Below are 890,989 nucleotides of genomic sequence, written 5' to 3'. Positions count from 1 at the left end.
CGCGGGCTGATCGCATAGCGGATGTTCGGCCGATCGAATCCGGCGACGATCAGGCCGTCGTCGGGGATGCCGAGCTGCTTCAATATGTCGGCGCGGGTGTGATGATCGGCGGTCGCGGTGAGCGCAAGCCGCGGCACCTTCGGCCGACTGTCGAGCAGGGGCCGCAGCAGCCGGTAATCGGGCCGGAAATCATGCCCCCATTCGGAGACGCAATGCGCCTCGTCGATCGCGAACAAGGCGATGGGGACGCGCGCAAGCAGGCTCTGGAATCCGTCGCCGGACGCACGCTCGGGCGCCGCGTAGAGCAGATCGAGTTCGCCGGCGCGGAGCCGCGCGATCGTCTCCTCGCGATTGGCGTCGGCGGACGTCAACGCCGCCGCGCGCAGGCCGAAGCCTTCAGCGGCGCGGATCTGGTCGTGCATGAGAGCGATGAGCGGCGAGATGACGATCGCGGTGCCCGTGCGCGCCAGCGCCGGCACCTGGTAGCAAAGCGATTTGCCGGCCCCGGTCGGCATCACGGCGAGCGTGTGCCGCCCCGCCATGACTCGATCGATCACCTTTTCCTGCACGCCGCGAAAGGCGGCGAAGCCGAAGGTGTCGTGGAGGATCGCCAACGGCGCGGTCATCGGCGCCGCGCCGTCGTCACGCCGGACCGGGTTTTGCATGACGGGCATCTATGTCGAACGCAGGCGCAAATCTAGACGACGCGCCATCGCACCGGCCGGATCGTCGCGCAGGCGGGGCTTCCATCCTTGGCGGTGCCGTCGATCGTGCCGACGATCGTCGCGCCCGCACGTGCCTTGTCGAGCAGGGGAGCTGGAATGTCGTGGATGTCGATCTTCATCCGCCGGTTCCAGGGCGACGCCGGATCGCCGGCCAGCTGCCCGATCCGCACATAGACGAAGCGCCGCGCCGGTCCCTCGCGGCGGACCTGGTCGCCGAAGAATTTCGGCCCGGGCGCGATGCGGATCGCAAAATCGAAGGCGATCGGACCGCCGGCGGCCGATGCCTTTGGGTCGAGCGGACCGCCGTCCTTCGCCTGAAGGCTGTGCGCGACGCCGGGAACCGGATTTTCGATGACGATCCGCATCCGGACCTCGGTCTGGCCGGACGCAACCACCTCAGCGTTCGATATAATGCAGGTCGATCAGGAAGTGCCTGAGCGCCTCCGGGTAATCAGGATAGCGGATCTGGTCGGCGTCCGGGCAGGCCTCGTTCTCCGGCATGACCCGGCGGCATCCCGGCGGCAGATCCCAGTCGACGTCGCGCCTGTAGGCCCGCAGCATCTCCGCCCAGGCAGCGTCGAACCGGCCGAGCCGGGCGGCCATCGCGACATAGCCGGCGCAGACGCCATTCGGGTTGATGTCGCCTTCCGGATGGAGGCAGAAATTGCGTGCGTCGCGGATCGCCTCCTCGAACAGCGGGCGGAATCCCGGACGGCTGGAGACGTCGACAAGCCGGCCGTCGACGATATTCCACACCTGCGGCGGCGGGTAGCTCTCGGCATAGCTGGAGAAGGCATAAAGGAAAGCACCGTCACGGAAGACGAAGTCGATCGTCCCGTCGCCGTCGATGTCGCGCGGCAATGCGTCGAGATAGTCGCCGTCATGCTCGCCAAGGTCGAAGACATGGAGCGCCCCGCCTTCGGGGACGATCGCTTTGATCGACGTGCAGCAATGGGCGCCGCCCGAAAAGCTCTGGAACAGGACATAGCGCCTGTGGGCGTCCCAATCGGCGACCGTGACGCGATGTTCGTAGCGCGGCGACGTATCATTGCCGTCCACCGTCACCGGCGCCATTCCGGGCATCGAGACGGTGAGGGAGAGGTGCTGCATGTCCGAGGACTCCCCCTCCCCCGTTTGCGGGCGCATGGCGAGGGTGAAGCCGCCCGCCCGATAGGTGACGGGTCGTGGATCACGTTCGGCCGACCAGTCGATATGCTGGCCCACCGCCGCCGTTCGCGCCCCCCTCTGTGCCGCGGCCGGCGCGGCGAGGATAAGGGCGGCGGCGAACAACGAGCGAATCATCAGCGGGACCTCCCCTGAGCGCTTCGATCTTGGCCCGCGAACGGTCGGCAGGCAAGCCGTGCAGGCAGCGGCCAATCGCGCGTTTTTCCTTGGGTTTCGGGGTGCGATTCCCTATATAATCGACATGGCATCCTCCCCCAATGAAAGCAGCTACGGCGCCGAATCCATCAAGGTGCTGAAAGGCCTCGATGCGGTCCGCAAGCGGCCCGGCATGTATATCGGCGACACCGACGACGGGTCGGGCCTCCACCACATGGTGTTCGAGGTCTCCGACAATGCGATCGACGAGGCGCTGGCTGGGCATTGCGACCTCATCCGCATCACCCTCAACGCCGACGGATCGGTCAGCGTCGAGGACAATGGTCGCGGCATCCCGACCGGCATCCACCCCGAGGAAGGCGTGTCGGCGGCCGAGGTCATCATGACCCAGCTCCATGCCGGCGGTAAGTTCGAGAACACGTCCGACGACAATGCCTACAAGGTCTCCGGCGGCCTGCACGGCGTCGGCGTCTCGGTGGTGAACGCGCTCAGCGAATGGCTCGATCTCACCATCTGGCGGGACGGCGAGGAGCATTATATGCGCTTCCGCCATGGCGATGCCGTCGCGCCGCTGAAGGTCGTCGGCCCGGCGGGCGAGAAAAAGGGGACCAGGGTCACCTTCCTGCCCAGCCCCGCCACCTTCAAGATCACCGAATTCGATTTCGAGAAGCTCGAGCACCGCTATCGCGAGCTCGCCTTCCTCAATTCAGGCGTCCGCCTGATCCTGACCGACGCCCGGCATGAGGAGGAGGTCTCCCACGAGCTTTATTACGAGGGCGGGATCGCGGCCTTCGTGAAATATCTCGATCGCGCCAAGACGCCGCTCATCCCCGAGCCGATCGCCGTCAGCGGGCAGCGCGACGATATCGGCATCGATGTCGCGCTGGAGTGGAACGACAGCTATTACGAGCAGGTCCTCTGCTTCACCAACAACATCCCGCAGCGCGACGGCGGCACGCACCTTGCCGCCTTCCGCGCCGCGCTCACCCGCACCCTCAACAATTATGCCGACAAGTCCGGCATGATGAAGAAGGAGAAGGTGAGCCTGACGGGCGAGGACATGCGCGAGGGCCTGACCGCGATCGTGTCGGTGAAGCTCCCCGATCCCAAGTTCGGGTCCCAGACCAAGGACAAGCTGGTGAGCTCCGAGGTCCGCCAGCCTCTCGAAAGTCTGATGGCGGACAAGCTGTCCGAATGGCTCGAGGAAAATCCCGGCCATGCCCGCACGATCATCCAGAAGATCATCGATGCAGCCGCGGCGCGCGAGGCCGCCCGCAAGGCGCGCGAGGCGAGCCGCAAGAGCGTGATGGGCATCGCCTCGCTCCCCGGCAAGCTCGCCGACTGCCAGGAGAAGGACCCGGCCAAGTCCGAGTTGTTCCTGGTCGAGGGCGACAGCGCCGGCGGCTCGGCCAAGCAGGGCCGCGACCGTCACTACCAGGCGATCCTGCCGCTCAAGGGCAAGATCCTGAACGTCGAGCGCGCCCGCTTCGATCGGATGCTCTCGTCGAAAGAGGTCGGCACGCTCATCCAGGCGATGGGCACCGGCATCGGCCGCGACGATTTCAACATCGACAAGCTGCGCTACCACAAGATCGTCATCATGACCGACGCCGATGTCGATGGCGCGCATATCCGCACGCTGCTGCTCACCTTCTTCTACCGGCAGATGCCGGAGATCATCGCGCGCGGCCATCTCTACATCGCCCAGCCGCCGCTCTACAAAGTCGCCAAGGGCCGGTCCGAGGTCTATCTCAAGGACAATGCGGCGCTCGACGACTATCTGATCGATGCCGGCGTCGGCTTGAGCGCGCTCGAAACCGCGCAGGGCCCCCGGTCCGGCGAGGACCTGCGGGCGCTTGCCGAGCATGCCCGCCGCGTTCGCGCGTTGATGGCCTATGTGCCGCGACGCTACGATCCCGGGCTCATCGAGGCGCTGGCGCTGACCGGCGCGCTCAATCCCGAGCAAGGCGCCGATGCGCTGGCGCTGACCCAGGAATGGCTGAACGCGGTCGACGACGAAGGGCGCTGGACCGCCGAGGAGGGCGAGGGCGGCGATTATATCCTGCGCCGGCTGTGGCGCGGCGTTACCGATCATCACGTGATCGACCACAAGTTCCTGGTCTCGGCCGAGGCGCGCAAGCTCCACGGTCTGGTCGTGCCCGAAGCCGCGACTTATGCCGATATCGCCCGCCTGGTCCCGCTCAAATCCTCGTCGGTCCAGACCGAGGAGGCCGAGGAGGCGGAGGAGAATGAGGGCGGCGCCGTGAAGACCCAGGCTCCCGATCCAAGGGGCGCGCTCGTCACGCGGCCGACCGAGCTCCTGGAGGCGATCCTCGCGGCCGGCCGCAAGGGGCTCAGCGTCCAGCGCTACAAGGGCCTCGGCGAGATGAACGCCGAGCAGCTGTGGGAGACCACGCTCGATCCCGAAAACCGGGCCATGCTCAAGGTGGAAGTCGCCCAGGCCGACGTGGCCGACGAGATTTTCACCCGCCTGATGGGCGACGTGGTGGAGCCGCGCCGTGACTTCATCCAGGAAAATGCGCTGAACGTGGCGAACCTGGACGTCTGACCCGCATGTACGACATCCACGTCCTCCTGCCCGACGAGCCCGGCGCTCTCGCCCGCTTCGGGCGCGCGCTCGGCGGCGCCGGGGTCAGCCTGGAGGGTGGCGGCGTGTTCACGGTGGACGGCGTCGGCCAGGCCCATTTCCTGGTGGAGGACGGCGAAGGCGCGCGCCGTGCCGCCGAAGCGGCAGGGCTTCGCGTGGCCGGCGTTCGCGAGGTCCTGATCCGCCGGCTCGATCAGGAGCGGGCGGGTGAGCTCGGCCGGATCGCCGCCGCGCTGGGCGATGCGGGGATCAACATCGTCACCCAGTATAGCGATCACGCCAACCGCCTCATCCTGGTCGTCGATGAGCCGGCGCCCGCCGCGGCGGTCACGCAGGACTGGTCCTGAAGCCGCCGGCGGCCGGGCTACCGATCCCGGTCGGCTGACCCGTGCCGCTGCGCCAGTTCGGCGAGCTGCAGGAATTCCCGCCGCCAGTAATTGTCGCCGGCATTGCGGGCGGCGAGCGATCGTGCATCGGCGAAGGTGAAGCCGCCCAAATTGGTGTCTCCGCGCAACAGCTGGCCATAGGCCGCGACGGCGGCGGCGAAAGCGCTGTCTCCCGCCGGCGCGCGGGCGGACCGGATCAGGCTCGCGCGCACCGGCTGCTCGATCAGCCGCGATCGTTCCTCGCCCGGCAGCTTGTAGCGGAGCCGCAGGAACGCGGCCTCGTCATTGCCGACGCCCTCGCCCTCGGCACGCCGGTTCGCGGCGTAGCGGCGGTCGGGCAGCCAGCCCTGCGACCCCGCCGGCACGATCTCGTAAAGCGCGGTCACCTGGTGGCCGGCACCGATATCGCCGGCATCGACCGCGTCGTTTGAAAAATCCTCCTCCCGAAGCGCCCGGTTCTCATAGCCGATCAGCCGATATTCGCTCACATAGGCCGGGTTGAACTCGACCTGGATCTTCACGTCCCTGGCGATCGTGAAGAGCGTTGCCGACAGCTCGTCCTGAAGCACCTTCTGCGCCTCGCGGGGGCTGTCGATATAGGCGTAGTTGCCGTTTCCGTGATCGGCGATCTGCTCCATCATCGCCTCGTTGTAATTGCCGGTGCCGAAGCCGAGCGTGGTCAGCGTGATCCCGGACTCGCGCTCGCGCTCGACCATGTTGACCAGCGCATCGCTGTTCGAGACGCCGACATTGAAATCGCCGTCGGTGGCGAGAAGGACGCGGTTGACCCCGCCCTCGATCATGCTCTGGCGGGCGATGCGGTAGGCGAGCTCGATGCCGGCCGCGCCCGCGGTCGATCCGCCGGCCTCCATTCGCTTCAGGGCATTGAGGATCGCACCCCGATCGTTGGTGGGCGCGAGGACGAGGCCGGCCGAGCCGGCATAGGCGACGATCGAAACCCGATCGCGCGGGCCGAGCTGGTGGGCGAGCAGGGCAAGCGCGCACTGGACGAGCGGCAGCTTGTCGCGGCTCCACATCGATCCCGACGTATCGACCAGGAAGACCAGATTGGCCGGGGGGCGTCCCGCGCGCGGCAGATCATAGCCGCGAAGCCCGACGCGCAGCAGCCGCGTATTCGCATTCCACGGGGTGGTCGTCATGTCCGTGGTGATGCTGAACGGCCGCGACCGATCCTCGGGACGCGGATAATCGTAGCGGAAGTAATTGAGCATCTCCTCGGTCCGCACCGCGGCTGCCGGCGGCATCCGCCCGGCGTTCAGCATCCGCCGGACATTGGCGTAGGAGCCGGTGTCGACATCGATCGAGAAGGTCGAAACCGGCGCGTCGGCAACGGCCTGAACGTTGGCCACCGCCTCGCCCCGATAACGCTCGCGATCCTCCAATTGCCGTATCGGGCTGCCCGCAACGAGGCCTGGCTGGGACGGCCGCGTCCCAGTCACCCTGGCTTGGGGGAGAACCATCGATGGCGGTGGTGGTGGCGGCGCCGAAGGCACGAAACCCGTCGCGCGTCCTGACCGCCCGCGGCCAGCCGCATAGCGATCCGGGTCGTCCCCGCCCGCGAGGAAGGGACGGCACAGCATGTCCGGATCGTCGATCGCGGCGGCCCGTTCCGCGCTCTGCGCGGCAAGCGGTGGTGGCGGGGCCGGCGGAAGCCCGCTCAGCAACAGCGCGGTGACGGTCGCGAAAGCCAATGCACGCATGCGTCCCTCCCTCCATGCGACAATGTTACATTGTCACACGAGTGGGGCTGAACGGCGGATGAACTGGGTCCGCGCGCAGTTCAGCCGCGCAGCGCGCGCTGGATCCGCATCCGGTCCGCAAGGCCCGTCCGCTCGGACAGCAGCCGTGTCACCGTCCCGGCATCGAGCCCGTAGAGGCGGTCGAACAGCGCGAGGCGGGTCTCGGGCGGGGCGGCCGCGATCGCCGCATTGATCGCCCGGCGCGGTTCGCGGCGGCGCCAGGCTTGCCGCGCGGAGGCCTCGAACAGGTCGTGAAGCGCGGCGCCGGAAAAGTCCCGCTGCCGCGCGAGCAGGGCGCCGTTGCGAAGGGCGTCGGCTGCGGTCGTCCCGTTCAGGGGATCCAGGAAGCCGCCTCGCAGCCCGAGCCTGGCGACCCGCGCGCCGCCGATGCGCCAGAAGGCGGCGAAGTCGCCGCCGATCGGCAGCGGCCGCGACAGCGTGCGCTCCGCCAGCACCTCGACAACGCGCCAGCCGCGCGCCGCAAGATAGGAATCGATCCGCGCGCCCGCCTCGGCATCGCCCTGCGCCCGCTCTGATGACACGATATCGGCGATGCGGAGCGCTCGATCGCCAACGGGTGTGACCTCGATATGGCCCGGACCGGCCCGCGGCACCGTGGCATCGATCAGCACAGGTCGATCCACGCCGTGCGGCGCGGCCAGCTCAACCTCCCGCTCCGTCCGCGCCTCGTAGAGCAATTCGAGCATCGACAGGTTGGCGGCGCCCCGGGCGTCGATCGCGCCTTCGGCCTTGATCGTCTCGCCGCCATCGAGGACGAGCGCATCGTCGCGCAAGGCGACCACCTTCGTGCCGAGCAGATACTGGTCGGGCCGCAGTGTCTCGACCATGATCGCGTGGAGCCCATCGCCGCCGATGCAGGCGAGCGGCGCCTTGAGCTTCCGGCTTTTGCCGGGGAGGGCGAGATAAAGGCCCGGCCAGGCCGCCGTCGCGGCGGCTTCGCCAAGCGCACGGGCTGCCTCGTCCAGACCATCGAGGCACAGAATCTGTGCGCCGGGGCCGCCGAATCGCGCCTGCTCCTCGACGATCAGCAGCGGCACGTCCGGCCGCAGGCGCGCCATCGCCAGCGCCGCGAGGCATCCTGCGACGCCGCCACCGGCGATCAGGATGCCGTCCCTCGTTCCCCTCGGCATAACCCTCCGCCTTTAGCGCATCGCGCGCGGTTGACGCCATGGCGCCGCACGTGTCGCCGCGTCATTTTGGGACTGTGCCGTGGCGCGGCGTCCGCTATAGGCACAAAGCGTGAACGCCGTGCCCGAAAGCTCGCCTGTCCGCAAGATCATCCATGTCGACATGGATGCCTTCTACGCCTCGGTCGAGCAGCGCGACGATCCTGCGCTCAGGGGAAAGCCGGTTGCGGTGGGCGGCATGCACCGCGGTGTCGTCGCCGCGGCGAGCTACGAGGCGCGCCGTTATGGCGTCCGCTCGGCCATGCCATCGGTCACCGCGCTCCGCCGCTGTCCCGACCTCGTCTTCGTGAAGCCGCGATTCGACGCCTATCGCGCGGTCTCGCAGCAGATCCGGGCGATCTTCCTCGACTATACGCCGCTCGTCGAGCCGCTCAGCCTCGACGAGGCCTATCTCGACGTCACCGAGGATTTGAAGGGCATCGGCGTCGCCACGCGCATCGCGGAGGAGATTCGCGCGCGCATCCGCGCTGAAACGGGCCTCACCGCGAGCGCCGGCGTCTCCTACAACAAATTCCTCGCCAAGCTCGCCAGCGACCAGAACAAGCCCGACGGCCTGTGCGTCATCCCGCCGGGCAAGGGCGAGGCGTTCGTCGCGGGACTCCCGGTTTCGCGATTCCATGGCGTCGGGCCGCGTACGGCGGAGAAGATGGCCCGGCTCGGAATCGAGACCGGGTCCGATCTGCGCGCGCAGAGCCTCGCCTTCCTGCAGCACAATTTCGGAAGCAGCGGCCAATATTTCCACGATCTCGCGCGCGGCATCTGCCACCGGCAGGTGCGGCCGGACCGGCCCTACAAGTCGATCGGCGCGGAGGACACCTTCTTCGACGACCTGAGCGACGAGGCGGACCTCGTCGCCGAGCTCGACCGGATCAGCCAGACCGTCTGGCGCCGGGTGACGGACAAGGGCCTTTCCGGCCGCACCGTCACCCTCAAGGTCAAATATCGCGACTTCCAGATCGTCTCGCGGGCCCGCACGCTTGATCGCCCGGTGCACGGCCGCGCGGAGTTCCTGGAGATCGGCTGCGCGCTGCTGCGCACGCTGCTTCCGGTGGCGAAGGGCGTGCGGCTGATGGGGCTCACTTTGTCGAAGCTCGACACGAAGGTCGGCGCGCCGCCGGTGCAGGAGCTCGAATTGCCGCTCTAGCTTCGGCCGTGGTCCCGGATGTGCGTCCCGAGCGGAATCATTCGTCGAACGCCGCCTTCAGCTCGTCCAGCCAGGGCGCCGCAGTGCCGTCGCTCGGCGCGCGCCAGTCGCCGCGCGGGGAGAGCGCGCCGCCCGAGGAGACCTTCGGGGCATTGGGGCTGGCGCTGCGCTTGAACTGCGAGATCTGGAAGAACCGGAAGAGGAAGACCTCCAGCCATTTGCGGATCGTCGCGAGGTCGTAGTCGCGCTTCAGCGCTTCGGGATAATCGTGCGGCCACAGATGCGCGCCTTTGTCCCGCCAGGCCTGCCAGGCGAGGAAGGCCACCTTGGACGGCGGCTGGCCGCTGCGCAGGATGTGGTAGAGGAAGAAATCGTGCAGCTCATAGGGGCCGATCCGCTCCTCGGTCCCCTCCGCGTCGGCGCCGGGCACCAGCTCCGGCGTGATCTTGGCGTCAAGGATCGACCGGAGCACCTTGTCGGTCTCGGGATCGAACTGGCCGGTGCGGATCGCCCAGCGGATCAGATACTGGATCAATGTCTTGGGCACGCCGGCATTGACGCCGTAATGGCTCATCTGGTCGCCGACGCCGTAGGTGGACCAGCCGAGCGCGATCTCGGACAGGTCGCCGGTGCCGACGACGAAGCCGTCATGCTGGTTGGCGAGCCGGAAGAGATAGTCGGTGCGAAGCCCCGCCTGCACGTTCTCGAACGTCACGTCATAGACCGGCTCCCCACCGGCGAAGGGGTGGCCCATGTCGGCGAGCATCTGGCGGGCGGCGGGGCGGATGTCGATTTCGGCCGCCGTGACGCCCAGCGTCTTCATCAGCGCGTGGGCATTGGCCTTGCTCGCCTCGCCGGTCGCAAAGCCCGGCATGGTGAATCCGAGGATCGCGCTTCGATCCAGCCCGAGCGTGTCGCAGGCCTTGGCGGCGACGATGAGCGCGTGGGTGGAATCGAGGCCGCCCGACACGCCGATGACGAGCCGGCGGCCGTTGGTCGCCTGGAACCGCCGGGCCAGGCCCTGGACCTGGATGTTGAACGCCTCGTAGCAATCCTGGTCGAGCTGCTCGGGGCGGTTGGGAACATAGGGAAAGCGGCGCAGCGTCCGTTCGAGCCCGATATCGCCAGCAGCCGGCGGGTGGGAAAAGCCGATGCGGCGGAACCCTTTTTCCGGAAAGCCGGCGGCGCGGGCGGCGTCGGCGAAGGTGCCGGTGCGCAGCCGCTCGAGCCGCAGGCGCTGGAGGTCGATATCGGCGACGCACAGCTCGGGATCGGCCTCGAACCGCGACGAGGCGGCGAGCAGCTCGCCAAGCTCGTAGATTGATCCCTGCCCGTCCCAGGCGAGATCGGTCGTGCTCTCGCCCGGCCCCGAGGCCGAAAAGACATAGGCGGCGGCACAGCGTGCCGACTGGCTGGCGCACAGCAGGGCGCGCTCGTCCGCCTTGCCGATGGTGATGTTCGATGCCGAGAGATTCGCGAGGATCAGCGCGCCGGCAAGCGCGCCCTGCGTCGATGGCGGGGCCGGCGCCCAGAAATCCTCGCAAATCTCGACATGGAAGACGAAGTCCGCAATCTCGTCGGCGGCGAAGAGCAGGTCGGGGCCGAAGGGCGCGTTCTGTCCGGCCAGCGCGATCTTCTCTCCGTCGAGGCCAAGGCCCGACGCGAACCAGCGCTTCTCGTAATATTCGCGGTAATTGGGGAGGAAGCTCTTCGGCACGACGCCGAGGATCGCGCCTCTCGACATGACCACCGCGCAATTGTGGAGCCGCCCTGTCTTCCTGACCGGCGCCCCGACCAGCAGCACCGGCGCGAGCCTCGCGGTCTCGGCGGCGAGGCGCGCGATCCCCTGCTCCACCGCGTCGAGAAAGGCGTCCTGCAGGAAGAGGTCGTCGACGGCATAGGAGGAGAGGTTGAGCTCGGGAAAGACGACGAGATCGACCTTTCGCTCATGCGCCTCGCGCGCAAGCGCGATCGCCTGGTCGACGTTGAAGGCGACGTCCCCGGCGGAAGCGCGCGGCGTCGCCGCGGCCACGCGAACGAAGCCGTGCCGGTGGATCGCCGCGAAGCCCGCCGGAATGTCGCCCATCAATCGCCTCCGTTGCGCTTTGGCCGCCGCCCGGGAACCGCGCCCTGCGCCGATTGTTCCTGAACCGCAATTGTGAGAACAATAGGGACGGATTCGCCGCGCCCCAAGCCCCGCCGCCGATTCCGCGAGCGCCGGGCCGGTGCGCTGCTTCGAGGGAGCGTGATATGGCCTTGAACAAGACCCAGAAAGTGATCGCCGCCTGCGTCGCGGCCGGAACCGGGCTCGCCGCCGCGCTCGTCGCCCGGCGCTGGGGGCGGCGCGGCGATCCCGACGCGCTGGACGCCGTCGCCCATGCCAGCGGCAAGAGCGAGCCGAGCCCGGGCGCGACGCGATCCGCCGGGCCCGACGCGATGCGCGATCCGCCCAACGAATGGGACCAGGTCGATCAGGCGGTCGACGAAAGCTTCCCGGCCAGCGATCCGCCGCCGGTCAGCCCGCACGTCGACTGACGGCCGGCACGGCGCCAAACCTAAAGCTCGACGTCGTCGGCGATCGCCTCCAGCTTGCGGAGCCGCTCGCGCACGTCGGCGAGCTCGATGCGTACCCCCGTCTCGCCCTCGGCGCCGGGCGAAGAGCGGCCGATCTCCAGCCGTCTCAAATCGAGCCAGGCCGTCCACGCGCGCAATGCGGTCGCGCACACGAGGATGGTCGCGGCGAGCAGGGTGCCGGGAAGGATGAAGTCGCTCATCGTCGGTCCTATTCGTAACGAAGCGCAAGGATGGGGTTGGCGCGCGCGACCTTCAGCGCGTGGCCCGCGATCGTTCCCATCGCGATGGCAAGCGCGACAAGTCCGGCAAGGACGAATGGCGCCGGCCCGAGATCGATGCGCGCATCGAAGCCGTTGAGCCAGCTTCGCATCATCCACCAGGCGACCGGCCAGGCGATCAGGTTGGCGATGATGATCGGCTTGGAAAACTGCCAGGCGAGAAGCCGGACGATGTCGCGGGTGCGCGCACCGAGCACCTTCCTGATGCCGATTTCCTTGGTTCGCCGCTCGGCGGTGAACGCCGCGAGGCCGAAGAGGCCGAGGCAGGCGACGACGATCGCGAGCAAGGCGAAGCCGGCAAAGGCCCGCGCACGCGCGTCCTCGGCCTTGTAGAGCTTGAGCATGATATCGTCGCTGAAGGCGGCGTCGAACGGAACCTCCGTGGTGATGCCGCGCCACACCTGCGCGGCGGCTGCGCGCACCTGGGCCGGATTGCCGTGGAAGCGGACGATCAGATGGGAATGGCCGCTGTTCACGTTGCCGAACATGATCGGATCGACGGGAAGCTTCACCGAACGGAAGCGAGCGTCGGCGACGACTCCGATCACGGTCACCGGCACCAGCCCGATTTCGTTGTCCACCAGGGCGGCACGGTAGGTATGGCCGACGGCATCCGCCGGGTTGCGGAAGCCGAGCCGCCGGGCCGCAAGCTCGTTGATCACGATATTGGCGCCGCGCGCCGCCAGCGCCCGCTCCGCCGCGGGGTTGGACGGGTAAGGCAGGGTCATGTCGTCGAGCGGACGGCCCTCGTCGAACCATCGGCCGGCGACCAGCCGGAGGCCCATCGCGGCGAAAAAGCCTTCGTCGACCTGGTAGGTGCCGATCGTCACCGGCTCGGTCCGGCCGGGGACCATGATGCCGGTATTGTTGTTATTGTCGGTGGCGACGCCGATCGTCGTCCGCCCCACGGCCTCGACGCCGGGAATGCGGCGCATCCGTTCCTCCAGCGCCTGGCCCTTGTCGAGCAGCTGATAGCGCGAAAGCTCGCCGATCTGCATGATGTGGCTGCGATTGAAGCCGGGATCGAGCGTGCGCGCGTATACGGTCTGGCCGTAGATGACCGCGGTGCAGATGATGAGGCCGATCGAAACCGCGAACTGGGCGACGACAAGGATGCTGCGCAGCCGTCCGGTCCCCGCCGTCTCGGACGAGGATTTGTTCGCCTTCAGCACCGCCGCAGGCTCGAAACGCGACAGGAAGAAAGCGGGGTAGAGGCCGCCCATCACCCCGACGATGACCACCAGGATGAGGGCCGGCAGTGCGATGCCATCGCTGCCCAGATAATGGACGCGGATGTCCGCGCCGAGGAAATCGGCGAAGAGGGGCATGGTAAGCTCCACGAGCGCGAGCGCGATCAGCATCGCGACGCCGACCATGACCACCGATTCGCCCACGAACTGGACAATCAGCTGGCGCCGGCTCGCCCCCAACGTCTTCCGGAGCGCCACCTCGCGGGCGCGCTGGCTGGCGCGGGCGGTGGCGAGATTGGTGAAGTTGACAACCGCCATGCCGAGGATCAGCAGCGCGACGATCGCGAAGGTGACGATGGTCGAACGATCGTTGCCCGGCGCCATCGCTGCCGCCTGGGCGCGGCCGAGATGAATGTCCTGCAGGTTGACGAAGTGCCAGTCCTGGTCGTCGCCGGCGTTGAAACGCGCCTCGCCCGCATTTTCGTCGGGAATCACGCGATGCTCCCAGGCCTGGAGGCCGGCGGTGATCGCGCCGACATCGGCACCGGGACGCAGCTTCACATAGACCCAGCCGTTCTGGCAGCCCCAGCAGGTCAGTACGTTGGGCTGATCGGAATTGTAGGCGACGAAATCGATCCGCGCGAGCGCATCGATCCGGAAGTGCGAGTTGCGCGGAAGATCGCGCAGGATGCCTGTGATCCGGAAGTCGCGCCGCTGGCCGCGGGTGATGAGCGTCATCGTCTGGCCGACGACATTGTCGGTGCCGAAGCGGCGCCGCGCTTCGGATTGGGTCATCACCGCGCTGTTGACCTGCGACAGGGCGGTGCGCGCGTCGCCGCGAAGCAGGGGAAGGGGCACGACGTCGAGGAAATTGCCGTCCACCCACAGATAGTTCTCGGTCGCCGTCGCCTGGCCGTCACGATAGAAGACCGGCGTGTTGTTGTTGACGTAGACCTCCTGCTCGATCTGCGGGAAACTGTCCTTCAGCGACTTGCCGGCCGCATAGGGCGTCATCTGGAACTGGTCCTCGCGGCCCGTCTCGGACGATCGGTACCAGCTCTGGACCTGGAAGATTCGATCGCCGTCCGGGATCCAGCGGTCATAGCTGGTCTCGTAGCGGACATAGAGCAGGATCATCAGGCAGGCCGCGAGACCGATGGCGAGCCCGAAGATGTTGATGAACGCATAGGTCTTGTTCTTGATCAGCGAGCGCAGGCCGACCGTCAGATAGTTGCGCCACATCTCCCCACTCCCTCTGCCACAGCCCGGCCTATTCGTATCTCAGCGCGTGGATCGGATTGGCTCGCGCGACCTTGAAGGCGTGTCCCGCAATCGTTCCCATCGCGATGGCGAGGGCGAGCAGGCCGGCGAACAGGAACGGCAGCGGACCAAGGTCGATGCGCGTGTCGAACGTGTTCAGCCAACCGCGCATCAGCCACCAGGCGATCGGCCAGGCGATGAGGTTCGCGATCACCACCGGCTTGGAGAATTGCCAGGCAAGCAGGCGCACGATGTTGGGCGTGCGGGCGCCGAGCACCTTGCGGATTCCGATCTCCTTCGTCCGCCGTTCCGCGGTGAACGCGGCGAGACCGAACAGCCCGAGCGCGGCGACGACCACGGCGAGGACCGCGAAGCCCGCGAACACTTTGGCGCGCGCTTCGTCGGCGGCATAGAGAGCGGCGTTGCGTTCCTCGCTGAATTCGGCCTGGAACGTCATGTCGGACAGCATCTGCTTCCAGACCCGCTCGATCCGCTCGCGTGTGCCGCGAGGATCGGAGCCATCGTGACGGACCAGCAGGGTCGTCGTCGATCGCTCGTCCCACGCGAACATGATCGGCTCGACGGGCAGGCGGATCGTGCGAAAGCGCGAATCCTTGACCACGCCGATGATTCGGGACGGCACCAGGCCATATTGGTCCTCGACGGTGGATGCGCGCACGACGTGACCGACGGCGTCGGCGGGATTGTTGAAGCCGAGCCGCCGCGCGGCGAGCTCGTTCACGACGATATTCTGCCCGCGCGCGACCAGCGCCCGCTGCGCTTCGGGCGTCGCGACATAGGGCTGGTCGAGATTGTCCGCCTCGCGATTGGGATCGAAAAGGCGCCCGGCGACAAGATCGATCCCCATCGTGCGGAAGAAGGCGGGATCGACCTGATAGGTGCCGATCAGAACCGGATCCGGATGCCCCGCCACCTCAACCCCGCTCTGCGAGGTGCTGCCGGTGGAAACGCCGATCGTCGAGCGCGCGACCGAGACGACGCCGGGTACCCGGCGGATCGCATCGATCACCGAATCGGCGCGGTCGACGAACTGGCGGCGCCCGATCCCGGTGATCTGGATGATCCCGTCGCGATGATAGCCGGGATCGACCGAGCGCGCGTAGACGGTCTGCGCATAGACCACGGTGGTGCAGATGATGAGGCCGATCGAAACCGCGAACTGGGCGACGACCAGGATGTTGCGCAGGGCGCCTGACCCGGTCGCGTCGGCCGAGGATTTGTTCGCCTTCAGCACCCGGGCGGGCTGGAAGCGGCTGAGGTAGAAGGCGGGATAGACGCCGCCCGCGGCGCCGACCAGGATGACGAGGAGCAGTATGGGGAGCAGCATCCCGTCCGCGCCGAAATAGCGCATCGCCAGATCGGCATCGAGGAAATGCGCGAGCGCCGGAAGGAGCAGCTCGACCAGCGCGAGCGCGAGCAGCATCGCGATCGCGGCGATCAGGATGGATTCGGCGAGGAACTGGGTCACGAGCTGCCGCCGTGTCGCGCCGAGCACCTTGCGCAGCGCCACCTCGCGGGCCCGCTGCCCGGCGCGCGCGGTGGCAAGGTTGGTGAAATTGACGCAGGCCATGCCGAGAATGAGGAAGGCGATGATCGTGAAGGTTGCGATCGTGCGGTGATCGTTGACCGGAGTCATCGCGCCGACCTTGGCGCCGCCCAGATGGACGTCGCGGATGTTGACGATGCGGTAATCCTGGGTGTCGCCCTGGTTGACGGTGCGGTTGCCGAACTGGTCGTCCGGAATGTTGCGCCGCTTCCATGCCGGAATCTGCGCCTGCATCGCGGCGATGTCGGTGCCGGGGCGCACATTGAAATAGAACCAGCCCGACTGCCAGCCCCACGACGTCAGCATCTGCGGCGTCGTCGTGAAGGCGGTCGCCGGATCGACACGCAACAGCATCGAGAATTCGACATGGCTGTTGTGGGGCAGATCGCGGGCGATGCCGGTGACGCGATAGTCGACCGGTCGCCCGTCCCACATCACGGTCAGCGTCTGGCCCATCGCCCGCGCGCTGCCGAACAGGCGCTGCGCCTCGCGCTGGGTGAGCACCACCGATCCCGCCTGCGCGAGCGCCTGATTCGGATCGCCTTCGACAAGCGGGAATTGCAGGACATCGAAGAAGCGATTGTCGACGAGCAGCGCGTCGTCGACCGACAGCGCCTCGCCATTGCGGATCACCGTGGCCCCGTTCGACCAGACGTAGACGGAATTCCCGACCTGCGGGAAGGACGCGCGGAAATGCTGGCCCGACGTGTAGGACGTCATCTGCAGCTGGGTGACTTCGCCGGTCTGCGGGTTCGTATTGTCGAGCTGCAGCTGATAGCTGTTCTCGGCATTGGGCACCCATTGGTCGTAGCTCGTCTCGTAACGCACGTAGATGAGCAGCATCAGGCACGCGGCGAGGCCGATGGCGAGGCCGAAGACGTTGATGAAGGCATAGGTCTTGTTCTTGACCAGCGCCCTGACCCCAACGGTCACATAGTTACGCCACATGCTTCAGGCTCCTCGTTCGAAAGTCAGGCCGCGCGCCGGTGTTCCTGCAGGATGCGGCCGTCGAGCATGTTGACGACGCGCCCCGCATAATCGGCGTGGGCGGGCGAATGGGTCACCATGACGATGGTCGCCCCTTCGCCGTTCAGCGCCTGGAGCATCTTCATCACCTCCTCGCCATGGGCGGTGTCGAGGTTGCCCGTCGGTTCGTCGGCGAGGATCAGCTTCGGTGCTGCGACAAGGGCCCGGGCCACGGCGACACGCTGCTGCTGGCCGCCCGACAATTGCGACGGGCGGTGCTTGGCGCGGTGGGCGATACCCACCTTGTCCATCACCTCGTCGACCCGGGTGCGCCGCTCGCCCAAGGGGACGTTGTGGTAGAGCAGCGCAAGCTCGATATTCTCGCGGACGGAGAGCTCGTCGACGAGATTGAACGACTGGAAGATGAAGCCGATGTTCCGCTTGCGGAAATCGGCGAGCTTCGATTCGGACAGGCCCGCCACCTCGGTCCCGTTGAAGACATAGGACCCGCTCGACGGCGAATCGAGCATCCCGATGACGTTCAGCAGGGTCGATTTGCCGCAGCCCGACGGGCCCATGATGGCGACGAACTCGCCGTCGGCGACATCGAGCATGATGCCGTCAAGCGCGGTCGTTTCGACCATGTCGGTGCGATAGACTTTCGACAATTCCCGCATGCTCAGCATGTTCGCTTTCCCTTCATTGTCCGCTGAGGCTGAGCCGATCGCGTTCGGCGAAGCCGGTGTAGGGGGAGGTGATGACGCGCTCGCCGGGATCGAGCCCGCTGAGCACCTCGATGAAATCGGCGTTGCGGCGGCCGAGCCGGACGTTGCGACGGACGGCGCTGCGCCCGTCCGGGGCGACGACGAAAATCCAGTTGCCGCCGGTTTCGTCATAGAAAGCCCCATTCGGGATCATCAATGCCGGCGTCGGATCGCCGAGGGTGAGGCGGATCTGCACCGTCTGGCCGCGCTGGAGGTCGGCGGGCTCCTGACCCAGGAACTGGAGGTCGACCTGGAACACGCCGTTGCGGACCTGCGGATAGATTTTCGAGATTCGCAGCCGGTAGGGGTGGCCGGCGACGTCCGCGGTCGCGATCTGGCCGACCGAGACGCGGCCGAGATAGAATTCGTCGACATCGGCCTGGAGCTTGTTGCGCCCGGCGCTGTCGATCTGGCCGAGCCGTTCGCCGCGCTGCAGCGACTGCCCGATCTGGATTTCGAAGGCCGTGAGCTGGCCGCCGACCGGCGCGCGCAGATTGAGCGAATCGAGGCTCGAGCGGGCGATGTCGAGGCTCTGGTTCAACGAGGTCGCCGATTCCCGCAGCTGCGCGAGCTGGCTGGACTGGAGCCGCTCGTCGATCGCCTGCTGGCGCCTCAGGACATCGCTGCGCCGGCGGTTGGATTCATAGGCATCGCGGCTGTCGTCGATCGCGCGCCGCGACACGAAGCCGCGCTCGGCGAGCGGCTGCTGCATCTGGTACTGGCGACGCGCGGTCTGGGTCGCGAGATCGGCCTCGATCACCGCGCGCTCGTTCGCGAGCCGCGTCTGGTTGAGCGACAGCTCCTGGCTGCGCATGTTGTTGATCTGCTCGGCCACCTCGGTCTGGCGGGCGAGGACGTTCAGCTGCAGCTCGGGGTTGGACAGGACGGCGAGGAGCTGTCCCTGCTGCACCACGGCGCCGTCCTCGACCAGCACGCGCTCAACGCGGCCGCCCTCGACGGCATCGAGATAGACGGTAAGCGACGGCACGACCCGGGCGCGCAGCGGGAGGAAATCGTCGAAGCGACCGCGCTGCGCGGCCGAAACGGTCACCCGCGAGGCCTCGATCGTCTGGCTGTTGGCCGATGGCGCGAACAGGTAGAACAGAATCGCAAGCAGGATGACGGCGGCGACGCCGATCGCGATCTTGAGCCGGAGGCCCAGACCCTTGCGCTCGACCACGCGGTCCATCCCGCCGCCACTTTGCGGCCGTGCGGTTCGTTCGCGAAGGTTGAGAACGCTCATTCCATTGCCCCCTGAAACAGGCGGGCGGCGGACTGTCCGATTCCGGACACGCGCTGTCCGCCGCCGTACACTTGCCCGACCTTACGCAAACGGCAGCGCCACGAGCGTGAGGAAACCGGTGAGAACGAATCCGGCGGTAAACGCCAGTGCTTCAAACTTCTGCATGGTCTTGGCTCCTGCGAGGAATGGTCCCCTGTGCCTGTCCACCCAGCATAAGCCGTGCCAAACCGGCCGCTCTCTCTGCAAACGGCGAAATCGGAAGGAATCCGAAGAGCCAGGCCTGCGGCGGCGATGTCCGTTTCCGAACAGGATTGTCCGGTCGCGGACGAATCCGTGGCCGCGCTGGCATGGAAATTGATAGGCGGCTATCCGGACAACCAGCGGAGGCAAGGGTGACGCACACGAAGCGCTTCGGGCGCTGCATCATCATCGACGACGATCCGGACATTCTCCTGTCCGCGCGGCTGCTGTTGCGCGATCTGTTTCGCGACGTCGCCGATTTCCGGTCGCCGGAGGCCGCGATGGCCGCGATCGACGAGGAGCTGCCGGACGTTATCCTGCTCGACGCGAATTTCGGACGCGGCGCGACCGACGCCGCCGAAGGGCTGCACTGGCTGTCGCAGATCCTGAAGCGCGATCCGCAGGCGGTGGTGGTGATGATCACCGCCCATGCCGGGGTCGGCGTCGCGGTCGAGGCGATGAAGCGCGGGGCGACCGATTTCGTCTCGAAGCCCTGGTCGAACGAGCGGCTGCTCGCGACGGTCCGCACCGCCGCGGCGCTGCGCGCCTCGCGCGCGGAGGTCGATACCGAGCGCGGGCGCGCCGCGGTGATCGCCGCGCCGCCGGGCGAAACGCCACTGCTCGGCCGCTCGCCCGGCATGGCGCGGGTCTGGTCGCTGATCGAGCGCGCCGCGCCGACCGATGCCAACGTCCTGATCCTCGGCGAGAACGGCACCGGCAAGGAGCTGGTCGCGCGCGCTCTTCATGCGCGCTCGCGCCGCGCCGACAATGTGCTGGTTTCGGTCGATCTCGGCGCCGTCTCGGAAAGCCTGTTCGAAAGCGAATTGTTCGGCCACGTGAAGGGCGCCTTCACCGACGCCAAAACGGATCGGATCGGCCGGATGCAGGCGGCCGACGGCGGCACGCTCTTCCTCGACGAGATCGGCAACCTGCCGCTTCATCTCCAGCCCAAGCTGCTGACCGCGCTCGAACAGCGCCAGGTCACGCCGGTCGGTGGCAACCGGCCGGGCGCGATCGACGTGCGCGTGATCGCGGCGACCAATGTCGCGGCCGATCGCCTCGCCGACGAAAGCCGTTTTCGGCAGGATCTTCTGTTCCGCCTCAACACCGTCGAGATCGAGCTGCCGCCGCTGCGCGAACGGCGCGAGGACATCATGCTGCTCGTCGACCATTTCGTCGGGCTCTATGCCCGCAAATATGACAAGCCGGTGCTCGCGATTCCGCCGGATGTCGCGCGCGCGCTCGAAGATTATGACTGGCCGGGCAACGTCCGCGCCCTCCGCCATGCCGCGGAACGGGCGGTGATCCTTGCCGAAGGCGACGCCTTCCGCGCCGAGGATTTCTCGCTCTCCCGCGCCGCGCCGATGCCCAGGGCGAGCGCGCCGGCGCCGGCGCGGCACGACGATCTCAACCTCGAGCGCGCCGAAAAACAGATGGTCGAGGAAGCGCTGAGGAAGCACAGCTACAACATCTCGCTCGCCGCGGCCGAGCTCGGGCTCACCCGCGCCTCGCTCTATCGCCGGATGGAAAAGCATGGCCTGTAGCGGTCGGCGCGGATGATCGGCTCCCGCTATCTGGTCGGGCTGGTCTGGCGGCTGGGGCTGCTGATCCTGGCGGCGCTCGCCTTCGCGGAGACGCTGGCCCGACCCGATCTCGGCGCGACGCGGATCGTCGCCGCACTGGTGGTGATCGGCAGCGGCGCGCTGCTGTGGCGCCACGTCACCCGCACCAATCGCGAACTGGCGCGCTTCATCGACGCCGTCCGCTTCGCTGATTTCAGTCAGGGCTTCATCCATCGCTCCGAGGGCAGCGGCTTTTCGGAGCTCGGCCGCGTCCTCGACGGCGCGATGAAGCGGCTGCGCGACGACAAGCACAAGCTGATCGATGCCAACCGCTTTTACGAAGCGGTGCTCGACGACGCGCCGACCGCCCTTCTGACGGTCGATGGCGAGGGACGGGTGGAGCTTGCCAACAAGGCGGCGCGCCGCCTGCTTGTCCGCCACAAGGGCGTCCGCGTCGAGGATTTCCGTGATTATGGCGATGCATTCGCGCGGGCGCTGGAGGGCGGCGCGATCGGGCGGCCGCGGCTGGTGCCGCTGGTCAGCGACGGTGTGCCCCAGACGATGCTGGTGAGCGGCGCCGTCGTCCACCGGCTCGGCGGGCTCGTTCGAGTCGTCGCGGTCCAGCCGATCCAGGGCGAGCTGAACGCCATCGAGATCGCCGCCCAGAGCGATCTCATCCGCGTCCTCACTCATGAGATCATGAATTCGATGACGCCGGTGACGTCGCTCGCGCACAGCGCGGCGGCGTTGATGCGCGCCGCGGACAAGGGCGCGGATCGCGACGTCGCCGATGCCCGGGGCGCCGTCGAGACGCTGGCGCGCCGGGCCGACGGGGTCATGCACTTCGTCGAGAGCTACCGGCAGATCAGCCGCGCGCCGGAGATCAGGCGCCGAGCGATCGACGTGGCCGCCTGGGCGGATGAGCTCGCCGCGCTCTTCCGCGCCAGCGACAGGGCCGAGGGCGTCACGCTCGATCTTGCCGTCGATGCCGGGATGGCGCTGGAGGCCGATCCGGACCTGATGAGCCAGGTGCTGATCAATCTCCTACGCAACGCGGCCGACGCCGCGCGGGATCATGCCGAGGCGCCCCAGGTCCGCCTTGCGTTCCAGCGCGCCCGATCGGGCCGCGCGCAGATCGAGGTCGCCGATAACGGCCCGGGGGTTCCGGAAAACCTGAAGCAGGATGTCTTCCTGCCTTTCTTCACCACCAAGGCAAAGGGAAGCGGGATCGGCCTCAGCCTCGCCCGCCAGGTCGTCCTCGCCCATCGCGGCGTCATCAGCCTGGAGACCGCGCCGGAAGGCGGCGCGCTGTTCCGGATCCTGCTCTAGGCCGCGAGCCGCTTCGCGAGCGCGTCGGTCTGGGCGCGGATGTCGGGCACGGCGATGCTTTCCCAGAACGCGCCCTTCGTCGGCGGGCCGATCACGAACAGGCTGCCCGAGGCCGCACCGTCGCGGCCGATCGCGCCGAGCGTGTCGGGATCGACGTCGATGCCGATGCGGCAGGGATCGGGCTGGATTCGGCCCGATGACAGGAGCGCATCGAACAGCGGCTCGCCCGCGCGGACGATATCGAGCTCCGGCCCGGTGCAGTTGACGATCCGCGCGGCATGGACGGTCTCGATCCGGTCGGTCCCGCGCGCACGCCATGCGACGGCCGCGCCGCCCGCTTCGGGGTTGATCGAGACGATCTTGCCGGCAGCGAAGGTGAGCCGACCGGCACGCTCGAGCCGGTCGACGGTGGCGCCGACGGCCGGCGCGATGCGATGGCGGTGGACGTCCCACCAGGGGCGCAGGTGCCTCAGGAAACGGCGACGCTCGATGTCGCCGGCCTTGCGCCAGAGGTCCTGGGTGATGCTCCGCAACTCATGGACGGCGCTGCGCCAGCCAACCTCCTGCGAGCGCCGCCGGATCCGCCGCAGCAACGCCACGCAGTTCGACGGCAGTTCCCCCTGCGGCGCCACGATCGGCTCGCGCGCCTCATGCGCGCGTGGCGCGAGCCCACGCCGCGACAAAGCGAGGATCCGCCCCTGATAGCCGAGCGCGTCGAGCGTCAGGATCGTGTCCACCGCGGTCAGTCCCGTGCCGATCAGGACCACCATGTCGTCGGCTCCCAGGCCTTCGACGCGAAGATCGGCCCAGGGATCGCCGATCCAGGCATCGCCGAGCGCGGCGACATCGATCCGGCCGGGCAGAGCGGGGCGAAGATTGCCGAGCGCCAGGATTGCCGCATCGGCGACGATCTCGCGGCCGTCCGAAAGCGTCACATGCTCGCCATCCGCCGCCGCGACGACGTCGGTCGCCTCGCCATGCACGATCGTCACCCGATCGCCCGTCTCGGCGAGGAGCCCCGTGATATAGTCGCCATAGGCCATGCGCGGCGCATAGGCCTCGGCATCGCCGCCAGCCGTCTTCTCGAACCAGTCGACGAAATGGTCCGGCCGGTCCGGAAAGGCGGTCATCCGCCGCGCCGGCACGTTGAGCAGATGCTCGCTCCGCCCGGTGCCGTAGGCGACGCCGCGCCCGGGCACCCGGCCGCGCTCGATCAGGGTGACCTGGCTGACGCCCTCCTGGACGAGGTGAATCGCCTGCAATGCGCCGGACAGGCCGCCGCCGATGATCGCCACATGGTTCATTGTCGCATTCGCTCCTTCAGGCGATGTCCTCGACCTCGACATGGTCGGCGAGGGTGAGGCCGTCGAGGATGCGCGCCGTTTCATCGCGCACCCGCAGCATCGCGCGGTGGAGCCGGCATTTGTCCTCGCTGATGCAGTTGCGGCACGGCTCGTGGGCCAGCCGGCTGGCGCAGGGCAGGAGGCCGAGCGAGCCGCGCGTCAGCCGCACGATCTCGCCATAGCTCACTTCCGAGGGGGGCCGAGCGAGCCAGTAGCCGCCTTCGCGGCCGCGCAGCGTCTCGACCAGGCCGTCGCGGCGCATCTGGGAGAGGATCACGGTCAGGAACTTCGCCGGCAGGTTCTGCGCCTCGGCGATCTCGGCGAGCTGGACCGGCCCTTCGCCATAGCGATCGGCGAGGTGGAGCAGCGCCCTGATTGTATACCGCGTCCGTTGAGAAAGCATGTCCCGGCCCATTTGGGCCGCGCGGGCAAGAATGGCAACGCCTTAGCCGCGACGATGTGGCATCGCGTCGCGCCTGAGGCGCACCGCCCGCATGGCGAGCCAAACCTCGCCAAGGAACAGCAGCAGGCCGAGGATGAGCAGCCCCATCGCGATCACGAACAGCCAGGCGATCGGCCGGCCGATTCCCACCGCCGCGAGATCCGCGACGAAGAGCAGCGCGACGAGAACGCAGACGAAGAAGGCCGCCGCGGTGCAGGCGCTGATCGCGAGGTTGGCGAGCGTCGTTCGCTTGTCGAGGATGTAGAGCTCGGCCGTGGCGAGGCGGAGCCGCTCCGCCTCGAACGAGGCGAACTCCCGCTCGATGTCGCGAGCCCGGTCGACGGTGCGGGCAAGACGCCCGGCCATGACATTGAGGAAGGAACCGATGCCGGCCAGCAGGAAAACCGGCGCGACCGCCAGCTGGATCTGGTGCGCGATCGTGCTGACCGCGGCGGCTTCGTGCATCCGTCCCCCTTTCCGCCGCCGCCTCCTCTCCCGACACGAGAGAGGAGGGGTGGCGGTGCGACTAGGCCCTGAGGCTCGCCTTCAAGATCTTGCCGGGCGCGCGCGGCGGCTCGCCCTTTGGAAGCGCGTCGACATGCTCCATGCCCTCGATGACATTGCCCCAGACCGTATATTGGCCGTCGAGGAAGCCGCAATCGTCGAAGCAAATGAAGAACTGGCTGTTGGCGCTGTCGGGATCGCTGGTGCGCGCCATCGATGCGGTGCCGCGCGCATGCGGCTCGCGGCTGAATTCGGCCTTGAGATCGGGCTTGTCCGATCCGCCGGCGCCGGTGCCGGTGGGATCGCCGCCCTGGGCCATGAAGCCGTCGATCACGCGATGGAAGGTCACGCCGTCGTAAAAGCCTTCCTGCGCCAGCTCCTTGATCCGCGCGACATGGCCGGGGGCGAGATCGGGCCGCAGCCGGATGACGACGTCGCCGCCGCTGTCGAGGGAGAGGACGAGGGTATTGAGATCGTCGGCCATCGGAAGTCCTTGGATGAGGGGTGTCGCACCCATTTAGGGATGTCGTCCGTGAAGCGCCACCGCCTTGCAATCCTGGTCGACATGCCTAGGGAGGGCGCTCACACCGGCACCAGGAGAGGGCGATGAGCGAGAGCGATTTCGAAGCGCCCCCGATCGGCCCCGATGCGGCGGGCGAAGGCGCGCCGCCCGGTCCGCCGCCACCGCCCGAAAACCGTCACGACGAGGATGACCGGCTGAAGTCGGAATTCGTGAGCGAGGTCGTCGATCGGCTTCACGGCGGCGACATCGATGGCGTGCGCTCGCTGGTCGAGCCGATGCACGCGGCCGACATCGCCGACCTGTTCGAGCTGGTCGGTCGCGACGATCGGCCGCCGCTTGCCGCGGCGCTCGCCGGCCTGATCGACGGCGACGTGCTGGCCGAGATGAACGACTGGGTGCGCGACGAGCTGATCGACGAGCTGAGCGCCACCCAGGTCGCCGAGATCGCCGGAGAGCTCGAGACCGACGATGCCGTCGCGATCATCGAGGACATGGAGGAGGCGGATCAGCGCGCCGTGCTGCGCGCGCTCGATCCGGACGATCGCGCGGCGATCGAGGAGGCGCTGTCCTATCCCGAGGAATCGGCCGGCCGACTGATGCGCCGCGACGCGGTCGCCGTGCCGGAGCACTGGACGATCGGCCAGGTCATCGATTTCCTGCGCGCGGGCGAGGAGATCACCACCGATTTCTGGGAAGTGTTCGTGGTCGATCCCGCGCATCGCCCGGTCGGCACCTGCCTCCTCTCCTGGATCCTGCGCACGCCGCGGCGGATCGCGATCGCCGACGTGATGAAGCGCGAGCAGACGCTGATCCCGGTCGACATGGACCAGGAGGAGGTGGCGCTGCGCTTCCAGAAATATGCGCTGATTTCCGCCGCCGTCGTGGACCAGGCCGGCCGGCTGGTCGGCATGATCACCGCCGACGACGTCGTGCACATCATCCAGGAGGAAGCGAGCGAGGACATCCTGCGGCTGTCCGGCGCCGGCGAGGACGACATCAACGAGCCGTTGCCACAAACGGTCAGGCGCCGTCTCACCTGGCTGATCGTCAATCTCGGCACCGCGGTGATCGCCGCGGCGGTCGTCGGCCTGTTCCAGGGGACGATCAGCCATCTCGTCGCGCTCGCGGTGCTGATGCCGATCGTGTCGGGCATGGGCGGCAATGCGGGCACGCAGACGATGGCCGTCGCGGTGCGGGCGCTGGCGCTCAACCAGCTCACGAGTTCGAACTCGATCCGCGTGTTCGTCCGCGAATTCCGGATCGCGCTGGTGAACGGCGCGTGCCTCGGCCTCCTGCTCGGCATCGCGGTCAGCCTGATCTTCCGCAGCACCGATCTCGGCATCGTCATCGCGCTGGCGATGGTGATCAACAATCTCGTTGCGGGGATTTTCGGCGTGCTCGTGCCGGTGACGCTTGAGAAGCTGCGGGTCGATCCAGCGGTCTCGTCGGCGGTGTTCGTGACGATGGCGACCGACGTGATGGGGTTCTTCTCGTTCCTCGGCCTCGCGACGCTCTGGGGGCTTGGCGGCTAGCGCGGGAGCGCGCCCGCCGGGCCGCAGCGCACCTGCCCGGCGCCGGGCCCACGCACCGTGCAGGCGGCGCGGCCGGAGATCGTGACGTTGCCGACGCCGAGCGCGGTGACATTGGCGGCGCGCGCGGCGGCGAGGGCGATCGTTCCGGTGGTCGTGGTGGTCAGCGTGGCCTCCTGCGCGATCAGCCGCGCGCCATCGACATCGCCGCTGCCCTGGATATCCGCCCGTAACGTGCCGGCCGTCCCGGCAAGCTCGATTCGGCCCGATCCGGCGAGGCCGATCGACAGATTGTCGGCCGTGACGTTCGCGACGGCGAGCCGGCCGCTGCCTTCGACGGCAATGTCCGCGCGCAGGCCCTGGAGGCGGTCGATCGCGAGCGTGCCGGGGCCGATCAGCCGGGCCGAGCGCAACTCGCGTGTCGTGAGTTCGATCGTGACCACGCCTTCCTGGGCGCCGTCATTCCCGCCCCAATAGTCGCGGTTGCGGCGGATCCGGAGCGTCCCGCCGTTGACGTCGATGACGACCCGGTCGAGCGATTCGGTCGATCCGCTCGCCCGCGCAGCCGAGGGGCGGCCGGTCACGAGGTGGACGACATAGGGCCCTTCAACCGAGACCCGGTCGAAATCGGTGACCGAATAGCTGCGCTCGGCAGCGGCCGCCGGCGTCGCCGCAGCGGCCAGGGCAAGGGCGACAAGCTTCCTCATCGCGCCGACCATGACGCCAAACGGCCAAGCGTCAATGGCGAACCGGGGTCACGACGAGCAGTGCAGGTCCCCCGATCCCATTTTCGAGACCGTGCAGCGGGTCGTTCCGCTGACCACGACGTCGCCGGAGCCCATGATCGAGCCGGTGACGGAGCCGCTCGCGCGCAGGCGCGTGCCGCCGGACCCGACGATCGAGACTTCGGCGTCGCCGGTCTGGAAGCGATCGAGCGTCGCGTCTCCGGATCCCGCGATCGAGACCCGGGACCGCTCGGCCGAGCCCGCGGCGCGGATGTTGCCCGATCCGGCGATCGAGAAGGTGGCCTCCCGGGCTCGAAGCGCGCCGATGTCCATGTCGCCGGATCCGCCGATCGACGCCGCGAACGTGTTCGCTTCGGCGCGGTCGATATGCATGTCGCCCGATCCGGAGATCGACGCCGCGTTCAGCGACGGTGCGGTCACGTGGATCGTGACCCGGCCGAGATCGTAGTCGCGAGAGAAAGGACCGTGGCGGCGCGTGCCGATCTTCAGCGCGCCATCCTCGACGCGGATCTCGAGCCGGTCGAGCGAGTCCTGCGGGCCTTCCGCACGGACGGAGGGCGCGCCGCCGACCGCCACGGTCACGTCGGGCGAGCCGGCAAGTTCGACCGACTGGAACGCCCCGACCTGGAAATCGCGCTGGCCGGGCCGCGTGTCGCCACGCTCGGGACCGCCGGCACTTGCCGAGCAGGCGCCGACAAAAGCCAGGCCGGGAATGAGCCAAAGACCGTGACGCATCGCATCCTCCGTAGCTGTGTTATAAGCATAATACGCACTAGGACGACATCGCGCAACGAAAAAGGGCGGCCGTTTCGGGCCGCCCTCTTCGTTCGTCCGGTCGCTCGCTCAGGCTTCGACGCGCACCTTGTGGTGGACGCTCGCGGCCTTGTTGAGGATGTCGAGGATCTTCTCGAGCGCCTTCTTCTCGTCGACCTGCTCCATCGCGCCGAGCTCGCGGGCGAGGCGGGTGGAGGCGGCCTCGAAAATCTGCCGCTCGGAATAGCTCTGCTCGGGCGCGTCGTCGGGCCGGAACAGGTCGCGCACGACCTCGGCGATCGACGCCAGGTCGCCCGAATTGATCTTCGCCTCATATTCCTGGGCGCGGCGCGACCACATGGTGCGCTTCACCTTGGGCTTGCCCTTGAGCGTGGCGAGCGCCTCCTGCATCGTCTTGTCGGAGGAAAGCTTGCGCATCCCGACGCTTTCCGCCTTGTTGGTCGGCACCCGGAGCGTCATCTTCTCCTTTTCGAAACGCAGCACATAGAGCTCGAGCGCCATGCCGGCGATGTCAGTGCTCTGCAGGTCGATCACACGGCCGACGCCGTGCTTGGGGTAAACGACATAATCGCCAACGTCGAAGCTCAACGCCTTCGTTGCCATCTATTGGAACCTTCCCATGGAAACGGCCGCGTCCGAATCGCACCGGCCGCCTCCGTCCCCAAGGATGCGGCGCAAGCGCGGATTGTGCGGCAACTCGCTCAGATCACCTTATGCGGATGCGCGGGGCACCCGCTTCGAGGCGCCCTATATAGAGGCAAAAGGAGAGAAAATCCAGCCCTATGACGCCTTTGGCGCTTTGTCGCGCAGTCCATCGACGCTGAATGCGCCGGGCCCGGCAAAGACGAAATAGAGAAAGATGAAGCAATAGAGGATCGCCGCGTCGCCGCCATTGTTGAGCGGGAACGGGTCTTGGGGCGCGTGGACCATCCAGTAAGCGAAGGCCATCACGCCCGATGCGACGAAGGCCGCGGCGCGGGTGAACAGGCCGATCGCGACGAGCAGCCCGCAGGCCAGCTCGAAGATGCCGGCATAGGCGCCGGGGCTGCCCAGCCCAGGGCCGATCCCGGCCGCCGGGCCTGGCGGAAAGCTCAGGAACTTCTGCATTCCATGTTCGAGGAAGAGCAGGCCGACGAGGATGCGCAGGACGCCGCGCATGATCGGCTGGTAGCGATCGAGATGGTTCATTTTCGCGCGCCTCCCAATCGGTGTCGGGGCCCGCGGGCCGCCTCGCTCAGTCGCCCTCGCCGGGGTCGGGCGAGAAATATTTGTCGAACTTGCCTTCCTCGCCCTTGTGCTCGTCGGCGTCGGCGGGCGAGTCCTTCTTGCGGGTGATGTTCGGCCACTCGGCCGAATAGGTGCTGTTGAGTTCAAGCCACTTTTCAAGCCCGCTCTCGGTGTCGGGCAGGATCGCCTCGGCCGGGCATTCGGGCTCGCACACGCCGCAATCGATACATTCGTTGGGGTTGATGACGAGCATGTTCTCGCCCTCGTAGAAGCAGTCGACGGGGCAGACCTCGACGCAGTCCATATATTTGCAGCGGATGCAGGCATCGGTGACGACGTAGGTCATGTGCGTTCTTCTCCCCGGCGAATCCCTAATCGTCGCCGGCTGGCCCCGTCAATTCGGAATAAAGCGTGCGTGCCTCGGCGGGCGGGCCGCGCCGGACGGGGAGCGCCTCGATCCGCAGGATGCGAACCTCGCCGCGCTGGGCGAAGGCAAGGACGTTGCCGACGCGGACGGGCAGATGGGCCTTGTCGACGACGCGGCCGTCGAGGCGCAGGCGCCCCTCTTCCGCCATCGCCTGGGCCTGGGCGCGCGTCTTCACGATCCGCGCATGCCACAAGAAGCGATCGAGCCTGATGCTCTCAGCCACGCCCGAGCTCCGCCAGCGCGGCGAAGGCCGATCCGCTTCGGGCGCCGGCCCGCGCGCGGCGGCGACGCTCGCGACCGCGCCAGACCCAGCCTTCGCCGGCGCTGTTCGGGTGAAAGCCGATGTCGCGCATCAGCTTCGCGAGCGCGGCCGGCTGCAGGCCCAGCGAGGTGACGAGCGCGGCATCGACCGCATCCCCGGCTTCGCCCGCCCGCGCCCGGTGCGCCTGCTGCGCCAGGCGCTCGGCGACGTCGACGCGGATCGACTGGGGGCCCGCGGGCCGGAAGCCGAGCCGCATCAGCAGCGCCGGATCGGCGGGCGTCGGCAGGACCACGCTGCCCGGCGCCGGCAGTTCGGGCATCGGCATGTCCGCGGCGGCGGCCCGCAGGGCGGCGCGCCAGCGCATCGCCTCGGGCTTGAGCAGGGCCGGCATGAACAGATCCAGCGCGCCGATCCGGACGCCGAGCGCGGTCACGGTGCGGCGCTCGCCTCGATCCAGCGCGGCGAGCGGCTCGGCCACCGCGTCGCGGGCGACGATCCCGCCTTCATCGACCAGCAGGGCGAGGAGCGCGCGGATCGCCGGCGCCGCGGCGGGATCGCGGGCCGCATGGCCGGCGGCGCGAAGCGGGCCGAGCCGGGCCTCGATCCCGGCGCGAAGCCAGTCGGTCAGCCGCTCGGTCACGAGCGCGCGGCCTTTCAGCGACACCGCCTCGAGCCCGCGTCCCGGCACGACGCGCGGGCTGAGCAGGTTCTTGCCCGCCGCGAGCCGCGCCACCTCATGCCCGCGCCACAGCAGGGCGACCGGCGCGCCCGCATCGGTGCGCAGCGAGAAATGTGCATCCTTGTCGGCCGCCAACGCGGCGGCGCGCCGCTCATATTCGTGGCCGAGCCGGCGCTCGGCGGTGGCGAGCAGCATCTTGCGGTCGGCATGGCGGGCGGCCGGATCGACCTCGAACGCAAACCCCTTCAGCCGCCCGATCGGAAACGGCCCCACGCTCACCTCCCCTTCGGCGTCGATCGCCACCGGGGGCGGCGCGGCCCCCTTGCCGAGATCGCGCATCAGCATCGACGTGCGCCGATCGACGAAGCGCTGGGTGAGCCGCTCGTGCAGCGCGTCGGACAGCTTCTCCTCCACCGCCATGGCGCGTTCGGCCATCGCGGCCGGATCGGCCAGCCAGTCGGGGCGGTGCGCGACATAGGCCCAGGTGCGGATGCCGGCGAGCCGGTCGGCAAGCGTGTCGATATCGCCCTGGATATCGTCCAGCCGCGCGACCTCGCTCGCGAACCAGCCTTGCGGCACATGGCCGTCGCCCTCGCTCAGATGGCCGAACAACCGGCCGACGAGCCGGCTGTGCTGTTCGGGGCCGGTCTTGCGGAAATCGGGGAGGCCGCAAGCGGCCCACAGCCGCCGGACCATCGCCCCGGTTGCGCGCCCGATAACCGATGAATCGCCGGCGAGCAGGCGAAGCACGGCAAGGTCGATCGCTTCCGGCGCCGCGCGCAGCCCGGCAATGACCGGCCGCCGCTCCAGCGACCGGATCAGCGGCGATACGCCGGAAAAATCGAGATCGCTCTCGCGCCAGTAGAGATGGTCCAGCGGGGCGAAGCGATGCTGCTCGATCGCTTCGATCTCCTCCGGACGGAACTCGGCCAGCGGCTCGCCTTCGAAGGCGAGCGTGCCGAAGGTGCCGTCGCGCTGGTGCCGCCCGGCGCGGCCGGCGATCTGCGCCATTTCCGCGATCGTCAGTCGGCGGCGACGCTTGCCATCGAATTTGGAGAGGCCGGCGAAGGCGACATGGCCGACATCGAGATTGAGCCCCATGCCGATCGCGTCGGTCGCGACCAGATAGTCGACCTCGCCCGCCTGGTACATCGCGACCTGGGCGTTGCGGGTGCGCGGGGAGAGCGCGCCCATCACCACCGCCGCGCCGCCGCGCGTCCGCCGGAGCATCTCGGCGACGGCATAGACCTGCTCGGCCGAGAAGGCGACGATCGCCGAGCGGGGCGGCAGGCGCGACAGCTTGGCGGCGCCGGCATAGGTGAGCGTGGAAAAGCGGGGGCGGCCGATGATCTCTGCCCGCGGCAGCAGGGCGCGGACCATCGGCTTCAGGCTTTCGGAGCCGAGAATCATCGTCTCCTCCCGGCCGCGCGCGTGGAGCAGCCGATCGGTGAAGACATGGCCCCGCTCGGGATCGGCGCCGAGCTGCGCCTCATCGAGCGCGACGAAGGCGAAATCGCGATCGGTCGGCATCGATTCGGCGGTGCAGCAATACCAGCGCGCCTTTTCGGGAAGGATCTTCTCCTCGCCGGTGAGCAGCGCGACCTGGTTCGCCCCCTTTATCGCCACGATCCGGTCGTAGATCTCGCGGGCCAGCAGCCTGAGCGGAAAGCCCATCAGGCCGGACGAATGGCCGCACATCCGCTCGACTGCGAGATGGGTCTTGCCCGTATTGGTCGGGCCGAGGACCGCCTTCACGGTCCCGGCGGCTTCGTGACGCATCGTCCCTAGATCGGGCGGGCCGGCGCGAAACGCAACCGGCCGTTCGTCCGGCCAGCGACTCGCTTCGGCGCAGGGACCAGCCGGGCGCGACGTGCGTAATTTGACTTTAACCCCTTTTGTACACACTCATTTGCACGCGCCGGGCGGGGTGGTTTGCACGGCAGGTTGGAGCGGGTCTTCGGGCCCGGGGACGGGGACAAGCCGGTCTTGTATCAATATCGCGAGATGAGCGGCGGATCGGCCGGCGGCGCGGCGGCGCTCCGGTTCGGCGGCGCATCGCGCGACCGGGCCGGATTCGGCGCGCGAGTGGCGACGTCCAGCTTCCGCAGCGCCGGCGATTTCAACCTTGTCGTCGATCTTGGCCAGCGCATCGGATCGGGCGAATGGTTCCGTGGCCTCGCCACCCTCGTCGCGCTGTGCTGGGCCATCTGGTCGCTGACGCCGTCGCTCGCGCCGCTGCCCGGGTCCGTGCCCCTGCCCTTTTCGGAGGCAGAGGCGCAGCAGGCCGGTGCCCTGGCGATCGCGCCGCTTGCTTATGGCGGCGACACGGGGCGGCGGATGGCGCCGTCGGAGGCCGTCGTGCCGCTGCCCGAGGCGCCGGAGCGGCCGATCGTCGATCTCGCCGCCAGCCTTGGCCAGGGCGATGGCCTCGCCGCGACGCTGCAGCGCGCCGGCGTCGGCGCGGCGGAAGCGAACGGCGTGGCGGAAATGGTCACCGCGGTCGTGCCGGCGAGCGATCTTCAGGCCGGAACGACGATCAACCTGACGCTCGGGCGGCGGCCCAACCGGCTGGTCGCACGGCCGCTCGAAAAGCTGGCGATGCGTGCGCGTTTCGATCTCAAGATCGAGATCGCCCGTGCCGGCGACGCGCTGCGGCTCACCCAGATCCCGATCGCGGTCGACAATACGCCGCTGCGGATCCAGGGCCGCGTCGGCGACAGCCTCTATCGCTCCGCCCGTGCCGCCGGCGTGCCGGCGCGGATCGTTGAGACCTATTTGCGGGCGCTGGCGACCCAGATCGGCGTGCCGTCCGGAATCAATGCGGACGACCGGTTCGACATCATCGTCGCGCATCGCCGCGCCGCGACCGGCGAGACGGAGACCGGCGATCTGCTTTTCGCCGGCCTCCGGCGCAATCGCGGTCGCGATCTCCAGCTCATGCAATGGTCAAGCGGCGGGACGACCCAGTGGTTCGAGGCCTCTGGCGTCGGTCGCCAGAGCGGCGGCCTGCTCCGGCCGGTCCCGGGTGCGGTCAATTCGCCTTTTGGCCCTCGTTTCCACCCGGTCCTCCATTATACGCGGATGCATACCGGGGTCGATTTCCACGCCGCTTATGGCCAGCCCATCGTCGCCGTCGCCGATGGCCGGGTGGTGCGGGCCGGGCGTGCCGGCGGCTATGGCAACCAGGTGATGCTCGCCCATGCCGGCGGCCTCGTGACCTCCTATTCCCACATGAGCCGCTTCGCCGTTTCGGTCGGCGATCGGGTGCGGCGTGGGCAGGTGATCGGCTATGTCGGCGCGACCGGCCTCGCGACCGGTCCGCACCTGCATTACGAGATGTTCCGGGGCGGCGCCCGGGTGAATCCGCTGACCACGCAGTTCGCCACGCGGGCCCAGCTCAGCGGCGCCGACCTCGCCGGCTTCCGCAATCGCCTGCACAGCCTGCTCGCGACACCCCTTGCCAGCCAGCGCGCCGATGCGACGGCGGGCGCGCCCGCCCACCGCGCCGCGCCCTGATCATCGCAAAGGTCGCTTTGGGGCAAGGGCCGCGCCGGGCGCGCGGGATCAACGGCCCTGCGCGCGCCAGCGCTTGACGACGCGGCCGACCATCGCCTCCTCGTCGCCGGTCTGTCGCCACAGCTCCGAGAAGAGCGGATCGGACGAGGCGGGCCGGAGGTCGCGCTCGAGATCGTCGAAGGCGACGCGGATCGGGATCGACACACCCTCGCCGCACACGATGCACTCGCGGTTCCGCAGCGCCGGGATGACGTCGAGGAAGCCGCGCGAACCTTCGGGCATCGCCGCCTTGACGAACATCTGGTCGCGATCGTTGTTGAGGCGCATCGAGATGATCGTGCCGCATTGCGAGAGCACGCCTTCGGCAAGATCGGACGGCCGCTGCGTGATGAGGCCGAGCGAGACGCCATATTTACGGCCTTCCTTGGCGATCCGCTCGAGCACCTTGCGCACCGCCTGGCCGCTCTCGCTCTTGTCGGACGGCACGTAGCGGTGGGCCTCCTCGCAGACGAGGAGGACGGGCCGCTGGACCTCGCTTCGCGACCAGATCGCATAATCGAACACCAGCCGCGAGAGCACGGCGACGACGACGGAGACGATGTCTGACGGCACGCCCGACACGTCGATGATCGAGATCGGCTTGCCGCGCGCCGGCAGGCGGAAGATCTTCGAGATGAACGCGCTCATGGAATCGGCGACGAGCATTCCGGAGAACATGAACTGGTAGCGTGGATCGGACTTCAGCTCGTCGATCTTGCTCTTGAGCCGCATGTAGGGCGCCGTGTCGGTCGCCTTGTTGAGCAGCCCCATTTCCTGCGTGATCGCATTGGTGAGATCGGACAAGGCGTAGGGGATCGGCGAATCGACGGTGAGCTTGTTGAGCCCCTCGGCCGCGCGGTTCCTGGCGCGCGACTGGAGCAGGCACTTGGACAGGATGCCCATGTCCTGCTGGCGGTCGGCGCCCTGGCTGGTGATGAAGACCTCGCAATGCTCCTCGAAGTTCATCAGCCAGTAGGGCATGGCGAGATTGTCGACATTGTAGAGCTCGCCATGGCCCTTGAACGCGGCCGAATATTCGCCGTGCGGGTCGATCATCACGATATGGCCTTCCGGCGCGAGCGCGCAGATGCGGTGCATGATGAGCGCCGCCGCGGTCGATTTGCCGGTGCCGGTCGATCCCAGAAGGGCGAAATGCTTGCCGAGCAGCGCGTCGATATAGAGCGCGCCGCGCACGTCCTTCGTCGGATAGACGGTGCCGATCTCGATATTCGCGCGCTCGTCGGCGGCGAACATCTGCTTCAGGTCCTCGCCGGTCACCGGATAGGCGCGGCTGCCGGGGATCGGATAGCCGGTGATGCCGCGCTTGAAGTTGACGAGCTTGCCGCTCGCCGGATCCTCGTCGCCTTCGCCGAGGAAGTCGATCTCGGCGGTCACGGCCCCGGCTTCGGGATCGGTCACCTTGAGGTTGCGGACGTTGGCGAGCAGCCAGCGCCGGCCGCTGTCGATCTTGATCTGGCTGCCGACCTGGCCCGAAAGCGCGACGGAGGGGTCGGGATCGACCGCGAGCTCGGCGAGCCGCCGGCCATTGATCTCCACCCGCGCGCCGCTGCCGGCGATCTCCACGATCTCGCCGATCGCCTCATGCTTTGCGACGAGCGTGCCGCGCGGCGGGCTGAAATGGACCGGCCCGTCGGCATTGTCCCCGCCGGCCGGAAATTCGTGGACGTTCATTGCGTCGCTCATGAAAGACCAATCCTCGCGCCCGTCTTGTCGGGGAGAGGCTTAGACGTTCGAAGTAAACAAGTGGTATTTGTGGGTGTCAGGCGAAACGCCGGCGGAAGAGCGCGCTGGCGCTCCAGCCGAGGAAAAGCGAGATCGCGACCGCGGCGATGCCGTAGCTGAGCGACCATCTTTGCGCCGCCTGGGCGACGAACCGTTCGAACCCCAGCTTTTCGATGCGGATTTCGCGGGTCGCGCCGGCGATCACCCGGCCGTTGCGGATGAGGAAGGTTTCCGCCGTATAGGTGCCGACGGGGACTCGCGCCGGGATCGCGATGCGGGCCCGGTAGAGCACCCCTTCGCTGATCTCCACGCCATGCGGATATTCGGCATAAAGCTGGCTGCGGCGGCGCAGATCGATGAGGCCGTGCTCGAACCGTTGCAGCGTCGCCGCGTCGGCGCCGCTCCCCGGCGACAGCTGGAGATTGTCGAGGCCCAATTCATAGATCGCGGCGGTGCGATCGTCGACGAGCTGCGCAAGCGGTCGCGACGAGGCGACTGCATAGAAGGTCGGGGCCGAGCGGAAGCGCGCGCGCTCGACGTTCATCCAGATGCCGGCGACCTTGCGCTTCTCGCGCACCACGATCGGCTCCACCGGCCCCTTCAGCACGACGGCGACGTCGGTCGCGCCTTCGGGCGGGCGCCCGTCCGGATAGACGATCGCGCCGAACAGCAGCAGCTCCTCGCCGGCAAAGCTGTATCGTATCTCGACATTGCGGTTCGAAACGTCGGGCACCAGATGCGGCTGCGTCTGGCCGAGCAGCAGCGGCGTCGAGAGCGCGAGCAGGAGGGGGAAGAGCCGCTTCACAGCTGCTGCACCGTGTAGATTTCCTCCGGACGCCAGCCGAGCTGGAGCGCGAGGCGCCCGGCGACGCCGAGGATGACGATGGCGAGGATCATGCGCAAAAGCTCGGGCTTCAGCTTCTGCGCGATGCGCGCGCCCACCTGCGCGCCGACGACCGAGCCGAGCAGCAGGAGGACGGCGAGCACGATATCCACCGATCGGGTGGTCGTGGCGTGGACGAGGGTGGTCACCGCGGTGACGAACAGGATCTGGAGGAGCGACGTGCCGACGACGACCTGCGCCGACATGCCGAGCAGGTAGATCATCGCCGGGACCATGATGAAGCCGCCGCCGACGCCGAGCAGCACCGTCATGATGCCTGTGAAGAAGCCGAGGATGAGCGGCGCGAGCGGCGAGATGTAGAGCCCCGAACGGTAGAAGCGCCAGCGCATCGGCAGCGCTGCGATCAGCGGGTTGTGGCGCGGCGCCGGGCGCTCGCGGCGGCGCGGCTTGAGGATGGCGAGCGCGGTCGCTGCCTCGCGCGCCATCAGCAGGCCGATGCCGCCAAGCAGCACGACGTAGAGGATCGAGATCACCGTATCGATCTGGCCGCCCTGCTGAAGCCATCGGAAGATGAGGCCGCCGGCGAAGGATCCGAAGATGCCGCCGGCGATCAGCACCGCGCCCATCTGGGTGTCGACCCCGCGCCGGGCGCGATGCGCGAGCACGCCCGAAATGCTGGTCCCGGTGATCTGCGTGTTGGCGGAGGCGACGGCGACGGCCGGCGGGATGCCGTAGAAGATCAGGATCGGGGTGATCAGGAAGCCGCCGCCGACGCCGACCATGCCGGTGAGCAGGCCGACAAGGCCACCAAGGCCGACGATCACCAGCGCGTTGACCGACAGGCCGGCGATCGGAAGGTAGATGTCCATCGACGGCCGATCCTAGTCGCTAATCGCGGCGCGCGGAAGCGTGACGCCTCGTCAAAAATCGCCGGCAAGCGTCAGCGCCGGACCCGATGCCGGCTTCGCCCTTCCGGCCAGCCTGAATCGCCAGTCGGCCGAGAGGCGCAGCGTCGACCGGCCGGCCGTCAGACGGATGGACGCGGACGGCCCGGCGTCGAGGCGCGCGACGCCTGGCTGGGCCGCGCCCCACAGGCCGCCGCCGACTTCAAACGGCCCGGCCGGTGTTGAAAGCCGGGCCGCGCCATCGACGAACCCTTCGCGGCGATGCGCGCCGACGATGCCCGCCTGGACATAGGAATCGAGGCGGAAATCGCGCGGCAGCGCAAAGCTGCGGCCGCCATAAAGGGTGACTGAGAAGGCTGATCGGCCGGCGCGCCCGATCCTCTCGCGCCGCTCGGCGAGCAGATGGAGGGGCGCTGCGGCTGGCCGCCAATCGATCCCGATTGCCGCCTCGGCGCCGGAGGTGCGGCGCAGCGGCGCGTAGAGCCGGGCGGCGAGCGCGAGCGGTCGTGCGGCATCGCCGTTCAGCCGATAGAGCAGCCGCGCCCCGGCCTGGCTCCCGCCAAGCGTGCCGCCTGGCGCCAACGAACGCCCGTCCCCGGGGCGAGCGAGAAGCCAGGCGCTCGCCGACCAGCGCGATCCGGCTTCGCCGGCAACGGGGGGCGCAATCGCGGGGGCCGCCCGAGGGGCGCCCGCTGCCGCGTTCGCGATCGGCGGGATGCTTGAAGCCTCAAATGAATGTGCTTCGGCGTCCGTCCCGGCGCCTGGCGCCCCGGCCGGGGTCCAGGGCTGGAGGCGCCTGCCGCGCCCCCGCAGCGAGCGTGCGGCCGCAACCCTCTCACCGCGCGAGGCGGGCGGCGCAACGGCCGCTTCGGAGGCGCTTTCGGGCGGGCCGGCCGGCGCCGGCTCGGCGATGCTGGCCACGGTCCCGCCGCGCGTCGGCCCTTGCATGCGCGGCTCGGGCAGCGTCGTCAGCCCGGGGCCGTAGAGAATGAGCAGCCGGACGCCGATCCAGCCGCCGACCACCAGCCCGAGGAAGCGGAGCGGCGGCGCCGGCCCGTTCATTCCGCCGGCAGCTCGTGCGGGAAGACGTGGGCGGTCTTGTCCCACGCCGCGGCCCCCGTCCGCCGGAACCGGACATAGAGGACGAGCGCGCGCCGCGCGGCCAGCATCGCGATCGCATTGCCGATCACGACACGCGGGATCGCGCGCAGCCCCTCGCGCCAGCCATAGCTGCGCGCCACGAACCCGAAGCGCATCGCAAGGCGCCAGGCGAGCAGGCCGCCATTGATCGCCATCAGCAGGCCGAGCATCGGCGGGATCGGGTGGATTGGCGGCCCGCCGGCGAGCGCGACCAGCAGCAGGACGGTCCACAGCACGAGCCCGGCATAAGCGGCGAGCAGGATCAGCGCGGCGAGGACCGACTGCCGGTCGCGCATCCGCATCCAGCGTTCGGCAAGGCCGCCGGTCCAGCCCAGCCGGTCCCATCCAGCCAGCGCGATTCCGACCATCCAGCGCGCCTTCTGGTTCACCGCCGCGGCAAGCCGGGCCGGAAAATAGCCCCTGGTCGCGACGCTCGGGCGGCCGGGGCCCACCGGAAGCCGGACGAAGGCGGCGGGATGGCCCATCGCGCCGAGCCGGAGGCCAAGCTCGTAATCCTCGGTCAGGCTGGCGGGATCGAACGGGGTTCCGTGCGCTTTCGCCATCCGATCGAGCGCCGTACGCGCGATGGCACAGCCGACCCCGGCGGAGGGGACCGCGGCGCCAAGCGCCTCGCGCACCACCAGCTCCTTGCCATGCGCTTCCGCGAACTCGTCGGCATAATGCGCGCCGATCCATCGCGCCTTGGGATCGATCAGCGGCAGGACCGGAAGCTGGACGAGGTCGAATCGCTCGATCAGCGTGTCGAACAGGCGAAGCTCGGCTGAATGGACGATATCCTCCGCGTCGTGGAGAACGACAGCCTTGAACCGCCGGCCTTCCGCCGCCTCGTCGGCGCACATGGCGTCCCAGAGCCGATTGAGGCAATCGGCCTTGCTCGTCGGCCCGGGCATCGGCCCGATCGCGAGCCGCACCGATGGTGCGCGGAGCGCGCGAACTGCGTCGATGGTCGCCGGATCGTTGGGATAGCAGCCGACATAGATCCGATGGTCGAAGCCTGCGAACATGCGCGTCGCATGGTCCAGCATCCGGCCGATCACCGCCGATTCGTCCCAGGCCGGCACGAAGATCGCGATCGCGCCGGGCGCCGCTGGATCGGCGAGGCTTGCCGCGCAGGCCCGCGCCGCGCCGCGCCGCCGCAGCCGCCGGGTGAGGACAGTCGCGATCCAGATGAAATCGACGACGAGATCACCGATTCCCAGAAACAGGAAGCCGACGGCTGCGAACAGCGCGATTTCACGCCATGCGACTTCGGCTGCCGCCGTGATCAGATCGCCGATCGCCATGAATTCCCCCCGGAACCGGACATGAAATGATCCGAAACGGAAGGAAATCGCAAGCCCTGTCGAGCTTGCGAAGTCTTTCGCCGAAACAGGTGCGCGAGTTGATGCGCTTAATCAGGATCGAAAAAGATCGTCCGGATTGCGCATGGCCTTTATCTCGATCGCGTTTCCGGATGGATCGGTGAAGAACATCGTCGCCTGTTCGCCGGTCGATCCGGCAAAGCGGATCGTCGGTTCGATCACGAACCCAGTGCCCGCCTCGCGAAGTCGCGCGGCGAGTTGCTTCCAGTCCTCCATCGTCAGCACCGCGCCGAAATGCGGAACCGGGACATCATGTCCGTCGACCGGATTTTCGTGGCGACGTGCGGCGCCTTCTGGCGCGAGGTGCGCGACGATCTGGTGCCCGAAAAAGTCGAAATCGACCCAGCTTTCGGCGCTGCGGCCTTCGGGGCATCCCAGCAGCCCGCCGTAGAAAGCGCGCGCGGCGCCGAGATCGTGGACTGGAAAGGCGAGGTGGAAGGGTGGAAGGCTCATTCCGGTTTCCTATCGCGTGAACGCGGTCCTGGGGAGTCCGGCCGCACGCCGACGCCGCCGCCCTTGCCGAGACCGCCGTTCCGTGATTCTAGGCGGCGATGGACAGGAACCCCGATCGGCGCGCTCATTTCTGGCTGCTCGGCGCGCTCGCGCTCGGCGCCTGCGTGCCGCAGACACCTCGTCCGGCGCCGGTGCGGCCGACCGCCCCGCCACCCGAGCCGCAGCCTTATCCGCGCGCCGGGCTCGAAACGGTGATCGGCCGCACGGCGCGCGTACTGGTCGATGAATTCGGCCCCGCGCAGCTCGATTCGCGCGAGGGGCCGGCGCGCAAGCTCCAGTTCCTGAGCCCGGTCTGCGTGCTCGACGCCTATCTCTATCCGCCGCGCGGCGGCGGCGAGCCGATCGTCACCCATGTCGACGCGCGCCTGCCCGACGGGCGGGAGATGGACCGCGCGTCCTGCGTCGCGGCGCTCAGCCGCCGGCCGCAGGCGCGCTGAGCCGCGCCAGCGCCCAGGCGGCGGCTTCGGCGACGACCGGGTCGGGATCGCCGACCAGCTTGCGAAGGGCGGGAACGAGGTCCGGGCGGCCGCTATTGCCCGCGGCGATCGCGGCGTTGCGGACTATCCGATTGCGGCCGATCCGCTTGATCGGCGATCCCGCGAAGACCTGGCGGAAACCCGCGTCGTCGAGATCGAGCAGATCGGCGAGCGCCGGCGCGGCAAGCTCGGCCCGGGGCAGGAAGGCGCGGTTGGCGCGCGCGGCATCCGCGAACCGGTTCCAGGGGCACACGGCCAGGCAATCGTCGCAGCCATAGATGCGATTGCCGATCGCGGCCCGGAATTCCTCGGGGATCGGGCCCTTGTGCTCGATCGTGAGGTAGGAAATGCAGCGCCGCGCATCGAGCCGGAACGGGGCCGGAAAGGCGTCGGTCGGGCAGGCGGCGAGGCAGGCCGTGCACGAGCCGCAGCGCGCGGCGTGCGGCGCGTCGGTCGCGAGATCGAGCGAGGTGTAGAGCGCGCCGAGGAAGAGCCAGCTTCCGTCCGCGCGGCTGACGAGATTGGTGTGCTTGCCCTGCCAGCCGATGCCGGCCGCCTCAGCAAGCGGCTTTTCCATGACCGGGGCGGTATCGACAAACACCTTGAGCTCGCCCCCGGCAAGCTCGATCAGCCGGCGGGCGAGCGCCTTCAGCGCCTTCTTGACCAGGTCATGATAGTCCGCGCCCTGGGCGTAGACCGAAATCCGGCCGCGATCGCGCGCGTCGGCGAGCGCCAGCGGATCCGCGGCCGGCGCATAGCTCATCCCGAGCGCGACGACGCTGCGGACGTCCGGCCACAGCGCGCGGGGAGCGGCTCGCCGCACGGCCGTCTCCTCCATCCAGACCATGTCGCCATGGCAGCCCTCGGCCAGCCATTGGCGCAACCGCTCGCCGGCTTTCGGCGCGGCATCGGCGCGCGCGATTCCGAACGCGCAAAAGCCCAGTTCTTCGGCCGATCGGCGGAGGTCTTCGCGAAGCCTGTGCTTGCTTTCCAATCTATTCTCCGCTTAATCGCGCTTTACTTTGTGCGGGGGTTGCAAGAGCGTAAGTGAGCAATTTGGCGATCGAGGCGCGGGGGCTTTTCAAGTCGTTCGAGGGCAAGCCCGCCGTCCGGGGCATCGACATCGCCGTCCCGGAAGGCGCCATTTACGGCATATTGGGACTGAACGGCGCCGGCAAGACGACGACGCTCAGGATGCTGCTCGGAATCATCGAGCCGGACCGGGGCACGCGCAGCCTGCTCGGCCACGAACGCCCGCTCGAGGCGGCGAAGATCGTCGGCTATCTCCCCGAGGAGCGCGGCCTTTACCCGGCCATGACGACTCGCGACGCCATCGCCTTCATGGGCGCGCTGCGCGGCCTGCCGCTGGACGTCGGCCGCAAGCGCGCCGAGATCCTGCTGCGCGAGAACGATCTCGGCGCCTATGTCGACAAGCCGATCAAGAGCCTGTCCAAGGGAATGGCGCAGACGATCCAGCTGTTCGGCACCATCGTCCACAAGCCGCGCCTGATCGTCCTCGACGAGCCTTTCTCCGGGCTCGACGCGATCAACCAGGGCCGGCTCGAACATATGATCCGCGAGGAAGCGGCGGCCGGCACGACGGTGATCTTTTCCACCCATGTCATCCACCATGCCGAGCGTCTGTGCGAGCGGATCGCGATCATCGCCGCCGGTGAGGTGCGGTTCGAAGGGCGCGTCACCGAGGCGCGCGATCGTCTGCGCCCGCATGTTCGGTTGAAGACGCGCGCGAGCGACGGCGCCTGGCGCGCCGCTTTGCCCGCGGGCACGGTCCAGGACGGGGGCCTGTTCGAATTCGAGCTGCCGGCCGGCGGGATCGAGCCGCTGCTGAAGGCGCTGATCGACGGCGGCGCCGGCATCGAGCAATTGTCGATCGAGCGGCCGGGTCTGCACGACGCCTTCGTCGCCATCGCCGGGCCGTCCGCGCCGGCGACCAGGTCCGGCGAGAACGGGCTGGAGATCGCGGCATGATGAGCCTGTGGGAAGCGGCGTGGGTCATCGCACGCAGGGATTTCGTCGCCACCGTCTGGTCGCGCACCTTCGTCCTGTTCCTGCTGGCGCCGCTGATCGTCGTCGCCTTCACCCTTCTCGTCAGCACGATGTCGGCGCGGCGCGAGGCGGCGGCGTTGCAGCCGGTCGTGGCGCTCGTCGCCGACAGCGCCACCACGCAGGCGATCATGGATGCCCGCGACCGGCTCGTCGCCGGCACGTCCGAACAGGCCTTCCCGGCGCTGCGCCCGGTGGAGCCGGCGGAGCATGTCGGCGCCCAGGTGAGCCAGTTGCTCGCGGACGTCGAGGGCAATTATTCGGCGGTGCTGAGCGGAACGCTCGATCATCCGGTGCTCACCGGCCCGCGCCGCGCGGACCAGTTCGTCGCCCGGCGGCTCCAGCTCGTGATCGACGATGCGCGGCAGATGTCCACCATCGCCGCCGGGCATCGGGATTTCCGGTCGGTTCCGGTGCAGCGCGTCGTCACCGCCGCCGCCGCCGGCAACCTCCAGATGCTCCGTCGCCAGTTCGCGCGAGGCGGGCAGACCCTTATCTTCATGGTCACCGTTCTTCTCGCGACCCTGCTCCTGTCGACCCTGGTCGAGGAGAAATCGAACAAGGTGATCGAAGTGCTCGCCGCGGCGGTGCCGCTCGACTCCATCTTCCTCGGCAAGCTGTTCGCGATGCTCGCCATCTCGACCGTCGGCCTCATCGTCTGGGGCTCGATCGGCGGTGTCGCCTATCTGTTTTCGCAAGTCGTGTCGGATTGGGTGAACCTGCCGGATGTGTCGCCCGCGGTCGGCTGGCCGGCCTTCATCGTGCTGATCATCGTCTATTACGCGACCAACTTCATGCTGCTTGGCTCGCTTTTCCTCGGCATCGGCGCGCAGGCGAGCAGCGTGCGCGAGATCCAGACGATCTCGATGCCGGTGACGATGCTCCAGCTTCTCGTCTTCCTGCTCGCGATCAATGCAACGGGAAGCGACGCCGGATGGATGGGATGGGCGGCCTGGCTCGTGCCCTTCAGTTCACCGATGGCGATGGTCGGCTATGCCTCGATGTCGGACAGCCTGTGGCCGCATCTGCTTGCACTGCTCTGGCAATTGGCGTGGATCGTGGTCATCGTCCGCATCTCCTCACGGCTCTTCCAGCGCACGGTGATGAAATCGGGATCGCCCGGCAGCCTGTTCGATCTGAAGGCCTGGCGCGCCGGCGGGGCCGGATAGCGCAGGCCCTCTCAGTCCCGCCCGGTCTCGCCTCGCGCGGCGTCCCGGGTTATGATGGCGCGATGGCCGCCGAATTGCCCGGACGACTTGGGACGAACGACGCGATCGCCCTGCTGCGCGACGAGCGCGATCGCGCGGTCGAGATGCTCCGCCGGATCGAGGAGGAGGGCTGGACCTTCCAGGCCGCCGAAAGCGCCGACGCGCCCTCGCGAGACATCACCGACAAAAGCGCCAACCGCCAACGCCAGATCATCGAGCGGATGGACCGCCTGATCGGCTTCTTCGAAAGCGTCGCGGCTTAGGGGAGGGCCAGGCGGCGAAGGTCGGACCCGTGAACCTCGTCGCGGTAGAGCGCGGTCGTGTGGCCGGCGGGCGAGGCTTCGCCGCGATACATTCCCGGGGTGGTGAAGCTGAAGATTGCCTCGCCCGTCGGCGTCACGACGATCACGCCGCCGGCGCCGCCAAGCGCGCCTACTTCGCCCATCACCGCATCCGCGGCCGCCTGGGGCGCTTCGCCGAGCAGGCGGATGCGCGCGCAGATTTCATGGGCGGCCCCGACGCGCAGGAACTGCTCCCCGCTTCCGGTCGCCGACACCGCCGCGGCCCGATCGTCGGCATAGGTCCCGGCGCCGATCACCGGCGAATCGCCGATCCGGCCCCAACGCTTTCCGGTGAGACCGCCGGTCGAGGTCGCGGCGGCGACATGGCCTGCCTGATCGAGCGCGACCGCCCCGACCGTGCCATATTTGAGATCCGCATCGAACGCGCCAGCGTCGCCCCGCGCGCGCAGCTCGTCGAGCTGCCGGCGGCGTTCGAGGGTGACGAACCAGTCATTCGCCACCTGCTCCAGACCCTGCTCGCACGAAAATTGATCGGCGCCGTCGCCGCGGAGGAACGCGTGGGGGCTCGCCTCCATCACGCGCCGTGCGACGCTGACCGGATGGCGGCTGCGCGATACGCCCGCGATCGCGCCGGCGCGTCGGGACGCGCCTTCCATGATCGCGGCATCCAGCTCGACCCGGCCGTCATAATCGAGCACGGCGCCGCGGCCGGCATTGAAATTGGGATCGTCCTCGAGCACCCGCACCGCGACCTCGACCGCGTCGATCGCAGCGCCGCCTCCGGCCAGCACCGCCCCGCCTTCGGCCAGGGCGCGACTGAGCCCGGCGCGGATTCCCGCCTCCTGCTCGGCCCCGATGGCATCGCGCTCGAACCGGCCGGCGCCTCCATGCACGACCAGTCGCCACGCGCGCGTCGCGCCGTTCTCCGTCGTCATTGCAAGAATTCTCCTTTGCGGCCCGTGCTATAGGCCGCGGGCCGGATCTGGCCAAGCGCCCCGCTACGCGTCGGCGGTGGCGATCATGTCGTCGGCATGCCGGCGCGGCGCATCGCCATTCGCGTAATCGGCGCCATCGGCACTGGTGACGATCTCGAATCCCCGCATCAGCGTGCGATGCACGGGGCATTTCCCGGCGATGTCGAGCACCCTTTCCTTGATTTCGGCGGGTATCGGGCCGTCGAACACGATATGTCGTTCAAACCGGTCATGCGGCGCATCGCCGGCGCCGTCGGCCGGCACGACCTGGTGGGCGGCCTCGACGCGAAAGGTCGGCAGCGTGAGGTTCTTGCGCTGTCCATAGAGGCGGATCGTCATCGCCGTGCAGGCCGCCAGCGCCGCGGAAAGCAGTTCATAGGGCGTCGGGCCGCTGGCGTCGCCGCCCACATTCACCGGCTCGTCGGCCAGGATCGCGCCGCCGCGCACCTCGATCTCGGCCTGGAAGCGGCCCTTTCCTGTGGGACGCGCGATCACGCGGCCGGTCGTATCGGTGGGGTTCGAAACCATGCTGTCACCTCGCTGCGCCGCCAATGGCACGAATTGCACGCGGGTGCGAGCGATGGTGAGCGATCAGTGCCCTTGCGTGAACCGGCGCAGCGCCGCGACATCCTCGTTCGCCACCGGGGCGCCAGTCGCGTCGGCGGTCGCGGCGATCGAGCGGTTGGCCGAAGGATTCGGTGCGGAGCCGGCGACGTCCACCGCGAACCAGATCACCATCGCGGCCCAGATCAGCGCCATCCATCGGCTGCGGAAGATCGAGGTAAGGCTCGGCCCGAACATCGCACCGCTCTAGCGCTGGACGGTTAAGGCTTCGTGCCGCATGGACGGCTCCGACCGGCCGATGCGATGCGTTGCGGCGCACAGGCGAGGCGCCGGGAGGGAACCCGCCAGCGATTCGTTGGCTATGCCTGGACAAGTGGCCGAGGAGGCGAGGGATGGGTGCGTTGCGAGGATTTCCGGGGGCGCTGGCGCTTCTGGTGGCCGGCTGCAGCAATGGCGGATCGGCCGAGCTGGCCAATGGCGCAGCGGGCGGCAATGGCGCGCCGGCCGGCAACCGCGCCGCCGCGGCGGCCGCCAGCCTCGATGGCAGCACCGTCGCGCCGGCGCTCCCGCCCTGCCCGTTCGAGCGGACGCGCGAGTGGATCGGCGCGATCGAGAACGGGCGGCTCAACGTTACCGGCCGGGTCGACCTGCAGATGGCGGGCTTCCGGCCGACGCTGACCGAGCGGCGCGCCTCCGGCCCCGGCACGATCGCCTTCGATCTGACCTTGTCGCCGGCGGCTGGCGCGGCCGTCACCGATGTCGCCCGCTACCAGCGCGCCGGCGTTTCGCCCTATCGCACCGCCGAAGTCTATTGCGGCGGCCGCCGGATCGCGAGCATCAGGCTGATTCAGGTCGGATAGCGGCGAACAGGGCGGGCACCGGCTCGCAAGGCCGCAACGCCGCCCGCCCTTCCCTGGACCAGCAGAGCAGGCCCCGGCGCTCGACTCCGCCGCCGAGCAGCAGGGTCACGCGCAGGCCGGGCCGAAACGCGCCGTCATCGGCAGCGGCTGCGCGATCGCGGGTCGAGAGACTGGTTGCCATCCACGGCCATCCTTTCACGCGCCGGCCAGGGCGCGCAAAATGCCAACCCGCATATTTCGCATCGGTTCCCCGGTCCGGCGCGCCCGGGAAGCACAGTGAGGCCTTCAATTCATCCAGTTTGGACCGACTGGAAGGCCTGGGCGCGCGCCGCGCCGATCGGGGAGAATCCTCTTCCCCGCGTGATGCTTCCAAAAAGCGATGAGATAGTATAACGTCAAGGCGTCAAACATGGAGGATCTTATGCCTCAATCCCGCAAGCCGCGCGCGATCCGGACGCGCTTCCCGTCGATGCGGATCGACGATCAGCCGATCGCCGCGATCAACACCACGCCGCTCATCGATCTGATGCTCGTGCTCATCATCATGTTCATCGTCACCCTGCCGATGCGCGAGAACAAGGTGCCGCTCGACCTTCCGACGAATCCGACGCCGCCCGCCGTGCCGCCGCCGGTGCACCGCCTCGATCTCGATGCCGCCGGCCAGGCGCGGCTTGACGGGGTGGCAATCTCCGACTCGGCATTGCGCGCACGGCTCGCGGCGATCGCCGCCGATCCGGCCCATCCGACGCTTCATTTCAGCCCGGACGGCGCCACTCGGCATGAGCGGGTCGATCAGGTGCTGGCCGACATCCGCATCGCCGGGATCACCTCGCTCGGGCTGGTCGACGCGGCGCGGTTCGAGGCCGCCATCGCCGGCTGAACAGGACGGGGCGCCGGGACCCGGGGATCCCGGCGCCCGTCCTGGCCTAGCGACAGCGCACGCTGCCGCGTTCGACCTCGCGGCCGAGCGCGCCGCCCGCCGCGGCGCCGATCAGCGTGCCGAGCAGGCTGGAGCGGCCATTGTCCACCGCATTGCCGATCAGGCCACCGACCGCGGCGCCGACGATGAGCCCGGTCGTGCCGTCGGGGCGCCGGCAATAATAACGCCCGTCGCGGCCGCGATAGATGCGGTCGTTGCGGGTCAGCCGGCGCTCGCGATAATAGCGGCCGTCGCGATAATATTGATCGGCATAATAATAGCCGCCCGACGGCGGGCGGTTCCAGTCATAGCGGTTGTACGTCCGCCAATCGCGGTTGCGGGCCTGGGCGATGTCCCGCCGGCAGTCGCGAAGCTCGCGATTATATTCTCGGCGATTGTCGGCATTGCGCAGGTCTCGCCGGCAATCCTGCCGCGCTTCCCGCTCGTTCCGCCCCTGGGCATCGGCCGGGGCGGCGAGCGGCAGCGCCGCCGCAACCCCCGTCGTGGCCGCAAGGGCCAGAATCAGACTTCGCATCATTTCCTCCTCTCCTGAGGGCGCCAGTGTGTGGCGCTGCGGGGGACAACGAGGCAGCGCGACGGTGGTTGCGCTGCCCGCGCCGTCACGGCTTGCGGCGGGCGCGGCGGCGGGGCAGGCTGCGGCGGAGCGAAGGAAAGAGCGATCGATGCCGGTAATCCTGCTGCTGTTCATCTCGAACAGCTTCATGACCTTCGCCTGGTACTGGCACATTCGCGGCGGCGCGCTTTCGAAGCCGATCGCGGCGGTGGTGCTGATCAGCTGGGCGGTCGCGCTCGTCGAATATAGTTTCGCGGTGCCCGCCAACCGGATCGGGACGCTCCACGGCTGGACGCCGGGTCAGCTCAAGATCGCGCAGGAGGCGATCGCCCTCACCGTGTTCGGCGTCTTCATGGTCGGCTTCCTTGGCGAGCCGCTGAGCTGGCGCTTCGGCGCGGCCTTCGCCTGCATCCTGGCGGCGGTCGCCTTCATGTTCGTGGGCCGGTGAAGCCGGAAGAGGACGGGGCCGCCGGTTCGACGGCCCCGCAGGGGTTCAGCGATAGGGACGATAATGGTGGCGGCGCGATTCGAAACGCGCGCGCGCGATCTCGCGCCGGCATTCGGCGAGCTCGCGGCGATATTCCCAGCGATTGCGTGCGTGGCGAAGCTCGCGGCGGCATTCGCGCTGTTCGGCGCGGACGCGGTCGTATCGGTTGTAGCCGCCATGATATTGCGCCGAGGCGGCGGTGACGGGAAGCACGGCGGCGGCAAGGCCGGCGGCGGCGATGATGAGTTTACGCATGAAACAACCCTCCTCGTGGACGTTCGCACCGAGCGGCGACTCGGGCATGAACGCACGAAACATGGCCCCGGGCGCCTGAACCGGGCGCGAAGCGGATGTTCATTCGCGGTTTAGGGCGCAAGGCCCGCGGCGCGGACGATCAGCCGCGCGGCGCCATGCGGATCAGGCGGGAGGTTTCGACGGCCGCCTGGCGGTGGATCACGGCGGCGCGATAGGCTGGATCGGCGATCATGGCGAGGAAGGCGTCGGCGGAGGGATAGCGGGCGATGAAGGCGGCATCCCACGCCTCGTCCGCCGGCCCGATCAGCACGATCTCGGGCGCCGCCTGCCAGATGATCGCGCCGCCGACGCCGGCGAAGACCGGGCCGCTCTCCCGCTGGTAGCGCCGATAGGCCTCGGCCCCGCTCAGCCCCTCCGCGGCGGCCGGATGCTCCGCCGGATAGGCGGCCAGGCCACGGAAGCGCAGCAGGTTCAGCATCTCGATCGGCGCATCGCGCGGCAGCGCCTTGAAGGCATCGAAGGCGGCGCGTTCGGGATCGATGTGGTGGTCGGGCATGGGGAGATTATGCGGCGGCGCGGTTGCTGGAAGCAAGCCGCGCGCAGGGGCACGCAAATCGCGCCCAGGTCCGATTCACGTCACGCGAGACGCGAGGATGCGAAGGAGAAGAAATCAACGGGCTTCGGCCTGTTCGGCCGCCGAGGCGGCCGGATCGATGGTGAAGGCGATGCTCATGCCGCGGCCGGCGCGGCAGGCCGAGGTGCAAGAGTCGTCGAGGCGCGCGACGAGGCGGCCGTGGCGGACGACCCGGGCGGTGTCGGGGCGGAACCCGTCTCTTGCCTCCACCGCCGCCATCGTCGCGCCGGGAAGGCAATCGCGGATGATCGCGCCGTAGCGTTCCGGCGTCACCTCCGGCGGCGTCACGTTGCGCCAGCAGCGATAGCCGCCGTCGGCCGGCCGGCAGCCGTAGAGGATCGGCGGCGCGAAGCCCGCGTCGATCAGCGCGCGGAACGACCCGGCCCGATTGGCCGCATCCGACAGGCGCCGCATGTCTTCGCAGCGCGGCGGCTGCTCCCCCGGATCGCTCGCGGTCGCGGCGAGCAGCAAGGCGGCCAGCACGAGGTGCATTCAGTCCTCCCCGATCGGAACGTCGGCGCAGTGATGGCGGGCGGCGGGACAGGCTTCGTGGAGCACGGTGATAACCGGTACCGCGGCGCAATCGCCGCCGCGCTCGGGATACGACACGCGGAATTAGCTTCAGCAGCTGCTAGCGGAAATTAGACAATCCGGCCCGCTCGAGATCCCTCATAAGCCGACGACGAGATTCCTCTATCTTCGACCTCTCGGTTGTCGGCTTACGTTTGTCGGGCGGAGGCAAATTCGTAATCGGCAGAAGGAGATGAAGTTGCTTCCGACTTCCCTCATCCTGTTTCATTGGTAGCACCGTCCCCCTCGGCGTTCAGCTTTCGAATGACCATATTCTCGGTGATTGTATATGAATCCAGCGGTGTTGCGAATATCGGTTTGGCGTCCCGAGGATTCGGTTTGACGAATTTTCCGCCACTTTTCCGCTCACGCCCCGCGCTGGAAAAGAGCCGCAGCGAGGTTCTCGGAGCAAATCCTTCGTACTGAAGAAAGCGAACCTTGTCGTCGCAGTTTTCATCCAGAGAAATTGCGTCGCTGTGAAGGTCAAGCGCCAAGCTCTTCGAGTAGGGTTCCACATAGTAGACCGTGCCAACACCCGCGGCCACAATATGTCGGGCGCAATTGTGACAGGGGAAAGTGGTGGTATAGAGAGTAGAGCCGACCGTCGATCCGGTTCCTAGGCGCGCAACGGAGACGATTGCCTCCATTTCTGCATGAACTGAACGTGAGAACTCGATTAGGTTAGCGACTCCTCCTTCCATGGTGTCAGAAATCACAGAAGCTGCATTTTCACCCGCTGCTCCTACAGCGCCGGCAATTTTAACAGCCAGGCCATGCTTATGCTTGTCGTTATGGCATTCGTTATCTTGCCATCTAAAGCAGCGATGATCGGCCGCACCGCCCTCCCCATATAAGCCGCCGCCAAATTTTGGCACGTCGTTGCAGCCAACGCCGAGAAGGTCTCCGACATTGTCGTATATAGCGGCACCAACTTGACGAGAAAGGCAGGCTGACCGGACCGCCGCCGATGCGGCTTCCCAATCGCACATTCTCGGGTGCAAAGACGCTCACCACCCATAACAGGTCACCATAGACCTGCCTGAGGCGGCGCAGTTCAGCGGGATTCTTGAGTGAATCGACAAAATATGCTCGGCGCTGAGGGAGGACGACCCTGGTTCCGTCCACCTCTGCGTACCCTTTCCTCTGGTCGCGCTCGATAGCTATTTTTTCGATAGCTCGGTCAGCAAGGTACTCGTCGCCAAATTTGGTTCTTAGCGCGTTCCCTACCGTTTGGTATCGATCGATCCGTTCCGAGACACTCAACGTGTCGGGGATGTCCAAATCCACTTCGTTAGCGTGCTCTTTTATGATTCTACTGAGAACAATGTGGACAGGGTCATATCCGAACTCGTCCTGAAGCTCTTTCGACATGGCCTCGTAGGTGGTCGTACATCCCGACCCGACCGGTCCCACGAGCGCTATTACAAGCTCCAAACTGATACGATCGTCTATGTCATTGATCTTTGGACGCTCTGATCCGATAGTCCGATCATTAGCCGCAAGTGGTCTGGTCGCCATTTTGTCAGCTTATATGGCGGCATTTGAAATTAAAAGATCGCTTTATAAGACTGTGCCAGCCGTAGACGTTTGGAGAGCATCAGCCGTATTGGTCGCGAATATGGCTGTTATAATACTGCCCTTTGGACGTAGCCGAGAGTAGTCCGTTATAAACGGAAATCGGCACTCCATAGTAGCTATAAAGGCCACTTTCGCTAAACCAGATATCGAGACGTCGAGCGCTATCGTCATACTCGACACGATACATTGCTGACGAATTGACAAGGGGCATAGCCTACTCCGCAGCCACCCCGGCCCGCGTGAACATGTCGTCCCCTTCGCCGCCAGCCTCCGGCGCGTCATTCGCCGCCTTGGCCTGCTGGCGCCGGTCGAAATTGTCCCACACCTCGTTCCAATTCCCCCTGGTCGCGGCCTTGGAATATTCGGTCGCGCGCTGTTCGAAGAAATTGGCGTGCTCGACGCCGTTCAGCAGAGGCGCGAGCCAGGGGAGGGGATGCTCGTCGATCATGTAGATGGGCTGGAAGCCCAATTGCCCCAGGCGCCAGTCGGCGATGTAGCGGATATACTTCTTGATCTCCTTGGGCGTCATGCCGGGGACGGGGCCCATTTCGAAGGCGAGATCGATGAAGGCGTCCTCAAGCCGGACGGTCTTCTGGCAGACGTCGAGAATGTCCTCCTTGACGCTCTTGGTCAGGCAGTCGCGCTCCTTCACGAAGGCGTGGAACAGGCGGGTGATGCCCTCGCAGTGCAGGCTCTCGTCGCGCACGCTCCAGCTCACGATCTGGCCCATGCCCTTCATCTTGTTGAAGCGCGGGAAGTTCATCAGCATCGCGAAGCTGGCGAAGAGCTGAAGCCCCTCGGTGAAGCCGCCGAACATGGCGAGCGTGCGGGCGATGTCCTCGTCCGTGTCGACGCTGAAGGTCGCGAGATAATCGTGCTTGTCCTTCATCTCCTTGTACTGGAGGAAGGCCGAATATTCGCTCTCCGGCATCCCGATCGTGTCGAGCAGGTGGGAGTAAGCGGCGATGTGGACCGTCTCCATGTTGCTGAACGCGGTCAGCATCATCTTGATCTCGGTCGGCTTGAACACGCGGCCATATTTGTCGTGGTAGCAATCCTGCACCTCGACATCCGCCTGGGTGAAGAAGCGGAAGATCTGCGTCAGAAGGTTGCGCTCGTGATCGGTCAGCTTCTGCGCCCAATCGCGGCAATCCTCGCCGAGCGGCACCTCCTCCGGCATCCAGTGGATCTGCTGCTGGCGCTTCCAGAAATCGAACGCCCAGGGATATTCGAACGGCTTGTACTGCTTGCGGGCTTCGAGAAGGGGCATTGGACTACTCCGTGATCCCCTCTCCCGCCGGGAGAGGGAGGGGCCCAGGCAAAGCCTGGGAGGGTGAGGGTGATTGGCGGGCGGAGGGTTGGTCGCTCCCGCCGCTTCGCGGCTCCCTCCCTCTCCCAATGGGAGAGGGATTGTGTCCTTGCGTCCTCATCGCTCGCGGACCCTGACGATGCGGTCGCGGTAGACGACGTGGCTCTTCCGCGCGCCGACGCCGAAGACGACGATGCCGAGGAAATAGCCGAAATCGTACCAGCCGCCATTGTTGGGCACCGCGTAGATCGCGACGTCGGGCATGAAGAGGCTGAGCACCCAGGCGACCGGGAAGATGAAGCCGTGCCACAGCCCCAGAAGGAAGCCCGGCGCGGCCGGCTGGACCGCGTCGGCGCGCTGCACCGCGCAGGCGGCAAGGCCGGCGAGCGATGCGATCGCAAGGAGCGCGCGGGCCCTAGCCATGGCTGAGATGGATATAGCCGAGGGCGTCGGCGGCGATGACCGCGCCGCCGATCAGGAACAGGACGCCCGCCTGCCGGCGCTGGCCGAAGCCGCGGCTGCCGCGATCGAGGACAAGGATGACGAGACCGACGGCGGCGAAGACGGCGCCGAGGAGGAGCTTCACATTCTGATCCAGGTGCATCCGTCTCTCCTTTCCCCGACATGGCGGGCCGGGCCGCGCTCACCCGGCCGTGTCGCGATCCCCCTCTCCCGCCGCGGGAGAGGCGCCGTTACTGGCACGCAAGGCACTCGTCATAATCGGTGCTCTCGACGTTGATCTCGCGCAGCTCGGGCGTGTTGTCGGCCTCGACGCCGCCAGCGAAACCGGCGCGCTGCACGCTCTTCGAGCGCAGATAATAGAGCGATTTGATGCCGAGCTCCCACGCACGATAATGGAGCATCAGGAGGTCCCACTTGTCGACGTCGGCCGGGATGAACAGGTTCAGCGACTGGGCCTGGTCGATATAAGGCGTGCGATCGGCGGCGAGCTCGAGCAGCCAGCGCTGGTCGATCTCGAAGCTGGTCTTGAACGTGTCCTTCTCGTCCTGGGTCAGGAAATCGAGATGCTGGACGCTGCCCCCGCGCTCCAGGATCGAGTTCCACACGCTGTCGCTGTTCTTGGACTTCTCCTTGAGCAGCGCCTCCAGGTGCGGGTTGCGGATCGACCAGCTGCCCGACAGCGTCTTGTGGGTGTAGATATTGGCCGGGATCGGCTCGATGCAGGCCGAGGTGCCGCCGCAGATGATGCTGATCGACGCGGTCGGCGCGATCGCCATCTTGCAGGAAAAGCGCTCCATCACGCCTTGGTCGGCGGCGTCGGGGCAGGGCCCCCGCTCGTGCGCGAGCATCATCGATGCCTCGTCCACCTGGGCGCGGATGTGGCGGAAGATCTTGAGGTTCCAGCTCTTCGCCATCGCGCCCTCGAACGGAAGGCCGCGCGCCTGGAGGAAGGAGTGGAAGCCCATCACGCCAAGGCCCACGCTGCGCTCGCGCGCGGCGCTATATTTGGCGCGCGCCATCTCGTCGGGCGCACGATCGATATAGTCGGTCAGCACATTGTCGAGGAAGCGCATGACGTCCTCGATGAAGCGCTTGTCGCCGTTCCACTCGTCCCACGTCTCGAGGTTGAGCGAGGACAGGCAGCACACCGCGGTGCGGTCCTTGCCATGCTGATCGCGGCCCGTCGGCAGCGTGATTTCCGAGCACAGGTTCGAGGTCGAGACCTTGAGGCCGACGTCGCGCTGATGCTTGGGCATCGAGCGATTCACCTGGTCGATGAAGATGATATAGGGCTCGCCGGTCGCGAGGCGGGTCTCGACCAGCTTCTGGAAGAGCGCCCGGGCATCGACGGTGCCGCGCGCCGATCCGTCCTTGGGCGACTGCAGCGTCCACTCGGCGCCGTCGCGCACCGCCTCCATGAAGGCGTCGGAGACGAGGACGCCGTGGTGGAGGTTCAGCGCCTTGCGGTTGAAGTCGCCGGACGGCTTCCTGATCTCCAGGAACTCCTCGATCTCCGGATGCGAGATATCGAGATAGCAGGCAGCCGATCCGCGCCGCAGCGAGCCTTGCGAGATTGCCAGCGTCAGCGAATCCATCACCCGCACGAAGGGAATGATGCCGCTCGTCTTGCCGTTGAGGCCGACCGCCTCGCCGATGCCGCGGACATTCCCCCAATAGGTGCCGATGCCGCCGCCGCGCGCGGCGAGCCAGACATTCTCGTTCCAGGTGCCGACAATCCCCTCGAGGCTGTCCGAGACCGAATTGAGGTAGCAGGAAATGGGCAGGCCGCGACCGGTGCCGCCGTTCGACAGGACCGGCGTCGCCGGCATGAACCACAATTTCGAGATATAGTCGTAGAGCCGCTGGGCATGGTCCGCATCATCGGCATAGGCCGAAGCGACGCGGGCGAAGAGATCCTGGAACCGCTCGCCGGGGAGCAGGTAGCGGTCCTGCAGCGTATCCTTGCCGAAATCGGTGAGCAGCGAATCGCGGCCATGGTCGATCTCGATCGCGAACGCGCGCGGCGCGACCGATTTCGAATCGATCGCGGCCTCGCTCTTGCGGGCCTTCTTCACGGGCGTTTCCAGAATCGTCGCCACGTCGCTCGCGCTCACTTCGCTGCTGCCGGACAAGTCCATAGCTTACCTCATGTTCCCCATGCGTTCCAGCGGAACGTCCGCTCATCCTAGGCGCATTTTCGGGGAATACATGGCCTAAATCGGGTTCTTCCCCGATATCCACAAGGGCCGCGCGAGCCCTTCGCCGGCAACAACCGGCGTCGGGCGCTCTCCACAACCCTTAGTGCTCCCCCTATCGAGCGCCACTAGCCATAGTGTTTGAAATGGGAATCTGGCGCAAGAGGGTAAATCGCCGTTAACCCTGATAAAAGCGCGACTTTGGCGGTTTCGCAGAGGTCGTTGCGGGTGCGAAATTATCCTGCGGGCGAGGCGCGCGCATCGCCGGCCAAGGCGGCGGCAGATCAATGCGCGTGGCCCCTCTCAGCCGTCATCCTCATCCGGCCGCGGCAGCAGCCAGCTCGCGATCAGCACGGGCAGCAGGCGGGCGGCGGCGATGAAAGAGAGGCCAAGGAAGACCCACTCGGCCGGTCCGGCCGGGGCCCAGGCGCGACCGAAAACCGGTGCGAGCCCGAGATAGAAGCAGCCGGCCGTCGTCGAAAGGGTCATGATCGTGCCGGCGATGCAGCCGGCTCTGGCGCGGACCGCCATCTCGCGCTCGTCCAGCGCGCCATCGGCGTCCGGGATCAGCCGCGGCCCGAAATACGGGACGACCTGCGCCGCGCCGAATGCGAAGTAGAACAGCGCGGCCCCGACCAGTCCGACGCGCCAGTCCCAATGGCTGCGGCTGCCCGCGACATAGAGCGCGTAACCCGCCGCAAGCGCCGCGAGCGCGACCAGCGGCCACCAGCGAAGGCTGCGCGCGCGCGGGCGGCCATGAATGGTCAGCGAATCGAGGCGCGTCGCGTGGACGAACCGGTCGAGCGAGGCGGGGACGTCCATCATCTTTCTCCGGTGAAGCGAAGCGCGTCGGCGATCGGGGGGAAGGGGCGAAGCGAGAAGATCGATTCGACGGGCACGTCGAAATGCGCCGCGATCTTCAAGGCGAGTTCGAGGCTCGGCTTGTAGTCGCCGCGCTCCAGGTAGCCGATTGTCTGCGGGTTCACGCCGACCGCCTCGGCCAAGGCGCGGCGCGAGAGGCCGCGATCGGCCCGAAGCAGCGCGATTCGGTTATCCATGTGCATGGACTAGATGATTTATTGTGTTTACACAATGGTCCGTTTGGCAGGCGCAAGTGCTTCATAGGCCGCCTGGAGGCGAGCGAGGACCGATGGCTTCCCGCTCGGCGGCTGGCCGAGATGGGCGGTCCGCAGCTCGTCCATGAAATCGGCCCACAGCGCCGGCCCGCCTTCCTCGAGCAGTTGCGCCCGGATCGAGAGTTCCGGCGTCACCGGCAGGTGGCGCCGTCCCCAGGCGCCCATCTGGACGAGCAGCGGCACCAGCTGGATCGCCCTTTCGGTGAGGCTGTAGCGCGCCTTCTGCTTGTGATCGGGATCGTCCGCCCGGGTGAGCAGGCCGAGCGCGACCAGCCGCTTCAGCCGGTCCGCGAGGATGTTCGAGGCGATCTTTTCCTCCGATTCGCGGTGCAGGACCCGGAAATAGCGGCGGTCGCCGAACATGATGTCGCGGATGACGATCAGGCTCCAGCGATCGCCAAGCACTTCGAGCGTCAGGTTGATCGGGCAGCCGGAGCGCAGATCGGTCATGGGCGACACCCCATTCAAAAACCGCTTGCAATTTAATAGCGGTCTGCCTATCCGACAAGCGGTTGCAAATCAAAAGCGGTTGTGGAGGATGAAATGAAGGTGCGTGTTTCGGCGTTCAGCCTGTCCATCGACGGATTCGTGGCCGGCTCCGATCAAAGCCTCGCCGATCCGCTCGGCAAGGGCGGGGAGGCGCTCCACGAATGGATGTTCCACACCCCCACCTTTCGCGCGATGTTCGGCGAGGAGGGCGGCGACGACGGGATCGACGAGCGCTTCGCGGCCCGGAGCATGGCCAATGTCGGCGCCTGGATCCTGGGGCGCAACATGTTCGGGCCGGTGCGCGGTCCCTGGCCCGACGACGCGTGGAAAGGCTGGTGGGGCGAAGAGCCGCCCTATCATGTCCCGGTCTTCGTCCTCACCAACCACCCGCGCGATCCGATCGCGATGAAGGGCGGCACGGTGTTCCATTTCGTCACCGACGGGGCCGAGGCGGCGCTCGATCGCGCGAGGGAGGCCGCGGGCGGCAAGGACGTGCGGATCGGCGGCGGCGCCGCGACGGTGCGCCAATATCTCGAAGCGCGCGCGATCGACGAGCTCCATGTCGCGGTCGCGCCGATCCTGCTCGGCCGCGGCGAGCCGCTCTGGCAGGGGCTCGATCTTGCCGCGCTCGGCTATAAGGTGACCGACTCGGTCGCCGGCGAGAAGGCGACCCACCTCATCATCGAACGCCAGGGGGAGACGGCGCAATGACCCTCACGCTCCATGCCCATCCGCTGTCTTCCTATTGCTGGAAGGTGCTGCTCGCGCTCTACGAGAACGGAACCGAATTCGCGTTCGCCCAGGTCGATCTCGGCGACGAGGCGGGGCGCGCGGCGTTCATGGCGCTGTGGCCGGTCGGCAAGATGCCGGTGCTGATCGATCGCGATCATGTGATCGTCGAATCGAGCATCATCATCGAGCATCTCGACACCCATCACCGCGGACCGGTCCGGCTGCTTGCGCACGATGCCGATCCGGACATGGCGCTGAAGGCGCGGCTGATGGATCGCATCTTCGACAATTATGTCATGGGCCCGACGCAGGCGATCGTCGGGGATCGGATCCGGCCCGACGGATCGCACGATCCGCTCGCGGTGACGCAGGCGCGCGCCATGCTCGACCGGGCCTATGGCTGGATCGAGGGCGAGATGGTTTCGCGAACCTGGGCGGCGGGCGAGAATTTCGGCCTCGCCGACTGCGCGGCCATGCCGGCGCTCCATTATGCCCAAAGGGTGCATCCGTTCCGCGATCGCTTCCCGGCGCTCGCCGCCTATCAGGACCGGCTGGAGGCGAGGCCGTCGGCGAAACGGGTCCTCGCCGAGGCGGCGCCCTACGCGCATTTCTTCCCGGCGGGTTGAGCGGCTCCGCCGCGAACGGCAACGATGTCGATGCGCTGATGCGCGGCGGCGACTGAGGCGATTGGGGCCGACGCCACGCGGACGCCGGCCCCTCCCCCGATACGCGACACGAGGGAACCAGGGTACCGACGCGAAGATACGCGCCGCGCCGGTGCCCCGTTCCAATGGCGATTCGGGATTGAGCGAAGACTGAACATGTCCGTTATCGTTCGTTCATCGAAACGGACCGGCGGCATTTGACTCGCCGGCCCGGCGGGAGGAACATCCGCCGGTTGCGACCGGAGTCGCGGGAGACTCGCCATGATCAGCTACGCTCTTCAGCTCGCCACCCGCTATGACGGGCTGGTCATCGCAAGCTTCCCGGACCTTCCGGGCGTAAGCGCGCTGGGGCGCGACGATGACGAGGCGATCGGCGAGGCGCGCCGGGCGCTGGAGGAGGCGATGGCCGGCTATGCGCGCGACGGCGTGGCGCCGCCGCCGGCCAATGCGCGGGCGGCGGTGAGCGTCAGCGTGCCGCGGCCGCTGCCGATCCCGGCCTGAACGGCGGTCGTTCGCAATGGATGATAAGGGGGACCCGGTCCGCGATGCGGCGGATCAGGCGCGGCAGGCGGCGCAGCTTGCGCGCGTGGCCCTGATCGTCGCGGCGATCGCGTTCGCGCTGTCGATCCTGGGCATCTTCCTGCCGCTCCAGCTGGGCAACTAGGCTCAGTCGCCGAGCCAGGCGGCAAGGATGTAGAGGGCGACGGCGATGGGGCCGAGCGCCAGCAGCGCGCCGAGGGCGGCGAACCGGATGAAGATCGGGTCGCAATCGACGGTGCGGGCGATGCCGGCGCACACGCCGAGCAGCTTGCCGTTGGCTTTGTCCGGTGCGTAGCGGGTGGTCATTTCGTCAATCCCTGTGAACTGGCTGCATCGGGGCGAGGGCCGGAATGGCCCCCTGCCGGAGCAGGGGGGTTAGATCATGGTGGCCGGGCCAACCGCGGCGGAGAGGAACAGGCTGCCGACCAGCAGCGCGCCGAGGGCGGAAACGACCAGCGACTGAACGTTGTAGAGCGAAACCGACATTTTAATTCTCCCTGATCCCGACCGCCGGACCATCCGACGATCATGCCAGGGACTGTGCAGCGCCCGTGCCAAACGCAGAAAACGGCGGAAATCCGCGCTTTTTGCCGATCACGTGATTTCGGGGCCGTTTCGACATCGCCAATAGACGGCAATCTACGCCAACTTTTGGTGTCCGAAATCGAACGCTGGTGATCGCCAGCGGGCGGTCAGTCGCCGATCGCCGGTTCCGTGTGGTCCGGCGTGGCGGGCGGGGCGGCCGAAACCAGCCCTTCGCCGATCGCGCCGCCGACGAGCGGGGCGACGATGCCGAGCGCCTGGAGCCAGCCGGGCATCGGCAGCAGGAGGACGGTCGCCAGTGCGTAGAGCCCGAACAGGATGATGACCGTCCAGGCCGCCCAGCGCTGGCGGGAGATCGCCTTCGCCACCGCCCCGGCCGCGAACCCGCCTGCGAGCCAGGCGACGACGAGCGTGAGGCGCGCGCCGAGCGGCATGTCGCCGAAGGCCGATCGCACGCCATCGGGAGTCATCTCGATGGCCCGCTGCAGTGGTGTCGGGAAGAGCCAGCCGCCAATCACCGCGACGCACGAAGCGGCTGCCAGCGCGACGACGATGCCGACGATGATTCCCAGGAATGCGCGCATTTCGATCTCCCCCTTGTTCGCCCCGCCTATCGCAGCGGCCCCAGCCGTGCGAGCGCTCGGCGGCGTCTAGCGGCGATTGACCGACGACGCATCCGCATAGCGAGGCGAGGGAAGGACGCTAGGCAGCACGCCGCCGCGCGGCAACAGGATCTCGCTCGCGCGGATGGTGGCGGCGGCCGATCCCGCCGGCCGGCACTGCGCGAAGAGCGTCGGATAATCGGCGTCGGACCGGGCGAGCTCCCCCTCGGTCGCCGCGAGGCACGCGGCCTCGCTCCGATAGGGTGTCTCGACCGTGCGCACCTGCTGACAGGCGGCATCGCCTTCGCCGCACCCCAGGATCGCCATGACGAAAAGCACCGGTCCCATTTTCCGCTCCTTTGAGCGCACAATGTTCAGGTCGCGACTGTCGTTCCCTTCGTTGCGCGCCCGTTATTTGGGAAAGGCGGCGCCATCGCCTATCTAGCGACGAACATGGCGAACGAGGCGACAGAGGAGACGGCACCGGCCGAGCCGACATTCGCGGTGCTGCGGCGGTTCCTGCCTTATCTGTGGCCGGCGGGCGAGCCGGGCCTGAAGGCGCGGGTCGTCGTCTCGCTGCTCCTCGTGCTCGCCTCGATCGGCGTCACGACCCTCGTCATGCCGCTCGCCTATGGCGCGGCCGTCAACCGGATGACGGCGGGGCTGGAGCCGGCGGCGGCGGTCGCCATCGCCCTCGTCGCCGCTTATGCGGGCGCGCGCTTCGGCGGGGTGCTCGCCGACAATCTCAGGAACGGCATATTCGAACGGGTCGGCCAGGACGCGACCCGCCGGCTCGCCGAGACGACCTTCCGCCACCTTCACGACCTGTCGCTGCGATTCCATCTCGAGCGGCGGACGGGCGCCGTCACCAAGATCGTCGAGCGAGGGACCAAGAGCATCGACATGATGCTCTATTTCCTGCTGTTCAACATTGCGCCGACGCTGGTGCAGCTCGTCATCGTCATGGGGCTGTTCTGGGTGAAGTTCGGCTGGGGCCTCGTCCTTGCGACCGCGGTCATGGTCGCGCTCTACATCCGCTACACCCGCATGGTGACCGACTGGCGCACGCAGCTGCGCGTCGCGATGAACGATCTCGACACCAAGGCGGTGGCCCGGGCGGTGGACAGCCTGCTCAACTACGAAACGGTCAAATATTTCGGCGCCGAGGAACGCGAGGCGCGGCGCTACGGCCGGGCCGTCCGCAAATATGCCGACGCCGCGGTCAAGAACGAGACCAGCCTCGCCTGGCTCAACGTCGGCCAGTCGTTCATCACCAACGCGATGATGGCCGGCGCGATGGGCTTCGTCGTGTGGGGCTGGAGCGAGGGGCGCTTCACGACGGGCGATCTCGTCATCGTCAACACGTTGCTCGCGCAGCTCTTCCGGCCGCTCGACATGCTCGGCATGGTCTATCGCACGATCCGGCAGGGACTGATCGACATGGACGCGATGTTCACGCTGGTCGATACGCCGGCGGAGATCGTCGACGCGCCGGGTGCGCCGGATCTTCGCGTCGCCGCCGGTCACATCCGTTTCGAGGACGTGCATTTCGGCTACGAGCCGGGACGCGAAATCCTGAAGGGCGTCGATCTGGAGGTGAAGCCCGGAACGATGACCGCGGTCGTCGGCCCCTCGGGCGCCGGCAAATCGACCCTGTCGCGCCTCCTGTTCCGGTTCTACGCGCCGACCGCCGGGCGGATCACGATCGACGGGCAGGATATTTCAAGCGTGAAGCAAGCCAGCCTGCGGGCCGCGCTCGGCATCGTCCCGCAGGATACGGTGCTGTTCAACGACACGATCGGCTACAATATCGGCTACGGCAAGGACGGCGCCACCGACGAGGAGGTCGCGGCGGCGGCGCGGGGCGCGGCGATCGACGGTTTCATCGCCTCGCTGCCCAACGGCTATGACTCGATGGTGGGCGAGCGCGGGCTCAAGCTGTCGGGGGGCGAGAAGCAGCGGGTCGCGATCGCGCGCACCCTGCTCAAGGACCCGCCGATCCTGATCCTCGACGAGGCGACGAGCGCATTGGACAGCCGCACCGAGGCGGCGATCCAGGAGACGCTGAACCATGTCGCCAGGCGGCGCACCACCATCGTCATCGCCCATCGGCTTTCGACCGTCGTCGAGGCCGACCAGATCGTCGTGCTCGATCAGGGCCGCATCGCCGAGCGCGGCACCCATGCCCAGCTGCTGCGCGCGGGCGGCCTCTATGCCGAGATGTGGACGCGTCAGCAGAGCGAGCGCGAGCAGGAAGGCGAGGGCGCGGTCGAGGCCGCCGAATAAGCTCAGCCGCCGAGCGCGATCCGGGTGGCCGCCCCGATGCCCTCGAACAGGGCCGGCTCCGTGCCCGTCATCCACACCTGCCCCTTGCCGGCGAGCCGCTCGAACAGCGCGCCGCGGCGCACTGGATCGAGATGGGCGGCGACCTCGTCGAGCAGCAGGATCGGGCGGCGCGCCGTCGCGTCGGCGACAAGATCGGCATGGGCCAGGATGATGCCGATCAGCAGCGCCTTCTGCTCGCCGGTCGAGCAGAGCGCGGCGGGCTGGCTCTTGCCGACATGGGTGACGGCAAGATCGGTGCGGTGCGGGCCGACGAGGGTGCGCCCGGCGGCGGCGTCGCGCGCGCGATCGGCGGCCAGCGCGGCGGCGAGATCGGGCACCTCGCCGCCTTCGAGCGCGATCGCGGCGCGGGCGAAGGGGCCTTCGGGCGCCTCGGCGAGCCGCGACGAGAGCGCGTCGACCGTCGCCTGCCGCGCCTCGGCGAGCGCCGCGCCATGTTCGGCCATGCGCGCCTCCAGCGCGGTCAGCCAGTCGGGGTCCGCCGCGTTTTCGGCGAGAAGCTTGTTGCGCGCGCGCATCGCCGCCTCGTAGCGCGCGGCATGGGTCGCGTGGCCGGGGCGGAGCGCGAGCACCAGCCGATCGAGGAAACGACGCCGCGCCGATGCGGTGTCGACGAAGAGCCGGTCCATTGCTGGCGTGAGCCACAGCACCGACAGCCATTCGGACAGCGAATTGGCCGACGCCGGCGCGCCGTTGATCCGCACCTGACGGCGTTCGGGCGCGCCGGCGAGCGTGCCGGTGCCGACCCTGATCTCGCCCTCCCCGTCCGTCGAGGCGCGCAGATCGGCCGCCACCGCGAATCCGCCCGTGCCGCCCTTGCGCGCCATCTCGCCAAGGCTGGCGCCGCGCAGGCCTCGACCCGGCGAGAGCAGCGAGACCGCCTCCAGCGCATTGGTCTTGCCCGCCCCGTTCTCCCCGGTCAGGAGGACGAAGCCGTCGCCGAGCGTGAAGGCCGCATCGGCATAGGACCGGAAGTCGGCCAGGCTGAGGCGCGAGACATGCACCGAACCGCCCTAAGCCCAATCGGCAGCCAGCGAAACATCTCCCCTCCCGGCCAGGGAGCCGGAGTTTTCGATCGAGTCCGGCCAGCCAACCGATGCCTTCGGTCGCACGCGCCTTCCCCGCGCCGCCGCGTCCGGCTAGGCCGGGGGCGATGGCAGATGCGGGACAGACCGAATCGTCGCGGCTCGCGCCGGTCGACATCTCGGGCAACCGGCTGACGCTGCTTCCCGAAGGGCCGCAGCGGCTGGAGGCGCTGATCGACCTGATCGACGGTGCGACGGAATCGCTCCGCCTGCTCTATTATATCTGGTGCGACGATCCGGTGGGCCGGCGGGTGCGCGACGCGCTGGTGCGGGCGCAGGAACGCGGGGTTCAGGTCTCGCTCCTGATCGACGATTTCGGCGCATCCGGCGCGCCGGCCGGATTCTTCCAGCCATTGATCGATGCCGGCGCGCGCTTCTGCCGATTCGTGCCGCGCTGGGGGCGGCGCTATCTGCTCCGCAATCACCAGAAGCTGGCGCTCGCCGATGGCGCGCGCACGATCATCGGCGGCTTCAACATTTCGGCCGATTATTTCGGGCGGATCGAGGACGGGGCGTGGCGCGATCTCGGCCTGATGGTGGAGGGGCCGAGCGTCGCCTGCCTCACCGGCTATTTCGAGGCGGTGTTCCGATGGGCGGAGGATGACGACGATTCGATCCGCAAGCTGCGGCGCATGCTCAGCCGCTACAGCACGCGGGACGGCGCGCTCTACTGGCTGTTCGGCGGCCCGACGCGGCGGCTTTCCCCCTGGGCCCGTTCGCTGAAGGGCGACATGATGGTGGCGACACGGCTCGACATCCTGGTCGCCTATTTCGCGCCGAGCCTGTCGATGTTGCGGCGGATCTTCGGCGTGGCGAAGCGCGGCCGCGCCCGGGTCATCACCCCGGCGATCACCGATCATCAATGGACGATCAATTCGAGCCGCTTCTTCTACGGGCGGATGCTGAAGCGCGGGGTCGAGGTCTACGAATATCAGGCGACCAAGCTTCATTCGAAGCTGATCGTGCTCGACAATGTCGTCCATATCGGATCGGCCAATTTCGATCTCAGGAGCCTCTATCTCAACCTGGAGATGATGCTTCGGATCGACGATGCCGACTTCGCCGAGATGATGCGCCGCTTCGTCGACGGCGAGGCGGCGGCGAGCAAGCGCATCACGCGCGAGGCGCATCGCGCCAATTCGACCTGGTGGAACCGGCTGAAATGGAGCGTCGCCTGGTTCCTGGTTGCGACCGCCGACTACAATCTGGCCAAAAGGCTGAACTTCACGCCGCTGCGGCGGCGCTGAGGGCTACGACTTCCAGCCCCAGAAGAGGTGGCAGGGGGGCACGTTGACCCACTCGAAGCCCTTGTCGATCCGGTCGAAATGCGGCGCCATGAAATCGCGCACCTTCGCCTTGAACTGATAGACCAGGAAGGCACCGCCGGGACGGAGCGCCTTGTAGGTTTCCTCGGCGATCTTCGGGCCGACGCCGGCCGGAAGGGTCGAGAAAGGAAGGCCGGACAGGATGTAGTCGGCATGATCGAAGCCGCAATCGGCGATGATCTGCCGAACGTCCGCCGCCGAGCCGTTGATCGCGAGCAGGCGGCTGTCGGTGAACTTGCCGTCGAGATAGCGGATGAAATCGGGATTGGTGTCGATCGCGATCAGCGTCGCATCGGGGGCCATGCGCGCCAGGACATGTTCCGTGAAGGTGCCGACGCCCGGGCCATATTCGACGAACAGCTTGCAGTTCGCCCAATCGACGCGGCCCAGCATCTTGTCGATCACCGCTCTGGTCGACGGGATCACCGAGCCGACCATCACCGGATGTTTGATGAAGCCGATCAGGAATTGCCAGAGCGGGCCGCCCCCCGTCGCCCGCGCGTAACGTCGATCGCGCGGGGCCTGCTCAAGTGATGCTGACATATTCGCTTCCATTCGAAGAAAGGTGACGGGTTCGCAAATCGGCGCGGCCTTGGCAAGCGGCAAGCTGGACCTGACCCGGAACGAACCGGGCGGTGCGCCAGGCGATCAACGCCCGATCCGCACGGCTGTTTCCGGCCGCCCGCGACGGCCGCGCGTCAGGCCTTCGACCCGCGCGGCGTGAGCATCCCCGGGGTGATGAAGCCGATTCCCGACGTGCCGGCGCTCATCGCGTCCTGCTTCAGGCTCGCCTGGATCTGGGCATATTCATTTTCCATTTCCGCCGTCACCGAGGCGCGGGTCTCCGCCAGTGCGCGATTGAATTCGGCCATCGTGACGCTCGTCGCCTCGATATGCTCGCGCAGCGCCATCAGGCCGGCGCGGCGGACCAGGTCCTCAAGGTCCGCTCCGGTGAAGCGCTCCGTCTTGGCCGCGAGCAGGTCGAGATCGACATCGTCGGCCAGCGGCATCCCCTTGGTGTGGATGCCAAGGATGTGGCGCCGGCCCGCCTCGTCGGGGACGGGAACGTAGATCAGCTCGTCGAAGCGGCCCGGCCGAAGCAGCGCCGGATCGATCAGGTTGGGCCGGTTGGTCGCGCCGATGACGACGACCGACTGGAGTTCCTCCAGCCCGTCCATCTCGGCAAGGATCGTGTTGACCACCCGCTCGGTCACCTGCGGCTCGCCGAGCCCGCCGCCCCGCGCCGGGACCAGGCTGTCCAGCTCGTCGATGAAGATCACGGTCGGCGCGACCTGGCGGGCGCGGGCGAACAGGCGCGCGATCTGCTGCTCGCTCTCGCCATACCATTTGGACAGGAGGTCCGAGCTCTTGGTGGCGATGAAATTCGCCTCCGCCTCGCGCGCGGTCGCCTTGGCGAGCAGCGTCTTGCCGGTGCCCGGCGGTCCATAGAGCAGGAAGCCCTTGGCCGGGCGGATGCCGAGCCGGCGGAAGCTCTCGGGATGCTTCAGTGGCAATTCAACGCCCTCGCGCAGCCGCTCGCGGGCCTCGTCGACGCCGCCGATATCGTCCCAGCCGACATCGGGCATCTGCACCATCACCTCGCGCATCGCCGAGGGCTGGACGCGCTTCAGCGCTTCCTCGAAATCCTTGCGGGTGACCGACAGGTTGTCGAGCACCTCGGGCGGGATCGTGCCGTCCTCCAGATTGAGCTTTGGCATGATCCGGCGCACCGCCTCGATCGCCGCCTCACGGGTGAGGGCGGCAAGGTCGGCGCCGACGAAGCCATAGGTCTGGCGGGCCAGCAGCTTGAGATCGACGCCGTCGGCGAGCGGCATGCCGCGGGTGTGGATGGCGAGGATCTCGCGCCGGCCGTTCTCGTCCGGCACGCCGATCACGATCTCGCGGTCGAACCGGCCGGGCCGGCGCAGCGCCTCGTCGATCGCCTCGGGACGGTTGGTCGCCGCGATGACGACGAGGTTCTGGCGCGGCTCCAGTCCGTCGAGCAGGGTGAGCAGCTGGGCGACGAGGCGCTTTTCGGTCTCGCCGGTCACCTGGCCGCGCTTGGGCGCGATCGAATCGATCTCGTCGATAAAGATGATCGAAGGCGCGGCCTTGCCCGCTTCCTCGAACAGCTCGCGCAGCTTCTTCTCGCTCTCGCCATAGGCCGAGCCCATGATTTCGGGGCCGGCGATATGGAAGAAGCTGGCGTCGCTTTCGTTGGCGACCGCGCGGGCGAGCCGGGTCTTGCCGGTGCCGGGCGGGCCATGGAGCAGCACGCCCTTGGGCGGATCGACGCCGAGCCGCTCGAAAATCTCTGGATAGCGCAGCGGCAGCTCGACCATCTCGCGAAGCTGGTCGATCGTCGAGCCGATGCCGCCGAGATCGTCATAGGTGACGTCGGCGCGGCGCTTCTCGTTCGCCTCGGTATATTCGGGGCGCAGCTCGACCTCGGTATTGGCGTCGATGAGGACGATGCCCTTGGGCGCGGTCGACACGACGACAAGGCGGATTTCCTGCAGCGCATAGGCCGGCGCGGTGAGCATCTGGCGAAGCTCGGGCGGGATGTCGCCGCGGGTGATCTGCTGCTGCCCGGTGGTCGAGACGACGTCGCCGGCGGTGAGCGGCTTCATCCCGAAGCTGCGCTTCAGCGCCTGGGCCGAGCCCTGGAGGCGGAGATTCTTCTGCGCCGGCGCGAAGACGACGCGCTGGGCCGGCTTGGCCTCGGCCTTGCGGATCTCGACGAAATCGCCCGATCCGATCTCGGCATTGGCGCGCTGGAGGCCGTCGAGTCGGATGATCTCCAGCCCCTCGTCCTCGGGATAGGGGCCGACGGCGCGGGCCGGCGTGGCGCGCTTGCCGACCAGCTCGATCACGTCGCCCTCGGCCAGGCCCATCTCGGTCATCAGCGCGCGCGGCAGGCGGGCGATGCCCCGGCCGCTGTCGTCGGGCCGCATCGTCGCGACCTGGAGCCGTCTCGCCTTGGATTCGCTATCGGCCATGCTCGTCTCCTTGCCAGCGCACCCACATAGGCAGCGCTTGGGGATCGGCCAACCGGGCGCGGACAAAAAGAAAGGCCGACCCGAAGGCCGGCCTGAAAGTTTTTAGGAGAGGATGCCTGAAAGGCAGGGGCTTTTTGCGGCCGCGAAGGATTTTGTGCAAGTGCGAAGAAAACATTCGCACATGCAACTTTTGCATCTTGAATCCGACTGGATTCCGGGGGAAAACAACGCAGGACCGCAACGCGGCGTCGTCCAAATGCAATGTGCGCCGCACAAAAGTGGAGGCCGGCGATGAAAAGGCTCCCGCCCCTGACGGCCGTCGAGGCCTTCGTCCAGACCGCCCGGCTCGGTTCGGTCAAGGCCGCCGCCGATGCGCTTGCCTTGTCCTCCCCCGCGCTCTCCCGCCGGATCCAGGCGCTTGAACGCCATGTCGGGAGGCCGCTTTTCGAGCGCGGCCACCAGTCGGTGCGCCTGAACGCCGACGGCGCCCGGCTGCTGGCGGACCTCGGTCCGGCGCTCGATGCGCTGGCTCGGGCGATGGTGCTGCCGGCCGATGGCGATGACGCGCTTCGTCTGCGGCTCGGTGTGCCGCCGCTTTTCGCCTCCTTCCGCCTGATCCCGAAGCTCGCGGAGCTGCGCGCGCGCCATGCCGACCTGCATATCGATCTCGACACCGGCCCGGGCGCCCTTGCCCGGCTCGATGACGAGCTCGATGCGGCGATCGTCCTGACCCGGGCGGTCGATCCGGCGCTTTACAGCCGCACCATCCCGACGGGCGGGATCGTCGCGATCGGATCGCCCGAGACGGCGGCGCGCTTCAGGACCCCCGCCGATCTGGCCCGCGCGACCGTGCTCGTCCACCGCGACCTCCCCGACGCCTTCGATTCGTGGCGGCGGGCGGCGGGGGTGCCGGGGCTCGCGCCGGCGGAACTGGACGAATTCGATTCCGGCCAGGTGATGCTCGGCTCGGCCGCGCAGGGCCTCGGCATCGCCTTCATGTTCGAGGCGCATCTGGACGGCGCCAGCGATCCCCGGCTGGTGCGCCTGTTCGACGTGGTCGCCACCAGCGCCCATGCCTATCGCTTCGCCTGCCGCCGCGCGGCGCTCGATCGGCGGCCGGTGCGCCTGTTCCACGACTGGCTCGTCGAAACGCTGGGCTAGTATCACATCGGCGCCTCGCGCTAGTCATCCCTCGGGGCAGCGGAGGCGAATGTGGCCGGGCATCATCATGGACACAGCCACAACGGCCACAGCCATGGCCCGGTCGATTTCGGCCGCGCCTTCGCAATCGGCATCGCCCTCAACACGGGCTTCGTGCTGGTCGAAGCCGGGGCCGGCCTCATCACCGATTCGATGGCGCTCCTCGCCGATGCCGGGCACAATTTCTCCGACGTCGTGAGCCTTGCGATCGCCTGGGTCGGCGCCGGCCTTGCCCGGCGACCGCCGTCGAGCCGCTTCACCTGGGGCTATCACGGGGCCTCGATCCTCGCCTCGCTCGGCAATGCGGTGCTGTTGCTCATCGCGTTGGGGGCGATCGCGGCCGAGGCGGTGCAGCGGCTGCTGGCGCCCGAGCCGGTTTCGGGCGGCCCGATGATCGCCGTGGCGGCCGTTGGCGTCGTCATCAACCTTGCCACCGCGCTGCTTTTCGTCCGCGGGCGCAAGCGCGATCTCAATATCCGCGGCGCCTATCTTCACATGGCGGCGGATGCCGGGGTCTCCGCCGGCGTCGTCGTCGCGGGCGGCATCATCCTCATGACCGGCGCCGCGTGGGTCGATCCGGCGCTCTCGCTGCTGATCGCGGCGGTGATCTTCTGGAACAGCTGGGGCCTGCTGCGCCAGTCGGTCTTCCTGTCGATGGGCGCGGTGCCCGACGGGATCGAGCCGGAGGAGGTGCGCGCGGCGCTCGCCGGCCTGCCCGGCGTCGCGGCGGTGCACGATCTCCACATCTGGCCGATGGGCACGGCGGCCGCGGTGATGACGACGCATCTCGTCGTCGCCGGCGGCCATCCGGGCGATGCCTTCCTCGCCGACGCGCAGCGGCTGATGCACGACCGCTTCGGCATCGGCCACGTCACCATCCAGATCGAGCTCGGCGACGCCGGCTGCGCCCCCTGCGAGGCCGGCTGAGCCGTCGTTCCCGGCATTGGAAGCGGCCGCGCTTTCTGATAGCCGCGTGTCATGCCCACCACCTCCGCCGCCTCCGCGCGCGAGATCCTGACCGGCCTGCACGAGGTCATGGCCTCGAAGGCGAGCGCGCAGGCAAAGCTCAACAAGGTGGTGAAGATCATCGCCGATGCGATGGCGAGCGAGGTCTGCTCGATCTACCTGCTGCGCGACGGCCTGCTCGAACTTTATGCGACCGTCGGCCTCAACCAGAGCGCCGTCCACGTCACCAAGCTCGCGCTCGGCGAAGGCCTGGTCGGATCGATCGCGCGCGATGTCGCGGTGCTCAATCTCGCGGAAGCGGCGGGTCATCCCGAATTCGCCTACCGCCCCGAAACGGACGAGGAACTTTTCCATAGCTTCGCGGGTGTCCCGATCGTGCGCAAGGAGCGGGCGATCGGCGTGCTGGCGGTCCAGCATGCCGATCCGAGGGCCTATGACGAGATCGAGATCGAAGCGTTGCAGACGGTGGCGATGGTCCTGTCCGAACTGATCGCCAATGCCGGGCTGGCCGATCGCGCGGTCCAGGCCTCGGATCCGGCGCGCGACGCCGGGACCGCGCGGCTGATGGGCCTCAGGCTCGTGGTCGGCATGGCGCGCGGCCACGCCGTCTATCATCAGCCGCGAATCCTGATCGAGCATACGGTCGCCGAGGATATCGAGGTCGAGCGTCATCGCGTCCTTTCGGCCTTCTCGCGGATGCGCGAACAGATCGACGCGATGACCGGCCAGGCCGAATTCGGCACGGTCGGCGAACATCAGGAGGTGCTCGAGACCTACAAGATGTTCGCCTATGACGAAGGCTGGGCGCGGCGGATCAACGAGGGCATCGATTCCGGCCTCACCGCCGAGGCGGCGATCGAGCGCGTCCGCCAGCGGATGCAGCAGCGCATGCGCCAGATCGACGATCCGCTGCTCGCCGATCGGATGCACGATCTCGACGATCTGTCGAACCGGCTGCTTCGCATCGTGTCCGGCCAGCTCGGCACCGCGGCGCAGATGAGCCTGCCGCAGGATGCGATCCTGATCGCGCGCAACCTGGGGCCGGCCGAGCTGCTCGAATATGATCGGCGCAAACTGAAGGGCGTGATCCTCGAGGAAGGGTCGCTCACCGCGCATGTCACCATCGTCGCGCGGGCGATGGGGGTGCCGATGCTGGGCCGCATCCGCAGCGTTCGCCAGCAGATCGCCGAGGGCGATCTCGTCCTGCTCGACGGCACCGCAGCGGTCGCCTGGGCGCGGCCGACGCCGGCCGTCGCCGAGGCGTTCGATACGAAGCTCAGCGCGAGCCAGCGGCTTCGCGCCCATTATGCCGCGCAGCGCAACCTGCCGCCGGTGACGAAGGACGGCGAGCGGATCATGGTGATGGTGAATGCCGGCCTGCGCGACGATGTCGCGGCGCTCGCGGCCACCGGGGCGGACGGGATCGGCCTGTTCCGCACGGAATTCCAGTTCCTCGTCTCCGCCACCCTGCCCCGCCGCGAGAGCCAGACGCGGCTCTATCGCTCGGTGCTCGAAGCGGCGGGCGACAAGCCGGTCGTCTTCCGCACCGTCGACGTCGGCGGCGACAAGCAGCTGCCCTATCTCGACGGCGGCGACGAGCGGGAGGAAAATCCGGCGATGGGCTGGCGCGCGCTCCGGCTGGCGCTCGATCGCGGCGCGCTGATGAAGGCGCAGGCGCGCGCGCTGGTGGAGGCGGCCGCGGGGCGCGAGCTCGATATCATGTTCCCGATGGTCTCCGAGCCCTGGGAGTTCGACGAGGCGAAGGCCTTGGTCGAGGCGCAGCGCGCCTGGCTTGCCGAGCGCAAGAAAATGGTCCCCCGCGCGGTGCGTTACGGCTGTATGCTCGAGGTCCCGGCGCTCGCGGAGACGCTCGACCTGCTGCTGCCGAAACTCGATTTCGTCTCGATCGGCACCAACGATCTCACCCAGTTCCTGTTCGCCGCCGATCGCTCCAACCCGCGCCTCGCCGAGCGCTATGACTGGTTGTCGCCGGCGATCCTCCGCTTCCTGCGGCGCGTCGTCGCTCAATGCGACGCGGCCGGCGTCCGGGTCGGGGTGTGCGGGGAGATGGGCGGGCGGACGCTCGAGGCGCTGGCGCTGATCGGCATCGGCCTCAAGCGGCTTTCGATCACGCCCGCCGCGGTTGGCCCGGTGAAGGCGATGATCCGATCGCTGGATCGCGGCGCCGCGATGGCGGAGCTCGATCGGCTGCTCGCCGCCCCGCCGCCGAACCTTCGTGCCGCGCTCGCCGACTTTGCCGAGCGCCAGGGCGTCGCGGTCGGCTGAACGTCTTGGCGGCGCGAACTTTTCAAGGCGTCCCTGTTGACAGGCCGGTCGCTCTGCGACCAAGCAACGGCCATAGCGGAGAGCGGATCGCATGACGGCAGACGACGCCCACGAGGAGTCGCGTGGACCGGTGACCATTGGCGAGCGCCTCGCCCATGCGCGCGAGGCCGCCTCGCTGTCGCTCGCCGAGATCGCCGCCCAGACGCGAATCCCGATCCGTCATCTCCAGCATATCGAGGCCGGGGAGTGGGATGCGCTGCCGGCGGCGACCTATGCCGTCGGCTTCGTTCGCTCCTACGCCGAAGCGGTCGGGCTCGACGGCGCCGAGCTCGGCCGCGAGCTTCGCCATCAGCTCGGTGGCTCGGTCCGACGCGCGCCGGCCCCGGAATATTATGAGCCGGCGGATCCCGCGCGGGTGCCGCCGCGGGCGCTGGCGATCGCCGCCGCCTTGATCGCGATCCTGCTCGTCATCGGCTATGCGCTGTGGCGCAGCTCGCTCGGCGACGGGACAACGAGCACGGCGGAAGCCCCGCAGGCGCAGCTTCCCGTCACGCCCGCGCCCGGAACGCCGCAGCCGGCCGCGCCCGCGCCGGCTGCGCTCGCCGGGCAGCCGGTCACGCTGACCGCGACCGGGGAGGTGTGGCTCAAGATCACCGAGGGCGCGAGCGGCCCGTCGCTGTTCCAGGGAACGCTCCAGCCCGGTCAGACCTTCACCGTGCCCGCGACTGCCCAGCATCCGCTGCTGCGGACCGGCCGGCCCCAGCTGCTTCGCGCCAGCGCGGGCACGCGCGATCTCGGCATGCTCGATACCAGCGAGCACACGGTCGCCAATGTGAGCCTGCTGGCCCAGGACATCGCCACTCGCGCCTCGTCGGCGCCCCCTTCCGCCACCCCGGCGGCGGCGCCGTCGTCGCCCGCGCCCGTGCCCGTGGCGCCGGGCGCCGAACCGTTGAACGCCGCGACCGCTTTCTAGGCCGAGGCGATCGGTCGGGGGTGGCGGGCGGTGCCGTCCTTTCCTAACATGTCGTCGAAGCCGTCACCCACGGGGATCCCACATGCGTAAATTGCTTATCGCCTTCGCCCTTGCCGCCAGCGCCGCCACCGGCGCGATCGCCCAGAGCGGGCCGCAGCCGATCGAGCGGCGCGTCGGGCGGCTGGAGCAGGAGATGCGGGCCGTGCAGCGCCGCGTCTTTCCGGGCGGCCAGCCGGGGGTGGTCGAGCCGGAAATCCGCCCGATCGCGCCGGCCGGGCCGACGAGCGACGTATCGGGCGATGCATTGGCGAGCCTTGCCGAGCGGGTCGATGCGCTCGAGGCGCAGCTGCGGTCGATCACCGGACAGGTGGAGGAACAGGGCCACCGCACCCGCCAGCTCGAGGCGCAGCTGACGCAGTTGCGCGCCGATCTCGGCGGCCGGCTCGATCGGCTGGAGCAGAATGCGCCGGCGGTGAACCCGGCGCCGCCGATCCCGGCGGGGCCTGCACCGGCGGCCCCGGCGGCCGATGATCCGGCCGCGGCACCCTCCGGCGCCACCGATCCGGCCGAGGAAGCCTATAATGCCGGCTATCGCCTGTGGGCCGCGCAGAATTTCGCCGAGGCCCAGCGCGCGCTCAACACCGCGGCCACCCGCTATCCGAACAGCCGCTGGACCAGCTGGATGCGCAATCTCCAGGGGCGCGCCTATCTCGACGACGACAAGCCGGCGACGGCCGCGCGCATCTTCCTCGACAATTACCAGAACAATCCGCGCGGCGAGCGGGCCGCGGACAGCCTTTATTTCCTCGGCCAGGCGCTCACCCGGCTCAATCGCCGCCCCGAGGCGTGCCGGGTCTATGACGAGCTGGCGCAGGTCTATCCCAATATGCGCGACTATATCCGCACCCGGCTTCCCCAGGCGCGCACCGACGCGCGCTGCGGCGCCGGCGGCGGCAACGCCCGCTGACCCGGTTTGCTCGCGCGCGGCGAGCGCCTAAACGGGCGTCATGCCCGATCCCGCCCTCGTTCGGCGCTTCGCCGATGATCTCGACGCGCTGATCGGCGCCGGCGGACGCGTCGGCGTCGCGATCTCGGGCGGGCCGGATAGCCTCGCTTTGCTCCTGCTGACTGCCGCGGCGCGCCCCGGGCGGCTCGAGGCGGCCACGGTCGATCACGGATTGCGCGAGGAAAGCGCGGGGGAAGCGCGGTTTGTCGCGGAAACCTCCGCGCGCCTCGCCATTCCCCACACGATCCTGCGCCCGCCGTCGCCGATCCGGGGCAATCTCCAGTCGGCCGCGCGCGCCGCGCGCTACGCTTTGCTCGAAGAGTGGCGCGCCGCGCGAGGGCTGCATTATGTGCTCACCGCCCATCATGCCGACGATCAGGCCGAGACGCTCCTGATGCGGCTCAACCGTGGCTCGGGCCTTGCCGGCCTGTCTTCCATCCGGGCGACCAACGGCCATGTCGCGCGACCGCTGCTCGGCTGGCGCCGCGCGGAGCTTGCCGCCGTGGTCGCCGCGGCGGGGCTGACCTGGATCGAGGACCCGAGCAACGCCGATCCACGCTTCGATCGGGCCCGGCTTCGTGCCCATCTCGGGGCGGCCGGCTGGCTCGATCCCGCCGCGCTCGCCCGCAGCGCCGGCGCCCTCGCCGCGGCCGGAGAGGCATTGGAATGGTCAGCAGACCGCCTCTGGGCCGAGCGCGCCGCGCCCGACAATGACGGTCTGGTCGTCGATACAAGCGGGCTGCCGGTGGAGATGGTTCGCCGGCTGGTGCTGCGCGCGCTTGGCGAGGTCGCGCCGGGCGCGGCGCCGCGCGGCGCGGAACTCATGCGTCTCATCGCCGACCTGGAGGCCGGCCGGACGGCGACTCTCGCCGGCGTCAAGGCGCAGGGCGGCGATCGGTGGCGCTTCGCACCCGCGCCGCCGCGGCGCAGATAGTTTCGCTATCGGAAGGACTTGGCGCGCGCGGGGGCGCGTGCGGGAGTCGACCCCGAGTAAAATTACCGTATAAAGTCGCCCGATCGCCCATGGTCGGGCGGTGCGGGGGACGGGGATGGATGTCGCGCTGAACGCCCAGCCGGATGGGCCGGCCGCCGATCCGCTGGCGGCCCGGCTCGCGCTTACCTGGCTCGGCGTCGATGCGACGCCGCGCCTGATCTGCACGCAATGCTGTTCGCTGCTCTGGACCAATGGCGCCGGCCAGGACGCCCTCGCCCGCGGCGGCGCGCTCGAGCTTCGCGACGGGCTGCTCCAGGCCGGCGACCGCAACGGCCAGTATCTCTTTGCGCGATTCGTCGCCGAACTCGGCCCGCTGCCCGGATCGGTCGCGCTGCCCTTCCCGGACGGCGATGGTCACCTGCTGCTGCGGGGGCGGCAGATCGGTGGCGACAGCGGGTCGCGCTATCTCGGGATCGCCTTCCATCCGACCGGCAGCGGCTTTCGCGCGCTCTACGCCGATCTCGACAAGGTCTACCAACTGACCCCGGCCGAATATCGCGTGCTCGGCGAGATGATCGACGGCCGCACCGCGGATGCGATCGCCCGTCTGATGAAATTGTCGATCGAGACGGTGCGATCGCACATCCGCCACATCTATTCGAAGCTGCGCGTGTCCTCGCGCGAGGAATTGTTCAGCAGGATCAGCCCGTTCCGGCTGTGATCCAGCGCCTTCCCCCCTCCCCCGAAGGGGGACAATCCGGGCGGCGATCGCGGGAGCAGGTTTGGAGACGGCCCGTCGCGTCCGTCCGCCCGGTACGAAATGGGGAAGAGACCCGTTTCGTACCCTTACACCTAAGCCACTGGATTCGCGGCATCAACCTGCGGATTTTTCGGTATCGGCAATGCGCCGCCGGCGGCGATGATCGCTTCGAACGCGATCGAAGGAATCGCAAGTGAAGGGACGGCGTTGCGCGAAGCGACGGCGCTGCGCCTGCGTGCAAGAAGTCATCCGGATCCGAAAACATCTTCCAAGTAAACATATGGACCGGCTCAATTTGAATTGAGTCGTCGACAATAAGTCGACGAATTGCGCGAAATTGAGATGGCAGGGCACGCGGCCGGCAAGGCGGCATATCCACATGAATTATTTTAATTTCGCGTCGGGTGGCCGAGTTATCCCTTGCGGAGGTTCCTCGAGTGTGATGACTAGGGAGATGGGGGATATCGTCGTGAATCGCGTCTCGGGCGGAAGGCTCGCGGAAATTAAGGTCGTGGCCAGGGCCCAGCCGGCCGTCCGCAAGGCGGCAATGGCGCTGCGCGCGGATTCGCTCGCGGCCGAGCCCGGCGGCTTCCTCGGTTCCGAAGATGAGCTGATCCTTCGTTACCGGGTCAGCCGGCCGACGTTGCGGCAGGCCGCCGCGTTGGTTGGTCAGGAGCAACTCGTGACGGTCCGTCGCGGCGCCGGTGGCGGCTATTTCGCGCTGCGCCCGGACGTGTCCGGCATCGTCCACATGTCCGCGATCCTGCTCGAGCTCCAGGGCGCCCGGATCGAGGACATGCTGCGCGCCATCGAGGGAATCCGCCTCGAGCTGATCGCGCTCGCGGCGACGACCGCCGACGATGAGGTACTCGAGCGGCTCGCCGCCTTCGTCGCGAGCGACGAGGCGATTGCCGAGGCCGATTATGATTTCGCGCATTTCGTGGAGGCTGAGCGCAGTCATAACCAGATGGTTGGCGAGGCTTCGGGCAACGTCGTCCTCCACCTGTTTCTCCAGATCGTGATCGAACTGGTGTGGACGCGTCGTCCGCCGGAAGATGCCCTGCTCGGGCCGAGGGCGCGCTATCTCGAATGGCGGAGCCTGCGTAACCGGATGATCCGCGCCGTCGTGGCGCGCAATGCCGAAGGAGCCCGGAGCGCGGCGCGACGCTGCGGCGCTCGGGTCCGTGAGTGGCTCGACGAGGATGCCAAGCATGCGGCGGCGCGGCGGCGCACCCACAACCGGACCCGTCACGGCTATCGGCGACGCGCCTGATCCCTCGCCCGGCCGGGGCGGACATTCGGCGGCGAAGAGCCAGATGGGCGGCGGCGATTTCACGGCTGGCGCGTTGCAACAGTCGATGGACGATCTCTTTGCGTTCCCGCTCGTGCCCGGCCTTGCCTATGCGGACGCCTTCCTCACTTCCGAAGAGGAGCGGGCGCTGATCGCCGCGATAGACCATGAGGCGCTGGCGCCGTTTCGATTTCACGGCTGGACCGGCAAGCGGCTGACCGCGTCGTTCGGATGGCATTATGATTTCGACACCGCCGCCTTCGCGCCCGCAGACCCCATCCCGGCTGCGCTGCTTCCCGTCCGCGCGCGGGCGGCCGCCTTTGCCGGCCTCGATCCCGATGCGTTCGTCCAGGCGCTGCTGATCCGCTACGATCCCGGTGCCGGCATCGGCTGGCATCGCGACCGGCCCGTCTTCGAACATGTCGTCGGCCTGTCGCTCGGCGCCGAGGCGGTGCTGAGGCTGCGCCGGCGACGGGCCGGGGGCGGGTTCGCCCGGGCATCCCAGCCGCTGGCGCCGCGATCGATCTACCATCTCACCGGCGAGGTGCGCCACGAATGGGAGCACAGCATCGTGCCGATGGAAACGACACGATGGTCGATCACCTTCCGCAGCCTTTCGCAGCGTGGCCGCGCGATAGGCGGCTGAGGTTCGGCCCGGGGGTGCCGGGGACCGACGACCGCGGCGCGGCTTGATTCCCGCTCATTTTCAGGAATCCGGTCAATCTCACGGCGCGCCCGGAACCGCGGCGTGGCGACATGCGCTTCTCCCTTCAACCCTGAAGGAGCAAATCATGTCCATTCTCGACAAGGCGATCGCCGCGGTGACCCCACCCGAAAGTGCGGAGGATCGCGCACAGGCGCGGCGCAAGGCGCGCGAACTCGCGACGCCGGGCGACTGGCTGAGCATCATCATCGACCATCACGAGCGGATCGAGCAGGCCTTTGCGAGCGTGAAATCGGCCAACGAGACGTCGTCGCGCCGCGAGGCCTTCAAGGCGCTCGCCATTCTTCTCAACGGCCATTCCGCCGCGGAGGAAGCGGTCATCTATCCCGAGATGACCGAGGCCGGGCAGAAGGGCCACGCCGCGCTGGCTTATGAAGAGCAGTCGATGGTCAAGGTGCAGATGGCGCTGCTCGAGACGATGGAGCCGATGAGCCAGGACTTCATCGACAAGCTCGAACATATCGAAGGCGCGGTCGCGCACCATGTCTATACCGAGGAAAAGACCTGGTTCCCCGAGCTCAAGGAAAGCGCGCCCGCCGGCGACCAGAGCCGCCTCGCCCTGCGCTATCGCGAGGAATTCGATCGCTATGCCGGCGCCGATCTCCTCGCGACCGCCTGAGGGAGACGATCGTGGCCAATCTTCTTGGAGCCCTGATCGGGGCGGCAATCGATCGTGGCGACGGCGACAGCGGAATCAAGGGCGCGATCGTGGGCACGATCGCCGAAAGCGCGATCCGCGCGGCGCTCCCGATCGCCGCCACCTGGGCGCTCGGCTGGGCCGTCCAATATGGCGCCCGCAAGGCGTGGCAGGCGGCGGTCGGGCATGATCCTGTCGATCCGCAGAGCGGCGCGCTCGCGGCCGGCTGACCTAACGCAGGTAGAATGGAGAAGGACATGGACCTGAAATCGCTCGCCCGGCCGCTTGGCTGGTTCTCGATCGCGCTGGGCGCGGCGGAGCTCATCGCACCGCGACGGCTTGCCGCCGCGCACGGCAAGGCAGAGGCGGCGCCGCTCGTCGGCGCGTTCGGCGCGCGCGAGATCGCCGCGGGCATCGGCATCCTTGCCGCGCCGCAGCGCTCGGCCGGCCTGTGGGCACGGGCGGCCGGAGACGTGCTCGACATCGGCGCTGCCGGGCTCGCGCTGAGCGGCGCGCGGGGCCGGTCGCGCGCGATCGCCGCCGGAACGCTGGCCTTCGTCGTGGGCGCGCTCGCGGTCGACCTGCTCGTCGCGCGGGCGGTGGCGCGCGCATGACGGCCGGGCGGCAAGGCGGGAGCGAGCGCGGCAAGCGCGCCGGCTTCGATCGCCGCACCGGCGCCGCGACCGGCAGCGGCTCGGAAGCCGGCGACGTCCATGACGGCCGCGAGGATTACGACACCGACCTTGAAGCCGGCGGCATCGCCCCGCCCCGATCGGACCCATCGCCCAAGGGGCATTGAGGATATCGCGGCGAAGCTGGCAGGCAGCGGCGGCGCGCCCAAGCGCCGGCGACCCTGAACTGGCTCGCGACCTGTGCGGATCAAGGCCTCGGGGCAGGGGTGGGGTTCCCGTCCAGCATGAATGCGATCCCGCGGGGGCTCGGCGGGGTCACGGCCTCGACTCGTGGATTATCTTATGTTACACCGTCATTATCACCGATTAAAACCGTGGTGGGTCGGTGGCTGAGAGATTTGGTGCTCCCGCCAAAGCAGGGAGACACAATGCCACAAGCCGATACATCCCCCTTCCGGCGATTCGCGAGCCGGCTGGAGAGCCTCGCGGCGATCGGCGCTGAGGAACGGGCGGCGATCCTCGGCCTGGGCGGAATGATCGTCCAGGTCGGCGCCGGCATCGATCTTGTCCCGCCGGGCCGGCAGGGCGCCCATGTCCATTTCGTCGTCGAAGGCGTGATCGGCCGCTTCGCCGCGTTCAGCGACGGTGTCCGCCAGATCACCGCGCTCCACATTCCGGGCGACGTCGCCGATCTTTATGCGGTCGTCCGCCCCGGCACCGCTCCATCGCTGCAGGCCCTTGTGACGACCACCCTGATCAGGGTGCCCATCCAGGATATGGCCGCGCTCGCGCGCACCATGCCTTCGCTGACGGAAGCCTTCTGGGCCTATTGCGCCGTCGATATCGCGGTGCTCGAGCGATGGGCGGCCAATCTGGGCCGGCGCGCGGCGACGCAGCGCATGGCGCACCTGCTGTGCGAGATCGGATTGCGGGTCGAGCAGGCGGGACGCGGCGAAAGGCGAGCCTTCAGCCTGCCGCTCACCCAGCAGCAGCTTGGCGATGCGCTCGGCCTGACGCCTGTCCACATCAATCGCACCCTGAAAGGCCTGCGCGGCGAAGGCCTCATCTCGATGACCGGCCGTGACTTCCAGATCCACGACTGGGACCGGCTCAGCGCGCTCGGCGATTTCGATCCATCCTATCTACAGCTCGAAAATGCCGTGCGAGACGGAATGTGAGCGGGCGGCGCATTAACCTGTGTCGTTTCGCCCTTCACACGATTGAATGCAGAAGAGTCCAGGTCGGGACATGTATCGGTCACGACGATTCGGAGGCCGTTACAAGATGAGCCAAGCTGAATTCAGAGATTCGGACGGCAGCCACCGGTCCCATCATTCGCAACAGCGGGAGATCGATCATATCCTGGCCGATCTTCGCGCGTTGCGGTCCACGATCATCAATGCGTGGCGGGACAGCTCCGTGATCCTGGTCAAGGAGGAACGGACCCTCCTGCGCGACGAAATCCGCGCGACTTGTGAGATGCTGACGACCTTGACCTCGAACTGAGCCGCCGATCGGCGCGATCGCCGCGACGCGGAAGATTCGGTTTGATCCAGGTCAAAGGGAGCGGCCGGCAAGGAACAATCCACCCCGATTTCCTTTGTGCGCTTCGAAGGAGAAGCGTCGCCATGATGATGGTCGAAACCGAATTGCGGCCAAGCGCCATTCACGGCATCGGCGTCTTTCTGATCGAGCCCGTCGCGGCCGGCCGCACGATCTGGCGCTTCGATTCCCGGATCGACCGTGTCTATGGCGACAGCGAGATCGAGACCCTTCCCGCCCATATCCAGCGTTTCCTGCGGACCTATTCGACGCTGCACCGGGACGCCGGGCTCTGGGTCCTATGCGGCGACAATGGCCGGCATTTCAATCATTCGGATCGCCCCAACACCCTCTCGCGGGGAATCGCGTTCGGCGATGATGTCGCCGCCTGCGATTTACCGGCGGGGACCGAGCTCACATCCGATTATCGCACGATCTGCGATGCCATGCGGACGAGCGGGCTCGATTTCGGCGACGCCCGCCAGCCCTTGTCATTGGCCTCCTAGGTCTCGCCCGGCAGGCCGAGCTTCGTCGAGGCCTCGGATCGTCTGCTCCAGGGACGGTTGGCAGCGGAGCGGATCGGCTAGCCGCCGAGCTTGCCGAAGGTCTCCTCGAAGCCATCGGTGTCGCCGCGCGCGAGATAGTCGGCCTGTTCGGCGATGCGGTCGCGCGCGATGCGGCCCTTGAACGGGCCCATCCGCTCGTCGAGATGGGCAAGCTCGGTTTCGTTGAGGCTCGCGAGCTGATCGTAGCGCATGACACCGAGCTCGTTGAGCCTGGCGGCCATCTTCGGGCCGACGCCCTTGAGCTTCTGGAGATCGTCCGCCGGGCCTTCGCCGCCGGCGAGCGCGCGATGCGCGTCGACGCCGAGCACCTCGCCGGTCACGTCGGTCGCGGCCGCCGCAAGTTCGTCGGTCACGCCCTCGCCCTCGGCCGGCGCCGGCGACGCCTTCACATAAGGGCGATCGGTGCTGGCGACATAGGGCTCGGCCGGACGCTTCGATTCGATCCGGCCGCCGCCGCGCGGGCGCATGACGAGGAAGCCGACGACGAGCACGGCGAGGACGGCGACGATGATATAGATGGTCGTGGACGACATGGGCGGCATTGGTCCTTTTTCGAGGCTTCAGTTTCGGTTCGAGCGACGGCGCAGCCACCAGCCGGTGGCGAGGCCGATCAGCAGCGCGGCGACAAGCAGCGGCAGGTTGAACTCGGCAAGGGTCAGCATGATCCCGGCCTCACAGGAAGGTCTCCCGGCGCGGGCGGAACAGGTGCCAGCCGAGCGCGATGCCGATCAACCAGGGAAGCAGAGCGAGCGCCTCGGTCTCGACGAGGAGAGGAAGGACGAAGCCGCCGCTCCCCGCGTCCGCCCAGTGCACCGCGCCGACGCCGGGAACGGCGGCGACCGTGCCGGTGATGCCGGGAAGCAGGCCCATGCCGTTGCGCTGGAAATCGTTGGCGCTCCCCGAAAGCGTTGCCGCGCGACTCAGCGGATCATGGCCGAAGGCGATGCGGGTGGGAGGCGCCATCGAGGCGCGCACCGCGGCGTCGGCCTCAGCCTGGAGACCGGCGACGAAGGCGGCCCCCTGGCCGAGCGGGCCGTGGACGATCCAGCCGCTGGCGAGCAGGGCGGCGAACGAGATCAGGAGCTTGGTCCAGGCCTTCATGCGCCGCCGATCCTAACGCCGCGCGCCACCTCGCGCCAGCCGATGTCGCGCCGGCTAAAGCCGGTCGGAAAGTCGATCGCGTCGACGGCGGCATAGGCCTTTCGCTGCGCCTCGGCGACGTTCGCGCCGGTGGCGGTGACGTTGAGCACGCGCCCGCCAGTGGCGACGAGCGTCCCGTCCTTCAGCGTGGTGCCGGCGTGGAAGATCTTCGCGCCGCCTGCCTCGCCCTCGGCGAGCCCGCCGATCGCGCCGCCCGTTTCGGGCGTGCCCGGATAGCCGCGCGCCGCCATCACGACAGTGAGCGCGGCGTCGGCCGAGAAGACCGGCGGCGCCTGGGCGGCGAGCCGGCCCGTCGCGGTCGCGAGCATCAGATCGACCAGGTCGCTTTCGAGCCGCATCATCAGCACCTGGCACTCCGGGTCGCCGAAGCGGGCATTATATTCGACCAGTTTCGGCCCTTCGGGGGTCAGCATCAGCCCGGCATAGAGGACGCCGGAATAGGGCGTTCCCGCCTCGGCCAGCGCGCGCGCCGTCGGCCGGACGATCTCATCGAGCGCCCGCGCCTCCAGCTCCGGCGTCAGGATCGCGGCTGGGCTGTAGGCGCCCATGCCGCCGGTGTTTGGGCCGGTGTCGCCGTCCCCGACGCGCTTGTGGTCCTGCGCCGAACCGAACGGAACGACGGTTTCCCCGTCGACCAGCGCGAAGAAGCTCACCTCCTCGCCGGTCATGAACTCCTCGATCACCACGCTCGCGCCAGCGCCACCGAAACCCCCGTCGAACATCGCCGCGAGCGCGGCCTTCGCGTCCTCGAGGGTCTCGGCGATGACGACGCCTTTCCCTGCGGCAAGGCCATCCGCCTTGATCACGACCGGAAGCCCGAAATCGGCCAGCGCGGCTTCGGCGGCGGCGATGTCGGATGCGCGGACGTACCGCGCCGTGGGGATGTTCGCGCGCGCGCACAGATCCTTGGTGAAGCCCTTCGATCCTTCGAGCTGCGCCGGGATCCGGTCGGGACCGAAGACGGCAATCCCCATCGCGCGCAGATTGTCGGCGAGGCCGTCGACCAGCGGCGCTTCGGGGCCGATCACGACCAGGCCGATCGAATGGCGGCGGCAGAAATCGATGACGGCGCGATGATCGGCGGCGTCGATCGCGGCCAGCTCGGCGCATTGGGCGATGCCTGGATTTCCGGGCGCGGCATACAATCTATCGAGGCGCGGCGATTGCGCGAGCTTCCATGCCAGCGCATGTTCGCGTCCACCCGAACCGATGAGCAGCAGATTCACGAGCAGAGCCTTGGCATGAGCGACGATTTTCCAGCGGGCGATCCCGGGCTCCTAGCAAGCGAGGGGCCGGGCGACAACGCGCGCGCCATTTCGGTCTCCGAGCTTTCGTCGGCGCTGAAGCGCACGGTCGAAAGCGCGTTCGATCATGTCCGGGTGCGCGGCGAGATTTCCGGCTTCAAGCGGGTCGCTTCCGGCCATTGCTATTTCACGCTCAAGGACGAGAGCGCCTGCGTCGATGCGGTGATCTGGCGCGGGCAGGCGGGCGCGCTTCGGTTCCAGCCCGAGGACGGCGTGGAGGTGATCGCGACCGGGCGGCTCACCACCTATCCGGCGCGCTCGCGCTATCAGATCGTCGTCGACCGGCTCGAGCTTGCCGGACAGGGCGCGCTGATGGCGCTGCTCGACCAGCGTCGGCGCAAGCTCGCGGCAGAGGGGTTGTTCGACGAGGCGCGCAAGCGGCCGCTGCCATTCGCGCCGGCGCGGATCGGCGTGGTCACCTCCCCGACCGGGGCGGTGATCCGCGACATTCTCCACCGGCTCGAGGACAGGTTCCCCACCCATGTCCAGCTCTGGCCGGTCCCCGTCCAGGGCGACGGCGCGGCCGAAAAGGTCGCGGCGGCGGTCGCCGGGTTCAACGCGCTCTCCATGCCCCCCGACCTGATCATCGTCGCGCGCGGCGGCGGTTCGATCGAGGATCTGTGGGCGTTCAACGAGGAAATCGTGGTCCGCGCGGTGGCCGGCTCGGCGATCCCCGTCATCTCGGCGGTCGGGCACGAGACCGATACGACCTTATGCGATTTCGCCGCCGACCGCCGCGCGCCGACGCCGACCGCCGCGGCGGAACTGGCCGTGCCGGTCCGTGCCGAGCTGATGGCGCAGGTGCAGAGTCTGGGCGCCCGCGCGGAGCGGTGCGCGCGGCGCACGCATGAGCGGCTTGGCGAGCGGCTCGAAGCGCTGCTCCGCCACTGGCCGGCCGAGGCCGACCTGCTCGCGCCGCAGCGCCAGCGGCTCGACGAGCTTGGCGATCGCCTGCCGCGCGGCCTTCGCGCCCGCCTCGATCGCGCGCGCGGCGAATTGGGGCACGCCGCCGGGGCGCTTCGGCCGGGGCTGCTCATCCACGCCCAGGCGCGGGCGGCCGAGCGGCTCGCCGCGTTGTGGCGGATCGCCGAGGCGGCGCATCCCGAGCGGCCGCTGGCGCGCGGCTATGCCCTGGTGCGCGACCGCGACGGTCGCGTCCTGACCTCGGCGGCGGCAGCCCGCGCAGCGCGCCGTCTCGATCTCAAGTTCCACGACGGCGATGTCGAGGCGGGCGTGGGCGGCGAGGCACCCGCGCCGCGCCGCAGCCCCTTGCCCGGCCGGCCCGATCAGCCCAAATTGCTGTGACATGAGGATGATCCGATGCTGATGTCGCACAAGGGCCGCCCGGCCCGCATTCACTATCTCCAGGGCACCTATCGCGTGCTCGTCCCCGGCGATCACGTCATCTGCGCCGTAACCCACCAGCCGATCCCGCTCAGCGACCTTCGCTACTGGAGCGCCGAGCGGCAGGAGGCCTATGTCGATGCCGCCAGCTCGCTGAAGGCCGAAGGACGCGGATGAAGGCGCTCCTTGCCGCCGCCGCGTTGATCCTCGGCTCGGCGGCGGCGGATCCCGGCGTCACGCTCGACGGCCCGCCGATGCAGGGCGCGCTGCTCCGCGGCGCCGCGCCGGCGGGGACGCTGTCCCTGACGCTTGATGGCAGGCCGGTTCCGCTTGCGGGCGACGGGCGCTTCCTGATCGGCTTCGATCGCGATGCCGGGCCAGAAGCGCGGCTCGTGATCCGCCGCGCCGGCGGCGAGCAGGTCCAGACCTTGCGCGTCGCGCCGCGCGCGTGGCGGATCGAGCATGTGGGCATGGCGCGCCCGAGCGGCGGGCCGACGCCGGCGTTCCAGCGCCTGCGCGAGGGCGAGCTGGCCCGGATCGGGGCGGCGCGGACGGCCGCGTCCGACAGCATCGGCTGGACCCAGCATTTCATCTGGCCGGCGCGCGGCCGCCTGTCCGGCCAGTTCGGATCGCAGCGAATCTACGCCGGCGGGGTGCCCGCCGCCTATCACAGCGGGACCGATATCGCGGCAGGGGCGGGCGCCGCCGTGGTCGCCCCGGCCGACGCCGTGGTGACCCTCGCGCCGCCGCCGATGTTCAGCCTGGAGGGCAATCTCGTCATCCTCGACCACGGCATGGGGCTGACGAGCGCCTTCCTCCATCTGTCGCGCGTCAGCGTGCGGACGGGCGATCATGTCCGCCAGGGCCAGCCGATCGGCGCCGTCGGCGCCACCGGCCGCGCGACCGGGCCGCATCTCCACTGGAGCCTCATGTGGAACGGCGCCAGGGTGGATGCCGCGGCGTTCGTGGGCGGGACGCCCTAGCCCGTTCGCCGGACCCGGATGGCGGGCTGGCCTGCGACTTCCATCATGTAGTTGCCGACGAGGCCCCGGCGGATCAGCACCGCCGTGCCCCGCCGCGGCCAGATCGCGAGGGGCTGATTGTCGACCTGCGTCCAGGTGCCGCCGTCCTCGAGCGTGACCACCCAGCGGCCGCCCTGCCCGTTGGAGGCGCTCGCGACCGTGCCGCGCAGTTCGCGCACCTCTTCGGCGTCCTCGTCCCGTCCCCCGTGGTCGCGCCCGCCGCCGCCGAACAGTCTGATATCGGGCAACGCGAAGCCGAACAGCCGCCGCCTCGTCTCGCGCACCTGGTTGCGATCGACGACGACGATGTCCCGGCGCTCCGTCGCATCGGCAAGTCGCGCGGCCGCCGCGTCGAAGCATTGCAGCCGCTGGGGCCCGTCGGCGATCGCCCGGCAGGCAATGACCGCATCGACCTGGTCGGCCGATCCCGGCTCCTGCGCGACGCCCTGTGGCGGGCGCGCCTGGCCCAGCGCGGCGGCCGGCAGGACGAGCAGGGCGGCGGCGAGCAGGTGGCGCGAGGTCATGGTCTGGCTCCCATCGGTTGTGCGCGGAAATTGTGCGCAAGCGCGCCGGCCAAGGCAACAAATTCCTCTCCCGCCGCCGCGCCAGGGGCGGGAATCGATTGTGGCAATTTTGTCACGGAGGGCAAAATAGGGCGGCGCGAACCCACAGGAGAATTGCACCCGACGCCGGTTTTCTTAAACAGGCGAGGCTTGCGCGGCCTGTCCGGGCTGCACGCGGGGCGTAATTTTCAAATGCGGCCGTGGCCGTACCAAGGGGATGGAAATGACCAAGACGCAGATTTTGACGAAGCTGCTGGCGACGACCGTATTTTGCGGTGCGGCCGTAGTCGGCGCGCCTGCCTTCGCCCAGGACAGTCAGCCGGCCCAGCCCGCCAATGGCGCGCAGTCCGATGAGGGTCCGGCGATCGTCGTTACCGGCTCGCGCATTCCGCAGCCGAACCTCGAGAGCGCCAGCCCGATCACGGTGGTCAACAGCCAGGATATCCGCCTGACCGGCACGACCCGCGCCGAGGACCTCGTCAACTCGCTGCCGCAGGTCTTCGCCTCGCAGGGCGCGAACATCGCCAACGGCGCGACCGGCACCGCCACGCTCGACCTGCGTAACCTCGGCTCGCAGCGTACCCTGGTCCTCGTCAACGGCCGTCGCCTTGTTCCGGGTGATCCGTCGTCGTCCGCGGCTGACATCAACATGATCCCCGCCGCGCTGATCGACCGTGTCGACGTGCTGACCGGCGGCGCCTCCTCGGTGTACGGCTCCGACGCCGTCGCCGGCGTCGTGAACTTCATCCTCAACACCAATTTCGAAGGCTTCCGCGCCGACGCGCAATATTCCTTCTATCAGCACAACAACGATACCCGTCGTTCGGTGACCGACGCGCTGAACAATTCGGGCTTCGGTTTCCCGACCGGCCATGTCGCCGACGGCGGCACCTATGACGCCAACCTCGCCTTCGGTGCGAGCTTCGACGACGGCCGCGGCCATGTCACCGCTTATGTCGGCTATCGCAAGATCAACGCGGTGCTCCAGGGCCGTCGCGACTACAGCGCCTGCACGCTGAGCGCGCATGCTGCCGATACCGGATTCAACTGCGGCGGCTCCGCGACCTCGGCGAACGGTACCTTCTTCACCACCACCAACACCTACCAGATCGGCAACGGCCGCGTGTTCACGCCGGGTTCGACGCCATACAATTTTGGTCCGCTGAACTATTATCAGCGTCCGGACGAGCGCTACACGGCCGGCCTGTTTGCCGACTATGAAGTGACCGAGGGCGTGCGTCCCTATGTCGAGTTCATGTTCATGGACGACCGGACGGTGGCGCAGATCGCCGGCTCGGGCGATTTCGGCAACACGATCAGCATCAACTGCGACAACCCGCTCCTGTCGGCGCAGCAACTGGCCATCGCCTGCAACCCGGTCAACCTGCTCGTTTCGCCCGACGGGTCGACTGTCGCGAGCGATACCCGCGCCGCAAATGCGCAGATTGCGTTGAACAACGATAACGATCCGACCAACGACGGTCCGGTTCCGGCGATCCGCACGCCGTTTCAGTTCACCGATCCGGTGAGCGGATTGCAATACCAACGCGGCCTGCTCCAGATCCTTCGCCGCAACGTCGAAGGCGGTGGCCGTCAGGACGATCGCCAGCATATCGAATATCGCACGGTGGTCGGCGTCCGCGGCGACATCAGCTCGGCCTGGTCGTATGACGTCTACTATCAGTATGGCCGGACGAACTTCTCCGAGACCTATCGCAACGACTTCTCGGTCAATCGTCTGACCAATGCGCTCGACGTCATCACCGGGCCGGATGGCACCCCGATCTGCCGCTCTGCGCAGACCGGCGGTTCGGATCCGAACTGCGTGCCCTACGACATCTTCGCGCCGGGCGGCGTCACTCCTGCGGCGCTGACCTATCTCCAGACGCCGGGCTTCCAGCGCGCCACGGTCGAAGAGACCGTCGCGTCGGCCAGCATCACGGGCCAGCTTGGCGATTACGGGCTTCGCTTCCCCTGGACCGACGAAGGCATCGGCATCGCGGCCGGCGTCGAGTATCGCAAGGAAGCGCTCGACTTCAATTCGGACCTCGAATTCCAGACTGGCGACCTTGCCGGTCAGGGCGGCGCCACGCTCCCGGTGCAGGGCCAGTTCGATGTCCGCGAGGCGTTCGCCGAAGTCCGCATCCCGATCGTGAGTGACAACTTCCTGCATGAGTTCACGATCAGCGGCGGCTATCGTTATTCGGATTACAAGAATCCGACCGGCGCGAGCTTCAGCACCAACACCTACAAGATCGAGGCGACCCTGGCCCCCGTTCGGGACATCACCTTCCGTGGCGGCTACAACCGCGCGGTTCGCGCCCCGACCGTCCAGGACCTGTTCTCGCCGCAGTCGGTCGCTCTGGACGGCACCACCGATCCGTGCGCGAAGGTCGATAGCGACGGCAATCCGGTCGCGATCACCGCGCAGGATACGGGCTGCCTTGCGCAGGGTCTGACGGTGGGCCAGATCGTTCAAGCCAATCCGGCAGCGCAGTATAACGGCCTCACGGGCGGTAACCCGGACCTCGGGCCGGAAGTCGCCGACACGTGGACCGCGGGCGTGATCTTCCAGCCGCGCTTCATCCCGCGCCTGGCGATCAGCGTCGACTGGTTCAACATCAAGCTGAAGCAGGCGATCCAGGGGATCGGCGCCGACACGATCATCCAGCAGTGCGTCGACACGCAGGACCCGTTCTTCTGCGGCCTCATCCACCGCGACCAGTTCGGTACGCTGTGGCGGAGCACGAATGGCTACATCGTCGACACCATCCAAAATATCGGTGGCCTCAGCACCCGTGGCATCGACGTCAATGCCAGCTACAGCCATTCGATCGGGGCGATGGGCTCGCTCGGCTTCAACTTCGTCGGCACGTGGCTTGACCGTCTTGTCACGGACGCCGGCGTCGGTGCTCCGCAGGAGTGCGCCGGTCTCTACGGCAACATCTGCGGCACGCCGAGCCCCGAGTGGCGCCACCAGGCCCGTGTGACCTGGACTGGCCCGCACGGTATCGGCGCCTCGCTCCGCTGGCGCTATTTCGGCCCGGTGGATATCGATGGCACCGCGTTGCAGCCGAACAACCTGAAGATTCCGGCGCAGAACTATTTCGATCTGTCGCTGACCTTCCGGATGAACAACCACTATTCGTTCCGCCTCGGCGCGAACAACATCTTCGATCGTGAGCCCCCGCTGGTCGGCTCGCAGGCCTGCCCTGCGGTCATCTGCTCGGGCAACACCTATGCGCAGGTGTACGATGCCCTCGGGCGCTACATCTACGCCGGCGTCACGCTCGACTTCTAAGTCGCACAGACGACGACAGCCTTGGATGGCGGGCCTTCGGGCCCGCCATTTTTCTTATCCGGACGATGGGCTAAAAGGTCGCGGTGACCAGTCTCATGGATAGCCAGGATCCGGCGGCACTCGAGGCCGAGGCCGATCGCGCGGCCGCGCGCGGCGACCTCGCCGCCGCGCGCGCGCTGCTCGAACGGACGGTGGCGCTCGACCGGAGCCGCGCCGATTCCTGGTTGAAGCTGAGCGCGATATGCCGCGGGCTCGGCGATCTCCAGGCCGCGCTCGTCGGCGTTTCCGGCGCGTTGGCGGTCGAGCCGCTCGGCTTCGTGCCCTTGCTCCTCAAGGCAAACATCCTTGAAAAGCTCGGCCGCGAAGCGGAGGCGGGCGAGGCTTATGGCCACGCGCTGGCACAGCAGCCGCAATCCGTCGCCTCCCACCTCCGCCAGATGACCGAGCATGCCAAACGCATGCACGCCGCCCATGTCGAGCGGATGGCTGCGCGGCTCGACGGCGCGCTCGATGCCGCGGCCGCGAAGCTGGACGGATGCGAGCGCCGGCGCGCCGAGCGCTTTCGCGACAATATCGTCCGCCGGACCCGGCCATTCCACTCAGAGCCGACCCATTTCCACTATCCCGGGCTTCGCGAGCGCGAGTTTCACGACCGCGAGGATTTCCCCTGGCTCGCAGAGCTCGAGGCGGCGACCGACCCGATCCTCGCCGATTTCAACCGGGTGCTGACGGCCGAGCGCGCGGAGCTTGAGCCCTATATCCAATATCCCGAAAGTGCCCCCCTGCGGCAATGGGCCGCACTCAACCGGAACCGCGACTGGACGGCGATCCATTTGGTTCGCGGCGGCGTCCCGGTCGAGGCCAATGCCCGCCATTGCCCGACGACGATCGCCCTCCTCGAGCACCTTGAGCAGCCGGTCATCCCAGGGCGCGGACCCAATGCGATGTTCTCGTTGCTCGCGCCGGGTGCGCATATTCCGCCCCACAACGGCGTGTCGAATGCGCGGCTCGTCTGCCACCTCCCGCTGATCGTGCCGCCCCGTTGCTGGTTCCGCGTCGGTGCCGAAACCCGCGAGTGGAAGGTCGGCGCGGCGTGGGTGTTCGACGACACGATCGAGCATGAGGCGATGAACGGCAGCGACGCCTTGCGCGTCCTTCTGATCGTCGACACCTGGCATCCGGATCTGTCGCCCGGGGAACGGGGAGCGGTCTCGGCGATGATCGCGGCGAGCGGCTTCGACGACGGGCCGGAGGCATTGTGAAGACGCAGGCGCGCGCGCTTCTTGCCGCACTTGCGCCGGCCGACGCCAATTCCGTGTTTCGCGCCACTGCCACGGCCGTGAAGCATGGCCTGTACGACGAGGCACTCGCTCCGCTCGAGAGTGCGGCGAAGCGCCATTCGCGCGATGCGCGCATCTGGCAGATACTCGGCCTCGCCCATCGCGGCCGCGAGGATTCGGTCGCCGCGCGCGATGCCTTTGCAAAGGCGGCGCAGTTGGCTCCGGGCGACCCGCTGATCGCTCATTCACTCGCCAGGGTGACGATGGAGGCTGGCTTCCCGGCCGCGGATCTCTTCGCCCGCGCCGTCGCCATGGCGCCGGACGATGGCGCGGTGCGCCAGGGCTATGCCGCCGCATTGTTCGCCGAATCGCGGATGGACGAGGCGATTGCGATGCTCGACGCGGCGCTGGCGCGTTCGCCCGCCTGGACCGCCGGACACGAGACGGCGACGCGACTGCGCTGGATGCGCGGCGATGGCAACGGCTCGACCGTCACTTACGAGCGCGCGCTCGCCGCGGAGCCGGGCCGCCAGGACCTGTGGCAATCGCTGATAAGCCTCCTGCTCCAAGGGGAGCGGTTTGACGAGGCGCTTACCGTGATCGCGCGGGCCCGGGCCGCTTTGGGGCCGCAGCCGATCCTCGATGGCCTCGATACGGTATGTGTCGCCGAAAGGGGCGACATCGAGGCGGCCGACCGTGGCTTCGCGCGGCTGGGCCCAATCAGACATGTGTCGATGGCCGTCCGCTATGCGCGGCATCTGTTGCGGGCCGGGCGCGCGCTGGAGGCGGCGGCTTTTGCGGAGCGCTGGATCGACGCCGACCCCGATTTCCTGATGACGCCCTATCTCGCCGTGGCATGGCGGCTGACCGGCGATGCGCGCTGGCAATGGCTCGAAGGCGATCCGCGGCTCATCGGTGTCTACGATATCGGCGCGCGGATCGGCGCGCTGGACGCCCTCGCCGCTCGCCTTCGGACGCTCCACCTCGCGACGCGCCAGCCGCTCGACCAGACCGTGCGCGGGGGGACGCAGACGGACGGACCCCTGTTTGCCCGGGCCGAGCCCGAGATCCGGGCGCTGCGGGAGGCGATCGTCGAAGCGGTCGAAGCCCATGTCGCCCAGCTTCCGGCGCACGATCCGCGCCACCCGCTGCTCGCCGCGCCGCGCGGGCCGGTCCGCTTCGCTGGCTCCTGGTCCGTGCGGTTGAGCGACGCCGGCTTTCACGTGAACCATGTCCACCCCGCTGGCTGGCTGAGCTCGGCTTTCTACGTGGCGCTGCCGGACGGCGCGATCGGCGGCGATCGGCACGACGGCTGGCTGACGCTCGGCGAGGCCACCGAACTCGGGCTCGATTTGCCGCCGATCCGCCTCATCGAGCCGAAACCGGGCCGGCTGGTTCTCTTTCCTTCCACGATGTGGCATGGCACCCGCCCGTTCGCCGCCGGCGAGCGGCTCACCGTCGCCTTCGACGTCGCCCGACCGAATGACTGATCCGATGCTCGAGTCCAATTCCCAGCTCTCCGCCGCCATGACCCTTATCAAGGGTGGCGATCTCGTCGGCGGGCGGGCGCTGCTCGAAGCGGCGCTCGTCGAAGCGCCCACCGACAAGGCGTTGCTCGGCTTCGCAGGCATTGTCACAGGCCAGCTCGGCGACACGGGCGCGGCCATCGGATACTTTCGACGATTGCTCGATCTCGAGCCCCATGATCGCGGCGCTCGCATCAACCTTGCCACCGCGCTGATCGCCAGAGGCGATCTCGATGAAGCCCTTGTCACGGCGCGCGCTGGCGAAAGCGACATCAAGGTCCGCCGCCTCGTCGGCTATATCTGCCAGCAGCTGGGCCGGATGGATGAGGCGGAGGCGGCCTATCGCGACGTCGTCGCCGCGATCCCCAGCGATTATGAAGCGTGGAACAATCTCGGAAATGTCCGGGGGGCCAGAGGCGACATCGACGGCGCGATTCTCGCGTTCGAACGTGCGATCAACCTCCGGCGCGACGCGATTCCCATCTACGTCAATCTCGCGAGGGTTCTGACGAACGTCGATCGCGACGAGGCGCGGTTGCGAACGATGATCGAGGCCGCCAGGATCGCGCCTGACAATGCGGAGGTTCAGCTTGAGCTCGGACTCGCGCTTTCGGTGGTGCGCGATTTCGCGGCGGCGGAGCGGGCCTATCGTGCCGCGATCAGGAACAGCACCGGTTTCACCCCCGCTTATCTCGAACTGGGCCTCCTGCTCGAGCGGCTGAACCGGTTCGACGAGATCGAGGCGTTGATCGAGGAGGCGCGCAGCCGCGGCGCCGCCGGTCCCGAGATCGATTTCGTCCGCGCGCTGGGCCTGCGTCGCCAGGGCCGCAGCGAGGAAGCGCTGGCGCTTGCCGAATCAACGCCCCCGACCATCAACCGCAATCGGCGCGCGCATCTGCTCGCCCAACTCTACGACAGCGTCGGCGATTTCGACAGCGCCTATGCGGCCTATGTGGAGATGAACGAGGCCGCGCTTGTCGAGCGGCGGCTTCCCGACGGGCCGACGTTTGTCGAGAAAGTGGAGGGAAGCGCCGCGCTGCTGACGCCCGAGCGGGTTACCGCCTGGCCGCCCGTCTCGGTCGACCATGATCCCCCGGCGCCGATCTTCCTGATTGGCTTCCCAAGGTCGGGCACGACGCTGCTCGACACGTTGCTGATGAATCTTCCGAATCTCCACGTTCTCGAGGAGGTCGAGATCGTCTCGCGCGTGGAGGAGGCGCTCGGCGGGGACGAGCGGATCGCGTCTTTGACGGATGCCGAGGCGAACGTGTTGCGGCGGCGCTATTTCGAAGTGCTGGATCAAATCGAGCCGGCGGCGCCGGGCCAGACGGTCGTCGACAAATATCCGCTGCACATGGTGCGCATGCCGCTCATTCACCGCATCTTCCCGGATGCCAAGGTGATCTTCGCCGAGCGCCATCCGTGCGACTGCGTGTTGAGCTGCTTCACCTCCAATTTCAATCTCAACCACGCGATGGTCAATTTCGTGACGCTGGAAGGAGCCGCAAGGCTGTACGACACGGTATTCGATGCTTGGACCCGCGCGCGCGATCTCTTGCCGATCGACGTGCATCATGTCCGCTACGAGCGGATGGTGGTCGACGCCGAGAGCGAAATGCGTGGCCTGCTCGATTTTCTCGGCCTGCCTTGGGATCCCAAGGTCCTCGACAATCAGGGCAGCGCGGCGCGCCGCGCGCATATCCGCACGCCCAGCTATTCGCAGGTGACGCAGCCGATCTACAACCGCTCGGCCGGGCGCTGGCATCGCTACCGTAAGTTCATGGAGCCGGTGCTGCCGATCCTCGCCCCCTGGGCCGAGCGCATGGGATACGAGATCTAGGCGACCGCCAGCTTCAGCGCGCCGTCGCCTTCGTCGACCTTGACCGTCTGGCCGTCCTTCACCTCGCCTTTGAGGATCGCATCGGCGAGCGGGTCCTGCAGATATTTCTGCACCGCGCGCTTGAGCGGCCTTGCGCCATAGACCGGATCGTAGCCGACCCGGCCGAGCCAGGCGCGCGCGCCGTCGGTGAGTTCCAGCGCGATCTTGCGATCCTGGAGCAGCTTCTGGACGCGGGCGACCTGGATGTCGACGATCGGCCCCATGTGCGACGGCCCGAGCCGGTGGAAGAGGATGATCTCGTCCAGCCGGTTGAGGAATTCGGGCCGGAAATGGCCGCGCACGATCTCCATCACCTGGGGCTCGACGCTCTCGACGCTCTGATCGTCGGCCAGGCCGGTCAGGAACTGGCTGCCGAGGTTGGAGGTCAGGATGATGATCGTGTTGGTGAAATCGACCGTGCGGCCCTGCCCGTCGGTAAGCCGCCCATCGTCGAGCACCTGGAGCAGGACGTTGAACACGTCGCCATGCGCCTTTTCCACCTCGTCGAACAGGACGACCTGATAGGGCCGGCGGCGGACCGCCTCGGTCAGCACGCCGCCTTCCTCATAGCCGACATAGCCCGGCGGCGCGCCGATCAACCGCGCGACGCTGTGCTTTTCCATGAATTCCGACATGTCGATGCGGACCATCGCCGAATCGTCGTCGAACAGGAATCCGGCGAGCGCGCGGGTGAGCTCGGTCTTGCCGACGCCGGTGGGGCCGAGGAACAGGAAGCTGCCAAGCGGCCGGTTCGGGTCCTGAAGGCCGGCTCGGGCGCGGCGGATGGCCCGGCTGACCGCCTCGACCGCCTCCTTCTGGCCGATCACGCGCTTGCCGAGCGCCTCTTCCATGGCGAGGAGCTTCTCGCGCTCTCCCTCCAGCATCTTGTCGACCGGAATGCCGGTCCAGCGCGAGACGACGGCGGCGATATCCTCGCTCGTCACCTCCTCGCGAAGCATCGCGCTGGAGCTCGCCGCCTGCGCCTCCTCGAGCTGGCGCTCCAGGCCGGGGATGACGCCGTAGGACAGCTCGCCCGCTTTCGCGAGATCGCCGGAGCGCTGGGCCTGCTCGAGCTGGAGCTTCGCCGCGTCGAGCTGCTCCTTGATCTTCGCCTCGGCGTGGATCTTCTCCTTTTCCGCCTGCCAGCGCGCGGTCAGCTCGGCCGACTGCTCCTCGAGCGCGGCGAGATCGCCCTCCAGAGTCTTCAGGCGGTCCTTGGACGCCGCGTCGCTTTCCTTGCGGAGCGCCTCGCGCTCGATCTTGAGCTGGATGATGCGGCGATCGAGCGTCTCGATCTCCTCGGGCTTGGATTCGACCTCCATGCGGATCCGGCTCGCCGCCTCGTCCATCAGGTCGATCGCCTTGTCCGGGAGGAAACGATCGGTGATGTAGCGGTTGGACAGCGTGGCCGCGGAGACGAGCGCGGAATCGGTGATCCGGACGCCGTGGTGGAGCTCGTATTTCTCCTTGAGCCCGCGCAGGATCGAGATCGTGTCCTCGACGGTCGGCTCGCCGATGAAGACCGGTTGGAAGCGCCGCTGCAGCGCCGGGTCCTTTTCGACATATTTGCGATATTCGTCGAGCGTCGTCGCGCCGATGCAGTGGAGCTCGCCGCGGGCGAGGGCCGGCTTCAGCAGATTGCCGGCGTCCATCGCGCCTTCGCTTTTCCCGGCGCCGATCAGCGTGTGCATCTCGTCGATGAACAGGATGATGTCGCCCTCGGCCTGCTTGACCTCGTCGAGCACCCCTTTCAGTCGCTCCTCGAATTCGCCCCGATATTTCGCGCCGGCGATCAGCGCGCCGAGATCGAGCGCCATCAGCCGACGATCCTTGAGGCTGTCGGGGACATCCCCATTCGCGATTCGCAGCGCCAAGCCTTCGGCGATCGCCGTCTTGCCGACGCCGGGATCGCCGATCAGCACCGGATTGTTCTTGGTCCGCCGGGCGAGGATCTGGACGGTGCGGCGGATTTCCTCGTCGCGGCCGATGACCGGATCGAGCTTGCCGTCCCTGGCGGCCTGGGTGAGATCGCGCGCGAATTTCTTGAGCGCGTCATAGCGATCCTCGGCCGAGGCCGTGTCGGCGGTGCGCCCGCCGCGCAATTCGTTGATCGCGGCGTTGAGCGCGTCGGCCTTGAGGCCGGCCGCGGCCAGCGCCTTGCCCGCATCGGTGGTGGAGGCGAGGGTGAGGGCGAGCAGCAGCCGCTCGACCGTCACATAGGAATCGCCCGCCTTCTGGGCGATCTGTTCGGCCTGGTCGAGCAGGCGGATCGTCTCGCCGTCCAGCGCCGGGGCGGCATTGGCGCCGCTGCCCGACACGGCCGGAATTTTCGCCAGCGCCGCATCGGTTTCGCGCCGCGCCGCCGCGGCATCACCGCCGGCCCTTGCGATGAGGCCCGAGGCCATGCCCTGATCGTCCTCAAGCAGCGCCTTCAACAGGTGCGCGGGCGCGATCCGCTGGTGGTTCATCCTCAGCGCGACGGTCTGCGCCGCCTGGAGGAAGCCGCGCGCGCGTTCGGTGAATTTCTCGAGGTTCATGTCGGTCCCTGTTCCGGTTCAGCGCCCGATGTAGTGTTGCATTTTTGCCACGCAAGCGCATCCTAGAACAGTTGGGTGGCGGGGCAAGCGTCATCGTGACACGGGCCGGTCGCGATGTGGCCGCCGGGGCATGCGCATTCGTCGTTGCACTTGCGTTTCCTGGTTTTTTCGGCGGCCGTATTGCATTGACCGCACACCGCGCTAAGGTCCACGGCTTGTGATTTCCCGGGGGTATTCCATGCGCAAGTTGTTGACCTCATTCGCCCTTGCGGCCGGCCTGTCGGTCGCCGGCCTCGTTTCGTCCGGCCCAGCCGCGATCGCGCAGCCGGCGTCGACATCGGGCGGATCGATCCAGCAGCTGGTGTCGGCGGTGAACATCCCGCATGAGGAATTCACCCTGCCCAACGGCCTGCGCGTGATCGTCCATGAGGATCACAAGGCGCCGATCGTCGCCGTTTCCGTCTGGTATTCGATCGGCTCCAAGGACGAGCCCCAGGGGCGCACCGGCTTCGCCCACCTGTTCGAACATCTCATGTTCGGTGGATCGGAGAACAGCAACACGAGCTATTTCGAGCCGATGCAGCAGATCGGCGCGACCGACATGAACGGCACGACCTGGTTCGACCGCACCAATTATTTCGAGACCGTCCCGCGCGGCGCGCTCGATCGCGCCCTGTTCCTCGAATCGGATCGCATGGGCCACCTGCTCGGCGCGGTGACGCAGCAGAAGCTCGATATCCAGCGCGGTGTCGTCCAGAACGAGAAGCGCCAGGGCGACAACCAGCCCTTCGGCCTCGTCGAATATCACGAGCTCAACGCGCTGTTCCCGGAAGGCCACCCCTATCATCACTCGACGATCGGCTCGATGGCCGATCTCGACCAGGCCTCGCTCCAGACGGTGCAACAGTGGTTCCGCGACCATTATGGCCCGAACAATGCCGTGCTCGTGCTCGCCGGCGACATCACGCTCGCCGATGCCCGCCAGCTTGTCGCGCGCTATTTCGGCGATATTCCGCGCGGGCCGCAAAACCATCCGGCCGAGGCCAGCGTGCCGACGCTTGAGGCCCGGATCGACGAGACGATGCACGATCACGTGCCCGCCACCCGCCTTTATCGCGAGTGGGTCGTCCCCGGCATCCTTGATGAATCGCAGGCGCCCCTCGATGTCGCCGCCGGCGTCCTGGGCGGACTTGCCAGTTCGCGCCTCGACAATGCCCTCGTCCGCGGCGATCAGACCGCGGTCAGCGTGAGCGCCGATGTCGAGACCTTCCACCGCGTCAGCTTCTTCAAGGTCCAGGTGGACCTGAAGCCGGGCGCCGACGCCGATGCGGTGTCGCGCCGGCTGGACCAGATCATCGCCGATTACATCGCCCACGGCCCGACCGCGGACGAAGTGCAGCGCTACGTCACCAGCTCGGTGGCCAGCCGCATCCGCGGGCTCGAGCAGGTCGGCGGCTTCGGCGGCAAGGCGGTCGCCCTCGCGGAGGGCGCGCTCTACGCCAATGACGCCAATTTCTACCGCCGTCAGCTCGCGGCCCTCGCCGCCGTCACCCCGGAAAGCGCGCGCGCGGCGATGCAGCATTGGCTGACCCGCCCGGTCTATGCCCTGCGCGTCGACCCGGGCGAGCGCGAACCCTATGAGGAGGCAGCAGGTTCGGGCGGCGCCGCGTCGTCGCACATGCCGCGTTACTATCGCACGCCCCGCGCCGACGAGCATCCGCTCGCGCCGAACCCGTCGGCGACCGCCAACGACGCTGCGCCCGCGACCGGGCGGCGCCCGCTCGCCTATGACGTCGATCGCTCGCATCTGCCGCCTGTCGGGGAGATCGCCGATCTCCAGTTCCCGCGGATCGAGCATGCCCGCCTGTCCAACGGCATCGAGGTGACCTTCGCGCGCCGCACGGCCGTCCCGGTGGTCCGCGTCTCCGTCCAGTTCGATGCCGGTTATGCCGCCGATCGGCCGGAAACGTCCGGCCTCCAGAGCTTCATGGCCGCGCTGCTCGACGAGGGCACCGCGTCGCTGAACTCGATCCAGGTCGCGGAGGCGCGCGAGCGGCTCGGCGCCCAGATCACCGCAGGGGCGGGCCTCGATCGCACCTCGGTCACGCTGGCGGCGCTGAAGCCGATGCTCGGCCAGTCGCTCGATCTCATGGCCGACATCATCAAGAATCCGGCCTTTGCCCAGAATGAGATCGATCGCCTGCGCGGGCAGCGCCTGGCGCAGATCGCGGCGGAAATGTCGCAGCCGCAGGGCATCGCGCTGCGGACCTTGCCGCCGTTGCTCTACGGCACCGGCTATCCCTACGGGACGCCGTTCACCGGATCGGGCTCGCCGGAGGCGGTGCGCGGCTTCACCCGCGACCAGATCGTCGCCGCGCATGACGCATGGATCCGCCCGGATACGGCGCAGATCTTCGTGGTCGGCGACACCACCCTGGCCGAGATCGTGCCGATGCTCGAAGCCCGCTTCGGAAACTGGCGCGCGCCGTCCGTTGCGCGCGGAACGAAGAGCTTCGCCACCGCGATTCCGGACCCGCGTCCGCGGATCATCCTGGTCGATCGTCCGCAATCGCCGCAGTCGCTGATCCTTGGCGGCGCCGTGCTCGGCGTGAACGGGACCGACGACCTGCTCGATCTCACCGCGGCCAACGACGTGCTCGGCGGGAGCTTCCTGTCGCGGCTCAATACCGAGCTGCGGGAGACGCGGCACTGGTCCTACGGTGTCTTCGGCATCGTAAACCAGGTCCAGCACCGGGTGCCCTATATCGTCTTCGCCCCGGTCCAGGCGGACCATACGGGCGATGCGCTCGGGGCGCTGCGCACGCAGATGACGGAGTTCCTGGGGTCGCGCGGCGTCACCGCCGACGAGCTCGAGCGCACCGTCAACGGCGGCATTCGCGAGCTGCCCGGCAGCTTCGAGACGTCGGCCGCCGTGCTCGGCGCGCTGCAGCAGAACGCGCTCTATGGCCGGCCGGACAATTATTATGACACGCTCGCCAGCCGCTATCGCGCGATGACCCCGAGCCAGCTCGACGCCGTGGCGCGCCGCACGATCGATCCGTCCAAGTTCATCTGGGTGGTGGTCGGCGATGCCTCGCGGGTCCGCAGCCAGCTCGAGCCGCTTGGTCTGCCGATCGAAACGGTGGGCGCGCCCGCGGCCGCCGCGGCGCCGGCCGCGCACTGATCCCGGATCGGGCGGGGGCAACGGCTCCCGCCCGTCCGTTTCCGTTCCGGAATCGGCCGAACCGCGCGGGCGCGCCGCCCGGTGCGATCAGCTCAATGTCGTGACATGGCCCATCTTGCGCCCGGGTCGGGCCTCGCCTTTGCCGTAGAGGTGGAGGTGGGCCGCGGGATCGGCGAGGATCGCCGGCCACTCATCCGCCTCGGCGCCGATCAGGTTGCGCATTTCGGCCCCCGCAGCGGTGAGCGCCGTCGCCCCGAGCGGCAGTCCGCAGATCGCGCGGACGTGATTTTCGAACTGCGAGGTCGTCGCACCCTCGATCGTCCAGTGGCCGCTATTGTGGACGCGCGGGGCCATTTCGTTGAACAAGGCCTCGCCGCCAACGGCAAAGAATTCGACGGCCAGAACCCCGACATAGTCGAGCGCCTCGGCAATGGCGCTGGCGAGCCGCGCACCCTTTTCGATCGCCGGCGCGAACGTGGCGGGCGCGGGAACCGTCGAACGACGAAGGATGCCGCCTTCATGCACATTGCGCGGCGCATCCCACAGCACGATCCGGCCATCCCCTCCCCGGCACAGCAGGATCGAAAACTCGCCGTCAAAGGCGACGAAGCCTTCCAGAACCGACGGCGCGCCGTTCACCGCGGCCCAGGCCGCATCGGCATCGCCCGGCGCCATGAGCCGCGCCTGGCCCTTTCCATCATAGCCGAGCCTCCGCGTCTTCAGGATCGCGGGCGTGCCGATCCCGGCCATGGCCGCGTCGAGGCCGGCGCGATCGTCGACCGCAGCGAACGGCGCAGGGCGCCCGCCAAGCTCAAGGACGAAGCGCTTTTCGGCCAGCCGGTCCTGCGCGATCTCCAGCGCGCGCGGCGGGGGGTGAAGCTCGGAATGCTCGCCGAGCGCCTTGAGCGGGCCGGCGGCGATATTCTCGAACTCATAGGTGACGATGTCGACCTGGTCCGCGAAGCGCGCCAGCGCCTCGGCATCGTCGAACGCTCCCCGGGTGAAGCGCGCGGCGACCTCGGCCGCGGGCGGTGCCTCGCCGGGCGCGTAGATATGGCAGCGATAGCCCAGAGGCGCGGCGGCGAGCGCGAGCATCCGCCCGAGCTGTCCGCCCCCGACAATCCCGATGGTCGCGCCCGGCGGGATCATTCCGGGCGTTCGTCGACCGCGTCGGTCTGTGCCGCGCGCCAGGCATCGAGCCGCGCTGCAAGCGCATCGTCGCCAAGCGCGAGGATGGCGGCGGCGGCGAGCCCGGCATTGGCGGCCCCCGCCCGACCGATCGCATAGGTCGCGACCGGCACGCCGGCGGGCATCTGGACGATCGACAGCAGGCTGTCGAGACCGCTCAGGGCTTTGGATTCGACCGGAACGCCGAGCACGGGCAGCCGCGTCATCGACGCCGCCATGCCGGGCAGATGGGCTGCCCCGCCGGCCCCGGCGATGATCGCCTTGAGCCCGCGTCCGACGGCGCTGGTCGCATAATCGTAGAGACGCTGCGGGGTGCGATGGGCGGAGACGACGCGCGTCTCATAGGCGATGCCGAGAGCGTCGAGCATCTCGGCGGCATGGCGCATCGTCTCCCAATCGGAGCGGCTGCCCATGATGATTCCGACGAGCGGCGCGGCTTCGGCCATTTCTCGACCCCCTGAACGGCGAAGCGCAGTCCTTAACGGCGGCGCGCCCGCCCGGCAATGCGCCGGCTGCTTCGCGGCTTGTTAACCAGTCCGCGCTATGCGGCGTGCGAGGGATTTGCGGATGGCTGACGTGGAACGCAACGATGAGCTGGATGGTGCGGCGCGCGCCGCACTCGACCGCCTCGCTGACGAGAATGCGCTGCTTCGCGCGGCGCTCGCCGACGTGCGCGCGCGCGTCGCCGAGCTCGAGGCGAGCGCCGACTGCGATCCACTGACCGGCCTTCCCAACGAGCGCGAGCTCGCCCGCCATCTCGACAGGGTCGTGAGCCAAAGTGGGCGGCACGGCACCCCCGCGGCCTTCCTTGCCATCGACATCCGGTCGCTGCGGGAGATCAACGCCCGACACGGACGGGTCGCCGGCGATGCCGCGCTCCGCCATCTCGGCCGGCTGCTCAAGGGGCTCATTCGGGCGAGCGACGTGGTTGCGCGCATGAACGGCGGCTTCGCCCTGATCCTCGACCATCTCGACAGCGAATCGGCGATCGAGACGGGCGAGCGGATCGCGCGCTTCGTGGCCGGCCAGCCGCTCGACATCGGCGGCGCCGACCTCGTGCTCGACCTCACCGTCGGAGTCGCTGCGATCCTGCCAGGCGACGGCGCCGACGACGTCCTTCACCGCGCCCACCGCAATCTGGCGCGGGTCAAGGAATTCAGCGCCTAGCGGTCCTTGAGATAGTAACGCTCGATCGCGTTCAGATCATCGTCGAGTTCATAGACGATCGGCTGGCCAGTCGGGATTTCGAGGCTGGTAATCTCGTCGTCCGGAATGCGCGACAGATGCTTGACCAGCGCCCGCAGCGAATTGCCATGCGCGGAGATCAGCACGCGCTCCCCCGACTTCAGCGCCGGCGCGATCCGGGTGTCCCAGTAAGGAAGCACCCGCGCGATCGTGTCCTTGAGGCTCTCGGTCGCCGGCACCTCGATCCCGGCATAGCGGCGGTCCCGGGCGAGGTCATATTCGCTGCCCGGCGGGAGCGGCGGCGGCGGGATGTCGAAGCTGCGCCGCCAGATCTTCACCTGCTCGTCGCCATGCCTGGCCGCGGTCTCCGCCTTGTTCAGCCCGGTGAGCCCGCCATAGTGCCGCTCGTTCAGCCGCCAGTCCTTCTCCTCGGGCAGCCACAGCCGGCCCATCGCCCTGAGCGCGATGTGGAGCGTGCGGATCGCGCGGGTCTGGAGGCTGGTGAAGCAAAGATCGAAATCGAGGCCCTTGGCGGCGAGCAGCGCGCCCGCCGCCTGCGCTTCGGCCTCTCCCTGCGGCGTCAGATCGACATCCCACCAGCCGGTGAAGCGGTTTTCGAGGTTCCAGGCCGACTGGCCGTGGCGGACGAGGACGAGGCGCGGCATCAGGCTTTCCGGTAATCGGCGATCCGGCCCGACACCGCGTGGAGCGCGTCGAGGCAGGCGCGGGCGAGCAGGCGGCAGCGATCCGGCGACCAGCCATAGGTCTCGTCCGGAAGCGTCTCATTGTCCTTGAACGGCATTTCCAGCGTCATCGAGACGGCGCCATAGCGCTCGGCGAGCTGGGCGGTGGACATGGAAAGGTTCGCCTGGCCCGGCGCCGGCACTTCATAACCCTTCTCGGTCTGGAAATCGGGGGTCGCGGCGACCAGCGCGGTCGAAAAGGCCTCGAACAGGTCCTGTTGCGACTGCTTGAAAGACGGGATGCCCTCGAAGCCCGCGAGGAAATTGGCGGCGATCGCCTCGTCGCCATGGACGTCCATCGCAAAATCGACGCCGGTCTTGTCCATCTCGTCGCGCACGTAGAGCACTTCCGGGCTCCTCTCGGCGCTTGGCGCGTGCCATTCGCGGTTGAGATTGACGCCGACCGCGTTGGTGCGAAGGTGTCCGCGCTTCGATCCGTCCGGGTTCATGTTCGGAACGACGTGGAAGGTGAAGCGCTCGCGCAGCTTGCGGACGACCGGGTCGGCCTCGTCGAGCAACCGCTCAAGCGCCCCTTCCATCCACCATTCGGCCATCGTCTCGCCGGGATGCTGGCGCGCGTAGAGCCAGGCCTGGAGCGGGCCGCCGGGAAGCCGGAAATAATCAAGCTCCTGCCCGTCGAGCGTCTGGCCGAGCGAGCGATATTCGACGCCGGGCTGGGCCGCGACCGAGGCGACGAGATCGTGGTGCCGCTCCATCGTATAGGGCGCGAAATAGGCGATCCACACGCTGTCCGACGCCGGGGTCAGGCGGACCGTCAGCGCGCCGGCTTCATAGTTGCTGTCGACCCGCGTCCATTCCTCGCGATCATAGGACATGCAGGCGCGGTAATTGTCCCAGCCATGCGGATAGGCGGAGCCGGCGCAATTGGTGATGCGAAGCTGGAGATCGCGGCCGGCGCCCCCGGTCAGGCGGAAATAGAACCACTGGTAGAAATCGGATTGGTGGTCCTTGACGATCTCGAGATCGACACGGTCGCCGTCGATTGCGACCAAACGGATATTGCCGCCGTCGAAGGCGCTGGAAACGGAGAGAGTCATTGCTTCCCTGGATGATGAAATGGGGGGTCAGCGCACTGTGATAGTGCGACCAGACTCTCCAGGGAAGTCTTGAAACAGGGCGGTCGCCAGCCTATCCACCGCCACCCGCTGATCGGCCAGCGGCGATCCGGCCGCGGCCTCGATCTCCGCGCGACCTTCCCAGGCGACGGTTGCATCCGATCGGCGCTGGATGCGGATCGCGAGACTGGTGACGAGGATCCCGCCGCGGCGCGCGCCGCCGATCGGGATCGTCCCGCCGACGCCGACGCCCACGCCGCTGCGATAGCCGCCCGTCGCGCCGCCAAGGCCGATGCTGAGCCCGGACCGGCGCGCCGGCCCCTCGCGCATCGTCTGGACCACGCGCATCGTCGCCACCTGTTCCGATGTCGCGCCGGGCGGGACGATCGTCCAGCCGAGCCGGGTAAGCTCGCGGGCGACCGGGCCCGAAAGCTGCGCGAATTCCAGGCTTCCCGCGTCGCCCGAATTGCCGGGCTCGATCAGGATCGAGCCGCGCGCGATCGGCTCGCCGAGATGGAATCGGGTGACGCTGGCCCCGGCGCGGGCGCCGGAACCCTGATCGGTGGCACATCCGCCAAGGAGCGCCGCGGCGGCGGCGAGCGCCAGGCCCGAACGAAGCAACGACATGCGCATCTCAACCTCCCGGACGGGTTTTCAGGCTCAAGCCATCTTAGCCGCTTTTCGGGCGGAAGCATCTTCCAATCGTGCGGCGCGGATTGGCACGTGGTTGCACAGGAAGGCCAAGCGCGGGCGCAACAATGCGAATTGATGACGACCGCCGATCGCGCATTGCGGCGGGTGGCTCGATCATGTTGTTTTCCGGCCGCCCACGATTCGTAACAGGGGGAATTTTGATTATGAAACTGGTATCCACGGCCCTCCTCGCGGCTGGCCTGATGACGCTCGCCGCGTGCGGTGGCGGCACCGCCAACAATGCGGCCGATGTCAATGCGGCGGACGAGAATCTCGCGATTCCGGCCGACGATCTCGGCAATCTTTCGGACAATGTCGCCGACGCCAATGCGGTGGACGCGAACGCGACCGATGCCGCCGCGGTCGACGCGAACGCGGTCGACGCGAACACTGCCAACACGCAGTAAGCGCTCCTGATCCGCTGAGGTCTCCCTAGGTTGAAGCGGTAAGCCTCGCCCCCGGCAATGCGCCGGGGGCTTTTTCATGCGCGCGTACCATCATCGCCGAGCGGATAGGCGGTGGTGTGCTTGACCCGCTCCATCGCGAATCGCGACGTGACGTTCTTGAGCGGCACGCGGGCGATCAGCCGACGATAGAAATCGTCATAATCGGCCATCGATCCGACCGCGACGCGCAGCAGATAATCGATCTCGCCGGCCATGCGGTAAACCTCCATCACCTCGGGCATGGCGGCGACCGCGTCGGCGAAGGCGCCGAGCCAGTCGGGTGTGTGGTCCGGCGCCTCGATCTCGACGAAGACGGAAATGCCGAGCCCGATCGCCTTGGGATCGACCAGCGCCACGCGCCGCTCGATAATCCCCTGCGCCTCGAGCTTCTGGATCCGCCGCCAGCAGGGCGTCTGCGAGAGGTTCACGCGGCTCGCGATCTCGGCGACGGGAAGCGACGAATCCTGCTGGAGGATGGCGAGGATGCGAAGATCGGTGCGGTCCATATCTGCCCCTGGAATATTTTTGCGATTGGCGCCTCTCTATAGCCTGCCGGGAGCACAAATTTCCATTCAAAAGCGAAGATCGCGGCCGATTTGTTGTCTGCCGTGGCGGTTGACTTCCTCGCCCCGCCCCACTAGGTGAGCGCCTCGCTTTTCAGACAACCCAGAAGCTTGAAGAACAGGCAGGCAGCGCGCGCCATGAAGATCCGCAATTCCCTGAAGTCCCTGAAGTCGCGTCACCGCGATTGTCGCGTGATCCGCCGCCGCGGCCGGACCTACGTCATCAACAAGACGAACCGCCGCTTCAAGGCGCGCCAGGGCTGACGACCGGCCGGCTCGCGCCGGTTCCCAGCGAATGCGATATCACGAAGCGCGCGCGCCGATGTGGCGGGCGCGCTTTCAGCTTGCCCTGTGCCGATCGAGCTCGTCGCCGATCAGGCGGGCGACATGCACCACATTGGTCGATCCGGGCACGCCGAAGGGGACGCCGGCGGTGACGATCAGCCGGTCGCCACCCTTCGCGATCGCGTGGCGCAGCGCCATTCGCTTGGATTTGCCGACCATCTCCTCGAAACTGTGGACGTCGCGGGTGCGCACGGCATGGGCGCCCCACAAAAGGCCGAGCTGACGCGCGGTTCGCATCGACGGGGTGAGCACCAGCAGCGGCACGATCGGCCGCTCGCGCGCCACCCGCCGGGCAGTCGATCCCGAACTGGTGAAGCAGACGATGGCCGATGCGGTGATGGTGCGCGCCATTTCGCTCGCCGCCCGCGCGATCGCGTCGTTCGTGGTGGCGTCGGGCAGGGTCTCGGTGAAATGGACGCGGGCATAGTGGGTTGGATCGGATTCGGCGCTGGTCGCGATCCGGTTCATCATCGCCACCGCCTCGCGCGGGAACCGGCCGGACGCGCTTTCGGCGGACAGCATGATCGCGTCGGCGCCGTCATAGACCGCGGTCGCGACGTCCGACACCTCCGCCCGGGTCGGCGACGGGGCGGTGATCATCGATTCGAGCATCTGGGTGGCGACGACGACCGGGCGGCCCAGCCGCCGCGCCGCCTCGACGATCCGCTTCTGGAGCGGCGGCACCGCCTCGGGCGGCAGCTCGACGCCAAGATCGCCGCGCGCCACCATCACCGCGTCGGCAAGCTCCAATATCCCCTCGAGCCGGTCGATCGCCGACGGCTTCTCGATCTTGGCGAGCAGCGCCGCCTTGCCGCCGATCAGCCGTCGCGCCTCGGCCACGTCCTCGGGCCGCTGGACGAAGGACAGCGCAATCCAATCCACCCCCTCTTCGAGCGCGAACGTGAGATCGGCCCGGTCCTTGTCGGTCAGCGCCGCCAGCGGGAGCACCACATCGGGGAGGTTCAGCCCCTTGTTGTTCGAGATCGTGCCGCCGACCTCGACCTCGGTCTCGATCGTCTCCGCATCATGCGCGGTGACGCGAAGGACCAGCTTGCCGTCGTCGACCAGCAGGCGCGCGCCCGCCCGCACCGCCTCGAAAATCTCCTTGTGCGGCAGTGCGACCCTTGTCGCGTCGCCCGGCTCCTTGCGGCGATCGAAAACGAACCGCTGGCCGTTCCTGAGCTCGGCCTTGTCGTCCTTGAAGCGGCCGACGCGCAGCTTGGGCCCCTGCAGATCGGCCAGGATCGTCGTCGGCCGGCCGGTTTCCGTCTCCAGCCGCCGGATCGCGGCGATCCTTCGCCGGTGATCGTCATGATTGCCGTGGCTCATGTTGATGCGGAAGGCATCGGCCCCCGCCTCGGCGAGCGCGCGGATCATCTCCGGCGTGTCGCTCGCCGGCCCAAGCGTCGCGAGGATGCGCACCTTGCGGGAGCGCGGGGAATAAGGGGCGTGGCTGGGCTCTTTTCGCGGCATGGCGAAGGCATAGCCGCTCATAGTGACAGTGCAAGGCGCTTGAGCCCGGCGGCCCCAAACCGTAGGGGCGTGCGCTCAACCACGAATCCGATGGAGCGTCACTTGGCGGAAGGAAGCATTGCGGCCGACGAATTGCGGCTGCTGATCGAGCGGATCGAGCGGCTCGAGGAAGAGAAGAAGGCGATGCAGGACGACATCAAGGACGTCTATGCCGAAGCCAAGGCGCGCGGCTATGATCCCAAGACGATGCGCACGGTGGTGCGGCTTCGCAAGATGGAAAAGCACGTCCGCGAGGAATCCGAGGCGCTTCTCGATACCTACAAGGCAGCGCTCGGGCTCGCCTGAGCCCCAGGAATGTGAAAGGGTGAGCCGATGGCCGGCCACAGCAAATTCAAGAACATCATGTATCGCAAGGGCGCGCAGGACAAGAAGCGCTCGGCGATGTTCTCCAAGCTCTCGCGTGAGATCACGGTCGCGGCCAAGGCCGGGCTGCCCGATCCCGATGCGAACCCGCGCCTCAGGGCCGCTGTGCTCGCCGCGCGGGCGCAGTCGATGCCCAAGGACAATATCCAGCGCGCGATCGACAAGGCGTCAGGCGGCGAAGCCGAGAATTACGAGGAAATCCGCTACGAAGGCTTTGGGCCGGGCGGTGTCTCGATCGTCGTCGATGCGCTCACCGACAATCGCAACCGAACCGCGACCAATGTCCGCACCGCTTTCTCGAAGAATGGCGGCAATCTGGGCGCCTCGGGATCGGTGACGCACGGCTTCGACCGGCTTGGACTGATCGAATATCCGGCAAGCGTCGGCGATGCCGACAAGGTGCTGGAGGCGGCGATCGACGCGGGGGCCGAGGATGTCGAATCCGACGAGGACGGGCACCGCGTCTGGACGACGATCGACGATCTCCACAGCGTCTCGCGCGCGCTCGAGAGCGCGCTCGGCGAAGCCGAGGCGGTGAAGCTCGCCTGGCGGCCGCAAACCTCGGTCACCGTCGGCGAGGACGACGCGCAGCAGCTCCTGAAGCTCGTCGACGCGCTTGAGGAAGATGACGACGTCCAGACCGTGTGGGGCAATTACGAAGTGCCCGACGAGGTGATGGAGAAGCTGGGTTAGCGAGGATCGGACCCCTCCCCTTTAGGGGGGGGGATCAAGGGGTGGGGACAACGTGCGGGCCGACCCGAAGCTTGGAGAACATGCTCGATCCATGCGTCGGGAACCGACCGAGCCTGAAAAGCGACTTTGGCGGCATCTTTCGGGCTCGCAGCTCGGCGGCTTCAAGTTCCGGCGTCAGGCAGCGATCCCACCCTTTGTCGCCGACTTCTTCTGCCCCGCGAAAGGGCTGATCGTGGAAGTGGATGGCGAGACCCATATCGCAGAGGCGGACGCCAGGCGAGACGCCATGCTTGCGGCCCGTGGGTTCCCAACGATCCGCTGTTCCAATCGCGACGTGATGAGCAATGTCGACGGCGTACTGACTGTCATCCGCCAGACTCTCGAAGATCTTCCCGATCGGTGCTGGGGCGCTTCGACATACCCCACCCCAACCCCTCCCCTGAAGGGGAGGGGCTAATGGATGTCGTCATCGGCCTCGATCCCGGTCTTGCCTGCACAGGCTGGGGGGTGATCGCGGCCGACGGCAACCGGCTTTCGCATGTCGCCAACGGCCAGGTGCGAACCGATGCGAAGCAGCCGCTGCCGGCGCGGCTGGTGCGGCTGGAGGAGGCGCTGGCGGCCGTGATCGCGGCGCACGGGCCGACCGAGGCCGCGGTCGAGGAGGTGTTCCTCAACGACAATCCGCAATCGACGCTGAAGCTCGGCCAGGCGCGGGGCGTGGTCCTGCTGGTCGCCGCGCGGCAGGGGATCGCGGTCGGCGAATATGCACCGCGGCTGGTCAAGAAGGCGGTGGTCGGCACCGGCGGCGCGGACAAGGCGCAGGTCCACGCAATGGTCCAGCGGCTCTTGCCCTCGGCGAAGATCGCCGGCGCCGACGCGGCGGATGCGCTGGCCGTCGCGATCACCCATGCGCACCATCTCGCCAGCGCGCGAAGGGTGAGGTGATGCCCCCGTCATTGCGAGGAGCATAGCGACGAAGCAATCCAGCGGGACTCGGATGCTGCACTGGATTGCTTCGCCGCGCTCGCAATGACGAGCTGGACCGGGTAGGCAGCAAACATGATCGCGAGGCTGCGGGGAACATTGACGGAGTTTGGCGCCGATCATGCGGTGATCGACGTGAACGGCGTCGGCTACCTCGTCTCCGCCTCCACCCGCACCCTTTCCGGCCTCGGCGCGATCGGGGACGAGGTGGTGCTCCACACCGAAATGCTGGTCGGCGAGGATTTCATTCGCCTGGTCGGCTTCGCCTCGGCCGAGGAGCGCGACTGGTTCCGGCTGCTCGTGTCGGTCCAGGGCGTCGGGGCCCGCGTGGCGCTGGCCATCCTCTCCGCCCTGTCCGCCGACGAGGTCCACCGCGCGGTGGCAAGCGGCGACCATGCGATGATCGCCCGCGCCCAGGGCGTCGGCCCCAAGCTCGCGCAGCGCATCGTCAACGAGCTGAAGGACAAGGCCGGCAGCGTCGCCCTCGGCCCCGCCGGCACGGCCGCGCCTGCCCCGGCGGGCGGCAAGGCCCAGGACGCCATTTCCGCCCTCGCCAATCTCGGCTTCCGCCCCGCCGAAGCGGCAGCGGCTGTGGCGAAGGCCGAGGCGGAGCTTGGGCCGGAAGCCACGCTGGATGCGCTGGTGCGGCTGGCGCTAAAAAAGGCCGCGAAATGACTTCCCTCCCCGACCTTCCCGCTTTCGCGGGTGTGACGGCTGGGGCTAGGCTCCGCGCGGCATGACCGACCCTGACCGCCTCACCACCCCGGAGCGCCGCCCCGAGGATCTCGACGCCGCCCTGCGCCCCAAGTCGCTCGACGAATTCGTGGGCCAACAGGCGGCGCGGGAGAATTTGCGGGTGTTCATCGCCGCCGCCAAGGCGCGGGGCGATGCGCTCGATCATGTGCTGTTCTTCGGGCCGCCGGGGCTTGGCAAGACGACGCTGGCGCAGATCGTCGCGCGCGAGCTCGGCGTCGGCTTTCGCGCCACGTCCGGGCCGGTCATCGCCAAGTCGGGCGATCTCGCCGCCCTGCTCACCAATCTCGAGGACGGCGACGTCCTGTTCATCGACGAGATCCACCGGCTCCAGCCGGCGGTGGAGGAGATTCTCTATCCTGCGATGGAGGACCGCGTCCTCGACCTGATGATCGGCGAGGGGCCGTCGGCGCGCTCGGTGCGGATCGATCTGCCAAAATTCACCCTGGTCGGCGCGACGACGCGGCAGGGGCTGATCACCACGCCGCTGCGCGACCGGTTCGGCATCCCGGTGCGGTTGCAATTCTATGCGGTGGAGGAGCTTGAGCAGGTCGTCCGCCGCGCCGCCCGTTTGCTCGGCCTGACGCTCACGCAAGACGGCGCCCGCGAGGTCGCGCGCCGCTCGCGCGGCACGCCGCGTATCGCCGGGCGGCTGCTGCGCCGGGTGCGCGATTTCGCGCAGGCGGCGGGGGATGCGGAGGTCGACGCGAAGATCGCCGATGCGGCGCTCAACCGCATGGAGGTCGATCATCTCGGCCTCGACGCGATGGACCGGCGCTATCTCCACATGATCGCCGACATCTATCGCGGCGGCCCGGTCGGCGTCGAAACGCTCGCCGCAGGCCTTTCCGAGCCGCGCGACACGATCGAGGAAGTGATCGAGCCTTATCTCATCCAATTGGGCCTCATCGCCCGCACCGCGCGCGGCCGCTGCCTCAACGGGCCGGGCTGGACGCATCTCGGCCTGCCGCAACCGAAAGGCCAGGCCGGCCTGTTCGACGGCAAATGAAGGAGCGCCGCATGAAATCTCTCGCCCTCGCCCCCGTGATCGCTGCCGCGTTCGCGCTCGCCGCGGCGCCTGCTCCGGCGCAGGAGGCGGCGGCCGCCGCGGCGCCCGATTATTCCGATCAGGCGGCGTGGCTCTGCCTGCCCGGCCGCGACGGCGATTCCTGCGATCGACCGCTCGCCACCGCCGATCTCAACCCCGACGGCTATGGGCCGGTGCATCAGGACGCGCCGGCGGCCGATCCGCCGATCGACTGCTTCTACATCTATCCCACGGTCTCGCGCGACCCGGGCCTGAACAGCGACATGATCCCGGGCCGGGAGGAAATGGCGGCGGCCATGGTCCAGTTCGCCCGCTTCGCAAGCGTGTGCAAACCCTATGCGCCGCTCTATCGTCAGGCGACGATGGGAAGCATCCCCGCGATGATGCAAGGTCAGGACCCGGCCCCGATCCTCGGAATGGCCTATGCCGACGTCGCCGCCGCCTTTCGCTACTATCTCGATCATTACAATCGGGGCCGGCCGTTCGTGATCGTCGGCCACAGCCAGGGCTCGATCCACGGCATCACGCTGATCCAGCGCGAGATCGAGGGACGCCCGCTCGCGCGGCGCATGGTCTCGGCGGTCCTCCTCGGCTTCAATGTCGAGGTGCCGGAAGGCCGCGACGTCGGCGGCACCTTCCAGCACACGCCGCTGTGCACGCGCGCCGGCCAGACGGGCTGCGTCATCACCTATCAATCCTTCCGCGCCGAAGCGCCGCCGACCGGGCCGGGCCTGTTCTCCTATGCCAGCCGTGACGGCTGGACGGTCGGCTGCACCAATCCCGCCGCGCTCGGCAGCGATGCCGCCGCGCCGCTCGACAGCTACTGGATCGCGACGCCCGCCGGCTCGCCCGGGATCACCTGGTCGACCACCGGGGCGCCGCCCGCGACTTTCCTCCACACCCAGGGGCTCGTCTCCGGCCAGTGCCGGCATGACGGCAGGATCGGCTATTTCGCCATCAGCGTGAACGCCGACCCGAACGACGCGCGGACCGATAATATCCCCGGCGACGTGCCGCTCCCCGGCTGGGGCATCCACCTGGTCGACGTCAGCGAGGCGCAGGGCGATCTCGTCCGGGCGGTCGCGGCGCAGAGCGCAGCGTTCCTCGCGGCCAATCGGTGACGGCGGCGAGGGGAGGCGGAGCGCCCGCTCCCCCCTCAGGTCAAGGCGTGCCGCGCCCGGACGCGAAGGATGTCGACGCGAAATCGCCTCGATTCGTCCCGCGGCCGATGCGGGGGCTTGGCCGGCCTGCCCGCCACGGTTAAGCGCGACGGGCTGTGGGTGACGCGATCGACAAAGCCTATGCGGGCGCTTTCGTGGGCAGGACCCATCATTTCGCGCTGCGCGTCTATTTCGAGGATACGGACGTCGCCGGCATCGTCTATTATGCCAATTACCTCAAGTTCATGGAGCGCGCGCGATCGGACATGCTGCGCGCCGCGGGGATCGATCAGCGGGCCGCGATCAAGGCGGGCGAGGGAGTCTATGCCGTCGCCGAGGTGCAGATCCGCTACCGCACGCCGGCAAGGCTGGACGACGAACTCGTCATCCTCAGCGAACTGAAGGAGGTCCGCGCCGCGAGCGCCCTCATTCATCAGCGAGTCATGCGCGGGCCGGAGATTGTGGCCGAAGCATCGGTCACGGCCGCCTTCCTGTCGCTGGACGGGCGGCCGAAGCGCCAGCCGCGCGATTGGATCGAACGGTTCGAGCGTTTGAAAGGGGAAGCTGATTGACAAGTCTTACTCTCGTCCATGGAGCGATGTCGCCGGTCGCGCTGTTCCTGCAGGCCGACATCGTCGTGAAGGCGGTGATGATCGGGCTGTTGCTCGCCAGCGTCTGGACCTGGACGATCATCATCGGCCAGCTGCTGAAGATGGGCCGGGCGCGGCGCGAAAGCGACCGGTTCGAGCGTGATTTCTGGAAGGCGCAGGATATCGACGCGTTCCACGAGGCGCGTGGCCGCAGCGATCTGCCCTCCGCCAAGGTGCTCGCGGCCGGCATCGCCGAGTGGCGCCGCTCGACCGCCGGGCGCGCGATCGACCGCGAAGGCACGCGCGCGCGGCTCGCCGTGGCGCTGAACGCGGCGGTGGGCGCCGAGATCGACCGGCTTGCGGCGCGGCTCAACATCCTCGCCACCGTCGGCGCGGTGGCGCCCTTCGTCGGCCTGTTCGGCACGGTCTGGGGCATCATGCGCAGCTTCACCGACATTGCGGGGCAGCAGAATACCAGCCTGGCCGTCGTCGCGCCGGGCATCGCCGAGGCGCTCTTCGCCACCGCCCTTGGCCTGTTCGCAGCGATTCCGGCCGTGATCGCCTATAATCGCTTCAGCTTCGGCATCGAGCGGTTCGAGGCGCGGCTGCAGCGGTTCGCCGACGGATTCCACGGCACCCTTTCGCGCGAGCTTGAGGCGGAAGCCTGATGGCGATGGGGCCGATCAAGGGCGCCGGCCGCCGCGGCCGCAGGGCGCCGATGGCGGAGATCAACGTCACGCCGATGGTCGACGTGATGCTCGTGCTGCTCATCATCTTCATGGTGACGGCGCCGCTGCTCACCGCCGGCGTCCAGGTCGATCTGCCCAAGACCAAGGCGGCCGCGCTCGACCAGGACCAGCGGCCGGTGTCGATCTCGATCGACCGCACCGGCGCGATTTTCATCGACAACACTCGGGTGCCGGAAGGGGCGCTCGGTCCACGGCTCCAGGCGATCGCCTCCGGATCGAACGACGAGGGCGGCCCGCGTATCTATCTGCGCGCCGACAGCGGCCTCGATTACGGCCGGGTGATGGAGGTGATGGGCGAGATCAACCATGCCGGCCTTCGCCGCATGGCTCTGGTCGGCAACCCGCAGGGCGAGGCGCGCTGATGGATCGCGCGGAAAAGACGGGCTTCGGCATATCGCTGGCGGCGCATCTTGCGCTTCTCGCGGTGCTGTCGCTCGCGCTCGCCCGCGCCGCGCTGCCGCCGCCCCCCGCTGATTCGATCGAGGTGTCGTTCGTCGATCGCGTCGCGCTCCAATCCGCCGCACCGTCGCCGGCGCCAGCGCCGCCCGAACAGGGGCGCGCGCCCGAAACCGGCCCGACCGAAAGTGCCGCTCCGACGCCCGCGCCGACGCCGGCGCCGGCGCCCCCCGCGCCGCGCCAGGCCGATGTCGCGCCGAGCCCCGAGCGTGCTCGGCCGCAGCCCGCCGAAACCCGGCCGTCCCCGCCGCGCCCCCAGGAAACCCCGCCGCGGACCCGTCCCGGCACCGAGGGCAGCGCGCAACAGACCCGGCGCTCGCTGCTCGGCCCCGATCTGCTGCGCGGAATCGGCCGCGATCCCTCGCCATCGCGCGACAATCGTCAGCAGGCCGCGACGATGAGCGCGCAGGCGGCGGCGAGCATCGCTTCGGCGATCGCGCGCCAGGTCCAGCCCTGCGCCGACCAGCAGGTCAATCCGGGCCCTGGCGCCGAGCGCATCCGCACGACGATCAACCTCCGGCTCAACCGCGACGGATCGCTCGCCGCGCGGCCGCGCGTGACGGGGCAGACCGGGATCGACGACGAGAACCGCCGCTATGCCGCCCGTGTCGCCGATCTCGCCATCGCCACCTTCGTCGGCTGTTCGCCGCTGCGCGGCCTTCCGCAGGAGCTCTATGACGTTCCGCGCGGCTGGGCGAACTTCACCATGAACTACAGCCTTCCGGGATGAGGATGAGAAACGTGCGTATCGCCCTGACCATCGCCGCCGCCGCGACCGCCCTCGTTGGCGTCGTTGCTTCGAGCCAGACACCCCGGCCGCCGGCCCCGGCCGTCCAGGCGCCGCCGCCCGGCCAGCAGCAGCCCGCCCAGGCGGGGGATGATTCCGGCCAGCTCGTCGTCGATGTGACCGGGGGCCGTCGCGCGCCGATGCCGATCGCCATCCCCTACATGCCGACCCCGGCGGCGACCGGCACCGCGGCGGGCAACACCGCCGAACTCGGCCACCAGGTGTCGGACATCATCGCCAACAACCTGCGCAATTCCGGCCTGTTTTCGCCGATCGGGCCGCAGGGGCTGCCGAACGTCGCCTTCGCCCAGGTGACCGCGCCCGATTTCGGCGCTTTCGGTGCAACCGGCGCCCAGGCGCTTGTCCAGGGATTCGTCCAGGCGAATGGCGACGGCACGCTGACCGTCGGCTGCTACCTCTACGACGTCGCCTCGCACAGCGAGCTCGCCCGTCAGGGATTCGTCGTCCAGCCGGCCCAGTGGCGCCGCGCCGCGCACAAATGTTCGGACACGATCTACACGCGGCTGACCGGCGAAGGTCCCTATTTCGATACCCGGGTCATCTACGTGTCGGAAACAGGACCGGCGCGGCACCGGATCAAGCGGCTCGCGATCATGGACCAGGACGGGGCGAACCACCGTTTCCTGACCAACGGCCAGGCGACCGTGCTGACCCCGCGCTTCGCGCCGAACCAGCAGACCGTCGCCTATATGAGCTACGAGAACAACCAGCCGCGCGTCTATGTCTACGACGTCGGGTCGGGCCGCAGCCGGCCGCTCGTGTCGCAGCCCTACATGACGTTCGCGCCGCGTTTCTCGCCGGACGGCCATTCGATCATCTTCTCGATGTCGGTGAACGGCAATACCGACATCTACCGGGTCTCCTCGTCCGGTGGGACTCCGCAGCGGCTGACCAATTCGCCGGGCATCGACGACGGCGGCTCCTTTTCGCCCGACGGAAGAAGGATCGTCTTCGAAAGCGACCGGGGGGGCACCCAGCAACTCTATGTGATGAACGCGGACGGATCGAACCAGCATCGAATCAGCTTCGGCGGCGGCCGCTACGGAACGCCGGTCTGGAGCCCACGCGGCGATCTCATCGCCTTCACCCAGGTCGGCTCGTTCCGGATCGGGGTGATGAACCCCGACGGCAGCGGCGAGCGGATTCTGACCGGCGGGCCGCTCGACGAGGGGCCGACCTGGGCGCCGAACGGCCGCGTCATCATGTTCAGCCGCGCCAACGGCCAGATCTGGTCGGTCGACATTACCGGCATGGCGATGCGGCGCGTGCCGACACCTTTGGGCGCATCGGACCCATCCTGGTCCCCTTTGCGCGACTGAGCGTTTGAATACGGGCTTTCCAAGAGGAGGGAACATTATGACCATGAAGATGACGAGCCTGGCCCTGATCGCTGCCGTGGCGCTGACCGCGGGCTGCGCGCATCAGCGGCGCGACCAGCTGCCGCCGGCGCCGCCGAGCGACATGAATCCGGGCGACCAGGGCAATGGGATGGATCAGGGGAATGTCGGCAATGCCGCGGTCCCCGGCTCGCGCGCCGATTTCCTGCAGAGCGTGACCTCCGACCGTGTCTTCTTCGATACCGACAGCTATTCGGTCGACGATCGTGCCCGCGCGGTTCTCGACGCGCAGGCGCAATGGCTCAATCGCAACCCGAATGTGCGCGTCACCATCGAGGGCCATGCCGACGAGCGCGGCACGCGCGAATACAATCTCGCGCTCGGCGATCGCCGCGCCAATGCGGTGCGCGACTATCTCCAGTCGCGCGGCGTCTCGCCCGCGCGGATGCAGACGATCAGCTGGGGCAAGGAGCGCCCGGCCGTCGACGGCCATGACGAGAGCGCCTGGGCCCAGAACCGCCGCGCCGTGACGGTGGTGCCGGAATAAGTCTGCTTGCCTCCCCGTCGCCTCGGCGACGGGGAGGAATGTTCAGGCCGAAAACGCCCCGTCCAGCATCCGGGCGAGGCGTTCGCCGCCGCGGACGACCTGGAGCCTCAGGACCGGGATCAGCCGCCGCACCAGAGCCTCGTCCATCACCGTGCCGCGCGGGATCGGGGTCGTGCACGGATCGGCGACCAGCGTGCCGTAGACCGATTGGCGGCTGATCTCCCAATTCTCGCGCGCCCAATCCTCGACACTGCCGCCGCGCATCGCCGCACGCTGGTCCGGCGTGAATTCGGACAGGAGACCGCGCGCCTCGCCGGGAGGCGTCGAAATCGCCCGATCGGCGAGCAGGCCGTCCCAGATGCTGTGCAGATTGGTCCGGCCGCCGATCGCGCCATAAGCGACCGTCTCGTCATTGCCGCCGCGATCGTCATGGTCGCTGGCATGGAGCGGCTGGTGCAGGTCGCCGACGAAATGGACGAGGAAGGCGAGCGCCATCAGCCGCTCGCGCACCGGAACGCTGTGATCCCTGATGAGGCGCAGGTTGCGGGCGATCTGGTCGGTCACGCAATCATGGTCGCGGCATGCGGCGCGCAGGTCGAACGGGCGGCAGATGTCGACATCGGCGAAATGCCACGAATAGGCATAGCTGAACCGGTCGCGATATCGCTTGATGCAATCGGGCCAGACGCTGAGATCCGCGACATTGGCGGCGGGACATTCGGGCGTTTCGAGCAGCCGCGATTGCGCCATCAGCCGCGACATTTCGGCCCTGGTGTGGGGCGACACCTCGATCCAGGCGATCCGAGCCACCGTCCGGTGGCCGTAATCCCACCAGGCGAGCGCCGGTGTCGAAGCAAAAGCGAAGGTGAGGAGCGCGGCGAGGCGCAGCAGGACGAATCTCATGTCCCGCCCCTATCTCCCCCGCGACGCGGGCGCAAAGCCCGGAAAAACTTGTAATGTTGGCTGTGGGGCGACGGGTGGCGGATCGAAACCGGCTGGCGGGCGGGCGCGGGCGCCGCTAGAGCGCGCCCGATGACCACGCATATCGGCCAGCCCAAGTCCGATCGCCGCATCGAAAGCCGCGACGATCTCCTCGCCGTCTTTGCCAAGGGCGAGAAGCCGGCCGCCGAATGGCGGATCGGCACCGAGCATGAGAAGTTCGTCTATCGCCACGCCGATCATCGCGCGCCCTCCTATGACGAGCCGGGCGGCATCCGGGACCTGCTGAACGCGCTCACCCGCTTCGGGTGGAGTCCGGTGATGGAAGGCGACAAGATCATCGCGCTCTCCGGTCCGGACGGCGCGATCAGCCTGGAGCCCGCCGGCCAGTTCGAGCTGTCCGGCGCGCCGCGCAGCAACATCCACGAGACCTGTACCGAGGCCGGTCGCCACCTGATGCAGGTGAAGACGATCGGCGACGAGCTCGGCGTCGGCTTCCTCGGCCTCGGCATGTGGCCGGACAAGACTCGCGAAGAGCTGCCTCGCATGCCGAAAGGCCGCTATGCGATCATGCTCAACTATATGCCGAAGGTCGGCACGCTGGGGCTGGACATGATGCTCCGCACGTCGACGATCCAGGTCAATCTCGACTATGCCTCGGAAGCCGACATGGCGCGCAAGTTCCGCGTCGGGCTCGCGCTCCAGCCGCTGGCGACCGCGCTCTTCGCCAATTCGCCATTCACCGAAGGAAAGCCCAACGGTTTCCTTTCCTTCCGCAGCCATATCTGGTCGGACACCGATCCCGACCGCACCGGGATGCTGCCGTTCGTGTTCGAGGATGGGTTCGGCTACGAACGCTATCTCGATTACGCGCTCGATGTGCCGATGTACTTCGTCTACCGCGACGGCAAATATCTCGACGTCGCCGGCCAGTCCTTCCGCGACTTCCTTGACGGCCGGCTGCCCGCGCTCCCCGGCGAGAAGCCGCTGGTGTCGGATTTCACCGATCACCTCTCCACCATCTTCCCGGAGGTGCGGCTCAAGAGCTTCCTTGAGATGCGCGGCGCCGATGGCGGGCCGTGGAGCCGGATCTGCGCGCTGCCGGCGCTCTGGGTCGGCCTGCTCTACGATTCGGGCGCGCTCGATGCCGCGTGGGACGAGGTGAAGCATTGGGGCCTCTCCGGGCGGCAGGAGCTGCGCGATTCGGTGCCGAAGCTGGGCCTCGCCGCGAAAACGCCCGATGGCGAAACCCTGCTCGACCTCGGCCGGCGCGTGCTCGCCATCGCCGAGGCGGGGCTCAACGCGCGCGCCGGGCTCAATGCGTCGGGCGACAATGAATCGGGCTTCCTCGATCCGCTGCGCGAAATCGTCGCCAGCGGCCGCACGCCGGCCGATCGACTGCTGGAGCGCTATCGGGGCGAATGGGGCGGCGACATCAGCCGGATCTACGAGGAAGAGAGTTTCTAGCGGTTTCGGCGATTTGACTTTTCGTCGTCATCCCAGCGACAAGCGCACCGACGACGAAACGAACCGGAGACGCCGATGGCCGAGCGCCGCACCCTCTATCCGCCGATCGAACCTTATGAGACCGGGCGGCTGGAGGTCGGCGACGGTCACAGCCTCTATTGGGAGCGATGCGGCACGAGGGGCGCGAAGCCGGTCGTCTTCCTGCACGGCGGGCCGGGAGCCGGGTGCAGCCCCGATCATCGCCGCCAGTTCGATCCGGCGCGCTACGACATCCTTCTGTTTGACCAGCGCGGCTGCGGGCGATCGACGCCCCATGCAAGCCTCGAGGCAAACACCACCTGGCATCTCGTCGCGGACATGGAGCGGCTGCGCGAGATGGCGGGGCATGAAAGGTGGATGGTCTATGGCGGATCGTGGGGGTCCACCTTGTCGCTCGCCTACGCCCAGACCCATCCGGAGCGCGTCACCGAGCTGGTGCTTCGCGGCATCTTCACCTTCCGCCAGAGCGAGCTCGACTGGCTCTACGTCAAGGGCGCCTCGGAAATCTTTCCGGACAAATGGCCGGCTTTCCTCGCGCCGATCCCGCCGGAGGAACGCGGCGACATCGTCGCGGCCTATCAGCGAAGGCTGACCGGCAGCGATCGAGCCGCCCAGGTCGAGGCCGCGAAGGCGTGGAGCAAGTGGGAGGCGGAGACCGTCACCTTGCTCCCCAACCCCCATGTCATCGAGGAATTCACCGACGACGAATTCGCCGTCGCGATCGCGCGGATCGAAAATCACTACATGATCCACAAGGGGTGGCTGGAAGAAGGCCAGCTCATCGCCGGCGCGACGAAGCTGAAGGGCATTCCGGGCGTGATCGTCCAGGGCCGCTATGATTGCTGCACGCCGCCGGTTACCGCCTGGGATCTCAAACAGGCCTGGCCGGAGGTGGAGCTTCACATGATCGCCGATGGCGGCCACCTGTTCAGCGAGCCGGGCATCACCGACGCGCTGATCCGCGCGACGGACGCGTTCGCGCGCTGAAACGAGGCGCGTTCATGCCCGCGCAAGCTGGCACGGTCTAGCGCTGGTTTTGCACGGTCTGTCGTGCGTATGGGGCGACTCGCCGCCTCGAAGAGGGGAGAATTCAATGCGAACAGCCATTTCCTTTGCGGCGCTTGCCGCGGCCTTGACCTTCGCTGCGCCCGCCGTGGCGCAGACCGGCACCTATCGCGGGACGCTGGCGCAATGCGGCGACGGCCAGCGGCTCCAGCTTCGTGCCGGCCAGCGTTACATCATCTCCGCCTCGGCCGATTTCGACACCGTCCTGCGGATCCTGCGCTCCGGCGCCAGCGACGTGCTCGCCCAGGATGACGATGGCGGCGACGGGACCAATTCGCGGCTCACCTTCGCGCCGACCGAGACCGGCACCTATATCGCCTGCGTGACTGCCTATGCCTCGAGCGGCAGCGGGGCCTATACGTTGACCGTCGAGAACGCGCCGCCGCTGCCGCCGCCGGCGACCCGCCCGACCAGCACCGAGAGCGCGACCTGGCAGGTCTATGACGGCACGCTGACCTCGAACGATCCGACGGACGACGGCGCGCCGTTCGACGACTACCAGATCCAGATTCCCGATGGCCACCGGGCGATCATCAGCCTTGAATCGGCGGCCTTCGACACGGTGCTCAAGGTCTATGCCGCCAATGAGCGCGGGGCCGAGCCGGCCGCGAGCGACGACGATGGCGGCGGCGGGCTCAATTCCTTCCTGACCTTCGCGCCGGAACATGGCGGCACGTTCATCGTCCGCGCGACCTCCTATGGATCGGGCGGCACCGGCGCCTACCGGCTGCGTGTCATGACGAGCCCGGTTCCGGCGCGATCCGAACCGTCGTACGATGACGCAAGCGACGCGGAGTAAGCTTTGAGATCAGGCGTGGAATGGGGCCGTTGCGCTCCATCCACGCCGCATATTCGCGATAGGCGGGATCGGCCATCAGGTGCCGTTCCTCGGTGCGCGCCCGCCAGTAATAGACGCCGCTGACGAGCCCGAGGACGACGGTGTTGCGGATCGCGTCGACGACATTGTCCGTGGTCGCGAGGAAGGGCAGGGTCGCGAACCACCAGAACAGGTTCTTCGACAGATAGGCCGGATGCTTGGAAAATGCATAAGGCCCGTGCGTCAGGATGCCGCGATCGGTAAGGTTCGAAAAGCGGATGCCGAAGGCCACTGTCGCCCAGGCATAGATGCCGGTCAGGAAGGCGAGCCACAGGCCGACCAGCGCCATGATCAGCGGATCATCGCCGAGCCAGTAGATCCAGTCCGCCGTGCCGATATGGTAATCGAGCGGCCCGCCCGGGTTCATCATGATGAATGGCGGATAGCAGATCAGCGCCGCCGCCCATCCCGCCGCATAGGGATTGGCGGTGCGGATATGCGCGTCGAGCGGCCGGAAGGTCAGCACATAGCCGACCGTCGCGAAGCTCACGTCGATCATGAACATGACGCTGATCAGCCAGCGCGCCAGATTGACCGGATTCTCGCTGACCCAGGCCGATTCGGGGTGGATCGCCTCGACCCAGTTGCCCGGCACGATCGAGATCATGAAGGCGAGGAAGAAGGCCTTGACCGCCCAGGCACGCCAGAAATCGTGGAGCGCCTGGCGGTCCGCTCGGTCGCCGCGCCCGATGAGGAGCTGGCCGAAATGCCAGGCGCCGTCCTTCGGCTCCTTCAGCCGTCGGTCGAGCCAGATCACGTAGGGGATCGAGAAGACGAGCATCGCGATCGAGGCGACGCCCAGGACGTACATCGCGAACAGCCAGGCGCCGTCCCAATACCAGCGCGCGATGCAATAGGCCGCGCCGATGATCGCCCAGATGCCCCAGAGGCCGGCGATCTTCGCAATCGAGATGTCGAGCGTTTCCCTGAGCGGGCGCGGCGGCGAATCCCAGTCGATCCCGGTGGACGGGCGCCGATGCACCTTGTCGACGAGCAGCGACCAGAGGATCATGGGTACGCCGCAGGCGAGCAGCGCGGTCAGCGCGGCAAGCGGCCCTTCCATGCCATAGGCGCGCGCGACGCAGGTCCAGGCGATGAGGCCGGCAAGCCCGATGAGGCCAACCCCGGTGCTGACCGCGGAGGCGGGGCGGGGATCGTAGCGCGTGTCCGGCGCGAACTTGGTTTCGGCGTTCATCGCCCCGCGCCCTAGCGCGAAGAAGTAAGCAAGCCGTGAAGGCGCCGATCTGCGGGAAAAGCGGTCCGGGCGATAAGCATTCATCAACTCATTTCCGGAGACAATGAAGGCGAAAGCCAAATCATAAGTGTGGGGAAAGCCGATGCTGGCCCAGGACCGGGTCGAGGAGACCAGCTTCTCCTTCTCAGCCGATGTGCCGTTGCCGCCGGACCGGCGGCACCAGGATCGTCACATCAAGATTCTTCGCGTCGGCGCGATCTTCGTCGACGGCCGTCGCGAGCTTTGCCTGATCCGCAACATCTCCGCGGGCGGCCTGATGGCGCATGTCTACTCCAGCGTCCGGCCTGGCCAGCACGTGACCGTCGAGCTCAAGACCAATCAGCAGGTCGAGGGCCGGGTCGTCTGGGTGCGCGAGGCCAATGCCGGCGTCGCCTTCGATCACGAAGTCGATATTGAGGAGCTGCTCGCCAATCCGGCGCAGCTCGACAATGGCTGGAAGGCGCGGGCGCCACGCGTCGAGGTCGATCGAGCCTGCGTGCTCCGCGTCGGCGCGCGCACCTATCGCGTGCGCACCCGCGACATTTCCCAGAGCGGTATCAAGATCGAGTTCGACCGGCCGATCGGGTCGGATACGCAGGTCATGGTGACGCCAGAGGATTTCCGTCCCGTTGCCGGCACCGTGCGGTGGCAGCAGGGCGGGGCCTGCGGCATCTCGTTCAATCAGCTCGTGCCGCTGGCCGAGCTGATCGCCTGGCTCAAGAGGCGCTAGACCAGCGCCGACTTACGGCTGGCCCGTCTCGCGGACGGGGCATCGCGGCGATGGGCGTGGAAATCGGTGGAGCGGGTGAGGGGAATCGAACCCCCGTCGTAAGCTTGGAAGGCTTCTGCTCTACCATTGAGCTACACCCGCGCCGGCGCGCTCCAGTGCCAGAGCGGACGCCCCCGCGTCAACCGGCTCGGCCGGATGGGGCGATCGCACCGTCAATGCAGCCCAACCTGTCCGGCGAGGCTCGCGTAGATCGCTTGCGAATCGTAGCCGAGGCCGTGCTTGAACACGATGATGGGGCGGGTGATCGCGGTGATGTCGCTCGCAAGGTCGCCGTCGAGCAGGACGAGGTCGGCGCGCTTGCCGGCTTCCAGGCTGCCGGTCTCGTTCGCGATGCCGAGATAGGTCCCGCCGTTGAGCGTCGCGATGCGGATCGCCTCGGCGACGCTGAAGCCGGCTTCGTGCAGCAGCTCGATATTGCGCTGGTCGCCCAGGCCCGCGATGACATGGCCGTCGCCGGTCGGGTCGGCCCCCGCCATCAGCAGGCCGCCGGCGGCGACGAACGCGCGCTCGAACGCCATTTCCTTCCTGAGACGCAGATCGAGGAAGGCGGCCGCCGGCGCCTGGGCGGCGTGACGGGAGACCTCCCATTCCCACACCGCCGGATGGAGCAGCTCGCGAAGATGCGGAGTCGCCTCGAGGTTCGGCCGATCGCCGCCTTCGAACACCGCCAGAGTCGAGGTGATCGCGACACGATGCTCCACCAGCGTGCGGATCATCCGCGTCACTTCGGGTGAATCGGGCGCGACATTCTGGACGATGTTGCGGATCACCGGGCCGGCGCTCTGGCCCGGGCCGTGCGCGCACAGCCCCGGCGCGCGTTCGGCGTCCAGTTCTCCGTCCGGCGCGCCGAACGGACCATGCTCGAGATTGTCGATGCCGAGCCGCGCCGCCTCTTCATAGCCGACCGAGCAGATATGGCCGGTGATCTTCATATTGTGGCGATGCGCCTCGTCGATCGCGGCCGCGAGCTCGGCGGGCGAGATGTTCATATAGGCCTTGGCCGAGGTGAAGCCGAGCGAGGCCCAGTAGCTGACCAGCGCGCGCGCATCCTCCGGGTCGCGCAGCGGATAGAGCTGGGGAATCGCCGGCGGGGCCCCCTCGAGATAGGGCGTCGTGAGATCGACATCGGGCCCGACCATGCGCCCCGCCTCGATTTCCCGCCTGATGCCGAGGTCGCCATAAGGATCGGTCGAGCCACCGGTCCGCGCGGTGGTGACGCCGCTGGCGAGATAGAGCTGCGGGAAGGTCACGAACATCTCGTTGGCGATGAACGGGCCGTCGATCGACGCCGGGCGGAACATATGTTCGTGCATCCCGACGAGCCCCGGGATCACCGTCTTGCCGGTGCCGTCGATCGCGCGGGTGCCCTCGGGCAGGCGGACCGTGCCGTCGGCGCCGATGGCCGCGATCCGGTCATGATCGATCAGCAGGGTCTGGCCCGCGCGCGGCGCGGCGCCGGTGCCGTCGATCACGGTCACATGCTCGATCGCGACCAGCGGCCCGCGCTCGCGCACGAAATCCGGTTGCTGCGGCGGCTGGGCACGGCCCGGAAGGGCGCACAGGAGACAGGCGAAAAGCGGAAGAATCTTGCGGATCATCGGCGGCCCCCTTGGCTGGCATCGACTCGGTCTCGGCGGCGCGGAGACTGACGCCCCGATGCGCGCGGAGGCAAGCCCTAGTCGCCGCGCTCCGGCGGTTCGTCATGGACGATCCAGCTGTGGTTCTCGACGATGTAGGAGACGACCGGGCGACCGGCACGGTCGCGCGCGGGCCGATAGCGGAAACGCCGCTCGATGAGGTCGCAGGTGGTCTCGTCGAGAAGCCGGCTGCCGCTCGATCGGGTGATGACGCAGTCGGTGACGCGGCCGTCCAGCTCGACCCGATATTCGACCGAGACCGTGCCTTCGATCCCGGCTTCGCCAAGCCCGCGCGGATAATCCGAATCCCGTAGCCGTCCGCTGAGGCGACGCGGCGGGGTGCCGCCGCCCGCGCCGTCGCCTTCGCCCGGCCCGGCGCCATTGCCGATCCCGCCGCCCGTGCCGTTGCCGAAGCCGCCAGCGCCGTTGCCTGGCCCGCGGATGGGCGCAAGGCCGGCGGTGGGGTCGGTGCCCTGGGCCGGCGCCGGCGTCGCCACCACTGGCGTCGGTCGGGGGAGGAGTGGTGGCGGCGCCTGGATTTCGGTGGGGGTCGATCGGATGTTCGGCGCCGATCCGCCCCCGGCCTGGCGCTCCGCCGGGCGCGGCGGGGGGACGATGCGGCGGGGCGGCGGCCGGACCTCGGGCGGCGGGGGCGGTGGCGGCAGGACGCCGAAGACGGTCAGCTGCTCGCGCATCCCGCTCCGGATCGGCCCGCCGGCAAGGCCGACGATCAGGCCGTAAGCCAGCAATCCCTGAAGCAGGGCCGCGGCAACGGCGGACCGGACGCGGTCACGATCCCACAAGCGGGACGCCTCCATGCGCCCAATCTAGGCGCAGCGACCATGGGGGCAAGCTCAGCCGGCCGCGGCGGAGGCCGTCCGTGCATTGTTCGCGCGGTCGCGATCGGGGAGCCGGTGGTCCGGATCGATCTCGGCCCGCGTCACGGTCTGGCCGGCGGGGATGAACAGGCTGGTCGAGACGTTGCGGATCCAGCTTTCGGCCGGCAGTCGATAGTCGCGGCGGCTGCCGTCGGCGAAGCTGACCCGAAGCGTCGCCGGCATCACCAGCCGGTCGTGGCTTGCGACCACGATCTCGGTGCCGCCGCCCTCGGCCGGCGCGATCCGGTCCACCGCGAGATCGAGCTGCCAGTTGTTCGCGTACCAGCCGCGCCACCACCAGCTCAGATCCTCGCCCGCGCCGCTTTCCATCGCGCGGAAGAAATCGGCTGGCTTGGGATGCTTGAACGCCCATTCGGCGATGAAGCGGCGGAAGGCGCGATCGAACCGATCCGGTCCGAGGATTTCTTCGCGAAGCAGCACGAGGCCGAGCGCCGACTTGAAATAGGTGACCGGATGGCGCCAGCGCTCGATCACCGTGTCGGCGCGCGAGAGGATCGGGGGCGCTGAGGGATCGGCGAGGATGGGCAGGATCTCGTCCACCGGATTGCCCCCGTGCGGCGCATATTCGCCGTCACGCTTGGGCGCATATTCGCCATGGTTGAAATCGTCGCTCTCATAGACGTCGATGAAGGTGTTGAAGCCTTCGTCCATCCAGGCATGGCGGCGTTCGTCGAAGCCGACGATCATCGGGAACCAGCTGTGCCCGATCTCGTGCGCGCTGATCCAGAACAGGGTCTTGCCGGCATCGTCGATGCCGTCGAAGACGATGCCGGGATATTCCATGCCGGTCGCCGGGCCCGCGATGTTGATCGCCGCCGGCCAGGGATAGGGGAACCAGCGGCGCGAGAATTGTTCGACCGCGTCCTTCATATATTCGGTCGATCGGCCCCAGCGATCATTGCCCTGGCTTTCGGCCGGATAGAAGGACATGGCGAGCGAGCTGCGCCCGCCGGGGAGGTTGATCCGTGCCGCGTCCCAGGCGAAGACGCGGCTCGCGCTGAACGCGACGTCGCGCGTGTTCTGCATCCGGAAATGCCAGGTGAGCTGGCCGCCCTGGCGGGGCCGCGATGCGGGATCGCCGATCTCCTGCGGGGACCGGATCATCACCGTCGCGTCGCTGTGGCGGGCCTGTTCGAGCCGGCGGCGCTGCTCGGCGGTCAGCACCTCCGCCTCGTTCACCAGTTCGCCCGATCCGGCGACGAGCATGTCGGCCGGCACCGTCACGAAATAGTCGAAATCGCCATATTCCAGATAGAATTCCTGGGCGAGGTAGGGGAGCGTGTCCCAGCCGCGAATGTCGTCATAGACGGCCATGCGCGGATACCATTGGGCAAGATCGTAGATCGGCCCGGCCTGTGCATTGCCCCAGGCCATGCGCCCGCCCCATTCGCCGGGGATCGTGAAGTGCCAGGCGATGCGCATCCGCACTTTCTGGCCATGCCCGGCGAGCAAGGCGGGGAGATCGACGCGCATCCGCGTATCGGTGACGACGTGGTTCGCGGCGACGAAATGGCCATCCTGCTCGATCTCCACCGAATCGAGGACATAGCCTTCGCTCGTCCCTTGCTGCGGCCGGCCGTTCGCAAAGGCGCCGCGGCTGTTCTCGCGGTAGAGATTCTGGTCGAGCTGGACCCAGAGCGAATCGAGCGCATCCGGGCTGTTGTTGGTGTAGGTGACGATCTCGCTGCCGGTGAGCACAGGGCCGTGGCCGTTGCCATGCTCGTCGATGCTCGCATGGATCTCGTAATCCGCGCGGTTCTGCCAGTAAGCGGGGCCGGGAAGGCCGTTGGACGAGCGATACTGGTTCACCGCCTGGCCCATGTCGAAGGGCGCGAACAAGGCGGCCGGATCGTAAGCGGGCCGGGGCTGGGCATTGGCCGTGGCCGATGCGGCCAGTCCAGCCAAAGCGAATATCCACGCGGCCAGGGCCTTCATGCGATCCTCCTCGTCATCCGGCATGGCGGCTGTCCTAGCACCGCCGGCCGGGTTTGGAAGAGTCGAATTGGCAGAATGGCTTAGGCGACAGGCTCGCTCGCGATCCGGCGCAGCGCCTGTTCGAACGCCTCGGGCGGTTGCCCGCCGGAGAGGAGGTAGCGCCCATCGATGATCACCGCCGGAACCGCGTTGATCCCGCGCGATCGCCAGAGCTGCTCGGCCGCGCGGACCTCGGCGGCATAGAGGCCCTGGTCGAGCACCTCGCCGGCCGCCTTCGCGTCGAGCCCGGCCTTTTCGGCCGCTTTGACCAGCACCGCGCGGTCGGACGGATTTTCGTCATTGGTGAAATAGGCCTCGAACAAGGCGTGCTTGAGCGCGGCCTGCCTGCCTTGCGTCTCCGCCCAGTGGAGCAGCCGGTGGGCATCGAACGTGTTGTAGATGCGACTCTCCGGCCCGCGCGCCATCACGAAGCCGACGGAGGCGGCGCGCTCGCGGATCACCTCGCGGTTTGCGGCCATCTGCTCGGGGGTGGCGCCGTATTTGCGGGCGATATGCTCGGCGCCGTTCTCGCCTTCCGGCGCCATGTCGGGATTGAGCTCGAACGGCTGGAAATGGATGTCGGCCTCGATCAGGTCCCCGGTCCGCGCCAGGGCTTCTTCCAGGCCTTTCAACCCGATCACGCACCAGGGGCAGGAAACGTCTGAAACGAAATCGATCCGCATCGGGCGCGACATGGCCATCTCCTCATTGGTCGCGCCCGATATGGGCGGCGGCGGCCGCCTAGGGAAGGGCCGGGCTTGCGGCAGCCCACCGCGGCCGGCATGACGCCGAGATGGACGATACAGGACACGCCTCGGCCCTGCGTCACTTCTTCGCCAGCGAGGCGGCGGGGGGATTGCTGCTGATCGGCGCGGCGGCGCTGGCGCTGATCGTCGCCAATGGCGGGTGGGGCGATGCCTATCGCCACCTCCTGCATCTTCCAGCCGGAACGCTTCCCATCCATGGGCCGACCGATCTGCACTTCTGGGTGAATGACGGCCTGATGGCGGTCTTCTTCCTGCTCGTCGGGCTGGAGATCAAGCGCGAGTGGCTGGAGGGCAATCTGCGCGATCCGGCGAGCCGTCGTCTGCCGCTGATCGCTGCCGCCGTCGGCATGGCGCTGCCGGCCATCGTCTATATCGCGGTCGCGGGTTCCGGCGATCTCATTCGCGGCTGGGCGATCCCGGCGGCGACCGATATCGCCTTTGCGATCGGAGTCCTCGCGCTGCTCGGCCGCCGCGCGCCGGCGAGCCTCAAGCTGTTCCTGACGAGCGTGTCGATCGCCGACGATCTCGGCGCCGTCGCGATCATCGCGATCGCCTATACCGCACGGCTCGATTGGGCCGCGCTCGCCGCAGCGGCGGTCATCGCGGCGGCGATGTATGCGATGGGGCGCGCGGGCGTCAGGCGGCTGTGGCCGTTCGCGATCGGCGCGGTCCTCCTGTGGTACGCGATGCTGGTTTCCGGCGTTCATGCGACCGTCGCCGGGGTGATCGCAGCCGCCACCGTGCCGATCGCGACCGACGAGGAAAGCTCGCCGCTCCACCGGCTGGAACATCAGCTGGCCCCCTGGGTCGCGTTCGGGATCGTTCCCCTGTTCGGCTTCGCCAATGCCGGCGTGTCGCTCACGGGGCTCGGCCTTGGCAGCCTGTTCGCGCCACTGCCGCTCGCCATCGCCGCGGGCCTGTTCCTCGGCAAGCAGGTCGGGATTTTCGGCGCGGTGCGCGCGGCGGTCGCCCTTCGCATCGCCCCGCGGCCGTCGGAGGCGTCGTGGCTCCAGGTCTACGGCGTCGCCTTGCTGTGCGGCATCGGCTTCACGATGAGCCTGTTCATCGGCGCCCTCGCCTTTCCGGATCGGCCCGACCTCGCCGAGACCGCCAAGATCGGCATCCTTGCCGGTTCCCTGCTCTCCGCCGTTACCGGCTTTCTGGTGCTTCGCCTGGCGCCGCGGCCCCGCCCGTCCGCCTGATCAGCGCGGCTTCGGGAAAGCCGATGGTGACGATCGTCCCGCGCGGATCCTCGCGCTCGCTCGCAGCGACGGAAAGGCCCATTTCCTCGGCGAAGCCCTTGACGATGGCGAGGCCGAGGCCCCCGCTGCCCTTGCGGCCCGATCCGGCGCGGCCAAGCGGCTCGAACAGCGCCGCCCCGCCGCCCGGCGGCAGTCCGGGGCCCTGATCGATCACCGACAGGTCGAGCCCGTCGCTGTGGCGGCTCGCGACGATCGCGATCGGCGTGTCCGGATCGGCATTTCGGGCGGCATTTTCGATCAGATTGATGAGGCAGCGCTGGAACAATGGCGGATCGACGGCGACGAGCGGCAGCTCGGGCGACAGATCGAGGGTGATCTTGTGGCCCGCGAGCGCTTTCTTCAGCGTGTGCGCGGCGCTCGCCACGGCGTCGGCGAGGTCGACCGGCGCGCGCGCCAGCGTCAGCGCGCCGCTTTCCATTCGAGCCATGTCGCGCAGGTTCGCGACAAAGCGGTCGAGCCGCGCGCTTTGCGCCTGGAGCGCGGCGACCAGCGCCGGATCGGCCTCCTTCTCCTTCAGCGCGCCCGTCACGCTCACGATCTTCGCGAGCGGTGATTTGAGATCGTGGCTGACCGAGGCGAGCAGCGCGGCGCGCAGCCGGTCGCGCTCCTTCAGCCGGGCGACGCTGGCCATCTCTCCCTCGAGCCCGATCCGCTCCAGCGCCAGCGCCGCCTGGTCGAGCAGGCTGAGCAGCAAGGGGAGCTGATCGGAGCGAATCGCCGCGCCGCCCTCCGCGCGCGCCAGGCCGAAGACGCCGAGCGATTTCCCGCCCGCCCGCAGCGGATGGAACAGCCAGTCCGACGCGGTCAGCGTGTCGGAGCCGAGGCCGGCCGGCTGTCCGTGATCGAACGCCCATTGCGAGGCGGCCTCCTCGATCGTGCCGAGCCGGTCTTCCGGCGGCACGGCTGCGGCGAGCTTCAGGCCGTCCGCGCCGGGGAGCAGGAGAACCGTATCGACATCGAGCAGACGCGATACTTCGCCGCACAGAGTCTGGCCAAGCTCCGTCCCCGAGCTGATGCCGGTCAGGGTGCGCGCAAAGCCGGCAAGCGCCGAATTCTGGCGCGCGCTCTTGCGTGAAAGATCGGCCTGCGCGCGAACCCGTTCGGCCAGCTGGCTCGCGACCACCGCGACGCCGATCAGCACGAGCACCGTGATGAGGTTCGCCGGATCCCGGATGGTGAAGGTGTGCAGCGGCGGGATGAAGAAGAAATTGTAGAAGAGCGATGAGAGCAGGCCGGTCGCGATCCCGGTCCGCACGCCATAGCGGGTCGCGGCGAGCATCACCGGAATCAGATAAAGCATCCCGATATTGGTGATGTGGCCGAGCGCGTAGATCGTCGTGCCGAGCAAGGTGATCAGCGCCACGGCGAGCGCGGAGACGAGATAGCCGGCGGGGCGGCCCCAGCCGCTGCCGCGCCTCGGCCCCGCCGGCCGCGGTTCGCGGTCCGCCGGCTCGTCGAGCGGCAGGACGTGGACGGCGACACCCGGGGTCTCGCGGACCAGGCGATCGACCACGGAGCCGTGGCGAAGCTCGAACCAGCGCGAGCGCGCCGATTTGCCGACCACGATCTGGGTCGTGCGATTGTCTTCGGCAAACCTTTTCACGCCTTCGATCACCGAGGGCGCGGACAGCGAGGAGACCCGTCCGCCGAGCTGGCGGGCGAGCTGAAGAACGGCGGCGACTCGCTGGCGCTCCTCGTCGGTGAACGCGCGCGCGCGCGGCGTCTCGATATGGACGGCCGTCCAGGGCGCGCGGAGCGCATCCGCGAGGCGCTTCGTCGCGCGGACCAGCCCGTCTGCGCCGGGCAGCTCGCTGACCGCCACCAGCACCCGCTCCCCCGCGGCCCAGGTGCCCGCCAGCGCATTGGCCTCGACATCGTCCAGCATCTGTTCGTCGGCGGCCTGTGCGGCGCGGCGCAGCGCCAGTTCGCGCAGCGCCGAAAGGGTCGACCTGGAGAAGAAATGGGCGAGCGCGCGGCTGGCCTCGTGCGGCACATAGACCTTGCCGTCCTTCAGCCGCTCGATCAGCTCGTCGGGCGGGATGTCGACGACCTCGATCTCCGCCTGATCGAGCACCGTGTCCGGGACGGTTTCGCCGACACGCACCTTGGTGAAGCTCGTGATGACGTCGTTCAGGCTTTCCAGATGCTGGATGTTGAGCGTCGCGTAGACGTCGATCCCGGCGGCGAGCAACTCGTCGACATCCTGCCAGCGCCTCGGATGGCGGCTGCCGGGGATATTGGTGTGGGCGAGATCGTCGATGAGAACCAGGGCGGGGCGACGCGCGAGCACGGCGTCGAGGTCCATCTCGGTCAGCGCCCGGCCTTCATAGGTGATTTCCCGGCGCGGGACGATCTCCTGATCGCCGATCAGCGCCTCGGTCTCGGCCTGGCCATGGGTCTCGACGATGCCGATGACGGCGTCCACGCCGGCCGCGCGGCGGCTCGCGCCCTCGCGGAGCATCTCATAGGTCTTGCCGACCCCCGGCGCGGCGCCGAGAAACACCTTGAGCCGGCCGCGGCCCTGCTGCGCGGCCGCGCGCGGACGGGCGTCGGGCGAAGGGCGCGAGTCGATATCGTCGGGCCTGTTCACTCGTCCCTCTCTGCGCCGATCCGTCGCCTTTGTCGATTGACCAGAAGGCGCGCGACGTCGTTGCGCGTCCGTGCTAAATCGCCGCGCTCAGGATCCGGGAGACTTTCGCGATGCTTCGTCTGCTCCTTGCCGCCATGCTGATCGCCTTCGCCGCGCCTTGCACCGCCCGCGTCGCCCCGTTTCCAGCCGCCTTCTCGGTCCGCGACGTGGACGTCGGTGGCGCGACCCTGCACGTGCGCGTCGGCGGCCATGGACCCGCCGTCCTGCTTCTTCACGGTTTCGGCGACACCGGCGACATGTGGCAGCCGCTCGCCGTCCGGCTGATGGCGGATCACACGGTGATCGTCCCGGACCTGCGCGGCATGGGCCTCTCCTCCCATCCGGACGATGGCTACGACAAAAAGAGCCAGGCCGAAGGCATGGCGCGCATGCTCCACGCGCTCGGACAGGATGGGCCCCTGGCGGTCGTCACCCACGATATCGGCAACATGGTCGGCTATGCCTTCATCGCGGAAAATCGCGACCGGGTGACGCGCTGGGTGGTGATGGACGCGCCCTTGCCCGGCATCGGCCATTGGGACGACCAGTATCGCAATCCGAAGACCTGGCATTTCAATTTTCGCGGCCCGGATGTCGAGCGCCTGGTCGCCGGGCGCGAGCGGATCCTGCTCGATCGCTTCTACAACGATCTTTCGGCCGATCCGTCCCGCATCGATGATGCGACCCGGCAGCATTATGCCGCGCTCTATGCCCGGCCCCGTGCGATTCACGACGCATTCGAGCAGTTCGCGGCCTTCAACCGGGACGGGGCCGACAACCAGGCGTTCCTTGCCCAGGGACCGCTCGCAATGCCGGTGCTCGCCATCGGGGGCGATCACTCCTACGGAGCCGTCCTCGCGACCGAGATCGGCTTCGTCGCCAGCAACGTGCGCCCGCTCGTCATCGCCAATTCGGGCCACTGGCTGATGGAGGAGCAGCCTGATGCGACGGTGAACGCGATCCTCGCCTTCCTGAACGAGCGCTAGGACGGCCAGGCAAAGGCGAGCGTGGTGTCCCCGGTCGTCGCGCCGTCGGCGTCGAAGCGCCGCTCGATGATCGTTCCGCGTCCGTCCATCGCGATTGCGACGACGGTGCTGCACCGGGTTCCGTAGACCGGGTTGCGGATGAAGATGGGTGAGTTCGCCGGCTCCTGCGGCACCTCCGACGCCGCCGCGGGCGCAAGCCCTGCCGTCGGCAGCCGATCCTCGCCGAGCGCGTCGAGCAGCGCCTCCGGCGCCGATGCGCCGTCGACGATCCAGTCGAGCAGGCGCTGCTTCAGCCGGACGGTCTTGGGCCATGGCTCGTCGAGCCTGCCGTTGGAAAGGCCGTAGAGGCCGGGAGGGAGCGACGCGCGGACCGGCTCCGGCCGGTTGGTGAGGAACAGCGCCTCCTCGCGGGTTGCGGCGATCAGGTTGAACGGATTGAAGGAATCGAGCCGCTCGGGCTCATGGCCGTCCAGCATGTCGGTCACCAGCGCGCCGCGCGATTCCCGATCGGCCATGGGCGGCCCGAAGCCGCGCAAATTGGTGACGACGGCAAAGCGGCCGCTTTCCGAGACGCCGAGCCAGGTGCCGCCGGAGCGCAGGTCGCGGCCGGCAAGGATGTCGGGACGCTCGCTCCATCGCGCGAGCGCGGCGGCGGGACGGGCGTGAAGCTCGTCGCGATTGCCGGCGACCACGAGCCGCCACTCGGGATGGGCCTGCCAGGCGAAGGCGAGGACGCACATATCGGCTCGAAGGATGGTGGACAGGGCTGGATTCGAACCAGCGTACGGGAAACCCGGGCAGATTTACAGTCTGCTGCCTTTAACCACTCGGCCACCTGTCCAGAGGGCTTCCGATATGGGAAGCGCGCTATTGGCGAAAGCAGGGCGGCCTGTCAACGCGGCGCGGCTTGCCAGTCTTGCGCCGGCGCGCCAATGCGGGGCGATGCGACGCAAGGCCCGCCAGGCTTCCAAGCCCGAAAACCGCCCCCGGCTGTGGGGCCGCCACGCCATCGCCGCCGCCCTCGCCAATCCTGAGCGCAGGTTCGTGCGCATCTGGGCGACGCGCGAGGCGGCGGACATGCTGGAAATCCCGAGGGAGATTCCGGTCACCTTCGCCGATGTCGCTGATCTCGGCCGGCTGGTGCCCAGGGACGCGCCGCACCAGGGGCTGGTCGCCGAGGTCGAGCGGCTCGATGATATCCTCCTCGCCGATTTGCTGGATCGGGCCGAGGACGGGCGGCCGCTGCTTGTGCTCGACCAGGTCACCGATCCGCACAATGTCGGCGCCATCCTGCGTTCGGCCGCCGCCTTCGATGCGCTCGGCATCGTGACGCAGGACCGGCACGCGCCGGGCGAATCGGGCGCGCTCGCCAAGGCTGCGAGCGGAGCGCTGGAGACGGTGCCGTGGGCGCGCGTCGTCAATCTCGCCCGCGCGCTCGACGAGATCGCCGAGGCCGGCTTCTGGAGAATTGGGCTTGCCGGAGAGGCGGAGGCAACGATCGCCGAAGCGCTCGGGCCGCCGCGCGTCGCCTTGGTGCTGGGCGCGGAGGGCGAGGGGCTGCGCGCCAATGTCGGCGCCCATTGCGATACGCTCGCGCGACTGCCGATCAGCAGCGCGATCGAGAGCCTCAACGTGTCGAACGCCGCCGCGATCGCGCTCTATGCCGCGAGCGTCGCCCGCGATTGAGCGTCAATCCTCGGGCGCGATCGTCACCTTGAGGCCGTCCAGCTCCGCCGTCATCAGGATCTGGCAGGACAGGCGGCTGGTTTCCGAGCGGTGATCGGAGGTGTCGAGCAGGTCGTCCTCGTCCGCCTTGGGTCCGCCGGTCTTCGCGAACCAGTCCGGATCGACATGGACGTGGCAGGTCGCGCACGAACAGCAGCCGCCGCACAATGCCAGCACCTCATCGATCCCATTGTCCCGGATATTCTCCATGACGCTCCAGCCGGCCTTGGCGTCCAGCGCATGTTCGGCGCCGTCGCGCGTCGTGACGATGAGCTGTGGCATGATGTCCTTTGATGCGAAGAAACGAGAGGCGTTGGCGATCGCCTATGCTAGGCCCGCGCCGATGGATCAAGCGCGGGAGCGAGCGTGGGTATTACGGCGGAGCGGTTGAAGGCATCGCTCGATGCGCTGGCGGCGATCGAGCCGGCCTTCGCGCGGGCGCGGGCCGAAATCGGCGATCCCCCGCCGCGCATCCGCGCGCGCGGCTTCGAAACGCTGCTCCGCGCGATCGTCGGCCAGCAGGTCAGCGTCAAGGCCGCCAACGCGATCTGGGACAAGGTGGAGGTCGCGACCGGCGGCGCCGGCGATCCGGCGAAGGTCGCCGCGGCGAGCGACGAGGCGCTGCGCGCCGCGGGCCTCTCCAGGCAGAAGATCGCCTATGCGAAGAGCCTCGCCGAAGAAGTGCTCTCCGGCCGGCTCGATTTCGCGCATCTGCCGGCGGACGACGAGGAGGCGATTGCCGCGCTCACCCGCGCCCACGGCATCGGCCGCTGGACCGCCGAAGTCTATCTGCTGTTCGCCGAGGGGCGCGGCGACGTCTTTCCGGCCGGCGACCTCGCCGTGCGCCAGGAGATCGGCCGGCTGCTCGGCCACGAAACGCCGCCGAGCGAGAAACAGGTGCGCGCGCTGGCCGAAGCCTGGCGCCCGCATCGCGGCGCCGCGGCGATCTTCGCCTGGCACCACCGGCACATGATCGCGCTCTAGGCCGTTCAGGCCGCGGAGTCGGCCTCCTCGGTGCCATCGGCCGTATCGCGCCACCAGATCTCGACCGGCCCCGACAGCTTCACCGTCACCGGCATGCCGCGACGGTCCACCGCCTTGCCGGCGGCGACGCGGATCCAGCCCTCGGAGGCGCAATATTCCTCGACATCGGTGCGCTCGCGCTCCTTGAAGCGCACGCCGACACCGCGCTGAAGCGCGGCCATGTCGAAAAATTCGCTGCTCGGATCGTTGGAAAGGCGGTCGGGGGGCGTATCGGCCATTGAAAGGTCCTTCGATTGCGGATCAGGCGGCTTCTTACTCCGCCGGCGCGCGCCGTCCAGCCTCCCGCGCCTGGGCCGTCTCCCAGCACGGGTCCCAGGCCGGCTCCGGGCCGAAGCGCCTGACCAGGAAATCGACGAGCGCGCGCAGCCGCGCCGTCGTCGCCCGGCCCGGTGGCATCACGGCGTGGAGCGCGCCCTCCTCCGCCGGGAAATCGCCGAGCACCGGCTCGACCTCGCCGGCGGCCAGCGCGGGCGCCGCGATGAAATTGGGGAGCAGGCACAGGCCGAGCCCCGCCTTCGCCGCGGCAAGCAGCATGTCGCCATTGTTCGATCGCAAGGCCGGCGTCACGCGGATGGTCTGCCAGCGCGGGCCGACGCGAAAGCGCCAGCTTTCGTTGGCGTAAAGCAGGATCGAATGATCGGTAAGTTCGGCGGGGCTGGCGGGCCGCCCGCGCGCGGCCAGATAGGCCGGGCTCGCGACGACCGATTTGCGCACCGGCGCGATCCGTCGGGCGATCAGTGCCGAATCGGCAAGCCGCCCGATCCTCACCGCAAGATCATATCCGCCACCGGCGAGATCGACGTGACGGTCCTCGAATTCGATATCGAGCTCCACCTTGGGATGCGCGAGCGCGAATTCGGCCAGCGCTGGGGCAAGATGGGTGACGCCGAAGGTGAGCGGCGCGGTGAGGCGGATCGGGCCGGCGATCTGGGTGACCGCTTCGGCCACAACCTCCTCCGCGGCGTCGAGCTCGGCGAGGATATTGGCGGCGCGCGCATAATAAGCCTGGCCGATGTCGGTCGGCTGGGCGCCGCGCGCGCTTCGGGTGAGGAGGCGCGCGCCCAATTGCTCCTCGAGGCGGGCGACGCGGCGGGACAGGGCCGGCTTGCTGAGGCCCATCCGCTCCGCGGCGCGGGCGAAGGAGCCGGTTTCGGCCACTCGTACGAACGCGAGAACATCGACGAGATCGGTGGATGATCGTTCCATTTATCGCAACACCAAGATGCTTTCTGCTTGCCTTCCGGCAACGGATCTAGGCGCTTACATCGCTCCCCGCAACACGTTCCAAGGGGAGAAACACCATGTCCACCGCCCTGATCGTCACCAGCAGCGCCAATGGCGAGGCTTCGGTTTCGAACCGCATCGCTTCCGCCTTCACGGACCGGCTGCGTGCGATCGATCCGGCGATCCACATCGTCGAGCGGGATGTCGGCGCCCATCCGCTGCCGCACCTCGCGCCCGAGAATGTCGCGGGCGTGCGTGGCGAGGCGCGGACCGACGCGGAGATTGCCGCGCGCGACCTGTCCGATGCACTGATCGCCGAGCTGGACGCGGCCGATCTGCTGGTCATCGCCTCGCCGATGTACAATTTCGGGATCAGCTCGACGCTGAAGAGCTGGTTCGACCATGTCCTGCGCCCGCGCGTCACCTTCCGCTATTCCGAGAACGGCCCCGAAGGCCTGATGACCGGAAAGAAGGCGGTGGTGATCGAGAGCCGCGGCGGATTCTACAGCGAGGGTCCGGCGGCGGCGATGGATGGCCAGGAAGCGCATCTTCGCAATATGCTCGGCTTCATGGGCATCGCCGACGTGACCTTCGTGCGCGCCGAGAAGCTGGGCTTTGGCCCCGATGCGGTCGAGGCCGCGGTCGCGGCGGCGAGCGAGGCGCTCGACAGCTTCGCCGCGGCCGAGCTCAAGCAGGCGGCCTGAGCGGCCGGCGTCCGGCTCCACCCCTCCCCCGAGCGGGAGGGGGTTGCTATGTCCTCATTCGGAGACTCAAGATGATCGACGTTCGCAAATTCGGTTCGCTCGGCCATGCCGATCATGGCTGGCTGAACGCGCGCCACCATTTCTCCTTCGCCGATTATTACGATCCGGCCCGCATGGGCTGGGGCGCGATCCGGGTGTGGAATGACGACGAGATCGGCGCGCGTTCCGGCTTTCCGCCGCATCCGCATAGGGACATGGAGATCATCACCTATGTCCGCACCGGCGCGATTACCCATCAGGATTCCATGGGAAACAAGGGCCGGACCGCCGCCGGCGATGTCCAGGTGATGAGCGCGGGGACAGGCGTCCAGCACGCGGAATATAATCTCGAGGACGAGACGACCACGCTCTTCCAGATCTGGGTGCTGACCGACAGGCCCGGCGCGACGCCCTCATGGGGCGCGGCGAAGTTTCCGAAGTCGGATCGCTCCGGCCGGTTCGTCACCCTCGCCAGCGGTTTCGCCGAGGATGCCGATGCGCTGAAGATCAACTCCGCCGCGCGCGTCATGGGCGCGACGCTGGCGAAGGGCGAACGGGCCGAGCTCAGCCTCGATCCGTCGCGCCATGCCTATCTCGTCGCCACGCAGGGACCGATCGAGGTCAACGGCGTGCGCGCGGAGGCCCGGGACGGCGTCGCCATCACCGGCGAGGCGAGGGTGACGATCGAAGCGCTGGAGGATGCGGAGATCGTCCTCGTCGACGCGCGATAACGGCGCTCGCCCCCGCCCCTCGCCGGGCGGGGGCTTCCTACTGTTCCTCTTCGCGGATCACGCGGCGAGGATCGTCGCGGTCGACATAGATGGTGCGGGTGCGGCCGCCCTTTCGAAACAGCGGGATCAGGCCGAGCAGGCCGAGGAGGCCGAGCAGCCCCCAGTCGAACCCGCTTTCCTCGCGCGCGGCGGTCGCGGCATCGTTGGCGAACGGGTCCTCCGGATCGGCGAAGCCGTTGGGATATTCCGCGTCGGGAGAGATCGTCACCGGTTCGGAGGGCACTTGCGACTGCGCCGGGGCGGGCGTCGTTTCGGCCGCAGCCGGCGTGGTCGCCTCGTTGCTGGTGACGACCGGGGGCGGCGGCGCGATGACCACGGGTGCGGGGGCTTCCGCCTTCGGCGCCGGTGCGGGCTGGCCGGCGGGCGCTGGCGTCACATTGTTCTGGGCCGATCCAGCGCTCGCGGCAAGGCCGGCGATAGCGATCGCGATCAGGCTGTGGCGCATCCGATTCCCTTTCGTTTTTCCAAAGCAGGCCCAAGACCTTACGTTGTTAATACGGTAATGGCCGTGCGCCATCATCCGCTCGTCGCCACGCGAAAACAACCCGCCGCAGCGCGCCTCGTCCGCCGCGGCGAAACATGCACGGATCGTTGGCGGCGGGCGTCGCGATCTGGCGGCGCGACTGGTGGGGTAAGTTTCCTTGGCGATGTATGTCTACAGCACCGGCGGCGAGCCGGTCGGCTATGTGTTTGAAACGACAATCTACGATCTTGATGGAACGCCGCTCGGCCGCATTGTCGGCTGCCGGGTCCATCGCTTCGATGGCACCTATGTCGGCGAATGGTTCCGCGACATGGTGGTCCGACGGCCGCAGGCGCGGCCGAGGCTGATCCCGGCGGCGGAGCCGCCCCCCCCACGCCCGCCGGTCAGCGCTTCCTACAACCTGCGCGCGGTGGTCGATTACGGCTATCCTGACTGTTTCGGGCTGCTGCGCGAAGGGGCCTACGGCCAGGCCGCGGAATAAGCCGGCGCTGCACCGGCGCTTCGGATTTCCTCCCCGTTCGGCGTGAGACGCTTGCGCGACTCGATCTCCGGGTCCACTAGGGCGACACACAAAAAACGGGAGGGAATCAATACGATGCGGCTCGCTTCTATCATTGTCCTGATGCTCGCCACGACCGCCGGCGCCGCCCTTGCGCAGGCCCGGCCCGGCGCTTCCGACCAGCCCGACCAGCAGGAACGCGCGGCGACCCACGCCCAGGCGCAGCGCACCCATCGCGATGCGATGATCGCCGAGGTCGAGGACGCCTGGGCGCGGCCGGCGGTCGATGAGCATACGTCCGTCAGCCACGGTTCGGTCACGGTCGGCGGTCAGCGCATCGCCTATACGGCGACCGCGGGCACGCTCACCATCCGGGACGGCGACGGCAAGCCGACCGCCTCGATCTTCTACACGGCTTATACGCGCGACGGCGTCCCGGCGCGCGACCGGCCTGTAACCTTCTTCTACAATGGCGGGCCCGGCTCGGCGACGGTCTGGCTGCACATGGGCAGCTTCGCGCCGGTCCGCGTGCAGACGGGCGAGCCCGTCTACATCCATCCAGCGCCCTATGCCTTCGGGCCGAATCCCGATTCGCTGATCGACGCCACGGACATGGTGTTCATCGATGCCGTCGGCGCCGGCTGGTCGCGCCCGCTCGGCGAGAAGACGGGTCGTGATTTCTGGGGCGTCGACCAGGATGCCGACGCCTTCGCCCGCGCGATCGAACGCTACGTCACGATCAACGGCCGCTGGTCGAGCCCCAAATTCCTGTTCGGCGAAAGCTATGGCACGCTGCGCAATGGCGCCGTCGCCGCGAAGCTGGAGGAAGGCGGCCTCAGCCTCAACGGCATCGTGTTCCTGTCCTCGATCCTCAATTACGGGGTCCGCCAGCCGGGCTATGACCAGGACTATCTCGTGCTGCTGCCGAGCTATGCCGCGACGGCCTGGTATCACAACCACCTGCCGAACCGGCCGGCGGATCTCCCGGCCTTCCTGGACCAGGTCCGCGCCTTCGCCAGCGGCCCCTATGCCGCAGCGCTCGCCAAGGGCTCGACCCTTCCCGCGGCGGAGGCGCAGCAGATCGCGCAGCAGATGTCGCAATATATCGGCATCAGCCCGGACTATATCCTGCGCGCGAACCTTCGTGTCGATCTGCGCCATTTCGAAACCGAGCTGCTGCGCGATCGGCGGCAGGTCGTCGGGCGGCTCGATTCGCGCTATCTGCTCAACCCGACCGACGCCAATGCCGACAGCCCGACCGACGATCCGGCCTCGACCGCGACCACCGGTGCGTTCGTCGCGAGCTTCCAGGATTATGCGCGCCACACGCTCGGCTACCGGACCGAGCTTCCCTATAACGTCTCCGCCCGGACGCCCGATTTCCGCTGGGACTGGAACCATCGTCCGCCCGGAACCCGCGGCGGCGCCTTCGGCGGCCAGACCTCGCCCAACACGGCCGTCGATCTGGCCTATACGATGCGCACCAATCCCTATCTAAAGGTGCTGTTTCTCAACGGCTATTTCGATCTCGCGACGCCGTTTTTCGGAACCGAGTTCGACGTCAACCACATGCTGCTCGACGACAATCTGCAGCGCAACGTCGGCTTCCGTTATTATCAATCGGGGCACATGGTCTACATGAACCCGGCGACGCTCCACCAGATGCACGACGATCTCGTCGCCTGGTATCGCCAGACCCTGTCCGCCCAATAGCGACCCAATGGCCGGCGCCTTCGCGCCGGCCGGCAAGCCCGGAGGCCGCCAGCGGGATCATCGTTCGTCGGGAAATGGTGCCAGGAGAGGACTCGAAAACACATCTATCTAGTTGATATTAGATGTAGTTTTTCAAAGCCATCCGCTCGATACCCTGATCGATACCTCGGGAATTTCTGCTAGAGAGGTTCGAGTCCCGATAGCCCGTTGCGCGCTACATGGAGAGGGTGAGTCGGTGGTTTGCCGCAGGCGCACGCGAGCGATTGCGCAGGTTGGAAACTGCGGGCCCAGAACTCGGACGAACGGCCTGAACCCCGCTGCCCGCACGCTGTCACCACTTGTGGCGCTTGAAGTTCCAGAGGTGGCCGTAAACTTCGGACAGATGCTCGGCCTTCTGGTTCGAAAAGCCGCGGGCGACCAACATGGCGCGGAGCTCGTGCCCCGGGAGTTCCTGCCGACCTTCGCGCACCAACGCGTAGAAGCGCCCCCAATCGAGGGGATGAAGAGACGCCGTGTTGGCTAAGACGGCAAACCGCTCGAACAAGATCTTGGTCCGTGGTGAAAGCTTGGTCCCTTTCAGGACCGCCTTCTGAATCCTGAAGCGATGTCGCGTTGAGTAGGTGCGATTGTAGGCCTTCAACAACGGCAGCATCAGCCCGTTTGCGGCGGCGCAATAGATTGCACGCGTAGGCGGATCGGGAGCCCAGCATTCCGCTCGCATCTCGACCAATATCCGGCCAGGGATATCGTCGCGCGCGATCAATTGCCCGCCCACCCCCGTGTGTGGACTGCTGCCATGATATCGGAAATTCACGATGTCGAGCCTGTTGCGCAGCAGCGCGGAATCGTAGTGCCGTTCGACGGAGAACCGTTCGTCCTTCTCGGCAATGTCGGCCATGCGCTCAAGAAATTCCCGAGGTTCGATCCGGACGGCGATGTCGATGCCGGGCAATAGTTCCGCCAATGCTGTTGCTCCGCCAAATGTGGCGAGACTAGCAGAGGCTAGTGCCTTTCAAACAGACACCGAAGGCTGCGATACAAGATGAAGTTGGACCGACCCACCTTGACCGTCTCGATATCATCCGAGGCGATCAATTCGTAGAGGGTGGAGCGGCCGATGCCCGTGAGTTGACCGCTGTGGCAATTCGGATGCTGATCGGTTCTCCGGGGACGGGATGCAAGAACGGGGGCGGCAGTTGGCGACGACGATAGAAGAGCTGGAGAGTTCAGGATCGGCATCTGCGCCCATGCCTGCAAGCCGATCGCCTAGGAAGCGCGGCGTAACTCCCACCGAACCCCGCCCCTTCGATGAACCTGACTACCAGCGGCCCGATTTCAGCGGCAGCCGACGAACCCGGATCGGTTCGAGCGTCATCGAGCAATTCGTCGCCGGACACGATGCAGGCGATGTGCTGCGCGAGCTCATCCAGAACGAATATGACGGCGGCGGCGAGAGGCTGACGCTCACCTTCGGCAGTCGCTCACTGGAGATCTGCGGGACCGGCAAAAATATCGACCGCAGTGGTTGGGAGCGCCTGTCGGTCATTGTCGGCACTGGCAACGTCATGGGCAGCCGCGATGGCGAAGTCGTAGCCGAGAAGGAGAACGGCATCGGATCGAAGAATTTCGGCCTGCGCTCACTCTTTCGCTTCGGGAATGAGATTCATGTGCGCTCCAACGGGCAAGTCGCGCTCCTTGATCTTCAAACCCAGGAAACAGGACGCGAGCGAGATCCGGCATGGCGGGGCGAAAAAGGGGTCCGCATCCACCTGCCCTATCGGCAGGAATCGACCGAGAGGCTTGAAGCCTTCACTGTCGAACGCGAACAGCATGCCCTCGGTTTGATGGCGGCGAGCATGCCGGACACTTTGGTCAAGCTAGCCCACAGCGGCAAGAAGCGAGGCCTCCGCGAGGTGAACGTTCGTTCGATCCGCACGGGTCGAATGCTGCGTTGGAAGCAAGAGGCCAAGATCGGGCGCTGCCGGGCCGCAGGCGTTTCAATGGTGGCGCGAAATGGAAGACTCATCGACGGCGGCGACAAGGGTGCACCTTTTCAAGAAGAGGAATTCTCCCGATCGGTCGCGATTCCCGCTGAGCATGCGGCACGCCGTTTCCCCGCCTATTACAAGATGCCGGGCGGGCGGTTGAAGATTGCAGTCTCGGTCTCGATCGCACGTCGGCGGATCGACCTCGAACAACATGGCCACTTTTATTATCCCTTGAAGGCGCCATCCTCGCGCACCGGCTGCGCGATCAGCGTCAGCGCGCCGTTTGATCTCAACACGGATCGCAGCGAGATCACCGACCATGTTTGGAACGACTGGCTTATCGATCAAGCCGTCGAACTGACCATCGATCTGCTTAGGGCAGATTGGTTCGGCCGCTATGGTGCGGACGCCTTTAAGGCGCTGGTTGGCAACGGCCATGCCAGCCCTGATCGCTTTGCAACCAAGATTGCGGAACGACTGGCTAAGGACGCCTGCTGGCCAACTCTTGGGACGGGGGAGGACCATTTTGCCGCGGCGGGCGAGCTCGTATTGCCGGCGGCGGAGGAACTCACCGGCTTTCTTACCGGCAAGCGCTATCTCGACCGAGCGCTCGCCGCCGACAAGGCAATATGCGATCTGGTCGCCGATTGCGGCGCAAAGCGGTTCACCATTGCCTCGCTGGTCCGGCTACGTTGTGCGGGGAAAGACGAAAAAGGGCTCGCAACCAAGGTCGGCAACGACGCCAACTTCCACTTCACGAATTACCCCGCTGCCATCGCCGGGATTGATATGCAGGTTCGCCAAGCCTCGGCGCTTTCGGCTTATCCACGACGCCTGACCAAGCAGAATAAGCTTGATCTCGCCAATACGCATTCCACGCTGAATGCATCCGGTAAGCTGAGGCCAGCCGTCGAGCTCATGATCGTGGATTCCGATCTCTGGGCCGATTGTCCTGAGCCGCAGGCAAACCGGCTCCATCCAGATCTCATCCCCTTCAAGGCGATTTCAAGCCATTGCAGCAAATTCAATGAGGAGCAGTGGCTGATAGACGCTGCCGAACGTGCGGCCACGGCTGCGGCCGATGACCGGGAGCGGGAAACCCTTTATCGCAAGCTGCTTACCCGCGAGGCGCCGATTAGTCGGCCTGCGCTTACGGCCCTGCGCAACAATCCCGTGGTCAAGAATCAGCGAGGCCAATGGGTCGCCCCGGTCGCGATGGTGCATCTGAAAAAGCCGCTCGCTCGGCTGCTCGATCCGGTGATCGACGCGCCATCGAAGGAATTGCTGAATGCGCCTGGTCTAATCGGGCGTCTCCGCATCCGGGACACGCTGAACGGATCGGATCTCGTAGAGTACGCCCGAGGCTTGGTCGACCGGCCAGAGATGGCAGAACGATTTGAGAAGCTGCTGGTCGATAATCTCCAGTTGCTGAGTGCCGCCATTGTCGAGGAATTGCGCGCAATCCCCTTTCTTAGGGCGCGATCGGGCGAGCTTGTGGCTCCGGCTATCGGTGACCCGCTCCGGGGCGGCATAGAGCCGATAGAGCGACCCTTCCGACCAGGGATAGATCTGTACCGCGCCCACATAGCCGGCACTGGACGGTTCGCGCAGCGCCGCACGGTTCGCAGCGGCCACCCGTCCGCCCGGCCCGATATGCGCGCGCACAGACGGCGCCCGATTGGCATGGGCTGTCGCGGCATCCGGCGGTCCGGAGTGGCGTTCGGGCGCCGGCGAAGAGGCCGCGCCGGCATCCGCCGTGGTCGCGGCGATGAGCGCGAGAGAGGACATGGTGAGGACGAGGCGGATCATTGAGCGTTCCTTTCGGGGGTCAGCGGGACCGCCGGAGCGGCGTTGAGGTTCGGATCGAGCGGCGAGCCCTGGCGCGTCAACGCGACCGTCCGATCGACATTGGCGAATTTCGCCTTCTTGAGCTTGCGGAACTCCTCGCGCGCCTTCTTCAGGCCCTCTTTCTGCGCGGCGAGCGAAAGCTGTCCGGCCGTCGAGACCGCATAGCGGAAGACGCGGCCGAGGACGCTGCGCATCCGGCGCGCGCTTTCATAGCGTCCGGTCGCCTCGACCGACCGGAGAACGGCGAGTACCTCATGGGTGGTGATCTTGCCGATCGGACGATTGCCGATCTTCGGATAAGCCATGTCGAGCAGCCAGCGGATCTTGGCCAGCGTGATCTCGGCCATGCCTTCGCGCTCGTTCTTGGCGATCCACTCCTTAGCGACAGTCTTGAACGTGTCGTTCTCCTCGACGCGCGCCTTAGCCCGCGCGATCTTCTGCTCGTGCGAGGGGTCGAGGCCCGCCGCGATCATCCGCCGCGCCTCGTCGCGCTTGCCACGCGCGTCGGCCAGGCCAACGTCCGGCCAGAGACCAAAAGCCAGCGTCCGGTGCTTGCCGCAATGGACGTAATTGAAGCGCCACAGCTTCGAGCCGTTCGGCCGAACGAGCAGGTATAGCCCCGCGCCGTCGGTCAGCTTATAGTCTTTCTCCGCCGGTTTGGCATTGACGACGGTGGTGGCAAAAAGGGTGCCCATGTGAGGTATCGCCTCCGAAAATGGGGGAGAACGATACCTTCCGAGATACCCGATTTGTTCTCGATTGGCGCCGTATTCGCCCGGATTTCGCCGGACGATTATAGCACAAGAAATGGCGGATTTCAGCCATTTTTCTGATGTCCCCGGACGGTGCCGGAAGAACAAATGGTGCCCAGGAGAGGACTCGAACCTCCACGCCCTTGCGAGCGCCAGCACCTGAAGCTGGTGCGTCTACCAATTCCGCCACCTGGGCACGGGGTAGGCCGGGCGCGTTAAGGGGCGTGAGCGGCCTTGTCAACGCGCGGCTTGCCAAGCCGGCATCCGCGCGGCAAGGACGCGGCGAAATGATCGGCAAGGGCTTGAAGCAATGGCGTTGAAGACGGAGCGTCTGGTCACGCTGTTCGGCGGCGGCGGCTTCATCGGCCGCTATGTCGCGCAGTCGCTGCTCGCCGCCGGCGCGCGCGTCAGGATCGCGCAGCGCGAGCCGCGCCACGCTTATTTCATCCGTCCGCTCGGCGGACTCGGCCAGGTCCAGTTCGTGCGCGGCGACGTCACCGATGCGGACTCCGCCGCCGCCGCCGTCGTGGGCGCCGATGCGGTGGTGAACCTGGTCGGGACGCTCAAGGGCCGGTTCGAGGCGATCCACGTCGATGGAGCGCGCAACGTCGCCGCGGCGGCCGCCGCGGCGGGCGCGGACGCGCTCGTCCAGGTCTCCGCGATCGGCGCCGATGGGGACAGCGACAGCGCCTATGCCCGCACCAAGGGGGGCGGCGAGGCGGCGGTGCGTGCCGCCTTCCCGGGCGCGACGATCATCCGCCCCTCGATCGCCTTCGGGCCGGAGGATGAATTCGTGAACCGCTTCGCCCGGCTTGCACGGCTTGCGCCGGTCCTGCCGGTGGTGCGCGGCGGCTGGAAGATCCAGCCAGTCCATTGCGCCGATCTCGGTCGCGCCATCGCCGCCGCAGCCATGGCCCCGGAAGCCCATTCCGGCCAGGTCTATGAGCTTGGCGGGCCGCAGGTGATGACGATGCGCGAGGTGGAAAGCTGGATCGCCCGCGCCATCGGCCATGGCGGCAAGCCGGTGATCGAGATTCCGGATGCGATCGCGCGGCTCGGCGCACGCCTCACCGGCTGGCTCCCCTTCGCCCCGCTCTCCTGGGAGCAATGGCTGATGATGGCGAAGGACAATGTCGCCGCGGGCCCGGGCTTCGAATCCTTTGGGTTCCGCCCGGCGCCGCTCGCCGCGGTCGCCGACGAATGGCTCACCATCTATCGCCGGCGCGGCCGGTTCGCGCCACCGCAGGCCTATTGAGGCGCCGGTTGCGCGGGAACTGGGGACAAGCAATGAAGCGTCTGAACCCGATCCTGGCCGCGGCCGCCCTCCTTCTCCTCCTTCTTCCCCCGCTCGCCGCGATCGCCCAGCCGAGCCGGCAGGCAGGGGCGCCGCCGCTCGCCGGGGATATTCCGCCCCATTTCGCCTACAACCGGGATGGCTGGGATTACGAGCGCCGCGAGGTGATGATCCCGATGCGCGACGGCGTGAGGCTGCACACCGTCATCATCGTGCCCAAGGGCGCGCACGATCTCCCGATCCTGCTCACGCGCACCCCCTATAACGCATCGGCCCGCGCGAGCCGCGCGAACAGCCCGCACATGCTCGCGGCACTCCCCGAAGGCGACGAGGTGTTCGTCCGCGACGGCTATATCCGCGTCTTCCAGGATATCCGCGGCAAATACGGCTCGGAGGGCGATTATGTCGTCACCCGGCCGGTGCGCGGGCCGCTCAACCCGACCGATGTCGATCATGTCACCGATGCCTGGGACACGATCGACTGGCTCGTGAAGAACGTCCGCGAAAGCAACGGCCGGGTCGGCATGATCGGCTCGTCCTACGAAGGCTTCACGGTCGCGATGGCCCTGCTCGATCCGCATCCCGCGCTGCGGGTTGCGGCGCCCGAAAGCCCGATGATCGATGGCTGGATGGGTGACGACTGGTTCCATTACGGCGCCTTCCGTCAGGCCAATATCGGCTGGATCGGATCGCAGACCGGCTGGCAGGGGCGCGGGGAATCCCCCGTCTCCGGCGCCTATGACGATTACCAGACCTTCCTTCGCGCGGGATCGGCGGGCGCCTGGGCCGCGCAGTCGGGATTCGATCGCCTGCCCTACTGGAACCGGATGACGCAGCACCCGGCCTATGACGCCTTCTGGCAGGGCCAGGCGCTCGACCGGCTGCTCGCGGCGCATCCCTCGAGCGTGCCGACCATGTGGATCCAGGGCCTTTGGGACCAGGAGGACATGTATGGCGCGGTCCACACGTTCGAGGCGCTGAAGACGGCCGGGCACGAGGCGAACAACTGGCTGGTGATGGGCCCGTGGCGGCACAGCCAGGTCAATTACAACGGCTCCTCGCTCGGGCCGTTCAACTGGAACGGCGACACGGCGGCGGAATTCCGCCGCGACGTGCTGCTGCCCTTCTTCAACCGCTATCTCAAGGACAGGCCGGCCGCCGATCCGCCGCGCGCGCTCATCTACAATAGCGGCGAGAATCACTGGGATCGCCTGCCCACCTGGCCGCTCGCCTGCGCCGATGGCTGCGGCCGCCCGCTCACGCCGCTCTATCTCGAGCCGGGCTTCGCCCTCGGCTTCGATCGGCCGTCGGGCGACGGATCCGATTCCTACGTCTCCGATCCCGCCAGGCCCGTGCCCTATCTCGCGCCGCCGATCAGCTTCGCCGACGGCGATCGCTGGCGGACCTGGCTGGTACAGGATCAGCGCTTCGCCGCGGTTCGCCCCGACGTGCTCGTCTACCAGACCGAGCCGCTCACCGAACCGCTCCGAATCTCCGGGGCGCCGATCGTCGATCTGCGCGCGGCGACCACCGGGACCGACGCCGATTGGGTCGTGAAGCTGATCGACGTCTATTCCGACGAGGTGCCGTCCGATCCGACCAAGGGCGGCTACCAGCTCGCGCTCAGCCTCGACATTTTCCGCGGCCGCTATCGCGACAGTTTCGAACATCCCTCCGCGATTCCGGCCGGCCGGCCCCAGGCCTATCGCTTCCGCCTGCCGCCGACCAACCACGTCTTCCTGCCGGGCCACCGGATCATGGTGCAGATCCAGTCCAGCCTGTTCCCGCTCTACGACCGCAATCCGCAGACCTACGTCCCCAACATCTTCTTCGCCCGCCCGCAGGATTATCGCGCCGCGACGCAGACGGTGCTGCGCGGCGGCGCGAATGCGAGCGCGATCATGCTGCCGGTGGTGCGTTAATCTTTGCCGGTCGCCCGGCTGGACCGGCGATGCCCAAGCCCGCTAGGGAACGACGATGGACAGCCTCCTCACCATCATCCTGCTCGGCATCGTCGAGGGGGTTACGGAATTCCTGCCGGTCTCCTCGACCGGTCACCTGATCCTCGCCGGCGCGCTGCTTGGCTATGACGAGCATCACTGGACGGTGTTCAACATCGTCATCCAGCTCGGCGCGATTCTTGCGGTCGTCGTGTTGTACTGGCGCACCTTCATGGCGGTGCTGTCGGGGCTCGCGAAACGCCAGCCCGAATCCTGGCGGTTCGTGCGCAACATCCTCGTCGCCTTCCTGCCCGCCGCGGTGATCGGCCTCGCGCTGCACAAGCAGATCGAGGGGATGCTCGGCAGCCCGACCATCGTCGCGGTCGCCTTGATCGTCGGCGGTGTCGCGATCCTCGGCATCGAGCGCGCGGCGCCGCAGGGAAGCGAAAAGGGCGTCGCCGAAATCGGCCTTGGCAAGGCGATCGCGATCGGCTTCGTCCAGTGTCTCGCGATGATCCCCGGCGTCAGCCGCTCGGGCGCGACGATCATGGGCGCGCTTGCGATGGGCGTGGAGCGGCGCACCGCCGCCGAGTTCAGCTTCTTCCTTGCCATCCCCACCATGCTCGGTGCGACCACGCTCGAGCTGTGGAAGAATCGCAGCGATCTGGGCGAGGTCGGCGCGGGCGGGATCGCGCTCGGCTTCGTCGTCTCCTTTGTCGTCGCGCTGGTCGTGATCCGCTGGTTCATCGGCATCGTCTCGAAGCGCGGCTTCGCGCCCTTCGCCTGGTATCGGATCGTCGCCGGGGCCGCGGCTTTGGTGTGGCTGCTGAGCCTGCGCTGAGCGTTCAGCCTTCGCTCAGCCGTTGGTGTATAAGGGCCGCCGACTCGCTTGTGCCGCGAAGGAGCCTGTGATGCGCACGCTTCCTCTCTTTGCCTTGATCGCTTTTGCCGCCGTTCCAGCTGCGGCCCAGCCGCCCGCGCCCGACGATGAGGCTCTGGGACCGCTGCCGAGCCAGCGCCAGATCGAAGAGATGGCGCCCGCGATCGACCGCATGGTCGGCGCGATGCTCGACACCGATATCGGCCCGCTGCTCGATTCGGCGGACCCGCTCCGCCGCAGTCGTCATTACGGCCAGCCGGGGCGCACCGTTGGCGCGATGGCCGGGCGAGACGACCCTTATTTCGAGCAACGTGTCCACGAATCGATCTACGGTGGCGCCGACAAGCTCGGCCGCATGTCCGCCGCGCTATCGGCGGCAGCCCCCGTTCTCGCCCAGCAGGCGCAACAGCTGCGCCAGTCGCTCCATCAGGTCATGCGCGCCTATCGCGACGCCTATCGGGGGACGTCGCCCCGTGCGCCGGATCACGGCACGCCGGGCGGCATACCCGACGACGATTGATCGGGACGATTTGCCCGGTTTACTGGCGCGACGCGGCCGCTAAAGGTCGCGTCACCGATGTGGCATCTCTATCAATTTCCGCTCTGCCCCTTTTCGCGCAAGGTGAGGCTGATGCTCGCCGAAAAGGGCGTCGCGCATGAGCTGAGGCGGGTCTCGCCCTGGCTGCAGGACGATGATTTCGCTGATCTGAACCCGGCCGGCGAAACCCCGGTGCTGGTCGAGGAATCGAAGGGCGTCGTCCTCATCGATTCGCTCGCCATCTGCGAATATTTCGAAGAGACGCTGGACAAGGCGCCGCTGATCCCCGGCACCGCGAGCAACCGCGCCGAGGTGCGCCGGCTCGTCTCCTGGTTCGACGGGCGGATGCACCACGAGGTCGTGGCGCCGCTGATGGAGGAGCGGATGAAGAAGCGGCTCATCAGCCGCGCGCCGCCCGACACGACCGAGCTCAGGAAGGCGATGACGGCTGCCAACGGCCATCTCGACTATATCGATTACCTGCTCGATCACCGGCGCTGGCTCGCCGGGCCGGCGCTGACGCTCGCCGATCTCGCCGCCGCGGCGCAGCTTTCGGTCGCCGATTATCTGGGCGGCGTCGACTGGCGCGGGCACAAGCAGACCGCCGACTGGTATGCGGTGATGAAATCCCGCCCCGCCTTCCGCCCGCTGCTCGCCGAGCGGATGGAAGTGATCCAGCCGCCGGCGCATTACGACAAGGTCGATTTCTGACCTTGATCGCTGCCCCGCGAAGCGCCACATCGCGGCCATGCTGATCCAGACCGAGACCACGCCCAATCCGGCGACGCTGAAATTCATGCCCGGCCGTCAGGTGATGGACATGGGCACGCGCGATTTCGCGTCGCCCGAAGAAGCCGACGTCTCACCGCTCGCCGCCGCGCTCTTTTCGACGGGCGACGTGACCGGCGTCTTCTTCGGGCGGGATTTCATCTCGGTGACGGCGGGCCCCGGCGTCGACTGGCGCGGGCTCAAGCCGCAGGTGCTCGAAGTGCTGCTCGATCATTTCGCCAGCGGCGCCCCCCTCTTCAACGCGCCGAGCGCGGCCGACATCGTCGTGCCGCTCGACGACGATGTGGCCGACGATCCGGCCGATGCCGAGATCGTCGAGCAGATTCGTGCGCTGATCGACACCCGTGTGCGGCCGGCGGTCGCGAAGGACGGCGGCGACATCGTCTATCGCGGCTTTAGGGAAGGCACCGTCTTCCTCGCCATGCACGGCGCCTGTTCCGGCTGCCCGTCCTCGACGATGACACTCAAGAACGGGATCGAAAGCCTCCTCAAACATTATGTGCCGGAGGTCGTGACGGTCGAGGCCGTCTAGCTTGCCTGCTTCCGTCATTCCCGCGAAAGCGGGACTCCAGCTATGGTTGCGACCGCTTTCGCACAGGAAAGCTGGCCCCCCGCCTTCGCGGGGGTGACGAGGGGAGCTGGTTCTTGCTGCTGGTCATCGAAAGCGCCACCGCCGCCTGCTCGGCCGCGCTGCTCGACGCGGACGGCTCGGTTCTGGACGAGCGGCACGAGATCGTCGGGCGCGGCCATGCCGAGCGGCTGGCGCCGATGGTCGCCGAGTTGGTTGGCACGCGCCGGCCGGACGCGATCCTGGTCGATTGCGGTCCGGGGAGCTTTACGGGGGTTCGCGTCGGCCTTGCCCTCGCGCACGGCCTGGCGATCGGCTGGGGCGCGGAACTGGCCGGCTATTCCTCGCTGGCGCTGCTGGCGGCGGCTGCCGGAGCCGGCTCGGCGAGCGCGGCGCTTCAGGCGGGACATGGCGAGCTTTTCGTGCAAGATTATGGCGGTGACCCGCTCGTCCCGCTCGGTGACCTTCGATCGCTTCCGCCAGACGAGGCCGCACGGGCGGCGCAGACCGACCTTGTCGTCGGATCCGGCGCTGAAGCGCTCGTCGCGGCGCGCGGCTGGGGCGACGCGCGCGATCTGTTGCCGAGGGCGGCGGATGTGCGGCTCCTGCCGCCGGCGCTCCGCGCCCTGGTTCCGCGGCCGATTTATGGCCGCGCGCCCGATGCGAAGCCCGCCTCCGGCGCCGCAGGGCCGATAAGGTGAAGAGCGTCCCCGAACTGGTCGAAGGCGGCGCGGTCGATCTTCCGGCGGTGATGGCGGTGATGAACGAGAGCTTCGATCCGCGCTACGGCGAGCGCTGGACCTTCGCCCAGTGCGCCGGGCTGCTGCCGATGCCGGGAGTCTGGCTGACGCTGGCGCGCGTGGGCGATGCCGTCTGCGGCTTCGCGCTCGCGCGGATCGTCGCCGACGAGGCGGAACTGCTGCTCCTGGCGGTACGCAAGGACGCGCAGCGGCACGGGATCGGGCGGCGCTTGCTGGACGCCTTCCTGTCCGGCGCCCGGTCGCGGGGGGCGGAACATTTCCATCTCGAGGTCCGCGACGGCAATCCCGCGATTCATCTCTACGAGTCGGCCGGATTCACGCTCGCGGGCCGGCGCCGCGACTATTACAGCGGCGATGCTGGCCGGACATTCGATGCGCTGACCCTCGCGAAATTCGAGCCGCCACGGCGCTGATCTCTGTTTTCATGTCGGATTTTGGTGTTGCCGCCGCGAAATTCGCGTGGCGACACAACCCGGAACATTGAGCCATATACAAAATAGATAGCTATTCGCTGCTGTTTCGACTTGTCAAATTGCGCTGAAACAACCTATTCCGGCTTGCGCTCGTCACGGCCAATGGCGGGTGTCCTCTGATCACGATTTACAGGTATCGACACATGGATAATCAGGACGAATTCGGGGAGACTTTGATCACCCTCACGGCCGACATCGTATCGGCCCATGTCAGCAACAACAGCGTCGCCGTTTCCGATCTCCCGTTGCTGATCGGCAATGTCTTCAACGCGCTCAGCGGTCTCGGCGGGCGCCAGGAAGAGCCGGCGGCGAAGCCCGAGCCGGCGGTTTCGATCCGCGCCTCGATCAAGCCGGATTATATCGTCTGTCTTGAAGACGGGAAGAAGCTCAAGATGCTGAAGCGGCATCTGATGACCCATTACAATATGACGCCGGACGAATATCGGCAGAAATGGGGGCTTTCCGCCGACTATCCGATGGTCGCGCCGAATTACGCGGAGCAGCGTCGTTCGCTTGCGAAGAAGATCGGCCTCGGCACCAAGCGGGGTCGCGCGTCGCGCAAATAAGGGCGCCGTGCCGGATTCGCCGTCCCGTGCCTGGCGCGGGGCGGCGTTTTCGACCGTGCTTTGACGCTTCGCCGATCCGGCCTTAGATAAGGTGGATGACCCGCGCGATCGACATTGAGGCCCTGTGCGCCGAAAAGGGGCTGCGGATTACCGAGCAGCGCAAGGTGATCGCCCGCGTCCTTTCCGAGGCGGAGGATCATCCCGATGTCGAGGCGCTTCATGCCCGCGCCTCCGCCGTGGATCCCGGCATTTCGATCGCCACCGTCTATCGCACCGTGCGCCTGTTCGAAGAGGCGGGCATCCTTGAGCGCCACGATTTCGGCGATGGCCGCGCCCGTTACGAGGCTGCGGCGGAAACCCATCACGACCATCTGATCGACGTCGAGACCGGCAACGTGATCGAATTCGTCGATGAGGAGCTCGAGCAGCTCCAGCGGCGGATCGCGGAGAAGCTTGGCTTCCGGCTCGTCGACCACCGCATGGAGCTTTATGGCGTCGCGGTCGGCCGCGCGAAATAAGCGGGCCGCGTGATGCGGTTCTACTGGCGCGCATTGGCGATCGCCGGCGGGCTCCTCGTCTACTTTCCGCTCCATTATGCCTCGAAGGCGCTGCGCGGCCGCTCGCCCTGGGCGCGGCGCTTCCTCGCTTATGCCGGCCGTTGCTGCGGCCTTCGCGTCCGTGTCGAGGGCACGCCGCTCGGCGGCCGCGTGCTCTTCGCCGCCAATCACGTGAGCTGGCTCGATATCCTTGCGATCGGCGGTGCCGCCCCCACCGCCTTCATCGCCAAGAACGAGGTTGAACGCTGGCCCGTCATCGGCTGGCTCGCCGATCTCAACGACACGATCTATGTCGCTCGCACCGCGCGGCGCCAGGCGCGGCATCAGGCCGACCTTCTGCGCGCGGCTCTCGATGCCGGGCGCTCGGTCTCCTTCTTTCCCGAGGGGACGACCGAGGGCGGCCACCAGGTCCTGCCCTTCCGCGCCAGCCTGTTCGGTTCGCTCTACCCGCCGATGGAGGGCGTGCTGGTGCAACCGGTCGCCCTCGATTATGGCGAGCTCACCCATGACATGGCCTGGGTGGGCGAGGAAAGCACCGGGGCCAATGCCAGGCGCGTCATGCGCGATTATCGCCGGATCCCCGTCACCGTCCGCTTCCTCGATCCGATCGATCCGCATGCGGCGGGGGACCGCAAGGCGCTCGCCGCCTGTGCCCGCGATGCCATCGTCGCGGCGCTCGGCGCTTCCGCTGAACCGTGCGATCGCCTATAGGCGCCGGCCCATGACTTCCCCCCGTACCTTCAAGGTCCAGTCCTTCGGCTGCCAGATGAACGTCTATGATGGCGAGCGGATGGGCGAATTGCTCGCCGCCGAAGGCATGCGCGCGGCCGGCGACGGCGAGGCCGCCGATCTCGTCGTCCTCAACACCTGCCATATTCGCGAGAAGGCGACCGAGAAGGTCTATTCGGAAATCGGCCGGTTGAAGCGGCCCGACGGCAGCCGCCCGATGGTCGCCGTCGCCGGCTGCGTCGCCCAGGCCGAGGGCGCGGAGATCGCGCGCCGGGCAAAAGTGGACGTCGTCGTCGGCCCGCAGGCCTATCACAACCTCCCGGCCCTGGTCGCAAAGGCCGCCAGCGGCACGGTCGCGCTCGACACCGACATGCCGGCGGCGTCGAAATTCGGCGCGCTGCCGGCGCGGCGCAAGGTCGCACCCTCGGCCTTCCTCACCGTCCAGGAAGGCTGCGACAAATTCTGCACCTATTGCGTGGTCCCCTATACACGCGGGGCCGAGGTGAGCCGGCCGTTCTCGGCGATTTTCGACGAGGCGAAGGCGCTCGCCGACGCCGGCGCACGCGAACTCACTTTGCTCGGCCAGAACGTCAACGCCTGGGCGGACGAAGGCAGGGGCCTGCACGACCTCATCGAGGCGATTGCGACGATCCCCGCGATCGCCCGCATCCGCTACACCACCAGCCATCCCAACGACATGACCGACGGCCTAATCGCGGTGCATCGCGACGTCGACAAGCTGATGCCCTATCTGCACCTGCCCGTTCAGGCGGGCAGCGACCGCGTGCTGAAGGCGATGAACCGCAGCCACACTGCATCGTCATACCTGCGGATTCTCGAAAAGGTCCGCGCCGCGCGGCCCGATATCGCGCTTTCGGGCGATTTCATCGTCGGCTTTCCCGGCGAGACAGATGCCGAGTTCGAGGAGACGCTGAAGCTGGTCGATGAGGTTCGCTACGCCCAGGCCTTCTCGTTCAAATATTCCCCGCGCCCGGGCACGCCGGCCGCCGACATGGCGGAGCAGATCGCGCCCGCCGTCGCCGACGAACGCCTCCAGCGGCTCCAGGCGCTGCTGAACGCGCACCAGACCGCGTTCAACTGCGCCAGCATCGGCCGGCGCACCGAGGTGCTGGTCGAACGGCAGGGCCGCAAGCCCGGCCAGATGCTCGGCAAGTCTCCGTGGCTGCAATCGGTCCATTTCGAGAGCGCAGCGAAGATCGGCGACATCGTCGAGGTCGAGCTGGTCTCCGCCGGGCCGAACAGTCTCGCCGGGACGGAACTGGTCCGCTCCGCCGCCTGACTGTGGCGCGGCTGTATCGTTCCCTCGCAGCCGCCGCATCCCCCGCAATTGCGCTGGCATCTCGGATCGGCGAGGCCCATTTGGTTCTGTAGAAGACATCATCTGAACATTATGGCTCTACCGCCTTTTTGTTGTTGCCTATTCGGGCATGCATTCATCGACGCACGCCGCAAGCTTGTCGGTATTGTGAAGGTGCCATGAGACAAGAGCAGATCATCGAAATCCGCATCGACAACCAGAAACGGCTTTTGGTGCGACCATCCGAGGCTAAGTTCGACAAAATCTATCGGGCCGCGTTGGGCGTGCAGTGGGACCCGGAAGCGAGAGCTCTCACCAGCCCCGTGCCCCGGGAATGGGGCTATCTGCATTGGTTCCAGCAGATACTTGGAGCTGCTGCCGATGAATATGGTGTCGAGTTGACCTTGGTACCTGACACCTTGTGGACGGAAGTGCCGCTGGGCCTTCGGAGTGAGATCGAGGTTTTTGTAAACAGCGGCTGGTTTTCCAAGTTGATCGATGTTCGGAGGTCGCATGACAAATTGAGTTGGACCGCGCACCGGCTCCAGCACGCAATGTCATTGGCGGCACCGCATTGGGAAAACGGGCGCTATGCGGAGTACGTAAGGTGTTTGGACCAAGTTCGAGATCTTCTCTCTCCAGCCCAGCTAAAGCGTCTCACGATCGCTGAAAAACGATCTCTTTAGGCCACTGTGGCGTGCGCGCATCGCATCTCCGGAACCGCCCGGAGCAGGTGAAAGGCGCTGGCATTTCGGCGCGCGCGGCCCCACCTTGGCGACGTGACTCGCCCACGCGAAAGGACCCAATGAGCCGCAAGCCCGTCGCCCAGCCGGGATCGTCGCGCGCCCGCCTCGAAATCGAGTTCGAGCAGCCGCATCTCCTCGGCCCCCTGTTCGGGGAGTTCGATCGCAACCTTGTCGCCATCGAGGACCGGCTCGGCGTCTATATCGCCGCGCGCGGGGCCAAGGTGCAGATCGAGGGCGAGGCGGAAGATGCGGCGCGCGCCCGCGAGGTGCTGATCGGTCTCTACAACCGGCTCGACGAAGGCCACGACATCGATGCCGAGACGGTCAACGCGATCATCGCCATGTCCGGCCAGCCGACGCTCGACGGGATCGTCGCGCCCGAGGTGATCGAGCCGCCGCGGGTGATGATCCGCACGCGCAAGAAGACGATCGTGCCGCGCTCGCGCACCCAGGCCACCTATATGGAGGCGCTGGCCCGCGACGAGATGATCTTCGCGCTTGGCCCCGCAGGCACCGGCAAGACCTATCTCGCCGTCGCGCAGGCGGTGCAGCAGCTGATCGGCGGCAGCGTCGACCGGCTGATCCTCTCGCGCCCCGCCGTCGAGGCGGGCGAGCGGCTCGGCTTCCTTCCCGGCGACATGAAGGAAAAGGTCGATCCCTATCTGCGGCCGCTCTACGACGCGCTCTACGACATGCTGCCGCTGGAGCAGGTCGAGCGGCGGATCGCATCGGGAGAGATCGAGATCGCGCCGATCGCCTTCATGCGCGGGCGCACGCTTTCCGATGCCTTCATCATCCTCGACGAGGCTCAGAACACGACGCCGCAGCAGATGAAGATGTTCCTGACGCGCTTCGGCATGCGAAGCCGCATGGTGATCTGCGGCGATCCCAACCAGACCGATCTGCCCAATGGCGTGACCTCCGGCCTCGCGGATGCCGTTTCCAAGCTGGAGGGCATCGACAAGATCGCGATGGTTCGCTTCGGCGCCGGCGATGTCGTGCGCCATCCTCTCGTCGGCCGGATCGTCGAGGCCTATGAAGGGCCGGGGTCGTGATCCTCGTCGATGCCGATGTCTCGGACGACTGGGACAGTCGCACCGACTGGTCGGATCTCGCCGATCGCTCGGCCCGCGCAGCACTCGCGGGAAGCCGGTTCGCCGCGACGGTGCCCAGCCACGCCGAGGTCTCCATCAAGTTCACCTCGGACGCCGAGGTGCAGGCACTCAACGCCGAATGGCGCGGCAAGGACAAGCCGACCAACGTCCTTTCCTTCCCGATGGCGGAGCCCGAGGATCTCGCCGCCGCGCCGATGCTCGGCGATATCGTCCTGGCCCGGGGCGTCTGCGAAGCCGAGGCGGCGGACAAGCGGATTGCGGTGGAAAGCCACGCCGCGCATCTGGTGGTGCACGGCATGCTCCATCTGCTAGGATACGACCACGAAACGAGCGAGGCGGACGCGGAGGAGATGGAGGACATCGAACGGCGTGCGCTTGCCACGCTCGGCATCGCCGATCCCTATCAACAGACTGAGGTGCACCCTTAACCCCCATGGAAGAGGACAGTCCCGGCGGCCGGGAAGAAGGACGCACATTCTGGGGAGGGCTGCGCGCCTTCCTGTTCGGTGACGATGGCGAGGCAAGCCTTCGTGACGAGATCGAGGAGGCGCTCGAAAGCCGCGAGGGCGAGGCGCCGCGGGTCGGCGATCTCAGCGCGGCCGAGCGGCAGATGCTCCGCAACATCCTGCATTTCGGGGAAAAGACCGCCGGCGATGTCGCCGTTCCGCGCGGCGACATCATTGCCGTCCCGGCGACGATCGGCTTCGACGACCTTGTCGCGACGCTGAAGGAAGCCGAGCATAGCCGCCTCCCGGTCTATGAGGAGAGCCTCGATCGGGTCGTCGGCATGATCCACATCAAGGACGTGTTCCTCCACCAGGTCTCCGGCAAGCCGGCGCCGGCGGACATACGCAGCCTGATGCGGACGCCGCTCTTCGTGCCCGAATCGATGGGGATGCTCGATCTGCTCGCGCAGATGCGCGCCGGGCGGGTCCACCTCGCCATCGTCGTCGACGAGTTCGGCGGCACCGAAGGACTCATCACCATCGAGGATGTCGTCGAGGAGATCGTCGGCGAGATCGAGGACGAGCATGACGAGGAGCCGCAGGGGCTGCTCATTCCGCTTGAGGACGGCATCTGGGATGCAGATGCGCGCGCCGAGCTTGAGGACGTCGCCGAAGCGGTGGACGAGCGACTGGGCGAGGTCGAGGAGGATGTCGACACGCTTGGCGGCCTGGCCTTCGTGCTGGCCGGCCATATCCCGCAGCCGGGCGAGATGCTCGCGCACCCGAGCGGCTGGCGTCTCGAAGTGACGGAGGGGGACGCCCGCCGGGTGACGCGCCTTCGCCTCCACGCGCCGGCCGAACCGGCGCCGGTCGAATGACGCACCGGCATATCCGCCTGACGAGCGACGAAGCGGGGGTCGCGACCCTCGTGATCGATCGCCCGGAGCGCCTGAACGCGCTCAGCGCCGAGACGCTGGATGAGATGCGCGTCGCGATCGAGGGGCTGCCGCGGACGGGCGCGCGCTGCCTGTTGATGACCGGGGCGGGGCGCGCCTTTTCGAGCGGCGCCGATCTTGTCACCGGCGGCGGCATTCCCGAGGATGCGGGCGAGGCGCTGGAACGTCATTTCAATCCGCTGGTCGAGGCGCTGTTCGCCCTGCCGATGCCGGTGGTCGCGGCGGTCAACGGGCCGTGCGCCGGTGCCGGTTGCTCGATCGCGCTCGCCGCCGACATCGTGATCGCGGCCCGATCGGCCTATTTCCTCCAGGCCTTCGTCAATCTCGGCCTCATTCCCGATGCCGGCGCGACCTGGCTGCTGCCGCGCCTCGTCGGCCGCGCCCGGGCGATAGAGATGATGATGCTCGGCGAGCGGATCCCCGCGGAGCAGGCGGCCGAATGGGGCATGATCGCCCGCGTGGTCGATGATGCCGATCTGATGGCTGAGGCCTCGGCGCTGGCGGCGCGGCTCGCCGCCGGGCCGACCGTGGCCTATGCCATCATTCGCCGGCTCGCGAGGGACGCGGGGCAGGCGTCGCTCAGCGAGGCGCTCGCCGCGGAGCGAATCGGCCAGAGCGAGGCCGGCCGGACAGGCGATTTCAAGGCGGGCGTCGCGGCGTTCATCACCCGGCAGCCGCCGACGTTCGAAGGCCGCTGACCGCCGCTCCCCCGCGATCGCCGCCGGGCTCCAAGATTGCCTCCGCTTAATCTGGCGCATAAGAGCGCGCGCATGGCCACGACGATCGAAGAGCTCGAACAGCGCCGCGAGCAGGCGCGCCTTGGCGGGGGCGCCGCGCGGATCGAGGCGCAGCATGCCAAGGGCCGGCTGACCGCCCGCGAACGCCTCTCCGTGCTGCTCGATGAGGGCAGCTTCGAGGAATATGACATGTTCGTCGAGCATAATTGCTCGGATTTCGGCATGGAGACGCAGAAGGTGCCCGGCGACGGGGTCGTCACCGGATCGGGCACGATCAACGGCCGCCTCGTCTATGTCTTCGCCCAGGATTTCACCGTCTTCGGCGGCTCGCTCTCCGAACGGCACGCGCAGAAGATCTGCAAGATCATGGACATGGCGATGAAGGTCGGCGCGCCCGTGATCGGCCTCAACGATTCGGGCGGCGCGCGCATCCAGGAGGGGGTCGCCAGCCTCGGCGGCTATGCCGAGGTGTTCCAGCGCAACGTGCTCGCCTCCGGCGTGGTGCCGCAGATCAGCCTGATCATGGGCCCCTGCGCCGGCGGCGCGGTCTATTCGCCGGCGATGACCGACTTCATCTTCATGGTGAAGGACTCCTCCTACATGTTCGTCACCGGCCCGGACGTGGTGAAGACCGTCACCAACGAGGTCGTGACTCAGGAGGAACTGGGCGGGGCCATCACCCATACGACCAAGTCCGGCGTCGCCGACGTCGCCTTCGAGAACGACATCGACGCCTTGCTTGCGACCCGCGACTTCTTCGATTTCCTGCCGCTCTCCAACCGCCACGATTTGCCCGAGCGGCCGTCGGAGGATCCGTGGGACCGGCAGGAGGACAGCCTCGACACGCTGATCCCGGACAGCGCCAACAAGCCCTATGACATGCACGAGCTGATCCGGAAGGTCGTCGACGACGGCGACTTCTTCGAGCTCCAGCCCGCCCATGCCGGCAATATCATCACCGGATTCGGCCGGATCGAGGGCCGCACCGTCGGCATCGTCGCAAACCAGCCGATGGTGCTGGCCGGCGTGCTCGACATCAACAGCGCCAAGAAGGCCGGCCGCTTCGTGCGCTTCTGCGACGCCTTCGATATTCCGATCGTCACCTTCGTCGACGTCCACGGCTTCCTCCCCGGCACCGCGCAGGAGCATAACGGCATCATCAAGCACGGCGCGAAGCTGCTCTTCGCTTATGCCGAGGCCACGGTCCCCAAGATCACCGTCATCACCCGCAAGGCCTATGGCGGCGCCTACGACGTGATGGCCTCCAAGCATCTGCGCGGCGACCTCAATTACGCCTGGCCGACCGCCGAGATCGCGGTGATGGGCGCGAAGGGTGCGGTCGAGATCATCTTCCGCAAGGACATCGGCGACCCCGCCAAGATCGCCGAGCGCACCGCCGAATATGAACAGCGCTTCGCCAACCCCTTCGTCGCGGCGAGCAAGGGCTTCATCGACGAAGTGATCATGCCGCACTCCACCCGCCGCCGGATCGCGCTGGGCCTACGCAAGCTCAGGGACAAGCAGCTCGAAAACCCGTGGAAGAAGCATGACAATATCCCGCTATGACCACTCGGGCGCTGCGCTCGCAATGACGGGGTGTTGAGGTGAAGCTGGGAAGGCTAAACCATATCGGTGTCGCCACGCCATCGATCGAGCAATCGATCGCCATCTATCGCGACCTGATGGGCGCGGACGTGATTCGTGCGCCCTTCGACCTGCCCGAGCAGGGGGTGAAGGTCTGCTTCATCGACACGCCGAACAGCCAGATCGAGCTGATCGAGCCGCTCGGGCCGGATTCGCCGATCGTCGGCTTCCTCGCCAAGAACCCGCAGGGCGGGCAGCATCATGTCTGCTTCGAGGTGCCGGACATCGTAGCGGCGCGCGCCTGGTTCGAGGGCAAGGGCGCCCGCATCCTCGGCCCCACCCGGATCGGCGCGCACGGGACGCCGATCTTCTTCCTCCATCCCAAGGATATGGGCGGGGTGCTGACCGAGATCATGGAGACGCCAAAGGATGCGCATTAAAGCTCCCTCTCCCCGGCGGGGAGAGGGGTGGGGTGAGGGGGCTCGGCCTTCCCGGATACGCCCGACCCCCTCACCAACTCCGGCTAGACGGCAAAGCCGCCAAGCCTTCGTATCCTCTCCCCGCCGGGGAGAGGGGGGTGATTGCCATGTCTAACGACAAACCCACCCTTGCCGATTGGGACACCCTTGCCGCCAAGGAGGTGAAGGGCCGCGATCTCACCTGGCACACGCCGGAAGGGATCGACGTGAAGCCGCTCTATACGGCGGAAGATGTGGCCGACATCGATCCCGGCCTCCCCGGCTTCGCGCCGTTCACCCGCGGCGTTCGCGCCTCGATGTATGCCGGGCGGCCGTGGACGATCCGCCAATATGCGGGCTTCTCGACCGCCGAGGAATCCAACGCCTTCTATCGGCGCAACCTCGCCGCCGGGCAGAAGGGGCTTTCGGTCGCCTTCGATCTCGCCACCCATCGCGGCTATGACAGCGATCACCCCCGCGTCGTCGGCGATGTCGGCAAGGCGGGCGTCGCGATCGACACGGTCGAGGACATGAAGATCCTCTTCGACGGCATCCCCCTTGGCGAGATGTCGGTGTCGATGACGATGAACGGCGCGGTCATCCCGATCCTCGCTTTCTTCATCGTCGCCGGCGAGGAGCAGGGCGTTTCTCAGGAGAGGCTGGACGGCACGATCCAGAACGACATCCTGAAGGAGTTCATGGTCCGCAACACCTATATCTATCCGCCCGAGCCGAGCATGCGGATCATCTCGGACATCATCGGCTACACCTCGGCGCACATGCCGAAGTTCAATTCCATCTCCATCTCCGGCTATCACATGCAGGAGGCGGGGGCGACGCAGCTCCAGGAGCTCGCCTTCACCATCGCCGACGGCAGGGAATATGCCCGCGCCGCGATGGCGACCGGCCTCGACATCGACAAGTTCGCCGGCCGGCTCAGCTTCTTCTTCGCGATCGGCATGAACTTCTTCATGGAGGTCGCCAAGCTGCGCGCCGCGCGCAAGCTGTGGCACCGGGTGATGACCGACCTCGGCGCGCGGGATGAGCGCTCGAAGATGCTCCGCACGCATTGCCAGACGTCTGGCGTCTCGCTCACCGAGCAGGATCCGTACAACAACGTCATCCGCACCACGATCGAGGCGATGGCGGCGATGCTCGGCGGCACCCAGTCGCTCCACACCAACAGCCTCGACGAGGCGGTGGCGCTGCCCACCGATTTTTCGGCGCGGATCGCGCGCAACACCCAGATCGTCCTCCAGGAGGAGACCGGGATGACCAGGGTCGTCGATCCCCTCGGCGGCTCCTATTATGTCGAGGCGCTGACCCAGGAGCTCTACGAAAAGGCGTGGGAGATCGTCGAGCGGGTCGAGGCGGATGGCGGCATGGCCAGGGCGGTCGCCCATGGCTGGCCCAAGGCGATGATCGAGGAAGCGAGCGCCGCGCGCGCCGCCCGCGTCGATCGCGGCGAGGACGTGATCGTCGGGGTCAACAAATATCGTCTCGCCGACCAGGCGGAGCTCGACATCCTCGATGTCGACAACCATGCGGTCCGCGACGCCCAGATCGCCCGCATCAACAAGGTGAAGGCGGGCCGCGACGAAGCCGCCTGCCAGGCCGCGCTCGATGCTCTGCGCGAAGGAGCGAGAGGCAAGGCGAACCTGTTGGCGCTCGCCGTCGATGCCGCCCGCAAGCGCGCGACGCTGGGCGAGATCAGCCTCGCGATGGAAGATGTGTTCGGCCGCTTCGGCACCAATCCGACGCCGGTAAAGGGCGTCTATGGAGCCGCTTATGCGGAGGATGCGCGCTGGGACAGATTGGTCGAAGGCGTCGAATCGGTGGCGCGGTCGAAGGGCCGCAAGCCGCGGATGCTCACCGCCAAGATGGGGCAGGACGGGCATGATCGTGGCGCCAACCTGGTCTCCTCCGTCTTCGGCGATCTCGGTTTCGACGTCGTCGCCGGGCCGCTCTTCCAGACGCCGCGAGAAGCGGCCGAGCTGGCGATCAAGTCGGACGTCGACGTGGTCGGGGCCTCCAGCCTTGCCGCCGGGCACAAGACGTTGATCCCCGAGCTGATCGCCCATCTGCGCGACGCGGGGCGCGGGGACATCAAGGTCGTCGCCGGCGGCGTCATCCCCGCGCAGGATTATCAGTTCCTCCGCGATGCCGGCGTCCAGGCGATCTTCGGCCCCGGCACCAACCTGGTCGAGGCGGCGGGCGAGGTGTTGAAATTGCTGGGGCACAACATGCCGCCGGTGGAAGAAGCCGCCGAATAATCCCCCTCCCGCTTGCGGGAGAGGGCAGGGGTGGGCAAGAGGAGCCTCCATGAGCCTTGGACACGTCGACCCCCGGCCCCTCCCGCAGGCGAGAGGGGCGTTGCGCACCGACTGGACCCGCGCCGAGATCGCCGCGCTGTTCGATCGGCCGCTGCTCGACCTGCTCTACGAGGCGCAGCAGGTCCACCGCGCCCATCACGCGCCGAACGAAGTCCAGCTCTCCACCCTGCTCTCGATCAAGACCGGCGGCTGCCCGGAGGATTGCGGCTATTGCGCGCAGTCGGTCCATGCCGAGACCGGGCTCAAGGCGACGAAGCTGATGGACGTGCGCGCCGTTCTCCAGGCCGCCGCACAGGCGCGCGATCACGGCTCGACCCGCTTCTGCATGGGCGCGGCCTGGCGCAATCCCAAGGACCGCGACATGCCGGCCATCGTCGAGATGGTGAAGGGCGTTCGCGCCATGGGCATGGAAACCTGCATGACGCTCGGGATGCTGAGCGAGCGCCAGGCGCAGATGCTCGCCGACGCCGGCCTCGATTATTACAACCACAATATCGATACCTCGCCCGAACGTTATGGCGAGGTGATCTCGACCCGCAGCTTCGAGGACCGGCTGGAGACGCTGGACCATGTCCGCCAGTCGGGCATGAACGTGTGCTGCGGCGGCATCGTCGGCATGGGGGAGACGCGCGAGGACCGAATCGGCTTCATCCATGCTCTGGCGACCTTGCCCGACCATCCTGAAAGCGTCCCGATCAACGCGCTCGTCCCGGTCAAGGGCACGGTGCTCGGCGACATGCTGGCCGATACGCCGCTGGCGAAGATCGACGATATCGAGTTCGTCCGCACCGTCGCGGTCGCGCGCATCGCCATGCCGCAAAGCATGGTCCGCCTCTCGGCGGGCCGCGAGAGCATGAGCGAATCGACCCAGGCGCTGTGCTTCATGGCCGGCGCCAACTCGATCTTCACCGGCGACAAGCTGCTCACCGCGCCCAATGCCGGCGACGATAGCGACGCGGCGATGTTTGCGAAGCTCGGCCTCGCCCCGATGGCCGCGGCCGATCCGGCGCCGCCGGCCGGGCTTCGCCAGGGCGCCGGATGAGGAGGGGCGCGCCTCTCCTGATCCTCGCGGCGATCGCCGCCTCCGGCTGCTCGCGCAGCCATGCGCCGATCGACAACGGCCCGCGCGTCCATCTTTCAACCACCGATCCCGAGCGCAATCTTGCGGCGGTGCTCCGCTTCGTGCGGGCGACCTGCCTTGCCGACGTCGCGACGCCTGCTGAGATCGCCGGCGCGATCGAGGCGCAGCGCTGGCCCGCAGACGAGGTCGCGGCAAGCGCCGGCCAGCCGGTCACGGTGCGCGAGCTTGAACATGGCCGGATCGCTTATTCGGCGCTCCCGATTGAGGTGGCCGGGGGCCGCTTCGGCGATTGCCAGCTCGAGCTCGACGGGACGGTCGCGCCGAGCCTGGATCGGCTCCGCGCGGCGCTTCCGGCCCTCTTGCGCGGGCCGGGATTGCGGACGGTCGAAGGCCGGCCCGGCGAAACCGTGTGGCGCTGGCAGCCGGCGCCGGACCAGGATCGCGAAGTCTCGCTCTCGGCGACGGCGCCCGCCACCGCTGGCGCTCGTCCGGGCATCAAGATCCACGTCAGCAGCAGCGAATATACGCTGCAGTCCCCCCCGCCCACGACGACCGACACGGGGGTGGATCCGGGAGCGAATGTCGTTCGCCCGGCCCCCGTTCCGGCCCCGGATCAGGTGCCGGTGGTCGCGCCGCCGCCGCCACCCGCGCCGGGCAGCAGTCGTTGGGGCAACAGCACCGCGCCGCAATGAGTCGGGCCGCGCGCGCTTGACGTCGCCGGATCGCGCCGCTTGAAGGACCGCGAAGGGAAACCCGTCGCCGATGTTCAAGAAAATCCTGATCGCCAATCGCGGCGAGATCGCCTGCCGCGTCATCCGCACCGCGCGCCGAATGGGGATCGCGACCGTCGCCGTCTATTCGGACGCCGATGCCCGCGCGCCGCACGTGAAGCTGGCGGACGAGGCGGTACGCCTGGGCCCGCCGCCCGCGGGTGAATCCTATCTCAAGGCCGATCTCATCATCGATGCCTGCAAGGCGACGGGCGCCGAGGCGGTCCACCCGGGCTACGGCTTCCTGTCCGAGCGGGAGAGTTTCGCGCGCGCGCTGGCCGAGGCCGGGATCGCCTTCATCGGGCCGCCGCCGAATGCGATCGCCGCGATGGGCGACAAGATCGAATCGAAGAAGCTCGCCAAGGCGGCCGGCGTCAACGTCGTCCCCGGCTATGTCGGCGAGATCGACGACACCGACCATGCCGTCCGGATCGCCGGGGAAATCGGCTATCCGGTGATGATGAAGGCCTCGGCCGGCGGCGGCGGCAAGGGGATGCGCCTCGCCTGGAGCGAGACGGATGTTCGCGAGGGCTTCGAGGCCACCAAGCGCGAGGGCCTCGCCTCCTTCGGCGACGATCGCGTCTTCATCGAGAAGTTCGTCGAGGACCCGCGCCATATCGAGATCCAGGTGCTCGGCGACCAGCACGGCAATATCGTCTATCTGAACGAGCGCGAATGTTCGATCCAGCGCCGCCACCAGAAGGTGATCGAGGAAGCGCCGTCGCCCTTCGTCACGCCCGCGATGCGCAAGAAGATGGGGGAGCAGGCGGTCGCCCTTGCCCGCGCCGTCGGCTATTATAGCGCGGGCACGGTCGAGCTCATCGTCTCCGGCGCCGATCCAACCGGCGAGAGCTTCTATTTCCTCGAGATGAACACCCGTCTCCAGGTCGAGCATCCGGTGACGGAGGAAATTACCGGCCTCGATCTCGTCGAGCAGATGATCCGCGTCGCCTATGGCGAAAAGCTCGGCTTCACGCAGGCCGATATCGGCATCGACGGCTGGTCGGTCGAAACCCGCGTCTATGCCGAGGATCCCTATCGCGGCTTCCTTCCGAGCACCGGCCGGCTCGTACGCTACCAGCCGCCGGCCCGCGCTTCGTCCCGCGGCGAGGGCGGGGTGGTCGTTCGTGTCGACGATGGCGTCGCCGAGGGCGGTGAGGTCTCGATGTTCTACGATCCGATGATCGCCAAGCTCATCACCTGGGCGCCGACCAGGCTCGCCGCGATCGATGCCCAGATCGAGGCGCTCGACGCCTTCCGGATCGAGGGGATCGGCCACAATGTCGATTTCCTCTCCGCGTTGATGCAGCACCCCCGGTTCCGCGAGGGCAACATCACCACAGGCTTCATCGCCGAAGAATATCCTGATGGCTTCCAGGGCGCGCCCGCCGACGATTCGCTGATCGCCGATCTCGCCATCGTCGCGGCGCTCGCGGGCCGTGAGGCCGAGGCGCGGGCCGGGGCGGTCAGCGGCCAGCTTTCGGGCACCGCCGCCGCGACGCCGGCGGGCGAGACGCGCGTCGTCCGGCTCGCCGGCGCCGAGCATCGCGTGCGGATCGCAGCCACCGAAGGCGGCTTGCTCGCCTATCTGGACGACAGCGGCCCGCACGAGCTGATCGGGCGGCTGCCCCCGGGCCAGGGCCTGTTCAAGGGCACGATCGATGGTCGGATGCGCATCGTCCAGGTGGCGCGGCAGGGGCGCCAGTGGCGCCTCACGACGCGCGGGGCGAGCCATGTCGCCGATGTCCTTCCCGTCCATGTCGCCGAACTGTCGCGCTACATGATCGAGAAGGTGCCGCCCGATCTGTCGAAATTCCTGATCTGCCCGATGCCGGGGCTGCTGACCCGGCTCGATGTGAAGGAAGGCGACATGGTCGAGGCCGGGCAGCCGCTCGCGGTGGTCGAGGCGATGAAGATGGAAAACATCCTTCGCGCCGAGAAGGCCGGGACCGTGAAGTCGATCGCCGCCAAGCCCGGCGAAAGCCTTGCCGTCGATGCGGTGATCCTGGAATTCGCGTGAGGGCGGGCGTTGCGTCCAGGCCACGGCGCAGCCACAACTTGACCGCCCCCGCAACGAACCGCGAGGATGGCCGTTGAGCCGACCATGACCAGATATATCCGCCCCAACGGTTTCGCCGCAGCGGCCCTCGCGGCCGCCTTTTTCGGCCTCGCCGCCGCGCCGGTTTCCGCCCAGGACGCCGGCAGCGGCCATATCGTCACCATCGGCGCCGGGCCGCAGGTCTATCCCAAATATCCGGGCGCCGACAGCTACGGCCTCTATCCGATGTTCATCGGCGGCATCCGCCGGCCGGGCCAGCCAATGCCCTTTTCGGCCCCCGATCAGGGGTTCGGCTTCGGCCTGCTCGGCAGCGACAGCCCGATCGACATCGGCCCCGTCGTGAGTTTCCAGTCCAAGCGTGAGGAGCAGGATGTCGGCGCGCCGGTGGGCGATGTCGGCTTCACCGCCGAGGTCGGCGGCTTCGCGCAGGTGTGGATCGGACCCAATGTCCGCATCCGCGGCGATCTGAGGCGTGGGATCGGCGGGCACAAGGGTCTGATCGGCGATATCGGCGCCGATCTCGTGCTTCGCGATCGGGATCGCTACATCTTCTCGATCGGGCCGCGCGTGCGGCTGTCGAACGGGCGCTATCAGGACGCCTATTTCCGGGTCACCCCCGCGGCGGCGCTGGCGAGCGGACTTCCAGCCTATGATCCGCCGGGCGGCGGCGCCCATGCCATCGGCGTCCAGTCGGGCCTCACCTGGCGGACCGGCCGCAATTGGGGCCTTTACGGCTATGCCGGCTATGATCGGTTGATCGGCGATGCGGCGCGCTCGCCCATCGTGCGCGATCTCGGCTCGCGCGATCAGTTCTCCGGCGGCATCGGCCTGTTCTACGAGTTCCACGTCGGGCTTTGACCCGGGCGGGAGTGAGCCTTTAGGGTGGCGGGCATGAAGATGCTCGCCGCCCTCGCCTTTCTCGCCGCGGCCGCGCCGGCGACCGCACAGCTCAGCCCCCAGGAACGGCGCATCGCAGCCGCCGTGACGCAGGACGCGGACCGCAACGTCGCCCTGCTCGAGCGGCTGGTGAACCGCAACAGCGGCACGCTGAACCTCGATGGCGTCCGCGCGGTCGGCGAGATGGTCCGCGCCGAGCTGGAGCCGCTCGGCTTCGAGGTCCGCTGGGTCGATATGAGCGCCACGGGACGCGCCGGTCATCTCGTCGCCACCCACCGGGGCAACGGCCGCGGCAAGCGCATCCTCCTCATCGGCCATCTCGACACGGTGTTCGAGCCCTCCTCGCCGTTCCAGCGATTCACCCGCGACGGCGATCGCGCCACCGGCCCCGGCGTCGGCGATTGCAAGGGCGGCGATGTCGTCGCGATCGCGGCGCTTCGGGCGATGCAGCAGGCCGGCACGCTCGACGATGCGGACATCATGGTCGTGATGACCGGCGACGAGGAACGGCCCGGCGCGCCGATCGCGACCGCGCGCCGCGACCTGATCGAGGCCGGCCGATGGGCCGATGTCGCGCTCGAGTTCGAGAATCTCGCGCGCGAGGACGGCCGCGATTACGGCACCGTCGCGCGGCGCAGCTCGACGAGCTGGACGCTGACCGCCCACGGCCGCACCGGCCACAGCTCGGGCGTGTGCGGCCCCGGCCTTGGCTGCGGCGCGATCTACGAGATCGCCCGGATCCTCGACAGTTTCCGCCGCGAGCTGCCGGAGCCCAATCTTACCTACAATGTCGGCGTCATTGCCGGTGGCACGCCGGCCTCGATCGACGATGCCGGGTTCGCGGTCACCGCGTCGGGCAAGACCAATATCGTCGCCGAGACTGCGATTGCCCGCGGCGACATCCGCACCCTCTCGGCCGGGCAGGAAGCCCGCGTGCGCGCCCATATGCAGGCGATCGTCGCGCGACATCTGCCGCTGACCGATGCCGAGCTGGTCTTCGCCGGGGACGGCTATCCCCCCATGGCGCCGACCGCCGGCAACCGCGCGCTTCTCGCACGGCTGAACGCCGTCAACCGCGATCTCGGTCTTCCCGAGATGCCCGAATATGATCCCGCCAGGCGCGGCGCCGCGGATTCGAGCTTCGTCGCCGCCGACGCCGACACCCTCGCCGGCATGGGCGCGGCCGGCGGCGCAAGCCACGCCGAGGGCGAGTGGATCGCCCTCTCCAGCCTGCCCCGGCAGGCGACGCGCGCGGCGATCCTGATGACGCGGCTGAGCCGCGAGGCGCGCTAGGCCCGCTTCGCCGCGATCAGGTAGTTGAGCGACGTATCGACGCTCAGCTGGAATCCCCGTGTCGGGGACCAGCCGAGGCCGGTCACATCCGTCACGTCCAGGCCCAGGGCGGCAAGCCGGGCGGTCAGCTCATCGGGGGTCAAGAACCTGGTCCAGTCGTGCGTGCCCTTCGGGATCTGCCCGGTGCCTTCGCCGATCGTGATCAGCGCGAGCTTCGACAAGGTCGTGCGGTTCGGGGTGGAAAGGATCAGCAGGCCGCCCGGCGCCAGCGCGCCGGCAAGGCCCGCCAGGAAAGCGTCGACGTCCGCCACATGCTCAACCACCTCAAGGCAGGTGACGAGGTCGTAGGGGCCATCCAGCGCCTCGATCCCGCCGGCGCGATAATCGATCGCGAGGCCCTGTCCCGCCGCATGGGCCTTCGCCGCGGCGACATTCTCCGCGGCCGCGTCGATCCCGGTGACCTCGGCCCCAAGCCGTGCCAGCGGCTCCGCGACCAAGCCGGCGCCGCAGCCGACATCCGCCGCGCGCTTGCCGGCGAGCGGCCTCAGGCCATGCTCGTCGCCGCCCCAATGCTGGTCGATCCGCGCGCGGATATAGGACAGCCGCGCCGGGCCGAGCTTGTGGAGCATCGCCGACGACCCCCTGGGGTCCCACCATTCCGCGGCGAGCGCGCCGAAATGCGCGGCTTCCCGTGGATCGACGGTGACGCTTGCCTCGCTTGCATGAGCCATGGCCGCTCCCTATCAGGGCCGCCACTTCTTTCCCACGTCTTTCGGCAGCGCGCATGGCCCGCATCGTTATGAAATTCGGCGGCACCTCGATGGCCGGCATCGAGCGGATCCGCCATGTCGCCGGCCTTGTGAAGCGCGAGGCGGAGCGCGGGAACCAGGTCGCGGTCGTCGTCTCGGCGATGGCGGGGGAGACCGACCGGCTGATCCAGTTCTGCCGCGAGGCCGCCTCGCTCTACGATCCGCGCGAATATGACGTGGTGGTGGCGAGCGGGGAGCAGGTCACGTCGGGCCTGCTCGCGATCACGCTGCAAGGCATGGGAACCAATGCCCGTTCCTACATGGGCTGGCAGCTCCCGATCCGCGCCTCCGGCCACGCCGCCGCCCTGATCGAGGGAATCGATGCCGCGGTGCTGGAGGGCGTGTTCGCGCAGGGCGGCATCGCGGTCATCCCCGGATTCCAGGGCGTCACCGCCGACGGCGACGTCGCGACCCTGGGGCGTGGCGGCTCGGACACGTCGGCGGTCGCGCTCGCCGCCGCGATGAAGGCCGATCGCTGCGACATCTACACCGATGTCGACGGCGTCTACACCACCGATCCGCGCATCGTGCCGCGCGCGCGCAAGCTTTCCACCGTCACCTATGAGGAGATGCTGGAGCTCGCCAGTGTCGGCGCCAAGGTGCTCCAGACCCGCTCTGTCGGCCTCGCCATGCGCACCAACATGCCTCTCCAGGTCCTCTCTTCCTTCGAGGACCGGCCCGGGACGATGATCGTCGGGGACGAGGCGCTTGAGGACAATGATATGGAACGCAACGTCATCACCGGCATCGCCTATGACAAGAACGAGGCGCGCGTCACCCTGACCGGCATCCCCGATCGCCCCGGCGTCGTCGCCGCGGTCTTCGGGCCGCTCGCCGAGGCGAACATCAATGTCGACATGATCGTCCAGAATATCCCGCGCCCCGGCGAGGCGAGCGACCTCACCTTCACCGTGCCGACCGCCTCGCTCGCCCATGCCGCCGCCGAGCTGGAACAGATTAGGGGAGAGATCGGCTTCACCGAAATCCTCACCGACACCAATGTCGTGAAGGTGAGCGCGGTCGGCGTCGGCATGCGCTCCAATGCCGGCATCGCCGCGACCATGTTCAGGACGCTCGCCGATCGCGGCATCAACATCGTCGCGATCACGACCTCGGAGATCAAGGTGAGCGTGCTGATTCCCGAGGAATATACCGAGCTTGCGGTGCGCGTCCTCCACACCGCCTACGGCCTCGATGCGGAGGACGCCGCGTGAGCGAGCGGATCGGCCACGATCGCCTCGCTCGCCTGATGGCGCGCGGCGCCGGATTTCTCGGTTGCGAGACCGCGATCCTCGGCGGCGCGATGAGCTGGATTTCGGAGCGCCATCTGGTCTCCGCGCTCTCCAATGCAGGGGCGTTCGGGGTGATCGCCTGCGGTGCGATGACGCCGGACCTGCTCGATGCCGAGATCGCGGGGACGAAGGCGCTGACGGACCGTCCCTTCGGCGTCAACCTCATCACCATGCATCCGCAGCTCAGCGAGCTGATCGACGTGTGCGCGAAGCATGGGGTCTCCCACGTCGTGCTCGCCGGCGGCCTGCCGCCGCCGGGCGCGATCGAGCGGATCAAGGGCAATGGCGCCAGGCTGATCTGCTTCGCCCCGGCGCTGGCGCTGGCGAAGAAGCTGATCCGCTCCGGCGTCGATGCGCTGGTGATCGAAGGCATGGAGGCCGGCGGCCATATCGGCCCGGTCTCGACCTCGGTGCTCGCGCAGGAAATCCTGCCGCCGCTCGCCCACGAGGTGCCGATCTTCGTCGCCGGCGGCATCGGCCATGGCGGCGCGATCGCCGGCTATCTCGAAATGGGGGCGGCGGGCGTGCAGCTCGGCACCCGCTTCGTCTGCGCGCACGAATGCATCGCCCATCCGAATTTCAAGAAGGCGTTCATCCGCGCCTCGGCCCGCGATGCCGTGACGAGCGTGCAGATCGACCCGCGCCTGCCGGTGATCCCGGTCCGCGCGCTCAAGAATCGCGAGATGGAGAGCTTTGCCGCCAAGCAGCGCGAGGTCGCGCAGCTTCTCGACGAGGAGAAGGTCGAGATGGCCGAGGCGCAGCTCCAGATCGAGCATTATTGGGCCGGCGCGCTGCGCCGCGCGGTGATCGACGGCGATGTCGAGACCGGATCGGTGATGGCCGGCCAGTCGGTCGGGATGGTGAAGGAAGAAGCGAGCGTCGCTGACATCCTGGGCCAGCTCACCGACGAGGCCGCCCACGCGCTGGAGCGGCGCTCAGCCTAGCCTTCGCCTAGGTGCACATCGACAGCCAGGCGATCTGCATCACCGTCCCGTTCTCCACCGGCAGCGGATTGTCGGGATAGGTCCGCGTCTCGACGACGCGGCCCTGGGCGTCCAGCCGCCGCCGCTCGGTCGCGTTGATCGTGTGCGCCTGGCAATCGATCACGAGGTGGAAGATGTCGGGGCTCGGATCGGCGCCCGGATCCGTCATCCGGAACCAGGCGGTGCCGGTCGTCCCCGATCGCTCGATCGATGCGGCATCGACCGCGATCGATTGGCCCGAATCGGCGCGGCCGAGGTTGAGCCAGGCGGGCTCGGGCTCGGCCGGGGAGGGCGGCGCGAGCGCGACGATCGGCGGCGGCGCGACCGCCGCGGAGACCCCGCAGGCCTGGTTGGCGTCGTCCACAGCGGCGCGGATCGCGGCGGCCGGCATCGTCGCGGCGACCCAGCGGAAATCGCGCGGCGTCAGGCGCGCCGGATCGTAATAGCCCTGCCGCACCGCGCCGGCGGCGGTGGCGAGATCGCGCAGGCGATGGACGCTGAGGCTCGCGCCAAGCCGCGCGGCGACGCATCCCACCTGATTGTCGTCATAGCCGAAGCGTGCCAACTCGGGCGCGACGATGGACGGGCGAGGATGCACGAAATCGACGGCATGGCCGTCGCAGCCGGCGATCAGGCCGAGCGAGAGGGCCAAGGCGGATCGAAGCGCGCGTTTCATCCGCGATGCCGTTATCAGCGGCCGCAATCGATTGCACCCCCGCGGCGGCGAAACGCGGGCGCACGGGGACGCGGCGCAGGACGCGCGCGGGGCTAGGCGGAGCGGCGGGATCGGCCGGCGATCATCGCGACGAGCGAGTCCACCGAATAGGGCTTGCGGAGCAGTTCGAAGCCGTGGCTGCCCTCCTCGGCAAGGACGTGGCTGTAGCCGCTGGTGAGCACGACCCTGAGCGCCGGCCAGCGGCGACGCACCTCCTGGGCAAGGAGGACGCCATTGTCGCCCGGCATCACCACGTCGGAAAAGACCAGGTCGAACGCGCCCTCGTCGGCATCGAGCGCGGCAAGCGCCTCGACCGCGTTGTGCGCCCACACGACGTCCTGGCCAAGCTCGCCAAGCAGGCCGCTGGCGAAGGTGCCCACCTCCTCATTGTCTTCGACGAGCAGGATTCGCTGCCGGGCGATCGGCGTGGCGGCTCGATCGGCCTCCTCGTCGCTCCCGGCGTCCGGGCCTGCTTCCTCCCCGACGAGGGGGAGATAGAGGGTGAACCGCGCGCCCTCGCCGAGGCTGCTCTGGACGGTCACCTCGCCTTCCGATGTCTTGACGAAGCCATAGACCTGGCTGAGCCCCAGCCCGGTGCCCTTGCCGATGGCCTTGGTCGTGAAGAATGGCTCGAACATCCGTGCCTGGGTCTCGTCGTCGATTCCGATTCCATTGTCCTCGACGGCGACCGCCACGAACGGCCCCTCGCGGACCTGGCCGGCGGCGGTCGGCGCCCCTTCGACGCGGCGCGCCGAAATCCTCAGTTGACCCCCGCTCGGCATCGCGTCGCGCGCGTTGATCGCCATGTTGAGGATCGCGGTTTCGAACTGCGTCGGATCGGAAAAGACAGTGCCCGAATCCTCGGCCAGGTCGAGGATCAGCCGGATCGGCGAGCCGAGTGTCGTCGCGAGGATCTGCCGCATCCGCTCGACCCGGGGCGCGATCGCGAACCGCTCATTGTGCAGCGGCTGGCGCCTGGCGAAGACGAGGAGCTGCCCGGTGAGCAGCGACGCCCGGTCGGCGGTGTCCGAAATCGCCGACAGATAGCGCTCGCGCTTCTCGGCGGCGAGGCCGGGCCGTCGCAACATGTCCACCGATGCGCGGATCACGGTCAGCAGATTGTTGAAATCATGGGCGACGCCGCCGGTCAGCCGGCCGACCGCCTCCATCTTCTGCGCCTGCGCGAGCGCCTCGCGCGCCCGCTCCAGCTCCTGCTGCGCGTCGCGGCGTTCGGTGATGTCCCGGGTGATCTTGGCGAACCCGATCACCGTCCCGTCATCGTCGCGGATCGGATCGATGACGACGCTGGCCCAGAAACGGCTGCCATCCTTGCGGCAGCGCCAGACTTCCTTTTCGAACTTGCCTTCGTTGCCCGCGGTCGCGAGCGCCCGCGCGGGCTCGCCGTTCGCGCGATCCTCTTCGGTGTAGAAGCGGGAGAAATGCTGGCCGATGATCTCGCCGGCCTTATAGCCCTTGATCCGCTCGGCCCCCGGGTTCCAGCTGGCGACATAGCCGTCGGCGTCGAGCATGAAGATCGCATAATCGTGGACGCTCTGCACGAGCGCGCGGAATTGTTCGCCTTCGTCGAACGCCCTTGCGTCGCCGATATCGGTTTCCGGCTCTCCATTGGTCATATAGATTTTCAACTGCCGGACGCACCCTCTCCCAGACAATAACATGGGTTGGATGCGTAATGTTCCACCGGACTGGCAGGATTCCACATACGACGCTAGTGCGGGCCTTGTTCCAGGCCATTTCAGCCGAGGAGTCTCCAGATGCGAATGATCCGCTATCTTGCCGTCGTCGCCGCGCTCGCGATGGCGCCCAGCGCCGCCGTCCCGGCGCTCCAGACCGGGGTGCGCGCGCCCGATTTCACCACCACCGGCGCACTTGCGGGTCGCCCGTTCCGACTGCACCTGGCCGAGCAGCTCCGCCATGGGCCGGTCGTCCTCTATTTCTTCCCGCGGGCCTTCACCACGGGATGCACGCTGGAAGCCCATGCCTTTTCGGAAGCCGCCGCGCAGTTCCGCGCCGCCGGCGCGCGGGTGATCGGCATGTCGGCGGATGGGCAGGAGGCGCTGACCCGCTTCTCGGTCGAGGCTTGCCGCAACGCCTTTCCGGTCGCCACCGCCACGGCGGACACGATCCGCGCCTATGACGTGTCTCTCACGCCCGGACGGCAGGACATGACCAGCCGGACCTCCTATGTGATCGCCCCCGATGGGCGGATCATCTATTCCTTCTCCGACATGGACTGGCAGCACCATGTCACCAACACGCTGAACGCGGTGCGCGAGTGGCATGCCGCCCAACGCCGACATCGCGGATAGGGTCGCGGCGCGCTTTCAGGGAACCGAAGCGGCGGCTCAGCGATTGAACCGCCGGACGGCTGACTGTCACGCAGCTTCCGAGGCGCCTGGGCATCGGCTCGGGCGCCTCTTCGCGATGCAATTGCAAAGGGGAATGAAATGAGGATTGTGACCCTGGGGGCGATCGCCGCCGGCCTGATCGGGCTTGCGGCCTGTCACAACAACACGCCGCAGGAGAATGCGGCCGACAATCTCGAGCAGGCGGCGGACAATCAGGCCGACGTGCTCGACGACATGGCGAGCAACAGCAGCAACGACATGGTGGCGGACAATCTCTCCAACACCGCCGACGCCGTCCGCGACGCCGGTGCCAATGCCGCCGATGCGGTCGAGAATCTGCCCGACGCCAACGGCATGTAAATCCGCGTCCGGGGAGGGGCGGGGGTAGCGCCTGCGCCTCCCCGGTCGGTTTTCCGACAATTGTCTTGTCGCGCGCCGCGCCCGGAGCCGGCGCGCCGGCTTCAGCCGCCGATCCAGGCGGCCACCGCCACCGCAACCTGATTGGCTGCTTCGTTGAGCGCGGCGCCGACCGTCGTCGCGTCGTTTCCGGCCACCGGCACGCGGGCGGCGAAACGGTTGGTGACGACGCCGGCGTCCGGCCGGGTCAGCGCACCTTCATATTCCACCACCGCCTCATGCGCGTCCGGATCGAGCCCGAATCGAAGCAGCCGGCCGTTCAACACCGCACTGCGCGCCTGCGTGTAGAGCGCCGGATCGACGACTGCGCGATGCGTGCGCGCGGCGATCGTTTCAGACAGGAGGTTCCGGAACAGATCGGTCGGCGATTCGACCCATTGCGCGCCGCGAAGATACTGGATCGTCGTCGCATCGACATAGACCGGCACCCGGCTCGCGGTGATCGCGCGCGGCGCATCAGGGGTGGCGACGGTGATCGCCTCGCCCTCCGTCACCGTGCGCGGTTCGGCCGCCGCCGGGGCCTGTGCGGCGGTGAGCGTCATCAGCGCCGCCGGCGGGCGGCCGCCGCCGAAACATCCCGCCAAAGCCAGGCTTGCCAGCGCCGCGGCCGCGAACGGCGTCAACTTCTTGCCCATTGCCTTCACCTTTCCTGTCGCCGCGGCGCGCCACGACCGGGTCGATAATCGGGGAGCCGCTGGCCGCCGAGCACTCCGCGCACGCCTTCCTGGTCGAGCCGCTGGGAGATCGAGCGCAGCGATTCGCTCGTCGCGCGCAGGTCGCGCACCAATTGCCCGACCTCCGGCAGCGTCCGGTTCGAGAAGGTCTGGATGCCCGGCCGCGCATCGCTCACCGCCGCATTCAGATTCTGCATGCTCTGGTCGGCCGAATGGATGGTGCGCTGCAGCTCGGCCATAAGCGGGCGTCCGTTTTCGTCGAGCAGGTTGTTCGTCGTTCCAGCGAGCCGCGAAATCTGCTCGGCCGCATCCCCGGCCTGGCGCAGCGTCTCGCGTGCCTGCGCGATGGTTTGCGTGATTTCGGGACCGTTGCGCGCGAGGTTGCGGGTGACCTCGTCGAGATTGTCGAGGATCGAGGAGAAGGACCGCTGGTTGCGGTCGCCCAGCAGCTCGGTGAGCCGCTCCGTCAGCGTGTTCACCCGCTCGAGCAGTTCCGGCGCGCTGTTGAGCAGTTGCCCGAGCGCGCCCGGCCGGACCGGGATGACAGGATAGCCATAGGGGCACTCCGCCTCCGGATTGACGCGCGGGCACTGGATTTCGACCTGCGGCGCCGCCGTCCGGCCCGGCGGCGGGGGCGGCGGCGGGTCAAGCTGGATCTGGGTCGGACCGGTGAAGCCGACGCTGCGGATCGTCGCCGTCGTGCCCTGGAGCACCGGCGTCGTATCGTTGACGGAAATGCGCACGCGGATGAATTGCGGGCTTCTGGGTTCAAGGTGGATCGCCTTGATCTGGCCCACCGGGACGCCGCGGAAGGTCACGCCCGATCCCTTTTCCAGCCCGTCGATCGATTGCTGGAAGAAGATGTCGTAGGTCTTTTCGCCGCCCTCGCCGAACTGGCTCAGCCAGACGATGAACACGACGAGCGCGACGAGCATGCCGAGCACGATGCTGCCGACGAGGATTTGGTTGGATCTGGTTTCCATCAGGTCCCGGCCTTTTCGCGCTCGCTAATGGCCGCGGCGGCGCGTCCGCGCGGTCCCTTGAAATATTCCTGTATCCACGGATGGTCCAATGCCAGCAATTCCGGAATCGTTCCGACCGCGATCACCTTCCTGTCCGCAAGCACCGCGACCCGATCGCAGATCGCATAGAGCGTATCGAGATCGTGGGTGATGAGGAAGACGGTGAGGCCGAGCGAATCCCGAAGCTCGCCGATCAGCTGGTCGAAACCGGCGGCGCCGATCGGGTCGAGCCCCGCCGTCGGTTCGTCGAGGAACAGCAGCTCGGGGTCGAGGGCGAGCGCGCGTGCGATGCCGGCACGCTTCTTCATGCCGCCCGAAAGCTCGGCCGGATATTTGCTGCCTGCGTCCGCGAACAGGCCGCTCATCGCGATCTTGTAGGCTGCGATCTCGTCGAGCAGCGTATCGGAAAGGCCGGGATAATATTCGCGGATCGGCACCTGGATATTCTCGGCCACGGTCAGCGTCGAGAACAGCGCCGCGCCCTGGAACAGCACGCCCCAGCGGCGGCGGATATGCTTGGCATGTTCCTCGTCGCGGCCGATCATCTCCTCGCCGAACACGGTGATGTCGCCCTCGACCGGCGTCTGCAGGCCGATGATCGATCGCATCAGCACCGACTTGCCGGTTCCCGATCCTCCGACGACGCCCAATATCTCGCCGGCGCGCACGTCGAGGTCCAGATCCTCATGGACGATCTGGTCGCCGAACATGTTCTTGAGCCCGCGCACGCGGATGATCGGTTCGGCGGCGTCGCTCACGGCCATCCGATCTGGGTGAAGAAGACGGCGAAGAAGGCGTCGAGCACGATGACGAGGAAGATGCCCTGGACCACGGCGGTGGTCGTCCGGCGGCCCACCTCCTCGGCATTGCCCTCGACGAGAAGACCTTGGAAACAGCCCGCCATCGCGATGATGAAGCCGAAGGTCGGCGCCTTGATGAGCGTCTGCCACAGGTCGGTCATCGGGATGACCTCGCGGATTCGCTGGACATAGGTGATCGGCGGCATGTCGAGCGAGGCCCAGGTGAAGATGCCGCCGCCGACGATGGCCAGGATCGCGGCGTAGAAGCCGAGCAGCGGCATCATCAGCAGGGTCGCGAGCACGCGGGGGAAGACCAGCGATTCCATCGGCGAGATGCCGATGATCCGCATCGCGTCCACCTCCTCGTTGAGCTTCATCGAGCCGAGCTCGGCGGCAAAGGCGGAGCCGGACCGGCCGGCCACCATGATCGCGGTCATCAGCACGCCGAGCTCGCGCATCGCGGCGCGGCCGATCAGGTTCACGGTGTAGATCTCCGCGCCGAACTGGCGCAGCTGCACCGCGCCCTGCTGGGCGATGACGATGCCGACCAGCACGCTCATCAGCCCGATGATGCCGAGCGCGTGGATGCCGACCATGTCGAACTGCTGCACCACCGCGTTGAAGCGGAAGCGGCGCGGGTGGCGGAAGATCTGCGCGACCGAAAGGCAAAGCGACCCGAAAAAGCCGAGCAGCCCGACGAGCGTGGTCACGGCGGTGACCGATGCCGCGCCGACTTGCCCGACGAACTGGTAGATCAGCGGCTCGGGCTGGCGGCGCACCGTGATCGGCTTGTCGGCCTGCGCGACATGCTCGATCAGCGTGCGCTGCTCATCGCTCGCGCCGGTGACGGTCGCGCCCCGGTCACGCTCAAGCTTGTGGATCAGCCAGGCGCCGACCGTGTCCATCCGCTCGACGCCGGAGAGATCGACGACGATGTCGTCCGCCCGCACGGCTGCCAGCTCGTCGCTCAGTCGCCGCGCCCTCAGCATGGTGAGCGCGCCTTCGAAGCGAAGCACGCAGCGCCCGTCCTCGTCGGTCTGGCTGAAGTCGACGCTCATGGCTTGGGTGTCTGCTTCAATTCCCGCTCCCCGGCAAGCACATGGAACATGGACAAGGGCAACGCTTTCATGCTTGCGCGGGTGCCATGACCGAAGGATTGGCGATCTACGACATGGACCGGACGGTCACGCGGCGGCCGACCTATCCGCCGTTCCTGCGCTATGCGGCGCTGCGGCTGTCGCCGTGGCGGCTGCTGCTGGCCCCGCTCGTGGCGCTGACGACGCTCGCCTACGGCCTTCGCCTGATCGATCGCGGGCGCCTCAAGGAGATGAATTTCGAGCTGCTGCTCGGCCGGCCGTCCCCGGATGCGCTCGCACGGGTGGTGGAGCGGTTCGCCGATCGCCAGCTTCGGACCAATATCCTGCCCGGCGCGCGGATGCAGATCGCGGCGGACAAGGCGGCCGGGCGCCGGCTCGTCCTCGCCACCGCCTCCTACCGGCTCTACGCGGCGGCGATCGCGCGGCGGCTCGGGTTCGACGACGTGATCGCGACCGACACCCTCTCCGATCGGCACGGCCGGATCACCGCGACGATCGACGGCGCCAATTGCTACGGCCTTGGCAAGCTCGACATGATCGAGGCCTGGCTCCAGCGCGAGGGGCTCGATCGCGGCGCGCTCCACATCCGCTTCTATTCGGATCACATCTCCGATTCGCCGGTTCATCGCTGGGCGAACGAGGCCTTCGCCACCAACGCCGACGCCCGCCTCATCCGCCTCGCCGAAGCGGAAGGATGGGAAGTGCTCGAATGGCGGGACCGGCGAAAGGCGATCCGGCAACGCCCATAGGCCTCCCCGCCCCGGCGGAGCCGGGATGGGGAGGGCGTGCGTACAAAGAACGATGGAGCGGGCATTCGCCGCCGGCGAATGCCGAAGCGGCGTTACACCGCCTTCAGCGCCTGATCGAAATCGGCGATCAGGTCGTCGGGATCCTCGACCCCGATCGACACGCGCACCAGATTGTCGGTGATGCCGAGCGCCGCCTTGCGATCCTCCGGCACCGACAGGTGGGTCATCGCCGCCGGGTGGCTGGCCAGCGTCTCGGTGCCGCCGAGGCTGACCGCGAGATGGGCGATCTTGAGCGCATCGAGAAAGGCGAAGCTCTCCTTCTCGCCGCCCTTCAGATAGAGCGAGAAGGTCGATCCGGCGCCGGTGCAGTGGCGGCGGTAGATGTCGGCCTGGCGGCCCTCGGTCAGGAAGCCGAGATAGCCGACGCTCTCGACCTTGGGATGATCGCGCAGGAAGGCGCACACCTTGGCGGCATTCTCGCCGGCCCGGCTCATCCTCAGCTCCAGCGTCTCAAGGCTTCGCAGCAGCATCCAGGCGGTGTTGGGATCGGTGATCGTGCCGATCGTGTTGCGGATCATCCGGATCTGGTTGATCAGCTCCCTCGATCCGGTGATGCCGCCGGCGACGAGGTCGCTGTGCCCGCCGGCATATTTGGTCAGGCTGTAGAGCGACAGGTCCGCCCCGTGGCGCAGCGGCTGCTGCCACAGAGGTCCGAGGAAGGTGTTGTCGATCGCGATCGGCGGCCGGACATCGGCATCGAAGGCCGCGTCGCACACGCGCCGCACCGCCTCGACATCGACCAGTGCGTTGGTCGGGTTGGCCGGGCTTTCGAGGTAGACCAGGCCGACCCGGCCCATCCCCTTCGCGCGCTCGACCGTTGCCGCGATCTCGTCCTCGGTCGCGCCGGCCGGGAAATCCACCCATTGGATTCCGAACCGGCCGAGGATGCGGCCGATCAGCGTCTCCGTCGCCGCATAGAGCGGACCGGACTGGACGACGACGTCGCCCGGCTGGAGGAAGGCGAGCAGCAGCGTCGCGATCGCCGACATGCCGCTGGAGAAGCTGAGCGCGTCCTCGGCATCCTCCCACAGGCCGAGCCGGTCCTCCAATATCTCCTGGTTGGGGCCGTTGAAGCGCGAATAGATGAGGCCCTCCGCCCCGCCCGGCCGCTTGCCGGTCACGCCTTCGAAGAAGCGCTTGCCGGCGGCCGCGTTCTCGAAGACGAAGGTCGAGGTGAGGAAGATGGGCGGCTTCAGCGCGCCTTCGGAAAGCGCCGGATCGAAGCCGTGGCCCATCATCAGCGTGGACGGCTTCAATTTGCGCCCGCCGATCTCCAGCACGTCGGGCTTGGGTCGGCGGCGCGCGGTCGCGCCGGTCAGTTCGTTTTCGTCTGCCATGTCTCGTCTCCCTTCGGCGAATCGCGAACGATGCGTGGAGACCGAGCCTGTCGCTTCGGGACAGGCTCAAGGCCGGCTCCGGCGGAGCGGCCCAGGGGTGAGGTCCGTTGCCCGGACGCGCCTTTAACCGAAATCGACGGCGACGATCTAGCCCGGAAGCGCGATCAGCGAAATTTGGCGGCCGTAATCGGCTTCGCCCGAATGGGTGGCGCGGCGATAGGAGAAGAAGCGGTCGGGATCGGCATAGGTGTCGAGCCCCATCGCCTCCACCCGGGTCACGCCGGCGGCGGCGAGCCGGGCGGCGACATAGGCTTCGAGGTCGAACTGGTGACGGCCCGCGCGTCCGGGCGCGAAGAATCGCTCATTGTCCGGGTCGGCCTCGGCGAAGCGGCGGGCAAAGGCCTCGTCCACCTCATAGCTTCGCCGCGCGATGGCCGGGCCGATCGCCGCCGCGATCCGTTCGCGCGCCGCGCCGATCTTTTCCATCGCGACGATCGTCGCCTCGATCACGCCGCCAAGCGCGCCCTTCCAGCCCGCATGGGCGGCGCCGATGACCCCCGCTTCGGCATCGGCGAGCAGGGCCGGCGCGCAATCGGCGGTCAGGATGCCGAGGGCGAGGCCTGGCCGATCCGTCACCATGGCGTCGGCATGGGGCCGCGCATCGTCCGGCCAGGGGGCGGCCGCATGGACCGCGATCGCGGAATGGACCTGATGGACGGTCACCAGCGCGGCGCCCGGCGCCACGGCGGCCACGGCGCGGCGGCGGTTTTCGGCGATGGCGGCGCGCTCGTCGCCGGACCCGAGGCCGACGTTCAGGCCCGCGCACACCCCTTGCGAGACGCCGCCGCGCCGGCCGAGAAAGCCGTGCGGCACGCCGATCAGGCGCGATCGGATGGTCTCGACGCTCACAATGTCCGCCGCATCAGCAAATCCTCGTCGGCATGGGTGCCGACCATGAAGTCGTAACGCCCGACCGTCTCGAATCCATATCGTTCGTAGAACCGGCGGGCGCGGTGATTGTCGATGTAGACGGAGAGGAAGATTTCGCCAGCGCCGCGCGCCTCCGCCTCGCCAAGCGCCCAGGCCATGAGCGCGTCCGCCACGCCCGCGCCGCGCTGGTCCGGATCGAGATAGAGCTGGCGCAGCTCCATCGCCGGGCCCGCGGGCGTCACCGGCAGGGTCGGGTCGCTGACCTTGGCGAAACCGGCGACCGCGCCATCCGCTTCGGCAAGGCGGATGCGGAGGTCCGGCTGGGCGAGCTCGGCCAGCCATGCCTCGCGGGTGAAACCGGCATAGAAGGCGGCGAGGTCTGCCGGATCGTAGAGATGGCCGAAAATCTCGGTGAAGACGCGCCGGAACAGCGCGTCGATCGCCTCGACGTCGGCGGCGGTCGCGTCGCGATAGGTGATCTCGCTCATCTCAGAACCCCGCCGGATCGGGCCAGCCCGGCGCGGTCGCCGCCATGGTCTTGAACAATCGCCCCATCTGCGCCGGCGCGGTGAGGCGCAGCCGCGCGCCCTCGATCTCCTCGGTCCGCTCCGGCGCGGACCGGGCCAGCGCGGCGGCGCGAAGCGCGATCCCCATCGCCTCCAGCCAGTCGCCCTGGGGGCGCGGTCCGTGGACGCTTGCGCCCTCGCCGCGAATCGCTGCGGCGAGCGCCGGGAACTGGACATGGGCGGTGAGGTCGCGGCTCCCCGGCGCCTCCCAGGGATCGGCGAAAGCATGGCCCTTGACCGCCTGGAGCGTGTCGCCCGCGCCGGGCCGCGCCGGGCCATAGTCGATCGCGAGCAGCGCGCCGCCCTGGGTGACGATCCGGCACGCGAGCAAGCGGGCGAGCGCGATCCCGGCCGGCGACGCTTCGGTCGCGACACTGCCCTCGCGGACGAAGCGACCGCCCTCGATCGTCACCATGAGCTCGCGCCCCGCCGCATCGAACTGCGCGACCGGAAGCGCATCGAAAAATTCGTTGGCGACGATCAGCAGCGGGCCTTCGGGCAGCGCGGCCGGATCGTCGTGCCAGCGCGCGTCCGGCACCCGTTCGGCCTGGGCCGCGCGGAGCACCGGGCTGGTCTCGACGAAATGGACCTGCGGCACCAGCCCGGCGCCGCGCATGGCGCGCAGCGCATCGGCGGCGAGCGTGCCGCGCCCGGGCCCGAGCTCGACATAGGCGATGCCGTCGGGCCGGCCCGCGCGCCGCCACAGATCGGCGCACCAGATGCCGATCAGCTCGCCGAACATCTGGCTGATCTCGGGCGCGGTCGTGAAGTCGCCGGCCGCGCCAAGCGGATCGCGGGTGGCGTAATAATAGGCGTTCGCCGCCGCCATATAATCGGCGACGCTCACCGCGCCCTCTGCCTCGATCCGCCGGCGCAGATCGTCTTCAGGTGGCGGCCGGCTCATCGGCGGGGACCGGCCGGACGCGCTCCGTGCGCTTGTTCGCGGTGAAGACGAGATAGAGCCCGCCGAGAATCATCGGCAGCGACAGCCACTGTCCCATGTGCAGCCCGGTCTCCTGCGCGAAATGGACGAGATGCGCGTCCGGCTCGCGGATGAATTCGAGCCCAAAGCGGATCAGCCCATAGCCCAGGATGAAGAGGCCGACGAGGAGCCCCGGCTTGTAGCGCGCCCGAGTCTTCCAGAAGGCGAAGGCGAGGATCGCGAACAGCACGATGCCCTCCAGCGCCGCCTCGTAGAGCTGGCTTGGATGGCGCGGCGGGCCGAGCGCGGTGCAGACGCCCGCCGCATCGAAGGATTCGCAGAAGCGCACCGCCCAGGGCACGGTCGTGATGCTGCCCCACAATTCGCTGTTCACGAAATTGGCGAGCCGGCCGAAGAACAGCCCGAACGGCACGCAGCACGCCACATAATCGTGGATCCGCAGCCAATCGAGCCGGTGCTTTCGCGCCATCCACATGATGCCGAGGCTGACGCCGATGACGCCGCCGTGGAACGACATTCCGCCGTCCCACAGGCGCACGATCTCCACCGGATGCTGGAGATAGTCGAGCGGCTTGTAGAACAGGACATAGCCGAGCCGCCCGCCGAGGATGATGCCGAGCGTCGCATAGAAGACCATGTCGTCGGCATGGCGCTTCGCCATCGGCGCGCCCGGCTGCCCGAGCAGCTTCATCAGATACCACCAGCCGGCGACGATCCCGGCGAGATAGGCGAGGCTGTACCAGCGCAGCGAGAAGGCACCGATCTGGAACACGATCGGGCTCAAATGCAGGTCGGTATATCGGATCGCGGAAACCGCGTTCGCCGCCGCCGCCGATGTCGTCAGTGCGTCAATCAAGGCTTCCCCCTCCGGGTTCGCGCCTTCATAGTGGGGGCATAAGAAAAGGCAAAGACGGAGCAGGACTGGATGCCGAGCGAGCTGGATCGCATTTATGACGCAGCGATCGCCGAGGTCACCGGCGAGGGCGGACGGATCCAGGTCGGCCGCGATCCCGACACCGGCCTCGCCATCGTGACCAATCTCCCGCCGACGCTCCCCACCCTGTTCGACATCTTCTGCGGTCTTCACGCCGACATGGAGGCCGTGGTCGCCGGGGATGAGAGGCTGAGCTTCTCCGATCTCAACCGCCAGGCCACATCACTCGCCCGCGCCCTCGTCGCGCGCGGCGTCGGCAAGGGGGACCGGATCGGCATCGTGATGCGCAACTGCCCGGCGTGGATCGTCACCTGGATGGCGGTGCTCAAGGCCGGCGGGGTCGCGACCCTGCTCAACGGCTGGTGGCGCGGCGAGGAGATGATGCACGCGCTGACGCTGACCCGGCCGAAGCTGATGATCGCCGATGCGCCGCGCGGCGAGCGGCTCCAGGCCGCGGGCTGCCCGATCCCGCTCGTCATTCTCCCCATCGAGGGGCCGATCGAGTCGGCGATCGCGCCGCTGATGGATGCCGGCGAGGCCGATCTGCCGATCGTGCTGCCGACCGACGATGCGACCATCCTCTTCACGTCCGGCTCGACCGGCCTCGCCAAGGGCGCGGTCTCGACCCATCGCGCCGTCACGACCGCCGTCTATACCTATGCGATGGGGCTCGCCGCCCTGCTCGGCATCCGCCAGGCGTCGGGCAACCCGCCGGCGCCGCCGCGCACCCTCATCAACGTGCCGCTTTTCCATGTGACCGGCGAGGTGCCGGTGCTGCTCAACAGCTTCGTCATCGGGCGCACGATGGTGCTGATGCCGAAATGGGACCCGGAAGAGGCGCTGCGGCTGATCGAGAAGGAGAAGATCACCTATTTCGTCGGGGTTCCGACGATGAGCATGGAGCTCGCCCAGTCGCCGTCCCGCACGAAATATGACCTGTCGTCGCTCACCGACATCGCCGCCGGCGGCGCGGCGCGGCCGGTCGCGCATGTCGAGCGGCTTGAAAGGACCTTCACCGGCGCGCAGCCGGCGCTCGGCTACGGCCTCACCGAGACCAATGCGGTCGGCTGCTCGAACTTCTGGTCCAACTACCATGACAAGCCGGCCTCGACCGGACGGGTGATGCAGCCGCTGGTCGAGCTCGCCATCCTCGGCGATGGCGACGCTCACCTGCCCGCCGGAGAGCGCGGGGAGATCGCGATCCGCTCGGCCGCCAATATCCGCGGCTATTGGAACGACGAGGCCGCGACCCGCGCGGCGATCACCGCCGACGGCTATTTCCGCACCGGCGACATCGGCTATCTCGACGAGGACGGCTATCTCTTCATCGTCGATCGCAAGAAGGACATCATCATTCGGGGCGGCGAGAATATCAGCGCCCAGGAGGTCGAGGCCGCCCTCTATGGTGACCCGCTCGTGACCGAGGCGGCCGTGTTCGGAATTCCCGACGAACGGCTCGGCGAGGCGCCGGCCGCCGTCATCTATGGCGAGAAAGGCGGGCTCGATTCCGCGTCCGTGCTCGCCTTTCTTTCGGAGCGGCTGGCTGCGTTCAAGCTGCCGGCGGTCATCTGGATCGCCGATCGGCCGCTGCCCAAGCTCGGCACCGGCAAGATCGACAAAGGTGCGCTTCGCGCGCACTATCGCGACGCCGCCCAGGTCGGCTGAAGCCGCGGTTTCGCCGATCGACCTTGGCCCAACCACGGGGAAGGAGAACCCGCGATGATCCGGACCGTCGCCGCCGCCGCTGCCGCTCTCGTGCTCGCCGCGTGCAATTCAAGCCCGCCGCCCGTCGCGCCGGTCAATGAGGCCGACAGCGCCGCCGCGAGCGGGAACCAGATCGCCGCGCTTCCCGAGGGCAGCCGCAACGGGGTCTTCATCCGGGCGATCCGCGATGCCAACCAGGATTGCCAGCATGTCGATTCATCGGAGCCGGCCGCGCCGCAGCGGGGCAATCCGGCCTGGACCGCGCATTGCGACAACGGCGCGACCTATACGATCGTCCTCACCGGCAATGGCGGCGCGACGGTGGTCAACGGCGCCGTGGCGCCGGCGCCGGGCGCAGCCGCGAACACGCAATGATCCGCGTCGCCCTCCTCACCGCCGGATGTGCCGCCGCCCTGGCGGCGCTGGCGGCGTGCGGCGACGATTCGCCGCCCGCCAACGTCCAGCACATCACCATCGCCAATCCCTATAACGACCAGCTCAAGGCGCTCTCGCCGCCGATGCAGCGGCTCGGGTTGATGCGGGCGATCCGCGACAACGGCAATCGTTGCCACAAGGTGCAGGCGGTCGCGCAGCAGCAGGATCACGGCAATCTCGCCATGTGGGTGGCACTGTGCGACGATGGCCGGCATTGGGCGATCTTCATCGCGCCGACCGGCGATACGCAGGTGCGAAACTGCTCCGACGCGGAGCGGCTCCACCTGCCGGTCTGCCACCCGGTCGCGCCGCCAGCCGAGCCGATCCCGAACGGGCAGCTCTGAGCGTTCAGCAGTTTTCGTATTTCCAGTTCCGGCGCTTGCCCTCGGCGAGCCATTCCACCGCCTGCGCGATCCGCTTCGTGCGCGTCTCCTCGCGCTTCGCCTCGGTGATCCATTCGACATAATCGCGCCTGGCGCTGGGCGGGAAGGCATCGAACGTCGCCTTTGCCGGTGCATTGGCGTCGATCGCGGCGCGCATGTCATTCGGAACCTCGGGCGGCGCCTTGTTCGCCGGCGGGCGCGGCGGCTTCGCGCCCGAATCGATCAGCGCCATCGACTGGCGCGTCAGCTCGATCAGGCGATCGCGCGGGGGCAGATCGTCGATCGATCCGATCCGCCCGAACTGCCCCATCGCCTCGGAATTGCGCTCATCCTGCCGGAGCATCGCATCGTTCCAGTAACCGAAGCTCGCATGGGCCTTGAACGCAGCCATGTTGGCGAGGATCTTCCCCTTGTAGAGGAAGTTCGGCATCCCCCACTTCACCGCTTCCTCCGCGTCGGGGCACGCCTCGTGGATCGTCGCGCGAAGATGGGTCAGGATCGGCCGGGCGAAGTCCGCCTGGCGCTCGATATAGGCGTCGATCCTGGGGTCGGTCTTCATGGACGCGGATCATTCCCCGCCCGCCGGGCCGATGCAAGTGCGGTGACGGATTGTGTTGCCTACATAATACACTTATACCCGCGCCGAGGAGGATCGCCATGACCTTGCTGAAGCTCGCTCCCCTGTTCGCCGGTGCGCTCGTGCTCGGCGCCTGCGATGTCCACATCGGCAACGACGCGGGTGAGGACGCCAATATCGACATCAATGCCGCCGGAAACGGCCAGGACGGCCGCGTGTCGATCCAGGCGCCCGGGTTCAACATGTCGGTGAGCGTGCCTGAAAGCGTCCGCGCCGAAATGCGCGCCGACAGCACCGACGGATTCCTCTATCCGGGCTCGCGGGTCGGTGGCGTCCACGTCAACGCCAATGAAGGCGATGGCGTGGTCGACATCGCCTTTTCGAGTCCCGACGACAGCGCGCGCATCGCCGACTGGTATCGCGATCCGGCGCGCGGACCGGACGTGCATGTCGCCTCGGCCGCGCCCGATGGCGGTGGCTTCGTCATCTCCGGCACTCGGCGCGGCGATCAGCATTTCGAGGTGCGCCTGACGCCCCGCAACGGCGGCGGCGTCGATGGCCGGCTGGTGCTGACCGGCTCGGAACACTAAATCCTCCCGTGGATCCTCCCCACGAGGGTGCGCCGCACGGGGAGGCATGAGGAGACCGAATGATCCCGATCGCCGACCCGCACGAGGTGCGCGCCCATCTGGTCGCGGCAGCGCGGGCCGGCACCGCCCTCTCCTATGGCACGCTGCTCGAGCATCTGGGGTACCGCTTTTCCCGGCCGAAGATGCGGGCGCTGTGCGCGATGCTTGGCGAGATCGACCGCGCCGCCGCCGCCAACGGCGAGCCGGAGCTCGCGGTGCTTGTCGTTCGCGCCAGCGACGGCATTCCCGGCCAGGGCTGGTGGGTCGCCGGCGGCGGCCGCGACCGCGGCTATGATGGACCGTGGGAGGGGCCCGAGGCGGCGCGCTTCATCGCCTCGGTTCAGGCGGAAACCTTCGCCTACTGGCAGTCCCGTTCCGGCACAGATGCCGCCCGGCCCCCGCATTAACCGATTCCGATCACCCATCGCGGCCCGGCTTGCGGCATATAGGGCGTCAGGGAGACGCCTTTCATGATCGCTCGCGCCATGATTCTTCGTTCGATCGGCCTTGCCGGCCTGCTTGCCCTCGCCGCGTGCGGCGGCGGGGAGGCGAACAATCTCGCCGCGCTCGACAACAGCCTCGCCGGCAACGATGCCGATCCGGCGCTGACCAGCGCGCTCGCCGACCAGATCATGGTCGATCCCAATCTCAACCAGCAGGCGCATCCCAATCAGGCGCGCCCGCCCGAAACCCCGGTGCAGGCGCAATATCCCGCCGGATCGTCCGCCGGCGGCCAGCGGGTCGCGGCGGCGGGGGGCGATCACGCGCCCGCCGGCTGCGCCCAGCCCTTCGACAACAACCTCTCCTGGGCGCAGCGTCTGCCGGCCGAGTTTCCGGCCTATCCGGGAGGCCGCATCACCGAGGCGGCGGGGAACAACAATGGCGGCTGCTCGATGCGCGTCGTCAGCTTCACGACCAGCGACAGCTGGCAGCGGGTGATCCAGTTCTACCAGGGCGTCGCGCAACGCGGCGGCTATGATGCGGAGCATCAGGTGCGTGGGCAGGATCATGTGCTCGGCGGGGTCAATCCGCGCACCGATGGCGCCTATTACCTCATCGTCACGCCGCAGGCGAACGGGTCCGAAGTCGCGCTGATCGTCAATAACGGGCGCTGAGGCTGGCGCACCGACGCCCGGCCGGGTACAGGCCGGCCATGCCCAACCTGCTCATCGTCATGCTCGGCGGCGCGTTCGGCGCGGGCCTGCGGCATCTCGTCGGGCTCGTCGCGCTGCGCGGGCTCGGCCCCGGCTTTCCCTGGGGAACCTTGAGCGTGAACCTTGCCGGCGGGCTCCTCATGGGCCTGCTGGCCGGCTGGCTGGTCAGGGCCGGCGGCAGCGAGCAGACACGGCTGCTCCTCGGCGTCGGGCTGCTCGGCGGCTTCACCACCTTCTCGGCCTTCAGCCTCGAGGTCGCGCTGATGATCGAGCGGGGCGAGATCGGCACCGCGCTCGCTTACGTCCTCGCCTCGGTGCTCGGCGCGGTGGCATTGCTCTTCGCGGGCCTGTGGATCGTGCGGGCGGCGGGATGAGCAGCGATCAGGTCCGCCAGTTCACCGTCGATGCCGAGGATGATGGCATCCGGCTCGATCGCTGGTTCAAGCGCCATCTGCCGGAGGCGGGGTTTGGCGAGGTTTCGCGTTGGGCGCGCACGGGTCAGCTGCGAATCGACGGGAAGCGCGCGACTCCGGGCGATCGGATCGAGGCGGGGCAGGTGATCCGCGTGCCGCCCCAGAGCGCGAAGGCCGCGCCAGCAAAGCCGCAGCGCCGCCGCGAAGTGCTGAGCGAGGACGAGATCGAGTTCGTCCGCGCGATGGTGATCGAATCCGATCCCGCCGCCTTCGTGCTGAACAAGCCGCCGGGCCTCGCCACCCAGGGCGGCACGAAGACGAAGGACCATCTCGATCGGCTGCTCGACGGCCTGGTCGATGAAGGCGCGCCGCGGCCCAAGCTCGTCCACCGGCTCGACAAGGACACGTCCGGGGCGCTGCTTGTCGCCCGCACGCCGCGCGCCGCCGCCTTTTTCTCGCGCGCCTTTTCCGGTCGCACCGCGCGCAAGGTCTATTGGGCGGTCGTCGCGGGCGTGCCCTCGGTGGAGGAGGGGCTGATCGATCTGCCGCTCGCCAAGCAGCCCGGCACGGGCGGCGAGAAGATGCATGTCGACGAGGAGGAGGGCCAGCCGTCGCGCACCCGCTACCGCGTGATCGAACGCGCCGGCAATCGCGCCGCCTTCGTCGAGCTGCAGCCGCTGACGGGGCGCACTCACCAGCTGCGCGTCCACATGCTCGCCATCGGTCATCCGATCGTCGGCGATGGCAAATATGGCGGGCAGGACGCCTTCCTCACCGGGGCGATCAGCCGCAAGCTGCACCTCCACGCGCGGCGGCTCCGGATCGATCACCCGGACGGCGGGCGGATCGACGCGACCGCGGCGCTGCCCGAACATTTCGCCGCGACGCTGGCGAGCCTCGGCTTCGATCCGGCGGCGGGCGATGCCCTCCCGCTCGACGAAGTGAGGTTCGGCGACACGCCCGAAGGCAAGCGCAAGGCCGCCTCCGCCGCCGCCAAGGCAAGGCGCAAGGAACGGCGCGGCGAGCGCCGGTCGCGCCGCCGCGGCTAGCCGGCGGAACCCCGGCGCGCGTCTCGACTTTGTGACAGGCCTCGCCTATCCGCCCGGCAAACCAAGAGAGGATGACGAATATCATGGTAAGCGCGAGCCACGTTCTCGATCGGCTGCTGGTGATGGAGATGGTGCGGGTGACCGAGGCGGCGGCGGTCGCCGCGTCGAAACTGGTCGGTCGTGGCGACGAGAAGGCGGCGGATCGCGCGGCGGTCGAGGCGATGCGCGCGGCGCTCAACGAGCTCGAAATGGACGGCACGGTCGTCATCGGCGAGGGCGAGCGCGACGAGGCGCCGATGCTCTATATCGGCGAGAAGGTGGGCGCCGCGCAGGGAAGCGGGCCGAAGATCGACATCGCGCTCGATCCGCTCGAAGGCACGACGATCACCGCCAAGGCGGGCGCCAATGCGCTCGCCGTCCTCGCGATCGCCGAGGAAGGCTGCCTGCTCAACGCGCCGGACGTCTATATGGACAAGCTCGCGATCGGCCCCGGCTATCCCGAGGGCGTGATCGACCTCGCGAAATCGCCCAGCGACAATATCCGCGCGATCGCCGAGGCCAAGGGCGTGCCGCCGGGCGAGATCATCGCCTGCGTGCTCGATCGCCCGCGCCATGCCGCGCTGATCGCCGAGCTGCGGAGCCTCGGCTGCGGCGTCGCCTTGATCCCCGACGGCGATGTCGCGGGCGTGATCGCCGTCACCGATCCCGATACGACGATCGACGTCTATATGGGCCAGGGCGGCGCGCCCGAGGGCGTGCTCGCGGCGGCGGCGCTGCGCTGCGTCGGCGGCCAGTTCCAGGGCCGGCTCGTCTTCCGCAACGATGACGAGCGAAGCCGCGCCGCGCGCTGGGGCGTCACCGATCTCAACCGGATCTATCACCTGGAGGATCTGGCGCAGGGCGACGTCATCTTCGCCGCCACCGGCGTCACCGACGGCACGCTTCTGGAAGGCGTGAAGCGCCGCAAGAGCTGCATCACCACCGAAAGCGTGGTCATGCGCGCGTCGACCGGCACGGTGCGCTGGGTGCGCGGCGAGCACCGGCGCGAGCCGGGCCAGCACGACTGACGAATCGCCCTAGTGGATCAGCACCGCGAACAGGAGCGGCCCGCCATCGCCGGCCGCGATCCTGAGCCGCGCCTGCTCGCCCTCGGCGAGCGTCACGGCGGGTGAGGCGACAGGGCCACCGCTGCCGTCCGACCGGTACAGCGTCGATCGGACGAGATAGGCGGCGCTCGCCGCATCGGCGGCGTGATCGAGCCTGAGGCGCAGCGAATAGACTCCGCCGACGCTGACCGCGGCCGAACGGCCGGGGGCAAGGGTTACGCTTGGCGTGCCGAGCAGGCGGCCGCCCTGGCGAAGCTCGAGCTGGACGGTGCGGGGCTGATCGGGCGAGGCCGCCGGCGGCTGAGCCAGGGCCGCGCCGGACGCCAGCGTGGCGAGGAAGGCGAGGGTGACGATGCGTCGCATGTTACATCTCCTCACGGCCGAATTCCGGCAGCGTCGGTGTAATGCCGAACAGGTGAAGAACCGGCGAAAGGGCATGGTGAACGCGGCTTTCGCCAGTTCGGGATTCACGCGGACGCGCGGCTGCCCTAGGATGTGCGCGTGTTGACGGTTTCTCCCCATGTCTATGGCGTTTCGCGCTCGATCCTCGGCCAGCCGTGGCGCTGGCGCGGCGGCACCGAAGGGCTCGATCCCGGCTTCGCCCCCGACGATCTCGTCGATCAGTTGCTGATGGCCCGCGGCGTCGCGCGCGATGAGCTGGATCGTCACCGCGCGCCCACCCTGCGCGGCTTCATGCCCGATCCCTCGCTCTTCGCCGACATGGACAAGGCGGCCTCGCGGCTTGCCGATGCGGTCGAGCGTGGCGAACGGGTGATCGTGTTCGGCGACTATGACGTGGACGGCGCCACGTCCGCGGCGCTGCTGATCCGGCTGCTCGCCATGCTCGGGCTCGACGCGGGCGCCTATATCCCGGATCGTCTGATGGAGGGCTATGGGCCCTCGGGCGAGGCGCTGGTCCGCCTTGCCGGGGACGGGGCGCAGCTCGTCGTCACGGTCGATTGCGGGGCGCAGGCGTTCGAGGCGCTGGCGATGGCGAAGGAAGCCGGCCTCGACGTGATCGTCGTCGATCACCACAAATGCGCGAGCACGCTCCCCGACGCCTTCGCCATCGTCAATCCGAACCGGCTCGACGAAGCGGCGGAGGCGGCGGCGCACGGCCATCTCGCCGCGGTCGGCGTCGCCTTCCTGCTCGGCGCGGCGCTGCTTCGCGAATTGCGCGCGCGCGGCTTCTTCGCCGGCCGCGAGGAGCCGAAGCTGATCGAGCTGCTCGATCTCGTCGCGCTCGGCACGGTCGCGGACGTGGCGCAGCTGAGGGGCCTCAATCGCGCCTTCGTGACGCAGGGGTTGAAGGTCATGGCGGGCCGGCGCAATATCGGCCTTGCCGCACTCGCCGATGCCGCGAGGCTCACCCGTGCGGTCGAGTGCCGCGATCTCGGCTTCGCGCTCGGCCCCCGGATCAACGCCGGCGGCCGGGTCGGCAAATCCGATCTCGGCGTCCGGCTGCTCACGACCGAGGATCCGGCCGAGGCGCAGGCGATCGCCGCCGAGCTCGATCGGCTGAACGAGGAGCGGCGCGCGATCGAGGCGGCGGTGACCGAGGAGGCGGAGGCGCTCGCCGCCGCGCAGGGCAATCGCGCGGTCGCGCTCGTCGCCGGCCAGGGCTGGCACCCCGGCGTCATCGGCATCGTCGCCGGGCGATTGAAGGAAAAGCTGCACAAGCCGGCAATCGTGGTCGCGCTCGAGCCGGAGGGCCCGGGCAAGGGCTCGGGCCGGTCGATCTCCGGGGTCGATCTCGGCGCCGCGGTGCTCGCCGCCAAGGACAGCGGCCTGCTCGTCGCCGGCGGCGGCCACGCCATGGCGGCCGGCCTCACCGTGGCCGGCGACCGGATCGAGGCGCTCGCCGATTTCCTCGACGACCGGCTTGGCGCAGCGATCGCAGCGAGCCGCGACGGGCGCGCCCTGCTGATCGACGCGGTGGTCGCGCCCGGCGGGGTCACCGCGCATCTGTGCGACGCGCTCGACGCCGGCGGCCCCTATGGCGCCGGCTGGCCCGGCCCGGCGGTGGTCGCCGGCCCGGTGAACCTCGTGAAGGCGGACATTGTCGGCAGCGGCCACCTGCGGGTGATCGCCGCGGGCGCGGACGGGCGGCGGATCAAGGCGATCGCCTTCCGCATGGCGGATGGCCCACTGGGCGAGGCGCTGCTCGCCGCGCCGCCGCACCGCAAGCTATGGCTCGCCGGCCGGGTCAAGCGCGACGACTATCACGGCAACGGCGCCGCCGAGCTCCATCTGGAGGATGCCGCCTGGGCCGATTGAGGAGGGGGTCGATGGGGTTGAAGCGGTCGTTGCTCGCCGTGCTGTTGGCCGTCACCGGGGTGGCAGGATCGGCGCAGGAGGCCGCGTCGCCGCGGGTCGAGGCGCTGCTGTCGCGGATGACGGTCGCCGAGAAGGTGGGCCAGCTCGTCCAGGTCGCCGGCGGGCGCCAGCGCGCGCCGAACAGCCTGATCGACGATGGCGAGCGCGCGCGCATCCGCCAGGGGCGCGTCGGTTCCTATCTCAATGTCGCCGGCGCCGCCGAAACGCGCGAGGTGCAGCGGATCGCGGTGGAAGAATCGCGGCTCGGCGTCCCGCTCCTGCTCGGCGCCGACGTGATCCACGGCTATCGCACGATCTTCCCGGTGCCGCTGGCGATGGCGGCGAGCTGGGATCCGGCGGTCGAAGCAGGCGCCGCCCGCATTGCCGCCATCGAGGCAAGCGCCGCCGGGCTCAACTGGACCTTCGCGCCGATGATCGACATTGCCCGCGATCCGCGCTGGGGCCGCGTCGTCGAGGGCGCGGGCGAGGATCCCTATCTCGGCAGCCGGATGGCCGAGGCGCAGGTGCGCGGCTTCCAGGGCGCCACGCTCGCCGCGCCCGATTCGATCCTCGCCACGGCCAAGCATTTCGCCGCTTATGGCGCGGCCACCGGCGGGCGCGATTATGCCGGTGCGGACCTGTCCGATCGCGCGCTGAACGAAATCTATCTCCCGCCATTCCACGCCGCCGCACGGGCCGGCGCCGGATCATTCATGGCGGCCTTCAACACGATCGGGGGCGTCCCCGCCCATGCCGATCACGACCTCTTGACCGGCACCCTTCGCGATGCCTGGCACTGGCCGGGCCTCGTGGTCAGCGACTGGAACGGCGTTGCCGAGCTGCGCGCCCATGGCGTCGCGGGCAGCGATGCCGACGCGGCGGCGCTCGCGCTCGGCGCCGGGGTCGACATGGACATGAACAGCGGCCTCTACGCCGCCGAGCTCGAGCGGCGCGCGCAGGCCGATCCGGCGGTGATGGAGGCGCTCGACCGCGCCGTCCGCCGCGTGCTCTCGGTCAAGGAGCGGCTCGGCCTGTTCGACAACCCCTATCGCGGCGACGCGGCGCTGGAGGCGGCGGCGATGCTCACCCCGGCCAACCGCGCGGCGGCCCGCAATGCCGCGGCGCGATCGATCGTGCTGCTCAGGAATGACGGCGATCTGCTCCCGATCGCCGCCTCGGCGCGGCGCATCGCGGTGATCGGCGCGCTTGCCGACGATGCCGGCTCGCAGCTCGGCCCCTGGCGCTCCGCCGGACGGGTGGAGGATGTGCGGCCCCTGCTGCCGGCGCTCCGCGCGGCGCTGCCCGGCGTGGCGATCGATTATGTCCCTGGCGCCGCGCCATCGAGCGAGGATGAATCGGGAATTCCCGCCGCCGTCTCCGCCGCGCGCCGCGCCGATCTCGTCCTTCTCGTCGTCGGCGAGACTTTCGACATGAGCGGCGAGGCGCGCAGCCGCGCCGATCTCGGCCTGCCCGGCGCGCAGCAGGCGTTGGCCGATGCGCTGCTCGATACCGGCCGGCCGGTGGTCGTGCTGTTGATGAGCGGGCGGCCGCTCGCGATCGATCGACTCGCCGCGCGGGCGCCGGCGATCCTCGAAACCTGGTTCCTCGGCGTCGAGGCCGGCCCGGCGATCGCCGATGTGCTGACCGGGCGGGTCTCGCCCGCCGGCCGCCTGCCGATCGCCTTCCCGCGATCCGCCGGCGCGCTTCCCGAAAGCTATGCCGCGCTTCCCACCGGTCGTCCGGCGAGCGCCGATCTGGCCTCGGACACGTCGCGCTATCGCGATCTTCCCGTCGGCCCCGTCTTCCCCTTCGGCCACGGCCTTTCCTACACCCGCTTCGCCTATGGCGCCCTGGAGATCGCGCCGGCGGCGGGCGGCAGGGTGACCGCCTCGGTCACGGTCCGCAATGTCGGCGCGCGCGCCGGCGACGAGGTGGTCCAGCTCTACGCCCGCGATCCGGTGGCCAGCGTCTCGCGCGCGGTGATGGAGCTTCGCGGCTTTCGCCGGATCACGCTCGCGCCCGGCGAGATGAAGCGCGTCACCTTCACCCTGGCGCCCGCCCAGTTCGCGATCTGGAGCCCCGGCGGCCATTGGCGGATCGAGCCGGGCGAGATCGAGCTGATGGTCGGCGCCTCGTCCGCCGACATCCGCGCGCGCGGCCGCTTCGCGATCGCCTCGGCGGGCGAAAGCGACGTGCCGGCGGCCGCGATCGAGACGCCCGCCGTCGATGGGCGCCGCGCCGACCGCCTTGACCCGCCCGCCGCCACCCCCTAAGCCGCGCGTCGCCTCGCGGCCCCTTCGTCTAGTGGTTAGGACGCGGCCCTTTCACGGCTGAAACACGGGTTCGAGTCCCGTAGGGGTCACCATCTCCGCCGAAAATGGCGGAATCGCGGAATTCTGCCGCTTTCACGATCGCTTTGCCGCCCTTGCGTTCAAGGGATGCGTGCAAGTGATCCGTATGACAGCTCCGTTCAAAGACCCCGCACCGCATGGGGCCGGATCGGCGCGTTGGCCTGGGGCGCGGAGCCGGGCATAACGCGGCGGCGCGGCGCGTTCGATGCCGGGCTGAGCTCGGCCCGCGGCCGGCGGGAGGAGGAGGGGGCGGATGAGTTTGCCTGCTGCAGCGGACCGGGCGATCCCGACGGTGCCGCGCCGCGCGTCGATCGCCCGGCTCCTCTATGCCCAGGTGCTCGCCGCGATCGTGCTCGGCGTGATCGTCGGCCATTTCTGGCCCGCGCAGGGGGCGGCGCTGAAGCCGCTGGGCGACGGCTTCATCAAGCTGGTGAAGATGGTGATCTCGCCCGTCATCTTCCTCACCATCGTCACCGGGATCGCCGGGATGCGCGAGCTTCGCTCCGTCGGCCGGGTCGCCGCGAAGGCCTTCGCCTATTTCCTGTTCTTCTCGACACTGGCGCTGATCGTCGGCCTGATCGTCGGCAATCTCCTCCAGCCGGGCGCGGGTATGAACGTCGATCCGGCGACGCTCGATGCCGGCAGCGTCGCGACCTACAACCAGGAAGCGCACGCGGCGAGCGTCACGGGATTCCTGCTCGATATCATTCCCGACACGATGGTCTCGGCATTGACCGGTGGCTCGATCCTCCAGGTGCTGCTGGTCGCGATCCTGTTCGGGATCGCCTTGTCGCTGGTCGGCGATCCGGCCGATCCGGTGCTCGACTTTCTCGATCGGCTGTCGCTGGTCGTCTTCCGCCTCGTTGCCCTCCTGATGCGGCTCGCACCGATCGGCGCCTTCGGGGCGATCGCCTTCACGATCGGCCGATACGGCATCGAATCGGTCGTCAATCTCGGAGCGCTCGTCGCGACATTCTACCTGACGTCGCTGCTGTTCGTGCTGGTCGTGCTCGGCGCGATGGCGCGGCTGGCCGGTTTCTCGATCCTCAAGCTGATCCGCTATCTCAAGGCGGAATTGCTCCTCGTGCTCGGCACATCCTCCTCCGAAGCGGCGCTGCCGAGCCTGATCGACAAGATGGAGCGCGCGGGCTGCGCGCGCAGCGTCGTCGGACTGGTCGTGCCGACCGGCTATTCGTTCAACCTGGACGGGACCAATATCTACATGACCCTTGCCGTCCTGTTCATCGCGCAGGCGACGGGGATCCATCTCTCAATCGCCGACCAGATCGGCCTGCTGCTCATCGCGATGATCAGCTCGAAAGGAGCCGCCGGCGTGACCGGCGCGGGCTTCATCACGCTCGCCGCCACGCTCTCGGTCGTGCCGACCGTGCCGGTCGCCGGCCTCGCGCTGATCCTCGGCATCGATCGCTTCATGAGCGAATGCCGCAGCCTCACCAATTTCATCGGCAATGCGGTCGCGACGGTCGTCGTCGCGCGTTGGGATAATGCGCTCGATCGGGCCGCGCTCGGGCGCGCGCTCGATGGCAGGCCCGAACCCGCCGCTACGATCGCCAGCGTTGCCCTGGATCCGCTTCCGGAGGATTGAAGCCCACCCGCCCGCTTCGCGTTGCGTCAGGCCGCCCGACACCGGCCCGGCATGTTTCCAGTCGCGCCGCAACGCGCTATTGAGCGACCATCATCGACATCGGAGGGCGGGATGATCGGCAGGCTGTTTTCGGGGCTCGTCATGTTAGCGCTAACGGCTGCCGCGCAGCCGCAGCCCGCCGCCCGGATCCATCGCGGCGCCGCCGCGCTCGACGCGCTCATCGCGCCGGATGCGGTGGTGGAGCGGGTCGCCGAGGGGCCGGACTGGGCGGAAGGGCCGGTCTGGATCGCCGCACTTGGAAGCCTCCTCTTCAGCGATCCGCCGCGCAACCGCATGTATCGCTGGCGCCCGGCCGATGGCCTTTCGGTCTTCCGCGAGCCTTCGGGCCTCGCGGGCGACACGACCGGTTTTCGCGAGCCCGGATCCAATGGGATGATCGCGGGGGCCGACGGAATGTTGCTGATCGCCGATTCGGGTGATCGGGCCATCGTCCGGCTCGATCTCGCGACGGGGCAGCGCACGATGCTGGCCACGCGCTATGACGGGCGCCGCTTCAATTCGCCCAACGATCTGGTCCGCGCCGCCAATGGCGCAATCTATTTCACCGATCCGCCCTACGGGCTCGACGGGCTCGATGCCTCGCCGCTGAAGGAGCAGCCGGCGAACGGCGTCTATCGCCTCGACCCCGATGGCCGGGTGACGCTGATCGACGGCAGCCTCAGTTTTCCCAACGGCGTCGCCCTCTCGCCCGACGGGCGGACGCTCTACGTCTCGAACAGCGATCCGGCCCGCGCCGTCTGGATCGCCTATGGGCTCGACGCGCAGGGCAATATCGCAAGCCGCCGCGTCTTCGCCGACATGACCGCTTCGGTCGGTCCGGAGCGGCCGGGCCTCCCCGATGGGATGAAGGTGGACGCGCGCGGCAATCTCTTCGCTTCGGGGCCGGGCGGGTTGATGATCTTCTCGCCCGCCGGCGTGCTGCTCGGCCGGATCGACGCGGGGACGGCCATCTCCAACTGCGCGTTCGGCGAGGATGGGCACAGCCTGTTCATGACCGCTGGCCACCTGATCCTTCGGCTGCGGACGCGGACGCGCGGCCTCGCTGATGTGGAGCGCCGCGCAGATCCGACCGGCTAGCGGCGCCGCGCCGTCGCCAGCGGCTCGCTCGTCACCGGATAACCGGCATCGTCCGGGATTCGCAGGAACGGCTCGCCATCGCGGTCCTCGATCCACGGCGTGATCTTGCGGACCGGATGGCACGCGGCGTCGGCGCGGGCCTCCTCGATCGATCCGAAGCGGGCGAGCCGCTCGAGGTTGCGGCGGGTCGGAAAGATCGCATGGGCGCGGCCGGCCGCGATCTCGGCCAGCGTCGCCGCGGCGCTCGCCCAGAAGACGCGGCCCACTTCGTGCGCGGCCGCCACCGGCGCCGGCCAGTCCGACCCGGCCTCGGCGAGATAGAAGAGCGTATCGAACCGCCTTGTCTCGCGGAAATTGGGGCACCAGCGCGCGAAGGGGGTGAGATCGCCGGGTGCAAGCGATCCGCCGAGCCCGGTCTCCTCGATCGTCTCGCGGATCGCCGCGATCCGCGCGGCGGCGTCGGACAGCGCCGGATAGGCGGCCGCGGCCGCGCGATCTTCATCGTCGATTCGCCCGCCCGGAAAGGCGAGCGCGCCGGCGGCGAAGGCCATGCCCGCGCCGCGCTCGATCGTCAGCAGCTCGGGCGGCCCCGATCCGGCGGAGCGCATCAGCACCAGGGTCGCGGCCGGGATCGGCTCGGGCAGGTCGTCGGCCATGGCCCCCTGCTAGGCGTCGCGGGCTGCGCCGAAAAGCCATTTGTCATGCGCGATCAGGATGCTAGGCGCAAAGGCCATGCGGGGCGCACGGATCATTCTGGCTGTTGCGGGCGCGGTGCTGCTGGCGGCCGCGGCTCCGTTCGCGCCGCCCGACGCGGGCACGCGCACGATCTATCGCCATGCGACCCTGATCGACGGAACCGGCGCGCCGCCACGGCCCGACATGGCCGTGGTGACCGACGGCGATCGGATCGAAGCGGTGGCCGCGGATGCCGCACTGGCCCCGGCGCAGCTCCAGGGCGCGCGGATCGTCGATCTCACCGGACGCTGGCTCCTTCCCGGCCTCATCGATTCGCACCAGCATATGGCGACGCCGCCCGATCCGGTCCGCGCCCGCGCCTGGCTTCGCCGCGACATTTACAGCGGCATCACCGCCACCCGGATCATGGCCGATGATCTGCGCTCGATCGCCGAGCTCGATCGCGAGGCGCGCACGGGAGAGATTGCCGGGCCGGATCTCGCCTTTGCGGCGGTGATGGCCGGGCCGAGCTTCTTCGCCGATCCGCGCACCCATGCGATCAGCGCCGGCTGGACGCCGGGCGAGACGCCCTGGGCGCAATCGATCGACGATTCGACCGATCTTCGGCTCGCCGTCGCCCGGGCGAAGGGGACGGGCGCGACGGCGATCAAGATCTACGCCAATCTTCCGGCGCGGCTGGTGCGCGCGATCGCCGCGGAGGCGCATCGTCAGGGGATGCGGGTGTGGACCCACGCGATGGTCTTTCCGGCGACCCCGGCCGAGGTGATCGCGGCCGGGCCGGACACGATGTCCCACAGCTGCTATCTCGCCTACCAGCTCTCCAGCCCGCCGCCGCAAAGCTATCAGGATCGCTTCCCGGTCGATTATCCCGCCTTCGCGCACGGCGACAATCCGGTGATGACCCGGCTGTTCGAAGAGATGCGGCGGCGGCATATCATCCTTGACGCGACGCTCAACGTCTATGCCGAGGCGGATCGGCGGGCGGCCGCGCCCGGCGGGCGCCCCTATCATTGCACCCTCGATCTCGCCGGCCGGCTCACCGATCAGGCGCGGCGGCAGGGCGTCGAAATCTCGGCCGGGACCGACGGCGACACGCCGGCAACCGCCGCCTGGCCGGCCTTGTTCGACGAGCTCGAGCTGCTCGTCCTTCGCGCCGGGATGACGCCGCTCCAGGCGATCCATTCGGCGACGCAGGTGGGTGCGCAGGCGATGGGCGAGGGCGATCGGCGCGGCACGATCCAGCCGGGCCGGATCGCCGATCTCGTCGTGCTCGATCGCGATCCGACGGCGGACATCGCGAACATGCGAAGCGTCGTCCTCACGGTGAAGCACGGCCGGCCGTTCGCGCGCTCCGATTATGTCCCGATCACCGCCGCGGAGGTTCCCGATGACGATTGACCGGCCCGACCGGCGCGCCTTTCTGGGGCTGGCCGCGGGGGCGGCGACGCTGCCGCTCATGCCCTCGGCGCTTCGCGCGGCGCCGCCGGCGCTTTCCTCGATGCTCGTCGTCAATGCGCTCGGCGGGTTCGAGGATCCCAATCCGCCGGCCGCGCCAGCGACGCCGCCGCGCGCGCCCGTCCTGTCGCCCCGGCTGGTCGCCGATGCGCGCGCCTCGGGCATGAATGTCGTCAACCAGACGATCGGCTATGTCGCAGGCGACGGAGATCCGTTCGAGGATACGATGCGCGAGATCGCGACCTGGGAAGCGCGCTTCGCCGCGATGCCGCGCGATCTGCTCAAGGTGCTGACCGCCGCCGACATGCTGCGCGCGAAGCGGGAGGGGCGGATCGGCGTCATCCTCGGCTTCCAGAACGCGGCGATGGTGGGGGACGATGCGACCCGGATCGACATCTTCGCCAACATGGGCGTGCGCGTCATCCAGCTCACCTACAATCCCGCCAACCAGATCGGCGACGGATCGATGGCGCCGGGCAATCGCGGGCTGACCCCCTTCGGCCGCGAAGTGGTCGCGCGTTTGAACGAAATGCGCGTCATGGTCGATCTTTCCCACAGCGGCGAACAGACCTGCCTCGATGCGGCGCGGGCATCGACGCAGCCGATTTCGATCAATCACACCGGCTGCCGCGCCCTGGTCGACGTGCCGCGCAACAAGACCGATGCGGAGCTTCGGCTGGTGGCCGAACGGGGCGGGTTCGTCGGCATCTATTTCATGCCCTTCCTCAATCCGACCAGCGTCGCGACCGCCGCCGACGTCGTCGCCCATATCGACCATGCGATCAACGTGTGCGGCGAGGACCATGTCGGCATCGGCACCGACGGCGGGACCACCGGCATAGACGACATGGAGGCTTATCGCGCGGCGATGCGGGCAGAAGTGGCGGCGCGCCACGCCGCCGGCATCGGCGCAACGGGCGAGAATCCGGATACGGTGCCGTTCGTCGCGGACCTGACCGGCCCGGGACAGTTCCGCCGCCTCGTCGCCCTGCTCGACGCGCGCGGCTATTCGACGGCGCGGATCGAGAAGATCATGGGCCTCAACTTTTTCAACTATGCACGGGAGGTGTGGGGCGAATGAGCGGACCGCGGGTGATTTCGGCGCAGGAGGTCGAGCGGCTCCTCACTTACGAAGCGTGCATTCCGCTGATGCGCGATGCGATGATCGCGCTGTCCCGGGGACGCACGCGCCAACTCCTGCGCGGGATCCTCGACATCGACGGCGGCAACGCCTTCGGCGTGATGCCGGGCGCGATGCTGGGCGGCAGCTTCGGGGCGAAGCTGATCAGCATCTTTCCAGGCAATCTCGCGCGCGGCGGCCTGTCGCACCAGGGCGTCGTCGCGCTGTTCGACGGCGAGACGGGGGCGCCGCGCGCCTTCGTCGACGCGGGCGTGCTGACCGCCATCCGCACCGCCGCCGCGTCTGCCGCGGCGACGGATGCGCTGGCCCGGCCGGATTCGCGCCATCTGGCGATCATCGGCACCGGCGAACAGGCGCTGCGCCATATCGAGGCGATACGGCACGTCCGCCCGATCGATCGGGTGACGATCTGGGGCCGCGATCCGGCCAAGGCGGAGGCGCTCGCGGCAAGGACCGGCGGCACGGCGGCGGCGAGCGTCGCCGAGGCGACGACCGGCGCCGACATCATCTGCACCGTCAGCGGCGCGGCCGACCCGATCCTTTTCAGCCGCGACGTCGCCGACGGCGCCCATGTCAACGCGGTCGGATCGAGCCGCGCCGGCCCGGCGGAGATCGCCAGCGATCTGGTCGTGCGCGCCCGATTTTTCGCCGATCACCGCGAGGGCGTTCTCGCCCAGGGCGCCGAGTTCATGCGCGCGCGCGAAGCCGGGCTCGTCGGCGACGACCATGTCCTCGGCGAGATCGGCGAGGTGATGACGGGAAGCATCCCCGGACGCACCGGGCCGGACGAGGTCACGCTCTACAAATCGTTGGGCAGCATCGTCCAGGATCTGGCGGCGGCCGATTATGTGGTCGGGCAGGCCGCGCAGGGCTGATCGGGCCGGACAAGGCTGGTGGAGCTGAGGGGAGAAAAATATAGGCTCACCCATCCCTTGTTATTTCAGTAACTTAGCCTTGTTTCTGATACGCCGTGTATACCAGTTTTGTATCCCAGTGCCAAGGGTGAAGGCGACACGCTACTATCGCTCTGCGCCCTGCGTGACGGAAGGGTTCGACGGACCCCGTCAGTGCGTTCAATGGATTCCATATCCGCGACGTAGCAGCGTTTGAGCGACCGCTTCGCGCCCATCCCGGTCGTCGAGCGGCGCGGTCGCTGGTCCTGAAGGCTGCCGTGCATTCATGTTGGCGTGCATCGTCAAAAGCCCGGAATCAGCTCGTTCAGCGTCCGGTCGAACCTTCCCTGTACTGTTAGTCGATCGTCGTGCCTGAAATAAACGAATGTCGTGTCCGCATCCTCATCATTCTCGTGGATGAAGACCACGGCATGCGGGTTGATCGCGACCTTGTTTCCATCGGGCCGCGAGAATTGGACGAGCTTCATGAAATCCTCCTTCGTTCCTCGAAAGGAGCGCCGGGTCGCCACGCAACGCCGGCGCATCAGCGATCGCAACGATTCCATCGGCCAATGGTTCGAAACCGCCTTCATCGGAGTTCATATCGGGATAGCGCGCGCGGCCGTGCGGGCCTCCGCGCCCGGGCCCGCGATTCCTCAAGCCGCGGGCGTCTCCCATTTGCCGGAGCGGGAGAATCAGCGTCCGACAGCGCCGTCTGCCATGCGGCCGTTTCCTGATTCCGGCTCGGCGCCAGCCGATCAGGCGGCCCCATCCGGGTGCGTGATCAAGACGATGGTGCCAGGATGTCCGCCCTGAGTTGCGACGGTCGCGTCGAGCTGGTTGGCCAGCGCCTCGACGATGCCGGTGCCGAGGCCCGGCTTGGCCTCGGCCATCTTTTCGGGCGTGCCGACGCCGTCGTCGCTGACCGACAGCTTCCAGCCCGCGCCACGCGCTTGATAGTCGACCAGAATCGTGCCGCCGCGATCGCCCGGAAAGGCGTGCTTGAGAGCATTGATCACCAGTTCGGTGACGATCAGCCCGAGGCTGACGGAGATGTCCGCCTTCACGATGCTGCCGTCGACGGTCACCTCGAGCGACAGGCGATCGTGATCCTGGATCATCGAGGCGCCGAGGCTTCGGCAGAGCTGGACGAAATAGCCGCGCAACTCCACGTCGCCCAGCCTTGAGGCCGCGAGCTGCTGCTGAAGGGTGGCGATCGACATGACCCGGTGGTGTGCATCGCGAAGGTGGCTGCGGGTTTCGTCGGATTGCACCCGCCGTGCGCTTTGCAGCAGCACGCTGGCGATGATCTGCAGGCTGTTGGCGACGCGATGCTGGAGCTCCTGGAGCAGGATCGCCTTCTCGCGCAGCAGGTCGTCCTTGAGCTTCTCGCTGATCCGCGCCTCGGTGACGTCGGATATCGTCAGAAGCAGGCGGATCTGCTCGGCATCGCCATAGTCTAGCTTCCGGGCATTGAGGACAAGGCGGCGCGGCGCGGCGTCGCCCTTGAGGTCCATCTCATAGGCCTCGATCCTGGCGATGTCGGAGAGGGTCGCGCCGAGCAGGGACCGAAGCTGCGGCACGTTCCACTCGCCAGCGCCGAGCTTGAACAGGGGCCGTCCGGTCACATCCTCGGGATCGAGCGCGAACGCGCGATGGAAGGAGGTGCTGGCGGCAACCACGTTCAGGTCTCCGTCGAGCAGCAAGGCTGGCGCGGCGGAAGAAGCGAGGATCGCCAGCGCCAGGTTGTGCGCGACGTCGGGGTGGGTGGCTCGGTTCATGGTCATGGCCCCTTTCGGGGAAACCGGGGACTTGCGGAAATGAAAGCCTGTCCGGGTGGTCGCTGCCCGTAATGGAGCAAGGACGCGCGAGTGCCTTGTAGCATGGATCGGGGAGGGCCGGCCTTTTATTCAGCATCGGCATGAGGATGCGTCCCGGCACGAAGTTCATGACACCGCTGGGCGGCCTGATGACGATGCGCAAAATAGACCGCTGAGCCGATTGATATCTTTCTCCGAACCACCATATCCGATTGATCACCTGCGCCATTCGCAAGCCTCCCCGTGACAGAGAGACGGCCGTGCTCTCGCTTGCACAACCAAGGTGATTTCATATGGACAAGGCATATTGGGCCGCACGCGAACAAGCCGAGTTGGCGGCGGCGCATGCGGCGGCGTCACCGCGGGCGCGCCTCATCCATCTCGAGCTCGCGCGTCGTTATGGCATGACGATGGCGTCCCATTCACCCGTCGATGACGCGACAACGGAGGCCGCCGACGAATTCGAGGATGTGGCGGCCGCCGAGCCGGCATCGCCCCATTCCGGCTCCCTCTTTCGGTCGTTGACGCATATCGCCGCCCCCGAACCGGGCGGCACGGCGCAATGAGCGCCCCCTTCAGGAAGCCCCGGGTTGGCGAGTTGCTCTCGCGCGACGAGCGGGCGCGTCAAAGCGAGGCGGTCAAGGCCGCGACGAACGCACTGGGCGGCAACGGCGCCCGGGCCTTCCTCAACGCCTATCATGTCGGGCTTCGCGCTCGTCCGCTGGACCTCGCCATTGCGAGCGCCGCCGGACTGGTGGCGACGGAAGAGGCGCTCCGCGTGGCACAGCGCGGCTTCGAAGCTTCATTGCCGGTTTCCGGTGACAAGGAGGATGGTGATGACGGATGACCACGGCCAGAAACCTGGAAAGGCGTCCCTTCTGCACGAGCATCCCGACGATGCGGCCGCGAGACGCGATCCCGAGGCGGCCCTGATGATGCGCAACGGCATCACCCGCACGACGTCCAGCCATTATCATGTGGACGGCTATCGCTACACCAGCCTTGCCGATGCGATCGCGCAGGTGAACCGCGGCGCGCGGGATCGGGAGAGACGCAGATGAGCCTCCATGACTGGTTCGGCCGCCACATCGCCGATCTCGACAACAGCCGTTGGGAAGACGGCTATTTCATGAGCCGCTGCACCCATTGCGGCCGCGAGATGGTCAAGCTGCCCGGCCTGACCTGGCGACTGATGGAGAGAGCGTCGACCTGAGGACCGGCAAGCCGCCTCGCCGGTGTGGAGACAGATATCCGTTACCTGATCCGACATCGCACGACCTATCGCTACGTGCGGCCGGTCGAGCTCAGGCCCCATCGCCTGATGCTGTTCCCGAGGAGCAGCCATGTCATCCGCGTCCTGGACAGCAGTCTGGCCTGCACGCCGCCCGCACGCCTCGAAAGAACCCTGGACGTCTTCGGCAATCTGATCGTCACGGCCGAATTCGCCGAGGCGGCCGCCCGGCTCATCATCGCGAGCGACTTGATCGTGGAGCAATCGGCCGCCCAATGGCCCGTATTCCGGATCGCGCCCGAAGCCCATTCCTATCCCTTTGCCTACACGCCGGACGACCTGACCGACCTGGGCGCCCTGCTCGCGCCGGAATACGAGGATTGTGCCGGTAAGCTCGAAGCATGGGCTCGGGGGTTTGTCCATGCGACGCCGACCGATACCCTCTCGCTGCTGCAAGACCTCAATGCCGGCATCCTGGACGTCGTGAGCTATCGCACCCGCGACGAGCAAGGCACCCAGGCTCCGCTCGAGACGATGGCGAAGGCGAGCGGCACATGCCGCGATATCGCGGCGCTGTTCATCGACGCGGCCCGGCGGCTCGGCTTCGGCGCGCGCGCCGTGTCGGGCTATCTTTACGATCCGGACGCGGCGATCGACGACCACGGCTCCACTCACGCCTGGGCCGAGGTCTATCTCCCCGGCGCGGGGTGGATCCCGTTCGATCCGACGCATCGCAGGATGGGATCCGCCGGATTGGTTCCGGTGGCGGTGGCGCGCTGCAACGCGCAAACGACGCCCGTGGACGGCGGATATATCGGCGCCCCGGAGGACTTCATCGGGATGGAGGTCAGCGTCTCCGTGTCGCAGGCCGAGATTCCCCCGCCTGGTCCGCAATGAGCAATGTCCGCTCCCGGTCGTTCGAAGATCGGGACAGCTCCGACGCATGATATCGATCGCGCCTTCTGCGACCCTCAGGCCGGAAAGATGGGATGCCGCACGACACCTCCCTTATCGCGACGATCGTCTTCGGCCTGGTGCTCGCATTCGCAGGCGGGTTGATCGCCAGCAAGCTGAGACTGCCGCCGCTGGTCGGCTATCTCGTTGCTGGCGTCGCGGTCGGGCCGTTCACGCCTGGATTCGTCGGGGATGCGGCGCTGGCCGGCCAGCTCGCCGAGATCGGCGTCATCCTGCTGATGTTCGGCATCGGCCTGCATTTCTCGGTCAAGGACCTGATGGCGGTGCGGCGGATCGCCATTCCCGGCGCGATCGTTCAGATCGCCGTCGCGACCCTGCTCGGGGCTTTGCTGGCACGCTTCTGGGGCTGGTCGCCGGGTGCTGGTTTCGTTTTCGGCCTGGCGCTTTCGGTCGCCTCCACGGTCGTCCTGCTGCGCGCGCTTGAGGAACGAGGCACGCTCGACTCGATCAACGGCCGCATCGCCACCGGCTGGCTGGTCGTCGAGGACTTGGCGATGGTGCTCGCGCTGGTCCTGCTGCCCGCATTGGCCGGTTCGCTCGGTGGCGGACAAGGCGAGGCGGCCGGGAGCAGCCTTGCCTGGACGCTCGCGCTCACTCTCTCGAAAGTCGCGCTGTTCCTGGCGCTCGTTTTTGTCGTCGGCACGCGCGCGGTGCCCTGGCTGCTCGAGCGCGTGGCCCGGACCGGATCGCGCGAACTGTTCACCCTGTCCGTGCTCGCGACCGCGCTCGGCATCGCCTACGGGTCGGCGGCGCTGTTTGGCGTCTCGTTCGCACTGGGCGCGTTCTTTGCCGGCGTCGTGCTCGCCGAAAGCGACTTCAGCTACCAGGCGGCGGCCGATTCCCTGCCGCTGCAGGATGCATTCGCCGTCCTCTTCTTCGTCTCGATCGGCATGTTGTTCGATCCTGGCATCCTTGTTCGCGAACCGCTTGCGATATTGGCAGTCCTGGCCATCATTTTGCTGGGTAAATCCGCTGCGGCGTTCGGGATCGTGCTCTCGTTCGGCTATCCGGTGCGAACCGCGCTTACGGTGTCGGCCAGCCTCGCCCAGATTGGCGAGTTCTCCTTCATCCTGATCGGCCTGGGCGTCGGACTGGGCATCGTCCCGACCGAGGGGCGCGATCTTATCCTGGCCGGCGCCCTGCTCTCCATCGCGTTGAACCCGCTCGTCTTCCGCGGCCTCGATCGGCTCGACCGCTGGCTGCAACGCCGGCCCGCACTGCGTGCCAGGCTCGACCGCGGCAGCGAGAGCCTGTCGCGCCTGCCCGATGAGGCGCGGGAGGGACCAGTCAATCACGCGGTGATCGTCGGTTACGGGCGTGTCGGCCGCGTCGTCGGGAAAGCGCTGACCGCGCAGGGACTGCCGATCGTGATCGTCGACAAGGATCGCCGCCGTGTCGAAGCGCTCCGCGAAGATGGCCTTGCCGCCATTTATGGCGACGCTTCGACACCCGGAATCCTGGAAGCGGCCGGCATCGAACATGCCCGCCTTCTCGTCATCGCGACGCCGGAAGGCTTGCGGACGCGGCGTATCATCGAACTGGCCCGCCTCATCAATCCGAAGATCGACACGGCGGTCCGAACACAGAGCGATGCGGAAGTCGCCTATCTGGAGGACCAGGGCATCGGCCTCGCGATCGTCGGTGCGCGCGAACTCTCGTTCGGGCTGGCCCGCTACGCGCTGCGCAGCTTCGGCATTTCGGAGAAGCGGGCGAACGCGATGATCCAGAAGGAACGCATCTCCGGAGCTGGCGGCGCGTTCGAACGACGGCCGGATATCCCGGAGCGCGAAGCGCCCGAGCTTCGCCGACATTCCGGCAACGACGACTGAATTGCGATCTCCGCTGCTCGCTCTTTGTCAACGGCCAGAAAATATATTTTTATGCAATGACTTATCGGAACGATGCGTGCGCGCGGAAGGTTGGGTGGGCAAGGGGATTTTCGAAAGGATCGATCGATGACGGACCAGAAGAGCAACGACCGCAACCCGCAGACCCAGCAGGGCGACAACCAGGAAAATGGCGGCGACAAGCGTCAGCAGCAGCAGGATCAGGGCGGCGATCAGCGGCAGCAGGGTGGGGGGAGCTCGCCGAAGGAAGACCAGCAGCGCTAAGCCAGCGCCATGCCGGCAATGAAAGAGCCGCCCGATTCACATCGGGCGGCTCTCTTTTTGCGCGTGGGAACGCGGGTGATTGGCGCGCTTCGAACGTTCAGGCGCTTTCGAATCCGCGGTCGGGATTTTCGCTCGTCAGACGATCCTGTTCTTCGCGGGAACGTTGCCTTCGGGCGGCCGCGAGATCGGCGACTGCGCGGACCTGATCGTGCCGCGCTTCGCGCCGTTCGGCGAGAAGCGCTTCTTCGCCCCACGCCGAGGCTGCCTTCGCATTGATGAGGCGCACATTCGCGAGCGACGCACAGGCGGCATGGTCGCGATGATAGGCTTCCTGGGTTCGACAAAGAGCGGAGGAGGGAAACATGCTGTGTCCTTTCAACAACGGGGCGGGGCTTTCCAGGCGCCGGCGAATTCTCAGCTCTTCATCAAATTCGACAGGCTCCCCTTCGTTGACGGCTTCGACACATTCGTCTTCGGGGCGACTTTCTTCGGCTTTCGCGCTTCCTTGTTCCCGCGCTGCTGACCTTTGGCCATGTCTTGCTCCTTAGATGACGTGATAGGTGGGCTGGCCTGTTTCGGACCAGGGACGAATGGGCACAATCTATCGAGGTCGGGCCTTCGCATCGCGAAGGCCTTCTGCTTGCGCCATTTGGCGCAGGATGCGGGACCGATGCTCGAATGTGTTGTAGCGCTGACCCATCAACCCGTCGGCGAAATCCGCCGCGAACTTGGCGCGCATCGCGACAAGCGCATCGCGCGAGGTCGGCGCCTCGTCCGCAGCCAGCGAGACATCGGTCGGGGTGATGGCAACGCCGTGCGGCGCGGGAAATTGGCCCCCTTCATTCTCCCAGCTCTCCACGGCCGGACCTTCATCGGGTGCGGCGATGGGGCTGGCTCGAAATCGACCGGGGAGACTTTCAACCGCGCCTGTCGGGAAGCCACGGGGATGAGGCGCGTTCTTGTCTGGGTGCCGAGAAAGGAAATTCATGTCATCGCTCCATCCGACAGACGGGAGCACGACACACTCTCAGTCGCTCCGGTGCCTGAAGCTGGAAGGAGCAATGAATGGAATATGGGGAGTTGGCGTCGGTTTACCAGAACCAAGGCAGATTATCCGACCGCTGGTCAACTGTCCTTCACGGGCCGTCGTGCCGCGGCTACTTCCGCGGCATCGATGGCCGCCAAAAGATCCTCGAACTTAAAGTCGTCGGTGACTGGAAAGCAGCGGTCGAACCCTTTACCCAGCGTGCGCAGATCGTGCTCGGTGAGCAGGCCTACGGCTACGAACTTTTTCCGCGTCACGGACCTTCCTTTTGAGTCGGATGGTCCAACCCGTTCGAGTCGAATGGTCCAACGCGCCGTCAGCGGGAAAGGGGCCGCACGAGTAATCAGGAATGTTGAAAAACAGCGGCCTTTTTTGCCTGTTCTTCAGCACGAAGCCGTTCACCTCGGCCGGCGCGATCGGCCATGACCTGCCAGGCTATCGCCGAGCGCATGCAGCGGTCGCGGACATTGTCGAGCGAGGCCGCCTCCGCCTCCGCACGTGCCTCCTCGGCGCGAGCGCGATAGAACTCCTCATTCGTGGCCATGGGCGAGGCTCCTTCGGAAAGGGGCTCCCCCGGCCCGCCCGGCAAAAGTCGGACGCGCCGAGGGCCCTCCCCATTGGCCGGGGAGGAAAGCCGTTCGTTCAGGCGCTCTGGAGGTTGACGGCGCTGGTCTTGCCGCGCCGGTCCTGTTCGAGCTCATAGGAGACGCGCTGGTCCTGGACAAGCGTGTCCATCCCGGCCTTCTCGAGTGCACTGATATGGACGAAGGCATCGTTGCCGCCGTCCTCGGGAGCTATGAATCCGAAACCCTTCTGGGTGTTGAAAAATTTGACCTTGCCGATGGGCATGTTTCTTCCTTTCTGGGCGGGTGCCCCGGAATTGGCGCACCCGATTGCCGGGGAAGCGAGAGAGGAAGAAGGGGCCGCAAAGCACCGAAGACCGTCTGTTGCGACCGTAGCATGTTCGAGATGGGCGCACCGGGCCTTGATTACAAGGCCAGCGGCTTGCCCGGATCGCCTCAGATCGACGGCGCGCCGCAGTCTGGATGCGGTTCGCCAGCGACAAGACGCAGACGGCGATGGGCGTCGAATATGGCACGATAGCTGTCCGCCAGATCGCCATGGGCGTCGCGCGTATCTTTGTCTCGTGCTTGGTCGGCGCGCAGCCGTTCGATCTCTTCGCGCTGGAGAAGATAGGTCAGATCCACGAGGGCTTCCCATCAATGATGGCAAGCGGGAGCGTTCATTCTCTCGGCGCCGGCATGCTCGCCAAGGACGTGGCCGACGATGAAGACTTCTACCACGCCGCGGGACGAAGGCCTAATTCGGCGGGCGTGACGAGCAGCGGGAGTTGACGTTCGCTATTGCCCTCCGAACCTGCTAGGGATGAGGGATCACCGCCGCATTTTTCCTGCAAGCGGCCGTGACTGAGAGACTGGCTCGCGCTCTCGCTTGCACAGCCAGGGCAAAACAATGGGCAAGAAGGGTTGGATCGGACGCCGCAATGCGGCGATGGCGATCGCGCGCGGCGCCACCGAGGCGGAAGCCCGGCTTATCCATTACGAGTTGTCGGGCCTGTCTGACGTGCGGGCGCTTCGCTCCGGCCCGTTCCTGCTGTCCGGCAAAAGCCCGGAGGCGACGGCGGCCCGGCGCCATCCAAAATGATCAGCCTTCACGAGCGATTCGGGAAACATGAGCCCGATTTTAGCGAAGGCCATTGGGAGCGCGGCCTGTTCGTCACCCGGTGTATCGTTTGCGGGCGACAGATGGTCAAATTGCCCGGCCTCCCTTGGCGGATTCGCGAGAAGCGCGGCTGAATGGCTATTTGGTCGCGAACTCGCCAGGCATCGCGCCGAGATGCGCTTTCGCATAGGTGCGCGCCGCAGCAGCCGTCGAGAATGGTTCTCCGACGCGGGTCGCGGTGATGATTGGATAGTGCTGGCTGTTGTAGCGGGTCTCGCGGAGGACGAGCCGGAATCCGTCTCCGTCCTGTTCGATCAGGAATGGCTTGGGCGCGACGCGGTCGTTATCCGGAACGCCGCTCATCCGATCACCGCAGCAACGATGCGCTGGAGCTCACCCGCGCCAAGCATCCCGGCCTGATCCGGCTTAGGGCCGAACAGGCCGAGTTTCGGCCGTCGTTTGCTCGGCCGGGAATCATCGGACCTGGGATTCGGCCGCGCCGATCTCGGCGGAGCGATGCCCTTCTCGTCGGTGTTCATTTCCGTCACCTTCTGAAATTCCTGCGGCGCTGGCCGGGCGTCTGACTCGGCAGCTTCTCGCGATAGACGACGCGCCCCTTGCTGAGATCGTAGGCCGACATCTCGACATGGACGCGGTCGCCGACGATCGATCGGATGCGGAAACGGCGCATCCGCCCCGCCGTGTACCCTGTCCATAGATCTCTGCCGAGATCGGCACGGTGAAGCTGAGCTTATCCGGCTGGGGAACAGACACCCATATCGTCCTCCCATCCGGGAGCACCTTTGTCATCGGAAACAGGGTCGATGAGGGCTTGGGATCGGGGTTGTGCGGCTTATTAGAGAAGAGAGCGGTCGTATTGACGAATGTGAATGGCAACGAGGGTTCTCACGGCCGGCGGATTCGGATCACCAAGCCTAGTGATGGAGAAACGACAAGTCTAATCCCTCGTAGGCAATTCCCTCAACCCAGTCGCGATAGAGGTCGGGGTTCGTCGGGTCACCATAGTTGTCGCTCGCGGATTTTCCGCCCGGCGACCAGCCGGCAATTGCGCGTAAAGCCTCGGGAGGAGCCTTGATGCGTCGGAGCGCATCGCGGACATTGTGGCGCAGACTGTAGAGGCTCTGTCGCTCTCCGACCTTGATCGCCGCCGGCAGGTAGGTCTCGTTGAGGCGCTTCGTCGGATACCGCGCAAGGTTCCCATATTGGTCCGGCTTGAGCGTCGGGAAAAGCGATGCTCCGGTTCCGTCTGCCTTGCGGTGGGTATCGACGAATTTCAGAAAGCCGGCGCGGATCAACTCGGAGTGGATCGGGATGGTTGGCTCGCGAGTGTCGCAATGGTGACTGCTGTCACTCCGTCGGTTAGGCTCGAATGACACTTGCCAAGGGCTACGCCACGCTCAGCCAGTTCTTGTACGAAGGCCTGCGAGCACGAGGCGCGTTCCTCTGCAGACGTGTCGACACCGAATTCGAACGACAACATCGCTTGAACCGGCGTTGCGCCCGCGCAAATCACGTCGCCAAACGCATGGTTAAAAGCAATGCGCGCTATGGTGCGCGCATACATTGCGGACATAGGATAGCGTCTTGACCCAACTCGATAGAACCTCTGAGTTCGAAAGGCCGTACTTCCTGCTGATCGCTACACGATCCGAGGGATGCGCCATCTCGATAAGATGGGAAAGAGCGCCAAAATCCCAAGTTTCGACCGCCATCCAGATTGGCATAGGCGGGCTATAGTTTTTTCGGAACTCTTCGACCCAATCTGCTCGTGATCGTTGTTCGGCTTCGTCTGCGCGCGCGAGCCATTTTTGGTGGCGTGTTTGCGGCCCGCGCGGCGCGATCGAGCGCTTCGGATCCAAGAAGTTGGTATCCCGATGAGCGAAAGCGTCGCGCTTTCCCAACGTGTGAGCGACGTCTACGCGCAACGCGACCTCGATTCGTTCGATGGCATCGGCCATCAGCATCCGAAGCTGCTTGTCGAAAACGTAGAGATCGACTGCTTGGGTGAAGCTCGTACCGGGCCGGAAATCCTCAAGAACGTCCGCATAGCGGCTGCCATCGGGCCGGATCGCAGTCCTCGATTGCCTAAGCGGATACCAGTAATCCTTCAGGCGATAATAGCCGATGCGCGCTAGGTGTCGCTCGGCTTGCCATTGATTGGTGACAGCCAACCCACGTTGCTGAAGCAACGCGACCTGTTGAGCAAAACTCAGATGGGGCTTTGCGTAGGGCGGCAGCATGGCCCCAGATATAAAGAAGGCCGCCCCTTGTAGCCAGTTTCCTAGCTTCCAGTGGGGGCGACCGTGGTGTCACTCAGATAGCGACTCACGAGTGAATATCAACTTAAAGTTGAATCGCGATGGCAAAGCGCGGACAATCGCGAAGCGGCCACGAGGCGATATGACCAACGAGATTCCCGACGCATTGTTCAAACGGATGGTGCTGGCAAACCAGTATCGCATCCTCTCGTATCTCGACGTCGACCAGGAGGATTTTTGGCGACGCGCTGCAGAGCGAGCAGTGCAGGGATGGCCGGTCGAAGACCTACCGGATGTCGAAATCATAAAGAGCTATGCTCGCGATGCCCTGACCCGCGAGGATCAGCTGTTCGTGCTCGACGCTCTCAACGTGTTCGAGTTGCTGCAGGATGGCGAGAAGCGCCAGTTTAAGCCCAAGCGTGAACACGCGACGACCAAATTTCCTGGTTTCGACGGGAACAACGAAACCAAGCTCATGACCTATGCTCGGCACGTAGTGGAGCAGGAGGGCCGCTTCGAATCCGTCGAACGCCTGTCGCGAGACTTCAATTCTCACATGCCAACTGTCGAACTCTATCAGCGGATGATCAACGCCTGGGAGCGGCTCGGACGGCCACTGCACATCGATGAAGAGCTGTTCGATGCCCTTATCGACGCACAAATCCATCCATCACATCTTCGTCGATGATTAGACGAACCTAGCCTGAAACGACAAGGAAAGAGCGCTCATTGATCGAACTGAGCGATCAATAGACCCCATAGCAGCCCGAAAAGTCCCGACTTTTTGAGGGCCCAAAAGTGGGCCAAGGATATCCGGTGTTCCGGATTATCCTTTAAAATCAATGCGATGATGGTCGGGAATGGTGGAGCTGAGGGGAATCGAACCCCTGACCTCTGCAGTGCGATTGCAGCGCTCTCCCATCTGAGCTACAGCCCCGCGCCTTTCGGGACGGCCCCCATAGCGAGCGCGCCGGCCCGATGCAATGGCCTCTCCGCACGCTGTTTCCGGCCTGCGTCGCCAACCCGCCCCGGACTGTCCGGATCCGGGGAACGGCGCCGTCGCGCGGCTCGTTCTTTCGCCATCCCACTGAAGGCGAAGGAGCAGGATCATGGCTTATGATGAACGCGACGAAGGCCGCGAGCGGCGCCGGCGCGACCGGCATGAGGACAACGGCCCGCCGACCGCCTGGCGCGGCGACGACCGGTTCGGCGGCGGCTTCGGCAACCAGACCGCCCGGCCGCAGCGACTCGGCGACCGCGGGGCGCGGCCGAGCGACGATCCCTATTACGGGACCGAGCGCTATGGCGGCGGCGGCATGCCGCAGGGTTATGGCGGCGATTACGGCCCACGGCCTTATTGGGGCGATTCGGGGGCCGGCGGGATCGGCTATGATCCCCAGAGCGGCCCGCGCTTCGACCGGATCGACATCGGCAGCACGGGAACGCAGGGCGTTCATCCCGTCTCGTCGGTTCTGAACCCCGCTTATGGCGCGAGCGGCGGCTATATGAGTTCCGCGCGCGATTATGCGATCGTTCGCCACGATCCGCATTATGCCGAATGGCGGCGCCGGCGGATCGCCGAGCTCGACCGCGACTATGAGGACTATCGCCGCGAGCACCAGGACCGGTTCGACCGCGAATTCGGCGCCTGGCGCGAGACTCGGGGCCGCCAGCGCTCGGCGCTCGATCGCGTGACCGAACATATGGAGGTGATCGGATCGGACGGCGCCCATGTCGGCACCGTGGACAAGGTGCGCGGCGAGCATATCGTCCTCACCAAGAGCGATCCCGCGGCCGGCGGCGTGCATCATGCCATTCCCTGCGGATGGATCGACGAGGTCGACGACAAGGTCCGCCTCAACCTTGCTGCCGAGGATGCGTTCGAGCGCTGGCGCGTCGAGGGCCGCAGCCGCGCGCTCTTCGAGCCCGAGCGGACCGGCCATCGGCGTCCCCACATTCTCGGCCGCGCCTTTTCCGGCACGCCGGTCGAGGATGAGGACTGAGCGACCTTTGACTCTTTCCGCCGCCCGCGCGACACCGGGCGGCGGGAGGATTTTGATGAGCAATCGCGCCTGGCACCTGGTGGCACGCCCGACGGGGTTGCCGACGATGGAAAATTTCGCGCTTCGCGAGCTTGCGCGCGAGCCGCTTGCCGATGGCGAGGTGCGCGTGCGCAACCTGTGGCTGTCGGTCGATCCCTACATGCGCGGCCGGATGAACGATGCCAAGAGCTATGCCGCGCCCTTCGCGCTCGGCGAGCCGATGCAGGGCGGCGCGGTCGGCCGGGTCGTCGAAAGCCGCGCCGAAGGCTTTGCCGAGGGCGACCTCGTCCTGCACATGCTCGGCTGGCGCGAGGAGGCGGTCGCGCCGGCCAAGGCGTTCACCAGGCTTCCAGCGATCGATGTCGGCGCCGAGCAATGGCTCGGCAATCTCGGCCTGACCGGTGCGACCGCTTATTTCGGACTGCTCGACGTCGCCGCCGCCAAGCCGGGCGAGACGGTGTTCGTGTCGGCGGCCGCCGGGGCGGTCGGGTCCGCGGTGGTGCAAATCGCCAAGGCGAAGGGCATGACCGTGATCGGCTCGGCCGGCGGCGCGGAAAAATGCGCCTTCGTGCGGGAACTCGGGGCCGACGCGGCGATCGACTACAAAGGGGGGCGGATCGACCGCCTGCTGGCCGAGGCCGCGCCGGACGGGATCGACGTCTATTTCGACAATGTCGGCGGCGATCATCTCGATGCCGCGCTGGCCGCCGCGCGGCTCAACGCCCGCTTCGCGATCTGCGGCATGATCGAGGATTATAACAGCGGGTCCAACCACGTCTTCCGCTACGTCACCCGGATCATCGCCGCGCGCATCCGCATCCAGGGCTTCCTCTATTTCGACTTCATGGACCGGATGGCCGATTTCCATCGCGACATGACCGGCTGGATCGCGAGCGGCGCCGTCCGATCGCGCGAGACCATCCATGACGGGATCGAATCCGCGCCGGCGGCCTTCCTCGACCTGTTCAGCGGGGGCAATATCGGGAAGATGCTGGTCCGCCTTCCGGGATAGCGCCCGTTCAAGGCGCCGGATCGCCGCGCCGGTCTTCCCCCCTCGGCCCCGCCTTGCTAGTGCGGCGTCAATCGGGGCTTCGGGCAGCGCGCCCGATTCATTATGGCACTCAGCGGCAAGGGAGCGGCGCATGACCTCCGTCGGCAAGGACACACTCGGCACGCGCGACACGTTCGATGTCGGCGGCAAGACCTATAGCTATTATTCGCTCGCCAAGGCGGGCGCGAAGCTCGGCGATGTCTCGCGGCTTCCCTTCTCCATGAAGGTGCTGCTGGAGAATCTGCTGCGCTTCGAGGATGGCGACACGGTGACGACCGACGACGTCCAGGCGCTGGTCGACTGGCAGCAGACGCGTACCTCCGAGCGCGAGATCCAGTATCGCCCGGCGCGCGTCCTCATGCAGGATTTCACCGGCGTCCCGGCCGTCGTCGATCTTGCTGCGATGCGCGACGCGATGGCGAAGCTCGGCGGCGATCCGCAGAAGATCAATCCGCTCGTCCCCGTCCACCTCGTCATCGATCACTCGGTGATGGTCGACGCCTTCGGCACGCCGCAGGCGTTCGAGGAGAATGTCGCGCTCGAATATCAGCGCAATTCGGAACGCTATGAATTCCTGAAATGGGGCCAGAGCGCGTTCAACAATTTCGAGGTCGTCCCGCCGGGGACCGGCATCTGCCACCAGGTGAACCTCGAATATATCGCGCGCGGCGTCTGGAGCTCGAAGGGGCCGGACGGCAGCGAGATCGCCTATCCGGACACGCTGGTCGGCACCGACAGCCACACCACGATGGTGAACGGCCTCGGCGTGCTCGGCTGGGGCGTCGGCGGAATCGAGGCCGAAGCGGCGATGCTCGGTCAGCCGGTGTCGATGATCATCCCGGAGGTCGTCGGCTTCCGCCTGACCGGCGAGCTCAAGGAAGGGATCACCGCCACCGATCTGGTGCTCACCGTCACGCAGATGCTGCGCGCCAAGGGCGTGGTCGGCCGCTTCGTCGAATTCTTCGGCCCGGGCGTCGGCACGCTGAGCCTCGCCGACCGCGCGACGATCGGCAACATGGCGCCGGAATATGGCGCGACCTGCGGCTTCTTCCCGATCGATCGCAAGACGATCGACTATATGCGCCTCTCCGGCCGCAGCGACGAGCAGATCGCGCTGGTCGAAGCCTATTGCAAGGCGCAGGGCCTGTGGCTCGATCCGGACGCGGCCGATCCCGTCTTCACCGAGATGCTCGCGCTCGACATGTCCACGGTCGAGCCGAGCCTTGCGGGGCCGAAGCGGCCGCAGGACAAGGTCCTGCTCTCGAACCTCCACAAGGAATTCGCGGAGGCGCTGGAAGGCGAATATGCCTGCAAGACGCCCGACAAGCGCTGCGCGGTCGAGGGGCAGGCTCACGATCTCGGCCATGGCGACGTGGTGATCGCGGCGATCACCAGCTGCACCAACACGTCGAACCCGGCGGTGCTGGTCGCCGCGGGCCTGGTCGCGCGCAAGGCCCGCGAGAAGGGGCTGAAGTCGCAGCCCTGGGTCAAGACCAGCCTCGCGCCGGGATCGCAGGTCGTCACCGACTATCTCGAGAAATCGGGGCTGCAGGACGATCTCAACGCGCTCGGCTTCGAGCTGGTGGGCTATGGCTGCACCACCTGCATCGGCAATTCCGGCCCGCTGCCGGAACCCATTTCAAAGGCGATCAACGCCAATGACCTCGTCGCCGCCAGCGTCCTTTCCGGCAACCGAAATTTCGAGGGGCGCGTCAGCCCCGACGTGCGCGCCAATTATCTCGCCTCGCCGCCGCTCGTCGTCGCCTATGCCGTCAAGGGCACGGTGCGCGGCGACATGGTCAACGACCCGATCGGCAAGGGGAAGGACGGCGAGGACGTCTATCTGAGGGACATCTGGCCATCGAACGGCGAGGTCCGCGCGATGATCGATTCCTATGTCAACGGCGACATGTTCCGCGCCCGTTATGCCGACGTCTACAAGGGCGATTCGCGCTGGCAGGCCATCCGCGTGACCGGCGGCGACACCTATGGCTGGCCGGCCGGCTCCACCTACATCGCCAATCCGCCCTATTTCGAGGGCATGACGATGACTCCGGCGCCGACCTCGGACATCGTCTCGGCCCGCCCGCTCGCGATCCTCGGCGATTCGATCACCACCGATCACATCTCGCCCGCCGGATCGATCAAGCTCGACAGCCCGGCCGGCAAATATCTCACCGAGCATCAGGTGAGCCGCGCCGACTTCAACTCCTATGGCGCGCGCCGCGGCAACCATGAGGTGATGATGCGCGGCACCTTCGCCAACATCCGGATCAAGAACAAAATGGTCCCGGGGATCGAGGGCGGCATCACCAGATATGTGCCGACCGGCGAGGCGATGCCGATCTACGACGCGGCGATGAAGTACAAGGCGGAAGGCACGCCGCTCGTCATCATCGCCGGCAAGGAATATGGCACCGGATCGAGCCGCGACTGGGCGGCCAAGGGCACCAACCTGCTGGGCGTCCGGGCCGTCGTCGCCGAAAGCTTCGAGCGCATCCACCGTTCGAACCTGGTCGGCATGGGCGTGATCCCGCTCCAGTTCGTCGAAGCCCCGCCCGAGCTCGACGGCAGCGAGACCTTCACCATCACGGGGGTCGCGGACCTCCGCCCGCGCCAGGAAATCGCGGTCAAGGTCACGCGCGCCGACGGCACCAGCTTCAGCTTCCCCGCGCGCGTCCGCATCGACACCGCCAAGGAGCTCGAATATTTCACCAATGGCGGCATCCTGCATTACGTGCTGAGGAGCCTCGCCGCCTGAGCGCCGTCCAGATCCTGGTCGAGGTCGCCGGCTGGGCCGGGGCGGCACTGATCCTGGCGGCCTACCTTCTCGTCACGATCGGCCGGGTGACCGGCCAGTCGGCGACGTTCCAGGCGATGAACCTCGCCGGCGCGGCGGGGTTCGTCGTCAACGGGTGGTGGCACGGCGCCCTGCCGTCGGCCTCGCTCAACGTGATCTGGTTCCTGATCGCCGCCTTCGCCCTGTGGCGGATCGGCCGGCGGCGCGAAGCGAGCTAGGACGCCGCATGACCCGTAGGCTCATCGAGCTCAGCCATGTGATCGAGGACGGCATGACCACCTACAAGGGTCTGCCGGGGCCACATATCTGCGACTATTGGTCGCGCGAGGCGAGCGCCGCGCATTATGACGACGGCTCGACCTTCCAGATCGGCCGGATCGACATGGTCGCCAACACCGGCACCTATCTCGACGCGCCGTTCCACCGCTTCGCGGACGGAGACGATCTCGCCGGCCTCGCGCTTGAGCGGATCGCCGTGCTCCCCGGCCTCGTCGTCCGCGCGGAGGCGACCGCGATCGACGCCGATTTGCTCGACCCGCTCGACGTCGCCGGCAAGGCGGTGCTGATCCACACCGGCTGGGACCGCCACTGGCGCACCGAGGCCTATCAGAGCGGCCATCCCTTTCTCACCGAGGCGGCGGCGCGGCTCCTTGTCGAACGCGGCGCCGCGCTCATCGGCATCGACAGCCACAATATCGACGACACGACGCGCCGCGCCCGTCCCGTCCACACGATCCTGCTCGGCGCCGGCGTGCCGATCTGCGAGCATATGACCAATCTCGCCGCGCTTCCCGAGGCCGACTTTTCGTTCACCGCCGCGCCACCGAAAATCATCGGCATGGGCACCTTTCCCGTCCGGGCCTTCGCGCTGGTCGACTGACGCCGTTTCATTCCGGGCATTCCCCCCCTAGTCTGGCGGCAGGAGAGATTCATGCCCGACTCGCCGCACGAGGACACGCCCGCCGCGCCGATCCCGACGCCCAGCCTGGAGGATCTCCAGCACTGGACCTGGGTGATGGGCCGCGCCCAGCAGATGATGCTCGAACATTTCGCGGCCCAGGGCATGGAGCAGGCGACGCGCGCGCCGGACGAGCTCGCCAGAACGCTGTTCGGATGGGCCGCGCCGGTTGCCGATCCCGGCGAGCTGATCCGCCAGCAGACAAGGCTGTGGACCGACGGGCTCGCCGTCTGGCAGCGCGCGCTTGGCGGCGAGGCGGCGCCCGATGTCGCCGCGCTCGCAGAAAAGGCGGACCGCGACCGGCGCTTCGCGGCGAAGGAGTGGCGCGACAATCCGCTGTTCGACACGATCCGGCAGACCTACCTCCTGGTTTCGGACCGCCTGCTCGGCTCGGTCGATGCGATCGAGGGGATCGACGAGGCGACGCGGAGCAAGCTGCGCTTCATGACCCGCGCCTTCGTCGACGCGATGGCGCCCTCCAATTTCGCGCTCACCAACCCGCAGGTGATCGAACGCGCGATCGAGACCCGTGGCGAAAGCCTGCTCGCCGGGCTGGAGCATATGCTCCACGACCTCACCAGGGGACAGCTCACCCACAGCGACCCGGAGGCGTTCGAGGTCGGCCGCAACATCGCCACCACACCGGGCAAGGTCGTCGCGCAGACGAAGCTCTGGCAGCTCATCCAATATGCACCGACGACCGAGACGGTGCTTGAGACCCCGCTCGTCATCTTCCCGCCCTGGATCAACCGCTATTACATCCTCGATCTCAACCCGAAGAAAAGCTTCATCCGCTGGGCGGTGGGGCAGGGGCTGACCGTCTTCGTCGTGTCGTGGAAATCGGCCGACGAAAGCATCGCCGACGCGACCATCGACGATTATGTGCTCGCCCAGATCGAGGCGATCGACGCGATCCGCGAGGGGCTTGGCGTCGAGAGCGTCCATGCGATCGGCTATTGCGTGGCCGGGACGATGCTGGCGGCGACGCTCGCGCTGCTCGCCGCGCGCGGGGAGGCGGACAAGGTGGCGAGCGCGACCTTCTTCACCGCCCAGGTCGATTTCACCGAGGCCGGGGACCTGCGCTTCTTCCTGGGCGACGAGCAGATGGAGGTGATCCGCCAGCTTTCCGCCGACAAGGGCTATCTCGACGGGCGCTACATGGCCGCGACCTTCAACCTGCTGCGCGGCCGCGATCTCATCTGGAACTATGTCACCAGCAACTATCTGCTGGGCGAGGAATATCCGCAGTTCGATCTGCTCCACTGGAATGGCGACACGACCAACCTGCCGGCGGTGTGGCACCGCGCCTATCTGCAGCAATTCTATCGGGAGAACCGGCTTGCCCGGCCCGGCGGGCTGACGATCGACGGGACGCCGATCGATCTCGGCCAGGTCCGCACGCCGGCTTATGTCCAGGCGGGCCGCGAGGATCATATCGCGCCGCCGCAGAGCGTGTGGAAGATCACCCACCATTTCGCCGGGCCGCTGCGCTTCGTTCTCGCCGGCTCCGGCCATATCGCCGGCGTCGTCAACCCGCCCGAGGCCGGCAAATACCAGTATTGGACCAATGAGGCGAAGGTGGGGACGCTCGAAGAGTTCGTCGCCGGCGCGAAGGAGACGAAAGGCAGCTGGTGGCCCGACTGGCGCGCCTGGATCCAGGGCCATGGCGGCCGGCAGGTCCCGGCAAGGGGCGCGCGCGTCCCCGGCAAGGGGAAGCTGAAGGCGATCGAGGACGCGCCCGGCACCTATGTGAAGACGCGCTGACAGGCTTTCCGGCGACGAGCCGTTGCCGCCGCGAGGCGCGCCGATGGCGCTCTTGTTGCACTGCACAAATTCTGCTTGCAATCCGCATCGGTCGCGCCTATTTGCTGCACTGCAACATTGGAGTTTCGCCATGTCGGAGCCAAAAGCCGCCGTTCCAGGTGCCAAGACCGGAGCCGCGAAGCCGGCCCCCGCAGCGGCGGTTGCGCAGCAGATCGAGCCGCCGGCCACGGCCGGCGCGGATCAGGTGATTCAGGAAATTCAAGGAGCAGTTGAAATGGCCACCAAGACCAACACCGCGTCGGCGTTCAACGCCGATCAGATCAAGAATGCCTTTGGCGACGTCAGCGAGCGCGCCAAGGCCGCTTTCGAAAAGGGCAGCAAGCTCGTCGAGGAATTCGCCGACCTGACCCGCGGCAATGTCGAGGCGCTCGTCGCGTCCTCGAAGGTCGCAGCCAAGGGCGCCGAGACGCTGAGCCAGGACGCCGCGGAATATGGCCGCAAGAGCTTCGAGGAAGCCTCGGCCGCGCTTCGCAACTTCTCGGAAGTGAAGTCGCCCGCCGACTTCTTCAAGCTGCAGGGCGACTATGCCCGTAGCGCCTTCGACGCCGCGGTCGCCGAGACGGCCCGCGTCAGCGAGGCGATGCTGAAGATTGCCGGCGAGGTCGCCGAGCCGATCACCAGCCGCTACGCGGTCGCCGCCGAGCGCGTGAAGACGCTCGCGGCCTGATATTTTGCGGACGGGCCGGTCGCCCGTTCGCCTGTCGGACAAGGCGGCTCGTCGGCGACGGCGGGCCGCCTTTGCGTATCTGCGCCGGGCCGGGCGGTCCGCCCTACCCGTCGGCCGCTCGCCTCTTGCGGCGCGCCCGGCCCTTGCCATATTTATCGCGGACATGGACGAAATGGTGAGACCAATTCACGCGGGCGATGCGGATCGTGGCGACGGGGGCGATACCGGCCTCGGCGTCGCCACCAAGACCCGCACGCGAACCCGCACCCCGTCGCCGTACAAGGTGCTGATGCTGAACGACGATTACACGCCGATGGAGTTCGTCGTTCAGGTGCTCCAGTCCTTCTTCAAGATGAACATCGAGGATGCGACGCGGGTGATGCTCCATGTCCACCAGCGTGGCGTCGGCGTGTGCGGCATCTTCCCCTATGAAGTGGCCGAGACCAAGGTCGCGCAGGTGATCGATTTCGCGCGGCAGAATCAGCACCCGCTGCAGTGCACGCTCGAAAAGGCGTGATGCTCTACTTCTGGCCCTTCCTATGAGCGCAGCTCATCGGGAGGGGGACCATGCGAAGCATGGTGGGGGCTCTCCGCGCCGAAACCCCTCCACCGGTCTTCGAGCGGTCCGCCTCCCCATCGCCTTCGGCGACAGGGAGGATTGCCTGGCCCACGGAACCTCCTAAGAACCAACCATGGACAAGATCCTCATTCGCGGCGGCACGCCGCTGAACGGCCGCATCCCCATCTCCGGCGCGAAGAATGCGGCGTTGACGCTGATGCCCTGCGCCTTGCTGACCGACGAGATCCTGGAGCTGCAGAACCTGCCGCGCCTCGCCGACGTCGACAGCTTCATGCACCTTTTGAACCAGCTCGGCGTGTCGACGATGGTGAAGGGGGCGAAGACCGATTCGGTGGCCGGCCGGGTGATGACGATGAAGGCCGCGAACCTCGTCTCCACGGTCGCGCCCTATGACATGGTCCGCAAGATGCGCGCCTCGATCCTGGTGCTCGGCCCGATCCTCGCGCGGGCGGGCGAGGCGACGGTGTCGCTGCCCGGCGGATGCGCGATCGGCAACCGGCCGATCGATCTTCATTTGAAGGCGCTCCAGGCGCTCGGCGCGGAGATCGAGCTCGCTGCGGGCTACGTGAAGGCGACGGCACCGAAGGGCGGCCTTGTCGGCGGCACGATCAGCTTCCCCGTCGTCTCGGTCGGCGCGACCGAAAATGCGTTGATGGCCGCGGTGCTCGCGAAGGGTACGACCGTCATCGAAAATGCGGCGCGCGAGCCGGAGATTACCGATCTCGCCATGTGCCTCAACGCCATGGGCGCCCGGATCACCGGCCTCAGGAGCGACACGCTGACGATCGAGGGGGTCGAGAAGCTGCACGGCGCGACCTATCGGGTCATGCCCGACCGGATCGAGGCGGGGAGCTATGCCTGCGCGGCGATGATCACCGGTGGTTCGCTCGAGCTGGTCGGCGCCGACGGCGATTCGATGCACGCCATCCTGGCCGGCCTGCGCGACGCCGGCGGCACGGTCGAGCAGCTGGGCGACGGAATCAGGGTGACGGCCAATGGCGCAACGAAGCCGTTGTCGCTGTCGACCGCGCCCTTTCCAGCCTTTCCGACCGACATGCAGGCGCAGTTCATGGCGATGCTCGCGCTCGCCGACGGCACCAGCCTGCTCACCGAGACGATCTTCGAAAATCGCTACATGCATGTGCCGGAGCTCAGCCGGATGGGCGCCGATATCGAGGTTCGCGGCCGGTCCGCGGTGGTGCGCGGGGTCGATCATCTGGTCGGCGCGCCGGTGATGGCGACCGATCTTCGCGCCTCGATGAGCCTGGTGCTCGCCGGCCTCGCAGCGCGCGGCGAGACCCAGGTCAACCGCGTCTACCATCTCGATCGCGGCTATGAGCGCCTTGAGGAGAAATTGAGCGCCGTCGGGGCCGATATCGAGCGCGTCGGCGACGGCTAGCGCTTCGGGTGCAGCGTCTCGCCGCGGGCGCACATTGCGACGAACTTCTCGATTCGCGCCGCCCGGGTCTCCGGCTTCTTCGCGTCCTGGATGCGATAGAGGATCGCGTAGCGATTGGCGCCGGTCAGCGTTTCGAAGAAAGCGCGTGCCGCGGGCTCGGCCGCAAGGGCGGCGGCGAGATCGTCGGGGACCTCCGCATTGCCCTGCGATTCATAGGCCCGGTCCCAGCGACCATCGGCCCTGGCCGCGTCGATCGCAGCGCGGCCCGTCGGCGCCATTCGGCCCTGGGCGATCAGCTCGATCGCGCGCCTGCAATTCTTCGCCGACCATTTGCTGCGCCGCGTGCGCGGTGTGAAGCGAATCAGCCACCAATGCTCATCGAAGGGATGAATCTGGCCGTCGATCCAACCGTGGATCAGTGCGCCATCGATCGCCTCAGTCTTGGTGACCGAAGGCCGGCCGGCGGATTTTTTGGCGAGCTTGAGCCAGAGACCGGGCGACGTCGGTGGCTGGCCGGCAAGCCAGGCCTCCCACGATTCCGCGTCCGCGAAGGTGCGGATCGGCAGGCCGTTCCGCTCGGCCGCGTCGGTCAAGCCACCGCCTTTGCGAAGCGGTAGCTCGTGCGCTCATAGCCGAGCCGTTCGTAGAAGGCGTGGGCGCGGCTTCGCTTCACATTGCTCGTGACCTCGACAAGGCCGCAGCCCGCCCGGGCGAACCAGGCCTCGGCCGCGGCGACCAGGTCCGTGCCGATGCCGGCGCCACGCTGCTCTTCACTCACCACCAGCATCGAGATGCGGCCGACGGGGCGGGGGCGGTGAAGGACCTCCATCATGCTGAGCGTGAGGCAGCCGACGACCGCCTCCCCGAGCGTCGCGACGAGCGTCGGCCGCCCTGCGTTGCGCAGCCTGGCGAGCCGGCGACGGACGTCGGCTTCGGTGACCTCATAGCCGAGCGCGGCGATGAGGCCGGCGAGCGCAGCGCTGTCCTTCGGCCTCGCCTCCCGAATCGCGCGCTTTGGCGCGGGCGCCGGCTTGGCCTTGGCCTTGGGCTTGGGTTTGGGCGCGGCTTCCGGCTCCGCCTCGCGCCGCGTTCTGCGGCCGGGCGGAACGGCGCGGATCGAGCCCTTCCAGCTCGCGGCTGCGCCACCGCGAAGGAATGTCTCGATATCCTCGGGCGTCGCCGTCAGGCCGCGCTTGCCGAAACCGAACAGCGCCTTGCCCGTCGCCGCGTCCTTGAGGCCGAAACGCCCATAATCCTTGCGGCCAGGCGTTCGGACTCGCGACTTGACGAGCGTGCAGCCACGGTTGCGCGCCATCTCGCGAAGCGATTCATCGTCCGGGCTCATGCCAGCAGCTCGACGCTGTGGATGGCGAGGCCGACGAGGCCGCCGACCAGCGTGCCGTTGATCCGGATATATTGGAGATCGCGGCCGACGGCATTTTCAAGTCGCGCCGTCACCGTCCCCGTATCCCAGCCGCGGACCGTTTCCGACACGAGCTTGACGATGCCGTCGCCATAGGAAGCGGCGATCCCGGCTGCGGCGCGGCGGGCGAACTGGTTGATGGCCGACTTGAGCCGCGGTTCGGTCTGCAGCGTTTCCCCAAGCTGGCGCAACGCATCGCCGAACTTGCCGGCGAGCGCGGCGTCGGGATCGCGCGCGCTCCTGAGCAGGCTGGCGCGGCTCTTCTCCCACAGGCCACCGAGCCAATCGCCGACGGCCTTGTTCCCGATCATCTCGTTCTTCCACTCCTCGACGCGCGCGCGCGTGTCGGGATCGTCGCGAAGATTGATTGCGAGCCGGGCCAGCCCCTCCTCGGCCTTGGCGCGCAGCGGGTGATCGGGATCGATCGCCATGTCGATGGTGAGCTTGCGAAGCCCCTCCATGATCGCATCGGCAAGCCGTTCGTCGAGCCCCGCCATCCTGAGGATCCAGCCCGCGCGCTGATGGACCATCTTGCGGATCAGGTCTTCGTTCGCGTCGAGCGTGCGCCCCGTCCAGGTGACGATCGCGTCGACCATCGGAACGTGGCGATCCTCGGTCATCGCGGCCTCGAGCGTCTGGCCGAGCAATGGCGCGATTTCGACGCTGAGCATCCGCGCGACCACTGCGCCCTTCACCATCCCGCCGAGCTGTTCCTCGTCCAGCGCCTCGAGAATGTCGGCGAGCAATCGGGATGCGCCCTCGCGAAGCCGCCCTTCGCCGGCCGGGCGGGAGAGGAAGCGGCCGATCGCGCCGGCGACGTCGAGGCCCTGCATCCGTCGCGCGATGACGGCCGGCGTCAGGAAGTTGGTCCGCAGGAATGCGGCGAGCGTGTCGCCGATGCGGTCCTTGTTGCGGGGGATGATCGCCGTGTGCGGGATCGGCAGGCCGAGCGGATGGCGGAACAGCGCCGTCACCGCGAACCAGTCGGCGATGCCGCCGACCAGGCCCGCTTCGGCGAAGGCGCGGACGAAGCCCCAGGCCGGATGGGCGTCGATGAAATAGCTCGCCAAGGCGAACAAGCCGGCACAGGCGACCAGCATCGACGTCGCGAAGGCGCGCATCCCCCGCCCGCCATTGCCGGCGGGACGGGGGGAGGGAACCGTGCGCGCGCTCATGCCGGATCAATAGCCGGCGCGCGCGCAGGTTCAAAATCCGCGGCTATTCCGCCGGCTGGAGCGCGGGAAGCTCGGCGTGAGCGCCCCCGGTGGTGAACCATTTGCGAAGCTTCGGCCCGAGCCTTTGTTCGACCCCGAGCGCCAGGCTGAACGTGCCCGGGACGAGGACGAGGGTGAGGAGCGTCGACAACAGCAGGCCGCCGATCACCGTGAGGCCCATCGGCGCGGTCCACGCCGAGTCCCCCGAAAGCGAGGCGGCGGTCGGGATCATGCCGGCGGTCATGGCGACGGTGGTCATCACGATCGGCTGGGCCCGCTTGTGCCCGGCGTCCATGATCGCGGTGAACTTGTCGACGCCCTTCTCCATCTCCTCGAGCGCGAAATCGATCAGCAGGATCGAGTTCTTCGCGACGATGCCGAGCAGCATCAGCAGGCCGATATAGACCGGCAGCGAGATCGGCCATCCGGCGATCCACAGCGCGAGCAGGCCGCCCAGGGGCGCGAGCAGGAGGGAGCCCATGTTCACGAACGGCGGCAGGAAGCGGCGGTAGAGCAGCACCAGCACCGCGAACACCAGGAAGATGCCAGACAGCACCGCGATGATGAAGCTCTGGATCAGCTCGCCCTGCCACTTGGCTTCGCCCAGGACGAGTTCCTGAACGCCCGGCGGCAGGTGCTGCATGATCGGCAGCTGGCGAATCTTCTCGCGGGCCTGGCTGGTGACCGCGCCCGGCGCCAGATCGGCACCGATCGTGATCTGGCGCATCTGGTTGGTGCGATCGATCTGGCTCGGGCCCGAGCCGAAGCCGATATCCGCCACCACATGGAGCGGCACCGATCCGCCGGTCGCGGTCTGGACCGGGAGGTTGCGGATGGTCGCCATCTGCTGACGCGCATCCTGATCCAGCGCGCTGCGGATCGGGATCTGCCGGTCCGAAAGCGAGAATTTGGCGGTATTCTGGTCGATCTCGCCGAGCGTCGCGATGCGGATCGCGTTGCTGAGCGCGGCCGTGGTGACGCCCATCGTTGCCGCAAGGTCGAGCCGCGGCCGGATCACGATCTCAGGCGTCGGCAGGTTGCCGCTGATCCGCGGCGCGGTGAGCTCGCGGATCGAGCCCATTTGCGCGACGAGCTGGTTCGCGACCTGCTGGAGCTCTGCCGGGTCCTCGCCGCCAAGCGTGACTTCGACGTCGCGACCGCCGAATTGCGAGCGGAACGAGACGCGGGCGTCGGGAATCCGGGCCAGCCGCGGCGCCAGCGCGCGTTCGAACTCGACGCTGGTCCGGGTGCGGTCGGCCTTGAGGCGCGCGGCCACATAGGCGGTCCCGACCCGAACCCGCTGGGTGATCGAATCGACCTCGGGCTGCGTGCGCAGGATCTGCTCGACCTCCTGGGCGACACGGCCGGTCTGGGCCAGCGTCGTGCCGGGCGGCATGGTGATGTTGACGACGCTTCGTTCCGCATTGGTCTGCGGCTGGAAGGTCTGGGGCAGCATCGCCAGAAGGAATACGGTGGCGACCAGGGACAGCGTTCCGGCGACCACCGTGACCCAGCGATAGCGCAACGTCCATTGGAGGAGCGCCATGTAGCGGTCCATGAGCCAGCCTTCGCCATGGGCCTCCTGGCCCTTGGCCTTCAGGAAATAGGCCGCGATCATCGGCGTGATCAGACGCGCGACGGCGAGGCTGAGCAGCACCGAGACGACCACGGTGAAGCCGAAATTCTTGAAGAACTGGCCCGCGATGCCGGGCATCAGGCCGACCGGGAAGAAGACCGCGACGATCGACATGGTGGTCGCCAGCACGGCGAGGCCGATCTCGTCGGCCGCGTCGATCGCGGCCTGATAGGCGGTTTTGCCCATCCGCATGTGGCGCACGATATTCTCGATCTCCACGATCGCATCGTCGACGAGCACGCCGGCGACGAGGCTCAGCGCGAGCAGCGTCATCTGGTTGAGCGTGAAGCCCATCAGGCTCATGAACCAGAAGGTCGGGATCGCGGAGAGCGGGATCGCGAGCGCCGAAATGACCGTCGCCCGCCAATCGCGGAGGAAGATGAAGACGACGATGACGGCGAGCACCGCGCCCTCGACCATCGCTTCCATCGCGGCCTTGTACTGCGCCTTGGCGTAGTGAACCGAATTGTTGAGCTCGACGAAGTGGACGCGGGGATCGTTGTGCTCGATCTGCCGCAGGGCAGCGACCGCGCCGTCATAAACGGTGACGTCCGATTCGTTCTTGGCGCGCGAGAAATTGAAGCTCAGGATCTGCTGGCCATCCTGCGTCGCATAGCTGCGCTGCTCGGCATAAAGATCGCGCACGTCGGCGATGTCGGCGAGCTTGATGGAGCGGCCGCCGCCCGCGGCGATCTGGGTCTGGCTGAGCTGGTAGGCGCTCGCCGCGTTGCCGAGCACGCGCACGGTCTGCTCGCTGCCGGCGATCTCGGCGCGACCGCCGGCCGCGTTGAGGTTGGCGGCGCGCAGCTGCTGGTTCACCTGGCTCGCGGTGAGCCCGTAGGATTGCATGCGAACCGGATCGAGATTGACCCGGATCTCGCGAGTCACGCCGCCGGTCCGCTCGACCGTGGCGAGGCCCGGCACGGAGAGCAGGGCGCGCGACACGGTGTTGTCGACGTACCAGCTGAGCTGCTCCAGCGACATGCCGGTCGAGACGGCCGCAAAATTGGCGAGGTCGTTGTCGCTCGTCGTATCGGCGCGGCCGACCTGGGGCTCCAGGATGCCCTCGGGAAGGTCGCCACGGATCTGCGCGATCTGGCCGCGCATGTCCTCGACCGCGCGATCGATCGGCGTGCCGATGGCGAGCTGCACGACCGTCGTCGAGCTGCCCTCTCTGACGGTGGAGTTGATCTCCTCGACGCCCTGGATCGAGCGCGCGGCGGCCTCGATCTTCTGGGCGACCTGCGTCTCCATCTCGATCGGCGAGGCGCCGGGCTGCGAGACGTTGACCCACACGATCGGGAAATCGATGTCCGGCTGAAGCGAAACCGGCATCCGCATGAACGAGATCAGCCCGGCCAGCGTCAGGAACATGAACAGGACGATCGGGGTCACCGGGTTGCGGATCGCCCAGGAGGAGATGTTGCGAAAGCTCATGGCCTGTCACTCGCAGCGGTGGGGAACGTCATCGAAACCGCTCCCTAGTTCGCGTTGGCGCTGTTCATCACGCTCGATGCGCGCGCCAGCTCGGGCCGGACCTTCTGGCCCGGATTGAGGAAGGCGCCCGCCATCGCGACGACATGCTCGTCACCGTTGAGGCCGGTGAGGATCGCAACGCCCCGGTCGCTCACCTCGCCCAGCGTGACGTTGCGGCGCACGACGGTGCCGCTCGCATCGACGATGAAGACGAAATTGCCGTGATCGTCGCTCTGGATCGCCGATTGCGGAAGCAAGGGCGCAGTGGTCGTGCCCGCGCGAATCTGGACCGAGGCAAAGCCGCCCGGCCGAAGATCGCGATTATAGGGAATGGCGATCCGCGCCATGCCCTGCCGGGTCTGTGGATCGATGGTCGGCGACACCTGCCACACGCGGCCGGCATAGCTCTGCGTGGAGCCGACCGGCGTGACCTGCGCCGGCGTGCCGACGCTGATCCGCGCCAGATCGTCCTGCGAAAGCTGGGCGAGCAGCTCCATCTCGCCCTGGCTGGCGATCCGGAACAGGGCGGGCGAACCGGCCCCGACGACCTGGCCGGCCTCGACATTGCGGGTGAGGACGAGCCCCGCGGTCGGCGCGCGCACGTCGAGCTGGCCGATCTGTGCGCGGGTCTGGGCGAGCTGCGCCTGGGCGACGCGGACGCGCGCCGCGGCGGCGTCGCGGGCCGACCTCTTCTGATCGATCTCGGCGCGGCTGATGAAGCCGCGCGACACCAGGGCCTGGGCGCGATCGAGCTCGTTCTGCGCGAGGCTGAGATCGGCCTGCGCGACCTGGATCGAGGCCGCCTGCTGGGCCGCCTGCTGCGCCTGGACGCTGCGATCGATGACCGCGAGCACCTGGCCGGCCCGGACCCACTGGCCCGGCTCCACCAGCACGCGGACGATCTGGCCGCCGCTGCCTGGAACGCCGACCGGCATGTCGCGGCGCGCGCCGAGCGAACCGGTGGCGGTGATGACCCGATCGATCTCGCGGCGTCCCGGCGCGACGACGGTGACCGCCTGCAGGGTGTCGCCCGCCTGCGCCTGGGGCGCCGCGGCCTTTTCGCCGCGTCCGCCGAGCGCCATGACCGCAACGATGGCGACAAGGACGAGGACGATCGCCGCAATGATGATGTTGCGCCGCCGCTTGCGCCGCGCCTGCGTCTCGTCGTCGACCATGACGTCGTCGAGCGCATCGCGCCGCCACTTGGTCGTTTCGAAGTTCATCGCTTTCATCGTCCCCACTCTGCAACGCGGCAAGCCGCAGCCTGAACCAGTGCTGTATTACATGAATAAATCACTTGCGCCAAGTGAAATTAGCGGGCGTACCTCCCCCGAGGCCGCCCGCCGCGCGCCGGCCTTTACAAGCTTCCGCGTCGCTTTACCAATGCTGAATGGAAGCGGCGCCGCCCCGGGGTCGCCGGGGAGAATGTCGCCGATGACCGCCTATCTCGCGAATCACAGCTGGCTTGGATGGATTTTCGTCGGCTTTTTCGCAGGCCTGATCGCCCGCGCGCTGACCCCCGGCAAGGGGCCAAGCGGCTGCATCGTCACCGTCCTCCTGGGCGTGGGCGGGGCGATCGTCGCCGGCTACCTGGGCGAGCAGATCGGCTGGTACCGCCCCGGTCAGGCCGTCGGCTTCGTGGCCGCGGTGATCGGGGCGGTCATCATCCTTCTGGTATACCGGCTGTTCGCCGGGCGGCGCTGAGGCCGCGCGGCGCCTAGCGCAGCGAGCCGCGCCGGAACAGGTTGACGATCGCGAGGAGCACGATCGCGCCGAGCAGCGAGACCAGGAACGATTCGATGCTGAGACCAGCATTGTTGATCGTGCCGCGGTTCATGATCAGGCCGCCGATGAACGCGCCGACGATTCCCACGATGATGTTGAGAAAGATGCCCTGCTGCGCGTCGGTGCGCATGACGAGGCTTGCCAGCCAGCCAACGACGCCGCCGATGATCAGCCAGATGATGAGTCCCATGATTCCCTCCTTCACCGTTGGGGCGCGCCTGCGCCGCATACTCGGTCAAAGACGCATCAGTGGCGCGCTTTGTTCCGGGGCGGAAAGGAATCGGGGGATCGAGCCTCCTCGGCTCAGTATTTCTGCTGGCGCTCGTAGAGCGTGCGATAATGCTGGATACGCGTGACGCGAAGGCCCGGCATTCCGGAGCGATCCACCGCGCGCTGCCAGCTTGCGAATTCCTCGAGGCTGAGGCCATAGCGTTCGCATGCCTCGTCGACGCTGAGCAGTCCGCCATTGACGGCCGAGACGACCTCCGCCTTGCGGCGCACGACCCAGCGAGTCGTCGATGCCGGCGGCAGCGACTCGATGGTCAGCGGCTCGCCAAGGGGTCCGATGACCTGGGCGGGGCGGATTTTCTGGTTCTCGATCATTACTACTGCTCTCTACGCCTCACTTGCTCGCGCCTTCATGTGCACGTCCGTAGCGGCCGAGCGTTGAAGGAAGGCTGAAACGCCAAGGTAAACAACGCGGTGAAGGGGGTTTACAGGCCATTGACCCGGCGTCCCGCTTCGGCACGGCTGAAACTCCCCCGCTGCGCGGAAACCGCCCGGCGCCACCCGGGGCCGGCGAGGACGATCTCCGCGATCGAGTCTCCTTCCGCCATCGCGCCCTCCGCGGCCGCTTGTGGCAGCGGGCAACCGGCGCGAATGCTCTGCCCCGCCGCCATGGCCGCAAGCAGGATCGAATGATCCAGCGGCGCGGCGCGGCGTTCGTCGAGCATCCGTTCGGCCCGGCGGAGGAAAGCCATGTCCATGCGCGACAGGAGTAGCGAAAGAGGGTGAACGCGGGGTAAAGCCTCGGCCCCGGGGTGGCCGTGGGTCGCATCAGCCCCTATCTGGCAGGACCTATGGACGCGGATTTCCAGCTCGGCCGGCCCGCAAGGGGCGCGCGCATCGTCGTCGCCATGTCGGGCGGCGTCGACAGCTCGGTGGTGGCCGCGCTTGCCGCGAGGACGGGGGCGGAGGTGATCGGCGTCACCCTCCAGCTTTACGACCAGGGCGTCGCGGTGGAGCGGGCCAAGAGCTGCTGCGCCGGTCGCGACATCCATGATGCACGCGCCGTCGCCGAGCGGATCGGCATCGCCCACCATGTCTTCGATTATGAAAGCCGGTTCCGCACCAGCGTGATCGATCGTTTCGCCGACGATTATGCGCGCGGCCGCACCCCCGTGCCCTGCATCTCGTGCAACCAGGGGGTGAAGTTCACCGATCTTTTGCGCTTCGCCCGCGATCTCGGCGCCGATTGCCTGGCGACCGGCCATTATGTGCGGCGCGTCGCGACGACGGACGGCCCGCAGCTCCATCGCGCCGCCGATCCCGCCCGCGACCAGAGCTACTTCCTGTTCGCCACGACCCGCGAACAGCTCGAATTCCTCCGCTTCCCGCTCGGTCATTTGCCGAAGGACAGGGTGCGCGACATCGCCCGCGAAATCCGCCTGCCGGTCGCCGCCAAGCCCGACAGCCAGGATATCTGCTTCGTGCCGGACGGCGATTATGCCCGTGTCGTCGAAAAGGTCCGCCCCGATGCCGTGCGCCCCGGCGAGATCGTCGACCGCGCGGGCAAGGTGCTCGGGCGCCATCGCGGCCTCATCCACTTCACGGTGGGCCAGCGTCGCGGGCTCGAGATCGGCGGCCAGCCGGAGCCGCTCTATGTGCTGAGGCTCGAGCCGGAGAGTCAGCGCGTCGTCGTCGGGCCGAAGCGCGCGCTCGCCGTCCGCGCGGCGCGGCTTTCCGGCGTGAACTGGCTCGGCGAGGACCAGCGCGAAGGGCTCGCGGCGAAAGTCCGCTCGCTCGCCCGGCCGGCACCGGCACGATTCGACGGCGAGCGGCTGCTGTTCGAATCACCGGAATATGGTGTCGCGCCGGGGCAGGCGGCGGTGCTCTACGAGGGCACCCGCGTGCTCGGCGGCGGCTGGATCGAGGAAACCGTCGCCGCGGAGCTGGAAACCGCCTGACGCCTAGGGCTGCGGCGCGTTCGGGTCCGATTCGTGGATCACCCGCGAATTGGGATGCTCATCGCCCTCGTCGTCGCGCGCCGCCGCGTCGATCCGACCTAGCCGCTGCTCCCGGGCCTGCTGGATCAACGCGTCCCAGTTGATCTGGTCGTTGTTCCGGCGTTCGGCGCGGGCGGCGTTGATCATCTGCATCATGCAGCCGGTGAAGCCGCCGCCGCCGACCGTCGAGCAGCTGTCCGTCCCGGTGCGTCCGACATAGGAAAGCTCGATCGCCTCGTTGGCCCAGGCGGTGCGGCGCGCATCGTTGGGATCGTCCCTGAGGTTGGGCGGAATCCGGTAACGGTCGCCCTCGGGCAGGCGCGCGCACACGTTGATCTCGTTATCCGTGCTCGGCGGGCACGGATCGTCGCCATAGATGATGAGCTGGTTGATCCGCGGCTCGACCGGTCCGGCCGCCCCGGGCGCCGGGCGCGACGGCTCCCGCCGGTCCTGCGCCGAGGCGACGGCCGGGACGAGAAGCAGAGCGGCGATGGCAAGGGACGCGAGACGCATGGATCAGATCCTCTTCGAAAGTTCGATCGCGAGTCGGCAGCCCGCACGGATGGCCGAATATAGCACGGGATAGCCGATCGTCTCCTCGGCGCCGGCGGCGATCGCGGCGTCGCGATGGGCGCGCTCGTCCGCCTGGAAATCGGCGATCGCGGCGGCGAGCGGCGGATCGCTGTCGCCGAGCGCTTCGAGCTGCTCGGAATAATGCTGGTCGATCTCGTCCTCGATCGCCGCGGTGCAGGCCATCGCCGCCTTCGGGCCCATCAGCGCCGTCGCCGCGCCGAGCGCATAGCCGGCGATCGACCAGATCGGCTGAAGCGCGGTCGGGCGGACGCCGCGCGCCGCGACCATCTTGTCGAAATGGTCGAGATGGCGCTTTTCCTGCTCGGCCATATGGGCGATCGCGCGCCCCGCCGGGCGACCGGCGAGCACGTTGAGCTGCCCGGCATAGATGCGCGTCGCGCCATATTCGCCGGCCTGGTCGACGCGAAGCATCGCCTCGGCGTCGGCGCGCGCGCCGGCCGGCCGCCAGCCGGGGGCGGTCATGCCGCGATCAGGCGCGCGGATCGTCTGAGGCTCAGCCACAGGATCGCCAACGCCGAAAGGCAGGAAAAGATCGCGTTCCACCCGGCCATCGTCACGCCCCAAAGCGACCACTGGATCTCGTCGCAGCGCACCAGCGGGGCGTTCATGATGTCGTTCAAGAGATCGGCCGGGTTGCTCGCGGTCGAAACCGACGTGCACTGGGTGAAGCCGGTGAAGATCCGCGCCTCGACGCCGGCATGATAGATGGCGATGCCGCCGCTCGTCAGGATCGCGAGTGCGGCCAGCCAGACCAGCGACCGGCCGCGATCGGGCAGCGCTGATCCGCCGAGGATCGCCGCGAGCGCGAAGGCGACCGCCGCGAAATGGGCATAACGCTGCCACCAGCACATCTCGCACGGGTAGAGATGCGCCCAGACATATTGAAAGCCATAGGCCCCGGCGAGAAGACAGGCCGGGACGACGAGGCTCAGGGTCTTGGCGAGCCGAAGTCCGCCGGGGCCGCTGCCGTCGATCATGGCCCGCCCTAGTGCCGGCCGCCGCGCGGCGCGGCCGCTGCCGCGGTCTGGGCGGGGCGGGCCGCCTGCGGCGCGAGCCGGGCGAGCGTTCGCACCGCATAATCGAGCTGGTAATCGTCGACATGACGCTCGCGCAGCTGCTCGGCGGTCGCGGCGAAGCGCGGATCCGGCCGGTCATCAGACTGGAGGACGTCGTCGCGAATCCCGCTCTCGTTGATGAGGTGGCGTCGCAGATCGGATTCGCGGACCGAGGTGCGGCTGCGATAATCGGGGTCGGAGAGCTGCGGCACCGGCACGTCCGGCGCGATCCCGCCTTCCTGCACCGATCGGCCCGAGGGCGTGTAATAGCGCGCTGTGGTGAGGCGAAGCGCGGTCGTGCCGTCGCCGAGCGGAATCAGCGTCTGCACCGATCCCTTGCCGAAGCTGCGTTCGCCCATGACGAGCGCGCGGCGATGGTCCTGGAGCGCGCCGGCGACGATCTCGGCTGCCGACGCGGTTCCGGCATCGACGAGAACGATGATCGGGGCGCCGTTGGTCGCATCGCCCGGATGGGCATAATAACGCTCGATGTCGGTCGGCCTGCGGCCGCGCTGCGACACGATCTCGCCATTGTCGAGGAACAGGTCCGACAGGCTCACCGCCTGATCGAGCAGCCCGCCCGGATTGGAGCGAAGATCGAGGACCCAGCCCGAGGGATCGTGGCCAAGCTGGCGGCGAATGTCGGCGATCGCACGCTGCGTGCCTTCGGTCGTCACCCGGCTGAAGGTGTTGACGGTAAGGATGCCGACGCCGTCGCGCACCGACGAGGTCACCGCCGGGATATCGATGATCGCGCGGGTGATGTTCACGTCGAACGGGCGCTCGCGGCCTGGGCGCACGATGGTAAGCCGGACGCTCGTCCCCGGATTGCCGCGCATCCGATCGACCGCCTCGTCGAGCGTTCCGCCGTAGAAGAGCTGCCCGTCGATATGGGTGATGAAGTCGCCCGGCTTGATCCCGGCGCGATCCGCAGGCGTGCCGCGCGTCGCCGCCATCACCTTCACCGCGCCGTCGTCCATCGTGACCGTGAGGCCGAGGCCGCCATAATTGCCGTCGGTCGTGGTCATCAGGTTCCGATATTCGCGCGCATCCATGTAGGAGGAATGGGGATCGAGGCTGGCCAGCATCCCGTCGATCGCGCCGCGGATCAGCGTCTGATCGTCCACCCGATCGACATAATTGGCCTTCACCTGATCGAGCACGGTCATGAACTGGTCGAGCTCGCGATAGGAATTGACGTCCACAGGCGCGAGCGCCGCGCTCGCCGCCGGCACGAAGGCAAGTGCCGAAACGAGGGCGAGCGACGGAAGGAAATTATTGGCCATTCGGGATCCTGCGCGAAGGTGGATTGCGGCTTCTACAGCCATTTTAGGCGGGCGAAAAGCAACCGACGATGAATGGCTAGGGCGCCAGCAGGCCGGCGATCGGGACCGGCTGGCCCTGATGGCGCAATTCGATCGAGACGCGCGGAGCGCCGGCGCCGGCATTGCCGAGCGGGTCTCCGCGCCGCACCATCTGGCCGGCGGCGACGTCGATCGATGCGAGGTTTGTGACGACGCTCGCCCAGCCGCGGCCGTGATCGAGAATGACGACATTGGCATAGCTCCCGAACCGGGCCGCATAGAGGATGCGGCCGTTGGCGGGCGCGACGACCGGCGCGTTGGGCGCGGTCTCGAAGGTCAGGCCGCGCGCATGGACGCCGCCATCGGAAATCTCGCCGACGCCGGTGACGAGCCGCCCTTCGACCGGAAGCAGATAGGGGACGCGCGGCCGCGCGGGCCGCGCCGCGCCGCTGCCGGGGCGGGGCGACGGGCCGGGGAGCTGGGCGAGGCTTGCGGCGAGCGCCTCCTGGTAGCGACGGGTGCCGATCGTGGCGGCGAGGGCGCGGGCCTCCTCGCCGAAGGCGAGCGCGCGATCGGCCTCGACCGTGGCGAGGCCGCTGAGCGCGGAGGATCGGGCCCGCTGATCGGCCTCGAAGCGCGCCAGCGCGCCCCGGCGCTCGGCCAGGTCGGCGCGGCTCCCGGCGAGCGCGGCGCGGGCCGATTCGAACTGGCGGCGAAGCGCCTCGCTACGCGCGACCTCGGCGCGAAGATCAGCGGTGCGCCGGCGGATTTCCGGCAGCGTCGCGGCGAGCAGCGCGCGGACATGGGCGGCATCGCCGACCGTGCCCGGCTGGATGAGGGCGAGCGCCGCCGGGCGCCGCGCCATCGTCTCCAGAGCGGCGGTGAGCTGGGCGAGCGGCCGCTGACGCTCGGCGAGCCGGGCGCGCTGCGCCGCCTGGAGCTGGGCGACCGCGGCGATCCTGCGTTCGGAGAGAGTGAGGCCCGCCTCGGCGGCCTCGATCCGCGCGGCGAGCGCCTCGCTCTGGGCGCGCGCGCGCTCGGCGGCGTCGGTGGCGCGTCGGGCGCGGGCGTCGAGCGCCCGGTAGCGGGCTTCGGCGGCGGCAGCTTCGCGGCGGGCCTCGGCGAAATTCTCAGGCGCGATCGATGCCGCCGCGCCGGCGCCGGCGAGGATCAGCGCGACCAGGCCGAGGATCACGAACCGCATCGCCTCACCCTTCGCGATGATAGGGATGGTTCGCAAGGATGCTCGTCGCCCGGAACAATTGCTCGGCCAGCATCGCGCGGGCGAGCAGGTGTGGCCAGGTCGCCCGTCCGAAGGCGATCAGCAGGTCGGCCGAGGCGCGCTCGGCGTCGTCGAAGCCGTCGGCCGCGCCGATCAGGAAGCGCGCCTCGCGCCGCCCCTCGTCGCGCCAGCGTTCCAGCCGGCGGGCGAGATCCATGGACGAAAGCTGCTCGCCCTTCTCGTCGAGCAGGATGGTCACGCCATGATCGGGCGGGGGCGGCATCCGGCCGCCGGTGTCGGGCAGTTCGGTGACCTGCACCGGCCAGGAGATGCGCTTCATATAGCGATCGACGAGATCGGCCTCGGGAGAGCGGCCGATCTTGCCGCGCGCGACGATGTGCAGCCGCAACTAGCGCGCGGCCGCGGCGCGATCGCCGGGACCATGCTCCTCGAACGCCCACATCCGCTCGAGATTGTAGAAGCTGCGCACTTCGGGCCGGAAGAGGTGGACGATCACGTCGTCGGCATCGATCAGCACCCAATCGGCGACCGAGAGGCCCTCGACCCGGGCGTTGCGGCCAAGCTCGCGCTTGATCCGCTCGACCAACTTTTGCGCCATCGAGGCGACCTGCCGGGTCGAGTTGCCGCTGGCGATCACCATATGATCGGCGATGTTGGATTTTCCCTTGAGCGGGATCGAGACGACGTCGATCGCCTTGTCGTCGTCGAGGGACCGAAGAACGAGTTCGTGAAGAGCCTCGGCCTGGTCTGCTCCATTGGTTTCAGGAGCGGGTGCGTTCGCGGGCAAACTGCCTCCTTTGCTGCAAAAGCCGCCGCGTCACGCCGTCGCGGACAGCTTCGGGATGGATCGATTCCATGACATTTTCATGCCACTTCGGGTGGACGGCGCGCAGGCCGGTGGCGCTGGTCGGATCAGGCGGCGTTGCAAGCAGCACCAGCGACGGCAAGCTCCAGTCGGTCCAGCTCTGCGCATCGGCTGCGGGCCGGACGAAGCGCCGAAGCCAAGCCATGGCGGGAGCCGCCAGGGCAGCGCCATCATAACCCGGACGGCCGACGACGGCAATCGGGACGAGCCGCGCGATCCTCCGCCAGTCGCGCCAGCGGTGGAACTGGGCGAGATTGTCCGCGCCCATCAGCCAGATGAATCGCCGGCGCGGATAGCGGCGGACGAGGGCGGCGAGCGTGTCGGCGGTGTAGCGCGTCCCCAGTTCCGCCTCGATCGCGGTGACCTTGATCCGGCTGCGGCGGGCCACGCGTCGCGCCGAAGCGAAGCGCGCGGCCAGCGGCGCCATCCCTGCCTCGGCCTTCAGCGGATTGCCTGGGGAGACCAGCCACCAGACCTCGTCCAGGCCGAGCAGGTCGAGCGCGGCGAGGCTTGCGCGGCGATGGCCGGCATGGGCCGGATTGAAGGAGCCGCCAAGAAGGCCGGTGAGGATCATCGCCGCGCCCTAGCATGGCCGGCACGCGCTGCGAACGGCCTCGACGGTCGGTTCAGCTTTCGCCAATATAGGCTCATGAGCGGGATCGAGGGGATTGGCGAGGCGATCAGCGGCGGGCTCGTGGCCCGCGCGGTCGAGCCGGAGGCGGGCGAAGCGCACGAGGCGGGCCATGGCGCCTGCCTGAACTGCGGCGCCGAGCTCGCCGGGAATTATTGCAGCCAGTGCGGCCAATCGGCTCACGTTCATCGCACGCTCGCCGCCTTCTGGCACGATCTTGCTCATGGCGTGCTTCATTTCGAGGGCAAGATCTGGCGCACCCTGCCGATGCTCGCCTGGCGGCCGGGTGAGCTCACCCGTCGCTATGTCGAGGGCGAGCGCGCGCGGTTTGTTTCGCCGATGGCGATCTTCCTGTTCTCCGTCTTCATGATGTTCGCGATCTTCTCATTCGTCGGCGGCCCGTTCAGCTCGCGCGAGGCGACGGTCACCGACGGAGAGACGCACGAGAACCGGATCTACACCTCGCCCGAACAGGCGCTGCGGCAGGCCCGCGCCGAAGGGCAGGCGGAGCTTGCGGGCCTTCAGGCGCAGCGCGAGGCCGCCCGGCGCGCCGGCCGGAACACTGCCGACATCGACCGCCAGATCCGCGCGAAACAGGGCGAGCTGCGCGCGGAGGAGCAGAATCTGAGAAACATCGTCTCCATGACGAGCGGCCATGCCGGAAACCAGTCGGCCGCGGCTCATGGCAGGAGCGGGAACACCAACAACATCCATTCCGACATCCCCTTCCTGGACAATGTCTTCAGGCATGCCACGCAGAATCCGGAGCTGCTCTTCTACAAGGTCGAAACCAACGCCTATAAATTTTCGTGGATGCTGATCCCGATCTCGGTGCCGTTCGTGTGGATCCTGTTCCTCCACCGCCGGCGCTACTGGCGGTACAAGGCCTATGATCACACCGTCTTCGTGACCTATTCGCTGGCCTTCATGAGCCTCGGGCTGGTGGCGCTCAGCCTGCTGAGGAAGGTCGGCCTCCCGGGACTCGCGGTCGGCCTCGCCATTGCGATCGTCCCGCCGGTCCACATCTTCCGCCAGCTTCGCGGCGCCTACCAGCTGTCGGTGTTCAGCGCGCTGTGGCGCACCGTCGCGCTGCTGATCATCGCGACGATCACCCTGTCGATCTTCTTCAGCCTGGTGATGACGCTCGGCGCGCTCCACTAGAACGCGGCCGAAGCGAGGGCGGTCAGGCGCCCTGGGGGCCGGACCGCCGATGCCGCCACGCGGGCGCCGGGTGCTCGGGATCGAGGAGCCGACCGTCGGCAGGGCGGGCCGCCGCGCGGAGGGGTCCTCGCGTCCGATATCCTCGCCGGCGATCGCCTTCTTCGCTTCTTCGCCGGTCAGCGTCTCATATTCCAGCAAGGCCGCGGCGAGCCGGTGAAGCTCGTCGAGATTGTCGGTCAGCACCTTGCGCGCCGTGGCTTCCGCCTCCTCGATCAGCAGGCGCACCTCCTGGTCGATCAGTCGCGCCGTCTCCTCCGAGACGCTCTGCGAACGCGCGACGCTGTGGCCGAGGAAAACCTCCTCCTGATTGTCGCGATAGCGAAGCCAGCCCAGCTTTTCGCTCATGCCATATTCCATGACCATCGATCGGGCCATGTCGGTCGCCTGCTGGATGTCGTTCGACGCGCCGGTGTTGAGGGCATCGGCACCGTAGATGAGCTGCTCCGCGATGCGGCCGCCGAAGCAGAGCGCGAGCCGCGCCTTCATCTGCTTCATGCTCATCGAATAACGGTCGCGCTCCGGCAGGTTCCAGGTGACGCCGAGCGCCCGGCCGCGCGGGATGATCGTGACCTTGTGCAGCGGATCGCAGCCATCGACATGGAGCGACACCAGCGCATGGCCGCTTTCGTGATAGGCGGTCGCCTTCTTCTCGTCCTCCGTCATCACCATGGACTTGCGCTCGGCGCCCATCATCACCTTGTCCTTGGCGAGCTCGAACTCCTTCATCGCGACGAGCCGCTTGCCCATCCGCGCGGCGAGCAGCGCCGCCTCGTTGACGAGATTGGCGAGGTCGGCGCCAGAGAAGCCGGGCGTGCCGCGCGCGATCGTGCGCGCATCGACGTCCGGCGCCAGCGGCACCTTCTTCATATGGACTTCCAGAATCTTCTGGCGGCCCTCGATGTCCGGGCGCGGCACCACGACCTGTCGGTCGAAGCGGCCCGGCCGCAGCAGCGCCGGATCGAGGACGTCGGGCCGGTTGGTGGCGGCGATGATGATGATGCCCTCGTTCGCCTCGAAGCCGTCCATCTCGACGAGCAGCTGGTTCAGCGTCTGCTCGCGCTCGTCATTGCCGTTGCCCAGGCCCGCGCCGCGATGGCGGCCGACCGCGTCGATCTCGTCGATGAAGACGATGCACGGCGCGTTCTTCTTCGCCTGCTCGAACATGTCGCGCACGCGGCTCGCGCCGACGCCGACGAACATCTCGACGAAGTCGGAGCCCGAAATGGTAAAGAACGGAACGTTCGCCTCCCCGGCAATGGCGCGGGCGAGCAGGGTCTTGCCGGTGCCCGGAGAGCCGACGAGCAAAGCGCCCTTCGGGATCTTGCCGCCGAGCCTGGCGAACTTGGTCGGGTCCTTCAGGAACTCGACGATCTCCTGAAGTTCCTCGCGCGCCTCGTCGATGCCGGCTACGTCGTCGAAGGTCACGCGGCCGTGTTTTTCGGTGAGGAGCTTGGCCTTGGAGCGGCCGAAGCCCATCGCGCCGGAGCCGGCGTTCTTCTGCATCTGGCGCATCACGAAGAAGGCGATGCCGAGGATCAGCAGGAAGGGCAGCGCCTGGACGAGGACGTACATCCACAGGCTCGTCTGCTGCTCGGGCTGCGCCTCGAACGAGACGCCGCGGGCGCGCAGCCGCTCGATCAGCTGCGGATCCTGCGCTGGCGCGTTGGTGCGGAAGGTGGAATTGTCGGTCATGCGCCCGGAAATGACGTCCTTGCCGATCACGACCTGGCGGACCGAACCGTCCTCGACCTTGTTCAGGAACTCCGAATAGGGGATGGAATCGCGCACCGGAGCCGATGCGCCGCCGACGACCTGCACGAACAGCACGAGCGCAAGGATGATGCCGGCCCAGATGAAGAGACTCTTCATCCAGTTGTTGCTGCCGGGGTCCTTGTCGCCCTGGGGATTGCGGTTGTCGTCGGCCATCTCAAGCTTCCCTTCGACGCCCAAGATAGGATTTCCGGCGCCGAGCGCAATGTAGGTCGAAGGGGTGAACGGCGGATTAGCGGTGACGTGGCCCGCCGCCGCGCCGATCCACGGCCCGGCGCGGGGCGGCTAGCCGGCCCGGCGGATCGAGATGATGCGCACCGGCGCCTCGATGCGCTGGCCCGCCATCGGCCCGCGTCCCTCCTGCGCCACGGTGGGCCGGGCAAGGATTCGCCGGACCACGTCCATGCCCTCGGTGACCTGGCCGAAGCTCGCATAGCCGCGATTGTCGCCGGGCCGGTCCGGATGGGCGTCGAGGCCGGGATTGGGCCCCACAGAGATGGTGAAATCGCCCATCGCCGTGTCGGGCGTCGATCGCGCCATCGAGATGGTCCCGTCGCGGTGGAGCAGCCCGGTCTCGGTCGTCGGCTCGAGCCGGATCGGCGGCAGCATCAGCCGGTAGCTGTGCTGGATGCCGCCCTGCACGAAGCCGTGATTGGGCGCGCCCGGCGTGCGCGACGCGCGGTAGAAGACGGTGCCATCAAAGCGATGGTCGTCGACATAGCGGATGAAGTTGGTGACCGTGACCGGCGCGTGCTTGTGATCGAGCGCGACGGTGATGCCGCCAAGCTCGGTCTCGATGCGGACCGGGACGATGTCGGGAAGGTTGGTCGGGACCGGCGGGTCGGCACGATGCGTCGGCAGCAAGAGATTCACGGCGGGCGCGTTTCGGGCGACCTCGTCCCCGCCGCATCCGGCGATAGCGAGGACACAGGCAGTGACCACCGGCAGCGCGCGCACCGTCCCTCCTCCCCTAAAACATACCCGGCACCTGGAACTGCGCCGCGCTCGGCCGCCGCGGCATGATCAGTTCGCGCGGCGCCTGGGTCTGGCGGAGGCCCTGAGTGGTCGCGGCGGTTATCGGCGTGCAGGTGCCGCGCCCTTCGACGAAGTCGAGCGCCTGGCGTGTCGACGCCTCGGCGGGATCGCCCATCTGGTGGCCGATATCGTCGCTGGCCCGGCAACTCGCCTCGACCGTGCTCGCCAGGCCGTTGAAATAATTGCCGTTATGCGCGGCGTTCTGAAGCGAGAAGGCAATGATCCTGAACCGATCGTCGCATTCCGTCTGATCGATCGCGATCTGCCCGACCGGCTTGCCATAGGTGTTGGTGCCGATCAGCGCCGCATTGGCGTGGAGGAAGGGCACCATTCCGTTGATCACCAGCTCGCTGGCCGATGCGGTGCCGCCGGTGCCGATGAAGGCGATCCGGGTCGGCGACACCGATTGAGGTTGCGCCCGGAAGAAATGGGTCGTGTTGTAGGAGGATTTTTCGGGGCGGAAGGCCATCGTTTCGAACACGTCCGTCGAGGCGCGGTTTCCGCCGAGCAGATCGCCGAAATGATCCGCCGTATCGATCAGTCCGCCGCCATTGTAGCGCAGGTCGACGATGATCTCGGTGATGCCCTGCGCTCGGAACGAGGCGAAGGCCGCGCTCAACTGTTGGTCCGCGGTGCTGATGAAGGTGCGAAGATTGACGTAGCCGACGCGGTGGCCGTTATCGTTGATGATCTGCGCGCCGAAGCGTGGCGAGACCGGCTGAAGAGAATAATCGGCCTTGGTGATCGTCACCTCGCGGGTGCCGTTCGCGGCGTCGTTGACACGCAGCACGCGGGTCGTCCCCGCGGTGCTCGGGCCGAGCGCATCGATAAATGCCTGCGAGCCCCCGCTGGCAAGGAGCGTGCTCACATTCTGGAGATTGCCGCTGCTCGTGCCCACTGCGAGGATTTCCGTGCCCCGATCGATGCCCGCGGCAAGCGCCGGCGCGCCTTCATAGGCGTCGATCACGAACACCCGATTGGCCGCGGAATCGAAGCCGAGCTGGATGCCGAAGCCGGCGCTCGCCCCCTGATTGTTGAACGCGTCCTCCGCGGACCGCGAGGTCACGTAGGTGAAGAATCGGTCCTTGCCCTGCGAACGGGCGTTGGCGGTCAGCGCATCGACATAGTCTTCCAGCGTCGAATAACCCGCTGGATCGAGGTTCGCGGGCAGGGTTTCGGGGAAAAGATACCATTCCCTGAGCTGGGCCAGGGCCCATTGCTGCCGGCTGCGCAGCGCGCAGGTTCCGGTCGATGGCGGCGTTCCGCCATTGCCGGCGCCCGGGGGCGTGCTTCCCGAAAAGCCGCCGCCGCTCCCGCCGCCGCCGCAGGCGGCCAGGAAGGCGCTGAGTCCAAGCACGAAAGGCGAAGGCTTACGCATCATCACATCCTCCCTCCGCGCGGCCGGACCCGCGCGACGGCGCCTTCATCCCGTTCGCGGCCGAAGCGCCTGTGATGCTGAAATATCGCCGCTTTGGCCGCCGGGCAAACGGGATCGTCGGCGAGAGTCTACCAGTCCCCGGCCGCGGCCATCCACAGGCTGACCGCGGCGAGCGCCGCCGTCTCGGCACGAAGGATGCGCGGGCCGAGCGCGACGGCGCGGGCCTGCGGCAAGGCGCGGATCGCCCCACGCTCGGCATCCGTGAAGCCGCCTTCGGGGCCGATCAGGATTGCGGCGGGGGCCGGCGCGGCGACCCCGGCCAGCGGCGCCCCGCCCGTCTCGTCGGCGAAATGGAGGGTGCGATCGTCCGGCCAGCCCTTCAGCACCGCCGCAAGCTTCGCCGGTGGATCGAGCAGGGGAAGGGCCGTCCGGCCGCACTGCTCGGCGGCCTCGACCGCATGGGCGCGAAGGCGATCGAGGTTGAGCCGATCGACGATCGTCCGTTCCGTCACGACCGGCCTCAGCCGCGCGACACCGAGTTCGGTCGCCTTTTCGACCAGCCAGTCGATCCGGCCGCGCTTCACCGGCGCGAACAGCAGCCACAGATCGGGGACCGTCTCGCGTTCCCGGGTGCGCGGGCCGACGGTCAGTGCGACGCGCCGCTTGCCGGCGTCCGCGATCGTCGCGACGAACTCGCCATTTGAATCGTCGAACAGAAGCACCCGTTCGCCGGCCCGCAGCCGAAGGACCGCGCCGAGATAATTGGCGGCCGCGCCGTCGAGGGTGAGCGTCGCGCCCTCGGCCAGAGAGCTCTCGACGAACAGGCGCGGGAGGCTTCGCGGCGGCCAGGCGGGGGTTGCGGGCATCTTCATTCCTTATGCGTTCGCCCCGAGCGAAGTCGAGTGGCCCACGGCCGCGACGCGCTCGGCCCTCGACTTCGCCCGGCACGATCGGCATTGGACGGGAATGGCGGAGGCGGAGACCGAGATCGTCCCGGACAGCGAGCGGCGCGGCCTGATCGGGGCCCTGCCCGCCGCGGCGCGCCCCTATGCCTCGCTGATCCGGCTCGACCGGCCGATCGGCGCCTGGCTGCTGTTCTGGCCCGGCGCGTGGAGCGTCGCGCTGGCGGGCAATGCGGGCGGCGTTGCGAGCCCGCGTGGCTGGGCGCTGATCGCCTGGCTCGCGCTCGGCGCCTGGGCGATGCGCAGCGCCGGGTGCGTCTATAACGACATCGTCGACCGCGATCTCGATCGCAAGGTCGCGCGCACGCGCCTGAGGCCGCTGGCAAGCGGCCGGGTGTCGCTGAAAGGCGCTTGGGCGCTGCTCGTGGCGATGAGCCTGATCGGCCTTGTCGTTCTGCTCCAGCTCGATCGGTTGGCGCAGGCGATCGGGCTGGCAAGCCTGCTTCCGGTCGCTGCCTATCCCTTCATGAAGCGGATCACCTGGTGGCCGCAGGCCTGGCTCGGCCTGGTCTTCTCCTGGGCCGCGCTGGTCGGCTGGCCGGCGGCCGCCGGGCGGGTGGAGCCGCCAATGCTGTTTCTTTACGCCGGGTCGATCTTCTGGGTGATCGGCTACGACACGATCTACGCCATCCAGGATATCGAGGATGACGCGCTCGTCGGCGTCAGGTCCTCGGCCCGCGCGCTTGGCCGTCATGCTCGGCTCGGCATCGCCGTCTGCTACGGCCTTGCGCTGTTCCTGTGGGCCGTGGCGATCCATGACGTGCGGCGTGAATGGTTCGCGCTTGCCGGTCTCGCGCCGATGGCAATCCACCTCGCCTGGCAGGTCGGCGGCCTCAGAACCGGGGACGGGGCCGATGCGCTGATGCGATTCCGGTCGAACCGGGTGGCCGGGTTGCTGATGTTCCTCGCCTGCCTGGTCGTCGGGACGGCCTGAAAAACTTGCTTTTGCGCGCGTCGGGCTTAAGCGGCCACGATGCTTTCAATCGAGACTGCCGAGGCGCGCGCCGCCGCTCTGGTCGAGGCCGCGCGCAAGGCGGGCGTCGATGCCGCCGACGCGCTCTATTACGGCGACGCTTCGACCGAGGTCCAGGTGCGGCTCGGCGCGCTCGAGGACGTGACCCGGGCCGAGGGCGAGGGAATCGGGCTGCGCGTGTTCATCGGCCAGCGGTCGGCGAGCGTTTCCTCGTCCGATCTCTCGCGCGATGCGCTGGCGGCGCTTGTCGAACGCGCCGTCGCGATGGCCCGCGAGGCGCCGGAAGACCCCTATGCCGGTCTCGCGCCGGAGGATCGGCTGTATCGCGGCGGCGCCGCGCCGCTCGACGCAGACGACGGCGGCAACCCCGCCCCGGCCGAGCTCAAGGCCCGCGCGCTGGAGGCCGAGGCGGCGGCGCGCGCGGTTCGCGGCGTCACCAACAGCGACGGCGCCAGCGTTTCGGCCGGCCGCACCGTCTTCGCGCTCGCCACGAGCCACGGCTTCGCGCGCGGCTATTCGACCAGTGTCTATGGTTCGGGCGTCGGTGTCATCGCCGGCGAAGGCGGGGCGATGCAGCGCGACAGCGCCAGCCACAATGTCCGCCACTTGGCCGACCTCGATGCGCCGGAGACCCTCGGGACGCTTGCCGGCACCCGCGCGGTGCGGCGGCTCGGCCCCGGCAAGCTGTCGTCCGGAACGATGCCGGTCCTGTTCGATCCGCGGGTCGGCGGAAGCCTGATCGGCCACCTGATCGGCGCGATGAGCGGCCCGGCGATCGCGCGGCGCACCAGCTTCCTGCTGGGGCGCGAGGCGGATCGACTGTTTCCCGCCGCGATCCGGATTCATGACAATCCCCATCGCCCGCGCGGTCTTCGATCCAAGCCGTTCGACGGGGAGGGTGTCGCGACCGCGCCGCGTGTTCTGGTCGAGGAGGGGCGGATCACCGGCTGGCTGCTCGATTCGGCCGCCGCCCGGCAGCTCGGCCTCGAAACGACCGGTCATGCCACCCGCTCGGGCATCGCGGCGCCGGGCGTCGGCGCGACCAATGTCCATCTCGCGCCCGGCCCGCTCTCTCCCGCCGAGCTCATGGCCGATATCACGCGCGGGCTCTATGTCACCGAGCTGATCGGGCAGGGGCTGAACCCCGTGACCGGCGATTACAGCCGCGGCGCCTCGGGCTTCCTGATCGAAAATGGCGAAATCGCCGGGCCGGTGGACGAGATCACCGTTGCCGGCAATCTCATCGATATGTTCGCGACGCTGGTCGCCGCGAACGATCTGGAGCATCGGCGCGCGATCGACGTTCCTACGCTCAGAATCGAAGGGATGACGATCGCCGGTGCTTGATGAGGTCGTGAAGATTGCCGAGGCGGCGGGACGGATCGCCGCCGCCCGCTTTGGCGGGGACTTCCGCCGCTGGGAGAAAGCCGCAGGCGAGCGCGGCGCCGGATCGCCCGTGTGCGAGATCGATCTCGAGGTCGATCGCTTCCTGCGCCGCGAGCTCGCGGCGATCGATCCGCAGGCGGGGTGGCTTTCGGAAGAAACCGTGGACCTGTCGGACCGGATCGAGCGCCGGCGGCTCTGGGTCGTCGATCCGATCGATGGCACGCGCGATTATGTGCGCGAACGCACCGGATGGTGCGTGTCGATCGCGCTGGTCGAGGATCGTGTGCCGGTGCTCGGCGTGCTCGCCGCGCCGTTGCGCGGGGAAGTGTGGACCGGCTCTCGCGGTCAGGGGAGCTGGCGCAACGGCGTGCGGCTCCATGTGAGCCCGCGCGCGACGCTCGCCGGCGCCCGCGTCCCGGCGGACCAGCTTCCCGCGGTGGACCGCGATCTCGTCGCGGTGGCGCGGCCCAATTCAATCGCGCTCCGGATCGCGATGGTCGCCGCCGGCGAGGCCGATCTCGTGGCGACGCTTCGCTGGGGCTATGAATGGGACATCGCCGCCGCCGCGCTGATCGCGGAGGAGGCCGGCGCGACCGTGACCGGCGCGCTCGGGCAGCCGCTGGCCTTCAACACCGCATCGGGCGAGGCCTTCGGCGTGCTCGTCGCCACCCCGGGCATCCACGCCGCCGCGGTCGATCGCCTGCGCGACCGGGCGATGGCGGTGGTCTGATCGACCGCACTGGATTTTTCCTGTTTCTGGGCTAGGATCGCCAAACCCGGTGGGCGGGAGGCCAAGATGATGCGCCTGTTCGCGCTGCCCCTACTCGCCTTCGCCGCGTCCGCTGGCGCGCAAGTCCCGGTCGATCTGCCGCCGCCGGTGTCCCTCGCGCCGCCGCCGCCGAGCGAGACGATCAATCTCGCCGTCGACACGTCGACGCGCATGACGGTACCGGTCAGTATCGACGGGCGTGGGCCCTATGCCTTCATCGTCGACACGGGCGCCGAGCGGACGGTGATTTCGCGCGAACTCGCCCAGCGGCTGGCGTTGCGCCCCGGCGAGGCGGCGCGGTTGTCGAGCATGAGCGAGGTCAGCGACATCGACACGGTGATCATCGGCCAGCTCGGCGTCGGGCACCGCAGCGTGAACCACATCCAGGCGCCCGCCTTGTCGCGCAGCGATCTCGGCGGCGACGGGCTGCTCGGCGTCGATTCGCTTCAGCTTCAGCGGGTCGACATGGACTTCGTGCGCGGAGAAATGACGGTGACGCCGTCGAGCCGTCCGGAGGAGCGTTGGCCCGATGGCACTATCGTGGTGACGGCGCGCAAGCGACACGGTCACCTGATGCTCGTCAACGCCTCGTTCGAGGGCGAGCGGGTCTATGTGATCGTGGACACCGGATCGCAGGTGACGGTCGGCAATACCGCGCTGCGCGACCGGCTCGCCCGGCGCGGGAGGCTCGGCCCGATGCGACCGATCCAGCTCATCAGCGTGACCGGCGGGCGGGTCGATGCCGGCTACACGATCGCGCACCGGATCATGGTCGGCGATGCAGGCGTCCGGAACCTTCCCGTCGCCTTCGCGGACGTCGATCCGTTCCGCCAGCTCGACCTCACCGATCGCCCGGCGCTCCTGCTCGGGATGGATGCGCTTCACCTGTTCGAGCGGGTGTCGTTCGATTTCGCCAACCGGCGGGTGCGCTTCCTGATCCGTTCCTCGGCGCTGACGCCCGCGGTGCAGATGGCGGCGGCGAGCCGCTGAACTAAGCGATCTTCGGAATCCCAAGTCGCGAGATTTCGATTTTCGGGCAGTGGTTCATCACGACCTTGAGACCCGCCGCTTCGGCGCGCGCCGCGGCCGCCTCGTTGATGACGCCAAGCTGCATCCACACCGCCTTGGCGCCGGCCGCGATCGCCTGGTCCACGGCCTCGCCGGCCGCTTCCGAATTGCGGAAGATGTCGACCATGTCGATCGGCTCGCCGATCTGGGAGAGCTCGCGCCACACGAACTCGCCGTGCACATGCTCGCCGGTGATCTGCGGGTTGACCGGCAGCACGCGATAGCCGTGGTCCTGGAGGAAGGCCATCACCCCATAGCTCGGCCGGTCGGGCCGATCCGAGGCGCCGATCATCGCGATCGTCCGAACGTTCGTCAGCAGGTCGCGGATTTCATCGTCAGTCGTCAGCGGCATGGTGTCCTCCGGTTTCCGCGCGGGCGAGCTCCTCGACCAGTCGCTCGGCAAGGCGTTTGAACAGCGCTGCCTCCTCGCCCTGTCCGGCCGCGGGCGGCGTGCCGGCATCGGAGGCGGTGCGGATCGAAAGCCTCAGCGGGATCCGGCCGAGGAAGGGGATGCCCATCACGCCGGCCGCAGCCTCGGCGCCGCCGCTGCCGAACGGGTCGCTCGTCTCTCCGCAATGCGGGCAAACATAGCCGGCCATGTTCTCGATGAAGCCGATCACCGGCACGTCCATCTTGCGGAACATGTCGATCGCCCGCGTCGCGTCGATCAGCGCCACGTCCTGCGGCGTCGAGACGATCACGGCGCCGGCCGGCTTCCATTTCTGGGTGAGCGTCATCTGCACGTCGCCGGTGCCTGGCGGCATGTCGACGATCAGGATCTCGCAATCGCCCCAATCGCCCTCCATCAGGTTGGAAAGCGCGCTCGCCGTCATCGGCCCGCGCCAGGCGACCGCCGTCCCCGGCTCGATCAACTGGCCGATCGAGAGCATCCGGACGCCATGGGCGGGGAGCGGGACGATCTGCTCACCCGCCAGCTCGGGCCGGTTCGGCTGCCCCATGATCCTGGGCTGCGAGGGGCCGTAAATGTCGGCATCGACCAGGCCGACGCGCTTGCCGAGCCGCGCCAGCGCGACCGCGAGATTGGCGGAGACCGTGGATTTCCCGACGCCGCCCTTGCCGCTGCCGACCGCGACGATGGTGCGCTCGAGCCGCTCGGCGGTCATCGCGATGCGGGTATCGGCGATGCCGGGCACGGCGACCATCTGGGCGCGCACCTGCCGTTCGAGCATGGCGCGCTGTTCGGCGGACAGGCCGGTCGCGTCGATCACGATCGTCGCCGTGCCGTCGCGAACGCGGGTCATCGCCACGCGGCCGGCGGTGACCAGATTGCCCTTGCCGCCCGGGTCGGCGATCCGGGCGAGCACGTGGTCCAGGCTTTCGATCTCGCTCATGCGATTCTCGCGATAGGCAAAGCCGCGCCGCTTGGCACTGTTTTTCCGCACAGGCGCTTTATATAGGGGAGGCATGAGATGGTTTTTCGGACGCCGCGCTCCGGCCGGCGCAGTCCTCAGCGACAATCGCGGCCCGTGGGGCGCCGGCGGCAGCGACGGCGGCGGGAGCCGTGATGGCGAGGGCGGCGGCGCTGGAGGTTCCGGCGGCGGCGATGGGCCGCGCAATCCCTGGGATCGCCCGTCGAGAAAGCCGGGCCGGGGCCTCGAAGGCGGCGGCTTCGACGAATTCCTGAAGAAGAGCCGCGAACGGTTCGGCAACCGCTTCCCGCAGCCGGGCAGCGGGCGACCCTACTGGCTGTACGGCCTTGCCGTCTTCCTGGTCCTGTGGATCGGTTTCACCTCGATCCACCGCGTCGGGCCGCAGGAACGCGGCGTCATCACCACGCTCGGCTCCTTTTCGGGCACGCTCCAGCCCGGCATCGGCTTCACTTTCCCGGCGCCGATCAGCTCCGTCCAGGTCGTCGACGTCGAACAGATTCGGACCATTTCGATCCCGGGCAACAATACGGAGAATCTGATCCTGACCGGCGACCAGAACGTGATCGACCTTGCCTATTCGGTGCGCTGGAACATCCGCGATCCGCAACGCTACCTGTTCCAGATCCGTGACCCGGAAGGAACGATCAGGGAGGTCGCGGAAAGCGCCATGCGCGCCGCCGTCTCGCGCGTCTCTCTCGACGATGCGATCGGGGCTGGCCGCGCCCAGATCGCCCAGACCGTCGAACAGAACATGCAGCAGCTGCTCGACGATTACGGCGCCGGCGTTCGGATCCAGGGCGTCGCGATCAACCAGTCGGTGCCGCCCGCCGCGGTCAACGAATCCTTCCTTCGCGTCTCGGCCGCCCAGCAGGAGGCGCAGAGCAACATCAACGATGCCCGGGCCTACGCACTCCAGGTGACCGCCCAGGCGCAGGGCGAGGCGGCTTCGTTCGAGAAGATCTACACCCAGTATCGCGCGGCGCCCGAAGTCACCCGGCGGCGCATGTATTACGAGACGATGGAATCGGTCCTCCAGCATGTCGACACCACGATCGTCGAGGCGCCTGGCGTGACGCCCTATCTTGCGCTTCCCGAGCTCCAGCGCCGGGCCCAGCCGGCACCGAGCCAGCCGCAGGAGGGCCAGCGCCAATGAACCGCACGCTCTCCAATCCGATCGTGCTCCTGTTCGTGACGATCGTGCTGCTGATCGTCGTCGGCAGCACCTTCTCGATCATTCCCGAAACGAAGCAGGCGGTGGTCGTCCGTTTCGGCCAGCCGGAACGTATTCTGAACCGCTATCGCCCGAACGAGCAGTTCGGGGCGAGCGGCGCCGGGCTCGCCGCCCGGGTTCCGTTCGTCGACGGCATCGTGTGGATCGACAAGCGCATCCAGTCGATCGACATGGAGAACCAGCAGGTGCTCTCCGCCGATCAGCTGCGGCTCCAGGTCGATGCCTTCGCCCGCTACCGCATCGTCGATCCGTTGCGGATGTATATCTCCGCGCGGACCGAGGACAATGTGACGGCGCAGCTGCAGCCGATCCTCGCCTCGGCGCTCCGGAACGAATTGGGACGCAGCCCGTTCGCCTCGCTGCTCAGTCCTGAACGCAGTCAGATGATGGACAATATCCAGAACGCGCTCAATCGGGTCGCGCGCCAATATGGCGCCGAGATCGTCGACGTCAGGATCAAGCGCGCCGATCTGCCGGACGGCACGCCGCTCGAATCCGCCTATGCGCGGATGCGCTCGGCTCGCGAGCAGGAGGCGCGGGCGATCCAGGCGCAGGGTCTCAAGCAGGCGCAGATCATCCGGGCCGAGGCCGATGCGGAGGCCTCCGCGACCTATGCGAGCGCCTTCAACCGCGATCCGCAATTCTACGATTTCTATCGCGCGATGCAGTCCTACCGGACCAGCTTCCTGACGCCCGGCACGGCCGATAATCCGCGCGGCCGCGCCAGCATCATCCTGTCGCCGAACAACGATTATCTGCGCCAGTTCCGGGGCCAGGGCGCGGCGCCGCGTTAGGAGATCGGGAAATGGTCGAGGTCATTCAATTTCCGTTCAGCCGCCGATTCTAGCGTGCGCCCGCGAGGGGACGAACCAAAGGCGGCCGTCGGCAAGTCAGGAGGAAGAAATCGTGCGTTATGTCTATGGAGTCACCGCTGCCCTGCTGCTCGGCGGCGCGGCGACGACGCTGACCCTCAATCCGCTCGGCGCGCAGACGGCCCAGAACGATCCGGGTACGATGGCCAGCGCGCCGCGCCCCGGCGCCCCGCCGACCTTCGCCGATCTCGTCGAGCGGCTCCAGCCGGCCGTGGTCAACATCTCCACCCGCCAGAGCATCCAGGTGCGCCAGCAGCAGCTGCCGCCGGGCTTCGAGGAGTTCTTCCGGCGCTTCGGCGCGCCGGTGCCGAACGGCGGCGGCGACGGCGGCACCGTGACGCAGCGCGGCGGCTCGCTCGGCTCCGGCTTCATCATCTCGCCGGACGGCTATGTCGTCACCAACAATCACGTCGTCGCCCCGGCCCGGCCGGACGCGGTGGTCGAGCAGATCACGGTGACGCTGTCCGATCGCACCGAATATGACGCGGAGGTCGTGGGGCGCGATCCGACCGCCGACATCGCGGTGCTGAAGATCAACCCGACCCGGCCGCTGCCGTTCGTCCGCTTCGGCGATTCGACGCGGGTGCGCGTCGGCGATTGGGTGCTCGCGATCGGCAATCCCTTCGGTCTCGGCGGCACGGTGACCGCGGGCATCGTCTCCGCGCTCCACCGCAACATCAACGCCGGCCCCTATGATCGCTACATCCAGACCGACGCATCGATCAATTCGGGCAATTCGGGCGGACCGATGTTCGATCTCAACGGCAATGTAATCGGCATCAACACGGCGCTCATCTCGCCGACCGGCGGCAATGTCGGCATCGGCTTCGCGATTCCCGCCGAGCAGATCCAGCCGGTCGTCGAAACGCTGCGCCGCGGCCAGCGCGTCCGGCGCGGCTATATCGGCATCGCGATGCAGGATGTGGACGAAAGCATCGCGGCCGCGCTGGGCATCCAGCGCAATCGCGGTACGCTGATCCAGTCGGTCACGCCCGGCGGGCCGGCCGCCCGCGCCGGCATCCAGCAGGGCGACGTGATCGTCTCGGTCGCCGGCCAGCCGGTGACCCAGGATCAGACGCTCGGCTATCTCATCGCCCAGCAGCAGGTCGGCGCGCGGGTGCCGATCGAGTTCATCCGTCAAGGCCAGCATCGCACCGTCACGATCTCGATTGCGGAACGGCCGAGCGACGAGGAGCTCGCGCGGCTCAACGGCATCGATACCGGCAACGACAATGGCGAGGATGGCAACGTGCCCGGCAAGCCGCGCGCGCCCGAGCCGTCGAGCGGCCAGCGGGCCGTCCGCGACGGGCTGGGAGTCACGGTCGAGCCGCTGACGGCGGACATCGCCCGCCGCATCGGCCTTCGCGACACGACCCTGCGCGGCGTCGTCGTCGACGATGTCGATCCGAACAGCGACGCCGGGCAGAAAGGCCTGCAGACGGGCGACGTGATCCTGTCGCTCAACCAGACGCCGACCACGACGCCCGAGGCGGTCCAGTCGGTGATCGAGGCCGCGCGTCGGGCGGGCCGGACCAGCGTGCTGGCGCTCGTCGCGCGCGGCGCCAATCCGCCCCGCTATGTCGGGCTCGAACTGGCCCGGCCCTCAGCGCGGCCGTCGACACCACAGCGTCGCCAGTAAGAAGCGATCTTGCCGCGCCGTCCCCGCTGGGGGATAGGTGCGGCAGGAAAGCACGGAGGCGAGCGTGGGCGGGACGAGTATCTTCATCGGCGCGAGCACCAACGACACGTCGAAGCGCCAGGAACTCGAGCTCAAGCGCGCCAATCGCCACGGCCTGATCGCGGGCGCCACCGGCACCGGCAAGACGGTGACGCTGCAGGGGCTGATCGAGGGCTTCTCGGCCATCGGCACCCCCTGTTTCGTCGCCGACGTGAAGGGGGACCTTTCCGGCCTCGCCATGGCCGGATCGCCCCAGTCGAAAACGCATGAAAGCTTCGCCGCCCGCGCGCAGCAGATCGGCGATACCGATTGGCATTATGCCGACACGCCGGTCCAGTTCTGGGACCTGTTCGGCGAGCAGGGGCACCCGATCCGCACGACGGTGAGCGAGATGGGCCCGCTGCTGCTCGCGCGGCTGATGGGCCTCAACGACGTTCAGGAAGGCGTGCTGACGATCGCCTTCACCGTCGCCGACAAGGACGGGATGCTGCTCCTGGATCTCGACGATCTCCAGGCGATGCTCGCCGATTGCGCGAACCGCGCGAGCGAGCTCACGACCACCTATGGCAACGTCACCAAGCAATCGATCGGATCGATCCAGCGCAGTTTGCTGCAGCTGCGCAGCCAGGGTGGCGATCATTTCTTCGGCGAGCCGGCGCTCGAGCTTCGCGATTTCCTGAAGACGGACGACAGCGGCCGCGGGGTCGTCAACATCCTCGCCGCCGACAAGCTGATGCAGAGCCCGCAGCTTTATTCCACCTTCCTGCTGTGGCTGATGAGCGAGCTGTTCGAGACGATGCCGGAGGTGGGCGACCCGGACAAGCCGGTCCTCTGCTTCTTCTTCGACGAGGCGCACCTGCTGTTCGACGACATCCCCAAGGCGCTGGAGGACAAGATCGAGCAGGTCGTCCGGCTGATTCGCTCCAAGGGGATCGGCATTTATTTCATCACCCAGAACCCGATCGACATTCCCGAGACGGTCGCCGGGCAGCTCAACAACCGCGTGCAGCACAAGCTCAACGCCTATACGCCGCGCGACCAGCAGGCCGTTCGGGCGGCGGCGACGACCTTCCGGGCCAATCCCGGCGTCGATGTCGCAACGGTCATCACCGAACTCGCGGTCGGCGAGGCCCTGGTCTCGCTGCTCCAGCCGGACGGATCGCCCGAACCCGTCGAGCGCACGCTTATCAGGCCGCCGTCGAGCCGCGTCGGGCCGATCACTCCCGACGAGCGACGGACGATGATCGAAACCGATGCGATCGGCACGAAATACGACACGCCGGTCAACCGCGAGAGCGCGTTCGAGATGCTGAAGGCGCGCGCGGACCAGGCGGCACAGGAGGCCGCGCAGGCGCCGGCGCCGCCGACCGGCCGCACGGCCGCGCAGGGCAGCACCTGGGGCAAGGTCGCGACGTCCGCGGCCACCTCCGCCGCGCGCTCGGCCAGCTCCGCGATCGCGCGTCAGGTCGCCAATGAGATCGGGCGCGAGATATTGGGCCGGCCGGCGCGCCGCTCCTCGTCATCGTCCGGCGGCGGCGGCCTGGTGAGCGGACTGGTCCGCGGCGTCCTCGGCAGCCTGTTCCGGGGTCGCTGAGCATGGCGCGGAACGCCGCGGACGCCTCCGCTCCCGCCCCGTCCGTTCCCGAGCTCACGCTTCGCGCGATCCTGCTCGGCGGCGCGATCACCCTCGTCTTCACCGCCGCCAACGTCTATCTCGGCCTCAAGGTCGGCCTGACCTTCGCCACCTCGATCCCGGCCGCGGTGATCTCGATGGCGGTGCTGCGGATGTTCAGGAACAGCTCGATCCTCGAGAACAATATCGTCCAGACGGTCGCCTCCGCTGCGGGCACGCTGGCGGCGATCATCTTCGTGCTGCCGGGCCTGGTGATGATCGGCTGGTGGCAGGGCTTTCCCTATTGGACGACCGCCCTCATCACCCTGACCGGCGGATTGCTCGGCGTCCTCTTCTCGGTGCCGCTTCGGCGCGCGCTGATCGTCGACACGCCCGATCTTCCCTATCCCGAAGGCAAGGCGGCGGCCGAGGTGCTCCGGGTCGGCTCGGAATCGCGCGAGGGCGCCGAGGAAAGCGCGCTCGGGCTCAAGGTGCTGGTGGTCAACTCCATCGCATCGGCCGCCTTCGCAGCGCTCACCCAGACCAAGCTGGTCGTCGCCGAGGCCGCGACCTGGTTTCGGGTCGGCGGCGGCGCGACGGGCATATCCGGTGGGCTCTCCTATGCGCTGATGGGCGTCGGCCATCTCGTCGGCATCTCGGTCGGCATGGCGATGGCGCTGGGCCTCGTCATCGGCTGGTGGATATTGCTCCCGATCCTCACCGCGCAGCAGCCGATGGCGGCCGACGCGGCGACCTGGGCGCAAAGCGTCTTCACCGCCAATGTCCGCTTCTTCGGCGCCGGCGTGATCGGCGTCGCCGCGGTCTGGACCCTCCTCAAGATCGCCGGCCCGGTGCTCGGCGGCATCCGCTCGGCAATGGCGGCGAGCCGGGCGCGCGATCGCGGCGAGCTTCTGGCGATCGGCGAGCGCGACATGCCGATCGCCGCGGTCGCGCTGGGAACCCTCGCGCTGCTGGTGCCGATCGCGCTCATCCTGTGGAGCACGATCGCGGGCGGGCCGCTCCAGGGCTCGGCGGTGCTGCTGATCGGCGGCGCGCTCGTCTTCGTGCTGGTGATCGGCCTGATGATCGCCGCGGTCTGCGGCTACATGGCGGGGCTGATCGGAGCATCGAACAGCCCGATTTCGGGCGTCGGCATCCTCGCCGTCGTCGCCGCCTCGCTGATGCTCGTCGGCCTGTTCGGTCGGGAGAGCGGCGGGGCGACGACGCAGGCCCTGGTCGCCTATGCGCTCATCGTCACCGGGATCGTGTTCGGCGTCGCGACCATCTCCAACGACAATCTCCAGGACCTCAAGACCGGACAGCTGGTCGGCGCGACGCCCTGGCGGCAGCAGGTGGCGCTGCTGTTCGGCGTTGTCTTCGGCTCGATCGTCGTTCCGCCGGTGCTGAACCTGCTCGGCAGCCAGCTCGGCTTCGCCGGAATGCCGGGCGCCGGCCCGAACGCGCTCGCCGCGCCGCAGGCCGCGCTGATCTCCGCGCTCGCCCGGGGCGTGCTCGGCGGCGATCTCAACTGGACGATGATCGGCTATGGCGCCGCCGCCGGCGTCGCCCTCGTCATCCTCGACGAGGCACTCGGCAAGGCGAAGCTGCTGCGCCTGCCACCACTCGGTGTCGGTATCGGCATCTACCTGCCGATGGCGGTGATCCTGCCGACCGTCACCGGATCGATCATCGGCTGGTTCTACGATCGCTGGGCGGCCAAGCGCTCCAACCCCGAATTCGCGATCCGGCTCGGCACGCTGACCGCGACCGGCCTGATCGTCGGGGAGAGCCTGTGGGGCGTCGCCTTCGCCGGGCTGGTCGCCGGCGCCGGCAGCGATGCGCCGATCGAGGTCACCGGCCTGCTCGGCCTCGGCGACGGCTATGGCCCGGTCGCGCTGGCGGGCGGGACGATCCTGTTCTTCGCCCTCGCCTGGTGGCTCTATCGCCGCACGATGAAGATTGTCGGCTGATCGCGCTGCCCCCTCCCCCTGAGGGGGAGAGGGCGCCGATCGACGCTCAGCCGGCCGCGTGCGCGTCCAGCCAGCGGGTGATGTCCGGAAGCCGCTCCTGCCGCACCCGGATGCGATCCTGGATCGAGGCGATCGCCCGGTCCACCGAGCCGCGCGACTGCGGCGTCATGTGCTGCTCGGCATATTGGCGGAGCTTCTCGATCATCGCCGGATCGTGCGAGCGCCCGCCGAGCCCGGCGAGATAGCGCGAGCGCGAGGAGGCATCGACGAGCCCTTCGACCTGCTCGCGATGCGCAAGAGCGAAATCGAAGGCCATGTCGGGATGCTCGCCCGAAACCGCGGAGATGAGCGCGCTCGAATTGGTCGCGCCCGGCTCATCGGTGAGCGCCAGATCCAGCGCGCGCTGGGCAAGCGCCGGATCGCGCGCCGCGCCGAGCAGGCGATAGAGCTGCTGCTTGACCAGCGGGTTGGTCTCGGCGCGCGCCATCTGGTGCAGCCGATCCCAGGTCGCGGCATCGGCATTGGCGGCGACGATGGCGAGGATCGTCGTGCGCAGCGGGCCTTCGCGGACCGAGGCGTCGTTGGCGGCGAAGCGGCGGTTGGCCTCCTCGACGACCGCGCGGTCGCCAAGGTCGCCGAGCGTGCCGATCAGGTCCGTGCGGAGGATCGCATCGGTCGGCGATTCGTCCGCGCGGACGGACCAGCCGACCCGCTGGAGCAGCGGCGTAAGCTTCCCCGAGGCGAGGCGCGCGACCATCGCCTGGTGCGCCTCGTCCCCGTCATACATGCCGTGGATCGAATCGAGCATGCCGGCAATCCGCTCCCAGACGCGGTTGTTCGCATCGGGAGCCGCGGCATTGGCCATGTCGAGCGCCAGCGAGGCATTCTGGTAGCCGGCAAGGCCGAGCGCCCAATTGTCGGCGAGCAGGCCGATCTGGTCCACCGGCCGCAGCGTCGCGAAATTCCGGGTCAGCTGGGCGAGCGCCGGCGCCGCATAGAGCGTGCGGTAATAGCCGGTCTGGCCGTAATTGACGACGAGCGGGCCGCAGCCGGGGACGGTGAGCGTGCCTTCGCCATTTTCGACGACGGTGCGCGCCTCCGCGCCGCCGGCCGAGGCGATCACCGGCACCCGCCAGCGCAGCGGCTGGCCCTCGCGATTGTCGCGGCTGAACTGGCTCTGGCGCAGGGTCACGCGGGTGCTGCCGGCGGTGCACTGGGTGGCGGTCACCTCGATCATCGGCACGCCGGGCTGGAGCGTGAAATCATGCGCGATCGCGGAAATCTCGCGATGGCTCGCGCCTTCGATCGCGTGCCAAAGATCGTCCGTCACCGTGTTGCCGAGCCGGTGCGCGCGGATATAGGCGCGCACGCCATCGCGCCATCCGGCCTCGCCGACATAATCCTCCAGCATCGTGATGACCGCTTCACCCTTGTTGTAGGTGATCGCGTCGAACGCCTGGCTCATCTGGTCGGGGGTGCGGATGTCCTGCACGATCGGATGGGTGGTGCGAAGCGAATCGAGCCCCATCGCGCCCTCGCGCCCGTCGATGCGGCCGAGCAGCGGCTCCCACTCCGGGTGGATCGCGGCGGTGGACTTGGTCTCCATCCACGAGGCGAAGCCCTCGTTCAGCCAGATGTCGTTCCACCAGGCCATGGTGACCAGATCGCCGAACCACTGGTGCGCCATTTCGTGCGCGGCGACGACGAAGATGTCCTGCCGCCGCCCCTCGCTGGTGATCGCCGGATCGTTGAGCAGCACATTTTCGAACGTGAAGATCGCGCCCCAATTCTCCATCGCGCCGAAAAACTGGCTGGAGCCCGGGCCGGCGACGTTGTCGAGCTTCGGCAGCGGGAAGGGCGTGCCGAAATAGTCGTTGTAATAAGGCAGGATCCGCGCCGCGCTCTCGAGCGCCCAGCGGCCCTGCTCGCCGGCGCCGCGACGGCTGACCACGCCGATTTCGGTGTTGCCGGCGCGCGTCGTGATCCGATCGAACTCGCCGGTGCCCAGGAACAGCAGGTAGGAGGACATGGCCGGCGTGGTCTGGAAGGTGACGAGGTCGGTGCCGTCGGCCTGCGGCGTCCGCGTCGCGGTCGGCATGTTGCCGATCGCCTGCTCGTCGCGCGGCACGACGACGCTGAGATCATAGGGGGTGCGGAACTGCGGCTCGTCCCAGCCGGGGAAGAGGCGGCGCGCGTCGCTCGCCTCGAACTGGGTGAAGAGCGCGCGCTTGTGCGCCCCGTCCGCCTCGTAATCGAGCGCGAAGAAGCCCGCGGCCTGCGTGTAGATCTTGCCGTGATAGTCGATGGTGAGCTGGTAGCGGCCCGGCGCCAGCTGGCGGTCGAAATGGAAGGTGACGGTCTGGTTTTCCTCGTCCTGCGTTGTCGAGGCCGGATGGAGCGCCGCGCCGTCCGCGCCGGTCAGCGTCACCGCGCCGAACTCCATGTCGATCGCGTTCAGCGTCAGGCTGTCGGTCGCCTCCAGCACCGCCAGGTCGACCCGCTCGTTGCCGGCGAAGGTGAGATGCTCGGCGTCCGGCGTGATCCGCAGCGTATAGTGGATCGGGCGCGAGGTGCGCGGCAGCTGGCTCGGCACGTCGGTGCGGATCGGCGGCACCTGCGCGGCGGCCGGCTGGGCGTAGGCCGGCGGTGCGACGGCAAGGCTGGCGGCAAGGGCGAGGGTGGAGGCGAAGGCGGTAAGACGCATCCTGGAAAAGCCTTTCATTTCGGGATCGTGGCCACCGGATGCGCCGCCGCGCAGAGTGTGTCAAATGCTTAAGGCACCCGCGCCTCAGTAACCGAAGCCGCGGGCCGATTTGTGGCGCTGGAGCACATGGTCGGCGAGCTCGCGGGCCGTCCAGCGCCGCTCGACGCCCGCTTCCGCCATCTTGACCAGATCGACGATCGCCTTGTTGACCGGCGCGCTGCGCCCGAGCGTGGCCGCGAGGCGGACGACCTCGCCGTTGAGGTCGTCGATCTCGGTCCGCCGGCCCGCTTCGAAATCGTCGGACATCGATCCCCGCGCCTTGGGATCGATCTTCTGCACCTTGAGGAACATCGAGCGGAAGACGAGATCGGGCGATCCGATGACATGGGGCAGCAGGCGCGGCGGCACGAGACCGATCTTCGCCGGCTCGATCCCGGCGGCGTCGAGCAGGCTTAGCGCCTCGACGATCGCGGCGGCGAAGACGCGGCGATAGTCGCGCTGCCTGAGCTCGGCGAGGATGGTCTCGCGCGACAGTGCGTTGATCGCATTGTTGAGATTGTAGAGCAGCTTGCCCCAGGCGACGCCGCGCATGTCGTCGGCAAGGAGGAGCTTGCCGGGCTGGTCGCCGATCCGTGCCGCCAGCGCGCGCGTCGTTTCGCTCGCCTCGGCGACGAGCTCGCCGAACGTCGCGCGATGCCAGCGGCCGGGGCCCAGGCGGACGACGTTGAAGGGCACCATGCCGTGGAGCACCTGCTGGCGCGGCAGCAGCTTCTTCAGACGCTCCGCCGCGGTGACGCCGTTCTGGAAGCTCAGCACCCGCGTGCCGGGCCGGGCATGTTTCGCGATCTCCTTCGCCGCCGCCTCGATCCCGACGGTCTTCACGGTGAGGAGGACGATGTCGGCCTGGCGCAACGCCTGTGGCTTCGTCTGGTAATCGATGTCGGCCGCCGCGAACACGGCCTTCCATCCGTTCTGGTCGGTCAGCGTCAGGCCATATTCGCCGATCTCGCGCTGCAGCCGCTCGCGCCCGGCGAAGTGGACGTCGAGCCCCGCCGCCTTCCACGCGCCGCCGATGAAGCAGCCGACCGCGCCGGCGCCGAAGACCAGGATTCTCGGATTGTCGGCGCTCGCCAAGGCCTAGCCCCGGCCCCGATAGGAGGCCACGCCCTGATCCGGCACCCACAGGCCCGCCGGGGCGTCGCCGGTCTGCCAGAAAACGTCGATCGGAATCCCGCCGCGGGGATACCAATAGCCGCCGATCCGCAGCCACAGGGGCTTCATCTCCGCGGCGAGCCGCTGGCCGATGCCCACCGTCACGTCCTCGTGAAAGGCGCCGTGGTTGCGGAAGGCGGCGAGGAACAGCTTCAGCGACTTGGATTCGACGATCGTCTCGCCCGGCGCATAATCGATGACGAGATGCGCGAAATCCGGCTGTCCGGTGACCGGGCACAGCGACGTGAACTCGGGCGCGGCGAAGCGCACCAGGTAGAGCGCGCCGGGGCGCGGGTTCGGCACGTAATCGAGCCGCGCTGCTTCGGGCGAGGCCGGCAGCGCGCTTGGCTGGCCAAGGTGGGTGAGCGACATGCCGGTCCTCTTAACGAGCGGCCGGCGTGGGAACAATCCGCGCATGGGGGATGGGCGAAGGCGGTGCGCTTGCGCTAAGCGTCGCGCATGGCCCGATCGCCCGTCCCGCCGGCTCGGCCGAGCCCGATCGCGACCGCGACCGCCGTTATCCTTGTGGGCGGCGTCGCGGTCGCGCTGCTATGGTTCTTCTACCAGGCGATCGCGGCGATCCTGCTCCTGTTCTTCGCGATGGTGGTGGCGATCGCGCTGTCGGCGCCGGTCGGCTGGTTCATGCGCCGTGGCCTGTCCCGGCGCTGGGCCGGAGCGCTGACCCTGCTCCTGTTCTTCGCGACGATCCTGCTGCTCGCCGCGCTGGTGATCCCGCGCCTCATCACGCAGATCATCGCCCTTACCAATTCGGTCCCGCAGTTCGTCGGGCGCATCCAGGAACAGGGACAGGCGCTCGTCACGCGCTATCCCGATCTGGCGCCCTACGTGAACGCGCGCGGGGCCTTTTCCGGCGCGGCGCCGAGCGCGGTGGATCTGTTCCGTGGGCTCGGCGGCGTGTCGCTGTCGCTGCTCGGCTTCCTCGCCTTGCTCATCATCTTCTTCAGCATCGTCGCCTATATCCTGCTCGATCCGCGCCCGATCGTCCGCGCCTATCGGGCCAGCCTTCCCGTCGCCTATCGCGGCGCCGGGATGCGCGCCCTGCGCCGCTCCGCCCATGCCGTGATCGGCTGGAGCAAGGCGAGCCTCGCGGTCGGCGCGATCCAGGCGGTGGCGGTGATGATCTTCCTCACGATCATGGACGTGCCCGGTGCGCTCGTCTGGGCGGCGCTCGCCTTCTTCGCGGATTTCATCCCCCGCATCGGCGGCTACATCATGGCCTTTCCGCCGGTCCTGCTCGCGATCGCGATCAGCCCGATGACGGCCATATGGGTGATCCTGTTCTACATCGTCAGCGGCGAGATACTGGGGAGCGTCGTCGCGCCCAAGATTCGCGGCACGACGATGCAGCTCCATCCGGTGCTCATCATCTTCTTCACGCTCGCCTTCGCGCTCGCCTTCGGGCTGCTCGGCGCGATCGTCGCGACGCCCGCCGCCGCCTTCTTTTCCGCTTATTACAGCGAATTCTACCTGAAGAGGCCTGCCTGATGGATCTCGGACTCGCCGGCAAGAACGCGATCGTCTGCGCCTCGAGCAAGGGGCTTGGCCGCGCCTGCGCCCTCGAGCTCGCCAGGGCCGGCTGCCGGGTCGTCGTCAACGGCCGCGACGCGGATCGCCTGGAGGAGACCCGTGCCGAGATCGCCGCGCAAACCGGGGCAGAGGTGATCGCGGTCGCCGCCGACATTTCGACCGAAGAGGGCCGCGCCGCGCTGATCGGCGCGCTTCCCCGGGTCGACATCCTCGTCAACAACAATGGCGGCCCGCCACCGCGCGACTTCCGCCAGATTGACGAGGCCGCGATGATCGCTGGCGTGGAGGCGAACATGATCGCGCCGATCCGCCTCACCCAGGCGGTGATCGACGGGATGATCGACAGGCGGTTCGGCCGCATCGTCAACATCACGTCGGGTTCGGTGAAGATGCCGCTCGCCGGCCTCGACCTGTCGAGCGGCGCCCGGGCCGGGCTTACCGCCTTCGTCGCCGGTGTCGCTCGATCGGTCGCGCACGCCAATGTCACGATCAACAGCCTGCTGCCGGGCTCGTTCGACACCGACCGGATCGCCTCGATGGTCGCCGGCCAGGCAAGGAAGAGCGGCCGCGATCCCGCCGAGGTTCTGCGTGAGCGCGAGGCCGGCATTCCGGCGAAACGGCTCGGCGATCCGGCCGAGTTCGGCGCCGCCTGCGCCTTCCTCTGTTCTGTGCAGGCTGGCTACATCACCGGGCAGAGCCTGTTGATCGACGGCGGCGCCTTTCCAGGCGTGCTTTGAGCCGGCGGACGTAACGATTCGCGCACGCCGCGCGAACAGGAGGTACGCGGCGGGCCAGCCCGCGACGAAAGGCACCCAAAGATGCTCCTCTTCCTCCTCGCCTATCTCGGCGGCGTCCTCACCATCCTCAGCCCCTGCATCTTGCCGGTGCTGCCCTTCGTGTTCGCGCGCGCCAACCGCTCGTTTCTGCGCTCGGGCCTGCCGCTCCTCGCCGGCATGGCGGCGACCTTCGCACTGGTCGCGACGCTTGCGGCGGTCGGCGGCGGCTGGGCGGTGCAGGCGAACCAGGCGGGGCGTTGGGTCGCGCTCATCCTGCTCGCCTTTTTCGGGCTGACCCTGCTCTTCCCGCACCTTGCCGACCGGGCGATGCAGCCGCTGGTCCGCCTGGGCTCGCGTCTCTCCAATTCGGCGGAGGAGAAGGGGCGCGAACGGATCGGCTCCTCGCTGCTGCTTGGCGTCGCCACCGGGCTGCTCTGGGCGCCCTGCGCCGGCCCGATCCTCGGCCTCATCCTGACCGGCGCCGCGCTCCAGGGCGCAAGCGCGGGCACCACCGTTCTCCTGCTCGCCTATGCGCTTGGCGCGGCGACGTCGCTCGCGCTCGCCCTGCTGATCGGCGGCAAGGTCTTCACGATGATGAAGCGCTCGCTCGGCGCCGGCGAATGGGTCCGCCGCGGCCTCGGGCTGCTCGTCCTCATCGGCGTCGGCGCGATCGCGCTCGGCGTCGACACCAATTATCTCTCGCGCCTCTCCTCGACCCAGACCGACCGGATCGAAAGCGGCCTCGCCGCGCGCCTCGGCATGGACATGCCGCGTGGCGACACCGCGCTTCGGCAGGGGGCGGACGGACGCCTGGTTCTCCCGGTCGAAGGCGAGCTGCCCTCCCTCGACGGCATCGTCCAGTGGTTCAACACGCCGCCGCTCACCCGCGAGGGGCTTCGCGGCAAGGTCGTGGTGATCGATTTCTGGACCTACAGCTGCATCAACTGCCTGCGCTCGCTCCCCTATGTGAAGGCCTGGGCGGAGCGCTACGGGCCGGACGGGCTGGTCGTCATCGGCGTCCATGCCCCCGAATTCGCGTTCGAGCGCGATCCCGCCAACGTGCAGCGCGCGATCCAGCAGCTCGGCATCCCCTATCCGGTCGCGCTCGACAATGATTACGCCGTGTGGCGCGCCTTCGACAATCACTACTGGCCGGCGCATTACTTCGTCGATGCCGAGGGGCGCGTGCGCTACCATCATTTCGGCGAAGGCGATTACGCACAGTCCGAGCGGGTGATCCGCGCTCTCCTGACCGAGGCCGGCCATCCGCCGCGGGGCGACATGGTCCAGGTGGACGGGAGCGGCACCGGCGCGCAGGCGAACGGGGCCGAGCTGCGCTCCCCGGAAACCTATATCGGCTATGCCCGCGCGCAGAATTTCACCTCGCCCGGCGGGCAGAAGCAGGACGTCGCGAGCACCTATGCGACACCGGCGTCGCTGCAGCTCAACCAATGGGCGCTCGCCGGCCAGTGGACGGTGCGCCCGCAACAGGCGGACGGTGCGGCCGGATCGCGGATCGCTTTCCGGTTCCACGCCCGCGATCTCCACCTCGTGCTCGGCAGCGCGAGCGGGCGGCCGGTGCGGTTCCGGATCACGATCGACGGCCATGCCCCGGGCGCGTCCGCCGGTATGGACGTGGATGCGGCCGGCAACGGCACGGTGACCGGCCAGCGGCTCTACCAGCTCGTCCGCCAGTCGGGGGCGATCGAGGACCGCACGTTCGAGATCAGCTTCCTCGATCCCGGCATCCAGGCCTTCTCCTTCACCTTCGGCTGAGGTGCCGCTAACAGGCGGAGATGGACTCGCTCGTTTCCACCGACTGGCTCGCCACTCATCTCGGCGCGGCGGACCTCAGCGTGATCGACGCGAGCTGGTTCCTCCCCGCTTTGGGCCGCGATGCGCGCGCGGAATATGAAGCCGCGCATATCCCCGGCGCCGTGTTTTTCGACCTCGATGACGTTTCGGACCCCGAAGATCCGCTGCCGCACATGATGCCGGATGCGGCGCGCTTCGCCAGCCGGATGCGGGCGATCGGGCTTGGCGATCACGAGCGCCTCGTCGTCTACGACAACAGCCCGCATCACAGCGCGGCGCGCGCCTGGTGGATGCTCCGCGCCTTCGGCGCGCACGATGTCGCGATCCTCGACGGTGGCTTCCAGAAATGGCGCGCCGAGGGGCGCCCGGTTGAAAGCGGCGTGCCTGCGGCCCGGCCCGGACATTTCACGCCGCAGCTCGATGCCGACCGGATCGTCGACAAGGCCGCGCTGCTGGCACTGGTCGGCGCTGGGAGCCACGAAATCGTCGACGCGCGCGGCGCGTCCCGCTTCGCCGGCGCCGAGCCGGAGCCGCGCAAGGGCCTCGCCGCCGGCCACATTCCCGGCGCGCGCAACCTGCCGCAGGATCGGCTGTTCAACGCCGACAACAGCTTCAGGCGGGGCGATGATCTGCGTGCCGCCTTCGCCGACGCCGGGATCGATCTTGAAAGGCCGATGATCACGACCTGCGGATCGGGCGTCACCGCCGCGGTCGTCCTGTTCGCCGCGCACCTGCTCGGCAAGGATGACGTCCGGCTCTACGACGGCAGCTGGAGCGAGTGGGGCGCCGATCCGGCGACGCCCAAGGCAACGGGGGAAGCATGAGCGAACACAGGTCCGAAACGCGGCTCGTCGAGGCCGGCCGCCGCCGCGAATGGACCCATGTGGACGCGGCGAAGGGCGGCATCGTGAGCCCCGGTGTGTGGCGCGCCTCGACCGTCCTGTTCGACGACGTCGCGACGATGCACGCATCCTGGCCGCCCGAGACGGGCAAGTTCCAATATGGCCGCAGCGGGACGCCGACCCATTGGGCGCTGAGCGAGGCGCTGACCAGCCTCGAGCCGGGCGCGCAAACGACCAGGCTGTTCCCGTCGGGCGCAGCGGCCTGCGCGGCGGCGCTGCTCTCGGTCCTTGCGGCCGGCGACGAGGTCCTGATGGTCGATTCGGTCTATGGGCCGACGCGCGCCTTCTGCGACGGGATGCTGCGTCGCCTGGGAGTCGCAACCCGCTATTACGATCCGCTGATCGGCCCCGGCATCGCCGATCTCATCGGCGACAAGACCAAGGCGATCTTCCTCGAAAGCCCCTGCTCGCTGACCTTCGAGGTGCAGGACGTGCCGGCGATCTGCGCGGTCGCGAAGGCGCGCGGGATCGTCACCATGATCGACAATACCTGGGCGACGCCGCTCCTCTTCCCGGCGATTGCGGCCGGATGCGACATGTCGATCCTCGCCTGCACCAAATATATCGGCGGCCATGCCGACGTGATGCTGGGATCGGTGACGGCGACCGCGGCGCTTGCGAAGAAGCTCGATCTGGCGACGCGGGCGCTCGGGCAAACGGCGGGGCCGGACGATTGCTGGCTCGCACTGCGGGGCCTGAGGACGCTCGACGTTCGGCTTCGGCGGCACGAGGAGAATGGACTGAGGGTGGCGCGCTGGCTCAAGGATCAGCCGCAGGTCGCGCGCGTCCTCCACCCCGCTCTGCCCGATTGCCCGGGCCACGAATATTGGTCGCGCGACTTCAAGGGCGCGAGCGGCCTGTTCGCCTTCGTGCTGGACGGTGGCGACGCGGCGGCGGCCGCGCGGCTGATCGATTCGCTGGAGCTGTTCGGCATCGGCTATAGCTGGGGCGGCTTCGAAAGCCTCGCCGTTCCCGCCGAGCCGACCCGCACTGCGACGCACCAGGACTGGGAAGGGCCGATCGTGCGGCTGCACATCGGGCTCGAGCATCCGGAAGATCTCATCGCCGATCTGGCGGCCGGCCTGGCGCGACTTTAGTCGAGGATTTTCGCGAGGCCGTCCAGCGCCCGGGCGACCTGGCCGGCGAGCCGTGCCGCCGCAGCCGGAGGCGGCACCTCTCCGCTCGCGAGCAGCGCCTCGACGCCGGCGGCGGCCCAGATCGCCGCCTCCGCGGCGCGCGTGTCGAACCGCCGCTGGACGATGGGAAGGGCGCGTTCATAAGCGGCGCTGACCCGGGCCGCTTCGTCGAGTGCCGAATCGTGCGCGCCGCCGCCATTGCCGGCAAAGCCGTCGACGAGCCGGAGCAGCTCGCGAAGCTGCGCGACCTGGCGGCCGGGATCGGCCGGCGAAGGCGGAGGCGGTGGCGCCTGGTGCGTCATGGCGCGCGAAGCTAGCGGCCCGGCGCTAAGGAAGGCCTAACGCCGGTTGCGCGCGCCGCCGGGCTGGGGCAGGCCGTGGCGATGCGCCGCTTGCTTCCACCGCTCCTCGTCCTCCTCGCCGCCGCACCGCTGCACGCGCAGCAGGCGAGCGCGCCGCTCCAGGATTTCGACCTGTCGGGCGGCATCGTCGCGATGTCCGATTACCGTTTTCGGGGTGTTTCCCGCTCCGACGAAGACCCCGCGCTCCAGGGCAATCTGACGCTAAGCCATACCAGCGGTCTTTACACCGGCGTCACCGCGACGACGCTGAGGACCGGCGGCGGGCCGGATTTCGGCGACGGCGAGTTCGATCTCTATGCCGGCTGGCGCGGCGCGCTCGGGCGCGGCTTCGATCTTGACGCCGGCCTCACTTATTATGCCTTCGCGGGGGCGGCGGGGCATGCCGATCTCGCGGAGCCCTATGCCTCGATCGGCTATCTGATCGGCCCCGCCCAGTTCGCCGCCGGCGCCCGCTACGCGCCGTCGCAGCGGGGCACGGGCGACGAGGACCGGCTCTATCTCTTCGGTCAGGCGAGCGTCGATCTGCCGGGCCGCCCGATCGCCTTCACGGCCGAGGCGGGACGGCAGGATTGGGGCCGGTTCGGAAGCTATTGGAACTGGTCGCTGGGCGCACGCTATCGGATCGCGATCGCCCGGCGCACCGCGGCCGAAATCGGCCTTCGCTATGTCGACACGGACCTGCCCTCGACACGAGGGCAGGATGCGGGCCTGCTGCTGTCGGCGGCGTTGAGGTTCTGACGCCGGGCGGGGTCGCTATTGCGCCGACGGCTGCGGCGTCGTCACCGATGCCTCGCGGCCGTCGCCCTCGGGCAGCTGCATGATCGTCTGCACAAGCGTGCCGCGGTTGACGACCGTCGTCTGCGAGTCGCCGGCCACCGAACGTGCGCCGAGCACGGCCTGATCGCCGCCAGCGACCTGGAGCATGTTGCGTTCGACCTCGGCGCGCGGCGCGGGGCCGCCGAACAGTGCCTGCAGCGCCTGGGCATGTGGATCGGAGCCGGCGTCAGGCTGGCCCGGGCGCGGCGGGGCCAGCGCGAAATCGGGCGGCACGACCAGGGGCGCGTTGCGCGCGACGGCGAATTCGTCCGGGCGCTGGCGATGGAACGGCCCGCCCCCGGCGCATCCGGCCAGAACCAGTGCGGCCGATCCGGCCAGGACGATATGGGTCAAACGCATCGATCAGGATTCCTTCTTCGCGCCCTTGCCATCGCGCATGAGCAACGCGCGCACAAGCAAAAGCAGCACGCCGATGGTAATCGCGGCATCGCCGACATTGAAGACCAAAAACGGCCGCCACGTGCCGAAATGCAGATCGGCGAAATCGACGACATGGCCGAAGCGCACCCGATCGAGGATGTTGCCGAGCGCGCCGCCGAGCACCAGCGCCAGCGCCGCCGAATCGTCCCGCCGCTTCTCGCGCCACAGCCAGACGGAGACGAAGACCGCGATCGCCGCCGTCATCGCCACCAGCAGCCAGCGGCCCATCGGCCCATCGGCGGAAAGCAGGCCGAGCGACACGCCGTTATTCTCCACCCAGTGCAGGTTGAAGAAACTGGTGATGCGGATGTTCTGCCCCGGCTGGTTCTCGAGCCCGAGCGGATAGGTCACCACCCATTTCGTCGCCTGATCGAGCGCGAAGACGAGCAGGGCGATCACCATGGCGACCGCGCGGTTGCGCTTCAGGCGCCAGTCGGCCGGCGCGGTGGCGCGCGGCGCTTCGGCGTTCGCGACCTCGGCCTCAGCCATTCACCACCTCGTCACAGCGATCGCACAAATCACCGTCCTCCTCGACCTCGGGCAGGTGCCGCCAGCAGCGCCCGCATTTGTGGCGCTCCGTCGGCGTCACCGTCACGCTCTCGGTCTGCCCGTCTTCCGGCGCGACGGAAACCCGGGAAACGATGCAGATTTCCTCGAACGGGACGCTGGCCACCAGCGCGCGATCCGCCTCGCTTGCGAGCCCGAGCGCGATCTCCGCCTCCAGGCTGGAGCCGATCTTCTTCTCGCGCCGCATCGGCTCGACCGCTTCGGTGACGAGCGCGCGAAGCGTCCTGAGACGGGCCCAGCGGGCCGCCAGCGCCTCGTCGCGCCAGCCGGCGTCGATCTCTGGCCATTCGAGCAGGTGGACCGATCCGCCCTCCGGATAGCGCGTGCCCCACACTTCCTCGCAGGTGAAGCACAGCACCGGCGTCAGCCAGCGCACCAGCGCCTCGAACGTGATGTCGAGCACGGTGCGATAGGCGCGCCGCTTCGCGCTCGACGGCGCGTCGCAATAGAGGCTGTCCTTGCGAATATCGAAGAAGAAGGCCGAAAGATCGTCGTTCGCGAAGGCCATGATCGCCCGCGTGTAGCGGTTGAAGTCATAGGCCTCGTTCGCCGCCTTCAGCTCCGCGTCCAGTGCGGCCAGCCGGTGAAGCACCCAGCGTTCCAGCTCGGGCATTTCGGACGGCGCGACCCGCTCGGCCTCGCTGAACCCGTCGAGCGCGCCGAGCAGATAGCGGAAGGTGTTCCTGAGCTTGCGATAGGCGTCGGACGTGCCCGCAAGCACCTCCTTGCCGATCCGCACGTCCTCGAAATAGTCGGTCGAGGCGACCCACAGGCGAAGGATGTCCGCGCCATTGTCGCGGATGATCGCCAGCGGATCGACGACATTGCCGACCGATTTGGACATCTTGCGGCCCTGGCTGTCGAGCGCGAAGCCGTGGGTCAGCACCGCATCATAGGGCGCGCGCCCGCGCGTGCCCGAGCTTTCGAGCAGCGACGACTGGAACCAGCCGCGATGCTGATCCGATCCCTCGACATAGAGATCGGCGCGAACGCCATCGCCGTAACGCTGCTCGATCACGAAGGCATGGGTGGAGCCGCTGTCGAACCACACGTCGAGAATGTCGTTCTGCGGCTCGTAATCGGCGAGCTTGTGGTCGGGCCCGAGCAGCGCCTGATGATCGGCGGTGAACCAGGCATCCGCGCCGCCCGCCCTGAACGCCTCGACGATCCGCGCATTGACCGCCGGATCGTTGAGATACTGGCCGGTCGCCCGGTTCACATAGAGCGCGATCGGCACGCCCCAGGCGCGCTGGCGGCTGATCACCCAGTCGGGGCGGCCTTCCACCATCGATCGGATGCGGTTGATCGACCGCTCCGGCACCCAGCGCGTCCGCTCGATCGCGTCGAGCGCGATCTCGCGCAGGGTGGGAGCGTTGCTTCCATAGCCCTCTCCCCCGGGGGGAGAGGGTTGGGTGAGGGGGCTCTGCGGGTTGAGATTTGCTTCGGAGGCTGGACGCTCGCCTGCGGCTCGCTCCCCCTCACCCCGACCCTCTCCCCGCCGGGGAGAGGGAGTATCCATCGGGATGAACCATTGCGGCGTGCAGCGGAAGATCACCTTGGCCTTGGATCGCCAGCTGTGCGGATAGCTATGCTGGAAATCGTCCGACGCCGCGAGCAATGCCCCCGCCTCGCGCAAATCCGTGCAGATCGGCCCGTCGGGCGCGTTCAGCTTCTTGTTGATGACCGACAGCGGATTGCCGCCGAGCCAGGCCCAGTCGCTCCGATAGCGCCCGTCGCCCTCGACCGCGAAGACCGGATCGATGCCGCGCGCCTTGCAGAGCAGGAAATCGTCCTCGCCATGATCCGGCGCCATATGGACGAGACCCGTGCCCGCATCGGTGGTGACGAAATCGCCGGGCAGGAAGGGGCGGGGCTTCGCGAAGAAGCCGCCGAGTTTATGCATGGGGTGGTGGGCGACGGTGCCCTCCAGCAGCCTACCCTCCCCCGACCAGTCACCGTGGTCCACCAGCACAGCACCTGGCCAAAGGCGCCTCAGGCGGTACTCGAATTCGGATTTCAGGACATTGTTATCGGCGATCAGGATTTTGCGCCCTTGGAGCGCCTTCACCGTTGGATCTTCAAAAACGTCCACGCCGGGGGCGGCGTCGACAGCTACGCCAATCTCGTAGAGGCGATATTCAACGTCCGGCCCATAGGCCAAAGCCTGATTGACCGGGATCGTCCACGGCGTCGTCGTCCAGATCACCGCATGGGCGCCGACCAGCTCCGGGATCGGGCTCTCGACGATCTCGAACGCCACGTCGATCTGGGTCGAGGTGATGTCCTCATATTCCACCTCGGCGTCGGCGAGCGCGGTCTTCTCGACCGGGGACCACATCACCGGCTTGGCGCCGCGATAGAGCTGGCCGGACTCGGCGAACTTCAGCAGCTCCGCGCAGATGATCGCCTCGGACTCATATTTCATGGTGAGATAGGGATCGTCCCACTCGCCCATGACGCCGAGCCGCTGGAACTGTTCGGACTGCACCGCGACCCATTTTTCCGCATAGGCGCGGCATTCGGCGCGGAACTGGTCGACCGGGACCTCGTCCTTGTCCTGCTTCTTCTTGCGATAGGCTTCCTCGACCTTCCATTCGATCGGCAGGCCGTGGCAATCCCAGCCCGGAACGTAGGGCGCGTCGAGGCCCATCAGCGAGCGCGAGCGCACGACGATGTCCTTCAGGATCTTGTTCATCGCGTGGCCCATGTGGATGTCGCCATTGGCGTAGGGCGGGCCATCGTGAAGGATGAAGCGCTTGCGGCCGGCGCGGGCGGCGCGGAGCTGCTGGTACAGCTTCTCCTCCGCCCAGCGCGCGAGCATGACCGGCTCCTTGCTCGCGAGGCCGGCCTTCATCGGGAAATCCGTCTTCGGCAGGAAGACGGTGTCTCTATAATCTGGTTTGTCGGACATGAAGCGCGGGACTTAAGGTTGTGGCGGCGTCGCGGCAAGCGCCGCCTTCGCCGCCTCGGCATCGCGCATGATCTGCGCCTTCAGTGCGTCGAGCCCGTCGAAGGTCGTCTCGTCGCGCAGGAAGGCGATCAGCGCGACCTCGATCGTCTGCCCGTAGAGATCGCCGTCGAAATCGAAGAACCACGGCTCGAGCAGCTCTTTGGGCGGATCAAACATCGGCCGGGTGCCGAGATTGGCGACGCCGTCCACCATGCGTCCGTCGGGCAGGCGGCCGCGCACCGCATAGACGCCGAATCGGGGGCGCAGATAATCGCCCATCGCCAGATTGGCGGTCGGAAAGCCGAGTTCGCGGCCGCGCTTGTCGCCATGCTCCACAACCCCCTCGATCGCGAAGGGCCGGGTAAGGAGACGCGCGGCGAGGGGGCAATCGCCGGCCCGCAGCGCATCGCGGATGCGGCTCGACGAGACGGCCTCGCCATCCTCCACCACCGGCGCCACCGCATCGACCGAGATGCGGTTCGCCTGGCCGAGCAGCTTCAGCACGTCGACATTGCCGCCGCGCCCCTTGCCGAAGGTGAAATCCTCGCCGGTGACGACGCCGGCGGCGCCGATCCGGCTGGCGAGATGATCGGTGACGAAATCGGGAGCGGTGACGCCCGCGAGCTCCGCGTCGAAGCGGAACACCAGCATCGCATCGGCCCCCGCCTCGGCGAAGAGGCGCTGGCGCTGGTCGAGGCTGGTGAGGCGAAAGGGCGGCAGGTCCGGCCTGAAATAATGAACCGGATGCGGATCGAAGGTCGCGACCAGCGCCGGCCGCCCCTCGGCGCGGGCGCGCGAGACGGCGCGACCGACCACCGCCTGGTGGCCCTCGTGAAAACCGTCGAAATTGCCGAGCGCGACGATGCCCCCGCGAAGCCGCTCCGGAACCGCCGAGCCCCCGTCGAGGCGCTCCATGGATCGGGCTATAGGAAAGTGCCGGTGATCAAACAACGGCGTGCGGCGCGAGTGTCACGAAGCTGAACGACGGACGACCCTCGGCCGCCGGATGATCCTCGCGTGAAATCTCGCGCCAGCGCGCGGGATCGAAGGGGGGCAGCGTCACGTCGCCGGCGATGTCGCCATGGACCTCGGTGAGCTCGATCCGGTCGGCGATCGGCAGGAACAGCTGGAAGATGTCGGCGCCCCCGATGACGGAGACGGCTGCGTCGTCCCCGGCCGCCGCGATCGCGCCGCCGACGTCGTGGACCACCTCGGCCCCCTCGGCCCGCCATCCGCGATCGCGGGTCAGGACGATGTGGCGCCGGGCGGGGAGCAATCCGGGGAGGCTTTCGAAGGTCTTGCGGCCCATGATCATCGCCGTGCCCATGGTCAGCCGTTTGAAGCGCCTCAGATCGTCAGGGAGATGCCAGGGAAGCCGGCCGTCGCGCCCGATCACGCCATTGTCCGCGCGCGCCACTACCAGCGCGATCGGCGGACGGGTCACACCGCCACCTCGGCCCTGATGTGCGGGTGCGGGTCGTAGCCGCTGATCTCGAAATCCTCGTAACGATAATCGTCGATCGCGTGCGGGCGGCGAAGGATGGTGAGCTTTGGCAGCGGCCGCGGATCGCGGGTCAGCTGCTCGCGCGCCTGATCGAGATGGTTCGAATAAAGGTGGCAATCGCCGCCGGTCCACACGAACACGCCCGGCTCGAGCCCGCATTGCTGCGCCAGCATATGGGTCAGCAGCGCGTAGCTGGCGATGTTGAACGGCACGCCCAGGAACACGTCGGCGCTGCGCTGGTAAAGCTGGAGATTGAGCCGGCCGTTCGCGACCTGGGTCTGGAACAGGCAGTGGCAGGGGGCGAGCGCCATCCTGTGCAGGTCCGCCGGGTTCCATGCGGTGACGATCTGGCGGCGTGAGGCGGGATCGCGCTTGATGAGATCGACGAGCCCGGCGATCTGGTCGATCTCGCGCCCGTCGGGCGTCTCCCAATGCCGCCATTGCTTGCCGTAGACGGGGCCGAGATCGCCGTTCGCGTCGGCCCATTCATCCCAGATGCTGACTTTTTGCTCCTGCAGCCAGCGCACATTGGTGTCGCCCCTCAGGAACCAGAGCAATTCGATGACGATCGAGCGAAGGTGGAGCTTCTTGGTCGTCACCAGGGGGAAGCCTCTGGCGAGGTCGAATCGCATCTGGTGGCCGAACACCGATCGCGTGCCGACGCCGGTGCGATCCTGTTGCGGCACGCCTTCGTCGAGGATCAGTTTCAGGAGATCGAGATAGGCCTGCATCGCCCGTTTATGACCGCTCGGACGCGGCGTTTCCAATCCAAAATGGCGCCGGAATGGAGTCGATTCGGCGCAACTCCGCTCGCGCGCATGGCATTGAATGCCCATGATCGTCGGAAGCGCGCGTGATGCCGCCACTCTCCTTGCGCACCATTTCCGCCATGTCGCCGGCGAGCGGATCGCGGTGCTCCATCTCGGGCCGGAGCGACGCGTGCTCGGCTGCGACGAGAGCGCGGTGACGCCGGGCGATTCGGCGCCGCTGCCGATCCGCGACATCCTCGCCGCCGCGCTGAAGCGTGACTCCCGAGGCCTCATCCTCGCGCACAATCATCCGGGCGGGGATCCGCGGCCGAGCGCGGCCGACGTCGCCGCCACGCGCAGTCTCGCGCGCGCCGCGGCCAGCCTCGGCATCCGTCTCCACGACCATCTGATCTTCGCCGGCGGCGATTGCCGCAGCTTTCGCGAGCTCGGGCTGCTCTAGGGTCCGCAGACCGGGATGTCCCGCGGCGCGGGCTTGGGGCCGCGCGCCTCGAACCAGGCGAAATAGGATTCGGAATCGGGCAGCCGCTCGAACCTTTTCAGGTCGTAGCCGATGGCGTTGAGCTCGCAGACCAGCAGCCGTGGCGGGGTGCCGTGGCGGTTGGTGGGCCGATCGCCGTCGACGATGACGATGCTGCCATTGGGCTTCAGGGCGTCGCGCAGGTGCCACAGGAATTCGCTCGGCCGTGCGATCTCGTGATACATGTGGATCATGAAGATGCGGTCGAACGAGACGGCGGGGAGCTGCGGATCGTTGGGCTGGCCGAGCTTGATCGCGACATTGTCGAGCCGCTCGCGCTGGACGCGCTGGGCGAGCGCGCGGATCGTCTCGGGCACGATATCCTCGGCGAGCACGCGGCCGCGCGCGCCGACCATCGGCGACAGGCGCACCGTATAATAGCCCTCGCCCGCGCCGATATCGGCGACCGACATGCCGGGCGCGACCTCGGCGAGGCGGACCACCGTCGCGAATTCGCCGACATCGTCGCGGGCGTCTTCGTTGAGGTAGCGCGACGAGACGATCGGCGCGACCGGGCGGCGCGGCTCCGGAAAGGGCGAGGCTTGCGGCTGCGCCTCGTGACAGCCGGCCAGGACGAGCGCGGCGAGAAGGACCGCCCGCTTAGTCCACATCCTCGACGTCCACCTTTTCGCCCGTCACGCGCTGCGACAGCGCGGCGGCCATGAAACGATCAAGATCCCCGTCGAGAACGTCGGACGGCGCGGTCGACGTCACGCCGGTCCGCAGGTCCTTCACCAGCTGATAGGGCTGGAGGACATAGGATCGGATCTGGTGGCCCCAGCCGATATCGGTCTTGGTCGCGTTCTGGGCATTGGCGGCGGCCTCGCGCTCGGCCAGCTCGCGCTCGTAAAGGCGGGCGCGCAGCTGGTTATAGGCCTCCGCGCGGTTCTTGTGCTGCGAACGCTGGTTCTGGCACTGGACGACGATTCCGGTCGGCAAATGGGTGATCCGCACCGCCGAATCGGTGGTGTTGATATGCTGCCCGCCCGCGCCGCTCGCGCGATAGGTGTCGATGCGCAGATCGGATTCGTTGATCTCGATGTCGATATTGTCGTCGATCACCGGATAGACCCAGACCGACGAGAAGCTGGTGTGCCGCCGCGCCGAGCTGTCATAGGGGCTGATCCGCACCAGCCGGTGAACCCCGCTCTCGGTCTTGGCATAGCCATAGGCGTTCTCGCCCTTGATCAGCAGGGTCGCCGATTTGATCCCGGCCTGCTCGCCGGCATGGTGATCGATCAGCTCCACCTTCATGCCATGGCGCTCGGCCCAGCGCGTGTACATGCGCTGGAGCATCTCGGCCCAATCCTGGCTCTCGGTGCCGCCCGCACCGGCATTGATCTCGATATAGGTGTCGTTGGCGTCGGCCTCGCCGGCGAGGAGCGCCTTCACCTTGTCGCTCTCGGCCCGCCGGGCGAGGTCGGCGAGCGCGGTGACGGCGTCGTCGACCAGCGACTCGTCGCCCTCCGCCTCGGCCATTTCCATGAGCTCGGTGGTGTCGGCGAGCTCCTTCTCGATCGCCCGGGTCGCGCCGATCGCCTCGTCGAGCCGGCGACGCTCGCGCATCACGTCCTGCGCGGCCTTGGCGTCGTCCCACAGCTTGGGGTCCTCGACGCGCGCATTGAGCTCGTCGAGCCGCTTCAGCGCGCGGTCCCAGTCGAGGAAGCGGCGCAGCAAAGCGAGGGCGGCATTGATCTGATCGATCGAGGCTTGCGCTTCGGCGCGCATCTCATGTTCCTAAAAAATGTCGGGCTCGCGGGGGCGTTAGTAAATCCCGCCCTGACTTTGCAAGAAATCGCTGTCGCGCCGGTCCGCCGCGTGCTCGGCCGATCGGGTCTGCGGCGGCGGCGCGGCGAGCTCCTCGCGGGTCGCGGTGCGCCTCGGCTCGCTCTCCGGCTTGAACGCCTCCCAGATCACGGCGGCGCGCGGGTCGCTGCCCGGCCAGACGCCGAAGGCGCGGTTGCCGGTGCGCCGGTCGATCGCGACCATGCGGATGCCCGGCGGGGCGCGGAAGGGGATCACCGGCATGCCCTGGAACGCGGTCTGCGCGAACTGGCGGAAGACCGGCGCCGCAATCGTGCCGCCCTGGGCATAGCCGCCCATCGGCCGCGGATTATCGAACCCGAGATAGATGCCGGCGACGACCTGCTGCGATCCGCCGACGAACCAGACGTTGGTCGGCCCGGTGGTGGTGCCGGTCTTGCCGAACAAGGGGCGGCCGAGATCGCGAAGCACGGTCGCTGTGCCGCGCTGGACGACGCCTTCCATGATGTGGACCATCTGATAGGCGGTCATCGGATCGATCACCTGGCGGGTGCGAAGCGGCGGGCGCGGCATCGGGCGGCCGTCCCAGTCGGGCGCGTTGCAGCGGTCGCAGGGCCGTGTGTCGGCGCGCCAGATCACGCGCCCGTGCCGGTCCTGGATATAATCGATCAGGGTCGGCGTCATCGCCCGCCCCTGATTGGCGAGCGTCGCGACCATGTTGGTCATCCGCTGGACAGTCGTCTCGCCGGCGCCGAGCGAAATCGCGAGATAGGGCGGATAATCGCCGACGCCGAGTTCATGGGCGCGGCGAACGACGAGGTTCATGCCGATCTGGTTGGCGGTGCGCACCGTCATCAGGTTGCGCGATTGCTCGACCCCCCAGCGCATGGTCTGTGGCCCGGCACCGGCGGCGCCGCCGAAATTGCGGAAGCATTTCTGGCCGGGGCTGCCCTGGTTCACGCAGAAGGGCCCGTCGACGATCAGCGTCGCCGGGGTCATGCCCGCATCGAGCGCAGCCGAATAGACGACGGGTTTGAAGGTCGATCCCGGCTGGCGCATCGCCTGGGTGGCCCGGTTGAACGCGCCGCCGCGAAGATCGAATCCGCCCTGCATGGCGAGGACGCGGCCGCTCGCCACCTCCTCGACCACCATGCCGCCCTGGACTTCGGGGATGGAGCGCAGGCCCCAGCTTCCGCCATTGTCCTGCGCGACCGCGATGATCGCCCCGGGCCGAAGCGCGCTGAACGCCGATTGCCCCGATCCACGCACCGGCATCGACGCGCCGGACGCAGGGAGCGTGCCGGTCGTCCCGTCGACGAAGCCGATCGTCGCGCTGCCGCCTTCCTTTGAGAGCACCACCGCGGCCCGCCAGGGCCCCGGGCCGAACTGGGCGACGGCGAGCTGGCTGCGCCAGTCGCGCGACAGATCGACGGTGAGGCCCGGATCGCGCCAGCCGCCGCGGCCGCGATCGTAGCGGATCAGGCCGTCGCGAAGCGCGGTCTCAGCCGCCTGCTGCATGACCGGATCGTAGGAGGAGCGGACCCAAAGCCCGCCGGCATAGACGCTGTTCGGGCCCGATTCGGCGCTGGCGCCGTAACGCTGGATCAGGTCGCGGCGAACCTCCTCCATGAAATAGCCGCCGACATTGCGGGTCGCATCGGCGGCCCCGCCGCGCACCGTCGCGAGCGGCTGGGCGACGGCCTCCTGATATTGCGCGGGGGTGATGAAACCGTTGCGCCGCATCTCGCCGAGCACCCAGTTTCGCCGCGAAAGCGCGCGATCATGGTGCGCGACCGGATCATAGTTCGTCGGCGATCGCGGCAGGCTCGCCAGCATCGCCGATTCGGCGATGGTGAGCTGGTTCACGTCCTTGTTGAAATAGGCGCGCGCCGCCGCCGCCACGCCATAGGCGTTCCGGCCGAGGAAGATCTGGTTGAGATAGAGTTCGAGGATCTGCTGCTTGGAAAGCGTCGCCTCGATCCGCCGGGCCAGGAAGGCCTCGCGGATCTTGCGGGTCACCGAATATTCGTTGCCGGTGAAGAAGATCTTGGCGACCTGCTGGGTGATCGTGGAGCCGCCATGCGCGCGCTCGCCGCTCCCGGCCTTGGAGACATAATCCCACACCGCGCCGAGCAGGCCCGGATAGTCGATGCCGCCATGGCTGAAGAAGGTGCGATCCTCGGCGGCGAGGAAGGCGTCGATCAGCTGCGGCGGGAATTCGGCATAGGCAAGCTGCACCCGCCGCTCGCGCGCGAAGCTCTGCACCGGGGTGCCGTTGACGTCGCGGACATAGGTCGGCAGCGCCGGCTCGTAATGAAGCAGCGAATCGGCCGATGGAAGGCCGCGCGCGAACAGCAGCCAGAGGATGAAATAGGCGATGAACGGAAGCGCGACGATCACCGAGAGAATCTTCACCCAGCGCTTGCGCCAGGCATTGGCGAGGGCGGATCTCACGTCCGCAAACCGCCCCGGCGCGCGGCGGAGGGTGATACGCTCGGCAACTTGATCGTTCATCGCGAAGAGCGTCTAGCCCAACCGGATCGAAGCGTGAAGCCGCCGCGGCCTCAGCCGGCCGTGCGCAGGAACCGCCGCGCGAAATGGGCCTCGATCGCGCGGCGCATGCCGGTGGCGATCTGCTGCCGGCCCTCGGCCGAATTGATGTAGGCCGCGTCGGTTGCGTTGGTGATGTAGCCGCTTTCGAACAGGATCGACGGGATGTCCGGCGCCTTCAGCACGACGAAGGCGGCGAACTTGTGCCATTCGGGGCGGAAGGGGAAGACCGGCGCGGCCTCGCGATAAAGCAGCCGCGCGAAATCGGCGGATCGGTCCATGCTCTCGCGCTGGGCGAGGTCGATGAGGACCAGGTTCACCTCGGGATTGCGGCTCATCGGCGCGCCGGCGAGCGTGTCGGAGGCGTTTTCCCGGTTCGCGAGCAGCGCCGCCTGCCGGTCCGAGGCGACCTCGGACAAGGTGTAGATCGTCGCGCCGCGCGCCGCGTCGTTGGCTGGCGCGGAATCGGCGTGGATCGAGATGAACAGGTCCGCGCCGAGCCGCCGCGCAATGGCGTAGCGGTCCTGCAGCACGAGATAGGTGTCATCGTCGCGGGTGAGGGCGGCCCGCACCCGGCCCGAGCGCGCCAGCTCGTCGCGGACCGCGCGGGCGAGTGCGAGCGTGATGTCCTTTTCCGGCACCGGCGAGGCGGGCGAGCTCGATCCAGGGTCGCGCCCGCCATGGCCGGCGTCGATCACCACCAGCGGCGGATCGACGCCGCGCGCGGCGGTGACGGCGGGGAGCCGGCCGTCGGCGGCGATATGGGCGGTCGTGATCGGAATGGTGACGGATCCGCCCGCCGCCGCGGGGCTTTGCTGCGGCCAGGGGCCGAATATTGCGATGAGCAGCGTCAGCACCCATGTCATGGCCGCGTTGTGCCGTCCCCGCCGCGCCGCGGTCCAGCAAAAATGCATGGGTGCGCGCACGATGGTTGCCGCTGCTTCACTGTGGTGCTAGCAGCCGTGTGTCGCGCAAAAACGGCCGGAAATCCGGTCGTTTCGCGCGGGATTTGGATTTTTGCCGGCCGTGCCGGCATGAGGTTTCGCTGCATGAGGCAATTTATCCCCAGGCCTGACCGTTTCCTGTCGGGAAGCGGCACGTCTGGCGGACGGCCGGCCCCGGTGGCCGGCACGCCGCTCGCAGCGGGAATGTCAGCCAAGTTTTCAACCCGGACATTCGAAGCGCGTGCGCCTGTCGCCGCGCCTGCGTCCTTATTCGAGCGCGCGCGCCGCAGCGGCGTAAGCCTTGCGGCCCGCGCGTGGAGACATCTTAATGACAATGCGTATGCTGATCGATGCGCGCCACCAGGAAGAGACCAGGGTGGCGGTGATCAAGGGAAGCCGGATCGAGGAATTTGACTTCGAATCCGCCGAGCACAAGCAGCTCAAGGGGAATATCTATCTCGCCAAGGTGACCCGCGTGGAGCCGTCGCTCCAGGCCGCCTTCGTCGATTATGGCGGGAACCGTCACGGCTTCCTCGCCTTCTCCGAAATCCATCCGGATTATTACCAGATCCCGCGCGAGGACCGCGAGGCGCTGCTGCGCGAGGAAGCGGAGCATGCCGAGGAGGAGGCGCGGCTTCGCGCCGCCGAGATGGAGCGCGAAGAGGGACATGAGGACGAGGTCGTCGAGGCCGACGAGGACTCGCCGGTCGACGCCGAGGGCGACGATGAGGAAGGCGCGCCGCCGCCGGCCGAGGAGGCGGAGAACGGTTCCGAGGAAAGCGCCGCCGAAACCCTTCGCAAGAAGCGTCAGGCGCTGCGCCGCCGCTACAAGATCCAGGACGTCATCAAGCGCCGCCAGGTGCTTCTCGTCCAGGTCGTGAAGGAAGAGCGCGGCAACAAGGGCGCGGCGCTCACCACCTATCTCAGCCTTGCCGGCCGCTATTGCGTGCTGATGCCGAACACCAGCCATGGCGGCGGCATCAGCCGCAAGATCTCCAACGGCTCGGATCGCAAGCGGCTGAAGCAGATCATGGCCGATCTCAGCCTGCCGCGCACGATGGGCCTCATCGTGCGCACGGCGGGGCTCGAGCGGACCCGGACCGAGATCAAGCGCGATTTCGATTATCTCGCCCGCCTGTGGGACGAGATTCGCGACAAGACGCTCCATTCCTCGGCGCCGGCCCTGATCTACCAGGACAGCGATCTGGTGAAGCGGGCGATCCGCGATCTCTACAATCGCGACATCGACGAGGTGATCGTCGAGGGCGAGGACGGCTATCGCGACGCGCGCACCTTCATGAAGCTGCTGATGCCGAGCCATGTGCGGCGGGTGAAGCAATATGCCGACGCGGTGCCGCTGTTCCAGCGCTATGGCGCGGAGGACCAGCTTTCGGCCATGTACCAGCCGGTCGTCCAGCTGAAGTCGGGCGGCTATATCGTCATCAACCCGACCGAGGCCTTGGTCTCGATCGACATCAACTCGGGGCGCTCGACGCGCGAGCACAATATCGAGCAGACCGCCTTTTCGACCAATATCGAGGCGGCGCACGAAATCGCCCGGCAGCTTCGCCTGCGCGACATGGCCGGGCTGGTCGTGATCGACTTCATCGACATGGAGCAGTCCAGCCATGTCCGGAAGGTCGAGAAGGCGATGAAGGAGGCGCTGAAGAACGATCGCGCCCGCATCCAGGTCGGCCGGATCAGCTCGTTCGGCCTGATGGAGATGAGCCGGCAGCGGCTGCGCACCGGCGTGCTCGAAGCCTCGACCAAGCCCTGCCCGCATTGCGAGGGCACCGGCCTGATGCGGACCGCTTCGTCGGCGGGCCTGTCGGCGCTGCGGATGCTTGAGGACGAGGCGGCGCGGGGTCGCGGCAGCCGGATCGTGCTTCGCGCCGGCCGCGAGGCGGCGATCTATCTGCTCAACCGCAAGCGCGACGAGATCATCGACGTCGAGAAGCGTTACCATGTCGCGATCGAGGTGGTGATCGACGAGGGGCTGGAAGGCGCGCGGATGAGCGTCGAGGCCTTTGGTCCGCCGCCGGCCGAGCGGCCCCGGTTCGCGGCGCCGGCGATCGTCGACGATGGCGATGACGTCGCCGAGGCCGAGGAAGAGGCCGAGGACGACGCCGAGGGCGAGGAGGACGAGGCGCAGACCGCCGAGGATCGCCCGGAGCGTGGTGGCGAAGAGCGGGGCGACGGTCGCCGCCGTCGCCGTCGCCGTGGCCGCCGCGGCGGCCGCCGTCGCGATCGCCCCGAAGGCGCGAGCGAGGATGGCGAGCCCGCCGACACGGCGAGCGCGGAGGAGCCTCAGGAGGCCGACGTGCCTGCGCCGGAGCCCGAGGCGGAGGAGGAGGCCGAACCGGCCCGCAAGGGTCGCCGGCGTCCGCGGGCGCGCAAGCGCGAGGAATCCGATGCCGCTCCGGTGAGCGCCGAGGCGTCGGAGCCGTCGCCGGAGGCTGCCCCCGAAGCGCCCGAAGCCGTTGCCGAGGCGACGCCCGAGCCGGCCGCCGCCGAGCCGGCCCCGGCGCCGAAGCGCACGCGTCGGCGCAAGGCTGCCGAGCCGGTTGCCGAAGCCGCCGCCGAACAGGCGCCCGCCGGGCCGCAGGCCGCGCCAGAGCCAGCGACGGAGGCGGCCAACGATGCCGGCCCCGCGCCGCGCCGCCGGCGAACAAGTCGCGCCAAGGCCGCGGCGGAGCCGGCTCCCGAGCCAGCGCCGGCCGCCGAAGGCGAGGCCGATACGGCGCCTGCCGCACAGGCCGAGCCGGAAGGTCCGGCCCGGCGCGGCTGGTGGCAGCGCACGTTCGGCGCCTGAGGCGTAGCCCCGTGGACGCCACGCACCGCCGCCAACGCCGCTCATCGGCCGTTCAGGCGGGCGGGCGGAAACGGGCCGGCATGGCTGGATCGATCGATTCGTCGCGGCGCGCGGGGCGTTTTCTCGCGCGGCTCGGGATGCTGATCGCGCTCAGCTTCGTGGCGATGGCGCGCCCTGCCTTCGCCCAGCAGATACTCCGCGACGCCGAGACGGAGGCGCTGTTCCGGGATATGTCGCGGCCGCTGGTGGAAGCGGCCGGCCTCAGGCCGGACAACGTCCAGGTGGTCCTGCTCCAGGATCCTTCGATCAACGCTTTCGTCGCCGGCGGACAGATCGTCTATCTGCAGACCGGCCTCATCGTCGATGCGCACAATCTCAACGAGGTGCAGGGTGTCGTCGCGCACGAGCTCGGCCATATCACCGGCGGGCACATCATCCGGACCGCCGACGGCGCGCGGCAGGCGACGGGAATCTCGATCCTGTCGCTGCTGATCGGCGCGGCCGCGGTCGCGGCGGGCGCCGGCGACGCGGGGATCGGCGCGGTCCTTGCCGGCCAGCAGGCCGCGATGGGCAGCTTCCTCGCCTTCAGCCGCACGCAGGAGGCGTCGGCGGATCAGGCGGCGGTCGCCTATCTGCGTGGCTCGGGCATCAGCGGCCAGGGCCTGCTCGCCTTCTTCGGACGGCTGCAGAACATGGAATATCGGATGAGCCTGGCGTCCGACGACGGCAGCTTCGCGAGCGATCACCCGTTGACCGGCGATCGTATCGCATTGCTCCAGCAGACGCTGCAGGCCGATCCTGCCTGGAACCACCAGACCGATCCGGCGCTCGAGGCGCGCTTCCAGCGCGTGCGCGCGAAGCTGATCGGCTACGTCCAGGATCCGCAGCGCGTCTTCACGCAATATCCGGAGAGCGATCAATCGATCCCGGCGCGCTATGCCCGCGCCTATGCCTGGCATCGCGCCGCCCATCCCGATCGCGCGCTCGCCGAGGCCGACAGCCTGCTGCGCGACCGGCCGAACGATCCTTTCTTCCTTGAGCTCAAGGGCCAGATCCTGCTTGAATCGGGCCGCCCGCGCGAGGCGGTGGCGGTGCTCCGGCAGGCCGTGACGGCAGCGCCCGATCAGCCGCTGATCGGCGCGCTCTTCGGCCACGCGCTGATCGCGACCGAGGATCCGGCCAATTTCCACGAGGCCGAACAGGTGCTCAAGCTCGCCGTGCAGCGCGACAATTCCAACCCGTTCGCCTGGTATCAGCTCGGCATCATCTACGATCGCGAGGGCGACGAGGCGCGCGCCGCGCTGGCCACGGCGGAGCGCTACAATCTCGAGAACCAGCCGCGCCTGGCGCTCGTCAATGCCGAGCGGGCGATGATGGGCATCCCCGCCAACACGCCTGATTGGCTGCGCGCGCAGGACATCGCGATGGTCTCGCGCACCGCCCAGCAGCGCCGGCGCCGGAACGACTGATGGAGCCTTCGTCCCGCCGGCCCGCCGGCACCTGGCTCACCGGCCTTGCTGCCCTGCTGCTCGGAATCGTGATCGGTGGCGGTGCGATGCTCGCGGCCAATGGCTATTTCGTGCGCTCCTACCTGCTCGCGCATCCCGAGGTCCTGCCGGAGGCGATGGACCGGCTGCGCGATCGCGAGGCGAGCGCCGCCGTCTCGGCCAACCGCGCCGCGATCGAGACCCCGTTCCGCGGCGCCTGGGCCGGTGCCGCCGACGGCGATGTCACGCTGGTCGAATTTTTCGATTACGCCTGCCCCTATTGCCGCGCGTCGAACCCCGACGTCGCCCGGCTGCTCCGCGAGGATCGCCGGCTCAGGGTCGTGTGGCGCGATTATCCGGTCCTCGGTCCGGACAGCGAGCAGGCCGCCGTCGCCAGCCTCGCCGCCGCAGGGGCGGGGCGTTATCGACAGTTCCACGATGCGCTTTATGCCGCCGGCCGGCCGAGCGCTTCGACCATCGCCGCCGCGCGCCAGGCGGCCGGGCTTCCGGAGCCGGCGCTCACCGATGAGATCCGCCGCGAGGTGCAGCGCAATTACGAGCTCGCCCGCGCGATCGGGGCCACCGGCACGCCGACCTTCGTGATCGGCAACCAGGTGCTCCAGGGCGCGGTCGGCTATGACGCGCTCAAGGCCGCCATCGCCGAGGCGCGCAGCGCGCGCTGAGGCGGCATTCGGGCGCGCGGGGGCTCAGCCCCCGCTATTCTCTCCCTTGAACCCCTGTGCGACGACATACCATTCGGACGATCCCTTGCGGCTCGCCGGCGGCTTGGCGTGCTTCACGCTGGAAAAGCGCCGCTTGAGTTCGGCCACCAGGCCTGAATCCGCGCCGCCGGCCAGGACCTTGGCGACGAACGCGCCGCCCGGCCGAAGCACCTCCCCGGCGAATTCGAGGCCTGCCTCGACCAGCGCCATCGTGCGCAGGTGATCGGTCTGGGGGTGGCCGACGGTGTTGGCGGCCATGTCCGACAGGACGAGGTCGGCCGGCCCGCCAAGCGCCTCCCGAAGGCGGTCCGGCGCGGACTCGTCGAGGAAATCGAGCTGCAGCAGCACCGCGCCGTCGATCGGATCGGTCGGCAAGAGATCGATCCCGACCACCGCCGCCTTCGGCGCCTTGAGCCGCACCACCTGCGTCCATCCGCCCGGCGCGACGCCGAGATCGACGACCCGCTCGACCCCCTTCAGGAAGCCGAACCGTTCGTCGAGCTCGATCAGCTTGTAGGCCGCGCGCGATCGATAGCCCTCGGCCTTGGCGCGCTTCACATAAGGATCGTTGAGCTGGCGTTCGAGCCAGCGGGTCGAGCTCACCCGTCGCCCCTTCGCGGTCCTGACGCGGGTGCGCGGCCCGCCGCCGGCGCGGCTCATATTGCGTGGCCGTCACGGGCCATCAGCGAGCGCAATATCCCCTCGCGGATTCCCCGATCGGCGACGCCAAGCGTCTTCGCCGGCCAGATGTCCATGATCGCCTCAAGGATCGCGCAGCCGGCGACGACCAGGTCGGCGCGCTCGTGGCCGATGCAGGGGAAGCGCGCGCGCTCCTCCTGGCTGAGCCGCGACAAAGTGGCGCTGATCTCGCGCATCGATTCGGTCGGCACCCTCAGACCGTCGATCGCCCGCCGATCGTAGCTCGGCAGCGCAAGGTGGACGCTCGCCAGCGTCGTCACCGTGCCGCTGGTGCCCATCAGGCGGATGTCGTCGCGCGCCTTGGGCAGCAGGTCGACGAACCGTGCGAAGGCGTGGCGGACCCGCTCGCGCATCCGCGAATAGGCAGCCAGCCGTTCCGCTTCGGTGGCGAATCCGCGCCCCTCGCTCTCGGTCAGCGAATAGACGCCCCAGGGCGCGCTCCACCAGCATTTGATCCGCGGCTCGCCGGCGTCGGTGTCGATGAGGACGAGTTCGGTCGATCCGCCGCCGATATCGAAGATCAGGGCCGGACCGTCGCCCGGCTCGAGCAGGCGGTGGCAGCCCAGCATCGCCAGCCGTGCCTCTTCCTCCGGCGCGATGATCTCCAGGCGGATGCCGGTCTCGCGGCGTACGCGCTCGATGAACTGGCGGCCGTTGACGGCGCGGCGGCACGCCTCGGTCGCCACCGAACGGACCAGCCCGACGCGGCGGCGCTTCAGCTTCTCGGCGCACACGCCGAGCGCCGCGACCGCGCGGTCCATCGCCCCTTCGGAGAGCTTGCCGCTCGTCGCCATACCCTCGCCGAGGCGAACCACCCTCGAAAAGGCATCGACCACGGTGAAGCCGTTGTCGCTCGGCCGCGCGACGAGCAGCCGGCAATTGTTGGTGCCGAGATCGATCGCGCCATAAGTGTATCGGGGGGGCGGACGTCGCCAGGGTCGCGCGGCGGGCAGGTCCGTTTCGGGTCGGTCGGCCTCCGCCGGGTCCGGGGCCGGCGCCTGGGGCGCCGAGGCGGCTTGCTGCGGCATTTCAGGGCGTCTCTTATCTTATCGTTACGGGCGGCCGGGGCTGCCCTTTGACTTGCCCTCCTTCTACATGAACGGCTTTTCGGGAGCAAGGCGGCGGGCGCCGCGCCGCGTTGACAGCGGGCGCGCCCGCGCCTATCTCGCCCGCCTCGTTGCCCGATCGTCTAATGGTAAGACTACGGACTCTGACTCCGTCAATCGTGGTTCGAATCCACGTCGGGCATCCACCTTTCCCCTTGCGTCAAGGCCAAGCGCCGGTCTCTGGGAGGGCGCGACGTTCGGCGCGCTCGGAGGATGTTCGCCGTTGCCCTCGCCTATCTGTCGGCTTTTTAAGTTGACGTTCGCGAGCCCCGGGCCTCATGCCGCGCTCGGCCTGCGCCGGGCAGGCCGACGCTCCGGGATCGGGGGTCTGCCGTTCGGGCGGACGTTCCGGGGCGCAAGGGCTGCCGGTCTCGTGCCGGCCCGGATCCTGAGGTCGCGGATCGTCGGGTTCGCGATCGCGTTCGATGCACATTGAGTAAGGGACGGAGGCCGGTTTGAACGGTGGCGACAGGACGGATATGGCCGGCCGATCAAGCAGCAGCCCCTCCATCGCGCGTCGGTTCAGCAGAGCGGTCTTCGCCGGTGCCACGATCGCGACGCTTGCGCTCGCCGGCTGTTCGGGCGGCGACGGCAATGGCCGTGGCGGGCGCGGCCGGGGCGACGAGGGAACGCCGCAGGTCGGCTTCGTCGTCGTCCAGCAAAGCCAGGTCCCGATCGTTTCCGAACTGAACGGCCGCACCTCGGCCTATGAGGTGTCGGACGTGCGGCCGCAGGTTTCCGGCGTGATCCGCGCCCGCCTGTTCACCGAAGGCGGAATGGTCCGCGCCGGGCAGACGCTCTACCAGATCGATCCCGCGCCCTTCCAGGCGGCGGTGGCGCAGGCGCGCGCCAATCTTGCCGCCGCGCGCGCCAATCGTGACGCCGCCCGCACCCGCGCCCAGCGCTACGCGCCGTTGGCGCGGATGGAGGCGGTGAGCCAGCAGGACCTGACCGACGCCGAATCGGCGGCGCGACAGGGCGATGCTGCGGTCCAGCAGGCGCGCGCCGCGCTGGAAACGGCGGAAATCAACCTGCGCTACACCCGCGTTCCGGCCCCGATCAGCGGCCGGATCAGCCGCTCGCTGGTCACCGTTGGCGCGCTCGTCACCGCCAACCAGACCGAGGCGATCGCGACGATCCAACGTCTCGATCCGATCTATGTCGACATCCAGCAATCGAGCACCGATCTGCTCGCCTTGCGCCGCGCGCTGGCGAGCGGCGGCGCGGTTCCGGCGAGCGCCGCGGTGCGGCTCAAGCTCCAGGACGGCAGCGACTATGGCTATGCCGGGACCGTCCAGTTTTCCGAGGTGACGGTCGATCCGAGCACCGGCACGGTCACGCTCCGGGCGCAATTTCCCAATCCGCAGGGACTGCTGCTTCCCGGCATGTTCGTTCAGGCCATCTTCGCCCAGGCCATCGATACGCGCGCGATCCTGGTGCCGGAGGCCGGCGTCTCGCGCGATCCAAGGGGCAATGCGACGGTGTTCGTCGTCGGCCGCGACAACCGGATCGTCCAGCGCACCGTGACCGCGGATCGAACGCAGGGGACGAACTGGGTGGTCACGGCGGGGCTGAACCCGGGCGATCGAGTGGTGACGGAAGGCACCGCGCGCGTCCGGCCGGGGCAGCTGGTCCAGCCGGTCCCGGCGGGCTCTTCCCAGCGGGTCGCGCCGCCGACGGGCCGCCGCGGAGGCTGATCCCGAAATGCTCTCGCGGATTTTCATCGACCGGCCGATCTTCGCCTGGGTCATCGCGATCATCATCATGCTCGCCGGCCTCGGCTCGATCTACACGCTGCCGGTCGAGCAATATCCCGATATCGCCCCGCCCAACGTCAACATCCGCGCGAACTTCCCCGGCGCCTCGGCGCAGACGCTGGAAAACAGCGTCACCCAGGTGATCGAGCAGCAGCTGACCGGGATCGACGGTCTGCTCTATTTCACCTCCAATTCGAGCTCGCGCGGGCAGGTCACGATCACCGCGACCTTCGACAAGGGCGTCGATCCCGACACCGCCCAGGTCCAGGTCCAGAACAAGGTCCAGCAGGCGCTGCCCCGTCTTCCCCAGCAGGTGCAGCAGCAGGGGCTGGTCGTCACCAAGTCCAATCCGGATTTCCTGCTGATCGCCGCGGTCTATGATTCGACCGACCGGATGACGAACCAGGACGTCTCCGATTATCTCATCTCCAATTTCCAGGATGCCCTGGGCCGGATTCCCGGCGTCGGCGATACCAACGTGTTCGGCGCGCAATATGCGATGCGCATCTGGCTCGATCCGCAGAAGCTGGCGAGCTACCAGCTGATGCCGAGCGACGTCACCGCGGCGATCCAGTCGCAGAATACCGAGGTCGCGGCCGGCGAGGTCGGCGCGCAGCCGATGCCGCAGGGTCAGATGCTCGACGCGACGGTCACCGCCCAGTCGCGGCTCCAGACCCCGCAGCAATTCCGCGACATCATCCTCAAGACCCAGGCCGACGGGTCGATGGTGCGCCTGTCCGATGTCGCGAGGGTCGAGCTCGGCGCCGAGAATTACCAGGTCATCAGCCGTATCAACGGCCATCCGGGCGCTGGCATCGCCGTCAGCCTGGCGCCGGGCGCCGACGCGCTCACCACCGCGGAGCTGGTCAAGACGGAGATCGAGCGGCGCGCGCACGATTTCCCGCCGGGGCTGGAATATACCTTCCCGTCGGACACCACCGGCTTCATCAAGCTGTCGGTGGAGGAGGTCGCCAAGACGCTGGTCGAGGCGATTGTGCTCGTCGTCCTCGTCATCTTCGTCTTCCTCCAGGGATGGCGGCCGACGCTGGTTCCGGCGATCGCGGTGCCGGTCGTCCTGCTCGGCACCTTCGCGGTGCTCGGCATCGCCGGCTTCTCGATCAACACGCTGACGCTGTTCGGGCTCGTCCTCGTCGTCGGCCTGCTCGTCGACGATGCGATCGTGGTGGTCGAGAATGTCGAGCGTCTGCTCGAGGAAAATCCCGGGATGAGCCCGCGCGAGGCGACGATCAAATCGATGGGCGAGATCCAGATGGCGCTGATCGCGATCGCGATGGTGCTGTCGGCGGTGTTTCTTCCCATGGCCTTTTTCGGCGGATCGACCGGCGTCATCTACCGCCAGTTCTCGATCACGATCGTGTCGGCGATGGTGCTCTCGGTGATCGTCGCCCTCATCCTGAGCCCCGCGATCACCGCCAACCTGCTCAAGAGCAAGCAATATGAAGCGACGCACGAAAGCATGTTGTCGCGTCGCTTCCCGGCGGTCTCGGCGCGGCTCGCCGCCGCCGCGTCCGGCTTCAACCGCGGCTTCGCATCGCTGGTCGAAAAGCATCAGAACGCGACGCGCTACGTCACCGATCGCAAGTGGCTTTTCCTCGCCATCTACGGCGCGATCACGCTGCTGCTCGTCATCATGTTCTTCCGGCTGCCGACCAGCTTCCTTCCGGTCGAGGATCAGGGAAGCGCGCAGATCCAGTACACGCTTCCGCCCGGCGCGACGCAGGGCCGCACGCTTGCCGTGCAGCAGGCGGTCGAGCGCTATTTCCTGAACCAGGAGCAGCGCAACGTCGCGGCGGTGTTCACGGTCAGCGGCTCGGCCGGCGGCGGGCAGGGCGGCGGCCAGAATGTCGGGCGCGGCTTCCTCAATCTCCAGCCTTGGGACCAGCGTCATGGCCGCGAGAACAGCGCCGATGCGATCACCCGGCGGGCGACCCGGGCGTTGTCGGGAATGCGCGATGTCGAATTCTACGCGACCGTGCCGCCGGCGATCCGCGGCCTCGGCCAGTCGAACGGCTTCACGATGGAGCTCCAGAACACCGGCGCGCTGAGCTACCAGGAGTTCAAGGCCGCGCGCGATCGGTTGCTTCAGGCCGCGCGCAACGATCCGAGCCTCGCCAATGTCCGCCTGTCGGGGCTTGAGGACGTGCCGACGCTCCATGTCGCCTGGGACGAGGCGGCGATGCACACGCTCGGGCTCAGCCAGGCCGACGTCAACGACACGCTCTCGACCGCCTGGGGCGGGCGCTACGTCAACGACTTCGTCGATCGCGGCCGCGTCAAGCGCGTCTATGTCATGGGCGATGCGCCCTTCCGCGCCGATCCGTCCGATCTCGGCAAATGGTATGTTCGCACGTCGAGCGGGACGATGGCGCCATTTTCCTCCTTCGCGCGCACCTCCTGGTCGCAGGCGCCGACGACGCTGAGCCGGTTCAACGGCATCTCCAACTATGAATTCCAGGGCCAGGCGGCGCCCGGCTATTCCTCGGGAGATGCGATGAACCGGATGGCGCAGCTCGCCGCGCAGATCCCGGGCACCTCGGTCGCGTGGAGCGGCCTTTCCTACCAGGAGCGGCTGTCCTCGGGCCAGGCGCCCTATCTCTACGGCATCTCGCTGCTGGTCGTCTTCCTGTGCCTCGCGGCGCTTTACGAAAGCTGGTCGATCCCCGTCGCGGTGCTGCTGGTGATCCCGCTCGGGCTGGTCGGCGCGATCTTCGCGGTGACCTTGCGCGGGCTGCAGAACGACGTTTTCCTCCAGATCGGCCTGCTCACCACCATGGGCCTTGCCTCCAAGAACGCGATCCTCATGATCGAATTTGCCGAACAGGCGGAAAAGCGCGGCGCCCGCATCATCGACGCGGCGCTGGAGGCGGCCCGGATCCGTCTGCGGCCGATCCTGATGACCTCGATGTCGTTCATGGCCGGCGTCTTCCCCCTCGCGGTCGCGTCAGGCGCGGGGGCCAATAGCCGCATCGCGATCGGCACGTCGGTGATCGGCGGGATGCTGACCGCGACGATCCTCGCCATCTTCTACATCCCGCTCTTCTTCGTGCTGGTCCGCCGTTCGACCCGCAACGTGTTGAGCCACCTCCACCATCATGACGACGATGCGCCGCCCGCGACGCCGGCGCCGGAGCCCGCCCAATGAGCCGCCGCCTCGCCTCGATCGCGGCGCTCGCGCTCGCTGGCTGCACGATGGAGCCGCATTACCAGCGGCCCGAAGCGCCGGTGCCGCCGAGCTGGCCGGCCGGCGACGCCTATCTCAGGCAGAGCGAAGCGGCGCTGCCCAGCCTGTCCCGGCGCGACATCTTCCGCGATCCGAACCTGCAGGCGCTGATCGATTCCGCGCTCGCCAACAATCGCGATCTTCGCGTCGCCGCCGCCAATGTCGCCGCGGCGCGGGCGCAGTTCCGCGTCCAGCGCGCCGATCTCTTCCCCCATGTCGATGCCGGCGCGGGGGCCTCGATCGGCGACCGCGGCAATGTCGCGGGCAACGGCAATGGCGGCGGGACGCAGGAGTCCTATTCCGCCGATCTCGGCGTCAGCGCGTTCGAGCTCGACCTGTTCGGCCGCGTCCGCAGCCTGAGCCACGCCGCGCTCCAGGATTATTTCGCGACCGAAGCCGCGCAGCGGTCGACCCGCCTCGCGCTGATCGGCGAGATCGCCAACGCCTATCTGGCCTACGCCGCCGACCGGAGCCTGCTCGCGATCGCCGTCGCGACGCGCGACAATGCCCAGCGTTCGGTGCAGCTCACCGATCAGCGGCTGCGCGGCGGGATCGCCTCGCGGATCGACCTCAGGCAGGCGCAGACCATCCTCGAGACCGCGCAGAGCGACGTCGCCAGCCAGACCACCGCGGTCGCGCAGGATCGAAACCTCCTCCAGCTCCTCGTCGGCGCGCCGATCGACGATGCCCTGCTCCCGGCGAGCCTCGACGCGGTGGACGGCCAGCTCGGCGAGCTGCCGGCGGGCCTCAGCTCCGAAATCCTGCTTCGCCGCCCCGACGTGGTGGAGGCCGAATATCGGCTCCGTTCGGCCAATGCCCGGATCGGCGCGGCGCGAGCGGCCTTCTTCCCGAGGATCAGCCTCACCGGCCTGCTCGGCGTCGCCAGCGATGCGCTCTCGTCGCTCTTCACCGGCGGCGCCTTCACCTGGAATGCCGGCGCCAGCGCCTCGCTGCCGATCTTCGATGCCGGGGCCAATCGCGGCAATTTGCGGCTGTCCGAGGCGCAGCGTGACGCTGCGCTCGCCCAATATGAGCAGACGATCCAGACCGCCTTCCGCGAGGTATCGGATGCCCTCGCCCGGCGGGGCACGATCGATGCGCAGCTTGGCGCCCAGCGCCGCCTGGTCGCGGCGGCGGCGGACAATGCGCGGCTCACCGACGCGCGCTATCGCGGCGGCATCGACACCTTCCTCGACAGCCTCGACGCCCAGCGCACGCTCTATGGCGCGCAGCGGACGCTGATCGCGACCCGCCTCGCGCGCGCCGGCAATCTCGTCGATCTCTACACCAGCCTCGGCGGCGATGCGCTGACGGATGTCGCGCCTTATTCCCGGCAGACGCCCGGGCCGGCGGGCGAACAGCCCTAGCGCGTCATTTCCCCGCAAGCGGGAATCCGGCTTTCCTTCCAGCGGCCGGTGGCTGAAAAGGGCGGGCGCAACAGGCGCAGGGGGCGCGAATGGACGAGCTGCTTGCCGAGGTGCTTGCCGAGATCGAGCCGCATCGCGGACGCGGACGCGTCGCCGATTACATCCCCGCGCTCGCCCGGGTCGATCCGAACAGGTTCGGCATCGCCTTCGCCGGCAGGGACGGCATGGTCCACGGCGCCGGCGATTGCGACGAGCCCTTTTCGATCCAGTCGATCTCCAAGGTGTTCATGCTCCAGCTCGCTCTCGACAAGGTCGGCGCGAAGCTGTGGGACAAGGTCGGCCGCGAACCATCGGGCAGCGCGTTCAACTCGATCGTCCAGCTCGAAAGCGAGCGCGGCATCCCGCGCAATCCGCTGATCAACGCCGGGGCGATGGTCGTCACCGATCACCTGATCGGCAACGGCACGATGGGCGAGGCGCTGGAGTCCCTGCTCGGTCTGCTGCGCGCCGAATCGCGCGACGAGCGGGTCCATATCGACGAGGAAGTCGCGCACAGCGAGGCGCGGACGGGATCGCGCAACCGCGCGCTCGCCTGGTTCATGAAGAGCTTCGGCACGCTTTCGAACGATGTCGAGACGGTGCTGGAGGGCTATTTCCATCAATGCGCGGTGGCGATGAGCTGTCGCCAGCTTGCCCGCGCCGCCTTGTTCCTCGCCTTTGACGGGCGCGATCCCGAGACCGGGCGGCAGGTGACCGCATGGCATCGCGCGCGGCGCATTAACAGCGTGATGATGCTGTGCGGCCATTACGACAATTCGGGCGAATTCGCCTTCCGCGTCGGCCTGCCCGGCAAATCGGGCGTCGGCGGCGGGATTCTCGCGATCGTGCCGGGGGAGGGCGCCATCGCCGTCTGGTCGCCGGGCCTCAACGCGGCCGGGACGAGCGAAACCGGCGCGCTCGCGCTCGAAATGCTGGTCGAAAAGACACGCTGGTCGGTGTTCGTCTGACGCATTCGTCGGCCTCTGCGGCGCATTGGTCGCGCCGGCGCGGCCTCGTCGAACGCCACGCCATCGCCATCGCATCGGCCATGCGCTTCGCCCCGGGCCGGCCTAGGGGCAGCGCCGCGGCGCCAATGCCGCTGGAAAGGACGAACGAGATGACGAAATCCGAGAACTTCCGCATGCTGGCCACCGTGGTCGCAGCGTTCTTCGTCAGCGGCATGCTGATGACCGCGAGCACCTCCACCGGCCTGCTGGCCTGAGCCGCATGGGCGGCCAATACCGAACGGGGCGCGCTGTCCGATAGCAACGCGCCCCGTTTCTGATTCACGCCTCAATCGAAGTTGAGCGCTTCCTTCACCGCCGCGACATAGCTCGGCCCGACCTGCACCTCGGCGCCGTCGGCAAGCACCAGGCTCATCGACCGGTGCCCCTTGCGGACCTCCGTCACCCGATCCGGCCGGACGAAGGCCGAACGGTGAACCCGAAGCAACGGCGATCCCCGCAGCCGCTCCTCCAGCGATGTCATCGTGATCCTGAGCAGATGGCTGCGCAGCTGCGTGTGGAGCAGCACATAGTCGCGCGCCGCCTCGATCCAGTCGATCGCCTCGATCGGCACGCGCCGTTGCCCGTTGCGCTCGGGCACCCAGAAACCATCGTCGAGTCCCGCCCCCTCTCCAGTCTTGAGCGCCGCGACCTCGGCGGACAGTTTCTGCGCGAGCGCCGCGTTCGACCGCATGGATTGCCGCCGCCGCGCGCGATCGATCGCCTGTCGCAGCCGATCGAAGCGGACAGGCTTCAGCAGGTAATCGGCGGCGTCCACCTCGAACGCGTCCGGCGCATAATGCTCGTGCGCGGTCACGAAGACGAGCTCCGGCCTCGGCTCGATGTCGATGCTGGCGGCGGCGCGCAGGCCGTTGCGGCCGGGCATCTGCACATCCATGATGACAAGGTCGGGCGTCAGCTCCCGGATCCGGTCGAGCGCCTCGTTGCCGTCGCGCGCCTCGCCGATCACATCGACATCGTCGATATCGCCGAAAAACGTCCGCAGCCGATCCAGCGCCAGTGGTTCGTCGTCGACCAACAGAACCCGCATTCGCCCCTTGCCCTCCCCGGCCATTTCTTTCGGTCACACCGGGCGTTGAGTCAATTCGCGCGGCGGATCGCGGGGGATCAGGATGGTGGCGATGTAGCGGCCGTGCTCCGGCCCGGCATTGAGCGTCGCCGCCCCCCCGTAGATATTCTCCAGCCGCCGCCGCACATTGGCGATGCCGAAGCCGGCGCCGGTGGTGCCACGAAGCATGTCGGCATCCTTCTCGCCAAGCTCGTTGGCGACGGTGATCCGCAGCCCCCCTTCCTCGATCGCAGCGTCGATCTGGATATGCACCGGCTCGCGCGATCGTGCGACGCCGTGCTTCACCGCATTTTCGACGAGCGGCTGGACGAGGAAGCTCGGGATGATGGCGTTGCAGGCGTCGTCCGCGCAATGGACGGTCACGTCGAGCCGGTCGCCGAAGCGGACGCTTTCGATCTGCAGATATTCCTCGGTCAGCGCGAGCTCGTCGTCGAGGCGGGTGAGCCCGGCCGGATCGGCGTTGAGCGAGTTCCTGAGGAAGGTCGACAGCCGCTCGGTCATCGCCTCGGCATCGTCGTTGCGCCGGGTGACGATCAGCGAAGAGATCGAATTGAGCGCGTTGAACAGGAAATGCGGGTTGAGCTGGTAGCGCAGCGCCTGGAGCTGCGCCGCCTGTGCGGCCTTGTCGGCCTGGGCGAGGCGCCGCTCCTGCGCGATCGCGGCGCGCCGGGCGTGATTGACGTGGAACAGCACCATGTTCGCGCCGAACACCAGGATGTAGTTCAGCATCGAGGAATAGGCGCGCACGAAATCGGTTGGAAGCGTCTGCCAGGCGGTCGCGACATGATCGCCGATCCAGCCCTGGAAAAGCAGGTCGAGCACCGTGTTGACGGCGGCGGTCGCGATCACGGCGCCAGCGCGCAGCGGCAATCGCATCCAGGCCGGCATCGTCATCGTCACGCGTGAGGCGAGGTACATCAGCATCGCGAGCGCGATCGAATAGAGAAACGTCGAACAATCGATCGCGACTCCGGTCCAATCCTCGCCCTCGTGCCGGCGGATGATCAGCGGCAGGAACATCAAAAGGACGAAGAACCACAGCGCGATCGTCGAGCGCAGGGCTTCCCACCAGCGCGAATAAGCGAGCGATTCTTCCATGCGCCGCGCGATCCTCTGAAACAGGGAGTGATTCTGCCCTCGAAAGCGCGGTCTGTCACGGGCGATCGTCGTCATCCTTCCCGGCTGCCCGGGGCGCTCGCAAGGGCCAAGCCCGGCGTGACGAATGCGAAAGCCGCTGCGACGAATTTGTAAGCTGGCGTTCAGGGTTCGCGGTAGAGCACGCCGCCCTTCATCACCATCCGCACCTGCCGCACCGCATGGATGTCGGCGGTGGGATCGCCGGCAACCGCGACCAGATCGGCCAGCAGGCCCGGCCGGATCGCGCCGCGATCGGCGAGGTGGAAGATCGCGGCATTGCCCGATGTCGCGGCGACCAGCACGGCGGCGGGGCGCATCCCCCAGGCGGCCATCAACTCCATCTCGCGCGCATTCTCCCCGTGCGGGAAGACGCCGACATCGCCGCCGACGCACATCCGCACCCCGGCCGCGAGCGCCGCGGCGAAGCTCGCCCGCTTGGCGCGGATCGACTCCGGCTCAGGCGCCTCGCCGTTCCAGCCGCGATAGCGGGCGATCGCGTCGGTCGCGGCCAGCGTCGGGCAATAGCCGACATCATGCTCGCGCATCAGGCGGAACACTTCCGGCGTCCCGCCGTCGCCATGTTCGATCGTGTCGATCCCGGCCAGGATCGCGCGGCGCATCCCTTCGGCCGTGCCGGCATGGGCGGCGGTGGTGCGTCCGGCCGAATGGGCTGCCTCGATCGCGGGCCTCAGCTCCTCGGCAAGGAAGGTCGGACGGCTCGGCTCGCCGGGCCGCCAGCGATAGTCGGTGTAGAATTTCACCACGTCGGCGCCGGCGCCGATCTGGTGACGGACGGTGGCGACGAGATGATCGCCGTCCGATTCCTCGGCGCCGAGCGCGGCCAGCTCGGGATCGGCAAGCTTCGGCCCATAGGCGCCGGTAGCGACGATCGCCCGGGTCGCGACGATCATCCGCGGGCCGGGGACGATGCCCCGGTCGATCGCGTCGCGAAGTCCGACGTCGGCATAGCCGGCGCCTTCCGTGCCGAGATCGCGCTCGGTGGTGAAACCGGCCATCAGCGTGTCGCGCGCCGAGACGGTCGCCCGCGCCACCCGCATCGCGAGCGGCTCGCGAAGCACCTGATCGTCCCAGCTCGTCTCGTTATAGGGATGAAGGAAGATGTGCCCGTGGCCCTCGATCATGCCGGGCATCAGCGTCATCCCGGGAAGGTCGATCACGCGGGCGTCGGCGGGCGCGCGCAGGTCCGGGCCAGCGGCAACGATATGGTCTCCCTCGACAAGCACTTGCCAGCCGGCATGGGGCGCCGGATCGACGCCGTCGAACACCCGCGCCGGACGAAGCAGGATCGGCGGATCGGCGACCGCCTGGGTCGCGCCCAGGCAGAGCAGAATCAGCGCCAGCAACACGCGCATTGGTACCTCCCGGGCAAAAATGTTATAGGCCGCTCGTCTCCGTCCCACCTATCATTGCGTAGGCTCCGTCTGCCTCATGCACGCAAATGCGACAGACCTCCGGCCGAAGGCAAGGGGAGCTCGATGACCGTATCCGATGCCGCATTGCTGCTTGCGCGATGGCAGTTCGCCTTCACCGTCAGCTTCCATTTCCTGTTTCCCGCCTTCACCATCGGGCTGGCCTCCTATCTCGCCGTGCTCGAAGGGCTGTGGCTGAAGACGGGGCAGGACCGCTACCTGAACCTGTTCAGATACTGGCTGAAGATCTTTTCGGTCGTCTTCGCGATGGGCGTGGTCTCCGGAATCGTCCTCTCCTACCAGTTCGGCACCAACTGGTCGGTCTTCTCCGACCGCGCCGGCCCGGTGATCGGCCCGCTCATGGCCTATGAGGTGCTGACCGCCTTCTTCCTCGAGGCCGGCTTCCTGGGCGTCATGCTGTTCGGCATGGACAAGGTGGGACGCGGCCTGCATTTCGCCGCGACCTGCCTGGTCGCGGTCGGCACCTGCATTTCCGCCTTCTGGATCCTCTCGGCCAACAGCTGGATGCAGACGCCGGCGGGCTGGGCGATGAACGGTGAGGGCCAGTTCGTCCCGGTCGACTGGCTCGCCGTGATCTTCAATCCCAGCTTCCCCTATCGGCTCGTCCACACGGTGATCGCCGCCTATCTCACCACCGCCCTGGCGGTCGGCGGCGTGGCTGCCTGGCACCTGCTGAGGGGCCGCGCGACGGCTGAGGTGAAGACGATGTTCTCCATGGCCATGTGGATGGCCGCGATCGTCACCCCGATCCAGATTCTCGCCGGCGACCAGCAGGGGCTCAACACGCTCGAGCACCAGCCCGCCAAGATCGCCGCGATGGAGGGGCATTATCAAAGCCACCTGTCGGGCGCGCCGCTGATCCTGTTCGGAATCCCCGACGACCGCGACCAGCAGATGCGCGCCGCGGTCGAGATTCCGCGGCTCGGCTCGCTGATCCTGCGGCACGATGCGAACGCGCCGATCGTCGGCCTCGATGCCTTCCCGCCGCGCGACCGGCCCTCGGTCGGCATTCTTTTCTGGTCCTTCCGGCTGATGGTCGGGCTCGGCGTGCTGATGCTCGCGCTCGGAATCTGGAGCTTCATCGCCCGCTGGCGGCGCCGGCTCTACGAATGGCGCTGGCTGCATCGCTTCGCGCTGCTGATGGGACCCTCGGGCTTCGTCGCGGTCATCGCCGGCTGGGTGACGACCGAGGTCGGCCGCCAGCCCTTCGTCGTCTATCACCTGCTGAGGACGGAAGACGCCGTCTCGCCGATCGCGGCGCCCGGCGTCACCGGATCGCTGATCGCCTTCGTGCTCGTCTATTGCGCCGTGTTCTCCATGGGTATTTTCTACCTCCTGCGGCTGATGGCGCATCCGCCGGCGGCGCTGGAGCCCGGGGTCGCGGAGATCCCGGTCCGCACGGCCGGCATCACCCCCGCGCCGGCGCTCGAGCGGCCAGACGAGGAGGCACGCTGATGGACCTCACTGTGATCTGGGCGATCATCATCGCCGTCGCGGTCGCGATGTACGTCTTCATGGACGGCTTCGATCTCGGCATCGGCATCCTCTTCCCTCAATTCCCGGTCGGACGCGAACGCGACCAGGCGATGAACGCGATCGCCCCGGTGTGGGACGGCAACGAGACCTGGCTGGTGATGGGCGGCGGCGGGCTGCTGGCGGCCTTTCCGCTGGCTTATGCGATCGTGCTGCCGGCGCTTTACGCGCCGCTGATCGCGATGCTGCTCGGCCTCGTCTTCCGCGGCGTCGCCTTCGAGTTCCGCTGGCGCGACGAGGGCCATCGCAAATTTTGGGACGCCGGCTTCTTTTTCGGCTCGCTCGTCGCGACGCTGGCGCAGGGGATCACGCTCGGCGCGCTCCTGCAGGGCATCCATATCGAGGGCCGGGCTTATGCCGGCGGCTGGTGGGACTGGCTGACTCCGTTCAGCCTGCTGACCGGACTCAGCCTCACCGTCGCCTACGCGCTGCTCGGTGCGACCTGGCTGATCTGGAAAACGGAAGGGGCGTTGCACGATCGGGTGCGCCGGATGGCCTCGTGGCTTTTCCCGGCCTTCCTGATCCTGGTCGGCGCGGTCAGCCTCGCGACCCCCTATCTCGAGCAGCAATATTATGCGCGCTGGTTCCAGATGCCGGGGTTGATGGTGACGGCGCTCATGCCGTTCCTGTTCGGCGGCGTCGCACTGGTCGGCTGGGAGGGCGTGCGGCGCGGACGGGACTTCCTCGCTTTCGTCTGCACGCTGGTCCTGTTCGCGCTGACCCTGGTCGGGCTCGGCATCTCGATCTGGCCGGACGTGATCCCGGGCCGCGTCACCATCTGGGAAGCCGCCGCGCCGCCAACCAGCCAGATATTCATGCTGATCGGCGCGGTGGTGCTGATCCCGCTCATCCTCGCCTACACCGCCTGGTCCTACTGGGTGTTTCGCGGCAAGGTCGGCGAGGATGGGTATCACTAGGGGCCGGGCGGCGCGTCGTCCCGCACATCAGCCGCGCGGTTCCGGCTCCCACAATTCGATCAAATTGCCCTCCGGATCGTGGATGTGGGCAAAACGGCCGACGCCGTCCATGTTTTCCTCGCGGGTGATCTCGATGCCGGCGGCGCGAAGATCGGCGACGAGGGCCTCAAGGCCATCGACGCGCAGATTGATCATCGCCGTGCGGTCGGCGGGGAAATAGTCGGTGTCGTGCTTGAACGGTTCGAACACCATCGGGCCGCCGGCGGTGAACCACACCCATTCGTTCGACCGGCCGGACTCGTCCGTCCCGCAGCCGCCGCCGACGCCGAGATGCGCCTTGTACCAGGCCTTGAGCGCGGGCGGGTCCTTCGCGCGGAAGAAATATCCGCCCATTCCGATGACTGGCATGTCGCCCCCCTTTCGAACCGCGCCAGTCTATCCTGAATCGTCCGCCTGGCCTATCGCCTTCGCGGCCTGCGGCCCGGTGGACGGCCTTGCCGCCACCCGCCGCCTTCGATAGGCGCGACCAGAGAGGACCCGGCCGATGAGCGATGGCGATGCGCCTTTCCACGCCCATGTCTATTTTTCCGCCGGGGAGCGCGCGGCGGCGGCCAGTCTGCGCGAGTCGTTCCAGCGCCTTGCCGGGAACGACGGGGAGCGCCGCATCCTCTTCGTCGGGCGCATGGTCGATCGCCCCGTCGGACCCCATCCGTTCCCGCAGTTCGAGATTCACTTCCCGCAGCGCACGCTCGTGCCGGTGATCGACGCGATCGAGGCGAGCGGGCTTCGCGCGCTGATCCACCCGCTCACCGACGACGATGTCGCCGATCACACGACATTGGCGCGCTGGATCGGCGCGCCGCTGGAACTCGACATCTCGGTCCTCGATCCGCCCGGCTTCAACAAGGGCGTCGGCCGGTTCGGCAGCAGCGATTTCTAGTCCCGGGGTGACGGCTCCGCAGCGACGCCCTATCTGGCCGCCATGGCAGCACCTGTTCTCGCTTATGAAAATCTCGGCCTCGTCCAGGGGGCCGGCTGGCTCTTCCGCCATCTCGACCTGTTCGTCGGCGCGCGCGACCGGCTCGCGCTGATCGGGCGCAACGGCGCGGGCAAGACGACCTTGCTCAAATGCCTCGCCGACCTCATCGAAACCGATGAGGGGCGGCGCACGATCCAGCCCGGCACCAAGGTCGTGCTCCTGGAACAGGATCCGGACGTGACGCGCTTTGCGACGCTTCGCGATTTCGCCCTGTCGGGGCCGGCGGCGGCGCACGAAGTCGAGGCGATCGCCGATCAGATCGGGCTCGATCTCTCGCGTGAGGCGAAGACCGCATCGGGCGGCGAACGCCGCCGCGCGGCGATCGCGCGCGCGCTGGCGGCAGAGCCGGACGTGCTTCTGCTCGACGAGCCGACCAACCATCTCGATCTCGCCGGCATCGAATGGCTGGAGGACTGGCTCGGCCGCTATACCGGCGCGTTCATCGTCATCAGCCACGATCGCACCTTTCTCACCCGCCTCACCCGCTCGACCTTCTGGCTCGATCGCGGGCAGCTGCGGCGCGCCGAGGTCGGCTATGGCGGGTTCGAGGCATGGACCGAGCGGGTCTATGAAGAAGAGGCGCGCGCCGCCGAAAAGCTCGACGCGAAGCTGAAGCTGGAACTGCACTGGCTCCAGCGCGGCGTGACCGCGCGGCGCCGGCGCAACCAGGGGCGGCTCGCGAAACTGCACGAAATGCGCGCGGCCCGCGCCGCGATGCTCGGCCCTGCCGGGACGGCCAAGCTCGCGGTCGAGAATGACGACGTGCGCACCAAGATGGTGATCGAGGCGGATCAGGTGACCAAGAGATTTGGTGACCGCACGATCATCCGGGATTTCACGCTGCGGATCCAGCGCGGCGACCGGATCGGCGTCGTCGGCGCCAACGGCACGGGAAAGACGACCCTGCTCAAGCTGCTGACCGGCGAGATCGCGCCGGACGAAGGCACGGTGACGCGCGCCAGGACCCTGTCCGGCGTGATGATCGACCAGCAAAGGAAGCTGCTCGATCCCGACAAGCGCGTTCGCGACATTCTCGCCGACGGCGGCGACTGGATCGAGGTGCGCGGCCACAAGAAGCATGTGCAGGGCTATCTCAAGGAGTTCCTGTTCGATCCGAACCTGGTGGATGCAAAGGTCGGCAGCCTGTCGGGCGGCGAGCGATCGCGCCTGCTGCTCGCGCGCGAGTTCGCGCGGCGATCGAACCTGCTGGTGCTGGACGAGCCGACCAACGATCTCGACATGGAGACGCTCGATCTGCTTCAGGAGGTGATCGCCGATTATGAAGGCACCGTCCTCATCGTCAGCCACGATCGCGACTTTCTCGACCGGACGGTGACGATCACGCTCGGCCTCGATGGATCGGGCAAGGTCGACATCGTCGCCGGCGGCTATGAGGATTGGGAACGGAAAAGGAAGCGGCCCGGCCAGTCTCGCTCGCCCCGAGCACAGTCGAGGGGCGTTCGCGATGAACCCGTGCCGGCGTCCCCTGACGTCGCTCGGGACCAGCGACCGCCGGCGCGAAAAAAGCTGTCCTACAAGGATCAGCGCGATCTCGATCTCCTGCCCGGACGGATCGAGGAACTGGAGGCGGCGATCGCCCGCGATGAGGCGGCGCTGTCCGATCCGACGCTTTACGCGCGTGATCCCAAGCTGTTCGAAGCGCTGACCAATTCGATCGCCGCCGCCCGCGCCGAACGCGACGAGGCCGAGACGCGCTGGCTGGAGCTGGCGGAGCAGGCCGAGGCCCTGGCGGGTTGACGCGCGCGGACCGGCGGCGCAGCTAGCGTGCCGGTTCCTGGGAGGGTTTCATCGATGATTGGATTGCTTACGCGTGCGGCGCCGGCCGCACTGGCCATCGCCTTTCTCGGCGGCGTCGCCTCGGCGCAGACGCCGGCCCCCGCCGCGCCGGCCGCGTCCGCATCGCAGGTCGCCCCGATCGTCTATCGCACGCGCACGCTCGCCAACGGCCTTCGGGTCTATTCGATTCGCGACGCGAACACGTCGAACGTGTCGGTGCAGGTCTGGTACGATGTCGGATCGAAGGACGATCCGCGCGGACGTTCCGGCTTCGCCCACCTCTTCGAGCATCTGATGTTCAAGGCGACCCGCAACCTGCCGGCGGAGAGCTTCGATCGGATGACCGAGGATGTCGGCGGCTACAACAACGCGTCGACCAATGACGATTACACCAATTATTACGAGGTCGTCCCCGCCAACCATCTCCAGACCCTGCTGTGGGCGGAGGCCGAGCGCATGAGCGGGCTCGTCATCGATCCGGCGAGCTTCGCGTCCGAGCGGGACGTGGTGAAGGAGGAATTGCGCAGCCGCGTCCTCGCCCAGCCCTACGGCCGGCTCTTCTATCTCTATCTGCCGATGGTCTCCTATGACGTGCATCCCTATGCCCGTTCGGGCATCGGCAGCATCGAGGATCTCGATTCGGCGACGATCGACGATGTGCGCGCCTTCCACCAGGTCTATTACCGGCCCGACAATGCGGTGCTGTTCGTCGCCGGCAATTTCGACGATGCCCAGCTCGACCGCTGGATCGACCAATATTTCGGCCCGATCGCGCGCCCGACCACGCAAATCCCCCGCGTGACCGTGCAGGAACCTCCGCGAACCACGCCGCGCCACTACACCGTCTACGAACCCAACACGCCGTTGCCGGCGGTCGCCATCACCTATCCGGCGCCCGCCGCGAACGATCCCGATTCCGCGGCGATGGAGGTGCTCGACGGGATCGTCTCGACCGGCGACAGCTCGCGCCTGCACGACACGCTCGTCTATCGCGACCGGATCGCGGCGCAGGCGAGCTCGTCGCTCGATACCAAGCAGGGACGCGGCGTCTTCGCGGTCTATGCGATCCTGGCCCAGGGCCAGTCGCCCGATGCGGGGGAGGCCGGGCTTCGGCGCGAGATCGCTCGGATGCGCGACGAGCCGGTGACGGCGGCAGAACTGAGCGAAGCCAAGAACGAGCTCATCAATGCCGCGCTTCGCGAGCGCGAGACCGCCGAGGGCCAGGCCTCGACCCTTGCCGAAGCGGTTGTCGTCGCCGGCGATGCGGGCGCGGCCGACCGGCGGCTCGCCCGGATCGCCGCGGTGACGCCTGCGGACATCCAGCGGGTTGCGCGGCGCTGGCTGAACGACAACGCATCGGCCGCGATCCACTATCTGGCGGCCGAAGCGCGCCCTGAGGGCGCCGCCACCGACCAGATCGCCGTCCCTGCAACGGTGCAGACCGCAGTGCTGACGCCGCCGGCGCATCTCGACGTCGTCGAGCCTGCGCCCGAGGCGGAGCGCGTCCAGCCGCCCGCGCCGGCCCCCGCAGTCGTGCAGGCGATGCCGGTGCCGGTCACCAGCCGGCTCGCCAATGGCTTGCAGGTGGTGACGGTGCCGCGCCATGAGGTGCCGCTGGTTACGGCTGCGCTGATTGCGCGGGGAGGCGGCTCGTCTGCTGACGCCGCCGATCGCGCCGGAACCGCCGGGCTCACCGCCTCGCTGCTGACCGAAGGAACCGTGACTCGTTCGGCGACCGAAGTCCATCGCGCCGCGGAATCGCTCGGCTCCTCGCTTTCGAGCGCTGCCGGGTGGGATGGCGCCACGCTGTCGGTCACGGTGCAGACCGGCGAGCTTGATCCGGCGCTCGGCCTCATGGCCGACGTTGCCCAGCATCCGGCGCTCGCGGCGGACGAGCTGGACCGTCAGCGCGCGCTCGCCATCGACAGCGTCAATGTCGCCATGCACAGCCCGGCGGCGGTGGCGCGCATGGCGTCGGCCCGTCTCGTCTATGGCGCGGCGCCCTACGGCCACCCCGCCGGCGGCACGGCGCGCTCGCTGGCGGCGATCACCCGGGAAGACATCCAGAACGCCTATCGCAACGCCTGGACTCCCGCCGGCACGACCCTGATTCTCAGCGGCGACATCGAGCCGGCGCAGGCCCGCGCGCTTGCCGAACGCTATTTCGGAAGCTGGACCGGGGCAGCGCCTTCGCCCGCCCCGGCCGCGCCCGCGCCGGCCGCGAGCGACGCGACGAACATCGTCGTCATCGACATGCCGGGATCGGGCCAGGCGGCGGTCGCGGTGACCCGCAACACCATCGCCCGCAACGATCCAGGTTTCTATCGCGCCCTCGTCGCCAATGCGGTGCTCGGCGGCGGTTACAGCGCGCGGTTGAACCAGGAGATCCGCATCCGCAGGGGCCTCTCCTACGGCTCCGGAAGCTCGATCGATGCGCGCCGCGCGCCGGGGCCATTCTCGGCCCTGACGCAGACTCGCAACGATGCGGCCGCCGAGGTGCTCGGGCTGACGCTCGCCGAAATGCAGCGGCTCGGCGCCCAGCCGGTCCCGGCCGCCGAGCTCGACGCGCGCCGGGCCTCGCTGCTGGGCGATTTCGGCCGCGACGCCGAAACGACCTCGGGCATCGCCAGCACCATCGCCTCCTATGTCCTGCGCGATGTCAGCCCCGAGGAAATCGGTCGCTACCAGCAGGCCGTGCTCGCGATCACGCCGGCGGACGCGCAGGCGGCGGCGAGGGACCTGCTCTCGCCCGCCGGCGCGACGATCGTCATCGTCGGCGAGGCGTCGCAGTTCCTGCCCGCCCTGCAGCGCGATCATCCCAACGTGACGGTGATTCCGCTTGGCGAGCTGAACCTGGATTCAGCGACGCTGCGCTGAGGCAGATCGGGGTCGGATCGAATCGCGAGGATCGATCCGGCCTCCTCTCGTCCGGACGCTAGCCCCGGCGGGCCTGTTCCAGCCGGCTGCGGATCGCGGCGTCCGAAGGGGCGCCGCGCGCCGCCTGCTGCAACAGGACGAGGCCACGGGCGCGGTCCACGCCGCTCTTGAACAGGATCCAGCCGAGCGTGTCCGCCGTCGCGGGATTGTCGCGATCGAGCGACCACGCCCGCCGAGCGAGCGGGATTGCGCGCCCATAATCGCCCTGCTCGGAATAGGCCCAGGCGAGATTGTTGAGGATGGTCGCGTCGTTGTTGCCGATCCGGACACGCAGCGTCTCATAAACGCGCGCCGCGTTGGCCCAGTCCCCGGCCTGCATCAACCGGCCGGCGCGCAGCGTCAGTGCGGGAATGTTCTGCGGATTTTCGCGCAGGAACAGCGCAAGCACCTGATCGGCGGCGGCAGCCTGGCCGGACCGCTGCAGCGCCTCGATCAGGCGCAGCGCGACCGGCTCGGTGAATTCGAGATTGGCTGCGCGGCGATATTGCTCGGCGGCGCCCGCGAAGTCGCCCTGCGTTCCAAGCGCGTCGCCGAGCAGGATGGCAGGTTCCGGCGCGCCCGGATTGGCGGCGGCGAGCCGCCGCGCGCGCGCCAGTGCCTCCCCGCCAAGCCCTCGGGCGAGCAGCGCCGACACCAGCCGGACCTGCGTGGGGCCATTGTCGGGATCGCGTTCTGCCGCCGCGCGGACGGCCGCGAACTCCTCGTCGCTCAGCGGCTGCAGCGCGGCGAGGGAACCCTGCTGCGGCATCGCCGCCCGGGCGAGGTAACGCGCCGCGCCCGCCGCGTCGCCGGATCGCGCGAGCGCCTGGCCGATCAGGGTCAGGCTATAGCTGTCCGCGTCGGCGAGGTCGGCGATCGGCCGCAGGGCGGCGATGGTCCCCGCCGCATCGCCGGAGCGCCACCGTGCCAGCGCGAGCAGGCGCCGGGCCTTGCGGTTGCCGGGCTGATTGCTGATGAGCTGGCCGAGCCGGTCGGCGGCCTGGCTGTCATTGCCGAGGCCGAGATCGATCACGCTGGCGAGCAGCTGGCCCGCCGGCGCGCCTTCGAACGCACCGTTGGTGCGCGCGTAAAGATCGCGCGCCAATGTCCAATCGCGGGCGCGCGCGGCGAGCACGGCCTGGAGATAATAAGCGGTGGCGTTGCCGCCGGTCAGCTGGTGCGCCTGGCGTGCGTCGGCCAGCATGTCGCGCATCCGCCCCATGTCGCCATAGGTCGCCGCGCGATCCAGCAGGGCGGCGAGATTGTTGCGATCGATCTCGAGCGTACGGTCGAACCAGGGCAAGGCGGCGGCGAGCCCGTACTGGCTTCGGGTCAGCTCGCCGCGAAGCACCAGGGCATCGGTGTTGCGCGGTTTCAGCGCGACGGCGCGGTCCGCCGCCTGGAGCGCGCCGCCAAGGTCTCCGTTGGCGCGGCGAAAACGCGCGAGATCGGTCCAAACGGCGCTGTCCTCGGGAGCGAGGGCAAGCGCGCGGTTGAACTGGATGAGGGCGTTCGCACCGTCGCCGAGCGCCTGATAGGCGCGGCCCATGATCCGCGCCGCCGCCGCGCCGAAGGCCGGGGCCGCGCCGGCGGCCTCGCCGATCGCAGCGCGGGGATCGCCCTGAAGCAGCTTCGCCTCCGCGAGCAGATGCGCGGTGTCGGCCGCCGGCGCGCCGTTCTGCCGGGCTCGGGCGATCTCGGCCTCCGCGCCGACACCGTCGCCGGCGGCAAGATCGATCCGGGCGAGCACGATCCGGGCCGCGCGATCGCCCGGATCGAGCTGGAGCGCGTTCATGATCTCCACCTTCGCGGTCGACATGTCGCCGGATTCGAACGCCGCCAGCCCGCGCTGATACGGCGTCCCCGCCCGCCCGGAGCAGGCGGCCAGCAGGATCAGCAGCGCAAGGAGGGCGCGCTGCCTCAAGGCTGGAGTCCGTATTGCTTGAGCAGGTCGTAGAGGGTCGGCCGGCTGATCCCGAGCAGCTTCGCTGCGCCGGAGATATTGCCCTCGGTCTGGGCGAGCGCCTTGCGGATCGCGCGGCGATCCGCCTCCTCGCGAGCCGTCTTCAGGTTGACCGGCAGGGCGTCCATCGCCTCGGCCGGCAGATCGAGATCCTCGGCGGTGACGAGCTTGCCGTCGGCCATGATCACCGCGCGCTTGAGGCGGTTTTCGAGTTCGCGGATGTTGCCGGGCCAGCCCCACGCCTCGATCGCCGCCAGCGCGCCCGGCGCGAATCCCTTCACCGCCGGGTTCATCTCGCGCGCGAAGCGGCCGAGGAAATGCTTGGCGAGCAAGGCGGCGTCGCCGTGGCGCTCGGCAAGGCTCGGAATCCTGACGACGATCTCCGCGAGGCGATAATAGAGATCGTCGCGGAACGTGCCCGCCGCGATCATCGCGTCGAGATCCTGATGGGTCGCGCATACGATGCGGGTGTCGACCGCGATCGGCTTGCGACCGCCGATCCGCTCGATCACCCGTTCCTGCAGGAATCGCAGCAGCTTGACCTGAAGCGGCAGCGGAATGTCGCCGACCTCGTCGAGGAACAATGTCCCGCCATGGGCGAGCTCGATCTTGCCCTCGGTCGTCTTGATCGCGCCGGTGAAAGCGCCCTTTTCATAGCCGAACAACTCGGCCTCGAGCAGGTTTTCGGGGATCGCCGCGCAATTGATCGCGACGAAGCCGCCGCCGCGCCGCCGGCTCGCCTCGTGGAGGCCGCGGGCGAGCAGTTCCTTGCCGGTCCCGCTCGCGCCGAGCAGCATGACCGAAACGTCGGTATTGGCGACGCGCTCGATCGTGCGGGCGACCTTCAGCATCTCCGGCGCCGCCGTCACCATCGTGCCGAGCACGGTGCGGTCCTCGCCGACCCGGCTTTCCAGACGCCGGTTCTCGCTCTCGATGCCGTGAAGCTGGAATGCGCGGCGGACGATGAGGCCGAGCTGATCGATGTCGACCGGCTTCTGGTAGAAATCATAGGCGCCCGACGCGATCGCCCGAAGCGCGCTTTCCCGCGCGCCGTGGCCGGAGGCGACGATCACCTTGGTCTCGGGCTTCAGCGACAGGATCGTCTCGAGCGCGGCGAAGCCTTCACTCACGCCGTCGGGATCGGGCGGCAGGCCAAGATCGAGCGTGACGACGGCAGGTTCGGCCGCGCGGACGATATCGAGCGCGCCGGCGCGGTCGGCCGCGACCAGCACCTCATAATCGTCATAGGCCCAGCGCAGCTGGCGCTGGAGGCCTTCATCGTCCTCGACGATCAGGAGCTTTGGCTTGACGGGCATGTTCATGCGCGCATCCGTTCATAATAAAGCGGGGATTGGCTGGCGGCGCCGGGCAGGATCAGGGTGAACCTCGTTCCTTCGCCGACGACGCTGTCGACCTCGATCCGGCCGCCCATGGCGTGGATGAGCTCGCGGGCCTCATAGGCGCCGATTCCGAAGCCGGTCTCCTTGGTCGAGGCGAAGGGCTGGAACAGCCGATGGGCGACGAAATCCGGCGCCATCCCGCAGCCGTGATCGGCCACCTCGATCGCGACGTCGCCGCCGCTTTCATAGGCGCGAAGCTCGATCGGCTGGTCCGGCCCGCTCGCGTCGATCGCGTTCTGGACGAGGTGGGACAACGCCTGCTCCAGCCCCGCCGGCCCCGCCATCGCCGCGAGATGGACATCGCCCTCGATTCGGAACGCGCGGGTCCGGCGGCGCGGGCCAGCCACCGTCTCGATCACGTCCATCACCCGGATCGCCCGCGCCGGATCGGCCTCGCGCGCGGCGCCTGGGGAGAGGCGGGCGAGCAGATCGTTCATCTTGCGGACCGAAGCCTGGAGCGTCGCGATCATGTCGGCGCGGAAGTCCGGATTGTCGGCATGTCGCTCGGCATTGCGGGCGACGAGGGAGAGCTGGCTGACCAGATTCTTGATGTCGTGCATGATGAAGGCGAAGCGCCGGTTGAATTCGTCGAATCGCCGCGCGTCGGCCAGCGCCTGCTGCCCGCGCGCTTCGGCGATATAGCTCGCCGCCTGGATACCGGCGGTGCGAAAGAGATCGAAATCCTCCCAGTCGAGCGGGCGCCGGTGCGGCGGATGTTCGAGGAGGACGAGGCCGAGGAGCCGCCCGGAATGGATCAGCGGAACGCCCGCCCAGGCACCGGCTTCGGCGAGCCACGCGGGCACCGGCGGATCGTTCTCGCGTCCGCGCGGCGCGCTGAAATCGATCACATAGGCGTCGGCTTCGACATGACGGATGAGGTCGGCGCCGTCGTCGCCCACCGGCGCAAGGCGAAGGGCGGAGTTCCAGCGCGGCCCCGGGGTCAGCCGCCGGCCGTCGGTGAGCAGCATGACGCCGCCGGGCGCGCCGCCGATGTCGGCAATCGCCTTCACCACCCGCTCCTCGAGCGTCGCATCGCCGTCCCCCTGCCGGCCGACCGTGTCGGTGAAACGAAGCCATTCCTCACGATAGTCGTAGCGATGTTCGAAGACGTGCTTGGCCAGCATCACGCCGAGCCATCCGCGGGCCCGCGCCGATGGGAGAAGGATCAGCGCTGCAAGCGTCATCGCCGCGACCAGCCCGATCTGGGCGGCCCGCGCCCAATCGCCGCCGACGATCTCCAGCGCGCGCGCCGCCGACATCATCACGATGAGGTAGGAGAGGATCGCCACCACCGAGACCGACTGGAACGTCGCGGCGCGCGACAGCTGCACCTTCCAGCGCGGATTGTCGCGCAGCCCCAGCGCGAACAGCGGGGCGAGCAGCGCCGCGATCAGCCCTCGCAGGGCGAACAGGCCGGCGGTCTCGCCATGCATGAAATAGGCGACGGTGTAGAGATGAAGGTCGAAGGCCCACATCGCGGCAAGCGCCAGCATCGGATAGCGAAGCTGCCCGCGCGAGGCCGGGGCCGCCTGGCCGTAGAGGTTGTGGACCAGGATCAGCGCGCCCGACGCGATGGTGAGGCCGAGCACCTGGGCTGTCGCGGTCAGCGCCGCAAAAGCCGTCGGGAGATTGCGGAATCCGGGAATGATGCCGCCGACGACGATCTGGAGCCCGATGACGGCCGCCACGGCCGCATAGACGGCCTTGACCCCTCCGCGGCTCTCCTCGCCCTCCTCGGCCGGCATCAGGCCGTACATGAAGGCGAGGAAGGCGAGATTGCGGCCGCTTTCCGCGAGCCGGGACAGGAGATCGTAGGGACCGAGCAGGCCGGCGAAGATCGCCCAGACCGCGAGCACCGCGAATGCCGTGATCAGCGGCCGGCTCGCCGCATCGCCGGTCCAGCGGCGCAGCTGGACGATCGCGAGCGCGCCGTAGAGCAGCGCGGCGAGCATGTGGCTCCACAGGCCGAGCAGCGCCGTCATCAGCGCGCGCCCTCCGGCCACAGGATCACGCGCGCGGTCTGCAGCAGGATCAGCAGATCGAGGAAAGGCGTGTAGTTCTTGGCGTAATAGAGATCATATTCCAGCTTCTCGCGCGCATCCTCGATCGACGCGCCATAGGGATAGTTGATCTGCGCCCAGCCGGTGATCCCGGGCTTCACGACATGGCGCTCGGCATAATAAGGCAGGCGCGCCTCGAGATCGGCGACGAACTGGGGGCGCTCGGGCCGCGGGCCGACGAAGCTCATCTCGCCCTTGAGCACGCTCCACGCCTGGGGCAGCTCGTCGATGCGGACCTTGCGGATGAAGCGGCCGACGCGGGTCACCCGGGGATCGTCCTTCTGCGCCCACACCGCCTTGCCGCCCACTTCGGCATCGGTCCGCATGGAGCGCAGCTTGATGACCTCGAACGTCTCGCCATAGAGGCCGACCCGGCGCTGCCGGTAAAAGGCCGGGCCCCTGCTCTCCAGCTTCACCGCGATCGCCGTCGCGGCGATGACCGGCCAGGTGAGCGCGAGGATCATCACGCTCACCGTGATGTCGAACAATCGCTTCGCCATCCCGGAGAGGCGCCGCCCGGCCGAAAATCCGTCGGAGAAGATCAGCCAGGAGGGATTGAGGCTGTCGAGATCGACGCGGCCGGTCTCGCGTTCGAGGAAGGTCGAGAAATCGTTGACTTCGACGCCCGTCGTCTTGACCCTCAGCAGATCGGCGAGCGGGAGGGCATTGCGCCGCTCCTCGAGCGCCAGCACCACTTCGCTCGCGCCGACCCGCTCGAGATGGCGCGGAAGGCTCTCGATCGCGGCGCGGTTGACGGCCCCCTCCACCGCGCTTGGGCCGTCGTTCATGCCGACGAAGCCGACGACGGTGAAGCCGGCGCCAGGCCGGCGCGCAAGCTCCTGGATCCGCGCCGCGCGCGGCCCGGCGCCGAGCACCAGCACCCCGCGCCGGAAGCGGGGCCCACCCAGCCAGTCGCGAAGCGCGGCGCGCGCCCCGATCATCGCCGTGAGCGCAAGGCCGGTGGCGTAGAGCAGGCTGGATCGCCAGAAGGCGACCGGCGGGAAGGCGAAGAAGACGAGGCTGAGCAGCAGGATCCCGAACGCCGTCGCGACGATGATCCGCGCGGTGGCGAAGCGGACCGAATGGAGCGCCTGCGCGCCATAGACGCCGACCGCCACCATCGCGCCCTGCAGGGCCGCCGCGAAAGCGATCATGTTCGGAATGCGATCGACCACCGAGCCGCGCGCGAGGCCGACCTGCCAGAGGCGCAGCGTCCAGCCCGCCTCGGCGCCGGCGAGCAGCAGCACAAGGTCCATCGTCCCCAGCAGCAGCACCGCATAGGGCACATAATGTTTGAACAGCCGGATCACGCTTCAGCGCCTCCGGCCGTTCCCAGGAATGTCAAAGCCTCCGACACATCGGGGAGTGTCGGAGAAATTGACAAAGAAAGCGTGAAGGCGGGGTTCGGCGCCCGCCGGGCGGCCGCCTATTGCGCTTCGGCGATCGAATCCGGGGTCACCCGCCAGGTCCGCCCGCCGGAGGTCACCAGCAGCGGATGCCCCGTCCAGGCGGCGAGGAAGACGTGAATCTCGTTCGGCAGCTGATCGTCCGGGCCGCTGGCCGGAAGCGGCGAAGGCGCCGTGCCCGCAGGGGTCGCCGGCGGAACCAGGGCGACGCAGGCGCCGTAGCTTTGCACCTCCGCGATGTGGCCGTCGCGGTCGACGCGCGACCGGAAGTGGCCGCCGAGCGGGAAATGGCCGCGCGGCACAGCCGGGCTCATCTGATAGACGTCGATCGGCGCGTCGGGCGCTTCGGGCGGGATCACGAGGACGTTGAAGTCCTGGCCGGTGCAGGGATGGTTGCTCAATCCGTCGGTTGCGGCCCGCGCGGCGGCCATGCGGGCCTGGAGCGCCGTTAGCGCAGGGCGCTCGGCTGGATCGAGGAACGTCTCGCGCGAGACGGCGCGCGCGCCGAGAACGCTGACGCGATAGACCGCCTTCGGGCCGGCTTCAGCGGCGGCATAGAAGGTGACGAGCATTGCGTTGCCCTGCGGCTCCGCGATCCAGCCGGCGATGCCGGCCCCGTCCGGATCGGGCAAATGGGCCAGCATGTCCTGGCTGCCGACCAGGCCGGCGCGGGCGATCGCGATCATCGCCTGTCCGCGCGCAACGGTGCGCGCGATCTGCTGATTCTGTTCAGGATCGAGCTCGGCGCCGGGATGGCGCAGATAGGTCGGAAGGATCGGCGGATGCGCCTCGGGCGGCGTCGCCGCGGCGGGCTCGGCCGGTTCCGGTGCGGGCGCGGACTCCCCCGCAACCGGCGCCGCCTCGTCCGCTGCGGAAGGATCGGGCGCGGGCGGCTGGTCGCCGGCCGCGGGGGCCGCCGGCGGCGCCGGCGCGGCCTCGTCGCCGGCAGGCGGATCCTGCGCGTCCCGGAGGTCGTTCACCGTCTGGTTGAGATCGGTCAAACCGGACGTCGTGCCGGACTGGCCGGCGGTCGCAGGCGCCGGATCGGGCGGCGCATCCTGGGCGCTGGCGGAAGCCGCGGCAGCGGCGGCAAGAAGCAGGATCGTGAGACGCATGGCACGGACCTCGTCAATCGGTCCGTGCGGCATGGACCGGCGGGCGGCCGCGATCAAGCCGCCGCCCGCCGAGCCGCATTCAAAGCGCGATGGCGACCGTCTTGAGCTCGGTATAGGCTTCGATGCCGTAGCGCCCGCTCTCGCGGCCGAAGCCGGATTGCTTGAAGCCGCCGAAGGGCAGGGACGTGTCGGCTGCCGAGGAGGTGTTGCCCCACACCATGCCCGCCTTGAGCTTGGCGGCGAGCTTGTGCATCGCGGAGACGTCGCGGGTCCAGATCGACGCGGCGAGGCCATAGGGCGTGTCGTTGGCCGCCTTCGCGACCTCGTCGAGATCGTCGTAGCGCTGCGCCGCGAGGACCGGGCCGAAAATCTCCTCGCGCACCACCTTCATGTTCGGGTTCACGTCGACGAGCACGGTCGGGTTGACGAAATAGCCGTCACCCCCCGGCGTATCGCCGCCGGTCAGGACGCTCGCACCCTCCTTGCGGCCCGCCTCGATATAGGAAAGCACGCGATCGTGCTGCTCGGTGGAAACGAGCGGGCCCATCGTCGTGTCCGCGGCAAGGCTGGGGCCGACCTTCAGCTTGCGGGCATTCTCCGCGACCGCCTCGAGCAGATCGTCGAAAATGTCGCGATGCGCGAACAGGCGCGACCCCGCGATGCAGACCTGGCCGGCATTGGAGAAGATCGATCGCGCTGCGCCCGCCGCGGTCTTCGCGATGTCGATGTCGGGGAGCACGATGACCGGCGATTTGCCGCCAAGCTCAAGCGTCACGCGCTTCAGCGTCTCGGTCGCGTTGCGATTGATGATCTTGCCGACCTCGGTCGATCCGGTGAAGGCGACCTTGTCGACCTCGGGATGACGGACCATTCGATCGCCCGCCGTCTCGCCATTGCCGGTGATGATGTTGAGCACGCCGGCGGGGATGCCCGCTTCGGCGACCAGATCGGCGAGCCGCAGCGCGGTGAGCGGCGTCTGCTCGGCCGGCTTCAGCACGATCGTGCAGCCGGCGGCGAGCGCGGGCGCGATCTTCTGCACCGCCATCATCAGCGGGAAATTCCACGGGACGATCTGCGCGCACACCCCGATCGGCTCGCGGCGGACATAGGCGTGGACCGATCCGGTCGGCAGGCCCGACGGCTCGATATGCTCGCCGCTGAGCTTGGTCGCCCAGCCGGCCATGTAGCGGAGCGTCTGGACCGAGCGCGGCAGATCATAGCCCTGGCTGGCGCTGCGCGGCTTGCCGTTGTCGATCGATTCAAGCTCGGCGAGCTCGGGGATGTTCGCCTCGATCAGGTCGGCGAGCTTCTCGATGATGCGCTGGCGGGCATAAGGGGCGAGGCCGGACCAGCGCCCGTCGTCGAAGGCGCGGCGCGCGGCGGCGACGGCGCGGTCGACATCGGCATCGGACGCATCGGCGACCCGCGCGATTTCCCGACCGGTCGACGGATCGAAGACGGCGATCGTCCGATCATGGCTGGAATCCACCCATTCGCCGTCGATGAACAGCTTGGGCGCGCGCTGCAGAAAGGCCTGCACAGCCTCGCTATAGTCGGGCTGGGCGGAAATCCGGGTCATCTCGTTCATGTCTCTTCCTTGCGTCAGGCCAGCATCTTGCGGGCCGATTCGATCCTGCTTTCGTCGCTCGCCTCCGGCCGCGGCGGGACGGCGAGCCCGCGCTGCACGGCGGGGCGGGCGGCGATCGCGTCCATCCACCGCTTGAGATGGTCGAGCCCGTCGATCGCGACGCCCGGCCATTCATGCACCCGCGCCCAGCAGAAATTGGCGATGTCGGCAATCGAATAGTCGCCCGCGAGATACTCATTGTCGGCGAGCCGGCCGTCGAGCACCTCCAGCAGCCGCCGGCTCTCGCGCCGGTAGCGGTCGATCGCGGATGGAAGATGTTCGGGGAAGTAGCGGGTGAAGACGTTGGCCTGGCCCATCATCGGCCCGAGCCCGCCCATCTGGAACATCAGCCACTGGACGACGCGGCTGCGTCCCTCGCGATCCGGGGGGATGAGGGCGCCCGCCTGCTCGGCCAGATAGAGCATGATCGCGCCGCTTTCGAACACCGCGAAGCCGCCATTGTCGCGATCGACGATCGCCGGGATGCGGCCATTGGGATTGATCGCGGTGAACCACGGCTCCTTCTGGGCGCCCGAGGACAGGTCGATCGGATGGACCTCGTAAGGGAGGCCGAGCTCTTCGAGCGTGACCGAGACCTTGTAACCGTTGGGGGTTGGCGACGTGTAGAGATCGATCACGGGATGCCTCCTTCGCGAATGGTTGCGAAGTAAGACTTATCGCCGCCGTTTCAACAGGCGGTCGGCCGGTCGCGCATCGGGCGGCTGGTCCTGCGGATCAGCCGATGGTCAGTTGAACCTTCCCGATGCGCCCCGCGCATCGGGCCGGCTGATCCGGGGGATCAGCCGATGGTCAGTTGAACCTTCCCGATGCGCCCCGCGCATCGGGCCGGCTGATCCGGGGGATCAGCCGATGGTCAACTCGCATCCGAAATTGAGGCCGAGCCGGCCGTCGCGGATCCAGCGCACGAAGGCATGGATCGGGCTGCATCCGTTGAAGCGGACGATCACATTCTCGCCGAGCCGGGGTTCGAGCTCGCTCTCGACCATCGCGCCCCGCGCCGAGATGTTCACGACCTGGACCATATGCACGCCGCCGCGGAAGAAGAGCGTCGCGCAGTCCACGAGCCCCTCGTGCCGCGATTCAAGACGCTGGTCGATCGTCCGCGCCTCGCGCCGCGTGATCATGTTGCCGGACAGCCGCCCCATTCGTTTCGCCTCTCTCACGAACATGGTGCGTATGACAGAGAAGGCTTACCGAAAGGTTGGCGTGGCCCGCGGCCCGTCCCATCGCAAGGTCGCGACGGTCAGCGCACCGTCAGTTCGATCGCGCCCGGCGGGGTCCGATAAGCGACAAGGCGGGCGCGGTAGAGATCGGCCAGGCGGCGATGGGCCTGCTCCGCCTCGATGGTCGATGCGGTCGATGCCCGCATCCGTTCCACCTGCTCCCGGTGGAGATAATAGTTCACGTCCATGGCTCTCCCTTTCCCGGTCGGGAGTGCTGCTCGCGAGTCGAGTCCCGGTGCGTCATCCATAGCACGGATCGGTGGCGCCGCCGAATCCGGACGCGATGGCGCAGCGGGCATCCGGTGGCACGCGGCGTTGTCACCGATCGTCCTATCACCCCGGGAAAGGGCTCGGCACGCCGGCGCGGCCCGCGCGAGCGAGCGACAGGAAGAGGCCGCGCATCGCGCCGCGACGGGCCTCTAACGGCGTCGCCGGCGTGGCGGCAGCGCGAAGGCGGGGCTGTGGAAGCGCTGGAGCGGTGGCGGCGGATTGGGGGGCCTTGCAGGCCCCGGGAAGGCCGCCGGTCGGGCCCAAAAAGTAATGGGGCCGGCATCGCTGCCGGCCCCACTTTCCGTCGGTCGGAACATAGGTCCGAAGACCCGATGCCCTTCCTCCGGCGGATCGGAAATCGATCGATCGCCTTGCGGCGTTCGGTCGCCTTCCTCTCGGGTACCCCGTCTCGCGGCATTGCTGCCGGTTTCGGGTCCCCATCGGATGCCACGCTCGCCTTTCGGTCCGCCTGACTTCCTTTCGCAAGATCGTCATCCGAAGATGTCGAACGTGCCGGACTCCTGTCTTGGAAAGTGGGTTCGGCCCGAAAGCCTCGCGCTTCTTCCTCGAAGGTCGCCCTTCCATCGCATCGGACCAGATTTCCCTTGCGGTTCCTCTTGTCTTCTGCTTTGGCCGCTGCCTCGGTGGACGCCATCCGTTTCCGGAGGAGGTCCGCCTACTGGCGGCGGACCTTTCTTGTGACTCCATCCGCCGAGTCGCCCCAAGCGGAATCTTGACCGCCCGGCCTGTGGATAACGGGGATATCGGGGATAAGCCGGCTCGGCCGCGCGGCCTTCTTCATTTTCCGCCGGGGGCAGCGGGGGCGCCGCCGCCGGGGACAATGCCCATCTGCGTCGCGCACTGCCGCACCGCCTCCATCTGCTCGGGCGAGTCGCCCTGCAGCCGGCGCAGCTCAGCGGCCGACTTCCCCTCCATCATCCGGTCGACGGAGCAGGAGCAAAGCCGTTGCCAGTCGACGCCCTGGGGCGCGGCCGGCGTCGCCCGGCTGGCGGCGACGCAGCTCGACACCGCGCTCTCGCGGAATGAGTTGCGGAACGCCTCGTCAAAGGCGCTGCCCTGGCCGCAGCCGGCCAGCGCGACGGGCAGGACGGCGATCAGGGCCGTGGCGATGCGCATGATGGAACCCCCTCTTGTGAGCGTGCCGTCATAGCAGAGCCGCGAAGCCCGCCAAAGCGGATCGGCGTCGGCGCGCGCGGCACGGGGCGGTTCAGCCCGGATTGGCCCAGCTCCCGTCGGTGACGTCGGTCGCGAAGGCATGGATGCGGTGGCCGTATCGTTCGCGATAATAGCCATGCCACATGCTCGCATCGACGACGAAGGCCACGATGAACAGCGCGAAGGCGGCCTTGAAGAAATTGCCCATGGTCCGGCCCTCCCTTCAGGGGCGCGAGGCCGATCATCCTGACGGAGCCTGGTTGATATTCCGCTAAGGGCGGGCGGAATGGCGCCCCTCGGCGGATCGAAACGCCTGTGAAACCAATGATTTGCGGAACCGGCCGAGCGCGAGGGGCGTTCGATTCGGCAGTGCCGTTCAGGGCATGAATCGATGGAGAGATCCGATGAACGAACAGAATAACGACCGCGAGCGCCAGCAACAGCAAGGTGGCCAGGGCGGCCAGGGCCAGCAAGGTCAGCAGCAGCAGGGTGGCCAGCAGGGCGGCCAGTATCAGGACTCGAACCGGCAGCAGCAGCAGGGCGGCCAGCAGGACCAGAACCGCGACCGCCAGCAGCAACAGCAGCAGGACGGCGATCGCAACCGTCAGCAGGGCCAGGGCCAGGACGATCTCGAGCGCGATCGCGGCGGCCAGATGGGCCAGGGCGACAGCGGCCAGCAGCAGCGCTGACGATCACGCCTTGCCGTGCGAGGAGAGAGGGCCGTCCGGGCGACCGGGCGGTCCTTTTTGCGTGTGTCGGAGCGCCGGAACCGCCCTTCGGCGGCGGCGCCGGATCAGTGATCGGCCAGCGCGGCCTTTCTCAGCTCCTGATCGGCGCGCAGGCGATCGGTGCGGTGGGCGCGATCGGCCATCACGTCCCAGGCCGCGGCGGCGCGCAGGCAGCGATCGCGCACATTGGCGAGCGCCGCCGCATCGGCATCGGCCCGGGCCTCGGCGGCGCGGGTGCGGCAGAAATCCTCATGCGTCGACATCTTGTCTCCTTGGCTCCGGCCCGGTCGGCCGGGCGGCGGGCTCTCCCCCGATGCGGGGGAGAGCCCGCTTCCGGTCAGGCGTTCTGCAGGTTGACGGCGCTGGTCTTGCCGCGCCGGTCCTCCTCGAGCTCATAGGAGACGCGCTGGTCCTGGACGAGCGTGTCCATCCCCGCGCGCTCGACCGCGCTGATATGGACGAAGGCGTCGTTGCCGCCTTCTTCGTTGGTGATGAAGCCGTAGCCTTTCTGGGTGTTGAAGAATTTCACTTTGCCGATGGGCATGATCACACGTTCCTTTCTGGTCGGGCACGCCTGGATTGGCGGGCCGCTTTTCGTGTTCGTTGAAATGACGAGGCGGTCAGCCAGCCGCCCGCGCGCGGCCGGCGGAGGCGGCGACGGGGGCGAAGGCTTGGATCCGTTCGCGATAGTGATCGGCGAGCAATTCGTGCGCGCGGCGTGATTGTTCGCACTCGGCCTGGGCGGCGCGCTGCCGCTCCTCGCGCTCGCGGCGGCTCAGATAATCGAGGTCCATGTCGGGCTCCCTTCTTGTGCAAGCGGGAGCGCGGGAAGAGCGGACGAACCGCCGATCGGAGCGGGGCGAACCCCGCAGGTCTCTCAGCCGCCGGCAGGCTCACGACTTAGTGAAGCCGGCGGTGCAAGCCTTGTAGCATGGATCAGCCGGGGCGCCTAATCCGGCGGAAAACCGGGCGGCGCGAGGCGCGGTGGCGTGGCGGCGCGTGGTTTTGCGAGGATTGCGCGTGCTTTCGCGAGGATCCGGCGAGGGCCCCGCGGTGCGCGCGGAGGCGCGGCGGGGGAAAGCGAGGCGCGGCGGGGGAAGGGGCAAGCCTTCGGCCACGCGAAGGCCCGGCGGCGATGGCGCGGTGGCGTGGCGATGCGTGGTTTTGCGAGGATCGCGCGTGCTTTCGCGGGGATCCGGCGAGGGCCCCGCGGTGCGCGCGGAGGCGCGGCGGGGGAAAGCGAGGCGCGGCGGGGAAAGGGGCAGACCCCCGGCCCGGCCGCGAAGGCCCGGCCGCGATGGTGCGACGGCGGGGCGCGGGGTACGGCCCAAGCGCGCCCGGATCGAGGCAGGCGGGCGAAGGCCCGTCGCCGCGATCCGGGCGGCGGCGTCAATCGCCCCTGTCGCCCTGGTTGCGTGGCTTGCTGGTCGCGGCGTGCCGGCGGCGATCGGCGGCGAGCGAGCGGCCGACATCGTCCGATTCGCCGAACCGCCCCTCATCGTCGCGCCGCACATAGCGCTTGTCGCCATTGGGAGAGATAAGCTTGCGTTCGGCCATGAGGATGCTCCTTTCGCCCGGCCCAACGAGCAGGCGTTGCGAACGATCCATGCAGGAATCCGCGCAAGTCCAGATGCTTAGGGAGGAAGAACCTGGACCGCCGCTACCCGAGTCCGTGCCCGTCCCGAATTTGGTGAGTGTCCCCGGAATTCCGATACTTCGTGAGCGAACAGAAAGCGCGTCTGCGTCAGAAGCCGCCGGTCGGAGCGGGGCATGCCCCGCTGTCTCTCAGGCGCCGCCGGGCTCACAAAAGGTGGAGGCCGGCGATGGGGAGTATGTAGCACGGAATGGGGTTGGGGCCTAATTTATTCTGAGAGTTAGGTTTTTCGCGCAGGCCGATGCAGGCAGATAAGTGCATTTAGTAAACTGGCACCGTAACCCTCGTCCCAGGCGGCGCGGAAATAGCCGGCATCCTCCCGGCCGTAGAGATCATAAGCGGTCTTGCGGGTGGTGCCGGCGGCGCGGGCCGCGTCGGTAACCGAACCGGTGGCGCGCAGGGTGCGGATGAAGATCGCAATCTTCTCCGGGGAATCCGCTGTCACCGTAATCCGCTGTCACCGTAATCCTAAACTCAAAGACCTGTCCCATCTTTGTACCAGTCGCGGGCATGAAGCTATGCCAAGCTAGAAGTTTAGTGATATTATCGGTGCTCGATCGTTTGGGGGGAAACGATGATCTCTGGAATCCTATTGAGCGCGACTATGCTGCTGTCCGCTCTGCCAGCCTCGGCGCAGCAACAGAACGCATGCATTGCCATCGAGGGTGCCCGGGTCGTTACCGAGGACGGCGACTATCTTGGCACCGTGGCAAGCCCATATGCCATGGACAGCATCTTCAATCGCTACGGCCGCTATGGGAGCAAGTATCAGTCCAACTCGATCTGGAATGACTACGGGCGCTTCGGGAGCGCATATTCGACAACTTCCGCTCGCAGCGAATATGCCAGCAGGCCACCTTTGCTCATCAAGAACCGCCAGGTGATCGGACGCCTGAGCACGAACCGCGGCCTCCAAGACGCGATCAACCCGGTGCTGCTCGGAGCCGTCTGCTATGACTACACTCCAGACGGCTGAGCGGGGCGCTGCTGGGTGTGATTTTGGATGGTTGGGATGTCGGTGGGCCATTGACGAAACTTGCCGTCGTTGCTATTTTGTTCTGGGAAGGGTGCGCGATTGAAGGGCGTTTTTAAATTTCTCGCTCTCGCATTTATAGCGGGCCTGTCGGGCGCGATCGCGACATTTATCTATCATATTGCTTTGGCTCGGGGAGCTACGCCCTCCTTAGATTTGAGCTATGTGGACTTCATCTCGATTACGCTTACCGCCTTGTCGCTGATGATAACAGTGCTCGGGTTCTTCGTGGCCGCAGCCAGCGTAATAGGGTGGACGACAATCGAAAATAAACTTCGTGATCATTCTGTTAGCTATTTCAAGGATCAATTGAAAAAGGATGGCCAATTAAGAACAGAGTTTGAGGGATTGATCGCGTCCATTGCTTACGAAGGAATAGAGAACTTCAAGCCGCACGAGCAGGAAAAAGAGGACGGAAAAGAGGAACCGGAGCAGAACGGAGAGACGGAATATAAAGATGAAGGTTAGCTACTATTCTCGCCTTTCCCCGGAACATATCTCCATCTTGGAGGAGTTCACGAAAGACGTTCCTGTGAAGGTGGGAGCGCTCGCGAAAGCGCTGGGGCTAAAGGTGGTCGTGGCGGCCCTGCCGCTCAAAATTTCGGGCCTTATCAAGCCGGATCCGGATGGGGGTTTTGTAATCAAGGTCAATCGGTTCGAGCCGAAAGAGCGACAGAGATTCACTATCGCCCATGAGATAGCTCACTTTTTGCTTCACAGAGATAAGATTCAGGCCGGAGTTGTTGACTCCGTTCTGTATCGTTCAAAACTGTCATCAAGGGTTGAGGCTGAAGCTAATCGCCTAGCTGCCGACATAATAATGCCTCTTGATAAGGTCAGTGAATTGTCAGCGGTCTATCGAACCCAGGGGGATCACCAAATTATTGCAACTCTAGCAGAAACGTTTCAAGTTTCCCGGCAGGCGATGGAAATACGCACGGGTGACTGATGCTCGCTGGGAAAACGTACGTACCGATCTTGCGTGCGAGAATTGCTGAGGTCGAGGCCTTCCGGCAACTGTCCGCCGAGGCCAAGGAACTCGTTTTCCCGATCTTTCTTTTGCGCCCATGGCCGAACGCCAATCACCTATCCTTAGCGGTTGATCGCATTGTGGAGGCTGCCGCAGGTCATCCTTTTGGGTTGGGGCTGGATCGGGAAAAGTACCTCGCGGGGAGCCCTAAGCCCGCCCAAGCTGAATTCGATGAGCTATTTTCTGATCACCAAGGCTATAGGGCGTACTTTGACTTCATTGAGGAAATTCCTGGTGCGGTGCCCGTGCTCCAGGCAACCACCAACGCCGACCAGTTGCTTCTTCAACTGGGGCGGGCGGAGGAGCTGGATCGCGGCCTGATTGTGCACCAGCAACGCGGGACAATGATCCCAATCACTCAGTCCGTAATAAGCCTACCCCCATTGCCACATGACACTATCTTTGTGGTGGATGCGGCTTGGTCCCGGGACGCGCTGCAAATGCAGGCTTGGGCGCTACCGGTAGCTCAAAACGTAGTGGCGCAGTTGCCTGATGCCGAGATCGTGGTGGCTTCAAGTTCATTCCCCGACAGCTTCGGACACATAATCGGGGATATGGAGGAACAGGCATTTGAGGGCCAGATATACGGGTCGGTCCGGCTGAATTTGCAAAGTGCAAATCTCACGCTCGGGGATTGGGGCAGCACCCGACCGTCGCAATCTGGAGGGGGCGGAAAAATCCCGTCTCGGATCGACATCCCGAGGCCGAACTCGTGGCAAATTTTCCGTGCCGATCCGGACGGCGACTATGGCTTTCTTGAGGTGGCTCAAGAGGCTACGACTCACCCCTGCTTCGCGGCCGTACCCGATTGTTGGGGTAAATTGCAGGTGGGTGCGACAGATGGAAATGGCGCCGGCATCACAGGCGTCAAGATGAACACCTCTTGCCGTATAAACATGCACATGACCATCAAATCAGGGGCATCCCACGGGATTGAGCAGGACGAACAGCCCTACCAAGACTAGAGCCTCCAACACCCTCGACCCGGCCTCAATCTACTCCGCCCCCTCCCGCTCCCGCTTAGGAGCCTTCGCCCGTGCCTTCCCGAGCTTGATCGCCGGCCCTGATTCCACCCGCTCCGACCGCGCCAGAATGTCCTTCAGATACTGCCCCGTATAAGAGCGCGTCTCCGCCGCCACATCCTCGGGCGTCCCTTCCGCCACGATCTCCCCGCCTTTGTCTCCGCCTTCAGGCCCAAGATCGATGATCCAGTCGGCGGTCTTGATGACTTCCAGGTTGTGCTCGATCACCACCACGGTGTTGCCCTGCTCCACCAGCGCGTGGAGGACCTCCAGGAGTTTCCGCACATCCTCGAAATGCAGGCCGGTGGTGGGCTCGTCGAGGATGTAGAGGGTCTGGCCGGTGGCGCGGCGGGAGAGTTCCTTGGCGAGCTTGACGCGCTGGGCCTCGCCGCCGCTCAGGGTGGTCGCCTGCTGGCCGACCTTGATATAGCCGAGGCCCACTTCCGCCAGCATCGCCATCTTGTCGCGGATCGGCGGGACGGCCTTGAAGAACTCGACCGCGTCCTCGACCGTCATGTCGAGCACGTCGGCGATGCTCCTGCCCTTGAACTTCACCTCCAGCGTCTCGCGGTTGTAGCGCTGGCCGTGGCAGACGTCGCAGGTGACATAGACGTCGGGCAGGAAGTGCATCTCGATCTTGATCAGGCCGTCGCCGCTGCACGCCTCGCAGCGGCCGCCCTTGACGTTGAACGAGAAGCGGCCGGGCTTGTAGCCGCGCGCCTGCGCCTCCGGCAGGCCGGCGAACCAGTCGCGGATATTGGTGAAGGCGCCGGTATAGGTGGCCGGGTTGGACCGCGGGGTGCGGCCGATCGGCGACTGATCGATGTCGATCACCTTGTCGAGATATTGCAGGCCGTCGATCTTCTCATATCGGCCGGCGGTGAGGCGGGCGCCGTTGAGGTGGCGCGCGGCCGCGGCATAGAGCGTGTCGATCGTGAAGCTCGACTTGCCGGAGCCCGACACGCCGGTGATGCAGGTGAAGGTGCCGAGCGGGATCGAGGCGGTCACGCTCTTGAGGTTGTTCGCGGTGGCGCCGGCGAGGGTGAGCTTCTTTCCCGTCCCCTTGCGGCGCCTTTCGGGGAGCGGCACGGCGCGGCGGCCGGTGAGATAATCGGCGGTCAGACTGTCCTTGCTGGCGAGCACGTCCGCCAGCGTTCCGGCCGCGACGACGCTGCCGCCATGGACGCCGGCGCCGGGGCCCATGTCGATGACATAATCGGCCTGGCGGATCGCATCCTCGTCATGCTCGACGACGAGCACGGTGTTGCCGAGATCGCGCAGGCGCTTGAGGGTGACGAGCAGGCGATCATTGTCGCGCTGGTGGAGGCCGATCGAGGGCTCGTCGAGGACGTAGAGCACGCCGGAAAGGCCCGAGCCGATCTGGCTCGCGAGGCGGATGCGCTGCGATTCGCCGCCCGAGAGCGTGCCCGAGGTGCGATCGAGGTTGAGATAATCGAGCCCGACATTGTTGAGGAAGCCCAGGCGCTCGTTGATCTCCTTCAGGATCGCGCGAGCGATCTCGTTCTGGGTATCGGTCAGCTTCTCGTGCAGCGTCTCGAACCATTCGAGCGCATGGCGGACCGAGCGGGCGGTCGCCTGGCTGATATGCTCGCCGGCGATCTTCACGGCCAGCGGCTCGGGCCTGAGGCGCGCGCCGTGGCAGACCTCGCAGGGCTGCGGCGTCTGATATTTGGCGAGCTCCTCGCGCATCCACGCGCTCTCGGTCTGGAGCAGGCGGCGGTTGAGGTTGGCGATGACCCCGTCGAACGGCTTCACCACCTCATAGGATTTGCGCCCGTCGATGAAGCGCAGCGTGACGGGGCGGCCGTGCGTGCCGTTGAGGATGATGTCGTGGATCTCCGCCGGGAGATCCTTCCACGGCGTCTCCATGCTGAAATCGAATTCGCGCGCGAGGCTGCCCAGCACCTGCATGTAATAAGGGCTGGGCGGGTTGGAGCGCGCCCAGGGCACGATCGCGCCCTTCTTGATGCTGAGATGCTCGTTGGGGACGATGAGTTCGGGATCGAAGAGCTGCTTTTCGCCAAGCCCGTCGCAGCCGGGGCAGGCGCCCTGCGGCGCGTTGAAGCTGAACAGCCTGGGCTCGATCTCCGCTATGGTGAAGCCGGAGACGGGGCAGGCGAATTTCTCGGAAAAGGTGATGCGGCCCGGCGGCGCGTGGGTCGCGAGCACATTGCGTTCGGAGGCTTCCTCCAGCGCTTCTGCGACCCCGGTGCGCTCGGCGCCGGGCGGGTCCTTCGGCGCCGGATCGGCCGGGTCGAGATAGACGAGGCCGTCGGCGAGCTTCAGCGCGGTTTCGAGCGAGTCCGCGAGGCGGGTCTCGATGCCTTCGCGCACGACGAGGCGATCGACCACCACCTCGATGTCATGCTTGTATTTCTTGTCGAGCGCGGGAGCCTCGTCGATGTCATGGAAGACGCCGTCGATGCGTACGCGGGTGAAGCCCGCCTTCTGCCATTCGGCGAGCTCCTTGCGATACTCGCCCTTGCGCCCCCGGACGACCGGGGCGAGCAGGTAGAGGCGCGTGCCTTCGGGGAGCGCCATGGTGCGATCGACCATCTGGCTGACGGTCTGCGCGGCGATCGGCTCGCCGGTGGCGGGCGAATAGGGGATGCCGACGCGCGCCCAGAGCAGGCGCATGTAATCGTAGATTTCGGTGACGGTCGCGACGGTCGAGCGCGGGTTGCGGCTCGTCGTCTTCTGCTCGATCGAGATGGCGGGGGAGAGGCCCTCGATATGATCGACGTCGGGCTTCTGCATCATCTCGAGGAACTGGCGCGCATAAGCGGAGAGCGACTCGACATAGCGCCGCTGCCCCTCGGCATAGATGGTGTCGAAGGCGAGGCTGGATTTGCCCGAGCCCGAAAGGCCCGTGATGACGGTCAGCGTCTCGCGCGGGATATCGACATCGACGTCCTTGAGATTGTGTTCGCGCGCGCCGCGGACGGAGAGATGAGTCAGCATAAGGGGCTGTCGTTCCAGATTTGTTCTAGCGATAATGGAGCGGGTCCGGGGCGTCAACGCGGACCCGCTGGAGATGGGGCCGCGGGCGCGATAAGGCAAGGCGGACGGCTGGGAGACGGGCGATGTGGTGGCTTGCGGCGATGCTGGTTCCGGCGGCGCCCGCCGTCGAGGCGGACCGGGCGGGAAACCATCTCGTCTCCTTCGCGGCGGTGGGGGAAGCTGGCGCCGATGCGCGCCATTGCACGCCCGACCGGCGTTGGTGCGCGCGGCTGCGCGCCGGCGGCGACAATGGCGGCTGGACGCTGGAGGTGACCGGCCCCGGCGCCGCTCCCACCCGCACGCTCGACCAGCCGGCGGACGAGGACGCGAGCGATTTCGCGATCCGCGACCATGCGGTGGAGCAGGCGGATGGCGCGCTGCTGATCGGAATCGAGTGGCGGCGCAGCGCGGGCTATTCGGGCGGCGGCGCGTCGGCGACGACGATGCAGCTCGTCCGCGTCGAACCCTCGGGCGATCCGGCACCGATGCTGGAGGTGCCGATCGCCGCGAGCAAGGACATCCGGGCCTGCTTCGGCGATCGCGACCGGCGCGCACGCCGCGACGCCTGCGCGGATCAGTATGAATTCTCGGCGACGCTGGCGCTCGATCCCGACACGACGAGCGGCCCGCCCCGCTTCATCCTGACGACGAACGCGCGGACCTATCCCGGGCGCCGGACCCTCGATTCCGATTCCACGACTGCGCCGCCGCTGAGGGCGCGCGATCTCGCCTGGTGGCGCGATCCCGCCTGTTCCTTTCGCCGCGTCTTCAGGTTCGACGCGGCGGCCGAGGGCTATATCGCCGACGCGCCACTGCCGGAATGCGCCGACTATCTCGAACCCTGAGGGTCAGCGCGTGCGGTGCAGGCTCGCCGACTGGATGTGCCAGCGCAGCTCCTCCGGCGTCGCGCCGGGGACATCGTTGACGCGCCGCATCAGATAGGCGCCCGCGAAATGCTGCACCGTCCCGTCGTCGAGCTCGGCCTCGACGGTGACCGGGACCGAAACGTAGGAGGACCCGGCGGCGCCCTCCGGATCGACGGGGGCGCCGGGCGTCACGCGCGTCGACCGGGTGTGGGCGAAGCCGGCGGCGAAAGCGGCCTGGCTCTTGCCGCTCGCCCGGCCTTCGTCCCTCCATTGCGCATAAGCGGTCGCATAGTCACGCGCGGCAAGGGCGCGATAATAGAGGCGCACGACCTCGACGGCAGCGGCCGCGCTTGCCTTGCCCTCGCCGGGATCGGAGGCCGCGGGCGGCCGCGGCGGCGCATCGACGGGAGGCGCCGCCGGCCGGGGAACGCTGTCGGTCGCCGGCGCCGCAGCCAGGTTGCCGTGCGTGGCGGCGGGCCCGCAGGCGGCGATCGCAAGCGGCAGGAGCGGCGGCAGCAGGTTCGGCCATCGGGTCATCACAATCCTTCCAGTCGCATCGAACCTGCCGCAAGACGAGCCGCGCGCGAAAGCGTTCCGCCGTGCGGATCGTCGTGGGTTCGAACCCGTTCAGCTTTTTATTCCCCAAGATGAACGATGCGCGCAGGGCCTGTTCATTCCATTTGCAACACTCTTGGTCCGATGGCGTTGATCGCTCGAAGGAATTTGCTCATGCGCATGATATTCACCCTGAAGCTCACCACGGCGCTCGGCCTGCTGGCGCTCACGGCCTGCCAGCAGCCGCAGGACAATGGCGCCGGGCTGGACAACCAGGCCCTGGCCGAGGGCGCGGCCCTGCCGCCTCTGGAGAACGAAACCGCGGACGCGGTCGCGCCCGGCGCGGATGCGCTGCCGGCGGCGGCGCCGATCGCCTATCAGGCGGCGCCGGCGACGGCCGCCGGCTATGCCCCGATCGCCCGCGCGGACACGCTCCTTGAGACGATCGGCGATGCGCCGCCCGATTATGTCTTCGATTATGACGGCGTCGCGCCCTATGGCTGGCAGACGGCGGACGATTATCGCGTCTATGCCGAGCCGATCGACGACGGTTATCGCTATTATTATTACGCGCCCGATGCCGACGCGCCATTCCTGGTCCGCGATCCCGGCTACAGCTACGGCTATGAAGGCGGGCGGCTGATCGCCGTCTACGATTCAGGCGGCCGCTATATCTCCGGCGATGCGGCACGGCGCCGGGCCGCGGTGGCCTCGCGTTATTATGCGCGGGCCCGCGCCCTGCGCGCGGCCTCGGCCCGCGACAATCGCCACGCGATCGAGGCGTCACGCTGGGCGCGCCAGCAGCGTCGGGTGGCCGACGCGCGGCGGGATTGGGATCGTGCCCGCGCGAGGCAGGTCGAATGGCAGGCGGCGCAGGCGCGGCAGCGCGCGGATGCGGCCGAACAGGCCCGCCGGAACGAGGAGCGCCGCGCCCGCGCGGAGGCGGCGCAGCGGTTCCAGCAATGGCGCCAGAACAGCTTCCGCGGGGCGCCGCCGCGCCTTTACGAGCCGAACAGCTCGCGGGCGGCCCGCGCGCTCGCCGAGCGCGAGGATGCGGCGCGTCGGGCCTCGGCCCAGCGCCGCGCGGAGGCGCAGCGCCGTCAGGCCGACGAGCGCGCGCGCCGCGGCCAGCAGGCGCGGGACCATGATGCCCGGCAGCAGGCCGAGCGTCAGCGCGATGCCCGTCAGCGCGATGCTCAGCAACAGCGCCAGGCGCAGCAGCGGGACGCGCAGCGTGAGGCGCAGCAACGCCAGGCTCAGCAGCGTGAGGCTCAGCAACGCCAGGCTGAACAAAGACAAGCGCAGCAGCGCGAGGCCCAACAGCGGCAGGCACACCAGCGCGAGGCCCAGCGTCAGGCCCAGCAGCGCGAGGCCCAGCAGCGGCAGGCGCACCAGCGCGAGGCCCAACAGCGTCAGGCGCACCAGCGCGAGGCCCAGCAGCGGCAGGCGCAGCAGCGCGAGGCCCAGCGTCAGGCCCAGCAGCGCGAGGCCCAGCAGCGGCAGGCACGCCAGCGCGCCGAGCAGGCCCAGGCGCGCCAGCGTGCCGCCCAGGCTCAGGCCCGCCAGCATGCGGAGCAGGCTCAGGCCCAGGCGCGGCAGCGCGCGGCCCAGGCCCGCCAGCAGGCGGCGCGGCCGCAACGGCAGCAGCCGCAGCCTCAGGGCCACGCCCGCCATGCCGCGCCGGCCAACAGCCAGGAGGCGCAGGAGCGTCGGCGGCCGAATTGAGCCGGGCCCGCTCTCGACAGCGGGCGCTCTCCTCCTCTAGTCGGGGGCATCTTCCACCAAAGGATGCCCCCACATGCGCCCGACTGCCGCTCTCGCTCTCGCTCTCGCCCTTGCCGCCTCGTACGCAATGACGATCCCGGCGGCGGCGCGGGCGGATGAGGTGGCGCCGATCCTGACCGGCGCGGACGCGCTCGACAATTCCACCTTCGCCCGGCCGCAGGTGGCGCGCGTCACCCATGTCGCGCTCGATCTCGCGCTCGATTTCGATGCGAAGCGCGTGTCCGGCACGGCGACGCTCGACATCCAGGCGGCGCCCGGCGCGCACGAGATCGTGCTCGATTCGAACGGCTATGAGGTCGAATCGATCACCGATCCGCAGGGCCACGCCCTTGCCTTCGCATTCGGCGAGGACGATGCGCGGCGCGGCCGGCCGCTCACCGTGCAGATCGGCGACGCGCGCCGGATCGTGATTCATTATCATACCGGCGCCGACGCGGTGTCGCTGCAATGGCTTCGGCCCGATCAGACCGCCGGCGGCCATTATCCCTATCTGTTCAGCCAGGGCGAGGCGATCCTCAACCGGTCATGGATCCCGACCCAGGACAGCCCGGGCATCCGCCAGACCTGGGAAGCGCGGATCACCGCGCCGGAGCCGCTGAAGGTCGTGATGTCGGGCGAGCGGCTGACGCCGGAGGGCGAGCCGGCGGGGGCCGGGCGGCGCGCCTATCGCTTCCGCATGACCCATCCGGTCGCGCCCTATCTGATCGCGATCGCGGCCGGGAATCTCGCCTTTCGCGAGCTTGGCCCGCGTACGGGCGTGTGGAGCGAGCCGGAAACGGTCGATGCCGATGCGCGCGAGCTCGACGCCGCCGAGCGGATGGTCGACGCGGCGGAGCGGCTTTACGGGCCCTATCGCTGGGGCCGTTACGACATGATCGTGCTGCCGCCGAGCTTCCCGTTCGGCGGCATGGAAAATCCGACGCTCACATTCCTCACGCCGACGATCATCGCCGGCGACAAGAGCCTGGTCGGCGTGATGGCGCACGAACTCGCGCACAGCTGGTCGGGCAATCTCGTCACCAATGCCGTGTGGCCGGACGGCTGGCTGAACGAAGGCGTCACCTCCTATATCGAAAACCGGATCATGGAGGCGCTCTACGGCCACAAGCGCGCGGCCGAGGAAGAGGCGCTGTCGTGGGACGAGATGCAGGCGGGGCTTGCCGAGGCCGGGATGGACGCGCCGGGCACCGCGCTCCACGCGCCCGAAGAAGGCGGCGCGGGCAGCGGCATCACCTACGACAAGGGCGCGACCTTCCTGCGGACGATCGAGCGCACCGTCGGCCGGCCGGCCTTCGATGCCTATCTGCGCGGCTATTTCGATCGCCATGCCTTCCGGCCGATGACCTCGCAGCGTTTCCTGTCGGATCTGCGCGCGAACCTGATCCGTGGCGATACCGAGCTCGACCGGCGGCTGCAGCTCGATCGCTGGGTGTTCGCGCCCGGGCTTCCCGACAATGCGGCGCATCCCGATCCGCAGGCCTTCGCGGCGGTCGACGCGGCGACCCGCGCGATCGCGGCCGGCGGGCCGGTTTCGGCGGTGCCCTACGCGGACTGGAACTGGGCCGAACGCGTGCGCTTCCTCCAGAACCTGCCGCGCCAGATGGATGCGGCGCGGCTCGCGGCGATGGACGAGGCCTTTCACCTGTCCGACAGCACGAACAGCGAGACGCTCTTCGCCTGGCTGAAGCTCGCGCTCGCCAATCGCTACGATCCGGCCGTCCCGGCTGCCGAGCGGTTCCTCGCCGGGCAGGGGCGGGCGAAGTTCGTCGTGCCGCTGTTCCGCGCGCTGATGGGCCAGGGCGAATGGGGCCAGCCGATCGCCCGGCGCATCTACGCCCGCACCCGCGAATCCTATCACAGCGTGACCAGCGGGGCCGTCGACCGGATCGTGAACGGCGCCGCTCGCTAAGGCCGCCGCCGGACGGCGCGGGGCCTGCGGGCGGGGCCTGCGATCAGAGCAGCTCGCCCTGCCTGGCGCTCTCCTCCCGGCGGGCGCGGCGGATGGCGGCGAGCGGATCGACGAACGGGATTTCGGGCCTCTTGCCGCGAAACAGCTCGGCGAGCGTCAGGATCTGGAGGCGCGCGAATCCGCGCCCGAATTCGTCGGTGAAGCGACCGACCGCCGCCGCCTCGCGAAGCATCGGGCCGGTCGGGAGGGCGGCGGTGACGAAGATTCCGATCGGCGCCTTCTCGCGCTCCATCGCGCTGTGGAGATCGCGGATCATCTGGACCCCGACATGGGCGCCGCCCTTGACCGAGATCAGCGCCTTTTCGGTCCGCTTGCCGTCGGGCTTGAAATAGATGACCCCGTCGATGCCGCCGTCGGCGCCCTTCTTCTTGCCGTCGACCGGGACACCTTCGACCATCGAAACGGCCCACCACTGGAATTGATATTTGTCGCGGGCGGCGAGATCGAGCGCGGAGGCGAGATCCTTGGGCGTGCCCTCGACGCTGAAGTGGGTCCCGGGGAAGGCATCCTTCATCCGCCGCTCGATCAGCGAAATGGCGAGATGGGTGACGTCGATGCCGATCCAGCGTCGGCCGAGCTTTTCGGCGGCAAGGATCGCGGTGCCGCAGCCGCAGAAGGGATCGAGCACGACATCTCCGTCGTTCGAAGAAGCGGCGATGATCCGCTCGAGCAAGGCGAGCGGTTTCTGGGTCGGGTAGCCGAGCCGCTCGGCGTGGCGCTGCGTGAGTGGGGGAATGTCGTCGATGATGTCCTGAAGCGGCTGGCCCGGCATTCGGTCGAGAAATCTGCGGACGTGCGGCCAGCCGCCGTCCCCCGCCATTTCGATAAGCCCACCGTCCGCGAACAGCGTGAGCCAATCGTGCGTCCGCAATCCTTCGTGTGTTGGGAATTCCTGCTTTACGACCGACGGGATCGCCCAGTGCCGTCCGTGTGCGCTCGGATCGAAGCCGCCCCATGGAAGGCCGCTCTCGCCGCCGCGCAGGCCGCTCGCGGTGAGATCGCTCAGGCGATAAAGGCGACCGGCCGCATCTGCGTGACGGTAGAAACGCCGGACATAATCGGCATCGTAGGGTGTGAAGAGCCGGTTCCAGCAGAAGTTCGGCCCGCGCGTGTAGGCAAGGATCGTGTCGTGGATCGGCCCCCAGCGCCGGGCGCTGTTGTGCGAACTCGTGCGCTTCCAGACGATCTCGCTGAGGAAGCGATCGGCGCCGAATACCCCATCCAGTAGCATCTTGAGATAGTGCGAGGCGGTGGGATCGCAGTGGAGGTAGAGGCTCCCTGTCGGCTTGAGAACGCGATGGAGCTCGATCAGGCGGATCGCCATCATCGAGAGATAGGCCATCATGTCGTTCTCGCCGAGGAAGGTCCGCATCGCGCGCAGCAGATCGAAGGCGCGGGTCTGGCCCGAGCGCATCACCTGCTCGAAAGCATCCTCCGCCGCGTCGTTCCAATGCCACGTATCCTCGAACGCCTCGATCTGGCTCTGCGCCGCGTGGCCGGCGGGGGAACGGAAGAGGATGTTGTAATTGGCGTTCGAATTGAACGGCGGATCGAGATAGACGAGGTCGACGCTCGCATCGGCGACATGCTCGCGCAGCGCGACCAGATTGTCGGCATAATAGAGTCGATTGGTCATCCCGGCCCCCGCGCGATCGGGCCCAATTGCGACCGGCGACGCAAGCTGGAGTCCGGTCCGATGCGGTCGCCGTTCGTTCCGAAACGGAGGGGCCGCGATCGTTGGTCGATGCGCCGGGCGGTTTGATCGAAAGGCGGGGCGGGCGCGGCGGGGACGTGGTAGGGCTCGCGTCGCTCGTTCACCTCACGAACCGGGGGATGCCATGCTGAAGCGCGCGCTCTTTGCCCTTGCCCTGTCCGTCGCCGTCGCGCCCCAGGCGTCGGCGCAGGCCCTGTCCGAAGCCGATGTCGCCGCCGCCGTCGCCGCGCCTGGCCGGCCCGCCGATGCGGTCGCGCTCGATGCCGGGCGGATGCCGGCCGAGGTGCTGGCCTTCGAAGGGCTGAAGCGCGGCGATCATGCGCTCGATCTGTTCACCGGCGGCGGCTATTATGGTGAGATCATGGCGCGCGCGGTCGGGCCGCAGGGCGCGGTCACGGCGTGGAATCCGACGCCATTCGTCGGCGACGAGGATCGCCAGACGCTCGCCGCCGTCCACCAGCGCAGCCCGAATTTCACCGCGATCGACAGCGCGCCGGACGCAATCTCGCTGCCCGCCGACAGCTTCGATTTCGCGATGATCCACCTCAATTATCACGACACCTATTACACGTCGGAGCGCGCGCATTTCCGGATGGAGCCGGCCCCGTTCCTCGCCGCGGTGTTCCAGGCGCTGAAGCCGGGCGGGACGTTCGCGGTGGTCGATCACGTGGCCAACCCGGGCGGCGACACGCGCGCGGTGGTGCAGGCGCTGCACCGGATCGATCCGGCGACGATCCGCGCCGATTTCGAGCGGGCGGGCTTCGTGTTCGAGGGCGAATCGAACATCCTCAGGAACCCGCAGGACGATCACACGAAAGGCGTGTTCGACCCCGCCATCCGCGGCCATACCGACCGCGTCGTCTATCGCTTCCGCAAGCCGGCGCGCTGACCACCGCCGCTCCTCGCGGGAGGAGCGGAGGTCAGCGGCTCAACATGAACCCGGCGATGGCATCGACCACGCCGGGGGCGAGCGGCAGATCGGGATTGGCATAGGTGCCGAAATTCTCCTGCCGGTCGCTGGTCGCGACCTTGAGGACATGGTTCATCCCGTCGATCAGGCGGAGCGTGATGCCGGGCCGCGCCGACTGGATCGCCTGGGCGTCGGCGACGCTGGTCTGGAGATCGGTGGTGCCCTGGACGATCTCGATCGGGCCGGCGAAGCTTCGCGCCAGCGCCGGCGGATCGACCGCGAGCATCGAGATCACATAAGGCTGCACGCTGGCGCGGAAGAGCGGCAGGAGCTCCGGGTTCATCCCAGCCTCCGGGACGGTGCGGCCGGCCTCGAGCTCCGCGAGGATCCGGAAGGCCTCCGGCCTGATGCCGGCCGCGTTGGGATTGGCGGTGAGCTGGGCGCGGATGATGTCGCCGAAGCGGCGCCCGGCGGGCGAGACGAGGACGAGCCCGCATATGTCCGGATTGTCCTGCGCCGCCATCAGCGCGTGGAGTGCGCCCTCGCTATGGCCGAGCATCCACACGCAGCGCGCGCCGGTCCGCGCCTTGAGCTCGCGCGCCCAGGCGCGGGCATCGTCGGCATAAGTCCGGATTCGCAGATCCTCCTCGCGCGGGGCGGCGGCCGCGCTGGCGGCGATGCCGCGCTTGTCGACGCGAAGGCTGGTGATGCCGCGCTGGGCAAGCGCTTCCGCGACCAGGCGATAGGGGGCCGCGCGGATGCCCATCGGACTGTTGCCGTCGCGATCGGTCGGGCCGGACCCGGCAAGGATGAGCACCGGCCGGGCGTTCGCCGCCGGCGCGGGAGCGGTCAGCAGCGTGCCGCGCAGCTGATGCCCCTCGGGCCCGATCGCGATCTCGCTCGCCTGGGGCGCTGGCGGCTGCGCCGGAGCGGCGGCGGCCAGGGCGGCGACGAGCAGCGGTACGGCGATGCGGATCATGTCGGCTCCCTGGTGAAATCGGCCCATTGAAGCGCCTCCCGGCCCCGGCGCAAGGGCCAATCGGACGCCGGGGTTCATCGGCGCTTCAGCTTGGGACGCCGAAATGAGACAGGCCGGCGACGAAACGAGCTTGCATCCTGCTACAGATGTGGCATGCTACAAATGTAGCAAGGAAAAGCCATGATCGATTCTCTGCCGCGCCGAGAGCGCGAAATCTTCGAAATCCTCTGCGCCGGCGAGGCGTCGGCCGCCGAAGTGCGCGCCGCGATGGCCGATCCGCCGAGCTATTCGGCGGTCCGCACCCTGCTCGCGCGGCTCGAGGCGCGCGGGCTGGTGAGCCACCGCAGCGTCGACCAGACCTATATCTACAAGAGCGTGCCACAGGTCTCGAAGGTGCGCGATTCCGCATTGAAGCAGATGGTGCGGACCTTTTTCGATGGTTCGGCGGCAAGCGCGGCGACCGCTTTGCTGGGCCTGACGCGAAGCCTGTCGCCGGATGAAGCCGCCGCATTGAAGCGCGCGATCGACGAAGCAAGGGAGCGGGCGTGATGGACATGGGTTTCTTTGTCGCCATGGCGTGGAAATCGGCGCTGATCGCCGGCGCCGCCCTGGCCTTCGCCTTCGCGCTGCGTTCGCGGGCGGCCGCGGATCGCGCGCTGGTGCTCCGCATCGGCGTCGCGATGCTGCTCGCCTTGCCGCTCATCGCGCTGTTCCTGCCGGCGCTGCAGGTCGTCGCGTTCAGCGCGCCCGCCCCGGTGCCCGGCCCGACGCTTCCGCACCTCAGCGACGCGCAGATCGCGGCGTTGCTCGCGAGCGCGCCCGCCTCTTCCCCGGCGCCCGCGCCGACCATCTGGGATGATCCAACCCCGCTTGTGATCCTCGCCTATCTGGGCGGATTGGCGATGGTCGGTGCGCGGCTGCTGGCGGGGCTGGTCACGCTTCGCCGCTGGACGCGCGCGGCAAGGCCGGTTACCGATGCCGCCTGGGTCGCGGCGCTGGATCGGGTGCGCTGGACCGCGCCGAATCCGGACTCGATCCGGCTGCTCGCCGCCGACGGCATCCGCTCGCCATTGAGCTGGGGCTGGCGGCGCCCGGTGATCCTGATCGATCCCGATACCCTGGCCGATGCCGAGGATGCCGAGGCGATCCTGGCGCATGAGGTCGCGCATATCGCACGGTGCGACTGGCCGGCGCTGATGCTCTCGCGGGTCGCGGCCACGCTCTTCTGGTTCAATCCGCTGGTGTGGATGCTGGAACGTGAAGTCGTCCAGCAGGCCGAGGAGGCCGCCGATCGCGAAGCCGCCGAGCGGGTCGAGCCGACGCGCTATGCAGAGACGCTGCTCGGCCTCGCGCAGATCAATGCGCTGGTGCCGGCGAACAACATCGCGCCGTCCGCCCGCGCCCTCGCGCGCCGGATCCGCGCCATCCTCGATCGTTCGGATCGGCCGCAGGATTCGGTCTGGACGGCGGTCGCGGTGCTCGCCTGCATCGGCCTTGCGACGCCCGTCGCCGCGATGCAGCTCGTCGCCGCGGCGCCGCCAGCGCCGGAAGCGCCGGCCGCGCCCGAGGCCGATGTCGCGCCGGAGGCGCCGGATGCACCCGCGGCGCCCCAGGCTGCCGCTGCGCCGCGCGCGCCCCATGCGCCGCACGCGCCCCATGCGTCGAGGGTCGTCGTCGCCGGCCAGGCTATCGAGATCCCCGATGTCGATGCGATCGTCCGCAGCGCCCTTGCATCGGTCGATCCTCATGAGATCGATCGCGCGGTCCGCGCGGCGCGGGTCCAGACCCGTCTTTCCGCCGCGGACCGGGCCCGGATCCACGCCTCGATCGCGCAGGCGCGCAATAACCGGGTCCCGCGCGCGCAGATCGAGGCCGCGGCGCGTCAGGCCGCGGCCGTGGAGGCCCAGCTGCCCGCGATCCAGGCGCAGGCGATGCAGTCCGTCCGGCTGGCCATGGCCAGCAGCGGGACGGGGATGATGCGCGGCGCCGACAGCATGGAAGCCGGCGCTCGCCGCATGGAACAGCAGGCGGCGCAGATGCGCGATCCGGCGTGGCGCGCCCAGGCGATCGAGCGGGCCCGCCAGCGTGGCGATTCCGTCACCGACCAGGATCTGCTCGAGGCCGCGGACGGGCTCGAGGAGGGCGCCCGCGGCATGCGTGACGGCGCCCGCGAAATGCGCGAAGCGGCGCGGCGGATGCGTGACGGCCGCGATCTCGACGACTGAGACAAGAGAGCCCGGAGAGGGCCGAAGGGGGAATGGCGGGCGTGACGGCGCCCGCCATTTTCGGTTCGTCGTCGCCACCGAAGATTCCGCTTGCCTGATCGTGCGCGTCGACGCATGGGGCGCGGCCGGCGGGTGGCGCACTGCTTCGCGCCCGGTTTAGGAGACGATCCGATGAAGGCTTATCTCATTGCCGGCGCGGCGCTTGCCGCCCTCGCCGCCGCGCCCGCTTTCGCGCAGGCCGGCGGCGATGCGCCGATGACTCGTGCCGCGATCCAGCAGCGCATTCAGGAACAATTCGCGGCGCATGACGCCAATCATGACAATTTCATCGACCGCCAGGAACTTGGCGACGACGCCGACGAGGCGCTGGAGCGGCTCGACACCGATCATGACGGCAAGCTTTCGCTCGAAGAGGTCTCGACGGTCGCCTTGTCGCATTTCGATGCCGCCGACACCGATCATGACGGCACGCTGACCGAGGCCGAGCGCGAGGCGGCGATGGCCCGCATGGATCAGCCGCCGGCCCAGCCGCAGCCCGAGCAGCCGCAGGGCAACTAGCTCTACCCCCCTATCATTTGGCGGAGGTCATCGCGCGTTGCCGCTCCATCGCGGTCGTGCACGATCTGATTTCGCTTGAATCCGTAGCGGCATCGTCGCATCCTCCAATCTCGACTGGGTGCCGAATGGGCAACAGGACGATTGTACTAAATCGCGCCCGCGGACGAGAATATTCAAGAAGGCGCATGCCCTCGGGAGCGAACTTCAGGAGAGTTTGCATGAATACCATGTTGATTGCGGCCGTAGCGAGCTTTATTGCTTCTACACAGTCTTATCCTCAGGGTGGGTATGCCAGTCATCCTGAAATTACGCAGGGACCAAATCACTCGAATCCCACGGGCCTGACCCGATCAGCGGCAGAGGCGCAGGCGCGTGCGCAATTCCGTTCGCATGATACAAACCACGATGGCTTCCTAACGGCGGACGAATTCGGCCCCTCCAATTCCGCTGTGCTGACCCAGCTTGACACCGATCATGACGGCAAAGCGTCGCGCGACGAGGTCGTGACGAGTTTGATGGCGCAATTCGATGCGGCCGACACCAATCACGATCATGTCCTTTCGGACACCGAACGCCAGGCATCAATGCACGGAGGCCAGTAGGCATCGCCGCCGCCACACCCCTGGCTTAAGCGGCGGCGCTTTCGCGCGGAATGACAACAAGGGGGTTGAGCCATCGGTTCTGGGGTTCCATCCTGCCAGAATAGCGGCAGGGAGGAAGACATGGCGTTCCGGGCGCTGACGATCGTATTTGCGGCGTTGTCCATCGGCGCGGCGGCGCCGGCGCCCGAAGCCGCCGATTACGACGTCCTCATCCGCGGCGGCACGATCTACGACGGCAGCGGCGGCGCGCCCTTCGCGGGCGATGTCGCGATCAGCGGCGATCGCATCGCCTATGTCGGCCCGCACGCGCCCGGCCGCGCCCGCCGCGAGATCGACGCCCGCGGTCTCGCGGTCGCGCCCGGCTTCATCAACATGCTGAGCTGGTCGAACGAATCGCTGATCCACGACCCGCACGGCCAGAGCGAGACGCGCCAGGGAATCACGCTGGAGGTGATGGGCGAGGGCAGCTCCATGGGCCCGCTCAACCCCGAGATGAAGCGGCTGATGGTCCAGCGGCAGGGGGACATCCATTATCCGGTGAGCTGGACGAGCCTCGGCGACTATCTGGAATTCATGCAGCGGCGCGGCGTCACGCCCAACCTCGCGAGCTTCGTCGGCGCGGGCACCGTGCGGGTGCACGAGCTTGGCGAGCGGGACGTCGATCCGACGCCCGAGCAGCTCGATCGGATGCGCGCGCTGGTGCGCCAGGCGATGAACGAGGGCGCGCTCGGCGTCGGCAGCTCGCTCATCTACGCGCCGGACAATTTCGCCGGCACCGACGAGCTGGTCGCGCTGGCGAGCGAGGCGGCGCGGTGCGGCGGCATGTATATCAGCCATATGCGGTCCGAGGGCGACCGCCTGATCGAGGCGGTCGACGAGCTGATCGACATTTCCCGCCGATCCGGCGCGCCGGCGGAAATCTATCACCTCAAGGCGTCCGGCCGCGACAATTGGGGCAAGCTCGGCGACGTGATCGCCCGGGTCGAACGCGCGCGGGCGCAGGGCCTTCGCATCACCGCCGACATGTACACCTATACCGCCGGGGCGACCGGGCTTGATGCCGCGATGCCGCTCTGGGTGCAGGACGGCGGGCTGGAGCAATGGGTCGCGCGTCTGCGCGATCCCGCGATCCGCGCCCGCGTCGCGCGGGAGATGCTGGCGCCGGGCCAGGGCTGGGAAAACCTCTATCATGGTGCAGGGGCCGACGGGATCATCCTCAGCGACTTCCGCAATCCCGCGCTCCGCCGCTATGCCGGCAAGACGCTGGCGGAGGTGGCGCGGGAGCGTGGCAAGAGTCCGGAGGAAACCGCGATGGACCTCGTGGTCGAGGACGAGAGCCGGGTCGGCGCGACCTATTTCCTGATGAGCGAGGACAATGTCCGGCGGGAAGTGGCGCTGCCATGGATGAGCTTCGGATCGGATGCGGCGAGCATCGCCAATGAGGGCCTGTTCCTGAACAGCCATCCGCATCCGCGCACCTACGGCAATTTCGCGCGGCTGCTCGGCCATTATGTGCGCGACGAGCATGTGATCCCGCTGCGCGAGGCGATCCGCCGGCTGACGCTGTTCCCGGCGACCAATCTCGGCATTTCCGAACGCGGGGCCTTGCGGCCGGGCTGGTTCGCCGACGTGGTGATGTTCGATCCCGCGCGGATCGATGCGCCGGCGACCTATGCGAGCCCGCACCAATATGCCGTGGGGATGCGAAACGTCTTCATCAACGGGGTCCAGGTGCTTCGCGACGGCGCGCATACCGGCGCGACGCCGGGGCGGTTCGTTCATGGGCCCGGCTGGAATCGCTGCCCGGCACCCGCCGCCCGGTCCGCGCGTTTGCAGCCTCACGAAGCCGTGGCCGCCTGACGCCGCTGGTGCCGCCCGGTCAGCTCCGGTAAAGCTGGGCGTGTTCAACAAGGGCGTTGCGCGGCCGAGGCCGTTTCCAACGGAACCGGGAAGGAGACCCAAGTGGTCGAGCGGCGCGCCTACATCAATGCCCTCGCCGGCAGGACCCCGGGGCATGACGTCCATCGCCTCTTCATCGACTGGGCCGAGAGCCAGGTCGAGGACCCGCGGATGCGAAAGCTCTTCATTCGCATGGCGGACCGCTCGGGGATCGATCATCGCTGGTCGGTGCTGGCGCCTCCGGAGGGACAGCCACATGATCGGCCGGGCGGCTTCTATCACGCGTGGCCAAGCACTGCGACGCGGATGCGCTGCTATGCCGAGGAAGCGCCGAAGCTCGCGCTCGGGGCGATCGAGGGGCTCCGCGAGAAGATCGCGCTCGACGGGGTGACCCATCTTGTGGTGGCGAGCTGCACCGGCTTCGTCGCCCCGGGAATCGACCAGATCATCGCCCGCGCGCTCGGGCTCGACAATGTCGAGCGGACGGCGGTCGGCTTCATGGGGTGCTACGCCGCCGTCTGCGCGCTGAGGACCGCCTTCCACATCGTCCGATCCGATCCGGACGCGCGGGTGCTGACCGTCGCGATCGAATTGTGCACGCTTCATCTCCAGAAGACGCAGGCGCTCGAACAGCTCCTTGCCATGCTCCAGTTCAGCGATGGCGCGGCCGCGGCACTCGTCACCGCCGAGCCGCGCGGGTTCGAGATGAGCCACCTCTTCTCGCGCGCCCTGGAGGAATCGGCCGAGCTCATCCAGTGGAAGATCGGCGACACCGGGTTCGAGATGACATTGTCGGGCGAGGTGCCGCACCGAATCCAGCACGCGCTCGAGCGGCCCGAAGTGCGCGCTTTGCTCCACAATGGCTGGGCGCCCGAGGAGATCGACAGCTGGGCCGTCCATGCCGGCGGCCGCTCGATCCTCGATGCAGTCGAGAAGGGGCTGGAGCTGCCGCAGGGCGCGCTGTCCGCATCGCGCGATATCCTGGCGCGCTGCGGCAACATGTCGTCGGCGACGCTGATGTTCGTGCTCGACGAGCTGATGGCGCGGCCCGGCGTCGACAAGGGCGTCGCCATCGCCTTCGGACCGGGCCTGGCCGCGGAGGGCTTCCACTTCCAGAGGGCGCAATGATCGACCTTTCCCGGCGAATCCGCCGGGACGAGCAGATGGACGATCCGGACCTCGATCCGGCGATCTACGCGGCGGTGCTCAGCGACCTCGCCCGGGTCAACGCCTGGACCTTCACCCATCATGCGACGATCGCCTGGCTCGACGAGGTCGCCGGGACGCTGCCGGCCTTGCGCTTGCTGGATGTCGGCTTCGGCCAGGGCGACATGCTGCGCGCGATCGCGAAATGGGCGCGGCGTCGCAATATCGCGGTCGATCTCGTCGGCGTCGATCTCAATCCCAACAGCGCGGCGGTGGCGCGATCGGCGACGCCTCCGGGAATGCCGATCGACTATCGCACCGGCGACTATCGCGACGTGCCGGGGCCGTTCGATTTCGTCATTTCCAGCCTCGTCGCCCATCATATGAGCGACGGCGAGCTCGACGCCTTCCTTCGCTTCATGGAGGCGGAGGCGGAACAGGGGTGGCAGGTCAACGACCTGCACCGGCTGCGCTTTTCCTATTACGGCTTCGGCCTGCTCGCGCGGGTGATCGGCGCGCATCGGATCGTCCGCGAAGACGGGCAGACGTCGATCGCACGCTCCTTCCGCCCGGACGACTGGCGCGCGATCCTGGACGCCGCGGGGCTTTCCGAGGGCACGGCGAAAATCGTGCGCCGATTCCCCTTTCGACTGTGCATCGAACGTCGGCGCTGATCGTCGGCGGCGGGCCGGCGGGCGCGGCCACCGCGACCGTGCTCGCCCGCGCCGGCGCCATGCCGGTGGTGATCGAACGCAGCCGCGGCCCGCACGATCCGGTCTGCGGCGGCTTCCTCGGCTGGGACGCGATCGCGGCGCTCGGCAAGCTGGGCCTCGATCCGCACAGCCTCGGCGCCCGGCCGATCCACCGGCTGCGGCTGGTGGCGGGCAGGCGGATCGTCGAGGCGCGGCTGCCCCATGAAGCGGCCGGCCTGTCGCGCCGCACGCTCGATGCCGCCTTGCTCGGCCTCGCCGAGGCCGCCGGCGCATCGGTGCTGCGCGGGCGCACCGCGCGGGCGGTCTCCGGCAATCGGGTCCGGCTCGACGGCAACGAGGAGCTGGCCGGCGATGCCCTGTTCCTCGCGACCGGAAAGCACGAGTTGCGCGGCGCCGAACGCGATATCGGCGATCGGCCCGTCTCGGTCGGCCTGCGCGCCGCCCTTCCGGGCCGCGCCGGGCTGGCGATGGCGCTCGATGGCACGATCGAGCTGCATTTGTTCGATGGTGGCTATTGCGGGCTGCTGCTGCAGGAGGACGGGACGGCGAATCTCTGCCTCAGCGTCGCGCGCGGGCGGATGAGCGCGTCCGGCGGCCCGGCGGCGCTGGTCCGCTCGCTGGCGCGCGAAGCGCCGCTGCTGATCGACCGCATCGGCGATACGCTTCCCGGGAGATGGGACGCGATCGCCGGCGTGCCCTATGGCTGGCGCGCGAAGACCGGCGAAGCGGACCGTTATCGCGTCGGCGACCAGGCCGCCGTGATCGCCAGCCTTGCCGGCGACGGGATCGCGATCGCGCTGACCAGCGGGATGGCCGCCGCCGACTCGTTCCTTCGGGGCGAGGCCGATTTTCAGGCCGGCTTCGCACGCCGTGCCGCACGGCCGGTTCGCGTTGCCGAGCTGCTTCGGCACCTGGCCGAGCACAGGTTCGGGCGAGGGCCGATGATGACGCTTGCGGCGGTGCCGGGGGTTGCCGCGACAGCCGCGCGGTTGACCCGGATCGGCTAGCGCGCCCCGGTGATCGCGGGCGGCGCGTCGGCGCGCCACTGGCCGCTGTTCTGATATTCGGGCCGGATCGTGGAGACCGGCGCCGGCGCGGCGTCGGCGACCGCGGCAGGGATCGATCGGACGGGGGCGGGCGCGGCGGCGGGCGCGAAGAGCGGCGCCAGTCCGTCCGAGGCGGCGCTCTGCCTCGGCGTGAAGGCGGCGGGGCGCGGCATCGGCTCGTGGCCGACATAGGCGACGGTGAAGGCGCGCGCGTCCCCCGTCGGGCCGGGCAGCCGATAGAAATCGTGCAAGCCGATCGCGGCGAGCGGGATCATGCGCGGCGCCCAGGCGGGATAGACGTAATTGGCGTGATAATGGGTGGCGAGGCCGACCGGAGCGAAGACGCGGCCGGCGAGCGCCTCGTCGGCGATGCGGCGCGCCCGGATCCACGCCTCTCCCGCCGGCGCCGTCGCCAGCGATCCGTCGCAGGTGAAGGTGAACTGGCAGCCGCCCCCGACGCGCATCGGCCCCTGATAGACGACGCCGCAGACGCTGTTCGGAAAGGCCGGATGGCGGACGCGGTTCAGCACCACCTGCGCGACCGCGCGCTGCCCGTCCTCGCTCTCCGAGCGCGCTTCATAATAGACCGCCTGGGCAAGGCAGTCGCGGGCGCGCAGCGCATCGATCGGGCTGTCGGCCTCGAAGGTGTAGGCGGCGGCGGGGTGCAGCGCCGCGGCGACGGGCGTGAAGGGCACTGGCCGCGGCAGATCCGCCCGTGGAGCCGACCCGGCCGGCGCCGGCGGCGCGGCCGTCACCGAGAGAGGGGACTGCGCCGCCATCGGCACGCACGACACGCTGGAGAGGGCGAGCGCGAGCAACGCGCCCGGGCGCGCCAGCCTGCCTCCCAATGCCTCGCCGATGCGGCCCTTGGCCATGCGTCCTGTCCCCGCCCGAAAGGCTCCGAACCCGCCCGATAGGCCGATCCGCGGGCGCGTGCGCGCCCGGATTTCGGCGCGTCCCGATCAGGGACAGCCATCGCCGCGATCCTTGCCGCCGCGCGTCCCTTGTCGAGGCGTGGCCGCGCTTCGTCGAACGGCGCACCCATGGAGGCGAATGTTGCGGCAGTTTCGCTCACGCAGTTCGAGCCCGGCCGCCAACAAGCCCACCGCGTGGCCGGCTCGTCCGTCGGGAGGCGATGGTGCCCCGCCGTCGCCTCCCATTTCGCGGGATGGCCTAGCGCCCCGCGAAGCGCTTGATCTCCTCGACATAGGAGCGGCCGATACGCTGTTCGGCGCCGTCGGTGAGGCGCGCGCACCAATGGCCTGCCTCATCGCGGCTCAGGCCGGCAATCGTGTCGCGACGCAGGATCACCGAGCGATGGACGCGGATGAAGCGCTTCGGATCGAGCTCCTGCTCGAGCTTGGCGATGGTTCGATGGATAAGCCAGGAGCGCCGCCCGACGTGGAGCCGCATATAGTCCCGCTCGGCCGTCACCCGTTCGATATCGGCGGCGCTGATCCGCACCAGCCCGGTGAGATCGGGCACCCAGAATTCCTCGACATGCGCGCTCGGCGGGCGGGGCACGGCGGCGCGGCGCTCGCCGGCGAGGTGGAGCCGCGCCCGGGCGAGCGCCCGCTCCAGCCGATCGCCCTGGACGGGCTTCATCAGATAATCGACCGCCGCGACGTCGAAGGCCGCCACCGCGAAATTGTCGAACGCGGTGACGAAGACGATCGCCGTATCGGCGCCCGATTCGGCGAGCGCTCGGGCGACGTCGATCCCGTCCATCCCCGGCATTGCGATATCGAGCAGGACGAGATCGGGCGACAGCCGTCCGGCGAGATCCAGCGCGGTCTCGCCGTCGCCCGCCTCCCCGGAAATGGCGACGCCCGCCATCGGCTCCAGCAGGAGTCGCAGGCGATCGATCGCGAGCGGCTCGTCGTCGACGATCAGGATATTGAGCGGATCAGTCATCGCGCACCGCCGGCATCGAGAGGTGAACGGTATAACCGCCTTCCGGATCGGGGCCGTGCATCACGCCGGCGCGCGTCCCGAAGCGGGTCTTCAGGCGTTCGGTCACGTTGCGCAGGCCGACCCCGGTGCCGCCTGCCTCCGCGCCTCCTTCGCCGTCATCCTCCTCATCTCCGGCCGCTCGGGCAGCCTCGCCATCATCCTTGACCTTGATGTGCAGCCGGCCGGCATCTTCGTAAGCCGAGATCCGAACCGTCACCGGCTTGCGGGACCTGGCGACGCCATATTTGACCGCATTCTCGACGACGGGCTGGAGGATCAGGATCGGAACATGAGCGCCCATCAGCGGCTCCGGCACGTCGACTTCGACGTGGAGCCGCTTGGGAAAGCGGATCTGCTCGATATCGAGATAGAGGCGCTGGAGCTTGATCTCCTCTTCCAGGGGCACGTCGGCGGTCGGATCGGCCGACAAGGTGGCACGGAAGAAGGTGGAAAGGTTCATGAGCATCCGCTCGGCGACGTCGGTCTTCTGCGCGAGGATCAGCGAGGACAGCGAGTTCAGGGTGTTGAAGAGGAAATGCGGGTTGATCTGGTATCGAAGCGCCCGCAGCTGCGCCTCCTGCGTCTCGCGGGCAAGTGCGCCCGCCCGGCGATCGGCCTCGCGCAGCTGCCGGGCATAGCTGTTGGCGACATAGAAAGCGGCCCAGGCGGCGTAGAGAAAATACCAGCTGAGCGACGTATCGAGGATGGTTCGCACCGCCATCTCGACCGGGCCCCAGCCCATGCCGTCCATGGACGTGTCGTGGCGCGCGGCGCCAAGCGGCGCATAGAGATAGAAGACGGCATAGTTGCACGCCGCGAACAGGATCGACGCGGGCAGGCACAACAGGCCCGCGGCGATCGACTTCACGTTGAGGGTGGAGTTCCGGAACGGCGCGAGCGCGAGATAGACGAGCAGGGTGATCGCGGCGCCGATGACGATCAGGAACAGCCGCCGCCCGAACATGGCCCAGAAATCGGGAAATTGGAGGATGAACGCGCGCGTGGTGATGAGGACCAGGTAGACAAGCCAGAAGGCGATGCTGGATTTGATCGCGATGCCGAGATCCGGCAGCCGCCGGCCGGCGCCGCCGGGATGCGCGCTTTCGTCCATGCCCCCTGTTAGCCCGGTCGCTTCGAAAAAAACCCGCACGGGCGGATCATTCGCCGAAGACTTGTCCGCCTTGGTCGAAAATCCGGACAGGGCGCGGCGATAGCCGAGCGAATCGGCGGCCCCCAGTGCCGGCATCCTGCCCCCCGCGTGGCGGCCCTTGTCCCCGGATTCGCTCACCCGCACAGGTCTAGCACGGGTCCGCGCCATCGCCGCCAGCGCTTTTTCCACAACTCTTTTGGAAGGCGCCGGCTCGTTTCGCGGCCGCAAGCGCCGGCCTTTTCCGCCGAAAGCGGCGCGGCGCGCTGTGGCCGCGCGGCGACACCCCCGCCTTGCTGCGACGAACGACCCGGTTTTGCCGTTGCAGGCGGATTCGAACCGTGATTCATTTCTGAACGGGAGGCGGGGATTTGGTTAACGGCTTTTTCAGCCGTTGGGGCGTAATCCCACGCTTGGGCAAAAGGAGTGTGGGACCATGAGTACGAGGACTCGGCCCGCCAGCGGAGCGGCGGCTCTGGCCGAGATGAAGGAATTTGCGGGCTTTTCCAAAGGCACGCAGCGCTACATCCGTCGGGCGCTCGATATCGGGCTCGGCCGGCGCGATCCGGTGAAGCGCTGGTCGCGCGATCCGGGCGAGGCGGCGGGGATCCGTGCCCAGCAGCGCGTCTATGGCCGGCTCGACCAGATCCGCGCCTTCATCCCCGACGACAGCGGTCTCGACGCGATGGAGCCGCTGATGACGCCGCTCATCACGATGACGGCGTTCGATCTGGGCCAGGATCGGCTTCCCTGCTTCGCCTCCTATCGGTTCCTCTATGAACGGCTGATCGGCGCCAGCGTGCGCCCGTGGCTTCCGGGCGCCTTCTGCGCCGCGGCGGCGCTTCCGCACCTCCATCCCGATCGCCGCCGCATCCTGCTGCAATCGATCAGCGAGGCCGCGGCGACCGCCCCCGGCTGGTCGAACCGCGAGCCGGCCTTCTTCCCCGAATGGGTGGAGAAGGTGGATATGACGGTCGCCGGCTGATCTGGCCGCCAGGCCAGGTGGCGCCGCGCTCTAGCCGAGCGCGGCCACCATCTCCTCCGCGAGCTGGGTCAGCGTATCGTCGCGCGCGCCCATGACGACGATGCGGTCGCCGGGGCGGGCGAGGGCGGTCAGGCGGCGTGCGGCCTCAGCGCGATCGGGAATATGCTCGGCATCGCGGCCGCGTTCGCTGACGCCGGCGACGATGTCGGCGCTCCCCACGCTTCGATCGGTCGTGCCCCCATAATAGACCGGAGCGGTGAGGACGAGCAGGTCGCCCGGCGCGAGTCCGGCCGCGAAGGTCGCGATCAGCTCGTCCTTCATCGTCTTCAGCGGCCCGTAGCCGTGCGGCTGGAAGAGGACGAGCAGCCGCCCGGGAAAGGCGTGGAGCGTCCGCAACGTGGCGGCGATCTTGTCTGGATTGTGCCCGAAATCGTCGATCACGGTGACGCCATCCGCCTCGCCGACCTTCTCGAAGCGGCGCCTGAGACCGGTGAAGCCGGCCAGCGCCGCCGCGGCCTCCTCCAGAGTGATACCGGCGGCGCGGGCGGCGGCGAGCGCGGCGAGCGCATTTTCGGCATTGTGGCGGCCGGGTATCCGAAGGCGGACGGGGACTCCATTGGCCTTGAACGAAATGGCCCAGGGCTCCTCGGCGACGTCCGATCCGACCAGGCCCGCGCTCTCGTCCTCGAACGAATAGGTGGCGAGCTTCTGCGCCGGCAACGCCGCCGCGAGCAGCCGGGTCTCGTCATCGTCGAGATTGAGCACGACCGTTTCCGCCTTCATCGCGAAGTCGCCGAACAGGCGGCGAAGCTCGTCCAGGCTCTTGTGATCGAGCGTGATGTTGTTGAGGACCGCGATCTTCGGGCGATAGAGCGCGATCGATCCGTCGCTTTCGTCCACTTCGCTGACGAAGGCATCGCCGTTGCCGACCAGCGCGCTTGCGAACGGAGCCTGCGCGGAAACGAAATTCTTCATCACCGCGCCGTTCATCACGGTGGGATCGCGCCCACAGCTGTGGAGGATCCAGCCGATCATCCCGGTGACGGTCGATTTGCCGCTGGTGCCGCCGACCGCGATTGGAAGCGCCGCGCCGTTGAACAGGTCCGCGAGCAATTGGGGACGCGACAGGCGCTGCGCGCCGATCGCCTTCGCCCGGACGATGTCGGGCACGGTCTCCTCGACCGCGGCGGAGGCGACGACGATCTGGTCGGCGCCGGTGAGGCCGCTGCCGTCTTGGGGGAAGAGATCGATTCCGCGTTGTCGCAGGAACTCGAACTTCGGCGCGAGCCGGCCCTGGTCGAGCGTCCGGTCCGATCCGGCGACGGCAGCGCCGCGCCCCTGCACGATCAGCGCGAGCGGCAGCATCCCGCTGCCGCCGATGCCGACGAAGAAATAGGATTTGGCTGCGTCCATCGCGCCGCTTTATTGGAAGCGCGGGGCATTTCAACGCCGGCGAGGTGAAGCCTATGAAGATCGCGGTGGTCGCGCCGAGCTCCCGCTTCAGCGAGGAGGCCGCCGCACGCGTCGAGGCGATCGCGGCCGAGCGCTTTGCGGGCGTTGAGATCGTCTTCCATCCGCAATGCTTCTTCCGCCACAATCATTTCGCGGGGACCGACGAGGCGCGCGCCCACGCGCTGGTCACGGTCGCGAACGATCCGGGCTTCGACGCGGTCTGGTTCGCGCGGGGCGGCTATGGCGCGGGGCGGATCGCCGAGGCGGCGATCGCCGCGCTCGGCCCGGCGGCGCGGGACAAGGCCTATCTCGGCTATAGCGACGCCGGCTTCCTGCTCGCCGGCCTTTATCGCGCCGGCTTTCCCGATGTCGCCCACGGGCCAATGCCGCAGGATGCGCTTCGCGACGGCGGCGAGGCGGCGGTGGAGCGCGCCCTTGCCTGGCTGACGCGGCGCGATCCCGCCTCCCTCGAAGGCGGGCTTGAGCCGGGCGAGCGTCACGCGGCCTTCAATATCGCCGTTCTTGGCGCGATCGTCGGAACCCCGCTCGAGCCCGACCTCGCCGGCCATGTCCTCTTGCTCGAGGACGTCTCCGAATATGCCTATCGCACCGATCGCGCGCTTGGCCACCTGACCGCGCAGCGAGGCATCCGCGCCGTTGCCGGCCTGCGCCTCGGCCGGGTCAGCGACGTGCCGCCGAACGATCCGGACTTCGGTGAGAGCGAGGAGGAGATCGCGCGCTTCTGGTGCGCCCGGGCCGGCATCGAATGGCTCGGCCGCGCCGACATCGGCCACGATGCGGCGAACAAGGTGGTGCCGTTCGGCTCGCTCTAAGAGCGCTCTATCCACAGAAAAGCGCCTGGATCGGCTTTGGGAAACCGGATTTGCCGGGCTCGGCCATTGCCAAGGCGGGGGAATTGCGCTCTATCCACTCGGCAGTGCTTCAAAGGGAGGAAAGTATGGCACAAGGCAGGCAGAGCGGATTGCAGCGGCCGGTCACGCCCTCGAAAGAACTCGCCGAGATCACCGGTTCGGCGGCGCTGCCGCGCAGCCAGGTGGTCAGCAAGGTCTGGGACCATATCAAGAAGAACAATCTGCAAAATCCGCAGAACAAGCGCGAGATCGTCGCCGACGACAAGCTGAAGAAGATCTTCGGCAAGGATCGCGTCACCATGTTCGAGATGAACAAGCATCTGTCGAAGCATCTCAGCTAGACCCATCCGGCCGGAGGCGACCTCCGGCCTCACCCGCGGGACGCTGCTGGAGCAGCTTGGCGCGCTGGGGGTCTGCTCCGGCGACATGCTGATGATCCATGCGTCGCTGCGTCGGCTCGGCCTCGCCCGCTCCTGTCATGGGGCGGGCGGGGCCGAACTGCTTCTGGACGTGCTCGACGCCGCGGTCGGGCCGGGCGGCACGCTGATGGCGACGCTCGGCGCCTTCTATCCGATGGACTGGGTGAACCTTCGCCCGGAGGCGGAGCGCGGGGCGCTGCTTGCCGGCAGCGCGGCCTTCGACTGGCGCAAGGCGCCGGCGCAGCCCGATGTCGGCTGGCTTGGCGAAGCGTTCCGGCGGCGCGCGGGCACGGTCGAAAGCGATAATCCGAGCGGCCGGTTCGGGGCCCGCGGCGCGCGAGCCCGGTGGCTCATGGCCGACCAGCCCTGGCACGATTATTACGGGCCGGGATCGCCGCTTCAGAAGCTGTGCGAATCCGGCGGCCGGCTGCTTCGGCTCGGCGCGTCGCCCGATACCGCGACGGCCCTCCATTATGCCGAATATCTGGCCGAGATTCCGGCCAAGCGGCGGACGCGGTGGGATTATCTCATCGCCGGGCCGGAGGGGCCGGAACATGTCTGGATCGAATGCCTCGACGATGCCGAGGGGATCGTGCGGCTGCCGGGCGAGGATTATTTCGCGCGAATCCTGAAGGCCTATCTCGCGCTCGGACGGCATCGCGAGGGCCCGGTTGGCGCGGCGCGGGCCGAACTGATCGATGCGGCCGACCTGGTCGCGTTCGGCACCAAGTGGATGGAGCGCTGCCTGCGCTGATCGCGGCGGGCGGCGGGCAAGAAAAAACCCGCGGGCGACATCGCCGCCCGCGGGTCCCTTCCCCCCCGTGGGTTAGAAGTTGACGGTGAAGTCGGCCACCGCACGGTCGTCCCGATAATCGGACCGGCCGAGGCTGCTTTCGACACCGGCGCCGAAGTTCATCCGGCCGTTGCCGATATGCAGGCCACCGCGGACTTCGCCCCACGCCCGGTCGCCGCCGGCGATCGGGAGCATGAAGGCCGCATCCGGCGCCGCCGCGAAGCGGACGCTGAGGCCGTTATTGGCGCCCGACAGCGCACTGACGAAATCGGCCCGCAGCTGCGGCTGGAACCGCCAGCCGCTGCGGCCGATCCGCATTTCGCCACCGACGCTCGCGCCGATCCGGCTTTCGAGACGCTGGATGTTCAGGCTGTCGAACTTCAGCGCGTCTTCGCCGCCCTGCTCCTGGAACCCGCTCAGATGGTAGTTCGAATAAGTGAGCGAGGCCCGCGGCGTGACGGTCAGGCCGTGGAACGGCAGGTTCATGCCGGTCTCGGCCATCGCGGTATAGCGGCTGGCCGAGGTCGCCCCGCCGAAATACTGGGCGAAGTTGCCGGCGCTGAACGCGCGGTTGACGTCGAACCGGCTGATTTCCGCCGAGGCGACGCCGGCCACATAGGCGCCGTGGCCGAGGCGATAGCTGCCATAGGCCGCGACCTGGCTGATCGTCGACTGGTTCTGCGACAGCGCCGCGCCCGGCTGGGTAATGCCGTGCGAGTAGCCGAACGCGGTACCGAAGGTGACGTGATCCGCGACCTGGGTTTCAAGGCCCATGCTCGCATACCAGTTGCGCTGGCCGCCATAGACGCCGGCCTGGCTGCTGCCGATCGTCGACGCCGAGTTGGTGAAGCCGCTCGCCGCGAAGCCGGTGACGCCGCGCGGAAGGGCGTGCATCGCCGTGCTTGCGGGGACGACGCTTGCGACGCCGAGCGTCGACGGCGCGCTGTTGCCCGCCATCACCGAGAACAGGCCGCTGTCGGCGCTGAAGCTCATCGTGCCGTCAGCGATCGTGCCGAGCATGCCGAGACGGTCGGTGATGTTGTTCATCATCATCCGGCTCTGGCGATCCTGCATCACGACCCCGTCCGCCGCGAGATCGGGCGCGAGCCCGCGCAGCGTCGCCGCCAGCATCTGCGGATTCATGACGTCGATCGCGCCGTAGAGGCCGTACAGGGCGTCATAGGATCCGTTGCGGATCTGGTCGAGCAGGTTGGCGATCGTGTCGGCGATCCCGCCGCCGCCGCCACCGGCCGCCGCCGTCGCAGCGAGGCTGCCGGCCGCGAGCGACACGGTGACGCTGTTCGGACCGTAGGTGACGGTGGGCTGGAGCGTGCCGAGGTTCGACTGCACCGAATCGAAGGTGAGGTCGACGCCGCCGGCCGCGGTCAGGAACGTGTAGCTCTGGCCGGCGCGCGGCGCGGTGCCGAGGCCGGTCTGGAACTGCACGATGCCCCCGAGCGAGGCCTGGCCGGGGCTGCCGGCGCCGGCGACGACGCGCAGGACGTCCGAACCCGTGCGGGTCAGGTCGATCTGGAGCCGGGATCCGGAGGCCAGGATGACATTGCCTTCGACGGTCAGCGTGCCGATCGGGCCGACCTGCGCCGGCGCGATCCGGCCCGCGGCCGAGGTCAGGAACGGCGTGCGGATCGTGCCGAGGCCGGTGAGCAGGCCGGCGGCAAGCAGATAATCGCCGCCGACGTTGATCCGACCGTCGACATTGGTCTGGCCGCCGAGCTGCGTGTAATCGACCAGCGACGTCAGTGTGCCGTTCGGACGGACGTTGAGCAGCGTCAGCACCGTTCCCTGGATCGAGAAGCGGTCGACCGTCACGGCCGAGCTCAGCGTCGTCGTGCCGACCTTCGACAGGGTCACGTCATAATAATGCGCGCGAACCCCGTGGGCCGGATCCGGATCGACATTGTTCGGCACGAAGTTGGTCGAGCCGGGGCCGCCGGGAATGACGATCGTCTGGTTCGCACCGAGCGAGGTGCCGAACTGGGTGAGATCGATGCAGTCGCCGAGGAAGCAGACCGAACCGAACTTCGGGCCGCCGCCGGCGGTTCCGTTCGCCGGCGTCGTCGGCAGCGCGTTGACCAGGCTGCCGCCGATATCGACGAAATAGTTCGGATCCATCAGCTGGACCCAGTGATTGGGATCCTCCCAGGCGCCGTCGCCGGCCTTCGCGGCGGTGTAGGCGTAGGGATTGTTGGCGACGATGACGTCCCAGAACAGATAGAGCGGCTGATAGAAGCTGGTCGCCCCGTAATTGTTGTTCAGCTGCGCCGAGAAATAGCGCGAGCCGCCCGACAGGACGCCGACGACGACGCTGCGGTTATAGGCCTGGTCGGCGATCAGCGGGCCGCCCGAATCGCCCGGCGCGGTGATCCCCTCGTTCGGCAGCGCCGAATCGTTGAAGATGCCGAAATCGAAGTTCCGGGTGCCGTTGAAACCGCCGGTGCCGGCCGGATCGTTGAAGTCCAGCTGGTACAGGTTTTGCGGATTGTCGGTGAACGGGCCGCCCGAGAACAGCCAGTTGTCGACATCATCGAGCGAGCCGAGCAGCGAAATGATGTTCTCGGCCGCGCGGCGGCGCCAGTCGTTGGCGAGCGAGCGCGACGCGGAGGTTCCGCTGTTGCCGTAGCCGGTGATGACCCCGTGGGTCGGCCCGCTGAGCGGCGAGAAGAGCAGCGCCCAGGTCGGGATGCCGGTGGCCGGCGTGTCGAGCGTGCCGAGCGCAACGTCGGCCTGCAGGAAGCAGGAACCGGGCGCGGTGCACGAATTATCCGCCAGCGAGCGCGGATCGTACCAGACCTGGTTGATGTTGAAGTAATGGGCGTTCGGATTGCTCGCATAGAGCGTTCCGCCATCCAGGCCGAGCCACTGGCGAAGCGTCGCCAGCGTGTTGTCGTTGAAATCGACCATGATCGCGGTGCCGCCGCTGGCGGCGCCATAGGCCGAGGCCGCTTCCTCGTTCACGCAGTGCGCCGCGAAGATCACGGTGCGCGGGTTGATGAGGGTGCCGGTGCACAGGCCGACGAAGCCGCCGCCCTGGTCGGTGACGATCTGGCCGATTCCGTTGATGCCCGTGCTGAGCGGGCCAGTGGGGGGCGGCTGGTTGGCATTATGATCGCTGCGGACGACGATCTGCGGATCGTTCACCATCTGCTCGGGGCCGTTCGGCGTCGAAATGACCGCCGATTGGGCGCTCACCAGGCTGCGGGTCGCAAGCGCCTGGCTGGACGTGTTGGGCGAGATGCTGAAATCGTCGAGTGATTCCGCCGCCGCCACCGACGGCGCCGCCAGGGCAATGACTGCCGCGGCCGACATAAATAACGACTTATGATTCATGGCTACACCCCCTCAAAGCTGAGCTTGAAGAAGGGGGATGATCCCGCGCCAAATCGAGTCGCCCCCCAACTCCTACCGCAAGGCTAAGCCAAGATTAACCAAGAACAAAGGGTTTTTACTGTATTCCGTCCCTTTCCGGGACGTTCGACTATCCCGGCTCACAATCTATTGTGATCAAACACAAAAGACCGCGCCGGACACGGGGTCCGGCGCGGTCTCTTCAAGGTCCGGCGATCCGGATCAGGACGGATTGGACGGATTCGCCTGCGGGCTCGCCGCGGCTTCGAGCTGCGCCTTGGTCAACGAGATGACGAGGCCCGAATCGTTGCGTGCGAAGCTCGTCAGGGGAAGGCGCGCGCGCGCCGTCCCGGTGTTCACCACCGCGCCGCTGGCGTCGGCCGATTCGATCGTCCCGACCGTGCCGCCCTGGGTGTCATGGACGGTCGCGCCGGTCTGGAGATCGGCCGCCGTGGCCGGGGTCGTCGCGCCCGCCTGGGCATTGGCCTGTGCCCCCGGCGTGGTCGCCTGGGTGCCCGGCGTCATCTGGTCGGCGGCCTGGCCGGTGTCCGGCGTCGGCGTCGGCGTCGGCAGCGAGGTATCGGGCGTCTGGGTCGGCGGGGTATCCGGCGTCTGGGTCGGCGGCGGCGTCAGCGTTCCGGTGGGCGGCTGCATCTCGCTTCCGGGCGTCCCCGTGGCCTGGGCGGCGAGCGAGGCCGGGAGCAGCGCGGCGCCGGCGACAAGTGCGATCTTGAGGGTCTTCATCTGGTCCTCCGATAAATGGACAGGGGGGTTTGAAGGACCAATGCGGCGCCACCCCTTCGGGGTGCATCCCGCGCGATGAATCGTTCGCCGTTGACGACGGGAGGCGTAACGATCTGCGCGAACCAACGGAAAACCGCAGGTTTTCCGCCGGTTCGTCAGAGCACGTATTTGCTGAGATCGGCGTTGCGGGCGATGCTCTGGAGCTGCGCCTCGACATAGGCGGCATCGACGGTAATCGTCTCGCCGCGCCGATCCTCGGCCTCGAAGCTCACGCCATCGAGCAGCTTTTCCATGACCGTCTGGAGCCGGCGCGCGCCGATATTCTCCAGGCTCTCATTGACCTCGGCGGCGATGCGGGCGAGCGCGGCGATCCCGTCTTCGGCGAATTCGACGCTGACCCCCTCGGTCCCGAGCAGGGCGCGATATTGCTCGGTCAGGCTCGCGCGCGTGTCGGAGAGGATGCGGATGAAATCGGCCTCGGTCAGCGCCTTGAGCTCCACCCGGATCGGCAGGCGGCCCTGGAGCTCGGGAAGCAGGTCGCTCGGCTTGGCGACGTGGAACGCGCCCGAGGCGATGAAGAGGATGTGATCGGTCTTCATCGGCCCGTATTTGGTGGCGACCGTGGTGCCCTCGATCAGCGGCAGCAGGTCGCGCTGCACGCCTTCGCGGCTCACCGATCCGCCGCGCACGTCGGAGACGGCGATCTTGTCGATCTCGTCGATGAAGACGATCCCGTTCGCCTCGGCATCGCGAAGCGCGGTGCGGTTGAGGTCATCGGGATCGAGCCTCTTGTCCTGTTCCTCCTCGACCAGCTTGGCGAGCGCCTCGCGCACCGGCATCTTGCGCTTCTTCCTGGGCTGCTGGCCCATCGCCTTGCTCATCATGTCGCTCAGGTTGATCATGCCGACCTGGCCGCCGAGGCCCGGGATCTCGAACGGCGTCTGCGGCTGATCGGAGACGTCGATCTCGACCTCGCGATCGTTGAGGTGGCCTTCGCCGAGCATCCGGCGGAAGCTCTCGCGGGTGGCGGCCGACGCGTCCTTGCCCGTCAGCGCGTCGAGCAGCCGCTCGATCGCCGCCGCCTCGGCCGCGCCCTTCACCGCCTCGCGCCGGCGCTCGCGCTCGAGCCGCACCGCTTCCTCGACGAGATCGCGGGCGATCTGCTCGACGTCGCGGCCGACATAGCCGACTTCGGTGAACTTGGTCGCCTCGACCTTCACGAACGGCGCATCGGCGAGCTTGGCCAGCCGCCGGCTGATCTCGGTCTTGCCGCAGCCGGTGGGGCCGATCATCAGGATGTTCTTGGGCGTCACCTCGTCGCGCAGCCCGTCGGGGAGCTGCTGGCGGCGCCAGCGGTTGCGAAGCGCCACCGCGACGGCGCGCTTGGCCTCGTCCTGACCGATGATGTGCTGATCCAGCGCGGCGACCACGGCCTTGGGGGTGAGGGCGTCGTTCATCCGGCCGGCTTTCCTCGGGGTTGGGGTGTCGCTCTGGGGTTCGGTGACGCCGGACGCGTCCGGCACGCGGGGTTCGTAATCCATCTTGGGCGACAAGATTGGGCGCGCGGCAATCGAGTTCAAGCGGTGCAGCGGAAGCCGGCGAACAGGCGTTGATGCGAGGCGACGATACGGGCGATGGCGTCGGGCTGCGGCGTCGCGTCCCAGACATTCCGCTCGAACGTGCCGCCAAGCAGGATGCCGTCGGGCCGGGGGAACATATAGCCCGCATCGCCGGTGAAGGCGTAGGCGATCTCCGGCTGCGGCTCCAGGATGGCGAGCTGGCCCCGGATCGGGATCAGGGTCTCGTCGCCGAAGAGCGCCCGCGCGCCGAGCCCGGTGCAATTGAAGATCAGCCGCTCAGGGAGCGCCGCGACATCGGCCGGGGACGCGAAATCGCGGACATGGACCGCGCCGCCGGCAACCTGCACGTCGCGGATCATCTGGCGGAGATAGCGGCCGACCTCGACATAGATGGTGTCGAAGCGCGAGACGCGATCGAGCGGGAAGGGGTGCTCCTCCGGGCGGAGCGCGCGGCTGTTCGGCGGGAAAGAGGGGAAGAGCTGCTCCTCGGCGCCGCCCTGGCTGTAGGTCGGCAGCCAGCGGACGCCATAATCGTCGCCGACCATGATCTGGAACCGCCGCCAGCTATAGGCGGCCGCCGCGAGGTAGCGGGCGCGCCACTCGTCCGTCACGGCGCTGCGGTCGAAATGGCCGAAGGGATGCCACTGGCCGCCAGCGATGTTCGAGGTCGTCTCGGGCGGCAGCGCCTTCGTGTAGATCGTGACGTCGAAACCCGCTTCCTGCGCGAGCCGCGCGGTCGAGAGGCCCATCACGCCGGCGCCGATCACCGCGACGGGGCCCTCATGCCCCTGCAGGCCGATGTCGCAGGCGAGCTTCGACGTGCCCCAGGACAGCGTGATCCCAGCGCCGCCATGGCCGTAATTGTGGACGATGCGCTTGTCGCCGAGCGTCGCCGCCTCGACCCGGAAGCCAGCCGGCCGGAAGGGACGCAGCCCGGCGAGCGTTCGGATCACGCGATCGGGCGAGACGTCCACCGCCGGCAGGCAGCCGCGCGCCGCCATCCGTGGCTGCACGGTCGCGCAGGCGGGAAGCGCAAGCGTGGCGGCGGCGGACCCGAGAAAGGCGCGGCGGTGCATGGGGACACCGTAACCGCCTTCGTCGCGCGGGCGAAAGGCCGTTTTCGTCCGCGCCGCCGCGCGATCCGCCCTCACTTCGCTTCGATCGTCTCCACGGTGAGATTTTCGTTGGTGTAGACGCAGATGTCGGCGGCGATCTTCATCGCCTTGCGCGCGATGACCTCCGCATCCTCCTCATAATCGTAGAGCGCATTGGCGGCGGCGAGGGCGAAATTGCCGCCGGACCCGATCGCCGCGACGCCGTTCGCCGGCTCCAGCACATCGCCATTGCCGGTGAGGATCAACGTCACGTCCCTGTCGGCGACGATCATCATCGCCTCGAGGTTGCGAAGATATTTGTCGGTGCGCCAATCCTTGGCGAGCTCGACCGCGGCGCGCAGCAACTGGCCGTTATGCTGCTCCAGCTTGCGCTCCAGCCGTTCGAAGAGGGTGAAGGCGTCGGCGGTCGCGCCGGCGAAGCCGCCGATCACGCCGGACTGTCCGGACCCGGTGCCGCCGCCTAGCCGCCGCACCTTCTTCGCATTGGGCTTGATGACGGTGGACTGGAGCGAGACCTGCCCGTCTCCGGCGACCACGACCTTGCCGTTCTTGCGCACGCCGATGATCGTCGTGCCGTGCCAGACTTCCATTGGTGAGAAACTCCCGCTTGCATTCGCTTGGCCGCGAATGTGGGGAGCGCGCGTCGCCGGCGCAACGATTCAGGGCTGCGGCGAACCTTCGTTGCGAACGCCCGCGGCGGCGGCCTTGCGTCCGGCCGGCGAGGAGCCGAATTCGAAGCCGATCACCGTCGATCCCCAGCCGAGCACGAGGCCCAGCGCAAGCAGCAGCGGCTCGCGATTTCCTTCGGGGATCGGGATGAAATAGAGGCCGGCAAGCCCGGCGAGGCCGCCGATCAGGGCAACGAGGCCGAGCGCGACGCGATAGGGGCCGCCGTCGCGCCGGTCCGGCGGGAGGGGAGGGGGCGAATCCGTCATCCGCGCGGACTAACCGATCTGGCACATTGTAGGACAGCAAAAAGTGCCAGCCGAATTGGCCGCCCTAGGGACGCGGCCCTCCGCCCCGCCTTGTACCATCTTTGCCGTGAAAAATCAGCCCCTTGCCGCTGCGACGATGGCGAGCCAGGCGGCCTCGTTGATCACCTCGATGCCGAGATCGGCGGCTTTCTTGAGCTTCGATCCGGCGCCCGGGCCGGCGACGACCAGGTCGGTCTTCTTCGAAACGTCGCCCGCCGCCTTCGCGCCCAGCGCCTCGGCCTGCGCCTTCGCCTCGTCGCGCGACAGGCTTTCAAGGCTCCCGGTGAACACCACGGTCTTGCCGGTCACCGGAGATTGCCTGACCTCGTGGATCACGTCGGCGATGGTGACGCCGGCTGCGAAGATCGCGGCGAGCACCTCGCGATTATGGGGCTCCTCGAAGAAATCGAGCAGCGCGTTGGCGACCTCGGGGCCGATATTGGGCGTCGCCACCGCCTCGACCACCGCCTTGTCGCGCCGGGCAAGGAACTTTCGCTCCTCCTCGCCGATCACCGGCGCCATCCCGCGCCGGAGCGCCAGCGTGGCGTCGATCATCGCCTCGAAGGCCGCCCAGCTCCGGTAGCGCCGGGCGAGATCGCGCGCCGTCACCTCACCGACATGGCGGATGCCGAGCGCGAAGAGGAAGCGATCGAGCGGCGGATTGCGCTTCGCGTCGATCGCGTCGATCAGGTTCCGCGCCGAAAGCTCCGCCCAGCGCTCGCGGGCGAGCAGATCCTCCTTCTTCAGCGTGAAGATGTCGGCCGGCGAGCGGATCAGGCCGTCGGCGAAGAAATTATCGATATGGGTGATGCCCAGCCCCTCGATATCGAGCGCATGGCGGCTGACGAAATGCCTGAGCCGCTCGACGCGCTGCGCCGGGCAGATGAGGCCGCCCGTGCAGCGCACGTCGACCTCGCCCTCCTCGCGCACCGCATCGGAATTGCAGATCGGGCATTTGTCCGGGAAGACATAGGGCGGCGCCGCGCGATCCGGCGTCAGATTCTCCAGCACCTGCGGGATGACGTCGCCGGCGCGCTGGATCAGCACGCGATCGCCGACGCGCACGCCCAATCGCGCGATCTCGTCCGCATTGTGGAGCGTCGCATTGGTGACGGTGACGCCGCCGACGCCGACCGGCTTCAGCCGCGCGACCGGCGTGAGCTTGCCGGTGCGGCCGACCTGAATGTCGATCGCCAGCAGCTCCGTCTCGGCCTTCTCCGCCGGGAATTTGTGCGCCAGCGCCCAGCGCGGCGCGCGCGCGACCTGGCCGAGCCGCGCCTGCCAGTCGAGCCGGTTCACCTTGTAGACGACGCCGTCGATGTCGAACGGCAGGTCCGCCCGCTCGGCGCCGATCCTGCGATAATGGGCGAGCATGTCCTCAAGGCTCGCGCACAAGGCGATGTCGCGCGCGATCGGGATTCCCCAGCTCTCGATGATCCGCATCATCTCGAGCTGCGTTTCGGCCGGCACCGACGAGGCCTCGCCCCAGCCATGGGCGTAGAAGCGAAGCGGGCGCGCCGCGGTGACCGCCGCATCCTTCTGGCGCAGCGAGCCCGCGGCGGCGTTGCGCGGATTGGCGAACTGGCGGGCCTTTTCGGGATCCTCCGCGTCGGCGAGCAGCCGCGCGTTCAGGGCCGCGAAGTCCGCCTTCGACATATAGACTTCGCCCCGCACCTCGAAGATGTCGGGCACGCCCTTCGGAAGCTGACGCGGGATGTCGGCGATTGTGCGCGCATTGGGCGTCACATCCTCGCCGGTCGTCCCGTCGCCGCGCGTCGCCGCGAGGACCAGCGCCCCTTTCTCGTACCGCAGCGAGCAGGACAGGCCGTCGATCTTCGGCTCGGCGACGATCGCAAGCTCGGCCTCCTCGCCGAGCGCCAGATAGCGCCGCACCCGGCCGAGGAACTCCGCCACCTCCTCATCCGAAAAGGCGTTGTCGAGGCTGAGCATCGGCACCGCATGGCGGACCTTGGCAAGATAGGCCGCCGGCGCCGCGCCGACCTGGCGCGAGGGGCTGTCGGCGCGGATCAGGTGCGGGAATTCCGCCTCGATCGCCGCATTTTCGCGCACCAGCGCGTCATAGGCGGCGTCCGAAATCTCCGGCGCGTCGTCGGTATGGTAGAGGCGCGAATGGTGGGCGATCTCGCGGGCGAGGCGCTCCAGCGCGGCGGCGGCTTCGGCTTCGGTCATCGCGGGCCAATTGCCATCGTCGTGGTCCGGGAGACAATCGACATCATGCCGCCTCCAGCAGCCTTGCCGCCTGCGCGCGCGCCTCGTCGGTGACTTCGGCGCCGGAGAGCATCCGCGCGATCTCCTCGCGCCGCTTCGCGGCATCCAGCGCGTGGACGCTGGTGCGGGTGACGAGGCCGTCATGGCTCTTTTCGATGAGCAAATGGCGCGCGCCGCGCGCGGCGACCTGGGGGCTGTGGGTGACGACGAGCACCTGGCCGCCCGCCGCCAGCCGGTGCAGACGATCGCCGATCGCGCTTGCCACCGCGCCGCCGACGCCGCGGTCGATCTCGTCAAAGATCATCGTCGTCGCCCCGCTTTCCTGTGCGAGCGCGACCTTGAGCGCCAGGATGAAGCGCGACAGCTCGCCGCCCGACGCGATCTTCGTCAGCGACCCGAACGGCGCGCCGGGATTGGTCGAGACTTCGAACTCGACGCGATCGCGGCCCGAGGCAGATGGTTCGGCCTCGCCGATCGCGGTTCGCAGGCGGGCGGCGTCGAGCTTCAGCGGCGCGAGCTCGGCGGCGACCGCCGCGTCGAGCCGGGCCGCCGCTTCGCGCCGCGCGTCGCTGAGCCGGCTCGCGGCCGCGTCATAATCGGCCTGGGCCGCTTCCACCTGTGCCTTCAGTTCGGCAAGCCGCTCGCCGCCCGCCTCGATCGCGCCGAGCTTCGCCGCCAGCTCCTCGCGCAGCCCGGGCAGGCCTTCGGGCTCGATCCGGTGCTTGCGGGCGAGCGCGCGGATATCGAAGAGCCGCGCCTCGGCCGCCTCCAGCCGCGCCGGATCGAAAGCAAGCGCCGCGCTCGCCCGCTCCAGCGCGTCCTCGCCCTCCGACGCCTCGATCACGGCCCGGTCGAGCGCGGCGAGGGCATCGGTGAGCAGCGGATGCTCGGCGGCGATCCTGTCGAGCCGCCGCGCCGCCTGGCGCAGCGCCGCGAGGCCGCCCTCCGAGCCGCCGAGCAACGCGGAAACGCCCGCCAGTTCCTCGCCGAGCCGCGCTCCGGCCTGCATCGTCGCGCGCAGGTTGGCGAGGCTCTCCTCCTCGCCCGGCTGGGGATCGAGCGCGTCGAGCTCGGCCACGGAATGGGCAAGCCAGTCGCGGTCGCGCTGCGCCTCCTCGAAGGTCCGCCGCGCCTCGTCGAGCGCCTCGCGCGCCGCGCCGAGTCGCAGCCAGGCGGCTGCGATGCCCGCGGTGTCGATCCGGCCATAGGCGTCGAGCAGCGCGCGGTGGCCGCGCGGATTGAGGAGGCCGCGATCGTCATGCTGGCCGTGGATTTCCACGAGCAGGCCGCCAAGCTCGCGCAGCAGGCCGGCGGAAACGGACTGATCGTTGACGAAGGCGCGGCTGCCCCCGTCGGCGCGGACGACGCGGCGGATCACGAGCGGCTCGCCCGGTTCGCTCGCCAGGCCGTTCTCCTCGAGCAAGGCGAAGGCGGGGTGGCCGCCCGCAAGATCGAAGCTGGTCGAGACCGCGGCCTGCGCCTGGCCGGCGCGCACCAGCCCCGAATCGGCCCGCGCCCCCAGCGCGAGGCCCAGCGCGTCCAGCAGGATCGATTTGCCCGCCCCGGTCTCGCCGGTGAGCACGCCAAGCCCGGGCGCGAAATCGAGGTCGAGCGTCTCGATCAGGACGACATCGCGGATCGAGAGGCGGGTTAGCATGGCCCTGTCTGCCACCCCGGGGGGCGGAGGATCAATATCAGTTGCCGCCGTCGTCGTCGGGTTGCTGCTGCGGCTGCTGCGGTTGCGGCACATGGATATGCTCGGGCGGGGTCGCCTCGGGCGGGCCCGGATCGGCGGTGCCGGCTTCAACATTGGGGGCATCGCGCTCGATCAGGTCGTGCGCGCGGCGATACCAGCGCGTCTCGGGATAATTGGCGCCGAGCACGGCGGCGGCGCGGCGCGCCTCGACCGGGATGCCGAGCGCCAGATAGGATTCGGTGAGCCGCATCAGCGCCTCGGGCGCGTGCGCGGTCGTCTGATACTGGTCGATCACGGTGCGGAAACGGACCACCGAGGCCAGCCACTGGTGCCGGCGCTGGTAGAAGCGGCCGATCTCCATCTCCTTGCCGGCAAGATGGTCGCGGACCAGATCGATCTTGAGCTGGGCATCGTCCGCATAGGGCGTCCCCGGATAACGCCGAATCAGCTCGCCGAACGCCGTCAGCGCCTGCCGCGAGCTCGCCTGATCCCGGGTGATGTCGGTGATCTGCTCGTAATAGTTGATGCCGATCAGGTAGAGCGCATAGGGCGCGTCGCGATTGCCCGGATGGATCGACAGGAAGCGACGCGCCGCATCGATCGATTTCTGGTGATCGCCCGCCGCATAATAGGAAAAGGCGCTCATCAGCTGCGCCCGGCGCGCCCACACCGAATAGGGATGCTGCCGCTCGGTCTCGTCGAACAGCGCGCCGGCGAGCGCGTAATTGCGCTGCTGCAGCCGGGCGAGGCCCGCATTGTAGAGCGAGTTGACATCGCGTGCGACGTAACGCGTGTCAGCGCGCAGGCTGTTGCGGTTGCGGCCGAGCGTGTTGCACGCGCCCAGCGGCAGCAGTGCGAGGGCGATTGCGGCCAGGGCAAGCGGGCGGGAAAGACGATGCATGGAGGACTTCTTAGCGAAGGGTTCGGACAAGGCCAAGCGGCCTTGCCGCGCCAGAAGGACCGGGCGCGATGAACCGGGCTTTAATGCTGTCCTTAACGTCCCGCTAGGCGGGAATTGCTAGGGCCCCGCCATGCTTCGCGTGCTGACCCTCGCCACCTTGTTCCCGAACGCGCACCGGCCGGTGCTCGGCGTGTTCGTCGAGCGCCAGACGCTCGGGCTCGCCGCGCGGCCGGGCGTCGAAGTGGAAGTCGTCGCCCCGATCGGGCTTCCGGTGTGGCCGCTGTCGCGCCATCCGCATTATGCGCCGCTCGCCGCCCTGCCGCGCGAGGAGAGGTGGAAAGGCCTCGCAGTCCATCGCCCGCATTACCGTGTGTGGCCGCGCATCGGCCATGCGCGCACGGCACGGGACATGGCCGATACGCTGCTCCCCCTGCTTCGGGAGATTCGCGAACGCTTCCCCTTCGACGTGATCGATGCCGAATTCTTCTGGCCGGACGGGCCGGCGGCGATGCGGCTCTCAGGGCAGCTCGGCGTCCCGTTCTCGGTCAAGGCGCGGGGCAGCGACATTCATCTGTGGGGCAAGCGGCCGGGCATAAGCGCGCAGATCGTCGAGGCCGGGCGGCGCGCCGGCGGCCTGCTCGCAGTCAGCGCCGCGCTTAAGCGGGACATGGTCGCGATGGGAATGCCGGAGCGCTCGATCCGCGTTCATCATACCGGCGTCGACCTCGATCGCTTCCGGCCGATCGAGCGGGGCCCCGGCGTGACTTTGGTCTGCGTCGGCGCGTTGATCGAGCGCAAGGGGCAGGGGATCGCGATCGAGGCATTGGCGAGGCTGGCGGCCGCGGACGCCGAACTGGTGCTGGTCGGCGATGGCCCGGATCGCGCCGCGCTCGAAGCGCAGGCCCGCGCGCTGGGGGTCGCGGACCGGGTCCGCTTCCTCGGCAGCCGTCCGCATGAAGAGCTGCCCGCGCTGCTCGCCTCGGCCCGCGTCATGGTCCTGCCGACCGCGTCGGAAGGCCTCGCCAACGCCTGGGTCGAATCGCTTGCCTGCGGCACGCCGGTGGTGACCTGCGACGTCGGCGGCGCCCGCGAGATCGTCGACCGCCCGGCGGCTGGCCGGCTGGTCGAGCGCACGAGCGCCGCGGTGGCGGCGGGCATTGCGGAGGTGCTCGCCAGCCCTCCCTCCCAGGCCGAGACGCGCGCCGCGGCGGAGGGCTTCAGCTGGGATGCGAACGCCGCGGCGCTCGAAGCCCATCTCGCCGGCCTGGCCGGACGCTAGAGCGGCATCAGCGCGGCGGCGATCCAGCGTCCCTCGGCGCGGAGCAGGCTCCAGGCACGGGCGGCGGCGCGGCTGTCCATCGCCTCGACCCCGATCCCTCGCGCATCGAGCGCGGCGATGAGCGCGGGAGGCGCGAAGGCGTGGCGCGGCCCGGCGCCGATCAGCACGAATTCAGGTGCCGGATCGAGCGCGAGCAGCGGCGCGAGATCCTCCTCACTCAGCTCAGCGAGCGGCGGCGGCGACCATGAAAGAACGCGATCGGGCGTCAGCAGCGCGGCGCGATGGACCGCGCCGTCGATCGCGAAGCCGCTGGCCGTCAGCCGCTGGACGACAGGCCCCGCGGCTGGCGGCGTCCGCTTCACACCTGCGCCCCGTCATAGCCCTCGTTGCGCGTGCCGCCCTTCTCGCGGGGCGTCGGACCGCTCTTGCCCGGCGCATTCGCGTTGAGCCCGAGCGTGATCAGCATCGAGGCGGAGACGTAGATCGACGAATAGGTGCCGATGATGATGCCGAGCATCATCGCAGCGGTGAACCCGCGCAGCACATGGCCGCCGAAGATCAGCAGCGCGCCGAGCGCGAGCAGCACGGTGATCGAGGTCATCACGGTGCGTGGCAGCACCTCGTTGACCGAAAGATCGATCAGCGGCCCCATCTCCATCTTGCGATATTTGCGCATATTCTCGCGGATGCGGTCGTCGACGACGATCTTGTCGTTGATCGAATAGCCGATGATGGTGAGCACCGCCGCCACGGTCGAAAGATCGAATTCGAACCGGCTGATCGCGAAGAAGCCCAATGTCATCAGCACGTCGTGGAGGACGGCGACGAAGGTCGACACGCCGAACTGCCATTCGTAGCGGATCCACGAGAAGACGGCGATGCCGAGGATGGCGAGGAAGACGGCGAGGATGCCGTTCCGGATGAGTTCGCCCGAAACCTTGCCCGACACGGTGTCGTAACGCGCGATGGTGACGCCCGGATAATCCGCGCGCAGCGCGTTGTTCACCCGATCCACCACCTGGCTCGCGGCGCCCGGGCCGCCTTCGGGCGGGGGCAGGCGGATCGCGACCACGCGCGGATCGCCATAGGCCTGGAGCGCGCCCTGGCCGGCGCCGATCCGGTCGACATTGGCGCGCAGCTCGTCGAGGTGCGGCGGCTCCTGGAAATGGGCCTCGATCATCAGGCCGCCGACGAAGTCGACGCCGAGATTGAGCCCTTTCCAGGCCACGGCGCCGACCGCGAGCACGGTCAGCAGGGCGGTGATGCCGAACGCCCAGTGGCGCAGGCGCACGAAGCCGATATTGGTATCTTCGGGAATGAGCTTCAGCAGACGCATTTCAATTCATCCCGTCAGATGTTGATCTCGGTCGGGCGGTTCCTGCGGATCCAGCCGGCGACGAGCATGCGGGTGAAGACGACCGCGGTGAACACCGAGGTGGCGATGCCGATCAGCAGCACGATCGCGAAGCCCTTGATCGGCCCGGTGCCGAGCACGAGCATGATGAGCCCGGCGATCGTGTGCACGACGTTCGCCTCGAAGATCGTCCGGCTCGCTTCCTTATAGCCGTTTTCCACGGCCATCAGAACGGATCGGCCGCGCCTTCGCTCCTCGCGGATGCGCTCGTCGATCAGAACGTTGGCGTCGACCGCGGTGCCGACGGTCAAGACGAAGCCCGCGATGCCGGGCAGCGTCAGCGTCGCATTGAGCAGCGCCATGATGCCGACGATCACGAACAGGTTGATGATGACGGCGAGGTCCGCATAGAGACCGAACCGGCCGTAGCTCAGGAACATGAAGATGAGCACGGCGACCGTCGCGACGATGCAGGCGATGATGCCGGCGCGGATCGAATCGGCGCCGAGGTCGGGCCCGACCGTCCGCTCCTCGATGACGTTCAGCTCGACCGGAAGGCGACCCGAGCGAAGCGAGATCGCAAGCTGGTTCGCGGTTTCGACGGTGAAACCGCCGCCGCTGATCGACGCGGTGCCGCCAAGGATCGGCTCGCGGATCACGGGGTAGGAGAGGACCACATTGTCGAGGATGATGGCGAAGGGCTTGCCGACATTCTCCTGCGTGGTGTGCGCGAATCGCCGCGCGCCGTTGCTGTCGAAGGTCAGGACCACATTGGGGCTGCCATCCTGCTGATCGAAAGCCTGGCGGGCATCGGAGATCATGTCGCCGGTGATGATCGCCCGGCGTTGCACGGCGATCCGGCCGCCCTGGGCGAGCGGCAGGATCTGGCTGCCGATCGGGGCGCGGCCCGACTGGATCTGCTGCGGCGTCGCATTCTCGTCGACCATGCGGAATTCGAGACGGGCGGTGCGGCCGATCAGCTGCTTCAGCGCCTCCGGGTTCTGGAGGCCCGGCACCTGGACGAGGATCCGGTTCGATCCCTGGCGGATGATCGTCGGCTCGAGCGTGCCGAGCGCGTTGATGCGCCGATCGATGACGTCCCGCGCGCTTTCCATCGCGGAGCTCACGGCCGAATCGAGCCCGGCCTGGGTCGGCCGCATCACGATGGTGGCGCCGTTCGCGCTCACATCCCATTCGCGGGTGCCGCCGAAGCTGGAGGGCTGCGCCTGCTGGCGGGCGAGGCCGAGGGCGTCGTTGACGCGCGCCGGATCGCGCACGGCGAAGGCGAGCTGGCCATTCTGGGTGGAGACGTCGCCGATCTCGATCTGCGGAGAGGCCGTCCGCATCGCGCGGCGGATATTGTCCTCCATCATCTCGACCCGCTGGCGGGCGACATCGCCGGTCTGCGCCTCGAGCAGCAGGTGGCTCCCGCCGGCGAGGTCGAGGCCCAGGTTGACGTGGATCTTCTGGACCCAGGCCGGCATCCGGTGCGCGATGTCGCGCGGCAGCAGGCTGGGGACGGACAGCAGGACGCCGAGCGCGAGCAGCGCCCAGATGCCGATCACCTTCCAGCGGGGAAAATCGAGCATGGCGGCCTCAGTCGTTCGCGGGCTTGGAGCCGTAAGGCTTCACGTCGCTCAGCATCGACTTGACGACGCGCACGCGCACATTCTGCGCGATCTCGAGCTCGATCTCGTTCTCGTCGACCTTGGTGACCTTGCCGATCAGGCCGCCGGTTGTCACCGCAACGTCGCGCGGCTTCACGCCGGCGATCATCTCGCGATGCGTCTTCATCTGGCGCTGCTGCGGCCGGATCATCAGCACGTAGAAGATCACCAGGATGGCGATGAAGGGAAGGACGTTGACGATGAGACCCGCCGCGCCTGTGGCGGCGGTGCCGGCGCTCGCGGCGTAGGCTGGAGATTCGAACATGGATCCTACCTGGAAAGTCGGCCGGCGCACGGATGCGGGCCCTGAAACCGCAGGCGCCTAACATGCGGATGCGGGCTTGCCAAGGCGCGGGCATGAGGGCGGCTGTTGCCGTTCGGCAACGCTGTGGCCGCGCGCATGGGGTCCGCCGAAGAAGCCGCTGGCCTGGCACGGCTTGCCTTGCCGCGACAGCCCGCCTAAAGGCCCGATCCCTGGTCGGGGCGTAGCGCAGCCTGGTAGCGCATCACACTGGGGGTGTGGGGGTCGCTGGTTCGAATCCAGTCGCCCCGACCATCGATCGCCCGCCGCGGCGGGGTCGCCGCCCGGGCCGAGGATCAATCTTCGACCGCGCCTTTCTCCGCCCGCAGCAGCGGCCCGTAGAGCCTGCCGATCCCGATCAGCGCGATGCCGAGCCCGAGGAAGGAGAGAATCCGCCACACGCCCTCCAGCCGCGCCGCATCGATCAGGAAGACCTTGAACGCGGTCACGGTCAGCAGCGCGAGGCCGGCCAGGCGGAAGGCGCGGTCGCGAAGAATGATGCCGGCCGACAGCAGCGCGGCCGCGAGCAGCAGCCAGGCGATCGAGACGGCGCGGGCCGGGGCGAGATCGGCGGCGGCGACGGCGAGCAGAAGCGCGGCGACGGCCCCGGCGAAAAAGGCGGGGCCGCGCGCGTCGGGGGCTGCGCCACGCTGGCCGAGCCAGGTCAGCGCGAGTGCGGCGATCGCGAGCGGCATGGCAACGAGCCCCCAATCGGGTCGTGCCAGCAGCGCCGGCTGGATCAGCCGCAGGATCAGGAACGGCCCGGCGAGCGCCGCGGCGCCGATCGCGAGGCCGGCGGCGCGCATCCGGATCGCCAATGCCGCGCCGCCGAGCCCGAAGAGCAATGTCGCGCCGATCGCGGCCTGAGGGGTGAAGGGCTGGGTCGCCATCGCGGCGCGCGCGACCAGCACGACCAGCGCGAAGGCCAGCGCGGCCCCCGGCGCGATCCGCATCGCCGGCCGGATCGCGGCGAGCGCAAGCAGCGCCGCCGACAGCAGGCCATAGAGCGCGAGCCCGGTCGCGCCGACATCCGATCGGACGGCGAGCATCGCAAGCTCGGCCGCACCGATCACCGCCGCCGCCGGCGCCGCCTCACGCACCGCCTCGGCGGGAGCGGCGGAGCCGGCGAGGGCGAGGATGAGGACGAACAGCCCCGCCGCCGCTGCGTCCGCAGGCGCGCCGAGCAGGAACCAGCCTGACCAGGCGAAGCTCAGCAGCACTGCGAGGCCCGCGATCCGGCTCCAGCCGCGCCGCCAGGCCAGCGCGAGGGCCGCGAGATCGAGCAAGGCGAAGCAACCGAGGAGGATCAGCGCGCCCGGCGCGCGGTCTCCGACGAGCAATGGCGTCGCGAAGCCGCCGATCAGGCCGAGCGCCGCCGTCGGCTCGCCATTGCGAAGCGACAGGGCGAGCGCGGCGAGCGTGATCGCGACCATCGCCGCAGCCGCCTGGCCGGGGCCGATCAGCGCATAGAGGATGTAGCTGCCATAAGCGGTGGCGAAGAGGATCGCGAGGCCGGCGCCGGCCAGCGCCTGCGAGACGCGCGGGTCTTCGGCCAGGCCGCGTCCCGCGCGCGCGAATTCGCTGGCTGCCATCAATGCCAGACCAAAGAGCGCGGCGGCGATCATCCGCGCCGCCGGCGTGATCAGCCCGATTTCGATCGAATAGCGGATCAGGAAGCCGGCCGCCGCGACGAGCGCGACGCCGCCGGCCCAGATCAGGAGACGGCCGGCGACGAATCGCTCGAAGAGCGTGCCGAGCGTCTCGCGCGGTTGCGGCGGCGGCGAGGTGGGCCGGAGGGCCGGCGGCGCGCCGGGCGTGGGATCGGCCGACGCCGCCCGCCCGGGCGCGTCCAGGCGCCGCTCAAGCGTCTCCAGCCGCTGCGCGAGGCTGCGATTGGACACCCACAGGGCCACCATGCCCGCGAGCAACAGGGCGACCAGAACCGCCATCCTTTCTAGCTAGCGGGCCGCGGCGTTGCTGTCAGCGCAAAAACCGTTTTCCTACCGCGATCCTATATGGTTCATTTAGTCGTCACAAACTGAACCAATGGTGCGAAACATGGATGTGGAAGAGCTGATCGACGATCTGATCGCGCGCGAAGGCGGCTATGTGAACCATCCCGTGGATCGGGGCGGACCGACATGCTGGGGGATCACCGAACAGGTGGCCCGCGCCCAGGGTTATGGCGGCGCGATGAAGGCAATGCCGAGGGAGACGGCGGCGGCGATCTATCGCCGGCTCTACTGGTTGCGGCCGGGCTATGACCGGGTTGCGGCGCTTGCGCCCGACGTCGCGGCCGAGCTGTTCGACACGGCGGTCAACATGGGGCCGGAGACCGCGACCGGCTTTTTCCAGCGCGCGCTCAACGCGCTCAACCGTAACGGCAGCGATTATGCCGATGTCGCAGTCGATCGGCGGATCGGCCCGAAGACGCTGGCGGCACTCGCGGCCTTCGTGCAGGTGCGCGGCCGATCGGGCGAGGCGGTGCTGCTGAAAGCGCTGAACGCGCTCCAGGGCGAACGCTATATCGCGCTCGCCGAATCGCGCCCGGCCAATGAGGCGTTCCTCTACGGCTGGCTTGCGGGCCGGGTCGGCTGAACCGGCGCGCCGGCTTCGTCAGCGGCGCGCCCGGCGGCGGAGCACCAGGGTCGGCCAGTCGCCGCGCATTATCTCGAAGGACGGATCGAAGCCGCGGCGCCGGCAGGCGGCGAGCACGCGCGCCTTCTGGCTCTCGAGCAGCCCGGCGAGGATCAGCCGTCCGCCCGGCGCGAGCGCGGCCGCGAAAGCGGGGGCGAGATCGATCAGCGGGCCGGCGAGGATGTTGGCGACGATCAGGTCGTAAGGGGCGCGCGCAGCCAGCGCGCGATGATCGAGCCCCGCGGCGACCGCGAGCGCCAGCCGGCCGGGTCCGCGACCGATCGGCACGCGGTTGATCGCCGCATTCTCAGCCGCCACCTCGATCGCGACCGGATCGATGTCCGATGCGATGGCGCGGGCGGCCGGCCACAGCCGCATCGCCGCGAAGGCGAGCAGGCCCGTCCCGGTGCCGATATCGGCGACGTTCGCGAATACCGCGCCCTCGCGCTTCAGCCGGTCCAGCGCGACGAGGCAGCCGGTGGTGGTTTCATGCTGTCCGGTGCCGAAGGCGCGGCCGGCGTCGATCTCGAACGCGATCGCGCCGGCCGGCACCTCGTCGCGGTGCGCCGGCGTGTGGACGAAGAAGCGGCCGGCCCGGATCGGCTCGAGCCCGGCCTGGGACAGCGTCAGCCAGTCCTCGTCGGGGAGCCGTTCGACCGCCGCCTTCGCCCGACCGGCGCTCGGCACCAGGGCGCGAAGCGTCGCGATGTCGGCCGGGGACGGCTCGGCCTCGAAATAGGCATCGAGCCGCCAGGCGTCGGGCTGCGCCGGATCGGGCTCGCTCGTCATCAACGCGGGCGGAAAATCGAGCGCTGCGAAGGCGACGATGTCGCCCTTCAGCGCCTCGGCCTCCGTGCGCGTGCAGGGCAGGGTGACCTTCCAGCTCATTCCGGCCCGCCTTCCCTGCGGAACGTCTCAGCGAACATAGCTCGCCCCATTGGCGTCGATCACCGCGCCGGTCGCCGAAGCGGGCGCCGACGTCGCGAGCCAGCGGACGATCTCGCCGATCTCCTCCGTCTCCGCCGGGCGGCCGAGCGGGATGTCGGCCAGCAGCTTCGGACCGCCCCGGCTTTCCAGATAGTCCTCGACCATGCCGGTGACGGTGAAGCCGGGGCAGACGGCGAAGGCGAGGATGTTCTCGCCCGCATAGCCGCGCGCGATCGATTTGGTCATGCCGATCATGCCCGCCTTCGACGCGGCATAATGCCAGTGATCGGGGCTGTCGCCGCGATAGGCGGCGCGGCTGGCGACGTTGACGATCCGCCCGCCCCCGCCGCGGTCCTGGAAATGGCGGACGGCAAGGCGGCACAGCTCCGCGCTGGCGGTGAGGTTCACGCGCTGCGTGCGCTCCCACTCGGCGACCCATTCGTCATGGGGAAGAGAGATCGGCGCCGCCTCGAAGATGCCGGCATTGTTGACGAGGACGTCGATCCGCCCGTCGAGACGGCCCAGCGCTTCGGCCCAGAGCGCCTCGGCGGCACCGGGCAGAGCGAGGTCGGCCGCAATGCGGCCGTCGCCGCCGGCGCTGGAATGGCCGGCGACCCGGTGGCCGGCGAAGGCTTCGACGATGGCAGCGCCGATGCCGCGGCTGGCGCCGGTGACAAGGATGTTGCGTGGCTCGGTCATGGCGCGTCGTTACGCGCCACGGCCCGGCGTGGAAAGGTGGATCAGGCGGCGAGCGTCTGGACGAACTTGCCGGCCGTCGCCTTGAACCGCGTCATCTGCTCGTCGACCTCGGCGAAGCTCTGCTCGACCTCGTCGATCTCCGCGGCAACGCTTTCGGTGTCGGCCCGGATCGCGGCGATGGTCGAGGACATGGAATCCGCGGCGAGCGCGGTTTCGTCGACCGCGGCGGTGATCATCGTCACCGTCTGCGCCTGCATTTCCATCGCCTTGCGGATGCGATCGGCGCTGACCTGGACTTCCTCGACCGTGTGCTGGATCGAATCATTGGCCTCGACCGTCTGGCGCGTGGCCGACTGGATCGCGGCGATCTTGGCGGCGATATCGTCGGTGGCGCGCGCCGTCTGGTTGGCGAGGCTCTTCACCTCGTTGGCGACCACCGCGAAGCCGCGGCCGGCATCGCCAGCGCGGGCCGCCTCGATCGTCGCGTTGAGCGCGAGCAAATTGGTCTGGCCGGCAATGTCGCGGATGAGGCCAAGGATCGATTCGATCGCCTCGACATGATCGGACAGCATCTTGCTGACCTCGACCGCCTTGGCGGACTGATCGCCGGCGCGGGTCGCGACGCCGGCGGCGACCTCCACCTCGTTGCGTGCCTCGTCGATCGCCATGATGAGCCCGGCGGCGGTCTGCGCTGCCTCGCGCATCGCGACTGCGGATTGCTCGGCGGCCGCGGCGACCTCGCTGGTCTTGCCGAGCATCCCGCGCGCCGCCTGGCTCGCCTCGGCCGCCTGATCGCGGACCTTGCGGCTGCCGCCCGCGGCATTGTCGACGACGGAGAGGATCTCCTTGCTGAAATCGGCGCCGAGCGCGCCGCGCCGCGCGCGCTCGCCCTCGGCCCGGAGCCGTTCGAAATGGTCGCCGTGAATGTCGACCTCGAGCAGCGCCGCCCGGGTGGCGATTCGGGCGAGGCGAAGCTGGCGCGCCGGATCGTCGGGCAGCTTGCGCGCGAGGATGTCGATCGCAAGATCGGCCGCCGCCGCGATGCCGGCATAAAGGACGGTGAGCGGCACCTTCGCCGCCGCCGCCGCGCCGACATGCTGGCCGACCATCGAAACCCAGGCGGGATTGCCGATGTCGCTGTAGCGCGCCTCGACATAGCCGAGCAGCCGGTCCGTCAGCTCTTCGATCCGGCCCGGATCGAAGTCCACGGGAAGATCGGGCGCGCGGCCATATTCGATCCAGAACTGGCGGGCGATGTCGCGCTTTTCCGGCTCGATCAGCGCCCAGATCTCGCGCACGCCGGCGCGCATGGTGCCGTCCGGGTCATAGGTCGCGATCCGGCTTTCCAGTGCAGCCGCGTCCAAATCCTTCGTCGTGCGCGCCATTTCGCCTTCCTTGTTCACGTCGCCCCGGCTCTAGGCGCCAATGGTTAAGATGGTCTTAGTCATCCCCCGCCCTACGCCACTTTTCCGCCACGCCGGCGGGCGCCCTTGCAACGGACCGCGCCCAGGGCTTGCGTCCGGGACTGGCAACCGCAGTGACGGCGCGCATTTCCGAATTGCGGGACGACGCCATATTTGGCTCTACGGGGCAGAGGTAAATCAGACATGCGCCCCATGGAATTGCGTCCCGGAACGGCTGTTTCAAATTATTGTACCGTCACCGTAATTCCCGTGATTTCGGTGTAATCTAAACTGGCACCGTAGTCTTAAATTCTGCTTTTCACCTAACTCATCATATGGTAAATTCCACTTCTCAGAAATTGATTCTGAACCGAATGGGGGGATAATAACATGATCAGAAAACTCATTGGACTGATGCTGTTCGGATCCTTGACCGCCTCCGGTCAGGCAGCCACGTCGCGCCTTGCCACCTCAGCTCAGCTGGATGGTCCGAAATTTTGTCTGCCGGGCTGCTCTTTTGATGAAATCACTCAACGATGCTATTGTGAGCCTTAAACGCGATAAACTCACGGTGATCGAGCGCTTTAAGGAGTCGGCGCCGATCATTCAGTGAAGTGCATTCGAAGAGTGAGTTGAGATAGTCTAGGCACCCGCAGCGGTGGTAAGCTGGAAGCCGCAAGCGGGTAAGTTGCGAGGCAATGCGACAACTCAGGAAGATCGGTGGATCAAGGGCGCCGATGGGGACGGTGGCATTGCGTCTTGCTGCCGCCCCCATGTTCCTGTCCGGGCTCGGCTGCGCGGCCTCGTCCACCAATGCGCAACAGCCGGTGGGCACGATCATGGAGCTCGACGGGAGCAGGCTCGCGGTCTCGCCGCAGGAAATGAGAGCCCTCTCTGAACTCGGCAACTTGGTTCGCAGCGGGCAGAGGGGCGCTCAGGATCGCGCGTTGGCGGAGGCGCGGCGCGTCTCGAACGGGAGCGATGCTCGCTATGCGCTGGCGCTCTATGAGGTAGAGATCGGTACGCAGCGCGATGACGATACGATGCGTGCGCGGGCGCTGGACGTATTGATCGCCAACCCTCTCACCAGGCGTGACAGATTGCCGGGTTATCTGGGGATTCGCGGGCAGATCGCCTATCGGATGGGAGATTTTGCGGCGGCGGGAGAATTCTGGGGGCGATTGGCCGAACTGACGCCGTCCGATCCCGACGTGTTCGCCAACCTGGCGCAAGCCCGATTGGCGCAGGGCGACGCGCCTGGTGCAATGGATTTGCTGATGCGCGCCATCGCCGCCCGTGGGGCGGCTCATCAGCCGGTGCCGGAAGGATGGTATCGGCAACGGCTTGGCATTGCCCAGCAAGGTCATCTCGTCGCACCGGGCATCGACGCCGCACGGGCGCTTGTCAGCGCCTATCCAAGCCCGGCAAATTGGCGCGCGGCATTGAGCGTCTACCGACAGCTGGCCTTGCCCGAAGGGGCGATGGAGATCGATTTTTTCCGCCTGATGCGCCATGTCGGCGCGCTCGCTCAGGCGGCTGAATATCAGCGCATGGCTCAACTTCTCGGGCGGTTGGGCGAGCCGATCGAAGCAAAGGCGGTGCTCGACGAAGGGATAGCGCGCGGCCTGCTCGACGCCGGAACGTCGCCGACGCGCGAGATCATCGCCGAAATGGACCGGGCGGTCGCCAACCCGCGGAGTGGGTCGACGCAGAGATCGGCGCCGACGAACAGGGCGGGCGCACAGGTCCGTTTGGGCCTGTCGCGGCTTCTTGCCGGACGGCGAGCCGAGGCCGAGGCGGCGTTCCGCGCCGCGGAAGAAGACCCGGCGGGCGGAGGCTATGCCGATATCGCCTACTTTTGGCTGACCTCGCTGGCGCAGGACAGCGCGCTGCGGTGACACTTCGGGCTAGGGTTGACACTTTACTTAACCCCGTTTGCGCGCGCGGTTTGGGCAGGGCGCGTCTTCTCGCCGGCGGGCGGGCGCGCGCGATCACGCCCATTGCCGATGCTCGGTGCAGGCCCTAAAGCGGGGCGCGCAGCGAAGGGGAGCGTCGCTTTCATGACTCGAAATCCGTCCAGGCCTCTGTCGCCTCATCTCACCATCTGGAAATGGGGGCCGCACATGGCGGTCTCGATCCTGCACCGGATCACCGGCGTGGGCCTGTCGGTGGTGGGCGGCGTCCTGTTCGTCTGGTGGCTGCTCGCGGCGGCCTCGGGACCCGAAGCCTATGCGAGCTTCGTCGGCTGGGCGACGTGGAAATGGACGCTGATCGTGCCGATCGGCCTCACCTGGGCCTTCTTCCAGCACCTCTTTTCGGGGCTGCGCCACTTCGTCATGGACATCGGCGCCGGCTTCGAGCTCAGGACCAACAGGACCTGGGCGATCGCGACAATGGTCGGATCGGTGCTGCTCACGGCGCTGCTTTGGGCATGGATCATCCTTGTGAGGAGCGCCTGACATGGAAACGCCGCTCGGACAGGTCCGCGGGCTCGGCTCCGCCAAGCAAGGCGGGCATCATTGGTGGATCGAGCGTCTCGTCTCGGTCGCGACTTTGGTCCTTTTCGTCTGGCTCGCCGTCTCGCTGTGGCGGCTGCCGGACCTCGGCTATGCCACGATCAACGAATGGCTCCACGGCACGCTCGCCGCGGTGCCGATGCTGCTGCTGATCGTCGCGACCTTCTGGCACCTGAAAATGGGCCTTCAGGTGGTGATCGAGGATTATGTCCACGAGGAGGGCGATAGGTTCTTCTGGCTGCTGGTGATCAACTTCGCGTCGATCTTCGGCGGCGCGCTGGCCGCCTTCGCGGTGCTCAAGATCGCGTTCAGCGTGGCGGCCGCCTGAGCGTCAGGGGCGCTGCCAGACCCGTATGTAGTCGATCTCCATCCGCTGGGGCAGGGCGGCATCGTCCATGCCCTGCGCGGCCGCCCATGATCCACCAATCGCGAGATTGAGGATGAGGTGGAATGGCGCGTCGAAGGGCCAGGCGGCGCGGCCGCCGGGCCGGTCGTTCGTCACCCGCATATAAGCGCGGCCGTCGACTCCGATGGCGATCGAATCGGGTCGCCAGTCGAGCTGATAATCGTGGAACGCGCCGCAGGCGCCGGGAAGCGGCCGCTCGGCGCCGCGCTGGGTGCCGCGCGTGTGGACGAAGAGCGCGCTGTGCACGGTGGCGTGGACGACCTCGGGCTGCGATCCGACATGTTCCATGATGTCGATCTCGCCGCCGTCCGGCCATGTGCCGGTGTCGGGCAGCATCCAGATCGCCGGCCAGGTGCCGCGCGCGCAGGGCAGCTTCGCGCGGATTTCGTAGAAGCCATAGGTCCAACTCGCATGGCCGCGCGTGTCGATGCGGCCCGACGTGTAATGCTGGCCGCCCCAATCGGGATGGCGGGCGCGATCGAGCGCCTCGCGCCGCGCCTCGATGATCAGCCGACCATTTTCGACGCGGACGTTCTCGGGCCGATCGGCGGCATAATATTGCTGCTCGCCATTATACCAGCCGTCGCGGTTGCGGCTGGTGTCGTAGCGCCACTTCGCCGGATCGAGCCGGTCGCCGTCGAACTCGTCGGACCAGACGAGGCGCGCGTCGGCGGGGCGCGCCATCGGCGCGTCGACCCGGTAATTGTCCGCGACCGGCGCGGCGGCGGCGAGCAGGGGGAGTGCGGCGAGGAGCAGCCGCGGGCGCATCAGATGTGGATCGGCTTGCCCTGCACCGCCATCGCCGCTTCCTTCACCGCCTCGCTGTGCGTCGGATGGGCGTGGCAGGTATAGGCGATATCCTCGCTCGTCGCGCCGAATTCCATCGCCAGCGCGGCCTCGGCGATCATCGTGCCGGCGACGGAGGCGATCATCCACACGCCGAGCACCCGATCCGACTTCGCATCGGCGATCACCTTGACGAAGCCGTCCGGTTCCTTGTTGGTCTTGGCGCGCGAATTGGCGAGCATCGGGAACTTGCCGATCTTCACCTCATGGCCCCGCGCCTTGGCATCCTCCTCGGTCAGGCCGACGCCGGCGATCTCCGGCATCGTATAGACCACGCTCGGGATCACGTCGTGATTCACGATGCCGACCTGGCCGGCGATGATCTCGGCCGCGGCGATGCCCTCGTCCTCGGCCTTGTGGGCGAGCATCGGGCCGGGGACGACATCGCCGATCGCGTAGATGTGCGGCACGCCGGTGCGGAAATCGTGATCGACCTCGATCTGGCCGCGCTTGTTCGTGGCGAGGCCGGCCTTGTCGAGATCGAGCCCGTCGGTATTGGGCCGCCGCCCGATGCAGACCATCACGGCATCCGCCTCGATCGTCTCGGCGGCCCCGCCCGCGGCCGGCTCGACGGCAAGGACCGCCTTCTCGCCCTTGCGCTCGATCCTGGCGACCTTGGTCGAGGTGCGGATTTCGAAACCCTGCTTCTTGAGGATCTTCGCCGCCTCCTTGCGGACCTCACCGTCCATGCCGGGCAGGATCTGGTCGAGGAATTCGACGACCGTGACCTTCGCGCCGAGCCGCCGCCAGACCGAGCCGAGCTCCAGCCCGATCACGCCGCCGCCGACCACCACCATGGTCTCGGGCACCTTGGCGAGCTCGAGCGCGCTGGTCGAATCGAGGACGACCTCATTGTCGATCGTGACGCCCGGCAGCGGCATCACGCTGGAGCCGGTCGCGATGATGACGTTCTTCGCCTTGTAGGCGGTGCCGCCCACGTCGATCGTGTTCGCGTCGATGAAGCGGCCATGGCCCTTCAGCCATTCGACCTTGTTCTTCTTGAACAGGAAGGCGATGCCGCTGGTGAGGCTCTTGATCGCCTCCAGCCGCGACGCGTGCATCGCGTCGAGATCGAGCTCCAGCCCGGACGTCTTCACCCCCCATTTGGCGAGCGCGCCCGAATGCGCCTCCTCATAAAGCTCGGAGGCGTGGAGCAGCGCCTTGGACGGGATGCAGCCGACGTTGAGGCAGGTGCCGCCGAGCGTGTCGCGGCTTTCGACGCACGCCGTCTTGAGGCCGAGCTGCGCGGCCCGGATCGCAGCCACATAGCCGCCCGGCCCGGAGCCGATCACGATGACGTCGAATTCGGTGTCTGCCATTTTCGTTCCTCAGTCGTGCTCCCCGAAAGCAGGGAGCCAGCGCCTCGCCTTACAGATCGATCAAGAGTCGCGTCGGATCCTCCAGCGCTTCCTTCATGCGCACGAGGAAGGTGACCGCTTCGCGGCCGTCGATCAGGCGGTGATCGTAGCTGAGCGCCAGATACATCATCGGCCGCGCGACGATCTGGCCGCCCTTCACCACCGGGCGCTCCTCGATCCGGTGCATGCCGAGCACGGCCGATTGCGGCGGGTTGATGATCGGGGTCGAGAGCAGCGAGCCGAACACGCCGCCATTGGAGATGGTGAAGGTGCCGCCCTGCATCTCCTCGATGGTGAGCGTGCCCGCCTTCGCGCGATTTCCGAAATCGGCGATCGTCGTCTCGATCTCGGCGAAGGAGAGCGCCTGCGCGTCGCGGATGACTGGAACCACCAGGCCCTGCGGCGCCGACACGGCGACCGAGACGTCGAGATAGTCGTGATAGACGATCTCGTCGCCGTCGATCGAGGCGTTCACCGACGGGACGTCGCGCGCGGCGAGGGCCGCGGCCTTCACGAAGAAAGCCATGAAGCCGAGCCGGATGCCGTGCTTCTTTTCGAACAGGTCCTTGTAGCGGGCGCGCGCCTCCATCACCGCCGTCATGTCGACGTCGTTGAAGGTGGTCAGCATCGCCGCGGTATTCTGCGCCTCCTTGAGGCGGCGGGCGACGGTCTGGCGCAGGCGCGTCATCCGCACCCGCTCCTCGCGCCGTTCGCCGGCCGCGGCGCTGCGCGGCGGCGCGGCGGGGGCGGATGACGGCGCTGACGGCGGGGCCGGCGCGGCGACGCTCGGCGCCGGGGCCTCGGCCTTCTGGGCCTTGGCGGCGGTCAGCACGTCATCCTTGGTGACCCGGCCGTCCTTGCCGGTGCCCTTGATCTTCGACGGATCGACATGGTTTTCGAGCACCGCACGGCGGACCGCCGGCGACAAGGTGAGATTCGATTCCCCGCTCTCTTCCCCACCTGCGTCCGCGGCGACCGGGGCCGTCTCGTCGCCCTTGAGGGTCGGCGTTTCGCCCGGGCCCGGCGGGTTGGCGTCGGCGACCGGAGGGGTCGCCGCTGCGCTGCCCCCCGCCTCGATCGTCGCGATGACCGCGCCGACGGAGACATTGTCGCCCTCCTTGACGCGCTGCTCGCCCATCACGCCGGCGACCGGAGAGGGCACGTCGAGCGCGACCTTGTCCGTCTCCAGGCTCGCGATCGGCTCGTCCGCGGCGACCGGATCGCCGGGCTGCTTCAGCCATGCGCCAAGCGTCGCCTCCGTGATCGACTCCCCAAGCGTCGGAACCTTGACCTCGGTCGCCATCCTGTTTTCCTTCTAACTGGCTTTTTTGCGTTGCGGTTGCGCGGCGGCGGCGGCGAGGCCGAGCGCGTCATGGACCAGCGCCTGCTGCTCCGCGGCATGGCGCCTGGCAAGGCCGGTGGCGGGAGAGGCCGCCTCGGCGCGGCCGGCATAGCGCGCGCGCGCCGGCTTCGCGCCCGCCTTGGCCAGGCAGGCCTCCAGCCGATCCTCGATGAAATACCAATAGCCCTGATTCTTGGGCTCCTCCTGGCACCACACCACATCCTCGACATTGGTCATGCGTTTGAGACGCGCGACCAGCGGATCGCCGGGGAACGGATAGAGCTGCTCGATGCGCACGATCGCCGTGTCGGCAAGCCCGGCTTCGTCGCGGGCCTCGATCAGATCGTAGGCGACCTTGCCGGTGCACAGGATCAGCCGCTTCACATCCTTGTCGGCGGGCGCCGCGGGATCGGAGAGCAGGCGGCGGAAGTGGCTGTCGCCGGTGAAGTCGGCGCGCGACGAGACGGCATGCTTGCTCCGCAGCAGCGACTTGGGCGTCAGCACCACCAGCGGCTTCCTGAAATCGCGGTGCATCTGCCGGCGAAGCAGGTGGAAATAATTGGCCGGCGTCGTGCAGTTGGCGACCTGGATATTGTCCTCGGCGCACAATTGCAGGAAGCGCTCCGGGCGGGCGGAACTGTGCTCCGGCCCCTGGCCCTCATAGCCGTGCGGCAACAGCATCACCAGGCCGTTGGCGCGCAGCCATTTGGCCTCGCCGGCGGCGATGAACTGGTCGATCATGATCTGCGCGCCGTTGGCGAAATCGCCGAACTGCGCCTCCCAGAGCACCAGGGTCTTCGGGTCGGCGAGCGCATAGCCATATTCGAAGCCGAGGACGCCATATTCGGACAGCGGGCTGTCGCGCACCTCGAACCGGGCGGGGCCGACCTCGGTCAGCGGGATATATTTGGACCCGTTATTCTGATCGACCCACACGGCGTGGCGCTGGCTGAACGTGCCGCGCCCGGAATCCTGGCCGGACAGGCGCACCGGATAGCCCTCGCGCAGCAGCGTGCCGAAGGCGAGCGCCTCGCCGGTTGCCCAATCGAACCCTTCGCCGGTCTCGAACATCTGGCGGCGGGCATCGACGACGCGGACCAGGGTCCGGTGGATCGCACAGCTGTCCGGGACCTTGGTGAGGATCGCGCCAATCTCGTCGAAGAGCGCGTCATCGACCGCGGTGACGACGTTGCGGCGCTCGCTTTCCGGCGTCGATGGCCGGCCAAGGCCGCTCCACCGCCCTTCGAACCAGTCGGCCTTGTTGGGCAGATACGAATTGGCCGCCTCGAACTCGGCTTCGAGCAGGGAGGTGAACGCCGCCTCCTCCCCGGCGGTCCAGCCGGTCGGGATCACGCCCTCCGCCTCGAGGCGCGCCGCATAGAGCTTGGACACCGCCGGGTGCTTGCGGATCTCGCGATACATGAGCGGCTGGGTGAAGCTCGGCTCGTCGCCCTCGTTATGGCCGAAGCGGCGATAGCACCACATGTCGATCACGATGTCGCGCTTGAAGGCGTGGCGGAAATCCATCGCGAGCTTGCAGGCGAAGGTCACCGCCTCGGGATCGTCGCCGTTGACGTGGAGGATCGGCGCCTGGACCATCTTCGCCACGTCCGAAGGATAGGGCGATGAGCGGGCGAATTGCGGGCTCGTCGTGAAGCCGATCTGGTTGTTGACGATGAAATGGAGGCAGCCGCCGGTCGCATAGCCCGGAATGCCGGAGAAGCCGAGGCATTCGGCGACGATCCCCTGGCCAGCAAAGGCCGCGTCGCCGTGCAGCAGGACGGGGAGCACCTCCTTGCCCTCACGATCGCCGCGCAGGACCTGGGTCGCGTGCGTCTTGCCGAGGACGACGGGATCAACCGCCTCCAGATGGCTCGGATTGGCGACCAGCGAGAGATGGACGCTGATCCCGTCGAAGCTGCGGTCCGAAGAGGTGCCGAGGTGATATTTGACGTCGCCCGATCCACCGACATCGTCGGGATTGGCCGAACCGCCGGCGAATTCGGAGAAGATCGCGCGATAGGGCTTGCCCATCACGTTGGAGAGCATGTTGAGCCGGCCGCGGTGCGGCATGCCGAACACGATCTCCTTCACGCCATATTGGCCGCCATATTTGATCACGGCCTCCATCGCCGGGATCATCGATTCGCCGCCGTCGAGCCCGAAGCGCTTCGTGCCGACATATTTCCTGGCGAGGAACTGCTCCCACTGCTCGGCCTGCACGACCTTGGTCAGGATCGCCTTCTTGCCTTCGGGCGTGAAGCTGATGGCGGCATCCTTGCCTTCCATCCGATCCTGGAGGAAGCGGCGCTCCTCGAGATCGTTGATGTGCATATATTCGAGGCCGACCTTGCCGCAGTAATTGCGCCGAAGGATCGCCACGATCTCGCGGACCGTCGCTTTTTCGAGGCCGAGCGTCCCGCCGAGCCAGACCGGCCGGTCCAGCGCGGCGCCCGAAAAGCCGTGAAATTCCGGCGTCAGATCGGATGGCAGCTCGCGCTTGGAGAGGCCAAGCGGATCGAGATCGGCGGCAAGATGCCCGCGCACCCGATAGGTGCGGATCAGCATCATCGCATTGATCGAATCCTTGGCCGCCTGCTCGACCTCGGCAGCCGAGGCGCCGGCGGCCTGCGCCGCCGCCTTCGCGCCCGCGGCGAGCTTCTCGATGGTCTGGCGGGTCGGGTCCAGCCCGGCATTGACGTCGTCCAGCGTATCGAGCGGCCAGCCGGTCCGCGCCCAGCTCGGCCCCGGTTCGCGCGGTTCGGAAAAGATGCCTTGGTCGGTCATTGTGTCCTGGCCCGTTGCGGGAGCTAAGCCTTCAAAAGCGCGGCGAGGGTGTTGCCCAGTTCAGATGGGCTCGGCGAGACCGTAATTCCAGCCGCCTCCATCGCCGCGATCTTGTCCTCGGCGCCGCCCTTGCCGCCGGAGACGATCGCGCCGGCATGGCCCATGCGCCGGCCCGGCGGCGCGGTGCGGCCGGCGATGAAGCCGACGACCGGCTTGGACCGCCCCTTCTTCGCCTCGTCCGCCAGGAACTGCGCGGCCTCTTCCTCGGCCGATCCGCCGATCTCGCCGATCATGATGATCGACGTGGTCGCCTCGTCGGCGAGGAACAGCTCGAGCACGTCGATGAAGTTGGTGCCGTTCACCGGATCGCCGCCGATCCCGACCGCGGTCGTCTGGCCGAGCCCCGCATTGGTCGTCTGGAACACCGCCTCATAGGTCAGCGTGCCCGAACGGCTGACGATGCCGACCGAACCCTTCTTGAAGATATTGCCCGGCATGATGCCGATCTTGCATTCGCCCGGCGTCAGCACGCCCGGGCAGTTCGGCCCGATCAGCCGCGACTTCGATCCCGAAAGCGCGCGCTTCACCTTCACCATGTCGAGCACCGGAATGCCCTCGGTGATCGCGACGATCAAAGGCACCTCGGCGTCGATCGCCTCCAGGATCGAATCCGCGGCGAAGGGCGGCGGCACGTAGATCACGCTCGCGGTGGCGCCGGTCTCGGCCACCGCCTCGGCGACCGTATCATAGACCGGCAGCCCGATATGCGTCGTCCCGCCTTTGCCCGGCGTCACGCCGGCAACCATCTTCGTCCCGTAGGCGAGCGCCTGCTCGGTGTGGAAGGTGCCGGTTTCGCCGGTCATCCCCTGGGTGATGACCTTGGTGTTCGAATTGACGAGGATGCTCATTCTTGTCCTTCACGTTCCCCGCGGAGGCCGGGGTCCTGCTCTACAAAGAACGGCGCGGGCGCGCCGCCTGGGCCCCGGCCTTCGCCGGGGAACAGGTCAAATCAGGCGAGCGAGCCGTCGATCGCCTTGCACGCCTCGAGCAGCTCCTTCACCGCATCGACGCTGACCTGGAAATTGGCCTTCGCCTCCTCGTCCAGGTCGATCTCGACGACCTGCTCGACGCCGCCGGCGCCGATGATCACCGGAACGCCGACATAGAGGCCGTCCAGCCCGTATTTGCCCTCGACAAAGGCGGCGCAGGGGAGGAGCCGCTTCTGGTCGCCCAGATAGGCTTCGGCCATCGCGATGCCGCTGGTCGCCGGGGCGTAATAGGCGGAGCCGGTCTTCAGGAGCGCGACGATCTCGCCGCCGCCGCCGCGGGTGCGCTTCACGATCGCGTCGATCCGCTCCTTGGTCGAACGGCCCTGCTTGATGAGATCGGGGACCGGGATGCCGGCGACGGTCGAATATTGAACGACCGGCACCATCGTGTCGCCATGGCCGCCGAGCACGAAGGTGTTCACGTCGCGCACCGACACGTCGAATTCCTCGGCGAGGAAGGTGCTGAACCGCGCGCTGTCGAGCACGCCGGCCATGCCGACCACCTTGTTGTGCGGCAGGCCCGAAAATTCGCGCAGCGCCCAGACCATCGCGTCGAGCGGATTGGTGATGCAGATGACGAACGCGTCGGGCGCGTTGGCCTTGATGCCCTCGCCGACCGCCTTCATCACCTTGAGGTTGATGCCGAGCAGGTCGTCGCGGCTCATGCCCGGCTTGCGGGCGACGCCGGCGGTGACGATGATCACGTCGGCGCCCTGGATGTCCTTGTAGTCGTTGGAGCCGATGATCTTGGCGTCGAAGCCCTCGATCGGGCCGCATTGCGAGAGATCGAGCGCCTTGCCCTGCGGCACGCCCTCGATCACGTCGAACAGGACGATGTCGCCCAGCTCCTTCGACGCCGCGAGGTGGGCAAGCGTGCCGCCGATATTGCCGGCGCCGATAAGCGCGATCTTCTTCCGAGCCATGAAGCCCTCCCGATCCTGACCAAGGTGACAAAGCGAAGGCGCTGCGATGCAGCAAGACGCGGCTTCGCTTAGTCCCCTCGGACGCGGGGAGCAACCGTTTCAGAGGCGATTGTGCGAATGACGCGCCGGCCGCGCGCGGCCGCGCGCAACATTACAAATTTCCGGCGCGCGGATATCGCTTCGCTCGCGCCGCGCGGAGGCGTAATGACGATCCGGGAGGAGAGGCCCATGCGAAGGATTTTGTTGGCCGGCGCAGCCGTCGCCGCCGCGATTTCGTCCCGGGCCGCCGCCAGCGATCAGGGCTGGAGCGACGCCAGCCGGGTCGGCGAGGTCGTCCTGGTCGGCACCGCGCTCGGCCTGCCCTCGGTCCAGGGCGACTGGAACGGGACGCTCCAGGCCGGCGGCAGCGTCGGCGCCGCCTGGCTGGTGACCGAGGGGCTGAAGCGAACCTTTCCCGAAACCCGCCCGGACGGCAGCGACCGGCGCAGCTTCCCGTCGGGCCACACCTCGCTCTCCTTCGCCGCGGCGGCGACGATGCAGAACCGCTATGGCTGGCGGGTCGGCCTGCCCGCGACGGTGCTGGCCGCCTTTGTCGGCTATGCGCGGGTGCGGGCGGATCGGCACCATTGGTACGATGTGGTCGCCGGCGCCGCGATCGGAGAGGCGTCCGGCTTCCTCATCACCCGCCGCCACGACCGCGACGTGCGCGTCCTGCCCTGGGGCGACACGCACGGCGGCGGCATCGCGATGGGCTTCGCCTTTTGATCTTCCGCCCGGCTCGCGACGGCTGGCCGGGCACGGCGACGAGCGCCTAGAAGGTGGCGATGTCCACGCCCGCCCCCGCGCCGCTCTGGAAGTGCCTCGCCTGGTTCGCCGCGCTGTGGGTCGCGAGCGTCGCGGCCTTCGGCGCGGTCGCCTGGGTGATCCGGCTCTGGTTGAAGCCCTGAAGGCTCAGCCGTTGCCCTTGCGGCGCCGCGTCTCCCAGCCCTTTTTCGCCGCGGCGCTGCGGCTGGCGTGGCTTTGCGAGGAGCCGCCGATCCGGCCGCCCTTGCGCGACGAGGCGTGATTTTCCTTCTTGCCGCGGCCGGATCCCGATTTCTTGCCGCCGCCGCTTTCCGCATTCACCGTCGCCCAGGCGCGCCGTTCGGCCTCCTTGTGGCTGACGCCGCGATCCTCATAGCCTTCCTCGATATGTTCGGCCTTGCGCTTCTGCTTGTCGGTATAGCTGCTCTTGTCGCCGCGTGGCATGATCCTCTCCTTCGCGCCCCACGGCTGCCCAACGCGCATTCGCGCGCCGGGTTGCTAGGCGGAGGACCAGGCGCGGACATGCTGCTGAAGCACGGTGAGCGGCAGGGCGCCGTTCAGCAGCACGATGTCGTGAAACGCCTTGAGGTCGAAGCGCTGGCCCATGCGCTGTTGCGCTTCGTTGCGCAGGTCCATGATCACCGTCTGGCCGACCTTGTAGCTGCACGCCTGGCCCGGCCACACGCAGTAGCGCTCGATCTCGCGCACCGCGAAGCCTTCCGGCTCGGCGGCATTGTCGATCATGTAGCGGATCGCCTGTTCGCGGCTCCAGCCCTTGTGGTGGAGCCCTGAATCGACGACCAGCCGGGTCGCTCGGAAGAGGTAGGACTGGAGATAGCCGATCCGGCCCAGCGGATCGTCGTCATAGACGCCGAGCTCGCCGGCGAGGTGCTCGGCATAAAGGCCCCAGCCCTCGGCATAGGCGGAAAAGCCGCCGGCGCGGCGATAGAGCGGCAGCGCCCCCTGCTCGCGCGAGAGGCTGATCTGGAAATGGTGGCCGGGAATGCCTTCGTGATAGGTCAGCGTCTTGAGGCCCATCTTGGGCCATTCGTGCGTGTCCTTGAGGTTGATATAGTAGATGCCGGGCCGCGAGCCATCGAGCGGGCCGCCCTGGTAATAGCCGCCCGGCGCGCCGTCCTGGATGGCGGGGGGAACGCGGTGGATTTCGAGGTTCGCGCGTGGAATGTGGTTGAAGGCGCGCGGCAAACGCGGGCGAATGTCGGCAAGGATGTCGTTGAGCGAGGCGAGGAGCGCGGCGCGGCCTTCGTCCGTGTTCGGGTAGAGATTGTCCGCTTCCTGCGCGAGCGCGTTCATCCGCGCGCCGACCGTCCCCTGCGTCATTCCCCGCGCGCGCAGCAGGGGATCGAGCTCGCCCTGGATTTCGGCGACCTGCTGGAGGCCCATCTGGTGGATTTCCTCGCCGGTCATCTCCGTCGTCGTGTTGGCGCGGATGCCCCAGGCATAGTAGGCCTCCGGGTCCGGAAGGCGTCCGCAGCCCGCCTCGTGGGTCGCATTCGGCCTCAGCGCCTGGAGCGCGGCGATCTGCCGGTCGAGCGCCTGCGCGATCGGGCCGGAGACGAGCGCGGCGGCGCGCGCTTCATAATCGCCCTGGACATTGGCCGCGGCGGCACGGCGCGCGATCGAGCGCACCAATGTCGTCTCGCCGGCCGGCTGGCCGCGCAGCTGGCGAAGATTGCCGATCGTCTTGTCGAGGATGAAATCGGGCGGCGTGACGCCGAGCCCCGCATCGTGGCGGACCCGCTCGGTCTCCTGATCGAGGTTGCGCGCGAAATCCTCGAGCCGCGAGAGATAATGGTCGCAATCCTGCGCGTCGTGGATCGGATGCTGCGTGTCGAGGAAGTCGGGCACCTGATAATAGGCGCCGCCGAGCTGGCTCACCACATAAGGCGAGGGCCGCCCGCCGCCGCCGAAGTGGAAGGCCGCGCCCATCTCGGCGGCCGCGCCGCGGAACTCGGCGATGTCATAGTTGATCTGGCCCGCGCCGCTGAGGCCCTCGCGGCCGAACTGCCGGAGCTCCCGGTGCCGCCGCACCGCCTTCGCCCGATCGCTGTCGGCCCTCGCCTGCGAGGAATCGCCGAGCTGTCCGCGCAGCGGCGCAAGCGCGCCCGTGTCGAGCCCGAGCGCGGTCGCATAGGTCGGGTTTTCGCGGATATCCTCGTTGAACCAGCCGGTGAGCAGCCGATCGAGCGCGGCATCGCGCGTCTCGGCGCCGTCGTGGGCGACGAGCGGTGCGAATCCGCCGACCGCGGCAACCGCGATTGCGGCGGATGAGCTGGCGAGAAACGCGCGGCGATCGAGCATGTCCTTGTCCTCCCTGTCTTTTGTCAGGATTTGGCCTAATCAGCCGCTTGCGACAGTTCAACCGATTCCCCGTGCAGGCGCGCACTTGTTGCGATGCACCATCGCGGCTATATGCGCGCCGACATTCCCCGCTATTCGAGAGCCAATAAGATGAGCCTTCGCAACGTGGCGATCATCGCCCACGTCGATCACGGCAAGACGACCCTTGTCGACCAGCTGTTCCGCCAATCCGGCACCTTCCGCGACAATCAGCGCGTGGAGGAGCGGGCGATGGATTCGAACGACCTCGAAAAGGAGCGCGGGATCACCATCCTCGCCAAGTGCACGTCGGTCGAATGGACGCCGCCCGCAGGGGGCGAGGCCGTACGCATCAACATCGTCGACACGCCCGGCCACGCCGATTTCGGCGCCGAGGTGGAACGCATCCTGTCGATGGTCGATGGCGTGATCCTGCTCGTCGATGCGGCGGAAGGGCCGATGCCGCAGACCAAGTTCGTCACCGGCAAGGCGCTCGCGCTCGGCCTCAAGCCGATCGTCGTGGTCAACAAGATCGACCGGCCCGATGCGCGCCCGGCCGAGGTGCTCGACGAATGTTTCGAGCTGTTCCTCAGCCTCGACGCCAATGACGAGCAGCTCGATTTCCCGACGCTCTACGCGTCGGGCCGCGCCGGCTATGCCGGCCGCACCGACGATGTCCGCTCCGGCGATCTCACGCCCTTGTTCGAGACGATCGTCAGCCACATCCCGGAGCCCGGCCTCGACACCGAAGGCGAGTTCAAGATGCTCGCGACCCTGCTCGATCGCGATCCCTTCCTCGGCCGCATCCTGACCGGCCGGATCGAGAGCGGCCGGCTCGAGGTCAACGCGCCGATCCAGGCGATCGACGTCGAGGGCAATCCGGTCGAGGCCGGCCGCGCGACCAAGATGTTCGCCTTTCGCGGGCTCGATCGCGTGCCCGTCGAGACCGCGCAGGCGGGCGACATCATCGCCATTGCCGGCCTGACCAAGGCGACCGTTTCCAACACCATCGCCGCGCCGGGCGTCACCACGCCGGTCGCCGCGCGCCCGATCGATCCGCCGACGCTCGCGATGAGCTTCGCGGTCAACGACAGCCCCTATGCCGGCAAGGACGGCGACAAGGTGCAGAGCCGCGTCATCCGCGACCGGCTGGAGCGCGAGGCGGAGACCAATGTCGCGATCCGCGTCACCGCCGCGCACGACAATGACGCGTTCGAGGTCGCGGGCCGCGGCGAGCTTCAGCTCGGCGTGCTCATCGAGACGATGCGGCGCGAGGGCTTCGAGCTTTCGATCTCCCGCCCCCGAGTCCTCTTCCGCGACGGCCCCAATGGCCGCGAGGAGCCCTATGAGACGGTCGTCATCGACGTCGACGACGAGCATTCGGGCACGGTCGTCGAGAAGATGGCGCAGCGCAAGGCCGAGATGACCGACATGCGCCCCTCAGGCGGCGGCAAGACCCGCCTCACCTTCAGCGCCCCGTCGCGCGGCCTGATCGGCTATCATGGCGAGTTCCTGTCCGACACGCGCGGCACCGGCATCATGAACCGGCTGTTCGAGAAATACGGGCCGTACAAGGGCCCGATTTCCGGCCGGCAGAACGGCGTCCTCATCTCGATGGAGCAGGGCGAGGCCGTCGCCTATGCGCTCAACGCGCTCGAGGAGCGCGGCGTCCTGTTCATCTCGCCGGGCGACAAGCTCTACGAAGGCATGGTGATCGGCGAGAACGCCAAGCCCCAGGACCTCGAGGTGAACCCGCTCAAGAGCAAGCAGCTCACCAACTTCCGCGCCAGCGGCAAGGACGAAGGCATCCGCCTCACCCCGCCCCGCCGCATGACGCTGGAACAGGCGATCGCCTATATCCAGGACGACGAGCTGGTCGAAGTGACGCCCAAGGTGGTGCGGATCCGCAAGCGCTATCTCGATCCGCATGAGCGCAAGCGGCAGTCGCGGAAGGCGGAGGCGGCCTGAGCCGCCACTCGCGCCCTCTGCGCGCCGCGCGGGCGGGTGCGAGGGCCGGTCGCTACGCCCCGGCGCTCATCTCCAGAATCAACGCCCATTCCTCCTCCCGGACCGGGCTCACCGACAGCCGCGACTGGCGGACGAGCTCCATCGCCGCCAGCTTCGGCTCGGCCTTGATCTCGGCGAGGGTGACGGGGCGGGGGAGCTTGCGGACCGGCTGGACCGGCACCTTCACCCACGCGCCATCGGGGCCGTCCGGCTTCTGCGCGCCGGCGATCCGCATGATGCCGACCACCGCCTTGTCCGCATTGCTGTGGTAGAAAAAGGCCTCGTCCCCTTCGCGCATCGCGCGCAGGTGCAGGCGCGCGGCGTTGTTGCGGACGCCGTCCCAGTCGGTCTCCCCGTCGCGCACCAGATCGTCCCAGCTGTAGACGTGGGGTTCGGACTTCATCAGCCACTTGGCCATGCACGCTTTCTCCCGGCGGCGGGCGCGCCGGATGGCGGGCGCCCTCAGTACAGGCCCGGTAAACTAGCCGCGCCGCGGCGCTCGCGGAAGGGCGGCATTCGCCCCGCCGCGCGACTGGAGTCGAAGAACTGGTGCTTCAGCGCCGCCCCGACATGGAGGACGAGGAGGGCGAGGGTGGTGAAGACCAGCACCACATGCACGTCGCCCGAAAGCTCGCCGGTCGCCTCGCTCACGCCCGGGACCGCGGGCACCTTGAGGCCGCCGACCAGCGCGACGAAGCCGCTTCGCGCCCCATCGGACACCGCGACGAGGCCGGTCAGCGGGAGGAGGATGAGCAGGGCATAGAAGGCGCGGTGGTTCCAGGTGGCGGCGATCCGCTCCCACCGGCCGAGGGTTTCGGGGAAGGGCGGCGGCTTGTGCGCGAGGCGCCAGGCGAGGCGGACGAGCGCGAGCAGCAGGATGGTTGCGCCAAGCGTCTTGTGCCAGGCGAACCATTCGCCGTGCGCCGGCCCGCGCGGCAGCAGCTTGAAGGTGAAGCCGACGATGACCTGCGCGATCACCAGCGCCGCCGTCACCCAGTGGAGGACCACGGCGCCATTGCCATAGCGCAGGATCTCGTCGCGCTGCGGCCTCACGTCGGGAACGGTGAGCATAACCCCTCCTGCAGTTCGGTGAGCAACGGCCGCGGCCGCGTGGTGTTCCTTGGCAGCTCCCTCTTGGATGCAGCGCCGCCGCCGAAGTTCCCGGCGTTCGTCCCGAACATGGCCCGATTCGTCGCTGCAGTGCAGCATAAGCCTTGTCCGGCGCCATTTCTCCCGTAAGTCGCCTGTCACCTGAACAAGAGCGGGCGTCGCGCATTCCTTGCGCGACCGAGCAAGTCGGGGAGGCTGGCGGATCGCGGGGGCGGTCCCAGGGGCCGCCTCACCGCAGTGGATAACGGTCATTCATGTATCGATGGGTTCGCGCGGCGGGCTTGCCTGCGCTTGCGCTCATGATCGCGACGCTCGGCTGGGGCGGGCCGCTGCGCGCCTGGCAGGGCGCCGCGGCGCCGCAGCCGACGGCCTGGTCGGATCACGAAACCGCCCGGTTCGATCCGGGCACGCTTGGGCTCAACGTCGATGCGGCGCCGGACGCTGCCCCCGCCGCGCCCGATCCGGTGCCGGTCGTCGCGCCGCCGCCGCCGCTCGGCGAGCTGGTCGAAACCTATGCGGGCGCACAACCGGACGATGCCGAGCAGGGCTGCCTCGCGAGCGCCGTCTATTTCGAGGCGCAGGGCGAGCCGCTCGAGGGCCAGCTCGCGGTGGCGGAGGTGGTGCTGAACCGCGCGCGATCCGGCCGCTATCCGGCAACGATCTGCGGGGTCGTTCGCCAGCCGGCGCAATTTTCGTTCGTGGTGCGGGGCCGGATCCCGCAGGCGGATCGGCGATCGGAGCCCTGGCGCAAGGCGGTCGGCATCGCCCGGATCGCCGAAAAGGGCGCGGCGCCCCGCGCCCTGCCGCCCAGCGTCTTGTGGTATCACGCCGATTATGTCCGCCCGTCCTGGGGCCGGCGGCTGGCCCGGACCACGCAGATCGGGCTCCATATCTTCTACAGCTGATCGCCGTCACGCCGGTTGCGTGGGCCCGTCATGCCACGCCGGCAGGCCGCCTCCCGGCGCGGGCCGGAAGGCGGCGATGCGATTCTAGCGCCAGACCCAGCGGCACACCTGCCGCTGATGATGGTGGCGCCACACCGTGCGGCAGACGCGAACGCGCCGGTGGCGGCGATTATGCCAGCCATGATGGCGGTTCTGCCATTCGCGATTGTGCTGCGCCGCGGCTGGGGCGGCCGGCATGCCGATGCTGCCGACGGCGATCGCGGCGGCAAGAGCCAGTTTGAGCATCTTCATCGCATCTTCTCCCTTCGATAAGGCCCCCTGGCGCCAACATGCGGACGGGGTCGTCGGGTCCACGCGACGGCGCGCTCCGGCCCTGGCCGCGAGCCGCCGTTCCTCCCTTTCGCGGACCCTTCGGGACTCGGATGCTCATCCCCGCCGCGCGCGCCGGAATACGCCTTTCCGCCGTGCCCGGACAAGCCGTCGGGTGCGCCGAACTTAACCTTCCGTCAAAGGTCTGGCGCGTAGGAGCCGGCCACTGTTCTCCAGCCAGCGGAACGCGATGCCGAACGCCGTACTTTCACCCGACGTCGATCAATTCGGGGAGACGGCGGAGGCCCCGGCGGGAGCGCTCCCGTACGACGCGGGCGATCGCCTGCGCGCGGCGCACCTCCACAGGCGGCAGATCGAGGGCCGCGCCCTGTTCGCGGGGCCGCTCGCCGTCACCGCGAGCCTCGCCGCCCTGATCACCGCCTGGGCCATGATCGGATCGGTGCCCCACAATGTCGTGTTCGGCTGGGCGGCGCTCGTCACGATCGCCAATTTCGTGTCCTGCCAGCGGGCGATGGCCGCGCCGGCGCACGGCGCCGGGCGATCGGCGGGCGCCCGCGCGACCTGGCTTGCGGTGGTCGAGGCGATGGGCCTCGCCGCGCTCTGGTCCGCGCTGCCCTGCTATGCCTTCGCGACCGAGCCGGCCGAGGTCCAGGTCGTGATCGGCGGGGCGATGGCGGCGATGACCGGCGCGGCGATCGCGCTTGCCGCGACGCCGGCTGCGGCGATCGCCTGGATCGGGACGCTGACCGCTTTCTTCTGCGTCGCCTTCTATTTCGGGAGCGCCCATCTCGATCCCAAGATCGCCGCCACCTTCGTCCTCATCTCGGGCGCCAGCGCCTTCAGCGTCGCGCGCCTCACGCGCTGGACCTATGCCCAGCTGAAGGCGGTCGCGACGGCGGCGACCGAGGCCGAATCGGTCCGCAGCCTGCTCGACGAATATGAGCAACGCGGGGTCGGCTGGCTGTGGCAGCTCGATTCCGAAAATCGCGTCGTCTACATCTCGTCGCGGATGCCGGCGCTGCTCGGCCGCTCGGCCAGCCAGCTCGTCGGCCATTCGCTTCCGGCGGCGCTTGGCGGCAGCAGCGCGCTCGGCCGGGCGCTGCTCTCCCGCCAGCCCTTCGCCAATCTCGAAATGGAGCTCAAGACGCGCAGCGGCACACGCTGGATCAGCCTTGCCGGCGATCCGATCGTCGACGCGGCCGGCCGCTTCCAGGGCTATCGCGGCGTCGGCCAGGACGTGACCGAGGTGAAGAAGAACCAGGAGAGGCTCACCAACCTCGCCAATCACGATCTTCTGTCGGGCCTGCCCAATCGCGGCCGGGTGCGCCAGCTCCTCGCCGAGGCTCTGTCGGGCGCGGCCGGGGTGGAAACGGCCTGCGCGATCATGTTCCTCGATCTCGACGGCTTCAAGCCGGTCAACGACACGTTCGGCCATCCCAAGGGCGACGCCGTGCTGAAATCGGTGGCGAAGCGACTGCGCAAGGTGGTCGGCGGCGGCGGCCATGTCGGCCGCATGGGCGGCGACGAATTCGCCATCGTCATCAAGGATGCGTCGAGCCGCCAGATGGTGGAGGCGCTTGCCGGGCGGGTGATCGAGGCGGTCGCCGAACCCTATAATCTCGACAAGGCGGAAATCCGGATCGGCGTGTCGATCGGCTGCGCGTTCGGCCCCGCCGACGGGCGCAGCGTCGACGATCTCATCCAGAAGGCCGATCTCGCGCTCTATCAGGCGAAGGCGCAGGGACGCGGGACATGCTGCTTCTTCAGCGCGGCGCTGCAGAACGAGATGGAGGATCGGCTGCGGCTCGAACAGGATCTGAAGGCCGGCATCGGCGCCGGGCAGCTGCGCCTGCTCTATCAGCCGCTGATCAATGCCGCCGACCAGAGCCTGATGGGGTTCGAGGCGCTGGTCCGCTGGCATCATCCGGTGCGCGGGATGATCCCGCCCAACGCCTTCATCCCGCTTGCCGAGGAATCGGGCCTGATCGTCGAGCTCGGCGAATGGGTGATCGAGGAGGCGTGCCGCGCCGCAGCCTGCTGGCCCGACACCATCACCGTCGCGGTCAACATCTCCGCCAAGCAGCTGACGTCGGCGGCGCTGCCCAACATGATCGCCGACGCGCTGGGCCGCCACCGGATGCCGCCGAACCGGCTCGAGCTGGAGGTGACCGAATCGATCTTCATGTCCGATTCGCCGCATGCGCTCGATGTGCTGAAGCGGCTGCGTGCGCTCGGCGTCGGCATCGCGCTCGACGATTTCGGCACCGGCTATTCCTCGCTCGGCTATCTGAACAAGGCGGTCTTCCACAAGCTCAAGATCGACGGGAGCTTCGTCCGCGAGGCGGGGGCCAATCGGGAGACGGTGGCGATCATCCAGTCGATCGTCCAGCTCGCGCGCAGCTTCCGCATGACGATCACCGCCGAGGGCGTCGAGACCGCCGACGATTTCACGCGGATGCGTGATCTCGGCTGCCACCAGATCCAGGGCTATCTGTTCGGGCGGCCGATGGACTTCGAACGCGCGACGGCGCTCGTTCAGGGGACGATGCAGCGGCGGCTGCGCGCCTGATCCCGACGCTCAGCCAGGCTCAGCGCCGGCGGGCGGCGCGGTCCGCAAACCATTGGTTGATCATCTGCTGCGCGCAGCCGCTCTGGCCGAAGCTGCCCACGGGTGAGCAGCTGTTCGGCCGGGTATAGGCCTGTTCCTGCTCGAGCTGGGCGTTGGCGGTGCCCCAGGCAACCTCGGTGCGGCGATCGTCGCTATGGCGAAGCGCTGGCGGAATTCGATAGCGCTCTTCCTCGGGACGGCGGGCACAGACCACCACCTCATCCTCGTCACGGGGCGGGGGACAGGCATCATTGCCGTAGACGACAAGGCTGATCTCGCGGTCGGGGGGCGGATCGCCGGCGAAGGCCGGGCCTTGCACGAATGCGCCGGCCGCGACGAACAATCCCAACCAGAGGAGCGACTTGCGGCCGGCCATCGATGCGGCGTGCGCCATTTTTCCTGAACCCTGCCTGTCTGTCATGCCCCCATATGGGGCGCGGGCGGCGAGCAAAAAGGGGCGACGCCGCTGCGCCGCCCCATGGCCTCCGCCGCTGCGGAGGAAGTCGATCGCCCCCTGAAGAACCGGAGGATTATTCGTCGGTCGGAAGACCGCCCTCGGCTTCCCATTCCGCGGCGGTCTTGCAGATGCGCTTCACCATGCGCGAGCCGGTGATCGTGGTGCGCACGCAGATCTCACGCTGGTCCCGATCGTTGCGTTGGGCGGACTGGTGCTGTGCCCGTCCCTGGGCGGGAGCGGCTTCGTTGGCGGACGCCGGAACGGCGAGGCCGGCAAGCATGAGGCCGGCGGCTGCGACGGCGGCGTGGCGGCTCAGGTGGCGGATCGTGCTCATTGGGAGTCCCTCTTGTTCAACGTTTCGGTCATGCGGGCGGACGTCGCCCGCACCTGTGTTGCTGCATTAGTCATGCCAAACAGTGGCGCACTTGGATTTCAGTGACTTAGCTTTACGAACGCGCGAAAATCCCTTGAAAAATCGCCGAATTGCGGTGGTCTGCGCCAAGCATTGGGCGGTCGCGGAACCGGGCGGCGGCAACGTGCCGTCCGGATACGGACGCCCGCGCGTTCGAAAGCGGACGCGTGTCAGGCGCGCGAGGAGGCGCGCTTGGTCCGCAAGGTCGGATCGGCGGCCGCGGGATCGTCGGGCCAGGGGTGCTTTGGATAGCGCCCGCGCATCTCCTTCGCGACGGCGGCCCAGCTGCCGCGCCAGAAGCCGGGCAGGTCTCGCGTCGTCTGGATCGGCCGCCCGGCGGGCGAGGTCAGTGCGAGGACGAGCGGCGTCCCGCCGGCCCGGGGATGCTCGGCAAGGCCGAAAAAGGCCTGGACGCGCGCGGTGACGGTCGGGCCCGCCTCGGCATCATAATCGATCGCATGGGTGCTGCCCGCCGGGGTCGTGAAATGGCTCGGGGCGAGGCGGTCGATCGCCTGGCGGGCGTCCCAGCCGAGCAGGCCGTCCAGCGCACCGGACAAGGCGGCGGGATCGATCTCGGCGAGCCGTCGGCGGCCGGCGAGCGCGGGGGGAAGCCAGTCGTCGAGCGTGGCGAGCAACGCCTCGTCCGACAGATCGGGAATCGACGCATCGGCCTGGCGCGCAAAGGCGGCGCGGCGGCGCAGCGCGCGTGCCCCCTCGCTCCACGGCAGCCGATCGAGGCCATGGACGCGCACCCCCTCCAACAGAGCCGCCTCGATCATGGCCGGATCGGCGCGGCTGTCCTGGCCGCCGGACAGGAGGATCGCGCCGAGCCGCCGCCCGTGGCTGGCGCGCACGCCGCCGGTGGCGGGATCGAAGCCGACATCCGTGCCTTCGCGGATCCGGTCCGCGAACAGTGCCTCGACGCCCGCCTGATCGATCGGCGCGGCGGCGAGGATGCGCGCGCCCGACGCGGCGCCGCCGACCTCCGCCACCGCCAGCCAGTCTTCGCGGGCCAGCGGCGAGGCGGGATCGAGCCGGAAGCCGCGCCCGCCGACGCTGATCCAGTCGGCGCCGGAGGAGTCGCGTCGCTTCGACACACGGTCGGGAAAGGCGAGCGCGACGCATCCGCCAATCTCGCCTTGCCCGAGAGCCCTCGAAGGGCCTTCCCCGGCCCCGGCGCCGGCGTCCCGCGACGTCGCCCGGGACGAGCGGGCCAGCGTAAGCCAGTTGCGCGCAAGCCCCCGGGCGGCTTGCGCGCGCTTGCCCTTCTCGCCGCGCCAGCGCCTCAGGCGGAGCTCGAGGTCGGCGTCATTGCCGCCAAGCCCGCGCTCGGAGAGCAGCACGGCGACGTCGGCCGCCGTCTCGCCCCATCCCCGCGCGTCCGCCTCGATCAGCATATGGGCGAGGCGCGGCGGCAGCGGCAGATCGGCGATCGCCTGGCCGTGCGGAGTCGGACGGGCGCCTTGGTCGAGCGCGCCGAGCGCCGTCAGCCGCGTCCGCGCCTCGTCGATCGCGGCGCGCGGGGGTGGATCGAGCCAGCGCAGCGTGCGCGGATCGGCGACGCCCCACAGCGCGCAATCGAGCAGCAGCGCGGACAGATCGGCCTCCAATATCTCCGGCGGATCGAAGCGCGGCAGCGCCGCCGTCGCCGCCTCTTCCCACAGGCGGTAGACCTGGCCCGGCCCCTGCCGCCCGGCGCGGCCCGCGCGCTGCGCGACGGCGGCCTGGCTCGCCCGCTCGGTGACGAGCCGGGTGAGGCCCGCCGCGCGATCGTAGCGGGGGCGACGCGCGAGGCCGGAATCGACGACGATCCGCACGCCATCGAGCGTCAGGCTGGTCTCGGCGATCGAGGTGGCGAGGACGAGCTTGCGGACGCCCGGCGGCGACGGCGCGATCGCGGCGCGCTGGGCGGCCGGATCGAGGCTGCCGTGGAGGCGATGGAGCACGACGCCGGCGGGCAGCGGGTCCAGCCGCTCGGCTGTGCGCTCGATCTCCGCGACGCCGGGGAGGAAGGCCAGCAGGCCGCCTTCGGCCTCGGCCAGCGCGCGGCGGATCGCGCTCGCCATTTCATCCTCGATCCGCGCCTCGGCCCGCCGGCCGAGATGGGTGATGCTGAGCGGGAAGCCGCGGCCCTCGCTCTCGACCACCGGGGCGTCGCCCATCAGCGCGGAGACGCGCGCCCCGTCGAGCGTCGCCGACATGGCGACGAGCCTGAGGTCGGGCCGCAGCGCGCCCTGCGCGTCGAGCGCGAGGGCGAGGCCGAAATCGCTGTCGAGGCTGCGCTCGTGAATCTCGTCGAACAGCACCGCCGAGACGCCCGTCAGCTCGGGATCGGCCTGGATCCGCTTCAGGAAAATGCCCTCGGTGAGGACGGTGACCCGGGTCGCCGCCGATCGCTTGCTGTCGAGGCGCGTCGCATAGCCGATGGTCTTGCCCGCCGGCTCCCCCGCAAGCTCGGCCATCCGCTCGGCGGCGGCGCGGGCGGCGAGGCGGCGCGGGGAAAGGAGCAGGATTTCGCCCTCGCACCAGGGCTCGGCGAGCAGGGCCGGGGCGACGGCGGTGGTCTTGCCGGCGCCGGGCGGGGCGACGAGCACCGCATTGGGGCGATCCCGCAGCGTGGCGAGAAGATCGGGCAGGACCGCGTGGATCGGAAGGCCCGTCATCCCGCCGCGCCGAGCCTCAGCCGGTCGCGCAGCGCCCAGCGGCCGAGCATCAGCGCGGCGACGGCCGCGAGCCCGCTGGCAAGCCCGATCCAGATGCCGACGCCGCGCAAATGGGTGTGGAAGCCGAGCCAGACCGCGACGATGATCCCGACCACCCAATAGCCGAAGGCGGCATAGGCCATCGGCCAGCGCGTGTCCTGGATGCCGCGAAGCATCCCCGCGCCGATCGTCTGCGCGCCGTCGAAAAGCTGGAACCAGGCGGCGACCCACAGGAAGCTGATCGTGAGATCGAAGACCTGGCGATCGGCTTGCGTCTCGCGGCCGAGGAAGAGGCCGGTCAGCCCCTCGCTGCCGAGCGCGATGCCGAGCGAAAGCAGGATCGCCGCGCCGAGCCCGAGCGACAGCGCGGCATGGCCGGCGCGGGCGATGCCGGCGCGGTCGCCGCGGCCGTGGAACAGGCCGACGCGGACCGTCGCCGCCTGGGCGATGCCGAACGGCAGCTGGAAGGCGAGCGCGGCGATCTGGATCGCGATCGCATGGGCGGCGAGCGAGGCGCGGTCGATCAGGCCCATGAGGAACACCGCCGCGTTGAAGATCGTGATTTCCAGCGCCAGCGTGACGCCGATCGGCAGACCGAGCCGCAGCAACTCGCGAAAGCGCGGCCAATCGGATCGCCAGAAGCGCCCGAACAGGCGGTAGCGCCGGAAGCGGCGGACGCTCGAGACGACCGTCGCCATGCCAAGGAAGAGAAACAGGTTGGCGAGGAAATTGGCGATCGCCGCGCCGGTGAGGCCGAGCTCGGGAAAGCCGAAATGGCCGAAGACGAGCGTCCAGCAGGAGAGTGCGTTGAAGGCGACTCCCCCGGCGGTGACCACCAGGCCCCAGACCGGCCGTTCGAGCGACGTCACGTAGAGCCGCAGCACGACATAGAGGAGGAAGGGCAGCGTGCCCCACATCGCGATCCTGAGGAAGCCGGCGGCGGCCCGGGACAGGGCGGGCTCCTGGCCGAGCAGGGCGAACACCGCCTCGGCATGCCAGGCGACCAGCCAGATCGGCACGCACAGCAGGGCCGATGCCCACCAGGCCTGGCGGACGGTGCGGCGCACCTCGCGCACCGAATAAGGCCGCCGCCCGCGTTCGGCGGCGATCAGCGGCGAGGCGGCGGTGACCACGCCGATCCCGAAGATCGCCATCGCCCACAGAAGGTTGAGCGCCAGCGCCGAGGCGGCGAGCGCGGCGACGTCGTAGCGGCCGAGGATCAGCACATCGACCGTGTTGATCGCCATCTGCGCGAAGCCGCCGAGGATCAGCGGCAGCGCGAGCCGGGCGGTTGCGCCGAGCTCGCTTCGGAATCCGGTCTCGGGCGTCGACGGCTCTAGAAGGGCAGCCATTCCGTGCCGCCCGGGGAGATCACGTCCTCGGTCTTGTCGCACGCCCACAGGATGCCGGTCAGGATCGCGAGCGCCGCGGCGAGATCGAGCAGCAGGACGGCGGCGAAGACGAGATAGGGATGGAAGGGGCCGATCCGGTCGAGCCCGCTCCTCAACGGCCGGCGGAGCATGTCAGTAGGCGCGCGCGATCGCGAATTCGACCGCTTCGACCAGCGCCGATCGGGCGCGCCCGGCGGGGAAGGGACCGAGCGCGTCGATCGCGCGGCGGCCATAATGGCGCGCCCGCTCAAGCGTGTCGGAAATGGCGTCGTGCCGCTCGATCAGGCGGATGGCGTGGGCCAGATCCTCGTCGCCCGCGCGGCGGCCGGCGATCGCCTCGCGCCAGAACTCGCGCTCCTCCCCGGTGCCGCGCGCGTAAGCGAGGATGACGGGGAGCGTGACCTTGCCGTCGCGGAAATCGTCGCCCACGCCCTTGCCCATCGTCTTCGCGTCGGAGGCATAGTCGATCGCGTCGTCGACGAGCTGGAAGGCGACGCCGAGATTGCGGCCATAGGCGTCCAGCGCCTCCTCCACCGCTTCCTCGCGCTCGGCGACCACCGCCGCGATCCGGCAGGCGGCGGCGAAGAGCGCGGCGGTCTTTGCGGCGATGATCTCGAGATAATGGTCTTCGCCCGTCTCGATCCGGCGCTGGGCGGTCAGCTGATCGACCTCGCCCTCCGCGATCACGCTGGAGGCGCGGGAGAGAATCTTCAGCACCTTGAGGCTGCCGTCCTCCACCATCAGCTCGAAGCTGCGCGAAAAGAGGAAATCGCCGACGAGGACGCTCGCGGGATTGCCCCAGATGATGTTGGCCGTCCGCCGCCCGCGCCGCAGGCCCGATCCATCGACCACGTCGTCGTGGAGCAAGGTGGCGGTGTGGATGAACTCGACCGCCGCGGCGAGCTTGTGGTGGCGCGACCCCTGATAGTCGAGCAACCGCGCGCAGGCGAGCGTCAGCATCGGCCGCATCCTCTTGCCGCCGCCGGCGATCAGGTGCCCCGCAAGCTCGGGGATCAGCGCGACCTCGCTCTGCATGCGATCGAGGATCACCGCGTTTACATGGTTGAGATCGGCCGCCACGAGCTGCACGATCGGGTCGAGCGAGGCCGCGCGCACGGCGCCGATGGGATGGACGGTGGCAGTCATCGGCTGCGCTCTGCGCCCCGGCCGTGGCAAAGGCAAGAGGCGGCCGGCTCAGCTTCTCGGCGGCTTGCGGCGGCCGACCGGAAGCGAGAGTCCGGTGCGCTGTGCCGGGAGGACCAGCCCGGTCCGCCCGGACGGCAGCATCAGCGCGGTCATCTCCGCCGGCGGCAGCTTCAGCCGGACGAGCAGGCCGCCCAGATCCTCGCTCTCCTCGAGCCGGACCTCGCCGCCATAGATTTCGGCGACGTCGCGAACGATGCCGAGGCCGAGCCCGGTGCCCGGCTTGCCGGTATCCAGCCGCTTGCCGCGCCCGAAGATCGCCTCGCGCTCGGCCTCCGGAATGCCCGGTCCGTCATCCTCGACCTCGATCTCGACCCACGCGCCGCCGCCCTTCACCGTCACGAAGACGCGGCCATTGCCATATTTGGCGGCGTTTTCGATGAGATTGCCAAGCATTTCGTCGAGATCCTGTCGCTCGGCCCGGACGACGGCGCTCCGATCCCCCGTGAGATCGACGGTCACGTTCTCGTACATGCGCGACACGGCGCGCTCCACCGCCTCCAGCGATTCCCACACGACCGCGCGCGCCTGGGCGGAGGAGCGCCGGCCGATGGCGCGGGCGCGGGCGAGGTGGTGATCGACCTGCCGGCGCATCGTGCGCGCCTCGCGGATCACGGTGTCGGGCAGATCGGGGCTGCGCGCCATCGCCTCGTTGTTGATGACGGTGAGCGGGGTCTTCAGCGCATGGGCAAGGTTGCCGGCATGGCGCCGCGCCTCCTCCGCCTGGGTCTCGTTATGTTCGAGCAGCGCATTGAGCTCCTCGACAAGCGGGGCGATCTCGCGCGGGAGCCGCTCGTCGATCCGGGCCTTCTCGCCCGATCGGATCGCGACGATCGAGCGGCGGACGCGGCGCAGCGGCCACAGGCCGTAGATCGCCTGGATCGCGGCGAGCGCGATCAGGCCGAGGCCGAGCAGGCCGAAGGAGCGGACCAGGATCCGCCGCAGCACCCCGATCTGCGCGTCGAGCGCGTCGCGGCTCTGCGCGATCTGGAAGCGCCAGCGCACCGGCGATCCGGGCAGACGCACGTCGCGCTCGACGATCCTGAGCTTCTCGTCGGCGAACTCGCCGCTGTCATAAGCGTGCGCGTCGGCATCGACATGGCCGGGCTCGACCGTGAGCTGCCGATCCCACAGCGAGCGCGACTTGAACGGATCGAAGCCGGCGCCGCTGATCTGGTAGTAAAGGCCCGAATAGGGCTCCAGAAAGCGCTGGTCGGCGGGCTGGCGGGTGAACAGCACCTCGCCATCCGGGCCGATGTCCGACGATCCGATCATCTGGGTCAGCACATAATCGAGCTGGGCGTCGAAATTGGCGGTCACCGCCGAGGTCAGCACGCGATCGAGCGTATAGCCGCCGAGCCCGAGCAGGAGGACGATCCACAACGCGGAAATGCCGATCATCCGCCTCGTGAGCGAGCCGGTGCGCGAGGGTGCGCCGTCCGTCGCCGCGCGCCGCCCCAGGGCCGCCACGCCGAGCCCGCCGGCGAACAGGAGAAGGCCGAGGATGAAGAGGCCGCGGCCGATCCACGGCGAGGCCGTGTCGCGCAACATTATTCCGGCGATGCACAGGCCGATCGAGACGAGAAGCGTCGCGACGATCGCGACCACGCGGGCGCGGCGCGGCGGGGCGGCCCCCGGGAGGGGCGCGGGATCGCTCAGGCGCGCGGCTCTTCGAGGCTGTAGCCGAGGCCGCGGATCGTGGTGATCACGTCAGGGCCGAGCTTCTTGCGGATGCGAGTCACGAACACCTCGATCGTGTTCGAATCGCGGTCGAAATCCTGGTCGTAAATATGTTCGATCAGCTCGGTGCGGCTCACCACCTTGCCCTTGTGGTGCATGAGATAGGAGAGCAGCTTATATTCCTGCGCGGTGAGCTTCACCGGCTCGCCGTCGAGCGTCACCTTTCCCGATCGGGTGTCGAGCCTCACGTCGCCGGCGGTCAGCTCGCTCGACGCATTGCCGGAGGCGCGGCGGATGAGCGCGCGCAGCCGCGCGATCAGCTCCTCCGTCTGGAATGGCTTGGCGAGATAATCGTCGGCGCCCGCATCGAGCCCGGCCACCTTGTCCGACCAGCTGTCGCGCGCGGTGAGGACCAGGACGGGAACCTTGATCCCCTCCTTGCGCCAGCGATCGAGCACGGTCAGCCCGTCCACCTCGGGCAGGCCGAGATCGAGGATGATCGCGTCATAGGTCTCGGTGGAGCCGAGATAATGGCCGTCCTCGCCATCGGTGGCGAGATCGATCGCATAGCCCGCGCCCTCGAGAGTGGCCCTGAGCTGCCGGCCGAGATTCGGCTCGTCCTCGACGATCAGCACCCGCATGGTCTTGTCCCTTCGTTTCGCGGCGGCCGCGCGGCGGCATCCGTCTCGTCAAATGTCACGCGGATATGGGAATAGCAACGGCGGCGCGCCAAGGCCACGTCGCCTATTGGCGCCCGAGCACCTGGCCGGTGCGCGCGTCGACGTCGATCCAGATGACCTCCGAGCCGCGCATGAATTTCAGTCGATAGACCCGCCCGTCGAAATCGGCCCCGATGAACTCCGCGCCGGGGAGCCTGACGCGCGCCCTGATCTCGGGCAGCGGCAGGATTTCGCCCTGCTGGGTCTGGCGATAGGCCTCCGCCTGCTCGCCGCGAGTCACCGGCAGGCGGGCGCGGCGCTGCCCCTCTGCGGGAAGCGCGGACACGAGCAGGGCCATCGCGGCCAGCGGCAAAATGAAACGCATCACTTTATGAACTCTGCAAAATCTCTCACGTTCGCAAGCGAAATAGCAGAAAGCATTGAATAGGCCATGAATAGCACGGTAGTGGCGGCATGAAGCTTCGAGGGGGAAGCCTGATGGATCGCGCCGTGGCGCGGGCGGCCTGGCAAGGGCGGGCCGTCGCGTGGATCTGAACGCCCATACGCTCGGCTGGGCGTTCGGCGCGCTGCTCGCCGCGTTCGCAGCCGTCACGCTGGCGGTGGCGCGGGGCTGGTCCGATCGCCTCGATCGGGCGGTGATCGCCCGGATGCCGTTGACCAACGGGCATGAGGGCCGTCCGCCGCGGATCGACTCGGCGATGCGCGATCTTTCGGCGATGGGCGGCGATACGGTGCACGGCGCGTTCGTCATCGTCGTCGCCTCCGGCCTGTTCGTCGAGGACGATCCGGCGACCGCGGTGCGGTTCCTCGGCATGGTGCTCGGCGCGCGGCTGCTCGTCGTCCTCCTCAAGAAGATGATCCAGCGCCAGCGGCCGCCCGCTCGCGACCGGGGCGTCGCGACCTACACGACCAGCTTTCCAAGCGGCCACACGTTGATGTCCACCGTGATGCTCGTCGCCGCCGCGGTGCTGCTGACGCCCGACGACACGCTGGCGATGCAGAATTTCATGCTGATCGTCGCTGTGCTGGTCAGCATCGCGATCGGATCGGCGCGGGTCTATCTGAGGGTCCACTGGCCGAGCGACATCCTTGCCGGCTGGCTCGCGGGCGGCGCCTGGTCGGCGGGCGTCCTGCTCGTCTTCGATCATTTTTTCGATTGAGGCGGTTGCGATGGGCGCGCGCCTGGCCGACATCGTCCGGCAATGCTGATCGATCTTTCCACCGCGGCGGACGATCTTTCGCGCGATGCCCAGGTCTGCGTGATCGGCGCAGGCGCCGCTGGGCAGATCGTCGCGCGCCGGCTGCTCGCCAGCGGCCATTCGGTGATCCTGCTGGAAAGCGGCGGGCTCGATTACGAAGCCGATGTCGCCGATCTCAATGCCGGCGAGAATGTCGGCGAGGATTATTATCCGCTCGATCATGCGCGCCTTCGGTTCTTCGGCGGGACCACGGCGATCTGGGGCGGCCGCTGCGCGATGCTCGATCCGATCGATCTGGAGCGGCGGCCGTGGGTGCCGCATTCGGGCTGGCCGATCGGCTATGAGGAGCTCGCTCGCTATTATCGCGAGGCGCGGCCGCTGTTCGGGCTCGGGGCCGAGACGGAGAACGCCGATACGTTGCGCCGCGCCGGCGTTCCGATTCCCGCCTTCGACGCGGACAGGCTGGCGACGCCGGTCTGGACGTTCGACATGCGCTTCGACCGCTTCTCGCGCGGCAATTGCGAGGATCTGGTCCGCCATCCGCGTTGCGAGATCGTCCTTCATGCGAGCGTGACCCGGATCGTCGCGGCGCCGTCGGGCCGCGGCGTCGTCGGGGTCGAGGCGAAGGCGCTCAACGGGCGGCGGCTCGCCGTCGCCGCGACAATCTTCGTCCTCGCCGCCGGGGGAATCGAAAATCCGCGGCTGCTGCTCGCCTCCGGGCTGGGCAATGAGCATGACCTGGTCGGCCGCTTCTTCATGGAGCATCCCCATGCCCGTGGCGGCCGGATCATCGGCGGGGCGCCATGGACGCTGCTGAAGGCGTTCGCGCGCCGTCACCGGGTGAAGGGGCAGGATCTCGCCGCGCTGATCGCACCGGCGCCCGCGCTCCAGGCCGAGCGCGGCATCCTCAACACCTCGCTCACCATCGTCGCGCGGCAACCGGCGCGATCGAGCCAGTTCTGGGGCATGAGGGCCTATTCGAAGCTGAAGCATGACATGGCGCCGACGAAGAGCGGCCGGCGTCTGTGGATCACGACCAAGCGCCTCGCCGGCTGGGCGCAGCGCCGGATCGATCCGCTCCGGCCCTGGCTGCTGACCAAGGCGGGGCAGCTGGAGGTCGCGCTGCTCGTTCGCGCCGAACAGGCGCCCTCGCCGGACAGCCGCCTCACCCTCTCGGACGATCGCGACGCGCTCGGCGTGCCCCGGGTCAGGCTCGACTGGCGGTTGAACGCGCTCGATGTGCACAGCGTCGACGTGCTCGCGCGGACGCTCGGCGAGGAGCTTCAGCGGCTCGGGCTCGGCAGGGTCGAACCGGCCGAATGGCTGGCCGATCCGTCCGGCGGCTGGCGGACCGATCCGCTGATCTCCGCCCATCCCATCGGCGGCTATCATCATATGGGGACGACGCGCATGGCGGACAGCGCGCGCGAGGGCGTGACCGACGGCCGCGGCCGGGTCCACGGCCTGCCCAATCTCTATGTCGCTGGATCGTCGCTGTTCCCGACCAGCGGCTGGGCCAATCCCACCCTCACCATCGCCGCGCTCGCGCTGAGGACCGGGGACGATATCGCGGGAGCGCTGGCATGAGCCTCGTCGTGACCCCGATCGGCGACAATCCAACGCGCATGTGGGGCCTGACCGCGCGCCGCCGGCTGGAGCGGATCGCCGCAAGGATGGGCGCGCGCCTCGGCGAAGGGGGCGAGATCCAGGTCAATCTCGCCTACGCCTTCGATCCCGCGTGGCTCCGGCTGATCGCGGCGCGGCCGGGGGCGGTGGTGACGAAGGACGGGGTGAGCGTGCTTGCCAACGGCGTCGATGCGCGCGCGGCGATGGAGGGGAAAGGCGCGCTCCCCGCCGATGCCGAGATCATCGCGCAGGAGACGTTCGGCGACATCGTCAACGACGAGCTTCGCAAGCGCGAGCAGCCGTTCATGGAACGGCTGACGCCGGACAGCGTCGCCGGGCTCGAGGAGATCAGCTATCGCGCCTCGTACAAGGGCGTTACCGATCTCCTGACCAAATATCTGTGGCCGCGATGGGCCTTTCACCTGACCCGGCTGGCGGCGCGGATCGGCCTGTCGCCGAACATGGTGACGAGCATCGGCGCGGTCCTGTGCGCGGTCGCGACCGCCTGCTTCTGGTTCGGCCATTATTGGGCCGGGATGGCGAGCGGGCTCGTCTTCATGGTGCTCGACACGGTGGACGGAAAGCTCGCCCGCTGCACGATCACCTCGTCGAAATGGGGCGAGGCGTTCGATCACGGCATCGATCTCGTCCACCCGCTGGTCTGGTGGTACGCCTGGGGCGTCGGGCTGGAGTCCTACGGCCGCCCGCTCGATCCGCCGACCTTCTGGACGGTGATGATCGCGCTCGCGGCGGGCTATATCGTCCAGCGGCTGATCGAGGGCGCGTTCATCGCCTCGTTCGGGATGCACATTCACGTCTGGCGCAAGGTGGATTCGGATTTCCGGCTGATCACCGCGCGGCGCAATCCGAACATGGTGATCCTGTTCGTGGCGACGCTCGCCATGCGCCCCGATATCGGCCTTGTCGCGGTCGCCGTCTGGACGGTCCTGTCCTGCCTTTTTCATCTCGTCCGACTCGCCCAGGCCTATGCGCTGCGCTGGCGTGGCGGCGCCGTCAGGAGCTGGCTCGAATGAACGCGACGATCCGCCGCTTCGGCTATCCGGACACGCTGATCGCGGCCTATGACCATTGGGTCGTGCTGCTGCGGCCCGATCAGCCGACGCTCGGCTCGCTCGTCCTCGCAGCGACCGGGGAAGCGACCGCTTTGGCCGCCCTCGCCCCCGAGGCGTTCGCCGAACTGAAGCGGGTCGTCGGCGATATCGAGACGGCGCTGAAGGACGCCGTCGACTATGCGAAGATCAACTATCTGATGCTGATGATGGTCGATCCCCACGTCCACTGGCACGTCCTGCCGCGCTACGAGGGGGGAAGGACCGTCGGCGCGCTGACCATCGCCGACGCCGGGTGGCCGAAGGCGCCGCAGCTCGGTGCGGCGGCGACGCTGTCGCCCGGCCAGATCGCGCAGCTAGGCGCGTGGCTGCGCGCGAAATGGCCCGCCGCCGGGCGCTAGATCCCTCGCCCAGCCCGCGGTGAGCGCGCGCGCCGCCTCGACATCGGGCGGAAAATCCACCTCCTGCCACGCAATTCCACGGATCGACGTCGTGTGGACGATCCCCGTATCCGCCAGCAGGTCGATCACGCGCAGGTAGAAATCCGCGGTTCCGGCCGGGGTCCGCATGATCGCCTCCACCGCATCGATGAAGGCGCGGCGCCCCTCGCCCTGGAAGCGAAGCACGCCGATCGATTCGGCGTTGTAGCCGCCCGTGGGGAGCTTCTTGCCGATCCGGACCAGCCGGTCGCCGTCGCGCAGGACCTTCATGTCGTCGTCGTCATAATCCTCCTTCTCGTCGATCGTGACGCGGATCGGCGCGGCCGGCGCGGCGATGACGCGCGCGACGAGATCGGGCGGCACCAGCGTGTCGCCGTTGAGCAGCAGAAGGTCCTCGTCGAAGCTCCGGCGCGCCATCCAGACCGAACCCAGATTGTCGGCGACGTGATAGAAGGGGTTGAAGATCGTGGAGACCCCGGATCGCCCCGCGATCACCTCATCGACCATGTCCGGCTTGAAGCCGGTGACGATATCGACCCGGGCCACGCCCGCCGCTTCGAGCGCGTCGAGCTGCCATTCCAGAAGGGTGCGCCCCGAAAAGTCGATGAGGCATTTCGGCCGGTCCTCGGTGAGCGGCAAGAGGCGGGAGCCCTTGCCGGCGCTCAGGATCACGGCGCGACGGATGGCCCGCCCCTCGATCATGCTCGTCTCCTCGATCCGCGCGGCTTGCCCGCGCGGCTGCGCCGGTGCAAGGGCGGCGTGGCGAAATGATGACCCGGGCGGATCGCGGCGTGTGACGGACACTCAATCATGGACGGCGATCGTCATGGCCGGCGAGCGGCCGGGCGGCGATCCGCTGGCGGCGCATTTCGGCGTGCCGGCCAAGGCGCTGCTGCCGGTCCTTGGCGTCCCGATGATCGGGCGGGTCGTTCGCACCCTCCTCGATTGCCCGTCCGCCGATCGCGTGCTGATCCTGGCGCAGCAGCCGGACCGGCTGATGGCCGGCGAGCTCGCCTGGATGGCCGCCGATCCGCGCGTTTCGGCCCATGCGAGCGCGGGCGGGCTCGCCGACGCGATCGATGCCGTCGCAGGCAGTGACGCCGCGCCCTTCCCGATCCTTGTGACGACCGCGGATCATCCGCTGCTCACCGTCCCGATGGTCGAAGCCTTCCTGCGCGGCAGCGCCGGCGCCGACGTCGCCTTCGGCGCGGTCGAGCGGAGGGTGATGCTGGCCGCCTATCCCGAGAACCGGCGGACGTGGCAGGAGTTCAAGGGCGCGGCCTATACCGGCGCCAACCTGTTCGCGCTCACCGGGGAGCGGTCGCTGGCGGCGCTCGATCTCTACCGGCGGATCGAGGCGGACCGGAAGCATCCGCTGAAGCTCCTGCGCCATTTCGGGCTGGGTCTCGCGCTGCGCGTCGCGACCCGCACCATCCCTCTCCAGCAGGCGCTCGACCGGGTCGGCCGCCGGATCGGCGTGACGGTGCGGCTCGTCGAGCTTCCCGATGCAGAGGCCGGGATCGACGTCGACAAGGTCAGCGACCATGCCGAGGTCGAGGCGATCCTTCGCGCCCGCCGGGGCTGATCAGGCCTCCGCGCCGTGGCCGGCGGCGAGATAGGCCTCGCTCTGCATCTCCATCAGGCGCGAGGCGGTGCGTTCGAACTCGAAGGCGCCGTCGCCGGCCGTGTAGAGCTGCTCCGGCGCGGCATCGGCGGCGGCGAGCAGCTTCACCTTATGCTCGTAAAGCGCGTCGATCAGGCTCACGAAGCGCGCCGCCTCGTTGCGGTTTTCCGGCCCGAGCTTCGGGATGCCGACGATGATGACCGTGTGGAAATGGCGCGCGACCGCCAGATAATCCGCCGATCCGCGCGCCTCGCCGCATAGCCGCCTGAACGAGAAGACGGCGACGCCCTTCAGGCTCTTGGGGACGTGGAGCGTGCGCCCGCCGGGCACCGCCAGCTCCTCGCTCGGCACCCTTGCGCGATCCTCGACCGGATAGTCGGTGAGGCGAAAGAAGGCGTCGGAAAGCGCCTTCGTCGCCACCGGCCCGTTCGGCACGTACCAGGTGGGGATGCCGCCGAGCCGGTCGAGCCGATAGTCGGTCGGGCCATTCAACGGCACCACGTCCAGCGCGCGCTCGATCAGCGCGATGAAGGGGAGGAAGAGCTCGCGATTGAGCCCGTCCTTGTAGAGATCGGTCGGCGGCCGGTTCGATGTCGTGACGACGGTGACGCTCGCATCGAGGAGGTGCGTGAACAGGCGCGAGAGGATCATCGCGTCGGCGCTGTTGTTGACGATCATCTCGTCGAAGCAGAGCAGTTTCGCCTCGGCCGCGATGTCCCTGGCGAGCGGCGGGATCGGATCGCCCTCATGCCGGCCGCGGATCGCGCGAAGCCGGTCGTGGACCTCCAGCATGAACTCGCTGAAATGGACGCGGCGCTTGGGCGCGTAATGGATCGTCTCGTAGGCGAGGTCCATCAGCATGGATTTGCCGCGCCCGACCCCACCCCACATGTAGACGCCGCCCGGCGGCCGCTCGAACCGCCCCGCCAGCCGCCAGATCAGGCTGCCGCGACGCGGCTGCTGCTCAAGCTTCTCCGCCAGCGTCGCCAGCACCGCGACGGCGCGGGCCTGATCGGGATCGGGCCGAAGCTCGCCGGCGTCGACGAGGGCCTGGTAGCGCTGCTCGAGTTCCGTGCTGCCGCCCCTCTCCGCCATCCGGCATCCCTAACGCAAAGGCCCGTTCAAGGGAGCGGGCAGGTCAGACGGCGCGTTCGGCGAGCATCTTCTTGGTTTCGGCGATCGCCTTGGCGGGGTTCAGGCCCTTCGGGCAGACGTTCGCGCAGTTCATGATCGTGTGGCAGCGATAGAGCCGGAACGGGTCCTCAAGATCGTCGAGCCGCTCGCCGGTCTTCTCGTCGCGGCTGTCGGCGAGCCAGCGATAGGCCTGAAGCAGGATCGCGGGCCCGAGGAACTTGTCCGCATTCCACCAATAGCTTGGGCAGGAGGTGGAGCAGCAGGCGCACAGGATGCACTCATAGAGGCCATCGAGCTTCGCCCGGTCCTCGGGGCTCTGCAGTCTTTCCTTGCCCGCCGGCGCCGGCGTCACCGTCTGGAGCCAGGGCTGGATCGAGGCATATTGCGCGTAGAAATGGGTGAAATCGGGGACGAGATCCTTGATGACGTCCATATGCGGCAGCGGCGTGATACGGATTTCGCCGCCCTTGATGTCCTCGATCGCGGTGGTGCAGGCGAGGCCGTTCTTGCCGTCGAGATTCATCGCGCAGGATCCGCAGATCCCCTCGCGGCAGGAGCGGCGGAAGGTCAGCGTCGAATCCTGCTCGCTCTTGATCTTGATCAGCGCGTCGAGGACCATCGGCCCGCAGCTGTCGAGATCGACCTCATAGCGGTCGTAGCGCGGATTTTCACCGCTGTCCGGATCGTAGCGGTAGACCTTGAAGGTACGCGTGCGCTTCGCGCCCTCCGGCGCCCTGTGGACGCGGCCCTTGCCGTTGATCTTGCTGTTCTTCGGAAGCGTGAACTCTGCCATGCCGGTCTCCCCGGGCGGGGGATAGCGGGTCAGGCGCGCCGGCTCAATGCCTGCCTGCGTGCTTTGCGTAATTCGCCGGAAGGCCCGGCCGGCGGGCGGGGCGCCGTCCCGCACGGACATCGAAATGCCCTGTGGCGCGGCCGGTCGCGATCGGCTAGGTGCGCGCTTTCAACCGAACAGGGACCGGCCGCATCTCCATGTACCAGCACGAAATGGCGCTCAGCGGAAAGCGCCTGTTCTTCATTCGCGGCCTCTACATCTACACCGTCATCGCGATCGGCACGCTGATCGTCTGGCGCACGGGCATCCGGGGGCCGTTCGCCGATCCTGCGGCGAATTGCGGCTGGTTCTGGCTGTCGCTCGGCGTCGCCTCCGCCGGGGCACTGGTGCGCGTCATCACCTCGGGCTTCGCCGCCCTGGGGACGTCGGGCCGCGCGAAGGTTGCCGCGGAAGCGGCCGAGCTCAACACGACCGGCCCCTATTCGCTCGTCCGCAACCCGCTCTATGTCGGGCGAATCCTCAACTTCACCGGCCTCGCGATGCTGACCGGATCGTGGGTCTATGGCGCGCTCGTCTTCCTGCTGGCGATCCTCGTCTACGAGCGGATCTCGGTCTATGAGGAAGACTATCTTCGCTCGAAGTTCGGCGAAGCCCACGCCGCCTGGGCGAAGGACGTGCCGGCGCTGCTGCCCCGCCTCCACGGCTGGGTGAAGCCCAAATATCCCTTCTGGTGGAAACGGATGATCTGGCGCGAGCAGAACAAATTGTTCCTGCTCGCCACCGCGGTCGCGCTTTATGCCTTTGCCCGGGCCGGTTTCGATCCCGCCGCGGTGCCGGCGTGGCAGGTGCCGTGGTATTATGCCTATGGCGCACTGGTCGTGATCCGCTTCGCCATCGGCGGGCTGAAAATGGGTGGGTTCTTCAAGGAACTGTCCTGATGGCCAATGCCGGGCTGGCGCCGCTCATCGCAATCGTCGGCGCGGACGGATCGGGCAAATCGACCCTCGCCGCGGACCTGTTGGAGACGCTGCGCGCGGACGGCCGGCGGGTCGAGCTGTGCTATCTCGGCCTTGGCACCGGCGATCTCGGCAACCGGATCAAGGCCTGGCCGCTGATCGGCCCGCTGCTCGAGCGCACCCTGACCCGCAAGGCGGACCAGGCGCGGGATCGGGAGGCGAAGATTCCCGGCCTCGCCACCGCGCTCGTCATCGCCCGGCTCTCGCGCATCCGCGCCCGGCGCTTTCGCCGCGTCCTGGCGTTGCGCCGCGCGGGGGTGACCGTGCTCACCGACCGCTATCCGCAGACCGAGGTGCCGGCGCTGTTCGAAGGCCCCGGCTTGTCGGCGGCGCGGGCCGAAGGGCGCGCGATCCGCCGGCTCGCGGCGCGCGAGCGGGCGCTTTACGAATGGATGGCCTCCTACGTCCCCGATCTCGTCATCCGCCTCAACGTCGATGTCGATACGGCGCTCCGGCGCAAGCCCGATCACGCCCGTGCGCTGATCGAGCGCAAGATCGCGGTCGTGCCGAAGCTCGCCTTCAACGGCGCGCCGATCGTCGATCTGGACGCGACGCGCCCCTACGCGCAGGTGAAGGCCGCCGCGCTCGCCGCGGCGCGCGGGGCGCTGCCCGACCTCGACTAGTGCCGACGGTCCTCGTTTTCGAGGACGAATGTCGAGACGTCCAGGTCGGCAAGCGCCGCGAGATACTCATCCAGCGTGATGAGATCGAGGCAGGGCCGAGCGCCGGGGGTGAAGGCGCGGCCCGCCGCAAACCGGCTGGCGAGCAGGATCGCGGGAACGCAGGGAATATAGGGCCCGTGCCCCTGCCGCGCGATCAGATAGAAACGGATCGTCTTCGGCGCTCCCGCTTCATCCGTGCCGCCGAGGATCATGTGAAGGCCGCTTCGCCCGGTACCGATCGGATCGAGGAGGCGTGCGGCGGCGAGGAGAAAGCGGGCGATGCGGTCGAGCCCGGGAAAGAGATGCGCCCGCACCGGCCAGCTCAAGGCCCAGGTGCCGAGGTGGATCAAGGCCAGTTCGTGGCCGGCGCCGAAACGAACCGTCTGCAGCCCTTCGTAGCGCGCCGGAAACAGGTCGAGATCAGGAATGTCGCAATCGCCGAACAGCCGCCGACCGAGCTCGGGATAGGTTTCCCCGTGCAGGCCCTGCCAGCCATGGGTCACCCTCCAGGCGCCCGCGCGCCACTGGCGGATGGGACGGCCGACATAGGACAGGATCGCCGTCGCCGTCGCGAGCCCGCTAATCCCCTGCGCCGCGGTGCTGATGCCGTAATCGACCGAGCTCAACGCCCCGAACCGGGGACGGAAGGCATCGATGATCGCGGCGGAGAGGCACGGCACCGAGCTCGCGCCCGAAATCACCGCCACGCCGGCCGCCCTCGCGCGTTCGTCGAGCGCGTCGATGCCGGTCACGAAGGCGCGCGCATCGGCAAGGTCGAGATAGTGGGCGCCCGCCGCGATCGCGGCTTCGGCGACGCGATAGGGCTGTCCTTGGAACGGCCCGACTGTGTGGATGACGAGATCCGGCCGGGCGGCAGCGAAGGCGGCGGCGAGGTCGCCGGCCATGTCCATCTCGTGCCCTTCCGCTGGATTCACCGCCTTGAGCCGCGCCGCCGCGGACTCTGCCTTGGCACGCGAGCGGCCGGCGATGAGCAGCTGGATGTTCGGATCGCCCGCCAGGCGCCGCGCGATATGCGTGCCGAAATTGCCGGTGCCGCCGAGGAGGAGGATGCGCCTCATCCGGCGGGTTTGGCCACCATCAGGGCGAAGATCGCGATCATTGCCGCAAAAGCCGGCCAGCCGAGCGCGAACCAGATCCGCCGAAGCCGTTCGTAGCGCGCGGCGTCGAACGCGCCGCCGGCCACCTTCTCACCCAGCATCTGCGCCATGCGCGCCTGAATCCACACGACGGGAATCCAGCAGGCGCCGACCAGGAGGTAGAGAAGGACGGTCGCGCTCAGCCACAGGGCGCCCGGATCGTAGCCGGCGCGTGCGATCATCCACGCCCCGCTCGCCGGCTGGATGATGACCGCGGGCAGCGTGAACAGGAAATCCGCCCGGACCGTCGTTCGCGCGGCATAGAGCCGTGCCGCATCGTCGCCATGGCGCGCCGACCAGAAGAAGAAGGCGGTGCCGATCCCGGTCCCGAACAGGATCGTCGCGGAGAGGATGTGGATGGTCTTGACGAGGGTGTAGGTGTCCATCGGCCTGGGCTAACGGCGCCGGCCGGGCACGCCAGGCGGCGCCCCGTCGTCGCGCGGCCCCGCGATAAAATGGCAACGACCGGCGCGGAGCGCGGCGATATGGCGCTTTGCCCGTGAGCCTCGACTTTCGTCGGGATGGCGCTGCAAGATCAAGACCTTGGGTGCGGCCGCTAGTAAACCCGCTTCTTCGGCTTGATATATTCCGCCTCGTCGGTGAGCGTATATTCGTGGACCGGGCGGTAATCGATCTTCACGCCACCGCCATTGCCGCCCCAGCCATCGAACCAGGCGATGGTGTGCTTCATCCAGTTCTTGTCGTCGCGCTCGGGATAGTCCTCGTGCGCGTGGGCGCCGCGGCTTTCCTTGCGGTTGACCGCGCCGGCGATGGTGACGCTGGCCTGGGAGATGAGATTGTCGAGCTCCAGCGTCTCGACCAGATCGCTGTTCCAGATCAGCGAGCGATCGGTGACGTGGATGTCCTTCATCCGCTCATAGGTCTTGGCGAGCTCGGCGACGCCCTGGGTCATCAGCTCGTCGGTGCGGAAGACGGCGCAATGCGTCTGCATGTTGCGCTGCATCTCGACGCGGACCTCGGCGGTGGGAGAGCCGCCCGCGGCGTGACGGAAATGATCGAGCCGCTCGATGGCGAGATCGGAGCCGCCCTTGGGAAGCGGCGCGTGCTTGCTGTTCGGCTTCACCGTCTCGGCGACGCGCATCCCGGTGGCGCGGCCGAAGACGACGAGGTCGATCAGGCTGTTGGAGCCAAGCCGGTTCGCGCCGTGGACGGAAACGCAGGCGGCCTCGCCGACCGCGAAGAGGCCGGGCACGACCGCGTCCGGATCGCCGTCCTTCAGCGTCACCACCTCGCCGTGGAAGTTGGTGGGGATGCCGCCCATATTGTAGTGCACCGTCGGCGCGACCGGCAGCGGCTCGCGGGTCAGATCGACGCCGGCGAAAATCTTGCCCGATTCGGTGATGCCGGGCAGCCGTTCGGCCAGGATCTTCGGATCGATATGATCGAGGTGCAGCCAGATATGGTCCTTGTGCGGGCCGACGCCGCGGCCCTCGCGGATCTCCATCGCCATCGAGCGTGAGACGACATCGCGCGATGCGAGATCCTTGGCGCTCGGCGCGTAGCGCTCCATGAAGCGCTCGCCCTCGGAGTTGGTGAGATAGCCGCCCTCGCCGCGCGCGCCTTCGGTGATGAGCACGCCGGCGCCGTAGATGCCGGTCGGGTGGAACTGGACGAACTCCATGTCCTGCAAGGGCAGGCCGGCGCGCAGCACCATGCCGCCGCCGTCACCGGTGCAGGTGTGGGCGCTGGTCGCGGTATAGTAGGCGCGGCCGTAGCCGCCGGTCGCCAGCACGACGGCATGGGCGGAAAAGCGGTGCAGCGACCCATCTTCGAGGCACAAGGCGACGACGCCGCGGCACGCCCCGTTCTCCATGATCAGGTCGAGCGCGAAATATTCGATGAAGAAGTCGGCATCGTAGCGAAGCGACTGCTGATAGAGCGCGTGCAGCATCGCATGGCCGGTGCGGTCGGCGGCGGCGCAGGTGCGCTGGGCGGGCGGGCCTTCGCCCATATTCTGCATCATGCCGCCGAACGGCCGCTGGTAGATCAGCCCCTTGTCGGTGCGGCTGAACGGCACGCCCGCATGTTCGAGCTCATAGACCGCCGCCGGGGCCTCGCGGACCATATATTCGATCGCGTCCTGATCGCCGAGCCAGTCGGACCCTTTCACCGTGTCGTACATGTGCCAGGTCCAGTGATCCGGGCCCATGTTGCCGAGGCTCGCGGCGATGCCGCCCTGCGCTGCGACCGTGTGGCTGCGGGTCGGGAAGACCTTGGTGATGCAGGCGGTCTTCAGCCCCCCCTGCGCCGCGCCCATCGTCGCGCGCAGGCCCGACCCGCCGGCGCCGACGACGACGACGTCATATTGGTGATCGATAATCTGGTAGGCGGTGTCGGCCATTGCGGAGCTCCCCTTCGCCGGCCCGCTTTTAGGCCGAAAGCGACGCGTTGCAAGGGCGCGCAAGGCCCGATTTCGCGTCGCGCGCGGCCGCATGATATGGCCCGCGCATGTCCGCCACTCCGCTTCCGACGCTGATCGGCCCCGCGCTCGGCTTTCTCGACCTCGCCGGCATCGCGGTCTTCGCGATCTCCGGCGCGCTGCTCGCGGCCGAACGGCGGCAGACGCTCGTCACCTTCGCCTTCTTCGCCGTGGTGACCGGCATCGGCGGCGGCACGGTGCGCGACCTCTTGATCGGCGCGCCGGTCTTCTGGGTGCATGAGAATGCGACCCTGCTGATCTGCCTTGCCGCGGCGATCGCGGCCTGGATGCTTCCGGCCGGCCTGTGGAAGGGGCGGGCGCTGCTGTGGTGCGACGCCGTCGGCCTCGCCGCTTATGCGACCTATGGGGCCGCCAAGGGACTCGCCTATGGCCTTGCGCCGCTGCCCGCTTTCTCGATGGGCGTGCTGACCGGATGCCTCGGCGGCATCATCCGCGATGTGCTGGCCGGCGAGCCGTCGATCCTCATGCGGCCGGAGCTTTATGTGACGGCGGCGGCATTGTCGGCCGCGCTGCTCGTCGGGCTCGTCCATTTCGGCGTGGCCGGCGATGTCGCCGCGGTGGCGGCGGCGACCGCGGGCTTCGTGCTGCGCGGCTATGCGATCGCGCGCGGGCTCTCGCTGCCGGCCTACCGGCGCTGATCGCGCCAGATCCCGGTCACTGGCAGCGTCTCCGCCGGCGCGTCGCGCATCGGGGCCAGCGCGCGCTGCCACAAGCCGACGCTGCGCCAGGCGCCGAGCTTGTAGCCGACGTCGCGATAGACGCCTGCGTCGACGAAGCCGCGCGCCTCGTGCAGCCGCCGGCTCGCCTCGTTCGGCAGGGTGATCGCGGCGATCGCCTGGGTGAAGCCTTGGGCGGCGAGGGTCTCGATCAGCGCATCGTAAAGCCAGCCGCCGACGCCCCGGCCATGATGGCCCTCGGCGACATAGACGGTGGTCTCGACCGTGAAGCGATAGGCGCGGCGCGCGCGAAACTGGCTGGCATAGGCATAGCCTGCGATGGCGCCGGCATTCTCTTCGGCGACCAGCCAGGGGTAGGTGTCCTGGCAGGCGTGGATCCGCGCGCGGATCTCGTCCGCATCGGGCGCCTCCATCTCGAACGAGACGGCGCTGTCGGCCACATAGGGCGCGTAGATCGCCGCGATGGCGGGGGCGTCTGCCGGGCGCGCCCGCCGGAGGATCATCGGCCCAGCAGGAGGCCGGCGAGCCGGGTCAGCAGCGTGCCGGGCGGGGCGAGGCGCGGCGGCGGCGCGGCCGAGGGGCATTCGAGGCAGCGGGCCTGGATCGCGGGGCCGTTCAGCACCGAACGGGCATCGCCGATCGCGCGGGCGAGCATCAGCTGCGGCCGCGCGGCGAGACGCGAGAAGGCGTCGCGGGCCTGGGCGTCGTCGTCATTGCTGGCGAGCGCGGCGAGCGACCGATCGAGCCAGCCCGGCTGGCGCTCCAGATAGACGGTCCGCGCCGACGCTGGATCGAGACGGGCGCGGCGTGCGGCATCGGCCACCGCGTCCTGGAGCGTGCCGAACCGGTCGACGAGGCCGAGCTGATGCGCCGCGCCGCCGGCCCACACGCGCCCCTGGGCGATCTCGTTCACCCGCGCGACCGGCATCCGGCGCGCGCCGGAGACGAGGGTCAGGAACTGGCGATAGGTGCTGTCGATCCCGGCCTGGATCATCCGGCTGGCTTCGGGCGACGGGCCGCGCAGGATGTCCGGCTGGCCGGAAAGCGGCGTCGTCGAAACCCCGTCGGCGCCGACGCCCAGCTTCTGGAGCGCGCCCTGGAAGCTGGGGATGATTCCGAACACGCCGATCGAGCCGGTGATCGTCGATGGCTCGGCATAGATGGCGTCGCTGGCCGTCGACACCCAATAGCCGCCGCTCGCCGCGACCGAACCCATCGAGACGACGATCGGGATGCCGCGCGCGCGGACGGCGGCGAGCGCGCTGCGGATCCGTTCGGAGGCGAAGGTTGAACCGCCCGGCGAATCGACGCGCACGACGAGCGCCTTCAGGTCGTTGTCGCGAAGCCCGCGCTGGAGATTGGCGACGATCGTCTCCGCGCCGGCGGTGCCCGGCCCGGCCCGGCCGTCGACGATGTCGCCGGCGATGGTGAGGATGCCGATGCGACCGCCCGAATCGCTGACCGGATGATCGTCCACCCAGGCGGCGTAGCGTACGGCCCTGAAGTCGCCCGGAACCTGCGGACGGTCCGAGCCGGCGATCTGCGCGACGCGCTGGCCGAAGGCGATGCGATCGCCGATCCGGTCGATGAGGCCGGCACGGCGCGCGGCCTCGGCCGAATTGCCGCCGGCCGCGGCGACGAACTGCTCCGGATTCCGCGTCCAGGCGGCGATCTGCGCGCGCGGCCGGGCCTGGCGCACGTCCTGCTGCCACGTTTCCCACAGCGCATCGGCGAGCGCCTGGCTCGCGGCGCGCGCCTCGGGCGACATGTCGCTGCGCGTGAACGGCTCGACCGCCGATTTATAGGCGCCGACCCGATAGACGTTGGCGGTCACGCCAAGCCGCTGCATCAGGCCGGCATAATAAAGGCCGGTGCCGCCCGGCCCGGTCACGACCACCGCGCCCATCGGATCGAGCCACACCTCGCTCGCATGGGCGGCGAGCTGGTAGCCGTCGTCGGAATAGCCGGTGGAATAAGCGATCACCGGCTTGCCGGCGCGGCGTACGCGATCGAGCGCGGCGCCGACGTCGGTGATCGCGGCCTGGCCGCCGCCGGCGAAGATGTCGAGATCGAGCGCGACGACCTTGATCCGATCGTCGTGCGCCGCTGCGTCGAGGGCGTGGACGAGCTCGGCGAGGCGATATTGCCGCCCCGGCCCGCCGCCGCCCAGGGCGCCGAGCGGGCTCGCCTGCGCCGGCTGCTCGACGATCGGGCCGTCGAGATCGAGCAGCAGCGCGCCGCGCGCCGCGCTGTTGCGATAAGGGCTGGCGGACAGCAGCCCGTAGAGGCCGGCGAAGAAGGCGAGCAGCAGGATGAGGACGAGCGCGTCCTTGATGCCGACCAGCAGCCGCCAGACCCTGCCTGCGAAGCTCATGCCCGAAATGCTCCTTCGCCGATCGGCTAGACCAGAGCGGAGGGGCTGTAAATCCGCCGGCGCGACTCGGCGGGCGCGCGGGCCGGAATCCCAGTCCTTAACAGAAAAAGTTAATGGCCGTTAAGGAATGGCCGAGAACTGTATCCATTTCGGAACAGTATCCGGAACAAATGCAGAAGGAAGCTGATAGGAACGACGCGGGGGCAGCAGAAGAGGATGTAGCGATGACCAACAGCGTTCAGCGGTCCGCACTCGCACTGTTTGCGTCCACGGCATTTATTCTCACCCTCGGCGGCTGCGAATCGAGCGGCACGACCAGGTTCGGAAGCATCGGCGCGCCAGGCCAGGCGGGTAACCCCGGCAATACTGGCGGCACAGGCCCGGCAGGACCGCCCGGCCCCACCGGCGCGACCGGACCCGCGGGCCCCGCAGGCCCGGCCGGTCCCGCCGGTCCCGCCGGCCCGGCAGGTCCCGCAGGTCCGGCAGGTCCGGGGGGCGCGATAGGGGCGACCGGGGCGACCGGGGCGCTCGCGATCGGCGGGTTGATCGGCCCGGGCGGCATCGCCGGCACCGGCCTGCTCGCCAATACGGGCGATCCGGCCCAGCCGCTGCCGGTCGTTTCCGGCGTGCTGGTGGCATCCGGCAACAGCGTCCAGGGCGTCGCCGATCGCGGCGCCATCCTCGCCGACATCGTCGATCCGCGGCTTCCCGAAGGCACGAGGCTCGTCGGCCGCGTCATCGAGGCCGCCAATGCCGCCGGCCAGGCGCTGGTGCGCGCCGGCAACGGACAGGATTATCTGATCGACGGCTTGACCGCGGCGCCCGGGGCGCTCGTCAACCTCACGGTCGGCGGCGCCAATGTCCTGGGCGGCGGGAACCAGTCGCCTCTGCTCGGCGTCAGCCTGGCTTCGGCCGGCCAGGCGCATGGCGATGCGGTCACCCTCGGCGCGCTCTCCGGCGGCCGGCCGGTGACGCTCGAACAGGGTCTGGCCACCGGCGGCGTCGTCCAGGGCGTGGTCCAGACCGCGACCGGCCTTGTCTCCGGCGTGACCGGCGGCCTCGGTAGCGGGCAGACCCCGGTTCAGGGAGTCGTGCAGACCGCGACCGGGCTGGTCTCGGGCGTGACCGGCGGTGGCGGGTCCTCCAATCCGGTCGGCGCGGCGCTCGGCCTCGTCACCGGAGCGCTGCCGGGCGGCAACAATGGCGGCCAGGGCGCGCTCGGCGCGGTGCTGGGCCCGGTGACAGGGGCGGCTGGCGGCCAGGGAAGCGGCGACGGAGCGCTCGCCGGCGTGCTCGGCACGGTAACGGGAGCGCTCGGCGCGCAGGGCGGCCAAAGCGGGCAGGGCGCCGATGGCGGCGTGGTCGCCGGAGTCCTCGGCACGGTCACTGGCCTGCTCTCCGGGCAGGGCGCGGCCCCGGCCTCGACCCCGGCCAGTCCGGTGGGCGGCGTCGTCCAGAGCGTGACCAACGGTCTTGGCGGGCTGCTCGGCGGCCGGAGGGGCGGTTGATCCGGTGAGAGGCGCGACCCGCGTCACGACGGGAATGCGCCCGTGGGCGCGGCGGTGGCGGGAGGCGACGGCCCTCGCCACCGCTGCCCTGCTCTGCGCCTTGCCGGCGGCGGCCAATGGCCAGGCGGTGAGCCCGATCGACCGTGACCGGATCGATCGGCAGCAGCCCGCGACGCCGCCGCCCGCGCAGGCCCCGGAAATCCCGTCCGGCGCGACCAGCGTCGATGCCGCCGAGGATTCCGCGACGCCGATCCGCGGCATCGCCTTCGAAGGGACCGAGGTGCCCGCCGTGGTGGCCGCGGCGGCGCGTCCCTTCATCGGCCGCCCGGCGAGCCGCGCTAATCTCCAGGCGCTCGTCGCCGCGATGACCGCAGCTTACGGCCGCTCCCCGATCGCGCTCTTCACCATCGTGATTCCGCAGCAGGACCTCACCACCGGCACCGTCACCGTCCGCGTCGGCGAGGGCCATGTCGAGGCGGTGCTGATCACCGGCGAGGTCGAAAACCGGCATCTCGGGCTGGTGCGCGCCTATGCCGACCGGTTGACCCACGAGCGGCCGACGCGGCGCGCGACGCTCGAACGCTATCTCTCGCTGATCCAGGACATTCCGGGGCTCACCGTGCGCGCCAGCCTGGCGATGGGCGAGGGGCCGGGCGGCGTACGCCTCATCCTCGCGCTCGACTACAAGCGGCCGACCTTGGCGGTGAGCTTCGACAACCGGACGACCCGGCTGGTCCGCGACGGCCAGTTCCAGGCCGTGGCGCGCGGCTACGGCCTGATCCGCGAGGGCGACACGACCGAGCTGACCGGCGCCGCCTCGGTCGATTTTCACGATCAGATCTATCTCGGCATCAGCCATTCGACGCCGATGGGCACCGAAGGCACCCGGCTCGGCGTCAACGGCGGCTATCTCTCCACCCATGCCGAGGGCACCGGGATCAGCGGCGAGGCGCGCACGCTCGGCCTCACGCTCACCCACCCGTTGATCCGCGGCTATCGGCGCAACCTGACGCTCAGCCTCGCGCTCGACGGAATCGACAGCGACAACGCCGCCTTCGGATCGATCATCGCGAGCGAGTACAGCCGCGCGATCCGGGCCGCCGAATCCTTCACCGATGTGGGGCAGCACCGGATCATCACCGCGATCGCAAGCGCGAGCCGGGGCCTCGGCCTGTTCGGCGCCGAGGTGCCCGACGCTGTCGGCGCCGAGGACTTCACCAAGCTGAACGGCCGTATCTCGTTCGATCAGGCGATCGGGCGGCGCGCGGCGCTGCGGCTCCGCGCCGCCGGTCAGTGGACCGACGATCCACTGCCGGCGGTGGAGCGCTTTTCGGTCGGCGGCGCGGATTTCGGGCGGGCGTTCGAAACCGGCCTCATCAATGCCGATCGCGGCTATGCGACGCTTGGCGAGCTCGCCTGGCGTCCGCTCGCCTCCGGCCGCTTCGCCGCCAGCGAGCTCTATGGATTCGGCGATTGGTCGCAGGCCTGGCTGTTGCCGCGCGGCGGCTCCGAAAGGCAGGATTTCGATCTTGCCTCCGCCGGCGCCGGCATCCGGTTCGCCTGGACCAACCGGGCGATGATCGAGCTCGAATATGCGCGGACTGTCGATCGGCCCTATCCTGGCTATCCGTCCGATTGGCGGGTTTCGATCGGCTGGCGGGTGTCGATCCGGCCCTGAGCGGCGAAAAAGCCCGGCCCAGCCCCTTGACGCTCGCGCCACCTCGCTTAAATCGCGGCCATTAGCACTCGCCTCGGTTGAGTGCTAACAGCTTTTCGTCGCGGCCGCCGCGTTGGGGGGGTCGCACATCCGCGTGAAACAGGAAAGGTGAACGCATGAAATTTCGTCCGTTGCACGATCGCGTGCTGGTCCGCCGCGTCGAGGCCGAAGAAAAGACGGCCGGCGGCATCATCATCCCCGACACCGCCAAGGAAAAGCCGCAGGAGGGCGAGGTCGTCGCCGCCGGCGCCGGCGCCAAGGCCGAGGACGGCAAGGTGACCCCGCTCGACGTCAAGGCCGGCGATCGCATCCTGTTCGGCAAGTGGTCGGGCACCGAGGTCAAGATCGACGGCGAGGATCTGCTGATCATGAAGGAAAGCGACATCCTCGGGATCGTCGGCTGATCGAACGCCAGTGCGGGGGCCGATCGCTCCCGTGAACATCCGGAACATTCAAACTGAAAGGTAAGCCACATGGCAGCCAAAGACGTACGCTTCTCGCGTGACGCCCGTGAGCGCATCCTGCGCGGCGTCGACACCCTCGCCGATGCGGTGAAGGTGACCCTGGGCCCCAAGGGCCGCAATGTCGTCATCGACAAGAGCTTCGGGGCGCCGCGCATCACCAAGGACGGCGTCACCGTCGCCAAGGAAATCGAGCTCAAGGACAAGTTCGAGAATATGGGCGCGCAGATGCTGCGCGAGGTCGCGTCGAAGACCAACGATCTCGCCGGTGACGGCACCACCACCGCGACCGTGCTCGCCCAGGCGATCGTTCGCGAGGGCATGAAGTCGGTCGCCGCCGGCATGAACCCGATGGACCTGAAGCGCGGCATCGATCTCGCCGTCGGCAAGGTCGTCGAGGATCTCAAGGCGCGTTCGAAGCCGGTCGCCGGCTCCAACGAGATCGCCCAGGTCGGCGTCATTTCGGCCAATGGCGACACCGTCGTCGGCGAGAAGATCGCCGAGGCGATGGAGAAGGTAGGCAAGGAAGGCGTGATCACCGTCGAGGAGGCCAAGGGCCTCGAGTTCGAGCTCGACGTGGTCGAGGGCATGCAGTTCGACCGCGGCTATCTCAGCCCCTATTTCATCACCAACCCGGAGAAGATGACGGTCGAGCTTTCCGACCCCTACATCCTGATCCATGAGAAGAAGCTCTCCAACCTCCAGGCGATGCTTCCGATCCTGGAGGCCGTGGTGCAGACCAGCCGTCCGCTGCTCATCATCGCCGAGGATATCGAGGGCGAGGCGCTCGCCACGCTCGTCGTCAACAAGCTGCGTGGCGGCCTCAAGGTCGCCGCCGTCAAGGCGCCCGGCTTCGGCGATCGCCGCAAGGCGATGCTGCAGGACATCGCGATCCTGACCGGCGGCGAGATGATCAGCGAGGATCTCGGCATCAAGCTCGAGAACGTCACGCTGACCATGCTCGGCCAGGCCAAGCGCGTCACCATCGACAAGGACAACACGACCATCGTCGATGGCGCCGGCGCGAGCGATCAGATCAAGGGCCGGATCGAATCGATCCGCCAGCAGATCGAGATCACCACGTCCGACTATGACCGCGAGAAGCTGCAGGAGCGGCTGGCGAAGCTGGCCGGCGGCGTCGCGGTGATCAAGGTTGGCGGTTCGTCCGAGGTCGAGGTGAAGGAGCGCAAGGACCGCGTCGACGACGCCCTCCACGCGACCCGCGCCGCGGTCGAGGAAGGCATCGTTCCGGGCGGCGGCACCGCCCTGCTCTACGCGACGAAGGCGCTCAACGGCCTCACCGGCCAGAATGACGATCAGACGCGCGGCGTCGACATCGTTCGCCGCGCGCTGCAGGCGCCGGTCCGCCAGATCGCCGAGAATGCGGGCGTCGACGGCGCCGTCGTCGCCGGCAAGCTGATCGACGGCCAGGACGAGAGCCTGGGCTTCAACGCTCAGACCGAGACCTACGAGAACCTGACCGCCGCGGGCGTCATCGATCCGACCAAGGTCGTTCGCACCGCGCTCCAGGATGCGGCCTCGGTCGCCGGCCTGCTCATCACGACGGAAGCCGCCGTGTCCGAGCTGCCGGAGGACAAGCCGGCTCCCGCGATGCCGGGCGGCGGCATGGGCGGCATGGACTTCTAAGTCCAGGCCAATCGAGCCTCACGGAAAAGGGTCGGGGAAACCCGGCCCTTTTTTGTCGCCGCGCCGTGCGGTTTCAATCGACGTCGAGCGCGTTCGCGTCCTGATTGCCTTCGAGATCGGAGGCGTTGACGGTGAGATCGTCCGGCGAGGTATCGATCACATTGGCGTCGAGCATGGCCGCGGCATTGTCGAGCCGCTGGTCATCGTCGGCGCTGAGGCCGCCGCGCCCTTCCTGGCGATGACAGGCAGCGGCGGAGAGGGCGAGGGCGGCAAGGCCGGCGAACAGGGCGGATTTCCGCATCGCTTTGCGTCCTTAAGGCGGGGTCGATCGCCGCAGCCTAGCGCGAAATCCAGGCGAAGAAAAAGGGGCCGCGCAGCCTTGGCTGCACGGCCCCTCGATCACGCAAGAAGCGAAAGCTTACTTGTTCGCGTCGGCCGCGGCGTTGTTCGCGTCGGCAGCGGCGTCCGTGAGGTTCGCGGTCGCGGCCTGGGCGCTGTCGGTCATGTTCGCGGCAGCGGCCGTGGTCGCGTCCATGGCGTTCTGCGAAGCTTCCATCGCGCTGTTGGCAGCGTTCTGGATGTCCGCGCTCGCCTGGTTGGCGGCGTCGGCGGCGTTCTGCGCGGCCGAGTCGGCATTGTTGTGGCAAGCGGCGAGGCCGAGCGCGGCAACCGCCACGAGCGAGAGAGCGATCTTCTTCACTGGTTGATTCCTTCGATCAGTTGCGAGGAAAGCAGTTCATTCTTCGCCCTCCGCCGAAGGGCAAAATTGCCCCTCCCCCGGCATCCGGCGAAGCAATCCTTTTAAGGGATGCCATCAACCAAGTCCATAGTTTCTCTACCGATGCAGTTGGCAATGCCCTGCTTGACGGATATAAAGATATCTTTATATCCGAATATATGCTTGCCGAGCCCCGTATTTTCGCCGCGCTCGCCGATCCGACCCGGCTTCGGATCCTGACGCTGCTGCGCGCGATGGAGCTGTCGGTCGGCGAGATCGCGCAGGTGCTGGGGCAAAGCCAGCCGCGCGTGTCGCGACATGTGCGGATCATGGTCGAGGCGGGGCTTGCCGAACGGCGCAAGGAAGGAAGCTGGGTTTTCGTCGGGCTCGGCCGCCGCGAGCGGATCGAGCCGCTTTTCCACCTGCTGGAGCGCTGGGCCGAGATCGACGGCGAAAATCCCTGGATCGCGGCGGATGCGGCGCGACTCGCGGCGGTGCGCGCCGATCGCGCCGCGGCGGCCGAGCGCTATTTTGCCGGCCAGGCCGAACATTGGGACGCGCTTCGCTCGCTCCACGTCGCCGAAAGCGAGGTCGAGGCGGCGATCGCGCGGGCGCTCGGCGACGCGCCCGTCGGCCGGCTCGTCGATGTCGGCACGGGCACCGGGCGGATGCTTGAGCTGTTCGCGCCGGCGGCCGATCACGCCCTCGGCGTCGATCGCTCGCCGGAGATGCTCCGCCTTGCGCGGGTCAAGCTTGCCGAGGCGGGGCTTGATTCGGCCGAGCTTCGGCAAGGCGACATGTATTCGCTGCCGCTCCCATCCGCGGCCGCCGACACGGTCATCATCCACCAGGTGCTGCATTATGCGCAGAATCCCGCCGCCGCGGTGGCCGAGGCGGCACGACTGCTCGCGCCCGGCGGACGCCTGCTCATCGTCGATTTCGCGCCGCACGAGCGCGAGGAGCTGCGCAGCCGCGACGCCCATGTGCGGCTCGGTTTCGCGGACGATTCGGTCCTTCGCTATCTTGCCGATGCCGGGCTTGCGGGCGAAGTCGCAGCGCATCTCGAAGGGGGCGAACTGACCGTCACCATCTGGCTGGGCATCCAGCCCGAATCACGCCTGAAGGTGGTTGCATGAGCAGGTTTTCCCCCGGACCCCCGCTTTTCGCCGACGCCGCCGGCGACATCGCGCTCAGCTTCGAATTCTTCCCGCCGAAGACGGAGAAGATGGAGGCCCAGCTTTGGGAGTCGATCAAGACGCTCGAACCGCTCGCGCCTCGTTTCGTGTCGGTCACCTACGGCGCCGGCGGATCGACCCGCGAGCGCACCCACGCAACGGTGGCGCGGATCGTGCGCGAGACCGCCCTGACCCCCGCCGCGCACCTCACCTGCGTCGCCGCGACGAAGGGGGAGATTGACGACATCGCCCGCGAATATTGGGCGGCCGGGGTGCGTCACATCGTCGCGCTGCGCGGCGACCCGCCCGAGGCGGGCCAGGCCTATGCGACCCATCCGGGCGGCTATGCCGATGCCGCCGCGCTGGTCGAGGGGCTGAAGAAGGTCGCGCCGTTCGACATTTCGGTCGCCGCTTATCCCGAATGCCATCCCGATTCGGCGAGCCGCGCGGCGGACCTCGACAATCTGAAGCGCAAGATCGATGCCGGCGCCGACCGGGCGATCACGCAATTCTTCTTCTCCGCCGAATGTTTCCTGCGCTTCCGCGACGAGGCGGCGGCGGCCGGCATCGATGCGGAGATCGTGCCCGGAATCCTGCCCGTTTCCAACGTCGCCCAGACGCGCAAGTTTGCCGCTCTTTGCGGCGCGACCATCCCGCAGTGGATGGACCGGCTGTTCGAAGGGCTCGACGATCTTCCCGACGCCCGCAAGCTGGTCGCCGCGACCGTGGCGGCCGAGCTGTGCGCCCAGCTTTATGCCGGCGGCGTCCGGCATTTCCACTTCTACACCCTCAACCGCGCCGAGCTCGCTTATGCGATCTGCCACCTGCTCGGCGTGCGACCCGGTGGCAAAAGCCAGGAGCAGGCGGCATGAGCGCGCGCGAGACTTTGAAGGCCGAAGCGGCGAAGCGAATCCTGCTGACCGACGGCGCGTTCGGGACCGAGATCCAGAATCGCCGGCTGACCGAGGCGGATTATCGCGGCGCGCTCGATCTCGCCCGCGACCAGAAGGGCAATAACGACATTCTCGCGCTGACCCGGCCGGACGTGGTCGACTCGATCACGCGCGCCTATCTCGCCGCCGGTTCGGACATCGTCTCGACCAACACGTTCAGCGCCAACGCGATCAGCCAGGCCGATTATGGCGCCGAGGCTTTGGTCGCCGAGATCAACCGCGCCTCCGCCCGCATCGCCCGCAAGGCCGCCGACGATTTCGCGGCCAAGGATGGCCGCCCCCGCTTCGTCGCCGGGGCGATCGGGCCGACCAACAAGACGCTGTCGCTGTCCCCCGACGTCAACGATCCGGGCTATCGCGAGATCGATTTCGATGGACTCAAGGCCGTCTACCGCGAACAGGCCGACGCGCTGATCGAGGGCGGCGCGGATTTCATCCTGATCGAGACGATCTTCGATACGCTTAACGCAAAGGCAGGGATCATGGCGGTCAAGGAGGCCGCCGCGGCGCTCGATCGCGACATCCCGCTGATGATCTCGATGACGCTCACCGATCTGTCCGGGCGCAATCTCTCCGGCCACACGGTCGAGGCCTTCTGGCACGCGGTGCGCCATGCCGCGCCGGTGACGATCGGCCTCAATTGCTCGTTCGGCGCGAAGCAGCTGCGCCCCCACGTCCAGGCGCTCGCTGCCATCGCCGACACGCTGATCATGACCTATCCCAATGCGGGCCTGCCCAACGAGCTGGGCGAATATGACGAGCTTCCGGCCGAAACCGCGGCCTTGCTCGAGGAGTGGGCGAAGGCCGGCTGGGTCAACATCATCGGCGGCTGCTGCGGATCGACGCCCGCCCATATCGCGGCGATGGCGAAGGCGGTCGCCGGCCTTGCGCCGCGACAGCTTCCAAGCCCGCCGGTACGCACCCGCCTCGCCGGGCTCGAACCGATGATCCTCGCCGCCTGAACGACATGACAGACATTGCCAGCTCCAGCTTCGTCAATATCGGCGAGCGCACCAACGTCACCGGCTCCGCCAGGTTCAAGAAGCTGATCATGGCGGGCGATTATGCCGCCGCGGTCGAGGTCGCTCGCCAGCAGGTCGAAAATGGCGCGCAGGTGATCGACGTCAACATGGACGAAGGCCTGCTCGACGCCGAGGCGGCGATGACCACCTATCTGAAGCTCCTTGCCGCCGAGCCGGACATCGCGCGCGTGCCGGTGATGGTCGACAGCTCGAAATGGGCGGTGATCGAAGCCGGGCTCAAATGCGTTTCCGGCAAGCCGATCGTCAATTCGATCAGCATGAAGGAGGGCGAGGAGGAGTTCCTGCGGCTCGCGCGCAAGGTCCGCGATTATGGCGCGGCGGTCGTCGTCATGGCGTTCGACGAAACCGGCCAGGCGGACACGAAGGCGCGCAAGGTGGAGATCTGCGCGCGCGCCTACGACCTGCTCGTCGGCGACGGCTTCCCGCCGGAGGACATCATCTTCGATCCCAACATCTTCGCGGTGGCGACGGGGATCGAGGAGCATCGCCGCTACGCGCTCGATTTCATCGAGGCGTGCCGCGAAATCCGCCAGCGCTGCCCCCACGCCCATATTTCGGGCGGCCTTTCCAACCTCAGCTTCTCGTTCCGCGGCAACGAGCCGGTGCGCCGGGCGATGCACTCGGTCTTCCTCTATCACGCGATCCCGGCCGGGCTCGACATGGCGATCGTCAACGCCGGCCAGCTCGACGTCTACGACACGATCGATCCGGTGCTCCGCGAGGCGTGCGAGGATGTGATCCTCGATCGCCGCGACGACGCGACGGAACGGCTGGTGACGCTCGCGGAAAACTATCTCGGCACCGATCCGGCGCGCGAGAAGGAGGCCGCCGAATGGCGCGGCTGGCCGGTCGCACGGCGGCTCGAACATGCGCTGGTCAAGGGCATCGACGCCCATGTCGTCGAGGACACAGAGGAGGCGCGGCAGGCCGCCGCCCGGCCGATCGAGGTGATCGAAGGCCCGCTGATGGACGGCATGAACGTCGTCGGCGACCTGTTCGGATCGGGCAAGATGTTCCTGCCGCAGGTGGTGAAGTCCGCCCGGGTGATGAAGAAGGCGGTGGCGCATCTTCTCCCCTTCATCGAGGCCGAGAAGGACGAGAGCGCCAAGGGCAAGGGCCGGATCGTGATGGCGACCGTGAAGGGCGACGTCCACGATATCGGCAAGAACATCGTCGGCGTCGTGCTTCAGTGCAACGGGTTCGAGGTGATCGATCTCGGCGTCATGGTGCCGTGGCAGGACATCCTGAAGGCCGCGAACGACAACCAGGCCGACATGATCGGTCTTTCGGGGCTCATCACCCCGTCGCTCGACGAGATGGTGACGGTGGCGAGCGAGATGCAGCGCGAGGCGATGACGCTGCCGCTGCTGATCGGCGGCGCGACCACCAGCCGCGTCCACACCGCGCTCAAGATCGACCCGGCCTATGAAGGCCCGGTGATCCACGTGCTCGACGCGAGCCGCGCGGTCGGGGTCGCCTCGAACCTCGTCTCGCAGACGTTGAAGGCGCCGTTCGTCGAAAAGACCGCGCAGGAATATCAAGCGGTGCGCGAGGCGCGGGCGAACAAGGGCCAGAACGAGCTCGCGACGCTCGCCGAGGCGCGCGCCAACCACTTCCCCTGGGATCCCGCCGGCAAGGCGCCGGCGCCGGCCCGCCCCGGCCTCCACCATTTCAACGACTGGCCGCTTCGCGAGCTTCGCGATTCGATCGACTGGACGCCCTTCTTCCGCGCCTGGGAGCTGGCCGGCACCTACCCCACGATCCTCGACGACCCGGTGGTCGGCGAGAGCGCGCGCAGCCTGTTCAAGGATGCCCAGGCGATGCTCGACCGGATCATCGCCGAAAAATGGCTCACGCCGCGCGCGACGGTCGGCCTGTGGCGCTGCCGCCGCGAGGGCGACGACGTCCACGTCCTCGCCAGCAACGAGGAGACCAGGCTCCCCTTCCTTCGCCAGCAGATGAAGAAGCGCGAGGGGCGCGCGAACATGTGCCTTGCCGACTTCATCGATCCCGACGGCGAGGACTGGATCGGCGGCTTCGCCGTCGGCATCCACGGCATCGAGCCGCATCTCGAGCGGTTCCGGGCCGAGACCGACGATTATTCGGACATCCTGTTGAAGGCGCTCGCCGATCGCCTCGCGGAGAGCTTCGCCGAGACGCTCCACGCCCATGTCCGCAACTCGATCTGGGGCTATGCGCCGGACGAGCATTTCACCAATGCCGAGCTGATCCGCGAAACCTATGTCGGCATCCGCCCCGCGCCCGGTTATCCGGCCTGCCCGGATCACAGCCTGAAGCCGTTGCTCTTCGCGATGCTCGGCGGGGCGCCGGCCGAGGTCCGGCTCACCGACAATTTCGCGATGCTGCCGGCCTCCGCGGTCTCCGGCTTCTATTTCGGCCATCGCGACAGCCAGTATTTCGGGGTCGCGCGGATCGGCGAGGACCAGCTTGCCGATTATGCGGCCCGTCGCGGCGTCGATCTCGATCAGGCGACCCGCTGGCTCCGGCCGAATCTCGACTGATTTCGTCCCGTTCCGGGGCAGGAAAATGTTAACCCTGTTCCGGCGTCGACAGCGGCGGGCCGATAACCGATTTGCGCCGCATGGGACGGCTCGTGCTCCTGACGATTCTCGGTTGCCTGGTGGTGGCGGCGGCGCCCGGGCCGGCGCACCCGCTCGTCGCCGCGCGCGATTGCCAGCCGGCTGTCCGCTGAGCCTTTCCGGGGGCGAAAGCTACCGGCTATAGCCGCGTCATGACTCGGCTCGCGGCGCTCCTCGCCACCCTTTTCGCACTGATCGCGTCCGCGCCGGCCGAGGCCGCCAACCATATGAGCGTCTCGCTCGTCCCCGAAACGCAGGGCGTGGCGCCGGGCGGCACGGTGACGCTCGCCTTCGTGATGCGGCCGCAGGCGGGCTGGCACGGCTATTGGCGCAATCCCGGCGACGCCGGAACCGAGCCGCGGGTCGAATGGCGGCTCGGCGAGCAGTGGCGCGCCGATCCGCTGCAATATCCGGTGCCGCAGCGGCTCAGCGTGGCGGGGCTGATGAATTATGTGTTCGAGCGCGATTATGCGTTGCTCGCGGCGATCCACGTGCCGGCCGACGCGGAGCCGGGCGTGGTCGTGCCGGTCGATGCGCGGCTCGATTATCTGGTCTGCACCGAGCAGTTGTGCGTCCCGGAAACCGCCAGCGTCTCGACCGAGCTCAATGTCGGCGCACCCGGCCGGCGCGATCCTTCGTTCGATCGCTACCGCCAGGCGCTGCCGCGACCGCTCGCCAGTCCGGCGCATTTCGCGGTGGCGAACGGCAAGCTGCGGTTCGCGATCCCTTTCCCGGCAAGCGCGGCGCTCGCCGATCCCTATGTCTATCCGGCCACCGACGACGCGTTGCGTTATTCTGCGGCGCAGGCGGTGTCGCGAAACGGCGACACGCTGGTGATCGAGACCGAGGCAGGGACCGGCGCCGCGCGGCTGACGTCCTTCGACGGCGTGCTCGCGACCGGCGGGGGCGCGGGCCTTTCCTTTACCGCGACGCCGGGGCCAGTGCCGGCGGCGGGGGCGCCGGTCGCCGGGCCGGCGGCGGCCGAGGGCGGATCGATCCTCCTGGCGCTGCTCGGCGCGCTGGTCGGCGGGCTGATCCTCAACGTCATGCCCTGCGTCTTCCCGATCCTCAGCCTCAAGGCGTTGAGCCTCGCGCGCGCCGGCGACGGCGTCCATGCCCGTCGCGAGGCGCTGGCCTACGCCGCCGGGGTGGTCGCGACCTGCCTCGCGCTCGGCCTCGTCCTGCTCGCGCTTCGGGCCGGCGGATCGGCCGCCGGCTGGGCCTTCCAGCTTCAGGACCCGCGGGTGATCCTGTTCCTTCTCCTGCTGGTGACGGCGATCGCACTCAACCTCGCCGGCCTGTTCGAGCTACCCGTCCTCGGCGGCGGCGACTCGCTCACCCGCGCCGGCGGGGCGCGCGGCGCCTTCTTCACCGGCGCGCTCGCGGCCTTCGTCGCGACCCCCTGCGCCGGGCCCTTCCTCGGCGTCGCGCTCGGCGCGGCGCTGGTGCTGCCGATCTGGGCCGCGCTCGCGGTGTTCGTCGGCCTCGGCCTCGGCCTCGCGCTGCCCTTCCTGCTGCTCGGCTTCATCCCCGCCCTGCGCCGCTGGCTGCCCAAGCCGGGGACGTGGATGCGGACCTTCCAGCGCATCCTTTCCGTGCCGATGTTCCTGACCGCGCTCGGCCTCGCCTGGGTGCTCGGCAAGGAAAGCGGCGTGGACGGCATGGCGCTCGGCCTTGGCGCGGCGATCGCGCTCGGCCTCGCTCTGTGGTGGTTCGGCGCGCGGCAGGGCCGGGGCCGGACCTGGCTCCCGCTCGCTTTCGTCGCGGTCGCGGTGGCCGCGCCGCTGCCCTTCGTCCAGCTCGCCCCGCCGGCGGCCGCGCATGAAGCCGACGCGCTCGGATCCGAGCCGTTCAGCGAATCGCGACTCGCCGAGCTGCGCGCCGCGAACAGGCCCGTCTTCGTCTATTTCACCGCCGACTGGTGCCTCAGCTGCAAGGTCAACGAGCGGGCGGCGATCGACCGCGCCGAGGTCGCGCAGGCCTTCCGCGCGCGCGGGGTGAAGGTGCTGGTCGGCGATTGGACGCGCGGCGATCCGGCGATCGGCCGCTTCCTCGCGGCGCACGGACGCTCGGGCGTGCCTTATTACCTCTTCTACGCGCCCGGCCGCGAGGCGCGGGAGCTGCCGCAGCTGCTCACCCCGTCGATGCTGACCGCGCTCGTCACGTAATCGCCCTGTCGCCGCAGGCGATGGGGAGCGGGACCAGCCGGAGGCTGGCGGAGGGGCTCTCCGGCGCCGCAATCCCCTCCAGCGTGCTGCGGACGGCCCCGCTCCCCATGAAGCTTCGCTTCACAGGAAGGATCAGTTCGCGCTCCGCCGTTCCCACACCTTCCGGCCGCCGACCCAGGTTTCCATGACCTGCGTCGCGCGGATGCTGGCGGGATCGCGATCGGCGAAGATGTCGCGATCGATGAAGATGAAATCGGCCATATGGCCCGGCGTCAGCGATCCGAGCCGGTCCTCGGCAAAGCCGGCATAGGCGCCGCCGGTCGTGAAGGCCGCGAAGGCCTGCTCCAGCGTCAGCCGCTGATCGGGGAACCAGCCCCCCGGCGGCTGCCCGCCGGCATCCTCCCGGCTGATCGCGGCGGCCATGCCCGGGAAGGGGTTCGGGCTTTCGACCGGATAATCGGAGCCGAAGGCGAGCGGCACATGCTCGTCCAGCATGGTGTGCCAGGCATAGGAACCGCGCAGGCGATCGACGCTCATGCGCGCCTCGGCCATGCGCCAGTCGGAGGTCTCGTGGGTCGGCTGCATCGATGCGACGATGCCGTGCGCCGCGAAGCGCGGCAGGTCCGCGGGATCGACGATCTGCGCATGTTCGATCCGCCAGCGCCGATCGCCCGTATAGGTGCCGGAAAGCTCATCGATCGCATCGAGAAGCTCGGCATTGGCGGCATCGCCGATGGCGTGGACCGCGATCTGGAAATGATCCATCGCGGCGCGGCTCATCAGGTTCTTCAGCACCGTGTCGGTCATCAGGGGGTAGCCGCGCTGGCCGGGCGCGTCGGCATAATCCTGCTTCAGCCAGGCGCCGCGCGATCCGAGCGCGCCATCCATGTAGAGCTTCACGCCGCCCATCCTGAGGTGGCCGTCATAGAGCCACGGAGTCGGCCCGGTGCCGGCGATGGCGAGCAGATTGTCGACGCCGAGCGCATAGGAAAAGATGCGTACGTTCAGATGCCCGGCATCGCCGGCGCGGCGCATCGTGTTCCAGGCTTCCTGATCGGTGCCCATGTCCGCGGTCGCGGTGACGCCGAAGCCGAGCAGGATGTCCTGCGCGCGCTGAAAGGCGCGATCGCGCACGATCGGCAATGGCGGCGGCACCGCATGTTCGATGAGCTGGCGGGCGGCATCGACGAAGACGCCCGAAGGGTTGCGGCCCGTCCGCTCGATCCGGCCGCCCGTCGGCGCCTGGGTGGCCGCCGTGACCCCCGCCTCGCGCATCGCCAGGCTGTTCGCCCAGCCGGCATGGCCGTCCACGCGAACCAGCCAGACCGGGCGATCGGCGACCGCGGCGTCGAGATCGGCGGCGGTCGGGAAGCGGCCGAGATGCCAGCGTTCCTGGTTCCAGCCGAAGCCGACGATCCAGCGCGGGCTTGGATTGGCGGCGGCATATTGGCGGATGCGCTGCTGCGCCTCCTCGAGCGAATTGGTGTCGGACAGGTCGACCGCGAGCGCGCCGAGGCCGAGCTCCATGACATGGCCGTGCGCGTCGATCAGGCCGGGCAGCATCGTGCGGCCATGGCCGTCGAGCAGGTAGCGCGGGCGCTCCGGCCTTCGCTCCCCCTCGTGGAGAAGGCGCTCGACCCGGCCGTCGTCGCCGACAAGGAGGCCGGTGAAGCGCGTCAGCCGCCCGTCCTCCATCGTGTAGCCGTTGACATGGTCGACCAGAAGATCGGCGAGGGCGGGGCTGGCGCCGAGCAATGCGGCGAGGGCGATCAGGAAGCGCAGCATGGGTCAGCCGATAAGGCCTGTTTGCCCTGTGCGCCAGATGGTCTAGACGGCTGGCGCATGGCGACCCCTGCATCCTCGACCAACCTTCCCTTCGGACTTGCGGAGATCGAGGCGGCGGCCCGGCGGATCGACGGAGCGGTCGTGCGCACGCCGACGCTCTACAGCCGCGTGCTCTCGGAGCGGTTCGGCGCCGACATCTGGGTGAAGTTCGAAAATCTCCAGCATACCGGCGCCTACAAGGAGCGCGGCGCGCTCAACAAATTGCTGCTGATGGACGAGGCGATGCGCGCGCGCGGCGTGATCGCGGCGTCGGCCGGCAATCACGCCCAGGCGCTCGCTTATCATGCCCGCCGGCTCGGCGTCCCGGCGGTGATCGTGATGCCCACGCCGACCCCGATCGTGAAGGTGAGCCAGACGGAGGGACATGGCGCGGAGGTGGTGCTGCACGGGGCGGTGTTCGAGGAAGCCTATGCCGAGGCGCGGCGGCTGGCCGACGAGCGCGGGCTGACCTTCGTCCATCCTTTCGACGATCCCGACGTGATGGCGGGGCAGGGGACGGTCGCGCTGGAACTGCTCGCCGATGCGCCGGATGTCGATGTGCTGATCGTGCCGATCGGCGGCGGCGGGCTCATTTCGGGCATCGCGGTCGCCGCCCATGCCCTGAAGCCGGAGATCGGGATCGTCGGCGTCGAAGCGGAGCTCTACCCGAGCATGTACGGGCGCTTCGCCGGCAAGCCGGGCCTCGCCTGCGCCGGCGACACGATCGCCGAGGGGATCGCGGTCAAGGCGCCGGGCGAGCAGACTGCGCCGATCATCGAGGCGCTGGTCGACGATATCGTCCTCGCCCCAGAGCGCGACATCGAGGCGGCGGTGGCGATGCTGGTCGCCGCCGAAAAGACGGTGGCGGAAGGGGCCGGCGCCGCGGCGCTGGCGGCGATGCTCGGCGCTCCGGAACGCTATCGCGGGCGCCGGATCGGCCTCGTCGTCTCCGGCGGCAATATCGACACGCACCTGCTGGCCAACGTGCTGCTTCGCGATCTCGCGCGGTCCGGCCGGATGACACGGCTGCGCATCGAGCTTCAGGACCGCCCCGGCGCGCTGGTCGCGGTGATGAAGCTCTTCTCCGCTCACCAGGTCAATGTGGTCGAAGTGCTCCATCAGCGCATCTTCACCAGCCTCCCCGCCAAGGATGCGGCGATCGAGGTGGAGTGCGAGGCGCGCGACGCGCACCAGATCCAGCGGCTCGTCGAAACGCTGGGGAACGAGGGCTATCGGGTCCATCCGGTGACGATCGAGTGAGCCGTCGTCCCAAGCCGGCACGCCCTGTCGAAGATGGCGGTCATTCACCGCACGGCTGCTTTTCAAGGGGGTCGGCAGGGATCATAAACGGGCTCCCAACCTGCTTGCCGGTGGAGTCGAATTGAGCGCCCCGTTCCGCTTTCCACGTTTTTTCGTGACGACGCCCGCGCCGTGTCCCTATCTCGCCGGCAGGATCGAGCGGAAGGTGTTCACCGAGCTGAGCGGGCCCCATGCGGGCGAGCTCAATGACGCGCTCGGCCGGATCGGCTTCCGCCGCAGCCAGAACGTGGCCTATCGGCCCTCCTGCGTGGACTGCACGGCATGCGTTTCGGTGCGGGTCGTCACCGGGGAGTTCCAGCCGAGCGCGACCCAGCGCAAGACGCTTCGCCGCAACGCCGATCTCGAGGTCAGCGCGTGCAAGGCCTGGGCGACCGAGGAGCAATATGAGCTGCTCCGCCGCTACCTGAAGCGGCGCCATCCCGAGGGCGGGATGGTCGAGATGGACGAGCATGATTTCGCCGACATGGTCGAGCAGAGCCCGGTGAAGACCTACATCGTCGAATATCGCGAGCCATCCCAGGACGGGCGGCCCGGCCGGCTGGTCGGCGCATGCCTGACCGATCAGCAGGCGGACGGGCTGTCGATGATCTACAGCTTCTTCGAGCCCGATGACGAGCGGCGCGCGGGGCTCGGCACCTATATCATCCTCGATCATATCGTGCGCGCGGGGAATGCCGGCCTGCCCTATGTCTATCTGGGCTACTGGGTCGAGGATTCGAAGCGCATGGCCTACAAGTCGCGCTTCCGCCCGCTCGAAAAGCTCGGTCCCGGCGGCTGGCGGCGCTTCGATCCCGAGCAGCGCGAGCTGGCGCTGGGATAGCCGCGCCGGCGCGTCCGGTCCGCGGCGGTCCGGCGTTCAGATCAGATCGGGCATGAACGGCGGGTCGGGAATGGCCTGCGCCGCATCGTTCAGAAGATCGCCCCAGCGCATCGACAGATCGTTGTAATAGGGATCGTTGACCTCGATCCGCCGCTGGAACGGCCGCGATCCGACATGGCTGGGCAGCACCACCATGTCGAGCGGCAGGCCGACCGCGAGGTTCGACCGGATCGAGGCGTCGAAGGAGAGGAAGGCGATCTTCACCGCCTCCGCGAGCGGCGTGTGCCCGCTCACCACCCGGTCGAGGATCGGCCGGCCATATTTGGTCTCGCCGATCTGGAAGAAGGGAACGTCCGGCTTGCATTCGATGAAGTTGCCGGCGGAATAGATGAGGTAGAGCGACGGCGGCTGATTGCCGATCCGGCCGCCGAGGATGATCGACGAGGACGCGCTGATCTTCAGCGGCGCGAGCGCCCGGCCGACCGTGTCGTTGGCGAACTTGACGGCGTCGCCGACCAGCTGGGCCGCGCGGAACATCGTCGTCGGCTCGGCGATGGTCGGCAGCAGCTCGTCCGGGCCGATGGCTTCGCCGTCCGTCGGCGGAACGCCCTCGCGCAGCAGGCTGATCGCCATCTGCGTGGTCGAAAGATTGCCGGCGGACGCGGCGAAGATGCTGCGTTCGGGCGTGTCGGCGAGGACGTGGAGCTTGCGATAGGAAGAGATGTCGTCGACGCCGGCATTGGTGCGGGTGTCGGCGATCATGATGAGGCCCGAATCCAGCAGCATGCCGAGGCAATAGGTCATAGGCTTCCCGTTTCGATCAGGATTGATGTTGCGTCTGCGCCTGCACGCCAGTGACCGCGACTTCTACCGAGAGATGTTCGGTCCCGCCACCGGATCGTGCGCCGGCGACCGGCGCCGCGTCGCGATAATCGAGGCCGCTCGCGACGCGGATATAGGCATCGTCGGGGCAGATGCCGTTGACAGGATCGAAGCCGACCCAGCCGAGCTCCTCGATCCAGGCTTCGGTCCAGGCATGGGCGGCGCTCTGGTCGTGCGCGCCGTCCCGGCGGAAGAGGTGACCGGAGACGTAGCGCGCCGGAATGCCGTTGAGGCGCGCCGCGCTGGCGAGGACCTGCGCGAAATCCTGGCAGACGCCGTGGCCTTCGGCGCAGGCATGTTCGGCGCTGGTATCGGCCTCCGTCGCTCCGGCATCGAACCGCATCGTCGCGTGGAGGCGGGCCGAAAGGGCGTGGACCCGATCGAGCGGCGCGCCGCCGCCGGCCGACTGCGCGAGCGCCCGGATCGCCGGGCCCGGCGCGGTCAGCGGCGTATCGCGCAGGAAGATCGGCGGCGGCAGATCGTGGGGAACGCCCTGGACGATGCCCGCGCGGTCCTCGGTCACGACACGACCGCACACGGTGATCCGCAGCTCCTTCGCCGGCCGGTCGAGGTAAAGCATGTGGACGATATTGCCGTAGCCGTCGCGCGCCTCGCGGAGACGCGCGTCGCAATCCATGTCGATCCGCCAGTCGATCACGCTCTGCCCCGAAAAGCTGGGCGGGGTGACGCGCAGGAGCTGGATGACGCGCTGCGGCGCCTCGTCGTAGCGATAGGCGGTGCGATAGTGGACATCGAGCCGCATCAGCCGAACCTGAACTGCCGGGCGATCGCAGCATCGAGCGCGGCATTCTCGCCGATATAGGCGTGGAGCCATTCGTGCAGGCCGCCCTGGAAGATGGTGACGATATCGAGGTCCTCGATCCGGTCGAGCCGCTGCCGCGCCAACCGGTCGGCCGCGCCCTGGCGCCCCGACAAGGCGGCGAAATGGCCGAGCAGCTCCACCGCCTCCCCGGCCGAAGCGGCGAGCGAGCGCGGCATCTCCGATCGGAAGATCAGGAAATCGGCGACCAGCCACGGCTGGAGCGGGCCACGATAGATGTGGCGGTAGGCGGTCCTGGCCGAGACGATCTGCAGGATCGTCGTCCACTGGTCCCGATCGAGCGCGCCGCCCACCTCCTGCCCGGGGGGCAGCAGCAGATAATATTTGACGTCGAGCAGCCGCGCCGTGTTGTCGCCGCGCTCCACGACCGCGCCGAGCTCGATGAACCAGCAGCCCTCGGATCGCAGCATCCGCCCGATCGCGCCCTCGAAGCCGCGTATCTCCGCCTTCAGCTCCTCGATCATGTTCAGCGTCGCCTGCGGGCCGCCGGGGCGGCTGCGGTCGCGGATGATGAGCCAGGCGCGGTTGATCGCCTGCCAGGCTTCCACGGTGAGCGCGGTGCGCGCCGCCCGCGCATTGTCGCGCGCGGCGGCGAGGCAGGCGCGGATCGAGCTCGGCGTGTCTTCCGACAGCGTCAGATAGCGGCGGACCGCGGCGGCGCTGAACGGCTCGCCGCCGGCGTCGAACTCGCTCTGCACGCCGACGACGCTGAGCGCGCTGCGCCACGCGCGATCGCCGCTCGCATGATCGCCGAGCGCGGTCAGGCGGATCGTCGCCTCGATGAGCCGGCAGGTGAACTCCGCGCGCTCCATGTAGCGGCCGATCCAGTAGAGGTGGGCGGCGGTGCGCGCGAGCATCAGTCCGCCCCCTCATCGCCGCCGCCGCGATCGGCGAGGACGAAACTGTCCTTGGTCCCGCCCCCCTGGCTCGAATTGACCACCAGCGAGCCCTCGCGGAGCGCGACCCGGGTGAGGCCGCCCGGAACGAGCCGGACCCCGTCCGATCCGGTCAGGACATAGGGACGGAAATCGACATGGCGAGGCGCGATCCCCTGATCGACCAGGGTCGGCACGGTCGAAAGGGCGAGCGTCGGCTGGGCGATATAGCGGTGCGGCTGCGCTTCCAGCGCGGCGCGGAACGCGTCGATCTCCCGCCTCGAAGCGGTCGGGCCGATCAGCATGCCATAGCCGCCCGATCCGTCGACCAGCTTCACGACCAGCTCGTCAAGATGGTCGAGCGTATATTGCAGCGCCTCCGGCTCCCGGCACCGCCAGGTCTCGACATTGGGAAGGATCGGCTCCTCGCCCGAATAATAGCGCACGATTTCAGGCATGTAGGAATAGATCGCCTTGTCGTCCGCAATGCCGGTGCCGGGCGCGTTCACCAGCGTGACGTTGCCCGCGAGATAGGCGGCCATCAGGCCCGGCACGCCGAGCGCGCTGTCCGGGCGGAAGACGAGCGGGTCGAGATAGGCGTCGTCGATCCGTCGGTAGATGACGTCGACGCGCACCCGCCCGTCTATCGTGCGCATCCACACGATGTCGTCATCGACCTCGAGGTCGCGGCCCTCGACCAGCTCGATCCCCATATTGTCGGCGAGGAAGCTGTGTTCGTAATAGGCCGAATTGAAATGGCCCGGCGTCAGCAGCACGCAGGTCGGCTCGCGTGTCCCGCGCGGCGCGACCGAATAGAGCATGTCGCGAAGCAGCTCCGGATAGGAATCGACCGGACGGACCGGGAAGGCCTCGAACAGCTCCGGGCACAGCCGCAGCATCGCCTCGCGATTTTCGAGCATGTAGGAGACGCCGGAGGGCGTGCGCGCATTGTCCTCCAGGACGAAGAAGTCGGTCGGCCCGGTGCGGATGAGGTCGATGCCGCAGATATGGGCATAGACGCCGTGCGGTGGCTTCGCGCCGGCGCAGTGGATGCAGAACTGGTCGTTGCCGAGCACGATGTCCTGCGGGACGATGCCGTCGGCGAGGATCTGACGGCGGCCGTAGACGTCGTCGATGAAGGCGTTGATCGCGTTGACCCGCTGTTCCAGCCCGGCGGAAAGCCTCGCCCATTCGGCGGCCGAGAAGATGCGCGGGATGATGTCGAACGGGATGATGCGCTCCGCCGCCTCCTGCTCGCCATAGACCGCGAAGGTGATGCCGAGATTGCGGAACAGGGCCTCCGCGGCCTGCTGCCGCCGTTCGAGATCGCCGGCGGGCGCGTTCTCGATCCATTCGGCAAGCGGCTCGAAGCCCGGCCGCGCTGTCCTGCCCCGGCTCGTTCCCCACAGCTCGTCGAAGGTCGAACGTCCCGCCATCCACCTCGCAGTCCCGCCGCGGCCGGCGCCGCACTCCGGAACATGACCCAAAGATGGCCGGGCGCAACCATTTTTTGCGATGCAGCATGTCGTGCGCGTGACGACGGTGCCCTGCTGGGCTATCGTCACGGCCATGACGACCGAACTCGCCGTGCTCGCTTGGGGCTGCGTCCTCGCCTTCGTCCATATCTTCGCGGCGGCGCAGGTGAAAACCCGCCAATATGGCGTGACCTGGAACATGGGCGCGCGCGACGAGACGCTGCCGCCGCCCCAGCCGATCGTCGGGCGGATGATCCGAGCCCAGGCGAATTTCTTCGAAACCTTCCCGATCGTGGTCGGTGCGATCCTGGTCGATGCCGCGGCGAACCTGTTCGATCGATGGACGCAGATCGGCGCGATCGTGTGGATCGTGGCGCGGGTGATCTACCTGCCGCTCTACGCGCTGGGCGTGCCGGTGGTGCGCACGCTCGTCTGGGGCGCGAGCGTGGTCGGGATCGTCATGCTGCTCAAGCCGGCGATCGCCGCGGCCTTATAGAAAAGGGGCCGGCACCCTTTCGGACGCCGGCCCCCGCGGGATTGACCGGAATCGGGTTCAGGCGACCTGGGCGGCTTCGCCTTCCTCGGGCTCGCGCAGCACATAGCCGCGGCCCCAGACGGTCTCGATATAATTGTCCCCGCCGCAGGCCAGGCTGAGCTTCTTCCTGAGCTTGCAGATGAAGACGTCGATGATCTTGAGCTCGGGCTCGTCCATCCCGCCGTAGAGGTGGTTCAGGAACATTTCCTTGGTGAGCGTGGTGCCCTTGCGGAGCGAGAGCAGCTCCAGCATCGCATATTCCTTGCCGGTCAGATGCACCCTGGCGCCGTCGACCTCGACCGTCTTGGCATCGAGATTGACCGACAGCTTGCCGGTGCGGATGACCGACTGGCTGTGCCCCTTGGAGCGGCGCACGATGGCGTGGATTCGAGCGATGAGCTCGTCGCGATGGAACGGCTTGGTGACATAATCGTCGGCCCCGAAGCCGAGCGCCCGCACCTTGGAATCGAGCTCGGCGACGCCGGTCAGGATCAGCACCGGGGTCCCCACCTTGGCGGTCCGGAGCTTCTTCAGCACGTCATAGCCGTGCATGTCGGGCAGGTTGAGATCCAGGCAAATGATGTCGTAATCATAGAGCTTGCCCAGATCGAGGCCTTCCTCGCCAAGATCGGTCGTGTAGACGTTGAAGCCCTCGGTCGTGAGCATCAGCTCGATGGCCTTGGCCGTCGTCGGCTCGTCTTCGATCAGCAGCACGCGCATATTGTTCCGCCCTCCTGTCGCAGCCGGCCTCCTCGGATCGCGCGGCCTGCCACGTACATGAATGTTTACCGATCTGAACGCAAAAGGTTAATTTCGTATTAATACCGTAGAATCCGTGAGTAAGCTAAGATCGTTGCACGCTTAACGCGGCGGTGGCAGGGCAGGGCATGTTTCCGCCCGAACGCATCCTCTTCATCGACGGCGAGGCGCTGGTGATCGACAAGCCGGCGGGGCTCGCCGTCCATCCCGGCACCCGCACGCGCGAGAGCCTCGAAGACTATCTCGTCGACCTTCGCTTCGGCTTCCAGCGCCGGCCGCTGCCGGTCCACCGGCTCGACCGCGACACGTCGGGCTGCCTGCTGCTGGCGCGCAATCCGAAGGCGCACAAGCGTTTCCAGCGCGCCTTCGAGGACAAGAAGGTGGGCAAGACCTATCTCGCGGTGCTCGATGCGGTGCCCGAGGCGGGGGAGGGTGTCGTCGACATGCCGCTCGGCAAGGTTTCGAGCGCCGAGGCGGGCTGGCGGATGATCGAGGACGCGCGCGGCAAGCCGTCGCGCACCGAATGGCGCGTCGTCGCGCAGCGGGATGGGCGGGCCGTGGTCCTGTTCACGCCGCAGACCGGCCGCACCCACCAGATCCGCGTCCACGCGGCGAGCGGCATCGGCATCCCGATCGCCGGCGACCCGGTCTATGGGAACGGCCGGGGGCCGATGCTGCTCCACGCCCTCTCGCTGCGCGTCGATCGCGGCGACAAGCCGCCGGTCGAGGCGACGGCGCCGCTGCCGCCGACCTTCGTCAACGCGGGCTTCGGCGATGTCCTTTGAGCTTCCCGAGGACGCGCTGTCCTTCACTTTCCTCGCCGCGTCCGGGCCGGGCGGGCAGAACGTCAACAAGGTCGCGACCGCGTGCCAGCTGCGCTGCGATGTCTTCCGGCTCGGCCTCGCGCCCGACGTCTATCAGCGGCTGAAGCAGCTGGCCGGCAGCCGGATGACCGCTGGCGGCGAGATCGTCATCACCGCGCGCCAGCATCGTACGCAGGAGGCGAACCGCGAGGCGGCGCGCGAAAGACTGGCGGATTTGATCGCGCGTGCCCATGTCCGGCCCGTGAAGCGCGTCAGGACGAAGCCGAGCCGCGCCGCAAAGGCGAAGCGGGTCGATGCGAAGAAGCAGCGCGGATCGGTGAAGGAAGGACGCGGGAAGGTGAGGCTGGACTGATGTACGATTTCAGGATCGATGCGGCGGACAAGCCTTCTCTCTATCGCGAGCTCGCGCAGGCGGCCGACGCGCTGACCGCCGGCGAGCCGGATGCGATCGCCAACATGGCCAATGTCGCGGCCCTGCTGTGGGAGGCGCTGCCGGACCTCAACTGGGCCGGGTTCTACCGCAATATCGGCGGCGAGCTGGTGCTGGGGCCGTTCCAGGGCCGCCCGGCCTGCATCCGCATCCCCTTCGGCAAGGGGGTTTGCGGGACCGCGGCCGCGACGGGCGAGGTGCAGCGGGTCGACGACGTCGATGCCTTTCCCGGCCATATCGCCTGCGATTCCGCCTCGCGCTCGGAGCTCGTCGTGCCGATCCTCGTCGATGGCGCGCTGATCGGCGTGCTCGATCTCGACAGCCCGAGCCCGCGGCGCTTCGATGAGGAAGATGCGGCGGGTTGTGTCAGTCTGATACAGCGCATCGGCGCGCGGCTTGGCGGCATGGCAATGGCCTCCCTGGACGGTTAAAAATCCCTTGAACCGCGTTTTCGCGTCAGGGGATCAGGCATGACCAAATTCGCCGCATTCGCGCTTGTCGCCGGCGCCGCGCTCGCCGCAACCGGGGCGATCGCCCAGCCGCCGGCGCCGCCGCCCGCGCCGCCGCTGCCGCCGCGACCGGGCGTGACCTGGCATCATCCGCCGATGCCGGGCCCGATGGCGCATGGGCCGATGGCGATGCACGGGCCCGGCCACGGCCACGGAGCCTTCCCGCACCGGTTGCAGCGCGGTGTGTTCGTGCCGCCCTTCTTCTTCTCGCCGCAATTCACGATCGGCAATTGGCAGCTCTACGGCTTCGCCGCGCCGGGGGCGGGGCAGCGCTGGATCCGCTATTATGACGATGCCTATCTGCTCGACGGCGATGGCCGCATCGTCGACGTTCGCGAGGGGCTCGACTGGGATCGCTATGGCGAGCACTGGGCGATGGACGGGGACGTCCCTTATTATGGCGATGGCCATGGCGAGGACGCCCGCGTGCGGACCTATGTCTATGGCGCGCCGGGCTATCCCGCACCGCCGCCGCCGCCTCCCGGCTATTATGCCGGTTACGGCTCCTATGGCGCCTATGGTTACGGCTATGGCTACGCCTATCCGATCATCGTCGAGACGACGGTGAGCGGCGGTGGCGCCGGCTATACCGAAGAGGTGACCGAAGAGCTGGTCCGCGTCCGCACGCCGCATCGCGCACGCCGCGCTCCGCGCTGCATCTGCCGGACGCCGGCGCCGCGCGTCGCGCCTCGTCCGCGCCCTGCGCCTCGCCGCGCGGCCCCGCGTCCGCCGGCCGGCGAGCGGGGCTGATCCGGAACGGCCTATCCGACCCGGCCGAGCGCCTCGTCGTCCAGCCCGGCCGGAACGATGATCAGCGGGCAGGGCAGGCTCCCGGCCGCCGCACCCGCGAAGTGCGAGACGAGCGGCCCGGGCGCCCCTTCGGCCGCGGCCAGCACGAGCGCGGCGATATCGTCCCGTTCCTTCAGGAAATCGGCGATCGCCTTCACGGGATCGCCGGTACGCACCGTGATCGAGGGGGTGATGCCGGCATCCTCCGCGACGGCGCCGGCGGCCTGGACGAGCATCGCCTCGGCCCGCAGCCGCGCCTCCTCCTCCATCGCCTCCTGGACCGCGCCCCACTGCACGAACTCCTGCGGCGCGATGAAACCGAGCATCTCGACGCCGCCGCCTGAAAGCGCCGCCCGCCGCGCCGCATAGCGAAGCGCGGTCTGCGCCTCTTCCGTCTCGTCCATCACGACCAGATAGGATCGCATCAGCCGTCTCCTTGCGAGCGAGGTGCGCCAGAAACGCCGAACGCACAAGCCTCCGGCCGGCGCCCCGGCCGATGCACGGCTCAGGACAGGCCTTGACCCGGCCGGTGCTCTGCTGTTTGGACGGGGCGGCTCGGCCGCAAGCGAACAGGACGCCCCATGTCGATCGAACTGAAAATGCCCGCTCTCTCTCCAACCATGGAGGAAGGGACGCTCGCCAAATGGCTGGTGAAGGAGGGCGACAAGATTTCGTCGGGTGACATCCTGGCCGAGATCGAGACCGACAAGGCGACGATGGAGTTCGAGGCCGTCGACGAGGGCGTGATCGCGAAGATCCTCGTCCCCGAAGGCACCGACGAAGTGAAGGTCGGCGCGGTGATCGCGATCATGGCCGAGGAGGGCGAGGATGTCGGCAGCGTGGCCGCGTCGGGCGGCGGCGCGCCCGCGAAGGCCGCTGCGCCCGGGCCCGCACCCGCTCCGGCAGCGCCGCCGCCGCCCGCTCCGGAAGCCAAGGCCGCGCGGGCGCCCGTCCCGGCCCCGGCCGCCGCTCCGACGGCGTCCGACGGGGATCGCGTGAAGGCGAGCCCGCTTGCCCGCCGCCTCGCCGCCGCGCAGGGCATCGACCTGTCCGGCGTCGCCGGCAGCGGTCCCGGCGGCCGCATCGTCAAGGCGGATATCGAAGGCGCCGCCGGCAAGGCGCCGGCGAAGCCGGCGGCCCCCGCCGCGGCGCCGGCGCCGGCGGCCGCGCCCGTGGCCCATGCCGGCGATTTCGCGATCCCCGACGTGCCGCACGAGGCGATCAAGCTTTCGAATGTCCGCAAGACGATCGCACGCCGGCTCACCGAATCGAAGCAGCAGATCCCGCATATCTATCTCACGGTCGATATCCGGCTCGACGCGCTGCTGAAGCTGCGCGGCGAGATCAACGCCAGCCTGGAGGCGCGCGGCATCAAGGTGTCGGTCAACGACATGATGGTGAAGGCGCTCGGCGTCGCATTGCTCGAAGTGCCGGAGTGCAATGTCCAGTATACGCCGGACCAGCTCATCAAGTTCAGCCGCGCCGATGTCTCGGTCGCGGTGTCGATCCCCGCGGGCCTCATCACGCCGATCGTGAAGGACGCGGCGTCCAAGGGCGTCGCCGCGATCGCGACCGAGATGAAGGACCTCGCCGGCCGCGCCCGCGACGGCAAGCTCCAGCCCGAGGAATATGTGGGCGGCACCGCCAGCCTCTCCAACATGGGCATGTACGGGATCAAGCAGTTCGAGGCCGTCATCAATCCGCCCCAGGCCATGATCATGGCGATCGGCGCCGGCGAGAAGCGACCCTATGTGATCGACGATTCCCTGCAGATCGCGACGATCATGACCGCCACCGGCAGCTTCGATCACCGCGCCATCGACGGCGCCGACGGCGCGCGGCTGATGAAGGCGTTCAAGGATCTCGTCGAAAACCCGCTGGGGATGCTGGCCTGAGGTCGTGACGGCGACGCAACATCCCGCTTGCGAATGCGACCGGCGAGGATAGGATAGGCCTCTCGCTTCGAACGGCGCATGGATCCAAGGGGGGAGATCGTGCATGGCGCAGCGCTTCGGCCGCGAACGTCCCGGCTGTCGTTCCTCGCGCGCGATTGCGCTGGGGGGAGGTGACCGGTGAGGATCGGCACCCTGCTCGTCGCCGCCCTGATTGTCTCGCCGATCTCCAGCTGCGGTACGTCACTCGCCACGTCCGGGATTCTGTCGGCCCAGGCCGCGGTAGACGGCGGCGGCCTCGCCGCGATGGTGACCGCCGGGCTTGTCATTGCGTTCATGGCGACGCTCGTGTCGGTGCTGTTCGTGCTCGCCGCGCTGGTCGTGCTCGCGCTCCCGCTCACCGTGGCGCTCGACAAGATCGGCGCGTCGCCGCTTGTGCGCGATCTTGCGCTGCTCGCGATCGTCGCGGGCGCGAGCGCGTTGCTCTATCCGGTTTCGCTGGACTGGTACCAGGGCGAGGGCTGGATCTTTCCGATCTACGCCGCTGTCGCCGGACTGGTCTGGATCGCGGCGCTGCGATGGATCGATCGGCGCAAACAGGCGGTCGACCAGGCCGCTTCGGCGCCGACCGGGACCGAGCCGGCCTGAACGCGTGGCCGGGGATCGGCCGGGCGCCTTGGCGGGCGCGCGGCGCTTGATTACTTAGCCTCCATCCTTCATCGCGCCCGAACCGGGCGCTGGCTCGTCAGGGCCCATCGATATCGCCGCACGGCAGGAGACAGACATGGCTGACCAGTTCGACCTCATCGTCCTCGGGTCCGGTCCGGGTGGCTATGTGGGCGCCATCCGGGCCGCGCAACTGGGGCTCAAGGTCGCGATCGTGGAGCGGGAGCGGCTGGGCGGCATCTGCCTCAACTGGGGGTGCATCCCGACCAAGGCGCTGCTGCGCACGTCGGAAATCTATCACTACATGACTCATGCCGCCGCCTATGGCCTGACTGTCGAGAAGCCGGGGTTCGATCTCCCCGCCGTCGTCCAGCGCAGCCGCAAGGTCGCCGATCAGCTCAATGCCGGCGTCAAGGGGCTGATGAAGAAGAACAAGATCACCGTCTACGAGGGCGATGGCGCGCTCGCCGGCAAGGGAAGGCTGACGGTGACCAAGGACGGCAAGACGACCGAGCTCGCCGCCCGCAATATCATCGTCGCAACCGGCGCGCGGGCGCGCGACCTGCCGTTCGCCAAGGCGGATGGAGAACGAATCTGGACCTACCGCCATGCGCTGACGCCCAAGGAAATGCCGACCAAGTTGCTGGTCATCGGCTCCGGGGCGATCGGGGTCGAGTTCGCCAGCTTCTATTCGGACCTCGGCGCCGATGTCACCATCGTCGAGATGCTGCCGCGCATCCTGCCGGTCGAGGACGAGGAGGTTTCCGCCTTTGTCCACAAGGCGTTTGAAAAGCAGGGGATGAAGATCGAGGTCGGCGCCAGCGTCGAAAAGCTCGCGGCCACCGGTGCCGGCGTGAAGGCGGCGATCAAGGACAAGGACGGCAAGGTTACGCAGGCCGAGTTCAGCCACGCCATCGTCGCCATCGGCATCGTGCCGAACACCGAGAATATCGGCCTCGAGGCGCTCGGCGTGAAGACCGATCGGGGGCATATCGTCGTCGACGGCTACGGACGCACCAATGTCGAGGGCATCCTGGCGTTCGGCGACGTCACCGGCCCGCCCTGGCTCGCCCACAAGGCGATGCACGAGGCGGTCGTTTGCGTCGAGAAACTGGCCGGCGTGAAGGACGTCCACGCCTTCACCAACGCCAACATTCCCGGCTGCACCTATTCACGCCCGCAGGTCGCGAGCGTCGGCCTGACCGAGGCGAAGGCAAAGGAAGCGGGCTACAAGGTCCGCGCCGGTAAATTCCCCTTCATCGGCAACGGCAAGGCGATCGCGCTCGGCGAGGCCGAGGGTTTCATCAAGACCGTGTTCGACGATACGACCGGCGAGCTGCTCGGCGCCCATATGGTCGGCGCGGAAGTCACCGAGCTGATCCAGGGCTATACGGTGGCGCGCGAGTTGGAGACGACGGAGGTCGAGCTGATCGGCACGACCTTCCCGCACCCGACGCTCAGCGAGATGATGCACGAAAGCGTGCTGGCCGCATACGGGCGCACGCTCCACATCTGAGCCGTGGCCCAGGCGCGCGGACGGGCCGCCGCGCCGCGGCGACCCGTCACCTGGCTTCAATCGACGCGGCAGCGTCCGGTCTGGGTGCGCTGGCGGTCGCCGTCCTCGTAGAGCACGTCGATTTCCAGGCCGCCGGGATCCATCGCGGTGATCGTCGCGCGATACCAGTTGCCGTCCGTCCACAGGCAGGAGACATGGGTGCCCACCCCCCAGTCATAGGGCCGCACCTGATTGGCCGGACGGGTTTCGCGGGTGCCGTCGTCATAGCGGATGGTGACCTGGTTGCCGGACACCCGCTCGACAACGCCGGGATACCAGGCGCTGCCCCCGCGCCATTGGCCGAGGACCCAGTCACCGGGCTGCTGCGCCAGCGCCCCGGAGGATGCGAACGCGGAAAGAATCAAAGCCATTGCAAACCTAGGCATTCCCCCCCCTTTTTGGATCGAATCAGACCATAAAACCGTATACGTAACGATTTTGCGGGACAAGCGGGCGCCGTCCGCCAGCGGCAAGCCGCTCGACAGCGGGGCGGCGGCCCGGCTAAGCCGGCGCCGATGAGCGCGCCCGCCGAAAGCAATCGGACCCTGATCATCGCGCTCGCCGCCAATCTCGGCATCGCGGCGGCCAAGTTCGTCGCCGCCGCCATCACCGGTTCCTCCGCCATGCTGACCGAAGGCGTGCACAGCGTCGTCGATTCGGCGAACCAGCTCTTGTTGATGTGGGGCCGCCATGCGGCGCGCAGGCCGGCGGACCATCGTCACCCGTTCGGCCATGGGCGCGAGCTCTATTTCTGGAGCTTCGTCGTCGCCGTCCTGGTGTTCGCGCTTGGCGCCGGCGTCTCTGTCTATGAGGGCGTGATCCACATCCTCGAGCCCGAGCCGGCGGTCTCGCCGCTCGTCGCCTATGGCGTGCTGCTGATCTCCTTCCTGCTGGAGGGCGGATCGACGGTGGCCGCCTTCCGGGAATTCCGGGCCGCGAAGGGGGCGCTCGGCTGGTTCGAGGCGGTGCGCGAATCCAAGGATCCGCCGACCTTCATCGTGCTGCTCGAAAACGGCGCGGCGATGGCGGGGATCGGGGCGGCGGGGATCGGCCTCGCGCTGTCGCAGCTCACCGGCAATCCGTTCTTCGACGGCGCCGCCTCGATCGTGATCGGCCTGATCCTCGGCGCGACGGCCTGGCTGCTCGCGGTCGAATCGAAAGCGCTGCTGATCGGCGAGGCGGCGGACCCCGCTCTGGTCGAGGGCATCCGCGCAGCCGCCGGCGCGCAGCCGGGAATCGTCGGCGTCGGCGAGGTGCGCACCGTCCATTCCGCTCCGGACCAGATCACGGTGGCGATGAGCGCGGACTTCGACGACGGGATCTCCGCCGGCGATGTCGAGCGGATCGTGGCGGCGATCGAACGGGAGGTCGCGGTTCGCTGGCCCGCCGTGAAGCGGCTCTACATCCGGCCGCAACAGGGCGCGCGGCCGCCGGCGGCCTGACACACCCGTCCAATCGGCCCGATCCGCGCCTGCCCGCCGTCGCGCCGATCGCCGCCGCCCTTCCTGCGAGCGACTGGCGGTTCACCGCATCATCGGCTGCGTGCGCGTCATTAAACCAATCGGTTGACAATCTCGCCTATGTGCGATTATTAAACCACATGGTTGAACGACTCGACGCCACGTTTCAGGCCCTCGCCGATCCCACGCGCCGCGCCATGCTCGCCAGCCTCGCGCTCGGCGAGCGCACGGTGGGCGAGCTTGCCGCGCCGCACGCAATGACCTTCGCCGGCGCCTCCAAGCATGTCCGCGCGCTGGAACGCGCGGGCCTCGTCCGGCGCCGCCGCGAGGGGCGGCGGCAGATGTGCGCGCTGAACGCGGCGCCGCTCGCCGAGGCGCAGGGCTGGCTGGCGCAATGGGAGAAATTCTGGACCGAACGGCTGGACGCGCTGGAGGCGGTCATCGCAGCCGACTCGGCCGCCGCGAACGCCCCCATGAACAAGGAGAAGGACAGTGGCTGACCAGGACATCATCACCGCGCAGGAGCTGCGCTTCGAACGGCTGCTCGACGCGCCGGTCGAGACCGTGTGGCGCTATCTGGTCGAGTCCGAGCTGCGCGCGCGCTGGTTCATGGGAGGCGAAACCGACGCGCGGCCGGGCGGCAAGATGGAGCTCGTCTTCGATCATGCCCGACTCTCCGACGGCGACGTGCCGACGCCCGAGCGCTATCGCGGCAATGTCGGATCGCGCTGGCACGAGACGATCGTGCGGGCTGAGCCGCCGCACCTCATTGCCTTCACCTGGGACGAAGGCAAGGCGGGCGAGGTGACGATCGAGCTGACCGCCATAGGGAATCGGACCCTCCTCGTCCTCACCCATCGCGGCCTGCGCGGGCCGGAGGACGCGCGCAATTTCGGCGGCGGGTGGCATGCGCATCTGGCGGTTCTGGAGACGCGGCTGGCCGGGCGCGCGGTACCCGACTTTTGGGCGCTGCACCGCGCGGCCGAAGCGAAGGCCGCCGGCTGTCTCGCCCCGGAACTCGGATAAGGCGCTCGCGTCCCTTCCAAAATCGCCCCTGTTGACCCACATAGGGGCGGCCGCTATAGGCCGCTCCGCTTCGGGACCGTCTGGCCCAAGGGCCGGACGATGTCTGACGGGGCAATTTGAGCTGAACACTGCTGCCATGTGAAGCAAAGGCCTGGAGGCCGGATAGGCCCCCAAGGCTCTTTGCTTATTTGGCGTGGCGGTAGAGTAACTTGAAGGAAGTGAAGGGCTTCATGCCGACGATCAACCAGTTGATCCGCAAGGGTCGCGAGCCGCAGAAGGCCAAATCCAAGGTCCCTGCGATGGAGCAGAATCCGCAGAAGCGCGGCGTTTGCACCCGTGTCTACACCACCACGCCCAAGAAGCCGAACTCGGCGCTGCGCAAGGTCGCCAAGGTGCGCCTCACCAACCAGCGCGAGGTCATCAGCTACATTCCGGGCGAGGGCCACAACCTTCAGGAGCACAGCGTCGTCCTGATTCGCGGCGGCCGTGTGCGCGACCTTCCGGGCGTGCGCTACCACGTGCTGCGCGGCGTGCTCGACACGCAGGGCGTCAAGGACCGCAAGCAGAGCCGTTCGAAGTACGGCGCCAAGCGGCCGAAGTAAGGGGAGACCGGAAGCATGTCACGTCGTCGTCGCCCCGAGAAGCGCGAAATCCTCCCCGATCCGAAGTTCGGGGATGTCGTCCTGTCGAAGTTCATGAACAACATCATGCTCGACGGCAAGAAATCCACCGCCGAAGGCATCGTCTATGGCGCGCTCGACACGATCGAGGCTCGCGCCAAGAAGGACCCGCTCGGCGTGTTCCATGATGCGCTGAACAATGTGAAGCCGGGCATCGAGGTCCGCAGCCGCCGCGTCGGCGGTGCGACCTACCAGGTTCCGGTGGAGGTGCGTCCCGAGCGCGCCCAGGCGCTCGCCATCCGCTGGCTGATCTCCGCCGCGCGCGCGCGCAGCGAGAAGACCATGGCCGCCCGTCTGTCGGGCGAGTTGCTGGATGCGTCGACCAACCGCGGCAACGCGGTGAAGAAGCGCGAGGACACGCACCGCATGGCCGAGGCCAATCGCGCCTTCAGCCACTACCGCTGGTAAAAAGCACACCTATATTGTGGGGAGCCGGACGCTCCGGCTCCCCACATCGCCAAGGAAACCCAGAAAATGGCCCGCAGCCATCCGCTCGAGAAATATCGCAACATCGGCATCATGGCGCATATCGACGCCGGCAAGACGACGACGACCGAGCGAATCCTCTATTACACCGGCAAGTCCTACAAGATCGGCGAGGTCCATGAGGGCACCGCCACGATGGACTGGATGGAGCAGGAGCAGGAGCGCGGCATCACCATCACGTCGGCCGCGACGACCTGTTTCTGGAACGATCACCGGATCAACATCATCGACACGCCCGGCCACGTCGACTTCACGATCGAGGTCGAGCGCAGCCTGCGCGTGCTCGACGGCGCGGTCGCGGTGTTCGACGGCGTCGCCGGCGTCGAGCCGCAGTCCGAGACGGTGTGGCGCCAGGCCGACAAGTACAAAGTGCCGCGCATGTGCTTCGTCAACAAGCTCGACCGCATGGGCGCGAGCTTCGATCGCTGCGTGCAGATGATCAAGGACCGGCTCGGTGCCCGCCCGGCCGTCCTCCAGCTGCCGATCGGCCTCGAGAGCGACTTCACCGGCGTCGTCGACCTGGTCAACAACAACGCGATCGTCTGGCTCGAGGAGAGCCTCGGCGCGAAGTTCGAGATCCGCGAGATCCCGGACGACATGAAGGACGCCGCCGCCGCGGCGCGCACCGAGCTGATCGAGATGGCCGTCGAGCAGGACGACTCCGCCATGGAGGCCTATCTCGAAGGCAATGAGCCGGACGTCGCGACGCTGAAGAAGCTGATCCGCAAGGGCACGCTCGAATTCGCGTTCGTGCCGGTGCTGACCGGCTCGGCCTTCAAGAACAAGGGCGTGCAGCCGATGCTGGACGCGGTGATCGACTATCTGCCCGGGCCGCTCGACGTCCCGGCGATCAAGGGCGTGAAGCTCGACGGCGAGACCGAGGATTCGCGTCCCGCCGACGACAATGCGCCGTTCGCCGCGCTCGCGTTCAAGATCATGACCGACCCGTTCGTCGGCACGCTGACCTTCGCCCGCATCTATTCGGGCAAGCTCGAGAGCGCCTCGACCGTGATGAACTCGGTCAAGGACAAGCGCGAGAAGGTCGGCCGCATGCTGCTCATGCACGCCAACGACCGCGAGGACATCAAGGAAGCCTATGCGGGCGACATCGTCGCGCTCGTCGGCCTCAAGGACACGACCACCGGCGACACGCTCTGTGCGCCGAACGCGCCGATCATCCTGGAGCGCATGGAGTTCCCGGATCCGGTCATCGAGGTCGCCGTCGAGCCGAAGACCAAGGCCGACCAGGAGAAGATGGGCATCGCCCTGTCGCGCCTGGCCGCCGAGGACCCGAGCTTCCGCGTCTCCTCCGACGCCGAATCGGGCCAGACCATCATCAAGGGGATGGGCGAGCTCCACCTCGAGATCCTGGTCGACCGCATGAAGCGCGAGTTCAAGGTCGAGGCCAATGTCGGTGCGCCGCAGGTCGCCTATCGCGAGTCGCTCGCGAAGCCGGTCGAGCTCACCTACACCCACAAGAAGCAGTCGGGCGGCTCCGGCCAGTTCGGCGAGGTGCGGGTGTCGCTTTCGCCGGGCGAGCGCGGTTCGGGCATCACCTTCATCGACGAGGTCAAGGGCGGCAACATCCCGCGCGAATATATCCCGTCGGTCGAGAAGGGCATGCGCGAGACGGCCGAGACCGGATCGCTGATCGGCTTTCCGATCATCGATTTCGAGATCCGCCTGACGGACGGCAAGTATCACGACGTCGACTCTTCGGCGCTCGCGTTCGAGATCACCGGCCGCGGCGCGATGCGCGAAGCCGCGCAGAAGGCCGGCATCAAGCTGCTCGAGCCGATCATGAAGGTTGAGGTCGTGACCCCGGAAGACTATCTGGGCGACGTGATCGGCGACCTGAACAGCCGCCGTGGCCAGATCCAGGGTACGGACAGCCGCGGCAACGCACAGGTCGTCGAGGCGATGGTGCCGCTTGCGAATATGTTCGGCTACGTTAATGAGCTTCGCTCCTTCACGCAGGGACGCGCTCAGTACACGATGCAGTTCTCGCATTACGACGAGGTCCCGGCGAACGTCGCCGAAGAGGTCAAGGCGAAGCTCGCCTGAGCGGCTGCCGGAACAGAAGTGAACAGAAAGACGAGGGTTAGAGAAAATGGCGAAAGCTAAGTTCGAGCGGACGAAGCCGCACTGCAACATCGGCACCATCGGTCACGTCGACCATGGCAAGACGTCGCTGACCGCGGCGATCACGAAGGTCCTCGCCGAGACCGGCGGCGCGACGTTCGTCGACTATGCGAACATCGACAAGGCGCCCGAGGAGCGCGAGCGCGGCATCACCATCTCGACGGCGCACGTCGAGTATGAGACCGACAAGCGCCACTATGCGCACGTCGATTGCCCGGGCCACGCCGACTATGTGAAGAACATGATCACCGGCGCCGCCCAGATGGACGGCGCGATCCTGGTCGTGTCCGCCGCCGACGGCCCGATGCCGCAGACCAAGGAGCACATCCTGCTCGCCAAGCAGGTCGGCGTGCCGACCATGGTGGTCTTCCTCAACAAGGTCGACCAGGTCGACGATCCGGAGCTGCTGGAGCTCGTCGAGCTCGAAATCCGCGAGGAGCTTTCCAAGCGTGACTTCGACGGCGACAACATTCCGATCATCGCCGGCTCGGCGCTCGCCGCGCTCGAGGACAGCAATGACGAGATCGGCAAGCAGGCGATCCTGAAGCTGATGGCCGCCGTCGACGAGTGGATTCCCCAGCCGGAGCGTCCGCTCGACAAGCCGTTCCTGATGCCGATCGAGGACGTGTTCTCGATCTCCGGCCGCGGCACCGTCGTGACCGGCCGCGTCGAGACCGGCGTCGTCAAGGTGGGCGAGGAAGTCGAGATCGTCGGCATCTCCGACACCAAGAAGACCGTCGTCACCGGCGTCGAGATGTTCCGCAAGCTGCTCGACCAGGGCCAGGCGGGCGACAATATCGGCGCGCTGCTTCGCGGCGTCGGCCGTGAGGAAGTCGAGCGCGGCCAGGTTCTGGCCAAGCCCGGCTCGATCACGCCGCACACCGAGTTCACCTCGGAGGTCTACGTCCTGTCGAAGGACGAGGGCGGCCGTCACACGCCGTTCTTCGCCAACTATCGTCCGCAGTTCTACTTCCGGACGACGGACGTGACCGGCGAGGTCGTCCTCCCCGAGGGCACCGAGATGGTCATGCCGGGCGACAACGTTCAGCTCGCCGTGAAGCTGATCGCGCCGATCGCCATGGACCAGGGCCTGCGCTTCGCGATCCGCGAAGGCGGCCGGACCGTCGGCGCGGGGGTTGTCGCGACGATCACGAAGTAATATAGGCCGCGAGCCGCCCGATTCTCTTCGGAGTCGGGCGGCTCAGGCTTTCAAGGTTCTTGTAGCGGCCGATCCGGGCTTTCGGGTTCCGGAAAGGCCGATTTGATTTGCCCTTCGGGGCGGCTCTTTCGCATCGGTAGTGGACATGGAAACGCAGAATATCCGCATTCGCCTGAAGGCGTTCGATCATCGTGTGCTCGATCAGGCCACGGGCGATATTGCAGACACGGCGCGCCGCACGGGCGCCCTCATTCGCGGTCCGATTCCGCTGCCGACGCGCATCGAGAAGTTCACCGTCAACCGTTCGCCGCACATCGACAAGAAGTCGCGCGAGCAGTTCGAGGTGAGGACGTACAAGCGGCTGCTCGACATCGTGCAGCCCACGCCGCAGACGGTCGACGCGCTGATGAAGCTCGATCTGGCCGCCGGCGTCGACGTCGAGATCAAGCTGGCGTAACGCCGGCCCGAGACAGGGATACCGCCGGGGCTCGCCCCGGGTCTGCGTCCCCGCCGTTTCGCCTTCGGGCGAAGCATTGGCCCAGGCGGGGCACGCATCGTTTCAATGGGTCGCACGCCCCCGGCGCGTCAGGCATCGGGGGCCTCTGTTAGGGAGTGTGGATCATGCGCACTGGCGTGATCGCGAAGAAAGTCGGGATGACCCGCCTGTTCCAGGACGATGGTCGGCACGTGCCGGTCACGGTCCTGGCGCTGGACAATGTGCAGGTCGTCTCGCGCCGCGAGGCGGACCGTGACGGCTATACCGCCGTCCAGCTTGGCGCGGGCAGCGCCAAGGCGAAGAATCTGACCAAGCCGGAGCGCGGCCATTTCGGCAAGGCCGAGGTGGCGCCCAAGGCGAAGCTGGTCGAGTTCCGGGTCGCCGAGGACGCGCTCCTCGACGTCGGCGCGGAGCTTTCCGCCGATCATTTCGTCGCCGGCCAGCTGGTCGACGTCTCCGGCGTCACCCAGGGCAAGGGCTTTGCCGGCGCGATGAAGCGCTGGGGCTTCGGCGGCCTTCGCGCCACCCACGGCGTCTCCGTCTCCCACCGCTCGCACGGTTCGACCGGCAACCGCCAGGATCCGGGCAAGGTCTTCAAGAACAAGAAGATGGCCGGCCATATGGGCGCGCGCAACCGCACCCAGCAGAACCTCGAAGTGGTCCGCACCGACGTCGAGCGCGGGCTGATCTTCGTCAAGGGCTCGGTGCCCGGCCACAAGGGCAGCTGGCTGCTCGTGCGCGACGCCGTGAAGGTCGCCCGTCCGGCGGACCTGCCCTATCCGGCCGGCCTCCGGGCCGCCGCCAACAGCAACAATGCGCCTGCCGAGACGCCCGCCGAAGACGCGGCCGCGCCCGAGGCCACCGAAGGCCAGGAGGGCTAAACAGTGAAGGTCAAGGTTCAGACCCTCGACGGCAAGGGCAAGGGCTCCGACCTGGAGCTCAACGATGCCGTGTTCGGCATCGAGCCGCGCGCCGACATCCTCCACCGCGTCGTCACCTGGCAGCTCGAGAAGCGCCGCGCCCCCGCGGCCGCGACCCGCGAGCGCGCCGACGTCGCCCGCACCGGCAAGAAGTTCGGCCGCCAGAAGGGCGGCGGCACCGCCCGTCACGGCGATCGCCGCGCCCCGATCTTCATCGGCGGCGGCAAGGCGCACGGCCAGCGGGCGCGCGAGTTCAATCCGTCGCTCAACAAGAAGGTCCGCGCGCTCGGCCTCAAGATGGCGCTCTCCGCCAAGGCGAAGGGCGGCAGCCTGATCGTGGTCGACAATCTCGACCTCGGCGAGGCGAAGACCGCGGCGCTGAAGGCGCAGCTTGCCGGCCTCGGCCTCGGCAAGAGCGCGCTGGTCATCGACGGCGAGGCGCTGAACGTCGGCTTCGCCAAGGCGTCGGCCAATCTCCGCGAGATCAATCTGCTCCCGGCGATTGGCGCGAACGTCTACGACATTCTGAAACACGACACCCTGGTGCTGACCCGCGCCGCGGTCGAGAAGCTGGAGGCCCGGTTCAATGGCTAAGGCGAAGCAGAAGGCGACGCCGAGCGTGGAAGTCGGTCATTTCGACGTCATCCTCGCCCCGCACATCACCGAGAAGACGACCCTGCTCTCCGAGCATAATGCGGTCGTGTTCAAGGTCGCGAACGACGCCACCAAGCCGCAGATCAAGGCGGCGGTCGAGGCGCTGTTCAATGTCAGCGTGACCGGCGTCAACACGATCACGTCCAAGGGCAAGACGAAGCGCTGGAAGGGCCGTCCCTACACGCGCTCGGACGTCAAGAAGGCGATCGTGACGCTGGCCGAGGGTCAGTCGATCGACGTCACCACCGGTATCTGAGGCTAGGACAAGATGGCACTCAAGAGCTACAATCCGACGACCTCGTCGCAGCGCGGCCTGATCCTCGTCGACAAATCGGCGCTGTGGAAGGGCAAGCCAGTCAAGGCTTTGACCGAGGGCAAGCGCAAGACCGGCGGGCGCAACAACAAGGGCCATGTGACCTCGCGCGGCATCGCCGGCGGCCACAAGCAGAAGTACCGCATCGTCGATTTCAAGCGGCGCAAGTGGGACATGCCGGCCACCGTCGAGCGGCTGGAATATGATCCCAACCGCACCGCCTTCCTGGCGCTGGTCAAGTATCAGGACGGCGAGCTCGCCTATATCCTGGCCCCGCAGCGGCTCGCGGCTGGCGACACCGTCGTCGCCGGCAAGAAGACCGACGTGAAGCCGGGCAATGCGATGGAGCTCGGCCAGATGCCGGTCGGCACCATCGTCCACAATGTCGAGATGAAGCCGGGCAAGGGCGGCCAGATCGCCCGCGCCGCCGGCACCTATGTCCAGGTCGTCGGCCGCGACAAGGGAATGGTGATCGTCCGGTTGAATTCGGGCGAGCAGCGTTACATCCGGTCGGATTGCATGGGGACGGTCGGCGCGGTTTCGAACCCCGACAACCAGAACCAGAATTTCGCCAAGGCGGGCCGTTCGCGCTGGATGGGCCGTCGCCCGCTCACCCGCGGCGTCGCCAAGAACCCGGTCGATCACCCGCACGGCGGTGGTGAAGGCCGGACCTCGGGCGGCCGTCATCCGGTCACCCCGTGGGGCAAGTCGACCAAGGGCGCGCGCACGCGCAACAACAAGCAGACCGACAAGATGATCATCCGGTCGCGTCACGCGAAGAAGAAGAGGTAAAAATGGCCCGCTCCATCTGGAAAGGTCCGTTCGTCGAGCTGTCGCTGCTGAAGAAGGCAGAGGCGGCGCAGGAGGCCGGTGGCCGCGCGCCGATCAAGACCTGGTCGCGCCGCTCCACGATCCTCCCGCAGTTCGTGGGCCTCACGTTCAACGTCTACAATGGCCGCAAGTTCGTGCCGGTCAGCGTCAATGAGGACATGGTCGGCATGAAGCTCGGCGAGTTCGCGCCGACCCGCTTCTTCCCGGGCCACGCCGCCGACAAGAAGGGCAAGAGGTAAGTCATGGGCAAGCCCAAAGCTCCCCGCCGCGTCGCCGAGAACGAGGCGCTGTCGGTCGGAACGCAGATCCGCGGTTCCGCGCAGAAGCTCAATCTCGTCGCGGGCCTGATCCGCGGCAAGAAGGCGGGCGAGGCGATGAACATCCTCGCTTTCTCGCCCAAGGCGATGGCGCGCGACGTCCGCAAGGTGCTCGCCAGCGCGATCGCCAATGCGGAGAACAACCACAATCTCGACGTCGACAGCCTGGTCGTCGCCGAGGCGAGCGTCGGCAAGAGCCTGTCGATGAAGCGCTTCGCGACCCGCGCCCGCGGCCGTTCGACGCGCATCGTCAAACCGTTCAGCCGCATCCGCGTCGTCGTGCGCGAGCAGGAAGAAGCATAATGGGTCAGAAATCCTCCCCGATCGGCCTTCGCCTCCAGATCAACCGGACCTGGGACAGCCGCTGGTATGCGGACGGTGGCGATTACGGCCGCCTGCTCCTCGAGGACCTCAAGATCCGCAAGTACATCCTGAAGACGCTGCCCCAGGCGGCGATCTCGAAGGTGGTGATCGAGCGTCCGGCCAAGCTGTGCCGCGTCTCCATCTATGCCGCGCGCCCCGGCGTGATCATCGGCAAGAAGGGTGCGGACATCGAGAAGCTGCGCAAGAAGCTGGGCGAGATGACCGGCTCGGACGTGAGCCTCAACATCGTCGAGATCCGCAAGCCGGAGATCGACTCCAAGCTCGTCGCGCAGGGCGTCGCCGATCAGCTGGAGCGCCGTGTCGCGTTCCGCCGGGCGATGAAGCGGGCCGTCCAGTCCGCGCTCCGGCTCGGCGCCGAGGGCATCCGCATCACCTGCTCGGGCCGTCTCGGCGGCGCCGAGATCGCGCGCACCGAATGGTATCGCGAGGGCCGCGTGCCGCTGCACACGCTGCGCGCCAATGTCGATTATGCCGAAGCCACGGCGCACACCGCTTATGGCGTCTGCGGCGTCAAGGTGTGGATCTTCAAGGGCGAGATCCTCGGCCATGACCCGCTTTCGCAGGACCGGCTGATGATGGAGGCCCAGACCTCCGGCGTCCGCCCGGCCCGCGACGATCGCCGCTAACGCCTTGCTGGGATAAAGAAAAATGCTGCAACCCAAACGCACGAAGTTCCGCAAGGCGCACAAGGGCCGGATTCACGGCGACGCCAAGGGCGGCACCGCGCTCAATTTCGGCGCCTTCGGCCTCAAGGCCCTGGAGCCGGAGCGGATCACCGCGCGCCAGATCGAGGCGGCCCGCCGCGCGATCACGCGTCACATCAAGCGCCAGGGGCGCTTGTGGATCCGCATCTTCCCGGACGTGCCGGTCTCGTCAAAGCCGGCCGAAGTCCGCATGGGCTCGGGCAAGGGCGCGCCCGAATATTGGGTCGCGCGGGTGAAGCCCGGCCGCATCCTGTTCGAGCTGGACGGCGTGCCCGGCCCGCTCGCCAAGACCGCGTTCGAGCGCGCGGCCGAGAAGCTGCCGATCAAGACCAAGGTGGTCGCCCGCCTTGGCGAATCCCTGTTTGAGGACGCCTGAGATGGCCACTATCGACGATTTCCGGAACAACACCGACGACCAGCTGACCGATCGGCTGAGCGAGCTGAAGCGCGAGCAGTTCAACCTGCGCTTCCAGGCCGCGACCAACCAGATCGAGAAGCCGTCGCGCGTTCGTGAAGTGCGTCGCGACATCGCCCGCATCAAAACGCTGCAGACCGAGCGCGCCCGCGCCGCTCAGGCCGCCAAGGCGTAAGGAGTCAAGAACATGCCAAAGCGCGTCCTGACCGGCACCGTGGTGTCCGACAAGACCGACAAGACCGTGGTGGTCCGCGTCGAGCGGCGGGTGAAGCACCCGCTCTACGGCAAGATCATCAAGCTCTCGAAGAAGTATCACGCTCACGACGAGGGCAATGAGTACAAGCAGGGCGAGACCGTTCGCATCGAAGAGACGCGGCCGATTTCGAAGCTGAAGACCTGGGCCGTGCTCGGCCGGATCGACACCCATGCGACGCCGACCAAGGCCGCGCCCAAGAAGGGCAAGGCGAAGGCCGCCGAGGCCGGTGCCGAGGCTCCGGCCGAAGGCGCCGAGGCTTAAGAATTTCAACTGATCGCCGGGCGTGTCCCGGTTGAAGTGAAGAGAAGGAATTGGATCGATGATCCAGATGCAGTCGAACCTGGACGTCGCCGACAATAGCGGCGCGAAGCGCGTCCAGTGCATCAAGGTGCTGGGCGGCTCCAAGCGGCGCTTTGCCGGCGTCGGCGACATCATCGTCGTCTCCGTCAAGGAAGCCAGCCCGCGCGGCCGCGTGAAGAAGGGCGACGTCCACAAGGCCGTCATCGTCCGCACCGCCAAGGACATCCACCGCGCCGACGGATCGACGATCCGCTTCGATTCCAACGCGGCCGTCCTCGTCAACAACAACCAGGAGCCGATCGGCACCCGTATCTTTGGGCCGGTCGTCCGCGAATTGCGCGCGAAGAAGCATATGAAGATCATCAGCCTCGCGCCGGAGGTGCTGTAATGGCCGCCGCGAAGATCAAGAAGGGCGACAAGGTCGTCGTCCTGAGTGGCAAGGACAAGGGCCGCCACGGCACCGTCACCAAGGCGCTGCCGAAGGAAGGCAAGGTCGTGGTCGAGGGCATCAACGTCCACGCCCGCCACACCAAGCCGAGCCAGGCGCGGCCGCAGGGCGGCATCGTTCGCGCCGAGGCGCCGCTGCACATTTCGAACGTCGCGCTCGAGGATCCCAAGACGGGCAAGCCGACGCGGGTGCGCTTCGAGGAGCGCGATGGGAAGAAGGTCCGGGTCGCGGTCCGGTCCGGGGAGCTGATCGATGGCTGACGCCAAATATACTGCGCGCCTGAAGCGCGACTATGACGAGCGCATCGTCCCGGCGATGATCGAGCGGTTCGGCTACAAGAACCGCATGGAGGTTCCGCGCCTCGACAAGATCGTGCTCAACATGGGCGTCGGCGAGGCGACCCAGGACAAGAAGCGAGTCGAGACCGCGGCCGCCGAGATGGAGCTGATCGCCGGTCAGAAGCCGGTCGTCACCAGGGCGAAGAAGTCGATCGCGCAGTTCAAGCTGCGCGAGGGCATGCCGATCGGCGTCAAGGTCACGCTGCGCCGCGAGCGCATGTACGAATTCCTGGACCGGCTGATCACGATCGCGCTGCCGCGCGTCCGCGACTTCCGCGGCGTCAGCGCCAAGTCGTTCGACGGGCGCGGCAATTACGCGATGGGTCTCAAGGAGCAGATCGTGTTCCCGGAGATCAACTATGACCGGATCGACAAGGTCCGCGGCATGGACATCATCGTCACCACCACCGCGAAGACGGACGAGGAGGCGCGCGAGCTGCTGCGCCTGTTCAACTTCCCGTTCCCGCAGGACCAGGATCAGAAGCAGGCCGCGTAAGCGCCTGCTCCCGCAAGAAGGAAGAGAACTTAAGTCATGGCGAAACTGAGTTCGATCAACAAGAACGAGCGTCGCAAGAAGCTGGCGAAGAAATATGCCGGCCAATATGCGAAGCTGAAGGCGATCGCGAACGACGAGTCCAAGGACGAGACGGAGCGCCTGATCGCGCGGCTGAAGATGGCCGAGATCCCGCGCAACGGCAATCCGACGCGCGTTCGCAACCGCTGCGAGCTGACCGGGCGTTCGCGCGCTTATTATCGCAAGTTCCGGCTGTCGCGCGTGATGCTGCGCGAACTGGGCAACAAGGGCCTGATCCCGGGCCTCACCAAGTCGAGCTGGTAAGGTATAGATATGCCATTGACCGATCCCTTGGGTGATATGCTCACCCGCATCCGCAACGGCCAGCAGGCGAAGAAGGACAGCGTCCTTTCGCCGGCATCGAAGCTGCGCGCCCGCGTGCTCGACGTGCTCCAGCGCGAAGGCTATATCCGCGGTTATTCCGAAGAGCAGATCGGCGGCCATAACGGCCTTCGCATCGAGCTCAAATATTTCGAGGGCCAGCCGGCGATCCAGCACCTGGCCCGCGTGTCGAAGCCGGGCCGCCGCGTCTATTCGGGCTCGCAGGACCTGCCGCGCGTGCGCAACGGCCTCGGCATCACCATCGTCTCGACGCCGCGCGGCGTGCTTTCGGATGCGGAAGCCCGGTCGCAGAATGTCGGCGGCGAAGTGCTCGCGGAGGTGTTCTGATGTCCCGCATCGGTAAACGGCCGGTTCCGCTCCCGTCGGGCGTCACCGCGACGATCGAAGGCGGCGTGCTCGCGGTGAAGGGGCCCAAGGGCACGCTTTCGCTGCAGACCGCCGACGAGATCGCCTATGGCCTCGAGGATGGCGCCATTTCGGTGAAGCCGGCCAATGACAGCAAGCGCGCCCGCGCTTTCTGGGGCATGCAGCGCACGCTGGTGCAGAACCTGGTCACCGGCGTGTCGGAGGGCTTCACCAAGACGCTCGAGATCACCGGTGTCGGCTATCGCGCCGCCGCGCAGGGCAAGAACCTGCGGCTCCAGCTCGGCTACAGCCACGACGTCAACATCGCGGTCCCCGACGGGCTGGAGGTGAAGACGCCGGATCCCACCACGGTCGAGATCAGCGGCATCGATCGCCAGAAGGTCGGTCAGCTCGCCGCCGAAATCCGCCGCTGGCGCAAGCCGGAGCCCTACAAGGGCAAGGGCATCAAGTATCGCGGCGAGTATATCTTCCGCAAAGAAGGCAAGAAGAAGTAAGCCATGGCGAGATTCAACCCCTTCGAGAAGCGCCGGCAGCGTGTCCGCGCCAGCCTGCGCGCCCGCGCCGGCGATCGCGCGCGCCTTTCGGTGCATCGCTCCGGCCGGCACATCTATGCCCAGGTCATCCTCGACAGCGAGGGCAAGACCGTCGCCGCCGCATCCACGCTGGAGAAGGAAGCCCGGGCCAAGACCGGGGCGACCGTCGCCTCCGCGCAGGATGTGGGCCGCAAGATCGCCGAGCGCGCCAAGGCCGCCGGCATCACCCGCGTGGTCTTCGATCGCGGCGGCTTCCTTTTCCACGGGCGCGTGAAGGCGCTCGCCGATGCCGCCCGCGAAGGCGGACTGGAGTTCTAAATGGCTGACGAAACCGAAATCCAGGGCGCCGAGGCCCAGGCCGCTCCCGAAGCAGCCGCAGCCGCCCCCGAGGGTCGGCGCGAGCGCGGCCCGCGCGGCGGGCGCGGCCGTGGCGGCGGCGATCGCGGCGGCCGCGGCCGTCGTGACGACCGGCGTGGCGGCCCGGGCCGCGACGAGGACGGCGGCGAGGAGCTGATCGAGAAGCTCGTCCACATCAACCGCGTCTCCAAGACGGTGAAGGGCGGCAAGCGCTTCGGCTTCGCGGCGCTCGTCGTCGTCGGCGACGGCAAGGGCCGGGCCGGCTTCGGCCACGGCAAGGCCCGCGAGGTGCCCGAGGCGATCTCCAAGGCGACCGCGGCGGCCAAGAAGGCGATGGTCCGCGTGCCGCTGCGCGAGGGTCGCACGCTTCACCATGACGGGCTCGGCCATTTCGGCGCGGGACGCGTCCATGTCCGTTCGGCCCCGGCCGGCACCGGCATCATCGCCGGCGGCCCGATGCGCGCCGTGTTCGAGAGCCTGGGCGTTGCGGACGTGGTGACCAAGTCGGTCGGCACCTCCAATCCCTACAACATGATCCGCGCGACCTTCGAGGCGCTCGGCGAGCAGACCTCGCCGAAGAGCGTCGCCCAGCGCCGCGGCAAGAAGATCGCCGACCTGATGGCGCGTCGCGAGGGCCTTTCCGCCGCCGAAGCCGACGCGCAGGCCGAAGCGGTGACGGAGTAAGCGCAATGGCGAAGCTGAAGATCACCCAGACGGGTTCGCCCATCCGCCGCACGCCGGATCAGCGCCGGACGCTGATCGGCCTGGGCCTCAACAAGATGCACAAGACGGTCGAGCTGGAGGATACCCCCGAGGTGCGCGGCATGATCCGGGCGGTGCAGCATATGGTGCGGGTCGAGGGCTAGCCCTCACCCCACCGACAGCGCGACAAAAGCGAAAGCGAGTGCAAACAAGATGAAACTCAACGACATCCGCGACAACAAGGGCGCCCGCAAGAGCCGGGTGCGCGTCGGCCGGGGCATCGGCTCCGGGCTCGGCAAGACCGCCGGGCGCGGCCAGAAGGGCCAGAAGAGCCGCGAGGGCGTCTCGATCAACGGCTTCGAGGGCGGCCAGATGCCGCTCCACATGCGGCTGCCGAAGCGCGGCTTCAACAACATCTTCGCCAAGGATTATGCCGAAGTGAATATCGGCGCGATCCAGAAGGCGATCGACGCCAAGACGCTCGATGCCAAGGGCACGCTCGATCATGCCGCGCTCAAGGCGGCGAACCTCGCCCGCGGCGGCAAGGACGGCGTTCGCGTGCTCGGCAAGGGCGAGCTCAAGGCGAAGCTCAACCTGAAGGTCGCCGGCGTTTCGGCCGGCGCCCGCGCCGCGATCGAGAAGGCCGGCGGTTCGATCGAGCTGATCGAAATCGTCCCGGCCGCCGAGAAGGCCGCCGCCAAGAAGGGCAAGGGCCAGCGCAAGGCCAAGGCGAGCGCCTGACCCCTGCCTTTTCCCGGAGAGAGGCTGACAAGCCTGAACCGGTCACTATATGAAGGCGGCGGGGGGCTTTCGGGTCCGCCCGCCGCTTCGTTATTCGCAAGGTCTAGAGACACATGGCAACCGCAGCCGACCAGATGGCCGCTTCGCTCAATCTGGCGAACTTCGCCAAGGCGACCGATCTCAAGAAAAGGCTGTGGTTCACGGTCGGCGCGCTCGTCGTGTTCCGGCTGCTGTCCTTCGTGCCGCTGCCCGGCATCGATCCGCGCGCCCTTGGCGCCCTGTTCGATACGACGCGCGGCGGCGTGCTCGATTTCTTCAACATGTTCTCGGGCGGCAGCCTGAAGCGGATGAGCCTGATCGCGCTCGGCGTGATGCCCTATATCACCGCCTCCATCGTGATGCAGCTCGCCACGACGATGTCGCCGCAGCTCGCCGCGCTGAAGAAGGAAGGCGAGAGCGGGCGCAAGAAGATCAACCAATATACCCGCTACGGCACGGTCATCCTGTGCGTCATCCAGGGTTATTTCCTCGCCGTCGGCCTGGAAAGCTGGGGCGCCGGCGAGGGCCAGTCGGCCGTGCTCGATCCCGGCATGATGTTCCGCATCACCACCGTCATCTCGATGGTCGGCGGCACCATGTTCCTGATGTGGCTGGGCGAGCAGATCACCAGCCGGGGCATCGGCAACGGCGTCTCGCTCATCATCATGGCCGGCATCGTCGCCAACATGCCGCAGGTGCTGAGCCAGCTGTTCGAAGGTGGCCGCACCGGCAGCATGGATCCGTTCGTGATCGTGTCGATCATCGTCGTCGCGGTCGTGCTGGTCCTGTTCATCTGCTTCATGGAGCTGGCCCAGCGCCGCGTGCTGATCCAGTATCCGAAGCGCCAGACGGCGCGCGGCCAGATCCAGCAGGAGCGTTCGCACCTGCCGCTGAAGGTCAACACGTCGGGCGTGATCCCGCCGATCTTCGCCTCGTCGCTGCTGCTGATGCCGCTCACCGTCGCCCAGTTCGCCGGGCAGAACCAGACGGGCGGCAGCTGGTGGAGCGAGCTCATCATCACGGTGAGCACCTGGCTCCAGCACGGCTCGCCGCTCTACATGCTGCTCTATGGCGCGGGCATCATCTTCTTCTGCTTCTTCTACACCTCGGTCGTGTTCAATCCCGAGGAGACGGCGGAAAATCTCAAGAAATATGGCGGCTTCATCCCCGGCATCCGGCCCGGCAAGCGCACCGAGGAATATCTGGATTACGTGCTGACGCGCGTGACCGTGGTCGGCGCGGCCTATCTCACCGCGATCTGCCTCATCCCGGAATTCCTGATCTCGAAGCTCGGCATCCCCTTCTATCTGGGCGGCACCAGCCTGCTCATCGTCGTCAACGTGACGATGGACACGGTGACCCAGATCCAGAGCCATCTCATGGCCCATCAATATGGCGACCTCATCAAGAAGGCGAAGTTGAAGGGCGGGGGGCTGCGGCGCTAGGCCGTTCAGGCCGACGAAGAGGGGAACGCCGACATGAACATCATCCTGCTCGGCCCGCCGGGGGCCGGCAAGGGCACGCAGGCCAGCCGGCTGGTCGAAGAACGCAACATGGTCCAGCTGTCGACTGGCGACATGCTGCGCGCCGCGGTTTCGGCCGGGACCGAAATCGGCCTCAAGGCGAAGGCGGTCATGGACGCCGGCGAGCTCGTGTCCGACGAGATCGTCGACGCGCTGATCGACGAGAAGCTGTCGGGGCTGACCCACGATCAGGGCGTGATCTTCGACGGCTATCCGCGCACGAGCAACCAGGCGGAATCGCTCGACAGGCTGCTCGCGGCGCACGATCGCAAGCTCGATGTCGTGATCGAACTGGAGGTCGACGAGGAGGCCCTGGTCGACCGCATCTCCGGCCGCTTCACCTGCGCGCGCTGCGGCGAGGGGTATCACGATCGCCACAAGCGCCCGGCGATCGACGGCGTCTGCGATGTCTGCGGCTCGACCGAGTTCAAGCGGCGGCCCGACGATAACGAGGCGACGGTTCGCACCCGGCTCGTCGAATATCGCGCCAAGACCGCGCCGATCCTGCCGCTTTACGAGGCGCGCGGGCTGGTCCGCCGGGTCGACGGCATGGCCGGCATCGCCGAGGTCGGCGCCGCGATCGACGCGATCCTCGATTCCGCCGGCTGACCCCGCGTCGGGGCCGGCGCGGCTCTCTCCCGAACCCAGCGACCAAAGCGTCGATCGGCGCGACCGAGCTGCACATGTGGCGCTCCGCCGCCGCGAAAACATGCTATGCCACGCCGTTCGCGACTCCGCCGGGCGGGCGGTCAGAGATGGGAGACGGGATATGAACGGGGGCGACAGCCTGATTATCGAGCCGATTCACACGGATTCGCGCGAATCCGAGCATGTCGATCTGGCCGGCTTCATGGAGGGCGTGAAGCGCCGCAATCCGGGCCAGACGGAGTTCATCCAGGCCGTCCAGGAAGTGGCCGAGGACATTTTCGAGTTCATCGAGGGCAAGGAGGATTATCACCGCTGGCAGATCCTGCGCCGCATCGCCGAGCCGGACCGGATCGTCTCCTTCCGCGTGTGCTGGGAGGACGACAATCATAATATCCGCGTCCAGCGCGGCTATCGCGTCCAGAACAACAATGCGATCGGGCCCTATAAGGGCGGCCTGCGGTTCCACCCGAGCGTCAACGAATCGATCCTGAAGTTCCTCGCCTTCGAACAGACGTTCAAGAACGCGCTGACCGGCCTGCCCATGGGCGGCGGCAAGGGCGGCTCCAACTTCAACCCGAAGGGCAAGAGCGACGGGGAGATCATGCGCTTCTGCCAGAGCTTCATGACCGAGCTCTATCGGCACATCGGCGCCGACGTGGACGTTCCGGCCGGCGACATCGGCGTCGGCGGGCGCGAGATCGGCTATATGTACGGCCAGTACAAGCGCATCACCGGCCAGTTCACCGGCGTCCTCACCGGCAAGGGCATGGAATATGGCGGCTCGCTGATCCGCCCCGAGGCGACCGGCTATGGCGCGGTCTATTTCCTCGAGAACATGCTCAAGACCAAGGGGCAGGATCTCGCCGGCAAGCGCGCCGTGATCTCCGGCTCCGGCAATGTCGCGACCCATGCGGCGGAAAAGATCAACCAGCTCGGCGGCAAGGTGCTGACGCTGTCGGACAGCGAGGGCTTCGTCCACGATCCCGACGGCATCGATCAGGAGAAGATCAACTGGGTGAAGGCGCACAAGACGCGCCGGCGCGGTCGCATTTCCGAATATGCCGACGAGTTCAAGAACGCGACCTTCCACGCCGGCCAGCGGCCCTGGGGCGTCGAATGCGACGTGGCGCTGCCCTGCGCCACCCAGAACGAGCTGCTCGGCGAGGATGCGCGGACGCTGGTGCGCAATGGCTGCATCGCGGTGTCGGAAGGCGCGAACATGCCGACCGATCTCGACGGCGTCCATGTCTTCAAGGAAGCGCACCTTCTCTACGCGCCGGGCAAGGCCTCCAATGCCGGCGGCGTGGCCGTCTCGGGCCTCGAGATGAGCCAGAACAGCGAGCGCCGCTCGTGGCGCGAGAGCGAGCTTCAGCAGATGCTCCGCGACATCATGGACGGCATCCATGAGCGCTGCCTTGAATATGGCGACCGCGGCGGCGGCTATACCGATTATGTGAAGGGCGCGAACATCGCCGGCTTCAAGAAGGTCGCCGATGCGATGCTGGCGTTCGGCGTCGTCTGATTCCGACGGGCCGGGCGGGGAGGCGTTCGCCGCCCTCTCGCCCGGCCCGGCGCTCCTTTCCTCCCGCTTGACAGCCCGCGCCAAAAGCGCAGCCTGACGCGCATGTCGCGGAGATCCGCTTGAACAAGAGCCCGCCTTCCCGCCGGCGCGGCGCGCCGACGATCCACGATGTCGCGACCTATGCCGGCGTATCGCGCATGACGGTGTCGCGCGTGATCAATGGCGAGGACCGGGTGAAGCCCGAAACCCGCCGCCTGGTCGACGCCGCGATCCGGGCGCTCAATTATGCGCCCAATCCGGCCGCCCGCTCGCTCGCCGGTGCATCGGTGCTGAGGATCGGGCTGCTCTCGCGAATTCCGAGCGCCGCCTATCTGGGCGAGTTCCTGATCGGCGCGCTCGACCGGTGCAGCCAGATCAACAGCCAGCTTATCGTCCGCCGCAACGAGCCGGGGGCGGACGAGGAGGAGGCGGCCGAGATGCTGATCGGCGCGCGGCTCGATGGCGTCATCCTGCCGCCGCCGCTCGCCGACGCCCCCCGGCTGATCGAGCGCCTCATCGACGCCGGCATCGCGCTGGTCGCCACCGGCTCCGTCCGATCCGCATCGGACATGGCCTCGATCGGCATCGACGATCGCGGCGCAGCGCGCGAGATGACGCGCCACCTGATCAAGCTCGGCCACCGCCGGATCGCCTTCATCTCGGGCCTCCCCAACCATGCCTCGACCGGACTTCGCCTCGCCGGTTATCGCGATGCGCTGGAGGAGGCGGGGCTGCCGGTCGATGAATCGATGATCGCACACGGCACCTACGGCTATCAGTCGGGGCTCACCGCGGCGGAGCATCTGCTGCTGCTCGACAAGCGACCGACCGCCATCTTCGCCTCCAATGACGACATGGCGGCCGCGGCGGTGGCGACCGCGCACCGCCATCGGCTCGACGTGCCGGCGGACCTGTCGGTCTGCGGCTTCGATGACACGCCGGTCGCGACGACGATCTGGCCGGAATTGACGACGATCCGCCAGCCGGTGGCCGCCATGGCCGACGGCGCCGTCACCATCCTCGCCGATCTGATCGCCGCAAAGCGCGCCGGCACCGCGGCGTCGGTCCCGCACCGGCTGCTCGATTTCGAACTGATCCGCCGCCAGTCGGACGGCCCGCCGCGATATCTGGATCGGTAGCGGCTCACTCGAAATCCTCCCGGCGGGACGAAGCCCCGAGGGGAGGAGCATCAGGCTCAGGCGCCCGGCCGCACGGTGACCGCCTCGCCGCTATAAGTAAGGCTGGAGTCCACGGTCCCGTCGAGATCGAGCGCACGCCCCGGGATCATCCAGCGCACCCGGATCTCCCGCCTCGGCGCCATGCCGGGATAGCCGCCCTGGCGCGGGCCGATGGTGAGCGTGCCGCTGCGATCGTCCCAGCGGATCGGAATCCGGGCATAGACATTGCGGCGATAGGCAAAGCTCGCGCCGTCATCCTCGTAGAGCGAGAAGCTGCCGTCGGCGCCCGGATAGACGAGCAGGGTGATCGGCGAGGCCGACGCATCGCCGGTCTGCTGCATGGCGGGCCCGGTGGGGACGATCGCTCCCGCCCGGACGAAGAGCGGCATCCGCTCATAGGGCGCGGCCGCGCGGATCGTTCGGCCGCCCTCATGCGCCTCGCCCGAATAGAAATCGATCCAGCGCGCCCCGGCGGGCAGATAGACGTCGCGGGCGCGGGCGCGAAACTCGCTGACCGGCGCGACCAGGAAGGCCGGCCCGAACATATATTCGTCGTCGACCCCCAGCCGCGCCGATCCTGCGGGAAATCCATCACGAGCCCGCGCATGATCGTGCCGTCGCGCCAGTAGGTGTCGGCGGCGAGGGTGTAGATATAGGGGAACAGGCGGTAACGAAGCCGGTCGTACCAGGCCATCGTCTCGTAGGTCGGGCTGCCCTCGGGTGCCATTTCGTAGATTTCGCGGTGCGGGAACTGGCCGTGGCTGCGGAACAATGGCGAGAAGGCGCCGAACTGGAACCAGCGCGTGTTGAGCTCGCGCCATTCTTCCTGCGCGGCCGGATCCTGGCTGGCATAGCGGGCCTCGACCGCGAAGCCGCCGATATCGTGGGTCCAGTTGGGCGCGCCCGACATCGAATAGTTGATCCCGGCCGAAATCTGATCGCGCAGCGCCTCCCAGCGCGAGGGCACGTCGCCGGACCAGACCGCCGCAGAGGCGCGCTGGATGCCGCCGAAGGCCGAGCGGGTGAGGATGAAGGGCCGCACGGCCGGGTTCCAGCGCACCAGATTGCCGGCAAGGCCGCCGACATGGGCGATCGGATAGGAGTTGAAGAAGGCCGCGCCGGGCCCGAGCGCCGTCGGGCCCATCCTCAGCGCGCGCTCCTCGATCGAAAGATTGGAATGGATGTCCGGCTCGCTCGCGTCGAGCCACCAGCCATCCACGCTGAGCCGCGCGAGCCGATCGCGGATCTGCGTCCAGTAAAGCCGCCGGCCGCGTGCGTTGTAGGGATCGTAGAAGCTGTTGAGATAGCCTTGGCCGACCCAGTCCCGGGTGCCGAGCGCGACGTTGCGGCGATAGATGGCGCCGACCGCGTCGAGCGCGCGGTAATTGTCGGTCGTCGGATAGAATTTGGGCCAGACCGAGATCATGAAATGGGCATCGAGCGCGTGGATGCGATCGATCATCGCCTGCGGATCTGGGTAGCGCGCGGGATCGAAACGGTGGCTGCCCCACGCATCCTCCGGCCAGTAGAACCAGTCCTGCACGATATTGTCGAGCGGCAGGCCGCGACGCCGATATTCCTCGACGACCCCGACGAGCTGGTCCTGCGTCTCATAGCGTTCGCGGCTCTGCCAGAAGCCGTAGGCCCAGCGCGGCAGCAGCTCGGCCTTGCCGGTCAGCGCGCGGTAGCCCGCGATGACGCCGTCCATGTCGTCGCCGGCGATGAAATAATAATCCTCTGCGCGGCCCACCTCGGAAGCGAAGGAGAGGCTGTGCCGATCGGCCTCGTCCTGCGGATCGTTGTGGAGCAAGGCGAGATAGCCGCCCTCCGGCCGCCATTCGATGCGGATATCGGCATGGCCGCCCGCCGCGATCGGCAGATCGGCATTGTGATACCAGGGGTTCCAGTTCTGCCGCCACGCATCGATCGCCTCGCGGCCGTCGATCGACATGCTGAAATAGCTCGACGCGTAGAGACGGAAACGGTGCAGCCCGCCGCTGCGCGCCGTCGCGCGGCCGGTCCACACGACGCGCAGGCCGGGCACCGTGCCCGCGCCGTCGGGGGTGCGCGTGCCGGTCGGCCAGTCATTGCCGCGATCGAGATATTGATAGTCGATCGTCGCTTCCTGCCGGGTCGCGACCAGGCGGTCGCCGACATAATAATGCGCGGTCCAGCCGTTCGCCCCGTTGTCCCCGGTGACGGCGAGGCCGTCGTCCGCCGCGCCGGCAAGGCCATAGGGCCTGGGATTGCCGAAGCGGGTGATCGAATCATTGTCCCACAGCAGGCCGTAATTGCGGGTCGAGACGATGAAGGGGATGGCGATGTCGATATTGTGCTGGGCGAGTTCGACGTCCTCGCCATTATAGTTCATCTGCCGGTTCTGGTGCTGGCCGAGACCGAAGAGGCCCTCATCGGTGCCGCGGTTGAACTGCTGGCGGATCGAGACATAGGGCTCGCCCTGAACCGTCACCGGCGTGAAGCTGGGCGGCGCGGTTTCGGCAAGCACGGTCTCGCCGGCCGCGTTTCGGAAGCGCACCCTCCCGTCGGCAAGATCGACCTCGGCGTGGATCTCGCCCGTCGAAATCACCGCGCGTCCGCTCTCCTCAGAGACGGTGAAGCGGCCATTGGGGCGCGCGGTCACCATCAGGCTCGGCATGACGCGCGCATCGGGCGCCGGCAGCGCGGTAACCCGCACGATCCGGGGGCCATAGACTTCGAGAGACACGCGCGGCCCATGCGCCGGAACGACGGCGATTCCATGCGCCGTGCGGACGAAATGCCCGTCTCCGTCCGCGGCCTCGGCGGACGAAGCCGTCGCCAGGATCAGCGCCGCCGCAAGGGCGCCCGCCAGTCGTCGCATATCCCCCTCCGCGCGGTTCGGGGCCGCATCCGCCTGTTGTCGCTTTCGACGGCGCGGTTGGCAAGACGGAGCGCCTGCCCATTGCCACGGGAGCGGCGGCCTCTCTGAAGCAAAATGAATTGGCCACGACGAAACTAAGTCGCAAATACGAGGTTCAGTCGTAGCCAGTCCATTCTCGACAAAACGGAACCGACAAAATGAATCTACAGGTTAGGTCACGAATAGCAGACGTAATTATTTCAACATCTATTGTGATACCGTAATTATACTAACAGGGAAAGCCGCAGTTAACCAAGGCGCTTCGGCGTTTCGTCGCGTGATGCGCTCGAATGATCGTCGGAATTGCCGGTGATGCTGGGTTCGTTCATCTGGGAGAAAGGTTGCCCCGAACACGGAACGCCACGTCATCGGCGTCCGGGCGCAGCGGCGAGCCGCAGATCAGCGTGGGCATCGATGGGAGGAAGTTACGTTTCGCCGGCCCGACGGCCGAGTTCGAAGGAATAATCCATGCGCGTCATGTCCAGAAATCCAGGCCTTCTCATCCTTCTCGCCGGCGTCGCCGCGGCGGCCCCGGTCGCGCTCGCGGCGCAGCCCCAGGACCCGCCGGAGGCCGATATTTCAACGAGCGTCAGCGGCCCGCCTCCCGCGGAAACGGGCGAGATGACCGAAGGGCCCGACATCGACGGGATCATCACCGCGCGCAGTGGCGATCAGCTGCAAGTCTCGACCGCCGACGGCGCCACGACGTCCGTCGCGGTCAGTGGCGACACAAGGATCACGGCGCGCGGCGGCTTCCTTGGCCTGGGGCGCACCCGGCTTGCCGAGGATTCGCTGCTCAACGGCCTGCCGGTCAGCGTCCAGACCTGGCAATCGGGCGGTGGCCTCGTCGCGCGGCGGATCGATCTCAAGAACCGGGACCTCAGGACCGCCTCGATGATCCACGGCGGCACCGCTCAGCAATTCGCGGAGCAGGGTTCCGCGATCCAGCACAATGCCGAGGCGACGGAGGCGCTTCGCGGCCGCCTCGGCAGCATCGATCAATATAATGTCCGCAGCACGACCACGGTGAACTTCGCCTTCGGCCGGGCCAACCTGTCCGAACAGGCGAAGGCCGATCTGTGCGCCACGGCCCAGTCGGCCGGGCAGACGGAGAACGCGCTTCTGCTCGTCGTCGGCTACACCGATTCGGTCGGCAGCCCGGAGGTCAACCAGGCGCTCAGCGAACGCCGCGCGGGCAACGTCGTCAACTATCTCCAGCAGGCCTGCGGCTGGCAGCCCTATCGGATGCTGACACCGACCGGCATGTCCGAATCGAATCCGGTGGCGAGCAACGACACCCCCGACGGCCGGACGCAGAACCGCCGGGTCCAGGTCAGCGTGCTGGTCAGCAAGGCCGTCGACGGACTGTAAGAGGCGAGGGGGCGGGCCGTACCCGTCCCCTTCCGGTCGGAACGTGCCCGCCGACGCCGATGTGACCGAGTATCGGCGGGCCCGCTACCCCGAATTCCTCAGCGCGGTCGCGATGGCGTTGATCGAAAGCTGGATGCCCTCGGCGATCCTTGGGTCGTCCTCGCCGGCGCGGTGGCGTTTCATCAGCTCGATCTGCAGCAGGTTCAGCGGCTCGATATAGGGGAGGCGCAGGCGGATCGAGGCGTCGAGCGCCGGCTGGCTTTCGAGCAATCGGGACTCGCCGGTGATCGCCAGCAGGCATTCGCGCGTCTTCATCCAATCGTCGCGGATGCGGCCGAACAGGGTGTCGCGCAGCGCCTCGTCCTCGACCAGCCCGGCATAATGGGCGGCGATCCCCATGTCCGATTTGGCGAGCACCATCTCCAGATTGTCGAGCGTGGTCCGGAAGAAGGGCCAGGCCTCCCGCATCTCCCGGAGCTCTTCGATGTCGCCGAACGCGGCGAGCCCGTGGCCGACGCCGTACCAGCCCGGCAGCATCACCCGCGCCTGGCTCCACGAGAAGACCCAGGGAATGGCGCGCAGATCCTCGATCCGGCCGGACTGGTTCCGGCTGGCCGGCCGCGATCCGATCTTGAGCCCCGATATCTCGGCGATCGGCGTCATCTGGCGGAAGAAGGTGCGGAAGCCTTCGGTGCCGTAGACGAGATCGCGATAGGCCGCGAAGGCGGTCTCGGAAATGCGCGCCATCGCGGCGTAGAAGCGCTCGCGCCGGCGCCCCGATCGCGGCTCGAGGCTGGCGAGCAAGGTGGCGGAGGCCATCGCGTCGAGATTGGCCGCGGCGCTTTCCGGCGTCCCATATTTGGCGGCGATCACCTCGCCCTGCTCGGTAATGCGGATGCGGCCCTGGACGGTGCCGGACGGCTGGGCGAGGATCGCGGCGAAGCTCGATCCGCCGCCGCGGCCGACGGCGCCGCCCCGGCCGTGGAAAAGCTGGAGCCGGGTCCCCGCCTCGGCGAAGACTTCGGCAAGCGCGCGGCTCGCCTTCTGGAGGCTCCAGACCGAGGTGAGATAGCCGCCATCCTTGTTGCTGTCGGAATAGCCGAGCATCACCTCCTGGTGCCCGCGCGCCTTCGTGATGGCCGCCATTTCCGGAAGCGCGAAGAAGGCGCGCATGATCGCCGGCGCCGCCTCGAGATCCTCGATCGTCTCGAACAGCGGCACGACCATGATCGCCGCGTGCGGCGGATCGCCGGGGCGCCACAGGCCCGCTTCCTTCAGCATCACATGGACTTCCAGCAGATCGGAGACGCTGGCGGCCTTGGAGATGATGTAGGTCGTGATCGCGGCCGGGCCGTAGGCGGCATGGGCTTCGGCGGCGGCGTGGAGGATCGCGAGCTCGGATTTCGTCTCGTCCGAATAGTCCGCGAAAGGGCTGGCGAGCGGACGGACGGTCGCGAGCTCGGCGCGAAGCAAAGCAACGCGCGCCGCCTCGTCGAGCGCCGCATAATCCGGCCCGACCTCGGCAACCCTGAGCAGCTCGGCGACGACGCGCTCATGGACATCGGAATTCTGCCTGAGATCGAGCGTCGCGAGATGGAAGCCGAAGGTCTCGACCGCGCGGACCAGCCGGCCGAGCGGGCCGGTGCGCCCGATCTCGCCGAGCCCGTCCGCGATCGCCTCGAGCTCCGCCCTGAAGTCCCCCGGCGCGTCATAAGGCTCGCCAGCGACGGAGGCGCGGCGCTCCGGCGGCCGGCCGACGACCCTTTCGAAGGTCGCGGCGAGCCGGCCGTAAATGGCGGTGAGCGCGCGCCGATAGGGCTCGTCGCGCCGCGCGAGGCCGAGATCGCCCGAACGCTCGGCGATGGCCAGCACCGCTTCGGGCACATGGGCATGTTCGGATGAAATCGACAGCTCGGCCCCCAGCGCGTGGACCTGGTCCAGATAATGGCCGATCGCCGTCTCCGCCGCCCGGGAGAGGGCAAGGCGGAGCGACTCCGCGCCGACGAAGGGATTGCCGTCGCGGTCGCCGCCGATCCAGCTGCCCGGCCTCAGGAAGCTCGCCGGCCTTCGGCCGAGCGCACGCTCCCAGCGCGCATACATGGCGGGAAGGACGGGAAGGAACGTGTCGCGCAGGTAGGAAATGGCGGTCTCCACCTCATCGGCGACGAACAATCGCTCGCGCCGCAGCGCCCGCGTCTGCCACAGCAGGGCGATCTGGCGCTTGAGCGCGACCTCCACCTCGTCGCCCTCCGCCGTCTCGAGGGCGCCGCGATCGCGCAGCTTCATCAGCTCGGCGATCCGGTTGCGGTGATCGATGATGCTCTTGCGGCGCACCTCGGTCGGGTGCGCGGTCAGCACCGGAGCGATGAGCGCGCCGTCGAGCAGCTCCGCGGCCGCATCGGCGCCGATTCCCTCGCGCGCGAGCCGCGCCAGCGCCTCCGCCATCGTGCCGCCCGGTTCGGACGTGAAGCCCTGCCGGTCCTCGGCGAGATTGGCGAGCAGGGTGAACAGCATGAAGCCGTGGACGAAGGCGAGCGTGTCGTCGAGGCTCAGCGCGTCGAGGCCCGGGTCCACCGCGTCGCCCCGGGTGACGCCGCGATAGCGATCGACCGAGCTTGCGCGGATATATTCGATCCGGCGGAAAAGCGCCTCGCCGTCCGCCTCGCGGATCACGTCGCCGAGCAGCCGGCCCAGATAGCGTATGTCGGGATTCTGCCCGATCGCCGGCGCCGCCTGTGCATCCCCCGTTCCGCTCATCGATCAGCCTCCATCGGATCGGTCGTGGCTAGCAGAAGTGGCGGCGCTTTTCCTCTCTCTTTGCTGCGCTGCAACCCAGAGAGTCGCGGCGCTTGACTCGCCCCGACTCAAATCCTACATCGCGCTCATCCCGTTAACCGGTCCTCCGGCGGCGCTTTCGTGCGCGCGTCGGCTATGCCTGTTTCGGGCCACGACGCTTTGAGATGGGCAGGTCGCCAGCCCGCCCGTGGAGCAGGAGAAAAGCAAGCATATGGCACGTATCGCTGGGGTCAACATCCCGACCAACAAGCGCGTCGAAATCGCGCTGACCTACATTCACGGCATCGGCCGCACCAAGGCCAAGGAAATCACCGCCAAGCTGGGCATCCCCGCCGAGCGCCGCGTCCAGGACCTGACCGACCAGGAAGTCCTGCACCTGCGCGAGACGATCGACGCCGATCATACCGTCGAGGGCGATCTCAGGCGCGAGACGGCGATGAACATCAAGCGGCTGATGGACCTCGCCTGCTATCGCGGGCTTCGCCATCGCAAGGGCCTGCCGGTCCGCGGCCAGCGCACGCACACCAATGCGCGCACCCGCAAGGGCAAGGCCAAGCCGATCGCCGGCAAGAAGAAGTAATCCGCCACGCACGGATTACTCCGCCGGAGGCTCGCCTCCGCCAAGCACAGATTTCAAGGTTAGGTCAGACAAGACATGGCACGTGAACCGCAGCGCCTCCGCCGTCGCGAGCGCAAGAACATCACCGCCGGCGTCGCCCATGTGAACGCCAGCTTCAACAACACGATGATCACCATCACCGACGCCCAGGGCAATGCCATTGCGTGGAGCTCGGCCGGCATGATGGGCTTCAAGGGCAGCCGCAAGTCGACGCCCTATGCCGCCCAGGTCGCCGCCGAGGACGCGGGCAAGAAGGCCGCCGAACATGGCGTGCGCACCCTCGAGGTCGAGGTGAAGGGCCCGGGCTCGGGTCGCGAATCGGCGCTTCGCGCGCTTCAGGCGGTCGGCTTCACGATCACCTCGATCCGTGACGTGACCCCGATCCCGCACAACGGCGTGCGCCCGTCCAAGCGTCGCCGCGTTTAACCGCCGGAGCCCGGCGCGCGGCCGCTGGCCGGAAACGTCGGGCGCAGGAGGTTCGAAAGATACTCGGGAAGCCGCCCCCCGCTTCCCCAACCGCCAGAGGGAAAACATGGCCGTCAACGCAAAGAACTGGCAGGAAATGAAGAAGCCCAACGCCCTCGAAAAGCGCGCCGCGGGCGACGCCAAGCGTAAGGCGACGTTCGTCGCCGAGCCGCTGGAGCGCGGCTTCGGCCTGACGCTCGGCAACTCGCTTCGGCGGGTGCTCATTTCCTCGCTTCAGGGCGCCGCGATCACCTCGATCAAGATCGAGGGCGTCCTCCACGAATTCTCCAGCCTCGCGGGCGTCCGCGAGGACGTGACCGATATCGTCCTCAACGTGAAGCAGATCGCGCTGAAGATGGAAGGCGAGGGCCCGAAGCGGCTGTCGCTCTCGGCGACCGGCCCCGGTGAGGTCACCGCCGGCCAGATCGCGGTCTCGGGCGATATCGAGGTGATGAACCCCGATCTCGTCATCTGCCATCTCGACGACGGCGCGACGCTCAACATGGAGCTCACCGCCGAGACCGGGAAGGGCTATGTCGCCGCCGCGTCCAACCGGCCGGCCGACGCGCCGATCGGCCTCATCCCGATCGACGCGCTTTATTCGCCGGTCCGCCAGGTCAGCTACAAGGTCGATCCGACCCGCGTCGGTCAGGATCTCGACTATGACAAGCTGACGCTGACGGTCGAGACCGACGGCACGGTGACTCCGGATGACGCGCTGGCTTATGCGGCGCGCATCCTTCAGGACCAGCTGCAGCTCTTCGTCCATTTCGACGAGGGCCTGACGATGATGTCGACCCCCGCCGGCATGGTCGGCGCGGCCGCCGGCCCGGCCGATGCCGAGGCCGACGCCAACCAGCTCAACCGCTACCTGCTCAAGAAGGTGGACGAGCTGGAACTGTCGGTCCGCAGCGCCAACTGCCTGAAGAACGACAACATCATCTATATCGGCGATCTCGTTCAGAAGACCGAGGCGGAGATGCTTCGCACCCCGAACTTCGGCCGCAAGTCGCTGAACGAAATCAAGGAAGTCCTCGCCAGCATGGGCCTGCGTCTCGGCATGGACATCCCCGGCTGGCCGCCCGAGAATATCGAGGAAATGGCCAAGAAGCTCGAGCAGGAACTGCTCGGCTGATCCGCGGCCAGATTTGAACAGGAAGGGCCGTCCCGATGGGGCGGCCCTTTTCCGTCTGTATCGCCTGCGATTCCCCGGCCGGGAACGGCCGGGCCGGCCTTTCGTCCGCTCAGCCCGTCAACCGTGCGGTCAGGGCCAGCAGCGGTGGGCTGGACGCGATGGGGCGGATGAGGGCGACGCCGAGGGTGATCGCGCCAAGGCCCCAGAAATAGGCCGGATGGATGCTGCGGCGGGTCGCGATGTCCCAGGCCATGGCGATCGCGAAATAGACCGCGAGGCCCGCCCAGACGCCCCAGTAGATCCAGCCGCCAAGCAATGGCAGCGGAAGCAATCTTGCGAGGCCAGGGGCCATCACCACGATTGCGCCAGACAGCATCAGTCGCCGGTGCCAGTCGCTCTTCGCCCTCAATCGCACCGCTGACCAGGTGAGGCCGGCGAAGACGAGGACGTAGGTCCAATCCATCACCATGAAGGCGCTGGGTTCGAAAAAGGGAGGGATCCGGTGGTTCGCCGCGGCCAGCATGGTGGCGCTGATTCCGATCGCGATCATCCAGGCGACATAGACGGCGGCGATCGGCCCGACGCGACGGTGGAGGTTCACCCGGCCGCTCCAGACGAGATAATTCTGGAACACCCAGATCGCCATCCATCCCATGAAGGTGACGCCGTGGAGGTGGACCCACCAGGGCGAGGCGAGGCTGGATCGGCCCATCGCGAACTGGAACGAAAATCCGGCGACGGTCGTCGCCGCGATCGCGAGGGCGATCCAGAAGAAGAAATTGCGCTCGCGCGCGACCGGGTGGGGCCGGCCGCTTTCCGCCACAGTCGCCATCTGCCAGGCTCCCCCCGTTTCCGAGGCGGAACGATACCAGATCCGGGCTCTCCTTGCCAGATCGGGCGCCCGGCTTTGACGGCGCCGCGAGCTTTGCTAGACCCGCCGCCTATCCATATGCAGCCGGGGGCTTTTTCATGCGCAGGTCCGCTCTCCTTTTCGTCTTGCCCGCCCTTTTCCTCGCGCCGCTCGCGGCCGCGCAGGGGCCGGCGGTCCATTATCCGGACACGAAGCGGGGCGATGTGGTGGAGCAGCATTTCGGGGAGAGCATCGCCGATCCCTATCGCTGGCTCGAAAATGACGTGCGCACCGATCCCGAAGTGCGCGAGTGGGTGACAGCGCAGAATGCGGTCACCAACGCCTTCCTCCAGACGCTGCCGGGCCGCGAGGCGATCCGGGCGCGAATGACGCAATTCTACAATTACGAGCGGTTCGGCATCCCGGAGCGGGCCGGCAGCCGCTATTTCTACACGCGCAACGACGGCCTTCAGAACCAGTCGGTGCTCTATGTGCGCGACGGCCTCGGCGGGACGCCGCGCGTGCTGATCGATCCGAACGGCTGGTCGCAGGACGGCGCGACGGCGCTCGCCGAATGGCGCCCCTCGCAGGACGGGCGCCATCTCATCTATTCGATCCAGGACGGCGGCACCGACTGGCGCACGGTGCGCGTGCTCGACGTGGCGACCGGGCAGCCGACGGGCGACGAGGTCCGCTGGGTCAAATTCTCCAATCTCGACTGGGCGAAGGACGGATCGGGCTTCTTCTATTCGCGCTTTCCGGAGCCCGGCGCGCATGCCTTTCAGCAGCTGAACGAGAACCAGTCGGTCTATTTCCATCGGCTCGGCACGGCCCAGGCCGAGGACCGGCTGGTCTTTGCGACCCCCGACCATCCGCGCTGGAACAACAGCGCCGAGGTGTCGGACGACGGGCGCTGGCTGATCGTCACCTCCTCCGAAGGGACGGACGCGCGCTATACGGTGACCCTGGTCGATCTCGCTCATCCCGATGCGCCGCCCCGCCCGCTGGTGACGGGCATGGAAAATGACTGGAACTATCTCGGCAATCGCGGCTCGCTCTTCTACTGGCGGACCAACAAGGATGCGCCGCGCCAGCGGATCGTCGTCACCGACATCGCAAGCCCGACGCCCGCGCCTCGCGAGCTGGTGGCGCAGGATGAAGCGACGCTTGAGGGGGCGTCGATCGTCGGCGATCGGCTGGTGCTCGAATATCTCGTCGACGCAAAGAGCGAGGTTCGCACGTTCGGCCTCGATGGCCGCCCGGCAGGCAATATCGCGCTGCCCGGGATCGGCAGCACCGGCGGCTTTCGCGGGCATCCGGGATCGAACGAGACCTTCTACAGCTTCTCCAGCTACAACCGGCCCGGGACGATCTATCGCTATGACAGCGCGACCGGGCAGAGCACCGTGTTCGCCCAGCCGACGCTTCCTTACGATCCGGACAATTACGAAGTCTCGCAGGTCTTCTACAATTCGAAGGACGGGACGCGGATCCCGATGTTCCTCGTGCGCCGCCGCGATCTCGATCGCAGCCGGCCGCACCCGACCTTGCTCTACGCTTATGGCGGGTTCGACATTTCCTCGACGCCCGCGTTCCAGCCGCGCTGGCTGACCTGGGTCGACATGGGCGGCGTCTTCGCGGTTGCGAACATCCGCGGCGGCGGCGAATATGGCGAGGCCTGGCACGATGCCGGCCGGCGGGCGAACAAGCAGAACGTGTTCGACGATTTCATCGCGGCCGGCGAATATCTGATCGCCCAGCATATCACGCCGGAGCATGGCCTGGCGATCGAGGGGCGCTCGAACGGCGGCCTGCTGATCGGCGCGGTGGTGGATCAGCGGCCCGACCTGTTCGCCGCGGCGCTGCCTGGAGTCGGCGTGATGGACATGCTGCGCTTCGACCGGTTCACCGCCGGGCGCTACTGGGTCGACGATTACGGCTATCCGGACCGGGAGGCGGATTTCCGCGTGCTGAGGGCCTATTCGCCCTATCACAACATCCGGGACGGCGTTCGCTATCCGCCGATCCTGGCCACCACGGCCGATACGGACGACCGCGTCGTGCCGGGGCACAGCTTCAAATATATATCGGCGATGCAGCATGCCGACGCCAACGGCGCGCCGCACCTCATCCGCATCGAAACGCGCGCCGGCCACGGATCCGGCAAGCCGACGGACAAGCAGATCGAGGAGTTCACCGACATGTGGGCCTTCATCGCCCACTTCACCGGGCTTGAAATCCCGACGGCGGGGGCGGCGCACTAGCGACGCGCCGGGCCGAGTCGTTCCCGACCCTGTCCGGCCCGGCAGGCGCGATCGTTACGGATGCGACGAACGTCACCTGTTCGCGATCAACGGCGTCCGGAGTGCGGTAGAGAGCGCAAATCGCGGGCGCTTCGGTGCTAGACAGGTCCCAATCGGCTGCGGCCGAATCGAACGATCATGGGTCTATGAACGCGCATTCGCCGGTCGTGGCCGACCGGGAACGGATTATCGAGGAACGGCGCCGATCGACGCTGAAGCTGATCGGCCTGTTCTGGCTGTTCGCCTTCGCCGTGCTGACGGTGCGCGGCACGCTGGTCGATACGCAGCCTTTCTACCTGCTGGCGCCCCGGCGCCTGCTCACCGCCGGCTTCGGCGCGTTGCTGTGCCTCGGCATGGTCTATCTGCTCGAGCGGTTGAAGGAGCGCTCGTTCCCGGAACGGATCGCCTATGCGATGGCGGGCGCGCTCGCCATGTCGGCGCTGCTGACCATCTTCAGCCTCGGCCTCAACCGGATCATGTTCCCGATCGAGGGCGCGCGGCCGACGAAGATCGTCGAATCGGTGCAGTGGGTGATGGTCTGGATGGGCTATTTCCTCGCCTGGACCGGCACCCAGCTCGCGCTCACCTATCATTGGGAGGCGCAGGACGAGGTCCAGCGCAATGCGGCGATGCGCGATCTGGCGCAGGAAGCGCGGATTGCGGCGCTGCGCTACCAGATCAACCCCCATTTCCTGTTCAACGCGCTCAACGCGATTTCCGGCCTGGTGCTCGAACAGCGCAATTACGAGGCGGAGACGATGCTGCTCAACCTCGCCGAGTTCCTTCGCTCGGCGCTTGCCTCCGGGCAGGGCGGAACGATCGAACTGGACGAGGAGATCGGGCTGCAGCGACTCTATCTGGGGCTCGAGGAAGCCCGCTTCGCCGATCGGATGAAGGTGACCATCGAGGTGCCGAACGCGCTTGCCGAGGCGCGTGTCCCGACCCTGATCCTCCAGCCGCTGATCGAAAATGCGGTGCGGCATGGCGTCGACAGGTCGGAAAAGACGACGACGATCCGGATCGCGGCCCTGCGGCGCGGCGAGAAACTGAGCCTCATCGTCGAGGATGACGGCGATGGCGGTGGTCGCCCGCCGAAGGGCGGCACCGGACTCGGCCTCGCCAATGTGCGCGAGCGGCTCCACGCCCATTTCGGCGAGGGGGCGCGCCTCGTGACCCGGCCGCGCGTCCATGGCGGCTTTCATGTGGAGATCGAAATGCCGCTGTCGGTGGGATCGTGACCGGGGAGGCTGCACCGCTTCGCGCATTGCTCGTCGACGACGAGCCGCTCGCGTTGCGGCGACTGAGCGTCGCCATCGCCGCGATCGGCGGGGTCGACGTCGTCGGAACGACGACCAGCGCGCGCCAGGCGGTCGGCATGATCGGGGAACTGAAGCCCGATGTCGTCTTCCTCGACATCGCCATGCCGGGGCTCGACGGGTTCGAGATCGCCGAGCAGCTCCGCGCCGACGATGCACCGGCGATCGTCTTCGTCACCGCTTATGATCAGCACGCCGTCCGCGCCTTTGACGCCGATGCGGTCGATTATCTGCTGAAGCCCGTCGCGCCGGAGCGGCTTCGTGCCGCCATCGGCCGGGTTCGAAACTGGATCGCCGGCCGGCCCGCGCCCGAAGAGGCCGTTTCCGACGGCGAGCGGCTCGGCGCCGACGACAGCCTGTGGGTCCACCGCCACCAGGAGTTCGTGCGGGTGCGCGTGGACGACATCGAATGGATCGAGGCGGAGGGCGATTATGTCCGCCTTCACGCCGGCGAGGGCGGCGGCCTCGTGCGCGCGACCCTGTCGGGGCTTGAGGCCCGGCTCGATCCGGCCGTCTTCGTCAGGGTCCACCGCTCGGCGATCTGCCGCCTGTCCGCGATCACCGGCCTTCACCGCAAGCCGACGGGGGCGCTCGCGGTGCGGCTCGCCAATGGCGACGAGGCGCCGGTCGGCCGCAGCTACAATAGCGGCCTAAGGGCGCTGCTGCGCCGGATGCAGGCCGCGACGGCCTGAACGGCCGGGGACCTGCGGGTCCTACGGGCAAATCCAGCCTGTCTTGGACGTTCGTCGCGTGTTGGCGACGGCTATCGTTGTGGATTGGCGTGGCGCGGCCGAGGCCCATAGCCCAGCGATGTCCGGCGCGATGACGCGGCCCCCCCGCTCATCGTGCCGGCGCCCCAAGCCATTCCGAGGAGGGATTTCCCATGCGTTTCACCCATGTTCTCGCGATCGCGATGCTGACGGCCGGCGCCGCGGCCGTCGCGCAGACGACGCCGCCCGAGACGGACAATTCGTCCAACACCGCGACCTCCCAGCCGGCGACCACCGACCAAGGCAGCGCCGATCAGGGCGCGCAGTCGAGCAGCGCGTCCTCGTCGTCGGGCAGCGACAATCAGTCGACCACGCCGGAGAGCAATTCGTCCAGCCAGTCGACCGACAACCCCCAGTTCTGAGCGCGTCCCCACGCTCTCGATCGGCAGGCCGTGCCCCCGCACGGCCTGCCTTATTTTTGCCGTGGTTCATCCGCGGCTCAGCCGAAAGAGTGAAAACAGGGCGCGCCGGGCCGCGTTGAAGGCCCGAATCGTGTATCGAGGAGCCCGTATCATGCTCAGCAAGCTTGCCCTTGGCGCCGCCGCGGCCGCGACCGCGCTCGTCGCCATCCCCACCGCCGCCAGCGCGCAACCGCGCCATCGCGGCTATTACGGCCACCATGACGGCCGCTATTATGCGCGCGGCGCGCGCGGCTATCGCTATTATCCGCGCTACCGCGGTTACCGCTATCCGCGCACGACCGTCGTCGTCGCGCCGGGCTATTATGGCGGCTACGACCCCTATTATTACGGCGGATACGCCTATCCGGCCTACCCGGCTTATTATCGCGGCCGGGGATATTATCGCGACGATTATTGCGGTGACGGCGTCACCGGCGCGGTCATCGGCGGCGGCGCAGGCGCGCTGATCGGCCGCGAGATCGGTCGCGACGGCAATCGCTATCGCCGCTACGGCAACCGCCACAGCGGCACGACCGGCGCCCTGATCGGCGGCGCGATCGGCGCGCTTGTCGGCAGCTCGATCGAACGGTCGGACTGCTACTGATCCGCAAATGTCCCCTCCCTGTGCGCAGGGAGGGGACATTGCTCAGCTTTCAGCGGCGAAGCGCGCGCGCCGCTCCCTCTCATATTCATTCAGCTCCGGGAGCTCGCCGAACGAGCCGGTCTCGACCGGCCCGGCGGGGCGATAGCGGCTGATCGTGACCCCGCTGGGCGAGGTCGTGCTTTCGACGAGCGCGAGCGTGACCGGCCGCGTGCCCTCGGCGAACAGGCGTTTGCCGGCGCCGAGCAGGACCGGATAGGTCAGCAGCGTAAGCTCGTCGATCAGGCCGTTCGCGAGCAATGTCTGGTTGAGGTTCGCGCTTCCCTGCACGATCAGGTCGGGACCGTCCTGGCGCTTCAGGCGCGCGATCGCCTCCGCCGCCTCGCCCTCGATCCGCACGCTGTTCTCCCAGGGGATGGCCAGGCTGTCGGCGCGGGTCGCGACATATTTGGTGACATTCTGGAAGAGCGCGCCAAACGGCGTGTGCGTCATGAACGGCCAGTAGGACGCGAAAATCTCGTAGGTCCTGCGCCCGAGCAGGAGATCGAACGGCCGGTCGAACAGCGCCCCGATCGCCGCGCCGACCGCTTCGTCGGACAGCGGAAAGGTCCAGCCGCCATGGGCGAATCCTCCGGACCGGTCCTCCTCGGGCGCGCCGGGCGCCTGCATGACGCCGTCCAGGCTAATGAAGGCGGAAACGAGGAGGCGCCTCATCTGCCGGCTCCCAGGCTCTTCGCGACCTCGCCGAGTTGGTCGGCGCAGGTGCCCCAGCCCTCGGAGAAGCCCATTTTCGCGTGGGTCTCGCGGTCGGCGCCGTTGCGGTGCATCGCGAGCGCCCGGTAAAGGGTCTTGTCCCCAGGCGCATCCTCGAATGTGACGATCGCGGTGAAGGGGAATCCGCCGCAATCCGCCTCGAACCCGTCATTCGGCCGCCAGCCCGGCCCAAGCGCGCTCGTCCACACGATCCGCCGGCCCTCGTCGACGGCGAGGATGCAGCCGGTCCCGGTCGAATCGAATCCGTCCGGGCCGGTCATGCGGGTGCGGAAAATCCCGCCCGGGACCAGCTCGATCTCGACCTCCGGCGTCTGATAGGGGCGGGGCGCCCACCATTTGCTGATATGTTCGGGGCTGGTCCATGCTTTCCAGACAAGATCGCGTGGCGCATCGAGCGTGCGCTCGACGACAAGGTCAAGTTCGTCAGCCATCATTCGTCTCCGGGTTTGTGAGCGTTGCGAGATAGTCTTCGAAGCGATCGAGCCGCGCCTCCCAGATTGCCCGCTGCTCGGCGATCCAGGTGTAGGCGGCGGCGAAGGCGGCCGGCTCGATGCGGCACGTTCGTATGCGGCCCTGCTTGGTCGAGCGGACGAGGCCGCTCTCCTCAAGCACCTTGAGATGCTGGAGGACGGCAGGAAGGCTCATCGGGAGTGGCCGGCCAAGCTCACTGACGGTGGCGGGGCCCTGGGCCAGCCTCTCCAGCATGTCGCGCCGTGCCGGATCGGCGAGCGCCTGGAAGGCGCGATCGAGCAGAAGCGAATCGTTAAGCATTCGCTTAACTAATCGCCCAATGACATCTGTCGCAAGGAAAAGTTCAGCAGTTACTTAACTATTGTGGGCAGGTCGTTCCCGGGCCGGCGTCGAGGTCGAGGCAGCGCCCGTCGACCGAACCGGGGGCGAGAGGCAGGCCGATGAGTCCGGCGAGCGTCGGCATGATGTCCACCGTCTCGACGCTCATCGGCTGCTCGAACGGCGTCATGCCGCGTCGCCAGAACAGGATCGGCACCCGACGGTCATAATCCCAGATGCTGCCATGGGTCGCGACGGCGCTGCTCCGGCTGTTTTCGGAAATCGGGGTCACGCGGGGCTTCAGGACCACATAGAGATCGCCCGACCGCTCCGGATCGTAGGATGCGCGCAGCCGCTGCAGGAGGCTCCAACTCTCGGGCGGGCCGGCCGGCGCTGGCGCGGCCGCGATCTCGTCGCGCGACAAAGCGAGCGCGACCTGCGGGTGGGCGCGATAGGCGGCGAGCGCGGCGGCGATCGCCCGGGCGCGATCGGCGGGCGGGAGGGCACGATCGACCCACACATCCCCGAACGTGTCGCCGAACAGGACGGGGCCGGGCAGGCCGAGCTGCTGCGCGATCGCGCGGCCCATCGCGGTCGCGTTGAGCGCCGGATCGGCGCGCTGCGCCTCCGGGATCGCCTCGTCGCGCGCGCGCTCGGGCAGGTCGAGCCCGCCATGGTCGGCGGTCAGCGCCACGGCATAATCGATATGGGCGGCGTCGAGTCGATCGAAGAACTCGCCGAGCGTGCGATCCAGCGCCATCAGCTGCATGCACATCTCGCTGCCCTGGGTGCCGAAGCCGTGGCCGACATAGTCGGTCGCGGAGACGCCGATGGCGAGCAGATCGGTCGCCGGTCCTTCGCCAAGGTGCATCTCGTCGCGGACGCCGGCGGCCAGCGCCACGATCGCGCGGTCGAAATCGGGCGAAGCGCGGAAGGCCGAACGATCCCCCGGGGCACGGGCGAAGGCCCCGTCGCCGACCGTGCGGCCATTGGCCTGGATGGCGCGCCGGCGCGATTCGCAGATGCCGGTGATCGGGGTCGCGGTACGGCCGCTGGCGATCTCCTCGGCCACCATCCGGTTGACGCTGTCCATCGCCGGCGTCGCGGCCACCCCGGCGCGGGCGACGAAGGTCCGGCCGTCCCACCACCAGCGGGTGTTCGGATCGTGGCCGCCCATCATGATCGCGGCGCGATCCTTGCCGGCGACGGCAACGGAGCGGGAGCGGGGATCGGCGCGCCGCATGAGATCGCCCAGCGTCGGAACGCGCAGGTGCCGGTCGGAGACGGTATAATGATCGGATGTGCTGCCCGGTGCCGTCTCGTCCTCGGCGCAATAGATTTTCTTGTCGTCGCGCGCCGCGCCCTGATCGATCCATTCGTTGGCGACGATCCCGGTGCGCGCCGGCCGGTCGCCGGTCAGGATGGTGGAATGGCCGGGGCAGGTTTCCGTCGCCGCATGGCTCTGGAACCCCATCGGAAAGACCATGCCGTGGCTGAGCCGGCCGAGCCCGCCGGTGAAATATTGCCGATATTCATTGTAGAGATCGGCCGAAAACTGATCGACGGAGATCACGATCAGCAGCTTCGGCGGGCCGGACGGGGCGGGCGCCGATGCCGGCGCGGGGCCGGGCTGCACGGCGCCGCCAGGCGCGGCGACAAGGGAGGCAAGGAGGGCGGCGGCAAGGATCGGCGGCTTCATCACATTCCTTCCGGATCGGGATGAATCCGCCAATGCCACGACCGTGTGACGATTCAAACATCGTCGCACGGCCGTGGCCCGCCGGCAGCGGACGGACCGACTCAGTCGCCGCCTGCGGATGCGCTTTCCCCAGAGCGCAACGGGTTGTGGATCTTGCCGATGCCCGCGACGATCAGCGCGATGCCGGCGATTCCGAGCAGCCAGACGCCGAAGCCGACGCCGATCATGTCGCCGGGGCTCGGAACCCCGAAGCTCGAAAGGCCGCTCGTCACCCGATCGAAGGTCGAAACGATCGCGCTCTTGTAGGCGAAGACGATCAGGCCGACGAGGATCGCGACCGCGCCGGTGACGATCATCGGAAGGTTGAGCGGCTTTCCGAGCCAGTCCAGCACGATCAGCGCGACCGCCGCGAGCGGCGCGAGAAAACGAAGCACGAGGAGCCCCGACACGCCCGACACGGAGCCGTTGCCCATGAAGGCGGCGGCGGCGCCGACGGAGCGGCCGATCGTCGAATCGAGCCCGAACAGCGAAACGCTGTGAATCGGCGTGGTCAGCGCCGGGAGGAAGCAGGCGACGATGATGACGAGCGCCAGCGGCGTCGCCAGGCTCTCGGTGAACAATGCCTTGATCTTCGCGGCGGCATCCGGGGGCAGGGTCACGGCCGGCGCCGCCCCCGCGGCGCGTGCGGCGACGGCCGGATAGATGTCCGCCGCGGCATCGCCGTTCGCGTCGAAATCCACTGCGGCGCCGGCGCGCGGTGCACCGCCGCCGCGCCAGTCGGCCTTGGCGAAACGATAGCGGCGGCCGTCCTCGCCCGAAATCATGCCCGTGCCCGCGGCTTCGTCGAAGCCCAAGATCCTGCCCTGCATCGGTCCTTCCTTTCAGCGGTTGATCTGCGGGGAGGATGGCCGATGGGCGCGCCGCGCGTCTTCGCGAAACCCTCACGTTTTTCTGAAGACGACGCTGCTTTACAGGGAAAGGCGCGCTCCCTATCGACCGGCCATGACGGGCCACAGCGATTCCATCCTCATCGTCGATTTCGGCAGCCAGGTGACCCAGCTCATCGCGCGCAGGGTCCGCGAGGCCGGGGTCTATTGCGAGATCGCGCCATTCCAGTCCGCGGACGCGGCCTTCGACCGGCTGTCGCCCAGGGGCCTGATCCTTTCCGGCGGCCCAGCCTCGGTGACCGAGGCGGACGCGCCCTCCGCGCCGACGCGTTTCTACACGGCCGGCATCCCGATCCTCGGCATCTGCTACGGCCAGCAGACGATGTGCAAGCAACTCGGCGGCGAGGTCGTCGTCTCGGGTGAGGGCGGGGAGTTCGGCCGTGCCTTCGTCGAGGTCAAGGATCGCTCGGCGCTGTTCGACGGCCTGTGGAAGGAGGGCGAGCGCCACCAGGTGTGGATGAGCCACGGCGACAAGGTGACGCGCCTGCCCGACGGCTTCCATCCGATCGCGGTTTCGGAAGGCGCGCCCTTCGCGATCACCGCCGACGAGAACCGCCGCTTCTACGGCGTCCAGTTCCATCCGGAGGTCGTCCACACGCCCGACGGCGGCCGTCTCATCGCCAATTTCGTCCGCCATGTCTGCGGGCTCGCCGGCGACTGGACGATGGCCGGCTTCCGCGCCGCCAAGATCGAGGAGATCCGCGAGCAGGTCGGCAAGGGCAGGGTGATCTGCGGCCTGTCGGGCGGCGTCGATTCATCGGTTGCCGCGGTGCTGATCCATGAGGCGATCGGCGATCAGCTCACCTGCGTCTATGTCGATCACGGGCTGATGCGCGCCGGCGAGAGCGAGCAGGTCGTCTCGCTGTTCCGCAACCATTATAATATCCCGCTCGTCCACGTGAATGCGGAGGCGCTGTTCCTGGACGGGCTGGCGGGGGTCACCGATCCCGAGGCCAAGCGCAAGTTCATCGGCAAGACGTTCATCGAGGTGTTCGAGGAGGAAGCGCGCAAGATCGGCAATGTCGAGTTCCTCGCCCAGGGGACGCTCTATCCCGACGTGATCGAGAGCGTCAGCTTCACCGGCGGCCCGTCGGTCACGATCAAGAGCCACCACAATGTCGGCGGCCTGCCCGAGCGGATGAACATGAAGCTGGTCGAGCCGCTTCGCGAGCTGTTCAAGGACGAGGTCCGCCTGCTCGGCCGGGAACTCGGCCTCACCGACGCGTTCGTCGGCCGTCATCCCTTCCCGGGGCCGGGCCTCGCCATCCGCATCCCGGGCGAGGTGACGAAGGAGCGATGCGACATCCTCCGCAAGGCCGACGCCATCTATCTCGAGGAAATCCGCAACGCCGGGCTTTACGACGCGATCTGGCAGGCTTTCGCCGTGCTGCTCCCCGTCCGCACCGTCGGGGTCATGGGCGATCACCGCACTTACGATTCAGTGTGCGGCCTGCGCGCCGTCACCTCGGTCGACGGCATGACCGCCGACGTCTATCCCTTCGATCCCGCCTTCCTCAGCCGCGTCGCGACCCGGATCGTCAACGAAGTCCAGGGGATCAACCGGGTCGTCTACGACTATACCTCGAAGCCGCCCGGGACGATCGAGTGGGAATGATTTTGGCCTGTCCGGCCATATTCAGAATCACGCCAAAGACGACTTAACCACAGATAAAAAATAAATATTCCGGCGACATCTGTCGGGGGGCAGAGATCGGAGCCGTCGATCCCATCGTCCTATAATGCAGACTTCCCGATCGAGGCTCCCCAGCAGCGCCCTGCGTTCTGCGTTTATCGTTTCTTGTATCGCCCCGATCTTCGCGGGGACGGCGTCGAACGAAGGCGGCCTCTCGTCGAACATCATCGGCGCGGTGACCAATGCCGGCACCGTGGCGCCGGGCCGGAAGGCGGTCGCGCCTGTCAAATCAGAGGAACGCACGCGACTATTTGGCTAGAAGCATATCCTTGGCATGGCATTGCTCATGGCATTGCCCAGCCGCATAGCCATAATCGATTGATTCATATAGAAAAATGATGCCCGTTGGAGTGGGCGTGAGGGCCACGAACGGCGGTAATGGCGTCGTTTCGGTCGTGGATTTCGCCCCGTCCGGCGGGCCCGGCATCACCTGTCGTTGCTGAGGGCCTGCCCCCCGAACCGCGGCGGATCACCAGTTGAGCCGAATGCCGAAAGAGCCGGCGGTCGCGCTCTGGCGGCTGCGGCCGCCGTCGATCGATCGACGATAGCCGGCCTGGGCGTAGAAGCTCACATTCCGGTTTGCCCGCGCGGTGAATCCGCCCTCGGCCTCCAGAGATGTGTCGCCAAAACGGGTCTCGATGGCCGATGAGGGCGATCCGAAGAATGCGGCGTCGATGCCGGAGAAGGCGTGCCACAGATTGATCCGGGCATAGGGCTGCCAGAGCGTCCCGCGGGCGTCGCGCGCACTATATTGGAGCCGCGCTCCAAGCCGGCCGGTCCAGGCGTTGCCCGGATCCCAGTCCACGGTTGAATAGCGGTCCTGCGTCCCGTCCACCGACACGCCGCCCTGGTAGACGATCTGCGCCTGAGGCTCGATCAGCCAGGCATGATCCGCTCCCCAGCGGATCGGGTAGCCGGCCTCGAGTGACGCTGCATATCCCGTCGCATCGGTCGAGATCTCCTCGCCATAGAGGGAGATCGCCTTCGCGTCGTACCAGCTCTTCTGGATCACCGCGTCGAGATACCAGCCGCTCGGGCCGAAATGCGTCCAATAGGCGCCGACCGACGGGCCGTTCATCCTGAGCCGCCCGACCGGCAGGTCCTGCTCGCCCATCGCGAAGCCACGGATCGAGGAGGAGCGATAGTCCGCGTAAGCGACATAGACACCGACATGGTCGCGGTGACCGCCGCGCGTCGTCCGCCGCAGGATATCGATGCCCGCCTGAAGCCCGAACAGGCTTCCGTCCGCCCTTGAATCCGCCGTCCCGCTCCAGCGGCTGTTCATGCGCTCCCCGAGCACCCGACCCCAGGCGCCGTTGGCATAAGCGCGCGGTTCCGGGACGCCGCGCAGATTCTCCTCCTCGCCGACGCGCTCGTGCAGCGTGCCAAGCGTCGCAAGCCCCAGCTGCCTCGATAGTGCCGGGATCGGCGCATAGAGCGGGACTTCCGGCCGGAAGAGCGGAATATCGGGGCCTCCCGGCGTCGTCGGGCCCGCCGAGGTGTCGATGAGATGGGAGCGCAGGAACCAGTCGTTGGGATCCGTGCTGCCGCCGCGGAAGAGCTCATATTCGTAAGCGCCGGCGGCGACGCGCTGGCCAAGGACGAAGGCGTCGGTCGTGGTGGTGCCGCCGTTGGTCACCTCCACCAGCCGAATGCCGTCTCCGAGTGTCTGCGCGCCAGGGCCGCCGCTGTTGTTGATCAGCACCGATGAGGTGCCGCTGGCCTGGCCCCCGTTGATCACCAGCAGGTTGGTCGGTGAATCGTCGGCACCGAGATAGGTGTTGAATGCGATGCGGCTCCCCGCGCTCCCGGTGTAGTTGCCGACCGTCAACGTGGTGTAGGCGTCGGGCCGCGCCAGGAATTGGACCAGGCCGGCATTGCCGACGATTCCGGCCGCGTTGGAATCCCCGGTGATGTTCCAGGCGCTGCCGGCGTCGATCGTGACATTGGTCGCGTTGCGCGCGAACCCGGTCCAGGAACTGTCCTGCGCCAGCGTCACGTCGGCGCTGTTGCCGCCATCCGCCAGCAGGTCGCCGGTCCATTGCGACCCGTTCAGGTTGATGCTGGCGATATTGTCGGGGCCGATCAGTACCAGATCGCCGGTCCAATCACTGTCGCCGAGGTTGAAGGCGAGGGTCGATGGATCGACGACAATGTCGCCGGTGAGGGCGGCAAGGCCGGTGATGTTCAGGGTCAGGTTGCTTGGCGCCCCGATCTCGTCCTCGGTCACATAGGCCAGAAGCGGCCGGTCGTTCACCGTGGCCGGGACGATTTCGGTGCCGCCGCTGATCGAGACGGTGCCGGTGCCGCCCTCGGCGAGGACGATCGCGCCATTGGCGGCGCCGAGGCTGCCGCCGGTGATCGAGATCGTGCCCGGCGCGCTGCCGGCGAGATAGATCGGCGACGATCCGGCGCCGGTCACCGTCACCGCGGTTTGAGAGGCGGTGAGCGCGCCGCCGTCGATGGCCGCAAGACCATGCGCGCCGTTGCCTGTGGTGGCGATCGAGCCATCGGCGATCTCCACGCCGCCCGCGTTGCTGGCGAGGAGTCCGGCGGCGGCGTCGCCGTCGGTCGTGATCGTGGCGCGCGCCAGGATGATGGTGCTGCCGGCATCCTCAGCCTCGGCGCCGTGGCCATTCCGGCCTTGCGTGGCGATCGTCACATCCGCCGCCGCGATCGCGCCGCCCGCCATCGCATGGACCCCGACGGCGTTGATGTTCGTGGTCGTGATCAAGCTGTCGGAGAGGGCGACGCTGCTGCCGTCATCGGTCGCGCGTACGCCGTCGGCGCCGCCGACGGCGGCCGTATCGGCACCGTTGGTGAAGATGGCGCTGCCGGTGATCGACGCGGTGGCGCCTTGGCTGACCCTGACGCCGATCGCGCCGTCGCCATTCGTGGTGATCGTGTCATTCTCGGCCTCCAGCCGGCTGCCGGTTCCGATCACGTCCACGCCCGCGGATTCCAGCCCTGTCTCGGAGTCCGGGAACTGGAGAACCGGCGGGTTGCTGCCGCCGACAATGTATCCGCTGGTGATCTCGCTGCCGGTCACGCTGACCGTTCCCGCGCCGTTGACGAGCACGCCGGCGCTGGCGGGGCCGGAGGTTCGCACGATCGTATTGGTCAGCGTGACCCGGCTTCCCGATCCGCTTGCGATGGCGCCGGCGGAATCGGGCTGGTAGGTGAAGACGCCGTAGCCAGCGAAGTCGATTGTCGCTCCGGCATCGGCCCACAGGCCAGGGCTGTTCGCGCCATAAGTCGCGGCGGTCGCCCCGCTGCCGACCTGGATGCTGCTGCCGACGCCCCGAGCCACGATCGCCGGTGAGTTGGCGACAACGATGTCCCCGAAATAGTCGCCGGTCGTTACCGCGCCGCCGTTGAGCGTGGCCGTGCCCCCGTCCGTGACGAGCAACCCGGTGCTGTCATTGCCGAACGTGTTGAGGTAGCCGTAATTGAGAATGAGGCTGCTGCCGGCGCCCGAGACCATCGCGCCCAGCGCGCCATCGCCGCTGCTGAAGGTGCTCATCGTGTCGAGGCTGACCGAGCCCCCGGCTTCCGCCACGACCGCGGACGCGCCCACGCCGTAGGTCTGGATATCCGAGCGGGTCAGGGAGATGGTCGCGCCGCTGGCGGCGTGGGCGCCATATGCGCCATCGCCATAGGTGTTGATCCCGCTGTCGGTCAGCGTGATCCCGCTTCCCTCGCCAGTCGCCTCCAGGCCATAGGCGTCGGCATCGTTCGTGTAGACGGACGTGTTGTCGCCGGTGATCTGTCCCCCGTCCTGTGCAACGAGCCCGTGGCTGCCCGCGCCATAGGTCGTGATCTCGGTGAGGCTGTCGCCGCTGCCGGTCAGGACTATCGTCCCGTTATCGGCCGCGCGCGCGCCATAGCCGCTGTCGGTCACGAGAAGGTTGGTGGCTGTGGCGCTGTAGCGTCCATTGCCGGTGACATCGACGACGGTTCCCGGGCTCTCCCGCGTCGTGAACGCCGGATCGTCACAGGAACCCGAGGCAAGGTTCACCGCCGCGGGCGGCGCAGCGCATTGCGCGAGCGCCGGGGCGGGGACCAGCAGTGCCGTCGCCGCGATGGCCAGGAGGCAGCGATGGCTGGCGGCGGAACCGAGGAGGGCCCGCCGCAAATCGGCGTTGAAGCCCGGAACGGCAGCAAGCGTCCTCACCGTGTTGGCGCGCATTCGGCTCACTCCTCTTTTCGTGGATCGTTCAGATCGAGAAGCCTGAGCTATCTTTATGAATAGTTAGCAAAATTCTAATTGTACGACCGCGTGAACCCGCATCGCCGACCCGCTCGTGGTGGCAAGACAAGGAGCATGTGCCGAGGGGTTGGGTCGTCCGGAAACAGCCAGGCCCATTGGCCTCAGCCTGCCGGAGATATCACCGGAATGGACCAGATCGGGCGAGCGAGCGGGGGATCGTCCCTGCGCCCCTCAAGCCTGTCACCCGTCGAAGGGATCTGTCGCTTCGCGATCGCGTTCGTAGGAGCGTTCGAGCGGAAATGGCGGGAGCCAGGATTCGCGGCGGATCGTCCAACACTCGTAGGTGGGCGTCAGCTGGTCGGGCGCGTCGAGCGATCCGAGGTGGACCTCGATCTCGTCGCCGGAGCGCGCAAAGACGGACGAGCCGCAGCGCGGGCAGAAATTCCGGCCGCGATAGGCGCGCGTCTCTCCGCTGATCTCGACCGCTGCTTCGGGGAAGCTGGCGGCCGCGTAGAAGAGCGCGCCATGATGCTTGCGGCAATCGAGACAGTGGCACAGGCCGACGCGGTAAGGTCGCCCCGCCGCCGCGATCCTCACATCGCCGCACAGGCACCCGCCACGATATTGCTCCACCTCGCTTCTCCTCCAAACAACAACCACCTATCACGACGCCCAACGATCCTGCATCGCTGGAGGAGCCATGCCATTGGACAAGCGCCCAGCTCCGGATGCCGCGGAGGTGCGTGCCGCCTCGCGCGGCGGCCGGGGCGCGTCCATGCGGCCCGGCCCGTTGCTGCTTCGCCGTCTGCTGCGCGCGCGCGACCGGATCGACGCCGCCCCGCACGAGGATTGGACGGTGCCCAGGCTGGCGCGGGTCAGCGGGGTGTCCGAGGCCCATTTCGCCCGCTCGTTCCGCGACGCCTTCGGAGTCCCGCCGCATCGCTACCATCTGACGCGGCGGATCGAACGCGCCATGGCCCTGCTTCGCGAGACGGACCTTTCGATCACCGAAATCGCCTTCCAGTCGGGCTGGAACAGCCTCGGCACGTTCGGGCGCACCTTTCGCGACGTCACCGCGGAGAGCCCGCGCGCCTTCCGCGTCCGGGCGAGGGCGGAGGCGCGCCGGCTCGACGCGGTGCCGGCCTGCGTGCTCAGCGCCGCGCATCGGCCCGACCTCAGAATAGCAGTTTCGGAGAAGCGCCGCGCGCGCGCCCCGGCTAGGCCGGCCGCATCCCGACCGAAGGAGGTTCGATGACCCAGGGTGTGCAGGTGGCCGGCATCTATGTCCGCGATCAGGACGAGGCCGTCGATTTCTATGTGAACAAGCTCGGCTTTTCGATCGATGCCGACGTGAGGAACGGCGATTTCCGATGGCTCACCGTCCGCCATCCCGATCAGCCCTTCTTCCAGCTGGGCCTGTTCACGCCGCAGGCGCCGATGCTCGATCCGGCGACCGTGGAACAGGTGCGCGAGCTTGTTGCGAAGGGGGCGATGCCGCCGCTCGTCCTGATCGTCGACGATTGCCGCGCCGCCTATGAGAGGATGAAGGCGGCCGGGGTCGAATTTACACAGCCGCCGGTCGATCGCTATGGCACGGTGGACGCGGGTTTCCGCGATCCGTCAGGCAATGGGTGGAAGATGATCCAGGCCCGGCCGGAGAAAGGATGAACATGGCCGAAGAAAGCGCCTCCGCGCTGATCGATGCGAAGATCGCATCGCTCGGGGACTGGCGTGGCGAGATGCTGGCGCGGCTGCGGCGGATCATCCGCGCGGCCGATCCGGCGATCGTCGAGACGGTGAAGTGGCGCAAGCCCTCCAACCCGGCGGGCGTGCCGATCTGGGAGCATCACGGCATCCTGTGCACGGGCGAAACCTATCGCGACAAGGTGAAGCTCACCTTCATGCGCGGCGCGTCGCTCGACGATCCTGCGGGCCTGTTCAATGCGAGCCTCGACGGCGGCACGCGGCGCGCGATCGACTTTTTCGAAGGCGACGAGGTGGACGAGACGGCGCTCGCGGCGCTGGTGCGCGCGGCCGTCGCCGCGAACCGGTGACGCCGGACGATCGTCATGCCGGCGCGCGCTGCGCCTGGGCCGCCGGCGATCCGCTGATGCGCGCTTATCATGACGCCGAATGGGGCGTGCCCGAGCGCGATTCGCGGGCGCTGTGGGAAAAGCTGATGCTCGACGGGTTCCAGGCGGGGCTCGCCTGGATCACGGTGCTGCGCAAGCGCGAGGCGTTCCGCGCCGCCTTTGACGGCTTCGTCCCGCGGAACGTGGCGCGCTATGACGAAGCCGATGTCGCGCGCCTCCTTGCCGATCCGGGCATCATCCGTTCGCGCGCGAAGATCGAATCGACGATCCACGCGGCGCGGATCTATTGCGAGATGGAGGCGGCGGGCGAGGATTTCGCCGCCTTCTGCTGGGGGTTCACCGATGGCCGCGTGGTGACGGGCGACGGCCGGAGCTTTCCGGCGAAGACGCCCCTGTCAGAGACGATCTCGCGCGAGCTGAAACGGCGCGGGTTCAAGTTCGTGGGGCCGGTGATCGTCTACGCCTGGATGCAGGCGGTCGGCATCGTCAACGACCATGCCGAAACCTGCTTCCGGCGCGATGCCGTGATGGACGGTCGCCCGCTTTAATCCGGGCGCGGCGCGTTCGGCGCGCCCGCTTCGCCCCATGCGAACACCTCGTCGAGCGTCACGCCGAACACGTCGGCGATGCGGAAGGCGGTTTCCAGCGTCGGCGAATATTTGCCCTGCTCGATCGCCGCGACGGTCTGGCGGGTGACGCCGATCCGTTCGCCGAGCTCCGCCTGCGTCATCTCGCCGGCGAGGAAGCGAAGCGTGCGGATCCGGTTGGTGAGGACGCGCCTAGCCATGCCAGCCGCGCCGATAGCTCAAAAGGACGGAGCCGTGATGCACCGCCTCGGCGATCACGATCGCGGCGAGCGCGGCGTTGATGATCTTCCACGGCGCCTCGCTGAACGGCATCACGATCCCGACCAGGATCATGCCGCAGATCAGCACATAATAAGCGAGGGACGCGCCGCGCCGCTCGATCGCCCGGTCGCGCTCGTCCGGGCGCGCATTGGCCTCGCGCCGCGCCAAGATCGCAAGCAGGATGCTGCCAAGGATCATCGCGACCGCCTGCGCCGCGGCGACCAGCCCGAACGAGACGATGATGTCCACGAGTTTGTCCCGGCCAAAGCCGAAGGCGGGCCCGACGAGACCGAAATAGGCGCCGTAGGCGATGAGCATGGTGACCAGCGTGAGCCACGCAATCTTTTCCCGGAAGGCCATTCGTTACATCCCTCAATGTCCATGAGTCATAACTTTGGGTAGTCCGAACCGGACATGATGTCAAATATAACGAACATCATGTCGGAGAAATTTTCCTTTCGGATGGGGGAGACCCTGTGCCAGATGGAGGAATGGTCACCATGTACGGCATCCGCAATTGCGACAGGGTCAAGAAGGCGCGCGCCTGGCTCGACGCGCGCGGCGTCGCTTATGATTTCCATGATTACAAGACGGCGGGGATCGACCGGGACCGGCTTGCCGGCTGGGCACGTGAACTCGGGTGGGAGAAGCTGCTGAACCGCGCCGGCACCACATTCCGCAAGCTCCCGGACTCCGAGAAGGCTGGGCTGGACGAGGGCAAGGCGATCGCGCTGATGCTGGCGCAGCCCTCGATGATCAAACGGCCGCTGCTCGATCTCGGGGATCGCCGGCTGCTCGGCTTCAGCCCCGCGGCCTATGCGGAGGCGTTCGCCGGGTGACAGGACCGGCGGCGCCGCGGGCGTCGCCGCGATCGGGGAAGAAGGAGGTCTGGATGCGCTGGCTGGTTCTGCTGTTTCTCGCCTGTCTCGCAGCGCCCGCCGTGGCGCAGACGGATTATGCCGGCCAGCTCCAGGGTGGCGACGTGGTGCTGCGCGGGTTCCGCTTCGGATCGGGTGCGGTGCTGCCGCAGCTTCGCATCCACTATTGGACGCTCGGCGCGCCGCACCGCGACGGGCAGGGGCGGATCGACAACGCGGTGATGATCCTGCACGGCACGGGCGGCACCGGGCGGCAGTTCCTCGCGCCCCAGTTCGCCGACGAATTGTTCGGGCCGGGCCAACCGCTCGACATCCGCCATTATTACATCATCCTTCCCGACAATATCGGCCACGGCCTCTCGTCCAAGCCGAGCGACGGGATGCGGATGCGTTTCCCGGCCTATGATTATGACGACATGGTCGAGGCGCAGCGGCAGATGCTCGCGGCGCTTCATGTCGGGCAGTTGCGGCTCGCCATGGGCACGTCGATGGGCTGCATGCACATTTTCGTGTGGGCCGAGGCGCATCCCGATTTCGCGCGGGCGGCGATGCCGATGGCGTGCCTTCCGGTGCAGCTTGCCGGGCACAACCGGATGTGGCGCGAGGCGGCAATTCAGGGGATCCGGCACGATCCGGCCTGGCAGGGCGGCGATTACCGCACCGAGCCGCTCGCCGGCCTGCGCACCGCCGCGACCGTCCTTCAGATCGCCGGCATGGCGCCGCTTTGGCTGCAGCGCGAATATCCGACGCGGGACGCCGCCAACGCCTATATCGACCAGCGCATCGACCAGGCCGTGACCCAGCTCGACGCCAACGATCTCATCTATCAGCTCGATGCCTCGCGGAATTACGATCCCTCGCCGCGGCTGGAGGCGATCCGGGTGCCGATGACCTGGGTCAACAGCGCCGACGATTTCATCAACCCGCCCGGCTACGGCATCGCCGAGCGCGCGGCGGGGCGGATGCCGACCGCGCGCTACGTCCTCGTGCCGGCCAGCGCAGACACGCACGGCCACGGCACCCATACCTGGGCGCGATTCTGGAAGGACCAGCTCGTCGATCTGCTGCGCCGGACGGAGCGACCGGGTGATGGCTCGTAGCCGGGATCAGTGGGCCGGCTCGATCGAGCTCACATGATTGAGGGCGATCACCCAGCGCCCGTCCACCTTGCGCATCAGCCGGGTGTTGATGCCCTCCTGGGGGTGATCGCCGCCGTCGAGCCGGTATCGGCTGACGAGCTGGGCGGCATCGTCGCTCAGCATCTCGATGCGGATATCCCAGAAATGAAGCCGGCCGCGCCGGGCGGGATCGCCGCCATAATCGCGGACGTAATGATCGAGCGTGCCCTGCCACCCGTCCTGGATCCGGCCGCGCGAGACGAAGATCACGCCGGGATTTTCGAAGCCTTCCATGTAGCCGCGGAAATCGCCGCGGTTCCACGCCGCCTCCATGTCGGCGATCACATGGCGGATCGCGGCCTCGTCGGCCGAGCGATCGGGCGCGGGCTGGGCAGCCGCGGCCGCCAGGAAGAGCAGCGGCAGGAGGAGGGCGCGCCTCATCGGGTGAGCTTCTCCCCGGCCTCCGCTTTCGAGACGAGCAGGCTGGACAGCCTGAAGTCCGGCCCGAGCCGGGGCTGCTGGCGCTTCAGGCCCTCGACGATCTTCGCCAGGCCCTCGGTATCCGCCCAGAACATCGGGCCGCCGCGATAGACCGGCCAGCCATAGCCGTAGACCCACACCACATCGATGTCCGACGCGCGCTGGGCGAAGCCGCCTTCCAGGATCAGCGCGCCTTCGTTCACCATCGTGTAGAGCGTGCGCTCGATGATCTCCTGGTCGGTGATCTCGCGCTGCTCCGTGCCCGTCTTCTTGCGCCATTCGTCGATCACCTCTGCGACGACGGGGGAGGGGGTCGGCCGGCGCTTCTCGTCATAATCATAATAGCCGGCGCCCTTCTTCTGGCCCCAGCGGCCCAGGGCGGCGAGCTTGTCGCGGATATTCTCGATCCGGTTGGGATCGCGGTGCCAGCCGATATCGACGCCGGCGAGATCGGCCATCTGGAACGGGCCCATCGGCATCCCGAATTCGACATGGACGCGGTCGATCTGCTCCGGGCTCGCGCCTTCCAGAAGGAGCTGGTTGGCCTGGAGCTGCCGCGGCATCAGCATCCGGTTGCCGATGAAGCCATAGGTGACGCCGGCGACGACGGCGACCTTCCTGATCCGCTTGGCGAGCTGCATCGCGGTGACCAGCACGTCCGGCGCGGTCTTCGCGCCGCGCACGACCTCCAGCAGCTTCATCACATTGGCCGGCGAGAAGAAATGGAGGCCGAGCACGTCCTGGGGCCGCTTCGTCGTCGCGGCGATCTCGTCGATCGAGAGATAGGAGGTGTTGGAGGCGAGGATCGCGCCGGCCCTGGCGATGGCGTCGAGCTTCGTGAAGATCTCCTTCTTCACGTCCATATTCTCGAACACCGCCTCGATGATGAGGTCGCAATCGGCGAGCGCATTCAGATCGAGCGTCGGCGTCAGCAGCGCCATCGCCTGGCCCACCTGCTCGGCGGTCATCCGGCCCTTGGCGGCGGTCGCCTCGTAATTCTTCAGCATGATGCCGGTGCCGCGATCGAGCGCCTCCTGCGTCGTCTCGACGATCGTGACCGGGATCCCGGCGGACAGGAAGTTCATGCTGATCCCGCCGCCCATCGTGCCGGCACCGATCACGCCGACCTTGCGAATGTCGCGCGGGCGGGTGTCCTCCGGCAGCCCCTCGATCTTCGCGGCCTTGCGCTCGGCGAAGAAGAAATATTGCTGCGCCTTCGCTTGGGTGCCGCTCATCAGCTCCATGAACAGCTTGCGCTCGTCGAGCACGCCTTCGGCATAGGGTTTGGCCACTGCCGCCTCGATCGACTTTATGACCGCCTCGGGTGCGTCGAAGCCGCGGAACTTCTTCGCGTTCGCCTTGCGGAAATCGTCGAACAGGGCCGGATTTGCGCGCGCCTCGGCGAGCTTGTCGTCGCGCTCGCTCGATTTGGGGAGCGGGCGGATGGCGCGCACCTCCTCGGCGAACGCGACGGCATGTTGTTCCAGATCGCCCTCGATCAGCCGATCGACGAGGCCGATGTCATGCGCCTCCTTCGCCCCGATCGGATTGCCGCTCGTCGCCATTTCCAGCGCCTTCGCGACGCCGGCGACGCGCGGCAGGCGCTGCGTCCCGCCGGCGCCGGGCAGGATGCCGAGCTTCACCTCCGGGACGCCGAACTTCGCGGAAGGGACGGCGACTCGATAATGACAGGCGAGCGCGACCTCGAGCCCGCCGCCGAGCGCCGTGCCGTGGACCGCGGCGACCACCGGCTTGGTGCAATTTTCGATGATGTCGACGACCTGCGGCAGCACCGGCTGCGCGAAGGCCTTGGGGGTGCCGAATTCGCTGATGTCCGCGCCGGCGAAGAAGGTCTGGCCGAGGCCGATGATGACGACCGCTTTCACCGCCTCCTTGGCATCGGCCGCCTCGATCGCCTTGACCAGCCCCTCGCGCACCGCGTGGCCGAGCGCGTTGACCGGCGGATTGTTCGCCTCGACGATCAGGATGTCGCCATGGATCTTGGTGGAAATCGGGCTCATCGGAGTCTCCCTTCGCCTCCGCGATGCCGCCTCTTTACGTAAACGTCAACCGGGCTCCTTGCCCGGGATCGGGTCAGGCGAGGCTCGCCGCCTCCCGCACCGCGTCGCAGAACGCGCGCGGAGCCTCCTGCGGCAGGTTGTGGCCGATCCCGCCTTCGATCAGGCGATGGCGATATGGACCGCGGAACCTGGCGGCATAGGCGGCCGGATCGGGGTGAGGAGCGCCGTTCGCGTCGCCTTCGAGCGTGATCGTCGGAACATGGATGTCGGGCGTGAGCGCGAGCCTGCGCTCATCTTCGTCATAACGCGCCTCACCCTCGGCCAGGCCGAGCCGCCAGCGATAATTGTGAATGACGATCGCGACATGGTCCGGATTGTCGAACGACTGTGCGGTGCGGGCGAAGGTCGCATCATCGAACGACCAGCGTGGCGAGGCGGTCTGCCAGATGAGCCGGTTGAAATCGTTGCGGTTGCGCTCATAGCCGCGCCGGCCGCGCTCGGTCGCGAAATAATATTGATACCACCAGGCGAGTTCGGCGCGGGGAGGCAGGGGCGTCTCGTTCGCCGCCTGGCTGCCGATCAGGTAGCCGCTGACCGACACCATCGCGCGGCAGCGCTCCGGCCGGAGCGCGGCGATGACATTGGCGGTCCTGGCGCCCCAATCGAAGCCCGCAATGATCGCCCCGGAGATACCGAGCGCATCGAGCAGCGCGATCGCGTCCGCCGCGAGCGCTGCGGGCTGGCCGTTGCGCGGCGAGGCCGGATCACGAAACCTCGTGTCGCCATAGCCGCGCAGATAGGGCACGATCACGCGGTAGCCCGCGGCGGCGAGCATTGGCGCGGCCTCGGCGAAGCTGTGGATGTCGTAAGGCCAGCCGTGCAGGAGGAGCACCGGCGGGCCGCGGGCCGGACCGGTCTCCACATAGGCGACATCCAGCGCGCCCGCCGCGATCCGCCTCGGCGAGCCGAAGGCGGCCGGCTCCGAAGCGGCCTCCGCGGCCAGGCCCGGCGCGGCCTCCGCGGCCAGGCCCGGCGCGGCGACCAGCCCGCCAAGCGCCGCGCCGGCCGCCGCCCGGATCAGGCGGCGGCGGTCCGGATCGATCCGCTCGGCCATCTCAGCGCAGCGACCGGAAGCCGTCGCGAAGCTCTGCGGTGAGCAGGGCCGGCTGTTCCCACGCCGCGAAATGGCCACCCCTCGGCAGGCGGTTGTAGTGGATGAGGTGCGGATAGGCGCGCTCGGTCCAGCTTCTCGGGGCCGTGTAGATTTCGTCGGGAAAGGCGCTGACGGCGGTCGGCAACGGAACGCCCTTGGGTGCGAAAAAGGCGAGCTTGCTTTCCCAGTAGAGGCGCGCGGACGAGACGGCGGTGCCGGTCAGCCAGTAGAGCGTCGCATTGTCGAGGATGTCGTCGCGGGTCAGCCCCTCGGTCTCCCCGGCGAAGACCCGCTCGATCATCCGATAGCTGCGGATATCGTGATCGATCATCCACGCGGCGAGGCCGACCGGCGAATCCTGGAGCGCGTAGAGCGTCTGGGGCCGGTTCCCCATTTCCTGTGCGTAAGCGAGGCCGTGCTTCCAGAAATCGTCGAGCTGATTCCAGGCATATTGTTCGTCGGCGGACAGGCCCGCGGGCGCGGGGCCGCCGGCTGCGAGCGCCTGCGAGACGCTGTCCGGCAGCGTCGCCGGCATGTTGGTGTGGATGCCGACCAGGCCGGCCGGGCGGAGGAGCGCCATCTGCTCGGTGACCGCATTTCCCCAGTCGCCGCCCTGCGCGACATAGCGGGTGTAGCCGAGCCGCTCCATCAGCACCGCCCAGGCACGGGCGATCCGGATCGGATCCCAGCCGAGCTCGGTCGGCGTCCCCGAAAAGCCATGTCCGGGGAGCGAGGGGATGACGACGTGGAACGCGTCGGCCGCAGTGCCGCCATGAGCGGTCGGATCGGTGAGCGGGCCGATGATCTTCATCTGCTCGATGATCGATCCGGGCCAGCCATGGGTGATGATGATCGGGAGCGCATCGTCGTGGCGCGAACGGGCGTGCAGGAAATGGATGTCGACGCCGTCGATTTCGGTCACGAAATTCGGCACGGCGTTCAATCGCGCCTCACAACGGCGCCAATCATAGTCGCTGCCCCAATGCCGGGCGAGTGCCTGGATCGTCGCGAGCCGCACCCCCTGACTGTCGTCGGACACGACTTCGCGCGAAGGCCAGCGGGTCGCCCGCACGCGCCGACGTAGATCGTCGAGCGCTTCATCGGGGAAATGAACCTGGAACGGCCGGATATGATCTAGGTTGACGGTTGCCGGCGCCTGGGCGTCGGCGATCGCGGCTGGAAACAGACTGGCGGCCCCGGCGGCGGCCGAGGTGGCGAGGACGGTACGGCGGCTGATCGTTTCGTTGGACATGACCGGTCTCCTTCGCAAAGGGACTTCGGCCCCGGTCGCGCGCCCACTGGCGCCTACGCCGATCGGAGAATCGCCGCCCCTCTGCGGCGATCCCCGCCTTTGTATCACATCGTGAGCGACAAGCGCATTGCGGATCGATGCCTAGAAGGCCGTGCGGCCATAGTCCTGGCGGTAGAAGGGGTGGGAGCAGGAGAGGCCGCCGTCGACGACGAGGGCGTGGCCGTTGACGTAGGACGAGTCGTCCGAGGCGAGGAAGAGCGCGGCCCTGGCGATCTCGTCCGGCTCCCCGCCGCGCTTCAGCGGGTTGAGATGGCCGATCATGTCTTCCTTCCCCGCCGCGCGGGCATTGTCGTAAATGCCCTTGGTCATGCCGGTCTCGATCAGACCCGGGCAGATGGCGTTGACCCGGATGTTCGCGCCGGCAAGCTGCGTCGCGGCGATCTCTACGAGGCTGATGACGCCGGCCTTGGACGCCGAATAAGCCGGCCCGCCGGCACCGGCGCGAAGGCCGGCGACGCTGGCGGTGCAGACGATGGAACCCTTGCCCCGCGCCTTCATCACCGGCGCGGCATGCTTGATCGCGAGGAACGGGCCGATGAGATTGACGCGCAGGATCTCCTGCCAATCCTGCGGCGTCTGCTCGAAGATCGAGGCGAGCCCGCCCGAGATGCCGGCATTGGCGAAGAAGATGTCGAGCCCGCCATGCGTCGTCGCCGCGCTGTTGACGAGCCGCATCACATCTTCCTCGCGCCCGGCATCAGCGATGACGATATCCTCGCCAGGCGTGACGTCCGCCGCGACCACGGTCGCGCCCTCGGCGCGGAAGAGCGTGGCGGCGGCCTTGCCGATGCCCGAGGCCGCGCCGGTGACGATGGCGATCCTGCCCTGAAGCCGTCCGGTCATCCCTGATCTCCTTTTCCCTTGCCCTCGAGGGAGAGGGCAGGGTGAGGGTGTTCGGCGGTGGAGAACGATCTCGACCGCCCGACACCCTCACCAACTTCGCCTAGGTGGCAAAGCCGCCAAGGCTCCGTATCCTCTCCCCTCAAGGGAGAGGGAAAGAATTACAAGCCAACTCCGATCGTCGAGCCGCCGTCGACGATGATCGACTGGCCGGTCATGAACGCGGAGGCGGGGGCGGCGAGGAAGACGGCGGCGCCGGCGATTTCGTGGGGCTCGCCGATGCGGCGCAGCGGGGTGCCGCGCGTCACCGCCTTGAGGGTGTCGGGATTCTCCCAGAGAGCGCGGGCGAAATCGGTGCGGACGAGCCCCGGCGCGATGCAGTTCACGCGGACGCCCGAGGGGCCGAACTCGGCGGCGAGATTGCGGGCGAGCTGGAAATCGGCGGCCTTGGAGATGTTGTAGGCGCCGATCACGGTCGAGCTGGAAAGGCCGCCGATCGAGCTCACGATGATGACGGAGCCGTCCTTGCGCTCCACCATTTCGGGCGCAACCATCTGGATCAGCCAATGGTTGGCCAGCACATTGTTGTCGAGGATCTTGCGGAACTGATCGTCCGAAATCCCGCTCATCGGCCCGTAATAGGGATTGGAGGCGGCGTTGCAGACGAGGATGTCGATGCGGCCCCATTGCCGGCGGGTCTCGTCGACGAGGGCCTGGAGCGAGTCCTTCGACGAGATGTTCGCGGCAACGACGATGGCGTGGCCGGGATGCTTCGCGTTGATCGCGTCGGCGACGTCCTGGCAGGCGTCCGCCTTGCGGCTCGAGATCACGACCCGCGCGCCATGATCGGCCAGCGCCTCGGCGATCGCCCGGCCGATCCCGCGCGATGAGCCGGTCACGATGGCGACCTTGCCGGTGAGATCGAAGAGATTGGTCACCTGGTCCTCCCTGTTCGCGCAGCCCCTCCACCGCTCTTCGAGCGGTCCCCCTCCCGATGAGCTTCGCTCACAGGCAGGAGTCTTGCATCGTCACACTGCATGTTTCGCATATTCGATCCGGGCGATCGCGCGGGCGTGGACCTCGTCGGGGCCGTCGGCGAGCCTCAAGGTGCGGATCGCGGCATAGGCGTAAGCGAGGCCGAAATCCTGGCTGACGCCGGCGCCGCCATGCGCCTGGATCGCATCGTCGATGATCCGCAGCGCCATGCGCGGCGCCTGGACCTTGATCATCGCGATCTCCGCCTGCGCGGCCTTGTTGCCCGCCTTGTCCATCATGTCGGCGGCCTTGAGGCACAGCAGGCGCGAGGAATCGATGTCGATCCGCGCCTGGGCGATCCGCTGCTCCCAGACGCTATGCTCGGAGATGCGCTTGCCGAAGGCGACGCGGCTCTGGAGCCGGCGGGCCATGGCGGCGAGCGCCTCTTCGGCCGCGCCGATCGTTCGCATGCAATGGTGGATTCGGCCGGGGCCGAGCCGGCCCTGCGCGATCTCGAACCCGCGGCCCTCGCCGAGCAGCATGGCGGAGGCGGGGATGCGGACATCCTTGAGTTCCACCTCCATGTGGCCATGCGGGGCATCGTCATAGCCGAAGACGGTGAGCGCGCGCTCCACGGTGACGCCGGGAGAGTCGAGCGGCATCAGCACCATCGATTGCTGCCGGTGGCGCGGGCCGTGCGGATCGGTCTTGCCCATGACGATGGCGACCTTGCAACGCGGATCGCCGGCACCGGAGGACCACCATTTGCGGCCGTTGATGACGTAATCGTCCCCGTCGCGCTCGATCCGGCATTCGATGTTGGTCGCATCGGAAGAGGCGACCGCGGGCTCGGTCATCAGGAAGGCCGAGCGGATCTCGCCGTTCATCAGCGGGCGGAGCCACTGCTCCTTCTGCTCGCGCGTGCCGTACCGGTGGAGCACCTCCATATTGCCGGTGTCCGGCGCGGAGCAGTTGAACACCTCGCTCGCCCAGAAGATGCGACCCATCTCCTCGGCGCACAGCGCATATTCGAGATTGGTGAGCTGCGTGCCTTCGAACGCGAAACTCTCGTCGACATGGGCGAGGGCATGGCCCGGCGGCATGAAGAGGTTCCACAGGCCGGCCGCCCTGGCCTCGCCCTTCAGCTCCTCGATGACCGCAATCGGCTGCCAGCGATCGCCGGCGTCGCGCCCGGCGTAATAATCCTTGATGCGCGGGCGAATCCGGGATTCGATAAAGTCGCGAACCCGATCCCGGAAGAAAGCCTCGCGTTCCGTAAGGGAAAAATCCATCGCGCCTTTCCCGCCGCTGTCGGTGTCGTTCCTGGCTGCCAGAATTGGCGGATTTGCGCCAGTCCCGCCGATCCGGATTGACGCTGCCCCGGCGCCGGGGCAGCCCATCGCCGGGGGGAAGATTTCTGATCGTCCATACGGATCCGCACCTGCATCTGCTGTTCGATCTTCTCGCCTGGGGATCGGCGGCGGCGCTCGGGCGGCTGCTCTACGGCTGGCGGCTGAAGGCGATGGCGGCGCCGATCGCGGCGCGGATCGGGCCAGCCTATGCCTTCGCGCTCGCCTTCGGGGCGATCGCCGGCGCCTGGGCGGCCGGATCGTTCAACACCGGCCTGATGGCGGTGCCCCATCCGTCGCACAGCATCGCCGGCGCGCTTGCCGGAGCGATCCTGGCGGTCGAGCTCTACAAGTGGCGGCGCGGCATTCGCATCTCGACCGGCGGCATCTGGGTCGGGCCGATCGCGCTCGGCATCGCCGTCGGCCGGATCGGCTGCTTCTTCGCGGGCGTGGCCGACGAGACCTATGGCACGCCGACGACGCGACCCTGGGGTGTCGATCTCGGCGACGGCATCGCCCGCCATCCGGTGCAGCTTTACGAGAGCGCCGCGATGTTCGGCTTCCTTGCCATCTACCTCGTCGCACTCGGCCGCCGCGCCCGGTGGACGCGGACGCGCGCATTCTACCTGTTCGTCATGGTCTACGCGCTCCAGCGCTTCGCCTGGGAGTTCCTGAAGCCTTATCCGCGCATCGCCGGGCCGCTCGATCTGTTTCAGCTTCTCTGCATCGCGATGATCTTTTATGCTCTCGCCTTCGATGCACGCGCCCGCCGCCACGCCTGATCTCGTGCGCAAGAGCGTGCCATGGATTTTCTATGGCCAGACGACGAGCCTGTGCGAGACGTGCTGGGAACTCGTGCCGGCCAAGATCATCGGCGAGGAGGGCCGGGTCTTCCTCCAGAAGCGCTGCCCCGATCATGGCGTGACGAAGACGCTGATCGAGGAAGATGCCGATTACTGGCTCGACATCCGCCGCTGGCTGAAACCCGGCGACCGGCCCCTATTCAACGCCAGCCGGACGGAGCGGGGCTGTCCCTGGGATTGCGGCCTCTGCCCGGATCATGAGCAGCATAGCTGCCTCGCCATCGTCGAGATCAACGATGCCTGCAACCTCACCTGTCCCGTCTGCTTCGCCGACAGCGCGGTCGGGAAGGGCGGGCATCGCAGCCTCGCCGAGGTCGAGGCGATGCTCGACGCGGTGGTGCGGGCCGAGGGCGAGCCGGACCTCGTCCAGCTTTCGGGGGGCGAGCCGACCATCCACCCCCAATTCTGGGAGATCGTCGCGGCGGCGAGGGCGCGGCCGATCCGCCATATCATGGTCAATACCAATGGCGTGCGGATCGCGCAGGAAGACGGGTTCGCCGAGCGCCTGAAGAGCATCGGCCCGGGCTTCGAGGTCTATCTCCAGTTCGATTCGCTCAGCGACGATGCGCTGATGGAGCTGCGCGGCGCGCATCTCGGCCGCATCCGGCGGCACGCGCTGGAGCGGCTGGAGGCGGCCGGCGTCTCGACCACGCTGGTCTGCGCGGTGCGCCACGGCGTCAACGACGGCGAGGTCGCCGCGATCGTCGATCATGCGCTGCAATGGTCGTGCGTGCGCGGCGTCGTCTTCCAGCCGGTGCAGGACGCCGGGCGCAATCTCGGCTTCGATCCGGCGCAGCACCGCGCGACTCTCTCCGGCCTTCGGCGTGGCATCGCCGCCGGGGGCAGGTTCGACCTTGCCGATCTCGTGCCGCTGCCGTGCAACCCGGACCAGATCTGCATCGGCTATGGCCTGCGCGCGGGCACCGAGATCGTGCCCGTCACCCGGCTGATGCCGCGCGACACCTTGCTCGCGGCGGCGCCCAACACGATCAGCTTCGAGCGCGATCCGGCGCTGAAAGCCCGCATCTTCGACCTGCTCTCCTTGTCGACGGTCGAGGACAATGGGGAGGATCGGCTGGCCAGCCTGTTCTGCTGCCTCCCGGACATCGAGACGCCGGCGAGCCTCGGCTACAAGGACACGTTCAAGGTCGTCATCATCCAGTTCATGGATCGCTACAATTTCGATCTGGGCACGGTGAAGCGAAGCTGCATCCATTTCGCGACGCCGGACGGGCGGATGATCCCGTTCGATACCTTCAACAATTTCTACCGCCCCGGCGCGCCCGGTGCGGCGAAGCTGGCGGAAAAGGGAGGGGTGGGCGCATGAGCGGCGAGAGCAATGCGGGAGCGGTCATCATCGGATGCTTTCTGTTGGTCTGCGGCGCCGGGCTCGGCCTGCTCGGCGGCTGCTGCTCGCTGCTGCTGGTGTGGGACGCGGCTTCCAGGACGTCCGGGAATTTCGGCGAGACCTTGCCCTTCTTCATCATTTCGCTGGCGATGCTGCTCGGCGGCGGCGGGCTGGCCTGGCTCGGGGTGAAGATCATGACCGGCGGCGGGGCCGCCCCGCCGCCGCCGGAGGTATAGCCTCAGGCGATCCGTTCCGGCACCTCCGCCGCGGCCGCGACCAAAGTCTCGCGCGGGGCGACGGCTTCCCAGGGGAAGACGAACCAGCTCTTGTCGGTCGCCCGGTCGATCTCCGATCCGCGATATTCGACGGTGGCGCGCGAGCGGATGTTGTGGACGAGGACGGCGACGCGAAGCCCGTCCGTGTCGCCCGTCTTCGCCTCGATCGCGGCGCGCAGATAGGCGATCGTCCCGCCGCTGTCGTTGATGTCGTCGACGATCAGGATGCGCTGCCCGGCATTGATCCGCGCGGCGAGCCGATCGAGCAGCGCCTCGGCGAAATCGGGCTCGCCCGAGCTGTGATCGACCGACAGCATCGCAAAGCCGGTGCGGTGCGAGAGATAGGCGGCCGGGACGAGCCCGCCGCGGCCCACGCCGACGAGGAAATCGGGCTTCCACCTGTCTGCGAGGAGGGCGCGGGCGACCGTCTCCATCTCCTCCAGAAACCGTTCGTAGGAGATGGGGCAGAATTGGGGCTCGTCCGGCATCGTCGCTCCTCGGCTCACGCCCTGCATAACCGTTTTCGCGCGCCGGGCGATAGAGGCGGCGGTTGACTCGGCCGCTGCGGCGCGGCACCTGACGTTTACGTAAAGGAGAGGGAGTCGATGGCCGATCTGGAGGCTTTCCGCGCCGAAACCCGCGACTGGCTTGAGGCGAACTGCCCGGCCGAGATGCGCCAGCCGATGCGCGACGAGAGCGACGCCTGCTGGGGCGGGCGCAATCCGGTCTTCAAGAGCGACGCGCAGAAGGCGTGGATGGAGGCGATGGCGGCGCGCGGCTGGACCGTGCCGGATTGGCCGCGCGACTATGGCGGCGGCGGCCTCTCGCCGGAGGAGACCAAGATCCTGCGGCAGGAAATGGCGCGGATCGGGGCGCGCAACCCGCTCTACAGCTTCGGCATCTCGATGCTCGGCCCGGCGCTGCTGAAATATGGGACGGAGGCGCAGAAGCGGCACTATCTGCCGCAGATCGCGCGCGGCGAAATCCGCTGGTGCCAGGGCTATAGCGAGCCCAATGCCGGCTCCGACCTCGCCTCGCTCCAGACCAGGGCCGAGGACAAGGGCGATCACTGGCTGGTCAACGGCCAGAAGGTGTGGACCAGCTACGCCGACAAGGCGGACTGGATCTTCTGCCTGGTGCGGACCGATCCCAAGGCGCCGAAGCATCAGGGGATCAGCTTCCTCTTGTTCGACATGGCCTCGCCCGGCGTATCGACGAAGCCGATCCTGCTGATCTCCGGCTATTCGCCCTTCTGCGAGACCTTCTTCGACGACGTGCGCGTGCCCAAGGACCAGGTGGTCGGCGAGGTCAACAAGGGGTGGGACGTCGCCAAATATCTGCTCGGCCACGAGCGCGAGATGATCTCGGGCATGGGCCTCGGCTCGCAGCCCGGAAGCCTCGGCGAGTCGCTCGGCGAGGTTCTGGCGGACGATCCGCTGCTTCGCGCCGAGGTCGCCCGCTTCGATGTCGACGCGCTCGCCTTCCGCGCGATGAGCGAGCGGTTCATCGACGAACTGAAGGCCGGCCGCGCCCATCCCGCGCAGCCGTCGATGATGAAATATGCGGGGACCGAGCTCAACAAGGCCCGGCACGAATTGATGATGGCGGCGGGCGGATCGAACGCGCTCGAATGGGAGAGCGAGCGCAGCCGCGCCGGCAAGGCCGCCCGCGAATGGCTGCGAACCAAGGCCAACTCGATCGAGGGCGGAACCAGCGAGATCCAGCTCGGCATCATCGCCAAGCGGATCCTGGAATTGCCGGGCGGGTAGGGGCGAGACGCGGAGTCGGCCGGGACGAACAATCTCCTTTTCGGGAATATGAAATGCCACTCTATCTCACCGACGATCAGGTCATGCTGCGCGATACGGCGCGTGGGTTCATGGCCGATGAGGGCGCGATCGCGACGCAGTTGCGGCACTGGCGCGCGATCAACTGCAAGGACGGGTTCGGGCACGGCCTGTGGCGCAAGTTCGCCGAAATGGGCTTCACCGGCATCCTGATCGACGAGGCCGATGGCGGGCTCGGGCTCGGCCATGTCGAGGCCGGGATCGTGCTCGAGGAGATCGGGCGCAACCTGACGCCGTCGCCCTTCCTGATGACCGCCGTCGCCTTCGTCGAGGCGGTGAAGGGGACGGCCCATGCCGCGCGCTGGTTTCCGGGCATCCTTGCCGGCGAGACGGTGGCGGCGCTTGCGGTGGACGAGGGCGCAAAGCATCGCCCGGACGATATCGCGATGCGCGCCGATCGATCGGGCAACGGCTTCGTCCTGTCGGGCGCCAAGCAGTTCGTGGTCCAGGGCGCCTCCGCCGACGTGATCCTGGTCGCGGCGCAGGCGGAGGAAGGGCTCACCCTGTTCGCAGTCGAAAGGGAGGCGAAGGGGCTAGAGATCGAGGGCGTGCGGATGGTCGATTCGTCGATCGGCGCGCGGCTCGCCTTCGATCGCGTCGAGGTCGATGCCGATGCGGTGGTCGGCGAGGTCGGCGGCGGCGCGATCATGCTGGATCGCGCGCTTGCCGCCGGGCGGACCGGCGCGGCGGCGGAGCTGGTCGGGCTCGGCTCGGCGGCGATGGAGATGACGGTCGACTATCTGAAGCAGCGCCGCCAGTTCGGCCGGGCGATCGGCGAGTTCCAGGCGCTCCAGTTCCGCGCCGCCCATCTCTATTCGGAGCTGGAGATCGCGCGCTCGGCGGTGCTGAAGGCGCAGCAATTGCTCGACGAAGGCGCCGAGGCGGCCCCCGCCATGATCGCCGCCGCGAAGGCCAAGGCGGGCCGCGCCTCCGCCCTTGCGGTTCGGGAGGGCATCCAGATGCACGGCGGCATCGGCATGACCGACGAACATGACATCGGCCTCTACATGAAGCGCGACCGGCTGCTGAACGAGCTGTTCGGCGATCCGAACTTCCACGCCGATCAACTCGCAAGGATGCGCGGCTATTAGGCGGGGCGGCGCGGCTCTCCGCCTCGCCTGATCAGCAGGTTCATCTGCGCCGCGGCGATCGGGCGCGCGCGGTCCTTCTGCCAGGCGTGCGCCTCGACATTGGCGACCCGCGCGCCGAGGCGGGTGACGGTCGCGCTCGCGAAGGTCTCGTGCGGGACGCCGCCGCGCATGAAGCTGGTGGTGACGTTGATCGGCTTGATCGTGATCCCGCTCTCCTCGCCGAGCGCGTCGCGCAGCGTGCCGAAGGCGGCGATTTCGAGCAGGCCGGCAATCGCGCCGCCGTGGAGATAGCCTGGGCGGCCGACCACGGCGTCGCCGAACGGCATGGCGAAGACCAGTGCGCCGTCCGCGCCGCGCGTGACGGTGAGGCCGAGAAATTGCGCATAGGGCGGTAACTTTTCCATCCGCTGCTTCGTAGAAGTGGATGACGCAAGCGTCTATCTTGCGTGGATGAAAGCGTCCGATCCGCGGCCGCGGCCGCGATCGGGCGGAAAGGGATCGCCCGATGACGATGATCAGCAAACGTGCGTTTCTCGGCGGCGTCGGCCTTGCGGGGCTCGGCGCTTTCCTGGGCCTGGGCGGCGGCGGGACGGAAAGCCCGGCCGCGGCCTATCCGGTGAGCTTCACGCCGCAGCAATGGCGCGCACGGCTCGGCGCCGCACGCTACCATATCCTTCGCGAGCAGGGGACCGAGCCGCCCTTTTCCAGCCCGCTGCTGAACGAGCATCGCGCCGGCATCTTCTCCTGCGCCGGCTGCGGCGCGCCCGTCTTCCGCTCGGCGGACAAGTTCGACAGCGGCACCGGCTGGCCCAGCTTCACCCGCGCGCTCGCGGACAATGTCGCGCTCAGCCGCGACACCTCCCTCTTCATGGTCCGCACGGAGGTCCATTGCCGGCGCTGCGGCGGCCATCTCGGCCATGTCTTCGACGACGGGCCGGCCCCCACCCACAAGAGATGGTGCATCGACGGCCTCGCGCTCCGCTTCACGCCGCAAAGGGGTTGAACGATGCGTAATGGATTTCTGCTGCTGCCGCTCGCCGCGCTCGCCCTCGTCGGCGCGGCGCCGCGCACTGCGGTCGCCTATTTCGCCGGTGGCTGCTTCTGGTCGAACGAGACCGACATGGATCGCGTGCCGGGCGTGATCTCGACGACGTCCGGCTATGCCGGCGGCCATGTCCGCAACCCGACCTACGAGCAGGTGTCGGCGGGCAATACCGGCCATCTGGAAACGGTGCGCGTGGTCTATGATCCGGCGCGGATCAGCTATGCCCGGCTCGTCGACCGCTTCTTCCACACGATGGACCCGACCGATGCGGGCGGCCAGTTCTGCGACCGTGGACCCGAATATCATACCGCCGTGTTCGTCCGCACTCCCGAGGAGCGGCGGATCGCGCTCGCGGTCCGCGCGCGCGCCGGGCAGGTGCTTCACGCACCGATTGCCACCGAGGTACGGCCGATCAACGGCTTCTACCCGGCGGAGGCGTATCACCAGGATTATGCGCGCAGGAACCCGGTGCGCTACCACCTCTACCGCACCGGCTGCGGCCGCGACGCCCGGGTCGCCCAGCTTTGGGGTCGCCACGCCTGACAGGTCCCCTTGGGACGCGTCTGCTGCGCGCGGCCAGCCTAGGTGAATAAGGCCCGATAGGTCTCGCGCAGCGCGGCCTTCTGGACCTTGCCCATCGCGTTGCGCGGCAGCGTCTCGGCGAAGATGATCCGGCGCGGCTGCTTGAAGCGGGCAAGGCTCGCAATGCCGGCGAGCACCGCCGCCTCGTCGAGCGTCGGATCGCCGCGCACCACCACCGCGACGACGGCTTCGCCAAGATCCGCATGGGGCACGCCGATCACCGCGCTCTCGCCGACGCCCGGCACCGCGTCGATCGCGAGCTCGATCTCCTTGGGATAGATGTTGAGCCCGCCGGCGATGATGAGGTCCTTGGCGCGCCCGACGATGGCGACGCGGCCGTCTTCGGCCATGGTCGCGATGTCGCCGGTGATGAAATGGCCGTCGCCGCGCATCTCCTCGGCGGTCTTGTCCGGGTTGCGCCAATAGCCTTTGAACAGGTTCGGCCCCTTGATTTCGAGCACGCCCGGCTCGCCCCGCGGCAGCTCGCGCCCCGTCTCGTCGCAGACCCGCGCCGAAACGCCGGGCAGGGGGAAGCCCACCGTCCCCGGGACGCGATCGCCGTCATAGGGGTTGGAACAGATCATCCCCGCCTCCGTCATCCCATAGCGTTCGAGGATGCGGTGGCCGGTCTTCGCCTCGAAATCGACGAAGGTCGATTCAAGGAGCGGCGCCGATCCGGAGACGAACAGCCGCATGGTCGCCGCCGCCTCGCGGGTGAGGCGCGGGTGGGCGGCAAGGCGGACGTAGAAGGTCGGCACGCCCATCAGGATGGTGGCGCTCGGCAGGTCGTCGATCACCGCGTCGGCGTCGAAGACCTTGTGCCAGATCATGGTCGAACCGTTGAGCAGCGCACCGTGCAGCGCAACGAACAGGCCGTGGACATGATAGATGGGCAAAGCGTGGATCAGCACGTCGCCCGCCTGCCAGCGCCAATAGTCCTTGAGCACCAGGGCATTGGACGAGAGATTGTCGTGCGAGAGCATCGCGCCCTTGGAGCGGCCGGTCGTCCCCGACGTGTAGAGTATCGCGGCAAGATCGTCCGGGCCGCGCGCGACCGTCGCGAATGCGCCCGGCGCGGCTTCGGCGGCGAGCTCCGCGAGGCTCGCATGGCCCGGCGCGACGACCAGAGCCGGTTCGGCGTCGCCGATGAAATAGCCGAGCTCCGCGGCCGTATAGGCCGTGTTGAGTGGCACGTAGATCAGGCCGGCGCGCAGGCTCGCCAGATAGAGCAGCGCATTATCGATCGATTTTTCCGTCTGGACGACGATCCGGTCGCCGGGCCTCGCCCCCCGTTCCGTCAGCGCCCGCGCCCAGCCGCCGACGGCGGCGTCGAGCTGGTCGTAGCGCAGCCGGACTTCGCCGCTTTCGACGAAGGCCGGCCGATCGCCCGCCATTGCCGCGGCCGCTTCGATCAAGGCCCACAGATTCGCGTTGTCCATGGCGGCCCTATAGGGCGCGGCCCGGATCGCGGCCACCCGTCGGCGCGGCGGCGCGCGATGCGCCGCCGGCTCGGCGGATCAGCTCAGACCGCCTGCTTCAGCGCATCGACCAGATCGGTGCGCTCCCAGCTGAACAGGTCGCCCTCGGGCTTGCGGCCGAAATGGCCATAGGCCGCGGTCGGCTGGTAGATGGGCTTGTTGAGGCCGAGATGGGTGCGGATGCCCTTCGGCGTCAGCCGGACCAGAGTGGGCAGCACCTCCTCCAGCTTCGCGGCGGTGACGCCGTTCGCCTCGGTCCCGTGCAGGTCGACATAGAGCGACAGCGGCTCGGCAACGCCGATCGCGTAGCTCAGCTGGATCGTGCAGCGCCGGGCGAAGCCGGCGGCGACGATGTTCTTGGCGAGATAGCGGCTGACATAGGCGGCCGATCGATCGACCTTGGTCGGATCCTTGCCGCTGAACGCGCCGCCGCCATGCGGGGCCGCGCCGCCATAGGTGTCGACGATGATCTTGCGGCCGGTGAGGCCCGCATCGCCGTCGGGGCCGCCGATCTCGAAGCTGCCGGTCGGGTTGATGTGATAGATGGTCGCGTCGGACAGAAGCTCGGCGGGCAGGACCTCGGCGACGACCTTCTTCACATAGGCGTGAAGCTCCGCCTCCTTGTCTCCCTCGTCATAGCCCTTGGCGTGCTGCGTCGAGACGACGACGGTGGTGGCGGCGACCGGCTTGCCGTTCTCGAACTTCAGCGTCACCTGGCTCTTGGCGTCCGGCTCCAGGAAGGGCGCGGCGCCCGAGTGGCGATCGGCCGCCATCTTCTCGAGGATCTTGTGGCTGTAATAGAGCGTCGCCGGCATGAGGTCGGGCGTCTCGTCGCAGGCGAAGCCGAACATGATGCCCTGATCGCCAGCGCCTTCGTCCTTGTTGCCGCTTTCATCCACGCCCTGGGCGATATGGGCCGATTGGCCGTGCAGGTGATTGGCGAAATCGAACGTGTTCCAGTGGAAGCCGGACTGCTCGTAGCCGATCTTCTTCACGGTCGCGCGGACGGTCGCCTCGATCTCCTCGCGCGCGCCGGGCGCCCAGCCGCCGCTCTCGGGCCAGCGGTCCTCGTCATAGATCGGCTTGCAGCGGATCTCGCCGGCAAGGACAACGCGATTGGTGGTGGTCAGCGTCTCGCAGGCGATCCGGGCCTCGGGGTCCTTCGACAGGAGCAGATCGACGATCGAATCCGAAATCTGGTCGGCGACCTTGTCGGGATGGCCTTCGGAGACCGATTCGGACGTGAAGAAATAGGAGCTGCGCATCGGGCGGGTTCGTTCCTGGTTTCCAAGGATTTGGGGATATAAAGATATGTTTATGTGCGGTGCCGCTCCCTAGCGCGCCTTGCGCCGGACCGCAATCGCCCCCAGCGCGAGGCAAAAGGCGAAGGCAAGCGGGAGGATGTTGCCGAGCCGCGCGAACAAGGTCGCGGCATGCGCCGCGGGCAGCCGCGCATCGATCACTCCGGCAGCGCCGAGCGGCAGGCTCTTCACGATCCGCCCATCCGCGTCGATGACGGCCGAGATGCCGGTCGGCGTCGCGCGGACGATCGGCAGGCCTTCCTCGAGCGCCCTGAGGCGCGCCTGGGCGAGATGCTGCGGCGGTCCCCAGCCGCCGAACCAGGCGTCGTTCGAGGGATTGAAGATCCAGTCCGGCCGGTTCGCGCGATCGACGACATTGCCGGAAAAGATGATCTCGTAGCACAGCTGGAAGCCGACCCTCCCCGCAAGCGGCAGCGTCGCCGTGCGAGGGCCCGGTCCCGGCGTGAAATCGAGATCGCCGGGCGCGAGCCGCGACAGGCCGATCGCCGAAAGGATCGGCCGCATCGGGAGATATTCGCCATAGGGGACGAGGTGCGCCTTGTCGTACCGGGCGAGGATCCGCATGTCCGGCGTCAGGGCGAAGATCGAGTTGGTCGCGCCGGTGGCCCGCAGCCGGTCCGACGACTCGAAGGTGATGCCGCCGGTGAGGAGCAGGTCGCGCGACGTCATCATCCGCCCGACGACCGCCCGGGTCATCGCGAGCTGGCCCTGCGCGGCCGGGCTCAGCAGCCGCTCGTCCTGCAACGGTTCGGTCACGGCCGCTTCCGGCCAGATCAGCAGGCGCGGGGCGTCGCCGCCCGGCGCGGCGCGGGACAGGGCCCCCAGCCGCGCGAGCCCCCGCGCCTCGAACCCCGGGCTCCATTTGTCCTGCTGGCCGATATTCGGCTGGACGATCCGAAGCTGCGGCCCTTCGCGCGCCGGCGTCGGCGAACGGCACGCCCAGCCGAGCGTCCCGGCGCCGATCAGGACAAGGACGAGGATCGCCGCGTGACGCCGGCCCTCCGCCCGCAGCGCCAGCGCCAACGCGCCGGCGAGCAGGGCGGCGATGCCCGACAGGCCGTAGGTCCCGATCCACGGCGCCAGCCAGGACAGGCCGGTCGGCACCAGCACGACGCCGAGCGGGTTCCACGCGAATCCGGTGAACATCGTCGCGCGCAGCCATTCGGTCGCGATCCAGGCGGCGGCGAAGGCGAGGACGAACGAAAGCGGCCGCTTCCGGCCGGTCCGCCACGCCAGGCCGGCCGCCAGCGCCGGATAGATGGCGAGGTAGAGCGAGAGCAGGACCACGGCGACCCAGCCGAGCCAGGCCGGCATCGCCGCCTGATAGGTGAAGGCGGTCGCGATCCAGTTGAGGCCGAGCGTGAAATGGCCCATGCCGAACCCCCAGCCGCGCGCCAGGGCGGCCCGCTGGCTCGGCGCGCGCCGCACCAGCTCGATCAGCGCCGCGACGGCAAGGACGCTCAGCGGCCACCAGCCCACCGGCTGGAAGCCGAGCGCGCTCACCAGGCCGGCGAGGAAGGCGAATCCGAGGAATTTCATCCGCCGCCGATATGCGAAGCCTCGCCGGCGGGCGTCAATGCCGCCGTTGACCCGTCCGCCCGCGCCCGGCTAGGGCCGCCGCACTTTTCCCTCAAGGAGCGCCTTCATGCCCGAGACCCGCCTCGACGTGCTTTGCATCGGCAATGCGATCGTCGACATCATCGCCGATTGCGACGACGCCTTCCTGGCGCGCGAGGGGCTGACCAAGGGGATGATGCGCCTGATCGATGCCGAGGAGGCGACGCGGCTCTACGATCATATGGGGCCGGCGCGCGAGGTTTCCGGTGGTTCGGCGGGGAATACGGCGGCGGGTGTCGCGGCGCTGGGGGCGCGCGCGGGCTTCATCGGGCAGGTGGCGCCGGATCAGCTGGGGGAGTTCTACCGCCACGATCTCACCGCGACGGGCGTCGAGTTCGTCACCCCGGCCGCCGATCTCGGCCAGCCGACCGCCCGATCGATGGTGCTGGTGACGCCCGACGCGCACCGCACGATGAACACTTTCCTCGGCGCCGCCCAGCTGCTTCCGCCCGAAGCGCTCGATGCCGCGCAGATCGAAAGCGCGGCGACGCTCTATCTCGAAGGCTATCTGTGGGATCCGGAGGTGCCGCGCGCGGCGATGTCCCGCGCGATCGACATCGCCCGCGCCGCCGGCCGCAAGGTCGCCTTCACGCTGTCCGACACCTTCTGCATCGATCGCCACCGTGACGGCTTCAACGCGCTGATCGACGCCGGCAGGATCGACACGCTCTTCGCCAACGAGGCGGAGATCAGGATGCTCGCCGGGCGCGACGATTGCGACGCGGCGATCGCGGCGGTGCAGGACAAGGTCGAAACCCTGGTCGTCACCCGTTCGGAGCAGGGCGCGATCGCCGTGCAGCGCGGCGAGCGCGCAACGGTCGCGGCCGAGCCGGTGGAGAGAGTGGTCGACACGACCGGCGCGGGCGACCTGTTCGCCGCCGGCTTCCTCGCCGGTCAGGCGCAGGGCCGCAGCCTCGAGGAGAGCCTGCGCGTCGGCGCGATCGCGGCCGCGGAGGTGATCTCCCATTACGGCGCCCGCCCGGAGGCGGACCTCAAGGCGCTGGTCGCGGCCCGGCTTGGGTAGGGCAGCCGCTCAGCCCGTATTGGGCGGCGGATAGGTCTGCGGATCCGGCTTGTCGACGTCGGGCACCGGCGGGCTCACCTCCGGCGGCGGCGCGGCGGGTTCGGCCGGCCGGCTCGGTTGGGCCGGGGGATCGGGTGCGATCGGCGGTTCGCTGGCCATGAGAGCGTCTCCTCGGGATGGAAACGCCCGTTTCAACTCTGCGGTTGCGCGGGGGGTGGGGGCCGGCGACACTCGCCGCCGGCCCGCCCTGTTATTCGGTGCCCGGGATCGGCGGCTCGATGTCGGCGATCTCGGTCTCCGGCACGTCGACGATGCCGCGGCCGACATGGCTGCGGCTGCGGCTGTAACCGAAATAGATCAGCAGCCCGACGATCCCCCAGACCGGAAGGACGAGGATCGCGATCAACGGCAGCGAGACGTAGAGGTACAGGCAGCCGGCGATCGCCAGCGGCGCGATGATCATCACCGCCGGGGTGCGGAAGGGCCGCGCCCGGCCCGGGTCCGCCCGCCGCAGCACGAGGACCGCAAGAGCGACCATGGCGAAGGCGAAGAGCGTGCCGGAGTTCGAGTAATCGGCGAGCCGCCCGACCGGAAGGAACGCCGCGGCGAGGGTCACGACGATCCCGGTGAAGGCCGTCACGATGTGCGGCGTCTTGAACTTCGGATGCACGGAGGCAAGCTTTTCCGGGAGCAGGCCGTCGCGCGCCATGACGAAGAAGATGCGGGTCTGGCCGAACATCATCATCAGCACGACGGACGGCAGCGCCAGGAAGGCGGCGAGGCCGATCAGGTTGCCGAGCTTGGTCCACCCGATCGAGCGGAGCACATGGGCCAGCGCCTCGCGCGAGCAGGCGAGCGGCTCATGGCCCATGCCGGCCAGCTCCTGGCAGCGCGCCGTGAGCTCCGACGTGCCGGGTTGGAGGAACGCGCCGGCGGCGTCGCGCACCGGCTGGGCAAAGCTCGAATCGCCGGTCGCACCGATCGCGCCGGCGGCGACGATGAGGTAGAAGATGGTGCAGAACAGCAGCGACCCGATCAGGCCGATCGGCACGTTGCGCTGCGGATTGCGGGTTTCCTCCGCGGCGGTCGACACCGCGTCGAAGCCGACATAGGCGAAGAAGATCGACGCCGCCGCGCCGGCGACGCCGGTGATGCCCGTCGGCATGAACGGCTCGAAATGCTCGCTGTTCATGACCGGGATCGCGACCGCGACGAAGACGGTCAGCGCCGTGACCTTGATGAGGACGAGGATCGCGTTGAATCGCGCGCTTTCCGTGGTGCCGATAATCAAGAGCCCGGTGACGAGCAGGGAGATCACCACCGCTGGAAGGTTGATGACGCCGCCGGCGCTCGGCCCCGCGGCGAGCGCCGCCGGGATGTGGATGCCGAGCGAATTGTCGAGCAGGCCGACGAAATAGCCCGACCAGCCGACGGCGACCGCGCTTGCGCCGACCGCATATTCGAGGATCAGCGCCCAGCCGACCATCCAGGCGAGCAGCTCGCCCATCACGGCATAGGTATAGGTGTAGGCGCTTCCCGCCACCGGCACCATCGAGGCCAGTTCGGAGTAGCACAGCGCCGCGACCGCGCAGACCAGGCCGGCGATCACGAAGGACAGCATCATGCCCGGCCCGGCCTTTTGCGCGGCTTCGGACGTCAGGACGAAGATGCCGGTGCCGATGACCGCGCCGATGCCGAGCAGGGTCAGCTGAAACGCGCCGAGGGAGCGGTGAAGGCCCTTTTTCTCGGCGGTCGCCAGAATGGCGTCCAGTGGTTTGACGCGGTCCAGAAGCATTGGTCTTCCCCCAAAAATCAGGTCGCGGCCGTTTGCGGCCTTCTCATGGGCGCCGGAACGTAAGCCCTAAATCGCGGGCCGCAAGCGCTATTCGGTGGAGCGAAAGACGCTCATCGGGACGCCAGCATCGGCCCCAGCGGCCTCCCGCCGAAGATGTGGACGTGGAGATGCGCCACTTCCTGCCCGGCCGCGGGGCCGACATTGGCGAGCAGGCGATAGCCATCGCCCACCAGCCCCTGATCGCGCGCCACCTTGCCGACGGCGCGCACGAACCCGGCGATCTCCGCCGGCTCCGCCCGGGCCGAAAAATCGTCCCACGAGACATAGGCGCCCCTGGGAATGACGAGGATATGGACGGGGGCCTGCGGGGCGATGTCGTGGAAGGCGAGGGCATATTCGTCCTCATAGACCTTCCGGCACGGAATCTCTCCCTTGAGGATGCGGGCGAAGATGTTGGTGTCGTCATAGGGCAACGTGGCGTCGATCGGCATGGCGGCTCCTCCTCGATCGCGCGATAGGCCGGCCAGCCGGCACGACGCAACGCGCTTGACCCCTCCCCGCGCCGCGTTACGAGTCCCCCAATGAGCGACGAGACGCCCGACAGCCTGATTCCCTATGACGAGATCGTGCAGGAGGCCCTGCGCGCGGTCGTTGGCCGGGTGCTCGGCGAGGTCGAGGCGACCGGGCACCTGCCCGGCGAGCATCATTTCTACATCACCTTCAAGACCCATGCGACCGGCGTCGACATCCCCCGCCACCTCGTCGAGCGGTTTCCGGACGAGATGACGATCGTCATCCAGAACCGCTTCTGGGACCTGAAGGTGCGCGAGGACGGGTTCGAGGTCGGCCTCTCGTTCAACCAGGCGCCGGCCCGGCTCTTCATCCCCTTTTCGGCGATTACCGGCTTTCATGATCCGGCGGTCAATTTCGCGCTTCAGTTCCAGGCGCAGGGCGAGGAAGCGGGCGTCGATGCCCACGATCCGGCCGAAAACGACGCGCCGCTCGCGGAGCCGGCGGAGGAGGGGTCCAATGTCGTCTCCGTGGATTTCAAGCGGAAGAAATAGCCGCGCCCTGCGCGCCGGGCTGGCCGGCGCGCTGTTCCTCTCCGCAGCCGTCGTCACCGCCCAGCCCCGCCCGACATCTCCCGACGATCGCTTCCTTCAGGGCGCCCCCGCGGAGGCGAGCCGCTATCCCTATGTCGCCGCCCTGTCGCGCGGGCCGGCGGGGCGGCGCGTCTATTTCTGCGCGGGAACGCTGATCGCCCCGCAGTGGATCGCAACCGCGGCGCATTGCTTCCACACGCCGGAGGGGCGGCGGATCGACGCGCGCGACATGTGGGTCGAGGTCGGACGCGACGCGCTGTCCGATGTTCCAGAGGAGGCGCAGGTCCGCGTCGACAGGATCGTCGTGCATCCCGGTTACGATCCGGGCGGCCAGGGCAATGATATCGCGCTGGTCCATCTGGCGGAGATCGCCGGCCCGCTGGTGGCCGAGATCGCGCGACGCAGCGACGGGGCGGGGCGGGCGACGGCGCTCGGCTTCGGCAGCCTCTACGAAGGCTCGCTGTCTTCGAGCGCGACGACCCGCGCCGGCGATCCGGCCGCGCAGACCTCCGATCGCCTGCGGCAGGCCGCCCAGGAGCTGCGCGATCCTTCCTATTGCGCGATCCTGCCCGGCGACAATCCGATGGCTCCGACGATTGTTTGCGCCGGCGCGGACCCGCACGACGCCTGCGTCGGCGATTCCGGCGGGCCACTCGTCGAACCGGACGACGAGGGGACCGACCGGCTGATCGGAATCCTCAGCCGCGGCTCCGGCTGCGCGGTGCCGGCGCCCGTCGCGGCCTATACCCGGGTCTCGGCTTATGCAGGCTGGATCGCGGCGACGGTGGCCGCGCCTTAAGACTTCACCTCGCGCGGCGTTCGGTCTACCAGCACCGCGCCACGGACCATTGGGGGAAGATCAGATGACCGCCGCCACCCGCACCGAAACCGACAGCTTCGGGCCGATCGAGGTTCCGGCCGATTGCTATTGGGGCGCGCAGACGCAGCGTTCGATCGAGAATTTCCCCTTCGGCTCCAACGAACGGATGCCGGTCGAGATCGTCCACGCGCTCGGCTTCGTGAAGCAGGCCGCGGCGCGGGTGAACGCGCGCGAGGCCGGGCTCGACGCTCAGCTCGCCGAAGCGATCCAGCAGGCGGCCGGCGAGGTCGCGTCGGGCGGCCATGACGATCAGTTCCCGCTCGTCATCTGGCAGACCGGATCGGGCACCCAATCGAACATGAACGCCAACGAGGTGATCGCCGGGCGCGCGAACGAGATCCTCACCGGCAAGCGCGGCGGCAAGGCCCCGGTCCACCCCAACGATCATGTGAACAAGGGCCAGTCGTCCAACGACAGCTTCCCGACCGCGATGCACATCGCCGCGGCGCGGGCGGTCAACGATCGGCTGCTGCCGGCGCTGGGCACGATTCACCACCGTCTCGCCGCCCAGGCCGATGCGTGGGACCGGATCGTCAAGATCGGCCGCACCCATCTGCAGGACGCGACGCCGCTGACGCTCGGCCAGGAATTTTCGGGCTACGCCGCGCAGATTGCCGCCGGGATCGATCGGGTGAAGGGGGTGCTGCCGCGGCTGCACCAGCTCGCCCAGGGCGGCACCGCGGTCGGCACCGGCCTCAATGCGCCCAAGGGATTCGGGGAGAAGTTCGCGGCGGAGGTCGCGAACCTCACCCGCCTGCCGTTCACCACCGCGCCGAACAAGTTCGAGGCGCTGGCGACGCACGACACGATGGTCGAGCTTTCCGGCGTGCTCAACGTGATCGCGGTGAGCCTCAGCAAGATCGCCAACGACATCCGCCTGCTCGGCTCCGGCCCGCGCTGCGGCCTTGGCGAGCTGAAGCTGCCGGAGAACGAGCCGGGCAGCTCGATCATGCCCGGCAAGGTCAATCCGACCCAGTGCGAGAGCCTGACGATGGTCGCCGCCCAGGTGATGGGCAATCACATGGCGGTCACCGTCGGCGGGCTCCAGGGCCATATGGAGCTGAACGTCTTCAAGCCGCTGATCGGCGCGGCCGTGATCCGCTCGATCAACCTGCTGTCGGACGGGATGGAAAGCTTCACCGCGCGTTGCCTCGATGGGATGGAGCCGGACGAGCGCCGCATCGCGGACCTCATGAACAAGTCGCTGATGCTGGTCACCGCGCTCGCGCCCGAAATCGGCTACGACAATGCCGCCGCCATCGCCAAGCACGCCCACAAGCACGGCCAGACGCTGAAGGAAGCGGGGCTGGAACTGGGCCTGGTCGACGAAGCCACCTTCGACCGCGTCGTGATCCCGGAACATATGCTGGGGCGCTGATCCCCGGCCATTGCCGAAGCCCCCCGCGCCCGCTACGGCCCGCGTCCGATGACTGAGATTGGCACAATTCGCAATTTTTCGATCATTGCGCATATCGACCACGGGAAATCCACGCTTGCCGACCGGCTGATCCAGGCGACGGGCGGGCTGACCGAGCGCGAGATGGAAGCGCAGGTGCTCGACAATATGGAGATCGAGCGCGAGCGCGGGATCACCATCAAGGCGCAGACGGTGCGGCTCGACTACACCGCCAGCGACGGCAAGCCCTATGTTCTCAACCTCATGGACACGCCCGGCCACGTGGACTTCGCCTATGAGGTGAGCCGCAGCCTCGCCGCCTGCGAAGGCGCGCTGCTGGTGGTCGACGCCGCGCAGGGCGTGGAGGCGCAGACGCTCGCCAACGTCTACCAGTCGATCGAGCACGACCATGAGATCGTCCCCGTCATCAACAAGATCGACCTCCCCGCCGCGGACGTCGACAAGGTCCGCCAGGAGATCGAGGACATTGTCGGCCTGCCCGCAGACGACGCGATCCTGACCAGCGCCAAGACCGGCCTCGGCATCAACGAGGTGCTGGAGGCGATCGTCACGCGCATCCCGCCGCCCAAGGGCGACCGCGACGCGCCCCTGAAGGCGATGCTGGTCGACTCATGGTACGACCCCTATCTCGGCGTCGTCATCCTGATCCGCGTCATCGACGGCGCGGTGAGGAAGGGCCAGCAGGTCAAGTTCATGCAGGCCGGCACGACCCACCTCATCGACCGCGTCGGCGTCTTCCGCCCGAAGATCGAGCAGCTCGCCGAGCTTGGCCCCGGCGAGATCGGCTTCATCACCGCCCAGATCAAGGATATCGGCGAGACCCGCGTCGGCGACACGATCACCGATGCGAAGCGGCCCGCCGCGCAGGCGCTCCCCGGGTTCAAGGAGGTCCAGCCGGTCGTCTTCTGCGGCCTCTTCCCGACCGACGCCAACGATTTCGAGAAGCTGCGCGACAGCCTCGCCAAGCTCAGGCTCAACGATGCGAGCTTCAGCTTCGAGATGGAGACGAGCGCGGCATTGGGCTTCGGCTTCCGCTGCGGCTTCCTCGGCCTCCTCCATCTCGAGATCATCCAGGAGCGACTGACCCGCGAATATGATCTCGATCTCATCACCACCGCGCCGAGCGTCGTCTATGAGGTCCACCTCTCGAAGGGCCGCGACGCGAGCTCGATCGGATCGGCCCGGACGATCGGCACCGACGCCGCCGGCCTCAGCATCGTCGAGATCCACAACCCCGCCGACTGGCCGGACCCGAACCAGATCGTCGAGGTGGAGGAGCCGTGGATCGAGGCGACCATCTATGTCCCCGACGAGCATCTCGGCCCGATCCTGAAGCTGTGCCAGGACCGGCGCGGCATCCAGAAGAACCTGACCTATGTCGCCGGGCGCGCGCAGGTCGTCTACGAACTGCCATTGAACGAGGTGGTGTTCGATTTCTACGATCGCCTCAAATCGATCAGCCGCGGCTATGCGAGCTTCGATTACCACCAGATCGGCCACCGCCCCGGCGATCTCGTGAAGATGAACATCCTGGTCAATGGCGAGGCCGTCGACGCGCTCTCCATGATCGTCCACCGCGGCGCCGCCGAAGCGCGCGGCCGCCAGCTGTGCGAGCGCCTCAAGGACCTCATCCCGCGCCACCTCTTCAAGATCCCGATCCAGGCCGCGATCGGCGGCAAGGTGATCGCCCGCGAAACCATCGCCGCGCTGCGGAAGGACGTGACGGCGAAGTGCTATGGCGGCGATATCACGCGGAAAAAGAAGCTGCTGGAGAAGCAGAAAGAGGGCAAGAAGCGGATGCGGGAATATGGGAGCGTGTCCATCCCGCAGGAGGCGTTCATCGCGGCGCTTCGGATGGGGGAAGAATAACCGCAGGCGCCTAGTCGAAGCTTGCGCAGCAACTGGAGACTAGAAGCCGGTGGCCGCAGGCCAGCGGTTATTCCGGCCGACGGCCTGACGTAGGCAGAGCCGATCGACGTCACGGGCCATCGGAGCATGTCCGCAGGACATGCGGAGCCGGGCCGTGGCGGAGGAGCGCGGCAGGCGCGCCGAGGTACCGCAGAACTCAGCTGCCCTAGCCCGCGCCCAGGACGCCAAGGCATTAACGGTTGAGGAGAACGACAAACCCATCCTTTCTGAGTGGCGATTCAGGAGTATACTGCGGAAAAAATGGCGTCGGGCAGGGGCAGAGAGCGATGCGATTCAAGAGCTTCACAATTGAGAACTTCAAGGGAATTCAGAGCTGCACGATCGATGTAGATGCCCCCGATCCAAGAGTGTTCTCACTTATCGGCCTTAACGAAAGCGGCAAGACGACGATCCTTGAAGCTATAAACTATTTCGTAGCTGCCGATATAGAGCTTCAAAAGATTTATAACATCGAACACGCGTCCATCAACAAAAGCGGATTCGTCCCAAAATCAAAGAAATCCAATTTCAACGGAGACGTAATTGTATCAGCGCGACTCGTATTGGATGGGGACGATTATGAGGCTCTAGAAAAGGCTCTAAAAAACATCGGATTCTCCCTAGAAAGGGCAACTCTCCCGAAAGAGATAAATATCACCCATAATTTCAGATTCAAGAACTCCGATTTTCAAAAGGCGATCAGGACGTTCCCCACATCCTTCAAGGTTTTTAAGGGAAAGGCAAAAACCGCAAAGACGATCAACGATGAGCATGAGGCTTGGGGCGTTCTTACCGAGGCCTTGGAAGACAGAATTCCACAAATATTATACTTCCCAACCTTCCTGTTCGAGATGCCCGAGAAAATTTATCTCGAAGAAGCGTCCAATGAAAAACCTGTTAATAAATACTACCGGCGATTACTTCAGGACATCCTCGATAGCCTCCATGAAGGACTGAACATTCAAGAGCACATCATAGATCGCATTCGCAGCAGTGAAGGATCGTGGTCCTGGTTTTCCTTTCTTCAAACTGATCGTCGAGAGCAGGTCAATCATGTCTTGCTGAAAGCTTCGTCAAAAGTCACGTCGGTTATAATGGACTCCTGGCGAAAGGTGTTTAGCCGCGGATTCGACAGCAAGAGAATAGAATTCGAATACGGTCATGACGAAGAGAAGGATTGTATCTATATCAAGATATTCTTGGTCGATATCCGGAATGCGGAAAAGTACGAAATAGGCGACCGATCTCTGGGGTTTAGGTGGTTTTTCTGTTTTTGGATATTTACGTATTTTCGTGCGCTTAGAACGGATGAAAACGGGGTTGTGTTCCTGTTTGACGAGCCGGCCTCTAATCTACACGCGCGGGCTCAAGAAGAGCTTTTAGCGAGCATGCAGGGCCTTGCGGAGGGTAGTAATATTGTTATCTATTCAACCCATAGCCATTACCTGATTAATCCTGCCTGGCTTGACAGGGCTTACATCGTAAAAAATGAGGCGCTCAACTACGAAGGAATCGAAGATGAATTCATGTCAAGCGGTGAAACAAACATAAGTGCCCTAAAATATCGTTCCTTTGTCGGCAAACATCCCAACCAAAGAACCTACTTTCTTCCGGTACTTGATGCGCTCGAATATCGACCGTCGCAACTGACGCTTGAGAGGCCATCTCTCATCGTCGAAGGAAAGAGCGACTATGCTTTTTTTGAACTTGCATTCCAGAACAAGTCGCGTGGGTTCGCTGTTGTGCCGGGCGGGGGAGCTCAGTCGTTGGGACCAATCATCAGTCTTTTGACGGGTTGGGGTTTTCGCAATGTAGTCTTGCTTGATGATGACAAGGAAGGCCGCGACGCGCAGAAGAAATATCTGAGCGAGTGGGCGATGAAGCAGGGTGAAGTCGAGCGAATAGCCACTTTCGGGTCTACCTTCTCGGGCAAATCCTTGGAAGCAGTGTTGCTTTCAAGGCTCGCAGATCCGGTGAAGGCCCATTTTGGCTGCGATGTGGTCGGCAAGAGTGAGCTTCAGATGTTTTTGACCGAGAAGTTGGCGGCAGCGGATGCGTCCTTCATCGAGGGAGAGATTCTCGGATTCGCAGAGCGCGTCTTCCTTTGGGCTGATCAGACCCTCGCAGCACCGTGATTGAGCCTAGATGACTCATTGCGTCTTCATGCACAAAGCCGGTTCAATCTACGACGATATCCCGGCTGAGCGCTATCAATTCCCCGCGCAATACCTCGGCCGGGCCGAGCCGTGCGTCGCCGACTGGATCGTCTATCTCGAACCGAGCAAGGTCAGGAACTCGCGCGGCTACTTCGCCGTCGCCAAGGTCGAGCGGATCATTCCTGATGACAACGCGCCGGGAATGTTCGTGGCCCTGATCGAGCCGGGGACCTATCTCGACTTCATCCGCGCCGTTCCCTTCAGCGGCCCCGAGGGGCCGATCGAGCGCGGGGTGCTCAATGAGGCGGGCGCGATCTCGGGCCGGGCGCAGGCGGCGGTCCGGCCGCTGTCGTCGGCGGACTTCGCGCGGATCGTCCGCGCGGGCTTGCCGGAGAACGACATCGTGCTGCCTCGGGTCGACGATGCCGAAGCGCTCGACCGGGTGCACGATCTGCAGGCGCCGTTCCACGTCGAGCGGCCGATCATCGAGCGGCTGATCGCCAAGCCCGAGCGCAAGGCGTTCTTCCGCCGCGCGGTGTTGCAGGCCTATGACGAAACCTGCGCCGTCACCGGGTGGAAGCTGATCAACGGCGGCGGGCGCGCCGAGGCGGAGGCGGCGCATATCAAGCCGGTCGAGCATGGCGGGCCCGACAGCATCCAGAACGGCATTGCGTTATCGGGCACCGCGCACTGGATGTTCGATCGCGGGCTGATCGGCTTCGACGACGATCTCGGCATCCTGGTCTCGCGGCAAGTGAACGACCGTTCGAGCGTCGAGGCGATGATCAACAAGACGGGCAGGGCGCTCGCGCCCGGGCGCCCGTCGCTGAGGCCGCATCCGGCGTTCCTCGCGTGGCATCGGGAGCATTGCTTCAAGCATTGACGGGGCAGAGCCAGCCGCCACGGGACCATTGTCCCGTGACGTCAGTCCTGCCCCCCGGATCGAGCCCGGGGCAGGCTTGCCGGCCTGGCGCGGCTCTTCGATTAGGATGCGGCGCCGCTATCGCGCCGGCGCTCGTAATCTCGGCGCGCCTGCGCTTCCCACTCAAGCTGGGCTCTGGCGTCCGCGCGGTAGCGTTCGTCGCGGGCGGCCTCCTTCTCCCTGAACGTGCCGGGGGCCCGGCCGTCGATCGATTCGCGCGGCTCGATCATCACCTCGCCGTGCGGGACCAGATAGCGGCGCGGCGGATGTTCGGGACGGGGCGGCTCGCCAAGCTCCGCCCACTTCTCGCGACGCGCGATGCCGAGAATGCGCGAGAAGGGCGTCTCGGCGTTCGATCCATCGACTTCGCCCGGCGGGAAGGGATGGAAAGCGAAACGAGAGGCTTGACGAGCGGCGGGGGAATCAGCACTTTCCGCCGCGATGACGCCGCACGCTTCCTCATCCGGCCTGTCCGCCGCCCGTCCGGGCGACGCGGCCGCGCGTGCCTCCGTCTCGCAGGCCTGGCAGTGGCGCTGGTCCCGTCCAGATGCGGCGGCCCGCGCGTGGCGATGGTGACGGTCTCCTAGGACCGATCTTCCCGACGATACGCAACGAGCCCGCCGCCACCGGCGGGCTTTTTCGTACGCGCGGCCCGCGCCGCTTCGCCCCGATGCACTTCCAGGACCTTGCCATGACCATGACCGCCGCCGCCCTCGCCATCACACCGCCCGACGCCAGGGGCGGGCCACCCGACCATGAGGCCGCGCTCGAACGATTGTTCGCCGGCGAATCGCTCACCCGGGCGGAGGCCGAGTGCGTCTTCGCCGAGCTGGTGGCGGGGCGGCTCGCCGAGCCGGCGATCGCGGCGCTGCTGATCGCGCTTCGGATCAAGGGCGAGAGCGTCGACGAGCTGATCGGCGCGGCGCGGGCGCTGCGCGCGGCGGACCTCGATTTCGAGCGGCCGGACTATCCCTTCGCCGATTCCTGCGGCACCGGCGGCGACGGATCGGGGACGATCAACCTGTCCACCGCCGTCGCCTTCGTCGCCGCGGCGGCGGGGCTGCCGATGGCGAAGCACGGCAACCGATCGGTCACCTCGCGCTGCGGATCCGCCGACGTGCTGGAGCGGCTGGGCGTCAAGCTGGAGGTGAGCCCGGCGACGGCGCGGCGGGCGCTGGACGAGGCGCGGATCTGCTTCCTCTACGCGCCGCAATATCATCCGGGGCTGAAACATGCCGGGCCGGTGCGCCGCGCGCTCAAGGTCCGCACGGTGATGAACATCCTGGGGCCGTGCGTGAACCCGGCCGAGCCGCCGGTCCAGCTCGTCGGCGTCGCCGATCCGGGGCTGGTCGCGCCGGTCGCGCAGACGCTGGCGGCGCTCGGCGTCGAGCGGGCGATGGTGGTGCATGGCGGCGGGCTCGACGAGGTCGCGCTCCACGCCGAGACGATCGCGGTGCGGCTGATGGACGGCGAGACCGAGCGGATGACGCTGTCGCCGGAGCTGGCCGGCCTCGCGCGCGCGCCGCTTTCGGCGCTCGCCGGCGGCGGGCCGGAGGAGAATGCGGCGCGGCTGCGGGCGCTGCTCGCCGGGCGCGGCGCGGAGGCCGAGAACCATGCGGTCGCGCTCAACGCCGGCGCGCTGCTGCTCGCCGCCGGGCGCGCCGGGACGTTGGAGGAGGGCGCCGACATCGCGCTCCAGATCCTCGCATCGGGCGCGGGCGGCCGCGTCCTCGATCATCTGGTGGAGATCAGCCATGCGTGACCCGGGCGGCACCTTGGGCGCGATCGTCGCGCGCAAGAAGATCGACGTCGCGCAGCGGCTCGGCAGCGCGACCTTCTGCGACATCGGCAGCCAGGCGAAGCGGGCCGAGCGAAGCCTCGCCGCCGCGCTCGCCTCCCCCGGCGCGCGTTTCATCATGGAGGTCAAGAAGGCCTCGCCGTCGGCGGGCGAGATCGCGCAGGTCGATCCGGCCGTCCAGGCCGAAGCCTATGCCGGCGCCGCCTCCGCGGTCAGCGTGCTGACCGACGGGCCGTTCTTCGGCGGCGCGCTCGAGGACCTGGCGGCGGTACGGCGCGTGTTCGACGGGCCGATCCTCGCCAAGGATTTCGTCGTCGATCCCCGGCAGGTGGCGGAAGCGCGGCTGCACGGCGCCGACGCGGTGCTCGTCCTCCTGTCGGTCCTCGACGACGAGGAGGCGGCCGAGGTGATGCGCGCCGCCGAGCGGCTGGGCATGGACGCGCTGGTCGAGACCCACGACGCGGCCGAGGTCGCGCGCGCGGTCGCGCTCGGCGCGAAACTGATCGGCGTCAACAATCGCGATCTCAAGACCCTCACCGTCGACCTCGCCACGACCGAGCAGCTCGCCCCGCTGGTGCCGGCCGACCGGATCGTGGTGTCGGAATCGGGGATCGCGCGGCGGCAGGACGTCGAGCGGCTGGCGCCCCATGCCGGCGCCTTCCTGGTCGGCACGTCGCTGATGCGCGCGAAGCGGCCGGCGCAGGCGGCGCGGACGCTCGCCTTCGGCCGGGTGAAGGTGTGCGGCGTCCGCAGCGCCGCCGATGCCGAACGCGCCGCGCGGTCCGGCGCCTGCTTCGTCGGCCTCATCATGGTCCCCGAATCCCAGCGCTACGTGATGCCGGCCGAGGCGGAGCCGATCGCCGGCGCGGCGCGCGACCTTGGCGCCGGAATCGTCGGCGTGTTCCGCGACGCGCCGATCGAGCGGATCGCCGAAGCCGCGCACTGGCTCGGCCTGCGCGCCGTGCAACTCCACGGTTCGGAGGACGGCGATTATGTGAAGGGCCTGCGCGCCGCGCTTCCGGTCGGCGTCGAGATCTGGGGCGCGCTTCCGGTCGCAAGGAGCGTGCCCCGGCCGCGCCCGGGCGTCGATCGGCTGCTGTTCGACACGGCGGTCGGCCGCGCATCGGGCGGCGCCGGCCGCACGTTCGACTGGACGCTGATCGACGGGCGGCGCGAGCTCAGGACGGCGCTGCTCGCCGGCGGGCTCGATCCCGGCAATGCCGCCGCCGCGGCGAAGGTCGGCGCCTGGGCGCTCGACGTCTCCTCGGGCGTCGAACGGGCGCCGGGGCGCAAGGACCCGGAGAAGCTCCAGGCCTTTTTCGAGGCGCTGCGCGTGCCGGCGCGGGGCGATTCGCCATGCTGAGCGACGGACGGTTCGGCGACTATGGCGGCGTCTATGTCCCGGAAATCCTGGTGCCGGCGCTCGAACAGCTCGAAGCGGCATTTCTCGAGGCGCAGGCCGACGCGGAGTTCCAGGCGGAGCTGACCGGCCTGCTGCGAACCTATGCCGGGCGGCCGACGCCGCTCACCCGGTGCCGCAACCTCGGATCGGACAAGGCGCGGCTCTACCTCAAGCGCGAGGATCTGCTCCACGGCGGCGCGCACAAGACCAACCAGGTGCTCGGCCAGGCGCTGCTCGCCCGGCGGATGGGCAAAAGCCGGATCATCGCCGAGACCGGCGCCGGCCAGCACGGCGTCGCGACCGCGCTCGCCGGCGCGCTGTTCGGCCTGGAAACGCGCATCTACATGGGCGCGCACGATGTCGCGCGGCAGGAGCTCAACGTCTTCCGGATGCGGCTGATGGGCGCCGAGGTGGTGCCGGTGACGAGCGGGCAGCAGGGCCTCAAGGACGCGATCAACGAGGCGCTGCGCGACTGGGCGGCGAGCTTCGCCGACACCCATTATCTGCTCGGCACCGTCGCCGGCCCGCACCCCTTCCCGACGATCGTTCGCGATTACCAGCGGGTGATCGGCGAGGAGGCGCGCGCGCAGATCCTCGCGGTCGAGGGACGGCTGCCCGACGCGGTGATCGCCTGCGTCGGCGGCGGATCGAACGCGATGGGCATTTTCGCCGACTTCATCGACGATGCCGGCGTCCGGCTGATCGGCGTCGAGCCGGCGGGCAAGGGGCTGGACGGGCGCGAGCATGGCGCGACCCTGCTGCGCGGCCGCCCCGGCGTGCTGCACGGCGCGGCGACCTATGTGCTGCAGGACGCGGACGGGCAGATCGAGGAAAGCTGGTCGGTCTCGGCGGGCCTCGATTATCCGGCGGTCGGGCCGCAACATGCCTTTCTGAAGGACAGCGGCCGGGCCGATTATGTCGGCGCGACCGACGAGGAGGCGCTGGCCGCCTTCGCGACGCTGGCGCGGCGCGAGGGGATCGTGTGCGCGTTCGAATCGGCGCACGCGCTCGCCCACGCGCTGAAGCTGGCCGAAGAAGCGGACGAAGAGACGGTGCTGGTCGTCAACATTTCGGGGCGGGGCGACAAGGACATGGAGCAGGCGCGCCGCCTGATGGAGCTGGGATGAGCCGTTATGCCGCCATCTTCCGCCGCAACGAAGGCGCGTTCGGCGCCTTCGTGATGCTCGGCGACCCCGATCTCGAGACGAGCGCGCGGATCCTCGACACGCTGGTCGAGGGCGGGGCCGACATGATCGAGGTCGGCATCCCCTTTTCCGATCCGGTCGCCGACGGGCCGGTGATCCAGGCCGCGGCGGTGCGGGCGCTGGAAAAGGGGGTGACGCCGGCCGACTGCTTCGCCTTGCTCGGTGCGTTCCGCGCGCGCCACGCCGACGTGCCGGTCGGCATCCTCACTTATGCCAATCTCGTCGTCGCGCGCGGGCGCGACGCCTTCTATCGCGCGGCGGCCGAGGCTGGCGTCGACAGCGTGCTCGTCGCCGACGTGCCGGAGATCGAGGCGGCACCCTTCGCCCAGGCGGCGCGGGCGGCCGGGATCGATCCGGTGCTGATCGCCGCCGCGAACACGCCCGACGATCGGATCGCGCGGATCGCCGCGCTCGGCGGCGGCTACACCTATTGCGTGACGCGCGCGGGGATCACGGGCGCGGACCAGGCGGTGCGGTTCGATCATGCGGCGCTGATCGACGCGCTCGCCCGCAACGGCGCGCCGCCGCCCGTCTTCGGCTTCGGAATCTCGAAGCCCGATCATGTCGCGGCGGCGCTCGCAGCCGGGGCGGCGGGGGCGATCTCGGGCTCGGCGATCGTGCAGCGGATCGCCGACCATCCCGACGATCCCGCCGGCGCGGTCCGCAGCTTCGTCGCGGCGATGAAGGGGGCGACGCGGATTCGCGAGGCGGTGCAGGGCTAGCCCGGCGCTCAGCCAATTGCCTCCCCTCCCTGCGTGCAGGGAGGGGATTGAGGGGTGGGTGCGCGCGTCGGCGCGCCCAGAAGATTCTCTCTGAGTCAGCAACAGCATCGGCCGACGCATCGAGCCTCGCCCGCTGCCAAACCCACCCCTGCCCCTCCCTGTCAGGGAGGGGGAGAAGGTTTCATGTGAATCGGCCTGATCCTTTGCCGCAGCGCGGCAATCGTCTAGAAGCCAAGCATGTCCACCTATACGATCGACACCGCGACCAGCCGCGCGACGCCGAGCCCGGCGCCGATGAAGCGGCTCACCGCGCCGGCGCTGCAGGCGCGCAAGGGCAAGGAGCCGATCGTTGCCCTGACCGCCTATACGATGCGGATGGCGCAGCTGCTCGATCCGCATTGCGACCTGCTGCTCGTCGGCGATTCGCTGGGGCAGGTGATCTACGGCCTGCCATCGACCATCCCGGTCAGCCTCGACATGATGTGCGCCCATGGCGCCGCCGTGGTGCGCGGATCGTGGCACGCCATGGTCGCGGTCGACATGCCGTTCGGATCCTATGAGGAAAGCCCCGAACAGGCCTTCCGCAGCGCGGCGCGGGTGATGAAGGAAACCGGCGCCGCCGCGGTCAAGCTCGAAGGCGGGGTGGCGATGGCCGAGACGGTCGCCTTCCTCAGCGCGCGCGGGATTCCGGTGATCGGCCATGTCGGGCTCACGCCGCAGGCGGTCAACGCGCTCGGCGGCTATGGCGCGCGCGGGCGAAGCAATGCCGAACATTCGAAGATCCTCGACGATGCCCGCGCCATCGAACAGGCCGGCGCCTTCTCGATCGTCGTCGAAGGCGTGGTCGAGACGATCGCGCGCGAGGTGACGGCGGCGGTGTCCTGCCCCGTCATCGGCATCGGCGCATCGGCCGAGTGCGACGGCCAGATCCTGGTCGTCGACGACATGCTCGGCATGTTCGAGCGGGTGCCGCGCTTCGTGAAGCGCTACGGCGCGCTGGCGCAGGAGATTGCGGGCGCCGTCGAAACCTATGCCGCCGAGGTGCGATCGCGCGCCTTTCCCACCCAGGACCAGACCTACGCGCCGAAAGCGTGAGGGCTTCCGTTTGCCGATTTGCCCCGGTAAGGAGCCGCTTGGGGGCGCGCCCGCCGGCGCGCCTGGCGGGCGCCAGACAGACGGCTAATGACTTGGGGCGCGCGGCCGGGGGCCGCTCGTTCATGCGGAGAACAGACCTTGGCGATCAAGCCGACCGAAAGCGAGACCTTCCTGCGGGAAGTCGATGAAGAGCTCCGCAAGGAACAACTGAACAATTTCGTCGCCCGCTACGGCTGGGCGCTGATCGCCGCGGCGGTGCTGGTCCTCGCCGGGATCGCCGGGCTGATCTGGTACCAGGGCCACCGCGCCGAGCAGCGCGACCAGCAGGCCGAGGCGCTGACCGACGCGCTCGACAAGATGGAAGCCGGCAACCGCAACGCCGCCTTGCCGAAGCTCGCCGAGCTCGCCGACAGCCGCTCGCCCGGCTATCGCGTCGCCGCTCTCTTCGCGCGGGCCAATGCCCAGATCGAGCAGAACCAGCTTCCGGCCGCGATCGCGACGCTGCGCTCGATCGCCGACAATGACGATTTCGCCGAGCCCTACCGGCAGGCGGCGCTGGTGCGGCAGACCGCGCTCGAATTCGATCGGCTGCCGCCGCAGGTGGTCGTCCAGCGCCTGACCCCGCTGGCGCAGCCGGGCCAGCCCTGGTTCGGTACCGCCGGCGAGATGGTGGCCATCGCCCAGCTCAAGCTGCACCGGCCCGAACTTGCCGGACCGATGTTCGGCCGCATCGCGCGCGACGAGAACGTGCCCGGATCGATCCGCGCCCGCGCCGTCCAGATGGCCGGATCGCTCGGCGTCAACGCGGTCGAATCGCTCGGGTCGCCCGCGGCGGCGGCGCAGGCCGCTCCCGAGGCCCCGGCCCAGGCGGCCGCGGCTCCACCGCCCGCAACCGAGAGGAACAGTCAATGAAGCGTCTGATCGCCGCGCTGGTCGTGGCGGGCCTGCTCACCGGCTGCAGCACCATGCGCGGTCACCGCCGCCCCTCGACGCCGACGGTCGGCGAGCGGATCCCGGTGCTGAGCAACGAGAACCAGATCGAGGTCGATGCGGCGCTTGCCGGCGTGCCGGTCACCGTGCCGAGCGCCTATGTCAACGCCGATTGGCCGACATCGGGCGGCAATGCCGCCAAGTCGATGATCCACGTCGCGCTCGGCGACACGCCGCAGCAGCTGTGGACCGCGAATATCGGCGAAGGATCGAACGTCCGCGCCCGCCTCGCCTCCGAGCCGGTGGTCGGCGACGGGCGGGTCTATACGATCGACATCACCGCGACGGTGCGCGCGTTCGACGCCAATACCGGCCAGCAGCTTTGGTCGCACCAGGTGCGCGGCGAGAATTCCCCGCGCGAGACCCTGTTCGGCGGCGGCGTCACCTACGATTCGGGCCATGTCTATGCGGTCAACGGCGCCGGCGATGCCGCCGCGCTCGACGCCGCGACCGGCAACCAGATCTGGCTGGTGAAGCCGGGCAGCCCGCTGCGCGGCGCGCCGACCGTCGGCGTCGACAATGTCTATGTGCTGAGCCAGGACAACCAGCTCTATGCGCTCGACCGCGACACCGGCGAGACCCACTGGACCGCGACCGGATCGTTCGAGCTTGCCGGCGTGTTCGGTGTCGCCTCGCCCGCCTTCGCGCAGAGCACGGTCGTCGCCGGCTATTCCTCCGGCGAACTCACCGCCTATCGCTACGAGAATGGCGAGACGGTCTGGCAGGACGCGCTCGCCCGCACCGGCATCTCGACCGTCGTCGGCACGCTCTCCGACGTCGATGCCGATCCGGTCGTAGACAATGGCCGCGTCTTCGCGGTCGGCCGCGGCGGCCGCATGGTCGCGATCGAGCTGATCACCGGGCAGCGCGCCTGGGAGGTCAACCTCGCCGGCCTTTCGACCCCCTGGGTCGCGGGCGACTGGGTGTTCGTCGTCACCGATCGCGCCCAGCTCGTCGCGCTCGCCCGCGCGTCCGGCCGGGTGCGCTGGATCTCGCAGCTTCCCGCCTTCGTCCATCCGCCGCGCACCCGCGAGCGCGGCGCGAACGGCGAGAATCGCGACAAGCCGGGCGAAGGCCCGATCTTCTGGCGTGGGCCGGTGCTTGCCGGCGGCCGGCTGATCCTGACCAGCTCGCAGGGGCAGATCGTCTACGTGAACCCGGCCGACGGAAGCGTCCAGGCGACGGTGGAGACCCGCTCCGCCTTCTCGCTGCCGCCGATCGTTGCGAACAACACGCTCTACACGCTCGACGACAGCGGCCGCCTGACCGCCTATCGTTGAGCCTGTCCCCCTCCCGCCACGGGAGGGGGATGAGGTCATTCATGTCGCGACTGCCTGTCCTTGCCATCGTCGGCCGTCCCAATGTCGGCAAGTCCACCCTGTTCAACCGGCTGGTGGGCAAGAAGCTCGCGCTCGTCGACGATCGCCCCGGCGTGACCCGCGACCGGCGCGAGGGCGATGCCAGCCTGCTCGGCCTCGAATTCCGGGTCATCGACACGGCCGGTTATGAGGACGAGGATCCCGACACGCTGCCCGGGCGGATGCGCGCACAGACCGAGGCGGCGGTGCGCGGCGCCGATGCGGCGCTGTTCCTGATCGACGCGCGCGCCGGCCTGACCCCGCTCGACGAGGAGATCGCCCGCTGGCTTCGCACCCAGACCGTGCCGGTGGTCCTGGCCGCCAACAAGGCGGAGGGGCGATCGGGGGAGGCCGGGCTGATCGAAGCGTTTTCGCTCGGGCTGGGCGAGCCGATCGCGATCAGCGCCGAACATGGCGAGGGGATCGCCGACCTGTTCGAGCAATTGCTGCCGCATCTGGAGCGCGAGACAGACGAGGAGGAGGGCGAAGCGGATCGCGCCGCGCCGCTGAAGCTCGCCATCGTCGGGCGGCCCAATGCCGGCAAATCGACGCTGGTCAACGCGATGCTGGGCCAGGACCGGCTCATCACCGGGCCGGAAGCGGGGATCACCCGCGATTCGATCGCGATCGACTGGAGCTGGCGCGATCGCGAAGGCGTCGACCATGCGGTGCGGCTGATCGACACGGCCGGGATGCGCAAGCGCGCCAAGGTGGAGGACAAGCTCGAAAAGCTGTCGGTCGCCGATGCGCGCCGCGCGGTGGACTTCGCCGAGGTCGTCGTGCTGCTGCTCGATGGCACGCGCGGGCTCGAGGCGCAGGACCTCAGGATCGCCGATGCCGTCCTGCAGGAAGGCCGGGCGCTGATCGTCGCGATCAACAAATGGGACGTCGCGGAAAATCCGGGCGGGCTGTTCCAGGGGATACGCGCCGCGCTGGACGAGGGATTGAGCCAGGCCCGCGGCCTGCCGTTGCTCACCGTTTCCGGCAAGACCGGGAAGGGCATCGACGCGCTTGTCGAGGCGGCGCTGGCGCTGCGCGCGACCTGGTCGGCCCGTGTCTCGACCGGCCAGCTCAACCGCTGGTTCGAGGGCGCGATCGAGAAGAATCCGCCGCCCGCGCCGGGCGGCAAGAGGATCAAGCTGCGCTACATCACCCAGGTCGGCACGCGGCCGCCCAGCTTCGTCCTGTTCGGGACCCGGGTCGACCAGCTGCCGGACTCCTACCTTCGCTACCTGGTGAACGGGATCAAGCGCGAGCTCGGCTTCGCGACCGTGCCGGTGCGCCTCGCCGCGCGCGCCCCGCGCAACCCCTATCGGCCGAAATAGAGGCGATTTTCGGCGGCCTCATTTCGTCCCATCGTCAACCCGCTGTTTACTTGGCTCCGCTAGAGGCCGGGCAAAGATACAGGGACATTGGACAGGTGGATACCAGCGCGCTGATCGACTGGACCAAGTTCGCGCAGATGCGCGCCGAGCTCGGCGCCAATTTCGTGCGGATCCTCGGCTATTTCCGCGAGGACGGCGCCAAGGCCGTCGCCCAGATCGAAGAGGCGATGCACAACAAGGACACCGCCGCGCTCGTCATCCCTTCGCACACGATCAAATCCGAAGCGCGCCAGTTCGGCGCCGAGCTGCTCGGCCAGCTTGCCGAGGAGATCGAGTTTGCGGCGCGCAGCGCGCTCGAATCCCAGCTCTTCCCCGATCACATGCTGCCCCACGTCGCGCGGCTCCGCCCGACCTATGACGAGACGATCGCGCGGCTGGAGAAGGAAACCAACCCGCTCGCCACCCGCCGCCCGAGCTTCGGCCGCGCGGCGAGCAACCAGGATTTCGGGCGGCTCTAGGGCAGGCGGTCAGGCGGGCGCGCGCCGCCGCATCGGCTGCGGCTCGCCGCGCGCGAGGCTGCGCCACAGCCATTCGAACGGGCCGTAGGCGAAGCGATCGAGCCACGGCTTCGACCAGAGCAGCATCAGCGCCCAGGCGCCGATCACGAACCACCACAGATCGACGCGGCGGACATGGCCGAACAGGCCAAGCCCGTAGCCGTAGAAGATCGCGGTCATCAGCAGGCTGGTGCCGAGATAGTTGGTGAAGGCGGCGCGGCCGGCGGCGGCGATGCGGCGGGTGAGCCGGCCGTGGCCCCGGGTCGCGAGGATGATGAGCGCCGCCGTCCCGACGATCATCGCCGGGCGGAACGGGACCGAGGCGGCAAGGCTGCCCGCCACCAGCACCGGCACCGCGAAATCGGCCTCGATGCACCAGCGGGCGAGCAGGGCATAAGCGGGCACCCCGATGCCGAAGCCGATCGCCGCGGCGATGGCATAAGCGCGGTTCGACCAGCGGCCGGAGAGGAAACCCGTCTTCAGCGCGGCCATGCCGAGCAGCATGTAGGCGAGCGTTTCGGCGCCGATGAAGAGGACGCTCCGCACCGGCGCCAGGCCGTTCTCGTCGAAATTGTGCCGGACGATCCCCCACCAGGAACCGCGATAGACGGCCAGGGTCTCGCGAAGCTCGGCGGGCGAGTAGAGGCCGGAGCCGGCCTGCATCTCCCGCCAGCGGAGCAAGGCGTCGACGTCCGCATGGGGCGCGGCGGCGGCCCGCGCCGCATCGAACACCGTCGCGGCCAAGCTCGCGAACAAGGCGAACTGGAAGAGGAGGAGGCCGATGGCGATGGCAATGAGCAGCCGCGGGCGGGAGGCCCAGAAGGCGTAGGCGATCATGCCGATCGGCGCGTAGAGCGACAGGATGTCGCCCGACCAGACAAGGTAGAAATGGGCGAGGCCGAAGACGAGCAGCCAGGCCATGCGGCGATAATGGACGGCGGCGCCGCTGCGCCCCGCCGCCTCCGCCCGCTCGACGACCAGCAGCATCGAGGCGCCGAACAGGAAGGAGAAGAGGCCGCGCATCTTGCCGTCGACGAACACGAAGGCGACGGCCCAGGAGGCGATGTCCGCCGGGCCCTCATAACCGGCGGCGCGCGGGTTCATATAGGCGTTTTCAGGCAATGCGAAGGCGACGATGTTCATCGCCAATATGCCCATCACCGCGACGCCGCGAACGATATCGAGCGTGGCGATGCGCGCGCCAGCGGGCGCGGCCGTCGGCGCCTCGGTCACGCCCGCCGGCTTAGCGGAAGCCGCGGCGCAGGCGCTCCGCCCGGAACAGCCGGTCGGCGGTCCTCAGCTGGCTGCGGGTGCAGGCGGTGCGGCCGGGGATGCGCGCGCCGGACGCCTGGTAGCGCACGGTGCAGCGGCTGCGCGGATAGACGACCTGCCCCGCGCCGTTCGAGGCGACGAAGGCGCGCGGCGCATTGCCGACCGCGCCGCCCGGCGCCGGCGCGTAATTGGGGCGCACGCGCGCCGCGACCGCGGCGTTGGCGCGCTGGATCTGGCCGGAATTGCAGCCCGGCCGGGCCGACTGGAAGCGCCCGCCGCGATCATAATAAACGGAGCAGTTGCCGCCCGGAAAGCCGACCTGGATGCCGTTCGGCTGGATATCGACATTCTGCGCCCCGGCGGGGACCGCGATCATGGCGCCGGCGACGGCCAGAGCGATGCGAAGGGACGAGGGCGTGAGCATGAAGCGTCTCCTTGTCAGACCTGCGGCCAGCCTAGCCGATCCGCGGCGGGGCCGCCATCGGCGCGCGCTCAATCCTCGGCGGGCTTGCTCTGCAGCTGGATATAATTTTCGAGGCCCATCCGCCTGATCATCTCGAACTGGGTTTCGAGGAAGTCGATATGCTCCTCCTCGCTTTCGAGGATGCGCTCGAAGACCTCGCGGCTCACATAGTCGCGCACCTCCTCGCAATGGGCGATCGCGCCGCGAAGCTGCTCGCGCGCTTCATGTTCGAGATCGAGATCGGCCTTCAGCACCTCCTCGACCGTCTCGCCGATGCGGAGGCGCCCGAGCATCTGGAAATTGGGCAGGCCGTCGAGGAAGAGGATGCGCTCGGCGAGCGTATCGGCATGCTTCATCTCGTCGATCGACTCGTGCCGCTCATATTCGGCGAGCCGCTTCACGCCCCAATTGTCGAGCATGCGATAGTGCAGCCAATATTGGTTGATCGCGGTGAGCTCGTTCCTCAGCGTCTCGTTCAACAGTTCGATGACGCGCGCGTCGCCCTTCATGCCGGCCTCCTCGATAGCTCCGGCCGATCATAAGCCGACGCGGTTCAAAAGGCACCCGGAAATGGCGGAAAACCGCGAAAAATTCGCGCGAAACTGCTAATCAGTTTCAATAGGGGTTAGCGGCGCGGCAGCCTCGGACCCGTCAGGCGGCGCGCTCGGCCGCGATGATCTCACGCGCGAAGGAGAAGCACTGGCCGCAGCGCGGCTTGCGCCCGAAGCAGCGATAGGCGCTGGTCGGGCAGGAGGCCCCGTTGCGCGCGGCCTCGCGCACCTCGGATTCGCGAATCGCGTTACAGACGCAAACGATCATGGGGCTCGGGTTAGCGATAATGCGAACTATTCGCAATACGGATTCGTGCAGGTTGGGTGACGCATGAGGGCCAGGCGGGGGCCTCGCGGCGCGGGCGGGCTTTCATCGCCGGGCGGGAGAGGGTAGGCCCGCGCGGCATGACCTGGGTTCGTTTGCTCCTCGCCTTGGCGGCGCTCGTCGCGGCCATGCCGGCCGCAGCGCGCGACGTGGCGGTGGTCGGGGCGCGCCTCTATGCGGCGCCCGACGCCGCGGCGATCGACGACAGCATCGTGCTGATCCACGACGGGCGGATCGCCGCGGTCGGGCGGCACGGCGGCGTCGCGGTGCCGGACGATGCGGACAGGATCGACGCGCGCGGCAAGGTGCTGACCGCCGGCTTCTGGAACAGCCATGTCCACCTGACCACGGACCTGCTGATCGCGCCCGACCGGGCTTCGGACGCGGCGCTCGGCGACGCGCTCGCCGCGATGTTCACGCGCTGGGGCTTCACGACGATTTTCGATCTCGCCTCGACGATGGCGGGCGCGAACGAGATTCGATCGCGCATCACCGACGGCCGCGTGGCCGGGCCGCAGATCCTGACCGCCGGCGAGCCCTTCTACCCGACGGGCGGGACGCCGGTCTACGCGCGGCCGATCTATGCCCAGCATCGTCTTCCCTCGGCCGAAATCCGTTCGACGGACGAGGCGGTCGCCCGCGTCGACCGGCAGGTGGGCGAAGGGGCCGACGGGATCAAGCTGTTCACCGGCGCGATCGTCGGCGGCGAGACAGGGGTGCTGGTGATGCCGGCGGCGCAGGTCCGGGCGATCGCGGCGGAAGCGCACCGGCACGGCAGGCCCGTCTTCGCCCATCCGACCAACGGAGCCGGCGTCCAGGTCGCGGTGGAGAACGGCGTCGACATCCTTGCCCACAGCGCGCCATTGATGGGGGCCTGGCCGGCGGACTTCGCCCATGATCTCGCGCAGCGGCACGTGGCGCTGATCCCGACGCTGAGCCTGTTCGAACATTATCCGGCCGAAGCGACGCCGGTGGCGATTGCGGTGCAGCAGGTGCGTGCGCTCGCCGAAGCGGGCGGCGACATCCTGTTCGGCACCGACGCTGGGTTCATGGACGTTTACGACACCAGCGCCGAATATCGCCTGCTCGCCGGCGCGATCGACTGGCGGGCTATCCTCGCGGCGCTGACGACGACCCCGGCCCGCCGCTTCGGCCAGAGCGGATCGCGGGGCCGGATCGCGCCGGGCATGGTGGCGGACCTCGTCCTGCTGGACGGCGATCCCGCCCGCGACACGACCGCCTTCGCCCATGTGTGGATGACGTTGAAGGACGGCCGGGCGATCTTTCGCGCCGGCGACTGACCTCATCGCGCGGCCGGCGCGTCGGGCTCGCGCAATTCCTTGCGGATGACGAGCTTCAGGGCGGACCAGGTCGCGTCGATCGCGCAGACCTTGGTATCGACCAGCCCGAGCGGGATCGCCGCGTCGCGGATCGTCGCCTCGTCGACCTCGCCGGCGACGCCCGATCCGCACTTGGGCCAGCTCACCCAGACAAAGCCGTCCGGCGCGAGCGCGGCGCGCAGGCGCCGGAGGACGTCGAGCTCGGCGCGCGCGGTGACGAAGATGTGCGCGGCGTCGACCGGCGGCTCGGGCCAGATCAGGTGCTGGAGGAAGAGGCCGCTCTTCTCGATCTCGGCGCGCACGGTGGACGGCATCTCATCCCACCAGACGCGCAGGCCGTTCTTCAACGACAGCTTGCGCGCGAGCGGCGTCGCGCTGTGGCCGGCTCTGGGCAGCATGACCTGTCTTTCGTTCCCCCCAGGCGCGAGCGCGCCCGGCGGGTAAGGTTAACCCCATTTCGGACCAACGAGAAGACGAGCTTTTCGTTTCAGGCGAAGGCGGAGCGGCGGGCCATGAAATGGCGCGCGGCGATCAGCGCGATCGGGATGCCGACCAGCACGCAATGCGAGAAGAGCGCGTTGGAGATGCCCCACAGCGTGTGCGGCAGCGGCATTTCCGGCCAGCGCAGCGGGCGGACGATCCAGTACATGATCCCCCACAGGACGATGCCATAGGCGATGCCGGCACGGATCGGCATGTCAAGGAGATGCGGCCGGCGCGGCGCGAGCAGGAAATAGGCGATCACCATGCAGACCATGATCGCATAATGGACGGCCAGCCCGATCGCGGCCCAGCCGGGCGTGGGGGCGGCGGCGGGGAAGGGGCCGCTCGCGACGAAGGTCAGCACCTGGACGGGCGTCATCCCCGCCATGCCGGCGAAGACGAAGGCCGAGAGGATGTCGAGCGTGCCCGCGACGAGGGTGGCGAGAAGAATGGGCCTGAGCATGAGCGTCTCCAGCAGATGTGCGCGCATCGGCCCAAGCCCCGGCCTTTGCAGGGCCAGACTAGCAGCGGCGCGCGCGAAGGCAATGGAGACCGGCTTCGCCGCGACGGCGGGGTGGATCAGCTGCCCATCAGCGCCGGGAAGAAGCCTTCATGCGCGCGGCGAAGATCGGCGAGCGGGATCGCCGCGCCGTCGGGCAGGGTGATCGCATCGCCGCCGACCGAGCCGAGGAAGCGGTGGGCAAGGCCGGCCGCGGCGAGGGCGCGGAGCACCGGATCCGAGTTGGCGGTCGCAACGATGTAGCGGCCTTGATCCTCGCCGAAGAGGAAGGCGGCGGTGGCGGGGCAATCCGGGGGAAGCTTCGCGCCAATGCCGCCGGCCAGCGCCATTTCGGCGAGCGCGACGAGCAGCCCGCCATCGGACAGGTCGTGGACGGCGGTGACGAGTTCGCGGCGGATGAGATCGCGGACCGTCTCGCCCGCCTTGCGCTCGGCGGCGAGATCGACCGGCGGCGGCGGCCCCGCCTCGCGCCCGCCAATTTCGCGAAGCCACAGCGACTGGCCGAGATGGGCGGGATCGTTGCCGATCAGCCAGAGGTCGTCGCCGTCATTGGCGAAGGCGATCCGGGCCGACTTCTTCCAGTCGGCGATCAGGCCGACGCCGCCGATCGCTGGCGTGGGAAGGATCGCGGTGCCGGTGCCGTCCTCCGCCTTGGTCTCGTTGTAGAGGCTGACATTGCCGGAGACGATCGGGAAATCGAGTGCCTCGCAGGCCTCGGCCATCCCTTCGATGCAGCCGACGAACTGGCCCATGATCTCGGGCCGCTGCGGGTTGCCGAAATTCATGCAGTCGGTGGCGGCGAGCGGGGTCGCGCCGACCGCGCACAGGTTGCGCCACGCCTCGGCGATCGCCTGCTTTCCGCCCTCGACCGGATCGGCGAGGCAGTAGCGCGGCGTGCAATCGGTGGTGATGGCAAGCGCCTTGTCGGTGCCGTGGACCCGGACGACGGCCGCGTCCCCGCCCGGCGCCTGGACGGTGTCGGCGCCGACCTTCTGGTCATATTGTTCCCACACCCAGCGCCGGCTGGCGAGATCGGGCGAGCCCATGAGCTTCATGAGATCGGCGGCGGCGTCCGCGGTCTCCGGCGCGTCGGCGAGCGGCGCCGGCGGCACCGTCCTGGTCCAGGGGCGATCGTAGCAGGGCGCATCGTCGGCGAGCGGGCCGAGCGGAATGTCGGCGACCACGGCGCCATTCCATTCGAGCACCATCCGGCCGCTATCGGTGACCTCGCCGATCACCGCGAAATCGAGCTCCCACTTGCGGAAGATCGCCTCCGCCTCGGCCTCGCGGCCGGGCTTCAGCACCATCAGCATCCGCTCCTGGCTTTCGGACAGCATCATCTCATAAGGCGTCATGCCGCTCTCGCGCTGCGGCACCTTGTTCATGTCGAGCCGGATGCCGACGCCGCCCTTCGATGCCATCTCGACGCTGGAGGAGGTGAGTCCGGCCGCGCCCATGTCCTGGATCGCGACGATCGCGTCGGAGGCCATCAGCTCCAGACAGGCCTCGATCAGCAGCTTTTCGGTGAAGGGATCGCCGACCTGGACGGTGGGGCGCTTTTCCTCGCTGTCCTCGGAGAAATCAGCGCTCGCCATGGTCGCCCCGTGGATCCCGTCGCGGCCGGTCTTGGAGCCGACATAGACGATCGGATTGCCGACGCCGGAGGCGGCCGAATAGAAGATCTTCGCGGTCTCGGCGACGCCGACCGTCATCGCGTTGACGAGGATGTTGCCGTCATAGGCGGGGTGGAAGTTCACCTCGCCGCCGACGGTCGGCACGCCGACGCAATTGCCGTAGCCGCCGATCCCTTCGACCACCCCGGCGATGAGGTGGCGCATCTTCGGATGATCCGGCCGGCCGAAGCGCAGCGCGTTGAGATTGGCCACCGGACGCGCGCCCATGGTGAACACGTCGCGAAGGATGCCGCCGACGCCGGTCGCCGCGCCCTGATAGGGCTCGATATAGGAGGGGTGGTTGTGGCTCTCCATCTTGAAGATCGCGGCCTGGCCGTCGCCGATGTCGACGACGCCGGCATTCTCCCCCGGACCCTGGATCACCTGCGGGCCCGTCGTCGGCAGCTTCTTCAGGTGGAGGCGCGAGGATTTGTAGGAGCAATGCTCCGACCACATGACCGAGAAGATGCCGAGCTCGGTGAGATTGGGCTCGCGGCCGAGCGCGTGGAGGACGCGCTGATATTCTTCGGGCGAGAAGCCGTGCTCGGCGACGATGGCGGGCGTGATCGCGGATTCGCTCATGGCGCGGCGCATAGCCGCGCGAGACGCGCGCGCCTAGTGTGCGAGCCCACGAAAAAGGCCGGCCCCGCGAGGGACCGGCCCGTTTCCTTCGGCGCCTGGCGCCGGACTAGGTGTGGCAGGACTTGCCGTTGATGGTGACGCGATCGCCGGTGCCGCTGACGCTGTGATTGTCGCCGGTGAAGGGCGGCTGGCCGTCGGTCGAGTTGAGCTGGGTGGGCGTGCCGTTCTGGCTGGTGCGGATCGTCGCCGTGTTGTTCGTGTAGAAATCCACGAAATAAAGGCTGTTGTCCGCGCAGCGATAGGTCTTGCTGGCCTGGATCATCGGCGGCGGCGCGACCGGCGGGGCGTTCTTGAGCGCCTCGGCCTGGGGATCGTACTGATTGACGGTGATCACCTGCGGCTGCGTGTTGCAGGCCGCGAGAGTGGCGAGCGCGGCAATCGCCGCGGCGGCGAGGATCCGTGTCTTGTGCATGACCAGCCCCTTCGCGAGTGCAGCATGGCGCGTCAAGAAAAACTTTGTTACGAAATGTCGCGGCGCGGCCGCATTCGACGAGAGTAAGGCTCTGGTCGACGAACGTCGCATCGCGTTTGTGGCGTCTTGTGGAGTCGGAGGCCTTGGGAGAGGCGCGGGTGATGCAGCGGGTGCGGATCGGGTTGACCGGCCTTGCGTTCGTGTTCCTTGTCGTGCTGCTCGCGGCGGTCTTCACCCGCAATCCGGCCGGCGAGGCGCCGCTGACCCCCAATCTGATCGAGCAGCAGCGCAACGGCGTGAACCCCGCCGCCCAGCCGGCCCAGCCGGCGGGACGCACCGATCCGCTCGCCGAGCTTGGCGTCGCCCCCGGCAATGCCGATTCCAACGGCGCCGCCGCCGCGGCGGCCGCCGCGAGCCGCCCGTCCCAGCCCGCGCCGAGTCGCTGAGCCGCGAGACTTTTCACGGACTTATCCACAGCCGCCGTGCCCGAACATCGCGTGAACTGCATGAAGAACAAAGAGGGAAAATCTTGCCTGTTCCCGCTCTTGAGGCATGAAATCCCTGAAAATGGCATGAAAAACCCTTCCAATCCCATGCCCGTTGGTTTATCCACGGCTGGTTAGTAAGGGGCATTCCTGTTCAAGCCGAAGGCGGCGTGGAGGCGCGATGGCGCGTCCGCGAACGGGGCGCCCGTGTCTCAGGGACGGGCTTAAGGGTGGCGGTCGAGCATCTCTTTCGTGGGAATGCGCTCAACGCGGTGGACGCCAAGGGGCGTCTGTCCGTGCCTGCCTTCATCCGCGCCAAGATCGAGCGACGGTCCGATGAACGGCTGATCGTGCTTGCCCCGCACGAAGCCTATCCGTGCCTCGTCGGCTATGATTCCAATTTCGACGCGGAGATCTACGCCGAGAACGAGCGCCGTCGCCTGGCCGAGGAAGGCACCGACCCGACCGCCCATTTCGAGCGCGCGCACCGTGCCTTCGGCGCCGCCGAGGAAGCGCCCTACGACAGCTCCGGCCGCATCATCCTGCCCCAGCGGATGCGGTCCAAGGGCAAGATCGAGGACCTGGCGCTGTTCGTCGGCGTCGGCGCAACCTTCGAAGTCTGGAACCCCCGCGTCGCCGCGCACGAGGGCGGCGCGAACCTGCGCGAGATCGCGCTCTACTGGCTCGAAGAGCGGGGGATCGCGCCATGACCGCCGCCGCCGCGAGGAGCCCCCATGTCCCCGTCCTGCTCGACGAGGTCGTCGCCGCGCTCGCCCCCGCCCCGGGCGAGACCCATGTCGACGGCACGTTCGGCGCGGGCGGCTATACCGACGCCATCCTGAAGAAGGGAGTGGCGCGCGTCTTCGCCTTCGATCGCGATCCCGAGGCGATCGAGGCGGGCCAGGCGCGCGCCGCTTCGAGCGGGGGGCGCCTGACGCTTGTGCCGGAGCGTTTCTCCCGGATGCGTCAGGCGCTGTCCGACCGCGGCGTCGGCGAGGTCGACGGCGTGACGCTCGATATCGGCGTTTCCTCGATGCAGCTCGACCAGGCGGAGCGCGGCTTTTCGTTCCAGGCGGACGGGCCGCTCGACATGCGGATGGGCCGCGAGGGCCAGAGCGCCGCCGAATTCGTGAACACGGCCGACGAGGGCGAGATCGCCGACGTGCTCTTCCATTATGGCGAGGAGCCGAAGGCGCGGCGGATCGCGCGGGCGATCGTCGCGGCGCGGCCGATCGAGCGGACCGGCGCGCTCGCCGAGATCGTCCGCAAGGCGGCTGGCCATCATCCCGGCATGAAGAAGGACCCGGCGACGCGGACGTTCCAGGCGATCCGCATCCATGTGAACGAGGAGCTCAAGGAGCTCGAGGGCGGGCTGGCGGCCGCAGAACAGGTATTGAAGCCGGGCGGCCGCCTAGCCGTCGTCACCTTCCACAGCCTGGAGGACCGGATCGTCAAGCGCTTCCTGAAGGCGCGCAGCGGCGCCCGGCCCGCCGGATCGCGTCACCTTCCGGCCGCCGACACGGCCGGCCCGGCGCCGACGTTCGAGGCCGTCGCCAAGCCGGTCACTCCCGGCGAAGCGGAACGCGCGGCCAATCCGCGCGCCCGCTCCGCCACCTTGCGCGCGGCGCGCCGCACCGCCGCGCCTGCTCTTCCAGTCGAAGGATCGATGCGATGATCGCCAGAGGATTCCGCTCCGTCGTATGGGTCGCCGCCATCGGCATCGCCGCGCTCGGCTGCTACATGCTGTCGCTGCGCGTCGCCGCCGAGCGCGCCGAGCTTGCCCAGCTCGATCGGCGGATCGCAGCGACCCACCAGCAGATCAGGTCGCTCCAGACCGAGCTCGGCACGCGCGGGCGGCTTCAGCAGCTCGAACAGTGGAACGCGGACGTGCTCGCGCTGTCGGCGCCCGCCGCCAACCAGTTCATCGACAGCCAGGTGACGCTGGCCCGCTTCGACACGCGCACGCCGCAGATCGGCGATGCGATGCCGGTGCGGATGGCTTCGGCCGAGACCGCGCCAGCGCGAGTCCAGCCGCAGGCCCCGGTCCGCCTCGCCTCGGCGGATGTCGCGCCAGCCGGGGCATTGCTCCACCGCGCGAGCCTGACCACCGGCCTTTCCGCGCGGCCCGCCGTCGCCCTCGCCGTCGCCAAGCCGGCCGTGGCCGACGCACCTGTGGGCCAGACGGGCACCCGGCGTCCCGCGAGTACCGCGACGGGCACGACGCCCGCGCGGGCCGCCGCCGATGCCCCGGTCCGCCGCGCGAGCGCGCCGGTCCGCACCGCCGCGGCGACCGCGCCGCGCCAGCAGCCGCCGGCCGCCGCCGCGCGGCGCGCGTCCACCGCCCTCCTCGACGAAGGCACGCTGAGCGCGATTGGCCGCCAGGCCCGCGCCGAGCGCCGCGGAGGCGCCCGCGACTGATGGCGACGATCGCCGCCCGTATCGTTCACGACACCGCACCGGCCAACCAGAGGCAGGGGCTGAGCCTGACCCACCAGCGGCTGATGCTGGTGCTGCTGCTGTTCGTCGGGGTGACGGCGCTGATCGGGCTGAGGCTGGTCTGGCTCGGCGCGTTCAGCGACCGGAACGCCGCGACCACGGTCGCCGACGCCTCGATCCCGCCGCGCGCCGACATCGTCGATCGCAACGGCCTGCCGCTCGCGCAGACGATCGAGGCGTGGTCGATCGGCGTCCATCCGCGCAACGTGATCGCCAACAAGGCGCAGCTTGCCGAGCGGCTCCATGCGCTGATGCCTGGGCGGAGCGCCGCCGATTATCTCGCGATCCTCAATTCGGGCGCGAACTATCACTACCTCGCCCGGCGCGCGGTGCCGGAGCTGGTCCAGCGTGTGAACGCGCTCGGGGAACCCGGCATCGTCTTCAACCGCGAGCCCGAGCGCCTCTACCCGCAGACCGCGCTCGCCGGCCATGTCCTCGGCTGGGTCGACGCGGACGGCCATGGCGTCGCCGGGATCGAGCGGGCGATGGAGCCGAGGCTCACCGATCCGCGGCTGCGCGGCGCCCCGCTGGCGCTGTCGATCGACAGCCGCGTCCAGGCGGCGCTGGAGAGCGAGCTCGACCAGGCGGTGACCGGGATGAGCGCCGAGGGCGGCACCGGCATCATCATGGATGTGCATACCGGCGAGGTCGTGGCGATGGCCTCCGCCCCGACCTTCAACCCCAATGCCGCCGGTCAGTCCGATCCGAGCGCGCTCTACAACCGCGCGACGATGGGCGTTTACGAGCTCGGCTCGACGTTCAAGCCGATCACCGTCGCCTCGGCGCTGGAGGCCGGGGTCGTCACCTCGATGAGCCAGCGCTGGGACGCGTCGGCGCCGCTGCCGATCGGCCGGTTCCGGATCCACGACGACGAGCCGATGGGGCGTTCGCTCACCATTCCGGAAATCCTCGTCCATTCCTCCAACATCGCCTCCGCGCGGATCGCCGACGCGATGGGCGCCGAGCGGATGGAACATGCCTTCCGCGCGCTCGGCTTCGACCGGCCGGCCGACATCGAGATCCGCGAGCGCAGCCGGACCTTGTGGCCGCGCGACTGGGGCCGGGCGACGGTGCTGACCAGCGGCTTCGGCCACGGCATCGCGATCACGCCGCTCCACCTCGCCACCGCTTATTGCGCGCTGGTCAACGGCGGCATCTGGCGGCCGGCGACGCTGCTTCGAGTCGATCCCGGCCATGAGGCGGAGGGCCGGCGCGTCTTTTCCGAGGCGACGAGCGCACGGATGCGCCAGCTGCTGCGCATGATCGTGCTTCGCGGCACCGGCCGCAACGCCAACGTCCCGGGATTCCGCATCGGCGGCAAGACCGGCACGGCCGAGAAGGTCGCGGCGGGCGGCGGATATAATCGTCACGTCAACGTATCTACCTTCGCGGCGGCTTTCCCTATGGATCAGCCACGCTATGTGGTGCTCGTCATGATGGACGCACCCAGAGGCACCGCGGCGAATCACGGCGTGACGACGGCCGCATGGACGTCGGCGCCGGTGGTCGCCCGCGTGGTCCAGCGGATCGGGCCGTTGCTCGGCGTGATCCCGGATGAACGCCGCGATATCGATGTTTCGGAGCTGATGCCGCTGGTCGCCGGCGCCGAGCCTTCGCCGACGGTCCAGTAAATGAAGCTCGGCGCGCTGACCGGCGGTGACGAGGGCGATCTCGTCACCGGCTTTGCCATCGATCATCGCAAGGTCGCCCCCGGCACCGTGTTCGGCGCCTTTCGCGGCGCGCGATTCAATGGCGAGGATTTCATCGCCGACGCCGTCGCCGCCGGCGCGATCGCGGTGGTCGCGCGGCCTGACGTTGCGGTCGAGGGCGCCGCGCGGATCGCGGCCGAGGAGCCGCGGCGGACCTTCGCGCGGCTCGCCGCGACATTCTTCCGGCCGTTCCCCGGGACGGTCGTCGCGGTCACGGGCACGAACGGCAAGACCTCCAATGTCGAGCTCGTCCGCCAGCTGTGGCGGATGGCCGGCCATCCGTCGGCCAGCATCGGCACGCTTGGCGTCACCACGTCGGACGAGCAGGTGACGACCGGGCTCACCACGCCCGACATCGTGACCTTCCTGTCCAACATGGCGGGGCTCGAGCGGATGGGGATCACCCATGCCGCGTTCGAGGCATCGAGCCACGGCCTGTCGCAATATCGCACCGAGGGCCTGCCAGTGAAGGCGGCGGCCTTCACCAATTTCAGCCGCGACCATCTCGACTATCACGAGACGATGGAGGCCTATTTCGAGGCCAAGATGCGGCTCTTCGACGAGGTGGTGGACGCCGACGGCACCGCCGTCATCTGGATGGACGACCCGAAATCGGCCGAGGTGCTGGCGCGCGCGAGGGCGCGGGGGCTGAGGACGATCACGGTCGGCCGCAACGGCGAGACGCTGAAGCTGGTCTCGCGCGAGACGACGCCGCTCGGCCAGAAGCTCGGGATCGAGGCGGAGGGCAGGAGCTACACCGTCAACCTCGCCTTGATCGGCGCCTATCAGGCCGCCAACGCGCTGACCGCCGCCGGTCTCGTCATCGCCACCGGCGGGGCGATCGGCCAGACGCTCGCCAATCTCGCGCGCGTCCATCCGGTGCGCGGGCGGCTGGAGCGGGCGGTGATCACCCGGGCCGGCGCGCCGGTCTATGTCGATTATGCCCACACGCCCGACGCGATCGAGAGCGCAATCGAGGCGCTGCGGCCGCATGTGAACGGCCGGCTCATCATCGTCTTCGGCGCCGGCGGCGACCGCGATGTCGGCAAAAGGCCGGAAATGGGCGCGATGGCCGCGCGGCTCGCCGACATCGTCATCGTCACCGACGACAATCCGAGGAGCGAAGACCCGGCCGCGATCCGCGCCGCGATCCTGGCGGCCGCGCCGGGCGCGCGCGAAGTGGCCGGCCGCCGCGAGGCGATCCGCGCCGCCATCGCCGAGGCGGGGCCGGACGACCTGGTCCTGCTCGCCGGCAAGGGCCATGAGCAGGGGCAGATCGTGGCCGACAAGGTGCTGCCCTTCGACGACGTCGCCGTGGCGCGGGAGGAAGCGGCGTGAGGGGCGCGGGGACCTTTTTCCTCCCCTCCCGCAAGCGGGAGCGGATTGAGGGGCGGGCGTGTGGTGCGTGGGCTCTGGCCCACCCCCTGGCCCCCTCCCGCAAGCGGGAGGGGGGATTATGAACCTGTGGACCTCCGCCGAGATTGCGGGCGCGACCGGCGGCGTCGCTTCCGCCGATTTCACCGTGTCCGGCGTCGCCTTCGATTCGCGCGAGATCGGACCGGGGGACCTGTTCATCGCGATGAAGGGCGAGGCGACGGACGGGCATCTGTTCCTCGACAGGGCGTTCGCGGCGGGGGCGGCCGGCGCGCTGGTCAGCGAGGCGACCGAGCGGCCGAGCATCCGCGTGGACGACACGTTCGCGGCGCTCAACGCGCTTGGCGCGGCCTCGCGGGCGCGGACCCGGGCCAGGGTGATCGGGGTCACCGGATCGGTCGGCAAGACGAGCACCAAGGAGCTGCTCTACGCCGCGCTCGATCGCTGCGCGCCGGGCTTCGCGCACCGTTCGGTCAAGAGCTACAACAATCATACCGGCGTGCCCCTGAGCCTCGCCAGGATGCCGCGCGAGGCGCGCTTCGGCGTGTTCGAGATGGGCATGAACCATGAAGGCGAGCTCGCCGCGCTGACCCGGCTGGTGCGCCCCCATGTCGCCATCGTCACCGCGATCGCGCCGGCGCACCGCGAATATTTCCCGAGCGAGGAAGCGATCGCCGACGCCAAGGGCGAGATCTTCCAGGGGCTCGAGCCGGGCGGGATTGCCGTCATCCCCTTCGACAGCCCGCACCGCGACCGGCTGATCGCCGCGGCGCGGCCTTATGCGGCGCGGATCGTCACCTTCGGCATGAGCGAGGGCGCGGATGTGCGCGCGAGCTATGTCGTTCCGGCCGCGCGCGGCGGATCCCTGGTCTCGGCCGCGCTGCCGGATGCGAATCTGAGCTTCACGATCAGCCAGCCGGGCGCGCACTGGGTCTCCAACGCGCTTGCGGTGCTGGCGGCGGTCGATGCGGTCGGCGGCGATCTCGCGGCGGCCGGGCTTGCCTTTGCCGACATGGACGGGCTCAAGGGCCGCGGCGCGCGCCGGACCGTGCGCGTGGGCGACGGCGAGGCGCTGCTGATCGACGAAAGCTACAACGCCAACCCCGCCTCGATGGCGGCGACGCTCGCGGTGCTCGGCGCCGAGCCGGTCGAGGGGCGGCGGATCGCGATCCTCGGGACGATGCGCGAGCTCGGGCCCGACAGCGCGGATTTCCATGCCGCGCTCGCCGCGCCGATCGAGGCGGCGAAGGTCGACTATGCGATCCTGGTCGGCGAAGAGATGGATGCGCTGGCCGATGCGCTCGGCGACAGGGTGCCGCATGTGCGCGCGCCCGATGCGGCGAGCGCGATCGGCCTCGCGCGCGATGCGATCGCGCCGGGCGATGCGATCCTGGTCAAGGGATCGAATGCGGTGGGCCTCGCCACCTTGGTCGAAACGCTCGCGACAGGGGAGAGCTGATGTTCCTTTGGATTGCCGAGCAGCTTGGGTTCCCGGGCATCTTCAACCTTTTCCGCTATTCGACGGTGCGCGCCGGCGCGGCGGTGGCGACCGCGCTCTTCCTCGGCCTCCTGATCGGGCCGAAGTTCATCGGCTGGCTGCGCGTCCGGCAGGGCAAGGGCCAGCCGATCCGCGAGGATGGCCCGCAAAGCCACCTCGCCAAGCGCGGCACGCCGACGATGGGCGGGCTGATGATCCTGACCTCGGTCTCGGTCTCGATGCTTTTGTGGATGGACCTGTTCAACAAATATGTCTGGGCGTGCCTGTTCATCACGGTCGGCTTCGGCCTGATCGGCTTCCTCGACGATTACGACAAGGTGAAGAAGCGCAGCACCAAGGGCGTGTCGGGCAAGGTCAGGCTGCTGTTCGAATTCATCATCGCGGGCGCCGGCTGCGCGGTGATCACCTGGGGGGCGGGGACGCATCTCTACATCCCCTTCTACAACGGGCCATTGGGCGATCTCGGCGTCTTCTACGTCGCCTTCGCCGCCTTCGTCGTGGTGGCGTTCGGCAATGCGGTGAACCTGACGGACGGGCTCGACGGGCTCGCGACCATGCCGGTGATCATCGCCAGCCTCGCCTTCCTCGTCATCGCCTATCTGGTCGGCAATGCGAAGTTCGCCGCCTATCTCGGCATCCCGCACGTGCCCGGGGCGGGCGAGCTCGCCGTGCTCTGCTCGGCGATGATCGGGGCGGGGCTCGCCTTCCTGTGGTTCAACGCGCCGCCGGCGGCGGTCTTCATGGGCGACACCGGCAGCCTCGCGCTCGGCGGCGCGCTTGGCGCGATCGCCGTCTCGACCCGGCACGAAATCGTTCTCGGCATCATCGGCGGTCTGTTCGTGGTCGAGGCGATGAGCGTCATCATCCAGGTCCTGGTCTACAAGCGCACCGGCAAGCGCGTCTTCCGAATGGCGCCGATCCACCACCATTTCGAGCAGCTCGGCTGGAGCGAGCCGACGGTCGTGATCCGATTCTGGATCGTGGCGTTCGTGCTCGCGCTGGCCGGGCTGGCGACGCTGAAATTGAGATGATCACCAGCCCCGCCTTTGCCGGAAAGAAATATGCCGTGCTCGGGCTGGCCCGCTCCGGGCTGGCGACGGTGCGGGCGCTGCTCGCGAGCGGGGCGAAGGTGGTGGCGTGGGATGAGCGCGAAACCGCACTTGAAAACCTCCGTTCGTCCCGAGCGAAGTCGAGGGGCGCTGGCACAGAGTCCGAGGTGCGCCCCTCGACTTCGCTCGGGACGAACGAGGTTGTTATTGCCGACCCCTTGGAGATCGACCTCAGCGGCTATGCGGGCGTGGTGGTCTCCCCCGGCGTGCCATTGAACAGGCACCCGATCGCGGGCCATGCCGCGAAGTTCGGCGTGCCGCTGATCGGCGACATCGAATTGTTCGCGCAGGCGCGGGCGAGCCTGCCGCCGCACAAGGTGGTCGGGATCACCGGGACCAACGGCAAGTCGACGACCACGGCCCTGGTCCACCACATCCTGAAGGCCGCTGGGGTGCCGACCGAGATGGGCGGCAATATCGGCCTCCCCATCCTGGGGCAGGACCCGCTGCCGGAAGGCGGGGTCTATGTGCTGGAGCTGTCGAGCTACCAGATCGACCTCACCTACAGCCTCGACTGCGACGTCGCGGTGCTGCTCAACGTGACGCCGGACCATCTGGATCGCTACGAGGGCTTTGGTGACTATGCTGCTGCAAAGGCGTGGCTCTTCACCATGCAGTCAAAAGGGTCGGTGGCCATCGTAGCGATCGATGATGAGGTCTCGGCGGGCGTGGCCCATGCGCTTAGATGCCCGGGCGAAGCCTTCGAAGCCTTTCCTGCCGGACGCGACTGGGACTCGATCGAACTCGAAGAAACGCTCTTTATAAGCGCTGTCGACAAGATCGTTGAAGTGTCCGGACGGGATATTGCCGATCAATCGCGCTGGCCTACGCTCCAAGGTCCGCACAACGCGCAAAATGTGGCCGCAGCCGTCACGGTCGCACGATCGCTTTGCATCGCAGAAACGACAATCGAACTTGCTCTGCAAACCTACCCCGGCCTCCCGCACCGCATGGAGCGCGTCCGCGAGAAGGACGGGGTGCTCTTCGTCAACGACAGCAAGGCGACCAACCCGGACTCGACCGCGCCGGCGCTCGCCGCTTTCCCGCATGTCCACTGGATCGTCGGCGGGCTGGCGAAGACGGAGAGCCTGGGGCCGTGCGAGGCGCAGCTCGGCCATGTCCGCGCCGCCTATACGATCGGCGAGGCGGGGCCGATGTTCGCGCGGCTGCTGGAAGGCAGGGTGCCGGTTCGGAAGTGCGAGGTGCTGGAGCGGGCGGTGCGCGAGGCCGCCGGTGCGGCGGTGGCGGGGGAGGTGGTTTTGCTCTCCCCGGCCTCAGCCTCGTTCGACCAGTTCACGGACTATGAGGCGCGCGGCCAAGCCTTCCGCGCGGCTGTGGAGGCGTTATGAGTGGAGCGATGGCGCAGGCGAACGGCAAGGCGGCGCGGCTCGGGCGATCGGACAGGAGCGCGATCGGGCGCTGGTTCTGGGAAATCGACAAGGTGCTGCTGCTGCTCGTCGCGGTCCTGATCTCGATCGGGCTGATCGCGGTCGCCGCCGCCTCGCCGGCCGCGGGCGTGCGCTATTCGGGCGCGGGCGTCAGCTTCCCGCCGCTTTATTATTTCTACCGCCAGCTGGTGTGGATCCTGGTCTCGCTTCCCGTCCTCATCGGCGTTTCGATGCTGCCCAAGCCGACGGCGCGGCGGTTGTCGCTGATCGGCGCCCTGATCTTCACCTTCTGCCTCTTCCTCGTGCCGATCCTCGGCCATGAGGTGAACGGCGCGCGCCGGTGGATCTGGCTCGGCTTCACCCAGTTCCAGCCCTCGGAATTCCTGAAGCCGTTGTTCATCGTCTCGATCGCCTGGCTGCTGTCGCTCAAGGAGAAGGATCAGTCGCTGCCGATCGTGCCGCTGACCGCCGCCTGCACCGGCATCGTCGCGGTGCTTTTGATGATGCAGCCCAATTTCGGCGAGACGATCATCTTCGTCTCCGCCTGGGTGCTGCTGCTCCTCCTTTCGGGCGCGCCGATGCGGTTCCTGCTGATTCTCGGCGCGACGGGGCTGGTCGCGGTCGTCGCCGCCTATTTCCTCTATCCGGTCGCGACCCAGCGGATCGACGGCTTCCTCTTTTCGGAAGGCGACAATTACCAGGTCGTCTCGGCGCTCCGCACGCTGACCGCCGGCGGGCTGTTCGGCGTCGGGCCGGGGGCGGGGACGCGCAAATTCTCGCTGCCCGAGCCGCACACCGACTACATCTTCTCGGTGATCGGCGAGGAATTCGGGATCATCGCCTGCCTCGCCATCGCGATCCTCTACATGACGATCGTCGCCAGGGTGCTGATCCGCCTGCTCAACGAGGAGGACAAGTTCATCGTGCTGGCGACCGCCGGCCTCGTCTGCCAGTTCGGGATGCAGGCGCTGATCAACATGGCGGTCAACGTCCATATCGCCCCGTCCAAGGGAATGACGCTGCCCTTCATCTCCTATGGCGGATCGTCGATGATCGCGCTCGCGATCGGCTTCGGACTATTGCTCGCGTTCAGCCGGCGAAACCCCTATCTCGATCGCTCGCCCTATGTCGTGAAATGGAGCGGGCTCAAGTGAACGGATTTTCGCGGCACTACGTGCTGGCCGCCGGCGGGACCGGCGGGCACATGGTGCCGGCGCATGCGCTGGCCGAAGAGCTGTTGGCGCGCGGCCACCGGGTCGCGCTGATCACCGACGATCGCGGCGCGCGAATCCCGGGCCTGTTCGACAAGGTCCAGGTCCACGTCCTGCCCGCCGGGCGGCTCGCCGGCGGGCCGCTTGGCTGGCTTCGCGCCGCGCGGTCGATCATGACCGGCCGGGCGATGGCGCTCCGGCTCTATGAGACGTTCCGGCCGGCGGCGGTGATCGGCTTCGGCGGCTATCCGGCGCTCCCGGCGCTGCTTGCCGCGCGCAAGGACAAGGTGCCGACGCTCGTCCATGAGCAGAATGCGGTGCTCGGCCGGGTCAACCGCCTCGTCGCCTCGCGCGTCGACGCGATCGCGACCTCCTATCCGGAGGTCCAGCGGCTTCCCGCCAAGGCGCGGCACAAGACCGATTTCGTCGGCAATCCGGTGCGCGACGAGGTGGCGGCGATCCGCGAGCAACCCTTCCCGGCGCTCGACGGCGACGGCGTGTTCCGCCTGCTCGTCACCGGCGGCAGCCAGGGCGCGACGATCCTCGGCAGCGTCGTGCCCGAGGGCCTGGCGCTGCTCCCGGAGCATTTCCGCCGCCGGCTCCAGGTGACGCAGCAATGCCGCGCCGAGGATATCGAGCGGGTGCGCGAACGCTATGCCGCGCTGGGCATCCCCGCCGAGCTTGCGACCTATATGGAGGATCTGCCGGCGAGGCTCGCCTGGGCGCATCTCGTGATCGCGCGCGCCGGCGCATCGACCATCGCCGAGCTGACCGCCGCGGGCCGGCCGGCGATCCTGATCCCGCTCCCGAGCGCGACCGACGATCACCAGACCGCCAATGCCCGCGAGATGGCGAAGGCGGGCGGCGCGCGGATGATCGCGCAGTCGAAGTTCACGCCGATCGAGCTCGCCAAGCAGATGCAGAAGCTTGCGCTCGATCCCGAGGCGCTCGCCAATGCGGCGGCGCGGGCACGCGCGCTCGGCAAGCCCGACGCTGCCCGCGCGCTCGCCGATCTCGTCGAGCGGGTCGGCAGCGACGGCGGCGTCGAATATCAGCCGGTTCGCGAGGCCGTGCTCCAGCCGATTCCGAACGGGGCGCTGGCATGAAAGGCGTCGGCACCGACATCGGCACCATCCATTTCGTCGGCATCGGCGGCATCGGCATGTCGGGGATCGCCGAGGTGATGAAGATCCTGGGCTATGAGGTGCAGGGATCGGATGTCGCCGAGGGATATGTGGTCGAAGGGCTGCGGGCGAAGGGGATCCCGGTCGCGATCGGTCATGACGCCGGCAATCTCGGCGACGCCGCGGTGGTCGTGATCTCGACCGCGATCGCCAAGGACAATCCGGAGGTCGTCGCGGCCTATGAGCGGCGCATCCCGGTGGTGCGGCGCGCCGAGATGCTGGCCGAACTGATGCGCTTGAAGTCCACCGTCGCGGTGGCCGGAACGCACGGCAAGACGACGACGACCTCGATGATCGCGGCGATGCTCGATGCCGGCGGGATCGATCCGACCGTGATCAACGGCGGGATCATCAATGCCTACGGCTCCAACGCGCGGCTCGGATCGAGCGACTGGATGGTCGTCGAGGCGGACGAGAGCGACGGCTCGTTCCTGCGGCTCGACGGCACGATCGCGGTCGTGACCAATATCGATCCCGAGCATCTCGATCATTATGGCGGCTTCGACAAGGTGAAGGACGCCTTCGTCGAGTTCGTCGAGAATGTGCCTTTCTATGGCGCCGCTTTGCTGTGCGTCGATCATCCCGAGGTGCAGGCGATCATCCCGCGCCTTCGGGACCGGCGGATCGTGACCTACGGCTTCGCGGCGCAGGCCGACGTGCGCGGCGAGAATGTCCGGCCCTTCCCCGGCGGCAACCGCTTCGACGTCACCTTGCGCGACCGCGCCGGCGAGACGCGCACCATCACCGGGATCGAGCTGCCGATGCCGGGCCGGCACAATGTCTCCAACGCGCTCGCCGCGATCGGCGTGGCGGCGGAGATGGGGATCGCCGACGACGTGATCGCGCGCGGCTTTGCCGGTTTCGGCGGGGTCAAGCGCCGCTTCACCAGGGTCGGCGAGGTCGACGGAATCACGATCATCGACGATTACGGCCACCATCCGGTCGAGATCAGGGCGGTGCTCTCGGCCGCGCGCGAGGGGGCCGAGGGGCGCGTGATCGCGGTCGTCCAGCCGCATCGCTACACCCGCCTTCGCGACCTGATGGACGAGTTCCAGAGCGCCTTCAACGATGCCGATATCGTCATCGCGGTGCCGGTCTATCCCGCCGGCGAGGCGCCGATCGAGGGCGTCAGCCACGAGACCCTGGTCGCCGGGCTGAAGGAGCGCGGGCATCTCGGGGCGCTCGCCGCGTCCGACCCCCACGACGTCGCCCGCCAGCTCGCCGCGCTCGCCGCGCCGGGCGACATGATCATCTTCCTCGGCGCCGGCGACATCACCAAATGGGCCGCCGGCTTCGCGCAGGGCCTCAAGGAAAGGCGCGGCGGATGAGCGCCGTCATCGACATGCCGGCCGTTCGCGGGAAGCTGACCGCCGATGCGCCGCTGGCGCCGCTCGTCTGGTTCAAGTCGGGCGGGGCGGCCGAATGGCTGTTCGAGCCGAAGGATTCCGACGATCTCGCGGACTTCCTTCGCGATCTCGATCCGGCGGCGCCGGTGATGGCGCTCGGGCTCGGGTCCAACATGATCGTGCGCGACGGGGGCGTGCCGGGCGTGGTTGTGCGCCTGGGCAAGGCGTTCGCGCAGGTCGAGCAGCTCGATGCCACGACATTGCGCTGCGGCGGCGGCGCCTCGGGCATCCTCGTTTCCTCGAAGGCGCGCGACGCCGGCATTGCCGGCCTCGAATTCCTGCGCGGAATCCCCGGGACGGTCGGCGGCTTCGTCAGGATGAACGGCGGCGCCTATGGCCGCGAGGTGAAGGACATCCTCGTCCAGTGCGAGGTCGTGCTGCGCTCCGGCGAGCGGCGCACGCTGGCGCCGGCGGACCTCGGCTATCGCTATCGCCATTCCGACTTGCCCGAGGGCGCGGTCGTGGTCTCGGCGACCTTGCGCGGCGTTTCCGGCGACAAAGCGGCGATCGCCGCCGAGATGGACCGCATCGCCGCCGAGCGCGAAGCCTCGCAGCCCCTTCGGAGCCGCACCGGCGGCTCGACATTCAAGAACCCGCCGGGGGACAAGGCCTGGCGGCTCGTCGACGCGGCCGGGCTGCGCGGATTCCGCATCGGCGACGCGCAGGTTTCGGAGAAGCATTGCAATTTCCTGCTCAATCTCGGCAACGCGACGAGCGGGCAGATCGAGGAGCTTGGCGAGGAGGTGCGGCGGCGCGTGAAGGCGGATTCCGGCGTGGAGCTTGAATGGGAAATCCAGCGGGTGGGAACCCCCTCCCCCCTCCAGGGGAGAGGACCGGAGAGAGGGGGTGTGATGTGAGCAGCCGCTCAACTTCCCCTCTCCCTTCGCCGCTGCGCGGCTCTTCCCTCTCGCCTGAAGGGGAGAGGGAGAAACTCCACATCGCGGTCCTCATGGGCGGATGGTCCGCCGAGCGCGAGGTTTCGCTCGTCACCGGCAACGGCGTCGCCGACGCGCTGGAAAGCCGCGGCCACCGCGTGACCCGGATCGACATGGGCCGCGACGTCGCCCAGCGGCTTGCCGAGGCGGCGCCCGACGTGGTGTTCAACGCGCTGCACGGGACCCCGGGCGAGGACGGATCGGTCCAGGGCCTGATGGACCTGATGGGCCTCAAATATACCCATAGCGGGCTGGAGACCTCGGTGATCGCGATCGACAAGGAGCTCACCAAGATGGTGCTGGTGCCGCACGGCATCCGCATGCCGGCCGGCACGATCGTCGACAGCGAGAGCCTGTTCGCCGCCGATCCGATGGCGCGGCCCTATGTGCTGAAGCCGGTGAACGAAGGCTCGTCGGTCGGCGTCGCGATCGTCACCAGGGACGGCAATTACGGCGATCCGATCGGGCGCGACGTGAAGGGCCCGTGGCAGGAGTTCGACCGGCTGCTGGCCGAGCCCTTCATCCGGGGGCGCGAGCTGACGACGGCGGTGCTCGGCGACGAGGCGCTCGAGGTGACGGAGCTTCGGCCCAAGTCCGGCTTCTACGATTATGACGCCAAATATACGGACGGGCTGACCGAGCATGTCTGCCCCGCCGACATCCCCGCCGAGATCCGCGCCGCCTGTCTCGACATGGCGCTCAAGGCGCACCGGCTGCTCGGCTGCAGGGGCTGCTCGCGCTCCGATTTCCGCTGGGACGACGAGAAGGGTGTCGAGGGGCTCTACCTCCTCGAGGTCAACACCCAGCCCGGGATGACGCCGCTCAGCCTCGTCCCCGAACAGGCGCGGGCGCGCGGCATCGATTATGCCACTTTGGTCGAGCGGATCGTGGAGGCGGCGCTGTGAGCGCGCGAGTCGCGAGGGGCAATGCGGCGCGGCCGCGTGCGCGCAGCAATTCGCGCGCGCCGCGCTCGGTCAACACGCGCCGCAAGAAGCAGCCGGAGATGCTGGAATCGCTCGGCTTCGCGCCGGGCACGGGCCGCCGCGTGATCGGCTGGATGCTCGGCATCGGCACGATCGTGGTGGCGCTGGCGCTGATCCTCAGCCTGCGGCTGCCGCAGCTCGCCGGCACCGCGATCGGCGAGGGGATCGGCGCGGCCGGCTTCACGATGCGCCGGGTCGAGATCAACGGGGCCAGCCGCGTGCCCCGGCTCGCGGTCTACAATATCGCCTTCGATCAGCCGTCGATGGCGATGCCGCTGGTCGATCTTTCGGCGACGCGTGAGCGGCTGCTCCATTTCGGCTGGATCAAGGAGGCGCGGGTCTCGCGCCGCCTTCCCGACACGCTCGTCGTCGACATCGTCGAGCGCGTGCCGGCGGCGATCTGGCAGCATGGCGGACAGCTGAGCCTGGTCGATGCCGAGGGCGTGATCCTGGAGCCGGTCCATGTCGATTCGATGCCGGACCTGCTGCTCGTCGTTGGCCCCGCCGCCAACCGCCACCTCGGGACGCTTCAGGCGCTGCTCGGCGCGGCGCCCCATCTTCGGCCGCAGGTGACCGGCGCGTCGTGGATCGGCGACCGGCGATGGGACATCCGTTTCCAGACCGGCGAGACGCTCAGCCTTCCGGAGGGTGACGATGCGGCGCGGCGCGCGATCCAGCGTTTCGCGGCGATGGATCAGCAGACCCAGCTGCTCGGGCGCGGCCTGGTGCGCTTCGACATGCGCATTCCCGGCCGGGTGATCGTCCGCGTCTCGCGCGAGCCCGGGTCGACCGTGCCGGTGCTGACCGATCCCGATCCCGGGCAGATGCCCGAAGACCTTGCGAGGACGATCTGATGCGGCGCCCGACCCCCGCTCCGGCCCGAAGCCTCGTCGCCGCGCTCGACGTCGGCTCGTCCAAGGTCTCGGCGCTGATCGCCGAGCCAGCGGGCGAGGGGCGGCTCAAAATCCTCGGCACCGGCCAGCGCGAGAGCAAGGGCGTGAGGCGCGGCTTCATCGCCGACATGGAGAAAAGCGAGCTCGCGATCCGCGAGGCGGTCGAGCAGGCGGAGCGCATCGCCGGCACCAATATCGACCAGGTCTTCGTCGGCTTTTCGGCGGGCGGCCTCGTCAGCGACGTCGCCAGCGTCGAGCTCGCCATCGGCGGTCGTCGCATCGCCGACGCCGACATCGATTCCCTGCTGGACGCCGGCAAGAATTCGATCGACCCGGCCGGGCGGATGCTGCTCCACGCCATGCCGGCGCTCTACACGATCGACGGCATGAACGGGGTGAGGAAGCCCAACGGCCTTCATGCCGACAAGCTCGCGGTCGACATCCATGTCGTCGCGGCCGATCCGTCGCCGGTCAAGAATCTCGATCTGTGCGTCCGATCCGCGCATCTCGGCGTTGAAGCCATCGTCGCCTCGCCGGTCGCCGCCGGCAAGGCGTGCCTGAGCGAGGAGGAGCGGGAGCTTGGCGTGGCGCTTGTCGAGCTTGGCGCGGGCGTGACCAACGTCTCGGTGTTCGCCGGCGGGATGCTGGCGGGACTGAAATCGCTCGCCACCGGCGCCAGCGACATCACGGACGATATCGCCGCCGCCTTCGGCACCCGGCGCAACGAGGCCGAACGGATCAAATGCTTCTACGGATCGGCGATGATGAGCCCGCGCGACAATCACGACATGATCGAGCTCGCGCCGATCGCCGGCCATCAGGAGGGCATCGAGACCCAGCGCATCACCCGCGCCCAGCTCGTCACCGTGATCCGCCAGCGGCTCGAACATCTGGCGTCGGAGATCGAAGCGGCGCTCAAGGACCTCGGTTTCGCCGGGCCGTTCGGGCGGCAGGTGGTGCTGACCGGCGGCGGCGCGGAGCTCAAGGGCATCGCGGATTATGCCCAGGGCGTGCTCGGCCGCGCCGTCAGGGTCGGCCGCCCGGCCATGCCCGGCCTTCCGGACGCGCATAGCGGCCCGGCCTTTTCGACCCTCGCCGGGCTCGCCCAGTTCGCGGCTTCGGACGAGCTCGATCTTCGCACCGGCTTCGCCGCGCCGCAGGTCGAGAAAGCGGGCGGCAACGTCGTGCAGCGCCTGATCGCGGCCTTTCGGACCCAATATTGATGAAAGTTGGGGAAAACGTGACCGTCCGATTAACTTTTCGCTCGCACCGGCGAATCGCATCGTGCAAGACATTTAGTGGATATCCGGCGCGCGAGGCGCAAGGGATAGGGGAGACGTTGGTATGAGCATCGATTTCATCCGCCCGGAAGTGGACGAGCTTCGGCCCCGGATCAGCGTGATCGGAGTCGGCGGCGCCGGCGGCAACGCCGTCGCCAACATGATTCAGTCGGACGTGCAGGGGGTCGACTTCATCGTCGCCAATACCGACGCCCAGGCGCTCAACCACAGCCAGGCGGACCGCAAGATCCAGCTCGGCCTGAAGATCACCCAGGGGCTCGGCGCCGGATCGCGGCCGGAGATCGGCAAGGCGGCGGCCGAAGAGGCGCTCGCCGAGATCGAGCAGAGCCTTGACGGCGCGCACATGTGCTTCATCGCGGCCGGCATGGGCGGCGGCACCGGCACCGGCGCGGCCCCCGTCATCGCCAAGGCCGCGCGCGACCGCGGCATCCTGACCGTCGGCGTCGTCACCAAGCCGTTCAGCTTCGAAGGCGCGCGGCGCGGCCGCTCCGCCGACGCGGGCATCGCCGAGCTTCAGCAGCATGTCGATACGCTGATCGTCATCCCCAACCAGAACCTGTTCCGCATCGCCAACCCGAACACGACCTTCAGGGAAGCGTTCCAGATGGCCGACGAGGTGCTGCAACAGGGCGTGCGCGGCATCACCGACCTGATGGTCATGCCCGGCCTCATCAATCTCGATTTCGCCGACGTCCGCTCGGTGATGAGCGAGATGGGCAAGGCGATGATGGGCACCGGCGAAAGCTCGGGCGACAACCGCGCGATCGAGGCGGCGGAGAAGGCGATCGCCAACCCTCTTCTCGACGGCGTGTCGATGCGCGGCGCGAAGGGCGTCATCATCTCGATCACCGGCGGCGAGGACATGCGCCTGATGGAGGTCGACGAGGCCGCCAACCATATCAAGGAGCTGGTCGATCCCGACGCCAACATCATCTGGGGATCGGCGTTCAACAACGAGCTCGAGGGCAAGATCCGCGTGTCGGTCGTGGCGACCGGCATCGACGTCGAGGAGGCGACCCAGGCGACGCCGCTGCAGGCGAAGGTCTTCACCTTCCCCGGCGCGCGCGGCGATGCGGCCAGGACCGACGCGGCCGCCCCCGCGGCCCCCGCCCCGGCCCCGGAACAGGCGGCCGAGCCGGTCCCCGAGCCGGCGATCAAGCTGACCCCGCCCGAAGTCGCCGAAGAAGCGGACGAAACGGTGAGCTTCATCGACGAGCAGGTCGCGTCGTCCGAACTGACGCTCGACCAGCCGGCCGGCGAGGATGAGGGCGACGAGCTTCTGCTCGGCGACGAGGCCACGCCGATGGAGCATCCGATCGCGGCCGAGGACCTGCCCGACGATGTCGGCCGGCGCAGCTGGCTCACCGCCGGGGAGCCGGCGGCGGCCCCCGAACCGAAGCCGGCGCGCGAGAGCGGCGGCACCTTGTTCGAGCGCATGTCCAACATCGCGCGCGGCGCCGCCAAGGCGCAGGTCGAGGACGAGGACGGGCCGCGCATGCGCTCCGGCCGCGACCCGCTCGACATTCCGCGCTTCCTCAACCGTCAGAACAACCAGTAAGCGGCGTTGAAGCTTTCCTTCGGGGGGGGGGCGTCGGGGCCTTTGCCGCCCCGGCCCCTCCTCCGAAGGGAGGGGCTTGAGCCCGTTCGCGCTTCATCGCCTCCGCGCACCGCCTGACCGCAGCGAGCCGATGCAGTCATTGCCGCGACAGCTTCGCCCCTGTCTATCGACCGCATGACTTCATCGTGGAGGCGGGGGGCACGCCTTGCGTGGCGCGGGGGCGCGTTCGCAGTTCTGGCGTGCATGACGATCGCGGCGGCCGCTCCGGCCAACGCCCAGGATAGTGACGGCGACGATCCCGCGCCGCGCGGCCGCGCGCTCTATCCGCCCGGCGCGGTCGTCCAGCCGCTGACCGAAAATGCCGGCGCGGACCTGCGCCGCTACATGACCCAGATCGCCCGCGATCCGCGCGATCTCGATGCGTTGCTCGGCGCCGGGCGCGAAGCGTTGCGGATGGGCGATCCGCAGGCGGCGCTCGGCTTCTACACGCGCGCCGGCGAGGTCGCCCCGCGCGATGGGCGGGTCAAGGCCGGCATGGGATCGGTGATGGTGCTCGCCGAACAGCCGCGCGAGGCGCTCGATTTCTTCGGCCAGGCCGTGTCGCTCGGCGCGGACCAGGGGGAGATCGCGGCCGATCGCGGGCTTGCTTATGACATGATCGGCGATCCGGCGCGCGCGCAGCAGGATTATCGGACGGCGCTCGCCGCGCATGATTCGCCCGAGGTGCGCCGGCGGCTCGCGCTCTCGCTGGCGATCAGCGGGCAGCGCGCTGCGGCGCTCCAGGCGATCGACGCCCAGCTTCGCCAGAACGACCGCGCCGCGTGGCGCACCCAGGCGTTCGTTCTCGCGCTGACCGGCGATGCCGCCGGCGCCGAGGATACCGCGCGGCGCGTGATGCCGCCCGGAACGGCGGGCCAGATGGCGCCATTCCTCGCGCGGCTGGCCGGGTTGACGCCGTCGCAGAAGGCGATGGCGGTCCATTTCGGCGAATTCCCGAGCAACGGATCGGCGATGGCAAGCGCGGCGCCGGCGCGGCCGCCGGCCGGCCCGCCGACGCAGGTCGCTTCGGCTTCGCCCGGCACCGCGCGGCGCGGCCCGGCCGCCCAGCCGGCGACCCCCTACACCCTGTATGAACAGCCGGCCGGGCGGACGCTGACCGATGTGCTGCGCGGCCGTGCCGCCGCCGCCGGACCGGCCGCGCCGGCCCCCAGCGCGACAGGTCCGGGCGCCGCGACCGCCGAGCGACCTTTGCGCCGCTTCGAGCCGGCCCCGTCGGCGGCGTCGCCCGGTTTCTCGCTGACGCCAGGCGCGACGCCGGCGGCTCGCCCGGCGCCGGGCGATTTCGCCGAGGTCGCCGCCGCGGTCGATGCGCTGCCGCCCGAAGTCGAGTTGAATCCGGCGCCGCCGGTCGGGGCGGCCCGTGCGTCCTCGCCACCGCCGGCGCCGGCGCGAAGCGCGCCGCCGACGCAGAGCCGGACCGCCGAGCGCGCCGCGCCGCGCCGGCCCGCGGCCCCGGCCAATCCGAGCCGCCACTGGGTCCAGATCGCGACCGCCGACCGCGCCGGTCTCGCCGCCGAGTTCACCCGCCTGCGCGGCCGCGTGCCGCAGCTCGCGGGCCAGGACGCCTATGCCGCGCCGATGCGCTCGAGCAGCCGCCTCCTCGTCGGCCCGTTCGACAGCGCCGCGGAGGCGCAGGCCTTCGTTCGGCGGCTCGACGGCCGAATCTCCGCTTTCGCCTGGACCAGCCCGGCCGGGCAGGCCGTCGAGCCGATCGGCGGCGGATCGGCCCGTTCGACGCGCGGCGCCGCCGATGCGCGGGCCCGGGACGACCGGCCGGCGGCGCGGACCGGCCGCGCCACCGGCACGTCCACGAGCTCTCCCGCCACGCGCGGGACGCGGGGCCGCGCGAGCGGCGAGGAGGCGCGTTCGACCTCGACCTCGACCACACGGCGCGGCGCGGCGTCCTCGTCGCGCACGACGCGTGCGGGCGGCAGTCGCGCGACCGAGGAGCGCCCCGCCGCCCGGTCGAGCCGATCGACCGCCGATCGGGGATCGACCGCGCGCAGCCGCCGCTCTACACGCGCTGGAGATGATGACGACGACCGGACGACCGCTCGCCGCTCTGGCGGCCGATCCTCAGCGAACGCGCGGACGTCGTCATCCCGAGGGCGAACGCGGCACTAGGGGCCCGCGCGACGCCTTCCAGCGCGACCGCGACCGGATCATCCATTCGGTCCCGTTCCGGCGCCTGAGGCACAAGACCCAGGTCTTCGTCGTTCCGGACGGCGATCATTTCCGGGTGCGGCTGACCCACAGCCTGGAGGTCGCGCAGATCGGCCGCACCATCGCGCGCGTGCTCGGGCTCAACGAGGACCTGACCGAGGCGCTCTGCCTCGCCCACGATATCGGCCATTCGCCCTTCGGCCATGCCGGCGAGGACGTGCTGAGCGCGGCGATGGCGCAGGCCGGGGGCTTCGACCACAACGCCCATACGCTGCGGACGCTGACGCGGCTCGAAAGCCCCTATCCGCGCTTTCGCGGGCTCAATCTCAGCTGGGAGATGCTGGAGGGGCTGGCCAAGCATAATGGTCCGGTCACCGGCCCGCTTCCCTGGGCGCTGGCCGAGGCGGAGGCGGATTTCGGCATGGACCTTGACGCGTGGCCGAGCCTGGAGGCGCAGGTCGCGGCGATTTCCGACGACATCGCCTATGACAATCACGACGTCGACGACGGCCTGCGCTCCGGCCTGTTCACGCTCGACGAACTGATGGAGGTGCCGCTCGTCGCGCGGAGCTGGGCGCGGGTGCGCGCGGCCTATCCCGATGTCGCGCCCCGCCAGCTTGTGCCGGAGCTCGTGCGCGAGATGATCGGCGTGATGGTGAACGACGTGATCGAGGAGACACGCCGTCGCACCGCCGGCCTTGGCGTGATCGAGGACGTGCGCCGCGCCGGGCGGCAGCTCGTCGGCTTTTCCGCGCCGCTCCAGGCCGAGGAGCGGCAGCTCAAGGCCTTTCTCTATCGCCGCATGTACGAGGCGGAGCCGGTGATGGCGGTGCGCGCGGCGGCGCAGGACATGCTCGCCGGCCTCTTCGCCGCCTATCGGGACGATCCGCGCCGGCTTCCCGAGGAGTGGCGACCCGAGGGCGACGATCCGGTCACCGTCCTTCGCGCGATCGGCGATTTCATCGCGGGCATGACCGATCGCTATGCGATCCGGCGTTATGAGGCGCTGGTCGGGCCGGCCGATCTGCCCGAAGGCTTCTGAGCCGCGCGGCGGCTGCTTCAAATCGCCGCATTCATCGTCTAGAGCCGCGCCTCACTCTCTTGTTTTGGAAATCGTCGTGACGCTCTACGCCCGTTTCGCCGCGCATGTGGATGATGCGCTGAATGCCCTTGAAGCCGAAGGCGTGCTGGCGCGCGGGATCGAGCGCGGCGCCGTCGCGGTCGAGCCGCCGCGCGATCCCTCGCATGGCGATCTCGCGACCAATGCTGCGATGGTGCTGGCGAAACGCGCCGGCATGAACCCGCGCGCGCTGGCCGAGGCGATCGCGGCGAAGCTCGGCGCGGTGGGCGAGGTGGCCAGCGTCGAGATCGCCGGGCCCGGCTTCATCAATTTGAGGCTCGCGCGCGGCGTCTGGGAAGAAGAGCTCAGCGCGATCCTGGCGGCCGGGGGCGATTATGGTCGCTCCAACCTCGGCGGCGGGCAGATGGTCAATGTCGAATATGTCTCGGCCAATCCGACCGGGCCGATGCACATGGGCCATTGCCGCGGCGCGGTGGTCGGCGATGCTCTGGCGAGCCTGCTCGAATATGCCGGCTACAAGGTGCGGCGCGAATATTATGTCAACGATGCCGGCGGCCAGGTCGACGTGCTCGCCCGCTCCGCGCACCTGCGCTATCGCGAGGCGCTCGGCGAGGATATCGGCGAGATTCCCGAAGGGCTCTATCCCGGCGACTATCTGAAGCCGGTCGGCGAGCGGCTGGCGCGCGAACATGGCGATGCCTTCGTCGGCAAGCCGGAAAGCGAGTGGCTGGCCTTGTTCCGCCGCGAAGCGGTCGCGGACATGCTGGCGATGATCAAGGCGGACCTCGCCTTGCTCGGCATCCGCCACGAGATTTTCGCATCGGAGGCCGAGCTCCAGGCGGAAGGCAAGCCGGCCGAGGCCGAGGCGTGGCTGCGCGCGCGCGACCTCGTCTATGACGGGGTGCTGGAGGCGCCGAAGGGCGAGACGCCCGAGGATTGGGAGCCGGTCGAGCTGCCGCTGTTCCGCGCCACCCGGTTCGGCGACGACCAGGACCGGCCGATCAGGAAATCCGACGGCAGCTGGACCTATTTCGGCGCCGACCTCGCCTATCATTTCCAGAAAGCGCGGGAGGCGGACCAGCTGATCGACATCTGGGGCGCCGACCATGCCGGGACGGTGAAGCGGATCAAGGCGGCGGTCGCGGCGCTGACGGAGGGGCGCACGCCGTTCGACGTGAAGCTCGTCCAGATGGTGCGGCTGCTGCGCGCCGGCGAGCCGGTGAAGATGTCGAAGCGCGCGGGCAATTTCGTGACGCTGGCGGATGTGGTGCGCGAGGTCGGCAAGGACGTGGTGCGCTTCACCATGCTGACCCGCAAGGCCGACGCGCAGATGGACTTCGATTTCGCCAAGGTGGTCGAAGCCTCGAAGGACAATCCGGTCTTCTACGTCCAATATGCCCATGCCCGGATCCGCTCGCTTCAGCGGCGCGCCAAGGAGGAGGGGCTGGCGCTGCCGGCCGCGGCGGATCTGTCGCTGCTCGATGCGGACGAGCTCGATCTGGTCAAGCTCGCCGCGCAGTTTCCGCGCGTCGTCGAGGGCGCGGCGGCGGCGCATGAGCCGCACCGCATCGCCTTCTATCTCGGCGATCTCGCGGCGGCCTTCCACGCCCAGTGGAACAAGGGCAATGACGATCCCGAAAAGCGTTTCCTGGTGGGACAGCGTCCCGATCTGACACGATCGCGGCTGGAATTGGCCGAAGCGATCGGGCAGGTTGTTCGAAATGGCCTCGCCATCATGGGGGTGGAGGCGGCCGAGGAGATGCAGTGATGGTGGGCGACGAGCGGGGGTCGGACGCGGGGTTCGATATCGATGCCGACGACACGTTCGAGGTCGAGGGGCCGGACGAGGATCGCCTGCCCTGGCTGGAAGCGGTCGAGGAAGAGGATGAGCGGGAGGGGCCTTCGGCCCTGAAGCTGATCGCCTCGGTGGTGATCGGGCTCGTCGCCATCGCGCTGATCGTCGGCGGGCTGTTCTGGCTCGGCAATCGCAATCGCGAGGACGGCAATGGCGAGGTGATCGCCGCACCCGAAGGCGATTACAAGGTCCGGCCGGACAATCCCGGCGGGATGAACGTCCAGGGGACCGGCGACACCGCTTATGCGGCGAGCGAGGGCGCACAGCCGCAGGCACAGCTCAATCCGGGCGCGGTGCCGGAAGCGCCAGTGACGCGGACCGCAAGCGACGCGGCTGCCGCGAACGGCGCCGCGACCGCCGCGCAACCGCAGCGCCCGGTACCTGCCCCGGCTCCCGCGCCGGCCCCCGCTCCCGCGCAGGCCCAGGCGCCGACAGCCGGCGGCGGCTCGATCCAGCTCGGCGCCTTTTCGAGCCAGGCGAGCGCCAACCGCGCCTGGACCGGCCTTTCCGGCCGCTTCCGCTATCTCGCGCCACTCAGCCACAGCGTGATCCCCGTCCAGTCCGGCGGACGCACGCTCTATCGGCTGCGCGCCAGCGGGCCGGGCGCCGCGGACGTGTGCCGCCGCCTCCAGATCGCCGGCGAGGCCTGCTCGGTCGTCGGCTGACGCGCACGCCTCTCCCGCGATCGGGAGGGGATTGCTATGGCGCCCGGATGCTTCCCGCGATCCTCGGGCTTTCTGGCCCGTCCCTCACTGCCGACGAGCGCGCCTTCTTCCGCGCCGCCGATCCTGCCGGCTTCATCCTGTTCGCGCGCAATGTCGCCGACAAGGCGCAGCTTCGCGCGCTGACCGACAGCCTGCGCGATCTCGCCGGGCGGGACGATCTGCCGATCCTGATCGATCAGGAAGGCGGCCGGATCGCACGGCTCGGGCCGCCGCACTGGCCGGCCTTCCCGGCCGCCGCGCGCTTCGCGGCGCTCTACGAAAGGGCGCCGATGAGCGCGATCGAGGCAGCGCGGGCCAACGCGCATGCGATAGCCATCATGCTCGCCGAGGTCGGGATCAACGTCGATTGCCTGCCGGTGCTCGACATGCCGGCGCCGGGCGCGGACGCGGTGATCGGCGATCGGGCGCTCGGGCGCGAAGCCATGCAGGTGGCCGCGCTCGGGCGCGCCATGCTGGATGGGCTGGAGGCCGGCGGCTGCATCGGCGTCATCAAGCATGTCCCCGGCCACGGCCGCGCGCCGGCGGACAGCCACAAGGAATTGCCGGTCGTCGCCGCGGGCGCCGAGGCGCTGGGGGCGGACCTCGCGCCGTTCCGCGCCTGCCGGGGGGCGCCAATGGCGATGACGGCGCATGTCCTCTACCCGGCCTGGGACGCCGATCGGCCGGCGACGCTTTCGCCGACGATCATCGAAGAGGTGATCCGCGGCCGGATCGGCTTCGAGGGGCTGCTGATGAGCGACGACATCGCGATGGCGGCCCTGGCGGGGCCGCCTGGCCGGCGCGCGCGCGATGCGATCGCGGCCGGATGCGATGTCGTGCTCGCCTGTTCGGGCGACCTTGCCGACAATGAAGCCGTCGCCGAGGCGCTCGGCGAGATGAGCCCGGCCGCCGTCGACCGGCTGGCGCGCGCCATGACGCGGGCCGGGAAGGGGGCTGGCGAATTCGACATGCTCGCGGCCAAGCGCGACGCGCTGCTCGCGCTCGTCTAGCCGGGCAGCCGCCAGATCATCACGTAGTCGCCCAGGCTGGACGTCGGCAGGTTGAGCTCGTCGCGGCCCGGGACGAAACGGAACCGTTCGCGGGCGAGCGCGCAGGTCGCCGCGTCCAGCGTGGCGTGGCCGCTGCTCCCCGTCACGGTGCAGTCGCTGACGCGCCCGTCGGTCCCGATGACGATGCGGAAGCGCACCAGACCCTGTTCGCGATTGCGCCGGGCATCGGCCGGATAGTCCGCGTTGCTGAGCAGCTCGGTGAGCCCGGACGCGCTCGACTGGAACGCCGCCTGCACCTCGATCTCGCGCATCGGCGTCGCATCGGCCTCGGCCGAAGCGAGGAGGGCGGCCACGAGCGAAGCGGCGAGGATCATGCCTCCGGCTTCGGGCAGCCGCCCCCCTTTGTCAAATGACCTCGGCGTCAGATTCGGCCGAGCAGGACCAGGATGATCAGGATGATGACGATGAGGCCGATCCCGCCCGACGGACCGTATCCCCAGGACCGGCTGTAGCCCCAGGACGGCAGCGCGCCGATCAGGAGCAGGATCAGGACGATGATGAGGATGGTTCCGAGCACGGCAATCTCTCCCTGTTATCCGTTCTGGCCGCCTAACGACTTCAGGGCGATCGGGTTGCAGCGCGCACGCAGATTTCGCGGACGGATGGCGTGCGCCCCCGGATTCCGGCTGTGGAAAAGTCGTTCAATCCTTTCGACATCGGCCGGGCGAGCCCCTAATCTTCGGGCGTGGACGAGGAAGAACCATTCGAGGTTGCCCCGCCGGTCGCCGAGTCGGACCGCCTGACGCTCGACCTGGACGGGTGGGAGGGGCCGCTGGACCTGCTGCTGACGCTCGCGCGGGCGCAGAAGGTCGATTTGGCGAAAATCTCGATCCTGGCGCTGGTCGAGCAATATCTCGCGTTCATCGCCGATGCGAAGCGGCTGAAGCTGGAGATCGCCGCCGACTATCTCGTGATGGCGGCCTGGCTCGCCTATCTCAAATCCTGCCTGCTCCTGCCCAAGGATCCGACGGTCGATCCGAGCCCGGAGGAGCTGGCGACGCGGCTGCAGCTCAGGCTCCAGCGGCTGCAGGCGATGCGGGAGGCCGGGGCGCGGCTCGTGGCGCGCGACCGGATCGGCCGCGACGTTTTCCTGCGCGGCGCGCCGGAGGGGCTGACGGTGGTGCGCCGCTCCGCCTGGCAGGCCGATCTCTACGACCTCATCTCGGCTTATGGCATCGTCCGCGCCCGCGGCGAACCGGCGATCCACGTCGTCGCGCGGCGCCCGGTGATGACGCTCGACGAGGCGATCACGCGGCTCGAACGGCTGATCGGCGCGAAGCTCGACTGGACCGAGCTCGGCGCCTTCCTGCCGGAGACGCAGGATGCGGACTATCGCAAGTCGGCGCTCGCCTCGAGCTTCGTCGCGACGCTCGAACTGGCGCGGCTCGGCCGGGTCGCGATCGCGCAGGAGGCCAATTTCGCGCCGCTCTACGTGAGGGCCGCATGAAGGAGATGGCCGATGGCGTGCGCGCGGTCGAGGCGGCCTTGTTCGCCGCGAAGGAGCCGCTCGGCCTGACCGACATCGCCGCTTATGTCGGCGAGGGCGTCGACGTGAGGGCGGCGCTGGCGGAGCTCTCCGATCATTATGCCGGGCGCGGCATCGAGCTGGTCGAGCGCGGCGCGCGCTGGCATTTCCAGACCGCAGCCGATCTCGCCTCGGTCCTTCGGCGCGAGCGGGAGGAGAGCCGCAAGCTGTCTCGCGCCGCGGTCGAGACCCTGGCGATCATCGCCTATCACGAACCGGTGAGCCGCGCGGAGATCGAGGCGATAAGGGGCGTGCAGATTTCCAAGGGGACGATCGACGTGCTGATGGAGGCGGGCTGGGTCCGCCCCGCCGGTCGGCGCGAGGCGCCGGGGCGACCGCTCACCTATGCGACGACGCAGGAATTCCTCACCCATTTCGGGCTGGCGAGCCGCCGCGACCTGCCCGGCATCGACGATCTCAAGGCCGCGGGGCTGCTCGATCCGGTCGATCTGGCCTTCGATCGGCTCGTCGGCGAGGGCGATGAAGAGGCCGAACTGGAAACCGGCGACGAAGACGCCTAGCTTGGGTTTTCCCTCAAGGAGATTCTTTCATGGGATTCGGATCCCCAATTCACTGGATCATCGTTGTCGCGTTGATCGTGCTGCTGTTCGGATCGGGCCGCGTGTCGAACCTGATGGGCGACGTCGCCAAAGGCATCAAGAGCTTCAAGAAGGGGCTGGCCGAGGACGACGAGACGCCGGCGCCGCCGCGGCGCCTGTCGGACGAGCGGGTGATCGACGCCGCGCCGCGGGCCGATGAAGCGCCGGCGGCCGAGCGCGGCTCCGCCAGCGAAGCCGACCGGCACTAGGCGGCGCCCCGGCGCCGGAGGGGCGGATGTTCGGAATCGATTCCGGCGAGCTGATGGTCATCGCCCTGGTCGCGCTCGTCGTGATCGGGCCAAAGGATCTGCCGCGCGTCATGCGCACGGTCGGCCACTGGGTCGGCCAGGCGCGCGGCATGGCGCGCCACTTCCGCTCCGGCTTCGACGCGATGATCCGCGAGTCCGAGCTCGAGGAGATGGAAAAGAAGTGGCGCGAGGACAATGAGCGGATCATGCGGATGCACCCGCCCAAAGCGCCTTCGTCGCCGGAAAGCGACTGGGGAAAGGGAACGCCGGCCGAGCCGGCCCCCGGCAAGGGCGAGGGCGCGGAAGGCGGGGTCGCCGGATCGCCTGCGGAGTCCGGTTCGGCCGGGAAGTCGCCGGCGCCCGCTGACGACGCCCCGGTGACGACGCCGCGATCGCCCGCATCCTCGCCGCGCCGCCGCACCGTGCGCCGCGCCGCGCCGCCGGTGCCTCGTCGCGCGGCCCCGGGCGCGCCGGATCGCAAGCCATGAGCGACATCGATCGCGCCGCCGAGGAGGCCGAGCTCGAAAAGAGCAAGGCGCCGCTGCTCGATCATCTGATCGAGCTTCGCCGGCGATTGCTCTGGGCCGCGGCCGCGCTCGCCGTCGCGTTCGGCGTGTGCCTTTATTTCGCGCGGCCGATCTTCGGCTTCCTGGTGCGGCCGCTCGTCGAGGCGGGGCAGCGCCAGCTCATCTACACCGCGGTGTTCGAAGCCTTCTTCGTCGAGATCAAGGTCGCCTTCTTCGCGGCGTTGATGATCGCCTTTCCGATCATCGCGATCCAGATCTGGCTGTTCGTCGCCCCGGGCCTTTATTCGCGCGAGAAAAGGGCCTTCCTGCCCTTCCTGGTGATGACGCCCTTCCTGTTCCTGATGGGCGCATCGCTCGCCTATTTCGTGGCGATGCCGATCGCGCTGCATTTCCTGCTGAGCTACCAGGGCGAGATCGGCGGCGTGCAGCAGACGGCGCTGCCGGCGATCGGCAATTATCTCGATTTCTCGATGCACTTCATCTTCGGTTTCGGCGTCGCCTTCCTGCTGCCGGTGCTGCTGATGCTGCTCGAGCGCGCCGGGCTGGTGACGCGCAGCGCGCTGGCTCGCGGCCGCCGCTATGCCTGGGTGATCGCGACCATCGTCGCGGCGGTGCTCACGCCGCCCGACGTCTTCTCGATGCTGCTGCTCGCCGGGCCGCTGATCGCGCTCTACGAACTCTCGCTGGTCGCGATCTGGTTCACCGAGAAGCGCCGCGCGCGCAACCCGGCGCCGGGCGCCTGACGGGAACGCCGCCGCCGGCGACGTCCCCTGTGCCAGGCCTTAGCGGCCGTGGATCGCGTTGTCGGTGGCGTCCGCCGCCGACTGCACGTCCTGGCCGACGCCGCGCACCGTGTTGCACGCCCCCAGCGTCAGCCCGAAGGTGAGCGCCGCGGCCATCAACAAGGTCCTCATAACTTCCCTCCCTGAAACCAGCCGCGCGACGGATAAGCCCCGTCTCCGGCATCGGCCTGTCTAGCAGGAAGGGCGTCGTCGTCGAACGCTTTTGCTCAGTCGCCGTGCATCGCGTTGTCGGTCGCATTGGCGGCCGACTGGACGTCCTGGCCGGCGCCGCGCACCGTGTTGCACGCAGCGAGCGCGAGACCGCCCGTCAGCGCCACGATCATCACCAATGCCTTCATCGTTCCTCTCCTCGATCGGATCGCACGGGCGGCAGGCGCCGATCCGCGCACGAGGCTATAAAGCACCGGACGTGATTCCGGTTCCGAAACCGTGACTTAGGCGCGGGAAGGAGAGAGGCCCCAAACGAAATCGGACCCGGATGCGCTACCGGGGGGGAGGTTCGCGCATCCGGGCCCATGTTCTGGATAGCGAGAGCGGGGGGGGCAAAAGGTCACTATCCGAGGCTGACAACGAGCCTCCCCGGCATCGGTTCCCCCCGTTTCCGAAAAAATTTTGGAACCCCGGATCAGCGCGCGAGACGGCGGATCATGTCGGTCCAGTGATCGAGATCCTCGTCGAACGCGCGGACCGGAAGACGCTCGTCGCGGCCATGGGCGCGCTCGTCGATCGGGGTGACGATCCACGATCCCTCGACGCCGTAGACCGGCACCCCGCGCACCCGGAAATAGAGGCCGTCGGTCGCGCCGGCGCTCATGTCGGGGACGATCGCGGCGCCGGGATGGCGGGCGTGAACCGCCGCCGTAAAGGCGCCGACCACGTCGGGCCGGAGCGGCGAGGGACCGGAGGGGTGCGCGACCTCGACCGGCTCGACGCTCACATGATCGGGAGCGCCGATCTCACGCAGCGTCGCGAGCACGGTGGCCGGATCGACGCCCGGGAAGATACGGCAATTGACGTTGGCGGTCGCAAGCTGCGGGAGCGCATTGTTGGCATGGCCGCCGGCGAGGCGGGTCGCGACGCAGCGGGTGCGGGTGAGCCCCGTCTCGGTCGGCGACGCCTCGATCGCGTCGGCCGCCGCGCCATCGTCGGGATTGGCGAGCCAGCGGCGGATCAGCGCGGCGAGCGCCGGATCGGCGGTGGTGGCGCGATGGGCGAAATAGGCCCGCGTGGTTTCATTCTGCATCGGCGCGAAGCGATATTGTTCGAGACGGTCGAGCGTGTGGGCAAGCGCATAGATCGCATTGTCCGGGCGCGGCCGCGAACTGTGGCCCCCGGGATTGGTCGCGGTGAGGGTGTAATCCTGGTAGATCTTTTCGGAGGTCTGGATGCCGAAGCCGAGCAGGTGACCCGATTCGTCGAACGCCCCGCCGCCGGCGTCGCCGTTCAGCGCGAAATCGATCTGCGACGTATCGAGCCATTGGTTGGCGGCGAGCTCGGCCCCGCGGCCGCCGGTTTCCTCGTCGCCGGTGAACAGGACGATGATGTCGCGATCGGGCTGGAAGCCTTCGGCCTTGAGCCGCAGGAGGGCGGTGGTGATCGCGATCACGCCCATCTTGTCGTCGCCCGTGCCGCGCCCGTAGAAATAGCCGTCGGCCTCGCCGAGCTCGAACGGATCGCGCGACCAATCCTCGCGCCGCGCCTCGACCACGTCCATATGCGCCATCAGCAGCATCGCCTTGCGCCCCGAAGGATGCGCGGCCGGCCAGCGCACGATCAGCGCGGCGGTATGATCGTCGGGCCGCACCACGTCATAGGGATGGATGGTGACATCGGTGAAGCCGGCGGCGCGGAAGCGGCGGGCCAGCGCCTCGGCGAGCGCCGGCACCTGTCCGCGGCCCTGCACCGTCGGCGTGTTCACCGCCTCGCGGTAGATCTCGCGCGCCTCCTGGTGCCAGCGATCGGGTGCCTGCGCCGGTGGTTGCGCGGTCGCGGCGGTGGCGAGCAGGCTCGAGATGATCGCGGCAAAGCGCATGGCAGATTTCCCCCTTGTCGATGGATGAAGGGGAAGAGTGTGCGGGTTGCCCGGCGGGGTCAACCCGGCCGGTCAGATTGTCGGGATGATGACGGCGTAGAGGCCGCGCGCCTCGTCCTGTTCGAGCTGGGACCTCAGCTGACGCGAGAGGCCGATGACGATCCGCTCGAACCGCTCGACGATCGCGCCAGCGCAGGTGAGGCCGCCTGCCGGCGTTCCGAGCGTGATCGCAAGGCGTGCCTTTCCGGCCTCGACCGGTTCGAGCACGATCGAGGTTTCGGCGGCGCCGCAGAGCATCCCGAACTCGGCGATCTCGGTGACGAGGAAGGCGACCGGAACGGCGACATCCTGGGTCGCGTGGACCGGCGCGATATCGAGCCGGATCTGCATGGCCGCGGCGCTGGCCGGGGCGGTGGCGCGCAGATTGGCGGCCAGCTCGGACAGGAGCGGCTTCAACGCGACGCCGCGATTGGCCTCGAACTCCGCATAATGGTTGCGGTGGACGACGGCGAGCGCGTCGACGCGGCGCTGGATCGAAGCATAAGCGGCGGCGACCGCCTCGTCCGACGACCCGCGCGAATGGAGGTTGAGCAGCGACGAGACGACCTGAAGGTTGTTCTTCACCCGATGGTGGACCTCGCGGACCAGCCGCGTCTGGCGTTCGACGGCCGCTTCGAGATCGGCCTCGTGTCGCGCGACCGTGCGGGTGACTTCGGCGAAGGCGGCGCCAAGCGCGCCGATCTCGCGCGCCGGGCTGCGCACGGCGGGAAGCGCGACGGGGCCTTCGCCGGGTCGATAGGTGGAGACCACGCGCTGAAGCCGACGCAGCGGCCGGAGCAGCAGACGCTGGACGAGCAGCCAGACCACGATCGAGGCCCACAGCCAGATCAGCACCGGCGCGATCACCACCAGCACATCGAGCCAGGACAGTGGCGCGACCGCGGTGTGGAGGCGCAGCACGAACTCGCCATTGGTCATCGGTTCGTCGACGATGATCTCGTGGCTGAGAGAGCCGCTGGCGGGGATTTCGCGAAGCGGCATGACGAGGCCGCCCTGGACCAGCTCCAGGCCGAAATCGCCATCGAGCGGCGGGTTGTCGACCGCGCGGGCGATCGCGGCGCGCTGATATTCGGCGACTCCCTCGATCTCGCCGGTGCCGCTGTAGAGGAAGATCCGCAGGCCTGCGCCGCCCGGCAGGATCCGGGCGTGGGCCGGGGCGCCGTCCGCGTCCGGCACGGGCGGCGGCGCGAAGCCTTCGGACGCGCAGCGGGGCCGGTTGCCGGCGCCGTAGAGGACGAATCGCCCGTGCGGCTCGGGCAGGCGAGCCAGGCGATCGAGCGACCGTTTGCACAGGCCGCTTCCCTCGCTCGATTCGGCGATCGCATCGCGGGCCGCGCGGATCGTATAGGCGGTTCGCGACAGGCCGAGCGACAGGCGCTGCGAATGGACCGCGAGAAGCGCGCGCGCCTGGACGATCCCCTGGGCGCGGTTCTCGCGCGCGTTGCCGATCGAGGCGAAGATGGCGGCGACGCCGAGCGGGAGCAGGCCGAGCGACAGGATGACGAGCATCTTGACCGCCGTCGGCAGTCGCGCCCATCCGGAGCCTCGGATTTCGCCTTCCTCGGGAGTCAGCACGGGCGTCCGCTCACGGCGACGCCTAACCGAGCTTTCCGAGCAGGTCGATCATTTCGGGCGGAATATCCTCTTCGACGACCTCGCGATAAGCGGATCGAAGGGCGCGGCCGACGTCGCCGGACGGCGGCTTGCGACGGGCGCGCGCGGATGGCTTCCCCTCCGGACTCGTAGCGGGCTTGCGACGGCGCGTGGAATCCTTGTCGTCCTGCAGGCTCAATTCTTTCCTACCCCACGGCCGTGCCGCAATTGCGCAAACATCGCACCCAACCGACCGCAAGAGCAACTTTTTCCAGCCGTCCCCGCCGAACAGGCACCGCACCAGCGGCGGTCGAATTAATCGCCGGGTGCGGCCTTGGAAACAAAAAACTCCGCCGATGGTTCCACCCTTGCACCGAAGCGGGGTCGGGCCTTCGCCCGATTGAACATTGACGATGGGCCGGGGGCGAGGCTTACCTTGCACTGCGCGGTCGTTAATCCCGCCGGGATAGAGAGAAGGAAGCACACACATGTCGCTCGGTGACGACCTCAGGCCTCATCTGCCGTTCCTGCGCCGTTATGCCCGCGCCCTTACCGGCAGCCAGCAACATGGCGACGCCTTCGTTCGCGCGACGCTGGAGGCGATCGTCGCCGCGCCGGACCAGTTTCCAAGGAGCGTCGATCCGCGCCTCGGCCTCTACAAGACGTTCCACGCGATCTGGTCCTCGGCCAATGTCGAGGAGGAGCCGGGCCATGCGGCGGCCGGCGACGCGGAAGGGATCGCGCAGGCGCGGCTGTCGCGGATCACCCCGCTGCCCCGCCAGGCGCTGCTCCTGACCGCGATGGAAGGATTCACGCCCGAGGACGCCGGCTATCTGATCGACGCCTCTCCCGAAGAGGTCGAGTCACTGGTCGCCGAGGCGCTCGCCGAGATCGAGCGGCAGACCCGCGCCGACGTCCTCATCATCGAGGACGAGCCGATCATCGCCATGGACATCGAAACGATCGTTCGCGATCTCGGCCACAACGTCACCGGCGTCGCCGTGACCCGTGACGAGGCGGTTCAGCAGGCAATGGCCCGCCGGCCCGGGCTGGTCCTCGCCGACATCCAGCTTGCCGACGACAGCTCCGGCATCGACGCGGTGAAGGACATTCTCGCGCAGTTCAGCGTGCCGGTGATCTTCATCACCGCCTTCCCCGAACGGCTTCTCACCGGGGAGCGGCCGGAGCCGACCTTCCTCATCACCAAGCCGTTCCAGCGCTCGACCGTGAAGGCGCAGATCGCCCAGGCGCTTTTCTTCGACTCTGCGACGGTTCCGGCCTGATCGGCGGAACCGGCCGTCGGCGGAGGCGTTGCCCCTGTAACGAATGGAACTCGCGGAAAGGTGGCAATGCCGGACGAACCGAAACATATCGGCACCAGCGATGCCCGCGCCGGATCGACCCCCCATGTGACGCGTCACGTGCTCACCTGGGGGACGGCTCTTGTGGTGGTGCTCTTCATCATCATCTATTTTGTGTTTCGCTGACCATCGCGATCGGGCGCCAAGGCCCGGCAGAGCGACACGACCGGCGCACAGCGTAACAGCGTAATCGAGGCATTGCATGACGGGCACGATTCCCGCCGACGACAACAAACGCGAGGGCGGCGAGGAACTCGTCCCGCTCTCCGATCGGGAGTTCAAGGAGCAGCTTGCGCTCGTGATCCCGCATCTGCGCGCCTTCGGCCGCTCGCTGTCCGGCAGCCGCGATCTCGCGGACGATCTGGTGCAGGAAACGCTGCTCAAGGCGTGGGCGGCGCGCAAGCGATTCCAGGCCGGCACCAACATGCGCGCCTGGACCTTCATCATCCTCAGGAACCTGTTCCTCAGCCAGATGCGCCGCGCGCGCTTCAAGGGCGAATGGGACGAGCTGACCGCCTCGCGCCTGCTTGCCGCGCCCGCCAGCCAGGACCGGCATATCGAGCTTGGCGACATGCAGCGCGCGCTGATGCACCTTCCCCAGCCGCAGCGCGAGGCGCTGATCCTGGTCGGCGCCGGCGGCTTCGCCTATGAGGAAGCGGCCGAGATCTGCGGCTGCGCGGTCGGCACGATCAAGAGCCGGGTGGCGCGCGGGCGCGTGGCGCTCGAGGGCCTGCTCGCCGACGGCAAGCTGCCGTCGCGCCGCGACATGCCGTCAAGCGACCGTTCGGCGCTGCAGACGATCATGGGTGAAGTGGACGAATTGTCCCGCGATCGAAGCAGCGACGCCGCCTAATCGATCCGCGACAGCAAATCTTCCAGAGCTTCGAGCGCCGGATCCCGATCGACGGGAAAGGCGCGGCGCAATGCCCGGCCGAGCCCGGCATGGACAGGCGGCGGCGCGGCGCGCACGAAATGCCGGGTCTGGCGATAGGTCATCGTTTCAACACTGGATGCACATTTTTCCACGCTCGCTCAACGTGCGAAGCGGCGCCGGGGTTGCAAATCGGCGGCGAACATGGCGGGTTTCACGCCGGACCTGTTGCATGATCGAGACACGAACAGAGCGCGATTTCGCGGCGGCACTTGCCCGCGCACGGGCCTGTTCGCCCTTCCTGGCCCTTGAGAGCGAGCGCTTTCCGGAGGTGACGGCGCGGCTCGAGGCGGGCGATCTCGCCGGCGCGCTCGCGGCCGCGGAGGATTCGAGCGACGATCCGGCCCGGGCGGTTCGCCGGACGCGATCCGCCCATGCGCTCGCGCTCGGCATCGCCGATCTCGCCGGCGCGATGTCGCTGGAAGAGGTGACGGCTGCGCTCTCCAGCCTCGCCGATCGAACGCTGGAGACGGCGATTGCCGCCGCGGTCGCCGAACGGACGCCCGGCGAAGCGGCGCGGGGTTTCGCCATCATCGCGCTCGGCAAGCTCGGCGGCGGCGAGCTCAATTATTCCTCGGACGTCGATCTCATCTTCCTCTTCGATCCCGAGACGCTGCCGCGCAAGCCGCGCGAGGAACCGATCCAGGCGGCGGTGCGCCTGTCGAACCGGATCGTCGAACTCGTCCAGGCGCGGACCGAGGACGGCTACGCCTTCCGCGTCGATCTGCGCCTGCGCCCCTCGCCGGAGGTGACGCCGGTGGCGCTGCCGGTGAACGCGGCGATCAGCCATTACGAATCCTCGGCGCTGCCCTGGGAGCGCGCGGCCTTCATCCGCGCCCGCGCCTGCGCGGGGGATGCGGCGCTGGGGCGCTACTTCCTTGAGGCGATCCACCCCTTCGTGTGGCGCCGGAGCCTGGATTTCGGCGCGATCGGCGAAATCCAGGCGATGAGCCACCTGATCCGCGATCATTATGCGGGGGGGCAGGCCTTCGGCCCCGGCTTCGACCTGAAGCGCGGCCGTGGCGGGATCCGGGAGATCGAGTTCTTCGTCCAGATCCACCAGCTCATCCATGGCGGGCGGGAGCCGGAGCTGCGCTCGCCATCGACGCTGGCGGCGCTGGCGGCGCTGCAGCGCGCGGACCGGATCGCGCCCCATGTCGCCGACAGCCTCGCCGCGGCCTACCGGATCGAGCGGACGATCGAGCACCGGCTTCAGATGGTCGATGATCGGCAGACCCACGCGCTGCCCCGCGCGGGCGACGCGCTCGACAATGTCGCGCGCCTGCACGGCCTGCCGGATGGCGCGGCCCTGCTCGCCCTGCTCCGCCCGCAGGTCGAAGCGGTATCGGCTTTCTACGACCGGCTCGGCGGCGGCGAGGAGGCCCGGCTGCCGCTGGACGGGGAGGCGCTGACGGCGGCGCTGGTGAAGGCGGGCTTCGCCGATCCGGCGGCGGCGCGCACGCGGATCGAGGACTGGCGATCGGGCAAGGCGCGTTCGCTCCGTTCCCCCGCCGCGCGCGATGCGTTCGAGGCGATGCTGCCCGTTCTGGTCGAGGCCTTCGCCGGGGCGAGCGATCCGAACCAGGCGATGAACCGGTTCGGCGACCTCATCGAGCGGCTGCCGAGCGGGATCAACCTGTTCCGTCTGCTCGTCGCGCGGCCGGCGCTGACGCAGCAGCTCGGCGCGATCCTGAGCCACGCGCCGCCATTGGCCGACCAGATCGGGCTGCGGCCCGCGCTTCTCGACGGGCTGATCGACGCCAGCGCCTTCGACCCGCCACCGGACGTGCCCGCGCTCGCGGAGGAATTCGCGCGGCCCGATCGCGACGACGAGGATTACCAGTTGCTGCTCGATCGCGTGCGCCGGCGGGTCAATGAGCGGCGGTTCGCGCTGGGCGCGCAGCTCGTGACCGGGGCCGGCGATCCGATCGAGGTGGCGCGCGGCTATGCCCGGGTGGCCGAGGCGGCGATCCAGGCACTGGCCGACGCCGCGATCGCCGATTTCGAGGCGCGTCATGGCCGCGTCCCGGGATCGGAGCTGCTGATCCTCGGGCTCGGGCGGCTCGGCGGGTCGGCGCTGACCCATGCCTCCGATCTCGACCTCATCTACCTGTTCAGCGGCACGCATGAGGCTGAATCGGACGGGCCGAAGCCGTTGCGCGCGACCGATTATTTCAACCGGCTCGCGCCGCGCGTCACCGCCGCGCTCAGCGTCGCGACCGCGGCCGGCCCCCTGTACGAGGTCGATACCAGGCTGCGGCCGTCCGGCGCCGACGGGATGCTCGCGGTCAGCCTCGACAGCTTCGCCGCCTATCAGGCCGACAGGGCCTGGACGTTCGAACATATGGCCCTGACGCGGGGGCGGCCTGTCTACGGATCGCCGGAGGGGCGCGCCGCGCTCGCGGCGACGGTGGCCGGAGTGCTTCGCGCGCCGCACGATCCTGCGCGGGTCGTCGCCGACGCGGTGGCGATGCGCGCCGAGATGAATGCGCACAAGCCGCCCGCCGGGCCGTTCGACATCAAGCTCGGGCCGGGCGGGCTGGTCGACCTCGAATTCGCGATCCAGGTCCTTCAGTTGACCAGCGGCATCGGCCTGACGCCGCGACTGGGGGAGGCGATCACCGATCTCGCCGCCACCGGGCTGGCCGGGCCACAGATCGCACCGGCCATGCGGCTGCTGACCCGGATCCTCGTCATGCTGCGGCTGGTGGCGCCGGGCGCAGACATTCCCGCGCCGCCGAGCCGTGCGCTGGTCGCACGCGCCTGCGGGCTTGACGACTGGGACGCGCTCGTCGCCGCGCACGATCGTGCGCGGGCCGACATCGCGGCGCTCTGGGCGGGGATAGCCCGGCGCTGATTCGCGCTTGCCCGCGGCAGCCATGCGCGCCACAGCGGGACCGAAGAGGGAGGACGTTCATGGTGAGCCTGGGCGATCGCGTGCCGGATGTGGCGCTGACCGCGGCGGATGGCGACTCGGTCAGCCCCGCCGATTTCAAGGGCAACAAGCTCGTCCTCTATTTCTACCCGAAGGACGATACGAGCGGCTGCACCCGCGAGGCGAAGGACTTCACCGCCCTCGCCGACGCCTTCGAAAAGGCCGGGACCTGGGTGCTCGGCGTGTCGAAGGACAGCCCCCGAAGCCACGCCAAGTTCGCCGCGAAGCACGATCTTCGCGTCAAGCTCGCCTCGGACGAGGAGGGCGGCGCGTGCGAGGCGTTCGGAACATGGGTGGAAAAATCCATGTACGGGCGCAAATATATGGGAATCGAACGCGCCACCTTCCTGATCGATCGGGACGGGACGATCAGCCGGATCTGGCGCAAGGTGAAGGTGCCCGGCCATGCCGAAGAGGTCCTCGCGGCGGCGCAAGAGCTTCCCTGAACGGCTCTGGCGCGCGCTCAGGCGCGCGATTCGGCGGCGGCTCGAGACGCCCTGGTATTTTCCCGCGGTCGGCGCGCTCGCGATCGGCGGAATCCTGATCGGCGTCACGCTCGGCAACAATACGGTGGCGGCGATCGATCCGCTCGCCTTCCACGAAACCGTGGTCCGGCCGCCCCGGCCGCCGGCCGAGGCGCTGCCGATGCCGCCGCGAAGCGTCAGCGCCGATTATGGCTGGCCGGGCGGCGTCGATTGCGGCGCGGACTGCGGCGCCTATGCCGCGGAAGGCACGGCCGGCACGCCGCGCGGCTATGACGATCGGGTTCCCTATTTCGGCAGTCAGGGCGACATGCGCGCCGCCATCGCCCGCGCGCGCGACGAGCTGGGCAGCGCCTTCCCGGAAACCCGCCCGGACGCCGGGATCGCGGGCGGCCCGGCCGAGCGCTACAGCCACTTTCCGATCACGCAGGACGAGGAAGCGGCGCGCGAGGCGGAGCGCGACGCCGAGATTCAGGAATAGACGATCCGCACCCGGCGGGCGGCTTCGCTGGCCAGCGCCCGGGCGGCCTCAACGCTTTCGGCACGGGCGAGCGCGACGCCCATTCGGCGGTTCGGGCGGGTCGCCGGCTTGCCGAAAATCCGCACGTCGACCTGCGGCCCCGTCGCCAGCGCATCCGCCAGCCCTTCGAACCGGAAGGCGGTCGCGTCCCGGTCCGCGAGGATGACCGCCGATGCGGAGGGGCCGCGAAGCGCGATTTCAGGGATCGGCAGCCCAAGGATCGCGCGGGCGTGGAGATCGAATTCCGACAGATCCTGCGAGATCGACGTGACCATGCCGGTATCGTGCGGCCGTGGGCTGAGCTCGGAAAAGATCGCCTCGTCGCCCTTGATGAAGAATTCGACGCCGAAGATGCCGTAACCGCCGAGATCGTCGACGACGGCGCGCGCCATCGCCTGCGCCTCGGCGAGCGCAGCCGGCGACATCGCCATCGGCTGCCAGCTTTCGCGATAATCGCCATGTTCCTGCCGGTGGCCGATCGGCGGGCAGAAGCTGACGCCGCCCCGCGAGCGGACGGTGAGCAGGGTGATCTCATAGTCGAAATCGACGAATTGCTCGACGATCACGCGCGGCCGGTCGCCGCGCATGTTGGCGACCGCGTAGGTCCAGGCCGCCGCCAGCTCGTCCTCACCGCGCACCGTCGATTGGCCCTTGCCGGACGAAGACATGACCGGCTTGACCACACAGGGAAGGCCGGTGTGCCCTGCCGCCGCGATCACCTCGTCGAGGCTCTCGGCGAACCGATAGCGCGAGGTGCGAAGGCCGAGCTGCTCGGCGGCGAGGCTTCGGATCGCATCGCGGTTCATGGTCATTGCCGCGGCGCGCGCGGTCGGCACGACGTGCCAGCCCTCGCCCTCAAGCTCGACCAGCGCCTCGGTGCGGATCGCCTCGATCTCGGGGACGACGAAATCGGGCCGGTGCTTTTCGACCGCGGCGCGCAGGCGTTCGCCGTCAAGCATCGGGAAGACCTCCGCCGCATCGGCCACCTGCATCGCCGGCGCGCCTTCGTAGGAATCGCAGGCGATCACGCACGCGCCGAGCCGCTTGGCCGAGATCGTGAATTCGCGCCCGAGCTCGCCCGAGCCGAGGAGGAGGATTTTGGCGGTGAAAGTCATGGCCGTCGCCGGTACAGCGCGACGCATGGAGAGGGAAGGGACCATCGCCCGGGCCTGTCGCGCCGTACTGCTGGCGGCCGATCCGCGCGCCAAGGTGAAGGCCGCTAGGGCGGCAGCGCGCGCATGGCGGCGCGGCGAGACGGCCTGGGACTTCGATGTCGCGATGCCCGATGCCCCGGCGCGGCCCGAGCGGCCGGCGCTGCTGCCGCCGAACCGGATGCCCAAGCGCGGCAAGGCGGGATCGGAACGCAGCCGCATCGCGCTGCTCCACGCGCTCGCGCATATCGAATTCGCCGCGATCGACCTCGCCTTCGACATGGCCGGGCGGTTCGGGGCGCAATTCCCACGCGCCTTCATCGACGACTGGATCGGCGTCGGCGCCGACGAGGCGATGCATTTCGCGCTGCTCGACCGGCGGCTCGCGGCGCTCGGGTCCGGCTATGGCGCGCTGCCGGCCCATGCCGGCCTGTGGGAAGCCGCCGAGGCGACGGCGGACGATCCATGCGCCCGGCTGGCGATCGTGCCGATGGTGCTGGAGGCGCGGGGGCTCGACGTCACGCCGGCGACGGTGGACGCGCTGGAAAAGGCGGGCGACCATCGATCGGCTGCGATCCTCGGCCGCATCTATCGCGACGAAATCCGCCATGTCGCGGCCGGCACCCGCTGGTTCGCAATCGCCTGTGAAAGAGAGAGAATCGCCCCTGTCCCGCATTGGCACACACTGGTCCGGCGCCATTTTCGCGGGAGCCTGAAGCCGCCGTTCAACGACTCGGCGCGCGGTGCTGCCGGTTTGTCCCGCGATTATTATGCAGGGCTTGCCGGGGAAGAGGTTGCTTAACATTCTCCGCCGCAACGTTCGGGGCGGGCACTTCCGATCGTCATTTGAGCGGGCGACAGCCCGGATTTCAATCTGGCCGTGTGCGTGGCCGAGCCGGCTGTCGAATGCCGAGCGGGGATGGTGATGACGAATTCGGTTGCGGTTGCGAACGTCGGATGGACGCGTGCGTTCCGCGATATCTTCAAGCCGCGCGATATTTTCCTTCACGACGGCACCAATCTTCGCCGGTTCCGGATCGGCGCCCGGGTCCAGATGGTCGCCGCCGCCCTGGCCTTGCTGCTGGTGCTCTGGTCCGCCTTCGCGACGGTGAGCGCGGTGATGGCGATGAACGGCGATGTCGCCCAGATGCAGCGCCGGGTCGCCCAGATGGAAAACGATCTCCAGGCCGCCCGCGATGCCGCCCAGCGCCGCGCCGCCCTGCTCGAGCGCCGCCAGCTCTTCCTCGCCGCGGTGATGTCCGGCGAGGCCGACGCCCGCCAGCTCGCCGCGCTGCTGCCGCCCCAGGCCGAGGAAGCCGATGATGCGCGGACGCAGGCCGCCGCCGCGCCCTTCGCCCAGGTCGAGGACATGCAGGCCGCGATGGCCGCGCGGGCCCGGGATGCGGCTCGCCGCCGCTATGCCGAAACGGCGCAGGCGATCCGCCAGGTCGGGCTGAACCCCGCCCGCTTTCATCGCGCCGTCGCCGGCGGTGTCGGCGGCCCGTTCGAGCCGATGCCGGCCTCGGGCAATGCCGACCCCGATTATCGTGCGCTGTTCATGAGCTGGCGCCGGCTCGACCAGCTCGAGCAAGGGGTCGCCTCGATCCCGTCGGGCCAGCCGGTCGCGGCCTTCAACTTCACCTCGGGCTTCGGCGGGCGCTCCGATCCGTTCCGTCGCGGCGCGGCCTTCCATCCGGGCGTCGATCTCGCCGGGCCGATCGGAACGCCAATCTATGCCACCGCCGACGGCGTCGTCTCGCGCTCCGAATATAATAATGGCGGCTATGGCAACATGGTCGAGATCAATCACGGCCAGGGCATCACCACCCGTTACGGCCATATGTCGCGCCGCATCGCCCAGGTGGGCCAGCGCGTCCACCGCGGCGAGCTGATCGGGCTGATGGGCTCCACCGGCCGCTCGACCGGCAGCCACGTCCATTATGAAGTGCGGATCGACGGCCAGGCGGTCAATCCGGTGCCGTTCCTCGAAACCGGCACCACGCTCGTCGCGCTGCAGCGCCGGCTGGAACACCAGCAGGTGGCGGTCGGCGGCCCGGCCGGGGCCTCGCGCTAAGTTCAGGAGAGGCCGCAAAGGCCATCGGCCCCGCCGCGAGGCGGGGCTTTTTTTATTTCCCGCGCTTCGCCCGGTGCTCTTCGAGGTCGAGCACGGCATTGGCCTCGCCCTCGGGCATCAGGCCGAGCCGGCGCGCGACCTCCTGATAGGCCTCCGCCTCGCCGCCGAGATCGCGGCGGAAGCGATCCTTGTCGAGCTTCTCGTTCGATTTCATGTCCCACAGCCGGCAGCCGTCGGGGCTGATCTCGTCGGCCAGGATGATGCGGGCATAGTCATTTTCCCACAGCCGCCCGAACTCGAGCTTGAAGTCGACGAGACGGATGCCGATGCCGGCGAAGAGGCCGCACAGGAAATCGTTGATGCGGATCGCCATGTCGGCGATGTCGTTCATCTCTTCCTGGCTCGCCCAGCCGAAGCAGGCGATATGCTCGTCGGCGATCAGCGGATCGCCCAGCGCATCGTCCTTGTAATAATATTCGATGATCGTGCGCGGAAGCTGCGTCCCTTCCTCGATCCCGAGCCGCTGCGACAGCGAGCCGGCGGCGACGTTGCGGACGACCACCTCGATCGGGACGATCTCGACCTGCCGGATCAGCTGCTCGCGCATGTTCAGCCGGCGGATGAAGTGGGTCTGGATGCCGATCGTGCCGAGCAGCGAGAAGATATGCTCGGAAATGCGGTTGTTGAGCACGCCCTTGCCGGAGATCGTGCCCTTCTTCTGCGCGTTGAACGCGGTCGCATCGTCCTTGAAATACTGGATCAGCGTGCCGGGCTCGGGCCCTTCGTAGAGAATCTTGGCCTTGCCTTCATAGACAAGTCGGCGGCGGGACATGTGGCTTCGGGCCTCCGGCTGGCGAAAGGGCGTCAAGGAAGGTGCGCCCTATATAGGAGGCATCCCGCGAGGGCAAACAGGCCTCAGGTGACTTTGCCGCGAACCGCGAATTTCGGATCGCGCCAGCGTTCTTCCCCGAGGATGGCGGCAAGGATGTCGATCGCGCGCCACACATCCTCGAACCCGAGATAGAGCGGCGTCAGGCCGAAGCGGATCACGTCGGGCGCGCGGAAATCGCCGATGACGCCTTCGGCGATCAGCGCCTGGCAGATTTCGAAGGCATTGGGGTGGGCGAAGGAGATGTGGCTGCCCCGGACTTCGGGCGCGCGCGGCGTGATGCAGACGAGATCCGGGCAGCGCTGCTCCATCAGCGCGTGGAAGATATCGAACAGCGCGTTGGACTTCGACCAGAGCCGCTCCACCGTCACGTCGTTGAAGGCGGAAAGGCCGCTTTCCAGCGCGATCAGGCTGAGGATCGGCGGGGTTCCGGCGAGGAAACGCGCGATGCCGGGGGCCGGTGCGTAATCGTCGGTGAAGGCGAAGGGCGCGGCGTGGCCCATCCAGCCGCGCAGGGGTGACAGGAGTTCCTCCTGCAGGCGCTCGGCGACATAGAGGAAGGCCGGCGCGCCGGGCCCTCCGTTCAGATATTTGTAGCCGCAGCCGACCGCCAGCTCCGCGCCCGTCGCGTTGAGCTGGACCGGCACCGCGCCGGCGCTGTGGCTCAGATCCCAGACGATCCGCGTGCCGGCGGTGCGGGCGCGGATGTTGAGCGCGGCCATGTCGTAGCGCTCGGCGGTCTTGTAGTGGACGTGGGTGAGCAGCGCGAGATTGGTCTCGGCGCCGATCCGGCTTTCGATCTTCTCGCGCGGCGCGATGTCGAGGCGAAGGCCGAGCAGGTCCGCGACGCCCGAGGCGATGTGGAGATCGGTGTGGAAATTGCCGCTTTCGGAGAGGAGCGTCGGGCGATCGGAGAGCCGCGCCGCGGCGACGAGCAGCTTGAAGAGATTGACCGAGGTGGAATCGGTGACGATCACCTCATTGGGCTTCGCACCGATCAGCGGCGCGATCTTCGCGCCGATCCGCAGCGGCGCATCGATCCAGCCGTGCCAGTTCCAGCTGCGGATCAGCGCCTCGCCCCATTCATGCTCCACCACCTCGCGCTGGCGCGGCGCGGTCGCCCTGGGCAGCGGGCCGAGCGAATTGCCGTCGAGATAGATCACGCCCTCGGGCAGATGGAAGCGATCGCGCATCGGCCGCAGCGGATCGGCGGCATCGGCGGCGCGCGCCTCGGCGAGGGTGAAGCTCATCGGCCGAGCGCCCTTTCGATTTCCCGGACCGCGGCCGACCAGGCGGCGGTATCCGGCGTGACCAGCTCGACATGGCCGGTTTCGGGGATCATCCGCACCGCCACGCTGTCGCCGGCCGCGCGCATCGGCCGCGCATAGCCTTCGGCATAGGCGGTCGGAATGATGCGGTCCACGGCGCCGTTGACCAGCACCTGCGGGACGCCGAGCGGAGCGAGCCGGGGCACCGACGTGTCGTCGAAATGGCCGGCGGTGAGCCGCGCGATCACCGCGTTGCCGCAGCCATTCTCGCTGCGCGCCGCCTCCTCGAGATCGGGCAGGCCGCCGAGGCTGACGACGGCGTGGATCGGCAGCGGATCGGCGGTGCGAAGCGGCGAGCCTTGCGGCAGGCGCGGCCGCGCCGCCAGCCAGAGCGCGAGATGGCCGCCCGCGCTGTGGCCGACCGCGACGAGGCGCGAGAGATCGAGATGGTGGCGCGCGGCCTGGTCGCGAAGCGCGTCCGCGGCCGCCGCGACATCGTGGAACGTCCCGGGATAGCCGCCGCCGGGCCGGTCGACGCCGCGATATTCGATATTCCATACGGCGATGCCGCGCGCCCTCAGATCGGCGGCGATCCAGTTCATGATCGTGCGCTCGGCGATATCGGTCTGCCAGCAGCCGCCATGAACCATCAGCACGGTCGGGTGCGGCCCGTCACCGGCGGGAAGCCAGAGATCGGCGATCTGGAGCGGATCAGGACCGTATGAAATGGTCGCATCGCTTGCCGGGCGTGGGCGCGCGAAGAGATCGGCCCAGACCATCATCCGGCCGGTATCCCCCCTTTGCGCGTCGCTGACCGTCTCGCCCACGAGCGGAGCGGCTAACGCGAGGGCGACGGCGGGGGCAAGCAGAAAGGTGAACGGGCGCATCCGGCCGTGACGTTACCGGATGCGCCCGATGACGCACAGACCCTTGAGGCCCTAATCCCGGCAGGCGGGGGCGCGATCCTGCCAGGGTGCGTCGAACTGGATGTGGCGAAGGGTGCGGAAGGCCCGTTCCGCCTCTGCGAGCAGGCGGCCAAGCGCGCCGGTCCGCTGCGTGACGTGCGAATTGGTGGACATGGCTTCGTCTCCATTCGATCGGTGATCAGGCGACCGAGCCGCCGATCAGGGTGAGCGACACGGTGAGCGCGGCAATCACGGACAGCAGCGTCGCCATGCGAGGGCGATCCGGCCTGGCGCCAGCGCGGCCCAGCGCGCCATCGGCCCAATCCGTGAAGGCCAGGTGATTGTCCGCCCAGATGCGGCCCGCGGTCTCGTCCAGTGTCATCGTCCATCTCCCATAAGCTGAATCGCGTTTTCGACGCCGCCGATATGCGTCATCCGATCTTCGACGGCCAACGAAAGGCTGGACGCAGTTGATAAGGAGTGCTTATGATCGCGGGATGCGTCGCCTGCCGCCCCTTGCCGCCGTCCGTGCCTTCGAGGCGGCGGCGCGGCACGAGAATTTCACGCAGGCCGCGGCCGAGCTCGGCATGACCCAGGCGGCGATCAGCTATCAGATCCGCCTGCTCGAGGAGCGGCTCGGCGTCCCCCTGTTCCGCCGCGAGCGAAGGCGGGTCGTCCTGACCGATGCGGGCCGGCGGCTGGCTGCGGTCGCCGGCCGCGCCTTCGACGCGCTCGACGGCGCCTTCGCGGCGATCCGCGCCGAGGACGAGGGGATGCTGACGATCACGACGTCCTATACCTTCGCCAACACCTGGTTCGCCTGGCGGCTCGGGGCGTTCCAGCTCGCCAACCCGGAAATGGCGGTTCGCCTTCTCACCGATGACAGCCTGGCCGATTTCGCCGGCGAGGAAGTGGATGTCGGGGTCCGCACGGGGCTTGGCGAATGGCCGGGCCTTGCCGCCGATCTCCTGTTCCGCGTCAATTTCACGCCCATGTGCAGCCCGGCCTTCCTCGCGGAGCATGGCGGCACGCTGCGGCCGGAACAGCTGCTTGAGCTCCCCCGCATCGGGCCGGACGATCCCTGGTGGGAGACCTGGCTCAAGGATGCCGGGGTCGCCGTCCCCGAACAGCAGGCGCCGCGCGGCATCCGGCTTGGATACCAGGCGCATGAGGGCGCGGCGGCGATGGCGGGGCAGGGGATCGCCATGCTGACCCCCTTCTTCTGGCGCAACGACCTTGCCGAAGGACGCCTCGTGCGCCCGTTCGCGCAGCTTTCGACGCGCGGCTGGGGCTATTGGCTCGTCTATGCCGAGCATCGCCGGCTGGTGCCGAAGATCAGGCGCTTCCGCGACTGGCTGCTCGCCGAAGTCGCGCGCGATCTTGCGGCGCTCGAGGCGTCCTAGGGTTAGCTTCCAGGGCGAGACATCCCCCTCGACAGCTGGAACCGGCTCTGCGTAATGGCAGTATGCGAAGCCCGGTTCTCGTCGCGGTCGCGGCCGCGCTGACGATGGCGATCCCCGCCGTCGCGAGAGCGGACGAAGCCCCCGTCCTGTTCGAACATGTCAACGTCGTCCCGATGGATCGGGACCGGATTCTCGAGGATCGATCGGTGCTCGTCGCCGGCGGCAGGATCGTCGCGATCGGCGGCACCGTGGCGGCGCCGCCCGGCGCGCGGATCGTCGATGGGCAGGGTGGCTACCTGATGCCCGGCCTCGCCGACATGCACGTCCATTCGGCAAACAGTCGTGACATGCAGGTCTTCCTCGCCAACGGCGTCACCACCGTCCTCAACATGGGCGGCGCATCGAGCGACTTCGTCGACCAGGTCGTGCCGGCGATCAACGCCGGGCGCCGGCCCGGGCCGCACATCTACCTCGCGCTACGGGTCGACAGCACGCCGGACTATGGCCAGCTGGTCGTGACGAGCCCCGCGCAGGCGCGGGCCGTTGTCGGGCTCGCACGGACGAACGGCTACGATTTCATCAAGGTCTACAACAATCTCGCCCCCGACGTGTTCGAGGCTTTCGTCGAGGAAGGCCGTCGCGAGGGCGTGCCGGTCGTCGGGCACGGGGTTACCCGCGTCGGGATCGAACGCCAGCTCGCGGCCGGCCAGCTGATGGTCGCGCATCTCGAGGAGTATCTCTACACCGTCTTCTTCCCGCCGGACGCGGACGTCGGCACCCGGGCGCCGGACGATTCGCAGATTGCCGCAGCCGTCGCCTTCACCCGCCGATCCGGCGCTTTCGTCACCGCGGACCTGGGGACGTATGCGACGATCGCTGGTCTTTGGGGCCATCCTGAAGCCACGGCCGGCTATCGTGGCGATCCGGACCTCGCCTATCTCGATCCCGCCATGCGGATCGCCTGGCGCCGAAGCGGTTACGAGGAAAGATCGGGCGATCTCGGCGCGCGCCTGCGTTTTCTCGGACGGTTCGCGCGGGCGCTCCTCGACGCCGGCGTGCCGCTGATCGCCGGGACCGACGCGCCGACGATCACCGGTGATTATCCCGGGTCCTCGCTCCGCACCGATCTTTATGCGCTCCATGATGCCGGCTTCAGCGCCTTCCAGGCGCTTTCGACCGCGACGCGGACGCCCGGGGTGTTCATCGCCCGTGCGAAGCCGGGTGCTGTCTGCTTCGGCGTCGTGGCCATCGGCTGCCGCGCCGATCTGCTCCTCCTGCGCGGCAATCCGCTCGCGGATCTTCACGCGCTGGAGGCGCGCGCCGGCGTGATGGTCGGCGGCGCCTGGCACAGCGAAGCGCAACTGGACGCGATGCTCGCGGCGGTGGCGCGGACCTATCGGGAGGCTTTCGAGGGCCCTCCGGCGGCTGCGCACGGCAATTGATCCGATCAGGAGAGGAGCCGCGCCAGCATCGTCGCGCCGATGGCGATGAACAGCGCGGCGGCGACGGCGTGGACCAGGCGGATCGGCACGCGCTTCAGGATCGCGTCGCCAAGCAGGACCGCCGGGACGTTGGCGATCATCATGCCGATCGTGGTGCCGGCGGCGACGGTCGCTACATCGTGGAACCGCGCGCCGAGCGCGATCGTCGCGACCTGCGTCTTGTCGCCCATTTCGACCAGGAAGAAGCAGACGAGGGTCGTGAGGAAGGCGCCGTGGCGCGCCGGCTTCGCCTGTTCATCGTCGATCTTGTCCGGAACGAGCGTCCAAAGGCCCATCGCGACGAAGCCGAGCGCGACGGCATATTGGAACCAGCGCCCGTTCAGAAGATTGGCCGCCTCCACCCCGACGAAGGCCGCGAGCGCGTGATTGGCGAGCGTCGCGGCAAGGATGCCGAGGATGATCGGCACCGGACGGCGGAAGCGCGCGGCAAGCAGGATGGCAAGCAGCTGCGTCTTGTCGCCCATCTCGGCGAGGGCGACGATCGCGGTGGAGGTAAGGAAGGCGTCCATCGGGCGAATGTCCAGGCCGGGCGGCGTGATCCAACGACGACGCACCCCCGCCCGGCAAGGCGGAGTGCGGCGTCATTGGTCTCGCCTCGACCGGTGTCCCGGTCGCTCCGCGCCACGGCCTCTCGACCGAGCATGTTGACGCGAAGCTCCGCGCATCGGCGCGGCGGCTACTCCCCAAGTGACCGCGATCCTCTAGGCACGGCGGCCGCCTGGAGCAAGCGGTGATCGCGCGCGGACGCGAAAGCTGTGGACGAGGGCGGCGTCAGGCTCGCATCGCCGAGTCCGCGCTGCTATCGGCGCATCCATGAGTGATGAATTCGATGCCGTGGTCGAACACCCGTTCGACGACGCCCTTTCCCAGCGCTACCTCGTCTATGCCCTGTCGACGATCACCGCGCGGTCGCTGCCGGACCTGCGCGACGGGCTGAAGCCGGTGCAGCGGCGGCTGCTGTGGGCGATGCGCCAGCTGAAGCTGGAGCCGGGATCGGGCTACAAGAAGAGCGCGAGCGTGGTCGGCGAGGTGATCGGCAAATATCACCCGCACGGCGATGCCTCGATCTACGATGCGATGGTGCGGCTCGCGCAGGATTTCTCGCTTCGCTATCCGCTCGTCGACGGGCAGGGCAATTTCGGCAATATCGACGGCGATAATGCCGCCGCCTTCCGCTACACCGAGGCGCGGCTGACGCCGGCGGCGGCCGATCTCATCGCCGGGCTCGACGAAGGCACGGTCGCCTTCCGCAAGACGTTCAGCGGCGAATATGAAGAGCCCGAGCTGATGCCGGGCCTGTTTCCCAACCTGCTCGCCAACGGCGCGAGCGGGATCGCCGTCGGCATGGCGACCGCGATCCCGCCGCACAATGCGGCCGAGCTGATCGACGCGGCGACGCATCTGATCGACGATCCACGGGCCGAGGATTCGGCGCTGCTCGCCTTCGTGAAGGGACCGGATTTCCCGACCGGCGGGATCGTCGTCGACAGCCCGGAGATCATCGCCCAGGCCTATGCGACCGGGCGCGGCGCGTTCCGGGTGCGGGCGAAATGGGCGATCGAGGACCAGGGGCGCGGCACCTGGAACATCGTCGTTTCCGAAATCCCCTATCAGGTGCCGAAATCGAAGCTGATCGAGCAGATCGCGGCGCTCATTTCCGAAAAGAAGCTGCCGATCCTCGCCGACGTGCGTGACGAATCCGACGCCGAGATCCGCATCGTGATCGAGCCGAGGAGCCGGACGGTCGAGCCGGCGCTGCTGATGGACAGCCTGTTCCGGCTGACCGATCTCGAGGTGCGCGCGTCGCTCAACCTCAACGTGCTCGACTCCAGCCGCACGCCGCGCGTGATGAGCCTCAAGGAAGTGCTGACCGACTGGGTGGCCTTCCAGATCGAGGTGCTGGTCAACCGCGCCCGCCACCGGATCGGCAAGATCGACGACCGGCTCGAGCTGGTGGAAGGCTATATCGTCGCCTTCCTCAATCTCGATCGGGTGATCGAGATCATCCGCACCGAGGACGAGCCGAAGCCGGTGATGATCGCCGAGTTCGCGCTGACCGACCGGCAGGCCGAGGCGATCCTCAACATGCGCCTGCGGTCCCTGCGCAGGCTGGAGGAGATGGAGCTTCGGCGCGAGCGCGACGCGCTGATAGCCGAGCGCGAGGAGCTCCAGACGCTGGTCGATTCCCCGGCGCGGCAGCGCACGCGGCTGAAGAAGGACCTCGCCGACCTTCGCAAGCGCTACGGACCCGACACCGCGCTCGGGCGGCGCCGCACCCTGATCGAGGAAGCCGCGCCGGCGCGCGAAATCCCGCTCGAGGCGATGATCGAGCGCGAGCCGATCACGGTGATCCTCTCGAAGCGCGGGTGGATCCGCGCGATGAAGGGCCATGTCGAGCTCACCAACGCGGAGGCGCTGAAGTTCAAGGAAGGGGACGGCCCCGCCTTCCTGTTCCACGCCCAGACGACCGACAAGCTGCTGCTCGCCGCCTCCGACGGGCGCTTCTACACGCTGGCCGGCGACAAGCTGCCGGGCGGGCGCGGCTTCGGCGAGCCGGTGAAGCTGATGGTCGATATCGAGGGGGAGGGGAATATCGTCGCGCTCTTCCCGGCGACACGGGCGGAAAAGCTGCTCCTCGCCTCGACCGACGGGCGCGGCTTCGTCACCGCCGCCGCGGGCGCGATCGCCGAGACCCGCAAGGGCAAGCAGGTGGTCAACCTGAAGCCAGGCCAGAGGCTCGCCGTCGTGCATCCGATCGGGCCGGGCGACGATTATGTCGCCGTGGTGGGCGAGAACCGCAAACTGGTCGTCTATCCGCTCGCCGACCTGCCGGAGATGGGGCGCGGCCAGGGCGTCCAGCTCCAGCGCTATCGCGACGGCGGCCTTTCCGACGCCACCACCTTCACGCTGGCCGACGGCCTGTCATGGGCGATGGGCGGTGAGAGCGGTCGCACCCGCACCGAGACCGAGATCGCGAACTGGCGCACAGCCCGCGGCGCCGCCGGCCGCGCCGCGCCGACCGGCTTTCCACGCGACAACCGCTTCTGAAGAAGACGAATCGACGCCGACCGCGCTTAAGCGGCCAAATCGGCCGCCGTTAATGGGAGCGTGCAACAACACGCTTCTCTCAATCCATCGTTAACCTTATTTGTCTAGCGCGGTCGAACATGCAGGCGGCGGTGAAAAAACAGTTGAAACCGGTTGCGATCAATGCGGCCGGGCAGGTCGCGACCCCGCCCGATCTGGTGCAGCGGGTAACCGCGGTCATCGAAGCCGTGCGCCAGGGATATCTCGACGCGCTGCCGATCGCAGCGGCGATCGTGACGCTCGACTCCGAGCCCTATATCGAATGCGCCAACGACCTGTTCCGCCTGATCGCGGAGTGGGACGAGCGCCTGGGCGAGCGTGCGATCAGCCGCGTGCCGATCCTCAATTCCGGACCGATCGGGGCGCGCCTCGTCACCTTCATGAATGGCGAGGAAGCGGCGCACCAGTTCGAGACGGCCGATGGCCGCAACGTCGCCGGCCGGCATTTCACGGTCCGCTTCGCCCGCCTGAAGACCGTTGAGGGCCAACCTTCGCGCTTCCTGCTTTCCCTCATCGACAAGACCGCGCAGGTCGAAACCGAGAAGAGCCTGCGCTCCGAGATGCTGCGCGACACGCTGACCGGCCTGCCCAATCGCTTCGCGTTCAACGAGCGGGTCGATGCGGTGCTCGCCGATCCCAATTTCCGTGAGGGCGCCTATGCGGTGCTCGCGGTCGACATGACGCGGTTCAGCCGGGTCAACGAATGTATGGGCGCGCTCGCCGGCGACGAATTGCTGATCACCTTCGCCCGCCGCCTCGTTTCGGCGCTGCGGCCCACCGACATGCTTGCGCGCACATCGGGCGACGAATTCGGCATCCTCCTGCGGCTCGATCGCGGCCTTTCGGACGCGATGCGCGCGGCCGAGCGGATCAAGGCGGTGCTCACCCTGCCGTTCCGCCTTTCCGATCTCGAGATCCGCGTCGATTGCGCGATCGGTTGCGCGATCCTGAACCAGGGCGTCTCCAGCGCCGACGAAGTGCTCCGCAACGCCCAGTTCGCGTTGAAGCGGGCCAAGCGCCAGGGCGTGACCGAAGTCTATGAGCCGATCGAGGCGCAGGCGGTACGGCGGCGCTTCAGCCTGGAGACGGAGCTCAGGGTCGCGATCGAATCGGAGGCGCTGAAGCTCGCCTTCCAGCCGCTCGTCGCGCTCGACACCGGCAAGGTCGCCGGATTCGAGGCGCTCGCCCGCTGGGAGCATGACGGCCACCAGATCCCACCGTCCGATTTCATCCCGGTCGCCGAAGAATCGGGCCTGATCGTCCAGCTCGGCCGCTGGGCGCTGTCCACTGCGATGCAGACGCTGGCGGATTGGGACGCGCGTGCCGGCCGCGCGTTGCCGCTCGGCGTCAGCGTGAACCTCTCGCCGATCCAGATCAGCCGCGACGATGTCACCGCGCTCGTTTCCGGCGCGCTCGGCGCGACCGGCGTTTCCGGCAACCGGCTGACGCTCGAAGTCACCGAAAGCGCGATCATCCACGATCCCGATCGGGTCGCCGCCGTGCTCAACGCGATGAAGCGGTTCAACGTCCGCATCGCGATGGACGATTTCGGCACCGGCTTCACGTCGCTCGCCTCGCTTCAGAAGCTGCCGATCGACGTGCTCAAGATCGACCAGGCGTTCGTCTCCGACATGCTTGCCAATGGCGATTCGACCGCGATCGTGCGCGCGGTGCTCAGCCTCGCCCGCGCGCTCGGCATGGAAACGACCGCGGAAGGCATCGATTCGGACGATCTTGCCGAGATGCTGACCGAGCTCGGGTGCACCTACGGCCAAGGCTATCATTATGCCGAGCCGCTCGCCGCCGATCAGGCCTTCGCCTATTTCATGGCGCGCAACGCCTGATCCACCTCGGTTTGCGCGAGCGCGCGGGCGGCTTCCTCTCCGGGAAAGCCGGCGCGGGCCCAGGCACGCTCGATCGACTTGAGCGTCCGGGCAACGATCGGGCCCTGCGGCAGCCCCATGGCGATGAGATCGCCGCCGCCGACCGGCAGCTGCGGCCGCGACCAGCCCTCCAGCGCGGCGACGAACGGATCGGTCCGGCCCTGAAGGAGCAGGCGGTCGATCGCCTCCGCGCTGCCGATTTCATAGGCCAGCAGCTCCGGCGAATCGAGATCGGCCGACGCCGCCGATACCAGTCGCCGCGTCTGGACCTTCGACAGCCGGAGGCGGGCGGCGACCGATGCGGCGACCTGCGGATCGGGGGGGAGCAGGGCGGCGAGGCGGCGGATCGCGGCCGGCGCGATTCGCGCCGCGCGCTCGCTCTCGATCAGGGCGACGAGGCGATCGGCCTCCGCAATCTCCGGAAGGACCGGCTTCAGGATGCCGTGCGCGATCATCAGCGCGACCGTCGGTGCCGGATCGGCGAGGCCGAGGAGCTTCAGCAGCTCGTCCGCGATCCGCTCTCGCGACAGGGCCATGAGATCGTTGGCGCGGGCGGTGCAGGCGGCAAGCCCGGCCGCATCGGGATCGCCGCGGCCGAATCGGGCATGGAAACGGAAGAAGCGAAGGATGCGCAGGTGATCCTCGGCGATGCGGGTGAGGGGGTCGCCGATGAAGCGCACGCGGCGCGCTTCGAGATCGTCGAGCCCGCCGAAATAGTCGAATATCTCGCCGCTCGTCGGATCGGCGGACAGCGCGTTGATCGTGAAGTCGCGCCGGGCGGCGTCCTCGCGCCAGTCCCCGGTATAGGCGATGGTGGCGCGGCGGCCGTCGGTCGCGACGTCCCGGCGCAGCGTCGTGACCTCGACCGGGCGGCCGGCAAGGACGGCGGTGACGGTGCCATGGGCAAGGCCGGTCGGGATCGCCCTGATGGCGCCCGCCTCCAGCCGGCGCATCACCTCCTCGGGCGCGAGCCGGGTGGCGAGATCGATGTCGCTGACGTCCACCGCCAGCAGCGTGTCGCGGACGCTGCCGCCGACGAAACGGGTCTCCCCCGATCCGGCACCGAGAAGGTCGAGCAGCCGATCGAGACCGGGCCGGTGGCGCCAGGGGGCGTCGGGAAGGATCATGCGAAGACCAGCCGGCGGCTGAGGTTGACGATCATCGCCGCGGTCGCGCCCCAGATACGCTGCCCCTCCCAGTCGATCTCGTAATAGGTGCGCTCGCGGCCGCGGAACATCGCCGTGCGGATCTGCTGGCGCTTGGGATCGAGCAGATAGTGAAGCGGCGCCTCGAACATCGCGGCGACCTCGCCCGGATGGGCGGCAAGCGGCAGATCCGGCGGCAGCACGCCGACCACGGGAGTCACCTCGAAGCCGGTGATGGTGACGTAGCGATCGGCGATGCCGACGACGTTCACCTCATAAGGGGGCAGGCCGATTTCCTCTTCGGCCTCGCGCAGCGCCGCCGCCACCGGGCCGCCATCCTCCGGCTCGATCCGGCCGCCGGGGAAGCTGATCTGGCCGGCATGTTTGCGAAGGGTCTCGGGCCGGAGCGTCAGGATCACGGTCGGCTCCGGGCGCTCGACGATCGGCACCAGCACGGCGGCGGGCGTGCCCTCGCTGGTCTCGACAGCATCGCCGGCGAGCAGCTCGGGCGTCCGGGCATGGCCGCGTTCCAACGCGTCGCGCAAGGTGACGGCGAGGCTCATGCGTCGCCTTCGAGCGCGAAGAAGGCGCCGTCGCTCCAGACGCCGGGCGGGGCCGAATCGCCGGCCAGCGCGATCTCGGCCAGCTCGTAATAGACCGGTCGCGCGATCAGCGCCTCCAGCCCCGCACGGACCGCGAGATAGGGGCGCGAGCCGAGCCGCAGCGGATGGTCGCGCCCGGCGACCACCATGTCGCCCGTGTTGAGCCGGAAGGCGAGGGTGCGATCGCGCCCTTCGCCATCGCTCTTCATCTCGACGGCGAGAAAGGCGGCGTCCTCGACATCGATGGTGAGCTTCTCCACTGGAGTGACGAGCACGTGGCTGCCGTCCGGCTCGCGCCGCAGGATGGTGGAGAACAAACGGACCATGGCGGGGCGACGGATCGGTCGGCCCTCGTGAAACCAGGTGCCGTCGCGCGCGATCCGCATCCCGCTATGCCCGCAATGCGCCGGATTCCACTGCGCGACCGGCGGCAGCCTGCGCGCCTCGGCGAGCCGCGCGATCTCGGCAAGGTCGAGTCCGGCAAGGTCGTCGGGAGGCGGCGCGGTCTCGGGCATGGACGGGCATCTAGACCGGCCACTGGCCTTGTGCAAAGCGCCGGGCTAAGCGCGCCCCATGACAGCGGAGTTCGAAGGCCCGCGCACGGCGATCGTGACCGGCGGCGCGAAGAGGATCGGCGCCGAGATCGCGCGCGCGCTCGCCGCCGACGGGTGGCACGTCCTGATCCACCATAATCGCTCGACGGACGCGGCGGCGGCCCTCGCGGACGAGATCGGCGGATCGACGGTGCGGGCCGAGCTTGCCGATCCCGGCGCGGCGGAGGCGATCATCGCGGCGCTCGACGGGCTGCCGCCGGCGCGGCTGCTGGTCAACAACGCCTCGCGCTTCGTGCTCGATTCGGCATCGGACTTCACGGTGGCCGGCTGGGACGCGCATCTCGATATCAACCTGCGCGCGCCGGCCCTGCTGTCGCAGGCCTTCGCGGCGCGGGCGGGGCAGGGGCTGATCGTCAACCTGCTCGACGCCAAGCTCGCTTCGCCCAACCCGGATTTCTTCACCTACACGGTTTCGAAAATGGGGCTCGCCGGGCTCACCGAGCTCACCGCCCGCGCGTTCGCGCCGGCGATCCGCGTGTGCGGGATCGCGCCCTCGGTGACGATGGTGTCGGGGCCGCAGAGCCGTGACAATTTCGAGGCCGTCCACGCGCTCAACGCGCTCGGCCGCGGCGTCGACGTCAGCGAGATCGTCGCCGCGCTCCGATTCCTCATCGCGACCCCCACCATCACCGGCCAGACGATCGTGCTGGACGGCGGCCAGCGCTTCCTCGCGCTGCCCCGCGACGTGCAATTCCTGGAGGCCAAATGACCGACCTTGCCATAGACGGCCTCATCCCGGCGGCGCTTCGCCCCAGAACGCGCAAGATCGTGCTCGAGGATTATGAGCTGATGCTCGACATCGGCTTCCACGATTTCGAGGTGGGGCGGCCGCAGCGGCTGGTCGTGACCGTCGAGGTCTGGCTCGACGAGCGCGCCGTTTCCGACAGCGACGATGCCGCCGAGGCCTGGGACTATGATTTCCTGCGGACCGGGATCGCGGAGCTGGTCGCCGGACGGCGCTTCAACCTGCAGGAGACGCTGGCGCGCGAAATCTACGACCTGGTCGCCGCGCGGCAGGGCGTCACCGCGCTTCGAGTCGCCACGCGCAAGCCCGACATCTATCCCGATTGCGCCGGAGTCGGCGTCGAGATCGCGTCCTTCTAGCCTAGCGCCGCGCGCGCATCCGCGCGCAGGGGCCGAGGCCCTGGATGATGACGCGATAATCGGCCCGAATCGCATCGGCCTCGTCGGGTTGCGCCTCGCTCAGGCTCTGCGGCGGCAGCTGGGCGGGAAGCGTGCAAGCGAGGCGGTACCAAAGCAGGGTCCGTGGCGCCGGCGGCGCGGCCGCATCGTCGACGATCTCGGAAAGCGCGACCGCCCAGCGCGGCTGCTCGCCGGGCCGCCGCAGAATGTTGAGCGAGATCGGCCGATCGTCCGCGGTCTGGAGGAAAATCTGGGTCTCGCCCTCGCCGGGAAGCGATCCGGCGACGTGGAAGGCGCGGCCGATGCCGGTGATTCGGGGCGGTGCATCCGGCGCGCTCGCCTCGCGCAGGATCGCGCGCAGCTGTTCGGCGGTGGCCGGATCGTAGGGGAGCAGGGAATCGGGAGCGACCAGGCGAAGCTCGCCGGGGCGGCCCGGAGTCGGCGCCGCGAGCAGCAGATATTCCGCGCGCCGGGCGATTCGTGGCGGTCGGCCCCGCGCATCGTTGGGAAGATCGGCGAGCCAGGTGACCTCGACCGGCATCTCCCCGGGGCCCCGAATCAGCGTCATGACGTCAGCGGTGAACAGGAATCTCCGCTTGTCGGGCGGCACGTCGGGCGCTTCGCGACGGGACAGCGCGCTTGCCCGGGAGACCCTGACATGGGCCGCGATCGGCGCGGCGAGCGCAAGATCGGCGAGGTCCGCATAGCCCATCGTCGCTTCGGCTGGCGCTGAAGAGCCTTGGGGAAGCTGTTGAGAATCAAGTGGTTGCGCAAGCGCGAAGGCGAGCGCGGCGGCGACGGCGAGGCGATGCGTGCGCATGGAAGAAAGCTCTACCTGCCCGAATCTGAACGGTCCATAGCTGCATGGAATCCTTGACTCAAAAACGAATCAGGGGAGGATTGCGTCAGCGGAATCGTCACGATAGAGACACCGACCGCAGCCATGGACTGTTGCATGGATGCATCGAAATTCGGCCTCGTCGCGCCTTCGTCGGCGGGTTCCGTGACAAAATGAGAGGGAGCGCGGCTGATTAATGTCGTACGTTGACAATCAGGGCATGTCCCGCGGCCGTCTGTCCGCGATCGTGGGCGTTGCGATCCTGCATGCATTGCTCGGCTACGCGCTGGTCACCGGCCTTGCCTACAGCGTTGCTAAGAAGGCGATGGAGGACCTGAAGACCTTCGACGTCACCGAGCCGCCGCCGCCGCCGGAAGAGCAGCCGCCGCCCCCGCCGCAGCAGCCGCAGCAGGTGCAGCCGCCGCCCGTCGTGGCGCCGCCGCCGCTGGTCCGGGTCAACACGCCGGCCCCGCCGATCCAGACCGTCCAGGTCGCGCCGCCACCGGTGATCACGCCGACCGCGCCGCCGGCTCCGCCAGCGCCGCCGGCTCCGCCGCCTCCGCGGGTCGTCCAGCCGGCCCGGGCCCGGGCCAATCTGACCTCCTATTTCTCGGATGACGATTATCCGCCGAGCGCGATCCGCAACGAGGAGCAGGGCACGACGCGGTTCAGGCTGACGGTCGGCCCCGACGGCCGCGTCGCGAATTGCGAGGTCACGGGATCGAGCGGCTCGACCACTCTCGACTCGGCGACCTGCCGGATCCTCCGCAGTCGCGCCCGGTTCACGCCGGCGCACGACAGCAACGACAATCCCACGAGCGACACGGTCAGCAGCAGTGTCCGGTGGGTGCTTCCGGCTCAGTGATACAAAGACAACCCGTTATTTTTGTCAGAAGGAATTGAAAATGGCAGCACCAGCAGCTCCGGGCGGCGCGACTCCCCACCCGAATGCCGATTTCGGATTTGTTCAGGCCCTCCAGCAGGGCGGCATCATCGCGTGGGCGACCGTCATCATCCTCGCCGTCATGTCGTTCGGATCTTGGTACATCTTCTTCACCAAGCTGATCGACCAGAACAAGATCATCAAGGAAGGCCGCCGCGCGCGCACGTCCTTCTGGCAGTCGGCCAACCTGCGGGAAGGCGCGAACAAGCTCGACAAGAACGGCGCCTATCGCCAGATCGTCGACGACGGCCTTCTCGCCCAGGAACAGCATTCCAAGCTGACCGACCCGGTCGATCAGCATGACTGGATGCTCGGCAGCCTGAGCCGCACCCAGGGCGCGATCACCGCGAAGCTCGGCACCGGCCTCGCCTTCCTCGCCACCGTCGGTTCGACCGCGCCGTTCGTCGGTCTGTTCGGCACCGTCATCGGCATCTACCGCGCGCTCATCAAGATCGGCGCGGCCGGCCAGGCCTCGATCGACGCCGTCGCCGGCCCGGTCGGTGAGGCGCTGGTGATGACCGCGCTCGGTCTCGCCGTCGCCGTTCCGGCCGTCATGCAGTACAACTGGCTGATGCGCCGCAACAAGGCGATCGTCGAGGAGCTCGGCCGCTTCTCCAACGATCTCCACGGCTACATGATGTCGGGTGGCGCGGTTCGTCCGGCAGTTCCCGCGGCCCGTACCGCGGCCGCCCCGGCGTCCCGCCCGGCCGCTGCCGGCACGGCCGCCGGCGCGACCACCGCACCGAAGAAGGCCTAAGGCCAATCCGGCGGCGGGGCCTCACCGCAGGTCCCGCCGTCCGTTGCCGCCGCTCAAGACGGCGGAAAGTTCAGGATAGGAACGCGAATCATGGCAATGCAGGTCGGCGAATCCGGGGACGGTGAAGAAACACCGATGTCCGACATCAACACGACGCCGCTCGTGGACGTCATGCTGGTGCTGCTGATCATCTTCCTCATCACCGTTCCCGTGGTGCTGCAGACGGTTCCCTTGACGCTGCCCAAGGTCGAGTTCGTGGCGAACCAGAACAAGCCCGAGGACGTGAACCTCTCGGTGCGCGCGGTGGACGGGCGATGCGAAGTTTATTGGGGCCTCCACCCGGAGACCGCTGACAGCCTCCTCCAGCGCGCGACCGACACGCTGGCGGCCTATGTCCGCTCGGTCGGCGGGGCAGGGAACATCAACGAGGAAAATATCCCCGAGGTCCATATTCGCGGCGACATCAATACGCCGTACCGCTGCGTCGGCGGCGCGATCTCCGTCATGCAGCGCGCGGGCTATCCGCGGATCGGGTTCATCTCCGAGCCGCCGCCGCACGGCTCGCTGTAACGGTCCGAATCAGGAGCAATCAGAATGAGTGCAGCTACCCTCAATCCTGAATCGGCCGATCCGATGATGGACATCAACACGACGCCGCTCATCGACGTCATGCTGGTGCTCCTCATCATGTTCATCATCACCATCCCGGTGCAGACGCACGCGGTGAAGCTCGATCTGCCGCAGAACACGCCGAGCAATCCGCCGCCGATCGAGCCGGTCCGCAACAAGATCGTGATCATGCCGAACGACGCCGTCCTGTGGAACGGCAACCCGGTGAACCTGGTGCAGCTGCGCCAGTATCTCGACATCACGACGACGATGACCCCGGTGCCGGAGCTTCACCTCCAGCCCGATCCGCAGGCCCGCTACGAGACGGTGGACGAGGTGCTCGCCGTCGCCAAGCGCGCCAACGTGACGGCGATGGGCTTCGTCGGCAACGAGGCCTACGCCCACGAATTCTGAGGCGCCGTTTTATCATGCAAACAAAAGGGCGGTGCCTCGGCGCCGCCCTTTTTCTTTGGAGATTTCCTTGAAGGAGGCGTTTCGATCCACCATCGCCGTCTCACTCAGGTTTTCGAAACGATTTTCATGAGAGAAGAAGGCATGCGGTGGATCGCCCTTCTTCTTGCGGCGGCTCTGGCCGAAACGGCGTCGTCGGCTACGCCTCCGCCGCCAATTCCTCCGCAGCCGGAGAATCTAGCCTTCGCGGTCGCGATGCTGGAGGAGCATCCGTTCGTGAATCTCGAGCTTGCAACCTATGCAGACTGGCATGCGCGGGAGCTAACCAACAACATGCTGCACAACGTAGGAATCCGGCCCGGCAGCCGCCGGTGGTCCAGGCATCACGATATTCTGCAAGGATATTTGCGCGCCGACCTGATGCAGCGCAGCGTTACGAACCAGCGGCGATTCATCGAATGCGTGGCAATGCCCTATGCCTATTTGAGCATGGAGCAGTTGACGCGGATTCGCGATTTCCTCCGGACCGACGCCGGCCTTCGATTGTGGAACATAATGCGGGTGCAGCAGAGCGACGCGCTGCGGTTAGATTGTGCCAGGCGCGCTCTAGGGAATATCGACGCACTTATGGAAGCCGGTTGGCGAGCGATCGGGGTCACACCGCCGGTCGTCCCACAAGCTCCTTTAGTGCCCTAGAGCGTGGCGCTTCCCGGGTGATCGCAGGAGGCTCAAGCCGCCAGCCCCTCGAACTGGAGCCGCGCCAATCTCGCATAGAGCCCCCCCTTCTTCGCGTTGAGCTGGTCGTGCGTGCCTTCCTCGACGATCCGGCCGTGATCCATGACGACGATCCGGTCGGCGGCGCGGACGGTGGCGAGGCGGTGGGCGATGACCATCGTCGTGCGGCTTTCGAACAGGCGCTCAAGCGAGGCCTGGATCAGCCGCTCGCTCTCGGTATCGAGCGCCGAGGTCGCCTCGTCGAGCAGCAGTAAAGGCGCATCGCGGAGCAGCGCGCGGGCGATGGCGATGCGCTGGCGCTGGCCACCGGACAGGCGGGCGCCGCCCTCTCCCAGATAGGTGTCGAGCCCCTGCGGCAGCTTGTGCAGGAACTCGGCGGCGTTGGCGGCCTCGGCGGCGGCCCACAGCGCCTCGTCGCTCGCGTCCCAGCGGCCGTAGCGCAGATTGTCGCGCGCAGAGGCGGCGAAGATCACCGTCTCCTGCGGCACATAGGCGATGCGCGCGCGCACCACCGCCGGATCGGCCTCGCGAAGATCGACGCCGTCCATGCGGACCGCGCCGCCGCTCGGATCGTAGAAGCGCTGGGCGAGGTTGAAGAGGGTGGACTTGCCCGCCCCCGACGGCCCGACCACGGCGAGCAGCTCGCCCGGCTTCACCGCGAGGCTGAAATCGTCGAGCGCGCTGACCTCGGGCCGGGTCGGGTAGCGGAAGGTGACCGACTCGAACGCAAGCGCGCCATGCGCCGGCTCCGGCAGCGCGACCGGCGCCGCGGGAGCGCGGATCTGCGGCTCTTCGGCGAGCAGCTCGCCGAGCCGGCCGGCGGCGCCGGCGGCACGCAGCAGATCGCCATAGACTTCGGTCAAGGCGCCGAGGGCGCCGGCGACGAGCGCGCCCGTGGTGATGAAGGCGGCGACCGTGCCGCCGCTGATCGTCCCGTCCGACACGCCGAAGGCGGCCTGGCGCATCAGCAGGGTGATGCCGCCGAACAGCATCGCGATCACGATGCAGGTGAGCAGGGCGCGAACGAGGATGCGGCGCCGCGCGGTCTCATAAGCCGTCTCGACGGCGTCGCGGAATCGCCGGCTCTCGCGCGATTCCTGGCCGAACGCCTGGACGATCTTCATTGCGCCCAGCGTCTCGGCGACGATCGAGCCGAGATCGGCGATCCGATCCTGGCTCGCCCGAGACAGGTTGCGCACCCGGCGCCCGAGAAGGACGATCGGGACGACGACAACCGGCAGGCCGACGAGCAAGGCGAGCGTCATCTCCGGAGCGAGAGTCAGCAGGTAGATCGTGCCGCCGACGCCGACCACGATGTTGCGAAGCGCGATCGAGACCGTCGATCCGACCACGGTCTCGATCACCGACGTATCGGCGGTGATGCGCGAGGCGATTTCCGATGGCCGGTTTTCCTCGAAGAAGCGCGGCTCCAGCCGGAGCATATTGTCCTGCACGTCGCTGCGCACGTCGGAGACGACGCGCTGGCCCAGGATGGAGACGAAATAGAAACGGCACGCGGTCGCGACCGCGAGCACCGCGACGATCATGAAGAGATAGTTGAAAGTGTGGGCGAGATCGAGCCCGCCGCCCTGGGCGCCGAAGCCGCGATCGATCACGCGCCGCAGGCCGTCCGGTATGGCGAGGGTCGCGAGCGCGGCGACCAGCAGCGACAGCCCGGCGGCAACCAGGATGCCCGGATAATCGAGCATCCTGCGCCAGACCATGCGGAGGTTGCCGATCTTGCGGAGCGGCGCGGGTTCGGGACGCGGTGCAGCCATCGAAATCGCCTAGCAGCGCGGCCCCTTGCCCTCAATGGCGGCACGGAGCCGATTGTGCGCATGCAGCATTTTTAATGGACCTGCAGGGGATCGACGCCCATAGAACGTTCACCGGGGAGAGAATGTGCATGCTTTACGACGCCTATGAGGTCCAGCGCTCGCTGCTCGCCAGCGCGAGCACGCTCGCCAATATCGGCGCCGGCTGGATGCAGAACCCGGTCAATCCGTTCGCTTATTCGCCGATGGGGCCGATCGCAGCCTCCGCGCTCGACGTCTTCGCCCATGCGGCGGCACCGCGCGGCAAGCCCGATTTCGGGATCGCGACCACGATCGTCGAGGGCCGCGAGGTCGCGGTCCGCGAGGAGATCGCGCTGCGCAAGCCATTCGGCCAGCTCAAGCATTTCCGCCGCGAGGGCGTGGACGGCGGGCCGAAGCTGCTGATCGTCGCGCCGATGTCGGGCCATTATGCGACCTTGCTTCGCGGCACGGTCGAGCGGATGCTGCCGCGCCACGACGTCTACATCACCGACTGGCGCGACGCGAAGCTGGTGCCGATCGACGAAGGCAGCTTCGATCTCGACGATTATGTCGATTATCTGGTCGCCTTCCTTGAGCATATCGGGCCGGGCGCGCATGTGCTCGCGGTCTGCCAGCCGGCGGTGCCGGCCTTTGCCGCGGCCTGCCTGATGAACGCGGACGCCCATCCGTGCCGGCCGAAGACGCTGACCATGATGGGCGGGCCGATCGACACCCGCAAGGCGCCGACCGAGGTCAACACCGTCGCGACCCAGCGCCCCTTCGCCTGGTTCGAGCGCAACGTGATCATGCGCGTGCCCTATTTCTATCCGGGCGCCGGGCGGAAGGTCTATCCGGGCTTCCTGCAGCTCACCGGCTTCATGGCGATGAATTTCGGCAATCACCTGGTCAGCCACTGGGAGATGTTCCGCCACCTCGTCGATGGTGACGAGGAGAGCGCCGATGCGACCAAGGATTTCTACGACGAATATCGATCGGTCTGCGACATGACGGCCGAATTCTATCTCCAGACGATCGATGTCGTGTTCCAGCGCCACCTGCTGCCCAGGGGCAAGATGACCCATCGCGGTCGCCGGGTGGATCCCGCCGCGCTCAAGGACACGGCGCTCCTCGCGATCGAGGGCGAGCGCGACGACATTTCCGGCATCGGCCAGACGAAGGCCGCGCTCACGCTCGCACGGTCGTTGCCGGCGGGGATGAAGCAATATCACCTCGCCGAGCGGGTGGGCCATTACGGCATCTTCAACGGCGGCCGCTGGCGCACCGCGATCGCGCCCGTGGTCGAGCAGTGGATCGCAAGATTCGACTGACCCTGCTCAGTCCATCACCGCATGTCCGCCGCCGCCCTGGCGGCCCTTGCGGAGCAGCAGCAGCAGCGGCATCGCGAACAGGCTGATGATCATCATCAGCTTGAAATCGTCGATATAGGCGATCATCAGCGCCTGCCTGTTGACTTCGGCATCGACCATCGCGACCGCCGTGTCCGTGACGCCGGGCGCGGCGTTGACGACATTCTGCAGGAATTGCGGGATCGAATAAGGCGTGATGTGGGCCGCGAGGTCCGAATGGCTGATCTGGACATTCTGCGCGAGCAGCACCGTCACCACCGAAATCCCGATCGAGCCGCCGACATTGCGCGAAAGATTGAGCAGCGCCGACCCGGTCGTGCGGTAACGCGGATCGAGCGTGCCGAACGCGATCGTGTTCAGGGGCACGAAGATGAAGCCGAGCGCGAAGCCCTGGATGACACCGCTGACGATGATCGGCCGTGAATCCATCTCCAGGCTGAAGCCCGACATCTGCCAAAGCGAAAGCGCCATCAGGCCGATGCCGCCGAGAATGATGAGCCGCGGATCGATCTTACCCACGACACGGCCGACGATCATCATGGACACCAAGGTGCCGACGCCGCGGGGCGCGGTGAGGAACCCCGATTGCAGCACCGAATAGCCGAACAGGCTCTGCAGCAGGGGCGGCAGCAGCGCGAGGCCGGCGAGCAGCATCACGCCCGTCACGCCCATGAAGACCAGGCTGGCCGCGAAATTGCGATCCTTGAACATGATCGGATCGAAGATCGGGGTTCGGCTCGTCGCCATGTGGACGATGAACATCCAGGTGCAGCCGATCGCGACTCCGAGCTCGATCATCGTCTCCCAGCTCGCGAACCAGTCATTCTGCTCGCCGCGGTCGAGCATGAGCTGGAGGCCGGCGAGCGCGAAGGCGATGAGGAGGAATCCGAAAATGTCGAACGGCCGCTTCACCCGCTGCGTATCGGGCAGGCCGCGGAGCATCAGCAGCGCCGCGACGATGCCGACCGGCAGGTTGATGAGGAACACCCAGCGCCAGTTGTAGCTGTCGGTCAGCCAGCCGCCGATCACCGGGCCGAGGATCGGGCCGATCATCACCCCCATGCCGAAGATCGCCATCGCGCGGCCATGCTTTTCGGGCGGGTTGATGTCGAACATCGTGGATTGGGCGAGCGGCACCAGGAAGGCGCCGGCGACCCCCTGGAAGGCGCGGAAGACGACGATTTCAGTGAGCGAGGTGGCGATCGCGCACAGCAGCGACGCCACGGTGAAGGCGAGGACCGACCAGATGAAGAGCGGCTTGCGCCCGACCCGGTCCGACAGCCAGCCGGTGATCGGGATCGCGATCGCGGAGGCGACGATATAGGAGGTCAGCACCCAGCTGATCGTGTCGCGGGTAGCCCCCAGGCTCGCCTGCATGTGGGGCAGGGCGACATTGGCGATCGTCGTGTCGAGGACCTGCATCAGCATGCCCGCGATCACGCCGACCGTGACGAGCAGCTTCTGGGTCGGATCCAGATCGTAACTGTGGTGGGCGGGCCCCGCCATGGGTCAGCGGCCGGCCGGCTGCGGCTGGGATCTCGGCGTGGGCGGTGGCGGGGCCTGGCCGACGACCGTCCCCGGCGGCGGCGCCGCGGGCTGCGGACCGCCGCGATAGGGCTGGCCGATCTGCTGCTGCTGCACCGGCATGATCGGGTGCGCGGGCGGCCGCTCCCTGGTGTCGACGGAAACATCGGCGGAGAGGCCAGCGATCAGCGGCCGCTGGGGATTGCCGTCGATATAGATGCGGACCGGCACGCGCTGCGTGACTTTCACCCAGTTGCCGGTCGCGTTCTGCGGCGGAAGGATCGAGAATTGCGATCCGGTGCCGGCGCCGATGCTCCAGACATGGCCGCGGAACCGCTCGCCCGGATAGGCGTCCAGCGTCACCTCGGCGGGCTGGCCGACATACATGTTGGTGAGATCGGTTTCCTTGAAATTGGCCTCGACATAGGTCGTGCCGCCGCGGACGATCGTGACCATCGGCACGCCGGAAACGGCGGTCGCGCCGACCTGGAGCCGATCGACCTGGGTCGCGACGCCATCGGACGGCGCGCGGACTTCGGTGCGTGCGAGGTTGAGCAGCGCCTGATCGCGCGCCGCGCGCGCCTGCAGGACCGCCGGCTGCTTGTCGGTGCCGCCATTGGCGAGGGCCGACTGGGCGTTCGCCTGCGCGGCGCGCGCATTGGCCAGGCGCTCGCGCGCTTCCTCGACGTCATGGAGCTTGTCGCTATAGGCGGCGCGCGTCGTGAAGCCGCGGCGCAGCAGCTCCGCATAACGCTCGAACTCGCGCTGGGCATAAGCGAGATTGTTCTCGGCGCCCGCAATGTCGGCGACGGTGCCGGCGGTCTGGGTACGCAGCTGGGCCACCTGGACCTGCGCGCTCGCCATCTGCGCCTCCGCCTGCTCGAGCGCGATCCGGAACGGGCGCTGGTCGAGCCGGAAGAGGAGATCGCCGCGATGAACCGGCTGGTTTTCGTGGACGAACACCTCAGCGACGATGCCGGTCACTTCCGGCGCGACCGAGACCATGTCCTGCTGGACATAGGCATTGTCGGTCGAAACGTAGCGCCCCGAGGTCAGCCAGAAATAACCGCCCACCGCGAGCAGCAGGATCGGCACAGACAGCATGATGACGAGCCGCCAGGGGCTGCGACGGCGCCGGGGCTCCGCCGCGACCTCCTCGGTCAGGATGGTCTCGGTCGGCAGTTTCGGATCGGCTTCACTCATGATGCTTGCTCAAGTCCCTGTTCGAATCTGCCGAGCTTCTCGCGGATCGCGGCTAGAACGCGCCTGGCGACGTCCCGGTCCGCTGCCGGGATCCCGGTCAGAATGTCGGCATTGAAGGCAGTGCTAACGGCGTCGAGCTCGGCAACGATCGGCGTCGCCTTGTCGGTCAGATGGATGCGCCAGGCCCGTCGGTCCGCTTCATCGCGCCGCCGCTCCACCAGCCCCGCTTCCTCGAGGCGATCGATCATCCGGCACAGGGAGATCGGCTCGACGTCGAGCGCGTCGGCCAGCTCGATCTGGCGCAAATTCCCGCCCGTATGGGCAAGCCATTTCAGCACGCGCCACTGCGCGCGCGTCGCGCCGAGGAAGGCGACGCGCCGGTTGGCCTCGCGCCGGATCAGGCGCGCGGTATCGGAGATTTCGAACGCGAAGTTTTCCATGCCGCGCTGCAACATAGTAAGCATGCTTATTATATGCAAGGGCGCAAACTTCACCGCCCCGGCATTTTTGCGTGCGCGATGGTCAGGCCGGGTGGGTGATCCCTTCGAGCAGGCCTTCGAACAGACGGCGGCCGGCCTCGCTGCCATGCGCCGGTTCCACCGCCCGTTCGGGGTGAGGCATCATGCCTAGGACATTGCCCGCCTCGTTGAGGATGCCGGCAATGCCGCGCGCCGATCCGTTGACGTCGGCCGCATAGCGAAAGGCGACGCGGCCCTCGCCTTCGAGCCGGTCGAGCGTCGCCGTGTCCGCCTGGAAATTGCCGTCATGGTGGGCGACCGGGACGGAGATCGTCTCCCCGGCGGCGTAGCGCGACGTGAAGGCGGACTGGCTGTTTTCGACGCTGATCGCGACATCGCGGCCGACGAAGGCGATGCCGGCATTGCGCATCAGGGCGCCGGGAAGAAGGCGCGCTTCCGTGAGCACCTGAAACCCGTTGCACACGCCGAGCACGAAGACGCCGCGATCGGCCGCCTCCTTCACCGCGCGCATCACCGGCGATTGCGCGGCCATCGCGCCCGAGCGCAGATAATCGCCGTAGGAAAAGCCGCCGGGGATCGCGATGAGATCGAGCCCGGCGGGGAGGTCGCTCTCGCGGTGCCAGACCATCGTCGGCGCCTCGCCGGTCACGAGCCGCAGCGCCTCGGCCATGTCGCGGTCGCAATTGGAGCCGGGAAAGACGACGACCGCGCTTTTCACGCCGCCGTCTCCGGCCGCACGATGCGGAAATTCTCGATCACCGTATTGGCGAGGAGCTTGCGGCACATGTCCTCGACCGTCTCGTCGGCCACGTCGTCGGCGAGGTCGAGCTCGATCAGCTTGCCGGCGCGCACATCATTGACGCCGGCGAAGCCCAGCCCTTCGAGGGCATGGTGAATCGCCTTGCCCTGGGGATCGAGCACTCCGTTCTTCAGCGTGACGAAGACCTGGATTTTCATGTGGGCTGGCTCCGGCGGCGTCGGTTGGCGGTCCTATGACGCGAGCGGGCGCGGCGCACAAGCACTGGTCAGCGCGCGGTGGCCATCCTATCTTCGTTCGATGAGCGAAGCGGCCGATATCTCACTTTCCCCCAATGCGGCGGCGCGGGTCGCGGCGATCGCGGCGCGCCAGGGCAAGCCGGCGATTCTCCGCCTCTCGGTCGACGGCGGCGGTTGCGCCGGTTTCCAGTATCGATTCGGCCTTGCCGACGCGGTCGACGCGGACGATGTCACCGCCGAACGGGACGGGGTGGTGCTGGCGGTCGATCCGGTCTCGCTCGATCTGGTGCGCGGCTCGACCGTCGATTTCGTCGAAAGCCTCGGCGGGGCGGCCTTCCAGGTCGCCAATCCCAACGCCCAGTCGGGCTGCGGCTGCGGAACGAGCTTCTCCGTCTAGCCGCGCGCCGCGCGCAGGATCGACTCGCGCTCTTCGGGCGTGAGATCGAGCCGCGACAGCCCTTCGTCGAGCAGCAACGGCCAGTCCTTCTCCGCCAGCAGCGCAAGGGCCCATTGCCGTCCCTCCGCGTCCCCCGCCGGCGGCGTGACGAGCAGGGGCCCGCCGCTTGCGAAGGTCGCGGCGCCGTCGGGCCCGCCGCCCGGGCGCGGGAAGAAGAGCTGGAGCCGGTTGGTGCGCGGGTCGCGGGTCGCGCGCAGGATCGGGACGATGCCGGGCCTCGGCGCCGCGGCGGCCTTCCTGAGCTTCCCGTCCCCCGTCGCGAACCAGACGAGCAAGGCGACGAGCGGCAGGACGGTGAAGAGGACGAGCGGAACGGCGAGGTTCATGAAGGGATCGCCGCGATCGACGTCGGCCTTGGTCATCACCCGCGCCGGATCCTGCGGATCGTAGAGCACCGGCGGCGCGAAGACGAGCGGCGCCGCGCCGGGCAGGTAGACCTTGGCCGAGCGTTCGGTGTCATCCTCCCGGGTGCGGTAGCGGATGTCGAGATTGCAGCCGCGCGGGGTGTTGCCGCTGATGCTGCGGCGAGAATAGCAATTGCCCTGGGCATCGATCACCTCTGCGGGGACGCCGCGCGCCCTCAGGTCGGCGCGCAGCGCGCGGCTATGGAGGGTCGAGGCGGCGAACCAGATCAGAGGCACTAAGAGCAGGAGGGCGCCGATCAGCAGCACGAGGCGCCGTCGCGCTCTCGCCGGATCGCGGACGAGCGCGATCGGCCGCCTGGGAAATGCGTGCAATACGGGATGATCGTTCATGGCCCGGGCCCCCTCGGCGTGAACGTGGGGAGCTTATCGCTTGCCGCTGCATTGGGCAATGTTTCGGCCCTTTGGCGCAACGCCGGGCAATGCTAGGCAGCTGAGCATGAAGATCGTCTCCTACAATCTCAACGGAATCCGCGCGCGGCTGCCGCGGCTGATCGAATATCTGGACGAGCAGAAGCCGGCGGCGGTCTGCCTGCAGGAGCTCAAATGCCAGGACGATGCCTTCCCGATCGAGGACATCCGCGCCGCCGGCTATGAGGCGGTCTGGCATGGGCAAAAGGGGTTCAACGGGGTCGCGATCCTGACTCCGAAGGCGCCGGCGACGCTTCGGCGCATGGGCCTTCCCGGCGATCCCGACGACACGCACAGCCGCTATATCGAGGCCGAGGTCGGCGATCTCGTCATCGCGTCCATCTACCTGCCGAACGGCAATCCGGTGGGCACCGAGAAATTCGCCTACAAGCTCGCCTGGATGGACCGGCTTCGCGCCCATGCGCTGGAGTTGCTCGCCGAGGAAAAGCCGGTCGTCCTGGCCGGCGACTGGAACGTGATCCCGACCGACGATCCGGATGATGTCTATTCCGCGCGGGCGATGGCGACGGACGCGCTCGCCCAGCCCGAAAGCCGCGCGGCGCTGCGCCGGATCGTCAATCTCGGCTTCACCGATGCGCTTCGCGCCCGCTATCCCAAGGGCGCGCTCTACACCTTCTGGGATTATACGGCCGGCGCCTGGCAGCGCGACGCCGGGTTCCGCATCGATCATTTCCTGCTGTCGCCACAGGCGGCGGACCGGCTGGCCGATGCCGGCGTCGACAAGGAGTATCGCGGTCGGGAGAAGGCCAGCGATCACGCGCCGACATGGATCGATCTGACGGATTGAGGCGGCTTCCGCGTTTCCCGCCCCGGAGGGCAGGAAACGCGGCCGACGATCCAACGGATCGCTGGCCCGCGGTGGGACTTGCATTCCCCACTTAAGCGTTCGGTCGGCCTGGGGGCCGAACCCGTGCTCCGGCAGCAAGATTCACCGTGTCGCGCGTGCCGATCATATCCTTAGCATGGATCGGGCGAGTCGCGAAGGTGGCCGGACGCCCGCAGGCCCCGGTCCGGCGCGGCGACTCAGTTCTGGGCCTGCGCCTCGCCGGTCGCCGGAACGCCGCCGTCGCAGCGCTGCGAATGGCCGATGGAGCCGTCATCATTCTCGACCGTCATTCGGTCGCGCTCCAGCTCCACCACGCGCAAGCGGACCTCGCCGCCGGCCCCGGCCATCGTCAGCACGTCGGACTCGACGCTCCAGCGACCCTCGCCGCCGGTATAGGATTGGAAGGTTCCGTCCTCGCGCAGCAGCACGTCCTGCTTGCAGTCGCCATTGTCGCCCCAGCGCCCGGCGAGCAGCGGCGGCGTGCCGTCGGGCAGGAGCCTGCTGGCCGACGGCGCGACCTTGCCGCCCTGCGCCTGCGCGAAGGCGGGCGAGGCGGAGAGCAGGACGAGCGCGGCAACCAGGCCGCGCGCCTTTATCGGCCAAGCGTTCAGCACCGCTGCGACCTCCCAACCGAACCATCAGGATTGACCAGGATGATCTGCGACGGCGTGACCGATTGCAGCCTGAGGTCGATATTGCCGCCCGGGCCGTTCAACCTCAGCGAGTCGCCGTTCAGGGTCCAGTTCCCTCGTCCGCCATCGGCGGTCGTGAAACTGCCGTCGGCCCGCATGTCGATCGGCTGGGCGCAGCTGCCGAAATCGCCCCAGCGCCCAACCAGCGCCCGCGGGTCGATGGGATCGGACGAGGATGTCGGGACGATCGCCGCATCGGGGCCCGTCGGCTTGCCCCCTCCGTCGGCCATCGCATCGCCATTGGCGCCGCCGAGCCCGCCCAGCGCGCGGCTGTCGGTGATGCCCGCGTCGCTGACCGGGCCGCCGCCGGCGGTGCCGCCAGCCATGCCCAGCTTGTTCCCGCCGCTCTGGTTGCTTGCGGCGGCGCTGTTGTTTCCCGAGGCGCCGGGCATGATTTTGTCGCAGGCGCCGAGCGCGGGCAGCAGAGCGAGCAACAGGAGCACGGATCCAGACTTCATCGGCCATCCCCAACTGGCGCAGGTCTGACGATCATAGCGGCGAGAAGCGAGGCGCGCCAAGTGCCCTGTGCGGCGAAGCGCGCCTGTGCCCGCTCAAAGCGCCTTTTCGTAGATGCGATAGGTGCGGTTGCGCCTGGAATCGATGGCCTCTGCGATCGAGATCATCGGCCCGTTATCCTCAAGCACCCAGCCGACCTCGCCGCGCGTCGTGCCGTAATGCGCGACGGTGCCCGCACGGATCGTCTCGATCAGCATGAAGGCAAGCTGGCTGGCGAGGCGGCTCGCCTGAAGGCGCTTCACGACGCCCATGAGCGGCACGCGGGCCTGCGCGAACCGCTTGCGATGGAGGCGCCACAGCAATTTGGCCCAGCCGAACGGAAACAGCTCGCCGCCAAGATCCTTCATCAGCAGGTTGAGATCGGGTAGCGTCATCATGAAGGCGACCGGCTCCCAGACGCCGTCGCTTTCAAGCTCGGCGATGCGGATCATGTCGCCGAACACGATCGGCTTCAGCTTCTTGCCGGCGAAGGCGATCTCCGCGTCGGTCAGCGGGATGAAGCCCCAGTTGGTCGACCAGGCATCGTTGAGGATCGACAGGATCAGCGCAGCTTCCTCGTCGAAGCGGCTCTTGTCGACATCGCGCAGGCGGATTCGCGGGTTCTTCTCGCCAGCGGCGACGATCCGCTGGACGAGCGGTGGGAACTGCTTCGTGACGTCGAGCTCGAACGTGTAGAGATCCTTGGCCTTGGCATAGCCGGCGGCCTCGACCCACGGTTCATAGGCCGCCTTGTTGTGACCCATCATCACCATCGGCGGATGATCGTGGCCTTCGATCAGGAGCCCCGGCTCGTCCCAGATGCCAAGGCTGAACGGCCCCATCGACCGGGTCATGCCCTTCTCGCGAAGCCAGCCCTCGGCGGCGGCGATCAGCGCCCTGAACGTCTCCTCGTCCTCGCCCTCGAACATGCCCCATTGGCCGAGGCCGGCGCCCATATGTTCGAGCACGAGCCTGTCCACCTGGGCGGAGATGCGGCCGACGATCCTGCCCGCGCGCTCGGCCAGGAAGAATTGCGCTTCGCCATGTTCGAACCAGGGATTCTTGTCGGGCGTGATGAGGCCGTTCACCTCGTCCTTCAGCGGGGGCACCCAATTGGGATCGTCCGCATTCAGCCGATAGGCGAGGTCGATGAAGGCCTTCTTGTCCGCCTTGCTGCGGACGGGGCGGACGGCGACGGGGGATTGGCTCATGGCCGGCGTTGGTAGCGGCTCGCCGCGGCGCTGTCACCGCCCACCGCGCGGCGCCGGCCGCAGATGGTGAACACCATTTTTACCACATCGAAAGAAGTTCCGGCGACAAACGGCGCGCGCGATCTTGGGGGGCCGGAATGGCACGCATCCTGTTCTATCTGCCGAACGTCACCTGCTGGTGGTTCAACAACATCGTCGGGCCGATCGCCCGCAAGCTCGCAACCGAGCATGAAGTGCATATCATGGTGCCGCCCGAATGGCAGGGAACCGGCCTGTCGGGCGAACAGCTCATGGCCTTTGCCGACGGGCCGGAGATCGGCTGGCACATCCTGGATGGCGAGAATAATCGCGCGCTGCGCAATCACGGCACCGATCATGCCGACGTCCGCGCGCTCGCCGCCGCGATCGATCCCGATTATGTCCTGTGCCGCTGCGCCGATCCGGAGGTGATCCACGCCTTTCCGGGCACCGTCCGCTTCATCATGGAAGGGGCGGCGGCGCCGTTCGCCAACAGCGGCAATCCGGTCATCTTCACGACCCGGGTCTTCGAGTTCGGCAACCTGCCGCCGCTCGGCGACGAACTCGGCGCGATGCTCGACGCGGCGTTCGCCGATATCTGGGCGGATTATGAGGAGGAGTTGAACGGCCCGGCACCCTCGTGGCGCGAGCGGTTCGGCGTCGATCCGGATCGCACGGTGATCGCGGTGCCGCTCGAATATGAACTGGCGGAGAGCTTCACCGTCCCGCATCGCCTGTTCGCCGACAATCAGGTGCTCGTCGACCGCGTCGTCGAGGCGTTCGACGAGAACGTCTTCCTCGCCTTCACCAATCATCCGGTGAACGAACGCCATGCCGACAACAGCGCGATCGAGGCGCGGATCGCGTCGCTCGGCAGCCGCGCCGCGTTGATCCGCTTCGACATTCCCGATGTGAACGCCACCGATATCCTTGCCCGCGATTGCGACGGCGCGGTGCTCGATCTCAGCAAGAGCCACCTCGTCTTCGGCTATTATGGCGTGCCGATGATCCGCCCGCCCGGCCATGCGACCGCGCCCTGGCTCAACATGGAAAGCGATCTCCACGCCTTTGCGGCGGCGGTGCGCGAGCGGCGGGCGACGCCGCCCTGCGCCGCGACGCTGAAGCGCTGGTTCGCCTTTCACATCGCCAACAGCGCCGTCGATCTCACCAACCGCAAGCTCAGCGCGGCGGAGATCATGGATTTCATCCGCCGGCCGCTCAACCCGGATCGCTGGGCGGACAATCTCGATACATTCCGTCGCCGCCGGGCGCGGCAACTGCGGCTGCGCAACGTCCGCTACCAGCGCATGGCCGCATGAGCGACGCCGCCGCCCTGCTTGACGGCGTTCGAGGGCTCGTCGCCGACAGCCTGCCGGAGGTGCTCGCGCGCCGCCGCGCGGTGCGCTGGAAGGCGGACGGAAGCCCGGTGACCGAGGCGGATATCCTGCTTGAATCGCGCATCGCGGATTGGCTCGCGGCGCGGCTCCCCGGCCTTACCCTGATCGGCGAGGAAGGCTATGCCGGCGGCCCGGCGCCCGCCGAGGGCTGGGTCGCGATCCTCGATCCGATCGACGGCACCGAGAATTTCTGCTCCGGCCTCAAATTGTGGGGCACATCGCTGAGCCTGTGGGAAGGGCGCGCCCATCGCGGAAGCCTGCTGATGCTGCCCGAGCTTGGCGACCATCTCGCCAGCGGCGACCGGTTCGAGCCCTTCCAGTCGCGGATCGCCGGTTTTTCGTCCTCCTGGTCGGCGGCGATCGGCACCGGACTCGCGGAGACGCCGGAGGGGCGGATCTTCGGCTGCGCGGTCTTCAATCTCTACAATGTCGTGCGCGGCACGCTCGCGCGGTTCACCAACCCGAAAGGCGCCCGTTCATGGGATCTCGCCGCCGGCCTGATGCTGGCGCTCGAGCATGGCTGCGCCGTCACCGTCGATGGGGAAGAATATGACGGATCATTTCTCGAGCCGGATCGCCGATATCGCATCGATATACAGCACCGACACGATCTTCATCCTCGGCAAAGGGCCGTCGGCTGACGCGATCGCGCCGGAGGTGCTGGCCGGCGCGCTGGTCATCGCCGTCAACGATGCCGAGCGGATCGCCCCGGCCGACATCACCCTGTTCCACGACAAGTGGGTCGAGGATTCGCTCGTCCGCAACGGCCTGCGCTCGCGCCTCTATGTGACCTCGACCGGCTTCCGCCCTGCGCGCGGCGAGGTGCTCGACGCGCCGTTCGCGCCGATGGGCAATGACGGCGGCGACCTGATGATGCAGCGGCTGCTTGGCGAGGATTTCGCGATCGAGGAGGTGCTCTTCCTCTCGGCGCTGCGGATGGCGCGGATGGTCGCGGCGGCGCGCGGGCGGCGGCAGACCGTCTACATGGTCGGCTTCGATTTCCAGGCCGAAGCCGGCCTCGCCCGCGCCGTCGGCCGCGATTATGCGCCGGGCAACAGCGCCGATCGCTATTTCCGCGTCGGATTCCAGGAATTCTTCTTCCTCAACGCACTCTACATGCTGAAGGATTCGGAGATCGACATCGTCCATGTCGGCAACCGTTCCTTCTCGCAGATCGACGGCGAGGCGCTGAACCGGCGCTTCGGCGCGCGCACCGGCGAGGCCGCCGCGCAGCCGAAGGTCGCGGTCACGGCCGAGCTCACCACCAATCATTTCGGCGATCGCGACCGGCTGGAGCGGATGATCCGCGCCGCCCGCGCCGCCGGCGCCGATTATGTGAAGCTCCAGAAACGCGACGTCGCGACCTTCTATTCGGCCGAGCAGCTGGCATCGCCTTATGTCTCGCCGTTCGGCCGGACCTTCGCCGATTACCGCTACCAGCTCGAATTGAACGCTGACGATTTCGCGTTCGTCGATTCGCTCTGCCGCGATCTCGGCATCGGCTGGTTCGCCTCGATCCTCGACCGGCCATCGTTCGATTTCATCCGCCAGTTCGATCCGGACCTTATCAAGCTGCCCAGCACGATTTCGGAGCATCGCGATTATCTGACCGCGGTGGCGGAGGGCTGGCGCGGCGGCGTCGTGCTGTCCACGGGGATGACCGACCAGGCCTATGAGGATTGGGTGCTCTCGCGCTTCACCAGGTGCGAAGCGCTTTATCTGCTCCAGTGCAATTCGGCCTATCCGACGCCGGCGGCGGACTGCAATATCGGCGTCGTTCGCCATTATCATGCGCTGTCCCAGGCCCATCCGCGGCTCATCCCCGGCTATTCGAGCCATGATTTCGGCTGGCTCGCCTCGGCGCTCGCGGTCGCGGCCGGCGCGCGGATGGTGGAAAAGCACGTCAAGCTCGGCAACACCGATTGGGCGCATTTCGATGCCGTCGCGGTCGATCTCTCGACGCCCGATTTCCGCGACTATGTCGCCAGGATCCGCGAGGCGGAGGAGCTGGTCGGCTCCGAGGTGAAGGCGGTCAATCCGAGCGAGCACCACAAATATCTGCGAGCCGCCGCATGAGCGGGGCGGAGAGGCGGCCCAGCGTCGCGGCGCTGATGATCGGTCGCGGCGGCAGCTCGTTCAGGGACAAGAACATCCTGCCGGTGCTCGGCGTCCCGCTGCTGCTCTGGTCGGCGTCGGCGGCGCGGCGCAGCCGCCATGTCACCCGCTTCTATTGCAGCAGCGATTGCCCGCGAATCCTCGAGACCGCCGCGATCGCCGGCTATGCGCCCATCGCCCGACCGGCCGAGCTCGCCACCGCGACCGCGCAGAGCACCGACGCCGTCCGCCACGCCTTCGCCCGCATGGAGCAGGACGGCCCGATCGACATCCTCGTCGTCCAGCACGCCAATGTCGGCACGATCAGCGAGGCGCAGATCGACGCGTGCATCGACCTCCTGATCGCCAATCCGCAGGCGACCGCAGTCGTCCCCGCCCACCAGCGGCCGGATTATCATCCGATGCGCGCCAAGCGGTTGACGGCGGACGGATCGCTTTCGCCCTTCGTCGAGGAGGCGGGCACGGTCTCGGCCAACCGGCAGGACCTGCCGACCGCCTATTTCTTCGACCACAGTTTCTGGGTGCTGCGCGGCCGCCGCGCGGTGTTCGATCCGCAAGGGCAGGCGCCCTGGCCGTGCATGGGATCGCGCATCCTGCCTTATGAGACCCAGGGGTGCCACGACGTGCACGACGCCGCCGACCTCGAGACGACGGCGAAGTGGCTGATCGACAACCGGATCGAACGGCCGGACTTTTCCGGCCGGAAAGCCGCCTAGTTCCGCGCGCGGCGGCGCGGGTGGCCGGTGGCGACGCCGCCCGACAGCTCCGACACCCAGGGATATTTCGCCGCTTCCTCGCTCGTATAGCCGAGGTTGAAGACGGTCGGGCTCTTCTGCGGCCGCTGGGCGCGCTGGTAATAGGTGCCGAACAGCTTGTCCCAGAAGAAGGTCGTGATCCCGTAATTGCCGTCCTCGTCATGGAAATGATGTTCCATGTGCCGCTGCTTCATCTCGACGAGGAAGCGGTTGCGCGGCTTGTAGGCGAGGTGCTGGATGCAGTGGACGAACTCGTACACGCAGGTCGTGATCAGGCCCGCCGCGAAGGCGATCGCCGCGCCGCCGAGCGGGGCATCCCAGAAGGCGCCGATCGCCGCGCCCAATGGGATGACGCCGATCGCGATCGTCGGCAGCGTGGTGTGCAGCGCGCCGAAGAGCACTTCGAGATGATTGGGGTCCTGGTGATGATCGTAATGGATGCGCTTCCAGGTCGAGGCGAGGAGCGGCATCTTGTACATCCAGCGGCTGTGCAGCACCCAGCGGTGCAGCACATACCAGATGAGCGGATAGGCGAAGCTCGCCGCCGCGACCGCGATCAGGCTCGGCGCGAGCGGCGCCGGACGCCACGCGAACACGCCGATCGCGACGACCGCGCAGGCGAGATAGGCGACGATCGCCGGATATTGAAAATAGGCGATGACGAGCTCGCGAAAGCTCATCTTGTCGAGATGATGCTCGCGGTTCCAGAAGCCGGAACGAAGGGGCTGGACGGTCTTCACGTGTCTATTCCTCTGGCGCCCGGCGCAAGGCAGGCGGGCCTCAACATGTCGATATGGGATGGCGCAATGGCTTGGCAATAAGGCGGTTTTGCGGCGCCGGCCGGCCGGTGCGCGGGCAGGACGGGCCGGCAGCGGGTCAGACGAGCCGGAGCACGCGCGACAAGCCGCCCAGCGCGAAGCGATCGTCGCGGGTCAGTCCGTAGCGCAGCGCGAAACGGCTGGTGAGCGCCCACAAGGCCACCACCAGCGCGAAGCGGATCGGCCCGTGGGTCAGCTGGACCACGCCCCACATCGCGGCGACCCCCGCGAGCGCGACGGCGAGGCCGCCGAGGAGGCGGGAGCCGAACGGGTTCAGCCCGTCGGAAATCTGGAGCTCCACCGTCGCGGCATAAGTGGAGGCGACGGTCGCGACCGCGACCGCGATCGCCATGCCGATGCCGCCATGAACGGGCACCAGCAGCCAGGCGAGGACGCCCCAGAGGATGAAGGCGATCAGGCTGTTGACCAGCGGCAGGAGGCGGTGCCCCGTCATCTCCACGATCACCGAGGCCGGGCCGACCATCGCCTCGATCGCGCGGCCGGCGACGAGGATGTAGAGCAAAGGCAGCGCGGCCATCGCCTCGGGCCGATAGACGCTCAATATGTCGACGCCGCCGAAGGCGAGGAGGCCGCCGAGCGGGACGACCAAAGCGGTCGAGACGCGGCTCGAGAAATGGTAGATCGGGCCGAGCCGGGCGCGGTCGGCATGGGCCTGGGCGCTGGCGAGCGGGCCAAGGACATATTGGAAGGCCTGGCGAACCAGGAAGGTGACGGTCGATAGCTTGCGGGCGATGTCGAACAGGCCGGCGGCGTCGGCCCCGCGCGCGCCGGGGAGCATGAGGTTAAGCGCCACCGTCGGCGCATCGATGAGCACGCGGCGCGCGAAGGCGCTGGGCAGCAGGCCGAGCGCGGTCAGCACCGTCTCGCGGAACAGCGCGGCGCTGATCGGCGCGCGGACGACCAGCTTCAGATCATAATAGCGTCGCAGCAGCGGGATGCACAAAGCCGCGGTGAAGGCGAGCGAGCACAGATGGCCGATCATCAGCCCGATCGAGTGGAAGCCAAGGAAGAAGAAGCCGGTCGCGAAGACGATCCGGGCGATCTGCTCCCAGAAGATGCGGATGCGGATTTCGGGGCCGAAGGCGCGGCGGGCGCGGGCCGCCGAGGTCGCCACCTCGATGAAGGTCCACAAGGGGAGTGTCCAGGCGAAGATCGCGACCGCGATCGGCAGCTGGGCGCGATCCTTCGGCGCGGCAGACATGAAGCCGGCGACCCAATCGGCGTTCATCGAGACGAGAAGGGCGATCAGCAGCGCCGGCGCCAGCGCGACGAGAATGGCGATCTTGACCGCGCCATGCGCCTGAGTCTCGTCGCCGCGCGTCGGCACGATCCGTTGCAGCGCCGTCGTCAGCGACAGATCGATGAAATTCTCGGCGAGGTTCACCGCGCTCCACATCGCGGCGTAGAGGCCGTAGGTCGCGAGCCCGAACAGCCAGACGTAGAGCGGCTGCGACAGCGCCTCGATCAGCGCGCCGGCGCGGCTGAGGCCGGCGAGCCCGGCGCCGCGGGCGACATCGCCGCGTGTGACGGCGTCCCTGTTCGGCGGCGCGTCCGCCGGTGCCTCGCTCATTCCTCGGTCCGGATCAGCACCGTCTCGCCGACCAGGAGGAAGAGGAGGAAGGGGCCCCAGGCGGCGAGGAAAGGCGGGTAGGCGCCGAAATTGCCCATCGCCAGCGCGAAATTGTCGGCGACGAAATAGGCGAAGCCGAGCGCCATGCCGATCACCGCGCGGACGAACAGCTGTCCCGAGCGGGCGAGGCCGAAGGCGGCGACCGCGGCGAGCAGCGGCATCAATACGGTCGAGAGCGGTCCCGACAGCTTGTGCCACAGGCCGGCCCGCAGCGAAGCGGTCGGCCGGCCCGCATTTTCGAGCGCGACGATCGACTGGCGAAGCTGGGGGAAATCCTGTTCGTCGGGATCCGCGCTGGCGAGGGTGAATTCGTTGGGACGGATCGCGCGACCGAGGCTGATCCGGTCGGCGTGTCTCTGCTGGCCGGTATCGACGAGGAATTCGGTGGCGTCGCCGAGCACGAGCTCGCCACCTCTCCACAGGCCGCTGCGGCCGTCGACGATGCGGTGGAGGGTGCCGCCGGTGCGGTCGTAAAGGGTCACGCCGTCCAGACGGACCTGCCCGCCGCCGCCGCTGACCCGCCGCGCGAGGATGAGATCGTCGCCGTTCTGGACCCAGACATTGGAATGGACCCGCGTCGCCGGGGGGATCGCGCCATAATCGACCGCCTCCCATGCGGAGAGCGCGGCGCTGGCGCGCGTCGTCACGCGCTCGTTGAAGCCGAAATTGACGATCGCGACCAGCAGGCCGGCGATGATGAGCGGGGCGATGATCTGGTGCGCGGAAATCCCGGCCGCCTTCATCGTGATGATCTCGCTATGCTGGTTGAGCCCGACCAGGGTGATGAGCGTGCCGAGCAGCACCGCGAACGGAAGGAAGCGGGTGATGAGCTGTGGCACCCGAAGGCCGACGTAGCGCCAGAGTTCGGCATCGCCATTGCCGGGATGGGCGAGGATCTGGCTGCTGGTGCCCAGCAGGTCGAGGGTCATCAGGATGACGACGAGCCCGCCGAGCACCGCGAAGCTGCGCGTGAAGAACAGGCGCGCCACATAAAGCGCGATCTGGCGCGACGGAAAGAACTTGAGGTTGATCATGCGGCCGCGAGCCTGGCGTGGCGATCGCGGCGGCGGACCAGGCGCCCCGCCTGGCGCGCGATCCACGAGAAGCCCCGTTCGAGCGCGGCGATCGGTTGGCCGCCCGGCTTGTAGGCGATGGTCCAGTACATCCAGCCGACGATGGCGACATAGAAGATGAATGGCGTCCAGGCAGCGATCAGCGGGTTGAAGCGGCCGATCGCGCCCATCCGTTCGGCATATTGGTTCACCTTGTGGAGCGTCACCACGAAGACGATGGCCAGGAAGATGCCGAGGCCCGACGTCGACCTCTTGGGCGGAACGGCGAGCGCGACCGCGAGCAGCGGCAGCAGCATCATCATCACGATCTCCACCACCCGGAAATGGAAATTGGCGCGGGTCGCATTGATCCGTTCACGCGGCGCCGGGCTGTGCCCGACGCGGACCAGCTCGGGCAGAGTCAGCTCCTCCGTGCCGTTGCCGCGTCCACGGAAGGTTTCGATCGCCGGCAGGTTGATCGGGAAATCATATTGCGTGAAGCGGAGGACTCGCGGCGCCCGGAAGCCGGGCTGGTCCTGGACGAGCCGGCCGGTGTTGAGGCGGAAAAGGATCACGTCGGGATCGTCGGTGGCGAGAAACTGACCGCGATCGGCGGTGACCGCGAAGGTCTTCCCGTCATTGGTCTGGGTCCGCAGGAACACGCCGTAAAGCTCCGTCCCGTCGCGTTCCGACCGATCGACGCGAAGCGTCGCGCGGCGGCCGATATTGGTGAAATCGCCGACCTTGATCGACGCGCCGAGCGCGCCCGATCGCAACTCGTAGCGGAGGCCCTGATAGGAATATTGTGCGTAGGGCTGGACGAAGCCGATGATGAAAAAATTCAGGATCATCAGGGCGATGGCAAAGACGTAGGGCACCACCAGCAGCCGGGTGTAGCCAAGGCCGACGGCGCGCAGCGCGTCCAGCTCCGACGACAAGGCGAGCCTTCGAAAGGCGAGCAGCACGCCGAGCATCAGCCCGATCGGAATGCCGAGCCCGAGATATTCGGGGAGCAGATCGGCGAGCATCCGCCACACGACATTGACCGGCCCGCCGGCGGTAACGACGAAATCGAACAGCCGCAGCATCTTCTCGAGCAGCAGCAGCATCGCGGCCAGCACCAGGGTCGCGAACAGCGGCACGAGGATCAGCCTCGCGAGATAGCGGTCGATCTGGGTGCCAAGCCTCAACTTTTAGACGCTCCATGACCACATTTTGGCCGCAACCTTTTCCGATCTCGCACGAGAGGGGCTGTGAAACAACGGCGGTGCCCCGCGCGCCGCGCCGCCTATAGCCTTCAGGAGTGATGTGGTCATGTTGAAAAAGATGGCAAAAGGGGCGTTCTTCCTCGCCATCGCGTTCGCCGCCGCGCCGGGCTTCGCCCAGGTGCTCGGCCCCGATGCCGCGGCCTGCCGGCCGGGCGCCGGCCAGTCGGCCGTGCTGGTCAGCGTGAACGGGTTCAAGGAGCGCACCGGGCGCATCCGCGTCCAGCTCTATCGCGCCAATGACGAATTCCTGGCCCGCGGTCGCTATCTCCAGCGGATCGATCTGCCGGTGAGCGGCGGCGCCGGGCCGATGCGGTTCTGCGTCAATGCGCCGGCGCCGGGCCGCTATGCGATCGCGGTCCGCCACGATGTCGACGGCAACGGCAGCTCGGGCTGGAACGACGGAGCCGGCTTCTCGCGCAACCCGTCCTTGTCGCTGACCCGGCTTCGCCCGAATGTGAACGCGGTCGCGATCGACGTCGGTCGCGGGGTCACGCCGGTCAACGTGGTGCTGAACTATCGCTTCGGCCTCTCGATCCACCCGGTGCGCGGATAGACGATGACGCTGGTCGCGCTCCTCTCCAACCCTCGCTCGACCGGCAACCAGTCGCTGTTGCCGCGGGTGCGGAGCTATTGCGCCGCCAATCCGGACGTTTTCCACTATGAGGTCGAGCATGTCGACCAGATCGGTGCGGCGCTGAGGGCGATCGCGCGGGTCAAGCCGCGGGTGCTCGTCATCAACGGCGGCGACGGCACCGTTCAGGCCGCGCTGACCGAGCTCTATCATGGCGGCCATTTCGGCGAGGCGCCGCCGGTCGCGGTGCTGCCCAACGGCAAGACCAACCTCATCGCCCACGATCTCGGCGCGGCGGGCGATCCGATCGCGGCGCTGGAGCGCGTGCTGGCGCTGGCGCGCACCGACATGGCGCCGCACATCGTCTCGCGCGAGTTGATCGCCTTGTCGAGCGGCGCGGAGGATGGGCGCCCGGTGCTCGGCATGTTCCTCGGCGGCGCCGGGCTTGCCGATGCGATGCTCTATTGCCGCAACAAGATCTACCCGCTGGGCCTGCCCAACGGCCTCGCCCATGCGATCGCGCTGGTCGTCGGCCTGTTCTCGGTGCTCGTCGGCCGGTGGCTGCGCTTCCTGCCGCTGGCGCCGCGCCCGATCGAGGTGTCGGTGCATCGCCAGGGCACGCTCGAGGGCAGCTTCGCCTTCCTGATGGTGACGACGCTCCAGCGCCTGCTGCTGAGCGGCTCGATGCCGGGCGCGGACAAGAATATCGGATCGATGCAGCTCCTCGTGATCGAGCGCAGCCTGCCGGCGCTGCTCGGCGCCCTCGTCGCGGCGATCCGCGGCCGGCTGGGTCGCGGCGTGGTGCGCGGCGTCCACCTGGAACGCGGCGACGAGATCAGGATCGCTGGCTCGCGGTCCAACGTGATCCTGGACGGTGAGCTGTTCGAAGCGAACAACGAGCGCCCGATCGTCCTGCGGCCGACGCCGCCGGTGCCCTTCCTGAGGCTTGCCGCCTAGGCGTTGCGACTTCGCCGCGGCGCCTTATGATGATGGCGCCGAAGGGGGAGGGAACATGGGCTATCTTCCGGGCGATCGCATTCTGGCGCAATGGGAGGGCGGGCCGCTCTGGTTCCCCGGCACCGTCCACAGCCTCAACGGAAACAGCATCGCGATCCAGTATGACGACGGCACCAGCGAGATCCGGCCGGACAACCAGGTCAAGCCGTTCGATTGGCGGCCGGGCAGTGCGATCGACGCGGTCTGGTCAGGCAACGGCCAATGGTTCGCCGCCCACATCCTGGAGATCAGCCGCGACGGGCGGACGATCCTCGTCTGCTATGACGACGACAATAGCGAGGAGGAGCGGCCGAGCGCGCTCTGCCGATCGCACTGAGCGCGGCGCCGTGATGGGAGGCGCGGGCCGTGGCTGAGCCGCTGCGCGATCTCGTCGCCGTCGAGCTGGAGAAGCCCATCGATCCGCGCGCCGCAGCGATGGCGGCGGCGATCGCCGCCCTCTATCCGGGCGCGGCCCGCGCCGTCCTGTTCTACGGGTCGTGCCTGCGTGAGAAGAATCTCGACGGGCTGATGCTCGATTTCTACCTGATCGTGTCGGATTATCGGGGCGCCTATGGACGCGGCTGGCTGGGTTTCGCCAACCGGGTGCTGCCACCCAATGTCTTCCCGTTCGCGCATGACGGGCTCACCGCCAAATATGCCGTGCTGAGCGAGGCCGATTTCGCGCGCGAATGCGGGCTGGAGGCGTCGAGCACCTCGGTCTGGGCCCGCTTCGCCCAGCCGTCGCGGCTGGCCTGGGCGGCGGACGAAGCGGCGCGCGCCACCGTGGTCGAGGCGGTGGCCCTGGCCGCGCCGACCCTGTTCGCGCTGACCCGCCCGACGATGGCGGCCGGCCGGGACGATCCGCTCGCCATTTTCCGCGCCGGCTTCGCGCTGACCTATGGCGCGGAGTTGCGCGCCGAACGCGCGGCGCGGCCGGATTCGATCGTCGATGCCGACGAGGATTATTATCTGCGGATCGGGACGGCGGCGCTGGCGACGCTGCCGGTGTCGCGCGAACGGCCGGGTGCGGCGCGGCGGCGCTGGCGCCGACGGCAGCGCAAGGGAAAGGCGCTCACCGCGCTGCGCCTCGCCAAGGCGACCACCACCTTCGCCGGGGGGATCGACTATCTCGCGTGGAAGATCAACCGCCACGCGGGCACGAAGATCGAAGTGACGCCGTGGCAGCGGCGGCACCCGATCCTGGCCGGCATCATTCTGCTGCCGCGTCTCTTGCGGGGAGGCGCGGTCCGTTGACGTCGAGCGCGTTCGCGACCGCGGCGGCGAGGCTCGCGACGCTGAAGGGCTTGCGAAGCACCTCGCCACCGGTGAGGCCGTCGCCCGCCTCGCCGACATAGCCGGTGACGAACAGGATCGGCAGGGCCGGATAGAGCGGCCGGACCGCGGCGGCGAGCTCGGTCCCCGTCATCTCCGGCATCATCACGTCGGTGATGAGCAGCGAGATGTCCGCTTCGCTGCCGAGCAGGTCGAGCGCCTCGGCACCGCCGGACGCCGACAGCGTGCGATAGCCCAGCTCCTCGAGCGCGCCGATGGTGGAGCGCGCGACGCGGGGATCGTCCTCCACCACCAGGATACGCGCGCCGCGATGCGCGCCGGCCGCGACCGCCTGCTCATCGCCTTCAACGCGGGCGGGCTTGGGCGCGGCCCTGGCGGCGGCGCCCGCGTCCGAGGCGTCGCGCGGAAGGAAGAGGGTGACGCTGGTTCCCTGACCGAGCTCCGACTGGACCGCCGCATGGCCCCCCGACTGACGCGCGAAACCGAACATCTGGCTGAGCCCGAGCCCGGTGCCCTTGCCGACCGGCTTGGTGGTGAAGAAGGGTTCGAACACCCGCTCGAGATGTTCGGGCGAGATGCCGGTGCCGGTGTCGGTCACTTCGATGCGGACATAGTCGCCGGCGGGCAAATCGTCGATCTCGTGATCGGCGGCATGGATATTGTCGACGGCGATGGTGAGCCTGCCCCCGTCCGGCATCGCGTCGCGCGCATTGACGGCGAGGTTGAGGATCGCGTTTTCGAGCCGCGTCGGATCGGCGAACACCGTCCAGGGCTCTTCGGCGAAGCGCGTCACGACCTGGATCCGCTCACCGATCGCCCGATCGAGCAGGTCCAGCATTCCCTCGATCAGCTCGGACGGCGAGATGGACTCGGGCAGGAGCGGCTCGGCCCGGGCGAAGGCCAGCAGGCGGCGGGTGAGCGCGGCGGCGCGGGTCGCGCCCTCCATCGCATTGTCGAGGTGGAATTCGACCTCCCGACGCGGCCCATGCAGCTTGCGCCGGGCGAGATCGAGGCCGCCGACGACGACCGCGAGCATGTTGTTGAAATCGTGCGCGATGCCGCCTGTGAGCTGCCCGACCGCCTCCATCTTCTGCACCTGCCGAAGCTGCGCCTCGGCGGCGGCGCGCTCGATCATTTCGGCCTGGAGGCGGTTATTGGCCTCGCGCAGCTCGCTGGTGCGCGCCTCGACCGCCTGTTCGAGCCCGAGCGCGCGCCACGCCTCGCTGTCCGCCTCGCGACGGGCGCGGACACTGTCGAGGAAGGCGCGCCAGGCGAGGATGGCGAGCCCGACCGCGCCGAGCCCGATCAGGATGGCGAGCCAGCCGAGCCATTCGGTATATTTGTCGGCGCGCTCGACGAAGACCTGGGTCTGCTCCATCCGGTCGGAGAGGTTGGACCGCTCGGCGCTGGCGATCGCATCGAGCGTCGCGCGGAGCCGCGGCAGGGTCTGCGACGAGGCGGCCTGGTAGAGCAGGCTGATCCCGCCCGATCCGGTCCTGCGCTCGGCCGCCGAGGCTGCGGGCGAAAGCTCGCGGTTGCGCTGCTCGAACAGGCGCCGCAAGTCGGAGACCCGCCGCGCCTGATCGGGATCGCGCGAGAGCAGCCGCTGGATCTGGTTGATCTGGAAATCGGCGTTGCGCCACTCGTTATAATAATCGGTGCCGGTATGCTGGTTTTCGTCCAGCACATAGCGACCGAGCGCCGCCTCCGCACGGGCGATCGACGTGTCGATCAGCCGCGTCCGCATCATGATGTCATAGGTTCGCCGTTCCCAGCCCAGCGCATCGTCGCGGGCGCGGTTCGACCAGGCGATCATGAAGATGAGCGCGATCAGCGCGAGCGTTGCGAGCAGCGCCCCCGCGCTCACCCACAAGGCGTTCCGGGACGGCCTTGCTCCGTCCTCGGCACGGTCGATCGCTTCCTCCGCCATTGCGTGCGAGCCTAGAGGATGGTGAACCGCTTGGAAAGGTTCGGGCCGACGGAAACGGGCGGATCTCACCCCGGTTCCCGGCGTATATTGACATGAATGTCAATAGATGGCTATACAAACCGCATGCCCACGCGAACACCCGAAAATCTCAGCATCACGCCGCGCGACCGCCGCTTCGGCCGGGGCGCGGGGACGGCGCATTGGTGGATGAATGGCGATCCGGTCGCGACCGCCTTCTACAACGCGCTGTCGGCCACCTTCCCGAAAGGCGAGGCCTATTTCGTGGAGAGCGTGCGTGCGTTCCGCGAGGGTACGCCGCCCCGGCTCGCGGCCGAGATCAAGGCGTTCACCACCCAGGAGGTGATGCACAGCCGCGAGCATGTGCAGTTCAACCGGCGCGCGCTCGATGCCGGATATGATCTCTCGCCGCTGGAGCAGCGGGTCGAGCTGCGGCTCGCCGTGACCCGCGCCCGGCCGCCGATCGTCAATCTCGCGGCCACCATGTGCCTCGAACATTTCACCGCGATTCTCGCGCACCAGCTGCTTAAGGATCCGCGCCACCTTGCCGGTGCCGACCCCGAATGTGCAGCCCTGTGGCGCTGGCACTCGATCGAGGAGATCGAGCACAAGGGCGTGGCTTACGACACGTGGCTCCACGCGACACGTGACTGGTCGCGCGGCAAGCGCTGGAAGGTGAAGGCGAAGGTGATGCTGTTCGTCACCCGCAACTTCATCGTCGATCGTACCGGTGGCGTGATCGAGCTGCTTCGCCAGGACGGGATCACCGGGCCGAAGGCCTGGGCGCGCGTGCTCTGGCATGCCTGGGTGCGGCCGGGGATGCTGCGGAAGATCTTCAGCGCCTGGGCCGCTTTCTTCCTTCCGGGCTTCCACCCCTGGAACCATGACGATCGCGCGCTGATCGCGCGGGCAGAGGCCGCGGCCGAGCCGGCGCCCGCCATCTAACGCGAACCCTCCCCGGACGTGGCCGGGGAGGATCGGATCATGCCGCCATCGGACAAGGTTCCCGCGGCACCTGCGCGTCGGCGAGGTCCAGCGCGAATTCGCGGGATGGCGCCTCGGCCTGCCGGCCGGCGCTGTAGCGCGGCCGGGCCACCCCGGTCGGCCGGAAGCCGAGCTTGGCCAGAACCCTTCCCGAGGCGGGATTGTCGAGGAAATGGCTCGCCGTCAGGCGATCGATCCGCAGCGTCTCGCGCGCATTGGCGATGAGCGCGCGGCCGGCCTCGGTCGCGATTCCCTGCCCCCACCACGGACGGGCGATCCAGTAGCCGAACTCGCGGCCCCCTTCCTTCGGGCCGAAGCCGATCCCGCCGACCAGCTGCGGCGCGCCGCCGGTGCGAAGGAAGATGAGACAGTGGGGCGCATCCGGCGCCGGATCGCGGGCCAGGAAGGCCTCCGCGTCCGCCATCGCATAGGGCCAGGGCGCACGGACGAGATTGCGCACGATGCGCTCGTCGGCGATCGCCTTGTGGAGCGCCGGCGCGTCCTCGCGCCAGCCGGGCCTCAGCAACAGTCTTTCGGTCCTCGCGAACATCGCTCGTTCCTCTCGGCTTTGCCGGCCCTTGGTCCCGAAGGATGTCAGGCCGGCGACAATTGCGTGAGGGAAACGAAAAAGGAGAGGTGTCACCCCTGGCGACCCTCTCCCTCACTTCGGTCCGCTATTTCGAGAACCTTGGGGCCGCCCCTTGCGGGCAGCCCGTCCTCGGCTGCCCTTATTCCGCCGCTTGCGCGATCATGTCCACACACACGAACTTGCGGCCAAGTTTGCCGTCGCGGAACGCGACACGGCCGCCGGCAAGCGCGAAGAGGGTGTGATCCTTGCCCATGCCGACATTGGTGCCCGGATAGTAGCGGGTGCCGCGCTGGCGCACGATGATGTTGCCCGGGACGACCGTCTCGCCGCCGAACTTCTTCACGCCGAGGCGCTTGGACTGCGAATCGCGGCCGTTACGCGACGAGCCGCCTGCTTTCTTATGTGCCATGGGTCTTCTCTATGCCTTGAAAGTCTTTACTCGGCCTTATCAGCCGCCGGCTTCTTTGTCGAAGCCTTCTTCGCCGGGGCCTTCTCGGCCGCCTCCGCCTTCGGCGCGGCAGCCTTCTTCGGCGCCGCCGCCTTGGCGGGCTTCGCCTCCGACGCCTCGGGGGCCGGCGCGGCCTCCGCCTTGGGCGCGGCGGCCTTCTTGGCCTTCTCGCCGCCGATCGCGACGATCTTCAGGATCGTGTGCTGCTGGCGATGGCCCTTCTTGCGGCGATAATTGTGCCGACGGCGCTTCTTGAAGACGATGACCTTCTCGCCCTTCGCCTGGGCGACGATCTCGGCCGAAACGGTCAGCCCGCTCGTCGCCTTCAGCTCGCCGCCGTCGCCGGCCAGCAGGACGTCGTCCAGCGTCACCGTGTCGCCCGCCTCACCAGCGAGCTTCTCGACGACGATCTTGTCTCCGGCGGCGACGCGATACTGCTTGCCGCCCGTGCGCACGATTGCGAACATGGGCCTATCCAGTTTCTTCAAGTTGCTTGGCGCGCGGAATCACGCCGCACGCGGAAAGCCGGGCTGCTACAGAGCGCCGGCGCGACTGTCAACCGGACTTGCCGCTTAGTGGCGGCGTTCGGGCCTCAGCCGATAGCGCCCCGGCTCGAACCGGTCGAACAGGCCCGAAATGGCCGGGTGGTCGATCGGGTCGGCATCGTCGTCGGCGACCAGGTTCTGCTGGCTCACATAGGCGACGTAGGACGAATCCGAATTTTCGGCGAGCAGGTGGTAGAAAGGCTGGTCCTTGGCCGGCCTCACGTCCTCCGGAATGGATTCATACCATTCCTCGCTGTTCGCGAAGACCGGATCGACATCGAAGATCACGCCGCGGAAATCGAACAGGCGGTGGCGGACCACATCGCCGATCGAAAAGCGCGCATGCGCGATCGGCGGCGCCTCCACCGCGGGCACGCCAGGCGAAAAATGATCCGGGACACTCATGGCCCCAATGTAGGACGGGCCGCGGACCGCCGCAAGCGAGGCGCGCGCTGCGGCCGGGCAGGGGACGGCGCGCATGGGCGCGCGGCGGGCCCGGCCGAGGAGAGGCTTGGCAATCGGCTTCGCCTGGGCTAATCGCGCCGCTCGCTCGACCGGGCGTCGCCGCGCACAGCGGCCCAGGCCTCATTTGCGGAGAGGTGCCGGAGTGGTCGATCGGGGCGGTCTCGAAAACCGTTGTGCGGGTAACCGTACCGAGGGTTCGAATCCCTCCCTCTCCGCCACATATATTTAAGTTATTGATATAAAAGGAAAATACTCCGGAAAGTGGCGCAGTTTCGCGCCGTTTGCGGAGGTCGTCCGGTCTGCGGAGAGCGTATCTGGAGCAACATTTGGTCGCTCTGGCGGCTTTTTCTCCGTCGCCCATTTCGGCAGTACGGAGTGAGTCAGCATCGGCTGTCTTTGCCGATCCGGAAACGCAAAGCGGCGCCGAAGCGCCGTAGGTGTCGTGACAGGCTGAGATCCATCACATTCCGAACATGGAGAGCTGCTCGTCCCAGTTGATCGGCAGACTGGCGGTTCGCAATGATGTCGCGCTGACCGAGGCCGGCTGGGTTCCGGCGAGGATGGCTTCGACGATCGCGGGCGCGAGAAAGTTAAGTCGGACGAGGCGCGATACCCATGAGTCATTGACCTTCTCATTGCGTGCGATGGTGGCGATGTCGACCGTACCGGTCTCAAGCTGTTGCCACCAGCTGCGCGCCTTGCGCAGCAACTCGACGAGCCCGGGATCGGGCTTGCCCTGTGACATCGGTCGGCCATCGCGCTGAACCAGCCGGATGGCCCGCCCGGTGCGGGTGAGGCGAACCGGCGCGGTGAGGGAGATGCTGCCCGGACTATTGGCGGGATCTATGGTGCAAGTCCTGCACAAGGCCGCGACCGATAGCCGGATTTCTATCTCATGGGGATGGACGACCACCTTGTTCACCAGATCAGTGATCACATCACGCTGCCTGCTACGGACAGAGGCCGCGAGCTGTTCGGCCTTCTTGAAGATCATGCGCAGACGATCACTGTCGAGCGTTATGCCGGCCTGAGTCAGCAGAGCCAGAGGATCATCGAGCGCCCCAGCAACACTGGTGATCACTGCCGCTTCGATTTCCCGTGCCGGGATACGCAGACCATCAGTGGCGTGCCGGTTTGCATCATGCTGGAGTGATCGGCTCACATAATAACGATAGCGGACTTTCCCTTTGCAGGCATGGACGGCGACCAGCGGCTCGCCGTGCTGATCAACGATGCGACCCGCAAGGAGGCTAGGCGAACTGACTCTGCTGCCGGTTCTTTCGCCCTGCCTGTTGGTGGCCAGCATCTGCTGAACAGCGTCCCATATGGCCCGATCAATGATCGCCGAGTGTTTTCCGGCATGGACCTGACCCTTATGATGGATCTCGCCAATGTAAAGGGGATTGGAGAGCAGCTTGTAAATCTGCCCTCGGGTGAATGGACGGCCACCTGTCGCCCTCCCGGTCTTGGCAATGCGCTCGGGCGCAATGATACCTTCGCAGGCCAGCTCGCCGACAACCAATCGAACATTCCCCAGATCAAGGTAGCGCGCGAAGATGTGTCGCACGATCTCGGCATGCTCATCGACGATCGCCAGCGTCCTGCCATCGGGCTTGTAGCCAAGCGGCGGGTTCCCGCCCATCCACATGCCGCGAGCCTTGGATGCGGCGATCTTGTCGCGGATACGCTCGGCGGTGACCTCGCGTTCGAACTGGGCGAAGGAGAGCAGCATGTTCAGCGTGAGCCGGCCCATGCTGTTGGTGGTGTTGAACGACTGGGTCACAGACACGAACGATACGTTCGTCTTATCGAACGCCTCGACCAGCTTCGCGAAGTCGAGCAGCGAGCGGCTCAGCCGGTCGACCTTGTAGACGACCACGATGTCGATCCTGCCGGCTTCAATGTCCTTCATCAGCCGCTGGAGCGCCGGTCGCTCCAGCGTCCCGCCCGACAGCCCACCGTCATCATATTCGTCTGGCAGCAGCGTCCAGCCTTCGGATGCCTGGCTGAGGATATACGCGGCGCAGGCCTCGCGCTGGGCATGAAGCGAGTTGAAGTCCTGCTCGAGCCCTTCCTCACTCGATTTGCGGGTATAGATCGCGCAACGGACCTTCTTCATGCCGCTGCCTTTCGCTGTTTGAGGCCGAAGAAGGCGGGGCCTGACCAGCGCGTACCGGTGATGGCGCGTGCGACCTCGCTGAGGCTTTTCCAGCGCTGCCCGTTCCAGTGGATCGCGCCGGCATCATCGACAGTGACGACATGCACTTTGCCCTGCCATTCGCGGACCAGCCGCAGGCCGGGCGTGAGGGGCATCGCCTGGGGGCGCGCATCCCCCGATCCGTCAAGCTGCTGCCGGGCAGTGCGCGACAGGCCGCCCTTTGCTCTGGCCTGCAACTCGTAGCCTAGCGCGAGGCGCAACATAGCTATACTGAGTTTGGGCACCGGGCGACCGGTGAGCTTTGCCCACCGGTCCTGTAGCTCGGTGCGGGACATGCTCGCGATTTCCTGCAATGCATGATCGACACCGGCCATGATCATGCCTCCACGGTGATGCGGTAGCAGGTCGTATCCCCGCGTTTGTCCTTCGCGATGACATGGCCCTTCTTCCGCAGGCCGGTCAGCGCGGCGCGGGTGGTGTGGGGCAGCCAGCCCGTGGCTGCGACCATCTCATCGAGCGTGGCGCCCTCATCGCGCCGAAGGAGCGACAGCACCGTGCCGATCTTGCTGACCGGGCGGGATGAAGATTCTGCCTCGGGATGAGTCTTCTCCTCAGGCTTCTCGGATGACCGATCTTCTTCTCCTTCGTCCTGACCTGCGCCAATGGCGGCCCGGCCAGCGGCGGTGATCCGCACACCGATCATCCGGTCCCTGTCTGCCGGCGACGGATCGCCAATATCCGATGTATCGGGTTCCGCCGCCAGGCCGCGCCGGAGGAGGGATTTGATAGCCTTATCTACTGCGGGCGTACGGTCGCCGATGCTGTCCGGCGGCGGCAGAAGGCGGCCGTCATCGCGCTGCGAGGCCGTCGAGAGAAGGACGAGCTGAAGATCATTGAGGAGTAGGGTTCTGGTCATGGATGGTGCTCCTGCTTCGGAGCGGCACCGCGCCGCTCCCACCACCCGAAGCCCCGCCGGTTACGCCGGTCGGGGTAGCGACCGATCAGGTCGGCCGCCATTCAGTGACGACAGCAATGCTTGCGTCGCCAGCGAAGTCGAATGGAATATGCGAATACGCTGGAAAAGCTGGGTCTGGACTTTGTCTATCCATTGCTACTTCGGGATTTTTTCCAGGGCGGGTACCACGAGGGAACGATCGAGATGGCGATTTCCCCCGCTCGGATGAGAAATCCGGCTTGATCTCTGCATTCGCGACGTCTGCATATATACATTTACCAATACTCGCGGCGTTGTAGCCGCGCTCCAGGGCCAGTTCCCGGATCAGCATGTGCGCGAGAGTGTGTACTCATTACCTTCCTGGGATTCAGCCGGCGGAGCATGCGCCGGGCGACATTCGGCGGAACGCGCTGGTGGATGGCCATCGCTTCGTCGCGGTGACAATGGCGCAGGCGCTTGCCACTTCCGCATGGGCACGACCAGTGACCTTTCGGCCAATCCTGGGATAGCAGCCGCAGATGGTAGAGAAGGCTTCTCCGCCTGTTCGGGATTCCCAGCGCATCCGCATAGGCTTCTTCGAGACCGGGCGTTCCGTGCGCCCTTTCGCCGAAGGGCCATTTCCCGGTTTTCTCGAACCAGAACTGGCCGAGAAAATATTCGTTGAGCGGGCCGCTGAGGAAACTGCCGAGGGAGTGGTCATCGGCTGTGACCAACCAGTTTTCCCACACCGTAATACAGCAATCGCCGTCGGGATTGATGTGACGTTCGGGCGTGCGCGGGATTTTCCCACCGACCTCGAAAACCTTGGGTTCGTGGCGTGGATAGAGATCGGGTAACTCGATCCTGATGTTGAATTCGGCGATCGGTCCGCCGGGAGCCGAGACAACATCCGGCGATTAGGTACTTGTTTGGACCAAAATCCTGTGCTACATAATCGGCATGGAACTGAACAGCATCGCCGATATCGCCAGCTTCCTCACCGACGAAGCCGCCGCGCAGCAAGCTTTCGCCGACCTTCGTTGGCCGAACGGCAACGTGACGTGCCCGCTCTGCGAAGGCGGCAAGAAGGTCTACGAGGTTGCGTACGTCCGCCGCGATGCGCGCACCGGAGAGGTTAAGCCGACCGTCCGCAAGCAGTGGAAATGCGGCGCCTGCCGGAAGAAATTCAGCGTCACCAGCGGCTCGATCTTTGAGGGCGCGCACATCCCGGTCGGGAAATGGATCTACGCCATTTACATGATGTGCAGCAGCAAGAAGGGCGTGAGCGCAAACCAGCTCAGCCGCCAGCTCAAACTGTCGTACAAGTCGGCGTGGTTCATGTGCCACCGGGTCCGCGAAGCGATGTTACAGGAGCCTCTGGCCGGTATGCTTGGTTCCGGCCCGGACGCCATCGTCGAATTGGACGAGACCTTCGTAGGGGGCAAAAAGAAGAATAACCGCCACCGCAATCGTACCGCGCAGGCCGGCAAGAAAGCCGCCGTGATGACGCTGATCGACCGTGAGGGCGACGTTAAGACGGTGCATGTTCCGAACGTCCGCAAGGGCACGCTACAGGAACTGGCCCGTCCTATCGTCGACCAGTCGGCCAACATCGTGACGGACGCCCATCTGTCTTACACCGGGCTAGATCAGTACTTTCACAGCCACCATACGGTCGATCACAGCCAGACGTTCGTGCGCGGGATCATCTTCCACACGAACTTTGCGGAGAGCTATCACAGCCTCCTGAAGCGCGGCATCATCGGCGCGTTCCACCACGTAAGCGACAAGCATCTTTCCCGCTATCTGGCGGAGTTTGATCGTCGCTGGAACAGCCGGAAAATGACCGACGGCGACCGCGCCGTGAGCGTGCTTCGCACCGCTCCTAGCAAGCGCCTTCGCTACGCCGCGCTGGTGGGCTAAAATGACGAAGCCCCACCTTTCGGCGGGGCTCCGGACTTGACAGTTTCTAAGGTTGCCAGTGGGCTTGTCATCGCCCGTTTAGGCAACCTGCCTAGCAAGCTAGGTCTTAGAGCCCGATGACCGGGGTACCACGGATATGTAGTGCATCACGCTACAGGTTGCAACAACGTACCCATGCCGAGGCCCCATAGCACGCCTGCTTTAACAGCCTCTAAATCCGCCTCACTGAGGAGGGGATAAGCGTACTTTCGCCGCCCGATCTTGATGGCGTTCAGGCGGTCTTTGGCCACGTTCAGCAGCATATCGCATTTGGCCCAAACCGGGATGGCCTCATCCTGGCCCGGCATATAGTTCTTAGAGAGACGCACGCAGAAAGGCAGGTTGTGAACCGGCTCCGTAGTGCTGAACGGCACGATGGTGACGATCTCGCCTCGGTAGGGGAGGCGCGGCGAGATAACCACGACAGGGCGCTTCTTATTCATCTCCGGCGGCACGAAGCCGCTGAAGTCAGCGATGTAGACCTGTCCCGCGCGCGGGTAGAAGTTGAGTGCCATCGTTATCTCGCATATATGCTGAGTGCCCCCGGCGGGCTTCGAACCCGCACGGGCCGGAGTGGCCCACCACAGTCCTACTGTGGCCCGTCTACCGATTTCGGCACGGGGGCAAAGGGTGGAGCCGGGGATTGCTCCCCGGCCCCTGACGCCCTAGCGGCGTCTGCCGATTGCAACTGGTTGCAACGCCAGCGGCAACCGGGAAAGCTAAGGTGGCTCGTTCATCGCGTGTCTCCTTGGATCGAATGGCGGCGGAGCGTTCGTTGGTAGCGGCCTCCGCCGTCATTATTTTTCCTTCGGTTCGGACGCCTCCAGCCCCTTGAGGTAGAGGACAAGCGTCCAAACGGCATTCTTCTCCTCATCGCTCATTTTGCTGGAAAGGATGTCCACCAGTTCGTGATGCAATGCCCTGCGAGGCTGCTCCTGTTCGTCCTTTGGCTTCGTGAGATCGATGGGCGTCACCGCCTCCTCCTTCAACTTGGCCTTCTTTGCCGAGCGCGGTTTCCGCGGCCCGCTGTTGGGGCGTTTGTTCGCCAAGATGCGCGAGCCCACATCGATCCCGGCGATCTTGGCGGCGTTGAAGAAGAAGGCAGCACCCTTTCTCTGGACCTCTTCCCCGCCGGTGAACGAAGCGCGGAACTTCTCGGCGAACTGCGACGGCGTCGCAGTCATCAGGTCCATCTCCGTTACGGGCTCGAATACCCGGCAGGTGAGGTCGGAAATCTCATCCTTCCACATCTCGGTCGCGTGGGCTTCAACAAGCCGGCGAAGCGCCGGCGTCGGCACGTTGTTCTCTTCCATCAAGCCCATCGCCTTCAGGCTCGTCAAAAGCTGCGAGGCGGTGCCGCCTGCGAAGCGCTTCAGAACGCTGCGGTCGATGCGAGACGGAATGCCGTTCTCGCGGAGGTCCGACACGAAGGTCTCGAACGTCGCAAAGGACACGTACGGGATTGCTCGCTTCCCGCCGTCCGTTCCGATTGTCTCGCTCATACCACGTCCCTCGCCAAGCTGTTGCCGGTGATACCAATCGTCTTTTTGCCTCCGCCCGTCAAGGATGAATGCCAACAAAGCAATTGAGTAACCCCGCAGACCTGCGAAAATGGCTGAAATCCAAGGAGAATGGCCGTGAGTTATCCACAGGTTTTGGCAAGAGCGTCCGGCGGCCAGCCCCTCGTCCGGCTGGCGATTGAGGTCGAAAATAGGCTCGCATACCTGCTTAACCCGGACAGGGTTGAAGCTATGCGTGACGGTAAAGTCGATCCTGTCGGCTTTCCCTGCAATGACGTTTTTGAGCTGGACGACACGTTGGCCGCAGAGCTTGCGGGCGCGTGGGAGCGCGGAGACGGCCAGATGTTGCGGGGGCTCTGGTCGAAGGCCCGCCCATACCGGGATTGTGTCGGTGCCTGAGGAAAAGCCTGTCAGCCTTGCCCCGCTGAAAACGGGCGAAGCGATTACCGGCTTGTTCGCCGTGAGGCCGCCGGCCAAGCCAGTGAAGCCCGCACGCAAAAAGAAGGCCTCGTCACCCCCAAAGGAGTGAGCGGGGCCTTTTGGCAAGCCTTGCTAACCTATGAGGCTAGGTGGCTGTGCAGTGGTCCAAACAAGTATCTAATCGCCCAACATCCTTTTCAAATACGAGATAGCTGCCCCCGATATGTATTTTCTCACCGTCCGCCGATGCGCGCAGCTTCGGCTGGTCAAAGGCGATTGCGGCCTTGACCTCCTCGAGCGTCAGCAGGTTGGGCGGTTTGCCTACGACCTTGCCCAAGGCTTCGACTGCGGCCCGGAGCGATTGATCTGTTCGACGGCGCGCCCGGCACGCGCCATGTCCTCGGTGTCGGAGACGCTGGCCGCGATCGCCGGGGCCGCGAGGCCGGCGATCGCGGCCGGCATCACCGCCGCCATCGTGCTGTCGACCAGCTTGGCGCCAAGATGCTCCCGGAGCAGATCGGGCACCTTGTCGAACGTGCTTGCCCGCAGATAAAGCGCGAAATCCTGCCGAGCCTGATCGAGCCAGCGGTAGAAGTTCTCGCGTTTCCTGGGTTCCTCGGCCCATTTATCGGCAAAGTTCTCGCCCGGGTTTACCGGGTTCGCCACCCAGGCGATGCCACCGCGGTCTTCGATGAAGCGATCCATGCCGGTCAGGATGCTTTGCAGCGCCGCCGAGATGGTGGGCTCCTCGTTGTAGGCGTGCGCGGCCAGCGTTGTGATAACGATCGAGATCGGCTTGTGTTCGCCATCCTCCGCAAACATGCAGTCGCGATGGCGCTTCAGGAGCTGGATCGCGCGCTGGAGCGGGGTCTTCACCTTGTAGTCGGGAATTTCCTCGACGGCGGTAATCCGCTCACGCTGGGAAAGCGCGCGTTTTGCCTCGGTGAGGCGCACGCGCATCCGGCCACGAAACCAGGCCGCATAGCCGGTCGGATTGCTCTGCGGCCAATCCTCCGTCGGCTGGTCGTAATGCGGCAGGGTCTTGTCGGTGATGGCGATGGCATGGCCGCTCAACGCAGCATCCTGCGCGAGCGCGCGGTGGCCCTCCATAAGGAGCTTGACCTGATAGCGCTGCGAGTCGGGCAAAGCCGGCAGAATGTCCATGTGAAATTGAGCGCCGGCTGCATAGTTCAGGGTCCAGCAGCGCCGCCGCTCCTCAGGGACCACCATGCCATGCGCCCTGGCGTAGAGGGCGACTTCGCGGCCGACCGCCTCCTTCAGGCTCTTTTGCGTGAAGTCGGCTTTGGTCGCTTCGAGACGGCACACCAGATCGACATCATATTCCTCGGTGTCGGTCAGCGGCCGCGTCACCGTACCGAGCAGGAAAGACCCCTGCGGCGAGATCGACGGGTCGTACTGGGCAATGGAGGATTCGGGCCGATCGAGCCAGTTGCCGATCGCCTCATAGCGGTTCTTCGCCTCTTCGAACTTGGACGGTGGGATGTCGAGCGCATCCGCCATCGCTTCCAGAATATCGTCGTGCGACTTTGCAAGCCGCTTGTCATGCACGGTCATGGCGTCACCTGTAGTGAGGGATGAATTCCTCAGCGGGCGCGCCGAAGAATTGCGGTTGAAGGATGGGTTTCTGAATGCGCGCCTCGGCGAAGGCACGGTCCTTGAGGCTGCGAATGCGGCTGGTGTCGTCGAGGGAATAAAAGCCGTCGGGCACCGGCTGGGACACGCGGTAGATGGCGCGCCGGTCGTGCGGATCGCCCGTAAGGATATGGGCGATGCCGAGGGAGCCGTGAGACTGCCCGGCCATGAAGAGGCTGGCAAGCTGCGGCGCGAGCCTGGCGGCGCCATAGGCCTCGCGGACAACCTTGATGTCTTCAAGGCACCCGATACTGAGAACCCGGATGTCGTCGACGGACCAGCCGAGCGTCGCTATGGCCTCGACCACGGCGATGCCGGTCGGGTTGTTCGCCCAGAGCCCGCCATCGACCAGGCCGACATCGTTGGCGGTGACATGCTGCGCGAAATAGGTCGGTGCGGCTGCCGTGGCCATCGCCGCGTCGATCGCCAGCTCCTTGTAGTCGGTCCGGAGGCGGGGGTCATGGGCGGTCTTGAAGATATAGACGCCTTGCGTCTGGGGATGCCACGCAGGGATCACCAGGCGCGTCTGAGCCTCGCCGAGCTTGCGGTCGCCCAGGACGCTGCGAAGGGCATCGCGAAGGGGCTGCGCGCTGTATTTCGGTCCCCAGAATAGCCACCGGCCCTTGCGCAGGTGCCTGCCGAGCCAGCCGGCCAACCCGCCGCGCGTCTGCGCGAAGATCGCCGGTCCCTGGTCTTCATAGAGCTTGAGGATGTCGGCCGCGCGCATGCCGAGCGCCAGTCCGATGGCGATGATACCGCCGGTCGAGGTGCCGGAGATGAGATCGAAGTAGCGGCCGATCGGCTGACCCAGATCCTGCTCCAGATTGGCAAGGAACGCCGCCGGGAACGTGCCCCGGATGCCGCCACCGTCGATTGTCAGGATCCGTTTCAACGCGCGCTCCCTATCTTCGCCGCCTAGTGCTTCTTGTCTCGGGGCGGATTGGGGTCGTTGCCAGGCGGGACGGTATCGGAATCGCGCCAGCGGCCGTCGCGGCCCTGAATGCGGACCTCGCCGCCGCCGAGTTTGCGGACCGTCTGCTTGGCGGCCTGCTCGGCTTCGCGCTGCGTGGGGTGAACGCTGCTCGCGCGCTCGCCGCCGGGCGCCTTCACGGCCCAGCCCTTGGGGTGTTTGGTGACATATCTATCAGCCATCGCGGTTCCCTCGCCATTGACTCAGTGACGATAATGCGTATATCAACTACACGTATTTCTGTCAAGATCAGGATAGTTTATATCCGTATGGGAGGTCGCTGGTGCGCTGGGGTGTCGAGCAAAGGCTTGAGTTTATTGAGTTCCGCCTGTTCTGGGAGGGATCGATCAACCGCGCCGATATCGTCGATTTTTTCGGCGTATCGATTCCCCAGGCATCAAAGGACCTCACGCTCTACCAAGAGCGGGCGCCCGGCAACATGGAGTACGACACGCGCGGCAAGCGCTACGTCGCCGCCGAAAAGTTCGTCCTGCGCTTTCTCGATCCCGATCCATATGTCTATCTCGGACAGCTCCGCTCGGTGGCCGAAGGCGCCGCTCCCTCTCATGATTCCTGGATCGCGGCGCTTCCCAGCGCCGATGTGGCCCTGACGCCCAAGCGGGACATCGACATCGAGGTCCTGCGCAAGATTCTCGATGCGGTGCGTGAGGGCGTGTCCGTCGAGGTTTTCTACCAGTCGATGAACAAGGCGCGCCCGGACCCGATCTGGCGCAGGATCACGCCACACGCCTTCGGCTATGACGGTTTCCGCTGGCATGTCCGGGCCTATTGCCACCTCGAGCACAAGTTCAAGGACTTCCTTCTGCCGCGCATATTGGGGGTTGGTGCCACCGGCGTTCCCGGCGCGACGGGAGAGCAGGACTGGCTCTGGAACAATTATTTCGATGTGGTCATCGGCCCGCACCCTGCTCTGACCGAGAGTCAGAAGAAGGTCGTCGCCAAGGACTATGGCCTGGATCAGGGCAATGGCGTCCTGTCGGTTCGCTACGCGATGCTGTTTTATGTCTTGAAAAGACTTGGCCTGCTCGGCGATGCGGCCAAGCAAAGCGCTCGCACACAGCATATCGTTACAATAAACCGTAAGGAAACCGAGGCCGCTCTAGAGAAGGCGGAGCTTCAGCTATGAAGACACAGGGGGGAAGCGCGGGGTAATGGGGGCGAGGCTCGAAGACATAAAGAACGGTGCGTCGGTTCGCGGCGTCGCTTCCGCGCAGCCGGTGCAGGTCGTTTCGGTCGATTGGATCGGCGATCAGGCGATCAGCATCGTCTACCGCGATCATAACGGCACGGTCGCGGAGACCGTGCTTTACCGCGACGACGAGCATCGGCTCGAAGTCGAGCAGAGTGGCCGGCCCTGGTCGTTCGACGCCGATGGCGAACTGTTGCGCCTCGTCACCGAGGCCAACCGGATCAAGCTGGCGCATTATTTCGACCCCTATCTTGCGATCCACACCAGTCTGGTCGATCCGCTTCCGCATCAGATCTCGGCCGTCTATGGCGAGATGCTGCCGCGCCAGCCGCTGCGCTTCCTGCTTGCGGACGATCCCGGCGCCGGCAAGACAATCATGGCCGGCCTCTTCATCAAGGAGTTGATCGCGCGCAGCGACCTGGAGCGTTGCCTCGTCGTCGCACCGGGCAGCCTCGTCGAGCAGTGGCAGGACGAACTCGGCCAGAAGTTCAATCTGGAATTCGACATCCTTACCCGCGACATGATCGAGACCTCACGCTCGGGCAATCCGTTCAGCGACAAGGACCGGCTGATCGTCCGGCTCGACGTGCTGGCGCGAAACGAGGAGCTTCAGGAGAAGCTCATGAGCGCGCGCGAATGGGACCTGATCATCTGCGACGAAGCGCATCGCATGTCGGCCACCTATTTCGGGGGCGAGGTGAAATACACGCGCCGCTACCAAGTCGGTCAGAAGCTCGGTCAGATCTGCCGCCATCTGCTGCTGATGTCCGCCACACCGCACAACGGCAAGGAAGAGGATTTCCAGCTCTTCATGGCGCTGCTCGACGGCGACCGCTTCGAGGGCCGGTTCCGCGACGGTGTCCACTACGCCGACACCGAGGACATGATGCGGCGGCTGACCAAGGAGGAGCTGCTCAAGTTCGACGGCCGGCCGCTATTCCCGCCCCGCCGCGCGCGCACCGTGAAGTATCAGCTCTCGGAAGGGGAGGCCGCGCTCTACACCGCCGTTACCGACTATGTCCGTAACGAGATGAATCGGGTGGAGCGGTTCGCCGACGGCGACAACAAGAAGCGCAACAATGTCGGATTCGCGCTGCAAATCCTCCAGCGACGCCTCGCCTCGTCACCGGCCGCCATTTATCAGTCGCTGAAGCGTCGCCGCGAGCGGCTGGAAGCCGAACTCGGCGAGGCGCGGCTCGCGGCCAAGGGGCGCCGCGCCGGGGTCGCGGAACCCGCGGTCAATCCCGACATGCTGGGCAACATCGATGAATATGGCCAGGAAGAGGTCGACGAACTCGAAGACCTGATCTCCACGGGCGCGACGACGGCGGAGACGGTCGAGCAGCTCGCGCTGGAGGTCGAGACACTGAAAGGGCTCGAATCCATGGCGCTGGGCGTGCTGCGCTCGGGCGTGGATACCAAATGGACCCAGCTCAACCGTATTCTCGATGACGAGCTGATGATCGACGCAGCGCGCAACCGCCGCAAGCTGATCATCTTCACCGAGCCCAAGGACACGCTCCACTATCTGCTGGAGAAGGTGCGCGCGCGCCTGGGCAATCCCGAAGCGGTGGATGTGATCCATGGCGGGGTGACGCGCGAGGAGCGGCGCAAGGTCATCGAGCGCTTCATGCAGGACAAGGACCTGCTGGTGCTGATCGCCAATGATGCCGCTGGCGAGGGCGTCAACCTCCAGCGCGGGCATCTGATGGTCAATTACGACCTGCCGTGGAATCCCAACAAGATCGAGCAGCGCTTCGGCCGCATCCACCGCATCGGCCAGACCGAGGTTTGCCACCTCTGGAATCTGGTTGCGGCGGAGACGCGCGAGGGCGAGGTCTATGCCCGCTTGCTCGAGAAGCTGGAAGCCGCGCGTGAAGCGTTGGGCGGCCGCGTCTACGATGTGCTCGGCGAGTTGTTCGAAGGCACCTCGCTCAAGGACCTCCTCTTCCAGGCGATCCAATATGGCGAGCGGGAGGACGTGAAGGCCTACCTGTTCCGCCAGGTCGACGGGGCGGTCGACCAGTCGCATCTCTTGGAACTGTTACGCCGGCGGGCACTGACCAACGACACCATGCCCGCAGCCAAGGTCGAGGAACTGCGGCTGGAGATGGAGAAGGCCGAGGCACAGCGTCTCCAGCCGCATCACATCCAGAGCTTCTTCATCGAAGCGTTCCAGCATCTCGGCGGCCGGTTAAAGCGCCGGGAGGAAGGCCGTTGGGAAGTCACCCACGTCCCGGTACGTGTTCGCGAGCGTGATCGTCAGATCGGCACTGGCGCGCCGATCCAGAAACAATATGAGCGGATCTGTTTCGACAAGAGCCAGATCAATCAGCAGCCGGTCGCAGCCTTCATCTGCCCAGGGCACCCGCTGCTCGAAGCGGTGATCAGCCTCATCCGGGAGCAGTATGAGTCGATCATGCGCCAGGGCGCGATCCTAGTGGATGAAACCGATCCGAGCGAGGCGCTCTCGGCGATCTTCCTGCTCGAACACACGGTGCAGGACGGCCGCACGACCAGTGCGGGCAAGCCGCATGTGATCTCGCAGCGGCTGCAGTTCGCAGCCATCAACAAGGCCGGCCAGGCAGCGAATGCCGGGATCGCTCCGCATCTCAACCTCCGCCCGGCCACGGCCGAGGAGGTCGAGGCCGTGCGCGACCTGCTCGATGAAGATTGGCTGACGAGTGAGTTGGAGAAAACGGCCGTGCGCTTCGCCACGGTGGAGCTGGCCCAGGAGCACGTCGCCGAGGTCAAGGCGCGTCGCATACCCGAGATCGACAAGGTCGAGCAGGAGGTCCGGTCGCGCCTCAAGAAGGAGATCAACTATTGGGACTCGCGAGCCTTCGAACTCAAGGAGGAGGAGAAGGCCGGCAAGAAGACGCGGCTCAACTGGCAGAACGCGCAGCGCCGGGCCGAGGAGTTGGCGGAGCGTCAGAAACGCCGGATGGACCAGCTCCAGCAGGAACGGTTCATCTCTTCGCAGCCGCCGCGCGTGCGGGGCGGCATGGTGGTCATCCCGCGCGGCCTTCTGGATGCACGCAAGGCGCCCAGCGTTCCGAACCACTTTGCTGAAGACCCTGCCGCTCGCAAGGAGATCGAACTCGCGGCGATGCAGGCGGTGATGGCGGCGGAACGCGCGCTGGGGCACGCTCCGGTCGACGTCTCCGCTCAGAAGATCGGCTACGACATCGCCTCGCACGATCCGAAGTCAGGGCATCTGCGCTTCATCGAAGTGAAGGGCCGGATCGACGGCGCGGACTCCGTGATGATCACCCGCCAGGAAGTCATCACCTCCCTGCATGAGCCGGAGAAGTTCATCCTCGCGATCGTTTCAGTCACCGGCGGCTTCGCCCATGCGCCGCGCTATGTGCGCGGCCCGTTGGTCGAACGGGAACCGTCATTCCTCGAAACGGCGATCCAGTTCGACCTTCCGCGCCTGCTTGAGCGCGCGGAGGAGCCGAGATGAAGGAGGGATCACGTGAGGCAGGCTGCTGAGAATATCTCTGTTCATGATGCCGAGCGGCGCATCTTCGTGCAGATCGCGTCGCAGGTTGGGCTTGTTGTTCGTGGCCCCGATATTTTCCGTGAGCTGCAAAAACGAGTTTTGAAGTGGGGATTTGATCCCGGCAGAAACCTGAGAAATATCCCTGCCGGCGCTTTGGACGGCGATTCCTTTGAAATCGACCAGGACAATTCCGAACAGGCCGAGGCGATCAAGCTGGACGAGCCTCGGTATTGGGCGTTCAGATTACGCGAGCGTCTTAAAGATACGTCGCGCATCTGGACTACCGAGGTGGGGATCGCGGAGCGAAGCGCGACGGAAGCGGTCTTCGGAGTCCGTCTCATCTGCGCGCAGCGAGGAAGTGCCGAGCCGATTCCGCGATCGATACCTAATTTCGTCCGTGGCATCGCGTTTACGCAGGAGGCCTATCTTGATGGCCGCCCGACATCGGCAGACCCGTGGCTCGTGAAGTCGGAGCAGGATGTCGATGACCTTGTAGCCTTTCTGGAAGCGCCGCATCGCCATCATCCCGTTGTCGTCTTCTCCACACCAGAGGGAAGCGAAAACGCCGACGAGACGGCAATTCCTGTCCCCCCCTTCATCCGAAGGACGGTCGGATTTGTGCATGCCGTTGTCATTACATCCAAAGCGGCGTTCTCTTTGTCGGATCGTGTGGGCCGAGAGTTCTCGGTCTATCGCCAGGCAGTTCGGACCTATAATCCCGGCTTTGACCCAAGCGCACATCTCCCGACCGACCATCCAGTCGCGACGGCCGCACGTATCGCCCACTGGGGAGATAGTGTCGGCTCAACCTTTGCAGATTTCCTCGTTGAGCAGGCCCTTCGGATCACTCGCCCGCGCGATGTTCTCGAACGGGAGCAGCCGTCGTTTCAGCACGTCAAGCGCATAGCGGCGCAACGGGCTCGTGAAAGCGCTTCAGGCGAAGGGCAAGGAGACGCCGAACTTTTGCGGCTTGCAGACGAGGAGTTGCGCGCGGCGAAGCAAGAGGCCGAGGCCAGTCTCGAGTTGGCGCTGAACGCCGACGCCGAGAGGCAACAGGCTCTGTCGGAGCTGCGTCAGATCAAGGCGAGCTATATGGCGCTACAGGCGCGTCTCGATGCGGTGCTTTCGGAGAGCCCCAAGAGCGCAGCGCCAATTTTGCCGGAAAGCTTGGAGGAGATCGAGACCTGGGCTCAGGCTCATCTCAGTGGCCAAGTGGAACTGCATCCGAAGGCGATCAAGGCTGCCCGAAGCTCGGACTTCAAGGATGTCGCTCTTGTCTACAATGCACTTCTGATGATGCGGGATCTATACGTCCCCATGCGCCGCATTGGCGGAATCGAGCACAAGAATGCTTTTGAGCAAAGGCTCGGGGAACTCGGTCTGGAAAATACTCCATGCTTTGCCCAAGAGAACAAGGCAAAGAACTTTGGGGGAGCATATTTCGTTCGCTATCAGGACTCTACGCGCGAGCTTGATTGGCATCTGAAAGGTAGCAACAGCCGTGATGAGAGACTAGGTTTTCGACTCTATTATTTCTGGGATGCCGAGACCGGACGTGTTGTCGTCGGATATTTGCCAGGACACCTCAAGAACGACATCACGTAGGGCCACAATGACATATAAGAAGAAACTCATCGAAGTCGCAATTCCGCTTGAAGCGATCAACGCAGCCTCGGCGCGTGAGAAGTCGATCCGACACGGGCATCCTTCCACGCTGCATCTGTGGTGGGCGCGCCGCCCGCTGGCGGCGTGCCGCGCGGTGCTGTTCGCCCAGCTTGTAGATGATCCGTCGAGCGACCCTGAGAAATTCCCCACGCACGAAGCGCAGGAGGTCGAGCGCAAGCGGCTGTTTGGCATCATTGAGGAACTGGTGAAGTGGGAGAACTCGACCAACGAGGAGGTGCTGGAGCGCGCCCGCGCCGAAATCCGCAAGAGCTGCGGCGGCGAACTGCCGCCGGTCTATGACCCGTTTTCGGGCGGCGGATCGATCCCGCTGGAAGCACAGCGCCTCGGTCTGCCCGCCTATGGATCAGACCTGAACCCGGTCGCGGTGATGATCGGCAAGGCGATGATCGAGATTCCGCCGAAGTTCAAAGACAAGGAGCCGATCCATCCCGGCGTGAAGGACCGGCAGTTCTACCGCAATGCCGAGGGACTCGCAGAGGACGTTAGATACTATGGCGAATGGATGCGCGAGAAGGCGTGGGAGCGCATCGGGCACCTTTATCCGCAGGTGGACCTGCCGAAGGAGCATGGCGGTGGCAAAGGGACGGTGATCGCGTGGATCTGGGCGCGAACGGTGCCCAGTCCCGATCCGGCTTTCTCCGATGTGCAGGTGCCGATCGCGTCGAGCTTCCTGCTTAGCACTAAGGCCGGCAAGGAGGCTTGGGTCGAGCCTATTGTCGATAAGCAGGCGAAGACCATTTCCTATCGGATCAGGCATGGCGGCACCAAGGCCGAGATCGCGGCTGCCAAGGAAGGGACGAAGGCGGGTCGCGGTGCGAATTTCCGCTGCCTTATGTCGGATACAGCGATCACCCCCGACTATGTGAAAAGCAGTGGGCGTGCTGGCAAAATGGGGCAGACGCTGATCGCCATCGTCGCCGAGGGCAATCGCAGCCGGGCCTATGTCGCGCCCACTGAAACTCACGAAACGCTGGCTCTGACGGCAAAGCCCGAATGGAAACCGGAAACCAGCTTGCCGAACGATCCCCGCAACTTCTGGACCGTGGATTATGGCCTGACGACCTTCGGTGATTTGTTCACAGACCGACAGCTGGTGGCTCTGAATACTTTTAGCGATCTGATGTGTGAGCTCCGATCGCAGATCGAGGCGGATGCGATCGCCGATGGCCTCTCATCGGACCCCACACCGTTGCGCGACGGAGGCAATGGCGCCAAAGCTTATGCTGAAGCGGTCAGCGTGTATTTGTCGTTTGCGATTGATCGGCTTGCCGATGCTGGCAGCTCTATAGCCACATGGTCGTCATCGGAGTTTATCCGCTTCACATTTGCTCGACAGGCGATCCCGATGACTTGGGACTTCGCTGAATGCAATATCTTCAGCGATAGCACAGGAAATTATCTCGGCGCCGTCGATTGGGTCTGGAAAGCCCTTTCTGGTCTAGGGCCAAACGCCGCCGGCACTGAGCTTCAGCACGATGCACAGAATGTGCGTTTGCCGGATGGGGCAGTAGTCTCAACTGATCCGCCATACTACGACAATATCGGTTATGCCGACCTGTCCGACTATTTCTATGTCTGGCTCAGGCGAAACGTCAAAGACGTATATCCTGACCTCGGAAGCACCATCTCTGTTCCCAAAGAAGATGAGTTGGTGGCGACACCTTATCGTCACGGCGGGAAAGCAAAAGCTGAAGAACACTTCCTCACAGGTATGACGGCGGCGATTTCGAGTCTTGCACGTCAATCATCATCGTCGTTTCCTGCGACGATCTACTATGCCTTTAAGCAAAGTGAGGTTGAGCAAGACGGCTTGAGTTCGACCGGATGGGCGACCTTCCTTCAGGCCGTGATTGAAGCGGGTTATGCAATTGTCGGCACTTGGCCAGTCCGTACGGAGCGCTCAGCCCGGACAATCGCCACTGGGACCAATGCGCTCGCAAATTCTGTCGTTCTTGTTTGCCGGAAGAAGGAAACCACCGCCGAGAGTATTACCCGCGCCGAGTTCATCCGCGCCTTGAAACGCGAACTGCCTCCCGCCATCTCCGAGCTTCAGGCAGCTAACATCGCGCCAGCGGATATGCCGCAATCGGCCATCGGCCCCGGCATGGGCGTGTTCTCGCGCTACAAGGCCGTTCTTGAATCCGACGACAGCCCGATGAGCGTGAAGACCGCACTTCAGCTCATTAATCGGGAACTCGACGAATTTCTCGGCGGCATCCAGGGTGAGTTCGACGCGGACACGCGGTTCGCCATCACCTGGTTCGAGCAGCACGGGACCGGCAAGGGAGACTACGGTGTCGCCGACAACCTTGCCCGCGCGCGCGGTATTTCCGTCGATAGCGCCAAGCACGCGGGCATCGTCGAAAGCGCGGCCGGCAAGGTCCGCATTCTCTCGCGTGATGAACTCGACGACGATTGGGACCCGGAAGACGACCGCCACCTGACGGTGTGGGAATGTCTTCAGCACCTGGTCCGGCAGCATGAGAAGGACGGCATTTCCCACGACACCGCCGTCCTGCTGAAGAAGATCAACATTCAGGCCGAGGCGGTGAAGGATCTCGCCTACTGCCTCTACGACATCAGCGCCAACAAGCGAAAGGATGCGAAGGAGGCCACAGCCTACAACGCCCTGATCGCCGATTGGACCGAACTGACGAAGGCAGCGGCGGCCATCCACGACACGAGCGGCGATCGTCAGATCCGGCTGGATATTTAAGGGGGAACGGAACGTGGCAAAAAGCACCCGCCAGTATGTGTTTGAAGGGATGGAGCTGCTGCCTTCGGCGCTGATTCCGTTCGTCGAAAAGCGGCTCGAAACCTCGCTCAAGGGGCACTGGCAGGTCCAGGTTCTGGAGAAGCTGCCGAGCCTGCGTCCCAACAGCAACGGCGAAGTCGGCTGGGATCAGGCTGCGCTGTTCAACGCGATGGATCGCTTCTGGAGCGAGGCGTTCAAGGCGGTTCTCGGCCGCGCCGAACGCTCGCTGGTCAATGAACTGGGCGACGTTCGTAACAAGCTCTCGCACAACGAGACCTTCACCTACGACGACGCCGAGCGCGCGCTCGATTCCATGCGCCGGCTAATGGAGGCGATCAGCGCCGGCGAGACGGCCGAGCAGCTCGGCAAGATGCGTGACACCATCCTGCGCACGAAGTTCACCGAGCTTCAGCGCAATGAGGAGCGGCGGAAAACCCAGCGCCTCGAAATCTCGGTCGAGACGGTGGCGGGGCTTCTGCCGTGGCGCGAGGTGGTCGAGCCGCACCAGGATGTCGCCACCGGCGAGTTCCAGCAGGCCGAGTTCGCGGCTGACCTCGCCAAGGTGCATTCGGGCAGCGCGCCACCGGAATACCGCGACCCGCGCCAGTTCTTCAGCCGCACCTATCTGACCGAAGGCTTGAGCGCGCTGCTGGTTGGGGCAGCGAAGCGGCTATCCGGTAGCGGCGGCGATCCTGTCGTCGAACTGCAAACCAACTTCGGCGGCGGCAAGACGCACTCGATGCTGGCCCTCTATCACATGGCGGGGCCGACGCCGGTGCAGGACCTCTCCGGCCTGGACCAGTTGCTCGAAAAGCAGGGGCTCAGCGTGCCGCAGGGCATCAACCGCGCCGTGCTCGTCGGCACGTCGCGGGGGCCGCAGGACGTGCTTCATGCCGAGGGCGAGCGGAAAATCCGCACGACTTGGGGTGAACTCGCCTGGCAGCTCGGCGGCGCCGACGCCTATGCGATGGTGGCGGAGAATGACGCCAGCGGCATCGCGCCCGGCTCGAACCTGCTTGAGGCGCTTTTCAAGAGGTATGCGCCGTGCTTGATCCTGATCGACGAATGGGTCGCCTATCTGCGGCAGATCTACAAGGTCGAAGGGCTGCCGTCCGGATCGTTCGACGCGAACCTGTCCTTCGTTCAATCGCTGACCGAAGCGGTCAAGGCGAGCCCCGGCACGCTGCTGGTCGCCTCCTTACCGGCCTCACAAATTGAGGTGGGTGGTGAAGGCGGACAGGAAGCGCTGGCTCGCCTCAAGCAGACCTTCAGCCGGGTAGAATCGTCGTGGCGGCCGGCGAGCCAGGAAGAGAGCTATGAGATCGTCCGGCGACGACTCTTCAAGGACATCCCCGGCGACAAGTTCCATCACCGCGACAACGCGATTAAGCAGTTCGCCAAGCTCTATCGGGACAACGCCAACGACTTCCCGCAGGGCTGCGCGGACGAAGACTATCGGCGCAAGCTCGAGAAGGCCTATCCGATCCACCCCGAATTGTTCGACCAGCTCTACACGAGTTGGGGCTCGCTTGAGAAATTCCAGCGCACGCGCGGCGTGCTGCGCCTGATGGCGCAGGCCATCCACGAGCTCTGGATGAACGGCGATCCCTCGGTGATGATCATGCCGGGTAGCGTCGCGGTCAGCTCGCCGCGCGTCGAGCCGGAATTGCTCCACTATCTCGACGTGAGCTGGCAATCGATCATCGCCGGCGATGTCGATGGTACGGCGTCCACCCCCTACAAGATTGATCAGTCGGCGCCCAACTTGAACCGCTATTCGGCGACCCGGCGTGTCGCGCGCGCGATCTTCATGGGGACCGCGCCAACGCATCAGCAGCAGAACACCGGCCTCGACGACAAGCAGATCAATCTCGGCGTCGTGCAGCCCGGAGAGCGACCGGCGATCTTCGGGGACGCGCTGCGGCGGCTCACCAACCAGGCCAAGTTCATGCACGCTGAACTTGGCCGTTACTGGTATTCGATGTCCGCGAGCCTCAACCGCATCGCGGCGGACAAGGCGACGCAAATCGAGGCGGCGCTGGTCGATATGACGATCGACGCGGAACTCGGCAAATATGTGAACGGCCTCGCCGATCGCGGGCATTTCGACGCCGTGCAGGTTGCGCCAGCCTCTTCGGCCGAAGTCCCTGACGAAGCGGGTGGTGTGCGCGTCGTCGTGCTGGGCGTCAAATATCCGCACAACGGGCGCGACGGCTCTCAAGCGCTCGTCGAGGCTAAGGACATCCTCATGCAGCGCGGCAGCACGCCGCGCGTCTATCGCAACATGCTGGTGTTTATCGCTGCGGAAAGCCGCCAGCTCGATCATCTGAAAGACGCGGTGCGCGCCACCCTCGCCTGGGAGGAGATTGTCCGCGACACGGAGCGGCTGAACCTCACCCAGAGCGACAGCGCGCTCGCCAAGACGAAACTGGCCGAAGCCAACGATACGATGAGGACGCGCCTGAAAGAGGCGTGGTGCTATCTGCATTATCCGGCTCAGGAGAGCGCCCAGGCGGATTGGGAGTGGGTGTCCGGCAAGATTCCGGCGCAGGACGGCTTGCTGGCTCGCGCAAGCAAGAAGCTGGTGGCTGAAGAAGGCTTGCTCATCGAGCTGGGGCCGTCGCGTCTCGATCGCGATCTCCAGAAATACATCTGGAACGGGAAGCCGCACCTGTCGCTGAAGGATCTGCGGGAATACCTCAACCGCTATATCTATCTGCCGCGGCTGAAGAACCAAGAGGTCCTGACCAAGGCCGTGCAGGCGTCCATCAGCGGCATGTTGCCCGGCCCGTTCGCCTATGCCGAGCGGTGGGACGAGAAGACGGATACGTATCTGGGTCTGGCGATCGAGCGCGCCGGCAATGCGGTTGTGGTCATCGATGGCGATAGCGTCATCGTGAAGCCCGACGTCGCCGAAACACATAGGCTGGTTCCTGCTCAGCCGGGGTCCACTGGCGGCCCGGAAGCGCCCGGAGGGAACCCACCGGAAGCAGGAGGCGAGTCGGATGGAGGAACGCCAGGCTCGCCTGCGCCGGAGAAAAAGCCGACCCGGTTTACCGGGGCAGTCATGATCTCGCCGGAGCGACCGGCAAGGGACATCCATCAGGTCGTTGAGGCGATTGTCGAGCAGCTCACGACTCTTCCGGGCAGTCAGGTGAAGCTCAGACTTGAGATCGAAGCCGACGTCCCGGGCGGGCTTGAGCGCGCCAAGGTGAGGACGCTGGTCGAGAACGCCAATACGCTCGGTTTCGTCGAGAAATCGATCGAATGATGGCGAGGTCGTTCCATCACCCGTCGATCCGAAGATGTTCGCCGCTCGGCCAGAGCGAGCGGATGCCTAATCGTGCTCGTCCGTTTGGATGGGAGCCCGAGGGATGAATGCGATCGCGCCGATTGAACGGGACCTGATCTTCATTTCCAAGGCGACGCCCGGCGACGACCAGTTCGTGCTGTGGCTCGCTCCACGTCTCGAAGCCGCGGGCTACAAGGTCTTCGCCGACATCTTCGATCTCGATGCCGGCGACGAATGGCGTGGCAAGCTCACGGCAGCCCTTCAGACAAGGGCGATCAAGATGTTGCTGTGCTGTAGCGACGAAACCCTCGCCAGAAGGGGTGTCCGGGAGGAAATCTCAATCGCGGAGGACCTGACAAAGCAGCTCCAGGATCCCAATTTCATCATCCCTCTCAAAATTCGCACTTTTCAGAAGCTCTTCGGTATCGGCGGTCTCCAGTATGTCGATTTCGAAGGCGGCTGGGCCAAGGGGCTTGCGAGTCTTCTCAAGTCGCTTGAAAGGCAGCAGGTGCCGAAGGCTGGCGGCGGAATTATCCAGCCCGAGTGGTATGCGTATCTCCGCCGGCATGCCGTGGAGATCGAGGCGGCTCCCGAAGTTCTGACGTCCAACTGGCTCCGAATCGTGGGGATGCCGGAGAAGCTGAATCATCTGGTTCCGCGCAACCGGGCCGAGAGCGCGTTGCTACGCAAGCTGGGGGCTTCCTTTGAATTCCCGACGGCCGAATTTGGCGATGGCTTTCTGACCTTCGCAAACCCGCTCGATCTGACGGAGCATTTCGAGCGGGTCGGGCCGTTTCGCATCGAGCGAGACTTCGACATGCTCGATTTCATGGAGAACGGGTCTGCGGATGCCGGGATCGAGAGCCGGGATGCCAAGTCCATTATGGTGAACCTCCTGCGTCAAGCGTGGGAGAAGCATTGTGCCCGGGAAGGGTTCCTTGCCCATACCTTCTCGAGCGGCCTGTCCTTCCATGTTGGAGAGGACAAGCTGGCCCTTAAGAAGCGCGTCTCCTGGGGACGCCAGGGCGAGCGGCGGAACTCGATGCTGCGCGGCGTCTCTCGTAAGAAGATCTGGGAATATGGCGTCAGCGTCATCCCGAGCCTTTTTCCGTACCCCCACATGCGCCTGAAAGGCCGCGTGCTGTTCTCCGACATAGGCGAGCGCAACAAGGCGATTGTCATTCCCGACACGAAGGCTCAGTTTCGCTTGCGGCGCTCCGTCTGCTCCGTTTGGCGCAACAAGGCCTGGCATGGGCGCGTGATGGCCTTCATGGAACTGTTGGCCGGCGAGAGCCCCTACGTCGGCCTCGCCGTTGGTTCCGGCGGCACCATCACACTTGATGCGATGCCTATTCAGTTCACGGCTCCCGTCACGGCGCGGCAGACCAACCGCCTCGGCGAGGATGCCGAAGAGCCTGATGAAACGACCCTCGGCGGTCACTATGAGGATGAGGACGTTTGATCGAGTTTCCCGAAAAATCCGTCCCCGTCCTCTATGTGCCGGAGCCATCGCTCGGATTTGCGCATGGGCAGACTTCCGACCATCCGAAGGATGGCCTAACGCTCTATGGACCAGCATCGACGCCTGATCGGGCGCAGATCACAATCGGCGCGATCGGCACAAAGCATGGCCTGGATTTCTTGCGTCGCTGGCTCGAAGCGATCAGCAATCCAGTTGCGATCCCGCCTCGAGGCAAGCGCGACAAGGAATTCCGGCTGCACCTATCCGACTTTCCCGGCCTCGAAGAGGCTTTCGGGATACGTGCCGATCCGGGAGGCCTGATCGCATACGAGCTTGATTCGGCGGAAATTCAGGCTGCAATAGCGATCGAGAACCATCACGAGGCGGTGGCTGCAACGACCAAGCTGTTCATCGACCCACTTGAACGACACGCGAAAAACGAGGAGCGGACGGTCGATGTCTGGATCTTTGTCGTGCCGGAGGCCGTATTCGAGACCTGCCGTCCGGTCGCGGGACAGCGCAGGAAGCTCGAACTCGTCAAAGGGGAACTCTCCAGGCGCCAGAAGGGGCGCGCCGACCTTCCACTGCTGGCGGGTGTCATTGATGACACGCTTGAGGCAGTGTTCGACGACATCCCCGACTTCCACCGTCAGATCAAAGCGAAGCTGCTGAAGCTGGGAATGACATCCCAGCTCATTCGCGAGACGACACTCGCTCCCAGCGAATTCCTGAACAGGGCGGGGTATCCGAAGCGAGGCACCCAGGATTCCGCCACCGTCGCATGGAACCTGGCGACAGGCCTGTTCTACAAGACGCAAGCCGAACCTCCTTGGAAGATCGCGGGGATGCGGCCGGGCGTCTGCTACGTCGGGCTGGTCTTCAAACTCCTTCCGAATCATCCCGACAATCACGCCTGCTGCGCGGCGCAGATGTTCCTAAGCGAGGGAGACGGCGTTGTCTTTCGTGGGGCGAACGGACCCTGGCAGACCGAGGATAAGGAATTTCATCTTAGTGATTCAGCCGCCGAGAAGTTGATCAAGACCGTCTTGGACACATACAAGCAGCGGTTCGGGACTTATCCGAGCGAATTGTTCATCCATGGCCGGACAAAGTTCAACGATGCCGAGTGGGAGGCTTTCAGCAAGGCTGCTCCTGAAGGCACCAATGTCGTGGGTGTACGTATCCGATCGACCCATGGCGAGACGAAGCTCTTCCGCGATGGCGATTATCCATGCCTTCGTGGAACGGCGATCCGGCTTGGCGACAAAGATGCGTTTCTGTGGACCACGGGATATGCGCCCCGCATCGACACCTATATCGGTCCGGAGACACCAAACCCGTTGTTCGTGACCGTGCTGCGCGCGAGCGGTGAATTTCCGACCATCGAAGTCGTGCTGGCCGACATCCTGGGTCTCACGAAGATCAACTACAACGCCTGCAATTTCAGCGACGGATTGCCCGTCACCATTCGTTTCGCGGACAAGGTGGGTGAGGTGTTGACGATGGGAAGCGCCGCCGGCGCAGAGCGACAGCCTTTCAAGTTCTATGTGTAGGCGTGCCGAGCGCGTTCCAAGCCATCCTCTAGATTGCAGCCGACGCACTACCAAATAGCGGGCCATTGACTCTGAATCAGCCGACACAAAATGCCTCGATTGGTTGGGCAAGGCACCGGTGCCTGTGTGAGATGGTGGCGCTCGAAAGCCTTGCATGTTGATTCTCCCCTAGCGGGGTCCCCCGCAGGCAGTTATTAGATGGCTTCCCGCCCCAGCAGCGTTCGAAACGGTACCGTTCTGTCTGGCACGGTGCAGTGGATGTTCGATCGCGGTCTGCTCTCAATCGATGATGATTATGCCATGTTGGTCGCCCGTGATCGCTTAGCGGATACGGGAACGCGGTTGCTCAATCCGGACGGCAAGCTCCGGTTACCCGGTCGTGCCGATCTGCTCCCACATCCCAAATTTCTCGAATATCATCGTCGAGAGATCCAAGGGTTGAATTGACGTCGCGAGAAAAGCCAGTCCCGACCTTCAATCCAGCAATTCACCCAGCTTTACGTCCAGTGCCATCGCTAGCCTGTCCACGACGGTGATGGTGGGATTGCGCGCGCCACGTTCCAGGTCGCTGACATAGGTGCGGTGAATATCCGCGCGGAACGCAAACTCTTCCTGCGACCAGCCTTTCCGCTGGCGCAAGCGACGAAGATTATGGGCAAGGCGCTGCGTGACATCCACAGCGAAACGGTGCCGTTCATGTCGACGATCAATCTACAGACGATCAGTGACATTCGTGCTTGACTTCGCCAGGGTGAACAAGCGTCAGTCGCTGTCACTGTTCGTCGACACGAGGTAAATATGGCAGCACATGATGATAGCGCGACCGTCGCATCCCCGGTCGGAGTTCCCCGGACCATTCGCACTGACACAATCGGTAAGCACACCCTCCGACTGGTCACCATCGGCAAGACGTTCGCTGGCCTGCTGATAACGGCGAGCAAGCAGAAGGCGCGTATCGATGGCGAGGATCCCGAGGCGGTATGGCGAGAGCTGAAAGTACTCGTCGGCAAGAGCAGTGACGCCTATTTCGGGTTTGAGGGGGCGCTGACCCGTTTCCGGAGCTTCTTCCCGGATGGTTTCCAGTCCGCGCATTTCGAAAACAGCGAACGCGATTACAAGCTCGAGGCGAAGCGCAGGCTCGACGAGCAGGCGCCGCTGGACGAGGCGTTGACCGGAACCGGCTATGGTGAGGCGGCGCTGGCCGCCTTCCGAGCAACAAACCTCCTGTCTCCCTATGAGAAGACCAGGCTGCAAGCACTGTTGCGTGGGCCCGACGCTGATACGTTCGTGCAGGCCGCGGCACGGTTCGCGACAGATGACATCGCGCAGGCGCTGGCAATGATGAGCGCTGTTTTGGCACGGTATAATTGCGCCAAATGGACGGTGGTGACCTATCTACCGTTCCTTTGGCGCCCGGAAAATCATATGTTTCTGAAGCCGGTTGTCACCGGTGATTTCGCGGAGCGCGTCGGGCATCCGTTCGCCCATGATTATCAGCCGGCGCTCGATCCCGATGTTTATTCGAGCCTGCTCGATCTCACGGAGACAACACGCAAGAGCACTCGGGCGCTGAATCCCCGGGACAATATCGATCTGCAGAGCTTCGTCTGGGTTGTCGGCGAATATCGCGAGGAATGGAGGCATGCCGAATGATGCCCGGGTCGCTCTATATGGTCGGTGCCGATGGCGAGCTCCAGCGCATGCGGCCCTCCGCGCCGGATAACGAAGATCATATGCAGATGCTGGTCGCGCGATATCCTGAGCTGATCAGCGATGGCGATGGGGAGCTGCTGCTGATCCGCCGCGAACAGGCTATCACGGACAGTGATACGGGATCTGGCCGATGGTCGCTGGACCACCTCTTCGTCACCCGTGATGCGGTGCCGGTTCTGGTTGAGCTCAAGCGCGCGGTCGACACGCGGCTGCGGCGCGAGGTCATAGGCCAGATGCTGGACTACGCCGCCAACGCCACAGCTTACTGGCAAACCGGCAGGATCGCCGACAGCTTTGCGCAAACCGCCCTGCAGGCGGAGCAGGAGCCGGAGGAACTGTTGAGGGCCTTTCTGGGTGACGAGGATCCCGATCGGTTCTGGCAGCAGGTCGATGCCAATTTCAAGGCGGGACGCATCAAGCTTGTGTTCGTCGCCGATCAGATACCTCGCGAGCTTGCCCGGATCGTCGAGTTCATGAATGATCAGATGCGCGCCGATGTCCGGGCTGTGGAGCTGCGATGGTTCGCGGGAGGCAACGGCGCCATCACACTCAGCCCGAGGGTGATTGGCGAAACGGAACGCGCGGCCGCCGCCAAACGCCCTTCGGCGACATTGGAACTGGTTTCGCCGCCGGAATGGCTGGAGAGGAATCTGGCAGCGATGGGCGCCGACGTGATCCCGGGCGCGCACGTCTACATGTCCATGATCGAGCGCCTTGGAGGTGCAGTGGGCACCCACTCCTCGCAGGGCTCGATTTATGCAAGCTTCGTGGGTGATGACGGCAAGCTTCTCTATCCGTTCCACCTCTGGAAAGACGCCCACTTGTCATTCACCCTGCGCTTCATCCACGCGCGTGAAGGGCTGCAGGACGAGAATGTCCGCATAGGCCTGCTGGACGAACTCGTCGAAATCGTCGGTCCCCTGAAGACGATGAACACGAAAGGCTATCCGGCATTTCCCGTCGCCCTTTTGGCCCAGCCATCCATTGCCGCAGCGGTGGAGCAATGGATGGCGAGGGTGCTGGATCATATCCGATAATGATCCGTCCATGTGTCAGCGCCGCCGGGCGTGATTGGCCAGCCGGAGCAATTGGCCCGTATCGAGAGCAGCCAGGAACTGGACTACACTATCGACCTGATCGTCGTGTTTGCCGTGCGGGAAGCTGGCCAATTCGTCCTCGAAGGTCTGGAGCCAGGGAGCTTCGCGGGGAACCCAGATCTCCCCGCGTTCGAACTTGGGCGATTGCTGGGATGCCCTGTCTTCCTTGGATCCTTCCGGCTTCTTCGCATCGATCCATTGATGCCCCGCCCGACGGATGTTCTGATAAAGGCTGATACCCGATCCCGCTTTTTCAACGATCACGAGGTCAGCTTTCCATTTCTTCCGCTGGGTAAGGACAGCCTGCTCGAGAGCGTAGAATTCCAAGCGTTTCCGATAGACGTCCAGCAGATAGCAGTCCTTCCCGGACAGCGCCCATGTCGTGCATACGCTGTAATCATTGCCGTCCTGAATATCATAGGCGGTATCCCAGGATTGGAATATGCCCTGAACTTTGCGCGCCGGTGGCCGCTCATCATAACGTGAGAGCCACTGCAGTTTGAACAGGGCGCCGCCCGGTGGCATCGGGCGCTGATTATACTGAGCCTCAAAATCCCGCTCACCCATGAGCGCCCGAAGCTGGACGATTTCTTCCTCGTCAAACCGTGATTCATGGAGGATCTGCCCGGCGTAGAAATCGATGTAGGCGCTCTTCGACACCGGGATTTCGAGATCCCTGTCGGCGATGAGCGGTAAGCGGAGTTCATGCCAGCCACCGTGAGCAATCAGCTGGCCGGGTAAGTCTTCCATGTGGAGACGTTGAGCTATGACCGCGATCTTGCCCTTCTTCGGGTTGTTGAGGCGGCTCAGGACCGTGCTCTTGAACCACCTGACGGCGTTTTCACGCATGGTTTCAGAGTGGGCATCGGCGGCCTTTATGGGATCGTCGATAATGATGAATGCACCGCCTCGCCCTGTCAGCGTTCCGCCGGTGGAGGTGGCATAACGGTAGCCCCCCGTGTCGTGGTCAGTTTATCCACGCTGGCCCGTTTGCGATCGATATGGGTATCTCGAAAGATACGCCGATACCAATCGGATTCCATCAACTTGCGGGTCTGGCCCCCAAATTCTTTGGACAGATCATGCGCATAGGACACGCAGATGATCTTTTCGCCGGGATTGCGGCCCAGAAGCCACGCGGGAAAGCACACACTGCTAATGAAGCTCTTCATTGTCCGTGGGGGCATCGTAATGAGGAGGCGCCGGTTGTCGCCTTCAGCCAGCCGCATCAGTTCATGGCATATGGCGTCGATGTGCCAGTTGCGAAGAAGTTCTTCGTTGTGCAGGATAGGGAACGCTTCCTGCACGAACACGCTCAAATCTTCGCGGGCCAGCGCACGAACAGTGGCCGCGATCCGGCGGGGATCGAGTGCCACGAGCGTCTGATCATTCATCGCCAAAATCCCCCTGCATCAACAAATAGTGTTTTATCGTTTCAAGAGCGTAGGCGGCCTCCTCCTCAGGGATGGGGGCGTCATCATCAGGTGGACTGTAGCGTTCACCGAGCGTCAGGACCTGAGAGATGGCCTTAAGGTCACCCGCATTGGCCTTCCTGACCAATTGCCGCAGGCCGAGCTCGACGGGTGAGACCTTGCGGGTTTTACCGTTGATTTTCACCGGAATCTTGTCTTCGAGCACATCGCGCACGATGGACTTCATGTTCCGGGATCCGCGCGGCCGTCCTTTCCCCTGTTTGTTGCCCTTCTTGAATCGGCTGTGTTTGGGGGGTCTTTTATAACCGACGTCGTAGGATACCTCCTGGTCTTCGGCGTCAGACGGAAATTCGTCGTCAGTCATGGCCCGCCTCCGACTGCTGATCGGCGGCTTCCTGTTCCCGGATTTCGTTCATCTGCGCGAATGTCTCACCGGTCTCGGCGAGAACGGCCTCCTGGCCGGTCAGCCGCTCCCAGCGGCGGATAGCGACGTCCACGAAGCGCGGCTCGATCTCTATGCCGCGGCAGGCACGGCCTGTCTTTTCCGCTGCGATCAGGGTCGTGCCGCTGCCGAGGAAGATATCAAGGACAGTGTCCCCGCGCTGGCTGACGTCGAGAATGGCATCGACGCACAATTCCACGGGTTTGGGCGTGGCATGGAACTCCAGCATCTGGTTGGCGGAGGAACCACGCCTGTTGGCGCCTGGCGCAATCCACACATTGTTGCGGTTGCGTCCATGCCGGCCGAGTTCGACATTGTTGGTCCGGGGGATCTTGCCCTTGCAGAAGAGCGCAATCAGTTCGTGCGCCGAACGATAGAGGCCGCCCATGGCGCCGGCTTCCTTGTACCAGACGACCAGATTGACGAGGTTGAGCCCGGCCGCGAAACCAGCCGTGTAGAGGCGGTGGATCGATCGCCAATCCATGAAAGCGAAAATAATGCCGCCCTCGATGAGCGGTGCCGCAAGCAGCATCAGGACCCTGTCAAGGAAGGCCTGCCATTCCGCATCGTTCATCTCGCCCGAAGCCATGGCGAAATCGGCATGCTTCTGCTTACCCAGGCCACTGACATTGCCGGGGATCGAGACGTTATAAGGCGGATCGGTGAGCACCAGGTGGACGGTTCGTCCATCAAGTAACGTGGCGTGAACATCGGAATCCAGCGCGTTGCCGCAGATGATTCGATGATCGCCCAGCAGCCACAGATCACCCGTCCGTGTCACTGGCGGCCCGGCGGCATCAGGAAGCTGATCGTCGGCTTCGCTGTGCTCATCGTTCTCGTCGAGCAGGATGATATCCAGCTCCTGGATACTGAAACCGGTCGAGGACAGGTCTACATCGAGGTCGATCAGATCCGCGATCTCGATGCGCAACTGGTCCAGATCCCATTCGCCCATTTCCGCCGTACGATTGAGGGTGAGCCTCAGCTGACGGATTTCCGCGGACGAAAGATGGCTGACTTCGATGGCGGGGACGCGGTCCAGGCCTAAGCGCGTGGCCGCCTCGACCCGGATGCGACCATCGACAATCTCGGTTTCGCGAACGAGGATCGGTACCGTGAATCCGAGATCGGAGATGGACGCCGTCAGCCGTCCGACGTGCTCCACCGTCGATCGCCGCGAACGATGCGGAGAGGGGCGCAGCTCCGCGAGGGCAATGTACTGCAATCGCAATTCTGGCAGGAGGTCATTCCGGCGATTGCTGCCAACCCGTTCCGAAATCTCGCGCTCGGCCTCGAGCTTGTGCCGCCGCTGCGCCGTCTTCGCAAGCTTTTGACTTTTGAAAGCCTGATCTCGTTCCAGTCGTCTCTTCGTTCCCATATCGACCCATCCAAACAAAAAACCGCCAACGCTTTCGCGAGGCGGCTTCGCTTGAAGGAACGAAAGCTCGACCACGCCAAAGCGCAATCCAAGCCGACCGTTCCCTCCATGGATGAGTCGTGTGCCTGTCTCCAAGCACGAGAGCCTTATATGCTTTCTGGTGCCCCCATTGCAATCCCGGTCCGATTTACGCTTTGCCGTGCGTGAATAGCGCATGTCATGCGCCATAAGAATGCAGAGCACGAAATGGGCGGGTCAAAGCACGCTAGGCTGAAAGGGCTTGCCCAAGTCTTAGTATAAACGTTGATGGCTGTTTTGCGTTGGGAACGAACTGGCCCAGTTGCACCGTTCCCATTGACAATGCCACATCTGTCTCGTGGCAATGGAAAATTATTAACAGGTATTGCTGATACCTTAGTCTGGTTGTCGGTGCTGACTGCTTAGGGTCTGAATGATGCAGGGCAAGAGGGGGCGAATGGGACGTAAGCGTTACTATATGATATTTTTGGGTGAGGTAGGTTCTCGAGCTTTGAAGTTGGCAGCCTGACCTACTTTATGGCGATTACCCGACAGTCCATACAAACTGCTTTGGAAGCAGAACGCCGTATCACTCAGAAGGGCGGCGGCTTAGAGGTCGCCTCGGTGTTCTGGGAGGAGCACTATCTGATCTTGAGCGTTAAGCCGCTCAAAGGCCGTAACCGTGTCGCCATTGACGAGGCCTTGGAAGGCGTTCGTGTCAAATGGGGTGCGGAACTTGAATATGCGGGCTTGATCAAGGTCGTCGATGCGGACCTCGAGCGCATCATTGTGTTGCCTGCGACCGGCGGGCAGCCCAACATTGGCGACACACTTTGGTTGTTCCCCGGAGATTTTCTTGGCCCGCTTATCGATATGTGGGGCGGGGAAATGGGCAAGCTGGCGGCGAAGCGATTGCGCCAGTCCAAAGAAGAAACCGAACCGCTACAGCAAATACGTCCGCTTGGTCCTGAATTCGACGAGCTGCGCGAGCGCCAGAAAACTGCAGTTCAAAATGCCGCATACCGGTGCTCGGTGGTGATTGGTCCGCCCGGAACGGGCAAGACGTTTACGGTTGGCGCGCTGGGCACCTATCTTCTGCGGCGGTTCAGTAAAGCGCGCATATTGGTCATCGGCCCGACCAACGTGGCGGTGGACACGGCTCTTTTGTCTATCGATGACTGGTTGACCAAAACCGGGCGCCCCGACATCGCCGAGCAGATGAAGCGAGTCGGCGCGCATTTCGATCCGCGCAAGTATGTTGACCGTCCCCATCTTCTGGTCGCCGGATTGGACCAGAAAGTTACGGAATTTCTGCTTTTGGAGGCATCCGAACCATCAAAAAGCAAGATTGCCGAATATGTCAGATGGAAGGATCGCCTCGCGGCTGCACGCAAGGAGCTTGGCGCGGATATTGAAAGCGTCGCCCATAGCGCCCGTGTTGTAGGGGTCACTGTCGCCACGGCGGTCAAGTGGCATCATGTCTTGAAGGCCGCAGGGCCATGGCCGTTCGTCATCTGCGACGAAGCCAGTCAGATAATCGGGCCGGCGGCCCTCATGGTTCCGGCACTTGGGCAGCAAACGATTTTTGCCGGTGATCCCAAGCAGCTTTCGCCGATCGTCCAGTCTGACGGTCAGGTCCATCGGAATCTGCTCGCAAAGACTGCCTTTGATCTATTTGCCCACGCGCCGACTACATTTCTGAACGAACAGTCCCGTATGGCCATGGGGATTTGCCATGCAGTGAGCAGAACCTTCTACAATGGCGAGCTGACGGTTTGCCGCAAAGCCCAACGGGACAAGGCCTGGAAGGTGTATCGCAGTCCGTATTACGTGAACGGGCGTGAAGTTCCGCGCGTGTGTTTCGAGCAAGTGTCGGAGCCCTACCAGTACTCGCATAATTACGGTGGCTTCATCCGTTTTCAGTCGGCCAAAATGGTTGAGGCGATTATTGATCATCTCGCTGGCTCTTACATCGATGCGGATGACGTTCTGATCCTTACGCCTTTCCGTGCGCAACGGACCCTGATCAGGAGTTTCCTGAAACGCCGGCACCCGACGATCTCCGTCAGTACAGTCCATCGCGCGCAGGGTAGTGAGCGCAAGGTGATCATCTTTGATCCGGTCGACGCAACGTCCAGTTTTCTCCGTGGGAAGGAAGGTGATCGGCTGATCAATGTGGCGATCTCACGCGCCCAAGCCCACGTGATCATCCCCTATCATGCGTCCGAACTTACCAATCCGACGATCTCTCGCCTCCAGCATATTTCCTCAGGCATCTTCCAGACCAGTGACCGATATATGCGGCCGTTTTCCTTTGCGACGGCTGGATAAGGCTGCGAACGATCTGCCCCACCGATGCCTTGCTGGCTATCAAGGAACGACTGGATAGAAGGGCTTGCCCCAGTCCTTGTCTGGATTGTCCATCATCAGATCGGTGAAGACGGGCATCAGGAAGCCGAGGATCGCCGCACCATCGCGGACCTGGGTGCGGTTGATACCGCTGTTCCAGGTCGAGCCGCCATGGACGAGCTGGTTGCGCAGTACATATAGCCGGTCGAAGACGAAGCTGAGCACGCGCTTGGTGTCGCCGCTCTGGATGGCCTGCGCGAAGGCACGCGTGGAGGCCCTGAAACGATCTTCCCAATCCTCGAAGCCGACAATCCCGTTATGGTGCTGCCAAAACGGATTGAAGACGTAGCGGTTCTCCATCAGGAGCCGCACCGGCCCCGAAAAGCGCTGCCAGATCGCCCCATAGATGCGGCGCTGCTCGTCGAGCGTGATCAACTTTCCAAAGAAGTCGGCAAAGGCGGCGCGCTCGCCCGGCTGGATGGTCTGGAATTCGCCCTCATCGGCATAAGCGGCGTTGAACGCGATCCATAGGAAGATGAATTTGGCGTCGTCGTCGGTCCCGCAGGCCTCGGCGCGGCCGATCCAGCTGATGGCGCGATGGACACGCAGGCCCATCGTCTCCGGAAAGTCCTCACGAATCGCGCGCTGCTTGGTTTTCAGTTCTGCATGGGTGAGGCTCGTCTTTGTGGTCATTCCGCTTCGTTCCTGTTGCCTTATGGCAGGGCGCCAAAATCGCTCCTGCGGTAATTTTCGACCAGGGTGCGCAGCCCCTCGGGCGCGATAACCTCGACCGCATCGCCCCATTGATAGAGATGCCACGCCATCTCGAGCCAGCCCGCCGCGTGAAAGCGCACGATAAGCCCGCCATCCTCTTGCACCTCAACCGTTTGCTTTGGGTGAAAACAGAATTCGGCCGCCCTTGCTGCGGCATGCGGCGCAAAACGCCAGATGACCTCATCATATTGTGCCGGGTCCTGGTAGACGCCGAAGGATTGCGCCGCATAGTTCTCCAGCGAAAAGCCGGGCATCAGGCTGAAGCTCTCATCGAGGGTCTGGGCGCTCAGGATCTGGTCCATCCGGAAGTTCAGCATGTCTTCGCCGCGCGCCGGCTGGCGCGCCACCAGATAACTGCGATGCCCCAGCAGGAGCCCGTACGGCTCGATGATCCGTTCAGGCGCATCCTCGTCCCGGTAGCGCAGCCGCAGACGAAACGGGCCGCGCAGTCCCTCGATCACGGCATCGAGCACCGCCGGCGCCAGATTGACGCGCGGGCCGGGCCGCGTGACCGAGCCCATTGCCAGCAGCACCGCCTCGACATCGGCTTCGGTGCGCAGCGCATCCTTCGGGGTCAGCCGGGCTAACAGTCCGTCACGCAGGTCTTCGAGTGCCGCCGCGTGGCGTAGCCGGCCATCGCCGCGCGCCGTTCGGCTGGCGATCTCCAGCGCTTCGACTGCTGTTTCCTGGCGGGTCTGAAGCCGGTCGAGCATGGGGTCGGCGACACGCCAGCGCCGCCTGCGATCGTCGCCATCGACCGCTTCGACATTGGTGAATACGGTCTCCAGCGCATCGGTCATGCGCTGCGCCGTGCGATGCGAAACGCCGAATTCCTCGCAGATCTCATCGAGGCCAATCCCCGTCCGCCGGGTGGCGGCCAGACGCGCCAGCCTGATCAGGTCCTGAGCCTTGGCGAACGACATGATGCAAATCCTGGTCACAGACTATGTCAGATATTGACACCCACACACGCTATGGCTGAACGTGCAATCTGTCGAGATGCAAGTCTTGTTGCGGGTTGCATTCGACGAGGGGGCAACAATGCGAACTATTGAGGGAGATCGGATACTCTTGTCCGCATCGGATCTGATGCGGTTCATGGGCTGCGCTCACGCGACCGCGCTCGATCTCGCCTATATGCACGGCAAGGGGCCAGTGCCGCGCGAAGATACCGAAGATGCCGCGCTGCTCCAGAAGCAGGGCGACGCCCACGAGGCTGCTCATCTAGCCAAGCTCAAGGCATCGGATGTGTCGGTGATCGAGATCGATCGGTCCGACCTTGCCGAGAATGCGCAGACGACCCGGGCGGCTTTGGCAAGCGGACCACAGATCGTCTTTCAGGGGGCGTTGCTGGGCGACAATTGGGGCGGTTGGTCGGACTTTCTCGAACGCGTAGAGCGTCCGTCGGATCTCGGCCCCTTCAGCTACGAAGTCACCGACACAAAGCTCAAGCGGCGGCCCCATCCCAAACATGTGCTGCAACTGGTGCTCTACTCGGATTTGCTGACCGAGATTCAGGGTGTCGCCCCGGAATTTGCCCATGTTGAACTGGGTGATGGCAGCCGGGCGCAGCTACGGCTCGCAGACTATCAGGCCTATGCGCGCATGGCGCGTCAGCGGCTCGAGGCTTTCCTGGAGAACCCGGCGCCGACCCGGCCGATCCCTTGTGCCGATTGTGGGCTTTGCCGCTGGGGCGATCATTGCGAAAGCCAGTGGCAGGCCGAGGACAGCCTGTTCAACGTCGCCAATATTACCCGGACACAGGTCAAGAAGCTCGAAGCGGCTGGCATCACCACCATGGAGCGGTTGGCCGGGCTCGATCAGCCCATCCGCGGCATGGCCGAGACCACCCGGGCGCGGCTGGTGACGCAGGCGCGCCTGCAGCACGCCCGCAAGACCGGGGCGCCGGCCTTTGAGCTGCGTGAGGCTGAACCCGGCAAGGGCTTCGATCTTTTGCCCGCGCCGCAGCCGGGCGATCTTTTCTACGATATCGAGGGCGATCCGCATTACGATGGTGGCCTCGAATATCTCCACGGTGTCTGGTTCGATGGCCAGCTCAAGGCTTTCTGGGCGCACGACCACGGTGCCGAAGCGCGGGCTTTGGCGGACCTTCTGGAGTTTTTTCGGCAAAGGCTCGCGGCCTATCCCGAAGCGCGCATCTATCACTATGCGCCCTATGAGATCACCGCCTTGCGGCGGCTGACCGCACGATATGGAATTGGCGAAGCCTTTCTCGATCGCCTGCTGCGCGAGCGGCGCTTTGTCGATCTTTTCGCGGTGGTGCGCGGCGCGCTGATCGGCTCGGAAGCCAATTACTCGATCAAGTCGATGGAAGCCTTCTATGGCCGGGTGCGCGAAGGTGAGGTCAAAACCGCCGGCGGTTCGGTCGTTGCCTATGAGCGCTGGCGCGAAACCGGCGAACAAACGATCCTCGACGAGATCGAAGACTATAACCGCATCGACTGTATCTCGACCGAGGAGCTGCGCGACTGGTTGGTGAGCATCCGTCCCGCCGCGCCCTGGCCGGTACTTGCGGTGGATGCCGGCGACAAGGAAGTCGAGGAGGACGCCGATACGCAGGCGTTGCGCGCGAGGCTTGCCGCATCCGGTCTGCCGCAGGAGCGGCAAGACATGTTGTTCAACCTCGGCCTGTTCCACAAGCGCGAGGCCAAGCCGGCGCAATGGGCGGTTTTCGACAGCGCTGGCAAGGACGAGGATGAGCTGATCGACGATCTCGATGCACTGGCCGGTCTGGAAGCCATAGGTCCGGCAGAACCCGTCAAACGCTCGGTGCTGCGCCGCTATCGTTTTCCGCTTCAGGAGACCAAGCTGCGCGCCGGGCGCAAAGCGACGGTTCCGGTCATCGACGGACCGCCGGTGACTGTCAGCATCGAAGAGCTCGACCGCTCCGAGCGGATCATCGCGATCAAGGCCGGGGCGGCCAAGGCGCATCTTTTGACCGATCGCCTGACGCTCCACCCCGACTGGCCGCTCAATACGGACGTCATTGCCGCGGCCCTGCGTGATGTAATCGAGGATCAATGTGGCGTGCGCCGCCTGACCGCGCTCGATGATCTGCTGGCGCGCACGGCCCCACGTCTGGTGACGGGACCGCACGCCGATCTGCTCAATGGCGCCGATCCCCTGACCGGCACGATCGCGGCGATCGCCGCCATGGATGGCACTGTGCTGCCGATCCAGGGGCCGCCGGGAACCGGCAAGACCTATGTCACCGCGCGGGCTATTCTAGCGCTGGTGCGCCAGGGGCACCGCGTTGGCGTGGCCTCGAACAGCCACGAGGCGATCCGCAATGTGCTGATGGGATGCCTTGCCGCGCAAGAAGATGGAGATCCTGTTCCGGGGCTGCGCATCGGGCACAAGGTCAGCAGCGGCGAAGACGGTTATCCGGATGACTGTTTCGGCGTCATCCGCGCGACGGCCAATGACGATTCCCTCTGGAGCCGCGCCCATGTGGTCGGCGGCACCGCCTTCTTTTTTGCCCGGTCGGAGCACGAGCAGGCGCTCGACTGGCTCTTCGTCGACGAAGCCGGGCAAGTGGGGCTGGCCAATATGGTCGCAATGGGACGCTGCGCGCGCAACATCGTCTTAGTCGGCGATCCGCGTCAATTGCCGCAGGTCATCCAGGGCGCTCACCCCGATCCGGCCAACCTTTCTTGTCTCGAGTGGATGCTGGGCGAACACGCCACCATCCCGCCCGATCGCGGCATCTTCCTGCCGGTCTCACGCCGCATGCATCCCGATGTGTGCGGGTTTATTTCGCAGCAGGTCTATGAGGGCCGGCTGGTCAGCGATCCCGACACCACCTTTCAGGCCGTGCGCGGGACGGGCTTTCCTGAAGCTGGCGCTTTCTGGGTGCCGGTCGTTCATGAGGGCAATGCCCAGATCGCAGCCGAGGAAGTCGCGGCCATTCAGGCGGCGATCGACGATCTGCTCTCGGGAAGCTGGACCGACAAGGATGGGACAATGCGCGCCCTTGAGCCCGCCGATATCATCGTCGTTGCGCCCTACAATGCGCAGGTCAATGCCCTGCAGGACGCCTTGCCCGCTGGCATTCGTGTCGGCACGGTCGACAAATTCCAGGGGCAGGAAGCACCCGTCTGCCTGGTGTCCATGACCGCCTCCTCGGTCGAGGAAACACCGCGCGGCATGGATTTCCTGTTCTCGCTCAACCGCATCAACGTCGCTGTCTCGCGCACCAAAGGCCTCGCGCTCGTCTTCGGCGCACCGCGGCTGCGCGAAGCAAAATGCGACACCGTCGAACAGATGCGTCTCGTCAACACGCTGTGCGCATTGCCTGAATTTGGAGAGTTGTGAATGTGGACGGATATTGAGGCAAGCCTCGATAAGAACGAACAGAGTAAACCCTCACCGCTGCGGCGAGCGATTTTCCAGCTCATCCGCAGCTCGGACCTCCGCCCGGGCCATGGCACCCAATACATGGTGTCGTTTGAGTTCGGCGAGGGCGAACGGCTGCTATGGGAAATCCGGCAGCCAGAGAACTTTTACCTCCACACCAAGTTTAAGTCCCGTGTTGAAGCGAAGGGATTTACCGGAACCCCGAAGCCCTATCAGGAAGGCGGAGGCGGCCGGATTTCGGCTTTGGATAACAGATGGGCATTCGATAGAACGGATTGCATTCTCATACAGATCGAGAGCGCCGAGACCCTGCGCCGGCTGATCGCGGTGCTGTTGCAGTCCGGCGATGCGCTGATGCTCAATCCGGCTGCGATCACGCGCTGGATCGAGCGGCTGCGCCATTTCTTTCCCGCCTTCGACCGTTTCGATCCGCCCGATTCGCATTTCGATGAGGCGGAGCGGACCTACAAATTGGCGATTGCCGCCGAGCTCAGGACGGCGATCGAACAGGCCGGTTCCGACCAGGAACTGGCCGATGCCGTCAACACCGCGCTGGCCAAAAGCAATCTGCTGCAATGGCGCGCTTATTGGCCGATGTCGCCCAAAGGCGACGCCGATCGCGAGCAGCTCTGGCCGGCCTTGCGCGCGCTTGTCGACGCCGCGCTTGGCGCAGCCGACGGTCACGCCTCGGCACTGGAGACCTTTGTTGACGCGTGGATTGCGGCTGTTCCGGACGGCAAGCCTGATCCGGCGCGGCAGATCGCCGAATTCCTGTTCCTCCATCTCGCTCCGCACGAAGGCATCTATATCCGCCATTCGGTGCGCCAGGATCTGTGGCTCGAAGCCGTCGGCAGCCGCTTTCCCGATCATGCGTCGATGGCCGACACCTACCGCGACGAATGGCGCTTCATGCAGGCCGTGCGCGCTGCTTTTGCGGACCGGGGTCTGGCGCCGCGCGACATGATCGACGTGCAAAGCGCGCTGTGGATCGTCCACAATTACAAGGAAGAAGATGTGGCGACCTTTTCGCGCGATGCGATCGAGGCGGCGATGGACGCCTATGACAGCTACCGCCAGTCGGGCGAGCACGCCGCCATCTTCGAAGCCTTTGGTGAGCCGCGCGACTATTGGGTGCGCTCGACACGCGCGCGACCGGGTCGGGTCTATCCCTCCAAGCCGATCGTCGGCTTCCTGCGCGGCAAGACGCAGCTCAATGGCGGGTGGGGACAGAAGGCCGATGCCGCCGCCCAGCTCCACAATGCAGGTTACATCATCGTCGATGCCGATGACGCCCCGGTCACCCCGCCCGAGCGCTACGAGCATCTGATCCGCGACGCAGATCGCATCCGGCTCTGTGCGCGAAACTATTATGTCGAACCGGCGCGTGAGAACGGCGCGGCAGACATTGCAATCCGCGCCGGTGACCTTGGCCGCGACATGGGACTGCGCGACGCGTTCCCGGCGATCTGCAGCGCGCTTGGCGGGGAGAAATTTCAGAAGCTCGCCAATGTCCCCGCGCCCTCGCACACGTTGCCAAATCCTAGCAGTTCCACCGTCTTCACCTACCAGCTCGCCTCAGCGGAAGGGCACCAAACCATGACCTTTGAACCGATGACCGCGATGCCGGCGACCACTAATCTCATCCTTTACGGCCCGCCCGGGACCGGCAAGACTTATGCCACGGCCTGGGAGGCCGTGCGGCTTTGCCTGGGCGATGCCGCAGCCGAACCACTGCGCGGTGACCGCGACACCCTGATGGCCGAGTATCGCCGTCTTGCCGGCGAAGGACGGATCGAGTTCGTCACCTTTCACCAGTCCTTCGCCTACGAGGATTTCGTCGAGGGGCTGCGGCCGACGACAGGAGTCGAACAGGAAGGCGACGATGAGGCTGCCAGCACTTCGGGTGGCTTTAGTCTCAAGCCCCATGCCGGCGTGTTCAAGATCATCAGCGAGAGAGCGCGGCTCGACACCGGAGATGCGCCGGCCAAGCGGCTCGATCGCTCGCGCCCGATCTACAAGATCGCGCTCGGTCAGCGCGGCAGCCAGGAAGACCGGATCCGCGAAGGGCTCGATGGCGGGCTGATCCATCTCGGCTGGGGCGGCGATATCGACTGGTCCGACGAGCGCTTTGATGATTTCGAAGAAATCCGGAAAACGTGGAACGAGGAGAAGGATCCCGACGCATCCGGCAAGGACCCCAATATCGAGATGCTTTACGCCTTTCGCTCCGGCCTGCAGGTCGGCGACTATGTCGTCATCTCCGATGGCCGTGACAGCTACCGTGCCTTTGGCCGGGTGAGCGGCGAGTATTATTTCGATGCCGACGCCGATTTCCATCCGCATCGACGCAGCGTCGAATGGATCTGGCGCGATGATAATGGCGCCGAGCGCGCACCGTTCTACGCCCGCAATTTCCGTCGTCAGTCAGCCTACCGGCTTGATCCGGACCGGATCGACTGGGATGCGCTCGAAGCGGTGGTGATCGATCCCAATGCCGAGCGGCCAGTAGCCGGCGCGCGGCCGCATGTCCTGATCATCGACGAGATCAACCGGGCCAACATCTCCAAGGTGTTCGGCGAGCTGATCACGCTGCTCGAAACCGACAAGCGGCTCGGCTGCGAAAACGAGGTCCGGGTGCGGCTTCCCTATTCGGGGACGAGTTTTGGCGTGCCGGCCAACCTGCACATCATCGGCACGATGAATACCGCGGACCGCTCGATCGCGCTGCTCGACACCGCTCTGCGCCGCCGCTTCACCTTCCGCGAGCTGATGCCCGATGTCGAGGACCTGCGGCGGGCGCTGGCGGCCAGGGGGCTCGATGCAGCAAATCTTGAGGGGATCGATCTGTGCAAGCTGCTGCACACGATCAACGAGCGGATCGAATATGTCTTCGATCGCGAACACCAGATTGGCCACGCCTATTTCACTGGCTGCCGTAGCCGCGCCGACGTCGAAGACGTCATGCGCCATAAGGTCATCCCGCTCTTGACCGAGTATTTCTATGAGGATTGGTCAAAGGTCGCTGCGGTGCTCGGCGATGGCGACGGCACCAATGGCTCCCATTTCCTCGAAGCGCGGCGGCTGACGGCGCCGGCCGGTTTTGCCGACGATGAGCTGGGCGGCGACAAGCGGCGCTGGAGCGTCAAGGCGCGCTTCGACTTTTCCGAGTTTGCCGCCTGATGCCCGCCTATACGGTTCGGGAATGGGACAAGCTCGCCTATGGCGAAGGCGCGGGGCAGATTCTCGATGGCCATGCCGAGAGGCTGGCGGCCCTGGCGGCACGCTCGGCCTTTGCCGGACGCGGCGGCAGCGGCGTACTCGAACATGGCCGGCATGCCTTGCGCGCGCGCGGCGTGGTCGGAATTCTGGCAGCGGGCGATGCGAGCCTGGAGATCCTGCCCAAGATCGATGTGGCGCCCGGTGAAACAACCGATCACCAGAACGCGGCGATCCGCAAGCGCCTGGTGCATATGCTGGCCGTCGCGCTGGATTTGAAAATTGACCTCGGCGTCATCACCGATCTCGCCTGGCAGCGCGAGACCCTGCTCGAAATCCTGATCCGCATCTTTTGCGACAAGCTGACCAAAGCGCTGCGCAAGGGCATGCCGCGCCGCTATATCACTTGCGAGGACGATCTGCCGACCTTGCGCGGCCAACTCGATATCACCCGCCAGTTCACCCGCCATGCGGTCACCCCATCGTGCCTTGCCTGCCGCTTCGATCTTCTGTCCGAAGACACGCCGCTCAACCGGATCATGAAAGCGGCCGTGCTGCGCCTGGCGCGTCTCTCGCGGCGGCCCGCCAACCAGCAACGCCTGCGTGAGTTGGCCTTTGTCTATGCCGATATTACCGACGTGCCGGTGTCCGCGCTGCGCTGGGACCAGGTGGTGATCGACCGCACCAACCGGTCTTGGCAGGAGCTCTTCGCTATGGCCCGGCTCTTTTTGCAGGACCACTATCAGACGACCACCGGCGGCGCCGGCCAGGGCACCGCCATGCTGTTTGAGATGAATGCGCTGTTCGAGGAATATGTCGGGCACTTGATCGCCCGCGCCTTGGCAGGAACCGGGTTTACCGTTTCGTTGCAGGGCGGACGGCTGTTCTGTCTGAGCGCGCAGGACAGCGGGCGCGCCCTGTTCCAGACCCGGCCCGATATCCTGATCCGCCAGGGCGGCAGGGTCGTCCATGTCATCGACACCAAGTGGAAGCGGATATCCGCGCGGATCGATGATCCCAAGCAGGGCGTCTCGCAGGCCGATGTCTACCAGATGATGGCCTATGCCCAGCTCTATGACGCGCCGCGCCTGACGCTGCTCTATCCCCACCATCCGGGCCTCGGCGGTGATGACACGGTTCATGGGCGTTATGCGATTACCGGACACGCCACGATCCTGGAAACCGCAAGCATCGACGTCGCCAACAGCACCGATATTCTGGGGCGGCTTCGCCGCCTGATCCTGGGCGAAGAGCCGGTTGCGCGCCAACTGGCGGGATGACCCGCAGGCGCCAGTGATAAAAGGTTGAGCCTCGGACAGTGGCGTTTGTGACCGGTGTGCCGGTTGGCCAAGCCGGCACACCGGCCCAAGACGCGGGAGCGGTAATGCTTCCGCATGCAGCTGGACCTGATAGCGGCCAGCCTAGTGGGCTCCGTGCGGGTTCGCCGCCATCCCCACCGCCATGCTCGATCCGCCCCACTGTGCGGCGTCTCCCATGGTCCCCGCGCTTATCGGGTCCGGGTCCCCATCAACTCGTCAGGCCGGTTCGGATGCTCCAGCGAGGGTGTCGATCTCGGCGACCCGCTGAAACTCAGCGAGATATTCCTGTCGATGATGTGACAGCCAGCGAACGATCGCGGCGTTGCCGAGCAACTTCGCAAGATATCCGCGGGCAAGCGTCAGATGCAGATTGTCGATACCATAGCTGTCCTCGACCGACTTTATGCGTGTTTGCAGAACCGCCAATTCCCGTTCCATGCGGGCTATCTGCTGCCGGTTTGGATTTGGCACTGCGCCGTTCTTTCTCGGAGGTGGCTTGGCTAACTGGTCTTCCGGTGTTGCGGCGAGCAGAGCCCGGGCGAACATGACCGTGAAATTATTCTGTCCGATCATCAGATCGGCGGCCTCGATCTGCCGCAGTGTGGACATGCGCCGCAGAACGTCGAACACCTTCATGGAGCAATTGGTGTCCTTCAGGGTTTCCACGACTTCGCCGCAAATGCCGTCGAGCAGCCGGAACTTTTTGCGAACCGACTGGACCTCGATTCCCAGCGCTTCGGCTATCCTTTCCTGAGGCACGCCGCGCTCCATCGCGCGGGCGATCATCCGATGCTCCTGGACGGGAGGCAGGCGGTTGATCCGCTTGTTGTAGGTATAGGTTTCCTCGTCTCGGCCGATCAGGCATTCGACCGTGGGAACGCCGAGTTCCTTGAGCACCTCGATACGCAAATGGCCGTCGAGAAGAAAATAGCTTCCGGAGTTGTGCGGATCGGGGATGACCACCGGAGCTTCCACCAGGCCGACCGCTTTTATGGAACTGACGATCTGCGCATATTTCCTGCTTTGATGAACCCCTTCGCGGAGCTTTTTGAGCGGCACGATGGCTTCAACAGGAACCGTCACGCATTCCCGGTCGAATGCAAGCGCCACTCGCCCGTTGGCAACGGCGGCACCGTCTCCTTCGGTGCGCGTGGGCCAGTCACTCATCGACATGACCGGCCATCCGTGATTGCAGGGCTCGCGGCATCTTCTCGAGTCTTTCCGCCCGCAACAATGTGCTGAACCCATCATCGGCAAGAAGGTCCTTCATCGCTTCAACGATGAAAAGCAGCTGCGTTTGAGCATAATCCGACTTCTTGACGAGCAGACGCTGCTTCTCTGCCTCGCGCTGATAAATTTCCATCAGGTCGTTGGCGGTCAGGCGCCGATTGCCGCCCTTCTGCCCAAGCCGACCTCGGGGTAGTCCTTTGTTGCGGTTACGGGCTCTCAGGTCGAGAAGCCTGCGCATCGCCGCGAGCTTCTTTCCGCGAAGATTCCCTTTGTCATATGCGTCCAGGAGCACATCCTGCGCATCATCGGCTTCGGAGCGGGCGATCTCCATGGCGAGCGTGATCGGGATCAGGCCTGTCTCCACGGCTGCGAGCAGGCGTTCCTCACCGCGCTCCAGCAACGACAGCACCAGGCTGACCCAGGAGGAACTGACGCCGATCTTTTGGGCGATTTCTGTTTCATTATGCCCTCGTGAACGTAGGGCGCCCACTTCCTTCATGACGTCGATGGGGCGCTGCACCGGGCGAGCAATGTTCTCCACCAGGCTCATGACCAGACAATCGCTCTCCGGCGCTTCGATAACCACAGCCGGGATTGCCGTCTGCCCGAGCATCTGGAAGGCATCGAGGCGACCTTCGCCGCAAACCAGATCATAGCGCGGGCCTCCCGGACCGGTTCGACGGCTGACCGTTATGGGACGTTTGAGTCCGATGGCCTCGATGTTGTTCACGATTTCCCGGTGCTGCCGCTTGTTTCGTGCTCGAGGGTTCAGCACCGTAATTTTGGAAATCGGAATCATTTCGATGTTCTGGGGAAGCGATGTGATCATCAGGCGGCCTCCGCAATGCTGACTGGGGCTGCGATCTCGTAGAGATAGTCGAGGCTTTCGAACCGGTAAGCATCGAGGGACAGGCCGTTCTCTTCGGCAAGCCTCACGCGGTCGGAAGCGATATCGATCCTGGGAAACAGATAATAATCCAGGGGTGCGCGGTTCGCGGAATCCATCCGCACCACGATGGTGATGTCGGTGCCGAGGGACGTGTCAAAACGCAGTTTCCACCGGAGCAAGCCCGTGGGTGTCGAGGCGCAGCGGACGATGACCACGCTGACGCTGAATTCGTCATTGACGATGATGCGATCGGTTTCTTCCTCTTGCTGGATTTCGCTGCCCATGCCCCGAAAGCCGTCCAGGACCTCATCGAGAACGTCGGGATGGAGATCGCGCAGGAAACGGTTGATCTCGACATAGCGGTAATCGCGATCCGGCCTGAATCCCACCAGGCTGTATGCGCGCAGGAGACTGCCGAACCGGGAACTGAAGGCACTGCTCGACGGCATTCCGTCACACTCGTCGATGATGATTCCGGAGAGCAGCCCCTCGCGTTCGTAAAGCCCGCGAAGGGCCGAGAGCATCTCATCATCGGAAAGGCGGAAGGAGCGCGCATTGATGATCGCCCGGGCTGCCTCGAAAATGTCCCTTTCGACGATCGCCTCGAATGCCCCTTGAGCCCGGATCCACATGTCGGTATCGTTGCGGACGCGCTTCTTCTTCAGCTTGAAGGAGCGCCGGTTCCAGACATTGTCGCCGACATATTTCTCATTGATCAGCAGCTGGTGGACCGTTCCTCGCGTCCAGGCACGGCCAAGGTCAGTTGAAATGCCGCGACGGTTGAGGTGATCGGCTATGTCCTGCTCGCCTCGCCTATCGTGAACGAAAGCGCGATATACCTCGCGAACGATTGCGACTTCCTCATCCGGGCCGGGTGTGAGGATCACCCGATCCGTCTGGATGCTTTTGTGTTCGCCGCGAGAAAGAGCGGCTTTGACGTTCCCATGTTCATCGATCAGAGTTCGACGAAGCCCAAAGCCCGCGGGACCTCCCTGCCGATAGCCTTTCTCGATCAGGCGCCCCTGGCCTGCGAACACCTTGGTGGATAGTTCTCGGCTATATTCTCCCGCCATGGCGCGTTTGACGCCTTTGACGATCGTGGAGACGGGGCTTCCGTCATTCTCGAACTGCTCGGCGCAATACTCGACAGCGATCCCGGCCCGTTTGCAGATATATTCGTAATAGGCACTCTCATCGGCATCCTGGAACCGGCCCCACCGGCTGACATCATAGACCAGCACCATGGTGAAATCCGTGGTGCCGGCCTGGACGTCGTCGATCAGCTGCTTGAGTGCATCCCGGCCATCGATCCTGAGGCCGCTCTTCCCCGCGTCGGCATAGGTGCGGATAATCTCTATCCCGCGGGTTGCGGCATAGTGACGGATTGCATCGGCCTGGTTCTCGGTCGAATACTTCTGATGGTCGGTCGACATGCGGACATATTCCGCGGCGCGAATGGGCGGACCTCCTCCTCCTTTCAGGTCAGGCTCAAGATCTCTCCATTTCGGCAACTTTGCCGCCTCCGATCCTTACAGTTCAAACACCTCGAAGTGGTCGCGGATTTCTGGGTGCTGCCGCGATTCGGCGCGCTCGTCCCGCTGGGACTATAGCTATCGAGGAGAGGAAAGATGTTGCCGAAAAAGGGCAAGAAGTTGCACCTCGACGAAGAGGATGTGGCTTTTGCCATGATGATAGCGGAAGCTCTGGATACGGATCTGGGCCGAACTCACCAAGGCGTGAAAACCGCTATGCGCTGGACTGGTGCGAGCGAGCGGAGCGTCAAGCATTGGTTCGCTGGATCGCATGCGCCGCGCGGACGACACCTGGTAGCGCTGATGCGCAATTCCAACCCGGTGCTGACCCGGATCCTGGTCGCGGCGGGGCGGCGCGATGTGTTGCTCGCCCTTGAGGTAGCGACGCTTCGGTCCAGGCTTGAGGCCATGCTCGCGCTCCTCGATCAGTTCTCGATCGACGGCGCGCATGATCCGGCCCGCCGGGAAGCATAATTCCCGGCAGGCTGGAGCAAGCATCCCGGCCAACGCATGAAGAGTGGACATAAATTCCCGTTATTGGATTACGGGAATTCCGTTGGCATATCGGCGCAGATCAGGGCTTTGCGGCCTTCCGTGTCGTGCATCTGTGGCTGAAAACAGCGGATTTCCCGTTAAATTCCCGTCAAAACGGGAAAGGCCCACCAGAGAGCAGTTCGCAGGTGACTGGCTCCACCGCCAGCCGTGTCGATCCCACCGTCCAGCCTCGGATGTCTGGAGGCGGCGCAACGCCCCTGCCTTGATCCGCTGCGGGCCGTATCGGCTCGAGCCTCGAAAATCCCGGCGGGCAGAACTGGCGCCCGCCCGATCCGGGCCTCGGTCACTCCGTCATGTCGAGGTCCCGCGCGAGCGAGCGTGATGCAAGCGCGAAGCATGCGGCCGTCAGCAGATAAAGGGGGCTGATCGCGATGAGCGCGAGGCGCAGGCCCTCGCCGGTATCGCCCGCGATGCTCGCGAATATGTCGCTGACCAGGCCGAGCAGCACCGGGCCCAGGCCCAGTCCGACGAGATTGACCACCAGAGTGCTGAACGCGGCAGAGGTCGCGCGCAGGGAAGTCGGCGCAAGGCTCTGATTCAACGACATGGTGGGGGCGATGTACATCGCGTTCAGTGCCGTCGGCACCAGAAGGAAGAGAAGCGCCAACAGCCAGGACCCAGCCAGCACAGCGACGATCTGAAACGGGATAGAGAGCAGCATGGCGACCGCCGGCACCAGGAGGACGAATTTCGGATCCCGTGCGCCGAACCGATCCGCGAGCCAGCCTCCGCCATAGGCGCCCAGCAATCCCGCGACGCCCGCGGCAATCCCCCACGTCACACCCACCGCGCCGAGGCTCATCCCGAAGCTTCGCACGAAAAATGACGGGTACCAGCTTTGCAGACCCAGATTGGCGAACGCACCGGTGCTCGCACCGCAGAGCAGAAGCACATAGGATCGCTTCGCGGCCATCACCTTTGCCGCTTCGCGCAGCGAGCTGGCGGCCGGTCGGGCGGCGGGCGCCTTGGCGGCTTTCGAATTCCGTGGGTCCTTCACCGTCAGTTTGAGGATCAGCGCCAGCAACACGCCCGGCAGCCCGACAAGGAGCAGCGCCACCCGCCATCCGAAGGCCTGGCTGACCGCTCCGCCGAGCCCGAGGCCAAGAATGATGCCGGCAGGCGCCGCCAGCGCGAATATGCCCATGGCGCGGCCGCGCTCGGTCGGCACGTAATGATCGGCGATCAGCGATTGCGCCGGAGGGCCGAAGCCGGCTTCGCCGATTCCCACGGCGATGCGGCTGGCCACGAGCTGGGCATAATTCTGCACGAACCCGCAGGCCGCAGTCGCCGCGCTCCAGATTATCAGGGAATAAGCGATGATCGAGACCCGGTTGACGCCCCTGTCGGCGGCGCGTGCGACCGGAATGCCCAGGACAATGTACAAGCTGACGAACGCGAAGCCCGACATGAGGCCCAACTGCCAATCGCTGAGGACAAACTCGCGTTTGATCGGCTCCTGCAGGATCGTGATGATCTTCCGGTCCATCACGCTGATCGCGTAGATGAGCGTCAGCATGCACAGCGTGTAGGTGCGCCCCCGTGATCTAGGCTCGCTCAGCATCCGCATCCTTTCCGAGAGAGGCGGCTGATCGTCGTGTCGGCACCTCTGACATCCTGCCCGAGGCTAGGGGAAACCGCACGGGACCGACCATTGCGCAAAGCGCGGCGCTGCGGCGACGAAAGGTTGGCCGCGGATGCTCGACGAAATATCGGACCGACACCGAAGGATGGGGGGGTCGCAACCGCGGACCGCGAGCCTATCACTCTCCACTAGGACGGAAAGCTCGCGAACCTTGCGGGGAGCATGAGATGGCGGACGTTCAAATAGCCGAGCGCGGCCCGCTTATCGAAGTTGTTTTCGATCGGCCGCAAAAGCTCAACGCGCTGACCACCGAGATGACGGGCGCGGTCTCGCGCGCAGTCGACGAACTGGCTCGACGCCCCGATCTGCGCGTGATGCTCATCCGGGCGAAAGGCCGCTATTTTTCAGCGGGGTCGGATTTCGTCGGGGGCGGCATCCCCGACTTCGGCGGCAGCACGATGGAAGCGCGCCGCTGGTATCGCGGCGGGGTCGATCGGGAATCGCTCCAATCCATCTGTGACAAGATCGAAGTCGTCGAAAAGCCGGTGGTGATCGCGCATCATGCCCCCTGTCTCGGGGGCGCTCTCGAACTCTCGCTTTCCTGTGACTTCAGACTGGCGGCGGCGAGCGCGCGGTATAGCCTGCCCGAAGTCGCGCTCGGCTATCTGCCGGGTTCGGGCGGGGTCAGCCGGGCGACGCGGCTGTGCGGACCGCATTGGACCAGATGGCTCGTCATGGCCGGCGAAAGCGTCGACTCAAGCGAGGCGCTGGCGATCGGGCTTGTCCACCGGGTCTTCCCGGACGACCTGTTCGAGGCGGGCGTGTCGGCCTTCTGCGAAAAGCTCGCCAGCTACCCGGCCGAGACGCTCGCGCTCGCCAAGCTGTCGATAGATCTGATTTCCGAGCTGGATCGCACGAACGGCCGAAGCATCGAGCGGGTCGCCAACAGTGTCCTGTTCCATGCGGAAGAGGGCCGCGAACGAATGCAGGCCTTTCGCGACCGTCGCAAGGCCACCCAGCCGGACCTGAAGCCATGACCCCCTATCTCAGCGTGGACGATCGGCAGTTTGCCGAGATGATATCGGCGTGGGTCGCCGAAGCGCTGCCCGACGAGATAAGGCGCAAGGTCTTCGCGCGGGAGGTGCTGAGCCGCGAGGAATATTTCGTGTGGCCGCATATCCTTCGGGAGAAGGGCTGGTCGATGCCGTCCTGGCCGAAGGAATATGGCGGCCCCGGCTGGACACTCATGCAGCAGCATCTCTTCTCGGTCATCACGACAGTCGCAGGCGCTCCCTACATCGAATCGATGCCGGAAAAGCTCGTCGGGCCCCTGCTGATCGGGGCCGGCAGCGAGGCTCAGAAGCGGTTTTACCTGCCACGCATCCTGAATTTCGAAGACAGCTGGTGTCAGGGATGTTCCGAGCCCAATGCCGGTTCGGACCTCACTTCGCTCACCACCCGGGCCGATCTGGTCGGGGACGAATGGGTCATCAACGGCACCAAGATATGGACAAGCAACGCGCATCATTCGCGGTGGATGCTCTGCCTGTTGCGGACCGATCAGTCGCAGAAGGGCAGTCGCGGTCTTTCGCAAATCATCATCCCCATGGATTCGCCGGGGATCAGCGTCCGCCCGATCAGGTCGGTCGTGGGCGAGCATCACTTCAACCAGGTGTTTCTCGACGACGTGCGTGTCCCTTATGAAAATGTGGTCGGAAAGCCCGGCGACGCATGGCAGGATACCCGCAGGCTGCTCGCCAATGAACGATTCAACTTCGCCCGGCTCGGCCAGTCCAAATGGCACCTCACCCGGCTCAAAGGCCTCGCTGCCAGCGAAATGGATGGCCGGCAGCCGATCATCCAGGACCCTGTGTTTCGGGCCCGGATCGCCGAAGCCGAGATCGCGATCGATGCGCTTGAGATGACCACGTTGCGCTTGCTGGAATCCGAAAGCCGGAACCGCGAGGTGGGAAGCGCCCCGAACATCGTGAAGCTGCAAGGTGCGGAGGTCGAGCAGCAGATCCTCGAACTGATTGTCGACGTCGTCGGTCCCTACGGCACGCCTTTCGACGGCGTCGCTCGCGTCCAGGGCGAAGACCCGGGCGAGGCGGCCCGACGCGCCGGAATGCTGGTCGCCGACTATATCGAGGATCGAAAATTCTCGATCGCGGGCGGATCGAGCGAAATGCAGAAGAACATGATGGCGCGGCATCAGTTGGAACTCAAATGAACTTCGAGATCACCGACGAGCAACGCATGTTGCGTGAAAGCACGGAGCGCCTGGTTCGGGATCATTACACCTTCCAGAAGCGGTCTTCCTTTTTCGCGACGCCGGTGCCGGTCCTGAAGGACGAATGGGCGCCGATCGGGTCATTGGGATTGCCTGGCCTGCTCATTCCCGAAGCCTATGGGGGCATGGGCCTCGGCTTCGATGCGGCGCTTCCTGTCCTTGAGGCGTTCGGGAACGGTGTCGTCATCGAATCCTTCCTTGCGACGGCCGTGCTCGGCGCCGGGCTGCTGGCGGCGGCCGGAAGCGAAGCGCAATGCCGGGCCGTCCTGCCGGCCGTGGCCGCGGGACAGGCCCGGGTCGCGGCCGCCCATTCGGAAGCGCACGGACGGTACTGGCTGAATTCCGTCGCTGCGTCCGCCAAGCCCGCTAAGGACGGCTTCGTGCTTGCGGGGAAAAAGGTGCTCGTCCTGGGCGGAAACGAGGCCGAGCATTTTCTGGTGGCGGCCCGGACGTCGGGCAAGGACGATGACGAAGCGGGAATCTCGCTGTTTCTTCTGGAGCGCGGGATGCCGGGCCTCACCGTCATTCCCTACCGCCACCTCGACCTTTCGGGTGGCGCAGATCTTGTGATGAACGATGTTCACGTCTGCGGTGACGCGCTGGTCGGACCCGTCGGCAGCGGGTTGCCGTTGCTTCAATGGGCGGTCGATCGGGCGACGGCGGCGATTTGCGCCGAAGCCCTCGGATCGCTGGAGATGCTGATCGGATTGACGATCGAGCATCTGCGGACCCGCAGGGCCTTCGGCCAACATCTCGGCGGTTTCCAGGTCTTGCAGCACCGAGCGGTCGATATGGTCGTCGCTGTCGAGCAGGCCAGGTCGATGGTCTTGCTGGCTTCCCGTTATGCCGACGACCCCGCCGACGCCGCACGGACGCAGGCCATCTCGGGCGCCAAGGTTCAGATGAGCAAGGCGGCGCGGCTGGTCGGGAAGCACGCGATGCAGATATTCGGCGCCATGGCGATCACCGAAGAATGTCCGGTCGGCTATTTTCACAAGCGGCTGACGGTGGCGGATCATCTGTTCGGCGACCGCGAATATCATGTCCGCCGATATGCCGAGGCGTCCGGGTACTGATACCGGGCCTTGTCCCAACACGCTCAGAGTTTTTCGGTGAGCTCGGGGACGATCTTGAAGAGGTCGCCGACCAGGCCGATGTCGGCGACCTGGAAGATGGGGGCGTCTTCGTCCTTGTTGATGGCGATGATGGTCTTGGAGTCCTTCATGCCGGCGAGATGCTGGATCGCGCCGGAGATGCCGATCGCGATATAGACTTCGGGGGCGACGATCTTGCCGGTCTGGCCGACCTGATAGTCGTTGGGCGCATAGCCGGCATCGACCGCGGCGCGGCTGGCGCCGACGCCGGCCTTCAATTTGTCGGCGAGCGGATCGATGAGGGCGTGGAATTGCTCCGACGAGCCGAGCGCGCGGCCGCCCGAGACGATCACCTTGGCGCTGGTCAGCTCCGGCCGCTCGGACTTCGAGAGCTCCGCGCCGACGAAGCTGGAGAGCCCGGCATCGCCGCCGCCGGAGACCGGCTCGACGCTGCCCGATCCGCCGCTTGCCGCCGCCTTCTCGAACGCGGTGGTGCGAACGGTGATCACCTTCCTGGCATCGGACGATTTCACCGTCGCGATCGCGTTGCCGGCATAGATCGGCCGGGTGAAGGTGTCGGGCCCTTCGACCGACAGGATGTCGCTGACCTGCATGACATCGAGCAAGGCGGCGACGCGCGGCGCGACATTCTTGCCGGTGGTCGTCGCCGGCGCGACGAAATAATCGCCATGGTCCTTCATCAGCGCGGCCGCGACCGGCGCGACATTCTCGGCCAGCTGGTGCGCATAGGCCGCATCGTCGGCGACATGGACCTTGGCAACGCCGGCGATCTTCGCGGCGGCCTCGGCAACCGGCCCGACGCCCTGGCCGGCGACCAGCGCATGGACCTCGCCGAGCTTCGCCGCGGCGGTGACGGCGGCAAGCGTCGCGTCCTTGATCGCGCCGCCTTCATGTTCGACGAGGACGATCGCGACGCTCATGCCACCACTCCCAGATTCTTCAGCTTGCCGATCAGTTCATCCACGTCCGCGACCTTGACGCCGGCCTGGCGCCGGGGCGGCTCGCTCACCTTGAGCGTGGTGAGCCGCGGGCTCGTGTCGACGCCATAATCCGCCGGCGCCTTGGTCGCGAGCGGCTTGGACTTGGCCTTCATGATGTTGGGCAGGCTCGCATAGCGCGGCTCGTTCAGGCGAAGATCGGTGGTGACGACCGCCGGCGTGTTCAGCCGCACCGTCTCCAGCCCGCCATCGACCTCGCGGGTCACGTCCACCTTGTCGCCGGCGAGCTCGACCTTCGAGGCGAAGGTGCCCTGCGGCCAGCCGAGCAGGGCCGCCAGCATCTGCCCGGTCTGGTTCGAATCATCGTCGATCGCCTGCTTGCCGAGAATGACAAGGCCCGGCTGCTCCTCGTCGGCGACGCCCTTCAGCAGCTTGGCAACCGCCAGCGGCTCGACCTCGTCGTCGGTCTGGATCAGGATCGCGCGGTCCGCGCCCATCGCAAGCGCGGTGCGAAGCGTCTCCTGCGCCTTGGCCGGGCCGATCGAAACCGCAACAATCTCCTCGGCCGCGCCCTTCTCCTTCAGACGGATCGCCTCCTCGACCGCAATCTCGTCAAACGGGTTCATGCTCATCTTGACGTTGGCAAGATCGACCCCCGTGCCATCCGCCTTCACACGCGGCTTCACATTATAGTCGATCACCCGCTTCACGGCGACCAGGACCTTCATCTCCAAATCCTTCCAACAGCGCCACCGGCGGCGCGAAACTCGGTTTCCAGTCGATCGACCAGCGTGGCGACGGGCATGACCTCTCCCGTTGCCCCAACCCCGTGCCCTGCGCTCCAGATGTCGCGCCAGGCCTTCTTTACGCCCTCGTCGGTCACCTGCATCGCGCCGCCGCTTGCGCGCCGAACCACGTCGGGATCGAGTCCGGCCGCCACGATGCTGGCCTTCAGATAATTGCCCGGCGTGCCCGAGAAGTGGGGCGTGTAGACGATGTCTTCGGCCGTGGCCGCGAGCAGCATTTGCGCATAGCCATCCGAAATGTTCGCTTCCTCCGTCGCAATGAAGCGCGTGCCCATATAGGCGAAGTCGGCCCCCATCGCTCTGGCCGCGGCGATATCGCTGCCGGTGGAAATCGCCCCGGCAAGCGCGATTGGCCCGCTGTGGATCGCGCGGATTTCCCGGCAAAGGGCGAACGGGCTGATCGTTCCGCCATGTCCCCCCGCGCCGGCCGCGACCGCGACGATGCCATCGACGCCGGCCTTCACCGCCTTGCGCGCGTGGCGCGTGTTCGTCACATCGTGGAAGACCAGGCCTCCATAGGAGTGGATGCGCCTTACAATGTCTTCGGACGTTCCGAGCGACGTGACGATCAGCGGGACGCGCTGATCGACGCAAACCTCAAGGTCGTGCGCGAGGCGCTGGTTGCTTGCGTGGGCGATCAGGTTGACGCCAAACGGAGCGGCCGGTTCGCCCGACAGGGCTTCGCGTATCTCTGCGAGCGTGCTTCCCAGTCGATCCGGGTCGCGGACATTGAGTGCGGGCATGACACCCAGGATGCCTGCTCGGCATTGCGCGATCACGAGGCCTGGGCCCGAGACCAGGAACATCGGCGCGCCGAATACGGGCAGCCGCAGCTTCTCGCCCAGTTGGGATCGGGTCAGGCTCACAAGATTGCGCTTCAGGAGGCTGGCTTCACGGCGACGGCAGTATCTTCGAGGTCTCGGGGGATGAAGAAGGAGCCCGCGAAAAAGCAGAGGCCGCTGAGCAGGTAGACGGGGCTGATTGCGATCAGCGCGATGCGCAGGCCTGCTTCGGTGCTGCCATAGGAGGAGGTGAACACGTCGCTCAGATAGCCGAGGCCCATAGGCCCGAGTCCGAGGCCGACCAGGTTAACGAGGAAGGTGCTGAGCGCAACGATTGTGGCGCGCATCGCGAGCGGCGCGAGGCCTTGGTTCAGGGTCATGTTCGGCGCAACCCAGAGCGTCGTCAGCGTGGTCGGGACCAGCAGAAGCGCGAGGGCGACGTGCCATTCGGCGGCCGTGACCGCGGCGATGTGGAAGGGCAGGGCGAGGACCATGCCGCAGGCGGGGACGAGGAGGATGGCCCGCGGATTGTTCTTGCCGAATTTGTCGGCCAACCAGCCGCCGCCGAATGTGCCGACCACGCCGGCCGTGCCCGACGCCACGCCCCAGGCAAGTCCGACTTCTCCGAGCGTCAGCCCGAAGGAGCGCATGAAGAAGGTCGGGTACCAGTATTGGATACCGAGGTTCGTGAAGGCCGCGAGGCAGCCGCCGGTGACCAGCAGCTGGAAGGTGCGCTTTCGCCCGATGGTCCGCAACGTCTCGAGAAAACCCGGGCGATCGGCCGGCCGCGCTTGCCCCACGGCTTGGCTGCGACGCGGCTCGATCACGGTCGCCCGGAAGACGAGGGCGAGCAGCAGACCTGGCAGACCGACGAGAAGCAGGGCCACCCGCCAGCTGAAATGATCGGCCACATAGCCGCCGATCGAAAGGCCCGCCGCGATGCCGATCGGTGAAGCGAGTGCGAACAGTCCCATCGCGCGGCCCCGCTCGCTCAACCTGAAGAGATCGGCGATGATGGAATGCGAGGGCGGTCCGGAGCCAGCTTCCCCGATGCCGACCGCGAACCGCGCGAGCAGCAATTGTATATAGTTCTGCGCGATGCCGCCAAGCGCCGTCGCCGCGCTCCACGCGACCAGCGCCCCCGAAATGATGTTGACGCGGTTGCTCGTCGGCCGGTCCGCATAGCGCGCGATCGGAAAGCCCGCCACGGCATAGAGGGTGGCGAAGGCGAAGCCGCTCATCAGTCCAAGCTGCCAGTCCATCAGGCCGAACTCGTGCTTGATCGGCTCCTGAAGGATGGTCACGATCTTACGATCGATCATGTTCATGATGTAGACGAGCGTGAGCATCACGAGGACGTAGGCGCGCGGCGTGGCAGCGATCGGCGGCGCAACAGTTCTGGTTTCGGCCCCATCGATCGGCAGTAGCGACATAAGCGGGATTCCTCTTGCTGCGAGCCTTCCAGAGACTAGCATCCGGTACCACGACCTATGCAGCGGCGGCGAAGCAACCAAAAGTTGGCCCGCATCGGGCGTGCGCCCTCCAGACGATTTCTCGGCCTTGTGCCAATTTCTGAGGGGTGGCGGGGCGCCTCGGCCCGGGCCAAATCTGAAACATAGCAGAGGAGTGGGCAGATTATGGCGGACCAGCCGCTGACGGGCATTCGCGTGGTGGATATGAGTCGAGTGCTCGCCGGTCCCTGGGCGGGTCAGATGCTGGCGGATCTGGGCGCGGAGGTCATCAAGATCGAAAAGCCCGTGACCGGCGACGAGAGCCGGGTCTACGGGGCTGCATTCCTGCAAGGGACGGACGGCAGCACGGTCAATCAGACCCCCACCTTCCTCGCCGCCAACCGTGGGAAAAAATCGATCACCGCGAATCTCGCGTCGGAGGGCGGGCAACAGCTTATCCGCGACCTCGTCGCCAAAGCCGACGTGGTGATCGAGAATTACAAGGTTGGCGATCTCGCGCGTCGCGGGCTCGATTATGAGCAGCTGAAGAAGGTCAACCCGCGCCTCATATATTGCTCGGTCACGGGATTCGGGCAGACCGGCCCCTACCGCTTTCGACCCGGCTACGATCCCATCGCCCAGGCGATGAGCGGCTTCATGAGCACCACCGGCATCCCCGACGGAGAGCCCGGCGCCGGACCGATGAAGGCCGGCCCGAGCATCATCGATCTTGCAACCGGGCTTTATGCGGACATCGCCATCCTGGCGGCGCTTTACCGGCGCGACGCGGCTGGTGGCACCGGCGAGTATATCGACATGTCCCTGCTGGACTGCGGGCTCGCCTTCACCTCGCATTTTGCGATGCACTACGCGATCACGGGCGAACAGCCTGCGCGCGTCGGCACTCAGGGCGTGAGCGGTATGCCGGGGGGCGTGTTCCCGTGCAAGGACGGCCACATCATGATCGCCGCCGGCACGGACGCGCTGTTCCCGCGTTTCTGTCGCGTCATCGGGCGGGAAGACATGCTTGCGGACCCGCGGTTCGCCTCTAACGGCCTTCGGGTCACCAACCGTCGCGACATGGTGCCGATCCTCAACGAGGCGATGTCGACATGGACAGTGCGGGACCTGTACCTTGCGCTCGTCGAGGCCAAGGTTCCGTGCAGCCCAGTCAACGGCATCGGCGACGCGTTCGAGGATCCACAGATCCAGGCGCGGGGAATGGTGCGCACGGTGGAACATCCGCGCGCCGGCAGCGTGCGCCTGCTCGCGAACCCGATCCGCTTCACCAAGATGGCGACCGCCGATCCGGTCGCGCCTCCCGAGGTCGGGCAGCACGAGGATGAAATCCTTGGCGGGTTGCTCGGCTACGACAGGGACAAGATCGACACGCTACGCAAGGCGGGAGCAATCTGATGGATGAGACAGTCGTGCACGTGGCCGAACGTGGCCCGATCATCGAGGTGACGTTCGATCGCCCCGCCAAGCTGAACGCCATGACGCCTGAAATGACGGGCGCGGTATCCAAGGCGGTCGATGAACTCGGGCGGCGCCGCGACCTGCGCCTGATGCTCATTCGCGCCAAGGGGCGCTATTTCTCGGCGGGTTCGGACTTCGTCGGCGCCGGCATTCCCGATTTCAAGGGCAGCACGATGGAGGCGCGCCGCTGGTATCGTGGCGGCGTCGACCGTGAATCCCTGCAGTCGATCAATGACAAGATCGAGGCCGTGGAAAAGCCCGTGGTGGTGGCGCATCATGCGCCGTGCCTCGGCGGGGCGCTGGAAATGTCGCTTTCCTGCGATTTCCGGCTCGCCGCGAAGAGCGCAAAATACGGCCTGCCCGAAATCGATCTCGGGCACCTTCCAGGTTCCGGCGGGATGAGCCGCATGACGCGGATCTGCGGGCCGCACTGGGCGCGCTGGCTGGTGATGGCTGGCAAGTGGGTCGCTGCCGAACGGGCGCTGATCATGGGCCTCGTCCACGAGGTGTTCGACGACGAGGATTTCGATGCCGGCGTCGATGCCTTTTGCGAGCATCTGCTCCAGCGCTCGACGGAGGCTATGGCGCTCGCCAAGACGATGATCGAGATCATCGCCGATACCGACCGCGCCAATGGCCGTCAGCTCGACCGCGTCGCCAATTCGATCCTGTTCCAGACGCCCGAGACCCATGCGTTGATGCAGGCTTTTCGCGACCGGAAGAAGGCGCGCAAATGAACCTCGGCTACACCACGGAGGAGCTTGAATTCGCCCGCATGGTTTCCGAATGGGTTGCGGCGAATCTTCCGGCCGAAATTGCCCGTAAGACCTATGCCGGCGAGCGCTTCAGTCGCGAGGAATATCTGATCTGGCCGCATATCCTCCGTAGCCGCGGCTGGTCGATGCCGAGCTGGCCAAAAGAACATGGCGGGCCCGGCTGGACGCTAACCCAACGGCATCTGTTCACCGAAATCACGACCGTTGCCGGAGCGCCCTACATTCGGTCGGCGCCCGAAAAGCTGGTCGGGCCACTGCTGATGGCGGTCGGCACGCCGGAGCAGAAGGCCTATTATCTGCCGCGTATCCTCAATTTCGAGGATCATTGGAGCCAGGGTCTCTCCGAGCCGGGTGGAGGATCTGATCTCACCGCGCTCAAGACCCGCGCAGATCGCGACGGCAATCATTTCGTCATCAATGGATCGAAGATCTGGACCAGCGACGCACACAATTCGACCCTGATCCTGGCGCTGGTGCGTACCGACCAGAGCCAGAAAGGCGCGCGGGGCCTTACCCAGCTCATCATCCCGACCGACGCGCCGGGCGTCACCATCCGCCCCATTCTTCACATGAGCGGCGAGCATCATTTCAACCAGGTGTTCTTCGACGATGTCCGCGTACCCGTGGAGAACGTCGTCGGGACGGAGAATGGCGCCTGGCAGGAGACGCGCACGCTGTTGGCCCACGAGCGGTTCAACTTCGCGCGACTGGGTGAATCAAAACGACACCTGACCCGGCTCAAGGCCCTGGCGCGCAGCGAGATGGATGGCCCGGTTCCGATGATAGCCCGCCCCGATTTCCGGCGCCGGATCGCCCAGGCCGAAATCGCGCTCGACACGCTTGAGGTCACGACGCTCCGCCTGCTCGACGCCGAGCAGAACGGACGACCCCTCGGCGGGGCGCCCAACATCGTCAAGCTGAAGGGCGCCGAGGTGGAACAGGAGATGCTTCGCCTGATCGCGGATGTGATCGGCCCCTACGGCACCGCGTTCGACGTGCGCACGCGGATCACCGGCTCGGACGCTCCGGCTCAGGCGGCGCGGCGCGCGGGGAAGGCGCTCGCGGCCTGGCTCGAATCGCGCACCTTCTCAATCGCCGGCGGATCCAGCGAAGTGCAGCACAACATGTTTGCCCGCCATGAGCTTGGACTTGGTAACGCATGAATTTTGAACCCACCGAAATCCAGACGCTGCTGCGCGAAAGCGCGGAGCGATTGGCGCGCGACCGCTTCTCCTATCTCGATCGGCTGCCGGCCTTCACGGCCGATGTCGAGGCGATTGACGAGGATTGGGCCGCGATCGCTGAGCTCGGCGTGCCGGGCATCCTCGTACCGGAAGCCTATGGCGGGATCGGTGGGACGCTACACGACATCATGCCCGTTCTCGAGGTATTTGGCGCCGCATGCGTTTTCGAGCCGGTGACGGCGACCGCAGTCGTCGGCGCCGGCCTGATCGACGCGCTCGGCAGCGCCGAGCAGAAGGCGCGCCTTCTGCCCCAGATCGCAGCAGGCTCGCTCCGTGTGGCGCTCGCGTCGGCGGAGCGACACTCGCGTTACCGCCTCGATCATGTCGAAACGGCCGCGTCTCAGGGGGCGCTCACGGGGGTGAAGACGCTGGTTTTCGGGGGCGCCACGGCGGACCTGTTCATCGTTTCGGCGCGCGACAGTGATGCACTGCTGTCGCTTTTCCTGGTGCCCCGAAATGCGGCAGGGCTCGACATCGAGACATGGCGCAACATCGACCTAAGCGGATCATGCGATCTCACACTCACCAATGTTGCGGCGGAGCGCCTGGGCGAGCCCGCAGACGGGCTTGCCGAGTTGGAGCGCGCCACGGATCGCGCGATCGCCGCCCTGTGCAGCGAGGCGGTGGGCGCGATGAGCGCGTTGAACGAGATAACGCTCGAACATCTCCGCACCCGACATGCCTTCGGCAAGCCGCTCGGCAGCTTTCAGGTCCTCCAGCACCGCATGGTCGATATGGTGGTGATGACCGAGCAGGCCCGTTCGATCGCGATGCTTGCCGCCGACAGGGCCGAAGCCGACGATCCAGTCGCGAGCGCGCGCGCCGCGTCCGCCGCGAAGGTGCAGGTCGGCGAGTCAGGCCGCTATGTCGGCGAACAGGCGGTTCAGCTGCACGGCGCGATCGGCATCACCCTTGAGCACCCCGTGAGCTATTTCCACAAGAAGCTCGCGGTGATCGATCGGCTCTTCGGCGATGTCGATCACCATCTCGAACGCTACGCGGTCGCCTCCGGATATTGAGGCTTCGGCTGCGGACGCCCCGGGGCCTCTGTGGACGCGCCGGAACCGCGCTTCGTATCATTGGATAATCATCGAGGGCCGCCGGATCGCTCCGGCGGCCCTCGCGCCGTGTCCCCTCAAGCCCCCGGGAACAGCAGCTTCGCATTCTCGACGAAGAACTTGCGGTCATAGTCCTTGCCGACCGTGTTCATCGTCTTCTTGAACCTGCCGATCGGATTGCGCGTGCCTTCGACATGCGGATAATCGGTCGAGAACACATAGACTTCGTCCATGCCGTGGCGTTCGACCATCGTATCGATACTCTCATGCCAGAACGGCGTGATGCGAACGTTGCGACGGATATATTCCTTGGGCCGTAGCGGATAGGTGACGCCGACCTTGGCGAGTAGCTCGACATGCTGCTCCATCCTCTCCGCCATCGGGCCGAGCCAGCCGGCGCCGCACTCGATCACGCCGAAGCGCAGGCGGGGGAATCGCTCGAACACGCCGCCCATCACCAGAGAGATGAGGTAGGTTTCGACCGGCAGGTGCGCCACCAGCATGAAGAACGGGCCGATCGCCTCCTCGGCGCCCGGACGCATCGCAAAGCTCGCCTTGAGCGCGCGCGCCTCGGAAAATTCGCGCGGCGGGATCACGGGGTCGTCCGCATCGCTGGTCAGCAGTCCGCCCGAGGAGAGATGGAGGAGGGCGGGCACGTCGGCCTCCTCCAGTCGTGCCCAGAACGGATCCCATGCTTCATTGGCGGGGGAGACACCCCCCGGCGGTGAGGCGCAGGAGAGGAGAATGCCGGTGGCGCCGGAGGCCAGAACGCGATCCAGCTCGGCGATCGCCGGGTCGAGCTGGCTCATGTTGATCTGGCAGACCGCGCGGGCACGGCCTCCCGTCGACCTGGTCCAGGGAATCACGAAGTCATTGTAGCGGCGCATCGCCGCGCGCGCCGCGTCCGAATCGATCCGCAATTCGCGCAGCGCGGTGTTCGGGAAGACGAGCTGCTGCGCGACGCCCATTGCATCCATGGCCGCGACGCGCTCCTCGGCATCATAGGCGCCGAGCGCGCCCAATCCCTTGATGTTCCAGACGTCGGTCTTTCCCGCTTCCTTGTCCTTGTGGAACTGCTCGGTCGCATATTGATTGCGAACATGTTCGAGAACGAACCCGCCACCGATCTCGCCGACGATCTCGGCCATCGTGTCGGGCTCCATATAAAGATGGGCATCGCAGTCGAGAATCTCGCCTTTGAAGCCGATTTCGGCTGCGGGCGCTTGCATCAGCTCCAAATTCATATACCCTCTCCTTGGTCGACTATTCGACCGATTATACGTTAATTAGAACTACGCACAAGGGGAGAGGAGATGGGATTTCCACGGGATGTGGGCGTGGTCGACACGATGCTCGATCTCCCGCGAGGAGCGAACAATTGGAGCGAGCGTTACGCCGGGCTGCTCCGCGACAAGGAGAGCCGCGAAAATGCCTTCGCTCATCCCGCCGGCTACATGTTCAAGGATCCGGTCGATCCCACCCGCATCGTCGACCCGATCGGCGACACGTTGCGCGACATGGACGCGCACAATATCGAGAAAGCGCTGATCAGCGTCGGCGATGATCTTTCGCTGACCGCGCTCGCGCATCATCCCGATCGCTTCCTCGGTCAGGTGCTCATCGATCCAAAGGACGGGATGGATGCCGTAAGTCTGATAAAGCGCGCGGTCGAGGAGTTCGGGGCCGTCGCCGCCAGCTTCTTTCCCTGCGGAGCGGATGTCGCGATCGACGACAAGCGCGCCTATCCGATCTACGCCAAGTGCGCCGAACTGGACATTCCGATCTTCATCAACGTCGGTGTGCCGGGGCCGCGGATGCCCTACAAGCCGCAATATGTGGGGCTGCTCGATGAGGTCTGCTGGTTCTTTCCTGATCTCAGGATCGTGATGCGGCACGGCGGTGAGCCGTGGACCGATCTCGCGGTCAAGCTGCTCCTCAAATGGCCCAACCTCTATTATTCGACCAGCGCGTTCGCGCCCAAATATTTTCCCAGGGACGTCATCGAGTTCGCGAACAAGCGCGGCGCCGACAAGGTCATGTACGCAGGCTATTATCCCTCGGGACTGAGCCTTGAGCGCAGCTTCGCGGAGCTACCCGACGTGCCGCTCAGGGATGAGGTCTGGCCCAAATTCCTGCGAGAAAACGCGCTCAGGGTGCTGAAGGTGGAGGGGAAGTGATGGTGGAAGGACTGACACTCACGCGCGAGGGGAAAATCGCGATCCTGACCCTCGATCGGCCAGATCGGCGCAACGCCTTCACCCGCGACATGCGAATGGCGATGATTTCCGAGATTCAGACGCTCAATCTCGACGAGGACTGCCGCGCAGTCGTGCTGACCGGCGCCGGCGGCCACTTTTCGGCGGGCGCCGACATTTCGAATGTCGGCAAGGAGGAAGCGCCCTGGACCCTGATCAAGACCCGCGAAAACATGGCAGAAGTCCATCAGCTGGTGCGCGCGATCGTCGCCTCGCCAAAGCTGTTCGTGGCGGCGGTGGAAGGACTGGCTTTCGGCGGGGGCTTCGCGCTGGCCGCGGCGTGCGACCAGGTGATCGCGGCGAAAACCGCGCGCTTCGGCGCTGCGTTCTGCAAACTTGGGCTGATCGGCGACATGGGGCTGATGTGGTCGTTGAAGGAGCGCGTCGGGCTCGCCCGGGCCAAACGCATCATTCTTCTCGGCAATGAAGTGAGCGGGGAGGAGGCTGGCGCGGTCGGGCTGGCCGACGAGGCGGTCGAAACCGGCGAGGCGCTGGCCGCTGCGGTGGCGCTGGCCAACCGGTTCGTCGCGGTGGCCCCGTTGTCGGTGGCTTATACAAAGGCCTCCTACGCGCGCGGGATCGACGACATCGAGGACGCCTTCGCGTGTGAGCTCGATTACGTCCCCATTCTCAACCGCACCGAAGACTTCAAAACGGCGATCGCGGCGTTCCAGACAAAGACCAGGCCAGTCTTCACGGGCCGCTGAGGCGCCACCAATGGACGCCGCCTTCGTCGCCGTCCCGCATCGCGCGCCCCTGCGCCTCGAGCCACTGGAGACATGCCGCGACCTCGCCGATCGCGCCGCCGATGCGATGTGGCCCGATCTTCTTGCCGAAGGCGGCGTCGAGCAGGTCCACGATCCGTCGCGGGCGATCCAGCGCCGTGGCGATCCGGGCAAGCATCGCGTGATGGCCGGCGCGCATCTCGGCGATCCGCGCGTGCAGGCCGCGAAAGGGATCGCCATGCGAAGGCAGGATGAGCACGTCGTCCGGCACGGTGGATTCCAGTGCGCCGAGTCCGTCGAGCCAGTGGGCCAAAGGATTGTAGTCCGGCGGACCGGGCCAGGCGCTGATGTTCGCTGTGAAACGCGGGAGCACCTGATCGCCGGCAACCAAAATGCGATCATCCGGGGACCAGAAGCCGATATGTTCGGGCGAATGGCCGCTACACCCGATCATTCGCCATTCCCTCCCGCCGATCCTGATCGTCTCGTCCGCCTGGAGCGGCGCACCGGCGTCGGGAAGCGGGCGATAATAATCGAGCTGGTCGCGGATCCGGGTGACCCAGGCGTCGATGGCGTTCGCGTCGAGGCCGGCGGCGGTGTAGAATGTGCGTGCTGGGAGGTCGTCCCCGGCCAGCGCATTCTGAAGCGCGGCAAATTCGCCGCGGGCGATAAACAACGGCGCGCCCGTCTCTCGCGCCAGCCAGCCAGCGGCGCCAAGATGATCGGCATGACCATGCGTGACGAGAATGCGGCCGACCGGCTTATCCGCCAGCGGATTGGCGAGCGCCGCCTGCCAGGCGGACCGCGTATCCCGGTCGCTGAGGCCGCAATCGATCAGCGTCCAGGCATCGCCATCATCAATCACCCAAAGGTTGATGAACGAGAGCGGACCACTCAGCGGCATGCGCAACCAACTCAGCGACGCGCTTATGGGCGCGACCGAGCCGTCTCCCACACCCGGTGCCACGAGCCTTTCCATGTCGCGAGACTGCCGCAAGCCACTGGGCGGCGGGACCGACGATGTGGCTGTGGGTGCCCGCGTAAAGCGCAGGCGGTTTGACACTTTCATTCCGCTCTGTGATCACCCGGCGGCCCCGCGTCTGTACGCTTCATACTAAAGAACAGGTCGTAATGCCCAAGCCCTTGTCAAATCCCACGATGCGCGTGCTTCAGGTGATGGAATATCTCGCCACTCGCCCGTCGGGGACTTACGGACTGTCCGAGCTGTCGCGCAGCATCGGGATGAGTAAGTCGACCTGCCTTTCGATCCTCAATACGCTCGTCGATGCGGGATATGTGATCCAGCATCCCGTCCAGCGTTATTATTCGCTGGGGCCGGCGGCCATCGCGGTCGGCCAGGCAGCCTTGACCCGGTTTCCCGACGTCACGGACGTATTCCCGGTGCTCAAGAAGCTGGCGCGCGAGACCAACATGACCGCGACGTGCGAGGCGCTGGCCGGCGATCAGCTGGTCGTCGTCGCGTCCGCCGGGCGGGGCGATCCGCTGAGCGGAATCGGGCGCACGGGCGTTCGCCTGCCATTCTCGCCGCCTTATGGCGCGCCGTTCGGCGCCACGGCCGAACTGGAGGCGTTCAGGGACTATCTCGATCGCGCCGATCCGCCGTTGAGCGATGACGAGGTCAAGCGGCTCGTTCGTTCGTTCGAGATCGGGCGCCAGCGCGGTTTCTTTGTCGGGCTCGATCTGCCCGCGGATCATCCGTTGCATGAAAAGCTTGCCGAGGCGTGGACCGCGCGCTCGCCCGATCGCAAGCTCCAGTCGATCGTCGCCGCGCGGCGGATGGCCGGCTACCTGCTCGACGATATCGATCTGGCCGCAATCTATGCCGTTTCCTCGATCCAGGCGCCGGTGGTCTCGCGGGGCGGCACGGTGGAGATCGCGCTGGCGCTGCTTGCTTTCGGCTGGAAGGCGACAGGGGCTCAGCTGATCGCGACCGCGCACAAACTGGTCGCCGCGGCCGAGGCAGTGGCCGAGGGCCGGCCCCACCGACGCTAAAGTTGGGGTGCGCCGCACTTTCCTTCGCTTGAAGGGTGGCAGCCAAGACCCGATCGTTGCTCGCGAAATCGACTTCGGGAGCGAATGGTGGGCACTCTGCTGGAAGGGAAAGTTGTCGCGGTAACCGGTGCTGGACGCGGCATCGGTCGTGCGATTGCGCTGCAATGCGCGGAGCAGGGCGCCGCGGTGGTCCTCAACGATTATGGCGGCTCGGCGACCGGCGACGGCGCCGACGAGGGGCCGGCGCAGGACGTCGTCCGCGAGATCGAGGGGGCCGGCGGGCGCGCGATCGCCAACGCCGCGAACATCGCCGACCCGCAGGGCGCCGAAAGCATCGTCGACGACGCGGTCTCGAAGTTCGGGCGCCTCGATGCGGTCGTCAACAATGCAGGAATCCTGCGAGACGTGATCTTCCACAAGATGTCGGTCGCCGACTGGAAGAACGTGATCGACGTCCACCTCAACGGCTATTTCTACGTCTCACATGCCGCGGCGTTGCAGTTCCGTGCCCAAGGCTCGGGCGCTTTCGTCCATTTCACGTCCACGTCGGGGCTGATCGGCAACTTCGGTCAGGCGAATTATTCGGCGGCGAAGATGGGGGTCGTTGGCCTGTCCAACTCGATCGCTCTTGACATGCAGCGCTTCGGAGTCCGTTCGAACTGCATCGCGCCATTTGCGTGGACCAGGATGACCGAATCGATCCCCGCCAGCACGCCTGCGGAGATCGAGCGGGTCGAGCGATTCAAGACGATGACCCCCGAGAAGAACGCCCCCCTTGCCGTGTTCCTGTGCTCGGATGCGGCTGCGGACGTGAACGGCCAGATCTTCTGCACGCGCAAGAACGAGATTTTCCTGTTCAACCGCCCCATGCCGATCCGGTCCGCGCATCGGGCGGAGGGTTGGACTCCCGAGACGATCGCCTCCGACCTCGTCCCGGCGCTCAAGCCGTCCTTCGAGCCGCTGCGACTTTCGTCCGAGATCTTCGCCTGGGATCCGATCTGAGGCGATGCCGCTCGATTACGACATGCTGATGCGTCTGCCGGCATGGGAAATTCGGCAGGATTACACGCGGCGGGACACGATCCTCTATGCGCTCGGCGCCGGCGCGGGGATCGAGCCGCGCGAGCTCGATTTCGTCTATGAGCCGCGCCTTCAGGCGCTTCCGTCGATCGCCGCGGTGCTGACCCATCCGGGCTTCTGGCAGAAGGATCCCAAATACGGCCTCACCTGGCAGAAGCTGCTCCACGGCGAGCAGTGGCTGCGCGTCCACCGTCCGATCCCGGTGGAGGGATCGCTCAAGGGCGAAATGCGGATCGAGGAAATTTACGACAAAGGCGCGGACAAGGGCGCAGTGCTGCTCTGGAAGCGAGAGATTTCGGATGCGGGAACCGGCGAAGCGATCGCGACGGTGCGCGGATCGTCCTTCCTGCGCGCCGACGGAGGGTTCGGCGGGCAGTCCACGGGTGCGCCGGCTCCGCATCCGATCCCCCAGCGGCCGGCTGACCGCATCGTCGAGCTCGGGACTCGGCCTGAACAGGCGCTGATCTATCGGCTCTCCGGCGACTATAACCCGCTCCATGCCGACCCGGAGGTTGCGAAGGCTGCCGGCTTCGATCGCCCGATCCTGCATGGCCTGTGCTCCTACGCGATCGCGTGCCGTGCGATCGTGATGGGGCCCTGCGGCGGTGATGCCGCGCGGCTGCGCTCGCTCGATGCGCGTTTCTCCGCGCCGGTCTTTCCGGGTGAGACGCTCAGCGTGGAAATCTGGAATGACGGCGCTTTTCGCGTCACCGTCGTCGAGCGCGGGCTCGTCGCCATCAACAATGGGTATTTCGAGCATGACTGAGGTCGGCATTGTCGCGTTTGGCGCCTATGTCCCGCGCCTTCGCCTTAAGCGCGCGGCCGTGGTCGCTGCGAACAGCTGGTATGCGCCAGGCCTGCGCGCCCATGGCAAGGGCGAGCGCGCGATGGCCAATTGGGACGAGGACGCCGTCACGATGGCGGTCGAGGCCGCGCGCGATTGCCTCACGGGGATCGACCGTGGCACGGTTTCATCCCTGCTCTTGGCATCGAGCACCGCGCCCTTTGCCGATCGCCAGAACGCCGGCATCGTCAAGGAGGCGCTGGCCATGTCGGACGATATCGCCACGGCCGACCTGTCCGGCAGCCAGCGCGCCGGGCTTTCGGCGATGGTGCAGGGGCTGGCCGTCGCCGCCGCGAACGGTGTCACCGTGCTCGCCATCGGATCCGACAAGCGCAAGGCGCGGCCCGCATCGGAGGCCGAACTGGTCCAGGGGGACGCGGCTGCGGCGGTGCTGCTCGGTCCGGGCGGCGGGGTCGCAAAGCTTCTGGCCAGTCACAGCGTTTCGGCCGATTTCGTCGATCATTTTCGCGCCGCGGGCGAGGCCGCCGATTATGAATGGGAAGCCCGCTGGGTGCGCGACGAAGGCTATGCGGGCCTTGCCCCGCGCGCGATCCATGGCGTGCTCGCCAAGGCGGGGATCGAAGCGGATGCGGTGGACGCCTTCATCCTGCCAGCGCCACGGGGTGTCGCGCAGGCAATGTCCAGGCGCTGCGGCATCCGTCCCGAGGCGGTTCGCGACGATCTCGGCCAGAGCGTCGGCCATAGCGGGGTCGCGCATCCGCTGCTGATGCTCGTCCACGCGCTGGAGCGCGCCACGCCGGGGCAGCGCATTCTGGTCGCCGGGTTCGGCAACGGCTGCGAGGCCGTGCTGTTCGAAGTGACTGATGCGATTGCCTCGCTCCCCAGGCGTCGGGCTGTGACTGGGTGGCTCGCGCGCCGGCGCGAAGAGGTCAATTATCTGAAGTTACTCGCTTTCTCCGGCCATCTCGAACTCGAAACCGGAATGCGCGCGGAATTCGACCAGAAGCAGCCGCTCACCGCGCTGTGGCGTCAGCGTCGCGCGGTGCTGGGGCTGGTCGGCGGCCGCGACCCAAGGACGGGCGAGGTCCAGTTCCCCAAGAGCGACATCCCGCTCGGCGGCAATCTGGATGCGGTCGGCACGCTCGAAGACCATCCGATGGCGGAGCTGCCAGCGCGCATCCTCAGTTTCACCGCCGACAACCTCACCTATTCCCCCGATCCGCCCTGTTGGTATGGGTTGATCGATTTCGAGGGTGGCGGGCGAATGAACGTCGAATTCTGCGACGCGGAACCGGAAGACGTCGCCGTTGGACGCGAGATGCGGATGATGTTCCGCGTGAAGGCGTTCGACAGGCAGCGCCAGTTCATCCGGTATTTCTGGAAAGCGGCCCCGGCCGAGCGGGAGGCCTAAAGCATGGCGAGCGGAATCAAGGACAAGGTCGCAATTCTCGGCATGGGCTGCGCGCGCTTCGGCGAGCGATGGGATGCCGATGCCGACAGCCTGATGGTCGAGGCCTATCTGGAGGCGCTGGCGGACGCCGGGATCGGGGCGGGCGAAATCGAGGCGGCGTGGCTTTCGGTTGCGTTCGACGCGCTCAATATCGGCCCGTCCGGCGTGCCGGCGTCGATCGCGCTGCGGCTGGGCAACGTTCCGGTCACCAAGGTCGAGAACTACTGTGCGAGCGGGACCGAAGCGTTTCGCGGAGCAGTTTATGCGGTCGCCTCGGGCGCGGCGGACATCGCGTTGGCGATCGGCGTCGAGAAGCTGAAGGACACCGGTTATGGCGGGCTGCCGGTCCGCACCCGCGGGACGATGTTCGACATGGTCGGCGTGGTCGGATCGGCGCCGGGCAACTTCGCCCAACTGGCCTCGGCCTATGCCGCTCGTCACGGGATAGATCGCGACGATCTCAAGCGGGCGATGGCGCATGTCTCGGTCAAGAGCCACGCAAATGGTGCAAGGAACCCGAAGGCCCATCTTCGCAAGGTCGTCGACGAAGAGACTGTGCTCAATGCGCCGATGATCGCCGAGCCTCTCGGCCTGTTCGATTGTTGCGGCGTCTCGGACGGCGCCGCGTGCGCGATCGTCACCACGCCGGAGATCGCCCGTGCGCTGGGCAAGAAGGACCTCGTCACGGTCAAGGCGCTCCAGCTCGCCGTCTCGAACGGCTGGGAGCTTCAGGGGCGAGGTTGGGATGGCTCCTATGTCCACACCACCCGCATCGCCGCAGGCCGTGCCTATGCCGAGGCGGAGGTCACCGATCCCGGACGGCAGATCAGCCTGATGGAAGTCCACGATTGCTTTTCGATCACCGAACTGGTGACGATGGAGGATCTGGGCATGTGCCCGGAAGGTGGCGCTGTGAAGGACGTGCTCGATGGCCGCTTCGATGCCGACGGCGCCAATCCCTGCCAGATCGACGGCGGCCTCAAGTGTTTCGGCCATCCGGTCGGCGCTTCGGGCCTCAGGATGATCTACGAGAACTATCTCCAGCTGCTGGGTCGCGCAGGCGAACGGCAGCGGATGGATCCTCCTTCGCTCGGCCTGTCGCACAACCTGGGAGGGATGCCGAACCAGAGCGTCGCGGCGATCGCCATTGTCGGGCTCGAGGGCGCATAATGGACAGGGAGACGTTCGAAGCGCTGCGACAGACCATTCGCCGCTTCGTGCGTGAGCGCCTGGTGCCGCTCGAAGCGGAAGTGGCCGAAAACGACAAGGTTCCTGACGCCATCATCGAGGAGATGCGCCAGCTCGGCCTGTTCGGATTGACCGTCCCCGAGGAATTCGGCGGGCTCGGCCTCTCCATCACCGACGAGATCGAGCTGGTGATCGAGCTGACCTGGGCCTCCGCCGCCTTCCGCTCGATCCTGGGCATGAATCTCGGCGTCGGATCGCAGGGGTTGGTGATGGACGGCACCCCCGCGCAAAAGGCCGAGTGGTTGCCGCGTATCGCCTCGGGCGAAATAATCTGCAGTTTCGCGCTGACCGAGCCGGACTCGGGTTCCGATGCCGCGGCTTTGCGTACGAGCGCGCGGCGCGATGGCGACGACTATGTTCTGAACGGCGCCAAGCGATACATCACGAATGCACCGGTCGCGGGCCTTATCACCGTGATGGCGCGCACGGCGCCCGACCGGTTGCCAGGCAATGCGCACGTAACCGCTTTCCTTGTGCCAGCAGACGCGCCGGGGGTCCGCATCGGGCCAAAGGACCGCAAGATGGGGCAGGCGGGTGCGCTGTCCGCGGACCTGTTTCTCGACGACGTTCGCGTCCCGGTGGAGGCGATCCTCGGTGGCGTGGAGGGGAGGGGCTTCCGGACCGCGATGAAGGTTCTCGATCGCGGCCGCATCCATGTGGCGGCGGTTTGTGTGGGACAGGCGCGGCGCATCCTGCATGAGGCGCTCGGCTACGCCATGCAGCGCAAGCAGTTCGGTCAGCCGATCGGCGAGTTCCAGCTGATCCAGGCGATGCTCGCCGACAGCCGTGCCGAACTCTATGCGGCGGAGTCCATGGTGCGCGACGCCGCCCGACGGCACGCCGCTGGCGAGCAGGTCTCGCTGGAAGCAAGTTGCGCCAAGATGTTCGCCTCGGAAATGGTGGGCCGGGTCGCCGATCGCGCCGTGCAGATCCACGGCGGCGCCGGTTACATGCGTGAGACCCCTGCCGAGCGCTTCTATCGCGATGTCCGGCTTTTTCGAATCTACGAGGGCACGACGCAGATCCAGCAGCTGATCATCGGCCGCGAGTTGATCAAGCGGCGGACGATCTAACGTCCTTCGAACCGGGGTTCCCGCCCTTCGACGATTGCCTTCGCCGCTTCTCCATGGTCGCGGCTCTGCATCGACAGCATCTCCCACGCCAGGCCAGCCTCCAGTACGGCTTCGAGCTGCGCCCGAATGCCGCGATTGACCGTCATCTTGGTCCATTGCACCGCGAGCGGCGGCTTGGCAGCCAGCTCGGCGGCGATCGCCTGCGCCATCGGGAGCACCTGCTCGGCCGGGGCGACATGATTGATCAGGCCCAATGCATGCGCCTCGCCCCCGCGCAGCAAGGTCGCGCGCATCAAGAGCTCCTTGGCGCGGTTGGGACCGATTAACAGCGGCCAGAAGATCGCGCCGCCATCGCCGGCGACAAGCCCGACATTGACGTGGGTGTCGCCGAATTTGGCCGCGTCCGAAATCACCGACACGTCCGCGGCAAGCGCCAGCGTTGCGCCAAGGCCGGTGGCATGGCCGTTGACTGCGGCGACGATCGGCTGCGGCACCTCCAGCATGCCGACCATCAGCCGCTTCGCCGCGTGGCCAATGCCGAGAAGATGGTTCCAGCCGTCGTCGCTGCCCGCGCGCGCCGCCATCGTCTTGATGTCGCCGCCGGTCGAGAAGGTCCGTCCCGCGCCGGTCAGCACGATCGCCCGCACATCTTTTTGTCGGGCCAGGTCCGGCCAGACCCGTTCCAGCGACTCATGTGTCTCCGTGTCGATCGCATTGCCCGCGTCCGGGCGATTTATGGTCAGGGTGGCGACGCCCGCATCGAACGCCAGATCCAGTCCGCGATAGCGGGTCTTGGTCATTTCAGTCCCCTTTTCCCACTCCTGTCCCATTCCGTCCGGCTTGCATATCGCTAATGTTGGTCTAGAATTCGACCGACAAGAATGAAGGCGGAGAGGTTTATGAAGAGAATGTTGCCCCCGTTAAACCCCTTGCGTGCGTTCGAGGCGGCGGGTCGTCATGTCAGCTTCACCCGCGCGGCCGAGGAGCTCGGCGTCACGCAGACCGCGGTGAGCCGGCAGGTCGCGGTGCTCGAGGCCTATATGCGCTGCCGCCTGTTCGAGCGGCACAATTCGGCGCTGGTGCTCACCGACGCTGGCCAGGCCTATCTCAACTCGATCCAACCCGCGATGGAAACGATCGGCGAGGCCACCGCCATGACCCGCGGCCAATCGAGCAACGTCGTGAAGGCGCGGGTCTATCTCACCTTCGCGCTTCGATGGCTGCTGCCGCGGCTCCCGCGATTCCGCGCCGCGCATCCGAAGATCGAGATCAATCTCTCGACCTCGTTGCTGCCCGCCGACTTCGAGCGCGATGATCTCGACGTCAACATCTGCCACGGCGGACCGGAGTGGCCGGGCGTCTCCAGCCTCCTGATTTTCAAGGACCGCCTGACTCCGACCTGCAGCCCGGCGCTGATCGAGTCCCTGGGGCGGAACCTCACGCCGGCCGACCTTGTCCACCAGCCGCTACTTCATTCGCGCAATCGCATTGCCGATTGGGGCGACTGGTTCCGCTTTGCCGGCGTCGATGTCCAGCTCGAGCCGGGGATCACGTTCGAAACGTCGAGCCTGGTCTATGAAGGGGCGCGCCAGGGCCTCGGCTTCGCGCTGAGCCAGGTCGCGTTGGTGAAGGGCGAGATCGAGCGCGGCGAGCTGTGCGCGCCCTTCCCGGCAATGGCCCGTGAGAGCGGCTATTTCTTCCTTCACAAGACCGGCCGGATCGAGGCGAAGACACGGATCTTCCGCGACTGGCTGATGCAGGAGGTCGCGGCGGACATGGCTAAGGAGGCAAGGCAGGCGCCCGATCCAGGGCCTGCGTTGCAGGCGGCCTGAGGCCGCCATCCGGCGCCGGGCCCCAAGGGAAATCAGCTCAGTCCTGCGCCGGATCAGTGGCGTCCAGCGTGTCATAGTCGGTCGGGATACACGCTTCCACCACGGTATAGTCGCGCGTGAATTCCGTCACATTGTGGCGGATGCCGGCCGGGATGAACATCGCATCGCCGCGCTTCATCCGGACTTTTCCCAAGCCCTCGACCCAGATATCGAGCCACCCGGTGATCGGCATGAAAAACTGGTCCATGCTATGCGTGTGCCATCCGGTGCCGCCCGGCGGCTGATCGGCGATGCCCACCACGTGGATGTGCATCCGCCGGTTCGAAGCGGCGGTGGCCCCGAGATCGCGATAGGTGAAGAAGGAACGCGGTCCGTCGCCGGTGATATAGGTCTCCGGCGTATCGTGGGTGATGACCGCCTCCTTGGGTGCTTCGCTCGTCCGGGTAAGACCATGTTTCTCGCGAAAGCGGTCGATATGCTCGAAACTGCCCTTGCTCGCGAATTCCAGCGCTTCGTAATCGTCGGAATATTCGTACACGTCCGGGTTCAACGTGAAGGGCGGCTGCACCACCGCGTCGCCCACGGTCAACGTCAGGCGTTCACCGTCCCACGTTCGCAGCGTGAGCGATCCCGCCAGCACCTGAAGATAGTGGAATTCATCCGACGGATCATACCACCCCTGGCGCACCCCGGCCTTCGCCGCGCGGACGAGTTGGGCGTCAAGCAGGCCCTGCGAGGCGTCGGCCAGCCCCAGAGAGCGATATTCGAGACCCGATCCATCCCCCTTGCGCCACACCGCCTGATCGGCCGGGGAATAGCCGAAGCGCAGCGGCAGTGAGCCGATTTGCGGCCTTTGGGGTACGCTCATCTCCATCTCCTCACATGCTCTGTTTCACGTTCACATTGTCGCGGTCCGGGCGGATCGCCAAATGCGCGAGCCGACACTAGATCGCGCCTCGAGCGCGCAGTCTCGAAATTTCGCCATCGCTTTTCCCGATCGCGCGAAGCACGGATTCGGTATGCGCGCCTAGCGCCGGAGTCGGCCCATCGATCGCGGGAGTCCTGGAAAAATTGAGCGGACTGCGCACCGTCGGCAGGGTGCGGCCGTCGGCCTGCGCCACATCACGACGCAGCTTGCGATGACGCACCTGCGGATGTTCGAAGACCTGATCGATCGTATTGATCACGGCGTTGGGAATGCCGGCTTCGTCCAGTATCGCGGCCCAATGAGCGACGCTGCGAGCGCCGAGCACCTCGTTCATCTGCAGGCTCAGGTCCGCATGATGCTGGCGGCGCGCCCGATTGGTCGCGAAGCGGGCATCATCCGCGAGCTCGGGGCGCCCGAGCGCCGAGGCCAGCGACCGGAACTGGCGGTCGTTCCCGCACACGATCACCATGTCGCCATCCTCGGCATGAAAGACTCCCGAGGGGAAGGTGTTGGGCGCCCGATTGCCGGCGCGAGACACCACCTCCCCGGTGGTCAGGTAGCCGCTGGCGAACTGGGCCGTCAGGGCGACGGAGGTGTCAAGCATCGCCGCGTCGATGAACTGGCCCTCTCCCGTTCGGATGCGATGGATCAGCGCTCCAAGAATGGCCACGGCAGCGCAATAGCCGGTGGTCAAATCCGTGACGTTGATCGCGGTACGCATCGGTTCACCATCGGGATCGCCGCAGAGGCTCATATGGCCGGCGATCGCCTGCAGGATGGAATCATAGGCCGGCTGACGGGCGGACGGGCCGGTCTGCCCGAAGCCTGTGATGGAGCAATAGATGATCTCGGGGCTCGCCGCGCGCATGGTTTCGTAGTCAAGGCCGTGTTTGACCAGCGAGCCGGCCTTGTAATTTTCGACCATGACATCGCACCCGCGCGCCAGTTCGCGCACCAGTTCGGCGCCCTCGGGCGTCGAAATGTCGATGGTTATCGATTGCTTGCCGCGATTGAGCGCAAGGAAGAATGCGGAGAGTTGCTCGTAGCCATCAACGGACGGACGGAAGCTGCGGGAGTCGTCCCCGGAGCCGGGGCGCTCCACCTTGATGACGGTCGCGCCCATGTCGGCAAGGAGTTGGGTGCACCACGGTCCGGACGCGACGCGTGTCAGATCCAGAACTTTAATGCCCGACAGAATCTCAGCCACGCTTCGTCTCGCCTCCAGCAGTCCGGATATGAACCCGCGCGGCCAACTGGCGACCACCAGCTATTGCTCGGGAGGGAGGCGAGAAATTGTGGGCGAACAGCCGGACAAAATATCGGGGTATACCCAAGCGATAACCGCTGGCGGCCAACCCTCTCCTGACCAAAGCTTGTCCGCAAGCCGGACCTGAGGCCCGGCGGGAAGCCATCGGGGAAACATGGGCGCTTTAGCTTTCGAATATCCGGAAGAAATCACGGCGACCCTTGGCGCTCTTGATGGCTTCATCCGCGCCGAAATCTTGACGCGCCACGAAAAGCACGCCGATCTGCTGGCCGATTCACGACGGAAATACACGCCCGACGGCCGTTTTTCGCCCGAGGTCTGGGAGATTATCGGCGAAGTGCGAAAGGCCTCCGCCGAAGCCGGCTTCTACGCCATGAGCGTGCCCGAGCACCTCGGCGGCGGAGGGATGGGGCTGCTCGCCTATTTTGCCGCTTGGGAATATATTTCGCGCCTGTGCGGCCCCCGCCACTGGCTTTCCTATTATATCATCAGCCACTGGGCCAAGGGCCCGAGCCCGGTCCTCGCCGAGGCGTCGCCCAGGCTGCGCGACGAGATCCTGCCCGGCATCATGAACGGCGACAAGACGATGTGCTTCGCGCTGTCGGAGCCGGAGGCTGGGTCCGACGCGGCCGGCATCCGCACCCGCGCGGTTCAGGAGGGGGAGGGGTGGCGCCTCACCGGCGGAAAGATCTGGATCTCCAACAGTGTTCACGCCGACTATGCGATCGTGTTCGCCGTCACCGACCCGGACAAGGCGGCGGCCCGCAAGGGAGGCATCAGCGCATTCCTGATCCCCACCGACGCGGAAGGATACACGCTGGAAAGCACGATCAAGATGTGGGGCCAATCGGGCACCGTCGAGGGTCAGCTGAAGTTCGAGAACATCCGCGTCGAACCGCACCAGCTGATCGGCGAACTGGACAATGGGTTCAAGCTGGCGATGCTGGGAGTCGGCCTGGGCCGCATGTACAATTCGGCCCGGGCGGTCGGCTATTCGCGCTGGGCGCTGAACGAGGCCTTCGAGCATATCAAGCTGCGCAAGACCTTTGGAAAGCCGATCTCCACCAATCAGGGTGTCACCTTCCCGCTCGCCGAGAGTGCGATGCAGATCCACGCTGCGCACCTGATGGCGATCAACGTCGCTCAACTGCTCGACCGTGGCCAGGCCGCCTCGAAGGAACTGGCGATGACCAAGTGCTTCGCCGCCGACGCCGCCAAGCAATGCGTCGATCGCTGCATCCAGGCGTTCGGCGCGATGGGCTTCACCAATGAGATGTTTCTCACCGACGCCTATATCGCGATGCGCAAGATCACCATCGCCGATGGGAGCGCCGAAATCTTGCGGCGCCTGATCTCCAAGCGCATGCTCGATGGCGACATGGCGCTGTAGGACGGGCGATGGCTGAGGCGGTGATCCAGACGGTGGCGAATGGCGTCGCCGTCCTGAAATTGGCAGAGCCGGAGACCCGAAACGCCCTCAGTCCCGCCATCCGGTCCGCGCTTGAGGCGGCGGTACCCGCGCTGCTGGCGGACGAGGCCGTTCGCTGCCTGCTGCTGACTGGAACGGGCAGGAGCTTCTGCGCCGGCGGTGACCTGCGCACCATGGAGGCGATCCCGAGCCCCCAGGAATCGCGCGCGCGGCTTGCGCGCAGCCATGCGTGGCTGCGGGCGCTGATCGAAGCCGAAAAGCCAATCGTCACCGCGGTCAACGGTATCGCGGTCGGCGCCGGCTTCGGTCTGGCGATGGTCGGCGACATCATCATTGCCGCAGACGACGCGCTGTTCGTGCCCGGGTTCCCGCTGGTGGGTGTCGTCGCCGATTACGGGCTCGGCCGCACGTTGCCGCGCGCAATCGGTGTGGTTCGCGCGAAGGACATCCTGCTGACCGGGCGGAAGGTCGATGCTGCGGAGGCGCTGGCGATCGGCATGGTCAGTCGGATCGTCCCGGCCGACAGGCTGGAGAGCGAAGCGGAGGCGATCGCGCGCCAGCTGGCCGAAGGTCCCGCCGTTTCGCTCGGTCTGACGAAGCGGCTGGTCGACCGGGGCTTTGACGGCGATGCGGCAGCCTATCTCGCGCTAGAGGGATTTGCCCAGGCGGCCGCTTTCGGCTCCGCCGACCATCGCGAGGGCGTCGCCGCCTTTCGTGAGAAGCGTACACCCCGGTTCGAAGGGCGCTGAGCAATGGAATATAGTTTCTCGGCCGAGGACCGCGCTTTTCGCGACGAGGTTCGCACCTGGCTGAGGGCGAACATCCCGATCGAGGAGCGCCCGAAAGAAGGCGCGGCGATGCGCGCGTTCGACACCGCCTGGCAACGACGGCAGTTCGAAGCCGGCTGGGGCGGTATCGCCTGGCCCACCGAATATGGCGGGCGCGGGCTCAGCTTGATGCACCAGCTGATCTGGCACGAGGAATATGCCCATGCCGGCGCGCCCCCACCCGGGTGCATGTTCGTCGGCCTGAACCATGGCGGGCCGACATTGATGGCGCGCGGATCGGAGGCCCAGCAGGCCGACCACGTCCCCCGCATCCTGTCGGGCGAGGCCGTGTGGTGCCAGGGATTCTCCGAACCGGGAGCGGGATCGGATCTGGCCGGCATACGTATGCGCGGGACGGTCGATGGGGACGATGTCGTCGTCAACGGAAGCAAGATCTGGTCGAGCTATGCCGACGTCGCGGACTGGCAGGAACTGCTGGTCCGCACCGATCCTGATCTGCCCCGCCATCGCGGGCTCGCCTGGGTCATCTGCGACATGAAGCTGCCGGGCATCACGGTGAGACCGATCCGGACGATGGCCGGCGCCACCACCTTTTCCGAAGTGTTTTACGACAATGTGAGAATCCCGCTGTCCAACGTCGTCGGCGGGCTGACAGAGGGCTGGAGCGTCGCGATGTCGACCCTCTCCTTCGAGCGCGGCACCGCGATGATTCCGCATCAGGTGGAGCTGCAGCGCACGATCGAGGAGCTGATCGTGCTGGCGGGCGAGGTGCCGGGGCCGATCGCCGGGAAGCGCGCGATCCAGGACGACGAAATCGCCGCGCGGCTGGCCACGGTCCGCGCCGAGGTCGCCGCGATGCGGGCGATGACCTATGCGGCGATCTCACGCGCACTCCGTTCGCCGGTGCCGGGGCCTGAAGGCGCGATGATCTCGCTCTATTTCGCCGAACTCTTCCAGCGGGTCCACGGGCTTGCACTCGACATATTGGGCGCCGGATCGGTCGAGCGGGAAGGCGCGGCAAGCCAATGGGTTTACCGCTATCTCGACGGGTTCAAACATTCGATCGCGGGCGGCACCACCGAGATTCGCCGCAACATCGTCGGCGAGCGCGTCCTTGGCCTGCCGCGGGGCACGAAATGATCGATCTGCTTCCCAACGGCGAAGAACAGGCGCTGGCGGAAAATTTCGCGCAGGTGCTTGCGGCGGAGGCCCCGCTCGCCCGGCTTCATCAAGGGACAGATGCGGACCACGCGTTGATCCGTCAGCTGGCAGGGCTCGGCTGGGCGGGCCTGGGCGTGCCGGTGGACAGGGGCGGCCTCGGCTGCGGCGCTGTCGAGGAAATCCTGCTGATGCGCGAAGCCGGGCGGCAACTCGTCGGCCCGCGGCTGGCGGCAACGATGCTCGCCGCGCATCTCGCCCAAGAACCGACCCCCTTTATCGATGGCAGCCGTGGAGCGTCGCTCGCGATCCCGGCCGGAGACGGTTCGTGGTACCGGTTCGATCATCGGCCGGGCGATGCCTGCATCGCCGCGGGCGAGGGGCTGGCCCTGGTCGAGGAGGGCGCGTTCGCCAACCCCGTCGCCAGCCGCGCGATCGACGACAGCGTGATCCTCGAACGTGGGACGCTCAACGCGCCGGCCGGCGATGACTTCGCCTCCCGCCGCTTCGCCTTGTGGGTTGCGGCGATCCTCGTGGGCACCGCGGAAGCAGCGCGCGACATGGCGGTAGCCTATGCCAAGGTGCGCGAGCAGTTCGGTCAACCGATCGGAGCGTTCCAGGCGATCAAGCATCGCTGTGCCGACATGGCGCTGCGCTGTGAAGCGGCGTGGGCCCAGACAAGCTTCGCAGCCCTGGCGCTCGGCGGGCAGAGGAGCGATGCTGCCTTTCAGGTTTCGGCCGCGCGTCTCATCGCGGGCGACGCGGCGCTGCAGAACAGCCGGGGCAACGTGCAGGTGCATGGAGGCATCGGCTTTACCGAGGAATGCGACGCGCAGCTCTTCGTCCGCCGCACCCAGCTCTGGCTTCACATTGCCGGGTCCAGCCGCGCCCACCAGCGGATTTTGCTCGCCTGCCAGCCGCCGGGGATCGAGGCATGACGCTGGCGCTCGATTCGGCCCTGCGCGACGTCCTCGCGGGCGATGCCGAGCGCCCCTATCTGGAGGTGCGCGGCGAATGGGTTTCGCTCGGCCAGGTTCGCGCCATCTCACAGGCCGTGCTCGAATTGCTCGAAAAGGCCGGCGTTGCCTCCGATGCGCCTCTGGGCCTGATCGCGCGCAATCGCGCGCCGCATGTCGCCGCTTTGTTCGGGCTGCTCTCGCAGCGACGCCACGTGGTGATGCTTCACGCTTATCAGGCACGCGAGAACCTTGCCGCGGAACTCACCGCGCTCGCGATGGGCGCGGTTATCGCCGATGCCGGGGACTGGGAGGACGTACTGCGCGGCGCGGCGGTGAATGCGGGCATGCTCGGAATCGCGCTGGGCGGCGAACGGGGCATCGCCGCCGTTACGCACGTCCCCGGGACCGCTGCTGCCGGACGCAAGTTCGCCCCGAGCGACACGGCGATCGAGATGCTGACCAGCGGCACCACCGGTCCGCCCAAGCGGGTACCGATCAGCTATGCGACGCTGGCGGCGGCGGTCCAGGACGCTATCGTCGCCACTGCGCAGGCCAATACGACCGACGCCAGTGCGCCGTTCATCCAATTCTATCCGCTCGGCAATATCAGCGGCCTGTTCGGGCTGATCACCTGCGCCGTCCGCGGCCAGCCGGCAGTGCTGCTCGAACGGTTCAGCGTTGACGAATGGGTGCGCGCCGTGAAGGCATATCGTCCATCGGCCTTCATGTCGCTTCCCCCGGCCGCGATGCGGATGGTGCTGGATTCGGATGTGCCGCGTGAGGTGATGTCGTCGATCCCGGCGATGCGCTGCGGCTCGGCGCCGCTCGATCCATCGGTTCAGCGCGAATTCGAGGAGCGCTACGGGATTCCGGTTTTGATCAACTATGGCGCCACGGAGTTTTGCGGCGTGATCGCCAACTGGACGATCGCCGATCATCGCAGGTATCGCGACGTCAAGCTGGGCAGCGTGGGGCGCGCCCGGCCGGGCATAAAATTGCGTGTCACCGATCCCGACACGGGCCAGGTGCAGGCCGCGGGAGAGATCGGCCGACTCGAGGTGTTGGCCCCGCGTGTCTCGGCTGACTGGGTGCCGACGACAGATCTCGCCCGGATTGACGCGGACGGCTTCGTCTTTCTCAAGGGTCGAACCGACAGCGTCATTATCCGCGGCGGCTTCAAGGTTTCGCCGGAGGCGATCGCCGAAGTGCTGCGCAGGGATCCGGCGGTGGAGGATGCGGGCGTCGTCGGCCTGCCGGATCCGCGCCTTGGCGAAGTTCCGGTGGCGGCGATACAGCTGCGCGAAGGCGCGGCGCCGCCAGACGTCCAGGCGCTGATCGACGCCGTGCGCAGCGCGATTTCGCCGCAGGCCGCGCCGGTGCGCATCGCCATCGTCGAACATCTGCCGCGCAACGGTTCGCTCAAGCTCGACCGCGCAGCGCTCCGCCGCATTCTGGAGGCCGCGTGATGGGACCCGACCAGCAGTTTCGCGCCTTTCTTGAGGAGGGCCGCTTCATGCTCCAGCGCTCACGCGCAACCGGCCGCTTCATCTTCTATCCCCGGGTCGCCGAGCCGGTGACGGGTTGTCTCGATCTCGAATGGGTGGCCGCCAGCGGCAGCGGCGTCGTCCATTCGACAACGGTGGTACGAAACGAACCCCGTGCCCGCGACTATAATGTTGCGCTGGTCGATCTGGCCGAAGGCGTGCGCATGATGACCCGTGTCGAAGGGATCGATCCCGGCGATGTGCGTATCGGAATGGCGGTGCGCGCGCGTATCGCGGCGGGCGAGGACGGCCCGATTGTGGTGTTCGATCCGGCATGAGCACCGATCGGTTCCCGCGCGGCGAGACCGCGATCGTCGGGCACGCGACCTTTGGCGAAGGGCTGTCGCCGGGCTTCAGTTCGATCGATCTGGCCGCGGCCGCGAGCACGCGCGCGCTGGCGTCGGCAGGATTGACACCGGCCGATGTCGATGCGTTGTTCATCGGCCTGCCTGACGACTTCCTCTCGGGCATGACGCTGGCGGAATATCTCGGCGTGCGGCCCCGGCTGACCGACAATAACCGCACTGGGGGCTCTGCCTTTCAGACGCATGTCGCGCATGCCGCGCTCGCTCTCGCGTCCGGCCAGTGCGATGTCGCGCTGATCGCCTATGGCAGCAACCAGAAGAGCGGCGCCGGCAAGTTGGTCCGATCGAGCCTGCCCCCAACCTACGAGGGGCCGTTCAAGCCGCGCATGCCGGTGTCCGCCTATGCGCTGGCGGCGGCGCGGCACATGCATGAATATGGAACGACGCGTGCGCAGCTGGCCGAAGTGGCTGTGGCCGCGCGGCAATGGGCCGCGCTCAATCCTGCCGCATTCATGCGCGATCCGCTGAGCGTTGCCGACGTGCTGGCGGCACGCATGGTGTCGGACCCGCTCACCACCCGCGATTGCTGTGTGGTCACCGATGGCGCAGCAGCGATCGTGATGGTGCGTGCCGATCGCGCCCGCGATCATGCCAAGCGTCCGGCTTATGTCCTGGGCGCGGGGCAGGCGGCCACCCACCGGGATATCTCGTCAATGCCCGATCTGACCGTCACGGGCGCGGCCGAAAGCGGCCCGCGCGCCTTCGCTCAGGCCGGCGTGACGCCCGCCGATGTCGATGTCGTGCAGGTCTATGACGCCTTCACCATCAATACGATCCTGTTCCTCGAGGATCTGGGGTTCTGCCCGAAGGGCGAAGGCGGGCGCTTCGTCGAGGACGGCGCGATCGCCCCGGGCGGGCGGCTTGCGGTCAATACCAGCGGAGGCGGCCTTTCCTATTGTCATCCGGGCATGTTCGGCCTGTTCACCATCGTCGAAGCGGCGGCACAGATCGCGGGCACGGCCGGCGATCGGCAACAGCCTGGCGTCGAGGTCGCCCTGGCCCACGGCAATGGGGGCGTGCTCGCGAGCCAGGCGACGATCATCCTGGGGTCCGGGGAGACGCTGTGACTTTTGATCAGGCAGGGTGCGAGCGCAGCTTGCTGGCGCGCTGCCCCGGCTGGCGGGCAGGGTCGGCGCAAGGACAATTCTGTAACGGGGGAGCCAGGTGAACAGCGGAACGCGCGGCGTCTATCGCCATCGGGATCTCGACCCGATCCTCAATCCTGCGCGGGTCGCGATCGTCGGGATCAGCCCGTCCACAAGGGGCGCCGGCGCCCGCGCGCTCGGGCAACTCCGGTTGCTCGGCTTCGAAGGCGCGATCGACCTCGTCAATGCGAAATATACCGAAATTGACGGTGCGCCCTGTCATCCGTCGATCGCCTCGGTCGGCCATGCGCCCGACTGCGTGATCATCACCGTCCCGCAGGTCGCTGTGGAAAACGTCTTGCTGGACGCGGCGTCTGCCGGGGCGAAATCGGCGATCATTTTCGCCGCGGGCTATGCCGATACCGGTCGTGAGGACCGCCGTGGCCAGCAGGAGCGACTGGCTGCGATCGCACTCGATACCGGCATAAGGATTATCGGCCCCAACTGCCTGGGCGCGGTCAATTATGCCGATGGCGCGGCGCTCACCTATACCAATACGCCCGTCCTGCGGATCGATGACCGAATCGTCGCGCCCCAGGCGCGCGCTGTCGGGCTGGTCAGCCAATCAGGCGGGCTCGGCTTCGCCTGCGCGCAGGCGGTCCAGCGCGGCGTTTCGCTCAGTCACATCCTCACCTCCGGCAACAGCTGCGACGTTGATGTCGCGGACTATATCGCCTATCTGGCCGAGGCTCCGGCCTGCACCGCGATCGCCTGTGTGTTCGAGGCGGTCCCCAGTGGCGCACGATTGCTCGAGGCGGCCGACATCGCATTTCGCGCGGGCAAGCCGCTGGTCGTCCACAAGCTTGGCACCGGCGAGGGAGGAGCCGCCGCGGCAATGACCCATTCGGGGATGCTGGCGGGCACGCACGACGCCTTCGTCGCCTCCTTGGAGCAGGTGGGGGCGATCATGGTCGATGGGTTCGAGAACCTGATCGAGACCGCCGCTTATTGCGCCAAGGCCGATCCGGATGCGGCCGGGGGCGTCATCGTGCTGACCAGTTCGGGCGGCGCATCGGTGATGGCGGCGGACAAAGCCGAGCTGCATGGCGTCGAGCTGCCGCAGCCCGATGAGAATATCCGGGCCGCAGTGCAGAAGAAGCTTCCAGATTTCGGCACGGCCCGCAATCCGTGCGACGTGACCGGGGGCCTCGCCAACGACCATGACGGCTACTTCGCCTGCGTCGATTTGCTGCTGTCCGATCCGGCTTATGGTACGCTGGTTACGGCCCATCCCTATTCGGTGCATACCGCCAATCGGGTGAGGGCCTTCGGCGAGCTTGCGGCCAAATATGACAAGCGCGTCTGCAATGTGTGGATCACCGAATATCTCGCCGGGCCGGGATTGATCGAGGCGGAACGCGATCCGAACCAGATGGTCTTCCGGTCGATGGATCGCTGCTTCGCCTCGATGGCCGCGCTGCGCGACTGGGCCGCGTCGCGGGTTGACCGACTGGGCGTGTCGACGGGTGGCCGGATCGTGGACAGGGAGGCGGCCACGCGCGCAGGCACGTTGCTGCGCGCCTGCACCGATATGATCCTCACGGAAAGGCAGGCCAAGGCGGTCCTCGCCGAATATGGCGTCACCGTGGTGACCGATCGCCTGGCGGCGTCGCCGGAGGAGGCTGCCGACGCGGCTGATGCGCTCGGTTATCCGGTGGTCGTGAAGATCGATTCGCCGGACATCGCCCACAAGACCGAAGCCGGTGTGGTTGCGATCGACCTGGCGGACCGGGCTACCGTGCTGGCCGCCGCCCGGCAGGTGCTGGCCAATGCCGCGACCCATGCGCCCGGAGCGCGGGTGGACGGACTGCTCGTCCAGCCGATGATCCCGGCCGGCGTCGAGATGATGATCGGCGCGAAACGCGATCCCGTGTTCGGCCAGATGCTGGTGGTGGGCCTTGGCGGAGTCTTCGTCGAGCTGCTCAAGGACCGGGCCCTGACGAGCGTGCCCGTCAGCCCCGCGGCCGGAGAGCTTCTGTTGGAGCGTTTGAAAGGCGGCGTCCTGCTCGACGGCTATCGTGGTGGGGCTCGGGTCGATCGCAAGGCGCTCGGCGAATTGATCGCGCGCGTCTCCGAATTGCTCGCCGATCATGGAGACCTTCTCGACGGCGCGGATATCAACCCGATCATCTGCAACGGCGACACGATCGTCGCGGTCGACGCCCTACTCGTCCGTCGGAGCTGACCGGGCCAGCCGGCGCGCGATCACCGCGCAGGCGACGAGCTGAATCTGGTGGAAGATCATCAGCGGTACCAGCACCAGGCCAACCTGGGCGGGCGGGAACAGCACGCCGGCCATCGGCACGCCCGAGGCCAGGCTCTTCTTCGATCCGCAGAACAGCAGGACAATGCGGTCCGCCCGGCTGAAGCCCAGCGCGCCGCCCAGCCACCAGGTCAGCATCAGCACGATCCCAAGGATGATTGCGCACCCGAGCAGGATCAGCGCCAGGCCGGACAGTGGCAGCCGCTGCCATAGTCCCTCCGCGACGGCTGCCCCGAAAGCCGTGTAGACGACCAGCAGGATCGATCCACGGTCCACCAGGGACACGAACCGTTTGTGGCGCGCCACGAACGCGCCGACCAGCGGGCGGGAAAGATGCCCGACGACGAAGGGCAGGAGCAGTTGCAGCGCGATGGATTTGGCCGATTCGATCGAGATCCCCGCTCCATTGCCGCCCATCAGCCACATGACGAGCAGGGGAGTCGCGGCGATGCCCAGCAGGTTGGAGAATGAGGCGCTGCACACCGCTCCGGCCACATTTCCCCGCGCGATCGAGGTGAAGGCGATCGATGACTGCACCGTGGAGGGCAGGAGCGTGAGGAACAGCAGACCCATCCCGGTCGTGCGATCGAACAAGGGCAGGGACGTCAGTGCCATGCCCAGCAACGGGAACAGCACGAAGGTCGTCGCAAGGGTCGCCAGATGCAATTGCCAGTTGCGCGCCCCGTCGAGGATCGCCTGCCGCGAAAGCTTCGCGCCGTGGAGGAAGAACAGCAGCACGATGCCGACGTTCGCGGCGTCGCTCGCTATTGCCGCCCAGGCTCCCTGCGGCGGCGCGATGGTGGCGAGGAGCAGGATGCCGATCAGTCCGGCGACGAACGGATCGAAGAGGGCGAGAAGACGACCGGGCATCACTGGTTCGTGAAGAAGGCCATCGGCGCTGTCGACCTAAAGCTGTGCAGCGCTCGCGGCATATTTGTTGGGGCAATGCCGAACTTTGCAAGGTGGCGCCAATGCCCCCTCGGGTGTCTCCTGCGTCGCGGAGAAACAGCAATGTCCCGTCGCGCCAAATTCATCGTCGGTCTGGGAGGCGCCCTCACGGCGAACTCGACGACCGAGCGGGCGATTGCCCGCGTCCTTGCTCATGCCGAAGGGCGCGGCGCACGAACGGCGTTGTTTGCTGGCCGCGACATCGACCTGCCGATGTATGCGCCGGGTGAGGCAAATCGGACGCAGGCGGCCGAGCGGATGGTCGCCGCACTGCGCCGCGCCGACGGCGTCGTCATCGGATCGCCTGGATATCATGGTAGCGTCTCCGGACTCGTGAAGAACGCGCTCGACTATGTGGAGGATCTGGCGCGGGACTCTCGTCCCTATTTTACCGGACGGCCAATCGCATGTGTGGCGACCGGCGCCGGCTGGCAGGGCGCCAACATGACCTTGCAAGCCCTGCGGAGCATCGCCCATGCCCTGCGCGGCTGGCCGACCTCGCTCGGCCTTGCCCTCAATACGCGCGATCCGCTCTTCGACAAGGAAGGCACCTGCCTTGCCGCCGAAGCCGACGCGCAATTCGGCCTGGTCGCGGACCAGTTGATGGGCTTTTCAAGCCCGCACTAAGCGGCGGCTGCCGATCCGGCGATCGGGCACCGATCGGGGATCGCAGGGGCTTCGGCGCTTGGGGGGTGACGACAACATTTTGGCGGCCGGACCGCTAAGGATCGTCACTTGGCGGGAGGGGGGTGTTGGAAGGACGATGAGACAACCGGCGGTGAACAAGCCGGGGGCAGCAGACTTGGCTTCAGGCCGAGGGGCAGACGGCGGACGATCTCGGTTCCGAAGCCGTCGATGGAGGGAGGAGAGCACAATGCCGATTGGCATCAAGGTCAGTCATCTGGCGATCGCTACGATGATCGCTACCGCCGCGGCGAGCGGGACGCCGGCCATGGCGTACGCCTTCGATCCCGCCGAGGAGGCGGGCAATCCAACAGCTGAGCAAGAGACGGCCGCCACGCGGCCGGCCGATGCGCCGGCGCCCGCTGCGCAAGCCGCAGGCGGGATGGAAGACATCGTCGTCACGGCCCGCAGAGTCCAGGAGCGCCTTCAGGATGTTCCGGTCTCGGTAACCGCCTTCTCGGCGACGCGCCTGGCGGAGCTGCGGCCGGAAAATATCGGAACCCTGACGTCGCTTGCACCGAATCTCATCGTCACCCCGGCGACTGGCGCGGGGGCCGGCGGCAACATCTTCATCCGCGGCATCGGGCAGAACGATCCGAGCCCTTATCTGGATGCACCCACCTCCGTCTATGTGAACGGGGTCATCCGCCCTCGCACGTCGCTCAACTTCGCCCAGCTGGGAATTATCGACCGGATCGAAGTGCTGCGCGGTCCGCAGGGCACGCTCTTCGGGCGCAACACGACGGGCGGCGCGATCAACATCTTCACTCCCGCGCCCACCCGCGACAGCGGTGGAACGCTGTCGATCGGCGTGGGCTCGGATCACGAATTCACCACCCGAGCGGTACTGAACAGCGGTGAGATCGGCGAATCGGGGTTGCGATTCCGGGGAAGCTATTATCATCGGCAGATCGGCGGCGTGGTCGAGAATCCAGGATTACCGTCGAGCCGCTGGGCGGGCGCGCTCAACGCCGACGGCGTGGACCTGCGCCTCGCTGGCAACTGGGGACGATTCTCGGCCGAGTACGAATTCGATTACAACAACAATCGAAGCGTATCGTACAACCAGCAGATTATCTTCTTCGTAAATCAGGATCTGCTCAATTACTTCAATCAGTCGGCCGCGCTTGGTGGCGGCTCGATCATCATCTCGCCGACAAAACTGGACGTTCAGGAAAGTCGGACCTTTCCGCGTCAGGTCGCGACGGACCGCGGCCACGCGTTGACGCTCAACTACGAACTCAGCGACTCACTCTCGCTGAAGTCGATCACCGCTTATCGGGAAGCCGATGAATCGCGGCCGGCGAACGCGTCTTCCCAGCCGTTCCTGTTGGGCAGGGTCCAAGACGCGTCGTCCCCGGACGGCTACATCATCACCGAGGTCACCCCCCTTCAAACGCCCATCCGCGATCTCAACCAGCATCAATTCTCTGAAGAGGTGCAGTTGCTCGGGAGGTTTGGCGATTTCAACGTCGTTGGCGGCTTCTTCTATTTCCGGGAACGGCTGAGCGAGAACAACGTCAACTTCAACACGAGGCTCCTTCCCAACGGGCTGGGGACCAACACATTCTCGCGCAGGGACTATGATTATGAGACCGACAGCTGGGCCGGCTTCGGACAGGTCACCTGGCGGCCGAGCGCGTTGGGCGGCCGGCTCGATCTGACCGGCGGCATCCGTTACACCGAAGATCGCAAGGCGATCGACGATCGCGGATATGTCAACGATGTCCAGAACCGGAGCTTCACCGGTTCCGACACCTTCAACAATACCAGCGTGCTGGCGAGTGTCGGTTATCGGTGGACGCCGGGTGTGATGACGTATGCGCGCTTCAGCACCGGTTACAAGGCGGGCGGGTTCGTCCCTGGATCGGCGTTCGAGTCGTTCAAGCCCGAGCTGGTGACCAGCTACGAAATCGGCTTGAAATCCGAACTCTGGTCCCGAGTGCGGTTCAATCTTGCGGCCTTTTACTCGCGCTATCGGGATTTGCAGGTGTCGGGTCGCATCGCCGATCCTGTCACCGGTATTCGCGTCTCCACGCTGACCAATGCCGGCCGTGCGCATTATACCGGCATCGAAGCGGAGCTCTCCGCGAGGCTCGGGGGAGGATTCTCCTTCGACGGGAATATCGGTTATGTCGATCCGGTTTACGATCAATTCCCGTATTTCACGGGGACCGAGGACATCAACGTCGCGGACGAGGCTAAATTCCCTTATGTCGCGAAGCTGACCTTCGACGCGGGCCTGCGCTATACCGTGCCAACGCCGATCGGCCAGCTCAATGCCCGTGTGAACTATCAATATCAGAGCGCGCGCTACTTTTTCGCGCTCACCCGGATCAACGTGAACAATGATCGCATCAGAGCACCGGGCCAGGGCTTCCTCAATGCGCGCCTGTCGCTGAGTGATGTCGATATCGGCGTCGGGCACAACGCCAGGATTGAGCTCTATGTCGATAACATCCTGAACACGGACCGCATTCTGGGGTCGATCGATTCGACCAACTATGCCTCGACCTTCTTCGGTCGCGGGCGTCAGGGAGGAATGCAGGTGACGTTCGACTTCTGACGTCCCCCGGTCACGTTGGGATGTCCTTCGGTACTCGCGGGTACCGAAGGACATTCTTTTTGAGGAGGTGCGCCGACCAAGCGAGCGCCGGCGACATCAACGCCCTGGGGCCGGCTTACAGCTCCGCCAGACGCATCACTCGAGCGGCGAACTTCCAGCCATTGGCCGTGCGACGATAGCGATCCTCGTAACGGCCGGCTTTCTGGATGACGGGGCGATCGGGATCGCCGGTCCCGATGAGAGCGATGAAATCGCAGCTTCCCACCGCGTTGTCGCTATCGATGACATCGAGGAGGAGATTCCCGCACAGGTGTCGCGAGACGGTCGCCGGCTTGCTGGCGAGGTATCTGGCGATCTCGCCATGTCCGGTCATCGGTCCGGCGATCGACGTCCACACCGCGTCCTCTGTCCACAGATCGATCAGCGCGGCATGATCGCCGTCGTCGACATAGCGGCAATAAAGCGCCACGAGCCGGGCGCAGGCCTGATTGATTTCCAGGACGTCGGCGCCGTTCACGTCAATGCTCGTCGCGCCGTCGCTCGATCACGATCTTCCCCGGCATCGCACGCTTCAACAGGTCGTCCGCCGCGGAATCGATCTCCAGCCAGGGCCGTCGGCCACCGATATGGGGCCGGAGCTTCCCCCGCGCCATCAGCGAGAGCAGGCGCGAAAGGCCGGTGGCGGCGCTTTCGATCGTCTGGAGATCGTGGAACAGAACCATGCCGGTGAGCGAGGCTCTCGCGCGAAAAAATGCTTCGGCATCCAGGCTGAAGCGGCGACCCCCCGATACGCCCAAGGCGACGCACAATCCGTGGGGGCTCAACGCCGGCAGGCAGGCCTCCAGCATCGCGCCGCCGACCGATTCGACGATCAGATCATAAGGCCCATATCGGGAGACCGCGCTCGCTTCGTCGCCGATCAAAGCGACTGCATCGGCGCCGAAGCGGCGAACGAATGGTTCGTGCGCCGGATCGCGAATGGCGGCAATCACGGTGGCGCCAGATGCCTGGCCGATCTGGCAGGCAAGATGGCCGACCCCGCCGGTCGCGCCGGTCACAAGCACTCGCCGACCGACAAGGCTTGCGCCGCGATGGAGGGCGTAAAGCGCGGTCAGCCCGGCAACCGGAAGGCAGGAGGCCTCGGCAAAGCTGATGCCGGGTGGCAGTTCAGCGAGCGCGGTGACGGGAATGGCGGTGAATTCCGACCAGGCGCCTCCGGTGAGCAGGCCGACGACCCGCGCGCCGACTGGAGGCCCGCAGCCGTTTTCGGCGGCCTGGCGCACGACCCCGGCGACGTCCCAGCCCGGCCGGAACCCCGGCTTGGCAACCTGCTTTGCACGCCGCGCTTCGCCGCGGTTGATCGAGGTGGCATGGAGCTCGACAATCGCCTCGTCATGCTTCGCCTGGGGGAGGGGCACGGGCTGGATCTCCAGCTGTCCCGCTTCCCCGACAACGACAGCTTCCATCAGCTTCCGGGTCTCCATGGACATACTCGCTATGTCGGGGCGCCTGATGCCGGACCGAGCCTCACCCGTCCGATGATGGGCGTCATGAGGAAGGGCCTGAACAGAATATGAGTTGTGGGGCCCATGATGTTTGGTCGGTGCTTTTGCGGTTCGGCCTTTGGCCGGGCCCCGGCAAGGCGAACGATGAATCATGCCGGCGCTCATGGTGGCCATTTTTACGATCTGGAAAAGCGGTGCGGTTCCTGATCCGCCCGCCCGGCCGAACGCGAGTGCCTCGGGGAAACGCTGCTAACACGCTGTGAAATCGCTATTCTTCGGCGTCTCTCCGCCCGCGCATGGGTCGGTGTGGGAGGTATCGGGGAATAGGTCAATTTGCCGATATAGAATTTAGTTGCAAAAAGCGTAAAAGCGTTTCAGTTTCGTCATAACTGGTGAGAAGGGTGTCGCTCACCGTGCAGGGGAGGCCACGATGAAGCCGTTTGGTCCAGCCGCCATCGATCTCATTCGCGGGCGTCACATGCATGTCAGCCGGGTCGCGCTGCTTGCGGCCATGGTCGCGGCGCACGGACAGGCGTTCGCGCAGAGCGCGCCGGCGCAGCCCCCCGTCGAAGAGCCCCAGGTTGCGGCCGCAGATGCCCAGCCGCCCGCGGCGTCCCCCGCGCAGGAGGAGGCTGCCACCGAAGTCGTCGTCACCGGCACGCGCGTCGCGCGCGACGGCTATCAGGCGCCGACGCCGCTGACCGTGGTCGGCGCCGAACAGCTGCGCGCCGCCGCGCGCGAGAACATCGCCGATGCGGTCAACACGCTTCCGTCGGTCTCGAGCAGCGTCACGCCGAAAAACAGCCAGGGCAGCATCGGCACCGGCACCGCCGGCATCAACGCGATCAACCTGCGCGGCCTCGGCGCGAACCGCACCCTGATCCTGTTCGACGGCCAGCGTTCGGTCGCCTCGTCCGCCTCCGGCCTCGTCGACGTCAACGATTTCCCGCAGGCACTGATCTCCCGCGTGGAGGTGGTGACCGGGGGCGCTTCGGCGGCCTACGGCTCCGACGCGCTTTCGGGCGTGGTCAACTTCATTCTCGACCGCCGCTTCACGGGCATCCGCGCCTCGGCGTCCAGCGGCATCACCACTTATGGAGACGACAGGACCTGGGATGCATCGATCGCCGGCGGCCTGAGCTTCGCCGACAATCGCGGCCATCTCATCATCAGCGGCGAGATGAGCGGGGTGCAAGGCACCGACGGCGACGGAGGGCGACGCTGGGACCGCGAAGGCTGGGAGATCATCAACAACCCGGCCTATACGCTCACCAACGGCCAGCCCGAGCGGCTGCTGCTGCCGCAGGTCGCGCTCGCCAATGCGACGGCGGGCGGCATCATCACCAACACGGCGCTGCGCGGCACCGCCTTCGGCGCCGGCGGCGTGCCCTACCAGTTCAACTATGGTCCGATCCTGAGCGGCGGCGTGATGCAGGGCGGCGACTGGGCGAGCAACCTGTTCGCCAATGTCCAGACGCTCGATCCGCAGCAAAATCGCAAGAGCCTGTTCCTGCGCGCGGGCTACGACATCCTTCCCGATGTCGAGCTGTTCGGGCAATTCTCGATCAGCCACTCGACGGTGCGGTCGCTGTGTTGCCAGGTCTTCAATGTCGGAAACCTCGTGGTCAGCGCGACCAACGCCTTCCTGCCGCAATCGATCGCGGATCAGGCGGCGCAGCTCGGCATCAGCCAGTTCACGCTCGGCACGATGAACGGCGATCTGCCCGCGCTCGGCACCGACAACAAGCGCACGGTCGAGCGTTACGTGATCGGCGCCAACGGCAGCCTTCATGCCCTTGGCGGCACCTGGCACTGGAACGCCTATTACCAGCGCGGCGTCGCGCGGCTGCTTGAAACCTCGCCGGACAATCTCAACAAGTCGCGGTTCGCGCTCGCGATCGATGCCGTGCGCGATCCGGTGAGCGGAAACATCGTCTGCCGCTCGACGCTGACCAATCCGACCAATGGCTGCGTCCCCTACAATCTCTTCGGAGTCGGGGTGAACGGACCGGATGTCATCAACTATCTGACCGGCACGTCCTTCCGTCGCAACCGGATCACGCAGGACGTGGTCGCGGCCTCGATCAACGGCGAGCCCTTCTCGATCTGGGCCGGTCCGGTCTCGATCGCGCTCGGCGTCGAACATCGCCGCGAGGCGATCAGCGGCGAAGTCGATCCGATCGGCGGGGCCAACGGCTATTTCGTCGGCAATTACCTGCCGACCTTCGGCGGCTACAACGTGACGGAGGGCTTCCTCGAAACGGTGGTCCCGCTGCTTCGCGACCTCCCGTTTGCCCGCGAGCTGGAGTTCAACGGCGCCGTCCGGCTCACCGACTACAGCACGTCGGGCCGGGTCACGACCTGGAAGCTTGGCGGCACCTGGACGCCGATCGACGGCGTTCGCTTCCGCGCCACCCGATCGCGCGACATCCGTGCGCCCAACCTGCTCGAACTGTTCAACGCGGGCGGCCTCAACCAGAACACGGTCATCGATCCGTTCAACGGCAACGCGCTCACCGCCTATCAGGGGCTCGTCACCGGCAATCCGGATCTGCGTCCGGAAGTGGCCGACACGCTGGGCCTCGGCGTGGTGCTTCAGCCGCGTTTCATTCCGGGCTTCAGCGTCTCGGCCGACTATTACAACATCAAGATTTCGGGAGCGATCGCATCGGTCTCGGCGCAGACGATCGTCGATCGCTGCTTCGCGGGCGATTCGACCTATTGCGCGGCGATCACGCGGGGCACGGTCAACGGCGCCGACGTCATCACCCAGATCCGGCTCCAGCCGTTCAACTTTGTGTCGCAGATTGCGCGCGGCATCGATTTCCAGGCGGATTACCGGATGAATCTCGCCGACATTTCCGGCGGGCTTTCGGGCAACCTCACCTTCAGCCTGCTCGCCACCCATTATCTCAAGAGCTTTACCGACAACGGCATCGATGCGCCCACCGACCAGGCGGGGAGCAATGCCGCCGCCTTCGGCGTGCCCAACTGGATCTATCGCGGCTCGATCACCTATTCGAACCGCAACACGACGGCGACGATCACCGGCCGCGGCGTCAGCGCCGGCGTCTACGACACCAGCTTCATCGAATGCACGTCGGGCTGCCCGACGTCGACGATCGCGAACCGCACGATCAACGACAATCACATTCCTGGCGCCTTCTATCTCGACGCCTATCTGGCGCGCCGGCTGCACACGCCGGGCGGCGGAGAGGCGGAGCTCTTCTTCAACGTCATCAACGTCTTCAACAAGGATCCGGCGGTGGTCGCGCCCGGGCCGAGCGGCACGCCGTTCGTGTTCGAGGCCGCCAACCCCAATTTCTATGACGTCCTCGGACGCGTGTTCCGCGTAGGCATCCGCTTCAACATGTGAGCATCGGCGGCGCGCCGGTGGAAGGAGACGAGAATGAAGACGTTCCGCACGTTTTTGCTGGCGGGGGCCAGCCTCGCGCTCGCCGTCGCCGGCTCGGTCGCGCAGGCCGATCAGCCATCGGCGCAGGCCAGCCCGCCGCAGGTCGGCTTTCGCTACCCGAACACGATCGCGCAATATGATGTCGGCATCACCATGCCCGACGGCGTGCGCCTGTCGGCGACCGTGCTGCGTCCGGCGGACGATCAGAAGCACCCGACCGTCTTCCTCCAGACCCCCTATGGGAAGGACGCGAGCGCGGCCCAGGTGATCGACTTCGTCAATCGCGGCTATGCCTATGTTTCGGTCGACGTGCGCGGCCGCTTCGATTCAGGCGGGGACTTCGCGCCGTTCCGCGATGCCGCCGACGGCGCCCATGTGCTGGACTGGATCGCGCAGCAAGACTGGTCGAACGGCCAGGTGGCGACGATCGGCGCGTCCTATAGCGGCAATTCGCAGTGGAACTTGTGGCGCGAGCGCAATCCGCACCAGAGCGCGATCGTTTCCTACGTCGCCCCGGCCGACGGCTTCGGCGATTTCGTCCGCTTCAACGGCGTTCCGAAGCTCGATCTCATCTTCACGTGGATGATGCAGGAATATGGCCGGGTGAACCATCCGCACGAGGTCGAGGATTTCGACTGGGGCGAGGTGATGGCCGCGCTCCCGCTCTCCACCATCGACCAGCGCAACGGCCGCCGCGTCCAGGCGTGGGAGGATGCGATGCGCGAGGATCGCTTCGGCCCCTACTGGCAGCCGCTGCAGGCGACCGGGAACACGCCCGGGCGCGATATTCCAACCTTCAACGTCACCGGCTGGTATGAAGGCCAGCTGCTCGGCGCGGTGCGCAATTACGAGAATGCGCGCGGCCATTCGGCAACGCCCGGGAATCATGTCCTCGTGATCGGGCCATGGCTCCACGGCGTGAACCGCAACCGTGTCATCGGCGCGCTCGATGCCGGGCCGCAGGCGATCATCGATCTCGATTCGCTTCGCGACCGCTGGATGGATCATGTCCTGCTCGGTCGCGAAGCGCCGACCCACAAGAACTTCATCTATTTCCTCCCCGCGCTGAACCAATGGCGGCAGGCGGATGCCTTCCCAATCCCGGGAACGCAGTATCGGTCGATGCGGCTGTCGAGCGGCGGCCACGCCAACACCGCCGCCGGCGACGGCATGCTTGTCGAAGGCAACGGCCGGGGCGCGCCCGACACCTTCACCTATGATCCCAACCACCCGGTGCCGTCGCTGAGCAGCCGCACCGCCGGCGCGCGCGGGGGCCTGCCGCAAGGCAGCGTCGACCACGCATCGGTCGAGCAGCGTGACGACGTGCTCGTCTATACGGGGCAGCCGCTGGCCGAGGACGTCGAGGTGACGGGGCCGGTGCGCGCCAACATCTATATCTCCTCCGACGTGGTCGATACCGACGTCGTCGTGCGGCTGATGGACGTCTATCCCGATGGCCGGTCGCTCAACATCGCCGAGGGGATCGCCCGCGCGAAATATCGCAACTCGATGTCCGATCCGGAGCTGATGCAGCCGGGCCAGGTCTATCGGATCCCGGTCGATCTCTTCCCGACCAGCAACTATTTCCGTGCCGGCCACCGCTTCAGGGTCGAGGTGACGAGCAGCGATTTCCCGGTGTTCGGCCGCAACCTCAATACGGCCAATTCCGATTCCGGCACCGAAACCGCGATCGCCCACACCCGGGTGCATCATGACCGCCGCTACACGTCGGAGATCATCCTTCCGATCGTGCCGCGCGGCGCCTCGGAGCCGTTCGATCCGCCGATGCAGACCGCTGCGGCACAGCCGGCGGAATAAGGCTTCCCCTCGCCGCCCCACTCTCAATCCCCCAGGGGCCGGCGGCCGGCTGACCGACACGTCCCCGGTCAGCCGGCCATTTTCTTGCCGCCCGGTGGGGTGGGGCGTCCGGTGGGGTGGGGCGTCCTCTTTCAGCCGATGGAGGCGGGGGCTTCGTCCGTCGCGGCGGCGCCGGGCCTGCGCGCGGCGAGGAGCCGCCAGGTGCCGATCGTCAGAAGCGGCACCACATAGACCGCCAGGACCAGCCACGCGAAGGCGCCGTAGCCGCGCGCCACGAGCTCGACGAGGCCGAAGCGCGCGGCGACGAAGACCGCGCCGACAAGGACGGTCGTCGCCACGCCGAAGCGCGCCCAATGGGACATCGTGCGGCCGCGCAGGCGGTAGACGCTGGCGACCCGTTCGTTGACCGCGTGGACGAAGCCGACGCCGCTCTCGAGCAGCGCCGAAAGGATCATCAGCTGGAAGACGACGTGGAGGATCGGCATGCCAAGCGCCGCGAGCAGGCTGTCGGACGGGATCACGGCGTCGCCGATGCCAGGGTAGAGCGCGGTCATGCACAGGAAGAAGAGCAGGCCGGGAAGCGCCGCCAGCGGCCCGCTGAGCAGGCCGGCGATCACGGCGTCGCGCCGGCTGGTGAGGTGGCGCGCCACGGGCAGGATCACCACTGCGCCGATGAGATTGTAGCCGGCATAGGTGAGGCCGCCCATCGCCCAGCCGGAGGTCGGCACGTCCATCGCGAAGGCGGCGGAGATCCGGTCGCCGAGCTTGTAGAAGGACAGCGCGACGACGAGCATGTAGACGAGATAGAGGAAGATCGAGACATATTTGAACACGCTCTCGACCGCGTGCTGCCCGGCCATCACGACGACGATGATCGCGCTCATCAGGGCAAGCGTCCCGACGAGCGGCGGCAGGCCGAAGGCGAGCCTGAAAATCTCTCCCGCCGCTGCCCCGAACACCGAGAGGACGAGCAGGATCAGCAGGATGTAGATGATCTCGAAGGCTGGCCAGGCCGGGCCGAGCAGGCGCTTGAAAAAGGTGCGGTAGTCATAGCTGTCGGTCGCCAGCGCGAAGAGGAAGGTGAGCGTCGCGACGACGCTCCAGATCGCCGCGGCGAAGAGAAGGCCCATGACGCCGCCGAGCGGCCCGCTCGGGAAGAAGAACTGGACGAGCTCGCGCCCCGTCGCATAGCCCCCGCCGATGATCACGGCCTTGAAGGCGAAGCCCGGCAGGATCAGACGCTGGAACAGGCTGGGGGCTTTGCTCATGTCGCAGTTCCTGTCGGGAGAGGAAGGCTAGGCGGTATTGCGGCGCGCCGGGCGGTTCGTCGCCGGCCGGCGCGCCGCTGTCGGCTGCGAACGCACCGCCTGGCCCGGAAACACGTTCGCGACGAGCTCGCCGTTGCGGATCACCGGCGTGCCGCCGACGATCAGCGTCGAGATGCCGCCCGAAAACTGCATCGGATGCTCGTAGGTGGCATTGTCGATGATCCGGTTGGGATCGAAGATGACGATGTCGGCATCGGCGCCGACGCGGATCCGGCCCTTGTTGTGCATCGCGGGCGCGATCTGTTCGAGCCGTTGCGCGGGCAGCAGGGTCATCTTGCGCAGCGCCGCCATCAGGGTGAGCGTGTGGCGTTCGCGCACATAGCGACCGAGCACGCGCGAGAAGGTGCCGGCGCCGCGCGGATGCTCGCCCTGCGTCATCCAGGGCTGTCCGTCGGACGAGATCAGGAGATTGGAAGCGGCGATTGCCTGGTCGACGATCGCGTCGGGGATCATGTGGACGATCACCATCCCGTTCGGCGTTTCGCGCCGGTAGCGGTTGAAGCTCTCCTCGGTCAGCCGCTCGCCGGTCGCGGTCCACTGGAGATCGCTGTAGGTGATCGACGAACGCTGCTGCCAGCCCGGCGCGAAGAATTCGGAGCCGATCATCGTGCTGCCCGCCGTATAGGGATAGGCTTCGCTGGTGACGTCGATCCCGCGCGCCTCGGCCCGGTCGATCATGTCGATCAGAACCGGCGTGTCGCCAAGGCCGGTGCTGTGGACGTGGCAGATGTGGAGCGAGGCGCCGGTGACCGCCGCGTCCGCGATCAGCTCCTGCACCACCGCGATCGGCACGCCCGGCGCGGCATCGGGCGTGCGCCGGCGGACATGGACGAAGACCGGCGCATTGATGTCGGCGGCCATCTTGAAAATGTCATAGATTTCCGAGCGTCCGGCGCCGGGCGTATATTCGAGACCGAGGCCGACGCCGATGGCGCCCTCGTCCACCGCCTGGCGCAGGAGGGCGACGATGCGGGCCTGCTGCTCCGGTGTCGCCGGCTGGGTGAAGGGACGATCGCCCGCCGCCCCGGCATGGGTCCACACGCGATAGGTGGCCTCGTTGGTCGCGAAATGGCCGCCGCACGGCACGCCGCCGATCACCTCGATCCGGGCGCAACGATGCGAGGCTGAGACGCCGTAATTGATGATCGAGCGGCCGGCCATCGCCTGATAATAGGGCGCCAGCGGCAGTGCGCCGGCCTCCGCATCGATGGCGGTGGTGACGCCGTCATGCGCCTGATAGCGCTGCGCGAGTTGCATCTGGCCATGCGCGTGCAGATCGATGAAGCCGGGCGCGACCACATTGCCGCGCGCATCGATCTCGACCTGGCCGTGGAGCGGCGTCGTCGAGATCGCGACGATCGAATGGCCGCGTATTCCGACATTGGCGATTCGATCGAAGCCCGTTTCCGGATCCATGACGCGGCCGCCGGAAATGACGATGTCGAAGGCGGGCTGCCGGCTCGGCGCCGCGGCCCCCAGCGAGAGCAGAAGGGCCAGCGCCCCAACGACCCGACCGGTTGTGGCGCGCATCCGCATGAATTCCGCCTCCCTGATGGTGTTTGCGAACCATCGTAGGCGCTTGGCCGACGCAGGCAACAAAAATTTATCGATCTGGAAAAAGACTTGCCGAAATGGCGAAGGCATTGGTCCGGCTAGGGACTCGCCATGTCGACGAGCCCGGGGTGATCCGAGGGCGTGCAGATGCAGAGCATCCGGCAACGCCCTTCGCCGACGGCAATATAGGCATGGTCCATGCCGCTGTCGAAATAGACCGAATCGCCGACGCCGAGCCGCAGCGGTGCATAATATTTGGTGTGGAGCTCGATCTCGCCTTCGAGCACCAGCGAATATTCCTCGCCGGGATGGTTCACCATCTCGCCGAAATCCTCGATGCTGCGCGCCATGACGTCGGCGATGATCGGAACGAACTGCTTTTTCAGCAGATCGGTCGCGGCGTAACGGTGAAGATAATTCTGGCTTTCGATGAGTTCGCCTTCGCCGGCGCGCGTGACGCTCCGCCGCCCGCGCGGGCCTTCGGTCCCCCCGGGCTCGGGCGCGCCGTTCTTGAAAAGCTCCGAAATGTCGATGTTGAGGCCGTTGCTGATGCGCTGGAGCTTGTCGAAGGTCAGCGACATCTTGTTGTTTTCGATTTTCGAAAGGGTGGACGCCGCCAGCCCCGTCTTCCCGCTGACCTCATCCAGGGTCAGCCCCCGCGCCGCCCGCAGCTTTCTCAGCGTTTCTCCTGGCTTCAGCATCCTTGTCCCCATCCCGCCTCAGCGGCGCGCAATATAGCGGCAGAGTCGGCCGCACCGCGAGAAAAACTTTCAGGTGCCGACAGCGTGCCACCGTGAAATTGTGGCGCCGCGCAGGGAATGCAAGCGATTTCACGCCGTCTTGCTGGAAGTGAAAATATCTTGTCAAATCCGAAAGTGGCTGGCACAGCGGGCTCCAATCCGGTCGCCGCGAACGACCGGCGGTGGCGGAAGGATGCGCGAACGGGCCGATGTCGATCGTGGATTTTCTTGTTGTCGGTGGTGGGATCGCGGGCGCCTCGATGGCGGCGGAGCTGTCCGGATCGGCCTCGGTCCTCCTGCTGGAGGCCGAAGCGCAGCCCAATTACCATTCGACCGGCCGATCGGCGGCGATCTTCTTCGAGATGTACGGCAAGCCGCCGGTGCGCGCGCTCTCCCGCGCGAGCAAGCCGTTGTTCTTCCACCCGCCCGGAGACTTCGCCGACGCGCCTCTCGTCGGCGCGCGCGGCGCGCTCTACATCGCGAACAAGGAGCAGCTTGAGCGGCTCGAGGCGTTCGCCGGCCAGCCGGACATTCGCCGTTTCGCACGGCGGCTCTCGGCCGAGGATGCGCGCGCTTTGTGCCCGGTGCTCCGCCCCGATTATGTCGCTGGCGGACTTGAGGAGCCGGGGGCCGCGGACATCGATGTCCACGGCCTTCACCAGGCCTATCTGCGGCGGCTGAAACTCAACGGCGGCACGTTGCTGACCTCGAAGCGGGTCGAGGCGATCCGTCGCGACGGCGATGCCTGGGTCGTATCGGCCGGGGCGGAATCGTTCGAGGGCCGGATTCTGGTCAACGCCGCCGGCGCCTGGGGCGACGAGATCGCCCGCCTGGCCGGCGTCGCGCCCCTCGGCCTGGAGCCGCGGCGACGGACCGCCGCGCTGGTCGATCCGCCGGCGGACGCAGGGCCGATCGCGGGCTGGCCGCTGGTGATCGACATCGACGAGCAATTCTATTTCAAGCCCGATGCCGGGCTCGTCCTGTTGTCCCCGGCCGATGAGACGCTCGTCGAGCCGTGCGACATCCAGCCCGAGGAATGGGACATCGCGCTTGCCGTCGATCGCGTCGGCAAGGCCGCGGACATTCCCGTCCGCCATATCCGGCACAGCTGGGCCGGCCTCAGGACCTTCTCGCCGGACCGGGTTCCGGTCTGCGGCTTCGATGGCGTGGTGCCGGGCTTCTTCTGGCTCGTCGGCCAGGGGGGCTATGGCGTCCAGACGGCGCCGGGCATGGCTCGGCTCGGCGCGGCGCTGGCGCAAGGCGCGCCGCTATGCGATTCGCTTCTCGCCAACGAAGTGGATCCGGCCGATTTCTCGCCCCGCCGCTTTGAGGGGCGCCGCCAAGGCTGACTAAAGGCGTCCGGCGACAGGGATCGCCGCGCCATCGATCGCGCTTGCCTCGTCGGAAAGCAGAAAGGCGATCACGTTGGCGAGTTCGTCCGGCCTCACCCATTTCGTGAAATCCGCGTCAGGCATCGCCGCGCGGTTGGGAGCCGTATCGATGATCGTCGGCAGGACGGCATTGGCGCGGACGCCCCTGGGCCGGAGCTCCGCGGCGAGGCTTTCGGTGAGCCGCAGCACGCCCGCTTTCGAGGCCGCATAAGCGGCGTTGCCAAGGCCGGCCTCCTGCGCTGCCGCCGCCGCGACGTTGACGATCGCGCCACCGGCCGCGAGGTGTGGGATCGCCGCGGTGCAGGCGTTGAAGGCGGTCTTGAGATTGATCGCGAACAGCCGGTCCCACGTGTCCTCGCCGCCGTCACCGACCGTCTCCCACGCGAAGCCGCCGGCGACGTTGACGAGGCCGCCGATCGGGCCGTGCCGCGCGGCGATCGCATCGAATGCGCCGCGCGCGCTCCCGGCATCGGTCAGATCGATGCCGTCGATCGCGACGACGTCAGACGACGGCATCTCGGCGGTGTCCTTGCGAAAGATCGCCGCGACCGGCACGCCGCTCCTCGCAAGCTTCGCGATCACGGCGCGGCCAAGGCTTCCGGCCGCGCCCGTCACGACGATCCTGTTCGCCATATCCTCGCTCCCCGCGCCACGCGCCGGGGGCGAGGATAAGCGGGCGGCGGCTAGAATCCAAACGCGACGGAGACGCGGAAGCCGACCGAGGCGCGCCCGTTCTGCTCCTCGGCATGGCCTTCCGCCGCGATCGTGGTGACGCCGCTGCCGCCGATGACCCTCAGCGCGCCTTCCCAGCCGCTGGTGCGCTGCGCCGGTTCCAGCGTGAACGGGTCGCCGTCGGCGAACTGGGCGGTGGTCGCGCCGAGCCTGCCCGAGAGGATCTCGCGGCGGCCACCCTCGATCTCGGTCCTGACCCAGATCGAATCGGGGCTGCGGCTGCCGAATTCGTAGCCGAGCGAAAGGTTCGCGGTGCCGGCCAGCTCGTCGCTGGTGCGCCGCCCGACGGTGAGGTCGAAGCTGTCGCCGCCGCCGGTCTCCGCATAGCCGCCCTCGGTCAGTCGATAATAATCGATGCCGGCGCCGGGGCGCAGCAAGACGCGGCCGAAGCGGAGCTCGTAGGACAGGCCGGCGGCGGCGGAATAGAGCCAACCGTGCCAATCCGCCTCGCTCGTGCGATCGACCTCCGCGCCGGCGAGGCTGATGCCGGCGAAGGAGCGGGTGCTGTCGAAATTGATCCGCGCCGCCGATGCGCGGGCATAAGCGTGCAGCGCGCCCGCCTGCACCCGCCAATAGCCGGCGAGTTCGAACTGGTCGGTGCGAACCTCGTTGTCGTTGTCGCCGTTCGCATCCTGTCCGGCGAGATAGGCGAGCGAGAGGCCGAAGCTGCCGATTCCGGTACGCCGCTCGACCGCGCCGTTCGCGCCCCAGCCGTTGACGTCATAGGCGGCGGTGTCGCCGAGATTCTTCGACGTGCCCCAGGCGACCTGCTGGAGCCAGAAGCCCCAGCCGCCGCCGAGATCGGCGACCGGCGCGTTGGGATCGGCAAGGAAGCGCGCCGTGGTACGCGACGCGGTCGTCACGGTCTCGAACGCGCCGCCGGCATGATCGGGCAGCATCTGGCCGATCTGGGCGCGGAGCGTCGCGCTGTCGGCGATTCCCAGGAAGACGCTGCCGACCGCGCTATCCTTGTCGAGCGCCGCGAAGATCGCGTCATAGGCGCGCGTGGCCGATCCGTTGAGGCCGAGCTCCGACGCAGTCTTGCGCGAAATGGTGATCGCCAGATCGTTGCCGTCGGCTTCGAGCGCGCCCTTGAACAGGAAGGGCAGGCCGGTCGCATCGAAGGTCAGATTGTCGGCGCCGGTCAGCGCCCCGGCGCTCAGGAACTCGTAGCGCCCGGCGGATTGCGAGATGTTGGCGAGCCGGACCTGGACGTGCGAGCCGGCGGCGAAGCTCGCGGTGCCGGCGACGTCATAATGGGTGTTCGTGCCCGCCGCGCCGTCGATGCTGACGCCAAGCGTCCCGCCGCCGGTGATCGCGATCGAATTGAGCGCGACGGAGCCTTGGTTGGTCGCCTGGAAGCGGCCGCCGCCGACGCGCACGTCGAGCCCGCCGCCGTTGGCGAGCCCGCCGAGGAAGGAGGCGGTGCCGTTCACCTCCAGCAGATCCGCGCCGCCGCCGAAATCAGCGTTGCCTGAATAGGTGGACTGGCCCGCCAGGACCATGTGATCGGCGCCGGCCCCGAAGCTGACATTGCCCTTGTAGGCGGCATCGCCGCCAAGCGAGAGCGTGTCGTCCCCGGCGCCGAAGCTGGTCGCGCCGGTGACGGCGCCGTCCGCGATTTCGAGCCGGTCGTTGCCGGTGCCGAACAGGATGCCGCCGTTGATTGCGGGGGGTGTGGCACCCTGTTCGACTTCGGTCTGGCGCACGATGGCGCCGGAAGTGTTTGCGCTGAGATCGATCGCGATGGCGCTCGCCCCGCTCGCGCTGATCGAGCCTTTGTTCTCGACCAGGCCGACCCCGCCGGAGCGGTCGACGATCGCGGCGGCGCTGCCGTTCGCGCCGGCATTGGCCGAGATCGCGCCGCTGTTGCGGATCGTGGCGACATTCGCGCCCTGATCGATCAGGATCGCCTGGCTGAGATCGCCGGCGTCGGTGCCCCCGGCCGCGGTCACCCTGCCGGCCACCTGGATCGTCGGCACGCTAGCGCCAGAGCCGATATGGATCGCGGTCGCGTTGGCCCCGTTCGAGCTTGCGCTGACGGATCCGTTGACGGCCATCCCGCCGGCGATCGTCACGTTGCCGCCGAGCCCGCCGATCACCAGGCCGTTGCCATTGACCCCCGCATAGGTGCCGATCCCGGCGATCGCGCCGTCGACGACAAGGCCGTAGCCGCTGGCATTGCCGGCGATCGCCCCGACCGTGATCGCCTCGCTCGCCGATCCGATCTGGACGGCGGGCGCGGCACCGCGCGAGGCGACGTTGGCGCTGCCTTCGGTCGCGTCGGGGATGCCGTCATTATCCTCGTCGGCATTGTTGGCATCCTTGTCGGGGGGCGGAACCGCGAAGACGATTCCGCCGGCGACGTTGCCGGAAATTCGCAGCGCCGGACCGCCCTGGAGCAGATCGTCGGAGTCGAGCTTCGACGTATCAGACGGCGGCGTGATCGATCGGTAGCCGGTCGATGCGATCGCGCCCTGGATCACCAGCGCGCCGCCGATATCGCCGTCGAGCGCGACGCCGACCGCGCCTTCGCCGGTCGCGGAGATGCTGCCGGCGATCCGCACGTTGCCGCTGATGTCGCCGGCGCGAAGGCCGTACGAACGGTCGCCGGTGACTGCGATGGTGCCGTTGTTGGCGAGCGTCCCGGAAAGCGCGCTGTCGATCGCGATGCCGGCCGAATCATTGCCTTCGATCGTGATCGTGCCGCTATTGGCGATGGCGCCCGTGAAGGTGCCGCCGGGGCCGACGCGGATGCCGAAGCGGTTCGATCCCTGGGCGAACGGCCCGTCGAGATCGCCGTCATTGTCGTTGTCCTTCGGGGTGTAATCTTCAAGGACGGAGATCGTCCCCGAATTGGTGATGTCCCCGGTGCGGCCGGGCAATGCGAGGATGCCGGTGGCGTTGTTCGCATTGTTGATGTTGATCTTGCCCGCGTTCGCAACGTCGTTGTCGCTGTCGATCGTGACCGCGGCGCCGCTCGTCACCGTGACCGATCCGTTGGCGGTGACGCTGACGTCCGCCGCCGCGCCGTTATTGGCGGTCGATGTCGCGACCGGCGTGGTGACGGCATTGTCGATGCTGCGCTGTGCGTGGGCGGGAAAGGCGGCGGCGACGAGCGCCAGGGGGGTAAGGCTGGAATAGGCCAGCAGGCGACGCATCTGGACGGGCTCCCTTTGCTTGAGACCCTGCGTATCCGGTCGGATCGCGGGTCGTTGCCGGGGAGACGGCGCGGCGCGGCCAAACCCGCACCGCGAAGGCGAAACTTTTTTCCTGGGCCGGCTAGAAGCGCAGCTGCCAGCCGAGCCGGATCGTGCGCGGCCGCATCGGGGTCACCTGCCTGCCGTCGACCAGGGTGAAGGGGGAGCCGAGCGCGAAGCGGTTGCCGGCGGTGTCGAGCAGGTTGGTGATGTCGAGGAACCAGGCGTGGCGCCCGCGGTCGATCTCGGCGCCGAGCGTGACGTCGAGCCAGTCGCCCTGACGCTCGCCGAGCACCGGCCCGATGCCGAGCCGCGACTTGCCGACATAGCGCGCCGCGGCAGACAGGCGCAGATCCAGCGACGGCGCGATCCTGGTCTCGTAATCCGCCCCGATCCGGCCGCTGAAATCGGCGACGTTGGGCAGCGAGGAATCGCTGGTCATGTCGATATTGGGCTGCGGGTTGGTCACCCGGCTGTCATTGGCGATGCCGGCGACCGCGAGCGACAGGCCGCGCAGAGGGCGCCAGCCGAGGGCCATTTCGAACGTGTAGATGCGGCCGTTGCCGATATTGGCGGTGGTCGGAAAGCCGTTCATCGTGACCGTGTCCGCCTGGATGTCGTGCCAGAGCGTATAGGCCGCCGTCGCGGTGAGATCGAACGCGCGCAGGCCCGGCAGTCCGTAGCGAAGCCCGGCCTCGATCGTCGAGACATGGTCGTTGCGGAACCGGCGGATCGCGAATTCCGAAACGGCGAGCCCGCCCGGACGGAAGCTTTCCTGGTAGCGGGCGAACAGATGGAGTCGCGGGGCCGCCTCGACCGAGAGGGCGGCGGAGGGCAGGAAGGCGGTCTCGTTGCGGCTCGCCTGGGTGCCGGTGAGCGGCTGGAGCACCGGCACGAAGACGTCGAGCGCCGAGCCCGACAGGTGCGATCGGGTGAGCCGTCCGCCGGCCGTGGCGATGACGCCGGGCAGGAGGGCGAGGCTGCCCTCCCCGAACAGGGTCGCTTCCTCGATCCGGTTGTCGACGCCGGTCTGCGCCGGCAGCGCGGCGCGGATGTAATCGTCGTCCACCCGACTGAAGTCGGCGAGGAACGCGCCGTCGCCGGACTGGCGGCGCTGCTCCGCGCGGTTGGAGATGAGGCTGGTGCCGATGATCCAGCCCGACCCATTGTCGTCCTGCCAGGAAAGGCGGCTTTCGGCCGACAGCAGGGTGGTGCGCGTCTGCTGCGCGAAGGCGGAGGGCGGGCCGCCGGCCTGGGTCGCGTCATAGCGCTCCGAAAGCCGCTGATGGCTGGCGCCGAGGGAGGTGACGAACCGAAGCCGGCCCCATTCATTGCTGACGGTGAAGTCGCCGAGCAGGAAATCGCTGCCGAAGGGCTGGGCGACGGCGCTGGCGCGCGTCAGCGGGGGCGCATCGCGATCGGCATATTGGCTGTCGCGCGAGCGGATGCGCTGCCCGGTCGCGCCGAGGTCGATCGTCCAGCCGTCGCCGGCTGTGACGCGCAGCGCCCCGCGGCCGCCGATCGTGCGCACGCGGTTCACATTGTCGAGATCGCGGGTGCTGTCGTCGATATAGCCGCCGTCCTGGATGCCATAGGCCGTCAGCCTGAGCCCGACGCGCCCGGGCACCAGCGGCAGGTTCGCCATGCCCGCCGCGTCGGCTCCGGGCGCGCCGTGCCAGGTTGCCGAGGCGCCGCCGGCCAGCCAGCCCTCGGCGCGGTCGAGATCGGGCCGGTTGGGGAGGATGCGGATGATGCCGCCGAGCGAGCCGGACCCGTAGAGCGTGCCCTGCGGGCCCTGCAAGATCTCGACCCGGTCGATGTCGTAGAGCCGAAGATCGGGATCGGGCGCGTTATAGTTGAGCCGCGTGTCGCCCAGATACTGGCCCGCGGTCGCCTGCGTCGGGCCGATGAAGCTCGAATCGGCGATACCCCGGATGAACAGCTTGTCGCGCCCGGAGCCGCGATAGGTGGCGGCAAGCTCGGGCAGCAGCGATACGAGAGCGCCGGTCCCCCGCGCCCCGTCCGCCGGGCCGAGCCGGTCGCCGGAAACGATGTCCGCGCCGCCGGCATAGGAGGCGAGGCGGATCGGCCGGCGCGTCGCGGTGACGACAATCGCTTCCTCGTCTGCCGCCTGCGGTGGCGGCGACATGGGGCGCGGTGCGGGGAGGGCGCGTCGGGGCGCGGCGCGGCGGACGATGCGGAAGGTGCGTCCGTCCAGCGCCACGTAGCTGGCCGGCGTGCCGCTCAGCAGGCGGCCAAGCGCCTGTTCCGGGCTCATCTGGCCGCGGACCGCCGGGACGCGCGTCCCGGCGAGCAGCGGGTCCGAGACTCCGACGCTGACGCCGGCCTGGCGCCCGAGCGCGACCACGGCGTCGCCGAGCCGACCGCCCGGCAGATCGAGGCTGCGCGCCGCCGTGGCGCCAGCCGCGGGCGCGCTCGCCATCAGAAGGATCGCAAAGATCGCCTCAGGGAGTCGCACCAGCTCCCACCGTCAACGTCCATCCCTCGCCCGATCGCCGCGCGTCCCCCCCAAGGAGGCCCGCGGCGCGATTCACCACTGCTTGCGGCGATCCATCGAGGACAATCACGCCGGTGAACCTGCGATTTACGGCCGTCCGGTCCGCGGTGACCGGAACCCCGAGATTGCGCGCCAGATCGGCGGCGACACGGGCCACCGGCGCCGAGACATAGGTCAGCTGGCCCTCGCGCCAGCCGGCGATCGCAGCAGGATCGCCGCCCCGCGTCAGTTCGGGCGCTTCGCCCGGCGACTGGCGGAGGATCATGCCGGGGGCGAGCCGCACCGCCTGGCGATCCGGATTGAACATCACCGCCCCCTCGGCGACCGCGACCTCGAGCCCGCCGGCATCGCGCACGACGTTGAACACCGTCCCGAGATCGGCGATTCGCGCGTCGCCCGCCTCGACCTCGAACGGTCGCGATGCGTCATGCGCGACGGTGAACAGCGCCTCTCCGCGGTCGAGCCGCGCGAAGCGGGGATTGCGGCGATCGAGCGTCACCCGCGTGCCGCCGTTGAGCTCGATCCGCCCGCCGTCCGCCAGCGCGATCGTGCGACGGCTCCCGGTCGCGGTTTCGATTGCATAGGTCGTGTCACGGGGCGCCATCGCCTCATAGCCGATCACCAGCGCGAGAGAGGCGGCGATCGCGGCTCCGAAGATGGTCCGTCTCGATGGTCCGCGCCGGACCGGGACGGGCGGGTCCTGCCGGGCAGGGGGAGCGAGCGCGCCCCAATCGCGATCCGCAGCGGCCAGCGCCTCGTAGCGCGCGGCATGGGCCGGATCGGCCTCCAGCCAGAGCGTGAACGCCTCCCATTCGCCGGCGTCCGCCTCGCCGAGCCGCACCAGCCAGTCGATCGCTTCCTGTTCGATTCTCTCGTCACGCTCGGTCATCGGCACCACCTCGAAGCCAAGACGTTGCGGCGTGGCTCATTCCGCATCGAACCGCCTCCTCAGATCGGCGAGGGCTCGATAGGCTCGCTGCAGATGCTTCTCCACGGCGCTGAGGCTGATCCCCAGCTCCTCGGCGATGCGCCGCTGGCTTGCCCCCTCGATCCGGAAGCGACGGAAGACGAAATCGGTTCGTTCGCCAAGCCCGGCGAGTGTCGCTTCCGCTGCGGCCAGCTCCTCGCGGGCGATCAGGGCGCGCTCGCCGGATGGGGCACCCGGCGGGTCGGGGTCGATCCCCTGGGCATCGATCCAGCGGCGATCGCGCTCCGCCGCACGGAGCACCGCGCGGCTGCGGTCGATCATCAGGTTGTTGGCGGTGCGATAGAGATAGGCGACGGGATCGGCGATCGGCCCCTTCGCCTCGGCCGCCGCGCGGACCCACGCTTCCTGGAGCAGATCGTCCGCAGCCTCGCCCGCGCCGCGCGCGCGCAGGAAGCGCAGCAGCGATGCGCGGTTCGCCAGAAACGCGGCTTCGAGACCGCTGCCCGTCATTCTTCTTTCGCCGTGACATTCCGTGTCGGCCGATCCTGGCCGGCCGCATGGGTGGGACCGTCATCTAGTGAGCGGTCCGCGCCCTGTCCATCGACGCAGCGGGCAGGGCGACTCCCCGCGAACGGACTTGGCGTCAGTCGGCGGCGAGGAAGCGGTCCACCGCTTCGGCGCATTCGCGGCCCTCGCGGATCGCCCACACGACCAGGCTCTGGCCGCGCCGCATGTCGCCGCAGGCGAAGATTCCGGGCCGCGAGGTCTGATATCCGGCGCGGGGCAATTGGGCGTCGGTCTTGCCGACGATCCCGTCCTCGCGCGGGCCGGTGAAGCCCATCGCCAGCAGCACCAGATCGGCCTGGAGGCTGAGCGGCGTGCCGTCCTGCTCGCAGATGAGCGCGCGCGCCTGGCCATTCTCGCCCTCGACGCGCAGCGTCTTCACCGAAAATTCGCGCGCCGCGCCTTCCTCCTGCGACGAGGAGGTACGCAGCTTCACCGGCCAATAGGGCCACACCAGCCCCTTGGCCTCGCGCTCAGGCGGCCGGGGCATGATTTCGATCTGGGTCACGCTGGCCGCGCCCTGGCGGTTCGCGGTGCCGATGCAGTCCGATCCGGTGTCGCCGCCGCCGATGACGACGACATGCCTGCCGGTCGCGAGGATCGGCGCGCCGGCGAACGGGAGGCCGGCGACGCGGCGATTCTGCTGGACGAGATAGTCCATCGCGAAATGGATTCCGCCAAGATCGCGCCCTTCCACGGGGAGGTCGCGCGGCTGCTCCGCGCCGCCGGCGAGGACGAGGACATGATAATCGTCCATCAGCCGGTCGACCGAAATGGCCGTCCCGACCTCGACGCCGGGGCGGAAGATCACCCCTTCCGCCTCCATCTGGATCATGCGCCGGTCGATCAGCGCCTTTTCCATCTTGAAGTCGGGAATGCCGTAGCGAAGCAGGCCGCCGATGCGGTCGTTCTTCTCGAACACGGTCGGCGCATGGCCCATCCGCGCGAGCTGCTGGGCGCAGGCGAGGCCGGCGGGGCCGGAGCCGACGATGGCGACCCGCTTGCCGCTGCCGCGCGGGCTGAACACCGGGCCGATCCAGCCTTCGCGGAAGCCGCGATCGACGATCTCGCATTCGATCGTCTTGATCGTCACCGGATTGTCGTCGATGTTCAGCGTGCACGCCGCCTCGCATGGCGCCGGGCACACGCGGCCGGTGAATTCCGGGAAATTGTTGGTCCTGTGCAGCCGCTCCAGCGCAGCGCGCCATTCGCCCCGCGAGACCAGATCGTTCCAGTCCGGGATGTAATTGTTCACCGGGCAGCCCGAATGGCAGAAGGGCACGCCGCAATCCATGCAGCGCTCCGCCTGAAGGCGGACCTCGGTCTCGGGCAGCGGCTCGACGAACTCGGCCCAGTGCTTCAGCCGCTCCTCGACCGGCCGATAGGCGCGATCGTGGCGGGCGATGTCGAGGAATCCGGTGGGATTGGTCATGCCGCGGCCTCCAGCGCCGAGAGCGCCCGGCGATACTCGATCGGCATCACCATCACGAACTGGTTCAGTGCACGCGGCCAGCTTTCCAGGATCGCGGCGGCGCGCGCGCTTCCGGTCAGCTGGCGGTGGCGTTCGATCATGCCGCGAAGCCACTCGCCATCATCGACCGGCTCGAGCGCGATTCCGGCCGGGTTGCAACGCGCCTCGAACGTGCCCGCTGGATCCCAGACATAGGCGATGCCGCCCGACATGCCGGCGGCGAAATTGCGCCCCGTCTCGCCGAGCACGACGACGCGGCCGCCCGTCATATATTCGCAGCCATGATCGCCGGTCCCCTCGACCACGGCGACGGCGCCCGAATTGCGGACGGCGAAGCGCTCGCCGGCGACGCCCGCGAAGAAGGCCTCGCCCGATGTCGCGCCATAAAGACAGGTGTTGCCGACGATGATGTTCGCCGCTGCCTCGCGCGTCACGCCCTCCGGCTGGCGCACGATCAGGCGGCCGCCGGACAGGCCCTTGCCGGCATAATCATTGGCATCGCCGACGAGATCGAGCGTGACGCCGGGCGCCAGGAATGCGCCGAAGCTCTGGCCGATCGATCCGGTGAGCCTGGCCGTCAACGATCCGTCGGCCAGGCCTTCGGCTCCGAACCGGCGGGCGATCTCGCCGGAGACGACCGCGCCGACCGATCTGTCGACATTGCTCGCGGCCATCTCGATCCGCGTCGGCAGAGGCCCATCCAGCGCCTCGATCAGCCGCGCGTCGATCCGCGCCCGGATCTCCCGCCGGATCGGCCCGTCGCCGCGCCGCGCGTCGCCCTCGACGGTGGCGAGCAGGCGCGACAGATCGACGCCATGCGCCTTCCAGTGCGCGGCGTCCGGCGTCTCGATCAGGTCGCTCCGCCCGATCATCTCGTCGAGACTGCGCAGGCCGAGGCCGGCCATGATCTCGCGCAGTTCCTCGGCGACGAAGAAGAAATAGTTGATCACATGCTCGGGCTGCCCGGTGAAGCGCGCGCGCAGCCGCGGGTCCTGCGTCGCGATGCCGACCGGGCAGGTGTTGAGGTGGCACTTGCGCATCATCACGCAGCCCGCCGCGATGAGCGGCGCGGTCGCGAAGCCGAATTCGTCGGCGCCGAGCAAGGCGGCGATCGCCACGTCGCGCCCGGTGCGAAGGCCGCCGTCCGCCTGGACACAGATGCGGCCGCGAAGGCCGTTGCGGACCAGGGTCTGCTGGGTCTCGGCGAGGCCGATCTCCCAGGGCAGTCCGGCATGGGTGAGCGAGGTCAGCGGCGAGGCACCGGTGCCGCCTTCATAGCCGGCGATGACGACATGGTCGGCAAGGCATTTGGCGACGCCCGCCGCGACGGTGCCGACGCCGCTTTCCGACACCAGCTTCACCGAAATGCGCGCACCCGGATTCACCGAACGCAGGTCGTGGATGAGCTGGGCCAGATCCTCGATCGAATAGATGTCGTGATGCGGCGGCGGCGAGATCAGGCCGACGCCCGGCGTCGAATGGCGGACGGCGGCGATCTGGGCATCGACCTTGTGGCCGGGGAGCTGGCCGCCTTCACCCGGCTTGGCACCTTGCGAAACCTTGATCTGCAGCTCGTCGGCATTCACCAGATAATGCGCGGTGACGCCGAAGCGGCCCGACGCGACCTGCTTGATCGCCGATCGCATCGAATCGCCGTTGGCGAGCCGCACGAAGCGATCCGCCTCCTCGCCGCCTTCGCCGGTATTGGATTTGGCCCCGATCCGGTTCATCGCCAGCGCCAGCGTCGTATGCGCCTCGCGGCTGATCGATCCGAAGCTCATCGCGCCGGTGGCGAAGCGCCGGACGATGTTCGCCGCCGGCTCCACCTCGTCGATCGGCACGGCGGGCCCGGCGGGCTTCAGCCGCATGAGGCCGCGCAGCGTCAGCCGTCGCTGCTCCTGCTCGTTGATCTCCGCGGCGAAGGCCCGATATTCGTCGGGCAGGTTGCCCCGCGCCGCATGCTGGAGCCGGGCGATGCTGTCATAGGTCCAGGCATGGGCCTCGCCGCCCAGCCGCTGTCCATAAAGCCCGCCCGGATCGAGCTGCTGCGCGCCGCCATAAGCGAAGCGATGCCGCCGCGCCGCCTCCTCGGCCAGCTCGGCGAGGCCGATGCCGTCGATCGGCGAGGTCGTCCCGGTGAAATATTTGTCGACGACGCAGCGGCCGAGCCCCACGCAATCGAAGATCTGCGCGCCGCAATAGGACTGGTAGGTGGAGATGCCCATCTTGGACATCACCTTCAAAATCCCCTTGCCCAGCGCCTTGATGTAATTGGCCTGCGCGTCCTTCGAGTTGCTGAGCGAGGCGATCGAATCGAAGGCGAGCCAGGGATTGATCGCCTCCGCGCCATAGCCGGCGAGGACGCACATATGATGCACCTCGCGCGCCTCGCCGGTTTCGACGACGAGGCCGGTCTGCATCCGAAGGCCCTGGCGGATCAGGTGGTGGTGGACGGCGCCGGTGGCGAGCGCGGCCGGGATCGGCACCCGATCCTTCGACGTGCCGCGATCCGACAGGATCAGCACGTTGATGTCGGCGAGCACCGCCTCGGTCGCCTCCCAGCACAGCCGCTGCAGCGCCGCCTCCAGCGCCTGGCCGTCGCCGCCCTTGGGCCAGGTCGCGTCGAGCGTGATCGTTCGATAGGCGCCGTCCAGCGTGTCGTGGATCGCGCGGATCTTCTCCAGGTCCTCGTTGGTGAGGATCGGCTGCGAGACCTCCAGCCGCTTGTGCGTGCCGGCCTGCCGGCCGAGGAGGTTGGGGCGCGGGCCGATCATCGACACCAGCGACATCACCAGCGCCTCGCGGATCGGATCGATTGCCGGATTGGTGACCTGCGCGAAGTTCTGCTTGAAATAATCGTAGATGAGCCGCGGTTTGTCGGACAGGACGGCAAGCGGCGTGTCGGTGCCCATCGAACCGACCGGATCGTCGCCGTTCGCCGCCATCGGCGCCAGGAAGAATTTCAGGTCCTCGTCGGTATAGCCGAAGGCGCGCTGAAGATCGGCGAGCGCGGCCGGATCGGTCCGCTTCGGCTCGGCTGCGGGCGGCAGGTCCTTGAGATTGAACTGCGTATCCTTCAGCCATTCGCCATAGGGCGCGGCATCGGCGAGGCGCGCCTTCACCTCCGCATCCTCGACGATGCGGCCTTCTTCGAGGTCGATCAGCAGCATCTTGCCGGGCTGGAGCCGCCACTTGCGGACGATCTTGTCCTCGGCGATCGGCAGGACCCCGCTTTCCGAGGCCATCACCACGACGTCGTCGTCCGTGACCACGAAGCGCGCGGGCCGCAGGCCGTTGCGGTCCAGCGTCGCGCCGATCTGGCGCCCGTCGGTGAAGGCGATCGCGGCCGGGCCGTCCCACGGCTCCATCAGCGCCGCATGATATTCGTAAAAGGCGCGGCGGCTCGGCTCCATCGCCTCGTTGCCCGCCCACGCCTCGGGGATCAGCAGCATCATCGCATGCGGCAGCGAATAGCCGCCGGCGATCAGCAGCTCGAGCGCATTGTCGAGGCAGGCGGTGTCCGATTGGCCGTGCGGGATGATCGGCCACATCTTGTCGAGATCGGCGCCGAGCAAAGGCGATTCGAGCGTGCGGCGGCGCGCGTTCATCCAGTTCACGTTGCCGCGCACCGTGTTGATCTCGCCATTATGGGCGATGAACCGATAGGGATGGGCGAGCCGCCAGGAGGGGAAGGTGTTGGTCGAAAAGCGCTGGTGGACCATCGCGATCGCCGAACGGGTCAGCGGATCGGCGAGATCGCGATAGAATTCGCCGAGCTTCGTCGCCAGCAACATGCCCTTGTAGACAAGCGTCCGGCTCGACAGCGAGGCGATGTAGAAATCGGAAAGGCCCGGAAGATCGCGCTTGCGTGCCACGTCCTCGAGCGGATTCTGGGTCTGCTTGCGGATCGCGAGCAGCTTGCGCTCGAACGCGTCCTGATCGCGGATCGCCGGGCCGCGGGCAATCACCGCCTGGCGGATGACCGGCATGGTCGCGCGCACCGATTCGCTCGCCGCATCGAGGTTCACCGGCACGTCGCGCCAGCCGACGAGAAGCTGGCCTTCGATCCGGATATAATGTTCGAAACGCTCGATCGCCGCCTGGCGCCCGGCCTCATCGACCGGCAGGAAGCACATCGCCACCGCATAATCGCCGGGGGCGGGCAGGGTGAGCCGCTCGCCCTCGGCCCAGGCGCGCAGCAGCGCATCGGGAATCTGGATCAGGCAGCCGGCGCCGTCGCCGATCGTCGGATCCGCGCCGACCCCGCCGCGATGGTCGAGATTGGCGAGCACCTGGAGGCCCTGGGCGATGATCGCGTGCGACGGCTCGCCCTTCACATGCGCGACGAAGCCCATGCCGCAGCTGTCGCGCTCGTGGCGCGGGTCGTAGAGCCCTTGCTGTCGCGGCGCTCGGGCCACCTTGCTCCCTCCGTTCATCGTCGACCGGAAATGCCGAGCGTTCCGTCGCTGCGGCGCAGCAAGACTGTCGGCTCGCACGCCGGAGCGCAACACCTTTCTCGCGCGCCCGCGCACAAGCCCGGGCCAAACGCAAGATTTTGCTCCCGGCAGGGGCTTTTCGCGCACGCCTCGTTCACCCATATCGCGGCGGCACCGGCGTCCGCCGGCGCGTCAGCGACAGGGAGAGGCGGATGCGCTACGTCAAGCTCGGCAATACGGGGCTCGATATTTCGCGCCTGTGCATCGGCTGCATGTCGTTCGGCGTCCCCGCTCGCGGCCCGCATCCCTGGTCGCTCGGGGAGACGGAGAGCCGGCCGATCGTCAGGAAGGCGATCGAGGCGGGGATCAATTTCTTCGATACCGCCAACGTCTATTCGGACGGCACGTCGGAAGAGATCGTCGGCCGGCTGCTCAAGGAAATGATCCCGCGCCACGAGGTGGTGATCGCGACCAAGGTCCACGGCCGGATGCACAAGGGGCCGAACGGCGCCGGCCTGTCCCGCAAGGCGATCCTGCAGGAAATCGACGCGAGCCTCGCCCGGCTCGGCACCGATTATGTCGATCTCTATCAGATTCACCGCTTCGATCCCGAGACGCCGATCGAGGAGACGCTGGAGGCGCTCCACGATGTCGTGAAGGCCGGCAAGGCGCGCTATATCGGCGCTTCCTCCATGTATGCCTGGCAGTTCGCGACCATGCTCCACGTTGCCGAGGCGAACGGGTGGACGCGGTTCGTGTCGATGCAGAATTATCTGAACCTCCTGTATCGCGAGGAGGAGCGCGAGATGCTGCCCCTGTGCCACGCGGAAGGGATCGGGCTGATCCCGTGGAGCCCGCTCGCGCGCGGGCGGCTGACGCGCCCCTGGGACGCGTCGACGGCGCGGTCGCAGACCGATGCGTTCGGGAAGACGCTCTTCGAAGAGGGCGATCGCGCGGTGGTGGACCGGCTCGCCGAAGTCGCCGGCGCGCGCGGCCTGCCGATGGCGCAGGTCGCGCTCGCCTGGGTGCTCGCGAAGGAGGAGGTCTCCGCGCCGATCGTCGGCGCGACCCGCCCCGAACATCTCGACGACGCGATCGCCGCGCTCGACGTCGAACTGGACGAGGCGGAGATCGCCTCGCTTGAGGAGCCTTATCGACCGCATTCGGTCGTCGGATTCAGTTGAAGATTAAAACAAGAAAGGGATTATCCATGCAGACCAAAGCCTTCGCCGCGCAATCTGCGACCACGCCTCTGGCTGAGACCGTCATCGACCGGCGCGAGCCGGGGCCAAAGGATGTCCTCATCGACATCCTCTACTGCGGCGTCTGTCACTCCGATCTCCACACCGCCCGCGGCGAATGGGGCGGGGTCAAGTTTCCGAGCGTGCCTGGCCACGAGATCGTCGGCCGGGTGAGCGCGGTCGGCGGCGAGGTGACGAAGGTCGCGCCCGGCGACATCGTTGGGGTCGGCTGCATGGTCGATTCGTGCCGCACGTGCCATTCGTGCGAAGAGGGGCTGGAGCAGTTCTGCGAAGGGCCGCACGGCTTCCTCGGCACCTATAATGGCTGGATGGACGGCAGCGGCGACAATACGTTCGGCGGCTATTCGGCGGCGATCACGGTCGACGAGCATTTCGTGCTTCGGATCAACCATGACGAGGCCGATCTCGCCGCGGTCGCGCCTTTGCTGTGCGCCGGGATCACGACCTGGTCGCCGCTGCGTCACTGGAATGTCGGGCCGGGCAAGAAGGTCGGCGTCGTCGGCATCGGCGGGCTCGGTCATATGGGCGTGAAGCTCGCCCATGCGCTCGGCGCCCATGTCGTCGCCTTCACCACCTCGGAATCGAAGCGCCAGGCGGCGCTCGATCTCGGCGCGGACGAGGTCGTCGTTTCGACCGATCCCGGCCAGATGAAGGCGCATGCGCGAAGCTTCGATTTCATCCTCAACACCGTCGCCGCGCCGCACAATCTCGATGCCTATACGACGCTGCTCAAGCGCGACGGCGCGCTCACCCTCGTCGGCGTGCCCTCGAGCCCGCATCCCTCGCCGAACATCTTCCCGCTCATTGCCGGCCGGCGCTCGATCGCAGGCTCGTTGATCGGCGGTATCGCGGAGACGCAGGAGATGCTCGATTTCTGCGCCGAGCACGGCATCACCTCGGACATCGAGATGATCGCGATGCAGGATATCGACGCGGCCTATGACCGGATGCTGAAAAGCGATGTGAAGTACCGCTTCGTCATCGACATGGCGACGCTCAAGGCGGCGTAGCGATGGGGGGGGCGCCGCGGCCGACGCCGCCGCGCCCCCTCATCGCCAAGGTTCAGCCGCATTTCCTTGGCAGCGATGGCGCGGCCGACTAAGGACCCCGCCATGACCGATACTGCCCGATCCGCCGCGCCGGCGGCCGATCTTCTTGCCAAGTTCGATCCGCTGATCGCCCAGCGCGAGGCCCTGCTCGCGACCGGGGTGAAGGATCCGTTCAGCCTCGTCATGGAAAAGGTCCTCTCGCCGACCCGCGCGATCTGCAACGGGCGCGAGACGATCCTCCTCGGCACCTACAATTATATGGGCATGACGTTCGACGACGACGTCATTGCCGCCGGCAAGCGGGCGCTCGACGAATTCGGCTCGGGCACAACCGGCAGCCGGGTCCTCAACGGGACCTATCAGGGCCACAAGGAATGCGAGGACGCGCTGAAGGACTTTTACGCCATGGATCATGCCATGGTGTTCTCGACCGGCTACCAGGCCAATCTCGGCATCATCTCCACCATCGCCGGCAAGGGCGACTATATCGTCCTCGACATCGACAGCCATGCGTCGATCTATGACGGCTGCAAGATGGGCGATGCGGAGATCGTGCCGTTCCGCCACAACGATATCGGCGCGATGGAAAAGCGGCTCGCCCGCATCCCCGCGGGGGCCGGCAAGCTCGTCGTCCTCGAAGGCGTCTATTCGATGCTCGGCGACATCGCGCCGCTGAAGGAGATGATCGGCATCGCCAAGGCGCACGGCGCGATGGTGCTGGTCGACGAGGCGCATTCGATGGGCTTCATCGGCCCCAACGGCCGCGGCGTCGCCGAGGACCAGGGCGTCATCGACCAGGTCGATTTCATCATCGGCACCTTCTCCAAGAGCGTCGGGACGGTCGGCGGCTTCTGCGTCTCCAACCATCCGAAGTTCGAGATCCTGCGGCTCGTCTGCCGGCCCTATGTCTTCACCGCCTCGCTGCCGCCAAGCGTGGTCGCGACCGCGGCGACCTCGATCCGCAAGCTGATGCACGGCTCCAACAAGCGCGCGCATCTGTGGGAGAATTCGAAGCGCCTCCATGCCGGGCTCAAGGCATTGGGCTTCACGCTCGGATCGGAGACGCCGCAATCGGCGATCGTCGCGGTCATCATGCCGGACCTGGAGAAGGGCGCGGCAATGTGGGAGGCCTTGCTCGCCGAGGGGCTCTACGTGAACCTCGCCCGCCCGCCAGCGACGCCCGCGGGGATGACGCTGCTGCGCTGCTCGCTCTGCGCCGAACATTCGAGCGAGGAGGTCGGCCAGATCCTCACGATGTTCGAAAATGCCGGCAAGGCGACCGGCGTCATCGGCTAGGGTCTTGGCCGGGGCCGAAGCGAGATGACGCGCGAGCGCCTCAGCGCCGAGCAGAGCCGCGCGATCGCCCTCGATGCCGCGCAGCGTCTCTTGATCGAAGAGGGGCCGCAGGCGGTGACGCTGAAGGCCGTCGGCGCCGCGATCGGCAAGAGCCACGCCAACCTGCTCCACCATTTCGGCTCGGCGGCGGGGCTGCAGGCGGCGCTCGCGACGCGGATCGGGGAGCGGGTGAGCGCCGGCATCGCGGAGGCGGTCCGTCGCTCACGCCAGGGCGAGGCCGATCCGATCGAGATCGTCGACCGGGTGTTCGACACGTTCGGGCGCGAAGGGGCCGGCGCGCTTGCAAGCTGGATGATCCTGACCGGCGATCGCGAGGCGCTCGATCCGATCCTCGAATCGATCCACTCCATGGTCGAGCGGCTGCGCGAGGGCCATGAGGACCGGCCGATCGAGGAGACGACGCTCTGGGTCGTCCTCGCCGCGATCGGCGATGCCCTGCTCGGCGAGCCGCTTGCCAAGGCGCTCGGCCTTCCACGCGATCGCGCGCGCGAAGTGGTGCGGCGATTGCTGATCGGCAGCACCGGACTCAGCGAAGGCGTTGCGGCCGGGGAGCGCGCGCCCTAAGTCGCGGGCCATGCATTTCCTCGATCAGGCCAAGATTTTCGTCCGCTCCGGCGCCGGCGGCCCCGGCGCGGTGAGCTTCCGGCGCGAGAAGTTCATCGAATATGGCGGGCCCGACGGCGGCGACGGCGGCAAGGGCGGGGACATCGTCTTCGAAGCGGTGCCCGGCCTCAATACGCTGATCGACTTTCGCTATACCCAGCATTTCCGGGCCCAGCGCGGCACCGGCGGCGCCGGATCGAACCGCACCGGCGCCGGCGGCAAGGATCTCGTGATCAAGGTCCCGATCGGCACCCAGATCCTCGCCGACGACGACGAGCGCACGTTGCTCGCCGATCTCACCAAAGCGGGCGAGCGGATCGTCTTCCTTCGCGGCGGCGACGGCGGCCGCGGCAATGCGAGCTACAAGACCTCCACCAACCGCGCCCCGCGCCAGCACGGCACCGGCTGGCCGGCGGAGGAGGCGTGGGTGTGGCTGCGGCTGAAGCTGCTCGCCGATGCCGGGCTGGTCGGCCTTCCCAATGCCGGCAAGTCGACCTTCCTCAACGCCGTCACCAACGCGCAGGCCAAGGTCGGCGCCTATGCCTTCACGACGACGCGGCCGCAGCTCGGCGTCGTCCGCCACAAGGGCCGCGAGTTCGTCATTGCCGACATTCCCGGCCTGATCGAAGGCGCGGCGGAGGGGGCGGGGATCGGCGATCGCTTCCTCGGCCATGTCGAGCGCTGCCGGGTGCTGCTCCACCTCGTCGATGCCAATGACGAGGATGTCGCGACCAGCTACCGGATCGTCCGCGACGAGCTTGCCGCTTATGGCGCGGGGCTCGACGACAAACCGGTCGTGGTCGCGCTCAACAAGATCGACACGCTGGACGACGAGCTGATCGCAGCCCTGTCGGCGGAGCTTGAGGAAGCGAGCGGCAGCCCGGTGATCCCGCTGTCGGGCGCGAGCGGCACCGGGGTCGATTGGGTGCTCGACAAGCTGCTGGAGGCGATCGGCCACGATCACGCCGCGGTCGATCCCGGCGACGAGGGCGAGGACGCGGTGGAATGGTCGCCGCTGTGAAGCGGGCGCGGCCGGTGCTCGCCGTGACCGGGGCGACCGGGTTCGTCGGCCGGCACCTGCTGCGCCTGGCGCGCGAGGCCGGGCATCCGTTGCGCGCGCTGACCCGCGGCTGGCGTCCGCCGGAGCAGGGGATCGACTGGATCGACGGCGCGCTCGACCGGCCCGATGCGCTGGCGAAGCTCGTCGACGGCGCCGATGCGGTGATCCACATCGCCGGGCTTATCAACGCGCCCACCCGCGCCGCCTTCGAAGCGGTCAATGTCGGCGGCACCGCCAACATGATCGATGCCGCGCGTGCGATCGGGGTGCGGCGGTTCATCCACATTTCCTCGCTCGCCGCGCGCGAGCCCGACCTGTCCGACTATGGCTGGTCGAAGGCCAAGTCGGAGCGGGTCGTCGCCGCCTCCGGCCTCGACTGGACGATCGTTCGCCCGCCGGCGATCTACGGCCCGGGCGACCGCGAGACGTTCGAGCTGTTCAAAATGGCGCGACGCGGCTTCGTCGCGCTGCCGCCGGGGGGACGGTTCTCACTGATCCATGTCGAGGATCTGTGCCGCCTCATCCTCGCCTTGCCCGGCGAGCAGGAGACGGTGTGCGAGACGTACGAGCCCGACGACGGCACCGACCAGGGCTGGGAGCATCGTCATTTCGCCCGCACGCTCGCCCGCGCGTTCGGGCGGCGGACGGCGACCGTGGCGGTCCCGAAGCTGGTGATGAAGGGCGCCTCGCGGCTCGACACTCTGGTGCGCGGCGAGGGCGCCAAGCTGACGCCGGACCGGGTCCGCTATTTCTGCCATCCCGACTGGGTCGTGACGGCGGAGAGCCGGCCGCCCGATCAGCTCTGGAAGGCCAGCATCCGCACACCCGCCGGGCTCAAGGCGACCGCCGACTGGTATCTCGATCAGGGCTGGCTGCGCTGACGAGGCTGCCGGTGCGCGCGGCAAGCCTGACCCGGCTCAGAAATAATCCAGCACGAACGCCGCTGCCGCCGCGACCAGCCCGGCGAGGAAGATCCAGTAGGCATAAGCGAGGAGGCGGTATTTCTTCCGCTCGAGCACGATGCCGTTCTGGTAGAGATCGCGCGCCATCATCCGGAAAGCCTGTTCCTCGTCCTCCATCTCGGTCAGCAGCCGCTCCAGGAAGTCCTCCTCTTCGAGCCGGCAGAAGGAGCCGAAGAAGAGCAGGTTGAGCTTGCCGCCGGTCTTGAAATGCGCGGCGGGCATCACCGCCAGCACCGCGAAGATCGCCGAAAAGAAGGCGCCGCCGCCGAGCAGAAGCAGCGGCAGCGGGTAATCGACCTGCCGGACCTGGCCGATCGTGATGGTGAAGACGACGAAGGTCGCGGCGAGCAGCATGTTCGCCTTCTGGTCGGCCATCTGGCTCAGCGTCAGGTGCATCTGCTGCGACGTGCGCAGCAGGTTCACCATATTGGGCGGAAATTCCCGCTTTCGCCCGGCTTCCATCACGCTTGCCTTCCCCCCTGCCACGCGCCCTTCTCATCGCATGACGACGGCCGCCTTGCCAAGCGCGCCCCATTGCCGCCCGATTTGCCTGCGATGGCAAAGGCACCTAAAGGGCCGCCATGACCGATCGTTCGCAAACCTTCGCGCGCGTCGCTGCGCTGATCGAGCCGTTCAACAAGAAGGGCGTGGCGCTGACCGACGCGACCACGTTCGCCGGCGATCTCGAATGGGACAGCCTGGTCGTGATGGATTTCGTCGCCTCGGTCGAGGACGAGTTCGAAATCCTGATCACGATGAACATGCAGGCCGAGATCGAGACCGTGGGCCAGCTGGTCGACGCGGTCGATCGGCTGACGGAAGAAGGCGTCGCGCTCTAGGCGCTAGCGCGCCCGCGTCCAGGTCTGCGAACGGCAGAAGAAGGCGACGCAGCCGGTGACCTTCAGCGTCCCGTCGTCGTTGAGGCTGAGATAGGAGCGATAGGATCGCCCGCTCTCGGGATCGTAGGCGCGCCCGCCGGTCGCCCCGGCGCCCTGGGCGGTGAATCCGCTGAGCACCGCGATGCCGACCAGCGGCCGGCGGCGCTGGGCCGGATCGGGATTGTGGATGTCGCCGGTCGGCGCGCCGCGGCGCAGGATCTGCACGATCCGTCCGCAGATCGTCCCGCCGCAATCGCCGACGCGAACGATCGCGCTTCGATCCTGCGTCACCCAATTGCCGGCGATCCCTGGCGGGGTGGCGGCGATGAGCAGGGCGAAGAGCGGCGCGATCATGAAGGCCGCTTAGGCCCGCGCGACAAAAGGGGCCAGCCCCTTGCGGGTGGCCGGCCCGGCACTAAGTGGCGCAGGCGGGCAACGAGGAGTCTGATGATGGTCGCGACCACAATCCTTGGCGAAAGCGGGCTGTCGACGCCGCGCCTCGTGCTCGGCGGCAATGTCTTCGGCTGGACGGTGAAATCGCGCGAGGACAGTTTCCGCATCCTCGATCGCTTCGCCGAAGCGGGCGGGGTGATGATCGACACGGCCGATGTCTATTCGGCCTGGGCCCCCGGCAATCGCGGCGGCGAATCGGAAACGATCATCGGCGAGTGGCTGAAGCGTCGCGGCGGCCACGACGGCGTGCTGATCGCCACCAAGGTCGGCTTTAGCACCGGCCTGTCGAAGCGATCGATCGCCGAGGCCGTCGATGCCTCGCTCGCGCGGCTCGGGGTCGAGACGATCGATCTCTATTATGCGCACAAGGACGATCCCGCGACGCCGCAGGAGGAGAGCGCGGCCGCCTTCGATGCGCTCGTGAAGGCCGGCAAGGTCCGCATGCTCGGCGCCTCGAATTTCAGCGCCGATCGATTCGCCGCGGCGCTCGATCTGTCCGCTCGCGAAGGCCTTGCGCGCTACGAAGTGCTGCAGCCCCGCTACAACCTCGTCCAGCGCGAGGAATTCGAAGGCGCGCTCCAGGATTTGTGCGTCGCCCGCGGTGTCGCGGTGCTGCCCTATTACGGCCTCGCCTCCGGCTTTCTCACCGGCAAATACCGGTCGAAGGCGGATATCGGCAAAAGCGTTCGCGGCGATCGGATGAGCGCCTTTCTCGACGGCAACGGGCTCGCGGTGCTCGCGGCGCTTGACGCGATCGCCGCCGAGATCGGGGCGACACCGGCCCAGGTCGCGCTCGCCTGGCTGGCCGCGCAGCCGGCAATCGCCGCGCCGATCGCCAGCGCGACCTCGGTGGCGCAGCTGGAAGAGCTGCTTGGCGTGCTGACGCTTGAGCTCGACCCGGATCAGCTTGCCCGGCTGAGCGTCGCCGCGGGTTGATCGCCCGCGACAATTTGCGACACGAATTCATTCGCCGGACATGATCGGGTGACATGTGGCGGCGCATATCGGGATCGTCCTTCAGGGAGGATCCGATGCGCCTTGCCATCCTTGCACTTGTCGCCGCGACCGCGCTTTGCGCCTGCGCGACCGAACAACCGCGCTTTCGCCACCATCGGCCCGGCATGCAGGGCGGCCACCGGCCCGGCGCAGGCGGCGCCGCAGGGTTTGGCGCGCGCCTCTTCGTCAGCCCCGCGGGCGAGCCGTTTCGCGCCCAGCCCGGCGGGCCGCCGCCGATGCAGGCCTGGTTCCGCGGCGTCGATGCGAACCATGACGGCGCGATCGACTGGGCCGAATTCCACGCGGATTTCGTCCGCTATTTCGCGGTGCTCGACACCGACCATGACGGCGAGATCGGGCCGGACGAGGTCGCGCATTACGAGCAGTCGATCCTCCCCGAAATGTCGAGCCGTGGCGTCGGTGGCGTGGGTTTTGGAGGAAATGGCGGGTTTCGGCGCGGCGGCGGCGGGATGGGCCGGCGCGGTGGCGGGATGGGTCGTGGCGGAATGGGCCGCGGCGGGGCGGCGCGTGGCGGCCTTGGCGGCGGGGCGCCGGGCGGCGGCATGGGCATGATGACCGGCGCGGCGCGCTTCGGGCTGCTGCCGATCCCGCACCCGATCATGGACGCGGACCGCGACCTCAACCGGGGCATCAGCCACGCCGAATGGGATCATGCGGCCGGCGAGCGCTTCAACCGGCTCGACACCGATCATGGCGGCCGGATCACGCTCGCCCAGCTCCAGCATATGCGCGCGCAGCGAATGGAGCAGTTCATGCAGGGGCGCGGGCGCGGCCGGCATGGCCCGGCGCAGGGCGGGGAGGCCGGCGGCCGATCGCTCCCGCCCGACGACCCGGACGGCGGCGCTAACCCGCCCGGCTGACGGCCACGCGCTGCGAATTCAGCGTCGCCTGGCCGAAGATCGTCATGAAGGCGATGTCGGTGGCGTCGCGGCCGACGCAGATGCGCGCGACCTGATCGGTCCGGGCGAGGCCGGTCGGATCGACCAGATGCCAGGCGCCGTCGAGCCAGACCTCCACCAGCGCATGGAAATCGCAGGGCTCGAGATCGAGCGCATAGGCCGAGACGAGCCGCGCCGGCACGCCCGCCGCGCGCGCGAAGGCGGCGAGCAGGTGGGCGAAATCGCGGCACACACCCTGGCGTGCCACGAAGGCGTCGACGGCGGTGGTCGCGGTGTCGCTGGTGCCGGGGCGATAGGCGAGCTCGTGATTGATCCACTCCGCCATCGCGGCGATCCGCGCGCCGCCTTCGATCGCGCCGAAGCGGGTCTGCACGAAATTCTCGAACCGGTCGGATTCGCAATAGCGGCTCGGCCACAGATAGGGGATCGCCTCGGCCGGCAGATCGTGGAGCGGCGTGATCGCGAGCGAGTCGAGCGCGGTGACGATCCGGTCGAGCGCCACCTCGGCACGATAGCGGGCGTAGAGACGACCGGCGGCCCTCGTCCAGGTTCGCCGGCCGATGCCGTCGCCGCTGGCGATCGGGCGCAGCGGACCGGCCCCGGTCACGGTGAGCCGATCCTCGACCAGGCTCTGGTCGGCGAGCGGCGCGACCTCGACGGCGAGCAGCACATCGGCCGGGGCTGGGAAATCATAGTCGAGCTCGACATCGATCGCGATGTGCATGGCGTCTCCTTTGCGCGCAGCGTTACGCGCGAGAGGGGGGAGCGTTCCGGGGCTCCGAAGTGTCTCATTTTCGTGACGCTTGCGGGGTGAACCGCCAAGCACCTGCGAATTCATGGTGAATCCATGCAACCGCGCCCGTCGGCGCCGCGTTGGGCAGGCACATTCGAGTCGAAAAGGAGCCGAACATGGCGACCAGCATACTCGACGCGCGCGGTGGCAGCCTTGTCCCCCGGCGGCGGCGCGCGGTTATCACATCGTCTATCGCGACCAGGAAACCAACCACTGCCCCGGCTGCGGCCGATCCCACTGGTATATCGGCCGGCTGTCGGCCGAATGCGCGTTCTGCGGCACGGCGCTGCCGCTGGAAAACGCGGCGCTCGTCGCCGGCGGACAGACCATCCGCACCGTCCGGCGCTATCGGTTCGCCGAGGCGGCCTGAGCGCGCGGCGGCGTTAACCCGGCCTTCGACATGGCCGCCTTAGAATGCGGCCATGTCGAACGGCGGCACCCTGGTCGCGGCGGGGATCGTGCTGATCGGCGCGGCCCTGATCGCGCCGAACCTCGGCCGCGCGCCCCCGCCAGCGCCTGCGGCGCCGTCACGCCAGCAATCGCCGGCGGTCGCGCCGGCGCCTGACGCCGATCCCGGTGTCGCCGCACGATCGATCCGCCGCGCGCCGGACGGCCATTTCTACGCCGATGCCATCGTCAACGGCGCGACCATCCGCTTCGTCGTCGATACGGGCGCGAGCGTGGTTGCGTTGACCCGCGAGGACGCGCAGCGCGCGGGCCTCACCTTTCCGACGCAGCGGCTCCGCGCGATCGGCGCCGGCGGCGAGATGGACGTGATGCCGGTGACGCTCGATCGCGTCACCCTGGGCCCGGTCGAGGCGCGGGACGTGCCGGCTGTGGTCGGCGAGCGTCTGCCGATGTCGCTACTCGGCCAGAGCTTCCTCGGCCGCGTGGGCGCCGTCGAGATCCGCGGCGACGCGATGACGATCCGCTAGGGCGCGGCTCGTCGCCGCACGGGCACGTTGACGTTGCACAGATCGACGCCGCCAGCGGGAACGTTGAAGAAGGTGCCGCCGCGATTGGCGCGGCCGGTGACATAGCGCGCGAAGGCCTCGCTGTCGGTCCGCATCACCTCGTAGGACGGACGCTCGGCGGCGGGCATGTCGGCGGCGAGGCGGATCGACCGGATCGGCACCGGAGTCTCGCCCCGATCGACCTGGTAGAAGCCGAGATCACCGGTGCCGCGCGGCCGGGCCGACAGTGCCGGCATCCCCTCGATCACCCGGCCGACGACGGCGATGTTGCGGTCGAGATGGCGCGGCGCCTGGCCGATCACCGCATAGAGCTCGCCGCCCATGCCGGTGTCGGGCGCGAGATCGCGGCCGACCCCGACAGCGCCATAACAATGGGCGAGCCAGGCGCTTCCCCGGGCCGGATCGGTGCCCACCGGCCAGCCGTCGACGAAGCCGGCTTGCGCCGCATAGCTGTCGGGATAGCCGAGCGGGTGGATCGACAGGCCGGCCGTCGGGCGCTCATATTCCGCCGGCGGATGCTCGACGACGCCTTCGGGACGCGTGCCGCCGCCGTCATTCTGGCCCCATTGGGCGACATAATTGTCCTGCACGCGATAGACGCTCGCGCCCTGCCACCAGCCGGCATGGGCGAGCCGGCGGATATTGGCGACATGGACCGGCGCGAATTCGGGCGCGAGCTCGATCGCGATCCGTCCGCCGTCGGCGAGGTCCATGACGAGCAGGTTTTCGGGCGCGATCGGCCGCCAGTCGGACGCGGCGGAATGGGCGACCACTTCGGAGGGCTCGGTTGCGCCGGCGATCGGCTGCGGCTGCCAGTGGCCCGTCTGCGCGGTTCCGGCCGCGGCGGCGAGGAGCAGAAATCCGGCGAAGGCGATGTGGCGCATGGGTCCCCCGTTCGTTTGCGCGAGCCTGCCGCAGCCGCGCGGCCTGAGCAAGGTGCCGCTGGACTCCAAGCCGACTTGGGCAGACAAGAACGCATTGCGGGGGAGGCGGAGATGCGCACACAGCGGGTTCTCGTCACGGTTGCCCTGGTCGCCCTGGCGGCCGTTGCCGGACCGGCGGCCTCGGCGGATCGGACCGCCCGGCACGGCGCGGCCGCGCAGATGCGGGGGGTCGATGATCCGCGCGCCTTCGTGGCGCAGATGTACGACGCCTATGTCCATGGCGGCGAGGATCGGCCGCCGCCCGATCCCGCTTATGCCTATTCGCCGCGGCTCGCCGCCTTGTTCGCGGCCTACCAGCGTTGGGAGGACGCGCATCCGGACACGGTCGGCGCGATCGATTTCGATTGGTGGACGAACGCGCAGGACTGGCAGATTTCGCAGGTCTCGCTGGTCGTCCGCCCCGAGGACGGGCCGGGCCGGCGGACGGTGACGGCCCGCTTCCATAACGGCGACCGGCAGGATTCGACGCGCTTCGAATTCGTCCTGATCGACGGGCGCTGGTTCCTCGACGATGCGATCAACGGCACCGGGCACGGCGAGTCCGGCTGGACGCTTTCGGCGCTGCTTCGCGAGCGCGAATGAATCGCGCGGCCCTGTCATGGCCGCGCCACCGAATCCATGATAGGTTTCCACCGTCGCGAGCCGAGTCCGGCGCGCCGCTTCCTGTGATCCGCCGGGCCCGTGATCGCGGCACCCCCCGCACGCGCACCCGCGCAGCCAGGAGACATGGCATGAACATGATCACCACCCGCGACGGAACCGAAATCTTCTACAAGGACTGGGGCACCGGCCAGCCGATCGTCTTCCACCACGGATGGCCATTGAGCGCGGACGATTGGGACGCGCAGATGCTGTTCTTCCTCCACCAGGGCTATCGCGTGATCGCGCACGACAGGCGCGGCCACGGCCGCTCCAGCCAGACATCCGGCGGCCACGACATGGATCATTATGCCGCCGACGTGATGGATCTGGTCAGCGCGCTCGATCTGAGGGGCGCGATCCATGTCGGCCATTCGACCGGCGGCGGCGAGGTCGTTCACTATGTCGCGCGCGCCGAGCCGGGCCGCGTCTCCAAGGCGGCGATCATCAGCGCCGTGCCGCCCGTGATGGTGAAGAAGGAGAGCAACCCCGGCGGCACCCCGATCGAGGCGTTCGACGGCTATCGCGCCGCGCTCGCCGCCAATCGCTCCCAGCTCTACATCGATATTGCCTCGGGCCCGTTCTACAATTTCAACCGGCCCGGCGTCGCGACGATCCAGGGCTGCGTCGACAATTGGTGGCGCCAGGGCATGATGGGCGCCGCCAACGCCCATTACGACTGCATCAAGGCCTTCTCCGAAACCGACTTCACCGAGGATCTGAAGGCGATCGACGTGCCGGTGCTGGTGATGCACAGCGAGGACGACCAGATCGTGCCCTATGCCGATTCCGGTCCGCTTGCGGCCAAGCTGCTGAAGCGCAGCACGTTCAAGAGCTACAAGGAGCTGCCGCACGGCATGATGACCACCCATCCGGACCTGGTGAATGCCGAGCTGCTCGCCTTCATCCGGGAGGGCGAATCGTCGACCGAATCGCTGATCGTCGCGACGCCCACAACGGCCTGACCATCGAGGCCGGGCGGGCCCTTGCGTCCCCGCCCGGCCCGCGCTTCCCGAGGGAACAGATGACCGACACGATCCCCCGCGGCCCGGCCGGAATCCCGCCCGCCGCCCAGACCATCATCGAAACGCGCGGCGCCCAGATGTTCCCGACGCTGACCGACGCGGACATCGCCCGGCTGCGGCGGTTCGGCACGGTGCGCCGTTACGCGCAGGGCGAGGCGCTCGCGCGGGTCGGGGAGCCGGGGCACGGGCTCACCGTCATCCTCGACGGCGCGGTCGAGGTCAGCCAGCAAGGTGAATCCGGCCCGGTGCCGATCGTGACCCATCTTGCCAACGGCTTCATGGGCGAGCTCGCCCAGCTGTCCGGCCGGCCGTCCCTGGTCGATGCCGAAGCGGTCCGCCCGGTCGAGGCGCTGCTGATCCCGCCCGAACGGCTGCGCGCGCTGCTGATCGCGGAGGCCGATCTTGGCGAGCGGATCATGCGCGCGCTGATCCTTCGGCGCATGGGCCTGCTCGAAAGCGGCGGCGGCGGGCCGATCATCGTGGGCCGGGCGGGCGACGGCAATGTCGGGCGGCTCGCCAATTTCCTTCGGCGCAACGGCCATCCGCACCGCCTGCTCGATGCCGAGACCGATCCGTGCGGGCGCACCTTCGTCGAGCGATTCCAGGTCACGCGCGAGGAGCTGCCGATCGTGCTCTGCCCCGGCGGCCAGATCCTGCGCAATCCGAGCGACGGCGAGCTGGCGCGCTGCATCGGCCTGGTCGGCCCGATCGATCCGGAGCGGGTGTTCGATGTCGTCGTGGTCGGCGCCGGGCCGGCCGGTCTCGCGACCGCGGTCTATGCGGGATCGGAGGGGCTTTCGGTGCTCGCGCTCGATTGCCGCGCGTTCGGCGGCCAGGCGGGCGCATCGAGCCGGATCGAGAATTACCTTGGCTTCCCGACCGGAATTTCCGGAATGGCGCTGATGGGCCGTGCCCACAGCCAGGCCCAGAAATTCGGGGTCGAAATGGCGATCCCGGACGAAGCGCTGCGGCTGGAATGCGGCGGCGACACCCTGTGCCTCGCGCTGTCGACCGGCGAGCGGGTGCGCGCCCGCACCGCCGTGATCGCGACCGGCGCGCGCTATCGCCGGCTCGACGTCGACCGGCTCGACGAATTCGAAGGCAGTTCGGTCCACTATTGGGCCTCGCCGCTGGAGGCGAAGCTGTCGGCAGGGCAGGAGGTGGCGCTGGTCGGCGGCGGCAATTCGGCCGGCCAGGCGGTGGTGTTCCTTGCCGGCGCGGCGGCGCGGGTGACGCTGATCGTGCGCCGCCCGCTCGCCGACACGATGTCGCACTATCTCGTCGAGCGGATCGAAGGCCTGCCCAATGTCGAGATCGTCGTCGGCTGCGAGATCAGCGCCCTCGAAGGCGCGGACGGCGCGCTTGAGGCGATCCGCTGGTGCGACCGGGTCTCGGGCCTCGAGACCAGGCGCCAGGTGCGCCACCTCTTCTCCTTCATCGGCGCCGATCCGAATACGGACTGGCTCCGCGCCTCGGGCCTCGAGGTCGATGCCGGCGGCTTCCTGTGCGCCGGCCCGGGCGGGGGCGAGGATCGACTGCCGCTGGAGACCAGCCGGCGCGGCGTGTTCGCGGTCGGCGACGTCCGCTCGGGCTCGGTCAAGCGGGTCGCGGCGGCGGTCGGCGACGGCGCGCAGGTCGTGGCCGCGATCCACGCCTATCTCGCCCAGCATTCAGCGGCGGCGTCGCAGGCCCTTGAGCCGGCGCCGGTTCCGGTCGCATCGTGACGGGGACCCGAATCGCTTTGATGCGTTTTGTCGATCGATCAGGTCCACGCCAGAAGGAGACAGAAAATGGCAGGTGAAATTCGCGAGCATATGGAGGTCATCGGCGCGGACGGCGTCCATGTCGGCACGGTGGACAAGATCGAGGGCGACCGGATCAAGCTGACCAAGAAGGACAGCGGCGAGGGCAGCCACAAGGGGCACCATCACTATATCTCGAAGGGACTGGTCGCCGAGGTCGAGGGCGACAAGGTGCGGCTTTCCGCCAATGCCGATGTCGCGGTCGAGATTTTCGAGGAGGAAGAAGGCGACGCCTGACGCCTGACGTGAAAAGGCGGGCCGCTCCGCGAGGTGGAGCGGCCCGCCCGTTCGGCCAGGCCGGTCAGGGCCGGGCCGCGACGCTGATCGTGCCGCGCATCGCATAGCCGCTGCCGGCCTGCGCGATCGCCGCCGCCATCTGCGGCCGCGCGCCTTCCCAGGCCGCAACAATGCACCGGTCGCCGAACGCGGCGATGGAGAGATCGCGCGATCTGACGGGGCAGACCCGGCGCACCGCGCCGCGCACCCGCTGCTCCAGCACCGCCTGGCCTTCACTGCGAGCGAGGTTCAGATCGGCGTAGGAGACGGTGGCGACGATCAAGTCTTCCGGCGTTGCCGGCGCGAAGACGGTCAGGTCGTTGCGCGGCTGGGCGTCCGCCTGGGCGACGGCCAGCGTTCCGGCGAGGGTCGCAACGACGGCGATGGAGCCGCGCCGCAGGATCGTGTTGATATTCATATGGACCTCCCTGGTTCATGGGGTCCGCAATCCATGAACCCGGCCATCGGGAGGTGCATCGCGTCTTCGGCAAAGCCGCGGATCGTTTAGGCAAAGCGCGGCCGGCTGCGACGAAGGCGTCCCATCCTTCGACATGCGGCGCGGCCGGCGATGGCGCGCAAGAAGAAGGGGCCGGTTTCCCGGCCCCTTCGCGACTCGTCACCAGATGTGGACGCGCTGCTCCGGCGGCAGATAGAGCCTGTCGCCGGGCTGGATGTTGAAGGCGCGATACCATTCGTCGACATTCCGGACGACGCCATTGACCCGGTACATGGACGGCGCGTGCGGATTGGTCAGCACCACTTCGCGAAGCAGCCCCTCGCGCCAGTAATCGCGCCAGGATTGGGCGTAGGCGAGGAAGAAGCGCTGATCGCCGGTCAGGCCGTCGATCACCGGCAACTCGCCATGCTGGGCGACGTAGCGGCGATAGGCCGACCAGGCCATTTCGATGCCGCCGAGATCGCCGATATTCTCGCCCATGGTCAGCTGGCCGTTGACGTGCAGGCCGGGCAGCGGCTCGAACTGGTTATATTGCGCGCCGAGCGCCTGGGTGCGCTCCGCGAAGCGCTGCGAGGATTGCGGCGTCCACCAGTCGCGGATGCGGCCCTGCGCGTCGAAATGGCTGCCCTGATCGTCGAAGCCGTGGCCGATCTCGTGGCCGATCACCGCGCCGATCGCACCGTAATTCACCGCCGGATCGGCATTGGGATCGAAATAAGGCGGCTGCAGGATCGCGGCCGGGAAGGTGATCTGGTTCATCAGCGGATCGTAATAGGCGTTGATCGTCTGCGGGGTCATTTCCCACAGGCTGCGATCGACCGGCCCGCCGAACCGGCGCACCTGGCGTTCCCAGGCGAACTGGCCGGCGCGCACCGCATTGCCGAGCAGGTCGGCGCGATCGACGCGGATCGGCGAATAATCGACGAACTGGGCTGGGCTGCCGAGCCGCGGATCGAAGGCGTCGAGCTTGGCGATCGCCTGTTCCCGGGTCGTGTCGTCCATCCACTGGTTCGCGCGAAGCCGCTCGTTCAGCGCGGCGCGCAGGTTGCCGACCAGCTCGGTGATCTGGCGGCGGCTTTCGGGCGGGAAATGGCGCTCGACATAGATGCGGCCCACCGCCTCGCCAAGCGACCGGTTGAGCACCGAAAGCCCGCGCTTCCAGCGGTCGCGCTGCTGCTCCACGCCGCGCAGCGTGTGGCTGCGAAACTCGAAATTCGCCTGATCGAAGGCGCGCGGCAGATATTGGGCGAAATTGTCGATGAAGTGGACGGTGAGATAGGCTTTCCACGTCTCCAGCGGCACGCTTTCGAGCAGCGCGCCGGTATCGTGGATCGCGCTGGTCTCGCCCACCACGACGGTCTGCGCGCTGCCAAGGCCGGCGGCGGCGAGCATGTTGGGCCAATCGAATTGCGGGGCGAGCGTGGCGAGCTGGGCGCGATCCATCGGATTGTAGGTCTGCTGGATGTCGCGGCTGCGCTCCGGCGCCCACTGGACCTCGGCCATGCGATGTTCGAGCGCGATCACCGCGTCGGCCTTGGCCGCGGCGTCCGGAATGCCGGCAAGCGTCTGGATCTGGATCAGATAGGCGCGATAGGCGGCGCGATAGCGATCATAATCCGCGCCCTGGTTCAGATAATAATCGTGGCCGGGAAGGCCGAGCCCGCTTTGGCTCGCGGTGACGACGTAGCGGGTCGTGTCCGCCGGATCGGGGATGATGCCGATATCGACCGGCGAGGCGAAGCCCGGAGTCGCGAACAGGGCGATGAGGCCGGCGCGATCGTGGACCGCGTTGATCCGGTCGAGATAGGGCTGGAGCACCGCGGCCCCGCGCCGCTCGACCCCCGCCTCGTCCATCCAGCTTGCATAGAAATCGGCGACCTGGCGGGCGGCGGCATCGTCGCCCGGATGCTCGACGATGTCCTTGAGCTGCTGCTCGATCTGGTCTTGCAGGACATCGCTGACGCCATAGCTGACCCGGTCGGCCGGGATCGGATGGGCGCGGACGAAGCCGGCATTGGCATAGCTCCAGAAATCGTCGCCCGGCCGCACCGAAAGATCGCGGGCGGAAAGGTCGATCCCGAAATCGCCATATTCGGGGCGGCCGGCGGTGGCCGCGGTGGCGGCGGCCGTGCCGGTGGCGGTCGCGGCGGCTGCGGCGCCGGTGGCGGTCGCGGCGGTTGCGGCGCCGGTGGCGGCCTGGGCGGAAAGCGGCGCGAGGGCGATCGTCGCCGCGCCAGCGAGGAACAGGACATGCTTCATTGCGATTGGATCCTTCGACATAGAAAGCGCCCCTCCCTGATGCAGGGAGGGGCGATAAGGCTCACCAGATATGAACGCGCTGGTCGGGCGGCAGGTAAAGCCTGTTGCCCGGCTGGATGTTGAAGGCGCGATACCAGGCATCGACGTTTCGCACGACGCCGTTCACGCGGAATTCGGCCGGGCTGTGCGGATCGGTCAGCACCTGCTGGCGAAGCGCGTCGGGCCGCTGCTGCGACCGCCAGACCTGGGCGAAGGCGAGGAAGAAGCGCTGGTCGCCGGTCAGGCCGTTCAGCACCGGCGGCTCGCCATGCTGCGCGACATAGCGGCGATAGGCCCCATAGGCGACCTCGATGCCGCCGAGATCGCCGATATTCTCGCCCATCGTCTGGCGGCCGCGGATATGCAGGCCCGGCACGGGTTCGTAGGTGTCATATTGCGCGCCGAGGCGGGTGACGAGCGCCTGGAAGCGCGAATTGGCCTCTTCGGACCACCAGTTGCGCAGCCGGCCCGATCCGTCGAAGCGGCTGCCCTGATCGTCGAAGCCGTGGCCCATTTCGTGGCCGATCACGGCGCCGATCGCGCCATAATTGACCGCCGGATCGGCATTCGGATCGAAGAAGGGCGGCTGCAGGATCGCCGCCGGGAAGGTGATCTGGTTGGTGAGCGGGCTGTAATAGGCGTTCACCGTCTGCGGCGTCATGCCCCACAAGGTGCGATCGACCGGATTGGGCAGGCGCGACAATTGCAGGTTATGCTGGAATTGCTGGGCGCGCATCATGTTGCCGAGCAGATCGTGCGGATCGACCTGCATCGACGAATAGTCGATCCAGTGGACCGGGAAGCCGACGCGCGGATCGAAGGCGTCGAGCTTTGCGATCGCCGCCTGGCGGGTGGCGTCGTCCATCCACTGGTTGGCGCGCAGCCGCTCGCCGAGCGAGGCGCGCAGATTGCCGACCATCTCGGTCATCTGGCGCTGCGACTCCTCGGGGAAGTAACGCGCCACGTAGAGCTGGCCGACATCCTCGCCCAGCGTCCGGTTGACCACGGCGAGCCCGCGCTTCCAGCGCTCGCGCTGCTGCTCGGTGCCGCGCAGCGTGTGCGAGAAGAACTGGAAATTGGCCTGATCGAAGGCGCGCGGCAGGAATTCCGCATTGTTGCTGACGAACTGGAAGGCGAGCCAGTCCTTCCAGGTCTGGACCGGGGTCGAGGCGAACAGCCGACCCTCCGCCTGGATGGCGGTCGTCTGGCGGACGATGATCGTGTTGACGCCCGACAGGCCCTCGCCCTGGAGCCAGAGCGGCCAGTTGAACTCGGGCGCGAGCGCCGCGAGCTGCGCCGGCGTCATCGGATTGATCGAGCGCGCGACGTCGCGGCTCTGCTCGGGCGTCCAGTGCGCCTCGGCGATCGCATGTTCGAGCGCGATCACCCGGTCCGCGCGCGCCTCCGGCTCGCTATAGCCGGCGAGGCGGAAGATGGTCGCGACATAGGTGCGATAGGCGGCCCGATAGGCGTCGAACTGCGCGCCCGGATTGAGGTAGTAATCCCGGTTCGGCATGCCGAGCCCGCCCTGGCTTGCGCCGGCGGCATAGTGGGTCGGATCGCCGGGATTGGGCGTGATGCCGACGCCGAGCGGCGAGGGGAAGCCGGGAGTCGCGAACAGCCGGACGAGATCGTCCCGGCTCTGCGCGGCGTTGATCCGGTCGAGATAGGGACGCAGCGGCGCGGTGCCGCGCGCCTCGATCCCCGCCTCGTCCATCCAGCTCGCATACATGGCCGCGACGCGCTGGCTCACCGGATCGCTCGCCTGCGCGGCGGTGTCGACGATCGCCTTCACCTGCCGCTCGACATCGTTGCGAAGCGAGGTGAAGCCGCCCCAGGAGGTCTCGTCGGGCGGGATCGGATTGTTCCGGAACCAGCTGTTGTTGGCGTAGCGCCAGAAATCGTCGCCGGGCTGGATCGAAAGATCGCGCGCCGAAAGATCGACGCCCCAATCGCCGAACGCGGCATGGCCGCTTCCCGATGCGGCGGTTGCGGCGCTGTGGGGCGGCTGCGCCTGGGCAAAAAGCGGCGCCGTTCCGGCAAGCAGGATCGCCGCCAGCGCGGCGATACGGGATTTTTGCATGTAAATGGCCTCCCAACGGCCAGGCGGTCGCCGGCCGTCCTAAGATAAGTCCCCGCGCGCACTAGCTCGCAAGCCGGGCGGCGATGCAAGTTTTTTTAGACGAACGACATGTGCCCTGTCCGAGAGGAGGGGACGTGCGGGGAAACAGGGGGTTAGGTCGTGCGACGAACGTCGCGCCTTGATGCCCATGCCGGAGACGATTGACGCGCGAGGCGCGGTGTCTGTAAGCATGCGGCGATGACTCGCGACCACGCCTCCGCATTCGCCGCGCCGGTTTCCGGCCACGGCGCATTTGCGTTCGGCTGGTGGCGGTGGACGTCCTCGCGATGGCGCGGCTGATCGAAGCGCATCCTGACCTTTAAGGTCTCGACCGATCAGACCCGCCCGACCGGCGGGTTTTTTTATTGCCCAGTCGCCAGGAAGTTTGCCAACATGATCATCGTCCTCAAGCCCGAAGCCCCCGCCGACGCCGCCCAGCGGCTGCTCGACCGGATCGCCGGCGCCGGATTGAAACCACTCCACATGCCGGGGGCCGAGCGCGTGGTGCTCGGCGCGCTCGGCGACGAACGGGTGCTCGCCGAGCTCGCGCTCGACAGCGACCCGCACGTCGAATCGGTGAAGCCGATCCTTGCCCCCTACAAGCTTGTCGCGCGCGACCTGCACCCGCACGACACGATCGTCTCGATCGGCGGCGTCGCCTTCGGCGGCCGCGCGGTGCCGGTGATCGCCGGCCCCTGCGCGGTCGAGACCCGCGAGCAGCTGTTCAACAGCGCCAGCGCCGTCCAGGCCGCGGGGGCGAAGGTGCTTCGCGCCGGGGCCTACAAGCCGCGCACCAGCCCCTATGGCTTCAGCGGCCACGGGCCAGAGGGGCTGCGGCTGCTGCGCGAGGTGGCGGACGAGCTCTCCATGCCGGTCGTCACCGAGGTGATGGACACCGCCGATGTCGACATCGTCGCGGCCCATGCCGACGCGTTGCAGATCGGCGCGCGCAACATGCAGAATTTCCCACTGCTGCGCGCCGTCGGGCGGACCGACAAGCCGGTCCTGCTGAAGCGCGGTCTCTCCGCGAAGATCGAGGAGCTGCTGCTCGCGGCGGAATATATCCTCGCCGCCGGCAACGATCAGGTGATCCTGTGCGAGCGCGGCATCCGCACCTTCGAGACCGCGACCCGCAACACGCTCGATCTCAACGCCGTGCCCTACATGAAGCAGCGCACGCACCTGCCGGTCGTCGTCGATCCATCGCACGGCACCGGCATCCGCGATCTCGTCGGGCCGATGGCGCTGGCGGCGGCGGCCTGCGGCGCGGACGGCCTCCTGATCGAGGTCCACGAAAATCCGTCGGTCGCGCTGTCGGACGGCGCCCAGTCGCTCTATCCGGACCAGTTCGCGGCGCTGATGCCACGCGTGTCGGCGGTGCTCGCCGCCGTCGGCAGGATCGCGGCATGAGCCAGGTGCGCGCCTTCACCCGCGCGCTCGGCCGGGCTGTCGACCCGCTGGCGCTCTATCGCGCGCTGTGCGCCGGACGGGCCGACACCCTGCTGATCGAGAAAGCGGACGGCCCCGCCTTGCTGATGGAGCGCGCTGCGCTTCGGCTCGAATGCCGGGGCAACGAGGTCGTCGCGAGCGCGCTGTCGGCCAATGGCGCGGCGGCGCTCTCGGCGCTTGCCGAACGGCTCGCCGATCGCGTGGCAGACAGGGATGCGGAGGGGGTGCGGTTCGCCTTTCCGCCGATCGCCGGCGACGATGCCGAGGAACGATTGCGCGCGCCGACCCCGCTCGATGCGGTGCGCGCGCTGATCGGCTTCGACAATCTTTCGCCGCAGGAGCCGTGCGCGCTCTTCGTGCCCTTCGTCCTGGCCTTCGATTATGCCGCCAACCTTGAAGGGCTGCCGGCGAGCGGCGAGGATCCGACCGGCTTTCCCGATTATGTCGCCTGGCTCGCCGAAAGCCTGGTGGTCTTCGATCCGGGCGCGGCGCCACGCATCGTCTGCGCCGCGTTCGGGGAGGACGAAAAGGCCGCCTTCGCCGCCCAGGAGCGTTTGTCCTCGATCATCGCGCGCGCGGCCGCCGACGCCGCGCCGCCGGCCCCCATCCCCCCGGGGGCGGCGCCGATCTCGGTCGATCTCGACGATGCCGCCTATTGCGCGCTGGTCGAGACGATGCGCGGCCATGTCGCCGCCGGGGATGTCTACCAGATCGTGCCGTCGCGCACCTTCAGCGCCCGCTGCGCCGATCCGCTTGCCGCCTATGCGGCGCTGCGGGCGCGCGAGCCGAGCCCCTATCGTTACCATGTCGACGGCGGCGATTTCGTCCTGATCGGCGCGTCGCCCGAAACCTCGGTGCGCGTCTTTCGCGAGGAGGGGGCGAGGCAGGTCGAGATCAAGCCGATCGCCGGCACCCGAAAGCGGGGCCGCTGCGCCGACGAGGACGGGCGGTTCGAGGCCGACATGCGCCTCGACGGCAAGGAGCTGGCCGAGCATATGATGCTCGTCGATCTCGCCCGCAACGATGTGGCGCGGATCAGCGTCGCGGGAACCCGCCGGGTCCGCGCGCTGATGACGGTCGAGCGCTACCAGCATGTGATGCACCTCGTCTCCTCGGTCGTCGGGACGCTCCGCCCCGATCTCGATGCGATCGACGCGCTCCATGCCGGCCTCAATCCAGGCACGCTTTCGGGCGCCCCGAAGATCCGGGCGACGGAATTGCTTCGCCGCCACGAGCGGACCCGGCGCGGGGCCTATGGCGGCGCGATCGGCTGGATCGACGGCGACGGCCTGCTCGACAGCGCCATCGTGATCCGATCGGCGGTCGTGACCGGCGGGACGGCCTATGTCCGCGCCGGCGCCGGCATCGTCCACGATTCCGTCCCCGCGCGCGAAGCGGCGGAGACGCGCCAGAAGGCCGCGGCCCTCCTTTCCGTGCTCAGCGGAGTCGCCGCATGACCCGATCCATCCTGATGATCGACAATCTCGACAGCTTCACTTTCAACCTGGTGGAGACGCTGGCGCGGCTTGGCTGCACGGTCAAAGTCCTGCGCAACACGATCGCGGCGGGCGATGCGCTGGCGCTGGCGAAGGAAGCCGGCGCCGCGATCCTGCTCTCGCCCGGCCCGGGGCGGCCGGAACAGGCGGGCTGCTGCCTCGATCTGATCCGGATCGCGAAGGGCAATGTGCCGGTGCTCGGCATCTGCCTTGGCCACCAGGCGATCGTGTTCGAGGCCGGCGGCCGGGTCGATCGGGCCGGCGAGCCGGTGCACGGGAAGGGCACGTTGATCGACCATGACGGCGCCGGGCCCTTCGCCGGGCTGGAGGGGCCGGTGCGCGTCGGGCGCTACCATTCGCTGTGCACGCGCGACATTCCCGCGCGCTTCACCGTCCATGCCGAGATCGACGGCATGGCGATGGCGATCAGCGATCTCGCGGCGCTCCAGATCGGGCTGCAGTTCCATCCCGAATCGATCCTCACCGCGGACGGCGACCGCATCCTCGAAAACGTCCTCGCCCTCTTTCCCGCCCGCCAAGGCTTGCCCGACGCGCCGGCGCCAGCCATGCACGCCGCCTGATGAGCTGGAACAGCTTTGGACGGTGCTTCCGCTTTTCGACCTGGGGCGAAAGCCACGGGCCGGCGATCGGCGCGCTTGTCGAAGGCTGCCCGGCGGGGATCGCGCTCGCCGAGGGCGACATCCAGCCCTTCCTCGATCGGCGCCGGCCCGGCCAGTCGCGCTTCACGACGATGCGGCGGGAGCCGGACGAGGTGCGAATCCTTTCGGGAGTCCGATCCGGCCGCACCACCGGCGATCCGATCAGCCTGAAGATCGAGAATATCGACCAGCGATCGAAGGATTATTCGGAGGTCAGCCAGGCCTATCGGCCCGGCCATGCCGACTATGTCTATGACGCCAAATATGGATTTCGCGACTGGCGCGGCGGCGGCCGGTCCTCGGCGCGCGAGACGGCGTCGCGGGTCGCGGCCGGGGCGGTCGCGCGCAAGCTGATCCCCGGCGTGACGATCGCGGCCTATGTGGTGGAGATCGGCGGCGATCCGATCGCCGGTTTCGATGCCGACCAGATCGACGCCAATCCCTTCTTCTGCCCGGACGCCGCCGCTGCGGAGCGCTGGGCCGCGCGGCTCGATGCGGCGCGAAAGGCGGGCGATTCGCTCGGCGCGGTCGTCGAATGCGCGGTCGAGGGCGCCGAACCGCCGCCGTCGGAAACCTTCGCGGCGATGATGTCGATCAATGCGGTGAAGGGCGTCGAGCTGGCGGCCCCGGGGCGGGTGCGGATCGCGTTCAAGCCGACCAGCTCGATCCTGACGCCGGTGCCGACGATCGACCGCGAGGGCAACGAGACCGAGATCGTGACGAAGGGCCGCCACGACCCCTGCGTCGGCATCCGCGGCGCGCCGGTGGCGGCGGCGATGATGGCGCTGGTCCTGGCCGACCAGGCGCTCCAATCCCCTCATCCTGCCCTCTCCCCGGAGAGGAGGGGGACATGAGCATCGTGCGGGTCGAGCTTGGGCCGCGCGCTTATGACGTCCGCATCGAAGCGGGCCTGATCGGCCGCGCCGCCCAACATCTCGCGCCGCTCGCGCCCAATGGTCGCGCATTCGTCGTGACCGACCAAAATGTCGCTGCGGCGCAGGGTGCGCGGCTCACCCAGGGCCTGTCGGGCCTCGCCACCGAAACCGTCACCATCCCGGCCGGGGAGGCGAGCAAGAGCTGGGAGATGCTCGCTTTCGTGACCGACCGGCTGCTCGCGCTCGGCATCGAGCGGGGGGAGCCGATCATCGCCTTCGGCGGCGGGGTGGTCGGCGATCTTGCCGGCTTCGCCGCGGCGATCCTCCAGCGCGGCACGCCTTATGTGCAGGTGCCGACCAGCCTGCTCGCGATGGTCGACAGCTCGGTCGGCGGCAAGACGGCGATCGACGTGTCCGCCGGCAAGAACCTGATCGGCGCCTTTCATCAGCCGCGCCTCGTCCTCATCGACCCGGAGGCGCTGGCGACCCTGGCCGCGCGGCAGATGCGCGCCGGCTATGCCGAGATCGTGAAGGCCGCGCTGATCGGCGATCCGGCTTTCTTCGACTGGCTCGAGGCGAATGGCGCATCGGTGCTCGCCGGCGCGCCCGACGCGCTCGCCCATGCGATCGCCGCCAGCGTCGCCTTCAAGGCCGCGATCGTTGCCGAGGACGAGCGCGAGACCTCCGGCCGTCGCGCCCTGCTCAATCTCGGCCATACCTTCGCCCATGCGATCGAGGCGGAGGCCGGCTTTTCCGACGATGTGCTGCACGGCGAGGCGGTGGCGGCGGGCCTCGCGCTGGCCTTCGATCTGTCGGTCCGGCGCGGCCTGTGCGCGCCGGAGGACGCCGCGCGCGTGGGGCGTCACCTTCGGGCGACGGGCCTCCCCGCGAGCCTCGCCGATCTCGGCATCGCCGCCACGGGCGCGAGCCTCGCCGGGCGGATGGCGAGCGACAAGAAGAAGGCCGGCGGCCGCGTCGCCTTCATCCTGGCGCGGGGCATCGGCCGGGCCTTCGTCGATCGCGACGTGGAGCTGGAGGCGGTCGCGAAATTTCTCGATTCCGCCGCGGCCGGGGCCTTGCACCCGGCGCGCGGCTGCGACAGGCAGGACCAATGACCGACTTCTACCGCATCCGCCGGCTGCCGCCCTATGTCTTCGCCGAAGTCAACGCGATGAAGGCGGCGGCGCGGGCGCGCGGCGAGGATGTCATCGACCTCGGGATGGGCAATCCCGACGGCGCGCCGCCGGCCCATGTGATCGAGAAGCTGGCCGAGGTCGCCCGCGATCCGCGCGCGCATCGCTACTCCGCGTCGAAGGGGATCACCGGGCTCCGCAAGGCGCAGGCCGGCTATTACGCCCGCCGCTTCGGCGTCGATCTCGATCCGGAGAGCGAGGTGATCGTCACGTTGGGATCGAAGGAGGGGTTGGCCAACCTCGCCCAGGCGATCACCGCGCCGGGCGATGTCGTGCTCGCGCCCAATCCCTCCTATCCGATCCACCAGTTCGGTTTCATCATCGCCGGCGCGGCGATCCGATCGATCCCCGCCGCGCCCGGCCCCGATTTCTTCGACAGCCTCGATCGGGCGGTGCGTTACACCGTGCCGAAGCCGACCGTGCTGGTCATCGGCTATCCGAGCAACCCGACCGCCTATGTCGCCGATCTCGCCTTTTACGAGCAGGTCGTGGCCTATGCGCGCGAGCACAAGCTGTGGGTCATTTCCGATCTCGCTTATGCCGAAATCTATTATGGCGACACGCCGACGCCATCGATCCTCCAGGTGCCGGGCGCGAAGGACGTGGCGGTCGAGTTCACCTCGATGTCGAAGACCTATTCGATGGCCGGCTGGCGGATGGGCTTCGCGGTCGGCAATCGCGAGTTGATCGGCGCGCTGACGCGGGTGAAATCCTATCTCGATTATGGCGCCTTCACGCCGATCCAGGCGGCCGCGGTCGCCGCGCTCAACGGGCCGCAGGACATTATCGAGGCGAACCGCAAGCTCTATCGCGGCCGGCGGGACGCGTTGGTCGAAAGCTTCGGCCGCGCCGGATGGGAGATTCCTTCGCCCGAGGCGAGCATGTTCGCCTGGGCGCCGATCCCCGAGGCCTGGCGCGCGGCGGGATCGATGGAATTTTCCAAGCAGCTGCTTGCCGAGGCCGGGGTCGCGGTGGCACCCGGCGTCGGCTTCGGCGAGGAGGGCGAGGGCTATGTGCGGATCGCCCTGGTCGAGAACGAGCAGCGAATCCGCCAGGCGGCGCGCGGCGTGAAGAAGTTCCTGGAGCGCTAGGAAGAGAATCCGCGCGGGGGTCAGCCCTCGACGAACAGCGGTGCGAATTCGGCGTCGTGCGAGACGAGGCTGTTGAGCTCCGGCGAGCCGATGCCGACCGCCATCGGGCAGGCGACGCCGGGCAGGATGGCGACGTCGAACAATTCGCGGATCGCGCCGTCGATGCGAAGCCATTCGACGATGTCGCCGCTGCGCAGATCGACGATGCACAGGCCGCACCAGGGCGCACCGTCGCGCTTCGCGAGCTGGTCCTGAAGCTCGAGGCCCTCGAAAATGCCCTCGCGCGGCATCGAGACGGTGACGATCGCATGGCCGCCGATCACGGCGAGGCCGCGCAGGAAGCCGGGGCAGAAGGCGATGTCGGTCCGGCCGCCCGTCGCCGGATCGACGCGGACGATCATGCCGCGCCCTGAATCGAGCAGCAGCACCCCGTCCGGCGTCACGCGCGGGCTGTGCGGCATCGACAGGCCATCGGCGACGACGCGGTTGTCGGCAAGGTCGATCAGCACGCCGCCGTCGCGCCGCCGATCGCGCCAGCCTTCGACCATGTCGGAGCGGCTGATCGCGGTCACGTAAGCCGGGCGGCCGCCGTCCATCGCAAGGCCGTTGAGGTGGCATCTGTCCTCGGCGGCGAGCTTCGAGACGAAGGGCGGCATCCACAATGGCTTGAAGCCATGGGTGGCGCTGGTCGTCGCGAGGCAGTTGAACCGGGTCGCGACGAAGATCGCCCGGCCGCGCGAATCGAGCGCGATTTCGTGGACGTCGAGGTCGCCGGTCACCTGCGCTGCGCGCGGCACGTAGAGCCGGTCGAAATTGGCATTCGCCCGCTCGTGCGGCGCGAGCATGTTCTCGAGCCGCCAGATCTGGTGCTGCGAGGCGATCACGAGGCGCTGCGGGCTCGCATGGAGGCCCATGGCGCGCGCATAATTCTGCTGGTGGACGGAAATCCGCCCCTCGGGCAGCCGGCCGATCAGGAAGAGCTGGCCGGTCTGATAGGTGGTGAAGGCGAGGCTGAGGTCCATCCGCTCCAGCCAGGGCCGGAAGCCGCGCGACAGCTTGATGTCCGTGTGGCCGAGCGGCCGCTCTGCGGCCGGGGCCGCTTCGGGGCCCTCCTCGGCCCTCGTTTCGATCCCGCCAGCATCGCCCATCGCCACTGCCTAGGCAAAAAGGCCGCGGCGTTCCAGCCACTCGATCACCGCATCCGCCGCCGCCTCGGCGCTCGTCGCCAGCGTGTCGATGGTGATTTCCGGCGCATCGGGCCGCTCATAAGGCGAATCGATGCCGGTGAAGTTGGCGAGCCGGCCGGCGCGCGCCTTGCGGTAGAGTCCCTTGGTGTCGCGCTGCTCGGCCTCGGCGAGCGGCGTATCGACGAAGATTTCGACGAAGTCGCCCTCCGGCATCATCGCCCGGACCATCTCCCGTTCGGCGCGGAAGGGGCTGATGAAGGCGGCGAGCACGATGAGCCCCGCATCGAGCATCAGCCGCGCCGTCTCGCCGACGCGGCGGATATTCTCGACCCGATCGGCCTCGGTGAAGCCGAGATCGCGATTGAGCCCACGCCGCACATTGTCGCCGTCGAGCAGGAAACTGTGGCGGCCCATCGCATGGAGCTTCGCCTCGACGAGATTGGCGATGGTCGACTTGCCGGCGCCGGACAGGCCGGTGAACCAGAGCAGCTTCGGCCGCTGGCCCATCAGCGCCGCGCGCCGCGCCGGCGTCACCGCGATCGCCTGCGCGTGGATGTTCTCGGAGCGCCGCAGCGCGAAGTGGATGAGGCCGGCCGCGACGGTCGCATTGGTGATCCGGTCGATCAGGATGAAGCCGCCGAGGTCGCGGCTCTTCTCATAGGGCTCGAACAGGATCGGCCGCGCCGTCCACAGATTGGCGACGCCGATATCGTTGAGCGCGAGCGTCTTTGCGGCGAGATGCGCCAGCGTTTCGACGTCGAGACGATATTTCGGCGCGTGGAGGGTCGCCGGTACGGTCTGGGTGCCGATCTTCATCAGATATTGCCGGCCTGGCACCAACGGCGCCTCGTCCATCCAGATCAATGTCGCTTCGAACTGGTCGCCGGCGCCGGGCGGATCGGCGGGATCGGCGATCATGTCGCCGCGCGAGCAATCCACGTCGCCGGCGAGCGTCAGCGCGATCGAACGACCGATGCCGGCCTGGGCGAGGTCGCCGTCCCGCGTGACGATGCGCCCGACGGCGAGGCGACGGCCGGAGGGGGCAACGACCACCTCGTCGCCCGGGCGGATCGTGCCAGCGGCGATCGTCCCGGCATAGAAACGCTGGCCGTCCGCGCGCACGACATGCTGGACCGGCATCCTGAACGCGGCGAGGGAAGGGCCGTCCGCCGGCGCGACCCGTTCGAGATGGGCGAGCAATGCGGGGCCGTCATACCAGGGGGTGGCGGGCGACTGGGTGGCGACATTGTCGCCGTTGAGCGCACTGACCGGAATTGCGGCGCACGCCCCGCCGCCGACCCGGTCCAGCGCCTCGCGGAAGCTTGTCGCGATCGCGTCGAACCGCGCCCGATCGAAGGCCACGAGGTCCATCTTGTTCACCGCCAGCACGAACGACCGGATGCCGAGCAGCCGGGCGATGGCGAGGTGGCGGCGGGTCTGCGGCAGGACGCCCCTGGTCGCGTCGACCAGCACGATGGCGAGGTCGGCGCGCGAAGCGGCGGTCGCCATGTTGCGCGTATATTGCTCGTGCCCCGGCGCGTCGGCGAGGATGAAGCGACGACCGCCATGCTCGAAATAGAGGTGGGCGACGTCGATCGTGATTCCCTGCTCGCGCTCGGCTTCCAGCCCGTCCGCGAGCAGGGCGAGATCGGTGACGCCGACCAGCCGATCCGAAGGGATCGCGCCGCAATCGGCGAGCAGGCGACCGATCAGGGTCGACTTGCCGTCGTCCACCGATCCGCAGGTGATGAGGCGCAGGAGCGAGCGCATTCAGAAATAGCCCTGCCGTTTCTTGCGCTCCATCGATGCCGGCTGGTCGCGGTCGATGAGGCGTCCGGCGCGCTCCGAGGTCCGGTCCGCGGCCATCTCGGCAAGGATCGCATCGATGTCCGCGGCGTCGCTCTCGATCGCGCCGGTCAGCGGGTAGCAGCCGAGCGTGCGGACCCGGACCCGCCGGGGCGCGGGGCTCTCGCCCGGCGCCAGCCGGAAACGGTCGTCGTCGACGATGATGAGGGCGTCGCCGCGCCGCACGGTCGGGCGCTCGGCGGCGAAATAGAGGGAGGCGACCGCGATCCGCTCGGCAGCGATATAGGTCCAGATGTCGCGCTCCGTCCAATCGGAAAGCGGGAAGACGCGGATGCTTTCGCCCGGCGCGGTGCGCGCATTGTAGAGCCGCCACGGCTCGGGCCGCTGCCGTTTCGGATCCCAGCCATGCGACGCGCTGCGGACGGAGAAGATTCGCTCCTTGGCGCGGCTCGCCTCCTCGTCGCGCCGGGCGCCGCCGAACACCATGTCGTAGCGCCCGGCATCGAGCGCCTGCTTCAGCCCCTCCGTCTTCCACAGCTCGGTGTGGAGCGCGGAGCCGTGATCGAACGGATTGATGCCGCGCGCCTCGGCTTCGGGATTGCGATGGACGATGAGCGGAATGCCGGCCTCGGCGGCGGCGGCATCGCGAAGCGCGTACATCTCCTTGAACTTCCAGCCGGTATCGACGTGAAGGAGCGGGAAGGGCGGCGGCGCCGGAAAGAAGGCCTTGCGCGCGAGATGGAGCATCACCGCGCTGTCCTTGCCGGCCGAAAACAGCATGACGGGCCGTGCCGCCTCCGCGACGGCTTCGCGCAGGATGTGGATGGAGTCGGCCTCCAGGGCCTGGAGCAGCTCGTCGGTCACGCATGCGTGACTATGTCCAGCGGGCGGGGAAGCCAAGCTTATGCTTGCGCCCGAACCCGGCCGCGACTAAATCACCAGGCGACAGTCGGCCGCTCCGCGAGGGGCGGCCCTTATCGTTTCTGGAGGTTCTCAAGTGTCTCAGCCGCTCATGCCCCATGCCACGGCCAGCTGGCTTGTCGACAATACGTCGCTGACCTTTCAGCAGATCGCCGAATTTTGCGGCCTCCACATTCTCGAGGTCCAGGCGATCGCCGACGATACCGCGGCGACCAAGCTGACCGGCCGCGATCCGCTGCGATCGGGCGAGCTGACGATGGAGGAGATCGAGAAGGGGCAGGCCGACCCGGCCTATCGCCTCCGGATGCAGAAGGAGCCGGACCAGGCGCTGCGGACCAAGGGCCCGCGCTACACGCCGGTGTCCAAGCGGCAGGACAAGCCGGACGGCGTCGCCTGGCTGATCCGCAACCATCCCGAGCTTTCGGACGGCCAGATCGGCAAGCTGATCGGCACCACCCGCTCGACGATCCAGGCGCTTCGTGAGCGCACCCACTGGAACATAGCCAATATCCAGCCCAAGGATCCGGTGACCCTTGGCCTGACCACGCAGCGCGAACTCGACGCGGCGGTCGCCAAGGCGGCGAAGGCCGCCGGCACGCAGGCGCAGAACGATGTCGGCATGGAGCGCGACCGCGAGGCCCTGATCGAGGAGCTGCGCGCCGAGCGCGAGGCGGCCGCGCGCGATGCGGAGGCGGCGCTCGCGGCCGAGCAGGCCGAGGTGGAGGATACGGCGGCGGCCGGCCAGGGCTTTGACGATCCCTTCCGGACCTGAGGCGCCGGCGCCGGACGAATCGCTCGTCGCGGCCCCGACGACGCATCGCGGCCTGACCTACCCGTTCGGCCGCTTCGCTCCTGAACATGGCGCGTTCGCCAGGGTCGCCGAGGGCGTCGGCTGGTCGCGATTGCCCGTGCCGGGGTCGCTCGGCCATATCAACATATGGATGCTTGACGACGGCGACGGAGTCGCGCTGGTCGATACCGGGCTTGCGATCGATGAGGCCCGGGCGGCCTGGGCGGCGCTGCTCGACGGGCCGCTCGCCGGCCGGCCGATGACGCGGATCATCGTCACCCATTTCCACCCCGACCATGTCGGCCTTGCCGGCTGGCTTTGCGAACGGACCGGTGCCCGCCTGTGGATGACCCGTGGCGAATGGACGTACGCCCGGATGCTCGCCGCCGACGTTCGCGATGCGCCGCCCGACGAGGCGGTCGCCCTCTGGCGTGCCGCCGGCTGGGACGAGACGCGGATCGCGGCCGAGGCGGCGCGCGGCTGGGGCCGGTTCGCGTCGATCGTCAGCCCGATCCCGGTCAGCTACGGACGGCTGGCCGACGGCGACGAGGTCCGCATCGGCACGCGTGACTGGCGGGTGGTGATCGGCTCGGGGCATTCGCCCGAACATGCCTGCCTGGTCGACATGGAAGGGCGGCTGATGATCGCGGGCGATCAGGTGCTGCCGCGGATCACGTCCAACGTCTCGCTGAACCTCAGCGAGCCCGAGGCCGATCCGCTCGGCGAATGGCTGGCCTCGATCGCGAAGCTGAGAGAGTTGCCGGCCGATCTTCTGGTCCTGCCGGCGCACGGCCAGCCATTCACCGGGCTCCACGCCCGGCTCGACGCGCTGGACGCCGGGCATCGCGACCGTCTCGACGCGCTTTACGGCGCGATCGCCGAGCCAAAGCGCGCCGTCGACTGTTTCGGCACCCTGTTCGCCCGGCGCATCGACGACGGATCGTTCGGTCTCGCGAGTGGCGAGGCGCTGGCCCATTTGCGGCGGCTCGAGGTCGAGGGGCGTGCGATCCGCGAGGTGCGCGACGGCGTGTGGTGGTTCCGCGCGGCTTGACCGCGCGCACCGCCGCGCCCAATGCTTGATCCATGGCGGAGGGACAGGACGACGTTGCCGATCTCAGCTTCGAGGCTGCGCTGAAGCGGCTCGAGGAGATCGTGCGCAAGCTCGAAAGCGGCGAGGCGCCGCTCGACGAAGCGATCGACCTTTATACCGAGGGCGACCGGCTGAAACGCCAGTGCGAGGCGCGGCTCGCCGCGGCCCAGGCACGGATCGAGCAGATTCAGTTCGGCCCCGGCGGGGCGCCCTCCGGCACGGCGCCTTTCGGTGGCGACTGAGGGCGCGGTGGCGCTGCGGCCTCTCCCGCTGGAGACGGCGCTCAGGGAGGTCGGCGCCGAGATCGACCGGCTGTTCGAGACATTGCTGCCGGTCCCGCTCGACAGCCGCGCGCGGCTTTACGAGGCGATGCGCTATGCGGCGATCGGTGGGGGCAAGCGGATGCGGCCGTTCCTGGTCGTCGCCGGCTGCGACCTTTTCGCCGTCGATCGCGCCCGCGCGCTTCGGGTGGGCGCCGCGATCGAGGCGATCCATGTCTATTCGCTGATCCACGACGATCTTCCGTCGATGGACGATGACGATTTGCGGCGCGGCAAGCCGACTCTCCACCGCGCCTATGACGAGGCGACCGCGATCCTTGCCGGCGATTCGCTCCATGCGCTGGCGTTCGAGATCCTCGCCGACGAGGCGACGCACGAGGATCCGTTCGTCCGCGGCGAGCTGGTCGCGGCGCTCGCCCGCGCCTCGGGCCCCGACGGCATGGCGGGCGGCCAGATGATGGACCTGATGGCCGAGGAGGCGGAGCTCGACCTTGCGTCCGTGACGCGGCTCCAGCAGCTCAAGACCGGCGCGCTGATCGGCTGCTGCCTCGAATCGGCGGCGATCATGGGCCGCGTGCCGCCGGAAGGGCGGGCCGGCCTGCGCGGCTATGCGCGCGACATCGGCCTCGCCTTCCAGATCGCCGACGACCTGCTCGACCATGAAGGTTGCGAGGAAAAGGCCGGCAAGCGGGTCGGCAAGGATGCGGGCGCGGGCAAGGAGACGTTCGTCTCGCTGCTCGGCGCCGATCGCGCGCGCCGCCAGGCGGAGGCGCTGGTCGACCAGGCGATCGAGCATCTCTTGCCGTTCGGCGCGGCTGCGGACCCGCTTCGCGCCGTCGCCCGCTTCGCGATCGAGCGGGATCATTGAGCCGGTCCGCGCGATGAACGGGGAGGGAAGATGAGAACCGCCGTCTATCCGGGCACGTTCGATCCGATCACGCTCGGCCACATGGACATCATCCGCCGCGCCGCGCACCTCGCCGACAGGCTGGTGATCGGCGTCACGACCAATCCGTCCAAATCGCCGATGTTCACGCTGGACGAACGCCTCGCGATGGTCGAGCGCGAGGTGGCGGGGATCGCGAACGGCAAGATCGGGGTCGTCGCGTTCGATTCGCTGCTGATGGACTTCGCGACGCGCGAAGGGGCCTCGATGATCGTGCGCGGGCTGCGCGCCGTCGCCGATTTCGAATATGAGTTCCAGATGGCCGGCATGAACCAGCAGCTCAATGCCGAGGTCGAGACCGTCTTCCTGATGGCGGACGTGTCGCTTCAGCCGATCGCGTCCAAGCTGGTCAAGGAGATCGCCCTGTTCGGCGGCGACATCCGCAAGTTCGTGCCGCCGGCGGTCGCGGCCGACGTGACGGCGCGGGTGGAGCGGATCGGGCGGCGGGGCGCCTGATCGGCGCTTGAGGCCGGGCGGGCGGCGCTCTAGACACATTCATTCATGCGAGAATCGAGGATTTGATGCGCTTGTCGTCGCTGTTCGCCGGATTGACCGGCCTCCTGTTCGCCGGCGCGTTGGCCGCGCAGGTTCCGGACCAGGCCGCCGGCGATCCGCCCGCGCCCGCCGCGAGCGAGGCTGCCCCGAGCGAGGCGCAGGCCCAGCCGCCCGCCGCAGCGACGCCGGCCCCCGCGGCCGAGGCTCCGACGCCGGGGGACAGCCAGGCCCGGCCGCCCGCCGCAGAGACGCCAGCACCGGCGGCCGAAACCCCGGCGCCCGCGGCCGAAACTCCGGCGCCGGCCGCGGACGCTCCGGCGAGCGCCGCGCAGCCGGCCGCGCCCACCCGGCCGAGCGGGCCGCTGCCCGTCCCGCCGCCGCCGCCGCCGCTCACGCCCGAAAATACCTGGGTGCTCGACCTGTCCGACGGTGGCCGGGTCCAGATCCAGCTTCGCCCCGATGTCGCGCCCAACACGGTGCAGCGGATCAAGACGCTGACCGAGCAGGGTTTTTACAACAACCTCATCTTCCACCGGGTGATCGAGGGCTTCATGGCGCAAGGCGGCGATCCGCGCGGCAACGGCACCGGCGGTTCGACGCTTCCCGACCTTCCGGCGGAGATCAACGGGCTCCCGCACCTCAGGGGCGCCGTCGCGATGGCGCGCGCGCAGGACCTCAACAGCGCGAACAGCCAGTTCTACATCATGTTCACCCCGCATCTTGCGATGGACCGCGACTATACGGTGTTCGGGCGGGTCGTTTCCGGCATGAACTTCGTCGATGCGATCCAGCGCGGCGAGCCGCCGGCCAATCCGACCCGGATCGTGCGCGCCTCGCTGGGCTCCGACAATGTGCCGGAGATGAGCGCGGAGGCGCTTCGCGCGGCGGGGGCGCCGGCAGCGCCCGCCTCCACGGAGGGAAGCATTCTCGGCATCCCGTCCGCCCCGCCGCGGGCGCAGCCGGGCACGAATGTCGGTCCGGTCATGCCGCAGCCCGGCGTGCCGCGCCAACCCGAGCAGCCGCAGCAGCAGCGGCGGCGCCCGAGCTAGCCGCGGCGCCAGCGTGCGGGTCGACCTTTTCGACTTCGACCTGCCGCCCGACCGGATCGCGCTGAGGCCCGCACGGCCGCGCGATTCGGCGCGGCTGCTGCAGGTCACGCCCGGCGGGCTCGCGGACCATCTGGTCACCGATCTCCCGCGCCTGCTTCGGCGCGGGGACGTGCTCGTGTTCAACGACACGCGGGTGATCCCGGCGCAGCTCGAAGGGATGCGCGGATCGGCGCGGATCGGGGCGACGCTCCACAAGCGCGAGGGCGTGCGCGAATGGCGCGCCTTCATCCGCAACGCCAAGCGGCTGAAGCCCGGCGACCGGATCGATTTCGGCGCTGGCGTGCAGGCGATCGCTTCGGATCGGGGCGACGACGGATCGTTCCTGCTGGCCTTCGAAGGCGACGAGCCGGTCGAGCTGATGCTGACACGCGCCGGGCGGATGCCGCTGCCGCCCTATATCGCCGGCAAGCGCGCCGTCGACGCGCGCGATGCCGAGGATTATCAGACCATGTTCGCGCGCGAGGACGGAGCGGTCGCCGCCCCGACCGCCGCGCTTCACTTCACGCCCCGGCTGATGGCGGCGCTGGCCGAGGCCGGGATCGGCCACGAGACGCTGACCCTCCATGTCGGCGCCGGCACGTTCCTGCCGGTCAAGGCCGAGGATACCGACGCCCATGCGATGCACGCCGAATGGGGCCGGATCGATGCCGCGACGGCCGCGCGGCTCAATGCGGCGCGCGCTGCCGGCGGGCGGATCGTCGCCGTCGGCACAACGTCGTTGCGGCTGATCGAAAGCGCCGCCGGCGACGATGGCGCGATCCAGCCGTTCCAGGGGGACACCGCGATCTTCATCACCCCCGGCTACCGCTTTCGGGGCATCGACGGACTTGTCACCAATTTCCACCTGCCGAAATCGACCCTGTTCATGCTGGTGTCGGCACTGATGGGGCTGGAGAGGATGCAGGCAGCCTACGCCCATGCGATCGCCGCCGGCTATCGCTTCTACTCCTACGGCGACGCGAGCCTGTTGCTGCCCTAGCCGAACCAGCCGCGGCGACGCTCGAACTTGGAATAATCGGAATGTCCGCGCCGGTAATCGCGCTCCCGTCGCCGTCTCGCGCGGACGACGAGGATCAAGGCGGCGCAAAGCACCGCGATCAACGCGATCAGCGAATGAGCCAGCATGACACGCAACGCAACCTCCATCCTGCGCCGCAACCATATCGGATTTCAGGACCTCGTTCTTCTGCGGAGACTACCGGGTCAGGGTCGTTGCCGACGCGAAAAAGTAACGATTCCCCGTAGCACCCCGATGCGCGTTCCCCGGTTCACACGGGCGAGCGCGGCGGCCGGACCGGCGCCCCCACCGGCTTGCGCCCCTTCTTCCCGTCGTCTAGGCGACGTCGCGAAAGGGGTGGGGATGGACGGCTTTATCGGACTTCTTGGTACGCTTGGCATTCTGCTCGTCGTCGGCACGGCGATCGGGCTGACGCGGCGTGCGAACTTTTCCTTCCGCTGGTTGATCGTCGCGGCGGCGCTGGTCGCGCTCGAGGACGCGCTGCTGACCCGCGGCTACGGCCTGCTCCCCGATCTCCTTCCGGCCAGCGATTGGAACTGGCAGGGCAAAATCCTGGCGCTCGCCGCGACTTTGGCGGTCGCCTCGCTCCCCGGCTTCGGCTGGAGGCGGAGCGGCCTGACCCTCGCGCAGACGCCGGGAAGCCTGAAGAGCTGCATCCCGGTCGCGCTCGTCTACTGCCTGTTCTTCGTCGCCATCGCGGTCGCCTTTCCGTCCGATCCGGCCTCGCGCGAGACAGTCGCTTTCCAGCTCACCATGCCGGGGCTGGAGGAAGAGCCCTTCTATCGCGGCACCCTGCTGCTCGCGCTCGACCGCGCCTTCACCGGCCGGGTGCGCTGGCTCGGCGTGGACTGGGGCTGGGGCGCGGTGCTGAGCTGCGCCCTGTTCGGCATGACGCACGCCTTCGGATATGAAGACGGCCATTTCTCGCTCGATCCGATGATCATGGCGCTGACCGCCGTGCCCTCCTTCCTCGCGGTGTGGCTGCGGCTGCGGACCGGGAGCCTGGTGCTGCCGGTGCTGCTTCACAATTTCGGCAATTCGATCGGCCTGGTGATCTAGCCCGTCTGCGTCGCCCGCGCCTTGCAAAAGGTGTATTATACTGATATGACACGAGAAAGAGGATGGCCGGCCCGCTGAGCCCGGCGTCCGCGCCGGCGCGTTGGTAGCTTCCCTTCATAAGGGATTGACTATTCACCCTGAATTTCAGCTATATGCTACATATGTAGCATGTGCGGCAGGGAGCGGATCGATGGGAAAGCGGGCAAGGGCGGTTTCGATCCTGGGTTTGGCGGGGCTCGGCCTCGCCATTGGCGGCGGCATGGCCCAGGCGATCGACGGGGCTGAGCCCGGCGCGGCATCCATGCCGGCCGCGCGCTATCGCAACGGGATCGATCTCGCCGCCATCGATCCGCGGGTGAATGCCTGCGACAATTTCTACCGCCACGCCTGTGGCGGCTTCATCGCGGCGGCGCATCCCGATGCGAACCGGCCCGAACTCAATATGGGGGAGATCCGGTTCAACCAAAATCTCGAACGCGCCCTCGACGCACTGTTCCGGACGCCCGGCGACGACCCCGAACTGCGGCGGCTGGAGACCTTCTACCGATCGTGCAACGCCTCCGTCGCCGGCGCCAATGCGGCGGATGTCGCCGCCGTCCAGACATGGCTTTCCCGGATCGACGGCGTGAACAGCCGCGCGGATGTGCAGCGGATGATGCGCGATCTCTCCCAGATCGGCGTCGACGTCTTCTTCAATTATGGCGGCTGGGCCGATCGCACCGATTGGACCCGTTATCGCGGCGAATTGCTGAACGCGGGCACCTGGGCCGATCCCGACCTCGTCGAACGCGCCTTCGCCTTGTCGGGCCGCGACGCCGCCACCGCGCACCGCGATGCCCAGGCGGTGGTTTCCATCGCCGCCGCGCTTCGGCCCCACGCGGTCCAGCGGTGGGACGACAATAGCGAGCATCCGATGAGCCAGGCCGAGATCGCCAGGCTTGCGCCGGCGATCGATTGGCCGGCCTATTTCGCGATGGTCGGCGCGCCGGCCGAACGGCCGATCAACGTCACCTCGCCCGATTATCTCCGCGACCTTCAGGGGCAGCTCACCACCCGCCCGATCGCGGAGCTGCGCGCCTATATTCGCTGGAAATTCCTGGTCTCGCTGCGCGGCGAGCTGCCGCGCCCCTATGTCCGCGCCTTCGCCAATATCGAGCCGTGGGCCAGGGTCGCGGTCGGCGATCCGGCGACCCAATGCCGGGAGGCGACGGTGCGGGCGATGGGAGTCGAATTCTCGCGCCAGTTCGCGACGCGCATCCTTGGCCGCGACGCCCGCGAAACCGGCCTGTCGATCACCACCTCGATCCGCGACGCGATCGTCCGGTCGGCGGAAAGCCGCTCCTGGCTTTCGCCGCAGGCGCGAACGGCCACCGCGGACAAGCTGCGCCAGACCGACCTCAAGATCGGCTTTCCCGACCAGTGGCCGGAGACGGGCAGCTACGAGCTGCGGCCGGACCGCTTCTTCGACAATGTGCTTGCCGCGCGCCGCTACGAGCAGCAGCGGACGTGGGCGCGCGCCCAGACGCGGCGCGATCGCCGTGCCTGGGACATGATCGTCTCGCCCTGGGTGGGAGACGGCATGGCGGCCGCGCGTCTCGTCGTTCCCAATGGCTATCCCGACGCGCTGACCAATTCGATGATCATGACCGCCGGCTACCTGATGCCGCCGCGCTTCGACGCCCGGGTGCCGATCGAGGTCAATTACGGCACGTTCGCCGCGACCGTCGGCCATGAATTCGTCCATGTCGCCCAGCTCCACATGTATGGCGCCGACGGCCGCGAGACCGAATTGTGGAGCCCGGCCGATCAGGCGGCGGCCACGCGCCAGGGCCAGTGCGTCATCGATCAGGCCAATGCCCATGAGCCGCTGCCGGGGCTGCACATGGACGGCGCGGGGCAATATGAGGAAAATGTCGCCGATTATGGCGGCATCCGGCTCGCCTACGAAGCGCTGCGCGCGCGGCTCGGCGCCGCGATCGACCGTCCGGATTCGAGCGGCATGACCCCCGGCCAGCGCTTCTTCTACGCCTTCGCTCAGAACTGGTGCACCGCGCAGACCGACGACAGCCTGCGCGGCCATGTGAGCTCGGACGGGCACGGGCCGCCCGAATTCCGGGTGAACGCGCCGCTATCGAACCTCCCGGCCTTCGCCCACATTTTCGGCTGCGGCGGATCGGCGCGGATGGTTCGTCCCGCGGCGAACCAGTGCACGGTGTGGTAAGGGCGCGCTTTCCAATCGGGAGCGATCCGCTCTAGGGGGCGGGGCATGACTTCGCCCCGCTTCGAATTCTCCATCTCCGCCACCGACGGCAAGGCCCGCACGGGCACGATCCGGATGCGCCGCGGCGAGATCCGCACGCCGGCCTTCATGCCGGTGGGGACGGCGGCGACGGTGAAGGCGGTGAAGCCCGCTGACGTGCGCGCGTCCGGCGCGGACATCCTGCTCGGCAACACCTATCACCTGATGCTCCGTCCGGGCGCCGAGCGGGTGGCGCGGCTTGGCGGGCTCCACGCCCTCATGGGCTGGGATCGGCCGATCCTCACCGACAGCGGCGGCTATCAGGTGATGAGCCTGTCCGAGCTCACCAAGGTGAGCGAGGAGGGCGTCGCCTTCGCGAGCCACCTCGACGGCAGCCGCCACATGCTCTCGCCCGAACGATCGATGGAGGTGCAGACCCTGCTCGGCTCCGACATCGTGATGGCGTTCGACCAGCTCGTGAAGACGACCGACACGGCGGCGGCGCAGCGCGCGGCGATGGAACGATCGATGCGCTGGGCGAAGCGCTCGCGCGCGGCGTTCGATGCGCTCGGCAACGAGGGCGCCTTGTTCGGCATCCAGCAGGGCGGGCTCGACGAAGGAATGCGCGCCGCATCGGCCGCGGCGCTGCGGGAGATCGGCTTCGACGGCTATGCGGTCGGCGGGCTTGCGGTCGGGGAGGGGCAGGCGGCGATGTTCGCCTGCCTCGATTTCGCGCCCGGCCAGCTGCCGGAAGACGCGCCGCGCTACCTGATGGGCGTCGGCAAGCCGGACGACATCGTCGGCGCGGTCGAGCGCGGCATCGACATGTTCGATTGCGTGCTGCCGACCCGCAGCGGGCGGACCGGCCAGGCCTTCACCTGGGACGGGCCGATCAACATCCGCAATGCGAAGTTCGCCGAGGACCCGGCGCCGATCGACCCGGAGTCGCCGGCGGGCGGATGGTCGAAAGCCTATCTCCACCACCTCGTCCGATCGGGCGAGATCCTCGGCGCGATGCTGATGACCGAGCATAATCTGTGGTTCTATCAGCAGCTGATGGAGCGCCTCCGCGCGGCGATCGCGGAAGGGCGGCTGGCCGATTTCGCGGAGGCGTTCAGGGCGCGCTATCGGGGCCGGTGAACCGCCTCAGTTCGACGCCGCCGGCGTCAGCCTGATCTCGTAGAGGTGCGGCCACAGCTTGCCGGTGACGAACAGGCGCCGGCGCTGGGCATCCCAGGCGATGCCGTTCAGCACGGCGTCCTGATTGCTTCCGGCATTCTGGCCGACCAGATCGGTGAGGTCGATCCAGGCGCGCACATGGCCGGTCGCGGGATCGATGCGGGCGATGAGCGCCGTCATCCAGACGTTGGCGTAGATTTCGCCATCGACCCATTCGAGCTCGTTCAGCTGATCGACCGCGACTCCGTCGGCGGTCACCTGGATGCGGCGGCGCTCCTGCATGGTGGCGGGATCGAGGACGTGGATGACGGACGTTCCGTCGCTTTCGAAAATCTCCCGATCGTTGCGCGTCATCCCCCAGCCTTCGCCGATGGTGAAGGGGAAGGTGCCGGTCTGCTGGAGCGTGTGGCGGTTCCAGCGGAAACCGACGCGGTCGCGCCAGGTGAGGCTGATGATCTCGTCGCCCCAATCGACGATGCCCTCGCCGAACATCGTGCGCGGGATATCGACCGACTGGACGACCCGCCCGTCGGCAAGGTTCACCCGCCGGATGTTGGATTGGCCGACCAGCCCGGTGCTCTCCCACAGGAAGCCGTCCTTCCAGAACAGCCCCTCGGTGAAGGCGCGCGGATCGTGCGGGTAGGTGGCGACCACCTCATAGCCCTGGACGGGCGTGCCGGAATTGGCGGGGGCGGGGGCCTGCGAACGGCTCGTGCCGCAGCCGATCAGGGCGAGGGCGATTGCGAACAGCAAGTGGAGGCGCGGCATCGCGCGATCCTAGCTTGAAAAGCCCTGCTCAAGGAAGCTCGGGATCGGGCCGTTCCACCCGTCATCCGGCTCCTCCCGCTCGTCCTGGCGCGGCCGACGCGTCGCCGGCGCCGGCGCGGCTTCGGCCTTCGGTGCGGACCTGGGTTTCGGCGCCTCGTCCTTCGCGGTGCGCGAGCGGCCGCCGCGCGAACGCTTGCGCGGCGCTGGAGCAGCCGTCCCTTCCGGCTCTGCCTCGCCGGCCGGCTCGGCGGCGGGAGCCCCGTCCAGCGGCGCGATCGTCGTGCCGATCAGCTTTTCGATATTGTCGATCGCCTCGGCATCGGCGCTCGTCACCATCGTGATCGCGACGCCGGTCCGGCCCGCGCGGCCGGTGCGGCCGATCCGGTGGACATAATCGTCCGGATGCCAGGGCACGTCATAGTTGAAGACGTGGCTGACGCCCTTCACGTCCAGTCCCCGAGCGGCGACGTCGGAGGCGACGAGGATGTTGATTTCCTCGGTCTTGAACCGATCGAGCTCGCGGATTCGCTCGGCCTGCTCCATGTCACCCTGGATCTGCCCTGCGGAAAAGCCGGCGCGCTTCAGGCTCTGGGAAAGCTCGCGCACCGTCGTCTTGCGGTTGCAGAAGATGATCGCGGTCTTCACCGCCTCGTCGCGCAGGAGATCGATCAGCGCATCCTTCTTGCGGCGCGAATCGACCTTGAGCTTGCGCTGGTCGATCGAGGTGTTCGCCGTCGCCGGCCGCGCGACTTCGATCGACTTCGGATTGGACAGGAAACGGTCCGCGAGCTTCTTGATCGGCGGCGGCATCGTCGCCGAGAAAAGCAGGGTCTGCCGGTTCGCGGGCAGCTTGGTGCAGATATTCTCGATGTCCGGGATGAAGCCCATGTCGAGCATCCGGTCCGCCTCGTCGATGACGAGCAGGTGGCAGCCGGTGAGCAGGATCTTGCCGCGTTCGAACAGGTCCATCAGCCGGCCGGGCGTCGCGATCAGCACGTCGACGCCCTTTTCGAGCGCCTTCACCTGATCGCCCATCTGCACGCCGCCGATCAGCAGCGCCATCGAAAGCTTGTGGTGCTTGCCGTATTTCTCGAAATTCTCGGCGACCTGGGCGGCAAGCTCACGCGTCGGTTCGAGGATCAGGCTGCGCGGCATCCGGGCGCGGGCGCGGCCCTGGCTCAATATGTCGATCATCGGCAGGACGAAGCTCGCCGTCTTGCCGGTGCCGGTCTGGGCGATGCCGATGATGTCGCGCATCATCAGGACGGACGGAATGGTGGCGGCCTGGATCGGCGTCGGCTCGGTATAGCCGGCGTCGGTCACCGCGCGGAGAAGTTCGTCGGAAAGGCCGAGATCGGCGAAGCTCATCGAAAATCCGGGAATGGGCGTCCTCGTCGGGAGAGACGCTTCAGCGCGCCGCTTGTGCCATCGATCGCCGACTTGTCAAGGAATCGGTCAGTGCCCGGCGGGGCGGAGCGTGCGGAACGCCTCGATCTGGCACGCCGCACCGGCGCGCGATCGCACGACATCGCGGTCCGCGCAGATCCGGCCGTCGCCGGCGGAGCTGACGTAGAAGCCGCGATAATAATCGAGGGCCGGGCAGCCTCGTTCCAGCCGGGCGCGGATGCGGGTGCGATCCCGCAGCACGAGATCGACGCTGTCGGGGCCGAGCAGCGCGGCGCCGGCGATCCGGCTGGTTTCGATGCAGTGCGGGCCGCGATGCTCGATCCATCCGTTCCGCGGGTCGGTGAGCGGGGCAACGCCCGGCGCCCGGCGCGGCAGGCGCACGATCACCTCCTCGTGGATCGAAAGCGTGCCCTGGAAGCCGGGCGGCGGGGGAGGGGGCGCGGCGCGGCCGCCACGCTGGGCGACCGCGCTGCCCGTGAGGGCGAGCAAGGTCATCGCGGCCACCGCCGTCCGGATCATCCGCGTTGCTCCATGACAGGCCGGGATTCCGCGCGCTTGTTGAACATGAGATTAATTGGCACCTATCGCCGGTCATGGCCGCGCCTTCCCCCGCCCTTCTCGACTCGCTTGCCGCCCTCCTCGGGCCGAAGGGATTCACCCGCGATTGCGATGCGATGACGCCCTGGCTCACCGATTGGCGCGGGCGGTTCCACGGGCGGGCCGCGGCACTGATCGCCCCGGCGACTCGCGAAGAGGTGGCGCAGGCGGTGCGGCTCTGCGCGTCCGGCGGGGTCCCGCTGGTCCCCCAGGGGGGCAATACGTCGATGGTCGGTGGCGCGACACCCGATGCCTCCGGGCACGCGCTCATCCTGTCGCTCAGGCGGATGAACCGCATCCGAAGCCTCGATCCGGAGGCGAACCTCGCCGTGTGCGAGGCGGGGGTGGTCCTCGCGAACCTCCACGAGGCCGCCCAGGCGGCCGGCCGGCGCTTCCCGCTGTCGCTCGCCGCGAAGGGATCGGCGACGGTCGGCGGCCTCGTTTCGACCAATGCCGGCGGCACTCAGGTGCTTCGCTTCGGCAATATGCGCCGGCTCGTCCAGGGAATCGAGGCGGTCCTGCCCGACGGCAGCCTGTTCGATGGGCTGACCGCGCTCAGGAAGGACAATCGCGGCTACGATCTCACGCAGCTGATGATCGGCGCGGAAGGGACGCTCGGCATCGTCACCGCGGCGAGCCTGAAGCTGGTTCCGGCGATCGGATCGCGCGTGGTCGCGTGGGTCGGGCTCGCGACGCCGGTCGCCGCGCTGGCGCTGCTGCGGCAGCTGGAGGATCGCATGGGCGGTGCGGTGGAAAGCTTCGAACTGGTGCCGCAGGGCGCGCTCGATCTGGTGCTCGCGCATATTCCCGGGACGCGCCCGCCGCTTGCCCGGCGCCATGAGTGGCACGCGCTCGTCGAAGCGGCGGCCCCGGTCGGCGCGCCCTCGCCGGAGCCGGCGCTCGTCGAGGCGCTCGGCGCGGGCGAGCTGGTCGAGGATGCGGTGATCGCGGCGAGCGAGGCGCAGGCGGACGCCTTCTGGCGGCTGCGCGAGAGCATCGCCGAGGCCGAGAAGCAGGACGGGCCCGCGGTCAAGCACGACATTTCGGTCGCGGTCCCCGACATGCCGGGCTTCCTCGTCGAGGCGGCGGCGGCGGTGGAGCGCGACTTTCCGGGCGTGCGGGTCAACGCCTTCGGCCATCTCGGCGACGGCAACATCCATTTCAATGTCCGCGCGCCGGCGGGGACGGATGCCGGCTGGATCGAAGGGGCCGGCGCCGAGGTCAGCCACCGGGTCTATGATCTGGTCACCGCCGCCGGCGGCTCGATCTCGGCGGAGCATGGAATCGGCCAGATGAAGCTCGGCGAGTTCGCACGGCTTGGCGGCGCCGCGCGGCTCGCGGCGCTGCGCGCGATCAAGGGCGCGCTCGATCCGGCGGGGATCATGAATCCCGGCAAGCTGGTCCCGCCGCCCCCTCTTGCGGAAAACCGCCGCCTTTCATAAGGCAGGAGATCAGATTCCGGCCTGCGTGATGCGGCCATTCCAAGTCGAACGGAGAATGTTTCAATGGCGACGCAGCCGCCGGCCAGCATGCCGGTCCTTTACACCCGCCTCGAGCCGCTTTCGAGCACGATGCACGCCAATTTCAAGCATCGCGCGCTCGAAACGGCGCCGCATCTCGTCAAGATCAATGCGGTTCCACTGACCATCGACGAGTTCGCGGTCACCCAGCGTTTCATGCCGATCGTCTTCGCGGCCAGCCAGGTGCCGGTGCCGATCGCGCTGATGGGCCTCAACGAGGGCGTCAACGTCTTCGTCGATGATGATGGCAAGCCCTATGCCCCGTTCTACGTGCCGGCCTATGTCCGCCGCTTCCCCTATCTGCTCGCCCGGATGAATCCGGACAATCAGGAGCTGACGCTCTGCTTCGATGCGGAGAGCGGCCTCGTCGCTCCGAGCGAGGAGGGCGATCCGCTGTTCGAGGACGGCAAGCCGACCGAGGGGCTGAACAATATCCTCAAGTTCTGCGAGGAGTTCGAGGTCGCGGCGAACCGGACCGAGCAGTTCGCGCGCGAGTTGCTCGATCTCGACCTGCTGATCGACGGCGAGGTCGCGATCGACCCGCCGGGCGCGCGCCAGCCCTTCATCTATCGCGGCTTCCGCATGGTCGACGAACAGAAGTTCCGGGACCTGCCGGGTGACAAGTTGCGCAAGATGTCGGAAAGCGGAATGCTCCCGCTGATCGTGGCGCACCTGTTCTCGCTCGGGCTGATGCGAGAGATTTTCACGCGGCAGGTCGATCAGGGCAAGGTGCCGAACTTCGCCGAGAATATGGCGCCCGCCGCCGCCTGATTTTTTCCCGTTGCATCTTGAAACCTGGCGCGGCGGCCCCATCTCAAGGCTGCCGCGTCGTCGTATGCCCCCCTTTGCGGCGGCGCGCGGCGCCTTCTTCGCCCCCCGAAGAGGGCGCCCCTCCCTGAACCTGGCCGCTCCACGCTCCTGCGTGGAGCGGTCTTTTCATATCCACCTCATTCCGCGGCGATCGCGCCCGGCTCGCCGATCAGCGCCGCTTCCAGCGCCGCCGCGACCGACGCGATAAGTCGGCAGATCGCGCCGAAGCCGGGCCCCGGCGCCGACAGGGCGGAATCGAGATAGAGCGACCGATCGATCTCGATCTGGATCGCGTGGATGCCGCGCCGCGGCTCGCCGTGACGGCCGACGACATGGCCGCCCGCATAGGGCCTGTTGCGGCCGACCGGGTAGCCAAGCGTGCTGGCCGCGGCGACCGCTGCGGCGATCAGATCCTGGCGCGCGCTGGTGCCGTGAAGATCGCCGAAGACGATCTTCGGCTCGCCGCCCGCCGGGCTTCGCGGCGGCATCGAATGGCAATCGAGCAGCACCGCCGCGCCGAACCGCTCGCGCGCCTTCGCGAGCGCCTCGGCGATCGCCGCGTGATAGGGTCGGTGGATCGTCTCGATGCGCCGTGCGAGCTCCCGCGCCGAAATCGGGCCGCGCCATAGCGCGCCGGCGCCGGCGATGCGCGAAGGCAGGAGGCCGATCCCGGCGCGCGCCCGCGCCGACGGCAGGACCTGCGCCGGCGACAGCGGCGGATCGACGAGCGACGGATCGATCTCCCGCTCGTCGCGGTTGAGGTCGATCTGCGCCCGCGGCGCGGTCGCGACAAAGGCGGTGGCGCCCGACTGGACGGCGCGCCAGATCAGCTTGTCGACCAGCCGATCCTCAAGCAGCTCCAGCGCCGCGCGCGGCACCCGCGCCGCGGCGAGCAGGGCAGGGCCATAGTCGCGGCCGGCATGGGGCACCGAGAGCACGACCGGCGAAACCGGCCGCGCGGGGCCGATGCGATCGAACGGTCGGGCTGGCGCCTGGGTCATTCCGTCGCGATCAGTAGAGCCGGGATGGGACAGGTGCAACGGCGGGCCCGCCGGGCGCTGGTCAAAGCGATTCCGAGAGCGCATAAGCCGATCAAGCGCCGATCGGGGCGCCCGATGGGGATCGAATGCTGAGAATCCTGCTCGCCGAAGACGACGATTCGCTGCGAACCTACCTGGCCCGGGCGCTGGAGCGGGTGGGTTATCGAGTGACGGCGGTGGATCGCGGAACCGCGGCGCTGCCGCTGCTCGAGGCCGAGGCTTTCGATCTCCTCCTCACCGACATCGTGATGCCGGAGATGGACGGCATCGAACTGGCACAGAAGGCGGCGCAGCTGGCGCCCGACATCCGCGTCATGTTCATCACCGGATTCGCCGCGGTGGCGCTGAAGGCCGGGCGCAAGACGCCGGACGCCAAGGTGCTCTCCAAGCCCTTCCACCTCAAGGATCTGGTCGCCGAGGTCGAGCGCATGTTCCAGACCGAAGACCAGCACGGCAGATTGTAATCGGGGCGGGCTTGCGCGCGGCCCACGCCACCGCTACATGCGCGCCTCTGTCACCGACAGGGCCCGATTCACCGATCGCGACGCGACCGGTTGGGCTGGTGGGCGTGTAGCTCAGTGGTAGAGCACTGTGTTGACATCGCAGGGGTCGCAAGTTCAATCCTTGCCACGCCCACCATTTTCTCCTTTTCCCCCAGCTAGTTGAACAGCCGCGCGGCGTGCCAGCGCAGGTGATCGGCCATGAAGGTCGAGATGAAATAATAGCTGTGGTCGTAGCCCGGCTGCATCCTGAGGGTGAGCGGGATGCCGGCATCGGCGCAGGCGGCGCGAAGCAGATCGGGACGAAGCTGCTCCTCAAGGAACGCGTCGGCCTCGCCCTGGTCGACGAGAAGCTCGGGCAGGCGCGCGCCGTCCTCGATCAGGGCGACGGCGTCATGTCGGCGCCAGGCGGCGCGATCGGGGCCGAGATAGCGGCCGAGCGCCTTCGTGCCCCACGGCACCTGTGACGGCGCGGCGATCGGGGCGAAGGCGGAGACGCTGCGGTAACGGCCGGGATTGGCGAGGGCGAGGGTGAGCGCGCCGTGGCCGCCCATCGAATGGCCCATGATCCCCTGCCGCTCCCGATCGATCGGAAAGGCGGAGGCGACGATGTCGGGCAATTCGTCACGGATGTACGACCCCATGCGATAATTGGCCGCATAAGGCGCCTGCATCGCATCGACATAGAAGCCCGCGCCCTGGCCGAAATCGTAAGCGTCGTCATCGGGGACATCGGGCCCGCGCGGGCTGGTGTCGGGTGCGACGAAGATCAGCCCCAATTCGGCGCAGGCGGCGCGATATTCGCCCTTTTCGGTGACGTTGGCGTGGGTGCAGGTGAGGCCGGAGAGATACCAGATCACCGGGCATTTCGCGCCGCCATCGGCCTGCGGGGGCAGGAAGACCGAAAAGGTCATGTCCGTGCCGGTCTCGCGGCTTGCATGGCGCACGACGTGGAGCGTGCCGCCATGGCTCTTGTTGACCGACAGCGTGTCCATCTCCCGGCTATTCGGCCGGAAGGCGGTGGACGGCGCACAGCTTGTTGCCGTCGGGATCGCGCAGATAAGCGAGGTAAAGCTTTCCGAAGCTGCCCTGGCGCAAGCCCGGCGGATCCTCGATCGAGGTGCCGCCATTGGCGATCCCGGCCTGATGCCAGGCATCGGCCTCTTCGGGGCTCTCCATGGCGAAGCCGATCGTGCCGCCATTTGCGTGGCACGCCGGCTGGCCGTCGATCGGATGCGTCACCATGAAGAGGCCGCCACGGTGGACGTAGCGAAGCCGGCCCTTGTCATCCGCCTGGCCCGGCTTGCCGCCGAGCGAGGCGAACAGGGCGTCATAGAATTTGCGGGAGCGATCGATGTCGTTGCTGCCGACGACCACATGGCTGAACATGATTTGCCTCCTTCTCGGCTCGCCGGACTAGGAGAAGGCGCGGTCGCGGGCAAGCGGGCGCCGCTGATCGGGCGCCCGCCGCGCGCTGCTCAAAAGACGTGGAAGATGTAGAGCAGGATGATGATCGGGATCGGAATGCCGATCAGCCAGGCGAGAATACCTTTACCCATGTCATGTCTCCCTGCGGCCAGCGACGGCCATTGCGGCGAGGGAAACGTGACGGGGACGGTTGCGGTTCCGGAACGTCAATAGACGACGACGCTGCGGATGCTCTCCCCGGCGTGCATCAGATCGAACCCCTTGTTGATGTCCTCGAGGCTGAGGACATGGGTGATCATCGGATCGATCGCGATCTTGCCCTGCATGTACCAGTCGACGATCTTGGGCACGTCGGTGCGGCCCTTCGCGCCGCCGAAGGCGGTGCCGCGCCAGTTGCGACCGGTGACGAGCTGGAACGGCCGCGTCGCGATCTCCTTGCCCGCCTCGGCCACGCCGATGATGATGCTGGTGCCCCAGCCGCGATGGCACGCCTCCAGCGCGGTCCGCATGACCTCGGTGTTGCCGGTCGCATCGAAGGTGAAGTCGGCCCCGCCGTCGGTCAGCGCGGCGATCTCGGCGATCAGCGCCGCGCGATCCTTGCCGCGGCCGTCGATGAAGTCGGTCATGCCGAACTTGCGGCCCCATTCCTCGCGGTCCGGGTTGATGTCGACGCCGATGATCCTGCCGGCCCCGACCAGCTTCGCGCCCTGGATGACGTTGAGTCCGATCCCGCCAAGCCCGAACACGACGACATTGTCGCCGGCCTGGACCTTGGCGGTGTTGACGACCGCGCCGACGCCGGTCGTGACGCCGCAGCCGATATAGCAGCTGGTCTTGAACGGCGCGTCCTCGCGGATCTTCGCCACCGCGATCTCGGGGAGCACGGTGAAGTTCGAGAAGGTGGAGCAGCCCATATAATGATAGATCGGCTGGCCCTTGTAGCTGAAGCGCGTGGTGCCGTCGGGCATCAGCCCCTTGCCCTGCGTCGCGCGGATCGCGGTGCACAGGTTGGTCTTGCCGCTGAGGCACGATTTACACTGGCGGCATTCGGGCGTGTAGAGCGGGATGACATGATCGCCGGGCTTCACGCTGGTCACGCCCGCGCCGATCTCGCGGACGATGCCCGCGCCCTCATGGCCCAGGATCGAGGGGAAGATCCCTTCGGAATCGAACCCGTCCAGCGTATAGGCATCGGTGTGGCAGATGCCGGTCGCCATGATCTCGACCAGCACTTCGCCGGCCTTGGGACCTTCAAGGTCGAGCTCGACGATCTCGAGCGGCTTCCTGGCTTCGAACGCGACGGCGGCGCGGGTTTTCATTGGGGTCTCCTTCGGGTGCGCCGGCGCCTTAGCCCAACAGGAAGCGCCTGATCCAGCCGCCGACTCGCGCATTGTCATTGGGCGCGTCGAGCGAGGCGATCGCGCTGTCGGGATCGGGGATCCGGTCGAAGCGCTGCTCGATCAGGGCTCTTGCATAGGCCGGATCGAATTCCGGGTGGAACTGGAAGGAAATGGCCGGGCGGTCTGTCCAGGCGAGCCCGGCATAGGGCGTGAACAGCGACGAGGCCGTGACTTCGGTATTGGGCGGCTGGAGGACCACCTGGTCCTGGTGCGAGGCGGGGATCGAAACGCTCGCCGCGTCGTCCATCCACGGCTCGCGGGTCACGATGGGATAGGTGTGGAGGCCCGCGCCCCAGCCTTTTTCCGATTTCTCGACATGACCGCCCAGCGCTTCGGCCATGATCTGGTGGCCGAAGCAGATGCCGACGAGCTTCTGCGGCTTGGCGAGGCGGATGAAATCGGCGAGCTCCGCGATCCAGGGCAGGGGATCGTAAACGCCGGCGGGGGAGCCGGTGAGGATATAGGCGTCATGCGTCGCCGGATCGATGGGGAGATTGCCGGCCTCGACATCGAAGGTGGCGATGTCGAAGCCGTCGCCGAGCAGGCGGGCGAACATCGCCGGATAGTCGCCGAAGCGGACCGCAAGGTCGCCGGGCGGCTTGCCGGTTTCGAGGATGGCGAGCTTCATGGCTCCTGCTTAAGGTGGCGACCGCGCGATGAACAGCGGCCTTGATTTGGACCAATCTATGGTCCATATTGTGGCGATGGATATTCCGATCTCCGAGGCGAAAGGTAAGCTGACCGATCTCGTGCGGCGCGCGGAGGCCGGCGACGACATCGTGCTCACCCGGCACGGCCGGCCGGCGGCAAAGCTGGTGGCTGTGCGGCCGGCTCCAGCCGATCACCGTGAGCGTGCCGCGATCATCGAGCGGATCGTCCGGGGCGCGCGGGCGAAGATCGCGCCCGGCCCCGACGCCGCTCGAAGCCAAGACCTCCTCTACGATCCGGAGACAGGGCGGCCTGCGTGATCGTTGCGGACACGTCGGCGCTTCTGACCATTCTCTTCGACGAGCCCGGTGCGGCGCGCTGCAGGCGCGCGCTGGAAATCGAGCCGGACATTCACATGTCCGCCGGCACGCTGGCCGAGGCACTCATCATCCTGGCGCATCGCGGTGGGTCCGAACTGTTGCTCGCCCTCGTGGAAGAACTGGGGTTCACTGTCGATCCGGTCAACGCGGCCTTCGCCGAACGGGTCGGCCAGGCGCATGGACGCTGGGGCAAGGGCGCGCACGCGGCCCAGCTCAATTTCGGGGACTGCTTTGCCTATGTGCTGGCGAAGGAGCTCGATTGTCCGCTTCTGTTCGTCGGCGAGGATTTCGCGCGCACCGACGTCGAGTCCGCCCTCAGCTGACCCGCCGCTCCCGCTTCGCGGCGATGCGGAGCCTGAGGGCGTTGAGGCGGATGAAGCCGGCCGCGTCGCGATGGTCGTAGCCGGACTGGCCTTCCTCGAAGGTCACCAGGTCCTGATCGTAGAGCGAGAGCGGGCTTTCGCGCCCGATCACCGTGGCATTGCCCTTGTAGAGCTTCATCCGCACCTTGCCGGACACATGCTCCTGGCTCCTGTCGATCAGCGCCTGCAGCATCTCGCGCTCCGGCGCGAACCAGAAGCCGTTGTAGATGAGCTCGGCATAGCGCGGCATGATCGAATCCTTGAGGTGCATCGCCCCGCCGTCCAGCGTGATGCTTTCGATGCCGCGATGGGCGGCGAGCAGGATGGTGCCGCCCGGCGTCTCGTACACCCCGCGCGACTTCATGCCGACGAAGCGGTTTTCGACCAGGTCGAGACGGCCGATGCCGTTGTCGTGGCCGAGCTGGTTGAGCCTGGCGAGCAGGCTCGCGGGCGACAGTCGCTCGCCGTCGATCGCGACCGGATCGCCGCGCTCGAATTCGATCTCGATCACCGTCGCCTTGTCGGGCGCCGCCTCGGGCGAGATGGTGCGCTGGTGGACATATTCGGGCGCCTCCACGGCGGGATCCTCCAGCACCTTCCCCTCCGACGAGGAGTGGAGCAGGTTGGCGTCGACCGAGAAGGGGGCCTCGCCGCGCTTGTCCTTGTTGATCGGGATCTGGTGCTTCTCGGCAAAGTCGATCAGCGCCTCGCGGCTCGCGAAGCTCCACTCGCGCCAGGGGGCGATCACCTTGATGTCCGGCTCGAGCGCATAATAGCCGAGCTCGAAGCGGACCTGATCGTTCCCCTTGCCGGTCGCGCCGTGGCAGACCGCGTCGGCGCCGACCTGACGCGCGATTTCGATCTGGCGCTTGGCGATCAGCGGACGGGCGATCGAGGTGCCGAGCAGATACTGGCCCTCATAGACGGTGTTCGCGCGGAACATCGGGAAGACGTAATCGCGCACGAATTCCTCGCGCAGATCGTCGATGAAGATGTTCTCCGGCTTGATCCCGAGCAGCTCGGCCTTCTTTCGCGCCGGCTCCACTTCCTCGCCCTGGCCGAGATCGGCGGTGAAGGTGACGACCTCCGCGCCATATTCGGTCTGCAGCCACTTGAGGATGATCGAGGTGTCGAGCCCGCCCGAATAAGCGAGGACGACCTTCTTCGGCTTGTCAGTCATTGGGTTCCATTTCCAGGGAGCGAGTTGGGTTATGCGTAATTGATCTTCTCCTGCCCCATCATCCGCTCGAAGCGGCGGACGAGGGGCGGGATGGCGTGGCCGTCGCGAACGACGAGGAACAGGGTGTCGTCGCCCGAAACCGTGCCCGCAATCTCCGGCAATGCGCTCTGGTCGATCGCCGAGGCGACGAGGTGGGCCGAGCCGGGCGGGGTCTTCATCACGATCAGCTGTCCGGCCGCCTCGACCGACAGCGCCCATTCGGAAAGGATGCGCGCGAGCCGACCGGTGCTCCAGTCGGCGGCGCCGATCTGGTCGGGCAGGGCGTAGGACAGGACGCCGCCGCGTTTCACCTTCACCGCGCCGAGCTGTTCGAGATCGCGCGAGACCGTCGCCTGGGTGACGGCGAAGCCCTGATCGGCCAGACGCTCGGTCGCCTCCTCCTGGCTGGTCAGCATCTCGGCACGCACCAGATCGGCAAGTGCGCGCAGACGGCGGGTGCGGGAATCGGAGTGGCTTCGCTCCATCAACGCACCCCGAGCAGCCATGCCAGCGCGGCGCGGGCGGTGTGCATCCGGTTTTCGGCCTGGCGCCACACCGCGCTCTTCGGGCTTTCGATCACCTCGTGCGTCACCTCCTCGCCGCGGCGTGCGGGCAGGCAGTGGAGGAACCAGGCGTCGTTCGTGGCCGCCATCATCGCGGCATCGACCTGATAGGGGGCGAAGGCCGCCATGCGCTCGGCGGTCTCGGCGTCCTGGCCCATCGAGACCCAGACGTCGGTATAGACGATGTCCGCGCCCTTCACGCCCTCCAGCGGATCGACGACCTGGCGCACGAAATCGGGAGCGTCCTTCAACCGATAGGCCTCGGGCCCGGCCAGGGTCAGCTCGGCCCCGATCTCACCGCAGGCATGAGCGAGCGAACGCGCGACATTGTTGTCGGCATCGCCGACGAAGGCGATCCTGACCCCTTCGAGCCGCCCGACCAATTGTTTTATAGTTAAAAGATCGGCGAGCGCCTGAAGCGGATGTTCCTTGTCCGACAACAGGTTGAGCACCGGGATTGAGACCGCGTTGGACATGCGGACGAGATGGTCGTGATCCATGACCCGCGCGGCGATGACCGAATGATAACAGGCGAGCGTGCGCGCCACGTCCTCGGCGGTCTCGCGCGTGTCGATGCCGACCTCGTCCTTCTGGATATAGACGGGATGGCCGCCGAGCTGGACGACCGCCATTTCGGTCGAGTTGCGGGTGCGCGCCGACGGCTTCTGGAAGACCAGGGCCGCGCCCTTGCCGGCGAGCGGCGCGCCCAGATCGGCGCGTTCGGCGAGTTCGAGCACCTCGGCAAGCGCGCCGCCCGCGAGATCGGCGATGGTCAGCAGCTTGGTCATCACTCCCCCTCCATCCTGATCATCGTGCCGATGCCGGCGTCCGTCAGGATCTCGATCAGCAGCGCGTGGGGCACGCGGCCGTCGATGATGTGCGCCGATCCGACGCCGCCCTCGACCGCGTCGGCGCAGGCCCGCAGCTTCGGGATCATGCCCTTGGACACGCTTTCGTGCGTGATCCGCTCGCGAAGCTCCGAGACGGTCAAGCGCTGGATCAGGCTGGTCTCGTCCCTGGGATCCTCGAGCAGGCCGGGGGCGGCGGTCAGATAGACGATCTTCTCCGCCTGCATCGCAACCGCGATCGCCATCGCCGCCTCGTCGGCATTGATGTTGTAGGGCTGGCCCGACGCGTCCGCGCCGATCGTCGAGACGACCGGGGCGAGGCCCTGATCGAGCAGGCCGTGCAGCCGCCCGGCGCGCACCAGCGCCACGTCGCCGACGAAGCCCAGAGCGGGATCGCGCTGGGTGGTGACGAGAAGGCCGCCATCCTCGCCGGCGACGCCGACCGCGACCGGCTCGTCGCCCGCCTCGCGGTTGATCGTCGCGACGAGATCGCGATTGACCTTGCCGACCAGGACGGTGCGCACGATGTCCAGCGTCTCGGCGTCGGTGACGCGCAGGCCGTCCCTGAACTCCGGTTCCTTGCCGAGCTTCTTCATCATCGCATCGACCTGCGGCCCGCCGCCATGGACGAGCACGCAGCGCACGCCGACCGAGCGCAGCAGCAGCACGTCCTGCGCCAGCGCGCGGTCGAGCTCCGCATCGATCGCCGCGCCGCCCAATTTCACGACCACCGACTTGCCGGCGAAACGCTGGATATAGGGCAGGGCTTCGACGAGCACCTGCGCGGTGAGGGCCGGGTTGGTGCTCATGACGTGACCGAATTTTCCTTGATGTAGCCGGGGCCGAGATCGATGCCGATCATCCGCGCGGTGCCGTCGCCGCCGGCGCCGACATCGACGAGGATGTCGATCCGTTCATTCTTCATGTGGGCGGCGACGGCGGCGCGGTCGTGCTCGATCTCGATCCCGCCGCGCGAGACGAAGATGCCGCCATAAGCGACCGCGGACGCCTCGGTCTCGAATGCGACCCCGGCCGATCCCGCCGCGCCGAGCAGGCGGCCCCAATAGGGATCGGAGCCGTACCAGGAGCATTTGACGAGATTGTTCTCGGCGATCGACTTGGCCGCCGCGCGCGCCTCGGCGTCGCTCGCCGCGCCGGTGACGGTGAGGAGCACCATCTTGGTCATCCCCTCCGCATCCTTCGCCATCTGCCAGGCGAGATCCTCGCAGACCTTGTGGACGGCATCGGCGAACTCGGCGAGATCGGGCGGCCCGGCCCGGCCATTGGCGAGCAGGAAGGCGCTGTCGTTGGTCGAGGTCGCGCCGTCGACGTTCAGCGTGTTGAACGTGCGATCGGCCGCGTCCTTGAGGATGCGCTGGAGATCGCTGCGGGCGACCTGCGCGTCCGTGGTGAGATAGGCGAGCATCGTTGCCATGTTCGGCGCGATCATGCCGCAGCCCTTGGCCATGCCGCCGAGCGTGAAGGTGGAGCCCTTCACCACCGCCTCCTTGGGCACATGATCGGTGGTGAGGATTCCCCTGGCCGCCTCGGTCCCGCCCTCGCGTGACAGCTGCTTCGCCAGCTTCGGCACGGCGGCGACGATCTTGTCCATCGGCAGCCGCCCGCCGATGATTCCGGTCGAGGAGACGAGGACATCGTCCTTGGCGATGCCGAGCGCCTCGGCCGTCGCCTCAGTCATCGCATCCGCATCGGCGAGGCCAGCTTTGCCGGTGCCCGCATTGGCATTGCCCGAATTGACCACGATCGCCGCCGCGCGGCCGCCATTGGCGGCGAGCCGCTCGCGATCGAGTGTCACCGGCGGGGCGACGAACTTGTTCTGCGTGAAGACCGCGGCGCAGGTCACGGCCTGGCCGTCCTCGGTCGCGATCAGCGCCATGTCGTGCTTGCGACGCTTGATCCCGGCATGGAGGCCGGAGGCGACGAAACCGGGGGCGGCGGTGACGCTCACGGCCATACTCCTACGTTGGACAGGCCCGCATCCTCATCGATGCCGAGCATGAGATTGGCGCATTGGACCATCTGCCCCGCCGCGCCCTTCACGAGATTGTCGAGCGCGGCGATGGCAAGGATGCGGCCGGTCCGCTCGTCATAACGCGCGGTGATGTGGATCGCGTTGGAGCCGAGCGTCCATTTGACCGAGGGCGAGCGTTCCGAGACATGGACGAACGGCTCGCCGGCATAAGCCTCTGCGAGCGCGGCCAGCGGATCGCACGGCCCCTTCGCCTGCGCCGTGCAGGTCGCGAGGATGCCGCGGTTCATCGGCGCGAGGTGCGGCGTGAACAGGACCTTCCCGCCAAGCTCCATCTCCATTTCCGCGGTGTGGCGGTGCGACAGAAGGCCGTAAGCGGTGAAATTCTCGTCCACCGTGTTGAAATGGGTGTCCTCCTTGAGCGCCTTGCCGGCCCCGCTGACGCCGGAGGCGGCGCTGACGGCGATCGTGTCGGGATCGATGAGCGGCAGGAGCGGCTTCAGCGCGAGGATGGTGGTCGTCGGATAGCAGCCGGCGGCGGCGACCGCCTTCGCGGCGCGGATCGCGTCGCGGTGCAGCTCGGGAATGCCATAGACGAAGCGGCCGAGCAGATCCGGCGCCTTGTGCTCCTCCTTGTACCAGCGCGCATAAGCGGCGGCATCGTCGAGCCGGAAATCCGCGCCCAGATCGACGAAGGCGACGCCGCGCCCCAGAATGTCGGCGGCGATCGCCTGCGACTGGCCGTGGGGGAGGGCGGCGAAGACGAGGTCGATGCCGTCGAGCGCGTCGGGCGCGAACCGTTCGACCCGCGCCGCGGGATAGGCGAGGGCAAGATGCGGGTGAACGTCGGCCAACGCCATCCCGGCCTGGCTGTCGCCGAACAGCCGGACGGCGTCGAACAGGGGGTGCGCCGCGCAGAGCCGCAACAGCTCCGCGCCGACGAACCCCGAGGCTCCCAGGATGGCGACCTTGATCATGGCGTGTGCATATGCAGATCAGTGCATAAATATGCAATAGCCGGGAGAAAAGAAAAAGCGCCCCGGTCGCCCGGAGCGCTTTCTCATCCTTCGATCGGTTCGACTACGGGCTCGACGGCTCGTCGTTGTCGTTATCGACCAGCTCGATGATTCCCCAGATCGCCAGCCCGACCACGATGGCGCCGATGATCCAGATCGTGGTCCCTTCGAGCTGATTGGCTTTCTGGGTGGGCGCACCGGCGCGCACGGCCGGGCTCTGCGAAAGGCTCAGCGGTTGCGCCGATTGAGCGACGGCAGCGCTGCTGCCGAAGATCATCGAAGCAGCCAGCACAGCCGTCAACTTCCTGGAAATCATTACGTCCTCCCTCGAAACGGGTAACATTCCCGCAGGTCATCTATAATGAACTTCACCGATACGCAACCTGACCGGGACAGAAACACCGTAGTAATTCGGTAAAGGCGGCTACAAGTCACGGCAAAATGGTCGCGGATCGGGAGATGTTGCGGGATGCTGGTCGCTCCTGCGTGACGTTCACCGGCGCGTTGATGCTGTCTCGGATCGAACTGATCGGAACTCGGACTGGGAGCGCCAGTCCGGCCAGGCGCGCGAGTTCGCAAGCGCGCCGCCGATTCGATAGGCGAGGGCGACGTCCTGCGCCGCGCCGCGCAGATCCCAATCGGCGCTCCAGGCGTCGCAGGCCTGGTGATAGCAGTGGGCCGTATAGTCGCTCACCCAGCGGTCGCCCGCCTCGCGCCCGCCTTCGACAAGGTCGGGGCCTCCGCCAAGCGCCATCAGCAGCAGCACCGGGACGCCGCGCCGCGCGAGAGGGAAATGATCGGCGCGGTAGAAGAGGCCGCGCTCGGGATGCGAATCGGGCGTGATCGTGCGGCCCTGTCCCGCGGCGGTCCGCGTCAGCAGGTCTTCAAGATCGCTCTGCCCCGCGCCGATCAGGACGACATCGCGCGAGGGGCCGGCGGTCTGGAGCGTGTCGAGCGTGATGTTCGCCGCGGTCGTCTCGACCGGATAGAGCGGGTGATCGGCATAATAGGCCGATCCGAGCAGGCCGCGCTCCTCACCGGTCCAGAAGGCGAAGACGAGGCTGCGCGCCGGGCGTGGTCCGGCGAGGAATGCGCGGGCGATTTCGAGGAGACCGGCGACGCCGGTGCCGTCGTCGGCGGCGCCGCGGCGGATGCGGTTGCCCTGCGCGTCCGCCGGGCCGATGCCATAGGCGTCCCAATGGGCGCCGAACATCACCGTCTCGTCGGGATGGCTCGCGCCGGGCAGGCGCGCGAGGACATTGTGGCTTTGGAGATGATCGACCGACACGGCCGCGTCGGCGGTGAAGGTCGCGCCGAGATCGATCGGCCGGAAGGCGGCGGTGCGCGCCTGGCGCTTCACCGCCTCGAAATCGAGCCCGGCGCGGCGGAAGAGATCGGCGGCGACGTCGCGCTGCATCCAGCCCTGGAGCAATGGCGGCGGCGCGCCGGCGGCCTGGGCGAGCGCATAGCTTTCGCCCGCCGGCGCCTGGACGGTGTTCCAGCCATAGCCGGCGCCGGCCGTCTCATGGATCACGACGGCGGCGATCGCGCCGCGCCGTGCCGCTTCCTCGAACTTGTAGGTCCAGCGGCCATAATAGGTCATCGCCTGCCCGCCGAAGCGGCCGGCGACGGGATCGCCCTCCGCCGCCTCGAAATCGGGATCGTTGACGAGGAACAGGGCGACCTTGCCGCGGAGATCGACACCCTTGAAATCGTCCCACTGGCGCTCCGGCGCGGTGACGCCATAGCCGACGAAGACGATCGGTGCGGCGGCGATGCGGGCGCGATCGGCGTCGCGGGTCGTGCCGAGATAGAGATCGCGCGGCGCCTGGAGCGGGATGGTCGCGCCGTGGCTGGCGATGGCATAGGTGGCGCCGGGCTGGATCTGGGTGCGGATCATCGGCACGGTCTGCGTCCATCCGCCGTTTTCGCCACCCGGCTCAAGGCCGAGCGACTGGAGCTGCTGCGTCAGCCAGGCGATGGTCTGCGTCTCGCCCTCGGTGCCGGGCGCGCGACCCTGAAGCTCGTCGGAGGCGAGCGCGCGAACTTCCTGCGACATGCGCGCGGGATCGATCGGCGCCCAGCTCGCCGGGCTCGCCGGATCAGCGGGGGCTTGCGCCGGTGCGGCGCTCCAGGCGCCAGCCAGCAACAGCGCGGCAACGAGATTCTTCGCTTTTTCCAAGGCGTTCATCCTGGTTCCTCCCTGTCCGGTGCTTCATCGGTCTTCGCGGGACCGGGGGCAAGGGGGCGACTCGGTTGACTTTTCGGGCGCGTTCGATCAAAGCGCCGCCGTCCCGAAGGCGGAGCCGCGCGCTCCGTCTTTGCGTTTCGGGGTTTGGGCGGCGCCCCGTCTTGCCGCCTGGTCCGGGATACCTTGCACGGTCCCGGGACGAACGAAGGAAGAAGACATGCGTCATCGCGTCGGCGGCCGCAAGCTCGGCCGCACCTCCAGCCACCGCATCGCCATGTTCCGCAACATGGCCGCCGCGCTGATCAAGCACGAGCAGATCACGACCACGCTTCCCAAGGCGAAGGAGCTTCGGCCCTATGTCGAGAAGCTGATCACGCTCGCCAAGAAGGGCGGCCTTTCCAACCGTCGCCTTGCCCATTCCCGGCTGATGGACGACACGCAGCTCGCCAAGCTGTTCGACGTCCTCGCCGCGCGCTACGCCGATCGCAACGGCGGCTATACCCGCGTGCTCAAGGCCGGCATCCGCGCCTCGGACGCGGCGCCGATGGCGATCATCGAGCTGGTCGATCGCGATCCCGCCGCCAAGGGCCAGGATTCGGGCCCGGTCGCCGAGGATCTCGACGAAGCGGCCTGAGCCGGGTGGCAGGATTGAACGCGAAGGGCCTCCGTTCCGGGGGCCCTTTTCGTATCACGCGCCCTGTTCGGGCTCGTAGGTGAGCAGGTCGCCCGGCTGGCAATCGAGAAACTCGCAGATCTTCTCGAGCGTCTCGAACCGGACGCCCTTCACGCGCCCCGACTTCATCAGCGACAGGTTGGTTTCGGTGATACCGACATAGTGCGCGAGGTCCTTCGACTTCGCCTTGCGCAGCGCGAGCATCACATCGAGGCGGACGACGATCGGCATCAGACGATCTGTGCCGCATCGTCGGCGACCTCCTGGGCCGCCTCGAGCAGCCGCGCGATCAGCGCGAGCAGGCCGATGATGAGCAGCATCAGGGCATCGTCGCTGTCGGCGGTGAGCGTCGCGCGGTGGGCGCCCGTGCCGCCGAGCGCGCCGTCGGCGAGCTGAAACAGCGGCGGCGCGAGGATCGAGAAGAGCACCGCGACGAACAGCCAGAGCGCGAAGCCGCGAAGCTCGCGCGCGGTTGCGAAAAGCGCGCCCTGCTCGATCTTGCCGAGCATCCGGACGAGATGGGCGAGGGCGACGCCGACCAGCAGCCCGAAGATGAGCAGGCATGCCGCGCCTGCCCAGGGCGGCAGGTGCGCGGTGTCGGTAGAGATCGCGCCGCCCGCCGCGCCGCCGCCGGCGACCAGCGCCGCGGCAAACAGGAACGCCACCTCGACCAGCACGATCATCGCGATGGCGAGCCGCCGCAGCCAGCGTGCCGAACGGCGCGTTCTCATCAAGGCATCATTCATCGCTTTACATCCAGAAATTATCGTTCTACGATAAGAAATATTCGCTAGCCAATGGTAAGCGAGCATGGACCGCATGGCAAGAAATTCCGGGAGGACAGGAATGCGTGGGAAACTGACAATGATCGCCGGGTGGGCGCTGATGTTGGCGACGCCGCTCGCCGCGCAGGCGGCGCCGGCCGATTTCGATTCGCTGTTCGACGCGGCCGGGCGCGGCGATATCGCACCGATCACGCACGCGCTGGCCGAGGCGCACGATCCGGACATGGCGGCGCTGCTGCGCGCCGCGCTCGCTGCCGCACGCTTCGATCCGGCCGCGGCGCACGATCCGGCGCTGATGCGGCTTGCGCAGGCCGACGCCGAGCCGGCCCGGCGCCGCGCGGCGCTCGGGATCATGACCGGCGCCGCCTTCGGAAGCGGGGATTATGCGACCGCCGCGCGCGTCGGCGAGGCCTATGCCGACGCCCTGCGCGCCAACGGCAAGGCCGAAGAAGCGGCCGGGGCGGACCGCACCTGGCGGCTTGCGGCCTTGCTCGCTGGCCGGCCCGCGCAGCGGGTCGACGGCGCCGTCGCGGCCGGGTCCATCCCGCTGACCCGCGACCAGGCGGGGCTTCCGCGCATCTCGATCGGCGTCAACGGAGGCGCGCAGGAAGCGGTGTTCGACACCGGCGCGAACCTCTCCGTCCTGTCGGCCTCGACCGCCGAGCGGCTGGGCGTCGCGACGATCGAGGGCAATCTGGAGGTCGGCAACGGCGTCGCAACCACGGTGCCGGTCCGCGTCGGCATCGCCGATCGCGTCGAAATCGCCGGCACGATCCTGCGCAACGTCGCCTTCCTCATCATCGACGACGATCAGCTGACCTTCCCGGGCGGCTATTCGATCCAGGCGATCGTCGGCCTGCCGGTGATGCGCCCGCTCGGGCGGATCACCGCGGAGGCGGCCGGGCGGCTGGTCGTCTCGCCTTCGGCCGGGCCGGGCGGCGCGCCCAATCTCCATGCCAACGTCAACGATATCTATGTCGACGCCCTGATCGACGGCGATCCGGTTGCGATGCATGTCGATACGGGCGCGACCCAGACCAAGCTCAGCGCGCTCTATGCCGCCGCCCACCCGGAGCGGATCGCGGGGCTTCGGCGGGGGAACGCGCGCACGGCGAGCGCCGGCGGGCGGCGCGAATCGCAGATCGCGGCGTGGGAAGGGGCGCCGCTGACGCTTGCCGGGCGGAACGCGACGATGCCGGTCCTGCCGGTGTCCCTGCCCGCCGAGGGGCCGACGCCGACGTCCTATGGAACGATCGGGTCCGATCTGCTCGGCCGCTTCGAAAGCTACACGATCGATTTCGGCGCGATGCGGCTGGAACTCGGCGAACCGCGCGCCGATCCGCCGCGCGGCTAGGCGACCTCGTGCGAAATCCACCCCGCCAGCGCGTCCTGCTGGGCCTGGGTGAGCCGCAGCCCCAGCTTGCTTCGGCGCCAGAGCACGTCGTCGGCGGTGCGCGCGAATTCCTCGTCGATCATGTGGCGGACCTCGCGTTCGTAGAGGTCGGCGCCGAAATGGCGGCCCATGTCGGCGAGGCTTTCGACGCCGTCGAGGATGCGATCGAGGCGGGTGCCGTAGGCGCGGCTCAGCCTCGTCAGCATCGGCGCCGGCATCCAGCGGCCGATCTCCTCCAGCCAGGCGTTGAAGCCGGGGGTGACGTTGCCGCCGGGCAAGGGCGAGGTGGCGGTGAACTTGATGCCGCGCACGCCGAGCCGATCGAGCACGTCGGTGGCAAGCGCCCGGGCGGTGGTGATCTTGCCGCCGAAGACGGAGAGCAAGCGGGGGCCTTCCGCCCCATCAAGTTCGAGGTGGAAATCGCGGCTGATGTCCTTCGCCGATGTCGCGCCGTCATCGTAAAGCGACCGGACCCCGGCATAGGACCAGATCAGATCCTCGGGATTGGTGCGGCGGATGAAATAGGCGTTCGCCGCGTCGCACAGATAGGCGATCTCGTCGGCCGTGATCCGCGCGTCCTCGGGCGCATCGACCGGGATGTCGGTGGTGCCGATGAGGTTGAAATCGCCATAGGGGAGGGCGAACACGACGCGGCCGTCGTCCTGCTGCAGGATATAGGCATGATCGCCCTCATAGAGGCGGGGGACGACGATATGGCTGCCCTTGACCAGTCGGACGCGGCTTCGACCCTGTTCGCCGAGCCTCTGCCCGAGCACCTCGGCGACCCAGGGGCCGGCGGCGTTGACGATCATCCCGGCCGAAATCGTGCGGCCGCCCGACAGGTCGGTGATCCAGCGGTCTCCCTCGCGCCGCGCGGACAGGAATTCGGTGCGGGTCGCGATCTCGGCGCCGCGCTCGCGCGCGTCGACGGCGTTCAGGGCGACGAGGCGGGAATCGTCGACTGCGGCGTCCCAATAGGTGGCGAGCTTCAGCCCCGGCTTCAGCGGCGCGCGGAGCCCCTCGTCGCCCTTCGCCACGCCGCGTGACCGGGGGAGGCTGCCGCGCCCGGCAAGCAGATCGTAGAGGATGAGGCCGGCGCGGATCATCCACCATGGCCGCCCGCCCGGCGGATCGGGCAGCACGAACTTCAGCGGATGGACGAGGTGCGGCGCGGTCCTGAGCATGATCTCGCGCTCGTGCAGCGCCTCGCGCACCAGCCGGAAATCATATTGCTCCAGATAGCGAAGCCCGCCGTGGATCAGCTTCGACGAGGCCGAGCTGGTGTGGCTGGCAAGGTCGTCCTTCTCGACGAGGAGCACCTTGAGGCCCCGCCCCGCCGCGTCCCGCGCCACCGCGGCCCCGTTGATGCCGCCGCCGATGACGAGGAGATCGAAGGAGTCCATGACGGGTGCATAACGTCAATCGGACGAGGGCGGGAGCCCGCTTCCCTCCGCCAGATCCATGAAATTCCGCGCCGCATCGCGGTCCGCCTCGTCCTTGAACGCGATGTCGAGATCGGGTGCGGCGCCGAGGGTGTGGAGCAGGGCCCAGAGCGCGAAGCGGCGGGCGCGGTCGCGTTCGAGGCCGAGATCGACCTGCATCTTTTCGATCCCCGCGGCCAGGGCCTGCGGCGGCACGGCGGAAAGGTCGGCGGTGCCGAAATAGCGGCGGAGCTGATCGTCGAGGTCCATTTCGCCTCTCTACCGTCATTCCCGCGAAAGCGGGAATCCAGCTTTCCTGGCTGAAGAAGGAGGAAGAAGCGGGATTCCCCCTTTCGCGGGAATGACGATAAGGTCGGGTTCGGAGGCGCGGATGGGCGGTAAGACGATCCTTGTCATCGATGCGGGGACGACGAGCGTGCGCGCGATGCTGTTCGCGCGCGACGGGACGTGCCTCGGCGTCGAGGCGCGCGAGCTCGCCCAATCCTATCCGCGGCCCGGCTGGGTCGAGCAGGACGCGGCCGAAATCTGGACCTCGAGCCTCGCCTGCGCCCGCGCGATGGTCGAGCGGGCCGGAGGCGCGGAACGCATCGCCGGCCTCGGCATCGCCAACCAGCGCGAGACAGTCATATTCTGGTCGAAACGGACCGGCGCGCCGCTCGCGCCCGCGATCGTCTGGCAGGACCGCCGAACCGCCGAAATGTGCGCCCAGCTCGAGGAGGCGGGGTACGAGGCGGCGGTGCAGGCGAAGACGGGCCTGCTGCTCGACCCCTATTTCAGCGCCTCGAAAATCGCCTGGGCGCTGGCCAACTGGCCGGACGTCGCGGGGGCGGGGGACGATCTCGCGGTCGGGACCGTCGAAAGCTGGCTGATCTTCAAGCTGACCGGCGGGCTCCATGTCTCCGACGCCAGCAATGCGGCGCGCACCGCCCTCATGGACATCAATGCCGGCCGGTGGGACGCGGGCCTGTGCGACCTGTTCGGCGTGGCGCCGCGCACCCTTCCGGAGATCGTCGATTGCGCCGGACGGATCGGCGAGACGGAGGCGTTCGGCGCGCCGATCCCGATCTGCGGCGTGGCGGGCGATCAGCAGGCGGCGGCGATCGGCCAGTCCTGCCTGTCGCCGGGCGCGACCAAGGCCACCTATGGCACGGGTGCGTTCGTGCTCACCAATACCGGGGCGGAGGCGCGCGCCTCGACGAACCGGCTGCTGACGACGATCGCCTGGCAGATCGGCGGCACGCGCGCTTATGCACTGGAAGGATCGGTGTTCGTGGCGGGGAGCCTGGTCAAATGGCTCCGCGACGCGCTCGGCCTTCTCGCCACGGCCGAGGAGACGGAGGCGCTGGCCCGATCGGTTCCCGACAATGCGGGCCTCTACCTGGTCCCCGCGCTCGTCGGGCTTGGCGCGCCCTGGTGGCGGCCGGAGGCACGGGGCGCGCTCGCCGGGCTCAATTTCGGGGCGACACGGGCCCATGTCGCGCGGGCGGCGCTGGAGGCGCAAAGCTACCAGACGCACGATCTGATGACCGCCTTCGCGGCCGATGGCGCCGAGTGGCGCGAGCTCAGGATCGACGGCGGAATGGCCGCCAATGCCTGGCTGGCCCAGGATCTCTCGGACATGCTCGGCGTCGAGGTCGAGCGGCCGCACTTCATCGAGACGACCGCGCTCGGCGCGGCCATGCTGGCCGGGGTCGGAAGCGGGCTGTTCGCCACGCTCGACGAGGCGGCGGCGATGCGCGGACGCGTCGATCGCTTTGCGCCGGCCATGGCCGGCGAGACGCGCGCCGCCCGCCTGGACGGATGGCGGCGCGCGGTGGAGTCGGTGCTTAACTAGACCTTCGCGCCGATCGGCGGGGCCGGCGTGTTCGTGCCCTCGGGCGGCGTCCAGCTGTCGTCGATCATCTTGATGATCGCGGAGAAATCGCGGCCGGCGCCGCCAAGCGCTTCGGCGAAGCGGGTGTAGAGCACCTCGGCCTCGCTCCCCATCGGCGTATAGGCATCGACGCTGCGCGCCGCCTCCATGGCGAGGCGGAGATCCTTCAGCATCAGGCCGGCCGCGAAGCCGCCCTCGTAATCGCGATCGGCCGGCGTCTCCGGACCGACCCCGGGGACGGGGCAGTAGCTGGTCATCGACCAGGATTGGCCCGAGGCCTTGGACGAGATGTCGTAGAAGGTCTGGAGATCGAGCCCCAGCTTCTTCGCCATGGCGAAGGTCTCGCAGGTCGCGGCCATCGTCGCGCCGAGCAGCATGTTGTTGCAGATCTTGGCCGCCTGGCCGGCGCCGGCCTCGCCCGCATGGATCACCGCCTTGCCCATGATTTCCAGATAGGGCCGGGCGCGCTCGAACGCGCCGTCGGTGCCGCCGACCATGAAGGTGAGCGTGCCGCCCTCGGCGGCGGCGATGCCGCCCGAGACCGGCGCATCGACCATCCCGTAGCCCGCAGCGGCGGCCTTCGCGATCACCTCGCGCGCGGTGGCGACGTCGATGGTCGAGCAATCCATCAGGATCGCGCCGGTCGGCGCCTTGCCGATGATGCTGGCCTCGTAGACGTCGCGGACATGCTTGCCGGCCGGCAGCATGGTGACGACCGCCTCGGCCCCCTCCATCGCCGCCTCGGCGGACGCGGCGCGCGTGGCGCCACGCTCCTCCGCCCTGGCGAGCGCGGGTTCGGACAGGTCGAAGGCAACGACCTCATGCCCCGCCTTGGCAAGGTTCGCGGCCATCCCGCCGCCCATATTGCCGAGCCCGATGAATGCGATCCGTGCCATTGTCCAAATCCTCCGGTGCAATGCAAAAAAACTCGTTCGTCCCGAGCGAAGCCGAGGGGCGGGAGTGATGGGTCCGTGCCGGCGCCCGTCGACTACGCTCGGGGCGAACGGATCCAGGAGCCCTTCACCACGCTCTCTCCTGGGCCGCTTACTTCCCTTTCCACTCCGCCTGACGCTTGCCGACGAAGGCGTTCATCCCTTCCTTCTGGTCTTCGGTGCCGAACAGGCCGTGGAACAGCCGGCGCTCGAAGAGGATGCCCTGGGCGAGGCCGGTCTCGAAGGCGGCGTTCACCATCTCCTTGTTGGCGATGGCGGCGAGGGGGGCCATGCCGGCGATCTGCTCGGCGGTCTTCAGCGCCTCGGCGACCAGATCGGCGGCGGGGACGATTCGGGCGACCAGGCCAGCGCGTTCCGCCTCCTCGGCGCCCATCATCCGGCCGGTGAGGCACATTTCCATCGCCTTGGCCTTGCCGATCGCGCGGGTCAGGCGCTGCGATCCGCCCATGCCGGGGGCGACGCCGAGCTTGATTTCCGGCTGGCCGAACTTCGCGGTGTCGGCGGCGATGATGAAATCGGCCATCATCGCGACCTCGCAGCCGCCGCCCAATGCGAAGCCGGCGACCGCGGCGATCCACGGCTTGCGGGTCGCGGTCACCTTTTCCCAGCCGGCGAAGAAGTTGCTGCCGTACATTTCGGCAAAGCCCTGCGCCTCCATCTCCTTGATGTCGGCGCCCGCGGCGAAGGCCTTTTCGGAGCCGGTAAGGACGAGGCAGCGCTGATCCGGGTCCGCGTCATAGGCGGCGAAGGCATGGATCAGATCGGCGAGCACCTGGCTGTTGAGCGCGTTCAGCGCCTGCGGGCGGTTCAGCGTGACCAGGGTCACCGCGCCGCGTTGCTCGACCACAATCGTTTCGTAGCTCATCAGTCCTCCTTCAGCGCATCCGCACATAGCTTCCGGGCGCCGGTTCGATCTCGTTCTTCGGCTTGCGGGCCTTGACCTTCGCGGCCCCGTCGCGGACCAGCCAGGCCTGCCATTCGGGCCACCAGCTGCCCTCGTGCCGCGTGGCGCCTTCGAGCCATTGCTCGGCGGCGGCGGGCATCGCGTCGTTGGTCCAGTAGCCGTGCCTGTTCGCGCTCGGCGGATTGATGACGCCGGCATTGTGGCCCGAGCCGCCGAGGAGGAACCGCGTCTGGCCTCCGAGCAGCTTCGCGCCGTCATAGGTCGCCTGCCAGGCGGAGACGTGGTCGTCCTTCAGCGAGATGACCATGGCCGGCGTATCGAAGGCCAGCGCGCCGGGCCTCGTCAGCTCGTTGGCGACGAGGATCCGCTTCGCCCAATCGAGCAGGAAGGCCCGGGGGATGTTGGCCCCGTCGGCGAACCAGTGGAGGATGTCCGACGGCGGCGCCTCCTGGTCGAGCAGATAGTGGCTGACGACGGACGACCAGATGAGATCGTTCGCGCGAACCACCGAAAAGAGCGTCTGCAGCTCGTGCGCGGCCATGATCCCCCTGGCCTCGAGATGGCGCTCCATCGCCTCCAGCTGGGCCGGCTCGCGGAAGGTCGCCCACTGGCCCATGTTCGCGAAATCGAACATCGATCCGATCGTGGTGAGCGAGGCGACGCGGCCGGGCGCGGCGCGGGCCGTCGCCATCGCGGCGAGCGTGCCGCCCATGCAGAAGCCGAACAGGTCGACGGCCTTTTCCCCGGTCGCCTTCGCGATCGCGTCGAGCGCCGCCAGCGGGCCTTCGGCGAGATAGTCGTCGAGCCCCTTGTCGGCGAGCTCCGGCCCGGGATTGATCCAGGAGATGACGAACAGCGTGTGGCCCTGCTCGACCAGCCAGCGGATCAGCGAGGATTTGGGCTGGAGATCGAGCAGGTAATATTTGTTCACCAGCGGCGGGACGTAGAGCAGGGGGCGCCTGAACACGGTTTCGGTCGCCGGGGCATATTGGATGAGCTGCATCAGCTCGTTCTGGAAGACGACGCTGCCCGGCGTCGCCGCGAGATCCTTGCCGAGCGCGAACCCGGCGGAGGCGCGGCGGACCGGCAGCTTCGCCTCGGTCGCGGCATCGGCCAAGAGATTGGCGAGGCCGGAGAGCAGGCTGATCGACCCGGTCTCGATCGCGCGGCGGATCGCCTCGGGATTGGTGAAGGCGAAATTGGCGGGCGAGAGCGCGGCGAGCCACGCCTGCGTGTAGAATTCGGCGCGGGTGCGCGTGGCCTCGTCGATGCCATCGGCCTTGGCGACGAGATCGGTCGCCTGGCGCGCGGCGAGCAGATAGGCCTGCTTCAGATAATCGAAGACGGGCTCCTCGCTCCACGCCGGATCGTTGAAACGGCGGTCGCCACGTTCGGGGGCGATCACCGGCTCGACCGCCTGGCCGGCGCCGCGGCGGGCGGCGGCGCCCCACAGCTCCATCCATTCCGAAGCCGCGGCCTGGCTCGCCTGGAGCAGGGCGAGCGGGTTCGACCAGAGCTGCGCGGTGAAATCGGCCATCGCCCGCGCCGGCGCGGCCGGATCGAAGGCAAGGCTGGTCGCGGGCGTCGCGCCGGCCTGGAGCGCCGCGAGGCCGTTCTCGATGACGCGGCCCCACGCGGCAGCCAGCGCGGCCGGATCGGGCGCGGTTTCGGGAAGCTTCCAGACGCGGCTGTCGGTCATGGCCGAACCACCGCCGCCACGCGCCGCAAGGCTCGCGCGGGGTTTCCGGGGATCATCGGTTCCTCACCAGCGGAAGCGGCGACCAGGCCTCGTCGGGCGGCAAGGGCGCGAACATCGCGTCGACCATTTCGGCCGTCACCTCTTCGGGGGTCGGCGGCGTCCATTTCGGCGCATTGTCCTTGTCGATGAGCAGCGCCCGGACGCCCTCGGCAAGATCGGGCCAGGCGGCGACATGGGCGACGAGCGCATATTCCATCCCCATCTCGCCCGCGAAGTCGCGCATCTTCGCGCCTTCCTCGAGCAACCGGAGCGACACCTTGCACGACATCGGCGATTTCGTCCGCAGGTTCGCCGCCGTCTTCGCCGCCCATTCCGATCCGTCCGCGTCGAGCGTCGCCAGCACGCCCTCCAGCGTGTCGGCGGCGAACAGGCGGCAGATCTTGTCGCGATCCTCCTTGATCCGCGCCGGCGGCGGCGCGGCCTGGGCATGGGCGAGATGCGCGTCGATCCGGTCGGGATCGCGGGCGATATCGGCCTTCAGCTGATCGACGTCCTCATGGGCCACATAATGGGTCGCGAGGCCGAGCGCGAAGCAATCGGCACCGTCGAGCCGCGCGCCGGTCAGCGCCAGATATTGCGGCAGCCGGCCGAGCAGGCGAGACAGGTGCCAGCCGCCGCCCACGTCGGGGAAGAGGCCGATCGAGGTCTCCGGCATCGCGAACATCGTCCGGTCCGTGGCGACGCGATAGCGGCAGGGGCGAGAAATACCGACGCCGCCGCCCATCGTGATGCCGTCCATGAACACGACGGTGGGCTTGGGATAGGTGAAGAGCAGGTGGTTCAGCCGATATTCGTTGAAGAAGAAGTCGCGCGCCGCCTTGCCGGTGCCCTTGGCGCTCTGCGCGATGGAAACCACGTCCCCGCCGGCGCAGAAACCGCGACCCTCATGGTGATCGATGAGCACCGCCTCGATGTCGTCGCGGTGCAGCCATTCGATCAGCGACGCGGTCATCTTGAGGACCATGTCGAGATCGAGCGCATGGATCGCCTTGGGCCGGTTGAGGCTCAGCCGGCCGACATTGCCCTCGACCCGGTCGATCACTTTTGGCGTCATCGTGTGAATGCGGTGCGTCCTTCGATATGCCGGTTCGACAAGCTCACCGGCTACTCAGGATGAGCGGGTTGTTGCAAGTCTCCCACTCCGCTCATCCAGAGTAGGGACTGAGCCTGGCGAAGGCGGGTATCGAAGGATCATTGCCGGGTGAGCTCGCGGCCGACGATCATTCGCATCACCTGGTTCGTCCCCTCGAGGATCGAATGGACGCGAAGGTCGCGCCAGAAGCGCTCGATCGGATAATCCTGCAGATAGCCGTAGCCGCCGTGGAGCTGGAGCGCCCGATCGACGATCGCCGAGCCTGAATCGGTGGCGAGGCGCTTGGCCATGGCGGCGAACTTGGTCTTGTCGGGCGCGTTCTCGGTCACCTTCACCGCCGCCGCATAGAGCAGCATCCGCGCCGCCTGCAGCTCGGTCTCCATGTCGGCGAGCGTGAACTGGGTGTTCTGGAAATCGGCGATCGGCTGGCCGAACTGCTTGCGCTCCTTGGTATATTTCACAGCTTCGTCGAGGCAGCGCTGGGCGCCGCCGAGGCTGCACGCGCCGATATTGAGCCGGCCGCCGTCGAGCCCCATCATCGCGATGCGGAAGCCCTCGCCCTCGCCGCCGACGAGATTCTCGGCGGGCACGCGCACGCCGTCGAAATTCACCTGCGCGGTCGGCTGCGAATGCCAGCCGAGCTTCTTCTCCTGCGCGCCGAAGCTGACGCCGGGCATGTCCTTTTCGATGACCAGGCAGGAAATGCCTTTCGGCCCCTCCTGGCCGGTGCGGACCATGCAGGCATAGACCTCATTCTCGCCGCCGCCGGAGATGAAGGCCTTGGAACCGGTGACGACATAATGATCGCCGTCCTTCACCGCCTTCGTCTTCAGCGCGGCCGCGTCCGAGCCCGATCCGGGCTCGGTCAGGCAATAGGAGGCCATCTTTTCCATCGTCACCAGCGACGGGAGATATTTGTCCTTGACCGCCTGAGAGCCGAAGCGGTCGATCATCCAGCTCGCCATGTTGTGGATCGAGACGAAGGCGCTGGTCGACGGGCAGCCATAGGCCATCGCCTCCATGATCAAGGCCGCCTCCAGCCGGCCGAGCCCGATGCCGCCCGACTCCTCGGAAACGTAGATCGAGCCGAAACCGAGCTCGGCCGCGGCGCGGATCGTCTCGCGCGGGAAGATGTGCTTCTCGTCCCATTCCGCCGCGTGCGGCGTGATGGCATCGGCAGTGAATTGCTGCGCCATCTCCTGGATCTGGCGCTGCTCGTCGGTGAGGTCGAACTGGTTGGTCATCTCGCCTCTTTGTCGTTCGTCCCGAGCGAAGTCGAGGGGCGTTTCGCGGGCTCTTTGCCAGCGCCCCTCGACTTCGCTCGGGACGAACGGATGATTGTCGGGGCTACCCCATCGTTGGAATGACGAACGCATTCTCGCCGGTCGCGCTGCCGTCGGGCCAGCGCTGCGTGACCTTCTTGTTCTTGGTCCAGAAGCGGACGCCCTCGGGGCCGTGCTGGTCGATGTCGCCGAAGCCGGAGCGCTTCCAGCCGCCGAAAGTGTGGTAGGCGACGGGGACCGGGATCGGCACGTTGATCCCGACCATGCCGACATTGACCCGGGCCGCGAATTCGCGGGCGGCGTGGCCGTTGCGGGTGAAGATCGCGACGCCATTGCCATATTCGTGCTCGCTCGGCAGGCGCACCGCCTCCTCGAAGCTCTCCGCGCGGACCATCTGGAGCACGGGGCCGAAAATCTCCTCCTTGTAGGAGCGGAAGCTCGGCTTGACATGATCGAAGAAGGTCGGGCCGACGAAGAAGCCGTTCTCATGCCCCTGGAGCGTGAAGTTGCGGCCGTCGATCACCAGCTCGCCCCCCTCGTCGGCGCACATCTGGATGTAGTTCTCGATCCGCGCCTTGTGCGCGGCGCTCACCACCGGGCCGTAATGGGCCTCCGCATCGGTCGAGACGCCGACGCGCAGCGCCCGGATCGCCGGGATCAGCTTTTCGCGCAGGGCATTAGCGGTCCTGTCGCCAACCGGCACGACGACCGGGAGCGCCATGCAGCGCTCGCCGGCGCTGCCGAAGGCCGCGCCCGCAAGATCGTTCACCACCATGTCGAGATCGGCGTCCGGCATGACGATGCCGTGATTCTTGGCGCCGCCGAACGCCTGCACGCGCTTCCCGCGGGCGGTGCCGCCGGCATAGATATATTGGGCGATATCGGACGAGCCGACGAAGCTGATCGCGTGGATCTCGGGATGCTCGATGATCGCGTCGACCATCTCCTTGTCGCCGTGGACGACCTGGAGGATGCCATCGGGAAGGCCCGCTTCCTTCATCAGCTCGGCGAGGCGGACGGGGACGGACGGATCGCGCTCGGAAGGCTTCAGGATGAAGGCGTTGCCGCAGGCGATGGCCGGGCCGAACATCCACATCGGGATCATCGCCGGGAAGTTGAACGGCGTGATGCCGGCGACGATGCCGAGCGGCTGGCGCATCGAATAGACGTCGATGCCGGGGCCGGCGCCGACCGTATATTCGCCCTTCAGCGAATGGGGGATGCCGCAGGAAAATTCGATGACCTCAAGCCCGCGCTGCACATCGCCGCGCGCATCGGCGACGACCTTGCCGTGCTCGCTTGCGAGGAGGAGGGCGAGATCCTCCATGTTCGCCTCGACCAGCTCCTTGAAGCGGAACATGACGCGCGCGCGGCGCTGCGGGTTGGTCGCCGCCCAGGCCGGCTGCGCCTCGCGCGCGGCGGCGACCGCCCTTTCGAGATCGGCGGCGGTGCCGAAGCGGACCTGCGCCTGGACGCTGCCCTCGCTCGGGTTGAACACGTCACCCTGCCGCTCGCCGGAGGCGAAGGGCAGGCCGGCGATATAATGGTCGATATTGCGCATGGGAAAGAGCCTCTCGTGACGGGGGTCGGCGCCGCTATGCGCCCGCGCAAGAGTGCAGGCAAGAAGGTAGACTTGCAGGTGTTGCCTGCATTATTGCAGGCATGTGCGGTGGGACGATCTCAAGCATTTCCTCGCGGTCGCGCGGGCCGGGCAACTCGCCCGGGCGGCGGCGCAGCTGGGCGTGGACGCGACCACGGTGGGGCGGCGCCTCAGGCGGCTGGAGCGGGCGATCGGCCAGACCCTGTTCGAGCAGGGCAAGGACGGACAGGCGCTGACCGAGGCGGGTGAACGCCTCCGGGAACGCGCCGAGGCGATGGAGCGCCAGGTGCGCGAGATCGAGACTGGGGCGGAAGGCGGGGCGGAACTGTCTGGCTCCGTGCGGATCAGCGCGTCGGAGGGCTTCGGCACCTGGTTCGTCGCGCCGCGCCTGCCCGCGCTCGCCGAGGCCCATCCGCGCCTCATCGTCGATCTCGTCGCCTCGTCCGGCTTCCTCAATCCGTCGCGGCGCGAGGCGGACGTGGCGATCCTGCTCGACCGGCCGCGCAAGGGGCCGCTGTTCGTGCGCAAGCTGACCGACTACCGGCTGCGGCTCTACGGCGCGCGGGATTGGCTGGCGGCGCACGGACCCGTAGCGAGCCGGGCCGATCTCAGGCGGCTGCCGCTGATCGGCTATGTGCCGGACCTGCTCTATTCGCAGGAGCTGAGCTACCTGACCGAGATCGATCCGGCGCTGCAGCCGCGCCTCAGGAGCACCAGCATCACCGCCCAGCACCGGCTGGTCGCGGCCGGGGCCGGCGTGGCGGTGCTGCCCTGCTTCATGGGCGACGCCGACCCAATGCTCGTCCGGCTGCTCGACGAGGTGGCGGTGACGCGCTCCTTCTGGCTGGTCACCCATGCCGACACGCGGCGATCGGCGCGGGTCGGGGCGTTCGTCGAGTGGCTGGGGGCGGCGGTCTCGGCGGGGCAGGCTGAATTGATGGGTTGAGCTAGCCATCGGCATGACGGTGGGCGGGGTTGATCTCCTGCGCGCCAGCGCGGATGAGGGGGCCATGAAGCTTGCATCGATGAAGCAGGGCCGCGACGGGCGGCTGGTGGTGGTCTCGGACGATCTCGCCTGGTGCGCGGACGCGACCCATATCGCGCCGACCCTCCAGGCGGCGCTCGACAATTGGGGCTGGGCGGAAGGGCAGCTGCGGCTGCTCGCCACCGATGTCGCGCACGAGACGGTCCCGCTCGAGCGGTTCCACGAGCGCGAGGCCGCCGCGCCGCTGCCCCGCGCCTATCAGTGGGCGGACGGATCGGCCTATGTGAACCATGTCGCCCTCGTCCGGCAGGCGCGCGGGGCAGAGTTGCCCAAAAGCTTCTGGACCGATCCGCTGATGTACCAGGGCGGCTCCGACGAGATGCTGGCGCCGCGCGATCCGATCCCGCTCGCCGACGAGGCCTGGGGCTGCGACCTGGAGGGCGAAATCGTGGTCGTGACCGACGATGTGCCGCGCGGGGTCGACCGCGAGGCCGCGCTCGGCCACGTCAAGCTCGTCGGGCTGGTCAACGACGTGAGCCTGCGAAACCTCATTCCCGCCGAGCTTGCCAAGGGGTTCGGCTTCCTTCAGTCGAAGCCCGCCTCGGCGCTGTCGCCGGTGTTCGTGACCCCGGACGCGCTTGGCGAGGCGTGGCGCGAGGGCAAGCTGCACGGCGTGCTCAAGGTCGATCTCAACGGCCAGCCCTTCGGCCGCGCCGACGCGGGGGAGGACATGACCTTCGATTTCGCCACGCTCGTCGCGCATCTGGCGAAGACGCGGAAGATCGGCGCAGGATCGATCATCGGCTCCGGCACCGTCTCCAACCGCGACGCCGATGGCGGCCCGGGCCGGCCGGTCGATCGCGGCGGCCGCGGCTATTCCTGCCTCGCCGAGGTCCGCACCGTCGAGACGATCCTCGACGGCAAGCCCGCGACGCCGTTCCTCAAGGCCGGCGACACCGTGCGTATCTGGATGGAGGACGCCCACGGCCATTCGATCTTCGGCGCGATCGAACAGGTGGTGGCCGCCGTCTGACCGGGTTCGGATCAAGAATGTTGAGGATCCGCAGCTCCGTCCGGTAACGCAGGCCGCATAGCCGGGCGGCGCCGGGCACGTCACCCCAGCGTCACCCTGACGAGCGCAGCGGCCGTGAACACCGCTCGCGCGGCTCTGCGCCGACATTGCGGCGGCGGTCCCGCGTCACGTCGGGGATGCGGGACCGAGCCCTCGGAGGCGATCTCACCCGACTGTCGTGACGTTGTCGTCCGAATTGCGGTCGATGTAGAAATTATAGGGATCGATGCCGGCGTGGGTCGGCCGCGTCCGGGTCACGAAGTGGAAGGTCTGGCGGCCGGCGTGGATCGGCCGGCGCTCCATCATCACGACGTTGCGGCGGTCGAAGGCGCCGTGGCCGGGAAGGGCGGTGAACAGACCCAGCTCGATGCTGTCGTTCAGCGGCGCCTCGCGCTCGTTGCCGTGGCCGCCGGCATAATATTTGCGAGCATCGACCGTCATGGTCACGTCCCATTGGCCATCGGCGCGGCGGGTCGCTGTCGAGCTTACCGTCTTGAGATCATAGATGGTGATCCGCTCGAACAGGTCGGTGATGAGATCCTGCTGCTCGCGCGTGGTCGCCTGCGCCCGGAGGAGGTTCACGAGGTCGATCGAGCGCGGATAGGGCGCGCCGTGGAAGCGATAGCGCTCGATGAGCTGGTGGAGCGCGCGGTTGACCGCGGCCTCGCCCATCCGCTCCTGCAACAGATACATGACGAGCGAGCCCTTGCGGTAATGGATGTAGGGCTGGTTCTCGACCCGCTCGAGCGGCAGCTCCTCGATGGTCTCGCCGCCGCGACTGCGGAGATAATTGTCGAGTTCGTACTGGAGGAACCGGCGCATCTTGTCCGGCCCGTAAAGCCGCTTCATCACCATCAGCGCGGAATATTGGGCGAGTGTTTCGCTGAGCATGGTGCCGCCCTGCGTGTCGGCGCCGATCACCTGGTGCGCCCACCATTGATGGGCAAGCTCGTGCGCGGTGACATAGGTCACGTAATCGATCTTGTCCGGATCGCGCACGTCCGCCGCGAAGCCGATGGCTTCCGAATAGGCGATCGTGTTGGCGAAGGACTGGGCGAAGGTCGCATAGCCCGGAAATTCGATGATCCGCGCCTGATCGAACTGATAGGGACCGAAGGCGCTCTGGAAGTAATCGAGCGAATGCTCCATTCCGTTCAGCATCCGATCGACGTTCCACGGATGGGCCGCATCGTAATAAACGGCGAGGTTGATGCCGTCGTGGACCCGGCGGGCGACCTGGTAGCGCGCCGACTGGATCGAGAAGAAGGTGAGGATCGGCGCCTCAGACACGAAGCGGACGATGTGGCGGCCGCCCCGGGTCACGTCGGAAACAGTGCGGCCAGGCGCGATCGGGACCTGATCGGCGTCGGTCGCGACGGTGATGTCCGCAGTCGTCCAGCCGCCGCCGAAATAATTGCGCCGCGTCGCCGCCACGTCCTCGAGCCGCGGCGGGCGAAGCTCGCCGGTGAGGCCATATTTGCGACGCGTGATCCGGTCGGTGAGCAGTTCGTTGCGATCCATGCCGATCGCCGGGGTCAGCTCGTTATTGTTGAGGAAGGTGCCGTTCGGAACGAGCCGCTCGTCGGGCTGATCGTTGCGGAAGCCGATCTGCTGGCGGCGCGTGTGGAAGGACAAGGTGCGGCTCTCGCCCGGCGCCATCGGCTGGTCGAGCCGGTAGATGCGATAGCCGAAGCGTGTGTCGTCCGAGGCGATCCGCGCGCCCGGAAAATCGATGGAAAGGATTTCCAGATTGCGGTCTGGATTGCGGACGTGGACGTCGCGGATCGGCTGGCCGGTCAGGTTGGTGAGCCGATAGCTGCCGGTCACGTCCGCGCGGATCTCGCGGGGGTGGAGATCGACGTTCATCACGACGTGGCTGATCGTCGGCTGTGGCAGGTTCTCGTAGCGCAGATATTTGCGCTCGTAATCCGCGGCGAAGCGCTCGTTGTCGCCCTTCGTCCGGTAATCGTTGAGGATGTTGGTGTTGTAGAAGATCCAGACGCCGGTGACGATCGCGATCAGCGCACCGGCGCCCATGATGAGGCCCGGCGATCCGGCGAGCCGCGCCCTGGCAAGCCTGACGCGCGGCTTCAGCCGGGTTTCAGTGCCGCGCCGCCACAGGAGATGCGCCGCGGCAAGCAGGATGACGGCCACCGCGCCCCAGTAGAGCCGGAACCACCAGGCGGCGATCCAGAACGTGCCGGCGCCGTTGATGTCCGAATAGCGCTCACGCGGGCTGTTGCCGTAGAGATAGAGATCGTGCTCCAGCCCGATGCTGTGGAAGACGAGCGTCGCGATGATGTAGAGCACCATGATGCCCCAGCCGAGATATTTGTTCGGGCAGAGCGCCTGAACGAACACGGCGAGGATCGCGAGCTGGATCGCGTCCCAGCTTTCCGGCAGGATGTACCAGAGAAGATATTTGCCGAGCTCCAGATCGGTCCAGCCCTTGAGAAGCTGGACCAGAATCGCGGCAACGACGCTGATCGCATAGGTGGCCATGAGCACGAGCGCGACCGCGATCACCTTGGGCACCGCGAAGGCCCAGTTGGGGAGCGGCGTCGCATCGATGATCTCGTGCATCCGCCGGTCCCGCTCGCGCCACACCAGCTCGCCGGAATAATAGATGGCGATGATGATCGGGATCAGGCCGAAGCCGCTCTGAAGCGTCGGGATGAGCGAGAAGGTGATCGGATAGGGCTGGGTGCCGTAGATGTCGTCGCCGAACCACAGGCCGGCAATGGTGTTGAACAGGCCGAAGGCCATCAGCACCACGAAGGCGGGGCTGCGGAAGACCTGCTGCACTTCGATCCGCGTCCGCGCGACCAGCTGGGCGCGGCCGGCGCGGGCGGCATCGGGCGTCGGCAGCGGGCCGGTCGAGACCGGCGGCGGCGTCTCGGCCTCGGCGATCCGGGCAAGCCGCTCCGCCTTGCGCTTGCGCCGCGACATGCCCTTGTCGGCGAAGCGGTAGGCGGCATAAGCGGCGCCAAGGAAGGCGACGCCGATCGCGGCCCACAGCAGCCGGTTCCACACGAGCAGGCCCTCGAACGGCACCAGCGCGCCATTGCGTTCGGCCGCCGTCCAGTAGCGTGTCGCCCGGCCCATCGCGCCGCCGCCGAACGGATCGACCATCGCGGCGATCTCGCGATATTCGGGATTTCGCGACAGCACCGCATTCACGATGAGCCACAGGATGAGGAAGCCAACGACGCCGAGATAGGTCGTCATCATCGATCGCGTCGCGGTCGCCAGCGCGAAGAAGATCGCCGAGGTGACGAAGATGTTGGGCAGTGCCAGCGTGAGATAGGGCCACAGGTAGAAGGCGGCCTGGTTCGGTCCCAGCGTCTCGCTGTCGATCCACGGCATCACCGATCCGAACCAGATCCCCAGCGGCACGGCGAGGAAGGCGAGGGCGGCGATCAGGAAGGCGCCGGCGAAGCGGCCGAACAGATAGTCGAACTTGGTGATGCGGGTCGATCGCACGATCGGGCCGAAGCCGCTGTCATCGTCGCGCACGATCACGTTGGCGACGAACGCCGTCGTCACGAACATGTAGAAGATCGAGAAGATATAGAGCGCGATCGTGATCAGGAACGGGCTGTTGCGATGGGTGTTGCCGTTGCCCCCGCCAAGCGAGACAGCGTCGCTGGCGACGAAGCCGAAGCTGAGCAGGAACAGCAATGTCGCGGCCACCCAGAAAACCGGGTTCCTGAGCTGGTAGCGAAATTCGAAGCTGGCGATCTTCGCGAACATCCGGCCGGCTCCTTCAGGCCGCGCGGCGCGATTGGGCGAGGGTCGAGAAATAGACATCCTCGAGCCCGCCCTGGACCGGCGCGAAGCCGTCGCCGGGGTCGCTTTCGGACAGGACGTGGATCACGGTGCGTCCGGCGAACAGGCGGGTCGAGATCACCTCATGCTTCTCGCGCGCGGCATCGAGCGCGTCGCGGTCGATCGTCTTGGTCCAGATATGGCCGCGCGTCCTGGCGATCAGCTCGGCCGGCGCGCCTTCCAGGCGGATGCGCCCGTCGGCGATTACCGCCATGCGGGGGCAGAGGTCCGACACGTCCTCGACGATGTGGGTCGACAGGATGACGACGACATTCTCGCCGATCTCGGCGAGCAGGTTGAGGAAGCGGTTGCGCTCCTCCGGATCGAGGCCGGCGGTCGGCTCGTCGACGATGATGAGCTCGGGATTGCCGATCAGGGCCTGGGCGATGCCGAAGCGCTGGCGCATCCCGCCCGAAAAGCCGGCCAGCGCCTTCTTGCGGACGGACCACAAATTGGTCTGGCCGAGCAGGCTTTCCACAATCGCCTTGCGATCCGATTTCGACGCGACGCCCTTCAGCACCGCCATATGGTCGAGCATGTCATAGGCGGAGACGCGCGGATAGACGCCGAAATCCTGGGGGAGGTAGCCGAGCGTCCGGCGCAGCTTTTCGGGCTCGGCGATGACGTCGATCTCCCCGAAGCGGATCGCGCCTTCGCTCGGCGTCTGGAGCGTCGCGATCGTCCGCATCAGCGTCGACTTGCCGGCGCCGTTGGGCCCGAGCAGCCCATACATGCCGCGCGGGATCGACAGGGTCACATGATCGAGCGCCCGCGTGCCATTGGCATAGACATGGCTGACATCATTGAGCTCGAGCATCGAATTCCCTCCCCGGATGACGGGCGGAACTGTACACGCTGTGTTGGGGCTGTAAAGCAGCCGGACCCTCAGATAGCCGACATCGCCGTCGATCAGCTGTCCGGCATCGGAAAGCCGCACTGGTCGCGCGGAATCCGGGGGCACGCAAGGCGGGGCTTGCGGCGGGCGGGCTCGAGGCGCACAGGCTAGCCGCCATGAGAAAGCAGCTCGCCCCGATCGCCGCCCTTTTTCTCGCCATCCCCGCCGCCGCGCAGAACGCGCCGCCGCCCGCGCCGAGCCTGCGCGAGATCGTCGACCAGGTGTCGCAGGAGCGGCTGCACGCAACCGTCGAGCGGCTCGTCGCCTTCGGCACGCGCCACACCTTGTCGGTGCGCGACAATCCGACGCGCGGCATCGGCGCGGCGCTCAACTGGGCGGAAAGCGAGTTCCGCCGTCATAGCCAGGCCTGCGGCGGCTGCCTCGAGATCGTCCGACCCTCGGATACCGTCACCAATGCGCGCATCCCGACGCCGAGCCTGGTGGAGGACGTGGTCGCCATCCAGCGCGGCACCACCGATCCAACCCGCGTCATCGTCATCACCGGCCATATCGACAGCCGCGTCACCGACGTGATGAACACCACCGCCGACGCGCCGGGGGCCAATGACGACGGCTCGGGCACCGCCGCGGTGCTGGAGGCGGCGCGGGTGCTCTCGCGCTATCGCTTCCCGGCGACGATCGTCTACGCGGCGGTCACCGGCGAGGAGCAGGGCCTCAACGGCAGCACGATCCTGGCGCAATATGCGAAGGATCATCACTGGCGGGTCGAGGCCGATTTCAACAACGACATTATCGGCAACAGCTGCGGCGCCGACGGCGTCTGCGACGATTCCCACGTCCGCGTCCTCTCCGAAGGGGTGCGCGCCGACGCGACGCCGGAGTTGATCGCCGCCCAGCGCAGCCGCGGCGGCTTCAACGATTCGCCCTCGCGCAACCTCTCGCGCTTCGTCGCCGATATCGCCGACGAGATCGCGGTCGGCCTCGACGTGCGCCAGATCTGGCGCACCGACCGCTTCGGGCGCGGCGGCGATCATATCCCGTTCCAGCGCCTCGGCTATCCCGCGATCCGCTTCTCGGTCGCGGTCGAGAATTACAACTGGCAGCACCAGGATTTGAGGACCGAGAACGGTATCGCCTACGGCGACACGATCGATCACATGGACTTCGCCTATCTGCGCAAGGTGACGCAGCTCAACATCGCCGCCATCGCGGCGCTCGCCCGCGCGCCGATGCCGCCGGAACCCGTGGTGGAGGGAGCGGTTTCGACGGATACGACCCTGACATGGCCCATCGTTCCGGGCGCGGTCGACTATATCGTTCGATGGCGCCGAACGGATGCGAGCAATTGGGAACAGAGCACCCGTCATTCGCAGACCCCCGGGCAGATCATGGCGACCTCATGGATCGGCAATACGCCATCCGGGCAACTTATCGGAGGAACATCGGACATGGGAGTGATCCTCCACCACATCCGCGTCGACGACTGGGTGTTCGGCGTCTCGGCGGTCGCGGCGGACGGGTCGGAGAGCCCGGTCGCCTCCGCGGTGCCGGGCGGGGCCTTCGAGCCGTGGGTGAATCCGCCGGCGCGGCAGCCGCGATGAACCTTTCCCGCTCATCCTGAGTAGAGGCTGAGCGAAGTCGAAGCCTCGTATCGAAGGACCGTCCTTCGATACGGCAGTTCGCCAGGCTCAATGCCTACTCAGGATGAGCGGGTTCGGGAGAATAGATTGGTCAAGCATCCCAGAAGAACCGGCCTTCCCACCCGCGAGGAGATCCTCGACTTCATCCAGTCTTCGGATGCGCCCGCAGGCAAACGCGAGATCGCCAAGGCGTTCGGCGTGAAGGGGCAGGAGAAGATCGCGCTCAAGCAATTGCTTCGCGACATGGGCGACGAGGGGCTGATCGACGCCGGGCCGGGCCGCGCCTTCCATCGCATGGGCGGGATTCCCAAGGTCACGGTGCTGCGTGTCGTCGATGTGGACGAGGCGGGCCGCGCTTATGCGGTGCCGGAGCGCTGGGAGGCGGAAGGGGCGCCGCCGCGCCTCAGGGTGATGGAGCGCAAGGGCAGGGGTCCCGCTTTGGCGGCGGGCGACCGCATTCTTTCGCGCACCGAGGAAGGGCGCGACGGCTGGCTCGCCCATCCGATGAAGAAGCTGCTCAAGGGCAGCGAGCTGGTCCTTGGCGTCGTCCACCGCGAGGGCGACCGGCATTGGCTGCGCCCGGTCGAGAAGAAGGAACGGCGCGAGCTGCCGATCGCCGACCTGAACGGCGCCGCGCCGGGCGATCTCGTTCTCGCCGAGAAGACCGGCCGCCCGCCGCGCCTCGCCGCGCGGGTGGAAACGATCCTCGGCGATCCCTTCGCGCCGCGCAGCTTCAGCCTGATCGCGATCCACAAGCACGAAATCCCGCATGTGTTTCCGGCCGCGGTGCTCGCAGAGGCGGAGCGGGTTGCGCGGCTTCCGCTCGAAGAAGGTCGCTCGCCCCGAGCGAAGTCGAGGGGCGCGGGCACGGACTCGTCACGAGCGCCCCTCGACTACGCTCGGGACGAGCGGATTTTGGGCGAACGCGAGGACCTCGCCCACATCCCGATCGTCGCGATCGACCCGGCCGATGCGCGCGACCATGACGATGCCGTGTGGGCCGCTCCCGACGACGATCCGGCCAATGAGGGCGGGTGGAAGGCGATCGTCGCGATCGCGGACGTCAGCTTCTACGTCCGCCCCGGCTCCGCGCTCGACAAGGAGGCGCGGCGGCGCGGCAACAGCGTCTATTTCCCGGACCGGGTGGTGCCGATGCTTCCCGAGACGCTGTCGGCCGACATCTGCTCGCTGAAGGAAGGCGAGGATCGCGCCGCGCTCGTCTGCCATCTTCAGGTGACGAAGGCGGGCGCGCTCAAATCCTGGCGGTTCGCGCGCGCCCTGGTCCGCATCGCCGCCAATATCGCCTATGAAGACGCGCAGGCGGCGATCGATGGCGAGGCGGGGCAGGAGCGGATCGAGGTCGCCTCTCCGGTCTGCTACATGCCAGAGATCGGGAGCGAGGGGCCGGTGCCGCGCGCGCTCGTCCAATCGACGCTGAAGCCGCTCTGGGACTGCTGGCGCGCGCTGGCGAAGGCGCGCGACAAGCGCGGGCCGCTGGAGCTCGACCTGCCCGAGCGCCGCGTCATGCTCGACGAGAAAGGCCGGATCACCTCGGTCGTGCCGCGCGAGCGGCTCGACGCGCATCGGCTGATCGAGGATTACATGATCGCCGCCAATGTCGCGGCGGCCAAGGCGCTGGAGGCGAAGAAGGCGCCGGTCATGTACCGCGTCCACGAGCCGCCGAGCCGCGAGAAGCTGGTCGCGCTCAAGGACTATCTCGCCACCTTCGGCATCGAGTTCGCGCTTGGCCAGGTGGTCCGGCCGGCGACGTTCAACCATGTGATCGAACGGGTTCGCAACATCCTCCCCGGAACCGGGAGGGGGACCGGCGAAGCCGGCGGAGGGGGGCCAAGACCGCCGCGCGGGTGGAGAGCCCCGTCCGCCACGACGCTTCGCATCGCGGTCCCCCTCCCGGTTCCGAGGAGGATAGGGAGAATGCCATTCTCCCCCAGATCATGGAGCAGATTCTCCGGACCCAGACCCAGGCTTATTATGCGCCGCGCAATGCCGGGCATTTCGGGCTTGCGCTCGGTTCCTACGCGCATTTCACCTCGCCGATCCGGCGCTACGCCGATCTCGTCGTCCACCGGTCGCTCGTGCGCGCCTACGCCCTCGGCGAGGGCGGGCTGACCGACGAGGAGGCGGCGGCGATGGAGGTGACGGGCGAGCTCATCTCCAACCTCGAACGGCGCGCGATGGTGGCGGAGCGCGAGACGATGGATCGCTATGTCGCGGCCTATCTGTCGGACCGGGTCGGCACGATCGTCCAGTGCCGGATCACCGGGGTGCAGCCCTTCGGCTTTTTCGCGACCGTCGAGGAGCTTGGCGGCGACGGCCTCGTGCCCGCGGCGACGTTGGGCGATGAGTATTTCCGATATGACGAGGCGGGACAGCGGCTCGTCGGCGAGGATTCGGGCGAGGTCTACGAGATCGGCCAGCGCCTTGCGCTGCGCCTCGCCGAGGCCGATCCGGCGAGCGGAAGCCTTCGATTCGAGCTGCCGGATCGCCCCGCCGGGAGGGCGCGGCCGGCGCGTCCGCAGCGGCGCGACAGGGCCGGCCATATGGTCGGCCGCCGCGGCCGCCCCGCCAATATCCGCCACCGGGGTCGTAAATAGGAACGATCGCAATCACCGTCCGCAGGAGTCGATCATGCCACAGGACCGCCAGATCGCCGTCATCGTCGGAAGCCTCCGGCGCGAATCCTTCTCGCGCAAGGTCGCGCTCAATCTCGCCCGGCTGGCGCCCGCGCATCTCAAGCTCGGCATCGTCGAGATCGGCGATCTTCCGCATTATAACGAGGATGCCGAGAAGGACGGGCCGCCGGCCGAATGGACCCGGTTCCGGTCGCAGGTCGCCCCTGCCGACGGCGTCCTTTTCGTCACGCCCGAATATAATCGATCGATCCCGGGGGCGCTCAAGAATGCGATCGACGTCGGCTCGCGGCCTTATGGAAAATCGGTGTGGGCGAAGAAGCCGGCGGCGATCGTCAGCGTGACGCCCGGCGCGCTCGGCGCGTTCGGGGCGAACCATCATCTGCGCCAGTCCGCGGTCTTCCTCGATCTGCCGATGATGCCGCAGCCCGAAGCCTATCTCTCCGGGGTCGGCAAATGGTTCGGCGAGGACGGGCGGATCACCAGCGAGGATACGAACAGGTTCCTCGCCGGCTTCATGTCCGCTTATGCCGACTGGGTGGAAAAGCTGCTCCGCGGCCCCGGCGAGCTCGCCGACGATGCACGCGGCACCATCTAGAGCTTCGGCAGGGTGACACCGCGCTGGCCCATATATTTGCCGGCGCGGTCGGCATAGCTCGTCTCGCAGGGCTCGTTGCCCTGGAGGAAGAGGAACTGGCAGGCGCCCTCGTTCGCATAGACCTTGGCGGGAAGCGGCGTCGTGTTGCTGAACTCCAGCGTCACATGGCCCTCCCAGCCGGGCTCGAGCGGGGTCACGTTCACGATGATGCCGCAGCGCGCATAGGTGGACTTGCCGAGGCAGATCACCAGCACGTCGCGCGGGATCCGGAAATATTCCACCGTTCGCGCCAGCGCGAAGCTGTTGGGCGGGATGATGCAGCAATCGGTCTTGCGGTCGACGAAGCTGTTGGCGGCGAAATCCTTCGGGTCGACCACCGCATTGTCGACATTGGTGAAGATCTTGAACTCGTCGGCGACGCGCGCGTCATAGCCGTAGGAGGAGAGGCCGTAGCTGATGCAGCCCTCGCGCCGCTGCGCCTCCACGAAGGGCTCGATCATGCCCTCCGAACGCGCCTTCTCGCGGATCCAGCGGTCGGACAGGATCGACATCAGTCGCGCGCCCGCGGCACGAGCAGGCCGCCGCAGCCGGTGAGTTCGCGCCCCGCAAGGCGCACCGTCACGCTGTCCCGCCAGGTCGGCCCCTGGTCGCTGCCGCAGGGGCCGGGACGCGCCTCAATCTCGATCGATGCGGTGCCGCTGTCCGATTGCCACGTCGTGACGCCATCCTGGATGCGCGGCAGGGTGCGCGGCCAGATCGCATCCGGCGGCGCCTGCCCGGTCGCCGGATCGGCGGCGACGCGAAGGACGATGCGATCGTCGCCGATCGTCAGCTGCCAGAAGGGATCGGCGCCGATCGCGCTGTAGCGAACGTCGCGGACCGGATTGTAGGGCCGCGATTCGGTCGCGCAGGCGCCGAGGGCGAGGACGGGCAGCAGCAGGAGAAACTTCATCCCGCGATGGATGCGGGGCCGGCGGCGCCCGAGTCAACCACCGACGTCGATGCCCGGATGTGGAGGACGCAGATCAGGGTGAAAAGCCGCCGCGCGGTATCGAAATCGACATCCACCTTGCCGGCAAGGCAGTCCTTCAGCGTCTCGGCGGCGTCGTTGTGGAGGCCGCGCCGCGCCATGTCGATCGCCTCGATCCCCTTGGCGCCGTTCGTCCTCACCGCGCGGAAATAGGATTCGCAGATCTGGAAATAATCGCGAATCGGCCGGCGCAGGCGCGCGAGACCGACGCGGATCGTCTCGAGCGGCGCGCCTTCCCGGTCGGCGACTCGAATCGCGAGCCGCGCCTCCTCGACCGCAAGCGCGATGCGGAAGGGGCCATCGCGGCCCGGAACGTCGAAATGATTGGCCTCGAGCAGATCGAAGATCGCGATCCGCCGCTCCTGCTCGATGTCCGGATTGCGCTTCAGGATCGACCGCTCGTCGAGCTGGATGTCGATGATGCGCGGATCGGCCATTGCGCCTTGTTAGCGGGTGCAGCATGATTCATCCACCTGTTCCACAGGCCCGCCGGCTTGAGCGGCCGCGCGGAAAGGTTCACAGGTCGGACCATGGCTTCCCAACCCTTCGCGATCGTCGAACCCGCCGCGCCCGACGCGCAGTCGCTGCCCTGCAACGTGGAGGCGGAGGCGGCGCTGCTCGGCGCGCTGATGATCGACAACCGGCTTGCAGAGGACGTCCAGACGAAGCTGCGGCCCGACCATTTCTTCGAGCCGCTGCACGGGCGGATCTACGAGCAGATCCTGCGCCTCATCGATCGCAACATGATCGCCAACCCGGTGACGCTGAAGCCGCTGTTCGAGTCGGACGAGCAGATGAAGGAGCTTGGCGGCCCGGCCTATCTGGCGCAGCTCACCGGATCGGGCGCCGCGATCATCGGGGCGCGCGACTTCGCCGAGCAGGTCTATGATCTCGCCCTGCTGCGCGCGCTCGTCGGCGTCGGCCGCGAGATGGTCGAGCGGGCGATGGACACCAGCGAGGAGGTCGAGCCCAAGGGCCAGATCGAGGCGGCCGAATCGGCGCTCTACAAGGTCGCGGAGGAAGGGGGCGGCGAAGGATCGGTGAAGAGCTTCGGCCTCGCCACCCGAATGGCCGTGCAGATGGCGGAAAAGGCGCTGAACAGCGGCGGCGGCCTGTCCGGCCTCACCACCGGGCTGGAGACGGTCAACGCGAAGACCGGCGGTCTCCACAATTCCGATCTCGTCATCCTTGCCGGTCGTCCGGGCATGGGGAAGACCGCGCTCGCCACGAACATCGCCTTCAACACCGCCCGCCGCTGGCTTCAGGAGGAAGAGGACGGGATCGATCCGACGAAGCGGGCCGGTGCCGGCGTCGCCTTCTTCAGCCTCGAAATGTCGGCCGACCAGCTCGCCACCCGTATCCTCGCGGAAAATAGCGGGATCAGCTCCGAAGCCTTGCGCATGGGCAAGATCAGCCAGCACGATTTCCGCAACCTCGCCCGCGCCGCCGCCGAACTGGAAAGCCTGCCGCTCTATATCGACGACACGCCCGGCCTCACCATCGCGGCGCTCAGGACCCGCGCGCGGCGGCTGAAGCGGCAACGCAATATCGGCTTCATCGTCGTCGACTATCTCCAGCTCCTCCAGGGCACGGGCCGCGGCGGCAACGACAATCGAGTCCAGGAGATTTCGGAAATCTCGCGCGGGCTCAAGACGCTCGCCAAGGAATTGAGCGTCCCGGTGCTGGCGCTCTCGCAGCTCTCCCGCGCGGTCGAGCAGCGCGAGGACAAGAGGCCGCAGCTTTCGGATCTTCGCGAATCCGGATCGATCGAGCAGGACGCCGACATGGTGTGGTTCGTCTACCGCGAGGAATATTATCTCGCCGCCCGCCAGCCGGCCGAGGATCATCCCGATTTCCCGAAATGGCAGGAAGAGATGGCGCGCGCCTATGGCCTTGCGGAGCTTCTCGTCGCCAAGCAGCGCCACGGCTCCACCGGCAAGGTCCGGCTGAAGTTCGAGGCCAAGATCACCCGCTTCAGCGACCATGTCGACGAGAGCCATCTACCCGAGATTCGGGGGTGAATCCGTCCCATCCGCTTCGCGGGCAGGAGGATTCCGGATTGCGACTCCTGCGGCGCTGCCCTAGCCATGTCGGACAGTGACGGGAGGGCATTCATGCAATTGGCAGCGCGGCTTCTGGCCGGATTCGTCGTCTTGACCGGGGCGGCATCCATGGGGGCGGCGCAGCCGCAAGGCGCGGTGTCCGCCGCGGGACAGCCGGCCGCGGACGATCCCTATACCTGGCTCGAAACCGATTCGGATCGGGCCATGGCCTGGGTCAGGAACGAGAACCAGCGCACCTTGGGCGCGCTCCAGGCCGATCCGCGCTACCAGACGATGGTCGATCATGCGCTCACCATCCTTCAGGCGCGCGATCGCATTCCGGGCGTCCAGTTCAGGCCCGACGGGCTCTACAATTTCTGGCAGGACGCCGATCATGTGCAGGGCCTGCTGCGCCGCACGACGCTGGCGAGCTACCGCACCGAGGATCCGCAATGGGAAACGGTGCTCGACGTCGATGCGCTCTCCCGCGCGGAGCATGTGAACTGGGTCTATCACGGGATGCAGTGCCTGCCGCCCGAGATGCGGCGCTGCCTCGTGTCGCTGTCCAACGGCGGCCGCGATGCCGATGTGGTGCGCGAGTTCGACACGGTCGAGAAGCGCTTCGTCGACGGTGGCTTCAACCTGCCCGAAAGCAAGCAGGACGTGACCTGGGTCGATGCCGACACGATCCTCGTCGCGCGCGACTGGGGCCCCGGCACGATGACCGATTCGAGCTACCCGTTCGTCATCAAGCGGCTGCGGCGCGGGCAGAGCATCGACCAAGCGGAGGAGGTCTTCCGCGGCACCCGCGAGGACGTGAGCGCGGCGCCGTTCGTGCTGTGGGACAATGACGGCCGCTCGCACGGCGTTCTGGTCCGCCGCGGGCTCGATTTCTTCCACAGCCAGATCACGCTGCTTCGCGACGGCGGCAATGTGGTCCTCAACATTCCGCAGAAGTCGAACTTCGTCGGCATCGTCAGCGGCCGGCTGCTGCTCCAGTTGTCCGAACCCTGGGATGCCGCGCCGGGCCTGCATTTCGCGACCGATTCGCTGGTTTCCTACGACCTCGCCGAATGGGAACGCGATCCCAATGCGGCGCGGCCGAGCCTGGTGTGGGCGCCGGGACCGCGCCAGACGCTCGACGGCGCATCGACGACGCACGGCAAGCTCATCATCTCGATCCTCGACAATGTCCGCGGACGCGCCTTTGCGATGGATTATGCGAACGGGGCCTGGCGGACGACGCCGATCGCGCTGCCGGCCAATGCGACGATCCAGATCGCGACCACGGCCGACCGGACCGATCAGGCGATGTTCAGCGTCACGGATTATCTGACGCCGACGACCTTGTGGTATTATGACGGCGCCGGGCAGCTCGAGCAGATCAAGTCCACCCCGCCGCGCTTCGATGCCTCCAACGAGGTGGTCGAGCAGTTCGAGGCGACCTCGCGCGACGGCACGCGCATTCCCTATTTCATCATCCATCGCCGCGACATGCCGCTCGACGGTTCGACGCCGACCCTGCTCAACGGCTATGGCGGTTATCAGGTCAGCATGGTGCCAAGCTACAGCGCGACGATGGGCCGGCTGTGGCTCGAACAGGGCAACAGCTTCGTCGTCGCGAACCTGCGCGGCGGCGGCGAGTTCGGGCCCGACTGGCACGAAGCGGCGCAGGGACGGACCAAGCAGCGCACCTGGGACGATTATCAGGCGGTCGCCGAGGATCTGATCCGCCGCCGCTTCACCTCGCCGCGCCGGCTCGGCGTGATCGGCGGGAGCCAGGGCGGTCTCCTGGTCGGCACCGCGATCACCCAGCGGCCGGACCTGTTCCACGCCGCGATCATCCAGGTGCCTTTGTTCGACATGCTTCGCTTCCACCTGCTCGGCGCCGGGGCATCGTGGATCGGCGAATATGGCGATCCGCGCATTCCCGAGCAGCGCGCCTGGATCGAAGCCTATTCGCCCTACCAGCATCTGCGGGCCGGCGTGACCTATCCGATGCCGTTCATCGAGACCTCGACCGCGGACGACCGGGTGACCCCGTTCCACGGCCGCAAGGCGGCGGCTCGCCTCGCCGAGCTGCACCAGCCTTATTATTATTACGAGAATGTCGAAGGCGGCCACGCCGCGGCGGCGAATCTCCAGGAGACGGCGCGGCGGCTGGCGCTCGAATATACCTACGCAAGCCAGCGTCTGGTGGATTGATCGCCGGGTGGGCTTGTGAAAGACCGGTCTCGCCCACCCCTCGATCCCCTCCCGCAAGCGGGAGGGGCGGTTAGCCTTCCAGATTGTTCGCCGCCGCTGACGCCGGATCGGCCAGCCCCACGCCGATCGTCGCGCGTGCCGCCTCCGCCTCCGAACTGGTCACCGGATAGGCGCAATAATCGGCGGCATAATAAGCGCTTGGGCGGTGGTTGCCGGAGAGGCCGATGCCGCCGAACGGGGCGGACGAGGGCGCGCCGTTGGTCGGCTTGTTCCAGTTGATGACGCCGGCCCGCACCGTCGACCAGAAGCGGTCGTAAAGCTCGGGCGCGCCGCCGATCAGGCTGGCGGCGAGGCCGTAGCGGGTCGCATTGGCTTCGGCGAGCGCGGCGTCGAAATCCGGGACGCGGATCATCTGGAGGACGGGGCCGAACAGCTCCGCATCGGGCCGCTTTTCGACATCCGTCACGTCGATGAGCGCCGGGGTGAGGAACGGCTTGTCCGAGACCTTTCGGTCCAGCCGTCGTAATGCGCGCCCGCCCTTGCCCATGAGATCGAGGACATCGGCCTGGAGTCGATCCGCGGCGTCATTGTCGATCACCGGGCCCATATAGGGGGCGGGCGTGGCATGGGGATGATCGACGATCAGGCGATCAAGGATCTTCACGATCGTCTCCGCCAAAGCCTCATGCTCGCCCTCGCGAACGATCAGGCGGCGCGCCGCGGTGCAGCGCTGCCCGGCGGTCATGTAGGCGGACTGGACGACGATCGCGGCGGCGGCGTGGAGGTCCTTGGCGTCCCACACGACGATCGGGTTGTTGCCGCCCATTTCGAGGGCGAGGATCTTGTGCGGCACATCGGCGAACTGGCGGTTGAGGGCGAGCCCCGCGCGCGCCGATCCGGTGAAGAGCAGCCCGTCGAGCCCGGAATGCCCGGCAAGCGCCTTGCCGGTGTCCGCGCCGCCCTGGACGCAGCCGACCACGCCTTCGGGCACGCCAGCCTCGCGGTAGAGGCCGATCAGATATTCGCCGACCGCCGGCGTCTTCTCGCTCGGCTTGAACACGACCGCATTGCCGGCGATCAGCGCCGGGACCATGTGGCCGTTGGGCAGGTGCGCCGGGAAATTATAGGGGCCGAGCACGCCGAGTACGCCATGCGGCTTGTGGCGAACCGCGACGCGCGTTCCCATCGCGCCTTCAAGACGGCGCTGGGCAGTACGATCGGCATAGGCCGCGACCGAGATGTCGACCTTGTTGATGACCGCCTCGGCCTCGGTGCGGGCCTCCCACAGCGGCTTGCCGGTCTCGCGCGCGATGAGGTCCGCAAAGGCGTCGAGCTTGCCTCGCGCCACATTGGCGAAGCGCCGCATCGTCTCCACCCGCACCGAAAAGGGCTTGGAGGCCCAGCCGGACCAGGCGGCGCGCGCGGCCGCGACCGCGGCGTCCACATCGCCGGTCTCCCCGGTCCAGAGCGTCTGGCCGGTGGCGGGTTCGATCGAGATCAGGGTCATGTGTCTTTCTTGGCCCCCCGCCGGGATTTTTCAAGCGCTTCGCCCATCCGGCGCACCGCCGCGACCTTGGCGTGGAGCGCCGACCAGTCATCCGCTTCGTCGATCCGCGACCAGATCGCCTCGACCTCCTCGATATGCATCGAACAGGGCCCGGCGTCGGACCAATAAGGATGATCGAGCGCGCCCGGCGCGGCGATCCGGCGACCGATCAGGTCCCGCACCGCGTCGAAATCGCCATAAAGATCGCTCGGCCCGCGCAGCGATCCGCCGCGCCAATCGAAGAAGAAGCGGTCGATGGTGACGGTCTGGCGGCCCAGCGTCTCCTCGATCGCGGCGACCAGCGCCATGTCCTCCTCCAGATCGCCCGGGACGATGGCGAGGCGGGCGAAGACCGCATCGCGCAGGGCTTCGCGGAAGAGCTGCGGGAATCGTTCGAGCACCGGGGTCAGCACCTCCGCCTCGGCGACCTTGCGAAGCGCGATGGCGAGCTGGACGAGATCCCAGTGGACCGCCTCGGGCTGGCGCGCGAAGGCATAGAGGCCGGCATGGTCGAAATAGGCCGCGGTGAAGCCGCCGTCCCAATAAGGCGTCCAGCGCCACGGACCGTAATCGAAGCTCTCCGCGGTGATGTTGATATTGTCGGAATTGAGCACGCCGTGGACGAAACCGGCCGCGATGTAGGAGGCCGCGAGCCGCGCCGTGCCGGCCGTGGCATGCGCGAGCAAGCGCTGCGGCGCGTCTTCTCCCGCCGCCGTGTCGCCGAAGAAGTTGGCGAGGCAGTAGGCGGCGAGCTTCGCGATATTGTCGCCCTGGTCGAGCGCGGCGAGGCGCTGGAAGGTGCCGATGCGGATATGGCCGTGGCTGAGGCGGACGAGCACGGCGGAGCGGGTGGGGGAGGGCTCGTCGCCGCGCTCGAGCGCCTCCCCGGTCTCGATCAGCGAGAAGGTGCGGCTGGTCTCCACCCCCAGCGCTTCGAGCATCTCGGTCGCGAGCAGCTCGCGCACGGCGCCCTTCAGCGTCAGTCGTCCATCGCCGAAGCGGCTGTAGGGCGTCTGTCCCGATCCCTTGGTGCCGAGATCGAGCAGGCGGCCGCGATCGTCACGCAGCTGCGCGAATAGGAAGCCGCGGCCGTCCCCGATGTCCGGATTGTACACGCGGAACTGGTGGCCATGATAGCGCAGGGCGAGCGGCGCCCCGAGATTGTCGGGAAGCGGCTCGAACCGGGCGAAGTGACGGACCCAGGCCTGATCGTCCAATTCGGCGAGCCCGACCTGGGCGGCGGCGCGATCGTTGCGGAAGCGCAGGATCGCCTGCGGGAAATCGGCCGGCGCGACGGAATCGTAGAAATCCGGTCCCAGCGACAGGATCGCCGGATCCGCCCGATAGCCTGGCTCGGCTTGCGCGCGGCGTGTCATCCGTCGATAGGGAGGGCTGAACGATAGGGGCTTGGCATGGCGGATTGGTCCAATGGCTATTGGGAATCAGGCGACGGCCTCAGGCTCCACTACCGCGATTATGCCGGCCCGGCGAGCCGTCCGCCGATCATCTGCATTCCGGGCCTGACCAGGAACGCGCGCGACTTCGAAGGCGTTGCGGGGCGGCTCGCGGGGCAATGGCGGGTGATCTGCATCGATCTGCGCGGGCGCGGCGAGAGCGCCTATGCCAAGGACCCGATGACCTATGTGCCGGCCGCCTATATCCAGGATATCGACGCGCTGGTGCGCGAGCTGGCGCTGGACCGGTTCGTCCTCATCGGCACGTCGCTGGGCGGCCTGATCACGATGCTGATGGCGATGGCCGACGGCAGCCGGATCGCCGGCGCCCTGCTCAACGATATCGGCCCCGTGATCGAGCCGCGCGGGCTCGATCATATCCGATCCTATGTCGGCCGGCCGCAGAACTGGCCGACCTGGCTTCATGCCGCGCGCGCGCTGCGCGAAAGCCAGGGCGATCGCTACCCCGACTGGGACATCGACCAGTGGCTCGTCTATGCGAAGCGCGTGTGCAAGCTGACGCCGGCGGGGCGGATCGTGCTCGATTACGACATGCGGATCGCCGAACCGTTCAAGCTGGCCAACGACAATGCCTACGACCTGTGGCCCGCCTTCCGGAGCCTCTCCGGCATCCCGACCACATTGGTGCGCGGCGAATTGTCCGACCTGTTGAGCGTCGAGACGGCGAAGCGGATGAAGAAGGAAGTGCCGAAGCTCGCGCTCACCACGGTGCCCCGCGTCGGCCATGCGCCGACGCTCGACGAGCCGGAGTCGGTGGCGGCGATCGACGCGCTGCTCGCGCGGGTTCAGGCGGGTTGACCGGATCGTCCCGCAAAGGGACGCCTGGGGGTTAACCCTGTTTCTCCATCCCCCGTGCGTCGCTTGGCGCGTACAGGCGCGCGGCGATGCACGAAGCCATTGGCGCCCAGGCGAGACGAACGGACCGGATCGAGCGCCATTACGGGCTCGATTGGCTGCGGATCGGCGCGTTCGCGCTGCTCATCCCCTATCATGTCGGCATGTATTTCGCCCCCGGCGGCTGGGTGGTCCACGCCGGCGAGCGGGTGGAATGGATCGATTTCCCGCTCGCGATGATCCGGCCGTGGCGGCTTTGCCTGCTGTTCCTCGTGTCAGGCTATGCCTCACGCGCGTTGCTCGGCAAGCTTGCGAGCCCGGCCGCTTTCGCCCGCGCGCGCAGCGAACGGCTGCTGCTGCCGCTCATCTTCGGCACAGCGATCATCGTCGCGCCGCAGACCTGGGTGCGCGCGGCCCAGGCCGGCTATCCGGGCTCGCTCTGGCAGTTCCTCCTGCACGATCGTTGGACCGCCATGCTGTCGGGGCGATGGAGCCTGGTCGAGCATCTGTGGTTCGTCGATTATCTGTGGGTCTATACGATGGCGCTGGTCGCCGCGATGCTGTGGCTGCCGGCGCGGACCAAGGCCTGGCTCGCGGCGCAGGCCGCGCGGCTCGCGAGCGGGTGGCGCGTCCTGATGGTGCCGCTCGCGCTGGTGGTCCTTGGCCGCCTTTCGATCCTGTTCCTGATCCCGCAGGGCGGCAATGTGCTGACCGACTGGCACGGCCATCTTTCCTACATCCCGCCCTTCCTGTTCGGCTTCGCGCTCGCCGGGACGCCCGCACTGTGGCCTGCGCTGGCGCGCATCGTCCGGCCGGCGATCGCGATCACCATCGCCTGCGCGGTGGTGCTCTGGTGGGCCGAGGCGGCCTGGCCCGAAGGCACGATGCCCGGGCATCTCACCGCAATGCTCATCCTCGCGGCGTCCGCGGCGATGGGGTGGACGATGCCGCTGATCCTCGTCGCGGTCGCGGAGCGCTGGCTGAAGCGCGATCATCCGCTGCGCGCGCCGGCGGCCGAAGCGGTCTTCCCCTTCTATCTCCTGCACCAGACGATCATCGTGTGGGTCGGTTGGGAAATCCGGCCGCTCGGCCTTCCGTTCGCCATTGCCTATCCGCTGCTGCTCGCCGTGACGCTCGCCGCCTGCTTCGCCTTCTATCTGGCGGGCCGCGAAATCGCCTGGCTGCGGCCCTGGATCGGGCTGAGCCCGGCAAGCGCGTCGGCGAGCGAAAGGGTGAAGCGCGCCCAGTTCCTCACGCGCGGATCGTGATCGGTGATCAGCGTCTCGAGCGCGGGCCGGTCCCATGCCCGCGGATCGCGCAGTTGAAGGAGGAGCAGCTTCTGATCGGCCGAGAGCGGTGCGCCGGACTCGCCACTTCTTTCGCATTCTTGCGCGAAGTTGCTGTCACAATTCATGAAATCGGCCATGCGCGCCACCTAGGCCGGGAGACGGACGGGGCAATGGCGGATCGATGGATGACGCCGGCGGGCGACGAACTTCCCTGGATTTTCGAAGACGCCAGCGCGCGGATCGCTGGTTGCCGCGTCGCCGGGCGCGCATAAGAGCTGCATGGCGCCGGTCCGCATCCTTCACTGCCATTCGACCTTCTCGCTCGGCGGCAAGGAAGCGCGCGCGGTGCGGTTGATGAACGCATTCGGCGACGCCGCCGAACATTCGATCCTGTCCGCGATGCCCGATCGGCTCGGCGCGCGCGACGCGATCTCGCCGGACATCCGGGTCTCGTTCCCGACCGGCGCGCCGCCGCTCACGGGGCCGCCGACGCCCCGGCGGCTCTGGCGGCTCGCCAGCTATCTTCGCGGCTTCGATCTCGTGCTCAGCTATAATTGGGGCGCGTTCGATGCGGTGATGGCGCGCCGCCTGTTCGCCGGCCTGGTCCGGCTTCCGCCGCTCATCCACCACGAAGACGGGTTCAACGAGGACGAAGCGGTGCGGCTCGATCCGCGACGCAACCGCTATCGACGCTTCGGCCTTCCGGCAGCGAGGGCGCTGGTCGTGCCTTCGAAGCGGCTCGAAACGGTCGCACGGAGCCATTGGAGCCGTGCGGCGCTTCGCATTCCCAACGGCGTCCCCGTCGCCCGGTTCGCGAGGCCGCCGGAGGCCGGCGCGATCCCGGGCTTCGAGCGCCGGCCGGGGGAAATCGTGATCGGCACCGTCGCGGGGCTTCGCGCGGTCAAGAATCTGCCGCGGCTGGTGCGGGCGGTGGCGGCGATGCGCTCGAAGGACGTGCGGCTCGTCATTGTCGGCGAAGGACCGGAAAGCGACCGGATCGCCGCGGAAGCGGGCGCGCACGGCCTCGGGGCCCGTCTGGTGATGCCCGGGTTCCTGACGGATCCGGCGCGCTGGATCGCGCATTTCGACATTTTCGCGCTGTCCTCCGACAGCGAGCAATTTCCGATCTCTCTGGTCGAGGCGATGGCGGCGGGCCTTCCAGTCGTGGCGACCGCCGTCGGCGATGTGATCGAAATGGTATCGGCGGACAATCGCCCGCTCATCGTCGAGCCGGCCGACGAGGCGGGGTTCACGGCGGCCCTCGACAGCCTCGCCGAGCAAACCGCGCTGCGCCACGCCATCGGCGCCGCCAATCGCGCCACCGCCCGGACCGAGTATGACGAGGCGAAGATGATCGCCGCTTATGCCCGCCTCTATGGCGAAGCGATCGGCCGGCCGGACGCGTTTGCGCCATGCGCATGATCTTTTGCGTGGGCGCGGCTTTGCGCCTATATCCGGCCAATTCGGGTTTTCGGAGGTTTGATGTTCAAGGGTATCAAGCCGATCCTCTATGCGGGGCGCGAAGTGCTGCCGCTGATCGAGGGCGGCAAAGGCGTGGCGGCGACGAACCACATGAGTTCCGGCGCCTGGGCGGCCGCTGGCGGCATCGGGACGGTGTCCGCGGTCAACGCCGACAGCTACGATCCCGAAGGGCGGATCATCCCCCAGATCTATCACGCGCTGACGCGACGCGAGCGGCACGAGGAGCTGATCCGCTATGCCATCGACGGCGCGGTCCAGCAGGTGCAGCGCGCCTACGACATCGCCTCCGGCAGGGGCGCGATCAACATCAACGTCCTGTGGGAAATGGGCGGCGCGCAGCGCGTGCTCCACGGCGTCCTTGAAAAGACCAAGGGGCTGGTCGCCGGCGTCACCTGCGGCGCGGGCATGCCCTACAAATTGTCGGAGATCGCCGCATCCTACGGCGTCAATTATCTGCCGATCATCAGCTCCGCGCGCGCCTTCTCGGCGCTGTGGAAGCGCGCCTATCACAAGGCGGCGGAATGGCTCGGCGCGGTGGTCTATGAGGATCCGTGGCTCGCCGGCGGTCATAACGGCCTGTCCAATGCCGAAGACCCGCTCGCGCCGCAGGACCCCTATCCGCGCGTGAAGGCCCTGCGCGAGACGATGCGCAGCGGCGGCATCGACGACAGCGTGCCGATCGTGATGGCCGGCGGCGTCTGGAACCTCAAGGAATGGAACCACTGGATCGACAATGACGAGCTGGGGCAGATCGCCTTCCAGTTCGGCACGCGGCCCTTGCTCACCAAGGAAAGCCCGATCCCGGACGAATGGAAGGCGCGGCTGATGACGCTGGAGGAAGGCGATGTCCTGCTCCACCGCTTCTCGCCGACGGGCTTCTACTCCTCCGCGGTCCGCAATCCGTTCCTGCGCAATCTGGAGGCGCGCTCGCACCGGCAGATCGCCTTCACCAAGGAGCCGCTGGGCGATCATGCCTTCCAGCTCGACGTCGGCGTCATGGGCAAGAAGAATTACTGGGTGACCAAGGGCGATCTGCTCCATGCGCGCACCTGGTATGCCGAAGGCTATACCGAGGCGCTGAAGACGCCGGACGAGACGCTCGTCTTCGTGACGCCCGAGGAAAAGCACGTCATCCGCAAGGACCAGGCGGACTGCATGGGCTGCCTGTCCCAATGCGGCTTTTCGTCCTGGGCGGACAATGAGAAGAACACGACCGGCCGCCTGGCCGATCCGCGCAGCTTCTGCATCCAGAAGACGTTGCAGGACATCGCCCATGGCGGATCGACCGAGAACAACCTCATGTTCGCCGGTCACGCGGCCTTCCGCTTCAAGAAGGACCCGTTCTATTCAAACGGCTTCGTGCCGACCGTGAAGCAGCTCATGGAGCGGATCCAGACGGGGGATTGATGAGGCCAGTCCGCCTGATCGCGTCCGCACGGCTCGTCGCCGCTCGATGAGGGGGCATCCATGCGCGCAATCCTAACGCCGATCCTGTTGCTCGTGTCGCTGCTGGCCCTGAACGGGGCGAGCGCGCAGCCGCAGCGTCACCCGCCCTATTTCGCGTCGATCTCGGCGGGGCGGGCGATGATGCGGACCGGGCCGGGACAGAATTATCCGGGCACCTGGCTCTACGTGCGGCCGGACCTGCCGATCCGGGTCATCGAAATCTATCAGAACTGGCGGAAGGTCCAGGATCCGGAGGGGACGACCGGCTGGATGCTCGTCAATCTGCTGAGCGACCGGCGCACCGCGATCGTGCGGGGCAGCGCCGCCGCGCCGATGCACGAATCGCCGGATCCGGGCGCGCGGGTGCGTTATCGCGCAGCGCCGGGCGTGGTCGGCCGCGTGTCGCGCTGCGGCGGCGGCTGGTGCCGCTTCGACGTCCATGGCCGCGACGGCTATGTCCGGATCGACTCGCTGTGGGGCGTCGGCCCGGACGAAACGGTCGGCTGAGCCTCCCGCGCGGACCCGCGCGAGCTCAACTTTTGCCGTGATCGCCCTGATTGGCTATCGGCATCCGCATGGCCGATCTCCCTCCGCCGCCGCCCGGGCTGCTCGACGGCGCGGCGCTGTTCCTCGACTTCGACGGCACTTTGGTCGAACTCGCCGAGACCCCGGACGCCATCCACGTCCCGGCTGAGCTTGGCGCGACGCTGGCCCGGCTCAAGGCGCGGCTCGGCGGCCGCATCGCCATCGTCAGCGGCCGCTCGATCGAGGATCTCGAAACGCATCTCCCGCGGCCCGCCATCGCCTTTTCCGGATCGCACGGACTCGAAATCCGGCTTGCCGGCGGCGATGCGCTGCCGCTCAGCCTCCCGGTCGGGCTCGACCCGCGCATCGCGGTCGAAGTCGCCGCGTTCGCCGACGCCCGGCCCGGCCTGCTGGCGGAGGCGAAGCCGCTCGGCGTGGCGCTTCATTATCGGCTGGCGCCGGGCGAGGCGGACGCCGTCGCGCGCTTCATGGAGGGCGTGGCCCGCCGGCACGATCTGCGGGTTCAGCACGGCAACATGGTGGTGGAGCTGAGGCCCGAGGGCGCGACCAAGGGCGATGCGGTGCGCGCGTTCATGTCGGAACCGATCTTCGCCGATGCGCGTCCTGTGTTCGTGGGCGACGACCTGACCGACGAGCATGGCTTCGAGGCCGCCGCCGGCCTCGGCGGAGCGGGCGTGCTGGTGGGACCGGCGCGGCCGACCGCGGCTGCCTATCGCCTGGGCTCGGTCGCGGCGGTGGCGCGGTGGCTGAACCAGTGACCAATCTCGATCTGTGGCCCATCGGCAATTGCCAGGTCAGCGCGCTGATCGATCGCGAGGGCGGCTTCGTTTGGGCCTGCCAGCCGCGCGTCGATGGCGATCCGATGTTCTGCTCGCTCCTCGAACCGCAGGGGACGGACAGGCGCGGCACTTGGCGGATCGTGCTCGAAGGACAGGTCTCCGCCGAGCAACGCTATTTCAAGAACACGCCGATCCTCGCCACCCGCCTCACCGACAGGGATGGCGGTGTCGCGGAAATCTACGATTTCTGCCCGCGCTTCGAACGGTCCGGGCGCATGTACCGCCCCGTCGCCTTCGTCCGCATCGTTCGGCCGATCGCCGGCGCGCCGCGCCTTCGGGTGCTGCTCAATCCCGCGACCGACTGGGGTGCGGCGGATGCGGAGCGGACCAACGGCACCAATCATGTTCGCTACCTGCTGAAGCCACAGCCGCTCAGGCTCACCACCGACGCGCCCGTGATGCACGTCCTCGACGGCCGCCCCTTCCGCCTGGAACAGGCTCTCCATTTCTTCCTGGGTCCGGACGAGCCATTCGTCGGCAACCTCACTCAGGTGCTGTCGGGCATGCTGCACCAGACCGCGGATCACTGGCGCGAATGGGTGCGCGGGCTCGCGGTGCCGCTGGAATGGCAACGCGTCGTCATCCGCGCCGCGATCGCGCTGAAACTGTGCCAGCATGAGGAAACCGGCGCGATCGTCGCGGCGCTGACCACCTCGATCCCGGAGGCCCCTCACTCCGGGCGCAACTGGGATTATCGCTACTGCTGGATCCGCGACGCTTATTATACTGTGCAGGCGCTCAACCGGCTCGGCGCGCTCGACGTGCTGGAGGGCTATCTGTCCTACCTGCGCAACATCGTCGACGAGGCGAAGGACGGGCATATCCAGCCGCTTTACGCCGTTTCGGGCGAGCCCCGCCTGGAAGAGCGCCAGGCCGATGCGCTGAGCGGTTATCGCGGCATGGGCCCGGTGCGGATCGGCAATGCCGCCTACACCCAGATCCAGCACGACGCTTATGGCCAGATCGTGCTGTCGAACACACACGCCTTCTTCGACGAGCGCCTGTTCCGGGCGCCGACGGAGGACGATTTCACCTCGCTCGAACGGGTCGGGACGCTCGCCTGGGAGCGGCATGACCAGCCCGATGCGGGGCTGTGGGAGCTGCGTACCCGCACCGCCGTCCACACCTACAGCGCGGTGATGAGCTGGGCGGCGTGCGACCGGCTGGGCAATATCGCGGAGCGGCTCGGGCTGGGCGAGCGCGCGCGCGTGTGGCGTCGCCGCGCGACGTCGATCCGAAAGCGCATCGAAAGTCGGGCCTGGGTGGAGAGCGATCAACGCTTCGGCGCGACCTTCGATGGCGAGGAACTGGACGCGAGCCTGCTTCAGCTGCTCGACATGCGCTTCCTCGACGCGTCCGACCCGCGATTCATCAACACCTTCAACGCTGTCGAAAAGGGGCTTCGGCGCGGCGATTCGATGCTTCGCTACGCCTCCGAAGATGATTTCGGCCTGCCCGAGACGGCGTTCAATTTCTGCACGTTCTGGTTCATCGAGGCGCTCCATCTCGTCGGTCGCCACGAAGAAGCGCGTGCGCTGTACATGAAGACGCTGGCACGGCTGACCCCGGCGGGCCTGCTTTCCGAAGACAGCGATTTCGACAGCGGCGAACTGTGGGGCAACTATCCGCAGACTTATTCGCTTGTCGGACTCATCAATTGTGCGAGCCTGCTCTCGCGACCCTGGAGTTCGATCCGTTGAGCCGCCTCATCGTCATTTCCAATCGCGTTTCCACCCCCAAGCCGCGAAGCAGCGGCGGCGCGCAGGGCGGGCTTGCCGTCGCCCTCGCCGCGGCCTTGAGGGAATCGCGCGGGCTGTGGTTCGGCTGGTCCGGCGAAACCGCCGAGGAGTTCACCGGCCAGATCAACATGCAGCGGGTCGATGGGGTCACCACCGCGACGGTCGACCTCGAGGAGCAGGACGTCGACGAATATTATAACGGCTATGCCAACCGGACGCTGTGGCCGCTCTTTCACTACCGCATCGACCTTGCCGAATATGATCGGAGCTTCGGCTCGGGCTACGAGCGGGTGAACCAGCGCTTCGCCGAGACCGTCGCGCCGCTGATCGAGCCCGACGATCTCGTCTGGGTGCACGATTACCATCTCGTCCCGCTCGGCCAGCAGCTGCGCCGACGAGGGCTCAAGAACCGGATCGGCTTCTTCCTTCACATCCCCTGGCCGCCCCAGCGGCTGATGGTTTCGCTGCCGTTCCACGAGCGGCTCGTCCGATCGATGCTCGATTACGACCTGATCGGCTTGCAGACCGAAGAGTGGCTGGAGAGCTTCCACCATTATGTCACGCGCGAGCTCGGCGGCACGGTCGAGCCCGACGGCACGATCGAGATCGACGGCCGGCGGGTGAAGACGGGGGCCTTTCCGATCGGCATCGACCCGGAGGAGTTTCGCGCCGCACTCGCCACCGACGAGGCGCGCCAGGCCTATGACACGCTGAAGCGCAGCGCCGAGCATCGCAAGATGATCATCGGCGTCGATCGGCTCGATTATTCCAAGGGTCTTGCCGAGCGGTTCCACGGCTACCGCCGCTTCCTCGAGGAGCATCCGGACTGGAGCGGCCGGGTGTCGTTCCTGCAGATCGCGCCGCCATCACGCGGCGAGGTCCACACCTACGCCCATATCCGCGAGGATCTCGACCAGCTTTCGGGGCGGATCAATGGCGCCTTCGCCCATGTCGATTGGGTTCCGATCCGCTACGTGAACCAAGGCTATCCGCGTGCCGGGCTCGCCGGCTTCTACCGCGCGTCCGACATCGGGCTCGTCACCCCGTTGCGCGACGGCATGAACCTGGTCGCCAAGGAATATGTCGCGGCCCAGGATCCGGATGATCCGGGCGTTCTCATCCTCTCGCGCTTCGCCGGGGCGGCGCATCAGCTCGGGGAGGCCTTGCTCGTCAATCCGTACAGCAAGGATGAGCTCAGCGATGCGATCCACGCGGCACTCAGCATGGAGCGCACGGAGCGGATCCGTCGGTGGGAAAAGCTGATCGAAGCCGTGAACCGGGACGACGTCGGCAGCTGGCTTCGCGGCTTCGTGGAGGTCCTGCGCGGCGAGCGCACACACGCCCCGGCCGAGCCAGCGATACCTGAGACCGCCTGAAACCGGCCCGGTTCCGATCGAACCGGGCCGATCCGGGCCGCCACCGCGCTAGCGGCAGCGCATCTCCTGGCTGTTCTGTTCGACGGAGCGGCCGAGCAGGGCGCCGAGGGCGCCGCCGATCAGCGTGCCGCCGGTGCGATGGCGCCCGCCGTCGATGACGTTGCCGAGAATGCCGCCGGCAGCCGCGCCGACGATCAGGCCGGTGGTGCCGTCGCTGCGCCGGCAATAATAGCGCCCGTCCGATCCGCGATAGACATAGTCGTCGCGGGTGAGCGTCCGCTCCTGATAGCGCGGGTCGTCCCGATAATAGCGAGCCGCATCATAATCGGTCGCATAGGGATCACGTCCGCGATCGTCGTAGCGGCCGCGCGCGACGGCCGCGTCGTAGAGCTCGCGCTCGTGCTGATAGATGGCGCGCTCATTCTCGAAGCGGCGCTGCGCCTGCTCCCACCGTGCCTGCTCGGCCCGGCTCTGCGCCATTGCCGGCGCGGCAAGCACGGGCGCCGCCGCAGCCATTGCGATGGCCAGAAACTTGATGGTCCTCATTCCCCAATCTCCTCCGTTACGCTTCAACAATCTGACACGCCCCCGGAACGAAGTGAAGGCGCGCCGCCGTGCCGTTCAGCGCACCGGCGCACCAACGGTTCCGCTCGGCCCGTTTCCTCAGCGCGGCCGCACGACCACCCACCCGATTCCACGACGCTCAATGACCGCGGTATTCCACGTATGGGCGATCCCGCCGCGCTCGTACCGGATCGTCAGCGTGCAGCCATCAAGGCGCGCGGCGGCGAACCGGGCGCCGGGCAATCGTTCGCCCGGCATGATGACGTCGGTCGCCTGAAAGGGTTGGCCCCGTTCGGCCATCCGCACGCCGAGCGCGGCCATCGCTCCGCGCGGCACATCGGCCATGCGCTGATAGACGTGCGTCCCGCGAAGCGTGCAGGAAGGGCGATCGGTGCCGGCAGCGGCGGCCGGCGCGGCGGCAAGGGCGAGGCCCGCGAAAATGATGAGGCGCATGTCCATTCCGCTCCTGGAAAAAGGGACTGCGCGCGGGTGCGTGAACCGAGCGTGAATCTTTCGTCGACGGTTCGGCCGGCTTCGTCGCGCGACCGCGCCTCCATCGAATCCTCGACTGTATTAGTCGCGCAACACTCCATCTGTGGCCACGGGCCGGTAGGAGCCCGCCCAATGACTGGAGGAGACGTAGGAATGTTGTTTCATCTGTCGATCGACGCCGACGAGCCCCGGCACGTCGCCGAGGTGCTGGCCGAGATCATGGGCGGCGAGGCGCTGCCCTTTCCGTCGGTGATCGAAGGGTCGTGGGTGGCGCTGTCGGGCGACGCGCGCGGCACCATGATTGAAGTCTATCCGCGCGGGACCGAGCTGATGATCGCCAAGGGCGACGCCGATGCGTTCGGCCAGATCAACCCGGCCGCCAGCCGCCGCAGCCCCGTCCACTTCGCGCTCGCGACCAGCCTGTCGTTCGAGGACGTGTTTGCGATCGGCGCGCGCGAGGGCTGGACGGTCAAGTACCGCAAGCGGGGCGGCGCCTTCGGCGTGATCGAGCTGTGGGCCGAGGATTGCCGGATGATCGAGGTCCTGACCGAGGAAATGCAGACCGAATATCTCGACACGATCACGATCGACAACTGGCGCCGGATGCTCGCGGCGGGCGGCGCGGAGATGCCGGCCGCCGCCTAGACGGGGACGCTCGCCGGCGCCTTTTCGACCAACGAGATGAAGGCGCCGGTGAAGGCCGGAATGTCGTCAGGATTGCGGCTGGTGACGAGGTTGCCGTCCACCACCGCCTCGCGGTCCACCACTTGGGCGCCGGCGTTCCTGAGGTCCGTCCTGACCGACGGCCAGCCCGTCACGGTGCGCCCGCGAACCGCGTCCGCCTCGACGAGCAGCCAGGGGCCGTGGCAGATCGCGCCGACCGGCTTTTCCGCGGCCATGAAGGCGCGGACCAGCCCGACCGCCTCGGGGATCGTCCGCAGCTTGTCCGGATTCTTGGTGCCGCCGGGGAGCATCAGCGCGTCGAAATCGTCGGCGCGGACCGCGTCGATGCGCGCGTCGGCCGCGATCCTCGCTCCCTTGTCCCCCGCAATCTCGCGCGCTTCGGGCGCGGCGAGGACGACATGCGCGCCGGCGTCGATCAGGCGGCGGCGCGGCTCGAGCAGCTCGCTGTCCTCGAACCCGTCGGTGGCGAGGATCAGGACTCGCGATTGCGAAATTGGCGGCATCTCATGTCTCCGTAAGCAAAGGGAAAATGGGTCGGGCCCGCCGGTTGAACCGACGCGCGACGGGCCCGTTCCGGAACGAAGCGCCAGGCCGGGGCATTGTGCCGCCATTCCGACGAGGGACGCGCCGCGCCACCATGATCCGCCTCAGTGACGACACCAAGCCCGGCATCACCCGACGTCGGCGCGGGCGCTATTGGCAATATTTCGACGCGAAGGGGGAGCGGATCGCCGACCGGGCGGAGATCGATCGGCTGAACGCCATCGGCATGCCGCCCGGCTATCGCGATTGCTGGTTCTGCCCGGATCCCGACGGGCATATCCAGGCGGTCGGCTATGACGACAAGGGCCGAAAGCAATATCGCTACCATCTCGGCTACCGGGAGCGGCGCGAGCGCAGGAAGTATCGACGGCTCGCCGATTTCGGCGCGGCCTTGCCGAAGCTGCGCCGCAAGGTCGCCGCCGATCTTCAGGGCAAGACGACCGATTGCGCGACCGTCGTGGCGGCCGTCGTCCGGCTGATCGACGAAACCTGCATTCGCGTGGGCAACGAGGATTATGCGCGCGCCAACAAGAGCTTCGGCGCGACGACCCTGCGCAACCGCCACGCCACCGTCGCCGGCGCGACGCTGCATATCCGCTTTCCCGGCAAGCACGGGATCACGCATGAGATCGAGGTCACCGATCGCCGGCTGGCCAGGATCGCGGCGAAGACCCGCGCCCTGCCGGGCCAGCATCTGTTCGAGTATCTTGACGAGGCAGGCCAGCCCTGTCCGGTGCGATCCGATGATGTGAATTCCTATATCCGCGAGGCGACGGGCGGCGATTTCACCGCCAAGGATTTCCGCACATGGGGCGCGAGCGTGACCGCCTTCGCCGCGCTCGCGACGACCGCGAAGGGGATCAAGGGAATGGTCGCGCCGGTCGCCGAACGGCTCGGCAACACCCCGGCGATCGCGCGCAAATCCTATGTTCACCCGGCCCTGATCGAGGCGGCGAAGGCGGGCGAGGCGGATGCGCTTCCCCCGCTGCCGCGCGCGACCCGCTACCTGAGCCGGGCCGAGCGCGGTCTCATCGATTTTCTGAACGCCGCCGCCTGAGGTGGCCGGGCGCTTCCTGCCGCGCTAGAGGATCACGAATGAGCCAGCCGACCCGCAATGCGATCAAGCTTCCCGGCCACCTTGACCAGCAGGCCGGCAACCTGCTGCACGACACGCTCGACTGGATGGTGAGCAACAGCATCAACATCGCGATCGCGGTGGCCGTCGCGATCGGCATCGCCGCGCTCCTGTTCGCGCTTCGCACGCTCGGCTGCCGGCTGATCGAGCGGAGCAAGGGCGGCGATCTTTCCTGGCGGGTCACGTTCGCCCGGACGCTGGCGCGCACCGGCACGTTCTTCATCGTCATGGCGTCGGCCGAGCTCGTGGCCGAACATGCCGCGACCCCGCCGTCCTTGCTGAGCGTCATCCACGTCCTGTTCGTGATCGCCTTTGCGATGCAGGCCGCATTGTGGGCGCGCGAGCTGGTTCTCGGCTATGTCGAACACCGCGTCGGCGACCGCGACGAGGGCAGCGGCCTCGGCTCCGCCATCGGCATCATCCGGCTGCTCGTGTCTGTCGCGCTGTTCGCGATCGCGATCGTGGTGATCCTCGACAATCTCGGCATCAATGTCACCGGCCTTATCGCGGGCCTCGGCATCGGCGGCATCGCCATCGGCCTCGCCGCGCAGGGCATCTTTTCCGATCTCTTCGCCGCGCTTTCGATCCTGTTCGACAAGCCGTTCCGGCGCGGCGAGACGATCACGTTCGGCAGCACCACCGGCACCGTCATGGCGATCGGCCTCAAGACGACGCGCATCCGTTCGGTCGGCGGCGAGGAAGTCGTGATGTCCAACGCCAAGCTGCTCGATCAGCAGATCCAGAACTGGGCGGTGATGGAGCGGCGGCGGGTGCTGATGAATTTCGGGGTCATCTACCAGACCCCGCCCGAAATGCTCGCCAGGATCGGGATGGAGCTGAAGGAGATTATCGAGGCGCAGCCATTGGCGACGTTCGATCACTGCCAGCCCTATCAGTTTGCGGCCTCGTCGATCGATTATGAGCTGGTCTTCTTTATCGAGACGCCGGCGGGGAGCGATCTCGTCGCCGTCCGGGCGGCGGTGATGCTGGCCATGGTGCGGAAATTCGCCGAGCTGGGGATCGAGTTCGCCTATCCGGCCCAGACGACCTTTACCGCCGCGCCGGACGGCCGGCTCATCATGCCCTATCCGGCCGCGGGCGGGCCCGACGCGAACGGCGGCTAGGCCGCGCCCGCGGAGGCACCCGGCAGAGGCGGAGCAGGGGCGAAGCCCTGGCGTGCGCGTCCCGCTTTCTCCCGCTTCGCGAGCCAGTTGTCGAAGCCCATCTGAACGCCGATCACGAGCCATCCGAATGGCTGGAACGCCGTCTGCACGAAGGCGCCGCCCAGCAGATAGATGAGATGGAAATGCTGGAGCGCGGTGGCGAGCGGGGCGGCCCAGGGAAGGTCGTCCCGCCGGCGATAGCGACGGCGGATGGTCTCCATTCGCACCAGACCGATCAGGTGGATGGCGAGGAAGATCGCGAGCCCCGGCCAGCCCTGTTCGCCAAGCATCTCGAAATAGGAGCTGTGCCAGGCCCGGCCCGCATCCTCGACCGTGCGCGAATCGATGCTCTCGACCGCGCCGCTCGCCTGCGCATCGGTGAGGTTCACCTGCACCCGGTTCTGGCGATAGGCGCCAAAGCCGCCGCCGAAGGGATGATCCTTCACATAATCGAGCGTCCAGCCCCACACGGCGAGTCGGGTGCCGGCGGATTGATCGCCCTGATAGCCCTCGATCGTCTGCATCCGGCTGGTGAAGCTCGATGGCAGAAGCGGGATGGCGCAAAGGCCGAGCGTGCCGAGGAGGGCGATATAGAGGAACCGTCGCTTGACCTCCCGGAGCATCAGCACCGCGAGCAAGGCAATGCAGACGAGGCCCGTGCGCGCCTCCGTTCCGACGGGGATCAGCAGGCAGGCGAAGATGAGGCCGGCGCCGAACGCCTTCACCCGCCAATCCGGCGGGAAGATCGTGCCGTGGCTCATCAGCCACCAGATGATCGGGATGAGCGCGACCGAGACGGTCGAGATGATCGAGCTTTCGTAAAGGCCGCTATTGTTGTCGACCATGAGATTGAGCACGCCATAGCCGCCGCCCGACAGCACCGTCTTGATCCCGCCGGTGATGATGATCGAGGCGGCCGAAAGGGTGAGGAAGAGGAGGGTCGCCTCGATCCGAAGCCGCGTTCGCAAGGTGAAGGGAAGGAACACCGCGAAGGCGACCGCCTTCCACGCCCAATCCCACTTCACCGCCGCCTCGACCGGGAAATCGGCATGGAGCGTGGTCACCCCGGCATAAGCGAGCATCAGCAGCATCAGCCCCTGCCGCATCGTGAAGCGAAGGCCGTCCTTCCTGTCCGCGATCAGCCAGGCGCCCATCGCCAGCGCCGCAAGGATCAGCGAGAGCGGGATGCGGTTGAGCAGGAACCAGGAGAGGCGCTGCGGCGAAACCGTGTCGACATAGATATAGGCGAGCGTGAACAGGAACGGCCGCCGCAGGGCGACCGCAAGCAACGCGACCAGATAGCCGAGCAGGAAAAGATCACGCATCGCGGCCCGACCAGGTCGGCTTCGTGCCGGCCCCCGCATCGTCGTCGTCGAGATCGGGGCGCGAAAGCAGGCGCCAGGCGGCAAGCAGCATCAGCCCATGGCTCAGGAAGAGCGCAAAGCTGTCGATCATGCCCTTCTTCCTCGCCGCGTCTCTGGAAACCGGGCTGATAGGCCCGCGCGGTTGACGCGGCGTTAAGCCTGGCCGGTTAGGGCGCGGGCATGGCCGGGTTGTTCCTCGTCTCGACGCGCGATCGCGAGTTCGCCGAGTCCGCGCTGGCGGGGGCGCGGCGGCAGTTCGCGCTGCACGGCTTTTCGGGGCTGAGCGAACATGCGTGGCCCGGCTGGCGGCTGATCCATGCGCCCTTCATCCTCGGCGGGCCGGAGAGCCTGCTGGCAAGGGGCGACGATCTGGTCGCGGTGGCGGGGACGCTGAGCTGCGACGGGCAATTCGGGCAGCCGGCGCTGGAGGCGTTGCTCGCCATGGCGGATGCCCCGGATTGGAGCCGGATCGGCGGGCAGTTCGTGGCTTTGGTCCGCGCGCAGGGGCGAACGCGCCTGTTCACCGACTTTTTCGGCGCCTTCCAGCTGTTCCACGATGCGGAGCGACGGGTTTTTTCGACCTCTTTGCTGTCGGCAATCGAGGCGCTGCCCAACGTCTCCTTCGATCCGCAGGGCGTCTATGAATTCGCGTTCAACGTCGTGCCGGTCGGGGACGATACGGTGTTCGCCGAGTTGAAGACGCTCGGGCCGGATCGGGTGGCCGAGCCCTCCCCGGACGGGGTGCGGCTGCACGACGCGGCCAAGCCGCTTCCCGAGGCGACGTGCGAGATGCCGCTGCTCGATCGGCTCGCCATCCATCGCGACCGGCTCCTGTCGGTGGTGGGGCCTTACGCGCAGGCGTTCGAGGGGCGGATCTTCTGCCCCATCTCCGGGGGGCTCGATTCGCGGCTTGCGCTAGCGGCGCTCAAGGCCTGCGGCGTGATGCCGAGCCTCTATGTCTATGGCGGAGCCGAGAGCGCCGACGTTCGCATCGGGCGCGAGATCGCGGCGGGCGAGGGCGCGGCGATCGAGTGGCTCGACAAGGAAGGGTGGCGCGAGGTCGCGCCCGACGCCTTCCCGGATCAGGTCGAGGCCAATTTCCACGCCTATGACGGTTTGCCCAATTATGGCGAATTGTTCGAAAATGGCGCCAACGCCTTCGCCCGCGAGGCGCGGCACCAGGACGGCGCGCTTTCGGTTTCGGGCGGCTGCGGCGAGGTCTATCGCAATTTCTTCTTCCTGCCGGATCGGCCCTTGAGCGCCGCTGCGGTCGCGCGGACCTTCTTCGCGCGCTATGCCAGAAGCGACGTGACGGCTGCGTTCGACGAACGCGCCTTCCTGCGCGGCATCGAGGACAAGATGCTGGCGGCGCTCGGCCGGCCCGGCTTTCGGGGAAAGCTTCCCCGCGCGCTGATCGAGCAGGTCTATCCGCGGGTGCGCTGCCGGGCGCTGTTCGGACGCGAGATCAGCCTGGAGGCACGCTACGGCCCCTATCTGATGCCGTTCCTCGATCATCGCGTCGCGGCCGAGGCGGCTCGGCTGCCGCTGGCGCTCAAGAATGCCGGGCGGTTCGAGGCGGCGCTGCTGAATGCGATCAGCCCGCGGCTCGCCAGCTACCCTTCCGCCTATGGCCACGATTTCACCGGCCCGCCCGGCGCCGCGCACCGCCGCGCCGAATTCCTCACCCGGATCCGGCCGACCATGCTCCGCCGCTACAGCTACGCGCTGCGGCGGCGGATGGGGCCGGTGGCGGACGAACATGGCGGGCTTCTCTCGCCCGATTATATGGGCCGGGTCGTCGATCTCGATTTTCCCGCCATGCGCCGCTTCTTCCGGACCGGGCGGATCGGCGACAGCGGCATGATGCGGCGGATCGCCAATCTCGAATATCTTGCGGCGAAGCTTGGATCGAAGCTGGCGCCTTAGTGGTGCGTCAGCTCGCTGATCCCGCTGGCGAGCCGGTTGCCACGGAGGACGAGGGGGTCGTTCACCCATTCGCCGACGAAGCTGGTGCGCCATTCGAAGCCGGGCGCCAGCGTCGCGACATTGTTTTCGATGACCAGGCCGGCGGACGGGCGTTCCGCGCCTTCGGCGGCGACGGCGATCAGCGTGCCGTAATTTTCCTTGCCGGTGCCCTGGACGAAGGCGTTGCCGGCGATCCGGCCGGTCGCGCCGTTGGGCAGATCGATCATGTAGTTGGTGTCGCGGCCCTGGCTGTCGTCGAAACTCGAATCGGTCACCTCGATCCGCGCCGCACGGCTCTTGACGTAATGGCCGCCGGTGCCGCGCTCGAAGCGTGAATTGGTGACGATGAGCGCGCCATAGCCGCCGACATAGAGCGAATGCGCGCCGTTGCCGTCGGGATGGCGGCCGAGGCCGGCGAAGGTCGAATGATCGATCCGGATCGTGCCGCGCGGATCGTTGGCGGAGAGGATGCCGCACTGGCCGTTCATGAACATCGTCTCGGAAACGTCGAGATCGCCCTGCTCGATGCGGATGCCGGCGCCATTGCCGTCGGGCACGCGCAGATTGCGGAAGACGAGCCCTTCCACCCGCGCGCCGCGCCCGCGCAGCACAAGCGCCGCCTTGCCCTCGCAGGTCGTGCCCTCGAAGATCGCGCTTCCCGGCTCGGCGGCGACGAAGGCGATCTGGCCGGCCTCCTGCACCGCGCACTGGGCGTAGCGGCCCGGTGCGATGCGGATCGTGCCGGAGCCGTCGCCGATCGCCGCCACCGCAGCCTGGAGCTCGGAAAAGCTGCGGCCCGTTTCGACGACGGTGAACGGGCCCGTGCCCTGCGCCCCGGCAGGAGCGGAGAGGGCAAGAAGGAGGATGGCGAGGCGGCGCTTCATGGCCTGCGGAATACAGGATCGCGGTTGACGCCGCAGCCCGGTTGACACCCTCTTAAGCTTAACGTGCCAAAGCGGCACGCCATGCGCATCCTCCATATTCTCGATCACGGCCTGCCGATGCACAGCGGCTATACCTTCCGCACCCGCGCGATCGTGAAGGCGCAGCAGTCGCTGGGATGTGACGTGCGCTGCCTCACCGGACCGCGCCACAGCGCGCCGGGGCCGGCCGTGGAAGTGGTGGACGGGATCGTCTTTCATCGAACGCCCGCGCCGCCGCCGGCGCGCGCGCCGATCGGCGAATGGCGTGAGGTGGGGGCGATGCGCGCCAGGATCGAGGCGCTGGTGCGCGAATGGCGGCCCGACATCCTTCACGCCCACTCGCCGGTGCTGACCGCGCTCGCGGCGCAGCCGGTCGCGCGGCGGCACGGCCTGCCCCTGGTCTACGAGATTCGCGCCTTCTGGGAGGATGCCGCGGTCGGCAACGGAACGGGGCGCGAAGGCTCGCTCCGTTATCGGGCGACGCGCTGGCTGGAGACGCGGGCGGCGCGGCGGGCAGATGCGGTCGCGGTGATCTGCGAGGGTCTGCGCGGCGACCTGATCGCGCGCGGGATCCCCGGCGACAAGCTGTTCGTCTCGCCCAACGGCGTCGACATGGCGCTGTTCGGCGATCCCATCGCCACCGATCCGGCCTTTGCGCGCCAGATCGGGCTGGAGGGTGCGGAGGTGATCGGCTTCATCGGCTCCTTCTACGATTATGAGGGGCTGGACGATCTGATCGAAGCGATGCCGCGGCTGATCGCGCGGCGGCCGGCGGCGCACCTGCTGCTGGTCGGCGGCGGGCCGATGGAGGCGGCGCTGAAGGCCCAGGCGGCGGCATCGTCGGCGGCGGGGCGCATTCATTTCACGGGGCGTGTGCCGCATCAGGAGGTCGAGCGCTATTATGCGCTCGTCGACGTGCTCGCTTATCCGCGCAAGGCGATGCGGCTGACCGAATTGGTCACGCCGCTGAAGCCGCTGGAGGCGATGGCACAGCTCAAGCTGGTCGCGGCTTCGAACGTCGGCGGCCACCGCGAGCTGATCGAGGATGGAGTCACCGGCACCCTGTTCGCACCGGACGATCCCGACGCGCTCGCCGACGCGCTTGCCGGCCTGCTGGAGGATCGCGCGATCTGGCCGCAGCGCCGGGCCGCCGCCCGGGCGTTCGTCGAGCGCGAACGTAACTGGTCGTCAAACATTTCCCGCTATCGCGCGGTCTACCAAAGACTTACCGGCAAGGCTTCATGATGGCGTCGCGGCCCTTCGCAGCTTCTTCCGTGCAGCGGCTGATCGACGTCGCGGTGCCCGCGCTTGCCGGCCTCGCAATCCTCTTCGTCGCCTTCGCGGCCCCGGACGATCTGGTCGACCGGCTGGTCGCGGCGACCGGGCTGCCATCATTCATCCATGCGGCCGCGCCGCCGCTGGGCCTCAAGGCGCGTCTCGCGATCGGCGTCACCGGAGGCGCGGCGACCTTCGCGCTCGCTTTCCTGTTGCTGCGCGCGATCGACAGACTGACGGCGCGGCCCGTTCGCGCGGCACCGGTCCTCGCGCCCGAGCCGGAGGCGCCCCGCCTGCGCCGCCGCGATCTCCACCCCGACGCACCACCGCGCCCGCCGATCTCGGCGATCCGCGATCTCGGCGAGCCTGCCCCGCCGGAAGCGCCTCTTGCGCCGCCGGCCTGCGAGCCGGTCGTCGAGGAGGCCCAATCGGCCTCTGCGGAGGAGCCGGCAGCGGCATCGCCGGCCGCGTTCGCGCCTGAGCCGGTCAGCCGCCAGGACTCGCTCGCCGATCTGATGGCGCGGCTGGAGCGGGGACTCGCCGTTCGGGCCGCGCGGACTGCGCCTCAAGCCTCGGCGGCCGCGCCGGAGCCCCAGGTCTTTCCGGGCCTGTCGGACGACCGGCTTGCCGGTGCCATCGAAAATCTGCAGCGGCTTGCCGCCATGCGCCGCGAGCAGGCCGCGCATTGATCTCCGGCGGGCGGTCAGCTCGAATCGGGAAGCCCCGGGGCCGCCACTAGTCAGCTTCGATCGTCAGCGCCTCCAGCTCCACGCCGATGGCGCTGTCCGTCTGCGCGCGCCCGGCGGCGGCGATGCTGATGACGATATGGCCCGGAAGCGCGAACTCCCGCTCCTCGATGCCGTCGAGCAGGGCGTCCGCCGCCGCGCCGGCGTCGGGGCCCGACAGGCGAATCGCGAGGCTGTGCTGCTCGCCCGTGAAGGTGACGCTCGCCCAGCGGCGGCTATCGGTCTCGACGGACGCGATGCAGTCGAAGGCGGCGATCGGGGCGACGAGCGCGCGGGCAAGGCGTTCCCCCGCGGTGCGGCTCATCGGCCCGCCTCGCGGGCATCGAGCCAGGCGGCAATCCGCGCTTCGGTCTCCGGGCGCGGCGTGCGGCCGTTGCGGAGATCGAACACGAAACGCGGGTCGTGCGCCGCATCCCGTCCGAATCGGGCCGGCGGGGTCGCGGTCGCATTGAGATAGCGCTCGATGCGCCAGAGCAGGTTCATGGAATGGCCTCCGACTCGAATGTTCGTGATATGTTCCATTTTCAAAGGTGATTTCCTACTTGTCTAGGAAAAATCCTATCACTAATGGAGGAACATGACCGACGATGAGGCGCGGGCCGCGCTCGCACGACTGATCGAGGAGAAAGGCGAGGATTATGCCGGCCTGTCGCGGCTGATCGGGCGCAACCCGGCCTATGTGCAGCAATATATCAAGCGGGGAACGCCGCGTCGGCTCGATGAGCGCGACCGCCGTCTGCTTGCCCGTTATTTCGGAGTCGAAGAGGCAGTGCTCGGCGGGCCGGAGGGGGCCGCCCCGGGTCCCCGGCTGGTCCCGGTGCCGCGCCTCGATGTGGGCGCGGCGGCCGGGGCGGGCGCCTTCGCCGTGGACGAGCGGGCGGCCGCCCATGTCGCCTTCGACGGCGCGTGGCTGCGGCGGCTGGCGCTGGGAGCGCCGGACCAGCTTTCGATCATCCGCGTCGCCGGCGATTCGATGGCGCCGACGCTGGCGGACGGCGATGACATCCTCGTCGATCGAGCCGACGGGATCGAGCGGCTGCGCGACGGCATCTATGTGTTGCGGATCGACGATGCGCTGGTGGTGAAACGCTGCGCCGTTGGCCCGGCCGCCGGAATGGTATCGGTTCACAGCGACAACCCGGCCTATCCCTCCTGGGGCAGGGTCGATCCGCAAGCGATCGACATCGTCGGGCGCGTCGTCTGGAAGGGGGGCCGGGTCCGCTGAATTTTCGACCCGCCGATGTCTTGAATGCGCCGGTTTTCGCACAAGATAGGCCGGCACAGGGGGCGAGAAGCGGAGGTACATCTGTGGCCAGCAAACCTGCCCTTGGCGTTCCTGAGCCGATCTACCGGCTCGGCAAGAAGCTTCGGCATCGCGTCAGCGCGATTGTCGCCCGTTCCTCGCTTGTCGGCGATCAGCCCGTGTTCGAGCCGGAGCGGTTCGACTGGATCGCCGGGCTCGAAGCCCAGGCCGACGAGATCCGGCGCGAGCTTCAGGCCGTGCTCGCGCATCGCGACGCGATCCCGTCGCTGGCCAGCATCTCGCCCGATCATCGCAAGATCGCCCCGCCTGGCAAATGGAAGTCGTTCTTCCTCCATGGTTATGGGTACAAGGTCGAGGAGAATTGCGCCCGCTGCCCGGTGACGGCGGCGGCGGTGGAGCGCATTCCCGGGCTCAACAGCGCCTTCTTCTCGATCCTGGAGCCCGGCGCCCACATTCCGCGCCATCGCGGGGTCACCAAGGCGATCCTCACCGCCCATCTGGGCCTCGTCGTGCCGAAACGGCGCGAGGCGTGCCGGATGGAGGTGGTCGACAACAACCTCGTCTGGGAAGAGGGGCGCACGCTCGTCTTCGACGACACGTTCGAGCATGAGGTGTGGAACGACACGGACGAGCTGCGCGCGGTGCTCTTGATCCAGTTCCGCCGCCCGGTGGGAATGCTCGGCCGCCTGGCCGGCGAGACCTTCCTGTTCGGCGTGCGCCATTCGCACTTCGTCCAGGACGCCCGCTCCCGGATCGGGCATTGGGAAACGGCGATGCAGGAGTTCGAGCGCGCCGCCTGATCTTGCGGCCGCGCGGCTCAGCGGCGGCGATCGAGCAGCCAGACGAGGCCGAGCAGGAGGAGGCCGATCGCGAAGCCGGCGAACATGCCGGTGCTGAGCGCGCCGACAGAGGCGCCGGCGATCGTGCCGATCATGATCGCGCCGAAGAGCAGGGCGCCGCCAGCGCGGGGGACGGAAGGTCGGTCGTTCATCGCCCGCCCTTGGCACGGCCTGGCCGGTCGGGCCAGCCTTGGTTTACGGGCAATTCACGATCAACGTCGGTCATTTGGAAAGCCACCGCCCCTAAACGATTTGCCCAACAAGAAAAAATGGGGAAAGCGGTGCAGGAGCACGTCCATCTTCCGGACCGCGGGGCGGCAGCCGACGCGGCCGATCTGATCGCGCGGTTCGGGATTCACGCCGCTGACGAGGCGGCGGCGCGCGCCGATCGTAGCCGGGATGTCGGCAATGTCGTCCATTTCTGTCGGTGGCGGCAGATCGAGCGGATGATCCTCCTCCTCACCGCCGGCCCGCACGGCCACTCGCTTCACTGAGGCGCCCGCGGCGGCAAAGGAGGGGCTAACAACGCGCAACGGGCGTTTGGGCTCCAACCACCCGGAAAATTGAGACTCTGGCGCGGTTCACGCGGCGCGGCTACTTTCGCTCGCCATGATGAACGCCGTCGCGGGGCGCCGTGCGGCGGCCCTGTCGGCCGCTATCGCCCTCATCCTGCTCGCATCCGAAGCCCGGGCCCAGGCGGGCGCGGCCGGTGACACGAAAGCTGCGGGAGAGGCGCCGCCCCCTGTGCCGTCGCAGCAGGCCCAGCCCCAGACGTCGCTGCCACCCCTGGAGCCGGGCGAGCTCGATCCTTCGGCGCCGCTCGATTCATGGCCGGGCATGGACGTCGAATGGCCCGACATGAACCAGCCGGACCAGAACGTCCCGGCCACCCCGCCCGGCGTGCCGGAATCGGAAACGACCGCCCCCGGCGAATCGGCCGCGCCCGCCGGAGAGGCTGAGGCTGGGGCCCAGGCTGGGGCGCCGGGCGCCGCGCCGGCGCCGGCGCCCGCCGGGGCGCAGGTGTCGGATGCCGCCGAGGCGCATCGCTATGTCTGGCGGATCGCCGGTCTCGACGATGCGGAGAGCGACGGCATCGAAGACCAGTTCAAGGCGCTGTCCACGCTGGAGGAATATAAGGGCGATCCGGCCAATGCCGCGCAGATCGATCGCCGCGCGCGGTCCGATGCCGAGCTGCTGAGCCAGATCCTGCGATCGCGCGGCTATTATGATGCAAGCGTGTTCACGCGCGTGTCGTCGGGCGAGGACAATCAGGTGACGGTGACGTTGCGTGCGAGGCGGGGGCCCATCTATCGCTACGCCGAGGTCCGGCTGCCGGGCCTGGAAGAGGCCAGGGACACCGACGAGCCGCCGCTTCGCGCTGCGTTCAACATCAACGCGCAGGAGCCGGTCGACGCGGGCAAGGTCGAAGCCGCGCTGGCTGCGCTGCGCGGGGAGCTTGGCCGGCGGGGCTATGCCTTCGCCGAAGTTGGCGAGCCGGACGTGCTGGTCGATCACGAGACGCGCACCGCGGTGCTGACGCTTTCGGTCCATCCGGCAGGCGTGCGTCGGTTCGGGCGGGTGGTGATCGAAGGCACGCCGGTGTTCAGCGCCGGCCATGTCGAGGATATCGCCCGCTTCGAACAGGGCGAGCAATATCAGGCCTCGCGCGTCGACGATCTCCGCCAGGCCCTGGTCCAGACCGGCCTCGTCTCCTCCGTCAACATCCGCACGGTCGCGGAGCCGAACAGCGATCTCGTGGATCTGCACGTCCGGATGCAGCCCGCACCTGTCCACACGATCGCGGGGGAGGCCGGCTACGGCACCGGCGAAGGCTTCCGGCTCGAGGCGAGCTGGCAGCATCGCAACCTGATCTCGCCCGAGGGCGCGGTGACGCTTCGCGGCGTGCTCGGCACGCGCGAGCAGACGCTCTCGGCGATCCTGAGACAGAACAACTGGCACGTTCGCGATCAGGTGCTGAACGCGCAGATCGCCGCCTCGCACCTCGATCGCCCCGGCTTCAACGCGCGGACCTTCACGCTGACCGGCGGGATCGAGCGGCAGTCCAACATCATCTGGCAAAAGACCTGGACCTGGTCCGTGGGCGCCGAGCTGCTGGCGTCCGACGAGCGCGACGTCGATATCGACACCGGCACGATCCGCGACCGCACCTTCTTCATCGCCGCGCTGCCGCTCTCGCTTGGCTATGACGGCACCGACGACCTTCTCGATCCGACCCGCGGCTTCAGGCTGTCGACACACATTTCGCCCGAAGTGTCGCTCCAGTCCGGCGCCTTCACCTACGTTCGCGCCCAATTCGACGCCAGCGTCTATCAGCCGCTGAGCGAGCGGATCGTCCTGGCGGCGCGGACCCGTCTCGGCACGATCGTCGGCGCGAACCGCGACCAGATCGCGCCGTCGCGGCGCTTCTATGCGGGTGGCGGCGGATCGGTGCGCGGCTATGGCTATCAGGCGATCGGGCCGCGCGACCCAGTGTTCGACGATCCGATCGGCGGGCGCAGCCTTGCCGAATTCTCGATCGAAGCGCGCATCCGCTTCGGCAATTTCGGGATCGTGCCGTTCCTCGATGCCGGCAACATTTCCACCTCCGGCCTGCCCAGATTCAACGATCTTCAGCTCGGCGCGGGCCTCGGCGCACGTTATTATTCCAGCTTCGGGCCGATCCGCATCGACGTCGGCACGCCGCTCAATCGCCAGCCCGGCGATCCGCGCATCGCCGTCTACGTGTCGCTGGGGCAGGCGTTCTAGATGGCGCAAGACGAATCGCTCGCACCCCAAGAGGAGGCCGTTCCGCCACGGCGGCGCGGCGCGCTCGGCGCCTGGGCCTCTCGCATCGCCAAGGGCGTGGTGGTCGTCGCGCTCGTCCTCGCCGCGCTGGTCGCCGCGGGCATGGCCTTTCTCGATACCGATCCCGGGCACCGCCTGATCGTCGATCGGATCGCTGCGATCGCGCCGAAATCGGGCCTGCGAATCCGCATCGGCCGGATCGATGGATCGATCTGGCGACGCGTGCAGCTGAAAGATGTGCGGGTCTACGATCCGCAGGGCCTGTTCGCCGAATCCCCGGCGATAGACATGGACTGGCGGCCGATCGACTATCTGTGGAACCGGCTCCAGGTCCATTCGCTCGATGCCGATATCGTCACGCTCCATCGCCTGCCGAGGCTGGTTCCCTCCGAGCAGCCCGGCCCGATCCTGCCCGGCTTCGACATTCATGTCGGCCGCCTTGCCGTCCGGCAGCTGCGCCTCGATGCGCCGGTAACGGGCACGGCGCGGGTCGCCTCGGTCAGGGGCGAGGCGGAGATCCGGCGGGGCCGCGCGCTGATCGGCCTCGACGCGCGGGTCCAGGGCGGCGGCGACCGGCTGTCGCTGCGGCTCGACGCCGAGCCCGATCGCGACCGGTTCGACATCGACGCGCATGTGCGCGCGCCGGCCGACGGCGCGATCGGCGGGCTGCTTGGCACGAAGCGGCCGATCCGGCTCGACATCGGCGGACAGGGAAGCTGGTCGCGCTGGGCCGGCACCGCCGAGCTCGACGTTTCGGGCCGCCGGGCCGCCGATCTCAGGCTCGGCATGGATCATGGCCATTTCGGCCTCACCGGCTGGGCCGAACCCGGGCCGTTCGTCCAGGGCAAGGTCCAGCGGCTGGCGGCGCCCCGGGTCCAGATCGCCGCCAATGGCACGCTGGCGGATCGCCGGCTGGATTCACGGATTTCGCTTCGCTCGCCCGCGCTGCGGATCGAGACGCGCGGTGTGGTCGATCTGGGCACGAGCCGGTTCGACGGCTTCGAAATCGCGGCCCAGCTCGTCCAGCCCAAGGCGCTCTTCCCGAACATGAGCGGACGCGACATCCGCGCCACCGCGATCCTCAACGGGCCGCTCGGGACCGCGGACTTCATCTATCGGATCACCTCGCCCCACATTGCCTTTGATTCCACGGGGCTCGACGATGTCCGCGCCAGCGGCCGCGGCACGCTTTCCGCCTGGCCGGTAACGGTGCCGATCGAGGTGACCGCGCGTCGCGTGACGGGGGTTGGCGAGGTCGCCGGCGGAATCCTCGGCAACCTGCGTGTCGCCGGGCGCCTTCTCGTCAGTCCCGACCGGGTGACCGGCGACGGACTTGCGTTCACCTCGGACAGGCTGCGCGGCACGATCGGGCTCGTCCTCGATCTGCGGACCGGCCTTTATGCCGTCGCGATCAACGGCGGCTTGCAGCGCTATCTGATTCCCGGGCTCGGCATTGTCGATCTGCTCGCCGATCTTCGGGTGACGCCGGGGCAGGGCGGCGCGATGCTTTCCGGCCAGGCCAGGGCCTGGGTTCGCCGGCTCGACAACGGCTTCATCGCATCGCTTACGGGCGGCCTGCCGCGGCTTGAGGCCGATATCGCGCGCGGGCCGGACGGGATCATCCGCTTTTCCAATCTCCGGCTCGCCTCGCCGAAGCTCGCCTTGGCCGGACGCGGCCTGTACCGCGCGAACGGCAGCCTGCTGTTCGAAGGAGCCGGCCATCACGCGGATTATGGCGCGTTCCGTGCGACGATCGACGGACCGCTTTCCAGGCCGCGCGTCTCGCTGCGGCTCGACAATCCGCTGCCCTCGGCGGGGCTGCGGGACGTCACGCTGAACCTCGAGCCGAACACGGCCGGCTTCACCTGGACCGCGGAGGGGGCATCGATGCTTGGGCCGTTCAGCGGCGCCGGCGCGATCCTGCTTCCCGCCGGCGGCAACGCGACGATCCAGATCGCGGCGCTCAACGTCTCGGGAACGCGGGTCACGGGTTCGTTGCAGATCGTGACCGGCGGGGTGGCCGGGACGCTGGAGCTGACCGGCGGCGGCCTCACCGGACGGCTGGTGCTCCAGCCCGTCGCCTCCGGGCAGAGCATCGCCTTCAATCTCACCGCCCGTGACGCGAGCTTCGCCGGGCCGCCGCCGATCCTGATCCGCCGCGGCCAGGCGCAGGGCGTCGTCATCCTCGGCGGCGCCGGCACGTCGATCGAGGCACAGGTGCAGCTGCGCGGGATGAGCCGCGGCACCTTGTCGCTCGGCCGGCTCGACGCCACCGCCTCGCTTCGCGCCGGGCGCGGGCGGATCACCGCCCGTGTCGCCGGCTCGCGCGGACAGGATTTCGCGCTCAACCTGGCCGCGGACGTGACCCCGGGGCGCTATTCGATCACCGGATCGGGAACGCTCGACGGCCGCCCGCTGCGGCTGACCAGCCCGGCGGTGCTGAGCAGCACCCCGGCCGGATGGCGGCTGGAGCGCAGCAGCTTCACCTTCGCCGGCGGCGGCGCGAGCCTCTCCGGGATGATCGGATCGCGGGTCGAGCTCGACGCCGATCTCAACGCGATGCCGCTGTCGGTGCTCGACATCGCAGTGCCCGATCTCGGCCTCGGCGGCGTCGCTTCCGGCCATGTCAGCTACCGCTCGGCCGGCGGCGGCGCGCTGCCTTCGGCAGAAGTGATGCTTCGCGTGCGCGGCCTCACCCGCTCCGGCCTCGTCCTCACCTCGCGCCCGGTCGACATCGGCCTCAACGCGCGGATCGCCGGCGGCAATGCGGCGGTTCGCGCGATCGCGGTGAGCGAGGGGCAGACGATCGGTCGCGCCCAGGCGCGGATCACCGGGATGGGCGGCGGTGGCAATTTCGTCGACCAACTCACCCGCGCGCCCATGCAGGCGCAGATCCGCTATGCCGGGCCGGCGGACACATTGTGGCGGCTGACCGGAATCGAGCTGCTCGACCTCACCGGCCCGGTCGCGCTCGGCGCCGACATGTCGGGATCGATCAATCGCCCGACGATCAACGGCACGGTGCGCGCCCAGGGCGCCCGTCTCGAAAGCGCCGTGACCGGCATGGTCATCACCAATCTGAACGCGGCCGGCCGGTTCAACGGCTCCCGCCTTCAGCTCGAGCAATTCCAGGGCGCGACCGCCGACAATGGCGTGATCAGCGGCAGCGGCGGCTTCGATTTCGGCGCCGCCAACGGCGTCGGCATCGATCTCAACCTCCACGCACAGAACGCACAGCTGCTCAACCGCGACGATATCCGCACATCCGTCACCGGCGACATCGCGATCCGATCGGACGGCGACGGCGGCAGCATTTCGGGCCGGGTCCAGGTCACGCAAGGCCGGTTCAGGCTGGGCGCGATGAATGCGGCGGCGCAGATCCCGCAACTCAACGTGCGCGAGCGCGGGCCGCGCGACGACGAGCCGGTGGTGGTGAAGCGGCTGTCGCCTTGGACGCTCGATCTCGACGTGGTCAGGCCGAGCCGGCTTACCGTCACCGGGCTCGGCATGAACAGCCTGTGGTCGGTCGAGCTGCATGTCGGCGGCACCGTCACCGATCCGGCGATGCGCGGCGAGGCGCGCCTCGTGCGCGGCTCCTATGATTTCGCCGGCCGCCGCTTCGATCTCACCCGCGGCACGATCGTGTTCGACGGATCGAGCCCGATCAATCCGCAGCTCGACATCGCCGCCGAGGCGCGGATTCCGGGCATCAACGCGACGATCCACGTCACCGGCAGCAGCGAGCATCCGGAAATCTCATTCACCTCGACCCCGGCCATGCCGCAGGACGAGCTGCTCTCGCGGATCCTTTTCGGGACGTCGATCACCAACCTGTCGGCACCGGAGGCGCTCCAGCTCGCTTCCGCGGTGGCGGCGCTCAACGATCCGCGCGGCGGCCTCGATCCGATCAATGCGCTGCGGCGCGGCATCGGGCTGGATCGCCTGCGCATCCTTCCCGCCGATGTGACCCAGGGCATCGGCACCCAGATCGCCGCCGGCAAATATCTCGGCCGCCGCGTCTATGTGGAGCTGGTGACCGACGGCCGCGGCTATTCGGCGACGAGCGTAGAATATCAGATAACCCGCTGGCTCTCGCTGCTCGGCACCGTCTCGACGATCGGGCGGCAGAGCGTGAACGTGCGCGTGTCGCGGGATTATTGATGGGGAGCGAGGCGCCCGCAAATCCGGCCCGCCACCGCCTCCGCAACATCCTCGGCGGGTCGGCGGGGAATCTGGTCGAATGGTACGACTGGTACGTCTATTCGGCCTTCGCGCTCTATTTCGCGCCGGTCTTCTTTCCGCATGGCGATCGGACCTCGCAGCTGCTCGACGCGGCGGCGGTGTTCGCGGTCGGCTTCCTCATGCGGCCGATCGGGGCGTGGGCGATGGGCGTCTATGCCGATCGCCGGGGGCGCAAGGCGGGCCTGACGCTGTCGGTCAGCCTGATGTGCCTCGGCGCGCTGATGGTCGCGCTGGCGCCAACCTATGCGGAGGCGGGGCTGGCGGCGCCGGCGATCCTGGTCGCCGCGCGGGTGCTCCAGGGGTTCAGCGTCGGCGGCGAATATGGCGCGAGCGCGGTCTATCTCAGCGAGATGGCGGCGCGGCGCAATCGCGGCTTCTGGTCCAGCTTCCAATATGTGACGTTGATCGCCGGGCAGCTCATCGCGCTCGCCGTGCTGCTTGCGCTTCAGGGGTTGCTGGATGCGGCCGAGCTCCAGGCCTGGGGCTGGCGCATCGCCTTCGTGATCGGCGCGGCGCTTGCGCTCATCGTCCTGTGGATCCGCCGCCGCCTCGCCGAAACCGAGAGTTTCGAGAATGCGAAGGCGAAAGGCGGCCCGCGCGCCAGCGGCTGGCGGCTGTTCGCGGAGCATCCGAAGGCGGCCCTCTTGGTCATCGCGCTTACCGCCGGCGGCACCTTGGCCTTCTACGCCTACACCACCTACATGCAGAAATTCCTGGTCAACACGTCCGGCTTCGATCGGGTGACGGCCAGCCGGATCATGACCGGGGCCCTGTTCTGCTACATGTGCCTTCAGCCGGCGGTCGGTGCGCTTTCGGACCGGATCGGGCGCAAGCCCGTGATGGCGGGGTTCGGCGTGCTCGGCCTGCTGTTCACCGTGCCGATCTTCACGGCGCTGGAGCATGTCCGCAGCGCATGGGCGGCTTTCGGACTGGTCATGGCGGCGCTCGCCATCGTCAGCGGTTATACCGCGATCAATGCGGTGGTGAAGGCCGAGCTGTTCCCCGCCCATATCCGCGCGCTCGGCGTCGCGCTGCCTTATGCCATCGCCAATGCCCTGTTCGGCGGGACGGCGGAATATGCCGCGCTCTGGTTCAAGGATGCGGGGATCGAGCGCGCCTTCTACTGGTATGTCGCGGCGATGATCGGGCTGTCGCTGATCGTCTACCTCCGGATGCGCGACACCCGCGATCACAGCCTCATCCACGAGGATTAGTTCAGGTGCCGCGCGGAAGGGCATAGGCGACGAGGGCGTCGCCGATCGGCGTTTCCATGAAATGGTGGCCGCCGGCCATGATGACCAGATATTCGCGGCCGTTCGCTTCATAGACCATCGGCGTCGCCTGGCCGCCGGCGGGAAGCGCATCGCTCCACAGCACCCGCCCGGTACGCAGATCGATGGCGCGGATGAGGTTGTCGGTCGCCGCCGCGACGAAGATCAGGCCGCCGGCGGTGACGACCGAGCCGCCATTGTTCGGCGTGCCGATGGTGAGCGGCAGGCCGCTCGGGATGCCGAACGGGCCGTTCTCGCGCGCGGTGCCGAGCGGCCGATCCCACATCGTCCGGCCGGTGCGCATGTCGATCGCGCGGATGCCGCCATAAGGCGGTTCCTTGCACAACAGGCCGGTGAGCGGCATTCGCCA

The 890,989-nt window shown here is 67.7% G+C and carries 862 protein-coding genes, 10 tRNA genes, 6 pseudogenes and 1 riboswitch (2 of these 879 only partly in view); of the genes and pseudogenes, 477 read left to right on the top strand and 401 right to left on the bottom strand.

Annotation, left to right across the window (positions count from 1 at the left end; all coding sequences use genetic code 11):
* The 3 genes in view from recQ to FRZ32_RS05755 are tightly spaced (at most 32 nt apart) and all read right to left on the bottom strand, a layout consistent with a single transcriptional unit that may run on beyond the window.
* Positions 1-665: the start of a DNA helicase RecQ gene (gene recQ / locus FRZ32_RS05765; protein WP_424141283.1), read on the bottom strand. Its footprint begins 1,135 nt before the window's first position; only the first 665 of its 1,800 coding nucleotides appear in the window; it begins with the start codon at positions 663-665; its stop codon lies beyond the left edge, outside the window.
* 32 nt (positions 666-697) lie between these two features.
* Positions 698-1,120, bottom strand: coding sequence for a DUF5990 family protein (locus FRZ32_RS05760; protein ID WP_147042622.1), 423 nt, complete (start codon positions 1,118-1,120; stop codon positions 698-700).
* A gap of 1 nt (position 1,121) precedes the next feature.
* Positions 1,122-2,027, bottom strand: coding sequence for a hypothetical protein (locus FRZ32_RS05755; protein WP_147042621.1), 906 nt, complete (start codon positions 2,025-2,027; stop codon positions 1,122-1,124).
* Between the two features lie 124 nt (positions 2,028-2,151).
* On the opposite strand from FRZ32_RS05755, the gene gyrB reads away from it, so the two are divergent.
* Positions 2,152-4,635, top strand: a complete 2,484-nt coding sequence (gyrB, locus tag FRZ32_RS05750) for a DNA topoisomerase (ATP-hydrolyzing) subunit B (RefSeq protein ID WP_147042620.1) — start codon at positions 2,152-2,154, stop codon at positions 4,633-4,635.
* A gap of 5 nt (positions 4,636-4,640) precedes the next feature.
* Complete coding sequence (locus tag FRZ32_RS05745) at positions 4,641-5,021, top strand: amino acid-binding protein (protein WP_147042619.1); 381 nt, start codon at positions 4,641-4,643, stop codon at positions 5,019-5,021.
* Positions 5,022-5,038: 17 nt separating this feature from the next.
* On the opposite strand, the gene FRZ32_RS05740 is transcribed toward FRZ32_RS05745, so the two are convergent.
* Together FRZ32_RS05740 and FRZ32_RS05735 are read right to left on the bottom strand one after the other, a co-directional pair.
* Positions 5,039-6,781, bottom strand: a complete 1,743-nt coding sequence (locus FRZ32_RS05740; protein ID WP_243445204.1) for a vWA domain-containing protein — start codon at positions 6,779-6,781, stop codon at positions 5,039-5,041.
* An 80-nt stretch (positions 6,782-6,861) separates the two neighbouring features.
* Positions 6,862-7,971 carry a lycopene cyclase family protein gene (locus FRZ32_RS05735; protein ID WP_147042618.1) on the bottom strand — a complete coding sequence of 370 codons (1,110 nt, stop codon included), beginning with the start codon at positions 7,969-7,971 and terminating at the stop codon, positions 6,862-6,864.
* 109 nt (positions 7,972-8,080) lie between these two features.
* Here FRZ32_RS05735 and dinB point away from each other — a divergent pair, with 109 nt between their 5' ends.
* Entirely contained in the window at positions 8,081-9,172 is a 1,092-nt protein-coding gene (gene dinB, locus FRZ32_RS05730; RefSeq protein WP_205008244.1) for a DNA polymerase IV, read from the top strand.
* A 37-nt stretch (positions 9,173-9,209) separates the two neighbouring features.
* Here dinB and FRZ32_RS05725 read toward each other — a convergent pair whose 3' ends face one another.
* The gene (locus FRZ32_RS05725) at positions 9,210-11,258 is read right to left on the bottom strand and encodes an NAD(+) synthase (RefSeq protein ID WP_147042617.1); all 2,049 of its coding nucleotides are present in this window, start codon (positions 11,256-11,258) and stop codon (positions 9,210-9,212) included.
* Between the two features lie 164 nt (positions 11,259-11,422).
* Here FRZ32_RS05725 and FRZ32_RS05720 point away from each other — a divergent pair, with 164 nt between their 5' ends.
* Positions 11,423-11,707: a hypothetical protein gene (locus tag FRZ32_RS05720; RefSeq protein ID WP_147042616.1), complete on the top strand. Its 285-nt coding sequence runs from the start codon at positions 11,423-11,425 to the stop codon at positions 11,705-11,707.
* A 20-nt stretch (positions 11,708-11,727) separates the two neighbouring features.
* On the opposite strand, the gene FRZ32_RS05715 is transcribed toward FRZ32_RS05720, so the two are convergent.
* Genes FRZ32_RS05715 through FRZ32_RS05695 form a run of 5 tightly spaced genes read right to left on the bottom strand, consistent with a single transcriptional unit; the run spans position 11,728 to position 19,014 of the window.
* Positions 11,728-11,946 carry a hypothetical protein gene (locus tag FRZ32_RS05715; RefSeq protein ID WP_147042615.1) on the bottom strand — a complete coding sequence of 73 codons (219 nt, stop codon included), beginning with the start codon at positions 11,944-11,946 and terminating at the stop codon, positions 11,728-11,730.
* A gap of 8 nt (positions 11,947-11,954) precedes the next feature.
* Entirely contained in the window at positions 11,955-14,456 is a 2,502-nt protein-coding gene (locus FRZ32_RS05710) for an ABC transporter permease (protein ID WP_147042614.1), read from the bottom strand.
* A 28-nt stretch (positions 14,457-14,484) separates the two neighbouring features.
* Positions 14,485-16,989, bottom strand: coding sequence for an ABC transporter permease (locus FRZ32_RS05705; protein ID WP_147042613.1), 2,505 nt, complete (start codon positions 16,987-16,989; stop codon positions 14,485-14,487).
* 23 nt (positions 16,990-17,012) lie between these two features.
* Complete coding sequence (locus FRZ32_RS05700; RefSeq protein ID WP_147042612.1) at positions 17,013-17,693, bottom strand: ABC transporter ATP-binding protein; 681 nt, start codon at positions 17,691-17,693, stop codon at positions 17,013-17,015.
* Positions 17,694-17,706: 13 nt separating this feature from the next.
* Entirely contained in the window at positions 17,707-19,014 is a 1,308-nt protein-coding gene (locus FRZ32_RS05695) for an efflux RND transporter periplasmic adaptor subunit (RefSeq protein ID WP_147042611.1), read from the bottom strand.
* A 392-nt stretch (positions 19,015-19,406) separates the two neighbouring features.
* Between FRZ32_RS05695 and FRZ32_RS05690 the strand changes: the two genes are divergently transcribed.
* Both FRZ32_RS05690 and FRZ32_RS05685 read left to right on the top strand, forming a co-directional pair.
* Complete coding sequence (locus FRZ32_RS05690) at positions 19,407-20,798, top strand: sigma-54-dependent transcriptional regulator (RefSeq protein ID WP_424141282.1); 1,392 nt, start codon at positions 19,407-19,409, stop codon at positions 20,796-20,798.
* A 12-nt stretch (positions 20,799-20,810) separates the two neighbouring features.
* On the top strand, positions 20,811-22,145 hold the full coding sequence (locus FRZ32_RS05685; protein WP_147042609.1) for a sensor histidine kinase: 1,335 nt from the start codon (positions 20,811-20,813) through the stop codon (positions 22,143-22,145).
* Here FRZ32_RS05685 and FRZ32_RS05680 read toward each other — a convergent pair.
* From FRZ32_RS05680 to FRZ32_RS05665, 4 genes are all read right to left on the bottom strand, one after another.
* Positions 22,142-23,449 (bottom strand): FAD/NAD(P)-binding protein, encoded by a 1,308-nt coding sequence (locus FRZ32_RS05680; RefSeq protein WP_147042608.1) that lies wholly within the window; start codon positions 23,447-23,449, stop codon positions 22,142-22,144. The genes FRZ32_RS05685 and FRZ32_RS05680 overlap by 4 nt on opposite strands.
* A gap of 16 nt (positions 23,450-23,465) precedes the next feature.
* Positions 23,466-23,891: an RrF2 family transcriptional regulator gene (locus tag FRZ32_RS05675; RefSeq protein ID WP_147042607.1), complete on the bottom strand. Its 426-nt coding sequence runs from the start codon at positions 23,889-23,891 to the stop codon at positions 23,466-23,468.
* A 42-nt stretch (positions 23,892-23,933) separates the two neighbouring features.
* A complete protein-coding gene (locus tag FRZ32_RS05670) occupies positions 23,934-24,395 on the bottom strand; it encodes a DUF2721 domain-containing protein (protein WP_147042606.1) in 462 nt (153 codons plus the stop codon).
* 61 nt (positions 24,396-24,456) lie between these two features.
* Positions 24,457-24,918: a peptidylprolyl isomerase gene (locus FRZ32_RS05665; RefSeq protein WP_147042605.1), complete on the bottom strand. Its 462-nt coding sequence runs from the start codon at positions 24,916-24,918 to the stop codon at positions 24,457-24,459.
* Between the two features lie 122 nt (positions 24,919-25,040).
* On the opposite strand from FRZ32_RS05665, the gene mgtE reads away from it, so the two are divergent.
* The gene (mgtE, locus tag FRZ32_RS05660) at positions 25,041-26,489 is read left to right on the top strand and encodes a magnesium transporter (protein WP_147042604.1); all 1,449 of its coding nucleotides are present in this window, start codon (positions 25,041-25,043) and stop codon (positions 26,487-26,489) included.
* On the opposite strand, the gene FRZ32_RS05655 is transcribed toward mgtE, so the two are convergent.
* From FRZ32_RS05655 to FRZ32_RS05625, 7 genes are all read right to left on the bottom strand, one after another.
* Positions 26,486-27,193, bottom strand: a complete 708-nt coding sequence (locus FRZ32_RS05655) for a GIN domain-containing protein (RefSeq protein ID WP_158635845.1) — start codon at positions 27,191-27,193, stop codon at positions 26,486-26,488. The genes mgtE and FRZ32_RS05655 overlap by 4 nt on opposite strands.
* 48 nt (positions 27,194-27,241) lie before the next feature.
* Positions 27,242-27,967: a head GIN domain-containing protein gene (locus FRZ32_RS05650; protein WP_147042602.1), complete on the bottom strand. Its 726-nt coding sequence runs from the start codon at positions 27,965-27,967 to the stop codon at positions 27,242-27,244.
* A 108-nt stretch (positions 27,968-28,075) separates the two neighbouring features.
* Positions 28,076-28,609 (bottom strand): CarD family transcriptional regulator, encoded by a 534-nt coding sequence (locus FRZ32_RS05645; protein WP_147042601.1) that lies wholly within the window; start codon positions 28,607-28,609, stop codon positions 28,076-28,078.
* A gap of 177 nt (positions 28,610-28,786) precedes the next feature.
* A complete protein-coding gene (locus FRZ32_RS05640) occupies positions 28,787-29,194 on the bottom strand; it encodes a DoxX family protein (RefSeq protein ID WP_147042600.1) in 408 nt (135 codons plus the stop codon).
* 46 nt (positions 29,195-29,240) lie between these two features.
* Complete coding sequence (gene fdxA, locus FRZ32_RS05635) at positions 29,241-29,579, bottom strand: ferredoxin FdxA (RefSeq protein WP_147042599.1); 339 nt, start codon at positions 29,577-29,579, stop codon at positions 29,241-29,243.
* A 25-nt stretch (positions 29,580-29,604) separates the two neighbouring features.
* A complete protein-coding gene (locus tag FRZ32_RS05630) occupies positions 29,605-29,883 on the bottom strand; it encodes an RNA-binding S4 domain-containing protein (protein ID WP_147042598.1) in 279 nt (92 codons plus the stop codon).
* Positions 29,876-32,380, bottom strand: a complete 2,505-nt coding sequence (locus tag FRZ32_RS05625) for a helicase-related protein (RefSeq protein WP_147042597.1) — start codon at positions 32,378-32,380, stop codon at positions 29,876-29,878. Before FRZ32_RS05625 ends, FRZ32_RS05630 begins: the two co-directional genes overlap by 8 nt.
* Before the next feature lie 225 nt (positions 32,381-32,605).
* On the opposite strand from FRZ32_RS05625, the gene FRZ32_RS05620 reads away from it, so the two are divergent.
* Entirely contained in the window at positions 32,606-34,117 is a 1,512-nt protein-coding gene (locus FRZ32_RS05620) for a M23 family metallopeptidase (protein ID WP_147042596.1), read from the top strand.
* 48 nt (positions 34,118-34,165) lie between these two features.
* On the opposite strand, the gene FRZ32_RS05615 is transcribed toward FRZ32_RS05620, so the two are convergent.
* From FRZ32_RS05615 to FRZ32_RS05590, 6 genes are all read right to left on the bottom strand, one after another.
* Positions 34,166-35,860: an ATP-binding protein gene (locus FRZ32_RS05615; protein WP_243445203.1), complete on the bottom strand. Its 1,695-nt coding sequence runs from the start codon at positions 35,858-35,860 to the stop codon at positions 34,166-34,168.
* A gap of 76 nt (positions 35,861-35,936) precedes the next feature.
* Positions 35,937-36,704, bottom strand: a complete 768-nt coding sequence (locus tag FRZ32_RS05610) for a TIGR02186 family protein (protein ID WP_147042595.1) — start codon at positions 36,702-36,704, stop codon at positions 35,937-35,939.
* Complete coding sequence (locus tag FRZ32_RS05605) at positions 36,701-37,612, bottom strand: sulfite exporter TauE/SafE family protein (RefSeq protein ID WP_147042594.1); 912 nt, start codon at positions 37,610-37,612, stop codon at positions 36,701-36,703. The genes FRZ32_RS05610 and FRZ32_RS05605 overlap by 4 nt, the downstream gene beginning before the upstream one ends.
* 51 nt (positions 37,613-37,663) lie before the next feature.
* Complete coding sequence (locus FRZ32_RS05600; protein WP_147042593.1) at positions 37,664-38,710, bottom strand: hypothetical protein; 1,047 nt, start codon at positions 38,708-38,710, stop codon at positions 37,664-37,666.
* Positions 38,707-40,092 (bottom strand): glycosyl transferase family protein, encoded by a 1,386-nt coding sequence (locus FRZ32_RS05595; RefSeq protein ID WP_147042592.1) that lies wholly within the window; start codon positions 40,090-40,092, stop codon positions 38,707-38,709. Before FRZ32_RS05595 ends, FRZ32_RS05600 begins: the two co-directional genes overlap by 4 nt.
* 111 nt (positions 40,093-40,203) lie before the next feature.
* Positions 40,204-40,623: a VOC family protein gene (locus FRZ32_RS05590; RefSeq protein WP_147042591.1), complete on the bottom strand. Its 420-nt coding sequence runs from the start codon at positions 40,621-40,623 to the stop codon at positions 40,204-40,206.
* 98 nt (positions 40,624-40,721) lie between these two features.
* Here FRZ32_RS05590 and FRZ32_RS05585 point away from each other — a divergent pair, with 98 nt between their 5' ends.
* Positions 40,722-41,120: a hypothetical protein gene (locus tag FRZ32_RS05585; protein WP_147042590.1), complete on the top strand. Its 399-nt coding sequence runs from the start codon at positions 40,722-40,724 to the stop codon at positions 41,118-41,120.
* Here FRZ32_RS05585 and queG read toward each other — a convergent pair.
* Positions 41,095-42,153: a tRNA epoxyqueuosine(34) reductase QueG gene (gene queG / locus FRZ32_RS05580; RefSeq protein ID WP_147042589.1), complete on the bottom strand. Its 1,059-nt coding sequence runs from the start codon at positions 42,151-42,153 to the stop codon at positions 41,095-41,097. The two genes, FRZ32_RS05585 and queG, sit on opposite strands and share 26 nt — an antisense overlap.
* Positions 42,154-42,206: 53 nt before the next feature.
* Here queG and FRZ32_RS05575 point away from each other — a divergent pair, with 53 nt between their 5' ends.
* From FRZ32_RS05575 to FRZ32_RS05565, 3 genes are all read left to right on the top strand, one after another.
* The gene (locus FRZ32_RS05575; RefSeq protein ID WP_147042588.1) at positions 42,207-43,148 is read left to right on the top strand and encodes an ABC transporter ATP-binding protein; all 942 of its coding nucleotides are present in this window, start codon (positions 42,207-42,209) and stop codon (positions 43,146-43,148) included.
* The gene (locus FRZ32_RS05570) at positions 43,148-44,392 is read left to right on the top strand and encodes an ABC transporter permease (RefSeq protein WP_158635844.1); all 1,245 of its coding nucleotides are present in this window, start codon (positions 43,148-43,150) and stop codon (positions 44,390-44,392) included. The genes FRZ32_RS05575 and FRZ32_RS05570 overlap by 1 nt, the downstream gene beginning before the upstream one ends.
* Positions 44,393-44,454: 62 nt before the next feature.
* Positions 44,455-44,694, top strand: coding sequence for a hypothetical protein (locus tag FRZ32_RS05565; protein WP_147042586.1), 240 nt, complete (start codon positions 44,455-44,457; stop codon positions 44,692-44,694).
* Here FRZ32_RS05565 and FRZ32_RS05560 read toward each other — a convergent pair.
* The 3 genes from FRZ32_RS05560 to FRZ32_RS05550 form a co-directional block, all read right to left on the bottom strand.
* Positions 44,691-45,668, bottom strand: coding sequence for an isoaspartyl peptidase/L-asparaginase family protein (locus tag FRZ32_RS05560; RefSeq protein WP_147042585.1), 978 nt, complete (start codon positions 45,666-45,668; stop codon positions 44,691-44,693). The genes FRZ32_RS05565 and FRZ32_RS05560 overlap by 4 nt on opposite strands.
* 63 nt (positions 45,669-45,731) lie before the next feature.
* The gene (locus FRZ32_RS05555; protein WP_147042584.1) at positions 45,732-46,235 is read right to left on the bottom strand and encodes an OsmC family protein; all 504 of its coding nucleotides are present in this window, start codon (positions 46,233-46,235) and stop codon (positions 45,732-45,734) included.
* Between the two features lie 63 nt (positions 46,236-46,298).
* Positions 46,299-46,508 (bottom strand): hypothetical protein, encoded by a 210-nt coding sequence (locus FRZ32_RS05550; protein ID WP_147042583.1) that lies wholly within the window; start codon positions 46,506-46,508, stop codon positions 46,299-46,301.
* 155 nt (positions 46,509-46,663) lie between these two features.
* On the opposite strand from FRZ32_RS05550, the gene FRZ32_RS05545 reads away from it, so the two are divergent.
* Complete coding sequence (locus FRZ32_RS05545; protein WP_147042582.1) at positions 46,664-47,131, top strand: hypothetical protein; 468 nt, start codon at positions 46,664-46,666, stop codon at positions 47,129-47,131.
* Here FRZ32_RS05545 and FRZ32_RS05540 read toward each other — a convergent pair.
* Positions 47,109-47,312: a hypothetical protein gene (locus FRZ32_RS05540; protein ID WP_147042581.1), complete on the bottom strand. Its 204-nt coding sequence runs from the start codon at positions 47,310-47,312 to the stop codon at positions 47,109-47,111. The genes FRZ32_RS05545 and FRZ32_RS05540 overlap by 23 nt on opposite strands.
* Before the next feature lie 240 nt (positions 47,313-47,552).
* On the opposite strand from FRZ32_RS05540, the gene FRZ32_RS05535 reads away from it, so the two are divergent.
* Positions 47,553-48,011: an ExbD/TolR family protein gene (locus FRZ32_RS05535; protein ID WP_158635843.1), complete on the top strand. Its 459-nt coding sequence runs from the start codon at positions 47,553-47,555 to the stop codon at positions 48,009-48,011.
* A 46-nt stretch (positions 48,012-48,057) separates the two neighbouring features.
* On the opposite strand, the gene FRZ32_RS05530 is transcribed toward FRZ32_RS05535, so the two are convergent.
* Positions 48,058-48,585 (bottom strand): glycine zipper 2TM domain-containing protein, encoded by a 528-nt coding sequence (locus FRZ32_RS05530; protein WP_147042579.1) that lies wholly within the window; start codon positions 48,583-48,585, stop codon positions 48,058-48,060.
* A gap of 148 nt (positions 48,586-48,733) precedes the next feature.
* Between FRZ32_RS05530 and FRZ32_RS05525 the strand changes: the two genes are divergently transcribed.
* A complete protein-coding gene (locus FRZ32_RS05525; RefSeq protein ID WP_147042578.1) occupies positions 48,734-49,072 on the top strand; it encodes a DMT family protein in 339 nt (112 codons plus the stop codon).
* A 45-nt stretch (positions 49,073-49,117) separates the two neighbouring features.
* Here the strand turns inward: FRZ32_RS05525 and FRZ32_RS05520 are convergent, their stop codons facing one another.
* The 12 genes from FRZ32_RS05520 to FRZ32_RS05465 all read right to left on the bottom strand — a co-directional run bounded on the left by FRZ32_RS05520 (position 49,118) and on the right by FRZ32_RS05465 (position 57,700).
* Positions 49,118-49,366 (bottom strand): hypothetical protein, encoded by a 249-nt coding sequence (locus tag FRZ32_RS05520; RefSeq protein WP_147042577.1) that lies wholly within the window; start codon positions 49,364-49,366, stop codon positions 49,118-49,120.
* A 139-nt stretch (positions 49,367-49,505) separates the two neighbouring features.
* Positions 49,506-49,922: a DUF1330 domain-containing protein gene (locus FRZ32_RS05515; protein WP_147042576.1), complete on the bottom strand. Its 417-nt coding sequence runs from the start codon at positions 49,920-49,922 to the stop codon at positions 49,506-49,508.
* A gap of 114 nt (positions 49,923-50,036) precedes the next feature.
* On the bottom strand, positions 50,037-50,492 hold the full coding sequence (locus tag FRZ32_RS05510; protein WP_147042575.1) for a hypothetical protein: 456 nt from the start codon (positions 50,490-50,492) through the stop codon (positions 50,037-50,039).
* A 293-nt stretch (positions 50,493-50,785) separates the two neighbouring features.
* Positions 50,786-51,559, bottom strand: coding sequence for a deaminase (locus FRZ32_RS05505; protein WP_147042574.1), 774 nt, complete (start codon positions 51,557-51,559; stop codon positions 50,786-50,788).
* A 608-nt stretch (positions 51,560-52,167) separates the two neighbouring features.
* Positions 52,168-52,335, bottom strand: a complete 168-nt coding sequence (locus FRZ32_RS15740) for a KTSC domain-containing protein (RefSeq protein WP_205008243.1) — start codon at positions 52,333-52,335, stop codon at positions 52,168-52,170.
* Positions 52,336-52,362: 27 nt separating this feature from the next.
* A complete protein-coding gene (locus FRZ32_RS05495) occupies positions 52,363-53,418 on the bottom strand; it encodes a ribonucleotide-diphosphate reductase subunit beta (protein WP_147042572.1) in 1,056 nt (351 codons plus the stop codon).
* Positions 53,419-53,574: 156 nt separating this feature from the next.
* On the bottom strand, positions 53,575-53,880 hold the full coding sequence (locus FRZ32_RS05490; protein WP_147042571.1) for a hypothetical protein: 306 nt from the start codon (positions 53,878-53,880) through the stop codon (positions 53,575-53,577).
* Entirely contained in the window at positions 53,873-54,061 is a 189-nt protein-coding gene (locus FRZ32_RS05485) for a hypothetical protein (RefSeq protein WP_147042570.1), read from the bottom strand. The genes FRZ32_RS05490 and FRZ32_RS05485 overlap by 8 nt, the downstream gene beginning before the upstream one ends.
* A gap of 88 nt (positions 54,062-54,149) precedes the next feature.
* Positions 54,150-56,057 carry a ribonucleoside-diphosphate reductase subunit alpha gene (locus FRZ32_RS05480; protein WP_147042569.1) on the bottom strand — a complete coding sequence of 636 codons (1,908 nt, stop codon included), beginning with the start codon at positions 56,055-56,057 and terminating at the stop codon, positions 54,150-54,152.
* A 360-nt stretch (positions 56,058-56,417) separates the two neighbouring features.
* Entirely contained in the window at positions 56,418-56,936 is a 519-nt protein-coding gene (locus FRZ32_RS05475) for a hypothetical protein (RefSeq protein WP_147042568.1), read from the bottom strand.
* On the bottom strand, positions 56,936-57,172 hold the full coding sequence (locus FRZ32_RS05470) for a helix-turn-helix transcriptional regulator (protein WP_147042567.1): 237 nt from the start codon (positions 57,170-57,172) through the stop codon (positions 56,936-56,938). Before FRZ32_RS05470 ends, FRZ32_RS05475 begins: the two co-directional genes overlap by 1 nt.
* A 27-nt stretch (positions 57,173-57,199) precedes the next feature.
* Entirely contained in the window at positions 57,200-57,700 is a 501-nt protein-coding gene (locus tag FRZ32_RS05465; protein ID WP_147042566.1) for a winged helix-turn-helix transcriptional regulator, read from the bottom strand.
* A gap of 93 nt (positions 57,701-57,793) precedes the next feature.
* On the opposite strand from FRZ32_RS05465, the gene FRZ32_RS05460 reads away from it, so the two are divergent.
* The 4 genes from FRZ32_RS05460 (at position 57,794) to FRZ32_RS15210 (ending at position 59,800) form a co-directional block, all read left to right on the top strand.
* Complete coding sequence (locus tag FRZ32_RS05460) at positions 57,794-58,450, top strand: dihydrofolate reductase family protein (RefSeq protein WP_147042565.1); 657 nt, start codon at positions 57,794-57,796, stop codon at positions 58,448-58,450.
* Positions 58,447-59,097 carry a glutathione S-transferase family protein gene (locus FRZ32_RS05455; protein WP_147042564.1) on the top strand — a complete coding sequence of 217 codons (651 nt, stop codon included), beginning with the start codon at positions 58,447-58,449 and terminating at the stop codon, positions 59,095-59,097. Before FRZ32_RS05460 ends, FRZ32_RS05455 begins: the two co-directional genes overlap by 4 nt.
* A 300-nt stretch (positions 59,098-59,397) precedes the next feature.
* The gene (locus tag FRZ32_RS05450; protein ID WP_147042563.1) at positions 59,398-59,637 is read left to right on the top strand and encodes a type II toxin-antitoxin system HicB family antitoxin; all 240 of its coding nucleotides are present in this window, start codon (positions 59,398-59,400) and stop codon (positions 59,635-59,637) included.
* Positions 59,638-59,653: 16 nt separating this feature from the next.
* Positions 59,654-59,800 carry a hypothetical protein gene (locus FRZ32_RS15210; protein ID WP_158635842.1) on the top strand — a complete coding sequence of 49 codons (147 nt, stop codon included), beginning with the start codon at positions 59,654-59,656 and terminating at the stop codon, positions 59,798-59,800.
* A 2-nt stretch (positions 59,801-59,802) separates the two neighbouring features.
* On the opposite strand, the gene FRZ32_RS05445 is transcribed toward FRZ32_RS15210, so the two are convergent.
* From FRZ32_RS05445 to FRZ32_RS05435, 3 genes are all read right to left on the bottom strand, one after another.
* On the bottom strand, positions 59,803-59,982 hold the full coding sequence (locus FRZ32_RS05445; RefSeq protein ID WP_147042562.1) for a PspC domain-containing protein: 180 nt from the start codon (positions 59,980-59,982) through the stop codon (positions 59,803-59,805).
* A gap of 386 nt (positions 59,983-60,368) precedes the next feature.
* Entirely contained in the window at positions 60,369-60,803 is a 435-nt protein-coding gene (locus FRZ32_RS05440; RefSeq protein ID WP_147042561.1) for a hypothetical protein, read from the bottom strand.
* Positions 60,804-60,869: 66 nt separating this feature from the next.
* Positions 60,870-61,169 (bottom strand): hypothetical protein, encoded by a 300-nt coding sequence (locus tag FRZ32_RS05435; protein WP_147042560.1) that lies wholly within the window; start codon positions 61,167-61,169, stop codon positions 60,870-60,872.
* A gap of 105 nt (positions 61,170-61,274) precedes the next feature.
* On the opposite strand from FRZ32_RS05435, the gene FRZ32_RS05430 reads away from it, so the two are divergent.
* Positions 61,275-63,107, top strand: coding sequence for an ABCB family ABC transporter ATP-binding protein/permease (locus FRZ32_RS05430; RefSeq protein WP_147042559.1), 1,833 nt, complete (start codon positions 61,275-61,277; stop codon positions 63,105-63,107).
* A gap of 2 nt (positions 63,108-63,109) precedes the next feature.
* Here FRZ32_RS05430 and recF read toward each other — a convergent pair whose 3' ends face one another.
* On the bottom strand, positions 63,110-64,168 hold the full coding sequence (recF, locus tag FRZ32_RS05425; protein WP_147042558.1) for a DNA replication/repair protein RecF: 1,059 nt from the start codon (positions 64,166-64,168) through the stop codon (positions 63,110-63,112).
* A 149-nt stretch (positions 64,169-64,317) separates the two neighbouring features.
* On the opposite strand from recF, the gene FRZ32_RS05420 reads away from it, so the two are divergent.
* Positions 64,318-65,496, top strand: a complete 1,179-nt coding sequence (locus FRZ32_RS05420; protein ID WP_147042557.1) for a phospholipase D-like domain-containing protein — start codon at positions 64,318-64,320, stop codon at positions 65,494-65,496.
* A 3-nt stretch (positions 65,497-65,499) separates the two neighbouring features.
* On the opposite strand, the gene FRZ32_RS05415 is transcribed toward FRZ32_RS05420, so the two are convergent.
* Together FRZ32_RS05415 and FRZ32_RS05410 are read right to left on the bottom strand one after the other, a co-directional pair.
* Positions 65,500-66,117, bottom strand: coding sequence for a class I SAM-dependent methyltransferase (locus tag FRZ32_RS05415; protein ID WP_147042556.1), 618 nt, complete (start codon positions 66,115-66,117; stop codon positions 65,500-65,502).
* A 155-nt stretch (positions 66,118-66,272) separates the two neighbouring features.
* On the bottom strand, positions 66,273-68,573 hold the full coding sequence (locus tag FRZ32_RS05410) for a CDC48 family AAA ATPase (protein ID WP_147042555.1): 2,301 nt from the start codon (positions 68,571-68,573) through the stop codon (positions 66,273-66,275).
* A gap of 291 nt (positions 68,574-68,864) precedes the next feature.
* Here FRZ32_RS05410 and FRZ32_RS05405 point away from each other — a divergent pair, with 291 nt between their 5' ends.
* The 16 genes from FRZ32_RS05405 (at position 68,865) to FRZ32_RS05330 (ending at position 82,030) form a co-directional block, all read left to right on the top strand.
* Positions 68,865-69,734 (top strand): LysR substrate-binding domain-containing protein, encoded by an 870-nt coding sequence (locus tag FRZ32_RS05405; RefSeq protein WP_147042554.1) that lies wholly within the window; start codon positions 68,865-68,867, stop codon positions 69,732-69,734.
* Positions 69,735-69,785: 51 nt separating this feature from the next.
* Positions 69,786-70,700: a cation diffusion facilitator family transporter gene (locus FRZ32_RS05400; RefSeq protein WP_147042553.1), complete on the top strand. Its 915-nt coding sequence runs from the start codon at positions 69,786-69,788 to the stop codon at positions 70,698-70,700.
* A 51-nt stretch (positions 70,701-70,751) separates the two neighbouring features.
* Positions 70,752-73,025, top strand: coding sequence for a phosphoenolpyruvate--protein phosphotransferase (gene ptsP / locus FRZ32_RS05395; protein ID WP_147042552.1), 2,274 nt, complete (start codon positions 70,752-70,754; stop codon positions 73,023-73,025).
* A 91-nt stretch (positions 73,026-73,116) separates the two neighbouring features.
* The gene (locus FRZ32_RS05390) at positions 73,117-73,998 is read left to right on the top strand and encodes a helix-turn-helix domain-containing protein (protein ID WP_147042551.1); all 882 of its coding nucleotides are present in this window, start codon (positions 73,117-73,119) and stop codon (positions 73,996-73,998) included.
* An 82-nt stretch (positions 73,999-74,080) separates the two neighbouring features.
* Positions 74,081-74,965, top strand: a complete 885-nt coding sequence (locus tag FRZ32_RS05385; RefSeq protein ID WP_147042550.1) for a YbgF trimerization domain-containing protein — start codon at positions 74,081-74,083, stop codon at positions 74,963-74,965.
* 40 nt (positions 74,966-75,005) lie between these two features.
* Positions 75,006-75,938: a tRNA lysidine(34) synthetase TilS gene (tilS, locus tag FRZ32_RS05380; protein ID WP_147042549.1), complete on the top strand. Its 933-nt coding sequence runs from the start codon at positions 75,006-75,008 to the stop codon at positions 75,936-75,938.
* Between the two features lie 115 nt (positions 75,939-76,053).
* Positions 76,054-76,659 carry a helix-turn-helix transcriptional regulator gene (locus FRZ32_RS05375; protein ID WP_147042548.1) on the top strand — a complete coding sequence of 202 codons (606 nt, stop codon included), beginning with the start codon at positions 76,054-76,056 and terminating at the stop codon, positions 76,657-76,659.
* Between the two features lie 550 nt (positions 76,660-77,209).
* Positions 77,210-77,971 (top strand): FadR/GntR family transcriptional regulator, encoded by a 762-nt coding sequence (locus FRZ32_RS05370; RefSeq protein WP_158635841.1) that lies wholly within the window; start codon positions 77,210-77,212, stop codon positions 77,969-77,971.
* 43 nt (positions 77,972-78,014) lie between these two features.
* Complete coding sequence (locus FRZ32_RS05365) at positions 78,015-78,635, top strand: alpha-ketoglutarate-dependent dioxygenase AlkB (protein ID WP_243445202.1); 621 nt, start codon at positions 78,015-78,017, stop codon at positions 78,633-78,635.
* A gap of 145 nt (positions 78,636-78,780) precedes the next feature.
* Positions 78,781-79,332, top strand: a complete 552-nt coding sequence (locus FRZ32_RS05360) for a hemerythrin domain-containing protein (protein WP_147042546.1) — start codon at positions 78,781-78,783, stop codon at positions 79,330-79,332.
* Between the two features lie 11 nt (positions 79,333-79,343).
* Positions 79,344-79,580 (top strand): hypothetical protein, encoded by a 237-nt coding sequence (locus FRZ32_RS05355; protein WP_147042545.1) that lies wholly within the window; start codon positions 79,344-79,346, stop codon positions 79,578-79,580.
* Between the two features lie 27 nt (positions 79,581-79,607).
* The gene (locus FRZ32_RS05350; RefSeq protein WP_147042544.1) at positions 79,608-79,964 is read left to right on the top strand and encodes a hypothetical protein; all 357 of its coding nucleotides are present in this window, start codon (positions 79,608-79,610) and stop codon (positions 79,962-79,964) included.
* The gene (locus FRZ32_RS05345; RefSeq protein ID WP_147042543.1) at positions 79,961-80,149 is read left to right on the top strand and encodes a hypothetical protein; all 189 of its coding nucleotides are present in this window, start codon (positions 79,961-79,963) and stop codon (positions 80,147-80,149) included. Before FRZ32_RS05350 ends, FRZ32_RS05345 begins: the two co-directional genes overlap by 4 nt.
* Positions 80,150-80,410: 261 nt before the next feature.
* Complete coding sequence (locus FRZ32_RS05340; RefSeq protein ID WP_158635840.1) at positions 80,411-81,160, top strand: Crp/Fnr family transcriptional regulator; 750 nt, start codon at positions 80,411-80,413, stop codon at positions 81,158-81,160.
* Positions 81,161-81,266: 106 nt separating this feature from the next.
* Positions 81,267-81,488, top strand: a complete 222-nt coding sequence (locus FRZ32_RS05335) for a hypothetical protein (RefSeq protein WP_147042541.1) — start codon at positions 81,267-81,269, stop codon at positions 81,486-81,488.
* Between the two features lie 122 nt (positions 81,489-81,610).
* A complete protein-coding gene (locus FRZ32_RS05330) occupies positions 81,611-82,030 on the top strand; it encodes an SET domain-containing protein (protein ID WP_147042540.1) in 420 nt (139 codons plus the stop codon).
* A gap of 77 nt (positions 82,031-82,107) precedes the next feature.
* Here FRZ32_RS05330 and FRZ32_RS05325 read toward each other — a convergent pair whose 3' ends face one another.
* From FRZ32_RS05325 to purD, 4 genes are read right to left on the bottom strand one after another with little or no spacing between them, the layout of a single operon-like run.
* Positions 82,108-82,623: a hypothetical protein gene (locus tag FRZ32_RS05325; protein ID WP_147042539.1), complete on the bottom strand. Its 516-nt coding sequence runs from the start codon at positions 82,621-82,623 to the stop codon at positions 82,108-82,110.
* Positions 82,624-82,650: 27 nt separating this feature from the next.
* A complete protein-coding gene (locus FRZ32_RS05320; RefSeq protein WP_147042538.1) occupies positions 82,651-82,752 on the bottom strand; it encodes an LPXTG cell wall anchor domain-containing protein in 102 nt (33 codons plus the stop codon).
* A gap of 10 nt (positions 82,753-82,762) precedes the next feature.
* Positions 82,763-83,191: a hypothetical protein gene (locus tag FRZ32_RS05315; RefSeq protein ID WP_147042537.1), complete on the bottom strand. Its 429-nt coding sequence runs from the start codon at positions 83,189-83,191 to the stop codon at positions 82,763-82,765.
* Positions 83,188-84,477, bottom strand: coding sequence for a phosphoribosylamine--glycine ligase (purD, locus tag FRZ32_RS05310; protein ID WP_147042536.1), 1,290 nt, complete (start codon positions 84,475-84,477; stop codon positions 83,188-83,190). Before purD ends, FRZ32_RS05315 begins: the two co-directional genes overlap by 4 nt.
* 15 nt (positions 84,478-84,492) lie before the next feature.
* Here purD and xseA point away from each other — a divergent pair, with 15 nt between their 5' ends.
* From xseA to FRZ32_RS05295, 3 genes are read left to right on the top strand one after another with little or no spacing between them, the layout of a single operon-like run.
* The gene (xseA, locus tag FRZ32_RS05305; RefSeq protein WP_147042535.1) at positions 84,493-85,860 is read left to right on the top strand and encodes an exodeoxyribonuclease VII large subunit; all 1,368 of its coding nucleotides are present in this window, start codon (positions 84,493-84,495) and stop codon (positions 85,858-85,860) included.
* Positions 85,861-85,875: 15 nt separating this feature from the next.
* A complete protein-coding gene (locus FRZ32_RS05300) occupies positions 85,876-86,076 on the top strand; it encodes a DUF2093 domain-containing protein (protein ID WP_147042534.1) in 201 nt (66 codons plus the stop codon).
* Positions 86,073-86,882 carry a M23 family metallopeptidase gene (locus FRZ32_RS05295; protein WP_147042533.1) on the top strand — a complete coding sequence of 270 codons (810 nt, stop codon included), beginning with the start codon at positions 86,073-86,075 and terminating at the stop codon, positions 86,880-86,882. The genes FRZ32_RS05300 and FRZ32_RS05295 overlap by 4 nt, the downstream gene beginning before the upstream one ends.
* Here the strand turns inward: FRZ32_RS05295 and FRZ32_RS05290 are convergent.
* Positions 86,879-87,445 carry a hypothetical protein gene (locus tag FRZ32_RS05290; RefSeq protein ID WP_147042532.1) on the bottom strand — a complete coding sequence of 189 codons (567 nt, stop codon included), beginning with the start codon at positions 87,443-87,445 and terminating at the stop codon, positions 86,879-86,881. The genes FRZ32_RS05295 and FRZ32_RS05290 overlap by 4 nt on opposite strands.
* A 262-nt stretch (positions 87,446-87,707) precedes the next feature.
* Between FRZ32_RS05290 and FRZ32_RS05285 the strand changes: the two genes are divergently transcribed.
* From FRZ32_RS05285 to FRZ32_RS05270, 4 genes are all read left to right on the top strand, one after another.
* On the top strand, positions 87,708-90,785 hold the full coding sequence (locus FRZ32_RS05285) for a TonB-dependent receptor domain-containing protein (protein WP_147042531.1): 3,078 nt from the start codon (positions 87,708-87,710) through the stop codon (positions 90,783-90,785).
* An 83-nt stretch (positions 90,786-90,868) separates the two neighbouring features.
* Positions 90,869-92,047, top strand: coding sequence for an aspartyl/asparaginyl beta-hydroxylase domain-containing protein (locus FRZ32_RS05280; RefSeq protein WP_243445201.1), 1,179 nt, complete (start codon positions 90,869-90,871; stop codon positions 92,045-92,047).
* Positions 92,044-93,555 (top strand): 2OG-Fe(II) oxygenase family protein, encoded by a 1,512-nt coding sequence (locus tag FRZ32_RS05275; protein WP_147042530.1) that lies wholly within the window; start codon positions 92,044-92,046, stop codon positions 93,553-93,555. The genes FRZ32_RS05280 and FRZ32_RS05275 overlap by 4 nt, the downstream gene beginning before the upstream one ends.
* Positions 93,548-95,431: a tetratricopeptide repeat-containing sulfotransferase family protein gene (locus FRZ32_RS05270; protein ID WP_243445200.1), complete on the top strand. Its 1,884-nt coding sequence runs from the start codon at positions 93,548-93,550 to the stop codon at positions 95,429-95,431. The genes FRZ32_RS05275 and FRZ32_RS05270 overlap by 8 nt, the downstream gene beginning before the upstream one ends.
* On the opposite strand, the gene clpB is transcribed toward FRZ32_RS05270, so the two are convergent.
* The gene (clpB, locus tag FRZ32_RS05265) at positions 95,428-98,007 is read right to left on the bottom strand and encodes an ATP-dependent chaperone ClpB (RefSeq protein WP_147042529.1); all 2,580 of its coding nucleotides are present in this window, start codon (positions 98,005-98,007) and stop codon (positions 95,428-95,430) included. The genes FRZ32_RS05270 and clpB overlap by 4 nt on opposite strands.
* A gap of 238 nt (positions 98,008-98,245) precedes the next feature.
* Between clpB and FRZ32_RS05260 the strand changes: the two genes are divergently transcribed.
* The gene (locus tag FRZ32_RS05260; RefSeq protein ID WP_147042528.1) at positions 98,246-101,191 is read left to right on the top strand and encodes a M16 family metallopeptidase; all 2,946 of its coding nucleotides are present in this window, start codon (positions 98,246-98,248) and stop codon (positions 101,189-101,191) included.
* 87 nt (positions 101,192-101,278) lie between these two features.
* Here FRZ32_RS05260 and FRZ32_RS05255 read toward each other — a convergent pair whose 3' ends face one another.
* Both FRZ32_RS05255 and purE read right to left on the bottom strand, forming a co-directional pair.
* Positions 101,279-102,340, bottom strand: a complete 1,062-nt coding sequence (locus FRZ32_RS05255; protein ID WP_147042527.1) for a 5-(carboxyamino)imidazole ribonucleotide synthase — start codon at positions 102,338-102,340, stop codon at positions 101,279-101,281.
* Positions 102,337-102,825, bottom strand: a complete 489-nt coding sequence (gene purE, locus FRZ32_RS05250; RefSeq protein ID WP_147042526.1) for a 5-(carboxyamino)imidazole ribonucleotide mutase — start codon at positions 102,823-102,825, stop codon at positions 102,337-102,339. The genes FRZ32_RS05255 and purE overlap by 4 nt, the downstream gene beginning before the upstream one ends.
* Positions 102,826-102,946: 121 nt before the next feature.
* On the opposite strand from purE, the gene FRZ32_RS05245 reads away from it, so the two are divergent.
* A complete protein-coding gene (locus FRZ32_RS05245; RefSeq protein ID WP_158635839.1) occupies positions 102,947-103,546 on the top strand; it encodes a GGDEF domain-containing protein in 600 nt (199 codons plus the stop codon).
* Here the strand turns inward: FRZ32_RS05245 and gpmA are convergent.
* Genes gpmA through FRZ32_RS05230 form a run of 3 tightly spaced genes read right to left on the bottom strand, consistent with a single transcriptional unit; the run spans position 103,543 to position 106,016 of the window.
* Positions 103,543-104,229 carry a 2,3-diphosphoglycerate-dependent phosphoglycerate mutase gene (gene gpmA / locus FRZ32_RS05240; protein WP_147042524.1) on the bottom strand — a complete coding sequence of 229 codons (687 nt, stop codon included), beginning with the start codon at positions 104,227-104,229 and terminating at the stop codon, positions 103,543-103,545. The two genes, FRZ32_RS05245 and gpmA, sit on opposite strands and share 4 nt — an antisense overlap.
* Positions 104,229-105,365 carry a M14 family metallopeptidase gene (locus FRZ32_RS05235; RefSeq protein ID WP_147042523.1) on the bottom strand — a complete coding sequence of 379 codons (1,137 nt, stop codon included), beginning with the start codon at positions 105,363-105,365 and terminating at the stop codon, positions 104,229-104,231. Before FRZ32_RS05235 ends, gpmA begins: the two co-directional genes overlap by 1 nt.
* Before the next feature lie 27 nt (positions 105,366-105,392).
* Positions 105,393-106,016 (bottom strand): DUF4136 domain-containing protein, encoded by a 624-nt coding sequence (locus FRZ32_RS05230; protein WP_243445199.1) that lies wholly within the window; start codon positions 106,014-106,016, stop codon positions 105,393-105,395.
* 224 nt (positions 106,017-106,240) lie between these two features.
* Here FRZ32_RS05230 and FRZ32_RS05225 point away from each other — a divergent pair, with 224 nt between their 5' ends.
* Entirely contained in the window at positions 106,241-106,483 is a 243-nt protein-coding gene (locus FRZ32_RS05225) for a hypothetical protein (protein ID WP_147042522.1), read from the top strand.
* Positions 106,484-106,557: 74 nt separating this feature from the next.
* Here FRZ32_RS05225 and FRZ32_RS05220 read toward each other — a convergent pair whose 3' ends face one another.
* Positions 106,558-107,028 (bottom strand): Lrp/AsnC family transcriptional regulator, encoded by a 471-nt coding sequence (locus FRZ32_RS05220; protein ID WP_147042520.1) that lies wholly within the window; start codon positions 107,026-107,028, stop codon positions 106,558-106,560.
* 195 nt (positions 107,029-107,223) lie between these two features.
* On the opposite strand from FRZ32_RS05220, the gene ykgO reads away from it, so the two are divergent.
* The gene (gene ykgO, locus FRZ32_RS05215) at positions 107,224-107,349 is read left to right on the top strand and encodes a type B 50S ribosomal protein L36 (protein ID WP_006833921.1); all 126 of its coding nucleotides are present in this window, start codon (positions 107,224-107,226) and stop codon (positions 107,347-107,349) included.
* Positions 107,350-107,424: 75 nt separating this feature from the next.
* On the opposite strand, the gene pyk is transcribed toward ykgO, so the two are convergent.
* Positions 107,425-108,924: a pyruvate kinase gene (pyk, locus tag FRZ32_RS05210; protein WP_243445198.1), complete on the bottom strand. Its 1,500-nt coding sequence runs from the start codon at positions 108,922-108,924 to the stop codon at positions 107,425-107,427.
* Between the two features lie 81 nt (positions 108,925-109,005).
* Between pyk and FRZ32_RS05205 the strand changes: the two genes are divergently transcribed.
* The 13 genes from FRZ32_RS05205 to pal all read left to right on the top strand — a co-directional run bounded on the left by FRZ32_RS05205 (position 109,006) and on the right by pal (position 118,451).
* Positions 109,006-109,248: a DUF2312 domain-containing protein gene (locus FRZ32_RS05205; protein ID WP_205008242.1), complete on the top strand. Its 243-nt coding sequence runs from the start codon at positions 109,006-109,008 to the stop codon at positions 109,246-109,248.
* A 27-nt stretch (positions 109,249-109,275) separates the two neighbouring features.
* Positions 109,276-110,019, top strand: a complete 744-nt coding sequence (locus tag FRZ32_RS05200) for a YebC/PmpR family DNA-binding transcriptional regulator (RefSeq protein ID WP_147042517.1) — start codon at positions 109,276-109,278, stop codon at positions 110,017-110,019.
* 91 nt (positions 110,020-110,110) lie between these two features.
* Positions 110,111-110,476, top strand: coding sequence for an endonuclease domain-containing protein (locus FRZ32_RS05195; protein ID WP_147042516.1), 366 nt, complete (start codon positions 110,111-110,113; stop codon positions 110,474-110,476).
* Positions 110,476-110,964: a crossover junction endodeoxyribonuclease RuvC gene (gene ruvC, locus FRZ32_RS05190; RefSeq protein WP_147042514.1), complete on the top strand. Its 489-nt coding sequence runs from the start codon at positions 110,476-110,478 to the stop codon at positions 110,962-110,964. Before FRZ32_RS05195 ends, ruvC begins: the two co-directional genes overlap by 1 nt.
* Positions 110,965-111,078: 114 nt before the next feature.
* Complete coding sequence (gene ruvA, locus FRZ32_RS05185; RefSeq protein ID WP_147042513.1) at positions 111,079-111,678, top strand: Holliday junction branch migration protein RuvA; 600 nt, start codon at positions 111,079-111,081, stop codon at positions 111,676-111,678.
* A 61-nt stretch (positions 111,679-111,739) separates the two neighbouring features.
* Positions 111,740-112,765, top strand: coding sequence for a Holliday junction branch migration DNA helicase RuvB (gene ruvB, locus FRZ32_RS05180; RefSeq protein WP_147042512.1), 1,026 nt, complete (start codon positions 111,740-111,742; stop codon positions 112,763-112,765).
* Positions 112,766-112,776: 11 nt separating this feature from the next.
* Complete coding sequence (locus tag FRZ32_RS05175; protein WP_158635838.1) at positions 112,777-113,925, top strand: DUF3089 domain-containing protein; 1,149 nt, start codon at positions 112,777-112,779, stop codon at positions 113,923-113,925.
* A 194-nt stretch (positions 113,926-114,119) separates the two neighbouring features.
* A complete protein-coding gene (locus FRZ32_RS05170) occupies positions 114,120-114,536 on the top strand; it encodes a YbgC/FadM family acyl-CoA thioesterase (protein WP_341536575.1) in 417 nt (138 codons plus the stop codon).
* Positions 114,537-114,562: 26 nt separating this feature from the next.
* Positions 114,563-115,222 carry a protein TolQ gene (gene tolQ, locus FRZ32_RS05165; RefSeq protein ID WP_147044339.1) on the top strand — a complete coding sequence of 220 codons (660 nt, stop codon included), beginning with the start codon at positions 114,563-114,565 and terminating at the stop codon, positions 115,220-115,222.
* Positions 115,222-115,665, top strand: a complete 444-nt coding sequence (locus tag FRZ32_RS05160; RefSeq protein ID WP_147042509.1) for an ExbD/TolR family protein — start codon at positions 115,222-115,224, stop codon at positions 115,663-115,665. The genes tolQ and FRZ32_RS05160 overlap by 1 nt, the downstream gene beginning before the upstream one ends.
* Positions 115,665-116,489, top strand: a complete 825-nt coding sequence (locus tag FRZ32_RS05155) for a cell envelope biogenesis protein TolA (RefSeq protein WP_147042508.1) — start codon at positions 115,665-115,667, stop codon at positions 116,487-116,489. Before FRZ32_RS05160 ends, FRZ32_RS05155 begins: the two co-directional genes overlap by 1 nt.
* A 2-nt stretch (positions 116,490-116,491) precedes the next feature.
* Positions 116,492-117,886, top strand: coding sequence for a Tol-Pal system beta propeller repeat protein TolB (tolB, locus tag FRZ32_RS05150; protein ID WP_147044338.1), 1,395 nt, complete (start codon positions 116,492-116,494; stop codon positions 117,884-117,886).
* A 37-nt stretch (positions 117,887-117,923) separates the two neighbouring features.
* A complete protein-coding gene (pal, locus tag FRZ32_RS05145; protein ID WP_147042507.1) occupies positions 117,924-118,451 on the top strand; it encodes a peptidoglycan-associated lipoprotein Pal in 528 nt (175 codons plus the stop codon).
* A 42-nt stretch (positions 118,452-118,493) separates the two neighbouring features.
* Here the strand turns inward: pal and FRZ32_RS05140 are convergent, their stop codons facing one another.
* The gene (locus FRZ32_RS05140; RefSeq protein WP_147042506.1) at positions 118,494-119,354 is read right to left on the bottom strand and encodes a S1/P1 nuclease; all 861 of its coding nucleotides are present in this window, start codon (positions 119,352-119,354) and stop codon (positions 118,494-118,496) included.
* A 129-nt stretch (positions 119,355-119,483) separates the two neighbouring features.
* On the opposite strand from FRZ32_RS05140, the gene FRZ32_RS05135 reads away from it, so the two are divergent.
* From FRZ32_RS05135 to FRZ32_RS05125, 3 genes are all read left to right on the top strand, one after another.
* Entirely contained in the window at positions 119,484-120,857 is a 1,374-nt protein-coding gene (locus tag FRZ32_RS05135; RefSeq protein WP_147042505.1) for a glutamate--cysteine ligase, read from the top strand.
* 75 nt (positions 120,858-120,932) lie between these two features.
* Positions 120,933-121,883 carry a prolyl aminopeptidase gene (gene pip / locus FRZ32_RS05130; RefSeq protein ID WP_147042503.1) on the top strand — a complete coding sequence of 317 codons (951 nt, stop codon included), beginning with the start codon at positions 120,933-120,935 and terminating at the stop codon, positions 121,881-121,883.
* A gap of 106 nt (positions 121,884-121,989) precedes the next feature.
* The gene (locus FRZ32_RS05125) at positions 121,990-122,760 is read left to right on the top strand and encodes a pre-peptidase C-terminal domain-containing protein (RefSeq protein ID WP_147042502.1); all 771 of its coding nucleotides are present in this window, start codon (positions 121,990-121,992) and stop codon (positions 122,758-122,760) included.
* Here the strand turns inward: FRZ32_RS05125 and FRZ32_RS05120 are convergent.
* Positions 122,696-124,033, bottom strand: a complete 1,338-nt coding sequence (locus tag FRZ32_RS05120) for a methyltransferase family protein (protein WP_147042500.1) — start codon at positions 124,031-124,033, stop codon at positions 122,696-122,698. The two genes, FRZ32_RS05125 and FRZ32_RS05120, sit on opposite strands and share 65 nt — an antisense overlap.
* Positions 124,034-124,175: 142 nt before the next feature.
* Between FRZ32_RS05120 and FRZ32_RS05115 the strand changes: the two genes are divergently transcribed.
* Positions 124,176-124,802 carry a PilZ domain-containing protein gene (locus FRZ32_RS05115; protein ID WP_147042499.1) on the top strand — a complete coding sequence of 209 codons (627 nt, stop codon included), beginning with the start codon at positions 124,176-124,178 and terminating at the stop codon, positions 124,800-124,802.
* A gap of 67 nt (positions 124,803-124,869) precedes the next feature.
* Here FRZ32_RS05115 and FRZ32_RS05110 read toward each other — a convergent pair.
* The 5 genes from FRZ32_RS05110 to FRZ32_RS05090 form a co-directional block, all read right to left on the bottom strand.
* A tRNA-Gly gene (locus FRZ32_RS05110) sits at positions 124,870-124,943 on the bottom strand.
* Positions 124,944-125,014: 71 nt separating this feature from the next.
* Positions 125,015-126,460, bottom strand: coding sequence for an amidohydrolase family protein (locus FRZ32_RS05105; protein WP_147042497.1), 1,446 nt, complete (start codon positions 126,458-126,460; stop codon positions 125,015-125,017).
* A gap of 77 nt (positions 126,461-126,537) precedes the next feature.
* A complete protein-coding gene (locus FRZ32_RS05100; protein ID WP_243445197.1) occupies positions 126,538-127,317 on the bottom strand; it encodes an energy transducer TonB in 780 nt (259 codons plus the stop codon).
* Positions 127,318-127,353: 36 nt separating this feature from the next.
* Positions 127,354-129,333 (bottom strand): M1 family metallopeptidase, encoded by a 1,980-nt coding sequence (locus FRZ32_RS05095; protein ID WP_158635837.1) that lies wholly within the window; start codon positions 129,331-129,333, stop codon positions 127,354-127,356.
* A gap of 80 nt (positions 129,334-129,413) precedes the next feature.
* The gene (locus FRZ32_RS05090) at positions 129,414-130,067 is read right to left on the bottom strand and encodes a DsbA family oxidoreductase (protein ID WP_147042496.1); all 654 of its coding nucleotides are present in this window, start codon (positions 130,065-130,067) and stop codon (positions 129,414-129,416) included.
* A 98-nt stretch (positions 130,068-130,165) separates the two neighbouring features.
* On the opposite strand from FRZ32_RS05090, the gene nhaA reads away from it, so the two are divergent.
* Entirely contained in the window at positions 130,166-131,341 is a 1,176-nt protein-coding gene (gene nhaA / locus FRZ32_RS05085) for a Na+/H+ antiporter NhaA (protein ID WP_147042495.1), read from the top strand.
* On the opposite strand, the gene FRZ32_RS05080 is transcribed toward nhaA, so the two are convergent.
* On the bottom strand, positions 131,289-133,991 hold the full coding sequence (locus FRZ32_RS05080; protein ID WP_243445196.1) for a sensor histidine kinase: 2,703 nt from the start codon (positions 133,989-133,991) through the stop codon (positions 131,289-131,291). The genes nhaA and FRZ32_RS05080 overlap by 53 nt on opposite strands.
* Positions 133,992-134,101: 110 nt before the next feature.
* Between FRZ32_RS05080 and FRZ32_RS05075 the strand changes: the two genes are divergently transcribed.
* A complete protein-coding gene (locus FRZ32_RS05075; protein WP_147042494.1) occupies positions 134,102-135,016 on the top strand; it encodes an alpha/beta fold hydrolase in 915 nt (304 codons plus the stop codon).
* Here FRZ32_RS05075 and FRZ32_RS05070 read toward each other — a convergent pair.
* Complete coding sequence (locus tag FRZ32_RS05070) at positions 135,013-135,756, bottom strand: NRDE family protein (RefSeq protein WP_147042492.1); 744 nt, start codon at positions 135,754-135,756, stop codon at positions 135,013-135,015. The two genes, FRZ32_RS05075 and FRZ32_RS05070, sit on opposite strands and share 4 nt — an antisense overlap.
* Before the next feature lie 14 nt (positions 135,757-135,770).
* A tRNA-Tyr gene (locus FRZ32_RS05065) sits at positions 135,771-135,857 on the bottom strand.
* A 101-nt stretch (positions 135,858-135,958) separates the two neighbouring features.
* Between FRZ32_RS05065 and rlmB the strand changes: the two genes are divergently transcribed.
* A complete protein-coding gene (gene rlmB, locus FRZ32_RS05060) occupies positions 135,959-136,702 on the top strand; it encodes a 23S rRNA (guanosine(2251)-2'-O)-methyltransferase RlmB (protein WP_147042491.1) in 744 nt (247 codons plus the stop codon).
* 3 nt (positions 136,703-136,705) lie between these two features.
* Here the strand turns inward: rlmB and FRZ32_RS05055 are convergent, their stop codons facing one another.
* Positions 136,706-137,023 carry a 2Fe-2S iron-sulfur cluster-binding protein gene (locus tag FRZ32_RS05055; RefSeq protein ID WP_147042489.1) on the bottom strand — a complete coding sequence of 106 codons (318 nt, stop codon included), beginning with the start codon at positions 137,021-137,023 and terminating at the stop codon, positions 136,706-136,708.
* Between the two features lie 84 nt (positions 137,024-137,107).
* Between FRZ32_RS05055 and FRZ32_RS05050 the strand changes: the two genes are divergently transcribed.
* Entirely contained in the window at positions 137,108-137,725 is a 618-nt protein-coding gene (locus FRZ32_RS05050; protein WP_147042488.1) for a DNA-3-methyladenine glycosylase family protein, read from the top strand.
* Between the two features lie 5 nt (positions 137,726-137,730).
* Here the strand turns inward: FRZ32_RS05050 and FRZ32_RS05045 are convergent, their stop codons facing one another.
* Both FRZ32_RS05045 and FRZ32_RS05040 read right to left on the bottom strand, forming a co-directional pair.
* On the bottom strand, positions 137,731-138,003 hold the full coding sequence (locus tag FRZ32_RS05045) for a DUF3297 family protein (protein WP_147042486.1): 273 nt from the start codon (positions 138,001-138,003) through the stop codon (positions 137,731-137,733).
* 34 nt (positions 138,004-138,037) lie between these two features.
* Positions 138,038-138,991: a LysR family transcriptional regulator gene (locus tag FRZ32_RS05040; RefSeq protein WP_147042485.1), complete on the bottom strand. Its 954-nt coding sequence runs from the start codon at positions 138,989-138,991 to the stop codon at positions 138,038-138,040.
* A 95-nt stretch (positions 138,992-139,086) separates the two neighbouring features.
* On the opposite strand from FRZ32_RS05040, the gene FRZ32_RS05035 reads away from it, so the two are divergent.
* Both FRZ32_RS05035 and FRZ32_RS05030 read left to right on the top strand, forming a co-directional pair.
* Positions 139,087-139,713: an FMN-dependent NADH-azoreductase gene (locus FRZ32_RS05035; protein ID WP_147042483.1), complete on the top strand. Its 627-nt coding sequence runs from the start codon at positions 139,087-139,089 to the stop codon at positions 139,711-139,713.
* A 71-nt stretch (positions 139,714-139,784) separates the two neighbouring features.
* Complete coding sequence (locus FRZ32_RS05030; protein ID WP_147042482.1) at positions 139,785-140,483, top strand: pirin family protein; 699 nt, start codon at positions 139,785-139,787, stop codon at positions 140,481-140,483.
* Positions 140,484-140,520: 37 nt separating this feature from the next.
* Here the strand turns inward: FRZ32_RS05030 and FRZ32_RS05025 are convergent, their stop codons facing one another.
* Positions 140,521-140,988 (bottom strand): WGxxGxxG family protein, encoded by a 468-nt coding sequence (locus tag FRZ32_RS05025; RefSeq protein ID WP_147042481.1) that lies wholly within the window; start codon positions 140,986-140,988, stop codon positions 140,521-140,523.
* Between the two features lie 202 nt (positions 140,989-141,190).
* Between FRZ32_RS05025 and FRZ32_RS05020 the strand changes: the two genes are divergently transcribed.
* Positions 141,191-141,508 carry a 4-fold beta flower protein gene (locus FRZ32_RS05020; protein WP_147042480.1) on the top strand — a complete coding sequence of 106 codons (318 nt, stop codon included), beginning with the start codon at positions 141,191-141,193 and terminating at the stop codon, positions 141,506-141,508.
* A gap of 114 nt (positions 141,509-141,622) precedes the next feature.
* Positions 141,623-143,239, top strand: coding sequence for a S10 family peptidase (locus FRZ32_RS05015; RefSeq protein ID WP_147042479.1), 1,617 nt, complete (start codon positions 141,623-141,625; stop codon positions 143,237-143,239).
* Positions 143,240-143,570: 331 nt separating this feature from the next.
* On the opposite strand, the gene FRZ32_RS05010 is transcribed toward FRZ32_RS05015, so the two are convergent.
* A complete protein-coding gene (locus tag FRZ32_RS05010; protein ID WP_147042478.1) occupies positions 143,571-144,191 on the bottom strand; it encodes a hypothetical protein in 621 nt (206 codons plus the stop codon).
* A gap of 244 nt (positions 144,192-144,435) precedes the next feature.
* Between FRZ32_RS05010 and FRZ32_RS15425 the strand changes: the two genes are divergently transcribed.
* A complete protein-coding gene (locus tag FRZ32_RS15425) occupies positions 144,436-147,039 on the top strand; it encodes a hypothetical protein (RefSeq protein WP_192901876.1) in 2,604 nt (867 codons plus the stop codon).
* Here FRZ32_RS15425 and FRZ32_RS15525 read toward each other — a convergent pair.
* Both FRZ32_RS15525 and FRZ32_RS04990 read right to left on the bottom strand, forming a co-directional pair.
* Positions 147,033-147,935 (bottom strand): tyrosine-type recombinase/integrase, encoded by a 903-nt coding sequence (locus FRZ32_RS15525; RefSeq protein ID WP_243445194.1) that lies wholly within the window; start codon positions 147,933-147,935, stop codon positions 147,033-147,035. The two genes, FRZ32_RS15425 and FRZ32_RS15525, sit on opposite strands and share 7 nt — an antisense overlap.
* A gap of 1 nt (position 147,936) precedes the next feature.
* Positions 147,937-148,023: transfer RNA gene (locus FRZ32_RS04990), tRNA-Leu, on the bottom strand.
* Positions 148,024-148,137: 114 nt separating this feature from the next.
* Between FRZ32_RS04990 and FRZ32_RS04985 the strand changes: the two genes are divergently transcribed.
* The 25 genes from FRZ32_RS04985 to FRZ32_RS04865 all read left to right on the top strand — a co-directional run bounded on the left by FRZ32_RS04985 (position 148,138) and on the right by FRZ32_RS04865 (position 172,715).
* A complete protein-coding gene (locus tag FRZ32_RS04985; protein ID WP_147042477.1) occupies positions 148,138-149,082 on the top strand; it encodes a complex I NDUFA9 subunit family protein in 945 nt (314 codons plus the stop codon).
* A gap of 32 nt (positions 149,083-149,114) precedes the next feature.
* Entirely contained in the window at positions 149,115-151,043 is a 1,929-nt protein-coding gene (locus FRZ32_RS04980) for a CocE/NonD family hydrolase (protein WP_147042476.1), read from the top strand.
* A 55-nt stretch (positions 151,044-151,098) separates the two neighbouring features.
* Positions 151,099-151,902 (top strand): undecaprenyl-diphosphate phosphatase, encoded by an 804-nt coding sequence (locus FRZ32_RS04975; protein ID WP_147042475.1) that lies wholly within the window; start codon positions 151,099-151,101, stop codon positions 151,900-151,902.
* A gap of 70 nt (positions 151,903-151,972) precedes the next feature.
* A complete protein-coding gene (locus FRZ32_RS04970) occupies positions 151,973-152,461 on the top strand; it encodes a hypothetical protein (RefSeq protein ID WP_147042474.1) in 489 nt (162 codons plus the stop codon).
* A gap of 57 nt (positions 152,462-152,518) precedes the next feature.
* Entirely contained in the window at positions 152,519-153,190 is a 672-nt protein-coding gene (locus FRZ32_RS04965) for a glutathione S-transferase family protein (protein WP_147042473.1), read from the top strand.
* Between the two features lie 37 nt (positions 153,191-153,227).
* Entirely contained in the window at positions 153,228-153,800 is a 573-nt protein-coding gene (locus FRZ32_RS04960; RefSeq protein ID WP_147042472.1) for a NifU family protein, read from the top strand.
* Positions 153,801-153,913: 113 nt separating this feature from the next.
* Positions 153,914-154,537: a tRNA (adenosine(37)-N6)-threonylcarbamoyltransferase complex dimerization subunit type 1 TsaB gene (gene tsaB / locus FRZ32_RS04955; protein ID WP_147042471.1), complete on the top strand. Its 624-nt coding sequence runs from the start codon at positions 153,914-153,916 to the stop codon at positions 154,535-154,537.
* Positions 154,534-155,010 carry a ribosomal protein S18-alanine N-acetyltransferase gene (gene rimI, locus FRZ32_RS04950; protein ID WP_147042470.1) on the top strand — a complete coding sequence of 159 codons (477 nt, stop codon included), beginning with the start codon at positions 154,534-154,536 and terminating at the stop codon, positions 155,008-155,010. Before tsaB ends, rimI begins: the two co-directional genes overlap by 4 nt.
* A gap of 203 nt (positions 155,011-155,213) precedes the next feature.
* The gene (locus FRZ32_RS04945; protein WP_147042469.1) at positions 155,214-155,636 is read left to right on the top strand and encodes a Ros/MucR family transcriptional regulator; all 423 of its coding nucleotides are present in this window, start codon (positions 155,214-155,216) and stop codon (positions 155,634-155,636) included.
* Between the two features lie 95 nt (positions 155,637-155,731).
* The gene (locus FRZ32_RS04940; protein ID WP_147042468.1) at positions 155,732-156,154 is read left to right on the top strand and encodes a Fur family transcriptional regulator; all 423 of its coding nucleotides are present in this window, start codon (positions 155,732-155,734) and stop codon (positions 156,152-156,154) included.
* 12 nt (positions 156,155-156,166) lie between these two features.
* Positions 156,167-156,904 carry a lysophospholipid acyltransferase family protein gene (locus FRZ32_RS04935; protein ID WP_147042467.1) on the top strand — a complete coding sequence of 246 codons (738 nt, stop codon included), beginning with the start codon at positions 156,167-156,169 and terminating at the stop codon, positions 156,902-156,904.
* A gap of 10 nt (positions 156,905-156,914) precedes the next feature.
* Positions 156,915-158,222 carry a tRNA (N6-isopentenyl adenosine(37)-C2)-methylthiotransferase MiaB gene (gene miaB / locus FRZ32_RS04930; protein WP_147042466.1) on the top strand — a complete coding sequence of 436 codons (1,308 nt, stop codon included), beginning with the start codon at positions 156,915-156,917 and terminating at the stop codon, positions 158,220-158,222.
* 197 nt (positions 158,223-158,419) lie between these two features.
* Positions 158,420-158,926 (top strand): hypothetical protein, encoded by a 507-nt coding sequence (locus tag FRZ32_RS04925; protein WP_147042465.1) that lies wholly within the window; start codon positions 158,420-158,422, stop codon positions 158,924-158,926.
* A gap of 119 nt (positions 158,927-159,045) precedes the next feature.
* Complete coding sequence (locus FRZ32_RS04920) at positions 159,046-160,041, top strand: PhoH family protein (protein WP_147042464.1); 996 nt, start codon at positions 159,046-159,048, stop codon at positions 160,039-160,041.
* Positions 160,038-160,529, top strand: coding sequence for an rRNA maturation RNase YbeY (gene ybeY, locus FRZ32_RS04915; RefSeq protein ID WP_424141281.1), 492 nt, complete (start codon positions 160,038-160,040; stop codon positions 160,527-160,529). Before FRZ32_RS04920 ends, ybeY begins: the two co-directional genes overlap by 4 nt.
* A gap of 5 nt (positions 160,530-160,534) precedes the next feature.
* Positions 160,535-161,425 (top strand): hemolysin family protein, encoded by an 891-nt coding sequence (locus FRZ32_RS04910; protein WP_147042463.1) that lies wholly within the window; start codon positions 160,535-160,537, stop codon positions 161,423-161,425.
* Positions 161,422-162,201 (top strand): enoyl-CoA hydratase-related protein, encoded by a 780-nt coding sequence (locus FRZ32_RS04905; protein ID WP_147042462.1) that lies wholly within the window; start codon positions 161,422-161,424, stop codon positions 162,199-162,201. The genes FRZ32_RS04910 and FRZ32_RS04905 overlap by 4 nt, the downstream gene beginning before the upstream one ends.
* Positions 162,202-162,273: 72 nt before the next feature.
* Complete coding sequence (locus tag FRZ32_RS04900) at positions 162,274-163,806, top strand: acyl-CoA carboxylase subunit beta (protein ID WP_147042461.1); 1,533 nt, start codon at positions 162,274-162,276, stop codon at positions 163,804-163,806.
* A 38-nt stretch (positions 163,807-163,844) separates the two neighbouring features.
* Positions 163,845-164,264, top strand: coding sequence for a methylmalonyl-CoA epimerase (mce, locus tag FRZ32_RS04895; protein WP_147042460.1), 420 nt, complete (start codon positions 163,845-163,847; stop codon positions 164,262-164,264).
* 146 nt (positions 164,265-164,410) lie between these two features.
* The gene (gene scpA / locus FRZ32_RS04890; protein WP_147042459.1) at positions 164,411-166,555 is read left to right on the top strand and encodes a methylmalonyl-CoA mutase; all 2,145 of its coding nucleotides are present in this window, start codon (positions 164,411-164,413) and stop codon (positions 166,553-166,555) included.
* 49 nt (positions 166,556-166,604) lie between these two features.
* On the top strand, positions 166,605-167,657 hold the full coding sequence (gene bioB, locus FRZ32_RS04885; protein WP_147042458.1) for a biotin synthase BioB: 1,053 nt from the start codon (positions 166,605-166,607) through the stop codon (positions 167,655-167,657).
* Positions 167,654-168,388, top strand: a complete 735-nt coding sequence (locus FRZ32_RS04880; RefSeq protein WP_147042457.1) for a hypothetical protein — start codon at positions 167,654-167,656, stop codon at positions 168,386-168,388. The genes bioB and FRZ32_RS04880 overlap by 4 nt, the downstream gene beginning before the upstream one ends.
* A 70-nt stretch (positions 168,389-168,458) precedes the next feature.
* Positions 168,459-170,486, top strand: a complete 2,028-nt coding sequence (locus FRZ32_RS04875) for an acetyl-CoA carboxylase biotin carboxylase subunit (protein WP_147042456.1) — start codon at positions 168,459-168,461, stop codon at positions 170,484-170,486.
* An 84-nt stretch (positions 170,487-170,570) separates the two neighbouring features.
* Entirely contained in the window at positions 170,571-171,383 is an 813-nt protein-coding gene (locus FRZ32_RS04870) for a MipA/OmpV family protein (RefSeq protein WP_158635836.1), read from the top strand.
* 33 nt (positions 171,384-171,416) lie between these two features.
* A complete protein-coding gene (locus tag FRZ32_RS04865; protein ID WP_147042454.1) occupies positions 171,417-172,715 on the top strand; it encodes a M20/M25/M40 family metallo-hydrolase in 1,299 nt (432 codons plus the stop codon).
* On the opposite strand, the gene ubiG is transcribed toward FRZ32_RS04865, so the two are convergent.
* A complete protein-coding gene (gene ubiG, locus FRZ32_RS04860) occupies positions 172,712-173,446 on the bottom strand; it encodes a bifunctional 2-polyprenyl-6-hydroxyphenol methylase/3-demethylubiquinol 3-O-methyltransferase UbiG (RefSeq protein WP_147042453.1) in 735 nt (244 codons plus the stop codon). The two genes, FRZ32_RS04865 and ubiG, sit on opposite strands and share 4 nt — an antisense overlap.
* Before the next feature lie 53 nt (positions 173,447-173,499).
* Here ubiG and FRZ32_RS04855 point away from each other — a divergent pair, with 53 nt between their 5' ends.
* Together FRZ32_RS04855 and FRZ32_RS04850 are read left to right on the top strand one after the other, a co-directional pair.
* A complete protein-coding gene (locus FRZ32_RS04855; RefSeq protein WP_147042452.1) occupies positions 173,500-174,738 on the top strand; it encodes an aspartate kinase in 1,239 nt (412 codons plus the stop codon).
* A 35-nt stretch (positions 174,739-174,773) separates the two neighbouring features.
* Positions 174,774-175,760, top strand: a complete 987-nt coding sequence (locus FRZ32_RS04850; protein ID WP_192901908.1) for an NAD(P)H-dependent flavin oxidoreductase — start codon at positions 174,774-174,776, stop codon at positions 175,758-175,760.
* Positions 175,761-175,767: 7 nt separating this feature from the next.
* Here FRZ32_RS04850 and FRZ32_RS04845 read toward each other — a convergent pair whose 3' ends face one another.
* Positions 175,768-176,475: a surface-adhesin E family protein gene (locus FRZ32_RS04845; protein WP_147042451.1), complete on the bottom strand. Its 708-nt coding sequence runs from the start codon at positions 176,473-176,475 to the stop codon at positions 175,768-175,770.
* A 92-nt stretch (positions 176,476-176,567) separates the two neighbouring features.
* Positions 176,568-178,148 carry a PAS domain-containing sensor histidine kinase gene (locus FRZ32_RS04840; RefSeq protein WP_147042450.1) on the bottom strand — a complete coding sequence of 527 codons (1,581 nt, stop codon included), beginning with the start codon at positions 178,146-178,148 and terminating at the stop codon, positions 176,568-176,570.
* Between the two features lie 141 nt (positions 178,149-178,289).
* On the opposite strand from FRZ32_RS04840, the gene FRZ32_RS04835 reads away from it, so the two are divergent.
* A complete protein-coding gene (locus FRZ32_RS04835) occupies positions 178,290-178,844 on the top strand; it encodes a peroxiredoxin (protein ID WP_147042449.1) in 555 nt (184 codons plus the stop codon).
* 138 nt (positions 178,845-178,982) lie between these two features.
* Positions 178,983-179,243, top strand: a complete 261-nt coding sequence (locus FRZ32_RS04830; protein ID WP_147042448.1) for a hypothetical protein — start codon at positions 178,983-178,985, stop codon at positions 179,241-179,243.
* A gap of 101 nt (positions 179,244-179,344) precedes the next feature.
* On the opposite strand, the gene FRZ32_RS04825 is transcribed toward FRZ32_RS04830, so the two are convergent.
* From FRZ32_RS04825 to FRZ32_RS04810, 4 genes are read right to left on the bottom strand one after another with little or no spacing between them, the layout of a single operon-like run.
* Positions 179,345-179,935, bottom strand: a complete 591-nt coding sequence (locus FRZ32_RS04825; RefSeq protein WP_147042447.1) for an ABC-type transport auxiliary lipoprotein family protein — start codon at positions 179,933-179,935, stop codon at positions 179,345-179,347.
* A gap of 5 nt (positions 179,936-179,940) precedes the next feature.
* Complete coding sequence (locus tag FRZ32_RS04820; protein WP_147042446.1) at positions 179,941-180,957, bottom strand: MlaD family protein; 1,017 nt, start codon at positions 180,955-180,957, stop codon at positions 179,941-179,943.
* Positions 180,957-181,706: an ABC transporter ATP-binding protein gene (locus FRZ32_RS04815; RefSeq protein WP_424141299.1), complete on the bottom strand. Its 750-nt coding sequence runs from the start codon at positions 181,704-181,706 to the stop codon at positions 180,957-180,959. The genes FRZ32_RS04820 and FRZ32_RS04815 overlap by 1 nt, the downstream gene beginning before the upstream one ends.
* A 44-nt stretch (positions 181,707-181,750) precedes the next feature.
* Positions 181,751-182,854, bottom strand: a complete 1,104-nt coding sequence (locus tag FRZ32_RS04810; protein ID WP_147042444.1) for an ABC transporter permease — start codon at positions 182,852-182,854, stop codon at positions 181,751-181,753.
* An 86-nt stretch (positions 182,855-182,940) separates the two neighbouring features.
* On the opposite strand from FRZ32_RS04810, the gene FRZ32_RS04805 reads away from it, so the two are divergent.
* Positions 182,941-183,642: an HAD family hydrolase gene (locus FRZ32_RS04805; RefSeq protein ID WP_147042443.1), complete on the top strand. Its 702-nt coding sequence runs from the start codon at positions 182,941-182,943 to the stop codon at positions 183,640-183,642.
* Between the two features lie 92 nt (positions 183,643-183,734).
* Here FRZ32_RS04805 and FRZ32_RS04800 read toward each other — a convergent pair whose 3' ends face one another.
* The 5 genes from FRZ32_RS04800 to lgt form a co-directional block, all read right to left on the bottom strand.
* On the bottom strand, positions 183,735-185,039 hold the full coding sequence (locus FRZ32_RS04800; RefSeq protein WP_147042442.1) for a cystathionine gamma-synthase family protein: 1,305 nt from the start codon (positions 185,037-185,039) through the stop codon (positions 183,735-183,737).
* 147 nt (positions 185,040-185,186) lie between these two features.
* Positions 185,187-185,951 (bottom strand): peptidoglycan editing factor PgeF, encoded by a 765-nt coding sequence (pgeF, locus tag FRZ32_RS04795; protein ID WP_147044332.1) that lies wholly within the window; start codon positions 185,949-185,951, stop codon positions 185,187-185,189.
* Positions 185,945-186,457: a GNAT family N-acetyltransferase gene (locus tag FRZ32_RS04790; RefSeq protein WP_147042441.1), complete on the bottom strand. Its 513-nt coding sequence runs from the start codon at positions 186,455-186,457 to the stop codon at positions 185,945-185,947. The genes pgeF and FRZ32_RS04790 overlap by 7 nt, the downstream gene beginning before the upstream one ends.
* A 1-nt stretch (position 186,458) precedes the next feature.
* A complete protein-coding gene (locus FRZ32_RS04785; protein WP_243445193.1) occupies positions 186,459-187,439 on the bottom strand; it encodes a class I SAM-dependent methyltransferase in 981 nt (326 codons plus the stop codon).
* On the bottom strand, positions 187,420-188,334 hold the full coding sequence (lgt, locus tag FRZ32_RS04780) for a prolipoprotein diacylglyceryl transferase (protein WP_243445192.1): 915 nt from the start codon (positions 188,332-188,334) through the stop codon (positions 187,420-187,422). Before lgt ends, FRZ32_RS04785 begins: the two co-directional genes overlap by 20 nt.
* A 69-nt stretch (positions 188,335-188,403) precedes the next feature.
* Between lgt and FRZ32_RS04775 the strand changes: the two genes are divergently transcribed.
* Genes FRZ32_RS04775 through FRZ32_RS04765 form a run of 3 tightly spaced genes read left to right on the top strand, consistent with a single transcriptional unit; the run spans position 188,404 to position 190,895 of the window.
* Positions 188,404-190,077 carry a class I adenylate-forming enzyme family protein gene (locus FRZ32_RS04775; RefSeq protein ID WP_147042440.1) on the top strand — a complete coding sequence of 558 codons (1,674 nt, stop codon included), beginning with the start codon at positions 188,404-188,406 and terminating at the stop codon, positions 190,075-190,077.
* Positions 190,078-190,131: 54 nt separating this feature from the next.
* Entirely contained in the window at positions 190,132-190,491 is a 360-nt protein-coding gene (locus tag FRZ32_RS04770; RefSeq protein WP_147042439.1) for a hypothetical protein, read from the top strand.
* Positions 190,488-190,895 (top strand): hypothetical protein, encoded by a 408-nt coding sequence (locus FRZ32_RS04765; protein WP_147042438.1) that lies wholly within the window; start codon positions 190,488-190,490, stop codon positions 190,893-190,895. Before FRZ32_RS04770 ends, FRZ32_RS04765 begins: the two co-directional genes overlap by 4 nt.
* A 4-nt stretch (positions 190,896-190,899) precedes the next feature.
* Here FRZ32_RS04765 and FRZ32_RS04760 read toward each other — a convergent pair whose 3' ends face one another.
* Positions 190,900-191,493 carry a YdeI/OmpD-associated family protein gene (locus FRZ32_RS04760; RefSeq protein ID WP_147042437.1) on the bottom strand — a complete coding sequence of 198 codons (594 nt, stop codon included), beginning with the start codon at positions 191,491-191,493 and terminating at the stop codon, positions 190,900-190,902.
* A 98-nt stretch (positions 191,494-191,591) separates the two neighbouring features.
* Between FRZ32_RS04760 and FRZ32_RS04755 the strand changes: the two genes are divergently transcribed.
* The 6 genes from FRZ32_RS04755 (at position 191,592) to glpX (ending at position 195,823) form a co-directional block, all read left to right on the top strand.
* Positions 191,592-192,101 (top strand): DUF4097 family beta strand repeat-containing protein, encoded by a 510-nt coding sequence (locus tag FRZ32_RS04755; RefSeq protein ID WP_147042436.1) that lies wholly within the window; start codon positions 191,592-191,594, stop codon positions 192,099-192,101.
* A 59-nt stretch (positions 192,102-192,160) separates the two neighbouring features.
* Positions 192,161-192,547 carry a ribose-phosphate pyrophosphokinase gene (locus FRZ32_RS04750; RefSeq protein ID WP_147042435.1) on the top strand — a complete coding sequence of 129 codons (387 nt, stop codon included), beginning with the start codon at positions 192,161-192,163 and terminating at the stop codon, positions 192,545-192,547.
* A 63-nt stretch (positions 192,548-192,610) separates the two neighbouring features.
* Positions 192,611-193,255 (top strand): hypothetical protein, encoded by a 645-nt coding sequence (locus FRZ32_RS04745; RefSeq protein WP_147042434.1) that lies wholly within the window; start codon positions 192,611-192,613, stop codon positions 193,253-193,255.
* Between the two features lie 38 nt (positions 193,256-193,293).
* The gene (crcB, locus tag FRZ32_RS04740) at positions 193,294-193,668 is read left to right on the top strand and encodes a fluoride efflux transporter CrcB (protein WP_147042433.1); all 375 of its coding nucleotides are present in this window, start codon (positions 193,294-193,296) and stop codon (positions 193,666-193,668) included.
* Entirely contained in the window at positions 193,665-194,756 is a 1,092-nt protein-coding gene (locus FRZ32_RS04735; RefSeq protein WP_147042432.1) for an RluA family pseudouridine synthase, read from the top strand. The genes crcB and FRZ32_RS04735 overlap by 4 nt, the downstream gene beginning before the upstream one ends.
* Before the next feature lie 83 nt (positions 194,757-194,839).
* On the top strand, positions 194,840-195,823 hold the full coding sequence (gene glpX, locus FRZ32_RS04730; protein WP_147044329.1) for a class II fructose-bisphosphatase: 984 nt from the start codon (positions 194,840-194,842) through the stop codon (positions 195,821-195,823).
* 9 nt (positions 195,824-195,832) lie between these two features.
* On the opposite strand, the gene FRZ32_RS04725 is transcribed toward glpX, so the two are convergent.
* Positions 195,833-196,225: a hypothetical protein gene (locus FRZ32_RS04725; RefSeq protein WP_147042431.1), complete on the bottom strand. Its 393-nt coding sequence runs from the start codon at positions 196,223-196,225 to the stop codon at positions 195,833-195,835.
* Between the two features lie 138 nt (positions 196,226-196,363).
* On the opposite strand from FRZ32_RS04725, the gene recJ reads away from it, so the two are divergent.
* The 5 genes from recJ to FRZ32_RS04700 all read left to right on the top strand — a co-directional run bounded on the left by recJ (position 196,364) and on the right by FRZ32_RS04700 (position 203,272).
* Positions 196,364-198,139, top strand: a complete 1,776-nt coding sequence (gene recJ / locus FRZ32_RS04720) for a single-stranded-DNA-specific exonuclease RecJ (RefSeq protein WP_243445190.1) — start codon at positions 196,364-196,366, stop codon at positions 198,137-198,139.
* 11 nt (positions 198,140-198,150) lie between these two features.
* The gene (locus FRZ32_RS04715) at positions 198,151-200,451 is read left to right on the top strand and encodes a glycoside hydrolase family 3 N-terminal domain-containing protein (RefSeq protein ID WP_147042430.1); all 2,301 of its coding nucleotides are present in this window, start codon (positions 198,151-198,153) and stop codon (positions 200,449-200,451) included.
* 17 nt (positions 200,452-200,468) lie between these two features.
* A tRNA-Glu gene (locus tag FRZ32_RS04710) sits at positions 200,469-200,543 on the top strand.
* Between the two features lie 239 nt (positions 200,544-200,782).
* Positions 200,783-202,135: a dicarboxylate/amino acid:cation symporter gene (locus FRZ32_RS04705; RefSeq protein WP_147042429.1), complete on the top strand. Its 1,353-nt coding sequence runs from the start codon at positions 200,783-200,785 to the stop codon at positions 202,133-202,135.
* A 111-nt stretch (positions 202,136-202,246) separates the two neighbouring features.
* Complete coding sequence (locus FRZ32_RS04700; protein WP_147042428.1) at positions 202,247-203,272, top strand: SMP-30/gluconolactonase/LRE family protein; 1,026 nt, start codon at positions 202,247-202,249, stop codon at positions 203,270-203,272.
* Here FRZ32_RS04700 and FRZ32_RS04695 read toward each other — a convergent pair.
* Complete coding sequence (locus tag FRZ32_RS04695) at positions 203,269-203,928, bottom strand: NUDIX domain-containing protein (protein WP_147042427.1); 660 nt, start codon at positions 203,926-203,928, stop codon at positions 203,269-203,271. The genes FRZ32_RS04700 and FRZ32_RS04695 overlap by 4 nt on opposite strands.
* A 76-nt stretch (positions 203,929-204,004) precedes the next feature.
* On the opposite strand from FRZ32_RS04695, the gene FRZ32_RS04690 reads away from it, so the two are divergent.
* The 3 genes from FRZ32_RS04690 to FRZ32_RS04680 are packed head-to-tail and all read left to right on the top strand — an operon-like array spanning position 204,005 to position 207,439.
* A complete protein-coding gene (locus FRZ32_RS04690) occupies positions 204,005-205,366 on the top strand; it encodes an amidohydrolase family protein (RefSeq protein WP_243445189.1) in 1,362 nt (453 codons plus the stop codon).
* Positions 205,356-206,504: a dipeptidase gene (locus tag FRZ32_RS04685; RefSeq protein WP_147042425.1), complete on the top strand. Its 1,149-nt coding sequence runs from the start codon at positions 205,356-205,358 to the stop codon at positions 206,502-206,504. Before FRZ32_RS04690 ends, FRZ32_RS04685 begins: the two co-directional genes overlap by 11 nt.
* Positions 206,501-207,439, top strand: coding sequence for an ornithine cyclodeaminase family protein (locus FRZ32_RS04680; RefSeq protein ID WP_147042424.1), 939 nt, complete (start codon positions 206,501-206,503; stop codon positions 207,437-207,439). The genes FRZ32_RS04685 and FRZ32_RS04680 overlap by 4 nt, the downstream gene beginning before the upstream one ends.
* A gap of 320 nt (positions 207,440-207,759) precedes the next feature.
* On the opposite strand, the gene FRZ32_RS04675 is transcribed toward FRZ32_RS04680, so the two are convergent.
* The gene (locus FRZ32_RS04675) at positions 207,760-207,945 is read right to left on the bottom strand and encodes a hypothetical protein (RefSeq protein ID WP_147042423.1); all 186 of its coding nucleotides are present in this window, start codon (positions 207,943-207,945) and stop codon (positions 207,760-207,762) included.
* Positions 207,946-208,215: 270 nt separating this feature from the next.
* Positions 208,216-209,244, bottom strand: coding sequence for a sensor histidine kinase (locus FRZ32_RS04670; protein WP_147042422.1), 1,029 nt, complete (start codon positions 209,242-209,244; stop codon positions 208,216-208,218).
* Positions 209,245-209,570: 326 nt separating this feature from the next.
* On the opposite strand from FRZ32_RS04670, the gene FRZ32_RS04665 reads away from it, so the two are divergent.
* The 8 genes from FRZ32_RS04665 (at position 209,571) to FRZ32_RS15195 (ending at position 214,117) form a co-directional block, all read left to right on the top strand.
* Complete coding sequence (locus tag FRZ32_RS04665) at positions 209,571-209,843, top strand: hypothetical protein (protein WP_147042421.1); 273 nt, start codon at positions 209,571-209,573, stop codon at positions 209,841-209,843.
* Between the two features lie 32 nt (positions 209,844-209,875).
* Positions 209,876-210,124: a hypothetical protein gene (locus tag FRZ32_RS04660; RefSeq protein ID WP_147042420.1), complete on the top strand. Its 249-nt coding sequence runs from the start codon at positions 209,876-209,878 to the stop codon at positions 210,122-210,124.
* Positions 210,114-210,338: a hypothetical protein gene (locus FRZ32_RS04655; RefSeq protein ID WP_147042419.1), complete on the top strand. Its 225-nt coding sequence runs from the start codon at positions 210,114-210,116 to the stop codon at positions 210,336-210,338. Before FRZ32_RS04660 ends, FRZ32_RS04655 begins: the two co-directional genes overlap by 11 nt.
* Positions 210,335-210,490: a hypothetical protein gene (locus FRZ32_RS15205; RefSeq protein ID WP_158635835.1), complete on the top strand. Its 156-nt coding sequence runs from the start codon at positions 210,335-210,337 to the stop codon at positions 210,488-210,490. The genes FRZ32_RS04655 and FRZ32_RS15205 overlap by 4 nt, the downstream gene beginning before the upstream one ends.
* Positions 210,491-210,514: 24 nt before the next feature.
* The gene (locus FRZ32_RS04650; protein ID WP_243445188.1) at positions 210,515-211,405 is read left to right on the top strand and encodes a transglutaminase family protein; all 891 of its coding nucleotides are present in this window, start codon (positions 210,515-210,517) and stop codon (positions 211,403-211,405) included.
* A gap of 92 nt (positions 211,406-211,497) precedes the next feature.
* Entirely contained in the window at positions 211,498-213,312 is a 1,815-nt protein-coding gene (locus tag FRZ32_RS04645) for a cation:proton antiporter domain-containing protein (protein ID WP_147042418.1), read from the top strand.
* Between the two features lie 126 nt (positions 213,313-213,438).
* A complete protein-coding gene (locus FRZ32_RS15200) occupies positions 213,439-213,594 on the top strand; it encodes a hypothetical protein (protein WP_158635834.1) in 156 nt (51 codons plus the stop codon).
* A 79-nt stretch (positions 213,595-213,673) separates the two neighbouring features.
* The gene (locus tag FRZ32_RS15195; protein WP_158635833.1) at positions 213,674-214,117 is read left to right on the top strand and encodes a hypothetical protein; all 444 of its coding nucleotides are present in this window, start codon (positions 213,674-213,676) and stop codon (positions 214,115-214,117) included.
* Between the two features lie 78 nt (positions 214,118-214,195).
* Here FRZ32_RS15195 and FRZ32_RS04640 read toward each other — a convergent pair whose 3' ends face one another.
* A complete protein-coding gene (locus FRZ32_RS04640; protein ID WP_147042417.1) occupies positions 214,196-214,582 on the bottom strand; it encodes a hypothetical protein in 387 nt (128 codons plus the stop codon).
* A gap of 77 nt (positions 214,583-214,659) precedes the next feature.
* Here FRZ32_RS04640 and FRZ32_RS15190 point away from each other — a divergent pair, with 77 nt between their 5' ends.
* Entirely contained in the window at positions 214,660-214,911 is a 252-nt protein-coding gene (locus FRZ32_RS15190; protein WP_158635832.1) for a hypothetical protein, read from the top strand.
* Positions 214,912-214,982: 71 nt separating this feature from the next.
* Here the strand turns inward: FRZ32_RS15190 and FRZ32_RS04635 are convergent, their stop codons facing one another.
* Positions 214,983-215,183: a hypothetical protein gene (locus FRZ32_RS04635; RefSeq protein WP_147042416.1), complete on the bottom strand. Its 201-nt coding sequence runs from the start codon at positions 215,181-215,183 to the stop codon at positions 214,983-214,985.
* A 98-nt stretch (positions 215,184-215,281) separates the two neighbouring features.
* Positions 215,282-215,488: a cold-shock protein gene (locus FRZ32_RS04630; protein ID WP_147042415.1), complete on the bottom strand. Its 207-nt coding sequence runs from the start codon at positions 215,486-215,488 to the stop codon at positions 215,282-215,284.
* A gap of 197 nt (positions 215,489-215,685) precedes the next feature.
* Here FRZ32_RS04630 and FRZ32_RS04625 point away from each other — a divergent pair, with 197 nt between their 5' ends.
* Together FRZ32_RS04625 and FRZ32_RS04620 are read left to right on the top strand one after the other, a co-directional pair.
* Complete coding sequence (locus FRZ32_RS04625; protein ID WP_147042414.1) at positions 215,686-215,994, top strand: hypothetical protein; 309 nt, start codon at positions 215,686-215,688, stop codon at positions 215,992-215,994.
* A gap of 97 nt (positions 215,995-216,091) precedes the next feature.
* The gene (locus FRZ32_RS04620) at positions 216,092-216,304 is read left to right on the top strand and encodes a hypothetical protein (RefSeq protein ID WP_147042413.1); all 213 of its coding nucleotides are present in this window, start codon (positions 216,092-216,094) and stop codon (positions 216,302-216,304) included.
* Positions 216,305-216,460: 156 nt separating this feature from the next.
* Here the strand turns inward: FRZ32_RS04620 and FRZ32_RS04615 are convergent, their stop codons facing one another.
* The 6 genes and pseudogenes from FRZ32_RS04615 to FRZ32_RS04595 form a co-directional block, all read right to left on the bottom strand.
* The gene (locus tag FRZ32_RS04615; protein WP_147042412.1) at positions 216,461-216,685 is read right to left on the bottom strand and encodes a hypothetical protein; all 225 of its coding nucleotides are present in this window, start codon (positions 216,683-216,685) and stop codon (positions 216,461-216,463) included.
* Positions 216,682-216,861 (bottom strand): hypothetical protein, encoded by a 180-nt coding sequence (locus tag FRZ32_RS04610; RefSeq protein WP_147042411.1) that lies wholly within the window; start codon positions 216,859-216,861, stop codon positions 216,682-216,684. The genes FRZ32_RS04615 and FRZ32_RS04610 overlap by 4 nt, the downstream gene beginning before the upstream one ends.
* A 5-nt stretch (positions 216,862-216,866) precedes the next feature.
* Positions 216,867-217,028: pseudogene (locus FRZ32_RS04605) on the bottom strand (S1 domain-containing protein); the annotation flags it as partial.
* 229 nt (positions 217,029-217,257) lie between these two features.
* Positions 217,258-217,638, bottom strand: coding sequence for a site-specific integrase (locus tag FRZ32_RS04600; RefSeq protein WP_147042409.1), 381 nt, complete (start codon positions 217,636-217,638; stop codon positions 217,258-217,260).
* The gene (locus tag FRZ32_RS15735) at positions 217,635-217,907 is read right to left on the bottom strand and encodes an AIR synthase related protein (RefSeq protein WP_424141280.1); all 273 of its coding nucleotides are present in this window, start codon (positions 217,905-217,907) and stop codon (positions 217,635-217,637) included. Before FRZ32_RS15735 ends, FRZ32_RS04600 begins: the two co-directional genes overlap by 4 nt.
* A complete protein-coding gene (locus FRZ32_RS04595; protein WP_147042408.1) occupies positions 217,873-218,583 on the bottom strand; it encodes an Abi family protein in 711 nt (236 codons plus the stop codon). The genes FRZ32_RS15735 and FRZ32_RS04595 overlap by 35 nt, the downstream gene beginning before the upstream one ends.
* A gap of 160 nt (positions 218,584-218,743) precedes the next feature.
* Here FRZ32_RS04595 and FRZ32_RS04590 point away from each other — a divergent pair, with 160 nt between their 5' ends.
* Positions 218,744-219,289, top strand: a complete 546-nt coding sequence (locus tag FRZ32_RS04590) for a YfbU family protein (protein ID WP_158635831.1) — start codon at positions 218,744-218,746, stop codon at positions 219,287-219,289.
* Positions 219,290-219,462: 173 nt separating this feature from the next.
* Here the strand turns inward: FRZ32_RS04590 and FRZ32_RS04585 are convergent.
* Positions 219,463-219,538: transfer RNA gene (locus FRZ32_RS04585), tRNA-Ala, on the bottom strand.
* 172 nt (positions 219,539-219,710) lie between these two features.
* Between FRZ32_RS04585 and FRZ32_RS04580 the strand changes: the two genes are divergently transcribed.
* The 9 genes from FRZ32_RS04580 (at position 219,711) to murA (ending at position 229,922) form a co-directional block, all read left to right on the top strand.
* Complete coding sequence (locus FRZ32_RS04580; RefSeq protein ID WP_205008241.1) at positions 219,711-220,604, top strand: DUF2171 domain-containing protein; 894 nt, start codon at positions 219,711-219,713, stop codon at positions 220,602-220,604.
* Between the two features lie 55 nt (positions 220,605-220,659).
* Positions 220,660-221,655 (top strand): NADP-dependent oxidoreductase, encoded by a 996-nt coding sequence (locus tag FRZ32_RS04575; RefSeq protein WP_147042406.1) that lies wholly within the window; start codon positions 220,660-220,662, stop codon positions 221,653-221,655.
* A gap of 130 nt (positions 221,656-221,785) precedes the next feature.
* Positions 221,786-224,455: an aconitate hydratase AcnA gene (gene acnA / locus FRZ32_RS04570; RefSeq protein ID WP_147042405.1), complete on the top strand. Its 2,670-nt coding sequence runs from the start codon at positions 221,786-221,788 to the stop codon at positions 224,453-224,455.
* Positions 224,401-224,712, top strand: a complete 312-nt coding sequence (locus FRZ32_RS15730) for a CBU_0592 family membrane protein (protein ID WP_424141298.1) — start codon at positions 224,401-224,403, stop codon at positions 224,710-224,712. The genes acnA and FRZ32_RS15730 overlap by 55 nt, the downstream gene beginning before the upstream one ends.
* Before the next feature lie 8 nt (positions 224,713-224,720).
* Positions 224,721-225,374 (top strand): cyclase family protein, encoded by a 654-nt coding sequence (locus FRZ32_RS04560; RefSeq protein ID WP_147042403.1) that lies wholly within the window; start codon positions 224,721-224,723, stop codon positions 225,372-225,374.
* 51 nt (positions 225,375-225,425) lie between these two features.
* Positions 225,426-227,216, top strand: a complete 1,791-nt coding sequence (locus FRZ32_RS04555) for a PHA/PHB synthase family protein (RefSeq protein WP_147042402.1) — start codon at positions 225,426-225,428, stop codon at positions 227,214-227,216.
* A 43-nt stretch (positions 227,217-227,259) separates the two neighbouring features.
* Entirely contained in the window at positions 227,260-227,943 is a 684-nt protein-coding gene (locus FRZ32_RS04550) for a phasin family protein (protein ID WP_147042401.1), read from the top strand.
* A gap of 172 nt (positions 227,944-228,115) precedes the next feature.
* Positions 228,116-228,460: an ATP-dependent Clp protease adapter ClpS gene (clpS, locus tag FRZ32_RS04545; RefSeq protein ID WP_147042400.1), complete on the top strand. Its 345-nt coding sequence runs from the start codon at positions 228,116-228,118 to the stop codon at positions 228,458-228,460.
* A 175-nt stretch (positions 228,461-228,635) separates the two neighbouring features.
* A complete protein-coding gene (gene murA, locus FRZ32_RS04540; RefSeq protein ID WP_147042399.1) occupies positions 228,636-229,922 on the top strand; it encodes a UDP-N-acetylglucosamine 1-carboxyvinyltransferase in 1,287 nt (428 codons plus the stop codon).
* Here the strand turns inward: murA and FRZ32_RS15520 are convergent.
* From FRZ32_RS15520 to FRZ32_RS04515, 5 genes are read right to left on the bottom strand one after another with little or no spacing between them, the layout of a single operon-like run.
* Positions 229,919-230,515, bottom strand: coding sequence for a YdeI/OmpD-associated family protein (locus FRZ32_RS15520; protein WP_147042398.1), 597 nt, complete (start codon positions 230,513-230,515; stop codon positions 229,919-229,921). The two genes, murA and FRZ32_RS15520, sit on opposite strands and share 4 nt — an antisense overlap.
* Positions 230,512-231,267 (bottom strand): GNAT family N-acetyltransferase, encoded by a 756-nt coding sequence (locus FRZ32_RS04530; protein ID WP_147042397.1) that lies wholly within the window; start codon positions 231,265-231,267, stop codon positions 230,512-230,514. The genes FRZ32_RS15520 and FRZ32_RS04530 overlap by 4 nt, the downstream gene beginning before the upstream one ends.
* A complete protein-coding gene (locus tag FRZ32_RS04525; protein ID WP_243445187.1) occupies positions 231,264-232,520 on the bottom strand; it encodes a DUF445 domain-containing protein in 1,257 nt (418 codons plus the stop codon). The genes FRZ32_RS04530 and FRZ32_RS04525 overlap by 4 nt, the downstream gene beginning before the upstream one ends.
* Before the next feature lie 43 nt (positions 232,521-232,563).
* Positions 232,564-235,632: an efflux RND transporter permease subunit gene (locus FRZ32_RS04520; protein WP_147042396.1), complete on the bottom strand. Its 3,069-nt coding sequence runs from the start codon at positions 235,630-235,632 to the stop codon at positions 232,564-232,566.
* 44 nt (positions 235,633-235,676) lie between these two features.
* On the bottom strand, positions 235,677-236,894 hold the full coding sequence (locus tag FRZ32_RS04515) for an efflux RND transporter periplasmic adaptor subunit (protein ID WP_147044324.1): 1,218 nt from the start codon (positions 236,892-236,894) through the stop codon (positions 235,677-235,679).
* Between the two features lie 211 nt (positions 236,895-237,105).
* Here FRZ32_RS04515 and FRZ32_RS04510 point away from each other — a divergent pair, with 211 nt between their 5' ends.
* On the top strand, positions 237,106-237,375 hold the full coding sequence (locus FRZ32_RS04510; protein WP_147042395.1) for a GlsB/YeaQ/YmgE family stress response membrane protein: 270 nt from the start codon (positions 237,106-237,108) through the stop codon (positions 237,373-237,375).
* A 13-nt stretch (positions 237,376-237,388) separates the two neighbouring features.
* Here the strand turns inward: FRZ32_RS04510 and FRZ32_RS04505 are convergent, their stop codons facing one another.
* From FRZ32_RS04505 to FRZ32_RS04495, 3 genes are all read right to left on the bottom strand, one after another.
* Entirely contained in the window at positions 237,389-237,646 is a 258-nt protein-coding gene (locus tag FRZ32_RS04505) for a GlsB/YeaQ/YmgE family stress response membrane protein (RefSeq protein ID WP_147042394.1), read from the bottom strand.
* A gap of 113 nt (positions 237,647-237,759) precedes the next feature.
* The gene (gene sciP, locus FRZ32_RS04500; protein ID WP_147042393.1) at positions 237,760-238,059 is read right to left on the bottom strand and encodes a CtrA inhibitor SciP; all 300 of its coding nucleotides are present in this window, start codon (positions 238,057-238,059) and stop codon (positions 237,760-237,762) included.
* Between the two features lie 110 nt (positions 238,060-238,169).
* Entirely contained in the window at positions 238,170-238,442 is a 273-nt protein-coding gene (locus tag FRZ32_RS04495; RefSeq protein ID WP_158635830.1) for a hypothetical protein, read from the bottom strand.
* Between the two features lie 93 nt (positions 238,443-238,535).
* Here FRZ32_RS04495 and mnmA point away from each other — a divergent pair, with 93 nt between their 5' ends.
* A complete protein-coding gene (gene mnmA / locus FRZ32_RS04490) occupies positions 238,536-239,642 on the top strand; it encodes a tRNA 2-thiouridine(34) synthase MnmA (protein ID WP_147042391.1) in 1,107 nt (368 codons plus the stop codon).
* 3 nt (positions 239,643-239,645) lie between these two features.
* Here the strand turns inward: mnmA and FRZ32_RS04485 are convergent, their stop codons facing one another.
* From FRZ32_RS04485 to FRZ32_RS15515, 9 genes are all read right to left on the bottom strand, one after another.
* Entirely contained in the window at positions 239,646-240,194 is a 549-nt protein-coding gene (locus tag FRZ32_RS04485) for a hypothetical protein (RefSeq protein WP_147042390.1), read from the bottom strand.
* Positions 240,195-240,197: 3 nt separating this feature from the next.
* Positions 240,198-240,737 carry a demethoxyubiquinone hydroxylase family protein gene (locus tag FRZ32_RS04480; RefSeq protein WP_243445332.1) on the bottom strand — a complete coding sequence of 180 codons (540 nt, stop codon included), beginning with the start codon at positions 240,735-240,737 and terminating at the stop codon, positions 240,198-240,200.
* Positions 240,734-241,252 carry a disulfide bond formation protein B gene (locus tag FRZ32_RS04475; RefSeq protein WP_147042389.1) on the bottom strand — a complete coding sequence of 173 codons (519 nt, stop codon included), beginning with the start codon at positions 241,250-241,252 and terminating at the stop codon, positions 240,734-240,736. Before FRZ32_RS04475 ends, FRZ32_RS04480 begins: the two co-directional genes overlap by 4 nt.
* An 8-nt stretch (positions 241,253-241,260) precedes the next feature.
* Positions 241,261-242,616, bottom strand: coding sequence for a S41 family peptidase (locus FRZ32_RS04470; RefSeq protein WP_147042388.1), 1,356 nt, complete (start codon positions 242,614-242,616; stop codon positions 241,261-241,263).
* Positions 242,617-242,692: 76 nt separating this feature from the next.
* On the bottom strand, positions 242,693-243,838 hold the full coding sequence (locus tag FRZ32_RS04465; protein WP_147042387.1) for a murein hydrolase activator EnvC family protein: 1,146 nt from the start codon (positions 243,836-243,838) through the stop codon (positions 242,693-242,695).
* A 4-nt stretch (positions 243,839-243,842) separates the two neighbouring features.
* Positions 243,843-244,265: a 23S rRNA (pseudouridine(1915)-N(3))-methyltransferase RlmH gene (locus FRZ32_RS04460; protein WP_147042386.1), complete on the bottom strand. Its 423-nt coding sequence runs from the start codon at positions 244,263-244,265 to the stop codon at positions 243,843-243,845.
* A complete protein-coding gene (gene rsfS / locus FRZ32_RS04455) occupies positions 244,266-244,664 on the bottom strand; it encodes a ribosome silencing factor (RefSeq protein WP_147042385.1) in 399 nt (132 codons plus the stop codon).
* Complete coding sequence (locus FRZ32_RS04450; RefSeq protein ID WP_147042384.1) at positions 244,639-245,316, bottom strand: nicotinate-nucleotide adenylyltransferase; 678 nt, start codon at positions 245,314-245,316, stop codon at positions 244,639-244,641. Before FRZ32_RS04450 ends, rsfS begins: the two co-directional genes overlap by 26 nt.
* A 9-nt stretch (positions 245,317-245,325) precedes the next feature.
* Positions 245,326-245,598, bottom strand: a complete 273-nt coding sequence (locus FRZ32_RS15515) for a hypothetical protein (protein ID WP_243445186.1) — start codon at positions 245,596-245,598, stop codon at positions 245,326-245,328.
* Positions 245,599-245,640: 42 nt separating this feature from the next.
* Between FRZ32_RS15515 and FRZ32_RS04445 the strand changes: the two genes are divergently transcribed.
* A complete protein-coding gene (locus FRZ32_RS04445) occupies positions 245,641-246,534 on the top strand; it encodes a DUF3667 domain-containing protein (protein WP_243445331.1) in 894 nt (297 codons plus the stop codon).
* 30 nt (positions 246,535-246,564) lie between these two features.
* Here the strand turns inward: FRZ32_RS04445 and ftsH are convergent.
* The 4 genes and pseudogenes from ftsH to FRZ32_RS04425 form a co-directional block, all read right to left on the bottom strand.
* A pseudogene (ftsH, locus tag FRZ32_RS04440) lies at positions 246,565-248,520 on the bottom strand (ATP-dependent zinc metalloprotease FtsH); the annotation flags it as partial.
* Between the two features lie 129 nt (positions 248,521-248,649).
* Complete coding sequence (locus FRZ32_RS04435) at positions 248,650-249,237, bottom strand: peptidylprolyl isomerase (RefSeq protein WP_158635829.1); 588 nt, start codon at positions 249,235-249,237, stop codon at positions 248,650-248,652.
* Between the two features lie 97 nt (positions 249,238-249,334).
* Entirely contained in the window at positions 249,335-250,777 is a 1,443-nt protein-coding gene (locus FRZ32_RS04430; RefSeq protein ID WP_147042382.1) for a S41 family peptidase, read from the bottom strand.
* Between the two features lie 128 nt (positions 250,778-250,905).
* Positions 250,906-251,643 carry a 16S rRNA (uracil(1498)-N(3))-methyltransferase gene (locus tag FRZ32_RS04425; RefSeq protein ID WP_147042381.1) on the bottom strand — a complete coding sequence of 246 codons (738 nt, stop codon included), beginning with the start codon at positions 251,641-251,643 and terminating at the stop codon, positions 250,906-250,908.
* 100 nt (positions 251,644-251,743) lie between these two features.
* On the opposite strand from FRZ32_RS04425, the gene ubiA reads away from it, so the two are divergent.
* From ubiA to FRZ32_RS04405, 4 genes are all read left to right on the top strand, one after another.
* Positions 251,744-252,673 carry a 4-hydroxybenzoate octaprenyltransferase gene (gene ubiA, locus FRZ32_RS04420; RefSeq protein WP_147042380.1) on the top strand — a complete coding sequence of 310 codons (930 nt, stop codon included), beginning with the start codon at positions 251,744-251,746 and terminating at the stop codon, positions 252,671-252,673.
* Between the two features lie 39 nt (positions 252,674-252,712).
* Positions 252,713-254,059: a TldD/PmbA family protein gene (locus FRZ32_RS04415; RefSeq protein ID WP_147042379.1), complete on the top strand. Its 1,347-nt coding sequence runs from the start codon at positions 252,713-252,715 to the stop codon at positions 254,057-254,059.
* Entirely contained in the window at positions 254,052-254,828 is a 777-nt protein-coding gene (locus FRZ32_RS04410; RefSeq protein WP_147042378.1) for an inositol monophosphatase family protein, read from the top strand. The genes FRZ32_RS04415 and FRZ32_RS04410 overlap by 8 nt, the downstream gene beginning before the upstream one ends.
* 66 nt (positions 254,829-254,894) lie before the next feature.
* A complete protein-coding gene (locus FRZ32_RS04405) occupies positions 254,895-255,857 on the top strand; it encodes an aspartyl protease family protein (protein ID WP_147042376.1) in 963 nt (320 codons plus the stop codon).
* Position 255,858: 1 nt separating this feature from the next.
* On the opposite strand, the gene FRZ32_RS04400 is transcribed toward FRZ32_RS04405, so the two are convergent.
* Both FRZ32_RS04400 and FRZ32_RS04395 read right to left on the bottom strand, forming a co-directional pair.
* Positions 255,859-256,287, bottom strand: a complete 429-nt coding sequence (locus FRZ32_RS04400; RefSeq protein ID WP_147042375.1) for a CoA-binding protein — start codon at positions 256,285-256,287, stop codon at positions 255,859-255,861.
* Positions 256,271-257,287, bottom strand: a complete 1,017-nt coding sequence (locus FRZ32_RS04395; protein ID WP_147044321.1) for an Mrp/NBP35 family ATP-binding protein — start codon at positions 257,285-257,287, stop codon at positions 256,271-256,273. Before FRZ32_RS04395 ends, FRZ32_RS04400 begins: the two co-directional genes overlap by 17 nt.
* Positions 257,288-257,360: 73 nt before the next feature.
* Here FRZ32_RS04395 and hflK point away from each other — a divergent pair, with 73 nt between their 5' ends.
* The 5 genes from hflK to FRZ32_RS04370 all read left to right on the top strand — a co-directional run bounded on the left by hflK (position 257,361) and on the right by FRZ32_RS04370 (position 264,689).
* The gene (hflK, locus tag FRZ32_RS04390) at positions 257,361-258,479 is read left to right on the top strand and encodes a protease modulator HflK (RefSeq protein ID WP_147042373.1); all 1,119 of its coding nucleotides are present in this window, start codon (positions 257,361-257,363) and stop codon (positions 258,477-258,479) included.
* Complete coding sequence (hflC, locus tag FRZ32_RS04385; protein ID WP_147042372.1) at positions 258,476-259,351, top strand: protease modulator HflC; 876 nt, start codon at positions 258,476-258,478, stop codon at positions 259,349-259,351. Before hflK ends, hflC begins: the two co-directional genes overlap by 4 nt.
* A gap of 112 nt (positions 259,352-259,463) precedes the next feature.
* On the top strand, positions 259,464-261,068 hold the full coding sequence (locus FRZ32_RS04380) for a Do family serine endopeptidase (protein ID WP_147042371.1): 1,605 nt from the start codon (positions 259,464-259,466) through the stop codon (positions 261,066-261,068).
* Between the two features lie 64 nt (positions 261,069-261,132).
* Positions 261,133-262,701: a helicase HerA-like domain-containing protein gene (locus FRZ32_RS04375; protein WP_192901875.1), complete on the top strand. Its 1,569-nt coding sequence runs from the start codon at positions 261,133-261,135 to the stop codon at positions 262,699-262,701.
* Between the two features lie 2 nt (positions 262,702-262,703).
* On the top strand, positions 262,704-264,689 hold the full coding sequence (locus tag FRZ32_RS04370; protein WP_147042369.1) for an OPT family oligopeptide transporter: 1,986 nt from the start codon (positions 262,704-262,706) through the stop codon (positions 264,687-264,689).
* A gap of 46 nt (positions 264,690-264,735) precedes the next feature.
* Here FRZ32_RS04370 and FRZ32_RS04365 read toward each other — a convergent pair whose 3' ends face one another.
* From FRZ32_RS04365 to queF, 3 genes are all read right to left on the bottom strand, one after another.
* Positions 264,736-267,393 (bottom strand): M1 family metallopeptidase, encoded by a 2,658-nt coding sequence (locus tag FRZ32_RS04365; RefSeq protein WP_147042367.1) that lies wholly within the window; start codon positions 267,391-267,393, stop codon positions 264,736-264,738.
* Positions 267,394-267,477: 84 nt separating this feature from the next.
* Positions 267,478-268,527 (bottom strand): 2-dehydropantoate 2-reductase, encoded by a 1,050-nt coding sequence (locus FRZ32_RS04360; protein ID WP_147042365.1) that lies wholly within the window; start codon positions 268,525-268,527, stop codon positions 267,478-267,480.
* A 3-nt stretch (positions 268,528-268,530) separates the two neighbouring features.
* A complete protein-coding gene (gene queF, locus FRZ32_RS04355; RefSeq protein ID WP_147042363.1) occupies positions 268,531-268,977 on the bottom strand; it encodes a preQ(1) synthase in 447 nt (148 codons plus the stop codon).
* 87 nt (positions 268,978-269,064) lie between these two features.
* Between queF and FRZ32_RS04350 the strand changes: the two genes are divergently transcribed.
* The 5 genes from FRZ32_RS04350 to metC all read left to right on the top strand — a co-directional run bounded on the left by FRZ32_RS04350 (position 269,065) and on the right by metC (position 274,743).
* Complete coding sequence (locus FRZ32_RS04350; protein WP_147042362.1) at positions 269,065-270,111, top strand: AI-2E family transporter; 1,047 nt, start codon at positions 269,065-269,067, stop codon at positions 270,109-270,111.
* Positions 270,111-270,890: an SDR family oxidoreductase gene (locus tag FRZ32_RS04345; protein ID WP_147042361.1), complete on the top strand. Its 780-nt coding sequence runs from the start codon at positions 270,111-270,113 to the stop codon at positions 270,888-270,890. Before FRZ32_RS04350 ends, FRZ32_RS04345 begins: the two co-directional genes overlap by 1 nt.
* Before the next feature lie 81 nt (positions 270,891-270,971).
* Complete coding sequence (locus tag FRZ32_RS04340; RefSeq protein ID WP_147042360.1) at positions 270,972-272,705, top strand: cytochrome c biogenesis protein DipZ; 1,734 nt, start codon at positions 270,972-270,974, stop codon at positions 272,703-272,705.
* Between the two features lie 20 nt (positions 272,706-272,725).
* Positions 272,726-273,568, top strand: coding sequence for a 3-mercaptopyruvate sulfurtransferase (sseA, locus tag FRZ32_RS04335; RefSeq protein ID WP_147042359.1), 843 nt, complete (start codon positions 272,726-272,728; stop codon positions 273,566-273,568).
* The gene (metC, locus tag FRZ32_RS04330; protein WP_147042358.1) at positions 273,565-274,743 is read left to right on the top strand and encodes a cystathionine beta-lyase; all 1,179 of its coding nucleotides are present in this window, start codon (positions 273,565-273,567) and stop codon (positions 274,741-274,743) included. The genes sseA and metC overlap by 4 nt, the downstream gene beginning before the upstream one ends.
* Here metC and FRZ32_RS04325 read toward each other — a convergent pair.
* The gene (locus FRZ32_RS04325; RefSeq protein WP_147042357.1) at positions 274,740-275,084 is read right to left on the bottom strand and encodes a hypothetical protein; all 345 of its coding nucleotides are present in this window, start codon (positions 275,082-275,084) and stop codon (positions 274,740-274,742) included. The genes metC and FRZ32_RS04325 overlap by 4 nt on opposite strands.
* Before the next feature lie 81 nt (positions 275,085-275,165).
* Between FRZ32_RS04325 and FRZ32_RS04320 the strand changes: the two genes are divergently transcribed.
* Entirely contained in the window at positions 275,166-275,882 is a 717-nt protein-coding gene (locus FRZ32_RS04320) for a TorF family putative porin (RefSeq protein WP_147042356.1), read from the top strand.
* Positions 275,883-275,897: 15 nt separating this feature from the next.
* Here FRZ32_RS04320 and FRZ32_RS04315 read toward each other — a convergent pair whose 3' ends face one another.
* Genes FRZ32_RS04315 through FRZ32_RS04290 form a run of 6 tightly spaced genes read right to left on the bottom strand, consistent with a single transcriptional unit; the run spans position 275,898 to position 282,153 of the window.
* A complete protein-coding gene (locus tag FRZ32_RS04315; protein WP_147042355.1) occupies positions 275,898-276,320 on the bottom strand; it encodes a DUF3035 domain-containing protein in 423 nt (140 codons plus the stop codon).
* A 3-nt stretch (positions 276,321-276,323) separates the two neighbouring features.
* A complete protein-coding gene (gene lspA / locus FRZ32_RS04310) occupies positions 276,324-276,890 on the bottom strand; it encodes a signal peptidase II (RefSeq protein WP_147042354.1) in 567 nt (188 codons plus the stop codon).
* A complete protein-coding gene (ileS, locus tag FRZ32_RS04305) occupies positions 276,883-279,879 on the bottom strand; it encodes an isoleucine--tRNA ligase (protein WP_147042353.1) in 2,997 nt (998 codons plus the stop codon). The genes lspA and ileS overlap by 8 nt, the downstream gene beginning before the upstream one ends.
* Positions 279,880-279,891: 12 nt before the next feature.
* On the bottom strand, positions 279,892-280,833 hold the full coding sequence (locus FRZ32_RS04300; protein ID WP_147042351.1) for a bifunctional riboflavin kinase/FAD synthetase: 942 nt from the start codon (positions 280,831-280,833) through the stop codon (positions 279,892-279,894).
* A gap of 28 nt (positions 280,834-280,861) precedes the next feature.
* Complete coding sequence (locus FRZ32_RS04295; RefSeq protein WP_147042349.1) at positions 280,862-281,362, bottom strand: dihydrofolate reductase; 501 nt, start codon at positions 281,360-281,362, stop codon at positions 280,862-280,864.
* Complete coding sequence (locus FRZ32_RS04290; RefSeq protein ID WP_147042348.1) at positions 281,359-282,153, bottom strand: thymidylate synthase; 795 nt, start codon at positions 282,151-282,153, stop codon at positions 281,359-281,361. Before FRZ32_RS04290 ends, FRZ32_RS04295 begins: the two co-directional genes overlap by 4 nt.
* Positions 282,154-282,256: 103 nt before the next feature.
* Here FRZ32_RS04290 and FRZ32_RS04285 point away from each other — a divergent pair, with 103 nt between their 5' ends.
* Complete coding sequence (locus FRZ32_RS04285) at positions 282,257-282,631, top strand: JAB domain-containing protein (protein ID WP_158635828.1); 375 nt, start codon at positions 282,257-282,259, stop codon at positions 282,629-282,631.
* Here the strand turns inward: FRZ32_RS04285 and FRZ32_RS04280 are convergent.
* From FRZ32_RS04280 to FRZ32_RS04265, 4 genes are read right to left on the bottom strand one after another with little or no spacing between them, the layout of a single operon-like run.
* Positions 282,628-283,320, bottom strand: coding sequence for a class I SAM-dependent methyltransferase (locus FRZ32_RS04280; RefSeq protein ID WP_147042345.1), 693 nt, complete (start codon positions 283,318-283,320; stop codon positions 282,628-282,630). The genes FRZ32_RS04285 and FRZ32_RS04280 overlap by 4 nt on opposite strands.
* Entirely contained in the window at positions 283,310-284,437 is a 1,128-nt protein-coding gene (prfB, locus tag FRZ32_RS04275) for a peptide chain release factor 2 (protein ID WP_147042343.1), read from the bottom strand. The genes FRZ32_RS04280 and prfB overlap by 11 nt, the downstream gene beginning before the upstream one ends.
* Before the next feature lie 36 nt (positions 284,438-284,473).
* Positions 284,474-286,987 carry a penicillin-binding protein 1A gene (locus FRZ32_RS04270; RefSeq protein ID WP_147042342.1) on the bottom strand — a complete coding sequence of 838 codons (2,514 nt, stop codon included), beginning with the start codon at positions 286,985-286,987 and terminating at the stop codon, positions 284,474-284,476.
* A 50-nt stretch (positions 286,988-287,037) separates the two neighbouring features.
* Positions 287,038-287,889, bottom strand: coding sequence for an N-acetylmuramoyl-L-alanine amidase family protein (locus FRZ32_RS04265; protein WP_243445185.1), 852 nt, complete (start codon positions 287,887-287,889; stop codon positions 287,038-287,040).
* A gap of 406 nt (positions 287,890-288,295) precedes the next feature.
* On the opposite strand from FRZ32_RS04265, the gene FRZ32_RS04260 reads away from it, so the two are divergent.
* From FRZ32_RS04260 to FRZ32_RS04250, 3 genes are all read left to right on the top strand, one after another.
* On the top strand, positions 288,296-290,779 hold the full coding sequence (locus FRZ32_RS04260) for an Rne/Rng family ribonuclease (protein WP_192901873.1): 2,484 nt from the start codon (positions 288,296-288,298) through the stop codon (positions 290,777-290,779).
* A gap of 80 nt (positions 290,780-290,859) precedes the next feature.
* Positions 290,860-292,248: a M48 family metalloprotease gene (locus FRZ32_RS04255; RefSeq protein WP_147042340.1), complete on the top strand. Its 1,389-nt coding sequence runs from the start codon at positions 290,860-290,862 to the stop codon at positions 292,246-292,248.
* Entirely contained in the window at positions 292,248-292,949 is a 702-nt protein-coding gene (locus tag FRZ32_RS04250; protein ID WP_147042338.1) for a DsbA family protein, read from the top strand. The genes FRZ32_RS04255 and FRZ32_RS04250 overlap by 1 nt, the downstream gene beginning before the upstream one ends.
* Before the next feature lie 24 nt (positions 292,950-292,973).
* Here FRZ32_RS04250 and FRZ32_RS04245 read toward each other — a convergent pair whose 3' ends face one another.
* Positions 292,974-293,648: an RlmE family RNA methyltransferase gene (locus FRZ32_RS04245; RefSeq protein ID WP_147042336.1), complete on the bottom strand. Its 675-nt coding sequence runs from the start codon at positions 293,646-293,648 to the stop codon at positions 292,974-292,976.
* A complete protein-coding gene (locus FRZ32_RS04240) occupies positions 293,645-294,715 on the bottom strand; it encodes a Ppx/GppA phosphatase family protein (RefSeq protein ID WP_147042335.1) in 1,071 nt (356 codons plus the stop codon). The genes FRZ32_RS04245 and FRZ32_RS04240 overlap by 4 nt, the downstream gene beginning before the upstream one ends.
* 150 nt (positions 294,716-294,865) lie before the next feature.
* On the opposite strand from FRZ32_RS04240, the gene FRZ32_RS04235 reads away from it, so the two are divergent.
* The 5 genes from FRZ32_RS04235 (at position 294,866) to FRZ32_RS04215 (ending at position 302,165) form a co-directional block, all read left to right on the top strand.
* Positions 294,866-294,939 (top strand) — tRNA-Gln (locus FRZ32_RS04235).
* A gap of 333 nt (positions 294,940-295,272) precedes the next feature.
* The gene (locus FRZ32_RS04230; protein ID WP_147042333.1) at positions 295,273-296,490 is read left to right on the top strand and encodes an efflux RND transporter periplasmic adaptor subunit; all 1,218 of its coding nucleotides are present in this window, start codon (positions 295,273-295,275) and stop codon (positions 296,488-296,490) included.
* A gap of 7 nt (positions 296,491-296,497) precedes the next feature.
* On the top strand, positions 296,498-299,713 hold the full coding sequence (locus tag FRZ32_RS04225) for an efflux RND transporter permease subunit (RefSeq protein WP_147042331.1): 3,216 nt from the start codon (positions 296,498-296,500) through the stop codon (positions 299,711-299,713).
* Positions 299,710-301,158, top strand: coding sequence for an efflux transporter outer membrane subunit (locus tag FRZ32_RS04220; RefSeq protein ID WP_147042330.1), 1,449 nt, complete (start codon positions 299,710-299,712; stop codon positions 301,156-301,158). Before FRZ32_RS04225 ends, FRZ32_RS04220 begins: the two co-directional genes overlap by 4 nt.
* Before the next feature lie 89 nt (positions 301,159-301,247).
* On the top strand, positions 301,248-302,165 hold the full coding sequence (locus FRZ32_RS04215) for a glutaminase (RefSeq protein WP_147042329.1): 918 nt from the start codon (positions 301,248-301,250) through the stop codon (positions 302,163-302,165).
* A 325-nt stretch (positions 302,166-302,490) separates the two neighbouring features.
* On the opposite strand, the gene FRZ32_RS04210 is transcribed toward FRZ32_RS04215, so the two are convergent.
* The 3 genes from FRZ32_RS04210 to FRZ32_RS04200 all read right to left on the bottom strand — a co-directional run bounded on the left by FRZ32_RS04210 (position 302,491) and on the right by FRZ32_RS04200 (position 305,801).
* Positions 302,491-303,252 carry a LytR/AlgR family response regulator transcription factor gene (locus FRZ32_RS04210; protein WP_147042328.1) on the bottom strand — a complete coding sequence of 254 codons (762 nt, stop codon included), beginning with the start codon at positions 303,250-303,252 and terminating at the stop codon, positions 302,491-302,493.
* Between the two features lie 33 nt (positions 303,253-303,285).
* Positions 303,286-304,389 carry a sensor histidine kinase gene (locus FRZ32_RS04205; RefSeq protein ID WP_158635827.1) on the bottom strand — a complete coding sequence of 368 codons (1,104 nt, stop codon included), beginning with the start codon at positions 304,387-304,389 and terminating at the stop codon, positions 303,286-303,288.
* A gap of 161 nt (positions 304,390-304,550) precedes the next feature.
* Positions 304,551-305,801, bottom strand: a complete 1,251-nt coding sequence (locus FRZ32_RS04200) for a metal-dependent hydrolase family protein (protein ID WP_147042326.1) — start codon at positions 305,799-305,801, stop codon at positions 304,551-304,553.
* Positions 305,802-305,924: 123 nt separating this feature from the next.
* On the opposite strand from FRZ32_RS04200, the gene FRZ32_RS04195 reads away from it, so the two are divergent.
* Together FRZ32_RS04195 and cydB are read left to right on the top strand one after the other, a co-directional pair.
* Positions 305,925-307,334, top strand: a complete 1,410-nt coding sequence (locus FRZ32_RS04195) for a cytochrome ubiquinol oxidase subunit I (RefSeq protein WP_147042325.1) — start codon at positions 305,925-305,927, stop codon at positions 307,332-307,334.
* Positions 307,334-308,329, top strand: coding sequence for a cytochrome d ubiquinol oxidase subunit II (gene cydB, locus FRZ32_RS04190; protein WP_147042324.1), 996 nt, complete (start codon positions 307,334-307,336; stop codon positions 308,327-308,329). Before FRZ32_RS04195 ends, cydB begins: the two co-directional genes overlap by 1 nt.
* A 27-nt stretch (positions 308,330-308,356) precedes the next feature.
* Here the strand turns inward: cydB and FRZ32_RS04185 are convergent, their stop codons facing one another.
* Complete coding sequence (locus tag FRZ32_RS04185; protein ID WP_147042323.1) at positions 308,357-308,737, bottom strand: VOC family protein; 381 nt, start codon at positions 308,735-308,737, stop codon at positions 308,357-308,359.
* Positions 308,738-308,873: 136 nt separating this feature from the next.
* Here FRZ32_RS04185 and FRZ32_RS04180 point away from each other — a divergent pair, with 136 nt between their 5' ends.
* Genes FRZ32_RS04180 through FRZ32_RS04170 form a run of 3 tightly spaced genes read left to right on the top strand, consistent with a single transcriptional unit; the run spans position 308,874 to position 314,042 of the window.
* A complete protein-coding gene (locus FRZ32_RS04180; protein WP_147042322.1) occupies positions 308,874-309,269 on the top strand; it encodes a DOPA 4,5-dioxygenase family protein in 396 nt (131 codons plus the stop codon).
* Positions 309,270-309,311: 42 nt separating this feature from the next.
* Positions 309,312-311,126 carry an ABC-F family ATP-binding cassette domain-containing protein gene (locus FRZ32_RS04175; protein ID WP_147042321.1) on the top strand — a complete coding sequence of 605 codons (1,815 nt, stop codon included), beginning with the start codon at positions 309,312-309,314 and terminating at the stop codon, positions 311,124-311,126.
* 54 nt (positions 311,127-311,180) lie between these two features.
* Positions 311,181-314,042: a M16 family metallopeptidase gene (locus tag FRZ32_RS04170; RefSeq protein ID WP_147042320.1), complete on the top strand. Its 2,862-nt coding sequence runs from the start codon at positions 311,181-311,183 to the stop codon at positions 314,040-314,042.
* Positions 314,043-314,100: 58 nt separating this feature from the next.
* Here FRZ32_RS04170 and FRZ32_RS04165 read toward each other — a convergent pair whose 3' ends face one another.
* The 11 genes from FRZ32_RS04165 to FRZ32_RS15185 form a co-directional block, all read right to left on the bottom strand.
* Positions 314,101-316,005: a tetratricopeptide repeat protein gene (locus tag FRZ32_RS04165; protein ID WP_147042319.1), complete on the bottom strand. Its 1,905-nt coding sequence runs from the start codon at positions 316,003-316,005 to the stop codon at positions 314,101-314,103.
* Entirely contained in the window at positions 316,002-317,366 is a 1,365-nt protein-coding gene (gene prsR / locus FRZ32_RS04160) for a PEP-CTERM-box response regulator transcription factor (protein ID WP_192901872.1), read from the bottom strand. Before prsR ends, FRZ32_RS04165 begins: the two co-directional genes overlap by 4 nt.
* Positions 317,363-319,426: an XrtA/PEP-CTERM system histidine kinase PrsK gene (gene prsK / locus FRZ32_RS04155; protein ID WP_147042318.1), complete on the bottom strand. Its 2,064-nt coding sequence runs from the start codon at positions 319,424-319,426 to the stop codon at positions 317,363-317,365. Before prsK ends, prsR begins: the two co-directional genes overlap by 4 nt.
* Entirely contained in the window at positions 319,426-320,814 is a 1,389-nt protein-coding gene (locus FRZ32_RS04150) for a TIGR03013 family XrtA/PEP-CTERM system glycosyltransferase (protein WP_147042317.1), read from the bottom strand. The genes prsK and FRZ32_RS04150 overlap by 1 nt, the downstream gene beginning before the upstream one ends.
* Positions 320,815-320,930: 116 nt before the next feature.
* Entirely contained in the window at positions 320,931-322,025 is a 1,095-nt protein-coding gene (locus FRZ32_RS04145; protein WP_147042316.1) for a hypothetical protein, read from the bottom strand.
* A gap of 79 nt (positions 322,026-322,104) precedes the next feature.
* Positions 322,105-323,613 (bottom strand): aldehyde dehydrogenase family protein, encoded by a 1,509-nt coding sequence (locus FRZ32_RS04140; RefSeq protein ID WP_279379214.1) that lies wholly within the window; start codon positions 323,611-323,613, stop codon positions 322,105-322,107.
* 14 nt (positions 323,614-323,627) lie between these two features.
* Positions 323,628-324,290 carry a glutathione S-transferase family protein gene (locus FRZ32_RS04135; protein WP_147042315.1) on the bottom strand — a complete coding sequence of 221 codons (663 nt, stop codon included), beginning with the start codon at positions 324,288-324,290 and terminating at the stop codon, positions 323,628-323,630.
* Positions 324,291-324,515: 225 nt separating this feature from the next.
* The gene (locus FRZ32_RS04130) at positions 324,516-324,818 is read right to left on the bottom strand and encodes a PilZ domain-containing protein (RefSeq protein WP_158635826.1); all 303 of its coding nucleotides are present in this window, start codon (positions 324,816-324,818) and stop codon (positions 324,516-324,518) included.
* Positions 324,819-324,916: 98 nt separating this feature from the next.
* Positions 324,917-325,084 (bottom strand): hypothetical protein, encoded by a 168-nt coding sequence (locus FRZ32_RS15420; protein ID WP_192901871.1) that lies wholly within the window; start codon positions 325,082-325,084, stop codon positions 324,917-324,919.
* An 880-nt stretch (positions 325,085-325,964) separates the two neighbouring features.
* The gene (locus FRZ32_RS04125; RefSeq protein ID WP_147042313.1) at positions 325,965-326,303 is read right to left on the bottom strand and encodes an SKP1 family protein; all 339 of its coding nucleotides are present in this window, start codon (positions 326,301-326,303) and stop codon (positions 325,965-325,967) included.
* A 91-nt stretch (positions 326,304-326,394) separates the two neighbouring features.
* Positions 326,395-326,550 carry a hypothetical protein gene (locus FRZ32_RS15185; RefSeq protein ID WP_158635825.1) on the bottom strand — a complete coding sequence of 52 codons (156 nt, stop codon included), beginning with the start codon at positions 326,548-326,550 and terminating at the stop codon, positions 326,395-326,397.
* Between the two features lie 196 nt (positions 326,551-326,746).
* On the opposite strand from FRZ32_RS15185, the gene FRZ32_RS04120 reads away from it, so the two are divergent.
* Complete coding sequence (locus tag FRZ32_RS04120; RefSeq protein WP_147042312.1) at positions 326,747-327,031, top strand: hypothetical protein; 285 nt, start codon at positions 326,747-326,749, stop codon at positions 327,029-327,031.
* Between the two features lie 104 nt (positions 327,032-327,135).
* Here the strand turns inward: FRZ32_RS04120 and FRZ32_RS04115 are convergent, their stop codons facing one another.
* From FRZ32_RS04115 to FRZ32_RS04105, 5 genes are all read right to left on the bottom strand, one after another.
* Complete coding sequence (locus FRZ32_RS04115; RefSeq protein ID WP_147042311.1) at positions 327,136-327,333, bottom strand: hypothetical protein; 198 nt, start codon at positions 327,331-327,333, stop codon at positions 327,136-327,138.
* A 74-nt stretch (positions 327,334-327,407) separates the two neighbouring features.
* Entirely contained in the window at positions 327,408-327,614 is a 207-nt protein-coding gene (locus tag FRZ32_RS04110; RefSeq protein WP_147042310.1) for a cold-shock protein, read from the bottom strand.
* 76 nt (positions 327,615-327,690) lie between these two features.
* Positions 327,691-327,864: a hypothetical protein gene (locus tag FRZ32_RS15180; protein ID WP_158635824.1), complete on the bottom strand. Its 174-nt coding sequence runs from the start codon at positions 327,862-327,864 to the stop codon at positions 327,691-327,693.
* A 595-nt stretch (positions 327,865-328,459) separates the two neighbouring features.
* Positions 328,460-328,627 (bottom strand): hypothetical protein, encoded by a 168-nt coding sequence (locus FRZ32_RS15415; RefSeq protein ID WP_192901870.1) that lies wholly within the window; start codon positions 328,625-328,627, stop codon positions 328,460-328,462.
* A 317-nt stretch (positions 328,628-328,944) separates the two neighbouring features.
* A complete protein-coding gene (locus FRZ32_RS04105; protein WP_147042309.1) occupies positions 328,945-329,169 on the bottom strand; it encodes a hypothetical protein in 225 nt (74 codons plus the stop codon).
* 159 nt (positions 329,170-329,328) lie between these two features.
* Here FRZ32_RS04105 and FRZ32_RS04100 point away from each other — a divergent pair, with 159 nt between their 5' ends.
* From FRZ32_RS04100 to FRZ32_RS04085, 4 genes are all read left to right on the top strand, one after another.
* Positions 329,329-329,700, top strand: a complete 372-nt coding sequence (locus FRZ32_RS04100) for a hypothetical protein (protein ID WP_147042308.1) — start codon at positions 329,329-329,331, stop codon at positions 329,698-329,700.
* Positions 329,701-329,799: 99 nt separating this feature from the next.
* Entirely contained in the window at positions 329,800-330,225 is a 426-nt protein-coding gene (locus FRZ32_RS04095; RefSeq protein ID WP_147042307.1) for a hypothetical protein, read from the top strand.
* Positions 330,215-330,706 (top strand): ImmA/IrrE family metallo-endopeptidase, encoded by a 492-nt coding sequence (locus FRZ32_RS04090; protein WP_147042306.1) that lies wholly within the window; start codon positions 330,215-330,217, stop codon positions 330,704-330,706. The genes FRZ32_RS04095 and FRZ32_RS04090 overlap by 11 nt, the downstream gene beginning before the upstream one ends.
* Positions 330,706-331,752, top strand: a complete 1,047-nt coding sequence (locus FRZ32_RS04085; protein ID WP_147042305.1) for a beta family protein — start codon at positions 330,706-330,708, stop codon at positions 331,750-331,752. The genes FRZ32_RS04090 and FRZ32_RS04085 overlap by 1 nt, the downstream gene beginning before the upstream one ends.
* Before the next feature lie 30 nt (positions 331,753-331,782).
* Here FRZ32_RS04085 and uvrA read toward each other — a convergent pair whose 3' ends face one another.
* Positions 331,783-334,791, bottom strand: coding sequence for an excinuclease ABC subunit UvrA (gene uvrA / locus FRZ32_RS04080; protein ID WP_147042304.1), 3,009 nt, complete (start codon positions 334,789-334,791; stop codon positions 331,783-331,785).
* Between the two features lie 122 nt (positions 334,792-334,913).
* Here uvrA and FRZ32_RS04075 point away from each other — a divergent pair, with 122 nt between their 5' ends.
* Positions 334,914-335,675 carry a hypothetical protein gene (locus FRZ32_RS04075; protein WP_147042303.1) on the top strand — a complete coding sequence of 254 codons (762 nt, stop codon included), beginning with the start codon at positions 334,914-334,916 and terminating at the stop codon, positions 335,673-335,675.
* A 3-nt stretch (positions 335,676-335,678) separates the two neighbouring features.
* Here the strand turns inward: FRZ32_RS04075 and FRZ32_RS04070 are convergent, their stop codons facing one another.
* Positions 335,679-336,233 carry a hypothetical protein gene (locus FRZ32_RS04070; RefSeq protein ID WP_147042302.1) on the bottom strand — a complete coding sequence of 185 codons (555 nt, stop codon included), beginning with the start codon at positions 336,231-336,233 and terminating at the stop codon, positions 335,679-335,681.
* A gap of 192 nt (positions 336,234-336,425) precedes the next feature.
* Here FRZ32_RS04070 and FRZ32_RS04065 point away from each other — a divergent pair, with 192 nt between their 5' ends.
* Together FRZ32_RS04065 and FRZ32_RS04060 are read left to right on the top strand one after the other, a co-directional pair.
* Entirely contained in the window at positions 336,426-337,976 is a 1,551-nt protein-coding gene (locus tag FRZ32_RS04065; protein ID WP_147042301.1) for a hypothetical protein, read from the top strand.
* Between the two features lie 73 nt (positions 337,977-338,049).
* A complete protein-coding gene (locus tag FRZ32_RS04060) occupies positions 338,050-339,945 on the top strand; it encodes a M1 family metallopeptidase (protein WP_147042300.1) in 1,896 nt (631 codons plus the stop codon).
* 43 nt (positions 339,946-339,988) lie between these two features.
* Here the strand turns inward: FRZ32_RS04060 and FRZ32_RS04055 are convergent, their stop codons facing one another.
* Positions 339,989-341,641 carry a DNA methyltransferase gene (locus FRZ32_RS04055; protein ID WP_147042299.1) on the bottom strand — a complete coding sequence of 551 codons (1,653 nt, stop codon included), beginning with the start codon at positions 341,639-341,641 and terminating at the stop codon, positions 339,989-339,991.
* 202 nt (positions 341,642-341,843) lie between these two features.
* On the opposite strand from FRZ32_RS04055, the gene FRZ32_RS04050 reads away from it, so the two are divergent.
* Entirely contained in the window at positions 341,844-342,608 is a 765-nt protein-coding gene (locus FRZ32_RS04050) for a class I SAM-dependent methyltransferase (protein ID WP_243445184.1), read from the top strand.
* 31 nt (positions 342,609-342,639) lie between these two features.
* Here the strand turns inward: FRZ32_RS04050 and FRZ32_RS04045 are convergent, their stop codons facing one another.
* Positions 342,640-343,608 carry an alpha/beta hydrolase gene (locus FRZ32_RS04045; protein WP_147042298.1) on the bottom strand — a complete coding sequence of 323 codons (969 nt, stop codon included), beginning with the start codon at positions 343,606-343,608 and terminating at the stop codon, positions 342,640-342,642.
* Positions 343,609-343,788: 180 nt separating this feature from the next.
* Here FRZ32_RS04045 and FRZ32_RS04040 point away from each other — a divergent pair, with 180 nt between their 5' ends.
* From FRZ32_RS04040 to FRZ32_RS04005, 8 genes are all read left to right on the top strand, one after another.
* Complete coding sequence (locus tag FRZ32_RS04040; protein ID WP_147042297.1) at positions 343,789-344,157, top strand: BlaI/MecI/CopY family transcriptional regulator; 369 nt, start codon at positions 343,789-343,791, stop codon at positions 344,155-344,157.
* Entirely contained in the window at positions 344,157-345,833 is a 1,677-nt protein-coding gene (locus FRZ32_RS04035) for a M56 family metallopeptidase (protein WP_147042296.1), read from the top strand. The genes FRZ32_RS04040 and FRZ32_RS04035 overlap by 1 nt, the downstream gene beginning before the upstream one ends.
* Before the next feature lie 171 nt (positions 345,834-346,004).
* Positions 346,005-346,391, top strand: coding sequence for an EF-hand domain-containing protein (locus FRZ32_RS04030; protein WP_147042295.1), 387 nt, complete (start codon positions 346,005-346,007; stop codon positions 346,389-346,391).
* 218 nt (positions 346,392-346,609) lie between these two features.
* Positions 346,610-346,993, top strand: a complete 384-nt coding sequence (locus FRZ32_RS04025; protein WP_158635823.1) for an EF-hand domain-containing protein — start codon at positions 346,610-346,612, stop codon at positions 346,991-346,993.
* Positions 346,994-347,113: 120 nt separating this feature from the next.
* The gene (locus tag FRZ32_RS04020) at positions 347,114-348,853 is read left to right on the top strand and encodes an N-acyl-D-amino-acid deacylase family protein (RefSeq protein ID WP_147042293.1); all 1,740 of its coding nucleotides are present in this window, start codon (positions 347,114-347,116) and stop codon (positions 348,851-348,853) included.
* Positions 348,854-348,955: 102 nt separating this feature from the next.
* Positions 348,956-350,020 (top strand): type III polyketide synthase, encoded by a 1,065-nt coding sequence (locus FRZ32_RS04015; protein ID WP_147042292.1) that lies wholly within the window; start codon positions 348,956-348,958, stop codon positions 350,018-350,020.
* Positions 350,017-350,712 (top strand): methyltransferase domain-containing protein, encoded by a 696-nt coding sequence (locus FRZ32_RS04010; protein WP_147042291.1) that lies wholly within the window; start codon positions 350,017-350,019, stop codon positions 350,710-350,712. The genes FRZ32_RS04015 and FRZ32_RS04010 overlap by 4 nt, the downstream gene beginning before the upstream one ends.
* The gene (locus FRZ32_RS04005; protein WP_147042290.1) at positions 350,691-351,758 is read left to right on the top strand and encodes an NAD(P)/FAD-dependent oxidoreductase; all 1,068 of its coding nucleotides are present in this window, start codon (positions 350,691-350,693) and stop codon (positions 351,756-351,758) included. Before FRZ32_RS04010 ends, FRZ32_RS04005 begins: the two co-directional genes overlap by 22 nt.
* Here FRZ32_RS04005 and FRZ32_RS04000 read toward each other — a convergent pair.
* The 3 genes from FRZ32_RS04000 to FRZ32_RS03990 all read right to left on the bottom strand — a co-directional run bounded on the left by FRZ32_RS04000 (position 351,755) and on the right by FRZ32_RS03990 (position 355,038).
* The gene (locus FRZ32_RS04000) at positions 351,755-352,672 is read right to left on the bottom strand and encodes a cell wall hydrolase (protein ID WP_147042289.1); all 918 of its coding nucleotides are present in this window, start codon (positions 352,670-352,672) and stop codon (positions 351,755-351,757) included. The two genes, FRZ32_RS04005 and FRZ32_RS04000, sit on opposite strands and share 4 nt — an antisense overlap.
* 298 nt (positions 352,673-352,970) lie before the next feature.
* Positions 352,971-353,711 carry a LytR/AlgR family response regulator transcription factor gene (locus FRZ32_RS03995; protein WP_147042288.1) on the bottom strand — a complete coding sequence of 247 codons (741 nt, stop codon included), beginning with the start codon at positions 353,709-353,711 and terminating at the stop codon, positions 352,971-352,973.
* The gene (locus tag FRZ32_RS03990) at positions 353,704-355,038 is read right to left on the bottom strand and encodes a sensor histidine kinase (RefSeq protein WP_158635822.1); all 1,335 of its coding nucleotides are present in this window, start codon (positions 355,036-355,038) and stop codon (positions 353,704-353,706) included. The genes FRZ32_RS03995 and FRZ32_RS03990 overlap by 8 nt, the downstream gene beginning before the upstream one ends.
* Before the next feature lie 295 nt (positions 355,039-355,333).
* Between FRZ32_RS03990 and FRZ32_RS03985 the strand changes: the two genes are divergently transcribed.
* The gene (locus FRZ32_RS03985; protein WP_147042286.1) at positions 355,334-355,882 is read left to right on the top strand and encodes a hypothetical protein; all 549 of its coding nucleotides are present in this window, start codon (positions 355,334-355,336) and stop codon (positions 355,880-355,882) included.
* Positions 355,883-355,912: 30 nt separating this feature from the next.
* Here the strand turns inward: FRZ32_RS03985 and FRZ32_RS03980 are convergent, their stop codons facing one another.
* Complete coding sequence (locus FRZ32_RS03980) at positions 355,913-357,295, bottom strand: glutamate ligase domain-containing protein (RefSeq protein ID WP_147042285.1); 1,383 nt, start codon at positions 357,293-357,295, stop codon at positions 355,913-355,915.
* A 53-nt stretch (positions 357,296-357,348) separates the two neighbouring features.
* Here FRZ32_RS03980 and FRZ32_RS03975 point away from each other — a divergent pair, with 53 nt between their 5' ends.
* From FRZ32_RS03975 to FRZ32_RS03965, 3 genes are all read left to right on the top strand, one after another.
* Positions 357,349-358,167, top strand: coding sequence for an LD-carboxypeptidase (locus FRZ32_RS03975; protein ID WP_147042284.1), 819 nt, complete (start codon positions 357,349-357,351; stop codon positions 358,165-358,167).
* A gap of 125 nt (positions 358,168-358,292) precedes the next feature.
* On the top strand, positions 358,293-358,547 hold the full coding sequence (locus FRZ32_RS03970) for an SWIB/MDM2 domain-containing protein (RefSeq protein WP_147042283.1): 255 nt from the start codon (positions 358,293-358,295) through the stop codon (positions 358,545-358,547).
* Between the two features lie 85 nt (positions 358,548-358,632).
* Positions 358,633-359,379 carry an AAC(3) family N-acetyltransferase gene (locus FRZ32_RS03965; protein ID WP_147042282.1) on the top strand — a complete coding sequence of 249 codons (747 nt, stop codon included), beginning with the start codon at positions 358,633-358,635 and terminating at the stop codon, positions 359,377-359,379.
* A gap of 72 nt (positions 359,380-359,451) precedes the next feature.
* Here FRZ32_RS03965 and FRZ32_RS03960 read toward each other — a convergent pair whose 3' ends face one another.
* The 9 genes from FRZ32_RS03960 to FRZ32_RS03920 all read right to left on the bottom strand — a co-directional run bounded on the left by FRZ32_RS03960 (position 359,452) and on the right by FRZ32_RS03920 (position 372,023).
* Positions 359,452-362,745, bottom strand: a complete 3,294-nt coding sequence (locus FRZ32_RS03960) for an autotransporter family protein (protein ID WP_158635821.1) — start codon at positions 362,743-362,745, stop codon at positions 359,452-359,454.
* 261 nt (positions 362,746-363,006) lie between these two features.
* Positions 363,007-363,528 (bottom strand): hypothetical protein, encoded by a 522-nt coding sequence (locus FRZ32_RS03955; protein WP_147042280.1) that lies wholly within the window; start codon positions 363,526-363,528, stop codon positions 363,007-363,009.
* Positions 363,529-363,683: 155 nt separating this feature from the next.
* Positions 363,684-364,985 carry an ATP-dependent protease ATPase subunit HslU gene (hslU, locus tag FRZ32_RS03950; protein WP_147042279.1) on the bottom strand — a complete coding sequence of 434 codons (1,302 nt, stop codon included), beginning with the start codon at positions 364,983-364,985 and terminating at the stop codon, positions 363,684-363,686.
* Positions 364,986-365,104: 119 nt separating this feature from the next.
* Positions 365,105-366,259 carry an FAD-dependent oxidoreductase gene (locus tag FRZ32_RS03945; RefSeq protein WP_279379213.1) on the bottom strand — a complete coding sequence of 385 codons (1,155 nt, stop codon included), beginning with the start codon at positions 366,257-366,259 and terminating at the stop codon, positions 365,105-365,107.
* A complete protein-coding gene (gene hslV / locus FRZ32_RS03940; protein ID WP_147042277.1) occupies positions 366,256-366,813 on the bottom strand; it encodes an ATP-dependent protease subunit HslV in 558 nt (185 codons plus the stop codon). Before hslV ends, FRZ32_RS03945 begins: the two co-directional genes overlap by 4 nt.
* A 69-nt stretch (positions 366,814-366,882) precedes the next feature.
* Entirely contained in the window at positions 366,883-367,158 is a 276-nt protein-coding gene (locus tag FRZ32_RS03935; RefSeq protein ID WP_147042276.1) for a hypothetical protein, read from the bottom strand.
* Positions 367,159-367,272: 114 nt separating this feature from the next.
* Entirely contained in the window at positions 367,273-369,387 is a 2,115-nt protein-coding gene (gene ligA / locus FRZ32_RS03930) for an NAD-dependent DNA ligase LigA (RefSeq protein WP_147042275.1), read from the bottom strand.
* A gap of 43 nt (positions 369,388-369,430) precedes the next feature.
* The gene (gene recN, locus FRZ32_RS03925; RefSeq protein WP_147042274.1) at positions 369,431-371,083 is read right to left on the bottom strand and encodes a DNA repair protein RecN; all 1,653 of its coding nucleotides are present in this window, start codon (positions 371,081-371,083) and stop codon (positions 369,431-369,433) included.
* A gap of 37 nt (positions 371,084-371,120) precedes the next feature.
* Positions 371,121-372,023 (bottom strand): outer membrane protein assembly factor BamD, encoded by a 903-nt coding sequence (locus FRZ32_RS03920; RefSeq protein WP_147042273.1) that lies wholly within the window; start codon positions 372,021-372,023, stop codon positions 371,121-371,123.
* 130 nt (positions 372,024-372,153) lie between these two features.
* Here FRZ32_RS03920 and FRZ32_RS03915 point away from each other — a divergent pair, with 130 nt between their 5' ends.
* A complete protein-coding gene (locus FRZ32_RS03915; protein ID WP_147042272.1) occupies positions 372,154-373,302 on the top strand; it encodes a glycosyltransferase in 1,149 nt (382 codons plus the stop codon).
* Here FRZ32_RS03915 and FRZ32_RS03910 read toward each other — a convergent pair.
* The 4 genes from FRZ32_RS03910 to yajC are packed head-to-tail and all read right to left on the bottom strand — an operon-like array spanning position 373,299 to position 376,588.
* Positions 373,299-373,664 (bottom strand): Mth938-like domain-containing protein, encoded by a 366-nt coding sequence (locus FRZ32_RS03910; RefSeq protein WP_147042271.1) that lies wholly within the window; start codon positions 373,662-373,664, stop codon positions 373,299-373,301. The genes FRZ32_RS03915 and FRZ32_RS03910 overlap by 4 nt on opposite strands.
* Positions 373,661-374,638 (bottom strand): protein translocase subunit SecF, encoded by a 978-nt coding sequence (secF, locus tag FRZ32_RS03905; RefSeq protein ID WP_147042270.1) that lies wholly within the window; start codon positions 374,636-374,638, stop codon positions 373,661-373,663. Before secF ends, FRZ32_RS03910 begins: the two co-directional genes overlap by 4 nt.
* Before the next feature lie 14 nt (positions 374,639-374,652).
* Positions 374,653-376,245, bottom strand: a complete 1,593-nt coding sequence (secD, locus tag FRZ32_RS03900; RefSeq protein ID WP_147042269.1) for a protein translocase subunit SecD — start codon at positions 376,243-376,245, stop codon at positions 374,653-374,655.
* A gap of 7 nt (positions 376,246-376,252) precedes the next feature.
* The gene (yajC, locus tag FRZ32_RS03895) at positions 376,253-376,588 is read right to left on the bottom strand and encodes a preprotein translocase subunit YajC (RefSeq protein WP_147042268.1); all 336 of its coding nucleotides are present in this window, start codon (positions 376,586-376,588) and stop codon (positions 376,253-376,255) included.
* A gap of 214 nt (positions 376,589-376,802) precedes the next feature.
* Here yajC and FRZ32_RS03890 point away from each other — a divergent pair.
* Positions 376,803-376,879 (top strand) — tRNA-Pro (locus tag FRZ32_RS03890).
* 41 nt (positions 376,880-376,920) lie between these two features.
* Here FRZ32_RS03890 and FRZ32_RS03885 read toward each other — a convergent pair.
* Entirely contained in the window at positions 376,921-378,573 is a 1,653-nt protein-coding gene (locus FRZ32_RS03885) for a DUF2339 domain-containing protein (protein ID WP_147042267.1), read from the bottom strand.
* Between the two features lie 109 nt (positions 378,574-378,682).
* Between FRZ32_RS03885 and FRZ32_RS03880 the strand changes: the two genes are divergently transcribed.
* Entirely contained in the window at positions 378,683-379,222 is a 540-nt protein-coding gene (locus FRZ32_RS03880) for a glycoside hydrolase family 108 protein (protein ID WP_147044314.1), read from the top strand.
* An 18-nt stretch (positions 379,223-379,240) separates the two neighbouring features.
* On the opposite strand, the gene FRZ32_RS03875 is transcribed toward FRZ32_RS03880, so the two are convergent.
* From FRZ32_RS03875 to FRZ32_RS03865, 3 genes are read right to left on the bottom strand one after another with little or no spacing between them, the layout of a single operon-like run.
* A complete protein-coding gene (locus FRZ32_RS03875) occupies positions 379,241-380,149 on the bottom strand; it encodes a 50S ribosomal protein L11 methyltransferase (RefSeq protein ID WP_147042266.1) in 909 nt (302 codons plus the stop codon).
* A gap of 27 nt (positions 380,150-380,176) precedes the next feature.
* On the bottom strand, positions 380,177-380,887 hold the full coding sequence (locus FRZ32_RS03870; RefSeq protein ID WP_147042265.1) for an SDR family NAD(P)-dependent oxidoreductase: 711 nt from the start codon (positions 380,885-380,887) through the stop codon (positions 380,177-380,179).
* A 41-nt stretch (positions 380,888-380,928) separates the two neighbouring features.
* Positions 380,929-382,272: a methyl-accepting chemotaxis protein gene (locus tag FRZ32_RS03865; protein ID WP_158635820.1), complete on the bottom strand. Its 1,344-nt coding sequence runs from the start codon at positions 382,270-382,272 to the stop codon at positions 380,929-380,931.
* 755 nt (positions 382,273-383,027) lie between these two features.
* Between FRZ32_RS03865 and FRZ32_RS03860 the strand changes: the two genes are divergently transcribed.
* The 3 genes from FRZ32_RS03860 (at position 383,028) to sdhD (ending at position 385,134) form a co-directional block, all read left to right on the top strand.
* Positions 383,028-384,188 carry a tetratricopeptide repeat protein gene (locus tag FRZ32_RS03860; protein WP_147042264.1) on the top strand — a complete coding sequence of 387 codons (1,161 nt, stop codon included), beginning with the start codon at positions 383,028-383,030 and terminating at the stop codon, positions 384,186-384,188.
* 162 nt (positions 384,189-384,350) lie between these two features.
* The gene (gene sdhC, locus FRZ32_RS03855) at positions 384,351-384,749 is read left to right on the top strand and encodes a succinate dehydrogenase, cytochrome b556 subunit (protein WP_147042263.1); all 399 of its coding nucleotides are present in this window, start codon (positions 384,351-384,353) and stop codon (positions 384,747-384,749) included.
* A 1-nt stretch (position 384,750) separates the two neighbouring features.
* Positions 384,751-385,134: a succinate dehydrogenase, hydrophobic membrane anchor protein gene (gene sdhD / locus FRZ32_RS03850; RefSeq protein ID WP_147042262.1), complete on the top strand. Its 384-nt coding sequence runs from the start codon at positions 384,751-384,753 to the stop codon at positions 385,132-385,134.
* Positions 385,135-385,137: 3 nt separating this feature from the next.
* Here sdhD and FRZ32_RS03845 read toward each other — a convergent pair whose 3' ends face one another.
* From FRZ32_RS03845 to mdh, 6 genes are all read right to left on the bottom strand, one after another.
* On the bottom strand, positions 385,138-385,980 hold the full coding sequence (locus tag FRZ32_RS03845) for a glycoside hydrolase family 16 protein (protein WP_147042261.1): 843 nt from the start codon (positions 385,978-385,980) through the stop codon (positions 385,138-385,140).
* Positions 385,980-387,377 (bottom strand): dihydrolipoyl dehydrogenase, encoded by a 1,398-nt coding sequence (gene lpdA / locus FRZ32_RS03840; RefSeq protein ID WP_147042260.1) that lies wholly within the window; start codon positions 387,375-387,377, stop codon positions 385,980-385,982. Before lpdA (FRZ32_RS03840) ends, FRZ32_RS03845 begins: the two co-directional genes overlap by 1 nt.
* A 49-nt stretch (positions 387,378-387,426) precedes the next feature.
* The gene (odhB, locus tag FRZ32_RS03835) at positions 387,427-388,719 is read right to left on the bottom strand and encodes a 2-oxoglutarate dehydrogenase complex dihydrolipoyllysine-residue succinyltransferase (protein ID WP_147042259.1); all 1,293 of its coding nucleotides are present in this window, start codon (positions 388,717-388,719) and stop codon (positions 387,427-387,429) included.
* Positions 388,720-388,731: 12 nt separating this feature from the next.
* Positions 388,732-391,545, bottom strand: a complete 2,814-nt coding sequence (locus FRZ32_RS03830) for a 2-oxoglutarate dehydrogenase E1 component (RefSeq protein WP_147042258.1) — start codon at positions 391,543-391,545, stop codon at positions 388,732-388,734.
* Positions 391,546-391,568: 23 nt separating this feature from the next.
* Positions 391,569-392,453, bottom strand: coding sequence for a succinate--CoA ligase subunit alpha (gene sucD, locus FRZ32_RS03825; RefSeq protein WP_147042257.1), 885 nt, complete (start codon positions 392,451-392,453; stop codon positions 391,569-391,571).
* 101 nt (positions 392,454-392,554) lie between these two features.
* A complete protein-coding gene (mdh, locus tag FRZ32_RS03820; RefSeq protein ID WP_147042256.1) occupies positions 392,555-393,517 on the bottom strand; it encodes a malate dehydrogenase in 963 nt (320 codons plus the stop codon).
* 228 nt (positions 393,518-393,745) lie between these two features.
* On the opposite strand from mdh, the gene FRZ32_RS03815 reads away from it, so the two are divergent.
* Positions 393,746-394,282 carry a phosphatase PAP2 family protein gene (locus tag FRZ32_RS03815; RefSeq protein WP_147042255.1) on the top strand — a complete coding sequence of 179 codons (537 nt, stop codon included), beginning with the start codon at positions 393,746-393,748 and terminating at the stop codon, positions 394,280-394,282.
* A gap of 59 nt (positions 394,283-394,341) precedes the next feature.
* A complete protein-coding gene (locus FRZ32_RS03810) occupies positions 394,342-394,464 on the top strand; it encodes a DUF2474 family protein (protein ID WP_147042254.1) in 123 nt (40 codons plus the stop codon).
* 4 nt (positions 394,465-394,468) lie between these two features.
* Here FRZ32_RS03810 and FRZ32_RS03805 read toward each other — a convergent pair whose 3' ends face one another.
* Both FRZ32_RS03805 and FRZ32_RS03800 read right to left on the bottom strand, forming a co-directional pair.
* Positions 394,469-394,765 (bottom strand): plasmid stabilization protein, encoded by a 297-nt coding sequence (locus tag FRZ32_RS03805; protein ID WP_147042253.1) that lies wholly within the window; start codon positions 394,763-394,765, stop codon positions 394,469-394,471.
* Between the two features lie 54 nt (positions 394,766-394,819).
* Positions 394,820-396,643: a DUF885 domain-containing protein gene (locus FRZ32_RS03800; RefSeq protein ID WP_147042252.1), complete on the bottom strand. Its 1,824-nt coding sequence runs from the start codon at positions 396,641-396,643 to the stop codon at positions 394,820-394,822.
* 150 nt (positions 396,644-396,793) lie between these two features.
* On the opposite strand from FRZ32_RS03800, the gene typA reads away from it, so the two are divergent.
* On the top strand, positions 396,794-398,629 hold the full coding sequence (typA, locus tag FRZ32_RS03795; RefSeq protein ID WP_147042251.1) for a translational GTPase TypA: 1,836 nt from the start codon (positions 396,794-396,796) through the stop codon (positions 398,627-398,629).
* Positions 398,630-398,681: 52 nt separating this feature from the next.
* Here typA and FRZ32_RS03790 read toward each other — a convergent pair whose 3' ends face one another.
* Both FRZ32_RS03790 and FRZ32_RS03785 read right to left on the bottom strand, forming a co-directional pair.
* Positions 398,682-399,086 carry an EVE domain-containing protein gene (locus FRZ32_RS03790; RefSeq protein ID WP_147042250.1) on the bottom strand — a complete coding sequence of 135 codons (405 nt, stop codon included), beginning with the start codon at positions 399,084-399,086 and terminating at the stop codon, positions 398,682-398,684.
* Positions 399,087-399,130: 44 nt separating this feature from the next.
* Entirely contained in the window at positions 399,131-399,739 is a 609-nt protein-coding gene (locus tag FRZ32_RS03785; protein ID WP_158635819.1) for a cytochrome b, read from the bottom strand.
* A 293-nt stretch (positions 399,740-400,032) separates the two neighbouring features.
* Between FRZ32_RS03785 and FRZ32_RS03780 the strand changes: the two genes are divergently transcribed.
* On the top strand, positions 400,033-400,683 hold the full coding sequence (locus tag FRZ32_RS03780; protein WP_147042248.1) for a cell wall hydrolase: 651 nt from the start codon (positions 400,033-400,035) through the stop codon (positions 400,681-400,683).
* A gap of 84 nt (positions 400,684-400,767) precedes the next feature.
* On the opposite strand, the gene FRZ32_RS03775 is transcribed toward FRZ32_RS03780, so the two are convergent.
* Positions 400,768-400,974 (bottom strand): hypothetical protein, encoded by a 207-nt coding sequence (locus FRZ32_RS03775; protein WP_243445183.1) that lies wholly within the window; start codon positions 400,972-400,974, stop codon positions 400,768-400,770.
* Positions 400,975-401,242: 268 nt separating this feature from the next.
* Here FRZ32_RS03775 and FRZ32_RS03770 point away from each other — a divergent pair, with 268 nt between their 5' ends.
* Positions 401,243-403,582, top strand: coding sequence for a putative bifunctional diguanylate cyclase/phosphodiesterase (locus FRZ32_RS03770; protein WP_147042247.1), 2,340 nt, complete (start codon positions 401,243-401,245; stop codon positions 403,580-403,582).
* A 19-nt stretch (positions 403,583-403,601) separates the two neighbouring features.
* Here FRZ32_RS03770 and FRZ32_RS03765 read toward each other — a convergent pair whose 3' ends face one another.
* From FRZ32_RS03765 to FRZ32_RS03725, 9 genes are all read right to left on the bottom strand, one after another.
* A complete protein-coding gene (locus FRZ32_RS03765) occupies positions 403,602-404,015 on the bottom strand; it encodes a hypothetical protein (protein WP_147042246.1) in 414 nt (137 codons plus the stop codon).
* A 136-nt stretch (positions 404,016-404,151) separates the two neighbouring features.
* The gene (locus tag FRZ32_RS03760) at positions 404,152-404,412 is read right to left on the bottom strand and encodes a hypothetical protein (RefSeq protein WP_147042245.1); all 261 of its coding nucleotides are present in this window, start codon (positions 404,410-404,412) and stop codon (positions 404,152-404,154) included.
* A gap of 248 nt (positions 404,413-404,660) precedes the next feature.
* Positions 404,661-407,153 carry an ATP-dependent helicase HrpB gene (hrpB, locus tag FRZ32_RS03755; RefSeq protein ID WP_147042244.1) on the bottom strand — a complete coding sequence of 831 codons (2,493 nt, stop codon included), beginning with the start codon at positions 407,151-407,153 and terminating at the stop codon, positions 404,661-404,663.
* Positions 407,150-408,544 (bottom strand): MATE family efflux transporter, encoded by a 1,395-nt coding sequence (locus FRZ32_RS03750; RefSeq protein WP_147042243.1) that lies wholly within the window; start codon positions 408,542-408,544, stop codon positions 407,150-407,152. Before FRZ32_RS03750 ends, hrpB begins: the two co-directional genes overlap by 4 nt.
* On the bottom strand, positions 408,529-408,714 hold the full coding sequence (locus tag FRZ32_RS03745; RefSeq protein ID WP_147042242.1) for a hypothetical protein: 186 nt from the start codon (positions 408,712-408,714) through the stop codon (positions 408,529-408,531). The genes FRZ32_RS03750 and FRZ32_RS03745 overlap by 16 nt, the downstream gene beginning before the upstream one ends.
* Position 408,715: 1 nt before the next feature.
* Positions 408,716-409,729, bottom strand: coding sequence for a polyprenyl synthetase family protein (locus FRZ32_RS03740; protein WP_147042241.1), 1,014 nt, complete (start codon positions 409,727-409,729; stop codon positions 408,716-408,718).
* A 48-nt stretch (positions 409,730-409,777) separates the two neighbouring features.
* A complete protein-coding gene (locus tag FRZ32_RS03735) occupies positions 409,778-411,187 on the bottom strand; it encodes a sensor histidine kinase (protein WP_147044311.1) in 1,410 nt (469 codons plus the stop codon).
* A gap of 254 nt (positions 411,188-411,441) precedes the next feature.
* Entirely contained in the window at positions 411,442-412,107 is a 666-nt protein-coding gene (locus tag FRZ32_RS03730; RefSeq protein WP_147042240.1) for a response regulator transcription factor, read from the bottom strand.
* Positions 412,108-412,210: 103 nt separating this feature from the next.
* A complete protein-coding gene (locus FRZ32_RS03725) occupies positions 412,211-412,510 on the bottom strand; it encodes a PepSY domain-containing protein (protein WP_147042239.1) in 300 nt (99 codons plus the stop codon).
* 160 nt (positions 412,511-412,670) lie between these two features.
* Here FRZ32_RS03725 and FRZ32_RS03720 point away from each other — a divergent pair, with 160 nt between their 5' ends.
* The 4 genes from FRZ32_RS03720 to FRZ32_RS03705 are packed head-to-tail and all read left to right on the top strand — an operon-like array spanning position 412,671 to position 416,442.
* On the top strand, positions 412,671-413,306 hold the full coding sequence (locus FRZ32_RS03720; protein ID WP_147042238.1) for a phosphatase PAP2 family protein: 636 nt from the start codon (positions 412,671-412,673) through the stop codon (positions 413,304-413,306).
* A 42-nt stretch (positions 413,307-413,348) separates the two neighbouring features.
* On the top strand, positions 413,349-414,932 hold the full coding sequence (locus FRZ32_RS03715) for an FAD-dependent oxidoreductase (protein WP_147042237.1): 1,584 nt from the start codon (positions 413,349-413,351) through the stop codon (positions 414,930-414,932).
* Positions 414,929-416,005 (top strand): CDP-alcohol phosphatidyltransferase family protein, encoded by a 1,077-nt coding sequence (locus tag FRZ32_RS03710; protein WP_147042236.1) that lies wholly within the window; start codon positions 414,929-414,931, stop codon positions 416,003-416,005. Before FRZ32_RS03715 ends, FRZ32_RS03710 begins: the two co-directional genes overlap by 4 nt.
* A complete protein-coding gene (locus FRZ32_RS03705) occupies positions 416,002-416,442 on the top strand; it encodes an HIT family protein (protein WP_147042235.1) in 441 nt (146 codons plus the stop codon). Before FRZ32_RS03710 ends, FRZ32_RS03705 begins: the two co-directional genes overlap by 4 nt.
* Here FRZ32_RS03705 and FRZ32_RS03700 read toward each other — a convergent pair.
* Positions 416,398-417,183, bottom strand: coding sequence for a phosphocholine cytidylyltransferase family protein (locus FRZ32_RS03700; RefSeq protein ID WP_147042234.1), 786 nt, complete (start codon positions 417,181-417,183; stop codon positions 416,398-416,400). The genes FRZ32_RS03705 and FRZ32_RS03700 overlap by 45 nt on opposite strands.
* Positions 417,184-417,274: 91 nt before the next feature.
* On the opposite strand from FRZ32_RS03700, the gene FRZ32_RS03695 reads away from it, so the two are divergent.
* Positions 417,275-418,066, top strand: a complete 792-nt coding sequence (locus FRZ32_RS03695; protein WP_243445182.1) for an NTP transferase domain-containing protein — start codon at positions 417,275-417,277, stop codon at positions 418,064-418,066.
* Here FRZ32_RS03695 and zapE read toward each other — a convergent pair whose 3' ends face one another.
* Entirely contained in the window at positions 418,067-419,200 is a 1,134-nt protein-coding gene (gene zapE, locus FRZ32_RS03690; protein WP_147042233.1) for a cell division protein ZapE, read from the bottom strand.
* A 43-nt stretch (positions 419,201-419,243) separates the two neighbouring features.
* Entirely contained in the window at positions 419,244-420,032 is a 789-nt protein-coding gene (locus tag FRZ32_RS03685; protein WP_147042232.1) for a succinate dehydrogenase iron-sulfur subunit, read from the bottom strand.
* A gap of 158 nt (positions 420,033-420,190) precedes the next feature.
* On the opposite strand from FRZ32_RS03685, the gene FRZ32_RS03680 reads away from it, so the two are divergent.
* Both FRZ32_RS03680 and FRZ32_RS03675 read left to right on the top strand, forming a co-directional pair.
* Positions 420,191-420,970 (top strand): methyltransferase family protein, encoded by a 780-nt coding sequence (locus FRZ32_RS03680; RefSeq protein ID WP_147042231.1) that lies wholly within the window; start codon positions 420,191-420,193, stop codon positions 420,968-420,970.
* Complete coding sequence (locus FRZ32_RS03675; RefSeq protein ID WP_147042230.1) at positions 420,970-421,671, top strand: nucleoside/nucleotide kinase family protein; 702 nt, start codon at positions 420,970-420,972, stop codon at positions 421,669-421,671. The genes FRZ32_RS03680 and FRZ32_RS03675 overlap by 1 nt, the downstream gene beginning before the upstream one ends.
* On the opposite strand, the gene FRZ32_RS03670 is transcribed toward FRZ32_RS03675, so the two are convergent.
* From FRZ32_RS03670 to sdhA, 3 genes are all read right to left on the bottom strand, one after another.
* Complete coding sequence (locus FRZ32_RS03670; RefSeq protein ID WP_147042229.1) at positions 421,668-422,789, bottom strand: saccharopine dehydrogenase family protein; 1,122 nt, start codon at positions 422,787-422,789, stop codon at positions 421,668-421,670. The genes FRZ32_RS03675 and FRZ32_RS03670 overlap by 4 nt on opposite strands.
* On the bottom strand, positions 422,786-423,253 hold the full coding sequence (locus FRZ32_RS03665) for a DUF2269 family protein (protein ID WP_147042228.1): 468 nt from the start codon (positions 423,251-423,253) through the stop codon (positions 422,786-422,788). Before FRZ32_RS03665 ends, FRZ32_RS03670 begins: the two co-directional genes overlap by 4 nt.
* 170 nt (positions 423,254-423,423) lie before the next feature.
* Complete coding sequence (sdhA, locus tag FRZ32_RS03660) at positions 423,424-425,229, bottom strand: succinate dehydrogenase flavoprotein subunit (RefSeq protein ID WP_147042227.1); 1,806 nt, start codon at positions 425,227-425,229, stop codon at positions 423,424-423,426.
* A 107-nt stretch (positions 425,230-425,336) separates the two neighbouring features.
* On the opposite strand from sdhA, the gene FRZ32_RS03655 reads away from it, so the two are divergent.
* Positions 425,337-425,966: a trimeric intracellular cation channel family protein gene (locus FRZ32_RS03655; RefSeq protein ID WP_147042226.1), complete on the top strand. Its 630-nt coding sequence runs from the start codon at positions 425,337-425,339 to the stop codon at positions 425,964-425,966.
* Here FRZ32_RS03655 and FRZ32_RS03650 read toward each other — a convergent pair.
* Together FRZ32_RS03650 and sppA are read right to left on the bottom strand one after the other, a co-directional pair.
* A complete protein-coding gene (locus FRZ32_RS03650; protein WP_243445181.1) occupies positions 425,954-426,508 on the bottom strand; it encodes an arsinothricin resistance N-acetyltransferase ArsN1 family B in 555 nt (184 codons plus the stop codon). The two genes, FRZ32_RS03655 and FRZ32_RS03650, sit on opposite strands and share 13 nt — an antisense overlap.
* Positions 426,505-428,379 (bottom strand): signal peptide peptidase SppA, encoded by a 1,875-nt coding sequence (gene sppA, locus FRZ32_RS03645; protein ID WP_147042224.1) that lies wholly within the window; start codon positions 428,377-428,379, stop codon positions 426,505-426,507. Before sppA ends, FRZ32_RS03650 begins: the two co-directional genes overlap by 4 nt.
* Before the next feature lie 542 nt (positions 428,380-428,921).
* Between sppA and FRZ32_RS03635 the strand changes: the two genes are divergently transcribed.
* The 4 genes from FRZ32_RS03635 to groL all read left to right on the top strand — a co-directional run bounded on the left by FRZ32_RS03635 (position 428,922) and on the right by groL (position 433,712).
* Positions 428,922-429,887 (top strand): hypothetical protein, encoded by a 966-nt coding sequence (locus FRZ32_RS03635; RefSeq protein ID WP_147042223.1) that lies wholly within the window; start codon positions 428,922-428,924, stop codon positions 429,885-429,887.
* Positions 429,888-429,891: 4 nt separating this feature from the next.
* Positions 429,892-431,565 carry a ShlB/FhaC/HecB family hemolysin secretion/activation protein gene (locus FRZ32_RS03630; RefSeq protein ID WP_158635818.1) on the top strand — a complete coding sequence of 558 codons (1,674 nt, stop codon included), beginning with the start codon at positions 429,892-429,894 and terminating at the stop codon, positions 431,563-431,565.
* Between the two features lie 155 nt (positions 431,566-431,720).
* The gene (gene groES / locus FRZ32_RS03625; protein WP_147042221.1) at positions 431,721-432,008 is read left to right on the top strand and encodes a co-chaperone GroES; all 288 of its coding nucleotides are present in this window, start codon (positions 431,721-431,723) and stop codon (positions 432,006-432,008) included.
* Between the two features lie 69 nt (positions 432,009-432,077).
* Complete coding sequence (groL, locus tag FRZ32_RS03620; protein WP_147042220.1) at positions 432,078-433,712, top strand: chaperonin GroEL; 1,635 nt, start codon at positions 432,078-432,080, stop codon at positions 433,710-433,712.
* 73 nt (positions 433,713-433,785) lie between these two features.
* Here the strand turns inward: groL and FRZ32_RS03615 are convergent, their stop codons facing one another.
* Both FRZ32_RS03615 and FRZ32_RS03610 read right to left on the bottom strand, forming a co-directional pair.
* The gene (locus FRZ32_RS03615) at positions 433,786-434,013 is read right to left on the bottom strand and encodes a hypothetical protein (RefSeq protein ID WP_147042219.1); all 228 of its coding nucleotides are present in this window, start codon (positions 434,011-434,013) and stop codon (positions 433,786-433,788) included.
* A gap of 117 nt (positions 434,014-434,130) precedes the next feature.
* Complete coding sequence (locus FRZ32_RS03610) at positions 434,131-434,412, bottom strand: circumsporozoite protein (RefSeq protein WP_147042218.1); 282 nt, start codon at positions 434,410-434,412, stop codon at positions 434,131-434,133.
* 197 nt (positions 434,413-434,609) lie between these two features.
* Between FRZ32_RS03610 and FRZ32_RS03605 the strand changes: the two genes are divergently transcribed.
* The 5 genes from FRZ32_RS03605 (at position 434,610) to FRZ32_RS03585 (ending at position 442,369) form a co-directional block, all read left to right on the top strand.
* On the top strand, positions 434,610-435,566 hold the full coding sequence (locus FRZ32_RS03605; RefSeq protein ID WP_147042217.1) for an ArsR/SmtB family transcription factor: 957 nt from the start codon (positions 434,610-434,612) through the stop codon (positions 435,564-435,566).
* Positions 435,563-436,477 carry a methylenetetrahydrofolate reductase gene (gene metF, locus FRZ32_RS03600; RefSeq protein WP_147042216.1) on the top strand — a complete coding sequence of 305 codons (915 nt, stop codon included), beginning with the start codon at positions 435,563-435,565 and terminating at the stop codon, positions 436,475-436,477. The genes FRZ32_RS03605 and metF overlap by 4 nt, the downstream gene beginning before the upstream one ends.
* A complete protein-coding gene (locus tag FRZ32_RS03595; RefSeq protein WP_147042215.1) occupies positions 436,474-437,520 on the top strand; it encodes a homocysteine S-methyltransferase family protein in 1,047 nt (348 codons plus the stop codon). Before metF ends, FRZ32_RS03595 begins: the two co-directional genes overlap by 4 nt.
* 5 nt (positions 437,521-437,525) lie before the next feature.
* Positions 437,526-440,123 (top strand): methionine synthase, encoded by a 2,598-nt coding sequence (metH, locus tag FRZ32_RS03590; RefSeq protein WP_147042214.1) that lies wholly within the window; start codon positions 437,526-437,528, stop codon positions 440,121-440,123.
* 230 nt (positions 440,124-440,353) lie between these two features.
* On the top strand, positions 440,354-442,369 hold the full coding sequence (locus FRZ32_RS03585) for a protein-disulfide reductase DsbD family protein (RefSeq protein WP_147042213.1): 2,016 nt from the start codon (positions 440,354-440,356) through the stop codon (positions 442,367-442,369).
* A gap of 132 nt (positions 442,370-442,501) precedes the next feature.
* Here the strand turns inward: FRZ32_RS03585 and FRZ32_RS03580 are convergent, their stop codons facing one another.
* Positions 442,502-444,154 carry an amidohydrolase gene (locus tag FRZ32_RS03580; protein ID WP_147042212.1) on the bottom strand — a complete coding sequence of 551 codons (1,653 nt, stop codon included), beginning with the start codon at positions 444,152-444,154 and terminating at the stop codon, positions 442,502-442,504.
* A gap of 57 nt (positions 444,155-444,211) precedes the next feature.
* Here FRZ32_RS03580 and FRZ32_RS03575 point away from each other — a divergent pair, with 57 nt between their 5' ends.
* Both FRZ32_RS03575 and FRZ32_RS03570 read left to right on the top strand, forming a co-directional pair.
* Positions 444,212-445,453 (top strand): threonine ammonia-lyase, encoded by a 1,242-nt coding sequence (locus FRZ32_RS03575; protein ID WP_147042211.1) that lies wholly within the window; start codon positions 444,212-444,214, stop codon positions 445,451-445,453.
* Between the two features lie 121 nt (positions 445,454-445,574).
* Entirely contained in the window at positions 445,575-446,333 is a 759-nt protein-coding gene (locus tag FRZ32_RS03570) for an arginyltransferase (RefSeq protein ID WP_147042210.1), read from the top strand.
* A 36-nt stretch (positions 446,334-446,369) separates the two neighbouring features.
* Here the strand turns inward: FRZ32_RS03570 and FRZ32_RS03565 are convergent, their stop codons facing one another.
* The 4 genes from FRZ32_RS03565 to FRZ32_RS03550 are packed head-to-tail and all read right to left on the bottom strand — an operon-like array spanning position 446,370 to position 450,367.
* Positions 446,370-447,119: a proteasome-type protease gene (locus FRZ32_RS03565; RefSeq protein ID WP_243445180.1), complete on the bottom strand. Its 750-nt coding sequence runs from the start codon at positions 447,117-447,119 to the stop codon at positions 446,370-446,372.
* A gap of 34 nt (positions 447,120-447,153) precedes the next feature.
* Entirely contained in the window at positions 447,154-447,978 is an 825-nt protein-coding gene (locus tag FRZ32_RS03560; RefSeq protein ID WP_147042208.1) for a transglutaminase family protein, read from the bottom strand.
* A complete protein-coding gene (locus FRZ32_RS03555; protein WP_147042207.1) occupies positions 447,978-448,913 on the bottom strand; it encodes an alpha-E domain-containing protein in 936 nt (311 codons plus the stop codon). The genes FRZ32_RS03560 and FRZ32_RS03555 overlap by 1 nt, the downstream gene beginning before the upstream one ends.
* Complete coding sequence (locus FRZ32_RS03550) at positions 448,913-450,367, bottom strand: circularly permuted type 2 ATP-grasp protein (protein ID WP_147042206.1); 1,455 nt, start codon at positions 450,365-450,367, stop codon at positions 448,913-448,915. The genes FRZ32_RS03555 and FRZ32_RS03550 overlap by 1 nt, the downstream gene beginning before the upstream one ends.
* Positions 450,368-450,500: 133 nt before the next feature.
* On the opposite strand from FRZ32_RS03550, the gene FRZ32_RS03545 reads away from it, so the two are divergent.
* Positions 450,501-450,902, top strand: coding sequence for an MAPEG family protein (locus FRZ32_RS03545; RefSeq protein ID WP_147042205.1), 402 nt, complete (start codon positions 450,501-450,503; stop codon positions 450,900-450,902).
* A 57-nt stretch (positions 450,903-450,959) separates the two neighbouring features.
* Here the strand turns inward: FRZ32_RS03545 and ctrA are convergent, their stop codons facing one another.
* Positions 450,960-451,661, bottom strand: a complete 702-nt coding sequence (gene ctrA, locus FRZ32_RS03540) for a response regulator transcription factor CtrA (RefSeq protein ID WP_147042204.1) — start codon at positions 451,659-451,661, stop codon at positions 450,960-450,962.
* A gap of 167 nt (positions 451,662-451,828) precedes the next feature.
* Here ctrA and FRZ32_RS03535 point away from each other — a divergent pair, with 167 nt between their 5' ends.
* Genes FRZ32_RS03535 through FRZ32_RS03520 form a run of 4 tightly spaced genes read left to right on the top strand, consistent with a single transcriptional unit; the run spans position 451,829 to position 454,213 of the window.
* Complete coding sequence (locus FRZ32_RS03535) at positions 451,829-452,485, top strand: RluA family pseudouridine synthase (RefSeq protein ID WP_147042203.1); 657 nt, start codon at positions 451,829-451,831, stop codon at positions 452,483-452,485.
* Positions 452,475-452,876, top strand: coding sequence for an alternative ribosome rescue aminoacyl-tRNA hydrolase ArfB (gene arfB / locus FRZ32_RS03530; protein ID WP_147042202.1), 402 nt, complete (start codon positions 452,475-452,477; stop codon positions 452,874-452,876). Before FRZ32_RS03535 ends, arfB begins: the two co-directional genes overlap by 11 nt.
* Complete coding sequence (locus FRZ32_RS03525; protein ID WP_147042201.1) at positions 452,876-453,385, top strand: GAF domain-containing protein; 510 nt, start codon at positions 452,876-452,878, stop codon at positions 453,383-453,385. The genes arfB and FRZ32_RS03525 overlap by 1 nt, the downstream gene beginning before the upstream one ends.
* A gap of 39 nt (positions 453,386-453,424) precedes the next feature.
* Positions 453,425-454,213, top strand: coding sequence for an RcnB family protein (locus FRZ32_RS03520; RefSeq protein WP_147042200.1), 789 nt, complete (start codon positions 453,425-453,427; stop codon positions 454,211-454,213).
* Positions 454,214-454,224: 11 nt separating this feature from the next.
* Here FRZ32_RS03520 and FRZ32_RS03515 read toward each other — a convergent pair whose 3' ends face one another.
* Entirely contained in the window at positions 454,225-454,677 is a 453-nt protein-coding gene (locus FRZ32_RS03515; protein WP_147042199.1) for a universal stress protein, read from the bottom strand.
* 156 nt (positions 454,678-454,833) lie between these two features.
* Here FRZ32_RS03515 and FRZ32_RS03510 point away from each other — a divergent pair, with 156 nt between their 5' ends.
* From FRZ32_RS03510 to lpdA (FRZ32_RS03500), 3 genes are all read left to right on the top strand, one after another.
* Positions 454,834-456,147, top strand: a complete 1,314-nt coding sequence (locus tag FRZ32_RS03510; protein ID WP_147042198.1) for a pyruvate dehydrogenase complex dihydrolipoamide acetyltransferase — start codon at positions 454,834-454,836, stop codon at positions 456,145-456,147.
* A gap of 177 nt (positions 456,148-456,324) precedes the next feature.
* On the top strand, positions 456,325-456,792 hold the full coding sequence (locus FRZ32_RS03505; protein WP_147042197.1) for a hypothetical protein: 468 nt from the start codon (positions 456,325-456,327) through the stop codon (positions 456,790-456,792).
* 136 nt (positions 456,793-456,928) lie between these two features.
* Positions 456,929-458,326, top strand: coding sequence for a dihydrolipoyl dehydrogenase (gene lpdA / locus FRZ32_RS03500; protein ID WP_147042196.1), 1,398 nt, complete (start codon positions 456,929-456,931; stop codon positions 458,324-458,326).
* Between the two features lie 56 nt (positions 458,327-458,382).
* Here the strand turns inward: lpdA (FRZ32_RS03500) and FRZ32_RS03495 are convergent, their stop codons facing one another.
* Entirely contained in the window at positions 458,383-458,736 is a 354-nt protein-coding gene (locus FRZ32_RS03495; RefSeq protein ID WP_158635817.1) for a tudor domain-containing protein, read from the bottom strand.
* A 144-nt stretch (positions 458,737-458,880) separates the two neighbouring features.
* On the opposite strand from FRZ32_RS03495, the gene FRZ32_RS03490 reads away from it, so the two are divergent.
* The 32 genes from FRZ32_RS03490 to FRZ32_RS03335 all read left to right on the top strand — a co-directional run bounded on the left by FRZ32_RS03490 (position 458,881) and on the right by FRZ32_RS03335 (position 480,219).
* Positions 458,881-459,807, top strand: a complete 927-nt coding sequence (locus FRZ32_RS03490) for a cation diffusion facilitator family transporter (RefSeq protein WP_147042194.1) — start codon at positions 458,881-458,883, stop codon at positions 459,805-459,807.
* Positions 459,808-459,965: 158 nt separating this feature from the next.
* Entirely contained in the window at positions 459,966-460,325 is a 360-nt protein-coding gene (locus tag FRZ32_RS03485; protein WP_147042193.1) for an ArsR/SmtB family transcription factor, read from the top strand.
* Entirely contained in the window at positions 460,318-460,851 is a 534-nt protein-coding gene (locus FRZ32_RS03480; RefSeq protein ID WP_205008240.1) for an SRPBCC family protein, read from the top strand. Before FRZ32_RS03485 ends, FRZ32_RS03480 begins: the two co-directional genes overlap by 8 nt.
* Positions 460,852-461,081: 230 nt before the next feature.
* On the top strand, positions 461,082-461,453 hold the full coding sequence (gene rpsL, locus FRZ32_RS03475) for a 30S ribosomal protein S12 (protein WP_147044308.1): 372 nt from the start codon (positions 461,082-461,084) through the stop codon (positions 461,451-461,453).
* Positions 461,454-461,468: 15 nt separating this feature from the next.
* Positions 461,469-461,939: a 30S ribosomal protein S7 gene (gene rpsG / locus FRZ32_RS03470; RefSeq protein ID WP_147042192.1), complete on the top strand. Its 471-nt coding sequence runs from the start codon at positions 461,469-461,471 to the stop codon at positions 461,937-461,939.
* Positions 461,940-462,005: 66 nt separating this feature from the next.
* The gene (gene fusA, locus FRZ32_RS03465; RefSeq protein ID WP_147042191.1) at positions 462,006-464,081 is read left to right on the top strand and encodes an elongation factor G; all 2,076 of its coding nucleotides are present in this window, start codon (positions 462,006-462,008) and stop codon (positions 464,079-464,081) included.
* Between the two features lie 46 nt (positions 464,082-464,127).
* Positions 464,128-465,318: an elongation factor Tu gene (gene tuf / locus FRZ32_RS03460; protein ID WP_147042190.1), complete on the top strand. Its 1,191-nt coding sequence runs from the start codon at positions 464,128-464,130 to the stop codon at positions 465,316-465,318.
* A gap of 145 nt (positions 465,319-465,463) precedes the next feature.
* A complete protein-coding gene (gene rpsJ / locus FRZ32_RS03455; RefSeq protein WP_044450118.1) occupies positions 465,464-465,775 on the top strand; it encodes a 30S ribosomal protein S10 in 312 nt (103 codons plus the stop codon).
* A 164-nt stretch (positions 465,776-465,939) separates the two neighbouring features.
* Positions 465,940-466,695, top strand: a complete 756-nt coding sequence (gene rplC, locus FRZ32_RS03450) for a 50S ribosomal protein L3 (protein ID WP_147042189.1) — start codon at positions 465,940-465,942, stop codon at positions 466,693-466,695.
* Positions 466,696-466,698: 3 nt separating this feature from the next.
* Positions 466,699-467,328, top strand: coding sequence for a 50S ribosomal protein L4 (rplD, locus tag FRZ32_RS03445; protein WP_147042188.1), 630 nt, complete (start codon positions 466,699-466,701; stop codon positions 467,326-467,328).
* Positions 467,321-467,644: a 50S ribosomal protein L23 gene (locus FRZ32_RS03440; RefSeq protein ID WP_147042187.1), complete on the top strand. Its 324-nt coding sequence runs from the start codon at positions 467,321-467,323 to the stop codon at positions 467,642-467,644. The genes rplD and FRZ32_RS03440 overlap by 8 nt, the downstream gene beginning before the upstream one ends.
* Before the next feature lie 12 nt (positions 467,645-467,656).
* On the top strand, positions 467,657-468,493 hold the full coding sequence (gene rplB / locus FRZ32_RS03435) for a 50S ribosomal protein L2 (protein WP_147042186.1): 837 nt from the start codon (positions 467,657-467,659) through the stop codon (positions 468,491-468,493).
* A 2-nt stretch (positions 468,494-468,495) separates the two neighbouring features.
* Positions 468,496-468,771 (top strand): 30S ribosomal protein S19, encoded by a 276-nt coding sequence (gene rpsS / locus FRZ32_RS03430; protein WP_147042185.1) that lies wholly within the window; start codon positions 468,496-468,498, stop codon positions 468,769-468,771.
* Between the two features lie 3 nt (positions 468,772-468,774).
* Complete coding sequence (gene rplV, locus FRZ32_RS03425; RefSeq protein WP_147042184.1) at positions 468,775-469,152, top strand: 50S ribosomal protein L22; 378 nt, start codon at positions 468,775-468,777, stop codon at positions 469,150-469,152.
* Positions 469,152-469,859 (top strand): 30S ribosomal protein S3, encoded by a 708-nt coding sequence (gene rpsC, locus FRZ32_RS03420; RefSeq protein ID WP_147042183.1) that lies wholly within the window; start codon positions 469,152-469,154, stop codon positions 469,857-469,859. Before rplV ends, rpsC begins: the two co-directional genes overlap by 1 nt.
* Before the next feature lie 22 nt (positions 469,860-469,881).
* Positions 469,882-470,313, top strand: coding sequence for a 50S ribosomal protein L16 (rplP, locus tag FRZ32_RS03415; RefSeq protein WP_147042182.1), 432 nt, complete (start codon positions 469,882-469,884; stop codon positions 470,311-470,313).
* 1 nt (position 470,314) lies between these two features.
* On the top strand, positions 470,315-470,527 hold the full coding sequence (gene rpmC, locus FRZ32_RS03410; RefSeq protein ID WP_147042181.1) for a 50S ribosomal protein L29: 213 nt from the start codon (positions 470,315-470,317) through the stop codon (positions 470,525-470,527).
* A gap of 12 nt (positions 470,528-470,539) precedes the next feature.
* Positions 470,540-470,869 carry a 30S ribosomal protein S17 gene (gene rpsQ / locus FRZ32_RS03405; RefSeq protein ID WP_147042180.1) on the top strand — a complete coding sequence of 110 codons (330 nt, stop codon included), beginning with the start codon at positions 470,540-470,542 and terminating at the stop codon, positions 470,867-470,869.
* A gap of 58 nt (positions 470,870-470,927) precedes the next feature.
* Positions 470,928-471,296, top strand: coding sequence for a 50S ribosomal protein L14 (gene rplN, locus FRZ32_RS03400; RefSeq protein WP_147042179.1), 369 nt, complete (start codon positions 470,928-470,930; stop codon positions 471,294-471,296).
* Positions 471,296-471,616: a 50S ribosomal protein L24 gene (gene rplX, locus FRZ32_RS03395; protein ID WP_147042178.1), complete on the top strand. Its 321-nt coding sequence runs from the start codon at positions 471,296-471,298 to the stop codon at positions 471,614-471,616. Before rplN ends, rplX begins: the two co-directional genes overlap by 1 nt.
* Entirely contained in the window at positions 471,609-472,190 is a 582-nt protein-coding gene (gene rplE / locus FRZ32_RS03390) for a 50S ribosomal protein L5 (RefSeq protein ID WP_147042177.1), read from the top strand. The genes rplX and rplE overlap by 8 nt, the downstream gene beginning before the upstream one ends.
* Before the next feature lie 36 nt (positions 472,191-472,226).
* Entirely contained in the window at positions 472,227-472,532 is a 306-nt protein-coding gene (gene rpsN, locus FRZ32_RS03385; protein ID WP_147042176.1) for a 30S ribosomal protein S14, read from the top strand.
* Positions 472,533-472,541: 9 nt separating this feature from the next.
* Positions 472,542-472,937 carry a 30S ribosomal protein S8 gene (rpsH, locus tag FRZ32_RS03380; protein ID WP_147042175.1) on the top strand — a complete coding sequence of 132 codons (396 nt, stop codon included), beginning with the start codon at positions 472,542-472,544 and terminating at the stop codon, positions 472,935-472,937.
* Positions 472,937-473,470 carry a 50S ribosomal protein L6 gene (gene rplF / locus FRZ32_RS03375; RefSeq protein WP_147042174.1) on the top strand — a complete coding sequence of 178 codons (534 nt, stop codon included), beginning with the start codon at positions 472,937-472,939 and terminating at the stop codon, positions 473,468-473,470. Before rpsH ends, rplF begins: the two co-directional genes overlap by 1 nt.
* 3 nt (positions 473,471-473,473) lie before the next feature.
* The gene (rplR, locus tag FRZ32_RS03370) at positions 473,474-473,827 is read left to right on the top strand and encodes a 50S ribosomal protein L18 (RefSeq protein ID WP_147042173.1); all 354 of its coding nucleotides are present in this window, start codon (positions 473,474-473,476) and stop codon (positions 473,825-473,827) included.
* Positions 473,828-474,550 carry a 30S ribosomal protein S5 gene (gene rpsE / locus FRZ32_RS03365; protein WP_147042172.1) on the top strand — a complete coding sequence of 241 codons (723 nt, stop codon included), beginning with the start codon at positions 473,828-473,830 and terminating at the stop codon, positions 474,548-474,550.
* Between the two features lie 5 nt (positions 474,551-474,555).
* On the top strand, positions 474,556-474,732 hold the full coding sequence (rpmD, locus tag FRZ32_RS03360) for a 50S ribosomal protein L30 (RefSeq protein WP_147042171.1): 177 nt from the start codon (positions 474,556-474,558) through the stop codon (positions 474,730-474,732).
* Positions 474,733-474,781: 49 nt separating this feature from the next.
* Positions 474,782-475,309, top strand: a complete 528-nt coding sequence (gene rplO / locus FRZ32_RS03355) for a 50S ribosomal protein L15 (RefSeq protein ID WP_147042170.1) — start codon at positions 474,782-474,784, stop codon at positions 475,307-475,309.
* 113 nt (positions 475,310-475,422) lie between these two features.
* Positions 475,423-476,793, top strand: coding sequence for a preprotein translocase subunit SecY (gene secY / locus FRZ32_RS03350; protein ID WP_147042169.1), 1,371 nt, complete (start codon positions 475,423-475,425; stop codon positions 476,791-476,793).
* Positions 476,794-476,826: 33 nt separating this feature from the next.
* Positions 476,827-477,480 carry an adenylate kinase gene (locus tag FRZ32_RS03345; RefSeq protein WP_147042168.1) on the top strand — a complete coding sequence of 218 codons (654 nt, stop codon included), beginning with the start codon at positions 476,827-476,829 and terminating at the stop codon, positions 477,478-477,480.
* Between the two features lie 160 nt (positions 477,481-477,640).
* Positions 477,641-479,041 carry an NADP-specific glutamate dehydrogenase gene (gene gdhA / locus FRZ32_RS03340; protein WP_147042167.1) on the top strand — a complete coding sequence of 467 codons (1,401 nt, stop codon included), beginning with the start codon at positions 477,641-477,643 and terminating at the stop codon, positions 479,039-479,041.
* A 119-nt stretch (positions 479,042-479,160) separates the two neighbouring features.
* The gene (locus FRZ32_RS03335) at positions 479,161-480,219 is read left to right on the top strand and encodes a LacI family DNA-binding transcriptional regulator (protein WP_147042166.1); all 1,059 of its coding nucleotides are present in this window, start codon (positions 479,161-479,163) and stop codon (positions 480,217-480,219) included.
* A 206-nt stretch (positions 480,220-480,425) separates the two neighbouring features.
* On the opposite strand, the pseudogene FRZ32_RS15700 reads toward FRZ32_RS03335, so the two are convergent.
* Positions 480,426-480,803, bottom strand: a pseudogene (locus FRZ32_RS15700) (DUF5110 domain-containing protein); the annotation flags it as partial.
* 155 nt (positions 480,804-480,958) lie between these two features.
* A pseudogene (locus FRZ32_RS03330) lies at positions 480,959-483,118 on the bottom strand (TIM-barrel domain-containing protein); the annotation flags it as partial.
* A gap of 507 nt (positions 483,119-483,625) precedes the next feature.
* Between FRZ32_RS03330 and FRZ32_RS03325 the strand changes: the two are divergent.
* Positions 483,626-484,528, top strand: coding sequence for an OmpA family protein (locus tag FRZ32_RS03325; protein ID WP_147042165.1), 903 nt, complete (start codon positions 483,626-483,628; stop codon positions 484,526-484,528).
* 84 nt (positions 484,529-484,612) lie between these two features.
* On the opposite strand, the gene ppc is transcribed toward FRZ32_RS03325, so the two are convergent.
* Positions 484,613-487,285 (bottom strand): phosphoenolpyruvate carboxylase, encoded by a 2,673-nt coding sequence (gene ppc, locus FRZ32_RS03320; protein WP_147042164.1) that lies wholly within the window; start codon positions 487,283-487,285, stop codon positions 484,613-484,615.
* A 250-nt stretch (positions 487,286-487,535) separates the two neighbouring features.
* Between ppc and rpsM the strand changes: the two genes are divergently transcribed.
* The 3 genes from rpsM to FRZ32_RS03305 all read left to right on the top strand — a co-directional run bounded on the left by rpsM (position 487,536) and on the right by FRZ32_RS03305 (position 489,543).
* Positions 487,536-487,904 (top strand): 30S ribosomal protein S13, encoded by a 369-nt coding sequence (rpsM, locus tag FRZ32_RS03315; RefSeq protein ID WP_147042163.1) that lies wholly within the window; start codon positions 487,536-487,538, stop codon positions 487,902-487,904.
* Positions 487,905-487,979: 75 nt separating this feature from the next.
* Complete coding sequence (gene rpsK / locus FRZ32_RS03310) at positions 487,980-488,369, top strand: 30S ribosomal protein S11 (RefSeq protein WP_135086426.1); 390 nt, start codon at positions 487,980-487,982, stop codon at positions 488,367-488,369.
* A 106-nt stretch (positions 488,370-488,475) separates the two neighbouring features.
* Complete coding sequence (locus FRZ32_RS03305) at positions 488,476-489,543, top strand: DNA-directed RNA polymerase subunit alpha (RefSeq protein ID WP_147042162.1); 1,068 nt, start codon at positions 488,476-488,478, stop codon at positions 489,541-489,543.
* Positions 489,544-489,652: 109 nt separating this feature from the next.
* On the opposite strand, the gene FRZ32_RS03300 is transcribed toward FRZ32_RS03305, so the two are convergent.
* The gene (locus tag FRZ32_RS03300; protein WP_147042161.1) at positions 489,653-490,375 is read right to left on the bottom strand and encodes a hypothetical protein; all 723 of its coding nucleotides are present in this window, start codon (positions 490,373-490,375) and stop codon (positions 489,653-489,655) included.
* A 137-nt stretch (positions 490,376-490,512) separates the two neighbouring features.
* On the opposite strand from FRZ32_RS03300, the gene FRZ32_RS03295 reads away from it, so the two are divergent.
* The 5 genes from FRZ32_RS03295 (at position 490,513) to FRZ32_RS03275 (ending at position 495,787) form a co-directional block, all read left to right on the top strand.
* Complete coding sequence (locus tag FRZ32_RS03295; protein WP_147042160.1) at positions 490,513-492,657, top strand: prolyl oligopeptidase family serine peptidase; 2,145 nt, start codon at positions 490,513-490,515, stop codon at positions 492,655-492,657.
* 185 nt (positions 492,658-492,842) lie between these two features.
* On the top strand, positions 492,843-493,934 hold the full coding sequence (locus FRZ32_RS03290) for a sensor histidine kinase (protein ID WP_147042159.1): 1,092 nt from the start codon (positions 492,843-492,845) through the stop codon (positions 493,932-493,934).
* Entirely contained in the window at positions 493,931-494,704 is a 774-nt protein-coding gene (locus tag FRZ32_RS03285; protein ID WP_147042158.1) for a LytR/AlgR family response regulator transcription factor, read from the top strand. The genes FRZ32_RS03290 and FRZ32_RS03285 overlap by 4 nt, the downstream gene beginning before the upstream one ends.
* A 191-nt stretch (positions 494,705-494,895) precedes the next feature.
* Positions 494,896-495,144, top strand: a complete 249-nt coding sequence (locus FRZ32_RS03280) for a hypothetical protein (protein ID WP_147042157.1) — start codon at positions 494,896-494,898, stop codon at positions 495,142-495,144.
* A 151-nt stretch (positions 495,145-495,295) separates the two neighbouring features.
* Positions 495,296-495,787 (top strand): YMGG-like glycine zipper-containing protein, encoded by a 492-nt coding sequence (locus tag FRZ32_RS03275; RefSeq protein ID WP_147042156.1) that lies wholly within the window; start codon positions 495,296-495,298, stop codon positions 495,785-495,787.
* A gap of 42 nt (positions 495,788-495,829) precedes the next feature.
* On the opposite strand, the gene FRZ32_RS03270 is transcribed toward FRZ32_RS03275, so the two are convergent.
* The 5 genes from FRZ32_RS03270 to FRZ32_RS03250 all read right to left on the bottom strand — a co-directional run bounded on the left by FRZ32_RS03270 (position 495,830) and on the right by FRZ32_RS03250 (position 499,915).
* Positions 495,830-496,498 carry a dihydrofolate reductase family protein gene (locus tag FRZ32_RS03270; RefSeq protein WP_147042155.1) on the bottom strand — a complete coding sequence of 223 codons (669 nt, stop codon included), beginning with the start codon at positions 496,496-496,498 and terminating at the stop codon, positions 495,830-495,832.
* Positions 496,495-496,989 (bottom strand): SRPBCC family protein, encoded by a 495-nt coding sequence (locus FRZ32_RS03265; protein ID WP_205008239.1) that lies wholly within the window; start codon positions 496,987-496,989, stop codon positions 496,495-496,497. The genes FRZ32_RS03270 and FRZ32_RS03265 overlap by 4 nt, the downstream gene beginning before the upstream one ends.
* Positions 496,982-497,329 (bottom strand): ArsR/SmtB family transcription factor, encoded by a 348-nt coding sequence (locus FRZ32_RS03260; protein ID WP_147042153.1) that lies wholly within the window; start codon positions 497,327-497,329, stop codon positions 496,982-496,984. Before FRZ32_RS03260 ends, FRZ32_RS03265 begins: the two co-directional genes overlap by 8 nt.
* A gap of 58 nt (positions 497,330-497,387) precedes the next feature.
* Complete coding sequence (locus tag FRZ32_RS03255) at positions 497,388-499,046, bottom strand: alkaline phosphatase family protein (protein ID WP_147042152.1); 1,659 nt, start codon at positions 499,044-499,046, stop codon at positions 497,388-497,390.
* Between the two features lie 101 nt (positions 499,047-499,147).
* Entirely contained in the window at positions 499,148-499,915 is a 768-nt protein-coding gene (locus FRZ32_RS03250; protein ID WP_158635816.1) for a hypothetical protein, read from the bottom strand.
* 133 nt (positions 499,916-500,048) lie between these two features.
* Between FRZ32_RS03250 and guaA the strand changes: the two genes are divergently transcribed.
* Positions 500,049-501,608, top strand: a complete 1,560-nt coding sequence (guaA, locus tag FRZ32_RS03240; protein WP_147042149.1) for a glutamine-hydrolyzing GMP synthase — start codon at positions 500,049-500,051, stop codon at positions 501,606-501,608.
* A 547-nt stretch (positions 501,609-502,155) separates the two neighbouring features.
* On the opposite strand, the gene FRZ32_RS03230 is transcribed toward guaA, so the two are convergent.
* Together FRZ32_RS03230 and FRZ32_RS03225 are read right to left on the bottom strand one after the other, a co-directional pair.
* Entirely contained in the window at positions 502,156-505,875 is a 3,720-nt protein-coding gene (locus FRZ32_RS03230) for an autotransporter outer membrane beta-barrel domain-containing protein (RefSeq protein WP_147042147.1), read from the bottom strand.
* Positions 505,876-506,136: 261 nt separating this feature from the next.
* Entirely contained in the window at positions 506,137-506,529 is a 393-nt protein-coding gene (locus FRZ32_RS03225) for a GFA family protein (RefSeq protein WP_147042146.1), read from the bottom strand.
* Positions 506,530-506,602: 73 nt separating this feature from the next.
* Here FRZ32_RS03225 and FRZ32_RS03220 point away from each other — a divergent pair, with 73 nt between their 5' ends.
* Genes FRZ32_RS03220 through FRZ32_RS03205 form a run of 4 tightly spaced genes read left to right on the top strand, consistent with a single transcriptional unit; the run spans position 506,603 to position 508,537 of the window.
* Positions 506,603-507,151, top strand: coding sequence for a helix-turn-helix transcriptional regulator (locus FRZ32_RS03220; RefSeq protein ID WP_243445179.1), 549 nt, complete (start codon positions 506,603-506,605; stop codon positions 507,149-507,151).
* Positions 507,148-507,564: a VOC family protein gene (locus tag FRZ32_RS03215; RefSeq protein WP_147042145.1), complete on the top strand. Its 417-nt coding sequence runs from the start codon at positions 507,148-507,150 to the stop codon at positions 507,562-507,564. Before FRZ32_RS03220 ends, FRZ32_RS03215 begins: the two co-directional genes overlap by 4 nt.
* Positions 507,565-507,566: 2 nt before the next feature.
* The gene (locus FRZ32_RS03210; protein ID WP_147042144.1) at positions 507,567-507,950 is read left to right on the top strand and encodes a DUF1801 domain-containing protein; all 384 of its coding nucleotides are present in this window, start codon (positions 507,567-507,569) and stop codon (positions 507,948-507,950) included.
* Positions 507,947-508,537, top strand: a complete 591-nt coding sequence (locus tag FRZ32_RS03205) for a DNA-3-methyladenine glycosylase I (protein WP_279379212.1) — start codon at positions 507,947-507,949, stop codon at positions 508,535-508,537. The genes FRZ32_RS03210 and FRZ32_RS03205 overlap by 4 nt, the downstream gene beginning before the upstream one ends.
* Here the strand turns inward: FRZ32_RS03205 and FRZ32_RS03200 are convergent.
* Positions 508,534-508,776, bottom strand: coding sequence for a helix-turn-helix transcriptional regulator (locus FRZ32_RS03200; RefSeq protein WP_147042143.1), 243 nt, complete (start codon positions 508,774-508,776; stop codon positions 508,534-508,536). The genes FRZ32_RS03205 and FRZ32_RS03200 overlap by 4 nt on opposite strands.
* On the bottom strand, positions 508,769-509,197 hold the full coding sequence (locus FRZ32_RS03195; RefSeq protein ID WP_147042142.1) for a DUF2178 domain-containing protein: 429 nt from the start codon (positions 509,195-509,197) through the stop codon (positions 508,769-508,771). The genes FRZ32_RS03200 and FRZ32_RS03195 overlap by 8 nt, the downstream gene beginning before the upstream one ends.
* Positions 509,198-509,328: 131 nt before the next feature.
* Between FRZ32_RS03195 and FRZ32_RS03190 the strand changes: the two genes are divergently transcribed.
* Both FRZ32_RS03190 and FRZ32_RS03185 read left to right on the top strand, forming a co-directional pair.
* Positions 509,329-509,676 carry an ArsC family reductase gene (locus FRZ32_RS03190; RefSeq protein WP_147044305.1) on the top strand — a complete coding sequence of 116 codons (348 nt, stop codon included), beginning with the start codon at positions 509,329-509,331 and terminating at the stop codon, positions 509,674-509,676.
* Positions 509,677-509,729: 53 nt separating this feature from the next.
* The gene (locus FRZ32_RS03185) at positions 509,730-510,815 is read left to right on the top strand and encodes an alpha/beta fold hydrolase (protein WP_147042141.1); all 1,086 of its coding nucleotides are present in this window, start codon (positions 509,730-509,732) and stop codon (positions 510,813-510,815) included.
* A gap of 6 nt (positions 510,816-510,821) precedes the next feature.
* On the opposite strand, the gene FRZ32_RS03180 is transcribed toward FRZ32_RS03185, so the two are convergent.
* The 7 genes from FRZ32_RS03180 to FRZ32_RS03150 form a co-directional block, all read right to left on the bottom strand.
* The gene (locus FRZ32_RS03180) at positions 510,822-511,274 is read right to left on the bottom strand and encodes a YybH family protein (protein ID WP_147042140.1); all 453 of its coding nucleotides are present in this window, start codon (positions 511,272-511,274) and stop codon (positions 510,822-510,824) included.
* Entirely contained in the window at positions 511,271-513,334 is a 2,064-nt protein-coding gene (locus FRZ32_RS03175; protein ID WP_147042139.1) for a 3-hydroxyacyl-CoA dehydrogenase NAD-binding domain-containing protein, read from the bottom strand. The genes FRZ32_RS03180 and FRZ32_RS03175 overlap by 4 nt, the downstream gene beginning before the upstream one ends.
* A gap of 73 nt (positions 513,335-513,407) precedes the next feature.
* Positions 513,408-514,448 (bottom strand): alpha/beta fold hydrolase, encoded by a 1,041-nt coding sequence (locus FRZ32_RS03170; protein ID WP_147042138.1) that lies wholly within the window; start codon positions 514,446-514,448, stop codon positions 513,408-513,410.
* A gap of 1 nt (position 514,449) precedes the next feature.
* A complete protein-coding gene (locus FRZ32_RS03165; RefSeq protein WP_147042137.1) occupies positions 514,450-515,739 on the bottom strand; it encodes an epoxide hydrolase family protein in 1,290 nt (429 codons plus the stop codon).
* Between the two features lie 141 nt (positions 515,740-515,880).
* Entirely contained in the window at positions 515,881-516,642 is a 762-nt protein-coding gene (locus FRZ32_RS03160; protein WP_147042136.1) for an SDR family NAD(P)-dependent oxidoreductase, read from the bottom strand.
* Between the two features lie 158 nt (positions 516,643-516,800).
* A complete protein-coding gene (locus FRZ32_RS03155; protein ID WP_147042135.1) occupies positions 516,801-517,577 on the bottom strand; it encodes an SDR family NAD(P)-dependent oxidoreductase in 777 nt (258 codons plus the stop codon).
* A 90-nt stretch (positions 517,578-517,667) separates the two neighbouring features.
* Positions 517,668-518,906 carry an acyl-CoA dehydrogenase family protein gene (locus tag FRZ32_RS03150; RefSeq protein WP_147042134.1) on the bottom strand — a complete coding sequence of 413 codons (1,239 nt, stop codon included), beginning with the start codon at positions 518,904-518,906 and terminating at the stop codon, positions 517,668-517,670.
* A gap of 77 nt (positions 518,907-518,983) precedes the next feature.
* Here FRZ32_RS03150 and FRZ32_RS03145 point away from each other — a divergent pair, with 77 nt between their 5' ends.
* The 3 genes from FRZ32_RS03145 to FRZ32_RS03135 are packed head-to-tail and all read left to right on the top strand — an operon-like array spanning position 518,984 to position 521,410.
* On the top strand, positions 518,984-519,745 hold the full coding sequence (locus FRZ32_RS03145; RefSeq protein WP_205008238.1) for a prolipoprotein diacylglyceryl transferase: 762 nt from the start codon (positions 518,984-518,986) through the stop codon (positions 519,743-519,745).
* A 16-nt stretch (positions 519,746-519,761) separates the two neighbouring features.
* Positions 519,762-521,153 carry a radical SAM protein gene (locus FRZ32_RS03140; RefSeq protein WP_243445178.1) on the top strand — a complete coding sequence of 464 codons (1,392 nt, stop codon included), beginning with the start codon at positions 519,762-519,764 and terminating at the stop codon, positions 521,151-521,153.
* Positions 521,150-521,410 carry a hypothetical protein gene (locus FRZ32_RS03135; RefSeq protein ID WP_147042132.1) on the top strand — a complete coding sequence of 87 codons (261 nt, stop codon included), beginning with the start codon at positions 521,150-521,152 and terminating at the stop codon, positions 521,408-521,410. The genes FRZ32_RS03140 and FRZ32_RS03135 overlap by 4 nt, the downstream gene beginning before the upstream one ends.
* A 2-nt stretch (positions 521,411-521,412) precedes the next feature.
* Here FRZ32_RS03135 and FRZ32_RS03130 read toward each other — a convergent pair whose 3' ends face one another.
* The gene (locus FRZ32_RS03130) at positions 521,413-521,937 is read right to left on the bottom strand and encodes a phosphoribosyltransferase (RefSeq protein WP_147042131.1); all 525 of its coding nucleotides are present in this window, start codon (positions 521,935-521,937) and stop codon (positions 521,413-521,415) included.
* A gap of 117 nt (positions 521,938-522,054) precedes the next feature.
* On the opposite strand from FRZ32_RS03130, the gene FRZ32_RS03125 reads away from it, so the two are divergent.
* Both FRZ32_RS03125 and FRZ32_RS03120 read left to right on the top strand, forming a co-directional pair.
* Complete coding sequence (locus FRZ32_RS03125) at positions 522,055-523,218, top strand: acyl-CoA dehydrogenase family protein (protein WP_147042130.1); 1,164 nt, start codon at positions 522,055-522,057, stop codon at positions 523,216-523,218.
* Between the two features lie 53 nt (positions 523,219-523,271).
* Positions 523,272-524,387, top strand: coding sequence for an acyl-CoA dehydrogenase family protein (locus tag FRZ32_RS03120; RefSeq protein ID WP_147042129.1), 1,116 nt, complete (start codon positions 523,272-523,274; stop codon positions 524,385-524,387).
* On the opposite strand, the gene FRZ32_RS03115 is transcribed toward FRZ32_RS03120, so the two are convergent.
* On the bottom strand, positions 524,384-524,791 hold the full coding sequence (locus FRZ32_RS03115) for a PaaI family thioesterase (RefSeq protein ID WP_147042128.1): 408 nt from the start codon (positions 524,789-524,791) through the stop codon (positions 524,384-524,386). The two genes, FRZ32_RS03120 and FRZ32_RS03115, sit on opposite strands and share 4 nt — an antisense overlap.
* A 101-nt stretch (positions 524,792-524,892) precedes the next feature.
* Between FRZ32_RS03115 and msrB the strand changes: the two genes are divergently transcribed.
* On the top strand, positions 524,893-525,390 hold the full coding sequence (msrB, locus tag FRZ32_RS03110) for a peptide-methionine (R)-S-oxide reductase MsrB (RefSeq protein ID WP_424141279.1): 498 nt from the start codon (positions 524,893-524,895) through the stop codon (positions 525,388-525,390).
* A 3-nt stretch (positions 525,391-525,393) separates the two neighbouring features.
* Positions 525,394-525,975, top strand: coding sequence for a peptide-methionine (S)-S-oxide reductase MsrA (gene msrA / locus FRZ32_RS03105; protein WP_147042127.1), 582 nt, complete (start codon positions 525,394-525,396; stop codon positions 525,973-525,975).
* Positions 525,976-526,013: 38 nt separating this feature from the next.
* Here msrA and FRZ32_RS03100 read toward each other — a convergent pair whose 3' ends face one another.
* The 3 genes from FRZ32_RS03100 to lnt all read right to left on the bottom strand — a co-directional run bounded on the left by FRZ32_RS03100 (position 526,014) and on the right by lnt (position 530,353).
* Positions 526,014-527,453 carry an AMP-binding protein gene (locus FRZ32_RS03100; protein ID WP_147042126.1) on the bottom strand — a complete coding sequence of 480 codons (1,440 nt, stop codon included), beginning with the start codon at positions 527,451-527,453 and terminating at the stop codon, positions 526,014-526,016.
* 83 nt (positions 527,454-527,536) lie between these two features.
* Positions 527,537-528,757: a methionine adenosyltransferase gene (gene metK / locus FRZ32_RS03095; protein WP_147042125.1), complete on the bottom strand. Its 1,221-nt coding sequence runs from the start codon at positions 528,755-528,757 to the stop codon at positions 527,537-527,539.
* Positions 528,758-528,826: 69 nt separating this feature from the next.
* Positions 528,827-530,353, bottom strand: a complete 1,527-nt coding sequence (gene lnt / locus FRZ32_RS03090) for an apolipoprotein N-acyltransferase (protein WP_147042124.1) — start codon at positions 530,351-530,353, stop codon at positions 528,827-528,829.
* Positions 530,354-530,459: 106 nt separating this feature from the next.
* On the opposite strand from lnt, the gene FRZ32_RS03085 reads away from it, so the two are divergent.
* Positions 530,460-531,455, top strand: coding sequence for an adenosine kinase (locus tag FRZ32_RS03085; protein ID WP_147042123.1), 996 nt, complete (start codon positions 530,460-530,462; stop codon positions 531,453-531,455).
* 9 nt (positions 531,456-531,464) lie between these two features.
* On the opposite strand, the gene FRZ32_RS15410 is transcribed toward FRZ32_RS03085, so the two are convergent.
* The 3 genes from FRZ32_RS15410 to FRZ32_RS03075 all read right to left on the bottom strand — a co-directional run bounded on the left by FRZ32_RS15410 (position 531,465) and on the right by FRZ32_RS03075 (position 533,741).
* Positions 531,465-531,614: a hypothetical protein gene (locus FRZ32_RS15410; protein ID WP_192901869.1), complete on the bottom strand. Its 150-nt coding sequence runs from the start codon at positions 531,612-531,614 to the stop codon at positions 531,465-531,467.
* A 91-nt stretch (positions 531,615-531,705) separates the two neighbouring features.
* Positions 531,706-533,250, bottom strand: coding sequence for an amino acid permease (locus FRZ32_RS03080; protein WP_147042122.1), 1,545 nt, complete (start codon positions 533,248-533,250; stop codon positions 531,706-531,708).
* Between the two features lie 110 nt (positions 533,251-533,360).
* Complete coding sequence (locus tag FRZ32_RS03075; RefSeq protein ID WP_147042121.1) at positions 533,361-533,741, bottom strand: histidine triad nucleotide-binding protein; 381 nt, start codon at positions 533,739-533,741, stop codon at positions 533,361-533,363.
* A gap of 90 nt (positions 533,742-533,831) precedes the next feature.
* On the opposite strand from FRZ32_RS03075, the gene FRZ32_RS03070 reads away from it, so the two are divergent.
* The 6 genes from FRZ32_RS03070 (at position 533,832) to FRZ32_RS03045 (ending at position 541,597) form a co-directional block, all read left to right on the top strand.
* Positions 533,832-534,314 carry an SspB family protein gene (locus tag FRZ32_RS03070; protein WP_147042120.1) on the top strand — a complete coding sequence of 161 codons (483 nt, stop codon included), beginning with the start codon at positions 533,832-533,834 and terminating at the stop codon, positions 534,312-534,314.
* Entirely contained in the window at positions 534,280-535,152 is an 873-nt protein-coding gene (locus tag FRZ32_RS03065; protein WP_158635815.1) for a S1 family peptidase, read from the top strand. The genes FRZ32_RS03070 and FRZ32_RS03065 overlap by 35 nt, the downstream gene beginning before the upstream one ends.
* 64 nt (positions 535,153-535,216) lie before the next feature.
* A complete protein-coding gene (gene fumC / locus FRZ32_RS03060) occupies positions 535,217-536,611 on the top strand; it encodes a class II fumarate hydratase (RefSeq protein WP_147042118.1) in 1,395 nt (464 codons plus the stop codon).
* A 48-nt stretch (positions 536,612-536,659) separates the two neighbouring features.
* A complete protein-coding gene (gene lepA / locus FRZ32_RS03055) occupies positions 536,660-538,519 on the top strand; it encodes a translation elongation factor 4 (RefSeq protein ID WP_147042117.1) in 1,860 nt (619 codons plus the stop codon).
* 326 nt (positions 538,520-538,845) lie between these two features.
* A complete protein-coding gene (locus FRZ32_RS03050) occupies positions 538,846-540,693 on the top strand; it encodes an ATP-dependent nuclease (protein WP_147042116.1) in 1,848 nt (615 codons plus the stop codon).
* A gap of 28 nt (positions 540,694-540,721) precedes the next feature.
* A complete protein-coding gene (locus tag FRZ32_RS03045; RefSeq protein WP_243445177.1) occupies positions 540,722-541,597 on the top strand; it encodes an HNH endonuclease in 876 nt (291 codons plus the stop codon).
* 101 nt (positions 541,598-541,698) lie between these two features.
* On the opposite strand, the gene FRZ32_RS15175 is transcribed toward FRZ32_RS03045, so the two are convergent.
* Positions 541,699-541,866 carry a hypothetical protein gene (locus FRZ32_RS15175; RefSeq protein WP_158635814.1) on the bottom strand — a complete coding sequence of 56 codons (168 nt, stop codon included), beginning with the start codon at positions 541,864-541,866 and terminating at the stop codon, positions 541,699-541,701.
* Between the two features lie 461 nt (positions 541,867-542,327).
* On the opposite strand from FRZ32_RS15175, the gene trpD reads away from it, so the two are divergent.
* From trpD to FRZ32_RS03000, 9 genes are all read left to right on the top strand, one after another.
* On the top strand, positions 542,328-543,398 hold the full coding sequence (gene trpD / locus FRZ32_RS03040) for an anthranilate phosphoribosyltransferase (protein WP_205008236.1): 1,071 nt from the start codon (positions 542,328-542,330) through the stop codon (positions 543,396-543,398).
* Positions 543,391-544,797, top strand: a complete 1,407-nt coding sequence (gene trpCF / locus FRZ32_RS03035; protein ID WP_147042114.1) for a bifunctional indole-3-glycerol-phosphate synthase TrpC/phosphoribosylanthranilate isomerase TrpF — start codon at positions 543,391-543,393, stop codon at positions 544,795-544,797. The genes trpD and trpCF overlap by 8 nt, the downstream gene beginning before the upstream one ends.
* Positions 544,791-545,963, top strand: a complete 1,173-nt coding sequence (trpB, locus tag FRZ32_RS03030) for a tryptophan synthase subunit beta (protein WP_147042113.1) — start codon at positions 544,791-544,793, stop codon at positions 545,961-545,963. The genes trpCF and trpB overlap by 7 nt, the downstream gene beginning before the upstream one ends.
* A complete protein-coding gene (trpA, locus tag FRZ32_RS03025) occupies positions 545,960-546,763 on the top strand; it encodes a tryptophan synthase subunit alpha (protein WP_147042112.1) in 804 nt (267 codons plus the stop codon). Before trpB ends, trpA begins: the two co-directional genes overlap by 4 nt.
* Positions 546,764-547,000: 237 nt before the next feature.
* Positions 547,001-547,858, top strand: coding sequence for a 3-methyl-2-oxobutanoate hydroxymethyltransferase (gene panB, locus FRZ32_RS03020; protein ID WP_147042111.1), 858 nt, complete (start codon positions 547,001-547,003; stop codon positions 547,856-547,858).
* Between the two features lie 138 nt (positions 547,859-547,996).
* Complete coding sequence (locus FRZ32_RS03015; protein ID WP_158635813.1) at positions 547,997-548,770, top strand: tetratricopeptide repeat protein; 774 nt, start codon at positions 547,997-547,999, stop codon at positions 548,768-548,770.
* Positions 548,767-550,128: an outer membrane protein assembly factor BamB family protein gene (locus FRZ32_RS03010; protein WP_147042109.1), complete on the top strand. Its 1,362-nt coding sequence runs from the start codon at positions 548,767-548,769 to the stop codon at positions 550,126-550,128. Before FRZ32_RS03015 ends, FRZ32_RS03010 begins: the two co-directional genes overlap by 4 nt.
* Before the next feature lie 41 nt (positions 550,129-550,169).
* On the top strand, positions 550,170-551,531 hold the full coding sequence (gene der / locus FRZ32_RS03005) for a ribosome biogenesis GTPase Der (protein ID WP_147042108.1): 1,362 nt from the start codon (positions 550,170-550,172) through the stop codon (positions 551,529-551,531).
* A 137-nt stretch (positions 551,532-551,668) separates the two neighbouring features.
* Entirely contained in the window at positions 551,669-552,049 is a 381-nt protein-coding gene (locus FRZ32_RS03000; RefSeq protein WP_192901906.1) for an Hpt domain-containing protein, read from the top strand.
* Positions 552,050-552,058: 9 nt separating this feature from the next.
* Here the strand turns inward: FRZ32_RS03000 and FRZ32_RS02995 are convergent, their stop codons facing one another.
* The 4 genes from FRZ32_RS02995 to FRZ32_RS02980 all read right to left on the bottom strand — a co-directional run bounded on the left by FRZ32_RS02995 (position 552,059) and on the right by FRZ32_RS02980 (position 554,642).
* A complete protein-coding gene (locus FRZ32_RS02995; protein ID WP_243445176.1) occupies positions 552,059-553,321 on the bottom strand; it encodes a DUF418 domain-containing protein in 1,263 nt (420 codons plus the stop codon).
* Positions 553,322-553,331: 10 nt separating this feature from the next.
* Positions 553,332-553,784, bottom strand: coding sequence for a hypothetical protein (locus FRZ32_RS02990; protein WP_147042107.1), 453 nt, complete (start codon positions 553,782-553,784; stop codon positions 553,332-553,334).
* Positions 553,785-553,852: 68 nt separating this feature from the next.
* The gene (gene bfr / locus FRZ32_RS02985) at positions 553,853-554,332 is read right to left on the bottom strand and encodes a bacterioferritin (RefSeq protein WP_147042106.1); all 480 of its coding nucleotides are present in this window, start codon (positions 554,330-554,332) and stop codon (positions 553,853-553,855) included.
* A 142-nt stretch (positions 554,333-554,474) separates the two neighbouring features.
* Positions 554,475-554,642: a (2Fe-2S)-binding protein gene (locus FRZ32_RS02980; protein WP_147042105.1), complete on the bottom strand. Its 168-nt coding sequence runs from the start codon at positions 554,640-554,642 to the stop codon at positions 554,475-554,477.
* Positions 554,643-554,779: 137 nt separating this feature from the next.
* Between FRZ32_RS02980 and FRZ32_RS02975 the strand changes: the two genes are divergently transcribed.
* Positions 554,780-556,000 (top strand): amidohydrolase family protein, encoded by a 1,221-nt coding sequence (locus FRZ32_RS02975; protein ID WP_147042104.1) that lies wholly within the window; start codon positions 554,780-554,782, stop codon positions 555,998-556,000.
* Positions 556,001-556,002: 2 nt separating this feature from the next.
* Here FRZ32_RS02975 and FRZ32_RS02970 read toward each other — a convergent pair whose 3' ends face one another.
* The 4 genes from FRZ32_RS02970 to FRZ32_RS02955 form a co-directional block, all read right to left on the bottom strand.
* A complete protein-coding gene (locus FRZ32_RS02970) occupies positions 556,003-556,437 on the bottom strand; it encodes a DUF3052 family protein (protein ID WP_147042103.1) in 435 nt (144 codons plus the stop codon).
* Positions 556,438-556,526: 89 nt separating this feature from the next.
* Positions 556,527-557,012: a hypothetical protein gene (locus FRZ32_RS02965; RefSeq protein WP_243445175.1), complete on the bottom strand. Its 486-nt coding sequence runs from the start codon at positions 557,010-557,012 to the stop codon at positions 556,527-556,529.
* An 89-nt stretch (positions 557,013-557,101) separates the two neighbouring features.
* Complete coding sequence (gene purL, locus FRZ32_RS02960) at positions 557,102-559,297, bottom strand: phosphoribosylformylglycinamidine synthase subunit PurL (protein ID WP_147042102.1); 2,196 nt, start codon at positions 559,295-559,297, stop codon at positions 557,102-557,104.
* Between the two features lie 106 nt (positions 559,298-559,403).
* On the bottom strand, positions 559,404-559,769 hold the full coding sequence (locus tag FRZ32_RS02955; protein ID WP_147042101.1) for a hypothetical protein: 366 nt from the start codon (positions 559,767-559,769) through the stop codon (positions 559,404-559,406).
* A 161-nt stretch (positions 559,770-559,930) separates the two neighbouring features.
* On the opposite strand from FRZ32_RS02955, the gene FRZ32_RS02950 reads away from it, so the two are divergent.
* The 22 genes from FRZ32_RS02950 (at position 559,931) to nagZ (ending at position 586,172) form a co-directional block, all read left to right on the top strand.
* Entirely contained in the window at positions 559,931-560,215 is a 285-nt protein-coding gene (locus FRZ32_RS02950) for a hypothetical protein (protein WP_147042100.1), read from the top strand.
* A 269-nt stretch (positions 560,216-560,484) separates the two neighbouring features.
* On the top strand, positions 560,485-560,964 hold the full coding sequence (locus tag FRZ32_RS02945; protein WP_158635812.1) for a division/cell wall cluster transcriptional repressor MraZ: 480 nt from the start codon (positions 560,485-560,487) through the stop codon (positions 560,962-560,964).
* Positions 560,961-561,929 (top strand): 16S rRNA (cytosine(1402)-N(4))-methyltransferase RsmH, encoded by a 969-nt coding sequence (gene rsmH / locus FRZ32_RS02940; RefSeq protein WP_147042098.1) that lies wholly within the window; start codon positions 560,961-560,963, stop codon positions 561,927-561,929. The genes FRZ32_RS02945 and rsmH overlap by 4 nt, the downstream gene beginning before the upstream one ends.
* On the top strand, positions 561,926-562,672 hold the full coding sequence (locus FRZ32_RS02935) for a hypothetical protein (RefSeq protein WP_147042097.1): 747 nt from the start codon (positions 561,926-561,928) through the stop codon (positions 562,670-562,672). Before rsmH ends, FRZ32_RS02935 begins: the two co-directional genes overlap by 4 nt.
* Entirely contained in the window at positions 562,672-564,381 is a 1,710-nt protein-coding gene (locus FRZ32_RS02930; RefSeq protein WP_147042096.1) for a peptidoglycan D,D-transpeptidase FtsI family protein, read from the top strand. Before FRZ32_RS02935 ends, FRZ32_RS02930 begins: the two co-directional genes overlap by 1 nt.
* On the top strand, positions 564,382-565,797 hold the full coding sequence (locus FRZ32_RS02925; protein ID WP_147042095.1) for a UDP-N-acetylmuramoyl-L-alanyl-D-glutamate--2,6-diaminopimelate ligase: 1,416 nt from the start codon (positions 564,382-564,384) through the stop codon (positions 565,795-565,797).
* 118 nt (positions 565,798-565,915) lie between these two features.
* Positions 565,916-567,292 (top strand): UDP-N-acetylmuramoyl-tripeptide--D-alanyl-D-alanine ligase, encoded by a 1,377-nt coding sequence (locus FRZ32_RS02920; protein WP_147042094.1) that lies wholly within the window; start codon positions 565,916-565,918, stop codon positions 567,290-567,292.
* Entirely contained in the window at positions 567,292-568,362 is a 1,071-nt protein-coding gene (mraY, locus tag FRZ32_RS02915; protein WP_147042093.1) for a phospho-N-acetylmuramoyl-pentapeptide-transferase, read from the top strand. The genes FRZ32_RS02920 and mraY overlap by 1 nt, the downstream gene beginning before the upstream one ends.
* Positions 568,359-569,789 (top strand): UDP-N-acetylmuramoyl-L-alanine--D-glutamate ligase, encoded by a 1,431-nt coding sequence (gene murD, locus FRZ32_RS02910; protein ID WP_147042092.1) that lies wholly within the window; start codon positions 568,359-568,361, stop codon positions 569,787-569,789. The genes mraY and murD overlap by 4 nt, the downstream gene beginning before the upstream one ends.
* Entirely contained in the window at positions 569,786-570,982 is a 1,197-nt protein-coding gene (locus tag FRZ32_RS02905; protein ID WP_147042091.1) for an FtsW/RodA/SpoVE family cell cycle protein, read from the top strand. Before murD ends, FRZ32_RS02905 begins: the two co-directional genes overlap by 4 nt.
* Positions 570,979-572,145 carry an undecaprenyldiphospho-muramoylpentapeptide beta-N-acetylglucosaminyltransferase gene (murG, locus tag FRZ32_RS02900; protein ID WP_192901868.1) on the top strand — a complete coding sequence of 389 codons (1,167 nt, stop codon included), beginning with the start codon at positions 570,979-570,981 and terminating at the stop codon, positions 572,143-572,145. The genes FRZ32_RS02905 and murG overlap by 4 nt, the downstream gene beginning before the upstream one ends.
* Positions 572,142-573,551 carry a UDP-N-acetylmuramate--L-alanine ligase gene (gene murC, locus FRZ32_RS02895; protein WP_147042089.1) on the top strand — a complete coding sequence of 470 codons (1,410 nt, stop codon included), beginning with the start codon at positions 572,142-572,144 and terminating at the stop codon, positions 573,549-573,551. The genes murG and murC overlap by 4 nt, the downstream gene beginning before the upstream one ends.
* Complete coding sequence (murB, locus tag FRZ32_RS02890; protein ID WP_147042088.1) at positions 573,548-574,486, top strand: UDP-N-acetylmuramate dehydrogenase; 939 nt, start codon at positions 573,548-573,550, stop codon at positions 574,484-574,486. Before murC ends, murB begins: the two co-directional genes overlap by 4 nt.
* Before the next feature lie 32 nt (positions 574,487-574,518).
* Positions 574,519-575,469 carry a D-alanine--D-alanine ligase gene (locus FRZ32_RS02885; protein ID WP_279379236.1) on the top strand — a complete coding sequence of 317 codons (951 nt, stop codon included), beginning with the start codon at positions 574,519-574,521 and terminating at the stop codon, positions 575,467-575,469.
* Positions 575,466-576,401: a cell division protein FtsQ/DivIB gene (locus FRZ32_RS02880; protein WP_147042086.1), complete on the top strand. Its 936-nt coding sequence runs from the start codon at positions 575,466-575,468 to the stop codon at positions 576,399-576,401. Before FRZ32_RS02885 ends, FRZ32_RS02880 begins: the two co-directional genes overlap by 4 nt.
* Positions 576,401-577,663, top strand: coding sequence for a cell division protein FtsA (gene ftsA / locus FRZ32_RS02875; protein ID WP_147042085.1), 1,263 nt, complete (start codon positions 576,401-576,403; stop codon positions 577,661-577,663). Before FRZ32_RS02880 ends, ftsA begins: the two co-directional genes overlap by 1 nt.
* A 121-nt stretch (positions 577,664-577,784) precedes the next feature.
* On the top strand, positions 577,785-579,299 hold the full coding sequence (gene ftsZ, locus FRZ32_RS02870) for a cell division protein FtsZ (protein ID WP_147042084.1): 1,515 nt from the start codon (positions 577,785-577,787) through the stop codon (positions 579,297-579,299).
* Between the two features lie 243 nt (positions 579,300-579,542).
* Positions 579,543-581,483, top strand: coding sequence for a tetratricopeptide repeat protein (locus FRZ32_RS02865; RefSeq protein WP_147042083.1), 1,941 nt, complete (start codon positions 579,543-579,545; stop codon positions 581,481-581,483).
* Positions 581,392-582,564, top strand: coding sequence for a deoxyguanosinetriphosphate triphosphohydrolase (locus FRZ32_RS02860; RefSeq protein WP_147042082.1), 1,173 nt, complete (start codon positions 581,392-581,394; stop codon positions 582,562-582,564). Before FRZ32_RS02865 ends, FRZ32_RS02860 begins: the two co-directional genes overlap by 92 nt.
* A 76-nt stretch (positions 582,565-582,640) precedes the next feature.
* Complete coding sequence (gene argS / locus FRZ32_RS02855) at positions 582,641-584,371, top strand: arginine--tRNA ligase (RefSeq protein ID WP_147042081.1); 1,731 nt, start codon at positions 582,641-582,643, stop codon at positions 584,369-584,371.
* A complete protein-coding gene (locus FRZ32_RS02850) occupies positions 584,371-585,123 on the top strand; it encodes an SPOR domain-containing protein (RefSeq protein ID WP_147042080.1) in 753 nt (250 codons plus the stop codon). The genes argS and FRZ32_RS02850 overlap by 1 nt, the downstream gene beginning before the upstream one ends.
* Before the next feature lie 47 nt (positions 585,124-585,170).
* Entirely contained in the window at positions 585,171-586,172 is a 1,002-nt protein-coding gene (gene nagZ / locus FRZ32_RS02845; RefSeq protein ID WP_147042079.1) for a beta-N-acetylhexosaminidase, read from the top strand.
* Here the strand turns inward: nagZ and FRZ32_RS02840 are convergent.
* Together FRZ32_RS02840 and FRZ32_RS02835 are read right to left on the bottom strand one after the other, a co-directional pair.
* Positions 586,169-586,546 carry an energy transducer TonB gene (locus FRZ32_RS02840; RefSeq protein WP_243445173.1) on the bottom strand — a complete coding sequence of 126 codons (378 nt, stop codon included), beginning with the start codon at positions 586,544-586,546 and terminating at the stop codon, positions 586,169-586,171. The genes nagZ and FRZ32_RS02840 overlap by 4 nt on opposite strands.
* Before the next feature lie 47 nt (positions 586,547-586,593).
* Positions 586,594-586,749 carry a DUF3309 family protein gene (locus FRZ32_RS02835; protein WP_147042078.1) on the bottom strand — a complete coding sequence of 52 codons (156 nt, stop codon included), beginning with the start codon at positions 586,747-586,749 and terminating at the stop codon, positions 586,594-586,596.
* Positions 586,750-586,917: 168 nt separating this feature from the next.
* On the opposite strand from FRZ32_RS02835, the gene FRZ32_RS02830 reads away from it, so the two are divergent.
* From FRZ32_RS02830 to tatC, 5 genes are read left to right on the top strand one after another with little or no spacing between them, the layout of a single operon-like run.
* Positions 586,918-587,679, top strand: coding sequence for a segregation and condensation protein A (locus FRZ32_RS02830; protein ID WP_147042077.1), 762 nt, complete (start codon positions 586,918-586,920; stop codon positions 587,677-587,679).
* A gap of 5 nt (positions 587,680-587,684) precedes the next feature.
* Positions 587,685-588,278, top strand: coding sequence for an SMC-Scp complex subunit ScpB (scpB, locus tag FRZ32_RS02825; protein ID WP_424141297.1), 594 nt, complete (start codon positions 587,685-587,687; stop codon positions 588,276-588,278).
* Between the two features lie 29 nt (positions 588,279-588,307).
* Entirely contained in the window at positions 588,308-588,565 is a 258-nt protein-coding gene (locus tag FRZ32_RS02820; protein WP_147042075.1) for a twin-arginine translocase TatA/TatE family subunit, read from the top strand.
* Between the two features lie 26 nt (positions 588,566-588,591).
* Positions 588,592-589,092, top strand: a complete 501-nt coding sequence (gene tatB, locus FRZ32_RS02815; RefSeq protein ID WP_147042074.1) for a Sec-independent protein translocase protein TatB — start codon at positions 588,592-588,594, stop codon at positions 589,090-589,092.
* A complete protein-coding gene (gene tatC / locus FRZ32_RS02810) occupies positions 589,089-589,874 on the top strand; it encodes a twin-arginine translocase subunit TatC (RefSeq protein WP_147042073.1) in 786 nt (261 codons plus the stop codon). Before tatB ends, tatC begins: the two co-directional genes overlap by 4 nt.
* Before the next feature lie 39 nt (positions 589,875-589,913).
* Here the strand turns inward: tatC and FRZ32_RS02805 are convergent, their stop codons facing one another.
* The 4 genes from FRZ32_RS02805 to FRZ32_RS02790 form a co-directional block, all read right to left on the bottom strand.
* Positions 589,914-590,045 carry an entericidin A/B family lipoprotein gene (locus FRZ32_RS02805; RefSeq protein ID WP_147042072.1) on the bottom strand — a complete coding sequence of 44 codons (132 nt, stop codon included), beginning with the start codon at positions 590,043-590,045 and terminating at the stop codon, positions 589,914-589,916.
* Positions 590,046-590,140: 95 nt separating this feature from the next.
* Positions 590,141-590,272 carry an entericidin A/B family lipoprotein gene (locus FRZ32_RS15405; RefSeq protein WP_147042071.1) on the bottom strand — a complete coding sequence of 44 codons (132 nt, stop codon included), beginning with the start codon at positions 590,270-590,272 and terminating at the stop codon, positions 590,141-590,143.
* A 287-nt stretch (positions 590,273-590,559) separates the two neighbouring features.
* Entirely contained in the window at positions 590,560-591,966 is a 1,407-nt protein-coding gene (locus FRZ32_RS02795) for a M20/M25/M40 family metallo-hydrolase (RefSeq protein ID WP_147042070.1), read from the bottom strand.
* Between the two features lie 72 nt (positions 591,967-592,038).
* Positions 592,039-593,601 carry a sensor histidine kinase gene (locus tag FRZ32_RS02790; protein ID WP_147042069.1) on the bottom strand — a complete coding sequence of 521 codons (1,563 nt, stop codon included), beginning with the start codon at positions 593,599-593,601 and terminating at the stop codon, positions 592,039-592,041.
* A 506-nt stretch (positions 593,602-594,107) separates the two neighbouring features.
* Here FRZ32_RS02790 and FRZ32_RS02780 point away from each other — a divergent pair.
* The 3 genes from FRZ32_RS02780 (at position 594,108) to FRZ32_RS02775 (ending at position 595,833) form a co-directional block, all read left to right on the top strand.
* On the top strand, positions 594,108-594,902 hold the full coding sequence (locus FRZ32_RS02780; RefSeq protein WP_147042067.1) for a response regulator: 795 nt from the start codon (positions 594,108-594,110) through the stop codon (positions 594,900-594,902).
* 66 nt (positions 594,903-594,968) lie between these two features.
* Positions 594,969-595,106, top strand: a complete 138-nt coding sequence (locus FRZ32_RS15400) for a hypothetical protein (RefSeq protein ID WP_192901867.1) — start codon at positions 594,969-594,971, stop codon at positions 595,104-595,106.
* Between the two features lie 76 nt (positions 595,107-595,182).
* Entirely contained in the window at positions 595,183-595,833 is a 651-nt protein-coding gene (locus FRZ32_RS02775; RefSeq protein ID WP_147042066.1) for a sigma-70 family RNA polymerase sigma factor, read from the top strand.
* Here the strand turns inward: FRZ32_RS02775 and FRZ32_RS15170 are convergent.
* Positions 595,830-595,976, bottom strand: a complete 147-nt coding sequence (locus FRZ32_RS15170; protein ID WP_158635811.1) for a hypothetical protein — start codon at positions 595,974-595,976, stop codon at positions 595,830-595,832. The two genes, FRZ32_RS02775 and FRZ32_RS15170, sit on opposite strands and share 4 nt — an antisense overlap.
* A gap of 107 nt (positions 595,977-596,083) precedes the next feature.
* On the opposite strand from FRZ32_RS15170, the gene FRZ32_RS02770 reads away from it, so the two are divergent.
* The 3 genes from FRZ32_RS02770 to FRZ32_RS02760 are packed head-to-tail and all read left to right on the top strand — an operon-like array spanning position 596,084 to position 599,809.
* Positions 596,084-598,768, top strand: a complete 2,685-nt coding sequence (locus FRZ32_RS02770; RefSeq protein WP_147042065.1) for a bifunctional [glutamine synthetase] adenylyltransferase/[glutamine synthetase]-adenylyl-L-tyrosine phosphorylase — start codon at positions 596,084-596,086, stop codon at positions 598,766-598,768.
* Positions 598,769-598,827: 59 nt separating this feature from the next.
* Entirely contained in the window at positions 598,828-599,292 is a 465-nt protein-coding gene (locus tag FRZ32_RS02765; RefSeq protein WP_147042064.1) for a peroxiredoxin, read from the top strand.
* Positions 599,252-599,809 (top strand): hypothetical protein, encoded by a 558-nt coding sequence (locus tag FRZ32_RS02760; protein WP_147042063.1) that lies wholly within the window; start codon positions 599,252-599,254, stop codon positions 599,807-599,809. The genes FRZ32_RS02765 and FRZ32_RS02760 overlap by 41 nt, the downstream gene beginning before the upstream one ends.
* Here FRZ32_RS02760 and purT read toward each other — a convergent pair.
* Positions 599,800-600,963 (bottom strand): formate-dependent phosphoribosylglycinamide formyltransferase, encoded by a 1,164-nt coding sequence (gene purT / locus FRZ32_RS02755; protein WP_147042062.1) that lies wholly within the window; start codon positions 600,961-600,963, stop codon positions 599,800-599,802. The two genes, FRZ32_RS02760 and purT, sit on opposite strands and share 10 nt — an antisense overlap.
* Positions 600,964-600,988: 25 nt before the next feature.
* Here purT and FRZ32_RS02750 point away from each other — a divergent pair, with 25 nt between their 5' ends.
* The gene (locus tag FRZ32_RS02750) at positions 600,989-601,801 is read left to right on the top strand and encodes a ferritin-like domain-containing protein (protein ID WP_147042061.1); all 813 of its coding nucleotides are present in this window, start codon (positions 600,989-600,991) and stop codon (positions 601,799-601,801) included.
* Positions 601,802-601,924: 123 nt separating this feature from the next.
* The gene (locus tag FRZ32_RS02745) at positions 601,925-603,073 is read left to right on the top strand and encodes a M23 family metallopeptidase (RefSeq protein ID WP_147042060.1); all 1,149 of its coding nucleotides are present in this window, start codon (positions 601,925-601,927) and stop codon (positions 603,071-603,073) included.
* Between the two features lie 52 nt (positions 603,074-603,125).
* Here FRZ32_RS02745 and purC read toward each other — a convergent pair whose 3' ends face one another.
* The 5 genes from purC to FRZ32_RS02725 form a co-directional block, all read right to left on the bottom strand.
* Positions 603,126-603,905, bottom strand: a complete 780-nt coding sequence (purC, locus tag FRZ32_RS02740; protein ID WP_147042059.1) for a phosphoribosylaminoimidazolesuccinocarboxamide synthase — start codon at positions 603,903-603,905, stop codon at positions 603,126-603,128.
* 83 nt (positions 603,906-603,988) lie between these two features.
* Complete coding sequence (gene kynU / locus FRZ32_RS02735; RefSeq protein WP_147042058.1) at positions 603,989-605,212, bottom strand: kynureninase; 1,224 nt, start codon at positions 605,210-605,212, stop codon at positions 603,989-603,991.
* Positions 605,209-606,057 (bottom strand): alpha/beta hydrolase family protein, encoded by an 849-nt coding sequence (locus tag FRZ32_RS02730; protein WP_243445172.1) that lies wholly within the window; start codon positions 606,055-606,057, stop codon positions 605,209-605,211. Before FRZ32_RS02730 ends, kynU begins: the two co-directional genes overlap by 4 nt.
* Positions 606,058-606,168: 111 nt before the next feature.
* Entirely contained in the window at positions 606,169-606,309 is a 141-nt protein-coding gene (locus tag FRZ32_RS15165; protein ID WP_158635810.1) for a hypothetical protein, read from the bottom strand.
* A gap of 25 nt (positions 606,310-606,334) precedes the next feature.
* A complete protein-coding gene (locus FRZ32_RS02725) occupies positions 606,335-606,517 on the bottom strand; it encodes a hypothetical protein (RefSeq protein ID WP_147042056.1) in 183 nt (60 codons plus the stop codon).
* Positions 606,518-606,632: 115 nt separating this feature from the next.
* Here FRZ32_RS02725 and FRZ32_RS02720 point away from each other — a divergent pair, with 115 nt between their 5' ends.
* Both FRZ32_RS02720 and FRZ32_RS02715 read left to right on the top strand, forming a co-directional pair.
* Positions 606,633-607,538: a LysR substrate-binding domain-containing protein gene (locus FRZ32_RS02720; RefSeq protein ID WP_147042055.1), complete on the top strand. Its 906-nt coding sequence runs from the start codon at positions 606,633-606,635 to the stop codon at positions 607,536-607,538.
* 62 nt (positions 607,539-607,600) lie between these two features.
* Positions 607,601-608,980 (top strand): amidohydrolase family protein, encoded by a 1,380-nt coding sequence (locus FRZ32_RS02715; RefSeq protein ID WP_147042054.1) that lies wholly within the window; start codon positions 607,601-607,603, stop codon positions 608,978-608,980.
* Positions 608,981-608,985: 5 nt separating this feature from the next.
* Here the strand turns inward: FRZ32_RS02715 and FRZ32_RS02710 are convergent, their stop codons facing one another.
* Positions 608,986-609,549 carry a TMEM165/GDT1 family protein gene (locus tag FRZ32_RS02710; protein ID WP_147042053.1) on the bottom strand — a complete coding sequence of 188 codons (564 nt, stop codon included), beginning with the start codon at positions 609,547-609,549 and terminating at the stop codon, positions 608,986-608,988.
* Positions 609,550-609,636: 87 nt separating this feature from the next.
* A riboswitch (yybP-ykoY riboswitch) is annotated at positions 609,637-609,738 on the bottom strand.
* Between the two features lie 115 nt (positions 609,739-609,853).
* Here FRZ32_RS02710 and parC point away from each other — a divergent pair.
* Together parC and FRZ32_RS02700 are read left to right on the top strand one after the other, a co-directional pair.
* Positions 609,854-612,088, top strand: coding sequence for a DNA topoisomerase IV subunit A (gene parC / locus FRZ32_RS02705; protein WP_147042052.1), 2,235 nt, complete (start codon positions 609,854-609,856; stop codon positions 612,086-612,088).
* Between the two features lie 131 nt (positions 612,089-612,219).
* The gene (locus FRZ32_RS02700; RefSeq protein WP_243445171.1) at positions 612,220-613,971 is read left to right on the top strand and encodes a putative bifunctional diguanylate cyclase/phosphodiesterase; all 1,752 of its coding nucleotides are present in this window, start codon (positions 612,220-612,222) and stop codon (positions 613,969-613,971) included.
* Here FRZ32_RS02700 and FRZ32_RS02695 read toward each other — a convergent pair.
* From FRZ32_RS02695 to FRZ32_RS02685, 3 genes are read right to left on the bottom strand one after another with little or no spacing between them, the layout of a single operon-like run.
* Positions 613,947-615,137: a CCA tRNA nucleotidyltransferase gene (locus FRZ32_RS02695; RefSeq protein WP_147042050.1), complete on the bottom strand. Its 1,191-nt coding sequence runs from the start codon at positions 615,135-615,137 to the stop codon at positions 613,947-613,949. The genes FRZ32_RS02700 and FRZ32_RS02695 overlap by 25 nt on opposite strands.
* The gene (locus FRZ32_RS02690) at positions 615,134-615,718 is read right to left on the bottom strand and encodes a CoA pyrophosphatase (RefSeq protein WP_147042049.1); all 585 of its coding nucleotides are present in this window, start codon (positions 615,716-615,718) and stop codon (positions 615,134-615,136) included. The genes FRZ32_RS02695 and FRZ32_RS02690 overlap by 4 nt, the downstream gene beginning before the upstream one ends.
* Entirely contained in the window at positions 615,715-616,272 is a 558-nt protein-coding gene (locus FRZ32_RS02685; protein WP_147042048.1) for a DUF1285 domain-containing protein, read from the bottom strand. The genes FRZ32_RS02690 and FRZ32_RS02685 overlap by 4 nt, the downstream gene beginning before the upstream one ends.
* Before the next feature lie 58 nt (positions 616,273-616,330).
* Between FRZ32_RS02685 and FRZ32_RS02680 the strand changes: the two genes are divergently transcribed.
* Positions 616,331-617,080, top strand: a complete 750-nt coding sequence (locus FRZ32_RS02680; RefSeq protein WP_147042047.1) for an SDR family oxidoreductase — start codon at positions 616,331-616,333, stop codon at positions 617,078-617,080.
* Positions 617,077-617,475, top strand: coding sequence for a dihydroneopterin aldolase (locus tag FRZ32_RS02675; RefSeq protein WP_147042046.1), 399 nt, complete (start codon positions 617,077-617,079; stop codon positions 617,473-617,475). Before FRZ32_RS02680 ends, FRZ32_RS02675 begins: the two co-directional genes overlap by 4 nt.
* Position 617,476: 1 nt before the next feature.
* Here the strand turns inward: FRZ32_RS02675 and FRZ32_RS02670 are convergent, their stop codons facing one another.
* The gene (locus tag FRZ32_RS02670; protein ID WP_243445170.1) at positions 617,477-618,334 is read right to left on the bottom strand and encodes a hypothetical protein; all 858 of its coding nucleotides are present in this window, start codon (positions 618,332-618,334) and stop codon (positions 617,477-617,479) included.
* 214 nt (positions 618,335-618,548) lie between these two features.
* Between FRZ32_RS02670 and FRZ32_RS02665 the strand changes: the two genes are divergently transcribed.
* From FRZ32_RS02665 to FRZ32_RS02645, 5 genes are all read left to right on the top strand, one after another.
* Positions 618,549-619,217: an energy transducer TonB gene (locus FRZ32_RS02665; protein WP_147042045.1), complete on the top strand. Its 669-nt coding sequence runs from the start codon at positions 618,549-618,551 to the stop codon at positions 619,215-619,217.
* A gap of 40 nt (positions 619,218-619,257) precedes the next feature.
* Complete coding sequence (locus FRZ32_RS02660; protein ID WP_147042044.1) at positions 619,258-620,052, top strand: MotA/TolQ/ExbB proton channel family protein; 795 nt, start codon at positions 619,258-619,260, stop codon at positions 620,050-620,052.
* Positions 620,053-620,142: 90 nt separating this feature from the next.
* Entirely contained in the window at positions 620,143-620,622 is a 480-nt protein-coding gene (locus FRZ32_RS02655) for an ExbD/TolR family protein (protein ID WP_147042043.1), read from the top strand.
* 24 nt (positions 620,623-620,646) lie between these two features.
* A complete protein-coding gene (locus FRZ32_RS02650; protein ID WP_147042042.1) occupies positions 620,647-621,075 on the top strand; it encodes an ExbD/TolR family protein in 429 nt (142 codons plus the stop codon).
* Between the two features lie 141 nt (positions 621,076-621,216).
* Positions 621,217-621,768, top strand: a complete 552-nt coding sequence (locus FRZ32_RS02645; protein ID WP_147042041.1) for a hypothetical protein — start codon at positions 621,217-621,219, stop codon at positions 621,766-621,768.
* Positions 621,769-621,800: 32 nt separating this feature from the next.
* Here the strand turns inward: FRZ32_RS02645 and FRZ32_RS02640 are convergent, their stop codons facing one another.
* Entirely contained in the window at positions 621,801-623,585 is a 1,785-nt protein-coding gene (locus FRZ32_RS02640; RefSeq protein ID WP_147042040.1) for an ABC transporter transmembrane domain-containing protein, read from the bottom strand.
* 128 nt (positions 623,586-623,713) lie between these two features.
* Between FRZ32_RS02640 and FRZ32_RS02635 the strand changes: the two genes are divergently transcribed.
* Entirely contained in the window at positions 623,714-624,931 is a 1,218-nt protein-coding gene (locus FRZ32_RS02635; RefSeq protein WP_147042039.1) for a polyhydroxyalkanoate depolymerase, read from the top strand.
* A 6-nt stretch (positions 624,932-624,937) separates the two neighbouring features.
* On the opposite strand, the gene FRZ32_RS02630 is transcribed toward FRZ32_RS02635, so the two are convergent.
* The 5 genes from FRZ32_RS02630 to purS are packed head-to-tail and all read right to left on the bottom strand — an operon-like array spanning position 624,938 to position 629,133.
* Positions 624,938-626,476, bottom strand: coding sequence for a DHA2 family efflux MFS transporter permease subunit (locus FRZ32_RS02630; protein WP_147042038.1), 1,539 nt, complete (start codon positions 626,474-626,476; stop codon positions 624,938-624,940).
* 3 nt (positions 626,477-626,479) lie between these two features.
* A complete protein-coding gene (locus FRZ32_RS02625) occupies positions 626,480-627,697 on the bottom strand; it encodes an HlyD family secretion protein (RefSeq protein ID WP_147042037.1) in 1,218 nt (405 codons plus the stop codon).
* Positions 627,694-628,161, bottom strand: coding sequence for a MarR family winged helix-turn-helix transcriptional regulator (locus FRZ32_RS02620; RefSeq protein WP_158635809.1), 468 nt, complete (start codon positions 628,159-628,161; stop codon positions 627,694-627,696). Before FRZ32_RS02620 ends, FRZ32_RS02625 begins: the two co-directional genes overlap by 4 nt.
* A gap of 58 nt (positions 628,162-628,219) precedes the next feature.
* Positions 628,220-628,894 carry a phosphoribosylformylglycinamidine synthase subunit PurQ gene (gene purQ / locus FRZ32_RS02615; RefSeq protein WP_147042035.1) on the bottom strand — a complete coding sequence of 225 codons (675 nt, stop codon included), beginning with the start codon at positions 628,892-628,894 and terminating at the stop codon, positions 628,220-628,222.
* Positions 628,891-629,133, bottom strand: coding sequence for a phosphoribosylformylglycinamidine synthase subunit PurS (purS, locus tag FRZ32_RS02610; RefSeq protein WP_147042034.1), 243 nt, complete (start codon positions 629,131-629,133; stop codon positions 628,891-628,893). The genes purQ and purS overlap by 4 nt, the downstream gene beginning before the upstream one ends.
* 100 nt (positions 629,134-629,233) lie before the next feature.
* Between purS and FRZ32_RS02605 the strand changes: the two genes are divergently transcribed.
* Entirely contained in the window at positions 629,234-629,569 is a 336-nt protein-coding gene (locus tag FRZ32_RS02605; protein WP_147042033.1) for a HesB/IscA family protein, read from the top strand.
* On the opposite strand, the gene FRZ32_RS02600 is transcribed toward FRZ32_RS02605, so the two are convergent.
* Positions 629,566-630,384, bottom strand: a complete 819-nt coding sequence (locus tag FRZ32_RS02600) for a DUF3592 domain-containing protein (RefSeq protein ID WP_147042032.1) — start codon at positions 630,382-630,384, stop codon at positions 629,566-629,568. The two genes, FRZ32_RS02605 and FRZ32_RS02600, sit on opposite strands and share 4 nt — an antisense overlap.
* Before the next feature lie 106 nt (positions 630,385-630,490).
* Here FRZ32_RS02600 and xth point away from each other — a divergent pair, with 106 nt between their 5' ends.
* Complete coding sequence (gene xth / locus FRZ32_RS02595; RefSeq protein ID WP_147042031.1) at positions 630,491-631,270, top strand: exodeoxyribonuclease III; 780 nt, start codon at positions 630,491-630,493, stop codon at positions 631,268-631,270.
* A gap of 236 nt (positions 631,271-631,506) precedes the next feature.
* Here xth and FRZ32_RS02590 read toward each other — a convergent pair whose 3' ends face one another.
* The 3 genes from FRZ32_RS02590 to FRZ32_RS02580 form a co-directional block, all read right to left on the bottom strand.
* A complete protein-coding gene (locus tag FRZ32_RS02590) occupies positions 631,507-631,923 on the bottom strand; it encodes a hypothetical protein (RefSeq protein WP_147042030.1) in 417 nt (138 codons plus the stop codon).
* On the bottom strand, positions 631,917-632,459 hold the full coding sequence (locus tag FRZ32_RS02585; protein ID WP_147042029.1) for a hypothetical protein: 543 nt from the start codon (positions 632,457-632,459) through the stop codon (positions 631,917-631,919). Before FRZ32_RS02585 ends, FRZ32_RS02590 begins: the two co-directional genes overlap by 7 nt.
* Positions 632,460-632,552: 93 nt before the next feature.
* Positions 632,553-633,707, bottom strand: coding sequence for an N-acetyltransferase (locus tag FRZ32_RS02580; protein WP_147042028.1), 1,155 nt, complete (start codon positions 633,705-633,707; stop codon positions 632,553-632,555).
* Between the two features lie 137 nt (positions 633,708-633,844).
* On the opposite strand from FRZ32_RS02580, the gene FRZ32_RS02575 reads away from it, so the two are divergent.
* From FRZ32_RS02575 to FRZ32_RS02560, 4 genes are read left to right on the top strand one after another with little or no spacing between them, the layout of a single operon-like run.
* Positions 633,845-635,044 carry a hypothetical protein gene (locus FRZ32_RS02575; protein WP_147042027.1) on the top strand — a complete coding sequence of 400 codons (1,200 nt, stop codon included), beginning with the start codon at positions 633,845-633,847 and terminating at the stop codon, positions 635,042-635,044.
* Positions 635,041-635,763, top strand: a complete 723-nt coding sequence (locus FRZ32_RS02570; protein WP_147042026.1) for an inositol monophosphatase family protein — start codon at positions 635,041-635,043, stop codon at positions 635,761-635,763. The genes FRZ32_RS02575 and FRZ32_RS02570 overlap by 4 nt, the downstream gene beginning before the upstream one ends.
* The gene (locus FRZ32_RS02565) at positions 635,672-637,198 is read left to right on the top strand and encodes an N-acetylneuraminate synthase family protein (RefSeq protein ID WP_147042025.1); all 1,527 of its coding nucleotides are present in this window, start codon (positions 635,672-635,674) and stop codon (positions 637,196-637,198) included. The genes FRZ32_RS02570 and FRZ32_RS02565 overlap by 92 nt, the downstream gene beginning before the upstream one ends.
* Positions 637,195-637,953: a cytidylyltransferase domain-containing protein gene (locus FRZ32_RS02560; protein WP_147042024.1), complete on the top strand. Its 759-nt coding sequence runs from the start codon at positions 637,195-637,197 to the stop codon at positions 637,951-637,953. Before FRZ32_RS02565 ends, FRZ32_RS02560 begins: the two co-directional genes overlap by 4 nt.
* On the opposite strand, the gene FRZ32_RS02555 is transcribed toward FRZ32_RS02560, so the two are convergent.
* From FRZ32_RS02555 to lptF, 4 genes are all read right to left on the bottom strand, one after another.
* Complete coding sequence (locus tag FRZ32_RS02555) at positions 637,950-638,732, bottom strand: sterol desaturase family protein (RefSeq protein ID WP_424141278.1); 783 nt, start codon at positions 638,730-638,732, stop codon at positions 637,950-637,952. The two genes, FRZ32_RS02560 and FRZ32_RS02555, sit on opposite strands and share 4 nt — an antisense overlap.
* A gap of 136 nt (positions 638,733-638,868) precedes the next feature.
* Positions 638,869-640,401 carry a lipopolysaccharide biosynthesis protein gene (locus tag FRZ32_RS02550; RefSeq protein ID WP_147042023.1) on the bottom strand — a complete coding sequence of 511 codons (1,533 nt, stop codon included), beginning with the start codon at positions 640,399-640,401 and terminating at the stop codon, positions 638,869-638,871.
* On the bottom strand, positions 640,398-641,495 hold the full coding sequence (gene lptG / locus FRZ32_RS02545) for an LPS export ABC transporter permease LptG (protein WP_424141277.1): 1,098 nt from the start codon (positions 641,493-641,495) through the stop codon (positions 640,398-640,400). Before lptG ends, FRZ32_RS02550 begins: the two co-directional genes overlap by 4 nt.
* A complete protein-coding gene (gene lptF, locus FRZ32_RS02540) occupies positions 641,492-642,703 on the bottom strand; it encodes an LPS export ABC transporter permease LptF (protein ID WP_147042022.1) in 1,212 nt (403 codons plus the stop codon). The genes lptG and lptF overlap by 4 nt, the downstream gene beginning before the upstream one ends.
* A 136-nt stretch (positions 642,704-642,839) precedes the next feature.
* On the opposite strand from lptF, the gene FRZ32_RS02535 reads away from it, so the two are divergent.
* Genes FRZ32_RS02535 through FRZ32_RS02520 form a run of 4 tightly spaced genes read left to right on the top strand, consistent with a single transcriptional unit; the run spans position 642,840 to position 645,602 of the window.
* Positions 642,840-643,334: a DUF2141 domain-containing protein gene (locus FRZ32_RS02535; protein ID WP_243445169.1), complete on the top strand. Its 495-nt coding sequence runs from the start codon at positions 642,840-642,842 to the stop codon at positions 643,332-643,334.
* A gap of 3 nt (positions 643,335-643,337) precedes the next feature.
* Positions 643,338-644,309, top strand: coding sequence for a diacylglycerol/lipid kinase family protein (locus FRZ32_RS02530; protein WP_147042020.1), 972 nt, complete (start codon positions 643,338-643,340; stop codon positions 644,307-644,309).
* Between the two features lie 55 nt (positions 644,310-644,364).
* Positions 644,365-644,685 carry a tudor domain-containing protein gene (locus tag FRZ32_RS02525; protein ID WP_147042019.1) on the top strand — a complete coding sequence of 107 codons (321 nt, stop codon included), beginning with the start codon at positions 644,365-644,367 and terminating at the stop codon, positions 644,683-644,685.
* 29 nt (positions 644,686-644,714) lie between these two features.
* Positions 644,715-645,602 carry a hypothetical protein gene (locus FRZ32_RS02520; RefSeq protein ID WP_147042018.1) on the top strand — a complete coding sequence of 296 codons (888 nt, stop codon included), beginning with the start codon at positions 644,715-644,717 and terminating at the stop codon, positions 645,600-645,602.
* Here the strand turns inward: FRZ32_RS02520 and FRZ32_RS02515 are convergent.
* On the bottom strand, positions 645,559-647,571 hold the full coding sequence (locus FRZ32_RS02515) for an ATP-binding protein (RefSeq protein WP_147042017.1): 2,013 nt from the start codon (positions 647,569-647,571) through the stop codon (positions 645,559-645,561). The two genes, FRZ32_RS02520 and FRZ32_RS02515, sit on opposite strands and share 44 nt — an antisense overlap.
* Before the next feature lie 123 nt (positions 647,572-647,694).
* Between FRZ32_RS02515 and FRZ32_RS02510 the strand changes: the two genes are divergently transcribed.
* Positions 647,695-648,534, top strand: a complete 840-nt coding sequence (locus tag FRZ32_RS02510) for a metal-dependent hydrolase (protein WP_147042016.1) — start codon at positions 647,695-647,697, stop codon at positions 648,532-648,534.
* 37 nt (positions 648,535-648,571) lie between these two features.
* On the opposite strand, the gene FRZ32_RS02505 is transcribed toward FRZ32_RS02510, so the two are convergent.
* The 4 genes from FRZ32_RS02505 to hspQ form a co-directional block, all read right to left on the bottom strand.
* Positions 648,572-649,123, bottom strand: a complete 552-nt coding sequence (locus tag FRZ32_RS02505) for a GNAT family N-acetyltransferase (RefSeq protein WP_147042015.1) — start codon at positions 649,121-649,123, stop codon at positions 648,572-648,574.
* Between the two features lie 178 nt (positions 649,124-649,301).
* Positions 649,302-649,571, bottom strand: coding sequence for a 50S ribosomal protein L27 (rpmA, locus tag FRZ32_RS02500; protein ID WP_147042014.1), 270 nt, complete (start codon positions 649,569-649,571; stop codon positions 649,302-649,304).
* Positions 649,572-649,597: 26 nt separating this feature from the next.
* Positions 649,598-650,077 carry a 50S ribosomal protein L21 gene (gene rplU / locus FRZ32_RS02495; RefSeq protein ID WP_147042013.1) on the bottom strand — a complete coding sequence of 160 codons (480 nt, stop codon included), beginning with the start codon at positions 650,075-650,077 and terminating at the stop codon, positions 649,598-649,600.
* A 105-nt stretch (positions 650,078-650,182) separates the two neighbouring features.
* Positions 650,183-650,560, bottom strand: a complete 378-nt coding sequence (gene hspQ, locus FRZ32_RS02490) for a heat shock protein HspQ (RefSeq protein WP_147042012.1) — start codon at positions 650,558-650,560, stop codon at positions 650,183-650,185.
* 188 nt (positions 650,561-650,748) lie between these two features.
* Here hspQ and FRZ32_RS02485 point away from each other — a divergent pair.
* Positions 650,749-650,838: transfer RNA gene (locus tag FRZ32_RS02485), tRNA-Ser, on the top strand.
* Between the two features lie 242 nt (positions 650,839-651,080).
* On the opposite strand, the gene FRZ32_RS02480 is transcribed toward FRZ32_RS02485, so the two are convergent.
* From FRZ32_RS02480 to FRZ32_RS02470, 3 genes are read right to left on the bottom strand one after another with little or no spacing between them, the layout of a single operon-like run.
* Positions 651,081-652,739, bottom strand: a complete 1,659-nt coding sequence (locus tag FRZ32_RS02480; RefSeq protein WP_147042011.1) for a recombinase family protein — start codon at positions 652,737-652,739, stop codon at positions 651,081-651,083.
* Positions 652,736-653,158, bottom strand: coding sequence for a DUF2924 domain-containing protein (locus FRZ32_RS02475; protein WP_243445168.1), 423 nt, complete (start codon positions 653,156-653,158; stop codon positions 652,736-652,738). The genes FRZ32_RS02480 and FRZ32_RS02475 overlap by 4 nt, the downstream gene beginning before the upstream one ends.
* A complete protein-coding gene (locus FRZ32_RS02470) occupies positions 653,155-653,694 on the bottom strand; it encodes a DUF3489 domain-containing protein (protein ID WP_147042010.1) in 540 nt (179 codons plus the stop codon). Before FRZ32_RS02470 ends, FRZ32_RS02475 begins: the two co-directional genes overlap by 4 nt.
* A gap of 557 nt (positions 653,695-654,251) precedes the next feature.
* Here FRZ32_RS02470 and FRZ32_RS02465 point away from each other — a divergent pair.
* Together FRZ32_RS02465 and FRZ32_RS02460 are read left to right on the top strand one after the other, a co-directional pair.
* The gene (locus FRZ32_RS02465; protein WP_147042009.1) at positions 654,252-654,569 is read left to right on the top strand and encodes a hypothetical protein; all 318 of its coding nucleotides are present in this window, start codon (positions 654,252-654,254) and stop codon (positions 654,567-654,569) included.
* 103 nt (positions 654,570-654,672) lie between these two features.
* The gene (locus FRZ32_RS02460) at positions 654,673-655,635 is read left to right on the top strand and encodes an IS1595 family transposase (RefSeq protein WP_147042008.1); all 963 of its coding nucleotides are present in this window, start codon (positions 654,673-654,675) and stop codon (positions 655,633-655,635) included.
* A gap of 146 nt (positions 655,636-655,781) precedes the next feature.
* On the opposite strand, the gene FRZ32_RS02455 is transcribed toward FRZ32_RS02460, so the two are convergent.
* From FRZ32_RS02455 to FRZ32_RS02430, 6 genes are all read right to left on the bottom strand, one after another.
* The gene (locus FRZ32_RS02455; RefSeq protein ID WP_147042007.1) at positions 655,782-656,189 is read right to left on the bottom strand and encodes a type II toxin-antitoxin system PemK/MazF family toxin; all 408 of its coding nucleotides are present in this window, start codon (positions 656,187-656,189) and stop codon (positions 655,782-655,784) included.
* 23 nt (positions 656,190-656,212) lie between these two features.
* Positions 656,213-656,299 (bottom strand) — tRNA-Pro (locus FRZ32_RS02450).
* Between the two features lie 172 nt (positions 656,300-656,471).
* Positions 656,472-657,671, bottom strand: a complete 1,200-nt coding sequence (locus tag FRZ32_RS02445; RefSeq protein ID WP_147042006.1) for a DUF5343 domain-containing protein — start codon at positions 657,669-657,671, stop codon at positions 656,472-656,474.
* A 264-nt stretch (positions 657,672-657,935) separates the two neighbouring features.
* The gene (locus FRZ32_RS02440) at positions 657,936-659,189 is read right to left on the bottom strand and encodes a nucleotidyltransferase domain-containing protein (protein WP_147042005.1); all 1,254 of its coding nucleotides are present in this window, start codon (positions 659,187-659,189) and stop codon (positions 657,936-657,938) included.
* Positions 659,190-659,193: 4 nt separating this feature from the next.
* Entirely contained in the window at positions 659,194-660,159 is a 966-nt protein-coding gene (locus tag FRZ32_RS02435; RefSeq protein WP_147042004.1) for a CBASS cGAMP-activated phospholipase, read from the bottom strand.
* 23 nt (positions 660,160-660,182) lie between these two features.
* Positions 660,183-660,419, bottom strand: coding sequence for a DUF2188 domain-containing protein (locus FRZ32_RS02430; protein ID WP_113420032.1), 237 nt, complete (start codon positions 660,417-660,419; stop codon positions 660,183-660,185).
* A gap of 101 nt (positions 660,420-660,520) precedes the next feature.
* Here FRZ32_RS02430 and FRZ32_RS02425 point away from each other — a divergent pair, with 101 nt between their 5' ends.
* The 8 genes from FRZ32_RS02425 to FRZ32_RS02390 all read left to right on the top strand — a co-directional run bounded on the left by FRZ32_RS02425 (position 660,521) and on the right by FRZ32_RS02390 (position 676,147).
* Positions 660,521-661,384: a BrxR family helix-turn-helix transcriptional regulator gene (locus FRZ32_RS02425; protein ID WP_147042003.1), complete on the top strand. Its 864-nt coding sequence runs from the start codon at positions 660,521-660,523 to the stop codon at positions 661,382-661,384.
* Positions 661,385-661,409: 25 nt separating this feature from the next.
* Positions 661,410-664,913: a helicase-related protein gene (locus FRZ32_RS02420; RefSeq protein ID WP_147042002.1), complete on the top strand. Its 3,504-nt coding sequence runs from the start codon at positions 661,410-661,412 to the stop codon at positions 664,911-664,913.
* A 12-nt stretch (positions 664,914-664,925) separates the two neighbouring features.
* Positions 664,926-666,557, top strand: a complete 1,632-nt coding sequence (locus FRZ32_RS02415) for a hypothetical protein (RefSeq protein WP_147042001.1) — start codon at positions 664,926-664,928, stop codon at positions 666,555-666,557.
* A gap of 7 nt (positions 666,558-666,564) precedes the next feature.
* On the top strand, positions 666,565-669,354 hold the full coding sequence (locus FRZ32_RS02410) for a DUF1156 domain-containing protein (protein WP_147042000.1): 2,790 nt from the start codon (positions 666,565-666,567) through the stop codon (positions 669,352-669,354).
* A 13-nt stretch (positions 669,355-669,367) separates the two neighbouring features.
* A complete protein-coding gene (locus FRZ32_RS02405; RefSeq protein ID WP_147041999.1) occupies positions 669,368-672,664 on the top strand; it encodes a DUF499 domain-containing protein in 3,297 nt (1,098 codons plus the stop codon).
* 103 nt (positions 672,665-672,767) lie between these two features.
* On the top strand, positions 672,768-674,147 hold the full coding sequence (locus tag FRZ32_RS02400) for a toll/interleukin-1 receptor domain-containing protein (protein ID WP_158635808.1): 1,380 nt from the start codon (positions 672,768-672,770) through the stop codon (positions 674,145-674,147).
* Entirely contained in the window at positions 674,144-675,700 is a 1,557-nt protein-coding gene (locus FRZ32_RS02395) for an argonaute/piwi family protein (RefSeq protein WP_147041997.1), read from the top strand. Before FRZ32_RS02400 ends, FRZ32_RS02395 begins: the two co-directional genes overlap by 4 nt.
* 258 nt (positions 675,701-675,958) lie before the next feature.
* Positions 675,959-676,147 (top strand): hypothetical protein, encoded by a 189-nt coding sequence (locus FRZ32_RS02390; protein WP_147041996.1) that lies wholly within the window; start codon positions 675,959-675,961, stop codon positions 676,145-676,147.
* Between the two features lie 27 nt (positions 676,148-676,174).
* On the opposite strand, the gene FRZ32_RS02385 is transcribed toward FRZ32_RS02390, so the two are convergent.
* A complete protein-coding gene (locus tag FRZ32_RS02385) occupies positions 676,175-676,378 on the bottom strand; it encodes a helix-turn-helix domain-containing protein (RefSeq protein WP_147041995.1) in 204 nt (67 codons plus the stop codon).
* Between the two features lie 120 nt (positions 676,379-676,498).
* Here FRZ32_RS02385 and FRZ32_RS02380 point away from each other — a divergent pair, with 120 nt between their 5' ends.
* Together FRZ32_RS02380 and FRZ32_RS02375 are read left to right on the top strand one after the other, a co-directional pair.
* Positions 676,499-677,353: a hypothetical protein gene (locus tag FRZ32_RS02380; RefSeq protein ID WP_147041994.1), complete on the top strand. Its 855-nt coding sequence runs from the start codon at positions 676,499-676,501 to the stop codon at positions 677,351-677,353.
* Complete coding sequence (locus FRZ32_RS02375; protein ID WP_147041993.1) at positions 677,353-678,450, top strand: PDDEXK family nuclease; 1,098 nt, start codon at positions 677,353-677,355, stop codon at positions 678,448-678,450. Before FRZ32_RS02380 ends, FRZ32_RS02375 begins: the two co-directional genes overlap by 1 nt.
* 15 nt (positions 678,451-678,465) lie before the next feature.
* On the opposite strand, the gene terL is transcribed toward FRZ32_RS02375, so the two are convergent.
* From terL to FRZ32_RS02355, 4 genes are all read right to left on the bottom strand, one after another.
* Positions 678,466-679,359: a phage terminase large subunit gene (gene terL, locus FRZ32_RS02370; protein ID WP_158635807.1), complete on the bottom strand. Its 894-nt coding sequence runs from the start codon at positions 679,357-679,359 to the stop codon at positions 678,466-678,468.
* Positions 679,360-679,427: 68 nt separating this feature from the next.
* A complete protein-coding gene (locus FRZ32_RS02365; RefSeq protein WP_147041991.1) occupies positions 679,428-679,904 on the bottom strand; it encodes a hypothetical protein in 477 nt (158 codons plus the stop codon).
* Positions 679,897-680,307 (bottom strand): DUF5681 domain-containing protein, encoded by a 411-nt coding sequence (locus tag FRZ32_RS02360; RefSeq protein ID WP_147041990.1) that lies wholly within the window; start codon positions 680,305-680,307, stop codon positions 679,897-679,899. Before FRZ32_RS02360 ends, FRZ32_RS02365 begins: the two co-directional genes overlap by 8 nt.
* Positions 680,300-681,838, bottom strand: coding sequence for a DNA modification methylase (locus FRZ32_RS02355; protein WP_158635806.1), 1,539 nt, complete (start codon positions 681,836-681,838; stop codon positions 680,300-680,302). The genes FRZ32_RS02360 and FRZ32_RS02355 overlap by 8 nt, the downstream gene beginning before the upstream one ends.
* Before the next feature lie 513 nt (positions 681,839-682,351).
* Here FRZ32_RS02355 and FRZ32_RS02350 point away from each other — a divergent pair.
* Positions 682,352-684,112, top strand: coding sequence for a DEAD/DEAH box helicase (locus FRZ32_RS02350; protein ID WP_158635805.1), 1,761 nt, complete (start codon positions 682,352-682,354; stop codon positions 684,110-684,112).
* 39 nt (positions 684,113-684,151) lie between these two features.
* Here the strand turns inward: FRZ32_RS02350 and FRZ32_RS02345 are convergent, their stop codons facing one another.
* Together FRZ32_RS02345 and FRZ32_RS02340 are read right to left on the bottom strand one after the other, a co-directional pair.
* On the bottom strand, positions 684,152-684,823 hold the full coding sequence (locus FRZ32_RS02345) for a HEPN domain-containing protein (RefSeq protein WP_205008235.1): 672 nt from the start codon (positions 684,821-684,823) through the stop codon (positions 684,152-684,154).
* Positions 684,824-684,843: 20 nt separating this feature from the next.
* Positions 684,844-685,827, bottom strand: a complete 984-nt coding sequence (locus FRZ32_RS02340) for a helix-turn-helix transcriptional regulator (RefSeq protein WP_147041987.1) — start codon at positions 685,825-685,827, stop codon at positions 684,844-684,846.
* A 148-nt stretch (positions 685,828-685,975) separates the two neighbouring features.
* On the opposite strand from FRZ32_RS02340, the gene FRZ32_RS02335 reads away from it, so the two are divergent.
* From FRZ32_RS02335 to FRZ32_RS02325, 3 genes are read left to right on the top strand one after another with little or no spacing between them, the layout of a single operon-like run.
* Positions 685,976-689,239: a TM0106 family RecB-like putative nuclease gene (locus tag FRZ32_RS02335; RefSeq protein WP_243445165.1), complete on the top strand. Its 3,264-nt coding sequence runs from the start codon at positions 685,976-685,978 to the stop codon at positions 689,237-689,239.
* The gene (locus FRZ32_RS15505; protein WP_243445164.1) at positions 689,240-692,461 is read left to right on the top strand and encodes an AAA family ATPase; all 3,222 of its coding nucleotides are present in this window, start codon (positions 689,240-689,242) and stop codon (positions 692,459-692,461) included. It begins immediately after the preceding gene.
* Positions 692,461-693,777 carry an McrC family protein gene (locus tag FRZ32_RS02325; RefSeq protein WP_147041985.1) on the top strand — a complete coding sequence of 439 codons (1,317 nt, stop codon included), beginning with the start codon at positions 692,461-692,463 and terminating at the stop codon, positions 693,775-693,777. The genes FRZ32_RS15505 and FRZ32_RS02325 overlap by 1 nt, the downstream gene beginning before the upstream one ends.
* Positions 693,778-694,032: 255 nt before the next feature.
* Here the strand turns inward: FRZ32_RS02325 and FRZ32_RS02320 are convergent, their stop codons facing one another.
* From FRZ32_RS02320 to FRZ32_RS02310, 3 genes are read right to left on the bottom strand one after another with little or no spacing between them, the layout of a single operon-like run.
* Positions 694,033-694,989, bottom strand: a complete 957-nt coding sequence (locus FRZ32_RS02320) for a plasmid partitioning protein RepB C-terminal domain-containing protein (RefSeq protein ID WP_243445163.1) — start codon at positions 694,987-694,989, stop codon at positions 694,033-694,035.
* Positions 694,976-695,875 carry a plasmid partitioning protein RepB C-terminal domain-containing protein gene (locus FRZ32_RS02315; RefSeq protein WP_147041984.1) on the bottom strand — a complete coding sequence of 300 codons (900 nt, stop codon included), beginning with the start codon at positions 695,873-695,875 and terminating at the stop codon, positions 694,976-694,978. The genes FRZ32_RS02320 and FRZ32_RS02315 overlap by 14 nt, the downstream gene beginning before the upstream one ends.
* Entirely contained in the window at positions 695,875-697,392 is a 1,518-nt protein-coding gene (locus FRZ32_RS02310) for a recombinase family protein (RefSeq protein WP_279379235.1), read from the bottom strand. Before FRZ32_RS02310 ends, FRZ32_RS02315 begins: the two co-directional genes overlap by 1 nt.
* A 171-nt stretch (positions 697,393-697,563) precedes the next feature.
* Between FRZ32_RS02310 and FRZ32_RS02305 the strand changes: the two genes are divergently transcribed.
* Positions 697,564-697,941, top strand: a complete 378-nt coding sequence (locus FRZ32_RS02305) for a hypothetical protein (RefSeq protein WP_147041982.1) — start codon at positions 697,564-697,566, stop codon at positions 697,939-697,941.
* 364 nt (positions 697,942-698,305) lie between these two features.
* Here the strand turns inward: FRZ32_RS02305 and FRZ32_RS02300 are convergent, their stop codons facing one another.
* Positions 698,306-699,538 carry a spinster family MFS transporter gene (locus FRZ32_RS02300; protein WP_158635804.1) on the bottom strand — a complete coding sequence of 411 codons (1,233 nt, stop codon included), beginning with the start codon at positions 699,536-699,538 and terminating at the stop codon, positions 698,306-698,308.
* A gap of 293 nt (positions 699,539-699,831) precedes the next feature.
* Between FRZ32_RS02300 and FRZ32_RS02295 the strand changes: the two genes are divergently transcribed.
* From FRZ32_RS02295 to FRZ32_RS02285, 3 genes are read left to right on the top strand one after another with little or no spacing between them, the layout of a single operon-like run.
* The gene (locus FRZ32_RS02295; protein WP_147041980.1) at positions 699,832-700,641 is read left to right on the top strand and encodes an enoyl-CoA hydratase/isomerase family protein; all 810 of its coding nucleotides are present in this window, start codon (positions 699,832-699,834) and stop codon (positions 700,639-700,641) included.
* Entirely contained in the window at positions 700,638-701,834 is a 1,197-nt protein-coding gene (locus FRZ32_RS02290; protein ID WP_147041979.1) for an acyl-CoA dehydrogenase family protein, read from the top strand. The genes FRZ32_RS02295 and FRZ32_RS02290 overlap by 4 nt, the downstream gene beginning before the upstream one ends.
* On the top strand, positions 701,831-702,970 hold the full coding sequence (locus FRZ32_RS02285; protein ID WP_147041978.1) for an acyl-CoA dehydrogenase family protein: 1,140 nt from the start codon (positions 701,831-701,833) through the stop codon (positions 702,968-702,970). The genes FRZ32_RS02290 and FRZ32_RS02285 overlap by 4 nt, the downstream gene beginning before the upstream one ends.
* A 23-nt stretch (positions 702,971-702,993) precedes the next feature.
* Here the strand turns inward: FRZ32_RS02285 and FRZ32_RS02280 are convergent, their stop codons facing one another.
* The 4 genes from FRZ32_RS02280 to FRZ32_RS02265 are packed head-to-tail and all read right to left on the bottom strand — an operon-like array spanning position 702,994 to position 707,049.
* On the bottom strand, positions 702,994-703,929 hold the full coding sequence (locus FRZ32_RS02280) for an electron transfer flavoprotein subunit alpha/FixB family protein (RefSeq protein ID WP_147041977.1): 936 nt from the start codon (positions 703,927-703,929) through the stop codon (positions 702,994-702,996).
* Positions 703,926-704,675 (bottom strand): electron transfer flavoprotein subunit beta/FixA family protein, encoded by a 750-nt coding sequence (locus FRZ32_RS02275; protein WP_147041976.1) that lies wholly within the window; start codon positions 704,673-704,675, stop codon positions 703,926-703,928. The genes FRZ32_RS02280 and FRZ32_RS02275 overlap by 4 nt, the downstream gene beginning before the upstream one ends.
* Positions 704,672-705,619, bottom strand: coding sequence for an NAD(P)H-dependent flavin oxidoreductase (locus FRZ32_RS02270; RefSeq protein ID WP_205008234.1), 948 nt, complete (start codon positions 705,617-705,619; stop codon positions 704,672-704,674). Before FRZ32_RS02270 ends, FRZ32_RS02275 begins: the two co-directional genes overlap by 4 nt.
* A gap of 11 nt (positions 705,620-705,630) precedes the next feature.
* On the bottom strand, positions 705,631-707,049 hold the full coding sequence (locus FRZ32_RS02265) for a spinster family MFS transporter (RefSeq protein ID WP_147041975.1): 1,419 nt from the start codon (positions 707,047-707,049) through the stop codon (positions 705,631-705,633).
* Between the two features lie 123 nt (positions 707,050-707,172).
* On the opposite strand from FRZ32_RS02265, the gene FRZ32_RS02260 reads away from it, so the two are divergent.
* From FRZ32_RS02260 to FRZ32_RS02245, 4 genes are read left to right on the top strand one after another with little or no spacing between them, the layout of a single operon-like run.
* Positions 707,173-708,402, top strand: a complete 1,230-nt coding sequence (locus FRZ32_RS02260) for a CaiB/BaiF CoA transferase family protein (RefSeq protein ID WP_147041974.1) — start codon at positions 707,173-707,175, stop codon at positions 708,400-708,402.
* The gene (locus tag FRZ32_RS02255) at positions 708,402-709,202 is read left to right on the top strand and encodes an enoyl-CoA hydratase/isomerase family protein (protein WP_147041973.1); all 801 of its coding nucleotides are present in this window, start codon (positions 708,402-708,404) and stop codon (positions 709,200-709,202) included. The genes FRZ32_RS02260 and FRZ32_RS02255 overlap by 1 nt, the downstream gene beginning before the upstream one ends.
* Positions 709,199-710,404: an acyl-CoA dehydrogenase family protein gene (locus FRZ32_RS02250; RefSeq protein ID WP_147041972.1), complete on the top strand. Its 1,206-nt coding sequence runs from the start codon at positions 709,199-709,201 to the stop codon at positions 710,402-710,404. The genes FRZ32_RS02255 and FRZ32_RS02250 overlap by 4 nt, the downstream gene beginning before the upstream one ends.
* A complete protein-coding gene (locus FRZ32_RS02245) occupies positions 710,401-711,504 on the top strand; it encodes an acyl-CoA dehydrogenase family protein (RefSeq protein ID WP_147041971.1) in 1,104 nt (367 codons plus the stop codon). Before FRZ32_RS02250 ends, FRZ32_RS02245 begins: the two co-directional genes overlap by 4 nt.
* Positions 711,505-711,620: 116 nt before the next feature.
* On the opposite strand, the gene FRZ32_RS02240 is transcribed toward FRZ32_RS02245, so the two are convergent.
* Positions 711,621-712,772, bottom strand: coding sequence for an amidohydrolase family protein (locus FRZ32_RS02240; RefSeq protein WP_158635803.1), 1,152 nt, complete (start codon positions 712,770-712,772; stop codon positions 711,621-711,623).
* An 84-nt stretch (positions 712,773-712,856) separates the two neighbouring features.
* Here FRZ32_RS02240 and FRZ32_RS02235 point away from each other — a divergent pair, with 84 nt between their 5' ends.
* A complete protein-coding gene (locus tag FRZ32_RS02235) occupies positions 712,857-713,720 on the top strand; it encodes an amidohydrolase family protein (RefSeq protein WP_147041969.1) in 864 nt (287 codons plus the stop codon).
* A complete protein-coding gene (locus FRZ32_RS02230; RefSeq protein ID WP_147041968.1) occupies positions 713,720-714,505 on the top strand; it encodes an enoyl-CoA hydratase/isomerase family protein in 786 nt (261 codons plus the stop codon). Before FRZ32_RS02235 ends, FRZ32_RS02230 begins: the two co-directional genes overlap by 1 nt.
* Here the strand turns inward: FRZ32_RS02230 and FRZ32_RS02225 are convergent.
* The gene (locus FRZ32_RS02225; RefSeq protein WP_158635802.1) at positions 714,492-715,427 is read right to left on the bottom strand and encodes an MBL fold metallo-hydrolase; all 936 of its coding nucleotides are present in this window, start codon (positions 715,425-715,427) and stop codon (positions 714,492-714,494) included. The genes FRZ32_RS02230 and FRZ32_RS02225 overlap by 14 nt on opposite strands.
* Before the next feature lie 227 nt (positions 715,428-715,654).
* On the opposite strand from FRZ32_RS02225, the gene FRZ32_RS02220 reads away from it, so the two are divergent.
* The 6 genes from FRZ32_RS02220 (at position 715,655) to FRZ32_RS02195 (ending at position 722,192) form a co-directional block, all read left to right on the top strand.
* Entirely contained in the window at positions 715,655-716,536 is an 882-nt protein-coding gene (locus FRZ32_RS02220; protein WP_147041966.1) for a helix-turn-helix domain-containing protein, read from the top strand.
* A gap of 87 nt (positions 716,537-716,623) precedes the next feature.
* Complete coding sequence (locus tag FRZ32_RS02215) at positions 716,624-717,538, top strand: SDR family NAD(P)-dependent oxidoreductase (RefSeq protein ID WP_424141276.1); 915 nt, start codon at positions 716,624-716,626, stop codon at positions 717,536-717,538.
* 4 nt (positions 717,539-717,542) lie between these two features.
* Positions 717,543-718,382, top strand: a complete 840-nt coding sequence (locus tag FRZ32_RS02210; protein ID WP_147041964.1) for a MaoC/PaaZ C-terminal domain-containing protein — start codon at positions 717,543-717,545, stop codon at positions 718,380-718,382.
* Positions 718,375-719,832: a hydroxymethylglutaryl-CoA synthase family protein gene (locus FRZ32_RS02205; protein ID WP_147041963.1), complete on the top strand. Its 1,458-nt coding sequence runs from the start codon at positions 718,375-718,377 to the stop codon at positions 719,830-719,832. The genes FRZ32_RS02210 and FRZ32_RS02205 overlap by 8 nt, the downstream gene beginning before the upstream one ends.
* Positions 719,833-719,835: 3 nt before the next feature.
* Complete coding sequence (locus FRZ32_RS02200) at positions 719,836-721,041, top strand: acetyl-CoA acetyltransferase (RefSeq protein ID WP_147041962.1); 1,206 nt, start codon at positions 719,836-719,838, stop codon at positions 721,039-721,041.
* Complete coding sequence (locus tag FRZ32_RS02195) at positions 721,041-722,192, top strand: acyl-CoA dehydrogenase family protein (protein ID WP_147041961.1); 1,152 nt, start codon at positions 721,041-721,043, stop codon at positions 722,190-722,192. The genes FRZ32_RS02200 and FRZ32_RS02195 overlap by 1 nt, the downstream gene beginning before the upstream one ends.
* On the opposite strand, the gene FRZ32_RS02190 is transcribed toward FRZ32_RS02195, so the two are convergent.
* Positions 722,189-722,992, bottom strand: coding sequence for an enoyl-CoA hydratase/isomerase family protein (locus FRZ32_RS02190; RefSeq protein ID WP_147041960.1), 804 nt, complete (start codon positions 722,990-722,992; stop codon positions 722,189-722,191). The two genes, FRZ32_RS02195 and FRZ32_RS02190, sit on opposite strands and share 4 nt — an antisense overlap.
* 129 nt (positions 722,993-723,121) lie before the next feature.
* On the opposite strand from FRZ32_RS02190, the gene FRZ32_RS02185 reads away from it, so the two are divergent.
* Positions 723,122-724,024, top strand: coding sequence for a LysR substrate-binding domain-containing protein (locus tag FRZ32_RS02185; protein ID WP_158635801.1), 903 nt, complete (start codon positions 723,122-723,124; stop codon positions 724,022-724,024).
* Positions 724,025-724,061: 37 nt separating this feature from the next.
* Here the strand turns inward: FRZ32_RS02185 and FRZ32_RS02180 are convergent, their stop codons facing one another.
* Both FRZ32_RS02180 and FRZ32_RS02175 read right to left on the bottom strand, forming a co-directional pair.
* Positions 724,062-724,892, bottom strand: a complete 831-nt coding sequence (locus FRZ32_RS02180; protein ID WP_158635800.1) for a cupin domain-containing protein — start codon at positions 724,890-724,892, stop codon at positions 724,062-724,064.
* A gap of 76 nt (positions 724,893-724,968) precedes the next feature.
* Complete coding sequence (locus FRZ32_RS02175) at positions 724,969-726,159, bottom strand: CaiB/BaiF CoA transferase family protein (protein WP_147041957.1); 1,191 nt, start codon at positions 726,157-726,159, stop codon at positions 724,969-724,971.
* A 214-nt stretch (positions 726,160-726,373) separates the two neighbouring features.
* Here FRZ32_RS02175 and FRZ32_RS02170 point away from each other — a divergent pair, with 214 nt between their 5' ends.
* The 8 genes from FRZ32_RS02170 (at position 726,374) to FRZ32_RS02135 (ending at position 735,792) form a co-directional block, all read left to right on the top strand.
* A complete protein-coding gene (locus tag FRZ32_RS02170; protein WP_147041956.1) occupies positions 726,374-727,609 on the top strand; it encodes an acyl-CoA dehydrogenase family protein in 1,236 nt (411 codons plus the stop codon).
* An 8-nt stretch (positions 727,610-727,617) separates the two neighbouring features.
* Positions 727,618-728,397 carry an enoyl-CoA hydratase/isomerase family protein gene (locus tag FRZ32_RS02165; RefSeq protein ID WP_147041955.1) on the top strand — a complete coding sequence of 260 codons (780 nt, stop codon included), beginning with the start codon at positions 727,618-727,620 and terminating at the stop codon, positions 728,395-728,397.
* Positions 728,398-728,400: 3 nt separating this feature from the next.
* On the top strand, positions 728,401-729,576 hold the full coding sequence (locus tag FRZ32_RS02160; RefSeq protein ID WP_147041954.1) for an acyl-CoA dehydrogenase family protein: 1,176 nt from the start codon (positions 728,401-728,403) through the stop codon (positions 729,574-729,576).
* Complete coding sequence (locus FRZ32_RS02155; protein ID WP_158635799.1) at positions 729,573-730,532, top strand: acyl-CoA dehydrogenase family protein; 960 nt, start codon at positions 729,573-729,575, stop codon at positions 730,530-730,532. The genes FRZ32_RS02160 and FRZ32_RS02155 overlap by 4 nt, the downstream gene beginning before the upstream one ends.
* Positions 730,529-732,019 (top strand): class I adenylate-forming enzyme family protein, encoded by a 1,491-nt coding sequence (locus FRZ32_RS02150; protein ID WP_158635798.1) that lies wholly within the window; start codon positions 730,529-730,531, stop codon positions 732,017-732,019. Before FRZ32_RS02155 ends, FRZ32_RS02150 begins: the two co-directional genes overlap by 4 nt.
* A complete protein-coding gene (locus FRZ32_RS02145; RefSeq protein ID WP_147041951.1) occupies positions 732,019-732,375 on the top strand; it encodes a Zn-ribbon domain-containing OB-fold protein in 357 nt (118 codons plus the stop codon). The genes FRZ32_RS02150 and FRZ32_RS02145 overlap by 1 nt, the downstream gene beginning before the upstream one ends.
* Positions 732,372-733,529, top strand: a complete 1,158-nt coding sequence (locus FRZ32_RS02140) for an acetyl-CoA acetyltransferase (protein WP_147041950.1) — start codon at positions 732,372-732,374, stop codon at positions 733,527-733,529. Before FRZ32_RS02145 ends, FRZ32_RS02140 begins: the two co-directional genes overlap by 4 nt.
* 97 nt (positions 733,530-733,626) lie before the next feature.
* Positions 733,627-735,792, top strand: coding sequence for an acetate--CoA ligase family protein (locus FRZ32_RS02135; protein WP_147041949.1), 2,166 nt, complete (start codon positions 733,627-733,629; stop codon positions 735,790-735,792).
* Here the strand turns inward: FRZ32_RS02135 and FRZ32_RS02130 are convergent.
* Complete coding sequence (locus tag FRZ32_RS02130) at positions 735,772-736,740, bottom strand: bile acid:sodium symporter family protein (protein WP_147041948.1); 969 nt, start codon at positions 736,738-736,740, stop codon at positions 735,772-735,774. The genes FRZ32_RS02135 and FRZ32_RS02130 overlap by 21 nt on opposite strands.
* Positions 736,741-736,749: 9 nt before the next feature.
* Between FRZ32_RS02130 and FRZ32_RS02125 the strand changes: the two genes are divergently transcribed.
* Together FRZ32_RS02125 and FRZ32_RS02120 are read left to right on the top strand one after the other, a co-directional pair.
* Complete coding sequence (locus FRZ32_RS02125; RefSeq protein ID WP_243445162.1) at positions 736,750-737,445, top strand: NADPH-dependent FMN reductase; 696 nt, start codon at positions 736,750-736,752, stop codon at positions 737,443-737,445.
* Between the two features lie 247 nt (positions 737,446-737,692).
* Positions 737,693-740,068, top strand: coding sequence for a TonB-dependent receptor (locus FRZ32_RS02120; RefSeq protein WP_158635797.1), 2,376 nt, complete (start codon positions 737,693-737,695; stop codon positions 740,066-740,068).
* Positions 740,069-740,183: 115 nt separating this feature from the next.
* Here FRZ32_RS02120 and FRZ32_RS02115 read toward each other — a convergent pair whose 3' ends face one another.
* Together FRZ32_RS02115 and FRZ32_RS02110 are read right to left on the bottom strand one after the other, a co-directional pair.
* Complete coding sequence (locus FRZ32_RS02115; RefSeq protein ID WP_158635796.1) at positions 740,184-740,585, bottom strand: nuclear transport factor 2 family protein; 402 nt, start codon at positions 740,583-740,585, stop codon at positions 740,184-740,186.
* Between the two features lies 1 nt (position 740,586).
* A complete protein-coding gene (locus tag FRZ32_RS02110; RefSeq protein WP_158635795.1) occupies positions 740,587-741,534 on the bottom strand; it encodes a zinc-binding dehydrogenase in 948 nt (315 codons plus the stop codon).
* Positions 741,535-742,003: 469 nt separating this feature from the next.
* On the opposite strand from FRZ32_RS02110, the gene FRZ32_RS02105 reads away from it, so the two are divergent.
* Together FRZ32_RS02105 and FRZ32_RS02100 are read left to right on the top strand one after the other, a co-directional pair.
* Positions 742,004-744,949 carry a TonB-dependent receptor plug domain-containing protein gene (locus FRZ32_RS02105; protein ID WP_147041944.1) on the top strand — a complete coding sequence of 982 codons (2,946 nt, stop codon included), beginning with the start codon at positions 742,004-742,006 and terminating at the stop codon, positions 744,947-744,949.
* Positions 744,950-744,982: 33 nt separating this feature from the next.
* Positions 744,983-746,806: a CocE/NonD family hydrolase gene (locus tag FRZ32_RS02100; RefSeq protein WP_147041943.1), complete on the top strand. Its 1,824-nt coding sequence runs from the start codon at positions 744,983-744,985 to the stop codon at positions 746,804-746,806.
* A 131-nt stretch (positions 746,807-746,937) separates the two neighbouring features.
* On the opposite strand, the gene FRZ32_RS02095 is transcribed toward FRZ32_RS02100, so the two are convergent.
* The 3 genes from FRZ32_RS02095 to FRZ32_RS02085 form a co-directional block, all read right to left on the bottom strand.
* Positions 746,938-748,074, bottom strand: coding sequence for a YkvI family membrane protein (locus FRZ32_RS02095; protein ID WP_147041942.1), 1,137 nt, complete (start codon positions 748,072-748,074; stop codon positions 746,938-746,940).
* A gap of 27 nt (positions 748,075-748,101) precedes the next feature.
* On the bottom strand, positions 748,102-749,664 hold the full coding sequence (locus tag FRZ32_RS02090) for an amidohydrolase family protein (protein ID WP_147041941.1): 1,563 nt from the start codon (positions 749,662-749,664) through the stop codon (positions 748,102-748,104).
* A gap of 122 nt (positions 749,665-749,786) precedes the next feature.
* On the bottom strand, positions 749,787-750,389 hold the full coding sequence (locus FRZ32_RS02085; RefSeq protein ID WP_158635794.1) for a helix-turn-helix domain-containing protein: 603 nt from the start codon (positions 750,387-750,389) through the stop codon (positions 749,787-749,789).
* Positions 750,390-750,637: 248 nt separating this feature from the next.
* Between FRZ32_RS02085 and FRZ32_RS02080 the strand changes: the two genes are divergently transcribed.
* Positions 750,638-751,777, top strand: a complete 1,140-nt coding sequence (locus tag FRZ32_RS02080; protein ID WP_147041939.1) for an NAD(P)/FAD-dependent oxidoreductase — start codon at positions 750,638-750,640, stop codon at positions 751,775-751,777.
* On the opposite strand, the gene FRZ32_RS02075 is transcribed toward FRZ32_RS02080, so the two are convergent.
* From FRZ32_RS02075 to gltB, 7 genes are all read right to left on the bottom strand, one after another.
* Complete coding sequence (locus tag FRZ32_RS02075; RefSeq protein ID WP_147041938.1) at positions 751,778-752,452, bottom strand: SDR family oxidoreductase; 675 nt, start codon at positions 752,450-752,452, stop codon at positions 751,778-751,780.
* A gap of 50 nt (positions 752,453-752,502) precedes the next feature.
* Positions 752,503-755,712: an autotransporter outer membrane beta-barrel domain-containing protein gene (locus FRZ32_RS02070; protein WP_147041937.1), complete on the bottom strand. Its 3,210-nt coding sequence runs from the start codon at positions 755,710-755,712 to the stop codon at positions 752,503-752,505.
* A 121-nt stretch (positions 755,713-755,833) separates the two neighbouring features.
* Positions 755,834-758,194 (bottom strand): TonB-dependent receptor, encoded by a 2,361-nt coding sequence (locus FRZ32_RS02065; RefSeq protein ID WP_147044289.1) that lies wholly within the window; start codon positions 758,192-758,194, stop codon positions 755,834-755,836.
* 22 nt (positions 758,195-758,216) lie between these two features.
* On the bottom strand, positions 758,217-759,158 hold the full coding sequence (locus tag FRZ32_RS02060) for a FecR family protein (RefSeq protein ID WP_147041936.1): 942 nt from the start codon (positions 759,156-759,158) through the stop codon (positions 758,217-758,219).
* A gap of 36 nt (positions 759,159-759,194) precedes the next feature.
* Complete coding sequence (locus FRZ32_RS02055) at positions 759,195-759,707, bottom strand: RNA polymerase sigma factor (RefSeq protein WP_147041935.1); 513 nt, start codon at positions 759,705-759,707, stop codon at positions 759,195-759,197.
* Positions 759,708-759,840: 133 nt separating this feature from the next.
* The gene (locus tag FRZ32_RS02050; RefSeq protein ID WP_147041934.1) at positions 759,841-761,193 is read right to left on the bottom strand and encodes a glutamate synthase subunit beta; all 1,353 of its coding nucleotides are present in this window, start codon (positions 761,191-761,193) and stop codon (positions 759,841-759,843) included.
* Positions 761,190-765,650, bottom strand: coding sequence for a glutamate synthase large subunit (gltB, locus tag FRZ32_RS02045; RefSeq protein WP_279379211.1), 4,461 nt, complete (start codon positions 765,648-765,650; stop codon positions 761,190-761,192). The genes FRZ32_RS02050 and gltB overlap by 4 nt, the downstream gene beginning before the upstream one ends.
* A gap of 230 nt (positions 765,651-765,880) precedes the next feature.
* On the opposite strand from gltB, the gene FRZ32_RS02040 reads away from it, so the two are divergent.
* From FRZ32_RS02040 to FRZ32_RS02015, 6 genes are all read left to right on the top strand, one after another.
* Positions 765,881-766,852, top strand: coding sequence for an aldo/keto reductase (locus FRZ32_RS02040; RefSeq protein ID WP_147041932.1), 972 nt, complete (start codon positions 765,881-765,883; stop codon positions 766,850-766,852).
* A gap of 26 nt (positions 766,853-766,878) precedes the next feature.
* Positions 766,879-767,940, top strand: coding sequence for an NAD(P)-dependent alcohol dehydrogenase (locus FRZ32_RS02035; RefSeq protein WP_147041931.1), 1,062 nt, complete (start codon positions 766,879-766,881; stop codon positions 767,938-767,940).
* 102 nt (positions 767,941-768,042) lie between these two features.
* Positions 768,043-769,275: a serine palmitoyltransferase gene (gene spt, locus FRZ32_RS02030; RefSeq protein ID WP_147041930.1), complete on the top strand. Its 1,233-nt coding sequence runs from the start codon at positions 768,043-768,045 to the stop codon at positions 769,273-769,275.
* Between the two features lie 24 nt (positions 769,276-769,299).
* Positions 769,300-769,899, top strand: coding sequence for a TetR family transcriptional regulator (locus FRZ32_RS02025; RefSeq protein WP_147041929.1), 600 nt, complete (start codon positions 769,300-769,302; stop codon positions 769,897-769,899).
* Between the two features lie 10 nt (positions 769,900-769,909).
* Entirely contained in the window at positions 769,910-770,959 is a 1,050-nt protein-coding gene (gene obgE, locus FRZ32_RS02020; RefSeq protein ID WP_147041928.1) for a GTPase ObgE, read from the top strand.
* A complete protein-coding gene (locus FRZ32_RS02015; protein WP_147041927.1) occupies positions 770,944-771,879 on the top strand; it encodes an NAD-dependent epimerase/dehydratase family protein in 936 nt (311 codons plus the stop codon). Before obgE ends, FRZ32_RS02015 begins: the two co-directional genes overlap by 16 nt.
* A gap of 36 nt (positions 771,880-771,915) precedes the next feature.
* On the opposite strand, the gene FRZ32_RS02010 is transcribed toward FRZ32_RS02015, so the two are convergent.
* On the bottom strand, positions 771,916-772,422 hold the full coding sequence (locus tag FRZ32_RS02010) for a Pycsar system effector family protein (protein WP_147041926.1): 507 nt from the start codon (positions 772,420-772,422) through the stop codon (positions 771,916-771,918).
* A gap of 119 nt (positions 772,423-772,541) precedes the next feature.
* Here FRZ32_RS02010 and FRZ32_RS02005 point away from each other — a divergent pair, with 119 nt between their 5' ends.
* Entirely contained in the window at positions 772,542-772,799 is a 258-nt protein-coding gene (locus tag FRZ32_RS02005; protein WP_147041925.1) for an acyl carrier protein, read from the top strand.
* Between the two features lie 3 nt (positions 772,800-772,802).
* Here the strand turns inward: FRZ32_RS02005 and FRZ32_RS02000 are convergent, their stop codons facing one another.
* Entirely contained in the window at positions 772,803-773,192 is a 390-nt protein-coding gene (locus FRZ32_RS02000) for a DUF2147 domain-containing protein (RefSeq protein WP_147041924.1), read from the bottom strand.
* A gap of 96 nt (positions 773,193-773,288) precedes the next feature.
* Here FRZ32_RS02000 and FRZ32_RS01995 point away from each other — a divergent pair, with 96 nt between their 5' ends.
* Complete coding sequence (locus tag FRZ32_RS01995; RefSeq protein WP_147041923.1) at positions 773,289-774,227, top strand: aldo/keto reductase; 939 nt, start codon at positions 773,289-773,291, stop codon at positions 774,225-774,227.
* 95 nt (positions 774,228-774,322) lie between these two features.
* Positions 774,323-775,168 carry an EF-hand domain-containing protein gene (locus tag FRZ32_RS01990; RefSeq protein ID WP_158635793.1) on the top strand — a complete coding sequence of 282 codons (846 nt, stop codon included), beginning with the start codon at positions 774,323-774,325 and terminating at the stop codon, positions 775,166-775,168.
* Here FRZ32_RS01990 and FRZ32_RS01985 read toward each other — a convergent pair.
* Positions 775,152-775,931, bottom strand: coding sequence for a transglutaminase-like domain-containing protein (locus FRZ32_RS01985; RefSeq protein WP_147041921.1), 780 nt, complete (start codon positions 775,929-775,931; stop codon positions 775,152-775,154). The genes FRZ32_RS01990 and FRZ32_RS01985 overlap by 17 nt on opposite strands.
* A 112-nt stretch (positions 775,932-776,043) precedes the next feature.
* Between FRZ32_RS01985 and FRZ32_RS15500 the strand changes: the two genes are divergently transcribed.
* Together FRZ32_RS15500 and FRZ32_RS01975 are read left to right on the top strand one after the other, a co-directional pair.
* On the top strand, positions 776,044-776,370 hold the full coding sequence (locus FRZ32_RS15500) for a hypothetical protein (protein ID WP_243445161.1): 327 nt from the start codon (positions 776,044-776,046) through the stop codon (positions 776,368-776,370).
* A 52-nt stretch (positions 776,371-776,422) separates the two neighbouring features.
* On the top strand, positions 776,423-776,935 hold the full coding sequence (locus FRZ32_RS01975; RefSeq protein ID WP_147041920.1) for a retropepsin-like aspartic protease family protein: 513 nt from the start codon (positions 776,423-776,425) through the stop codon (positions 776,933-776,935).
* Here FRZ32_RS01975 and FRZ32_RS01970 read toward each other — a convergent pair.
* On the bottom strand, positions 776,932-777,858 hold the full coding sequence (locus FRZ32_RS01970) for a peptidylprolyl isomerase (protein WP_147041919.1): 927 nt from the start codon (positions 777,856-777,858) through the stop codon (positions 776,932-776,934). The two genes, FRZ32_RS01975 and FRZ32_RS01970, sit on opposite strands and share 4 nt — an antisense overlap.
* Before the next feature lie 111 nt (positions 777,859-777,969).
* On the opposite strand from FRZ32_RS01970, the gene FRZ32_RS01965 reads away from it, so the two are divergent.
* From FRZ32_RS01965 to FRZ32_RS01950, 4 genes are all read left to right on the top strand, one after another.
* The gene (locus tag FRZ32_RS01965; protein WP_147041918.1) at positions 777,970-778,500 is read left to right on the top strand and encodes a hypothetical protein; all 531 of its coding nucleotides are present in this window, start codon (positions 777,970-777,972) and stop codon (positions 778,498-778,500) included.
* 149 nt (positions 778,501-778,649) lie between these two features.
* Positions 778,650-779,522 carry an alpha/beta fold hydrolase gene (locus FRZ32_RS01960; protein WP_147041917.1) on the top strand — a complete coding sequence of 291 codons (873 nt, stop codon included), beginning with the start codon at positions 778,650-778,652 and terminating at the stop codon, positions 779,520-779,522.
* Positions 779,523-779,581: 59 nt separating this feature from the next.
* Positions 779,582-781,306 carry an FAD-dependent oxidoreductase gene (locus FRZ32_RS01955; RefSeq protein ID WP_147041916.1) on the top strand — a complete coding sequence of 575 codons (1,725 nt, stop codon included), beginning with the start codon at positions 779,582-779,584 and terminating at the stop codon, positions 781,304-781,306.
* A 66-nt stretch (positions 781,307-781,372) separates the two neighbouring features.
* On the top strand, positions 781,373-781,621 hold the full coding sequence (locus FRZ32_RS01950; protein WP_147041915.1) for a DUF2171 domain-containing protein: 249 nt from the start codon (positions 781,373-781,375) through the stop codon (positions 781,619-781,621).
* Positions 781,622-781,685: 64 nt separating this feature from the next.
* Here the strand turns inward: FRZ32_RS01950 and FRZ32_RS01945 are convergent, their stop codons facing one another.
* The 3 genes from FRZ32_RS01945 to FRZ32_RS01935 form a co-directional block, all read right to left on the bottom strand.
* Positions 781,686-782,078, bottom strand: a complete 393-nt coding sequence (locus tag FRZ32_RS01945) for a UrcA family protein (RefSeq protein ID WP_147041914.1) — start codon at positions 782,076-782,078, stop codon at positions 781,686-781,688.
* A gap of 198 nt (positions 782,079-782,276) precedes the next feature.
* The gene (locus FRZ32_RS01940) at positions 782,277-784,397 is read right to left on the bottom strand and encodes a M13 family metallopeptidase (RefSeq protein WP_243445160.1); all 2,121 of its coding nucleotides are present in this window, start codon (positions 784,395-784,397) and stop codon (positions 782,277-782,279) included.
* A 40-nt stretch (positions 784,398-784,437) separates the two neighbouring features.
* Positions 784,438-786,498: a M13 family metallopeptidase gene (locus FRZ32_RS01935; protein ID WP_147041913.1), complete on the bottom strand. Its 2,061-nt coding sequence runs from the start codon at positions 786,496-786,498 to the stop codon at positions 784,438-784,440.
* Between the two features lie 432 nt (positions 786,499-786,930).
* On the opposite strand from FRZ32_RS01935, the gene aroF reads away from it, so the two are divergent.
* From aroF to FRZ32_RS01905, 6 genes are read left to right on the top strand one after another with little or no spacing between them, the layout of a single operon-like run.
* Complete coding sequence (gene aroF / locus FRZ32_RS01930) at positions 786,931-787,947, top strand: 3-deoxy-7-phosphoheptulonate synthase (RefSeq protein WP_147041912.1); 1,017 nt, start codon at positions 786,931-786,933, stop codon at positions 787,945-787,947.
* The gene (locus tag FRZ32_RS01925; protein WP_147041911.1) at positions 787,944-789,443 is read left to right on the top strand and encodes an anthranilate synthase component 1; all 1,500 of its coding nucleotides are present in this window, start codon (positions 787,944-787,946) and stop codon (positions 789,441-789,443) included. Before aroF ends, FRZ32_RS01925 begins: the two co-directional genes overlap by 4 nt.
* Complete coding sequence (locus FRZ32_RS01920) at positions 789,440-790,063, top strand: anthranilate synthase component II (protein ID WP_147041910.1); 624 nt, start codon at positions 789,440-789,442, stop codon at positions 790,061-790,063. The genes FRZ32_RS01925 and FRZ32_RS01920 overlap by 4 nt, the downstream gene beginning before the upstream one ends.
* Positions 790,063-790,995 carry a chorismate synthase gene (gene aroC, locus FRZ32_RS01915; RefSeq protein WP_147041909.1) on the top strand — a complete coding sequence of 311 codons (933 nt, stop codon included), beginning with the start codon at positions 790,063-790,065 and terminating at the stop codon, positions 790,993-790,995. The genes FRZ32_RS01920 and aroC overlap by 1 nt, the downstream gene beginning before the upstream one ends.
* A complete protein-coding gene (gene aroB, locus FRZ32_RS01910) occupies positions 790,992-792,131 on the top strand; it encodes a 3-dehydroquinate synthase (protein WP_147041908.1) in 1,140 nt (379 codons plus the stop codon). The genes aroC and aroB overlap by 4 nt, the downstream gene beginning before the upstream one ends.
* Positions 792,128-793,300 carry an LL-diaminopimelate aminotransferase gene (locus FRZ32_RS01905; protein WP_147041907.1) on the top strand — a complete coding sequence of 391 codons (1,173 nt, stop codon included), beginning with the start codon at positions 792,128-792,130 and terminating at the stop codon, positions 793,298-793,300. Before aroB ends, FRZ32_RS01905 begins: the two co-directional genes overlap by 4 nt.
* Before the next feature lie 20 nt (positions 793,301-793,320).
* On the opposite strand, the gene FRZ32_RS01900 is transcribed toward FRZ32_RS01905, so the two are convergent.
* The 3 genes from FRZ32_RS01900 to cysD are packed head-to-tail and all read right to left on the bottom strand — an operon-like array spanning position 793,321 to position 797,157.
* Positions 793,321-794,448 carry a TIGR03032 family protein gene (locus tag FRZ32_RS01900; protein ID WP_147041906.1) on the bottom strand — a complete coding sequence of 376 codons (1,128 nt, stop codon included), beginning with the start codon at positions 794,446-794,448 and terminating at the stop codon, positions 793,321-793,323.
* A gap of 9 nt (positions 794,449-794,457) precedes the next feature.
* Entirely contained in the window at positions 794,458-796,257 is a 1,800-nt protein-coding gene (gene cysC / locus FRZ32_RS01895; protein WP_147041905.1) for an adenylyl-sulfate kinase, read from the bottom strand.
* Entirely contained in the window at positions 796,258-797,157 is a 900-nt protein-coding gene (cysD, locus tag FRZ32_RS01890; protein ID WP_147041904.1) for a sulfate adenylyltransferase subunit CysD, read from the bottom strand.
* A gap of 148 nt (positions 797,158-797,305) precedes the next feature.
* On the opposite strand from cysD, the gene FRZ32_RS01885 reads away from it, so the two are divergent.
* The 7 genes and pseudogenes from FRZ32_RS01885 to queA all read left to right on the top strand — a co-directional run bounded on the left by FRZ32_RS01885 (position 797,306) and on the right by queA (position 802,904).
* On the top strand, positions 797,306-797,986 hold the full coding sequence (locus tag FRZ32_RS01885) for a DUF1013 domain-containing protein (RefSeq protein ID WP_192901903.1): 681 nt from the start codon (positions 797,306-797,308) through the stop codon (positions 797,984-797,986).
* Positions 797,964-799,055 carry an MBL fold metallo-hydrolase gene (locus FRZ32_RS01880; protein ID WP_243445159.1) on the top strand — a complete coding sequence of 364 codons (1,092 nt, stop codon included), beginning with the start codon at positions 797,964-797,966 and terminating at the stop codon, positions 799,053-799,055. The genes FRZ32_RS01885 and FRZ32_RS01880 overlap by 23 nt, the downstream gene beginning before the upstream one ends.
* Before the next feature lie 32 nt (positions 799,056-799,087).
* Positions 799,088-799,336: an exodeoxyribonuclease VII small subunit gene (locus tag FRZ32_RS01875; RefSeq protein ID WP_147041901.1), complete on the top strand. Its 249-nt coding sequence runs from the start codon at positions 799,088-799,090 to the stop codon at positions 799,334-799,336.
* Entirely contained in the window at positions 799,326-800,243 is a 918-nt protein-coding gene (locus tag FRZ32_RS01870; RefSeq protein ID WP_424141275.1) for a polyprenyl synthetase family protein, read from the top strand. The genes FRZ32_RS01875 and FRZ32_RS01870 overlap by 11 nt, the downstream gene beginning before the upstream one ends.
* A 30-nt stretch (positions 800,244-800,273) precedes the next feature.
* Positions 800,274-800,777 (top strand): pantetheine-phosphate adenylyltransferase, encoded by a 504-nt coding sequence (gene coaD / locus FRZ32_RS01865; RefSeq protein ID WP_147041900.1) that lies wholly within the window; start codon positions 800,274-800,276, stop codon positions 800,775-800,777.
* A gap of 407 nt (positions 800,778-801,184) precedes the next feature.
* A pseudogene (locus FRZ32_RS01860) lies at positions 801,185-801,865 on the top strand (peptidylprolyl isomerase); the annotation flags it as partial.
* 13 nt (positions 801,866-801,878) lie between these two features.
* Complete coding sequence (gene queA / locus FRZ32_RS01855) at positions 801,879-802,904, top strand: tRNA preQ1(34) S-adenosylmethionine ribosyltransferase-isomerase QueA (protein WP_147041898.1); 1,026 nt, start codon at positions 801,879-801,881, stop codon at positions 802,902-802,904.
* Here queA and FRZ32_RS15160 read toward each other — a convergent pair.
* Positions 802,901-803,059 carry a hypothetical protein gene (locus tag FRZ32_RS15160; RefSeq protein WP_158635792.1) on the bottom strand — a complete coding sequence of 53 codons (159 nt, stop codon included), beginning with the start codon at positions 803,057-803,059 and terminating at the stop codon, positions 802,901-802,903. The genes queA and FRZ32_RS15160 overlap by 4 nt on opposite strands.
* A 226-nt stretch (positions 803,060-803,285) precedes the next feature.
* Between FRZ32_RS15160 and FRZ32_RS01850 the strand changes: the two genes are divergently transcribed.
* The 3 genes from FRZ32_RS01850 (at position 803,286) to tgt (ending at position 807,381) form a co-directional block, all read left to right on the top strand.
* Entirely contained in the window at positions 803,286-804,002 is a 717-nt protein-coding gene (locus tag FRZ32_RS01850) for a CPBP family intramembrane glutamic endopeptidase, BDIM_20840 family (protein ID WP_147041897.1), read from the top strand.
* A gap of 190 nt (positions 804,003-804,192) precedes the next feature.
* Complete coding sequence (locus FRZ32_RS01845; RefSeq protein ID WP_147041896.1) at positions 804,193-806,223, top strand: M13 family metallopeptidase; 2,031 nt, start codon at positions 804,193-804,195, stop codon at positions 806,221-806,223.
* A gap of 45 nt (positions 806,224-806,268) precedes the next feature.
* A complete protein-coding gene (gene tgt, locus FRZ32_RS01840; RefSeq protein WP_147041895.1) occupies positions 806,269-807,381 on the top strand; it encodes a tRNA guanosine(34) transglycosylase Tgt in 1,113 nt (370 codons plus the stop codon).
* A 6-nt stretch (positions 807,382-807,387) separates the two neighbouring features.
* On the opposite strand, the gene FRZ32_RS01835 is transcribed toward tgt, so the two are convergent.
* The 3 genes from FRZ32_RS01835 to FRZ32_RS01825 all read right to left on the bottom strand — a co-directional run bounded on the left by FRZ32_RS01835 (position 807,388) and on the right by FRZ32_RS01825 (position 810,114).
* A complete protein-coding gene (locus FRZ32_RS01835; protein WP_147041894.1) occupies positions 807,388-808,188 on the bottom strand; it encodes a glutaminyl-peptide cyclotransferase in 801 nt (266 codons plus the stop codon).
* A gap of 9 nt (positions 808,189-808,197) precedes the next feature.
* On the bottom strand, positions 808,198-809,556 hold the full coding sequence (locus FRZ32_RS01830) for a DEAD/DEAH box helicase (RefSeq protein WP_147041893.1): 1,359 nt from the start codon (positions 809,554-809,556) through the stop codon (positions 808,198-808,200).
* A gap of 87 nt (positions 809,557-809,643) precedes the next feature.
* Entirely contained in the window at positions 809,644-810,114 is a 471-nt protein-coding gene (locus tag FRZ32_RS01825; RefSeq protein ID WP_147041892.1) for a hypothetical protein, read from the bottom strand.
* Between the two features lie 74 nt (positions 810,115-810,188).
* Here FRZ32_RS01825 and FRZ32_RS01820 point away from each other — a divergent pair, with 74 nt between their 5' ends.
* Positions 810,189-811,634 carry an FAD-binding oxidoreductase gene (locus FRZ32_RS01820; RefSeq protein ID WP_147041891.1) on the top strand — a complete coding sequence of 482 codons (1,446 nt, stop codon included), beginning with the start codon at positions 810,189-810,191 and terminating at the stop codon, positions 811,632-811,634.
* 63 nt (positions 811,635-811,697) lie between these two features.
* Positions 811,698-812,483 (top strand): SapC family protein, encoded by a 786-nt coding sequence (locus FRZ32_RS01815; RefSeq protein ID WP_147041890.1) that lies wholly within the window; start codon positions 811,698-811,700, stop codon positions 812,481-812,483.
* Positions 812,484-812,659: 176 nt separating this feature from the next.
* On the opposite strand, the gene FRZ32_RS01810 is transcribed toward FRZ32_RS01815, so the two are convergent.
* Positions 812,660-813,523: an N-formylglutamate amidohydrolase gene (locus FRZ32_RS01810; protein ID WP_147041889.1), complete on the bottom strand. Its 864-nt coding sequence runs from the start codon at positions 813,521-813,523 to the stop codon at positions 812,660-812,662.
* Positions 813,524-813,648: 125 nt separating this feature from the next.
* Here FRZ32_RS01810 and cpdR point away from each other — a divergent pair, with 125 nt between their 5' ends.
* Positions 813,649-814,026 (top strand): cell cycle two-component system response regulator CpdR, encoded by a 378-nt coding sequence (gene cpdR / locus FRZ32_RS01805; protein WP_147041888.1) that lies wholly within the window; start codon positions 813,649-813,651, stop codon positions 814,024-814,026.
* Between the two features lie 100 nt (positions 814,027-814,126).
* Positions 814,127-814,201: transfer RNA gene (locus FRZ32_RS01800), tRNA-Val, on the top strand.
* 19 nt (positions 814,202-814,220) lie between these two features.
* Here FRZ32_RS01800 and fghA read toward each other — a convergent pair.
* The 4 genes from fghA to FRZ32_RS01780 all read right to left on the bottom strand — a co-directional run bounded on the left by fghA (position 814,221) and on the right by FRZ32_RS01780 (position 817,518).
* Complete coding sequence (gene fghA / locus FRZ32_RS01795) at positions 814,221-815,057, bottom strand: S-formylglutathione hydrolase (protein WP_147041887.1); 837 nt, start codon at positions 815,055-815,057, stop codon at positions 814,221-814,223.
* A 7-nt stretch (positions 815,058-815,064) separates the two neighbouring features.
* Entirely contained in the window at positions 815,065-815,451 is a 387-nt protein-coding gene (locus tag FRZ32_RS01790; protein ID WP_147041886.1) for a VOC family protein, read from the bottom strand.
* A gap of 245 nt (positions 815,452-815,696) precedes the next feature.
* Entirely contained in the window at positions 815,697-816,809 is a 1,113-nt protein-coding gene (locus FRZ32_RS01785) for an S-(hydroxymethyl)glutathione dehydrogenase/class III alcohol dehydrogenase (RefSeq protein ID WP_147041885.1), read from the bottom strand.
* Between the two features lie 28 nt (positions 816,810-816,837).
* Positions 816,838-817,518, bottom strand: a complete 681-nt coding sequence (locus tag FRZ32_RS01780; protein WP_147041884.1) for a type 1 glutamine amidotransferase — start codon at positions 817,516-817,518, stop codon at positions 816,838-816,840.
* A gap of 28 nt (positions 817,519-817,546) precedes the next feature.
* On the opposite strand from FRZ32_RS01780, the gene FRZ32_RS01775 reads away from it, so the two are divergent.
* Positions 817,547-817,858 (top strand): type II toxin-antitoxin system Phd/YefM family antitoxin, encoded by a 312-nt coding sequence (locus tag FRZ32_RS01775; protein WP_243445158.1) that lies wholly within the window; start codon positions 817,547-817,549, stop codon positions 817,856-817,858.
* Positions 817,855-818,241 carry a type II toxin-antitoxin system VapC family toxin gene (locus FRZ32_RS01770; protein WP_147041883.1) on the top strand — a complete coding sequence of 129 codons (387 nt, stop codon included), beginning with the start codon at positions 817,855-817,857 and terminating at the stop codon, positions 818,239-818,241. The genes FRZ32_RS01775 and FRZ32_RS01770 overlap by 4 nt, the downstream gene beginning before the upstream one ends.
* Here FRZ32_RS01770 and FRZ32_RS01765 read toward each other — a convergent pair.
* The 8 genes from FRZ32_RS01765 to FRZ32_RS01730 all read right to left on the bottom strand — a co-directional run bounded on the left by FRZ32_RS01765 (position 818,234) and on the right by FRZ32_RS01730 (position 826,107).
* Positions 818,234-819,460 (bottom strand): argininosuccinate synthase, encoded by a 1,227-nt coding sequence (locus FRZ32_RS01765; RefSeq protein ID WP_147041882.1) that lies wholly within the window; start codon positions 819,458-819,460, stop codon positions 818,234-818,236. The two genes, FRZ32_RS01770 and FRZ32_RS01765, sit on opposite strands and share 8 nt — an antisense overlap.
* A gap of 29 nt (positions 819,461-819,489) precedes the next feature.
* Complete coding sequence (gene argR / locus FRZ32_RS01760; RefSeq protein ID WP_158635791.1) at positions 819,490-819,984, bottom strand: arginine repressor; 495 nt, start codon at positions 819,982-819,984, stop codon at positions 819,490-819,492.
* Positions 819,984-820,850 carry an ornithine carbamoyltransferase gene (argF, locus tag FRZ32_RS01755; protein ID WP_147041880.1) on the bottom strand — a complete coding sequence of 289 codons (867 nt, stop codon included), beginning with the start codon at positions 820,848-820,850 and terminating at the stop codon, positions 819,984-819,986. The genes argR and argF overlap by 1 nt, the downstream gene beginning before the upstream one ends.
* The gene (gene argB / locus FRZ32_RS01750) at positions 820,850-821,719 is read right to left on the bottom strand and encodes an acetylglutamate kinase (RefSeq protein WP_147041879.1); all 870 of its coding nucleotides are present in this window, start codon (positions 821,717-821,719) and stop codon (positions 820,850-820,852) included. The genes argF and argB overlap by 1 nt, the downstream gene beginning before the upstream one ends.
* A complete protein-coding gene (gene argJ, locus FRZ32_RS01745) occupies positions 821,716-822,879 on the bottom strand; it encodes a bifunctional glutamate N-acetyltransferase/amino-acid acetyltransferase ArgJ (RefSeq protein WP_158635790.1) in 1,164 nt (387 codons plus the stop codon). The genes argB and argJ overlap by 4 nt, the downstream gene beginning before the upstream one ends.
* Positions 822,876-823,877, bottom strand: coding sequence for an N-acetyl-gamma-glutamyl-phosphate reductase (gene argC / locus FRZ32_RS01740; protein WP_147041877.1), 1,002 nt, complete (start codon positions 823,875-823,877; stop codon positions 822,876-822,878). Before argC ends, argJ begins: the two co-directional genes overlap by 4 nt.
* A gap of 103 nt (positions 823,878-823,980) precedes the next feature.
* Complete coding sequence (locus FRZ32_RS01735; RefSeq protein ID WP_147041876.1) at positions 823,981-824,232, bottom strand: hypothetical protein; 252 nt, start codon at positions 824,230-824,232, stop codon at positions 823,981-823,983.
* A gap of 177 nt (positions 824,233-824,409) precedes the next feature.
* On the bottom strand, positions 824,410-826,107 hold the full coding sequence (locus FRZ32_RS01730) for a M20/M25/M40 family metallo-hydrolase (protein ID WP_147041875.1): 1,698 nt from the start codon (positions 826,105-826,107) through the stop codon (positions 824,410-824,412).
* A 217-nt stretch (positions 826,108-826,324) separates the two neighbouring features.
* On the opposite strand from FRZ32_RS01730, the gene rplQ reads away from it, so the two are divergent.
* A complete protein-coding gene (rplQ, locus tag FRZ32_RS01725) occupies positions 826,325-826,741 on the top strand; it encodes a 50S ribosomal protein L17 (RefSeq protein ID WP_147041874.1) in 417 nt (138 codons plus the stop codon).
* A gap of 54 nt (positions 826,742-826,795) precedes the next feature.
* Here the strand turns inward: rplQ and FRZ32_RS01720 are convergent, their stop codons facing one another.
* Together FRZ32_RS01720 and FRZ32_RS01715 are read right to left on the bottom strand one after the other, a co-directional pair.
* The gene (locus FRZ32_RS01720; RefSeq protein ID WP_147041873.1) at positions 826,796-827,011 is read right to left on the bottom strand and encodes a helix-turn-helix domain-containing protein; all 216 of its coding nucleotides are present in this window, start codon (positions 827,009-827,011) and stop codon (positions 826,796-826,798) included.
* A complete protein-coding gene (locus FRZ32_RS01715; protein WP_147041872.1) occupies positions 827,011-827,511 on the bottom strand; it encodes a hypothetical protein in 501 nt (166 codons plus the stop codon). Before FRZ32_RS01715 ends, FRZ32_RS01720 begins: the two co-directional genes overlap by 1 nt.
* Positions 827,512-827,644: 133 nt before the next feature.
* On the opposite strand from FRZ32_RS01715, the gene FRZ32_RS01710 reads away from it, so the two are divergent.
* A complete protein-coding gene (locus FRZ32_RS01710; RefSeq protein ID WP_158635789.1) occupies positions 827,645-828,919 on the top strand; it encodes a retropepsin-like aspartic protease in 1,275 nt (424 codons plus the stop codon).
* Here the strand turns inward: FRZ32_RS01710 and glpD are convergent.
* Both glpD and FRZ32_RS01700 read right to left on the bottom strand, forming a co-directional pair.
* Positions 828,916-830,361, bottom strand: coding sequence for a glycerol-3-phosphate dehydrogenase (gene glpD / locus FRZ32_RS01705; RefSeq protein ID WP_147041870.1), 1,446 nt, complete (start codon positions 830,359-830,361; stop codon positions 828,916-828,918). The two genes, FRZ32_RS01710 and glpD, sit on opposite strands and share 4 nt — an antisense overlap.
* Positions 830,362-830,376: 15 nt before the next feature.
* A complete protein-coding gene (locus tag FRZ32_RS01700; protein ID WP_147041869.1) occupies positions 830,377-830,649 on the bottom strand; it encodes a hypothetical protein in 273 nt (90 codons plus the stop codon).
* A 121-nt stretch (positions 830,650-830,770) separates the two neighbouring features.
* Between FRZ32_RS01700 and FRZ32_RS01695 the strand changes: the two genes are divergently transcribed.
* Positions 830,771-832,234, top strand: coding sequence for an FGGY family carbohydrate kinase (locus FRZ32_RS01695; protein ID WP_147041868.1), 1,464 nt, complete (start codon positions 830,771-830,773; stop codon positions 832,232-832,234).
* On the opposite strand, the gene mmsB is transcribed toward FRZ32_RS01695, so the two are convergent.
* The 6 genes from mmsB to FRZ32_RS01665 form a co-directional block, all read right to left on the bottom strand.
* The gene (mmsB, locus tag FRZ32_RS01690; protein WP_147041867.1) at positions 832,231-833,169 is read right to left on the bottom strand and encodes a 3-hydroxyisobutyrate dehydrogenase; all 939 of its coding nucleotides are present in this window, start codon (positions 833,167-833,169) and stop codon (positions 832,231-832,233) included. The two genes, FRZ32_RS01695 and mmsB, sit on opposite strands and share 4 nt — an antisense overlap.
* A gap of 148 nt (positions 833,170-833,317) precedes the next feature.
* Entirely contained in the window at positions 833,318-834,091 is a 774-nt protein-coding gene (locus FRZ32_RS01685; protein ID WP_147041866.1) for an enoyl-CoA hydratase, read from the bottom strand.
* Positions 834,092-834,101: 10 nt separating this feature from the next.
* Positions 834,102-835,829 (bottom strand): PHA/PHB synthase family protein, encoded by a 1,728-nt coding sequence (locus tag FRZ32_RS01680; RefSeq protein WP_147041865.1) that lies wholly within the window; start codon positions 835,827-835,829, stop codon positions 834,102-834,104.
* A gap of 52 nt (positions 835,830-835,881) precedes the next feature.
* Complete coding sequence (locus tag FRZ32_RS01675; RefSeq protein ID WP_147041864.1) at positions 835,882-836,943, bottom strand: enoyl-CoA hydratase/isomerase family protein; 1,062 nt, start codon at positions 836,941-836,943, stop codon at positions 835,882-835,884.
* A gap of 137 nt (positions 836,944-837,080) precedes the next feature.
* Positions 837,081-838,226, bottom strand: coding sequence for an acyl-CoA dehydrogenase family protein (locus FRZ32_RS01670; RefSeq protein ID WP_147041863.1), 1,146 nt, complete (start codon positions 838,224-838,226; stop codon positions 837,081-837,083).
* A 103-nt stretch (positions 838,227-838,329) separates the two neighbouring features.
* On the bottom strand, positions 838,330-839,826 hold the full coding sequence (locus FRZ32_RS01665; protein WP_147041862.1) for a CoA-acylating methylmalonate-semialdehyde dehydrogenase: 1,497 nt from the start codon (positions 839,824-839,826) through the stop codon (positions 838,330-838,332).
* A 103-nt stretch (positions 839,827-839,929) separates the two neighbouring features.
* On the opposite strand from FRZ32_RS01665, the gene FRZ32_RS01660 reads away from it, so the two are divergent.
* Together FRZ32_RS01660 and FRZ32_RS01655 are read left to right on the top strand one after the other, a co-directional pair.
* Positions 839,930-840,811, top strand: a complete 882-nt coding sequence (locus FRZ32_RS01660) for a LysR family transcriptional regulator (RefSeq protein WP_147041861.1) — start codon at positions 839,930-839,932, stop codon at positions 840,809-840,811.
* A 64-nt stretch (positions 840,812-840,875) separates the two neighbouring features.
* A complete protein-coding gene (locus FRZ32_RS01655) occupies positions 840,876-841,883 on the top strand; it encodes a fumarylacetoacetate hydrolase family protein (RefSeq protein ID WP_147041860.1) in 1,008 nt (335 codons plus the stop codon).
* A 204-nt stretch (positions 841,884-842,087) separates the two neighbouring features.
* Here FRZ32_RS01655 and FRZ32_RS01650 read toward each other — a convergent pair whose 3' ends face one another.
* Both FRZ32_RS01650 and FRZ32_RS01645 read right to left on the bottom strand, forming a co-directional pair.
* Positions 842,088-845,675: an ABC transporter permease/M1 family aminopeptidase gene (locus tag FRZ32_RS01650; RefSeq protein ID WP_147041859.1), complete on the bottom strand. Its 3,588-nt coding sequence runs from the start codon at positions 845,673-845,675 to the stop codon at positions 842,088-842,090.
* A gap of 13 nt (positions 845,676-845,688) precedes the next feature.
* Positions 845,689-846,567, bottom strand: coding sequence for an ABC transporter ATP-binding protein (locus FRZ32_RS01645; protein ID WP_147041858.1), 879 nt, complete (start codon positions 846,565-846,567; stop codon positions 845,689-845,691).
* Positions 846,568-846,761: 194 nt separating this feature from the next.
* On the opposite strand from FRZ32_RS01645, the gene FRZ32_RS01640 reads away from it, so the two are divergent.
* From FRZ32_RS01640 to FRZ32_RS01625, 3 genes and pseudogenes are all read left to right on the top strand, one after another.
* A complete protein-coding gene (locus FRZ32_RS01640; RefSeq protein WP_147041857.1) occupies positions 846,762-848,207 on the top strand; it encodes a M20/M25/M40 family metallo-hydrolase in 1,446 nt (481 codons plus the stop codon).
* A 90-nt stretch (positions 848,208-848,297) separates the two neighbouring features.
* Positions 848,298-850,861, top strand: a pseudogene (locus FRZ32_RS01635) (ribonuclease R family protein).
* A 34-nt stretch (positions 850,862-850,895) separates the two neighbouring features.
* Positions 850,896-851,495 carry an NADPH-dependent FMN reductase gene (locus tag FRZ32_RS01625; protein ID WP_147041855.1) on the top strand — a complete coding sequence of 200 codons (600 nt, stop codon included), beginning with the start codon at positions 850,896-850,898 and terminating at the stop codon, positions 851,493-851,495.
* On the opposite strand, the gene dcd is transcribed toward FRZ32_RS01625, so the two are convergent.
* Genes dcd through FRZ32_RS01610 form a run of 3 tightly spaced genes read right to left on the bottom strand, consistent with a single transcriptional unit; the run spans position 851,492 to position 852,962 of the window.
* The gene (gene dcd, locus FRZ32_RS01620) at positions 851,492-852,046 is read right to left on the bottom strand and encodes a dCTP deaminase (protein ID WP_147041854.1); all 555 of its coding nucleotides are present in this window, start codon (positions 852,044-852,046) and stop codon (positions 851,492-851,494) included. The genes FRZ32_RS01625 and dcd overlap by 4 nt on opposite strands.
* The gene (locus FRZ32_RS01615; protein WP_147041853.1) at positions 852,046-852,447 is read right to left on the bottom strand and encodes a hypothetical protein; all 402 of its coding nucleotides are present in this window, start codon (positions 852,445-852,447) and stop codon (positions 852,046-852,048) included. Before FRZ32_RS01615 ends, dcd begins: the two co-directional genes overlap by 1 nt.
* Positions 852,444-852,962, bottom strand: a complete 519-nt coding sequence (locus FRZ32_RS01610) for a UPF0262 family protein (RefSeq protein ID WP_147041852.1) — start codon at positions 852,960-852,962, stop codon at positions 852,444-852,446. The genes FRZ32_RS01615 and FRZ32_RS01610 overlap by 4 nt, the downstream gene beginning before the upstream one ends.
* Before the next feature lie 93 nt (positions 852,963-853,055).
* Here FRZ32_RS01610 and FRZ32_RS01605 point away from each other — a divergent pair, with 93 nt between their 5' ends.
* Together FRZ32_RS01605 and FRZ32_RS01600 are read left to right on the top strand one after the other, a co-directional pair.
* Positions 853,056-854,546 carry a replicative DNA helicase gene (locus tag FRZ32_RS01605; RefSeq protein WP_147041851.1) on the top strand — a complete coding sequence of 497 codons (1,491 nt, stop codon included), beginning with the start codon at positions 853,056-853,058 and terminating at the stop codon, positions 854,544-854,546.
* 93 nt (positions 854,547-854,639) lie between these two features.
* A complete protein-coding gene (locus FRZ32_RS01600; RefSeq protein WP_192901866.1) occupies positions 854,640-856,772 on the top strand; it encodes a prolyl oligopeptidase family serine peptidase in 2,133 nt (710 codons plus the stop codon).
* 70 nt (positions 856,773-856,842) lie between these two features.
* Here the strand turns inward: FRZ32_RS01600 and astD are convergent, their stop codons facing one another.
* Together astD and FRZ32_RS01590 are read right to left on the bottom strand one after the other, a co-directional pair.
* The gene (gene astD, locus FRZ32_RS01595) at positions 856,843-858,279 is read right to left on the bottom strand and encodes a succinylglutamate-semialdehyde dehydrogenase (RefSeq protein WP_147041850.1); all 1,437 of its coding nucleotides are present in this window, start codon (positions 858,277-858,279) and stop codon (positions 856,843-856,845) included.
* A complete protein-coding gene (locus FRZ32_RS01590; RefSeq protein WP_147041849.1) occupies positions 858,276-859,694 on the bottom strand; it encodes a protein adenylyltransferase SelO family protein in 1,419 nt (472 codons plus the stop codon). The genes astD and FRZ32_RS01590 overlap by 4 nt, the downstream gene beginning before the upstream one ends.
* Before the next feature lie 36 nt (positions 859,695-859,730).
* On the opposite strand from FRZ32_RS01590, the gene FRZ32_RS01585 reads away from it, so the two are divergent.
* The 8 genes from FRZ32_RS01585 to otsA all read left to right on the top strand — a co-directional run bounded on the left by FRZ32_RS01585 (position 859,731) and on the right by otsA (position 869,344).
* Positions 859,731-860,591 (top strand): alpha/beta fold hydrolase, encoded by an 861-nt coding sequence (locus FRZ32_RS01585; protein ID WP_147041848.1) that lies wholly within the window; start codon positions 859,731-859,733, stop codon positions 860,589-860,591.
* An 86-nt stretch (positions 860,592-860,677) separates the two neighbouring features.
* Positions 860,678-861,895 (top strand): acyltransferase family protein, encoded by a 1,218-nt coding sequence (locus FRZ32_RS01580; protein ID WP_147041847.1) that lies wholly within the window; start codon positions 860,678-860,680, stop codon positions 861,893-861,895.
* Positions 861,896-862,195: 300 nt separating this feature from the next.
* Positions 862,196-863,338, top strand: coding sequence for a glycosyltransferase (locus FRZ32_RS01575; protein ID WP_147041846.1), 1,143 nt, complete (start codon positions 862,196-862,198; stop codon positions 863,336-863,338).
* A 60-nt stretch (positions 863,339-863,398) separates the two neighbouring features.
* Entirely contained in the window at positions 863,399-864,805 is a 1,407-nt protein-coding gene (locus tag FRZ32_RS01570; protein WP_147041845.1) for an NAD(P)H-dependent flavin oxidoreductase, read from the top strand.
* A gap of 60 nt (positions 864,806-864,865) precedes the next feature.
* Positions 864,866-865,351: an SH3 domain-containing protein gene (locus tag FRZ32_RS01565; protein WP_147041844.1), complete on the top strand. Its 486-nt coding sequence runs from the start codon at positions 864,866-864,868 to the stop codon at positions 865,349-865,351.
* Between the two features lie 68 nt (positions 865,352-865,419).
* Positions 865,420-866,148, top strand: a complete 729-nt coding sequence (gene otsB, locus FRZ32_RS01560; RefSeq protein ID WP_147041843.1) for a trehalose-phosphatase — start codon at positions 865,420-865,422, stop codon at positions 866,146-866,148.
* Positions 866,145-867,929, top strand: a complete 1,785-nt coding sequence (locus FRZ32_RS01555; RefSeq protein ID WP_147044283.1) for a glycoside hydrolase family 15 protein — start codon at positions 866,145-866,147, stop codon at positions 867,927-867,929. The genes otsB and FRZ32_RS01555 overlap by 4 nt, the downstream gene beginning before the upstream one ends.
* Positions 867,926-869,344: an alpha,alpha-trehalose-phosphate synthase (UDP-forming) gene (gene otsA, locus FRZ32_RS01550; RefSeq protein WP_147044282.1), complete on the top strand. Its 1,419-nt coding sequence runs from the start codon at positions 867,926-867,928 to the stop codon at positions 869,342-869,344. The genes FRZ32_RS01555 and otsA overlap by 4 nt, the downstream gene beginning before the upstream one ends.
* A gap of 48 nt (positions 869,345-869,392) precedes the next feature.
* Here otsA and FRZ32_RS01545 read toward each other — a convergent pair whose 3' ends face one another.
* A complete protein-coding gene (locus tag FRZ32_RS01545; protein WP_147041842.1) occupies positions 869,393-869,890 on the bottom strand; it encodes a glycine zipper 2TM domain-containing protein in 498 nt (165 codons plus the stop codon).
* A 117-nt stretch (positions 869,891-870,007) separates the two neighbouring features.
* Entirely contained in the window at positions 870,008-870,361 is a 354-nt protein-coding gene (locus FRZ32_RS01540) for a hypothetical protein (protein ID WP_147041841.1), read from the bottom strand.
* A gap of 192 nt (positions 870,362-870,553) precedes the next feature.
* Between FRZ32_RS01540 and FRZ32_RS01535 the strand changes: the two genes are divergently transcribed.
* Positions 870,554-871,045: a hypothetical protein gene (locus FRZ32_RS01535; protein WP_147041840.1), complete on the top strand. Its 492-nt coding sequence runs from the start codon at positions 870,554-870,556 to the stop codon at positions 871,043-871,045.
* On the opposite strand, the gene FRZ32_RS01530 is transcribed toward FRZ32_RS01535, so the two are convergent.
* Positions 871,042-871,587 (bottom strand): type 1 glutamine amidotransferase domain-containing protein, encoded by a 546-nt coding sequence (locus tag FRZ32_RS01530; RefSeq protein ID WP_147041839.1) that lies wholly within the window; start codon positions 871,585-871,587, stop codon positions 871,042-871,044. The genes FRZ32_RS01535 and FRZ32_RS01530 overlap by 4 nt on opposite strands.
* 134 nt (positions 871,588-871,721) lie before the next feature.
* Between FRZ32_RS01530 and FRZ32_RS01525 the strand changes: the two genes are divergently transcribed.
* Positions 871,722-872,684 (top strand): DNA topoisomerase IB, encoded by a 963-nt coding sequence (locus FRZ32_RS01525; protein WP_147041838.1) that lies wholly within the window; start codon positions 871,722-871,724, stop codon positions 872,682-872,684.
* A 38-nt stretch (positions 872,685-872,722) separates the two neighbouring features.
* Entirely contained in the window at positions 872,723-873,886 is a 1,164-nt protein-coding gene (locus FRZ32_RS01520; protein ID WP_147041837.1) for a mechanosensitive ion channel family protein, read from the top strand.
* Here the strand turns inward: FRZ32_RS01520 and FRZ32_RS01515 are convergent.
* Together FRZ32_RS01515 and FRZ32_RS15395 are read right to left on the bottom strand one after the other, a co-directional pair.
* Positions 873,883-875,250, bottom strand: coding sequence for a putative O-glycosylation ligase, exosortase A system-associated (locus FRZ32_RS01515; RefSeq protein WP_147041836.1), 1,368 nt, complete (start codon positions 875,248-875,250; stop codon positions 873,883-873,885). The genes FRZ32_RS01520 and FRZ32_RS01515 overlap by 4 nt on opposite strands.
* Positions 875,243-875,380: a hypothetical protein gene (locus tag FRZ32_RS15395; RefSeq protein WP_192901865.1), complete on the bottom strand. Its 138-nt coding sequence runs from the start codon at positions 875,378-875,380 to the stop codon at positions 875,243-875,245. Before FRZ32_RS15395 ends, FRZ32_RS01515 begins: the two co-directional genes overlap by 8 nt.
* An 89-nt stretch (positions 875,381-875,469) precedes the next feature.
* Between FRZ32_RS15395 and FRZ32_RS01510 the strand changes: the two genes are divergently transcribed.
* The gene (locus FRZ32_RS01510) at positions 875,470-877,215 is read left to right on the top strand and encodes an asparagine synthetase B family protein (protein WP_147041835.1); all 1,746 of its coding nucleotides are present in this window, start codon (positions 875,470-875,472) and stop codon (positions 877,213-877,215) included.
* On the opposite strand, the gene FRZ32_RS01505 is transcribed toward FRZ32_RS01510, so the two are convergent.
* A complete protein-coding gene (locus FRZ32_RS01505; protein ID WP_147041834.1) occupies positions 877,212-878,138 on the bottom strand; it encodes a polysaccharide lyase domain-containing protein in 927 nt (308 codons plus the stop codon). The two genes, FRZ32_RS01510 and FRZ32_RS01505, sit on opposite strands and share 4 nt — an antisense overlap.
* A gap of 81 nt (positions 878,139-878,219) precedes the next feature.
* Between FRZ32_RS01505 and FRZ32_RS01500 the strand changes: the two genes are divergently transcribed.
* Both FRZ32_RS01500 and FRZ32_RS01495 read left to right on the top strand, forming a co-directional pair.
* A complete protein-coding gene (locus tag FRZ32_RS01500; RefSeq protein WP_147041833.1) occupies positions 878,220-879,422 on the top strand; it encodes a TIGR04063 family PEP-CTERM/XrtA system glycosyltransferase in 1,203 nt (400 codons plus the stop codon).
* A complete protein-coding gene (locus tag FRZ32_RS01495) occupies positions 879,422-880,141 on the top strand; it encodes a hypothetical protein (RefSeq protein WP_147041832.1) in 720 nt (239 codons plus the stop codon). The genes FRZ32_RS01500 and FRZ32_RS01495 overlap by 1 nt, the downstream gene beginning before the upstream one ends.
* Before the next feature lie 46 nt (positions 880,142-880,187).
* Here FRZ32_RS01495 and FRZ32_RS01490 read toward each other — a convergent pair whose 3' ends face one another.
* Both FRZ32_RS01490 and FRZ32_RS01485 read right to left on the bottom strand, forming a co-directional pair.
* A complete protein-coding gene (locus FRZ32_RS01490) occupies positions 880,188-880,502 on the bottom strand; it encodes a hypothetical protein (RefSeq protein ID WP_147041831.1) in 315 nt (104 codons plus the stop codon).
* Positions 880,499-880,681: a hypothetical protein gene (locus FRZ32_RS01485; protein ID WP_147041830.1), complete on the bottom strand. Its 183-nt coding sequence runs from the start codon at positions 880,679-880,681 to the stop codon at positions 880,499-880,501. The genes FRZ32_RS01490 and FRZ32_RS01485 overlap by 4 nt, the downstream gene beginning before the upstream one ends.
* A gap of 94 nt (positions 880,682-880,775) precedes the next feature.
* Here FRZ32_RS01485 and FRZ32_RS01480 point away from each other — a divergent pair, with 94 nt between their 5' ends.
* On the top strand, positions 880,776-881,423 hold the full coding sequence (locus FRZ32_RS01480) for a S24 family peptidase (protein WP_147041829.1): 648 nt from the start codon (positions 880,776-880,778) through the stop codon (positions 881,421-881,423).
* 83 nt (positions 881,424-881,506) lie between these two features.
* Positions 881,507-882,262 carry an aspartyl/asparaginyl beta-hydroxylase domain-containing protein gene (locus tag FRZ32_RS01475; protein ID WP_147041828.1) on the top strand — a complete coding sequence of 252 codons (756 nt, stop codon included), beginning with the start codon at positions 881,507-881,509 and terminating at the stop codon, positions 882,260-882,262.
* A gap of 17 nt (positions 882,263-882,279) precedes the next feature.
* Here the strand turns inward: FRZ32_RS01475 and FRZ32_RS15155 are convergent, their stop codons facing one another.
* Positions 882,280-882,453 carry a hypothetical protein gene (locus tag FRZ32_RS15155; RefSeq protein ID WP_158635788.1) on the bottom strand — a complete coding sequence of 58 codons (174 nt, stop codon included), beginning with the start codon at positions 882,451-882,453 and terminating at the stop codon, positions 882,280-882,282.
* Between the two features lie 117 nt (positions 882,454-882,570).
* On the opposite strand from FRZ32_RS15155, the gene FRZ32_RS01470 reads away from it, so the two are divergent.
* From FRZ32_RS01470 to FRZ32_RS01455, 4 genes are all read left to right on the top strand, one after another.
* Positions 882,571-882,795: a hypothetical protein gene (locus FRZ32_RS01470; RefSeq protein WP_147041827.1), complete on the top strand. Its 225-nt coding sequence runs from the start codon at positions 882,571-882,573 to the stop codon at positions 882,793-882,795.
* Positions 882,796-882,910: 115 nt separating this feature from the next.
* The gene (locus FRZ32_RS01465) at positions 882,911-885,067 is read left to right on the top strand and encodes an autotransporter assembly complex protein TamA (RefSeq protein ID WP_243445157.1); all 2,157 of its coding nucleotides are present in this window, start codon (positions 882,911-882,913) and stop codon (positions 885,065-885,067) included.
* Positions 885,068-889,267: a translocation/assembly module TamB domain-containing protein gene (locus FRZ32_RS01460; RefSeq protein ID WP_147041825.1), complete on the top strand. Its 4,200-nt coding sequence runs from the start codon at positions 885,068-885,070 to the stop codon at positions 889,265-889,267.
* The gene (locus tag FRZ32_RS01455; RefSeq protein ID WP_147041824.1) at positions 889,267-890,562 is read left to right on the top strand and encodes an MFS transporter; all 1,296 of its coding nucleotides are present in this window, start codon (positions 889,267-889,269) and stop codon (positions 890,560-890,562) included. The genes FRZ32_RS01460 and FRZ32_RS01455 overlap by 1 nt, the downstream gene beginning before the upstream one ends.
* A 1-nt stretch (position 890,563) precedes the next feature.
* Here the strand turns inward: FRZ32_RS01455 and FRZ32_RS01450 are convergent, their stop codons facing one another.
* On the bottom strand, positions 890,564-890,989 hold the 3' portion of the coding sequence (locus FRZ32_RS01450; protein ID WP_147041823.1) for a membrane-bound PQQ-dependent dehydrogenase, glucose/quinate/shikimate family. 1,977 nt of this gene lie beyond the right edge of the window; 426 of the gene's 2,403 nt are visible here — the last part of the coding sequence; its start codon lies off the right edge, out of view; its stop codon occupies positions 890,564-890,566.

It is taken from the genome of Sphingosinicella ginsenosidimutans (genome assembly GCF_007995055.1).
GTDB lineage: Bacteria > Pseudomonadota > Alphaproteobacteria > Sphingomonadales > Sphingomonadaceae > Allosphingosinicella > Allosphingosinicella ginsenosidimutans.
The sequence above is the reverse complement of the archived record's forward strand: the minus strand, read 5'-3'. Positions and strand labels throughout refer to the sequence as shown.

Bases quoted from the DNA above. Each gene is read 5' to 3' on its own strand.
- FRZ32_RS15415 (WP_192901870.1), bottom strand. From the start codon at position 328,627: ATGGCCGAACGCAAGCTTATCTCTCCCAATGGCGACAAGCGCTATGTG.
- FRZ32_RS01950 (WP_147041915.1), top strand. From the start codon at position 781,373: ATGGCAGGTGAAATTCGCGAGCATATGGAGGTCATCGGCGCGGACGGC.
- FRZ32_RS05685 (WP_147042609.1), top strand. From the start codon at position 20,811: ATGATCGGCTCCCGCTATCTGGTCGGGCTGGTCTGGCGGCTGGGGCTG.
- FRZ32_RS01525 (WP_147041838.1), top strand. From the start codon at position 871,722: ATGATCCGCCTCAGTGACGACACCAAGCCCGGCATCACCCGACGTCGG.
- FRZ32_RS01505 (WP_147041834.1), bottom strand. From the start codon at position 878,138: ATGAAGCGCCGCCTCGCCATCCTCCTTCTTGCCCTCTCCGCTCCTGCC.
- FRZ32_RS04370 (WP_147042369.1), top strand. From the start codon at position 262,704: ATGGCGCGGAACGCCGCGGACGCCTCCGCTCCCGCCCCGTCCGTTCCC.
- gyrB (WP_147042620.1), top strand. From the start codon at position 2,152: ATGGCATCCTCCCCCAATGAAAGCAGCTACGGCGCCGAATCCATCAAG.
- FRZ32_RS03520 (WP_147042200.1), top strand. From the start codon at position 453,425: ATGACCAAATTCGCCGCATTCGCGCTTGTCGCCGGCGCCGCGCTCGCC.
- rplO (WP_147042170.1), top strand. From the start codon at position 474,782: ATGAAACTCAACGACATCCGCGACAACAAGGGCGCCCGCAAGAGCCGG.
- rpsC (WP_147042183.1), top strand. From the start codon at position 469,152: ATGGGTCAGAAATCCTCCCCGATCGGCCTTCGCCTCCAGATCAACCGG.
- FRZ32_RS03150 (WP_147042134.1), bottom strand. From the start codon at position 518,906: ATGGATTTTTCCCTTACGGAACGCGAGGCTTTCTTCCGGGATCGGGTT.
- FRZ32_RS02095 (WP_147041942.1), bottom strand. From the start codon at position 748,074: ATGAGCAAAGCCCCCAGCCTGTTCCAGCGTCTGATCCTGCCGGGCTTC.
- FRZ32_RS05230 (WP_243445199.1), bottom strand. From the start codon at position 106,016: ATGCGCATGTCGTTGCTTCGTTCGGGCCTGGCGCTCGCCGCCGCCGCG.
- FRZ32_RS02050 (WP_147041934.1), bottom strand. From the start codon at position 761,193: ATGACCAATCCCACCGGATTCCTCGACATCGCCCGCCACGATCGCGCC.
- FRZ32_RS02255 (WP_147041973.1), top strand. From the start codon at position 708,402: ATGGATGAGACAGTCGTGCACGTGGCCGAACGTGGCCCGATCATCGAG.
- FRZ32_RS03920 (WP_147042273.1), bottom strand. From the start codon at position 372,023: ATGCATCGTCTTTCCCGCCCGCTTGCCCTGGCCGCAATCGCCCTCGCA.
- FRZ32_RS02120 (WP_158635797.1), top strand. From the start codon at position 737,693: ATGCCGATTGGCATCAAGGTCAGTCATCTGGCGATCGCTACGATGATC.
- FRZ32_RS04170 (WP_147042320.1), top strand. From the start codon at position 311,181: ATGATTGGATTGCTTACGCGTGCGGCGCCGGCCGCACTGGCCATCGCC.
- FRZ32_RS04245 (WP_147042336.1), bottom strand. From the start codon at position 293,648: ATGAGCCGCGCCGGCGGCGGGCCGCGCACCCGCGTCAGGACCGCGAAG.
- obgE (WP_147041928.1), top strand. From the start codon at position 769,910: ATGCATTTCCTCGATCAGGCCAAGATTTTCGTCCGCTCCGGCGCCGGC.
- FRZ32_RS04925 (WP_147042465.1), top strand. From the start codon at position 158,420: ATGAGACAAGAGCAGATCATCGAAATCCGCATCGACAACCAGAAACGG.
- FRZ32_RS02560 (WP_147042024.1), top strand. From the start codon at position 637,195: ATGAGCGGGGCGGAGAGGCGGCCCAGCGTCGCGGCGCTGATGATCGGT.
- queF (WP_147042363.1), bottom strand. From the start codon at position 268,977: ATGTCGCTCACCCACCTTGGCCAGCCAAGCGCGCTGCCGGCCTCGCCC.
- FRZ32_RS03440 (WP_147042187.1), top strand. From the start codon at position 467,321: ATGGCTAAGGCGAAGCAGAAGGCGACGCCGAGCGTGGAAGTCGGTCAT.
- FRZ32_RS02920 (WP_147042094.1), top strand. From the start codon at position 565,916: ATGAACCTGTGGACCTCCGCCGAGATTGCGGGCGCGACCGGCGGCGTC.
- FRZ32_RS03165 (WP_147042137.1), bottom strand. From the start codon at position 515,739: ATGTCCAACGAAACGATCAGCCGCCGTACCGTCCTCGCCACCTCGGCC.
- FRZ32_RS01500 (WP_147041833.1), top strand. From the start codon at position 878,220: ATGCGCATCCTCCATATTCTCGATCACGGCCTGCCGATGCACAGCGGC.
- FRZ32_RS04985 (WP_147042477.1), top strand. From the start codon at position 148,138: ATGGCGTTGAAGACGGAGCGTCTGGTCACGCTGTTCGGCGGCGGCGGC.
- FRZ32_RS05135 (WP_147042505.1), top strand. From the start codon at position 119,484: ATGACCACGCATATCGGCCAGCCCAAGTCCGATCGCCGCATCGAAAGC.
- FRZ32_RS04515 (WP_147044324.1), bottom strand. From the start codon at position 236,894: ATGAACTTCGAAACGACCAAGTGGCGGCGCGATGCGCTCGACGACGTC.
- FRZ32_RS05390 (WP_147042551.1), top strand. From the start codon at position 73,117: ATGACGGCAGACGACGCCCACGAGGAGTCGCGTGGACCGGTGACCATT.
- FRZ32_RS04875 (WP_147042456.1), top strand. From the start codon at position 168,459: ATGTTCAAGAAAATCCTGATCGCCAATCGCGGCGAGATCGCCTGCCGC.
- FRZ32_RS05315 (WP_147042537.1), bottom strand. From the start codon at position 83,191: ATGAAGGCCTGGACCAAGCTCCTGATCTCGTTCGCCGCCCTGCTCGCC.
- FRZ32_RS04550 (WP_147042401.1), top strand. From the start codon at position 227,260: ATGGCGCTCTTGTTGCACTGCACAAATTCTGCTTGCAATCCGCATCGG.
- FRZ32_RS04980 (WP_147042476.1), top strand. From the start codon at position 149,115: ATGAAGCGTCTGAACCCGATCCTGGCCGCGGCCGCCCTCCTTCTCCTC.
- FRZ32_RS01670 (WP_147041863.1), bottom strand. From the start codon at position 838,226: ATGACCAACCAGTTCGACCTCACCGACGAGCAGCGCCAGATCCAGGAG.
- FRZ32_RS02780 (WP_147042067.1), top strand. From the start codon at position 594,108: ATGTCGCTCGGTGACGACCTCAGGCCTCATCTGCCGTTCCTGCGCCGT.
- zapE (WP_147042233.1), bottom strand. From the start codon at position 419,200: ATGGCGGAGAGGGGCGGCAGCACGGAACTCGAGCAGCGCTACCAGGCC.
- argF (WP_147041880.1), bottom strand. From the start codon at position 820,850: ATGACCAAGCTGCTGACCATCGCCGATCTCGCGGGCGGCGCGCTTGCC.
- FRZ32_RS02025 (WP_147041929.1), top strand. From the start codon at position 769,300: ATGACGCGCGAGCGCCTCAGCGCCGAGCAGAGCCGCGCGATCGCCCTC.
- FRZ32_RS05015 (WP_147042479.1), top strand. From the start codon at position 141,623: ATGCGGCTCGCTTCTATCATTGTCCTGATGCTCGCCACGACCGCCGGC.
- prfB (WP_147042343.1), bottom strand. From the start codon at position 284,437: ATGCGCGCCGAAGCGCAAGCCTCGATCGATCAGATCAATGCCGCCCTC.
- ptsP (WP_147042552.1), top strand. From the start codon at position 70,752: ATGCCCACCACCTCCGCCGCCTCCGCGCGCGAGATCCTGACCGGCCTG.
- FRZ32_RS02285 (WP_147041978.1), top strand. From the start codon at position 701,831: ATGAACTTCGAGATCACCGACGAGCAACGCATGTTGCGTGAAAGCACG.
- FRZ32_RS04010 (WP_147042291.1), top strand. From the start codon at position 350,017: ATGATCGACCTTTCCCGGCGAATCCGCCGGGACGAGCAGATGGACGAT.
- FRZ32_RS03670 (WP_147042229.1), bottom strand. From the start codon at position 422,789: ATGAGGCGCATCCTCCTCCTCGGCGGCACCGGCAATTTCGGCACGCAT.
- FRZ32_RS04030 (WP_147042295.1), top strand. From the start codon at position 346,005: ATGAAGGCTTATCTCATTGCCGGCGCGGCGCTTGCCGCCCTCGCCGCC.
- ftsZ (WP_147042084.1), top strand. From the start codon at position 577,785: ATGAGCATCGATTTCATCCGCCCGGAAGTGGACGAGCTTCGGCCCCGG.
- FRZ32_RS02970 (WP_147042103.1), bottom strand. From the start codon at position 556,437: ATGCTGCCCAGAGCCGGCCACAGCGCGACGCCGCTCGCGCGCAAGCTG.
- purE (WP_147042526.1), bottom strand. From the start codon at position 102,825: ATGGCCGAAGCCGCGCCGCTCGTCGGAATCATCATGGGCAGCCGCTCC.
- metF (WP_147042216.1), top strand. From the start codon at position 435,563: ATGAGCAGGTTTTCCCCCGGACCCCCGCTTTTCGCCGACGCCGCCGGC.
- panB (WP_147042111.1), top strand. From the start codon at position 547,001: ATGTCCACCTATACGATCGACACCGCGACCAGCCGCGCGACGCCGAGC.
- aroF (WP_147041912.1), top strand. From the start codon at position 786,931: ATGATCATCGTCCTCAAGCCCGAAGCCCCCGCCGACGCCGCCCAGCGG.
- FRZ32_RS03880 (WP_147044314.1), top strand. From the start codon at position 378,683: ATGGATGTGGAAGAGCTGATCGACGATCTGATCGCGCGCGAAGGCGGC.
- FRZ32_RS04445 (WP_243445331.1), top strand. From the start codon at position 245,641: ATGCTCGCCTGGCGGCCGGGTGAGCTCACCCGTCGCTATGTCGAGGGC.
- FRZ32_RS04610 (WP_147042411.1), bottom strand. From the start codon at position 216,861: ATGAACACCGACGAGAAGGGCATCGCTCCGCCGAGATCGGCGCGGCCG.
- FRZ32_RS04020 (WP_147042293.1), top strand. From the start codon at position 347,114: ATGGCGTTCCGGGCGCTGACGATCGTATTTGCGGCGTTGTCCATCGGC.
- FRZ32_RS02660 (WP_147042044.1), top strand. From the start codon at position 619,258: ATGGCAGCACCAGCAGCTCCGGGCGGCGCGACTCCCCACCCGAATGCC.
- FRZ32_RS05510 (WP_147042575.1), bottom strand. From the start codon at position 50,492: ATGCACCTCGTGCTGGCCGCCTTGCTGCTCGCCGCGACCGCGAGCGAT.
- secF (WP_147042270.1), bottom strand. From the start codon at position 374,638: ATGCGTCTGCTGAAGCTCATTCCCGAAGATACCAATATCGGCTTCGTG.
- FRZ32_RS05100 (WP_243445197.1), bottom strand. From the start codon at position 127,317: ATGGAGGCGTCCCGCTTGTGGGATCGTGACCGCGTCCGGTCCGCCGTT.
- FRZ32_RS04090 (WP_147042306.1), top strand. From the start codon at position 330,215: ATGAAGGTTAGCTACTATTCTCGCCTTTCCCCGGAACATATCTCCATC.
- FRZ32_RS01520 (WP_147041837.1), top strand. From the start codon at position 872,723: ATGAGCCAGCCGACCCGCAATGCGATCAAGCTTCCCGGCCACCTTGAC.
- FRZ32_RS04870 (WP_158635836.1), top strand. From the start codon at position 170,571: ATGACCAGATATATCCGCCCCAACGGTTTCGCCGCAGCGGCCCTCGCG.
- FRZ32_RS02720 (WP_147042055.1), top strand. From the start codon at position 606,633: ATGCGTCGCCTGCCGCCCCTTGCCGCCGTCCGTGCCTTCGAGGCGGCG.
- FRZ32_RS02515 (WP_147042017.1), bottom strand. From the start codon at position 647,571: ATGGCGGAGGAAGCGATCGACCGTGCCGAGGACGGAGCAAGGCCGTCC.
- FRZ32_RS03490 (WP_147042194.1), top strand. From the start codon at position 458,881: ATGAGCGCGCCCGCCGAAAGCAATCGGACCCTGATCATCGCGCTCGCC.
- FRZ32_RS03705 (WP_147042235.1), top strand. From the start codon at position 416,002: ATGAACGCGACGATCCGCCGCTTCGGCTATCCGGACACGCTGATCGCG.
- FRZ32_RS02670 (WP_243445170.1), bottom strand. From the start codon at position 618,334: ATGCGCACGCATCGCCTCGCCGTCGCCGCCGCGCTCGCCTTCGCGCTT.
- FRZ32_RS05420 (WP_147042557.1), top strand. From the start codon at position 64,318: ATGGCAGATGCGGGACAGACCGAATCGTCGCGGCTCGCGCCGGTCGAC.
- FRZ32_RS02420 (WP_147042002.1), top strand. From the start codon at position 661,410: ATGGGGGCGAGGCTCGAAGACATAAAGAACGGTGCGTCGGTTCGCGGC.
- FRZ32_RS04975 (WP_147042475.1), top strand. From the start codon at position 151,099: ATGGACAGCCTCCTCACCATCATCCTGCTCGGCATCGTCGAGGGGGTT.
- FRZ32_RS04325 (WP_147042357.1), bottom strand. From the start codon at position 275,084: ATGACGCACCAGGCGCCACCGCCTCCGCCTTCGCCGGCCGATCCCGGC.
- FRZ32_RS05605 (WP_147042594.1), bottom strand. From the start codon at position 37,612: ATGGACATCTACCTTCCGATCGCCGGCCTGTCGGTCAACGCGCTGGTG.
- msrA (WP_147042127.1), top strand. From the start codon at position 525,394: ATGCGTAATGGATTTCTGCTGCTGCCGCTCGCCGCGCTCGCCCTCGTC.
- FRZ32_RS05540 (WP_147042581.1), bottom strand. From the start codon at position 47,312: ATGGCAACCAGTCTCTCGACCCGCGATCGCGCAGCCGCTGCCGATGAC.
- FRZ32_RS05330 (WP_147042540.1), top strand. From the start codon at position 81,611: ATGATGATGGTCGAAACCGAATTGCGGCCAAGCGCCATTCACGGCATC.
- FRZ32_RS02105 (WP_147041944.1), top strand. From the start codon at position 742,004: ATGAAGCCGTTTGGTCCAGCCGCCATCGATCTCATTCGCGGGCGTCAC.
- FRZ32_RS03065 (WP_158635815.1), top strand. From the start codon at position 534,280: ATGTCGTCTCCGTGGATTTCAAGCGGAAGAAATAGCCGCGCCCTGCGC.
- FRZ32_RS03125 (WP_147042130.1), top strand. From the start codon at position 522,055: ATGGCCGATCTGGAGGCTTTCCGCGCCGAAACCCGCGACTGGCTTGAG.
- rpsS (WP_147042185.1), top strand. From the start codon at position 468,496: ATGGCCCGCTCCATCTGGAAAGGTCCGTTCGTCGAGCTGTCGCTGCTG.
- FRZ32_RS05505 (WP_147042574.1), bottom strand. From the start codon at position 51,559: ATGTGCGATTGGGAAGCCGCATCGGCGGCGGTCCGGTCAGCCTGCCTT.
- FRZ32_RS01900 (WP_147041906.1), bottom strand. From the start codon at position 794,448: ATGGGCGATGCTGGCGGGATCGAAACGAGGGCCGAGGAGGGCCCCGAA.
- FRZ32_RS03535 (WP_147042203.1), top strand. From the start codon at position 451,829: ATGTTTCCGCCCGAACGCATCCTCTTCATCGACGGCGAGGCGCTGGTG.
- mgtE (WP_147042604.1), top strand. From the start codon at position 25,041: ATGAGCGAGAGCGATTTCGAAGCGCCCCCGATCGGCCCCGATGCGGCG.
- FRZ32_RS03195 (WP_147042142.1), bottom strand. From the start codon at position 509,197: ATGGCCTTCCGGGAAAAGATTGCGTGGCTCACGCTGGTCACCATGCTC.
- FRZ32_RS02090 (WP_147041941.1), bottom strand. From the start codon at position 749,664: ATGCGCGCCACAACCGGTCGGGTCGTTGGGGCGCTGGCCCTTCTGCTC.
- dcd (WP_147041854.1), bottom strand. From the start codon at position 852,046: ATGTCGATCCTGTCCGACCGCTGGATCCGCGAGAAGGCGCGTTCGGAG.
- FRZ32_RS15210 (WP_158635842.1), top strand. From the start codon at position 59,654: ATGGATGATAAGGGGGACCCGGTCCGCGATGCGGCGGATCAGGCGCGG.
- FRZ32_RS05095 (WP_158635837.1), bottom strand. From the start codon at position 129,333: ATGAAGGCCCTGGCCGCGTGGATATTCGCTTTGGCTGGACTGGCCGCA.
- FRZ32_RS04400 (WP_147042375.1), bottom strand. From the start codon at position 256,287: ATGCCGCTGACGACTGACGATGAAATCCGCGACCTGCTGACGAACGTT.
- FRZ32_RS02965 (WP_243445175.1), bottom strand. From the start codon at position 557,012: ATGCGCGCACATCTGCTGGAGACGCTCATGCTCAGGCCCATTCTTCTC.
- FRZ32_RS04735 (WP_147042432.1), top strand. From the start codon at position 193,665: ATGAGCAGCGATCAGGTCCGCCAGTTCACCGTCGATGCCGAGGATGAT.
- FRZ32_RS05115 (WP_147042499.1), top strand. From the start codon at position 124,176: ATGCTGGCCCAGGACCGGGTCGAGGAGACCAGCTTCTCCTTCTCAGCC.
- FRZ32_RS04725 (WP_147042431.1), bottom strand. From the start codon at position 196,225: ATGCGACGCATCGTCACCCTCGCCTTCCTCGCCACGCTGGCGTCCGGC.
- rplE (WP_147042177.1), top strand. From the start codon at position 471,609: ATGGCTGACGCCAAATATACTGCGCGCCTGAAGCGCGACTATGACGAG.
- groL (WP_147042220.1), top strand. From the start codon at position 432,078: ATGGCAGCCAAAGACGTACGCTTCTCGCGTGACGCCCGTGAGCGCATC.
- FRZ32_RS04405 (WP_147042376.1), top strand. From the start codon at position 254,895: ATGATGCGCCTGTTCGCGCTGCCCCTACTCGCCTTCGCCGCGTCCGCT.
- FRZ32_RS04805 (WP_147042443.1), top strand. From the start codon at position 182,941: ATGACCGAAGGATTGGCGATCTACGACATGGACCGGACGGTCACGCGG.
- purT (WP_147042062.1), bottom strand. From the start codon at position 600,963: ATGACTTTCACCGCCAAAATCCTCCTCCTCGGCTCGGGCGAGCTCGGG.
- FRZ32_RS02570 (WP_147042026.1), top strand. From the start codon at position 635,041: ATGAGCGACGCCGCCGCCCTGCTTGACGGCGTTCGAGGGCTCGTCGCC.
- FRZ32_RS01605 (WP_147041851.1), top strand. From the start codon at position 853,056: ATGGCTTCCCAACCCTTCGCGATCGTCGAACCCGCCGCGCCCGACGCG.
- FRZ32_RS03985 (WP_147042286.1), top strand. From the start codon at position 355,334: ATGAGTACGAGGACTCGGCCCGCCAGCGGAGCGGCGGCTCTGGCCGAG.
- FRZ32_RS04705 (WP_147042429.1), top strand. From the start codon at position 200,783: ATGAGTTTGCCTGCTGCAGCGGACCGGGCGATCCCGACGGTGCCGCGC.
- FRZ32_RS01735 (WP_147041876.1), bottom strand. From the start codon at position 824,232: ATGATTTCCAGGAAGTTGACGGCTGTGCTGGCTGCTTCGATGATCTTC.
- FRZ32_RS02165 (WP_147041955.1), top strand. From the start codon at position 727,618: ATGGCTGAGGCGGTGATCCAGACGGTGGCGAATGGCGTCGCCGTCCTG.
- FRZ32_RS02130 (WP_147041948.1), bottom strand. From the start codon at position 736,740: ATGCCCGGTCGTCTTCTCGCCCTCTTCGATCCGTTCGTCGCCGGACTG.
- FRZ32_RS04220 (WP_147042330.1), top strand. From the start codon at position 299,710: ATGAGCCGCCGCCTCGCCTCGATCGCGGCGCTCGCGCTCGCTGGCTGC.
- FRZ32_RS03120 (WP_147042129.1), top strand. From the start codon at position 523,272: ATGCCACTCTATCTCACCGACGATCAGGTCATGCTGCGCGATACGGCG.
- FRZ32_RS04480 (WP_243445332.1), bottom strand. From the start codon at position 240,737: ATGACCGCCCCCGGCTGGCGGCCGGCCGGCGCGCGCGCCGACGCCGAG.
- FRZ32_RS04850 (WP_192901908.1), top strand. From the start codon at position 174,774: ATGGCGCGCGGCGCCGGATTTCTCGGTTGCGAGACCGCGATCCTCGGC.
- FRZ32_RS02110 (WP_158635795.1), bottom strand. From the start codon at position 741,534: ATGGAAGCTGTCGTTGTCGGGGAAGCGGGACAGCTGGAGATCCAGCCC.
- acnA (WP_147042405.1), top strand. From the start codon at position 221,786: ATGACCTCCGTCGGCAAGGACACACTCGGCACGCGCGACACGTTCGAT.
- FRZ32_RS05625 (WP_147042597.1), bottom strand. From the start codon at position 32,380: ATGCGTCACGAAGCCGCCGGGACCGTGAAGGCGGTCCTCGGCCCGACC.
- murB (WP_147042088.1), top strand. From the start codon at position 573,548: ATGAGCGCCGTCATCGACATGCCGGCCGTTCGCGGGAAGCTGACCGCC.
- FRZ32_RS03290 (WP_147042159.1), top strand. From the start codon at position 492,843: ATGAACGCGCATTCGCCGGTCGTGGCCGACCGGGAACGGATTATCGAG.
- FRZ32_RS05675 (WP_147042607.1), bottom strand. From the start codon at position 23,891: ATGCTTTCTCAACGGACGCGGTATACAATCAGGGCGCTGCTCCACCTC.
- rplV (WP_147042184.1), top strand. From the start codon at position 468,775: ATGGGCAAGCCCAAAGCTCCCCGCCGCGTCGCCGAGAACGAGGCGCTG.
- FRZ32_RS03740 (WP_147042241.1), bottom strand. From the start codon at position 409,729: ATGACTGCCACCGTCCATCCCATCGGCGCCGTGCGCGCGGCCTCGCTC.
- FRZ32_RS02695 (WP_147042050.1), bottom strand. From the start codon at position 615,137: ATGATCCTTCCCGACGCCCCCTGGCGCCACCGGCCCGGTCTCGATCGG.
- FRZ32_RS01545 (WP_147041842.1), bottom strand. From the start codon at position 869,890: ATGAGGACCATCAAGTTTCTGGCCATCGCAATGGCTGCGGCGGCGCCC.
- rplX (WP_147042178.1), top strand. From the start codon at position 471,296: ATGGCCGCCGCGAAGATCAAGAAGGGCGACAAGGTCGTCGTCCTGAGT.
- FRZ32_RS03685 (WP_147042232.1), bottom strand. From the start codon at position 420,032: ATGGCAGAGTTCACGCTTCCGAAGAACAGCAAGATCAACGGCAAGGGC.
- fdxA (WP_147042599.1), bottom strand. From the start codon at position 29,579: ATGACCTACGTCGTCACCGATGCCTGCATCCGCTGCAAATATATGGAC.
- FRZ32_RS02155 (WP_158635799.1), top strand. From the start codon at position 729,573: ATGATCGATCTGCTTCCCAACGGCGAAGAACAGGCGCTGGCGGAAAAT.
- FRZ32_RS04175 (WP_147042321.1), top strand. From the start codon at position 309,312: ATGGCAGCACCTGTTCTCGCTTATGAAAATCTCGGCCTCGTCCAGGGG.
- FRZ32_RS04065 (WP_147042301.1), top strand. From the start codon at position 336,426: ATGCGCATGATATTCACCCTGAAGCTCACCACGGCGCTCGGCCTGCTG.
- FRZ32_RS04920 (WP_147042464.1), top strand. From the start codon at position 159,046: ATGAGCCGCAAGCCCGTCGCCCAGCCGGGATCGTCGCGCGCCCGCCTC.
- FRZ32_RS03305 (WP_147042162.1), top strand. From the start codon at position 488,476: ATGGCCGTCAACGCAAAGAACTGGCAGGAAATGAAGAAGCCCAACGCC.
- clpB (WP_147042529.1), bottom strand. From the start codon at position 98,007: ATGAACCTCGAGAAATTCACCGAACGCGCGCGCGGCTTCCTCCAGGCG.
- FRZ32_RS03300 (WP_147042161.1), bottom strand. From the start codon at position 490,375: ATGGCGACTGTGGCGGAAAGCGGCCGGCCCCACCCGGTCGCGCGCGAG.
- FRZ32_RS01640 (WP_147041857.1), top strand. From the start codon at position 846,762: ATGAGAAAGCAGCTCGCCCCGATCGCCGCCCTTTTTCTCGCCATCCCC.
- FRZ32_RS03085 (WP_147042123.1), top strand. From the start codon at position 530,460: ATGCCCGAGACCCGCCTCGACGTGCTTTGCATCGGCAATGCGATCGTC.
- FRZ32_RS01540 (WP_147041841.1), bottom strand. From the start codon at position 870,361: ATGCGCCTCATCATTTTCGCGGGCCTCGCCCTTGCCGCCGCGCCGGCC.
- FRZ32_RS05710 (WP_147042614.1), bottom strand. From the start codon at position 14,456: ATGTGGCGCAACTATCTGACGGTCGGCCTGCGCTCGCTGATCAAGAAC.
- FRZ32_RS05450 (WP_147042563.1), top strand. From the start codon at position 59,398: ATGATCAGCTACGCTCTTCAGCTCGCCACCCGCTATGACGGGCTGGTC.
- rplR (WP_147042173.1), top strand. From the start codon at position 473,474: ATGGCGAGATTCAACCCCTTCGAGAAGCGCCGGCAGCGTGTCCGCGCC.
- FRZ32_RS05640 (WP_147042600.1), bottom strand. From the start codon at position 29,194: ATGAACCATCTCGATCGCTACCAGCCGATCATGCGCGGCGTCCTGCGC.
- FRZ32_RS03875 (WP_147042266.1), bottom strand. From the start codon at position 380,149: ATGAGCTGGAAGGTCACCCTGCCCTGCACGCGCACGGAGGCCGAGGCG.
- FRZ32_RS05295 (WP_147042533.1), top strand. From the start codon at position 86,073: ATGAAGGCGCTCCTTGCCGCCGCCGCGTTGATCCTCGGCTCGGCGGCG.
- FRZ32_RS04865 (WP_147042454.1), top strand. From the start codon at position 171,417: ATGAAGATGCTCGCCGCCCTCGCCTTTCTCGCCGCGGCCGCGCCGGCG.
- FRZ32_RS02195 (WP_147041961.1), top strand. From the start codon at position 721,041: ATGGACAGGGAGACGTTCGAAGCGCTGCGACAGACCATTCGCCGCTTC.
- FRZ32_RS03495 (WP_158635817.1), bottom strand. From the start codon at position 458,736: ATGGCTTTGATTCTTTCCGCGTTCGCATCCTCCGGGGCGCTGGCGCAG.
- FRZ32_RS04475 (WP_147042389.1), bottom strand. From the start codon at position 241,252: ATGATCGACGGCAGCGGCCCCGGCGGACTTCGGCTCGCCAAGACCCTG.
- FRZ32_RS02600 (WP_147042032.1), bottom strand. From the start codon at position 630,384: ATGAACGATCATCCCGTATTGCACGCATTTCCCAGGCGGCCGATCGCG.
- FRZ32_RS03595 (WP_147042215.1), top strand. From the start codon at position 436,474: ATGAGCGCGCGCGAGACTTTGAAGGCCGAAGCGGCGAAGCGAATCCTG.
- FRZ32_RS03955 (WP_147042280.1), bottom strand. From the start codon at position 363,528: ATGAAGACCCTCAAGATCGCACTTGTCGCCGGCGCCGCGCTGCTCCCG.
- FRZ32_RS05035 (WP_147042483.1), top strand. From the start codon at position 139,087: ATGTCCACCGCCCTGATCGTCACCAGCAGCGCCAATGGCGAGGCTTCG.
- FRZ32_RS02535 (WP_243445169.1), top strand. From the start codon at position 642,840: ATGGCAAAAGGGGCGTTCTTCCTCGCCATCGCGTTCGCCGCCGCGCCG.
- FRZ32_RS04680 (WP_147042424.1), top strand. From the start codon at position 206,501: ATGAGCGGACCGCGGGTGATTTCGGCGCAGGAGGTCGAGCGGCTCCTC.
- FRZ32_RS02225 (WP_158635802.1), bottom strand. From the start codon at position 715,427: ATGCCGCTGAGTGGTCCGCTCTCGTTCATCAACCTTTGGGTGATTGAT.
- FRZ32_RS05705 (WP_147042613.1), bottom strand. From the start codon at position 16,989: ATGTGGCGTAACTATGTGACCGTTGGGGTCAGGGCGCTGGTCAAGAAC.
- FRZ32_RS03650 (WP_243445181.1), bottom strand. From the start codon at position 426,508: ATGATCCTCCGGCGGGCGCGCCCGGCAGACGCCCCCGCCATCGCGGCG.
- FRZ32_RS01645 (WP_147041858.1), bottom strand. From the start codon at position 846,567: ATGCTCGAGCTCAATGATGTCAGCCATGTCTATGCCAATGGCACGCGG.
- FRZ32_RS04595 (WP_147042408.1), bottom strand. From the start codon at position 218,583: ATGCTGCCGCCCTACGCAAAGCCCCATCTGAGTTTTGCTCAACAGGTC.
- ctrA (WP_147042204.1), bottom strand. From the start codon at position 451,661: ATGCGCGTGCTGCTGATCGAAGACGAGCCGACGACGGCCAAGGCCATC.
- ruvB (WP_147042512.1), top strand. From the start codon at position 111,740: ATGACCGACCCTGACCGCCTCACCACCCCGGAGCGCCGCCCCGAGGAT.
- FRZ32_RS04195 (WP_147042325.1), top strand. From the start codon at position 305,925: ATGACCGTATCCGATGCCGCATTGCTGCTTGCGCGATGGCAGTTCGCC.
- FRZ32_RS02745 (WP_147042060.1), top strand. From the start codon at position 601,925: ATGACGAATTCGGTTGCGGTTGCGAACGTCGGATGGACGCGTGCGTTC.
- nagZ (WP_147042079.1), top strand. From the start codon at position 585,171: ATGCTTCCCGCGATCCTCGGGCTTTCTGGCCCGTCCCTCACTGCCGAC.
- FRZ32_RS03725 (WP_147042239.1), bottom strand. From the start codon at position 412,510: ATGCGTTTCATTTTGCCGCTGGCCGCGATGGCCCTGCTCGTGTCCGCG.
- uvrA (WP_147042304.1), bottom strand. From the start codon at position 334,791: ATGCTGACTCATCTCTCCGTCCGCGGCGCGCGCGAACACAATCTCAAG.
- FRZ32_RS03080 (WP_147042122.1), bottom strand. From the start codon at position 533,250: ATGCTTCTGGACCGCGTCAAACCACTGGACGCCATTCTGGCGACCGCC.
- FRZ32_RS02680 (WP_147042047.1), top strand. From the start codon at position 616,331: ATGACAGCGGAGTTCGAAGGCCCGCGCACGGCGATCGTGACCGGCGGC.
- FRZ32_RS05235 (WP_147042523.1), bottom strand. From the start codon at position 105,365: ATGACTCTCTCCGTTTCCAGCGCCTTCGACGGCGGCAATATCCGTTTG.
- FRZ32_RS05670 (WP_147042606.1), bottom strand. From the start codon at position 24,395: ATGCACGAAGCCGCCGCGGTCAGCACGATCGCGCACCAGATCCAGCTG.
- tilS (WP_147042549.1), top strand. From the start codon at position 75,006: ATGCCCGATCCCGCCCTCGTTCGGCGCTTCGCCGATGATCTCGACGCG.
- FRZ32_RS02260 (WP_147041974.1), top strand. From the start codon at position 707,173: ATGGCGGACCAGCCGCTGACGGGCATTCGCGTGGTGGATATGAGTCGA.
- FRZ32_RS03935 (WP_147042276.1), bottom strand. From the start codon at position 367,158: ATGACGGATTCGCCCCCTCCCCTCCCGCCGGACCGGCGCGACGGCGGC.
- FRZ32_RS03750 (WP_147042243.1), bottom strand. From the start codon at position 408,544: ATGGCTGCCCTTCTAGAGCCGTCGACGCCCGAGACCGGATTCCGAAGC.
- tuf (WP_147042190.1), top strand. From the start codon at position 464,128: ATGGCGAAAGCTAAGTTCGAGCGGACGAAGCCGCACTGCAACATCGGC.
- FRZ32_RS01810 (WP_147041889.1), bottom strand. From the start codon at position 813,523: ATGACCCAGGCGCCAGCCCGACCGTTCGATCGCATCGGCCCCGCGCGG.
- argB (WP_147041879.1), bottom strand. From the start codon at position 821,719: ATGAGCACCAACCCGGCCCTCACCGCGCAGGTGCTCGTCGAAGCCCTG.
- FRZ32_RS02075 (WP_147041938.1), bottom strand. From the start codon at position 752,452: ATGGCGAACAGGATCGTCGTGACGGGCGCGGCCGGAAGCCTTGGCCGC.
- FRZ32_RS04830 (WP_147042448.1), top strand. From the start codon at position 178,983: ATGAGGATTGTGACCCTGGGGGCGATCGCCGCCGGCCTGATCGGGCTT.
- FRZ32_RS04025 (WP_158635823.1), top strand. From the start codon at position 346,610: ATGAATACCATGTTGATTGCGGCCGTAGCGAGCTTTATTGCTTCTACA.
- FRZ32_RS15395 (WP_192901865.1), bottom strand. From the start codon at position 875,380: ATGATCGACAGCTTTGCGCTCTTCCTGAGCCATGGGCTGATGCTGCTT.
- FRZ32_RS01765 (WP_147041882.1), bottom strand. From the start codon at position 819,460: ATGACTGACAAGCCGAAGAAGGTCGTCCTCGCTTATTCGGGCGGGCTC.
- FRZ32_RS02975 (WP_147042104.1), top strand. From the start codon at position 554,780: ATGACCTGGGTTCGTTTGCTCCTCGCCTTGGCGGCGCTCGTCGCGGCC.
- ykgO (WP_006833921.1), top strand. From the start codon at position 107,224: ATGAAGATCCGCAATTCCCTGAAGTCCCTGAAGTCGCGTCACCGCGAT.
- FRZ32_RS01625 (WP_147041855.1), top strand. From the start codon at position 850,896: ATGCCACAGGACCGCCAGATCGCCGTCATCGTCGGAAGCCTCCGGCGC.
- FRZ32_RS05225 (WP_147042522.1), top strand. From the start codon at position 106,241: ATGAAACTGGTATCCACGGCCCTCCTCGCGGCTGGCCTGATGACGCTC.
- FRZ32_RS04280 (WP_147042345.1), bottom strand. From the start codon at position 283,320: ATGTGGACTAAGCGGGCGGTCCTTCTCGCCGCGCTCGTCCTGGCCGGC.
- scpB (WP_424141297.1), top strand. From the start codon at position 587,685: ATGGCCGATGGCGTGCGCGCGGTCGAGGCGGCCTTGTTCGCCGCGAAG.
- FRZ32_RS04115 (WP_147042311.1), bottom strand. From the start codon at position 327,333: ATGTCGACGCATGAGGATTTCTGCCGCACCCGCGCCGCCGAGGCCCGG.
- FRZ32_RS03665 (WP_147042228.1), bottom strand. From the start codon at position 423,253: ATGGACACCTACACCCTCGTCAAGACCATCCACATCCTCTCCGCGACG.
- FRZ32_RS05090 (WP_147042496.1), bottom strand. From the start codon at position 130,067: ATGTCGCGCCCGATGCGGATCGATTTCGTTTCAGACGTTTCCTGCCCC.
- FRZ32_RS03780 (WP_147042248.1), top strand. From the start codon at position 400,033: ATGTATCGATGGGTTCGCGCGGCGGGCTTGCCTGCGCTTGCGCTCATG.
- FRZ32_RS03785 (WP_158635819.1), bottom strand. From the start codon at position 399,739: ATGCTCACCGTTCCCGACGTGAGGCCGCAGCGCGACGAGATCCTGCGC.
- murA (WP_147042399.1), top strand. From the start codon at position 228,636: ATGGACAAGATCCTCATTCGCGGCGGCACGCCGCTGAACGGCCGCATC.
- arfB (WP_147042202.1), top strand. From the start codon at position 452,475: ATGTCCTTTGAGCTTCCCGAGGACGCGCTGTCCTTCACTTTCCTCGCC.
- FRZ32_RS04685 (WP_147042425.1), top strand. From the start codon at position 205,356: ATGACGATTGACCGGCCCGACCGGCGCGCCTTTCTGGGGCTGGCCGCG.
- FRZ32_RS03745 (WP_147042242.1), bottom strand. From the start codon at position 408,714: ATGCTCCGCCGGCCGTTGAGGAGCGGGCTCGACCGGATCGGCCCCTTC.
- FRZ32_RS04530 (WP_147042397.1), bottom strand. From the start codon at position 231,267: ATGAGCCCGGACGATGAATCGCTTCGCGAGATGGCGCGCAACCGTGGC.
- FRZ32_RS05270 (WP_243445200.1), top strand. From the start codon at position 93,548: ATGACTGATCCGATGCTCGAGTCCAATTCCCAGCTCTCCGCCGCCATG.
- FRZ32_RS04230 (WP_147042333.1), top strand. From the start codon at position 295,273: ATGGCCGGCCGATCAAGCAGCAGCCCCTCCATCGCGCGTCGGTTCAGC.
- sppA (WP_147042224.1), bottom strand. From the start codon at position 428,379: ATGAGCTTCGCAGGCAGGGTCTGGCGGCTGCTGGTCGGCATCAAGGAC.
- FRZ32_RS05460 (WP_147042565.1), top strand. From the start codon at position 57,794: ATGAAGGTGCGTGTTTCGGCGTTCAGCCTGTCCATCGACGGATTCGTG.
- FRZ32_RS02150 (WP_158635798.1), top strand. From the start codon at position 730,529: ATGACGCTGGCGCTCGATTCGGCCCTGCGCGACGTCCTCGCGGGCGAT.
- FRZ32_RS04200 (WP_147042326.1), bottom strand. From the start codon at position 305,801: ATGCGCGTGTTGCTGGCGCTGATTCTGCTCTGCCTGGGCGCGACCCAG.
- FRZ32_RS04415 (WP_147042379.1), top strand. From the start codon at position 252,713: ATGCTTTCAATCGAGACTGCCGAGGCGCGCGCCGCCGCTCTGGTCGAG.
- FRZ32_RS04180 (WP_147042322.1), top strand. From the start codon at position 308,874: ATGAGCGATGGCGATGCGCCTTTCCACGCCCATGTCTATTTTTCCGCC.
- FRZ32_RS15400 (WP_192901867.1), top strand. From the start codon at position 594,969: ATGCCGGACGAACCGAAACATATCGGCACCAGCGATGCCCGCGCCGGA.
- gdhA (WP_147042167.1), top strand. From the start codon at position 477,641: ATGAACGGGGGCGACAGCCTGATTATCGAGCCGATTCACACGGATTCG.
- trpCF (WP_147042114.1), top strand. From the start codon at position 543,391: ATGCGTGACCCGGGCGGCACCTTGGGCGCGATCGTCGCGCGCAAGAAG.
- sseA (WP_147042359.1), top strand. From the start codon at position 272,726: ATGGACTCGCTCGTTTCCACCGACTGGCTCGCCACTCATCTCGGCGCG.
- FRZ32_RS04060 (WP_147042300.1), top strand. From the start codon at position 338,050: ATGCGCCCGACTGCCGCTCTCGCTCTCGCTCTCGCCCTTGCCGCCTCG.
- sdhA (WP_147042227.1), bottom strand. From the start codon at position 425,229: ATGGCCGACACCGCCTACCAGATTATCGATCACCAATATGACGTCGTC.
- FRZ32_RS03345 (WP_147042168.1), top strand. From the start codon at position 476,827: ATGAACATCATCCTGCTCGGCCCGCCGGGGGCCGGCAAGGGCACGCAG.
- FRZ32_RS04290 (WP_147042348.1), bottom strand. From the start codon at position 282,153: ATGCAGGCCTATCTCGATCTCCTGAAACTGATCCTCGACGAAGGCGTG.
- FRZ32_RS02630 (WP_147042038.1), bottom strand. From the start codon at position 626,476: ATGGCGGGGCCCGCCCACCACAGTTACGATCTGGATCCGACCCAGAAG.
- FRZ32_RS03565 (WP_243445180.1), bottom strand. From the start codon at position 447,119: ATGCTGCTGGATTCGGGCCTCATCATGATCGCCGACACCCGCACCAAT.
- FRZ32_RS03295 (WP_147042160.1), top strand. From the start codon at position 490,513: ATGCGCAGGTCCGCTCTCCTTTTCGTCTTGCCCGCCCTTTTCCTCGCG.
- FRZ32_RS03115 (WP_147042128.1), bottom strand. From the start codon at position 524,791: ATGGAAAAGTTACCGCCCTATGCGCAATTTCTCGGCCTCACCGTCACG.
- rplP (WP_147042182.1), top strand. From the start codon at position 469,882: ATGCTGCAACCCAAACGCACGAAGTTCCGCAAGGCGCACAAGGGCCGG.
- FRZ32_RS03815 (WP_147042255.1), top strand. From the start codon at position 393,746: ATGCGAAGGATTTTGTTGGCCGGCGCAGCCGTCGCCGCCGCGATTTCG.
- argR (WP_158635791.1), bottom strand. From the start codon at position 819,984: ATGGAGCGAAGCCACTCCGATTCCCGCACCCGCCGTCTGCGCGCACTT.
- FRZ32_RS04800 (WP_147042442.1), bottom strand. From the start codon at position 185,039: ATGGCAGACGAAAACGAACTGACCGGCGCGACCGCGCGCCGCCGACCC.
- FRZ32_RS03485 (WP_147042193.1), top strand. From the start codon at position 459,966: ATGGTTGAACGACTCGACGCCACGTTTCAGGCCCTCGCCGATCCCACG.
- FRZ32_RS04615 (WP_147042412.1), bottom strand. From the start codon at position 216,685: ATGAGCGGCGTTCCGGATAACGACCGCGTCGCGCCCAAGCCATTCCTG.
- FRZ32_RS02080 (WP_147041939.1), top strand. From the start codon at position 750,638: ATGTCGATCGTGGATTTTCTTGTTGTCGGTGGTGGGATCGCGGGCGCC.
- FRZ32_RS05525 (WP_147042578.1), top strand. From the start codon at position 48,734: ATGCCGGTAATCCTGCTGCTGTTCATCTCGAACAGCTTCATGACCTTC.
- FRZ32_RS03970 (WP_147042283.1), top strand. From the start codon at position 358,293: ATGGCACAAGGCAGGCAGAGCGGATTGCAGCGGCCGGTCACGCCCTCG.
- FRZ32_RS04695 (WP_147042427.1), bottom strand. From the start codon at position 203,928: ATGGCCGACGACCTGCCCGAGCCGATCCCGGCCGCGACCCTGGTGCTG.
- hslV (WP_147042277.1), bottom strand. From the start codon at position 366,813: ATGGAAGTCTGGCACGGCACGACGATCATCGGCGTGCGCAAGAACGGC.
- FRZ32_RS02850 (WP_147042080.1), top strand. From the start codon at position 584,371: ATGGTGGGCGACGAGCGGGGGTCGGACGCGGGGTTCGATATCGATGCC.
- trpB (WP_147042113.1), top strand. From the start codon at position 544,791: ATGCTGAGCGACGGACGGTTCGGCGACTATGGCGGCGTCTATGTCCCG.
- parC (WP_147042052.1), top strand. From the start codon at position 609,854: ATGAGTGATGAATTCGATGCCGTGGTCGAACACCCGTTCGACGACGCC.
- scpA (WP_147042459.1), top strand. From the start codon at position 164,411: ATGTCTAACGACAAACCCACCCTTGCCGATTGGGACACCCTTGCCGCC.
- rpsH (WP_147042175.1), top strand. From the start codon at position 472,542: ATGCCATTGACCGATCCCTTGGGTGATATGCTCACCCGCATCCGCAAC.
- cpdR (WP_147041888.1), top strand. From the start codon at position 813,649: ATGCTGAGAATCCTGCTCGCCGAAGACGACGATTCGCTGCGAACCTAC.
- FRZ32_RS03775 (WP_243445183.1), bottom strand. From the start codon at position 400,974: ATGAAGATGCTCAAACTGGCTCTTGCCGCCGCGATCGCCGTCGGCAGC.
- FRZ32_RS05200 (WP_147042517.1), top strand. From the start codon at position 109,276: ATGGCCGGCCACAGCAAATTCAAGAACATCATGTATCGCAAGGGCGCG.
- FRZ32_RS05470 (WP_147042567.1), bottom strand. From the start codon at position 57,172: ATGGATAACCGAATCGCGCTGCTTCGGGCCGATCGCGGCCTCTCGCGC.
- FRZ32_RS05745 (WP_147042619.1), top strand. From the start codon at position 4,641: ATGTACGACATCCACGTCCTCCTGCCCGACGAGCCCGGCGCTCTCGCC.
- FRZ32_RS03130 (WP_147042131.1), bottom strand. From the start codon at position 521,937: ATGCCGGACGAGCCCCAATTCTGCCCCATCTCCTACGAACGGTTTCTG.
- FRZ32_RS04785 (WP_243445193.1), bottom strand. From the start codon at position 187,439: ATGAGCCGGCCGCCACCTGAAGACGATCTGCGCCGGCGGATCGAGGCA.
- FRZ32_RS04510 (WP_147042395.1), top strand. From the start codon at position 237,106: ATGACCGCCTATCTCGCGAATCACAGCTGGCTTGGATGGATTTTCGTC.
- FRZ32_RS03525 (WP_147042201.1), top strand. From the start codon at position 452,876: ATGTACGATTTCAGGATCGATGCGGCGGACAAGCCTTCTCTCTATCGC.
- lnt (WP_147042124.1), bottom strand. From the start codon at position 530,353: ATGAAATTCCTCGGATTCGCCTTCCTCGCCGGCCTGGTGAGCGCGCTC.
- FRZ32_RS01785 (WP_147041885.1), bottom strand. From the start codon at position 816,809: ATGAAAACCCGCGCCGCCGTCGCGTTCGAAGCCAGGAAGCCGCTCGAG.
- FRZ32_RS04555 (WP_147042402.1), top strand. From the start codon at position 225,426: ATGCCCGACTCGCCGCACGAGGACACGCCCGCCGCGCCGATCCCGACG.
- FRZ32_RS05365 (WP_243445202.1), top strand. From the start codon at position 78,015: ATGGGCGGCGGCGATTTCACGGCTGGCGCGTTGCAACAGTCGATGGAC.
- bioB (WP_147042458.1), top strand. From the start codon at position 166,605: ATGAGCCTTGGACACGTCGACCCCCGGCCCCTCCCGCAGGCGAGAGGG.
- FRZ32_RS04125 (WP_147042313.1), bottom strand. From the start codon at position 326,303: ATGCGCATCGCCACGGCCCTGATCGCCGTCCTGCCCGTCGCGCTGGCC.
- FRZ32_RS02055 (WP_147041935.1), bottom strand. From the start codon at position 759,707: ATGACGGGCAGCGGTCTCGAAGCCGCGTTTCTGGCGAACCGCGCATCG.
- FRZ32_RS02980 (WP_147042105.1), bottom strand. From the start codon at position 554,642: ATGATCGTTTGCGTCTGTAACGCGATTCGCGAATCCGAGGTGCGCGAG.
- FRZ32_RS02860 (WP_147042082.1), top strand. From the start codon at position 581,392: ATGACGACGACCGGACGACCGCTCGCCGCTCTGGCGGCCGATCCTCAG.
- FRZ32_RS02955 (WP_147042101.1), bottom strand. From the start codon at position 559,769: ATGCACAAGACACGGATCCTCGCCGCCGCGGCGATTGCCGCGCTCGCC.
- glpX (WP_147044329.1), top strand. From the start codon at position 194,840: ATGGTAAGCGCGAGCCACGTTCTCGATCGGCTGCTGGTGATGGAGATG.
- FRZ32_RS05545 (WP_147042582.1), top strand. From the start codon at position 46,664: ATGGGTGCGTTGCGAGGATTTCCGGGGGCGCTGGCGCTTCTGGTGGCC.
- FRZ32_RS02440 (WP_147042005.1), bottom strand. From the start codon at position 659,189: ATGACCGTGCATGACAAGCGGCTTGCAAAGTCGCACGACGATATTCTG.
- purC (WP_147042059.1), bottom strand. From the start codon at position 603,905: ATGTCCCGCCGCCGACTTGTCTATGAAGGCAAGGCCAAGATTCTCTAC.
- FRZ32_RS03275 (WP_147042156.1), top strand. From the start codon at position 495,296: ATGCTCAGCAAGCTTGCCCTTGGCGCCGCCGCGGCCGCGACCGCGCTC.
- FRZ32_RS02605 (WP_147042033.1), top strand. From the start codon at position 629,234: ATGAGCGAAGCGGCCGATATCTCACTTTCCCCCAATGCGGCGGCGCGG.
- FRZ32_RS04425 (WP_147042381.1), bottom strand. From the start codon at position 251,643: ATGCCCGCAACCCCCGCCTGGCCGCCGCGAAGCCTCCCGCGCCTGTTC.
- kynU (WP_147042058.1), bottom strand. From the start codon at position 605,212: ATGAGCTTCACCCTCGCCGAGGCGCGCGCCGCCGATGCCGCCGATCCG.
- FRZ32_RS05290 (WP_147042532.1), bottom strand. From the start codon at position 87,445: ATGACCTCGCGCCACCTGCTCGCCGCCGCCCTGCTCGTCCTGCCGGCC.
- FRZ32_RS01460 (WP_147041825.1), top strand. From the start codon at position 885,068: ATGGCGCAAGACGAATCGCTCGCACCCCAAGAGGAGGCCGTTCCGCCA.
- FRZ32_RS01610 (WP_147041852.1), bottom strand. From the start codon at position 852,962: ATGGCCGATCCGCGCATCATCGACATCCAGCTCGACGAGCGGTCGATC.
- rpsL (WP_147044308.1), top strand. From the start codon at position 461,082: ATGCCGACGATCAACCAGTTGATCCGCAAGGGTCGCGAGCCGCAGAAG.
- coaD (WP_147041900.1), top strand. From the start codon at position 800,274: ATGAGAACCGCCGTCTATCCGGGCACGTTCGATCCGATCACGCTCGGC.
- guaA (WP_147042149.1), top strand. From the start codon at position 500,049: ATGACGGGCCACAGCGATTCCATCCTCATCGTCGATTTCGGCAGCCAG.
- rpsE (WP_147042172.1), top strand. From the start codon at position 473,828: ATGGCTGACGAAACCGAAATCCAGGGCGCCGAGGCCCAGGCCGCTCCC.
- FRZ32_RS02375 (WP_147041993.1), top strand. From the start codon at position 677,353: ATGCCCGGGTCGCTCTATATGGTCGGTGCCGATGGCGAGCTCCAGCGC.
- pyk (WP_243445198.1), bottom strand. From the start codon at position 108,924: ATGAGCGGCTATGCCTTCGCCATGCCGCGAAAAGAGCCCAGCCACGCC.
- FRZ32_RS02640 (WP_147042040.1), bottom strand. From the start codon at position 623,585: ATGGCTGCACCGCGTCCCGAACCCGCGCCGCTCCGCAAGATCGGCAAC.
- FRZ32_RS02275 (WP_147041976.1), bottom strand. From the start codon at position 704,675: ATGAAGGTCCTGGTCGCCGTGAAGCGGGTGATCGACTATAATGTGAAG.
- FRZ32_RS01985 (WP_147041921.1), bottom strand. From the start codon at position 775,931: ATGCACATCGCGATCGATGTCGAGCTCGACTATGATTTCCCAGCCCCG.
- FRZ32_RS05345 (WP_147042543.1), top strand. From the start codon at position 79,961: ATGACGGCCGGGCGGCAAGGCGGGAGCGAGCGCGGCAAGCGCGCCGGC.
- FRZ32_RS03800 (WP_147042252.1), bottom strand. From the start codon at position 396,643: ATGCTCGATCGCCGCGCGTTTCTCGCCAGCTCATCCGCCGCAATCGCG.
- FRZ32_RS02530 (WP_147042020.1), top strand. From the start codon at position 643,338: ATGACGCTGGTCGCGCTCCTCTCCAACCCTCGCTCGACCGGCAACCAG.
- FRZ32_RS01510 (WP_147041835.1), top strand. From the start codon at position 875,470: ATGGCCGGGTTGTTCCTCGTCTCGACGCGCGATCGCGAGTTCGCCGAG.
- pip (WP_147042503.1), top strand. From the start codon at position 120,933: ATGGCCGAGCGCCGCACCCTCTATCCGCCGATCGAACCTTATGAGACC.
- FRZ32_RS04790 (WP_147042441.1), bottom strand. From the start codon at position 186,457: ATGAGCGAGATCACCTATCGCGACGCGACCGCCGCCGACGTCGAGGCG.
- FRZ32_RS04880 (WP_147042457.1), top strand. From the start codon at position 167,654: ATGAGGAGGGGCGCGCCTCTCCTGATCCTCGCGGCGATCGCCGCCTCC.
- FRZ32_RS04110 (WP_147042310.1), bottom strand. From the start codon at position 327,614: ATGCCCATCGGCAAAGTGAAATTCTTCAACACCCAGAAAGGCTACGGC.
- recN (WP_147042274.1), bottom strand. From the start codon at position 371,083: ATGCTAACCCGCCTCTCGATCCGCGATGTCGTCCTGATCGAGACGCTC.
- FRZ32_RS02240 (WP_158635803.1), bottom strand. From the start codon at position 712,772: ATGCAAGCGCCCGCAGCCGAAATCGGCTTCAAAGGCGAGATTCTCGAC.
- FRZ32_RS02000 (WP_147041924.1), bottom strand. From the start codon at position 773,192: ATGATCGCGCCGCTCTTCGCCCTGCTCATCGCCGCCACCCCGCCAGGG.
- FRZ32_RS04130 (WP_158635826.1), bottom strand. From the start codon at position 324,818: ATGGGGCGGCTGTCCGGCAACATGATCACGCGGCGCGAGGCGCGGACG.
- fusA (WP_147042191.1), top strand. From the start codon at position 462,006: ATGGCCCGCAGCCATCCGCTCGAGAAATATCGCAACATCGGCATCATG.
- terL (WP_158635807.1), bottom strand. From the start codon at position 679,359: ATGCGTGAAAACGCCGTCAGGTGGTTCAAGAGCACGGTCCTGAGCCGC.
- FRZ32_RS05285 (WP_147042531.1), top strand. From the start codon at position 87,708: ATGACCAAGACGCAGATTTTGACGAAGCTGCTGGCGACGACCGTATTT.
- FRZ32_RS01580 (WP_147041847.1), top strand. From the start codon at position 860,678: ATGCACGAAGCCATTGGCGCCCAGGCGAGACGAACGGACCGGATCGAG.
- FRZ32_RS02200 (WP_147041962.1), top strand. From the start codon at position 719,836: ATGGCGAGCGGAATCAAGGACAAGGTCGCAATTCTCGGCATGGGCTGC.
- FRZ32_RS04250 (WP_147042338.1), top strand. From the start codon at position 292,248: ATGGAGCCTTCGTCCCGCCGGCCCGCCGGCACCTGGCTCACCGGCCTT.
- aroB (WP_147041908.1), top strand. From the start codon at position 790,992: ATGAGCATCGTGCGGGTCGAGCTTGGGCCGCGCGCTTATGACGTCCGC.
- FRZ32_RS02665 (WP_147042045.1), top strand. From the start codon at position 618,549: ATGTCGTACGTTGACAATCAGGGCATGTCCCGCGGCCGTCTGTCCGCG.
- FRZ32_RS05020 (WP_147042480.1), top strand. From the start codon at position 141,191: ATGTATGTCTACAGCACCGGCGGCGAGCCGGTCGGCTATGTGTTTGAA.
- FRZ32_RS02675 (WP_147042046.1), top strand. From the start codon at position 617,077: ATGACCGACCTTGCCATAGACGGCCTCATCCCGGCGGCGCTTCGCCCC.
- sucD (WP_147042257.1), bottom strand. From the start codon at position 392,453: ATGAGCATCCTCGTCAATTCGAACACCAAGGTCATCACCCAGGGGATG.
- FRZ32_RS01830 (WP_147041893.1), bottom strand. From the start codon at position 809,556: ATGAGCTTCGCCGATCTCGGCCTTTCCGACGAACTTCTCCGCGCGGTG.
- FRZ32_RS05025 (WP_147042481.1), bottom strand. From the start codon at position 140,988: ATGCGCCACAGCCTGATCGCGATCGCTATCGCCGGCCTTGCCGCGAGC.
- FRZ32_RS02795 (WP_147042070.1), bottom strand. From the start codon at position 591,966: ATGCGCTTTGCCGCGATCATCTCGAGCCTGCTCGCCACCGCCGCGACC.
- FRZ32_RS01655 (WP_147041860.1), top strand. From the start codon at position 840,876: ATGAAGCTTGCATCGATGAAGCAGGGCCGCGACGGGCGGCTGGTGGTG.
- FRZ32_RS02575 (WP_147042027.1), top strand. From the start codon at position 633,845: ATGGCACGCATCCTGTTCTATCTGCCGAACGTCACCTGCTGGTGGTTC.
- FRZ32_RS01715 (WP_147041872.1), bottom strand. From the start codon at position 827,511: ATGAGAACGCGCCGTTCGGCACGCTGGCTGCGGCGGCTCGCCATCGCG.
- FRZ32_RS03845 (WP_147042261.1), bottom strand. From the start codon at position 385,980: ATGCGCCCGCGGCTGCTCCTCGCCGCACTCCCCCTGCTCGCCGCCGCC.
- FRZ32_RS02950 (WP_147042100.1), top strand. From the start codon at position 559,931: ATGCAGCGGGTGCGGATCGGGTTGACCGGCCTTGCGTTCGTGTTCCTT.
- xth (WP_147042031.1), top strand. From the start codon at position 630,491: ATGAAGATCGTCTCCTACAATCTCAACGGAATCCGCGCGCGGCTGCCG.
- FRZ32_RS02015 (WP_147041927.1), top strand. From the start codon at position 770,944: ATGGTCGCCGCTGTGAAGCGGGCGCGGCCGGTGCTCGCCGTGACCGGG.
- sdhD (WP_147042262.1), top strand. From the start codon at position 384,751: ATGGAAACGCCGCTCGGACAGGTCCGCGGGCTCGGCTCCGCCAAGCAA.
- FRZ32_RS15180 (WP_158635824.1), bottom strand. From the start codon at position 327,864: ATGGACCTCGATTATCTGAGCCGCCGCGAGCGCGAGGAGCGGCAGCGC.
- rpsN (WP_147042176.1), top strand. From the start codon at position 472,227: ATGGCGAAACTGAGTTCGATCAACAAGAACGAGCGTCGCAAGAAGCTG.
- FRZ32_RS01990 (WP_158635793.1), top strand. From the start codon at position 774,323: ATGCGCCTTGCCATCCTTGCACTTGTCGCCGCGACCGCGCTTTGCGCC.
- FRZ32_RS02820 (WP_147042075.1), top strand. From the start codon at position 588,308: ATGGGATTCGGATCCCCAATTCACTGGATCATCGTTGTCGCGTTGATC.
- metC (WP_147042358.1), top strand. From the start codon at position 273,565: ATGAGCGAACACAGGTCCGAAACGCGGCTCGTCGAGGCCGGCCGCCGC.
- FRZ32_RS02065 (WP_147044289.1), bottom strand. From the start codon at position 758,194: ATGGCGAGCGCGCCCGCGGCTGGCGCCACGGCGGCGCGCAGCCTCGAT.
- FRZ32_RS02085 (WP_158635794.1), bottom strand. From the start codon at position 750,389: ATGCTGAAGCCAGGAGAAACGCTGAGAAAGCTGCGGGCGGCGCGGGGG.
- FRZ32_RS05555 (WP_147042584.1), bottom strand. From the start codon at position 46,235: ATGGTTTCGAACCCCACCGATACGACCGGCCGCGTGATCGCGCGTCCC.
- FRZ32_RS04075 (WP_147042303.1), top strand. From the start codon at position 334,914: ATGTGGTGGCTTGCGGCGATGCTGGTTCCGGCGGCGCCCGCCGTCGAG.
- FRZ32_RS05140 (WP_147042506.1), bottom strand. From the start codon at position 119,354: ATGAGATTCGTCCTGCTGCGCCTCGCCGCGCTCCTCACCTTCGCTTTT.
- FRZ32_RS04045 (WP_147042298.1), bottom strand. From the start codon at position 343,608: ATGATCCGCATCGCCGTACCGCTGCTCGTCGCCGCCCTGGCCGCCGCC.
- FRZ32_RS02235 (WP_147041969.1), top strand. From the start codon at position 712,857: ATGGGATTTCCACGGGATGTGGGCGTGGTCGACACGATGCTCGATCTC.
- FRZ32_RS04910 (WP_147042463.1), top strand. From the start codon at position 160,535: ATGGAAGAGGACAGTCCCGGCGGCCGGGAAGAAGGACGCACATTCTGG.
- FRZ32_RS02140 (WP_147041950.1), top strand. From the start codon at position 732,372: ATGAGCACCGATCGGTTCCCGCGCGGCGAGACCGCGATCGTCGGGCAC.
- ruvC (WP_147042514.1), top strand. From the start codon at position 110,476: ATGGATGTCGTCATCGGCCTCGATCCCGGTCTTGCCTGCACAGGCTGG.
- FRZ32_RS03730 (WP_147042240.1), bottom strand. From the start codon at position 412,107: ATGCGGGTGCTGATCGTCGAGGACGAGCCGAATCTCGGCCGGCAGCTC.
- FRZ32_RS01515 (WP_147041836.1), bottom strand. From the start codon at position 875,250: ATGCGTGATCTTTTCCTGCTCGGCTATCTGGTCGCGTTGCTTGCGGTC.
- rplQ (WP_147041874.1), top strand. From the start codon at position 826,325: ATGCGTCATCGCGTCGGCGGCCGCAAGCTCGGCCGCACCTCCAGCCAC.
- FRZ32_RS02645 (WP_147042041.1), top strand. From the start codon at position 621,217: ATGCGGTGGATCGCCCTTCTTCTTGCGGCGGCTCTGGCCGAAACGGCG.
- FRZ32_RS01530 (WP_147041839.1), bottom strand. From the start codon at position 871,587: ATGCCGCCAATTTCGCAATCGCGAGTCCTGATCCTCGCCACCGACGGG.
- FRZ32_RS02010 (WP_147041926.1), bottom strand. From the start codon at position 772,422: ATGGAAGCCGGGCGAAAGCGGGAATTTCCGCCCAATATGGTGAACCTG.
- metK (WP_147042125.1), bottom strand. From the start codon at position 528,757: ATGCGCAGCTCCTATTTCTTCACGTCCGAATCGGTCTCCGAAGGCCAT.
- FRZ32_RS01695 (WP_147041868.1), top strand. From the start codon at position 830,771: ATGGGCGGTAAGACGATCCTTGTCATCGATGCGGGGACGACGAGCGTG.
- rpmD (WP_147042171.1), top strand. From the start codon at position 474,556: ATGGCGAAGCTGAAGATCACCCAGACGGGTTCGCCCATCCGCCGCACG.
- FRZ32_RS03180 (WP_147042140.1), bottom strand. From the start codon at position 511,274: ATGAGGCGCGCCCTCCTCCTGCCGCTGCTCTTCCTGGCGGCCGCGGCT.
- FRZ32_RS03185 (WP_147042141.1), top strand. From the start codon at position 509,730: ATGCGCTGGCTGGTTCTGCTGTTTCTCGCCTGTCTCGCAGCGCCCGCC.
- FRZ32_RS15735 (WP_424141280.1), bottom strand. From the start codon at position 217,907: ATGTATGCGCGCACCATAGCGCGCATTGCTTTTAACCATGCGTTTGGC.
- FRZ32_RS04525 (WP_243445187.1), bottom strand. From the start codon at position 232,520: ATGAGCGCGCGCACGGTTCCCTCCCCCCGTCCCGCCGGCAATGGCGGG.
- FRZ32_RS02725 (WP_147042056.1), bottom strand. From the start codon at position 606,517: ATGACACTGGACGAGACCGCGGGCCGCATCTGGGCGGACAATCACCTG.
- FRZ32_RS05040 (WP_147042485.1), bottom strand. From the start codon at position 138,991: ATGGAACGATCATCCACCGATCTCGTCGATGTTCTCGCGTTCGTACGA.
- tatC (WP_147042073.1), top strand. From the start codon at position 589,089: ATGAGCGACATCGATCGCGCCGCCGAGGAGGCCGAGCTCGAAAAGAGC.
- FRZ32_RS04365 (WP_147042367.1), bottom strand. From the start codon at position 267,393: ATGCGTCTTACCGCCTTCGCCTCCACCCTCGCCCTTGCCGCCAGCCTT.
- FRZ32_RS02805 (WP_147042072.1), bottom strand. From the start codon at position 590,045: ATGAGGACCTTGTTGATGGCCGCGGCGCTCACCTTCGGGCTGACGCTG.
- FRZ32_RS04905 (WP_147042462.1), top strand. From the start codon at position 161,422: ATGACGCACCGGCATATCCGCCTGACGAGCGACGAAGCGGGGGTCGCG.
- FRZ32_RS04505 (WP_147042394.1), bottom strand. From the start codon at position 237,646: ATGGGACTCATCATCTGGCTGATCATCGGCGGCGTCGTTGGCTGGCTG.
- lpdA (WP_147042196.1), top strand. From the start codon at position 456,929: ATGGCTGACCAGTTCGACCTCATCGTCCTCGGGTCCGGTCCGGGTGGC.
- FRZ32_RS03860 (WP_147042264.1), top strand. From the start codon at position 383,028: ATGGGGACGGTGGCATTGCGTCTTGCTGCCGCCCCCATGTTCCTGTCC.
- rplF (WP_147042174.1), top strand. From the start codon at position 472,937: ATGTCCCGCATCGGTAAACGGCCGGTTCCGCTCCCGTCGGGCGTCACC.
- FRZ32_RS02180 (WP_158635800.1), bottom strand. From the start codon at position 724,892: ATGAGCGTACCCCAAAGGCCGCAAATCGGCTCACTGCCGCTGCGCTTC.
- FRZ32_RS04945 (WP_147042469.1), top strand. From the start codon at position 155,214: ATGGATAATCAGGACGAATTCGGGGAGACTTTGATCACCCTCACGGCC.
- FRZ32_RS04775 (WP_147042440.1), top strand. From the start codon at position 188,404: ATGCCGAGCGAGCTGGATCGCATTTATGACGCAGCGATCGCCGAGGTC.
- FRZ32_RS04745 (WP_147042434.1), top strand. From the start codon at position 192,611: ATGATCGCTCGCGCCATGATTCTTCGTTCGATCGGCCTTGCCGGCCTG.
- astD (WP_147041850.1), bottom strand. From the start codon at position 858,279: ATGACCCTGATCTCGATCGAACCCGCCACCGGCCAGACGCTCTGGACC.
- FRZ32_RS04120 (WP_147042312.1), top strand. From the start codon at position 326,747: ATGAACGAACAGAATAACGACCGCGAGCGCCAGCAACAGCAAGGTGGC.
- FRZ32_RS03280 (WP_147042157.1), top strand. From the start codon at position 494,896: ATGCGTTTCACCCATGTTCTCGCGATCGCGATGCTGACGGCCGGCGCC.
- rpsK (WP_135086426.1), top strand. From the start codon at position 487,980: ATGGCACGTGAACCGCAGCGCCTCCGCCGTCGCGAGCGCAAGAACATC.
- FRZ32_RS03770 (WP_147042247.1), top strand. From the start codon at position 401,243: ATGCCGAACGCCGTACTTTCACCCGACGTCGATCAATTCGGGGAGACG.
- FRZ32_RS04050 (WP_243445184.1), top strand. From the start codon at position 341,844: ATGCTGAAGCGCGCGCTCTTTGCCCTTGCCCTGTCCGTCGCCGTCGCG.
- FRZ32_RS04085 (WP_147042305.1), top strand. From the start codon at position 330,706: ATGCTCGCTGGGAAAACGTACGTACCGATCTTGCGTGCGAGAATTGCT.
- FRZ32_RS01975 (WP_147041920.1), top strand. From the start codon at position 776,423: ATGTCGAACGGCGGCACCCTGGTCGCGGCGGGGATCGTGCTGATCGGC.
- FRZ32_RS03070 (WP_147042120.1), top strand. From the start codon at position 533,832: ATGAGCGACGAGACGCCCGACAGCCTGATTCCCTATGACGAGATCGTG.
- FRZ32_RS05255 (WP_147042527.1), bottom strand. From the start codon at position 102,340: ATGATCCCGCCGGGCGCGACCATCGGGATTGTCGGGGGCGGACAGCTC.
- msrB (WP_424141279.1), top strand. From the start codon at position 524,893: ATGACGATGATCAGCAAACGTGCGTTTCTCGGCGGCGTCGGCCTTGCG.
- purS (WP_147042034.1), bottom strand. From the start codon at position 629,133: ATGAAAATCCAGGTCTTCGTCACGCTGAAGAACGGAGTGCTCGATCCC.
- FRZ32_RS03765 (WP_147042246.1), bottom strand. From the start codon at position 404,015: ATGGCGCACGCCGCATCGATGGCCGGCCGCAAGTCGCTCCTCTGGTTG.
- FRZ32_RS04210 (WP_147042328.1), bottom strand. From the start codon at position 303,252: ATGCGGGTTCTGTTGGTCGACGACGAACCACTGGCGCTGGATCGGCTG.
- spt (WP_147041930.1), top strand. From the start codon at position 768,043: ATGACCGATACTGCCCGATCCGCCGCGCCGGCGGCCGATCTTCTTGCC.
- FRZ32_RS02300 (WP_158635804.1), bottom strand. From the start codon at position 699,538: ATGCTGACGCTCATCTACGCGATCAGCGTGATGGACCGGAAGATCATC.
- FRZ32_RS04470 (WP_147042388.1), bottom strand. From the start codon at position 242,616: ATGGCCAATAATTTCCTTCCGTCGCTCGCCCTCGTTTCGGCACTTGCC.
- FRZ32_RS02580 (WP_147042028.1), bottom strand. From the start codon at position 633,707: ATGAGCCAATCCCCCGTCGCCGTCCGCCCCGTCCGCAGCAAGGCGGAC.
- ftsA (WP_147042085.1), top strand. From the start codon at position 576,401: ATGCGGCGCCCGACCCCCGCTCCGGCCCGAAGCCTCGTCGCCGCGCTC.
- FRZ32_RS01485 (WP_147041830.1), bottom strand. From the start codon at position 880,681: ATGAACCTGCTCTGGCGCATCGAGCGCTATCTCAATGCGACCGCGACC.
- FRZ32_RS04255 (WP_147042340.1), top strand. From the start codon at position 290,860: ATGGCTGGATCGATCGATTCGTCGCGGCGCGCGGGGCGTTTTCTCGCG.
- FRZ32_RS04670 (WP_147042422.1), bottom strand. From the start codon at position 209,244: ATGACCATGAACCGAGCCACCCACCCCGACGTCGCGCACAACCTGGCG.
- FRZ32_RS05475 (WP_147042568.1), bottom strand. From the start codon at position 56,936: ATGGACGTCCCCGCCTCGCTCGACCGGTTCGTCCACGCGACGCGCCTC.
- FRZ32_RS03270 (WP_147042155.1), bottom strand. From the start codon at position 496,498: ATGAGGCGCCTCCTCGTTTCCGCCTTCATTAGCCTGGACGGCGTCATG.
- FRZ32_RS03675 (WP_147042230.1), top strand. From the start codon at position 420,970: ATGGCCAATGCCGGGCTGGCGCCGCTCATCGCAATCGTCGGCGCGGAC.
- FRZ32_RS01815 (WP_147041890.1), top strand. From the start codon at position 811,698: ATGGCGACGCAGCCGCCGGCCAGCATGCCGGTCCTTTACACCCGCCTC.
- sdhC (WP_147042263.1), top strand. From the start codon at position 384,351: ATGACTCGAAATCCGTCCAGGCCTCTGTCGCCTCATCTCACCATCTGG.
- rplU (WP_147042013.1), bottom strand. From the start codon at position 650,077: ATGTTCGCAATCGTGCGCACGGGCGGCAAGCAGTATCGCGTCGCCGCC.
- FRZ32_RS03615 (WP_147042219.1), bottom strand. From the start codon at position 434,013: ATGCGGAAATCCGCCCTGTTCGCCGGCCTTGCCGCCCTCGCCCTCTCC.
- rpsM (WP_147042163.1), top strand. From the start codon at position 487,536: ATGGCACGTATCGCTGGGGTCAACATCCCGACCAACAAGCGCGTCGAA.
- FRZ32_RS04345 (WP_147042361.1), top strand. From the start codon at position 270,111: ATGGATCTCGGACTCGCCGGCAAGAACGCGATCGTCTGCGCCTCGAGC.
- FRZ32_RS05740 (WP_243445204.1), bottom strand. From the start codon at position 6,781: ATGCGTGCATTGGCTTTCGCGACCGTCACCGCGCTGTTGCTGAGCGGG.
- ubiA (WP_147042380.1), top strand. From the start codon at position 251,744: ATGGCGGAGGCGGAGACCGAGATCGTCCCGGACAGCGAGCGGCGCGGC.
- FRZ32_RS02365 (WP_147041991.1), bottom strand. From the start codon at position 679,904: ATGAATGATCAGACGCTCGTGGCACTCGATCCCCGCCGGATCGCGGCC.
- ileS (WP_147042353.1), bottom strand. From the start codon at position 279,879: ATGTCCGACAAACCAGATTATAGAGACACCGTCTTCCTGCCGAAGACG.
- FRZ32_RS04970 (WP_147042474.1), top strand. From the start codon at position 151,973: ATGCGCACGCTTCCTCTCTTTGCCTTGATCGCTTTTGCCGCCGTTCCA.
- FRZ32_RS02470 (WP_147042010.1), bottom strand. From the start codon at position 653,694: ATGACCAGAACCCTACTCCTCAATGATCTTCAGCTCGTCCTTCTCTCG.
- FRZ32_RS03965 (WP_147042282.1), top strand. From the start codon at position 358,633: ATGCTGATGATCCATGCGTCGCTGCGTCGGCTCGGCCTCGCCCGCTCC.
- FRZ32_RS02345 (WP_205008235.1), bottom strand. From the start codon at position 684,823: ATGACCACAAAGACGAGCCTCACCCATGCAGAACTGAAAACCAAGCAG.
- FRZ32_RS04270 (WP_147042342.1), bottom strand. From the start codon at position 286,987: ATGAACGATCAAGTTGCCGAGCGTATCACCCTCCGCCGCGCGCCGGGG.
- FRZ32_RS05160 (WP_147042509.1), top strand. From the start codon at position 115,222: ATGGCGATGGGGCCGATCAAGGGCGCCGGCCGCCGCGGCCGCAGGGCG.
- FRZ32_RS05600 (WP_147042593.1), bottom strand. From the start codon at position 38,710: ATGAACGGGCCGGCGCCGCCGCTCCGCTTCCTCGGGCTGGTGGTCGGC.
- FRZ32_RS05430 (WP_147042559.1), top strand. From the start codon at position 61,275: ATGGCGAACGAGGCGACAGAGGAGACGGCACCGGCCGAGCCGACATTC.
- FRZ32_RS02460 (WP_147042008.1), top strand. From the start codon at position 654,673: ATGGAACTGAACAGCATCGCCGATATCGCCAGCTTCCTCACCGACGAA.
- FRZ32_RS03960 (WP_158635821.1), bottom strand. From the start codon at position 362,745: ATGTCGGCCGCGGCAGTCATTGCCCTGGCGGCGCCGTCGGTGGCGGCG.
- FRZ32_RS02840 (WP_243445173.1), bottom strand. From the start codon at position 586,546: ATGATCCTCGCCGCTTCGCTCGTGGCCGCCCTCCTCGCTTCGGCCGAG.
- ubiG (WP_147042453.1), bottom strand. From the start codon at position 173,446: ATGGCTCATGCAAGCGAGGCAAGCGTCACCGTCGATCCACGGGAAGCC.
- FRZ32_RS03550 (WP_147042206.1), bottom strand. From the start codon at position 450,367: ATGGCGGGACGTTCGACCTTCGACGAGCTGTGGGGAACGAGCCGGGGC.
- FRZ32_RS04690 (WP_243445189.1), top strand. From the start codon at position 204,005: ATGCGGGGCGCACGGATCATTCTGGCTGTTGCGGGCGCGGTGCTGCTG.
- murC (WP_147042089.1), top strand. From the start codon at position 572,142: ATGAAAGGCGTCGGCACCGACATCGGCACCATCCATTTCGTCGGCATC.
- FRZ32_RS02390 (WP_147041996.1), top strand. From the start codon at position 675,959: ATGTTCGATCGCGGTCTGCTCTCAATCGATGATGATTATGCCATGTTG.
- FRZ32_RS04750 (WP_147042435.1), top strand. From the start codon at position 192,161: ATGATCCCGATCGCCGACCCGCACGAGGTGCGCGCCCATCTGGTCGCG.
- trpD (WP_205008236.1), top strand. From the start codon at position 542,328: ATGACCATGACCGCCGCCGCCCTCGCCATCACACCGCCCGACGCCAGG.
- FRZ32_RS01850 (WP_147041897.1), top strand. From the start codon at position 803,286: ATGGACGGCTTTATCGGACTTCTTGGTACGCTTGGCATTCTGCTCGTC.
- FRZ32_RS03915 (WP_147042272.1), top strand. From the start codon at position 372,154: ATGCTTCGCGTGCTGACCCTCGCCACCTTGTTCCCGAACGCGCACCGG.
- FRZ32_RS04240 (WP_147042335.1), bottom strand. From the start codon at position 294,715: ATGCCGCAGCAAGCCGCCTCGGCGCCCCAGGCGCCGGCCCCGGACCCG.
- FRZ32_RS04395 (WP_147044321.1), bottom strand. From the start codon at position 257,287: ATGAGCGAGATCGAAAGCCTGGACCACGTGCTCGCCCGGATCGCCGAC.
- FRZ32_RS05590 (WP_147042591.1), bottom strand. From the start codon at position 40,623: ATGAGCCTTCCACCCTTCCACCTCGCCTTTCCAGTCCACGATCTCGGC.
- FRZ32_RS04815 (WP_424141299.1), bottom strand. From the start codon at position 181,706: ATGTTCGGCGACCAGATCGTCCATGAGGATCTGGACCTCGACGTGCGC.
- FRZ32_RS03190 (WP_147044305.1), top strand. From the start codon at position 509,329: ATGGTCACCATGTACGGCATCCGCAATTGCGACAGGGTCAAGAAGGCG.
- sciP (WP_147042393.1), bottom strand. From the start codon at position 238,059: ATGATCGAGAACCAGAAAATCCGCCCCGCCCAGGTCATCGGACCCCTT.
- FRZ32_RS01585 (WP_147041848.1), top strand. From the start codon at position 859,731: ATGGCGGATTGGTCCAATGGCTATTGGGAATCAGGCGACGGCCTCAGG.
- trpA (WP_147042112.1), top strand. From the start codon at position 545,960: ATGAGCCGTTATGCCGCCATCTTCCGCCGCAACGAAGGCGCGTTCGGC.
- FRZ32_RS03545 (WP_147042205.1), top strand. From the start codon at position 450,501: ATGACGACCGAACTCGCCGTGCTCGCTTGGGGCTGCGTCCTCGCCTTC.
- FRZ32_RS03265 (WP_205008239.1), bottom strand. From the start codon at position 496,989: ATGGCTGACGAACTTGACCTTGTCGTCGAGCGCACGCTCGATGCGCCA.
- FRZ32_RS04625 (WP_147042414.1), top strand. From the start codon at position 215,686: ATGCGGTTCGCCAGCGACAAGACGCAGACGGCGATGGGCGTCGAATAT.
- ppc (WP_147042164.1), bottom strand. From the start codon at position 487,285: ATGAGCGGAACGGGGGATGCACAGGCGGCGCCGGCGATCGGGCAGAAT.
- FRZ32_RS15185 (WP_158635825.1), bottom strand. From the start codon at position 326,550: ATGGGCAATTTCTTCAAGGCCGCCTTCGCGCTGTTCATCGTGGCCTTC.
- FRZ32_RS04770 (WP_147042439.1), top strand. From the start codon at position 190,132: ATGATCCGGACCGTCGCCGCCGCCGCTGCCGCTCTCGTGCTCGCCGCG.
- FRZ32_RS02190 (WP_147041960.1), bottom strand. From the start codon at position 722,992: ATGACCAAGACCCGCTATCGCGGACTGGATCTGGCGTTCGATGCGGGC.
- FRZ32_RS02510 (WP_147042016.1), top strand. From the start codon at position 647,695: ATGCCCACGCGAACACCCGAAAATCTCAGCATCACGCCGCGCGACCGC.
- FRZ32_RS04040 (WP_147042297.1), top strand. From the start codon at position 343,789: ATGATCGATTCTCTGCCGCGCCGAGAGCGCGAAATCTTCGAAATCCTC.
- FRZ32_RS02525 (WP_147042019.1), top strand. From the start codon at position 644,365: ATGGGCTATCTTCCGGGCGATCGCATTCTGGCGCAATGGGAGGGCGGG.
- FRZ32_RS03870 (WP_147042265.1), bottom strand. From the start codon at position 380,887: ATGACCGAGCCACGCAACATCCTTGTCACCGGCGCCAGCCGCGGCATC.
- purL (WP_147042102.1), bottom strand. From the start codon at position 559,297: ATGAGCGAATCCGCGATCACGCCCGCCATCGTCGCCGAGCACGGCTTC.
- cysC (WP_147041905.1), bottom strand. From the start codon at position 796,257: ATGCGCTCGCTCCTGCGCCTCATCACCTGCGGATCGGTGGACGACGGC.
- glpD (WP_147041870.1), bottom strand. From the start codon at position 830,361: ATGGACTCCTTCGATCTCCTCGTCATCGGCGGCGGCATCAACGGGGCC.
- FRZ32_RS05620 (WP_147042596.1), top strand. From the start codon at position 32,606: ATGAGCGGCGGATCGGCCGGCGGCGCGGCGGCGCTCCGGTTCGGCGGC.
- FRZ32_RS05680 (WP_147042608.1), bottom strand. From the start codon at position 23,449: ATGAACCATGTGGCGATCATCGGCGGCGGCCTGTCCGGCGCATTGCAG.
- rpmA (WP_147042014.1), bottom strand. From the start codon at position 649,571: ATGGCACATAAGAAAGCAGGCGGCTCGTCGCGTAACGGCCGCGATTCG.
- FRZ32_RS02635 (WP_147042039.1), top strand. From the start codon at position 623,714: ATGCTTTACGACGCCTATGAGGTCCAGCGCTCGCTGCTCGCCAGCGCG.
- FRZ32_RS01675 (WP_147041864.1), bottom strand. From the start codon at position 836,943: ATGACGCCAAAAGTGATCGACCGGGTCGAGGGCAATGTCGGCCGGCTG.
- xseA (WP_147042535.1), top strand. From the start codon at position 84,493: ATGAGCGACGATTTTCCAGCGGGCGATCCCGGGCTCCTAGCAAGCGAG.
- FRZ32_RS03510 (WP_147042198.1), top strand. From the start codon at position 454,834: ATGTCGATCGAACTGAAAATGCCCGCTCTCTCTCCAACCATGGAGGAA.
- FRZ32_RS03210 (WP_147042144.1), top strand. From the start codon at position 507,567: ATGGCCGAAGAAAGCGCCTCCGCGCTGATCGATGCGAAGATCGCATCG.
- FRZ32_RS05120 (WP_147042500.1), bottom strand. From the start codon at position 124,033: ATGAACGCCGAAACCAAGTTCGCGCCGGACACGCGCTACGATCCCCGC.
- FRZ32_RS02170 (WP_147041956.1), top strand. From the start codon at position 726,374: ATGGGCGCTTTAGCTTTCGAATATCCGGAAGAAATCACGGCGACCCTT.
- FRZ32_RS04035 (WP_147042296.1), top strand. From the start codon at position 344,157: ATGGACATGGGTTTCTTTGTCGCCATGGCGTGGAAATCGGCGCTGATC.
- FRZ32_RS05695 (WP_147042611.1), bottom strand. From the start codon at position 19,014: ATGAGCGTTCTCAACCTTCGCGAACGAACCGCACGGCCGCAAAGTGGC.
- FRZ32_RS03515 (WP_147042199.1), bottom strand. From the start codon at position 454,677: ATGCGATCCTATCTGGTCGTGATGGACGAGACGGAAGAGGCGCAGACC.
- tatB (WP_147042074.1), top strand. From the start codon at position 588,592: ATGTTCGGAATCGATTCCGGCGAGCTGATGGTCATCGCCCTGGTCGCG.
- FRZ32_RS04100 (WP_147042308.1), top strand. From the start codon at position 329,329: ATGCTGCTGTCCGCTCTGCCAGCCTCGGCGCAGCAACAGAACGCATGC.
- rplB (WP_147042186.1), top strand. From the start codon at position 467,657: ATGGCACTCAAGAGCTACAATCCGACGACCTCGTCGCAGCGCGGCCTG.
- murD (WP_147042092.1), top strand. From the start codon at position 568,359: ATGATCACCAGCCCCGCCTTTGCCGGAAAGAAATATGCCGTGCTCGGG.
- FRZ32_RS01490 (WP_147041831.1), bottom strand. From the start codon at position 880,502: ATGAGCCGCACCGCGGGGGAACGCCTTGCCCGCGCGCTCGTCGCCCCG.
- FRZ32_RS03735 (WP_147044311.1), bottom strand. From the start codon at position 411,187: ATGATCGGCATTTCCGCGTTGTGGATCGTCCTCCTGCTCGGGCTCGGC.
- FRZ32_RS02585 (WP_147042029.1), bottom strand. From the start codon at position 632,459: ATGAAGTCTGGATCCGTGCTCCTGTTGCTCGCTCTGCTGCCCGCGCTC.
- FRZ32_RS05105 (WP_147042497.1), bottom strand. From the start codon at position 126,460: ATGATCCGCAAGATTCTTCCGCTTTTCGCCTGTCTCCTGTGCGCCCTT.
- secD (WP_147042269.1), bottom strand. From the start codon at position 376,245: ATGCTCGATTTTCCCCGCTGGAAGGTGATCGGCATCTGGGCGCTGCTC.
- FRZ32_RS02650 (WP_147042042.1), top strand. From the start codon at position 620,647: ATGAGTGCAGCTACCCTCAATCCTGAATCGGCCGATCCGATGATGGAC.
- FRZ32_RS05570 (WP_158635844.1), top strand. From the start codon at position 43,148: ATGAGCCTGTGGGAAGCGGCGTGGGTCATCGCACGCAGGGATTTCGTC.
- FRZ32_RS05550 (WP_147042583.1), bottom strand. From the start codon at position 46,508: ATGTTCGGGCCGAGCCTTACCTCGATCTTCCGCAGCCGATGGATGGCG.
- tgt (WP_147041895.1), top strand. From the start codon at position 806,269: ATGACTTCGCCCCGCTTCGAATTCTCCATCTCCGCCACCGACGGCAAG.
- FRZ32_RS02205 (WP_147041963.1), top strand. From the start codon at position 718,375: ATGACTGAGGTCGGCATTGTCGCGTTTGGCGCCTATGTCCCGCGCCTT.
- FRZ32_RS04840 (WP_147042450.1), bottom strand. From the start codon at position 178,148: ATGACCAATGGAGAGCCGGAAACCGATATCGGCGACGCAAGGGCGTTC.
- FRZ32_RS05455 (WP_147042564.1), top strand. From the start codon at position 58,447: ATGACCCTCACGCTCCATGCCCATCCGCTGTCTTCCTATTGCTGGAAG.
- FRZ32_RS15175 (WP_158635814.1), bottom strand. From the start codon at position 541,866: ATGATCGAGCCGCGCGAATCGATCGACGGCCGGGCCCCCGGCACGTTC.
- FRZ32_RS01920 (WP_147041910.1), top strand. From the start codon at position 789,440: ATGACCCGATCCATCCTGATGATCGACAATCTCGACAGCTTCACTTTC.
- FRZ32_RS04810 (WP_147042444.1), bottom strand. From the start codon at position 182,854: ATGAGCGTCGACTTCAGCCAGACCGACGAGGACGGGCGCTGCGTGCTT.
- FRZ32_RS03810 (WP_147042254.1), top strand. From the start codon at position 394,342: ATGTCCACGCCCGCCCCCGCGCCGCTCTGGAAGTGCCTCGCCTGGTTC.
- FRZ32_RS05700 (WP_147042612.1), bottom strand. From the start codon at position 17,693: ATGCTGAGCATGCGGGAATTGTCGAAAGTCTATCGCACCGACATGGTC.
- aroC (WP_147041909.1), top strand. From the start codon at position 790,063: ATGAGCTGGAACAGCTTTGGACGGTGCTTCCGCTTTTCGACCTGGGGC.
- FRZ32_RS02465 (WP_147042009.1), top strand. From the start codon at position 654,252: ATGGTAGAGAAGGCTTCTCCGCCTGTTCGGGATTCCCAGCGCATCCGC.
- FRZ32_RS04590 (WP_158635831.1), top strand. From the start codon at position 218,744: ATGACCAACGAGATTCCCGACGCATTGTTCAAACGGATGGTGCTGGCA.
- FRZ32_RS04640 (WP_147042417.1), bottom strand. From the start codon at position 214,582: ATGAATTTCCTTTCTCGGCACCCAGACAAGAACGCGCCTCATCCCCGT.
- FRZ32_RS04320 (WP_147042356.1), top strand. From the start codon at position 275,166: ATGCGCCGCTTGCTTCCACCGCTCCTCGTCCTCCTCGCCGCCGCACCG.
- FRZ32_RS01825 (WP_147041892.1), bottom strand. From the start codon at position 810,114: ATGATCCGGACGGCGGTGGCCGCGATGACCTTGCTCGCCCTCACGGGC.
- FRZ32_RS05360 (WP_147042546.1), top strand. From the start codon at position 78,781: ATGTCCATTCTCGACAAGGCGATCGCCGCGGTGACCCCACCCGAAAGT.
- FRZ32_RS02475 (WP_243445168.1), bottom strand. From the start codon at position 653,158: ATGATCATGGCCGGTGTCGATCATGCATTGCAGGAAATCGCGAGCATG.
- FRZ32_RS05585 (WP_147042590.1), top strand. From the start codon at position 40,722: ATGGACAGGAACCCCGATCGGCGCGCTCATTTCTGGCTGCTCGGCGCG.
- clpS (WP_147042400.1), top strand. From the start codon at position 228,116: ATGGTGAGACCAATTCACGCGGGCGATGCGGATCGTGGCGACGGGGGC.
- FRZ32_RS05480 (WP_147042569.1), bottom strand. From the start codon at position 56,057: ATGGACTTGTCCGGCAGCAGCGAAGTGAGCGCGAGCGACGTGGCGACG.
- FRZ32_RS05055 (WP_147042489.1), bottom strand. From the start codon at position 137,023: ATGCCACAGCTCATCGTCACGACGCGCGACGGCGCCGAACATGCGCTG.
- FRZ32_RS05325 (WP_147042539.1), bottom strand. From the start codon at position 82,623: ATGTCGTCCACGACCATCTATATCATCGTCGCCGTCCTCGCCGTGCTC.
- FRZ32_RS05560 (WP_147042585.1), bottom strand. From the start codon at position 45,668: ATGACGACGGAGAACGGCGCGACGCGCGCGTGGCGACTGGTCGTGCAT.
- FRZ32_RS01455 (WP_147041824.1), top strand. From the start codon at position 889,267: ATGGGGAGCGAGGCGCCCGCAAATCCGGCCCGCCACCGCCTCCGCAAC.
- FRZ32_RS04765 (WP_147042438.1), top strand. From the start codon at position 190,488: ATGATCCGCGTCGCCCTCCTCACCGCCGGATGTGCCGCCGCCCTGGCG.
- FRZ32_RS05435 (WP_147042560.1), bottom strand. From the start codon at position 61,169: ATGGGACCGGTGCTTTTCGTCATGGCGATCCTGGGGTGCGGCGAAGGC.
- FRZ32_RS04300 (WP_147042351.1), bottom strand. From the start codon at position 280,833: ATGGAGCGCCTCGACGGGGGCTCGGCGGTTCCGGAGCGGCTTCGCGGG.
- otsB (WP_147041843.1), top strand. From the start codon at position 865,420: ATGGCCGATCTCCCTCCGCCGCCGCCCGGGCTGCTCGACGGCGCGGCG.
- rplN (WP_147042179.1), top strand. From the start codon at position 470,928: ATGATCCAGATGCAGTCGAACCTGGACGTCGCCGACAATAGCGGCGCG.
- FRZ32_RS15515 (WP_243445186.1), bottom strand. From the start codon at position 245,598: ATGAGCAAGATCGTGCCAGAAGGCGGCGAGCGTGCGATGAACGTGAGC.
- FRZ32_RS15505 (WP_243445164.1), top strand. From the start codon at position 689,240: ATGTGGACGGATATTGAGGCAAGCCTCGATAAGAACGAACAGAGTAAA.
- FRZ32_RS02430 (WP_113420032.1), bottom strand. From the start codon at position 660,419: ATGGCTGATAGATATGTCACCAAACACCCCAAGGGCTGGGCCGTGAAG.
- ligA (WP_147042275.1), bottom strand. From the start codon at position 369,387: ATGACCGAAGCCGAAGCCGCCGCCGCGCTGGAGCGCCTCGCCCGCGAG.
- FRZ32_RS04495 (WP_158635830.1), bottom strand. From the start codon at position 238,442: ATGGACATGGCTTTCCTCCGCCGGGCCGAACGGATGCTCGACGAACGC.
- FRZ32_RS02765 (WP_147042064.1), top strand. From the start codon at position 598,828: ATGGTGAGCCTGGGCGATCGCGTGCCGGATGTGGCGCTGACCGCGGCG.
- FRZ32_RS05385 (WP_147042550.1), top strand. From the start codon at position 74,081: ATGCGTAAATTGCTTATCGCCTTCGCCCTTGCCGCCAGCGCCGCCACC.
- FRZ32_RS04635 (WP_147042416.1), bottom strand. From the start codon at position 215,183: ATGGCCACGAATGAGGAGTTCTATCGCGCTCGCGCCGAGGAGGCACGT.
- FRZ32_RS02410 (WP_147042000.1), top strand. From the start codon at position 666,565: ATGACATATAAGAAGAAACTCATCGAAGTCGCAATTCCGCTTGAAGCG.
- FRZ32_RS02710 (WP_147042053.1), bottom strand. From the start codon at position 609,549: ATGGACGCCTTCCTTACCTCCACCGCGATCGTCGCCCTCGCCGAGATG.
- FRZ32_RS04960 (WP_147042472.1), top strand. From the start codon at position 153,228: ATGCTGATCCAGACCGAGACCACGCCCAATCCGGCGACGCTGAAATTC.
- FRZ32_RS04145 (WP_147042316.1), bottom strand. From the start codon at position 322,025: ATGCGTCTCACGATCCTGCTTCTTGCCGCCGCTGCCGCGGCTTCCGCC.
- FRZ32_RS02760 (WP_147042063.1), top strand. From the start codon at position 599,252: ATGCCGAAGAGGTCCTCGCGGCGGCGCAAGAGCTTCCCTGAACGGCTC.
- FRZ32_RS01600 (WP_192901866.1), top strand. From the start codon at position 854,640: ATGCAATTGGCAGCGCGGCTTCTGGCCGGATTCGTCGTCTTGACCGGG.
- FRZ32_RS04700 (WP_147042428.1), top strand. From the start codon at position 202,247: ATGATCGGCAGGCTGTTTTCGGGGCTCGTCATGTTAGCGCTAACGGCT.
- groES (WP_147042221.1), top strand. From the start codon at position 431,721: ATGAAATTTCGTCCGTTGCACGATCGCGTGCTGGTCCGCCGCGTCGAG.
- FRZ32_RS04675 (WP_147042423.1), bottom strand. From the start codon at position 207,945: ATGAAGCTCGTCCAATTCTCGCGGCCCGATGGAAACAAGGTCGCGATC.
- secY (WP_147042169.1), top strand. From the start codon at position 475,423: ATGGCAACCGCAGCCGACCAGATGGCCGCTTCGCTCAATCTGGCGAAC.
- FRZ32_RS04000 (WP_147042289.1), bottom strand. From the start codon at position 352,672: ATGGCCAAGGGCCGCATCGGCGAGGCATTGGGAGGCAGGCTGGCGCGC.
- FRZ32_RS02070 (WP_147041937.1), bottom strand. From the start codon at position 755,712: ATGCGTCGCCTGCTGGCCTATTCCAGCCTTACCCCCCTGGCGCTCGTC.
- FRZ32_RS03010 (WP_147042109.1), top strand. From the start codon at position 548,767: ATGAAGCGTCTGATCGCCGCGCTGGTCGTGGCGGGCCTGCTCACCGGC.
- FRZ32_RS02320 (WP_243445163.1), bottom strand. From the start codon at position 694,989: ATGTCGATGAGTGACTGGCCCACGCGCACCGAAGGAGACGGTGCCGCC.
- FRZ32_RS02360 (WP_147041990.1), bottom strand. From the start codon at position 680,307: ATGACTGACGACGAATTTCCGTCTGACGCCGAAGACCAGGAGGTATCC.
- odhB (WP_147042259.1), bottom strand. From the start codon at position 388,719: ATGGCGACCGAGGTCAAGGTTCCGACGCTTGGGGAGTCGATCACGGAG.
- FRZ32_RS15420 (WP_192901871.1), bottom strand. From the start codon at position 325,084: ATGGACGTGAACTATTATCTCCACCGGGAGCAGGTGGAACGGATGCGG.
- FRZ32_RS01665 (WP_147041862.1), bottom strand. From the start codon at position 839,826: ATGCGCAATATCGACCATTATATCGCCGGCCTGCCCTTCGCCTCCGGC.
- mdh (WP_147042256.1), bottom strand. From the start codon at position 393,517: ATGGCTCGGAAGAAGATCGCGCTTATCGGCGCCGGCAATATCGGCGGC.
- yajC (WP_147042268.1), bottom strand. From the start codon at position 376,588: ATGTTCGAATCTCCAGCCTACGCCGCGAGCGCCGGCACCGCCGCCACA.
- FRZ32_RS05655 (WP_158635845.1), bottom strand. From the start codon at position 27,193: ATGAGGAAGCTTGTCGCCCTTGCCCTGGCCGCTGCGGCGACGCCGGCG.
- FRZ32_RS05520 (WP_147042577.1), bottom strand. From the start codon at position 49,366: ATGCGTAAACTCATCATCGCCGCCGCCGGCCTTGCCGCCGCCGTGCTT.
- FRZ32_RS03715 (WP_147042237.1), top strand. From the start codon at position 413,349: ATGCTGATCGATCTTTCCACCGCGGCGGACGATCTTTCGCGCGATGCC.
- FRZ32_RS02250 (WP_147041972.1), top strand. From the start codon at position 709,199: ATGAACCTCGGCTACACCACGGAGGAGCTTGAATTCGCCCGCATGGTT.
- FRZ32_RS03830 (WP_147042258.1), bottom strand. From the start codon at position 391,545: ATGACCGACCAAGGCATCTTTTCCGAACCGCGCGAACCGGGGCCGAGC.
- FRZ32_RS03200 (WP_147042143.1), bottom strand. From the start codon at position 508,776: ATGGCTAGGCGCGTCCTCACCAACCGGATCCGCACGCTTCGCTTCCTC.
- FRZ32_RS15410 (WP_192901869.1), bottom strand. From the start codon at position 531,614: ATGGCCAGCGAACCGCCGATCGCACCCGATCCCCCGGCCCAACCGAGC.
- FRZ32_RS05245 (WP_158635839.1), top strand. From the start codon at position 102,947: ATGGCTGACGTGGAACGCAACGATGAGCTGGATGGTGCGGCGCGCGCC.
- FRZ32_RS05490 (WP_147042571.1), bottom strand. From the start codon at position 53,880: ATGGCTAGGGCCCGCGCGCTCCTTGCGATCGCATCGCTCGCCGGCCTT.
- rpsJ (WP_044450118.1), top strand. From the start codon at position 465,464: ATGGAAACGCAGAATATCCGCATTCGCCTGAAGGCGTTCGATCATCGT.
- FRZ32_RS04755 (WP_147042436.1), top strand. From the start codon at position 191,592: ATGACCTTGCTGAAGCTCGCTCCCCTGTTCGCCGGTGCGCTCGTGCTC.
- FRZ32_RS05125 (WP_147042502.1), top strand. From the start codon at position 121,990: ATGCGAACAGCCATTTCCTTTGCGGCGCTTGCCGCGGCCTTGACCTTC.
- FRZ32_RS03575 (WP_147042211.1), top strand. From the start codon at position 444,212: ATGGCGACCCCTGCATCCTCGACCAACCTTCCCTTCGGACTTGCGGAG.
- FRZ32_RS03325 (WP_147042165.1), top strand. From the start codon at position 483,626: ATGCGCGTCATGTCCAGAAATCCAGGCCTTCTCATCCTTCTCGCCGGC.
- FRZ32_RS03655 (WP_147042226.1), top strand. From the start codon at position 425,337: ATGTCCGCCACTCCGCTTCCGACGCTGATCGGCCCCGCGCTCGGCTTT.
- FRZ32_RS03885 (WP_147042267.1), bottom strand. From the start codon at position 378,573: ATGGCGGTTCTGGTCGCCCTGTTGCTCGCGGGCATGGTGGCCCTGTGG.
- FRZ32_RS04430 (WP_147042382.1), bottom strand. From the start codon at position 250,777: ATGCGTAAGCCTTCGCCTTTCGTGCTTGGACTCAGCGCCTTCCTGGCC.
- FRZ32_RS04760 (WP_147042437.1), bottom strand. From the start codon at position 191,493: ATGAAGACCGACCCCAGGATCGACGCCTATATCGAGCGCCAGGCGGAC.
- FRZ32_RS02245 (WP_147041971.1), top strand. From the start codon at position 710,401: ATGAATTTTGAACCCACCGAAATCCAGACGCTGCTGCGCGAAAGCGCG.
- FRZ32_RS01790 (WP_147041886.1), bottom strand. From the start codon at position 815,451: ATGTTCAGCCATGTGGTCGTCGGCAGCAACGACATCGATCGCTCCCGC.
- FRZ32_RS03805 (WP_147042253.1), bottom strand. From the start codon at position 394,765: ATGCCACGCGGCGACAAGAGCAGCTATACCGACAAGCAGAAGCGCAAG.
- FRZ32_RS05665 (WP_147042605.1), bottom strand. From the start codon at position 24,918: ATGGCCGACGATCTCAATACCCTCGTCCTCTCCCTCGACAGCGGCGGC.
- FRZ32_RS01970 (WP_147041919.1), bottom strand. From the start codon at position 777,858: ATGCGCCACATCGCCTTCGCCGGATTTCTGCTCCTCGCCGCCGCGGCC.
- FRZ32_RS05515 (WP_147042576.1), bottom strand. From the start codon at position 49,922: ATGCCCGACCACCACATCGATCCCGAACGCGCCGCCTTCGATGCCTTC.
- FRZ32_RS04560 (WP_147042403.1), top strand. From the start codon at position 224,721: ATGACCCGTAGGCTCATCGAGCTCAGCCATGTGATCGAGGACGGCATG.
- FRZ32_RS02100 (WP_147041943.1), top strand. From the start codon at position 744,983: ATGAAGACGTTCCGCACGTTTTTGCTGGCGGGGGCCAGCCTCGCGCTC.
- fumC (WP_147042118.1), top strand. From the start codon at position 535,217: ATGACCGCCGCCACCCGCACCGAAACCGACAGCTTCGGGCCGATCGAG.
- FRZ32_RS03710 (WP_147042236.1), top strand. From the start codon at position 414,929: ATGAGCCTCGTCGTGACCCCGATCGGCGACAATCCAACGCGCATGTGG.
- FRZ32_RS04645 (WP_147042418.1), top strand. From the start codon at position 211,498: ATGCCGCACGACACCTCCCTTATCGCGACGATCGTCTTCGGCCTGGTG.
- fghA (WP_147041887.1), bottom strand. From the start codon at position 815,057: ATGGACACGCTGTCGGTCAACAAGAGCCATGGCGGCACGCTCCACGTC.
- FRZ32_RS05595 (WP_147042592.1), bottom strand. From the start codon at position 40,092: ATGGCGATCGGCGATCTGATCACGGCGGCAGCCGAAGTCGCATGGCGT.
- prsK (WP_147042318.1), bottom strand. From the start codon at position 319,426: ATGACGGCGCTGCTCGGCCTGTGGAGCCACATGCTCGCCGCGCTGCTC.
- typA (WP_147042251.1), top strand. From the start codon at position 396,794: ATGAGCCTTCGCAACGTGGCGATCATCGCCCACGTCGATCACGGCAAG.
- pal (WP_147042507.1), top strand. From the start codon at position 117,924: ATGACCATGAAGATGACGAGCCTGGCCCTGATCGCTGCCGTGGCGCTG.
- FRZ32_RS01575 (WP_147041846.1), top strand. From the start codon at position 862,196: ATGGCGCCGGTCCGCATCCTTCACTGCCATTCGACCTTCTCGCTCGGC.
- FRZ32_RS02210 (WP_147041964.1), top strand. From the start codon at position 717,543: ATGCCGCTCGATTACGACATGCTGATGCGTCTGCCGGCATGGGAAATT.
- FRZ32_RS02565 (WP_147042025.1), top strand. From the start codon at position 635,672: ATGACGGATCATTTCTCGAGCCGGATCGCCGATATCGCATCGATATAC.
- FRZ32_RS02775 (WP_147042066.1), top strand. From the start codon at position 595,183: ATGACGGGCACGATTCCCGCCGACGACAACAAACGCGAGGGCGGCGAG.
- FRZ32_RS03865 (WP_158635820.1), bottom strand. From the start codon at position 382,272: ATGGCGCGCACGACGAAGGATTTGGACGCGGCTGCACTGGAAAGCCGG.
- FRZ32_RS02220 (WP_147041966.1), top strand. From the start codon at position 715,655: ATGCCCAAGCCCTTGTCAAATCCCACGATGCGCGTGCTTCAGGTGATG.
- FRZ32_RS01700 (WP_147041869.1), bottom strand. From the start codon at position 830,649: ATGGACCTCGACGATCAGCTCCGCCGCTATTTCGGCACCGCCGACCTT.
- FRZ32_RS02625 (WP_147042037.1), bottom strand. From the start codon at position 627,697: ATGAGTGAAGCCGATCCGAAACTGCCGACCGAGACCATCCTGACCGAG.
- FRZ32_RS05755 (WP_147042621.1), bottom strand. From the start codon at position 2,027: ATGATTCGCTCGTTGTTCGCCGCCGCCCTTATCCTCGCCGCGCCGGCC.
- FRZ32_RS03995 (WP_147042288.1), bottom strand. From the start codon at position 353,711: ATGACTGATCCGCTCAATATCCTGATCGTCGACGACGAGCCGCTCGCG.
- FRZ32_RS04285 (WP_158635828.1), top strand. From the start codon at position 282,257: ATGATCGTCGGAAGCGCGCGTGATGCCGCCACTCTCCTTGCGCACCAT.
- FRZ32_RS15190 (WP_158635832.1), top strand. From the start codon at position 214,660: ATGGAATATGGGGAGTTGGCGTCGGTTTACCAGAACCAAGGCAGATTA.
- metH (WP_147042214.1), top strand. From the start codon at position 437,526: ATGACAGACATTGCCAGCTCCAGCTTCGTCAATATCGGCGAGCGCACC.
- FRZ32_RS03560 (WP_147042208.1), bottom strand. From the start codon at position 447,978: ATGCGGCTCGATGTCCACTATCGCACCGCCTATCGCTACGACGAGGCG.
- nhaA (WP_147042495.1), top strand. From the start codon at position 130,166: ATGGACGATACAGGACACGCCTCGGCCCTGCGTCACTTCTTCGCCAGC.
- FRZ32_RS05340 (WP_158635840.1), top strand. From the start codon at position 80,411: ATGCCACAAGCCGATACATCCCCCTTCCGGCGATTCGCGAGCCGGCTG.
- FRZ32_RS01465 (WP_243445157.1), top strand. From the start codon at position 882,911: ATGATGAACGCCGTCGCGGGGCGCCGTGCGGCGGCCCTGTCGGCCGCT.
- FRZ32_RS05260 (WP_147042528.1), top strand. From the start codon at position 98,246: ATGCGCAAGTTGTTGACCTCATTCGCCCTTGCGGCCGGCCTGTCGGTC.
- mraY (WP_147042093.1), top strand. From the start codon at position 567,292: ATGTTCCTTTGGATTGCCGAGCAGCTTGGGTTCCCGGGCATCTTCAAC.
- FRZ32_RS05405 (WP_147042554.1), top strand. From the start codon at position 68,865: ATGAAAAGGCTCCCGCCCCTGACGGCCGTCGAGGCCTTCGTCCAGACC.
- lspA (WP_147042354.1), bottom strand. From the start codon at position 276,890: ATGGCTGAGGCCGAGGTCGCGAACGCCGAAGCGCCGCGCGCCACCGCG.
- FRZ32_RS05535 (WP_158635843.1), top strand. From the start codon at position 47,553: ATGCCTCAATCCCGCAAGCCGCGCGCGATCCGGACGCGCTTCCCGTCG.
- FRZ32_RS05565 (WP_147042586.1), top strand. From the start codon at position 44,455: ATGGCCGCCGAATTGCCCGGACGACTTGGGACGAACGACGCGATCGCC.
- FRZ32_RS02290 (WP_147041979.1), top strand. From the start codon at position 700,638: ATGACCCCCTATCTCAGCGTGGACGATCGGCAGTTTGCCGAGATGATA.
- FRZ32_RS03790 (WP_147042250.1), bottom strand. From the start codon at position 399,086: ATGGCCAAGTGGCTGATGAAGTCCGAACCCCACGTCTACAGCTGGGAC.
- FRZ32_RS03975 (WP_147042284.1), top strand. From the start codon at position 357,349: ATGAAGATCGCGGTGGTCGCGCCGAGCTCCCGCTTCAGCGAGGAGGCC.
- rpmC (WP_147042181.1), top strand. From the start codon at position 470,315: ATGGCCACTATCGACGATTTCCGGAACAACACCGACGACCAGCTGACC.
- FRZ32_RS15500 (WP_243445161.1), top strand. From the start codon at position 776,044: ATGGTGAATCCATGCAACCGCGCCCGTCGGCGCCGCGTTGGGCAGGCA.
- FRZ32_RS02550 (WP_147042023.1), bottom strand. From the start codon at position 640,401: ATGAGCGAGGCACCGGCGGACGCGCCGCCGAACAGGGACGCCGTCACA.
- FRZ32_RS02690 (WP_147042049.1), bottom strand. From the start codon at position 615,718: ATGAGCCTCGCCGTCACCTTGCGCGACGCGTTGGAACGCGGCCATGCC.
- lpdA (WP_147042260.1), bottom strand. From the start codon at position 387,377: ATGGCAGACACCGAATTCGACGTCATCGTGATCGGCTCCGGGCCGGGC.
- FRZ32_RS15165 (WP_158635810.1), bottom strand. From the start codon at position 606,309: ATGTCCACCAATTCGCACGTCACGCAGCGGACCGGCGCGCTTGGCCGC.
- FRZ32_RS05415 (WP_147042556.1), bottom strand. From the start codon at position 66,117: ATGTCAGCATCACTTGAGCAGGCCCCGCGCGATCGACGTTACGCGCGG.
- FRZ32_RS03160 (WP_147042136.1), bottom strand. From the start codon at position 516,642: ATGACCGGACGGCTTCAGGGCAGGATCGCCATCGTCACCGGCGCGGCC.
- FRZ32_RS03555 (WP_147042207.1), bottom strand. From the start codon at position 448,913: ATGCTCGCGCGCACCGCCGCCCACCTCTACTGGATCGGCCGCTACATG.
- bfr (WP_147042106.1), bottom strand. From the start codon at position 554,332: ATGAAGGGCGACGCGCGCGTCATCGAACTGTTGAACGAGACGCTGAGG.
- FRZ32_RS04855 (WP_147042452.1), top strand. From the start codon at position 173,500: ATGGCCCGCATCGTTATGAAATTCGGCGGCACCTCGATGGCCGGCATC.
- FRZ32_RS01780 (WP_147041884.1), bottom strand. From the start codon at position 817,518: ATGAAGCTCGCCATCCTCGAAACCGGCAAGCCGCCCGGCGACCTTGCG.
- FRZ32_RS15405 (WP_147042071.1), bottom strand. From the start codon at position 590,272: ATGAAGGCATTGGTGATGATCGTGGCGCTGACGGGCGGTCTCGCGCTC.
- FRZ32_RS04140 (WP_279379214.1), bottom strand. From the start codon at position 323,613: ATGAACGAGATGACCCGGATTTCCGCCCAGCCCGACTATAGCGAGGCT.
- FRZ32_RS04070 (WP_147042302.1), bottom strand. From the start codon at position 336,233: ATGACCCGATGGCCGAACCTGCTGCCGCCGCTCCTGCCGCTTGCGATC.
- FRZ32_RS02865 (WP_147042083.1), top strand. From the start codon at position 579,543: ATGACGATCGCGGCGGCCGCTCCGGCCAACGCCCAGGATAGTGACGGC.
- FRZ32_RS15200 (WP_158635834.1), top strand. From the start codon at position 213,439: ATGACGGACCAGAAGAGCAACGACCGCAACCCGCAGACCCAGCAGGGC.
- FRZ32_RS01935 (WP_147041913.1), bottom strand. From the start codon at position 786,498: ATGCAAAAATCCCGTATCGCCGCGCTGGCGGCGATCCTGCTTGCCGGA.
- FRZ32_RS05045 (WP_147042486.1), bottom strand. From the start codon at position 138,003: ATGGCCGATACGCCCCCCGACCGCCTTTCCAACGATCCGAGCAGCGAA.
- FRZ32_RS15155 (WP_158635788.1), bottom strand. From the start codon at position 882,453: ATGAACGACCGACCTTCCGTCCCCCGCGCTGGCGGCGCCCTGCTCTTC.
- FRZ32_RS04665 (WP_147042421.1), top strand. From the start codon at position 209,571: ATGGACAAGGCATATTGGGCCGCACGCGAACAAGCCGAGTTGGCGGCG.
- FRZ32_RS02930 (WP_147042096.1), top strand. From the start codon at position 562,672: ATGGCGACGATCGCCGCCCGTATCGTTCACGACACCGCACCGGCCAAC.
- FRZ32_RS01685 (WP_147041866.1), bottom strand. From the start codon at position 834,091: ATGAGCTACGAAACGATTGTGGTCGAGCAACGCGGCGCGGTGACCCTG.
- prsR (WP_192901872.1), bottom strand. From the start codon at position 317,366: ATGAACATGCCCGTCAAGCCAAAGCTCCTGATCGTCGAGGACGATGAA.
- FRZ32_RS04900 (WP_147042461.1), top strand. From the start codon at position 162,274: ATGGCCACGACGATCGAAGAGCTCGAACAGCGCCGCGAGCAGGCGCGC.
- FRZ32_RS01960 (WP_147041917.1), top strand. From the start codon at position 778,650: ATGAACATGATCACCACCCGCGACGGAACCGAAATCTTCTACAAGGAC.
- FRZ32_RS15205 (WP_158635835.1), top strand. From the start codon at position 210,335: ATGAGCCTCCATGACTGGTTCGGCCGCCACATCGCCGATCTCGACAAC.
- FRZ32_RS03175 (WP_147042139.1), bottom strand. From the start codon at position 513,334: ATGAGCCCGATTTCCACCAAGATCCATGGCGACATCCTGATCGTCGAG.
- FRZ32_RS05320 (WP_147042538.1), bottom strand. From the start codon at position 82,752: ATGCTGACCCTTGCCGAGTTCAACCTGCCGCTGCTTGTCGCCGCGCTG.
- FRZ32_RS02325 (WP_147041985.1), top strand. From the start codon at position 692,461: ATGCCCGCCTATACGGTTCGGGAATGGGACAAGCTCGCCTATGGCGAA.
- FRZ32_RS04575 (WP_147042406.1), top strand. From the start codon at position 220,660: ATGAGCAATCGCGCCTGGCACCTGGTGGCACGCCCGACGGGGTTGCCG.
- FRZ32_RS04715 (WP_147042430.1), top strand. From the start codon at position 198,151: ATGGGGTTGAAGCGGTCGTTGCTCGCCGTGCTGTTGGCCGTCACCGGG.
- FRZ32_RS02005 (WP_147041925.1), top strand. From the start codon at position 772,542: ATGACCGATCGTTCGCAAACCTTCGCGCGCGTCGCTGCGCTGATCGAG.
- FRZ32_RS05175 (WP_158635838.1), top strand. From the start codon at position 112,777: ATGAAATCTCTCGCCCTCGCCCCCGTGATCGCTGCCGCGTTCGCGCTC.
- FRZ32_RS04350 (WP_147042362.1), top strand. From the start codon at position 269,065: ATGGCCCGATCGCCCGTCCCGCCGGCTCGGCCGAGCCCGATCGCGACC.
- FRZ32_RS02280 (WP_147041977.1), bottom strand. From the start codon at position 703,929: ATGAGCGTCGCGATCGTCCTCGTCGAACATGAAGGCGGCGCGATCAAG.
- FRZ32_RS01885 (WP_192901903.1), top strand. From the start codon at position 797,306: ATGCCCCATGCCACGGCCAGCTGGCTTGTCGACAATACGTCGCTGACC.
- FRZ32_RS03045 (WP_243445177.1), top strand. From the start codon at position 540,722: ATGCACAAAGCCGGTTCAATCTACGACGATATCCCGGCTGAGCGCTAT.
- FRZ32_RS03605 (WP_147042217.1), top strand. From the start codon at position 434,610: ATGCTTGCCGAGCCCCGTATTTTCGCCGCGCTCGCCGATCCGACCCGG.
- tolB (WP_147044338.1), top strand. From the start codon at position 116,492: ATGAGAAACGTGCGTATCGCCCTGACCATCGCCGCCGCCGCGACCGCC.
- FRZ32_RS03585 (WP_147042213.1), top strand. From the start codon at position 440,354: ATGACTCGGCTCGCGGCGCTCCTCGCCACCCTTTTCGCACTGATCGCG.
- FRZ32_RS01615 (WP_147041853.1), bottom strand. From the start codon at position 852,447: ATGAAGTTTCTCCTGCTGCTGCCCGTCCTCGCCCTCGGCGCCTGCGCG.
- FRZ32_RS05335 (WP_147042541.1), top strand. From the start codon at position 81,267: ATGAGCCAAGCTGAATTCAGAGATTCGGACGGCAGCCACCGGTCCCAT.
- FRZ32_RS01905 (WP_147041907.1), top strand. From the start codon at position 792,128: ATGACCGACTTCTACCGCATCCGCCGGCTGCCGCCCTATGTCTTCGCC.
- FRZ32_RS01480 (WP_147041829.1), top strand. From the start codon at position 880,776: ATGACCGACGATGAGGCGCGGGCCGCGCTCGCACGACTGATCGAGGAG.
- FRZ32_RS02505 (WP_147042015.1), bottom strand. From the start codon at position 649,123: ATGTTCGCGAGGACCGAAAGACTGTTGCTGAGGCCCGGCTGGCGCGAG.
- FRZ32_RS03260 (WP_147042153.1), bottom strand. From the start codon at position 497,329: ATGCTTAACGATTCGCTTCTGCTCGATCGCGCCTTCCAGGCGCTCGCC.
- rpsG (WP_147042192.1), top strand. From the start codon at position 461,469: ATGTCACGTCGTCGTCGCCCCGAGAAGCGCGAAATCCTCCCCGATCCG.
- FRZ32_RS05725 (WP_147042617.1), bottom strand. From the start codon at position 11,258: ATGGGCGACATTCCGGCGGGCTTCGCGGCGATCCACCGGCACGGCTTC.
- FRZ32_RS05650 (WP_147042602.1), bottom strand. From the start codon at position 27,967: ATGCGTCACGGTCTTTGGCTCATTCCCGGCCTGGCTTTTGTCGGCGCC.
- FRZ32_RS03980 (WP_147042285.1), bottom strand. From the start codon at position 357,295: ATGGACGCAGCCAAATCCTATTTCTTCGTCGGCATCGGCGGCAGCGGG.
- FRZ32_RS04315 (WP_147042355.1), bottom strand. From the start codon at position 276,320: ATGCGTTTGACCCATATCGTCCTGGCCGGATCGGCCGCACTGGTTCTG.
- FRZ32_RS05350 (WP_147042544.1), top strand. From the start codon at position 79,608: ATGGACCTGAAATCGCTCGCCCGGCCGCTTGGCTGGTTCTCGATCGCG.
- FRZ32_RS04205 (WP_158635827.1), bottom strand. From the start codon at position 304,389: ATGGAAGAATCGCTCGCTTATTCGCGCTGGTGGGAAGCCCTGCGCTCG.
- FRZ32_RS01495 (WP_147041832.1), top strand. From the start codon at position 879,422: ATGGCGTCGCGGCCCTTCGCAGCTTCTTCCGTGCAGCGGCTGATCGAC.
- FRZ32_RS02750 (WP_147042061.1), top strand. From the start codon at position 600,989: ATGGAGAGGGAAGGGACCATCGCCCGGGCCTGTCGCGCCGTACTGCTG.
- FRZ32_RS04055 (WP_147042299.1), bottom strand. From the start codon at position 341,641: ATGACCAATCGACTCTATTATGCCGACAATCTGGTCGCGCTGCGCGAG.
- FRZ32_RS01710 (WP_158635789.1), top strand. From the start codon at position 827,645: ATGATCGCCGGGTGGGCGCTGATGTTGGCGACGCCGCTCGCCGCGCAG.
- FRZ32_RS02160 (WP_147041954.1), top strand. From the start codon at position 728,401: ATGGAATATAGTTTCTCGGCCGAGGACCGCGCTTTTCGCGACGAGGTT.
- FRZ32_RS03700 (WP_147042234.1), bottom strand. From the start codon at position 417,183: ATGATCGAGGGGCGGGCCATCCGTCGCGCCGTGATCCTGAGCGCCGGC.
- FRZ32_RS04465 (WP_147042387.1), bottom strand. From the start codon at position 243,838: ATGCGGTTCGTGATCCTCGGCCTGGTCGCGCTGATCCTCGCCGGCGCC.
- FRZ32_RS01995 (WP_147041923.1), top strand. From the start codon at position 773,289: ATGGTCGCGACCACAATCCTTGGCGAAAGCGGGCTGTCGACGCCGCGC.
- crcB (WP_147042433.1), top strand. From the start codon at position 193,294: ATGCCCAACCTGCTCATCGTCATGCTCGGCGGCGCGTTCGGCGCGGGC.
- FRZ32_RS05375 (WP_147042548.1), top strand. From the start codon at position 76,054: ATGGATGTCGCGCTGAACGCCCAGCCGGATGGGCCGGCCGCCGATCCG.
- FRZ32_RS03135 (WP_147042132.1), top strand. From the start codon at position 521,150: ATGAGCGGCGAGAGCAATGCGGGAGCGGTCATCATCGGATGCTTTCTG.
- FRZ32_RS01470 (WP_147041827.1), top strand. From the start codon at position 882,571: ATGGGGAAAGCGGTGCAGGAGCACGTCCATCTTCCGGACCGCGGGGCG.
- FRZ32_RS03000 (WP_192901906.1), top strand. From the start codon at position 551,669: ATGCGCGCCGAGCTCGGCGCCAATTTCGTGCGGATCCTCGGCTATTTC.
- FRZ32_RS15170 (WP_158635811.1), bottom strand. From the start codon at position 595,976: ATGACCTATCGCCAGACCCGGCATTTCGTGCGCGCCGCGCCGCCGCCT.
- FRZ32_RS04820 (WP_147042446.1), bottom strand. From the start codon at position 180,957: ATGGAAACCAGATCCAACCAAATCCTCGTCGGCAGCATCGTGCTCGGC.
- FRZ32_RS01565 (WP_147041844.1), top strand. From the start codon at position 864,866: ATGCGCGCAATCCTAACGCCGATCCTGTTGCTCGTGTCGCTGCTGGCC.
- FRZ32_RS05715 (WP_147042615.1), bottom strand. From the start codon at position 11,946: ATGAGCGACTTCATCCTTCCCGGCACCCTGCTCGCCGCGACCATCCTC.
- FRZ32_RS02685 (WP_147042048.1), bottom strand. From the start codon at position 616,272: ATGCCCGAGACCGCGCCGCCTCCCGACGACCTTGCCGGACTCGACCTT.
- FRZ32_RS02905 (WP_147042091.1), top strand. From the start codon at position 569,786: ATGAGTGGAGCGATGGCGCAGGCGAACGGCAAGGCGGCGCGGCTCGGG.
- hspQ (WP_147042012.1), bottom strand. From the start codon at position 650,560: ATGAGTGTCCCGGATCATTTTTCGCCTGGCGTGCCCGCGGTGGAGGCG.
- der (WP_147042108.1), top strand. From the start codon at position 550,170: ATGTCGCGACTGCCTGTCCTTGCCATCGTCGGCCGTCCCAATGTCGGC.
- FRZ32_RS04940 (WP_147042468.1), top strand. From the start codon at position 155,732: ATGACCCGCGCGATCGACATTGAGGCCCTGTGCGCCGAAAAGGGGCTG.
- FRZ32_RS04485 (WP_147042390.1), bottom strand. From the start codon at position 240,194: ATGCGTCTCGCGTCCCTTGCCATCGCCGCTCTGCTTCTCGTCCCGGCC.
- mmsB (WP_147041867.1), bottom strand. From the start codon at position 833,169: ATGGCACGGATCGCATTCATCGGGCTCGGCAATATGGGCGGCGGGATG.
- FRZ32_RS01955 (WP_147041916.1), top strand. From the start codon at position 779,582: ATGACCGACACGATCCCCCGCGGCCCGGCCGGAATCCCGCCCGCCGCC.
- FRZ32_RS05495 (WP_147042572.1), bottom strand. From the start codon at position 53,418: ATGCCCCTTCTCGAAGCCCGCAAGCAGTACAAGCCGTTCGAATATCCC.
- lptG (WP_424141277.1), bottom strand. From the start codon at position 641,495: ATGATCAACCTCAAGTTCTTTCCGTCGCGCCAGATCGCGCTTTATGTG.
- gpmA (WP_147042524.1), bottom strand. From the start codon at position 104,229: ATGCCGCGCCTCGTCCTCGTCCGCCACGGCCAGTCGGCCTGGAACCTC.
- FRZ32_RS05220 (WP_147042520.1), bottom strand. From the start codon at position 107,028: ATGGACCGCACCGATCTTCGCATCCTCGCCATCCTCCAGCAGGATTCG.
- argC (WP_147041877.1), bottom strand. From the start codon at position 823,877: ATGATCAAGGTCGCCATCCTGGGAGCCTCGGGGTTCGTCGGCGCGGAG.
- FRZ32_RS04520 (WP_147042396.1), bottom strand. From the start codon at position 235,632: ATGAGCTTTCGCAACATCTCCTCCTGGGCGATCCGCAACCCGGTGACC.
- FRZ32_RS04630 (WP_147042415.1), bottom strand. From the start codon at position 215,488: ATGCCCATCGGCAAGGTCAAATTTTTCAACACCCAGAAGGGTTTCGGA.
- FRZ32_RS04655 (WP_147042419.1), top strand. From the start codon at position 210,114: ATGACGGATGACCACGGCCAGAAACCTGGAAAGGCGTCCCTTCTGCAC.
- FRZ32_RS02035 (WP_147041931.1), top strand. From the start codon at position 766,879: ATGCAGACCAAAGCCTTCGCCGCGCAATCTGCGACCACGCCTCTGGCT.
- FRZ32_RS02145 (WP_147041951.1), top strand. From the start codon at position 732,019: ATGGGACCCGACCAGCAGTTTCGCGCCTTTCTTGAGGAGGGCCGCTTC.
- FRZ32_RS01775 (WP_243445158.1), top strand. From the start codon at position 817,547: ATGAACAGCGGCCTTGATTTGGACCAATCTATGGTCCATATTGTGGCG.
- miaB (WP_147042466.1), top strand. From the start codon at position 156,915: ATGACTTCCCCCCGTACCTTCAAGGTCCAGTCCTTCGGCTGCCAGATG.
- FRZ32_RS05440 (WP_147042561.1), bottom strand. From the start codon at position 60,803: ATGCGCGCATTCCTGGGAATCATCGTCGGCATCGTCGTCGCGCTGGCA.
- rplC (WP_147042189.1), top strand. From the start codon at position 465,940: ATGCGCACTGGCGTGATCGCGAAGAAAGTCGGGATGACCCGCCTGTTC.
- FRZ32_RS01680 (WP_147041865.1), bottom strand. From the start codon at position 835,829: ATGACCGACAGCCGCGTCTGGAAGCTTCCCGAAACCGCGCCCGATCCG.
- FRZ32_RS01820 (WP_147041891.1), top strand. From the start codon at position 810,189: ATGGCCGCGCCTTCCCCCGCCCTTCTCGACTCGCTTGCCGCCCTCCTC.
- FRZ32_RS05645 (WP_147042601.1), bottom strand. From the start codon at position 28,609: ATGGCAACGAAGGCGTTGAGCTTCGACGTTGGCGATTATGTCGTTTAC.
- FRZ32_RS02990 (WP_147042107.1), bottom strand. From the start codon at position 553,784: ATGCTCACGCCCTCGTCCCTTCGCATCGCTCTGGCCGTCGCCGGCGCC.
- FRZ32_RS01730 (WP_147041875.1), bottom strand. From the start codon at position 826,107: ATGAACGCCTTGGAAAAAGCGAAGAATCTCGTTGCCGCGCTGTTGCTG.
- FRZ32_RS04340 (WP_147042360.1), top strand. From the start codon at position 270,972: ATGCTCCTCTTCCTCCTCGCCTATCTCGGCGGCGTCCTCACCATCCTC.
- FRZ32_RS01925 (WP_147041911.1), top strand. From the start codon at position 787,944: ATGAGCCAGGTGCGCGCCTTCACCCGCGCGCTCGGCCGGGCTGTCGAC.
- FRZ32_RS03170 (WP_147042138.1), bottom strand. From the start codon at position 514,448: ATGGCCGAGCGGATCGATCCGGACCGCCGCCGCCTGATCCGGGCGGCG.
- FRZ32_RS05155 (WP_147042508.1), top strand. From the start codon at position 115,665: ATGGATCGCGCGGAAAAGACGGGCTTCGGCATATCGCTGGCGGCGCAT.
- FRZ32_RS01720 (WP_147041873.1), bottom strand. From the start codon at position 827,011: ATGCCGATCGTCGTCCGCCTCGATGTGATGCTCGCGCTGCGCAAGGCG.
- FRZ32_RS01875 (WP_147041901.1), top strand. From the start codon at position 799,088: ATGGCGGAGGGACAGGACGACGTTGCCGATCTCAGCTTCGAGGCTGCG.
- FRZ32_RS02770 (WP_147042065.1), top strand. From the start codon at position 596,084: ATGATCGAGACACGAACAGAGCGCGATTTCGCGGCGGCACTTGCCCGC.
- tolQ (WP_147044339.1), top strand. From the start codon at position 114,563: ATGTCGCCGGTCGCGCTGTTCCTGCAGGCCGACATCGTCGTGAAGGCG.
- FRZ32_RS04825 (WP_147042447.1), bottom strand. From the start codon at position 179,935: ATGGGCAAGAAGTTGACGCCGTTCGCGGCCGCGGCGCTGGCAAGCCTG.
- FRZ32_RS03255 (WP_147042152.1), bottom strand. From the start codon at position 499,046: ATGAAGCCGCCGATCCTTGCCGCCGCCCTCCTTGCCTCCCTTGTCGCC.
- FRZ32_RS05530 (WP_147042579.1), bottom strand. From the start codon at position 48,585: ATGCGAAGTCTGATTCTGGCCCTTGCGGCCACGACGGGGGTTGCGGCG.
- FRZ32_RS04935 (WP_147042467.1), top strand. From the start codon at position 156,167: ATGCGGTTCTACTGGCGCGCATTGGCGATCGCCGGCGGGCTCCTCGTC.
- FRZ32_RS01945 (WP_147041914.1), bottom strand. From the start codon at position 782,078: ATGAATATCAACACGATCCTGCGGCGCGGCTCCATCGCCGTCGTTGCG.
- FRZ32_RS01940 (WP_243445160.1), bottom strand. From the start codon at position 784,397: ATGTCGAAGGATCCAATCGCAATGAAGCATGTCCTGTTCCTCGCTGGC.
- ruvA (WP_147042513.1), top strand. From the start codon at position 111,079: ATGATCGCGAGGCTGCGGGGAACATTGACGGAGTTTGGCGCCGATCAT.
- lepA (WP_147042117.1), top strand. From the start codon at position 536,660: ATGACTGAGATTGGCACAATTCGCAATTTTTCGATCATTGCGCATATC.
- FRZ32_RS05720 (WP_147042616.1), top strand. From the start codon at position 11,423: ATGGCCTTGAACAAGACCCAGAAAGTGATCGCCGCCTGCGTCGCGGCC.
- FRZ32_RS05075 (WP_147042494.1), top strand. From the start codon at position 134,102: ATGCTTCGTCTGCTCCTTGCCGCCATGCTGATCGCCTTCGCCGCGCCT.
- FRZ32_RS01845 (WP_147041896.1), top strand. From the start codon at position 804,193: ATGGGAAAGCGGGCAAGGGCGGTTTCGATCCTGGGTTTGGCGGGGCTC.
- FRZ32_RS02305 (WP_147041982.1), top strand. From the start codon at position 697,564: ATGTTGCCGAAAAAGGGCAAGAAGTTGCACCTCGACGAAGAGGATGTG.
- FRZ32_RS02230 (WP_147041968.1), top strand. From the start codon at position 713,720: ATGGTGGAAGGACTGACACTCACGCGCGAGGGGAAAATCGCGATCCTG.
- FRZ32_RS02295 (WP_147041980.1), top strand. From the start codon at position 699,832: ATGGCGGACGTTCAAATAGCCGAGCGCGGCCCGCTTATCGAAGTTGTT.
- FRZ32_RS04580 (WP_205008241.1), top strand. From the start codon at position 219,711: ATGGCTTATGATGAACGCGACGAAGGCCGCGAGCGGCGCCGGCGCGAC.
- FRZ32_RS02925 (WP_147042095.1), top strand. From the start codon at position 564,382: ATGAAGCTCGGCGCGCTGACCGGCGGTGACGAGGGCGATCTCGTCACC.
- rpsQ (WP_147042180.1), top strand. From the start codon at position 470,540: ATGCCAAAGCGCGTCCTGACCGGCACCGTGGTGTCCGACAAGACCGAC.
- FRZ32_RS02655 (WP_147042043.1), top strand. From the start codon at position 620,143: ATGGCAATGCAGGTCGGCGAATCCGGGGACGGTGAAGAAACACCGATG.
- FRZ32_RS15740 (WP_205008243.1), bottom strand. From the start codon at position 52,335: ATGTATCGTGTCGAGTATGACGATAGCGCTCGACGTCTCGATATCTGG.
- FRZ32_RS03215 (WP_147042145.1), top strand. From the start codon at position 507,148: ATGACCCAGGGTGTGCAGGTGGCCGGCATCTATGTCCGCGATCAGGAC.
- mnmA (WP_147042391.1), top strand. From the start codon at position 238,536: ATGGACGCGGATTTCCAGCTCGGCCGGCCCGCAAGGGGCGCGCGCATC.
- FRZ32_RS05615 (WP_243445203.1), bottom strand. From the start codon at position 35,860: ATGAGCGACGCAATGAACGTCCACGAATTTCCGGCCGGCGGGGACAAT.
- hflK (WP_147042373.1), top strand. From the start codon at position 257,361: ATGAGATGGTTTTTCGGACGCCGCGCTCCGGCCGGCGCAGTCCTCAGC.
- FRZ32_RS05300 (WP_147042534.1), top strand. From the start codon at position 85,876: ATGCTGATGTCGCACAAGGGCCGCCCGGCCCGCATTCACTATCTCCAG.
- FRZ32_RS02715 (WP_147042054.1), top strand. From the start codon at position 607,601: ATGCGAAGCCCGGTTCTCGTCGCGGTCGCGGCCGCGCTGACGATGGCG.
- FRZ32_RS01650 (WP_147041859.1), bottom strand. From the start codon at position 845,675: ATGTTCGCGAAGATCGCCAGCTTCGAATTTCGCTACCAGCTCAGGAAC.
- FRZ32_RS05735 (WP_147042618.1), bottom strand. From the start codon at position 7,971: ATGCCGAGGGGAACGAGGGACGGCATCCTGATCGCCGGTGGCGGCGTC.
- FRZ32_RS02400 (WP_158635808.1), top strand. From the start codon at position 672,768: ATGAATGCGATCGCGCCGATTGAACGGGACCTGATCTTCATTTCCAAG.
- FRZ32_RS01835 (WP_147041894.1), bottom strand. From the start codon at position 808,188: ATGCCGCGCCTCCACTTGCTGTTCGCAATCGCCCTCGCCCTGATCGGC.
- FRZ32_RS01965 (WP_147041918.1), top strand. From the start codon at position 777,970: ATGCGCACACAGCGGGTTCTCGTCACGGTTGCCCTGGTCGCCCTGGCG.
- FRZ32_RS04215 (WP_147042329.1), top strand. From the start codon at position 301,248: ATGGACGAGCTGCTTGCCGAGGTGCTTGCCGAGATCGAGCCGCATCGC.
- FRZ32_RS05030 (WP_147042482.1), top strand. From the start codon at position 139,785: ATGATCGACGTTCGCAAATTCGGTTCGCTCGGCCATGCCGATCATGGC.
- FRZ32_RS02315 (WP_147041984.1), bottom strand. From the start codon at position 695,875: ATGATCACATCGCTTCCCCAGAACATCGAAATGATTCCGATTTCCAAA.
- FRZ32_RS04260 (WP_192901873.1), top strand. From the start codon at position 288,296: ATGACAATGCGTATGCTGATCGATGCGCGCCACCAGGAAGAGACCAGG.
- FRZ32_RS03230 (WP_147042147.1), bottom strand. From the start codon at position 505,875: ATGCGCGCCAACACGGTGAGGACGCTTGCTGCCGTTCCGGGCTTCAAC.
- FRZ32_RS02060 (WP_147041936.1), bottom strand. From the start codon at position 759,158: ATGACCGAGCGTGACGAGAGAATCGAACAGGAAGCGATCGACTGGCTG.
- cydB (WP_147042324.1), top strand. From the start codon at position 307,334: ATGGACCTCACTGTGATCTGGGCGATCATCATCGCCGTCGCGGTCGCG.
- FRZ32_RS02455 (WP_147042007.1), bottom strand. From the start codon at position 656,189: ATGGCACTCAACTTCTACCCGCGCGCGGGACAGGTCTACATCGCTGAC.
- FRZ32_RS04265 (WP_243445185.1), bottom strand. From the start codon at position 287,889: ATGACATGGGTGCTGACGCTGCTCATCGCAATATTCGGCCCCTGGCCG.
- hflC (WP_147042372.1), top strand. From the start codon at position 258,476: ATGAACCGCACGCTCTCCAATCCGATCGTGCTCCTGTTCGTGACGATC.
- FRZ32_RS03760 (WP_147042245.1), bottom strand. From the start codon at position 404,412: ATGAGCACGATCCGCCACCTGAGCCGCCACGCCGCCGTCGCAGCCGCC.
- rsmH (WP_147042098.1), top strand. From the start codon at position 560,961: ATGACCGCCGCCGCCGCGAGGAGCCCCCATGTCCCCGTCCTGCTCGAC.
- FRZ32_RS04965 (WP_147042473.1), top strand. From the start codon at position 152,519: ATGTGGCATCTCTATCAATTTCCGCTCTGCCCCTTTTCGCGCAAGGTG.
- hslU (WP_147042279.1), bottom strand. From the start codon at position 364,985: ATGAACGACGCCCTCACCCCCAAGGCCGTGGTCGCCGCGCTGGATCAG.
- FRZ32_RS05485 (WP_147042570.1), bottom strand. From the start codon at position 54,061: ATGCACCTGGATCAGAATGTGAAGCTCCTCCTCGGCGCCGTCTTCGCC.
- FRZ32_RS01590 (WP_147041849.1), bottom strand. From the start codon at position 859,694: ATGACACGCCGCGCGCAAGCCGAGCCAGGCTATCGGGCGGATCCGGCG.
- FRZ32_RS04225 (WP_147042331.1), top strand. From the start codon at position 296,498: ATGCTCTCGCGGATTTTCATCGACCGGCCGATCTTCGCCTGGGTCATC.
- FRZ32_RS02620 (WP_158635809.1), bottom strand. From the start codon at position 628,161: ATGCTTACTATGTTGCAGCGCGGCATGGAAAACTTCGCGTTCGAAATC.
- FRZ32_RS03050 (WP_147042116.1), top strand. From the start codon at position 538,846: ATGCGATTCAAGAGCTTCACAATTGAGAACTTCAAGGGAATTCAGAGC.
- FRZ32_RS04450 (WP_147042384.1), bottom strand. From the start codon at position 245,316: ATGATCCTCACCGGCCTTCTTGGCGGCTCCTTCAATCCGGCCCATGCC.
- FRZ32_RS03250 (WP_158635816.1), bottom strand. From the start codon at position 499,915: ATGCAGGGCAGGATCTTGGGCTTCGACGAAGCCGCGGGCACGGGCATG.
- FRZ32_RS02380 (WP_147041994.1), top strand. From the start codon at position 676,499: ATGGCAGCACATGATGATAGCGCGACCGTCGCATCCCCGGTCGGAGTT.
- FRZ32_RS03100 (WP_147042126.1), bottom strand. From the start codon at position 527,453: ATGGACAACGCGAATCTGTGGGCCTTGATCGAAGCGGCCGCGGCAATG.
- FRZ32_RS05410 (WP_147042555.1), bottom strand. From the start codon at position 68,573: ATGGCCGATAGCGAATCCAAGGCGAGACGGCTCCAGGTCGCGACGATG.
- FRZ32_RS05465 (WP_147042566.1), bottom strand. From the start codon at position 57,700: ATGACCGATCTGCGCTCCGGCTGCCCGATCAACCTGACGCTCGAAGTG.
- FRZ32_RS04185 (WP_147042323.1), bottom strand. From the start codon at position 308,737: ATGCCAGTCATCGGAATGGGCGGATATTTCTTCCGCGCGAAGGACCCG.
- FRZ32_RS02935 (WP_147042097.1), top strand. From the start codon at position 561,926: ATGATCGCCAGAGGATTCCGCTCCGTCGTATGGGTCGCCGCCATCGGC.
- FRZ32_RS03075 (WP_147042121.1), bottom strand. From the start codon at position 533,741: ATGCCGATCGACGCCACGTTGCCCTATGACGACACCAACATCTTCGCC.
- FRZ32_RS02340 (WP_147041987.1), bottom strand. From the start codon at position 685,827: ATGTCGTTCGCCAAGGCTCAGGACCTGATCAGGCTGGCGCGTCTGGCC.
- hrpB (WP_147042244.1), bottom strand. From the start codon at position 407,153: ATGACGGGCCTTCCGATCCACGCGGTCCTGCCCGATCTTCTCGCCACG.
- FRZ32_RS01570 (WP_147041845.1), top strand. From the start codon at position 863,399: ATGTTCAAGGGTATCAAGCCGATCCTCTATGCGGGGCGCGAAGTGCTG.
- FRZ32_RS02480 (WP_147042011.1), bottom strand. From the start codon at position 652,739: ATGAAGAAGGTCCGTTGCGCGATCTATACCCGCAAATCGAGTGAGGAA.
- FRZ32_RS01535 (WP_147041840.1), top strand. From the start codon at position 870,554: ATGTTGTTTCATCTGTCGATCGACGCCGACGAGCCCCGGCACGTCGCC.
- FRZ32_RS04835 (WP_147042449.1), top strand. From the start codon at position 178,290: ATGCGAATGATCCGCTATCTTGCCGTCGTCGCCGCGCTCGCGATGGCG.
- FRZ32_RS05445 (WP_147042562.1), bottom strand. From the start codon at position 59,982: ATGACCACCCGCTACGCACCGGACAAAGCCAACGGCAAGCTGCTCGGC.
- rlmB (WP_147042491.1), top strand. From the start codon at position 135,959: ATGCGACGCAAGGCCCGCCAGGCTTCCAAGCCCGAAAACCGCCCCCGG.
- FRZ32_RS02040 (WP_147041932.1), top strand. From the start codon at position 765,881: ATGCGCTACGTCAAGCTCGGCAATACGGGGCTCGATATTTCGCGCCTG.
- FRZ32_RS04845 (WP_147042451.1), bottom strand. From the start codon at position 176,475: ATGAAACGCGCGCTTCGATCCGCCTTGGCCCTCTCGCTCGGCCTGATC.
- FRZ32_RS05070 (WP_147042492.1), bottom strand. From the start codon at position 135,756: ATGTGCGTCCTCGCCTTCGCCTGGCAGGCCCATCCCGAGTGGCGGCTC.
- FRZ32_RS05195 (WP_147042516.1), top strand. From the start codon at position 110,111: ATGCGTCGGGAACCGACCGAGCCTGAAAAGCGACTTTGGCGGCATCTT.
- FRZ32_RS03580 (WP_147042212.1), bottom strand. From the start codon at position 444,154: ATGCTGCGCTTCCTGATCGCCCTCGCCGCATTGCTCGGCGCCAGCCCC.